The organism is Sulfurimonas sediminis, assembly GCF_014905115.1.
Classification (GTDB): Bacteria; Campylobacterota; Campylobacteria; order Campylobacterales; family Sulfurimonadaceae; genus Sulfurimonas; species Sulfurimonas sediminis.
Window position 1 is genome coordinate 452,890 of sequence record NZ_CP041235.1, and the last position, 922,746, is coordinate 1,375,635.

956 protein-coding genes, 12 tRNA genes, 3 rRNA genes, 2 other RNA genes and 11 pseudogenes (1 of these 984 only partly in view) are annotated in these 922,746 nt (G+C 37.0%); 538 read left to right on the plus strand and 446 right to left on the minus strand.

All coding sequences use genetic code 11. The features are described from left to right. The 5 genes and pseudogenes from FJR45_RS02545 to FJR45_RS02565 form a co-directional block, all read left to right on the plus strand. Positions 1 to 254, plus strand: partial view of a GGDEF domain-containing protein gene (locus tag FJR45_RS02545; protein ID WP_193151207.1) — the 3' end only. 1,027 nt of this gene lie to the left of the window's left edge; 254 of the gene's 1,281 nt are visible here — the last part of the coding sequence; its start codon lies off the left edge, out of view; the stop codon is at positions 252 to 254. Between the two features lie 37 nt (positions 255 to 291). Continuing rightward, positions 292 to 396 (plus strand): annotated as a pseudogene (locus FJR45_RS02550) (ATPase, T2SS/T4P/T4SS family); the annotation flags it as partial. A gap of 41 nt (positions 397 to 437) precedes the next feature. Continuing rightward, on the plus strand, positions 438 to 1,682 hold the full coding sequence (locus FJR45_RS02555) for a hypothetical protein (RefSeq protein ID WP_193151208.1): 1,245 nt from the start codon (positions 438 to 440) through the stop codon (positions 1,680 to 1,682). Beyond that, positions 1,679 to 2,674 (plus strand): AAA family ATPase, encoded by a 996-nt coding sequence (locus FJR45_RS02560; RefSeq protein ID WP_193151209.1) that lies wholly within the window; start codon positions 1,679 to 1,681, stop codon positions 2,672 to 2,674. Before FJR45_RS02555 ends, FJR45_RS02560 begins: the two co-directional genes overlap by 4 nt. 272 nt (positions 2,675 to 2,946) lie before the next feature. Further along, positions 2,947 to 4,071, plus strand: coding sequence for a vWA domain-containing protein (locus FJR45_RS02565; protein ID WP_193151210.1), 1,125 nt, complete (start codon positions 2,947 to 2,949; stop codon positions 4,069 to 4,071). Here FJR45_RS02565 and FJR45_RS02570 read toward each other — a convergent pair. Continuing rightward, entirely contained in the window at positions 4,062 to 5,327 is a 1,266-nt protein-coding gene (locus FJR45_RS02570) for a GGDEF domain-containing response regulator (protein ID WP_347402231.1), read from the minus strand. The two genes, FJR45_RS02565 and FJR45_RS02570, sit on opposite strands and share 10 nt — an antisense overlap. A gap of 78 nt (positions 5,328 to 5,405) precedes the next feature. Here FJR45_RS02570 and FJR45_RS02575 point away from each other — a divergent pair, with 78 nt between their 5' ends. The 4 genes from FJR45_RS02575 (at position 5,406) to FJR45_RS02590 (ending at position 9,022) form a co-directional block, all read left to right on the plus strand. After that, a complete protein-coding gene (locus tag FJR45_RS02575) occupies positions 5,406 to 6,674 on the plus strand; it encodes an ATP-dependent DNA helicase (RefSeq protein WP_193151211.1) in 1,269 nt (422 codons plus the stop codon). Continuing rightward, on the plus strand, positions 6,668 to 7,558 hold the full coding sequence (locus tag FJR45_RS02580; protein WP_226966461.1) for a DMT family transporter: 891 nt from the start codon (positions 6,668 to 6,670) through the stop codon (positions 7,556 to 7,558). The genes FJR45_RS02575 and FJR45_RS02580 overlap by 7 nt, the downstream gene beginning before the upstream one ends. 65 nt (positions 7,559 to 7,623) lie before the next feature. Beyond that, entirely contained in the window at positions 7,624 to 8,892 is a 1,269-nt protein-coding gene (locus FJR45_RS02585; protein WP_193151212.1) for a diguanylate cyclase, read from the plus strand. Then, entirely contained in the window at positions 8,885 to 9,022 is a 138-nt protein-coding gene (locus FJR45_RS02590) for a hypothetical protein (RefSeq protein ID WP_193151213.1), read from the plus strand. Before FJR45_RS02585 ends, FJR45_RS02590 begins: the two co-directional genes overlap by 8 nt. A 23-nt stretch (positions 9,023 to 9,045) precedes the next feature. On the opposite strand, the gene FJR45_RS02595 is transcribed toward FJR45_RS02590, so the two are convergent. The 4 genes from FJR45_RS02595 to FJR45_RS02610 form a co-directional block, all read right to left on the minus strand. Continuing rightward, complete coding sequence (locus FJR45_RS02595) at positions 9,046 to 9,642, minus strand: peroxiredoxin (RefSeq protein WP_193151214.1); 597 nt, start codon at positions 9,640 to 9,642, stop codon at positions 9,046 to 9,048. A 74-nt stretch (positions 9,643 to 9,716) separates the two neighbouring features. Beyond that, positions 9,717 to 9,971 carry a hypothetical protein gene (locus FJR45_RS02600; protein ID WP_193151215.1) on the minus strand — a complete coding sequence of 85 codons (255 nt, stop codon included), beginning with the start codon at positions 9,969 to 9,971 and terminating at the stop codon, positions 9,717 to 9,719. Further along, positions 9,952 to 10,380, minus strand: a complete 429-nt coding sequence (locus tag FJR45_RS02605) for an arsenate reductase ArsC (RefSeq protein ID WP_193151216.1) — start codon at positions 10,378 to 10,380, stop codon at positions 9,952 to 9,954. Before FJR45_RS02605 ends, FJR45_RS02600 begins: the two co-directional genes overlap by 20 nt. After that, a complete protein-coding gene (locus FJR45_RS02610) occupies positions 10,377 to 10,700 on the minus strand; it encodes an ArsR/SmtB family transcription factor (RefSeq protein WP_193151217.1) in 324 nt (107 codons plus the stop codon). The genes FJR45_RS02605 and FJR45_RS02610 overlap by 4 nt, the downstream gene beginning before the upstream one ends. Before the next feature lie 185 nt (positions 10,701 to 10,885). On the opposite strand from FJR45_RS02610, the gene FJR45_RS02615 reads away from it, so the two are divergent. The 3 genes from FJR45_RS02615 to FJR45_RS02625 are packed head-to-tail and all read left to right on the plus strand — an operon-like array spanning position 10,886 to position 13,207. Next, positions 10,886 to 12,148 carry an arsenic transporter gene (locus FJR45_RS02615; RefSeq protein ID WP_193151218.1) on the plus strand — a complete coding sequence of 421 codons (1,263 nt, stop codon included), beginning with the start codon at positions 10,886 to 10,888 and terminating at the stop codon, positions 12,146 to 12,148. A 57-nt stretch (positions 12,149 to 12,205) separates the two neighbouring features. Further along, entirely contained in the window at positions 12,206 to 12,646 is a 441-nt protein-coding gene (locus FJR45_RS12595) for a type II secretion system protein (protein ID WP_283949382.1), read from the plus strand. Between the two features lie 60 nt (positions 12,647 to 12,706). After that, positions 12,707 to 13,207, plus strand: a complete 501-nt coding sequence (locus FJR45_RS02625; RefSeq protein WP_193151219.1) for a type II secretion system protein — start codon at positions 12,707 to 12,709, stop codon at positions 13,205 to 13,207. A 111-nt stretch (positions 13,208 to 13,318) separates the two neighbouring features. Here the strand turns inward: FJR45_RS02625 and FJR45_RS02630 are convergent, their stop codons facing one another. From FJR45_RS02630 to FJR45_RS02695, 14 genes are read right to left on the minus strand one after another with little or no spacing between them, the layout of a single operon-like run. Then, a complete protein-coding gene (locus tag FJR45_RS02630; RefSeq protein ID WP_193151220.1) occupies positions 13,319 to 14,557 on the minus strand; it encodes a type II secretion system F family protein in 1,239 nt (412 codons plus the stop codon). A gap of 1 nt (position 14,558) precedes the next feature. Then, entirely contained in the window at positions 14,559 to 16,238 is a 1,680-nt protein-coding gene (locus FJR45_RS02635; RefSeq protein ID WP_193151221.1) for a GspE/PulE family protein, read from the minus strand. After that, the gene (locus FJR45_RS02640) at positions 16,235 to 17,155 is read right to left on the minus strand and encodes a tetratricopeptide repeat protein (RefSeq protein WP_193151222.1); all 921 of its coding nucleotides are present in this window, start codon (positions 17,153 to 17,155) and stop codon (positions 16,235 to 16,237) included. The genes FJR45_RS02635 and FJR45_RS02640 overlap by 4 nt, the downstream gene beginning before the upstream one ends. Continuing rightward, the gene (locus FJR45_RS02645) at positions 17,148 to 17,933 is read right to left on the minus strand and encodes an ATP-binding protein (protein WP_193151223.1); all 786 of its coding nucleotides are present in this window, start codon (positions 17,931 to 17,933) and stop codon (positions 17,148 to 17,150) included. The genes FJR45_RS02640 and FJR45_RS02645 overlap by 8 nt, the downstream gene beginning before the upstream one ends. Before the next feature lie 9 nt (positions 17,934 to 17,942). Then, positions 17,943 to 19,499, minus strand: a complete 1,557-nt coding sequence (locus FJR45_RS02650) for a type II secretion system protein GspD (protein ID WP_193151224.1) — start codon at positions 19,497 to 19,499, stop codon at positions 17,943 to 17,945. Beyond that, the gene (locus tag FJR45_RS02655; RefSeq protein ID WP_193151225.1) at positions 19,496 to 19,834 is read right to left on the minus strand and encodes a hypothetical protein; all 339 of its coding nucleotides are present in this window, start codon (positions 19,832 to 19,834) and stop codon (positions 19,496 to 19,498) included. The genes FJR45_RS02650 and FJR45_RS02655 overlap by 4 nt, the downstream gene beginning before the upstream one ends. After that, positions 19,831 to 20,445, minus strand: a complete 615-nt coding sequence (locus FJR45_RS02660; RefSeq protein WP_193151226.1) for a hypothetical protein — start codon at positions 20,443 to 20,445, stop codon at positions 19,831 to 19,833. The genes FJR45_RS02655 and FJR45_RS02660 overlap by 4 nt, the downstream gene beginning before the upstream one ends. A 1-nt stretch (position 20,446) precedes the next feature. Further along, on the minus strand, positions 20,447 to 21,901 hold the full coding sequence (locus FJR45_RS02665) for a hypothetical protein (RefSeq protein ID WP_193151227.1): 1,455 nt from the start codon (positions 21,899 to 21,901) through the stop codon (positions 20,447 to 20,449). A gap of 45 nt (positions 21,902 to 21,946) precedes the next feature. After that, complete coding sequence (locus tag FJR45_RS02670; protein ID WP_193151228.1) at positions 21,947 to 22,405, minus strand: type II secretion system protein; 459 nt, start codon at positions 22,403 to 22,405, stop codon at positions 21,947 to 21,949. Next, positions 22,402 to 22,863 (minus strand): hypothetical protein, encoded by a 462-nt coding sequence (locus FJR45_RS02675; RefSeq protein ID WP_193151229.1) that lies wholly within the window; start codon positions 22,861 to 22,863, stop codon positions 22,402 to 22,404. Before FJR45_RS02675 ends, FJR45_RS02670 begins: the two co-directional genes overlap by 4 nt. Then, the gene (locus FJR45_RS02680) at positions 22,863 to 23,756 is read right to left on the minus strand and encodes a type II secretion system protein (RefSeq protein WP_193151230.1); all 894 of its coding nucleotides are present in this window, start codon (positions 23,754 to 23,756) and stop codon (positions 22,863 to 22,865) included. Before FJR45_RS02680 ends, FJR45_RS02675 begins: the two co-directional genes overlap by 1 nt. Then, positions 23,753 to 24,379: a type II secretion system protein gene (locus tag FJR45_RS02685; protein WP_193151231.1), complete on the minus strand. Its 627-nt coding sequence runs from the start codon at positions 24,377 to 24,379 to the stop codon at positions 23,753 to 23,755. Before FJR45_RS02685 ends, FJR45_RS02680 begins: the two co-directional genes overlap by 4 nt. Next, positions 24,376 to 27,840, minus strand: a complete 3,465-nt coding sequence (locus FJR45_RS02690; protein ID WP_193151232.1) for a DUF6701 domain-containing protein — start codon at positions 27,838 to 27,840, stop codon at positions 24,376 to 24,378. The genes FJR45_RS02685 and FJR45_RS02690 overlap by 4 nt, the downstream gene beginning before the upstream one ends. 27 nt (positions 27,841 to 27,867) lie before the next feature. Further along, positions 27,868 to 28,398: a Uma2 family endonuclease gene (locus FJR45_RS02695; RefSeq protein ID WP_193151233.1), complete on the minus strand. Its 531-nt coding sequence runs from the start codon at positions 28,396 to 28,398 to the stop codon at positions 27,868 to 27,870. Positions 28,399 to 28,556: 158 nt separating this feature from the next. Here FJR45_RS02695 and FJR45_RS02700 point away from each other — a divergent pair, with 158 nt between their 5' ends. From FJR45_RS02700 to FJR45_RS02710, 3 genes are read left to right on the plus strand one after another with little or no spacing between them, the layout of a single operon-like run. Further along, the gene (locus tag FJR45_RS02700) at positions 28,557 to 28,784 is read left to right on the plus strand and encodes a hypothetical protein (RefSeq protein WP_193151234.1); all 228 of its coding nucleotides are present in this window, start codon (positions 28,557 to 28,559) and stop codon (positions 28,782 to 28,784) included. 1 nt (position 28,785) lies between these two features. Beyond that, the gene (locus FJR45_RS02705; RefSeq protein ID WP_226966462.1) at positions 28,786 to 29,706 is read left to right on the plus strand and encodes an EI24 domain-containing protein; all 921 of its coding nucleotides are present in this window, start codon (positions 28,786 to 28,788) and stop codon (positions 29,704 to 29,706) included. Continuing rightward, positions 29,707 to 30,633, plus strand: a complete 927-nt coding sequence (locus FJR45_RS02710; RefSeq protein WP_193151236.1) for an NAD(P)-dependent oxidoreductase — start codon at positions 29,707 to 29,709, stop codon at positions 30,631 to 30,633. On the opposite strand, the gene FJR45_RS02715 is transcribed toward FJR45_RS02710, so the two are convergent. Then, entirely contained in the window at positions 30,634 to 31,677 is a 1,044-nt protein-coding gene (locus tag FJR45_RS02715) for a YfdX family protein (RefSeq protein ID WP_193151237.1), read from the minus strand. 172 nt (positions 31,678 to 31,849) lie between these two features. Between FJR45_RS02715 and ppsA the strand changes: the two genes are divergently transcribed. From ppsA to FJR45_RS02765, 10 genes are all read left to right on the plus strand, one after another. Further along, entirely contained in the window at positions 31,850 to 34,267 is a 2,418-nt protein-coding gene (gene ppsA / locus FJR45_RS02720; RefSeq protein ID WP_193151238.1) for a phosphoenolpyruvate synthase, read from the plus strand. Continuing rightward, positions 34,267 to 35,166 (plus strand): beta/alpha barrel domain-containing protein, encoded by a 900-nt coding sequence (locus FJR45_RS02725; protein WP_193151239.1) that lies wholly within the window; start codon positions 34,267 to 34,269, stop codon positions 35,164 to 35,166. Before ppsA ends, FJR45_RS02725 begins: the two co-directional genes overlap by 1 nt. Before the next feature lie 81 nt (positions 35,167 to 35,247). After that, positions 35,248 to 35,679 (plus strand): outer membrane lipoprotein, encoded by a 432-nt coding sequence (locus tag FJR45_RS02730; RefSeq protein WP_193151240.1) that lies wholly within the window; start codon positions 35,248 to 35,250, stop codon positions 35,677 to 35,679. A 21-nt stretch (positions 35,680 to 35,700) separates the two neighbouring features. Next, positions 35,701 to 36,672, plus strand: coding sequence for a thiamine pyrophosphate-dependent dehydrogenase E1 component subunit alpha (locus FJR45_RS02735; protein WP_193151241.1), 972 nt, complete (start codon positions 35,701 to 35,703; stop codon positions 36,670 to 36,672). Further along, positions 36,659 to 37,636 carry an alpha-ketoacid dehydrogenase subunit beta gene (locus FJR45_RS02740; protein WP_193151242.1) on the plus strand — a complete coding sequence of 326 codons (978 nt, stop codon included), beginning with the start codon at positions 36,659 to 36,661 and terminating at the stop codon, positions 37,634 to 37,636. The genes FJR45_RS02735 and FJR45_RS02740 overlap by 14 nt, the downstream gene beginning before the upstream one ends. Next, positions 37,629 to 38,870 (plus strand): dihydrolipoamide acetyltransferase family protein, encoded by a 1,242-nt coding sequence (locus FJR45_RS02745; RefSeq protein ID WP_193151243.1) that lies wholly within the window; start codon positions 37,629 to 37,631, stop codon positions 38,868 to 38,870. The genes FJR45_RS02740 and FJR45_RS02745 overlap by 8 nt, the downstream gene beginning before the upstream one ends. A gap of 3 nt (positions 38,871 to 38,873) precedes the next feature. Continuing rightward, entirely contained in the window at positions 38,874 to 40,166 is a 1,293-nt protein-coding gene (locus FJR45_RS02750) for a dihydrolipoyl dehydrogenase family protein (protein WP_193151244.1), read from the plus strand. Further along, positions 40,163 to 40,744, plus strand: coding sequence for a lipoyl(octanoyl) transferase LipB (gene lipB, locus FJR45_RS02755; protein ID WP_193151245.1), 582 nt, complete (start codon positions 40,163 to 40,165; stop codon positions 40,742 to 40,744). Before FJR45_RS02750 ends, lipB begins: the two co-directional genes overlap by 4 nt. Beyond that, positions 40,734 to 41,573 (plus strand): lipoyl synthase, encoded by an 840-nt coding sequence (gene lipA, locus FJR45_RS02760; RefSeq protein WP_193151881.1) that lies wholly within the window; start codon positions 40,734 to 40,736, stop codon positions 41,571 to 41,573. The genes lipB and lipA overlap by 11 nt, the downstream gene beginning before the upstream one ends. Further along, positions 41,570 to 42,268, plus strand: a complete 699-nt coding sequence (locus FJR45_RS02765; protein WP_193151246.1) for a 2,3-bisphosphoglycerate-dependent phosphoglycerate mutase — start codon at positions 41,570 to 41,572, stop codon at positions 42,266 to 42,268. The genes lipA and FJR45_RS02765 overlap by 4 nt, the downstream gene beginning before the upstream one ends. 242 nt (positions 42,269 to 42,510) lie before the next feature. Here FJR45_RS02765 and FJR45_RS02770 read toward each other — a convergent pair whose 3' ends face one another. Continuing rightward, the gene (locus FJR45_RS02770; protein ID WP_193150409.1) at positions 42,511 to 43,875 is read right to left on the minus strand and encodes an IS4 family transposase; all 1,365 of its coding nucleotides are present in this window, start codon (positions 43,873 to 43,875) and stop codon (positions 42,511 to 42,513) included. Positions 43,876 to 44,056: 181 nt separating this feature from the next. Here FJR45_RS02770 and FJR45_RS02775 point away from each other — a divergent pair, with 181 nt between their 5' ends. From FJR45_RS02775 to FJR45_RS02810, 8 genes are all read left to right on the plus strand, one after another. Beyond that, positions 44,057 to 44,878, plus strand: coding sequence for a M90 family metallopeptidase (locus FJR45_RS02775; RefSeq protein WP_193151247.1), 822 nt, complete (start codon positions 44,057 to 44,059; stop codon positions 44,876 to 44,878). An 89-nt stretch (positions 44,879 to 44,967) separates the two neighbouring features. After that, positions 44,968 to 46,125 carry a methionine adenosyltransferase gene (gene metK / locus FJR45_RS02780; protein ID WP_193151248.1) on the plus strand — a complete coding sequence of 386 codons (1,158 nt, stop codon included), beginning with the start codon at positions 44,968 to 44,970 and terminating at the stop codon, positions 46,123 to 46,125. Between the two features lie 103 nt (positions 46,126 to 46,228). Next, positions 46,229 to 46,513 carry a 4Fe-4S dicluster domain-containing protein gene (locus FJR45_RS02785; RefSeq protein ID WP_151900980.1) on the plus strand — a complete coding sequence of 95 codons (285 nt, stop codon included), beginning with the start codon at positions 46,229 to 46,231 and terminating at the stop codon, positions 46,511 to 46,513. A 134-nt stretch (positions 46,514 to 46,647) separates the two neighbouring features. Then, complete coding sequence (gene ndk / locus FJR45_RS02790; RefSeq protein ID WP_151900979.1) at positions 46,648 to 47,061, plus strand: nucleoside-diphosphate kinase; 414 nt, start codon at positions 46,648 to 46,650, stop codon at positions 47,059 to 47,061. Between the two features lie 9 nt (positions 47,062 to 47,070). Then, positions 47,071 to 47,442 carry a DUF177 domain-containing protein gene (locus FJR45_RS02795; protein WP_193151249.1) on the plus strand — a complete coding sequence of 124 codons (372 nt, stop codon included), beginning with the start codon at positions 47,071 to 47,073 and terminating at the stop codon, positions 47,440 to 47,442. A gap of 24 nt (positions 47,443 to 47,466) precedes the next feature. Beyond that, the gene (rpmF, locus tag FJR45_RS02800) at positions 47,467 to 47,616 is read left to right on the plus strand and encodes a 50S ribosomal protein L32 (protein ID WP_013326319.1); all 150 of its coding nucleotides are present in this window, start codon (positions 47,467 to 47,469) and stop codon (positions 47,614 to 47,616) included. A gap of 3 nt (positions 47,617 to 47,619) precedes the next feature. Continuing rightward, entirely contained in the window at positions 47,620 to 48,618 is a 999-nt protein-coding gene (gene plsX / locus FJR45_RS02805; protein WP_151900977.1) for a phosphate acyltransferase PlsX, read from the plus strand. Continuing rightward, positions 48,619 to 49,617 carry a beta-ketoacyl-ACP synthase III gene (locus tag FJR45_RS02810; RefSeq protein WP_193151250.1) on the plus strand — a complete coding sequence of 333 codons (999 nt, stop codon included), beginning with the start codon at positions 48,619 to 48,621 and terminating at the stop codon, positions 49,615 to 49,617. 237 nt (positions 49,618 to 49,854) lie between these two features. On the opposite strand, the gene FJR45_RS02815 is transcribed toward FJR45_RS02810, so the two are convergent. After that, positions 49,855 to 50,241 carry an HIT family protein gene (locus tag FJR45_RS02815; RefSeq protein ID WP_193151251.1) on the minus strand — a complete coding sequence of 129 codons (387 nt, stop codon included), beginning with the start codon at positions 50,239 to 50,241 and terminating at the stop codon, positions 49,855 to 49,857. 8 nt (positions 50,242 to 50,249) lie between these two features. After that, positions 50,250 to 51,797, minus strand: coding sequence for a DEAD/DEAH box helicase (locus FJR45_RS02820; RefSeq protein ID WP_193151252.1), 1,548 nt, complete (start codon positions 51,795 to 51,797; stop codon positions 50,250 to 50,252). Between the two features lie 265 nt (positions 51,798 to 52,062). On the opposite strand from FJR45_RS02820, the gene FJR45_RS02825 reads away from it, so the two are divergent. Genes FJR45_RS02825 through FJR45_RS02835 form a run of 3 tightly spaced genes read left to right on the plus strand, consistent with a single transcriptional unit; the run spans position 52,063 to position 53,928 of the window. Then, the gene (locus tag FJR45_RS02825) at positions 52,063 to 53,352 is read left to right on the plus strand and encodes a DNA recombination protein RmuC (RefSeq protein ID WP_193151253.1); all 1,290 of its coding nucleotides are present in this window, start codon (positions 52,063 to 52,065) and stop codon (positions 53,350 to 53,352) included. After that, entirely contained in the window at positions 53,349 to 53,540 is a 192-nt protein-coding gene (locus FJR45_RS02830) for a hypothetical protein (RefSeq protein WP_193151254.1), read from the plus strand. Before FJR45_RS02825 ends, FJR45_RS02830 begins: the two co-directional genes overlap by 4 nt. A 1-nt stretch (position 53,541) precedes the next feature. Continuing rightward, complete coding sequence (locus tag FJR45_RS02835) at positions 53,542 to 53,928, plus strand: DoxX family protein (protein WP_193151255.1); 387 nt, start codon at positions 53,542 to 53,544, stop codon at positions 53,926 to 53,928. A gap of 170 nt (positions 53,929 to 54,098) precedes the next feature. Here FJR45_RS02835 and FJR45_RS02840 read toward each other — a convergent pair whose 3' ends face one another. Beyond that, positions 54,099 to 54,656, minus strand: a complete 558-nt coding sequence (locus FJR45_RS02840) for a CDP-alcohol phosphatidyltransferase family protein (protein ID WP_193151256.1) — start codon at positions 54,654 to 54,656, stop codon at positions 54,099 to 54,101. A gap of 153 nt (positions 54,657 to 54,809) precedes the next feature. Between FJR45_RS02840 and FJR45_RS02845 the strand changes: the two genes are divergently transcribed. Genes FJR45_RS02845 through mltF form a run of 6 tightly spaced genes read left to right on the plus strand, consistent with a single transcriptional unit; the run spans position 54,810 to position 61,893 of the window. After that, entirely contained in the window at positions 54,810 to 56,081 is a 1,272-nt protein-coding gene (locus FJR45_RS02845; RefSeq protein WP_193151257.1) for an OprD family outer membrane porin, read from the plus strand. Between the two features lie 19 nt (positions 56,082 to 56,100). Then, positions 56,101 to 56,328 carry a FeoA family protein gene (locus FJR45_RS02850; RefSeq protein WP_151900967.1) on the plus strand — a complete coding sequence of 76 codons (228 nt, stop codon included), beginning with the start codon at positions 56,101 to 56,103 and terminating at the stop codon, positions 56,326 to 56,328. After that, the gene (gene feoB / locus FJR45_RS02855) at positions 56,325 to 58,466 is read left to right on the plus strand and encodes a ferrous iron transport protein B (protein WP_193151258.1); all 2,142 of its coding nucleotides are present in this window, start codon (positions 56,325 to 56,327) and stop codon (positions 58,464 to 58,466) included. The genes FJR45_RS02850 and feoB overlap by 4 nt, the downstream gene beginning before the upstream one ends. Before the next feature lie 33 nt (positions 58,467 to 58,499). Next, entirely contained in the window at positions 58,500 to 59,162 is a 663-nt protein-coding gene (locus FJR45_RS02860; protein ID WP_151900965.1) for a response regulator transcription factor, read from the plus strand. Next, a complete protein-coding gene (locus tag FJR45_RS02865) occupies positions 59,159 to 60,439 on the plus strand; it encodes an ArsS family sensor histidine kinase (protein ID WP_193151259.1) in 1,281 nt (426 codons plus the stop codon). Before FJR45_RS02860 ends, FJR45_RS02865 begins: the two co-directional genes overlap by 4 nt. A gap of 23 nt (positions 60,440 to 60,462) precedes the next feature. After that, positions 60,463 to 61,893: a membrane-bound lytic murein transglycosylase MltF gene (mltF, locus tag FJR45_RS02870; RefSeq protein WP_193151260.1), complete on the plus strand. Its 1,431-nt coding sequence runs from the start codon at positions 60,463 to 60,465 to the stop codon at positions 61,891 to 61,893. Here mltF and rsfS read toward each other — a convergent pair. Beyond that, on the minus strand, positions 61,870 to 62,187 hold the full coding sequence (gene rsfS / locus FJR45_RS02875) for a ribosome silencing factor (RefSeq protein WP_151900963.1): 318 nt from the start codon (positions 62,185 to 62,187) through the stop codon (positions 61,870 to 61,872). The two genes, mltF and rsfS, sit on opposite strands and share 24 nt — an antisense overlap. Further along, the gene (nadD, locus tag FJR45_RS02880; RefSeq protein WP_193151261.1) at positions 62,147 to 62,719 is read right to left on the minus strand and encodes a nicotinate (nicotinamide) nucleotide adenylyltransferase; all 573 of its coding nucleotides are present in this window, start codon (positions 62,717 to 62,719) and stop codon (positions 62,147 to 62,149) included. The genes rsfS and nadD overlap by 41 nt, the downstream gene beginning before the upstream one ends. Positions 62,720 to 62,781: 62 nt before the next feature. Between nadD and gap the strand changes: the two genes are divergently transcribed. From gap to fabI, 4 genes are all read left to right on the plus strand, one after another. Next, positions 62,782 to 63,783, plus strand: a complete 1,002-nt coding sequence (gap, locus tag FJR45_RS02885) for a type I glyceraldehyde-3-phosphate dehydrogenase (protein ID WP_193151262.1) — start codon at positions 62,782 to 62,784, stop codon at positions 63,781 to 63,783. A 9-nt stretch (positions 63,784 to 63,792) separates the two neighbouring features. Beyond that, positions 63,793 to 65,004 carry a phosphoglycerate kinase gene (locus FJR45_RS02890; RefSeq protein WP_193151263.1) on the plus strand — a complete coding sequence of 404 codons (1,212 nt, stop codon included), beginning with the start codon at positions 63,793 to 63,795 and terminating at the stop codon, positions 65,002 to 65,004. A 1-nt stretch (position 65,005) separates the two neighbouring features. After that, complete coding sequence (locus FJR45_RS02895; RefSeq protein ID WP_193151264.1) at positions 65,006 to 65,710, plus strand: triose-phosphate isomerase; 705 nt, start codon at positions 65,006 to 65,008, stop codon at positions 65,708 to 65,710. 115 nt (positions 65,711 to 65,825) lie between these two features. After that, positions 65,826 to 66,650, plus strand: coding sequence for an enoyl-ACP reductase FabI (fabI, locus tag FJR45_RS02900; RefSeq protein WP_193151265.1), 825 nt, complete (start codon positions 65,826 to 65,828; stop codon positions 66,648 to 66,650). A gap of 61 nt (positions 66,651 to 66,711) precedes the next feature. Here the strand turns inward: fabI and FJR45_RS02905 are convergent, their stop codons facing one another. Further along, positions 66,712 to 67,128 carry a hypothetical protein gene (locus tag FJR45_RS02905; RefSeq protein WP_193151266.1) on the minus strand — a complete coding sequence of 139 codons (417 nt, stop codon included), beginning with the start codon at positions 67,126 to 67,128 and terminating at the stop codon, positions 66,712 to 66,714. Positions 67,129 to 67,235: 107 nt separating this feature from the next. Here FJR45_RS02905 and FJR45_RS02910 point away from each other — a divergent pair, with 107 nt between their 5' ends. The 4 genes from FJR45_RS02910 to FJR45_RS02925 all read left to right on the plus strand — a co-directional run bounded on the left by FJR45_RS02910 (position 67,236) and on the right by FJR45_RS02925 (position 70,383). Next, positions 67,236 to 68,531 carry a hypothetical protein gene (locus tag FJR45_RS02910; RefSeq protein WP_193151267.1) on the plus strand — a complete coding sequence of 432 codons (1,296 nt, stop codon included), beginning with the start codon at positions 67,236 to 67,238 and terminating at the stop codon, positions 68,529 to 68,531. 113 nt (positions 68,532 to 68,644) lie between these two features. Beyond that, the gene (mntA, locus tag FJR45_RS02915) at positions 68,645 to 69,019 is read left to right on the plus strand and encodes a type VII toxin-antitoxin system MntA family adenylyltransferase antitoxin (protein WP_193151268.1); all 375 of its coding nucleotides are present in this window, start codon (positions 68,645 to 68,647) and stop codon (positions 69,017 to 69,019) included. After that, positions 69,009 to 69,416: a type VII toxin-antitoxin system HepT family RNase toxin gene (gene hepT / locus FJR45_RS02920; RefSeq protein WP_193151269.1), complete on the plus strand. Its 408-nt coding sequence runs from the start codon at positions 69,009 to 69,011 to the stop codon at positions 69,414 to 69,416. The genes mntA and hepT overlap by 11 nt, the downstream gene beginning before the upstream one ends. Before the next feature lie 7 nt (positions 69,417 to 69,423). Then, positions 69,424 to 70,383, plus strand: a complete 960-nt coding sequence (locus FJR45_RS02925) for an ABC transporter permease (RefSeq protein WP_193151270.1) — start codon at positions 69,424 to 69,426, stop codon at positions 70,381 to 70,383. Between the two features lie 259 nt (positions 70,384 to 70,642). Here FJR45_RS02925 and nusA read toward each other — a convergent pair whose 3' ends face one another. After that, a complete protein-coding gene (nusA, locus tag FJR45_RS02930; RefSeq protein WP_193151271.1) occupies positions 70,643 to 71,779 on the minus strand; it encodes a transcription termination factor NusA in 1,137 nt (378 codons plus the stop codon). Positions 71,780 to 71,949: 170 nt separating this feature from the next. On the opposite strand from nusA, the gene FJR45_RS02935 reads away from it, so the two are divergent. From FJR45_RS02935 to FJR45_RS02970, 8 genes are read left to right on the plus strand one after another with little or no spacing between them, the layout of a single operon-like run. Next, positions 71,950 to 72,195, plus strand: coding sequence for an HP0268 family nuclease (locus tag FJR45_RS02935; protein WP_151900953.1), 246 nt, complete (start codon positions 71,950 to 71,952; stop codon positions 72,193 to 72,195). 10 nt (positions 72,196 to 72,205) lie between these two features. After that, on the plus strand, positions 72,206 to 73,510 hold the full coding sequence (miaB, locus tag FJR45_RS02940; RefSeq protein ID WP_193151272.1) for a tRNA (N6-isopentenyl adenosine(37)-C2)-methylthiotransferase MiaB: 1,305 nt from the start codon (positions 72,206 to 72,208) through the stop codon (positions 73,508 to 73,510). After that, positions 73,503 to 74,126, plus strand: a complete 624-nt coding sequence (locus tag FJR45_RS02945; RefSeq protein ID WP_193151273.1) for a lysophospholipid acyltransferase family protein — start codon at positions 73,503 to 73,505, stop codon at positions 74,124 to 74,126. The genes miaB and FJR45_RS02945 overlap by 8 nt, the downstream gene beginning before the upstream one ends. Next, a complete protein-coding gene (locus tag FJR45_RS02950) occupies positions 74,116 to 74,571 on the plus strand; it encodes a hypothetical protein (RefSeq protein WP_193151274.1) in 456 nt (151 codons plus the stop codon). Before FJR45_RS02945 ends, FJR45_RS02950 begins: the two co-directional genes overlap by 11 nt. Next, the gene (locus tag FJR45_RS02955) at positions 74,552 to 75,388 is read left to right on the plus strand and encodes a tyrosine-type recombinase/integrase (RefSeq protein ID WP_193151275.1); all 837 of its coding nucleotides are present in this window, start codon (positions 74,552 to 74,554) and stop codon (positions 75,386 to 75,388) included. Before FJR45_RS02950 ends, FJR45_RS02955 begins: the two co-directional genes overlap by 20 nt. Further along, positions 75,382 to 76,419 carry a DUF8341 domain-containing protein gene (locus FJR45_RS02960; RefSeq protein ID WP_193151276.1) on the plus strand — a complete coding sequence of 346 codons (1,038 nt, stop codon included), beginning with the start codon at positions 75,382 to 75,384 and terminating at the stop codon, positions 76,417 to 76,419. The genes FJR45_RS02955 and FJR45_RS02960 overlap by 7 nt, the downstream gene beginning before the upstream one ends. Then, a complete protein-coding gene (locus FJR45_RS02965; RefSeq protein ID WP_193151277.1) occupies positions 76,416 to 76,949 on the plus strand; it encodes a hypothetical protein in 534 nt (177 codons plus the stop codon). The genes FJR45_RS02960 and FJR45_RS02965 overlap by 4 nt, the downstream gene beginning before the upstream one ends. After that, on the plus strand, positions 76,939 to 77,496 hold the full coding sequence (locus FJR45_RS02970; RefSeq protein ID WP_193151278.1) for a hypothetical protein: 558 nt from the start codon (positions 76,939 to 76,941) through the stop codon (positions 77,494 to 77,496). The genes FJR45_RS02965 and FJR45_RS02970 overlap by 11 nt, the downstream gene beginning before the upstream one ends. Here the strand turns inward: FJR45_RS02970 and tilS are convergent. Then, positions 77,442 to 78,434: a tRNA lysidine(34) synthetase TilS gene (gene tilS / locus FJR45_RS02975; protein WP_193151279.1), complete on the minus strand. Its 993-nt coding sequence runs from the start codon at positions 78,432 to 78,434 to the stop codon at positions 77,442 to 77,444. The genes FJR45_RS02970 and tilS overlap by 55 nt on opposite strands. Next, positions 78,415 to 79,740: a 30S ribosomal protein S12 methylthiotransferase RimO gene (gene rimO, locus FJR45_RS02980; protein WP_193151280.1), complete on the minus strand. Its 1,326-nt coding sequence runs from the start codon at positions 79,738 to 79,740 to the stop codon at positions 78,415 to 78,417. The genes tilS and rimO overlap by 20 nt, the downstream gene beginning before the upstream one ends. A gap of 228 nt (positions 79,741 to 79,968) precedes the next feature. Between rimO and FJR45_RS02985 the strand changes: the two genes are divergently transcribed. Further along, positions 79,969 to 81,111: a BaiN/RdsA family NAD(P)/FAD-dependent oxidoreductase gene (locus tag FJR45_RS02985; RefSeq protein WP_193151281.1), complete on the plus strand. Its 1,143-nt coding sequence runs from the start codon at positions 79,969 to 79,971 to the stop codon at positions 81,109 to 81,111. 5 nt (positions 81,112 to 81,116) lie between these two features. Here the strand turns inward: FJR45_RS02985 and FJR45_RS02990 are convergent, their stop codons facing one another. Next, on the minus strand, positions 81,117 to 81,494 hold the full coding sequence (locus tag FJR45_RS02990) for a group III truncated hemoglobin (RefSeq protein ID WP_193151282.1): 378 nt from the start codon (positions 81,492 to 81,494) through the stop codon (positions 81,117 to 81,119). A gap of 136 nt (positions 81,495 to 81,630) precedes the next feature. Here FJR45_RS02990 and uvrB point away from each other — a divergent pair, with 136 nt between their 5' ends. Together uvrB and FJR45_RS03000 are read left to right on the plus strand one after the other, a co-directional pair. After that, positions 81,631 to 83,613, plus strand: coding sequence for an excinuclease ABC subunit UvrB (gene uvrB, locus FJR45_RS02995; protein WP_193151283.1), 1,983 nt, complete (start codon positions 81,631 to 81,633; stop codon positions 83,611 to 83,613). Positions 83,614 to 83,629: 16 nt separating this feature from the next. After that, on the plus strand, positions 83,630 to 84,190 hold the full coding sequence (locus FJR45_RS03000) for a DedA family protein (RefSeq protein WP_193151284.1): 561 nt from the start codon (positions 83,630 to 83,632) through the stop codon (positions 84,188 to 84,190). Positions 84,191 to 84,221: 31 nt separating this feature from the next. Here the strand turns inward: FJR45_RS03000 and pckA are convergent, their stop codons facing one another. Then, positions 84,222 to 85,811, minus strand: coding sequence for a phosphoenolpyruvate carboxykinase (ATP) (pckA, locus tag FJR45_RS03005; RefSeq protein WP_193151285.1), 1,590 nt, complete (start codon positions 85,809 to 85,811; stop codon positions 84,222 to 84,224). 208 nt (positions 85,812 to 86,019) lie between these two features. Here pckA and FJR45_RS03010 point away from each other — a divergent pair. Next, a tRNA-Val gene (locus FJR45_RS03010) sits at positions 86,020 to 86,094 on the plus strand. Positions 86,095 to 86,195: 101 nt separating this feature from the next. Further along, positions 86,196 to 86,879, plus strand: coding sequence for a hypothetical protein (locus FJR45_RS03015; RefSeq protein ID WP_193151286.1), 684 nt, complete (start codon positions 86,196 to 86,198; stop codon positions 86,877 to 86,879). Positions 86,880 to 86,884: 5 nt separating this feature from the next. Here FJR45_RS03015 and FJR45_RS03020 read toward each other — a convergent pair whose 3' ends face one another. From FJR45_RS03020 to FJR45_RS03045, 6 genes are all read right to left on the minus strand, one after another. Further along, positions 86,885 to 87,319, minus strand: coding sequence for a SprT-like domain-containing protein (locus tag FJR45_RS03020; protein ID WP_226966463.1), 435 nt, complete (start codon positions 87,317 to 87,319; stop codon positions 86,885 to 86,887). A 459-nt stretch (positions 87,320 to 87,778) separates the two neighbouring features. Further along, a complete protein-coding gene (locus FJR45_RS03025) occupies positions 87,779 to 88,069 on the minus strand; it encodes a hypothetical protein (RefSeq protein ID WP_193151287.1) in 291 nt (96 codons plus the stop codon). Positions 88,070 to 88,449: 380 nt separating this feature from the next. After that, complete coding sequence (locus FJR45_RS03030; RefSeq protein ID WP_193151288.1) at positions 88,450 to 88,866, minus strand: replication protein; 417 nt, start codon at positions 88,864 to 88,866, stop codon at positions 88,450 to 88,452. After that, the gene (locus FJR45_RS03035) at positions 88,859 to 89,050 is read right to left on the minus strand and encodes a hypothetical protein (RefSeq protein WP_193151289.1); all 192 of its coding nucleotides are present in this window, start codon (positions 89,048 to 89,050) and stop codon (positions 88,859 to 88,861) included. Before FJR45_RS03035 ends, FJR45_RS03030 begins: the two co-directional genes overlap by 8 nt. Before the next feature lie 203 nt (positions 89,051 to 89,253). Next, a complete protein-coding gene (locus FJR45_RS03040; RefSeq protein ID WP_193151290.1) occupies positions 89,254 to 89,412 on the minus strand; it encodes an SH3 beta-barrel fold-containing protein in 159 nt (52 codons plus the stop codon). Then, on the minus strand, positions 89,412 to 89,567 hold the full coding sequence (locus FJR45_RS03045) for a hypothetical protein (protein WP_193150850.1): 156 nt from the start codon (positions 89,565 to 89,567) through the stop codon (positions 89,412 to 89,414). The genes FJR45_RS03040 and FJR45_RS03045 overlap by 1 nt, the downstream gene beginning before the upstream one ends. A gap of 150 nt (positions 89,568 to 89,717) precedes the next feature. Here FJR45_RS03045 and FJR45_RS03050 point away from each other — a divergent pair, with 150 nt between their 5' ends. Continuing rightward, positions 89,718 to 89,936: an XRE family transcriptional regulator gene (locus FJR45_RS03050; protein WP_193151291.1), complete on the plus strand. Its 219-nt coding sequence runs from the start codon at positions 89,718 to 89,720 to the stop codon at positions 89,934 to 89,936. An 830-nt stretch (positions 89,937 to 90,766) separates the two neighbouring features. On the opposite strand, the gene FJR45_RS03055 is transcribed toward FJR45_RS03050, so the two are convergent. From FJR45_RS03055 to FJR45_RS03065, 3 genes are all read right to left on the minus strand, one after another. Beyond that, the gene (locus FJR45_RS03055; protein WP_193151292.1) at positions 90,767 to 90,937 is read right to left on the minus strand and encodes a hypothetical protein; all 171 of its coding nucleotides are present in this window, start codon (positions 90,935 to 90,937) and stop codon (positions 90,767 to 90,769) included. Then, complete coding sequence (locus FJR45_RS03060) at positions 90,924 to 91,142, minus strand: hypothetical protein (RefSeq protein ID WP_193151293.1); 219 nt, start codon at positions 91,140 to 91,142, stop codon at positions 90,924 to 90,926. The genes FJR45_RS03055 and FJR45_RS03060 overlap by 14 nt, the downstream gene beginning before the upstream one ends. 242 nt (positions 91,143 to 91,384) lie before the next feature. After that, positions 91,385 to 91,639 carry a helix-turn-helix domain-containing protein gene (locus tag FJR45_RS03065; RefSeq protein ID WP_193151294.1) on the minus strand — a complete coding sequence of 85 codons (255 nt, stop codon included), beginning with the start codon at positions 91,637 to 91,639 and terminating at the stop codon, positions 91,385 to 91,387. A gap of 201 nt (positions 91,640 to 91,840) precedes the next feature. Here FJR45_RS03065 and FJR45_RS03070 point away from each other — a divergent pair, with 201 nt between their 5' ends. Beyond that, the gene (locus FJR45_RS03070; protein WP_193150409.1) at positions 91,841 to 93,205 is read left to right on the plus strand and encodes an IS4 family transposase; all 1,365 of its coding nucleotides are present in this window, start codon (positions 91,841 to 91,843) and stop codon (positions 93,203 to 93,205) included. A 472-nt stretch (positions 93,206 to 93,677) separates the two neighbouring features. Here the strand turns inward: FJR45_RS03070 and FJR45_RS03075 are convergent, their stop codons facing one another. The 23 genes from FJR45_RS03075 to mraY form a co-directional block, all read right to left on the minus strand. Continuing rightward, positions 93,678 to 93,950 (minus strand): hypothetical protein, encoded by a 273-nt coding sequence (locus tag FJR45_RS03075; RefSeq protein WP_193151295.1) that lies wholly within the window; start codon positions 93,948 to 93,950, stop codon positions 93,678 to 93,680. Beyond that, positions 93,951 to 94,733 carry a KilA-N domain-containing protein gene (locus FJR45_RS03080; protein WP_193151296.1) on the minus strand — a complete coding sequence of 261 codons (783 nt, stop codon included), beginning with the start codon at positions 94,731 to 94,733 and terminating at the stop codon, positions 93,951 to 93,953. Beyond that, entirely contained in the window at positions 94,730 to 94,927 is a 198-nt protein-coding gene (locus FJR45_RS03085; protein WP_193151297.1) for a helix-turn-helix transcriptional regulator, read from the minus strand. The genes FJR45_RS03080 and FJR45_RS03085 overlap by 4 nt, the downstream gene beginning before the upstream one ends. 179 nt (positions 94,928 to 95,106) lie before the next feature. Then, a complete protein-coding gene (locus tag FJR45_RS03090; protein ID WP_193151298.1) occupies positions 95,107 to 96,342 on the minus strand; it encodes a hypothetical protein in 1,236 nt (411 codons plus the stop codon). Between the two features lie 381 nt (positions 96,343 to 96,723). Next, positions 96,724 to 97,938 carry a tyrosine-type recombinase/integrase gene (locus FJR45_RS03095; protein ID WP_193151299.1) on the minus strand — a complete coding sequence of 405 codons (1,215 nt, stop codon included), beginning with the start codon at positions 97,936 to 97,938 and terminating at the stop codon, positions 96,724 to 96,726. 228 nt (positions 97,939 to 98,166) lie between these two features. Next, positions 98,167 to 98,541: a transfer-messenger RNA gene (gene ssrA / locus FJR45_RS03100) on the minus strand. 75 nt (positions 98,542 to 98,616) lie between these two features. After that, the gene (locus FJR45_RS03105) at positions 98,617 to 100,260 is read right to left on the minus strand and encodes a complex I subunit 5 family protein (protein WP_193151300.1); all 1,644 of its coding nucleotides are present in this window, start codon (positions 100,258 to 100,260) and stop codon (positions 98,617 to 98,619) included. Position 100,261: 1 nt separating this feature from the next. Continuing rightward, positions 100,262 to 101,755: a complex I subunit 5 family protein gene (locus FJR45_RS03110; protein ID WP_193151301.1), complete on the minus strand. Its 1,494-nt coding sequence runs from the start codon at positions 101,753 to 101,755 to the stop codon at positions 100,262 to 100,264. Further along, the gene (locus FJR45_RS03115; RefSeq protein ID WP_193151302.1) at positions 101,752 to 103,188 is read right to left on the minus strand and encodes a complex I subunit 5 family protein; all 1,437 of its coding nucleotides are present in this window, start codon (positions 103,186 to 103,188) and stop codon (positions 101,752 to 101,754) included. Before FJR45_RS03115 ends, FJR45_RS03110 begins: the two co-directional genes overlap by 4 nt. Beyond that, complete coding sequence (locus FJR45_RS03120; protein ID WP_193151303.1) at positions 103,188 to 103,496, minus strand: NADH-quinone oxidoreductase subunit K; 309 nt, start codon at positions 103,494 to 103,496, stop codon at positions 103,188 to 103,190. Before FJR45_RS03120 ends, FJR45_RS03115 begins: the two co-directional genes overlap by 1 nt. Next, positions 103,493 to 104,155, minus strand: a complete 663-nt coding sequence (mbhE, locus tag FJR45_RS03125) for a hydrogen gas-evolving membrane-bound hydrogenase subunit E (protein ID WP_193151304.1) — start codon at positions 104,153 to 104,155, stop codon at positions 103,493 to 103,495. Before mbhE ends, FJR45_RS03120 begins: the two co-directional genes overlap by 4 nt. 16 nt (positions 104,156 to 104,171) lie before the next feature. Beyond that, positions 104,172 to 104,435, minus strand: coding sequence for a Na(+)/H(+) antiporter subunit B (locus tag FJR45_RS03130; protein WP_193151305.1), 264 nt, complete (start codon positions 104,433 to 104,435; stop codon positions 104,172 to 104,174). Further along, on the minus strand, positions 104,423 to 104,716 hold the full coding sequence (mnhG, locus tag FJR45_RS03135; RefSeq protein WP_193151306.1) for a monovalent cation/H(+) antiporter subunit G: 294 nt from the start codon (positions 104,714 to 104,716) through the stop codon (positions 104,423 to 104,425). The genes FJR45_RS03130 and mnhG overlap by 13 nt, the downstream gene beginning before the upstream one ends. After that, positions 104,709 to 104,990: an MrpF/PhaF family protein gene (locus tag FJR45_RS03140; RefSeq protein ID WP_226068266.1), complete on the minus strand. Its 282-nt coding sequence runs from the start codon at positions 104,988 to 104,990 to the stop codon at positions 104,709 to 104,711. Before FJR45_RS03140 ends, mnhG begins: the two co-directional genes overlap by 8 nt. A 9-nt stretch (positions 104,991 to 104,999) precedes the next feature. Further along, positions 105,000 to 105,938, minus strand: coding sequence for a universal stress protein (locus FJR45_RS03145; RefSeq protein ID WP_193151307.1), 939 nt, complete (start codon positions 105,936 to 105,938; stop codon positions 105,000 to 105,002). After that, positions 105,925 to 106,419: a Na+/H+ antiporter subunit E gene (locus tag FJR45_RS03150; protein ID WP_193151308.1), complete on the minus strand. Its 495-nt coding sequence runs from the start codon at positions 106,417 to 106,419 to the stop codon at positions 105,925 to 105,927. The genes FJR45_RS03145 and FJR45_RS03150 overlap by 14 nt, the downstream gene beginning before the upstream one ends. Positions 106,420 to 106,484: 65 nt before the next feature. Continuing rightward, positions 106,485 to 107,828, minus strand: coding sequence for a TolC family protein (locus FJR45_RS03155; protein WP_193151309.1), 1,344 nt, complete (start codon positions 107,826 to 107,828; stop codon positions 106,485 to 106,487). Further along, positions 107,829 to 109,109 carry an HlyD family secretion protein gene (locus tag FJR45_RS03160; RefSeq protein WP_193151310.1) on the minus strand — a complete coding sequence of 427 codons (1,281 nt, stop codon included), beginning with the start codon at positions 109,107 to 109,109 and terminating at the stop codon, positions 107,829 to 107,831. It abuts the gene before it with no gap. Further along, a complete protein-coding gene (locus FJR45_RS03165; RefSeq protein ID WP_193151311.1) occupies positions 109,106 to 110,068 on the minus strand; it encodes an ATP-binding cassette domain-containing protein in 963 nt (320 codons plus the stop codon). Before FJR45_RS03165 ends, FJR45_RS03160 begins: the two co-directional genes overlap by 4 nt. After that, positions 110,058 to 112,778: a cation-transporting P-type ATPase gene (locus FJR45_RS03170; protein WP_193151312.1), complete on the minus strand. Its 2,721-nt coding sequence runs from the start codon at positions 112,776 to 112,778 to the stop codon at positions 110,058 to 110,060. Before FJR45_RS03170 ends, FJR45_RS03165 begins: the two co-directional genes overlap by 11 nt. A 70-nt stretch (positions 112,779 to 112,848) precedes the next feature. Beyond that, the gene (locus tag FJR45_RS03175) at positions 112,849 to 113,448 is read right to left on the minus strand and encodes a trimeric intracellular cation channel family protein (protein WP_193151313.1); all 600 of its coding nucleotides are present in this window, start codon (positions 113,446 to 113,448) and stop codon (positions 112,849 to 112,851) included. Beyond that, positions 113,436 to 113,999 (minus strand): phosphoribosylglycinamide formyltransferase, encoded by a 564-nt coding sequence (purN, locus tag FJR45_RS03180; protein WP_193151314.1) that lies wholly within the window; start codon positions 113,997 to 113,999, stop codon positions 113,436 to 113,438. Before purN ends, FJR45_RS03175 begins: the two co-directional genes overlap by 13 nt. A gap of 4 nt (positions 114,000 to 114,003) precedes the next feature. Beyond that, the gene (gene mraY / locus FJR45_RS03185) at positions 114,004 to 115,065 is read right to left on the minus strand and encodes a phospho-N-acetylmuramoyl-pentapeptide-transferase (RefSeq protein WP_193151315.1); all 1,062 of its coding nucleotides are present in this window, start codon (positions 115,063 to 115,065) and stop codon (positions 114,004 to 114,006) included. A gap of 86 nt (positions 115,066 to 115,151) precedes the next feature. Here mraY and gpmI point away from each other — a divergent pair, with 86 nt between their 5' ends. The 5 genes from gpmI (at position 115,152) to accA (ending at position 120,050) form a co-directional block, all read left to right on the plus strand. Then, positions 115,152 to 116,627, plus strand: coding sequence for a 2,3-bisphosphoglycerate-independent phosphoglycerate mutase (gene gpmI / locus FJR45_RS03190; RefSeq protein WP_193151316.1), 1,476 nt, complete (start codon positions 115,152 to 115,154; stop codon positions 116,625 to 116,627). A 104-nt stretch (positions 116,628 to 116,731) separates the two neighbouring features. After that, entirely contained in the window at positions 116,732 to 117,478 is a 747-nt protein-coding gene (fabG, locus tag FJR45_RS03195; RefSeq protein ID WP_193151317.1) for a 3-oxoacyl-ACP reductase FabG, read from the plus strand. A gap of 62 nt (positions 117,479 to 117,540) precedes the next feature. Continuing rightward, positions 117,541 to 117,768, plus strand: coding sequence for an acyl carrier protein (acpP, locus tag FJR45_RS03200; RefSeq protein ID WP_013326372.1), 228 nt, complete (start codon positions 117,541 to 117,543; stop codon positions 117,766 to 117,768). A 112-nt stretch (positions 117,769 to 117,880) separates the two neighbouring features. Further along, positions 117,881 to 119,098 (plus strand): beta-ketoacyl-ACP synthase II, encoded by a 1,218-nt coding sequence (locus tag FJR45_RS03205; protein WP_193151318.1) that lies wholly within the window; start codon positions 117,881 to 117,883, stop codon positions 119,096 to 119,098. Positions 119,099 to 119,114: 16 nt separating this feature from the next. Next, entirely contained in the window at positions 119,115 to 120,050 is a 936-nt protein-coding gene (gene accA / locus FJR45_RS03210; protein ID WP_193151319.1) for an acetyl-CoA carboxylase carboxyl transferase subunit alpha, read from the plus strand. A 2-nt stretch (positions 120,051 to 120,052) separates the two neighbouring features. Here accA and FJR45_RS03215 read toward each other — a convergent pair whose 3' ends face one another. From FJR45_RS03215 to FJR45_RS03235, 5 genes are read right to left on the minus strand one after another with little or no spacing between them, the layout of a single operon-like run. Then, positions 120,053 to 120,853 (minus strand): 3'-5' exonuclease, encoded by an 801-nt coding sequence (locus FJR45_RS03215; RefSeq protein WP_193151320.1) that lies wholly within the window; start codon positions 120,851 to 120,853, stop codon positions 120,053 to 120,055. Then, on the minus strand, positions 120,843 to 121,427 hold the full coding sequence (locus FJR45_RS03220; protein WP_193151321.1) for a phosphoribosylanthranilate isomerase: 585 nt from the start codon (positions 121,425 to 121,427) through the stop codon (positions 120,843 to 120,845). Before FJR45_RS03220 ends, FJR45_RS03215 begins: the two co-directional genes overlap by 11 nt. Further along, the gene (gene rpe, locus FJR45_RS03225) at positions 121,427 to 122,068 is read right to left on the minus strand and encodes a ribulose-phosphate 3-epimerase (RefSeq protein WP_193151322.1); all 642 of its coding nucleotides are present in this window, start codon (positions 122,066 to 122,068) and stop codon (positions 121,427 to 121,429) included. The genes FJR45_RS03220 and rpe overlap by 1 nt, the downstream gene beginning before the upstream one ends. A 44-nt stretch (positions 122,069 to 122,112) precedes the next feature. Further along, positions 122,113 to 123,507, minus strand: a complete 1,395-nt coding sequence (locus FJR45_RS03230) for a chemotaxis protein CheX (RefSeq protein WP_193151323.1) — start codon at positions 123,505 to 123,507, stop codon at positions 122,113 to 122,115. Continuing rightward, entirely contained in the window at positions 123,504 to 124,301 is a 798-nt protein-coding gene (locus FJR45_RS03235; protein WP_193151324.1) for an HDOD domain-containing protein, read from the minus strand. Before FJR45_RS03235 ends, FJR45_RS03230 begins: the two co-directional genes overlap by 4 nt. A 165-nt stretch (positions 124,302 to 124,466) precedes the next feature. Between FJR45_RS03235 and rpmB the strand changes: the two genes are divergently transcribed. From rpmB to argJ, 3 genes are read left to right on the plus strand one after another with little or no spacing between them, the layout of a single operon-like run. Beyond that, entirely contained in the window at positions 124,467 to 124,655 is a 189-nt protein-coding gene (rpmB, locus tag FJR45_RS03240; RefSeq protein WP_013326380.1) for a 50S ribosomal protein L28, read from the plus strand. 16 nt (positions 124,656 to 124,671) lie between these two features. Continuing rightward, positions 124,672 to 125,802, plus strand: a complete 1,131-nt coding sequence (locus tag FJR45_RS03245; protein ID WP_193151325.1) for a potassium channel family protein — start codon at positions 124,672 to 124,674, stop codon at positions 125,800 to 125,802. Continuing rightward, positions 125,795 to 126,973 carry a bifunctional glutamate N-acetyltransferase/amino-acid acetyltransferase ArgJ gene (gene argJ / locus FJR45_RS03250; protein WP_193151326.1) on the plus strand — a complete coding sequence of 393 codons (1,179 nt, stop codon included), beginning with the start codon at positions 125,795 to 125,797 and terminating at the stop codon, positions 126,971 to 126,973. Before FJR45_RS03245 ends, argJ begins: the two co-directional genes overlap by 8 nt. Here argJ and FJR45_RS03255 read toward each other — a convergent pair. Genes FJR45_RS03255 through FJR45_RS03265 form a run of 3 tightly spaced genes read right to left on the minus strand, consistent with a single transcriptional unit; the run spans position 126,961 to position 130,865 of the window. Beyond that, on the minus strand, positions 126,961 to 127,488 hold the full coding sequence (locus tag FJR45_RS03255) for a gamma carbonic anhydrase family protein (protein ID WP_193151327.1): 528 nt from the start codon (positions 127,486 to 127,488) through the stop codon (positions 126,961 to 126,963). The two genes, argJ and FJR45_RS03255, sit on opposite strands and share 13 nt — an antisense overlap. Before the next feature lie 13 nt (positions 127,489 to 127,501). Then, the gene (locus FJR45_RS03260) at positions 127,502 to 129,601 is read right to left on the minus strand and encodes an RNA degradosome polyphosphate kinase (RefSeq protein WP_193151328.1); all 2,100 of its coding nucleotides are present in this window, start codon (positions 129,599 to 129,601) and stop codon (positions 127,502 to 127,504) included. A gap of 55 nt (positions 129,602 to 129,656) precedes the next feature. Then, the gene (locus FJR45_RS03265) at positions 129,657 to 130,865 is read right to left on the minus strand and encodes an apolipoprotein N-acyltransferase (protein WP_193151329.1); all 1,209 of its coding nucleotides are present in this window, start codon (positions 130,863 to 130,865) and stop codon (positions 129,657 to 129,659) included. A gap of 84 nt (positions 130,866 to 130,949) precedes the next feature. Between FJR45_RS03265 and yajC the strand changes: the two genes are divergently transcribed. Genes yajC through FJR45_RS03325 form a run of 12 tightly spaced genes read left to right on the plus strand, consistent with a single transcriptional unit; the run spans position 130,950 to position 144,428 of the window. Continuing rightward, positions 130,950 to 131,216, plus strand: a complete 267-nt coding sequence (yajC, locus tag FJR45_RS03270) for a preprotein translocase subunit YajC (RefSeq protein WP_193151330.1) — start codon at positions 130,950 to 130,952, stop codon at positions 131,214 to 131,216. After that, positions 131,206 to 132,771, plus strand: coding sequence for a protein translocase subunit SecD (secD, locus tag FJR45_RS03275; RefSeq protein WP_193151331.1), 1,566 nt, complete (start codon positions 131,206 to 131,208; stop codon positions 132,769 to 132,771). Before yajC ends, secD begins: the two co-directional genes overlap by 11 nt. A gap of 2 nt (positions 132,772 to 132,773) precedes the next feature. Continuing rightward, complete coding sequence (gene secF, locus FJR45_RS03280) at positions 132,774 to 133,745, plus strand: protein translocase subunit SecF (protein ID WP_193151332.1); 972 nt, start codon at positions 132,774 to 132,776, stop codon at positions 133,743 to 133,745. After that, positions 133,745 to 134,083: a DUF6394 family protein gene (locus tag FJR45_RS03285; RefSeq protein ID WP_151900907.1), complete on the plus strand. Its 339-nt coding sequence runs from the start codon at positions 133,745 to 133,747 to the stop codon at positions 134,081 to 134,083. The genes secF and FJR45_RS03285 overlap by 1 nt, the downstream gene beginning before the upstream one ends. Positions 134,084 to 134,097: 14 nt before the next feature. Further along, positions 134,098 to 136,569, plus strand: coding sequence for a leucine--tRNA ligase (gene leuS / locus FJR45_RS03290; protein ID WP_193151333.1), 2,472 nt, complete (start codon positions 134,098 to 134,100; stop codon positions 136,567 to 136,569). 3 nt (positions 136,570 to 136,572) lie between these two features. Beyond that, complete coding sequence (lptE, locus tag FJR45_RS03295; protein WP_193151334.1) at positions 136,573 to 137,091, plus strand: LPS assembly lipoprotein LptE; 519 nt, start codon at positions 136,573 to 136,575, stop codon at positions 137,089 to 137,091. 16 nt (positions 137,092 to 137,107) lie between these two features. After that, a complete protein-coding gene (locus FJR45_RS03300; protein WP_193151335.1) occupies positions 137,108 to 138,655 on the plus strand; it encodes a GGDEF domain-containing protein in 1,548 nt (515 codons plus the stop codon). A gap of 2 nt (positions 138,656 to 138,657) precedes the next feature. After that, complete coding sequence (locus tag FJR45_RS03305; protein ID WP_226966464.1) at positions 138,658 to 139,803, plus strand: bifunctional folylpolyglutamate synthase/dihydrofolate synthase; 1,146 nt, start codon at positions 138,658 to 138,660, stop codon at positions 139,801 to 139,803. Further along, a complete protein-coding gene (locus FJR45_RS03310; RefSeq protein ID WP_193151336.1) occupies positions 139,796 to 140,752 on the plus strand; it encodes a M23 family metallopeptidase in 957 nt (318 codons plus the stop codon). The genes FJR45_RS03305 and FJR45_RS03310 overlap by 8 nt, the downstream gene beginning before the upstream one ends. Further along, positions 140,653 to 141,024, plus strand: a complete 372-nt coding sequence (locus tag FJR45_RS03315; RefSeq protein ID WP_193151337.1) for a bactofilin family protein — start codon at positions 140,653 to 140,655, stop codon at positions 141,022 to 141,024. The genes FJR45_RS03310 and FJR45_RS03315 overlap by 100 nt, the downstream gene beginning before the upstream one ends. Then, positions 141,024 to 144,017, plus strand: a complete 2,994-nt coding sequence (gene mfd, locus FJR45_RS03320; protein WP_193151338.1) for a transcription-repair coupling factor — start codon at positions 141,024 to 141,026, stop codon at positions 144,015 to 144,017. Before FJR45_RS03315 ends, mfd begins: the two co-directional genes overlap by 1 nt. Next, positions 144,018 to 144,428, plus strand: a complete 411-nt coding sequence (locus FJR45_RS03325) for a YqaA family protein (RefSeq protein ID WP_193151339.1) — start codon at positions 144,018 to 144,020, stop codon at positions 144,426 to 144,428. It abuts the gene before it with no gap. On the opposite strand, the gene FJR45_RS03330 is transcribed toward FJR45_RS03325, so the two are convergent. Beyond that, on the minus strand, positions 144,405 to 145,094 hold the full coding sequence (locus tag FJR45_RS03330; RefSeq protein WP_193151340.1) for a gamma-glutamyl-gamma-aminobutyrate hydrolase family protein: 690 nt from the start codon (positions 145,092 to 145,094) through the stop codon (positions 144,405 to 144,407). The two genes, FJR45_RS03325 and FJR45_RS03330, sit on opposite strands and share 24 nt — an antisense overlap. Continuing rightward, positions 145,073 to 146,083, minus strand: a complete 1,011-nt coding sequence (locus tag FJR45_RS03335; RefSeq protein ID WP_193151341.1) for an amidoligase family protein — start codon at positions 146,081 to 146,083, stop codon at positions 145,073 to 145,075. The genes FJR45_RS03330 and FJR45_RS03335 overlap by 22 nt, the downstream gene beginning before the upstream one ends. Before the next feature lie 329 nt (positions 146,084 to 146,412). Here FJR45_RS03335 and FJR45_RS03340 point away from each other — a divergent pair, with 329 nt between their 5' ends. Continuing rightward, positions 146,413 to 147,219 carry a TIGR00282 family metallophosphoesterase gene (locus FJR45_RS03340; protein ID WP_193151342.1) on the plus strand — a complete coding sequence of 269 codons (807 nt, stop codon included), beginning with the start codon at positions 146,413 to 146,415 and terminating at the stop codon, positions 147,217 to 147,219. On the opposite strand, the gene FJR45_RS03345 is transcribed toward FJR45_RS03340, so the two are convergent. After that, positions 147,216 to 147,665, minus strand: coding sequence for a hypothetical protein (locus tag FJR45_RS03345; protein ID WP_193151343.1), 450 nt, complete (start codon positions 147,663 to 147,665; stop codon positions 147,216 to 147,218). The genes FJR45_RS03340 and FJR45_RS03345 overlap by 4 nt on opposite strands. Positions 147,666 to 147,751: 86 nt before the next feature. On the opposite strand from FJR45_RS03345, the gene FJR45_RS03350 reads away from it, so the two are divergent. Beyond that, complete coding sequence (locus tag FJR45_RS03350; protein ID WP_193151344.1) at positions 147,752 to 148,426, plus strand: response regulator transcription factor; 675 nt, start codon at positions 147,752 to 147,754, stop codon at positions 148,424 to 148,426. Positions 148,427 to 148,490: 64 nt separating this feature from the next. Further along, on the plus strand, positions 148,491 to 148,703 hold the full coding sequence (locus FJR45_RS03355; protein WP_193151345.1) for a hypothetical protein: 213 nt from the start codon (positions 148,491 to 148,493) through the stop codon (positions 148,701 to 148,703). Here FJR45_RS03355 and FJR45_RS03360 read toward each other — a convergent pair. Further along, positions 148,700 to 150,403, minus strand: a complete 1,704-nt coding sequence (locus tag FJR45_RS03360; protein ID WP_193151885.1) for a DNA polymerase III subunit gamma/tau — start codon at positions 150,401 to 150,403, stop codon at positions 148,700 to 148,702. The two genes, FJR45_RS03355 and FJR45_RS03360, sit on opposite strands and share 4 nt — an antisense overlap. 177 nt (positions 150,404 to 150,580) lie before the next feature. On the opposite strand from FJR45_RS03360, the gene FJR45_RS03365 reads away from it, so the two are divergent. The 4 genes from FJR45_RS03365 to FJR45_RS03380 all read left to right on the plus strand — a co-directional run bounded on the left by FJR45_RS03365 (position 150,581) and on the right by FJR45_RS03380 (position 153,978). After that, positions 150,581 to 151,024: a host attachment protein gene (locus FJR45_RS03365; RefSeq protein WP_193151346.1), complete on the plus strand. Its 444-nt coding sequence runs from the start codon at positions 150,581 to 150,583 to the stop codon at positions 151,022 to 151,024. Positions 151,025 to 151,091: 67 nt separating this feature from the next. Further along, positions 151,092 to 152,438 (plus strand): MurL-like N-terminal domain-containing, encoded by a 1,347-nt coding sequence (locus FJR45_RS03370; RefSeq protein WP_193151347.1) that lies wholly within the window; start codon positions 151,092 to 151,094, stop codon positions 152,436 to 152,438. Next, positions 152,419 to 153,645, plus strand: a complete 1,227-nt coding sequence (murD, locus tag FJR45_RS03375) for a UDP-N-acetylmuramoyl-L-alanine--D-glutamate ligase (RefSeq protein ID WP_193151348.1) — start codon at positions 152,419 to 152,421, stop codon at positions 153,643 to 153,645. Before FJR45_RS03370 ends, murD begins: the two co-directional genes overlap by 20 nt. Before the next feature lie 3 nt (positions 153,646 to 153,648). Beyond that, positions 153,649 to 153,978, plus strand: a complete 330-nt coding sequence (locus FJR45_RS03380) for a thioredoxin family protein (RefSeq protein WP_193151349.1) — start codon at positions 153,649 to 153,651, stop codon at positions 153,976 to 153,978. A gap of 228 nt (positions 153,979 to 154,206) precedes the next feature. On the opposite strand, the gene rho is transcribed toward FJR45_RS03380, so the two are convergent. Together rho and FJR45_RS03390 are read right to left on the minus strand one after the other, a co-directional pair. Then, positions 154,207 to 155,565 carry a transcription termination factor Rho gene (rho, locus tag FJR45_RS03385; protein ID WP_193151350.1) on the minus strand — a complete coding sequence of 453 codons (1,359 nt, stop codon included), beginning with the start codon at positions 155,563 to 155,565 and terminating at the stop codon, positions 154,207 to 154,209. Between the two features lie 123 nt (positions 155,566 to 155,688). Continuing rightward, a complete protein-coding gene (locus FJR45_RS03390) occupies positions 155,689 to 156,213 on the minus strand; it encodes a hypothetical protein (protein ID WP_193151351.1) in 525 nt (174 codons plus the stop codon). Between the two features lie 90 nt (positions 156,214 to 156,303). Here FJR45_RS03390 and surE point away from each other — a divergent pair, with 90 nt between their 5' ends. Genes surE through FJR45_RS03410 form a run of 4 tightly spaced genes read left to right on the plus strand, consistent with a single transcriptional unit; the run spans position 156,304 to position 158,346 of the window. After that, positions 156,304 to 157,089 carry a 5'/3'-nucleotidase SurE gene (gene surE / locus FJR45_RS03395; RefSeq protein ID WP_193151352.1) on the plus strand — a complete coding sequence of 262 codons (786 nt, stop codon included), beginning with the start codon at positions 156,304 to 156,306 and terminating at the stop codon, positions 157,087 to 157,089. Then, positions 157,089 to 157,733: a tRNA threonylcarbamoyladenosine dehydratase gene (locus FJR45_RS03400; protein ID WP_193151353.1), complete on the plus strand. Its 645-nt coding sequence runs from the start codon at positions 157,089 to 157,091 to the stop codon at positions 157,731 to 157,733. Before surE ends, FJR45_RS03400 begins: the two co-directional genes overlap by 1 nt. Positions 157,734 to 157,736: 3 nt before the next feature. Beyond that, positions 157,737 to 158,120: a hypothetical protein gene (locus FJR45_RS03405; RefSeq protein WP_193151354.1), complete on the plus strand. Its 384-nt coding sequence runs from the start codon at positions 157,737 to 157,739 to the stop codon at positions 158,118 to 158,120. Further along, positions 158,104 to 158,346 (plus strand): thiamine biosynthesis protein ThiF, encoded by a 243-nt coding sequence (locus FJR45_RS03410; RefSeq protein WP_193151355.1) that lies wholly within the window; start codon positions 158,104 to 158,106, stop codon positions 158,344 to 158,346. The genes FJR45_RS03405 and FJR45_RS03410 overlap by 17 nt, the downstream gene beginning before the upstream one ends. Here FJR45_RS03410 and FJR45_RS03415 read toward each other — a convergent pair. From FJR45_RS03415 to FJR45_RS03435, 5 genes are read right to left on the minus strand one after another with little or no spacing between them, the layout of a single operon-like run. Continuing rightward, positions 158,338 to 158,736 carry an Lcl C-terminal domain-containing protein gene (locus FJR45_RS03415; protein WP_193151356.1) on the minus strand — a complete coding sequence of 133 codons (399 nt, stop codon included), beginning with the start codon at positions 158,734 to 158,736 and terminating at the stop codon, positions 158,338 to 158,340. The genes FJR45_RS03410 and FJR45_RS03415 overlap by 9 nt on opposite strands. Positions 158,737 to 158,748: 12 nt before the next feature. Continuing rightward, complete coding sequence (locus FJR45_RS03420; protein ID WP_193151357.1) at positions 158,749 to 159,195, minus strand: DsrE family protein; 447 nt, start codon at positions 159,193 to 159,195, stop codon at positions 158,749 to 158,751. A gap of 4 nt (positions 159,196 to 159,199) precedes the next feature. After that, positions 159,200 to 159,727 carry a carboxymuconolactone decarboxylase family protein gene (locus FJR45_RS03425; RefSeq protein ID WP_193151358.1) on the minus strand — a complete coding sequence of 176 codons (528 nt, stop codon included), beginning with the start codon at positions 159,725 to 159,727 and terminating at the stop codon, positions 159,200 to 159,202. A gap of 16 nt (positions 159,728 to 159,743) precedes the next feature. Next, entirely contained in the window at positions 159,744 to 160,340 is a 597-nt protein-coding gene (locus FJR45_RS03430; protein WP_193151359.1) for a YeeE/YedE thiosulfate transporter family protein, read from the minus strand. After that, positions 160,330 to 160,848 carry a YeeE/YedE thiosulfate transporter family protein gene (locus FJR45_RS03435; RefSeq protein WP_193151360.1) on the minus strand — a complete coding sequence of 173 codons (519 nt, stop codon included), beginning with the start codon at positions 160,846 to 160,848 and terminating at the stop codon, positions 160,330 to 160,332. The genes FJR45_RS03430 and FJR45_RS03435 overlap by 11 nt, the downstream gene beginning before the upstream one ends. A gap of 93 nt (positions 160,849 to 160,941) precedes the next feature. On the opposite strand from FJR45_RS03435, the gene FJR45_RS03440 reads away from it, so the two are divergent. Next, on the plus strand, positions 160,942 to 161,622 hold the full coding sequence (locus tag FJR45_RS03440; protein WP_193151361.1) for a MerR family transcriptional regulator: 681 nt from the start codon (positions 160,942 to 160,944) through the stop codon (positions 161,620 to 161,622). On the opposite strand, the gene FJR45_RS03445 is transcribed toward FJR45_RS03440, so the two are convergent. The 5 genes from FJR45_RS03445 to FJR45_RS03465 all read right to left on the minus strand — a co-directional run bounded on the left by FJR45_RS03445 (position 161,597) and on the right by FJR45_RS03465 (position 166,497). Next, positions 161,597 to 162,784 carry a sensor histidine kinase gene (locus FJR45_RS03445; protein ID WP_193151362.1) on the minus strand — a complete coding sequence of 396 codons (1,188 nt, stop codon included), beginning with the start codon at positions 162,782 to 162,784 and terminating at the stop codon, positions 161,597 to 161,599. The genes FJR45_RS03440 and FJR45_RS03445 overlap by 26 nt on opposite strands. After that, positions 162,771 to 163,433 carry a response regulator transcription factor gene (locus tag FJR45_RS03450; protein WP_193151363.1) on the minus strand — a complete coding sequence of 221 codons (663 nt, stop codon included), beginning with the start codon at positions 163,431 to 163,433 and terminating at the stop codon, positions 162,771 to 162,773. Before FJR45_RS03450 ends, FJR45_RS03445 begins: the two co-directional genes overlap by 14 nt. After that, positions 163,430 to 164,521 (minus strand): cache domain-containing protein, encoded by a 1,092-nt coding sequence (locus FJR45_RS03455; protein ID WP_193151364.1) that lies wholly within the window; start codon positions 164,519 to 164,521, stop codon positions 163,430 to 163,432. Before FJR45_RS03455 ends, FJR45_RS03450 begins: the two co-directional genes overlap by 4 nt. Before the next feature lie 67 nt (positions 164,522 to 164,588). Beyond that, entirely contained in the window at positions 164,589 to 165,101 is a 513-nt protein-coding gene (locus tag FJR45_RS03460) for a DsrE family protein (RefSeq protein ID WP_193151365.1), read from the minus strand. Positions 165,102 to 165,111: 10 nt separating this feature from the next. Then, complete coding sequence (locus FJR45_RS03465; RefSeq protein ID WP_193151366.1) at positions 165,112 to 166,497, minus strand: putative porin; 1,386 nt, start codon at positions 166,495 to 166,497, stop codon at positions 165,112 to 165,114. Positions 166,498 to 166,641: 144 nt separating this feature from the next. Here FJR45_RS03465 and FJR45_RS03470 point away from each other — a divergent pair, with 144 nt between their 5' ends. The 13 genes from FJR45_RS03470 to FJR45_RS03530 are packed head-to-tail and all read left to right on the plus strand — an operon-like array spanning position 166,642 to position 180,771. Then, positions 166,642 to 167,043 (plus strand): PAS domain-containing protein, encoded by a 402-nt coding sequence (locus FJR45_RS03470; protein ID WP_193151367.1) that lies wholly within the window; start codon positions 166,642 to 166,644, stop codon positions 167,041 to 167,043. Further along, positions 167,036 to 169,879, plus strand: a complete 2,844-nt coding sequence (locus FJR45_RS12600; protein ID WP_193151368.1) for a methyl-accepting chemotaxis protein — start codon at positions 167,036 to 167,038, stop codon at positions 169,877 to 169,879. Before FJR45_RS03470 ends, FJR45_RS12600 begins: the two co-directional genes overlap by 8 nt. A 50-nt stretch (positions 169,880 to 169,929) precedes the next feature. Continuing rightward, on the plus strand, positions 169,930 to 170,433 hold the full coding sequence (gene greA / locus FJR45_RS03480) for a transcription elongation factor GreA (RefSeq protein ID WP_193151369.1): 504 nt from the start codon (positions 169,930 to 169,932) through the stop codon (positions 170,431 to 170,433). Next, positions 170,433 to 171,446: an N-acetyl-gamma-glutamyl-phosphate reductase gene (gene argC / locus FJR45_RS03485; protein WP_193151370.1), complete on the plus strand. Its 1,014-nt coding sequence runs from the start codon at positions 170,433 to 170,435 to the stop codon at positions 171,444 to 171,446. The genes greA and argC overlap by 1 nt, the downstream gene beginning before the upstream one ends. Beyond that, a complete protein-coding gene (locus FJR45_RS03490) occupies positions 171,436 to 172,176 on the plus strand; it encodes a UDP-2,3-diacylglucosamine diphosphatase (protein ID WP_193151371.1) in 741 nt (246 codons plus the stop codon). The genes argC and FJR45_RS03490 overlap by 11 nt, the downstream gene beginning before the upstream one ends. 3 nt (positions 172,177 to 172,179) lie before the next feature. Continuing rightward, positions 172,180 to 173,121 carry a chemotaxis protein gene (locus tag FJR45_RS03495; protein WP_193151372.1) on the plus strand — a complete coding sequence of 314 codons (942 nt, stop codon included), beginning with the start codon at positions 172,180 to 172,182 and terminating at the stop codon, positions 173,119 to 173,121. A gap of 11 nt (positions 173,122 to 173,132) precedes the next feature. Next, the gene (locus FJR45_RS03500; protein ID WP_193151373.1) at positions 173,133 to 175,577 is read left to right on the plus strand and encodes a hybrid sensor histidine kinase/response regulator; all 2,445 of its coding nucleotides are present in this window, start codon (positions 173,133 to 173,135) and stop codon (positions 175,575 to 175,577) included. Further along, the gene (locus FJR45_RS03505) at positions 175,577 to 176,071 is read left to right on the plus strand and encodes a chemotaxis protein CheW (protein WP_193151374.1); all 495 of its coding nucleotides are present in this window, start codon (positions 175,577 to 175,579) and stop codon (positions 176,069 to 176,071) included. Before FJR45_RS03500 ends, FJR45_RS03505 begins: the two co-directional genes overlap by 1 nt. A 12-nt stretch (positions 176,072 to 176,083) precedes the next feature. Next, positions 176,084 to 177,190 (plus strand): MlaE family ABC transporter permease, encoded by a 1,107-nt coding sequence (locus FJR45_RS03510; protein WP_193151375.1) that lies wholly within the window; start codon positions 176,084 to 176,086, stop codon positions 177,188 to 177,190. After that, positions 177,187 to 177,924: an ABC transporter ATP-binding protein gene (locus FJR45_RS03515; RefSeq protein WP_193151376.1), complete on the plus strand. Its 738-nt coding sequence runs from the start codon at positions 177,187 to 177,189 to the stop codon at positions 177,922 to 177,924. The genes FJR45_RS03510 and FJR45_RS03515 overlap by 4 nt, the downstream gene beginning before the upstream one ends. A 1-nt stretch (position 177,925) precedes the next feature. Further along, the gene (locus FJR45_RS03520) at positions 177,926 to 178,888 is read left to right on the plus strand and encodes an MlaD family protein (RefSeq protein ID WP_193151377.1); all 963 of its coding nucleotides are present in this window, start codon (positions 177,926 to 177,928) and stop codon (positions 178,886 to 178,888) included. Further along, complete coding sequence (locus tag FJR45_RS03525) at positions 178,878 to 179,495, plus strand: ABC-type transport auxiliary lipoprotein family protein (RefSeq protein ID WP_193151378.1); 618 nt, start codon at positions 178,878 to 178,880, stop codon at positions 179,493 to 179,495. The genes FJR45_RS03520 and FJR45_RS03525 overlap by 11 nt, the downstream gene beginning before the upstream one ends. After that, a complete protein-coding gene (locus FJR45_RS03530) occupies positions 179,485 to 180,771 on the plus strand; it encodes an aminopeptidase P N-terminal domain-containing protein (protein WP_193151379.1) in 1,287 nt (428 codons plus the stop codon). The genes FJR45_RS03525 and FJR45_RS03530 overlap by 11 nt, the downstream gene beginning before the upstream one ends. On the opposite strand, the gene FJR45_RS03535 is transcribed toward FJR45_RS03530, so the two are convergent. Further along, positions 180,743 to 181,174, minus strand: coding sequence for a hypothetical protein (locus FJR45_RS03535; protein WP_193151380.1), 432 nt, complete (start codon positions 181,172 to 181,174; stop codon positions 180,743 to 180,745). The two genes, FJR45_RS03530 and FJR45_RS03535, sit on opposite strands and share 29 nt — an antisense overlap. 117 nt (positions 181,175 to 181,291) lie before the next feature. Here FJR45_RS03535 and FJR45_RS03540 point away from each other — a divergent pair, with 117 nt between their 5' ends. From FJR45_RS03540 to FJR45_RS03555, 4 genes are all read left to right on the plus strand, one after another. After that, a complete protein-coding gene (locus FJR45_RS03540) occupies positions 181,292 to 182,527 on the plus strand; it encodes a diguanylate cyclase (RefSeq protein ID WP_193151381.1) in 1,236 nt (411 codons plus the stop codon). A gap of 88 nt (positions 182,528 to 182,615) precedes the next feature. Next, positions 182,616 to 183,809 (plus strand): hydrogenase small subunit, encoded by a 1,194-nt coding sequence (locus FJR45_RS03545; RefSeq protein ID WP_193151382.1) that lies wholly within the window; start codon positions 182,616 to 182,618, stop codon positions 183,807 to 183,809. Further along, positions 183,799 to 185,535, plus strand: a complete 1,737-nt coding sequence (locus FJR45_RS03550; RefSeq protein WP_193151383.1) for a nickel-dependent hydrogenase large subunit — start codon at positions 183,799 to 183,801, stop codon at positions 185,533 to 185,535. Before FJR45_RS03545 ends, FJR45_RS03550 begins: the two co-directional genes overlap by 11 nt. Before the next feature lie 14 nt (positions 185,536 to 185,549). Then, complete coding sequence (locus FJR45_RS03555) at positions 185,550 to 186,686, plus strand: hypothetical protein (RefSeq protein ID WP_193151384.1); 1,137 nt, start codon at positions 185,550 to 185,552, stop codon at positions 186,684 to 186,686. Positions 186,687 to 186,705: 19 nt separating this feature from the next. On the opposite strand, the gene FJR45_RS03560 is transcribed toward FJR45_RS03555, so the two are convergent. Genes FJR45_RS03560 through FJR45_RS03585 form a run of 6 tightly spaced genes read right to left on the minus strand, consistent with a single transcriptional unit; the run spans position 186,706 to position 194,535 of the window. Continuing rightward, positions 186,706 to 187,050, minus strand: a complete 345-nt coding sequence (locus tag FJR45_RS03560; protein WP_193151385.1) for a translation initiation factor — start codon at positions 187,048 to 187,050, stop codon at positions 186,706 to 186,708. Beyond that, positions 187,051 to 187,899: a DUF5718 family protein gene (locus FJR45_RS03565; protein WP_193151386.1), complete on the minus strand. Its 849-nt coding sequence runs from the start codon at positions 187,897 to 187,899 to the stop codon at positions 187,051 to 187,053. A 2-nt stretch (positions 187,900 to 187,901) separates the two neighbouring features. Then, positions 187,902 to 189,509, minus strand: a complete 1,608-nt coding sequence (locus FJR45_RS03570; RefSeq protein ID WP_193151387.1) for an ABC-F family ATP-binding cassette domain-containing protein — start codon at positions 189,507 to 189,509, stop codon at positions 187,902 to 187,904. 47 nt (positions 189,510 to 189,556) lie between these two features. After that, positions 189,557 to 190,828 (minus strand): GGDEF domain-containing response regulator, encoded by a 1,272-nt coding sequence (locus tag FJR45_RS03575; RefSeq protein WP_193151388.1) that lies wholly within the window; start codon positions 190,826 to 190,828, stop codon positions 189,557 to 189,559. Further along, the gene (locus FJR45_RS03580; RefSeq protein WP_193151389.1) at positions 190,821 to 192,773 is read right to left on the minus strand and encodes a sensor histidine kinase; all 1,953 of its coding nucleotides are present in this window, start codon (positions 192,771 to 192,773) and stop codon (positions 190,821 to 190,823) included. Before FJR45_RS03580 ends, FJR45_RS03575 begins: the two co-directional genes overlap by 8 nt. After that, entirely contained in the window at positions 192,763 to 194,535 is a 1,773-nt protein-coding gene (locus tag FJR45_RS03585) for a hypothetical protein (protein ID WP_193151390.1), read from the minus strand. Before FJR45_RS03585 ends, FJR45_RS03580 begins: the two co-directional genes overlap by 11 nt. Before the next feature lie 89 nt (positions 194,536 to 194,624). On the opposite strand from FJR45_RS03585, the gene FJR45_RS03590 reads away from it, so the two are divergent. Next, on the plus strand, positions 194,625 to 194,990 hold the full coding sequence (locus FJR45_RS03590) for a GNAT family N-acetyltransferase (protein WP_193151391.1): 366 nt from the start codon (positions 194,625 to 194,627) through the stop codon (positions 194,988 to 194,990). 208 nt (positions 194,991 to 195,198) lie between these two features. Here the strand turns inward: FJR45_RS03590 and FJR45_RS03595 are convergent, their stop codons facing one another. Further along, positions 195,199 to 195,543: a YchJ family protein gene (locus FJR45_RS03595; RefSeq protein ID WP_193151392.1), complete on the minus strand. Its 345-nt coding sequence runs from the start codon at positions 195,541 to 195,543 to the stop codon at positions 195,199 to 195,201. 305 nt (positions 195,544 to 195,848) lie between these two features. On the opposite strand from FJR45_RS03595, the gene pta reads away from it, so the two are divergent. Both pta and FJR45_RS03605 read left to right on the plus strand, forming a co-directional pair. Continuing rightward, positions 195,849 to 197,933, plus strand: a complete 2,085-nt coding sequence (pta, locus tag FJR45_RS03600) for a phosphate acetyltransferase (protein ID WP_193151393.1) — start codon at positions 195,849 to 195,851, stop codon at positions 197,931 to 197,933. Beyond that, positions 197,930 to 198,964 carry an acetate/propionate family kinase gene (locus FJR45_RS03605; protein WP_193151394.1) on the plus strand — a complete coding sequence of 345 codons (1,035 nt, stop codon included), beginning with the start codon at positions 197,930 to 197,932 and terminating at the stop codon, positions 198,962 to 198,964. The genes pta and FJR45_RS03605 overlap by 4 nt, the downstream gene beginning before the upstream one ends. A 49-nt stretch (positions 198,965 to 199,013) precedes the next feature. On the opposite strand, the gene FJR45_RS03610 is transcribed toward FJR45_RS03605, so the two are convergent. After that, positions 199,014 to 199,232 carry a cold-shock protein gene (locus FJR45_RS03610; protein ID WP_151900841.1) on the minus strand — a complete coding sequence of 73 codons (219 nt, stop codon included), beginning with the start codon at positions 199,230 to 199,232 and terminating at the stop codon, positions 199,014 to 199,016. Positions 199,233 to 199,479: 247 nt separating this feature from the next. Between FJR45_RS03610 and FJR45_RS03615 the strand changes: the two genes are divergently transcribed. The 9 genes from FJR45_RS03615 (at position 199,480) to exbD (ending at position 206,303) form a co-directional block, all read left to right on the plus strand. After that, complete coding sequence (locus FJR45_RS03615; protein WP_193151395.1) at positions 199,480 to 199,794, plus strand: hypothetical protein; 315 nt, start codon at positions 199,480 to 199,482, stop codon at positions 199,792 to 199,794. 67 nt (positions 199,795 to 199,861) lie between these two features. Next, positions 199,862 to 201,220: a phosphomannomutase/phosphoglucomutase gene (locus tag FJR45_RS03620; protein WP_193151396.1), complete on the plus strand. Its 1,359-nt coding sequence runs from the start codon at positions 199,862 to 199,864 to the stop codon at positions 201,218 to 201,220. Between the two features lie 70 nt (positions 201,221 to 201,290). After that, positions 201,291 to 201,605 (plus strand): hypothetical protein, encoded by a 315-nt coding sequence (locus tag FJR45_RS03625; protein WP_193151397.1) that lies wholly within the window; start codon positions 201,291 to 201,293, stop codon positions 201,603 to 201,605. A 93-nt stretch (positions 201,606 to 201,698) separates the two neighbouring features. Then, complete coding sequence (locus FJR45_RS03630; RefSeq protein ID WP_226966519.1) at positions 201,699 to 202,880, plus strand: ISAs1 family transposase; 1,182 nt, start codon at positions 201,699 to 201,701, stop codon at positions 202,878 to 202,880. 118 nt (positions 202,881 to 202,998) lie between these two features. Further along, positions 202,999 to 204,006, plus strand: coding sequence for a dihydroorotase (gene pyrC / locus FJR45_RS03635; protein WP_193151398.1), 1,008 nt, complete (start codon positions 202,999 to 203,001; stop codon positions 204,004 to 204,006). Beyond that, positions 203,996 to 204,655: a response regulator transcription factor gene (locus FJR45_RS03640; RefSeq protein ID WP_193151399.1), complete on the plus strand. Its 660-nt coding sequence runs from the start codon at positions 203,996 to 203,998 to the stop codon at positions 204,653 to 204,655. Before pyrC ends, FJR45_RS03640 begins: the two co-directional genes overlap by 11 nt. Further along, positions 204,645 to 205,487, plus strand: coding sequence for a sensor histidine kinase (locus FJR45_RS03645; RefSeq protein WP_193151400.1), 843 nt, complete (start codon positions 204,645 to 204,647; stop codon positions 205,485 to 205,487). The genes FJR45_RS03640 and FJR45_RS03645 overlap by 11 nt, the downstream gene beginning before the upstream one ends. Next, positions 205,478 to 205,924: a TonB-system energizer ExbB gene (gene exbB, locus FJR45_RS03650; RefSeq protein WP_188109973.1), complete on the plus strand. Its 447-nt coding sequence runs from the start codon at positions 205,478 to 205,480 to the stop codon at positions 205,922 to 205,924. Before FJR45_RS03645 ends, exbB begins: the two co-directional genes overlap by 10 nt. Continuing rightward, positions 205,914 to 206,303 (plus strand): TonB system transport protein ExbD, encoded by a 390-nt coding sequence (exbD, locus tag FJR45_RS03655; protein WP_151900834.1) that lies wholly within the window; start codon positions 205,914 to 205,916, stop codon positions 206,301 to 206,303. The genes exbB and exbD overlap by 11 nt, the downstream gene beginning before the upstream one ends. A 21-nt stretch (positions 206,304 to 206,324) precedes the next feature. Here the strand turns inward: exbD and FJR45_RS03660 are convergent, their stop codons facing one another. The 5 genes from FJR45_RS03660 to groES form a co-directional block, all read right to left on the minus strand. Next, positions 206,325 to 206,564 (minus strand): hypothetical protein, encoded by a 240-nt coding sequence (locus FJR45_RS03660; protein WP_193151401.1) that lies wholly within the window; start codon positions 206,562 to 206,564, stop codon positions 206,325 to 206,327. After that, positions 206,565 to 207,014 (minus strand): hypothetical protein, encoded by a 450-nt coding sequence (locus tag FJR45_RS03665; protein WP_193151402.1) that lies wholly within the window; start codon positions 207,012 to 207,014, stop codon positions 206,565 to 206,567. A gap of 70 nt (positions 207,015 to 207,084) precedes the next feature. After that, a complete protein-coding gene (locus tag FJR45_RS03670; protein ID WP_193151403.1) occupies positions 207,085 to 207,939 on the minus strand; it encodes a patatin-like phospholipase family protein in 855 nt (284 codons plus the stop codon). Between the two features lie 6 nt (positions 207,940 to 207,945). Then, entirely contained in the window at positions 207,946 to 209,589 is a 1,644-nt protein-coding gene (groL, locus tag FJR45_RS03675) for a chaperonin GroEL (protein ID WP_193151404.1), read from the minus strand. 36 nt (positions 209,590 to 209,625) lie between these two features. Next, positions 209,626 to 209,886: a co-chaperone GroES gene (groES, locus tag FJR45_RS03680; RefSeq protein ID WP_151900829.1), complete on the minus strand. Its 261-nt coding sequence runs from the start codon at positions 209,884 to 209,886 to the stop codon at positions 209,626 to 209,628. A gap of 214 nt (positions 209,887 to 210,100) precedes the next feature. On the opposite strand from groES, the gene FJR45_RS03685 reads away from it, so the two are divergent. The 5 genes from FJR45_RS03685 (at position 210,101) to FJR45_RS03705 (ending at position 211,996) form a co-directional block, all read left to right on the plus strand. Next, positions 210,101 to 210,177 (plus strand) — tRNA-Met (locus tag FJR45_RS03685). A 21-nt stretch (positions 210,178 to 210,198) separates the two neighbouring features. Continuing rightward, positions 210,199 to 210,273: transfer RNA gene (locus FJR45_RS03690), tRNA-Asn, on the plus strand. A gap of 257 nt (positions 210,274 to 210,530) precedes the next feature. Next, a complete protein-coding gene (locus FJR45_RS03695) occupies positions 210,531 to 210,995 on the plus strand; it encodes a SixA phosphatase family protein (protein ID WP_226966507.1) in 465 nt (154 codons plus the stop codon). Between the two features lie 97 nt (positions 210,996 to 211,092). After that, complete coding sequence (locus tag FJR45_RS03700) at positions 211,093 to 211,428, plus strand: hypothetical protein (RefSeq protein ID WP_193151405.1); 336 nt, start codon at positions 211,093 to 211,095, stop codon at positions 211,426 to 211,428. A 22-nt stretch (positions 211,429 to 211,450) separates the two neighbouring features. After that, positions 211,451 to 211,996, plus strand: a complete 546-nt coding sequence (locus tag FJR45_RS03705; protein ID WP_193151406.1) for a type II secretion system protein — start codon at positions 211,451 to 211,453, stop codon at positions 211,994 to 211,996. 7 nt (positions 211,997 to 212,003) lie between these two features. Here FJR45_RS03705 and FJR45_RS03710 read toward each other — a convergent pair whose 3' ends face one another. The 10 genes from FJR45_RS03710 to gyrA all read right to left on the minus strand — a co-directional run bounded on the left by FJR45_RS03710 (position 212,004) and on the right by gyrA (position 222,371). After that, positions 212,004 to 212,294: a hypothetical protein gene (locus FJR45_RS03710; protein WP_151900825.1), complete on the minus strand. Its 291-nt coding sequence runs from the start codon at positions 212,292 to 212,294 to the stop codon at positions 212,004 to 212,006. Between the two features lie 337 nt (positions 212,295 to 212,631). Beyond that, complete coding sequence (locus FJR45_RS03715; protein ID WP_193151407.1) at positions 212,632 to 214,266, minus strand: Na/Pi cotransporter family protein; 1,635 nt, start codon at positions 214,264 to 214,266, stop codon at positions 212,632 to 212,634. After that, positions 214,267 to 215,223: a radical SAM protein gene (locus FJR45_RS03720; protein ID WP_226966467.1), complete on the minus strand. Its 957-nt coding sequence runs from the start codon at positions 215,221 to 215,223 to the stop codon at positions 214,267 to 214,269. Next, complete coding sequence (gene hemE, locus FJR45_RS03725; protein WP_193151408.1) at positions 215,207 to 216,247, minus strand: uroporphyrinogen decarboxylase; 1,041 nt, start codon at positions 216,245 to 216,247, stop codon at positions 215,207 to 215,209. Before hemE ends, FJR45_RS03720 begins: the two co-directional genes overlap by 17 nt. A gap of 9 nt (positions 216,248 to 216,256) precedes the next feature. Further along, complete coding sequence (locus FJR45_RS03730) at positions 216,257 to 216,775, minus strand: YqhA family protein (RefSeq protein ID WP_193151409.1); 519 nt, start codon at positions 216,773 to 216,775, stop codon at positions 216,257 to 216,259. Further along, positions 216,776 to 217,807, minus strand: coding sequence for an aspartate-semialdehyde dehydrogenase (locus FJR45_RS03735; RefSeq protein ID WP_193151410.1), 1,032 nt, complete (start codon positions 217,805 to 217,807; stop codon positions 216,776 to 216,778). A gap of 16 nt (positions 217,808 to 217,823) precedes the next feature. Next, on the minus strand, positions 217,824 to 218,963 hold the full coding sequence (locus tag FJR45_RS03740) for a sigma-54-dependent transcriptional regulator (protein ID WP_193151411.1): 1,140 nt from the start codon (positions 218,961 to 218,963) through the stop codon (positions 217,824 to 217,826). A gap of 22 nt (positions 218,964 to 218,985) precedes the next feature. Then, complete coding sequence (locus tag FJR45_RS03745) at positions 218,986 to 219,396, minus strand: hypothetical protein (protein WP_193151412.1); 411 nt, start codon at positions 219,394 to 219,396, stop codon at positions 218,986 to 218,988. Further along, positions 219,345 to 219,824 (minus strand): LPP20 family lipoprotein, encoded by a 480-nt coding sequence (locus FJR45_RS03750; RefSeq protein WP_193151413.1) that lies wholly within the window; start codon positions 219,822 to 219,824, stop codon positions 219,345 to 219,347. Before FJR45_RS03750 ends, FJR45_RS03745 begins: the two co-directional genes overlap by 52 nt. Before the next feature lie 63 nt (positions 219,825 to 219,887). Further along, complete coding sequence (gene gyrA, locus FJR45_RS03755) at positions 219,888 to 222,371, minus strand: DNA gyrase subunit A (protein ID WP_193151414.1); 2,484 nt, start codon at positions 222,369 to 222,371, stop codon at positions 219,888 to 219,890. A gap of 198 nt (positions 222,372 to 222,569) precedes the next feature. Here gyrA and FJR45_RS03760 point away from each other — a divergent pair, with 198 nt between their 5' ends. The 4 genes from FJR45_RS03760 (at position 222,570) to FJR45_RS03775 (ending at position 226,581) form a co-directional block, all read left to right on the plus strand. Next, a complete protein-coding gene (locus FJR45_RS03760; RefSeq protein WP_193151415.1) occupies positions 222,570 to 223,880 on the plus strand; it encodes an ammonium transporter in 1,311 nt (436 codons plus the stop codon). Positions 223,881 to 223,961: 81 nt separating this feature from the next. Beyond that, on the plus strand, positions 223,962 to 224,300 hold the full coding sequence (locus FJR45_RS03765; RefSeq protein WP_151900817.1) for a P-II family nitrogen regulator: 339 nt from the start codon (positions 223,962 to 223,964) through the stop codon (positions 224,298 to 224,300). Between the two features lie 290 nt (positions 224,301 to 224,590). Continuing rightward, on the plus strand, positions 224,591 to 225,766 hold the full coding sequence (locus tag FJR45_RS03770) for an ammonium transporter (RefSeq protein ID WP_193151416.1): 1,176 nt from the start codon (positions 224,591 to 224,593) through the stop codon (positions 225,764 to 225,766). 8 nt (positions 225,767 to 225,774) lie between these two features. Further along, positions 225,775 to 226,581, plus strand: coding sequence for an energy transducer TonB (locus FJR45_RS03775; RefSeq protein WP_193151417.1), 807 nt, complete (start codon positions 225,775 to 225,777; stop codon positions 226,579 to 226,581). Between the two features lie 7 nt (positions 226,582 to 226,588). Here the strand turns inward: FJR45_RS03775 and FJR45_RS03780 are convergent, their stop codons facing one another. The 4 genes from FJR45_RS03780 to FJR45_RS03795 all read right to left on the minus strand — a co-directional run bounded on the left by FJR45_RS03780 (position 226,589) and on the right by FJR45_RS03795 (position 228,719). After that, a complete protein-coding gene (locus FJR45_RS03780) occupies positions 226,589 to 226,759 on the minus strand; it encodes a rubredoxin (protein WP_193151418.1) in 171 nt (56 codons plus the stop codon). 38 nt (positions 226,760 to 226,797) lie between these two features. Beyond that, positions 226,798 to 228,393 (minus strand): Na/Pi cotransporter family protein, encoded by a 1,596-nt coding sequence (locus FJR45_RS03785; protein WP_193151419.1) that lies wholly within the window; start codon positions 228,391 to 228,393, stop codon positions 226,798 to 226,800. A 77-nt stretch (positions 228,394 to 228,470) separates the two neighbouring features. Beyond that, positions 228,471 to 228,545 (minus strand) — tRNA-Glu (locus FJR45_RS03790). A 98-nt stretch (positions 228,546 to 228,643) separates the two neighbouring features. Further along, positions 228,644 to 228,719, minus strand: a tRNA-Lys gene (locus FJR45_RS03795). Between the two features lie 154 nt (positions 228,720 to 228,873). On the opposite strand from FJR45_RS03795, the gene FJR45_RS03800 reads away from it, so the two are divergent. The 8 genes from FJR45_RS03800 to FJR45_RS03835 all read left to right on the plus strand — a co-directional run bounded on the left by FJR45_RS03800 (position 228,874) and on the right by FJR45_RS03835 (position 237,394). Further along, entirely contained in the window at positions 228,874 to 229,875 is a 1,002-nt protein-coding gene (locus FJR45_RS03800) for a CsgG/HfaB family protein (protein ID WP_193151420.1), read from the plus strand. After that, positions 229,872 to 230,864, plus strand: a complete 993-nt coding sequence (locus FJR45_RS03805; protein ID WP_193151421.1) for an LPP20 family lipoprotein — start codon at positions 229,872 to 229,874, stop codon at positions 230,862 to 230,864. Before FJR45_RS03800 ends, FJR45_RS03805 begins: the two co-directional genes overlap by 4 nt. Positions 230,865 to 230,933: 69 nt before the next feature. Beyond that, positions 230,934 to 231,881 (plus strand): AAA family ATPase, encoded by a 948-nt coding sequence (locus FJR45_RS03810; RefSeq protein ID WP_193151422.1) that lies wholly within the window; start codon positions 230,934 to 230,936, stop codon positions 231,879 to 231,881. Between the two features lie 10 nt (positions 231,882 to 231,891). Next, complete coding sequence (locus FJR45_RS03815; RefSeq protein ID WP_193151423.1) at positions 231,892 to 232,722, plus strand: DUF58 domain-containing protein; 831 nt, start codon at positions 231,892 to 231,894, stop codon at positions 232,720 to 232,722. Further along, complete coding sequence (locus FJR45_RS03820) at positions 232,723 to 233,130, plus strand: hypothetical protein (RefSeq protein ID WP_193151424.1); 408 nt, start codon at positions 232,723 to 232,725, stop codon at positions 233,128 to 233,130. Further along, positions 233,123 to 234,055 (plus strand): vWA domain-containing protein, encoded by a 933-nt coding sequence (locus tag FJR45_RS03825; RefSeq protein ID WP_193151425.1) that lies wholly within the window; start codon positions 233,123 to 233,125, stop codon positions 234,053 to 234,055. Before FJR45_RS03820 ends, FJR45_RS03825 begins: the two co-directional genes overlap by 8 nt. Further along, the gene (locus FJR45_RS03830) at positions 234,052 to 235,974 is read left to right on the plus strand and encodes a VWA domain-containing protein (protein WP_193151426.1); all 1,923 of its coding nucleotides are present in this window, start codon (positions 234,052 to 234,054) and stop codon (positions 235,972 to 235,974) included. Before FJR45_RS03825 ends, FJR45_RS03830 begins: the two co-directional genes overlap by 4 nt. Next, positions 235,958 to 237,394 (plus strand): BatD family protein, encoded by a 1,437-nt coding sequence (locus FJR45_RS03835; protein ID WP_193151427.1) that lies wholly within the window; start codon positions 235,958 to 235,960, stop codon positions 237,392 to 237,394. Before FJR45_RS03830 ends, FJR45_RS03835 begins: the two co-directional genes overlap by 17 nt. Here FJR45_RS03835 and FJR45_RS03840 read toward each other — a convergent pair. Further along, entirely contained in the window at positions 237,391 to 238,221 is an 831-nt protein-coding gene (locus tag FJR45_RS03840; protein ID WP_193151428.1) for a prephenate dehydrogenase, read from the minus strand. The two genes, FJR45_RS03835 and FJR45_RS03840, sit on opposite strands and share 4 nt — an antisense overlap. Before the next feature lie 98 nt (positions 238,222 to 238,319). Between FJR45_RS03840 and bamA the strand changes: the two genes are divergently transcribed. Continuing rightward, complete coding sequence (gene bamA / locus FJR45_RS03845; protein WP_193151429.1) at positions 238,320 to 240,578, plus strand: outer membrane protein assembly factor BamA; 2,259 nt, start codon at positions 238,320 to 238,322, stop codon at positions 240,576 to 240,578. Here the strand turns inward: bamA and FJR45_RS03850 are convergent. The 6 genes from FJR45_RS03850 to plsY all read right to left on the minus strand — a co-directional run bounded on the left by FJR45_RS03850 (position 240,575) and on the right by plsY (position 245,451). After that, positions 240,575 to 242,041: a Ppx/GppA phosphatase family protein gene (locus tag FJR45_RS03850; protein WP_193151430.1), complete on the minus strand. Its 1,467-nt coding sequence runs from the start codon at positions 242,039 to 242,041 to the stop codon at positions 240,575 to 240,577. The genes bamA and FJR45_RS03850 overlap by 4 nt on opposite strands. 4 nt (positions 242,042 to 242,045) lie before the next feature. Further along, positions 242,046 to 242,297, minus strand: a complete 252-nt coding sequence (locus FJR45_RS03855) for a YfhL family 4Fe-4S dicluster ferredoxin (RefSeq protein WP_151900803.1) — start codon at positions 242,295 to 242,297, stop codon at positions 242,046 to 242,048. A 79-nt stretch (positions 242,298 to 242,376) separates the two neighbouring features. Beyond that, a complete protein-coding gene (locus FJR45_RS03860) occupies positions 242,377 to 243,678 on the minus strand; it encodes a sensor histidine kinase (RefSeq protein WP_193151431.1) in 1,302 nt (433 codons plus the stop codon). A 52-nt stretch (positions 243,679 to 243,730) separates the two neighbouring features. After that, a complete protein-coding gene (gene hsrA / locus FJR45_RS03865; protein ID WP_193151432.1) occupies positions 243,731 to 244,402 on the minus strand; it encodes a homeostatic response regulator transcription factor HsrA in 672 nt (223 codons plus the stop codon). A 100-nt stretch (positions 244,403 to 244,502) separates the two neighbouring features. Beyond that, a complete protein-coding gene (locus tag FJR45_RS03870; RefSeq protein ID WP_193151433.1) occupies positions 244,503 to 244,835 on the minus strand; it encodes a dihydroneopterin aldolase in 333 nt (110 codons plus the stop codon). Between the two features lies 1 nt (position 244,836). After that, positions 244,837 to 245,451 (minus strand): glycerol-3-phosphate 1-O-acyltransferase PlsY, encoded by a 615-nt coding sequence (gene plsY / locus FJR45_RS03875; RefSeq protein ID WP_193151434.1) that lies wholly within the window; start codon positions 245,449 to 245,451, stop codon positions 244,837 to 244,839. Between the two features lie 372 nt (positions 245,452 to 245,823). On the opposite strand from plsY, the gene nadA reads away from it, so the two are divergent. Genes nadA through FJR45_RS03950 form a run of 16 tightly spaced genes read left to right on the plus strand, consistent with a single transcriptional unit; the run spans position 245,824 to position 260,383 of the window. Beyond that, a complete protein-coding gene (gene nadA, locus FJR45_RS03880; RefSeq protein WP_193151435.1) occupies positions 245,824 to 246,822 on the plus strand; it encodes a quinolinate synthase NadA in 999 nt (332 codons plus the stop codon). Then, on the plus strand, positions 246,819 to 247,634 hold the full coding sequence (gene nadC / locus FJR45_RS03885) for a carboxylating nicotinate-nucleotide diphosphorylase (protein WP_193151888.1): 816 nt from the start codon (positions 246,819 to 246,821) through the stop codon (positions 247,632 to 247,634). The genes nadA and nadC overlap by 4 nt, the downstream gene beginning before the upstream one ends. A gap of 12 nt (positions 247,635 to 247,646) precedes the next feature. Beyond that, positions 247,647 to 248,699: a flagellar biosynthesis protein FlhB gene (gene flhB, locus FJR45_RS03890; protein ID WP_193151436.1), complete on the plus strand. Its 1,053-nt coding sequence runs from the start codon at positions 247,647 to 247,649 to the stop codon at positions 248,697 to 248,699. Between the two features lie 29 nt (positions 248,700 to 248,728). Then, a complete protein-coding gene (locus FJR45_RS03895; protein ID WP_193151437.1) occupies positions 248,729 to 249,397 on the plus strand; it encodes a DHH family phosphoesterase in 669 nt (222 codons plus the stop codon). Between the two features lies 1 nt (position 249,398). After that, positions 249,399 to 250,766: a peptidoglycan metallopeptidase Pgp6 gene (gene pgp6 / locus FJR45_RS03900; RefSeq protein WP_193151438.1), complete on the plus strand. Its 1,368-nt coding sequence runs from the start codon at positions 249,399 to 249,401 to the stop codon at positions 250,764 to 250,766. Between the two features lie 10 nt (positions 250,767 to 250,776). Beyond that, positions 250,777 to 251,661 (plus strand): UDP-3-O-acyl-N-acetylglucosamine deacetylase, encoded by an 885-nt coding sequence (gene lpxC / locus FJR45_RS03905; protein ID WP_193151439.1) that lies wholly within the window; start codon positions 250,777 to 250,779, stop codon positions 251,659 to 251,661. Continuing rightward, the gene (locus FJR45_RS03910) at positions 251,654 to 252,112 is read left to right on the plus strand and encodes a hypothetical protein (RefSeq protein WP_193151440.1); all 459 of its coding nucleotides are present in this window, start codon (positions 251,654 to 251,656) and stop codon (positions 252,110 to 252,112) included. Before lpxC ends, FJR45_RS03910 begins: the two co-directional genes overlap by 8 nt. An 8-nt stretch (positions 252,113 to 252,120) precedes the next feature. After that, on the plus strand, positions 252,121 to 253,002 hold the full coding sequence (gene thrB, locus FJR45_RS03915) for a homoserine kinase (protein WP_193151441.1): 882 nt from the start codon (positions 252,121 to 252,123) through the stop codon (positions 253,000 to 253,002). 30 nt (positions 253,003 to 253,032) lie between these two features. Next, complete coding sequence (locus FJR45_RS12395; protein ID WP_151900792.1) at positions 253,033 to 253,296, plus strand: YlxR family protein; 264 nt, start codon at positions 253,033 to 253,035, stop codon at positions 253,294 to 253,296. Then, positions 253,280 to 255,958 carry a translation initiation factor IF-2 gene (gene infB, locus FJR45_RS03920; protein ID WP_193151442.1) on the plus strand — a complete coding sequence of 893 codons (2,679 nt, stop codon included), beginning with the start codon at positions 253,280 to 253,282 and terminating at the stop codon, positions 255,956 to 255,958. The genes FJR45_RS12395 and infB overlap by 17 nt, the downstream gene beginning before the upstream one ends. 9 nt (positions 255,959 to 255,967) lie before the next feature. Beyond that, positions 255,968 to 256,336, plus strand: a complete 369-nt coding sequence (rbfA, locus tag FJR45_RS03925; RefSeq protein ID WP_193151443.1) for a 30S ribosome-binding factor RbfA — start codon at positions 255,968 to 255,970, stop codon at positions 256,334 to 256,336. Next, on the plus strand, positions 256,333 to 256,782 hold the full coding sequence (locus FJR45_RS03930) for an LSm family protein (RefSeq protein ID WP_193151444.1): 450 nt from the start codon (positions 256,333 to 256,335) through the stop codon (positions 256,780 to 256,782). Before rbfA ends, FJR45_RS03930 begins: the two co-directional genes overlap by 4 nt. After that, complete coding sequence (gene ribD / locus FJR45_RS03935) at positions 256,776 to 257,786, plus strand: bifunctional diaminohydroxyphosphoribosylaminopyrimidine deaminase/5-amino-6-(5-phosphoribosylamino)uracil reductase RibD (RefSeq protein ID WP_193151445.1); 1,011 nt, start codon at positions 256,776 to 256,778, stop codon at positions 257,784 to 257,786. The genes FJR45_RS03930 and ribD overlap by 7 nt, the downstream gene beginning before the upstream one ends. Before the next feature lie 4 nt (positions 257,787 to 257,790). Then, positions 257,791 to 258,525: a bifunctional demethylmenaquinone methyltransferase/2-methoxy-6-polyprenyl-1,4-benzoquinol methylase UbiE gene (gene ubiE, locus FJR45_RS03940; RefSeq protein WP_193151446.1), complete on the plus strand. Its 735-nt coding sequence runs from the start codon at positions 257,791 to 257,793 to the stop codon at positions 258,523 to 258,525. Positions 258,526 to 258,533: 8 nt separating this feature from the next. Continuing rightward, complete coding sequence (gene xseA, locus FJR45_RS03945; RefSeq protein WP_193151447.1) at positions 258,534 to 259,787, plus strand: exodeoxyribonuclease VII large subunit; 1,254 nt, start codon at positions 258,534 to 258,536, stop codon at positions 259,785 to 259,787. Next, the gene (locus FJR45_RS03950) at positions 259,784 to 260,383 is read left to right on the plus strand and encodes an FmdE family protein (protein ID WP_193151448.1); all 600 of its coding nucleotides are present in this window, start codon (positions 259,784 to 259,786) and stop codon (positions 260,381 to 260,383) included. The genes xseA and FJR45_RS03950 overlap by 4 nt, the downstream gene beginning before the upstream one ends. A 10-nt stretch (positions 260,384 to 260,393) precedes the next feature. Here the strand turns inward: FJR45_RS03950 and sppA are convergent, their stop codons facing one another. Further along, the gene (gene sppA / locus FJR45_RS03955) at positions 260,394 to 261,263 is read right to left on the minus strand and encodes a signal peptide peptidase SppA (protein ID WP_193151449.1); all 870 of its coding nucleotides are present in this window, start codon (positions 261,261 to 261,263) and stop codon (positions 260,394 to 260,396) included. Further along, the gene (gene mqnF / locus FJR45_RS03960; RefSeq protein WP_193151450.1) at positions 261,264 to 262,487 is read right to left on the minus strand and encodes an aminofutalosine deaminase family hydrolase; all 1,224 of its coding nucleotides are present in this window, start codon (positions 262,485 to 262,487) and stop codon (positions 261,264 to 261,266) included. Between the two features lie 93 nt (positions 262,488 to 262,580). Between mqnF and aroQ the strand changes: the two genes are divergently transcribed. The 18 genes from aroQ to ccoS all read left to right on the plus strand — a co-directional run bounded on the left by aroQ (position 262,581) and on the right by ccoS (position 279,949). Continuing rightward, positions 262,581 to 263,060 (plus strand): type II 3-dehydroquinate dehydratase, encoded by a 480-nt coding sequence (gene aroQ, locus FJR45_RS03965; RefSeq protein ID WP_193151451.1) that lies wholly within the window; start codon positions 262,581 to 262,583, stop codon positions 263,058 to 263,060. Positions 263,061 to 263,068: 8 nt separating this feature from the next. Further along, on the plus strand, positions 263,069 to 263,557 hold the full coding sequence (folK, locus tag FJR45_RS03970; protein WP_193151452.1) for a 2-amino-4-hydroxy-6-hydroxymethyldihydropteridine diphosphokinase: 489 nt from the start codon (positions 263,069 to 263,071) through the stop codon (positions 263,555 to 263,557). Then, complete coding sequence (gene flhF / locus FJR45_RS03975; RefSeq protein WP_193151453.1) at positions 263,554 to 264,831, plus strand: flagellar biosynthesis GTPase FlhF; 1,278 nt, start codon at positions 263,554 to 263,556, stop codon at positions 264,829 to 264,831. The genes folK and flhF overlap by 4 nt, the downstream gene beginning before the upstream one ends. Further along, positions 264,828 to 265,706 carry a MinD/ParA family protein gene (locus FJR45_RS03980; RefSeq protein ID WP_283949383.1) on the plus strand — a complete coding sequence of 293 codons (879 nt, stop codon included), beginning with the start codon at positions 264,828 to 264,830 and terminating at the stop codon, positions 265,704 to 265,706. The genes flhF and FJR45_RS03980 overlap by 4 nt, the downstream gene beginning before the upstream one ends. A gap of 18 nt (positions 265,707 to 265,724) precedes the next feature. After that, a complete protein-coding gene (locus FJR45_RS03985) occupies positions 265,725 to 266,060 on the plus strand; it encodes a hypothetical protein (protein ID WP_193151454.1) in 336 nt (111 codons plus the stop codon). Further along, on the plus strand, positions 266,057 to 266,743 hold the full coding sequence (locus FJR45_RS03990; protein WP_193151455.1) for an RNA polymerase sigma factor FliA: 687 nt from the start codon (positions 266,057 to 266,059) through the stop codon (positions 266,741 to 266,743). The genes FJR45_RS03985 and FJR45_RS03990 overlap by 4 nt, the downstream gene beginning before the upstream one ends. Before the next feature lies 1 nt (position 266,744). Beyond that, the gene (fliM, locus tag FJR45_RS03995) at positions 266,745 to 267,845 is read left to right on the plus strand and encodes a flagellar motor switch protein FliM (RefSeq protein ID WP_193151456.1); all 1,101 of its coding nucleotides are present in this window, start codon (positions 266,745 to 266,747) and stop codon (positions 267,843 to 267,845) included. Between the two features lie 3 nt (positions 267,846 to 267,848). Beyond that, positions 267,849 to 268,733, plus strand: a complete 885-nt coding sequence (fliY, locus tag FJR45_RS04000; RefSeq protein ID WP_193151457.1) for a flagellar motor switch protein FliY — start codon at positions 267,849 to 267,851, stop codon at positions 268,731 to 268,733. Positions 268,734 to 268,753: 20 nt separating this feature from the next. Further along, positions 268,754 to 269,779: a tRNA 2-thiouridine(34) synthase MnmA gene (mnmA, locus tag FJR45_RS04005; protein WP_193151458.1), complete on the plus strand. Its 1,026-nt coding sequence runs from the start codon at positions 268,754 to 268,756 to the stop codon at positions 269,777 to 269,779. 449 nt (positions 269,780 to 270,228) lie between these two features. After that, a 16S ribosomal RNA gene (locus tag FJR45_RS04010) occupies positions 270,229 to 271,749 on the plus strand. A gap of 138 nt (positions 271,750 to 271,887) precedes the next feature. Beyond that, a tRNA-Ala gene (locus tag FJR45_RS04015) sits at positions 271,888 to 271,963 on the plus strand. A 331-nt stretch (positions 271,964 to 272,294) separates the two neighbouring features. After that, positions 272,295 to 275,187 (plus strand): 23S ribosomal RNA (locus tag FJR45_RS04020). A gap of 299 nt (positions 275,188 to 275,486) precedes the next feature. Beyond that, a 5S ribosomal RNA gene (gene rrf / locus FJR45_RS04025) occupies positions 275,487 to 275,603 on the plus strand. Together the 16S, 23S and 5S rRNA genes with 1 tRNA gene alongside form the textbook arrangement of a ribosomal RNA operon. A 120-nt stretch (positions 275,604 to 275,723) precedes the next feature. After that, on the plus strand, positions 275,724 to 276,317 hold the full coding sequence (gene gmhA, locus FJR45_RS04030; RefSeq protein WP_193151459.1) for a D-sedoheptulose 7-phosphate isomerase: 594 nt from the start codon (positions 275,724 to 275,726) through the stop codon (positions 276,315 to 276,317). A 3-nt stretch (positions 276,318 to 276,320) separates the two neighbouring features. Continuing rightward, positions 276,321 to 276,833, plus strand: coding sequence for a D-glycero-beta-D-manno-heptose 1,7-bisphosphate 7-phosphatase (gene gmhB / locus FJR45_RS04035; RefSeq protein ID WP_193151460.1), 513 nt, complete (start codon positions 276,321 to 276,323; stop codon positions 276,831 to 276,833). A 1-nt stretch (position 276,834) separates the two neighbouring features. Next, complete coding sequence (locus FJR45_RS04040) at positions 276,835 to 277,320, plus strand: asparaginase domain-containing protein (protein ID WP_193151461.1); 486 nt, start codon at positions 276,835 to 276,837, stop codon at positions 277,318 to 277,320. Continuing rightward, positions 277,310 to 279,703, plus strand: a complete 2,394-nt coding sequence (locus FJR45_RS04045; protein WP_193151462.1) for a heavy metal translocating P-type ATPase — start codon at positions 277,310 to 277,312, stop codon at positions 279,701 to 279,703. The genes FJR45_RS04040 and FJR45_RS04045 overlap by 11 nt, the downstream gene beginning before the upstream one ends. 3 nt (positions 279,704 to 279,706) lie before the next feature. After that, on the plus strand, positions 279,707 to 279,949 hold the full coding sequence (gene ccoS / locus FJR45_RS04050; protein ID WP_193151463.1) for a cbb3-type cytochrome oxidase assembly protein CcoS: 243 nt from the start codon (positions 279,707 to 279,709) through the stop codon (positions 279,947 to 279,949). Positions 279,950 to 279,978: 29 nt separating this feature from the next. Here the strand turns inward: ccoS and FJR45_RS04055 are convergent, their stop codons facing one another. Continuing rightward, the gene (locus FJR45_RS04055; protein ID WP_193151464.1) at positions 279,979 to 280,266 is read right to left on the minus strand and encodes a c-type cytochrome; all 288 of its coding nucleotides are present in this window, start codon (positions 280,264 to 280,266) and stop codon (positions 279,979 to 279,981) included. 113 nt (positions 280,267 to 280,379) lie between these two features. Here FJR45_RS04055 and rfaD point away from each other — a divergent pair, with 113 nt between their 5' ends. The 3 genes from rfaD to FJR45_RS04070 are packed head-to-tail and all read left to right on the plus strand — an operon-like array spanning position 280,380 to position 283,387. Then, a complete protein-coding gene (rfaD, locus tag FJR45_RS04060; RefSeq protein WP_193151465.1) occupies positions 280,380 to 281,387 on the plus strand; it encodes an ADP-glyceromanno-heptose 6-epimerase in 1,008 nt (335 codons plus the stop codon). Continuing rightward, complete coding sequence (rfaE1, locus tag FJR45_RS04065; protein WP_193151466.1) at positions 281,388 to 282,818, plus strand: D-glycero-beta-D-manno-heptose-7-phosphate kinase; 1,431 nt, start codon at positions 281,388 to 281,390, stop codon at positions 282,816 to 282,818. After that, positions 282,812 to 283,387 carry a YfaZ family outer membrane protein gene (locus tag FJR45_RS04070; RefSeq protein ID WP_193151467.1) on the plus strand — a complete coding sequence of 192 codons (576 nt, stop codon included), beginning with the start codon at positions 282,812 to 282,814 and terminating at the stop codon, positions 283,385 to 283,387. The genes rfaE1 and FJR45_RS04070 overlap by 7 nt, the downstream gene beginning before the upstream one ends. Here FJR45_RS04070 and waaF read toward each other — a convergent pair. Together waaF and FJR45_RS04080 are read right to left on the minus strand one after the other, a co-directional pair. Further along, the gene (gene waaF / locus FJR45_RS04075) at positions 283,384 to 284,379 is read right to left on the minus strand and encodes a lipopolysaccharide heptosyltransferase II (RefSeq protein WP_226966468.1); all 996 of its coding nucleotides are present in this window, start codon (positions 284,377 to 284,379) and stop codon (positions 283,384 to 283,386) included. The two genes, FJR45_RS04070 and waaF, sit on opposite strands and share 4 nt — an antisense overlap. After that, on the minus strand, positions 284,360 to 285,649 hold the full coding sequence (locus tag FJR45_RS04080) for a glycosyl hydrolase (protein ID WP_193151468.1): 1,290 nt from the start codon (positions 285,647 to 285,649) through the stop codon (positions 284,360 to 284,362). Before FJR45_RS04080 ends, waaF begins: the two co-directional genes overlap by 20 nt. 241 nt (positions 285,650 to 285,890) lie before the next feature. On the opposite strand from FJR45_RS04080, the gene FJR45_RS04085 reads away from it, so the two are divergent. After that, entirely contained in the window at positions 285,891 to 286,856 is a 966-nt protein-coding gene (locus FJR45_RS04085; protein ID WP_193151469.1) for a glycosyltransferase family 9 protein, read from the plus strand. Positions 286,857 to 286,885: 29 nt separating this feature from the next. Here the strand turns inward: FJR45_RS04085 and FJR45_RS04090 are convergent, their stop codons facing one another. Then, positions 286,886 to 287,662, minus strand: coding sequence for a glycosyltransferase family 2 protein (locus FJR45_RS04090; protein ID WP_193151470.1), 777 nt, complete (start codon positions 287,660 to 287,662; stop codon positions 286,886 to 286,888). Continuing rightward, a complete protein-coding gene (locus tag FJR45_RS04095; protein ID WP_193151471.1) occupies positions 287,655 to 288,395 on the minus strand; it encodes a lipopolysaccharide kinase InaA family protein in 741 nt (246 codons plus the stop codon). Before FJR45_RS04095 ends, FJR45_RS04090 begins: the two co-directional genes overlap by 8 nt. Before the next feature lie 55 nt (positions 288,396 to 288,450). Here FJR45_RS04095 and FJR45_RS04100 point away from each other — a divergent pair, with 55 nt between their 5' ends. From FJR45_RS04100 to FJR45_RS04110, 3 genes are read left to right on the plus strand one after another with little or no spacing between them, the layout of a single operon-like run. After that, positions 288,451 to 289,479, plus strand: coding sequence for a glycosyltransferase family 9 protein (locus tag FJR45_RS04100; protein WP_193151472.1), 1,029 nt, complete (start codon positions 288,451 to 288,453; stop codon positions 289,477 to 289,479). Beyond that, a complete protein-coding gene (locus tag FJR45_RS04105; protein ID WP_193151473.1) occupies positions 289,469 to 290,548 on the plus strand; it encodes a glycosyltransferase family 4 protein in 1,080 nt (359 codons plus the stop codon). The genes FJR45_RS04100 and FJR45_RS04105 overlap by 11 nt, the downstream gene beginning before the upstream one ends. Beyond that, the gene (locus tag FJR45_RS04110) at positions 290,545 to 291,093 is read left to right on the plus strand and encodes an acyltransferase (RefSeq protein WP_193151474.1); all 549 of its coding nucleotides are present in this window, start codon (positions 290,545 to 290,547) and stop codon (positions 291,091 to 291,093) included. The genes FJR45_RS04105 and FJR45_RS04110 overlap by 4 nt, the downstream gene beginning before the upstream one ends. On the opposite strand, the gene FJR45_RS04115 is transcribed toward FJR45_RS04110, so the two are convergent. Together FJR45_RS04115 and FJR45_RS04120 are read right to left on the minus strand one after the other, a co-directional pair. Continuing rightward, on the minus strand, positions 291,090 to 291,758 hold the full coding sequence (locus FJR45_RS04115) for an acyltransferase (RefSeq protein WP_193151475.1): 669 nt from the start codon (positions 291,756 to 291,758) through the stop codon (positions 291,090 to 291,092). The genes FJR45_RS04110 and FJR45_RS04115 overlap by 4 nt on opposite strands. Continuing rightward, positions 291,748 to 292,968 carry an O-antigen ligase family protein gene (locus FJR45_RS04120; protein WP_193151476.1) on the minus strand — a complete coding sequence of 407 codons (1,221 nt, stop codon included), beginning with the start codon at positions 292,966 to 292,968 and terminating at the stop codon, positions 291,748 to 291,750. Before FJR45_RS04120 ends, FJR45_RS04115 begins: the two co-directional genes overlap by 11 nt. Positions 292,969 to 293,036: 68 nt before the next feature. Here FJR45_RS04120 and FJR45_RS04125 point away from each other — a divergent pair, with 68 nt between their 5' ends. The 6 genes from FJR45_RS04125 (at position 293,037) to lgt (ending at position 299,293) form a co-directional block, all read left to right on the plus strand. Next, complete coding sequence (locus FJR45_RS04125) at positions 293,037 to 293,969, plus strand: glycosyltransferase family 2 protein (protein WP_193151477.1); 933 nt, start codon at positions 293,037 to 293,039, stop codon at positions 293,967 to 293,969. Next, positions 293,959 to 294,330: a GtrA family protein gene (locus FJR45_RS04130; RefSeq protein ID WP_193151478.1), complete on the plus strand. Its 372-nt coding sequence runs from the start codon at positions 293,959 to 293,961 to the stop codon at positions 294,328 to 294,330. The genes FJR45_RS04125 and FJR45_RS04130 overlap by 11 nt, the downstream gene beginning before the upstream one ends. A gap of 114 nt (positions 294,331 to 294,444) precedes the next feature. Beyond that, positions 294,445 to 295,731 (plus strand): 3-deoxy-D-manno-octulosonic acid transferase, encoded by a 1,287-nt coding sequence (locus FJR45_RS04135; protein ID WP_193151479.1) that lies wholly within the window; start codon positions 294,445 to 294,447, stop codon positions 295,729 to 295,731. A 118-nt stretch (positions 295,732 to 295,849) separates the two neighbouring features. Then, positions 295,850 to 297,220, plus strand: coding sequence for an oxygen-independent coproporphyrinogen III oxidase (hemN, locus tag FJR45_RS04140; RefSeq protein ID WP_193151480.1), 1,371 nt, complete (start codon positions 295,850 to 295,852; stop codon positions 297,218 to 297,220). 2 nt (positions 297,221 to 297,222) lie between these two features. Further along, entirely contained in the window at positions 297,223 to 298,506 is a 1,284-nt protein-coding gene (locus FJR45_RS04145) for a (Fe-S)-binding protein (protein WP_193151481.1), read from the plus strand. 1 nt (position 298,507) lies between these two features. Continuing rightward, positions 298,508 to 299,293 (plus strand): prolipoprotein diacylglyceryl transferase, encoded by a 786-nt coding sequence (lgt, locus tag FJR45_RS04150; RefSeq protein ID WP_193151482.1) that lies wholly within the window; start codon positions 298,508 to 298,510, stop codon positions 299,291 to 299,293. Between the two features lie 21 nt (positions 299,294 to 299,314). Here lgt and FJR45_RS04155 read toward each other — a convergent pair whose 3' ends face one another. After that, on the minus strand, positions 299,315 to 299,803 hold the full coding sequence (locus FJR45_RS04155; protein ID WP_193151483.1) for a DUF2062 domain-containing protein: 489 nt from the start codon (positions 299,801 to 299,803) through the stop codon (positions 299,315 to 299,317). Between the two features lie 74 nt (positions 299,804 to 299,877). Next, positions 299,878 to 301,728, minus strand: a complete 1,851-nt coding sequence (locus tag FJR45_RS04160) for a GGDEF domain-containing phosphodiesterase (protein WP_193151484.1) — start codon at positions 301,726 to 301,728, stop codon at positions 299,878 to 299,880. Positions 301,729 to 301,881: 153 nt separating this feature from the next. Between FJR45_RS04160 and FJR45_RS04165 the strand changes: the two genes are divergently transcribed. Further along, complete coding sequence (locus FJR45_RS04165) at positions 301,882 to 303,156, plus strand: DEAD/DEAH box helicase (RefSeq protein WP_193151485.1); 1,275 nt, start codon at positions 301,882 to 301,884, stop codon at positions 303,154 to 303,156. On the opposite strand, the gene FJR45_RS04170 is transcribed toward FJR45_RS04165, so the two are convergent. After that, positions 303,153 to 304,961, minus strand: a complete 1,809-nt coding sequence (locus tag FJR45_RS04170; RefSeq protein ID WP_193151486.1) for an EAL domain-containing protein — start codon at positions 304,959 to 304,961, stop codon at positions 303,153 to 303,155. The genes FJR45_RS04165 and FJR45_RS04170 overlap by 4 nt on opposite strands. Before the next feature lie 210 nt (positions 304,962 to 305,171). Between FJR45_RS04170 and pepN the strand changes: the two genes are divergently transcribed. The 6 genes from pepN to FJR45_RS12400 all read left to right on the plus strand — a co-directional run bounded on the left by pepN (position 305,172) and on the right by FJR45_RS12400 (position 312,750). Continuing rightward, positions 305,172 to 307,733: an aminopeptidase N gene (pepN, locus tag FJR45_RS04175; RefSeq protein WP_193151487.1), complete on the plus strand. Its 2,562-nt coding sequence runs from the start codon at positions 305,172 to 305,174 to the stop codon at positions 307,731 to 307,733. Positions 307,734 to 307,902: 169 nt separating this feature from the next. After that, positions 307,903 to 309,372, plus strand: coding sequence for an NAD(P)/FAD-dependent oxidoreductase (locus FJR45_RS04180; RefSeq protein ID WP_193151488.1), 1,470 nt, complete (start codon positions 307,903 to 307,905; stop codon positions 309,370 to 309,372). Positions 309,373 to 309,388: 16 nt separating this feature from the next. Continuing rightward, entirely contained in the window at positions 309,389 to 309,565 is a 177-nt protein-coding gene (locus FJR45_RS04185) for a hypothetical protein (protein ID WP_193151489.1), read from the plus strand. A 57-nt stretch (positions 309,566 to 309,622) separates the two neighbouring features. Continuing rightward, entirely contained in the window at positions 309,623 to 310,441 is an 819-nt protein-coding gene (locus FJR45_RS04190; protein WP_193151490.1) for a peptide deformylase, read from the plus strand. Between the two features lie 10 nt (positions 310,442 to 310,451). Continuing rightward, on the plus strand, positions 310,452 to 312,539 hold the full coding sequence (locus FJR45_RS04195) for an ATP-binding protein (RefSeq protein WP_226966469.1): 2,088 nt from the start codon (positions 310,452 to 310,454) through the stop codon (positions 312,537 to 312,539). Continuing rightward, positions 312,520 to 312,750 carry an Hpt domain-containing protein gene (locus tag FJR45_RS12400; protein WP_226966470.1) on the plus strand — a complete coding sequence of 77 codons (231 nt, stop codon included), beginning with the start codon at positions 312,520 to 312,522 and terminating at the stop codon, positions 312,748 to 312,750. The genes FJR45_RS04195 and FJR45_RS12400 overlap by 20 nt, the downstream gene beginning before the upstream one ends. On the opposite strand, the gene FJR45_RS04200 is transcribed toward FJR45_RS12400, so the two are convergent. Then, positions 312,747 to 313,499 (minus strand): response regulator transcription factor, encoded by a 753-nt coding sequence (locus FJR45_RS04200; protein WP_151900742.1) that lies wholly within the window; start codon positions 313,497 to 313,499, stop codon positions 312,747 to 312,749. The two genes, FJR45_RS12400 and FJR45_RS04200, sit on opposite strands and share 4 nt — an antisense overlap. A 159-nt stretch (positions 313,500 to 313,658) precedes the next feature. On the opposite strand from FJR45_RS04200, the gene FJR45_RS04205 reads away from it, so the two are divergent. Both FJR45_RS04205 and FJR45_RS04210 read left to right on the plus strand, forming a co-directional pair. Further along, a complete protein-coding gene (locus tag FJR45_RS04205; protein WP_193151491.1) occupies positions 313,659 to 313,919 on the plus strand; it encodes a GIY-YIG nuclease family protein in 261 nt (86 codons plus the stop codon). Continuing rightward, on the plus strand, positions 313,909 to 314,130 hold the full coding sequence (locus FJR45_RS04210) for an RNA-binding S4 domain-containing protein (protein ID WP_193151492.1): 222 nt from the start codon (positions 313,909 to 313,911) through the stop codon (positions 314,128 to 314,130). The genes FJR45_RS04205 and FJR45_RS04210 overlap by 11 nt, the downstream gene beginning before the upstream one ends. On the opposite strand, the gene FJR45_RS04215 is transcribed toward FJR45_RS04210, so the two are convergent. Next, the gene (locus tag FJR45_RS04215) at positions 314,120 to 314,827 is read right to left on the minus strand and encodes a DUF445 domain-containing protein (RefSeq protein ID WP_193151493.1); all 708 of its coding nucleotides are present in this window, start codon (positions 314,825 to 314,827) and stop codon (positions 314,120 to 314,122) included. The genes FJR45_RS04210 and FJR45_RS04215 overlap by 11 nt on opposite strands. 75 nt (positions 314,828 to 314,902) lie before the next feature. Between FJR45_RS04215 and FJR45_RS04220 the strand changes: the two genes are divergently transcribed. After that, on the plus strand, positions 314,903 to 315,376 hold the full coding sequence (locus tag FJR45_RS04220) for a hypothetical protein (protein ID WP_193151494.1): 474 nt from the start codon (positions 314,903 to 314,905) through the stop codon (positions 315,374 to 315,376). A gap of 129 nt (positions 315,377 to 315,505) precedes the next feature. Here FJR45_RS04220 and FJR45_RS04225 read toward each other — a convergent pair whose 3' ends face one another. Beyond that, entirely contained in the window at positions 315,506 to 315,904 is a 399-nt protein-coding gene (locus tag FJR45_RS04225) for a rhodanese-like domain-containing protein (protein WP_193151495.1), read from the minus strand. A 78-nt stretch (positions 315,905 to 315,982) separates the two neighbouring features. Here FJR45_RS04225 and FJR45_RS04230 point away from each other — a divergent pair, with 78 nt between their 5' ends. Continuing rightward, positions 315,983 to 316,354: a hypothetical protein gene (locus tag FJR45_RS04230; RefSeq protein ID WP_193151496.1), complete on the plus strand. Its 372-nt coding sequence runs from the start codon at positions 315,983 to 315,985 to the stop codon at positions 316,352 to 316,354. A gap of 9 nt (positions 316,355 to 316,363) precedes the next feature. Here FJR45_RS04230 and FJR45_RS04235 read toward each other — a convergent pair whose 3' ends face one another. After that, positions 316,364 to 318,277 (minus strand): methyl-accepting chemotaxis protein, encoded by a 1,914-nt coding sequence (locus tag FJR45_RS04235; protein ID WP_193151497.1) that lies wholly within the window; start codon positions 318,275 to 318,277, stop codon positions 316,364 to 316,366. A 181-nt stretch (positions 318,278 to 318,458) separates the two neighbouring features. On the opposite strand from FJR45_RS04235, the gene gdhA reads away from it, so the two are divergent. The 3 genes from gdhA (at position 318,459) to FJR45_RS04250 (ending at position 321,844) form a co-directional block, all read left to right on the plus strand. Further along, positions 318,459 to 319,808 carry an NADP-specific glutamate dehydrogenase gene (gene gdhA, locus FJR45_RS04240; RefSeq protein WP_347402236.1) on the plus strand — a complete coding sequence of 450 codons (1,350 nt, stop codon included), beginning with the start codon at positions 318,459 to 318,461 and terminating at the stop codon, positions 319,806 to 319,808. Positions 319,809 to 319,932: 124 nt separating this feature from the next. Further along, a complete protein-coding gene (locus FJR45_RS04245; RefSeq protein ID WP_226966471.1) occupies positions 319,933 to 321,657 on the plus strand; it encodes a mechanosensitive ion channel family protein in 1,725 nt (574 codons plus the stop codon). Continuing rightward, on the plus strand, positions 321,650 to 321,844 hold the full coding sequence (locus FJR45_RS04250) for a YwbE family protein (RefSeq protein WP_193151499.1): 195 nt from the start codon (positions 321,650 to 321,652) through the stop codon (positions 321,842 to 321,844). Before FJR45_RS04245 ends, FJR45_RS04250 begins: the two co-directional genes overlap by 8 nt. Before the next feature lie 19 nt (positions 321,845 to 321,863). On the opposite strand, the gene FJR45_RS04255 is transcribed toward FJR45_RS04250, so the two are convergent. Genes FJR45_RS04255 through FJR45_RS04270 form a run of 4 tightly spaced genes read right to left on the minus strand, consistent with a single transcriptional unit; the run spans position 321,864 to position 325,560 of the window. Continuing rightward, entirely contained in the window at positions 321,864 to 322,370 is a 507-nt protein-coding gene (locus tag FJR45_RS04255; protein ID WP_193151500.1) for a phosphatidylglycerophosphatase A family protein, read from the minus strand. Between the two features lie 8 nt (positions 322,371 to 322,378). Further along, complete coding sequence (locus FJR45_RS04260; RefSeq protein ID WP_193151501.1) at positions 322,379 to 323,569, minus strand: sulfate adenylyltransferase; 1,191 nt, start codon at positions 323,567 to 323,569, stop codon at positions 322,379 to 322,381. Then, complete coding sequence (locus tag FJR45_RS04265; RefSeq protein ID WP_193151502.1) at positions 323,547 to 324,434, minus strand: response regulator; 888 nt, start codon at positions 324,432 to 324,434, stop codon at positions 323,547 to 323,549. Before FJR45_RS04265 ends, FJR45_RS04260 begins: the two co-directional genes overlap by 23 nt. 1 nt (position 324,435) lies before the next feature. Next, on the minus strand, positions 324,436 to 325,560 hold the full coding sequence (locus FJR45_RS04270; protein WP_193151503.1) for a bifunctional 2-C-methyl-D-erythritol 4-phosphate cytidylyltransferase/2-C-methyl-D-erythritol 2,4-cyclodiphosphate synthase: 1,125 nt from the start codon (positions 325,558 to 325,560) through the stop codon (positions 324,436 to 324,438). Positions 325,561 to 325,778: 218 nt separating this feature from the next. Here FJR45_RS04270 and thiC point away from each other — a divergent pair, with 218 nt between their 5' ends. Both thiC and FJR45_RS04280 read left to right on the plus strand, forming a co-directional pair. After that, on the plus strand, positions 325,779 to 327,176 hold the full coding sequence (thiC, locus tag FJR45_RS04275) for a phosphomethylpyrimidine synthase ThiC (RefSeq protein WP_193151504.1): 1,398 nt from the start codon (positions 325,779 to 325,781) through the stop codon (positions 327,174 to 327,176). Between the two features lie 173 nt (positions 327,177 to 327,349). After that, on the plus strand, positions 327,350 to 328,510 hold the full coding sequence (locus FJR45_RS04280) for an Mrp/NBP35 family ATP-binding protein (RefSeq protein ID WP_193151505.1): 1,161 nt from the start codon (positions 327,350 to 327,352) through the stop codon (positions 328,508 to 328,510). Between the two features lie 53 nt (positions 328,511 to 328,563). Here FJR45_RS04280 and FJR45_RS04285 read toward each other — a convergent pair whose 3' ends face one another. From FJR45_RS04285 to FJR45_RS04305, 5 genes are all read right to left on the minus strand, one after another. After that, positions 328,564 to 330,411 carry a GGDEF domain-containing protein gene (locus tag FJR45_RS04285; protein WP_193151506.1) on the minus strand — a complete coding sequence of 616 codons (1,848 nt, stop codon included), beginning with the start codon at positions 330,409 to 330,411 and terminating at the stop codon, positions 328,564 to 328,566. 100 nt (positions 330,412 to 330,511) lie between these two features. After that, positions 330,512 to 330,709, minus strand: coding sequence for a hypothetical protein (locus FJR45_RS04290; protein ID WP_193151507.1), 198 nt, complete (start codon positions 330,707 to 330,709; stop codon positions 330,512 to 330,514). A gap of 363 nt (positions 330,710 to 331,072) precedes the next feature. Beyond that, positions 331,073 to 331,675, minus strand: a complete 603-nt coding sequence (locus tag FJR45_RS04295) for an ISAs1 family transposase (RefSeq protein WP_193149934.1) — start codon at positions 331,673 to 331,675, stop codon at positions 331,073 to 331,075. Positions 331,676 to 331,939: 264 nt separating this feature from the next. Then, complete coding sequence (gene glmS, locus FJR45_RS04300) at positions 331,940 to 333,754, minus strand: glutamine--fructose-6-phosphate transaminase (isomerizing) (protein ID WP_193151508.1); 1,815 nt, start codon at positions 333,752 to 333,754, stop codon at positions 331,940 to 331,942. A 178-nt stretch (positions 333,755 to 333,932) separates the two neighbouring features. Further along, positions 333,933 to 336,434, minus strand: coding sequence for a [protein-PII] uridylyltransferase family protein (locus FJR45_RS04305; protein ID WP_193151509.1), 2,502 nt, complete (start codon positions 336,432 to 336,434; stop codon positions 333,933 to 333,935). Positions 336,435 to 336,707: 273 nt separating this feature from the next. Here FJR45_RS04305 and FJR45_RS04310 point away from each other — a divergent pair, with 273 nt between their 5' ends. The 12 genes from FJR45_RS04310 (at position 336,708) to FJR45_RS04360 (ending at position 345,738) form a co-directional block, all read left to right on the plus strand. Continuing rightward, positions 336,708 to 336,995 (plus strand): putative quinol monooxygenase, encoded by a 288-nt coding sequence (locus FJR45_RS04310; protein ID WP_193151510.1) that lies wholly within the window; start codon positions 336,708 to 336,710, stop codon positions 336,993 to 336,995. A 3-nt stretch (positions 336,996 to 336,998) separates the two neighbouring features. Beyond that, the gene (locus tag FJR45_RS04315; RefSeq protein WP_193151511.1) at positions 336,999 to 338,174 is read left to right on the plus strand and encodes a class II aldolase/adducin family protein; all 1,176 of its coding nucleotides are present in this window, start codon (positions 336,999 to 337,001) and stop codon (positions 338,172 to 338,174) included. Positions 338,175 to 338,363: 189 nt separating this feature from the next. Further along, positions 338,364 to 338,873: a transposase gene (locus FJR45_RS04320; protein ID WP_193151512.1), complete on the plus strand. Its 510-nt coding sequence runs from the start codon at positions 338,364 to 338,366 to the stop codon at positions 338,871 to 338,873. A 193-nt stretch (positions 338,874 to 339,066) separates the two neighbouring features. Continuing rightward, entirely contained in the window at positions 339,067 to 340,629 is a 1,563-nt protein-coding gene (lsrK, locus tag FJR45_RS04325) for an autoinducer-2 kinase (protein ID WP_193151513.1), read from the plus strand. Between the two features lie 279 nt (positions 340,630 to 340,908). Next, on the plus strand, positions 340,909 to 341,946 hold the full coding sequence (mqnE, locus tag FJR45_RS04330) for an aminofutalosine synthase MqnE (protein ID WP_193151514.1): 1,038 nt from the start codon (positions 340,909 to 340,911) through the stop codon (positions 341,944 to 341,946). Positions 341,947 to 342,003: 57 nt separating this feature from the next. Then, entirely contained in the window at positions 342,004 to 342,762 is a 759-nt protein-coding gene (locus FJR45_RS04335) for a glycosyltransferase family 2 protein (protein WP_193151515.1), read from the plus strand. Beyond that, positions 342,759 to 343,574, plus strand: a complete 816-nt coding sequence (locus FJR45_RS04340; protein WP_193151516.1) for a DNA ligase — start codon at positions 342,759 to 342,761, stop codon at positions 343,572 to 343,574. The genes FJR45_RS04335 and FJR45_RS04340 overlap by 4 nt, the downstream gene beginning before the upstream one ends. Before the next feature lie 41 nt (positions 343,575 to 343,615). Beyond that, positions 343,616 to 344,164: a Uma2 family endonuclease gene (locus FJR45_RS04345; RefSeq protein WP_193151517.1), complete on the plus strand. Its 549-nt coding sequence runs from the start codon at positions 343,616 to 343,618 to the stop codon at positions 344,162 to 344,164. A gap of 64 nt (positions 344,165 to 344,228) precedes the next feature. Further along, complete coding sequence (locus FJR45_RS12525; protein ID WP_264299329.1) at positions 344,229 to 344,363, plus strand: hypothetical protein; 135 nt, start codon at positions 344,229 to 344,231, stop codon at positions 344,361 to 344,363. A 48-nt stretch (positions 344,364 to 344,411) separates the two neighbouring features. After that, entirely contained in the window at positions 344,412 to 345,014 is a 603-nt protein-coding gene (locus FJR45_RS04350; RefSeq protein ID WP_193149934.1) for an ISAs1 family transposase, read from the plus strand. A 28-nt stretch (positions 345,015 to 345,042) separates the two neighbouring features. After that, the gene (locus tag FJR45_RS04355) at positions 345,043 to 345,576 is read left to right on the plus strand and encodes a hypothetical protein (RefSeq protein WP_347402237.1); all 534 of its coding nucleotides are present in this window, start codon (positions 345,043 to 345,045) and stop codon (positions 345,574 to 345,576) included. 86 nt (positions 345,577 to 345,662) lie between these two features. Continuing rightward, positions 345,663 to 345,738, plus strand: a tRNA-Phe gene (locus tag FJR45_RS04360). A 186-nt stretch (positions 345,739 to 345,924) separates the two neighbouring features. Here FJR45_RS04360 and FJR45_RS04365 read toward each other — a convergent pair. Then, on the minus strand, positions 345,925 to 346,173 hold the full coding sequence (locus FJR45_RS04365) for a ComEA family DNA-binding protein (RefSeq protein WP_193151518.1): 249 nt from the start codon (positions 346,171 to 346,173) through the stop codon (positions 345,925 to 345,927). Between the two features lie 258 nt (positions 346,174 to 346,431). On the opposite strand from FJR45_RS04365, the gene FJR45_RS04370 reads away from it, so the two are divergent. The 4 genes from FJR45_RS04370 to FJR45_RS12675 all read left to right on the plus strand — a co-directional run bounded on the left by FJR45_RS04370 (position 346,432) and on the right by FJR45_RS12675 (position 348,636). Then, positions 346,432 to 347,271 carry an ISAs1 family transposase gene (locus tag FJR45_RS04370; RefSeq protein ID WP_264299339.1) on the plus strand — a complete coding sequence of 280 codons (840 nt, stop codon included), beginning with the start codon at positions 346,432 to 346,434 and terminating at the stop codon, positions 347,269 to 347,271. Between the two features lie 116 nt (positions 347,272 to 347,387). Next, complete coding sequence (locus FJR45_RS04375) at positions 347,388 to 347,720, plus strand: transposase (protein ID WP_193149663.1); 333 nt, start codon at positions 347,388 to 347,390, stop codon at positions 347,718 to 347,720. Further along, positions 347,717 to 348,427 (plus strand): IS3 family transposase, encoded by a 711-nt coding sequence (locus FJR45_RS04380; protein ID WP_264299314.1) that lies wholly within the window; start codon positions 347,717 to 347,719, stop codon positions 348,425 to 348,427. Before FJR45_RS04375 ends, FJR45_RS04380 begins: the two co-directional genes overlap by 4 nt. Before the next feature lie 47 nt (positions 348,428 to 348,474). Beyond that, positions 348,475 to 348,636: an IS3 family transposase gene (locus FJR45_RS12675; RefSeq protein WP_193151893.1), complete on the plus strand. Its 162-nt coding sequence runs from the start codon at positions 348,475 to 348,477 to the stop codon at positions 348,634 to 348,636. A gap of 324 nt (positions 348,637 to 348,960) precedes the next feature. Here FJR45_RS12675 and FJR45_RS04390 read toward each other — a convergent pair whose 3' ends face one another. Further along, positions 348,961 to 349,563, minus strand: a complete 603-nt coding sequence (locus tag FJR45_RS04390; RefSeq protein WP_193149934.1) for an ISAs1 family transposase — start codon at positions 349,561 to 349,563, stop codon at positions 348,961 to 348,963. A gap of 142 nt (positions 349,564 to 349,705) precedes the next feature. Here FJR45_RS04390 and FJR45_RS04395 point away from each other — a divergent pair, with 142 nt between their 5' ends. The 41 genes and pseudogenes from FJR45_RS04395 (at position 349,706) to FJR45_RS04595 (ending at position 388,566) form a co-directional block, all read left to right on the plus strand. Next, the gene (locus tag FJR45_RS04395) at positions 349,706 to 350,026 is read left to right on the plus strand and encodes a MarR family EPS-associated transcriptional regulator (RefSeq protein WP_226966472.1); all 321 of its coding nucleotides are present in this window, start codon (positions 349,706 to 349,708) and stop codon (positions 350,024 to 350,026) included. Next, positions 350,027 to 350,257: pseudogene (locus FJR45_RS12405) on the plus strand (nucleotidyltransferase domain-containing protein); the annotation flags it as partial. Positions 350,258 to 350,821: 564 nt separating this feature from the next. Then, positions 350,822 to 351,976 (plus strand): nucleotide sugar dehydrogenase, encoded by a 1,155-nt coding sequence (locus tag FJR45_RS12410; RefSeq protein ID WP_226966509.1) that lies wholly within the window; start codon positions 350,822 to 350,824, stop codon positions 351,974 to 351,976. 2 nt (positions 351,977 to 351,978) lie between these two features. Continuing rightward, complete coding sequence (locus FJR45_RS04405) at positions 351,979 to 353,334, plus strand: RNA-binding domain-containing protein (protein ID WP_193151521.1); 1,356 nt, start codon at positions 351,979 to 351,981, stop codon at positions 353,332 to 353,334. Beyond that, complete coding sequence (locus FJR45_RS12415; RefSeq protein ID WP_226966473.1) at positions 353,331 to 353,621, plus strand: GDP-mannose 4,6-dehydratase; 291 nt, start codon at positions 353,331 to 353,333, stop codon at positions 353,619 to 353,621. Before FJR45_RS04405 ends, FJR45_RS12415 begins: the two co-directional genes overlap by 4 nt. Next, on the plus strand, positions 353,614 to 354,369 hold the full coding sequence (locus tag FJR45_RS04415; protein WP_226966474.1) for an ORF6N domain-containing protein: 756 nt from the start codon (positions 353,614 to 353,616) through the stop codon (positions 354,367 to 354,369). The genes FJR45_RS12415 and FJR45_RS04415 overlap by 8 nt, the downstream gene beginning before the upstream one ends. Positions 354,370 to 354,489: 120 nt before the next feature. Then, positions 354,490 to 354,637, plus strand: a pseudogene (locus tag FJR45_RS12680) (GDP-mannose 4,6-dehydratase); the annotation flags it as partial. Positions 354,638 to 354,809: 172 nt separating this feature from the next. Then, positions 354,810 to 355,997, plus strand: coding sequence for a UDP-N-acetylglucosamine 4,6-dehydratase (locus tag FJR45_RS04425; protein WP_193151522.1), 1,188 nt, complete (start codon positions 354,810 to 354,812; stop codon positions 355,995 to 355,997). A 2-nt stretch (positions 355,998 to 355,999) separates the two neighbouring features. Continuing rightward, complete coding sequence (locus FJR45_RS04430) at positions 356,000 to 357,142, plus strand: LegC family aminotransferase (protein WP_193151523.1); 1,143 nt, start codon at positions 356,000 to 356,002, stop codon at positions 357,140 to 357,142. After that, positions 357,142 to 357,714, plus strand: coding sequence for a NeuD/PglB/VioB family sugar acetyltransferase (locus tag FJR45_RS04435; RefSeq protein WP_193151524.1), 573 nt, complete (start codon positions 357,142 to 357,144; stop codon positions 357,712 to 357,714). The genes FJR45_RS04430 and FJR45_RS04435 overlap by 1 nt, the downstream gene beginning before the upstream one ends. Further along, positions 357,711 to 358,709: an N-acetylneuraminate synthase gene (gene neuB, locus FJR45_RS04440; protein ID WP_193151525.1), complete on the plus strand. Its 999-nt coding sequence runs from the start codon at positions 357,711 to 357,713 to the stop codon at positions 358,707 to 358,709. The genes FJR45_RS04435 and neuB overlap by 4 nt, the downstream gene beginning before the upstream one ends. Continuing rightward, positions 358,706 to 359,494, plus strand: coding sequence for an ORF6N domain-containing protein (locus tag FJR45_RS04445; protein WP_193151526.1), 789 nt, complete (start codon positions 358,706 to 358,708; stop codon positions 359,492 to 359,494). The genes neuB and FJR45_RS04445 overlap by 4 nt, the downstream gene beginning before the upstream one ends. Positions 359,495 to 359,599: 105 nt before the next feature. Beyond that, complete coding sequence (locus FJR45_RS04450; RefSeq protein WP_193151527.1) at positions 359,600 to 360,412, plus strand: KilA-N domain-containing protein; 813 nt, start codon at positions 359,600 to 359,602, stop codon at positions 360,410 to 360,412. Then, a complete protein-coding gene (gene neuC, locus FJR45_RS04455) occupies positions 360,409 to 361,584 on the plus strand; it encodes a UDP-N-acetylglucosamine 2-epimerase (protein ID WP_193151528.1) in 1,176 nt (391 codons plus the stop codon). Before FJR45_RS04450 ends, neuC begins: the two co-directional genes overlap by 4 nt. Next, complete coding sequence (locus FJR45_RS04460) at positions 361,577 to 362,629, plus strand: nucleotidyltransferase family protein (RefSeq protein WP_193151529.1); 1,053 nt, start codon at positions 361,577 to 361,579, stop codon at positions 362,627 to 362,629. Before neuC ends, FJR45_RS04460 begins: the two co-directional genes overlap by 8 nt. Beyond that, entirely contained in the window at positions 362,629 to 363,318 is a 690-nt protein-coding gene (locus FJR45_RS04465; protein ID WP_193151530.1) for an acylneuraminate cytidylyltransferase family protein, read from the plus strand. Before FJR45_RS04460 ends, FJR45_RS04465 begins: the two co-directional genes overlap by 1 nt. Further along, positions 363,315 to 364,511, plus strand: coding sequence for an O-antigen polymerase (locus tag FJR45_RS04470; RefSeq protein WP_193151531.1), 1,197 nt, complete (start codon positions 363,315 to 363,317; stop codon positions 364,509 to 364,511). The genes FJR45_RS04465 and FJR45_RS04470 overlap by 4 nt, the downstream gene beginning before the upstream one ends. Then, a complete protein-coding gene (locus tag FJR45_RS04475) occupies positions 364,508 to 365,770 on the plus strand; it encodes a lipopolysaccharide biosynthesis protein (RefSeq protein WP_193151532.1) in 1,263 nt (420 codons plus the stop codon). Before FJR45_RS04470 ends, FJR45_RS04475 begins: the two co-directional genes overlap by 4 nt. Then, positions 365,760 to 366,917 carry a hypothetical protein gene (locus tag FJR45_RS04480; protein ID WP_193151533.1) on the plus strand — a complete coding sequence of 386 codons (1,158 nt, stop codon included), beginning with the start codon at positions 365,760 to 365,762 and terminating at the stop codon, positions 366,915 to 366,917. The genes FJR45_RS04475 and FJR45_RS04480 overlap by 11 nt, the downstream gene beginning before the upstream one ends. Beyond that, positions 366,893 to 367,918, plus strand: coding sequence for a polysaccharide biosynthesis protein (locus FJR45_RS04485; protein WP_193151534.1), 1,026 nt, complete (start codon positions 366,893 to 366,895; stop codon positions 367,916 to 367,918). Before FJR45_RS04480 ends, FJR45_RS04485 begins: the two co-directional genes overlap by 25 nt. Then, a complete protein-coding gene (locus tag FJR45_RS04490; RefSeq protein ID WP_193151535.1) occupies positions 367,919 to 369,022 on the plus strand; it encodes a polysaccharide biosynthesis C-terminal domain-containing protein in 1,104 nt (367 codons plus the stop codon). 1 nt (position 369,023) lies between these two features. Further along, a complete protein-coding gene (gene wecB / locus FJR45_RS04495; RefSeq protein ID WP_193151536.1) occupies positions 369,024 to 370,151 on the plus strand; it encodes a non-hydrolyzing UDP-N-acetylglucosamine 2-epimerase in 1,128 nt (375 codons plus the stop codon). Beyond that, complete coding sequence (locus tag FJR45_RS04500) at positions 370,148 to 371,356, plus strand: glycosyltransferase family 4 protein (protein WP_193151537.1); 1,209 nt, start codon at positions 370,148 to 370,150, stop codon at positions 371,354 to 371,356. The genes wecB and FJR45_RS04500 overlap by 4 nt, the downstream gene beginning before the upstream one ends. Continuing rightward, positions 371,353 to 372,210: an NAD-dependent epimerase/dehydratase family protein gene (locus FJR45_RS04505; RefSeq protein ID WP_193151538.1), complete on the plus strand. Its 858-nt coding sequence runs from the start codon at positions 371,353 to 371,355 to the stop codon at positions 372,208 to 372,210. The genes FJR45_RS04500 and FJR45_RS04505 overlap by 4 nt, the downstream gene beginning before the upstream one ends. Before the next feature lie 132 nt (positions 372,211 to 372,342). Continuing rightward, positions 372,343 to 372,891 (plus strand): Uma2 family endonuclease, encoded by a 549-nt coding sequence (locus FJR45_RS04510; protein ID WP_226966475.1) that lies wholly within the window; start codon positions 372,343 to 372,345, stop codon positions 372,889 to 372,891. A gap of 86 nt (positions 372,892 to 372,977) precedes the next feature. Continuing rightward, complete coding sequence (locus FJR45_RS04515) at positions 372,978 to 373,226, plus strand: ComEA family DNA-binding protein (protein ID WP_193151540.1); 249 nt, start codon at positions 372,978 to 372,980, stop codon at positions 373,224 to 373,226. 42 nt (positions 373,227 to 373,268) lie between these two features. Beyond that, positions 373,269 to 374,156 carry an MraY family glycosyltransferase gene (locus tag FJR45_RS04520; RefSeq protein ID WP_193151541.1) on the plus strand — a complete coding sequence of 296 codons (888 nt, stop codon included), beginning with the start codon at positions 373,269 to 373,271 and terminating at the stop codon, positions 374,154 to 374,156. Between the two features lie 134 nt (positions 374,157 to 374,290). Then, positions 374,291 to 376,021: a polysaccharide biosynthesis protein gene (locus FJR45_RS04525; RefSeq protein WP_193151542.1), complete on the plus strand. Its 1,731-nt coding sequence runs from the start codon at positions 374,291 to 374,293 to the stop codon at positions 376,019 to 376,021. 72 nt (positions 376,022 to 376,093) lie between these two features. Next, a complete protein-coding gene (locus tag FJR45_RS04530) occupies positions 376,094 to 376,270 on the plus strand; it encodes a helix-turn-helix domain-containing protein (protein WP_193151543.1) in 177 nt (58 codons plus the stop codon). 64 nt (positions 376,271 to 376,334) lie between these two features. Further along, complete coding sequence (locus tag FJR45_RS04535; protein WP_193150374.1) at positions 376,335 to 376,718, plus strand: IS1 family transposase; 384 nt, start codon at positions 376,335 to 376,337, stop codon at positions 376,716 to 376,718. A gap of 110 nt (positions 376,719 to 376,828) precedes the next feature. Next, positions 376,829 to 378,010: an ISAs1 family transposase gene (locus FJR45_RS04540; RefSeq protein WP_226966519.1), complete on the plus strand. Its 1,182-nt coding sequence runs from the start codon at positions 376,829 to 376,831 to the stop codon at positions 378,008 to 378,010. Positions 378,011 to 378,147: 137 nt separating this feature from the next. After that, positions 378,148 to 378,750 carry a transposase family protein gene (locus tag FJR45_RS04545; RefSeq protein ID WP_193151895.1) on the plus strand — a complete coding sequence of 201 codons (603 nt, stop codon included), beginning with the start codon at positions 378,148 to 378,150 and terminating at the stop codon, positions 378,748 to 378,750. Beyond that, complete coding sequence (locus FJR45_RS04550) at positions 378,723 to 379,328, plus strand: hypothetical protein (protein WP_264299340.1); 606 nt, start codon at positions 378,723 to 378,725, stop codon at positions 379,326 to 379,328. The genes FJR45_RS04545 and FJR45_RS04550 overlap by 28 nt, the downstream gene beginning before the upstream one ends. Before the next feature lie 99 nt (positions 379,329 to 379,427). Then, positions 379,428 to 379,502 (plus strand) — tRNA-Asn (locus FJR45_RS04555). 42 nt (positions 379,503 to 379,544) lie between these two features. Beyond that, entirely contained in the window at positions 379,545 to 381,713 is a 2,169-nt protein-coding gene (locus tag FJR45_RS04560; RefSeq protein WP_193151544.1) for an STT3 domain-containing protein, read from the plus strand. Positions 381,714 to 381,979: 266 nt separating this feature from the next. Continuing rightward, positions 381,980 to 382,906: a UTP--glucose-1-phosphate uridylyltransferase gene (locus FJR45_RS04565; RefSeq protein ID WP_193151545.1), complete on the plus strand. Its 927-nt coding sequence runs from the start codon at positions 381,980 to 381,982 to the stop codon at positions 382,904 to 382,906. Further along, positions 382,903 to 384,333, plus strand: coding sequence for a phosphoglucose isomerase-related protein (locus tag FJR45_RS12425; protein WP_226966476.1), 1,431 nt, complete (start codon positions 382,903 to 382,905; stop codon positions 384,331 to 384,333). Before FJR45_RS04565 ends, FJR45_RS12425 begins: the two co-directional genes overlap by 4 nt. Before the next feature lie 9 nt (positions 384,334 to 384,342). Further along, positions 384,343 to 386,157 (plus strand): menaquinone biosynthesis decarboxylase, encoded by a 1,815-nt coding sequence (locus FJR45_RS04580; RefSeq protein WP_193151546.1) that lies wholly within the window; start codon positions 384,343 to 384,345, stop codon positions 386,155 to 386,157. A gap of 100 nt (positions 386,158 to 386,257) precedes the next feature. After that, the gene (locus FJR45_RS04585) at positions 386,258 to 386,593 is read left to right on the plus strand and encodes a cytochrome C (protein WP_193151547.1); all 336 of its coding nucleotides are present in this window, start codon (positions 386,258 to 386,260) and stop codon (positions 386,591 to 386,593) included. A gap of 122 nt (positions 386,594 to 386,715) precedes the next feature. Next, entirely contained in the window at positions 386,716 to 388,098 is a 1,383-nt protein-coding gene (gene argH / locus FJR45_RS04590; protein ID WP_193151548.1) for an argininosuccinate lyase, read from the plus strand. A gap of 3 nt (positions 388,099 to 388,101) precedes the next feature. Then, a complete protein-coding gene (locus tag FJR45_RS04595) occupies positions 388,102 to 388,566 on the plus strand; it encodes an OsmC family protein (protein WP_193151549.1) in 465 nt (154 codons plus the stop codon). 13 nt (positions 388,567 to 388,579) lie between these two features. Here FJR45_RS04595 and FJR45_RS04600 read toward each other — a convergent pair whose 3' ends face one another. Next, positions 388,580 to 388,936, minus strand: coding sequence for a histidine triad nucleotide-binding protein (locus tag FJR45_RS04600; protein WP_193151550.1), 357 nt, complete (start codon positions 388,934 to 388,936; stop codon positions 388,580 to 388,582). 111 nt (positions 388,937 to 389,047) lie between these two features. On the opposite strand from FJR45_RS04600, the gene pheS reads away from it, so the two are divergent. Genes pheS through serA form a run of 7 tightly spaced genes read left to right on the plus strand, consistent with a single transcriptional unit; the run spans position 389,048 to position 398,270 of the window. Continuing rightward, on the plus strand, positions 389,048 to 390,040 hold the full coding sequence (gene pheS / locus FJR45_RS04605; protein ID WP_193151551.1) for a phenylalanine--tRNA ligase subunit alpha: 993 nt from the start codon (positions 389,048 to 389,050) through the stop codon (positions 390,038 to 390,040). Then, positions 390,037 to 392,373 carry a phenylalanine--tRNA ligase subunit beta gene (pheT, locus tag FJR45_RS04610; RefSeq protein ID WP_193151552.1) on the plus strand — a complete coding sequence of 779 codons (2,337 nt, stop codon included), beginning with the start codon at positions 390,037 to 390,039 and terminating at the stop codon, positions 392,371 to 392,373. The genes pheS and pheT overlap by 4 nt, the downstream gene beginning before the upstream one ends. Next, entirely contained in the window at positions 392,370 to 393,653 is a 1,284-nt protein-coding gene (gene aroA / locus FJR45_RS04615) for a 3-phosphoshikimate 1-carboxyvinyltransferase (protein WP_193151553.1), read from the plus strand. The genes pheT and aroA overlap by 4 nt, the downstream gene beginning before the upstream one ends. Then, positions 393,650 to 394,480, plus strand: a complete 831-nt coding sequence (locus FJR45_RS04620; RefSeq protein WP_193151554.1) for a 4-hydroxy-3-methylbut-2-enyl diphosphate reductase — start codon at positions 393,650 to 393,652, stop codon at positions 394,478 to 394,480. The genes aroA and FJR45_RS04620 overlap by 4 nt, the downstream gene beginning before the upstream one ends. 50 nt (positions 394,481 to 394,530) lie before the next feature. Next, the gene (locus tag FJR45_RS04625) at positions 394,531 to 396,189 is read left to right on the plus strand and encodes a 30S ribosomal protein S1 (RefSeq protein WP_193151555.1); all 1,659 of its coding nucleotides are present in this window, start codon (positions 394,531 to 394,533) and stop codon (positions 396,187 to 396,189) included. A gap of 14 nt (positions 396,190 to 396,203) precedes the next feature. After that, complete coding sequence (locus tag FJR45_RS04630) at positions 396,204 to 396,683, plus strand: hypothetical protein (protein ID WP_193151556.1); 480 nt, start codon at positions 396,204 to 396,206, stop codon at positions 396,681 to 396,683. Continuing rightward, on the plus strand, positions 396,684 to 398,270 hold the full coding sequence (gene serA, locus FJR45_RS04635; RefSeq protein ID WP_193151557.1) for a phosphoglycerate dehydrogenase: 1,587 nt from the start codon (positions 396,684 to 396,686) through the stop codon (positions 398,268 to 398,270). Positions 398,271 to 398,589: 319 nt separating this feature from the next. Here serA and FJR45_RS04640 read toward each other — a convergent pair whose 3' ends face one another. The 9 genes from FJR45_RS04640 to FJR45_RS04680 form a co-directional block, all read right to left on the minus strand. Beyond that, on the minus strand, positions 398,590 to 399,357 hold the full coding sequence (locus tag FJR45_RS04640; protein WP_193151558.1) for an enoyl-ACP reductase: 768 nt from the start codon (positions 399,355 to 399,357) through the stop codon (positions 398,590 to 398,592). 3 nt (positions 399,358 to 399,360) lie between these two features. After that, positions 399,361 to 400,254 (minus strand): 4-hydroxy-tetrahydrodipicolinate synthase, encoded by an 894-nt coding sequence (gene dapA, locus FJR45_RS04645; protein WP_193151559.1) that lies wholly within the window; start codon positions 400,252 to 400,254, stop codon positions 399,361 to 399,363. Positions 400,255 to 400,299: 45 nt separating this feature from the next. Next, positions 400,300 to 402,048: a bifunctional ornithine lipid synthase OlsF gene (olsF, locus tag FJR45_RS04650; RefSeq protein ID WP_193151560.1), complete on the minus strand. Its 1,749-nt coding sequence runs from the start codon at positions 402,046 to 402,048 to the stop codon at positions 400,300 to 400,302. A gap of 1 nt (position 402,049) precedes the next feature. Then, positions 402,050 to 404,356 carry an efflux RND transporter permease subunit gene (locus FJR45_RS04655; RefSeq protein WP_193151561.1) on the minus strand — a complete coding sequence of 769 codons (2,307 nt, stop codon included), beginning with the start codon at positions 404,354 to 404,356 and terminating at the stop codon, positions 402,050 to 402,052. A gap of 10 nt (positions 404,357 to 404,366) precedes the next feature. Continuing rightward, entirely contained in the window at positions 404,367 to 406,037 is a 1,671-nt protein-coding gene (locus FJR45_RS04660; RefSeq protein WP_193151562.1) for a hypothetical protein, read from the minus strand. Between the two features lie 2 nt (positions 406,038 to 406,039). Beyond that, complete coding sequence (locus FJR45_RS04665) at positions 406,040 to 406,780, minus strand: outer membrane lipoprotein-sorting protein (protein WP_226966511.1); 741 nt, start codon at positions 406,778 to 406,780, stop codon at positions 406,040 to 406,042. A 132-nt stretch (positions 406,781 to 406,912) separates the two neighbouring features. Continuing rightward, a complete protein-coding gene (locus FJR45_RS04670) occupies positions 406,913 to 408,163 on the minus strand; it encodes a M16 family metallopeptidase (protein ID WP_226966477.1) in 1,251 nt (416 codons plus the stop codon). 41 nt (positions 408,164 to 408,204) lie between these two features. Continuing rightward, complete coding sequence (locus FJR45_RS04675) at positions 408,205 to 409,263, minus strand: quinone-dependent dihydroorotate dehydrogenase (RefSeq protein ID WP_193151565.1); 1,059 nt, start codon at positions 409,261 to 409,263, stop codon at positions 408,205 to 408,207. 28 nt (positions 409,264 to 409,291) lie between these two features. Then, a complete protein-coding gene (locus FJR45_RS04680; RefSeq protein WP_193151566.1) occupies positions 409,292 to 410,044 on the minus strand; it encodes a putative bifunctional diguanylate cyclase/phosphodiesterase in 753 nt (250 codons plus the stop codon). A gap of 136 nt (positions 410,045 to 410,180) precedes the next feature. Here FJR45_RS04680 and FJR45_RS04685 point away from each other — a divergent pair, with 136 nt between their 5' ends. Both FJR45_RS04685 and FJR45_RS04690 read left to right on the plus strand, forming a co-directional pair. Further along, complete coding sequence (locus FJR45_RS04685; protein WP_193151010.1) at positions 410,181 to 410,483, plus strand: helix-turn-helix domain-containing protein; 303 nt, start codon at positions 410,181 to 410,183, stop codon at positions 410,481 to 410,483. A 19-nt stretch (positions 410,484 to 410,502) separates the two neighbouring features. Then, a complete protein-coding gene (locus FJR45_RS04690) occupies positions 410,503 to 411,222 on the plus strand; it encodes an IS630 family transposase (protein ID WP_264299336.1) in 720 nt (239 codons plus the stop codon). 24 nt (positions 411,223 to 411,246) lie between these two features. Here FJR45_RS04690 and FJR45_RS04695 read toward each other — a convergent pair whose 3' ends face one another. Both FJR45_RS04695 and FJR45_RS04700 read right to left on the minus strand, forming a co-directional pair. Beyond that, positions 411,247 to 412,407, minus strand: coding sequence for a GGDEF domain-containing protein (locus FJR45_RS04695; protein ID WP_193151567.1), 1,161 nt, complete (start codon positions 412,405 to 412,407; stop codon positions 411,247 to 411,249). Further along, positions 412,404 to 413,300 (minus strand): ABC transporter substrate-binding protein, encoded by an 897-nt coding sequence (locus FJR45_RS04700; protein ID WP_193151568.1) that lies wholly within the window; start codon positions 413,298 to 413,300, stop codon positions 412,404 to 412,406. Before FJR45_RS04700 ends, FJR45_RS04695 begins: the two co-directional genes overlap by 4 nt. A 112-nt stretch (positions 413,301 to 413,412) precedes the next feature. Here FJR45_RS04700 and FJR45_RS04705 point away from each other — a divergent pair, with 112 nt between their 5' ends. Continuing rightward, entirely contained in the window at positions 413,413 to 413,973 is a 561-nt protein-coding gene (locus tag FJR45_RS04705) for a DJ-1 family glyoxalase III (RefSeq protein ID WP_193151569.1), read from the plus strand. A 4-nt stretch (positions 413,974 to 413,977) separates the two neighbouring features. On the opposite strand, the gene FJR45_RS04710 is transcribed toward FJR45_RS04705, so the two are convergent. The 8 genes from FJR45_RS04710 to murJ form a co-directional block, all read right to left on the minus strand. Then, a complete protein-coding gene (locus FJR45_RS04710) occupies positions 413,978 to 414,145 on the minus strand; it encodes a hypothetical protein (protein ID WP_193151570.1) in 168 nt (55 codons plus the stop codon). An 8-nt stretch (positions 414,146 to 414,153) separates the two neighbouring features. Continuing rightward, the gene (cydB, locus tag FJR45_RS04715; protein WP_193151571.1) at positions 414,154 to 415,275 is read right to left on the minus strand and encodes a cytochrome d ubiquinol oxidase subunit II; all 1,122 of its coding nucleotides are present in this window, start codon (positions 415,273 to 415,275) and stop codon (positions 414,154 to 414,156) included. After that, entirely contained in the window at positions 415,276 to 416,805 is a 1,530-nt protein-coding gene (locus tag FJR45_RS04720; RefSeq protein ID WP_193151572.1) for a cytochrome ubiquinol oxidase subunit I, read from the minus strand. Between the two features lies 1 nt (position 416,806). Continuing rightward, positions 416,807 to 417,034, minus strand: a complete 228-nt coding sequence (locus FJR45_RS04725; RefSeq protein WP_193151573.1) for a DUF4492 domain-containing protein — start codon at positions 417,032 to 417,034, stop codon at positions 416,807 to 416,809. A gap of 81 nt (positions 417,035 to 417,115) precedes the next feature. Continuing rightward, positions 417,116 to 419,365, minus strand: coding sequence for a sensor domain-containing protein (locus FJR45_RS04730; RefSeq protein WP_193151574.1), 2,250 nt, complete (start codon positions 419,363 to 419,365; stop codon positions 417,116 to 417,118). A 6-nt stretch (positions 419,366 to 419,371) separates the two neighbouring features. Next, entirely contained in the window at positions 419,372 to 420,286 is a 915-nt protein-coding gene (locus tag FJR45_RS04735) for a class I SAM-dependent methyltransferase (RefSeq protein WP_193151575.1), read from the minus strand. Beyond that, positions 420,287 to 421,687, minus strand: coding sequence for a cysteine--tRNA ligase (gene cysS / locus FJR45_RS04740; protein WP_193151576.1), 1,401 nt, complete (start codon positions 421,685 to 421,687; stop codon positions 420,287 to 420,289). It abuts the gene before it with no gap. Continuing rightward, positions 421,674 to 423,080, minus strand: coding sequence for a murein biosynthesis integral membrane protein MurJ (gene murJ / locus FJR45_RS04745; RefSeq protein WP_193151577.1), 1,407 nt, complete (start codon positions 423,078 to 423,080; stop codon positions 421,674 to 421,676). Before murJ ends, cysS begins: the two co-directional genes overlap by 14 nt. 100 nt (positions 423,081 to 423,180) lie before the next feature. Here murJ and FJR45_RS04750 point away from each other — a divergent pair, with 100 nt between their 5' ends. Genes FJR45_RS04750 through FJR45_RS04780 form a run of 7 tightly spaced genes read left to right on the plus strand, consistent with a single transcriptional unit; the run spans position 423,181 to position 430,664 of the window. Continuing rightward, positions 423,181 to 425,100 (plus strand): flagellar assembly protein A, encoded by a 1,920-nt coding sequence (locus FJR45_RS04750; RefSeq protein ID WP_193151578.1) that lies wholly within the window; start codon positions 423,181 to 423,183, stop codon positions 425,098 to 425,100. Between the two features lie 2 nt (positions 425,101 to 425,102). Further along, a complete protein-coding gene (gene ruvA, locus FJR45_RS04755; RefSeq protein ID WP_193151579.1) occupies positions 425,103 to 425,672 on the plus strand; it encodes a Holliday junction branch migration protein RuvA in 570 nt (189 codons plus the stop codon). Positions 425,673 to 425,684: 12 nt separating this feature from the next. After that, positions 425,685 to 426,722 carry a D-alanine--D-alanine ligase gene (locus FJR45_RS04760; RefSeq protein ID WP_193151580.1) on the plus strand — a complete coding sequence of 346 codons (1,038 nt, stop codon included), beginning with the start codon at positions 425,685 to 425,687 and terminating at the stop codon, positions 426,720 to 426,722. Beyond that, positions 426,723 to 427,457, plus strand: a complete 735-nt coding sequence (estV, locus tag FJR45_RS04765) for an EstV family lipase (protein ID WP_193151581.1) — start codon at positions 426,723 to 426,725, stop codon at positions 427,455 to 427,457. Between the two features lie 13 nt (positions 427,458 to 427,470). Continuing rightward, positions 427,471 to 428,916: a Mur ligase family protein gene (locus FJR45_RS04770; protein WP_193151582.1), complete on the plus strand. Its 1,446-nt coding sequence runs from the start codon at positions 427,471 to 427,473 to the stop codon at positions 428,914 to 428,916. Between the two features lie 3 nt (positions 428,917 to 428,919). Continuing rightward, on the plus strand, positions 428,920 to 429,384 hold the full coding sequence (locus tag FJR45_RS04775; protein ID WP_193151583.1) for a TRAP transporter small permease subunit: 465 nt from the start codon (positions 428,920 to 428,922) through the stop codon (positions 429,382 to 429,384). Continuing rightward, positions 429,381 to 430,664: a TRAP transporter large permease gene (locus tag FJR45_RS04780; protein WP_193151584.1), complete on the plus strand. Its 1,284-nt coding sequence runs from the start codon at positions 429,381 to 429,383 to the stop codon at positions 430,662 to 430,664. The genes FJR45_RS04775 and FJR45_RS04780 overlap by 4 nt, the downstream gene beginning before the upstream one ends. A gap of 251 nt (positions 430,665 to 430,915) precedes the next feature. On the opposite strand, the gene FJR45_RS04785 is transcribed toward FJR45_RS04780, so the two are convergent. Next, on the minus strand, positions 430,916 to 432,112 hold the full coding sequence (locus FJR45_RS04785) for an IS110 family RNA-guided transposase (RefSeq protein ID WP_193151014.1): 1,197 nt from the start codon (positions 432,110 to 432,112) through the stop codon (positions 430,916 to 430,918). A gap of 240 nt (positions 432,113 to 432,352) precedes the next feature. Between FJR45_RS04785 and FJR45_RS04790 the strand changes: the two genes are divergently transcribed. The 9 genes from FJR45_RS04790 (at position 432,353) to FJR45_RS04830 (ending at position 438,585) form a co-directional block, all read left to right on the plus strand. Beyond that, positions 432,353 to 432,850, plus strand: a complete 498-nt coding sequence (locus tag FJR45_RS04790) for an HIT family protein (RefSeq protein ID WP_193151585.1) — start codon at positions 432,353 to 432,355, stop codon at positions 432,848 to 432,850. Between the two features lie 40 nt (positions 432,851 to 432,890). Beyond that, a complete protein-coding gene (locus tag FJR45_RS04795; RefSeq protein ID WP_193151586.1) occupies positions 432,891 to 433,103 on the plus strand; it encodes a hypothetical protein in 213 nt (70 codons plus the stop codon). 16 nt (positions 433,104 to 433,119) lie between these two features. Beyond that, entirely contained in the window at positions 433,120 to 433,332 is a 213-nt protein-coding gene (locus tag FJR45_RS04800) for a hypothetical protein (protein ID WP_193151587.1), read from the plus strand. Positions 433,333 to 433,338: 6 nt separating this feature from the next. Further along, positions 433,339 to 435,669: a bifunctional diguanylate cyclase/phosphodiesterase gene (locus FJR45_RS04805; protein ID WP_193151588.1), complete on the plus strand. Its 2,331-nt coding sequence runs from the start codon at positions 433,339 to 433,341 to the stop codon at positions 435,667 to 435,669. A gap of 7 nt (positions 435,670 to 435,676) precedes the next feature. Then, entirely contained in the window at positions 435,677 to 435,997 is a 321-nt protein-coding gene (locus tag FJR45_RS04810) for a hypothetical protein (RefSeq protein WP_193151589.1), read from the plus strand. After that, on the plus strand, positions 435,982 to 436,620 hold the full coding sequence (locus FJR45_RS04815; protein WP_226966478.1) for a type III pantothenate kinase: 639 nt from the start codon (positions 435,982 to 435,984) through the stop codon (positions 436,618 to 436,620). The genes FJR45_RS04810 and FJR45_RS04815 overlap by 16 nt, the downstream gene beginning before the upstream one ends. Next, positions 436,614 to 437,237: an ATP phosphoribosyltransferase gene (gene hisG, locus FJR45_RS04820; RefSeq protein ID WP_193151590.1), complete on the plus strand. Its 624-nt coding sequence runs from the start codon at positions 436,614 to 436,616 to the stop codon at positions 437,235 to 437,237. Before FJR45_RS04815 ends, hisG begins: the two co-directional genes overlap by 7 nt. Continuing rightward, positions 437,230 to 437,919: an SAM-dependent methyltransferase gene (locus FJR45_RS04825; protein WP_193151591.1), complete on the plus strand. Its 690-nt coding sequence runs from the start codon at positions 437,230 to 437,232 to the stop codon at positions 437,917 to 437,919. The genes hisG and FJR45_RS04825 overlap by 8 nt, the downstream gene beginning before the upstream one ends. 405 nt (positions 437,920 to 438,324) lie before the next feature. Continuing rightward, positions 438,325 to 438,585 (plus strand): hypothetical protein, encoded by a 261-nt coding sequence (locus tag FJR45_RS04830; protein ID WP_193151592.1) that lies wholly within the window; start codon positions 438,325 to 438,327, stop codon positions 438,583 to 438,585. A gap of 28 nt (positions 438,586 to 438,613) precedes the next feature. Here FJR45_RS04830 and lysS read toward each other — a convergent pair whose 3' ends face one another. Genes lysS through FJR45_RS04850 form a run of 4 tightly spaced genes read right to left on the minus strand, consistent with a single transcriptional unit; the run spans position 438,614 to position 442,163 of the window. Then, positions 438,614 to 440,128 carry a lysine--tRNA ligase gene (gene lysS / locus FJR45_RS04835; RefSeq protein WP_193151593.1) on the minus strand — a complete coding sequence of 505 codons (1,515 nt, stop codon included), beginning with the start codon at positions 440,126 to 440,128 and terminating at the stop codon, positions 438,614 to 438,616. 16 nt (positions 440,129 to 440,144) lie between these two features. After that, positions 440,145 to 440,630 (minus strand): Fur family transcriptional regulator, encoded by a 486-nt coding sequence (locus FJR45_RS04840; RefSeq protein ID WP_193151594.1) that lies wholly within the window; start codon positions 440,628 to 440,630, stop codon positions 440,145 to 440,147. Between the two features lie 2 nt (positions 440,631 to 440,632). Next, entirely contained in the window at positions 440,633 to 441,250 is a 618-nt protein-coding gene (locus tag FJR45_RS04845; RefSeq protein WP_193151595.1) for a CvpA family protein, read from the minus strand. Next, positions 441,240 to 442,163 carry a GGDEF domain-containing protein gene (locus tag FJR45_RS04850; RefSeq protein WP_193151596.1) on the minus strand — a complete coding sequence of 308 codons (924 nt, stop codon included), beginning with the start codon at positions 442,161 to 442,163 and terminating at the stop codon, positions 441,240 to 441,242. Before FJR45_RS04850 ends, FJR45_RS04845 begins: the two co-directional genes overlap by 11 nt. A 120-nt stretch (positions 442,164 to 442,283) precedes the next feature. Between FJR45_RS04850 and FJR45_RS04855 the strand changes: the two genes are divergently transcribed. After that, complete coding sequence (locus FJR45_RS04855) at positions 442,284 to 443,633, plus strand: class II 3-deoxy-7-phosphoheptulonate synthase (protein WP_226966479.1); 1,350 nt, start codon at positions 442,284 to 442,286, stop codon at positions 443,631 to 443,633. A gap of 216 nt (positions 443,634 to 443,849) precedes the next feature. On the opposite strand, the gene FJR45_RS04860 is transcribed toward FJR45_RS04855, so the two are convergent. From FJR45_RS04860 to FJR45_RS04870, 3 genes are read right to left on the minus strand one after another with little or no spacing between them, the layout of a single operon-like run. Continuing rightward, on the minus strand, positions 443,850 to 444,206 hold the full coding sequence (locus FJR45_RS04860; RefSeq protein ID WP_193151597.1) for a hypothetical protein: 357 nt from the start codon (positions 444,204 to 444,206) through the stop codon (positions 443,850 to 443,852). Position 444,207: 1 nt separating this feature from the next. Beyond that, positions 444,208 to 444,705 carry a preQ(1) synthase gene (gene queF / locus FJR45_RS04865; protein ID WP_193151598.1) on the minus strand — a complete coding sequence of 166 codons (498 nt, stop codon included), beginning with the start codon at positions 444,703 to 444,705 and terminating at the stop codon, positions 444,208 to 444,210. Then, positions 444,698 to 446,644: an ABC-F family ATP-binding cassette domain-containing protein gene (locus tag FJR45_RS04870; RefSeq protein WP_193151599.1), complete on the minus strand. Its 1,947-nt coding sequence runs from the start codon at positions 446,642 to 446,644 to the stop codon at positions 444,698 to 444,700. The genes queF and FJR45_RS04870 overlap by 8 nt, the downstream gene beginning before the upstream one ends. A gap of 99 nt (positions 446,645 to 446,743) precedes the next feature. Between FJR45_RS04870 and FJR45_RS04875 the strand changes: the two genes are divergently transcribed. Both FJR45_RS04875 and FJR45_RS04880 read left to right on the plus strand, forming a co-directional pair. Next, positions 446,744 to 447,196 (plus strand): hypothetical protein, encoded by a 453-nt coding sequence (locus FJR45_RS04875; protein ID WP_193151600.1) that lies wholly within the window; start codon positions 446,744 to 446,746, stop codon positions 447,194 to 447,196. Between the two features lie 204 nt (positions 447,197 to 447,400). After that, a complete protein-coding gene (locus FJR45_RS04880) occupies positions 447,401 to 447,847 on the plus strand; it encodes a hypothetical protein (RefSeq protein ID WP_193151601.1) in 447 nt (148 codons plus the stop codon). Here FJR45_RS04880 and FJR45_RS04885 read toward each other — a convergent pair. After that, entirely contained in the window at positions 447,844 to 448,143 is a 300-nt protein-coding gene (locus FJR45_RS04885; RefSeq protein ID WP_193151602.1) for a hypothetical protein, read from the minus strand. The genes FJR45_RS04880 and FJR45_RS04885 overlap by 4 nt on opposite strands. A gap of 128 nt (positions 448,144 to 448,271) precedes the next feature. Between FJR45_RS04885 and htpG the strand changes: the two genes are divergently transcribed. Further along, on the plus strand, positions 448,272 to 450,164 hold the full coding sequence (htpG, locus tag FJR45_RS04890; protein WP_193151603.1) for a molecular chaperone HtpG: 1,893 nt from the start codon (positions 448,272 to 448,274) through the stop codon (positions 450,162 to 450,164). A gap of 98 nt (positions 450,165 to 450,262) precedes the next feature. Beyond that, entirely contained in the window at positions 450,263 to 450,772 is a 510-nt protein-coding gene (locus FJR45_RS04895; protein ID WP_226966480.1) for a hypothetical protein, read from the plus strand. 8 nt (positions 450,773 to 450,780) lie between these two features. Here the strand turns inward: FJR45_RS04895 and FJR45_RS04900 are convergent, their stop codons facing one another. Continuing rightward, the gene (locus FJR45_RS04900; protein WP_188109962.1) at positions 450,781 to 450,951 is read right to left on the minus strand and encodes a hypothetical protein; all 171 of its coding nucleotides are present in this window, start codon (positions 450,949 to 450,951) and stop codon (positions 450,781 to 450,783) included. A 9-nt stretch (positions 450,952 to 450,960) separates the two neighbouring features. After that, the gene (locus FJR45_RS04905) at positions 450,961 to 451,266 is read right to left on the minus strand and encodes a hypothetical protein (protein WP_193151605.1); all 306 of its coding nucleotides are present in this window, start codon (positions 451,264 to 451,266) and stop codon (positions 450,961 to 450,963) included. Between the two features lie 194 nt (positions 451,267 to 451,460). Between FJR45_RS04905 and FJR45_RS04910 the strand changes: the two genes are divergently transcribed. From FJR45_RS04910 to FJR45_RS04950, 9 genes are all read left to right on the plus strand, one after another. Next, a complete protein-coding gene (locus FJR45_RS04910) occupies positions 451,461 to 451,703 on the plus strand; it encodes an OadG family protein (protein WP_193151606.1) in 243 nt (80 codons plus the stop codon). A gap of 8 nt (positions 451,704 to 451,711) precedes the next feature. Beyond that, positions 451,712 to 453,523: a biotin/lipoyl-containing protein gene (locus FJR45_RS04915; RefSeq protein ID WP_193151607.1), complete on the plus strand. Its 1,812-nt coding sequence runs from the start codon at positions 451,712 to 451,714 to the stop codon at positions 453,521 to 453,523. A gap of 4 nt (positions 453,524 to 453,527) precedes the next feature. Then, a complete protein-coding gene (locus FJR45_RS04920; RefSeq protein ID WP_193151608.1) occupies positions 453,528 to 454,856 on the plus strand; it encodes a sodium ion-translocating decarboxylase subunit beta in 1,329 nt (442 codons plus the stop codon). A 359-nt stretch (positions 454,857 to 455,215) separates the two neighbouring features. Then, complete coding sequence (locus FJR45_RS04925) at positions 455,216 to 455,920, plus strand: response regulator transcription factor (RefSeq protein ID WP_193151609.1); 705 nt, start codon at positions 455,216 to 455,218, stop codon at positions 455,918 to 455,920. A gap of 81 nt (positions 455,921 to 456,001) precedes the next feature. After that, positions 456,002 to 456,475, plus strand: coding sequence for a PAS domain-containing protein (locus tag FJR45_RS04930; protein ID WP_283949384.1), 474 nt, complete (start codon positions 456,002 to 456,004; stop codon positions 456,473 to 456,475). Then, on the plus strand, positions 456,444 to 457,739 hold the full coding sequence (locus FJR45_RS12605; protein WP_193151611.1) for a methyl-accepting chemotaxis protein: 1,296 nt from the start codon (positions 456,444 to 456,446) through the stop codon (positions 457,737 to 457,739). Before FJR45_RS04930 ends, FJR45_RS12605 begins: the two co-directional genes overlap by 32 nt. A gap of 4 nt (positions 457,740 to 457,743) precedes the next feature. Continuing rightward, complete coding sequence (locus FJR45_RS04940) at positions 457,744 to 459,423, plus strand: EAL domain-containing response regulator (RefSeq protein WP_193151612.1); 1,680 nt, start codon at positions 457,744 to 457,746, stop codon at positions 459,421 to 459,423. Positions 459,424 to 459,431: 8 nt separating this feature from the next. Beyond that, positions 459,432 to 459,857 carry an STAS domain-containing protein gene (locus FJR45_RS04945; protein ID WP_193151613.1) on the plus strand — a complete coding sequence of 142 codons (426 nt, stop codon included), beginning with the start codon at positions 459,432 to 459,434 and terminating at the stop codon, positions 459,855 to 459,857. Between the two features lie 7 nt (positions 459,858 to 459,864). After that, a complete protein-coding gene (locus tag FJR45_RS04950) occupies positions 459,865 to 460,521 on the plus strand; it encodes an ATP-binding protein (protein ID WP_193151614.1) in 657 nt (218 codons plus the stop codon). Here FJR45_RS04950 and FJR45_RS04955 read toward each other — a convergent pair. Together FJR45_RS04955 and FJR45_RS04960 are read right to left on the minus strand one after the other, a co-directional pair. Continuing rightward, positions 460,490 to 461,071 carry a transposase gene (locus FJR45_RS04955; RefSeq protein ID WP_347402233.1) on the minus strand — a complete coding sequence of 194 codons (582 nt, stop codon included), beginning with the start codon at positions 461,069 to 461,071 and terminating at the stop codon, positions 460,490 to 460,492. The two genes, FJR45_RS04950 and FJR45_RS04955, sit on opposite strands and share 32 nt — an antisense overlap. After that, positions 461,052 to 461,654, minus strand: a complete 603-nt coding sequence (locus FJR45_RS04960; RefSeq protein ID WP_193149934.1) for an ISAs1 family transposase — start codon at positions 461,652 to 461,654, stop codon at positions 461,052 to 461,054. The genes FJR45_RS04955 and FJR45_RS04960 overlap by 20 nt, the downstream gene beginning before the upstream one ends. An 89-nt stretch (positions 461,655 to 461,743) precedes the next feature. On the opposite strand from FJR45_RS04960, the gene FJR45_RS04965 reads away from it, so the two are divergent. Together FJR45_RS04965 and FJR45_RS04970 are read left to right on the plus strand one after the other, a co-directional pair. Next, a complete protein-coding gene (locus tag FJR45_RS04965) occupies positions 461,744 to 462,112 on the plus strand; it encodes a hypothetical protein (RefSeq protein WP_193151615.1) in 369 nt (122 codons plus the stop codon). Then, positions 462,099 to 463,265: a PAS domain-containing sensor histidine kinase gene (locus FJR45_RS04970; RefSeq protein WP_226966481.1), complete on the plus strand. Its 1,167-nt coding sequence runs from the start codon at positions 462,099 to 462,101 to the stop codon at positions 463,263 to 463,265. The genes FJR45_RS04965 and FJR45_RS04970 overlap by 14 nt, the downstream gene beginning before the upstream one ends. A gap of 16 nt (positions 463,266 to 463,281) precedes the next feature. Here FJR45_RS04970 and FJR45_RS04975 read toward each other — a convergent pair whose 3' ends face one another. Next, a complete protein-coding gene (locus FJR45_RS04975) occupies positions 463,282 to 464,223 on the minus strand; it encodes a chemotaxis protein (protein WP_193151616.1) in 942 nt (313 codons plus the stop codon). A 115-nt stretch (positions 464,224 to 464,338) separates the two neighbouring features. On the opposite strand from FJR45_RS04975, the gene FJR45_RS04980 reads away from it, so the two are divergent. Genes FJR45_RS04980 through FJR45_RS05000 form a run of 5 tightly spaced genes read left to right on the plus strand, consistent with a single transcriptional unit; the run spans position 464,339 to position 470,276 of the window. Next, positions 464,339 to 465,148 (plus strand): HlyD family secretion protein, encoded by an 810-nt coding sequence (locus FJR45_RS04980; protein ID WP_193151617.1) that lies wholly within the window; start codon positions 464,339 to 464,341, stop codon positions 465,146 to 465,148. Further along, positions 465,138 to 466,880, plus strand: coding sequence for a molybdopterin-dependent oxidoreductase (locus FJR45_RS04985; RefSeq protein WP_193151618.1), 1,743 nt, complete (start codon positions 465,138 to 465,140; stop codon positions 466,878 to 466,880). The genes FJR45_RS04980 and FJR45_RS04985 overlap by 11 nt, the downstream gene beginning before the upstream one ends. Before the next feature lie 14 nt (positions 466,881 to 466,894). Next, positions 466,895 to 468,076, plus strand: a complete 1,182-nt coding sequence (locus FJR45_RS04990) for an acetylornithine transaminase (RefSeq protein WP_193151619.1) — start codon at positions 466,895 to 466,897, stop codon at positions 468,074 to 468,076. Beyond that, positions 468,033 to 469,268 carry a TolC family protein gene (locus FJR45_RS04995; protein WP_193151620.1) on the plus strand — a complete coding sequence of 412 codons (1,236 nt, stop codon included), beginning with the start codon at positions 468,033 to 468,035 and terminating at the stop codon, positions 469,266 to 469,268. The genes FJR45_RS04990 and FJR45_RS04995 overlap by 44 nt, the downstream gene beginning before the upstream one ends. 12 nt (positions 469,269 to 469,280) lie before the next feature. After that, on the plus strand, positions 469,281 to 470,276 hold the full coding sequence (locus tag FJR45_RS05000; RefSeq protein ID WP_226966482.1) for an SAM-dependent methyltransferase: 996 nt from the start codon (positions 469,281 to 469,283) through the stop codon (positions 470,274 to 470,276). Here FJR45_RS05000 and FJR45_RS05005 read toward each other — a convergent pair. The 6 genes from FJR45_RS05005 to gatC all read right to left on the minus strand — a co-directional run bounded on the left by FJR45_RS05005 (position 470,273) and on the right by gatC (position 478,828). Next, positions 470,273 to 473,362, minus strand: a complete 3,090-nt coding sequence (locus FJR45_RS05005) for an efflux RND transporter permease subunit (protein ID WP_193151621.1) — start codon at positions 473,360 to 473,362, stop codon at positions 470,273 to 470,275. The genes FJR45_RS05000 and FJR45_RS05005 overlap by 4 nt on opposite strands. Positions 473,363 to 473,364: 2 nt before the next feature. Further along, entirely contained in the window at positions 473,365 to 474,813 is a 1,449-nt protein-coding gene (locus tag FJR45_RS05010) for a 4Fe-4S binding protein (RefSeq protein WP_193151622.1), read from the minus strand. A gap of 19 nt (positions 474,814 to 474,832) precedes the next feature. Further along, positions 474,833 to 477,016 carry a TonB-dependent receptor gene (locus FJR45_RS05015; RefSeq protein WP_193151623.1) on the minus strand — a complete coding sequence of 728 codons (2,184 nt, stop codon included), beginning with the start codon at positions 477,014 to 477,016 and terminating at the stop codon, positions 474,833 to 474,835. An 81-nt stretch (positions 477,017 to 477,097) separates the two neighbouring features. Continuing rightward, the gene (locus FJR45_RS05020; RefSeq protein ID WP_193151624.1) at positions 477,098 to 478,195 is read right to left on the minus strand and encodes a type IV pilus twitching motility protein PilT; all 1,098 of its coding nucleotides are present in this window, start codon (positions 478,193 to 478,195) and stop codon (positions 477,098 to 477,100) included. Then, positions 478,192 to 478,533: an arsenate reductase family protein gene (locus tag FJR45_RS05025; RefSeq protein WP_193151625.1), complete on the minus strand. Its 342-nt coding sequence runs from the start codon at positions 478,531 to 478,533 to the stop codon at positions 478,192 to 478,194. Before FJR45_RS05025 ends, FJR45_RS05020 begins: the two co-directional genes overlap by 4 nt. Before the next feature lie 4 nt (positions 478,534 to 478,537). Further along, positions 478,538 to 478,828 carry an Asp-tRNA(Asn)/Glu-tRNA(Gln) amidotransferase subunit GatC gene (gatC, locus tag FJR45_RS05030; protein ID WP_193151626.1) on the minus strand — a complete coding sequence of 97 codons (291 nt, stop codon included), beginning with the start codon at positions 478,826 to 478,828 and terminating at the stop codon, positions 478,538 to 478,540. Positions 478,829 to 478,946: 118 nt separating this feature from the next. On the opposite strand from gatC, the gene FJR45_RS05035 reads away from it, so the two are divergent. From FJR45_RS05035 to FJR45_RS05060, 6 genes are all read left to right on the plus strand, one after another. Further along, entirely contained in the window at positions 478,947 to 479,543 is a 597-nt protein-coding gene (locus tag FJR45_RS05035) for a YfgM family protein (RefSeq protein ID WP_193151627.1), read from the plus strand. Between the two features lie 3 nt (positions 479,544 to 479,546). Further along, on the plus strand, positions 479,547 to 480,542 hold the full coding sequence (locus FJR45_RS05040) for a hypothetical protein (RefSeq protein WP_193151628.1): 996 nt from the start codon (positions 479,547 to 479,549) through the stop codon (positions 480,540 to 480,542). Then, positions 480,543 to 481,370, plus strand: a complete 828-nt coding sequence (locus FJR45_RS05045) for a tyrosine-type recombinase/integrase (protein ID WP_193151629.1) — start codon at positions 480,543 to 480,545, stop codon at positions 481,368 to 481,370. Further along, positions 481,367 to 481,843 (plus strand): HD domain-containing protein, encoded by a 477-nt coding sequence (locus tag FJR45_RS05050; protein ID WP_226966483.1) that lies wholly within the window; start codon positions 481,367 to 481,369, stop codon positions 481,841 to 481,843. Before FJR45_RS05045 ends, FJR45_RS05050 begins: the two co-directional genes overlap by 4 nt. A gap of 331 nt (positions 481,844 to 482,174) precedes the next feature. After that, a complete protein-coding gene (locus FJR45_RS05055; protein ID WP_193151631.1) occupies positions 482,175 to 482,678 on the plus strand; it encodes a hypothetical protein in 504 nt (167 codons plus the stop codon). A gap of 1 nt (position 482,679) precedes the next feature. Further along, positions 482,680 to 483,387 (plus strand): sulfite exporter TauE/SafE family protein, encoded by a 708-nt coding sequence (locus FJR45_RS05060; protein ID WP_193151632.1) that lies wholly within the window; start codon positions 482,680 to 482,682, stop codon positions 483,385 to 483,387. Positions 483,388 to 483,413: 26 nt separating this feature from the next. On the opposite strand, the gene FJR45_RS05065 is transcribed toward FJR45_RS05060, so the two are convergent. From FJR45_RS05065 to FJR45_RS05080, 4 genes are read right to left on the minus strand one after another with little or no spacing between them, the layout of a single operon-like run. Then, entirely contained in the window at positions 483,414 to 484,319 is a 906-nt protein-coding gene (locus FJR45_RS05065) for an LOG family protein (RefSeq protein ID WP_193151633.1), read from the minus strand. Positions 484,320 to 484,329: 10 nt separating this feature from the next. Next, positions 484,330 to 485,595 carry an MgtC/SapB family protein gene (locus FJR45_RS05070; protein WP_193151634.1) on the minus strand — a complete coding sequence of 422 codons (1,266 nt, stop codon included), beginning with the start codon at positions 485,593 to 485,595 and terminating at the stop codon, positions 484,330 to 484,332. Next, positions 485,592 to 486,350 carry a polyphosphate kinase 2 gene (gene ppk2 / locus FJR45_RS05075; RefSeq protein ID WP_193151635.1) on the minus strand — a complete coding sequence of 253 codons (759 nt, stop codon included), beginning with the start codon at positions 486,348 to 486,350 and terminating at the stop codon, positions 485,592 to 485,594. The genes FJR45_RS05070 and ppk2 overlap by 4 nt, the downstream gene beginning before the upstream one ends. Continuing rightward, on the minus strand, positions 486,350 to 488,977 hold the full coding sequence (locus FJR45_RS05080) for a plasma-membrane proton-efflux P-type ATPase (RefSeq protein WP_193151636.1): 2,628 nt from the start codon (positions 488,975 to 488,977) through the stop codon (positions 486,350 to 486,352). Before FJR45_RS05080 ends, ppk2 begins: the two co-directional genes overlap by 1 nt. Before the next feature lie 79 nt (positions 488,978 to 489,056). On the opposite strand from FJR45_RS05080, the gene FJR45_RS05085 reads away from it, so the two are divergent. The 3 genes from FJR45_RS05085 to FJR45_RS05095 are packed head-to-tail and all read left to right on the plus strand — an operon-like array spanning position 489,057 to position 493,617. Further along, positions 489,057 to 489,878: an HDOD domain-containing protein gene (locus tag FJR45_RS05085; protein ID WP_193151637.1), complete on the plus strand. Its 822-nt coding sequence runs from the start codon at positions 489,057 to 489,059 to the stop codon at positions 489,876 to 489,878. Continuing rightward, positions 489,875 to 492,598 carry a DNA polymerase I gene (gene polA / locus FJR45_RS05090; protein ID WP_193151638.1) on the plus strand — a complete coding sequence of 908 codons (2,724 nt, stop codon included), beginning with the start codon at positions 489,875 to 489,877 and terminating at the stop codon, positions 492,596 to 492,598. The genes FJR45_RS05085 and polA overlap by 4 nt, the downstream gene beginning before the upstream one ends. Beyond that, positions 492,598 to 493,617 carry an aldo/keto reductase gene (locus FJR45_RS05095; RefSeq protein ID WP_193151639.1) on the plus strand — a complete coding sequence of 340 codons (1,020 nt, stop codon included), beginning with the start codon at positions 492,598 to 492,600 and terminating at the stop codon, positions 493,615 to 493,617. Before polA ends, FJR45_RS05095 begins: the two co-directional genes overlap by 1 nt. Before the next feature lie 13 nt (positions 493,618 to 493,630). On the opposite strand, the gene FJR45_RS05100 is transcribed toward FJR45_RS05095, so the two are convergent. Further along, on the minus strand, positions 493,631 to 493,885 hold the full coding sequence (locus FJR45_RS05100) for an EscU/YscU/HrcU family type III secretion system export apparatus switch protein (RefSeq protein ID WP_193151640.1): 255 nt from the start codon (positions 493,883 to 493,885) through the stop codon (positions 493,631 to 493,633). Beyond that, the gene (gene fliK / locus FJR45_RS05105; RefSeq protein WP_193151641.1) at positions 493,882 to 494,814 is read right to left on the minus strand and encodes a flagellar hook-length control protein FliK; all 933 of its coding nucleotides are present in this window, start codon (positions 494,812 to 494,814) and stop codon (positions 493,882 to 493,884) included. The genes FJR45_RS05100 and fliK overlap by 4 nt, the downstream gene beginning before the upstream one ends. Positions 494,815 to 494,866: 52 nt before the next feature. Here fliK and FJR45_RS05110 point away from each other — a divergent pair, with 52 nt between their 5' ends. The 11 genes from FJR45_RS05110 to FJR45_RS05160 all read left to right on the plus strand — a co-directional run bounded on the left by FJR45_RS05110 (position 494,867) and on the right by FJR45_RS05160 (position 507,311). Beyond that, positions 494,867 to 495,295 carry a hypothetical protein gene (locus FJR45_RS05110; RefSeq protein WP_193151642.1) on the plus strand — a complete coding sequence of 143 codons (429 nt, stop codon included), beginning with the start codon at positions 494,867 to 494,869 and terminating at the stop codon, positions 495,293 to 495,295. Further along, positions 495,295 to 495,813, plus strand: coding sequence for a thiamine phosphate synthase (locus FJR45_RS05115; protein ID WP_193151643.1), 519 nt, complete (start codon positions 495,295 to 495,297; stop codon positions 495,811 to 495,813). Before FJR45_RS05110 ends, FJR45_RS05115 begins: the two co-directional genes overlap by 1 nt. A 71-nt stretch (positions 495,814 to 495,884) precedes the next feature. After that, complete coding sequence (locus tag FJR45_RS05120) at positions 495,885 to 496,481, plus strand: TetR/AcrR family transcriptional regulator (protein ID WP_193151644.1); 597 nt, start codon at positions 495,885 to 495,887, stop codon at positions 496,479 to 496,481. Continuing rightward, a complete protein-coding gene (locus FJR45_RS05125; RefSeq protein ID WP_193151645.1) occupies positions 496,459 to 497,364 on the plus strand; it encodes an NADH-quinone oxidoreductase subunit B family protein in 906 nt (301 codons plus the stop codon). Before FJR45_RS05120 ends, FJR45_RS05125 begins: the two co-directional genes overlap by 23 nt. After that, complete coding sequence (locus tag FJR45_RS05130; protein WP_193151646.1) at positions 497,342 to 498,643, plus strand: nickel-dependent hydrogenase large subunit; 1,302 nt, start codon at positions 497,342 to 497,344, stop codon at positions 498,641 to 498,643. The genes FJR45_RS05125 and FJR45_RS05130 overlap by 23 nt, the downstream gene beginning before the upstream one ends. Positions 498,644 to 498,765: 122 nt before the next feature. Beyond that, the gene (locus tag FJR45_RS05135; RefSeq protein WP_193151647.1) at positions 498,766 to 500,001 is read left to right on the plus strand and encodes a hydrogenase small subunit; all 1,236 of its coding nucleotides are present in this window, start codon (positions 498,766 to 498,768) and stop codon (positions 499,999 to 500,001) included. Then, a complete protein-coding gene (locus tag FJR45_RS05140) occupies positions 500,001 to 501,782 on the plus strand; it encodes a nickel-dependent hydrogenase large subunit (protein ID WP_193151648.1) in 1,782 nt (593 codons plus the stop codon). Before FJR45_RS05135 ends, FJR45_RS05140 begins: the two co-directional genes overlap by 1 nt. A gap of 11 nt (positions 501,783 to 501,793) precedes the next feature. Beyond that, positions 501,794 to 502,528, plus strand: coding sequence for a cytochrome b/b6 domain-containing protein (locus FJR45_RS05145; RefSeq protein ID WP_193151649.1), 735 nt, complete (start codon positions 501,794 to 501,796; stop codon positions 502,526 to 502,528). Positions 502,529 to 502,569: 41 nt separating this feature from the next. Continuing rightward, complete coding sequence (locus FJR45_RS05150; RefSeq protein WP_193151650.1) at positions 502,570 to 504,495, plus strand: Kae1-like domain-containing protein; 1,926 nt, start codon at positions 502,570 to 502,572, stop codon at positions 504,493 to 504,495. Between the two features lie 7 nt (positions 504,496 to 504,502). Then, positions 504,503 to 506,761, plus strand: a complete 2,259-nt coding sequence (gene hypF, locus FJR45_RS05155) for a carbamoyltransferase HypF (RefSeq protein WP_226966484.1) — start codon at positions 504,503 to 504,505, stop codon at positions 506,759 to 506,761. Next, complete coding sequence (locus FJR45_RS05160) at positions 506,754 to 507,311, plus strand: hydrogenase maturation protease (RefSeq protein WP_193151652.1); 558 nt, start codon at positions 506,754 to 506,756, stop codon at positions 507,309 to 507,311. The genes hypF and FJR45_RS05160 overlap by 8 nt, the downstream gene beginning before the upstream one ends. A gap of 150 nt (positions 507,312 to 507,461) precedes the next feature. On the opposite strand, the gene FJR45_RS05165 is transcribed toward FJR45_RS05160, so the two are convergent. Genes FJR45_RS05165 through cbiM form a run of 6 tightly spaced genes read right to left on the minus strand, consistent with a single transcriptional unit; the run spans position 507,462 to position 510,917 of the window. Continuing rightward, positions 507,462 to 507,998 (minus strand): hydrogenase maturation protease, encoded by a 537-nt coding sequence (locus FJR45_RS05165; protein ID WP_193151653.1) that lies wholly within the window; start codon positions 507,996 to 507,998, stop codon positions 507,462 to 507,464. Then, positions 507,995 to 508,678 carry a transposase gene (locus FJR45_RS05170; protein WP_193151654.1) on the minus strand — a complete coding sequence of 228 codons (684 nt, stop codon included), beginning with the start codon at positions 508,676 to 508,678 and terminating at the stop codon, positions 507,995 to 507,997. Before FJR45_RS05170 ends, FJR45_RS05165 begins: the two co-directional genes overlap by 4 nt. A gap of 18 nt (positions 508,679 to 508,696) precedes the next feature. Further along, complete coding sequence (locus FJR45_RS05175; RefSeq protein ID WP_193151655.1) at positions 508,697 to 509,452, minus strand: energy-coupling factor ABC transporter ATP-binding protein; 756 nt, start codon at positions 509,450 to 509,452, stop codon at positions 508,697 to 508,699. Then, positions 509,449 to 509,985, minus strand: a complete 537-nt coding sequence (locus FJR45_RS05180; RefSeq protein ID WP_193151656.1) for a hypothetical protein — start codon at positions 509,983 to 509,985, stop codon at positions 509,449 to 509,451. Before FJR45_RS05180 ends, FJR45_RS05175 begins: the two co-directional genes overlap by 4 nt. After that, a complete protein-coding gene (locus tag FJR45_RS05185) occupies positions 509,972 to 510,280 on the minus strand; it encodes a PDGLE domain-containing protein (protein WP_193151657.1) in 309 nt (102 codons plus the stop codon). Before FJR45_RS05185 ends, FJR45_RS05180 begins: the two co-directional genes overlap by 14 nt. Next, positions 510,270 to 510,917, minus strand: a complete 648-nt coding sequence (gene cbiM / locus FJR45_RS05190; RefSeq protein ID WP_193151658.1) for a cobalt transporter CbiM — start codon at positions 510,915 to 510,917, stop codon at positions 510,270 to 510,272. The genes FJR45_RS05185 and cbiM overlap by 11 nt, the downstream gene beginning before the upstream one ends. Positions 510,918 to 511,333: 416 nt before the next feature. On the opposite strand from cbiM, the gene FJR45_RS05195 reads away from it, so the two are divergent. The 18 genes from FJR45_RS05195 (at position 511,334) to FJR45_RS05280 (ending at position 526,218) form a co-directional block, all read left to right on the plus strand. Continuing rightward, positions 511,334 to 511,627, plus strand: a complete 294-nt coding sequence (locus FJR45_RS05195) for a hypothetical protein (protein WP_193151659.1) — start codon at positions 511,334 to 511,336, stop codon at positions 511,625 to 511,627. Further along, on the plus strand, positions 511,627 to 512,508 hold the full coding sequence (locus FJR45_RS05200; protein ID WP_193151660.1) for an NADH-quinone oxidoreductase subunit B family protein: 882 nt from the start codon (positions 511,627 to 511,629) through the stop codon (positions 512,506 to 512,508). Before FJR45_RS05195 ends, FJR45_RS05200 begins: the two co-directional genes overlap by 1 nt. Next, positions 512,505 to 513,011 carry an NADH-quinone oxidoreductase subunit C gene (locus FJR45_RS05205; protein WP_193151661.1) on the plus strand — a complete coding sequence of 169 codons (507 nt, stop codon included), beginning with the start codon at positions 512,505 to 512,507 and terminating at the stop codon, positions 513,009 to 513,011. The genes FJR45_RS05200 and FJR45_RS05205 overlap by 4 nt, the downstream gene beginning before the upstream one ends. Beyond that, entirely contained in the window at positions 513,011 to 514,102 is a 1,092-nt protein-coding gene (locus FJR45_RS05210; RefSeq protein ID WP_193151662.1) for a hydrogenase large subunit, read from the plus strand. Before FJR45_RS05205 ends, FJR45_RS05210 begins: the two co-directional genes overlap by 1 nt. A gap of 13 nt (positions 514,103 to 514,115) precedes the next feature. After that, positions 514,116 to 514,619, plus strand: a complete 504-nt coding sequence (locus tag FJR45_RS05215; protein ID WP_193151663.1) for a 4Fe-4S dicluster domain-containing protein — start codon at positions 514,116 to 514,118, stop codon at positions 514,617 to 514,619. Between the two features lie 6 nt (positions 514,620 to 514,625). After that, on the plus strand, positions 514,626 to 514,964 hold the full coding sequence (locus tag FJR45_RS05220; protein ID WP_193151664.1) for a hydrogenase maturation nickel metallochaperone HypA/HybF: 339 nt from the start codon (positions 514,626 to 514,628) through the stop codon (positions 514,962 to 514,964). A 3-nt stretch (positions 514,965 to 514,967) separates the two neighbouring features. Continuing rightward, the gene (locus FJR45_RS05225; RefSeq protein ID WP_193151665.1) at positions 514,968 to 516,398 is read left to right on the plus strand and encodes a glutamate synthase subunit beta; all 1,431 of its coding nucleotides are present in this window, start codon (positions 514,968 to 514,970) and stop codon (positions 516,396 to 516,398) included. Between the two features lie 14 nt (positions 516,399 to 516,412). Continuing rightward, a complete protein-coding gene (locus FJR45_RS05230) occupies positions 516,413 to 516,997 on the plus strand; it encodes a TetR/AcrR family transcriptional regulator (RefSeq protein WP_193151666.1) in 585 nt (194 codons plus the stop codon). Positions 516,998 to 517,138: 141 nt separating this feature from the next. Further along, positions 517,139 to 517,933 carry a hydrogenase nickel incorporation protein HypB gene (gene hypB / locus FJR45_RS05235; RefSeq protein WP_193151667.1) on the plus strand — a complete coding sequence of 265 codons (795 nt, stop codon included), beginning with the start codon at positions 517,139 to 517,141 and terminating at the stop codon, positions 517,931 to 517,933. A 1-nt stretch (position 517,934) separates the two neighbouring features. Further along, positions 517,935 to 518,225 (plus strand): HypC/HybG/HupF family hydrogenase formation chaperone, encoded by a 291-nt coding sequence (locus FJR45_RS05240; RefSeq protein ID WP_193151668.1) that lies wholly within the window; start codon positions 517,935 to 517,937, stop codon positions 518,223 to 518,225. Continuing rightward, entirely contained in the window at positions 518,225 to 519,370 is a 1,146-nt protein-coding gene (hypD, locus tag FJR45_RS05245; RefSeq protein ID WP_193151669.1) for a hydrogenase formation protein HypD, read from the plus strand. The genes FJR45_RS05240 and hypD overlap by 1 nt, the downstream gene beginning before the upstream one ends. Further along, positions 519,367 to 520,365: a hydrogenase expression/formation protein HypE gene (gene hypE / locus FJR45_RS05250; RefSeq protein ID WP_193151670.1), complete on the plus strand. Its 999-nt coding sequence runs from the start codon at positions 519,367 to 519,369 to the stop codon at positions 520,363 to 520,365. The genes hypD and hypE overlap by 4 nt, the downstream gene beginning before the upstream one ends. A 91-nt stretch (positions 520,366 to 520,456) precedes the next feature. Then, positions 520,457 to 521,320: a protease HtpX gene (gene htpX / locus FJR45_RS05255; RefSeq protein WP_193151671.1), complete on the plus strand. Its 864-nt coding sequence runs from the start codon at positions 520,457 to 520,459 to the stop codon at positions 521,318 to 521,320. A 3-nt stretch (positions 521,321 to 521,323) separates the two neighbouring features. Further along, positions 521,324 to 522,439 carry an NAD(P)/FAD-dependent oxidoreductase gene (locus tag FJR45_RS05260; protein WP_193151672.1) on the plus strand — a complete coding sequence of 372 codons (1,116 nt, stop codon included), beginning with the start codon at positions 521,324 to 521,326 and terminating at the stop codon, positions 522,437 to 522,439. A 17-nt stretch (positions 522,440 to 522,456) separates the two neighbouring features. Then, positions 522,457 to 523,425, plus strand: a complete 969-nt coding sequence (locus FJR45_RS05265) for a type II toxin-antitoxin system death-on-curing family toxin (RefSeq protein WP_193151673.1) — start codon at positions 522,457 to 522,459, stop codon at positions 523,423 to 523,425. Positions 523,426 to 523,458: 33 nt separating this feature from the next. Further along, positions 523,459 to 525,108: an enoyl-CoA hydratase-related protein gene (locus tag FJR45_RS05270; RefSeq protein WP_193151674.1), complete on the plus strand. Its 1,650-nt coding sequence runs from the start codon at positions 523,459 to 523,461 to the stop codon at positions 525,106 to 525,108. Then, entirely contained in the window at positions 525,101 to 525,442 is a 342-nt protein-coding gene (gene hypA, locus FJR45_RS05275; protein WP_193151675.1) for a hydrogenase maturation nickel metallochaperone HypA, read from the plus strand. The genes FJR45_RS05270 and hypA overlap by 8 nt, the downstream gene beginning before the upstream one ends. 2 nt (positions 525,443 to 525,444) lie before the next feature. After that, positions 525,445 to 526,218: a DUF695 domain-containing protein gene (locus FJR45_RS05280; protein ID WP_193151676.1), complete on the plus strand. Its 774-nt coding sequence runs from the start codon at positions 525,445 to 525,447 to the stop codon at positions 526,216 to 526,218. A 4-nt stretch (positions 526,219 to 526,222) separates the two neighbouring features. Here FJR45_RS05280 and FJR45_RS05285 read toward each other — a convergent pair whose 3' ends face one another. Then, entirely contained in the window at positions 526,223 to 527,464 is a 1,242-nt protein-coding gene (locus FJR45_RS05285) for a BaiN/RdsA family NAD(P)/FAD-dependent oxidoreductase (protein ID WP_193151677.1), read from the minus strand. 26 nt (positions 527,465 to 527,490) lie between these two features. Here FJR45_RS05285 and FJR45_RS05290 point away from each other — a divergent pair, with 26 nt between their 5' ends. Further along, a complete protein-coding gene (locus tag FJR45_RS05290; protein WP_193151678.1) occupies positions 527,491 to 528,150 on the plus strand; it encodes a tRNA-uridine aminocarboxypropyltransferase in 660 nt (219 codons plus the stop codon). Here FJR45_RS05290 and FJR45_RS05295 read toward each other — a convergent pair. Beyond that, the gene (locus FJR45_RS05295) at positions 528,141 to 528,536 is read right to left on the minus strand and encodes a DUF6858 family protein (protein ID WP_193151679.1); all 396 of its coding nucleotides are present in this window, start codon (positions 528,534 to 528,536) and stop codon (positions 528,141 to 528,143) included. The genes FJR45_RS05290 and FJR45_RS05295 overlap by 10 nt on opposite strands. A gap of 70 nt (positions 528,537 to 528,606) precedes the next feature. Beyond that, positions 528,607 to 529,281 (minus strand): YggS family pyridoxal phosphate-dependent enzyme, encoded by a 675-nt coding sequence (locus FJR45_RS05300; protein ID WP_193151680.1) that lies wholly within the window; start codon positions 529,279 to 529,281, stop codon positions 528,607 to 528,609. A 154-nt stretch (positions 529,282 to 529,435) separates the two neighbouring features. Here FJR45_RS05300 and FJR45_RS05305 point away from each other — a divergent pair, with 154 nt between their 5' ends. The 5 genes from FJR45_RS05305 to FJR45_RS05325 all read left to right on the plus strand — a co-directional run bounded on the left by FJR45_RS05305 (position 529,436) and on the right by FJR45_RS05325 (position 535,631). Continuing rightward, positions 529,436 to 531,505: an EAL domain-containing protein gene (locus tag FJR45_RS05305; RefSeq protein WP_193151681.1), complete on the plus strand. Its 2,070-nt coding sequence runs from the start codon at positions 529,436 to 529,438 to the stop codon at positions 531,503 to 531,505. A gap of 79 nt (positions 531,506 to 531,584) precedes the next feature. Then, positions 531,585 to 533,534, plus strand: a complete 1,950-nt coding sequence (locus FJR45_RS05310; RefSeq protein ID WP_193151682.1) for a methyl-accepting chemotaxis protein — start codon at positions 531,585 to 531,587, stop codon at positions 533,532 to 533,534. A 3-nt stretch (positions 533,535 to 533,537) separates the two neighbouring features. Continuing rightward, positions 533,538 to 534,092, plus strand: a complete 555-nt coding sequence (locus FJR45_RS05315; RefSeq protein WP_193151683.1) for a chemotaxis protein CheB — start codon at positions 533,538 to 533,540, stop codon at positions 534,090 to 534,092. After that, positions 534,085 to 534,894: a CheR family methyltransferase gene (locus FJR45_RS05320; protein WP_193151684.1), complete on the plus strand. Its 810-nt coding sequence runs from the start codon at positions 534,085 to 534,087 to the stop codon at positions 534,892 to 534,894. The genes FJR45_RS05315 and FJR45_RS05320 overlap by 8 nt, the downstream gene beginning before the upstream one ends. Beyond that, positions 534,891 to 535,631: a transporter gene (locus FJR45_RS05325; RefSeq protein WP_193151685.1), complete on the plus strand. Its 741-nt coding sequence runs from the start codon at positions 534,891 to 534,893 to the stop codon at positions 535,629 to 535,631. Before FJR45_RS05320 ends, FJR45_RS05325 begins: the two co-directional genes overlap by 4 nt. Here the strand turns inward: FJR45_RS05325 and FJR45_RS05330 are convergent. The 4 genes from FJR45_RS05330 to pgsA form a co-directional block, all read right to left on the minus strand. Further along, positions 535,628 to 536,404 (minus strand): sensor histidine kinase, encoded by a 777-nt coding sequence (locus tag FJR45_RS05330; RefSeq protein ID WP_193151686.1) that lies wholly within the window; start codon positions 536,402 to 536,404, stop codon positions 535,628 to 535,630. The genes FJR45_RS05325 and FJR45_RS05330 overlap by 4 nt on opposite strands. A gap of 211 nt (positions 536,405 to 536,615) precedes the next feature. Next, positions 536,616 to 537,284 (minus strand): response regulator, encoded by a 669-nt coding sequence (locus tag FJR45_RS05335; RefSeq protein ID WP_193151687.1) that lies wholly within the window; start codon positions 537,282 to 537,284, stop codon positions 536,616 to 536,618. Positions 537,285 to 537,296: 12 nt separating this feature from the next. Next, a complete protein-coding gene (gene rseP, locus FJR45_RS05340) occupies positions 537,297 to 538,349 on the minus strand; it encodes an RIP metalloprotease RseP (protein ID WP_193151688.1) in 1,053 nt (350 codons plus the stop codon). Further along, positions 538,346 to 538,900 (minus strand): CDP-diacylglycerol--glycerol-3-phosphate 3-phosphatidyltransferase, encoded by a 555-nt coding sequence (pgsA, locus tag FJR45_RS05345; RefSeq protein ID WP_193151689.1) that lies wholly within the window; start codon positions 538,898 to 538,900, stop codon positions 538,346 to 538,348. Before pgsA ends, rseP begins: the two co-directional genes overlap by 4 nt. A gap of 76 nt (positions 538,901 to 538,976) precedes the next feature. Here pgsA and FJR45_RS05350 point away from each other — a divergent pair, with 76 nt between their 5' ends. Continuing rightward, the gene (locus tag FJR45_RS05350; RefSeq protein ID WP_193151690.1) at positions 538,977 to 539,606 is read left to right on the plus strand and encodes a class I SAM-dependent methyltransferase; all 630 of its coding nucleotides are present in this window, start codon (positions 538,977 to 538,979) and stop codon (positions 539,604 to 539,606) included. On the opposite strand, the gene FJR45_RS12540 is transcribed toward FJR45_RS05350, so the two are convergent. From FJR45_RS12540 to FJR45_RS05370, 4 genes are read right to left on the minus strand one after another with little or no spacing between them, the layout of a single operon-like run. Further along, entirely contained in the window at positions 539,603 to 541,318 is a 1,716-nt protein-coding gene (locus tag FJR45_RS12540; RefSeq protein ID WP_193151691.1) for an efflux RND transporter permease subunit, read from the minus strand. The two genes, FJR45_RS05350 and FJR45_RS12540, sit on opposite strands and share 4 nt — an antisense overlap. Then, positions 541,318 to 542,907, minus strand: a complete 1,590-nt coding sequence (locus FJR45_RS12545; protein WP_193151692.1) for an efflux RND transporter permease subunit — start codon at positions 542,905 to 542,907, stop codon at positions 541,318 to 541,320. Before FJR45_RS12545 ends, FJR45_RS12540 begins: the two co-directional genes overlap by 1 nt. A gap of 12 nt (positions 542,908 to 542,919) precedes the next feature. Further along, positions 542,920 to 543,666 (minus strand): efflux RND transporter periplasmic adaptor subunit, encoded by a 747-nt coding sequence (locus tag FJR45_RS05365; protein ID WP_193151693.1) that lies wholly within the window; start codon positions 543,664 to 543,666, stop codon positions 542,920 to 542,922. A gap of 1 nt (position 543,667) precedes the next feature. Continuing rightward, entirely contained in the window at positions 543,668 to 545,032 is a 1,365-nt protein-coding gene (locus FJR45_RS05370; RefSeq protein ID WP_193151694.1) for a TolC family protein, read from the minus strand. Positions 545,033 to 545,210: 178 nt separating this feature from the next. Here FJR45_RS05370 and FJR45_RS05375 point away from each other — a divergent pair, with 178 nt between their 5' ends. The 3 genes from FJR45_RS05375 to FJR45_RS05385 are packed head-to-tail and all read left to right on the plus strand — an operon-like array spanning position 545,211 to position 546,953. Then, positions 545,211 to 545,924, plus strand: a complete 714-nt coding sequence (locus FJR45_RS05375; RefSeq protein WP_193151695.1) for a c-type cytochrome — start codon at positions 545,211 to 545,213, stop codon at positions 545,922 to 545,924. Then, the gene (locus FJR45_RS05380; RefSeq protein ID WP_193151696.1) at positions 545,921 to 546,295 is read left to right on the plus strand and encodes a NifB/NifX family molybdenum-iron cluster-binding protein; all 375 of its coding nucleotides are present in this window, start codon (positions 545,921 to 545,923) and stop codon (positions 546,293 to 546,295) included. The genes FJR45_RS05375 and FJR45_RS05380 overlap by 4 nt, the downstream gene beginning before the upstream one ends. Before the next feature lie 4 nt (positions 546,296 to 546,299). After that, positions 546,300 to 546,953 (plus strand): MBL fold metallo-hydrolase, encoded by a 654-nt coding sequence (locus FJR45_RS05385; RefSeq protein WP_193151697.1) that lies wholly within the window; start codon positions 546,300 to 546,302, stop codon positions 546,951 to 546,953. 152 nt (positions 546,954 to 547,105) lie between these two features. Here the strand turns inward: FJR45_RS05385 and FJR45_RS05390 are convergent, their stop codons facing one another. The 3 genes from FJR45_RS05390 to FJR45_RS05400 are packed head-to-tail and all read right to left on the minus strand — an operon-like array spanning position 547,106 to position 549,863. Continuing rightward, on the minus strand, positions 547,106 to 548,347 hold the full coding sequence (locus tag FJR45_RS05390; protein ID WP_193151698.1) for an NnrS family protein: 1,242 nt from the start codon (positions 548,345 to 548,347) through the stop codon (positions 547,106 to 547,108). Further along, positions 548,347 to 549,093 (minus strand): ATP-binding cassette domain-containing protein, encoded by a 747-nt coding sequence (locus tag FJR45_RS05395; RefSeq protein ID WP_193151699.1) that lies wholly within the window; start codon positions 549,091 to 549,093, stop codon positions 548,347 to 548,349. Before FJR45_RS05395 ends, FJR45_RS05390 begins: the two co-directional genes overlap by 1 nt. After that, positions 549,081 to 549,863 (minus strand): ABC transporter permease, encoded by a 783-nt coding sequence (locus tag FJR45_RS05400; RefSeq protein ID WP_193151700.1) that lies wholly within the window; start codon positions 549,861 to 549,863, stop codon positions 549,081 to 549,083. The genes FJR45_RS05395 and FJR45_RS05400 overlap by 13 nt, the downstream gene beginning before the upstream one ends. Positions 549,864 to 550,010: 147 nt before the next feature. Here FJR45_RS05400 and FJR45_RS05405 point away from each other — a divergent pair, with 147 nt between their 5' ends. Next, entirely contained in the window at positions 550,011 to 550,997 is a 987-nt protein-coding gene (locus FJR45_RS05405) for an ABC transporter substrate-binding protein (RefSeq protein ID WP_193151701.1), read from the plus strand. Here the strand turns inward: FJR45_RS05405 and FJR45_RS05410 are convergent. Continuing rightward, positions 550,978 to 551,262, minus strand: coding sequence for a hypothetical protein (locus FJR45_RS05410; RefSeq protein ID WP_193151702.1), 285 nt, complete (start codon positions 551,260 to 551,262; stop codon positions 550,978 to 550,980). The two genes, FJR45_RS05405 and FJR45_RS05410, sit on opposite strands and share 20 nt — an antisense overlap. 120 nt (positions 551,263 to 551,382) lie before the next feature. Here FJR45_RS05410 and FJR45_RS05415 point away from each other — a divergent pair, with 120 nt between their 5' ends. Beyond that, positions 551,383 to 551,619: a hypothetical protein gene (locus FJR45_RS05415; RefSeq protein WP_193151703.1), complete on the plus strand. Its 237-nt coding sequence runs from the start codon at positions 551,383 to 551,385 to the stop codon at positions 551,617 to 551,619. A 65-nt stretch (positions 551,620 to 551,684) separates the two neighbouring features. Here FJR45_RS05415 and FJR45_RS05420 read toward each other — a convergent pair whose 3' ends face one another. The 8 genes from FJR45_RS05420 to FJR45_RS05455 all read right to left on the minus strand — a co-directional run bounded on the left by FJR45_RS05420 (position 551,685) and on the right by FJR45_RS05455 (position 555,744). Further along, positions 551,685 to 552,008 (minus strand): hypothetical protein, encoded by a 324-nt coding sequence (locus tag FJR45_RS05420; protein WP_193151704.1) that lies wholly within the window; start codon positions 552,006 to 552,008, stop codon positions 551,685 to 551,687. Positions 552,009 to 552,112: 104 nt separating this feature from the next. Continuing rightward, positions 552,113 to 552,553, minus strand: a complete 441-nt coding sequence (locus FJR45_RS05425) for a heme-binding domain-containing protein (protein WP_193151705.1) — start codon at positions 552,551 to 552,553, stop codon at positions 552,113 to 552,115. Positions 552,554 to 552,564: 11 nt separating this feature from the next. After that, the gene (locus tag FJR45_RS05430) at positions 552,565 to 553,014 is read right to left on the minus strand and encodes a hypothetical protein (protein WP_193151706.1); all 450 of its coding nucleotides are present in this window, start codon (positions 553,012 to 553,014) and stop codon (positions 552,565 to 552,567) included. Further along, on the minus strand, positions 553,015 to 553,608 hold the full coding sequence (locus FJR45_RS05435; RefSeq protein ID WP_193151707.1) for a hypothetical protein: 594 nt from the start codon (positions 553,606 to 553,608) through the stop codon (positions 553,015 to 553,017). It abuts the gene before it with no gap. Then, positions 553,608 to 554,003, minus strand: coding sequence for a c-type cytochrome (locus FJR45_RS05440; RefSeq protein WP_193151708.1), 396 nt, complete (start codon positions 554,001 to 554,003; stop codon positions 553,608 to 553,610). Before FJR45_RS05440 ends, FJR45_RS05435 begins: the two co-directional genes overlap by 1 nt. 49 nt (positions 554,004 to 554,052) lie before the next feature. Further along, on the minus strand, positions 554,053 to 554,793 hold the full coding sequence (locus FJR45_RS05445) for a sulfite exporter TauE/SafE family protein (protein WP_193151709.1): 741 nt from the start codon (positions 554,791 to 554,793) through the stop codon (positions 554,053 to 554,055). Further along, positions 554,793 to 555,389 (minus strand): flavin reductase family protein, encoded by a 597-nt coding sequence (locus FJR45_RS05450; protein ID WP_193151710.1) that lies wholly within the window; start codon positions 555,387 to 555,389, stop codon positions 554,793 to 554,795. The genes FJR45_RS05445 and FJR45_RS05450 overlap by 1 nt, the downstream gene beginning before the upstream one ends. A 1-nt stretch (position 555,390) precedes the next feature. After that, positions 555,391 to 555,744 (minus strand): NifU family protein, encoded by a 354-nt coding sequence (locus tag FJR45_RS05455; RefSeq protein WP_193151711.1) that lies wholly within the window; start codon positions 555,742 to 555,744, stop codon positions 555,391 to 555,393. Positions 555,745 to 556,047: 303 nt separating this feature from the next. Here FJR45_RS05455 and FJR45_RS05460 point away from each other — a divergent pair, with 303 nt between their 5' ends. The 20 genes from FJR45_RS05460 to FJR45_RS05550 all read left to right on the plus strand — a co-directional run bounded on the left by FJR45_RS05460 (position 556,048) and on the right by FJR45_RS05550 (position 577,378). Beyond that, the gene (locus FJR45_RS05460) at positions 556,048 to 557,358 is read left to right on the plus strand and encodes a thioredoxin domain-containing protein (RefSeq protein ID WP_226966485.1); all 1,311 of its coding nucleotides are present in this window, start codon (positions 556,048 to 556,050) and stop codon (positions 557,356 to 557,358) included. 25 nt (positions 557,359 to 557,383) lie between these two features. Further along, a complete protein-coding gene (locus FJR45_RS12445; protein WP_226966486.1) occupies positions 557,384 to 557,665 on the plus strand; it encodes a hypothetical protein in 282 nt (93 codons plus the stop codon). Further along, a complete protein-coding gene (locus FJR45_RS05465) occupies positions 557,666 to 558,964 on the plus strand; it encodes an APC family permease (RefSeq protein ID WP_193151712.1) in 1,299 nt (432 codons plus the stop codon). Positions 558,965 to 559,133: 169 nt separating this feature from the next. Beyond that, positions 559,134 to 560,387, plus strand: a complete 1,254-nt coding sequence (locus FJR45_RS05470; RefSeq protein WP_193151713.1) for a TolC family protein — start codon at positions 559,134 to 559,136, stop codon at positions 560,385 to 560,387. After that, the gene (locus FJR45_RS05475) at positions 560,384 to 561,526 is read left to right on the plus strand and encodes an efflux RND transporter periplasmic adaptor subunit (RefSeq protein WP_193151714.1); all 1,143 of its coding nucleotides are present in this window, start codon (positions 560,384 to 560,386) and stop codon (positions 561,524 to 561,526) included. The genes FJR45_RS05470 and FJR45_RS05475 overlap by 4 nt, the downstream gene beginning before the upstream one ends. After that, positions 561,523 to 562,668 (plus strand): ABC transporter permease, encoded by a 1,146-nt coding sequence (locus tag FJR45_RS05480; RefSeq protein ID WP_193151715.1) that lies wholly within the window; start codon positions 561,523 to 561,525, stop codon positions 562,666 to 562,668. Before FJR45_RS05475 ends, FJR45_RS05480 begins: the two co-directional genes overlap by 4 nt. A gap of 1 nt (position 562,669) precedes the next feature. Then, positions 562,670 to 563,383, plus strand: coding sequence for an ABC transporter ATP-binding protein (locus FJR45_RS05485; protein WP_193151716.1), 714 nt, complete (start codon positions 562,670 to 562,672; stop codon positions 563,381 to 563,383). 46 nt (positions 563,384 to 563,429) lie between these two features. Continuing rightward, positions 563,430 to 564,968 (plus strand): sensor domain-containing diguanylate cyclase, encoded by a 1,539-nt coding sequence (locus FJR45_RS05490; RefSeq protein WP_193151717.1) that lies wholly within the window; start codon positions 563,430 to 563,432, stop codon positions 564,966 to 564,968. Between the two features lie 219 nt (positions 564,969 to 565,187). Further along, entirely contained in the window at positions 565,188 to 565,781 is a 594-nt protein-coding gene (locus FJR45_RS05495) for a TetR/AcrR family transcriptional regulator (RefSeq protein ID WP_226966487.1), read from the plus strand. 2 nt (positions 565,782 to 565,783) lie between these two features. Next, positions 565,784 to 567,022 carry a TolC family protein gene (locus FJR45_RS05500; RefSeq protein WP_193151718.1) on the plus strand — a complete coding sequence of 413 codons (1,239 nt, stop codon included), beginning with the start codon at positions 565,784 to 565,786 and terminating at the stop codon, positions 567,020 to 567,022. Further along, positions 567,019 to 567,726: an efflux RND transporter periplasmic adaptor subunit gene (locus tag FJR45_RS05505; RefSeq protein ID WP_193151719.1), complete on the plus strand. Its 708-nt coding sequence runs from the start codon at positions 567,019 to 567,021 to the stop codon at positions 567,724 to 567,726. Before FJR45_RS05500 ends, FJR45_RS05505 begins: the two co-directional genes overlap by 4 nt. A 2-nt stretch (positions 567,727 to 567,728) precedes the next feature. After that, positions 567,729 to 570,779, plus strand: coding sequence for an efflux RND transporter permease subunit (locus tag FJR45_RS05510; RefSeq protein ID WP_193151720.1), 3,051 nt, complete (start codon positions 567,729 to 567,731; stop codon positions 570,777 to 570,779). A gap of 10 nt (positions 570,780 to 570,789) precedes the next feature. After that, on the plus strand, positions 570,790 to 571,947 hold the full coding sequence (locus tag FJR45_RS05515; RefSeq protein ID WP_193151721.1) for an HlyD family secretion protein: 1,158 nt from the start codon (positions 570,790 to 570,792) through the stop codon (positions 571,945 to 571,947). 6 nt (positions 571,948 to 571,953) lie between these two features. Beyond that, on the plus strand, positions 571,954 to 573,576 hold the full coding sequence (locus FJR45_RS05520; protein ID WP_193151722.1) for an ATP-binding cassette domain-containing protein: 1,623 nt from the start codon (positions 571,954 to 571,956) through the stop codon (positions 573,574 to 573,576). Continuing rightward, positions 573,573 to 574,457, plus strand: a complete 885-nt coding sequence (locus FJR45_RS05525; RefSeq protein WP_226966488.1) for an ABC transporter permease — start codon at positions 573,573 to 573,575, stop codon at positions 574,455 to 574,457. The genes FJR45_RS05520 and FJR45_RS05525 overlap by 4 nt, the downstream gene beginning before the upstream one ends. A gap of 2 nt (positions 574,458 to 574,459) precedes the next feature. Next, complete coding sequence (locus tag FJR45_RS05530) at positions 574,460 to 574,762, plus strand: helix-turn-helix domain-containing protein (RefSeq protein ID WP_193151010.1); 303 nt, start codon at positions 574,460 to 574,462, stop codon at positions 574,760 to 574,762. 19 nt (positions 574,763 to 574,781) lie between these two features. Beyond that, on the plus strand, positions 574,782 to 575,501 hold the full coding sequence (locus FJR45_RS05535) for an IS630 family transposase (RefSeq protein ID WP_264299336.1): 720 nt from the start codon (positions 574,782 to 574,784) through the stop codon (positions 575,499 to 575,501). Between the two features lie 110 nt (positions 575,502 to 575,611). After that, the gene (locus FJR45_RS05540; RefSeq protein ID WP_193151723.1) at positions 575,612 to 575,818 is read left to right on the plus strand and encodes a hypothetical protein; all 207 of its coding nucleotides are present in this window, start codon (positions 575,612 to 575,614) and stop codon (positions 575,816 to 575,818) included. Beyond that, complete coding sequence (locus tag FJR45_RS05545) at positions 575,818 to 576,897, plus strand: ABC transporter permease (protein WP_193151724.1); 1,080 nt, start codon at positions 575,818 to 575,820, stop codon at positions 576,895 to 576,897. The genes FJR45_RS05540 and FJR45_RS05545 overlap by 1 nt, the downstream gene beginning before the upstream one ends. A 55-nt stretch (positions 576,898 to 576,952) precedes the next feature. Then, positions 576,953 to 577,378 (plus strand): bacteriohemerythrin, encoded by a 426-nt coding sequence (locus FJR45_RS05550; RefSeq protein WP_193151725.1) that lies wholly within the window; start codon positions 576,953 to 576,955, stop codon positions 577,376 to 577,378. A gap of 3 nt (positions 577,379 to 577,381) precedes the next feature. On the opposite strand, the gene FJR45_RS05555 is transcribed toward FJR45_RS05550, so the two are convergent. Further along, on the minus strand, positions 577,382 to 577,702 hold the full coding sequence (locus tag FJR45_RS05555; protein WP_193151726.1) for a hypothetical protein: 321 nt from the start codon (positions 577,700 to 577,702) through the stop codon (positions 577,382 to 577,384). Positions 577,703 to 577,821: 119 nt separating this feature from the next. Between FJR45_RS05555 and FJR45_RS05560 the strand changes: the two genes are divergently transcribed. Then, entirely contained in the window at positions 577,822 to 578,283 is a 462-nt protein-coding gene (locus FJR45_RS05560; RefSeq protein ID WP_193151727.1) for a hypothetical protein, read from the plus strand. On the opposite strand, the gene FJR45_RS05565 is transcribed toward FJR45_RS05560, so the two are convergent. Continuing rightward, positions 578,280 to 579,968 (minus strand): protein adenylyltransferase SelO, encoded by a 1,689-nt coding sequence (locus FJR45_RS05565; protein WP_193151728.1) that lies wholly within the window; start codon positions 579,966 to 579,968, stop codon positions 578,280 to 578,282. The two genes, FJR45_RS05560 and FJR45_RS05565, sit on opposite strands and share 4 nt — an antisense overlap. Before the next feature lie 257 nt (positions 579,969 to 580,225). On the opposite strand from FJR45_RS05565, the gene FJR45_RS12450 reads away from it, so the two are divergent. The 5 genes from FJR45_RS12450 to FJR45_RS05590 all read left to right on the plus strand — a co-directional run bounded on the left by FJR45_RS12450 (position 580,226) and on the right by FJR45_RS05590 (position 583,100). After that, complete coding sequence (locus FJR45_RS12450; protein ID WP_226966489.1) at positions 580,226 to 580,480, plus strand: winged helix-turn-helix domain-containing protein; 255 nt, start codon at positions 580,226 to 580,228, stop codon at positions 580,478 to 580,480. A 386-nt stretch (positions 580,481 to 580,866) separates the two neighbouring features. Continuing rightward, positions 580,867 to 581,169, plus strand: a complete 303-nt coding sequence (locus tag FJR45_RS05575; protein WP_193151729.1) for a nucleotidyltransferase family protein — start codon at positions 580,867 to 580,869, stop codon at positions 581,167 to 581,169. Continuing rightward, positions 581,162 to 581,530, plus strand: a complete 369-nt coding sequence (locus tag FJR45_RS05580) for a HepT-like ribonuclease domain-containing protein (protein WP_193151730.1) — start codon at positions 581,162 to 581,164, stop codon at positions 581,528 to 581,530. Before FJR45_RS05575 ends, FJR45_RS05580 begins: the two co-directional genes overlap by 8 nt. A 101-nt stretch (positions 581,531 to 581,631) precedes the next feature. Further along, entirely contained in the window at positions 581,632 to 581,937 is a 306-nt protein-coding gene (locus FJR45_RS05585; protein ID WP_226966512.1) for an acyl-CoA thioesterase, read from the plus strand. Between the two features lie 8 nt (positions 581,938 to 581,945). Then, entirely contained in the window at positions 581,946 to 583,100 is a 1,155-nt protein-coding gene (locus FJR45_RS05590; RefSeq protein WP_193151732.1) for an MFS transporter, read from the plus strand. On the opposite strand, the gene FJR45_RS05595 is transcribed toward FJR45_RS05590, so the two are convergent. Beyond that, positions 583,053 to 584,324: a type 1 periplasmic-binding domain-containing protein gene (locus FJR45_RS05595; protein WP_193151733.1), complete on the minus strand. Its 1,272-nt coding sequence runs from the start codon at positions 584,322 to 584,324 to the stop codon at positions 583,053 to 583,055. The genes FJR45_RS05590 and FJR45_RS05595 overlap by 48 nt on opposite strands. Continuing rightward, entirely contained in the window at positions 584,321 to 584,983 is a 663-nt protein-coding gene (locus FJR45_RS05600) for a uracil-DNA glycosylase (protein ID WP_226966513.1), read from the minus strand. The genes FJR45_RS05595 and FJR45_RS05600 overlap by 4 nt, the downstream gene beginning before the upstream one ends. Before the next feature lie 80 nt (positions 584,984 to 585,063). On the opposite strand from FJR45_RS05600, the gene FJR45_RS05605 reads away from it, so the two are divergent. Continuing rightward, a complete protein-coding gene (locus tag FJR45_RS05605) occupies positions 585,064 to 586,656 on the plus strand; it encodes an EAL domain-containing protein (RefSeq protein ID WP_226966490.1) in 1,593 nt (530 codons plus the stop codon). Positions 586,657 to 586,671: 15 nt separating this feature from the next. Next, positions 586,672 to 587,607: an HD-GYP domain-containing protein gene (locus tag FJR45_RS05610; protein ID WP_193151735.1), complete on the plus strand. Its 936-nt coding sequence runs from the start codon at positions 586,672 to 586,674 to the stop codon at positions 587,605 to 587,607. A 32-nt stretch (positions 587,608 to 587,639) separates the two neighbouring features. On the opposite strand, the gene FJR45_RS05615 is transcribed toward FJR45_RS05610, so the two are convergent. After that, positions 587,640 to 588,026: a class II SORL domain-containing protein gene (locus tag FJR45_RS05615; RefSeq protein WP_193151736.1), complete on the minus strand. Its 387-nt coding sequence runs from the start codon at positions 588,024 to 588,026 to the stop codon at positions 587,640 to 587,642. 179 nt (positions 588,027 to 588,205) lie between these two features. Here FJR45_RS05615 and glyS point away from each other — a divergent pair, with 179 nt between their 5' ends. The 3 genes from glyS (at position 588,206) to FJR45_RS05630 (ending at position 592,041) form a co-directional block, all read left to right on the plus strand. Beyond that, the gene (glyS, locus tag FJR45_RS05620) at positions 588,206 to 590,224 is read left to right on the plus strand and encodes a glycine--tRNA ligase subunit beta (protein WP_193151737.1); all 2,019 of its coding nucleotides are present in this window, start codon (positions 588,206 to 588,208) and stop codon (positions 590,222 to 590,224) included. A 93-nt stretch (positions 590,225 to 590,317) separates the two neighbouring features. Further along, positions 590,318 to 590,536 (plus strand): addiction module protein, encoded by a 219-nt coding sequence (locus tag FJR45_RS05625; protein WP_226966491.1) that lies wholly within the window; start codon positions 590,318 to 590,320, stop codon positions 590,534 to 590,536. Between the two features lie 386 nt (positions 590,537 to 590,922). Then, positions 590,923 to 592,041, plus strand: coding sequence for an NAD(P)/FAD-dependent oxidoreductase (locus FJR45_RS05630; protein WP_193151738.1), 1,119 nt, complete (start codon positions 590,923 to 590,925; stop codon positions 592,039 to 592,041). Between the two features lie 9 nt (positions 592,042 to 592,050). On the opposite strand, the gene FJR45_RS05635 is transcribed toward FJR45_RS05630, so the two are convergent. Further along, complete coding sequence (locus FJR45_RS05635; protein ID WP_193151739.1) at positions 592,051 to 592,785, minus strand: hypothetical protein; 735 nt, start codon at positions 592,783 to 592,785, stop codon at positions 592,051 to 592,053. Between the two features lie 120 nt (positions 592,786 to 592,905). Here FJR45_RS05635 and FJR45_RS05640 point away from each other — a divergent pair, with 120 nt between their 5' ends. Together FJR45_RS05640 and FJR45_RS05645 are read left to right on the plus strand one after the other, a co-directional pair. Beyond that, positions 592,906 to 593,601, plus strand: coding sequence for an alpha/beta hydrolase (locus tag FJR45_RS05640; protein ID WP_226966492.1), 696 nt, complete (start codon positions 592,906 to 592,908; stop codon positions 593,599 to 593,601). Further along, positions 593,598 to 594,353, plus strand: coding sequence for an ElyC/SanA/YdcF family protein (locus FJR45_RS05645; RefSeq protein WP_193151741.1), 756 nt, complete (start codon positions 593,598 to 593,600; stop codon positions 594,351 to 594,353). The genes FJR45_RS05640 and FJR45_RS05645 overlap by 4 nt, the downstream gene beginning before the upstream one ends. 48 nt (positions 594,354 to 594,401) lie before the next feature. On the opposite strand, the gene FJR45_RS05650 is transcribed toward FJR45_RS05645, so the two are convergent. The 3 genes from FJR45_RS05650 to rd all read right to left on the minus strand — a co-directional run bounded on the left by FJR45_RS05650 (position 594,402) and on the right by rd (position 595,925). Further along, positions 594,402 to 595,211 carry an iron-binding protein gene (locus FJR45_RS05650; protein WP_193151742.1) on the minus strand — a complete coding sequence of 270 codons (810 nt, stop codon included), beginning with the start codon at positions 595,209 to 595,211 and terminating at the stop codon, positions 594,402 to 594,404. Next, entirely contained in the window at positions 595,204 to 595,677 is a 474-nt protein-coding gene (locus FJR45_RS05655; RefSeq protein WP_193151743.1) for an iron-sulfur cluster assembly scaffold protein, read from the minus strand. Before FJR45_RS05655 ends, FJR45_RS05650 begins: the two co-directional genes overlap by 8 nt. An 80-nt stretch (positions 595,678 to 595,757) precedes the next feature. Then, entirely contained in the window at positions 595,758 to 595,925 is a 168-nt protein-coding gene (rd, locus tag FJR45_RS05660) for a rubredoxin (protein WP_193151744.1), read from the minus strand. Positions 595,926 to 596,055: 130 nt separating this feature from the next. Here rd and FJR45_RS05665 point away from each other — a divergent pair, with 130 nt between their 5' ends. The 3 genes from FJR45_RS05665 to FJR45_RS05675 are packed head-to-tail and all read left to right on the plus strand — an operon-like array spanning position 596,056 to position 601,540. Continuing rightward, the gene (locus FJR45_RS05665; protein ID WP_193151745.1) at positions 596,056 to 597,384 is read left to right on the plus strand and encodes a TolC family protein; all 1,329 of its coding nucleotides are present in this window, start codon (positions 596,056 to 596,058) and stop codon (positions 597,382 to 597,384) included. Beyond that, a complete protein-coding gene (locus FJR45_RS05670; RefSeq protein ID WP_193151746.1) occupies positions 597,385 to 598,458 on the plus strand; it encodes an efflux RND transporter periplasmic adaptor subunit in 1,074 nt (357 codons plus the stop codon). Continuing rightward, complete coding sequence (locus tag FJR45_RS05675; protein WP_193151747.1) at positions 598,448 to 601,540, plus strand: efflux RND transporter permease subunit; 3,093 nt, start codon at positions 598,448 to 598,450, stop codon at positions 601,538 to 601,540. Before FJR45_RS05670 ends, FJR45_RS05675 begins: the two co-directional genes overlap by 11 nt. Here the strand turns inward: FJR45_RS05675 and truA are convergent. Genes truA through coaBC form a run of 5 tightly spaced genes read right to left on the minus strand, consistent with a single transcriptional unit; the run spans position 601,537 to position 606,040 of the window. Next, entirely contained in the window at positions 601,537 to 602,247 is a 711-nt protein-coding gene (truA, locus tag FJR45_RS05680; protein ID WP_193151748.1) for a tRNA pseudouridine(38-40) synthase TruA, read from the minus strand. The two genes, FJR45_RS05675 and truA, sit on opposite strands and share 4 nt — an antisense overlap. A gap of 3 nt (positions 602,248 to 602,250) precedes the next feature. Next, positions 602,251 to 603,270, minus strand: coding sequence for an LptF/LptG family permease (locus FJR45_RS05685; protein ID WP_193151749.1), 1,020 nt, complete (start codon positions 603,268 to 603,270; stop codon positions 602,251 to 602,253). Then, positions 603,270 to 604,085 (minus strand): prepilin peptidase, encoded by an 816-nt coding sequence (locus tag FJR45_RS05690; protein ID WP_193151904.1) that lies wholly within the window; start codon positions 604,083 to 604,085, stop codon positions 603,270 to 603,272. The genes FJR45_RS05685 and FJR45_RS05690 overlap by 1 nt, the downstream gene beginning before the upstream one ends. Next, positions 604,085 to 604,762, minus strand: a complete 678-nt coding sequence (locus FJR45_RS05695; RefSeq protein ID WP_193151750.1) for a di-trans,poly-cis-decaprenylcistransferase — start codon at positions 604,760 to 604,762, stop codon at positions 604,085 to 604,087. Before FJR45_RS05695 ends, FJR45_RS05690 begins: the two co-directional genes overlap by 1 nt. Positions 604,763 to 604,765: 3 nt before the next feature. After that, complete coding sequence (gene coaBC, locus FJR45_RS05700; protein ID WP_193151751.1) at positions 604,766 to 606,040, minus strand: bifunctional phosphopantothenoylcysteine decarboxylase/phosphopantothenate--cysteine ligase CoaBC; 1,275 nt, start codon at positions 606,038 to 606,040, stop codon at positions 604,766 to 604,768. Between the two features lie 109 nt (positions 606,041 to 606,149). On the opposite strand from coaBC, the gene FJR45_RS05705 reads away from it, so the two are divergent. Beyond that, on the plus strand, positions 606,150 to 606,590 hold the full coding sequence (locus FJR45_RS05705) for a rhodanese-like domain-containing protein (RefSeq protein ID WP_193151752.1): 441 nt from the start codon (positions 606,150 to 606,152) through the stop codon (positions 606,588 to 606,590). On the opposite strand, the gene FJR45_RS05710 is transcribed toward FJR45_RS05705, so the two are convergent. From FJR45_RS05710 to glmU, 5 genes are all read right to left on the minus strand, one after another. Further along, entirely contained in the window at positions 606,587 to 607,783 is a 1,197-nt protein-coding gene (locus tag FJR45_RS05710; RefSeq protein WP_193151753.1) for a class I SAM-dependent rRNA methyltransferase, read from the minus strand. The two genes, FJR45_RS05705 and FJR45_RS05710, sit on opposite strands and share 4 nt — an antisense overlap. Beyond that, positions 607,768 to 609,408 (minus strand): YcaO N-terminal domain-containing protein, encoded by a 1,641-nt coding sequence (locus tag FJR45_RS05715; protein WP_193151754.1) that lies wholly within the window; start codon positions 609,406 to 609,408, stop codon positions 607,768 to 607,770. Before FJR45_RS05715 ends, FJR45_RS05710 begins: the two co-directional genes overlap by 16 nt. A gap of 42 nt (positions 609,409 to 609,450) precedes the next feature. After that, positions 609,451 to 609,948, minus strand: coding sequence for a DNA-deoxyinosine glycosylase (locus tag FJR45_RS05720; protein ID WP_193151755.1), 498 nt, complete (start codon positions 609,946 to 609,948; stop codon positions 609,451 to 609,453). Between the two features lie 8 nt (positions 609,949 to 609,956). Continuing rightward, the gene (locus FJR45_RS05725) at positions 609,957 to 610,484 is read right to left on the minus strand and encodes a hydrogenase maturation protease (RefSeq protein WP_193151756.1); all 528 of its coding nucleotides are present in this window, start codon (positions 610,482 to 610,484) and stop codon (positions 609,957 to 609,959) included. Positions 610,485 to 610,556: 72 nt separating this feature from the next. After that, the gene (glmU, locus tag FJR45_RS05730; protein ID WP_193151757.1) at positions 610,557 to 611,861 is read right to left on the minus strand and encodes a bifunctional UDP-N-acetylglucosamine diphosphorylase/glucosamine-1-phosphate N-acetyltransferase GlmU; all 1,305 of its coding nucleotides are present in this window, start codon (positions 611,859 to 611,861) and stop codon (positions 610,557 to 610,559) included. A gap of 121 nt (positions 611,862 to 611,982) precedes the next feature. On the opposite strand from glmU, the gene FJR45_RS05735 reads away from it, so the two are divergent. The 14 genes from FJR45_RS05735 (at position 611,983) to FJR45_RS05800 (ending at position 626,781) form a co-directional block, all read left to right on the plus strand. Further along, the gene (locus tag FJR45_RS05735; RefSeq protein ID WP_193151758.1) at positions 611,983 to 613,578 is read left to right on the plus strand and encodes a phosphoethanolamine transferase; all 1,596 of its coding nucleotides are present in this window, start codon (positions 611,983 to 611,985) and stop codon (positions 613,576 to 613,578) included. A 34-nt stretch (positions 613,579 to 613,612) separates the two neighbouring features. Continuing rightward, on the plus strand, positions 613,613 to 614,248 hold the full coding sequence (locus FJR45_RS05740; RefSeq protein ID WP_226966493.1) for a phosphatase PAP2 family protein: 636 nt from the start codon (positions 613,613 to 613,615) through the stop codon (positions 614,246 to 614,248). Positions 614,249 to 614,298: 50 nt separating this feature from the next. Continuing rightward, positions 614,299 to 615,063 (plus strand): motility protein A, encoded by a 765-nt coding sequence (locus FJR45_RS05745; RefSeq protein ID WP_151900418.1) that lies wholly within the window; start codon positions 614,299 to 614,301, stop codon positions 615,061 to 615,063. Between the two features lie 12 nt (positions 615,064 to 615,075). Beyond that, on the plus strand, positions 615,076 to 615,855 hold the full coding sequence (locus FJR45_RS05750) for a flagellar motor protein MotB (protein WP_193151760.1): 780 nt from the start codon (positions 615,076 to 615,078) through the stop codon (positions 615,853 to 615,855). Further along, positions 615,852 to 616,589: a flagellar type III secretion system pore protein FliP gene (fliP, locus tag FJR45_RS05755; RefSeq protein ID WP_193151761.1), complete on the plus strand. Its 738-nt coding sequence runs from the start codon at positions 615,852 to 615,854 to the stop codon at positions 616,587 to 616,589. Before FJR45_RS05750 ends, fliP begins: the two co-directional genes overlap by 4 nt. An 18-nt stretch (positions 616,590 to 616,607) precedes the next feature. Further along, positions 616,608 to 617,720, plus strand: a complete 1,113-nt coding sequence (gene trmA / locus FJR45_RS05760) for a tRNA (uridine(54)-C5)-methyltransferase TrmA (protein ID WP_193151762.1) — start codon at positions 616,608 to 616,610, stop codon at positions 617,718 to 617,720. Further along, the gene (locus FJR45_RS05765; protein WP_193151763.1) at positions 617,720 to 619,126 is read left to right on the plus strand and encodes a COG3400 family protein; all 1,407 of its coding nucleotides are present in this window, start codon (positions 617,720 to 617,722) and stop codon (positions 619,124 to 619,126) included. The genes trmA and FJR45_RS05765 overlap by 1 nt, the downstream gene beginning before the upstream one ends. Before the next feature lie 70 nt (positions 619,127 to 619,196). Next, positions 619,197 to 620,246 carry a 3-dehydroquinate synthase gene (gene aroB, locus FJR45_RS05770; protein ID WP_193151764.1) on the plus strand — a complete coding sequence of 350 codons (1,050 nt, stop codon included), beginning with the start codon at positions 619,197 to 619,199 and terminating at the stop codon, positions 620,244 to 620,246. A gap of 38 nt (positions 620,247 to 620,284) precedes the next feature. Next, positions 620,285 to 621,877: a mechanosensitive ion channel domain-containing protein gene (locus FJR45_RS05775; RefSeq protein ID WP_226966494.1), complete on the plus strand. Its 1,593-nt coding sequence runs from the start codon at positions 620,285 to 620,287 to the stop codon at positions 621,875 to 621,877. Next, positions 621,877 to 623,130: a tRNA (N(6)-L-threonylcarbamoyladenosine(37)-C(2))-methylthiotransferase MtaB gene (gene mtaB, locus FJR45_RS05780; RefSeq protein ID WP_193151766.1), complete on the plus strand. Its 1,254-nt coding sequence runs from the start codon at positions 621,877 to 621,879 to the stop codon at positions 623,128 to 623,130. The genes FJR45_RS05775 and mtaB overlap by 1 nt, the downstream gene beginning before the upstream one ends. Continuing rightward, complete coding sequence (locus tag FJR45_RS05785; RefSeq protein ID WP_193151767.1) at positions 623,117 to 624,769, plus strand: AAA family ATPase; 1,653 nt, start codon at positions 623,117 to 623,119, stop codon at positions 624,767 to 624,769. Before mtaB ends, FJR45_RS05785 begins: the two co-directional genes overlap by 14 nt. Then, complete coding sequence (gene bioV / locus FJR45_RS05790; protein WP_193151768.1) at positions 624,756 to 625,277, plus strand: pimelyl-ACP methyl ester esterase BioV; 522 nt, start codon at positions 624,756 to 624,758, stop codon at positions 625,275 to 625,277. Before FJR45_RS05785 ends, bioV begins: the two co-directional genes overlap by 14 nt. A 35-nt stretch (positions 625,278 to 625,312) precedes the next feature. Further along, positions 625,313 to 625,846, plus strand: a complete 534-nt coding sequence (gene mog / locus FJR45_RS05795) for a molybdopterin adenylyltransferase (RefSeq protein ID WP_193151769.1) — start codon at positions 625,313 to 625,315, stop codon at positions 625,844 to 625,846. Between the two features lie 104 nt (positions 625,847 to 625,950). Next, the gene (locus FJR45_RS05800; RefSeq protein WP_193151770.1) at positions 625,951 to 626,781 is read left to right on the plus strand and encodes a helix-turn-helix domain-containing protein; all 831 of its coding nucleotides are present in this window, start codon (positions 625,951 to 625,953) and stop codon (positions 626,779 to 626,781) included. A gap of 7 nt (positions 626,782 to 626,788) precedes the next feature. Here the strand turns inward: FJR45_RS05800 and FJR45_RS05805 are convergent, their stop codons facing one another. Further along, the gene (locus FJR45_RS05805) at positions 626,789 to 627,565 is read right to left on the minus strand and encodes an exodeoxyribonuclease III (protein WP_193151771.1); all 777 of its coding nucleotides are present in this window, start codon (positions 627,563 to 627,565) and stop codon (positions 626,789 to 626,791) included. Between the two features lie 132 nt (positions 627,566 to 627,697). On the opposite strand from FJR45_RS05805, the gene FJR45_RS05810 reads away from it, so the two are divergent. Continuing rightward, positions 627,698 to 628,099, plus strand: coding sequence for a hemerythrin family protein (locus tag FJR45_RS05810; protein WP_193151772.1), 402 nt, complete (start codon positions 627,698 to 627,700; stop codon positions 628,097 to 628,099). A gap of 37 nt (positions 628,100 to 628,136) precedes the next feature. Here FJR45_RS05810 and FJR45_RS05815 read toward each other — a convergent pair whose 3' ends face one another. From FJR45_RS05815 to FJR45_RS05830, 4 genes are all read right to left on the minus strand, one after another. Next, entirely contained in the window at positions 628,137 to 629,018 is an 882-nt protein-coding gene (locus FJR45_RS05815) for a CoB--CoM heterodisulfide reductase iron-sulfur subunit B family protein (RefSeq protein WP_193151773.1), read from the minus strand. Positions 629,019 to 629,028: 10 nt separating this feature from the next. Next, positions 629,029 to 630,009 (minus strand): succinate dehydrogenase/fumarate reductase iron-sulfur subunit, encoded by a 981-nt coding sequence (locus FJR45_RS05820; RefSeq protein ID WP_193151774.1) that lies wholly within the window; start codon positions 630,007 to 630,009, stop codon positions 629,029 to 629,031. A 9-nt stretch (positions 630,010 to 630,018) separates the two neighbouring features. Next, a complete protein-coding gene (gene sdhA, locus FJR45_RS05825) occupies positions 630,019 to 631,731 on the minus strand; it encodes a succinate dehydrogenase flavoprotein subunit (protein ID WP_193151775.1) in 1,713 nt (570 codons plus the stop codon). 125 nt (positions 631,732 to 631,856) lie between these two features. Then, positions 631,857 to 633,068, minus strand: a complete 1,212-nt coding sequence (locus FJR45_RS05830) for a GGDEF domain-containing protein (protein WP_193151776.1) — start codon at positions 633,066 to 633,068, stop codon at positions 631,857 to 631,859. 82 nt (positions 633,069 to 633,150) lie between these two features. Between FJR45_RS05830 and FJR45_RS05835 the strand changes: the two genes are divergently transcribed. The 13 genes from FJR45_RS05835 (at position 633,151) to FJR45_RS05895 (ending at position 645,209) form a co-directional block, all read left to right on the plus strand. Continuing rightward, positions 633,151 to 633,969 (plus strand): thiamine-phosphate kinase, encoded by an 819-nt coding sequence (locus FJR45_RS05835; protein ID WP_193151777.1) that lies wholly within the window; start codon positions 633,151 to 633,153, stop codon positions 633,967 to 633,969. A 13-nt stretch (positions 633,970 to 633,982) separates the two neighbouring features. Then, complete coding sequence (gene truD, locus FJR45_RS05840) at positions 633,983 to 635,059, plus strand: tRNA pseudouridine(13) synthase TruD (protein ID WP_193151778.1); 1,077 nt, start codon at positions 633,983 to 633,985, stop codon at positions 635,057 to 635,059. Then, positions 635,052 to 635,879: a phosphatidylserine decarboxylase gene (locus FJR45_RS05845; protein WP_193151779.1), complete on the plus strand. Its 828-nt coding sequence runs from the start codon at positions 635,052 to 635,054 to the stop codon at positions 635,877 to 635,879. The genes truD and FJR45_RS05845 overlap by 8 nt, the downstream gene beginning before the upstream one ends. A 176-nt stretch (positions 635,880 to 636,055) precedes the next feature. Continuing rightward, positions 636,056 to 638,905: a nitrate reductase catalytic subunit NapA gene (napA, locus tag FJR45_RS05850; protein ID WP_193151780.1), complete on the plus strand. Its 2,850-nt coding sequence runs from the start codon at positions 636,056 to 636,058 to the stop codon at positions 638,903 to 638,905. A 17-nt stretch (positions 638,906 to 638,922) separates the two neighbouring features. Beyond that, entirely contained in the window at positions 638,923 to 639,720 is a 798-nt protein-coding gene (napG, locus tag FJR45_RS05855; protein WP_193151781.1) for a ferredoxin-type protein NapG, read from the plus strand. Further along, entirely contained in the window at positions 639,713 to 640,543 is an 831-nt protein-coding gene (napH, locus tag FJR45_RS05860; RefSeq protein ID WP_193151782.1) for a quinol dehydrogenase ferredoxin subunit NapH, read from the plus strand. The genes napG and napH overlap by 8 nt, the downstream gene beginning before the upstream one ends. 1 nt (position 640,544) lies before the next feature. After that, positions 640,545 to 641,216 carry a nitrate reductase cytochrome c-type subunit gene (locus FJR45_RS05865; protein WP_193151783.1) on the plus strand — a complete coding sequence of 224 codons (672 nt, stop codon included), beginning with the start codon at positions 640,545 to 640,547 and terminating at the stop codon, positions 641,214 to 641,216. Positions 641,217 to 641,220: 4 nt separating this feature from the next. Further along, entirely contained in the window at positions 641,221 to 641,721 is a 501-nt protein-coding gene (locus tag FJR45_RS05870) for a ferredoxin-type protein NapF (RefSeq protein WP_193151784.1), read from the plus strand. Continuing rightward, complete coding sequence (locus FJR45_RS05875; RefSeq protein ID WP_193151785.1) at positions 641,718 to 642,671, plus strand: WD40 repeat domain-containing protein; 954 nt, start codon at positions 641,718 to 641,720, stop codon at positions 642,669 to 642,671. Before FJR45_RS05870 ends, FJR45_RS05875 begins: the two co-directional genes overlap by 4 nt. 13 nt (positions 642,672 to 642,684) lie before the next feature. After that, on the plus strand, positions 642,685 to 643,128 hold the full coding sequence (locus FJR45_RS05880; RefSeq protein ID WP_193151905.1) for a PAS domain-containing protein: 444 nt from the start codon (positions 642,685 to 642,687) through the stop codon (positions 643,126 to 643,128). 14 nt (positions 643,129 to 643,142) lie between these two features. Then, a complete protein-coding gene (locus FJR45_RS05885; protein WP_193151786.1) occupies positions 643,143 to 643,541 on the plus strand; it encodes a chaperone NapD in 399 nt (132 codons plus the stop codon). Further along, complete coding sequence (locus FJR45_RS05890; protein ID WP_193151787.1) at positions 643,541 to 643,843, plus strand: hypothetical protein; 303 nt, start codon at positions 643,541 to 643,543, stop codon at positions 643,841 to 643,843. Before FJR45_RS05885 ends, FJR45_RS05890 begins: the two co-directional genes overlap by 1 nt. A gap of 79 nt (positions 643,844 to 643,922) precedes the next feature. Continuing rightward, positions 643,923 to 645,209, plus strand: a complete 1,287-nt coding sequence (locus FJR45_RS05895; RefSeq protein WP_193151788.1) for an alginate export family protein — start codon at positions 643,923 to 643,925, stop codon at positions 645,207 to 645,209. 220 nt (positions 645,210 to 645,429) lie between these two features. Here FJR45_RS05895 and FJR45_RS05900 read toward each other — a convergent pair. Continuing rightward, positions 645,430 to 645,516: pseudogene (locus FJR45_RS05900) on the minus strand (DUF933 domain-containing protein); the annotation flags it as partial. Positions 645,517 to 645,624: 108 nt separating this feature from the next. Between FJR45_RS05900 and FJR45_RS12550 the strand changes: the two are divergent. Together FJR45_RS12550 and FJR45_RS05905 are read left to right on the plus strand one after the other, a co-directional pair. Further along, positions 645,625 to 645,753, plus strand: coding sequence for a hypothetical protein (locus FJR45_RS12550; RefSeq protein ID WP_264299331.1), 129 nt, complete (start codon positions 645,625 to 645,627; stop codon positions 645,751 to 645,753). Positions 645,754 to 645,782: 29 nt separating this feature from the next. Beyond that, positions 645,783 to 647,248, plus strand: a pseudogene (locus FJR45_RS05905) (IS1634 family transposase). A gap of 232 nt (positions 647,249 to 647,480) precedes the next feature. Here FJR45_RS05905 and ychF read toward each other — a convergent pair. Next, positions 647,481 to 648,581 (minus strand): redox-regulated ATPase YchF, encoded by a 1,101-nt coding sequence (gene ychF, locus FJR45_RS05915; RefSeq protein ID WP_193151790.1) that lies wholly within the window; start codon positions 648,579 to 648,581, stop codon positions 647,481 to 647,483. A gap of 91 nt (positions 648,582 to 648,672) precedes the next feature. Here ychF and FJR45_RS05920 point away from each other — a divergent pair, with 91 nt between their 5' ends. After that, positions 648,673 to 648,996 carry an MTH1187 family thiamine-binding protein gene (locus FJR45_RS05920; protein WP_193151791.1) on the plus strand — a complete coding sequence of 108 codons (324 nt, stop codon included), beginning with the start codon at positions 648,673 to 648,675 and terminating at the stop codon, positions 648,994 to 648,996. Between the two features lie 71 nt (positions 648,997 to 649,067). On the opposite strand, the gene metE is transcribed toward FJR45_RS05920, so the two are convergent. From metE to folD, 10 genes are all read right to left on the minus strand, one after another. Next, a complete protein-coding gene (gene metE, locus FJR45_RS05925; protein ID WP_193151792.1) occupies positions 649,068 to 651,347 on the minus strand; it encodes a 5-methyltetrahydropteroyltriglutamate--homocysteine S-methyltransferase in 2,280 nt (759 codons plus the stop codon). A gap of 70 nt (positions 651,348 to 651,417) precedes the next feature. After that, a complete protein-coding gene (locus FJR45_RS05930; RefSeq protein ID WP_193151793.1) occupies positions 651,418 to 651,615 on the minus strand; it encodes a hypothetical protein in 198 nt (65 codons plus the stop codon). A 41-nt stretch (positions 651,616 to 651,656) separates the two neighbouring features. After that, entirely contained in the window at positions 651,657 to 653,063 is a 1,407-nt protein-coding gene (locus FJR45_RS05935) for a leucyl aminopeptidase (RefSeq protein ID WP_193151794.1), read from the minus strand. Between the two features lie 21 nt (positions 653,064 to 653,084). Then, positions 653,085 to 654,284 carry a tryptophan synthase subunit beta gene (gene trpB / locus FJR45_RS05940; protein ID WP_193151907.1) on the minus strand — a complete coding sequence of 400 codons (1,200 nt, stop codon included), beginning with the start codon at positions 654,282 to 654,284 and terminating at the stop codon, positions 653,085 to 653,087. A 2-nt stretch (positions 654,285 to 654,286) separates the two neighbouring features. Further along, a complete protein-coding gene (locus tag FJR45_RS05945; protein WP_430739310.1) occupies positions 654,287 to 654,838 on the minus strand; it encodes an adenine phosphoribosyltransferase in 552 nt (183 codons plus the stop codon). Positions 654,839 to 654,846: 8 nt separating this feature from the next. Next, complete coding sequence (locus FJR45_RS05950) at positions 654,847 to 655,179, minus strand: hypothetical protein (RefSeq protein WP_151900383.1); 333 nt, start codon at positions 655,177 to 655,179, stop codon at positions 654,847 to 654,849. Positions 655,180 to 655,201: 22 nt separating this feature from the next. Next, the gene (gene rpiB, locus FJR45_RS05955) at positions 655,202 to 655,633 is read right to left on the minus strand and encodes a ribose 5-phosphate isomerase B (RefSeq protein WP_193151795.1); all 432 of its coding nucleotides are present in this window, start codon (positions 655,631 to 655,633) and stop codon (positions 655,202 to 655,204) included. A gap of 10 nt (positions 655,634 to 655,643) precedes the next feature. Beyond that, entirely contained in the window at positions 655,644 to 656,321 is a 678-nt protein-coding gene (locus FJR45_RS05960; RefSeq protein WP_193151796.1) for a site-2 protease family protein, read from the minus strand. Next, entirely contained in the window at positions 656,308 to 657,117 is an 810-nt protein-coding gene (gene lepB / locus FJR45_RS05965; RefSeq protein WP_193151797.1) for a signal peptidase I, read from the minus strand. The genes FJR45_RS05960 and lepB overlap by 14 nt, the downstream gene beginning before the upstream one ends. 4 nt (positions 657,118 to 657,121) lie before the next feature. Further along, on the minus strand, positions 657,122 to 657,979 hold the full coding sequence (gene folD, locus FJR45_RS05970) for a bifunctional methylenetetrahydrofolate dehydrogenase/methenyltetrahydrofolate cyclohydrolase FolD (protein ID WP_193151798.1): 858 nt from the start codon (positions 657,977 to 657,979) through the stop codon (positions 657,122 to 657,124). A 60-nt stretch (positions 657,980 to 658,039) separates the two neighbouring features. Here folD and FJR45_RS05975 point away from each other — a divergent pair, with 60 nt between their 5' ends. Together FJR45_RS05975 and FJR45_RS05980 are read left to right on the plus strand one after the other, a co-directional pair. After that, positions 658,040 to 658,387 (plus strand): c-type cytochrome, encoded by a 348-nt coding sequence (locus tag FJR45_RS05975; protein ID WP_193151799.1) that lies wholly within the window; start codon positions 658,040 to 658,042, stop codon positions 658,385 to 658,387. Next, on the plus strand, positions 658,377 to 659,303 hold the full coding sequence (locus tag FJR45_RS05980; protein WP_193151800.1) for an HpcH/HpaI aldolase/citrate lyase family protein: 927 nt from the start codon (positions 658,377 to 658,379) through the stop codon (positions 659,301 to 659,303). The genes FJR45_RS05975 and FJR45_RS05980 overlap by 11 nt, the downstream gene beginning before the upstream one ends. On the opposite strand, the gene FJR45_RS05985 is transcribed toward FJR45_RS05980, so the two are convergent. Then, entirely contained in the window at positions 659,300 to 660,184 is an 885-nt protein-coding gene (locus FJR45_RS05985) for an energy transducer TonB (protein WP_193151801.1), read from the minus strand. The two genes, FJR45_RS05980 and FJR45_RS05985, sit on opposite strands and share 4 nt — an antisense overlap. 113 nt (positions 660,185 to 660,297) lie before the next feature. Between FJR45_RS05985 and hemL the strand changes: the two genes are divergently transcribed. The 3 genes from hemL to FJR45_RS06000 all read left to right on the plus strand — a co-directional run bounded on the left by hemL (position 660,298) and on the right by FJR45_RS06000 (position 662,426). After that, positions 660,298 to 661,590 carry a glutamate-1-semialdehyde 2,1-aminomutase gene (hemL, locus tag FJR45_RS05990; RefSeq protein WP_193151802.1) on the plus strand — a complete coding sequence of 431 codons (1,293 nt, stop codon included), beginning with the start codon at positions 660,298 to 660,300 and terminating at the stop codon, positions 661,588 to 661,590. Then, complete coding sequence (locus FJR45_RS05995; RefSeq protein ID WP_193151803.1) at positions 661,583 to 661,936, plus strand: AtpZ/AtpI family protein; 354 nt, start codon at positions 661,583 to 661,585, stop codon at positions 661,934 to 661,936. Before hemL ends, FJR45_RS05995 begins: the two co-directional genes overlap by 8 nt. 82 nt (positions 661,937 to 662,018) lie before the next feature. Beyond that, the gene (locus FJR45_RS06000; protein ID WP_226966495.1) at positions 662,019 to 662,426 is read left to right on the plus strand and encodes a hypothetical protein; all 408 of its coding nucleotides are present in this window, start codon (positions 662,019 to 662,021) and stop codon (positions 662,424 to 662,426) included. Positions 662,427 to 662,435: 9 nt separating this feature from the next. On the opposite strand, the gene FJR45_RS06005 is transcribed toward FJR45_RS06000, so the two are convergent. Both FJR45_RS06005 and rpoD read right to left on the minus strand, forming a co-directional pair. Further along, positions 662,436 to 663,122: a nitrogen regulation protein NR(II) gene (locus tag FJR45_RS06005; protein ID WP_226069332.1), complete on the minus strand. Its 687-nt coding sequence runs from the start codon at positions 663,120 to 663,122 to the stop codon at positions 662,436 to 662,438. An 8-nt stretch (positions 663,123 to 663,130) separates the two neighbouring features. Then, positions 663,131 to 664,972, minus strand: coding sequence for an RNA polymerase sigma factor RpoD (gene rpoD, locus FJR45_RS06010; RefSeq protein WP_193151806.1), 1,842 nt, complete (start codon positions 664,970 to 664,972; stop codon positions 663,131 to 663,133). Positions 664,973 to 665,111: 139 nt separating this feature from the next. On the opposite strand from rpoD, the gene FJR45_RS06015 reads away from it, so the two are divergent. The 11 genes from FJR45_RS06015 (at position 665,112) to FJR45_RS06060 (ending at position 672,671) form a co-directional block, all read left to right on the plus strand. Beyond that, a complete protein-coding gene (locus FJR45_RS06015; protein ID WP_193151807.1) occupies positions 665,112 to 665,933 on the plus strand; it encodes a flagellar hook-basal body protein in 822 nt (273 codons plus the stop codon). 20 nt (positions 665,934 to 665,953) lie between these two features. Then, positions 665,954 to 666,742: a flagellar basal-body rod protein FlgG gene (flgG, locus tag FJR45_RS06020; RefSeq protein WP_193151808.1), complete on the plus strand. Its 789-nt coding sequence runs from the start codon at positions 665,954 to 665,956 to the stop codon at positions 666,740 to 666,742. Positions 666,743 to 666,873: 131 nt separating this feature from the next. After that, positions 666,874 to 667,380: a 3-isopropylmalate dehydratase small subunit gene (locus tag FJR45_RS06025; protein ID WP_193151809.1), complete on the plus strand. Its 507-nt coding sequence runs from the start codon at positions 666,874 to 666,876 to the stop codon at positions 667,378 to 667,380. Next, a complete protein-coding gene (gene leuB / locus FJR45_RS06030) occupies positions 667,381 to 668,448 on the plus strand; it encodes a 3-isopropylmalate dehydrogenase (RefSeq protein ID WP_193151810.1) in 1,068 nt (355 codons plus the stop codon). 11 nt (positions 668,449 to 668,459) lie between these two features. After that, positions 668,460 to 668,708, plus strand: coding sequence for a tetratricopeptide repeat protein (locus FJR45_RS06035; RefSeq protein WP_151900368.1), 249 nt, complete (start codon positions 668,460 to 668,462; stop codon positions 668,706 to 668,708). Next, positions 668,699 to 669,025 carry a CiaD-like domain-containing protein gene (locus FJR45_RS06040; RefSeq protein WP_193151811.1) on the plus strand — a complete coding sequence of 109 codons (327 nt, stop codon included), beginning with the start codon at positions 668,699 to 668,701 and terminating at the stop codon, positions 669,023 to 669,025. The genes FJR45_RS06035 and FJR45_RS06040 overlap by 10 nt, the downstream gene beginning before the upstream one ends. After that, positions 669,026 to 669,862 (plus strand): formyltetrahydrofolate deformylase, encoded by an 837-nt coding sequence (gene purU, locus FJR45_RS06045; RefSeq protein WP_193151812.1) that lies wholly within the window; start codon positions 669,026 to 669,028, stop codon positions 669,860 to 669,862. Further along, the gene (locus FJR45_RS06050) at positions 669,862 to 670,332 is read left to right on the plus strand and encodes a tRNA (cytidine(34)-2'-O)-methyltransferase (RefSeq protein ID WP_193151813.1); all 471 of its coding nucleotides are present in this window, start codon (positions 669,862 to 669,864) and stop codon (positions 670,330 to 670,332) included. Before purU ends, FJR45_RS06050 begins: the two co-directional genes overlap by 1 nt. Positions 670,333 to 670,335: 3 nt before the next feature. After that, positions 670,336 to 670,458, plus strand: coding sequence for a hypothetical protein (locus FJR45_RS12555; protein WP_255613322.1), 123 nt, complete (start codon positions 670,336 to 670,338; stop codon positions 670,456 to 670,458). Between the two features lie 221 nt (positions 670,459 to 670,679). Beyond that, entirely contained in the window at positions 670,680 to 671,339 is a 660-nt protein-coding gene (locus tag FJR45_RS06055; protein WP_193151814.1) for a LexA family transcriptional regulator, read from the plus strand. A gap of 9 nt (positions 671,340 to 671,348) precedes the next feature. Beyond that, positions 671,349 to 672,671 (plus strand): SH3 domain-containing protein, encoded by a 1,323-nt coding sequence (locus FJR45_RS06060; RefSeq protein ID WP_193151815.1) that lies wholly within the window; start codon positions 671,349 to 671,351, stop codon positions 672,669 to 672,671. On the opposite strand, the gene FJR45_RS06065 is transcribed toward FJR45_RS06060, so the two are convergent. The 3 genes from FJR45_RS06065 to FJR45_RS06075 all read right to left on the minus strand — a co-directional run bounded on the left by FJR45_RS06065 (position 672,672) and on the right by FJR45_RS06075 (position 675,010). Next, entirely contained in the window at positions 672,672 to 672,977 is a 306-nt protein-coding gene (locus FJR45_RS06065; protein ID WP_193151816.1) for a flagellar basal body rod C-terminal domain-containing protein, read from the minus strand. It abuts the gene before it with no gap. A gap of 38 nt (positions 672,978 to 673,015) precedes the next feature. Further along, complete coding sequence (locus tag FJR45_RS06070) at positions 673,016 to 673,702, minus strand: hypothetical protein (RefSeq protein ID WP_193151817.1); 687 nt, start codon at positions 673,700 to 673,702, stop codon at positions 673,016 to 673,018. Between the two features lie 108 nt (positions 673,703 to 673,810). Then, complete coding sequence (locus tag FJR45_RS06075; protein ID WP_193151818.1) at positions 673,811 to 675,010, minus strand: tetrahydrodipicolinate N-succinyltransferase N-terminal domain-containing protein; 1,200 nt, start codon at positions 675,008 to 675,010, stop codon at positions 673,811 to 673,813. Between the two features lie 97 nt (positions 675,011 to 675,107). On the opposite strand from FJR45_RS06075, the gene FJR45_RS06080 reads away from it, so the two are divergent. Beyond that, positions 675,108 to 675,611 (plus strand): ankyrin repeat domain-containing protein, encoded by a 504-nt coding sequence (locus FJR45_RS06080; RefSeq protein ID WP_193151819.1) that lies wholly within the window; start codon positions 675,108 to 675,110, stop codon positions 675,609 to 675,611. Between the two features lies 1 nt (position 675,612). Here the strand turns inward: FJR45_RS06080 and FJR45_RS06085 are convergent, their stop codons facing one another. From FJR45_RS06085 to FJR45_RS06095, 3 genes are all read right to left on the minus strand, one after another. Further along, complete coding sequence (locus tag FJR45_RS06085) at positions 675,613 to 675,804, minus strand: hypothetical protein (protein WP_151900358.1); 192 nt, start codon at positions 675,802 to 675,804, stop codon at positions 675,613 to 675,615. 11 nt (positions 675,805 to 675,815) lie between these two features. Then, on the minus strand, positions 675,816 to 676,415 hold the full coding sequence (locus FJR45_RS06090) for a DUF6166 domain-containing protein (protein ID WP_226966496.1): 600 nt from the start codon (positions 676,413 to 676,415) through the stop codon (positions 675,816 to 675,818). A 171-nt stretch (positions 676,416 to 676,586) separates the two neighbouring features. After that, entirely contained in the window at positions 676,587 to 677,318 is a 732-nt protein-coding gene (locus tag FJR45_RS06095; protein ID WP_193151821.1) for a competence/damage-inducible protein A, read from the minus strand. A 59-nt stretch (positions 677,319 to 677,377) separates the two neighbouring features. Here FJR45_RS06095 and FJR45_RS06100 point away from each other — a divergent pair, with 59 nt between their 5' ends. After that, positions 677,378 to 677,674, plus strand: a complete 297-nt coding sequence (locus FJR45_RS06100) for a hypothetical protein (RefSeq protein WP_193151822.1) — start codon at positions 677,378 to 677,380, stop codon at positions 677,672 to 677,674. After that, a complete protein-coding gene (adk, locus tag FJR45_RS06105; RefSeq protein ID WP_193151823.1) occupies positions 677,674 to 678,324 on the plus strand; it encodes an adenylate kinase in 651 nt (216 codons plus the stop codon). Before FJR45_RS06100 ends, adk begins: the two co-directional genes overlap by 1 nt. A gap of 7 nt (positions 678,325 to 678,331) precedes the next feature. Here the strand turns inward: adk and thiI are convergent, their stop codons facing one another. From thiI to aspS, 3 genes are read right to left on the minus strand one after another with little or no spacing between them, the layout of a single operon-like run. Continuing rightward, positions 678,332 to 679,777 (minus strand): tRNA uracil 4-sulfurtransferase ThiI, encoded by a 1,446-nt coding sequence (gene thiI / locus FJR45_RS06110; protein WP_226966497.1) that lies wholly within the window; start codon positions 679,775 to 679,777, stop codon positions 678,332 to 678,334. Positions 679,778 to 679,788: 11 nt separating this feature from the next. Then, positions 679,789 to 680,367, minus strand: coding sequence for an adenylate kinase (locus FJR45_RS06115; RefSeq protein WP_193151824.1), 579 nt, complete (start codon positions 680,365 to 680,367; stop codon positions 679,789 to 679,791). Positions 680,368 to 680,371: 4 nt separating this feature from the next. Beyond that, on the minus strand, positions 680,372 to 682,129 hold the full coding sequence (gene aspS, locus FJR45_RS06120) for an aspartate--tRNA ligase (RefSeq protein WP_193151825.1): 1,758 nt from the start codon (positions 682,127 to 682,129) through the stop codon (positions 680,372 to 680,374). A gap of 83 nt (positions 682,130 to 682,212) precedes the next feature. On the opposite strand from aspS, the gene FJR45_RS06125 reads away from it, so the two are divergent. Beyond that, entirely contained in the window at positions 682,213 to 683,067 is an 855-nt protein-coding gene (locus tag FJR45_RS06125; RefSeq protein ID WP_193151826.1) for an NAD(+)/NADH kinase, read from the plus strand. On the opposite strand, the gene FJR45_RS06130 is transcribed toward FJR45_RS06125, so the two are convergent. Next, on the minus strand, positions 683,064 to 683,654 hold the full coding sequence (locus FJR45_RS06130) for a hypothetical protein (protein ID WP_193151827.1): 591 nt from the start codon (positions 683,652 to 683,654) through the stop codon (positions 683,064 to 683,066). The two genes, FJR45_RS06125 and FJR45_RS06130, sit on opposite strands and share 4 nt — an antisense overlap. A 66-nt stretch (positions 683,655 to 683,720) precedes the next feature. Here FJR45_RS06130 and FJR45_RS06135 point away from each other — a divergent pair, with 66 nt between their 5' ends. After that, positions 683,721 to 684,755, plus strand: a complete 1,035-nt coding sequence (locus tag FJR45_RS06135; RefSeq protein ID WP_193151828.1) for a polysaccharide deacetylase family protein — start codon at positions 683,721 to 683,723, stop codon at positions 684,753 to 684,755. A 2-nt stretch (positions 684,756 to 684,757) separates the two neighbouring features. On the opposite strand, the gene amrB is transcribed toward FJR45_RS06135, so the two are convergent. The 3 genes from amrB to FJR45_RS06150 form a co-directional block, all read right to left on the minus strand. Beyond that, positions 684,758 to 685,558 carry an AmmeMemoRadiSam system protein B gene (amrB, locus tag FJR45_RS06140; RefSeq protein WP_193151829.1) on the minus strand — a complete coding sequence of 267 codons (801 nt, stop codon included), beginning with the start codon at positions 685,556 to 685,558 and terminating at the stop codon, positions 684,758 to 684,760. Continuing rightward, positions 685,555 to 686,547 (minus strand): AmmeMemoRadiSam system radical SAM enzyme, encoded by a 993-nt coding sequence (gene amrS, locus FJR45_RS06145; RefSeq protein WP_193151830.1) that lies wholly within the window; start codon positions 686,545 to 686,547, stop codon positions 685,555 to 685,557. Before amrS ends, amrB begins: the two co-directional genes overlap by 4 nt. A gap of 92 nt (positions 686,548 to 686,639) precedes the next feature. Then, the gene (locus FJR45_RS06150) at positions 686,640 to 687,278 is read right to left on the minus strand and encodes a hypothetical protein (protein WP_193151831.1); all 639 of its coding nucleotides are present in this window, start codon (positions 687,276 to 687,278) and stop codon (positions 686,640 to 686,642) included. A gap of 103 nt (positions 687,279 to 687,381) precedes the next feature. On the opposite strand from FJR45_RS06150, the gene FJR45_RS06155 reads away from it, so the two are divergent. After that, on the plus strand, positions 687,382 to 688,446 hold the full coding sequence (locus tag FJR45_RS06155; protein ID WP_193151832.1) for an ADP-ribosylglycohydrolase family protein: 1,065 nt from the start codon (positions 687,382 to 687,384) through the stop codon (positions 688,444 to 688,446). 270 nt (positions 688,447 to 688,716) lie between these two features. Then, on the plus strand, positions 688,717 to 689,100 hold the full coding sequence (locus FJR45_RS06160) for a group III truncated hemoglobin (protein WP_193151833.1): 384 nt from the start codon (positions 688,717 to 688,719) through the stop codon (positions 689,098 to 689,100). Here the strand turns inward: FJR45_RS06160 and FJR45_RS06165 are convergent. Together FJR45_RS06165 and FJR45_RS06170 are read right to left on the minus strand one after the other, a co-directional pair. Then, a complete protein-coding gene (locus tag FJR45_RS06165; RefSeq protein ID WP_193151834.1) occupies positions 689,089 to 689,367 on the minus strand; it encodes a hypothetical protein in 279 nt (92 codons plus the stop codon). The genes FJR45_RS06160 and FJR45_RS06165 overlap by 12 nt on opposite strands. A gap of 87 nt (positions 689,368 to 689,454) precedes the next feature. After that, positions 689,455 to 690,894 carry a protein adenylyltransferase SelO gene (locus tag FJR45_RS06170; RefSeq protein ID WP_193151835.1) on the minus strand — a complete coding sequence of 480 codons (1,440 nt, stop codon included), beginning with the start codon at positions 690,892 to 690,894 and terminating at the stop codon, positions 689,455 to 689,457. A 134-nt stretch (positions 690,895 to 691,028) separates the two neighbouring features. On the opposite strand from FJR45_RS06170, the gene FJR45_RS06175 reads away from it, so the two are divergent. Then, positions 691,029 to 691,403: a hypothetical protein gene (locus FJR45_RS06175; RefSeq protein WP_193151836.1), complete on the plus strand. Its 375-nt coding sequence runs from the start codon at positions 691,029 to 691,031 to the stop codon at positions 691,401 to 691,403. 4 nt (positions 691,404 to 691,407) lie between these two features. Continuing rightward, entirely contained in the window at positions 691,408 to 691,809 is a 402-nt protein-coding gene (locus FJR45_RS06180) for a bacteriohemerythrin (RefSeq protein ID WP_151900342.1), read from the plus strand. 95 nt (positions 691,810 to 691,904) lie between these two features. Here the strand turns inward: FJR45_RS06180 and FJR45_RS06185 are convergent, their stop codons facing one another. Then, positions 691,905 to 694,619, minus strand: coding sequence for an AAA family ATPase (locus tag FJR45_RS06185; protein WP_193151837.1), 2,715 nt, complete (start codon positions 694,617 to 694,619; stop codon positions 691,905 to 691,907). A gap of 181 nt (positions 694,620 to 694,800) precedes the next feature. Beyond that, positions 694,801 to 695,115 (minus strand): hypothetical protein, encoded by a 315-nt coding sequence (locus tag FJR45_RS06190; protein ID WP_193151838.1) that lies wholly within the window; start codon positions 695,113 to 695,115, stop codon positions 694,801 to 694,803. Between the two features lie 194 nt (positions 695,116 to 695,309). On the opposite strand from FJR45_RS06190, the gene FJR45_RS06195 reads away from it, so the two are divergent. Together FJR45_RS06195 and FJR45_RS06200 are read left to right on the plus strand one after the other, a co-directional pair. Continuing rightward, complete coding sequence (locus FJR45_RS06195; protein WP_193151839.1) at positions 695,310 to 695,705, plus strand: group III truncated hemoglobin; 396 nt, start codon at positions 695,310 to 695,312, stop codon at positions 695,703 to 695,705. Continuing rightward, positions 695,706 to 696,065: a hypothetical protein gene (locus tag FJR45_RS06200; protein ID WP_193151840.1), complete on the plus strand. Its 360-nt coding sequence runs from the start codon at positions 695,706 to 695,708 to the stop codon at positions 696,063 to 696,065. Between the two features lie 25 nt (positions 696,066 to 696,090). On the opposite strand, the gene FJR45_RS06205 is transcribed toward FJR45_RS06200, so the two are convergent. The 3 genes from FJR45_RS06205 to FJR45_RS06215 form a co-directional block, all read right to left on the minus strand. Then, positions 696,091 to 697,107, minus strand: coding sequence for an NAD(P)-binding domain-containing protein (locus FJR45_RS06205; protein WP_193151841.1), 1,017 nt, complete (start codon positions 697,105 to 697,107; stop codon positions 696,091 to 696,093). 126 nt (positions 697,108 to 697,233) lie between these two features. After that, positions 697,234 to 697,785, minus strand: coding sequence for a hypothetical protein (locus FJR45_RS06210; protein WP_193151842.1), 552 nt, complete (start codon positions 697,783 to 697,785; stop codon positions 697,234 to 697,236). 69 nt (positions 697,786 to 697,854) lie between these two features. Next, a complete protein-coding gene (locus tag FJR45_RS06215) occupies positions 697,855 to 698,328 on the minus strand; it encodes a hypothetical protein (RefSeq protein ID WP_193151843.1) in 474 nt (157 codons plus the stop codon). A gap of 98 nt (positions 698,329 to 698,426) precedes the next feature. On the opposite strand from FJR45_RS06215, the gene FJR45_RS06220 reads away from it, so the two are divergent. Genes FJR45_RS06220 through FJR45_RS06230 form a run of 3 tightly spaced genes read left to right on the plus strand, consistent with a single transcriptional unit; the run spans position 698,427 to position 699,597 of the window. Further along, positions 698,427 to 698,831 carry a hypothetical protein gene (locus tag FJR45_RS06220; RefSeq protein ID WP_193151844.1) on the plus strand — a complete coding sequence of 135 codons (405 nt, stop codon included), beginning with the start codon at positions 698,427 to 698,429 and terminating at the stop codon, positions 698,829 to 698,831. 58 nt (positions 698,832 to 698,889) lie between these two features. Further along, on the plus strand, positions 698,890 to 699,177 hold the full coding sequence (locus FJR45_RS06225) for a NifU family protein (protein WP_151900333.1): 288 nt from the start codon (positions 698,890 to 698,892) through the stop codon (positions 699,175 to 699,177). A gap of 18 nt (positions 699,178 to 699,195) precedes the next feature. Further along, entirely contained in the window at positions 699,196 to 699,597 is a 402-nt protein-coding gene (locus tag FJR45_RS06230) for a bacteriohemerythrin (protein WP_193151845.1), read from the plus strand. Positions 699,598 to 699,630: 33 nt separating this feature from the next. Here the strand turns inward: FJR45_RS06230 and FJR45_RS06235 are convergent, their stop codons facing one another. The 7 genes and pseudogenes from FJR45_RS06235 to FJR45_RS06265 all read right to left on the minus strand — a co-directional run bounded on the left by FJR45_RS06235 (position 699,631) and on the right by FJR45_RS06265 (position 703,324). After that, entirely contained in the window at positions 699,631 to 699,951 is a 321-nt protein-coding gene (locus FJR45_RS06235; protein WP_193151846.1) for a hypothetical protein, read from the minus strand. A 77-nt stretch (positions 699,952 to 700,028) separates the two neighbouring features. Then, on the minus strand, positions 700,029 to 700,301 hold the full coding sequence (locus tag FJR45_RS06240; protein ID WP_193151847.1) for a hypothetical protein: 273 nt from the start codon (positions 700,299 to 700,301) through the stop codon (positions 700,029 to 700,031). A 16-nt stretch (positions 700,302 to 700,317) separates the two neighbouring features. Further along, positions 700,318 to 700,755, minus strand: a complete 438-nt coding sequence (locus FJR45_RS06245) for a thioredoxin family protein (RefSeq protein ID WP_193151848.1) — start codon at positions 700,753 to 700,755, stop codon at positions 700,318 to 700,320. Positions 700,756 to 700,821: 66 nt separating this feature from the next. Beyond that, a complete protein-coding gene (locus tag FJR45_RS06250) occupies positions 700,822 to 701,067 on the minus strand; it encodes a Rho-binding antiterminator (RefSeq protein WP_193151849.1) in 246 nt (81 codons plus the stop codon). 60 nt (positions 701,068 to 701,127) lie between these two features. Beyond that, positions 701,128 to 701,358 (minus strand): type II toxin-antitoxin system MqsA family antitoxin, encoded by a 231-nt coding sequence (locus FJR45_RS06255; RefSeq protein ID WP_193151850.1) that lies wholly within the window; start codon positions 701,356 to 701,358, stop codon positions 701,128 to 701,130. Continuing rightward, positions 701,339 to 701,554, minus strand: coding sequence for a DUF4258 domain-containing protein (locus FJR45_RS06260; RefSeq protein ID WP_193151851.1), 216 nt, complete (start codon positions 701,552 to 701,554; stop codon positions 701,339 to 701,341). The genes FJR45_RS06255 and FJR45_RS06260 overlap by 20 nt, the downstream gene beginning before the upstream one ends. Positions 701,555 to 701,936: 382 nt before the next feature. Further along, a pseudogene (locus tag FJR45_RS06265) lies at positions 701,937 to 703,324 on the minus strand (transposase). A 97-nt stretch (positions 703,325 to 703,421) separates the two neighbouring features. On the opposite strand from FJR45_RS06265, the gene FJR45_RS06270 reads away from it, so the two are divergent. From FJR45_RS06270 to FJR45_RS12685, 7 genes and pseudogenes are all read left to right on the plus strand, one after another. Next, positions 703,422 to 703,958: a hypothetical protein gene (locus tag FJR45_RS06270; RefSeq protein WP_193151852.1), complete on the plus strand. Its 537-nt coding sequence runs from the start codon at positions 703,422 to 703,424 to the stop codon at positions 703,956 to 703,958. 209 nt (positions 703,959 to 704,167) lie between these two features. Beyond that, a complete protein-coding gene (locus FJR45_RS06275; protein WP_193150409.1) occupies positions 704,168 to 705,532 on the plus strand; it encodes an IS4 family transposase in 1,365 nt (454 codons plus the stop codon). Positions 705,533 to 705,680: 148 nt separating this feature from the next. Beyond that, positions 705,681 to 706,916 carry a hypothetical protein gene (locus tag FJR45_RS06280; protein ID WP_193151853.1) on the plus strand — a complete coding sequence of 412 codons (1,236 nt, stop codon included), beginning with the start codon at positions 705,681 to 705,683 and terminating at the stop codon, positions 706,914 to 706,916. A 126-nt stretch (positions 706,917 to 707,042) separates the two neighbouring features. Further along, a pseudogene (locus FJR45_RS06285) lies at positions 707,043 to 708,430 on the plus strand (transposase). Between the two features lie 248 nt (positions 708,431 to 708,678). Next, a complete protein-coding gene (locus FJR45_RS06290; protein ID WP_193149663.1) occupies positions 708,679 to 709,011 on the plus strand; it encodes a transposase in 333 nt (110 codons plus the stop codon). Continuing rightward, positions 709,008 to 709,718: an IS3 family transposase gene (locus FJR45_RS06295; protein WP_264299314.1), complete on the plus strand. Its 711-nt coding sequence runs from the start codon at positions 709,008 to 709,010 to the stop codon at positions 709,716 to 709,718. Before FJR45_RS06290 ends, FJR45_RS06295 begins: the two co-directional genes overlap by 4 nt. A gap of 29 nt (positions 709,719 to 709,747) precedes the next feature. After that, a pseudogene (locus FJR45_RS12685) lies at positions 709,748 to 709,927 on the plus strand (IS3 family transposase); the annotation flags it as partial. Between the two features lie 163 nt (positions 709,928 to 710,090). On the opposite strand, the gene FJR45_RS06305 reads toward FJR45_RS12685, so the two are convergent. Next, the gene (locus tag FJR45_RS06305) at positions 710,091 to 710,627 is read right to left on the minus strand and encodes a hypothetical protein (protein ID WP_193149664.1); all 537 of its coding nucleotides are present in this window, start codon (positions 710,625 to 710,627) and stop codon (positions 710,091 to 710,093) included. Between the two features lie 278 nt (positions 710,628 to 710,905). Between FJR45_RS06305 and FJR45_RS06310 the strand changes: the two genes are divergently transcribed. The 14 genes from FJR45_RS06310 to mrdA all read left to right on the plus strand — a co-directional run bounded on the left by FJR45_RS06310 (position 710,906) and on the right by mrdA (position 721,806). Beyond that, entirely contained in the window at positions 710,906 to 711,922 is a 1,017-nt protein-coding gene (locus FJR45_RS06310; RefSeq protein WP_193149665.1) for an integron integrase, read from the plus strand. An 11-nt stretch (positions 711,923 to 711,933) separates the two neighbouring features. Then, entirely contained in the window at positions 711,934 to 713,478 is a 1,545-nt protein-coding gene (locus tag FJR45_RS06315; protein WP_193149666.1) for an AAA family ATPase, read from the plus strand. Next, positions 713,466 to 713,624, plus strand: coding sequence for a hypothetical protein (locus FJR45_RS06320; RefSeq protein ID WP_193149667.1), 159 nt, complete (start codon positions 713,466 to 713,468; stop codon positions 713,622 to 713,624). Before FJR45_RS06315 ends, FJR45_RS06320 begins: the two co-directional genes overlap by 13 nt. Continuing rightward, complete coding sequence (locus tag FJR45_RS06325) at positions 713,621 to 714,397, plus strand: TatD family hydrolase (RefSeq protein ID WP_193149668.1); 777 nt, start codon at positions 713,621 to 713,623, stop codon at positions 714,395 to 714,397. Before FJR45_RS06320 ends, FJR45_RS06325 begins: the two co-directional genes overlap by 4 nt. 73 nt (positions 714,398 to 714,470) lie before the next feature. Further along, complete coding sequence (locus FJR45_RS06330) at positions 714,471 to 715,694, plus strand: lytic transglycosylase domain-containing protein (RefSeq protein WP_226966396.1); 1,224 nt, start codon at positions 714,471 to 714,473, stop codon at positions 715,692 to 715,694. Next, the gene (locus FJR45_RS06335; RefSeq protein WP_193149670.1) at positions 715,687 to 716,469 is read left to right on the plus strand and encodes a septal ring lytic transglycosylase RlpA family protein; all 783 of its coding nucleotides are present in this window, start codon (positions 715,687 to 715,689) and stop codon (positions 716,467 to 716,469) included. The genes FJR45_RS06330 and FJR45_RS06335 overlap by 8 nt, the downstream gene beginning before the upstream one ends. 2 nt (positions 716,470 to 716,471) lie before the next feature. Beyond that, positions 716,472 to 717,044 carry an imidazoleglycerol-phosphate dehydratase HisB gene (gene hisB, locus FJR45_RS06340; protein WP_193149671.1) on the plus strand — a complete coding sequence of 191 codons (573 nt, stop codon included), beginning with the start codon at positions 716,472 to 716,474 and terminating at the stop codon, positions 717,042 to 717,044. After that, complete coding sequence (locus tag FJR45_RS06345) at positions 717,041 to 717,535, plus strand: KdsC family phosphatase (RefSeq protein ID WP_193149673.1); 495 nt, start codon at positions 717,041 to 717,043, stop codon at positions 717,533 to 717,535. The genes hisB and FJR45_RS06345 overlap by 4 nt, the downstream gene beginning before the upstream one ends. A gap of 22 nt (positions 717,536 to 717,557) precedes the next feature. Further along, a complete protein-coding gene (gene lptC, locus FJR45_RS06350) occupies positions 717,558 to 718,064 on the plus strand; it encodes an LPS export ABC transporter periplasmic protein LptC (RefSeq protein WP_226069418.1) in 507 nt (168 codons plus the stop codon). Continuing rightward, on the plus strand, positions 718,065 to 718,538 hold the full coding sequence (lptA, locus tag FJR45_RS06355; RefSeq protein ID WP_193149675.1) for a lipopolysaccharide transport periplasmic protein LptA: 474 nt from the start codon (positions 718,065 to 718,067) through the stop codon (positions 718,536 to 718,538). It abuts the gene before it with no gap. Then, entirely contained in the window at positions 718,535 to 719,152 is a 618-nt protein-coding gene (gene yihA, locus FJR45_RS06360; RefSeq protein ID WP_193149677.1) for a ribosome biogenesis GTP-binding protein YihA/YsxC, read from the plus strand. The genes lptA and yihA overlap by 4 nt, the downstream gene beginning before the upstream one ends. Further along, entirely contained in the window at positions 719,142 to 719,603 is a 462-nt protein-coding gene (locus tag FJR45_RS06365; RefSeq protein WP_193149679.1) for an N-acetyltransferase, read from the plus strand. Before yihA ends, FJR45_RS06365 begins: the two co-directional genes overlap by 11 nt. Next, on the plus strand, positions 719,570 to 720,022 hold the full coding sequence (locus FJR45_RS06370; RefSeq protein WP_193149680.1) for a hypothetical protein: 453 nt from the start codon (positions 719,570 to 719,572) through the stop codon (positions 720,020 to 720,022). Before FJR45_RS06365 ends, FJR45_RS06370 begins: the two co-directional genes overlap by 34 nt. After that, positions 720,019 to 721,806, plus strand: a complete 1,788-nt coding sequence (mrdA, locus tag FJR45_RS06375) for a penicillin-binding protein 2 (RefSeq protein ID WP_193149682.1) — start codon at positions 720,019 to 720,021, stop codon at positions 721,804 to 721,806. Before FJR45_RS06370 ends, mrdA begins: the two co-directional genes overlap by 4 nt. Before the next feature lie 5 nt (positions 721,807 to 721,811). Here mrdA and FJR45_RS06380 read toward each other — a convergent pair whose 3' ends face one another. Genes FJR45_RS06380 through FJR45_RS06390 form a run of 3 tightly spaced genes read right to left on the minus strand, consistent with a single transcriptional unit; the run spans position 721,812 to position 723,394 of the window. Continuing rightward, the gene (locus FJR45_RS06380) at positions 721,812 to 722,741 is read right to left on the minus strand and encodes a calcium/sodium antiporter (RefSeq protein ID WP_193149684.1); all 930 of its coding nucleotides are present in this window, start codon (positions 722,739 to 722,741) and stop codon (positions 721,812 to 721,814) included. A gap of 3 nt (positions 722,742 to 722,744) precedes the next feature. Beyond that, positions 722,745 to 723,164, minus strand: coding sequence for an rRNA maturation RNase YbeY (gene ybeY, locus FJR45_RS06385; protein ID WP_193149686.1), 420 nt, complete (start codon positions 723,162 to 723,164; stop codon positions 722,745 to 722,747). Between the two features lie 50 nt (positions 723,165 to 723,214). Beyond that, positions 723,215 to 723,394 (minus strand): hypothetical protein, encoded by a 180-nt coding sequence (locus FJR45_RS06390; protein ID WP_193149688.1) that lies wholly within the window; start codon positions 723,392 to 723,394, stop codon positions 723,215 to 723,217. Positions 723,395 to 723,450: 56 nt separating this feature from the next. On the opposite strand from FJR45_RS06390, the gene queC reads away from it, so the two are divergent. Then, on the plus strand, positions 723,451 to 724,134 hold the full coding sequence (queC, locus tag FJR45_RS06395) for a 7-cyano-7-deazaguanine synthase QueC (protein WP_193149690.1): 684 nt from the start codon (positions 723,451 to 723,453) through the stop codon (positions 724,132 to 724,134). Beyond that, entirely contained in the window at positions 724,112 to 724,789 is a 678-nt protein-coding gene (locus FJR45_RS06400; RefSeq protein ID WP_226966397.1) for a M48 family metallopeptidase, read from the plus strand. Before queC ends, FJR45_RS06400 begins: the two co-directional genes overlap by 23 nt. On the opposite strand, the gene FJR45_RS06405 is transcribed toward FJR45_RS06400, so the two are convergent. Then, the gene (locus FJR45_RS06405; protein ID WP_193149692.1) at positions 724,778 to 725,995 is read right to left on the minus strand and encodes a putative glycoside hydrolase; all 1,218 of its coding nucleotides are present in this window, start codon (positions 725,993 to 725,995) and stop codon (positions 724,778 to 724,780) included. The genes FJR45_RS06400 and FJR45_RS06405 overlap by 12 nt on opposite strands. Positions 725,996 to 726,105: 110 nt before the next feature. Here FJR45_RS06405 and FJR45_RS06410 point away from each other — a divergent pair, with 110 nt between their 5' ends. Continuing rightward, a complete protein-coding gene (locus tag FJR45_RS06410) occupies positions 726,106 to 727,275 on the plus strand; it encodes a response regulator (protein ID WP_193149694.1) in 1,170 nt (389 codons plus the stop codon). On the opposite strand, the gene FJR45_RS06415 is transcribed toward FJR45_RS06410, so the two are convergent. The 7 genes from FJR45_RS06415 to mobB all read right to left on the minus strand — a co-directional run bounded on the left by FJR45_RS06415 (position 727,261) and on the right by mobB (position 733,532). Then, positions 727,261 to 728,394, minus strand: coding sequence for a TRAP transporter substrate-binding protein (locus FJR45_RS06415; protein WP_193149696.1), 1,134 nt, complete (start codon positions 728,392 to 728,394; stop codon positions 727,261 to 727,263). The genes FJR45_RS06410 and FJR45_RS06415 overlap by 15 nt on opposite strands. After that, complete coding sequence (locus FJR45_RS06420; protein WP_193149698.1) at positions 728,395 to 728,925, minus strand: YceI family protein; 531 nt, start codon at positions 728,923 to 728,925, stop codon at positions 728,395 to 728,397. A 40-nt stretch (positions 728,926 to 728,965) separates the two neighbouring features. After that, on the minus strand, positions 728,966 to 729,979 hold the full coding sequence (locus FJR45_RS06425; RefSeq protein WP_193149700.1) for a hypothetical protein: 1,014 nt from the start codon (positions 729,977 to 729,979) through the stop codon (positions 728,966 to 728,968). Further along, the gene (metG, locus tag FJR45_RS06430; protein ID WP_193149702.1) at positions 729,976 to 731,922 is read right to left on the minus strand and encodes a methionine--tRNA ligase; all 1,947 of its coding nucleotides are present in this window, start codon (positions 731,920 to 731,922) and stop codon (positions 729,976 to 729,978) included. Before metG ends, FJR45_RS06425 begins: the two co-directional genes overlap by 4 nt. Positions 731,923 to 731,983: 61 nt before the next feature. After that, complete coding sequence (locus tag FJR45_RS06435; protein WP_151900285.1) at positions 731,984 to 732,190, minus strand: hypothetical protein; 207 nt, start codon at positions 732,188 to 732,190, stop codon at positions 731,984 to 731,986. After that, positions 732,174 to 733,016 carry a class 1 fructose-bisphosphatase gene (locus FJR45_RS06440; RefSeq protein ID WP_193149704.1) on the minus strand — a complete coding sequence of 281 codons (843 nt, stop codon included), beginning with the start codon at positions 733,014 to 733,016 and terminating at the stop codon, positions 732,174 to 732,176. The genes FJR45_RS06435 and FJR45_RS06440 overlap by 17 nt, the downstream gene beginning before the upstream one ends. Before the next feature lie 12 nt (positions 733,017 to 733,028). Continuing rightward, positions 733,029 to 733,532 (minus strand): molybdopterin-guanine dinucleotide biosynthesis protein B, encoded by a 504-nt coding sequence (mobB, locus tag FJR45_RS06445; protein ID WP_193149706.1) that lies wholly within the window; start codon positions 733,530 to 733,532, stop codon positions 733,029 to 733,031. An 87-nt stretch (positions 733,533 to 733,619) separates the two neighbouring features. On the opposite strand from mobB, the gene FJR45_RS06450 reads away from it, so the two are divergent. After that, positions 733,620 to 734,075 (plus strand): hypothetical protein, encoded by a 456-nt coding sequence (locus FJR45_RS06450; RefSeq protein WP_193149708.1) that lies wholly within the window; start codon positions 733,620 to 733,622, stop codon positions 734,073 to 734,075. A 167-nt stretch (positions 734,076 to 734,242) separates the two neighbouring features. Here the strand turns inward: FJR45_RS06450 and FJR45_RS06455 are convergent, their stop codons facing one another. Both FJR45_RS06455 and gltX read right to left on the minus strand, forming a co-directional pair. Then, positions 734,243 to 734,521, minus strand: a complete 279-nt coding sequence (locus tag FJR45_RS06455) for a YggT family protein (protein ID WP_193149710.1) — start codon at positions 734,519 to 734,521, stop codon at positions 734,243 to 734,245. Further along, complete coding sequence (gene gltX / locus FJR45_RS06460) at positions 734,518 to 735,783, minus strand: glutamate--tRNA ligase (RefSeq protein ID WP_193149711.1); 1,266 nt, start codon at positions 735,781 to 735,783, stop codon at positions 734,518 to 734,520. The genes FJR45_RS06455 and gltX overlap by 4 nt, the downstream gene beginning before the upstream one ends. Before the next feature lie 109 nt (positions 735,784 to 735,892). Between gltX and FJR45_RS06465 the strand changes: the two genes are divergently transcribed. After that, complete coding sequence (locus FJR45_RS06465; RefSeq protein WP_193149713.1) at positions 735,893 to 738,148, plus strand: glutamine--tRNA ligase/YqeY domain fusion protein; 2,256 nt, start codon at positions 735,893 to 735,895, stop codon at positions 738,146 to 738,148. Positions 738,149 to 738,315: 167 nt separating this feature from the next. Here FJR45_RS06465 and FJR45_RS06470 read toward each other — a convergent pair. From FJR45_RS06470 to rnpB, 4 genes are all read right to left on the minus strand, one after another. Then, positions 738,316 to 738,390: transfer RNA gene (locus tag FJR45_RS06470), tRNA-Glu, on the minus strand. A 78-nt stretch (positions 738,391 to 738,468) separates the two neighbouring features. After that, positions 738,469 to 739,014, minus strand: coding sequence for a response regulator (locus tag FJR45_RS06475; RefSeq protein ID WP_151900278.1), 546 nt, complete (start codon positions 739,012 to 739,014; stop codon positions 738,469 to 738,471). Positions 739,015 to 739,088: 74 nt separating this feature from the next. Beyond that, positions 739,089 to 739,295, minus strand: a complete 207-nt coding sequence (locus tag FJR45_RS06480) for a hypothetical protein (RefSeq protein WP_151900277.1) — start codon at positions 739,293 to 739,295, stop codon at positions 739,089 to 739,091. 136 nt (positions 739,296 to 739,431) lie between these two features. Continuing rightward, positions 739,432 to 739,758, minus strand: an RNA gene (gene rnpB, locus FJR45_RS06485) — RNase P RNA component class A. 174 nt (positions 739,759 to 739,932) lie between these two features. Between rnpB and FJR45_RS06490 the strand changes: the two genes are divergently transcribed. Continuing rightward, a complete protein-coding gene (locus tag FJR45_RS06490) occupies positions 739,933 to 740,550 on the plus strand; it encodes a TetR/AcrR family transcriptional regulator (RefSeq protein ID WP_193149715.1) in 618 nt (205 codons plus the stop codon). 98 nt (positions 740,551 to 740,648) lie between these two features. Here FJR45_RS06490 and FJR45_RS06495 read toward each other — a convergent pair whose 3' ends face one another. The 10 genes from FJR45_RS06495 to mltG all read right to left on the minus strand — a co-directional run bounded on the left by FJR45_RS06495 (position 740,649) and on the right by mltG (position 751,861). Further along, on the minus strand, positions 740,649 to 741,206 hold the full coding sequence (locus tag FJR45_RS06495; RefSeq protein WP_193149717.1) for a 2-oxoacid:acceptor oxidoreductase family protein: 558 nt from the start codon (positions 741,204 to 741,206) through the stop codon (positions 740,649 to 740,651). Positions 741,207 to 741,216: 10 nt separating this feature from the next. Further along, complete coding sequence (locus tag FJR45_RS06500) at positions 741,217 to 742,071, minus strand: 2-oxoglutarate ferredoxin oxidoreductase subunit beta (protein WP_193149718.1); 855 nt, start codon at positions 742,069 to 742,071, stop codon at positions 741,217 to 741,219. After that, positions 742,071 to 743,225 carry a 2-oxoglutarate synthase subunit alpha gene (locus FJR45_RS06505; protein WP_193151913.1) on the minus strand — a complete coding sequence of 385 codons (1,155 nt, stop codon included), beginning with the start codon at positions 743,223 to 743,225 and terminating at the stop codon, positions 742,071 to 742,073. Before FJR45_RS06505 ends, FJR45_RS06500 begins: the two co-directional genes overlap by 1 nt. Continuing rightward, positions 743,222 to 743,572, minus strand: coding sequence for a 4Fe-4S dicluster domain-containing protein (locus FJR45_RS06510; RefSeq protein ID WP_193149719.1), 351 nt, complete (start codon positions 743,570 to 743,572; stop codon positions 743,222 to 743,224). The genes FJR45_RS06505 and FJR45_RS06510 overlap by 4 nt, the downstream gene beginning before the upstream one ends. A gap of 328 nt (positions 743,573 to 743,900) precedes the next feature. Next, positions 743,901 to 744,776, minus strand: a complete 876-nt coding sequence (gene sucD / locus FJR45_RS06515) for a succinate--CoA ligase subunit alpha (protein ID WP_193149721.1) — start codon at positions 744,774 to 744,776, stop codon at positions 743,901 to 743,903. A 3-nt stretch (positions 744,777 to 744,779) separates the two neighbouring features. Continuing rightward, positions 744,780 to 745,955: an ADP-forming succinate--CoA ligase subunit beta gene (gene sucC / locus FJR45_RS06520; RefSeq protein ID WP_193149723.1), complete on the minus strand. Its 1,176-nt coding sequence runs from the start codon at positions 745,953 to 745,955 to the stop codon at positions 744,780 to 744,782. 93 nt (positions 745,956 to 746,048) lie between these two features. After that, positions 746,049 to 747,440, minus strand: coding sequence for a class II fumarate hydratase (fumC, locus tag FJR45_RS06525; protein ID WP_193149725.1), 1,392 nt, complete (start codon positions 747,438 to 747,440; stop codon positions 746,049 to 746,051). Positions 747,441 to 747,443: 3 nt separating this feature from the next. Then, complete coding sequence (gene mdh, locus FJR45_RS06530; RefSeq protein ID WP_193149727.1) at positions 747,444 to 748,400, minus strand: malate dehydrogenase; 957 nt, start codon at positions 748,398 to 748,400, stop codon at positions 747,444 to 747,446. Between the two features lie 207 nt (positions 748,401 to 748,607). Beyond that, entirely contained in the window at positions 748,608 to 750,785 is a 2,178-nt protein-coding gene (locus FJR45_RS06535) for an NADP-dependent isocitrate dehydrogenase (protein WP_193149729.1), read from the minus strand. 131 nt (positions 750,786 to 750,916) lie between these two features. Further along, the gene (gene mltG / locus FJR45_RS06540) at positions 750,917 to 751,861 is read right to left on the minus strand and encodes an endolytic transglycosylase MltG (RefSeq protein ID WP_193149731.1); all 945 of its coding nucleotides are present in this window, start codon (positions 751,859 to 751,861) and stop codon (positions 750,917 to 750,919) included. On the opposite strand from mltG, the gene FJR45_RS06545 reads away from it, so the two are divergent. Further along, positions 751,791 to 754,934, plus strand: coding sequence for a YhdP family protein (locus FJR45_RS06545; RefSeq protein WP_193149732.1), 3,144 nt, complete (start codon positions 751,791 to 751,793; stop codon positions 754,932 to 754,934). The two genes, mltG and FJR45_RS06545, sit on opposite strands and share 71 nt — an antisense overlap. A 9-nt stretch (positions 754,935 to 754,943) precedes the next feature. On the opposite strand, the gene FJR45_RS06550 is transcribed toward FJR45_RS06545, so the two are convergent. Continuing rightward, positions 754,944 to 756,146: an ABC transporter permease gene (locus FJR45_RS06550; protein ID WP_193149734.1), complete on the minus strand. Its 1,203-nt coding sequence runs from the start codon at positions 756,144 to 756,146 to the stop codon at positions 754,944 to 754,946. After that, a complete protein-coding gene (gene secA / locus FJR45_RS06555) occupies positions 756,143 to 758,734 on the minus strand; it encodes a preprotein translocase subunit SecA (protein WP_193149736.1) in 2,592 nt (863 codons plus the stop codon). Before secA ends, FJR45_RS06550 begins: the two co-directional genes overlap by 4 nt. Before the next feature lie 131 nt (positions 758,735 to 758,865). On the opposite strand from secA, the gene lolA reads away from it, so the two are divergent. After that, the gene (gene lolA, locus FJR45_RS06560) at positions 758,866 to 759,381 is read left to right on the plus strand and encodes a LolA-like outer membrane lipoprotein chaperone (RefSeq protein WP_193149738.1); all 516 of its coding nucleotides are present in this window, start codon (positions 758,866 to 758,868) and stop codon (positions 759,379 to 759,381) included. A 131-nt stretch (positions 759,382 to 759,512) separates the two neighbouring features. Here the strand turns inward: lolA and acnB are convergent, their stop codons facing one another. The 4 genes from acnB to FJR45_RS06580 all read right to left on the minus strand — a co-directional run bounded on the left by acnB (position 759,513) and on the right by FJR45_RS06580 (position 766,920). Then, positions 759,513 to 762,062, minus strand: coding sequence for a bifunctional aconitate hydratase 2/2-methylisocitrate dehydratase (acnB, locus tag FJR45_RS06565; RefSeq protein ID WP_193149740.1), 2,550 nt, complete (start codon positions 762,060 to 762,062; stop codon positions 759,513 to 759,515). A gap of 125 nt (positions 762,063 to 762,187) precedes the next feature. Then, entirely contained in the window at positions 762,188 to 762,580 is a 393-nt protein-coding gene (locus FJR45_RS06570) for a putative quorum-sensing-regulated virulence factor (protein WP_193149742.1), read from the minus strand. Continuing rightward, positions 762,580 to 764,787, minus strand: a complete 2,208-nt coding sequence (locus FJR45_RS06575; protein ID WP_193149744.1) for an FtsK/SpoIIIE family DNA translocase — start codon at positions 764,785 to 764,787, stop codon at positions 762,580 to 762,582. Before FJR45_RS06575 ends, FJR45_RS06570 begins: the two co-directional genes overlap by 1 nt. Before the next feature lie 51 nt (positions 764,788 to 764,838). Continuing rightward, on the minus strand, positions 764,839 to 766,920 hold the full coding sequence (locus tag FJR45_RS06580) for a flagellin N-terminal helical domain-containing protein (RefSeq protein WP_193149746.1): 2,082 nt from the start codon (positions 766,918 to 766,920) through the stop codon (positions 764,839 to 764,841). Positions 766,921 to 767,194: 274 nt separating this feature from the next. Here FJR45_RS06580 and FJR45_RS06585 point away from each other — a divergent pair. Beyond that, positions 767,195 to 767,279, plus strand: a tRNA-Leu gene (locus FJR45_RS06585). A 3-nt stretch (positions 767,280 to 767,282) separates the two neighbouring features. Here the strand turns inward: FJR45_RS06585 and FJR45_RS06590 are convergent. Genes FJR45_RS06590 through FJR45_RS06600 form a run of 3 tightly spaced genes read right to left on the minus strand, consistent with a single transcriptional unit; the run spans position 767,283 to position 769,462 of the window. Further along, the gene (locus FJR45_RS06590) at positions 767,283 to 767,486 is read right to left on the minus strand and encodes a hypothetical protein (protein WP_193149747.1); all 204 of its coding nucleotides are present in this window, start codon (positions 767,484 to 767,486) and stop codon (positions 767,283 to 767,285) included. A gap of 22 nt (positions 767,487 to 767,508) precedes the next feature. Further along, complete coding sequence (locus tag FJR45_RS06595; protein WP_193149749.1) at positions 767,509 to 768,804, minus strand: AAA family ATPase; 1,296 nt, start codon at positions 768,802 to 768,804, stop codon at positions 767,509 to 767,511. 25 nt (positions 768,805 to 768,829) lie between these two features. Then, on the minus strand, positions 768,830 to 769,462 hold the full coding sequence (locus tag FJR45_RS06600; protein ID WP_193149751.1) for a hypothetical protein: 633 nt from the start codon (positions 769,460 to 769,462) through the stop codon (positions 768,830 to 768,832). A 194-nt stretch (positions 769,463 to 769,656) separates the two neighbouring features. Here FJR45_RS06600 and FJR45_RS06605 point away from each other — a divergent pair, with 194 nt between their 5' ends. Then, positions 769,657 to 770,331: a helix-turn-helix domain-containing protein gene (locus FJR45_RS06605; protein ID WP_193149753.1), complete on the plus strand. Its 675-nt coding sequence runs from the start codon at positions 769,657 to 769,659 to the stop codon at positions 770,329 to 770,331. On the opposite strand, the gene FJR45_RS06610 is transcribed toward FJR45_RS06605, so the two are convergent. From FJR45_RS06610 to FJR45_RS06640, 7 genes are all read right to left on the minus strand, one after another. Then, entirely contained in the window at positions 770,303 to 770,509 is a 207-nt protein-coding gene (locus FJR45_RS06610; RefSeq protein ID WP_193149754.1) for a hypothetical protein, read from the minus strand. The two genes, FJR45_RS06605 and FJR45_RS06610, sit on opposite strands and share 29 nt — an antisense overlap. 5 nt (positions 770,510 to 770,514) lie before the next feature. Beyond that, the gene (locus FJR45_RS06615; RefSeq protein WP_193149756.1) at positions 770,515 to 770,748 is read right to left on the minus strand and encodes a hypothetical protein; all 234 of its coding nucleotides are present in this window, start codon (positions 770,746 to 770,748) and stop codon (positions 770,515 to 770,517) included. 31 nt (positions 770,749 to 770,779) lie between these two features. Then, positions 770,780 to 770,995 carry a helix-turn-helix domain-containing protein gene (locus FJR45_RS06620; RefSeq protein WP_193149758.1) on the minus strand — a complete coding sequence of 72 codons (216 nt, stop codon included), beginning with the start codon at positions 770,993 to 770,995 and terminating at the stop codon, positions 770,780 to 770,782. Between the two features lie 364 nt (positions 770,996 to 771,359). Continuing rightward, positions 771,360 to 771,851 carry a Csu type fimbrial protein gene (locus FJR45_RS06625; protein ID WP_193149760.1) on the minus strand — a complete coding sequence of 164 codons (492 nt, stop codon included), beginning with the start codon at positions 771,849 to 771,851 and terminating at the stop codon, positions 771,360 to 771,362. Positions 771,852 to 771,869: 18 nt separating this feature from the next. Next, complete coding sequence (locus FJR45_RS06630; RefSeq protein ID WP_193149762.1) at positions 771,870 to 772,340, minus strand: Csu type fimbrial protein; 471 nt, start codon at positions 772,338 to 772,340, stop codon at positions 771,870 to 771,872. Positions 772,341 to 772,356: 16 nt separating this feature from the next. Further along, positions 772,357 to 772,944, minus strand: a complete 588-nt coding sequence (locus FJR45_RS06635) for a fimbrial biogenesis chaperone (RefSeq protein WP_193149764.1) — start codon at positions 772,942 to 772,944, stop codon at positions 772,357 to 772,359. Beyond that, a complete protein-coding gene (locus tag FJR45_RS06640; RefSeq protein ID WP_193149766.1) occupies positions 772,937 to 774,901 on the minus strand; it encodes a fimbria/pilus outer membrane usher protein in 1,965 nt (654 codons plus the stop codon). Before FJR45_RS06640 ends, FJR45_RS06635 begins: the two co-directional genes overlap by 8 nt. Positions 774,902 to 775,100: 199 nt before the next feature. On the opposite strand from FJR45_RS06640, the gene FJR45_RS06645 reads away from it, so the two are divergent. Next, positions 775,101 to 775,253, plus strand: a complete 153-nt coding sequence (locus FJR45_RS06645) for a hypothetical protein (protein ID WP_193149767.1) — start codon at positions 775,101 to 775,103, stop codon at positions 775,251 to 775,253. Here the strand turns inward: FJR45_RS06645 and FJR45_RS06650 are convergent. Genes FJR45_RS06650 through FJR45_RS06660 form a run of 3 tightly spaced genes read right to left on the minus strand, consistent with a single transcriptional unit; the run spans position 775,250 to position 776,583 of the window. Then, complete coding sequence (locus FJR45_RS06650; protein WP_193149769.1) at positions 775,250 to 775,573, minus strand: hypothetical protein; 324 nt, start codon at positions 775,571 to 775,573, stop codon at positions 775,250 to 775,252. The two genes, FJR45_RS06645 and FJR45_RS06650, sit on opposite strands and share 4 nt — an antisense overlap. Before the next feature lies 1 nt (position 775,574). Then, on the minus strand, positions 775,575 to 775,874 hold the full coding sequence (locus FJR45_RS06655) for a hypothetical protein (RefSeq protein WP_193149770.1): 300 nt from the start codon (positions 775,872 to 775,874) through the stop codon (positions 775,575 to 775,577). A 16-nt stretch (positions 775,875 to 775,890) separates the two neighbouring features. Beyond that, positions 775,891 to 776,583 (minus strand): hypothetical protein, encoded by a 693-nt coding sequence (locus FJR45_RS06660; protein ID WP_193149772.1) that lies wholly within the window; start codon positions 776,581 to 776,583, stop codon positions 775,891 to 775,893. A gap of 291 nt (positions 776,584 to 776,874) precedes the next feature. Here FJR45_RS06660 and FJR45_RS06665 point away from each other — a divergent pair. After that, positions 776,875 to 777,525, plus strand: a pseudogene (locus FJR45_RS06665) (ATP-binding protein); the annotation flags it as partial. On the opposite strand, the gene FJR45_RS06670 reads toward FJR45_RS06665, so the two are convergent. Together FJR45_RS06670 and FJR45_RS06675 are read right to left on the minus strand one after the other, a co-directional pair. Continuing rightward, the gene (locus FJR45_RS06670) at positions 777,422 to 778,369 is read right to left on the minus strand and encodes a restriction endonuclease (RefSeq protein WP_193149774.1); all 948 of its coding nucleotides are present in this window, start codon (positions 778,367 to 778,369) and stop codon (positions 777,422 to 777,424) included. The pseudogene FJR45_RS06665 and the gene FJR45_RS06670 overlap by 104 nt on opposite strands. Position 778,370: 1 nt before the next feature. Further along, positions 778,371 to 778,592 carry a helix-turn-helix domain-containing protein gene (locus tag FJR45_RS06675; protein WP_193149776.1) on the minus strand — a complete coding sequence of 74 codons (222 nt, stop codon included), beginning with the start codon at positions 778,590 to 778,592 and terminating at the stop codon, positions 778,371 to 778,373. Between the two features lie 157 nt (positions 778,593 to 778,749). Here FJR45_RS06675 and FJR45_RS06680 point away from each other — a divergent pair, with 157 nt between their 5' ends. Further along, a complete protein-coding gene (locus FJR45_RS06680) occupies positions 778,750 to 780,075 on the plus strand; it encodes a DNA cytosine methyltransferase (RefSeq protein ID WP_193149777.1) in 1,326 nt (441 codons plus the stop codon). Positions 780,076 to 780,195: 120 nt separating this feature from the next. After that, complete coding sequence (locus tag FJR45_RS06685; RefSeq protein ID WP_193149779.1) at positions 780,196 to 780,600, plus strand: hypothetical protein; 405 nt, start codon at positions 780,196 to 780,198, stop codon at positions 780,598 to 780,600. 8 nt (positions 780,601 to 780,608) lie between these two features. Here FJR45_RS06685 and FJR45_RS06690 read toward each other — a convergent pair whose 3' ends face one another. From FJR45_RS06690 to FJR45_RS06745, 12 genes are read right to left on the minus strand one after another with little or no spacing between them, the layout of a single operon-like run. Next, positions 780,609 to 781,331, minus strand: coding sequence for a hypothetical protein (locus FJR45_RS06690; protein ID WP_193149780.1), 723 nt, complete (start codon positions 781,329 to 781,331; stop codon positions 780,609 to 780,611). A 9-nt stretch (positions 781,332 to 781,340) separates the two neighbouring features. Further along, a complete protein-coding gene (locus FJR45_RS06695) occupies positions 781,341 to 782,444 on the minus strand; it encodes a hypothetical protein (RefSeq protein ID WP_193149782.1) in 1,104 nt (367 codons plus the stop codon). A gap of 11 nt (positions 782,445 to 782,455) precedes the next feature. Then, on the minus strand, positions 782,456 to 782,695 hold the full coding sequence (locus tag FJR45_RS06700) for a hypothetical protein (protein ID WP_193149783.1): 240 nt from the start codon (positions 782,693 to 782,695) through the stop codon (positions 782,456 to 782,458). A 40-nt stretch (positions 782,696 to 782,735) separates the two neighbouring features. Further along, entirely contained in the window at positions 782,736 to 784,316 is a 1,581-nt protein-coding gene (locus FJR45_RS06705) for a hypothetical protein (RefSeq protein WP_193149785.1), read from the minus strand. Positions 784,317 to 784,318: 2 nt separating this feature from the next. Further along, complete coding sequence (locus FJR45_RS06710; RefSeq protein ID WP_193149787.1) at positions 784,319 to 785,413, minus strand: ArdC-like ssDNA-binding domain-containing protein; 1,095 nt, start codon at positions 785,411 to 785,413, stop codon at positions 784,319 to 784,321. Next, positions 785,400 to 785,573: a hypothetical protein gene (locus FJR45_RS06715; RefSeq protein WP_193149788.1), complete on the minus strand. Its 174-nt coding sequence runs from the start codon at positions 785,571 to 785,573 to the stop codon at positions 785,400 to 785,402. The genes FJR45_RS06710 and FJR45_RS06715 overlap by 14 nt, the downstream gene beginning before the upstream one ends. Position 785,574: 1 nt before the next feature. Beyond that, a complete protein-coding gene (locus FJR45_RS06720) occupies positions 785,575 to 785,907 on the minus strand; it encodes a hypothetical protein (protein WP_193149790.1) in 333 nt (110 codons plus the stop codon). Positions 785,908 to 785,922: 15 nt separating this feature from the next. Beyond that, a complete protein-coding gene (locus FJR45_RS06725) occupies positions 785,923 to 788,442 on the minus strand; it encodes a type IA DNA topoisomerase (protein ID WP_193149792.1) in 2,520 nt (839 codons plus the stop codon). Between the two features lie 27 nt (positions 788,443 to 788,469). Next, the gene (locus FJR45_RS06730) at positions 788,470 to 789,588 is read right to left on the minus strand and encodes a hypothetical protein (RefSeq protein WP_193149794.1); all 1,119 of its coding nucleotides are present in this window, start codon (positions 789,586 to 789,588) and stop codon (positions 788,470 to 788,472) included. Between the two features lie 22 nt (positions 789,589 to 789,610). Beyond that, positions 789,611 to 789,814, minus strand: coding sequence for a hypothetical protein (locus FJR45_RS06735; RefSeq protein ID WP_193149796.1), 204 nt, complete (start codon positions 789,812 to 789,814; stop codon positions 789,611 to 789,613). Between the two features lie 7 nt (positions 789,815 to 789,821). After that, positions 789,822 to 790,202 (minus strand): hypothetical protein, encoded by a 381-nt coding sequence (locus tag FJR45_RS06740; protein ID WP_193149798.1) that lies wholly within the window; start codon positions 790,200 to 790,202, stop codon positions 789,822 to 789,824. Continuing rightward, positions 790,195 to 790,611: a hypothetical protein gene (locus FJR45_RS06745; protein ID WP_193149799.1), complete on the minus strand. Its 417-nt coding sequence runs from the start codon at positions 790,609 to 790,611 to the stop codon at positions 790,195 to 790,197. Before FJR45_RS06745 ends, FJR45_RS06740 begins: the two co-directional genes overlap by 8 nt. A gap of 270 nt (positions 790,612 to 790,881) precedes the next feature. Here FJR45_RS06745 and FJR45_RS06750 point away from each other — a divergent pair, with 270 nt between their 5' ends. The 4 genes from FJR45_RS06750 (at position 790,882) to FJR45_RS06765 (ending at position 793,461) form a co-directional block, all read left to right on the plus strand. Beyond that, complete coding sequence (locus FJR45_RS06750; protein ID WP_193149801.1) at positions 790,882 to 791,133, plus strand: hypothetical protein; 252 nt, start codon at positions 790,882 to 790,884, stop codon at positions 791,131 to 791,133. Further along, positions 791,123 to 791,578, plus strand: a complete 456-nt coding sequence (locus FJR45_RS06755; RefSeq protein WP_193149803.1) for a hypothetical protein — start codon at positions 791,123 to 791,125, stop codon at positions 791,576 to 791,578. The genes FJR45_RS06750 and FJR45_RS06755 overlap by 11 nt, the downstream gene beginning before the upstream one ends. A 33-nt stretch (positions 791,579 to 791,611) precedes the next feature. Continuing rightward, positions 791,612 to 792,916 (plus strand): type IV secretion system DNA-binding domain-containing protein, encoded by a 1,305-nt coding sequence (locus FJR45_RS06760; protein ID WP_193149805.1) that lies wholly within the window; start codon positions 791,612 to 791,614, stop codon positions 792,914 to 792,916. 338 nt (positions 792,917 to 793,254) lie between these two features. Then, positions 793,255 to 793,461, plus strand: a complete 207-nt coding sequence (locus FJR45_RS06765) for a hypothetical protein (RefSeq protein ID WP_193149807.1) — start codon at positions 793,255 to 793,257, stop codon at positions 793,459 to 793,461. A gap of 223 nt (positions 793,462 to 793,684) precedes the next feature. Here FJR45_RS06765 and FJR45_RS06770 read toward each other — a convergent pair whose 3' ends face one another. After that, a complete protein-coding gene (locus FJR45_RS06770) occupies positions 793,685 to 794,404 on the minus strand; it encodes a hypothetical protein (protein WP_193149809.1) in 720 nt (239 codons plus the stop codon). Between the two features lie 8 nt (positions 794,405 to 794,412). Further along, entirely contained in the window at positions 794,413 to 795,720 is a 1,308-nt protein-coding gene (locus FJR45_RS06775) for a tyrosine-type recombinase/integrase (protein ID WP_193149811.1), read from the minus strand. A 246-nt stretch (positions 795,721 to 795,966) separates the two neighbouring features. On the opposite strand from FJR45_RS06775, the gene flgA reads away from it, so the two are divergent. The 9 genes from flgA (at position 795,967) to FJR45_RS06820 (ending at position 805,191) form a co-directional block, all read left to right on the plus strand. Next, positions 795,967 to 796,842, plus strand: a complete 876-nt coding sequence (gene flgA / locus FJR45_RS06780; protein ID WP_193149813.1) for a flagellar basal body P-ring formation chaperone FlgA — start codon at positions 795,967 to 795,969, stop codon at positions 796,840 to 796,842. Beyond that, positions 796,839 to 797,381 carry a UbiX family flavin prenyltransferase gene (locus tag FJR45_RS06785; RefSeq protein WP_193149815.1) on the plus strand — a complete coding sequence of 181 codons (543 nt, stop codon included), beginning with the start codon at positions 796,839 to 796,841 and terminating at the stop codon, positions 797,379 to 797,381. Before flgA ends, FJR45_RS06785 begins: the two co-directional genes overlap by 4 nt. Next, a complete protein-coding gene (gene coaD, locus FJR45_RS06790) occupies positions 797,368 to 797,850 on the plus strand; it encodes a pantetheine-phosphate adenylyltransferase (RefSeq protein ID WP_193149817.1) in 483 nt (160 codons plus the stop codon). Before FJR45_RS06785 ends, coaD begins: the two co-directional genes overlap by 14 nt. Next, a complete protein-coding gene (gene tmk, locus FJR45_RS06795; protein WP_193149818.1) occupies positions 797,850 to 798,443 on the plus strand; it encodes a dTMP kinase in 594 nt (197 codons plus the stop codon). The genes coaD and tmk overlap by 1 nt, the downstream gene beginning before the upstream one ends. 6 nt (positions 798,444 to 798,449) lie before the next feature. Then, the gene (hisS, locus tag FJR45_RS06800; protein WP_193149820.1) at positions 798,450 to 799,664 is read left to right on the plus strand and encodes a histidine--tRNA ligase; all 1,215 of its coding nucleotides are present in this window, start codon (positions 798,450 to 798,452) and stop codon (positions 799,662 to 799,664) included. Further along, positions 799,665 to 801,398, plus strand: a complete 1,734-nt coding sequence (locus FJR45_RS06805; protein ID WP_193149822.1) for an FMN-binding glutamate synthase family protein — start codon at positions 799,665 to 799,667, stop codon at positions 801,396 to 801,398. Positions 801,399 to 801,401: 3 nt separating this feature from the next. Further along, positions 801,402 to 803,231, plus strand: a complete 1,830-nt coding sequence (gene speA, locus FJR45_RS06810; RefSeq protein ID WP_193149824.1) for a biosynthetic arginine decarboxylase — start codon at positions 801,402 to 801,404, stop codon at positions 803,229 to 803,231. A gap of 8 nt (positions 803,232 to 803,239) precedes the next feature. Beyond that, positions 803,240 to 803,941, plus strand: a complete 702-nt coding sequence (gene cysE / locus FJR45_RS06815; protein ID WP_193149826.1) for a serine O-acetyltransferase — start codon at positions 803,240 to 803,242, stop codon at positions 803,939 to 803,941. Between the two features lie 77 nt (positions 803,942 to 804,018). Then, a complete protein-coding gene (locus FJR45_RS06820) occupies positions 804,019 to 805,191 on the plus strand; it encodes a pyridoxal phosphate-dependent aminotransferase (protein WP_193149828.1) in 1,173 nt (390 codons plus the stop codon). 7 nt (positions 805,192 to 805,198) lie between these two features. Here FJR45_RS06820 and FJR45_RS06825 read toward each other — a convergent pair whose 3' ends face one another. From FJR45_RS06825 to FJR45_RS06935, 23 genes are all read right to left on the minus strand, one after another. Beyond that, positions 805,199 to 805,402 (minus strand): hypothetical protein, encoded by a 204-nt coding sequence (locus tag FJR45_RS06825; RefSeq protein ID WP_193149839.1) that lies wholly within the window; start codon positions 805,400 to 805,402, stop codon positions 805,199 to 805,201. A 20-nt stretch (positions 805,403 to 805,422) separates the two neighbouring features. After that, on the minus strand, positions 805,423 to 806,373 hold the full coding sequence (lpxD, locus tag FJR45_RS06830) for a UDP-3-O-(3-hydroxymyristoyl)glucosamine N-acyltransferase (RefSeq protein WP_193149840.1): 951 nt from the start codon (positions 806,371 to 806,373) through the stop codon (positions 805,423 to 805,425). A gap of 4 nt (positions 806,374 to 806,377) precedes the next feature. Continuing rightward, positions 806,378 to 806,854, minus strand: a complete 477-nt coding sequence (gene ilvN, locus FJR45_RS06835; RefSeq protein ID WP_151900246.1) for an acetolactate synthase small subunit — start codon at positions 806,852 to 806,854, stop codon at positions 806,378 to 806,380. Continuing rightward, positions 806,854 to 808,551 (minus strand): acetolactate synthase large subunit, encoded by a 1,698-nt coding sequence (locus tag FJR45_RS06840; protein ID WP_193149841.1) that lies wholly within the window; start codon positions 808,549 to 808,551, stop codon positions 806,854 to 806,856. Before FJR45_RS06840 ends, ilvN begins: the two co-directional genes overlap by 1 nt. 80 nt (positions 808,552 to 808,631) lie before the next feature. Continuing rightward, on the minus strand, positions 808,632 to 810,758 hold the full coding sequence (locus FJR45_RS06845) for a WD40 repeat domain-containing protein (protein WP_193149842.1): 2,127 nt from the start codon (positions 810,756 to 810,758) through the stop codon (positions 808,632 to 808,634). A 2-nt stretch (positions 810,759 to 810,760) separates the two neighbouring features. Next, positions 810,761 to 811,963, minus strand: coding sequence for a threonine ammonia-lyase (gene ilvA, locus FJR45_RS06850; protein ID WP_193149843.1), 1,203 nt, complete (start codon positions 811,961 to 811,963; stop codon positions 810,761 to 810,763). 2 nt (positions 811,964 to 811,965) lie between these two features. After that, positions 811,966 to 812,397 carry a CoA-binding protein gene (locus FJR45_RS06855; protein WP_193151914.1) on the minus strand — a complete coding sequence of 144 codons (432 nt, stop codon included), beginning with the start codon at positions 812,395 to 812,397 and terminating at the stop codon, positions 811,966 to 811,968. Between the two features lie 155 nt (positions 812,398 to 812,552). Continuing rightward, complete coding sequence (locus FJR45_RS06860) at positions 812,553 to 813,269, minus strand: heparan-alpha-glucosaminide N-acetyltransferase (protein WP_193149844.1); 717 nt, start codon at positions 813,267 to 813,269, stop codon at positions 812,553 to 812,555. Continuing rightward, the gene (locus FJR45_RS06865; RefSeq protein WP_193149845.1) at positions 813,259 to 813,762 is read right to left on the minus strand and encodes a prepilin-type N-terminal cleavage/methylation domain-containing protein; all 504 of its coding nucleotides are present in this window, start codon (positions 813,760 to 813,762) and stop codon (positions 813,259 to 813,261) included. Before FJR45_RS06865 ends, FJR45_RS06860 begins: the two co-directional genes overlap by 11 nt. After that, positions 813,759 to 814,253, minus strand: coding sequence for a type IV pilus modification PilV family protein (locus FJR45_RS06870; protein ID WP_193149848.1), 495 nt, complete (start codon positions 814,251 to 814,253; stop codon positions 813,759 to 813,761). The genes FJR45_RS06865 and FJR45_RS06870 overlap by 4 nt, the downstream gene beginning before the upstream one ends. After that, complete coding sequence (locus FJR45_RS06875) at positions 814,228 to 815,736, minus strand: GspE/PulE family protein (RefSeq protein ID WP_193149849.1); 1,509 nt, start codon at positions 815,734 to 815,736, stop codon at positions 814,228 to 814,230. The genes FJR45_RS06870 and FJR45_RS06875 overlap by 26 nt, the downstream gene beginning before the upstream one ends. After that, positions 815,736 to 817,592, minus strand: a complete 1,857-nt coding sequence (locus FJR45_RS06880; protein ID WP_193149851.1) for a secretin GspD/PilQ domain-containing protein — start codon at positions 817,590 to 817,592, stop codon at positions 815,736 to 815,738. The genes FJR45_RS06875 and FJR45_RS06880 overlap by 1 nt, the downstream gene beginning before the upstream one ends. Next, positions 817,579 to 818,391: a PDZ domain-containing protein gene (locus FJR45_RS06885; RefSeq protein ID WP_193149853.1), complete on the minus strand. Its 813-nt coding sequence runs from the start codon at positions 818,389 to 818,391 to the stop codon at positions 817,579 to 817,581. The genes FJR45_RS06880 and FJR45_RS06885 overlap by 14 nt, the downstream gene beginning before the upstream one ends. Continuing rightward, positions 818,375 to 818,908 carry a hypothetical protein gene (locus tag FJR45_RS06890; RefSeq protein WP_193149855.1) on the minus strand — a complete coding sequence of 178 codons (534 nt, stop codon included), beginning with the start codon at positions 818,906 to 818,908 and terminating at the stop codon, positions 818,375 to 818,377. The genes FJR45_RS06885 and FJR45_RS06890 overlap by 17 nt, the downstream gene beginning before the upstream one ends. After that, positions 818,902 to 819,309 carry a hypothetical protein gene (locus FJR45_RS06895; protein WP_193149856.1) on the minus strand — a complete coding sequence of 136 codons (408 nt, stop codon included), beginning with the start codon at positions 819,307 to 819,309 and terminating at the stop codon, positions 818,902 to 818,904. Before FJR45_RS06895 ends, FJR45_RS06890 begins: the two co-directional genes overlap by 7 nt. Continuing rightward, a complete protein-coding gene (locus FJR45_RS06900) occupies positions 819,306 to 820,163 on the minus strand; it encodes a hypothetical protein (RefSeq protein ID WP_193149858.1) in 858 nt (285 codons plus the stop codon). Before FJR45_RS06900 ends, FJR45_RS06895 begins: the two co-directional genes overlap by 4 nt. Positions 820,164 to 820,212: 49 nt before the next feature. Continuing rightward, positions 820,213 to 821,124: a hypothetical protein gene (locus FJR45_RS06905; RefSeq protein WP_193149860.1), complete on the minus strand. Its 912-nt coding sequence runs from the start codon at positions 821,122 to 821,124 to the stop codon at positions 820,213 to 820,215. Then, positions 821,125 to 822,339: a type II secretion system F family protein gene (locus tag FJR45_RS06910; protein ID WP_193149862.1), complete on the minus strand. Its 1,215-nt coding sequence runs from the start codon at positions 822,337 to 822,339 to the stop codon at positions 821,125 to 821,127. After that, positions 822,336 to 822,854: a type II secretion system protein gene (locus FJR45_RS06915; protein ID WP_193149863.1), complete on the minus strand. Its 519-nt coding sequence runs from the start codon at positions 822,852 to 822,854 to the stop codon at positions 822,336 to 822,338. The genes FJR45_RS06910 and FJR45_RS06915 overlap by 4 nt, the downstream gene beginning before the upstream one ends. Before the next feature lie 12 nt (positions 822,855 to 822,866). Then, complete coding sequence (gene gspG / locus FJR45_RS06920) at positions 822,867 to 823,298, minus strand: type II secretion system major pseudopilin GspG (protein WP_151900226.1); 432 nt, start codon at positions 823,296 to 823,298, stop codon at positions 822,867 to 822,869. A gap of 83 nt (positions 823,299 to 823,381) precedes the next feature. Then, positions 823,382 to 823,933 (minus strand): YqiA/YcfP family alpha/beta fold hydrolase, encoded by a 552-nt coding sequence (locus FJR45_RS06925; RefSeq protein WP_193149865.1) that lies wholly within the window; start codon positions 823,931 to 823,933, stop codon positions 823,382 to 823,384. Continuing rightward, entirely contained in the window at positions 823,930 to 824,703 is a 774-nt protein-coding gene (locus FJR45_RS06930; protein ID WP_193149866.1) for a patatin-like phospholipase family protein, read from the minus strand. The genes FJR45_RS06925 and FJR45_RS06930 overlap by 4 nt, the downstream gene beginning before the upstream one ends. Further along, positions 824,673 to 824,921: a metallophosphoesterase family protein gene (locus tag FJR45_RS06935; protein WP_226966398.1), complete on the minus strand. Its 249-nt coding sequence runs from the start codon at positions 824,919 to 824,921 to the stop codon at positions 824,673 to 824,675. Before FJR45_RS06935 ends, FJR45_RS06930 begins: the two co-directional genes overlap by 31 nt. 126 nt (positions 824,922 to 825,047) lie before the next feature. Here FJR45_RS06935 and FJR45_RS06940 point away from each other — a divergent pair, with 126 nt between their 5' ends. Next, complete coding sequence (locus FJR45_RS06940; protein WP_193149868.1) at positions 825,048 to 825,278, plus strand: hypothetical protein; 231 nt, start codon at positions 825,048 to 825,050, stop codon at positions 825,276 to 825,278. A gap of 24 nt (positions 825,279 to 825,302) precedes the next feature. On the opposite strand, the gene FJR45_RS06945 is transcribed toward FJR45_RS06940, so the two are convergent. The 6 genes from FJR45_RS06945 to FJR45_RS06970 form a co-directional block, all read right to left on the minus strand. After that, the gene (locus tag FJR45_RS06945; protein ID WP_193149870.1) at positions 825,303 to 826,574 is read right to left on the minus strand and encodes an RNA polymerase factor sigma-54; all 1,272 of its coding nucleotides are present in this window, start codon (positions 826,572 to 826,574) and stop codon (positions 825,303 to 825,305) included. Positions 826,575 to 826,588: 14 nt separating this feature from the next. Then, positions 826,589 to 827,311, minus strand: coding sequence for an LPS export ABC transporter ATP-binding protein (gene lptB / locus FJR45_RS06950; RefSeq protein ID WP_193149871.1), 723 nt, complete (start codon positions 827,309 to 827,311; stop codon positions 826,589 to 826,591). After that, positions 827,299 to 827,715 carry a tRNA (adenosine(37)-N6)-threonylcarbamoyltransferase complex ATPase subunit type 1 TsaE gene (gene tsaE, locus FJR45_RS06955; protein ID WP_193149880.1) on the minus strand — a complete coding sequence of 139 codons (417 nt, stop codon included), beginning with the start codon at positions 827,713 to 827,715 and terminating at the stop codon, positions 827,299 to 827,301. Before tsaE ends, lptB begins: the two co-directional genes overlap by 13 nt. Further along, on the minus strand, positions 827,712 to 828,698 hold the full coding sequence (gene trpD, locus FJR45_RS06960; RefSeq protein WP_193149882.1) for an anthranilate phosphoribosyltransferase: 987 nt from the start codon (positions 828,696 to 828,698) through the stop codon (positions 827,712 to 827,714). Before trpD ends, tsaE begins: the two co-directional genes overlap by 4 nt. Then, on the minus strand, positions 828,695 to 828,943 hold the full coding sequence (locus FJR45_RS06965) for an RNA-binding S4 domain-containing protein (protein ID WP_193149884.1): 249 nt from the start codon (positions 828,941 to 828,943) through the stop codon (positions 828,695 to 828,697). Before FJR45_RS06965 ends, trpD begins: the two co-directional genes overlap by 4 nt. A gap of 109 nt (positions 828,944 to 829,052) precedes the next feature. Continuing rightward, positions 829,053 to 830,903, minus strand: coding sequence for an EAL domain-containing protein (locus tag FJR45_RS06970; RefSeq protein ID WP_226966399.1), 1,851 nt, complete (start codon positions 830,901 to 830,903; stop codon positions 829,053 to 829,055). 60 nt (positions 830,904 to 830,963) lie between these two features. Here FJR45_RS06970 and FJR45_RS06975 point away from each other — a divergent pair, with 60 nt between their 5' ends. Further along, positions 830,964 to 831,905 carry a class I SAM-dependent methyltransferase gene (locus tag FJR45_RS06975; protein ID WP_193149885.1) on the plus strand — a complete coding sequence of 314 codons (942 nt, stop codon included), beginning with the start codon at positions 830,964 to 830,966 and terminating at the stop codon, positions 831,903 to 831,905. On the opposite strand, the gene FJR45_RS06980 is transcribed toward FJR45_RS06975, so the two are convergent. The 5 genes from FJR45_RS06980 to FJR45_RS07000 form a co-directional block, all read right to left on the minus strand. Beyond that, positions 831,902 to 833,590 carry a YgiQ family radical SAM protein gene (locus FJR45_RS06980; RefSeq protein WP_193151916.1) on the minus strand — a complete coding sequence of 563 codons (1,689 nt, stop codon included), beginning with the start codon at positions 833,588 to 833,590 and terminating at the stop codon, positions 831,902 to 831,904. The two genes, FJR45_RS06975 and FJR45_RS06980, sit on opposite strands and share 4 nt — an antisense overlap. Before the next feature lie 136 nt (positions 833,591 to 833,726). Then, a complete protein-coding gene (locus FJR45_RS06985; protein WP_193149886.1) occupies positions 833,727 to 833,996 on the minus strand; it encodes a Txe/YoeB family addiction module toxin in 270 nt (89 codons plus the stop codon). Continuing rightward, positions 833,990 to 834,235 carry a type II toxin-antitoxin system Phd/YefM family antitoxin gene (locus FJR45_RS06990; protein ID WP_193149887.1) on the minus strand — a complete coding sequence of 82 codons (246 nt, stop codon included), beginning with the start codon at positions 834,233 to 834,235 and terminating at the stop codon, positions 833,990 to 833,992. The genes FJR45_RS06985 and FJR45_RS06990 overlap by 7 nt, the downstream gene beginning before the upstream one ends. Positions 834,236 to 834,355: 120 nt before the next feature. Next, positions 834,356 to 834,703 (minus strand): type II toxin-antitoxin system RelE/ParE family toxin, encoded by a 348-nt coding sequence (locus FJR45_RS06995; RefSeq protein WP_193149888.1) that lies wholly within the window; start codon positions 834,701 to 834,703, stop codon positions 834,356 to 834,358. Further along, complete coding sequence (locus FJR45_RS07000) at positions 834,700 to 834,972, minus strand: type II toxin-antitoxin system Phd/YefM family antitoxin (protein WP_193149889.1); 273 nt, start codon at positions 834,970 to 834,972, stop codon at positions 834,700 to 834,702. The genes FJR45_RS06995 and FJR45_RS07000 overlap by 4 nt, the downstream gene beginning before the upstream one ends. A 334-nt stretch (positions 834,973 to 835,306) precedes the next feature. Here FJR45_RS07000 and FJR45_RS07005 point away from each other — a divergent pair. Next, positions 835,307 to 836,694: pseudogene (locus tag FJR45_RS07005) on the plus strand (transposase). Positions 836,695 to 836,794: 100 nt separating this feature from the next. Here FJR45_RS07005 and FJR45_RS07010 read toward each other — a convergent pair. The 4 genes from FJR45_RS07010 to FJR45_RS07025 all read right to left on the minus strand — a co-directional run bounded on the left by FJR45_RS07010 (position 836,795) and on the right by FJR45_RS07025 (position 837,936). Further along, complete coding sequence (locus FJR45_RS07010; RefSeq protein WP_193149890.1) at positions 836,795 to 836,965, minus strand: hypothetical protein; 171 nt, start codon at positions 836,963 to 836,965, stop codon at positions 836,795 to 836,797. A gap of 60 nt (positions 836,966 to 837,025) precedes the next feature. Next, complete coding sequence (locus FJR45_RS07015; protein ID WP_193149891.1) at positions 837,026 to 837,205, minus strand: hypothetical protein; 180 nt, start codon at positions 837,203 to 837,205, stop codon at positions 837,026 to 837,028. Continuing rightward, positions 837,202 to 837,573, minus strand: a complete 372-nt coding sequence (locus tag FJR45_RS07020; protein ID WP_193149892.1) for a hypothetical protein — start codon at positions 837,571 to 837,573, stop codon at positions 837,202 to 837,204. Before FJR45_RS07020 ends, FJR45_RS07015 begins: the two co-directional genes overlap by 4 nt. 81 nt (positions 837,574 to 837,654) lie before the next feature. Continuing rightward, a complete protein-coding gene (locus FJR45_RS07025; RefSeq protein ID WP_193149893.1) occupies positions 837,655 to 837,936 on the minus strand; it encodes a TFIIB-type zinc ribbon-containing protein in 282 nt (93 codons plus the stop codon). Between the two features lie 184 nt (positions 837,937 to 838,120). On the opposite strand from FJR45_RS07025, the gene FJR45_RS07030 reads away from it, so the two are divergent. After that, a complete protein-coding gene (locus FJR45_RS07030; protein ID WP_193149894.1) occupies positions 838,121 to 838,774 on the plus strand; it encodes a response regulator transcription factor in 654 nt (217 codons plus the stop codon). Continuing rightward, complete coding sequence (locus FJR45_RS07035; RefSeq protein ID WP_193149895.1) at positions 838,761 to 839,831, plus strand: sensor histidine kinase; 1,071 nt, start codon at positions 838,761 to 838,763, stop codon at positions 839,829 to 839,831. Before FJR45_RS07030 ends, FJR45_RS07035 begins: the two co-directional genes overlap by 14 nt. Here the strand turns inward: FJR45_RS07035 and FJR45_RS07040 are convergent. Then, positions 839,828 to 841,480 carry a potassium channel family protein gene (locus FJR45_RS07040; RefSeq protein WP_193149897.1) on the minus strand — a complete coding sequence of 551 codons (1,653 nt, stop codon included), beginning with the start codon at positions 841,478 to 841,480 and terminating at the stop codon, positions 839,828 to 839,830. The genes FJR45_RS07035 and FJR45_RS07040 overlap by 4 nt on opposite strands. Before the next feature lie 6 nt (positions 841,481 to 841,486). Further along, positions 841,487 to 841,867 (minus strand): DUF6394 family protein, encoded by a 381-nt coding sequence (locus FJR45_RS07045; RefSeq protein WP_193149899.1) that lies wholly within the window; start codon positions 841,865 to 841,867, stop codon positions 841,487 to 841,489. Between the two features lie 160 nt (positions 841,868 to 842,027). Here FJR45_RS07045 and FJR45_RS07050 point away from each other — a divergent pair, with 160 nt between their 5' ends. Next, complete coding sequence (locus FJR45_RS07050; RefSeq protein ID WP_226966401.1) at positions 842,028 to 843,701, plus strand: AMP-binding protein; 1,674 nt, start codon at positions 842,028 to 842,030, stop codon at positions 843,699 to 843,701. A 105-nt stretch (positions 843,702 to 843,806) separates the two neighbouring features. Next, positions 843,807 to 844,217, plus strand: coding sequence for a hypothetical protein (locus FJR45_RS07055; RefSeq protein WP_226966402.1), 411 nt, complete (start codon positions 843,807 to 843,809; stop codon positions 844,215 to 844,217). Here FJR45_RS07055 and FJR45_RS07060 read toward each other — a convergent pair. The 3 genes from FJR45_RS07060 to FJR45_RS07070 form a co-directional block, all read right to left on the minus strand. Beyond that, a complete protein-coding gene (locus FJR45_RS07060; RefSeq protein WP_193149900.1) occupies positions 844,214 to 845,134 on the minus strand; it encodes a manganese-dependent inorganic pyrophosphatase in 921 nt (306 codons plus the stop codon). The genes FJR45_RS07055 and FJR45_RS07060 overlap by 4 nt on opposite strands. Positions 845,135 to 845,229: 95 nt before the next feature. Next, a complete protein-coding gene (gene uvrA, locus FJR45_RS07065; protein WP_193149901.1) occupies positions 845,230 to 848,061 on the minus strand; it encodes an excinuclease ABC subunit UvrA in 2,832 nt (943 codons plus the stop codon). Positions 848,062 to 848,069: 8 nt separating this feature from the next. Further along, a complete protein-coding gene (locus FJR45_RS07070) occupies positions 848,070 to 848,801 on the minus strand; it encodes a sulfite exporter TauE/SafE family protein (RefSeq protein WP_193149902.1) in 732 nt (243 codons plus the stop codon). A gap of 105 nt (positions 848,802 to 848,906) precedes the next feature. On the opposite strand from FJR45_RS07070, the gene FJR45_RS07075 reads away from it, so the two are divergent. The 3 genes from FJR45_RS07075 to FJR45_RS07085 are packed head-to-tail and all read left to right on the plus strand — an operon-like array spanning position 848,907 to position 850,538. Further along, on the plus strand, positions 848,907 to 849,332 hold the full coding sequence (locus FJR45_RS07075) for a chemotaxis protein CheX (protein WP_193149903.1): 426 nt from the start codon (positions 848,907 to 848,909) through the stop codon (positions 849,330 to 849,332). Beyond that, positions 849,325 to 849,639: a flagellar motor switch protein FliN gene (gene fliN / locus FJR45_RS07080; RefSeq protein ID WP_151900200.1), complete on the plus strand. Its 315-nt coding sequence runs from the start codon at positions 849,325 to 849,327 to the stop codon at positions 849,637 to 849,639. Before FJR45_RS07075 ends, fliN begins: the two co-directional genes overlap by 8 nt. Further along, positions 849,636 to 850,538: a hypothetical protein gene (locus tag FJR45_RS07085; RefSeq protein WP_193149904.1), complete on the plus strand. Its 903-nt coding sequence runs from the start codon at positions 849,636 to 849,638 to the stop codon at positions 850,536 to 850,538. The genes fliN and FJR45_RS07085 overlap by 4 nt, the downstream gene beginning before the upstream one ends. A gap of 4 nt (positions 850,539 to 850,542) precedes the next feature. Here FJR45_RS07085 and FJR45_RS07090 read toward each other — a convergent pair whose 3' ends face one another. The 9 genes from FJR45_RS07090 to gltB form a co-directional block, all read right to left on the minus strand. Continuing rightward, positions 850,543 to 851,697, minus strand: a complete 1,155-nt coding sequence (locus tag FJR45_RS07090) for a hypothetical protein (protein ID WP_193149905.1) — start codon at positions 851,695 to 851,697, stop codon at positions 850,543 to 850,545. Next, the gene (dusB, locus tag FJR45_RS07095) at positions 851,697 to 852,653 is read right to left on the minus strand and encodes a tRNA dihydrouridine synthase DusB (RefSeq protein ID WP_193149906.1); all 957 of its coding nucleotides are present in this window, start codon (positions 852,651 to 852,653) and stop codon (positions 851,697 to 851,699) included. Before dusB ends, FJR45_RS07090 begins: the two co-directional genes overlap by 1 nt. 2 nt (positions 852,654 to 852,655) lie before the next feature. Beyond that, complete coding sequence (locus FJR45_RS07100; RefSeq protein WP_193149907.1) at positions 852,656 to 853,675, minus strand: hypothetical protein; 1,020 nt, start codon at positions 853,673 to 853,675, stop codon at positions 852,656 to 852,658. A gap of 11 nt (positions 853,676 to 853,686) precedes the next feature. Beyond that, the gene (dksA, locus tag FJR45_RS07105; RefSeq protein ID WP_193149908.1) at positions 853,687 to 854,037 is read right to left on the minus strand and encodes an RNA polymerase-binding protein DksA; all 351 of its coding nucleotides are present in this window, start codon (positions 854,035 to 854,037) and stop codon (positions 853,687 to 853,689) included. A 13-nt stretch (positions 854,038 to 854,050) separates the two neighbouring features. Then, positions 854,051 to 854,509, minus strand: a complete 459-nt coding sequence (locus tag FJR45_RS07110) for a 23S rRNA (pseudouridine(1915)-N(3))-methyltransferase RlmH (protein WP_193149909.1) — start codon at positions 854,507 to 854,509, stop codon at positions 854,051 to 854,053. Then, positions 854,509 to 855,069 carry a thiamine phosphate synthase gene (locus tag FJR45_RS07115; protein WP_193149910.1) on the minus strand — a complete coding sequence of 187 codons (561 nt, stop codon included), beginning with the start codon at positions 855,067 to 855,069 and terminating at the stop codon, positions 854,509 to 854,511. Before FJR45_RS07115 ends, FJR45_RS07110 begins: the two co-directional genes overlap by 1 nt. Before the next feature lies 1 nt (position 855,070). Then, positions 855,071 to 855,916 (minus strand): acetyl-CoA carboxylase, carboxyltransferase subunit beta, encoded by an 846-nt coding sequence (gene accD, locus FJR45_RS07120; protein WP_193149911.1) that lies wholly within the window; start codon positions 855,914 to 855,916, stop codon positions 855,071 to 855,073. Between the two features lie 130 nt (positions 855,917 to 856,046). After that, complete coding sequence (locus tag FJR45_RS07125; RefSeq protein WP_193149912.1) at positions 856,047 to 857,432, minus strand: glutamate synthase subunit beta; 1,386 nt, start codon at positions 857,430 to 857,432, stop codon at positions 856,047 to 856,049. Position 857,433: 1 nt separating this feature from the next. Then, positions 857,434 to 861,873 (minus strand): glutamate synthase large subunit, encoded by a 4,440-nt coding sequence (gltB, locus tag FJR45_RS07130; protein ID WP_193149913.1) that lies wholly within the window; start codon positions 861,871 to 861,873, stop codon positions 857,434 to 857,436. 178 nt (positions 861,874 to 862,051) lie between these two features. On the opposite strand from gltB, the gene recO reads away from it, so the two are divergent. Continuing rightward, entirely contained in the window at positions 862,052 to 862,669 is a 618-nt protein-coding gene (gene recO, locus FJR45_RS07135) for a recombination protein RecO (RefSeq protein WP_193149914.1), read from the plus strand. Here the strand turns inward: recO and FJR45_RS07140 are convergent. The 4 genes from FJR45_RS07140 to FJR45_RS07150 all read right to left on the minus strand — a co-directional run bounded on the left by FJR45_RS07140 (position 862,664) and on the right by FJR45_RS07150 (position 866,439). Next, positions 862,664 to 863,266, minus strand: a complete 603-nt coding sequence (locus tag FJR45_RS07140) for a 3-methyladenine DNA glycosylase (protein ID WP_193149915.1) — start codon at positions 863,264 to 863,266, stop codon at positions 862,664 to 862,666. The genes recO and FJR45_RS07140 overlap by 6 nt on opposite strands. Positions 863,267 to 863,305: 39 nt before the next feature. Beyond that, a complete protein-coding gene (locus FJR45_RS12560; protein WP_264299316.1) occupies positions 863,306 to 863,437 on the minus strand; it encodes a hypothetical protein in 132 nt (43 codons plus the stop codon). Next, positions 863,431 to 865,701: a bifunctional diguanylate cyclase/phosphodiesterase gene (locus FJR45_RS07145; RefSeq protein WP_193149916.1), complete on the minus strand. Its 2,271-nt coding sequence runs from the start codon at positions 865,699 to 865,701 to the stop codon at positions 863,431 to 863,433. Before FJR45_RS07145 ends, FJR45_RS12560 begins: the two co-directional genes overlap by 7 nt. A gap of 183 nt (positions 865,702 to 865,884) precedes the next feature. Further along, positions 865,885 to 866,439 carry a class I SAM-dependent methyltransferase gene (locus tag FJR45_RS07150; protein WP_193149917.1) on the minus strand — a complete coding sequence of 185 codons (555 nt, stop codon included), beginning with the start codon at positions 866,437 to 866,439 and terminating at the stop codon, positions 865,885 to 865,887. Positions 866,440 to 866,705: 266 nt separating this feature from the next. Between FJR45_RS07150 and FJR45_RS07155 the strand changes: the two genes are divergently transcribed. Then, the gene (locus tag FJR45_RS07155; RefSeq protein WP_193149918.1) at positions 866,706 to 867,662 is read left to right on the plus strand and encodes a hypothetical protein; all 957 of its coding nucleotides are present in this window, start codon (positions 866,706 to 866,708) and stop codon (positions 867,660 to 867,662) included. Between the two features lie 3 nt (positions 867,663 to 867,665). Here FJR45_RS07155 and nspC read toward each other — a convergent pair whose 3' ends face one another. The 5 genes from nspC to FJR45_RS07180 are packed head-to-tail and all read right to left on the minus strand — an operon-like array spanning position 867,666 to position 872,895. Next, on the minus strand, positions 867,666 to 868,805 hold the full coding sequence (nspC, locus tag FJR45_RS07160) for a carboxynorspermidine decarboxylase (protein WP_193149919.1): 1,140 nt from the start codon (positions 868,803 to 868,805) through the stop codon (positions 867,666 to 867,668). Positions 868,806 to 868,809: 4 nt separating this feature from the next. Beyond that, positions 868,810 to 869,991, minus strand: a complete 1,182-nt coding sequence (locus tag FJR45_RS07165) for a saccharopine dehydrogenase family protein (RefSeq protein WP_193149920.1) — start codon at positions 869,989 to 869,991, stop codon at positions 868,810 to 868,812. Position 869,992: 1 nt separating this feature from the next. Next, positions 869,993 to 870,364, minus strand: a complete 372-nt coding sequence (locus tag FJR45_RS07170) for a diacylglycerol kinase (RefSeq protein WP_193149921.1) — start codon at positions 870,362 to 870,364, stop codon at positions 869,993 to 869,995. Next, complete coding sequence (locus FJR45_RS07175; protein ID WP_193149922.1) at positions 870,351 to 872,180, minus strand: MFS transporter; 1,830 nt, start codon at positions 872,178 to 872,180, stop codon at positions 870,351 to 870,353. Before FJR45_RS07175 ends, FJR45_RS07170 begins: the two co-directional genes overlap by 14 nt. After that, positions 872,173 to 872,895 (minus strand): ribonuclease E inhibitor RraB, encoded by a 723-nt coding sequence (locus FJR45_RS07180; protein WP_193149923.1) that lies wholly within the window; start codon positions 872,893 to 872,895, stop codon positions 872,173 to 872,175. Before FJR45_RS07180 ends, FJR45_RS07175 begins: the two co-directional genes overlap by 8 nt. Positions 872,896 to 873,054: 159 nt before the next feature. Between FJR45_RS07180 and FJR45_RS07185 the strand changes: the two genes are divergently transcribed. The 5 genes from FJR45_RS07185 (at position 873,055) to FJR45_RS07205 (ending at position 876,919) form a co-directional block, all read left to right on the plus strand. Next, a complete protein-coding gene (locus FJR45_RS07185; RefSeq protein ID WP_193149924.1) occupies positions 873,055 to 874,260 on the plus strand; it encodes a porin in 1,206 nt (401 codons plus the stop codon). Between the two features lie 108 nt (positions 874,261 to 874,368). Further along, the gene (locus FJR45_RS07190; protein ID WP_193149925.1) at positions 874,369 to 874,890 is read left to right on the plus strand and encodes an FMN-binding protein; all 522 of its coding nucleotides are present in this window, start codon (positions 874,369 to 874,371) and stop codon (positions 874,888 to 874,890) included. Next, the gene (locus FJR45_RS07195; RefSeq protein WP_193149926.1) at positions 874,891 to 875,373 is read left to right on the plus strand and encodes an Aq_1264-related membrane protein; all 483 of its coding nucleotides are present in this window, start codon (positions 874,891 to 874,893) and stop codon (positions 875,371 to 875,373) included. Next, entirely contained in the window at positions 875,357 to 875,803 is a 447-nt protein-coding gene (locus FJR45_RS07200) for an Aq_1264-related membrane protein (protein WP_193149927.1), read from the plus strand. Before FJR45_RS07195 ends, FJR45_RS07200 begins: the two co-directional genes overlap by 17 nt. 18 nt (positions 875,804 to 875,821) lie before the next feature. Beyond that, on the plus strand, positions 875,822 to 876,919 hold the full coding sequence (locus FJR45_RS07205; protein ID WP_193149928.1) for a multiheme c-type cytochrome: 1,098 nt from the start codon (positions 875,822 to 875,824) through the stop codon (positions 876,917 to 876,919). Here the strand turns inward: FJR45_RS07205 and FJR45_RS07210 are convergent. Both FJR45_RS07210 and FJR45_RS07215 read right to left on the minus strand, forming a co-directional pair. After that, positions 876,916 to 877,851 carry an FAD:protein FMN transferase gene (locus FJR45_RS07210; RefSeq protein WP_193149929.1) on the minus strand — a complete coding sequence of 312 codons (936 nt, stop codon included), beginning with the start codon at positions 877,849 to 877,851 and terminating at the stop codon, positions 876,916 to 876,918. The genes FJR45_RS07205 and FJR45_RS07210 overlap by 4 nt on opposite strands. 3 nt (positions 877,852 to 877,854) lie before the next feature. Further along, positions 877,855 to 878,883 (minus strand): bifunctional 3,4-dihydroxy-2-butanone 4-phosphate synthase/GTP cyclohydrolase II, encoded by a 1,029-nt coding sequence (locus FJR45_RS07215; protein WP_193149930.1) that lies wholly within the window; start codon positions 878,881 to 878,883, stop codon positions 877,855 to 877,857. 165 nt (positions 878,884 to 879,048) lie between these two features. On the opposite strand from FJR45_RS07215, the gene FJR45_RS07220 reads away from it, so the two are divergent. The 7 genes from FJR45_RS07220 to FJR45_RS07250 all read left to right on the plus strand — a co-directional run bounded on the left by FJR45_RS07220 (position 879,049) and on the right by FJR45_RS07250 (position 881,649). Beyond that, positions 879,049 to 879,125 (plus strand) — tRNA-Met (locus FJR45_RS07220). 20 nt (positions 879,126 to 879,145) lie between these two features. After that, positions 879,146 to 879,220 (plus strand) — tRNA-Gln (locus FJR45_RS07225). A 108-nt stretch (positions 879,221 to 879,328) separates the two neighbouring features. Further along, positions 879,329 to 879,481: a hypothetical protein gene (locus FJR45_RS07230; RefSeq protein ID WP_193149931.1), complete on the plus strand. Its 153-nt coding sequence runs from the start codon at positions 879,329 to 879,331 to the stop codon at positions 879,479 to 879,481. 78 nt (positions 879,482 to 879,559) lie between these two features. Further along, the gene (locus FJR45_RS07235; RefSeq protein WP_193149932.1) at positions 879,560 to 879,811 is read left to right on the plus strand and encodes a hypothetical protein; all 252 of its coding nucleotides are present in this window, start codon (positions 879,560 to 879,562) and stop codon (positions 879,809 to 879,811) included. Positions 879,812 to 879,813: 2 nt separating this feature from the next. Then, positions 879,814 to 880,095 carry a type II toxin-antitoxin system RelE/ParE family toxin gene (locus tag FJR45_RS07240; protein ID WP_193149933.1) on the plus strand — a complete coding sequence of 94 codons (282 nt, stop codon included), beginning with the start codon at positions 879,814 to 879,816 and terminating at the stop codon, positions 880,093 to 880,095. A gap of 389 nt (positions 880,096 to 880,484) precedes the next feature. After that, positions 880,485 to 881,087 carry an ISAs1 family transposase gene (locus FJR45_RS07245; protein WP_193149934.1) on the plus strand — a complete coding sequence of 201 codons (603 nt, stop codon included), beginning with the start codon at positions 880,485 to 880,487 and terminating at the stop codon, positions 881,085 to 881,087. Between the two features lie 28 nt (positions 881,088 to 881,115). Next, positions 881,116 to 881,649 (plus strand): hypothetical protein, encoded by a 534-nt coding sequence (locus FJR45_RS07250; RefSeq protein WP_347402237.1) that lies wholly within the window; start codon positions 881,116 to 881,118, stop codon positions 881,647 to 881,649. Between the two features lie 362 nt (positions 881,650 to 882,011). Here the strand turns inward: FJR45_RS07250 and FJR45_RS07255 are convergent, their stop codons facing one another. From FJR45_RS07255 to FJR45_RS07265, 3 genes and pseudogenes are all read right to left on the minus strand, one after another. Continuing rightward, positions 882,012 to 882,941, minus strand: coding sequence for a retron St85 family RNA-directed DNA polymerase (locus FJR45_RS07255; protein WP_193149936.1), 930 nt, complete (start codon positions 882,939 to 882,941; stop codon positions 882,012 to 882,014). Next, positions 882,942 to 883,793, minus strand: coding sequence for a hypothetical protein (locus tag FJR45_RS07260; protein ID WP_193149937.1), 852 nt, complete (start codon positions 883,791 to 883,793; stop codon positions 882,942 to 882,944). A 92-nt stretch (positions 883,794 to 883,885) separates the two neighbouring features. After that, positions 883,886 to 885,273 (minus strand): annotated as a pseudogene (locus FJR45_RS07265) (transposase). Positions 885,274 to 885,735: 462 nt separating this feature from the next. Between FJR45_RS07265 and FJR45_RS07270 the strand changes: the two are divergent. Then, positions 885,736 to 886,941, plus strand: a complete 1,206-nt coding sequence (locus tag FJR45_RS07270) for an IS256 family transposase (RefSeq protein WP_193149938.1) — start codon at positions 885,736 to 885,738, stop codon at positions 886,939 to 886,941. 277 nt (positions 886,942 to 887,218) lie between these two features. Continuing rightward, positions 887,219 to 888,400, plus strand: a complete 1,182-nt coding sequence (locus FJR45_RS07275) for an ISAs1 family transposase (protein ID WP_226966519.1) — start codon at positions 887,219 to 887,221, stop codon at positions 888,398 to 888,400. A 508-nt stretch (positions 888,401 to 888,908) separates the two neighbouring features. On the opposite strand, the gene FJR45_RS07280 is transcribed toward FJR45_RS07275, so the two are convergent. The 16 genes from FJR45_RS07280 to efp form a co-directional block, all read right to left on the minus strand. Next, on the minus strand, positions 888,909 to 891,020 hold the full coding sequence (locus FJR45_RS07280; RefSeq protein WP_226966403.1) for a methyl-accepting chemotaxis protein: 2,112 nt from the start codon (positions 891,018 to 891,020) through the stop codon (positions 888,909 to 888,911). A gap of 34 nt (positions 891,021 to 891,054) precedes the next feature. Beyond that, on the minus strand, positions 891,055 to 891,366 hold the full coding sequence (locus FJR45_RS07285; RefSeq protein WP_193149941.1) for a sulfite:cytochrome C oxidoreductase subunit B: 312 nt from the start codon (positions 891,364 to 891,366) through the stop codon (positions 891,055 to 891,057). 9 nt (positions 891,367 to 891,375) lie between these two features. Further along, the gene (locus FJR45_RS07290; protein ID WP_193149942.1) at positions 891,376 to 892,575 is read right to left on the minus strand and encodes a molybdopterin-dependent oxidoreductase; all 1,200 of its coding nucleotides are present in this window, start codon (positions 892,573 to 892,575) and stop codon (positions 891,376 to 891,378) included. Positions 892,576 to 892,633: 58 nt separating this feature from the next. Further along, positions 892,634 to 893,401 (minus strand): hypothetical protein, encoded by a 768-nt coding sequence (locus tag FJR45_RS07295; protein ID WP_193149943.1) that lies wholly within the window; start codon positions 893,399 to 893,401, stop codon positions 892,634 to 892,636. A 45-nt stretch (positions 893,402 to 893,446) separates the two neighbouring features. Beyond that, the gene (locus FJR45_RS07300; protein ID WP_193149944.1) at positions 893,447 to 894,082 is read right to left on the minus strand and encodes an HAD family hydrolase; all 636 of its coding nucleotides are present in this window, start codon (positions 894,080 to 894,082) and stop codon (positions 893,447 to 893,449) included. Next, positions 894,079 to 895,032, minus strand: coding sequence for a ferrochelatase (gene hemH / locus FJR45_RS07305; protein ID WP_193149945.1), 954 nt, complete (start codon positions 895,030 to 895,032; stop codon positions 894,079 to 894,081). The genes FJR45_RS07300 and hemH overlap by 4 nt, the downstream gene beginning before the upstream one ends. Before the next feature lie 3 nt (positions 895,033 to 895,035). Further along, positions 895,036 to 895,335 carry a cupin domain-containing protein gene (locus tag FJR45_RS07310; protein ID WP_193149946.1) on the minus strand — a complete coding sequence of 100 codons (300 nt, stop codon included), beginning with the start codon at positions 895,333 to 895,335 and terminating at the stop codon, positions 895,036 to 895,038. Beyond that, complete coding sequence (locus FJR45_RS07315) at positions 895,328 to 896,032, minus strand: DUF2461 domain-containing protein (RefSeq protein WP_193149947.1); 705 nt, start codon at positions 896,030 to 896,032, stop codon at positions 895,328 to 895,330. Before FJR45_RS07315 ends, FJR45_RS07310 begins: the two co-directional genes overlap by 8 nt. 262 nt (positions 896,033 to 896,294) lie before the next feature. Further along, a complete protein-coding gene (locus FJR45_RS07320; RefSeq protein ID WP_193149948.1) occupies positions 896,295 to 899,417 on the minus strand; it encodes a cytochrome c biogenesis protein in 3,123 nt (1,040 codons plus the stop codon). Positions 899,418 to 899,497: 80 nt separating this feature from the next. Then, positions 899,498 to 900,481, minus strand: a complete 984-nt coding sequence (locus tag FJR45_RS07325) for a sensor histidine kinase (protein ID WP_193149949.1) — start codon at positions 900,479 to 900,481, stop codon at positions 899,498 to 899,500. Then, positions 900,481 to 901,743 (minus strand): M18 family aminopeptidase, encoded by a 1,263-nt coding sequence (locus tag FJR45_RS07330; protein ID WP_193149950.1) that lies wholly within the window; start codon positions 901,741 to 901,743, stop codon positions 900,481 to 900,483. The genes FJR45_RS07325 and FJR45_RS07330 overlap by 1 nt, the downstream gene beginning before the upstream one ends. A 9-nt stretch (positions 901,744 to 901,752) precedes the next feature. After that, positions 901,753 to 902,049: a type II toxin-antitoxin system RelE family toxin gene (locus FJR45_RS07335; RefSeq protein ID WP_193149951.1), complete on the minus strand. Its 297-nt coding sequence runs from the start codon at positions 902,047 to 902,049 to the stop codon at positions 901,753 to 901,755. Further along, a complete protein-coding gene (locus FJR45_RS07340) occupies positions 902,039 to 902,338 on the minus strand; it encodes a type II toxin-antitoxin system Phd/YefM family antitoxin (protein ID WP_193149952.1) in 300 nt (99 codons plus the stop codon). The genes FJR45_RS07335 and FJR45_RS07340 overlap by 11 nt, the downstream gene beginning before the upstream one ends. A gap of 66 nt (positions 902,339 to 902,404) precedes the next feature. Then, positions 902,405 to 906,022, minus strand: coding sequence for a DNA polymerase III subunit alpha (gene dnaE / locus FJR45_RS07345; RefSeq protein WP_193149953.1), 3,618 nt, complete (start codon positions 906,020 to 906,022; stop codon positions 902,405 to 902,407). An 87-nt stretch (positions 906,023 to 906,109) separates the two neighbouring features. Continuing rightward, positions 906,110 to 907,528: an ATP-grasp domain-containing protein gene (locus FJR45_RS07350; RefSeq protein ID WP_193149954.1), complete on the minus strand. Its 1,419-nt coding sequence runs from the start codon at positions 907,526 to 907,528 to the stop codon at positions 906,110 to 906,112. A gap of 30 nt (positions 907,529 to 907,558) precedes the next feature. Next, on the minus strand, positions 907,559 to 908,125 hold the full coding sequence (gene efp / locus FJR45_RS07355; RefSeq protein WP_193149955.1) for an elongation factor P: 567 nt from the start codon (positions 908,123 to 908,125) through the stop codon (positions 907,559 to 907,561). Between the two features lie 135 nt (positions 908,126 to 908,260). On the opposite strand from efp, the gene FJR45_RS07360 reads away from it, so the two are divergent. Genes FJR45_RS07360 through tgt form a run of 3 tightly spaced genes read left to right on the plus strand, consistent with a single transcriptional unit; the run spans position 908,261 to position 910,920 of the window. Continuing rightward, entirely contained in the window at positions 908,261 to 908,605 is a 345-nt protein-coding gene (locus tag FJR45_RS07360; protein WP_193149956.1) for a hypothetical protein, read from the plus strand. Then, the gene (locus FJR45_RS07365; protein WP_193149957.1) at positions 908,605 to 909,759 is read left to right on the plus strand and encodes a response regulator; all 1,155 of its coding nucleotides are present in this window, start codon (positions 908,605 to 908,607) and stop codon (positions 909,757 to 909,759) included. The genes FJR45_RS07360 and FJR45_RS07365 overlap by 1 nt, the downstream gene beginning before the upstream one ends. Positions 909,760 to 909,801: 42 nt before the next feature. Further along, positions 909,802 to 910,920, plus strand: coding sequence for a tRNA guanosine(34) transglycosylase Tgt (tgt, locus tag FJR45_RS07370; RefSeq protein WP_193149958.1), 1,119 nt, complete (start codon positions 909,802 to 909,804; stop codon positions 910,918 to 910,920). 174 nt (positions 910,921 to 911,094) lie between these two features. Here tgt and FJR45_RS07375 read toward each other — a convergent pair whose 3' ends face one another. After that, a complete protein-coding gene (locus FJR45_RS07375) occupies positions 911,095 to 912,285 on the minus strand; it encodes an amidohydrolase family protein (protein WP_193149959.1) in 1,191 nt (396 codons plus the stop codon). A gap of 55 nt (positions 912,286 to 912,340) precedes the next feature. Between FJR45_RS07375 and lpxB the strand changes: the two genes are divergently transcribed. Then, the gene (gene lpxB / locus FJR45_RS07380) at positions 912,341 to 913,387 is read left to right on the plus strand and encodes a lipid-A-disaccharide synthase (RefSeq protein WP_193149960.1); all 1,047 of its coding nucleotides are present in this window, start codon (positions 912,341 to 912,343) and stop codon (positions 913,385 to 913,387) included. 63 nt (positions 913,388 to 913,450) lie between these two features. Here lpxB and FJR45_RS07385 read toward each other — a convergent pair whose 3' ends face one another. After that, entirely contained in the window at positions 913,451 to 914,188 is a 738-nt protein-coding gene (locus FJR45_RS07385; RefSeq protein ID WP_193149961.1) for a DEAD/DEAH box helicase domain-containing protein, read from the minus strand. 121 nt (positions 914,189 to 914,309) lie between these two features. Between FJR45_RS07385 and FJR45_RS07390 the strand changes: the two genes are divergently transcribed. After that, positions 914,310 to 915,554: a DEAD/DEAH box helicase gene (locus FJR45_RS07390; protein ID WP_193151919.1), complete on the plus strand. Its 1,245-nt coding sequence runs from the start codon at positions 914,310 to 914,312 to the stop codon at positions 915,552 to 915,554. 5 nt (positions 915,555 to 915,559) lie between these two features. Here FJR45_RS07390 and FJR45_RS07395 read toward each other — a convergent pair whose 3' ends face one another. The 8 genes from FJR45_RS07395 to soxZ form a co-directional block, all read right to left on the minus strand. After that, complete coding sequence (locus FJR45_RS07395) at positions 915,560 to 916,486, minus strand: DUF302 domain-containing protein (protein ID WP_193149962.1); 927 nt, start codon at positions 916,484 to 916,486, stop codon at positions 915,560 to 915,562. An 8-nt stretch (positions 916,487 to 916,494) separates the two neighbouring features. Continuing rightward, the gene (locus FJR45_RS07400; protein ID WP_193149963.1) at positions 916,495 to 916,929 is read right to left on the minus strand and encodes a DsrE family protein; all 435 of its coding nucleotides are present in this window, start codon (positions 916,927 to 916,929) and stop codon (positions 916,495 to 916,497) included. A 10-nt stretch (positions 916,930 to 916,939) separates the two neighbouring features. Next, complete coding sequence (locus FJR45_RS07405; RefSeq protein ID WP_193149964.1) at positions 916,940 to 917,314, minus strand: thioredoxin family protein; 375 nt, start codon at positions 917,312 to 917,314, stop codon at positions 916,940 to 916,942. After that, entirely contained in the window at positions 917,307 to 918,071 is a 765-nt protein-coding gene (locus FJR45_RS07410) for an MBL fold metallo-hydrolase (protein WP_264299317.1), read from the minus strand. Before FJR45_RS07410 ends, FJR45_RS07405 begins: the two co-directional genes overlap by 8 nt. A gap of 169 nt (positions 918,072 to 918,240) precedes the next feature. Continuing rightward, on the minus strand, positions 918,241 to 919,746 hold the full coding sequence (locus FJR45_RS07415; RefSeq protein WP_193149966.1) for an OprD family outer membrane porin: 1,506 nt from the start codon (positions 919,744 to 919,746) through the stop codon (positions 918,241 to 918,243). 108 nt (positions 919,747 to 919,854) lie between these two features. Beyond that, positions 919,855 to 921,615 carry a thiosulfohydrolase SoxB gene (gene soxB / locus FJR45_RS07420; protein WP_193149967.1) on the minus strand — a complete coding sequence of 587 codons (1,761 nt, stop codon included), beginning with the start codon at positions 921,613 to 921,615 and terminating at the stop codon, positions 919,855 to 919,857. A gap of 11 nt (positions 921,616 to 921,626) precedes the next feature. Beyond that, positions 921,627 to 922,397 (minus strand): sulfur oxidation c-type cytochrome SoxA, encoded by a 771-nt coding sequence (gene soxA / locus FJR45_RS07425; protein WP_193149968.1) that lies wholly within the window; start codon positions 922,395 to 922,397, stop codon positions 921,627 to 921,629. 4 nt (positions 922,398 to 922,401) lie between these two features. Beyond that, the gene (soxZ, locus tag FJR45_RS07430) at positions 922,402 to 922,737 is read right to left on the minus strand and encodes a thiosulfate oxidation carrier complex protein SoxZ (RefSeq protein ID WP_193149969.1); all 336 of its coding nucleotides are present in this window, start codon (positions 922,735 to 922,737) and stop codon (positions 922,402 to 922,404) included. Positions 922,738 to 922,746: the final 9 nt, after the last annotated feature.

Here is a 922,746-nt window from a genome sequence, read left to right on the forward strand (position 1 = left end):
AGTTTATTATAATCCTTTCAGCCATACAAAAAGAGGCAGGTTTTAAAGTCTTAGAAAAGATACGCCAGGCTTTTGAAGCCACACTACTTGAACTAGATGGACAAAAGTTACAGGCCACTGTAAGTATGGGTGCCATGTGGATTAAGCCTGATAAAGTATACAGGCATGCCCTGCTTGACGAATATGTGATGATTGTGGACAAGATGCTTTACTGTGCCAAAGAAAACGGAAGAAACACGATAGAGGCTATTTAGAGGCAACAAATCTCAGCCAGATAAAGCCAAAAAAACTGCCCTTACGGGACAGTTCATACTCTCAACTTTGCATACTAATAATGCATCGGGAACCATTCCTAGAATGGCACAGATGGGGTTAAATATCAGAGATCAATTATAAGACTAAATAAGAATAAGTTGAAATATGTGTATAATTTGTGTATGAATTTACAGGATTTAAAAAACAGGACAATATTGTTGCTTGGAAAGAGCAGGGCTTTTAGTGCAGATGAGTTTGTGTCACAGCTGAAGTTTCACAGCATTGCTCTGTGCAAAGAAGTTACGGATGCGGTTACACTTGTCGTTGAGGGGCGCATGATGAGCCCTTATGAACAAAATCTGAGTGATACCCTTTATGAGGAAGAAAAATATGAGTTTATGGCTATAGATTTGTTTGAAAAACTTTTGGCACAAGAGATTGACAGCGATACACTGCTTATGAGTCTCAAACTCTCCAATGACAAAAAAAGATTAAAAAGTTTTTTGCAAAACAGCTGTATAGAAGATGCGCTTTTCTTTAAACTTTTAAAAATGTACTCTTTTGGCGGTGAAGATTTTTTCGAAAATGATGACAATCGTGATGTCTCTGCTGCCTTAATAGCAAGATTTTATGAAAATATAGAACGAAACCACAATGTGCAGTATGCAACAACGGGAATTTATCATCTGATAACGCAGACAAAAAACGAACAGCTTCTAGAAGCCATCGCTTTTTTGGAGCCGAGCAAAAAACATCCAAAAATTATAAAAGCACTTGCCTTGCATGAAAAAACACCAAAAAATGTGCTAAAAATGTTTTTAAAAAAAGGGGATGAAAGAGCAAAAGAAGCAATGGCATATAATGTTAATCTTGAGAAAAATATAGCCCGTGAGTTGATAAAAAATAAAAAATTTGCCGAGATCGCAGCACAGAATATCAGGTTAGATGAGGAGATGTTCTCACTTTTGTCTGAGTGTAAATATGCTTTGGCGACAAATGAGACACTCAATAAAGCTATGCAGCAGGAGCTTGTTACATGTAACGATGAAAGGATTCATCTTGCTTTGGCTGCAAACAGACGTTTACATGTAACGATATGCAAACAGCTGCTTTGTCTTAATAACGAGAAAATCAGAGAAGTAATTTATGCCAACAGTGCAACGCCGAGAGATATCCTGGAGTCTGCCTATAAAGAGGGAAACTACAATGAGCCGTTGAGTCGCAACAATGCGACACCACAAAATATTTTAGAAGAACTTTTGAAATGCGGGGATGCGCAGATACTTTTAAATTTGGCAAAAAATGAAAATACTCCGATAGATATTTTATATCAACTGCAACTTGAGAGCCGTTTTGAGTGGGCAGTCAAAACAAACAAAGCCTTTGCAAAACATATACAAAATGAAAATATAGGATGGTTAGTATGAGAGCAGGAGAATTGAGACAGGCTTTGGAGGCACTGGTCTTGCAAAAAGTGCCTACATTTGTGTGGGGAGCACCGGGAATCGGAAAGTCTTCGATTGTCAAACAGATTGCACAGAAAAACAACCTTGGTTTTATTGATTTGCGTTTGGCTTTGATGGACCCGACAGATTTAAAAGGCATACCTTTTTATGACAAAGAGTCACACACCGCACTTTGGGCACCGCCTGCTTTTTTGCCGAGTGAAGGTCAGGGGATTTTGTTTTTGGATGAGCTTAATTCTGCAGCGCCTGCCGTACAGTCTTCTGCCTATCAGCTGATACTTGACCGGCGTGTGGGAGAGTATGAACTGCCTGAGGGTTGGGCTATTGTGGCGGCAGGAAACCGTGAGGGTGACAGAGGGGTGACCTACCGAATGCCGGCTCCTTTGGCAAATCGTTTTGTGCATTTTGAACTGGAAGTAAGTGTGGATGATTGGCGTGACTGGGCGTACAAATCCGGGCTTGAGAGTCGCATAATTGCCTATATAAGTTATAAGAATGAGCATTTGTTTACCTTTGATGCCAAAAAGGAGCATAAAAGTTTTGCAACGCCCAGAAGCTGGGAATATGTCGGAAGTATTTTACAAAGTGCTCTGCCTGCATCTGTACTTTTGGAAACAGTGAGCGGTGCGGTAGGGCGTGATGTCGGTGTTTCATTTTTGAGCTTTTTAAAAGTAATGGACAGGCTGCCTGATATAGAGAAGATACTCAGCGGAGAGGAGTTCGTCTACAGCGAGGAAGTGGATGTTTTATATGCTTTGAGTTCGGGCATTGTCAGTCACTATCTGCAAAATCCGAGTCAAGAGAGACTTGAAAACCTGCTTAAGTATACCCTTGGACTCAAAGGGGAATTTGCCGTGATGATAGCACAGGATCTGCAAAGAGCAGGTGTCACGATGGAAGGTTCAAGTGTTTTTAAAGAGTGGGTAAGAAAGTTTTCTTATCTTTTAGACTGAGCGCGGTAAACAGGCTTAAAGAGTCGGCAAGAAAGTTCGAAGAGTCGGCACTGCAGAAAAAAATTTAGTTTTTTTCTAAGTCATGCTTTAGCATAGAAAGTACCGATTCCTGGAGGATGCATAGAGTCTTTTCGGAACCCATCCTTTAGTGTCAATGCCGTTAAGTTAAACATTTTTTTGGAACCCGTACTTCAGTGCGGGCGAGAGTGGCGAGAAAGTTTAAACAGTCGGCACTAAAATACCGATTCCGAAAATAGGAGTGAAGGAAAAATATGCAAAAAACAGAAGAAAAAATTTCACAAGCAAAAGCAAAACTTTTACTGGAGTATCCCTATTTCGGGACCCTTGCCTCTAAAATTGATGTTATTATAAATGATGATATTGAAGCCTTTAAAAGTGACGGCAAAAAGCTTGAAATCAACAGCGACTACCTGCAAAATTTAGAACTCTCTGAGATGGAATTTGTCTTTGCCAACGGGGCAATGCACGCAAGTCTTGCTCATGAGATGCGAAAAAAGAACCGGAGCGGCTGGCTGTGGCAGATGGCTACAGATATGGCAGTTAATGACATGCTTGTGCAAAACGGCCTTGATATGCCTTATGGAGCGCAGTACAGAGAACGTTTCAGCGGGATGTATGCCGAAGCAATTTATGCCGAATTAAAAGATGATATCCTGCGAAATGATGAAGATTTGGAATATGAAGCCGATGAGAGTGATGATGTACAAAGTGACAACCAGGAACAAACACCCCAAGAGTTAGAAGAAGAAATTTTACAAGAGCAGCTTTTTGCCGAGGAAGCCATTGCTCTTTTGGAATCCAAAATGCACAAAGGCGAAGCACCGGTGACGATTGAGCGTTTTTTTCAACTGAATGACTTTGGAAAAATTGACTGGCGAAATGAACTGCGGATGGCACTTGATCCTTATTTTCGGGATGATTATGTCGTGATGCCACCTTCTAAAAAATTGCTTTACAGCGGTATTTACCTGCCTTGCAATATTTCTCAGACCTTTCGTCTTGTGATTGCAGTGGACAGTTCCGGCTCCATTGATGAAGTGCTTTTAAATGAATTTTTGAGTGAAGTAAATTTTTTGATGACTTTGGTGCAAAATTATCAGATTGAACTGCTTGTATGTGATGAAAAAATTCAATCACATAGTACTTTTTACAGTGGAGAAAGATTGGAAGTAAACATTAAAGGCGGAGGGGCAACAGACTTTCGTCCTGTTTTTCATTTTACAGAAGAAAACTTTGATGATTTGAAACTGCTTTTGTATTTTACAGACCTGGATGGAACTTTTCCAAAATATGTACCGGATTATAAGGTGAAATGGATAAGTTCCAAGGAAAAGAAACTTCCGTTTGGAACACTTATAAAACTAGATCAGGCTTGAAAAACAAGCTGATTTCTACCATTGTTTTTTGCTTTATACAAGAGCATGTCTGCTTCATTGATATTGTTATCCAGAGATTCTTCCTCGTGAAACAGTAAGGCACCGATGGAAATTGTAAAACGAATATACTCATCATCTTTTGTGTGATAAGAAAAGCGCTCTACATTTTCCCGTAATCTTTCAAAAATTTCACGTGCGCTGTGTCTATTGATGTTTTTTAAGACGACACAAAACTCTTCCCCACCAAATCTTGCAACAATATCTTGTGGGTTTGTAGAGCTTCTGAGAATGTCTGCAAGGGCAGTAATGACTTTATCACCTGTATCATGTCCATAGGTGTCATTTATTTTCTTAAAATGGTCAATATCAATCATGCCTATGGCAAATTGTTCTCCTTTGTCTTGAATTTCATTTATATAGTCATTTACTTCCTGAAAGAAATATCTTCGGTTATATAATCCTGTAAGAAAATCACGATTTGCGTATTGTGTGATGAGCTGTATGTTTTCCAATGCTTCTATGGCATTATTGACACGACAGGAAAATTCTTCTTTGGAAAATGGTTTTTTAATGTAGTCATTTGCACCGTGTTTGAGAAACATTGCTGTTACTTCTTCATCGGTATTTCCTGAAAGTGCGAGAATGCAGAGCTCATTTTTTGAGTAGGTTTTTCTTATTTCTATGGTTAGTTCTAGTCCATCCATCACTGGCATGTTGTAATCAGTAAGCACTAAAGAGATGTCGGGCTGTGATTTTAGCATTCCTATGGCTTCTTCTCCATGGGCTACAGCAATCACGGTAAAAAAGAGATTTTCCAAAATATTTTGCATTGTTTGTCTGAAAACACGAGAGTCATCGACAACTAAAACTTTATGATTTCTGTTTTTTTGAAGTCTTTGAATCATTTGAATAATGTAATCCATTTCATCAATATCGTTTTGACTGTTTTTATTGATATAATCAATGATGTTTTTTTGAAGCATTTTGTATCTAAATTCTTTATCAGTGATTCCACTGATGACAATTGAATGAAGTTTCTTTTTTGCAGCAAAATCAACGATTTCGCCATTATTTGAGTCAGGAAGATTTATATCCAAAAGGGCTAAAAAATATTTATGACCTGCGATAAATAATTTTGCTTCTTGCATAGTGTAAGCTATATCAACTTCTATATCGAGTGCTGATGTCAGTTTTTTGGCAATAAATTTTGCCAATGCTTTGTTGTCTTCTACTATTAAAATTTTTTCATTCATCATAAATGTCCCTAAAAAATATTAAGTAGCAGTATACACTTATTAATCTGATATTATACTAAGAATGGCTATTATCCGTTTATGAATTATAAAGAATTGATACTTGATAAACTATACAAGAAACAAAATGTTTTTTTAACAGGCGGTGCAGGTGTTGGAAAAACGACCACTACGAGAGAAATTATAGCAGCATTTGAAGGGGAGGCAAAAAAAGTTGCCAAGCTGGCTTCAACGGGAATGGCCGCTACACTTATAGGCGGGCAGACGCTCCACAGCTTTTTTGATTTGGGCATTGCTTCGGATGTGCAAGAGTTGCAAAAAAATGCAAAATTTGAAATCAAAAAAAAGATTAAAAAGCTTATATCAAGTATGGATTTGATTGTCGTTGATGAAATTTCCATGGTGAGTGATACACTTTTTGCAATGATAGAACTGCGTCTCAATCAGGCAGGTTTTAAGGGCTCTTTGCTGGTTGTCGGTGATTTTTTACAGCTGCCTCCGGTTGTGCGCGGTTATGGCGAAGTAAAATTTGCTTTTGAATCACCTGCCTGGCAGCATTTCTCTTTTGAAACAGTGGAACTGACACATATTTACAGAACGGATGATATTCGTTTTATAGAGCTTTTACATGCAGTGCGATTTGGTGCCATTAATGAAACCATCCATAACCAACTCAACGAATTTATAAAACCTCTGCCAAATGATTTAAGCCAGTTTACTTTTTTGTTTGGTAAAAATGCTTCGGCTGCAAAGCATAACAAAACCCAGCTTGATTTTATAGATGAGGCTTTACATGTAAAGGAAGCGCAGGTTGTCAAACATCTCAAATCAACACAGGACAAAGAAGTGGAGCGTTTTATGGATGATGCCAGAATAGATAAAGAGCTTGCCTTGAAAGTGGGTGCTCCTGTTTTGTTTACACGAAACGCCTGGAACTACTTTAACGGAGAAAGAGGCACTGTTGTAAATGTGGACGAGAGCTGTGTGTATGTGCAAAAGAGTGACGGCAAAGTGCTAAAACTTGAGCCAACCGCACAAAGCAAGCCTGTCTGGAAAGAAAAGAGTGTCAAAGGGAAAAAAGAGATGGTGGAGGAGAATGTTTTTACGGTTTATCAGTTTCCCATAAAACTTGCGTTTGCCATTACTATACATAAATCACAGGGAATGTCCATCGAAGATCTCATCATTGATACCAATGAAATTTTTGCACCTTCACAGTTTTATGTAGCACTCTCACGTTCATCAAATCCTGCAAGACTCACACTCATAGCTCCAAAGAGACAATGGTATGAGCTTGCCTATGTGAACCAAAAAGCTTTTAGCTTTGTGCAAAGGCAGCAAAGTTGTTAAAAAAAGTAGACAGTGGTGTGCTTTTTATGCTTGGAAGTGCTTTGATTTCAGCACTTAATGGAGCTTTGACAAAAATACTCTCAGAAGATATTTCTGCCTTGGAAATTGTTCTTTTTCGTAATCTCATCGGGGTGTTACTCATACTTTATGCACTCAAACATACGGCACCGAAACTTACAGGCGGTAAGATTCATCTGCTTTTTACCCGCGGACTTTTTGGTTTTATGGCAATGATACTGTTCTTTTATACAATTACGGTCATACCACTTGGTGAAGCGATAACACTCAACAAAACCTCACCGTTTTTTGTGACACTGCTTGCCTATTTTATCTTGCATGAACATCTGAGCAGGCGAACACTCTTTGCACTGCTTATAGGGTTTTTAGGTGTTGTTCTGATAGCAAAGCCTTTTGGAATGAGTTTTTCTTATGTCCATTTTTTAGGGATACTGGGCGGTTTTTTTGCTGCAGCGGCTTATACGACCATTAAAAAGATAAAAGATATATATGATTCACGGGTAATAGTGCTCTCTTTTGTAGTGGTCGGAACACTCTTGCCTGCATTGTTGTTTCTGAGCGCACCACTTATAAATGTTCCCGCTCCTTTACGTTTTTTGTTTCCTGAATTTATACTGCCAAGCAGTTTACATGTATGGTTGTTGATTATTTTGATGGCGTTTATATCGACACTTTCACAATGGCTTTTGACAAAAGCATACAGTGCAAAAAATTTAAGTGTCATCGGTGTGGTCAGTTATACAAATATTCCCTTTGCTATTGGTTTTGGGTATATGCTTGGGGACAGTTTTCCCGATACATTGACATTTACAGGTATCTTTCTTATCATTTTTGGTGGAATTTTGGTGAGTAAAAAGAGAAGTTAAGCTTGTTGGCAGAAAATAATAGTTATCATTTATAAATATAATATGAAAAAGAGGGCAAATTTTAGATGCAAAATGTGAACGCAACTGTTACGATTGCGATAGATGAACTTCCTGACAATGTTGTTATTTATAAGTTTCAAGACGGCGATTTTGTTTTTGTAAATATAAATAAAAATGTCGAGAAAACAGAACATATTTCTAAAAATGAACTGATAGGAAAAAAACTCACAGAAGCTTTTCCCGGTGTCAAAGATTTTGGGCTTTTTGATGTTTTGATGCAGGTGTATCGAGACGGGAAACCAAGAGAACTTGATACAAGACTTTATAAAGATGAAAAGACAAACGGCTGGCGTTATAACAGTGTGCGAAAGCTCCCAAACGGCGAATTGATAGTTTTTTACAAAGATATGACCCGATGCAAACAACTCGAAGATGAGGTATATTCCTTGGACAAAGAAACAGCACAAGAGAGAAGAAAAGTTTACTTGCTTGCAAAAGCATTGGAACAAACGGATGATATGGTTTTGATCACAGATGTCAATGGTATTATAGAGTATGTAAATGATTCTGTGCTTGTCAAAACGGGGTATGAGAGAAGCGAACTTATAGGAAATAAAACAAATATTTTTAAATCAGGAAATCATAGGAATGACTTTTACAAAAGACTGTGGAAGACGATACTTTCGGGAAAAAATTATAACAGTGTTATCATAGACAAGACAAAATACGGCAGGCTCTATTATGCAGACTTGAAAATAACACCGCTTTTTGATGAAGAGAGAAATATCCAAAACTTTGTTGCTACAAGTACAGATATTACAAGCCGTATCGAGATGGAAAAAAAGCTACAAAAACTGGCAACGATAGACAGTTTGACAGAAATATACAACCGCTACAAAATAGATGAAGCGATAAATCTTCACATAGAAAGACATAAACGCTACAAGGAACCGTTTTGTATACTGATGTTTGACATAGATTTTTTTAAAAAGGTAAATGACACCTATGGACATGATATAGGGGACAGGGTATTAAAAGCTTTAAGTCGTCTGGTTTTAACGCATATCCGAAAAACTGACATATTTGGTCGATGGGGTGGTGAGGAGTTTGTTGTAATACTTGAAAACACAAGCAGGGAAAAAGCCCTTCATATCGCTGAAAAACTCAGAAAAAGAGTCGAAGCATACAGTATAGACAAAAAATATAAAATTACCATCAGTATAGGTGTTGCCGAGTACAGCGAGCCAGAAACAAGGGAAGAATTAGTGAAAAAAGCAGATGAAGCTTTGTACAAAGCGAAACAAACTGGAAGGAATAGAGTTGTTGTTGGGTAAAAGTTTATTATTGACAGGTTTGATAGTTATTGGGATTTTTAGCGGATGTGCCTCACATCAGGATGACGGGTATTATGACAGAGCCAACAAAGCGAGCGAGAAAGCTTTAGAAAAGTTAGACAGAGAGTGAAATCTCTGCTAAAAAAAGAGTTCTTATAACTCTTTTTCGTGTTTTGCCAGGTACTCAGCAACACCCTCAGCATCAGGTTTCATAGCTTCGTCACCTTTTTGCCAACCAGCAGGACACACTTCACCATGCTCATCAGTAAACTGCTGTGCATCGATCATTCTTAGCATCTCATCTACATTACGCCCTAGTGGAAGGTCATTAATAACTGCATGACGAACAATCCCTTTGTCATCAATCAAAAATGAACCACGAAGTGCTACTGCATTGTTTAAAAGCACATCATAGTCACGAGAAATATCTTTTGTCAAGTCTGCAACGAGTGGGAAATTGATACGACCGATTCCACCTTTTTCAACAGGAGTTTCTCTCCATGCAAAGTGAGAAAACTGGCTATCTACTGAAACACCGATAACATTTACACCACGTTTTTGAAATTCATCATATCTGTGAGAAAATGCAATGATTTCTGATGGGCAGACAAAAGTAAAATCTAACGGATAAAAGAATACAACTGTCCCTTTTTCACCGAAATTTTCACTTAATTTAAAGTCTTCAACGATTGAGCCATCAGCTAAAACTGCTGTAGCTGTAAAATCTGGAGCTGGATTTGTTACTAACATATATATGTCCTTGTGTTTAATTTTATAAAGCGATTCTATCTAATTTTTACTAATAAAAATCTATATTTTTTGAGTTAATTTATAACTTTTGATTTTGCCAGTGCCGCTTCTATCTCCTGGGTGCTTACATCACCGTCAAGCTCTAGCGAAACATCGCCGTCTTTTCCGCTGACAGACATATTTTTGATCTTGCTTTTTGTGGCATCACTCATACATTCACACTTTCCTGTGGCACAGTTTTCTACCATGGAAATGATATTTTGCATTTTTACTTCTCCTGTGAAAGAAATCTTCACACCGTTACCTGTTTTATTTACTTTTTTGTTCATTGCATAACTCCTGTTTTATGATTGGTAATAACTCTTTTTCTATTAAATTGAGTGTTTTTTTATACTCTGCTTCTTCTTTGCCGCTTGGGTCTTCAAAGCCTACATGTAAAGTCTTCACTGCTTTGGCAAACACAGGGCAGGTCTCTTTTGCCGCGTCACACACAGTCACGACCAAGTCAAAAGGCGTATCTAGCACCGTTTCTATAACTTTTGAATGATATTCGTCTCTCCAATAGCCTTTTTTTTGAAGAAGTGCCTGTGCATGAGGATTTACTTTGCCACTTGCTTTGACTCCTGAACTTTGGGCATGCACACATTCACCAAGTTTTGCATTGACAAGGGCTTCTGCCATGATGGAACGGCAACTGTTGCCTGTGCAGAGAATTAAAACTTCTTTTTTTTGACTCATATTTTACATGCTCCGTTTTGGGATGATTTCTTCAAAGGTGGCAAGGCTATTTCCAAATGCCGAATTTCTCTTAAAGCCTCTGTGCGAAACCTGTCAAGTGGTGAGCGAATAGCATAAAAGCCCCAGGTGCCTTTTCTCTCAACTCTTAAAAAGCCGGCTTCTTTTAAAATTTTTAGATGGCGTGAGAGGCGTGACTGGATCATATTAAGGGATTCTTGCAGGTCACAGACACAACACTCCCCGTATTCGTCCAAAAACCGCAGGATAAGCACCCGGGTTTCATCATTTAGTGCCGAAACAGTTTTTAAAAATATTTCCATTGCATCCTCCGTTTGCAAAATTATAGCAGATTAATATATAAATATCAAGATATATTGATTTATAGATTTTATTTCGTTATACTTTCATGAAATTTGAGATAGCACTCTTTGGAACCCGTACTTAAGTGCGGGCTGAGATTGGCAGGGCTATAACAACAGTATAAAATAGTATAAAAGGCAGAAGTATGGTACTTGCATTTGGTTTGTTTTTAGTGACACTGGTATTTATCATCTGGCAGCCCAGAGGCTTGCAAATAGGAACAACGGCAGTTACAGGTGCTCTCGTCGCCATAGTGCTCGGCATAGTGAGTTTTGATGATGTGCTTACAGTTATAGATATAGTCTGGGATGCGACACTCTCTTTTATAGGCATTATCATTCTTTCCATGGTGTTGGATGAAATAGGCTTTTTTGAGTGGGCAGCCATTAAAATGGCACATCTCAGCGGTGGTAACGGTAACAAAATGTTTGTTTACATCTTGCTTCTGGGTGCTGTTGTGGCAGCTTTCTTTGCCAATGACGGGGCAGCCTTGATTTTGACACCGATTTTGCTGGCAAAAATGAAATACCTGAAAATGAAACCCTTGCCGATTTTTGCCTTTTTAATGGCGGGCGGTTTTATAGGCGATGCCGCTTCAAACCCGCTTGTGATTTCAAACCTCACAAATATTGTGACAGTAGGCTACTTTGACATAGGTTTTGTTGAATATGCCAAAAATATGTTCCTGCCGAATCTCTTGAGTATTTTTGCTTCCATTGTTGTTTTATGGATTTATTTTCGAAAGGACATTCCTTTACATGTAAAGGTGCAGATGCTGCCCGAAGCATCTTCTGTCATTAAAAACCAAACAATGTTTAAAATTTCATGGCTCTTTTTGGCACTCTTGATGGTGGGATACTTCATAGGCGATATACTGCATCTGCCTGTTTCTGTTTTTGCACTTGGCGGTGCTTTACTTTTTTTGGCAATAGCAAACTACTATAAAGCAGTTAAGCCGATGATGACAATCAAAGCAGCACCTTGGCAAGTGGTATGGTTTAGTATTGGGTTGTATGTAGTTGTGTATGGGTTGAAAAATGCAGGACTGACAGATATGGTGGCTGAGTGGATTGAAGCGTTAAACAGACAGGGAGAGACACTGGCCATTATCGGTACAGGGTTTCTCTCGGCCATTATAAGTTCTGTGATGAACAATATGCCGACGATTATGATAATGGACATCGCCATAGACAAAGTCGGATATGTCGGGAATGAAGCGCTTGTCTATGCAAATATACTCGGAGCAAATCTCGGACCGAAAATGACACCCATAGGCTCTCTCGCAACACTGCTGTGGTTACATGTACTCGCGCAAAAAGGGGTAAAAATAGGCTGGGGCGAATACATGAAAGTAGGACTTGTAGTAACACCTCCTGTTTTATTTATCGCACTTTTGGGATTAATTTAAGTTTTTTAAGTTTTAATCCGATATAATGAGTATGATATATTAATAGAAGGATGTAATATGAAAAGAAGCGGTTTTACTCTTATAGAGTTAATCTTCGTAATCGTAATTATAGGTGTTTTGGCAGCAGTGGCTGTTCCAAAGTTTAAGAACTTGCGTCAAAATGCAATGGTTGCTAATGTTATTCAGCCGATTACTGATATGAATAGCAGTGGTGGTGCCTCAGCATTCTTGAATGCAACAGAGTTAAATAATGTAAGTAAAAATGATTTAAATATCACAGATATTTATAAATTTAATGGAAAAGATTGGACTATTAGTAGTAATAAGAAGACAGCCACATATAGGGCAGGAGAGACTGATCTTAATGCGACTTTTGTTTATGGCAATGGTGAAGTGAATGCGACTATTACTGGAGATACTACATTTCAACCTATAATAACCAATAATGGTTATACTAGCGGTACAACTTATACAATATATCTTGACACTCAAGAATAATAATAGTAATATCAAGAAGATTTTTCTTCTTGATATAAATCTTTACAAAAGAATTCTGTCATGAAAAAATCTGCATTTACACTTATAGAACTAATTTTTGTTATTGTAATCATCGGTGTGTTAGCCGCAGTTGCTGTACCAAAATTTAGTCACCTCTCTTCAAATGCAAAAATCTCTTCGGAGATGGCTACGGCTGCGACGGTGCAGTCTGCCCTTGACGATATTCATGCAGAGTGGATAACGGCTGAGGGTACATTTACCTGGGGAAACGGCAACAGTATCGACTGTAACAACGGCAGTGACGCTCTTTTTGACTGTGACAACGGATACCCTAAAAAACTGGGTGAGTGTGCAGCAACAAATTCTCAAGCCTTTCAGTATTTACTGAAAAATCCGGCTGGTGTAGATGCAAAATGGAGCTGCACGGCAAACAACGACTACCACGGACCGGCATCAAGCACAAACAGCGGTGTTGGCGAAAACGGTAGTGACAAACCTGACAGTACAGACCATTGGGAATACAATGATGTAAACGGTACTTTTATACTCATAGAAGGCTAAGCCTTTTATAAATTCGACATTTTATGTATAATCCATAAAGCAAATCCAAGTATAAATGCACTGACAATCGCTATACCGATACTCCCTGTCTCTATATCCATTCTGACTCCTTTAGTTTGCCATATCGACCATATTCCACATCGGCAGGAAAATTCCAAGTGCAAGCATTAAGACAAATCCTGCAATAGCCCCGAGCAGTATAGGCTCTATCAGTGTAGCAATATTATCGACAATATAGCTGAATCTGTCTTTGTAAATCTTGACAACTTTTTGCAGCATTTTATCCAAACCGCCACCGGTTTCACCCGCTTTTATCATCTCAACAACCATATTTTCAAAAAGTTCTGTCTCTTCAAAACCCTGGTTTAGACTTTTTCCCTCTTCGATAGCACTGGCAATTTTGTCTACTTTTTGTTTGATGTAGACATTATCTATAATTCCCGAAGCTATGCGCAAGGCTTCAAGCATGGGAATCCCAGCTTTGACAAGTACACTGAAGACATAGACAAAACGACTGATCATTGCAAAAAAAGTTGCTTTGCCGATAATGTAAATTTTGAGTATCAGTTTATCCAAAAACATATGGACTTTGTCGCTCTTTTTGTACATGTAAGAGATGGTGATTGCTAAAAGTACAGCACCTGCAAGAATATAGGGACCATACACACGCAAAGCATACTCCAGCCAGAGTAAAAACTTTGTCGGCAGCGGCAGTTCCATTTTTGTACTTTCGAAGATAGACTTAAACTGAGGAATGACAAAAATTGTCACAACACTAAAGGCAATACCCATGGCCGTCACGATGACCAGCGGATAGCGTGTGGCTTTTTTGAATTTTTTTCGGTTATCCAGAATATCTTGGAGGATATCGGTGAGATGTGTGAGTGATTCGGCGATTTGTCCGGTCTCTTCACCAAGCTGAATCATGGCAACAGTGAGTCTTCCAAGCTGCTCTTGAAACGGAAGTACGGAAGCATAAAAACCTTTTCCACTCTCTATGTCATTTAAAACTTTTTCAAATATGGCTTTGAGGGCTTTGTCCTCCTGGTGTTTTGTTACTTCGCTGAGTGTATAGTTGAGTGGGAGTCCAGCATCAAGCATGATAGCCATTTGATCGAGCAGTGCTATGAGCCTCTCCTGATCAACTTTTTTCTTGCCGACAGGATCGTTGTATTTTGCCAAAAGGTCTTGAAATGACTGTTCAAGTGGTTTTGAAGTCTCTTGAATTTTTATAAGAACTCCAAGTTCCATTTCAAAAAACTTTTCCATGGCTTCTATCTTGTTTGCTGATTCGAGGACAATGGAGGAGCGTTTTTTCCCAAATTTGTAATCAATTTTAAAATACTTCACCCTAGTGTTCCTTGGTTACACGCAGCACTTCGGCAATAGTTGTTATTCCTTTGAGTACTTTGTTCATTCCGTCATAAATCATAGGCTTGTATTTTCCTTGTTTTTGGGCATATTCAGCCAAAGCTATTTTGTTTGCATTTTCAGATATCAGTTTTGCGGTATCTTCATCAAGAACAAAAACTTCGGAAATCATTGTTCTGTTAAAGTAGCCTGTAAAGTCACATTTTGAACACCCTTTTCCCTCATATACCACAGCGTCGGGTTGAATGTATTTTTCTACTTTAGGAAGTTGGGATTTTTGTATTTTTACCTCATGCTTGCAGTATGGACAAATCTTTCTTACAAGACGCTGTCCTACAACACCGATCAGAGAATCTGAAATCAGGTAGGGTTTTAACCCCATTTGTACCATTCTTGGAATGGCTCCCGGAGCATCGTTTGTATGTAAAGTTGAGAGTACGAGGTGTCCTGTAAGAGCAGCCTGCGAGGCGGCATCAAGGGTTTCACTGTCACGAATCTCCCCGATGAGTATAATATCGGGATCCTGGCGTAAAAAAGATTTTATTGCTCTTGCAAAAGTGAGCCCTGTTTTTTCGTTTACCTGGATTTGTTGTACAAGAGGGAGTCTGTACTCAACCGGATCTTCTGCTGTCATTACCTTGTTGGAGATGCTTTTTATCTCATTAAGTGCTGCATAGAGGGTTGTTGTTTTACCAGAACCTGTAGGTCCAGTAATGAGTAAAATACCATGAGGAGAACTGATTAAATCATTAAATGCTTGAAGGTTTTCATCTGCAAAGCCCAAATCTTCGAGTTTTAAAAGAACTTTTTCTCTGTCAAGGATCCTCATAACGATAGATTCGCCAAAGATAGTCGGCGTGGTAGAGAGTCTAAAATCATAGGCTTTTTCAAGAAGATTGAGTGAAAATCTTCCATCTTGAGGAACTCGTTTTTCGGATATATCTATATTGCCTAAAAGTTTTATACGAGAAGAGATAGCATGATAAATTTCCATATCAAAGATGAAGTTTTCAAACAAAACACCGTCTATACGGGAGCGTACTATCATTCGATCATTATCTTCGGGTTCTATGTGAATGTCACTGGCTCTTTTTGCAATAGCATCGCTGATGAGCAGTCGAATAAGCCGCATGACCGCACTGTCTTCTCCCTCTTTTTTTAATCCCTCTGTCTGTAACTCTTTTTTTACTTCATCTATAAGGACTTTTGTTTTTTTAAGCGTCTCTATCCTTTTGAAAATAACATTAATGTCATCTTCGTAGGCCAAAGAAATTTTCATCGGTTTAATGGATATGCTTCTTTCTAAATTTTCCAAAGCATCATAGTTGAGAGGGTCACTGGTTGCTATATAGATGAAGTCCTCATCCTCTTTAAAAGGAATGGCATGGGCGACTTTTAGCAAATTTATCGGGTATCTTGCAACAATTTTTTCAAAATCAATTTTTTCGCCAAAAAGGTCGACAAAATCAATTTTGAGTTGTGTCGCAAGCATCTTGAGCAGTTCTTTTTGTGAAATATATCCCTCGTCAATAAAAATTTCACCGAGTTTTTTTGTAAAGTTAAGCTCTTTTTGTTTTGCCAGAGCAGATTCAAGCTGCTCTTGGGTTATATAACCTTTTTCAATCAGCAGGTCACCGAGTCTGATTTTTTTATTTATCATTGCGTGTGCTCCCATTGTTTCAACAGACTTTGCGCTGCATCCGAATTTTCATACTGTAAATATATATGTAACAATTGCTTTGCCTTGGCATCCTGATGCAGTGCATACAAAGATTTTGCATAAATAATCCAGGACCCTGCATCACTTTTGTTAAGCTGGTTTGCTTTTTTTGCCCAAACTATCGCTTTTTTGTAGTTGCCTTCTTCGTAATAATTGCGTGCAATAACAAGCGCTACGGCATAATTTGGAGTCTGTGCAAATCTCTTTTGAAGCTCCTGTGTATCTGCATTTTGTACTTTGATCATCGGGAGTGCAGTTTGTTGTGGTGTTTTTTGTATTTGTACCGGCGGAACTGATTTTTTGACTTTTTCTTTCTTTTTTGGCACTGTTCCTTGCTGTAGGGCATCATTGTTTTGTGTCCGGATAACATAGTCGAGCTTTTTTCTTTGTGCCAGTTCTATATAGGGATCAAGGTCTTGGAGCGTGTCTGATTCATTACATGTAAGATGTATGTAAACAGCAGATTGCTGCAGTCTGCAATTACTAAAACCAAGAGTCTCCAGATATTTTTTTTCTTTTTTGATTCTGTTTATGTATCGTGGAGATGCCACTAAAAACTGTAAAGAGTATTTTTTTGCTTTTGTTTCAAGTTTTTTTGACTCTTTTATGACAACAGGGTGTTTTTTTTCTTTTGTAATTGTTGTTTTTTTTGCTTCTTTTTTTACTGCCGGCTTTTTTATAAGGTGGCTGCCTGTTATGGTTTTGTTTTCATTGTTTTTTTTGCTTGCTTTTACATCAGTGAGGTTGTAAGCATAAAGAATCAGGACTAAAAAAAGAATCAAAATCAACAGATATTTCAAATTTTTTTTGATTGTATATATTTTACAACGTTTTTGAAGGTCATCAAAATTATGCATTGATTACTCCATTATCAATTGCTGCCATCGTGAGAATACATTTGTTAAAGTTTTTGTAGCGCTCTTTATCATTTTTCTGTGCATAATCTATAAGTAAAAAAGAGGTATAGAGAAGTTTTTTGAGTACACGCATATTGCCTTTGCTCAGTTTGTGTATAGTTTTTATGTGCTTTTTTATAATTTCATTGGCAAGCATAGTGGCATTTTTATTTTCGAGTTCTGTAAAAATATACTCTTTGGATTCCCCAATAGAGATATTTTGTAACTTAAGGACTTTATGCGGTCTTGAAGCAAACTGCGGTTCATTGAGTATTTTTTGTGACTCATGCTCATGCATAGCGAGAATAAACCAGAATGCTTTGGAGTCTGCCAGAATCCGAATGATTTCAATCATATCTTTAGAGAGCAGCTGTGCTTCATCAAGCACTACGATATAGTTTGAATTCTGGTATAAAGAGATTACCTGTTTGATGAGCTCTTCGAGGGAGTAGTTGGCAACTTCTGTTTGCGTTTTTTGAATTAAAATTTTTACAAAATCTATAGGTTCTAAAAAAGGAATATCAAATTTGATAATGTCATAAGAAAATTGCTCCTCGATGTAATTCAAAAAAGCACTTTTTCCGACACCTGGTTCTCCTGTCAAAAAGAGCAGCTGCTTTGTGTTGTTGCTCAAGATGCTTTCTATCGTGTTTTTTATATGAAGCACTTCACTGTTTAAATGGTAGTGCTCAGAACTGTTTTGTTCTTCAAAACACTGGGCAAGTTCTAGATAATTCATTTGAATAACCTACCCATTTGTGACATTTTTGTCAAAAGTTGATTGAAAAAATGGGTCTTTTAAATCAATGTCTCTGAGTGACGGCATAGCTTTTGTAGTCACAACATGGGGCTGTATGATAATAAACATCTCTGTTTTTTGTTTTATCTTCTCTTTATAGTTAAAAAGAGACCCAAACAAAGGGATATCTCCCAAAAGAGGTACTTTTACAGAAGTTCCACCTTTTGTGATGCTGACAAGCCCGCCAATGACTATTTTTTCATTGTTTTTTATACGCACAATAGAGGTCATCTGTTTTATTTTTGTATCAGGCGGAATCTCCCGTGTAGCACTTGAAGCGGTACTTGTTGTGGAGGTGTTGTCAGCGAGCTTGGAAACCACAGGGTTTATTTTCATGATGATTTCATTGTTTTCGCTGACTTCTGGAATAACATAAAGCGTAACACCTATAAAGGTAGAACCAACAGAAAAAGTATTGGTTCCGGCCGCTGTGCCTCCTGTTGTTGTCACGGAACCTGTTTGGAATTTGTAAGAGAGTTGCTCTCCTACATTGATAACAGCAGGCTGGTTGTTCATTGTGACAACTTTTGGGTTGGAGAGGACCTTGATGTCTCCGTATGTTTTTAAATATTTTAAAAATTTTGTTGTTGAAAAACTGTAAGCCAGACTGTATGATGGTCTGTTTAAAAGCGTTGTTTCAACAGTCCCCGGGTCATTAGTGATGCTTCCGCTTAAAGACAAATCAAGCTTACTCCAATCAATTCCTGTAGAGGAACTGTCGTCATAGGTGAGCTCTATGATTTTGGCTTCTATAGCAACCTGCTTGTGCATTTTTTTCAGTAAAACATTAAGGTATCTCTCTACCTTTTCCAGGTTCTTTTTTGTCGTGGTGATGGTTAAAAGAGAGGCATCTTTGTTAATGAAAATTCTTACATTCTCTTTTTTGTGAAAGAGCTTTAAAATATTGCTGTACAGGTTGTCCCAAAAAGTAAATTTTGATTTTGAACGGATGATGGTATAATCGTTTGAGGATGAATTTCCGCTGTTTTGTCCTCTGTTGTTTCCACCGGCACCACCGCCGCCGCCAAAGCCACCGCCGCCAAAGCCACCAGCTCCTCCGCCGGCTCCTCCGCTGTTTCCGGTAGCGTTTGCATTTCCTGCTGCACCAGTCGTGATAGACTTGCTGCTTTCACTGCTCAGTTCACTCAAATATATATAGTCTATGTTGAAGGTTTTAGTTTTTAGGTATTGTACTTCCAGGGTGTTTTTTGTAGGCTCATAGGTATAAAAAAGATTTGCCTCGTTAAACAGAAAGTCTAAAAACTGTTCAAAAGTATAGTTATTAATATTGACATAATCCAGTTTTTTATGAAGCATTTTTTTGGATACGTCATCATTGAATACAACAGAGAGTTTACATGTAGCACTTAACTCTTTTAAAATAGAAGCGACTTCTATAGCACTTTTTTGTTTTTGTTTGTAGGCACTGAGTGAGAAGAGTTGGTTTTGACAAACAGTGGCTCCAAACAGGGTATGTGCGAGGAACAGTAAAAGTAGTGTTTTCATTTTTTGTCTCTTTTTGCTTGTTTGATTTGGATAAGGTGGTTTTTCTGCAAATGCAGTATTTTTAGCTGACTGCGGTTTTGCAAAACAACGGATTGTTTATATATTTTCTTTATTTTATAGCCCTGGATTTTTTCTCCGACAGTATAGAATCTGTTGTTGACAAAGGCACGGTTGTTGTAAATTGCACTGAGTACAAAAGAGTTGCTCTGCCTTTTGTTGGCATGGCGTGTATGCAGTATTTTCTGACTTTTGTAAAAAGGATCATATTTGACAAGGGGCAGAGAATTTGCATATAAAAAAGGAAAACACAGGCAGGCTAAAATCACTTTTTTCATTTCTCAACTCCATAAAACTTTACTTCAAAAGAGAAAAGCGGTTGATTTGTTTCTTGCAAAAAAATGTGCAGGTTCTCAACTTTTATCAGCATGGTACTTTTTTCTACACTGCGTAAAAAAGAGAGTTCATTTAAGAATCGTCCGCTGGCATTGACATCGATGACCTTTTTCAGTTTTAAATTCCCTATGTAGGGCTTGTTCTCATTATGCAGAGTAATGGCTTGAATCAAAACACCTTTGTGCAAAGAATTATCTAAGAGTTTATCCAAAAAGAGACTGATTGACTTTTTGGAGATAAACAGAAAACTTTTTGAATCCAGTTTATGCTGAAAATAATTCAACTGTTCTCTGTCTCGCTCAATTGCTGTTTTGTTTTTTACAATCTCTTTTTTTAAACGAACTGTTTTTTCGGACAGCAACCGAAGAGTCGGTTTTTTTAACTCTTTTTGCAGTGCCTCTGTCTTTTTTTGGTTGGCATCAAATTCATCCAGGGCAGAGGAAAGAAACAAAAAGTAAAAAAGAGCGAACAGTATCAAAGGAATAGCAATATATATGCCAGTTTTTTTTCTGGAATCTAAATTTTCTATCTCTTCAAATTTATCTCTTAGCATACTACTCAACTTCTTTTACACTGATATAGATTTTACTTGTATAGACACCGTCTTCATAAGTAATATCTTTTGTCATAACATTTTTATATCCCAGTTCTATAAGATCATGCATAAACTTGGAAATGTTACCTCTTGTGTCGGATTGCGATATGAGTTGAATCTCAAATCTTTTTTCATCTTTTTGAAATAGAGAGGAGGCACTCAAGCGGTACTTCTTCAGTACTCTTAAAATATCATTCATCATTTTTTGCCGTTTTATGCCAATTTGTCCTATCATAGGAATAACTCTGAAGGTCGTTTCATATACAAATATTTTGTCTTCAAGCCCTTCTTTTTCTTTGAGCAGCTGATCATTTTTCTTTTTGATCTTCTTGAGACGAAGAGAGAAGTCTTCTATCTTCTTTTTTCGCTCTTTTGCTTTGACTTCAAGGAGGGTGATTTTTTCCTGCTGTTGGTTGAGATAGTAACTGACAAAGATACCGATGCCCAAAAGCAAAACAATTGTGATAAGTGTTTCAACAAGATAGCGAAAGCCGGTATACTGCGATAGCGGTTTTTTTCTTTCAAGGTGTGTTAAATTCACCTGATGAAAATCTGCTCCCTGATGCAGTCCAAAGAGATACTCAAGCAAGATAGATAGCTGGTGTGTCAAAGGTTTTATAACAGGTTCAAAGCCATATTGAGAGAAAAAGTCTCCTATGCCCTCTAAAGTGTGCCCTTCAAAATCTATGACAACTCTGTCTATACCGGTCAATCCGAAAAGGCCGCGTTTATGGTTGATGGAGTAGACAATTTTTTCTATATCTTTTGAAAAGACTTCAATGACGGTATCTAAAATCAATGTCTCTTCAAGCCCGTAGTTCTCACGTTTGAAGCCTTTCTCTTTCAAATACTCTTTGAGTTTGACAAGTTCGAGTCCTGTCCGTTTGGAAATGGCATTTAAAGAGTTGATAATTCTGTGACCGATATATTTTCCGTTTTGGTAAATGGCTCCGAAAGCTTCGTCATCGCTGATGTAGATATACAAATCATTGGATTTTTTTGTTTCTTCTGTTTTATAGAGTGCCTCATATGCCAAAAAACGGGGAAAGGCAAAATCTACGACATCTATTTTATAAGAAAAGTCTGCAAGGTAGTGGGTGAAATCATCAAGAGAGAGGGCAAATGCCTCGATGAGATATTCATGATCAAGCTCATACTTGATAAAGTCAATGCGATACTCTTTTTGTACATCAAGTCCGCCCTCTTTGTACATTTTGAGCTCTGTTTTCATCGCGAGTTCATCATCGCTGATTGTGTTTGCAATTTTAAAAGAAAAAGAGTGAATATACTTTAAAGGAATAACAACTGCAGTGAAAAGTTCAGGATTTTTGTTTTTTGTATCAAAAACAGGTTTTTGTCCGTCATAAACAACTGTATGTTCATGTTCAAGAAGAACTATAGCGTTTTCAGTCAAAAACCAATCCTATTTTCTTCTTATTATAACTAAATATGAATTAGGTTACCTTAAGTCGCCGCTGAAGTGGTCAATTGTAATGTTTTTTTCTTCATTGTTGTAACTTAATGTTATCACAATATCATTGGCCAATAGTGAGTTCTGTGTTGTTTTGTTGCCATCAGTTCCATTGTGCAGGCGTCCGAGTGTATCAAAACAGAGAATGTTTTCATTGGGTGTCAATGTAAAAGTAGCATGTATCTTATAATGTTGGTCAATGGTTGTCCTTGATGTGAAAAAATCACTTTGCGCAATGCATCCGATGGAATAATCCATATTTCCCGAAGGACTTCTTTTGTCATAATTGATCCCTTCATATCGCACTGTGTTGAGTTGAAGTTCTAAAAAATCACGGTCATTTTGCAGATAATGCGGTTTAAAGTAGTAAAATCCGACACCTGAGAGGATGCCGATAATGACAATGACAAAAATCAGTTCTATAAGTGTATATGCCTGTGTTCTCATGGTCTCTGCAAGCTCCTTGTGACGATTCTCACAGGAGATATATAATCTCCTATCTTGTTATTGCTGCTGTTTGTCTGCACTGTGATGTTTATAAGAACATAGCCGTTTGACTCTTCTGTCTGGATTCTTTTTTTTACACTGTTGCAGTTTGTTCCGATTGCACTGTCATAATCATCTCCGTAGAGATAATATTTTGAGATATTTACATCTGCTGTGAACTTGCCGTCTGCCGAATCAAGGCTAAAGAGTGTGAGACACTCGGTACTTCTGTCTGTCCCTTCAATTTTTAAAATTGTTGTCTCCAAAACACTTTGAGAAAATATTTCCGCCTGCTCTTTGATGTAGCTGTTTGCAAAATGTTTTGCAGAAATCGAGGTGTATTTGAGTGTCAGCACACTTGCTCCGGCTAAAAGCAGAATGATGAAAATTGCCATTAAAAGGTTAAATCCGCTGCGCATTAAAATACCACCTTCATTTTAGAAAAATGCACCGGGTGGGCGCCACGAATGGATTTGTTGACATCCAAAAGAATGCGTATTGTATAATCGACTTCACTGAAGTTGAAACCGTCTATGTTTTGCATCAAGACAGAGACATTTCCCACTTTCGAGTTGCCCTGTTTGTCGGCACAAAATGTTTCTTGTTTCCACGGTCTGTAGTTTGAAAAGAGAAAAAGAGTGCTGTTGACATCCTTACTCTTTAAGCCAAGATCTGTGATACAGGTGGCATTTTGGTCGATATCTTCTCCTCTTGCAATTGCATAAGCGCTCTCAACCAAAAAATATTTTTCATACAGAAATTGCGGGACAGGATTGTCAAGGGAGATATTTTGATCACTTATTGTGATATCATAGGTGTCATCTCTGCTGCTTTCATGCCAGCCGAAACTCGAAGCTATATTTGCACTGTCACTTTGCGAACGGTCAAAACTTCCTGCAAATATAAGTGCAATGGTGTTTGTATCTATGGCTGTACCGTCTATACCGTATGAAGCGACTTTTGTCCCGGTTTTGCTTGCCATGTCAAAAAAACCGCTGTATTTTTTTTCAAGATACAAATCATTGGCTCTGCCTAGCCACTCTAAAACAGGTTTGGAGCTTGTCAAATCGCCTATATATTCAAAACTGCCGTCATTTGGGTTGTACCCAATGGTGCTGTAGACGATGCGCTGGGTTAAATAATTGCTGATTTGGTTGACGACAATCTGCGATTCCAAAGAGAGGTTCGTCAGTTGTTTTGCTTTATACTCACGCACCAAAATCGCCTGCATCGCTTTGAAAGAACCCGTAGCCAAAAAAGAAATAATGACAAGGACAAATATCATCTCTATGAGGGTTGCCGCTCTTCTCATTGCCATACTCTTCTGTTTACTTTGATTTGCCCGATATTTTGGGCAATAAAAGGAATTTTTACGAAGCTATTGCCTAAAACATTTCCTTTTTTATTTGCCTGTACTGTCACTGTTATAAGTTTTGTATTGGTAGTATCGGTGGCATTGGGAGGATAGGTAATTGTGTACTGGGTTGCACTGAGTGTAATATCATCTATATAGTTTTCCGTTACACTGAGGTTATAGTCACGTGAACTGCTGGAATTTTTTGCATTGAGCGTGATAAAATCATCCATATCGTCCAAATCATTGCTGTCGCTGCCAAGTACAGAAGCATATTTTTTGCCAAAGCAGTTCCGCGAGCCTTTCATACCACCTGTTCTGTACCCTGTTGTTTGATCGCAGTTATAGACACTGTTGCCGGCAGTGACAAGCAATATATCATCAATTTTTGTGTTTTCTTCATCCCAAGCAGTAGATTTGATGAGCCCGACATAGGCTACGGCGTTAAACATGGCTTCTTCTTTTAAGCTTGTTGTGGATGACTTGATGGAGAGTTGCAGTATCTTAGGCAGTACGGAAAAAGCAATGGCGATGATAACCATAGAGAAGATAAGTTCTATAAGTGTAAACGCTTTTTTCATCGCAGCAACCTGATGCCCCGTGAATTTTTGGAGACATTGGCATCAAATGAGACGCCGTTGACATTACCGCTGCTGACACCGGTTCCGCTGCTTTGTGTATTGAAATTGTATTTGATACAGGGGTGCTCACTGCAACTGCTGCCGATACTTTCGTTGTAGTCACTGCCAAAATTTTCATGGACATACCAGATCCACGGACTGACATCAAGATGGATGTAGTGCGTAAGTGTATTTTCATTTGGATTGTTGACAGTTATGCTAAAGGTGCCGTTTGTATCAAAACTGACTGTTGCGCTCATTCCGTCATCATCCGCTGCTTTTTTGTTTGTTGTTCTTGAAACATTGAGTGCAAGGATGTCTCCGTTTGTATTTTCGTTTTGCGGGATAAAATGATACCAGTGACTCAACTCTTCTGTCAAATTCAAATCACTTACATAACCATCTGCAAGGCTGTCATAAACCAGTACCTTTGCCTGTACGGTATCCGTTGCCTGAGAAGTTGCCAAATCCTGTGTATAGAGTCTTGCATAGTAAAATTTACTGCTGTTGTTTTCCGGAGTCAGTCCCCTGTTTATTACGGTACTGCTGGTTGTATTTACCTCTGTGACCGTGATAGTACGAGGTTCTTTTGGAGTGTTGAAGACTCTGTAGACATTGAGGGCATACTCTATCTGCGTAGAGTCTCCGGCGCTAAAGTTGCTGTCATTGACTGTAGCATTGAAGTTCATATTGCTTAAATTTTTATCATGTCCTGTAGTAGCGGTGTTGTTTATACGCTCAAAATAGCTTGCATTCGCATCATCATTTGTTGTGTTGAGATCTATTTTTATGCCGACATCTGTTGCAGCGCACAGGGCATCAAAGTTTTGTGTTGTCTGATTCTGCTCATTTTGTGCCCGGACATTAAAGGCGATGCTGATGTTGGCATCATTGACATTCGCCATGTATCGCCAGTCCTGATCAGGGTTATTGCGTGTAAAGGTATAATTTATGATGGAAAAGTGATGCGGTGCAAAGGATACTGTAGTCGAATTTTGTTCTATCACTCTTTGATTGTCGTTCGTGTCATCTGCATCTACTTTGGCAAATTCACTGCCGTTAATCTCTTTTATCGTAATATTAAGGTCACCGACTTCACTGTAGCTTGCATTGACATCGCTTTTTTGTCCGTTTGCAAATGAAAAATTTTCCATCGAAAAGCTTCCAAGCGTACATGTAATTTTTGTAATATTTGCGTCCACTCTAAAAGAGCTGTTTCTTGTTTCATTATAGTCTGTGGAGGGGTTGTTGTTGGCATCCAAAGCCTGAAAAGTAGTGTTAAAATCTGCACCTGCCACCAGAGGCAAAGTTGTGACATTCAGGGTAAATTTTACAGGGCGTGCGGCATAGTCGTCACTTGAGTAAGAGCTGTTTGTGTCCAAAGAGGTATTGTTCTGATCCCTTCCCTCTATGTAAACCTGGACACATTTTACAGCGCGGTCTATCGTCATATCAGCATAATAAGCACAACCGCTTGCATTGGTATCGTTACATGTAGTGCTGGTTGAGTCATCACATTTTACGACATCTGCAAGAAGGTTACCTCCACAGTCTGTAGTGTTTCCGTCATCATAGTATTTGAGTGAGACTTTTGTAATATCCGCCGCACTTGGAGCAGTCTGTGTGAGTGCATCTTTTGAAAGAATGTAAAGACCGTAGGGGTTATTGACAATCTGTGTTGTAAGGTTGTTCTCCCAGTCATCGACCGCGTTACATGTAACACCGCTAATGGAACTGACCGCATTAAAGAGGGTTGTTTTGTTGTTGTTTTGATTTCCGCCACCGCACTGAGGGACAGCTCTGCTGGTTCCGTCATAGTTGTTACCGCTGTTTTCATTGTTGTAAAGAGTTTGAATGTCATTCGTACTGAATTGAGAATTAAAGATTTTGAATTCATCAACGGCTGCACCGATAGATTGTCCATTCGGTGTATTGTTATTATTACTCTGGTAATCACTGTTGAAGAGTAGTCCAAGTGTTCCGGACGGTGCTTGAGAAAAATTAAGTGTTTCTGTTGTGTCAACATAGACTTTTGTTGTGCCATTGTTTCCGTTAACAACAAAACTTAAAAGGTGCCACCCTGATAAATTTTGAGGATTGTAGTTTTGACATTCGTAAGTATTTCCTTGCATACACAGGTTCCAACTGTTATTTGTTGTATCAAGAGCAAAATATATATAGTCATTACTGCTTCCTGGTCTGTCTGCAATATTAAAAAATTTTGTATTATTAAAAGATATATGCCCATTGTCATTAAGAGGAAATTGAATCCAGGTTGTCAATGTATAGTTTGCAGGAAGTGAAATATTGTTTTGTACTAAAATTGCTTTATCAGAATTAGTCGTTGCATTGATATCTCCTCCGGTATAAATTTTCCCATCCGTAACATTGGCATCATTGAGAGCCGTTGCATTATAATCACTTCCAAGAGTTCCATCGTTTTTTATTTCGTAAGTATTGCTGTCACTGTCCCAGCTGCATTCATCCATACGATAATTAATAATTGGTTTTGGATAAATATCTGCTACCGATGTATAAGGGATGACAATTAGTTCGCCAAAGGAAATATCATCATAATTTGAACTACTGATTTGTCCACAAAGTATTTCTACTTTTGATATACCATTGACATTTCCCACATACAGTTTTGAAACATCAAATTTGTAATCAGTAGATTGATTAATATCAAAAGTTGTGATAAGTGCATTAGTGCTGTCATAGACTTTGATTTTATTTATCCCATCTACACTTACATCCCGCATGCGAGAGATAAAAATTCTAAATGCTGTCAAATTTCCTGTTATATTGCCATCAAGCAAATATATTTTTGATGTCGCTTCCGGAGCATCAGGATAAAAAGAATTGGAAGTATCGTCAATATCATAATTATCATCACTGTCCGTATAATCACCAAGGTGCACTCTTTGTATAAAGTCAACAGCTGTTGTTGTCTGCTGAGATGTCAATTTTAGAGCAGAAAAATAAAAATCATCAATATCCCGTACTCTTCGGCTTCCACAGCTTGTTTCGCTCCCAAACAAATTATAACAACTCCCTCTTACAGCAATATCATGGTAGCCACTTGCAAGGCTGAGTGTCGTATCGAGTGATATAGTAGCACTTCCACTTGCTCCTGTGCCAACAAGGTTTCCATCAATATAGACACGAATAGCACTGTCAATGCCAGCAGCATTTATAAGCTCAACCACGGTAATATCGCTGTTTTCACTTAAATAAAATTTTGTGGGATTGTTAAGGTAGTAATCATACGTGTGATCATTATCTGTTGTCAGAGGTTCAGAAGGTGTAAAACTGCCGAGGTCATTATCCCCAGGATGCAGGTAGCCATTTAGAGAAACATCCCCCCAGCTTAAAGAACAACTCAGTATTAGAAAGAGAAAAAATCTTCCAAAATCTTGCAAATTAAATCCTCATATTTTTGTTATCTGTTAAAAAACATTATTAAAATCGACAGACAAACTGCATTTATCCAATTCAAAAGCATAGCTGTCATTACATGTAAGCTTCTTTTGAAACTCATATTTGCCGTTTTTTAGCTCAAAAATATCGACAATTTCACTGTTTGGTTCCACTAGCATATAAAACTTTACACCGTTTTTTTCATATAAGAAAAATTTTTCGTTGATGTCTTTTTTTGCTGTTGATTTTGAAAGAACTTCTACAACAAGGGGAGGCGTTTTGGAAAAATACTGCTCTTTTGGTTCTTCACAAAACAGAGCCACATCAGGCTGCACGACATTGTACTCATCTATTTTCCAGTCAACCGGTGATATATAAACTTCACACTCTTTACAATCCAGCGTTCCTGCTAATTCTCGTGCGATATTTAAAACTAATCTCTGATGTTTTGGATAAGGTACCGGAGACATATCGTATGCTTCTCCATCTATAAGCTCCCATCTGCCTTCCCAGGTGACATAATCATTCCATGTGAAAAAGTTTTTATCTATGGCTTGCATGATGTCTGCTCCATTGCTAGCTTAAGTTTTCATATTCTTTAGCCTTGAGTATAGCATATATTATATTATTGGGTACTTTTATGTTTCCTTATAGTAAACAGAAATTAATTAAAGTAGGTATATAATACTTACATGTAAACAAACACAAAGGATGGACAATGGTAGAATTTTTAAAAAAAGCGATGGACTGGGTTTTGGAAAAAGAGGCAGAAGCGGCAAAAAAATGTGCGATAGACCCTGCTGATGTCGAGAAGCAGATAAAGATTTTAGAAGCAAAAAGAGCAGAGCTTCGTAAAAAATTTGAAGAAGAAGATGCCGAGTTTGGACATATTCTCAGTAGATTATCATTGATTAAAGCAAATGCAAGCAAATGCAAAACAAAATAAAATGCAAAATATCTTAGAAGCTATTCTTTTTGGTTTTAGTGAAATACTGAACTATAAAATAATGAAGCGTGCCCTGGCAATCGGTGCTGTTGTGACAATAATTTGGTCAATTATCGCTTATTTTATATGGGGTGATTTGGTCTCTTTTGCTGCATCTTTTATAGACTTGGTACCTTTTTCCATGTTGCGTTCAAACGGTGCATGGATTCTTTCATCATTTTTATGGTTTTCACTTGTTTTGGTAACTTTTGCTTTGATACTGGCTTTTTTTGGCAATATGATTTTAGAAAAAGTTTCAAAAGAAAAATATAGTTCGTTTTCTCTGCTCGTAGTATTTGCAAGTGCTGCTTTTTGGTCGCTTGTCTGGTTTTTTAAAGGTTCTTATATATATGCACAGTTTTTAAAACTGCTCAATTGGCTGCCGTTTGAAACAGTAGAAGCAAGTCTGGCATATCTGATGGGGCTTTATTTTGTTTATACTGCCATTATTGTGACTATGCTGTTGGTGACAAGTTTCTTTAGTGAGTCACTGCTCGAAGAGATTAGGGATAAAAACTTTCCTTATGAACCGTTTTTGGAAGAAGATGAGGTCAAAGTCAGTGAGAACAGATTGCTTGATATCTTGATTTATATCGTCATTTCTATTGTTTCATTTCCTTTGCTTTTTATTCCTGTTGTAAATTTTGTGATTCAAATGGGTTTATGGATTTGGCTTATAAAAGATACTTTTGTAAATGACAGTGCGGCATTGGTAATACCAAAAGAAAAAAGAGCAAAACTTTCTGAATATAAAAGTGGATTTTTGGTTATCAGTGCAGTCACATCACTTTTTAACTTTTTGCCTGTTTTTAATATTTTCGGACCGTTTTTTGGTGAGATAGCAATGTTTTACTATTTGAAAGAAATTCAAAAGGAACTCTAGATGAAAATTGCATTTTTTGAGGTGAAGCCTGAAGAGCAGGAGTTTTTTGCAAAACATTTGAAAAACCAGGAACTGTACTTTTTCGAAAATACAATAAATGATGCGCTTACGGATACAAAAGAGTACGACGCTGTATCTCTTTTTGTACATTCCCGTATAACAGATGAAATTTTAGAAAAACTTCCGGCATTGAAGTATCTGCAGACAAGATCAACAGGCTATGACCATATAAAGTGTGAAGCCCTTTACAAACGTGGTTTGCTGGTATCGAATGTAGCCGGTTACGGCGGTCCGGCTGTTGCCGAATTTTCTTTTTCACTTCTTTTAAATGCTACAAGACATACGCATACAGCTATTGAGCGGGTGAAACAGAGCAATTTTGAGTACAGTGATCTTAAGGGAATGGAACTTTTTGGGAAAACTCTCGGGATCTTGGGGCTTGGTACCATAGGCTCGCAAATGGCGCGAATAGGAAAAGGTTTTGGTATGAAAACAGTCGCCTATTCAAGAACAAAAAAACCGATTGTCGATGCGTTGGGGATTGATTTTTATGATTTGGACTCTGTTTTGCAAAAAAGTGATATTTTGATGCTGGCACTGCCTTTGACACCGGCTACAAAAAATATTATCAATGAAAAAAATGCAGATAAATTAAAAAAAGATGTCATTATTGTCAATACGGCACGCGGAGAACTGATTGAAGATGTGCTGTACGGAAGAATGAAAAATATTCTCTGTCTTGATGTTATAAGTGACCTAAAGTATATTCACCGAAACAACATCCTCTACACGCCACATATGGCATACTACACCAAAGAGGCCCTGCAAAGGATTATGCAGATCTCTTTAGAAAATATGAAGGCATTTCTTGCAGGCAGAAAGTTGCCAAACTGTCTGAAACTCTCATGCGAGCGTGATTATCGGTAGTTAGTGCTTTTTTTCTGTACTTTCTGCCTCATGTTTGCTTAGCAGTGATGTAAAATCTTTTTTGATTTTTTCGTAAAGTTTCGCAACGATATTTTTGCCTTTGATCTCTTTTTGAATGTTTTGTATCTCTTTTTGCAGCATCTTATATTCAGGCGCATGTTTTTTTGTATAGCCCAGATAGACTGCTTTTTCAAGCTCATCCTGTGCCAAATCAAGCAGTTTTGTTGCTTTTTCTTTCTCTTTTTTATTGAGTTTGGATGCTTCAACTACCAGACTTTGTGCCGTAATCAGCGGCAAAGGAACAATGGTCGTTTTAATAACGATACCGTTTAAGGCAGTGACAAGTATTGTAAAAGCCTCTTTTGCTTTGCCTTTGTTTAACTCTTTGAGTGCTTCTTTTGTCGCAAGCGGATACATACCCATCGGCAGATACTGTGTTGTCATTACCATTTCATCTTCCAAAGGCATGAGAATGGCTCTGGCTGCCTGTGTATCATAATCATCGAGTAAATCCTGGGCAGATTTTATGATGTGTTTGACCAGTTTTGCATCTCCTGTAAAATCATGAACTTCTATGGCATCAGCAACCGGCACGAGTGTGAGTTTCGGATTGTTTTTGAGTGCCGTGTCAAAAAGTTTAGTGGCTTTGTTGAGGGCATCTTTTGCCGTTTTTGTATCTCTTTTTTGCAAAGCTTTAAGGGCTGTAACTGTCTGTCTGAGTGCCTGTGCAATCTCTTTTGGCGCTTTTTGCAGGCTTTGTCTGTGTTGGTCTGCTTCTTGATTGACAACATTTTTCAATCTTTGCATATCTTCTTTTTTTGCATCTGATTGAAAATATTTAGCATCCATTTTACGCATAAATTCTTCTTTGGATCGAGACTCTTCCACCTTTGCCTGGGCAGCAGTATGACCTTTTACCGAAGCCGGATTATTAATCGCTCTCTCTTCTTTTTTTGAAACACTGTCGTTGTAGCTTGCATAGAGTGCTGAGCTTGAAAGCAGTACACCTGCCAATACCGTTGATAATATAACTCTTTTTTTCATAACTTTATCCTTCTTGTATCAAGTTTATTTAGTCTAATTATGAAATAGAATTGATAACAGAAAGTAAATACTATATTGAAAATAGTTGTATATTATTGAATATTTGTTTACTGAAAAAGGGGTACAATACTTTAAAGAGCAAAAATTACAAAGAATTTCAAGGAGTGTTAGAATGTCAAAAAATATTAAATGGTTTAAAGAGATTGGTATAGAAGATGTCGCCGAAGTCGGCGGGAAAAATGCTTCTCTGGGAGAGATGTATCAGAATCTCACAGCAGAAGGTGTTCGTGTGCCCAATGGTTTTGCCATTACATCACATGCTTATATACATGTACTCGATAGCAATAATGCTTGGGAAAAACTGCATGCACTCCTTGATAATCTTGATGTCGACAATGTTGATGCCCTGCAAAGTGCAGGAAAAAAATGCCGTGAGATAGTTTATAATGCAAAACTGCCGGATGATCTGCGTGAGGATATTGTAAAGGCGTATGAAAAACTCAAAGAAGAGTACGGAGAGAGTCTCTCTCTGGCTGTCCGCTCCTCTGCTACGGCTGAAGATTCTCCGGAAGCCTCATTTGCAGGACAAAATGACACTTACTTGAATATTTCAAGTGCAGAAGAACTGCTGGATGCCTACAAACGATGTCTGGCATCAAATTTTACAGATCGCTCTATACATTATAAGTATGATAACGGTTTTGACTATCTCAAAGTCTATCTCTCTGTGGTTGTTATGAAAATGGTGCGCAGTGATATCGGGGAGAGCGGCGTCATGTTTTCGCTTGATACAGAGACAGGTTTTAAAGATGTTGTTTTCATAAATGCAGCCTTGGGACTCGGTGAGAATGTTGTGCAGGGAAGTATCAACCCTGATGCGTTTTATGTGCATAAGCCGACATTCAACAAAGGGTTTCGTACTGTCCTCAAACGCTCTTTGGGTTCCAAAGAAAAAAAGATGATTTTTACAGATACGATAAATCTGGACAATATTGCAGTGGAGTACACAAAAAACATACCGACGACAGCACAAGAGCAGAGCCATTTTTGTATAACAGATGAAGAGGTAATGGTCCTTGCAGATTATGCCATCAAGGTGGAAAACCACTACTCAAAAAAAGCCGGTTTTACAAAACCGATGGATATGGAGTGGGCAAAAGACGGACTTGACGGGCATTTGTATATGGTGCAGGCACGTCCTGAAACGGTTGAATCTCAGAAAAAAGGCAATATCCTTGAAACCTATCATTTAAAAGAAAAGGGCAGGGTTCTTGTCACCGGTCAGGCTATCGGCACAAAAATAGGACAGGGAAAAGCCCGATACATAGCAGGTGTCAAGGATCTCAATACCTTTAAAGCCGGTGAAGTACTGGTCGCTGATACCACAAACCCTGACTGGGAACCTATCATGAAAATAGCCTCTGCCATCATTACAAACAAAGGTGGACGAACTTGTCATGCGGCGATTCTCTCACGCGAACTTGGCATACCTGCGGTTGTAGGATGTGACAATGCCACAGAGGTACTCAAAGATGCCGACGAAGTGACTGTAAGTTGTGCCGAGGGAGAAGAGGGCCATGTGTATGAAGGTCTTTTGGATTATGAAATCATAAGAACCGATCTTTCAAACCTGCCAAAAACAAAAACAAAGATTATGATGAATCTAGGAAATCCCGATATTGCTTTTTCCCTCGCCTCTTTACCGGTTGACGGGATAGGTTTAGCTAGAATGGAATTTATCATTAACGAATATATAAAAGCGCATCCGATGGCACTCAAGCATCCGCAAAAAGTGGATGAGGCAACACGAAACAAATTGGAAGAGCTGACCCGGGCTTATGACTCTATGGAAGACTTCTTTGTCAAAACACTCTCAGAGGGTGTGGCAACCATCGCTTCTTCTGTGTACCCGAAACCCTGCGTGGTCCGCATGAGTGACTTTAAATCAAACGAATACGCAACGCTGCTCGGCGGTGAGGTATTTGAGCTCAAAGAAGATAATCCGATGATAGGTTTTCGAGGCGCATCTCGCTATGCCCATCCAAATTATGAAGAGGGCTTTGCTCTGGAGTGTGCGGCTATGAAGCGTGTGCGTGATGAGATGGGATTTGATAATGTCATTTTAATGATTCCTTTTTGCCGCAGAGTGGATGAAGGCGAGCGTGTGCTCAAAACCATGGCAAAATACGGTCTCAGACAGGGAGAAAACGGACTGCAGATTTATGTGATGTGTGAAATTCCCAACAATGTTATTCAGATTGATAATTTCAGTAAACTTTTTGACGGTTTCAGCATAGGCAGCAATGACCTGACACAGCTTACACTTGGAGTTGACCGTGACAGTGAAATCGTTGCCTTTGATTATGATGAGAGAGATGAAGGGGTCAAAGAGATGATACGGCTGGCAGTAGAGGGTTGCAAACGAAATGACCGCCACAGCGGCATTTGCGGTCAGGCACCGTCAGATTATCCTGAAATGGCGGAGTACCTTGTGCGTCTGGGTATTGATTCGATGAGTCTGAATCCAGACAGTGTCTTGAAAACCATAGAAAATGTAGGCAAACTTGAACAAAAACTGGGGAGAGCATGATGAAATACAATATTCCGGCAGATGTGCCAAAAAACAAAGAAGAAACATACAAAAAAAACCTCAAAAGTGCGACAAACGCTACAAATCATTTGATGCTTTTTGCAGGAGACCAGAAAGTTGAGCATCTGAACAATGACTTCTACGGCAAAGATATTCCGCTTGAAGACAACTCTCCCGAGCATCTGTTTAAAATCGCTTCACGTGCAAAAATCGGTGTTTTTGCAACACAGTTTGGGCTTATCAGCAGGTACGGACGTGATTATAAAAACATTCCCTATCTTGTAAAACTCAACTCAAAAACAAATCTTGTCCCTTATGACAAACAAGACCCCTACTCAAAAGCCTGGCTGAGTGTCGGTGATGTGGTTGCCTTTGCCAAAGAGAGTAAACTTGACATCAAAGGGGTCGGGTATACGGTTTATCTTGTCGGTGCATATGAGCATGAGATGCTGACCCAGGCGGCGAGTATTGTCCATGAAGCACATAAAAACGGACTTTTGGCCGTGCTGTGGATTTATCCAAAGGGCAGGTTTGTAAAAGATGAACATGATGGGCATTTGATAGCAGGTGCCGCAGGTGTCGGAGCAGCCTTGGGTGCTGATTTTGTAAAACTCAAAGTGCCATATGATAAAAAAGGAAAATTTAATCCGAAACTGTTGCGAGAGGCTACAATGGCAGCGGGCAGAACAGGTGTTCTTTGTGAAGGCGGTGCCAAAACAGATGAAAAAGAGTTTTTGACACAACTGTACGAACAAATTCACAAAGGCGGTTCTCGAGGCAATGGCACAGGGCGGAACATTCACCAACGACCTCTGCAGGAGGCTGTAAAAATGGCAAATGCTGTTTATGCAATCACTTCGCAAAATGCTACTGTAAAAGAAGCATTGAAACTGTTATAGATGGAAGAATGGTTAAAGTAATGGCGTGGTATGATAATGAGTAAAAGTATGGTTTCAAAATTATAAAAAGAGGATAGAAATATGAAAAAAATTATAGCAACTGTATTGATTGGGAGTTTGTTTTTTAGTGGATGTGCAACACGCGGTGTGAATGAGATAGATCCGGGTGCTGTGAATTATGAACTGAGTTATCAGGTCGGTACAATTGAGTCTGTGAAACCTGTTGTTATAAGAGACAACGGTACGGGTACATTTATTGGGGCGGTATCAGGTGTAGTGCTGGGTTCACTCATCGGCAAAGGCAGGGGGAGTGCTTTGGCAACTCTTGCAGGCGGTTTAGGCGGTGCATATGCGGGAAGCCAACTGGGTAAAGCTAATGCACTTGAACTCAGTGTTGTGTTTGATGATGGACGAAGAGTTGTCGTCATCGCCAAAGGAAAAGACTTTTACAAAGGCCAAAGAATTCGAATAGTTAAAAGGAATGGCCGTGTTTACAGTGTTGAACCGTTTTAATGACTATGTAAGTAGTAAAAAATGAACAAACTACTGGCCCAGGAGATGTATTATCTGATGGTTCTTGGACGCGCTTTTGAGTATGCGGCAAAAGAGAACTATATGAAGGGTAATATATCCGGATTTTTACATCTTGATATTGGACAGGAAGCTTTGAGTGTCGGTGCGGTAAAAGCCTTTGAAAAGGGTGATATTTTTTCAGGCTATCGTGAACACATTATGGCAATGAGCCGTGGACTCGAACCCAAAGCCGTTATGGCGGAACTCTTTGGAAAAGTTACAGGTGTGAGTGGCGGCAAGGGTGGCTCCATGCACCTTTTTGAACCCTCACACTATTTTTACGGCGGAGATGCCATTGTCGGCGGACAGCTCCCAAATGCCGTAGGCTGTGCCTATGCAAGAGCTTTTTTGGAACAAGACGAGGGTGTGATGGCCATCTTTGGTGACGGGGCTACAAACGGCGGGGCTTTTTTTGAATCACTCAACATTGCCGCCACACACAAACTCCCCCTGCTTTTTTTGTGTGAAAACAACGAATATGCCATAGGAACAAACATCGGGCGCACGGCTCCTTTTAAAGAACAGGCAAAAAAAGCAGAGCCCTATATGCCAACTTATGAAGTAGACGGTATGGACGTTGAAGCTGTGTATAAGGTAGTGAGTGAGGCAAGAAAACAGATAGAATCGGGACACGGTCCTGTTTTTGTAGAAGCCTTTACATGTAGATACGAAGGACACTCTATCAGTGATGCCAACAGTTACAGAAGTGCGCAGGAGATGGCACACTGCAAGGCACGAGATCCGATACAGAGGTTTAAAAAAGCCCTACATGAAAAATGGCTCTGCACAGAGCAAGAGATACAAAACATAGAAACCAAAGCCCAAAAAGCGGTGGAAAATGCTGTGAAATATGCCGAAGAATCACCCGAACCAGAGGCTGATGCTCTGTTTGAACATGTCTTTTATGAGGAGGGTGAAAATGTTGTATCGTGAAGCTTTAAACAAAGCACTTGATGAGGTGATGAGCGCGGATGACAGTGTCGTAACACTTGGTGAAGATGTCGGACTTTACGGTGGCAGTTTTCGTGTGACAGAAGGTCTCGTTGAAAAATACGGAGAAAAAAGAGTCATTGATACACCCATAGCAGAACTGAGCATTGTAGGCAATGCCGTGGGCATGGCTATTGGCGGTTTGCGTCCGGTGGCTGAGATAATGACGGGCAATTTTTCCCTGCTTGCCTTTGATCAGATTATCAACCATATGGCAAAACTGCACTATATGAGCAACGGTAAAATTATATTGCCTATGGTGGTAAGATTTCCTCAGGGTGTGAGTCGTCAACTCGCAGCCCAGCACAGTGAAAGTTATGAGCAAATGCTCTGTGCGGTACCGGGGCTGAGAGTGCTGAGTGTCAATGATGTCAATTATGCCTACCATGCCCTCAAGTATGCGATTTTGTCAGATGATCCTGTTGTATTTATAGAACATGAACTGCTCTATAACAAAAAAGGGGAGGTGGATTTTGAACAAAAACTGAACCCTTTTGAGGCAAGAATAGCCAAAGAGGGCAGTGACATTACCATTGTGAGTTATTTGAAAATGGTTGATGATGTGATGCTGGCAGTCCCAGAGATAGAAAAAGCACTGGGATGTTCCTGCGAAGTGATAGACTTATGCTCCCTGAACCCTGTAGACTATGAAACACTGAAAAAATCCATAGAAAAAACCTCGCGTCTTGTCATGGTTGAAGAAGATCATAAAACAGGCGGGTACGGAGGACAAATAGTCTCCTGGGCGGCCGAGGAGATGTTTTATGCCCTGGATGCTCCGTCTTTGCGTTTGGCAGGAGAAGATGTTCCTATTCCTTATAACAGAGGTTTAGAACTGGCAAGTATTCCTACGCCGGAATCTATCACTCGTGATATAGTGGCGTGGGGTAAGAAAAACGATGTATGAAATAGTGATGCCTCAGCTCTCTGACTCTATGGATGAGGGCAAGCTTATCAGCTGGAAAGTCAAAGAGGGGCAAAAGGTAAATGTAGGTGATGTCATTGCCGAGGTCGAGAGTGACAAAGCAATTATGGAAGTGCAGAGCTTTAAAAGCGGAGTTGTTGCAGAGATACGGGCCAAAGAGGGGGATGTCATTCCTGTTGGAGAAGTCATTGCCCGTATTTCAACCAGTGAAAGTAAGAATGAAAAAGTTGTAAAAACGCCAGAAACAGCAGTTGTTGAGACGCCGGTAATAAAACAGACAGTATCAAAACCTACTGTTGAGACAAAACAAGAACCAATCCCTAAAACACCTGTTGTCAAACATCTTCAAAAAAAAGAAACAGGTGGTATATCCCCAAAAGCAAGAGCCAAAGCGGCACAGTATGGAGTTGACACGCAGAGAGTTTTGGACAAAACTGCGAAAGATGCCTTACATGTAAAGGATGTTGAGGCATATTTACAAGAGCATTATTTTACACCAAAAGCATTGCGACTGTTGGATAAATACGGCTTGGATTTTGCAAGCTTTACACTCGATCATAAGATAGACGAAGCAGAAGTGCAGGCGTTTATTGAGAAAAACGAAACACCCCTGCCACAGCCTTTGAGCCAGATGCAAAAGGCGATCATTGCCAATGTGACGGCTTCTGCACAAAAGCCTGTTTACCGTTTGTATGAGCATATTGATGCAAAACTTTTTGTAGAGCATGATAGGTACAGCATAACCGTCTGGCTGATAAAGATTTTAGCAAAAGTGATGATGAGACATGAGGCTTTTCGTTCGCGTCTGCAAAATGATGCTCTGTTAGTCAGCCCAAATGCGTCAATTGCCGTGGCAGTGGCAGAGAGTCAAAATCTTTATATGCCGGTTGTAAAAGATGCAAATAAACGTTCCATCGCAGAGATTGCAAAAGAGCTTGAAAATTTTAAAACAAAACTCAAAGAAAACTCTTTTACTGCAGCAGATATGCAGGGTTCAAGCTTTGGTATTTCAAATCTTGGGATGCTGGGTGTAGAATCTTTTGATGCGATGATTAACAAAAATGACTCAGGTATCGTGGCGGTAGGAAGTTTGCAGGAGGGAAAAATATCTCTTACTCTGAGCGCTGATCACAGACTTGTAAACGGCTATGAAGCAGCACTTTTTATGCAGGATGTCAAAAAAGAGGCAAAAAATCCTCTGCAATTTAAGGACTAAAAAATGTATGACATAATTTTTATCGGTGGCGGACTGAACTATGCAGGAGCAATTGTTGCGGCAAAAAAGGGCAAAAAAGTAGCCTTGATAGAAAAAGATATGCGTCAGCTTGGCGGTGTCTGCCTGCATAAGGGGTGTATTCCTTCAAAAATGTTTTTGCATTATGCCAATGTTGTGTATGAGTCAAAAAGTGACATTTTAGAGGGACAAACAGCTCTTTCAATGCAAAAGCTTTTTGGGAAAAAAACAAAGCTGATAGAAAACGCATGGCAGGCAATTAAGAAACAGTGCTCGCATGTAGATTTGATAGAGGGCGAAGCACAGCTTAAAGAACCGCATAAGGTAGAAGTCAGCGGGAAAACCCTTGAAGCAGAGTATATAATTATGGGAACGGGCTCTTCTGCTTTTATTCCTGAGGGTATAGAGTATAATGCCAAAGATATAATTATGAGTGATGAAGTGCTGATGATGCAGGAATTCCCAAAGAAGATTGCAATCTACGGTTCAGGGGCAATCGGCTTGGAGATGGCAAGCTTCTTTGCAACGAGTGGTGTTTCTGTGACACTTATTTACAGAGAAAAAAGCATACAAAAAAGAGCAAATCCACTCATTCAAACTGCCTTAAAAGAACAGCTTGAAAAAATAGGTGTCACACTTTTGTCCGAACACTCTATAAAAACGGCAAAAAGTACAAAAAAAGGAGTGCATATCACATTTGAAGACAAAAGCAGTATTTATATGCCTTTGTTGCTTGTTGCAGCCGGGCGCAGACCGAATGTGGATTTCCTTACATGTAAAGAGATAGAAGTTGAAAAAGGCATTGTCACAGACAGATTTTTTGAGACAACACTTGCCAAACATTATGCCATAGGGGACTGCAACGGCAAACTCCAACTTGCCCATGCCGCAAGAGCAGAAGTGTTAAATGTTGTAGAGCGTATTTTAGGGAACAATCCACGTCCTCTCAATCTGGACCATGTTGTGAAATTTATACACACCCTGTCTATGAGTTATGCTGTAGTCGGAAAAACTGAGGGTTTAAAATCAAGTATTGTTCCTTTGAGTCATTTTCCCTACTCTGCATATAATCATGCGACAAAAGGAGTAATGATTACGTATTCGGATCAGGAAGGCTTTATCCTTGGTGCTGAAATTCTGGCACCAAATGCAGAAGAACTTGTTGCCATTGTGGGTATGAGTTTGGCCGGTGAGATGGATACAGCGCAGGCAAAACGGACGATTTTTGGGCATCCGACATTCAGTGAAGCTTTAGAGAGAACATTTTTTAAGTTATGATTGTCCATGACTGGGGTGAAATTGCCTATGTTAGGGCAAGCAAACAGATGCACGCTTTACATGTAAAGGCGCAGCAAGACGGACAAAATCATCTCATATTGTGTTCGCATCCTGCGGTTTTTACCGTGGGCAGTGATGAGCAAAAGCATTTTAAGGTACCCACTGTACAAAGTGACAGAGGGGGTTCTGTTACCTGTCACTCGAGGGGACAAAATATCTTTTATTTCTGTTTTCAGGTAAAACAGCCGGCGCGATTTTATAAAAAAGTTCTTGATGCTTTTGAGAGTTTTTTTATGAAAAATCTGCCTGCAGTCACATATGACAAAAACAATCCCGGTTTTTATATACAAAATCGTAAAATTGCCTCTTTGGGGTTTCGCTACTCCAGAGGGGTCTCTTTGCATGGCGTTGCTTTGAATGTTGATGTGGATTTGGACTTTCATTCACTGGTTTCACCGTGTAATCTGACAAATATTGTACCGACTTCTTTAAAAAATGAAGGAGTGACACTCACATTAAAAGAGGTAAACGAGCAGCTGATATATCTCATAGGAAAACATTTTGAAGATGCAGTTTAAACCAAAAGTCAAAGCGCCCGCACCGGAGATTTTACAAAATATGCAGGCTGTTTTGGAAAAAAACACTTTGACGACAGTATGCGAAGCAGCAGCCTGTCCAAACAGAGCAGAGTGCTATGCACGCAACAGTGCAACATTCATGATATTAGGCGATACCTGCACAAGAGCCTGTGCTTTTTGCAACGTAAAAACAGGGCATGGCAGAGATGTTGATGTAAATGAACCGCAACGTCTGGCGAAAGCTGTCCAGGAGTTGCAGCTGCAGTATGTTGTGATTACATCGGTGGACAGAGATGATTTGAAAGATTACGGATCCGGACATTTCGCACGCTGTGTCCAAGCGATAAAAGAGAAAAACCCAGAGGTAAAAATAGAACTTTTAACGCCTGATTTCAAATACCATCGAGATGCTTTGGGGACAATTGTAAGAAGTGGCGCCGACAAACTGGCACACAACCAGGAAACTGTCAGAAGACTGAGTAAAAGTGTACGTCCGCAGAGTGATTATGACCGTTCATTAAAAGTTTTGGAGTATTATGCCAGATATTCGCCTTTACATGTAAAGTCCTCTTTGATGTGTGGGCTTGGGGAAACAAAAAAAGAGTTGCTGGTCACAATGCGGGAGTTGTTGGATGTCGGCGTGAGTGAATTGACACTCGGACAGTATCTGCAACCGACGCAAAAACATCATAGGGTAGCACGATATTACCCGCCGAAGTTTTTTGATGAGATGAAAGAAGAGGCATTGTCTATGGGATTTTTAGCTGTGGCATCAGGTATTTTGGTAAGAAGTTCTTATTTTGCAGAAGATTTGGGAGAGAAATTATGAGTAAAGCAAGATTGGTTTTAGTGCGTCACGGACAAAGTATATATAACCAAAAAAATATTTTCACAGGATGGACAGATGTTGACTTAAGTCAGCAGGGCAGGGATGAAGCAAAAAAAGCCGGACAACTGTTAAAAAAGCATAATATCTATCCGGACATCTGTTTTACATCATGGCTAAAACGTGCCATTCATACAGCACAGATATTACTGCAGGATCTGGAATGGGAGCATATAAATATGCTTAAAAGTTATAAACTCAATGAAAGGCATTATGGAGACTGGCAGGGCAGAGATAAAGATGCGATTAAAAAAGAGTATGGAGAAGAAAAATTTTTGGCTGTAAGACGCGGATATGATGTGCCGCCGCCACCTTTACATGTAAACGATGAAAGATGTGTATGGAATGATAAAAAGTATGCAAACATTGATAAAAAACTCTTGCCTCTGCATGAATCACTCAAAGATACAAAAAAAAGAGTCTTGGAGTATTATACAGAGCAGATTATTTTGGAGTTGCAAAAAGAAAAAACAGTGTTAATCTCCGCACACGGCAACTCTCTGCGCGCCTTGGTAATGGAACTTGAAAAGATGACTCCACAGGAGATAGTGCAATTTGAAATACCGACAGGAGAGATTATAATGTATGATTTTGACAGCGATATGAAGATACTGGAGAAAAATGTTTTGATAGGTTAAACCCAAATTATGTATAATTCGACACTCTGCAGTTTTTTGGCACGCGTCACTGTCATTAAGTTGAGAAAATTAATGCTTTTTCGGAACCGGTACTTCAGTGCCGGCTGTTGCAATAGTCTTGCCACTCTCAGCCCGGACTGAAGTCCGCGTTCCAAAAAAATGCTTAACTTAATGGCATTGAGGGGGGGGTCAACGCCATTAAGTTAAGCCTACAACCACCTAATTTACGAACTTCCTGCTGATTAGTTTCCAACATTTTTCTTCTTCATTTTAAGATAATTTATCGAATTGGTGGCTATGGTGGACTTTTGTATATCTTTATCCAGCCGTGGTTTTGATTTCCTATTTGGTCGAATTACTATTGTATTTGTCAGAAAAAGTTTCTCCATCTGCTCAAGCATATCTTCTATTGGTTCATCCAAATAAAAAAGGTCAAATACCTTATGTTTGATGATATTAAAAGAGACTGCTTTATTTACTTTTTGGATATATTTATTCTCTTTGGTTTTCTCTTTTAGGTCTTGGTTTATGTCGTATGTCATGGCAGATTCATAGTTTGTCAAAAAGATAGTTGCAAAGAAATCTTGTTTTACTGATAATGCACTTTGACCTGTAAAGTTTTCTAAAGAGAGTCTATTTTTTATCAAATCAAAGTATGTCTCAATTCCCCATCTAAGAGAGTATAACTCTTTAAACTCTGATGTTTTAAGTACTTCTCTATCAAGTACATTTGTTGCCAACACTTCTACAGTACCGTTATCTAAAATTACCTGTACAAATCGTATTTTTAACTTTGTAGGTAAATTCAGACTTTTTAGATCATCTCTTATGATTTTAGGAGCATTTATCTCAAGTATCACATCTTTTTTTTCACTATGTGGAGCAAAAAGAAACTTAGCTTTTGAGAAGCTATTTGTTCTAATACGACAAACTATTTTTGTTTTATTATAAGCAACTGCAAAGAGTTCAAATGATGGATAACCTCTATCCATAAGCACTAAATCATCCTCTTTACAATACTCAAAGTGATTCATCGCTAGAGTTCGCTCATCATAAGCTATAAGCTCATTTATTTGACTACTATTTTTATTCTCAATACAAGAATCAAGTGCAATATTATTAAGCACATCAAAGAGGCAAGATACTCGTGCTTGAGAGACATCTTTAGCATAATCTTTTATCTGACATTTAACCTTCATAGGATTAAACTCTTTTTTTACATCCTCTGTATTTGGAAGTGTTACAATAGAACCATCTACAGCTAAGATTCTATATCCTTTATAGGTTTCATAATCTCCATCTTTGTAAAAGATTTCAGCTGCCATCTGTGCAAACTCTTCAAATGCTGTATAGTTAAGTTTCGCTCGTGCTTGCGTATATGCACTATTAGAGATAGTGACATCTTCACCTAAAGCAAGTTGTGTATCATTAATGCTGTTTTGTAAAGATTTATTACTCTTTTTAATCATCATAGTCATAATTTTAGCAAACCCTAGCTTTCTATCCCTTGTAAAAGAATTTATTCCAATTTTATGTTTCATCTGGAAAGATTCTTCTCTTTTTTTGTCTTTAAAAACTCCCGAAATTTCGATAGTTTTTTTTAACATAACCAACCCTTAATATATAAATATATTATACTCAAATAACACTTTCAGATAGCTTTGAAATCCCTATATTAAGTGGTTTGTAAAGATTTTACAAAATGTTTTTTATAGTTTTTTTTAAAACTTCAAGCTATTTTTTAGTTCTTCTCATTGCTTAACTTAATGGCGTTGGAGGGGGGGTACTGTGAATTACTATTTTGCACTTTTAACAGTGATGCTTGGTATAGGATTTGGACTATTTTCTCTGTACTTTATTTATACTTTTTATAAAAAAAGAAAACTGCAGAAGATTTTAGAAAAACCGATGCCAAAAGAGTACAAACAGATTTTAAAAAATATTCCTTTTTATAACAAACTGAGCGAAGAAGAAAAATCCAAAATCCATAAATCTATCCTGCTGTTTATAAATATGAAAGAGTTTGTAGGTATAGATATCGAAGTGACGAATGAGATGAAAGTCGTTATAGCTTTTCATGCCTGTTTATTACTGTTACATGTAGGATTTCAAAGTTGTTATGAAAACCTTGTAACGATTCTTGTCTATTCACATACGATGGTTGCCAGGCAAGTAAGTGTTAACGGAGGTATATTTACCAAAGGTGACTTCTTACTCGAAGGACAATCTGCCGGCGATACGGTGGTAATATCTTGGAATGATGCAAAAAAAGATGCCTATCATCTCCATGAAAACAATGTACTGCTGCACGAATTTGCCCATGAAATAGACTTTCTTGACGGCAGTGCAGACGGAACACCGCCACTGCCGTATGCAAAATACCATGAGTGGGCAAAAGTAATTTCAAAAGAGTTTAACAAACTCAGTGATGTTGCCCTGAAAAACCGTGACTGGGGAAAATACAAGCTTTTAGGTGCCTATGCCGCAACAAATGAGGCAGAATTCTTTGCCGTTGTCACGGAGCGTTATTTTGAAAAGCCGGAGACGCTAAAAAAACATTTTCCAGAGCTTTTTGAAGAGTTTAACAGCTTTTATAAAGTTTATCTGTAATTTTTTCTCATTAAGAATAAAAGTTTCAGAGTGTGCTATAATTCGTTCGATTTATGGGGCTGGACCCTGTACTTCAATAAGGAAAATCGATGACGAAAGAGTATATATTTACTTCAGAGTCTGTAACAGAAGGGCATCCTGACAAGATGGCAGATCAGATCAGTGATGCAATTCTGGATTATATTATTGAGCATGATACTAATGCACGCGTAGCGTGTGAAACACTGGTATCAAATGGTTTTTGTGTAATTGCAGGCGAACTGAAGACGACGGCGTATGCCCCAATGCAAGAGATTGCAAGAGAAGTAATCCGAGATATCGGATATACAGATGCAACGTATGGTTTTGATCATAGGTCAGCTGCAGTACTAAACGGCATAGGAGAACAGTCTCCTGATATCAATCAGGGGGTTGACCAGGCCGGAGGAGAAACCGGTGCCGGTGATCAGGGTTTAATGTTTGGATATGCCTGTCGTGAGACAGATGTGCTGATGCCTTTGCCTATTCACCTCTCTCACCGTTTGACAGAACGTCTGGCAGAAGTCAGAAAAGAGGGAATTATCCCCTATCTGCGTCCTGACGGAAAGGCACAGGTGAGTGTAAAATATGTAGACGAGAAGCCTATTTCTGTAGAAACTGTTGTTATTTCCACACAGCACGCACCTGAAGTATCGCAAGAACAGATTCACAAAGATGTTATAGCCGAAGTGATACGAAAAGTAATTCCTGCGGAGATGATGGATGAAAATACTGTTTTTCATATCAATCCGACAGGAAAATTTGTAATCGGCGGTCCTCAGGGAGATGCCGGACTTACAGGTCGTAAAATTATTGTTGACACCTACGGAGGCAGCTGTCCACATGGCGGTGGCGCATTTTCAGGAAAAGACCCAACAAAAGTTGACCGTTCAGCCGCATATGCAGCGCGCTGGGTTGCGAAAAATCTTGTAGCCGCAGGAGCCTGTGACAAGGTGACTATTCAGGTTGCCTACGCAATCGGTGTAGTGCAGCCTGTGTCAATTATGGTTGACACGCACAATACCGGCATAGTGGCAGAAGAGAAAATCCAAAGCTGTATAAAAGAGCTTTTTGATCTTTCACCTGCCGGAATAATCAAATCTTTGGATTTATTAAAGCCAATTTATAGAAAAACGGCTGCTTACGGACATTTCGGCCGTGAAAATCTTGGTTTTAACTGGGAAAAAACAGACAAAGTTGATGTAATAAAAGAGTATTTAGGCATCTAAGTGTAACCTATAAACTACAGTTTTTAAACTAGCTAAGAGCTTTTAGCTATATTTAAAAGTCTAAAGTGTATAGTTGCATTTTAATAAAAACAAGGAGAATAAAATGTCAGTTGTAATTAATGATACATGTATTAACTGTGGAGCTTGTATAGATGAGTGTCCGGTAGAAGCAATCGTAGATGAGGATGATAATCCAACAGGTGAGGATATTTATTATGTGTATCCAGACAAATGTGTAGAGTGTGTTGGTCATCATGATGAACCTGCATGTGCTACAGCTTGTCCGACTGAGGGTTGTATTACATGGGATGTTGTTGGGCCAAGTCCGCAGCACCGTGAAGATATTACTGAAGAACAGCGTTTAAATCACGAACCGGTAGTAGAATAGTTATAAGAGCACAGAAGTGCTCTTATAACACTCCTTTTAATTCATTTAAATCCACAAAATTTACATTTTAAACTAAAAACAATCTTTTTTTAGATACAATTCCATTCTAATTTTATATTTTCAGAGGAGATTTGATGGAACGTACACTATCAATAATCAAACCAGATGCAGTTGCAAAAGGTGTTATAGGCAAAATTTTAGATCGTTTTGAAAGCAATGGTCTTAGAATTGCAGCAACAAAAAAACTACAGCTTTCTCGTGCTGATGCTGAGGCATTTTATGCTGTTCATGCCGAGAGACCTTTTTTCAACGACTTAGTTGATTTTATGATCAGTGGACCGGTTGTTGTTTCAGTTTTAGAAGGTGAAAATGCTATGCAGAAAAACCGTGATTTAATGGGGGCTACAAACCCTAAAGAGGCTGAAGCAGGTACTATCCGTGCAGATTTCGCTGAAAATATCGATGCAAATGCAGTTCATGGAAGTGACTCGGTTGAAAATGCTGCGAATGAAATTGCATTCTTTTTTGCTGAGAGAGAAATTTCTTAAGTATATCCGATGAGGATTGTGCTTAGAAAAGTAACAAAAACTCCCTTAGACTTTGAAGTCACCTCGAATGAAATGACTTTTAAAGGTTTTTTGGAGTATCATAGTGCAAAATTGATTCTGCTTAAAGCAAGCATCAGTGGAACACTGGAAAAATCCTGTGACATATGTGCGCAGGATTTTAATCTTACAGTTAATGAAGAGGTCGAATTTTTCATTAATGACGGAATATATGAAGATGACAGCAACACCCTTTTGGATGTTGTTGAGTCTTTGGACGGTAATGTAGATCTTGAAGAGATTTTGGACTCGGAGATCGAACTTATCAAAAGTGATTACCACTCATGTGGAAATTGCGATAAACCAGAAGAAATAGAGTTTTAAAAAAATTAAATTAAGGAAAAAGTTATGGCAGTACCTAAGAGAAGAGTCTCTCATTCACGTTCAGCGAAGAGAAGAACTCATTATAAAATTTCTTTAGCTCGTCCGGTTAAAGATAAAGACGGAACTTATAGATTACCACACCACATTAACCCAACTACCGGTGAGTATAAGTAGTCAATGGTAAAAATTGCTATTGACGCAATGGGCGGGGACTTTGGTCCTGAGCCGATTGTAAACGGATGCATAAAAGCACTTAAAAAGAAAAGATTCACTCCGATACTTGTAGGAAATAAATCAGAAATTTTACCTCTGTTACCAAAACGTTATAGAGATAAGATTTTAATTGTCGAGTCTCAGGATATCATTGCAATGAGTGATGCTGCAACAGATGCAGTAAAGCGTAAAGAGAGCAGTATCTATAAAGCAGTGGATTTAGTAAGAGACGGTCAGGCAGACGGTGTGGTTTCAGCCGGACACAGTGGTGCTACAATGACACTTGCTACTTTAAGACTTGGTCGTCTGCAGGGTGTTTCCCGTCCTGCGCTTGTTACATTGATGCCGACAAAAACAGGGCGTCGTTCTGTTCTTTTGGATGTGGGGGCAAATGTAGATTCAAAACCTGAACATTTGGCAGAATTTGCTGTAATGGGCGGTTGTTATGCAGAAGATGTTTTAGGTATAGCAGAGCCGAGTATTGGACTTTTAGCCAATGGTGAAGAAGACTCCAAAGGGAACGAAGTCACAAAAGCAGCCTTCAAAATTTTAGAAGGCTACAAAGGTTTTAAAGGAAATGTCGAAGGCGGTGATATTTTTAACGGAAGCTGTGATGTTATTACATGTGACGGCTTTGTAGGCAATCTTGTGCTTAAAACAAGCGAAGGTGTTGCATCAACAATCTCCCAACTGATTAAAGACTATATAAAAAAATCTCCTATTCGCATTACCGGTGCACTGTTAATGAGAAAAGTTTTCAAACTTTTAAAAAAAGAGATAGATTATGCCGAAATAGGAGGAGCGCCTCTTATCGGTATAAAAGGCTGTGCAATTGTCAGTCACGGGAAAAGTAATGCCAGGGCAATTGAAAATGCAATTTATCAGGCTATTGATTATGTTGATACCGGCGTAAACAGACATATTATTGCAAGGCTTCAAGAGTTAAAACAAAAGGATATTTAAATGGCTTACGCTGCATTTCGCTCTATTGGTGCTTATGTGCCAGAAAAAATACTGACTAATGAAGAACTCTCTCATATGGTAGATACTTCAGATGAATGGATTACCAAAAGAACGGGAATTAAAGAGCGTCACATTGCTGCTAAAGATGAATTTACAAGTGATTTGGGTGCGAAAGCCGCGCAAAAAGCCTTAGAACGAAGCGGTATAGAGAGCTCTGCGATAGATATGGTAATAACCGCTACAATTTCACCTGACTACTTTTGTATGCCATCAACTGCAACAGTCATTGCGACCAAACTGGGTATTAAAAATGCAACCGCATTTGATATTTCTGCTGCCTGTACAGGTTTTATTTATGTTTTGGCGATTGCAAAAGCATTTATAGAATCAGGGATGAAAAAAAACATTTTAATCATCGGTGCGGAAAAACTCTCTGCTATTACAGATTACAGTGATCGTGGTACATGTATCCTCTTTGGCGACGGAGCAGGGGCTGCTGTAATTTCTGCTACAGATGATAAAAGTGAAGCTATTATAGATGTGCATACAGGTGCTGACGGTCAATATGCAGATTTGCTTATGACACCAAACGGCGGCAGCGGTTCTGCACATGATGCACTTGAAAGTGAAGCAGGAAGCTGTTTTATGCAGATGAAAGGCAATGAAACCTTCAAAGTCGCTGTGCGTACACTGACAAAAGATGTGAAAGAAATTTTAGAAGAAAACAATATAAAAAGTGAAAACATCAAACATTTTATTCCGCATCAGGCAAATTTGAGAATTATCAAAGCTGTCGGTGAAGCTTTAAAAATGAGAGACGATCAGGTTGTTATCACTGTACAAAAGTATGGAAATACTTCAGGAGCTTCTATTCCGATGGCTATCAATGATCTGTATGAATCAGGGGAGCTTGAGCCTGGTGAGTTGATGCTTTTAGATGCTTTTGGCGGAGGGTTAACCTGGGGAAGTGCCCTCATCCCATTTAGCCCGTTAAAATAAGACTTTTGTCCAACTTCTGCGTTGGACTTTAATTTTTCTTCGTCACATACGTAAGTATGTTCCTCTTAAAAAGAAAACTCCGCCTTGAATTTGAACAAAATTGTGAATTTTAACAAGCTAAATAATACTGGAGTTTTGTTTTCGGAACCCGTACTTCAGTGCGGGCAACAGTGGCGAAAAAATACCAACAGCCGGCACTGAAGTGCCGATTTCGAGGATATTTCGGCATCCAGGCTTTTAGTCTGGGCTGATTTGTTTTAAAGCCTCAACAACTCTTTTATAGAATTCCTCTTCATCCGGCAAGTCTAAAACTGCATCTCTTTGTTTTTCACCCCACATCGGATTAGGAAAATAACTGTCATTTTCAAATCTTGCCATTACATGTAAGTGTACACGAGGGAGCATATTTGCAAAAGAAGCCATATTGATTTTTGTGGGGTTGTAGTGTTTTTTCATTTCATCTTCGATAATGTCAAAGATTTCAAAGAGCTGCAGACGCAACTCTTTGGGTATATCTCCAAGTTCTTTATAGGGCTCTTTTGTGAAGATTTTTAGCCAGGGAATTTCACTCTCTTCTTTTTCTATAAAGAAATTATCATCTTCATAAATTCTGAGTCTATCCATAGGATAGACTAGTCTCTGTTTCTGTTTCTGTTTGATGAACTTCTGTTGCCACGGTATCCGCCACCGTCACGGTTTCTATCGCCACCAGAACGGTTTCTGTCACTGCCAGAACGGTTACGACTGTTTCCTCGGAATCCGCCACGGCCTCTGCCGCCTTTTCCTCGACTGTCATTGCGCTTTCCGGCACGTTCCAAGATAGCAGCGAGTTTGTCAGCAGGAATACCGATATTGCTTGGTCCTTTTATATCTTGTCTGTCAAGAATCATAGAGATGAGTTTAAACATAATTTTTTCTTCGTCTATGTCTTCTTTGAGACGGTCAAGAATTTTATGGGCTTCATCATATATTTTTTGGTCTTCAATTGTTTTGACCATTTTTTCTACAGTCGATTCACGTAAATCATTTTTACTCGGTACAAAAGCATGATTCATAGAGGTACCGACTTTTTGCTTGATACGCTGTAACTCTTTAAACTCCAAAGGTGTCAAAAGCGTGATAGCCTTTCCTTTTGTTCCTGCACGACCTGTTCGCCCAATTCGGTGAACATAAGACTCCGGATCAAACGGAATATGGTAGTTAAATACATGTGATATATTGCTTACATGTATACCACGAGCAGCAACATCAGTTGCCACAAGCACTTTTACAGAGTCATTTTTAAAGCCTTTTATAACTGTTTCACGTTGGCGCTGTTCCATATCACCATGCAATCCGTTTGCCAAATATCCCGCATTGGAAAGAACATTGCTGAGTCTGTCAACTTCACTTTTTGTTCTACAAAAGACAACTGATTTTGTACTGTTTTCTGAGTCCATAAGACGAATAATCGCATCATCTCTTTCATGCTCATCAATCACATAATACTCTTGTTCAATATCTGTATTTGTTGTTTCTCCTTTTGTTATTGAAACAAAAGCAGGATCTTTTAAAATCTTGTTTGCAAGGTTTTTAATAGGCTGTGGCATAGTTGCCGAAAAGAGCAGAGTCTGTCTGTCTGTTGGAAGATAAGAAAAAATTTCAGTGATGTCATCCAAAAATCCCATGTCAAGCATTTCATCTGCTTCATCAAGCACAACAACACTCGGTGCAAAATTGTTGAGCATATTTCTTTTTAACAGGTCTAGCATTCTTCCCGGTGTTGCCACAACAACACTCGCACCGCGACTGATAAGATCAAGTTGGCGCTTGTAAGAGCTTCCCCCGTATACTGTAACTGTTTTTACATTCAGATTACGGCCGTATTTGAATATTTCATCACTGACCTGTGTAGCAAGTTCTCGTGTCGGTGTGATGACAAGCATTTCAACTTTACCGTTGAGTTTCATGTTTGAAAGAACAGGAAGTGAAAAAGCTGCTGTTTTTCCTGTACCTGTGTGTGCCTGTCCTACCATATCACGGCCTTCAAGAATGATAGGGATTGCCTGTTTTTGAATAGGTGAGGGAACTGTAAAGCCGGCGAATTTAACACTTTTAAGTATTTCTGGTTTGAGGTTTAAAGAATCAAATGTGATTGTAGGTTCTTGGGTAGTTGTTGTTTCTTGTGCATTTTCTTGCATCATTATCCTTTTTAACAGGCTTTTGAAGCCTTTTTATACATAAGGAGATGACGCAAGTTCTACTAAAATTTCCACTTTAAGTCTATCAGGGCATCTTCCCCTTAAAATATTTATGGAATTATATCTAAATTTTTCATAGTTTTTATTAAACTTGTCTATATTTTGCATTTTGAAGATAATAGTGCTACAAAATATGCTTTGGTCATGAGCATTATTTTCTTGAAAATCTAGTATAATATAAAAAATAGAATGAATAAGGCTTAGGATGAACGAAAACATATATTTGGCAGTCATTGCTTTTTTAGGCATCTCTTTTTTAGTGCTTTTATATTTATATATGAAACTAAAGAGTGAAAAAGAGGCTTTACATGTAAAGGCTGAGGAGTTGCAAAACTCTTATTTTGCATTGAGAGATAATTACGAACAGCTAAAAGAAGACTACAATGCCTTGGAGATTGAATATGCGGTTTTAAGTGCAAGATATAATGATGAGATGAAAGCATCGGCTGAGAAATTGGAAGTTTTACAAAAAGCAAAAGAGGAACTTTCACAGGAATTTAAACTACTGGCAAATAAGATTTTTGAAGACAAGTCAAAACAGTTCAGCACTGCAAACAAAGAGCAGTTGGAGTTGTTGTTAAAACCTTTTCGTGAACAGATAACGAATTTTTCAAAAGAGGCAAGAGAACAGTTTGAAGTGGAACTCAAAGACCGTCATCTGCTCAAAGATGAACTCTTTCGACTCAAACAGATGAATGAAACCCTGGCACAAGAAGCACTCAATTTGACAAATGCCCTCAAGGGTGAAAACAAAACACAGGGAAATTGGGGCGAATTGGTTTTGGAAAATATCTTGGAACAATCTGGTCTTCGTAAGGGGATAGAGTATGAGCTTCAGGCCACACTCAAGTCAAACGAGGGTAAAACATACCGACCTGATGTCATCATTCATATGCCGCAAAAGCGAGATATTATAGTGGATTCGAAAGTTTCACTGACTGCGTATGAACGATTTGTCAATGCGGATGAACCTGAAGAAAAAGCAAAAGCTTTAAAAGAGCATATATCAAGTATCTCTTCACATATAAAAGAGCTGAGTGCAAAAAAATATGAAAAACTTGAAGGGGTTAATACTCTTGATTTTGTTTTGCTTTTTATGCCGATAGAGGGTGCTTTTTTATTGGCACTTGAACAAGATGGTGAATTTTTTAAACGGGCGTATGAAAATAACATTTTAGTCGTATCTCCATCGACTCTGCTTGTTACACTTAGAACTATTGAGCATATCTGGCGAACACAGAGACAGGAGGAACATGCAAAAAAGATAGCTGCAGAAGCCGAAGCGATGTATGACAAACTCGTATTGTTTGTTGAAGAGATGAAACATATAGGAAACTATTTGCAAAAGACGCAGGACTCTTATGACAAGGCGATGAACAGACTCAGCACTGGGCGAGGCAATGTTATAAAAAGAGCGCAAAATATGAAAGCACTGGGATTGAAGCCGAAAAAAGAGTTGCCACTCAAGAGTGAAGATGATGGAGAAGATACATGAAAATAGAGACAAGATACAATTATGAAAAGAGCTGGACGCTGACACCTGAGAAGGATATTGTAAAAATAATAGAAGTAGAAATAGGCAATGATGATGTGCAAGGCGTGCTTGGCTATATAAAAGAGGCAATAAAAGATGGCAAAGAGATAAGCGTGGCTACATGTAAATTCAGAAGAAAAAAGGATTAAAATGTTTCAAAATCCGGATATTGCAAAGTTATTACTACGGTTAAGTTTAGGTGTATTGATACTTTTTCACGGGATTCATAAGCTTATATATGGAATTAGCGGTGTCAAAAGTATGGTTGTCAGTGCAGGCTTGCCTGAGTTTTTGGCCTATGGTGTGTATGTCGGAGAGTTGATTACGCCTATATTTATTATATTAGGATTATACGCGAGAGTCGCGGCAGCCATTTTATCGGTGAATATGCTTGTTGCCATTTATCTGGCATATGGATTTTCCCTGACACTCTCAAAATTTGGCGGTTTGGCTTGGGAAACCCCCTTGCTTTATTTGATAATGTCTTTACTTGTTGTCTTGCTTGGAAGCGGAAAATACGCCGTAAATTCCAAATAGAAAATGAAGATTTTAAAGCCTAAAGCCGCCGGCACTGAAGTACCGGTTCCAAATAAATGCTTAACTTAATGGCATTGATGGGTTCCGAAAAAGCCGTTTAATCGGAATCGGTACTTTAGTGCCGACTGTTAGGGTGTAAAAGTTTAAATTTTATGAAGTGACAGGGAAAGCTACGGATGTTTTACTTTTACAGTAGAATTCAAACTCCACCCGATAAGCAACATACAAACAATAACTCCGTATGCCGGTAGAATTTCATAGGCATTGAGCAGATAGACAAGCCAAAGAAGAATCGCTCCAAGCGGGGTAGGTACGCCTGTAAAATACTTGTCAACTGCGCCTGCATCGGTATGCAAATTAAAATGAATAAGACGGCGCAGTCCCGAAATCACATAGTATATACTGGAAATTGCCGCTAAAAGCAGCCAAAATCCATGTAAAGAGGGTGCATAAGAGGCTTGAAAAATCAAAAATACAGGCACAAGTACAAAACTTAAAAAATCTGCAAAGCTGTCAAGCTGCACACCAAACTCATTGGACAGCTTATACTTTCTGGCAATTTTTCCGTCAAATATATCAAAAGCACCGCCTATCCATGCCAAAATTATCGCCAAAGTAAAGTTGTTCTGTGTGATAAAATAAGTTGCAAGGAGTCCTGCTGTGATGTTGACAAAGGTAAACATATTTGCGAGGTTGAAGTGAGAAGAGGGTGTCCATAAAAATTTCATATAAGTAGTAGCCTTTGTAAAATATTAATGAAATTATAGCAAAATCATATTAAACAAAAGATATATTAATGATATATACTATCAATATCATTAAGCTCTCTGTAAGTAGAAGTGAATTATTATTTGCAAGTCAAAATTACAAATAGGAATTTTATGCTAAAAATTATTAGATTCAGTATATTATATTTTTCTTTTACAGCATTGCTGAGTGCTGCCGAACACACATCAGTCAATGAGAAACGTCTTCACTCTGTAAGAAAAAATATAGACAAAGAGGCTTTGATGCAGGTGAAAAAAGTTTCTGCAACAAATAATATTGAACATATGTTTGAAGATGCCAGAATCTCAGGTCAGCTTAGGACCATGTTTGCCGGATATGAGCAAAAAGAACAAAATGTGGAGAATAATTATGCGACTGCAGTTGGCGGCAAATTAAAGTATGAGTTGGCAGAGTTGCAGGGTTTTAATGCGGGTGCGGCTGTTTACATATCACATGATCTTGGCTTTGCAACAGGTGAGGGGATTCGGCACAACAGTGAACTCTCTTCAGGTGACGGCAGTTATACGCAGCTTGCCGAGGCATATATAAATTATAAATATAAAGCGTTTAATATAAGGGCAGGACGCCAGATTTTAGACACCCCATTGGCCGACAGTGATGATATACGTATGATAAGTAATACTTTTGAAGCGTATGTTGCATCTTATTCGGATGGCGGCTTGGAGATGATGGCCGGGAATATTCAGTCATGGCAGGGAGTTGATGCCGGACTGGATACTCCATGGGAAAAGACGGGTAGCCGAGGGACAAATTTTGGCGGTCTGAGTTATCATGATGTATGGGAATTAAATCTTTGGTATTATAATATTACAGATGTTACAAATGCATTTTATTTTGATGGAGGGATTCAGTACCATTTTAATGAGGATATGATACTTCACTGTGTTTTGCAGTATTTAAATGAAACAGAGTTGGCTTCAAGTGCTTATGACACTACGATTTACGGCGGATTGTTTGAATTTGTAGTAAAGGGAATCAGTTTGAGCATTGCCTATGATAAATCTTTAAACAAAGCTGCCACAGCAAGTTTTAGCGGATTTGGCGGAGGCACACTTTTTAGCAGTATGGATACCCTCATATTGGATGATATTGCGGATGACAGGGATGCACATGCTTTTGTATCCTCAATTGGTTATACAACAGATGTTTTTACTCTCTTATATGCCTACGGTGATTTTAAAGGAAATGCAAACAGTTTGGGTGTGAAAGCACATATAATAGAACAGGATGTAAGTTTAGAGTATAATATAGACAATGAATTATTGTTTGCATGTGTATACAGTATGCAAAAAGATAAAGAAAACTTTGTAAATACAGACCATGACTGGAATCGTATACAGTTTATGGTTAATTATAATTTTTAAAAAAGATAAAGTGAATATAATGAAAAAATTAATAGACTGCGAAAAAGGCGAAAAAGTAAAGGTTTTAAAGTTGGCAACAAATTATGACTTGAAACAAAGACTTATCTCCTTTGGAATTATGAAAGATACACAACTGCAGGTATTAGAACATGCCCCGCGAAAAAAAACGATAGAAGTAAAAGTCGGAAAAATGCGAATTGCCTTACGTGCCGAAGAAGCAGAACTTATTGAGGTTGAAACAATATGAATGAAGAAACGAAAGTATGTCCCATTATTGCCAACCATATTAAAGTAGCACTGGTTGGACAGCCTAATGTCGGTAAAAGTATGCTGATTAACTCCGTGTCCAATGCACACTTACATGTAGGAAACTTTTCCGGTGTGACAGTGGATAAAACTGAGGTGCTTTTTGACTATAAAGAGTACCATTTTACTGTGGTTGATTTGCCGGGAACCTATGCCTTTACAGATTATACTATAGAAGAGAGAGTGACAAGAGATTATCTCTGTGCGGAAGACTATGATATTATTATCAATGTCGTAGATTCTACAAATCTGGAAAAAAATCTCCAACTCACAGCGGAACTTTTTACGATGAGCAAAAAGATGGTCATTGCCCTGAACATGAGTGACGAGGCGGATAAAGAGGGCATAGAGATAAATGCCGAGTATATGTCTGAACTGCTCAATATTGCCTGTGTGAAAGTTTCTGCGGCACAAAAAACCGGGATAGAAGAGTTGATAGATACGGTTGTTGAGGTGCATGAAAAGCCTAAAGTCGATCCTAAGCTTGTATTTAGCGAACCAGTTGAAGAAGAGATACAAAAGATAGTCTCTTATCTGAAAAAACACAAATATGAAGCAAAAAACAGTTATAGAAATATAGCTATCAATCTTTTAAAGGAAAACAGAAAAACCTATGAAAAACTGCATGATGATCCTATTTGGATAGAGTTGCAGCCTATTTTAATAGAAGCATCCAAGCACATAGAATTGCATCATGATACTGATGATATTAAAGAAGCTTTTGCAGAAGAATATGCCTCTTTTAATCGAGGTATTGTAGCTGAAGTTGTGAAAGTGACAAAACAGGAAAAAGAAAAAAAGACAATTACGGAAAGGATTGATTCTGTTTTGATTCATCCAATTTACGGAATTCCTATATTTTTGTTTTTAATGTGGGGACTTTTTCAGTTGACTTTTGTTCTGGGTGCAGTACCTATGGAGTGGATTGACGGATTTTTTGGTTGGTTTGGAGATGCAATCGGCGCTACAATTACTAATGAAGATATACGCTCTTTGGTTGTTGACGGGCTTATTGCAGGAGTGGGAGCAGTTGTGCTTTTTACACCGAATATCATTATCCTCTTTATAGGAATAGCCTTGCTTGAGAGTACCGGTTACATGTCACGAGTCGCTTTTTTGCTCGATGGATTTTTTCATAAATTTGGTTTGCACGGGCAGAGTTTTATTCCTTTGGTAACCGGTTTTGGATGTTCCATTCCGGCTTATATGAGTGCGAGAATTCTTAAAAATGACAGAGACAGACTGCTCACACTTTTTATCATCAGTTTTATGTCTTGTGGGGCAAGACTACCTGTATACGTGCTTTTTGCCGGTGCTTTTTTTAGTGAGTCAATTGCGGGTAATGTACTCTTTGCGATTTATATAACCGGAGCGATGCTCGGTCTCATTGCTGCCAAAGTTTTGAAAATGACAGCATTCAAAGGCGTAGATGAACCCTTTGTTATGGAGATGCCAAAGTACCGTTTGCCATCATTCAAGCTTGTTTGGCATACGGTAGTTTCAAAAACATTGATGTATTTGAAAAAAGCGGGAACTTTTATTGCCGGAGCTACCATACTTATCTGGTTTTTGAGTAATTATCCACATAATATGGAGTTAGAAAAAAAATATGCAGTAAAAATAGAACAGGCACAAACAGCAGATGAAAAAGCGAAATTGACAAATGAATTTGCAAGTAAAAATTTGCAACAGAGCTACTTGGGGCGAATAGGTGCATTTTCTGAGCCACTTTTTCGTCCGATTGGACTGGATTGGAAAATGGCAGTTGCTCTTGAGACTGGTTTGGCAGCAAAAGAGGTTATTGTATCAACACTTGGTGTGTTGTATGCATTGGGTGAGAATGTTGATGAGACAAGTTATTCATTAAAAGATGCCATTAGTAAAAATATCTCTTTTGCCTCGGCTGTGGCATTTATAGTGATTATTATGGTGTATCTTCCGTGTTTTGCTGCTTCTGTTGTATTTACTCGTGAAGCAGGCGGTGTGAAGTATTTCTTTTATCTGTTGGCATTTACGAGTATCACGGCATATACTCTTGCTTTTTTGGCATATCATATAACACTCTTACTGGGTTATTAACCCATTATTAGATTAGATTGGTTAAAATAAATTATGCAAAAAATATTAATGATTGAAGATGACTTGGAATTAGCAGAGATACTTACAGAGTATCTTGAACAATTTGAGTTTGAGGTTGTCACTGAAGATGACCCTTTTAAAGCAGTAAGTATATTAAAGTTAGAACCTTTTGATTTGGTTATACTGGACTTGACCTTACCTGGTATGGATGGACTTGAAGTATGTGAGGCAATTCGCGAACGGCAAGATATTCCTATAATCATTTCAAGTGCACGAAGTGATGTGACAGACAAGATAAAAGCACTTGAACTCGGTGCGGATGATTACCTGCCAAAACCCTATGACCCAAGAGAACTTGAGGCAAGGATTCACTCAGTACTGCGTCGTTATGAGGCAAAAAGTGAAGAAAAAGCCGAATCCAAGAGTGATTTTAAATGCGATAAAGAGACGATGACCATTACTTATAAAGGTCGCAAGATTGAGCTGACAAATGCAGAGTTTGGAATATTGTCTTATATGATAAGCAAACAGGGTCTGGTTGTCTCTCGTGAAGATTTGATTCACAATGTCAATGCCATTAATGAAGACTCCTCCAACAAAAGTATAGATGTAATGGTCGGACGGATAAGAAACAAACTCGGAGACAAATCGCTTATAGAGTCTGTCCGCGGCGTAGGATACAAACTTCTCAAATGATTAAGCGGCATGCTGTTTTACTCACAGTACTTTTTGTACTTGTTGTCTCGTTGGCGAGCCTGAGTGCAATCTTTTGGGAGTTTTACAAACTCAACAAAGAACAGTATATCAACCATATTTTTACAAAATACTCAGTTATTACCCAAATATACCGTGAACATCAGCAGCGCCAAAGTTCTGAAATTATGCTTGAAGCAAATTTGGCTGTGTATAATCTTGAAGTTACCAAAGATGAAAAACTGAAAAAAAAGATATTTGAAAAAGGAAAAGTTCTCAAAAGAGAGGGGTTTAAAAGTTTTAAAACATCCCTGCTTATCAATGACAAAGGCTTATACACGAAAAATATCGTAACAAACCTTAGAGCGACTATGATTCAGTATAAAAGAAATATCTACTTTCATATAGAAACACCAAGTGGTGATATCCTGATTAGAGACAATGATCTAAAACCTTACAGCTATATAAATTTGCTCTATTCGTATATAACAATATTTATGATTATCAGCCTCTCTTTTATTCTGATACTTCAAAGACTACGCCCTCTCATTAGATTGAGAAAAAAGATTGAGTTGTACGGTAACGGAAATATGGACATCTCTTTTAAAACAAACCGTGAAGATGAAATTGGTGCTGTTGCAAATGAACTTGAAAATGCACGACAGAAAATAAACACTGTGTTGGAATCCCGTACACTTTTTTTGAGAAATTTGATGCATGAATTGAAAACGCCTATAGCCAAAGGGACTATCGCCACACAGATGCTTGATTCGCAAAAACAAAAAGACAGATTCAGCTCTATTTTTAAACGCCTGGAAACACTTGTGACTGAATTTGCAATGATAGAAGAGGTGACAAGTCTGAGCGATAAAAAAGATTTTTCCGAGTACAGGCTGCTTGATGTAATTGATGGAGCTATAGATATGGCTATGGTTGACAAAGAACATGTCACAGTAAAAATCAGCGGAAAAATAAAAGTACATGTAAACTACAGACTCTACACGACAGCTATTAAAAATATGATTGACAATGCCATGAAATATGCAAGTGATTCGCATATTACAATTCTTATGAACGACAAAAACGAACTTTGTTTTGAAAGCAAAGGCGCATGTCTTTCACATCCTCTACAGTATTATATAGAGCCCTTTACAAAAGACAACCCATCGAAAAACAGCTTTGGATTAGGACTCTATCTTGTTGACTCTATTCTCAAAGCACACGGACAGGTTTTGGCGCATGAGTATGAAAACGGAGTCAACCGTTTTATATTCGCATAAGTTTAAAAATGTAAACTAATGCAATGAATAGATACATGTACAGTTTCATATTATTTGTTTTTGCACTCTCTTTTTTTGCATTTGGCTGGGTCAGCCATACTGCCTATGTACCCTATGAAAAAGAGCAGGAACAGACACTGCTTGATACAATTCGCGAAAACAAAACTTTAAATGTTGTTCTGCTCAATGCTCCTTCGACCTACTATATAGGTCCGGACGGTCCACAGGGTTTTGAATATGATTTGCTGCAGTCATATGCAGAACATTTAGGAGCAGATTTAAATATTACAACAGCGCATACTGTCAAAGAAGCAATAGCACTCTCCAAAAACCCAAATATTCATATCACCTCTGCATCTTTGTCAAAAACACCACACAGAGAAAAAAAATTTCATTTTGGACCTTCGTATTTTGAAGTCGAAGAGCAGGTGATTTGTAACAGAGGAATGTTGCGCGGATCAAATTTTCCAAGAAATGTGGAGGAGTTGGCAGGATTAAATATTATGGTAGGGGCTGACACAAGTTACAGTGAAACGATAAAATCACTTCAGGCAGACGGATATGAAATAAATGCAACGACAACTTCAGAGTACTCCACAGAAGAGTTACTTGAAAAGGTTGCCAAACATGAGATAGACTGTACAATAGCCGATTCAAATATTTATGCACTTAATTTGCGATATTTTCCTGAAATAGCACTTGCTTTTTCCATCAGTAAACGAGAACAGCTGGCATGGCTGCTCCCAAAAAATGCAAAAGAGCTTGAAGCTGACATGTATGCCTGGCTCAATGATTACAACCAAAAAGGCAAGATGACACAGCTTAAAGACCACTATTACAGCTATATTCTTTTCTTTGATTATTATAATACAAAAATGTTTTACAAAAGAATGAAAAGCAGACTGCCAAAGTATGAAAAATATTTTAAGTATGCTGCAAAAAGATTTGATATTCCGTGGACACTGCTGGCATCTGTTTCGTATCAGGAGTCACACTGGAATGCAAAAGCCAAAAGTTTTACAGGTGTTCGCGGGTTGATGATGCTGACACAGCGTACAGCAAAGATGTTAGGTGTGAAAAACAGATTGAATCCCAAAGAGAGTGTCATTGGCGGAACACGGCATTTAAAACAGATGATAAAATTTGTTCCCAAAGAGGTAGAAGGGGAGAACAGACTAAAATTTGCCCTGGCTGCTTACAATATAGGTATGGGGCATATAAAAGATGCGCAAAAATTAGCAAAAAAACTTGGGCTAAACCCAAATATCTGGAGTGATTTGAAAATAGTACTGCCTCTGCTCTCACAAAAAAAGTATTACAGGACTCTGAAATACGGGTATGCAAGAGGAGCAGAGCCTGTAAAATATGTTGAGTCTATCTATAACTATAAAGATATTTTAGATAAACAAAACAAGGTGTTGAAAACTGATCTAGTGACTTCCAAGCTCCCCTAAAAACGTTTCCATATCATATTTTGTTCTGTATTCCGGAGTCATTATATGAATAAGTATGTCACCTAAATCAACCACAATCCAGTCACCGCTTTCATCTACATTGTTAAAATGTTCGGCAGGTTTGAGTTCATTTTTTAAATGGTCCAAAAGTGCAGTTGTATGTTTTTGTCCGAGTGAAGAGGCTATAACCGCATAATCAACGAAATAGTTTTTGTCACGAAGGTCAAAAACCTCTATGGATTCCGCTTTGTTTTTATCGAGTGTGTTTACTATGTTTTGTATTCTGTCTTGCATTGTGTTCCTTGTAATATTGTGTTATTTCGTCTCTGACTTTTTCCGGTATTTTTGAACTGTCAAAATTTTCTCTTAAGCCTGATGAAGATATATCTTCATCTATATCAAGTTGAATGAAATTTTTCGGTATTTTTACAGCATCTCTTGTGACAACAATAAAAGTTACCAGTTTTTTCAGTTCATCATAAGCATACCATTGATGCAGTGAAGCTAAATTGTCCGCACCTATAACCAGATAGACTTTGTCATAACATTTGAGTAAATGTTTGACGGTCGCAATCGTCGGCACTTTTCTTTTCAGCTTCACTTCATAGGCACTGACTTCCACATCTTCGTAAGAAGCAAAAATATCTTTGAGCCATCGGAGTCGTAATTCAGCCGGAGCTGTAAAAGTTTTTTTAAACGGATTTAGAAAAGTAGGCATTACAACTACTTTATCGATAAATTCCAGTTTGCTTAAAGCCTTGACTATTGCCTCATGTGCGATGTGAGGAGGGTCAAATGAACCCCCGTAAAGTGCTATCGTTTTCATTTAATACGAATTATAACTAATTTTGGATAAAATTACCCAATTATTTTATATTAGGAACTATAATGGCACTAAAAATAGCAATTAACGGATTTGGTAGAATAGGTCGTTGTGTAGCACGTATTGCACACAAAAGAGATGATGTGGAAGTTGTCGCTATAAATGACACTGCAAATATAGATATGATGATCTATCTATTGAAAAATGATTCCGTTCACGGAACATTTGAGAGCGAAGTTGTGCAGCTTGATGATGAAAACATTGCAATTGACGGTAAAAAAATAAGAGTTTTTTCTGATCGTGACCCAAAAAACCTGAAGTTTGCCGAATGTGGCGCTGATATGGTTTTAGAGTGTACCGGTGTCTTTTTGACACAGGAATCTGCACAGGTGCATATTGACAATGGTATACAAAAAGTTCTTTTTTCTGCTCCTGCGAAAGACAAAGCAACACCGACATTTGTAATGGGCGTCAATGAAGAAAAATATGCGGGACAAAGAATAGTCTCCAACGCTTCTTGTACAACAAACTGTCTGGGGCCTGTTGCCCGTGTTCTTGATGATGCTTTTGGTATTGAAAAAGGCTTAATGACAACGATTCACTCGTATACGAATGATCAAAATATTTTAGATGTGAAACACAACAAAGACAAACGCCGTGCACGTGCCGGTGCTATCAATATGATTCCAACGACAACAGGGGCTGCAAAAGCTATCAGCCTTGTTATGCCTCAGCTTGAAGGAAAACTGCATGGACAGTCAGTACGTGTACCGACACCTGATGTTTCTATGGTTGATTTAAATGTTGTCGTTTCAAAAAATACAACAAAAGAAGAAGTAACGGCTGTCTTTAACGAAATGGCAGATACAAGACTCAAAGGGCTTTTGCATATGGATAAAGAGATGCGTGTTTCTCAGGATTTTGTAGGCTCGCAGTACAGTGCAATCGTAGCAGAAGATTTAACACAGGTAATCGGAGGCAATATGATAAAAGTTATGGCATGGTATGATAATGAGTGGGGTTATTCGTCACGACTCTTAGATATGGCTCTTCACATTTCAAAATAGGATAAAAATTTGGAACTATTACACTTAAAAAAGTTAGATTTAGCCAATAAAAAGGTTTTGATACGATGTGATTTTAACGTACCGATGGATGAGTTCGGCAATATTGCGGATGACCGTAGGATTCGTTCTGCTATAGCGACTATCAACTACTGTCTCGATTTGGACTGTGCTGTTATATTGGCATCTCATCTTGGTCGACCAAAAGGCCAGATAGTTGAAAAGTATAGACTGGCTCCTGTTGCCAGGCGTTTGCAACAGCTTTTAAAGCGTCATGTAACGTTGGCAAAAGATGTTGTCGGTGAAGATGCCATGCAAAAAGCAAAAGATTTATGTCGGCACGAAGTACTTTTACTTGAAAACTTACGCTTTGAACCGGGGGAGACAAAAGATGATGAAGAACTGTCAAAAAAACTGGCATCAATGGCAGAGTTTTATGTCAACGATGCTTTTGGTGTCAGTCACCGAGCGCATGCATCTGTACACGGCATTACAAAGTTTTTTGATAACGAACACAAAGCAGCCGGCTTTTTGCTCGAGCGTGAGATTCAGTACTTTTCAAAACTTATGAACAATCCTGTCCGTCCGTTTGCCGCCATTATCGGTGGAAGCAAAGTCTCTGGAAAGCTTGAAGCACTTGTAAACCTGTTGCCAAGAGTTGACAAAGTATTCATCGGCGGAGGTATGGCTTTTACATTTTTAAAACAGATGGGATACGAAATAGGTGCTTCACTTGTTGAAGATGACTTACTTGATGAAGCGCAAAATATTATGGATGAAGCAAAAAGACTGGGTGTGAAATTTTATCTGCCAGTGGATGTTATAGCAGCGGAAAAATTTTCTGAAGATGCTGTCAGTAAGATTGTCACATCACAGGAGATTCCACAAAAGTGGATGGGACTTGATATCGGTCCTGCAACTGTAAGACTTTACAGAGAGGCGCTCAACGATGTGCAGACAGTACTGTGGAATGGTCCGATGGGTGTCTATGAAATGGAAAAATTTGCCAGAGGTTCTTCAAAAATAGCACATTTTGTAGCAGATACCTATGCCACGACAGTCGTAGGCGGTGGAGATACCGCTGATTTGGTCAAAAGAGTGGGCGTTGATGAAGACATCAGCTTTATCTCTACAGGCGGTGGAGCTTCTCTGGAATTGCTTGAGGGTAAAGTACTTCCTGGTGTTGAGCCCTTAATGGTAAAAATCACAGAAAAAGAGGACTAAGATGATTATTGCAGCGAATTTGAAAACAAACCTTACAAGAAAAGCGACACACAAATATATGCAAGAGTTGGATTCCTGTGTGCAGAAGAGTTCTCAAGAGGTTATTGTTTTTCCTGCAATATCATCCCTTGATGCTTACAAGACAGATATCACTGTAGGTGCCCAAAATGCATACCCTGTTGAAAAAGGAGCATTTACCGGTGAAATCGGGTTGGAGCATCTTACAGAGTTTGGCATCAAAACCATACTGATAGGACACAGTGAACGTCGTCATATCTTGGGAGAATCCCAAGAATTCATAGCTGAAAAGTTTCACTATTTTAAAGAGCAGGGTTTTAGGATTATATATTGCGTAGGCGAACCACTTGCTGTAAGAGAGTCTTCAAAAGAGGAGATGCTTGCGTATTTGTATCAGCAATATGAAGGTATAGATACCCAGTATGAAAACCTGATTATTGCCTATGAACCTGTTTGGGCAATAGGTACGGGCAAAATACCGACATTGGAGGATATAGCAGATATTCACTCCGAATTGAAGAAAAAATCATCTGCACCGCTTTTGTACGGCGGCAGTGTGAAAGTCAACAATGTCAAAGATATTTTGCAGGTAGAAAATGTCGACGGTGTTTTGGTAGGAAGCGCAGCTCTGTATGCAGACCACTTTTGTTCAATGATACAAGCAGCAGAGGAATTAGAAAAAAATTAAGGCAAGATTGAGACCTTGCTTGCGAAGAATTTATAATGTTTTTCGGAACCCAGACTTCAGTCTGGGCTATGTGTCTGAAAAAACTAAAATTTAAATATAAAAGGAAAAGACAAAGATGATAATGAAAGGAAAAAAAGGCTTAATAGTAGGTTTGGCAAACAATAAATCCATAGCATACGGCATAGCAAAAGCCTGTGCGGCACAGGGAGCTGAGATGGCTTTTACATACTTGAATGATGCCCTGAAAAAGAGAGTAGAACCTATAGCAAAAGAGTTTGGCAGCGACTATGTATATGAGTTGGATGTCTCAAATGAAGAGCATATGTCCGGGATTGCTGCTAAAATTGAAAAAGATTTCGGAAAAATAGACTTTTTGGTCCACTCAGTTGCTTTTGCTCCAAAAGAAGCACTCTCTGCACCTTTTATGAAAACAACAAAAAGTGCTTTTCAGATTGCTATGGATATTTCTGTTTACTCGTTTATAGATTTAACAAACCGTTTAGAATCTGTTTTGTCTGATGATGCTTCCATTTTGACACTTTCATATCTTGGTGGACCAAAATACATTGTAAACTATAATGTCATGGGTGTAGCAAAAGCAGCCTTGGAGTCGAGTGTGCGCTATATGGCGGTTGAACTCGGTGCAAAAGGACAGCGTGTTAATGCTATCTCTGCCGGACCTATCAAAACACTTGCTGCAGCAGGAATAGGTGATTTTAAGCAGATACTGAACTGGAATGAAACAAATGCTCCATTGAAGCGAAATGTAACCATAGACGAAGTCGGAAATTCTGCGATGTATCTGCTCAGTAATCTAAGCTCAGGTGTAACAGGCGAAGTGCATTATGTTGATGCAGGGTACAACATCATGGGTATGGCAGCCGCAGCCACTAACGAAGAAGGCAAAACTGTCTTGGCATGGGATACAAGAAATCAATAAAGCACCGATTCCCAAAACCTTGGAACCCGTACTTCAGTGCGGGCGAAACGGCTTAAAAGCCTTAGTCCCCTATAACAGGCATACTTTCTAACTTCTTCACATGAGAATCCTTTCCCTCATTTGGGTGTGCTTTTGAATAAGCCGCTGCTTTGTCAACATACTCTTGAAGTGTAAAGTTTCTTTCCTTGTCCTCTACATATTTTTCTTCTGTATCGTTGCTTGTGTTTGTACCTTGAGTGTCTACTTTTTTCATGTACTTCTTTTGCACTTTTTTGTCTTCATTTACAGTAGGTGCCCACTCGTTTTTGAGCCAATTGTCAAGATTTTTTTGCATTAATCCCGGTTTTACTTTACCATTGGAGTTACTTATCTTATTTAAATCACTGTTTTGTGATGGAACTGTAAGTGCGCTATTTACGCATCCATTCAACACTATTAAAGAAAATAATACGAGCATTGTTGTAATTAATTGTTTCATATTGTAATTATATCTTGTTTTATGTAATAATTCATCTTTTTAATGAAAAGTTAAGAGTTGATTATGCTATACTACCCGTGAAATTTGTAAAAGGATAAGGAGAAAATATGAAATTTACAAAAATGAGTTTGGTGGCAGCGCTACTAATAGGTTCAAGTGCGTTTGCAATTGAAAACACAAAAGTTAGTGGTGATGCAAAATTATTTTATGAAACTAGCGATCGTGGAACTAATTCTTTTTTTGATAAAGATGCATCCGCTGCAGATGCTGCTTTAAATTTAAATGTTACAACTGATTTAATGAAAAATTCTACTGTTGCTGTAAGTGCCGGTGCTGGTTACACTGTATTATCAACTTTAGGTTTAGAAAATAATTTAGTTTCTGCTGTATGGGGTGGTGCACATGGTGCTACTACTGGAACTAAAGCTGCATATGGTTCTGCTCTTGGTGGTGCAAAAGTTGAAAATGCCAATTGGATGAATGAGGCATGGCTAGCAGCAACTGCTGGTAAAACTACAGTAAAAATTGGTCGTATGGAACTAGATACACCTCTGGCATTTACAGAAAAGTGGACGATTGAAAAAAATACTTTTGAAGCAGCCGTAGTTATTAATCAAGATATTCCTGATACAACTTTAGTTGGTGCATTTATTGGTAATGGAAATGGTACAGAAACGTATGGTCAAGATAATCGAGGCGTAGTTAATACTTTAGGTTTAGCAAGTGCTCCAGTTGTTAATGCTGATGGTAAATTTACGACATATGCTAAAGATGGAGCATACGCAGTAGCTGTGATCAATAACTCTTTTAAACCACTTACTGTTCAGGCATGGTACTATGATTTAACAAGATTAGCAAATGCTTACTGGTTACAAGCTGATTTAGATGCTAGTCAACTAGGTGTAAAAGGGATGATTGCCGGTGTACAGTATGCTTCTGTATCTGCTAAAACTGGTAATTACTTGGGAGCTCCAACAGATGCTTCTACAACTTATGCTGTAATGTTAGGATATGATATAAAAGATATTGCTACAGTAAAAGTTGCATACTCATCAGTTAATGATAAAGGTGCTGTAACTGCAGCGAATACGGCAACAAGCTCTGGTTATTCTAAACTTTATACAGAAGCATGGTGGAATTATGGACAAGTTACAATGGCAGATACTACAGCATATAATTTAACCATAGAAGCTCCCGTAAAAGGTATTGCTGATTTTGCTTTATATTATACATATGCAGACCATGCTAAATCTGTAAGTTCTCAAGACTTAACTGAGATGACACTTACTGCAAGTAAATCATTCGGAGCACTTGATGCAACAGCAGCATACGTGTATTATGATTTAGGTAAAGGTACTGATGCTGTTAATTTATTACAAGTATATTTAACTTTAAACTTCTAGTCTAAACTTTTATACTAGAACTTTTCACTGGCTCCCTTAGGGGAGTTAGTTTTCTCCACCCTCTCAAAATCACCCAAACAAATAGATTTTTTAACTTATGCTATAATACAGCTATGGCAAAAATAGATAAAATCAAAAAAATTATTCATAATATCAATGAAATAGAATTCGCATATCTTTTCGGTTCTTATGCAAAAAATACGCAAACAGATAAAAGTGATATAGATATTGCAGTACATGTAAAAGAAGAGTATAATAATTTTGATACAAAATTAAAAATTCATCATAAATTAGAAATAAATTTACATAAAGATATAGATTTAATTATATTAAACAATGCAAAAAACTTTGATTTACTAGAAGATATTTTTAATGAAGGCATTATACTTCAAGATGCAAAAGATGATGAACGCATACTCTTTGAACTTGCGAAAGAGCATGAAATACAAGATTATAAAATTTTTAAAAGAATGTTAGATGTTGCATAAAATTGAGCAAAAAATACGTTCCATTGAAGAGCTGTTAGCTATTTTAGATGATTTAAAAGCTGACTGTAAAGAACGATTCTTAGCCGATAAAATTTATCAAGGTGCTTTACTGCATTATCTTTATCTCGTCTCCGATAGTTCGATTGCGCTGGCAGAAATGATGATAAAATATAAAAATTTAAGAAAGTCAAACAGTTACTATGAAAGTATAGATTTGTTGGGCGAATATAATATAATACCCGCAGAATTTGCCTATGATTTTGCGAAAATTGCTTCTTTTAGAAACTTTTTAGCGCATCATTATGAAAGAATTGATTATAAAGAAATTTGTGAAAGTACTCTTGCAAAATTAAGTGAAATAAAACTATACCTTGAATATATACGAAAGAGTTTATAGCAGAAGTATGACACTTTTTATGAAAAAAATCACTTACATTCTTTTTATGTTACTGCTCATCTCAATCATTTCTTTTTTAGCAATTCATGCCGCACCAAACAGTTTTTTTGGAGCAGGAGAGCTGAATCCGAATATGACGAAAGAGGCAATAGAAAAACTGAAAGCTGTGTATGGACTGGATAAACCGCTTCTTCAGCAGTATATTTCGTGGGTGAAAAACATTGCTGTGCTTAATTTTGGCATATCATTTGTGAGTGGTCAGGATGTAAGTTCTGAGATACTCAAACGCTTGCCTGTAACTCTTTGGATGAACAGTATCTCTTTGGTTGTTGTTTTTGTTTTGTCCTTGTATCTTGGCATAAAAGCAGCACTCTCTTATGAAAAAAAGAGCGACTATATCATTCGTCAAATCTCTTTGGTCTCTTTTTCTATGCCTTCGTTTTATCTTGCACTGCTTTTTATCATCTTCTTTTCTATAAAACTGGAGTGGTTTCCTATAGCCGGGCTTCATTCTATTGAGGCGAAAGAAGGCTTTGCAAATTATTTGGATATGGCATGGCATGTGACTTTGCCAGTGTCAGTAATGATTTTTACAGGCATGGGAAGTATGATAATTTACATCCGGTCACTGACTCTGGAGATACTCAAAAGTGATTATTACTTTTTTGCACGTGCCCGTGGCTTAGAAAAAAAAGAGCTGTTGCGGTATTATATTTTACCAAATTTGATGCCACCTGTTATAACTCTGTTGGGGCTTTCTTTGCCCGGACTCATCGGCGGGAGTGTTATTTTGGAATCTATTTTCGGCATAGAGGGGATGGGACAACTTTTCTATATTTCTGCACTCTCCAGGGATTATCCTATAATTATGGGGATTTTGATGATAACGGCGTTGTTGACACTTGTGGGGAATATGTTAGCAGATCTACTTTTGTTGAAATTAAATCCTTATATGAATAGAACATAAGCAAGCAAGAACAGTCGGCACTAAAGTACCGATTCCGAGAATTTCCAATCATTTTGGAACCCGTACTTCAGTGCGGGCGGGAGCGGCAGACAAGTTGCAACACTCGGCACTACAGAAAAAATTTAGTTTTTCTCACAAGTCATACTTTGGCATAGAAAGTACCGATTCCGAATCTCACGGAACGCAGACTTTAGTCTGGGCTGAAAGTGGCAGGCAAGGAACAGCAGTCGGCACTAAAGTACCGATTCCGAAAACTTTTCTAGTTAAAAAGCGCCTCCAACGCATCAACACTCTCTTTTTTCTCTTCTACTGTACCGTCTTCATTTGTAGTGACAGTATCATTTTCTACGAGTTCTATCTGTAAACCTGTGAGCATTGAAGCCAGACGGATGTTGATACCGCTTTTTCCGATTGCCTTGCTCTTTTGGTCGGCAGGCAGTGTAATGATGGCTTTTTCATTTTCTCCTTCTTCATTTTTTACAATTTCTACATGAGAGATGATAGCCGGGCTCATAGTACGTGAGACAAAAAGTTCAGGAATAGTTGTGTATTCTATACAGTCAATATTTTCACCAATGAGCTCCTGGCTTACCGCATTGATACGTACACCCTTGACACCGACTGTCGCGCCGACAGCATCCACTTGCGGGTGTGTGCTTAAAAGAGCGATTTTTGCTCTCTCACCCGGAATACGAGCTGACTTTTCTATGATGACCGAACCTTCTGCAATTTCTGGCACTTCAAGTTCCAAGAGTGCTTCTAAAAATTTTGGACTAGTGCGAGAAAGCTCTATTTGCATGCCGTTTTCTTTGTCCATATTTACACGTCTTACAACCGCTTTTATATGATCACCCACTTCAAAGATTTCGCCTTTTATACGGCTTTTCATTGGTAAAACTGCACGAATTTCATCCACTTCTATATATGTATTGTTTTGTGCATCGACACGTGTGACACGACCGCTGACAAGTGTACCTACTTTTGATTTGTATTTGCTGTAAATTTCATCTTCCACAAGTCTTTGTATATGGTACTCTATTTCACGGTGAAGTTGTGAAGCGGCTGTTCTTCCGTAGTCCTCAAGGTCATGGTCAATTTGAAGTTGATCTCCGATTTCTACCTGATCATCATACTCTTTTGCTTCGGTAAGTGATATATATGCGGGGGCAGTCTCTTCATCCTGGAGTTTTTCATCATTATCAGCAACAACTGTGATTGTCTGAATAATTTTTAAATTTTTTGTATCTTCATCAACATGTGCCTCAAAAGCAAAGTTTTGTCCGATTACACGTTTTGCAGTTTGTACAAAAGCAGTTTTTAGTGCTTCCATTACTTTTTCAGGTTGCAAACCCTTTTCATGACCGATTGCTTCGGCTATATCTAAAATTTTTTCCATAGGTATTTCCTTAGTATTTTTAAGAAATCTGACATTAATAATTGCTATGACGGGGGATTTCTTAATTGAAGTATATAATTGTATCCAAAATCTACTAAAAATAGCTTTAACCCAATTTTTAGTAGATATTTACTATAATGCAAGACTTTAATAACAAACAAGGATAAGTAATGGATTTGAAATTTGCAAGAACTGATTTAGAAGCAAAACCGAAAAAAGTTGATTTAGCTAAATTGGATGCAGAAGTAGAAAAAAACGAGAGTATAATATTTTATTTTGACAGAGAAAATTCACATAAAGATTTACTAGAACTGCAAGACCATTACGAAGCAATGGGTAAAAGTTTTTATATGAGTGAAGTAAAGTACGGGTTGTCAGACAATGACTACATGTACCAAGTTCACATCATGAGCTAAAGAGCAGTTTATGAGTAAAAAGTTATTTATTGAAACCTTGGGTTGTGCTATGAACTCTCGTGACTCTGAACATATGATAGCACAGTTACGTGAAAAAGAGGGTTATGAAACGACACAGACCCTTGAAGAGGCCGACCTGATTTTGATAAATACCTGTTCTGTGAGAGAGCGTCCTGTTCATAAGCTTTTTTCTGAGCTCGGCGGTTTCAACAAACGGAAAAAACCTTCGGCTAAAATCGGTGTATGCGGATGTACCGCCTCTCATCTCGGAGAAGAGATTATAAAACGGGCACCTTATGTAAACTTTGTTCTGGGTGCAAGAAATGTTTCTAAAATAGGTGAAGTTTTACATAAAGACAAAGCTGTGGAAATAGACATAAATTATGATGAGAGCGAATTTGCTTTTGATGATTTTAGAACATCCCCCTATAAAGCATATATCAACATTTCCATAGGCTGTGACAAGCGGTGTACATTTTGTATTGTTCCAAAAACACGCGGAGATGAAATTTCGATTCCTGATGAACTCATTATCAACGAGGCAAAACGCGCTGTAAACAATGGAGCCAAAGAAGTTTTCCTGCTCGGCCAAAATGTCAATAATTACGGCAGGCGTTTTTCATCGAGTGAGCATGAAAAGGTCAATTTTACAGAGTTGCTGCGCAGACTCTCCAAAATTGAAGGTTTAGAGCGTATTCGTTTTACATCGCCGCATCCTTTCCATATGGATGATGAATTTATAGAAGAATTTGCCAAAAACCCTAAAATCTGCAAATCTATGCATATGCCACTGCAAAGCGGTTCAAGTAAAGTGCTCAAAGATATGAAACGCGGGTACACAAAAGAGTGGTTTTTGAACCGTGTGCAAAAATTACGCGCAGAGTGTCCTGAAGTCAGTATATCAACGGACATCATAGTAGCCTTTCCCGGTGAGAGTGATGAAGATTTTGCAGATACAATTGATGTAATGAAACAGGTGAAGTTTGATCAGATTTTTTCATTCAAGTATTCTCCTCGTCCTGAAACAGAAGCACAGCATTTTACAAATACGGTAGATGAGGAAGTGGCCTCACAGAGGCTTGCGTATCTGCAATCACTGCATAATGAACTTTTAGATGAGATCAATGCAAAGTATTTAGGACAGACTTTTCGTGTTTATTTTGAAAATTTAAACAAAGACAATTTTGTTTCAGGCAGAAGTGATAATAACCTTGTCATCAAAGTCAAAGGGAGTGAAGAGTTGTTAGGAGAGTTTAGAGATGTTAAAATTACTTCTATCGGCAGAACAATTTTAACAGGCGAACTCGTTGCTTAAGAAGATAAGCCGTTCTCTTGCGCTTTACCTCCTTCCTTTTATAGGCTCTTTGCTTATAAAACTGCTCTATCTTACAAATAAAAAAGTTTTTCATGCACCTGCAGCACTTGGTGAAGAAAACTTCATAATGGCTTGCTGGCACGGGGAACTTTTGATGATCCCCTATGCCTACTTACGCTACAGAAAAACTCCCCATGTAAAACTTATAATTTCAGATCATTTTGATGGCACACTTATCGCAAAAACACTCAGCTATTTTGGTTTTGGTACCATTAGAGGTTCAAGCAGACGTAATGCCGCAAGAGCGCTTTTGCAAGGGATAAAAGCTTTAAAAGAGGGGTATGATCTGGGCATTACCCCGGATGGACCAAAGGGGCCACGGCACGAGGTTGCTGACGGGATTATCGTCATGGCACAAAAAGCAGATGTGAAAATTACCCTTGTAGAGATCAAACCGAGCAGTTACTGGCAGCTGAATTCATGGGATAAGTTTGTAATTCCCAAACCTTTTGGTACAATTACCTACTATATCAGTGATTTGCTGGATATAAAAGGGCTTGAACTTGAAGAGGCCAGAGACTTGATTAAAAAGGGGTTACTCAAACATGAACAATAAATTTTTTTTTCCGGCTTTGGCTGCTCTTTTTTTAGTAATTATGGGTATCTACTTTTTACTCAATCCCTCTTATGAAAAGTCCATAGAAGCGAAATATTATTATGAGATTGGTGATTATGAAGAAGCCTACAAACGTGCCAATGAGGCCTTCAGTTTAGATATATACAACCGTATGGCTGCAACAATAATGGCACAGTCCAAAACCTCCATAAAGTATAAAAAATACATAGATCAGGCAAAAGAGTATATGACCGAGATTAATCTTATAGCAGCAAAAGAGACCATAAGTGATGCTGACAGAGCCAAAATAAAACTGATGAGTGAGATAATGGTGGATTCTTATAAAAAACTTGCTCCAAGCGTAATTACTGATAAAAAATTGGTACGCGAAGCAGCAAAATATTATAAAGATTTTGAGAAGCTTCTTGAAAAAGTCAATAGATAAATATAAAAAAGATTTTCTCACCTCTCTGGAAGAGCACAGAGGCTATTCCGATTTAACGATAAAAACCTATGCCGATGTTCTGAATGAAGCATTTGGGCATATAGAGATAGTGGAAGAAAATGGGCATACTGTTGTAAATTTGATGCCTTACAGGATTTTCATCGCTGGTTTAAATGCAAAAACAATTAGTAAAAAATTAAGTGCTGTTCGAAGTTTTGTCGCATTTGTACAGGAACAGGGTTTACATGTAACCCTGCAGGCGGATGAGAGTATAAAGGTCGCAAAGACACTGCCAAAACCTATCTCCCATGAACATATTGTCGAAGCTTTGCAAAAGTGTGATTTAAAAGAAAAACTGCTGGTGAGCATGCTCTATACTGTGGGGTTGCGTATTTCTGAGCTTGCATTACTGGAACTGGAAAATATTTCGGGTGAATGGATACGGGTTATAGGAAAAGGTAATAAACAAAGGGATATACCGCTTCTCAAATCAACAAGAAGACTCATTGATGAATATTTGTCAACTTTTGTGCTAAAAAAATTTCTTTTTGAAAAAAATGGCGAAAGATTAAGCGAAAATAGTCTAAGATATATGATAACTAAAATATTTAAGCGTGTAGCCTTGAAAGTCACACCCCACCAGCTTCGCCACTCCTATGCCTCCTCTTTGTTAAACGGAGGTGCACCAATAGTGGATGTCAGTGAACTGTTGGGACATGCCTCGATGGCAACAACGCAGATATATACAAAATTAGGCAGTGCATTGAAACAACAAAATTACAACAAAGCACACCCCTTAGGGGAGAGAGAGTGCTGAGCAGATTACTGGAATCTTTTTACCTTAAAGTCCTTGTGAATATTGTTGCCCAAAAAGAGAGCACCCTGGTTCATATAGAATTGTACGGAAAAAAAGGTGTAATTGATGAAGTAAACTCTGAGTTTCAGACAACCTCTCTCACTACACAAATGTATGATTTTATTTCTGAGTACATAAAAGAGTCTCCCTACTTTTACATAGCTGTTTTAGATACATCTTTGGTGCAGGGAGCCCTTCCTACATGTGAAAAAAACAAGTTAGACCATTATTTTGATTTGTCTATGTCAAAATACAAATGCTTTGAGAATAAATGGACTTTTTATACTGCAAAAAATGATATTTATGAGATAGAACGCAAATATGAAGATATCGGTGTTGATATGATATTTTCTCCTTTTGTTCTTCTGGCAAATTTTTTTCAGGATAAAATCAATGGAAATCTTGCAATGTATGTTCTTGTCCAAAACAATGTGATTTCTGTGGCTATTTTTGAACATTCAAATCTTCTTTATGCAGAACATCTGGAGATGATTGCGTCTGATGAAGCTGAAGATATTACACTTCATGAAGGAATGGATGAAGATATTGATACAAACCTTGATCTGGATCTTGATGAGGGTATTGACCTGGAAGATATAAATGTTGATGAGAATGATTTGGATTCTTTAGATGATTTTGGTGATATTGAAGACCTGGATTCAATTGAGGACATTGATGAGTTTTCAGAAAGTAAAGATGTCGAAGAAGAACTGTTAGAGAGTGAAAATGTATTGCCTGAAGATGAACAAAACGAATCTTTTAATGAAGATTATCAGCGGTTTACGCTCATTCAGCTGGCTGTTTCACATTTTTACAAAGATGAAAAATATGAAAGCAGATTTGTAGAGAATGTCTATATTGCCGATGGTGCAGGGGTGACAAACGATTTGAAAAAGTATCTTGAAGAAGAGATGTTCTTTAATGTTTATGTAAGACAGGCTGATCTTGGAGCCGAGTTATGTGAACTCACAAAGCTGGAGCTTGGTTTATGAAATACAGCTATATAAAACCAAGAAAAAAGACGCCTCTCACACCGGAATTGCAGATAGTTTTTACTTTTTTTGCGATGACACTGCTGATGCTTATTGCAACATATTCGTTTTTGCTTTATAAAGATTATACATTCGTACAGGATAAGCAATCAATCATAGAACACAAAAAAGAACTTGAAGCCAGTATCAATCAGATGCAGAATCAAATAAGCTTTATTCAAAAGCAGAAGGCTTTAGCCGAAAAAGTATTTACACAAAATATGGTCTTAAAAGATTCTATCGCAAACCTGTTTGACCTGGTACCACAACGCATCACGCTTTCGCGGGCACAACTTTTAAAAAACGGTTTGATACTCTATGGTATAACACCAAACAAAGATGTCTATAATTTTATGCTCCAGGCGCCATTACGCTCAATTTTTCATAAAACATACAGCAGTTTTTATCCTGCAAAGAATGGCTGGCTTATGTTTGTATCGACAAACTATATGGATGAATCACAAACAGAGGGGTTAGAGAGTGAAAATTAAAATTTCCCGTCATTATTTATATATTTTACTAATATCTGTTTTTCTGTTGCTGTTTGTGCTTGTTTTTTCTTTTGGACTGCTTATTCCTAAAGGAAAAGAGTATCGTGAATCCAGGCTTGAGCTGCGAAAAGAGAATGTAGAGTTACGTAAATATCAGGATTTTTATGACAAGACTCTCAAAACACTCAAAGATTTGCAGAGTAAAAACAGACATATCATCACTGCATTTGATGCAACATTTAATCCTGACAGGTTTGAAAAAAAATATAAAACTTTTTTTTCATCCTTACATGTAATGAAAGTGGAGCGCTCAAAAGATGAAGAGGGTTTTGCAACATATGAAGTCAATACAACATCCAAAATCAGTTCACCAAAAAATTTCTATAATTTTTTAGATGCACTCAACAAGGCTGACTGGATTATAGGCGTCAATTTTCCTATAGATTTTAAGCGTGAGGGAGAAATGATAAAATCATCATTCACAATGAAAGTTTATACCAATAACAAAGATAAAAACTCTACTGCTTCTGGATCTGTGAATAAATAGCCCCGTAATTTCGGCTCTACATGTAAACAGCGCATTTTTTCTTTAAAGTTTTTTGGCATATTGCCGGGCTTTATATAGGGTGCAATCAAAATATACTCTGCCACCATTGCCACCACATACTTTCTTCCTATGACTAGAGTGTCTTGAGTTTGTAGCAGTTTTTTTTCTTCGCCGCTCATGAGATGATTGATTGATTTGAGATATTTGTCAATATGATAGATGTCATTTCTTCTTGTAGGTGTTTTTTTAAAGCAGGCGAGTTCATTTATCTTTTGTAAAGAAGCATCCTTTATCAAATCTTTTACATCCGCATCCATATAGGCAAAACTTTTTTTGATACCCTGGGCATATTTTTGTAAAAGAGGATTTGTGTAGTTATGGCGAAAGATATTGCGTGTATACTTTTCGTTCGCATTACTCGCATCTTCAAAATACCTAATGTTGTTTTTATGTAAATATTCAAGCAGCTCCTCTTTGCTTACATGTAACAGTGGTCTGTAAAGCATATAACCGTTACGCTGTGTTTTTTCCTGCATGCCGGCAAGTTCCACACAACCCGCACCTTTACAAAACTGCATCAGCATCCATTCAAACCTGTCTCCCAAATGATGGGCTGTGAGGAGGGTGTCGTAATTATGCTGCTGTATAAGAGATTCAAAAAAATCATAGCGAATTTGTCTGGCATTGGCTTCAAAGTTAGCTGTAATTTTTTGTGCATGATGGACATGGCATCTGAAGCCGTACTCTTTTGCCAGAGCTTTTGCATAGGCTGCCTCTTCTTTGCTTTGCTCTCGTATGCCGTAATTAACAATGGCAATATCAAATTTGATGTCATTTTCTAAAAGAAGAAAGAGCAGGGCAGTAGAGTCGCCTCCGGCAGAAAATGCCAACAGGTTTTTTGTTGTTTGTAAAGCTTTTTTAGTCTTGCTTTTGAGCATTGTCTACGGTAGCTGTGAGAATATTTCCGACAAGCTCGGTAATTTTTGCCGGGTATATTTTGCCAAACTCCAAATCTTCATCAAGCGTTCTGTCATTGACATAAATTTCACCGTCAATTTCCGGTGCCCAGAGAAGTTCTCTTGCGCTTAAAAGATACTCATGCTCATCACTCTCCCCGTCTATGACGATTTGCGTGGTTTTTCCGACCTCTTTTTGAAGAGATTCTTTTGTGCACTCTGCGGCTATATCTCCAAGAATCTGTGCACGCTCGGCTTTGACTTCCTCTGAGATTTTATCTTGCATATCATAGGCCGAAGTTGTCTCTTCATCAGAATAGGAAAAAACATTGATGCGGTCAAAGCCGAAGTTTGCGGCAAATTCACACATCTCATCAAACATTGCCTCTGTTTCATGCGGATGTCCGACGATGAAACTTGTGCGGACAAAAGAGTTTGGCAGGCTTTTCATGTAGTTGAGGAGCTCGAGTGTTTTGTCTTTGCCAAATCCGCGTTTCATAATGCGAAGCATCTCATCGTTAATGTGCTGGATAGGCATATCAAAATAGTTGTGAAACACTTTGCTTTTTGCAATATTTTTCAAAAGTTTCATGCTTGTAGTTGAAGGGTAGAGATAGAGAATTCTCGCAGATTTTACACCCTCAATCAGCTCAATTCTTTGAATAAGCAGAGAAAGTCCGTCTTTGATATTTTGGTCACGCAAGTAAGAGCTTGAATCCTGTGAAACAAAAGAGAAATCCCAATAGCCTTTTTTTACAAGTCCTTCAACCTCTTTGGCAATCGAATCCAAGTCACGTGAGTTGAGTTTGCCTTTAAAAGAGGGAATTGCACAAAAACTGCATGTCTGATTACAGCCTTCTGAGAGTTTGATGTAGGCATGGTATGTCGAGCCTGTGACAACACGCTCAGCACCGTCTATCAAAAACACTTCATCAGAAAAACGGCTCTTTTTCTCAACCAAAAGCTCATCTATTTTGTCATAGTCACCGACACCGGTAAAGATGTCAACCTCAGGAATCTGTTCCATTAACTCCTCTTGATAGCGTTCGCTCAGGCAGCCAGTCATCACAAGAAGTGAATCCTCTTTTCGTGCATCATGGAGTGAAAGCACGGTATTGAGTGATTCCTCTTTTGCCGCGTCAATAAAACCGCAGGTATTGACAATGATGACATCGGCTTCTTCATTATTGTCTGTGAGTTCAAAATTTTGTAGTTTTCCCATCATCACTTCTGTATCGACCAGGTTTTTGGTACATCCGAGTGAAACTATGTGGAGTTTGTTGCTCATATCTCTTCTTTGTATTGTATTTGTTTCATGGCAATTTAAAATTAATTTTCTAAGCGGCTTTTCGGAACCCGTACTTTAGTGCGGGCTGTTGCAATAACCTTTCCACTCTCAGCCCGCACTAAAGTACGGGTTCCGAAAAGCTACTTAAGTTTGTTTTGCAATGGCAATAAAATCAAAATTATTTTTAAATTACAATATATTTGTGTAATTATACCGTATAATTAGCCTATGAAAAATTATGATGTAATTATTCTTGGTGCCGGGGCGAGTGGATTGATGTGCGCAGGCAGTCTAAGTAAAAAAATGCGTATTGCTATAATTGAGGGCAATGAAAAAGCTGCCAAGAAACTTAAAATTTCCGGTGGAGGTAAATGCAATATCACCAATGTCAGTGTACAGAGAAATAATTTTGACGGTGAGGAGAGATTACTGAAAGCAGCTTTTAAGCAGTTCAGTAAAGATGATTTATTGGACTTTTTAGACAGAAACAGGGTAGCGTTGGAGCTGAGAAAAGGACGCTACTATTTTTGTAAAAACTCTTCGGATGATATTATCAATGTGTTGAAAAAAAATGCAAAAAACAGTGAAATTATTCTCAATAACAAGGTGTTACATGTAAGCAAATCAGAAGATTTTTTTACAGTTGCGACAGACAAAAACAAATACACGGCAAGAAAAGTTGTTGTAGCCACCGGCGGAAAAAGTTTTCAAACGCTTGGTGCAAGTGATATAGGGTTGCAAATTGCAAAAAGCTTTGGTATCGGTGTGAAAGAATTTACGCCTGCACTTGTCGGGCTCACACTGCAAAAAGAGCAGTTTTGGATGAAAGAGCTCAGCGGGCTGAGCTGCTATGTACATGTAAAGGTGGCAGATAAAACGCTCAAAGAAGAGATGCTCTTTGCGCATAAAGGCATTAGCGGTCCTGCAATACTTTCTGCTTCCTTGTATTGGAAAAAAGGGGAAATAAGCATAGACTTTTTACCCAACAAAAATATTTTAGATTTGCTGCAAAAGAGTAAAAAACTGGTGAGTTCACTTATCCCTTTGCCAAAAAGACTTGCAAAAGCTCTTTTGTCCGCGATAGATTTTAAAGACAAAGAGTGTGCAAAACTGAGTCAACATGACAAAGAGAGATTAAAAGCATTGCACAATTATACCTTTGCTCCTGCAGGAAACTTCGGGTTTAGTAAAGCGGAGGTAAGCAGAGGCGGTGTCTTGGCAGATGCACTTACATGTAACAGCTTGGAATCCAAAAAAGTAAAAGGTCTGCATTTTATAGGCGAAGTTGTAGATGTCACGGGCGAACTCGGGGGCTATAATTTTCAGTGGGCATTTTCAAGTGCCTACAGCTGTGCAAAATTTATAAAATAAAGAGTTCAAAGTTTCAACTGTTTTATGAAATTTTTTGCAATCATTTCACCTCTGGTCTTAAAAATATTGGCTGTTTCTTCCTCATAGAGTTTGTCGATAGTTTGAGAAAAAAGTTCCAGCCATCTTTGGAAACTTTCCCTGTTAAGACCCTGCATATCCAGGTGCGGCTTTATAGGGGTACCGTTATAACTGTTGTCGGCTGTTGTCATTGATGCCCAAAAGTCTGTCAGAAGATTAAGATGATGCTGCCATTCGTCCGAAATCATCTCATCACCCAGCTTTTCAATGAAAAAATCAGCGATAAGATCGTCTTTGAGCACACTGCTGTAAAAGCGGTCAACCATAATGCGAATGTTTTTTTTTGTAATAGTTTGGTATTGCATAAAACCTCGTTTGTCTGTTTTGCATAAAATTATATTATATAATAGCAGAGGTTTACTTGATATAAATCAATCAGAATTACTGTGCGGTAAGAAGATAAACCTTTGATGTTTCTCTCATTTGGCTATAATTCCATTAATGAAAAAGAAACCAGAATTTAAAGTAGTATCACCCTATGAACCAGCAGGTGATCAACCGACAGCTATAAAAAAACTCTCCGACTCCATACTCAAAGGGAACCGCTATCAGACACTTGAGGGTGTGACAGGGAGCGGTAAAACCCATACGATGGCACGCGTTATAGAGAATGTAAAAATGCCGACTATCATTATGACGCATAATAAAACGCTTGCTGCGCAGCTTTACTCAGAATTTCGTCAGTTTTTTCCAAACAATCATGTCGAATATTTTGTTTCTTATTATGATTACTATCAGCCTGAAGCCTACATCCCGCGTCAGGATCTTTTTATAGAAAAAGATTCTGCCATCAATGATGAACTCGAACGTCTCCGCCTTTCTGCTACAGCAAATCTACTCTCTTATGATGATGTGATTGTTATCGCTTCTGTTTCTGCAAACTATGGTCTTGGTGACCCGGAAGAGTACCAAAATATGGTGCAGGCTTTGGCAGTAGGTGATGAAATAGCACAAAAAAAACTTTTGCTTCGTTTGGTTGAAATGGGCTATTCGAGAAATGATAGCTATTTTGACAGCGGACATATTCGAGTCAACGGAGAGAGTCTAGATATCTATCCGCCTTATTTTGAACAAGAAGCCATTCGTATTGAATTTTTTGGTGATGAGATAGAAGCGATTTATACTTTTGATGTGATTGATAATAAAAAGCTTGAAGAGCATAAAAGTGTCACGATCTATGCTACTTCACAGTTTAGTGTTTCGCAGGAAAAAATGGCTGTGGCTATCAAACGCATAGAAGAAGAACTCGATGAGCGGCTGGCATATTTTCAAAAAGAGGGTAAACTTGTTGAGTATCAAAGACTCAAACAGCGTGTCGAATTTGATTTGGAGATGTTGCAGACAACCGGAATGTGTAAGGGAATTGAAAACTATTCAAGACTTTTGACAAATAAAAAACCAGGAGAAGCCCCTTTTACATTGCTTGACTATTTTGAGCAAAACCATAAAGAGTATCTTGTGATTGTCGATGAATCCCATGTTTCACTGCCACAGTATCGAGGGATGTATGCAGGAGATAGAGCTAGAAAAGAGGTGCTTGTTGATTATGGCTTTCGCCTACCTTCAGCCCTTGATAACCGTCCGCTAAAAGCAGATGAGTACATAAACAAAGCACCGCATTACCTTTTTGTATCAGCCACGCCTTCTGAATATGAACTTGAAATGTCAGCGGTCAAAGCCGAACAGATTATTCGTCCCACAGGACTGCTTGATCCGGTTATAGAGATAAAACCATCAGATAATCAGGTAGAAGACATCCATGATGAGATTAAAAAGACCATTGTCAAAGACGAACGGGTTTTAATCACAGTGCTGACAAAAAAAATGGCAGAGGCCTTGACAAAGTATCTGGCTGACTTGGGTATTAAAGTACAGTATATGCACTCTGATATAGACACCATCGAGAGAAACCAAATCATCCGTTCTTTGCGCTTGGGTGAATTTGATGTACTTATAGGAATAAATTTACTGCGTGAAGGTCTTGATTTGCCTGAGGTTTCTCTTGTGGCAATTTTGGATGCGGACAAAGAGGGCTTTTTGAGAAGTGAAACGGCGCTTGTGCAGACTATAGGACGCGGAGCGAGAAATGAAAATGGTCGGGTTATTCTGTATGCAAACAAAATGACAGGTTCTATGCAAAGAGCTATCGACAAAACAAATGCAAGACGAGCAATTCAAGAAGCGTATAACAAGAAGCATGGCATAACGCCAAAAACAACAAAACGGGCTCTAGATGAAAATCTTAAAGTTGAAGATCATGGGGGACTCTATCAAAAATATAAAAAACAGGATAAAATACCGCCAAGTGAAAGAAAAGCAATGATCAAAGAGCTTTCTTTAAAAATGAAAGAGGCAGCCCGTGAGCTTAATTTTGAAGAAGCAGCAAGACTGCGTGATGAAATTACAAAAATTAAAAAACTTTAAGAGGAAATAAACAACGATGGAAGATACATTTAGTAATTTAGCAACATATGGGTATATAGGACTTTTTTTATACTCTTTAGGCGGTGGGTTTATTGGGATTGTTGCAGCTGGCGTTTTAAGTTTTATGGGAAAAATGGACTTAACCCTTTCAATAAGTATCGCCTTTTTGGGAAATGCTCTTGGCGATGTTTTGCTTTTTTGGCTGACAAGATATCAAAAAACTATGATGGTTGAGGGATTGCGAAAACACAGAAGAAAGTTGGCATTAGCACATATTTTGATCAAGAAACATGGTGACTGGGTTATTTTTATTCAAAAATTCATATATGGACTGAAAACTGTTGTGCCTATTGCCATTGCTCTGACGAAGTATGACTTTAAAAAGTTTGCCATTTTAAATGTTTTTGCAGCAGCGGTATGGGCTTTAGGATTTGGTCTGAGCAGTTACTATTTCGGAGCTGTTTTGAGTAAGTTTGCCCTGTATATCAATGATAACAGATGGATAGCTCCTGTGATTTTGCTTACTATCGGTGGAGCAGTTTGGATCTATCTGGAAAAGGCTACGAAAAAAAAGTAGCTTGAAAGAGAGTAAAAAGCTAAAAAGCTTTTTACTTTTCTACCTTTGGACCTGCTGCAGAGAAGTCAAATTCACTGTCGGCATCCTGGTATCTTTTAAAGTTTTCTACAAACATATCTGCAAGTTTGTCGCGGGTTCTGTCAAAGGCTTCTTTGTCTTCCCAGGCATTTCTAGGGTTTAAAAGGTCAGGGTTGATGTCACCTAATGTTTTAGGTACCTGCAGTCTAAATGTCTCTGTTGTATCAAATTCACTTTCATTGATTGTACCGTCAAGTATGGCATTGATACATGCACGGGTGTCTTTTAAACTCATGCGTTTTCCGACACCGTATCCTCCACCGGTCCAACCTGTGTTGACAAGGTAAACATTTACATTATGTTTGTCGATTTTTTCGCCGAGAAGTTTGGCATATACTGTAGGATGCAACGTCATAAATGCTTCACCGAAACATGCAGAGAATGTTGCAACAGGTTCCGTGATACCACGTTCTGTTCCTGCAACTTTTGCAGTGTATCCGCTGAGGAAGTAGTACATTGCCTGTTCTCGGGTCAGTTTTGAAACCGGAGGGAGTACACCAAACGCATCGGCAGAGAGAAAGATAATATTTTCAGGGTGTCCTGCCATTAGGTCAGGCTTGTGGTTTTTTATATGTTCAATAGGATAGGAAACACGGGTGTTTTCGGTTTTGGAACCGTCATCATAGTCAACCTCACCGTCATCATGCATGACAACATTTTCCAAAAGTGCATCTTTTTTGATTGCACCGTAAATTTCAGGTTCACTTTTTGCATCAAGGTTAATGACTTTTGCATAACATCCCCCCTCAAAGTTAAAGACACCGTAATCATCCCAGCCATGTTCATCATCACCGATGAGGGCGCGTTTCGGATCTGTTGAAAGTGTTGTTTTTCCGGTTCCGCTAAGACCAAAAAACAGAGCAGTATCTCCGCGTTCTCCAACATTTGCAGAACAGTGCATGGAGAGTTTTCCGTCAAGCGGCAGCCAGTAGTTCATCATTGAAAAGATACCTTTTTTCAACTCACCGCCATACCATGTACCACCGATTATCGCCATGTTTCTTTCTATATCAAAGAGAACAAAAACTTCAGAGTTCATGCCGTGTTCTTTCCATTTGTCATTGACAGCTTTACAGGCATTTAAAACAGTAAAATCAGATTTAAATGACTCAAGTTCGGAAGGAGTAGGGCGAATAAACATATTTTTAACAAAATGAGACTGCCAGGCAATCTCTGTTACAAAACGAATAGATTTTTTTGAAGCGGGACTTGCACCACTGTATACATCAGTCACATAAAGATTTTTTCCGGAAAGCTGTTCACGGGAAAGATCCAGAAGCTCATTGAAAATTTCTTCACTGATTTTTTGATTGACATCTCCCCATGCTATGTATTTATTAGATGGTTCACGGTCAACAAAATATTTGTCTTTGGGTGAACGGCCTGTAAATATACCTGTATCTACAGCAGTTGCACCTGTTTTGGTTTTTCTTACTTCACCATTTTCAAGTTCATGCTTGATTAATTCATCATAGTCAAGGTTATGATAAATTTTTCCGACATTTTTAAGTCCTAAATCTTCTAATTCTTTTGTTATGCTCATAGTTTACCTTGTGGTATATGTAATAATTGATACTTTTTAGCAGTGTATCATCTCTAGAACGAAATTATACTACTTCTAAACATAAATTAAAAGTAAAATAGATTGTTTTTCAAAATATTATAGAAAAGAAAAAGATATTCATAAAAAGTTTGAAAAAGAAAATTGGTTTAAGGATTTTTTGGTAGAATTTTACTCTTCATTTACTACAGCTCGATTAACTCAGTGGTAGAGTGTCACCTCGACAAGGTGAAAGTCACTGGTTCGAATCCAGTATCGAGCACCATCCCAATAAAATTTATAAATAAATCACATATTTGTTACTTAAGTTCCATTGCTTTTTATTTCAAAAGATGTATAATCATAAAAAACAGACAGGAGTATACAATGGAAAGAAAAATTACAATCGAAGGTAATATCTCTGTAGTAAGTCTGAGCAATGTCGGGACTTTTGAGGAATTTAATTTAGAGAACGAAGAAATCAACGAAGAATCAGAAATAAAAAACATTATGGAAGAGATTGATGCTTATGCGCAAAGCGGCGAACTTGATGCTGTGACTGATGTATGCACATATAAAGTCATGAACGATGAAGATATTGAGTATCTTGCATGTGCTGATGAAGAGAGTGAAGAGAAAGAAATTTCAATGGAGCGTTTTCAATTGGTCAATCAAACACTCAAACCTATCAAGAACCTCTTAACAAAGGCATGCAAGGGCGATATAATATATCTAAGAAAAGAGCAGGGAAAAGCAAATATAATACTGAGTCTTGAAATGAACAACAGCGATGAGGCTATGAGCTTTTCCTATTTTGACTGCAGTACAGACCTGGATGAGTATGATCTATTGCGTGAGAGTTACTATGATGTAGTCTGTGATACCTTTTTACCAGAATCTTTGGCAACACAGGAGAATAAAGCTACTGTAGAAAATTTTGTTTTTGAACCGCAGATTATTTATGGAGAACTGTATAAAGTCATAGAAAACGAAGAGGGCCTGAAATCTTTACAAAAAATAGAATTTCCGGGATATTATTTTCAAGACGCCCAAAGAGATATTGACGAATAGGGAGACTACTTAAAGGGCATTTTTGACATGATAATCTCTTTTTGATCTACATAGCGCCTGCAGTTTTTTCCTCCCAGACTCTTACAGGTTTCTTGCCAAAGTCTGGAGTGCCCACCATTTCCCGCAACATTTTGATGGAGCTTAAAAAGAAGAGCATGGGCATATTCATGGGGGATTACATCCGAAATCATATAAGGCATACTCTCCTGCATGACCTTTTTGTTTAAAAATATCTTTATTTTTCCGTTTTCATAAGAGGTAAGACCATAAAGTCTTCCAGGCACTTTGTCTGTAATAATAATTGGAAATCTGTAGATGAAACCAAAATTGTCCTGCATGTGTTGTAAAACATCCTGTTCTTTTGCCTGTATTTGATTGATATATGTTTGTGGAAGAGGATTGTGTTTAAATTGATAGCTTTTGTAGGCGTTAAAAATCAAAACACTTCCAAAAATAAAGATGACAGCTATAAAAGTGTATTCAAGTTTTTTACCAAAGATGTTATAGTCCTGTTTGGTGGAGCTGTGCGGAATAACACTTGTAGCATATTAGCTATTTATAAAGGGTTAAATAAAATTAAGCCCCTAAATCAGCCCCTAAAAATTAAAGTCACTAAGATATTTTATTTCAAATTCTAAGGAAGTATAGCATATCAAAACCATAAAGCTTTTGCAATAGGTTTCACTGTTACCTATTTTTATTTCTGAAAATTCAAGCCGAGAAAATTGTGACTGGGGGTCGATTAACAAAAACATTTTTTTATGTAGTTTTTGAATGTACCCTGTACCTTGATGTAATCTTGATGTGCTTTAACCTTGTACTAACCTTGTACTAACCTTGCAATAAAACCTTTGGGTAATCTTAGGGTATTTTGTTTATTACCTTGCCGTAACCTTACCCTAAATTTCATCTTCAAAATCATCAAGCAAAATATTAACATTTCCGTCACTTCTAATCATTGCTACATACAGACCTTTACTCGTTCCCTTTTGTAAAGTTCTCGGTTTATGTGTTGTACCTCTTGTAATCTCATTTGATAAAAACACTCTAAAATCTTCAAAGGTTATTAAAGTAGTCCATTCCTTAAAAACTTCTAAGTTCTCGACCTGTTGCCTTATAAGTTCTAATATCTCCTTGTCTGTTTTGCTTGTAATCTCTTTGCTTAGTTGTATCATTGTTGTAATTGTCATTTTTTAATCCTATCTTTGTATGTATTCTTTTATCTGTTTGTTTTATAGCCCTAAAACTCATTGTAAGCGTTTACAAGCCATTAAATCTATTTTTCTATACCTAAGTATGCCTTTTAGTCAAAAGTGCTTCTATGGCTTCTATTTGATTGGTTTTATATTCTGCCAAAAGATATACTTTAAAAACTAATCTTATATGCTCTTATCTCTTTAACATTTAGATAAATGCTCTTTAAAAAAGAAAAAAAGATAAAAGCTCGTTTGTATTTCTTTTTTACTTTGTAAAGGATTACTACTTTGTTGTAGTCGATTTTTTAGACTACTAAAATTTAGACTGCTAAAAAATCGACCCCTTTATCTAAAGGGTACGAAAAAATCGCCCCCTATTCATAAATGTAACTTTCTGCGAACCCCTCGCCATCTTTTATTTTTAGCCATTCTTTGCCTACATACTGCAACATTGTGCTACTAATTCTATACTCTGAATATTTTGTAGCACTGTCTATTCTGCCACCTTTTGACTTTTTTATAGTAATAAGTCCTTTCTGTTCTGCCGTGTTAATGGTATTCCGCAAAGTGACTCTTTTTAACCCTGTTGCTTTCATTAACCAACTAAAGGACAAATGGTCGCTAACTTTCCCAAAGTGTAAAGTTTTTCTTTTTATTACAAGTAGCAAATCTCTTTCATTTCTTAAAAAATTAGAGTCCATTATGAATTGAAATAATAGGCTTTTGTAAAACTCATCAATCTTGTACTTTTTTCCGTTATGGTCAAATACTATCTGCTGTGGTTCACTCATTTTCTTTTCTCCCTGTATGTTTAATTTTTTGTGCCACTTCGTAAATAGCATCACGGTATTTGTATTCCTCGTCCTCGTTCTCTCTTATAGGCTTGAATAAATCAAAGAAGTATCTATTATCAAGCTCTATGAGTGCCTCTGCTGTCTGCTGTGTGATGTCTATCGTTATGTTATATACTCCCATCTTTCAAACCTTTCAGATATTTTTTTAATATCATCAAATGTTAAAACACTTACTATCTTGTAGCCGTTACATGTAAATACTTTTATTTTCATCTTACACCACCTTATAAGTAACACCCGCAACTTTTAAAGCTGTGAGTGTAGATAGGTTAATCATTCTGTAACCACCTGCTACCATATCCCAAACAGTTATTAAGCTGTTCTTTACACTTGCCCCGTTCTTTCCCCTTTTAGATTTTTGGCGACTCCTAATCGTGCTACCATTTTTCTAATGCTTCCATCTTTTTTGATGAACTCGCAACTAAAAATCTTGCCGTGAGTTGATTTAATAATCTCATCAACTTTGTATCTTGATACTTGCATTATGCTACCTCCTCTAAGTTGTAATTTGCTTCGATAAATTCCGATATTGCTTCCTCGATAGAGATACCAGCGTCAAGAGATAACCCGATAATCTCTAAAAGCTCCTCTTTGCTTACTTCATCTTTGATGTCGTTTAGTGTGAGTCGTGTTTTCATTTTTTTAAGCCTTTTTCTAATCATTTGATTAGTTATTATTTTAAAAGTATAATCTAATGATTATTAATAATAACTTAAAGTATAATTATTTGATTATATTTATGTGATTTATGTTATACTTTTGATTATAAAACATAAAAAAGGTGCATAATGAATAATGAAGAGTTTAAATCGTTACTAAAAAAAGCTTCACTTACTAAAAAATCGTTTAGTGAGCTTGTAGGTACATCAACGCAAGGCATTAATAATTGGAGCAATAAAGATAGAGGTATTCCCTATTGGGTCAAATCTTGGCTAACCCTCTACATAGAAAACAAAGAGTGCAAAGAGTTAAAAGAGATTATAAAAGCTAATGTTTGCAATGGGTAGTTCAACTTCTGAACTTTGAGTAGTTCTGCTATCGTTCTATGGGGTGTCGCTAAATTTTCGACACCTCTATGATGTCAGTATTCCGATATTATGCTATTCTGCTTAGCTTTGCTTCCGTTTTGCTTTCGTTTGCTTCCACTTTTTTGTGAAGTCTTAAATAGGAATATAATCCCATTTATGGGTTTTCCAATATTCTATACTTTGACGCTGGTTAAATCTTCGACCGTTTAGGTGTCGCTAATACCGCCGTAAAACGAATAACAACTTTGTAACTACTACATATTAAACAAACCTGTGCTATAATTTCAATCAAGTAAGGTAATTACTTCGTGGGTAGCTCCCACATTTCAACACTGTAAGGGGTAGGGCTTCGGTCTTATCCCTTTTTTTTTGCTTAATTTTTTGGCATTTAGTGGGCAGTGTTGGGTGGGAGTGTTGAAAAAAGGAGTATTATGCTTCTAAAAGTAATTACCTTACTGCTACTACTTGGTTATCTTACTAAGTTGTTTTAGCATGAGAGAGGGTAGCTCCCTCTCTTGTTTAATCATACGAAAATCATCAAAAAAACCACCATAAAACCTCTTAAATTACTTTTGATGTATCATTACTGCTTTTGAGGATTAAAAGGCTTGTAGGGCTTTATTTTTTACACTATCCTTTACATGTAACCAAAATTTCTTTACACCTGTATGCTTACAATTTAAAGAAACTTTCAAAATGATACAATTCCTTTACACTTTGAAAAAAAGTTTTAAATAGTGAAATGGTGCGGTGCGTACTACCCTCGTTCAAATAATGCTCCAGGAGTACCTTAATGCACCTCTAAGCCATTATTTCACTTTTGAGGCTCTAAACTCTTTTATAAGTTCTTCATCATACCGCTTGATAAAACTATTCCATTGCAGGAGTAGCGTTTTGCCGTTGTCTATCTTGATAAACTCTATAAAACTGCTTTCGTCATCTTTGCCTTGATGAATATGCGTGATTTTAATTTCTTTCATCTTCTAATACCTCCCTAACTGTTCTTTGGTCGTCTGCACTGTACTGACTGCTTAACGCCTCTTGTACCTGTTGCAAATTGTAAATTAATGCGGTTTCTAAACTTAGCAGGTCATCAGCATTTATTCGTGAAGTATAATTATGTTGTGCATACATTAAAAAGTGTTCGTACTTTTTCCCTGCTTCTTTTTCATTTGTTTTTTGCATCTTTTTTTGTCCTTTTTTCTCTATTTTTGAAACTTAAATTTAACTAAAAGGTGCATTTAGCTGTTGTCATAATATAAGGCTAAAAAACACCTCTTAAACCTCGTATTTACCGTATGGTGCATTTAGCTGTTGTCAATATGGTCACTACTGCTTACTATACTCTACGCCTCAACACTAAGAAGATGATGAAGTGAGAGAAAGAGAAAGTAAAAGAGAGAAAAGAGAGTGAGAATATAAAAAGGTTATTTTTGCACTTTTGCTAATTTCCAGCTTTTAACTGTTCTTAGTGATACATGTAAATCATCAGCTATCTGTTGCAGTGTTAAGCCTCTCTTTCGTAACTCTATGCCCTCATCTTTTTTAACTTTAAACTTCTCTCTTTTTTTCTCTACTGCAATATGTCCACCTTTTGCGTGAGCCTCTTTTAGTTCTTTACATGTAAGTTTTGTTTTCCAGCTACTCCTATCAAGCAAAAACATACTCTTGGCTTTTTTCATCAGTTCCCTGTGCGAATATCCAAACCCACCCTTCAACGCCATTAAGTTAAGCAATGAGAAGAACTAAAAAATAGCTTGAAGTTTTAAAAAAAACTATAAAAAACATTTTGTAAAATCTTTACAAACCACTTAATATAGGGATTTCAAAGCTATCTGAAAGTGTTATTTGAGTATAATATATTTATATATTAAGGGTTGGTTATGTTAAAAAAAACTATCGAAATTTCGGGAGTTTTTAAAGACAAAAAAAGAGAAGAATCTTTCCAGATGAAACATAAAATTGGAATAAATTCTTTTACAAGGGATAGAAAGCTAGGGTTTGCTAAAATTATGACTATGATGATTAAAAAGAGTAATAAATCTTTACAAAACAGCATTAATGATACACAACTTGCTTTAGGTGAAGATGTCACTATCTCTAATAGTGCATATACGCAAGCACGAGCGAAACTTAACTATACAGCATTTGAAGAGTTTGCACAGATGGCAGCTGAAATCTTTTACAAAGATGGAGATTATGAAACCTATAAAGGATATAGAATCTTAGCTGTAGATGGTTCTATTGTAACACTTCCAAATACAGAGGATGTAAAAAAAGAGTTTAATCCTATGAAGGTTAAATGTCAGATAAAAGATTATGCTAAAGATGTCTCTCAAGCACGAGTATCTTGCCTCTTTGATGTGCTTAATAATATTGCACTTGATTCTTGTATTGAGAATAAAAATAGTAGTCAAATAAATGAGCTTATAGCTTATGATGAGCGAACTCTAGCGATGAATCACTTTGAGTATTGTAAAGAGGATGATTTAGTGCTTATGGATAGAGGTTATCCATCATTTGAACTCTTTGCAGTTGCTTATAATAAAACAAAAATAGTTTGTCGTATTAGAACAAATAGCTTCTCAAAAGCTAAGTTTCTTTTTGCTCCACATAGTGAAAAAAAAGATGTGATACTTGAGATAAATGCTCCTAAAATCATAAGAGATGATCTAAAAAGTCTGAATTTACCTACAAAGTTAAAAATACGATTTGTACAGGTAATTTTAGATAACGGTACTGTAGAAGTGTTGGCAACAAATGTACTTGATAGAGAAGTACTTAAAACATCAGAGTTTAAAGAGTTATACTCTCTTAGATGGGGAATTGAGACATACTTTGATTTGATAAAAAATAGACTCTCTTTAGAAAACTTTACAGGTCAAAGTGCATTATCAGTAAAACAAGATTTCTTTGCAACTATCTTTTTGACAAACTATGAATCTGCCATGACATACGACATAAACCAAGACCTAAAAGAGAAAACCAAAGAGAATAAATATATCCAAAAAGTAAATAAAGCAGTCTCTTTTAATATCATCAAACATAAGGTATTTGACCTTTTTTATTTGGATGAACCAATAGAAGATATGCTTGAGCAGATGGAGAAACTTTTTCTGACAAATACAATAGTAATTCGACCAAATAGGAAATCAAAACCACGGCTGGATAAAGATATACAAAAGTCCACCATAGCCACCAATTCGATAAATTATCTTAAAATGAAGAAGAAAAATGTTGGAAACTAATCAGCAGGAAGTTCGTAAATTAGGTGGTTGTAGGCTTAACTTAATGGCGTTGAACCCACCCTTAGAATTGAAGTGAAATGCAATAGCAATAACTGCTTCAACATGTAACTGCCCCTCGTAATGTAATCTTTGACAATATAAAGTTAATGACCGCATAAACTCTTTTTTATCACTTGGATATAAAGGCTTATGAAACTTGATAAACTTGTTAAAATGCTTCCCTAAACTTGAAACAGTATAAACCCTCTCTATACCCTCTAAAGGCTCGTACTCATCAAATATGACTTTAGGTGCTCGCTCTTGTATCTGCACCTTAATAGAGGCTATGCGTTGCCACTCTCTCCAGCTTTGCGGTGGGTGTTGAAAATGGTATAATACATTTAAGATTTTTGTACCATCTGTACGACTAAGCCACCGTATCCTACTCGGTGGTGGTAAACCCCATAACTCACTATCAAAATCAGATACTATTCTAAGACTTATTCCCCACTGCATTGATTTTACCAGCTAATCGGTTGAGGTACTTTTTAGCTCTCTCTGCATTCTCATCACTCATATTTAGCCTACGCTTTAAGTGTCTGCCCTCTGTCGGGTCGTTCCACTCTATAAGCTCTATGCCTTGGTCTTTTATCTGTCCGAAATACTGATTGGTATTACTTGCAAAAACATCACTGCTTATAACCGTTTCTCCTGCTAAAAACTTTTGAAGTATCTTAGCTGTGTGTGATAATTTTTTCTTTGCCATCTATGCCACCTCATCAGTTAAAAGCATTGCTTCGTGCTGTATCATCTCTTTAGTGAGCTTAAAGGCTTCGTGATACTCAACTTCACGCTTAATAAAGTCATAGAGTAGCTTTATAAGAAAATCTTCAAGCGTTTCGATACTCTCCATCATTGCACCGTTAAAAACATCACGGGGGCTTTGTGTACCTTTTGGCTTGATAATTCCTAATGATTTATAAACCAACTGCGTGAGCTTTATATAATAGGGGCATTTGCCTTTTTTGTAGGGTGTAGCTCTTTGCGTCTGTGCATACTCACAAAACGCTTTTATAGCCTCGCTTAACTCTTTGCGTGTAGCTTTTGCCTCTGCTCTTGTTTGTATCCATTCACTGTTTAGCCTATTGGCTTTGGCTGTTGCTTCAATTATAAGCTTTTCATTGTGAATTGTTTGTATTTTTTCCTTTATATACATATCGCATTTAACTGCAAATTCAGGGCTTAGCCACCGCATAAAAACAATAGCCAAATCACTATGAATATAAGTGCCTCCATATTTTCCTTTTATGGAATATTTTAAGCCTTTATCATCAGTTTTAAAGTGGTGGTTTTTTCTCACTTTAAAAACTGCTTCTTTGTATTCTAAAAAGCTCTTTGAGTTTAAAAAATCTCGTAACTGGTACTTATCCTTTCCAAACTGCTTGGCTAAATGTGTAGCGTTTATATAAAGCACCTCATCGCTAAGTAACTGTGAAATGTCAATAACTAAATCTTTGCCTTGTATTGTTAAGAGGTCATACTTTTTCATGATGCCACCTCATCACTATTAAAAAGTTCTTCAAGTTCTGCAACAGAAAAAACCGTAACCCTCTCGCTAATCTTTTTAGGCGTTAATCTACCATTTTTAGCATATAGCCATACAGTGGATAAGCCTATTCCGTAGATACTTGCTACCTCTTTAGCTCGTATGTATTTCTTTTGTGTTTGTATTGTTTCTTTCATTTTTAATGCTCCAAATAATGAAACATAATCGATTATATTTTGTTGGTAAGATTATTAGCTAAATATTTTTTGAATACTCTATGTGAATTTAATAGAGTTCATCTTACATGAGGGAATTATAAGAGAATTGTTTTTTTTAAGTGATGTTTAGAAATAAATCTAAAACCGTACTTATTTTTTTAAATTGTGCTAATAGGAAGTTGAAAGATATTTAAAGTTTTGTATTGTGTATTTTGAGTTCTAAAAGCTTTTTTAAGAAATGAAAAAGATATTTTTTTAGTATTATAAACAAAAGAGAAATAGACACTATACAAATGCCCTTGTTTATACTTTTCTTTTGCTACCTTATAAAATTTATACCATATTGCCTTATTATATGCTAACTTATCTTCTCTTTCATATCCTGCGGTTATACCGTCGTCTAACCATTTTAATTCATTAACAATAGCTTTATACTCTCTTAATAAGTCATAATAGTTGACTAATATTTTAAAGAGATTTACATAATGATATTGTCCTTTGTCATTTTTTGCTATTTGATTAAGTCCTTCTTTTTTCATCATGTTTAAAAGTTCAGTTTTATACCTACCTGCTCCTAATATGTCATTTTGAAGTTTATAGATACAATCATTCAAATGATGTAAAATACTTTTATGTAAAATCTTTATTTTACCAGAACGTGTAATTACTTTTGTAGTTGCTTCCGAGATATTTTCATAGGTATTATAAAGTGCGTCAATCTTTTCATCTTGCGATAATTCTTCATCAGTTCCGTAATCATTGTAATCTTTGGTTATATTATTTAATTCTAATTGTATATTATCTTTAACTGTTTGCAATTCATATTCAATCAATCGTTCCTTTAAGTCATGATAATTTTCTTCTATGATTTCAACTCCAACTTTTTCATATACATTTTTTATTTTTTTATAACTTTGTATTTCATATCTAACTATAAGTTCTTTGCACTCATCATTAAAAAATATCTGAATATCTTTTGCACAATATTGCAAAGATAAAAGCTTTTCAAGTTCTAAATGATTATCAAGTTCGCATTGTAATTCATATTCTTTTTTATTTTGTTCTATTTCAATAAATAATTCTTCAAAATACTTTTTAATTTCATCTATTTTGTAATCTGTATGCAATTTAATAGCTAAAATAATTTCTTTTATATTCTCATAGTTATACTCTAAATCTTCAATACAAAGCAATTCATTGTAAATATAATCTTCTAATTCTATTGAGTAAAACATATCTTCAACATTAAATGAATATAACTCTAATGTTTCACTGTCATAATTTACAACTTTCTTAATAGTTTTTATAATTCTTATGCTTTCAACTAATGACAAAGAAACCCCAAATAATTGATACACCTTGCTTTTCAAATCATATGAAAAATAATTATCCATAAAATTTATACTCCGTTCTATTAGATTACACCATCATATTCAAACATTCATAAAAAAAAGATATACATTGCATTATGTCATACTTCTTTAGATTATTAATTTTTTGAGATTAACTCTTTTTGTGTTATAATTGCACTCGATAAGCAAAACTTACTTCCTTTACTTGACTGATTATCAGGTAACGGCACTGTAAAAGCTCGGCTTCTTTTTGAGGTCGGGCTTTTTTTTTGCCTTTTTTTTGGCATTTCGTGGGAAGTGTTGGGTGGGAGTGTTGAAAAAAAGGAGTATGTTTTGCTTATCAAAATACTCATTTTATTGTTAGTCATTGGCTACTTAACAAAGCTATACTAGCAATAAAATAGAGGGGATTAATCGCCCCCTCTACCTTTGCAAATCATCAAGATAATCACTCCACCACTGCATAAGCTCCACCCGCTCATTAAGATATTTTGCACGGTTATATGCTTGGCTTACGCTGTTGCCTACACTGTGGGCTAACTGTGTTTCGATTACATCATATTTAAAAGGGCTTTTTTCGTGTGCTATTGTGCTAAACATAGCCCTAAACCCGTGCGGTGTAAATTCCTCTTTAGTGTAGCCCATTCGCCTAATAGCTCCTAATAATGCCCCATCACTTAACGGCGTGGTTTTGCTTTTTGTGCTTGGGAATAAGTAAGGACTGTCGCCACTGTAAAGCTGTATTTCTTCTATAAGTTCTATGATGGTGTTACTTAGGGGTATAATAAACTCATCTTTTGTTTTCATCTTTTTAGCTGGGATTACCCACTGCTTAGCGTTGAGGTCTATTTCACTCCATAATGCTAATCGTGCGTTACTTGGTCTTACAAAAGTATAGGCTAACATCAAAAGGGCGTATTTGGTAGAGAGTTCGCCCCCGTACTCTTTTATACTTATGAGTAAGTTTTTTATGCCTGTATCATCTGTAATGGTCGGGTAATGCTGTTTTGTTTTTTTCCCTAATATTTCTTCCAGTAAAACATCAGCACATGGGTTTCTTTCAGCCTTTGCGTTTGCTACTGCCCACTTAAAGGTTTTACTAATTGCATAAAAAAGTTTTCTCGCACTATCATTCACGCCTCGCTTATTCATAATCTGCATTATGTTTATGATGTCTTTTGCTACAACATCATCTATGTTTTTATTTCCTATGTATTTAAAACAGTCATTTTTAAATGCGTTTATAGTTCTTTTGTAGTGAGCTTCGCTAAATGTATCTTTCTGTTTTTCTAAGCGTTCTAAGGCTATGTTTTCAAAAGTGTTTAGGTTTTTAATTGCTTCTTGCTTTTGTAGCTCTTTCTTTTCTTTTTTTAGTTCGTTTGGATTGATACCGTTTGCTATGTCTGTTTTATGTTTTTCTCTTAACTCTCTGGCTGTCGATAATGTTATTTCAGGATAAGCCCCTAAAGATATTTTATTCTCTTTATTTTCAAACTTATATTTTAGCTTCCAGTGTTTGCCACCTGCTTTTGTCACTAAAAGATATAAGCCCCCACCGTCACTAAGCTTATAATCTTTTTCTTTGGGTTTCGCTTGTTTAATCTGTGTAGCTGTAAGTGGTGTTATAGTTCGTGCCATAGGTAACCTTTAAGTATTATGGGGGCTAAATGAATAAGCCCTTTTTTGTATTTTAGGGGCTTATTGATTTTGTATTAATTGGCTATTTTGTATTAAGCCCCCTAATCAGCCCCTAAAAAGTTGAGATAACTATACTACACATTAGATTAAGTTAGACTAAAGAAGTAGTTTAAAGTTCGTATTTTAGGGGGTTTTATGGAGTTTATTAGATGGGATTAAATTGTTACTTGGTGGAGCTGTGCGGAATCGAACCGCAGTCCGAAACCTGGCTACTCCCAACGTCTACATGCTTAGAAAGGTTGTTTAATCTCGTCTTGCTTCACACAACCTGCAAAGCTACGCAAGACCAGCCTCATAGATTCGTCTTGAGCTGAAGCGTACTCAAGATATATCTAAATGAAAGGTTATACTTCGAGCCCTGCTTATTTAGAATCCACAGGTGAAGCAGCCCGCCTCTTACGAGGGGTTAAAACTTAAGCTACTGCTAAAGCTGGGCGATAATTTGTATTGTTTGCGTTTAAGCAATTGTGAGCCGTCTAACGGAATGCTCAGTCCGACATGCAGTTGGGAGCCACCAGATCCCGTCGAAACCAGGTCAGCCCCATATTTGTTACTTATTTTAAAAGTAATGTCTTATTATATCAAATTTTTTTGTTCATTTGTAAACAGCAGAGTGATTTATTGTATCCAGGCTGTTATGGTATTTGAGAGTTTTGTGATGAAATGCCTTGTCCTAAAGCCAAAGTATCTGTAACAGTGCAAAACAAGATTGAGTTTTTTGCCATATTTTATTATATAAAAAAGAATTCTTTCATAGTAAATGATTATATCTCCTGCTGGTATAGGTTGTATATTTTTGATTTTTTTTGTTTTGCCGATAACAAAAGTTATGACAATAGCGACAAGCAGAGGATAAAGAAAAGGCAGTGGACTGAGTTTGTATATAAGCTCCAAAGAAGCTTCCAGTATAAACGGCAAAGTAAGAATAATCCCCAAAAGCAACACCCACGGCCACAGCAGAGGAACATTTGCTTTTACTCCAAAAGGAGTCGAAGAAGGTCGGACCAAATAGAGCAATCTTATCATAAGCAGTGTCGTACCGAGAGTCCCAACAAAAAGAAGCATCCCAAGCAGTGTACTCCATGGTGTTGGAAAATAATTTATATAATCTTTTACCAAATATTTGGCTACCATACCACTGCTGTAGGGAAAAGCTGCTAATGCAAGTGCAGGGATGAGCAGTCCAAACCAGAGAGCGTATCTCTGTTGTCTATTTGTGTCTCCAAGCATACCGACACCCAAAAACAGGGCTCCTTTGTTTAGTCCGTGATGCAACGCAAAAAAGGTGATGCCGACTACAATACTCTCCCAGTATTGAGGCAGATAGAACCCAAACCCTGTAAGCATTGTCATGATGCCCATTTGACTGATACTGGAGTAGGCCAAGAGCGTTTTTGGATTACGCTGTGTCACTCCTGCAATGACACCGTAAAATTGAGCTGCAATTCCCAATACTATAAAACTCAGCGCCCAGTTTACGGAGAAGATTTCACCTAAAGGAAGAAAACGCAGCCATCCCAGAAGGCCGGCATTTATCATTGCACCGGAAAGAACTGCACTTGCGGGAGTAGGTGCAACGGGATGGGCAAGCGGTAACCATACATGTAAGCCGATGACACCTGCTTTTATGCCAAAAGCAATAAAAAGTAAAAAGATGATGAAGTTTTTATCCGGAGTGTTTGTTAGTCCGCTACGCAATGCTTCAAATGAAGTGGCATCAGATATCTGTGCCAGTAATAAAAAAGCAACAAAGAGCATCACCTCTCCGATCACAACCAAAACTATATAAACCAAGCCTGCGTGAAAGGCTTTGTTGTCTCTGTTGAAAACAACAAGACCATAAGAGGCAAGGCTCATGAGCGTGAAAAAAAGATAAAAACTGAAAATATCCTGTGATACAATAAGCCCAAAATTTCCTGCCATTGTCAGCAGAAAAAAACTATAAAAAGAGACCTGTTTTTTTTCTTCTGGGAAATAGGCTTTTGTATAAAGAGCGGCAACAAGCCAAAGGAGCGAACTTCCAAGTAAGAAGAGTGAACCTGTAGTGTCGAGTCCGATCTGAACCCCCAGTATCAGCCACGGAAATTCCAAATGAAATGTGTCAGGGGAGACAAACAAAGCAGCTAAAAGTGCGGGAAGTGCTGCCCATGGGACCAGAGACAAAACTACGGCACGGATTTTTTTAACAGCAAGTACAGGTACTGACATCAAAGGCCAGAGTACACCAAACAGGAGCAAACTCTCCACAAATTTTTCATACATTTTAAAAGAACTCCCGCTGTGTAATGAGATGCACCCATGCCAAAGGGCTCCATGGTGAGGCGGCAAAGAGACCAAAACAAAGAGAAAAAAATGCTGTAATGAGCGGTGGCCATAAGAGACTGAGCTTTGTTTCTGCCTTTGGAAAATTATGTTCATCCGGCCAGGACTCCGGAGGTGCCAAAAACCATGCCCGGTAGAGAATAGGCAAAAAGTATCCGGCATTTAAAAGACTGCTGCCGGCAAGTATGAATATGACCCATTCCTGTCCGCACTCCAAGGCTCCAAGCCCAAGGTACCATTTTGTGACAAACCCCGCAATAGGAGGTATGCCAATCATACCGAGTGCGCCGACAGTAAAAGAGACCATAGTCCAGGGCATACGCTTTGCGATACCGTTCATCTGACTGATATGATGCACACCAAGTGTTTCTGCAAAATTTCCTGCTCCAAAAAAGAGTGTGATTTTCATGACACCCTGATGGACTAAATGGATAACGCCTCCTGTAGTGGCTACAGGACCTACAAGCGCAATACCCAGAATAATATATGAGACCTGGCTTATTGTAGAATAAGCCAGTCTTCGTTTGAGGTTATCTTGAAAAAGTGCTCTGAGTGAACCGTATATAATTGTGAACGAAGCTATAACAGCAAGAGGGGTTGTCAGACCAAGAAATGCCGCTGTTTCAAGACCGTATACCTCGTATACAACGCGTACAATTCCAAATGCTCCTGCTTTAACCACAGCAACTGCGTGTAAAAGAGCACTGACCGGTGCCGGCGCCACCATTGCTTTTGGCAGCCATCCGTGAAGAGGAAAGAGTGCCGCTTTGACACCAAATCCTGCAATCAAAAGGATGAAAATAAAGACAAGAGCAAAGGAGTGTTCCTGCGTGAGTGTGGAAACAAAGCCTTTTGGTGTAAATTCAAGTGTGTCGCTCAGGGTGTAAAGCCATACTGTTCCTAAAAGCAATAAGGCGCCGCCTATGAGGGTGTATACAAGATAGACGGCACCTGCAAGACGCGACTCTTCTGTCCCTCTGTGAATTATAAGAGGATAGGCCGAGAGTGTCAGAATCTCGTAAAAAAGCAAAAAGGTGATGAGGTTTCCAGATAAAGCTATACCGATAGTAGCGGTAATACAGAGATTGAAAAACCCGAAGAAACGGCTGCTGTGAGCTGAACCCTCAAGGTAACCGATTGCATAGACAGTGGTGATAAACCATAAAACACTTGAAAGCCCTGTGAAGAAAAGCGCAAAAGGTCCGGCACGCAGGCTGATATCAAGGTTTTGAATCAGAGGCAGGCGTATTTCATAAGATTGACCATAATAGACTCCGACAAACATCCATAGGACTAAGACAAGTGTTATGCAAATTCCCAAAAGATTCAAAAGTGTACGCAGAGTACGCTGTTTTTCTGAAAGTCTAAAGATTATGAGTGCAGGTAAAAAAGAGCTCAGTACCACAAAAAGCGGTATATAGGTGTTTAAACTCATGGAGCTGCTCCTATAATGCCAAAGGGATTGCCGATATGTATCAGTGCAAGCAGAGGTGTTGCAAAAAATCCCAGTAAAATTGCCATGACTGCAAAAAATAAAGGCACAATCTCCATAGAGAGAGGAATCTGCTTTGTTTCCTGTGCTACAGCGGCTTTTGTAAATGTAAATCCTAAAACCTTGAAAATATATCCTGCAGCCAATAATCCGCCCAGAAGAATGACCAGGGTGATGCCCCAGTTATTGTTTGCAATAGATGCTTCGAGCAGAAACCATTTGCCTATAAAACCACCGCTGAGTGGTAAGCCGATGATACTTACCCCTGCCAGAGCAAAAGCAGCCGTGCTTAAAGGAAGTCTCTGTGCAATGCGATCAAGATCAATGATACGGTCATGCCCGTGAAAATGCAACAGATTTCCCGCTACAAGGAACAAGGCACTTTTTGCCAGTGCGTGTGAGAGCATGAGATATATGAGTGCACTCCATGCTATGGACATCCCTCCCAAAGCAAGAGAAAAAGCAATAAAAAGATAGCCTACCTGGGCTACAGTGGAGTAGGCTATGAGCAGTTTGAGCCGAGTTTGAACAAGTGCCGAAACAGAGCCCCACACAACAGCCACAGACCCAAGCAAGGCAAAGAATATTTCAAAATAAAAACTGTTCAGAGGAAGGAAAAGAGATAGCCATAAACGCAGCTGTATATATATGGAAGCTTTAATGATAAGTGCCGACAAAATTGCACTGATGGGAGCCGGGGCACTTGCATGTGCAGGCGGAAGCCAAAAATGCAAAGGGAAAAGAGCACTTTTTAAAAGCAAGCCGGCGCTCATGAGACCCATGGCAGCCCAGGCAACAGGAACAGATTTTATTTTTGTTGCAAGCAGAGCCATATCGACACTCCCAAAACCATGATAGAGCAGGGCAACTCCCAAAAGATAAGCAAGCGAACCCAAAAGTGTTACCAATAGATACCGCATAGCTCCGATGAGTGCTTCTTTGGTATTGCTCAAAGCAGTCAAAGAAGCAGATGCCAGACCTATAAGTTCCAAAGTCACATAAAAATTAAAGATATCCTGTGATAAAAAAAGAGCATTGAGCCCGGTTATCAAAAACAGCCATAGCGGCCAAAACCAGAGAGATTGTCTGTGTGTGAAATATTTTTTTGCATAGATACCGGCTCCCAAACCAATCAGGGCAGTAAGCCCCAGCATAACAAGGCTCAGACCATCTATGTAGAGGTTGATACCCAAAGGCGCACCCCAACCGCCGACAAGATGATAATAGGCACCGCTTTCAAGCAGTTTTACAGCAACACCAACGACAATAAAAAGGGTAAGAAGAAGTGTTGTGATGGCAATTGTCTGGTTGAATTTTGGTACAAGAAAAGAGAGCACTCCTCCAAAAATCGGCAATAAAATTAAAAAAACCTCCATTATTCTTTTTCCAGGTTTGAGAGTTCTGCTTTGCCTGTTTTTGCTGCAATTTTTATCATAAAAACCAGGGCCAGGGCTGTTGCTGAGATGGCAACTACTATTCCTGTGATGACCATGGCCTGCGGCACAGGGTCCTGTTGTACGGATATACCGGGCAGAGAAAGAGAAACAAGGAGAAGAAAAACGCCGCTTCCCATGATATTTATTGCCAGAAGCTTTCGTAGAAGATGCGGCTGTAAAATGAGTGCATACAAACCTATGCAAAAAAGTCCAATTCCGGTAAGCGGATACAAAAGCAAGGTATTCAATTTTCATCCTTTGAATGGGAGAAAACAGCAACAAAGAGATTAAAAAGTGTGACGCCTATCGAAACTGTTGCAGCCGCTTCAAGAAGAAAAATAAAAACAGAAGCCTGCGTTGGGGAAAACTCAAGAAGCGTATGAGAGAGCAGGAGGGTTCCTGCCGAGATCAGAAAAAAAACAAGTAAACTTATCGCTATAAGAAGTCGCACAAAGAAATGTTTCACAGACAAATTAAACTTCCATCCGCTTAAAAAAATTAAAATTCCAGTAGCACTTATAACAGAACCCGCCTGAAAAGCACCTCCTGGAGCATGTGCGCCTACCCATAAGAGGTAGGCAGCAAGCAAGAGCAGTATGGGCACTAGAATGCCTCCCAGCCTTTTGAGTACCGGACTGTGCAAAAGAGATTTTGCTCCTCTTTTTGAATGACTTAATGAGTAAACACTCACAAGAGAGATAAACAAAACAGACATTTCCAGCAGGGTATCATAGGCACGAAAGTTCATAAGTACTGCTGTCACAGGATTGGAAACTCCACTGTTTTGTATCTGCAGATGCACTGTCCGGGCAAGCCCTTGTGCAGGGTGGGACATAGAAAGAACCGAGTAGGCCAGTCCTGTAAAAAGAAGCAGTGTCAAAATGAGAGTAACAAAACGGATCATCATCTATACGCTCCTTGTTTTAGTATATATGCATTTTTTTGAGTTTGACCAGAGCACTCAGCAGCAAAGCTCCTGTAAGCCCGGCACCGATAACCACTTCAGCCATAGCCACATCATAGGCACCTAAGCGTCCCCATGCGACAGATATCAATAAGCCAAAAACAATAAAAAAAACAATGGCCTGAAACAGGTCTTTACATGTAAGTGTTTTGTAGGCAATGAAGAGTATGGCACCTGCAAGCAAAGTATCGAACACCAATTTCATGAGTGTCAGCGTTTCCATATTTTTATTCCATTGCGAAAGGCATTTTTTGCTATTAAATGGGAGACACCTGCTCCTGCCAAAAAAACCAAAAACCAGATAAGCAGCAGCTTCCCTGCCGCAAAGAGTGAATCTGCCTGAAAACAGAGTGCCGTCACAATGAAACCAACACCAATATTATCCGCTTTGGTTAAAGCATGCAGGCGAGTGTAGACATCAGGCAGTCGCAAAAGACCGACTGTTCCTGCTAAAAAGAAAACTGCTCCAAGCAAAAGAAACACTACAGAAACAAGATCAGTCATTTTCACTCCTGGTGTCTTTGTTCTTACTGCTGCTTTGGACAAAGGCTATTGCCGTGACAGCTGCGAGTGAGGCAAAGAGCAAGGCCACATTACGCAAAGCGGCATTTTCATTGATCTGGGCAAGCAAAAGGAGTATGATAACGGTAATCGTCCCGAATAACTGTGATGCCAAAATACGGTCTTCATTCGTCGGACCATATACAAGACGCCATATTCCTGCAATCAGGTTTAAAAATAAAAAAATGACAAGCGTTATATAAAGAATATTCATCATTGCATGTCCCTATAATGTTATCGGAGTTCTAAATCCGGGAGGTTTGACTGCAAGAACAGAACAGTCTATCTGGTTGAGTATATCTTCCGCCGTATTTCCCATAATCACTCCTGCCAAACCGGTTCGCGCAACAGTACCCATGACAATCAAATCAATTTGTAGTTTTTGAACGAACCGGGGAATGATTTTATTTGCCTGGCCTCGTACGAGATGGATATTTGGCTGTAAAAACTCCAGCATATCGCCAACCTGTTTTTGTGCTGCATCATGCAGGAGTGCTTTTAGTTTTGCATGATGTGTGTTTTGCATCTCTTCCACATACGCAATAACCTCAGAATCGGGCATATTTACAAAGGCACCCTGCATAAGCGCTGCTTCTGGAGCATCCCATACATGCAGGATGTGCAGTTGGGCCAACTCACTGACAGCAAGAGAACTTGCCATTTGAAGAATCTGATGGTTTAGCTTCTCCTGGACATCCGCATTTTCTTTTGTTTCACTGTTGGTACCTACATCGACTGCAGCCAGGATATTGTTAAAAGAGGGAGAACTCTCTTTTTTGATAAACCAGACCGGACAGGGACATTTTTGCAAAAGATGCATATCATTGCTTCCAAACAGTCTGTGCATCCAGCTTGCATCTTCTGGCATCTTGATAACCAAATCATAATTATTTTGCAAAACATTGTAAATTATTTCATAATAAGGCGTTCCGAAAAATATTTTAATTGCAATATTACATTGATCTGAAAAAGCGCGTGTCATCTCTTCAAGCTCTTTTTGTTTCTCTTTTTTTGCAAAGGGAAAACCGGACTGGGCATTCGGAAGAACACTTGCAACGGTGAGGTTCGCCTGGTTGTCCTGTGCCAGTTTAGAGGCCCGTTGCAAAATATTCTGACTTTCCTGCGCATTTTCAATCATGCAGAGTATGTTTTTAAATCGTTTCATGGACACTTCCTTGAGTCGCTGTTTTTTTAGAAAATATATTATGGATATACTCTTCAATCAATGCAAGCTCTTTTTTGATATTTTTTCCGATATCCAGTACATGAATCAACAGCAGATCATTTTCAATGTCTACTGAAAGTGTACCCGGAAGCAGGTTGAGTACATTGACGATCATATCCTGTTCTATTGGCTTGCGAATGTGTAACTTATACTCTACCAAACCAGGATTTATGGGAAGATCGGGATGGAAAACACGCAGCATTACATCCACGCCTCCAAGAAGAGAGCGGATGAGATAAAACGGAATAAACCTCAGCAGTGCAGTGAAGTTCCAAAAAACAGGGGGAAGAAGCACAAGACTGATGAAAGCAGACAGTAAGACAGCAGGAATACCAATCCAAAACGAAGCAGGATTTCCTTCTGTCAGAATTATCCAGATAACAAGAAATAAAAACACTCTTTTCAATAGAATATATTTCATACTGACCCCCTTGCCAGGCACTTATTATAGTATTGTACACTCTTTTTCTGATTTTTTAAAAAGATTTATAGCGGTTCCCTGAGAATATATCTTAATTCTAACTCTTTTTCTATAAGTTTATAGTATTCGTTAAGAAGTTTTTGTTTTGCCTGCAGTGTGATAATTTCTCTTTGATTCAGTGTAAGCAGGTTTCCTATACCAAGTTTATAGCGCCTTCTTTGGGCATCTTCAACTTTTTGTTTCAGGGTGACCTCTTTTTTTGCAAGACGTATAACCTCTTTTTTTGTTTTTATCTCCTGCATCACTGTGATGATGGCAGTTTTTATTTTGCTCTTTTGGAGTGCTATTTTATTTTGTATTAAAAGCATCTCTTTTGTGTAAACGCCTTTTAGCCCCTTATAGGAACTTCTTTGCAAAGGGAGATTGAAATCAAAAGTTGCCTTATAGCCCTCTTTGTATTTCAAGTCATAGACACCATATAGATTGACGTCTAATTTTGGATACTTTTTGACTTGATTATATTTTTGCTTAATTGTTATCTCTTTTTTCTTTACATGTAATGACTTTAAAAGTAAGCTATTTGAAAAAGCTATTTGCATTGCTTTGTCTTGGGCTAACTCTATAGAGCTTTGTTTTGGCAGTTCTGGAAGTGTATAACTTTTATTAAAATCTTTTTTATTTATATTGAGATATTGTAAGAAAGAGTAAAAATTTTTCTGAAACTCTATATTGGTAAGTGCAACTCTCTGTTTTCTATTGATAATTTCACTTTCTATTTCTACTAATGCTATTTGTGGCAACTTTCCGGTTTGAATACTTTTTTGAATAAATTCAAAATTAATATATGCTTTGTCTAAAAGCTCTTTATTTGCTTGAAGCAGTTCTTTTTGAAGCAAAAGCTTATAATAAAGCTTTGATACATCAAGATAAAATTTAATTATTTTCTCTTGTGATTGTAATCTGGTTATTTTTGTTTTTTGTTCTGCGAGAGAGAGATTTTTTCGATTTTTACTGATACTGTTGAGAATGTTAAAAATTGGAAGATGTAGATTGATAATGCCTTCCCCATCTTTGGATGTTTTTATATTGTTGTATTCTTGTGTTCCTGTTGCTTGTCTGTATGCTGCTGAAAACTCTACTCCGTTTCCAAGAGATTGTTTAAGTCCTGCTTTTGTAAACTCTGCCAAAGAGAGCGGGTACTCTTTTTTTTCATATCTTGCATCAAGCTTTATATCAAAAGCACCTTGATAGAAAATTTCATTGTACTCTTTAATATAAATATCACCAACTTTTTCATAGTAAAAAGGGTTTTTCTCATTAAAATATTTAATGATATCTTTTTGCACAAATACTTCTTGTGCAAAACTGTAACTACTTAAAAGAATGACAAGGAAGCCTCTTATTCGCATTTAAAAACTCGATTCATCTATTTTTATATGTACCATTTTTGGTGGTTGTGCCGATATGAGTCTCCATATTTCGTACCATATTGGAACTGTTGAGAGACGCACCCATATTTTTGCCTGTGTTCCATTTCTTAAAAGTTGTGATGGAGGCCACTTACTGTCTTTTTCATTTTCTACAAGCAGTGCATAGTAGTTATTTTGATCATATGCTGTTTGTTCTGTTGTTGCAATTTTTCCTGCGTATGTCCCGTGAGAGATTTTTGGCCACCCTGAAATCTGTAAAGCGGGCCATCCATAAAATATTATACGGGCTTCGAGCCCTTTTTTAATGAGTGGCATGTTAAAGTTAGAGACTTCAAGACGAATGGCTCTTGTTGTTACTTTCGGAACAAAAAAGAGAATTTTATCTCCTTTTTTGAGTAGTTTGTTTGTATCATTTTGGTAAATTCTTACTACATAGCCATCTGATTTGGCTCTAATATCCTTGTTTTCATAACGTAAAAGATTGACATTGTCATTTTGCAGATTTTTTTTCAGTGCATTTATACTGTTTTGTGTTTCTAGTAATTTGTTCTTTATGGTATTTATTTTTTGCGTCAGTGTATTGAAAACTGCATCTTTCTCATTTTGAAGAACTGATATCTCTTTTTGAGCATTTTCTATTTTTGTATTGATGATTGAAAGTTCTGCTTTTGTTGCTATGTAGGTATTGTTTTGTACCTCTAATGCCCGTTTTGACTCTATACCATCTTGAAAAAGTTTTTGTGTTCTTTTAAAATTGATATATGCAATTTTTTTTTGGTTGATAAGTGCAATTTTTTTCTCTTGTAGAGCAAGAATTTTATTCTGCTGTTGTAATATTTTTGTGCTAAAAGCTTTCATTTTGTTTTCAAGATTTTCTTTTTGGTTACTAAGATTATTTTGTAAGTTTTCAAGTTTAATTGTAAGATTGCTTATCTGGTTTTTTGTCTGTTGTTGAATACTTTGGAGTCTTTGTTTGTAATCTTTATCTAAATCTCGCATTGAGAAAAGAAGATCCCCTTTTTTTACTTCTTGGTTCTCTTGTACATAAAATTTTTCTATTACTCCATCAACAGTTGCAACGATATCATATTCTCGTTCAGTTGGGTCTAATGCGATTACTTTACCTATGCCAAATACAGTTTGTTGCCATGGCAAAAAAAGTAAAATTATGAAAATTGATATGATAGAAAAAGTGATAAGCATCCAGTGTTTTATAAACTTGTGTGGCTCGGCAAGTTCTAATGATTTATATTTTTTCATTTTTCTTCACCTTCAAAGACTTTGGAAAGTTTGTCAATTTTATAAAATCCTTCAATCATATCATAGATATAATCTATTTTTTCAATAAACTCTTTTAAGGCTCCAACAACAGAGATAATAAGAATCTCTGCAGCAACAAACTCTCCAATAGGAACAATACCTTCAAAAACAAGGTAACCTCCTAAAATGAAAAACGATGCCAGAATAAATCCTTCCGTAGCAAAAGTAAGTGCAACCTGTTTAATGATTATTTTGAACATTTGTTGTCTTTTTGAAACATATATTGTCAAGTATTCATCCAGTTTAGATATTACGCTCTCTTTTGTATCATTTAAAAAGGGAATATTTTGTAAAAAATATATGGCATTGTGTTTTGCATCTGATCTTGCAACTGCACTTTTTGGACTTTTCCTTCCTAAAAATAGAACTATAACAACAAATATGAGTATAAATACCACTCCCATTACAAAAAATGAAATATCAAACAAAAGCAGTAAAAGTAAGCTAATGATAACTTTAATGATTAGGCTAGAACCATTTAAAAGTAAAATTGGAAAAAGTTTTTGTATATGTACAACATCAAAAAAGTAGTTCATATATTTGTCAATTTTATCTCTATTTTGAAGATTTTGTTTGTTACTCATTGAAAGCTCAGAGACTTTAATGGCATTTTTTACAAATATTTTCTGTTCAAATTTTTCTATTATGTACTCTTTTATGACCTGCAAAATAGCAATAAGTGAAAAAATAACAATGACAACAATACTTAAGACAGTAATAGAAATAGAAGCATGTGCCAATACACTATTGATAATAAATGCTGAGGTTAGTGGACTGACAAGGAGTAGAATTGCTTCAATAACAGAGTAATAGAGAAGATAAAAAATATTTTTTTTATCTTCTGATGCAATATTTTTGAGTTGCTTAAAAACATTGCTAAAAATTTCTTCATTTGTCATATTTGTTTTTTTCCTTATTTGTGTTAGATCTAAGTTGTCGGATTGTTTTTTCAATCGAAACTATAACATAAATCAGTACACCGACTGCAAATATACTGCCCCAATCATTCAAACTGATTGGTGCAGTATGAAACATTTTGTTCATAACAGGCAAGTATGTCAGTGCAACAGAGGCACTTATCATACAAAAGATGCCTATCCAAATCCAGGGGTTCTTAAAGAGCCCCAGTCTAAATGCAGAAAAACGAAGCGAACGGGAATCAAGCAGATAAAAAGACTCTCCCACTGCAAAAATATTGACCGCTACAGTACGGGCTTCTTCCAGACTGGCTCCATGTGTAAGGGAGAGTTCGAACAAGCCGAAAGAGCCCCCAAGCAGCATGATGCCAACCAGAAAAATACGAATGAGCATCTCTTTTCTTAATATCGGGGCAGAAGGTGCATGCGGTGGTTTTTGCATCAAGCCGGGCTCCTGCGGCTCAAATGCCAGGGCCAGTCCAAGAAAAACCGCAGCTGTCATATTGATCCATAATGCCTGAACAGGAAGAATAGGCAGTGTAACATTAGCTAAAATAGCGACCATAATGACAAGCCCCTCTCCAAGGTTTGTAGCCAAAATAAAACCAATAAACTTTATAATATTTTCTAGAACAGCTCGTCCCTCTTCAACGGCTGCTTCAATAGAGGCAAAATTATCATCAGTCAGTACCATGTCCGCAGCTTCTTTGGCTACTTCTGTCCCTGTAATGCCCATAGCAATACCTATATCAGCTCTGCGAAGTGCCGGGGCATCATTGACACCATCTCCTGTCATTGCAATAATTTCATTGTTTTTTTGCAATGCTTCGACAATACGGAGTTTTTGTTCCGGTGTGACTCTGGCAAAAACAGAAGCATTCTTAGAGGATGTAAGCATCTCTTCATCTGTTAAATATGTGAGTTCGCTCCCTGTAATGACGGCACTTTTTTTATTTTGTTCAGCATCTATCAGTCCCATTTGTCGGGCAATTGCTGTAGCTGTTAAGGCATGATCTCCGGTAATCATTTTTACATTGATACCTGCTGTTTTACATGCTTTTATCGAAACTATTGCCTCTTCTCTTGGAGGGTCCATCATGCCCTGGAGTCCTAAAAATTCTAAATTTTGAGAGATGTTTTCATGCTCAAGTGTTACTGCCCGCTCTATGATGAGTCTGGCAAAAGCCAAGACTCTAAGCCCCTTTTCTGCCATAGCCTCGACCTGCATGAAAATCTCACTTTTATTGAGAGGAACAGGCTTGGCATTTGTATTTAAAAATGTGCTACATCGTTGGGTAATGCTCTCTACGGAACCTTTAATGTAGATGATATACTTGTTGGACTCTTTGTCAAAATGCAGTGTCGCCATATATTGATACTGTGATTCGAAAGGGATGGCATCTACTCTTGGCATATCACTTCTGAGTGCATCTGTGTCAATAGCAGCTTTTTTTGCACAGACCAGCAAGGCTCCCTCTGTAGGATCTCCTTCAATGTTCCATGACTCTTTACTCTCTTTTAAAACAGAATCATTACAAAGCACCCCGGCTTTGAGGAGTTCTAATAAGGCTTGATTCGTGTGAGTATCATAAGTTTTTTCTTGTTGTATCTCTCCCTTTGGTGCGTACCCAATGCCTGTTACTGTAAACTTTTCATCTGCACAGTAGAGTTCTTGGACAGTCATCTCATTGCGTGTCAAGGTACCTGTTTTGTCTGAACAGATTATTGTGGTGCTTCCCAGAGTTTCTACCGCAGGCAGATGGCGAATAATGGTATTTCGCTTTGCCATGCGTGCGACACCGATGGCCAAAATGATTGTCATGACAGCAGGCAAGCCCTCTGGAATCATGGCAACACTCAAGGCGATAGATGCCATGAATAACTCCTCCCAGGAATTTCCATGCCATAGTCCTACAGCAAAAGTAACGGTAGCCAAAAAGAGAATGACCATCAGTAAAAGATGACTGAACTTGGATATTTTTCGCGTTAAAGGAGTTTCTAAGACGGTTGCATCATTGAGTAGTTTTGAAATATGACCTATTTCAGTCTCGTCACCTGTGGCAACAACAATACCAACTCCCGTGCCATAGGTTACAAAAGTAGAGGAATAGAGCATATTGGTTCGATCTGCAAGAGAAACTTCCTGCGGTAGTATTGTGTTCGTTTTTGCAACGGGGAGAGACTCTCCCGTAAGTGCAGATTCGTCTATTTGTAGTTCACGGGATGCGAGAATCCGCATATCGGCAGGCACTTTGTCTCCGGATTGCAGCAATACGATATCGCCGACAACAAGTCCTTTTGCGTCAATCTGTTGCTTTTTTCCCGAACGCACAACGGTACTCATCGTAACCAAAGATTCTGATAAAGCGGCCAGGGCATTGAGCGCTTTGTTCTCTTGAACAAAACCTATGATGGCATTCAGCAAAACAACACCGAAAATTACACTGGCATCAACATAGGCACCCAGATATATTTTGATGACAATAGCAGCCAGCAGGATATAGACCAGTGCCTGATTGAATTGACTCAAAAAACGCATAAGCGCAGATTTTGTTTTTTTGACACTTAAAAGATTCGGACCATATTTTTTATATCTGTTTTGTGCTTCATCTGCCCGAAGCCCCTCTTTTAAATCCGAGCTGAATATTTTCAGTATATCCTGTTCGTTGAGAGTATGCCAGTGCTTTTTCATATTTAACCCTCTTTTTATCTTAAAATCAGATAAATAATACTCTATTTAAGCTTAATGAAAAATGTAAGGTTTATCGTAAAGGAATAGACCATTTTGCATAGTAGGCAATAAGTCTCAGTGTCAGTGCGGCAAAAAAGAGAATGGCAAGATTTGTATATGTCGTTACATGTAAGGTATGCAGGGCATACAAAATAATAGCGATAAGAATGGAAACTGTACCGTAAAACCCTGTTTTTAATACAAAAGGCACCTCATTGATAATCACATCACGTGCAATACCTCCTCCCACTGCGGTCAGAAAAGCCATAGCAACAATGCCTGTAAGATTGAAGCCGCTCTGTATGGCAATCAGGGCTCCGGATATACTGAAAGAGACCAAGCCGATAGAGTCACTTAAAATGAAAAGAGCCCTGTTTTCTATGGAGTTGCGATGATGAAATTTAAAGAGAATCAAAAGAAGCAAAACAGAAATGACAATGAGGGCGGGATAGTTGTGTGAAAAGGTAAAAGGGATTTTTGCGACAGTGACATCTCTCATTATGCCTCCGCCAAGCGCTGTTAAAAAAGTTGCGACTAAAACACCGAGCAGATCAAGTTTGTTTCTGGTTGCCACAAAAAAACCACTCATGGAAAAAGCGATAATTCCTATGTACTCCGCTATTTCAAACACAGAGCAAGCCCTTCTACTATCGCCTCTTTTTCCAGGCTTTTGACTCTTGCTTCAAGAGAATCAACACTCTCACCGGGTTCTATCTGCAATGATTTTTGCAAAATGATTTTGCCCTCATCATAATTTTCATTGACTTCATGAATGGTGACACCGCTTGTTGTTTCTCTGTTTTTTATGACAGCTTCATGCACAAAGCGCCCATACATTCCCATCCCGCCATATTTTGGCAACAAAGAGGGATGTGAATTGATTATTGTAAAACCGGATGTCAGTAGAGGAGAAAGTTTTTTCATGTAGCCTGAGAGAAACACAAACTCACAGGCATATTCTTTAAGAAGCTCATAAATGGCTCTATTTGGGTCCGGGTCTGTTTTTGCATTGATGAGCTTACATGTAATCCCGTATTTTTTTGCTTTTTGCAAAACTTTTGCATCTGTATTATTGGAAATGACCAAAGCAATGTTTAAGGGTAAAATTCCAGCATTGACAGCTTCTACAATGGCATCGAGACCGCTACCGTTATGGGATGAAAGTATGGCTATATTCTTCATGTTTTTACCTAATCTTCAGTGTAATCAATGCTAAAATATTTGAGAGAATGGCAATAATCCAAAAACGGACGATAATTTTGTTTTCCGCCCATTTTTTCATTTCAAAATGGTGGTGAATCGGTGCCATCAAAAAGACTCGTTTTTTACGCAGTTTGAAGCTGCCAACTTGTAATATGACAGAGAGTGTCTCTATAACAAAAATAGAACCAATCAGGAGCAGAAGTATTTCACTTTTGCTGATAATTGCCAAGTATCCCAAAAAAGCACCTATTGTCAAAGAACCACTGTCCCCCATAAAAACTTCGGCTGGATGGCAGTTGTACCATAAAAACCCTGTAAGTGCACCTATAAGAGCACTGGCAATAATAGCTACTTCACTGACTTCAAAATGAGGCATGAGCAGATAAGCACTGATTTTGACATTGCCTATAATATAGATGATAATACTGAAAGTGGCGAGGGCAACGATGGAAGGCACTGTTGCCAGACCGTCGAGTCCGTCTGTCAGGTTGACTGCATTGGAAGTGGAAATAATGACCAAAACCCATAAAAGAACGGCAAATGCACCCATATCAAGAAGAGGTGTTTTTAAAAAAGGCACATACAAATCGGTGTTAAAATCAGCAAAGTAACATAAAAAACACGAAACTGCAAGGGCTGAAATGATTTGAAGCAGCAGTTTTGTTCTTGCTTTAAAGCCTGCAAGGTTTTCATTTTTTTTGATTTTTGCAAAATCATCCCAAAAGCCTATGAAGGAAAAAAGCACAAGGGTAAGCAGTCCGGCTAAAGCATAGGCATTGTCAAGACGAACCGTTAGGAGTGTGGCAATGATGGTAGCCCCGATAAAGACAATGCCACCCATTGTCGGCGTTGAAACTTTCTCCTGATGTCTTTGTGGTGCCCACTCGTTAATAGGCTGCACACTGGATGTTTTTTGGGCCCAACGTATAAATTTTGGCATCAAATACAATGTAAGCGTTAAGGCAATAAAAAAAGCGATACCTGCACGGATAGTGATATAACCTAAAATGTTAATATCGAGAAACTGGTGTATAAAATATAACAAATATGTGTCCTGATTTGAGTCTTGTTTAGAATTTAAAAGTGACATTATAGTATAATCACGCAAGAAAATTATTAATAGGAATAAAATTGAGTAAAAAAGCAATTTTAGTCATAACAGACGGCATTGGTTACTGTGAAAAAACAGAGCACAATGCATTTTATAATGCAAACAAACCTACATATGATAAACTTTTCAGTGAAGTGCCTCACTCGCTTATAGATACTTTTGGTCTGAGTGTCGGACTGCCCGAAGGTCAGATGGGCAACTCTGAAGTCGGACATATGAGTATAGGAAGCGGGCGTGTTTTGTATCAGGATCTGGTCAAGATTTCACTGGCACTCAAAGACGGTTCTTTGGAAAAAAACGAAACTTTACAGGAACTCTTTAAAAAATCTGACAGACTGCATCTTGTTGGACTGATGAGTGATGGCGGTGTGCATTCGCATATAGAACATTTTATGGGCTTGGCTGATATTGCGGCAAAAAACTCAAAAACGGTTTTTCTTCATTTGATTACGGATGGAAGAGATGTCTCACCTACTTCTGCACAGAAGTACCTTGAAGAGGTAAAAAAACATCTCAATGAAAATGTACAAATTGCTTCCATATCCGGTCGTTTTTATGCAATGGACAGAGACAACCGCTGGGAGAGAATCAAACGGGCATATGATGCGATAGTCAATGCCGAACCAAAAACGGATATGTCACCCGAAGCCTATATCGGGCACTCCTATTCTCTTGGTGAAACAGATGAATTTGTAGAACCGACGGCTTTTGAAGGGTATGACGGTATGCAAGAAGGTGACAGTGTACTGACAATAAATTTTAGAAGTGACAGAATGAGAGAACTTGTAACGGCACTAGCCGATGAAAATTTTACAGAGTTTCAAAGGTCAGTAGAACATGTCAACCTGGCAACCATTACTGAATATGACAAAAGTTTTCCCTATCCTGTGATGTTTAGAAAAGATGTGCCGAAAAATACGCTCGCAGAAGTGATTGCCAATGCAGGTCTGCGACAGTTACATACGGCAGAAACAGAAAAATACGCACATGTCACTTTTTTCTTAAACGGCGGCATTGATGAACCTTATGAAAATGAAACCCGGGTACTCATTCCTTCTCCTGACGTAAAAACATATGATATGCAACCGCAAATGAGTGCAAAAGAGGTTGGCGAGGCTGTTTTGAAGGCAATGGATGCAGAGTATGACTTTATAGTGGTTAATTTTGCCAATGGAGACATGGTAGGACATACCGGTGATTTTGAAGCGGCAAAAAAAGCTGTTGAAGCAGTGGATGCGGAGTTGGGAAAAATATATGCCAAAGCAAAAGAAAAAGAGTATGCCTTTGTGCTGACAAGTGATCACGGAAACTGTGAAGAGATGAAAGATGAAAAAGGTAATGTACTGACAAACCATACGGTTGGAAAAGTCTGGTGTTTTGTAGATGCCAAGGGTGTCGAAAAAGTAAAATCAGGCGGACTCAACAATATAGCACCAACGGTTTTAAAACTCATGGATTTAGAAATTCCTAAAGAGATGGATAAGAGTTTAGTCTAAATATAGCCGGCACTAAAGTACCGGTTCCATGGAGATGCCATTTTTTGGAACCCGTACTTCAGTGCGGGCTTTGCGTCTTACAAAAAAAATTAAAGGAAAATATAATGAAATTTAGCGGAAAAAATGTTTTAGTAACAGGTGCGAGTAGAGGAATCGGCGCAGAGATAGCAAAAACTTTAGCAGGTTTTGGTTTGAAAGTATGGGTAAATTACAGAAGCGGTGCAAAAGAAGCGGATGCGGTAAAAGAGGCAATCGAAGCAGAAGGCGGCAGTGCGGCGGTTATCGGGTTTGATGTAACCGATGAGGCGGCATTTATTGACGGAATAAAAACGATTGTTGATGCAGACGGAGAGCTTTCTTACCTTGTTAACAATGCAGGCATTACAAAAGACAAGCTGGCATTGCGTATGAAAACCCAAGATTTTATGGATGTAATCAATGCCAACCTGACATCTGCATTTATCGGATGTAGGGAATCAATGAAAGTCATGCGAAAGAAAAAATTCGGTTCGGTTGTCAATATTGCTTCTATTGTAGGTGAAACAGGTAACGGCGGACAGACAAATTATGCAGCGAGCAAAGGCGGGGTTATTGCAATGACAAAAAGCTTTGCCATTGAAGCTGCGACAAGCGGTATACGATACAACACGATTACACCGGGATTTATCGCAACGGAAATGACAGAAGTGCTGAGTGATGAGGTGAAAAAAAGTTTTACGGACAAGATTCCTATGAACCGTTTCGGCGATGCAAAAGAGGTGGCAAATGCAACAGCTTTTTTACTTTCGGACTATGCAAGTTATATTACGGGTGAAACTTTAAAAGTTAACGGCGGAATGAACATGGCATAAATGTCCTCTAAGATATTTATGCTATAATTACAGGATTTTAAACTTAAAAAACAGGAGCTATAATGGCACTTTTAGATGATATTAAAGAAGTAGTAGTTGAGCAGTTAAGCGTTAACCCAGATGAAGTAAAACCGGATTCAAAATTCGTAGAAGATTTAGGTGCAGATAGCCTTGATGTTGTAGAATTGGTAATGGCTCTTGAAGAAAAATTCGACATCGAAATTCCTGATGATGAAGCTGAGAAAATTCAAACTGTTCAAGATGTTGTAAACTATATCGAAAACAAGTAGTCAGTTTTTTAATTTTCAAAGAGGTTTTTCATCTCTTTGAAAGCAAATATTTTTAATAGTTAATTTTTTATTGATTTTTAAAAGTATTTTATTATTTTATGGAGAATATTCAATGAAAAGAGTGGTAGTTACAGGTCTGGGAATGATAAATTCAGTAGGTCACGATAAAGAGAGTTCTTTTAAAGCTATATGTGACGGCGAATGTGGAATTGACATTATTACTATATTTGACCCTGAAAAATTCAGCGTAAAAATTGCGGGAGAGGTTAAAGACTTTGATCCTGCTACGGTGATGCCTCCCAAAGAAGTAAAAAAAGCAGACAGATTTATTCACCTTGGACTCAAAGCTGCCAAAGAAGCGATGGAAGATGCCGCACTTTCTGAAGATACAGATATGGAAAGATTCGGAATCAGTGCAGGTTCGGGAATCGGCGGACTTCCTTCCATCGAAAAAAGCTCTGTTATTTTAGAGACGCGCGGACCAAGAAGAATTTCTCCGTTTTTCATTCCTGGTGCACTTGTAAATATGCTGGGAGGATTTGTTTCTATAGAACACGGAACAAAGGGACCAAACCTTTCAAGTGTAACGGCCTGTGCGGCAGGGACACATGCAATCAGTGAAGCCGTAAAAACTATCATATGCGGTGGCGCCGATAAAATGCTTGTTGTCTCGGCAGAATCAGCTATAACAGGTGTGGGTGTTGGCGGATTTGCCGCGATGAAAGCACTCTCAACGAGAAATGATGATCCTAAGCATGCATCCCGTCCTTTTGACGCAAATCGTGACGGTTTTGTTATGGGAGAGGGTGCTGCGGCACTTGTTTTGGAAACATATGAGGATGCAGTTGCGCGTGGTGCAAAAATATACGGTGAAATTATCGGTTTTGGTGAAAGCGGTGATGCAAATCACATTACAACACCATCATTAGACGGTCCTGCCCGTGCGATGAAAGCTGCCTATAAGATGGCAGGTGAACCAAAACTTGACTATGTGAATGCACATGGAACCAGTACACCGGTAAATGATAAAAATGAAACAGCAGCGCTGAAAGATCTTTTGGGCGGAAAAGAAAACTGTCCTCCGATGAGCTCCATCAAAGGACAGATCGGTCATTGTCTCGGTGCAGCAGGCGGTATAGAGGCTGTTACATGTTTGATGGCGATGCGAGACGGTATCATTCCTCCGACAATCAACTATGAAACACCTGATGAAAACTGTGACTTGGATTATGTTACGGAAGGTGCGAGAAAAGCAGATTTAAACATTGTTATGAGTAACTCATTTGGTTTTGGCGGAACAAACGGCGTTCTTATATTCAAAAAAATCTAATTGACAAGGATTTAATTTGGCTACATACTTAGACTTTGAATATAAAATAAAAGCTATTCAAGAAGATATAATCTCTGCACAGGTTCGTCATGATCAAGGCGCAGTTGAAGAGTTAAAAAAGAAATTAGACAAAGAAGTTACAAAGATTTATAAAAATCTTTCTGACTTTCAAAAGCTTCAACTGGCACGCCATCTTGATCGTCCTTATGCACTTGATTATATTAACCTTATTATGAAAGACAAGTATGAAATACACGGAGACAGACATTTTCGTGATGATGCCGCTATTCTTTGTTATATTGGGTATATTGACAATCAAAAAGTCATGGTTATCGGTGAACAAAAAGGGCGAGGAACAAAAAACAAGCTAAAGCGAAATTTTGGTATGCCGCATCCTGAAGGCTACAGAAAAGCACTCCGTGCCGCTAAATTAGCCGAAAAATTCAATATTCCGCTTCTTATGCTTGTCGACACACCGGGTGCCTATCCTGGTATAGGGGCAGAAGAGCGGAACCAGAGTGAGGCAATTGCCAGAAATCTGCTTGAACTTGCAGAGTTGAAAATTCCTACGGTTTCTGTTGTTATAGGCGAGGGTGGATCAGGTGGTGCTCTTGCCATCGGTGTTGCCGATAAATTTGCGATGATGCGTTATTCTATCTTCAGTGTTATTTCACCTGAAGGGTGTGCAGCAATTCTTTGGAATGATCCTAAAAAAGTAGAAACTGCCACAAATGCACTTAAGATTACCAGTGCAGATTTAAAAGACCTGGATTTGATTGATGACATCATAGATGAGCCTTTAATCGGAGCACACAGGGAAAAAGAAAAAGCAGCGCAGGTTCTTAAAGAGTACTTTTTAGAAAAAGTAGACGAATTAAAAGCCATGAGCGAAGAGGAGCGTATGGCAGCACGCTATGCAAAACTCACAAAACCGGGTGCTTTTAAAGAGTAGCCTTAGTGCTCTTTTTTTAATTCCAAAAGAGGATCAAATTTCGGGCGTTTGAGCCTTGGCGCCTCTTTTGAAAACTGTATCAAATCTTCTACCGTTTTTATATCTTCATCCAAATTCTCCAGGCTTAGCAAAAAGAGTCCATAGGTTGTAATAACATCACTCATGGCTCTGTGATGCCTGGCTTGCGGATTTAACTGCAGTGTTTCATTCAGATACGAAAGTGCATACCTGTAAGAGACAATAGTTCTTTCAGCCAAGGCAAGAGAACAGAGACTTCTGTTTAACAGTGGTTCCAAACCGATTTTTTGCAGGCTTTTGGATATAAAACTGTAATCAAACTTGACATCATGGGCAACAAACACGGCATTGCCCAAAAAGAGTTTAAATCGTTGCAGAACATCTTTGAGCTGAGGCGCATTTGTTGTATCATCGGCAGCTATGCCTGTAATCTCTGTGATATGAGGATTGATCTCTTTGGTATGAACCAAAGATTCAAATCTGTCTATTATCAATCCGTTTTTTACTTTGACAGCGGCAATTTCGATAATCTGGTGTTTTTCTATTTTTGAACCGTTTGTCTCGATATCAACGATGCAGAATTCTGCCTGATTGATGGGAATAAATTTTGTATCAAAATAGTAATATCCCTGGTGTTTGATTACATGTAAACCCTGTGCTTTCCAGAGTTCTATTGAGAGTTCAAGTTCTTCGTTGAGTTGCTCTTTGAGTGTTTTTAATGAGAGTCCGCGTGAAGAGAGTCGTGAAATGCTTTTGGCATCAAGATTAAAATTATCAGTGAGCATTGTGTATAAACTCTCTTACTTTAGCGGCATCTTTTTTCCCGTATGATATTTCTACACCACTGCTGACATCAAAAGCGTAAAAACCATATTTTTTCAGAGCCTGGATGTTGTCGGGAGTTAAGCCGCCAGCAAGAATAATTTTGGAACACTCAACTCCCTCAAACCATTCTGCATTGAGCTGTTTCCCCGCACCGCCGTATGCTTCGCAGTAGGCATCAACAAGTCTGTACTCATCAGCATATTGGAGTACATCTTCTTTTTTCTGTGCCCGTATAACTTTGATGTGAGGGATTTTCAGTGCCTCATAGAATGCCGCGTCTGCTTCAAAATGAATCTGGGCAAGTGTCGCGCCAACCTCTTTACATGTAGCATTGACTGTCTGTGCATCGACATTGACAAAGAGTGCTACTTTTTCAACAAAAGGAGGAAGTTTTTGTATAATATTTTTTGCTTTTTCTCGCGTAAGAAAGCGTGGAGATTTTTCATAAAATACAAATCCGAGTGCATCGGCTCCGGCATCAACAGCAACCATTGCATCTTCATAAGAGGTAATACCGCAGATTTTTGTACGCATTATATCTGAAGACTCTTTATTGCTTGGGCTCTGTCTTCGTGCTTAAAAACATAGCTGCCGGCAACGACAACATCAACGCCGGCTTCTTTGAGTGCATGGATGTTTTTGTCACTTACCCCGCCGTCAACCTGGATAAGACATTCGGGATTGAGTCTTTTTCTCATAGCATCAAGCTTTTTTGCCTTTGGAAGGACAGAATCTATAAAACTCTGTCCGCCAAAACCAGGATTAACACTCATTAAAAGTACCATATCCAAATCACCAAGAAGATATTCCAACTCTTCGGGGATAGTGTTTGGATTGAGCACTATACAAGGTTTGATGCCAAGAGAACGGATTTTTTGTATGAGCCTGTGCGGGTGTTTCTCCTCTTCTATATGAAAAGAGATATATTTGGGCTGCAGAGGTGCAAAAAGCTCTACAAAAAAGGTGTTGTTTTGGACCATAAGATGAATATCCAGGGGTTTTGTGGCAGCTTTGGCTATTGCCGAAACCACAACCGGTCCTATCGTCAGATTGGGTACAAAATGCCCGTCCATGACATCTACATGTACCAGATCACATCCCGCTTCACATATTTCCTGTACATCACGTGCCAAATTTCCAAAGTCTGCCGAGAGAACGCTAGGGGCTACTTGCATATTCTTCCTTTAAATTATTGTGGAATTATAAACTATAATAGCTTTTACCTTGTTAAGAAAAACAAAAATTTGTCATTATCAAAGGATAAATCAACCTGAACACCTTTTTTCCCTTTGGCAACTTCCAGCAGTCCGTCAACATCATGGTAGGTTCTAGGAAGGGTAATATCCACACTGATATGCTCATCAGCCAAAAGTGTTTTTACCTTTCCTCCGACAATATTGACAAGTTCTGCCAAAGTGTCAAGGATCAACTCTTTGTCATCCGTATTTTCTCCTATAAGTAGTTCGCAGGCTTTTTTCGCTATGCCAAGCGGAAAAACAAGCATAACCATGCCGTCAATGTCTCCGTAAAATCCGATAGAACTCGCTATTTTTCCATCTTTGTCAGTAATTTCAATTTTGTCTACTTTTGCTGCATCTTTGATAGCTTTTGAATTGGTCATCATCTCTATAGTGGCTACAGTCGCATCAATAAATCTTGGCAGTTCTGTCACCAGTACTTTGTTAAGTGCGCGTTTGTTTTTTGTCGCAGCTGCACTGCTGGCACCCAGTTCGTCCAAAAGTTCTTTGTTTTGCAAAATATCATCCATCTGTTCAAAAAACATGATGCCGGCATCTTCAAGCGTCTCTTTGAAAGAGAGAGGAGTTTTGTCAAAAGACATGCCTACAAAACATATGGTGGCATTGTATTCGGCAGAAGAGGATGCAAGTTTTGAGAAAAAATTAAGCGCATGAATGTTCATACTGACAACTCTGTAGGCATCAAAGATAAAAAGTCTAAAACCGACATGCAGGGAGTTGTTATGATAGGCTATATTAAAAGTATTGCCTATTTCCGCATCCAAAAATGAAGAGACGGTGTATATGATAGCATTGCCTGTGACCCTTGTTGCAACTTTCTGCCCCATTTGTCCGAGATATGTCTCTTCTATGATGACATCATAAGCATTTTCTACTTTTGCTTTTTGTAAAAACTCTTCTTTTGTCTGTGCAACTATCGGGTTGTGTCCATTGTTGTGCAACTCTATCGCCAAGGCTGCTCTTTGTGATTTGTCTTCGCTGTAGAGAAGTATATTTTTATTTTTTTCTTTGAATCCGTCTGCAAACAGAGAAGCGATTTTCTGGGTTTTAAAGAGGGAAAAATTTAAATCGTCATCGTAAAATTTTTTAAAAGCATCGTATTTCTTTTTGTCATAATCACAAAAACCGACGATTATATGGTTTTTGCTTCTGACTTTTTGAAACATTTTTACAAAAGTGTCCAGACCGTTTCTGTTGAAGAAAATAACTTTTTTTAGTGAAACAAGAATCATCGAAGCATTGCTTTTGAGTGTGGCCTCTATATCTTCTATGCTCAGAAATGAACTTCCTGAGGAACCGTCGAGGAATCCCTGAGGGTGAAATACACCGATCCCTTCTCTTATTACCGCTCTCATGAAATCTCCATCAGTGTTGAAAAGTCATCATAAATGTCGCTGACATAATCAATTTGAAAGTCAATAAAATCATTTAATCCGGCTTCAATAAAAACAGGTTTTGACAGGGTGTAAAAGAGCAGCAAATGCATCCATTTTCCAAGTTTGTTGTTTGTTTCATCCTGAGATGGTTTGATGCCGGAAGATGCCTGAACAATATCGGCAATATTTTGGGGCATTTCCCATTTTTGAGAAATTCTTTCGCATATATCAAACAGGTCCATATTGCATAGTCTTTGCAATATGGTGTTGAGATCAATTTCATCTACACTTCGAAGAAGCTGCACATCTTCAATTTTCTCACAAAAGAGTGCTTCAGATACTATGATACTTGCAGGGAGTAAAGCAACAGCACTCTGGAGATTTTTATCTTCTATCTGCAAATGGGCGGTGATTTTGTGCCAGTTAACAGAGAGTCCGGCCTGTAAATCATAAAAAGAAGATTTGTTCAGTTTGAAGAGTTTCCATTTTGCGGGAGAAAGCAAAGAGATCATATAGTTATAAGCCGCCTGCTGTGATCTTGATACCCCAAGTATGCCAAAAATCTGAGAAATATTTGTGACTTCATTTTTAAATCCGTACAAAGGTTTGTTCACCAGCTCTTTCAAATAGGCATTGAGTGCAGGATCATTCTGTGCCACTTTTGCCGCCTGCACCAGATCACCCTGATCTAGTAAAGCGAGCGTCTGCTTTAAAATCTTTGGCGATGGCGGTATTTTTTCTATAAATGCGTCTATCTGTTGTAATGTAATCAAATTTTACTGCTTTATGTTGGATATCGTATATTCTAACGAGATTAAGATAAAATTCAAATAAAGTATAAAAAGTATATTCTCAAAAAAACAAAACAGGCTTAAGTTGCAGTTTTGCTTTTGTTTGCTATAATTCGCAACTTTAAAATATCATTCAAGGATACTCAAATGGCAAGAAGATGTGCTATTAGCGGCAAAGGCCCTATGAGTGGGAACAATGTTTCTCATGCAAAAAACAGAACAAAGCGTCGTTTTTTATTAAACCTAAGAACAGTTCGTATTACATTAGAAGACGGTACAACGAAGAAGATTAAGATTTCTGCAAGAGAATTACGCACACTTAAGAAAAATTCGTAGACTATAGGAATCAGTTTTGAATCTTTTACCAAGGATTCGTAAGTTCCTAAATTGGGAGAGCCCTCCCAAACCTGATCCCAAGCTTCTTCCTGAAGTTTATTCCCACCTCAAAGCTTTTCGTCTCCCTTTAATTTTAACAGTATTTGTAATGTTAATAGGAACATCCGGATATGTTCTTATAGATGATTTTACAATAATGGATGCAATTTATCAGACAGCCATTACTTTTACTACTGTTGGTTTTGGGGAAATTGCTCCAATATCAAACGCAGGAAGAATTTTTACTATCAATTTGATTATTGCAGGGTTTGCAGTATTTTCAAGTGCTATAGGTATTTTGGTTTCAGAACTGAACAAGGGGCATATTGTTGCCATAATGAAGGAGAGAAGAATGCTGTACAAAATAGCAAGACTTAAGAAGCATTTTGTTGTGTGCTATCATAATGACTATACAATAGAAGTAACAAAACAGTTGCGAAAAAACCATATTCCTTTTATTGTGATTGATCCAAGGCCTGAAATCTACGAATGGGCAATAGAACATAAATATCCGCATTTTTTGCAGGCACAGCCTCATGCTGAGCTCTCAATGCTCAAAGCACACCTCTCTTCTGCAAAAGGTCTGATTACTTTGTCTAGTTCCATTGCTGATAATATTGCGCTGATTGCTTCGGTGCGGCTTTTTGAAAAAGAACATTTTTTGCCTCGTCCCTATTATGTGATATCCTCAGCAGAAACAATGAGTGATGTGGAAAAGCTGAAAAAACTTGGAGCAGACACTGTTGTCTCTCCTACAAAACTCACAGCGCAGAGAGTCTCTGCCATGGCAGCCCGCCCCGATATGGAAAATCTGCTTGAAGAATTTTTATATAAAAGTGACAATCCTCTGGATATGCAGGAAATTACTGTACCGCGTTACAGCTGGGCGGTTTTGAAAAAACTCAAAGAGACGCACATCCGGGAAATTGCAAACACATCCGTTGTAGGGATTACCAGAAAAGACGGAAAGCTGATCGGCATGCCAAAGGGAGATACCTTGGTGACAAGTGAATCGAAACTTCTAGTGATAGGCACACAAGAAGGCATTAAAATAACAAAAGATTTGATTTCAAAAAGAGTCAAACCTAAGGAGTTGAAGTTTGTATAAGTTGATAAAAGTTGATGGTGGGGTTTGTACGGCAGAAGGTTTTTATGCGGATGGTATCAGTGCAGGCTTAAAACCGAACAATGTAAAAGATATGGCTTTTGTTTACAGTGATACCCTGTGTGAAACAGCGACAGCATTTACAACAAACAAAATGACGGCAGCACCGATACGTCACTTTAAAGCAAAAGGTGAGTTTCAGACAAATTTCGTACTTATAAATGCTAAAAATGCCAATGCGATGACTGGAAAAGCAGGTATTGAAGATATAGAAGAAATTTTAGCTACCTTGCCGGAGGAAGTGCACAACCCTGTAATGAGTTCAACAGGTGTTATCGGTGTAAGACTGCCAAAAGAGAAAATTATCGCCGGTGCCAGACTTTTTGATTTGAAAAAACGAGACGCCAATGCGGCGGCGGCAGCGATTATGACAACCGATACTTTTTCAAAACAGATTGCATACAGAGTTGAGCTTGAAGACGGCAGTTGTTTCCATATTGGGGCAATGGCAAAAGGAGCAGGGATGATTAATCCCGCTATGGCTACAATGCTCTGTTTTATCACAACTGATGCGAAAGTTGACAAAGATGAAATGCAAAATATTTTAAATGACAATGTAAAAAGAACTTTTAATGCCGCAAGTGTTGACGGAGATACATCCACAAATGATACAGTCATGTTGCTCAGCAATGCAAAAAGTAAAGTCTACCACAAGGAAGCATTCACAGAAGCTCTTTATAAAATTATGCGTTTTTTGGCCCGTGAAATGGTAAGAGACGGAGAGGGTGCGACAAAACTTGTAACCTATGAGGTGAGTGGGGCAAAAGATGATGAGGAGGCAGAGATCGTGGCCAAAGCGCTGACCAACTCTTTACTTGTCAAAACGGCACTCTACGGAGAAGACCCAAACTGGGGAAGAATCGCCTCAACAGTCGGTGCAAGCGGTGTAGAAGCTTATGAAGAGAGTTTAAAAATTTCTTTTGAGGATGTCTGTGTGTATGACAGGGGTGAACTCTATTTTGATGCAGTGATGGAGCAAAAAGCCGGTGAAGTTATGAAAAGAGACTCATTTACAATTTATTGTGATTTAGGGATAGGCGACGGAAAATTCACAGCTTTTGGCTGTGATCTTGGGTATGAGTATGTCAAAATAAATGCGGACTATCGAACATAATCCTCTTTAAACTCAACATACCGAGAGGCTGAGGCATAGAGTTCTTTTATCTCATCTTCATTTAATGCTCTGACAACTTTTGCAGGGCTTCCCATGATGAGCGAGCGGGGCGGAAAAACTTTGTTTTTTGTCACAAGCGAACCTGCTCCGACTATGCTCTCTTTGCCTATAACCGCACCATCCAATATGGTAGCACTCATGCCGATGAGGCAGGCTTTTTCTATGGTGCATCCGTGAAGCATGACACGATGCCCTATGGTTACATCATCTCCGATAACAGTGGGATTACCGTCACTCTTGTCCTCTTTTTTGTAATGCGTTACATGTATCATGCTTAAATCCTGAATATTGACACGATTGCCGATTTTTATGTAATGCACATCACCTCGAACGACACAGCCAAACCAGATAGAACAATCCTCTCCGCAGGTGACATCCCCTATGACATCAGCAGAAGGCGCTATCCAGCTTTTTGCTCCTATAGAGGGAGTGATATTTTTGTATACATGTAACATAAGGCGTGTTCCTTTAACTTTCTATGAAGAGACGGTTTACCAGTTGCTGCACATAGGTAGAGGTCTCTTTTTTGGTTGCTTTTGCAATACGGTTGACATAGTCTTCAAGAAGTTTGTGGTTGTTGATAATTTTTTGCCCCTCTTTGGGTTTGATTTTTATATAGGATCCGTCACTTTGCAGTTCATGTGCAAGTGCATTGTCGGAGCATTGCAGTTTAAGAATCTGTATAATTTTCTTTTTGGCATCTTCATCTTTGATAGCAGTTAAAAGCTCTATACGCCGCACAAGATTTCGAGGCATCCAGTCTGCACTTGAGATATAGACTTTTGATGCATCATTTTTAAAATAAAAAGTACGGGCATGCTCGAGATATTTTCCCAAAATGGAAACAACTCTTATATTTTCACTTACATCTTTGATACCGGGCTTCAAACAGCAGATACCACGTACAATAAGCTCAACTTTTACACCGGCTATTGAAGCTTTATAAAGTGCTCTGATGACATCATCGTCGACAAGTGAGTTTATCTTTGCAATGATGTGTCCGTTTTTCCCCTGTCTTGTTTCATTGTGAATGAGTGAGAGGAGTTTGGGTTTGATTTGTGAAGGAGACATATACAACTCATTGAGTTTTCCTTTTTTGCTGAAACCTGTCAAAAAGTGGAAAAAGCGTGTTAAGTCATTGGTGATTGTGTCCTTGCTGGTCATATAGCTCATATCAGTATATATTTTTGCAGTGGAAGGGTTATAGTTTCCTGTGCCCAAATGGGCATACTGTTTGAGTTTTCCGTTTTTTCTTCTTGTAATCAAAGCGGCTTTTGCATGGACCTTAAAACCCTGAATACCGTAAATAACATGGGCTCCTGATTTCTCAAGCGCTTTTGCCCAGATAAGATTGTTTTCTTCATCAAAACGTGCTTTGAGTTCAACCATGACCGTGACCTGTTTCCCCGATTCGCTGGCATCCATCAAAGATTTGACAATAGGTGATTTTGTCCCTGAACGGTAGAGTGTCATTTTTATAGAGACAACATCAGGATCTTTTGCTGCATACTGAATGAGATTTACCACAGGGTCAAAGCTTTGATACGGATGATACATCAAGACATCCTGCTTTTCCAAAATAGAGAAAATATCTTCATTGTTTTCAAAAGGCGGCAGGTTTTTTGGTTGAAAGGCCGGTGCCAAAAGATGTGCAAAATTTTTGTTGGATACTATCTGCCAAAGACTTGAAAGGTTTAAAAAAGTATGGTATCTGTAAATGTCATCTTTATAGATATGTGCATGACGGTTAAAAAAGTTAATGATTTCATCATCGGCATTGGAACCGACTTCGAGGCGGACCATTTCTCCTTTACGGCGAAGTTTTAAGCCCTCTTCAAGAATCTCCATAAAGTCATCAGCTTCCTCTTCCTCTATGGCAATATCAGCATTTCTTGTCACACGAAAAGGGGCATATTTGATAAGCTCATAGCCTGGAAACAGTTCATCAACATGTTTTTCCACAACACTTTCTATAGGCACATAGGTTCCGTTTCCAAGCTCTACAAATCTGTTTAAAACACGGGGCACACGTATAATTCCAAAGCGTTCTATGTTTTCGTTGTCCATATCGCGAAGCTTTACGATAAGTCCGAAACTCAGGTTGTTAAGGTGCGGAAAAGGGTGTGTGGCATCTATGGCAATGGGAATAATTACCGGGTAGATGTTTTCATTGAAATACTGGTTGAGTTTATGTTTGTCCTGATTGTTCACTTCATCATATGTTTTTACACTGATACCATGAGGCTCAAGTTTTTTAAATATTTCACTTCTGCAGTGCTCGACAACCTGTTGTTCCTGGTGCAGATAGTTTCTTATTTCACGAAGCTGCTGCAATGGGGTAAGTCTGTCAGCCCCTGAGACGATAATGCCCGCAGCAAAAAGTTTTTTTAAACCTGCCACGCGAATCATATAGAACTCATCCAGATTTGTCCCGTAAATGGCAAGAAATTTGAGACGTTCAAGCAGAGGCAAAGATTCATCCTGCGCCTGTTTGAGGACTCTTGTGTTAAACTGTAACCATGAAAGCTCACGGTTTAAATAAAGATTGGGATTTTTAAGGTTTATCATAAATTTTTCACTTTCTTTGGTAAGTTTTTTCTTTATTATAGCAAAGAAATTATTACTATTTGATTACACCTGTGCCACTCATGTTGGCTGCGTGGTAAATTGTCACACCGTTTTTTCGGGCATAGTACTCTAAAAGCAACTTCTGCAGTGTTGGCTCAACAGAAGGGGTAAACCATGCATTGTTGCTTATGGCAATCATATATTTTACATCACCTTGATAAAGCTCTTTACATGTAGCCTCATAACAGATGGCATTTCTGAACCTGATACCTTTTATGACAAAGTCTGTCGGTTTTTTTGCCGTGACAAAATCACTTGATCCTTGAAAAAAAGTATCGTTGATGAACTTTTGTGCAAATTTTGGCAGAGGAATATACTCGCCAAAAGGAACCAGAATGAGTTTTTTGGCAAGGCTGTATTCTCCTTTGTCAAACATATAGGTGACATTGTAGTTGAGATTGTTTTCACGCATCAGTGCACCGGCTATGACAGTGATTTTTTCAGAAGCTTTGCGAAGTTCCTGTATCAGTTTTGGCATTTCATTCATAAAAAGAGGAAAGACAGATTCCGGGAAGATGACAACATCATAGCCTTCTGCCTGCGCCTGATGAATTTTTTCAAAAATCATGGCAACGGTAGGGTAGAGGCTGCTTCTCTCCCATTTGACACTTTGGGGAATTTCTGTTTGTACCAGCTTTATCTTCAGGGGTGCGTCATGTTGTTGCGGGTAGCCGTAATTATAGGCAAAAATGAGAAGCGCAAGCGGCAGGTATCTGTATTTTTTGTTTTTTATCAGCCAGGGCAGGGAGAGAGCAAGCAAAACGGCTGCCAGTTGATACTTGTAAACACCTATATAACTGTTGACAAACAAGAGCTCAATCTTCATCCAGTTCCAGCCAAGCGGTTCAAAAAAGCTGAGCCCAAAAAGCAGCAGGGCCCGTATATAGGGCTTGTCTGTAAAGGCGAGCGGTGCAAAAAAGAGAAGATAGAGAATGCCGAAGCCGAGAGTAACAAAAGGCTCCATATAACCGACACCCTGATATTTAAAACTAAAGCCAATCCAGTAAAACCAAAAGAGTCCTATAAAAAACCCGCTAAAAAGAACCGCTTTTTTAGGAATACTTAAAAGCAGTGCAATGGCGCCAAGTCCAAAAAGGGTATTGAGAAATTTATTTTCAATGCCAAAATATTCCAAATAGATAAAAGCACTGAAAAGTGCAGCCGTAATAATTGCGAGTAAAATATTTTTTGTTAATGAATTCATTTTGAAATTGTACTGAATTTAAGAGCTTATTAGTATATTTCTTGTATAATCGCTGCAATTTTATAAGACAAGGAAGCACAAGATATGGAAATTATCTCCCAACTACTACCGTTTGTATTTTTAATTGCAATTATGTATTTCGTAATTATTCGCCCACAGCAAAAAGAGGCCAAGGCTAAAAAAGAGATGATTGAATCTCTTAAAAAAGGTGACAAAGTCATCACTAACGGCGGTTTTATCGTTGTTGTTCATAAAGTTGAAGATAACTTTCTGACTGTAAAACTCAATGATGATACACTCGTAAAAATTACAAAAGATTCCATTGCAAAGAAGTTCGAGGATGAAGCTTAATTATCGCATAGTCATCTTTGCTCTGGCAATAGTGTTTGGAATTGTATTTTCTCTTCCGTCACTTTTACAGACCCAAAGCGGCAAAAAAATAACCTTAGGCCTTGATTTACAGGGTGGTCTGCATATGCTGCTCGGTGTAAAAACCGAAGAAGCGACAAAATCACGTATAAAATCAATAGCGGCAAGTATCAAACACTTTGCGGAGCGTAATGATATTTTAATAGACGGACTGACTTTTGATGACAAAAGCGTCAAGTTTGAAGTTTTGGATTCTGATGAAATTAAAAAGTTTGACACTTTTTTATCAAAACTTGAAGGCGTAGATATTACACATAAAGGGAGTGTTATTACACTCAGTCTGACGCCAAAAGAGATTCAAAAGACAAAACAGCAGGCAGTTTCGCAGGCAATAGAAACCATCAGAAACAGACTGGATCAGTTTGGACTCTCCGAACCGATTGTCGCACGTCAGGGAAAAGACAAAATTCTTGTAGAACTTGCGGGGATTAAAACGCCGCAAGAAGAACAGCGTGCACGTGAGCTGATTTCGCGTGCGGCAAAACTTGAAATGATGGCAGTAGATGAGGCCAGAAATGCACGGGTTTACAATATGAGTGATGCAGATGCGGCGGCATACGGTGATGTGATTTTAGAAGATGTGAAAAATCCTAAAATCAAGTATTTGGTGCATGAAATTCCTATTTTAGACGGGGGAATGCTTACAGGCGCCAATGTTGGTTTTGACCAAAACAACCGTCCGGTGATTAATTTTAAACTCAATGCCGAGGGTGCTGACATTTTCGGTGATTTTACCGGTAAAAATGTAGGCAAGCGTCTGGCAGTTGTACTGGACGGAAAAGTCTACTCTGCACCAAATATCAATGAACGCATCGGCGGAGGCAGCGGACAGATTTCCGGAAACTATACAGTGCTTGAGGCAAAAGATTTGGCGATTGCCTTGCGTTCGGGTGCCTTGCTCGCACCTATCTATATGATGGAAAAACGCTCAGTCGGTCCAAGTCTGGGTGCTGACAGTATTAAGGCCTCTATGATAGCGCTTATAGGCGGTTTTATTCTTGTTATTGTTTTTATGATGGTTTATTATCGTATGGCAGGGGTGATTGCAAATATTGCTCTGATTGCCAACCTGCTGATTCTTTTGGCGGTTATGAGTCTTTTTGGGGCGACATTGACGCTGCCGGGTATGGCAGGTATTGTCCTGACGGTCGGTATGGCGGTGGATGCGAATGTTATTATTACCGAAAGAATCCGTGAACTCATTTATGAGGGAAAATCTATGCACAAGGCCATAGAAGAAGGCTACGCAAACGCAATGACGGCAATTTTGGATGCAAATATCACGACGCTGATTGCTTCTGTTGTGCTGTATGTCTATGGAACGGGAGCGATTAAAGGGTTTGCCATTACGATGAGTATCGGTATTTTGGCATCTATGCTTACGGCAATTCTCGGAACACATGGAATTTATCAGATGCTTGAGCCTAAAATGGGCAAGAGCAAAAATTACCGTTTTTGGTTTGGGATTAAAGGATAATCATGGAATTTTTTAAGTATAAACAGCCCATTGATTTTATGGGCAAATCAAAAATTGCAATGGCAGTTTCAATTATTCTTATCTTGGCTTCGTATGCGATTTTGGCGACAAAAGGACTAAATTACGGGATCGACTTTGCCGGAGGAACGATTGTTCAGGTGAAGTATGATACAAAAGCCCCTATCAAAGCGATGCGGGAAAAACTGCAGGCAGACAAACTTTTTGACGGTGCTTCCATCAGTGAGTTCGGTTCTCCGGATGAAGTTGTCATTCGTATGAAAACATCGAGTGCGAGTGTAGCAAAAGATATCGGTGATGTTGCCAGAGCAGCACTGCAGGGCACAGGCAATTTTACGATTCGCCGTGTTGATATTGTAGGTCCAAAAGTAGGTTCGGAGTTAAAAGAGAAAGGGCTTATGGCACTGTTTCTCTCAATAGCCGCGATTCTTGTTTATGTGGCATTTCGATTTGAGTGGCGATTTGCCGTTGCTTCTATAGCCGCGTTGGTGCATGATGTCTCCATTGCAATGGGTGCAGTGGCTCTTTTTCAGATTGATGTCAATCTTGATGTCCTTGCCGCCATCCTGACACTTTTGGGGTATTCGCTCAACGATACGATTATTGTCTTTGACCGTATTCGAGAGGGGATTACAAAATCCAAAAAAGCGAATTTGACGGAGATTATCAATGAATCTATCACAAGAACGCTTGCACGTACGACACTGACCTCTTTAACGACCTTTTTTGTGGTCTTTACACTCTTTATGTTTGGCGGAGAGATTATCCATGCCTTTGCATTTACACTTTTGGTAGGTATAATCGTAGGAACATATTCGTCCGTCTTTGTTGCTTCACCGTTGTTGATACTTTTTGGTTTTGATGTGAAAAATTATCATGCAAAACTGGCAGAGAAGGCAAAGAGAGAAGCAGAAAAAAACAGAATGCGCGAACAATTTGAATCAGGAGTAATGTAATGGATTGGGGTAAAGTCGTCTACGTATTTTTTTCATTAATGAGTCTAACATCCATAGCGGGATTTTTGTATGAAAATACGGCTATTTCATTGTTTATAGCCGCAAGTGTGAATCTGATTTCAACAATTTTAAAAATCGGTGTGCGCAATCTGCTTTCCGCTGAGCTTTTGGCATCTTCTTTGGTGGCAGACCTGCACCTGATTCCGGCATTTGTCTTTTTGGTTATTGTACAAAATGACTCCTGGGCAATTGCTTTGGCAATCGGTGCATTGATTGCCAATGTTTTTTCAATGGGACTTGTTTACATTGAGAGCAGTAAAACACACGAAGAATATTAACAGGAAGAATAAAAGTGGAATATAACGCAAAAAATATAGAAAAAAAATGGCAGGAATACTGGAAGCAAAACGAAAGTTTTGAGCCGAGTGAAGATTTTACCAAAGAGAAGAAATACATTCTTTCGATGTTTCCGTTTCCAAGCGGACGCCTGCACATGGGACATGTGAGAAACTACTCTATCAGTGATGCTTTTGCCCGCTACCACAGACAGCAGGGTAAAAATGTACTCCATCCCATAGGCTTTGACAGCTTCGGAATGCCTGCTGAAAATGCTGCTATAAAAAACGGTTCACATCCTAAAAGCTGGACCTATGACAATATTGACTATATGAAAAACGAGTTTTATTCTCTGGGTTTCTCTTTCTCACGCAAACGTGAATTTGCCACAAGTGACGAACTTTATACGAAGTTTGAACAGGGCTTTATCATTGATATGTACAACAAAGGCTTGCTGTATCGTGAAAAAGGGATGCTCAACTGGTGTCCGCATGATCAGACTGTTTTGGCAAATGAACAGGTGGTCGATGGCTGCTGTTGGCGATGTGACACGCCGATTGTCAAAAAAGATATGAATCAGTACTATTTTAAAATTACAGCCTATGCAGACGAACTCTTAAATGATTTGAAAAAGCTTGAAGGCGGCTGGCCGAAACAGGTTTTGACTATGCAGGAAAACTGGATAGGAAAATCAAACGGACTTGCTTTTGACTTGTATTTTGATGAAGCAAGCCAAGAAAAACTTTCGCATACATTTGAGCATTTTGATGTTTATACAACAAGACCTGATACGATTTACGGTGTGAGCTATACGGCTTTGGCACCTGAACATGAAATTGTCTCTTATATGATTGAAAACAAACTGCTTGATGCGGATGTCATTGCAAAAATTGAGACTATGAAAAACACCTCTTCCATTGAACGGCAAAAAGAGAAATCAGGTGTCGCGCTTGGTTTACATGTAACGCATCCGCTCACAGGAGAAAAAATTCCTGTCTGGGTGGCAAATTTTGTCTTGATGGATTATGGAAGCGGTGCGGTTATGGCGGTGCCTGCACATGATGAGAGAGATTATGACTTTGCCAAAAAGTATGACCTGCCTGTAAAACCGGTTATCAAGCCTTTTGAAGCAGAACATGACTTTTCAAAATCTGCTTTTACAGAAGTCGGCGAGCTTATAAATTCCGGTGAATTTACTGGAATGAACTCTCAGGAGGCACAATCAAAAATCATAGCAATGTTTGAGCAAAAGGGTTTGGGCAAAAAGACGACAAACTATAAACTCAAAGACTGGGGCGTGAGCCGTCAAAGATACTGGGGTGCACCTATTCCTTTTATACATTGTGATTCGTGTGGCCTTGTTATGGAGAAAAAAGAGAATCTTCCTGTGGCTCTGCCGGATGATGTAGAGATTACAGGAGAGGGAAATCCTTTGGAAAAACATCCCACATGGAAACACTGTAAATGTCCGGAGTGTGGCAAAGATGCTATGCGTGAAACAGATACAATGGATACTTTTGTAGAATCTTCCTGGTATTTTCTGCGTTTTTGTGCATCGCCTGCAAACTGGGAAAAAGAGGCATTTTCACCTGAGCAGATAAAATACTGGATGCACCAAAAAGGGCACGAAGGTGTTGATCATTACATCGGTGGAATCGAACATGCGATTTTACACCTTTTATATGCGCGTTTTTTTACAAAAGTCTTCCGTGATTTGGGTTATATTGATTTGGATGAACCGTTTGAGAGACTTTTAACCCAGGGAATGGTACTCAAAGACGGAGCCAAAATGAGCAAATCAAAGGGAAATACGGTTGACCCTGATGCCATCATTGAGAAGTACGGTGCAGATACGGCACGTCTGTTTATACTTTTTGCCGCACCGCCGACACAGGAACTTGAATGGAATGACAGTGCTGTCGAGGGTGCCTACAGATTTATCAAAAGATTTTATGAGCGAAGTGCCAATGTCTTTACATGTAAGGAGAAGCCGAAAATCAATCATGCGGATTTGAGCAAAGAAGAGAAGTTTGCTCGTAAAAAAGTCTATGAAGCACTCAAACGTGCCGAAGATGTTTACAATGAAAGATATACATTTAATACGATGATTGCCGGTGTCATGGAAGCGATGAACGCACTCAATGCACAAAAAAATGCAGATGTATGGACGGAAGGATACTGGATACTCAGCTCGATTATGGAGCCGGTTATTCCCCATACCTGCCATGAAATCAGTGAAAAATATTTTGACTTGAAAAACTTAGCACCGCAAGAAATTCAAGAAGAAGTTTTTGTAGAAGAAAGCATCTCTTTGGGTGTTTCGGTTAACGGGAAAAAAAGAGGAGAAATTGAAGTGGCCGCTGATGCCGATAAAGAGACAATTATTGCAGCAGCAAAAGAAAATATTGCCAAGTGGCTTGAAGGCAAAGAGATCGTCAAAGAGATATTTGTGCCGAAAAAACTTGTCAATATTGTAGTCAAAGGCTAAAGAATGAAAAAACATCCGCACTTTTTGAAGTTAGTTACTTTCATAGTATCTCTGCTTCTTGTAAGTGGGTGTGGCTATAAACCAAGTTCAAAGTATGCCAGAAGTGTCATTGGGTCAAAAATACATACACATGTTGTCATTTCAGCTCTGGACCCTCAAAATACCGTTTTAATAAAAGATGCAGTAGACAGCGCTATTGTGGAAATTTTTCATGCCTCTTTAACAGACAAATCCCATGCCGACACAACGCTGAATTTTTCTCTGACACCACCGAGTTATTCGCCAATTCAGTATAATGCGCAAGGGTATATTATTGCATATCGGGCAAAAATTGTTTTGAAGATTGCAAGAGAATCAAAAAATATTAAAAAAACGTATACGGCAAGAGGTACCTATGATTTTTCGGTTGTACCAAATGCTGTTATAACTGATCAGGAACGATTTGATGCGATAAAATTTAGTGCTATAAAAGCTATAGCATCTTTTGTTGCACAGGTCTCAGCAGAAGGATCACAACTATAAATCAGGAGAAGATCACATGACTATACAAACAATCATAAGCAAAGCTGTTAAAAGATTAAAACTTGAAGGAAAACTACTGACTCCTGACTTTTATGCAGAAGCATTTTGCAAAGAGGCGCAAAAAGCAAATATGCAGGTTGAAGATTGTCAGCATATTGACAAGTTCAATGCCATGCTCAACAAAGATTTACAAAAAGAGCTCAAAAAATACAACATAAAAACGATGCATGAATTTGTGCGTTTGCTTATCTCAAAACTCAACAGAACCAACCCTACACAGTGTTCAAACCTGCTTGAATCCCAAACATTACTGACAAAAAGAATTCTGCAGGTTATTACTGTACTGCACAACAAAGAAGCGAGTGAGCTTGCCCAAAAAACCCTGGAACTTATAGAACATGGTGCCCAGCCTGAACAGCTGGACCAGTTTCGACAACGATGGGTCAATTTTTTAACTACTTATGATGATGCTTTTTTGCAAAAATTGAAAGAGTACGGTGATGTAGATACGCGGGACTTACAAAAAACTATTGAAAATTTACATTTGGAATGTGTCACTGCACAAGAAAACCAAAGTGTGAATCTACAAAAAATATCAAAACTTTTGATAGCTTCTTTTGTCCCTTCAATTGCATCAAGTGTCAATGACACAATTGCCACTTTGAGTGAAAAAATTCAGAAAAATCCTGAGCTGCTTGAACATGAAAGTGTTGAAAATGAAATCAGGTCAGCCATATCTTTGCGTATAGCACTTGACAAAGCAACTGTCAAAGAGATGGTAGAGTCTATTGACGGTGTTCTTGATAAACTTTCACTGCGCCTTATAGACATGATAGAGAGTTCTGACAACTCAAATGCCGAAATACAAAAAATAAAACTTGAGCTGGAATCTTATACGGAAGAATCAACTGTAAATTTTGCACTTGCACATAAAAAACTTTTTACAATTGCCGTTGCCTTAGAAAAAAATACACATCTTTTAAGTAAAGATTTGCAGGGACACAGTGAGGAAGTCAAAGCTTTGAGCAAAAAAGTCCGTACACTTGAAAAAGAGCTTGAAGAGGCCAAACAGGAGTCAAAAGAGGATTTTTTAACGAAGCTGTATAACAAGCGCGCGCTTGATGAGTTTTTAACGATGAAAGAGGCAGAGTACAAACGGTATGGCCACAATTTTGTCATTGTTATGTTTGATATAGACTTTTTTAAAAAAGTAAATGATACCTACGGGCATGAAGCTGGAGATGCGGTTTTGGCGGCATTTGCCAAAATACTCAAAAAAGAGAGCAGAACAGTAGATATAGTCGGTCGTTTTGGAGGCGAAGAATTTTTGGCACTTTTAAGTGAGACAGATTTGGAAGGTGGTGTGGTTTTTGCCCAAAAGGTGAGACAACATGTCGAAAAGACTCGTTTTGTATATAAAGGCAAGCGTATTAAAGTGACTGTGAGTGCCGGTGTCGCGCAACGAAATGATCATATTTCACTTGACGCGACGATAAATTCTGCCGATGAGTATCTGTATAAAGCAAAAAAAGAGGGAAGAAACAGAGTGGAGTATAAAAAATAAACGTGTTACAGGAATTTCTTAACCACAAACCATTGTATTATGACACCATAGACTACACCCGTATGCCCAGAGTATATGCAAAAATCAAAGCTTCATTGAAAATTCCAAAAATTATTCATCTTGTGGGAACAAACGGAAAAGGGACAACAGGACGTTTTTTGGCGTCAGCTTTGTACTCTTTGGGGTTTTCTACGGGGCATTATACCTCTCCTCATATACTGACTTTCAATGAACGCATTTGGTTCAACGGAGAAAATGTCAGTGATACACGCTTAAATGAAGCACATCAAAAGCTTTTGTCATTGTTGGACCACCAGGATGCAGATTCATTAAGTTACTTTGAATATACAACACTTTTGGCAGTTTTTTTGTATCAGGAGTGTGATTATATTGTTCTTGAGGCAGGGCTTGGCGGAGAGCATGATGCTACAGCGGTATTTGAAAATATTTTAACACTTGTGACACCGGTTGGTTTTGATCATGAAGCTTTTTTGGGGTCGGATATTTTGTCTATAGCAACGACAAAACTCAATGCCATGCAGAAAAAAGTCATTTTGTCCAAACAGCCACATAAAGAAGTGATGCAGATTGCCAAAAAAATCGCACAGGAAAAAAATATCCGTGTTGCAGATTACAGTGAACTTTTAGAGGCACAGGACAAAGAAAAGATTGAAAAAATTGCCAGGTATCATAAGTTGGCATACTATTTAAAAGAAAATTTAATGCTGAGTGTCGCGGCATTAAAGAGTCTGGGTATTTCGTATGAAGCAGAAGATTTTAAGCATGCAAAATTATTTGGCAGACTTTCTCAATTAGAGACAAACATACTGATAGATGTAGGGCACAACACACTGGCGGCTCGCTCAATTTATGAAAGTTTAAAAGAGAATAAATATATATTGGTTTATAATAGTTTTAAAGATAAAAACTACAGTGAAATACTTACTGTTTTACAGCCGATAATTGAACATGTGGAAATTATAGCAGTAGAAGACGAAAGAATAGAAGAGTCGACGAAACTCAAAAAGGCTATAGAGGATTTACAGATTAAACACACAAGCTTTCAAGGGATAGATGCAGATAAAAATTATCTTGTTTTTGGCTCCTTCAGTGTTGTGGAAACATTTTTGAAGGTGCATGGTGGATAATCATTTTACAGTCACTATTCACGATGACAACGGTGTCAAGCAGTTTAATGTTCACAAGTTTATAAAAAAAGCTTTTTTGTATGCCGGACTTTTTTTACTGAGTATTGTACTGATTGCCTCAGGAACTATTTTGTATTTAAATGCCAGTGTGGATAAACTGCAGAGTAAAAAAAATGAAGTGGCACAGGCATATAAAGAGATGTTGCGTCAAAATCAAGCCTTGCAAAAAGAGATGAAGCGTACAACACATTCACTTTTGGCAAAAGAAAAAGAGCTTGATGAACTTTCAGATTCTTTGTCTCAGATTGAAACGCTCATAGGGCTCAAACCTCTTGCGGATGAATCTTTGGCCGAAAGAGTAAATATGACAATGCTCAGTTCATCGCACAGAGCAACACTGCTGGAACTCATCCCAAGCGGATCTCCTGTAAAGTACCATGGAATTACAAGCAAATTCGGCTACAGAATACACCCGACACTGCATAAAAAGGAGTTTCATCGTGGTTCTGACATGAAAGCGAAATTCAATACTCCTGTATATGCAACGGCTGACGGTATTGTTGAATGGGCAGGGTTGCACAGGCGCAGCGGTTTTGGAAAACTTGTCATACTCGAACATGTGTATGGTTTCAAATCGTATTTTGGACATTTAAACAAAATTGTGGTAAAGTCAGGACAATTTGTAAAAAAAGGTGATTTAATTGCCTATACGGGCAATTCTGGACTCAGTAACGGACCGCATTTACATTATGAAATACGCTTTATTCATCGAGCATTAAATCCGTATTATTTTATAAAATGGACACAGCAAAATTATGATGAAATTTTTAAAAAGGAGAAAAAGGTACCATGGCAATCTTTAATAATGGCAACCTCACGGATAAAAGTGATAAAACAGATGCAAACACAGCAATTGTCACAGCCGGAGCTAAAATCAAAGGCGAAATAGAACTTACATGTAATCTTTACATAGATGGAGAGTTGGAGGGGTTTATAAAGTCTTCCAAAGAGGTGAATGTCGGTAAAAACGGACATGTAAAAGGCGATATCACAACAAAGCGTCTCGTGGTTCAAGGCCTGGTTGAGGGGAGTATACATGCAGACCGTGTTGAGATAAAAGCGGCCGGACATGTAAATGGTGAAATCACCTCGCTTGAACTTGTCATAGAAGCCAAAGGTATTTTTCAGGGAAACTCGATAGTAAAAGAAACAGGAAAATAATGTCACAGGCAGTTTTATTTAATCATTTTAAAAACAATGCACAAAAAGATGCACTTGAAGTTTTGGTATGCGAAGATGCAAAAGAAGCATATGAGCTTGAAAATGTAGCAAAATTTTTTGGACGTGATGTTGTTGTTTTTCCCGATTTCAGACCAGCTTACGGGGATGATTTGCGTTCGTACAAAGAAGAGTTGCACGAACTCAGCTTTGCCTTAAGAAAATACTATTTTTGCAGAAAAAAACCACTTGTAATATCTCCTTTAAAAACACTTCTTTTTCACTTGCCAAAAAAAGAGCTGCTCGGTGAGATGAGGCTTGAGTTTGGCTCAGAGATTAATCTCAAAGAGTTTAAAGAGCAGATGCTTTACTGGGGATACACTTTTGTTGACATGGTACAGGTTGCAGGTGAAATTTCCCATCGTGGAGATATTATAGATATTTTTGTACCTTCTTCCGAAAATCCGATAAGAATTTCTCTCTTTGACAATGAAATAGAACAGATAAAATCCTTTGCGCTTGAAACACAAAGAACTCTCGGCGATGATTTGGAAAGTGTAGAAATTCGAAGTGCTTTTTATGCGCTGGATGAAGCATCCTACAATGAATTGCATCAAAAAATACAAAAGAGTGAATTTGATGCACTCAACAAAGATGTAGCCTCTTTGGGATTTTGGCATCTTGATGAACTGGCAGAGAATTTTTTGGCAGGCAAAAATGTCAAGCTTGTCAGAAATCTGGACAATATACTCAAAGATGCCTACGGTATAAACAATCCGCAGCTTCCAAGGGATGCTTTTGATTTGGAACTACTCGAAGAAAACGATGCCGTCAAAGAGCTGGTTGTTGTCAATGCTGCGCAGCTTTTAAAAGTACATCCAAACAAAAAAGTAACGCTCATTGCTGCAAATAATGCAACAATAAAACAGACGGGCATTTATGATACAGCAGGGTTGACCATTGTAGAGGCTCCTTATATATTAAATATTATTACACCTGATGAGCTGGTTATATCACTGAACAAAGCCGATAAAAAACGCCGTAGAAGAAAAACTTCTATTCTTTTGGATGATTTAAAAGCAGGTGATTATGTTGTTCATGAAGATTATGGTGTGGGTATCTTTGAAAAAATTGAAAAAACCGAAATACTCGGCGGAGTCAAAGACTTTATCGTCATCAAATATGTCGGTGATGATAAAATACTGCTGCCTGTAGAAAATCTCGACTATATTGACCGCTATATTGCCGGAGGCGGTGCGACACCTGTGCTGGACAGGCTGGGAAAAGGAAGCTTTGGCAAACTCAAAGCAAAGGTAAAAAAAAGACTGCTTGAGATTGCAGGACAGATTGTTAACACGGCAGCAGCAAGAGCACTCATTAAGGCACCTAAAATTTCTTTGGACAAAAAAGAGTTAGAGCAGTTTCAGGCACTTTCAGGTTTTGAGTATACAGATGATCAGACTCAGGCTGTTGAGGAGATACTCGGACAGATGAGTTCAGGGCATATAATGGACAGGCTTTTAAGTGGAGATGTCGGTTTTGGCAAAACAGAAATTGCACTCAACACTATTTATGCAGCCTACAAGTCAGGCTATCAGTCGGCATTTATCGTGCCGACTACACTGCTTTCAGCGCAGCACTGGCGCTCTTTGGATGCGCGGTTTAAAGATTTGGGTATCCGTTATGCTAAACTTGACCGATTTGTCACCACAAAAGAGAAAAATGCAGTTATTAAAGGGCTGGCAAGCGGTGAAATAGACTGTGTTGTTGGGACACATACGCTTTTTGGACTGGAATTTAAAAAGCTTGGCGTGGTGATTATAGATGAAGAACACAAGTTTGGTGTGAAACAAAAAGAGAAAATCAAAGAGCTCTATCATAATGTGCATCTGCTCTCTATGAGTGCAACGCCTATTCCGCGTTCACTGAATCAGGCACTCAGCTCCATAAAAACAATGAGCCAGCTTTTAACAGCGCCGAGTGAGCGCCAAGGGGTCAGAACTTTTGTCAAAGAGTATGATGAAAAGCTGATAAAAGAGGTTATTTTGAGAGAACTTCGCCGTGGCGGTCAGGTCTTTTATGTGCACAATTCAATTGATCATATGCCGATAAAAATGGGGGAACTGCAGGCACTCTTGCCTGACTTGAGAATGCTTATGCTGCATTCTAAAATATCAGCGGTTGAAACAGAAAAAGAGCTGCTGAAATTTGAAGCAGGCGAATATGATGTCATGATAGCTACTTCCATTATTGAGAGTGGTATCCATATGCCTCGTGTCAACACCATCATTGTGGACGGTGCAGACAGATTTGGTATAGCAGATTTACATCAGCTTCGCGGACGTGTAGGCCGTGGCCACAATGAGGGTTTTGCCTATTTTATTGTACAAAACAAAGAAAATTTGACAGATGAAGCCAAAAAACGTCTTTTGGCATTGGAATCAAACTCCTTTTTAGGTTCGGGTTCTGTGCTGGCACATCATGATTTGGAAATTCGCGGCGGCGGAAATCTTGTAGGGGATGCACAAAGCGGACATATTAAAAATATCGGCTACTCTTTGTATCTTCGAATGCTTGAAGATGCCATAAAAGAGTTGAGCAATACAGCCGAGGGAGAGCGGGCAAAGGTAGATGTGAAACTGAGCATATCCGCTTTTATCAGTGATGAAATTGTGCAAGAAGACAGATTGCGTTTGGATATCTACAGAAGACTTTCACAGTGTGAAAATGCTGTGGAGATTTACGAGATAGAAGAAGAGGTAATTGACCGTTTTGGTGAGTTGGATATTCCTACAAAACAGTTTTTTGAACTGATGGTTATTAAACTTTTGTCCCTGGAGAAAAAAATCAAAACGATTTCAAACTATGGACAAAATATCACATTTACCTATTTAAATGAGTCTAAGGAGACAATAAAATCAGATTCGAAAGATGATGATGACATTATCAAAGCAACACTGTACTATTTAAGAAACAGCAAACCAAAAGTGCTCTAATTGGTCTATATTACTCTTTTTTTAAGCGCTTTTGGCGCTGCAACTCTATTGCCGATTGTAAGTGAAGCTGTATTGGTTTATGATATTGCAGCCGGTTACAATATTTATGCTCTGCTGGGTGTTGCTACACTCGGCAATACCCTTGGTTCCTGTTTGAACTACTTTTTGGGTAAAAAAGGGGTTGAGTATCTGGCACAGAAAAAATATGTAAAAATGAAAGTATATAAAAAAGCCGAATCAATGTTTGAGTGTTACGGTGCCATCGTGCTGCTGCTCTCCTGGGCTCCGATTATCGGCGATCCTATTACTTTTGTAGCCGGTGCCCTGCATTATAATTTTAAAAAATTTTTTGTGCTTGTTTTGTTTGCAAAAGGTATTCGTTATATTCTATTGGCACTTTTTTTTATCTGATTTTATCTCTTTGGAAAAAGCTTCAAAAATGCGGTAAGTACTCCAGTGATAGGGCATAAACTCAGGATGCCACTGCAGACCTAAAATGAAGTTTTTATTGTCTGTTTCAATGGCCTGTATGAGGCCGTTTGTATCTTTTGCTGCAACTTTCAGCCCTTTTCCGAGTCTTCTCACTGTTTGATGATGCAGGGCATTGACTTTTAATTTTTCGGCTTTGAGAATTTTATGCAGCTGGCTTTTTGGTTCTATTTTGATGGTATTTTGCGGCAGCAGGGAATGCGGATGTCTAAATTCCAAATCCATTTCCTGTATATGCGGATGAAGTGATCCGCCCATAAAGAGGTTGATAAACTGCATGCCTCTGCATATTCCCATAACAGGAATGTTTTGTGTGAGCGCGCGCTCAAGTAAAAAGAGTTCCATCGCATCACGCAGCGGTTCGGTTTTTTTTACACTGGGATGTTTGTATGTATGAAAAGTATGCGGATCAATATCCACACCTCCTGTCAGTAAAAGCCCATCCATTTGGATGCTTTTATCCCAATTACCAGGATGTAAAAACCTTGCATTCACACCAAAAAGTGTGAGCAAGGCACGACTTGTCATCCAGGCACTGCGACTTCCTTTACTTGAGCCTGTTATGATTATATTTGTTTTTTCAGCCATACATTGACCTTCTGCAACCATTTCTCTTTTTTCAAAAACGAAAAAGGGTCAGTGAGGTATTTGCTGTATTCACCGGCAAGTTGTGCAAGTGTCTCTTTGTCTTGAGCGAGTTTTTCAATGATGACCCAGCTGTTCCAGGCATCATATGTATGCCACTCCTTTTTGTCAACCTTGGAGTTTGGAAGACGATAATGATAGGCAGGACGCGGTGAAATTTTTTCCTCGGGCAGCGTCTTGAAAACCTGATTGGAATCTATCCAGGCAAGGAGAGGCAAGAGGTCCAGCGCGCGATTGCGGGTAGGGTTGTATTGCAGATAGTCGCAGATAAACCGGTTTATATCGGGTTGGTAAGAGGCTTTGAGTACTTTTTGTATATACTCCTCTTCAAAAGGTTTGATATAGGGGCTGATTCTGCGTACAATATCCGGTTGCAGCCATAGCACAAGTGTCTCATAAAGAATGAAAAATGCCCTGAGTGTATCAATAATTTCTGTTACCTCAAAAGAGAAGGCCTGGGGATTGATATGAAAGCCAAAGGCATAAAGAGGGTTGGCATCAGTTCCAAGTGCTCCGTTGGTCCGGAAAGTCTCTTTTATCTCTTCTACAATTTCAATTTTATCCAAAGGAAGCGGCGGTGTTGTAATTTCATAAGGCACTATGGTTTGTGAAAGGGTGGCTATGAACTCTTCCAATGCCAGTGCGATTTCTGCTTCGATAAACTGGTCAAGTCCTATGTTCTGCAGCCATTTCTGCAATCCCTGAGAAATAAGAAACTGAAAATCAAGCACAAGATTAAAGTCACCATAATGTGTGTCTCTGATTTTGTAATGATAAGGATTTATTTTTTCCATACTGCCGGATTTTAGAGTTTCAATAAGTAATTCTGCACTTTTTTGTAATTCTATGGCACTGTATTCAAGTTCAAAGCCGACTTTTCGAAGTTCATGTGAAGAAGCAAGAAGCACAGGTGGTTGAACAAAAAGATTCATACTGTAATTAAGTACCTATCCAAAGATAAAACCAATTAACAGCGATAAGTAAAAGGTACAGATGCAAGGCAGATTTTTGCAGCACTAGCCGTAGTTAATGCAAAAAAATCTAACGAAGACAGATGTGCCTTTTACTTATCGCCCAAGGGGAATTTTAAAATGATACCTATTAGTGCGTTAAAAACTCTTGAAGCTACTGGTAGCTTCTGCGAATTTTTGCCTTCTACTGGGCATCATTTTAAAGTTCTGTTAATTGGTTTTATTTTTGGATAGGTACTTATACTCTATATTTAGATATAATTTCGAAAATTTAACAAAAGAATTATACATTGAAAATAGCATTTATAGGCGATATACTAGGGCAACCCGGGCGTGTCATGTTGCGTGATTATCTGAAGAAAATAAAAGAAGAACACAAAATTGATTTTGTCATTGCAAATTATGAAAATGCTTCTCATGGTTTTGGATTGACACTCAAAAATGCAAATGAACTCTTCTCATACGGCATTGATGTTATGAGCGGAGGCAATCATACCTGGGATAAAAAAGAGATTATTCCTCTTTTAGATACGCATGAACTGCTGCGACCCCATAATTATCCGGATGAAGTACCGGGAACCGGTCTGCGTATTTATGATATCAAGGGTGAAAAACTTGCTGTCTTGAATCTAATGGGGCATTATGCAATGCCCTATACTGACAATGCTTTTCGCTGTGCAAAAAATACGGTTGAGGCACTGCACACGCAGGAGATAAAAAATATTTTTGTTGATTTTCATGCTGAGGCTACAAGTGAAAAACGTGCTATGATGATGATGCTTCAGGGAAAAGTAAGCGGAATTATCGGGACACATACCCATGTAGGCACTGATGATTTTCAAATTGTAAACGGTACGGCATATATGAGTGATATAGGGCTTACAGGGTGCCGTGACAATATAATTGGCATGGACAAAGATGTTCCTATAAAACAGTTTTTGACAGGGCTAAAAGGGCATTTTGATATTCCCAAAAAGTGTAAAAAAATTCTGCAGATGGCTGTTATGCAAATCAACGACGGCAAATGCAGTGAGGCATACAAACTGAAAATTTTTGATGACAGCAGAGTGATTAAAACCGAGGCATGGCTGGATTAGGCGGCAGTCACTCTGTAGTAGTTGTCATTTGCAATATAGGTATTGATAAATTTTTGTTTTAAAAGAGTGTTCTGTTGTATGTTTTCAGGCTGTTTAACTTCTTGTGTTAATGCTGTTTTCGGTTTTTGCAAAAGAGAAAAATAGTGAGAATTTTCACTGTAGGCATTCTGGGCACTGCTGATTTTGTTTATTTTTTCAAATTTGGTTTTGGCATACTCTTTTTTGAATGCATTTTGCTGTTGCAGTAACTGTTGGTTGTGTAATGACTTATAGTTTGAGATGTAATTGAGTGGTATTTTTACAGAAGAAGCAACAACTTTTTCAAGGTTTTTTGAGAATAATTTCTCTTGCTCTTGAGAGAAAGTGTCTCTTGCATTTTGCGTATGTTTATCTATTTGTGATGTGTGTTTGTTGGGTATATATGTATTGTATGATGAAACAAACATCTTTTTTCCCTCTTCCAAATTTCCGCAATTGATTTATTATACCATAGAATCTTTGATATAATTATAAAAAATATTAAGGCATGTTTATGAGTGCAAATATAGTAATAGTTGAAGATGAGGAAGATTTACTCGAACTGTTGGAATACACCCTGGAAAAAGAGGGGTTTGAGACAATAGGCTTTTTAAATACAAAAACAGTTGTGCAGATTTTAGATGAAGAAGATATAGATTTACTGATAATGGACAGGAACCTTCCCGGTGTTGAGGGAAGTGAGTTTGTTGCCCAACTGCGTGATGAGGGGCTTGATATACCCGTTATATTTTTAAGTGCAAAAGACAGAGATGAAGATATTGAGAGTGGCTTTTTAAGAGGCGGAGATGATTACATCACAAAACCGTTTAATATGAAAGAGTTGGTCCTTCGCATCCGGTCTGTCTTAAAAAGAACTTCAAAAAAATACAATAATTCAAAATTGCTTTTTAGAGATTTACTGCTTGACAAAGGCAGCAGAACATTACATGTAGACGGAAGACCTGTTGATGTGACAAAGCTTGAATTTGATCTTTTAAGTGAATTTATTTTAAATAAAAACAGTGTACTTGACAGGGATTATCTGCTTGAAAATGTTTGGGGTGACAGTGAAAACCACCAGTACAAGACTGTCAATGTTGCCATCAACAGGCTCAAAGAGAAGATAGACCCGGACAAGTCAAAAGACTATATACAAACAGTTCGCGGAGTAGGGTATAAAATATGTTAACAAATTGACATATTTTTAGCTTTCTTGATTTTTCTTGGTTATATTGTTGCTCTTAGGAGTAAGAATGAGAGATTTTCGAACGATTATAGAAGTTTTAAAAGAGCATATTGCAAATGGTTCAAAGGCTAAAGTCTATGACAAAGATGTGGCAAATCTACTAAATATTTCCCAATCAAAATTTGCAACAATCAAAAAAAGAAACTCTACCCCTTTTGTTGAGATACTGGAATACTGTCATCAAAAAGGTTTGTGTTGCAATGAAATTTTTTTTGACTAGATTTTTGACTGTACGGTTACCTTTTTTGCCTCAAACATCTCTATGGCTTTTTGTATCATCGGCTCTTTTGTTATATCGGTGCCGTTTGTTTCATCTTGTATGGAAGGCTCGTCGCAGTTTGTTACACAGCTTGCAGCGCCGCCTGCTTCAATGTCCTCGATGGTAGAACCGCTTTGCATTTCGGGCTGTGGTGCCTGCTTGGATAGTGTTTCTTCTTTTTGCGGCGCTTCTTTTTTTTCCTGTGTGCAGGCAACTCCCTTTATTTTTGTTTCAAAACTAAAGGTTTCACGTACGAGCTGTTTGATGACTGAGTAGCCGTGTTTAAGAACTTTTTTACACTCTTCGTCTGCACAGCTTTCCCAGGTCAGTGTGTTGTCTTTGTACGAGACAAAGTGAATGTTTTTTGTAAAACACTCACCAAGTTCATAGTTTCTGTCTGTGATTTTTTCTATGAGCGTTTGAAAAGTGAGAAGGTGCTCATTTGGCGGTATTTCCTGGGCATCTTCTAAAGAGGTTTCTTTTGCGACCTTGCCGTTCATCTCAGGTGTAGTTTCCTGCATTTTTATTTTTACAGGCGAGGAGGTTTGCACTTCCTTTTTCTCTTCCTTTGATACAATAATTTCAGGACGTTTCACATCTTTTTCAAAAGATTCTATCATCTGATCAATTTCTCGTATTTTAAGGGCTTCTATCATTTTGAAAAATATCAGAGAAAGAACAAAAGAACCATCGGCATTAATGCTGAAAAGATATTTTGATTCACTCAGTATTCTGAAAAACCTGTCAAGTACCAGTGTAGAAAAAAGAGCATCCTGATTATACATTTTATCTTTGAGATAAGCGATGAGTTCGTCTACAACCATTTCACTTTCATAATCTTCAAGTTCTTTTGTATACTCTACCAGCCGTGCATAGTCTTTTGCAAAAACAGTATCAAAAAGTTTACTGATAAACTTGGGATCAACCAGCCCGAGCATATCTGTAACGGTACGAACATCAACATGGTTTTTTGAGTAGATGATTGCCTGATCGAGCAATGTCAGTGTATCACGAAGACTTCCGCTCCCGCTTCTTGCGAGAATTTCAAGCGCATCTGTTTCATACTCTATTCCCTCAAGTTGCAAAATATGGGCAAGATGATCGACGACCTTGTTTGTGGCGATACTTTTAAATCGAAAGTGCTGTGTTCGGCTTAGAATTGTTGCAGGAAGTTTGAGCGGGTCAGTGGTTGCAAGAACAAACTTGACATATTGGGGCGGTTCTTCAAGTGTTTTAAGCAGGGCGTTAAAAGCCTCTTTTGTGAGCATATGCACTTCATCAATAATGAAGATTTTATACCTGGCAACGGCCGGTTTGTATTTTGTCTGCTCGATAAGGTCACGAATATCATCAATTTTACGGCTGCTTGCCCCGTCCATCTCTATGATGTCCATGTGACGGTTCTCTTTTGCCATCACACAGTTGGAACATTTGTCACAAGGTTTATGGCTCATTCCTTCTTCACAAATAAGTGCTTTGGCAAAGATACGCGCAGTTGAAGTTTTTCCGCTCCCGCGCAGTCCTGAAAAGAGATAGGCATGCGAGAGTCTGTTTGAATCAAGTGCAAGCGAGAGAGTCTGTGCTATCGTCTCTTGACCGATAAGTTCATCAAAGTTTGACGGACGATATTTTCTGGCTAAAACTTCATGCGCTTCTTTCAAATTCATACTCCAAAGTTAGGTAAACAGATTTTAGCAGAGAGTGGATTAAAAGATGATTTAATGAAACTGTTTTTTCATTGTCTGAAATTTATCTATAATAAAGTATTCTTTCCATATCATAATGTAAAGCATCTTGTGTTTTGATGATGTTTTTAAATTTTTTTACAAGGATGAATTATGAAATTGGACAATACAGTTATAATCGTGGCAGACTTAGGGGAATTAAAAGCATATAAAACAGTAAAACATGAAGATATTTACAACAATGAATTGAAAATCAACTACTCTTTGGAATTGGTAAATGCTGAGGATTTTATAGAGGGCAGAAAAAAACTCCATGAACTCAAAAGTGATGCCAATGGCAGAAAAGGGCACGCGACAATTGAAGAACACAGTGTTGAAGAGACGATTGCAAAAAGAACACTTACCGAGGTGGCAGAAGATATAGATATGATTGTACAGCAGACACAACCGAAATCTCTGTTTTTAGCGTTTCCACAGGAGAACAATGCCGAACTGCTTGATAAACTCAGCCAGGAAACAAAAGCTGTTTTGAAAAAGAATGTGGCGCTTGATTTGGTCAAAGTCGATAAAAACAAACTGTTTGAGTATTTTAATTAATGCGAACTTTTAGTTGATATAGAGTTAAAAGATTATATAATCTTTTAAAAATATCAAAATGGTTCTCATGAAAAAATTTAAAGAGTTGCGCAAAAAAGCAAATAAATTTATATACAAAAGCTATGAAATTCAAGAAGATGAAGATCAAATAGCTCTGCACTTTCACTATCAACTTGATGAAGAAGGGAAAATCACTGACTTTCTTCATCGTCTCAGTATTAAAAAGAATGAAAAAATCTCTACAGATTTTTCTATGCAAAACATTGTTTTTCATATTGGTATGGCAGAAGCCATCAGTTACTATAAAATCGCTCTGCCACAGGATTTTGTTATAGAGTGTGGCAGTTTAAATGAAGCGCAGAAAAAATGGTTTGCAAAGCTTTATTTTAATGGACTTGGGGAGTATATTTATCTCAATGCCATTGAGGTAAAGCAAGAAGATCTTGTTCACTTTACATGTAAAGGCAAAGCTTACGACAAAACAGCTTTGCCCACACAGGAAAATATCATCATACCGATTGGCGGAGGAAAAGATTCTCTTGTAAGTTATGAACTTTTAAAAGAGGAGTTTCCTGATGCGTTGATGTTTTCTATGAACCCGATAGTTGCTTCACAAGAGATATTGAAGCAGCACCCAACACATGCGATAGAGTTAAAAAGAGAACTTGACCTGGAAAAGATTTTGGATTTTAATGCGCGTGGCTACTTAAACGGGCATATCCCTTTTTCTTCCATTGTCGGGTTTATCTCCATCTGGCTTGGTCTGCTGTATAAAACAAAGTATATCGTCCTTTCAAACGAATCGAGTGCCAATGAAGAAAACATCATTTATAACGGACAGAAAATCAACCATCAGTACTCAAAATCCATAGAGTTTGAAAATGATTTTCGGGAGTATGTTTTTAGTTTTATAACGGAGGATGTAGAGTATTTCAGTTTTTTACGCCCTTTGGATGAGATACACATCGCGCAGCTTTTTGCCACATTTGCAAAAGAGCACTTTTTTACATTTCGCAGCTGCAATGTCGGGAGTAAACGCAATGAATGGTGTGGCAAATGTCCAAAATGCCTCTTTACCTACATAATGCTGTGCAATTACATAGATGATATTACGCTGCAAAAGATATTTGGCAAAGATATGCTTGATGATGAGGAACTTCAAGAACTTTTTGACGGACTCTCTCAAAGCGATGCCGTCAAACCTTTTGAGTGCGTAGGGACTTATGATGAGGTCAATTATGCTCTGAGTAAAAAATACCATTCATATTCTCAGCAGGAACTGCCTTCTCTTTTAAAAAATTACAAACCAAAAGAGAGGGCATATCCTTTACATGTAAACTATGACGGGCAAAACAATCTGCCGCAAAAATTTAAAAAGAACCTGAAAAGCCATGTTGAAAAACTTAGTTTCTGATTTAAAACAGTATAAAAGTATTGGTATTTTCGGTTTTGGCGTAGAGGGTAAATCTTTTTATAATTTTGCACAAAAATATTTGCCGGGTACTGAGCTTGTAATCATAGATAAAAATCATCCTTCTTGTGATGAAAATTACCTAAAAAAGCTTGATGCAGTCGAACTTGTTATCAAGTCACCGGGTATTTCGCTCTATAATCTTGGGATTGAACATACATCTTACAACTTTTCCTCAACAACAGAACTGTTGCTCAAGCATTTTAAACATCAGATTATCGGAGTAACGGGAACAAAAGGCAAAAGTACCCTTGTGACACTTATAGACAGTTTGTTGAAAAATGCAGGAAAAAAGAGTATTTTATGTGGCAATATCGGTATACCCGCTTTTGATATGCTCGAAGAGATCAGCGCAGAGACAAACATAGTGATGGAACTCTCCTCTCATCAGCTCTTACATGCTACGCACTCTCCTCATATCGCGATTTTGACCAATCTGTTTGAAGAACATTTGGATTATTACAAAGATGTGCATGAGTATTATGAAGCCAAGTTCAATATATACAGGTATCAAAGCAAGAAAGATATTTTTATATACAATTTGGGGCAGAAGTTGGAGCGGGGATATAATGTATTTGACAATGAACTTAAATTTAGTGTGGATTTCAGTCTGCAAAACGGTTTCATTCATAAATCTACTTTGCAGATACTAGAAAAACTCAAAGAAATTTTGGCACTCGGTGATGAGGCATACATGCAAGCACTTAACACCTTTCAAACGCTTCCTCACAGGATGGAATTTGTCAAAGAAATCCAGGGTGTCTCTTATATAAATGACTCCATAGCAACAATTCCTCAGGCCACCATAGAAGCTGTAAAAATTTTAAAAAATGTTGATACGCTTATAATCGGAGGGAATGACAGAGGTGTGCATTATGAAGTGCTGATAGATTTTTTACTTACAAGTGATGTTGCAAATATCATTCTTTTTTCAGATACTGGGAAGAAAATTTATGATGCTTTACATGTAAAAGAGAAACAAAAAAATCTGTTTTTGCAAAAAAACTTGCAAGAGAGTGTAAAAAAAGCCTATAATATAGCAAGAAAAATCGTGTTGTTCTCTCCTGCTGCTTCAAGTTTTAACGAATATAAAAACTTTGCAGAGCGTGGGGATGAGTTTAAAAGAGTAGTAAATCAATTAAAAGGATAGACTATGCCGTTTATAGATGTGGATGAAGATAATTTCGATGCTGTTATGGCAAGAGAGTTTGAAAAAGAAAAATTTGTTATTTTAAAGTTTGGTTCTTACTACTGTGATGCATGCCAGATTATGGATATGGAGCTTGAAGAGTTATGTGACAGGCTTGCGAATGTTTCTGTTTTGAGCATTGACAGCGGAAAGTCGGAGTATCTGACACAGCGCTATTTTGTTGAAGAGGTACCGACTACTTTGATATTTAAAGAGGCAGAGAAACAGCTTTTTTACAGAACGGGGATTACTCTTGCCGATGATATGATAGATCTGATTTTGAAAGAGTGTTAAGGTTTTAATTTCAATGTCATTTCTTAGAACCTGGGTTTTAACCTAAACCTTAGTTTTTAAAGACACAAAGCCCGCTGCCATTAAGTTAAGCATTTTTTTTGGAACGCGGACTTTAGTCCGGGCTGAGAGTGGCAAGATTATTGCAACAGCCGGCACTGAAGTACCGGTTCCGAGAAATGACATTGAGACTGAACTTCAGATGCTAAAAACATTGCAAAAACATGAACACTAGCTGTTTGTGTTCATACTTTCAAGAAACTCTTCGTTTGTAGATTTTTTGCCCATAGTGTTGTAGATAAACTTGAGTGCTTCGACTTCGTTATCCTGTTTATGCAGCATCTGGCGAAGAATAAATACCTTCTGTAATACTTCTGGACCGATGAGCAGTTCATCTTTACGCGTTCCTGATTTGAGAATGTCAATAGCCGGGTAGATACGTCTGTCTGCAATTTTTCTGTCAAGTACCACTTCCATATTTCCGGTTCCTTTGAACTCTTCAAAGATAACTTCATCCATACGGCTTCCTGTGTCAACAAGTGCTGTAGCAATAATAGTTAGACTGCCGCCGTTTTCAATATTTCTCGCCGCTCCAAAGAAACGTTTTGGCTTATGCAGGGCATTTGCATCCACACCACCTGAGAGGACTTTTCCGCTTGAAGGGGTAACTGTGTTGTAGGCACGTGCAAGACGAGTGATAGAATCAAGTAAAATAACGACATCACGACCAAGTTCTACTCTACGTTTTGCTTTTTCTATGACCATCTCGGCAACTTTTACATGGTTTTTTGAGGGCATATCAAAGGTAGAACTGTAGACTTCACCTTTGACACTTCTTTCCATGTCTGTTACCTCTTCAGGGCGCTCATCCACAAGAAGCACCATCAGATCCACTTCCGGATGGTTGGTTGTGATTCCGTGAGCGATCTCTTTTAAAAGTTCTGTTTTACCACTTCTAGGAGGAGCAACAATCAAACCGCGCTGTCCTTTTCCGATAGGACAAAACAGATCCATCATACGCCCTGTCAAGCCTTTTTCACGATATTCGAGTTTGAGCTGTTCTGTCGGATAAAGCGGTGTGAGGTTTTCAAATAGCGGTCTTTTTTTACTCTCTTCAGGCGGAAGGGAGTTGACTGCTTCTATCTTTATAAGAGCGTAGTATCTTTCTTGATCTTTGGGAGGACGAACCTGACCCGTTACAACATCTCCGTTTCGCAGAGCAAAGCGTTTGATTTGTGTGTTTGATACATAGGCATCATTGATACTTTCATTAAAACTCTGATCGATTGAACGGATAAAACCGTAACCGTCTTGCATGATTTCCAAAATACCGCTGAAAAGAATATATCCGCCCTGTGCAGTTTGGGCTTTGAGTATTTCAAATATAACATCCTGGCGTTTGAGTTCATTTGGTTGTTCAACACCAAGTTGTGTAGCTATATCAACAAGTTCTTGAATACTTTTGGTACGAAGTTCCTCGACACTGGAACCTTTTACCGGGGTATGTGTTCTAGACTTTGAATTATTTCTATTGTTATTATTGTTTTTTGTATTTTTACGCGATTGTGTAGAAGATTCGTTTTCACTCATATGGTTGACTGCCTTAGTTGATTAGGATTGAAATTGTAGGATAGATTTAAAGATACCTTGCGTATCTGTCTTGTTAATGGAATTTTACACTAACTCTTGAGCTATTGTCAAGTTTTTGTATTTTTATGCGTAAAGTTCTTTATTAAAGGCATCAAACTCTTTGAGTGTTTTTTCCAGAAGCTTCTGTGTTTCCTTGAAAATGTTGAGAGGTTCCTGCACTTTTTGCAGTGACCTGTCAAACATTTCTACAATGTTTGTTTTTATAGTATTGTTGCGTGCCTCACTGTTGTTTTCATTGGGTTGGAACAGTGCGGCTATCTTTTTGGCAAGTTTTGTGACAGGTGATTTTGGAGCATCTTCACTTAGCTCCTGTATAAATTTATCTATATAAGGCTGTGCTGTTTTCATAAAAGCTGCTATCTCTTTTTTGTCCTGTGCATCAATTCCGTTTGTGTTGATAGAAAACTGAAAAGAGGCCATTGAAGAGAAACTCATGGATGTCCTGCTTGACTGAGCGTCTTTTTCATAGTTTAAATCTGCGGATTTTTCATTTGCAAAATCCATTGTTATGACGTCTCCGCTTGATGTTTTCATTGTAATGTTCAAATCATGGCGATAATAACTGTTTGCTGCATAGGATGTATTCATTTTTCTTTTCTTCTTTTTTTTACTTTTAATCTATATCGGTAATAATGAAAAATTATCAAATGTAAATGATGTTTTCTATACAATTACACTATGAAGAACAAGTATAAAATTTTAGTAACAAATGATGACGGATATGAGGCGAAAGGACTGTTGTGTCTGGTGGAAGCTTTGCGCGAGCTCCCGGATGTGGAAGTAACCGTTGTGGCTCCGGCAAATGAAAAATCTGCCTGCGGACACTCTTTGACACTGACAAGACCTTTGCGTTTTGTGGGAATTGAAGAGAATTTCTTTAAACTTGAAGACGGAACACCCACTGACTGTGTGTATCTCTCTTTAAATGCAATTTTTCAAGGGAATAAACCCGACTTGGTTGTAAGTGGAATCAATAGAGGTTCCAATATGGGTGAAGACATTACCTACAGTGGAACTGCAGCAGGTGCTATGGAGGGTGTTTTACATGGTATACCTTCTGTCGCAATTTCCCAGGTGATGGATTTTACCAATCCAAAGGGAGATTTTACATTGGCGCAAAAAACAATCAAAAAGATAGTGACAAAAATACGAAATGACAAATTTCCTCTGCCTGAGAGAGAATTTTTAAATATCAACATTCCTCCGGCAGTTGAAGAGGCCGAGATAAAGACAACCTATGCAGGGTACAGAGTCTATTCGAATGAAGCCGATGTGCACAGTAATCCACGGGGCGAGAAACACTACTGGCTTGGACTGCACCCTCTGAATTTTCGAGCAAGAGCAGGTGTCAATGGTGTGAGCGATTATGAAGCGATACGTGACGGATTTATATCTGTGACGCCGATTATGCTTGATCTGAGTGCGTACAAAAGTATGAAAAGAGTACAGGAGTGGTTGGATTAATGCAAAAATATGACCGCATAAAACTTGTGTTAAAGGATGATTTTTCTAAACTCGAAGATGCCAAAATATTACTGCTTGGTGTTGGCGGCGTAGGGAGCTTCTGTCTGGACTGTTTATACAGAAGCGGTGTGAAAGATATCACGATTGTAGATTTTGACACCTATGACAAATCAAACCAAAACCGTCAAATGTGGTCGGAGCTGCATGAAGGTGAGACAAAGGTAGAAGCCTTAAAAGAGCATTATCCGGAGTTACATGTAATCAACAGACGCATAGACGAAGCATGGGTGCAGGAGTTTGATTTTGAACCATACGACTTGGTACTTGATGCGATAGATGACAGAAATGCAAAACTCGCAATCGCGCAAAAATGCCATAAAAAACTCATCTCCTCTTTTGGAAGTGCCAAAAGACTTGACCCGACAAAGGTTCAGGTGGGTGATATCTGGAAAAGTTACGGCGATAAATTCGGTGCAAAAATTCGGTATGAATTGAAAAAACGCGGTTTTAACAAAAAATACAAAGTGATTTTTTCAAGCGAAGAAGCAGTCATAAAAGAAAAAGGCAGTTTTATGGGTGTTACGGCAACTTTCGGTCTGACCATGTGTGCCGAGGCAATTAAAAAGATAAGAGAGGAAAAATAGAATTTGTTTGATTTTTTAGAGAGTGACTGGTTTAACATAGGGCTTGAGATTTTTTTTGTGATTTTAATCTCTTATGATATGAAAAAGTATTTTGAAACAAAAAAGAGAGAATATATCATCAATATTGTTCTGACAATAGCTTTTGCAATATGGGCACTTTATCCGTACTATAACTCCTATATCGGTTGGGAAGACGAACAGAAAAAAGAGATGCTTTCACACTGCAAGGGGGATGAAAATTCCACGAAGCTTTGCAGATGCCTGGATGATGCCACTTTTAAAGAGTATACCTATGATGAGTATAAGAAACTTGATAAAAACGGTTCCGATTATAAAGAGTTTGTAAAAGATGCAAAAGAGGAGTGTCTGGATGATTCATGGTTTTGATTTGAGTTCTCCTCTTGTGTGTGAGGGAATAGTCGGTGACGGCTGTGGGGGTGGACGCATTTTTTATGTTCAAGATGAAAAACTGCAAACCTTTGACCCTGTGACAAAAAAGTCTATGATACTCCTGGAAAATGTGAAAAATGCCCAAAAAATCAGTAAATCTGCCTGTATTATTACAATAGAGTGTTCAGACCAAATTATAAAATTTGATCTTTCATTACTGTAGTTTTCTGACACATACCAGTTTGTTTGTATGACATTTATCCGTTGATGAGACGAAACCGTTTCCTGTATAAACAGTATAAGCATTAAATCCGTCACTGCTTTTGTCTATATCTTTACTCCAGTACAGCGCAGTATCAAGGTGCCTGAATTTTGTTTTGAGTTTTTTTGACTCTCCCAAGTGTTGCAGTTCCTTTTTTGTCGGCAGTCGCCAGTCATCTTTTTGCTCTACATGTAATGCTTCACAGTAACTGTTTGCCAGTTTCCATATACCGTTAAACTCCTGCATATCCTTTGTATCGAGCCATTGTAACTTTTGCTCTGTATCTGTAACGATCTCTTGTGCCTCTGTACAGGAGAACAAAACAAAAAGCAGCATAAAAATTTTTTGCATTGCCAAACCTTCTTATTTGAAACTCATAAGTGCATACCCGTCATTTTGGTATCTGATAGTATCGATAAAACTGTTTTTTGAGATTTTCACAAAAGGCATAACATCTGTTTTTTCAATGGCATTATGTGCCAGAGACATAGCACAGGCAGTGATGGTGACATTTTTTCTTTTTGCAAGTTTTTTGAGGTATTGCTGGGATTGTTTTATATCTTGAACATCTTCATCCGGTACTATCATGTCATAGTCATTTGCCACCATTGCAACACAGGAACCGTGCAGTGTCAGTGCTACTTTTGCAGTATCTCCCTGTTCCTCTATCATATCTATGGTTTTTCCGACAAGCCACATACGACTTTTTATATAAGAGGCATTGCCCGAACTGCAGTCAAAGACAACTTTATATTCTTTGGCATTGGCAAGCAGATTAAAAAGGGTAAGAATTAAAAAAATATTTTTCATATGCTTACTCTAAGCCAAAAACATTTGACAGTGTGTTAATGTAATTAAAATAACCGGTAATAGCAACCGCTTCGACTATTTGAACATCACTCCAGCCGAGCTTTTTTAAGTTGTCTATCTCTTCTTTTGTCACTTTGTAGTTGTCTTTTTTGGATGCGCGTATACAGAAGTTCAAAAGTGCTTTTTCTGCTTCATTTGAGTCCATTGAATCAACGCCTTTGAGTACTTCTTCGATTCTTTCTTCACTCATCCCTAACATTTTGGCGATACTTTTATGGACATCTACACACATTTTGCAGCCATTTTCCAAAGATATAAGCAGGGCAATAGACTCTTTTATATCGTATGAGAGTGTTGTTTCATCCAAAAGGTATTTTTGTATCATTGTATCTGTCGCAAAGTAGACTTTTTCATCAAGTGCCAAGAGTTTGAATATCTCTCCGAGTTTTCCGGTTTTTTCTAAAATAGGTCTTGCTTTGTCCTGAATTGCAGGACTCATTTCTTCAAATTCCGGTAGTTGTATATATGCCATATTTTTTCCTTTGTATCTAATTTTTGTTGAAATCTGCAGGGTCTTTGTATTCTATTGTCGGCAGCAGATATGCAGTGATAAGTAAAATAGTACTAAAAATCAGTACAACAAGTAAAGCGTGATATTCAAAATAATGAAATATCTGCACTTTTCCCAAATCCGGGCCCATGAGGTTTTTTATCTGAGGGTAAAAAAGCGTAAAAACCGCTCCTCCGACCATTCCTCCCAAAACACCGACAAGAGCATCTATGCGGCCCTCAGATACAGAAACAAAAAAAGCAGAGGGACATTTTCCTAAAATAACCAAGCCGATACCAAAAAGTATTGCCCCTGTGATAAGTCCTGCAAGCAAAACAGGTTTTACCGAATAAGAAGCATACCCGGTCTGTACCAAAATATAAAATCCCAGGCTTGAAAGTGCAACGGTTGTCATCGCCATACGAGGAACAAGGGTGTCTTCAAAAATCATAAAACCAGCCATTTTTTCAAATTTATCCAGTCTTGAGTATAAAATAACGGCACCAAAAACAAAGCCTATGAACAGCACCGTCCAAACAGAACCATGCCCTTGCTTTGCTACTGTATCAAACATATGTACAATTCTATCTGTCATTTTTGCAAACCTTTTTTTTGTAAAAAAATCTTCCTGTTATCACACCTGTTCCCAGTGCAAAAACGGCAAAGATTATACCACTGAGTGCCAATTGACTGCCACCGGACAAAATATGCCCGGCATTACATCCGCCTGCAAGTCTGGCACCAAATACAAGCAGAAATCCGGCAATAAAACTCCAAATCATACGGGATTTGACTGATCTGTTTTTTCTCTCTTTCCAGAGAGTGGGGATAAGACTCAAATGAAAAGACTTTGTTACAAAAATTGACATAAAAAGTCCGCCAAAGAACAAACCGATCAGCATGACACCTTCCCATGCTCCGGATTGTTCTATCTCTGCTGTATAAGCATAACTGTTTGCATCAAGTCCAAACAAAACAGTTGCAAGGTACGCCATTCCGGTTGAAGCACCGATAGGACGATTTGCTCCAAAAGTTGAAAAGCTAAAATAAAAAAGTAAACTCATTGCAATTCCGCCAACCCACCAAGGTATCTGTCTAGGCATGTAAACTCCATTTAAAGTAAATAGTGTAAAGCTACACTTTACAATTTGAATTATATGATATAATTCTTAATCAGTTATTAATTAGGATGAAAAATGGATTATAAAATGTCTGAACTTGTGGCAAAAACAGGTGTTCCAAAATCAACTATACTTTACTATATAAAAGAGGGACTCTTGCCAAATCCTGTAAAAGTAAAGGCAAATGTTCATAAATACAGTGAGGAACATATAGAGCTCATCAAATATATCAAGTATATGAAAGAGGAGATGGGCAGCAGTAACGAACAGGTGAAACTGGTTTTAGAGAAAAAAAACAACTCATTTTCAAGCTCTTACACAATGCTGGCACCGCTTATGAATACTTTAAGCGGTATTGAGATTCACAGCGAGCACTATAGCAAAAAAGAGTTTACAGAGCATTTTGATATTGATGAGGATCTCCTGGAAAGGTTGCTTGCTGATGGTGTTTTGATGCCAATAGGGGAGAATGATTATACTCAAAAAGAGGCCTGTATAGTGAATCTGATAGAGAACTGCAGGGAAGTCGGGATTGACTATGCGCTGATAAAAGAGTATGTAAAACATGCCCGGGAACTGGCAAAACTGGAACTTAAAATGCAGGAAAAACTATGTGCGCTGCGAGATGATAAAAATTTTTCTACTTTGTGGAAAATAGTATTTGATACACTTTTTAAAACCAAAGAGTATATTTTTCATCGTGCCACCTACAAAGAATTTTACAGAGCAATCAAACAGGAACTGATTGGAACATAGATTTTTTAAAGGTGTAGGTAAACAGACTTCCTTTTCCCGGTTCAGATTGTATATCAAGATCAATACCTGCTTCATCTATGATTGATTTGACTATGCTCATACCGATGCCAAAACCGTTTTTATACTCATTTTCCCTGTAATAGCGTTCAAGAATTCTTTGCGGGTTCTGGATGCCTTTCCCATAATCTTGGATACTCAGACATATATTTTGTTCTTTGTCATGAAAAAGCTTTATCTCTATTTTGCTCTTTGCAAATGAAAACTTTATGGCATTGGAAAGCGTATTGTCAACGATTCGCTGCAGTTTTGTTGTACTGAAAAAAAGTATGGGCTTTTTTTCTACATTACATGTAAAGAGAAGTTCTATCTCTTTTAACTGGCAGATAAGTTCAAAATAAGAGACACGCTCCTGTAAAAAGTCATAAAGGTTAATGGGCTCATTTTTGTATGCAACTCTGTTTTGTTTTATGAGATAATCCATGTCATTGTAAATGGTAGCAAGAGAGCGTGTTGCTGATTTTATGCGGTTGAAGTATTTGTTTTTGCCGTAAAGCGCATCAAAAAGGTCAACATTGACATTGATGATGCTCAAAGGGGTATTGATTTCATGCATGGATTCTTTGATAAAATCATCGAGCTTTTCATTGACTCTTCTAAAAGGTTTTGAAAAGCTTTTTAAAAAATAAAAAGAGAGCAGCAAGATGAGCGTAATAATTCCAAAGGCAATGAGGCTGGCTTCAAAAAAAACAGGAGCGAAAGAGATTTCTGTTTTTGTGACCAAATAGTTTGCAAAAAAGTATTTTTTATCCGGGAGTTGTGTGATGAGGTATCTGTTAGAACCTTTGGAATGGTATCCAGGCATATAGGAGGGGAGGGGTTCGTGTATTTGCGTATATACCGGCGTAAAATCTTTTTTGTACAGACCTGAGGCAAAAGAGGCAAACCTGGGAAATTCAAAGATCTCCTGAGGGTGGTTTCCAAAGTTGTCCATAGCTTTTATGATGTGGGCCTGAATGGATTTGAGTTCCACTTCTGTTTGTACTTCCTGCAGGTTTATTTTATGATTGATATACAAAGACAAAGGGGTTAAGAGTATAAAAGAGACAATCAGTGTGTAAATAAGACTGTACTTTTTGACAAATTTTTCTTCATTGACAATCAAGTCGGTATCCTATGCCGTAAATATTCTCAATGACATCCTTTGGCAGCTTTCTTCTCAGATTGTTGATCTGTACTCTTGCATTGGCAGCCTCAACATTGTTTTCCCAAATCTCTTCATACAGCATTTCAAAAGTGACAATCTGGTTTCTGTGTTTGATAAACAGAGTAAGAATGTCATTTTCTGTTTTGCTCAGCTGTATCTCTCCCGATATACCGATAAGTTTCCGGTTGTTAACATCATACTGGTAGTCACAGGGAAGCTGGAGCATATCACTGTCGGTTTTAAAACAGTTTGATTTTAGGGCATGCTGTACCCGCAACTGTAACTCGATTAGATCAAAAGGCTTCTTAATGTAGTCGCAGCAACCGTTTGCATATCCCTGCAGCATTGCATCGGCACTTGACATAGAAGTGACAAAAATCGTAGGAATGTTCTTTCCCTCATCTGCGAGTTCTTTTCTTAAAGAAAACCCGTCAAATTCTCCGGGGACATTGACATCCAGAAGCAGTAAGTCATACTCTTTGCTGAAAATGGCATCAAAAGCATCACTGCTGTTTTCAAAACTGTCTACTGTATAGTTTTTTGAGCTGAGAAATTCTTCAATACTCTCTTTTAAAATGGTCTCATCTTCGAGCAAAAGTATTTTCATTTTATCTTTCCTCTTGAAATTTTTTGAGAGTTGGCATCCAGCAACAGGGATATTAACTCTTCTTTTGTGTATCTGTTAAGTTTGTTACGTAAATTTTTCTCCAAACAGGCTCTGTCTTTTTGTGTTGTGCATTTTTTTAATGAAACAAGTTCTTTTGCTGTTAAGTCGGTATAAGGGTCAAAGGCTTTTTCTTTGTTGACAATAGTAGAATAAAGATCTTTTCTTGAGTAGCTGAAAAAGCTTTCAAGTTCATTCTCAAAACTGCTGAAAAGTTTGAGTTTCTCTTGTGAAAGTATAAGTATAAAGTAGCCTATACGCTCTGCTTTGGAGTTGAGAATGACTTTTGATATGTAGAGATACTCTTCGGTCTGCACAGAACCCAAATTTTCAAGTTTATTCAAATCCAGTCTGCGGAGATTTTGAATGTGATTGATGTTTGCTCCGTTGTTTGCCACTATCGTATTTTTAATACGCGGATTGTTTTTTAGCAGTACGGACTGGTTTTGGTATTTGTCATCAAGAAGTGCAATCATATCTATGTCGTACTGGGCAAAATATTTTTCAAGGGAATCAAAGCGTTGAATAACCTCAACAAACCCGAGACACTTTTTGTTCTCTACTATAGGAATGGAAGCGATAAGTACAAGTCGTCTTGCCGCTTCATAGGAGAGGTGCGGACTGAGTGTCTTTTTCATCTCAACTAAATCAGGACGGTAGGCCCTGACATTGACACCCGCATCACTGTTGTCCCAGCTGCGTGCAAATATAGTGATATCATTTGAGAGAATCTGAATACGGATTTTTGAACCGCTGAATGTTTCAAGTGCCTTCATATGTGTCTGGAGAATCTCATAGGCTTTTTTGGCATCATTGTTTTTGAGCGCTTTTTGGAGTGTTTCATTTTGAGAAAGGGCAAAGGCAAAATTAAAAGCCCGTGCCTTTTCATTTTCTATCTGTTTGTTTAAAATATTGAGTAAAACAGTATGCACTCTGTCAGTAAACTCCTGCTTGTTTTGTGTATAGAAGTAGCCTATAAAGATTACCAGCATTAACAATACTACAGCGAGATACTTCTGATAGAGTTTCATTTTTTTTACTTTTTATATAAAGAATATGTATTATTTTTTATAATAATACATAAATCTTTGCTTGAAATTACTTAATTTTGACGTAAGCGCATCCCTGTCTTTGCAAATTGACTATTTTGATGATGCCCGCAGGTGTTTTTTTGACATAATCCTGCAGCTGTTCATCTTTAACATGCTTTTTCTTCATTGTGTTGCCGCAGGCAAAAAAGTTGATGTTGTCACCGCCAAGCTGTTTTAAAGATTTAAAACGTGAAACAGTCCCGGCACCTGTCGGACCTCCGTGCTCGCAGTAAGGCATCTTCACAAATCCTGTTCCTTTGAAGTCTTTCATCATGTACTGCAGACATGGACCTAGCGCAACTACATTTATCTCATAAGGGATGAGATGTTTGTCAAAATAGCTTGCTGCGTTATTGATCGTGTTGAGCATAAGATGAATACGTTGAATATCAGGAAAATCACACTGATAGACTATCTTTACCACATCATTATCTTCTTCTGCATCACTGTTTTGCGCATATAGACCTGTTGTGAGCAACATAAGTAATGCCACTGTTGAGAGTTTTTTGAATAATTTCATTGTCAATCCTTTAAAAAGCTGCTGTTATTTGAATAGCAATACGGTTGCCCATATTGTCTAAAACTTTTTGTGCATTTGTATTACCCGGCGCTTTTGCATCCCGTATCATGTAGTTCAGATCGACTCTTGTTGCGCCTTTGAATCTGTATGAGGCACCAAGAGTTAGTGTTTTAAAGTTACGTTCGCCTTTGGTGTCATTTGTCAGACGGTTTAAGTAGTCATATCTACCAAATACTTCGAATTTTCTCTTTACAATTTCATACTGAAGGTTTACATATCCACCGTCTGCTTTGTTTTCACTGCCTGCAGCGAATTGAAACTGCCAGTTTTCAGTCTGTGGATCAGGGTCTGTGTCTTTTGCACCGGTATAAATCATCCCTGAGGCTCTCATATATTCCCCTTCTACTCTTATGCCGTCTTTATGATAGGTAAAGCCTAAACCATATCGTTTGCGATCTGCATCAATTTGGGTAGTTGTTGTTCCGTTGTTGGAAAGAAGTTTTCTTTTTCCGCTTTGTCCCCAGACAAACATTTTGAGTGAATTGGTATAGTACCCTTTGCCCGGGTTTGCAAAAATTTTCTCAAATGCAAAGTAGCCGTAGTGGGTTGCCTGATCATTGGAACTGCTCATACTGACACCGTTTCCGTTTCCGTACATGTAAGCATAAGAGATGTTCCATGAGCCGATAAGTGGCAAGGTGTCAAAAATCTGCACACCTGTATCTCTAAAAGCACCGATTGGTCTGTTGATTTCTGTACTTGTATAGTGTACTGTCTGTGCGCCGCCTGCTGCTGCACCTGTTTGCGCTGCTCCTACTTTTGTTACCTGTCTTTCCAAAAGCTGTTGGAATGTCATAGAAGTAAACTCGATGTAAGGAGAAACAAAAACAGCCTGCAAGCCCTCTTCACTTCCCGGATATTTGAACATACCGGCTCTGACTTTTGCCCCTTTGATATGTTTGAGTGTTACAGAAGCGTCTGTAAAATAAGTACCGACATTTCTGTGCCCGGCAAGATTATTGATACCGTTGTTCCCAAACTCTGTCATAAAAAAGTAGTTGACAAGGTTGTCATTGTCAGCCATCCCTCTCATCGCCAAACGTGCCCGAAAAAGACTCATACCGGATTGTGACTCCAAGTCGGGATTTAAAAGAGAAAAAGGTGTTTTATTCTTACCGTCAGTGGCAATAAAAACTTTTCCCTCGTCTTTTTTATAATTTGCCTGAATAAATCCCCAGACTTTTGGTTTGTGACTGCGATAAGGCACTATGACACCTTTTGGTGCAAAAAACTCCGGTTGATACCCCTGTAGTTTGAGCCAGTCAGCAGCCTCAATCTGTGAAGTACAGACAAGGGCTGCCAAGCCAAGAAACTTTATTTTTAAAGTTGTTTTCATATTTTCCTCCTATGAAAGATTTTGGTAGTGTAAAACAAGAGTGAAAAGAAAGTGTAAAAAAGAGGATTTCTAGAACCTTTAACTAAAAGCAAAGCTTTCTAAAAGTACTATATACAACTTTTAAAATATAGTTAAGGATTGTGAATGGCTGAAATATATTTGGATACCAAAGCTTTTTTGGTTTCAGAGACAGATACGAAAGGGATTATCCGTTTTGCCAATGATGAGTTTTGTCATTATGCCGGATACAGTGTTGACGAACTTGTAGGAAAACCGCACAATATTGTCCGGCATCCCGATATGCCGCGTGCCGCTTTTAAAGATTTGTGGGATACGATAAAAAACGGGAAGCGATGGCGGGGCTTTGTAAAAAACAAGGCAAAAAACGGTGACTACTACTGGGTTTTTGCCACGGTCTACCCGTTTACCTCCTGTGATGGACAACCGGGCTATATCTCCTGCAGAAGAACAGTTTCAGAAATGGAAAAAGAGAAATATGAAAAAGTTTATAAAGAGATGAGAGCAAAGGAGCGCCATAATGGTTAATTTTTTAACAAAGATTTCAGTAAGAAACAAGATGCTGCTTAATGTTGCCGTGCCTCTTGCGGTCATTATCATCATAGCCATAAGTGCAATTTACACCCATTTGCAAAACAGTCAAAAGTATGAAACATACAGCATCATCGTTGATCTGGATCAAAAAATTTCCAAAGTTGTGCATGAGACACAAAAAGAGCGGGGTGCAACTGCCGGGTTTTTAGGCTCAAAAGGGAAAAAGTTTGCACAAAAACTCTCTTCGCAAAAAGAAGAGACGGACAAAAAAATTCAAGAACTGCAAAGCTATCTGCAAGACGGAAATGTCATCAGTCTGTTGGACAAAGATGTCAAAGCATACCTTGAAAAAGCACTGCAGGATCTCTCACGGATAGACAACATTCGTTCTCAGGTGACGGCACAGAGTATAGGAGCAAAGGAAGCGATTGCCTACTACACACAAATGAATGCTAAATTTTTAAATTTTATAGCAAAAGCTTCTTTGCAGGCAGCAGATGCACAGCTCAGTGCCGAGACATTGGCGTATTATGATTTTTTACAGTCCAAAGAGAGAGCCGGCATAGAGCGTGCAGTCGGAAGTGCCACTTTTGCAAATGACAAATTTATCAAAGGGGCAAAAACAAAACTTGCAGGACTGATCTCTGAACAAGAGGCATTTATGAGCAGCTTTGAGACCCTTGCCTCAAAAAAAGATATCGCATATAAGAGAGAGATTCTGCAGGGGAAGGTGATTGAGGAAGTCAAACGGATGGAAACCATTTTACTGACAGCCAAAGAGATTGGCGGGTTTGGTGTGGATGCCACCTACTGGTTTGATACGATTACAAAAAAAATAAACAGACTCAAAAAAGTGCAGGAGAAGATAGAAACAGGATTGACAGCCAGTGATAAAAGAAGCGAAGAACTCTTTAAACTTGCCATAGATATCGCAAACTTTGTACATGAAACACAAAAAGAGAGAGGTGCTACAGCAGGGTATATAGGTTCAAATGCCAAAAAATTCGTTACAAGACTTCCGGCACAGAGAGTTGCAAGTGATAAAAAACTGGTAAGACTCAAAGAGGACATCAGAAGTTTTCATTTTCAAAACTATCCACATGAATTACGAAAATGGGTCAATCAGTTTGTGCAAAAGATTCAAAAGTTACAGAGTGTAAGAAAACGGGTGACATCACTGGATATGGATGCTAAAACCGCTATTGGCTATTATACTGCTACAAATGCTTCCATGCTTGATACGATTGCCTACATGACACATTTGGCAAGAGATATAAAAAGCGGAAGAAAGCTTATTGCCTATTACAGTTTTTTGATGGCAAAAGAGAGAGCGGGCATAGAGCGGGCAGTACTTTCAAATGCCTTTGCCAGAAATAAATTTCTGCCTGGTATGAAAGACAAATTTGTAAAACTTATAACAGAACAAAAAAGCTTTTTACGAGTATTTCACTCTGTAGCTCCTTCCTATCTGGTGGCATATTATACAAAGCAGATGGCTATACCGGCAGTGCAGGAGGTTGAAAAGATGCGAAAAATTGCGCTTGAGGCCAATACCATAGGCGGATTTGGTGTGGATGCTTCTTACTGGTTTGATACTATCACGCAAAAAATCAATCTTTTGAAGAAAGTAGATGACCACCTGAGCCAGAATCTTACCCGCTTGGCACATGAAAAATATGAGAATGAAAAAAATGCGCTCTATCTGTATCTTTTTGTCATGCTCTTTATTATTTTGTTTACGGCAGTGCTTTCGTGGCTTATCAGCAAAAATATCACACACTCCGTTGCCAAAATAAGTAAAGGGATGGAACAGTTTCTGGAGTTTTTAAACAGAAAACACAATGTAATCGAGAAGATTGACCTGCATGGCAGTGATGAACTTGCCCGTGTTGCAAAAATGGTCAACGAACAGACAGATACGATTAATGAGGGAATTGAAAATGATATGCTGTGTGTCGGAGAGTCAATTCTTACACTTAACAAAGTACAGCAGGGCTCTTTTAAGTGCAGAGTCAATTCCGAGGCAACTAACTCGCAAATCCAGACTTTGGCAAATACAATCAATAAAATGCTTGATACCCAGGAAAAAGTGATGGACAACATACTCGAAGGTCTTGAGAAGTATGCAAACTATAACTACCTGGATAAGATTGTTCTTGATAAAAAAATTACAGGAGAGACAAAAGCGGTTGTAGAGAGAGTCAATGACCTGGGCGATGCCATCACAAAACTTTTGAACGATTCCTACAACAATGCCAATGCACTGCTTGAGCGGGCGGATATGCTTGAGTCAAAAATGCAAGAGTTAAACAAATCGACAGCCTCACAGGCAAAAGAGTTGAGTGGGACGACACAGGCGGTCAATACTATAGCCCAGACCATAGAAGAGACCTCGCAAAAAGCAAATGAAGTGGTCAGTCAGTCACAGGATATTAAAAATGTTATGCAGGTTATCAGTGACATTGCAGATCAGACAAATCTTCTGGCACTCAATGCTGCGATTGAAGCGGCACGTGCGGGTGAGCACGGACGCGGATTTGCCGTTGTTGCCGATGAGGTCAGAAAGCTTGCAGAAGGAACACAAAAATCACTGGCTGAAATCAATACAACAGTGAGTATTCTCACACAGTCCATTACTGATGTTGAAGCCAATATTTCTGAACAGAGCGAGAGTGCAAATTCTATCAACAAAGCCGTTGATGAGGTAAATGCCATGACAGAGCTCAATGCACAGACTGCGGCTGAAGTCAATAAAGTGGCAGGAGATGTAAAAGAGATGTCTCTCAGAGCCTTGAGTGAAATAGAAAAAAATAAATTTAACAAAGTGTAAAGTTTTGATATAATCATACAACTAAAAAAATTTAATAAAGAGAATAGATTATGCAAAACAACATAGAACCGATGACACTTTTTGGCTACGAGAAGTTACAGGCCGAAGTAAAAGATTTAAAAGAGGTAAAACGCCCGGGTGTTGTCAAAGCGATTGAAGAAGCGCTTGAACACGGAGATTTAAAAGAAAATGCGGAATACCATGCGGCAAAAGAGCAGCAAAAAAGTATAGACAACCGCCTTGCAGAACTGCAGGAGATTTTGGGAAATGCCCAGATTGTTGATCCCAAAGAGCTGCAGCACACCAAGGTAAGCTTTGGCTCAACGGTTGTTATGACAAATATGGATACAGACGAAGAGGTAACCTACACGATAGTAGGCGGGTGTGAGAGCAATCCTGACATCGGGCTCATCTCTTTTAACTCTCCTCTGGCAAAACAGCTTCTTGGCAAAGAAGAGGGTGATGAGGTCAAAGTCCGTCTTCCCGGGGGTGAAAAAGAGTTTGAGATAGACGAGGTGAAATACCAGGATATTGTTTTTGAGTGTAAAGAGTAATGCAAAACAAGAGTAAAATAAATGTAGGCGTAGTCGGTGCAACAGGCTACACAGGTCTTGAACTTGTAAAAATGCTCATAAAGCATCCTTTTTTTCATTTGACATATATTGCAAATTCTGAAGGAGGCACGACGATAAACAAACTGCATCCTTCTTTGAACGGTGTGTGTGAAGATGTTGTGCAAAAAGCAGATATTGATACAATGGCGCTTACATGTAAGCTTGTCTTTTTGGCACTGCCGCATAAAACAGCAATGGCTTATGTCAAGCCGTTGTTGGAAAAAGGCGTCAAGGTTGTTGACCTCTCGGCTGATTACAGATTGCCGCAGGATATTTACGAGGCATTTTACTGTCCGCACACAGATGCAAAAAACCTGGAGCATGTTGTCTACGGACTCCCTGAACTCAACCGTGAAGCGATAAAGTCTGCAAAACTGGTTGCAAATCCGGGATGTTTTCCGACATCTGCCATTTTGGGGCTTCTCCCTTTTATGGACAAACGCATAGAAAATACGCCGATTATTATAGATGCAAAAACAGGGGTGAGCGGAGCAGGCAAAAAACTCAGTGAAGTGACGCATTTTGTCAATGTCAATGACAATCTTTTTGCCTACAACCCTCTGCTCCACCGTCATGCTCCCGAAATTGCAGACAAACTGAATGTCTCTTTTGACGAAGTCAGTTTTGTGCCGCATCTGGTCCCTGTGAACCGGGGTATGATAAGTTCGATTTACATACAGGTCAGCGGTGATTTTGATGCCTTGGACGTTGTAAAGGAATTTTATAAAAATGATGTACATGTAAGGGTGAGTGCTTCTCCGGTTGACATGAAGAATGTTGCCGGAACAAATTTCTGTGACATCTATGCCCAGAGAAAAGGCAAGATGCTTTTTATATCTTCAAGCATAGACAACCTGATGAGAGGGGCATCTTCTCAGGCCGTTGTCAACGCCAATCTGATGATGGGATTTGATGAAACAACGGCGATCCCAGATATAGCCTATGTCCCCTAAACCGGTTATTATCCAAGAGGGTGCGTTCATTGTTTCTGATGCGCACTATTCACACCTGCGTCCGGAACTTTTATACTTTTTGCGAGAAATTCACAGTAAAAATATGGCAGTACCCCAGCTTATCCTGATGGGAGATATCTTTGACGCACTGTTTGGGTCTATAGACTTTACATGTAAGCAGAACAAAGAGGTCATAGCGCTTATCAATGATATTTCCAAAGATACGGAAGTTGTCTATTTGGAGGGAAACCATGATTTTAATATAAAAAATGTTTTTCCAAAGGCAAAGGTTTTTTCGATTAAAAACCAGCCGGTAGAAGCGTTGTATCAAAAGAAAAAAGTCTATCTGGCACATGGAGACTTTGATGGAGACAGACTTTACAAACTCTACACATCTTTGATACGAAGCCCTTTTGTCCTTTTTGTTTTAAAGTATATAGATATATTTTCCAAACATGCGATTTTGAAAAATCTTGACAGCTATCTGAGCAAAAAAAATGACTGTAAAAAATTTACGGGTTTTAGAGAGTTTGTACAAAAGCGTTTGGCAGAAAAATATACCTGCGACTACTTTATAGAGGGACATTATCATCAAAACACTTCTTTTGGCACAGACGGCTTTTACTATATAAATCTGGGTGCTTTTGCTTGCAATCAAAGATACTTTATTGTAAAATCAGCTCAAGACATAGAGTTGTTGGAAGAAAAAAAATACTCTAGGGAGATATAAAAGATGGATGAAAAGTCTTTAAAAGTTGGTTCCAATGAGATGGAACTTGTTGATTTTCGCATATTTAAACAGGAAAAAGACAAGGTTTATGAAGGTATTTACGGTATCAATGTCTCTAAGGTCAGAGAAATTATACGTTTGCCAAAACTGACAGAGCTGCCAAGTACACCGGAATTTATAGAGGGAATATTTGATTTGCGTGAAGTGGTCATTCCTGTTGTCAACCTGGCAAAATGGATGGGTGTTACTGAACCGGAAGATGCAAAGAAAAATGCCCGCGTCATTATTACAGAGTTTAACAATGTACTGATAGGGTTTATAGTCCATGAAGCAAAACGCATCAGAAGAATCAGCTGGAGTGATATAGAACCGGCAAGTTTTATGAGCAGTTCCTCAGGACTTGAGAGCAATAAGATCACAGGGGTAACCAAGATAGAAGGTGATAATGTCCTTTTGATCCTCGACCTTGAGAGTGTAGTACAGGATTTGGGACTGTATGAACCTGAAACAGATTCTGCACCTGAAAAAATAGAAAAATTTTCAGGTTTGGCAATGGTGCTTGATGACAGTGCAACAGCTCGAAAAATTGTTAAAGAAGCACTTATTAAAATGGGCTTTCATGTTGTAGAAGCGATGGATGGAGAAGAGGGGCTTAATAAGCTGAACGATTTATATGAAACATATAAAGGTAATTTGGCAGATAATTTAAAAATTATTATTTCAGATGTTGAAATGCCAAGAATGGACGGTTTCCATTTTGCGGCAAAAGTCAAAGAAGATGAAAGGTTCAGCGATATTCCTATAGTCTTTAACTCCTCAATCAGTGATCATTTTAGTGAAGCACGAGGGGAAGAAGCCGGTGGAGAAGCTTATTTGGTTAAGTTTCAGGCAAGTTCATTTTTTGATGAAGTATCACGTATAGTACGTGCACATATGAAGAAATAGGGAGTGTAAATATGGATGAATTTCAAGAGATACTGCAAGATTTTTTAGTTGAATCGTTTGAACTTGTTGAAAAGCTTGACGAAGATTTGGTCGAATTAGAATCTCGTCCCGATGATTTAGAACTGTTAAACGGAATATTTCGTGTTGCACACACTGTTAAAGGGGCTTCATCATTTTTAAATTTTGATACATTGACACATTTAACGCATCATATGGAAGATGTCCTCAATAAAGCCCGTCACGGAGAGTTGAGTATAACACCGGATGTTATGGATGTTATTTTAGAATCAATTGACCTCATGAAAGCATTGTTGGAAAAAATTCGTGATACAAGCAGTGATGACGGCATAGATGTAGCCGCCTGTGTCGCAAGACTTGACAAAATAAGCAACGGTGATCTTTCAGGGCTTGCTGATGCCACAGCAGCACAAGCAGAAGAAGATAAAAAAGCAGAAGAGGAAGAGGCAAAAGTCGAAGAAGCTACTGGAACTGAAGAAGAGACTGTAGAAGAAGAAATTGATTATGATAACATGGACCCTGACGAGATAGAGGCTGAAATAGAAAGACTTTTGGCGCAACGCCAGGCCGAAGACAAAGCCAAAAGAGAAGCAAAAATAGCTGCGGGTGAAGAAGTGCCTGTGATGCCACCGGAACCGAGTGAAGAAGAGCCGAAAAAAGAAGAAAAACAAGAAAAAAAAGAAAAAAAAGAAGAAGCTCCAAAGGCACCGACTCCGGCGCCTGTTTCACAAAATAAAAAAGCATCGCAAAATGCTTCTGCTGAGGATCCAAAGGCGGCAGCACCGGCAAAACGTGCACCTGCCACAGTTGAGCAGACGATTCGTGTTGATGTAAAAAGACTTGACCATCTTATGAATCTAATCGGTGAACTTGTTTTGGCAAAAAACAGACTGATTAAAATCAATGATGATGTTGAAGAGCGTTATGAGGGAGAAGAGTTCTTAGAAGAGCTCAATCAGGTTGTTTCCATTGTTTCTCTTGTAACGACTGATTTGCAAATTGCGGTTATGAAAACCCGTATGTTGCCAATCGGAAAGGTTTTTAACAAATTCCCTAGAATGATTCGAGATCTTTCCCGCGAACTTAACAAAAAGATTGAACTTGTTATTTCAGGGGAAGATACAGAGCTTGACAAATCAATTGTGGAAGAGATTGGGGATCCGCTTGTGCATATTATCCGTAACTCCTGTGATCACGGCATAGAAACCCCGGAAGAGCGTCTTGCAAAAGGAAAACCGGAAGAGGGTACGATTACACTCAAAGCCTATAATGAGGGTAACCAGATTGTTATTCAGATAGATGATGACGGAAAAGGGCTTGATCCGGAGATGCTCAAACAAAAGTCTCTTGAAAAAGGCATCATCACTGAAAAAGAAGCTCAGCAGATGAGTGACAAAGAAGCTTACACGCTCATCTTTAAACCGGGTTTTTCAACAGCTGCGGCTGTGACAAGTGTATCCGGACGTGGTGTCGGGATGGATGTTGTCAAAACGAACATCGAAAAACTCAACGGTATCATAGATATTGACAGTGAAATAGACAAAGGTACTTCTATAAAACTGAAAATTCCATTGACTCTGGCGATCATCCAGGCACTTCTTGTGGGTGTTCAAGAAGAGCATTATGCCATTCCTTTAGCCTCTGTGCTTGAAACGGTCAGAATTTCAAAAGATGAAATATACACAGTAGAGGGACGTTCTGTCATGCGATTGCGTGATGATGTTCTTTCTTTGGTGCATATAGGGGATATTTTTGAAGTTGAGCGTATTTTGGATGCAAGTGAACATGCCTATGTCGTTGTTTTGGGACTCGGAACAAGCAAACTGGGCCTTATTGTAGATATTTTGGTAGGACAGGAAGAGATTGTTATCAAATCTCTCGGTGAATATCTCAAAGGCATTGAAGGGATTGCGGGAGCTACCATCCGTGGAGACGGAGGTGTGACACTTATCGTTGATGTCGTGGCACTTATGGATATGGCCAAAGAGACAAAATCAACACAAATAACAGCAAGTGCCGAATCTGTTGTGACAGAAAAAACAAAGGCGAGTGACTATACTATCATGATCGTTGATGATTCAAAAACAGACAGAACCATTATGCGAAAAGCACTTGAACCTATGGGGGTTACCATTGTTGAAGCAAGCGACGGACAAGAGGCCCTCAATCTTTTAAAATCAGGCGATCACAATATTGATGCAATGCTCATTGATATTGAAATGCCAAGAATGGACGGATATACACTTGCCTCAGAGATCAAAAAATACAACAGATATAAAAACCTGCCGCTTATAGCCGTCACATCAAGAACAAGTAAATCTGACCGTATGCGCGGGGTTGAGTCCGGTATGGTTGAGTATATCACAAAACCTTATTCTTCCGACTATTTGGCAAGTGTTGTACAGAGAAATGTTAACTTTAAACCGGAGTTTTTATAATGAGTGATAAATTAAAAGAGATTATTAACAAACAGGCTGAACAAAGTGACAGTGTTGTTGACCAGCTCGATGATGTGGTACAGCTTGTCGGATTTGTCATAGGGGATGAAGAGTATGCGGTGCCTATTCTTTCCATTCAGGAGATTATTAAACCTTTTCCATGGACAAGAGTTCCTCAGGTTCCAAAATATGTTTTGGGTGTGTTTAATCTTCGCGGTTCTGTTATTCCGCTTATAGATCTGCGTACAAAATTTGGACTGCCTCCTAAAAAACAGAGCGAAGATACACGCTTTATTGTGATGCGTAACGGTTCTGATGTGGCAGGATTTGTGATAGACAGACTTACAATGGCAATCCGTATTAAAAAAGAAAATGTGGGACCGCCGCCTGATACTGTCAACGGTGATGATACTATTATAGACGGTGTGGGAAAGCAGGCAGATAAAATCATTACTATTTTAAAAGTAAACAAACTTTTAGAAAGAGATTTTTAGCACTTTTATCTCATGCCTGAAAACCTACTGTGCACTACCATTGACAAAGAGAGTATTTCCCTTGAGTTTTCGGGGGAATTGACACTCTACAATCTTCATCAAGCCCAAGAATCTATTGCAAAAATCGGGCTCTCAAATTTTAAAAAAATTACTGTTGATTTAAGAGATGCCTCTTATCTTGATACCGCTTTTGCTCTTTTTTTGGCTGACCTGCAAGAAGAGTACCATGCATACATAGAGTCTGCAAATACAAACTTTTTGCATACACTTGCATTGACCAGAGAACATAAAAAAAATCTCGATAAAAAATACAAACCTCCAAAAGAGAATATATTGGAGCATATGGGAAAAACCTTTTATCGATCCTACCTTTCATTTATCTCTTTTATGGAGTTTGTCGGGAAGGTCTTCATCTCTTTTTTACTCTATTTTAAAAGTGTCAAAAATATTCGTTTTAAAGAGATTGCATTTGAAATCAATGAAAGTGCACTGCGTGCTCTTGGCATTGTAGCATTGACAAGCTTTCTGATTGGTTTGGTGACAGCCTATCAGGCAGCTTACCAGCTGCAGCGATACGGCGGCAATATTTTTATAGTGGATATGATGGGCATTTCTATATTCAGAGAACTTGCTCCCTTGATTACGGCAATAGTCATCGCAGGCAGAAGCGGTTCAGCTTATACGGCACAGATAGGGGCGATGAAAATCACACAGGAAATTGATGCTATGCGGACTATGGGCTTTGACCCCTATGCATTTTTGGTCTTGCCAAGAATTGTAGCGCTTGTTGTCATGCTGCCGATACTCATTTTTGTAGCAGATATTATGGCTATGCTCGGAGGTATTATCGTTGCTGATTTGAGTCTGGATCTGCCACCGGCACTTTTCATCGACAGGCTGCAAGAGGTAGTGGCGATGAAACATTTTTATGTGGGACTGATCAAAGGACCGTTTTTTGCATTTTTGATTGCTTCTATCGGTATCTACAGAGGCTTAATCGTCAAAGATGATACACAAAGCATAGGATACAATACTACAAAAAGTGTTGTCGAGTCACTCTTTGCCGTCATTGTATGTGATGCGGTTTTTTCTATAGCCTTTACAAATCTGGGGATATGATGGAACTGATTAAAGTAAGCGGTGTCAAAACAGTTTTTGGTGACAAAGTAGTGCATGATGGGCTCAATTTACATGTAAACGAAGGTGAAATTTACGGGCTTTTGGGACCAAGCGGCTGCGGAAAAACAACACTGCTGCGTGAAATGGTGATGCTGCAGGAGTTTCAGGGTGGAAGTATTGAAATTTTGGGACAAAAAATTGAGCGTATCAGTGAAAGCCAGGCACAGGAACTCAGGCGAAAATGGGGTGTGCTGTTTCAGTTTGGTGCGCTTTTTTCTTCTTTGACCTTGGCGGAAAATATTGCGTTGCCTTTGCAGGAATATGCAACACTTTCTGAAAAAATGATAGAAGATATAGTAGCATTTAAACTTGATTTGGTAGGATTGAAACCAAGTGATGCTTTTTTGTATCCTTCGCAGATAAGCGGAGGTATGCGAAAAAAAGCAGGGATTGCCAGAGCCTTGGCGATGGATCCCAAACTGCTTTTTTTGGATGAGCCTACAAGCGGGCTTGATCCGATTTCTGCCAGAGAGTTCGATGAACTTATTCTGCAGTTGCGCTCCATGCTCGGACTTACTATGGTAATTGTCACACATGATTTACATTCTATATATAATACTTTGGATAGAATGGCTATAATTGATAATAAAAAAATTGCCTATGAGGGCAGTTTAAAAGAGGTTACTTCTGTAAAGAATGATTTTATACAAACTTTTTTTAGAGATGGAATATAATATGAATAATAAAGTAAATTATACATTGGTAGGGTTTGTCGTTTTGTTGGGAATGCTCAGCATACTCGGCTTTGTTTACTGGATGCTCAAACCTCAAAAAGCAGAGGCGACGCAGAACTACATTATATATTTTAATGAATCGGTGTTGGGACTCAATCTTGATGCACCTGTGAAATACAAGGGTATAAAAGTAGGTAAAGTAATACGCTTGCGTATAAATCCGAAAAACACCGAACAGGTGGAAGTGACAGTCAGTATGCTAAAAACGACACCCGTAAAAGAAGATACGGTGGCGAAGCTTACCGCACAGGGCATTACCGGACTGAGTTATATAAATCTGACAGAGGGAAGCAATAATGCACCGCCGCTTAAAGCAAAAAAAGGAGAAATCTATCCTGTAATCAAGTCAGCTCCTTCTTTTTTCGCAAATGTGGAACAGTCACTGGATTCGGTCTCTGAACTGTTGCTTATGACGCTCGACAGAACCAATGAGCTGCTGAGTGAAAAAAACCAGGAACAGTTTTCTAGATTTTTGCATGAAAGTGCTATGGTTATGACAAAAATTGATACAATACTTGATGAAAAAACCATTGCACACCTGCAATCGAGTGCGAAAAATATGGAACATATCACAGCCCAGATTGATAAAAGTATTCCCAATATGAATAAATTAGTCGCACACAGCATTGCATGGGAAAAGAAAATCAATGACTCTTTTTCTAGTATCAAACAAACATATCTGGAAATGGGACAGATTATGCATGATATGGCAAAATCTTTTTCTGATGTACAGAATAATGTTGAAGATATCACAGTGCAGTCAGTACCGTTGATTAACAGCACAATGACACAAATGCAACAGACATTGATAAATTTAGATGAACTGTTGGAACATTATGACCGCAGTCCGAGTGATATTTTGTATAAAAAAGAAACAGAGAAAAGGGGACCTGGTGAAAAATAGACTATTAATTATATGGCTTACATGTATCGCGGTAATAACAATTACCGGATGTACATCGCCGACACCGGCGCAGAATCAGTACAGACTCAACCTACAGACAAAAGCAGTAAAAGCAGAGACAGGCAAATGTCGACAAAAAACACTCAAAGTAGAGCGCTCTTTTGGTGACAAACTCTATATGTCCTTGAAAATGTACTATGTAGAGGGAAAATATGCACAATACTCTTATGCTCAATCAAGATGGGCACAGACGCCAAATGATGCTCTAACATATGCTGTTACAGAGTATTTGCGAGCTATGAATCTTTTTAAGAGTGTGCAAAGTGCAGATTCAAAAACAAAAAATGACTACAGACTGGAAATAAATATAGAAGATTTTATGCAGTATTTTGATGAAAACGAAAAGAATTCTTTTGTCAATGTCGTCATTACATGTAATCTGGTTGATGAAGCAAGTCATAAAACAGTAGCGACAAAAACTTTTCATTTCAAACAAAAAACTTTGTCAGATGATGCAAAAGGCGGGGTTATTGCACTCAGCAATGCCCTAGATGAAATTTTAAAAGAGTGCGGCTTATGGCTGCAGGGAGTATGTCTTGATAAGTGAAAAAGAGTATAAACAAAGAAGAGTACGCCTGGGACGTCAACTGAAACCTTTTAGTGTGGCTGTCTTGTTTAGTGCAGAGCCAAAAACGCGTTCCAATGACACACAATATCCATACCGACAAAACAGTAATTTTTACTATATGAGCGGTTTTACAGAAGATAATTCTGCTTTGGTTATTGTCAAAGGTGCAAAAAAATTTCACACTTTTTTGTTTGTTGCCAAAAAAGACAAAACGCAGGAACTCTGGCATGGAAAAAGGCTGGGAAAAGAGAAAGCCAAAGAGCTTTTCATGGTGGATGATGTTTTTGAAATTGATGAGTTTGAAGTAAAACTCAAAGAGTATGTACAAAACAAGGCACATATTTATCATGATTTTAAGCTTGAATATGCAAAAGTCAAAGTTTTAAAACGACACGCTAAAAGCATACAAAGTTATGAAAATCTGGCGACATATATTGAAAAAATGCGTCTCATAAAGTCAAAATCTGAGATTAAGCTCATCAAAAAAGCTATAAATATTACAAAAAAAGCACACCATAAAGCGATGAAATTGAGTGCGAAACTGCATTATGAGTATGAACTGCAGGCAAATTTAGAGTATATTTTCAAAAAAAATGGTGCCTACAGTGATGCTTATACATCTATTGTAGCCTGTGGAAACTCTGCCAATACGCTGCATTATGTAAACAATGATAAAAAACTGATGCAAGGGGATCTGATACTTATAGATGCCGGATGTGAATACCGGTATTATGCAAGTGATATAACGCGAACAATCCCAGTGAGTGGAAGTTATACAAAAGCACAAAGAGAACTCTATGACATGGTTTTACATGTACAAAAAGAGATTATAAAGATGATTTCTCCGGGCGTGTTTAAAAGTGCACTGCAGAAAAAATCAGAAGAGTTGCTGTGTCAGGGAATGATAGATTTGGGAATATTGCATGGAGAACTCAAAACACTGCTAAAAGAAAAAGCACACAAAAAATACTATCCGCACGGTATCGGACACTGGATGGGACTTGATGTGCATGATGAATGTCCCTATAAAAAACCAAACGGCAAAGAGATTCCTTTGCAACCTGGTATGGTTATGACCATAGAACCCGGCATTTACCTTGATGCAGCGGATGTAACTATTCCTAAAAAATACAGAGGTACAGGCATAAGAATCGAAGACAATATTTTAGTTACAAAAAAGGGCTGTGAAAATCTCTCTTCACATATAGCAAAAGAGATAAATGAAATTACTCGTAAGAGTAACTCCAGCCGGTAAGATTCTCTTTTTTGGCTTCATCAAAGGCATCTGAATCTGCCAAGAAATCCATGACATGCATGACTGTATAGGGAATACTTTTTTGATCTTCCGGCTTTACCAGTAACATAGGCATAGGAGTATCTTGAGCCTTGCTGAGTGCAAAACCCACAGGCATAAGCTGACTCATAAGTTCTGCAGGTTTGCCTATTTTATGTTCCTGTAAAAACTTTTTTAGTACGGCATCCTGAATATCTTTTGGCAGTGATTCTTCTGTATTTAAAAAGATTGTAAAGTGTATGGGTGTCTGTTTGAAATGATCCGGTGCCGGTGCCGCCATAATGATGTACTCTACATTTTTCAAATGTTCTTTTATCTGTTGTTGGTTGAGATATTTGTCTGTTTTGATTGCCTGGGCTTTCATATTGCTCTTTTTTTATGACAAAATGTCAGTTTTTTAAATTTGTTTAGAATTTTAACATAAAAAAGTTTGAAGATGGTACAAAATATGCTTAATTATTTGTATCAAAGAAGGACATTTATGCAGTTTATCGAAGCACTTAAACTTAGAAGCAAGCTTTTTTTTCTTTTTCTTTTGATTACTGTCGGGCTGTTTGCTCTTGGATTCATAGGAACAAACTACGTTAATGCAATGAAAAAAAATATGGATTCTTTGTACTTTGGTTCTTTGATACCTGTAACAGAATTAAACGAGATAGTCAAAACATACAGTTATGACCTGGCGGCTACCGTTTACAAGGTGCGAAGAGGTGAAATCAGCCCCAGTGAGGCAGCTTTTAAAATAGAAACATCTCTGGAATATATCAATAAAAAATGGCAAAGTTATAAGTCTCATTTTAAGACAGAGGAGGAATTGTATTATCTGGAATATGCTGATTTGGAGATTAATCGTGCCAATAATTATTTTTCCAAAGTGCTAAAAGCCGTGAAAGCTTCCAAAAATTTAGCGCATATATCAATTACAACACTTGAAAAAAAAGTTGAGACAATTCATAATGTTTTAGAAAAGCTGATCAATTATGAAGTAAATATGGCAAATTATGAGAGAAAGAAGTTTTTATATACCTATGATTCAATTTTACTGAAAATCGGTACTTCACTCGGACTTATTATTGTAGGGCTACTGATCATTCTTGTTTATGTGTTTGAGAGTATCCAAAAAGATCAGACAAGACTTGAAATAGCAGCGAAGAAACTCAAACTTGTCAATAAAAAGCTTGAAAATGCCTCTTATACAGATTCTTTGACAAATCTTCATAACAGAAGATATTTTAATTTCATCTATGAGAGAGAAGTCAAACGCGCAAAACGAAACAAAGCCTATATTACATTTATGATGCTCGATATTGACTATTTTAAACAATATAATGATACATATGGACATCTAGCAGGAGATGAAGCGCTTAAGAGCGTAGCAAAGGTTTTTAAAGAGAGACTTAAGCGTCCTGGAGATTATGTCTTTAGACTCGGTGGTGAAGAGTTTGGTGTCCTTTTAAGTGATACAAGTGAGACAAACAGTGCAAATATCGCTCGTGAAATCTGCACTGCTGTAAAAGGGCTTGAAATAAAACATGAAGCTTCAAAAGTGAGTCATCTACTTACTATATCTATTGGTGTAGTTTGCTGTATAGCAGATGATGCACTCGATGAAGATGCATTGATTTTCAGAGCAGATGAGATGTTGTATGAAGCAAAAGAGTCGGGAAGAGATAGATATGCTATAACATCAAATGCCTCAAAGACAAAAATTGCCTAGAATTTCGAAAAAGTTTTCCATCTTCATTTTTTTTTTCATTAAACTATAGTACTCTTTTGTAAACTAAAATTTTGTGAGGGGGTTTGTTATGAAATATGAGACACAAAAGAGTCTACTGTTCTCAAAAGAGTCGCAGTTAAATACAAATAAGGGAGAGGTTTTTTATAAAAATCTTTATCGTCATTGTGAAGATCGTCTTATAAAACTAAGAAAAAAAGTCTCTTTTTCAGATGAAGATGTTACAACTGTCTTAGCTGAAGAGGGGTATGAGCGTCGAGATTTTATGAAGTGGGTGAGTGCAACAACAGCCGCACTTATGCTTCCTGCTTTTTTCGAACCTTTAGTTGCTCAAACTATAGAAGTGCTTAATAGAGTACCGGTTATTTGGGTAAATCTGCAAGACTGTGCAGGAAACTCTGAAGCACTACTTCGTGCAGATGGTCCTACTGTTGACGAACTAATTCTCGACATAATTTCATTAGAATTTCATGAACTCTTAATGGCACCATCAGGCGAAGCTGCAGAGATTCAGCTTGAGGATGCTATGACTACTTTTAAAGGGGAGTACCTCCTCTTTGTCGAGGGGTCCATTCCTACTGCAGACGGAGGTATCTATGGTACTATTGGTACAAGTGGAGAAAAATATGTTGATCATATAAAGCGTGTGGCTGTAGATGCTGCGGGGATAGTTGCAGTAGGTACATGTGCTACTTATGGCGGTGTTTCAGCTGCCTATCCAAATCCTACAGGGGCATGTGGTGTTATGGATATTATAAAAGATAAGCCGATAGTAAATATTCCTGCATGTCCTGCAAATCCTGCAAATATGCTTGGTGTTATCCTTATGTATGCTATGACAGGGGAGCTTCCTGAACTTGATACACTGTTGAGACCAAAATTTGCTTTTGGAACGCGTATTCATGATACTTGTGAGCGTCGTGTTCATTTTGATGCGGGTGAATATGTTGAAGAGTGGGGTGATGCTGCAGCACAGGCGGGACATTGTCTTTATAAAATGGGCTGTAAAGGGCCTATGACTTTTAATAACTGCCCAACTGTAAAATTTAATCGAGGTGAGAGTTGGCCGGTAGCTGCAGGACATGGCTGTATAGGGTGTTCTGAACCTGGCTTTTTTGATAAGTTTAACCACTTTGAAGCACCGACACCATACGATAAAACATATAATCCTGCTGCGGATTTGACGACAATTACAGAAGGTGTTGTTGTCTTAACAGCCTTTAGTCAATTTTTAAACAAAGAGGAGTACAACAATGGCAACTAAACATATTGTAATTGATCCAATTACCCGTATTGAAGGACACATGCGTATAGAAGTTGTTGTAGATGAAACAACGAATGAAGTTGTAGATGCTTTTTGCTCATCAAATATGTTTCGAGGAATTGAGACAATTTTAAAAGATAGAGACCCTAGAGATTGTGGACTTATGGCGATGCGAATTTGTGGTGTCTGTACGGTTACACATTATCAAAGAAGTATTGAAGCAGTCGAGAATGCTTTTAATGTGCAGGTTCCAAAGAATGCTCGTTTGATGAGAAATATCATTCAAGGTTCTCTTTTTATGCATGACCACCTTGTGCATTATTATCATTTGCATTCGCTTGATTGGGTAGATGTTCTCTCTGCTCTTGAAGCTGATCCTGCAGATGCTGTTGTAGAAGCACAAAAGTGGGCAGATGTTGCCGGTGAGGTGCCATGGAATAATGATGTTGCTACTTATACAGATATAAAAGATAAGTTGACAAAATTTGTTGCAAGAAGAAGATTAGGGATTTTTGGTAATGGATACTGGGGGAATAGAAGTTATAAACTTACTCCAGCACAAAATCTTCTTGCAATGACACACTATTTTCAAGCACTTGAAATTCAAAGAGATTTAGGGCAGATGATGGCTGTTTTTGGTGGAAAAGATCCGCACCCTCAAAGTTTTGTAGTAGGGGGCGTTACTTCTATTGTAAACATGAAAGACCCAGCTAAGATAGAGCTTTTTCGTACACTTGCACTGAGAGTACGACAGTTCTTAAAAGGTGCTTACATGCTTGACATGTATATGCTTGCTGATGCATATAAAGATGAGATGCTTGCTGGTGTAGGAGGAGGGTTAAAAAGCTTCTTGGTATATGGTGGATTTCCTTTAGAAGATGTGCCGATAGAGAGTGCAAGAAAACTTTTTCCAGGTGGTGTCGTTTATAACGGAGATTTAAATAATGTTATTGATTTTGATTCTACTTTAGTGACAGAAGACGCAACACATGCTTGGTATGCCGCAACAACACCAGAACACCCATATGAAGGTACAACGACACCAGAATATACAGATTTTAAATTGATTGAAAATGGTGTTGCTTATCTTGATACTGATGGAAAATATTCATGGATTAAGTCACCACTTTATGATGATAAAAGAGTAGAAGTTGGACCTTTGGCTCGAATGGTTGTTGGCTATGCAAGAGGAGATACTCTTATAAAACAATATGTAGATAATTTTCTTTCACGCGCGAATATGTCACTTGAAAACTTATATTCATCAACAGGGCGAACTATAGCACGAGCGATTGAGTCTGAGCTTATAGCTGATGTTATTACAGATTGGCTTGATGAACTAGATACGAATATTCAAGGTGGTGATACAACAAGCTGGACGAAGTTTGATTTTGCAAATGTGAGTGCAAATGCACAAGGACGGGGGCTTGAAGAGGCACCAAGAGGGGCACTTGGACACTGGGTGAAGATAGCTAATGGAAAAGTCTTAAATTATCAGGCTGTGGTACCATCTACATGGAATGCAGGACCAAGAGATCACTTGGGCAGACTTGGTGCATATGAAGAGAGTATAAAAGGTTTAGTTTTAAGCAATATTGATGAACCTTTGGAAATTTTAAGAACAGTGCATAGTTTTGATCCTTGTATTGCTTGTGCGGTACATGTAATCAATACACAAGGTAAAGAGCTTAGCTCTTTTAAAGTCAGTGCAACATGTACGGCATAACAGAGGAGTAAAAAATGTATCGTATAACAAAATATATATTTTTAAGTTTTTTAGTAATATTTTTATCTGCTTGTGGTACTACGGAAGATGACACACAATCTGTTACAGTATCTTCTGAATCCAGTTCTAGCAGTGATGACAATTATGATTATTATACACCAACACAACCTCCAGTAGTATCACCACCTTTGATGCAACCTGCAAGTGTTACAACTGGGCTGAATGATTGGAGAAAACCAAGAGTTTACGCAAAAACAAAAATACTAGATTCATGTAACGGCGAGAGCGTCTTCTCATTGCGTCCACATAAAAATACATTAGAAGCGATATTTGTTGATTATACTATGCCAACAATTTATCCAGATGGATATAGCCTTATAGCTGTACAGACAAGAGACACAACATTTTCTATTCCATTACAGTACAATAGTGCAACACATAAGTGGAGTAAAGAGTGTGCTACTGTAAAATATGTAGATAAAAATGACATCTATCCGACATATTTAATACGAGCAGTTAATGATGCAAACGGGAGCATTGTTACTGAGGAGAAGGTGGTGATGTTTGATGGTGGAACAGAAAATTGTAAGGCGTGTCATGCATCTAATTCTGCTTATCCTTTGGCATATCCAAGTTCTGGAGCAGTAAATCTTGCTGATGCTGAAGCAGATTATAAAACAAATATTTTAGCATTGCATGATCAAAAACATCCAAATGCAGTATCTGGTTTACTGAGTTTATTAGAAGCAAAAGGCAAAATGTATGATACTGCTGGGCTTGTAGCAACATCACAAAGTACGCGAGTTACTTGTACAGATTGTCATGGAATTAATGCTGTACAAGCGAGTGGCTTTAAAAATGTACCAGCTTTGACAAATGCTATTCATGATGTGCATGCAAACCTAAGTGAGCCAAACATTACAGGACCAAATAACTGTTTAACTTGTCACCCAGGAGAGACAATTACAAAAACATTTAACGGAAAGATAGTTCACCCGTTTACTGATGCATGGAAGGATGAAGATGGGCATGGTGAATGGAGTGAAAATAATGGTGTTTCTAGTTGTACTTTATGTCACGGTATGGATTTAAGAGGCACAAAAATATCTAACAATGTGAGTTGTTACAAATGTCATGGTAAAGAGTGGTAGTAAAGTAAAAAAAGAGGGCTTAATGCCCTTGTTTAAAGCGAAACCCCTCTTTTTTTAGAAGTGGACGAAGTCTCTCTTTGACTTCTCCTTGAAATTCCATCTGAGTGTTTTTGATGGCTCCTCCACATCCGAGCTGTTTTTTAAACTGCTTGAGGAGTTTTTCAACTTCCTCTTTTGGTCTATAAAATTCTCCAACAAGTGTGACACTCTTTCCTCTGCGTTTCTCTTTTTTAAATACCAAAAAATGTTTGTCAGGCTCTTGTATTTCATGTACATTTTTTTGTTCTGATCGATTTTCTACTTCTGCCCACTCATCAGTAATATTTGCACCAATGAAAAGATCTAGTTTCTTTCCTCTGCTCATTTATTCTACTCTTTGTGCTAAAATACTCATCTGCTCTTTTGTGTAATTATTGTCATGAATTGTATCCATAATATTTTGCAAAGAGTATCTTTTATGATTATAAAGGACAACAAATATTTCATCCCCTTTTTGTAAAAAAGTTTTTTCACCATAAGAGGTATAGCGTGTCGCTCCTATGCTGATGATAGCATTGGTCGGATTGTTACATCTATTAATATAGGCTTTTATATTTTCTAATGGTCCAAAATCCTCTTGTGTGTTTAGTTGATTTTGAATCCATTTGGTCAGTTTGTCGTAAAAGTAGCTGTATCCATTGAGTTCTACATTTTCACCGTAAGTGTGTAGTTTATTTTCTCGACGAAGAAAACTACAAATGCTGAAATTATCCATAATGCCACCCTCACAAAAGCTGTCTATTTTTAGTAGTGTTGGGGCAATACCTTTGGAGTTTGCTCCCCAGTTTTTTTTATCACTAATTTTTTTAGCACCACTGATTCGAATTGAACAGTCGTTATATGCAGCGAAATATTTTGGAGTAACAGCAGTGATTTGTCCATTAGTATAGCTAAGCTCACATAGCAGTCCCACTTCAGGTTCTATCTGTACACGAAGATTTTTTGCAGGAAGTGTTATTTTTTGAGATGAAAGAGGATAGGTAAAGAGTACTTCATGCGGGCGGGAACTCTTACTCTCTTTTTTACAAGGTAAATAGAAAGGAAAAATCCCTTTAGGTGCTGCTTCATCTTGTGTAATGATATTTTTAAAATCCTCAAGCTCTCCTGCCTGTGCAAGGTGCAGGGCAAAATTGCCGGCAATTCCAATGCCCAAATACTCTTCGTATTTTTTCATTTTCAGAGTGTTCCGGCTTCTTTGGCAGCAGCAAACTCTTCATAGCTTCCTTGAAAGTCTGTATAGGTATGATCATCATGCAATTCTATGATGCGTGTGGCAAAAGCGTCAAGGAGTTCACGGTCATGCGAGACACAGATAACATTGCCCTTAAACTCATGCAGTGCTTCACCAAGGGCAACAATCGCTTCAAGGTCAAGGTGATTGGTCGGCTCATCAAGTACTAGGAAGTTTCCACCCTCAAGCATCATTTTACTGAGCATCATTCGGTGTTTTTCTCCTCCTGAAATCGCTTCGACATTTTTCTCCTGCTGTTCTCCATTAAAAAGCATTCTTCCAAGGCAGTTTCTTATCTCTGATATTTCACGCTTTGGATCAAATGCACGCAACCAGTCATAGAGTGTACCATCACCTTTGATAATGTCCGCTGTATCTTGTGGAAAATAAGAAGACTCAATTGTTGCTCCCCATGTTACACTGCCACCACAGCTTGGTTTGAGCTCTTCCATAATGATTTTGATCAGTGTAGTCTTTCCTACACCGTTTCCACCGATAATGGCGATTTTTTCACCAGGGTTTACTTTAAAAGTGACATCTTTTAAGACTTCATTGTCTCCGTATGCATGGCAGATATGCTCAACATTTAAGGCTTCATCTCCCATGACTCTTTTTGGTTTGAAAACGATAGACGGGTCACGGCGGGATGATGGCTTAATCTCTTCTATATTTAATTTTTCAAGTTGTTTTTGTCTTGATGTTGCCTGTTTTGCTTTTGATGCATTCGCGCTAAAACGACGAACAAAGGCTTCGAGTTGCTCTTTTTCTTTGAGTTTTTTTGCATTGTCGAGTTCCATCTGTTTTGCCATGACATTGGCCGCAATATACCAGTCATCATAGGTACCGGTAAATTCACGGATTTTTTGATAATCTACATCAAGAATATTTGTGACTACTGCATTGAGAAAGTGTCTGTCATGTGAGATGACAACCATTGTACCTTCATGTCTTTTGAGTTCATTTTCGAGCCAGCTGATTGTTTCAATATCGAGATTATTGGTAGGTTCATCTAAAAATAAGACATCAGGTTTTGGGTATAAAACCTGTGCTAAAAGTACTTTGAATTTGTCTGCAGAATCAAGTGTACTCATAAGTTCATTGTGCTTCTCAGCAGGAATGCCTACATTTTCTAGGATTTTTGCAATGTTTACATCGTACTCATAGGTCGGATCCTCTTCCACACAGATAGTTTCAAGTTCAGCAAGACGGTTATTAACAGCATCGTCTTCAAAATCACCAGACATGTATATCTCTTCTTTCTCTTTGATAGCATCATACAAGCGTCTGTTTCCGTACAAAACAGCATCCATAATTGTAAAGTCTTCATAAGCATATTGATTTTGTCCTAAAACGCCGACTTTGTTTTGTTTTGGGATGATGACTTCACCCTCATACTCATTGATTTGACCTGAAAGAATTTTTAAAAATGTTGTTTTTCCGGCACCGTTTGCACCGATAAGACCATATCTTTTATGACGGTCAAGTTTTAAGTTTATATCTTGAAAAAGCACTCTGTTTCCAAAGCGCATCGTTAAATTTTGTACTGTTACCATATTGTTTAGCCTATATAATATTTTTCGCGATTATATCTAAAATATGGTTAAAAACAGACTACTTGATTTCGTCCATTTGCTTTTGCCTCGTATAAAGCCTGATCAACGCGTTTTAAGAGTGATGTCTCCTTTTCTGTGTTTATGTACTCTGTAACGCCAATACTTACTGTAATTTTTTCTACATGTTCAAAAGAATGTTCTTCTACCCTTTTACGTATTTTTTGGGCAAGTTCCATGGCCTGCTCAGCATTTGTATGGGGAGCCAGCAGCATAAACTCTTCACCGCCCCATCGTCCGAAACTGTCCGTTTTTCTTATGGTTTGCAAAACAATACGACTCAACTCCTGCAAAACATAATCGCCTACATCATGTCCATAGGTGTCATTGACATGCTTAAATTTGTCTATGTCAAGCATAAGCAGGCTGAAAACTTCACCGTATCGTTTTGTTCTTTTTATTTCATCTTCTATAAGCGTTGACATTTTATAACGATTATACAAGCCTGTAAGCGCATCTTTGGTTGCAAGTTTTTGAAGTTCTTTTTCCAGGGCAACCCTTTGTGTTATATCACGGCTTGTAGAGACAAAGTAGCGCACTTTTCCGTTTTTATCTTTTATGGGAGAGATGATTTTTTCATCATAGTACAGACTTCCGTCTTTTCTTTTGTTGATTAAAGTATTTTGGTAGGTTTTCCCGTCCAGGACAGTTTTCCATAAATTGTCATAAAATTTTTTTGAATGTTCTCCTGATTTGAGTATACGGTTGCTTTTTCCTATAAGCTCACTCTCTTCATATTGTGTATTCTCGGTTGCAGCAGGATTTACATAAATGATTTTTCCGTCAACATCTGTAATTTGTACCATTTCATGCATCTGTTCTACAGCCTGCGAAAGAAGTTTCAGCTTCTCTTCGCTCTTTTTGAGCTGCTGTGCTGCTCTTTCATTTTGTATGCGTTGTATAAGGGTTTCTAATTTTTCATTAACAGCATCCAAATCTACCGGTTTGAGAATGTAGCCGTCTATTCCAAGGTTAATGGCTTTGTGTAAAAATTCACTGTCATTGTGAGCGGTTATAAGCATAATAAGTTGGGAAGGATTGATTTTTTTGATGGCTTCAACCATCTCAAGCCCACTCATTTTTGGCATACGGATATCTGAAATAACAATATCAGGATGGTGTTTTTTGTACAAAGAGAGACCCTCTTCTCCATCTTTTGCAATATAAATCTTCGTGCAAAAACGCTGTAAAAAGCGTGAGAGCATCTCTCTTACATGTACTTCATCTTCCACATACAGTATAGTAATATCATTCTTACTCATCAAAGTCTATCCTAAATTCTGCACCTTCGTTGGTGTTTTTTACGCTCAGTTTTGCGTTCATATTTTCTTCAATCATCATTTTAGACATATAAAGACCCATTCCTGTTCCTTTGCCCTGTTCTTTTGTCGTAAAGTAGGGCTCAAAAACCCTGTCTATAACCTCTGGAGTGATTCCACCACCATTATCACGTACTATTACTGTATGATTCTTTAAAACAATTGTAATTTTAGCGTCACTGATATTTCTTTCAAGCAAAACATCTTTTGCATTGTTGATAAGATTTAAAATAACCTGCTGCAGTTCATTTTTGTATCCGACTACTTCAAAATCTTCACCAAGCAGCGTAACTTTTATATTGTTGTTTTGCAATTGGGCCTTTTGAATAGAGAGCACTCTTTGTATCGCCTCTTTTACACTGAATCGTTCCTGTGTTTTGTCAACCCGGTAAAAATTTCTAAAATCATCAATAGTATCGGACATAAACTGAATCACTTTTTTTGTTGATTTTATAAAGTCATCAAGATACTCTTTTGTAATTAATCCGTCTTCATAGTCATATTTGAGATTTTGAACGGCTATGCTTATCTCATTAAGCGGTTGTCTCCACTGATGGGCAATGGCGCCTATCATCTCTCCCATGGATGCAAGTTTACTCTGCTGTTGGAGTGTTTCAAGCTGTCTGATATTTTCATTTGTTTTTTCTTTTACGAGTTCTTCGAGTGTTTCATTGAGTTTGTTAAGCTCTTCTGTGCGCTCTTTGACTTTTTTCTCGACATCTTTTTTTGACTCCTCTAACTTTTGAAGCATAATCTGCAGAGAGTCTGCCAACTCTTCTATTTCATCATGTGTATGAATAGTATTGAAGTCAATGTTGTTTTTTGAAGTATCATTGGCAATGGCTTTTGCGGCCTGGGTGATTTTACTCAGCGGTGTAATAAGTCGACGGACAAGTATAAGAGATACCAAAGCAATAAGCAGGGAGACCAACAAACTGTAAAGAGCAAGTGAGCGAATAAAATTTTCATAGTCTTTTTGTAAAAAACTGCTTGTAGATGTAAGTGCAATGTATATAAATTTATCTTTTGTATAGTGAAGTGTTGTATAGGTAAACAATATATCATCTTTATAGTAACTCTGTTTACTCAGATCAAAATCATAATCAAGTCTGTACTCTTTGTGTCCAAACACATATCCGAATGTTTTGCTTTGGTCCTTATTGTAAATATAGTATTTGTTTTTGTCCGCAAGATAGATATTTTTAGGGCTGTTTTTGTCATCATATTGTTTAATCACCCGAAAAAGTTTATTGATATTTGCATTAATGATGAGCATACCAAAGAGTTTTTTATCAATATATATTGGTAAAGAGATGCGAATAGTCGGCGTAAGCGGATAGGAAAGCTGTCCATACTCTTTATTGAGTGTTATATCTGAGACAGAAACCTCTTTTGGGTAGAGTTTTATTGTTTCTTGAAAGTATTTTTTTGCTGCTTTATCCTGTAAGAGACTCTTCTTTTGAATATGTACTCCCTGTTTGTCTTTATAGGTGACAAGGAGTTCCCAACCAGTTTTATATAAAAGACGGATATTGAAATAGGCATCGTTATGTGATAAAAGAGCGATAAAGTTTTTTTCAAGAGAAGACTGTATCCCTTCCAAGGTTCTGTTTGTTTTTTTATCATAATTGTAAGGATTGTAAAATGCCCGTGTATATGCTATAACATCTTCATTTTTTGAGAGAACTTTTGCATCATATATAACCTGTTTGATGTCATTGTAAATACTTTCTTTGTTTTGTTTGAGTTCAAAGTTGAGATGTTCAAGGGAGTTCTCTTTTGAATACTGCATCATAAGAGAAAAAGATAAAAAGACAATCACAAGTATTCCGACAGTGGCAATGATAAAAATGCTGATGGCAACCTTTGTTGAGAGACTAATGCGCATAGGTACTGTCTCTGAGAATTTGTTGTGCAAGTTTATTTGTTGCCTCTAAGACACTGAAAACATCTGAGGGTGTTTTGTTCTTTGGTGTTTTTTGTGAAAGCGCAGTTGTATGCTCTTGTATATTATAGTAAACGCGCAGTTCTGAAACAGTTCCGCTGATGAGGCGTAAGGCATTATATACAGAGTTCGGTGTGATGATTTTGTCACGCGGAATAGTCAGTGTTGCCGAGTTGAGATTGCCTCTTTTTTTGATTTTTGTAAGTGTCTGCATCAGTTGTAAACTTTGCATAAAGACATCAGCGGGAGCTTTTGATTCATACTTCAGTAAAGGAATAAGCATCTGTTTTTGCGTCAAATGATAAGTGACAATCTGGATGTTTTTATAGAGTTTGACAGCAAGAATATAGGTCTCATTCGGAGTATACTCCTGATTTAAAATTGTGTCAAGTTCATACGATATTTTCCATAAGAGATTATAAACATCAGAAGGTGTTTTGTCCTGGTAGATTTTTTTCTCGAGGTAATTTCTGTAGGAGATAAAATTATAATTATATTTTTTTGTATTGTAAACAAGGTTGATTTCATCATCAAGTCGTAAAATGAGTTCATATACCTCACTTGGTGTTATTTTTGTATTTGGTGCATCAGGGATTTGTGAAGGATAAAATCCTTCGAGTGATTTTAGTTTTGCTGTTTTTTCCAAATCTTCAAGACCCTTTACATAGACATAAATAGGCTCAAGTCCATATACATACGGTACTTTTTTTGCTTTGAGCTGGATGCCTCTTCTCTCTTTGATTCGCATAATTTTATGCAAAATATATTCGCTGAGTGCATACACTTCATTCGGTGTTTTGATAAGTGATTTTTGTGGATATTGATTGAGCGGATGAGAAAAATCAAAAGTAGGCAGCAGGGCTTTTGCATATTCAAGATTTTGGACGACATCCGAAGGTGTCTTTTTTGTTTGGAGTTTTTTTGGTGGAAAACTTCTTTCTATTCCCAAACGGCGAGAGAGTCTGTTAAGCTCTGCTTTGACGGTTTGGAGCGAATCATACACTTCTGTGGGAGAGATGACTTTGTGCTTGGCTTTTGGGACAGGTACGGGTGTCATCCAGAGTTTTTTTTCAACTTCACTTATCTTTTTTATCAAATCTATTGAGGCATAAAGTGCATGATTTGGATGAAGGTTTGGTCGTTTTGGCGGCATTTTTACATCACTGTACTCTCTTTGTGAAGAGCGTAAAAACTCAATACGCTCAAGAATCTGCTGTGATTGGATATAAACATCACTCGGGGTAAATCCCTGTCCCAGCAACTCATCGAAACCAAGAGAAACTGTCCAGAGTACTTGGTAAACATCACTCGGTGTTTTGTCTTTGTACTGTTTGTAAGCAAAGTACTTTTTTTGGTTTTTGAGCAGGTAGTGAATCTCTTCTTTGAGTCGTATGACATTGTTGTATACATCCTGCGGGGTAATTTTTCTTGGAGGAACAGGCGGAATGGCAATAGGACCAAAGTTATGTATTTCTCTGTATTTGTTTACTTTTGTCAATACCTCAAGTGTTTTTTGAATAACATGCCGCGGCAGTTTGTTATGTTGCTGTTCAACCTCTTTGAGCGGTTTTGTGATGCCGTTTTCTTTGCGCAGTTCTTCAACCATCTGTTTGAGTACAATAGACTGCGAATAGACATCAGAAGGTGTCTTTACCGAAGCATATAAAAATATCCCAAAGAGTAAAAAAAGCTGTATAAATTTCATATTCTTCCCGTTTTCTTTTCATTATAAAACAAAAAACTTTTGTATCTTCTTAAACCCAAGCTTCTAAGTTTATGTGCTACAATAACATTATGCAAATAAGAGAAATGACACTCAAAGAACTTTACCCCGTGTATGACCTGGTAAAACAGCTTTACACAGAGCTGAGCTACGATGAATTTGAAGACCTTGTCTACGATATGCGACACATGGAATATAAGATGTTCGGTATCCTTGAACGCGGTGAACTGGTATGCTACGGAGGTGCAGCGGTGCAGACAAGCCTCTGCCATAAAAGACATCTTTATGTTTTTGATTTGGTCACGGATGAAAAACATCGTGAAAAAGGCTATGCCAAAATGATGCTGGAGTATCTGCAGGATTATGCCAAAACTGCCGCCTGCGAAAAACTTGTACTCTCCTTCAAATGGCAAGGAAAAAATGTTATCCAAGTGTAAAAATTGAGTTTTTCACAAGTCATGCTGTAGTATAGGAAAGTACGGGTTCCTTTACACTCCGGAATCGGTACTTCAGTGCCGACTGTTTGTTGCGTTCCTGCCACTCTCAGCCCACCCTAAAGGATGGGTTCCTTTTGTGTTTCGGAATCGGTACTTCAGTGCCGACTTTGTGTCTTAACTGTGTAAAACCTGCATAACAAACAAATATTCAGCCACAGCACTTTTTGTATTTTTTGCCACTTCCGCAGGGACAGCTGATATTTCGCTCTATTTTGGAGTTGTAAAGCGTTCCGTCTTTATATTTCCATTGGCCGTCTTCCTGCACAAAAAAACTTTTTTCATGCAGTACATGTAAGGTGTCGTTTTCTTTGTAATAGGCTTTAAACTCGACCGTGTCTGCTGTTACATGTAACACATCCAGTCTCAGCCATTCCAATTCAGGCGTTTGCTGTAACTCTTCAACTGTTTGTGAAACAGAAGTCTGCGCCAAATATTCCCAGTCTTTTTTTACAAATGCCTCGTATCTGCTTATCATTAACTCTTTTGGTGTCATAAAAGTTCCGTTTTTTAGATAGAATTATACTGTATATCCAACTGTTTTTTAGATTCAGGCTTTTGCAGCCTAAAGGTCGGCACTACAGAAAAAAATTTAGTTTTTCTCTCAAGTCATGCTTTAGCATAGAAAGTACCGATTCCGAAATACAGAGGAACCCGTACTTCAGTGCGGGCAAGCGTGGCAGGAACGCAACAACAGTCGGCACTAAAGTACCGATTCCGAAGTATGGAGGAACCCATCCTTCAGGGTGGGCTGGTATGGCTTCAAAGCCGAGATGGCAAGGTTACAAAAAAAGGTAGAAAATGAAGATAAAATCACTCTATATCGCCGCACAGGAAAAAAATGCCGGGACACTCTTTGTTTCCATGGGGATGATGGAAATACTCAAGCGTAAACTGCATCGTGTCGCTTTTTTTCGCCCGATAATCTTTGATAAAAACATACGTGACGGCGATATAGACTTTATTTTACAGCGTTATAGTCTCGATATAGACTATGCAGCGTGTTACGGTTTTGACATTAAAGAGGTCGAAGAGATGATCTCCAAAAAAGAGGATAATCTGCTGATTACGCAACTCTTGGATAAGTTTAAAAAGCTTGAACGTGAGTATGATTTTGTACTGTGTGAAGGGATTCGGCGCTCTTTTTTAACCTCGACCATCAGTTATGATTTAAATGTCAAAATCGCCCAAAATTTTGCCGCACCCGTGATAACCGTCATCAAAGCCGACAGTGCCACAACAAAAGAGATATATGAAAATGTTTTGATTGAAAATGAGTATCTGACTTCTGAGGGATGTACCCATTTCGCCACATTTGTCAACAGAGTCCATGAAGAACAGTATCAAGAGTTGCAAAAAATGTTTGAAAAAGTGCCTTATACTGTTTACTTCTTAAAAGAGGTGAGGGAGCTGAATCTGCCTACGATAGAGGATGTGATGGAAACACTTGGTGCAAAAAAGATCCTGCTTGGGAGCTATGATCATACCAGAGTGATCAAAAATGTCAAAGTTGCAGCGCTGACACTCGATAATTTTTTAGAACATATCGAAGAAGAAGATCTCGTCATTGTCCCGGCTGACAGATCTGACATTATTTTAGGGCTGTTTGGCGCCTTGCACTCTTCAAGTTATCCGAATATTGCTGCGATTATTTTTCCTTTTAGCATGAAGCTCAATAAAAATATTCAAAAGCTCATAGAAGGGCTCAACAGCTTCAAAGTGCCGATACTCTGCGTGGATACTGATACTTTTGAAACAGCAAGAGATGTCATGAAAGTGCACTCAAGACTGCGTGCTCATTCTGAGCGAAAAATTGCACTTGCTTTGGGACTTTTTAACAGCAGTGTGGATATAAAAAGTATAGAAGCAAAGATAGCAACAACCTACAGTGATATTATGACGCCGCAGATGTTTGAATACAAACTTTTTTACATGGCGTCGCAAAACAAAAAAAGAATTGTGTTGCCCGAATCAAGTGATGAACGCATTTTAAGAGCAGCGGAAATAATTTTAAGAAGAGGGGTTGCGGAGATTATTTTTATAGGTGATGAAGTAGAACTCAAAGGGCGTTATCTGCGTTTGGGTCTTGATTTGTCCTTGGCAACTATAGTCAATCATCTCTCATCCCCGTTGATAGAAAAGTTTACGGATGTTTTTTATGAGCTGAGAAAGCACAAAGGTCTGACAAAAGAGGCAGCCAAAGATGCAATGTTACATGTAAACTACTTTGCCACAATGATGGTACAACTCGGCTATGCCGACGGTATGGTAAGCGGTGCCATTCATGCAACGGCAGACACCATTCGTCCCGCTTTGCAGATTATAAAAACAAAACCGGAGTTTTCTGTTGTTTCAAGTGTCTTTTTTATGTGTCTCAAAACAAAAGTGCTTGTCTACGGGGATTGTGCCATTAATCAAGATCCCGATGCACAGACACTGGCCGAAATTGCCATTGCGTCGGCGCAAAGTGCTAAAATGTTCGGTATTGAACCAAAAATTGCCATGCTTTCATACTCGACGGGAGAGAGCGGGCATGGCTTAGATGTTGACAAAGTAAGAACTGCCACACAAATTGTACGCCAAAAACGACCGGATTTACTTGTCGAAGGGCCTATTCAGTATGATGCAGCCATAGACAAAGCAGTCGCAAAAATCAAACTGCCACATTCAAAAGTGGCAGGGGAAGCGACGGTATTTATCTTTCCGGATTTAAACACAGGCAACAATACCTATAAAGCCGTGCAACGCTCAAGCGGAGCCATCGCCATCGGCCCTGTGTTGCAGGGTTTAAACAAGCCTGTCAATGATTTAAGTCGAGGCTGTCTGGTAGAAGACATTGTCAATACCGTAGCCATTACAGCCATTCAGGCGGGAGAAAACGAATGAAAATAGCCGTCATAAACTGTGGAAGTTCTTCACTGAAATTTAAACTTTTTGAGATGCCGGGTGCCAAGGTGTTACGCAGTGAACTTGTCGAGCATATCGGTGAGCCAAATTCATCTGTTGCCAACCATTTTGAGGCGATAGAGTCTTTACATGTAAACTTTAGTGAGATTGATGCGGTAGGACACAGAGTCGTACACGGCGGTGAAAAGTTCAGAGGTTCTGTTTTGATAGATGATGCAGTGGTACAAACAATCAGAAAACTGATTCCTTTGGCACCTTTGCATAATCCGGCGAATCTCGAAGGCATAGAAGTTGTTCGTCAAAAAGCATCGAATATCCCTCAAATAGCTGTTTTTGACACGGCATTTCACACAACACTCAAAAAAGAGGCCTTTGTGTATGCCCTGTCGTATGCTTTATATGAAAAACATGACATCCGCCGTTACGGTTTTCACGGCACTTCGCATGCCTGTTTACTGCATAAAGCAGCAGCACTGCTTGGAAAAAAAGTACAAGAGACAAACATTATTACCCTGCATCTTGGCAACGGGGCAAGTGCCTGTGCGATAAAAAAGGGAAAAAGTTGTGATACTTCCATGGGATTTACCCCGCTTGAAGGGCTTGTAATGGGCTCGCGTTGCGGTGACATCGACCCGGCTATAGTTTTGTATCTGCAAAAGTCTTTACATGTAAACGCAGAGGAAATAGATGAAATGCTAAACAAAAAGTCCGGACTGCTCGGGCTGTGTGGTGAAAATGATGTACGAAACATTGAAAAACGCACAGATGAGGCGGCAAAAATGGCAATGGATATAATGGTGCGACGGATTCAAAAGTATATAGGTGCGTATATGGTCCTGCTTGAGGATGTTGATGCCATAGTATTTAGCGGCGGTATAGGAGAAAATTCTTCTTATGTACGAGAAAGGGTTATGAATAATAAAATACTTAAAAATATAAAATCGTTAGTGATAAAAACAGATGAAGAGTTGCAAATAGTAAATGAGTGTTTGGAAGTTTTAAAAAAATAGAAAGTTTATACAGGCATAAAAGCCTGCATAAGATGTGTGAAGTTAACTACTAAAGAGGAGTTACGTTCTCAGCCTGTGGGCCTTTTTGACCTTCACCAACTTCGAAAGTTACTCTTTGACCTTCTTCAAGTGAAACACGTCCACCACCATTGTTGTTCACTTGACGGAAATGTACGAATACATCTTTTCCACCATTGTCTTGTTCTATGAAACCATAACCTTTTTCGTCGTTAAACCATTTAACTTTACCGTCTTGTAATTCTGCCATTGTCTAGCCTTGTATATTTATTTTGTCAAAAAATTGGGAGAGTCTTTAGGAGGTTTTAACACATAGATCAAAAAACACACTAAAGATGAATTCACGCCTCATCTTTCACTTGGCAACAGTATATCAGCTTTTTTTTAAATAACCAAGAAAATTTGTAGATTTCAATAAATTCTTTTTATATTTAAGGTTTTTTTATCAAAAACCGATATTACAAATGTAGAAAAAAATTATTGAGAGGGCAATATTTATGGAGATATCTTCAAGCAGTGCAATTCAAAATCTATACACAAAAAAACTCTCTGCTGATGATGTCAAAGCGATTAAAAAAGAGATAGCGCAAAATATGAAAGAGATAGCCTTACATGTAAACGAAAAGCCAAACAGCGTAGATGAGACAATCAATAAAATAGTTTCCAATTTCCAGGATTTTCAAAGTTTTTTAGAGAGTGTAGGCTATGACGGTAAAAAATCCGTAGCCGATTTGTCAAAGGAAGAGGGCGAACGTATGCTTCAAAAGATGTTTGAAAAGGCAGATTTTCAAAAGCTTGACATAAAAGTATAAACGAAAAAAGTAATATTTAATGAATATTTATGTAAAATCTCTGTAATAATTTTACAAGGCTGAACAATTGAGCATCTACAGAGAATACGACATACGCGGAATATACGAAAAAGAGTTAAACGAAGAGAGTGTGACAAAAATAGGCTATGCGCTTGCATCTAAAATCAACGGTGAATATGTGGCGGTGGGGTATGATGCCAGAAGTCACTCGCCGATTCTTTTTGAGTATCTGGTGGCAGGGCTCAATGCAGGCGGGAAAAAAGTCCTTGACATGGGGCTTGTGCCGACACCGGTAAACTACTTTACAAATTATCAGGAGTGGGATGGCATCGTGCCTGCGGCTTCTGTGATGATAACAGGCTCTCATAATCCGAGTGAATACAACGGTTTTAAGATTACGGTAGACAAAGCGCCGTTTTTTGGGGAAGATATTTATGCACTTGGGCGTGAGTGCGAGACGATGCAAATGCCGCCAAAAGTCCAAAGAGATGTTAAAAAAATAGAGGCGAAAGAGCGTTATATTGACTTCATGGTCAATGAATTTCAACACCTTAAAGGTATGCAAACAAAGATAGTCTATGATTGCGGTAACGGTGTGGCAGGTGTCGTGCTGCCTGAAATCTTTGAAAAACTGGGCTTACATGTAAAGGGTATATATGTAGAGCCTGACGGAACTTTTCCAAATCATCATCCGGATCCTTCGGTAGAAGAAAATCTCAAAGATGTCAAAGCTCTGCTTGAAAAAGAAGGGGATATTGCTTTTGCGTATGACGGAGATGCAGACCGTATAGCGGTGCTTACACACAAAAACAATATCAAAGGCGATATGATGGCACTTTTATATGCCATGAAGATGGATAAGCCGACAGTTGTGGGTGAAGTGAAATGCTCACAGGTAATGTATGATGAGTTGGAGCGCCGCGGGGCAAAGGCGGTGATGTATAAAACAGGGCATTCCAACCTCAAAGTAAAAATGAAAGAGATCAATGCGGATCTGGCATGTGAAGTGAGCGGACATGTCTTTTTTAAAAATCGTTATTTCGGCTATGATGATGCGATTTATGCAACACTCAGAATGTTGGAACTCATCAATGACGGTATAGATTTAGATGCAGAACTTGCAAAACTGCCTAAAGTGTATTCTACTGAGGAGATTAAAGTAGAGACGACAGAAGCCCAAAAATTTAAAATCATAGAGAAAGTAAAAGAACTGCTGCAAAATCCGCCTGCCGATTTTCCTCGTATCAAAGATATGATAGATGTGGACGGCGTACGCATAAACTTTGAAAAAGGCTGGGGTTTGGTCCGTGCAAGTAACACAACACCGGTTTTGGTAACACGTTTTGAATCCACAGACAAAGAAGAAGCAAAACGTTATGAAACTGCCATCAATGATTTGATAAGCAAAGCAAAAGAAAGTTTATAATTTATAAATATAATAAAGATTAGTTAAACTTAATTAGGTAGAATTCCTGTAAAAATACGGAGTTTTGCCAATGCTTTACTATACAATGCTTTTTCTTGCCTTTTTCTACTTTAAAATCGCCCGCGTTTACAAAAAAGAGGAAAAAGCCAATCTCAATATGAATATTCAAAACACGCTTGTTTTTATTGCAATCGTGGCTTTGCTTGTGTATGGTTTTACCCATAAAACATGGTATACAGTTTTACTTGTTTCTTGGCTTTTTCTTATTCTCGCTTCACTTATGGTCTCTGCTGTGCAGGTCGGTGTTTTTATAGAAGGAAAACCTTTTGTAAAGCTCAGTCATTTATATAAGTTTTTGGCACCTGTAGGCATGCTTCTTTGGTAGGTAAATCCCACGAAAAATAAAATAAATCTTAATCAATAGATTCAAAAGAACTGGAAGAAATATTGCTTAGACTCCTAAAACAAGGAGTTTACCATCAAATTAACACGCACAAAAGCCTTACTTGAATCGCTAAAAAGTATCCCAGACTATAGAGTAGATACAGGGAAGATAGAATATCCATTGCACGAAGTTCTTTTCATGACACTTTTTGCACTTATCAAAGGAAATACAACTTTTAAGGATATATTTTCATGGATGATATATAACAAAGACAATGCAATACTCAAAGAGATTTTTGATAAAGAAGAGATAACGATTCCTTCCAAATCAACATATCATCGTTTATTGATAAACACAGATAATAATGCTTTGGAAAAAGTATTTAGAGAGTTCTTTTTTCCATTCATTGCACAAGAAAATATTGCTATTGACGGGAAGTGGCTGAGAGGTAGCGACGTGAATGGTCAATACACACAGGAAAGACATAAAGCAATACTAAATATCTTGGATAAAGATATAAAAATAGTGTTTGCTCACAAGTTTTTAGATAAAAATAAGAGTAGCGAAATTACTGCACTCAAAGAGGTTTTAAACGATAATATTTTTAGCAATGAAGGACAGATATTTTCCTTTGATGCACTGCTTACTCAATCAGAGATTCTCAACACTATTGATGAGCAAGGTAACAGATATATAGCAAAACTCAAAGATAACCAGAAACACCTCAAAGAGAAAGCTATAAAGACCATAGAAGAGTTTAATCAGCCTACAGATAGAGTTGATGATGAAGATAGCTATTTAACTGAAAACAACAAAAGAGTCTCTCGAAAAGTAGAAGTTTTTCAAAATAAAAGTGCTGATTTAGTTATGTATCATGAGAACTTTCAAAATATTCAATCACTCATTAAAGTGACGAAAACATTAACAAATGCACAGACTGGTGAAGTTACAATTTCAACTCAATATTTAATGGCTAACTTTAAAACAACTGCAAAAGAGTTTCTTCAAAAGATACTGCAACATTGGAGAGTGGAAACATATCACTATCACTTAGATATGCTTACTGAAGAAGATGACCATATAGCATATAAAGAGCCTTTCTCTATAGCTATTCTTAGAAGTTTTACTGTTAATCTTTATCAGTTGTTTTTAAATGAGAACAAAGATAAAAAGGTACTCCTAACCGGTAAAACTACAATGGCAGATATTAAAAGAAATGCTCTTTATCGTGATGATTTTAGTGTTCAATTGATTGAATCAAACTATATTGATTAAGATTTGTTTTATTTTTCGTGGGATTTACCTACTTCTTTGGTTTAGCGATGTATATTTATGGGGCATTTAACCGCGAATTTGTTATAATATTTGTATTGATAAATTTAAGGAAATTTTTATGAAAACCCATACACTTTTAATGCCTCTGGATATGCACCTGCACCTTCGTGACGGCGTTATGCTTGAAAATGTAGCGCCCTTGAGTGCATACAGTTACAGCGGGGCTATAATAATGCCCAATCTTGTGCCTCCTGTTGCAACAAGAGAAGATCTTTTAGCATACAGAGAACGGATTATGGCAGCGGTTCCAAATGATTATTTTGAACCCTATATGACACTGTTTTATAAAAACTATGATAAAGCTTTTTTAGAAAGCATAGTGGATGAAATAACAGCGATTAAACTCTATCCTGCAGGAATTACTACAAATTCAGAGGGTGGTGTCAGCTCTTTTGATATTGAAGAGATGCGTACTACTTTGGAGACTATGAGCAGCTTGGGTATTCCTTTGTGCGTGCACGGCGAGACGGATGGCTTTGTAATGGACAGAGAAGCGGAATTTATGAGTATTTATGAGCTTTTGGCACAGAATTTTCCTGATTTGAAAATTATAATGGAACATATTACAACCAAAGAAGCGGTTGCCATGTTGGACAAATATCCGAATTTGTATGCGACGATTACCGTGCATCACTTGCTCTTAACACTGGATGATGTCATCGGCGGATTGATGCGGCCGCACCTTTTTTGCAAACCGATTGCCAAAAGACCCGAAGATTTGGATGCACTCCTAAGTGTAGCGCTTGAAGCACATCCAAAAGTAATGTTCGGATCAGATTCTGCGCCGCATCCTCAGCATAAAAAAGAGTCCTGTGGCTGTGCGGCGGGCATTTTTACCGCGCCTATCTCACTACAGCTTTTAACAGAAATATTTGACCAGTTTGACAAACTTGACAATTTGCAGGCATTTGTAAGTGATAATGCACAAAATATTTATGGAATTTGCCCTGAATTCAAAGAAGTGATTTTGGAAAAACGACCGTTTTTGGTACCTGAAAATTATTCGGGTGTTGTACCAATGTTTGCCGGTGAAAAAATCGGATGGGCTATAGAGAGTGTCGATTAAAATACTGCTGCTTGAAGATGACCTTCTTTTTGGAGAGACCCTTGTGGACTTACTCGAGGAAGAGGGGTATGAAGTGCTTCATTATCCAAACGGGCAGGATGCTCTTGATGCCACCTATGATACAAAGTTTGATATTTATCTTTTAGATATCAATGTGCCTCTTATAGACGGCATTTCACTGCTTGGTGATTTACGCTCTGCCCAGGATGAAACACCTGCCATTTTTCTCACTTCGCATAAAGAGAAAGAGATGCTTCATCGTGGTTTTGTAAGCGGTTGTGATGACTTTTTGACAAAACCTTTTGATAATGCGGAACTTTTATTTCGTATACAGGCACTTATGAAAAGAACCAAGACCAAAGAAGCGGAATGTATCGGGGAACTGTGTCATGACAAGCTGCATAAATGTATCTATTATAATAAAACGGCTTTGGAACTTTCAAAAAAAGAGTATGAACTTTTAGTGTTGCTGATGAATCATGTCAACTCTCCTGTACCAAAAGAGCTGATATATGAAGAATTATGGACAACGGCTGACGGAGGAGGAAGTGATGGAGCTATACGCGTTTATATAAACAGGCTCAAGCAATTACTGCCTACTATGTGCATAGAAAATATTCGCGGCATCGGATACAAACTTGTTTCGTAATCTTCGAATCATTATCTTTGTTTATTACTTTTTTACTGTAGCAGGTTTTTTACTGCTTGGATATTATTTTATCAACGTGTTACATGTAGAGAATCTTTATATGTTTGCTTTTATTGTTCTTTGTATTGTTATACTCTCAGGCGTATTTATATCCAAACTTGCAGTTGATCCTTTGGCTGAGTATGTTCAAGAGTTGCAAAACCTTTCAAAAGAGACCCTCCATGAGCTTAATCTGCCTATCAGCACCATTACCACAACGACACAGCTTTTAGGCAAAAACTGCCATGATGAGAAAATACTCAAGCGCATCGGACGTATAAATACAGCCTGTATGATGCTTAAAGAGCGTTATAATGAGTTGGATTATCTGATTAAGATGCAGACAAATCAAAAGATAAAAGAGATGTTTTTTGCTGATGCGTTAGTCAAACAGAGAGTTGACTTTGTAAAAAAAATATATCCTCAAATGAAATTTAATCTTGTGCTGGAAAAAATGCCTGTATTGAGCGATCAAAAAGGTTTGGGCAAAGTAATTGACAATATTATTGATAATGGGGTAAAATACTCAGGCACTTCAAGAAATATAGATATTGAGGTAAAAAACAACAGTATAAAAATAAAAGATTACGGAATAGGGATGGATGAGGTTGAACTTGTTCGTATCTTTGACAACTATTACCAGTCAAACAAAAATATGCAGGGTTTTGGCATAGGATTAAATCTTGTCAAAAGATTTTGTGAAAGAAACAATATAGAACTGCTGTTGCAGTCATCAAAAAATATTGGAACAACAGTAGAATTAAAATTTAAACAGGAATATGAATGCAAATAACAAATGATATAATGACATATGCAGAACAGGCCCTTGATTATGGTGTTATGGGGACTTTGATACTTATGAGTATTGTCACTTTGTGGCTTTTTATTGAAAGAATGATGTTTTACAAGAGTGTACGCATAGAAGATTATAAACACAGAGACAATTTGGAACTTGACTTAACGGACAATATCAATGTCATAAGTGCAATAGGAACAAATGCACCCTATGTCGGTCTGCTGGGAACGGTCATCGGCATCATGATCACTTTTTATACTTTGGGTGATTTGGGTGCTGTGGATGCCAAAAAAATCATGATAGGACTTGCCCTTGCACTTAAAGCTACGGCGATGGGACTTGTTGTGGCAATGCCGGCTATTGTCGCCTATACCATTCTTCTTCGTAAAGTTGAAAGAATTTTAACAAAGTTTGATGTGGCCCATGAAGTGTAAAAAACAGTTTAAAAAGTTTGACCAGATCAATGTCATTCCTTTTATAGATATTATGCTTGTTCTGCTTGTCATGGTACTGACAACAGCTACTTTTATAAAGCAGGGCGTTATTCCCGTGAATTTGCCAGAAGCAAAAGCGACAGAAAAAGAAGATACAAAAAAAGAGGTCACAGTCTATGTGAATGCAAAAAGTGAGATATTTTTTGACAAAGAGAAAGTAAACCTCAAAGAGTTACAGCAAAAACTTTCTGCTGTTTCCAAAGACCAGACGGTAGTGCTTCGAAGTGACAAAGAGTCCAAGTTTCAGGACTTTGTAAATGTGATGGATATTTTAAAGAAACTCGGACATGAACAGTTGTATATAGTTACGAAAGAGTAGTTTTACAGTTAGAGGTGCCCTTTAGTAATTTGTCTGCAGCAGTTTAAACTTTTTTTCTTTTATAGATGTTTTTTTGTTTGCAGCCTGTGGCTTTTTTAATTCAGGTGCTTTTGTATTGAAACTCTTTTTTTCTATTTTTTTTGTATCTTCTTGAAAGAGTGTTGAAGCAAAGAAAAATAAAATCATTATTATGACAACACTGGCATAAAGTAAAATATAGTTTTTTATATGCCCTGACTCAAACGGGTTTTCAATCTTCATCTAAACAAAAACCTTCATTGATTTTAATTTTTCATTTTCAATGCTTGTCTGTTCTATCTGTGAGATTAATTCTTTATCCATGAAAGCGGCTGTGTGCTTTTGCACCAAAGAAACCAGTGTGGCATAGGAGCTCAAATCGACTGTTCTTTTTCGTAAGGCAGAGTGTGTGACAAAGTTTAATATATCTTCATCTTTGAGCAAAGGGATGTTTTTGAGAATGTTTTTTGTCATCAACTCATTAAGAGCGTCATCATGAAGAAGTGCATTGTCAACGTTTGTTTTTGCGATTTTTTTGTCAAGACCATGTTCAAAAAGTTTTTTGCTGACTTTTGCTCTAAAACTGTGTGTGCTTTTTGTGTGAATGGTTCCCTGCAGATCTGTTTTTGGTAGAACACCACCAAATGCAATATTTCCTATAAAGACTGTTATTATAAAAATTTTATTACTCATCTGTTTTCCTTGTATGTTATGTATTGCCATCCCATAGCAAACTTAAGTATAGTCATTATAAGACAATAAATTATAAATCAGTTCTTTTTTTGCATAAATTATAACCATATGCTATCAATTCTTCCGCTTTGTCAAAGTCAAAAGTGTTGCATAAGTTTCTGGGTATATCTATTTCTATATCAGAAGGGTACGCTGCAAGTTTCATACGGGCGAGTGCTCCCTGGAGTGTTTCAAAAGATTTGTTTGCAATGCCGTACATATTGTCTTCTTTGATAAATGTATCGGGTAATGAGAGAGTCTTGAGATAGTGTTGCAGTTTTTGCCGTATTGGAGTGTCACTCTTTTTACGCTTTTTTATTGGCATATCAGGAGCAGCTTCAGCACCCAGATTTACCGAAATAGTGAGGTCTGTGTCATCATGAAATGTCGGAGCAATCGGAACAGGATTGAGTACCCCACCATCAACAAGTTTTTTTCCTGATGGTGTGATAAAAGGAGTGAAAAAAAGAGGTAGAGAGATGGATGCTCTAATGGCACTCAGCAAAGAACCACTGTTAATCCATACTTCTTTTTCAGCTTCTATATCTGTACAGACAGCTGTAAATTTTATATCTAAAGATTCGATGAGGTGGTCACCCAGAAGGTCTTGAAGTTTTTGCATCAATTTGTTGCCTGAAACAATGCCACCGGAACCTTTAAAGTCAAGTAGTTTTAGCATTTCAAGGGTGTCTATCTGTTTGAGCCACTCTTCGTAGGTATGTAACACTCCGGCTGCATGAAACCCACCGACAAGCGCACCGATAGAACATCCTGAAATAGATTTTATTTCGTAATCGTTTTCTTCGAGGTATCTGATGATGCCAATGTGGGCTAGACCACGGGCACCACCACTTCCAAGAACCAAGGAGACAGTTTTTTTACTCACTGCTTCTTACATCATTCCCGGCATTCCCATTTGTGGAGGCATTCCTCCGCCCATATCTGCTGCAGGAGCTTCTTCTTTTGGAATTTCAAAAATCGCTGCTTCTGTAGTAAGGAGCAGGCTTGAAACGGAAGTCGCATTAGTAAGTGCAACACGCTCAACTTTAAACGGATCGATAATACCCGCTTCAAACATATCTACATATTCACCTGTTGCCGCATTGAAACCAATATTTTCATTCTCTGCATTTTGAATTGCATTGACAACAACACCGGTGTCAAATCCTGCATTTTGCGCGATCTGTTTTATAGGAGCTTTGACCGCACGTAATATAATCTCAGCACCGATTTTTTGATCACCTTCAAGGTCATCAATATTTACTTTTGCAGCAGCATGAACAAGTGCTGCTCCACCACCGATGACTATACCTTCTTCAACAGCTGCTTTTGTAGCCGAAAGCGCATCATCAACGCGGTCTTTTTTCTCTTTCATTTCAGTCTCAGTTGCAGCACCGACTTTTATAACTGCTACTCCGCCGCTGAGTTTTGCAAGACGTTCTTGCAGTTTTTCTTTGTCATATTCACTCGACGTTGCTTCAATTTGTGTTTTTATTTCAGAAATACGAGCTTTGACAGCTTCTTCACTTCCTGCTCCGTCAACGATGACAGTATTGTCTTTGTCTATGACAACACGAGATGCCTGACCAAGCATAGAAATTTCTGCACCTTCAAGCGTATAACCTGTCTCTTCAGAAATAACGGTACCGCCTGTCAATGTTGCAATATCTTGCAGCATTGCTTTTCTTCTGTCTCCAAAACCAGGTGCTTTTACAGCGGAAATGTTGAGTACACCACGAAGTTTGTTTACAACAAGAGTTGAAAGTGCTTCACCCTCTACATCCTCAGCAATGATAAGTAGCGGACGGCTTGTTTTTTGTACCTGCTCTAAAACAGGAAGCAGATCTTTAAGCGATGTGATTTTACTGTCAACCAGTAAGATATAAGGATTTTCGATTTCTGCTGTCATTTTTTCAGTATTTGTAATGAAATACGGGCTTAGATATCCACGGTCAAACTGCATACCCTCAACAACATCAAGCTCATCTACTATACCTTTTGCCTCTTCAACAGTAATTACACCGTCTTGACCGACTTTTTCCATCGCTTCGGCTATCATATTTCCGATTTTTGCATCTGAGTTTGCCGAAATAGTTGCTACCTGTGCAATTTCATTTTTGTCTTTGATAGATTTAGAAGCTGCTTTTAAGTGCTCTAAAATAGAATCACAGGCTTTGTCCATCCCGCGTTTGACTTCAACAGGGTTTGCACCTGCCGTGATGTTTCTAAGCCCTTCGCTAAAAATCGCATTTGCAAGCACTGTTGCTGTTGTTGTTCCGTCTCCGGCTTCATCCGCAGTATTTGAAGCAACTTCTTTGACTAGTTGTGCTCCCATGTTTTCCAGGTTGTCCTGTAACTCAATTTCACGGGCAACGGATACACCGTCTTTTGTGATACTAGGCGCACCATAGCTTTTTTGGATCAAAACATTACGACCGCGAGGCCCCATTGTCACTTTTACCGCATCTGTGAGTTTTTCAACTCCGCGTGCCAGTTTGTTTCTTGCGTTATCTGAAAATATTATCTCTTTTGCCATTTGTTAAACTCCTTATATTTTTTAAATTTTTTTTACTTAACCAATGATTCCGAAAATATCATCAACATCTATTACTATATATAAATCACCATCAAGTGTAACTTCATTTCCGGAGTATTTACCAAAAATAACTTCATCACCTTTTTTTAGCTCACTCACTTCTGAACTTACTGCTACTATTTCCCCTCGAGAAGGCTTCTCTTTTGCATTATCAGGGATAATAATACCTGAACTCGTAGTATTAGCCTCTTCAACACGTTTAACCAATACTCTTTTTCCTAAAGGTGTAAAATTCATTATATCTCCTTACAAATATGATTAATTTATGAGAAGAATATTACAAGAAAAAAGTAAAAATGTCAATACCTTTAGTCATATTGACTAAGCTTGTCTTATTTTTACATGTAAAGTTCTTTGACAGATTGCTGTATGTGTCCAAATTACTCAATTAAAAGCCTGTTTTAGTAAAAATAAAGTTTAATATATGTATAATTCCACCCTCTTAAACGATGTCAGGGTAGCTCAGCTGGTTAGAGCACTGGTCTCATAAGCCGGGGGTCGGGGGTTCAAGTCCCCCCTCTGACACCATTTTAAGACACTTCTTTATATTCCGGATTAGCTCAGCGGTAGAGTAGGTGACTGTTAATCACTTGGTCACTGGTTCGAATCCAGTATCCGGAGCCATTTCTTTTTAAACCCCTAAAATACGATATTTAAAGAGATTTTTCCTATCCACTGTACCCATATTGTGCCAAAGTGTAACTACCAAATATTTCCCGCCCATTCAATACCCAAGTGCGACAATTTCATTTCGATAATAGCTTCAAATGGTTTTAACGAAGCAGTAGTACTTTTGCTATAATGTTGAGATACATCAGGATTTTTAGAGATGCCTTTATATAAGAGGGAAGGAGGGTAGTGTTATTAAAATTCTATACATCATAAGACATGCCAAGTCCAGTTGGAAAGATTTGGATTTGGATGATTTTGACAGGCCTTTAAATAAACAAGGCAAAAGAGATGCTCCTGTTATGGGCGAGAGACTTGCAAAAAATCAAATCATACCTGATATTATTTTGTCCAGCCCTGCAAAAAGAGCGAAGATGACTGCAAAAATCATTGCAGACAAAGTTCATTACGATAAAAAAATTATTTTTTTACAGCAGATTTATGAAGCGGACAAGCAAAGCCTGCAAAAAATTGTCAATAATATTGATGACAGATTCAGTACGGCATTTCTTGTCGGACATAATCCGGGTTTGAATGAACTAGCTGAGCATTATGTTAATTATGAAGAGAATTTGCCTACATGTGGAATTATTGGCATTGTCTTTACATGTAACCACTGGAAAGAGAGTAATGCTGAGAATGCAAGGTTGCTGTTTGTTGATTATCCGAAAAAATAAAAAAACTTTTATAAACAACAATTACTTTTCGAAAAGTAAGCTTCTTTTGCATATAATCACTATACTTAGTTCATTGATAGTATAAAGGAAAGAGTTTATGTATACAGTACAAATGGAAAAAGAGTGTGAGTGTTTTAAAAAAAGTGAATACGAAAATAATGTTACATTTCAAACACAGCAAGAAGCATATAAATATGCAAATATAGTAGCTGAACTTATGAATGAAGAGTTCTGTGGGAAACACACTTTTGATGCACAGTTAGCCGAAGGTGATATGTTTGTAATAAGAGTGGCTTTGAATGCTACAGCGGTTTCTGGTTGCAGCACAGGTGTGAGTTGTGATGCTGGCTGTGAATCTACGGATGACTGGTCTCTTGAATCAACAGAGAAGTCCAATGGCGGCAGCTGTGGTAGTGGATGTGGTTGCGCTTAAGTAAAAAAAAAGAGAGATTATAATGAAAAAAGCATTTACATTACTTGAACTGGTATTTGTAATAGCCGTGATTGGGATACTGGCTGCCGTTATTCTCCCCAGAGTAAAAACAAACCCGGTTGCCGAAGCAGCTGTTTATTTACTTTCACAAATCAGATATACACAGCACTTGGCAATTATAGATGACAAGTTTACCCAAAATAACACTTGGTACAAAGACCGGTGGCAGATTGTTTTGAATGGAAACAGTTTTTCCATAGTGAGTGATAATAACACAAGATTTGCAAAAGATCCGCAAACTAACAGTAATATAAATAGTGTAGTTTTAAAAGGGGTAACTTCAGTTACAACTTCTGGCGGCTGTGCCAATCAGTCTATAATCAGTTTCGATCATTTAGGCAGACCTCTTGTCGGAAGTCTTGCCGCTACAACGGCTGCATACACTGCAGCAGGTAATAATGGTGCACTTTTAACAATTGACTGTAATCTTACACTTGCAAACGGCAGTGATGAAAATGTTACTATAACCATCAGACCGGAAACAGGATATGCAAGTATTGAACCGTGAAGCGTACTTACGCTCCACCGCCAATTTCGGCATGCAGGTCAAGATAATGTTTGTCATTCCGGGGCATGGTATCACTCATATCACGGGCTTCTTCAAGTGCTTTGATAACTTCATCGAGTTTTTCATAAGGCAAATGTACTTTCCAGTCATGGTCATCATCCCCTTCAAGTGAAATTCCTATACTTACGACGGGACTGCTGAAGTCACCATACGGTTGTTCAATATGAGCAACGCTTATCTCTCCATACCTTGAATTCGGCAACTGTATTGTAGCTATTGATAATGCTGATTTAGGCATCTCTTCTCCTTGATTATAAGAGCACATAATAATCATAAAAAGTTATTCTTTCTGATTCAAATGGCTTGTGTAAAATCTTATCAAATAAGACTGAAAATCTTTTCTTAAATAATATTTAATTATTTAAGTACAGTAAAATAAACCGGAGATTATAAATAATTATATATCAGATTTTATTATATTATAAGGATTTAAACAATTATGATAATCATTCATATAAAAAAGAAGATCTAAAGTCAGTCAGTATGCCTCTGCACGCAGTATATATAAAAAAAGAATCTATAAGCATGATTTTATTTGAAGAAACAAAATTAGATTGTTTTTTTAAATTTTAGAATTAGTTTAATTTCAGTATGTTGTACATAGACTTTGAAAAACTCTTTACTGAGTGCATGTCATTGATTGCCATAGTCGTCACATCAGATTTGATACTATGGTTTCTTGCAATATCTTTTATAATGAGGGTGCTTTTTCTGTAAGCATCCGCAATTCTTTTATAAATTTCATCCATCTCTTTAATGGAGTCTTCGTCTCCCTGGATAGCTTTGTTAAAAGCCTGAATATTTTTGAGTATTTGATAGCGTATGTTTTTATAAAACTGCTGTTCTTCCTTTGTATGTGCATTATAAAAATAATCCAAATCATACAGCATGTCTTTTATGACTTTAGCGGCAGTGGCAAGATAATTGACTTCTTTTATGAGTCTGTTTAGTTTATCATTGTACTCTTCATCATTATTGACAGCAGAAAGTTCAGAGGCATAACGGTATATTTCACCTTCTAAAAGACGTATCTTTTCATATACTTTTTCAAATTCTACATTAAAACTGTGGGTGTACTTATCTAAAATTTTATCTATCGCCATATGCTCGTCAAGCACTTTTGAGGGAGGCACATTGATGGCAAGCAGGGCAAACTCCTGAACTTTTTTCAAAAGATGTTCTATCTCTTTTTTGAGTGCTTCTATAGCGATTTGCGGAACTTCTGTAGATACATTACATATAAACTTTGTAACTTTGTCCTGTGCCTGGTGAAAGTATTTTTGTGTAAGAGTCGTCAAAAATGATATGAAGGGGTACCATAGAAGAACGCCTAAAATATTAAACAAGGTATGAAAAATTGCAATTTTAATGACACCGTCTGCATGCGGAAATGCAAAGTTTACCAAACTAATCAATTGATATAAAAAGAGTAAACTGATAACTCCGGTTGAGACATTGAAAAGCAAATGGGCCAGTGCCACTCTTTTTTTATCCGCAATACCACCAATACTGCCAAGTAAAGCTGTTACGGTTGTTCCTATATTTGTTCCAACAACAAAAGCAGCCGCAGCCTCAAAACCGATTACATGTGTATAAAGTGCACTTTGTGCAATGGCTATGGAAGCAGAACTCGATTGAATGAGGGCGGTTAAAGCGAGTCCTATTAAAGCATACCAGTAAGGTGTCGAAAACTGATATGCGGTCATATCAAAATTTTGGGCACTGTCACTAAAACTCTCTTTCATTCCCTCAAGCCCTAAAAATATAAGACCAAACCCAACCAAAACACCAAAATAGTTTTTCCATTTGGATGTGTCAGAACTTAAAACCTGTCCCATGCCTCCTATCCCTATAACAGCATAGGAAAGCAATTTTATATCCATGTTAAAGCCGATAACAGCAACAATCCATGCGGTGACAGTTGTCCCGATATTGCTGCCGAGTATAATGGCTATACTGCTTTGTAAACTCATAAGTTGTGCTCCGACAAGCGAAAGAGCCATAAGCGTCACTACGGAAGAGCTTTGAAATACAGCTGTAGAAAAGATTCCGGTAAGCAAGCTTTTAAAATGTGTTTTTGTCGCATTTTGCACAAGTGTTTTAAATGCTCGTCCTGCGGAAGATTTTATTTGTTCTTCAAGATAAAGCATTCCGAAAAGGAAAAGTCCCAAACCGGAAAAGGCTTCAATCCAAATCTTATAATGCTCCATCTAGTGTCCGTTGCTATGGTGACGCTTTCTTTTCAGATTGTCGGTTGGAACATAAAATTCTAAATTTCCGACCTTTTTAACCGTTACCGCATTACATGTAAGCAAATTGTTCAGATTCTCTCTGCTTTTTTCATCAAAAAGCAGAGCAATATCCTCCGGAGTCAAAGGACGCTTGTCCAAAGTGTTGAGCACCTCTTCTTTTGTATAACGGGAGTTGTTTGGCTCTGCATGGAGTCGCGAAGCTATGTGGATGGGCAAATCGGCATCGAACATAAGGGCTATGGTATGCAGTTCTTTGTAGCTTATTCCTGTCACAGGGTAGGCCGGAGGTCTGTCTATCGTGCCGATATCTACTCTCTGACATTTTATTTTATGCAAAACTTCATTTAGTTTTTGTATCTCCTCTTGTGTATCATTTATGCCATGTACAAAGAGAATCTCTATAAAAAGTTTTCCTCTGTATTTTTGAGAAAAATCTATGACTTTTTGGACAACATTTTCTATTTTGATGGAAGGATGGGGTCTGTCTATCTTTTTGAAAATGTCATGGCTTACAGCATCCAAAGAGAGTTTTACCTGATCAAGTTTTAAAAGAGAAGAAAAAACTTTTTCATTGACAAGCGTGGCACTGTTTGTCAGGATTAATGTCTGGGTATCTTTTTTGATTTTATTTATTGCATCAATCAGTCTGTCCAGATGAGGGTAGAGTGTAGGTTCACCGTTTGCAGTCAGTGTTATGACATCTATTTTATCATGAAGATGTTTACGCAGCTGGGTGATGATTTCATCGACTGAGACGACAAATGTCTGTTCTTTTACGGCCGCACTTGGAGCAAGTTCACAATAGAGACAGTCAAAATTACACTGCTTGGCTGAGGGTGAGAGGTCGATACCCAAACTCATACCGAAACGGCGTGAGTTGACAGGACCGAAAATAATATTATTTTTTGCTGACACGGTGGCACTCTTGTATGAAGTGCTTCGCATTTTCAACAGGCACATCCGGTAAAATTCCGTGACCCAGGTTGAATATATGACGTTTCCCCTGCATAATATTTTGAATATCTTCTACAGCCTGTGTCGTTGCCTCTTTTGAGTATAGACGACATGGCTCCATATTACCCTGAAGAACATATTTGCTGCCAAGTTTTTCTTTTGCCAACTCCATCGGCGTAGACCAGTCGACACCGAAAACATCAAAGTTTCCATATATTTTATCCAAAAATGCAGGAATACCTTTGGGAAACATAATGATGGGAATATGCGGATACTTTTCTTTGAGGTATTCGGCAATCTCAACCATATATTTCCAGGAAAATTCGTCATATTTGTTTGGCTCAATAGCTGCTGCCCAAGAGTCAAAAATCTGGACGACATCTATGCCTGCTTCTATCTGCTTTTGCATGTAAAGTTTAACAACTTCAGTCACTTTTGCCAGAATTTTATGCAGGAGTTCAGGGTTTGCATACATCATTTTTTTACATACATTGTATGTTTTTGTTCCCTGTCCTTCTATCATATAGGTTGCTAATGTCCAGGGAGAACCTGTAAAGCCTATGAGGGCTTTGTCCTCTGCCAGTTTTGTTTTGATGAGTTTAATTGTATCATATACATATGTCAGTTTATTGGCCGCTTCTTCACCGCCTGCGAGTCTGTCGATATCCTCTTCATTTTTAATCGGGTCAGAAAATTTCGGACCTTCTCCTTTGACAAAGGACAAATCCATACCCATTTCATCAGGAATTACAAGGATGTCGCTAAAGAGTATGGCCGCATCAACACCAACTATGTCTACAGGCTGCAGAGTGACTTCACAGGCCATTTCCGGATTGTGACAAAGATTTAAAAAATCTCCTGCTTTGGCACGCACTGCCATATACTCCGGCAGATAACGCCCTGCCTGTCTCATCATCCATACAGGAGTGTATGGTGTCTCTTTTCCAAAACATGCATCTACGAATATTTTATTTTTTATTCCCATTTTTTTTCCTTAGTGATTGTGTCCAACTTTACTTAAAAAATACAAACCGACAGCAACGGCAGTAATAGAAAGGGCTAAATAGAGTAATTCCAGCGGTGTCTGGTAGCTTGCCAGTCCCACTTTTTTAAAGAAGCCCACAACAAGAACCATGACAATTACTTTGGATATTTTGTCTTTAAGCTGGTCAAGTGAGTGAATAGATAAAATTTTGTTTTCTCTTGTAGCATCTTCTCTTGCCGCATCAATATCCGAGATAAACAATTCATACAATCCGAAAGAAAACAACAGCATAACAACGCCGATAAGATATAAATCCACGGCACCTATAATTCCACCGACAACCAGTTCATGAAAGTGTTCCGGGTGATGATGGTTGACATAGGTGTTTATTACAAGTTTAGCGGTATCATAGATGTCAAAACTGGCAACAATAAAAAGTGCGACAGCACCGATAAGACCGAAAATAACAGCCATTAAAACCATAAAGCGTGAACTCCAGAGCCCGCTTTCAAAGATTTTTTCAATCATTTATAAGCCTTCTTCCATTTCTATCCATTTTTGGGCAATTCTTACCGCATTTGTAGCAGCGCCTACTCTTAAATTGTCAGCAACAACAAACATATGGAGCATATTGTTTGAAAAGAGATCTTTTCGAATACGTCCGACAAATGTTTCATTTTTGTCTATACATGTAGCCGGCATAGGGTAGAGTGCTTCATCAGGATTGTCTAAAACCACTATGTTTGGTGCTTTACGAAGTATTTCTCTTGCCTCGTTTGCATTTATTTCCGAATCAAAAGTCATAGTTACCGCTTCTGCATGCCCTCTCAGTGTCGGAACGCGTACACATGTAGCACTGAGTGCAATCTCTTTATGCATGATTTTTGTTGTCTCGTTGACCATTTTCATCTCTTCTTTTGTATAGCCGTTGTCTGTGAAAACATCAATCTGCGGAATGACATTGAGGGCTATCTGCTGGTTAAATGCTTTATGCTCAGCTTCATCAAGTTTAAAGGCAAAAAATGCCTGCATTTGACTGACCAGCTCTTCCATAGCGGTTTTTCCTGCACCGCTGGTTGCCTGGTATGTATCAACATCCACACGAACCAGGTCATATGCTTCATCCAGTGGTTTGAGTGCCTGTACCATCTGTATGGTTGAACAGTTTGGGTTGGCTATGATGCCTGTTTCTTTCCATTGTGCAATATCATGGGGATTGACCTCAGGAACAACAAGAGGGACATTCGGATCCATTCTGAAGTGAGAGGTGTTGTCAATGACAACGGCACCTGCTGCAACTGCGGAAGGGGCAAATTCTGCGCTGACACTGCCTCCCGCACTAAAAAGGGCAATATCTACCTCTTCTTTTTCAAAGACATCATGTGTCAGTTCTATAATATCAAAGCTTTCATTGTTAAACTCTACCTGTTTGCCGACACTTCTTGCACTTGCAAGCGGTACCAGTTTCTTAAGAGGAAAATCAATCTCTTCCAATACTCTTAAAATCTCTTCACCGACAGCACCGTTTGCACCGACAACAGCTACGTTATATTTTTTCATTTAATTTTCTCCTGTTCTATTTTCTGTTATTTAAAAAAAGTTCGTCTTTTTGAATTTCATTGGTTTCACTGAGTATGACAGAACGTTCCACTACTGAAAGCAACTCTCGAATATTTCCGGGCCAGGCATATGATAAAAGTTCACTTTCTGCCTCGGCAGAGAGCCTTTTTGTATCAAAACCGTACTTTTGACAGTTGTGTGCAATCATCTTTTGTGCAATTTCCAATATTTCGTCTTTTCTTTCTCTCAAAGGTGGAATATGGAGAGGAATTGTATTGAGTCTGTAATACAGGTCCTCTCTGAATTCTCCTTTTTCTATCTTCTCGTTTAAATTTGCATTTGTTGCCGAAACGACGCGTATATCTATTTTAATGGCTTTTGCAGAGCCAAGTCTGCGCACCTCTTTTTCCTGCAGGGCCCGAAGCAGTTTTGCCTGAACACCATAGGGCATCTCTCCTATCTCATCCAAAAAGAGTGTCCCTCCGTTTGCCAGTTCAAACTGTCCCGCTTTAGCTTCGGTCGCATCGGTAAATGCCCCTTTTTCAAAGCCAAAAAGCTCACTTTCTATCAAGTTTTCAGGAATCGCCGCCATGTTGATAGCAACAAAGGGTTTTTTCGCTCTTGGAGAGTTTTTGTGTATATAAGAAGCAAAAACTTCTTTACCGACACCGCTTTCTCCCAAAAGTAAAATACTTGCATCTGTTTTGGAAGCCTTTTGGGCAATGCCTAAAACTTTTGTAAGTGCTTCAGACGAGCCTAAGAAATCATTCGTCGTTTTTTTGCTTTTTTGCACTGATTTTTTTACTTTTTGGACAACTGCCTCGCGTTTAATCGCATCGACAAGTGTGTCTATATCAAAAGGTTTGAGTAAAAAATCTTTGACACCCAGATGGATAGAGTCAATAGCCCGACCAAGCGTTGCATTCCCTGTCATGATAATAACTTCGTATCTGCCGCCCAGTGCTTTGACAAATTCTATGCCGTCCATACCGGGCATATTGATATCGGTAATGACCAGATCAAAACTGTCATCAAGAACTTTGAGTGCATCTTTGGCATTTTTAAATGTTTTTACTGTAAACTCTTTGTAATCGCCCATAGCAATTTCAAGAGATTTACGCATATTGATATCATCTTCGACTATGGCTATTTTCACAAAAAGTCCTGTTTTTATTCGGCTATTTTAAAGCTGATATTCTAACAAAATTATCATTAAAATCGACTTTGAAGCATGTTGTTTTTAGAGTAATAATCGTAGTTGAGGTGTTTTGAAAATTTATTGTGCTTGCGTAATGTTGTACATTCAGACCAATTTTTTGGATATAGTTGATGAATTTTTCATTATTGCGTGCAATGATTTTTTTTAAATCTTTACTGTTGTCTGATTCGAGAATGAGTGTATTTGAAGAAAATCCTTTGCACCTGTGCATTGAATGAGATATTTCGAGTTCCTGATTATAAAGTAAAGCATCTTTTACGACATATCTGTAGGAAATAAGATATTCACTTGCAGAGAGTGCAAGTGAATGAAAAAGTATTATTGCACAAATTGAGAGTGAGAAAGTGTGATTTCCATCTCTACTTCGCATAAACCCTCTTTGAATGTTGTTTCCACTATATTTGCATTTCTTACCATTGCATCTACGGATGTTCGTACACTGGAACGTTTGACCATCATGTTTTTAATCAAGTCTTTTCCGTCTACTCTGACACCCTTTACTTTTTCAGCTATAAGTCTGTATGCATCAGCAATGGCAGCACGTTTTGCCAAAGCATATGCTTGTGCGGGAGATGTTGTATTCATAGGTGCAACACCTTGCCCGACGACACTGATAAGAAGAGGTCTTTTCTCTGAAAGCACTTCGCTTTGCAAAGGTTGTTGCATCTTGTGAGCAGGGCAAGGTGCCACTACTGTTTTAGCAGTTTGGGTAGGAATAGCTGTTACTACAGTCTTAGCAGGTTGTGCTGCAAAAGATACAACACTAAGTAATGTTAGTAATACTAGAGAGTATTTCATAGAATATCCTTAAAGGAGGAGTCTGTATGACTCCAGGTTTTATATTTTAGTTATTAGCAATTACTATTCCAAGTCTAAAGAAGGAGATGTGTCTTCTTCTTCATCATCTTCGCTTTTTTCCTCTTTCGGACAGCGTGAAATACTGACAACTTCATCCCCTTTTACTATATAGACACCGGAAGTGTTTCTGCTTGATTTGGAGATTGTCTGCATATCAACACGTATCATTTTACCGGCTTTTGTGAGCGCCATCATATCCATGCCCTCATCTACCATGAGACAGCCGACAATATGCTTGCCTGTTTTTGCAGTCATCTTCATCGCAATAACACCTGAACCGCCACGGTTTGTGAGTCTGTATTCTCCGGCATCAGTACGTTTTCCTATTCCTTTTTCAGCGACAATCAGAATCTCCTGATCATCACTTGCTATAATGTTTGCATCAACGACCTCATCACCCTTATGTTTAAACTTAATTCCTCTTACTCCACGTGTACTTCGTCCCTGTTCACGGGTTTTTTCAATTTCAAATTTGATGCACTGTGCGAGTTTTGTTACTATAAAGAGGTATTTAATGCTTTTGTCCGCAATTTTTGCTGTAATGAGCGCATCATCTTCATCAAGAACAATGGCTCTGACGCCGTTGCTTCTGATGTTGCTGAATTCGCTTAAATTTGTTCGTTTGACAATGCCGTTTTTCGTAAAGAAAACCAAAGATTTCTCTTCGCTGAAATCAGTTGTCGGAATAATAGACTGAATCTGTTCATCCGCCATTAAATTAAGTAAATTGACAACAGCTTTTCCTTTGGCTGTACGACTTCCCTCAGGGATACGATAGACTTTTAACCAGTGGAGTTGTCCTCTGTCGGTCACAAAAAGGAGCGTATCGTGCGTATTACATGTAAAGAAGTTTTCTATAAAGTCATCTTCATAGGTTGTGACAGCAGTTTTTCCTTTGCCTCCGCGTTTTTGCTTTTCATAGCTTGCAAGCGGTACACGCTTGATGTATCCTCTGTGTGTGATTGTGACAACCATTGGTTCGTTGGGAATCAAGTCTTCTATGTCTATATCATCATAGTCATCTTCGATGTCAGTTCTTCGTTTTGTGGTATATGTTTGTAAAATTTCATCAAATTCATCACCTATTATACCGTGCAGCACTTTTTCACTTTGTAGAATTGACTCAAGAAACTCAATTTGTTTCATAAGTTCTGCCAATTCATTTTCAATTTTTTCAATTTCAAGTCCTGTAAGACGACCAAGACGCATTGCAACAATGCTTGCAGCCTGGATTTCTGAAAAATCAAATTCTGTTACCAGGTTTTCTTTCGCTTCTTCCTCATTTGTGGATGCACGGATAGTACGAATGACTTTATCAATAATATCTATCGCTTTTTTCAAACCTTCCAAAATATGTGCACGCGCTTTTGCTTTTTCCAAATCAAAAATTGTACGACGGATAATAATAGTTTTTCGGTGATTGATAAAATGTTTGAGTATGTCAATAAGACCAAAAATTCTTGGTTCCTGGTTTAAAATGGAGAGCATTATGATACCGAAGGTTGTCTGCATTGCAGTTTGTTTAAATAAATTATTTAAAACAATTTCACTGATTGTGTCACGCTTGAGCTCAATGACAACACGCATACCGTCCCGGTCGGACTCGTCTCTGATTTCGCTCACCCCGTCTATCATTTTGTCTTTAACCAAATTGGCAACGTTTTCAATAAGACGGGCTTTGTTTACCTGATAAGGAAGTTCATCAATGACAATGACGTCTTTGTTTCCTTTTTTCTCAATATGTGTTTTAGCACGTACTTTTATACGGCCACGCCCTGTTTCATAAGCATCCATAATCCCTTTTTTACCAAATATAATGCCGCCTGTCGGAAAATCAGGCGCTTTGATATGTTCCATGATTTCAGTAAGTGTGATATTGGGATTTTCCAGGAGTGCTTTGAGTCCGTTCATAATTTCAGTAGGGTTGTGGGGAGGAATGTTTGTTGCCATACCGACCGCAATCCCTGAAGAACCGTTTATCAAAAGGTTCGGTACACGTGTCGGCATTACATCCGGTTCTTTTGTTGTACCGTCATAGTTGTCTATCATATTGACAGTGTTTTTTTCCAAATCTTTTAAAAGTTCACCTGCATATTTTGTCATACGGGCTTCCGTGTAACGCATCGCAGCAGCCGAGTCACCGTCAACCGAACCAAAGTTTCCCTGTCCGTCTACAAGTTCCATTCGCATGGAAAAATCCTGCGCCATTCGCACGAGTGCATCATAAACGGCTGTATCTCCGTGAGGGTGGTATTGACCGATAACATCACCGACGATACGTGCTGATTTTTTATACTTTGCACCAAATGAGAGATTGAGTTTGTCCATTGCATAAAGAATTCTTCTATGTACAGGTTTAAGTCCGTCTCTTACATCAGGCAGAGCACGACCGACAATAACACTCATAGAGTAATCAAGATAGCTGTTTTGAAGAGTTTCTTCTATATTTATACTTTGTATATCACCATTGTTTAACAAGTTGCTCATTGAAACACCTAAAATTTAAATTTATATATATTAGCTAATTGTCGCTTAATAAAATGTTTAAAACTGATGAACTTTTGCGCAATTGCATAAAAAATGAAGGAATTGTAAAAGCTGCTTAAAAATTAATCAGTTTAAGCTGAAAAAAAAGATGTAATTATTCTATACTTTGCTTTGAAAATATTCAACAAAAGGATTCACATGAAGAAATGGTTATTAGCATTCTTATTTGCTTTACCAACATTCGTATTTGCGGAGGATACAGCAACACTCGATACAGGTGATACAGCATGGATGATGATGTCAACTGCATTGGTATTACTTATGACACCTGCAGGTCTTGCACTGTTTTATGCAGGTATGACAAGAAGTAAAAATGTACTCAATACATATGCAATGGTATTTGGAGCGTTTGTCGTTGCATTTGTTGTTTGGATTGCTGCCGGTTATTCGATAGCATTTGGTACGGCAGATTCTGCTGCTGTTCAAAATGTGATGGGTGGATTTTCAAATGTATTCCTAAATGGAATCAGCTGGCACGATTTAAGCGGAACATACCCTACTTATGTATTTGTGGCGTTTCAGGGTACATTTGCCGCTATTACCGTAGCTATTGCTGCAGGTTCGGTTATAGAGCGTATTAAATTCTCTACATGGCTGGTATTTGTGGCGCTTTGGGGACTTGTAGTGTACGCTCCTGTTGCTCATATGGTTTGGGGCGGAGACGGTGCCTATCTCTTTGATTTAGGTGCTTTAGACTTTGCCGGTGGTACAGTTGTACATATGAATGGTGGTCTGGCCGGTTTGGTTCTTGCTGTTCTTGTTGGCAAGCGTGTCGGATATCCTAAGTCTGCAATGAAACCTGCTACAGTGCTTTTGACAGCGCTTGGTGCGGCTCTTTTATGGTTTGGCTGGTACGGATTCAATGCAGGGTCTGCATTTGGAGCGAACGCCATTGCCGGTGTAGCACTCCTGACTACAACGATAGCAACTGCCGCAGCTGCTATTACATGGATGCTTGCTGAGTGGGTTATCTATAAAAAGCCTACATTACTGGGACTTGCTACAGGTGCTGTTTCCGGGCTTGTTGCTATTACGCCTGCTGCCGGATTTGTTGGTGTGGGTGGTGCTTTTATCGTTGGTATCGTCGGAACACTATTCGCTTTTTGGGGTGTGACTGTGCTTAAAAAGAAACTTGGTTATGATGACTCTTTGGATGCATTCGGTGTTCACTTTTTAGCTGGTTTGTTTGGTGCACTTGCAACCGGTCTTTTGGCTTTAAAAGACAATGACCTGTTATGGGACGGACCGCTGAAAGAATCAGGTGACAGAATGGGACAGTTTATTGTTCAAGTTGAATCTGTTGTGATCGTTGGACTGTTCACGCTTATCGGTACTGTTGTTGTTTACTATGTTGCTACTGCATTGACTGGTGGTTCACGAGTAAGTGAAGATGAAGAAACAATGGGGCTGGATGAATCTGTTCAAGGGGAAAGATACATGAATAACTAATCTCTTTTTGGGATTAGTGTATTGATTTTGTAATCAAAAATGGTTACAATTGATAAATAATAAAACTTTGGAGTAGTGATAATGAAAAAAGTAGAAGCGGTTATCAAACCATTTAAACTGGAAGATGTAAAAGATGCACTGGCAGAAATCGGTATTGACGGTATGACAGTAAGTGAAGTAAAAGGCTATGGCCGTCAAAAAGGACATAGTGAACTGTACCGTGGTGCTGAGTATGTGGTTGATTTTTTACCGAAAATAAAAATGGAAATGGTTGTTACAGCAGACATGGTAGAACAGGTTACAGCAACAATTGTTGAAGCAGCACGTACAGGTAAAATCGGAGACGGTAAGATTTTTGTAAGTGATATAGAAAAAATTATCAGAATTCGTACAGGTGAAACTGATGAGGAAGCTATCTAAACAATAATGCCAAAGGAACTTGCCCCTTTCTTTGGCTTCTCTAACCGTTATGGCACTTAAGCCAACTCCTTTACAAGGAGTAAAAAATCCACATATTGACTTCTTTGGCATTTAAAAATAATGATTTAATTTTTAAAATATAAATATTTTGCTACACTCAGCTTTTAAGTTCAATTTAAACCCGGATTATACAATAGAAAACAATAAGTAGGTTCTATGCTTGTGCCTTGGGTGCAATGATAAAGACTTTCTTGAGTTTTTTATTGTATAATCCGGGTTAAAGGTTTATAATGTCTGAAGCTGATTTCAAATACATACTGGATACTTTCTTTACACTTTTTTCTATGGTTTTGATTATTTTAATGGTCCCAGGTTTTGCTATGCTTGAAGCCGGACTTGTAAGAACAAAAAATGTCTCTTCTGTTTTAACGGTAAATACCATGATATATGCGGTAGCATCTATGGCATTTTTACTTGTCGGTTACTCTCTTGCGTTTGGCTCCTGGGAAAACTCTTCTATGAGTATATGGGCGGCATTTTTGTTTCAGATGGCATTTGTCGGTAAAACTATAAATATCATGAGTGGTGGAGTGAGTGAGCGTGTAAAAATTATACCGCTGATGATATTTACGGTTGTTATGGGTGCTGTTATCTATCCTTTGATTGTCAATGTAAGCTGGGGTGCTGATCTTCTTGCGGGAACAGTGTTGGATATTGACATGTATGATTTGGCAGGTTCAACTGTTATTCACTCCACCGGAGGCTGGGCATTGCTGGCTGCGATTTTGATTATGGGACCAAGAAAAGACAGATACAAAGACGGCAAAATAAAAGTGATACCTGCATCAAATGTACCGCTTGTAGTTCTTGGCGCACTTCTTCTATGGATAGGATGGTTCGGATTTAACGGTGGCAGTGTCGGTTCTATTTCGAGTGTCGAAAATGCTGATACGGTTGCAAAAACGATTATGAATACAAATACGGCAGGTTTGGCGGGTGCAATCATTGCAGCCGTTATCATGTATGCACGGTATAAGCTTTTAGATATTACAATGATATTAAACGGTGCATTGGGAGGGCTTGTCGCAATTACTGCAGGACCTGATTTGTATGACATGTATACACCAATCCTGATTGGTGCCATTGGCGGTGCGCTTGTTGTTTTTGCTGTACCGATGTTTGACAAATTAAAACTAGATGATCCTGTGGGTGCACTTTCTGTTCACCTTGTCAACGGTATTTGGGGCACACTCGCTGTGGGTGTTTTTGTTGATAAAGTGTCACTGGTTTCACAACTCAAAGGGATTGTAGTCATCGGAGCTTTTGCATTTGTAAGTTCCTATATTGTTATATACATTATCAACAAGATTGTTGCATTCAGAGCAGAGGATGATATTCAGGTAGAGGGGCTTGATGTTAATGAGGTTGGTGTTGAATCCTATCCTGAATTTAAACGCGCCATTTAAAATGATGTATGCTTAATCACTCAAAATCTCTTTTTCTCTCTTTGCTCGTTCATGCGCTTATTCTGCTGAGCCTGCTGGGCATTTATAAGTATGCAGTTTCACCTGCTGCATTTGTTGAAGAAGAAAAAAGAGTGTGTGTAAATTTGAGATGTGTAAAACAACAGACTGAAGAAACACATAAAAAGCAAAAAGAGAGAAAAAAAGTCATTTCTGAAAAAAAAGCAAAAAAAATCCCGCAACATAAAAAAGTTATTCCTCCAAAAAAACAAAAAACCCAAGAAAAACCCAAGAAAATAAAGAAAAAAATTCCTTTAAAAAAAGAGATTAAAAAGAAAAAAGAAACAATAAAAGAGACAAAGACTGAAGAAAAGACAAAACCGGAAAAAAGAATAGAAAAACCATCAGAAGAAAAACCGGCAGAAGAAAAACCAGAAAAAAAAGTAGAAGAAGTGGTGAAAAACATGCCTGTTGCAGAAGAAAATCTTCGCAGGGAAAAGAGTATAAAAAAAAGTGCTGAAAAAAAGGTGAGTGAGAAAGAAGCGTATTTGCAGGAAAATCTGGCACAGATTGCCCAATTGATAAAAGAAAACCTCTACTACCCGAGAATGGCACGTAAACGAGGCATACAGGGTTCTGTTACCGTTCGCTTTATGCTGCTGAAAGATGCTACTGTTGTACAAATCACAACAATATCTTCAAGCAGCGGTATCTTGACGCGTGCGGCGATTAAAACAATCGCTGAGCTTTCAGGAAAGTTTCCAAAGCCAAAAACAGACATGATGCTAAGTGTACCGATTCGATACTCTTTGCAATAGCAGAGTTTTACTCAACAGGCTTGAAATACTCTTTTTCGGCACCGCAACCCGGACATTTCCAATTGTCAGGAAGATCTTCAAAAGCTGTTCCTGGAGGAATACCACTTTTTCCATCACCGATTTGCGGGTCATAAATATGACCGCAAAATACACATTTGTATTTTTGTAATTTATCCATAACTGACTCCTTTATTCTTGTCAGGCACTTATTATATCTTATTTTCCTGCACTGAGCAGTGCCTGCTGAAGATGATATGCAATGCGTGTAATGTGTACTGATGAGCGTTGCAGCCACCGGACTGCTTCCAAGTGGTAGGTGCCCTCGTCTATGCTAACAGTCCCGTCGGCCATTAACAGTGTTATTTCTTCTCTCTTTTGTTCTGTTTTCTTCTCAATTTCATTGTTGTTTTGCTGCGTATAATTGGCCAGTTCCTGTAAAGATGTTTGTTCAAGGAGCTGCAGGCTTGTTTGAATAAGCTCAATAAATTGCTTTTTTTCTAATACCAACAAGGGTGATGACTGAAGAAACAGTGCTTTGTGCTCATCTTCACGACATCGGTCAAATAGCCGTTGCAGATGGTCAATAACATGAATGAGACTGATAAGCCGTTGCCAGTTTGCATCCTGTGTATTTTTTAAATGAATTTTGTCTAAGAAAGTCTGTGTTTCATCTAAGAGCTTGTCAAAAGCATGCAGATTGATTTTGTGTGCATTTTTTTTCGCCCCAAGCAAATAGAGCATATACCGCAATAATGTTTTGAATTCATTTTCAAGAGATTTTTGCACAACACTCAAAGCCAAAGGGATATTTTCAAGTAATGCAGGATCAAAATCCTGTATATACTTTTGTTTTGGTTCGGGTATGATTTTTTCCATAAGATGCGCAAAAGGTGTTGTAAAAGGTATAATTGCAATGACACCTAAAAAGTTGAAAAAAGTATGAAACAGTACTAAGACAATTTCAGCCTGTTGCATTAAAAAACCGGGCGCGAAAGATTCAAAGAACATAGTGTAGGGTGCGATTAAAAAAAGTGCGGCAATACCGGTAAATATATTGTATACAACATGTGAAAAGCCGGTCCTTTTTACTTCTGTAGAACCACCTATGGTTGCCAAAGCCGCTGTGACTGTTGTACCTACATCCATGCCGACTACTAAGGCTGCTCCCTGCTCAAAACTGATGGCACCTCCGTAAATCATTGTGAGTGTCGCGGCAACACCTGCGCTTGATGACTGTGTGATAATTGTAACAAGAATTCCAAGCAAGAAGAGCTCAAATCGGCCAATAAAAGAGTCTCCCTCAAAGTATTCAGGTGAAATGATGTCTTTATAGACAGACATGCCCTCTTGCATAAAACCGATACCGACAAAAATCAGACCGAATCCGGCAATGGCAAAACCGATATCCGCTGCTTTTCCTTTTGAAAAAAGTTTTAAACTTGATCCTACAAGTATAAAAGGCAAAACTATAGTGCCCAGCTTGAGTTTAAATCCGAGAAGGGCTACCATCCATCCTGTAATAGTGGTACCGATATTTGCACCAAAGATGATACCGAGTGCCTGGGGAAATGTTAATAATCCTGCGGATACAAACCCCACAGCGGCAACTGTTGTAGCACTTGATGACTGTAAAACAGCAGTACTGATGGCTCCTGTTATAACTCCGGTAGTGGGTGTTTTTGTAAAACGGATTAAAGCGTTTCTGATAGCATCTCCGGCAAGAGCATGTAACCCCTGAGTCATGATAATCATACCAAGTATAAAAATACCGATGCCCCCAACTGCCTGGGAAAGTGTAATCCATGAATGCATAACTATTCTATTCCCTCTTTATAGGATAATGTTATTATGACATAAATTTCTAATGATTGTTTGAAAGTGAGAAAAGTTGGTGACCCCGAGGAGAATCGAACTCCTGTAACATGGATGAAAACCATGGATCCTAACCGCTAGACGACGGGGCCACTTTTTGTAGTTGTTTTTTGATTAGTTGTGCTGAAGTTTCAAGTGAATCGTATATAAGATACGCAAGCTTTAAACTTTAGTGCAAATAACAAAAAAATGGTGTCCTGTGATGGATTCGAACCATCGGCCACATCATTAAAAGTGACGTGCTCTACCAGCTGAGCTAACAGGACTCTTGCCTCTTATTGTTAAGAGGTCGAAATTATAGACAAATACAATTGATATGTCAAGAAAAAAGAGTGAAAATTTATAAATTTTATAAGAAAGCATAGATTTATTTACAATTAAATGCTTTTTAACTACAATTGTTTCACAAAGAGGAGTTTTATGAAAAATATTATAAATGCATTAATGGCTTTTTTTATTGTTTTTGTGAGCGGATGTTCTCAAAAAGTTGTTATTCAGGCACTTGAACCTGCAGAGGTTGATAGAATGTCACAAACAAAAGTGATAGCTGTAACAGATTTCACACATGACAGAGTAGGGCTTTCAAGAAAAATAGAGGCAAAGCTTTCTAATTTTGAGATAAACAATAAAAAATATTTTACTGTTGTCAGCAGAAATGATATTAATAAAGTTATAGCAGAGCAAAAACTGCAAAACAGTGGCCTTGTCAATGATGAAAAGATTGTTCAGGTTGGAGAGCTGATAGGCGCGCAGGCTATAATTTCGGGAAATGTAAGCCCTGTTACCAAGGAAGACAGCTATTTTTATGAGCCTCGTGTCCGTTGTGCAAATAGAAAATGTACAGAACTCGAAACATACCGTGTGCGCTGTATGAAACGGCTCATAGGCCTTTCTGCAGAAGTGAGAATAGTGGATGTTGCCAAAGGCGATATCATTTATGCGGATACTTTAGGCAGAACAAGTTCATTTAAACACTGTGCTGATGATTCGCGGGCAATCCCGTCAAAAATGATGGTGGCACAAAAGCTTGCCGATGATATAGCAGATACATTTATTTATAAGCTTACTCCGCATTATAGAAAATTTCGTGTAAAACTACTTGAAGATCCTGATTTGGATTATACGGATGAACAGGAGAGACTGCTGAAAGTCTCTTTAAAATATATAGAGCAGGGGCGTTATGACAAAGCAGAACGCTTTTTAAAAGAGTTGATTGATGCGACAAATATGAAAAGCTATGTGGCATTTTATGATTTGGGTGTGATAAAAGAGGCACAGGGGAAATATGAAGAGGCAAAAGAGTATTATGAATATGCGGATAATTTGATGATAGAGCCGGTTGAGGAGATTAATGAGGCTGTGATTCGAATAAACTCTCTTATCTCCAAAAGAAAAAAAACACTTGAGCAGTTAAACAGATGAATAAATTAAGCATATTATTTCTTGTTACAGGGCTGCTTTTAGGCGGTTGTGTTGCAAAACAAAGAGTTGTTGTTGCAAAAAAAGAGCTTCCCTCGTGGTATCTGCAACCTCCACAGTCTAACAGTTCTACGCTTTATGCACTGGGAGAAGGTGAAAATCAGCAAGATGCCATTACGAATGCCTTGAGCTTTGCAGCCTCGACATTACATGTAACGGTTTCATCAAATTTTCGTGCAAAAACAGTTGTAAAAGAGGGAAGCCTTAACAGCTCCGAGGCAACATATATCAATGAAACACAAAGCAGTGTTGAAAAAATAAAAATAAGCGAATATGAAATACTTCATGTAAAAAAACTCGGCTTTAAAAGATATGCGGCGCTTATAAAGGTCGATAAACAAAAGTTATTTCAAGGTTTAAAAAATGAACTAGACCAAAAACTACAAATATACAGAAGTAAAGTCAAAAATTTACAAAAACGTGACGCACTCAAACGTCTGGTATATTATAAAAAGATGAAAAAATCATTTACATATATACAGAATGCTCTGATAGTGATGAAAGTACTGCATAAAGGCTTTGATGATACAAAATATATAACATGGATGAATAAAGTAAATGAAGAGTATGATTATCTTCAAAAACATATAAGTTTTTGGGTAAATTCCAATGTGAAAAGTCTGGCTGAACCACTCAGAAGTGCCCTGACTAAAAAAAAGTTTATCATAAAAAATGTGAAATCAACCATGCACTACACTGTTTTTATAAAAGCAAAAATTCAAAAAGCGACTGCCTACGGTTTTACGCTTGCCCGCAGTGAAATATCTTTTGTAACGAAAAACTATAAAGGAGAAGTGTTGGGGGAAAATGTCATACATGTAACCGGACAGTCCTCCCAGGGCTATGAAATAGCCAGGCAGAATCTTGTCAAAAAGCTTCATTCGCTCATACAAAAAGAGGGCATTTCAAAAGTGTTAAATATTGATATTTAGTAACCGTTTACTTCTTAGGAATATACTTACATTAATAATAAAAAGAAATATTAATATGAGGTATAAATTATGATTAATAAAATAGAAGAGGTAAAAAAAGAAGTCGCAAAAGTAGTCGTGGGACAAGAAAAAATGATAGATTCATTGCTCATCGCATTGCTGTGTGAAGGGCATATTCTTATAGAAGGTGTTCCGGGACTGGCAAAAACAACAACGGTCAATGCACTTTCAAAAGCTCTGGGGCTTGACTTTAAACGAGCACAGTTCACACCGGATTTACTCCCTTCGGATATTTTGGGGGCAGAAATATACGACCCGCAAAACAATCAGTTTAAAATCAAAAAAGGTCCGATATTCACCAACCTTTTACTTGCAGATGAGATTAACCGTGCTCCGGCAAAAGTGCAATCTGCTTTGCTTGAAGTGATGCAGGAGAAACAGGTGACAATCGGCGATACGACATTCAAACTTGATCTGCCATTTTTTGTCATGGCAACACAAAACCCTGTAGAACAAGAGGGTGTCTATCAGCTCCCTGAAGCACAGCTTGACAGATTTATACTCAAGCTTGTAGTTGGTTACAACACAAAAAAAGAAGAGCTTGAAATCGCAAGAAGAATCTCAAGCGGAAATTTTGAGACAATCAATCCGGTTTTAAATAAAAGCGAACTTGAAGAGCTGAAAAAAGTTGTACGCGATATACATGTAGATGAAGAAGTACAAGAGTATATGATAGAACTGGTCAATGCGACAAGATATCCTGAAGAGTATGGACTTGAAGATATTAAAGAGTACATTCAGTTTGGAGCTTCCCCTCGTGTGAGCATAGATATGTTTAAAGCGGTTAAAGCAATGGCATTTATGCGAGGTAAAGACTTTGTCACTCCCGTTGATGTTGCTTATGTCGTAAAAGAGTTGATGCGTCACCGTATTGTGCTTACTTATGAGGCGGAGGCAGAGGGTATTACGACAGATGAAATCATTCAAAAAGTGCTTGAAACCGTAGCGATACCATAAGGTCGCCACAATGAGCAAACTACAAAAAATACTTGTACGGGCACGCCGTCAGGTTTTTAGCGAGATGGTTGGAAACAACCCCTCCATTTTTCAAGGCGAGGGCTATGACTTTATAGAACTGCGTGAATATATGCCCGGTGACGACATTCGACATATTGACTGGAATATCACAGCAAAACTGCAAAAGCCTTATATTAAAATATTTCGAGAAGAGAGAGAATTAAATATTGTTATTGCTTCTATGCTCAACGGCAGTGTCTATTTCGGTTCCAAACGGTTTAAGCAGGATGTTATTGCCGAAGTAACGGCGATGCTGAGCTTTTCTGCTATTAAAAACGGCGATTTGCTGAGTTCATACATCTTCAGTGATAAGTTGGAGTCTTTTTTAAAACCGAGCAAAAAGCTGTTTCAGGTGCATAAAAGTACAGATGAAATTTTAAATTTTGATCCTTTGAATAAAAAAGCAGATTACAAAGTTTTGGCAGACACTTTGTTTAAAAGGCTTAAGCGAAAATCTCTGATTATTATTGTCGGTGATTTTTTTGAAATTCCTGATTTTAAAGTGTTGGCAAAAAAACATGAAGTAGTGGCTGTCATTGTGCGTGACAGGCTTGAAGAGAGACCGCCGGAGATGGGTTTTACCTCTTTGGTAGATCCTGAGAGCGGTGCTGTACTTGAAGGTGATTTTAATGCACAAACTCTCAAAGAGTATGCGAAAAAAGTTTTAGTGCATGACAGAAAACTCTATGCAACATTCACAAAACACCAGATTCGATTTACAAAGATCTATACAGACGGAAAAATCGGTGTTTCCTTACGACGATTATTTGAGGGCAGATAGATGCAAAATTTACAACAAAATGAAATTCCTTTGCATGATATTAAGCCGCTTATAGAGATACATGAGTACTCCTTGTATTATCTTATCGGAGTGAGCCTGTTAGTTGTTCTGATACTTTCGGGTTTTATATATTTGGCATATAAATGGATGCAAAACAGGAAAAGATACAACAAAAGAGCAGAGCATTACAAGAAGCTCTTTTCTCTAGATTGTTCAAATCCGAAAAAAGCGGCATATGATTTAACATTTTACGGAGCAACTTTTAAAGATGACAGTGAACGACATTTAAAAGCCTATGAAAATATGTTGGAAAAACTACAAAGATACAAATATAAAAAAAATGTAGAAGATTTTGATACAGATACTTTACATGTAATAGAGTTATACAAGGGAATGATAGATGTTTGATGGTATATATTTCGAATTTCCAAAACTACTGTTTATTATTTTCTTTTTTATAGCATGTGAGACACTTTGTAAAATGAAGCTATCTTCAATTTACTTTCCGCATGCTTCACAGTTTATGAAGAGTAATGTGTCTGCATCAAAACTGCTTTTCTTCTTAAAATGGCTCACAATTGTTATGATGATTTTGGCACTTATGTCGCCTGTAAAAGATGAACCGTATGAGTTGAAGCCAAAGCACGGGCATGAAATAGCACTGGTTTTGGATGCTTCTGGCTCTATGAAAGAGCGTGGGTTTGATCCGCTCAATCCTGCTGCTTCACGCTTTGATGTTGTGAAATCAATTGTACGGGATTTTATAAACAAAAGAGAAAATGACAATATGGGACTTGTTGTTTTTGGTTCCTACTCTTTTATTGCTTCACCATTGACCTATGATAAGCATATACTGTCGCGTATTGTTGCTCAGCTTGAAGTAGGTATGGCAGGAAAATATACAGCCCTATATGAAGCGTTGGCGCAGGGTGTGAACCTGTTGAAAATGAGCAAGGCAAAATCAAAAGTGGCTATTTTGCTCACAGACGGCTACTCCACTGCAGGAGTAGATAAAATTCCTCTGGATGTGGCACTTGATATTGCTAAAAAAGAGGGTGTAAAAGTCTATCCGATAGGAATAGGTGCTCCTGATGAGTACAACAGAGCCGTGCTTATGAAAATAGCAAAAGAGACAGGCGGTGTTGCCTTTGGTGCAGCAAATGCCTCACAGCTTAAAGAGGTCTATGAAAAAATTGATGAATTGGAAAAATCAGAGATAAAAAATGAAACATTTTCCTATAAAAACTACTACTATTTTTATCCGCTCTTTATAGCATTGTTGTCTCTGCTGCTTTATGTCTATTTACGAAATAAAAGAGGGAGTGTAATATGAGTTTTTTACATCCGGAATTTCTTTACTATATGTTACCGTTAATTGTTATACTCTTTGGGCTGTTGCTTACACAAAAAGAGTCGCATGCAACATTTTTTTCAAGTGAGGTGATGCAAAGACTCAGAGTCTCTTCAAACACCTTGACACTCAAAGCAAGAAATGCACTCTTTTTCCTGATTGCTGTTTTGATGACAATTGCTTTGGCCGGTCCTGTCATCAAAGACGGAAAGATTGAAGTGACGGCTAAGAGTGCTGACATTATGATAGCTTTGGATATATCAGATTCTATGTTAGCAGAAGATGTCTATCCGAACCGTTTGAAACTGGCAAAACAAAAGGCCTTGGAACTGTTGCGTCTGGCACCAAATGAGCGTATCGGTGTGATTGCCTTTGCAAAAAACTCTTATCTGGTTTCACCCTTGAGTTTTGATCATGAAGCAGTTGCTTTTTTACTGAAAAAACTGAATACAAACTCTATTACAGAGCAGGGCACAGATTTTATGTCGATGCTGCAGGTGGTTGATAAAAGTATAAAACAAGATGCAAAAAAATATTTGTTAATATTGAGTGACGGCGGAGACAAAAAAGATTTTTCTCAAGAGATTGCTTTTGCCAAAAAGCATGACATAGCTGTCTTTGTACTTGGTGTCGGCACACCGCAGGGAGCACCGATAAAGCTTGGAAATGGAGAGTTTATCAAACAAAACGGAAAAATTATTGTCTCAAAACTCAATGATAAAATTGCCGACCTGGCAACAAAAACAGGCGGTGTTTACATTGAAAGTGTCAATTCTGATGCCGATGTCAAAGCAATGCTTCAGGAGATTGAGCGTCACAGCAAGAAAAAAGAGCTGAAGTCTGAGCAGATAGAAAAGTATATACCATTGGTCTATTATCCTTTAGGATTGGCACTTCTCTTACTGCTTATCGCGACATCTTCTATGAGCAAACGGGTAAAAGTTGAGGTGCCTGGATTGTTTATTTTAGCTATTTTTCTCGGTAGTTCTGCTCCGTCATATGCGGGATTGCTGGATTTTATGCATCTTGATGAAGCAAAAAATGCCTACAAGCACAAGGAGTATGAAAAATCGGCAAAAATATATGACAGTTATGCAAAAAAGAGTAATCGAAGTGAGAGTTACTATAATGCAGCCAATGCCCTCTATAAGGCTAAAAAGTACAAAGAAGCGGTTCAGAATTATGAAAAAGCAACCTTTGATGACAAAGTTTCACGTGCGAAAAATTTTTCAAATATGGGTAATGCCTATGCAAAAATGGGTGATGAAGCAAGCTTGAAAAAGGCGATAGAGTCTTATGAAAAATCTTTGAAACTTCATGAAGACAAAGATACAAGAGAAAACCTTGAAGCCGTAAAAAAAGCATTAAAGAAAAAAGAGCAGAAGAAACAACAACAAAAGAAACAGCAACAGAAAAACAAAGATCAGAAAAAACAGCAGCAGAAGAATCAAAAAAACCAGCAGAACCAGCAGAACCAGAAAAGTCAAGATAACAAAAAGAACGAGAAAAAGCAGGATAATAAAGAGCAAAAGAACAAACAGCATCAAGACAATAAAAAAGACCAAAAGAGTGAGCAGAGAAAATCTCAAAAGCCGAGCGAAGATGAGAAAAAGCAGCAAAAAAAGAATGCTGAAAAAGAAAAGAATGTAAAGCAAAAAGAGAAGAAAGAAAAAGAACGCAAACAAAAATCCCAGCAAAAAAGTGCTGAGAAAAAACAGAAAAAAGACAAAAAGAAATCTGCCTCCGTATCGGCTGCACAGGCAGAAAAAATGAAAAACAGGATGAGTGATGCAGAAGAGGCAAAATGGCTTAAAAGTCTTAATAGTGAACAGAGTACATATCTATACAGATTGAACCAAAGTAACAAGAAGAAGGAAAACAGTAATGAAAAACCTTGGTAAAATAATAATAATTTTTAGTCTACTTACAACGGCAATATATGCGAAGGTTGTGGCAAGGGTATCTCCTAAGAGTGTTGTTAGCGGAGAAGTCGCAACCTATACCCTTACAATCACAGGGAGTGAAGTCAATAAACCACTTATCAGTACAATATGCGGTAGCAATGTTCTAGGGTCAAGTTCTCAAACAAGTATTGAGATGATAAACAATGACTATAGAAAAAGCTATGTGCTGAGTTACCAGTTTATGCCACAAAAAAGTTGTGTGATTTCACCGGTAAGTATTGAAATAGATGGAAAAACAGAGCAATCAAATAGTGTAAAAGTGACGGTAAAGCCGGCAGTACAGGATAAAAATGCCGATTTTGTACTGAATTTGATTCCCTCAAAAACAGAATTGTTTGTGGGGGAACCGTTTACACTTAACCTGGTGCTGAAACAGAAAAAAGATGCCGAAGCCGTTGACAGTAAATTTATAGCACCGGACTTTAAAGGCTTTTGGATTAAAGGCGAATCACAGGCAACAAGAACTGAAAAAGACGGATTTATCATCACAAAAGCAAGCTACAGACTGGCTCCGCAAAGAGAAGGAAACCTGACCATAAAACCGGCACAACTCAAAATTGCGACAAGAATCTCTTCACGGGATGTCTGGGGAGGGTTTATGCCTCAGATCAAATGGAAAAGCTATTTTTCAAATCCGGTGGAGTTACATGTAAAGCCTTTGCCTAATAATGCAAAAATAGTCGGAAACTTTACAATTGAAGCGACTGCCGACAAATTACAGATTAATCCCAATGAAGCAGTGAATGTCACTGTCAAAGTCAGAGGTGAAGGGAATTTAGAAGATATTAAGAGTTTTAAACCCTATATACCGGGTGTAAATGTTTTTGATGAGAAAATAAGTATCAAAGGCAATACTCTGACACAAAAGTTAGCCTTTGTTTCAGATAAAGATTTTACCATTCCGCCTTTTTCACTGGCATTTTACAATTTGAAAACAAAACGGGTAGAAAAAATCTCTACACAACCGATTCCTATCAAAGTAAACGGTGCGGTGAAAAAAACAGCATTGAAAATACAAAGAGAAGCATCTGCACAAACCACTGAACAGCCTTTACATGTAAAGAAGAGAGCAAAAGTCTATGACAAACTTTCCATTGGTATAGCTTTTGTTGCAGGAGTCATCATAGGAATATTGATTATGATGTTTGCAAAACCGGTAAAATTTTTGAAAAAAGAGAGAGTATTGAATCTCAATGATGAGAGGCTGTTGCTTATAAAACTGCTGCCGTACAAAGACAAAGATGAGGAAGTAAGAAAAGTTGTAGATATGTTGGAAGCTAATCTTTACTCTTCAAAAAAAGAGAAGATAGATAAAAAGCTTGTCAAAGAGCTGCTGAAAAAATATGATATATCCTAGTCCAGGATATCATGCAGTTTGTTGGCATTGGCCATCTCCTGATGGACTTTGTCCCACTCTTCGTTTTGAATGTTTTGTTTGAGGTTTGTAAGCTCTGTTTCAAAGAGTTCTATGGCTTCAAGCAGATTCTCTTTGTTCTGTCTGAAAATATCTTCCCACATATAGGGAGAACTCTTTGCCAGACGACTCATGGAGCGAAATCCACCTGCAGCCAAGGCCAGAATGGTATGCTTGTTTTCCTGCTTTAACACAGTGTTGGCAATAGAATAGGAGATGGCATGGGGCATATGTGAAATGAAAGCGGCATGACGGTCATGCTCATGAGACTTCATAAAATGTTTTTTCATATGCAGCGATTTAAATATTTTTTTGGCAACCTTTGTCTGCAGTTCCCCACTCTCTTCAAGATCGCATAAAACAACAACCTTGTCGTAGTAAAGATTTTCAACTGCGGCATGCGGACCGAAGTTTTCTGTTCCGGTCATTGGATGTGCCGCAACAAAGTTTTTTCTTATCTGTGGCGGTACAGAGGCAACAATTTTTTCTTTCGTACTGCCTAAATCAATTATAGTTGTGTCCGGACCGACATCCGTCAGTTCTTTTAAGATTTTGATCACACCGTTGACAGGAATGGCAAGAAAAATAACATCACACTTTTTGACCTCTTCAAAAGAGACTATTTTATCTACGAGTCCAAGGCAAAGTGCGTCCTGTGTATGCTTTTGATTATGGTCATAACCTACAATAGAGTCAACATAATTTTGTTTTTTTAATGAAAGGGCAAGGGAACCTCCCATCAAACCTAATCCAATAATTGCTATATTCATGTTTATTCTTTCTGTTAATTTGTAAAATTATACTGAATTTACTTAATATTAACCACATAATGGGTAAAATCTTTACTAATTTTTTAAATGGAATATGAATGAAAATACTTTTGTCTTTTTTGCTGGTTGTGTTGACAACCAATATATATGCGCGTGTAGTGAAAACTATTGACTATAATGGATTAATCCACCTTTCCAAGCCGGTTGCCTTGAGAATTTTAGGATTTGGTGAAGGTGATGACATAGACAAAGAGATGGTTGACAAAGCGATTAAAAAATATTTTGACCAAGGCTATTTTAATGATATCTGGACAGAATTTGACGAGAAGGGAAAACTTACTTTTTATTTTAAAGAAAAAGCAATTATATCCAAGGTGGAACTCAAGGGCTGGAAAGAAGATGATGATGAGGTCAAAGAGTCTGTCATTCAAATCAAAAAAGGGTCGTTATATGATGAAAAGAAAATTGAAGCTGCCAAAAAAAGAATCATTGACGCTATTTCGCAAGAAGGCAAAATTGACAGTGTCGTAGAAGTTGAAACGACCTATTTGGAAAACGGAAGTGTAAAAGTTACTTTTGTTGTGAATGAAGGCGAAGAAATCATTATAAAAAAATTGCAATACAGTGGTGTTTACGGTTTGGATCCGGATGATTTTGATGATGTTATAGCCAACAAAGAGCAAGAATTTATGGGTTGGTTCTGGGGACAGAATGACGGTAAAATGAGTCTGAGAGATTTGGAATATGACAACCTGAGAATACGTGACTATTATATGCAGTACGGGTATCTGGATGCCAAAGTTGATGAACCTTTTGTCCGGGTTGATTTTGACAACTACAGCGCTGATATGAGTTATCTGATTTCAGAAGGCAAACCGTATAAAATAAGTAAAATTTCTGTCAATCAACTTGTCCATGTTGCAGATGATGCAAAATTGCGAGATGCCATCTCGCTGAAAAAAGATGAAACTTTCAATATCAAAACTTTTAGAGAAGATTCAAAGAAAATTAAAACACTTGTTGCAGATTTGGGCTACGCCTTTGTTCAGGTAGTGCCTGACTTGAAAAAAAATAAAGAAAACCATACAGTTGAAGTGGTGTTTAAAGTTCTGCCCGGTGAAAAAGTAAGAATCAGAAATGTTTTAATTTCAGGCAATAACAGAACACTTGACAGGGTGATTCGCCGAGAGTTGTATTTGGGTCCGAATGATATATATTCATTGACAGACCTGACCGATTCCCGTGCAGCACTTGGAAGGCTTGGGTTCTTTGATGGTAATACTATAGAAGAAAAAAGAATTGACAACAAGACTATGGATTTGATTGTTAAAGTGAAAGAAGCACCAACCGGAAATATTCAGCTGGGTGGAGGATATGGAAGTTATGGCGGAATTTTGCTCAGTATAGGCATTAATGACAGAAATGTTTGGGGTTCGGGAATTAATGTCGGAGTAAAGGCTGAAAAGTCTCAGACAACACAGAACTACTCTTTTAATATTTCGAATCCTCGTCTCAATGACAGTGATTTCAGTGGAAATTTTTCTATTTATCAGTCAGCTACTGATTACATAGACTATTCAGTTTTAAGTACCGGTTTAACGATGGGGATTGGACACCGTTTTACACGTTATATTAGCGGATATATTGGCTATGGCTACTCAAGTAACAGTTATACTTTTGGAGATGATTTTAATGCAAGTGCATATGATATAAATGCTTTTGAATCATATACAAAAAGTAGTGTAACAGTAAGTGTGAAATGGGATAATACTGATGATTTTTATTTACCTCGTAAAGGCTTTACACTCTCTCAGAGTATTGAGAAATCTGGATTAGGAGGTACAGCAAATTTTATAAAAGCAAGAACAAATTTTTCCAAGTATTATGGTTTGGAAGATATTTTGGGATTTGATGCTATTTTTAGATACAAAGCCAGATATTATGCAATTATAGACAACGGATACATTCCTCTTGCCGAAAAATTTTATATGGGCGGGATTGGAAGTGTGCGAGGGTACCAGGCATATACACTCTCTCCGACTGTAGCCGATGCTACTGCAGTGGACGGAATAAGAAGAGTGGGCGGAACACAAACTTTTTCAAATAATATAGAGTTGAGTATGCCTTTGATACCAAAGGCAAAAATGCGCATAGTGGCTTTTGCAGACTGGGGAATGATTTCGGATAATGTAACAGATAATTTACTAACCAACAATATTTCAAGAGCCGGATATGGACTTGGACTGGAGTGGTTTTCACCTGTCGGCCCGATTCAGCTAATGTTTGCCCGTCCGATAAACCCTCAGGATGGCGATCAGACTGCAACCTTTGAGTTTACAATGGGACAGAGATTTTAGAATAAGACTTTAAATTTTTGATGTTCGCATTCGAGTTTTGCCACTGCCTCTTTTGAAAGATAAAGCTTTTTGGAAGAGTTTACATGTAAAGTGTTTTTCTCAAACTGCAGTTCAAAATCCAGGTTTCTTGGCCTGTGGCTTAAGAGGGCTATGCTTAAAGAGAGCAAAAAACTGAGTGTTTTCGTAACTTGTTCTTTGGGAAGCAGTTTTTTGTAGAGTTGTAAATGGGTACTCGATGGCAGTTTGTTCTTGGCGTACTTGGTCAATGTGGCAATGAGCATGATATCGTGATGTCTGAAACCAAACTCCAGGGCACTTTTTATCAAATAATAGGTATGCTTGTTTTGGGAATAAAAATGGACACTGCTTCCTGCGGGGTATAATTTTGCGGCTAAGGCAAGATTGTATCTGTATTTGTAATCTATACCGAAATATTCATGGGTTAAATCAAAGAGTTTTTTAGCCAATAGGCTTAAATTATTTGAAAACTGCCTGTCTTTTATATGCGAGTCTATAATGTAGCGCACGGAGGTATTGTAATTGTGCGGAAATTTATGTTTGGAATTCCTTAGCAAATCACTCAGATACACACCCTCTCGTACACCTACACCGCTTGTAATCACTTTTGAGATATTTATCTTTTTGATAAGTCTTTGTAAAATAAGCGTACCGGGTTTAATGACATCAAATCTGTTGCTGTTGATAAAAAGGCTTTTGAGTTCTTTGTTGCTTTTTGCATTGAGCAGTTCTTCTATAAACTCCTGCAACACAGTGACCTTAAATTCATAAGCGTGAAGTTTATTCAGCGGATACGTTTCTCTCTTCATGATGGAGCTCGATATTGCCCGAAATGTTCCGCCGATTCCGATGAGCGTTTCAACTTTCATCGCAGGAAGCATTTGTAGTTGTTCGTCAATATACCTGATGGCACCTTCTATGTCATCAGCATCAAAATAAAGCTCTTTAAGGCGCACTGTTCCAAGTTTTAGAGACAGAGGATGTGAAACATTGTTTTTGTCTATATAGGCAAGCTCAGTAGAGCCTCCTCCTATATCTATGCTGAGTGCATTCTCCTGCATTGGCAAAAGATTGGCACAGGCAATGCCTCCGAAGTAGGCTTCTTTTTCACCACTGATAATTTTTATATTGAGTTTGAGTTCTTTTTTTACTTTTTGTAAAAAATCTTTTTTATTGGGGGCATCTCTGAGTGCCGAAGTCGCAACACAAAAGAGTTTGTTCGCTTTGAAAGAGTTACTGATCTGTATAAAGTCACTCAGTGCATCAAAGGCTCTTTGCATAGGAATCTCTTGCAGAGCTCCGCCATGTTTGTAGGCATCTTCAGAAATTCTGACTTTTGACTTCTCTTCATGAAGCAAATGAAAAGCAAAACGTGATACTTTCTCATATATTACCATTCTCACTGAATTGGAGCCTATATCTATGATCGTAACACGCTTTGCCAAAGAACTACTCTTCTATTTCTAAATTTTTATATTTAAACTGCAGTTCTGCCACAGTTTCAACATTGTCTTTATCCGGCACTATGCAGTCAACAGGACAAACAGATATACAGGCAGGTTCATCATATATGCCGACACACTCAGTACATCTGTCAGGGTCAATATAGTAAATCGGGTCACCTTCTTCTATTGCCAGTGTCGGACATTCTTCTCTACATGCATCACATGCTATACATTCATCATTTATTATTAAAGCCATATTCAAAAACCTTATATTTTATATTTATTTTTTAATCTGACGATTTATAGCAAATTAAAGCTTTATTATTTTTGAAAGATTACCTCTTCTTTGGAATTATACAGGATAATTTAGAATTGAGCTGCAAAGATGCAACTGTTCCGTCAATTCCGTCTTCTCTGTTTCTTATGCTTATTTTCGCACCTAAGGCATCTGCGGCGCTTTTTGCCAAGAAAAGACCAAGCCCGACGCCGGATTTGTTTCCCTGGCGCTTAAACGGTGCAAATAAATCTATGCTGTCATCAATTCCACATCCTTCATCTACAACTTCTATGAGTAATCCGACATCATCCTGTGAGCTTCTGAGAATGATAGATTTGTCCTTGGGAGTAAATTTAATGGCATTTTGCAAAAAGTTTTGCAGAATCTGGTTTAAAAGACTTATCTGCAGGGTTGCCATAAATCCGTCGGGTTTAAAATCCATATGCAGCTGTTTGCCCTCGTTTTCGGCAAGAAGTTTGAAGTCATTCGCTTTTTGTTTTAAAAATGCTATGACATCCACCTCTATAGGTCTGTCAAGCTGTGCACCTTCCTGACGGCCTATGTTGAGTATGTTTGTTATAATTATATTCATTTCGTCTACAGTTTTGTTTGTTGTTTTTATAGCTTCTATATACTCCTCGGGTGAGCGTTTTTTTATGAGAGTTACCTGGTTTTTTAGTTTTATAACCGCCAGGGGAGTTTTTAATTCATGTGCGGTTCCTATAAAAAGCTCTTTTTGATATTTGACAAAATTTTCAATTCTTAAAATCAGATGGTTGAGCGTTGCCCCCAAAGGTTCAAACTCTTTAGGAAGTTTGTTCATATCTATCTCTGTGATGAGATGTTCATTCATATTTGCCAGTTTGTTTGAAAATGTCTGAATAGGAGCAATAAGCATTTTGGACAAGGCAATAGCATAGATAATAACAAGCAGGATACTTGCTATATTGATAACAAAAATATATCTTTGAATTTTTTTCAGAAGATGCTTTGTCTGTGTGATATCTTTGGTGATTTTCAGATAGCTTTTATCATCAAGGTTAAACGGATAGATGAGCGTTAAAAAAGTATGATTGTTCTTGGAGGTTTCATAGATATCCATGCCGGTATGAGAATTTTTTAAATTAATGATGCCGACATTTAAAGAGAAAAAGCTTTCTCCCATTGATTCATCTGCCTGAAAAACTGATTTGTATGCAGAAATATTTTTGGCATATTGTACCAATTCCTCTTTTTTCTCATCATATATTGATTTTTCTATATAAAAATAGAGCAGAGATGAAAAGATAATAATCAGGGTCAGTGATGAAAATATCAGTTTGATTAAAAAGTTTGTCCGAATGCTTCGTGAAGAGAACATGATATAACCCCATAAATATTTTTATGAAATTATATCATTATTTAAAATTTTATTAGACTTCTTTTGGAAAGCAGAAGCGGTAGCCTCGACGACGTACAGTTTCTATAGTAGTGATTGATAATGGTTTGTCCATTTTTTGTCGAATCTGGTTGATTGCTACTTCAATGACATTTGGTGTAACGAGTTCAGGCTCTTCCCAGATAGCATCAAGAAGCTGTTCTTTGGAAACAATTTGATCACGATGACGTGCAAGGTGAGTCAGTACTTCAAAAGGTTTTCCTTTGAGTTCTATTTCAGTCTCTTTATAAGTGATTTTTTCTTCTTCAGGATTAATAGTCAAGTCTTCAATCTCTATAATATTGCTTCCGCCAAAACGTAAACGCGCTTCAATACGAGCGATCAATACATCAAAATCAAAAGGTTTTCTTATGTAGTCATCAGCACCGGCGCGCAGTGCTTCGATTTCACTTTCATTATCATCTCTGGCTGAAATAACAACAACAACTGTCTTAGGAGTTTTTGTTTTGATATCACCTATGATATCCACTGAATTTCCGTCGGGAAGCATCCAGTCCATCAGAACCAAATCATAGTTACGGATGTCTAAATAGTATTCACCATCTTTTAATGTCTCTACTACATCACTTTGGTAACCAAATTCTTTGAGTCCTTCTGCTAACATTTTGTTTAATGTTACTTCGTCTTCTATAATTAATATACGCATTAATTCTTTCCTGTGCTTAAATATTTGGTGGAATAATAGCATAAATTTAGGTTACTTTAAAGTTTTTTTCAATTTTTTTTAAAAAAAAATGAAGTTAGGATTAAGATTGGAAGTTTGTAATATTGCTTACACTGACCTTGCAGTCGGGTAAAATGGAGGGTTTTGTTATTTTCAGATAAAGAGTATTTATTTTCGAAAATTTATTTTTAAGCGCTCTGCTCAAATCCTGAAGCGCATCTTCAATAAGTAAATATTTTTTGTTTTGCATATCTGTTTTTATAAATTCTGCCACCTCCGCATAGTTTATAAAAACATTATCCTCAAAATCATACTCTATTGCAACATCAATAATGACTTTTTGCTCATTTTGTCTTTCATGTTCCAAAATACCGATGATACATGTAAAGTGTAACGCTTCTATATGAATTTTCAATTTATATGACTCTTTTTTCTTCGCCCTTGATGACACGAACGATATTAGGGATATGTTTGTAAAACAGGATAAATACAATAAATACAACCGGTGCATGCGGCATATTCGGATGTATGATAAAACTTGCAACAAGCAAAGAGAAAACACCCGTGAGGGAAGAGACAGAAGAGATACGGACTGTTTTAGCCATAACAAGCCACACAACAAGAGCAATGGTGGTCTCCAGCGGTAAAAGAAACATCATAACACCCATGCCTGTTGCAATACCTTTGCCTCCTTCAAATCCAAGATAGGGAGAAAAACAATGACCCAAAACTGCCAAAACAGCAATAGCCCATAAAACGGATTCGTCAAGCCCCATGAAGTAGGCAACAGCCAAAACGCTGACACCTTTGAGTGCATCCAATACAAGAGTTGCAATACCGAGTTTTTTTGCCAGATCCGGATTTTTTTCCTTGACAACGCGTAAAACATTTGTAGCACCGATACTGCCGCTTCCTGCTGACTTGACATCAACACCTGCAAATTTCTTTGCAAGCAAAAGACCAAAAGGAATACCTCCAATGAGATATGCAGCAATATAAAACTGTACATTGATATTAAATAAAAAATCCATAAATTACCTTAAATTATTTGAGTGACAGCATTCTACAGTTTTTATGCTAAATATATTTTGATATAATTGCATAATAATAAAATTGTAAGTGCCTGACCAGAATAAATGACATAATTTAATGAAGAGAGAAAATGCAAGATACAAGGCGAAAATCCGTAGGAGCTACTAGTAGCTTCAAGGATTTTCAACGAAGTTAGATTGTATTTTCTCTCTTCACCCGAAGGGCAACATACAAAGGACTCATTTCCTGCGTTGAACTTTCGTTAACGATACCAGTATCGCCAACAAAAGTTCGCCTTGAAACTAAACCCTTTGTGTGTTGTTAAATATGTCATTTATTCTGGTCAGGCACTTAGTAAACAGGATGATTTTTTGCAGTTAACAAATGATGAATTAAAAAAACGAATTTCCGAGCTCAAAGAAAAACTGAGTGTCACAGTTGTTGCACACTTTTATCAGCGTGATGAAGTGTTTGAACTTGCTGATATTACAGGCGATTCATTAGAATTGGCTATGAGAACAATGGCAGATGATGCAGAATTTGTACTCTTTTGCGGTGTCGGATTTATGGGGCAGAGCGTGAAAGTTCTTTCACCACACAAGCGTGTCGTTATGCCAAAAATTGCCTGCTGTGCAATGGCGCGCATGATTGACTCTCTTTATTATGATGATTCTGTGAAATTTTTAGAAGACAACGGCATTGCCAAAGAAAATATTTTGCCGATCACCTACATCAATTCAAATGCTGAGGTAAAAGCAAAAGTCGGAGAGATGGGCGGAATGGTCTGTACAAGTTCGAATGCCAAAAAAATCATTACAACAGCATTGGAGGAGGGAAAGAAAATTCTTTTTGTCCCTGATCGGTGTCTTGGACAAAATATTGCCAACCAGATGGGACTCAAATCTATGGTGATTGGGCAAGAGGGTGATCCAAAAGAGGCAGACATTATCTGTTATGACGGTTTTTGCTCGGTGCATCAGCTTTTTACACTCGATGATATAGCTTTTTACCGTAAAAAATTTCCGGGTATAAAAATTGCAACACATCCCGAATGTGACCCGGCTGTTTGTGATGCCAGTGATTTTGTAGGTTCAACCTCACAGCTTATCAAATATATAACAGAGCTCCCGGAGGATCAAAAAGTAGCTGTGGGAACAGAGTTTAATATGGTAAATCGACTGCGACCAAAAAATACCTATGTGTTAAGCTCCACAAAACCGGAATGTCCGACAATGAATGAAACAACCCTTGAAGATGTCTATCTGACACTCAAAGCGATAGATGAGGGCGAGCCGATAAACGAGATAGAAGTTGATCCAAAAACGCAAAAATGGGCAAAAATCGCATTAGAGCGAATGTTGGCATTATGATAGAAGAGTTTGTAAAAGAAGCCTTGGCTGAAGATGTGGGGCGTGGTGATTTATATGCACTCGTAGAGCCTGCGGTACCTGCAAGTGCTAAAATCATAGCAAAAAGTGATGGTGTTGTTGCGGGACAAAAATATATAGACGTTTTGGCAAAGCTTGAAAAGTTTTCTGTTCAATGGTTGAAATCTGACAAGCAGGCATTTCACAGTGGAGAAACGATTGCGGTTTTAGAAGCAGATTCGCATACACTGCTTCGCTGTGAAAGAACAGTTTTGGATATGCTTTTACACGCAAGTTCCATTGCTACACTGACAAGAAGATATGTCGCAATAATAGAGCCATACAGGGTAAAACTGTTGGACACAAGAAAAACAAGACCATTGTTACGAATATTTGAAAAGTATGCAACACGCTGTGGCGGTGCTGTAAATCACAGAATGGGACTTGATGACTCTCTGATGATAAAAGACACCCATCTCAAAACAATTCAAAACCTGCAAAGCTATATAGAAAATGCAAGAAAGGTTATTCCATTTACTGCAAAAATTGAAGTAGAGACCGATACACTTTTTATAGCACAAGAGGCCATGCAGGCGCAGGCAGATATCGTTATGTGTGATAATATGACACCGGCCCAGGTGGAAGAGGTTGTGGCTTTTAGAAATGAAAACTATCCGCATATCCTTTTAGAAGCGAGTGGAAACATCTCTTTGGAGACCATTGAATCTTATGCAAAAACAGGAGTAGATGCCATCAGCTCAGGTTCATTGGTGCATCAGGCCAACTGGATTGATTTGTCAATGAAAATGGATTAGAGGTCATAATTTATGGCTGATGATGCTGAAAAGACAGAAGAACCCACCCCCAAGAAAATAGAAGATGCCCGAAAAGAGGGGAATGTTCCAAAGTCCCAGGACACTTCGGGAGTTATAACACTTTTTGTTGCCATACTTGGTATTTTAATGCTTTTTCCTTATATGGCAACACATATGATTCGTCTTTTTCAATACTATTTTTCCCTTATAGGCATGCCTGTAGACAAATTGTTTGCAATAGATATTGCCATTGTTACTATAAGGGAGTTTTTGCTTATGGTCATTCCTCTGGCTGCTGCTGTGGCGATTGCCGGTGTAGTGGCTGCACTTGCACAGTTTGGATTTTTATTTACGACAAAGGCTATTATGCCGGACTTTAAAAAGATTGACCCCATTAAAGGAACAAAGAATCTTTTTTCCTTAAAAAAGCTTATTGAAGGTGTGAAAGTAACACTGAAATCTTTTACAACTCTTGGTGTCGGTTTTTTGTTTTTCTTCTATTTTATTGAAGAGTTGCCGACAGTTGCACTTTTTGGACTGCATGATCAGCTTGTCTGGCTCAAAGACAAAATGATAATTATTGCTTTTGTGATGCTCTTTATTATCTTTATTTTTGCAATTATAGATATAATTATTGTAAGAAAACAGTATTTTAACGGGTTGAAAATGTCAAAACAGGAGATTAAGGATGAAATGAAAAATATGGAGGGTGATCCACTCATAAAATCAAAAATCCGACAGATTCAGATGGAAGCTTCCCGAAAAAGGATGATGGCAGAAGTTCCAAATGCCGATGTGGTGATAACGAATCCTACGCATTATGCTGTTGCCATAAAATATGATGAGGCAAAGGCACGGGCTCCGATTGTCATTGCAAAAGGAATGGATCATATAGCACAGCAAATCAAGAAAATAGCCAGAGAGAATCATGTGCATATTGTACAAAACCCCTCTTTGGCCAGAAGTCTTTACAAAGAAGTTGATGTAGACAAGCCTATTCCCGAAGCATTGTTTCATGCTGTAGCCGAAGTTTTAGCCTATGTTTACAAGATGAATAAAAAATAGTATATAATTATATTTAAAAAAGTAGACATTTGAGAGCTTTTGATGATATAAAAAGTGCTAAACATATAGTAATTCAAACAGACAACATTTCATTTGCAAATGCAAATGCCCTGTATTCTTATGTATTGGCGCTGCATAAAAAAGTCTCCCTGGTAGCTATCGGACAAATTGATGAGAAGTTTTCTTTTTTACCGTGGTTTAGCCGCGTACGTGATACTGTACCAAAGCAGGCAGACTGTATAATAGAAGCAGAACCTGATGCAACAGAACTCTATTTTGCATTAAAACAAGAGGGTGTTTCTATCAATCAAAAAATGGCAACAGCACTGTTTGGGGCTCTTTTGGAATTTACACAGGGGTTTTCAAATGCAAAATGCACGGGTACGGCTTTTGTTGTGGCTGCTGAGCTTATAGAACTTAAAGCTGAGCACCTTACATGTAAAGAGTTTTTACAAAGAAGAGAGCCCCTGTCATTGTTTCGTTTGAAATCCATACTGTATAAAAAGATGTTGCAGAGTGACAATGCGCAGGTTATGAATATGTATGTTTCAGATGAAGATTTAAAATCGAGCGGTGCAAGGTTGAAAGATGCAGAAGAGATAATGAAAGAAGTGTTGAAAACGGTACATGTAAAAGAAGTCAGGCTTTATAAAAGTGACGAAAATAACAAAATATTAAAATCAATTAAGGAAATATAATTTGAGAAATAAAAAAAACAGATCTTCGGTTGGCGGATTTTTTATAACGGCCCTTCTTATAGGGGCAGGAGCATATGTCTATTTTTCTGCAATGTTTGAAAGAAATGCCCCTGTAATCACACTGCAGACAAATGGTTACTGGAATCTCAAGAAACCATTGCCGTTAAAGATAGAAGATGAGAGCGGTATCAAATCATATAAAGTGATTTTGCGAACCAAAAATGGTGAGAGTGAGTTGTTATACAATCAACTGCTGTATCCCGAAAAAGCAGTGAGTCTGAAATTAGAACCGCCAAGAGGTGCTTCAGCAATCAAAGACAAAAATATTGAAATTGTTGTACAGGCACAGGATGCGAGTAAATGGAATTTTTTAAATGGCAATACGGCGGTAAAATCTTTTAAACTGAGAATTGACAAAAAAAGACCGCAGGTAAACATTGTGAACAATTCCTATAAAATATCCCGAGGAGGTGCGGCCCTTGTAATTTTTAAAGCGGAAGATGAAAACTTAAAAGAGTTGTACATAAAATCAAATCACAATAAACATTTTAAGGTAGAACCTTTTTATAAAGAGGGATACTATATAGCTTTGCTTGCCTGGCCCGTACAGGATGAAGGTTTTAAAGCAACAGTTGTAGCAAAAGACTCGGCGGGAAATGTAAGAAAAACCTATGTTCCGCTTTATTTGAAAAACAAAACATACAGGCTTTCAAAAATTACAATTTCGGATAAATTTTTAAACGGAAAAATTGCCGAACTGGCTGAAGAGTTTGATGAGACTCAGGGAGTAGAAGATCCCCTGGAAAGATTTAAAATCATTAATGAAAATATACGAGAAAAAAACGAGGCGTTGATACATAAACTTACGTCAGACGTTCCTCAGGAAATGATCAGTGATTTTAAAATTAAAAAAATGTATCCTTTGAAAAACGGAAAGGTTGTGGCATACTTTGGAGATCATAGAAAATACTACTACAAAGGTCAGTTTATCAGTGAAGCATACCATTTGGGTTTAGACATGGCCAGTCATGCAATGGCACCTATACGCACACAAAACGGCGGGAATGTAGTCTTTGCAGATTATAACGGACTGTATGGGAATTCACCTATTATTGCACACGGACTGGGGCTTTATACTCTCTACGGACACTGCTCAAGTCTTGAAGTTTCCGCAGGTGATGAGGTGGCACCAAACAGTGTTATCGCAAAAACAGGAAAAACCGGTTATGCGATGGGAGATCATCTGCATTTTGGTGTATTGGTGCAAGGGATTGAAGTCCGACCTCAAGAGTGGATGGACAAAAAGTGGATAAAACTTAATATTAATGATATTATTAAGAGTGCTAAAAAAATCATTGATGGCAAATAAAGGATAACAGATGTATCAGACAACAATCAAAAAAAGTGTGGAGCTTGTCGGGATAGGCTTGCACAAAGGTTCTCCTGTGCGCTTAAGATTAGAACCTTTGGAGTCAAACAGCGGTATTGTGTTCTATAGAAGTGATGTGGATGTGTCTATTCCCTTGGTTCCTGAGAATGTTGTTGATACGAAAATGGCGACAGTTATAGGTAAAGACAATTATGTGATTTCTACCATAGAACATCTTTTGTCTGCGGTGTATGCATACGGCATTGATAATCTTCGTGTTGTTGTTGATGCAGATGAAGTGCCCGTGATGGACGGCAGCAGTGCAAGTTTTTGTATGCTTTTGGATGAAGCGGGCATACAAGAGCTTGATATTCCAAAAAAGGTTATGATGATTAAAAAAGAGGTAGAGATTAAAGAAGGGGAAAAATATGTAAAACTCTCTCCTTCGCCTGATTTAAACTATGACTTTACCATTAAATTTCCTCATCCTGTGATTCAGACACAAGCGTATGTATTGAAATTTACCAAAGAAAGTTATAAAAATGAGATTGCTCGTGCTAGAACATTTGGATTTTTACATGAAGTACAATACTTGCGTTCAAAAGGACTTGCTCTGGGAGGTTCTTTGGAAAATGCAGTGGTTTTGGATGATAAAAAGATACTCAACCCCGAAGGATTACGATTTAGTGATGAGTTTGTACGGCATAAAATTTTAGATGCTATTGGAGATATGAGTCTAATTGGAATGAATTTCATAGGAAACTACGAAGCATTGGCAGGAAGTCATGATCTTAATCATAAGTTGACACTGGCTCTTCTTAAAGATGCTGATAATTATGAAGTGGTAGAACTTGTCGGTGAAAAAACAAAAGAGTTAGAAAAAGCATATGCATAAAGTAGATGTACTATGTATAGCATTGGGTTCACCGATTCTTATTGGCATATACGCAGAGAATAAGCTTGTAGAAACGATACAGAGCCATGAAAAAAGTTCTGATATTCTTCCGTTAATTTATCAAGAAATATTTGAAAAATATGAGGTGAAAAAACTTTTGTATGCCAATGGACCGGGAAGTTTTATGTCTATTAAAGTAGCCTATATATTTTTGAAATCACTGAGTATATTAAAAAAAATACCGCTTTTTGCAACAGATGCTTTTTATTTTAATAAAAATCAGCCTATCAAAGCGATTGGAAAGCTATATTTTGTTAAAATAGACCAAGAGATAAAAACTCAAAAAATAGAAACAGCACCACAAGCAGATTTTATATTGCCGGATGTGTTGGATTATAAAGAGTTTAGCACAAATACAACGCCCCTTTATATGATAGGTGCAGTTGGATAGGATAATCAGTGACAATAAGTGTACCGGCAACATCTGCAAACCTCGGACCAGGTTTTGATACTCTGGGTTTGGCAGTAGATTTGAGAAACAGAGTTGAGTTTCATCCCTCGAAATTTTTTAGTGTAAGCATAAAAGGTGAGGGTGAAAACAACCCGAGACTCAAAGGAAACAATCTTTTTATCAGCATATTTAATGATCATTATTCAAGATTGATAAAAAACAAACAAAATTTCAAATTTACATTTTATAATCAAATTCCAATGTCCCGCGGACTTGGAAGTTCTTCTGCTGTTATAGTATCAGCGATTGCTTCAGCGCATGAAGCGGCTGGTATAAGGGTTTCAAAGCGCCGTATATTAAATCACGCACTTGTGTATGAATCACACCCTGACAATATTACACCTGCTGTGATGGGTGGATTTAATGTTGCAACAGTTGAAAAAAACAAGGTTTTTTCTCAAAAAAAACATCTGCCGGATTATCTCAAAGCTGTAGTCGTCATTCCGAACAAGCAGATGAATACTTCAAAATCCAGGACCGTACTTCCTAAATCCTATTCGAAAGAGAATGCGGTTTACAACCTTTCTCATGCAGCCTTGACTGTAGCTGCATTTTTTAATGAAGACTGGGAAATGTTGAAACTTGCGGCACAGGACAGATTTCATCAAAAAGCAAGAATGAAAACACTGCCGGAACTTTTTTCGGTACAAAAGGTAGCCTATGAAAGCGGAGCATTGATGAGTACTCTTTCAGGGAGCGGTTCTACATTTTTTTCACTTGTTTATGATGAAGATTCTGCGATGATTGCCAACAGAATGAAGCAGAAATTTCCTGACTTTAATGTAAAAGTTTTGAATTTTGATAATGATGGACTTATAATAGAGCGATAACTCTATTAAATAAAGTAAGATTTAGATATAATGGCAAAAAAATTTCATCAACCAACGAGAATGTGCGTTTCTTGCAGAATAAGAGAACCGCAATGTAATCTATTGAGACTGCAATGTTTTAATGGTGAATTGACAGCATTTGACGGGACGAAAAGAAGTTTTTATTTATGTCAAAGTTGTCTAAAAGAAGAGAAAAAACTTCTTCGAGCTTTAATGCGTCAATGCAAAAGCCCAGATAAAGATAAACTTATGAATAAATTAAAGGAGATCATCACTGATGATAGAAAAAGTTAGAGTACACGAAATTGCAAAAGAGCTAGGAATAGCTTCTAAAGATGTTTTAGAAAAAGCAAAAAAAATGGGTCTTGAAGTAAAATCTGCACAAAGTGTAGTAACAATGGAACAAGCAGAAAGTTTGGCAAACTACATAATGAATGGTGATGATACTGCTGAAGCGCAAAAACCAAAAGTTGTAAAAAAGACATCTAAAAAAGTTAATGATGATACTCCTGAAGAAACAAAAAAAGATGAACAAGAGTCACCTGCAGTACAAGAAGAAGCTGCAACTGAACAAAAGAGTGCAACTGAAACCCCAACCGAAGTCAAAAAAGAAGCTGAAGTCCAAAAAGAAGCTGAAACTGAAAAAGAGCCAAAAGTTGAAAGTGTAGCCGAAAAAGAGAAAAGTGTTGAAGAAAAAACACTCAAGAAAGAAGAAGCGCCGAAAAAAGAGGTGAAGAAAACGACATTAAGAGTTGTATCTCCATCACTCAGACCTGCTATTAAAAAATCAGGTTTAAAGATTGTTAAAAAGAAAAAACCAAAAGTTGAAGAAACATACAGTATGCCACAAAAACAGGCATCAGTATCTTCTTATGGAAAAATGAGTGCTGAAGCACTTGCAGAATTACAAAGAAAGAAAAAGTCAACAACAAAACAGGCGCCAACGAGTAAAAAAGATCAAGGGAAAAAACTTGATATTTTTGGCGGTTCTTTGGCTGAAGTATCCATGGATATGGATGATCAGGTTACATTGTTGGATTTAAATGCAACAGAACGTGCTCCAATAGCTCCGGAAGAACCTAGAAAACCAAGAGCGCCAAAGCCAGCCGGTAGAAATGCAAACAAAAAACAGGCACCGCGTGGAAGAAAAGTTTCTCGTGACAAAAGAAAAAAATATGCAAAAGCATCTCACGAAGAGGAAATTGTCACACATGTGGAAATTCCTGAAGATATTCGCGTCTATGAGTTTGCCGAAAAACTGAAACGTCCGATGTCAGACATCATAAAAGTTCTTTTTGATCTTGGCATGATGATGACGAAAAATGACTTTTTAGGCGCAGATGAGATTGAAATTCTTTCTGAAGAGTTTGGTGTTGAAGTGACTATTGTCGATCCAAAAGACGAATTTAACTATGTTCAGGAAACAGACGAAGAGGATCCTAATGCTGTTGAAAGACCGCCTATTATAACAATCATGGGACATGTTGATCATGGCAAAACTTCATTGCTTGACTCTATACGAAAAGCAAAAGTAACAGAAGGTGAAGCCGGTGGAATTACACAGCATATCGGTGCCTACACGATTGAGCAAAAAGGCAAGGCAATTACTTTCATAGATACACCGGGACACGCTGCTTTTAGTTCTATGCGTCAACGCGGTACAGATATTACAGATATTGTTATTATTGTTGTTGCTGCTGATGACGGTGTGAAACCACAAACACTTGAAGTCATAAAAATTGCCAAAGATTCAGGTGTACCGATTATTGTGGCACTGAACAAGATGGATAAAGAGACGGCAAACCCTGATCTTGTCAAAGGGCAAATGGCAGAGCACGGTATTTCTCCTGTTGACTGGGGCGGGGATGTGGAATTTGTGCCTGTCTCTGCAAAAACAGGTATGGGTATTGATGATTTACTGGAAAACATTCTTTTGACTGCAGAGGTTTTAGAACTCAAAGCCAACCCTGATGCTCCTGCAAAAGCGGCAGTTGTTGAATCATCTTTGGAAAAAGGACGTGGTCCAGTTGCAACTGTAATTGTGCAAAACGGAACTTTAAAAGTCGGTAACAATGTAGTCTGTGGCAGTTCGTACGGTCGCGTGAAAGCTCTTGTTAATGAAAACGGCAAACAAATTAAAGAAGTCGGACCATCGCATACAGCAGTTGTTGTAGGTCTAAATGAAGTCCCTGCAGCCGGTGAAATTATGATGGCGATGAACAGCGATAAAGAAGCCAAAGAGTATGCACACAAACGTTATGAATATGAGAGAAACAAAGAGCTTTCAAAATCAACGAAATCTACATTGGAAGATATGACTTCTATGATTGCAGAAGGCAAACTCAAATCTCTTAAAGTGGTTCTTAAAACGGATGTTCACGGTTCACTTGAAGCGATTAGAAGTTCATTGACAGAACTTAGAAATGACGAAGTGAAAATTGATGTTATTTCAAGCGGTGTCGGCGGTATTACAGAGAGTGATGTCGAACTGGTAAGCAACTCTGAAAACTGTGTATTACTCGGTTTTAATGTTCGTCCGACAGGTTCGGTAAAAGCACTTGCAAAACAGAGAAATGTAGATATCAGAACCTATTCTATTATTTATCAGCTTCTTGATGATATGACAGGTATGTTAACAGGTATGATGGCTCCGAAATTTACGGAAGAAAATACAGGTCAGGCGGAAGTTAAAGATGTCTTTAAATCTCCAAAAGGCATGGTTGCAGGATGTCTTGTTGTTGATGGCAAACTTATCCGTGGCGGACTTGTGCGTGTTATTCGTGAAGGTGTTGTTGCCTATGAGGGTGAACTTGTATCACTGAAACGCTTTAAAGATGATGTGGAAGAAATCGGAAACGGTTATGAATGTGGTGTGATAATCTCCAACTATGATGATGTGAAAGTCGGTGATGTGATTGAAACATTCAAAAAAGTCGAACAAAAAGTATCTCTGTAAAGAAGACAAATGAATGAAGCACAAATAAAGCTGAAAAGAACGGAAGCTCTTTTAGCCGAACTTATTCCCGAAGCACTCAGCCAGCTCAATGACAACCGTTTACATGAACTCAGTGTCATTGAGGTAAAATGTTCTCGTGGAAGAAGCGACGCCAAGGTCTATATTGACCCAGCTAATTTCAGCGAAGAAGAAAAAAGAATCTACCTGAAGCAGTTGAGAAAAGCTCGTCCTTTGGTAGAGGATTTTTGTTTGAAAGACCAAGGGTGGTACAGATGTCCAAAACTGACATTTGAGTTTGACGAACAGTTGAAAAAATCCCAAAATATTGAAGATTTGTTTAAAAAAATAGCCAAAGAGCATAAAGGAGAAGCATCATGAGTTTGCAAGGTGATATAGCATCTGTAGTCAAATCCGTTGATTTGGAACTTTATGACACGGTTGTTGTCAATGAAAATGATGAAACAATTTTTCGCATAAGTGTCATTTCTCCCGAAATAGAAAACGGCAAACGCAAAGGGGTCAGCCTGGATGCGTGTGTTGAGTTAACACATCTCATTTCTCCCTTACTGGATGTTACTCCTCCAGTTTCCGGCGAATACAGACTGGAAGTCGGCAGTCCCGGCATCGAGAGAAAGCTGACAACGTTAGAACATTTCAAGAAATCTCTTGGTGAAAATGTCTCCCTGCTTTTAGATGAAAAAGTAAAAATAAAAGGCAGACTCAGCAAAGTTGAGGGAAACAGACTTTTTGTAGAAAAAGAGGGGCAAACAGAAGAGATTGACTTTAATGCAGTAAAAAAAGCAAAAACCTATTTTGAATGGTAACAGATCACAGCTTTTATATGAACCTGGCCGTTGAAGAGGCTTGGAAATATCAAGGATTGACCTACCCAAACCCTGCAGTAGGCTGTACACTCAGAGGTGAACATGGTGAAATTTTAGCTGTTGAAGCACATCACAAAGCCGGAGAGCCGCATGCTGAAGTGAATGCTTTGAAGTCTGCATACTACAAACTGACACAAAACAAAGAAATACTGCAGCTTTTTACCTCCGAACAAATCCATACTTTTTTACTGAAAAACCATAACAATATTTTTAAAAACTGTTCTTTGTATTCTACTCTCGAACCCTGTTCCCATGTAGGCAAAACCCCCTCATGTGCTAATCTGATTGCACAACTTGGCATAAAAAATCTTTATATCGGTGTAGAAGATTCAAATGAAACTGCGGCAAACGGCAATGCACTTTTAGTGCAGAGCGGCTTACATGTACGCTTACATGTAAGCAAAGAAAAATGTGAAGATCTGCTCTTTCCGTTTCAAAAATTTCTCAAAGAGAGATTTGTTTTTTTTAAATGGGCACAACGACTGAACGGCACAACGGATGGAGGCATTATCAGTTCTGAGGCTTCAAGAAAAAATGTCCATGCTATGCGTAATGTATGCGATCTGCTTGTTATCGGCGGCAATACGGTCCGCTGTGACAGACCGACACTTGATGCACGCTTGGTCAACGGAAAAGCTCCCGATATTTTAATCCTTTCCCGTCAAAAAGAGTTTGACAGAAGCATTCCTCTGTTTCAGGTGCCAAATCGAAAAGTAATTATAGAGAGTGATTTTTCTTTACTGAAAAATTATAAAAATATTATGATTGAAGGCAGTGCAAAAATGTATGAGTTAAGTCGTGATATTGTTGATTATTATCTGTGTTATCTTGCTCCTGCGTTTGGCGGAGAGGAGGGATTTAAAAATATTGAGGATAAATTTGAGATTTTAAATGCAGGCAAAGAAGCAGAAGATATAATACTGTGGATGAAAAGAAGGATATGAATTTATGAGTATTTTAGACCAAAAAGATGATGTAAAACAAGAAAAAATCGTCTCTATGTTTGATGATATTGCATCAACGTATGATACTGCAAACCGCGTGATGAGTATGGGTGTGGATATTTCATGGCGAAAAAAAGCCTGTGATTTGGCTTTTGAGTATTATGGTAAAAAAAATATTGATAAAATTGTAGATGTTGCCTGCGGTACCGGAGACATGATGGGGTACTGGAAGAAACAGTCGCAAAAAGCAGATGTGCAAATCGCTGAATTTGTGGGTGTTGACCCATCTAACGGCATGGTCGATGTTGCCCGCAAGAAATTTCCCGATTTTTCATATTATATCGCAAAAGCAACCCAGATACCGCTTGAAGATGCCAGTGCAGATATTTTAAGCATCACTTATGGTATTCGTAATGTTGTTGAGCGACAAGAAGCATTTTATGAATTTAACAGAATGCTTAAAAAAGAGGGACTTGTTGTCATTTTGGAATTCATGAAAGATGAAAACAAAAATATCCTTAAAAAAATCCGTGATATTTATATGCATAAAATTCTCCCTTATGTCGGTGCCGCCATCTCCAAAAATTTAGAAGCATACACTTACCTGCCAGATTCTATAGAAAATTTTGTAACCATCCAGGGCATGCAAAAAGAGCTGGAAAATGCAGGCTTTGAAATGCTCCACACACAAAGTTTTTCAATGGATATTTCAACACTTATAATCGCCCGTAAAAAGTAGAAAAAAGCATGCACACACTTTCAGTCTCCGCTTTGAATGAGCAGATTAAAACTGTTTTAGAGAGTTCATTTGAAAGAGTATATGTCGAGGGAGAGCTCTCCCGTATCACTTTTCACAACTCCGGACATATATATTTTACCCTTAAAGACAAAGATTCGGCAGTCAGTTGTGTGATGTTTCGTGGGAATGCTTCAAGGTTGAAATTTCGTCTTGAAGAGGGGATGAAAGTTGTCATAGACGGTGCCGTTACGCTCTATAAACCCCGTGGTAGTTACCAAATAAACTGTTTTTCTGTTGAACCTGCCGGGCAGGGTGCTTTGGCTTTAGCGTATGAGCAGCTCAAACAAAAACTCTCTGCGCAAGGCTATTTCGCTCACGAGAGAAAAAAAGAACTGCCAAAATTTCCCTCCCGTATTGCACTGATTACCTCAGGCACCGGTGCGGCACTGCAAGATATACTGCGCGTTGCCAATTCGCGTTACAGACTTATAGAAATAGATGTGTATGATGTACTCGTGCAAGGTGAAGGGGCAGCGTTTAGTATAGCAAATGCTCTCAAATCTGCCGATACAAAAGGGTATGATATTATAGTCATAGGTCGTGGTGGCGGAAGTATTGAAGATTTGTGGGCATTTAATGAAGAGATTGTTGCCGATGCTCTTTTTCATGCAAAAACACCGATAGTCTCAGCTGTAGGGCATGAAATTGACTGGGTAATCAGTGATTTTGTGGCAGACTTGCGGGCACCGACACCCAGTGCTGCCATGGAGATGATACTGCCTGACACCAATGAACTCTATCAGTATTTAGATTCCTTATCGACACAGTTAACCCAAAGAATAACCCATAAAGTATATAATTTACAGCAAGAACTGTTACATGTAAAGAACTCCTATCTGCAACATTCAGTGGAGAAAAAATTACAATATCGCGTTGATGAAATTAAAAAACTGCAAGAAGATTTTGCCCAGGCAATCACTTTTCGTCTGCAAAATTATAAAAAAGAAGTGGATTCATTACAGCAACGATTTCCGCAAACAATTCAGAGCGTGTTAAATATTGCGCAAAATCAACTTTTAAACCTGCAAAAAATGCTAGAATCCAATAATCCAAAATACAAAAACAAAAAAGGCTTTGCACAGATTGTAAAAGATTCACAGGTAGTGGATTTGTCTTCACTCAAGGTAGATGATGTATTTGAAGCCCAGAGCGATACATACATAGTTAGTGCAAAGGTCTTGAAAAAGGAAAAAATCCGATGAATTATCCACAATTTTTTGATGCCGTACAAAGCATACCACTCAAAGACCCTTTGGCGCAGGTTTTAGGCGCTTTTGAAAACGGAGAATATGAAATAACATACTTAGAAGTTGTTAAAGCCGCAGGGCACTCTTGCCCGACGGTTGCCGGTGCCTATATAATGGCAAGCGAAGCACTGAAAGTTTTATATCCAACTCAGCGGGCAGTCCGTGGCAATATAAAAGTAGAATTTAAAGAGTCGTTAGAAGATGGCGTTGCCGGTGTTGTCGGTAATGTTATTGCACATATTACCGGGGCGACAGACAAAAGCGGATTTAAAGGCTTAAATGGACAGTTTGCACGCCACTCTCTTATGTTTTTTAATGCAAATATAGATTCATCCGCAAGATTTACGAGAGTAAATACAGGAAAAAGTGTAGATGTAAATTATAATCCTTCGACGGTACCTGCCTCACCGGAGATGATGCCGTTGATGCAAAAACTGACTAGCGGAGCAGCCACTCCTGAAGAAGTCAAACATTTTGGTGAATTATGGCAGGAGAGGGTACAAAGAATTTTTGAAAATTTAGAAGAAGTTGTCAAAGTTACGGAGTTGTAAACTCTGTAACTTATTTTAAAATCAAATCAGGGAAGTAGGTATTTAAAATCACAGCTGTTGAAGCGGACAGTTTTTTGAGCAGTTTGTCAAACTTGTCTTCTTTGTTCCATACGGGATGTAAAACACCGCTTAACTTTGCCAAGGCGTTTTTTGCATCATATTCGACACCAATACTGTCAATGAGACCGACTTTTTTCGCCTGTGCTGCCGTAAATATATGGGCATTTGCATAGGTGTCTCTTTTGTTCAAATCCAAATGTCTTGCATCGGCAACATCCTTCGTAAACATATCATATGTTCCTTGAATAACCTTGTTCAACTCAGCGACTTCGTACTTTTTCCACGGTCTGTCCGGTGTGCCTATCTGTTTATAGAGACCGGCTTTTACCACTTGAGATTTTATACCGATTTTGTTCATCAGACCGCTTAAGTCGGCCCCCTGCATAATAACTCCGATACTGCCTATCATGCTGCCCGGATTTGCTATGATTTTATCAGCCCAGATGCTTGCATAATAGCTTCCGCTTGCCATAGTGCCTTTGGCATAGGCTATGACAGGCTTTTGCTCTTTTAGTCTTTTGATGGCATACGCGATTTCGACAGAAGGCGAAACGGCACCGCCGGGAGAATTGACAATGAGCAAGACACCTTTTACAGCACTGTTGTGTGCAGCTTTATTTATTTTTTGTACAACATCTGCGGCATCCATAATCGGACCGCTGAGATTGATTTTTTCCAAATTATAGCTTGTAAACTCTTTTTCACTTGCCGGAGCAAAGAGTAAAATCAAAATCAGCACAAAGAGCATGGCCTTGAAATGGTTTTGGATATAGTTCATAATTGCTGCTATGGGAGAAAATATTCTTTTTAATAATTCCATTTAATCATCTCCTTTTACAAATTTTCCGTTAATGAAAATTTTTGAGATATTATAGCGATGCAGTATTAAATGAACAGCTAACTCTTCATTTGGTTCGGTATCGAGATCAAGAACTATCATATCTGCATTTTTCCCTTCTTTTATTTCTCCCGTATTGAGTCCCAGTGCTTGGGCAGCATGGAGCGTGACTCCTTGTATGAGTTGTTTTGCTAATTCTAATAAAGGAGCATTACTGTGCATAAAAAGGGAGATTTTCATCTCTTCAAACAAATCAAGTTGATAGTTTGAGCTTAAACCATCAGTCGCAACAATCCAGCGAATCTTTTTTTCATTCAGTTTTTTGATATTGAGTGTAGGATTGCCAAGAAGTCTGTTGGAAATGGGACAGTGAATGACAGTATGGTTTTGTTTAGCTATTTTTTCTAACTCTTCTTCGTTTGTTTTGACTGCATGTGTAAGGAGTGCTTCAAAACCGTCAAAATAGTTCAAAAACTCTTTGGCATCACTGATGCTTCTGTCTTGCTTGAGCAGTGTTTTGAAAAATTCCTTAAAATCACCGCTGCTTGAATCAAGCCAGTTGCGTTCGGCTTCACTTTCCATAAAATGTGCTGTAAGTTTTAGGTTTTCATTTTTAACAATCTCCAAAGCTTTTTGTATAAGAATCGGATGTACAGAGTAGGGAGAGTGGATGGCAACTGCAGGATAAAATCCTTCTCTTTTAACAGCTTTTGAGGCATCAAGCCGTGCTAAAAAGTCATTAAAAAGAGCATCCGCCATTCCTGCTTGTGAACCGATAAGTTCATTAAAAAATACAACATTCTGTTTTGCATTAATACAGGCTTCAAGATCCATGGCATGGGAGCTTATGGCACCAAAGGTTGTGATACCGCTTGCAAGCATAGCATCTATCGCTTTAGTCATACATGCAAGGTCACAGCCTGCGATAAGGTCTTCACGATTTTCTATGACACTGTAGAGCCAGTTCAAAAAATCACCGTAACTGAGCTGATTTTTGTTGGCAGAAAATTCTACATGTACGTGTGCATTGATAAGACCGGGCATAAGCAGCGAATTTTTTTGCAGCTGTATGGTTTTGGCTTCTGGAAATTTCTGCTCCAGTTCTTCTAAACTGCCTATGTCTCGGATGGTTTTGTCAAATGCAATTGCCTTGTCTGCAAGGAGAATATCAGGTGTTAAAATATAATTGGGAACGAGTATTGTCATCTTTTTTTCTTTTTTTCGAATTATACACTTTTTTTAATATTAGTTTGGATAAAATAGTCCTTCAGAAGATAAATCATCATAATAAGGGTATAAATGAAAATAGTGGTTATTCAAGGTCCAAATTTAAATATGCTAGGAATTCGTGAACAAAATATTTACGGTCCGATGAAATTAGAACAGATTCATGCACAGATGAAAGATGTAGCAACTCAAAACGGTGTGGAAATAGAATTTTTTCAAAGTAATCTTGAGGGTGAAATTGTAGATAAAATTCAGGAGTGCTACGGTGAAGCACAGGGATTGATTATCAATGCTGCTGCCTATACGCACACTTCTATCGCTATCCGCGATGCCATTTCTGCTGTTAGCTTGCCTACCATAGAAGTGCATATCAGCAATATTCACAGACGTGAAGAGTTTAGACAAAAAAATATGATTGCACCTGTCTGCACATCATCTGTTGTCGGTTTCGGACCTTTTGGCTACCATTTGGCTATGATGGGTATGCTTCAGATTATGAACGAAATCAAAGCGGCCCAAGAAGCGCAGGCGCAAGCACAGAAACAGGTTTAAGTCTTTACATGTACAGGAAACGCAAGATAAACAAAAGATTGACCTCTTTTTACAGCTTGCATTTCCCTTATACTGCCCATGCCAAAAGTCGGCATAGATATGAAACTGTTGTAGGTGTCGGTGGAAATGTCGGAGATGTACGTCGAAGATTTGAGCATCTTCTTGTGGTATTGCAAAAAGATAAAAGAGTATCAATAGTAAAAACATCATTGATTTTAAAAAATCCTCCTTTTGGCTATACAGACCAGGATGATTTTTTCAACTCAATACTTGTTTTAAAAACTTCAATGCAGCCAAGAGTTTTTTTACGCTTTTTACTGAGACTGGAAAAAAAATTTGGCAGAAAAAGAACTTTTGAAAATGCACCAAGGACGCTAGATTTGGATATTATATTTTTTGATAACCGTACAATACATACACAAGATTTAATTGTGCCGCATCCTTTTTATGCACAAAGAGAAAGTGTAATGATACCTTTGTCAGGTGTTGGTAGATGAAAATATTGACTTTTACCGGGCGCAGTCCCTCAGAGGCATTGAAAAAAGCAAAAATGGAAATTGGTGATGAGGGTATGCTCATTGAAACCAAAGAGATTCAAAAAAAAGCTTTAGGCAGAGAAGCACTCTATGAGATAGTAATCGGCATAGATGAAGAGATGATTCCGTCTACCTATAAAAAAGCAAAAAAACCACTTTCCAAACAGCAACCGCTCAAAGAAGAGAGTCGGGAAATACTTTTTGATATTTCCAATGCGGCACAACAAATTTCTAAAATTTCAAATGTGACCGATCCTTTGGAGAACTTATATCAGCCTTCATCACAACAAACGGCTACTGCTGTTGAACCAAAAGAGCTAAAAGAGATAAAATCTGAAATCAATAAACTGACAGATAAGGTAAAAATTATTCAAAATATGTTTTGGGATGAAAAATCACCAAATCTTTCAAGTCAAATTCCGCCGGAATTTTCTGAAATTTATCGTCTTGCCTCACAAAGCGGAATGAACAGGGAACATTTGGATACTCTTATGCAGGTTACTTTGGAACATATGCCGTTGAAAATGCGAGAAAACTCTTCCACTGTAAAAAGGTATTTTCAAACAATACTTCGAAAAATGGTTCCTATCCGAAGAGAAACACTGCCTAATATAGGTGCGAAAAAAGTTATTATGCTTGTCGGACCAACAGGTGTGGGAAAGACAACTTCTATTGCCAAACTTGCTGCCAGATACTCTTTTTTAATGGAAAAAAAGTACAAAGTCGGACTGGTTGTACTTGACACCTATCGCATAGGTGCCGTCGAGCAGTTGATGCAGTATGCACGAATGATGAAACTTGGAATTGAAACAGTTGTTGATCCTCCGGAGTTTTCAAGTGCTCTGGAGTCTCTCAAATATTGTGACTATATATTGATTGATACAATGGGATCGAGTCCTTATGACAGAGTAAAAATTGAAAAAATATATGAGTGTCTCAACGCAAATAACACGCAATACAATGTGGATGTAGTACTGGTAATGCCAAGTTCAATTAAATATGAAGACCTAAAGGTGACCTATGACAGCTTTTCAACACTGGGTGTAGATACACTGATGTTTACAAAACTGGATGAGACGATGGGTTTTGGAAATATTTTTTCACTGGCTTATGAAACAAAAAAACCGATAAGTTACTTTTCTGTAGGTCAGGAAGTACCGGAAGATTTAGTATGTGCGAGCAGTGATTTTTTAATTGAGTGTCTTTTGAACGGATTTAACAGGAGTAAGGTATGATTGGGAATCAGGCACAAAAGCTTGAAGAACTGGTTGCTTCAAATTCCCAAAAGAAAAAATCAAAAAAAACACGTTTTATCGCAATTACAAGTGGTAAAGGCGGAGTGGGCAAAAGTACTATAAGTTCAAACCTTGCCTACGCGTTGTCTCAGCAGGGTTTGAATGTGGGAATATTTGATGCAGATATAGGACTGGCCAATCTGGATGTTATGTTTAATGTAAAAATCAAAAAAAACATTTTACATGTACTCAAAGGTGAGGCGACGGTTAGCGATATTTTAATTCCTATTACCCGTAATCTTATTCTTATTCCTGGTGAGAGCGGTGATGAAATATTAAAATATTCCGATATGGCACTGTTTGACAGGTTTATGCAGGAGGCACAGGTTTTAAACAAACTTGATGTTATGATTATAGATACGGGAGCCGGGATTGGAGAGCATATTCAAATGTTTTTAAATGCGGCAGATGATGTAATTGTTGTAACAGTTCCCGATCCTGCAGCAATTACCGACGCCTATGCAACGATTAAAACAATTGCGACACTCAGAAATGATGTATTTATGATAATGAATCAGGTGAAAAATGAAAAAGAGGCTTTTGGTGTTTTTGAAAAAATTAAAAAAGTTGCCAAGGCAAATATAGGTGAAAAACTGGACCTGCAGTTGATTGGGAAAATGAATGCTGATGCGAAAGTGTCAACATCCGTAAAACAGCGCGCACTTTTTAGAAGGCTTTATCCTGCATCACAGCCGAGCAGAGACATAGATGCAATTGTGCGTAAAATTATACAAAAGCTGGAACGAAATGTGCTGGTTACATCCAATGAAAGTGGATTGTCAGGTCTGTTTAAAAGATTAATGGACCATTTTTAAGTCTTATTTGGGGTAGTTATGTTTGGTGAAAATTTTGTTTATTTTTTTACTGTTCAAGGGTTTTTTGTAGGAATAATCTTTGGGTTGTTAAAATCTTTTGATGCTGAGGGATTATTACTTTATACATTTTTTATTACCATCTTTTTTTATCTTTTTTCACATGTAATCGTTGCACTTTATTACAAAACAATCACGGTTAAAGCCTATAATTTCCCAAAAGAAACCCATGAAACAGAATTAGATATTTTTGTAAAAGAGATAAACAAAAGAGAAAAACTGATAGACTCAGCGTGCAAAATTACAGATATTGCTATCAAAATGAACTCTGAAGATGTAGCCGGACAAAAATTATGATAAACAATGCCTACCTTCAAGATCTCAAACACAAAGAAGATGAACTGGCATTGCAATATCTTCCTGCCGTAAAAGCAATGGCTTTTCGGCTCAAAGAGCGGCTTCCAAGCTCGGTGGACTTTAGTGATCTTTCAGCAATCGGTACAGAAGAACTGATAAAACTGGCTAGACGATATGATGAAAAGCTCAATAATTCTTTTTGGGGCTATGCAAAAAAAAGAGTTTATGGTGCAATGCTTGACTATTTGAGAAGTCTGGATATTTTAAGCCGTGCGAGCCGTAAACTTGTAAAAGCTATAGATTATGCAGTTCAGGAATATATGCTGACACATGATGAAGAACCGAGTGATGAAGAACTGGCAGATATACTGGATGAAAGTATTGAAAAAGTTCATGAAGCACGCATCGCATCAAACATTTATACAGTCATGCCTCTGCATGATCAATTGCAGGTTGGTGATGAAGGTGCAGCCCTTGTTCAAATTGAAAAAGAAGAGTTGATTGGCGTAATAAAAAAAGTTCTTTCCTCTTATAAAGAGAGAGAACAGATGATAATTCAGCTATACTACTTTGAAGAGCTGACTTTAAAAGAAATTAGTGATATTTTAGATATAACCGAGTCCCGTATTTCACAAATTCACAAGTCTGTAATCCAAAAAATTAAAGAGAGTATAGGAGCATAACATGGCAGATATACTATCACAGGAAGAAATCGATGCGCTTTTGGATGTTGTTGAAGATGAAGGTGAAAATGTCTTAGAGAGTGATGAAGATGCTCTTTTGCCTCAACGGCAGGTAACTCTCTATGATTTTAAACGTCCAAACAGGGTTTCAAAGGAACAACTTCGTGCATTTCGCGGTGTTCATGACAAAATGGCCAGAAGTCTGGCTTCTCAGATATCTTCAATTATGCGTTCTATTGTTGAAATACAGCTGCATTCTGTTGATCAAATGACCTATGGTGAATTTTTGATGAGTTTGCCAAATCCTACAAGTTTTAATGTGTTTTCGGTAAAACCCCTTGAGGGAAGCGGCATTATAGAAATCAATCCCTCCATTGCTTTTCCTATGCTTGACAGATTGCTTGGAGGAAAAGGAGAACCTTTTGATGCAAGTCGGGAATTTTCGGATATAGAACTCAGCCTGTTTGAAACAATACTTCGTGTTATGATGAGCACATTAAAAGAGGCATGGGCCCCTGTTATGGAAATTTATCCGACAATAGAATCCAAAGAATCTTCTCCGAATGTCGTTCAAATTGTTGCACAAAACGAAATTGTTGTTATGGTGGTGATGGAAATTATCATAGGCCACAGTTCCGGTATGATGAATATATGCTATCCTGTTATCTCATTGGAACCTGTTTTGCCAAAACTTGCCAGTCGTGATTTAATGTTAAACGAAACAAGTTCTAAAAAAAGTAGAAATATGGAACTGAAGGTTCTTCTCGGTGGGGCAAAAGTAAATGTAGAGGCAAATTTGGGTGATGCAGATTTAACTATGCATGATATACTTGAACTGAAAATCGGTGATGTAATCAGGCTCTCAAGTGCTGCAGATGACATTGTGACTGTTGCAGTAGACGGAAAAGAGAGATTTCGCGGTGAAATAGGACTGCGTAGGTTCAGAAAATCAATCAGTATTACAGAGATTATTGAAACAGAAAAAGATACTGTCAAGCGCGCACTTGAGAATTTAGAAAAACAAAGACACGAAAAAATTTCCGGGGTTAAAGATATAATTCATGAAGGTGAAATGGAATTTGAAAACAAATATGAGGAGTAAAAAATGAGTGACTTTATAAAACTATTTGAAGATGAAACAGTTGGTACTATTGAAGCACTTATTGGAACTGCTCCAACTTTAGAGTTAAAAGAAAAACAGGAATTAAGTATCATTTCCAACATTGTTCCGCCTATTGTTTTGGTGAAAATCAAGGTAAGCGGAGATGTGGATGCAGAGGCAATGGTAGCATTACCACCAAATTTGGCAGCATCACTTTCAGACATGATGATGGGTGAAGAAGCCAGTGAGAGAGAAGATGTAAGCGAAGATGATATGGATGCTACAAAAGAGATAGTATCAAATATTTTTGGTGCTATTGCAAATACGCTTTCTGCTCAAAAAGAGTTACCTGTTTTGTCTTTCAGTATTGAAAATATAGAGTTGGTCGGCGATAATGATGAAGTCAGCCTAGAATCTTTCAGCAGAATGTATATATATAAGTTTAACCTGGAATCTGTGCATTCATTGTTGATGTTTATTATAGATGAAAAATTAAAAAATTTGCTGTTTCCATCAGAATCTTCAGAAGAAACAGTCGATGCACATGAGCATACGAGCAGTACTGGTACTTCGGAACATGTCACATCAAACTGTGAAGAAGATATTACCTTGAGCAGTGAAGAGATGAAAAACATTGCACTGATTATGGATGTAAAACTTCCTGTAAAGGTAAGAATCGGAAAAAAAAGAATGTTGTTAAAAGATGTACTGAATATGGATATCGGTTCGGTTATTGAATTAAACCAATTGGCAAATGATCCGTTGGATATTTTGGTGGATAATCATGTTATAGCACAAGGTGAAGTAGTTATTGTAGATGGTAACTTTGGAATACAGGTAACAACGATAGGCACAAAGAAAGAAAGATTAACACAGCTTAAGGGTTAACAAGAAAGTTTGAGGACATAATGAAAGAAAAAGTTTTAGTAGGAATGAGCGGAGGGGTTGATTCAACAATTACTTCTTTATTGTTAAAAGAGCAGGGGTATGAAGTGGAAGGATTATACATGAAACTTCATTCAAAACCCGGGTATCATGAAATTCACCAAGTACGTGCACAAAAAGCTGCTGACTTTGTTGGTATTAAGTTGCATGTACTGGATTTGCAAGAAACTTTTAATAAAAAAGTATTTCAACCATTTATAGATACATACGCTGAAGGAAAAACTCCAAATCCGTGTGCTCTGTGCAACAGAAACCTCAAATTTGGTGAAATGATAAAATTTGCTGATGAAATCGGTGCAGAGTATTTGGCAACCGGACATTATATTAAAACAGACGGAAAGTATTTATACTCTGCAGATGATGATACAAAAGATCAAAGTTATTTTCTTTTTTATATTAACAGAGAAATTCTACCAAGATTAAAATTTCCATTAGGTGAAAGACATAAAAAAGATATAAAAGCATTAGCTGCATCCATAAAAGGATTGGAATCATTTTCATCGCAGGCGGAATCAAGTGAAATCTGTTTTGTAGAAACAACATATACTGATCTGTTAAAAGACTATGTAGAAGTTGATCAACCGGGAGAGGTTCTTGATCAAGAGGGCAATGTTATCGGTGAACATAAGGGGTATATGCATTATACAATCGGAAAACGTAAAGGCTTTACAGTACATGGCGCACATGAGCCTCATTTTGTACTGAGTATCAATCCGAAAAAAAATCAAATAGTTGTCGGGAAAAAAGAAGATCTGGCATGTTATGATGTGAAACTCAATAATCTAAATATGTTTGATGACAGAAAAGAGTTTGACACAACAGTAAAACTCCGTTATAGAACAAAAGCAGTCAAGTGCCATGTAAAAATAGAAGAAGATGTGGCCTATTTGAAACTTGAAGAGAGTGTATTTGGTATTGCAGTCGGACAGGCCGCTGTATTTTATGATGATGACAAACTTATAGGTGGCGGCTGGATTATAGAATCCTAGTTGCCAGTAAACCTCTAAAAAAAGTAACAAATAAAAAACTTCAAAAACTTTTTCAAAAACCCACCAAACATTAAGCGCTTTCTAAGCAAGACTCTCCTATAATTCCCATCCACAAACAGAGAGACCTTATTTAAAAGGCCTAAAGAGACTTCGAGTTGAAGCCGCTGAATATGTTTGAGATCATTGAAAACTAAGCAAGTAAGAGACTTTTTAACTTTAGAGTTAAAGAGATAAATTACTTAGAAATAACTAATAAACAACAACCGTCTATTCTATTTTGAAATCCATACAGGTTTACCTGAATGGTTCCCTTAATAGTAATAGATAACTATACAGTCTAGTAATAAGACCTTAAGCAGTTTTATTAAGACTTAAAATAACAAAGCCAATGATTTAATAATCTTGGGCAAAAGATCAGTAATAAGTTTACTTATCTTTCTATAATAACAATTATGGAGAGTTTGATCCTGGCTCAGAATGAACGCTGGCGGCGTGCTTAACACATGCAAGTCGAACGGTAACAGATAGTAGCTTGCTACTATGCTGACGAGTGGCGCACGGGTGAGTAATATATAGATAATGTGCCCCTTGGACCGGGATAGCCATTGGAAACGATGATTAATACCGGATACTCCTTCTGCTCATAAGAGTAGTCGGGAAATGGATTCCGCCAAGGGATCGGTCTATATCCCATCAGTTAGTTGGTAGTGTAAGAGACTACCAAGACGATGACGGGTAGCGGGTTTGAGAGGATGATCCGCCACACTGGTACTGAGACACGGACCAGACTCCTACGGGAGGCAGCAGTGAGGAATATTGCACAATGGGGGAAACCCTGATGCAGCAACGCCGCGTGGAGGATGACGCATTTCGGTGTGTAAACTCCTTTTATATGTCAAGAAAATGACGGTAGCATATGAATAAGCACCGGCTAACTCCGTGCCAGCAGCCGCGGTAATACGGAGGGTGCAAGCGTTATTCGGAATCACTGGGCGTAAAGGACGCGTAGGCGGGTTGGCAAGTCAGATGTGAAATCCTACAGCTTAACTGTAGAACTGCATTTGAAACTGCCGACCTAGAGTATGGGAGGGGGAGATGGAATTAGTGGTGTAGGGGTAAAATCCGTAGATATCACTAGGAATACCGAAAGCGAAGGCGATCTCCTGGAACATAACTGACGCTAAGGCGTGAAAGCGTGGGGAGCAAACAGGATTAGATACCCTGGTAGTCCACGCCCTAAACGATGTTCACTAGTCGTCGCTCTGCTAGTCAGGGCGGTGATGCACTTAACAGATTAAGTGAACCGCCTGGGGAGTACGGTCGCAAGATTAAAACTCAAAGGAATAGACGGGGACCCGCACAAGTGGTGGAGCATGTGGTTTAATTCGAAGATACGCGAAGAACCTTACCTAGCCTTGACATTGAGAGAACCTGCCAGAGATGGCGGGGTGCCCTTCGGGGAGCTCGAAAACAGGTGCTGCACGGCTGTCGTCAGCTCGTGTCGTGAGATGTTGGGTTAAGTCCCGCAACGAGCGCAACCCTCGTCCTTAGTTGCTAGCAGGTTAAGCTGAGCACTCTAAGGAGACTGCCTTCGTAAGGAGGAGGAAGGTGAGGACGACGTCAAGTCATCATGGCCCTTATGGCTAGGGCTACACACGTGCTACAATGGGGCGTACAGAGTGTTGCGATACCGCGAGGTGGAGCTAATCACTTAAAGCGTCTCTCAGTTCGGATTGGAGTCTGCAACTCGACTCCATGAAGCTGGAATCACTAGTAATCGTAGATCAGCAATGCTACGGTGAATACGTTCCCGGGTCTTGTACTCACCGCCCGTCACACCATGGGAGTTGATTTCACCCGAAATCGGGAAGCCAACCTTCGGGGGGCTACCGCTTACGGTGGAATTAGCGACTGGGGTGAAGTCGTAACAAGGTAACCGTAGGAGAACCTGCGGTTGGATCACCTCCTTTCTAGAGTAAAGAGCAATCATTCGTTTGATTGGCTCAACACAAGAAAATCTCACAAGAGAAATAGTTTATTGGTCATCTTCTAAGTCTTACTTGCTTAGTTTTCAGTGATCTGTGTTCATTTGAATTACGATTATAAATGGGGAATTAGCTCAGCTGGGAGAGCGCCTGCCTTGCACGCAGGAGGTCAGCGGTTCGATCCCGCTATTCTCCACCATTTTTGAGAATTTGCACTGAAAAAGCTTACTCACGTACGAAAGTACGCTACGCAATCTTTTTCAGCACAACTTCTTCAAAAATCAAACAAGTTTCTAAATTAAATATAAGTTCTTAAACACATAAGAATTTATATTTGGTTTAAAAACCAAACGATCATTAAATTACAATTGTTAAAGTCAACAACTATAATAAAGAGATTTATTATAAACTAAATAACTACAATAACAGATCATTCATCTTATTTAGTGTGATGATAATTCTAAAAGGAACTTGTTTCTTAATGGGACTATCAATAGTACATTAAATAAGGTAGTGAACGCAACATAGAATAAAAAGATATTAAGGGCCATAGGTGGATGCCTTGGCTAGTAGAGGCGATGAAAGACGTACTAGGCTGCGAAAAGTCTCGGGGAGCTGCCAAGAAGCTTTGATCCGGGAATTTCTGAATGGGGCGACCCAACGTGGTGCGAATCACGTTACCACCTTCGGGTGGGGCGAACCTAGGGAAGTGAAACATCTCAGTACCTAGAGGAAGAGAAATCAAACGAGATTCCGAGAGTAGCGGCGAGCGAAATTGGAATAGGGCGCATACATTTAGCACATTTGTTAGCAGAACATTCTGGAAAGGATGAGCATAGAGGGTGATACTCCCGTAAGCGAAAACATATGTGTGGAACTAAGGTATGGAACGAGTAGGTCGGGACACGTGTTATCTTGACTGAATATGGGGGGACCACCCTCCAACCCTAAATACTACTACTAGACCGATAGCGAACAAGTACCGTGAGGGAAAGGTGAAAAGGACCGCGGTGAGCGGAGTGAAATAGAACCTGAAACCTATGGCTTACAATCATTCGGAGCACTATTAAATAAGTGTGACGGACTGCCTTTTGCATAATGAGCCTGCGAGTTGTGGTATCTGGCAAGGTTAATCGAACGAGAAGCCGTAGCGAAAGCGAGTCTTAATAGGGCGACATAGTCAGATGCTGCAGACCCGAAACTGAGTGATCTATCCATGAGCAGGTTGAAGCTGGTGTAAGAGCCAGTGGAGGACCGAACCCGTAGAAGTTGAAAATTCTTGGGATGACTTGTGGATAGGGGTGAAAGGCCAATCAAACTCAGTGATAGCTGGTTCTCTCCGAAATATATTTAGGTATAGCCTCGAGCATTAGCGTATAGGGGTAGAGCACTGACAGGGCTAGGGCTGCTTACCGCGGTACCAAACCCTATCAAACTCCGAATACTATACGTGTAACCTCGGGAGTCAGGCGTAGGGTGATAAAATCCTATGTCGAGAGGGGAACAACCCAGACTAACAGCTAAGGTCCCAAAGTTTTATCTAAGTGGAAAAGGATGTGGAGTTGCTGTGACAACCAGGAGGTTGGCTTAGAAGCAGCCATCCTTTAAAGAAAGCGTAACAGCTCACTGGTCTAGCGATTCTGCGCCGAAAATATAACGGGGCTAAGATAAACACCGAAGCTTTAGATTTACAGTTTACTGTAAGTGGTAGGAGAGCGTTCCATTCAGCGCTGAAGGTATACCGGTAAGGAGTACTGGAGCGGATGGAAGTGAGCATGCAGGCATGAGTAGCGAGAAAAGAAGTGAGAATCTTCTTCGCCGTAAACCCAAGGTTTCCTACGCGATGCTCGTCATCGTAGGGTTAGTCGGGACCTAAGTCGAGTCCGAAAGGGGTAGACGATGGCAAATCGGTTAATATTCCGATACCGACATTACATCGTTTGAGTGATGGGGGGACGCATAGAGTTAAAGGGGGTCACTGATGGAAATTGTGGCTCGAAGGACGTAGGTCGACACATAGGCAAATCCGTGTGTCAAGCGACCGAGATCTGACAGGCTGGTCAATCTTTCGGAGAGCGACCAGAACCCTTGATACTGTCGTGCCGAGAAAAGCCTCTAAACGAGATGTAATGTTGCCCGTACCGTAAACCGACACAGGTGGGTGAGATGAGTATTCTAAGGCGCGTGGATGAACCCTTGTTAAGGAACTCTGCAAACTAGCACCGTATCTTCGGTATAAGGTGTGCCTGTAGTGTTAGAGAACTTGCTTCTCAAAGCACTTATAGGTCGCAGCAAAGAGTCCCTCCCGACTGTTTACCAAAAACACAGCACTCTGCTAACACGTAAGTGGATGTATAGGGTGTGACGCCTGCCCGGTGCTCGAAGGTTAAAAGGATTGCTTAGCATTAGCGAAGGCATGAATTGAAGCCCGAGTAAACGGCGGCCGTAACTATAACGGTCCTAAGGTAGCGAAATTCCTTGTCGGTTAAATACCGACCTGCATGAATGGCGTAACGAGATGGGAGCTGTCTCAACAAGGGATCCAGTGAAATTGTAGTGGAGGTGAAAATTCCTCCTACCCGCGGAAAGACGGAAAGACCCCGTGCACCTTTACTATAGCTTGACACTGCTATTGGGATATTCATGTGCAGGATAGGTGGGAGCCGTTGAACCTGGGACGCCAGTTCCAGGGGAGGCATCCTTGAGATACCACCCTTGAATATTCTGATAGCTAACTCCGTACGGTTATCCCGTGCGAGGACAATGTCTGGTGGGTAGTTTGACTGGGGCGGTCGCCTCCTAAAAAGTAACGGAGGCTTACAAAGTTCGGCTCAGAAGGGTTGGAAATCCTTCGTAGAGTATAATGGCATAAGCCGGACTGACTGTGAGACATACAAGTCGAGCAGAGTCGAAAGACGGTCATAGTGATCCGGTGGTTCTGTGTGGAAGGGCCATCGCTCAAAGGATAAAAGGTACGCCGGGGATAACAGGCTGATCTCCCCCAAGAGCTCACATCGACGGGGAGGTTTGGCACCTCGATGTCGGCTCATCGCATCCTGGGGCTGGAGCAGGTCCCAAGGGTATGGCTGTTCGCCATTTAAAGCGGTACGCGAGCTGGGTTCAGAACGTCGTGAGACAGTTCGGTCCCTATCTTCCGTGGGCGTAGGAACGTTGAGGAGAGCTGACCCTAGTACGAGAGGACCGGGTTGGACGTGCCACTGGTGCACCAGTTGTCCTGCCAAGGGCATAGCTGGGTAGCTACGCACGGATGAGATAACCGCTGAAAGCATCTAAGCGGGAAGCCAACTCCAAGATGAACGTTCCCTGAAGTACGCTTGAAGACTACAAGCTTGATAGGCTGGATGTGTACGCACAGCAATGTGTTTAGCTGACCAGTACTAATAGTACGTTTGTCTTTTTACCAAGTTCTTAAGTGAACACAATTGCTTCACTACCTTATTTAGTGTATATATTTGTTAGTCCGTAAAAGGAACTTGTTCCTTTTACTCGCTTGCGCCGCTGAGGCGACTAAAGCTAGCTTCTTACGAAGCAGATTAATAAACACATTAAATAAGAGAAAGATTTGTCAGGTTATTTAGTTTAACTGTTGTTGATTTTACCAATTCTAACTTAATGAGCAATCATTAAACTCACTCAACTGATCCTTATGAGATTAGATATAAACACATCTGGCACTTAGATGTCTTTATATCTGATCTTGTCTAGGTGGCTATAGAGAGAGGGAAACGCCTGGTCCCCATTCCGAACCCAGAAGCTAAGCCTCTCATCGCTGATAATACTGCAGGTTTCACTTGTGGGAATGTAGGTCGCTGCCTAGTTGATCAGATTTACTTTCTAAACTTTCAATCATTTTAATTAAACGGTTCAATTTTCTATAAAATCTACCTTTTACTAAGTAATTCTATGATATTATTTTATATATAATTTTAGGATGATATATGAAAAAATATATAAAAGATCAAATTAGAAAATCATATGAAACAAAACAGGCTATTTATGAGAATGAAGATTTATTAAATAAAATAGAAGAAGTAGCACAAAAATGTGTTGAGCTATACCGCAATACAGATAAAAAAACAATTCTTGCAGGAAACGGAGGCAGTGCTGCTGATGCGCAACATATTGCTGCAGAGCTTGTGGGTAGGTATGGTTTTGACAGACCTTCTATTCCTTCATTGGCACTTACTACGGATACATCAAATCTTACTGCCATAGGCAATGATTATGGATATGATCAGGTCTTTTCCCGTCAACTTGAAGGAATGGGACAGGAGGGAGATATCTTTATCGGTATTTCAACCTCGGGAAATTCAGCCAATATTATTAAGGCATTTGAATCTGCAAAGAAGAAAAAGATTATGACAGTCGCTCTGACTGGTCGTGATGGTGGAAAAATGGCTGAAATGGCTGATATTGCACTTATTGTTCCTTCGGATGCAACACCTAGAATTCAGGAATCTCATATATTGATAGGGCATATTCTCTGTGACATCATTGAGAAAGAGATATTTGGTGAGGGTGTTGGCAGATAAGGAATGAAAAAAGCACTTTTTTTAGATAGAGACGGTGTTATCAATGTTGAAAAAGAGTATCTCTATAAGAGAGAGGATTTTGAATTTATTGATGGTATATTTGATTTGTGCAAATATTATCAGAATTTAGGATATCTGATTATTATTGTAACAAACCAGTCTGGTATAGCGAGAGGATATTATACAGAAGAAGATTTTCAAGTGCTTACAGACTGGATGATACAAGAGTTTAAAAAGAGAAATATTAATATTGCAAAAGTCTATCATTGTCCGCATCATCCGGAAATTAATATAGAATGCAGTTGCAGAAAACCTGAACCGGGAATGATTTTGGAAGCACAAAAAAAATTTAATTTGGATTTAACACATTCTTTAATGATTGGCGATAAAGAGCGGGATATTGAAGCCGCTGTAAATGCCGGTATTTCTGAAACATATTTATTTGATGAAATGAATCAGATTAGAAGTTCTAAAGCAACAAAAACAGTCACTAAACTTGATGAAATATGGAAATAAAATGCTGATACTTAACAGTGGTGGTACATTTAACAAACGATATAATGAAATAAGCGGAGAACTTGAGGTTCCTTATGACAATGCAGCTATTGAAAGAATTTTATTCAGTGCTCAGGAAATGTATAGTCTTGCAGGGGTTGTTTACAAAGACAGTCTGGAGATGGACAGTAATGACAGACGTATGCTTGCTGATATTATAAGGGAATCAACAGAAGATACTTTTGTGATAGTGCATGGCACCGACACTATGGAACTCAGTGCCGAGTTTTTGGATGAAGTATTTGATGATAGAAAAATTATTATTACGGGCGCTATGAAACCGTTTGAAATTGATAATATAGAAGCATCATTGAATCTTGGTATGGCTATCGGATATGCCAAAGCGGTAGAAAAAAATGGTGTTTATATATGCATGAACGGGTTAGTCGAACCTTGGAAAAATATTCAAAAAAATAGAAATATAGGGAAGTTTGAAGTTGTCAGATAAAATAGCCTGTGATCACTGTCATTTAGAATTTTCAAAAGATGTTATGATACAAGAGGATGAACATTATTTTTGCTGTAACGGCTGTCAGGGTGTATTTCATTTACTTTCAGATGAAGGATTGGACAGTTTTTATGATAAGCTGGGCAACAATAAACTTGCACCGCCTTCACAGCAGTACGAAGACTCTTTAAATTTTGATTCGCCGGCATTTTATGAACGCTTTGTTACGCTCAATAAAGATGGATTCTGTGAAGTTTCTCTGGTTATAGAGGGTATTCACTGTGCTGCATGTGTTTGGCTGAATGAAAAAGCTTTGACAAATATGCAAGGTGTTATTGCTACGAACATCAATTATACAAACAACAAAGCAAAGATTGTCTGGGATGATGATACGGTCAAACTTTCAAAAATTATAGATATGATTCGTGCCATCGGATATAATGCATACCCTTATGATGCTTCACTGCAGGAACAAAAAGCCGATAAGGAGCGAAAAGAATATTACACACGGATGGCCGTTGCTGTTTTTGCAACGATGAATATGATGACGATTATGGTTGCGCAGTATGCCGGCTATTTTAGTGGTATATCCGAAAATATCAAACATATACTCAATATCGGAGAGTGGGTTTTAGCGACTCCGGTACTTTTTTACAGTGGATGGCCTTTCATTCGCGGAATGTATTACGGGATGAAGACGAAAACCGTAAATATGGACACACTTGTTGCTACGGGGGCAATACTAACCTATATATATTCTATTTATATTACTCTTACGCGCAGTGGTGAAGCCTATTTTGATTCGGTGACGATGATTATTACTTTTGTACTGGTTGGAAAATTTTTAGAGGTTTTAAGCAAAAAAAGTATTGCTGACACTTTGGATATTATGAATCATCATCTGCCAAATGATGTCAAAGTTGTTGTGGATAAAAAGATTATTACGAAAAATGTCAATGATGTTACTGCAGGCGAAATTGTTTTGGTAAATTCAGGAGAACGTGTTGCTCTTGATGGTGAGATACAAGAAGGAAGCGGAAATTTTGATGAATCAAGCCTGACCGGTGAGAGCGAGCCTGTTTTTAAAACTGCAGGAGAAAATATCATCAGTGGAACGGTAAGTATTGATGCCGATGTAAAATATAAAGTAAGCAAAGATTTTGCACACTCCACAATGAGTAGTATTGTAGCCTTGCTGGAAAATGCGATGAACAACAAGCCAAAAATCCAGCAGTTGGCAAACAGGTTGAGTGAATATTTTTCCGAAGTGATACTGGCACTTTCTTTTATGACTTTTATCGGTTGGTATCTTTATTCATCGAATTTCGAGCAGTCCTTTATGATTAGTATAGCGGTTATTGTGATAGCCTGTCCCTGTGCCCTTGCTTTGGCAACACCTGTTGCAACACTGGTTGGCCTTTCTATCGCTTCAAAAAGAGGTATACTCTTTAAAGAAGCTGCTCAGCTTGAGACAATGGCAAAGGCAGATGTATTACTGCTTGATAAAACAGGAACGATTACAAAAGGTCGACCGGAGGTTGTCAAAGAGGAAATATTTCTGCCGTTTCATAAATCTATGCTTTATTCGTTATTGCTCAATTCAAAACACCCTGTTGCCAAAGGTGTAGAAAAATATATTTTCGATGAGGATTTGGATCCCTTGGAACTGGAAAGCTTTCAAAATATACCTTCTCAGGGTTTGAGTGCGATGTATGACGGTAAAATGCTTGCAGGTGGGAACGCCAAACTCATGCAAACCATAGGCATTGACGTCTGCAGTTCAAGCCAAAACAGTGAATTTTATTTTGCGTACGGCGGAGAACTTCTGGCTAAATATGAACTTTTTGATATACCGCGTGAGGATGCAAAAGAGGCCATAGCCAAAATTAAAAAAATGGGTATAGAGATAATTATGCTCACAGGAGATCATGAAGAGAGTGCCAGAAAAGTAGCACAACTCGTTGGAATTGAACAGTACAAATATGAACTGACACCTCAGGACAAAGCCGTATTTATAGAAAAGCTGCATGAAGATGGCAAGGTAACTGTTATGGCAGGGGACGGGGTGAATGATATTTTGGCATTGGCAGGTTCAGATATTGCAATAGCAATGGGCAATGGGAGTGATATTGCCATAGAGGTGAGTGATGTAGTGCTTTTAAATGATACATTCAGTTCACTTTATGACAGTTTTAAAACTTCTAAAAAAACATTTACAATGATAAAAGAGAATCTTGCACTTTCATTTATTTATAATGCTATTACAATTCCGTTGGCAATGGCAGGATATATTATTCCTCTTATTGCCGCAATTTCTATGAGTATCAGTTCGTTGATTGTTGTAGGAAATTCTATGCGAATCAAATTTGGATATAAGGATTAGAGTATGAGCAGTTGGGTAATCGGTATGATGCTTGGAGTGTCTATTTTTTTAGGAAGTATAGCTGTTGTGGCTTTGATATGGGCGATAAAGAAAGGGCAGTTTGATGATTCGGAGCATTTTTTAAATGCGGTAAAGTTTGACTCAACTGATGATTTAAATGATGCTTATAAAAAAGAGCAAAGAGTAAAAGAGTTAAAAGACAAAAAGAAAGAGAGTCTTAGAAAGAAAGATTACAGACCCGAATGAGTTACCTGAATAAGGTAACTCAAAAAATACTATTTACCGATAGTTTGAGCAAAAGCCTCTAAATCAGCATCAGAATAACGAGCAACCTGCCCCTTCATAATACCTTTCATTGGTCCACCGAAAGTTCCAGCTTTATACCCTTTAAGAGCCTCCGCGATTTCAGCATGAGTCATATCTTTAACAATTTTAGATTTCCCCATAGCTTTTTTCTCCCAGTTAGCACCATGACATGCAGCACAAGCTTTCCCGTTTACTGCAGCAGATGCAGCTGTAACTAATGCTAATGTAGCGATTGAAGCAATTACGATTTTTTTCATTTTTTTTCCTTAATTTCGAATTCAGTTAATATTATAATAGGTATAGTCTTAAATACTTGTTAATGAATTAAAAGGTATCATTTTATTAAAATTTATTGATTACGGATGGGAAGATGCGATACACAGAAGATGACTTAAAAGACAAAACAATACTTATTACAGGCGGTGCGGGATTTATCGGTTCAAATTTAGCATTTTATTTTCAAGAAAACCATCCGGATGCCAAAGTTGTGGTGCTTGACAGCTTTCGAAGCGGAGAAACACTCAGTAACGGGAATTTAAAAAGTTTTGGGCATTTTAAAAATCTCATAGGCTTTAGTGGTGAAATTATCAGTGGTGATATTAATGATAAAGATTTATTGCTTGATTTGGAAGTAAATTATGATTTTGATTACATCTTCCATGAAGCGGCCATCTCTGATACAACGGCACAGGAACAGGATTTGATGATAAAAACAAATGTCAATGCCTATAAAGATTTGCTTGACCTGGCTGTGGCGCATAATGCAAATATGATATATGCCTCTTCTGCGGCAACATACGGAAATGCAGAGTCTCCGCAGCGTGTTGGAAGAGAAGCACCCAACAATGTGTATGGTTTTTCAAAACTTTCTATGGATCATTTAAGCCGTGAATATATGAAAGAGTGCGACATTAATATAGTAGGGCTTCGTTATTTTAATGTCTACGGTGCACGTGAGTATTTTAAAAATACGACAGCTTCGATGGTTTTACAGTTTGGACATCAGATACTTGCAGGAAAAAATCCTCGGCTTTTTGAAGGGAGTGATAAGATTCTTCGTGATTTTATCTATATAGAAGACATTATACAGGCAAATATTAAAGCAATGGCACCAAATACAAGTGGGATATACAATGTCGGAACGGGCAAGGCGAGAAGTTTTCAGGATATTGTGGATATTTTGCAAAAAGAGTTGGGTACCTCTTTGGAATGCGAATATATTCCAAACCCGTTTATCGGTTCGTATCAGTTTCATACAGAAGCCGATATAGCAACAACAAAAGAGGCTTTGGGTTATGCGCCGGCTTATGAGATGGAAGAGGGTATAAAAGCGTATGTTCCAGAAATCAAGCGTATCTATGAGACAGAAGTAAAATAGATGCAGGTATTTAAAGAGGCAAAACCAAACATTTTGGTTGTGGGTGATTTGATGATTGATCACTACCTTTGGGGGAGTTGTGAGCGGATTTCTCCTGAGGCTCCTGTGCAGGTTGTGGATATCAATAAAGAAACGACAGTTTTAGGCGGTGCCGGCAATGTGGTCAACAACCTAAAAGCTTTGGGTGCGAATGTCAGTGTCAGCAGTGTGATGGGTGATGATGACAATGGCAAAGAACTTGTCAAAATGTTGCATGCTATTGATGTCAATACACAAAATCTCATTATTGAGGAAAAAAGAAAAACATCAAAAAAGAGTCGTGTGATTGCTGTTTCCCAACAGATTTTACGATATGACAAAGAGAGTAAAAACAATATTTCCAATGAGAGTGTACAAAAGATTTTAGAATCCCTTGCTAATACAATTGCTATGTATGATACTGTTATTTTGTCAGATTATGGCAAGGGTGTTTTAACACAGGAACTTTCACAGGGTATTATTGCGTTGGCAAAAAAACATAATGTAAAAGTACTGGTAGACCCAAAAGGAAAAGATTTTTCAAAGTATCGTGGAGCGTATCTGCTTACCCCAAACAAAAAAGAGGCGGTATTGGCAACAGGCATTGATATAAAGGATGAAACCTCTTTAAAAAAAGCACTCTTGAAACTGAAAAATGAGTGTGATTTGGATGTCTCTTTGATAACACTTTCAGAAGAGGGAATAGCAACATATGAAGAGGAAGTAAAAATCTTTCCTACCGTTGCCAAAGAAGTATTTGATGTAACAGGTGCGGGTGATACGGTGATAGCTTCTATCGCGTTTGCTCTGAGTGTCGGCAAAAGTCTTGAAGAGACAGCGGCATTTGCAAACTTGGCGGCAGGTGTCGTGGTTGGTAAAATAGGCTCGGCTACAGTAACCATTGATGAGATAGAAGATTATGAGGCTTCTTTGCATAAAAGCACCTCAGATGCTCATATAAAAAGTTTTGAAGAGATTGCAAAAATTGTGCAAAGATATAAGAAAAACGGTAAAAAAATAGTCTTTACAAACGGCTGTTTTGATATCTTACATGTAGGGCATGTAAAGTATTTGCAAATTGCCAAAAGCTTCGGAGATGTGCTGATAGTTGGCCTGAATTCTGATGCTTCCGTTTCTCGTCTCAAAGGTCCGAGCCGTCCTGTAAATCCGGCAGAGGACAGAGCCTATTTGCTGGCTGCACTTGAAGCGGTCGATTTTGTCGTGCCTTTTGAAGCAGATACACCTTATGAACTGATAAAAATGATAGAGCCGGATGTGCTTGTAAAAGGCGGAGATTATGCGGGAAAAGAGGTTATAGGTACGGAATTTGCTGGCGAGTTACGATTGGTTGATTTTGTCGATGGCAAAAGTACAACAAAAACCATAGAAAAAATACAAGGAAAAACATGTTAAAAAAAATCACTTTAATGGCAGCTTCGGCTGTGGCTGCATTTGCAATGAACAGTGCCAGTATCAATATAAACAATGAAGATTTAGAGTTAAATGCAAATCTGGATGTTGGACAGTTTAATGAGAATGTTGAACCGGAAACGATGTTTGTGGGCGTTCGATTTTTAGATGCCGATAATGCAAATCGTATAAACAATGAAGCACTGTATGAAGTTAGTTTTTTAATGAAAAAAGCAGTGGGCGAGAGCGATTTGTCTGTTGGTTTGGGTGTTAAAGCAAACTATACAAAGGATTATAGAACTCTACCTTTGGGAATTGCACTTGAGTATGCTTTACCTTCGGTAACAGTCGTCCCTATGGCCTTACATGCAGATGTTTATTATGCACCAAAAGTTTTAAGCTTTGACAAAGCAAATAAATATTTTGAATACAGAGTGGAATGTGATGCCGAGGTTATTGATCACGGTCATGTTGTGCTTGGATACCGACACATCAGAACTGATTACGATGATTTCAGAGGAAATTTCACATACAATGCATCAGGATATATTGGCTTTAAATTTGAATTTTAAATTTCTAACTTTTTTACAGCCTCTATCACTTCAGAGGCTGTAATCCCTTTCATACAGTCGTGATGCTTGAGCGGGCATTCCCGCTTCATACAAGGGCTGCATTCAAGTTCATGCCTTACTATTATACTTTTTTCATTTTTCCATTGTGAGGTCTCTTTGTACTTTGTGGGTCCGAATATAGCAACAGTCGGTACTTTATAAGCAGCAGCTACATGCATTGGTCCACTATCATTGGTTATAAAAAGAGAACAACCGCCGATATTGGCACACAACTCCTCTATATTTGTTTTTCCTGCTAAATTTGTATAGTTGTTTACATGTAATGCTTTGAGATTATCTTCTATCTCCTGTGCCATTTCGATCTCATTTGGTCCGCCGAATATTATAATGTCGTACTGTTTGCTAAAATAAGCCGCAACTTCTCCAAAGCGTTCAGGGTACCATCTTTTTGCACTGCCATAGGTTGCACCGGCATTGATGCCAAGTGTCGGTTTTTCAAAACTTTTTGCCTTTATGTAAAGCTTGAGAGGTGGAATTTCTTGAGTAAAATTATCTACATTCGCCATGGCAATTTGTGTGTACTGCTCTACTAAATGTTGGTTTGTTCTAATCTTTGGCGTATGTGAAAGGAGTAGTCTTGAGTGCCATGAAGCCCTTGCACAGCAGATGACAGTATTTGTAAAACGCAGTAGCAGGGTAGAGTAAATTTGATTCCGAAAGCTGACTGCCAGATGAAAAGTTCCCAACTCTTTCGCCAGTCTGTAGGTTGCCATAAAACGTGAAGGGGCTTTTTTTGTCTCATCAACAATGGCACGTTCACATAAAGGGTGGTGTTTGAGCGCTTCTATGCTGACATAACTGCCGACAAAGGTAAACTGCGCATTGGGATATTTCAAAGCCAGAAGTTCTATGGCCGGAGTTGCCATAATGGCATCCCCCAGCCAGTTTGGCAAAATGATTAAAATTTTCATATTAGATACGCTCGCTTGCATTGACCTGCTTTCCTACCTCTTTTGTAATGAAAATATACAAAGGGGAGGAGCCGACAGTCAAGGTTTCGTCTTTAATTTTTTCACCGGTTTTGGAGTAAACATCAAAGAAGTCTTGATTTTGGAGGGTTGTTTCTTTGAGTGACCAGTGAATTTGAAGTATCTTGTCATTGACAAGCACCTGCATTGTGTAGTAGCCTCTTTTAATATCCATGCGTAAAAACTGGGCATTTTTAAGTGTTTGAACCATATACAGATAAGTATAAAAAGCTTCTCTTTTTTTGATTCCTTCTCTGTTGTCAACCAGACCGTAGCCCGGAGCGATGAGCTGATGCCAGGAAACAGAATCGACCTGCTGGGAAGCAAAAGCCAAAAGATAGTAGCGCAGCATATAATCCCCATAGAGTGCTTCACTGACACATTCATACTCACTTGTTGGTGCATACGGTGCCGTATTTGAGAGAGGCCAGTTCACTTCGGTTACATGTAACTCCTGTTTTGTTTTTAAAGAGAGCCATACCAGAGTGCTTAGCAGGGCAATCTTATCGCTGAGGGTAAATCCGAGCTGTGTATTTTCAGGAGCACCACGCCTGTCAACATATAAAAGTGCAGCAATGCCGTCATACCTGCATTTACAAAAGTTAAAAAGAGTATGTACGGTAAAGTGAAATTCAAAATCTATAACACCGCTGCCTAGGAGTTTGATATCGGGAAATTCGTTTTTTTTCAAATCATAGGCAACTTTATAAAAAGCAAGGTATTCGCGTACTGAAAAAAATCCCCATTTTGCACGGTTAATTGTTGAACCGATTTCATAGCGTGTTACGGAGGTGCCCAATTTTGTAAAGATTACATGTAAGTCATTTTTAAGGAGTTGTAAATCTTCTATATGTTCACGGTCCTGCAGGATTTTAAGTATAATTTGCTTGTCGTTGTTTTGCTTTATAAATGTCGCAAGCGCATCAAGTTGGTCCATCTCCCAGAGTTTAAAACGGACAAGGATGCTTTTTACTTCCAACTCTGCAAGTATTGTTTGTGTCTCTTGGGTATTTCTTTGCCAGTCAACACCTAAAGAGAAAAATTTTTTAGTCTCTATTTTTTTTCTCTTAACAAAGGGCATCAATAAAATACTCAAGGGAAGAATAAACAAAGAAGAGACAAGTGTGAAAAGCAAGGAAAACTTCTCTTTTTTACGCATAGATTTTTTGTATCTCTTGTCTTGCAGCAGTGCCGGTTGGTCGGAATAGTTATCCCAGATAAAAGGTTTTTTCATAAGTAGCATTATATCTATTTTAAGATAAAATACTTAAAAATTATGAAGTTTTGGAATCAGGACTTGCTGTAATCTCGGATGAGAGTAAAAAAATGCAATAGCCGGCACTAAAGTACCGGTTCCTGGAAATATTTCACAACCTGCACTTTAGCCTCAATATCATTACGTTAAGAGGCTTTTTCGGAACCCGTACTTCAGTGCGGGCTTCTAGTTTTGAATTTTCTAATTGGGATAATATGCAATGCGAATATTGGTAGTAAGAACAGACAAGCTAGGCGATTTTATAACGGCATTGCCGGCTATGTACGCTCTCAAACAGCATAATCCCAAAAATAAAATCATAGCACTTGTCGCTCCAATGAACAAAGATTTGGCATTTACATGTAATTTTATTGATGAGGTTATTGTAGATGATGGGGAAAGCTCTGTTTTTTCGCTTGCTAAAAAGTTAAAAAAAGCAAATATTGATGTTTCAATCACACTTTTTTCAAATACAAGGGTGGCATTTGCACAATTTTTAGCAGGAATACAGACTAGAATAGCCCCTGCAACAAAAATAGCACAGATTTTTTATAATAAGCGAATTAAACAGAGACGCTCTGAAGTGAAAATGGCTGAGTTTGAATACAATCTTGCACTGACTCAAACCCTTTTTCCTGACATTCAACGGCAGTATCCAAAACCACTGCTTCAATTTGATGATGCCAAAAAGGAGTATAAAAAGTTTTGTGACGAGTATAAGATAACAAAAGATGTTATAGCTTTTCATGTCGGTTTTGGCGGTTCTTCAGATGCCAACTGGAATTTGGATGAGTATGAGATACTAATTCGTGAAGCCTTACATGTAAACAAGTACAGCGTAGTATTAACTTTTGGTCCAGATGAAAAAAACTTGAAAGAAGAGATGCAAAAGCGTTTGCAAGATACTGGTGCTATTTTTTATCTCTCAAATGAAGGCATCGTAAATTTTGCAAAACTTATCAGCAGTTTTAAACTTTTTGTCTCTACTTCTACAGGTACCTATCATTTAGCCTCTTTGGTTGGAACACCGACAATGACTTTTTTCGGTGATTCAAAGTTTGCAAGTGCCTCGCGATGGAAAAGTATTGGGGATGAAAAACTGCAAAAACATTATATGCTGCCGAGTGATAAAGCAAAGCGTGTAGAGATGTTTGAAGCAGTGAAACAGGATTTGTTAAATGTGTAAAAATATGCAGGCATGCACCAGCCGGCACTTTAGTGTTGACCGGGTTTTTTGTCTTTTAGTTCTTTGTTGAGTTCATAGAGTTTGATATATTTATAAAAATTTGTCACCATATGCGAATAGGCGATGACAAGTCCCACATAGCCGTCGCGAAACCCCTGTTTGAAAAAATAGGTTTTTATGAAAGAATAGGCTCCGTTAAAAAAGGCTTTTGCCGGAGAGGAACTTTTTTTGCCTGCATTGTTTTTTGCAAAAAGAGTGGAATATGTGTTGGCTTTATTGATAAACTGTTCTAGCGTGCTGTAAGGGTAGTGTTTCACTTGACCTTTTATCAGTTTTTTATGCAACTCTTTTGTTACAATATGCTCATGAACATGCTCGTTTGTAAAAGAAGTTATTGACCGATTGTATATTCGAATAATTTCATCATCAGCCCAGCAGTATTTAATTTGATTATTCTTGTAAAAGTTTGTTCTTCTAATGGAATAAACACTATTTTTTTGAAGTTTAGTTTTTTCGATATTTGTAATAAGTTCCATTGAAGGTATTTCATCTGCATCGAGTGAAAGTATCCAATCATTTTTTGCATATGTTGCCGCATGATTTTTAGTTGGACCAAACCCAATAAAATTTCCTTGGATTAAATGTACATTTTGAAATTTTTTTGCAATGTTAATAGTTTCATCTTGTGAGCCGTTATCATAAACTACAACATCGTTAAAAGAGTTGAGAGCACTCAAAACATCTTGTATAGTCTCCTCAGCATTTTTTACAATAATAACACAAGAGATATGAGCAATTTTAGTCATTAACAGGTTTTCCTTTGAGCCTCTTTTTGAAGTTCTTTATTTTTTTATTTTTATCTGAATGGTAAATCACTTGTTGCGTGAAGCTTTCGCTTACTTTATGATACTTGGCATACTCATCTGCTATGATTGTTAAAATTTTATTATTTGCCCAAAGTTTTGCAAAATTTTTGGCTCTGTCATTCTCGTTTAAGTTAAAAAATTTCATACGATTAATGTCTACTATTTTAAAAGTATATTGTTCGTTCTCTTTTTTAATCAATATATTTCCGGGCGAATAGTCATCATGAAAGATATTGTTGTCATGTAGTTTTAGAGTGAAACGAGCAAAAGCACGAAAAATCTTCTCTCTATCGGGAAAGTTTATATCTAAGAGCGGTTCTCGAATTGTGAAATTATAGTTAAATTTCTCACTTACAAAATAGCTTTCATTTAAAAGGCCAAATTTATAAAATTCAATATATCCAATTGCCATAGGAGTAAAATCTTGAAGTTTATGAGAATATTTATATGATTTTTTTGCTTTAGAATCACGAAAAAAAGAGTAAGCAATTTTGTTAATAATATTGGGCACTTTAAATGCTTTAACAACAGTCTCTGTCTTATTATAAGAGATGATTTTTAACTCATTTCTTGCTTTGTGGATAGTGTTATTATTTTGTTTAAAATATTGTTGAATGTTGAGTAGAAATTTTTTTAAACTCTTTTCGTATAATGGATTTATTTCATATTTCATATATTTCTCATAAATAATTTTGTATAATAAAATCAATTATACAAAAAAAGGGATTATGTTGAAGTTAAATTTTAGAAGAGGCAGTGCCTATGCTTCAAAATATGCGAGAGAATATTTAAAAGATAAAAAACCAAAAGATATAAAAAGTATAACCGTCATCCGACATGCGGCAATCGGTGATTTTATGAATATACGCCCTTTTCTGATTGAACTTCGCAAATTTTTTCCTAATGCCAAAATAACTTTAAGTGTTATAAAGCATTACATGTACGGAATTCCTGAAGATTTAATAGATGAGTTACATGTAATGAGCAGATATAAAGAAGATGGCTCTAAGACAGGAATATTGAGAAGAATCAAAGAAGCAAAAAAGCTTCCTCCCCAAGATATTATATTTGATTTGACTGATAGCACAATCACTCTTTTGCTTGTGTTTTTGTCTCAGGCAAAATTAAAAATAGGCTACCCGTATAGAACTGTTAGAAGAATGTTTTTTGATATAGCAACACTTAGAAGTGATTTTGTTGTGGAGGCTGTTTCTGTAGAACACATGCTCAATATTTTAGGAGCAAAAACAGAGTTTCCGCTTCATTATGGATTGGAAAAAATATATCCAAAAACAGAGGATCTTAAACAAATTGTTTATTTTGCTGGTGCTTCAACAAAAAGCAAGTGTTGGGAAGAAGATAAGTTTCGGGAGTTAATTGAAAAGATGTCTCAAAACTATCAGGATTATGATCATGTTATTCTTCAGGGTATCGGCAAAGATGAAAAATTTTATGAAATTTATGAACCGCTTAAAGAGAGAAAAAACATAAAACTTCAAGAAGTTATGCCTATAGAAGAAGTAATGCAGTTCTTGGCAAACAGCCGATGCCTTGTTTCTAATGACACAGGTGTGCGAAATATGGGCATTGCATTGGAAATTCCGACAATAGGCATCTTTTTTCATATACCGCCGTTTCGGTATTGGCCACGCGAAGAAAAACACGACTGTGTTTTTAATATTGAATATACCTCACCGAAAGTTGCGGATGTGTACGCTGCTACAAAACAACTCATAGACAAACTGTATGAAAAATAACAATATTTTAGAGTTGTGTCTGGCACATGGACTGGGTGGGCTTGAGATGTTTGTGGCGAGTTGTTATGAAGAATTTTCTAAAAAGGGTAGATGTAAAGTGGTTGTAGCACCACAAAGCAAACTGGATAACTATCTTGAAATAAATGATAAATTTAGTCTCAAAAGAAATAAGTTTTTTCCATTTATACCGGCTTTGCAACTGGCAAAATATATAGATGAAAATGAGATTGATATAGTACATTTTCACTGGAGCAAAGATATCGTAACAGCTGTTTTGGCAAAAATATTGAGTAGGAAAAAACCAAGATTAGTGCAGAGTCGACATATGGGGATGACCCGATTTAAAGATGATTTTTACCATAAATGGCTTTATAAAAATATTGATATGATACATGCTGTAACCCAGCAGGTACAAAAGCAGCTTGAAAAGTTCATTCCTGCAGAAGTGAGACCAGAGATTGCGATGGTACATCTTGGTGTAAAAGCTCCAAAGATAGATACCAATAAAGTGGCTGAATTGCGACAAAAGTATCAACTTCAAGATACTTTTGTTGTAGGAATTGTCGGGAGGATAGAAAAAGGCAAAGGGCAGTATAAGGTTTTAGAAGCTGTTGCTGATTTACAAGAGGAAAATATAAAAGCAGTCATTGTGGGAGCTTTTATGGATGATAAATATGCACAGGAGTTGCAGACGTATGTAAAAAAATTGGGTATAGAACAACAAGTGATATTTACCGGTTTTACAAAAGATGTAGATGTACATATGCAACTTTTTGATGTAAATGTGCTTGCTACAGAAAACGAAACATTTGGTCTTGTAGTGATTGAAGCGATGGCAAATAAAATTCCGGTTATAGCTACATGTAAAGGGGGACCGTTGGAAATTATAGATGATGGTGTGGATGGGCTGTTGTTTGATGGGAGTGTAGATGATTTGGGAGAGAAAATCCGACTTTTACATAATGATTTACATGTAAAAGAACGAATTGCTCAAGCAGCTTTAAAAAAAGTGAAAGAGAAGTTTGATTTTACTGCACAGCTTGACAAACTCTACAGAGTAATGAAATGAAAAAATTCACACTCCTTCAAAAGCTTCGCAATAAAATAAGAATCAAAGGCAGCGTTACTTTGTCGCTTGCTAAAAATGTAAAAATTACAAACTCCGATATTTCTATAAAAGGAAAGAATAATAGCCTGACTATTGAAGATGGTGTGACGATACGATACACACAAATAGAACTTTTAGGGGATAATTGCTCTTTATATATAGGCAAAAATACTATTGTAGGTCACGGTTGTTATCTCTCAGCAAAAGAGGGCAAAAAATTAGTTATTGAAGATGAGTGTATGTTGTCTAGAAATGTAAAAATTATGACTTCGGACGGGCATTTTATTTATATCGATACTACTGTTATTAATGAAGGAAAAGACATTGCAATAGGCAAACACGTCTGGCTTGCTGATAACGTTACTGTTTTAAAAGGAGTAGATATAGGGGAGGGGAGTGTGATAGGCATCAATGCTACTGTGACAAAAAATATTCCTGCTTTTTCTATCGCTGTCGGCAATCCGGCTGTTGTTGTGAAAAAAGGTATTACGAACTGGAGGCATTAATGATTCCAACTTATATTTTCCTTTAAAATTTTAGCAGGATTGCCGGCAATAATACTTTTTTTTGTACTGAAAGGTTTAGTAATTGTTGTATTTGCACCGACAATACAGCCATCCGGAATTACAGACCCCTTGAGTATCAAACTTCTTGCCCCTATCCAGACATTATTGCCTATAGTGATTTTTTTATCTTGATTGATAACAGTATGCTGCGCATTGTAAATAGCATGTTGGTCAGTATCCATAAGGATGCTTTGCCACGCTATCATAGTATTGTTTCCGATTTCAATCTCTTTAGCACAGATTATCATGGCGTCACCGGTGATATCAAATCTGTTTCCTAAAGTAAGGTTTCCGCTGACCATTATTTTTGCACCTACGCCAATTTTTGTTTTGCCCTGAAAATGAATCTTTCCTGTAATTTTTAAAATAGTTCGTTCATAGGAATAATCCATCATATCTGACCCACCAAAACCTATACGAACAATGCCAGTTTTTACTGTGGAGAGTTGCACTTTTCCAGATAAAGAACGCAGTTTTGTTTTACGGGAAACTATTATAGGCAGAAAAACTGCCTGTGAAAGTGGCAGAAGTCTCAGATTGACATAAATACTTTTTGGAAGTCCTGCAGTATATCGTATGAGTTTTACTATTTTGTCAATGTTCATATTGTGTCTCTAATCTTTGAATTGTATTAAAAAGTCCTGCAAAAAGAGCAAAAAAGATCATAGGATTCATGGTATGGAAAGTGTTATGTGTAAATGAAAATATTATAAATGACAGCCCGAATAAAAAGCTCATTAGTTTGTATTCTATATTTTTAATTTTAAAGGTCAGTAAAACATAAATAATTAGTAAAGAAATAAGTAGACCGACAATACCAAGCTGGGTAGATAATGTAAGAAAAGTGCTATGATAGTCAGCAAATCTTGACATTTGTTGAACATTGAAATTATGTGCTTTTGCGTAGAGTGTTATATTGTGCATGTTATAAGCGAGCCCTGTGCCAAGTAATGGATGGTTAAGAAAGGTATCAACTCCTATAATAGTCAAGGCTACTCTTGAGCCTCCACTTCCTGTATAATTGTTATACGCAACTACATTGTTGAAATCAGTATAAAGTTGATGTGTTCTATTGCCAAAATTTTTACTAAAACTATAAGCTAAACTAAAAGTAATCAGGAGTATTATGAAAGAACTTATAAAGGCTTTTATTTTGTTTTTCATGGAACTAAAAATTGTGAAAAATATCAAACTTATAAATATAATTTGTCCTGTCCGACCTCCATTTATAAAAAGGTTAGTTGTTGCCGTAAGAAAAAAGAGAATATAAAAAGATTTGTACTTTAAATTTTTTTCATAAAAGAGTTTGATTAATAAAATACTTATTGTAAAAGCTAAAATCGTACTGTATGTCATATGACTCATAAAAGGGGAAGGGTCTGTAGGTGAAATGTTTTTATAGTGAATCACCTCAAAAAAGATAGCATAAGACATAATCTCACTGATAAACATAGATAAAAGAAATGCTGATAGTATATGTGAAGTATATTTTTTATCAAATGAAGAATAAAATACAAATATAATAAGTAAATGTCGATATTTTGCTACATATTTTAGGGTAATTTCTGCATTTCCATGCCAAAGAATGGAGAGAAGGCTAAATCCTATTAAAAGTGCTATTGCAATACTAAGAAGATTATGTTTGTAAAGTTCAAATTTTTCTTTCCAGTTTCCCTCTATTATCCATAAAAGAATAGCTAGCATTTCAAAAAGATTTGTAGCGGCTTTTGATATTGGAAAACTAAAGGCATAAGCGATTAAAATAAGGCTTATGTATTTTTTAAAATCAATTCTTGTGTCAATAGTTGCTGTCAATATTGATCCATATTTTTAATTTTTTTGTAAGTGTACACAAATAAAATTAAAAAAGGTATAATTCGTGTATGAAAAATAGTAATCCTTTTTTATCCATAGTTGTTCCCTGTTACAATGAAGAAGATGTTATAGATATATTTCTGAACAAAATTTTCTCTGTTTTAGCATATATTGATGAAGATTTTGAAATCGTTTTTGTCAATGACGGGAGTCGTGACAGTACTTTGTCTGTGCTTAAAGAAAAATCCAAAGAGTATGGCAATGTCCGTGTTATCAACCTCTCAAGAAACTTTGGCAAAGAGGCAGCGCTTACGGCAGGGCTTGATGCATCCAAAGGGGAAGTTGTCGTTCCTATAGATGTTGATTTGCAAGATCCGCCTGAACTGATACTTGATTTTATCAAAAAATACAAAGAAGGCTATGACGTAGTCGTCGGTAAGCGTGTCGATCGTACAACCGACAGTACTGCCAAACGTATCAGTGCCGAGTTTTTTTATAAAATCCATAATAAAATTTCAGATATTGAGATTCCGCATAATGTCGGTGATTACAGGTTAATGTCGCGACGTGTTGTCAATGAGCTGAAAAAACTGCCTGAGAGTCAGCGTTTTATGAAAGGGCTTTTTGCCTGGCTCGGTTTTAAAACAGCGGTGGTTGAGTACAAAAGAGACGCGCGTATCGCCGGAGACAGCAGTTTTAACGGTTGGAAGCTTTGGAACTTTGCGCTTGACGGTATCACAAGTTTTTCAACGGCACCGCTTCGTGTGTGGCTCTACATCGGTTTGGGTCTTGCTTTTATCTCTTTTGTCTATGGTTCATGGATTATCTTAAAAACGCTTTTGTTTGGCGCAGACACTCCAGGGTATGCTTCTATGATCACTGTAGTACTCTTTTTAGGAGGTATTCAGTTGATGGGCATAGGCATACTCGGCGAGTATATCGGCAGAATATATGTAGAGTCAAAAAACAGACCGATTTATATAGTAGAAGATGAATATTAAAAGTCATATGCTTCAGCTGGCAAAATACGGTTTTTTTGGAGTGCTCGCAACACTTGTGCATCTTCTGAGTGCATGGGCGATTATTTATTTTTTTTCGGCTTCAGTATTTGTTGCCAATACTTTTGCGTTTTTTACAGCCTTCGTTTTTTCTTATGTTTTTCAGACCTTATATGTCTTTCACAGCACTTTTCATTTTAAAAAATTTATGAAATTTTTTTTGGTGCAGTATGGAACTTTTTTAGCTTCGTATTTTCTTTCCGATGCTTTTCCTGTGCAAAACAGCTATTTGCACACACTCCTGATAGTTGCTATAATGCCGTTTATAACATTCGTTATTCATAAGTTTTGGACATTTAAATAATTTTTTTGTCAATGCCATTTCTCAGTCGGCACTAAAGTACCGATTCCGATTAAATGGCTTTGTGCTTTTCAAGTTTAGAGCTTAGATTCCAAGTATTTAAAAAAGGAAGTTGATTTGTTTTTAGAACAAAGATTTAAAATTATTCAGATAAGTTTGCTTATTTTGGGCTTGTTTTTAGCGTGGTTTTACGCACAGCATCAAATCCTCACCGGTGATCAGACACAAATGCTTTATAAAGGGTATATGGGCGCATATAAGCATGTCTGGATAAATTACGGTAATGCAGCAAGTGCGGTCGGAAATGTCCCCGGAAGTATGATTTCATATGTGGTGGCTCTGCCTGTAATGCTCTATGATTCGCCGATGTCACCGATGTTTTTTTTGATATTTTTGCATCTTGCTTCCTATTTTCTCTTAGACAGTGTTTTAAAAGATATTTACAAAACAGATGTTCGTCTGATTTTTTTGGTACTTTACTGGCTCAATCCATGGTTTTTGTTTGAAAACATTTTATACAATCCTTCTTATCTTTTTTTCTTTTCTGCCCTGCATATTTGGACTGCCTACAAACAGCGTGAAAAAAGTTCTTTTGTTTATTCTCTTTTACATGTAACAGCCATAGGATTGGCTTTGCAGTTTCATTATTCGTGGATTATACTTGCGCTTATTTCGCTCTATCTGCTTTACAAAAACATGGTAAAGGTAAATTGGTACGGGGTGTTTTTTGGAACGCTTGTCATTGGTATCTCTTTAGTCCCATATTTGCAAACTGTGATGCAAAACAATGCAATAATCCATCATGCTGATGACACAGGACGGTATATAGGGTGGGGCGGAGTACATGTCTATCCGGTCCTGAAATCATTTCTTTACTGGCTGCGCTACGGCTCTTTTTTCTTTCCAAACAAGCTCATTGCCAGTGCACATTTTGACTGGCTGGGGGCTTCGAATTTTGTGCAGATGATTTTTGTGTACGGGTATAAAGCACTTGTTTTTTCAGTGGGTGCTTTTACAATTTACATATCCTACAAAGCAAACAGATATTTTTACACACTTGTCAAAGGAAAATTATTTACAAGGCACCAGCCTATAGAAACAAAACAGGAATGGCTGCTTTTGTATGTGTTTGGCGCACTTGTCGGGGTATTTGTCAGTTCTGTTTTATCGCCGATAATTTTTAGCTACTGGCATCTTATCATCGTTTTTCCCTTTGCTATTCTTCCTGTTGTGATTTATCTTAAAGAGTATGGGCAAAAGTATATGCCAAAATTATTGATTTTTATTGTGTTGTATTTTACTTTTATCAATATAATGGGTGCGTTAGACAGTCGAAAATACTCTATCAATACAGATTATGTGCAAGATACTAAAGCGTATATCAAAAAGAGTGTCACGCAATAGGTGTTGGCTTTAAATATAAAATGAAAATTAGATTTCATTCGAAACTCATATGCTTTTATGAGTTCTTCAACACTTTTTGGAGATAATCCAATGAATTATTGACAGAGGGAAGCAACAGATGGAATTAGACTTCGCAAAATTTACAAAATACTCCAAGCCGGGACCAAGATATACCTCCTACCCTACAGCGTTGGAATTTAATGATGCCTTTGGTTATGACGAATATATAAAAAAACTGCAAACACAGGACCCTTCTCGTCCTTTGAGCCTTTATTTTCATTTACCGTTTTGTAAAAATGCCTGTTATTTTTGTGGATGTAATGTTGTTTTTACCTCAAAAGAAGATAAAATGATTCGGTATATGGAGTATCTCAAGCGTGAACTGAAAATTCTCTCAGAGCATTTGGACTGTAAACGAGATGTGATTCAAATGCATTTTGGTGGAGGCACGCCTACTTTTTTTTCTGCCGCACAGCTAGATGAAATCATAAGTGAAATCAAGTCCTATTTCCCGAATTTTGTCGCAGATGCAGAGATTTCCTGTGAAATAGACCCGCGCCATATCAATGAAGAGCAAATGCGTGTGATGAGTGAACACGGATTTAACCGTGTAAGTTTTGGTATTCAGGACTTCAATGAAAAAGTGCAAGTTGCTGTGCATCGTGTCCAGCCCTACAATATTACAAAAGATGCAATGGATTTGGCACGCAAATACAATATGCACTCAGTTAATGTTGACTTGATTTACGGGCTGCCTTTTCAAACGCTCGAGACTTTTAAAGAGACGCTTTCCTTGGCACTGACTTTAAATCCTGACAGATTTGCGGTATTTAACTATGCGCATGTGCCATGGCTGAAAAAAACAATGCGAAAAATTGATGAAACGACTTTGCCGCGTCCTGAAGAAAAACTGCAGATTATGCAGTACACGATTGATTTTTTAACAAACAACGGCTATAAAATGATAGGTATGGATCATTTTGCAAAACCTGAAGATGAACTTTTTAAAGCCATAGACAAGGGTGAGTTGCATAGAAATTTTCAAGGCTATACCACCAAAGGCGGAGCAGATTTGATTGGAGTAGGGCTGACTTCCATCGGCGAAGGGGTTGATTACTATGCTCAGAATTTTAAAGATATGCCTTCGTATGAAGCAGCAATTGATGCGGGCAAACTGCCGTTTGAACGGGGGGTGGCATTGAGTGAAGATGATATGATTCGCCAGCATGTCATTATGGAACTCATGAGTAATTTCAAGCTTGATATTAAAAGATTTGAAGCACTGTTTGGGTTGGAATTTAAAAAGTATTTTGAAGATGCACTTTTGGATTTAAAACCTTTTATGGAAGAAGAATTAATAACAATGAATAATGAGTATATAGAATGTTCCCCAACAGGTACCCTGCTTATTCGAAATATTGCCATGCCTTTTGATGCCTATATGAAGCGTCATGCGGGCAGTGATAAAACATTTTCAAAAACGGTGTAAATATGAGTAAAAAACCAGAAGAAATTTTTAATTTTACAGAGATTGCTGATGATTGTGTCAAATGCGGGAAGTGTATTCCTGTGTGCACCATTCATAATGTCAATGCGGATGAGGTAACTTCTCCGCGTGGGTTTATAGACCTTTTAGGCGCATACAAACGAGGCAATCTGGAGCTTGACAAGACGGCAAAAGATATTTTTGAGAGCTGTTTTTTATGTACGGCCTGTGTTGAAGTGTGTCCAAAATCACTGCCGACAGATATGATAATAGAACAGGTGCGCAGTGACATCGCCCAGAAATTTGGTATAGCCTGGTACAAAAAAGCCTTCTTCTTGCTTTTGCGTCACAGATGGCTTAATGACATTGCCTTTAAGCTTGGGTATACCTTTCAAACCTGCGGATTTAAAATCAAAGATGATATTAACTCTATGACATCACGTTTCAATCTGCCGATTATAAAATCTGACAGATTGATGCCGAGTTTGACAAAAACATCTTTTTTAAATGCTCATCCTGAAAATATAAACAACGGCGGAAAGCGAAAAGTAGCTGTTTTTATAGGCTGTCTGGCAAATTACAATTACAAAAACATAGGGGACTCTCTTTTAGAAATTTTAGAAGTGCTTGAAATTGATGCATTTTTGGCAAAAAGTCAAAAATGCTGTTCTGCACCTGCCTATTTTACAGGTGATTTTGATACAGTTGATGCAAATGCGAAGTTTAACATAGAATACTTTGAGAGTTTTGCCAAAGATGTTGAGGCTATTATCGTTCCCGAGGCTACATGTAGTGCAATGCTCAAGATAGACTATGAACACTACTTTCATGACCAACCGGAATGGAAAGCCCGTGCAAAAGCTGTAATGAGTAAGGTTTTTATGGCGACGGAGTGGCTGCAACACCATACCCATTTGGAACACCTTTTGGCATCCAAGAAAAAAGCAAGTCCGATTGTAACCTACCATGACCCCTGTCATGCGAAAAAGATGCAGGGGATTCACGAAGAACCGAGAAATCTGATTCGCCAAAACTATACAATAGTGGAGATGAGTGATCCGAATCTATGCTGTGGATTTGGCGGTGTGACCATGCAGACAGAAAAGTATCATTTTGCAAAAGCGGCAGGTGTGCCAAAAGCAGCCATGATTCGAGAAACAAAAGCAGAGATTGTCAGTGCAGAATGCAGTGCCTGTCGTATGCAGATAAACAACTCTATGCACAATGCAGGGGTTGAGACGGTCTTTAAAAATCCTATTGAACTTATAGCCGAGGCATTGAAAAACTAAGATGGAGCATTTTGTCTGGAACGCTGACCCGATATTATTTTCATTCGGTCCTTTGCAGGTACACTGGTACGGACTTTTGTTTGCTGCCGCGATACTTTCGGGTTTGGAGTTTATGAAATGGGTCTATCGTTTGGAAAACAAAGATGAAAACACGATTGAACCGCTTTTTTTGTATGCGGTTGTCGGAATAGTTATAGGAGCAAGACTCGGTCATGTTCTGTTTTATGATCCGGGCTATTATTTTGCACATCCGATGAAGATTTTTGCGGTATGGGAAGGCGGACTGGCTTCTCACGGTGGAGGTCTTGGTGTTTTGATGGCTCTGTATTACGGATGTAAAAAGTATAAAACAGACTTTTTATGGCTGATTGACCGGCTTGTGATTCCAACGGCGCTTTTTGGTTTTTTTGTCCGTATGGGCAATTTTATGAATTCTGAAATCCTCGGAAAACCGAGTGAGCTGCCTTGGGCGATAGTATTTCAAAGAGTCGATATGATTCCAAGACATCCTGTGCAACTTTATGAGGCCTTTTCGTATCTTTTTATCTTTTTTGTGTTGGTGTTTATCTATAAAAGAAACTACAAGAAACTGCAAAAGGGCTTTTTGTTTGGACTTTTTCTTGTTTTGGTTTTCAGTGCAAGATTTTTGATAGAGTTTGTCAAAGTTCGACAGGCTGACTATTCTTTAGGCATTGATTTGACAACCGGGCAGCTGCTCAGCATTCCTTTTTTCATTGCAGGATTAGGTTTTATAGTGTGGAGTTATAAAAAGAGTCAAAAGGTTTAAGCCTTGCAAAAGCAAAGCAGTTTACCTGTCTGAATAATGTTTCTTTTTGTCTCTTTCAACAGATTGTTTCCAAAGAAAGTTTACTAAAAAATATCCTGCAAGTGAACCAAAAACAGAATATATTGCAGTGCCAAAATAAAGAGGTATAAAAATATTGTCCAAATTGTTTGAAAACCACTCCAGTGTCATTTGTACAGGTTCCGGTTGTATGCCGAGCAAAAAAGAACCGGTCAGGTATTCCATATAGTACATTGGGGGCATTGTCAAAGGATTGCTCAGCCAGCACATTGCAAGGGCTACAGGCACGTTGAATCTTACAAAGGGAACAAAAAGCAAAACAGCCGCCATCTGCATGGGCATAGGGATAAATGCTATAAAGAGACCTATAAGTACACCGCGTGAAATCATTTTACGGTTTGTTGCAAGATACTCTGGGGGTATTTTATATTTTTTTATCAGATCTTTGAGTTTTTTATGTTTGGAGGTTTTTTTTAAAGTTTTTCTTATCATCTCTGTACTTGTTTTCGATAAATTTGTTCCGGATTATAGCAGGAGAGAACTTATAAACAGCAGTGAAAAATGTTTTAGTGCAGGTCTGCACTCGGTTTGTCTATATAATAACCCTGCGATTTGTTTACACCCATTTCTATGAGTTTTTCATGTATCTCTTTTGTTTCAACATATTCTGCTATTGTTTTTATATTCATCTCTTTGGCAAAGGAAATGATGACGGAGGTCAAAACTTCCGAACTTTTGTTGTTCAGAATAGACTTGATAATGCTGCCGTCTATTTTGATAAAATCTGCCTGCAGTTTCATCAGGTATTCAAAGTTTGAGTACCCTGTGCCAAAATCATCTATGGCAATACGGCATCCGTAGGATTTCACTTTCTTGATAAAGCGTTCAACGGTGTCAAAGTTTTTTATACTTTCACTCTCGACAATTTCAAAAATAACTCTCTCTCCTATGCCATAGTTTTGCAGCATTTGAAAAATATATTCATTCATATTGTGATCCAGAATGTCTTCGATGGTTAAATTAATGGAAAAATCATAGGTATTGTCTTTAAACGCTTCAAAACTCTTTCTGATGACAATTTTTGTCAGTTTTTTATAAAGTTTGGCTTTTTTTGCAATTTCCAGAAAGTGCCATGGTGTTACAATGTTTCCTTTCTTGTCTACAAGCCGTATCAGTGATTCGTATTTGGTGACTGTACGCGTTTTGTTGTCCATAATAGGTTGAAAAAACATAATGATTCTGTTCTCCAAAATGGCATCTTTTATCTCCTGAATCCATTTTAGATTATTTTCATATTCTTCGTTGAGTGAGGCTTCATCATTGTAAAAAACGATGTTTTTTGACTCTTTTTTTGCAAGTTTGAGTGCCATATTTGCTGTAGGCAGGAGAAGTTCTGTCTCTTCAAAAGAGATACCGACTGTTATGTTTAAATAGATGTCATGGTCTTCAATGGTAAGAGGATGTTTGTGTATTTCGTCTATAAGTTTTGTGAGATTGTTTTTGAGAGTGTCGCGGTTTTTCTCTTTGGAGAGTAAAACAAACTCGTCACCACTGAGTCTGAAGAGTTTACATTCCGGATTTTTTTTAAGATTTTCCTGCAAAAATTCAGAAAATTTTATAAGAACCTTGTCTCCGAATTTTTCACCATAAAGATCATTTATCTGACTGAAAGTATCTATATTTATCAAAAGAAGCGAGAAATTGTTTATCTCCTTTTTTGCTTCTATCAATGCCCTTCTGTTTGGCAAACCTGTCAGAGAATCTGTGTAAAACATTTTGGTTAACTCATCCTGGGTATATTCCATGAGTTCATTGTGTTTTTCTTTGAGTTTTTCTTTTGTGTTGATATCTGTTTTACGAATAAAATATTTGAGTAAAAGATATATACCGCACAAAGCGGCAGTAACATTCAAAAAGAAAAAAACTTCCTGTGCAAGGGGTGGTATGGTGTGATTGTAATGTGTGATAAGAATAGGGTCTATGACGACTGACAACACAACCAGAGCTACAAATGAGTAGAGCCAGTACTGAGACTTTTGCTCCTTTTCATGAATAAGCGAGGCTATAGGGGCAAAAAATGCCCAAATCATGACATAGCTTCCCTGCGCGAAGCCTCCTAGGGTCCACATGAGCAGAAACGGTAAAATAAGAACCAGTAACATTTGGACTCTCTGAACGATTAACAAATTTTTATTTCGCTTGTAACACCAAAGGTTTACAAATGAGACACAAGAGTAAAAAAGAGGAATAAGTGCCGGAATATACTGTTCAAAAGCGATATAAATAAGAGCCCAGACAAGACTTACGGGCCCTATAATCATCGGCACTATAATAATAGACGCTTCTTTGAGTTCATCTTCACTGACCTGTTCAGTGTTAAGTAGTATATGTAAATAATGTTTATAGGCTTGAATCATTCGTTAACTTTTAATTTTTCAGTAATTATATCACAAATTTATCACAAGTATTGCTGAAACAGCTATTAAATTTTATTATCTGATTTATAAACAAAATGTGATAGAAAGGGGAGAAAATATGGTAAAATTAGATATATTAATTGAGGGAAGAAAATGTCATTTGAAAAGCTGGGAGTTTTTAAGCCGTTACTGGATGCTATAAAGGATTTGGGCTATACAGAGCCTACTCTGGTGCAAACAAGGGCTATCCCCTTGGTACTGGCAAAAAAAGATGTTTTTGCCACAGCACAGACAGGAACAGGCAAGACAGCTGCTTTTGTTTTGCCGATACTGCAAAAACTGAGAAAACCTGTGCAGGGCAAAGGAGTCCGTGCTGTTATACTTTCTCCTACACGAGAGTTGAGTATACAGATACATGATGATATTTCGGATTTATCAAAATATATGGAGATTCGGACAACAATTCTGGTTGGCGGCAAAGATTTGCAAAAGCAGCGTGAAGCCTTGAAAAAGGGAACGGAGATTGTTATTGCAACACCCGGACGCTTGCTTGAACATATAGAAAACGGTTTGAGTCTCAAAGATGTGGAGATTTTTGTGCTTGATGAAGCAGACAGAATGTTGGATATGGGTTTTACCAAAGATATCCGAAAAATTCATCCGCTTATGCCAAAGAGACACCAGACACTTCTTTTTTCGGCAACATTCAGTGACAAGGTACGCAGGCTCTCCAAACTTATTTTGACCAAACCGGCGTTTATCGAAACGGCGAAAAAGAACACAACCGTAGATACAATCAATCAGGTGGCTTATCTTGTGGATACTGAGAGAAAAGCTGAACTGTTGGCGTATTTGATAGGGTCTAGAAACTTTCCTCAGGTTTTGGTTTTTACAAGAACAAAAGCAAGTGCCGACAGACTTTTTGAAGAACTGCAAAAAGACGGACTAAAATGCGGGATTCTTCACGGAGACAGAACAAAAGCAAACCGCTTAAAAACACTCAAACAGTTTAAAGAGGGCAAAACAAGAGTATTGGTGGCAACCGATATTGCTTCACGCGGTTTGGACATAGAAGAGTTGCCCTATGTCATTAACTACGAATTGCCTTCAATCCCGGAGGATTATGTTCATAGAGTAGGGCGTACAGGGCGTGCCGGACGCGAAGGTGAGGCAATCTCTCTCATTGATATTTATGAAAAATATGACATAAAAGACATCGAAAAGCTCATAGGACAAAAAATTCCCCAGGAAGTGGTCGAGGGTTTTGAACCGGATCCTACGATACGAAGAAAAGATGTGGACGAAGTCAAACTCAAGGCGGAACATAAAAAACCTGAAAGTAAACGAGTTCGTCACTACAGTAAAAATACCACAGGCATACAGACGAAACGAAATCCAAAAAAGCGTAAGACAACCAAGAGGGACTAGTCTAGAATATTTGGCAGAGGCTTTCCTATATGATAGCCCTGGAGCATATCAATCCCAAGTTCTATAGCCTTGTTTTGTATTGTCTCGTCTTCTATATACTCGGCAATGGTTATAAGGTCAAGCTCTTTTGCCAAATTGATAATATTTTTAAAGAGTTTTTCATAATGTATGTCTGATGCAATATATTTGACTATGGAACCGTCAATTTTAAGATAATTGAGATTCAGTTTGATAACATTTGAAAGATTGGAATATCCGCTTCCAAAATCATCCATGGCAATTGTGATTCGGGCATCTTTTGCTTTTTGTATAAATTCACAGAGTGCATCAAAATTGTCAAACTCCTCACTTTCTAAAATCTCCAAGGTTAACTGTCCGGCAATATCTTCTTGGACTGCCTGTGTGAAAATGGCTTCGCAGAATTCTGAATTTTGAATATCCAAAGCGGAAATATTAAAAGAAAAGCTTAAAGAAGGGTTCTTTTTGGCTATTTGAATAACCTGTGTAAACATTTGCAGAGAGAGTTTATGATAAAGAGGTGTCTTTTTGGCTACATCCAGAAAATACCAGGGCGCAACAATCTCTCCGTTTTGCCTCTCGATACGCATAAGTGTTTCATATTTGATGATTTTGTGCTGCTTGACATCATATATGGGTTGCAGGTAGCTGTAGACTTTGTTATATTGCAGGGCATAATCTATATCATCCAAAATACGTTTGTTTTTTTTGTTGTGATTCATATTTTCATGATACAGGGCTAAGAGCATATTGTGCTGTTTTGCAAATTTCAAGGCTATTTCGGCATGAATAAACGGATTGGAACTCTCTACAACTTCTCCTATACCGGCTTTCATGCTGAGTGTAGTTTTGTATCCCTCACAGGTAAATTTTTGTTGATGCAGAGCAGAGAGTATATCTTCTGTTTTTTGCATAAATGTTTTTACCGCCATTGTCTGTGTGTTGACTATGCAAAACAAGTCTGCATGGAGTTTATACAGTTTCAGGTCTACAGGGATGTTTTTTTGCAGCAGTTTTGCAACATATCTCAGATATTCATTTCCGTAGGCATAACCGTAAATATCATTCAGCATACCAAAATGTTCAATATCCAAAATGGCAATAAAAAAGGGAGTGCCATTGTGGTTTTTAGTTAAGTCATAAACAAGTTTTTTGGCATTTTCAAGCTGGGTAAGTGCATCAACATTGTAAGCCTTTTTAATTTCGTCTGTTTTTTGTTTCACAATACTGTTTAAGCGTTTGACAACGATGAAGTTGAAAAACATATAAAACAGAATGATAAAAAATACAGGGACAATCAGATACAGAATTTTACTTAAAAGTATATGTTTGAGTGTGATGATGTCTTGAATATTGTAATCGGCACCGACAACATATTTTTTACCGTTTTTTGTCTGTTTAAGTATGTAGACACTGTAAAAGTCTCCCCACTTGTCTTTTGAATGATTAAAAAGAGGTTGGTTGAAGTTTGTCGTGTTAAAAAGCTCTTGCAGTTGCGGGTCTGTATATGTATCAAAAGAGTAGATGTCACTGCTGTTTTGTTCCAAATCTTTTTCTTTGGCACTTGAACTTGAAAATCTGATGATATTGTTTTTATCCCGGATGAAGGAGTATACATAGGCAAGACGGGTATTGCGGATAAACTGAGTAAGATTTTTAATATTTTCAAAATCTTGTGCATACGTAGGCTTGTTTGCAAGCAAATTATCATCATGATAGGTACTTTTCAGAATCAAAGGGACACTGTTTGCACCATGGAGCAGCTCTTGTCTAATATTTGCATGCAAGGCTTTTTCAGCCGTACTGTAAGAGTATAACCTGTAAAGAAAGAAAAAGAGTGTATATATGAGGATAAAAATAAGTAAGTTTTTGAAATTTATTAATTTTGAATTGAACATGTGGAATTATATTGTATAAAACTTTCTTATACTTTAAAATTAATGAATTTTCATGGAAAATTTAAGTAAAATATCAGTATTAAAAATAAAAGAGTAATAATGAATACAGAAGTAAAAGCAAAATATTTAAAAGATTATAAAAAGCCCGCCTATGCAATTGAGAGTGTTGATTTGCTGTTTGAATTATTTGAAGAAGAGACATTTGTTACAAACACTATGCAGATAAAAAAAACAGATGCAAGTGTGAATGATTTAACACTTGATGCTGTGAATCTGGAACTTTTAGAGCTTTCTTTAAATGATTTAAAGTTGCAGGAGAGCCGCTATATTATCGAAGAGGAAAAACTCACTGTTCTCAATGTTCCTGATGCGTTTGAGATAAAAATAAAAAACAAAATATATCCGCAAGACAATACAGAACTTGAAGGGCTGTATAAATCAGGCGATATTTTTTGTACCCAAAATGAGCCTGAGGGGTTTAGAAGTATTACACCTTTCCTTGACCGTCCTGATATTATGAGTCTGTTTACAACGACGATTCTTGCAGACAAAAAGAAGTATCCTGTTTTACTCAGTAACGGCAATAAAATTAAATGTCATGAAGATTTCAAAGAACGCCATGGGGTAACCTGGCATGACCCGCATCCAAAACCTTCGTATCTTTTTGCGCTTGTGGCAGGGAATCTTGGCAGTATAAGTGATGAATTTACAACAATACAAGGCAATAAAGTCGCGTTAAATATTTACTGTGATTTGGGAAACGAGCAGAAGTGTCATCATGCCATGCACTCGCTTAAAGCCTCTATGAAATGGGATGAAGAGAAATACGGGCGTGCCTATGATTTGGATATTTACAATATTGTAGCAGTTGACAGTTTTAACATGGGTGCAATGGAAAACAAGGGACTCAACATTTTTAACTCCGCCTATGTACTGGCAGATACCGATACAGCCACTGATGCCAATTTTATGGGAATAGAGAGTGTGATAGCGCATGAGTATTTCCACAACTGGACAGGCAACCGCATTACATGTAGAGACTGGTTTCAACTCACACTTAAAGAGGGACTGACAGTTTTTCGCGACCAGTGCTTTTCGGCAGATATGAATTCAGCACAGGTACAACGCATTGAAGATGTAAAAGCACTCAGAGAAAGACAGTTTGTCGAAGATGCTTCACCGACACGCCATCCTATTCAGCCGGAGTCTTATATATCTATGAACAATTTTTACACGGCTACGGTCTATGAAAAGGGTGCAGAAGTGATACGCATGGTTTATACACTTTTGGGTGAGAAAAACTACAGACAGGCGATGGATTTGTATTTTGAAACCTTTGACGGACAGGCGGTTACAACTGATGACTTTTTATGGGCGATGCATGAATGCGGTGATTTTGACTTGGAACTTTTTAAAAGATGGTACAAACAAAGCGGTACACCGCGTTTACATGTAAAGGAGTCTTTTGAAAATGGGACATATAGCATATTATTAACACAAAAAATTCCGGATGATGTTGACGGAAAAAAACAAAAGCCCTGTTATTACCCTTTAAAGATGGGGCTTTTAGATAGAGATGGCAGTGAGATTTTGGCAAAAACTTTGATAATATCGAAAGAAAGTGAAACTTTTGTATTTGAGAATTTAAAAGAAAAACCTGTACTTTCCATAAATCGGGATTTTTCCGTACCAATAATTGTTGAGTATGGTGAGGCTCAATTTGCTTTTTTAATGAAGTATGACACAAACAGTTTTACGCAGTATGAGGCAACACAGAATTTTGCACTCCGGACAATCAGTGAAATTATAGAGTCCAGTGCCATCAATGATGATTTTGTAGATGCATATGGACATTTGCTTGATTTGGATGTTGATTTGTCTTACAAAGCACTGCTTTTGGAACTGCCGTCTGTTTCAGCAGTTATGCAACTACAAAAAGAGATAGATTTTGACGCGATATATGATGCACAGGATAAACTGTTGTTGCATATAGCACAAAAATACAAAGAGAAGTTGTTAGATATTTATAAGCAAAATCATCTGCCTGCATCAGCAAGCTTAGAGGCAAAATATATTGCAAAACGAGCCATAAAAAACAGAGCATTGAAAATTCTTTCCATACTGAAAAATGATGAGGTCGCAGAGTTGGCACAAAAACAGTATGAAGAATCACTCACTATGACTGACCGTATTGTTGCTTTGGATGTTTTGGAAAACTTACATGTATCGTATGCTGAAGTTGCACTGCAGGATTTTTATAACAGATATAAAGATGAAACACTCGTCATGAACAAATATTTTGCAATTTTGGCATCTTCGAGCCGTTATGATGTGCTTGAACGTGTTGAGAAACTTCAAAGAGACAAAGTGTATGATGAAAAAGTACCTAATCTTGTCCGCTCTTTAGTCGGTTCTTTCGCGCGAAACCATAAACATTTTCATGCTAAAGACGGAAGTGGGTATAAATTTCTGGCTGACAAAATCATAGAAATAGATAAAATCAATCCGCAAATAGCTTCAGGGCTCTGCGGTGCTTTTAAAGTCTGTGATAAAATGAACAAACATAATCAAGATTTGATAAAAAAAGAACTCTCGCGTGTAATTTCTACACAGGGGCTTTCAAAAAACAGTTTTGAAATTATTGACAAAATATTAAAATAAACTTAATTTACAGAGTTACTGTTTTTACAAATGCCCTGTTTTAGGCATTTGCAGGCTGTTGTCTCTTTTGCTTTTAAAATTTATGCAAAAAAGAAAGAAAATCATGTGATAACATTGTGATATTATTTTGATAAAGTTACCAAGAACTTAAATTATAGAGGAAAATTATATGGCAAGATTAGTTGTATTAGGTGGTGGTGTTGCTGGGCATACAACAGCTACATTCGCTGCAAAATGGTTAGGCTCAGATCATGAAGTTGTTGTTGTCACTCCAAATGCCAAGTGGAACTGGATTCCGTCAAACATCTGGGTGGGTGTCGGCCAAATGAAAAAAGAGGATGTGACATTTGATTTAGCACCTGTTTACGCAAAAGCGGGTATTGATTATCGTCAGGCAAAAGCAGTCTCTTTAAACCCGGAAGGTTCGCAGTCAAGTGATAAACCTTTTGTTACTATTGAGTATACAAGTGCGGATAAAGCAGGACAGACTGAAAATATAGAGTATGATTATATTGTCAATGCGACAGGACCAAAGCTGAATTTCGGAGCTACTCCAGGTTTAGGCGAAGGCAGTCAACTGGGCGAGCATACTGTTTCTGTCTGTACGGCTGACCATGCGGTACATGCTGCAGAAAAATTAAATGAAGCCATTGAAAAAATGAAAGGCGGAACCCGTCAAAAATTCCTGATAGGAACTGGACACGGCATGTGTACATGTCAGGGGGCTGCATTTGAGTATATTTTCAATATTGAGCATGAACTTAGAAAAGCCGGTGTTCGTGACATGGCCGATATGAAATGGATCTCTAACGAATCTTTTCTTGGTGACTTCGGGATGGGCGGACTGCATATGAAAGTTGGGGGATATGTTGTTTCTTCCAAACTGTTTGCAGAATCTCTTTTTGCCGAAAGAGATGTTGACTGGCTCATCGGTGCGCATACAAGCAAAGTAGAAGCAGGAAAAGTTGAGTATGAACTGCTTGACGGTTCAACCGGTGAAGAAGAGTTTGATTTTGCAATGCTTATTCCTCCTTTTGCGGGTGTTGGTTTAAAAGCCTATAACAAAGCCGGTGAAGATATTACTGATACGGTATTTGCTCCAAACGGTTTCATGAAAGTGGATGCGGACTATACGCCAAAACCATACGAAGAGTGGAAAGCAAGTGACTGGCCAAGAACATACCAAAATCCTACATATAAAAATATGTTTGCTGCAGGTATTGCTTTTGCTCCGCCGCATATTATTTCTAAACCGATGAAATCTCCAAACGGAACACCGATTAATCCTACACCGCCTAGAACTGGTATGCCTTCTGGTATCATCGGTAAAGCGGTTGCACATTCAGTTTGTGATTTGATGACAAAAGGTGAAAATGCTCATTTACATGAAGCTTCTATGGCTGAAATGGGTGCTGCCTGTGTTGCAAGTGCCGGTAAAGGTGTCTTTGACGGTACTGCTGCTGCGATGACAGTTTACCCTGTTGTTCCTGACTTTGAAAAATATCCGGGAACAGGGCGTGATACAGATTATACATTTGGTGAAATAGGGCTTGCGGGACACTGGATAAAACATATATTGCACTATCTGTTTATCTATAAAGCAAAACTAAATCCAGGTTGGACATTAATTCCAGAATAAAAAAAGAGGAGAGATTATGAGTGAAATAAAACAAGTTGAAGAGGAAGTAAATTTTCAAAAAAATGATAAGTTTACTTTAACAATGATACCGGGAGCATTTGCTAGAAAAATGCGTACTTGTGTAATCTGGCAGTTTATCAGATTTATAATAATCAATATAAAAATGATTATAGTTGTAGGTAAGAGTCACTAACAAGAAGAGTCTTGAAATTTTATTCAAGACTCTTTCTAGTATAAGGTACAAAAAACAATGGTAAGAGAGATTATAAAACATCCAACACCTCTTAGTGTAGAGTATGCCGTTGATGTAAGAAAATTTGATGATGAATTGTTTGCCTTGATAGAAGATCTCAAAGATACTATCAATGAAAATAATTTGGATGCTTTGAGTGCTTATCAAATCGGGAGTTACTATAACCTGATTATTGTAAAAGATGATGAAGGAAAGCTGATAGAGATGATAAACCCCCGGTTGATAAACCATAGGGGGAGTGTTACTACTACAGAATCAACACTGTATTATCCTGGAAAAACAGCACAGATACAACGCTTTGAAACTATCAGTGTTGTCTATCAAGACAGAAACGGAAATGATAAGTCACTGCAGGCAAGCGGAGATTTTTCTGTAAGAATTCAGCGAAAAATAGACTATACTTTTGGCGCTACTTTTGTGCAAAAAATGTCCAAAGAAGAAAAAGAGAAGTTTGAAAAAAGTTTAGAAAACGGTATAAATACTACAAATGCCGATTACTGTCCTACGGTCTTTTTCAGAGACAAAATTTTGAAACTGATAAATATTGTTATGTTCTTTATGCTTCTTCCGCTTGTAGCATCTTTTTTTATTGAGAAGGAGCAGACGTTACAGACTTTATGGACATATCAAATGTATACGATATACGGAGTCCTTGGTTTAAATATAGTTTACTTTTTTTATGCCCAGTATGAAGGAAAACTTTATGTCGCATGCAGTAGCTGCCAGTTAGGCAATATTGTCGGAACAACTGCAATATCTTTGGTAAAACTGTCTGTTATTACAGTTGCGTCATACTTTTTGTTACATGTAAGATAATGGTATAACAATGAAAGAAGGCAGCATCCATTTAAGAGCAGTAAAAGGGGTATTTGTATCTTCAAAGTCAGATATACTGCAGCAATGGATATCGTATGCTTCTGTAAAAGAGATACTTCATTTACATAAGATAGATGAAAAAGAATTTGTAGAAAAATATGCCAGCGGTGTATTTGACTACTTTATGGGCGTAATCGCGGGTGAGAGAGATATCGGTGACTGTCCTGTTATGCAGGAGTTTTTGGCCTATTTGAAACATCGTGAAATCAGTGCAGACGAGTTGTTTGAGATATGCAGCAATTTTCGCCGTTCTATGGTAGAGTTCACTTATGATGCGAAGATAAATTCAAAAGAGATCTTTGAAGAAATTTCTTATATTTTTGATAAAAATTTTAAAGGTATTTTAAAATATTATACAGACAGTATTTTTCAAAAGCTTATTGACGCAAGACAGGAAGCGCTGCGTGCTTCTCAGGCAAAAGAGTACTTTCTTTCCAATATGTCTCATGAAATTCGCACGCCTTTAAATGCTATTTTAGGGTTTGTAAATCTTTTGATGGATGAAGATATTAGCAATAAACATAGAAATTATTTGGATATTATATTAAGCAGCGGCGAAAACTTACTGAGTATTATCAATGATATTTTGGATTTTTCAAAACTGAGAAGCGGTGAGTTTACGATTGAACCAAAGATTTTTTCTCTGCATGAAGAGCTAAGCCATACGATGGAGCTTTTTGTAGCCAGTGCAAATTCAAAAAATATCACCATTACTTCTTTTATAGATCCTCGTATTCCAAAAGAGTTGTTTGGGGATGTCCTTCGAATTCAACAGATAGTCTCAAATTTTTTAAGTAATGCCATAAAATTTACACCTGAAGGTGGTGTGATAAAGGTTGAAGCAAGCTGTCATAACAATCAACTCAAAATCAGTGTGACAGACAACGGAGTCGGCATAAACGAAAAAGATATGGAAAGTATATTTGTTGCATTTACACAGGCACAGTTTAGCCAAAACAACAACAAAGAGGGAACGGGTCTAGGCCTGTGTATATCACACCAGCTTGCAGAGTTGATGAATGGAAGTGTTCATGTAGAATCACAAGTGAGAGAGGGCAGTACCTTTTGGCTCGATATCCCTGTTGCAGTGCAAAATAATGAGTGTCAGGCATTTAAAGATATCAGCGATTTTCAGAAACTAAAAATGGTACTGTATGTAAAAGACAAAGTTTTAGATTTTCGACATGAATCTTTTTTGAAGTATGCTGAAATTTTTGCGATGAACATCAGTGTTGTAGAGACACTTGAGTGCGAATTTGACATATGTATATTTGTACATGAAACATGCGATATAAACATACAAAAAGAGATTATATACTCTTCAAAAAAATATATAGCACTTATGAGCAAAGAGTATGATACTTATGAACACTATGCGCATATCAAAGCGATGAGTTTTCCTCTGTATTGTTCAAAAATTCATAAACATTTCAATGAGTTGCTCAATCCTGAATTGTCATTAATCCATAATAAAAAAATATCCAACAGATTTAAGGGACATATTTTGGTTGCTGAGGACAATGAGGCAAACCAGGAGTTAATGAAGATTGTTCTCAACAGATATGGCTTGACATTTGATTTGGCTCACAATGGAAAAGAAGCGGTTGCACTGTATCAAAAAAACAAATATGATTTGATTCTTATGGATGAACAGATGCCTGTTATGAACGGAACCGATGCTGTCATTAAAATTATCGAATATGAGGAAAAAAACGGTTTAAGTCATACGCCAATCTCTGCCCTGACAGCTAATGTGTTAAAGGGGAGGAGTAAAGAGAGAGATTTACTGAACGGATTTGACACATTTTTAGGGAAGCCTCTGGTTTTAAAAGAGTTGGAACGTGTTTTTATGGCATATCTGAAACTGGATTCCTACAGTGTTATACAGGAGGATAAAACAGATATATCTTCCACAGACAACCAAAAGATTACAGGGTTGGATGCCAAGAAACTGATGAAAGAGTTGATGTTGAATGAAGATGAACTTATTATGCTTTTGACACTTTTTATCAAAAAAAATGAAAACGACTCTGAGTGACTTGGCAAAGGCGGTTGCTGCAAGAGATTATAAAAAAACAGCACTTCTGGCCCACAGTATTAAAGGGTCAAGCGGAAATTTCAGAATTGAAATTTTACAAAAAAATGCAACTGAAATGGAAAGAATGGCAAAACTTGAAAATGCAGACTATAATTATGAACAAACCCTGAAAGAAATAAAAGAAAAGATTGCATCCATTAAAATAAACTAATCTTCTATATAATAGCCAATTCCTGAGGCATTTTTTATAATGTCTGTTTCAAGTTTGTTTCGCAGTCTCCACACCAGTGTTCTTACACTGTTTTCTGTAGCACCGTGCTCATCCCAGACATAGTTCATTGCCTGCTCAAACGACACAACTAAACCAAGTTGGGCAACAAGAAGGCGCAAAAAAGCATTTTCTTTTTTGGTAAGCTTGATCTTTTTCCCTTTGTAAAAGGTTTCGCATATACTGATGTCAAGATGGTAATCACCACCACCGAACGGAACAATTGGCTTGTCTTGTGAACGCTTGGAATAGAGTAGTTTTTCCAGGTTCAGTTTATCTACTTTGAGTGAATTGATATTCTCTTTTCTTTCATTTTCCTGTTGGTATTTGAACAAAGCCATTTGAATAGTTGCATGCAAAGACCCGGGGTCAAAAGGTTTTACAATATATCCGTAGGGTTCAGTAAGTTTTGCCTGGGCAATAATGTCATCATCACTGTATGAAGTGAGATAAATAAAAGGAATATCATATTTTTCTTTTATAGTTTTTGCAAGTTCGATTCCGTCATTGCTTTCTTGTAAAGAGATATCAATAATGATGACATCCGGATTGTGTGTAGCTATTTTACTTTTTGCCATAGGAGCGTTATCACACATCGCCACTACACTGTATCCGTGCTTTTGTAAAGACATATTTAAGTTAAGTGATGTGATTTCATCATCTTCGACTATTATTACTTTTTGTTTTTCCATGTTCTTTTCCTGTATTAAAAAAAAGTGACCAATTTGTGATAAATTAAGTCTTTATTATATTATAACTTTTTGTTATTTACAACTAAATTCATATATTTTTAAGAAATTGTTACAAAATGATACTGTAGTTATGATATAGTTTGATGAAAGGATGTATAAATGGTATATTATGTATATATTTTACAATGTAGTGATAATAGCCTCTATACAGGAATAACAACAGATTTAAAACGACGAATTTCTGAACATAACCATTCAGAAAAAGGTGCAAAATATACTAAAATCAGAAGACCGGTAAGATTGGTATATAATGAAGAACATACAGACAGAAGCAGTGCTTCAAAGCGTGAATATGAAATAAAAAAATTGTCACGGTCAGAAAAACTGAAAATTATAAAGAGGAGAGTAGATGAAATTTGAGTTAAAAGATGAGTATATAGAGCTGTATAAATTATTAAAAGTGTTAGACCTTGTAGACAGCGGCGCACAGGCAAAAATGATTGTTGCAGATGGATATGTAGTGCGTAACGGTGAAGTTGAGCTGCGCAAACGTGCCAAAATAAGAGCAGGCGATGTGTTGAGTGTAGGCGATGATGTAGCTATAGAAGTTGTTGCAACTTCTATAGTATAAAAGAACTTAGTAGTCCAATAAATCCTCCAAATACACCACCCCAGACAACCAGCCAGTCAAGGTGTTCGTGTATCATTTTTTGTACGATATCTTTAACCATTTGAGGTGTCAGTTCACTCAGTCTTGCATCAACAACCCGTTCGATTGATTGTATCATATCGTCATTTAAGGATGAATGGCTAAGGTGGTGCTGCAGGGTGTCATTAAATGCTTTAGATGTGACTATTTTTACGACTGCTGATTTGAGTTTGTTTGTAAAGGGTTCTTTTAAAGTGCTCAAGGCATTTTCTCCGCCGAACATTCCTAACATGCCACCAAAAGAGGACTCCATTACTGTTTTGCTTAAAGCATCAAAAGCGGGTGTAAAATCTGTCTCTTCTATGATAGGTACAAGGTTTATCTTTTTTTCTTCATTGGCAAAAAACTTTTCCAGCTGTTCTTTTGTGAAAAATTCATTCATGATAAGATTTTTTATAGCACTTTTAAATGCTTCAAATCTCTCAACGATAACACCGGAACCATACAAAAAAGGCACTTTTTCAAAGAGCATATGAATTGCCAACTGATTTGTCAAGGCACCGGAGAGTGCAAACAGACCCGCATATAATAAAGCTTCTTTGTATAAAGGCACTATAAAAGATATTCCAACAAGAGAGAGTGCAGTGAGGTTTGTGATAAGACTTTTATGTAATTTCATACTATTGCTCCTTTTTAAATGTGAAATTATATACTAAAAGTGTATGATTATAAAAAATATTACATGGATGAGGGTATGAAACAAAAAACATATGAACTTTTTAAAAATGAAAGTGTAGATACGATAGTAAATGAAATCGAAAAAGAGCTCAAAACAAGAAATGAGTCACCGTTTTGGACTGATAAAGTAGCTCCTTTTTCCCGTGCGATTTTATCGGTACTGGTTCCTTTGCGGGACAAGGATCTGTTGTTTACACCGGAGGGGGAGTATATAGAGACGCTGACTCCCGAGATTTTCCTTCGATGGAGCGATTTTTTGAGTTTGAAAACACTGGCTTTTACCCTTGCACACTCTAATGAGGCAAATAAATTAGTACGGACAAAACTTGAGGAAGAGAAATGTGAGCAGTACACACCGATAGACTTGAGTGAGTTAGGGACATATTTAAGCAGGTATACGGTGAATTTGGAAAATGAAAGTCTGGACTTTCCAATAGCCAATTATAATCTGCATCAGGGGGTCAGTAATGTTATAAAATCATTACTCTGATTCGGATTTAGTAAAAAATAAGATAAAGAACACCCCACAGAAGAAAAATCAGCAATCCAAGCACTCCGAATGTTATCACAATTCGGAGTGTCAGAAAAAGAAGAAATTTTAAAACTGTCTTTAATCGGCTCATTGCCTGTAGGGTACTGTTTTAATATGCAACCCTTTGGTTGCATACTCCATTCCACCCTTGAGATTGATTACTTTGTACCCAAACTCTTTTGCAAGCCACGGCGCAACTATGGAAGTTCTGCTACCTGTATGGCAGATAAGGGCAAAAGGTTTTGTCGTATCAACTTTTTTATGTAATTCATTTAAAAATTTTCTTGCATCATAGTTTCCTCCTGCATCCCAAAACATGATAGGAATTGCACCTTTTAAAAGACCTGTCTCTTTCCACTCTCCCGGTGTTCTGATATCTACGATAGGAATATTTTGCTTGAGCAGTTCTTGTGAAATATATTCATTTTTTACCTCTGCCATTAAGGACAGTGTAAAGAGCATCAGCAGTAAAATTGTTTTTTTCATGGTATTTTCTCCAAATATTGTTCGAGTTCTTAGAAATCTCTTGTATAATTATACTCATAAATAAATAATAGGCTTACAATGGCAGCATCTAAAAAAGCAATCGAGAATGCAAACAGGCTTCGGTATATCCGAGCACTGGAAAGATTTAAAAAAAGTATTTTGTCCTACTTGCTAAACAGTGATGCCCTGGACAATGAAAAGTACAATAAAAAGATTGACAATGCACTGAAACTGCTCAATCGGGTAGAAGAGGTGCAACTGTATAAGGGAGAACTGCAGGATCTGCAACAGCTTGTAAAAAAAATGATAGGCTATAAAGATTCTGATGAAGATATTGACAATATTAAAGAAGAACTGCTTTACAGTATAAACCAGTTGGAGAAAAGCAAGAATGCCAAACGGTATAAAAAAGACAAGCACTCTCACTCCAAATATGAGGAGTGGGAGTAAACAAAGAGCTTATTCTTCTTTTTGTGTTTGACTCAGCATTGTGTCAAGAAGTCTAAAGAGTTCTTCTGATGCTTTTTCCATCTCTTCGAAGTTGTGTAAAATATCCTGAGCATGTTCCAATACTTCTTCTTGCGCGTTTGGTTTATCAAGGAATGCAAGGTTTTTGTTTGCATTTGTATGGACAATATTATGCGGTTGTGCTATTTGCGGATAAGCCGGAGTATTGCTGAATCGTTCTTTTCCTTCATGGTCGTACCATTTTCCAAGATTACATTCATGAGAAGAGACTGCTTTGAGTACTTTTTTCAAAGATATCAAGGAGTTATATGCTCTTGATTTATATAAAATGTGGTCTATTTTTGCCAGTACAATAAATATACTGTTCTCCATATAGTATGACTGGTCTACAATTTTTGTTGAAGAATCACTCAGTTCAATGAGCGTCGTTTCAAACTCTTCTATTTTAGCAGTAGAGGCATCTACTGTCTCTTTCATCAGTTCGGAACTTGTCTGAATTTCACTCATTCCCTGCTGCAGTGATTTTATGGATATCGAAATTTCACTTGTCGCTTTATGTGTGCGTTCTGCCAGTTTTCTGACTTCATCTGCTACAACTGCGAATCCTCTGCCATGTTCACCCGCACGGGCTGCTTCTATGGCAGCATTAAGCGCTAAAAGATTTGTCTGATCTGCGATATCAGTAATAAGTTCGATGACTGATGTGATATTGTTTGTTTGTGAAGCCAGTTCATCTATGTTTGCATGGTTTGTGCCTACCTGTTCATTGAGTTCATGCAGTCCACTGACAACAGTGTTAATATTTGACCGAGAGTCATTTGCAAGTTTTGCAGCAGAATCTGTAGCATGTGTCACTTCTTTGATTTTTTCTATATTTGTTTTTAAATCAGCTTGAATAACGGTAAGAGATTCGGACACATTGACGCTTTTGACACTCAGTTTTGAGTTAAAAGAGTCTCTTTGTGCTTTTTGATACTGTTCACGCATAAAATCTATACTTTTACTGACATTTCTGATAGCAACCAGGAACTCTCCGTGCATTCCTTCAGTAGAGATAGGTTTGGAAAAGTCACCCTGGGAGGCATTTGTTATAGCAGTATTTACTTCATGAATCATATTTTCAGTGTGCTCTATAAGAATTTTAAGAGCTTTGCCCATCGCATCAAGTTCGGTGTCTCCCTGTGTTCTGATTTCATTCTTTTTGCTGAAATCACCATTGGAAGCAGTCTCTATCAGGCATTTGAATCTATTAATACCTGAAACTATGGAGGTTCTGATTTTTGTAGTGAGTAAAAATAAGATAACGATAATAAGGAGACTAGAGCCAAGTACAAACAGTTTGTAAAATGTTATAGCACTTTTCATGGCTTTCATGTCTCTATTAAACTGTTCTTTTTTATTTTTTACAAATGTTTTAAAATATTTTCGTGACTCTACAGCCAAAGGTGAGAGCTTCTGATGATATACGTGGTAAATGTCTTCTTTGTTGTTTTTAATATCATGGGTGCTTAAAGAGTCTATATATTTGTATGCTTCATTGATAAATTTCAGCGTTGAATATTTTGCTTTTTTCAGAAGTGCTTCGTTGGAACCGTTTTTGGAAACTTTTTCAAGTTTTTTGAAGTTTTCTGCAATTGCACTGATATTTTCTCTGAGTTCTCTTTTGTCTTTTTCAATATCACCGCCAAGCATGACATCTCTGTCATTTCTGCTGATGTAGTTCATTCTTTTTTCTATATCATAGATAGTCAGAGATGTATCAATGGAACTCTCTTTGATTTCATTGAACTCTTTTTCTATGCTGTTGAGCGCATAATATGTAAATCCGGCCGCACCGACGAGAGATATTACAATTACTATTGTTAAGAACCACATGAGCTCTTTTATACTTTTGTTTCTAAACATGAATATGTTCCTTATAAGTAAATCACAAGATTTTCACATAATAATATGTTATATATTATGACTGACTTAAAGCAGGGGCTTTTATGATAAATTTGTGACTTTTTTCAATAGTTTTTACTTTTTTTCCTGCTTGTGCTACAATTCCTTCACAATAGTAGTTTATAAAGGATTCTTTTTGTCAATAGCAGAGAAGGAAATTAAAAAATTTGAGCATGGTAACTGTGCTGAAAACAATGTGTTTTACCAGGCGATGGAAGAGGTAATTTACTCGATTGCCCCGTTGCTCGAGTCTGACGAGAGATACAGCAGATTTGGAATTTTAGACAGGTTGGTCGTTCCTGACAGAATTATAAAGTTTAAAGTGACCTGGCTGGATGACAATAATCAAATACAGGTCAATACAGGATACAGAGTACAGTTTAACAACGCACTCGGACCCTATAAAGGAGGACTTCGTTTTCATCCGAGTGTAAATGAAGGGATTTTGAAGTTTTTGGGTTTTGAACAGATTTTAAAAAACTCACTGACGGGTTTACCTATAGGTGGTGCCAAAGGCGGCAGTGATTTTGATCCAAAAGGAAAAAGTGACTTTGAAGTTATGAAGTTTTGTACAGCTTTTATGACAGAGTTGCATAAATATATCGGACCGCGCATAGATGTTCCTGCCGGTGACATCGGAGTCGGTGCACGAGAAATCGGCTATCTCTTTGGAGAGTATAAAAAGATTACATCTTCATACGAAGGTGCTTTGACGGGAAAACCCTATTTTTTAGGAGGCTCTTTAATGCGCCCCGAAGCAACAGGCTACGGGGTGGTCTATTTTACACAGAGTATGCTTGAAATTGAAAACAAAGAGCCGCTTGAGGGTAAAATATGTACAGTCAGCGGTGCGGGAAATGTTGCTTTACATGTAATCGAAAAGCTGCAGGAAATCGGTGCTGTTGTAGTGACATGTTCGGATTCTCACGGGACAGTGTATGATCCAAGAGGGATTGATCTGGCTCTGGTAAAAGAGTTAAAACTGAATCGAAGCAATTCTTTGGAAATGTATGTACAGACACATACAGAAGCAAAGTATACGCCTGTATCAGAGTACCCTGAAGGAGAGCATGCTGTTTGGAATATTCCATGTTATGCGGCATTTCCGTGCGCTACACAAAACGAACTCTTTGAAGCGGATGCGCGGAATCTTATAGAAAACGGCTGTGTGAGTGTTTCTGAGGGTGCGAATATGCCATCGACTCCAAATGCTATTGCCTTGCTGCAATCGCATAAAGTATGTTTTGCACCAGCTAAAGCTGCCAATGCAGGCGGTGTGGCTGTGAGTGAATTTGAGATGAGCCAAAATGCTTCTATGAGTAAATGGAGTTATGAAAAGGTGAACTACAAACTTGAGGAGACGATGCAGATGATCTGTAAACGGGTGGCACTTACGGCAAAAGACTATGGAGTAGAGGGGAATTATGTTGACGGTGCAAATATTGCAGGGTTTAAAAAAGTAGCTGATGCTATGATAGCGGAAGGTATATAAAGGATGTCCCATTAAAAAAGTTCAAATAATTTTACTGGCTTTTGTTTTTATATTTGCCGGCACATTAAGTGCAAAGGTAAAATATTCAGAGTTTATAGATGCACAGTTACAGCTGGTGTATCAAATGAATGATGCAAATCTCTCTCAGGAGCAGATAGAAAATTTACTGCAAAAACAGGAATACATGTATGATCAGGAACTCAATACTATCATCTCAAACAAACAGCAGTATATTGAGAATGTGCAGGATTTCAACAAGGAAATATTTTCACTGAAAAAAATCATCGCGATTAACAAACGGCTTGGCAACGGATATGCTGTTATCAGAGATGAGGCACAGCTGAAGTCGTATGAAATTGTAAAAAATCAGAACATATTGATTAAAAACGTACTTTTGTCGTTGGATGTGCCGAGTATTGGGGATTTTGAAGAAAAATTAAATATTTATACGGCACAAAATCAAGAAGCCCTGAGTAAAATTACAGCAAAAGACTATAAACATATTTTGGCACTCAAAGATCCTTCTCCCATCTTAAAAGCGGCAAAAAAAAATATAGAGGAATACTATGCGCTGCAGGAGATAAACAGTGATTTTATAGCCTTTTTATACAAAGCGGAGAATAAACTCTACCGACTGAACAAGTATGTCAAATACCATATAATCAAGCCTGTTGTTTTTATAAATTCTTTTACTCCGGTGAAAGCTGTCGATGGCTTTTTAGAGTCGTACGGACTGAGTGTTGTGAAGCTTATTATTATCTTTTTGCTGATTTTGGTGATTTACGTTTTAAGAAAAGTTTTTTATATTGCATTGCAAAAACTGTTTCTTCAAATAGACTTTTTAAGCAGATATTCTGAACAGATTCTTGAAAAACTGCGTAAAAGCATAGAGGTCCTCATCTTGATCATTAATGTAAACATGGTCATATATGTTTACAATAATTTCAGCTCCATAGAAGAAGTGAGCCGTATATTTAACATGATATACGGCTTTTATTTTACATATATTATCTATATTATTGTCAATACGGCAGCTGTTATCAAGCTCAATACTTTTGAGAAAGAAAAATCAAATATAAAAAGTGAACTGATAAATGTCGGATTGAAAATCATCAATTTCTTTATTGTTATTGTCGGTTTGCTGATTGTTCTGTATTTTGCCGGTGTTGACTTGACCGCTGTACTTTCTGGTCTTGGAATTGGTGGTTTTGCGGTTGCTTTTGCAGCAAAAGATACAATTTCAAACTTTTTTGGAACACTCTCTGTCCTTTTCAGCGATGTATTTTCACAAGGCGACTGGATAGAAGTTGACGGCAAAGAGGGTGTGGTTGTAGAAATCGGTCTGCGTGTGACAACACTGAGAACCTTTGACAATGCGCTCATTGCCATTCCAAACGGTACTTTTGCATCCAAAGATATAAAAAACTGGAATAAAAGAAAACTTGGACGCAGAATAAAGATGAAACTGGGTGTAAAATATGACTCCAAACAAGAAGATATTAAAAATGCCATCAAAGAAATTAGAGAGATGCTGCAAAATCATCCGCAAATTGCAACAAAAAATACAAAATATGAGCATAAAATAGAGTATGGGCATATGGCAAAACTTGTTTCAAAAGATGACCTTGAAGGTGTCAAAAAGACACTGCTTGTATATCTTGATGAATTTGGAGATTCTAGTATTAATATTCTTGTTTATTGTTTTTCAAAATCAGTGCAATGGGAAGAGTGGCTGAAGACGAAGCAGGATGTTATGGAAAAAATAATGATAATTTTTGAGAGAAACTCTTTAGAGTTTGCCTTTCCGTCTCTCTCAATTTATAATGAAACAAAGGATGAACATGAATAAGGGTACAAAAAGAGCAGATATCAAACAGGGCGCTTCTGTCGCAATAGTTTTGAAACAGGACCAGGCAAGCGGCTGTTTAACAGACGGGATTGTCAGAGACATTCTTACAAAGTCTCCAACCCATCCTCATGGTATCAAAGTCCGGCTGATGAGTGGTGAAGTAGGACGGGTAAAAGAGATATATTAGTTAATGGCATGGGGGCTTTTTATATCATTTTACTGATAGAGAGCCATCCCTGCCAGAGCGCAGCTGAGGAGATTCCGGCTGCAAAACCTGCAATAATATCATCTCCCATCACGCCGACTCCACCTTTTGCTTCACGGTCTATTCTCCCTATAATGGAGGGTTTTGTTATATCAAAATATCGAAAAAGAACAAAAGAGAGAAGTGACTGCACCAAAAATCCGTTTTGAAGATCCATTATCTCAGTGCTGGCAACACCGACAGCCGGTGCAACGCTGAGTGCAAACCACATCCCGGCAAGTTCATCTATCACTATTCTTTGGTCGTCATGGTTTCCTGATTCTTCTTCATATCTGTTTATAACCTTAATGGCAATAATAGAAATGAGCAGTGCAGCCAAAAAAAGTGTGGTTGCATCAAAGTAGACAAGTATTGCCATACCAAGCGGCAGTGAAACCAGTGTTCCCATAGTTCCTGGAGCTTTGGGAGAGAGTCCGCTGTAGCCTAAAGTGAGAAAAAACCAGTTCATTGTTTTCCTTATGTCAGTGATGTTGTTTGGTAGAGTTTCATCAGTTCAAGATAAAAATCTTTTTCTGTATGTTCTTCAAGTAAACCTTTTACCGGGAAAGTGTCATAATAGAGTTTTTCAAGATTTTTAAACCTGTTTGGAAAGAGCTTGGAAAGCAAAAATGATGAAATTTCTTTCCGTATAAGAACAGCAGGGGGTAAAAGTCCTGCCTCCAAAAGTGCCAAAATAGAGTCTGCATGGTAAGAGATCTGATGATGCTGTCCGTGAGGACAGGTGTTTTTGCTCACAAGCGTTTTACACTCATCACAGTATACATACTCACTTGCAACGGTAATCTCGATATCTATGCCTGTAACTTTGTCTATAATTGATTTGTTTGAATTACAATCATAAAACATGCCCAGACCGGCATGATTACGGCCAATAGTCAGTCTGTCACAGCCATAGTTTTTTGCGACAATTGCATCAACAATAATTTCATTGTACCCTGCAAAGATATAGCTGTTTTCAAGAGGAATAATGATTACTCGGTTTTTAGGAAGAAAATTATTTATAAAATACTCCAATGCCTCTTTTCGTATTTCATATTTTAAGTTTGCATTGTCATAAGGTTTGAGTAAAAATATAACAAGCAGATCGGTATTTTCGAGTGTTTGACGAATCAGTCTTTCATGGGCACGGTGAAGCGGATTTACTCCCATCATCAAAGAAGAGGTGTGTTTTGCTCCTATGAGTTCTTTTGCTTTTTGAATTTTTATTTTGTTCTTGTGTTTTGTTTTGTTGATAATGGTATAGTTACCACTAAGCGCCCAGGTGCCTATTCTTTTGATGGTGGCCATGACACCCGGGTGGGTGAGGTCATCAGTGCCGTAGATATGCTTCACCCGTTCTTTGGGATCAATTTGAAAAGTTTCTTCGACACGGAGCACAGCAAACTCTTTACCGTTGCAGATAATAGTGACTTCCTCGTCCGGCTCTAAGGTAGGAATGATTTTTTCATTCTTTTTGCCCGAAGGAGCCAATATAAAAGGAAAGGGGAAAGACTGTCCGTTCACAAGACCGGTTTGTAGGACTTCCTTGGATTCCTGTTCATTCATAAGTTTTGTTACAGGGGACAAAAGCCCTTCTGACACGAGCTCAAGGACAGAGGCAGCCTCTTTGTCTATATAAATTGTTTTATTTTTTCTTGATGATGTCATATTTCTTTCTTTTTTCCCATAAACTCTTGCGGCTTATTCCAAGTTTTTTTGAGAGTTCTGTATCCGGATATTTGTCTTGATAGTTTAAAACAATGAATTTGACATAATCTTCTATAGGTAGGATTTCTCCTTTGTCAAAAACATTGCTTTCGCTTTTTATCTCTATAACAGGGTAGGCGACTTCCTCAATTTTATCACTGCTGGCAATAATGGCTTTTTTCCCTTGTATAAGGTCACAAAAGCGTTTTTTATCACTTTTTTTGAGTGCCTGATAATCAATGATATATATAATGGAATTTTGCGGCAGGGAAGCTATCTCATTTAATGCTTTTGAATCACTTAATGATAAAAAATGTATGGGAAGATTTTTCTTTTGGGCATATTCAAAGGCGAATGCATCTGCATATTTCTGAAAATTGGATGATACAAAAAGCGGCAACTCGATTTCATCCAAATTTTGTTCATGTTTTGTATTGGAAAATGTATGTGCAAGATATTTTTCATAGGCTTCATTGCGTTTTTTAAGTTTTTCATAATCCTGATAATGGTCGATTTTTCGTACCAGTTCTTCAATCATAAAAGGTTTGAGGATATAGTCCTTTGCCCCGGCACTCAGTGGTTTTGAAACCGTGTCATTACTGATGTAGGAAACCATTAAAATGACGATAGAATTCTTAAATGTTTCTATAAGCGGATTAAAATCCTGTCCGTTAATGTTTGTTGAGAGTAAAACAACATCATAGTTGTTACTTCCGATAGCATCTCTTGTTGATGTACACATTTCACAGGTATGGCCAAGTTCGCCTAGTTTTGTTGCAATACTCTGGGCTAAATACACTTCATTTTCTATAATTAATATCTTCATGTTATCCTATTATCTTCCAGTTAAAATATTTTAAATTTGCATTGGCAATGACTCCAACACCTTCACTTCTGCCAATAAAACCAAGTTTTTCTGTGGTTGTTGCTTTGACATTGACTCTTGCTTTGTCGATTTTGAGTATCTTTGCAATAGTTTTTCTCATTGCATCTTTATAGTTTGCAATTCTTGGTTTTTGCGCGGCTATTGTAATGTCTGCATTGACAATTTCAAAACCGTAGCTATAGATTTTTGTCACGACTGTTTGTAACAGTTCTTTTGAATCTATACCTTTGTAGGTACTGTCGTTGTCCGGAAACAGCATGCCTATATCACCCATACCGGCAGCCCCTAAAAGGGCGTCTATAAGTGCGTGCAGGGCAACGTCTCCGTCACTGTGGGCTTTAAATCCGTAATCAGCGTCAATCTCTACACCGCCAAGAAACATTTTTCTTTTTTCGTCAAAAGCATGGACATCAAAACCGTTGCCGCTTAAAATGTCACTTGAGGGTGCTTCGAGGCATGGAAGCCTGTTTAAATCATGGGTAAAAGTGATTTTACAGGCATCTTCATCTCCCGCAACAAAGGTACGGGTGCCTCCGTAGGCAACAATGGCACTGCTCTCATCTGTAAATTCCGTGGATGTCTGCAGGGCTTTTTGCAGTATTTTAGTGCGGGAGAGTTGGGGTGTTTGGATTTTTTTGACTTTGTCTCTGTCTATTGTCGTATTTTCATATACTATGGTGTCTGTTACCGGTAAAAAAGGAACGATACAGTCAGCTTCTTCTTTTTGTGCAAGTATTCTTTGAAGCAAATCTTCGCTGATACAGGCTCTTGCTATATCACTGACTAGAACATATTCACTCTTTACATGTAGTAAGGCATTTTGCAAAGAGTCTTGCCTGGAACTGCCCCCTTTTACAAAAGAGTAATCGGCATAATTTTGCATAAAGGCAATATCTTCTTCGGATGAGACAACAATAATTTCTGAAAAAAGTCCGCTGTGAGCAAACCTGTCTGCTACAAACTGCCATAAAGGTTTGTGCTGTATGCGTAACCACTGTTTTTTTACAGAGGTGTCAAAGCGACTAGAACTACCGGCTGACAATAGTACAAGCGTTAAATCAGACAAATAGTCTCCTACATATATAAAAGTGTTACGAAATTATACACATAGAAAGCTTTTTTTTATCTTGAATGTGTAAATTTGTCATTTTTATGTTCACATTTTTTGACTAAGCACTTACATAAATAATCTCATCAATTCATTCACTTTATGTTAGATTAACTTTATTTGATTATATTTCCATCATATATAAAGAATGAAAATATAATATTGAGGAGTAGCTTATGAGATCTTCATGGGTAAAAGAGCGAGAGGGTGATTCTGTAAGAACACAGATGCACTACGCAAAGAAAGGCATCATCACACAAGAAATGGAGTATGTTGCAAAAATAGAAGATTTGTCTCCTGAACTGGTTCGTAGCGAGATAGCACGCGGCAGACTGATTATACCGGCAAATATTAACCACACATCATTGGAGCCAATGGCTATCGGAATTGCGAGTAGATGTAAAATCAATGCAAATATCGGTTCTTCTGCAATTGCCTCTGATGTACAGGGTGAAGTAGAAAAGATGGAGGTCTCTCAACACTATAAGGCAGATACAGCAATGGATCTCTCAACCGGCGGTGATCTGGATGAAATCAGAAAAGCTGTAATCGCTTCTTCAAAGATTCCTATCGGAACAGTGCCTATTTATCAGATTTTACATGATGTCGGTAACAAAATTGAGGATTTGACAATAGATGTTATGCTTGAAGTTTTGGAACGTCAGGCTAAACAAGGGGTCTCTTACTTTACAATTCATGCGGGTTTCCTGCTTGAGACTATGCCTAAAGTTGCAAAACGCAAAATGGGTATTGTTTCCCGCGGCGGTTCTTTAATGGCTGCCTGGATGATGCACTATCACAGAGAAAACCCTTTTTATACTGCATTTGATGATATTTTGGATATTTGTGCAAAGTATGATGTTTCTTTGTCTCTTGGAGATTCTCTTCGTCCCGGTTGTCTGGCAGATGCCTCTGATGAAGCGCAGCTTGGTGAACTTAAAGTGCTTGGAGATTTAACGCTTCGTGCCTGGGAAAAAGATGTGCAGGTTATGATTGAAGGTCCCGGGCATGTCCCAATCAATCAGATTGAGCGCAACATGAAGATACAGAGAGAACTTTGTCATGAAGCGCCTTTTTATATTCTAGGGCCGTTAGTTACTGATATTGCGGCAGGATATGATCATATCTCTTCTGCAATCGGTGCCGCTGTCGGTGGATGGCACGGAGCGAGTATGCTTTGTTATGTGACACCAAAAGAGCATCTTGGTCTTCCAAATGCAGATGATGTCCGTGAAGGAATTATCGCGTATAAAATTGCGGCACATGCTGCGGATATTGCCAGAGGTCGTAAAGGTGCGCGTGATATTGATGATGCTATGAGTGATGCACGCTACACATTTGACTGGGAAAAACAGTTTGAACTGGCACTTGACAGCGAAAGAGCACGGGAATACCATGATGAGACACTGCCTCAAGATGTATTTAAAGAAGCAGAATTCTGTTCTATGTGTGGGCCTAAATTTTGTTCATACAAAATTACACAGGAAATTATGGACAACCCTGAGGGAATAGAAAGAATTATTCAGGACAATAAAGATAAAGAAGCGGCAGAAGAAGCTGCGGCACTTGTTTAAAATAAAGCTAAAAAGTTATTGATTTAAAACAAGACAATATTTATCTTATTTAGATATAGTACACTTTACAAAATAAAAATTGTTCACTGTTTAAACAGCCGAAGTGTTTCGGAACCTGTCCTGATGGATGGACTGAAAACAGTATAAAAATTAAATAAATTAAAGGAAAACGAATGACTGAAGAAATTGTAAAATCGGCACTCTCAAAAGTTATGTATCCAGGATTTACCAAAGATATCGTAACATTTGGTTTTGTAAAAGATATAGCAATCAACGGAAATGATGTAAGTTTCACTGTTGAAATTACATCATCAGCACCGGAAGTGGCTGCACAGATAGTTGACGAAGCAGAAAAAGAGTTGAAAAATGCAGGTGCAGGTAAAGTTACTGTAAATATTAAAGCACCGCAAATGCCAAAAGAGAGTTCGTCTCAAGGTAAAAATATCGCACCGCAAATTAAAAACTTTTTGATGGTGAGTTCAGGTAAAGGTGGTGTTGGAAAATCAACTACTGCTGTAAATATTGCAATTGCACTTGCGCAACAAGGCAAAAAAGTAGGTCTTTTGGATGCTGACATTTATGGTCCGAATATTCCTCGTATGTTAGGTATTTCTGATCAAAAACCGGAAGTAACAGGAAACAAAGTGCTTCCGATGAAAGCATACGGCATAGAAGTTATGTCTATGGGCTCACTCATGGAAGAAGGGCAGTCGTTAATCTGGCGTGGTGCTATGATTATGAAAGCGATAGAGCAATTCTTGCGTGATATTTTATGGTCAGAATTGGATGTTTTGGTAATCGATATGCCACCAGGAACAGGTGATGCGCAGCTTTCACTTGCACAGTCTGTTCCTGTAACTGCAGGTCTGACCGTAACAACACCACAGTCTGTTTCTCTTGATGATTCGCGCCGTTCACTCGACATGTTTAAAAAATTAAATATTCCTATTGCTGGAATTGTTGAAAATATGAGCGGATTTATTGCACCTGACACCGGTGTTGAGTATGATATTTTTGGAAAGGGAACATCTCAGCCAATGGCGGATGAATTTGATACGAAAATAATCGCCGAAATTCCAATTGAACCGGCTATCCGTACCGGTGGAGACGAAGGAAAACCAATTATTTTTGCAGACCCGTCATCAGAAACAGCAAAACGTTATATGAAAGCTGCCGAGTCTATCTGGAGTACAATTGAAGAGATCAATGCAAACGGCGGAGTGGACAACCAGTCTGTTCAGCCGACAACACCACCAGGTGTAAGTGCATGTTCAACAGGTTCTTCATCATCACAACAGCAACAAAGCAGTGGCGGCGGATGCGGCTGTAGTTAAAAAGTTATAAATAAGCAGCGCTTTTGCGTTGCTTAGTCTCTTTCTAACCTTTTCTATCGTAAATTTTCATCCTCTGACATCTCCGGTTTATACTCAACAATTTTATTTCTTCCTGTCGTTTTTGCCACATACAAAGCAGTATCTGCATATTTAATACATTTCCAAATCGTATCCCCGTCTTTAGGAAACTTGGATATACCTATACTCATGGTTTTTTGTATGGTTTTTCCGTTGCCGACATCAAAAATAAGTTTTGAAAATTCAGAGTGAATTTTTGAAGCAATCATTTTTGTTCCTTCATCTGTGGCATTGTGCAGCAGGACAACAAACTCTTCTCCGCCGTATCGAATAGCCAGGTCTGATTCTCTGATACTGCTGCGAAGTACTTCTCCTATTTTGGCAATGACTATGTCTCCTACATCATGCCCGTAGGTGTCATTGACTTTTTTAAAGAAATCAACATCAAGCATTAAAACACTGTATGTTGTATTGTCCCGTTTTGCCTGATTTGCAAAAGTGTCTATAAACTCTTCGAGAAATCTTCTGTTATAAAGTCCTGTCATTGCGTCTCTGAGAGAGGTGTCACGGAGTTTTGACATTAAAATTTTACTCTCTATAACCGGTTTAGCCGCTTCAAGATAGTTTTCAATACTTTTAATAAAACTATTGACTCTGTTTAATTCATTTTTCTCTTTGGTTGTAATGGAAATGACAAGAGAGTTTTCATCATTAATTGTAAAAGGAATACATATATACTCCAATCCTTCACAACTGCATTCTCGGCATAAATTGACAAATTCACTTGAGATTACTGCTGTATTTGTTCTGTGTGCTCTGCATAATGACGCTTCTTCGTCCACTTTGTCATTACAGACACTTTTGCCGTTGGAGATATAAATAAGCTTTCTTGTGGCCTTGAGTGTATCTATTTCATAAAATGCAAAATGGGAAAGCTTATATTTATTACTCAGTACATCTATAATTCTTTGATAGACTATCTCTTTAGTAAGATCATGTTCTATCGTCTTTTTGAATTTATATATATCTGAGAGTTCCCCGATGATTGTTTTTGCTTCATGAAGAGGGTCACTTGAAGAGACACATCCCTGGGGAATAAATGTTGCAAGGTTGTATTTTATATCGCCAAAGGTCTCCTGCATCTTTCGAAAGAGCGTATTGAGCTGGTCGACAATATTTTTTGCATCACCTTTGACTTTTGTGGTAAATTCATAGGAAAAGTCTCCCTTATAAGCTTTTCTTATTCCTTTTTGCATATTGGAGAAAAGCTCCATATAGGGTGTCACATAATGGTTGATCAGCAGTAATACAATGACAATGAAAAGAAGATTTATCCCAAGTATTTTTAAAATAGTGAACATCCCTGCATTGCGCATATCGGTAATATCAAATTCCATACTGATGGCTCCGAGTGTATCTCCGCGCTGAACATTATGACAGGAGAGGCAGTTTGGACCGTTTGCAACTGTGGCTTTATACGGGATTGTAATTCTAAGCATGGAGTTTTCAGTCGATTCTGAAATTTTCTGAACCGTTTCCCCTGTTTTTAAAACTTCTTCATCAATCGCATCTCTTACTGTTTCACTGTTAAAGCCTTTTCCGTATTGTTTGATGACTTTGTCAGAACGGACAATCCACAAGTTTTTGATTTTATCATTGTTGGAGCTGATCTGGTTGAGAAAATAACTTCTTTTGTCCATAATACCGTTGACCATATGTGCTGTCAACCCATCTTTGACGATGGCTGCCGCCATTGTGGCTCTTTGTGTGGCATCTTTTATGCTGTATTCCCTAAAATTTAAAGAGACATTTACGATAGTGGCCAAACCAAGACCCAAAAGCATTAAAGCGACAAAGAGTAGGAGTTTTGATTTTGTTTGCATAGTATTCACTTATAATAGGATTGTTTTTATTATATTAGCCAGAAACAAATTAATTTAAAGTGAAAAATGTTATTTTTCTTTGAAGTAGCACCACAATCCTCTAAAAACTAAATTTTAATATTTGAGCGATAGAGTCATCCAAATCCCATCTATTGTTGATGAGTTGTTCTTGTATAGATTTTGCACCATTAAGGTGTAAAATATTCAAAATCATACTTCTAAGAATAGTCATTAAAAATGGATTTAAATGACAATTATGAGCATCTTCTAAAAGTGAATTATCTTTGTATTGATGCATGGTTTCCACTTTCCAATGGTGTAAAATTTTATTGTGAAAGAATTCTGCACTTTCATGAAAATTTGCAATACAGAATTGAATTCTAGTGCTATTAGTAATCTCGCCAGTTTTATGATTTGTTGACTCTACTTTTTTTATAACTTTTATTATTAAGCGAATATGAGTTATGCCATTGATGAAAAAGTAGTTGGTTGATATACAAACACCTTCCTATTAATCCATTCATTAGATTGTTGGACAGGTTTAGCCTTGTAAATATTTGTCGGTTTTATATCTCTTGAAATTTCATCTATTTTATCAAGTAAGGTTTTTTGATTATCTTTTACCTTGGCAATATATTTTGAACCACTATTTTCGATAGCATCAAGAGTTTTTTTGGGTATTCATTGCATCAAAAGTAAAGATAAATTCATCTCCCAATTCCCCTATCATAGCCTGAAGGGCAGGTATTTCATTCGACTTCTCTGCTATTTGTTGATGAGCAATTATTACCCCTATCTCAGATAAAACAGCACCAACTACTTCTATTGATCTCTTATCTTTGTATTTGCTGCCATTCATAACCTTGCCATCTACGCTCAGGTGCTTTCCTCTTGTATCGACATAGGTTCTTATCCATTTCCTAAAAACAACTTCAACTTCTTGGCTATCAACTTTCGCTAACACATCAGAAACCAAACTTTTCTTTGGTGTTAATATAAACTCTACACCTAATAATCTTTTAACTTGTTCTTTTTGAATATGCTTCTCTATCCAAATAGATATTTGCTTATAGTCAGTTGCTCCCATCAATCCAGCCAATACTGAAAGATATAAAATATGTTCTAGTCGGTGTCTTTTACCTTGAGGTTTCCGATAGTCTGTCACCTCTGAAAACAATTTTAAAAGTTGATTTGATTGGGCTTGATCTGCATACCCTCTTATAGAACGCTTTTTCGCTAATTTTTCTCTTGTTTTTGTTGCCATATGTAATCACTTTAGTTTTTTAGAGTTTAAGCAATTATTGTTCTTCTTTTAAATTCCTGTTTTTTTAGGATTGGGGTGTTGAAGTACGGCTGAAAGTGGTAAAAAAGCTAAAAACAGTCGGCACTAAAGTACCGATTCCAAGGAGTCACTACATTTTGGAACCCTTTCTTTAGGGTCAATACCATGTAAGTTACGCAGTTTTTTCGGAACCCATCCTTTAGGGTGGGCGTTGCAGGCATAGAAAATACAGCTTTCAGGAAATACCTATTCTACCGTAACACTTTTTGCAAGGTTTCTTGGCATGTCTACATCATTTCCGAGACGAATCGAAATTTCTAAGGATAAGAGTTGTAAAACAACCATCATTTCAAAAAACTCCAGCATATAGTGTTCATGTTTTTTTGTCTGGATGAAATCATCCGCCTTGTCAAATTCCAAAGGACTGATGGCACAGATAGTAGAATCTCTCGCACTCAGCTCCTCAACATTGCTTTTTGATTTTTCATAAAGCATGTGCTGCGGAAGCAGGGCAATGGTAAAAAGTTCCGGATCGGCCAAGGCGATAGGTCCGTGTTTCATCTCTCCGCTGGGATAGCCTTCGGCATGGAGATAAGAGATCTCTTTGAGTTTCAAGGCACCCTCAAGAGCCAACGGAAAGAAAACATCCCTGCCGATAAAGAAAAAACCGTGTCCGTGCAGATAGCGTTTGGACAATCTTTTAATACGCTCATGCATTGCATCCTCTATATGTACGCTTGTCGGAATTGCGCGCAGATAGTGTATATGTTGTGTGAGTTCATCTTTGGTGAGTGTTTTTTTGCTTTGTGCTACATGTAAAGCAAGCATCCAGAAAACCGTGACCTGCGTTGCAAAGGCTTTTGTCGAAGCCACCCCTTTTTCAATACCTGCCCGCGTGAGTATCGTTTTGTCGGCAATGCGGACCATGGAAGAGTTGTCAACATTACAGATAACAAGCGTTTTTAAGCCTGCTTTTTTGGCCATTTTGAGTGTCTCAAGTGTATCTGCAGTCTCACCGCTTTGGGAGATGACAACAAAAAGTGTCTCTTTACTCATGATGGGTGAACGGTAGCGAAACTCTGAAGCAACTTCAACAGAAGTTTTTATTTTTGCATAGCGTTCAAACAGGTAAGAGGCTGTCAGGGCGGAGTGATAGGAAGTACCGCAGGCACATAGTTTTATCTCGTTGATAGCTTCAAAAAAATCCTTTCCCAGTTCATCAAAAATGACTGCATCATCACTTAAACGCCCTAAAAGTGTATCGGTAATGACAGAGCTCTGTTCATATATCTCTTTTTCCATAAAAAAACGGTACCCCTCTTTTTGTGCGGAGAGTTTGTTGTTTGTAAGCTGTATAAAGTGAGGCTCTTTTTTTTCATGGGTTTTGTCATAAATAACAAGTTCAGCAGGTGTGGCATAGCCGTAATCACCGTCTTCAAAATAATTGACTTCATTACACTGTCCGATAAGCGGTGTGTCTGAGGATGCAAAATATTTTTCATTTTCTTCGTTGATGCCTACAAGCATGGGAGAGCCATTTTTTGCAAAAAATATTTTATTTTTTTCCTCTTTTGTGACTAAAAGAATTGCATAGGCCCCTTTGAGCTCAGAAATTGTTTGCTCAAAAGCTTCAAAAGCATTTTTGGTGTTTTTCAGGTTTCTTTCAAATTGATGGACAATCACTTCGGTATCTGTCTGGCTTAAAAAAATGCTGCCTTCTTTAATGAGTTCTTTTTTTAACTCTGCATAGTTTTCTATAATGCCGTTATGCACGACATAGGAGTGTACTCCGGTATGGGGGTGAGCATTGAGCTCTGTCGGCTTGCCGTGTGTTGCCCATCTGGTATGACCGATACCGACAGCAAAGCCTCTTGTTTCAAAATTTTTTGTTTTTTCTTCAAGATTGACAAGTTTGCCTACTGCTTTGAAACTAAAAAAGTCATCATTGTTAAGAAGAGCAATCCCAGCAGAGTCATAGCCTCTGTATTCAAGCTCTTTCAGACCGTTTAGTAAAATTTCTTTTGTATTTTTGTTTCCTATATATCCGACAATTCCGCACATGCAGTACCTTTATTTTGTATTTTTAGAGGTGCCCTTCACTGCCATTAAGTTAAGCATTTATTTGGAACCGGTACTTTAGTGCCGGCTGAGAGTGGCAAGACTATTGCAACAGCCGGCACTAAAGTACCGGTTCCGAGAAAGCATTAATTTTCTTAACTTAATGGCATTGAAGGTACCCTTATGATAATAAATCATAAATTTTTTCAACATTATTACATATATTGTTTTGTTTTTCCATTAAAAAACTGTCTCGGACCTTGTATTTGCTTGAGTGGATTTTTGCTGTGATAATATTGATATGCAGCTCCTCAAATTTGTGCATGACATAGGCCAAAAGCCCTATCTGGTTTGCCGTATGAATTGTCAGTTCGGCATGCGTCATTGAGTGTTCACAGTCAATTGCAATCTCTTCTCTTTTGATGTGAATTTTTTTGAGTTTGACCTCTTTGTCCATATCAAAAGCATTGTCAATGGTGTCCTGAATTTCAACGAGTACATTAGAGTCTACATTCTGTATAAACTCGATTTTAAAATATTTAATGCCGTCAAAGAGGGTGAATATCTCCATCGAAGCGACATTGAGATGTGCCAGGGTAGCGAGAAGATAACCGATATTTAAAGGAATACGCCGATAAATTTCTATACTCAAAGAGTTGATGTTTTTGACTCGGAAACTGTACTCTTTTGTCTCTTTTGCGATTTTTGCAATATTGATAATATCAACAGGCGAGTGTTTAAAGAAAAAGAGATTTGATTCTATTGTTAAAACTTTTTTCTGCAACAGACTCGGGAGTTCTTTAAACTCGTCAAGATTTCTGACTCTAGCTTCTATAAGCAGTCTTTTTTTTGCATCGGTAATTCTTCCTGTGTTCTGGGCAACCTCAAGAGCGCTTAAATACAAATCATACAAAAGTTTTGCATTAAAAGCATTGTAGATATCTCCGCCTACACCGCTGATATCGGCATAGGTGAGAATGTAAAGCAGTTGAAGGTTTTTGGCATCACCCACTTTTGACATAAATTTATAGAGTGTTTTTTCATTGTGTATGTTTTCTTTGAAGGCTACACTGCTCATAAGAATATGGTGCCGAACAAGAGTGACCGCTCTTTTTGTCTGCTCTTCATTTAAATGGATATGTTTTGCAAACTGGACAACAAGCTTTGCGCCGACTTCACTGTGGTCCTGTCTTCTTCCTTTACCGCTGTCATGAAAAAATACGACAATTTTGAGAATCAGTTTTTCTTCTTCGCTCAGTGTATCAAAAAGGTTTTGCAAAAAAGGCTCTGTAATGTTTTCCAGGGCCTGAACACATTTGATGGAATGAATATCAACAGGATAGTGATGGTAGCCGTCAAACTGTGGCAGATGCATAACTTTTCGAAAATTCGGAAAAATTTTGGGGAGGATTCCCGCATCATAAAAAAGTTTTAAAAAGGAAGCTATATGGGCTTTTTTAAAGAGTTCTTTTATGAGAAAATAGGTTTTTTCTGCCAGTGGATGGGAAACTTTTGCAACACTAAACTGATGTAAAAAGCCGGCATCAAAACGATAGTCTTTGTCTTCCAGGTCAAGCAGGAGTTGCAGTAAATCGGAAATTTTTTGCTGAGGCAGTTTAAAAGAAGCATAGAGTCTTGCATTGTACTGATAAAAACCTTTTTTGAGCCTGTTTCGCTTGAAAGCTGCTATATGTTTGGCATCATAGATATACGGACGTACCATTTTTTTTACAAAAATCTGTGTGAAGTTATTGATACGCCATCCGGCTTCCAAAACTTTACCGGCAAGTTTTCTCTGTTCTTTAAACCCTAAAAGTTTACTGACTTGGGGAATATATTCCAAAAGCAGTCTGTCTTCTTGTTTGTTTGCTATGAGGTGCAGGGCGCTTCTGACTCTGTAGAGGAGTTCAAGGGCTATACGGAATTCTTTGTACTCTTCATCGCCAAAAACAGTGCCACTGAGTTCTTTGATACTGTTGATGCCATAAATTGTTTTTGCTACCCAGTAGATGAGATGGGCATCCCGTAAGCCTCCAACACTTTCTTTTATGTTTGGTTGCATAGAGGTCGGGTATTTTTTTCTTCTTTTTTGTGCCTCTTCTATTTTGGCAAGGAGAAACTCTTTTTGTTCATGCAGACGAATTCTGCCAAGTTCTCTTTGTGTTGCATGCCAGGTAAAGGGAGAGCCTGTGATAAACCTGGATTCCATTAAAGAGGTTTTTATGGTAACATCTTCTGTACTTGCTTTAAAAAGATCATCAACCTCGTGGACTCTGTGCCCGAGCTTCATTCCTGCATCAAGGGCAAGATAAAACAGTTTTTCTATAATAAGTTCACAGTTATACCCCTCGACATCCTGGTAAACGATGAGCAGGTCAATATCACTGTGCACGCAAAGCTGTTCCCGACCGTAACTGCCAAGGGCTATAATGGCTATGGGAATGGAACTGCGCATAGGCAGATAGTTGCCAAAGGCACGGCGCAAAACGGTTTTGTACATTAACTCTATAATAGAATCAAGTTTTTTTGTATGGCGGACCAAAAAATCTTTTCCCTGATTTTTTGTAAAGAGTTCCGGCAGTGATTCTTTATACTCTTTTATATACTGTTTAAAAAGTTTTGAAAGCTCAAAATCAGAGCCTTTTTTTTCTAATACATTTTCTATTTCTAAAAGTAAATTCATAATTGATTATATTGAATTTTTGCTATAATTTGTCTTTAAAATTTAAAAAAGCCAAACAGTGCACAAAGAGTCGGCACTAAAGTACCGATTCCAAGGAGCCAGTATATTTCGGAACCCGTACTTCAGTGCGGGCTGAACACGGCAGAAAAGCCAAACCGTCTATACCCGGAACCCGTACTTTCTATGCTAAAGCATGACTTGTGAGAAAAACTAAATTTTTTTCTGTAGTGCGGGCTGAAAGTGGCAAAAAAGTTAAAAAAAGGGAAAACAAAAATGACAATTACAAAAAGCGTAACATTCATAGCAAAAGAGGGCTGTGAAGAAAAAATGAAAGAACTACTGTCTGCAATGGTAGCACCGAGCAAGGCAGAAAAAGGCTGTATTTTCTATGAAATATTTCAATATAAAAACGATAAAAAAAGATTTATGGCAGTAGAAACCTGGGAAAATGAGGCTGCACTGGACGGGCATAAAGCTTCCGCACATTATAAAGTATATAAATCTTCATACGAGCCATACTGTGAAGATAAATATACAGATGAATTAGAAGTGCTGGGGTAAAGCATGGACAATTTATGGAATGAAAAAAAAGCGGCTACATGTAAAAGTGATTTGGATTTGCGAGTCTACAGTTCGAATCTCTTAGGGCAAAATGATGAACTTGTGCTTCACGGAGGCGGTAATACCTCACTAAAAAGTAAGATAAACGGCGAAGATATATTACATGTAAAGGGCAGCGGCTGGGACTTGGCTAGCATAGAGGCAGAAGGTTTTGCCCCTGTGAAGCTGGATGCACTTTTGGAAATGGCAAAACGCGAGCATTTGAGTGACAGTGAAATGGTACGTCTGCAACGTGAAGCTATGACAGACGAATCGGCACCGAATCCTTCTGTCGAGGCGATTTTGCATGCGCTGATTCCCTACAAATTTGTAGACCATACGCATGCGGATGCCATTGTAACAATTTCAAACTCCGTAAATGGTGACGAGCATATCGTCAGTCTTTTTCCAAACTTTTTAATCGTTGATTATGTTATGCCGGGCTTTGAACTGGCACATACAATTTATAAAATGACAAAAGATTTGGACTGGGAGAGTATTGACGGCATTATTTTACATCATCACGGAATTTTTACTTTTGATAATGATGCCAAAAAGTCGTATGACAAAATGATAGAAGCTGTCACAAAAGCAGAGAAATTTTTGGATGAACAGGCCGTTGTGCATATTGAGCATAATTACGTGCACAGTGACTGCGACATTGGTAAAATTACAAAGGTACTTTCTGCGGCAAAAGGGTATGAAGTCTCTATCAATATCAACCAGTCACCATTAGCCGCATTTTATGCCTCACAGCCGAATTTAAAAGAATTTGCATCCCGCGGTGTTTTGACTCCCGAGCATATCATACGCACAAAAAGAGTACCGCTTGTGATGGAAGATACCAATTTAGAAGCAGCAGTAGAACAATACATGCAAGAGTATAAAGCATATTTTGAAAAATATGCCACTGATGAGGTGATGCTCAATCCTGCACCAAATTATATGATTATTAAAAATCTCGCAGTCATCTCTTTTGGTAAAGACAGAAAAGAGGCGGCCATTATCAATGACATTGTCAACCATACCATGCTGGCAGTCTTACGTGCAGATAAACTCGGCGGCTATCAAAGCATCAGTGAAAAAGAGAGCTTCGCCATGGAATACTGGGAACTGGAACAGGCGAAACTGAAAAAGTAATCTAGTTTTTTATATCTCGGAACCCATCCTTTAGGGTGGGCGAGAGTGGCCAAGAAAGTAACAACAGTCGGCACTGCAGAAAAAAATTTAGTTTTTTTCTAAGTCATGCTTTAGCATAGAAAGTACCGATTCCGGGGTGTCACTTCATTTTGCAACTGAGAAAAAATTTCAAAAAGGCATAAATATAGAATGAACCACACAAAACTGCATCATATCAGCCTTCAAGAGCATTACCAGTTTGTTACCTTTCGTACAGAGGAGAGTGTTGATGCCTATGTACGAAAACTTCTGGAAAATGATGAAAAAGAGTCTGTCAAGCAGTTTCAGATAGACAATTATTTAGACAGTTCAAAAAACGGTGCCTGTTTGTTTGATGAAGCGATTGATGTTTTTATGGATGTTATTTTGGAAGAAGATGAAAAACTTTATGATGTGGAAATTATGGCAATTATGCCAAATCATATTCATTTATTATTCAAGCAAAATGATGATTTAGGTAAAATTATGCAATACATCAAAGGTAAAAGTGCAGTTGAACTCAATAAATTTTTGCAAAAATCAGGAAAATTTTGGGCAGATGGGTATTATGACAAACTCATAAGAGATGAAGAACACTATATAAAAGTTTACAATTACATAAAAAACAACCCTCTCAAAGCCGGACTGAAGGATGAAAGAGTTTTTAGCAAATATGAGTAACAACAGTCGGCACTAAAGTACCGATTCCGGGGAATTGATACATTTTGGAACCCGTACTTCAGTGCGGGCTGAGAGTGGCAGAAAAGTAACAACAGTCGGCACTAAAGTACCGATGCCGGGGAGTCTCTATATTTCGGAACCCATCCTTTAGGGTGGGCGAGAGTGGATTGCAAACTAAAATAAAAGGAAAAACATGGCATATCTTTTAGCAATAGATGCAGGTACTGGGAGCATTCGTGCTGTACTTTTTGATACACAGGGGAAGCAAATTGCCGCAGAACAAAAAGAGTGGACACATTTAGAAGAAGAGGGTGTGGCTGATTCCATGGCTTTTGACTTTGAAAAGAACTGGCTGCTTACATGTAACTGTATTAAAAATGTCATACAAAAAACAAACATTGATGCTGCAGATATTTTGGCACTCAGTGCTACGAGTATGCGTGAGGGAATTGTCCTGTACGACAAAAATGGCAAGGAACTCTGGGGCGTTGCCAATGTCGATGCCCGTGCCTCAAAAGAAGTAAAATATTTAAAAGAAAGATTTCCGGAAATTGAAGAAGAGTTTTACCAAAAAAGCGGACAAACCTTTGCACTTGGCGCCTTGCCTCGTTTGTTGTGGCTTAAAAACAACAGACCAGAACTTTATGAAAAAGTGGTAAATATTTCTATGATAGGCGACTGGATTTTGGCACGATTGAGCGGAGTGATAGCCGTTGATCCGAGTAATGGCGGAACTACAGGGATTTTTTCGCTTGCTTCGCGTACTTGGGAAAAAGAGATGGCACAAAAAGTCGGCATAAAAGAGGAAATATTTCCTCCTGTGTTGGAAACGGGAACGATTCTTGGCAATGTAAGCGAAAAAGTTACAGATGAGACAGGACTGAGCCCCTTGACGAAAGTTGTTATGGGCGGAGGTGATGTACAGCTTGGCTCTGCCGGACTCGGGGTTGTCAAGGAGGGTGATGTGGCAGTTCTTGGCGGAAGTTTTTGGCAACAGGTGGTCAATATTTCAAGCAGCATACAGCCTCCAAAAGATATGAGTATACGCGTAAATCCGCATGTCATAGAGGGGCTTTCTCAGGCGGAGGGCATAACATTTTTCTCAGGGCTGGTGATGCGCTGGTTTCGTGACGCTTTTTGTCAGATGGAAAAAGAAGAAGCCGCTTTGGTGAACAAAGATGTATATGAGATTTTGGAAGAAAAAGCACAGAAAGTTCCCGCAGGCTCTTATAATATTTTACCGATATTTTCCGATGTAATGAAATACGGCAAGTGGTACCATGCCTCACCGAGTTTTTTAAATCTCGGACTTGATGCTGAGAAATACAATCATATTTCGATGTTTCGAAGTTTGGAGGAAAATGCTGCTATTGTTTCAAGCATAAATTTGGAAAAAATAGCCGCATTTGGCGGGGTAAATATAGAAGAGATTGTCTTTGCAGGCGGGGCAAGCAAAGGAAAATTATGGGCGCAGATTCTAGCGGATGTAACAGGCTGTGTGGTAAAAATTCCTAAGGTAACAGAAGCCACGGCACTTGGCGCGGCAATGGCTGCCGGTGTCGGCGTGGGAGTGTATAAAAACCTGCAAGAAGCGGCAAACAGCTTGGTAGTCTGGGATAAAAAATACTTGCCAAATGAGAAGAATAAAGAAGTTTATGACAACTTAAAAAGAAAGTGGCAAAAAGCGTATGAAGTGCAATTAAAGCTAGTTGATGATAATATCACGACTTCAATGTGGAAAGCCCCCGGACTCTGAAAAAGTAAAGTCGGCACTACAGAAAAAAATTTAGTTTTTTTCTAAGTTATGCTTTAACATAGAAAGTACCGATTCCGAGGGATGTCACTGCATTTCGGAACCCGTACTTTAGTGCGGGCTGAGAGTGGTAGGAGAGTAGCAACAGTCGGCACTGCAGAAAAAAATTTAGTTTTTTTCTAAGTCATGCTTTAGCATAGAAAGTACCGATTCCGTGGAGTTTTACTATTTGGAACCCATCCTTTAGGGTGGGCTGAGAGCGCTAAAAAAACAGGTAAAAGAATGAATAACAGAATAAATTTTAAAGATGCAGTAAAACTTTATGAAAGAGACCTTTTTGAACTCGGTGAACTTGCCGATGAAAAGCGTCAGGAGTTACACGGGAAAAAGACATATTTTAATATTAATCGGCATATAAACCCTACAAATGTCTGTGCAGATGTTTGTAAATTTTGTGCCTATTCGGCAACACGTAAAAATCCCAACCAGTACACAATGAGCCATGAAGAGATTATGAAAATTGTTGACAATATAGTGGCACATGACGCAAAAGAGGTACATATAGTTTCTGCCCACAATCCTAATGTGACGCTCGATTGGTATTTGGGTGTTTTTAAAAAAATAAAAGAGAAGTATCCAGCCTTACATGTAAAGGCATTGACTGCTGCAGAAGTGGACTTTTTGTCGCGTCATCATGGGCTTACATATGATGAAGTGCTTGACTTGATGATAGAAAACGGGGTAGATTCTATGCCCGGTGGCGGAGCGGAGATCTTTGATGAAAAGGTTAGAGATTACATCTGTAAAGGGAAAGTGACATCAGACCAGTGGTTTAAAATTCACAGAAAATGGCACGAACGCGGGAAAAAATCAAATGTCACAATGCTCTTTGGGCATGTAGAATCTCGTGAAAATCGCATAGACCATATGATGCGTATACGTGAACTGCAGGATATAACAGGCGGATTTAATGCATTTATACCGCTTGTCTATCAGACCCAAAACAATTACCTTAATATCGACAAACCGATTACGGCAAATGAAATACTTAAAACCTATGCTGTCGCAAGGCTGGTTCTTGACAATGTGCCGAATTTAAAAGCCTACTGGGTGACATCAACAGTCAATTTGGCACTTGTCGCGCAGGAATTCGGGGCAAATGATTTGGACGGTACGATAGAAAAAGAGTCCATCAACTCTGCAGCAGGAGCTGCGAGTGCCAACGGGGTGGATGTGAAAGAGTTTACAGGTTTGATAAAAAACAGTGGCTTTACACCTGTTGAGCGTGACAGTGTTTATAATGAGATCAAGGTCTGGTAGTTGGTGTTTTTGGAACCCATCCTTTAGGGTGGGCTGAGCGTGGAAGGGAAGTTAAACATGAACATATCAGTAATTATTCCAACATACAACCGATACAAACTTTTAAAAAGAGCCATACAATCAATACTTCTGCAAACTTATCTGCCAAAAGAAATTATAGTAATAGATGACGGTTCTACTGATGCTACATGTAACATACAAAAAGATTTCCCAAACATTATTTATCTGTATCAAAAAAACAGGGGTGTTTCTGCTGCTCGTAACCGAGGTATAGAAATTGCACAAAGTGACTGGATAGCTTTTTTAGACTCAGATGATGAATTTTACCCCCAAAAACTACAAAAACAGGTAGATTTTCATAAAGAAAATCCGGATATTTTGATGAGTTATACGCAGGAGCAATGGGTAAGGAACGGTGTTGTGGTAAAAATACCTAAAAAATACAGAAAAATAGGAAAAGATGCTTTTATCGAAAATCTGTCATATTGCAATATTGCTCCATCCTCTGTCATGCTTCATAAAAGTTTGCTTGAAACAGTAGGACTTTTTGATGAGCATTTGGAAGTCTGTGAAGATTATGACCTGTGGCTTCGCATTACATGTAAGCATAAAATAGGGCTTATCAATGAAAAACTCATTAGAAAATATGCAGGGCATGATGCTCAACTCGGGTTTCGAAAAAATATGGATGTATACAGAATAAAAGCGCTTAAAAAACTGCTGCTTACATGTAAGAGTGAAGAAAAAAGGCTTTTAATTCAAAATGAGTTGGCTGGGAAAATTGTAGAGCAACAAAAAAAAGGGATGAAAACATGAAATTTTTACTATTGCTATTACCATTGTTGCTTTTTGGAGCAAAGCCAAAGCTGTTACTCTTGCAAACCTATAAAGACCAAAATATCAGTGGTTGGCTTGTGAGTGAAAAGCTTGATGGCATACGGGCTTACTGGGATGGGAAGCATCTCATCAGTCGTGGTGGTAAAATAATTCATGCACCGAAATGGTTTTTGCAAGAGTATCCGCCGTTTGCCATTGATGGCGAGTTATGGACGAAAAGGGGTGAGTTTGAAAATATTTCGAGTATTGTGCGAGACAGAGTACCGAGTGCGCAATGGAAGAGAATAAAACACTGTATTTTTGAAGTGCCAAATACCAAAGGTGGGTTGTTGCAGCGACTGGAGAAGGTGAAACCCTATGAGGGAAAATATATCAGTATCATTCCTCAGCATACCGTAAAAAACAAAGCAGATTTGATAAAGTTTTTAAAAACAGTAGAAGCAAAAGGCGGAGAAGGTGTGGTTGTTCGTGACCCGCTTGCCCCATATATCAACAAAAGAACAGGCAAAGCATTAAAGGTAAAAACTTTTCATGACAGCGAATGTGAGGTAGTCGCCATCATAAAGGGCAAAGGAAAATACAGCACTGTTTTGGGTGCTTTGCAATGCAGGTTGCCAAACGGCACACTTTTTAAAATCGGTTCTGGATTTAGTGATAAAGAGAGAAGAAACCCGCCAAAAACAGGGGATATTGTCACTTTCAAATATAAAGAGTTTACAAAATACGGTAAACCGAGATTTCCTGTTTTTATGCGGGTACGGTATGAAAAAAAGCTATCTGCGAAAAAGTAAAAATTTGCTATAATGAACAATAAATTTTAAAAGGATGCATTATGGGCGCTTTACATGTAGAGGAAATACCACGCTATACTTATGAAGATTATAAATTATGGGATGGAAAGTGGGAGCTTATTGACGGGTATCCTTACGCTATGTCTCCCGCTCCTATGATAAAACATCAAAAAATTAGTAATAATATCGGATGGGAGTTGAAAAGTATTTTTCAAGATTGCAAAAAATGTCAGGTTTTACTCCCTGTGGACTGGAAAATAGCAGAAGATACTATTGTGCAACCGGATAACAGTGTAATATGCCATGAACCAAAAAATGAAGCCTACATAACACAGGCTCCAAAAATTATTTTTGAAGTGTTGTCCAAAGCAACCGCCAAAAAAGACAGAGGCATAAAATATGATTTGTATGAAAAAGAGGGTGTAAACTACTACATCATAGTTGACCCGCAAGAAGAAAATGCGAAAGTGTATCAGCTTCAAAACGGCGTATATGTAAAAATGTGTGACGTCAGTGACGGCGTTGTTGTGTTTAAAATAGACGAATGCAACAAAGAGTTACCGTTTGATTTTAGCAAGATTTGGAAATAGTCGGCACTGAAGTACCGATTCCGGATGTACAGTTTTTGGAACCCATCCTTTAGGGTGGGCGAGAGTGGCGATAAAGTTTGTAATAAACGGCGAATATGTAGGACATAATACCCAGTTTGGATTTACAAAAGATCTTGATAATTACAAAAATATTGTTTTAAAAAAACTGCACCCCAATCCTAAAAAAACAGGAATTTAAAAGAAGAACAATAATTGCTTGAACTCTAAAAAACTAAAGTGATTACATATGGCAACAAAAACAAGAGAAAAATTAGCGAAAAAGCGTTCTATAAGAGGGTATGCAGATCAAGCCCAATCAAATCAACTTTTAAAATTGTTTTCAGAGGTGACAGACTATCGGAAACCTCAAGGTAAAAGACACCGACTAGAACATATTTTATATCTTTCAGTATTGGCTGGATTGATGGGAGCAACTGACTATAAGCAAATATCTATTTGGATAGAGAAGCATATTCAAAAAGAACAAGTTAAAAGATTATTAGGTGTAGAGTTTATATTAACACCAAAGAAAAGTTTGGTTTCTGATGTGTTAGCGAAAGTTGATAGCCAAGAAGTTGAAGTTGTTTTTAGGAAATGGATAAGAACCTATGTCGATACAAGAGGAAAGCACCTGAGCGTAGATGGCAAGGTTATGAATGGCAGCAAATACAAAGATAAGAGATCAATAGAAGTAGTTGGTGCTGTTTTATCTGAGATAGGGGTAATAATTGCTCATCAACAAATAGCAGAGAAGTCGAATGAAATACCTGCCCTTCAGGCTATGATAGGGGAATTGGGAGATGAATTTATCTTTACTTTTGATGCAATGAATACCCAAAAAAACTCTTGATGCTATCGAAAATAGTGGTTCAAAATATATTGCCAAGGTAAAAGATAATCAAAAAACCTTACTTGATAAAATAGATGAAATTTCAAGAGATATAAAACCGACAAATATTTACAAGGCTAAACCTGTCCAACAATCTAATGAATGGATTAATAGGAAGGTGTTTGTATATCAACCAACTACTTTTTATCATAATGGCATAACTCATATTCGCTCAATAATAAAAGTTATAAAAAAAGTAGAGTCAACAAATCATAAAACTGGCGAGATTACTAATAGCACTAGAATTCAATTCTGTATTGCAAATTTTCATGAAAGTGCAGAATTCTTTCACAATAAAATTTTACACCATTGGAAAGTGGAAACCATGCATCAATACAAAGATAATTCACTTTTAGAAGATGCTCATAATTGTCATTTAAATCCATTTTTAATGACTATTCTTAGAAGTATGATTTTGAATATTTTACACCTTAATGGTGCAAAATCTATACAAGAACAACTCATCAACAATAGATGGGATTTGGATGACTCTATCGCTCAAATATTAAAATTTAGTTTTTAGAGGATTGTGGTGAAAAAACTGCCGAAGAGCTTCACACTAAGCAACTATTCAGTTAAGTATGACTATAATTCCAACTCTTTCATAAAGGCCTGTTAGCTCAGTCGGTAGAGCAAGTGACTGAAAATCACTGTGTCCTTGGTTCGATTCCGAGACAGGCCACCACCTTTAAGCTGCAATCAAAAAATCAATAATAAAACATAAGAGAACTGCCATTTACTTTTAGTAAGATTTGGAAAGAGTCGGCACTGCAGAAAAAAATTTAGTTTTTTTCTAAGTCATGCTTTAGCATAGAAAGTACCGATTCTGGATGGGTTTAAAAAAAACTCTGACCTTAGTATGAAAAACAACTTACTTTTTACACTTTCCTACCATTAGCTTGGCTCTGTTTTTTTCTACGGTTTTTGTACTTATGCCTTTGACTGCTGTTAAATCATCTACATTTTTAAAACAGTGCTTTGCTCTATAGGCTAAAACTGCTTCAGCTTTTTTCGCACCGATGCCGCTGAGTGTTGTCAACTCTGATTTGCTTGCATTGTTTATGTCTACTGCACTCAAGAGCAGTGTAGTACTTATGGCTAATATAGCTAAAAATTTCATGGGAATCCTTTTTTTAATTTGGAACAGTATATATAAAAAAATATTATTTATCAAATTTTATTACTAATTGTCAAAATATTGTATGGCGTTTTGACAATAATGGGTATTTCTGGAACATTGAATTGTTAGTCGGCACTGAAGTACAGATTCCGGGGAGATTGATAGGTAAATCCCACGAAAAATAAAATAAATCTTAATCATTAGACTCAAAAGAACTGGAAGAAATATTGCTTAGACTCCTAAAACAAGGAGTTTACCATCAAATTAACACGCACAAAAGCCTTACTTGAATCGCTAAAAAGTATCCCAGACTATAGAGTAGATACAGGGAAGATAGAATATCCATTGCACGAAGTTCTTTTCATGACACTTTTTGCACTTATCAAAGGAAATACAACTTTTAAGGATATATTTTCATGGATGATATATAACAAAGACAATGCAATACTCAAAGAGATTTTTGATAAAGAAGAGATAACGATTCCTTCCAAATCAACATATCATCGTTTATTGATAAACACAGATAATAATGCTTTGGAAAAAGTATTTAGAGAGTTCTTTTTTCCATTCATTGCACAAGAAAATATTGCTATTGACGGGAAGTGGCTGAGAGGTAGCGACGTGAATGGTCAATACACACAGGAAAGACATAAAGCAATACTAAATATCTTGGATAAAGATATAAAAATAGTGTTTGCTCACAAGTTTTTAGATAAAAATAAGAGTAGCGAAATTACTGCACTCAAAGAGGTTTTAAACGATAATATTTTTAGTAATGAAGGACAGATATTTTCTTTTGATGCACTCCTTACTCAATCAGAGATTCTCAACACTATTGATGAGCAAGGTAACAGATATATAGCAAAACTCAAAGATAACCAAAAACACCTCAAAGAGAAGGCTATAAAGACCATAGAAGAGTTTAATCAGCCTACAGATAGAGTTGATGATGAAGATAGCTATTTAACTGAAAACAACAAAAGAGTCTCTCGAAAAGTAGAAGTTTTTCAAAATAAAAGTGCTGATTTAGTTATGTATCATGAGAACTTTCAAAATATTCGAGAGCGTAAAAAATTCTGTGTCAGCTACCATTTGTAACACCTAACTACAACTCTAAATACTCATCCAGCCTCCCCTCGAAAAAGATAGCTAATTGATGTGGCTACACTTATTCATACTCAGAACATTTAGCGATTCTGAGATAAAATATCAGTATGAGTAAGGATAAAAAGAAGATGAAAAACAGTAAATACACAAGAGAATTTCGAGATTCAAGCGTACAGTTGGTCATGAATTCAAACGAATCAACAGCAAAGATTGCAAAAGATTTAGATGTCAATGAAAAGACGCTTTATAATTGGGTACGAGAGTATAAAAAAGCTAATAATATTCCCATAGCAGCACGAGGTGGCTTTGCAAATAGCAGTACTGTTAAAGAAACCGCCGAAGAAGAGAATAAACGCCTGCGTGCAGAGAACAAACTTCTTAAGCAAGAGCGCGATATATTAAAAAAGGCAACAGCGTATTTCGCCAAAGGAACTCTGTGAAATACGCATGGATACAAGAACACTCAAACGAGTTTCAAATAACAATTATGTGCAAAGTGCTAAAGGTTGATAAGGCAAGTTATTACCACTGGATAAAACAAGGTTGCCAACTTCAACAAGTAGATGAAAAACTTAATGAACTTATTGAGATTATCTTCATACAGGGTAGAGAAAATTACGGCACAAGGCGCATCAAGGATAAGTTAGTACAAAGATATGGCTTTATCGTTTCTCGTCGCCGTATAGGGCGTATAATGCGTGAGTTGGGACTTGTTGCAAAGACGAAAAAAAGACACAGAATTAATACAACAAACTCAAATCACAACTTGCCTGTTGCACCAAATCTCTTAAACAGAGATTTCTATGCTTCGTATCCAGATGAGAAATATGTTGGAGAGGTCCTGCCCTTTGGGTATATAACCTATATTCCAACAAATGAAGGATGGTTGTATTTAGCAACTGTCATAGATTTATACTCCCGTCGTATCGTTGGCTGGTCGATGGATGACAGTATGAAAGTATCACTTGTGAATGATGCCCTTAATATGGCATTAATAAATCGAAACCCTTCAAAGGGTTTAATCTGGCATACCGACAGAGGAAGCCAGTATGCTTCATATGCTCATAGGGATTTATTGCAGCAACACGGCATCGTTCAGAGTATGTCACGCAAGGGAAACTGTTGGGATAACGCGGTAGCTGACTAGGTACCCCTTGAGGGTAAAGCTTTTTTCATACCCTAAAAACTGAACTCATTTATCATGAGACTTTTGAGACAAAAGCACAAGCTAATCAGGCTATATTTGAGTATATTGAGGTTTATTATAACCGACAAAGAATGCACTCTGCAAATGGTAATTTATCACCTGTGGAGTTTGAAGAAAAAATGATGTTACAACTTGAAACAGCAGCTTAGAATCTTTATGGATAAGTATGAAATAGGGTTGACACATCACTTCTACCAGTTGTTTTACTAATGGAGCAAGTACTCCATCTTTACCGCTTATATTTTTACCGTTCATTATATCAGCAACTGCATCGTTAAAATCAAAATCTGTCTCTATTATTTTACTCATCTTTATCAACCTTTTATATTCTTATTATATCAGGCTTGTATATTTCACAACATTTTGAACACTCCCGTTTTATATCTCTTGAAATTTCATCTATTTTATCAAGTAAGGTTTTTTGATTATCTTTTACCTTGGCAATATATTTTGAACCACTATTTTCAATAGCATCAAGAGTTTTTTTGGGTATTCATTGCATCAAAAGTAAAGATAAATTCATCTCCCAATTCCCCTATCATAGCCTGAAGGGCAGGTATTTCATTCGACTTCTCTGCTATTTGTTGATGAGCAATTATTACCCCTATCTCAGATAAAACAGCACCAACTACTTCTATTGATCTCTTATCTTTGTATTTGCTGCCATTCATAACCTTGCCATCTACGCTCAGGTGCTTTCCTCTTGTATCGACATAGGTTCTTATCCATTTCCTAAAAACAACTTCAACTTCTTGGCTATCAACTTTCGCTAACACATCAGAAACCAAACTTTTCTTTGGTGTTAATATAAACTCTACACCTAATAATCTTTTAACTTGTTCTTTTTGAATATGCTTCTCTATCCAAATAGATATTTGCTTATAGTCAGTTGCTCCCATCAATCCAGCCAATACTGAAAGATATAAAATATGTTCTAGTCGGTGTCTTTTACCTTGAGGTTTCCGATAGTCTGTCACCTCTGAAAACAATTTTAAAAGTTGATTTGATTGGGCTTGATCTGCATACCCTCTTATAGAACGCTTTTTCGCTAATTTTTCTCTTGTTTTTGTTGCCATATGTAATCACTTTAGTTTTTTAGAGTTTAAGCAATTATTGTTCTTCTTTTAAATTCCTGTTTTTTTAGGATTGGGGTGGGAGATTGAAATGAAAGTCAACATTTTATAACTCTATAAGTAATAAAAGATTATAATTCAAAAAATGAATTTTAGGAACACCGTATTGCAAAATGATGAACTGATACTGAATGTACTTAGAAAAATAGAGAACTCAAAAAGTCAAAAAAGTTTGGCACATGAACTGAGTCTCAGTGTCGGAAAAGTAAACTATGTCCTCAAAGCCCTCATAGAAAAAGGCTTGGTAAAAGCCGAAAACTTTTTCGCAAACAAACATAAAAACCAGTACAAATACCTCCTGACAGAAGAAGGCATAAAAGCCAAAATAGACCTCACAAAAAAATTCATCGCAAGAAAAAAATCGGAATATGAAGAGTTGCAAAGAGAGTTGGAAAATGAGTTGTAAATGAGATTATCAATTTTTGAAATACGATCAATTTTAAATACATTTCATGAAGTTTTTGGTAGCGGGAAAGTTTATCTTTTCGGTAGTCGTGTAGATGACACCAAAAAAGGTGGTGATATAGATTTGTATTTTGAAGTAGAAAACCAAGAGAATCTTTTTGATAAAAAAATTGATTTTCTTGTAAAGCTGCAAAGTAAAATTGGTGAACAAAAAATTGATATAGTGTTTGCTAAAGATAGATTGAGAAGTATTGAAAAAGAGATAGCAGGAAATAAAATGGAACTTAGCATAGAAAAAATAAGATTAGAAAAATATTTTCATGAATGTGACAAACATATTCAACGCTTAGAAGAGGCTTATGCAGATATAGCAAATAAAATACCTTTGACAGCTAAGGATTATATAGAGCTAGATAAAGCTAGTGTTCAGGCACTCGATCAATACATCTTTAGATTTTCAAAACTTCAAGATACAATGGGAGATAAAATATTTAGACTTATTTTTTCACTTTATAACGAAACAAATGAAGCCATCCCTTTTAGGGATTTGTTAAATAAACTAGAAAAACTAGGTTTTTTGTATAGTGCAAAAGAGTGGATAAATTTACGCAATATTCGAAATGAGATAGCACATCAGTATGATGACGAACTAGAAGAATCAAGTCGTGCAATCAACAATATAGTGATGCAAAAAGCCATCATCATAAAAATATATCAAAATATCGTAGATAAATATCATTACAGGACCGGTACTTCAGTGCCGGCTGATGAAGCAAATGAAAGGGATAGAAAAACAATGAAAATAGCAATAGCAGGTACAGGGTATGTTGGCTTGTCAAATGGTTTACTTTTAGCACAAAATAACGAAGTCGTAGCACTGGACATCATTCCCGAAAAAGTTGCAATGCTACAGAAGAAAATAAGCCCCATAGAAGATAAAGAGATAGAAGAGTACTTAAAAAAAGATGACATAAACTTTAAAGCTACTTTAGATAAAAAAGAGGCATATACGGCTGCAAACTTTATCATCATAGCCACACCAACTGACTATGACCCAGATACCAACTATTTTAATACTAAAACTATAGAATATGTTGTAAAAGATGTACTGGAAATAAACCCAGATGCAACGATGGTCATAAAATCTACTGTACCGGTTGGCTACACAAAAAGTTTAAGAGAAAAATTTAAGACTGACAACATCATCTTTTCTCCAGAATTTCTGAGAGAGGGAAAAGCACTGCATGATAACTTATACCCAAGTAGAATAATAGTAGGAGAAAAAAGTAAACGCGCAGAGACTTTTGCAAATTTACTAGCCGAGGGTGCTATAAAAGAAAATATTGACATCTTGTTTACTGACTCTACCGAGGCAGAGGCTATAAAACTCTTTGCAAATACTTACCTGGCTATGAGAGTGGCATACTTCAATGAACTGGACTCTTATGCACAAACGCACAATCTGGATGCAAGACAGATCATAGAGGGTGTAGGGCTAGACCCTCGCATAGGAATGCATTACAATAACCCAAGTTTTGGATATGGCGGATACTGTTTACCAAAAGATACCAAACAACTCAGAGCAAACTACGAAAATGTTCCATGTAACTTAATAAGTGCCATAGTAGAAGCAAATAGTACTAGAAAAGATTTTATAGCACAAAGCATAATTGACAGGCTCAGAACCGGTACTTCAGTGCCGGCAAATAAAATAGTAGGCATCTACAGACTTACTATGAAAAGCGGAAGCGATAACTTTAGAAGCTCAGCCATTCAAGGCATCATGAAACGTATAAAAGCAAAAGGTGTTGAAGTAGTTATATATGAGCCTGTAATGCAAGAAGAGACTTTTTTTAACTCTAAAGTTATTAAAGATTTAGACGAGTTTAAACGAGTGAGTGATGTCAAAGAGAAAGTGTATACTCGTGATATTTTTCAAAGTGACAGCTAAAGATGGATAACAATATTGTATCACTTATAAAGCAAGGTGAAAGTCAAACTGTTGAGTTTAAAACTTCATTTGGCAAAGAGGTTGTCGTTTCTGTGGTGGCTTTTGCTAATGCTCAAGGTGGTAAAATTTTTATAGGTGTTAATGACAATGGCAGTATAATTGGCATAGACATACATAATGAAACGCTTAAAGATTGGATAAACCAAATAAAAGTAAATACCCAACCTCAAATATTGGTCGATATTTATAAAATTGAGATAAATGCAAAGAGTATAGCAGTTGTAGATATAAAAGAATACCCTCTAAAACCTATAGCGTATAAAAATCGATACTACAAAAGAGTCCAAAACTCAAATCATCTTATGAGCCTTGATGAGATAGCAAATATGCATCTGCAAACTATTAACTCCAGTTGGGATTATTATATAGACGAAAGACATGATTTTGATGATATATCACAAGAAAATATAGAGTATTTTATAGAAAAAGTAGAACAAAATCTTGGGAAAACATTTAGTGATGACCCGATGACTATCCTCAAAAAGTATGAGCTTATAAAAGAAGGTAAACTTACTTGGGGAGCATACCTGCTTTTTACCTCTAACAACTCAGCCATAACAGCTTTTCAAATAGGAAGATTTAAAGACCCTATAACTATCATAGACAACATAGATATAAATACAAACCTTTTTAAGCAGATTGATACTGCCATAGAGTTCATAAAAAAACATCTTATGACAGAGTTTATTATTACAGGAGAGCCTCAAAGGACGGTAAAGTATGATTATCCACTTGAAGCCATCAGAGAGATAGTGATAAATATGGTAGTACATAGAGACTACAGAGATAGTGGCAACTCTATCATAAAAATATTTGATGATAAAATAGAGTTTTTTAACCCTGGTAAACTCTATGGTAACTTAACAGTAGAAGAACTTTTAAGTGGTAACTACTCATCACAAACTAGAAATAGAGCAGTAGCTAGAGCCTTTAAAGAAGCAGGTATCATAGAGAGATACGGTTCAGGTATCGCTAGAATACAAGATGAATGTAAAAAGCATGGCAAAGTTGAAGTAAAGTTTGAAGAGTTTCAGCATGGTTTTAAGATAATACTTGCAAAAATAGAAAAAAAATCTAATGTCGGAGTAAATGTCGGAGTAAATGTCGGAGTAAATGTCGGAGTAAATGATATCTATGAATTCATAGCTAAAAATCAACCTATCAAAGCAAATGTAATATCTTCAAACTTTCCAAAAGTTACACAAAGAACTATAGAGAGATACATAAAACAACTCAAAGACGAGGATAAAATAGAGTTTATAGGTGCACCAAAAACCGGAGGGTATATAGTAAAATGATAGATAGTTCAACATTAGTAAAATCTAAAAAGATTTTGGTGACAGGAACAGCCGGCTTTACAGGCTTTCACTTAGCTAAAAAACTACTCGAGCGTGGTGATGAAGTAGTGGGAATTGACAATATAAATGACTACTACGATGTAAATCTTAAACATGCAAGACTAAAAGAACTTGGCATGGAAGGAACCGATGCTCTGTCTTCGGCTGACAACGCAGAAGCAGGTAATGTAGAAGAAAAACTATGTATGATTGACATAGAAAATATAATGGAGCTACTCAATGAATGAACTCATAATAGATAATCAAACCATACAAAATAAAATCTATACGATTAGAGATACTCAGGTGATGGTAGATAGTAATTTGGCAGAACTGTATGGGGTTCAAACAAAAAGAATTAATGAAGCTGTTAAAAATAATCTTGATAAATTTCAGGAGGATTTCTTTTTTCAACTAAATGATGAAGAGTTTAGTATTTTGCGGTCGAAAGTTTCGACCACAAAATTTGCTAAAACAAGAATAAATCCTAAAGTTTTTACAGAGCAAGGTGTTTATATGCTAGCAACTATACTAAAAAGTAAAACTGCTTCACAAACAACTGTCTTTATTATCAGAACATTTGCGAATATGCGAAAGTTTTTACTATCAAACGCCAGTATATTTCAAAGACTAGATACACTAGAAACTAAGCAGATACAAACTAAGCTAGAATCAGATGAAAAGTTCAAAAAACTATTTGACGCCATAGAAGAAAAAGGAACACCTCAAAAACAGTATATCTTCTATGATGGTCAGATATTTGATGCCTATCTTTTCGTAAGCGATATTATAAAAAGTGCCAAAACTTCTATAAAACTGATAGATAACTTTATAGATGAGAGTACATTAGTATTGTTTACTAAAAGTGATGCAAATATAAAGACAACTATTTACACTAAAACCATCTCTAAACAGTTACAATTGGACTTAAAGAGGTATAATTCTCAATACCAACCTATAGAGATAAAAAAATTTGACTTATCACTTTGGGGCTAGTTTAAAAGACTTAGGCAAAAAATGGTTTGCAGTTTCTAAGATGGATATAAACTCATTTGAAATGATGGAGAGGTTAAAATAATATGATAAGATCTAAAGCTCAATGCAGGGAGGCACTAAATGCCGAGTCGTAAAATACTAGTAACAGGAACAGCAGGATTTATAGGCTACCACTTAGCAAAAAAATTACTTGAGCGTGGTGATGAGGTAGTAGGACTTGATAATATCAATGACTACTATGATGCAAATCTTAAACATGTACGATTAAGTGAATTAGGCATAAACGGAACCGATGCTTTAGCTTCGGCCAACAACGCAGAAGCAAATATAAAAGAGAAATCAATATATTCAACAAAATACAAAAATCATAAATACGTAAAACTTTTTGAATTAGAAAAGTTTAATGTTGTGATGTATAAAAATTCGTATGGAGAGAATAAGTGAGTATATTAAATTTAATAGGTAGAAAAAAAGAACTCTTCAAAGATGATATAAAAAAATATAATCATGAATTGAAAAATATTATTTCTACATCAACTTTTCTAGTTATTGGCGGAGCTGGTTCTATCGGTCAAGCAGTTACCAAAGAGATATTTAAAAGAAATCCTAGAAAACTTCATGTGGTTGATATATCTGAAAACAATATGGTGGAATTGGTGCGAGATATTCGTAGCTCTTTTGGATATATTGATGGAGAGTTTGCTACTTTTGCATTAGATATTGGCTCTTTGGAGTATGATGCTTTTATAAAAGCCGATGGAGAATATGATTATGTGCTTAATCTCTCAGCACTAAAACATGTTCGTAGCGAAAAAGATCCTTTTACACTTATGCGTATGATAGAGACCAATATTTTCAATACTGATAAAACCATTAAACAAGCTATTGAAAATGGGACTAAAAAATATTTTTGTGTCTCTACAGACAAGGCAGCAAATCCTGTGAATATGATGGGGGCAAGTAAGCGGATTATGGAGATGTTTGTGCATCGAAATTCGCTTGATATTAATGTCTCCATGGCTCGTTTTGCCAATGTTGCTTTTAGTGATGGCTCACTGCTTCATGGGTTTAATCAGCGTTTGGAAAAACAACAACCAATAGTAGCACCAAATGATATTAAACGCTATTTTGTAACGCCACAAGAGAGTGGTGAGCTGTGTCTTATGTCTTGTATATTTGGTGAAAATCGTGATATATTTTTTCCAAAGTTGAGTGAAGAGTTGCACCTTATCTCGTTTGCAGATATTGCAGTGAAATACTTAAAAGAGAAAGGGTATGAACCTTACTTATGTAAAGATGAAGATGAAGCAAGAGAGTTGGCTAAAACATTGCCACAAGAGGGAAAATACCCATGCCTATTTACTGCTAGTGACACCACGGGAGAGAAAGATTTTGAAGAGTTTTTTACCGATAAAGAGCTTCTTGATATGGATCGTTTTCAAAGCCTTGGAGTCATTAAAAATGAAGTTAATTTTAATGAAGAACTTTTAAATGCTTTTGAAGATACAATAGACGCAATGAAAAAAAATCTCTCTTGGAATAAAGAGGAGATAGTCAAAGAGTTTTTCAAACTTATACCTGGCTTCGGTCACAAAGAGACAGGTAAATACTTAGATGGGAAGATGTAGAGATGTATCAAAATGTAGTTGATTTCATACAGGAACTCTACCAGACAAAAGAGTTCTTGCCACTCCATGAGCCACAATTTTTTGGAAATGAGAAAAAATATGTCAACGATACTATCGATAGCACCTTTGTATCAAGTGTCGGTAAATATGTGGATCAGTTCGAGCAGATGTTGGCTGAGTTTGCTGGTACCAAATATGCAGTCGCAACATCAAATGGAACATCTGCTTTACATGTGGGGTTAAGACTGGTAGGAGTGGATGAAAATAGTGAGGTGCTAACTCAGCCACTTACATTTATAGCAACTTGCAATGCTATTAGTTACTGCAATGCAAAACCTATTTTTATAGATGTAGATAAAGATACATTGGGACTATCACCATCTAAATTGGAAGCTTTTTTGCAAGAAAATAGTTTCATAAATGATAATGGCGAGTGTGTCAATAAAATGACAAATAAAATCATAAAAGCCTGTGTTCCTATGCATACTTTTGGGCATCCTTGCAAGATAGACGAAATTGTGGATATATGTGATCGTCATAACATTTGTGTCGTTGAAGATGCAGCAGAGTCTTTAGGTAGTTATTATAAAGGTAAACATACAGGCTCGTTTGGCAAAGTGGGAGTGTTTAGTTTCAATGGTAACAAAATCATCACAACTGGTGGTGGTGGAATGATAGTGACTGATAATGAAGCATTGGCAAAAAGAGCGAAGCACATCACAACTACCGCAAAAGTTCCTCACCCTTATGAATATATCCATGATGAGATAGGATACAATTATAGACTTACCAATTTAAATGCAGCACTTGGTGTTGCACAGATGGAAAATATAGATATATTCATACAAAAACAAAGAGAGTTGGCACAAAAATACAAAACTTTTTTTGAAAAAACAGATATACAGTTTATCACAGAACCAAAATATGCCAAATCAAATTATTGGCTCAATGCAGTTTTATTAAAAAACAGAAAAGAGAGAGATAGATTTTTAAAATATACAAATGATAGTGGTATCATGACCAGAAGTATTTGGAGGCTTATGAATAAGCTTGAAATGTTTAAAGATGCACAAAGTGGAGACCTTTCAAATGCTGAGTGGTTGGAAGATAGAGTTGTGAATATCTCTAGTTCGGTGGTTTTATAATGAAAGAGATTCTTCTTATCGGTGGTGGTGGACACTGCAAATCGGTGATAGATGTGATTGAGCAGGAGAAAAAATATAAAATTGCAGGTATTATAGATAATGAGAAGCAGGTTGGAGATAAAATCCTTGGATACCCTGTCATAGGTTGCGATGATGATTTAGAAGAGTTATATAAAGCCTATAAAATTGCTTTTATTACTGTAGGGCAAATCAAATCACCGAATATCAGAATAAGACTTTTCAAAATATTAAAAGAGATAGGCTATACACTGCCTACTATTATTTCACCATTATCTTATGTTTCAAGATATGCATCAGTAGGCGAAGGAACAATCATAATGCACCATGCTCTGATAAATGCAAGTGTTAAAATAGGACAAAATTGTATTATAAACACCAAAGCCTTGGTCGAACACGATGCAGTGATAGAAAACAACTGTCATATAAGCACAGGTGCCGTCGTCAATGGTGGAACTATCGTAAAAGAAAATAGCTTCTATGGAAGCAATGCCACTTCTAAAGAGTATATCGAAGTTAGTGGCTTTATAAAAGCAGGGAGTATTGTAAAATGAGTGTTTTTATTATCGCAGAAGCAGGAGTGAATCATAATGGCTCATTAGAACTTGCCAAAAAGTTAATAGATGTAGCTAGTGAAGCTGGAGCTGATGCTGTAAAGTTTCAGACATTTAAAGCAGAGACTTTAGTCTCTAAAAATGCACAAAAAGCCGACTATCAAAAAGAGAATCTAAATGATGGAAATGATAGCCAGTTTGATATGCTCAAAAAGCTTGAACTCGATGTTGAAACACATAATATTCTTATAGAGTATTGCAATAGTAAGAATATTATGTTTCTATCAACCCCTTTTGATTTGGATAGTATTGACTTATTAGATGATTTAAAATTGCCTATTTTTAAGATACCTAGTGGTGAGATAACAAATTTACCATATTTGCGAAAAATAGGGGCTTTAAAAAAGAGAGTAATCCTATCAACAGGTATGGCAGACATAGGAGAGATAGAAGATGCTTTGGATGTTTTAACACAAGCAGGTACACCCAAAAAGAACATTACAGTATTACATGCAAATACAATGTACCCCACACCTATGGAAGATGTAAATTTAAGAGCTATGGTAACTATAGGTAAAGCTTTTGATGTGGCTTATGGATATAGTGACCACACTTTGGGGATAGAGGTGCCAATAGCAGCAGTAGCTATGGGAGCAACTGTCATAGAAAAGCATTTTACTTTAGACAAAACAATGGAAGGACCAGATCATAAAGCAAGTTTAGAACCACATGAGCTTAAAGCTATGGTTGAGGCTATAAGAAATATTGAGTTAGCATTAGGTAGTAGTATAAAAAAACCAAGTAAGAGTGAAAAACCAAATATGGAAGTAGCTAGAAAGTCCATCGTGGCATCAGAACCGATTAAAAAAGGTGAGGTTTTGACTGAAGATAAATTAGCCATAAAAAGACCAGGCAATGGAATCAGTCCTATGCGATGGGATGAAATAGTTGGTTCTATTGCACAAAAAGATTATGAAGTTGATGAGTTGATATGAATGAATTAACGATTGTAGATAATATAGATATTCAAGATAAAATATTTACTATTCGTGGTGTACAAGTTATACTTGATAGAGATTTAGCCGCTTTATATCAAGTAGAGACAAAAGTTTTTAATCAAGCCGTAAAAAGAAATATAGAAAGATTTCCTGAAAAATTTAGGTTTCAATTAACAAAAGAAGAATTACAAAACTTAAGGTCACAAAATGTGACCTTTAAAGAAAACTTAATTACTAAGTACCTACCTTATGCTTTTACTGAATTTGGTGTATCTATGCTGAGTGCTGTGCTAAAAAGTGATATTGCTATAGAGATAAGCATTAAAATAATTGAATCTTTTGTAAATATGAGAAAAGTTATGAGTTCAAATACTCTTATGTATCAAAGGCTTGAACGAATAGAAAATAGACTATCTGTTCATGATGAAAAGTTTGAGAAAATTTTTAAAGCTATAGAGGATAAATCCATAAAGCCAAAACAGGGTATATTTTATGATGGACAAATATTTGATGCATATTTGTTTGTGTCCGATTTGATTAAAAGTGCGAAGAAATCTATATTTTTAATTGATAATTACATAGATGCAACAATTTTAACACTATTTAGCAAAAATCAAAAAATAGAAATAAAAAAATTTGATCAATCACATGATAGATTTTTAATAATTGATGAAAAAGAAGTTTATCATATAGGAGCTAGTTTAAAAGATTTGGGTAAAAAATGGTTTGCCTTTTCGAAGATGGATATAAATTCTTTTGAAATTATAGGAAAGTTAAAATGAGCAAAAGAAAAATATGTGTAGCAACAGGAACTAAAGCTGAGTATTGTATTGGCTTAAATATATTTATTTTGTTGCACAAAAAGATTATGAAGCAGATGAGTTGATATGAAAAATAAAATAATAGTTCAAGATCAAGAAGTTTCTATAGTGCGAGATAATTATATATCACTTACAGATATTGCTAAAAGTAAAAACAAAGATGAGCCAAAAGATGTAGTAAAAAATTGGTTGAGAAATAAAAATACTATAGAATTTTTGGGACTTTGGGAGAGAATAAATAATAAAAATTTTAAAGGGGTCGAATTCGACTCCTTTAAAAATGAAGCAGGACTAAATAGTTTTACTCTTTCTCCGACGAAATGGGTAGATAAAACTGGTGCTATTGGTATATTTACAAAAACAGGCAGATACGGTGGCACTTATGCTCATAAAGATATTGCATTTGAATTTGCTAGTTGGATTAGTGCAGAGTTTAAACTATTTCTTATAAAGGAGTTTCAAAGACTTAAAGAAGAAGAGATAGAAAAACAAAAGTTAGGCTGGGATATCAAAAGAACTTTGGTAAAAATGAATTATCATATTCATACAGATGCTATAAAAAACAATCTCATCCCTCCAAATATTGCTAAAAATAAAATACCTTTTATCTATGCTACAGAAGCAGACCTTTTAAATGTGGCACTGTTTGGACTTACTGCAAAACAATGGAGTGAAGCAAATCCACGATTAGAAGGCAATATGAGAGATTATGCAACATCTGAACAGTTAGTAGTTTTGGCAAATCTTGAAAACTTAAATGCTCAGATGATAAAGCAAAATATCTCTTCTGAAGAAAGGCTTATAAAATTAAACGAAATAGCCATTGAACAACTACAACTACTTTTGAAATATACTGCTAAAACAGGAAAGCTAAAATGAGTAAAAGAAAAATTTGTGTAGTAACAGGAACCAGAGCAGAGTATGGGCTTTTGTATTGGCTTATGAAAGAGATAGAATCAGACAAAGATTTAGAACTGCAACTCATAGTGACAGGAATGCACTTAAGTCCAGAGTTTGGATTAACCTACAAGACAATAGAGAAAGAGTTTAAAATAGACAAAAAAATAGAGATGCTTTTATCTTCCGATACTGCTATTGGTATCTCCAAGTCTATGGGATTGGCTCAAATCTCTTTTGCTGAAGCTTATGAGGATTTGAGACCTGACATTTTAGTAGTTTTGGGTGATAGGTATGAGATATTTTCTGCTGTTAGTGCTGCTATGATAGCTCGTGTGCCTATGGCACATCTTCATGGTGGAGAGACAACAGAGGGTGCATTTGATGAATCGATACGACACAGTATAACAAAGATGAGCCATTTGCATTTTACAGCAACTGATAAATATCGAAACAGAGTCATTCAGCTTGGAGAACATCCTGATAGAGTCTTTAATGTTGGAGGATTAGGGATTGACAATATCAAAAGACTAAAGCTTTTAAGTAAAGAAGAGTTTGAAAAATCGATTGATTTTAAATTAAGTAAAAGAAATATTATTGTTACTTTTCATCCTGTTACACTTGAAAACTCTACTGCTAAAGAGCAGTTTCAAAATCTACTAGATGCGATTGATGAGCTAGAAGATACTCACATCATCTTTACAAAAGCAAATGCTGATACTGATGGTCGCATTATAAACAGTATGATAGATGAATATGTGGCTAAAAACACTCATAAAGCAGTGGGTTTTACTTCACTAGGGCAACTTCGATATTTAAGTGCTTTACAGTATGTAGATGCGATGGTTGGTAACAGTTCAAGTGGTTTGGCAGAAGCACCAAGTTTTAAAATAGGAACTATAAATATTGGAGATAGACAAAGAGGAAGAATAATGGCTGATAGTGTGATTAGTTGCAACTCTTCCAAAGAGTCTATTTTAGAAGCTTTTAACTCTCTTTACTCAAGTGAATTCCAAAAACTTTTAAAAGATAGTGTTAATCCTTATGGAGATGGTGGAGCGAGTCAAAAAATAAAAGAAGTCATAAAATCTATACCATTAGAAAATATGTTAAAAAAATCATTTTATGATTTAAAGGAAGAGTGTTTTGAATAAACTATCACATATAAAATTAACAACAAACTCCACCATAAAAGAAGCTCTAAAAATCATAGACACTGGAGCCATAAAGTTTGCCATTGTGGTTGATGGTCAAGATGTTTTATTGGGGACACTAAGTGATGGAGATATACGAAGAGCTATTTTGAATGGTAAAGGATTAGAAGATACTATAGAAGATGTGTATTTTAAAAATCCTACAGTGGTAAAAGTAGATAGCACAAAAGAGGAGATCATCAATCTATGCACTTCTAAAAAGATATACCAAATACCAGTGGTTGATGAAAGAGGTAGAGTGGTCTCTATTAAGATACTCGATGAATTATTGAAGCCAAAGAGCCACCCTAATAAGGTAGTATTGATGGTTGGTGGATTAGGAACTAGGCTTCGCCCCCTTACTGAAACTACACCTAAACCGATGTTGCCAGTTGGTGGTAAGCCCATACTTCAAACTATAGTAGAGAGATTTGCTAGTTATGGATTTGTGAATATTGTGATGTGTGTAGGGTATAAGTCTAGCATTATTCAAGACTATTTTGGTGATGGATCTAGGTTTGGTGTAAATATAGAGTATGTTTTAGAGAACAAAAGAATGGGAACAGCAGGAGCTTTAAGTCTGCTAAGTGATGCCCAAAAACCAAAAGAGCCGTTTTTTGTAATGAACGGAGATTTGCTGACAAATATGAACTTTGAGAATATGTTGGAGTTTCATATCTCGAACAATTCAAAAGCAACGATGGCTGTAAGAGAGTATGATTTTCAAGTGCCTTATGGGGTAGTTAATGTTGATAATGGAAAGATAATTAATATTGAAGAAAAACCTGTACATAAGTTTTTTGTAAGTGCAGGAATTTACATGTTAAATCCTGATGCGATAGAGCTAATTCCTCAGGATGAATTTTATGATATGCCAACACTGTTTGAAAAATATATAGAGTCAGGAGAAAATACAATCTCCTTTCCTTTGAGAGAGTATTGGCTTGATATTGGTCGCATAGAAGAGTATGAGAAGGCAAATAGTGAGTATGGAGAGGTGTTTTAGTGTATAAAGATAAAACTTTTCTAGCAATTATTCCAGCAAGAGGTGGAAGCAAGAGATTACCTCGTAAAAACATTTTGGACTTAAATGGTAAACCTTTAATTGCTTATACAATAGAGAGTGCATTAAAGTCAAAATACATTGATGATGTTGTGGTTTCAAGTGATGATGATGAGATCTTGACTATATCTAAAAAGTATGGAGCAGATACCATCAAAAGACCTGCTGAGCTTGCAACGGATACTGCTACAAGTTTTGATACTATAAAGCATACTATAGAACATGTAAAAAAATATGATTTTATTGTACTGCTGCAACCGACATCCCCACTTAGAAAGAGTCATCATGTTGATGAATCTATAGAATTACTCATGGATAAAAAAGCTGATGCAGTGGTAAGTGTATGCGAGATGGATCATAGTCCGCTTTGGAGTAACACTTTGCCAGAAGATGGAAGTATGAGTAGTTTTTTGAGAGATGAAGTAAAAAACAAAAGATCTCAAGATCTTGAAAAATATTATAGATTAAATGGAGCTGTTTATATATGTGATAGTGATAAACTTTTAGAAGAGGAGAGCTTTTTCTTAAAAGAAAACATATTTGCTTATGTGATGGATAGAGAGAGTTCTGTAGATATTGATGAAGAGATTGATTTTAAGATGGTAGAAATATTTGGTGTAAATAAACTATGAAAATAAAATTAAATGAATTATTTTCAAAAAGACTTATTGTATATTTGGCTTTTTCTCCGCCAGTGATATTTGTACTATATGATATAATTTTTTATTATATTCCAATTCATATAAATAACTACATAAATATAACAAGTGAAATATACTTTTTCATGATATTCTGTGATATATTTGCTATCGCCTCTTTTTTGCTTTTATTTTCATTTATAAAAAGAAATAAAAAAAGAACTATTGAATACTATTATGGTGGTACAAAAAGAAGCCTCAGTATATTTTATTATTATATTTTTTTTATAATTATTTTTTTTCTTATTCACTATCTTATTTTGCATGTATTTGAACGCATAGATTATGGTGAAATATTTATTAACTATGCTAAATTTTATGCTATGTCAAAAAGAGGAACAGCTTGGGTGTTTGGAATAATAAATATGCTTATATTTGTTATGATAATAGATATGTACTTTAGTGGATACAATAGACATAAGTTTTTCATGTTTATACTTTCATTAATTTTAGTAGCAATGACAGGGGGCAGAAGTCTACTTATTGTATTTTTGATGTTTTCAATGTTTATTTTTATTGTTATCCACAGAAAAAGAATAAGCTTTAAAACGATAATACTACTTATTTTGCTATCATCTATAATCTTTGTTGGCAATGCCATATTGAGGGCTACTGATTATGAAACATATGTAAACTCTAAAAGCTCAAGTTTGGATTTTGACAATGCATTTGTGCTTAATGATGTTTTGGAGTTTCAGCAAAATAGACCACACGATGGATACCTGATTTTTTTAGAAGATATATATTATATGTTTATTCCTAGGAAATTGATGCCTGATAAGCCAATGTCGACAGCAGAAACCAGATTAGTTTATCCTTCGATTGCATCATATGGCACAAATTACACTTTTGGTATGTATGCAAATTCTTTTTTAAATATAGGATATCTCTCGATAATTATAATACCTTTATTTATTCTTATGATAAATTTTATGTACATCAAGTATGTATATTTATCGAAAAATAAAAGTTTTAATCTTTTTGTTATAGCATTTTTTATTTTTTTCTATATACAGTTTGTTAGGGGAGGTATTTTTAACTATAGGCTTTTAATGATATATATTTCTCTCCTACTAGGATTCCTAGCATATAAGCTTCTGACATTAAAGTTAAGATTTAAACAATGAAAAAACAATTTCTATTATACTCAATCAGTACTGCAATCAACAAAGGGGCGGTTCTATTGTATTTTCCAATTCTAACCCAATTTTTAACCTTAGAAGAGTTTGGAAAGTGGAGTTTGGTTATAGTGGTTTCAAGTTTATTGATTCCAATACTATCACTTAATGGCTCAGCTGCTATCTTACGAGAGGGGAGTCAAGAAATTTCTTTAGGCTATAGTTTATTGAAAAAATATTTATTGATTTCTCTATTGGTAAGTGGCCTAATAATCTTGGCAGTATATTTTTATTTTAATACCAATTGGTTTTTTTACAGTTTAATCATAGCATTTTCTGAGGCATTGCTTTTGCTTGGGGTGACTATGTTGAGAGCTGAAGAGAAAGCATTTCCCTATTTTCTTATTTTCTTATTTAAAACTTTTTTCATTTTTCTGCTTATCATTTATGCAAAATTCCAAGGTATGCCACTCGAGCAGCTGCTTTTGTATCACTTTTTTATAGTAGGTTTTTTTGCATTTATGCTTACTATATATCTTTTGTCCAAAAAAGTATCCAAGCATCATTCTTATCTATTTGGGTCAATATTGCTGTTTGGAATTCTACTTATCCCACATGGTATATCACAATGGATTATGAGTAGTTCAGATCGCATAATCATTGAGTATATATTGGGTTCAAAAGAAGTGGGCATATATAGTCTTGCTTATAATCTTGGAATGGTGCTAATGTTAGTAAACAGTGGGATTGCATTGGCTATTCCACCGTACATGATAAAAAATATTCAAAATTGGAAAGAGAATCATTTTGATGTAAAAATATCTAATATTTATACATACTTTTCAATAGTTTTATTTGTAATAGTTCTTTTACTATATGTTCTGGATAAAAACTATACGCATATTTTAGGATACTATGGTCAAGAGATGATACCGTTAATTTTGATTATCTATTTATCTATCTATTTTTTGGGTATCTATTATCTTTTTGCAAATTATCTTTTTTATCATAAAAAAGCATATATTATAAGTCAAGTAACTCTTTATGCATCTATATTGAATATTGTATTGACTATAGTATTGACATATTTTTTAGGAGTTTTGGGTGCAGCTATAGCTACATTATTTGCGTATATTTATTACTTATATGCTATTCGTAAACAAACCTTATCTATTGAGCCTTTACTTCAGATTCCACTAATAAAAAATATAACACTAAATATTACTATATTGAGCATTATAGGATTAGGGTTTTACTATGTACAATAAAAAAGTTTTAAATGATTTTTTCCAAGCAATAGGAAATGAAATACAAATAGAAACAGATTTCTTAAAACGAACTAATGAAACAGATATAGATTTTATTCCTTTAAGGGCTATAAAAACTGTTAATTTAATAAAAAAATATCGTATCAATAAATATTTGTATGCTGTTATTTGTTTATTTTTCATCATTTTAAGTCCTCTTTATTTTATGTTAAAGTTGATTAAAAACTTACAATTAAAAAATAAAAATCATTTTATCGTAGGAAAAAATATTATACTTGTTTCAAATGGAAGAGCAGAGTATCTTTATTCAAAGTTAGAAATCAACGAAACTATACAATGCATAAATATAAATCAACCTATGAAAGAGGGCCATCTTTTTATTCACTCTTTAGGTACAATTTATGATTATATTAAAGCCTATTTTTATGCACTATGGTGTGTCCCTTTTGTTTTTTTCAAATTAGAGAAAAAAATGAATATACTTCAAGTATATGTGGCATATGAATGGTTTTTAGTATATTTCTTATTGAAAAAACATTGCGATAAAATAGAAAAAATCTATTTTGCAAATCACTATGATAGGTGGGCTAGTATGTTTGATATGTTGTTTGAAAAAAAGGAACTCATAATGATGCAGCATGGTATATTGCCAGAGGAACTAAGCCTCTCATATAAGTTAAAAAATATTAATATAATATATACTCTTAGTGAGAGAAGTATCATGATTTTTAAAAAAATATTTGATTGTAAAAGTACTATCTTCTATGTAATAAATCCATCCCTTCGCTTAACTGAAGTGGAAGACTCAAGCAATAGTATTCTTCTTATAGGGCAACCTCAAAGTATAGATCTTGAAATAAAACTTTTAAAATATCTTAAAAATAAGATAAAGTATAATATTTATATTAAGCCACACCCTTTATTTGATGATAGTAAATATCATACAATTAAAGGTGTAGTAGTTATAAAAGATAGAGACTTTTTTCCGAATGTAGGGGTTGCATTGTCATATGAATCAACTCTGGGTTTGGAGTATGAGGCTAGTGGTATTTATACAATTTGGTGGAAGGATATGGAATTTGATTCCATATATAATAAAATATACAATAAGGAGAAAAATAAATGTTTAAAAACAAAACCCTACTAATAACAGGTGGAACAGGTTCATTTGGAAATGCTGTTCTAAGAAGGTTTTTGCAGACTGATGTAAAAGAGATAAGAATCTTCTCTCGTGATGAAAAGAAACAAGATGATATGAGAAAAAAGTATAACAATGATAAACTTAAATTTTATCTAGGTGATGTTCGTGATGTGAACTCTGTAAATGATGCTGTTCGTGGGGTTGATTTTATATTTCACGCGGCAGCTTTAAAACAAGTGCCATCTTGTGAGTTTTACCCAATGCAAGCGGTGCAGACAAATGTTATAGGGACTGAAAATGTGCTAAATGCTGCCATAGATGCAAAAGTAAAAAAGGTAATAGTGCTAAGTACAGACAAAGCAGTTTACCCCATAAATGCTATGGGTGTAAGTAAAGCGATGATGGAGAGAGTAGCAGTAGCCAAGAGTCGCAACTTAGATGATAACGATACCATGATAGCTGTTACAAGATACGGCAATGTTATGGCAAGTCGTGGCTCGGTTATACCACTTTTTATAGACCAAATCCGTAACAATAAAATCATTACTATTACAGACCCTGCTATGACACGCTTTATGATGAGTTTGGATCAGGCTGTAGAGTTGGTACTGTTTGCATTTAGAAATGGAAAAAATGGCGATGTCTTTGTGCAAAAAGCCCCTGCTTCTACTGTGGAACTTTTGGCAAATACTTTGAAAAATATGTTAGGCAAACCAGAGCATAAAATAAAAATCATAGGAACACGACACGGTGAAAAGCTCTATGAAACACTTTTAACTAAAGAAGAGATGGTAAAAGCCATAGATATGGGAGAGTATTACCGTATACCAGCGGACAACAGAGATCTAAACTATACAAAGTTTTTTGAAGATGGAGAGGAAGTTGTAACACAAGCAGGAGAGTATCACTCGCATAATACACATAGACTGAGTGAAGAAGAGTTACGAGAGATGCTTTTAGGACTTCATGAGATTCAAGATGATTTAAAAGAGTTTGGTGTTATTTAGATGAAAGTTTTAGTAACTGGAAGCAATGGTTTTATAGCAAAAAACTTGATAGAGCATCTTAAAAGAGATGACAACATCATGCTTTATTGTTATAGCAAAAAAGATTCTATGGATATTTTAGAGGCTTATGCAAAAGAGGCTGATTTTATCTTTCATCTAGCGGGAGTAAATAGACCAGAGAATATAAGTGAATTTTATGAAGGCAATAGCAACTTAACAAAAAAAATAGTTGATGTTTTACTAAAGAGTGGGAAGAGTACACCTATTTTGTTTTCATCATCTACACAAGCTACTTTAGATAATGACTATGGAAAGAGTAAGTTAGAAGCCGAAGAATTGCTTTTGGATTATAGTAAAAAGAGTGGTGCGAATGTTTACATCTATAGGCTTCCAAATATTTTTGGAAAATGGGCAAGACCAAATTACAACTCTGTTGTTGCTACTTGGTGTTACAATATCACACATGATTTACCATTACATGTAAACAACCCGAGTACTCAATTAAGCTTGGTGTATGTAGATGATGTTGTGCAATCTTTTTTAAATACTCTTCATAATGGCAATAAAAAACAATATATCGAGATAGATACTCTTTATGTGAAATCATTAGGTGAGATAGAAGAGTTATTGTGCCAATTTAAAAAGAGTAGAGAAGATTTGACTATTCCTCATGTTGGAGTTGGGTTTGAAAGGGCTTTGTATGCTACATATCTTAGCTATTTACCACTTGAGAAGTTTTCTTATACATTAAAAGGTCATCAAGATAAGAGGGGTGCTTTTTATGAGATACTCAAAACACTCGACAGTGGGCAGTTCTCACTCTCTACCACAGCCCCAGGAGTTACAAGAGGTAATCACTATCATCACACAAAAAATGAAAAATTTTTAGTAGTTCGTGGTGAAGCACTCATAGAGTTTAGGCACATTGTGACAAATGAGATTGTGAGCTATCAGGTGAGTGATAAAAAAATGGAAATAGTAGAGATGATACCAGGATATACACACAACATAACAAATACTGGTGATGAGGAGATGGTGCTTTTACTATGGGCAAATGAAGCATTTGACCAAGATAATCCAGATACATATTTTTTAGAGGTATAAAATGCAAAAACTAAAAGTAATGACAGTAGTAGGAACAAGACCAGAGATAATACGGCTTGCGTGTGTCTTGCAAAAACTTGAGAGTTCGGAAGCCATTGAGCATATCATAGTACACACTGGGCAAAATTATGACTATGAGCTTAATGAAGTCTTTTTTAAAGATTTTGGTTTGCGAAAGCCAGATTATTTTTTAAATGCGGCTTTAGGAAGTGCTGCTGAGACCATAGGCAATATTCTCATAAAAATAGACCCTATTTTGGAAGAAGTGAAGCCTGATGCCTTTTTGGTGCTTGGTGATACTAACTCTTGTTTGTGTGCTATTCCAGCTAAGAAGCGACAGATTCCTATTTTTCACATGGAAGCAGGGAACCGCTGCTTTGATCAAAGAGTGCCTGAAGAGACAAATAGAAAGATAGTCGATCATATAGCAGATATAAATATGACATACAGTGATATAGCAAGAGAATATCTTTTGCGTGAAGGCTTGCCAGCAGATAGGATAATAAAGACCGGAAGCCCTATCTATGAAGTTGTGCATTCAAAACTTAATGATATAAAAAAGTCCAATATTTTAAATACACTCAATCTTGAAAAAGAGCGCTACTTTGTAGTATCAGCGCATAGAGAAGAAAATATAGGAAGTGATAAAAACTTTTTTGATTTGGTTGATACTTTAAATGAGATAGCATCCGTTTATAATATGCCGGTAATTGTCTCAACCCATCCTCGCACAAGAAAAAAAATAGAAGCCAATGAGGTAGAATTTCATCCTTTAGTGCAACTTATGAAGCCAATGGGGTACAATGATTACAATAAATTGCAACTTGATGCTTTTGTAGTTCTTAGTGACAGTGGGACTATAAGTGAGGAGTCATCTATCATGAAATTTCGTGCTTTAAACATTCGTCAAGCCCACGAGAGACCAGAAGCTATGGAAGAGGCAAGTGTTATGATGGTCGGACTTGACAAAACAAGAGTAATGCAAGGGCTCAAAATACTTGAGTCGCAAAAAAAAGAGACTCTTAGAGAAGTAGCTGATTATAGTATGCCAAATGTTTCTGAAAAAGTATTGCGGATAATTTTAAGCTATACTGATTATATTAATAGAGTTGTGTGGAAAAAGTATTGAAAAAAATACTCATAGTGACAGAGTGTTTTTACCCTGAAGAGTTCAAAATAAACGAAGTGGCTCTTGCTTGGAAAGAGAAGGGGTATGAAGTTGACATCCTCACGCAAAACCCTACTTATCCTGTAGGAAAAGTTTTTGATGGGTATCAAAACAGATGGTTTTACAAAGATGAGTATGAGGGAATGACTGTTTATAGGGTGAAGGCAGTAACTGGTTACAAAGAGAGCCTTTTTAAAAAACTGTTAAAATATTTTACTTTTATGATTCTTGGCAGTTGCGTGAGTTTGAAGATTGGGAAGAGATATGATTATGTTTTTGGGTTTGACATTGGTCCACTTACAGGTATGGTTCCGGCCATTTTACTTCAAAAATTTTATAAAAAACCTGTAACTTTATGGATTCAAGATGTATGGCCAGATACTGTTTATGCGTATGGATTTAAAAAGTCAAAAGTTTTGGAATTTTTGCTTGATGGCTTTGTGAAATTTGTTTATAAAAATAGTTCTAACTTTGCAGTCTCTGGAGAGGGTTTTGTAAAAAGAGTGAAGCCATATGTGAAAGATGAGAAACAAATAGTTTATTTACCAAACTGGGCAGATGAATTAGACACAGATTTAGAGGCTTTTACATTTAGTGATGATGAAAAAGTTCATTTTACTTTTGCAGGCAACATCGGAAAAGTACAAAATCTTGATAATGTCATCAAAGCATTTGGAAGTTTAGAAGAGACCTTTTTGCAAAGAGCGCAGTTAAATATCATTGGCGATGGTTCGCATCTGGAAAATTTAAAAGAGTTAGTAAAAGAAAACGATTTTCAAAATATTGTCTTTTGGGGGAGAAAGCCTAGAGGTGAGATGTATAAATATTTCAAAGCAAGTGATTTTTTGATAGTCTCTTTGATAGACAAGCCTATATTTTCTCTAACTGTTCCTGCAAAAGTACAGACATACATTGCAGCAAATAAGCCAGTACTTGGAATTATTAATGGTGATGCCGCAGATATCATAGACAAGAATAAACTAGGATACTGCGCACACCCAAATAACATTACAGAGATAGCAGAAATCTTTAAAACAGCTATACAAACAGATAAAGAACAAATAGAAGAATTTACAAAAAATTGTCAGGTTTTAACAGATACAGTTTTTAATAAAAATAAAATTATTGATTCTTTGTTGAAATTGTTAACCGGAGAAAAGAAATGAAACTTTTACTAACAGGGTCAAGTGGATTTGTAGGTAGTTATTTTATAGATAATTATGCAAAAAAATATGATATTCAGACATTTTCCTTTTTAAATGATGACTTTGACTCTCTGCATGTAGAGGACATTGATGTCGTGGTGTATCTCTCAGCTCTTGTGCATCAGATGGACGGTGCTGCTAAAGAAGAGTACGAAAGAGTAAATGTCACGCAAACTTTAGAACTGGCAAAAAAAGTAAAAGCATCTTGTGTGAAGCAGTTTGTCTTTATGAGTAGTGTGAAAGTGTATGGAGAAGAGAGTGAACTCTGCTATACAGAACACACTACATGTAAGCCTCAAGATGAATACGGTAAGAGTAAATTAAAAGCAGAACAAGAACTTCAAAAACTCGAAGATGATGATTTTGTAGTAAGTATCATAAGAACTCCTATAGTTTATGGGTATGGCGTAAAAGCAAATATAAGAAATCTTATAAATTTAGTAAATAAAATATCTGTATTACCTTTTGGCGGGATTAATAATAGACGAAGTATGATTTATGTTGGTAATTTATGCTTTTTTTTAGATGCCATCATAGAGCGACAAAAAGGCGGTATATTTTTAGTAAGTGATGATGAATCGCTTAGTACTACTAGACTTATAGAGCTTATCGCTGATAATTTAGGAAAAAAAGTTTATCTTGTGCGAGTACCGTTTTTTGAGAGTTTGTTGAGGGTGGTTAAGCCATCTTTTCATAAGCGGCTTTATGGGAGTTTAGAGGTTGATAATAAAGATACCATGAGAAGAGTTTTTGGCGAAGGCAAACCATCGCTTCCGTATTCTGTAGAAGAGGGAATTGGACTCATGGTAAAATAGAAAAACAGGGTAATAATTTTACTTTTTAAGAAATGTTGAAAAGCTAAACCAAAATTGTGTAGCAAAAATAGCTCGAGAGAGTTTATGAAAGATTCAAAAAATGATATAATCATTTATAAGCAAGGAGTTATTATGGGAGCATTAAAACTAGAAGATATAAACTATACATATGATGATTATAAGATTTGGAAGGGTGATTGGGAACTCATAGGTGGTGTGCCATTTGCAATGAGTCCTGCACCTACAAAAACTCATCAGGCTATTGCTAGTGAAATCATCTATCATATACGAAATCAATTGGAAGATTGCAAGATGTGTGAAGTACTTGGTGAAGTTGATTATAAAGTGAGTGAAGATACAGTGCTTAGACCAGATGTGGTGCTTACATGTAATGAACCAAATGAAGCATACCTAACCAAAGCTCCTGAGATTATAGTAGAAATCATCAGTAAATCTAGTGCAAAAAGAGATGAAGTTTATAAGTTTGATATATATGAAGCTGAAAAAGTCAAATACTATGTCATCATCTACCCAGATGATTTAAGAGCCAAAGTTTATAAACTTGATAGTAAAAAGTACGATAAGCAGGGTGATTTCTCTTTTGAGACTTATGACTTTAAAGATACTACATGTAACATCAAAATAGATTTTGCACAGGTATTTAAGAGATTTCGAAGATAAGGTGTTATGCAAGATAGTAACAAATTTTAGTAGAGTTTTATAAAAAAACATGTACAATCATAACAATAAACATAAAAGGATGAAAAATGAAAATTTTAGCACTATTGGCGCTTAGCGTTGCTTTGCTCTTTGGGGCAGTGGATATTAACCATGCAAGCAAGAGTGAGTTGATGAGCCTTAAGGGTATTGGGGCAAAAAAGGCAGAAGCTATTATGAAGTATAGAAAAACGCACTGCTTTAAAAAGATAGAAGATATTACTATGGTAAAAGGGATTGGTAGTAAGTTTATAGAGAATAATAAAGCAAATCTTACAGTTACGAAGTGCAAAAAGTAAAGTGAGGTTTTTTATAATGTTTTTTAAAAGAGTTGAGGTGCTATGTTTTATGTAGTTTTATTTTTTCTTTCATTTGCACTTACCTATTTCATAAAAAATTATGCGACTAAAAAATCATTGGTTGCTGAGGTAAACGAACGGAGTTCTCACAGCACGCCTATACCTCATGGTGGGGGAATTGCTATAGCTGTTACTTGGTTTGTTGGGTTGAGCTATCTTTTTTTGAGAGGGGAGATTGTTTCCTCTTTGTATTATGCTTTGATGGTGGGGGTTATACTTGCTGTTGTGAGTTATTTGGATGATTTGTATGAACTCTCTCCAAAAGTAAGACTTGTCACACAAAGTGGTGTTGCTATTGGTGGGTTAGTGGCTCTTGGTGGGCTGAACAGTTTAGACTTTGGACTCTTTAGCATTGAAAATCAGCTCATAGCAAACATAATTGCCTTTGTGGCTGTACTCTGGTTTATAAATCTTTATAATTTTTTAGACGGAATTGACGGCTATGCAGGCAGTGAAGCCATTTTTCTCGGAGTTGCCGGTTTTTTACTTTTTGGTGGTGAGCATTTTTTAGTTTTAATTGTTTCGGTTTTGGGTTTTTTGATATGGAACTGGCATAAAGCAAAGATATTTATGGGGGATGTCGGGAGTACTTTGCTTGGGTATACGGTGGCAATTTTTACCATATATTATGCAAATGAAGATCCTGTAAATCTATGGATTTGGATTATTCTTTTTGGAGTTTTTTGGTTTGATGCGACCTATACTTTAGCCAAACGCTACTTCAATGGGGAAAAGCTCTCTGTAGCACATAAAAAGCATATATATCAAAGGCTGACGCAGGCTGGATTTTCCCATGACAGAGTTGTATCTATGGCTATGGGCATGAATGTGATTTTATTTGTCTTAGTGTATGCTGTCAGTCGGTATTGAAATACAGATTTTTTATTGCACATATTGTGAAAAATTATAAGTTTAAAATATGTTATAATTATGTGTACAATAGGAGAGGGAAGTATGTATAGTATGAGTGTGTTAAAACTTAAAGAACTAAAGAACAATAAACAGTGCAAATAGACAAAAAGATCCTCAATTTTTTAGTAATTATATTACTCTCTTTCATTACATTTTGGTGGACATTTTTTATCTATCATATGCCGTTTGAAATTGAGATTGTGGCAAGTGTTATCGTTATTCGTATGCTTGCATCCCGCTTTATACTGCGAGATTACTCGCTTTCGTGGTCAAAAGCTTCGCAAAAAACCTTCCTTATAAAAAGTGTTGTCTATATTACTGCTTTTTTTGTCTATTTGCCTGTATTTTATGGAAAAGTACGTTTTTCTTTTTTGGTATCAGAACTTTTTTTATATCTTTTTAGCATTAACTTCTTAATGTATGCGTATTATTATTTTACCAACAAATCAAAAATAAAGAAGACAAAATCAGTGGTAATTTATGGTGCTGGGAAGGCTGGAATAAAACTGGCATCCGAGCTTCATGATTCTAAGTACAAAATTGAATATTTTGTAGATGATGACAAGACTTTACACAACCGTTCTGTAGACTCTGTTAATATACTTTCTGAACAACAGTTGAAGAGAGTGATGAAAGATAAAAAGTATGATCTGCTTGTTATTGCCATGCCATCTGTCCCAAAAGAGCGTATTAAAACGATATATGATAGTCTTTCAAACTATTTTGAGATTATTCAGGTTTTACCTTCTCTTGATGAAATTTTAACAGGAAAAAATCTTGCAATACAGCTAAGAGATCTCTCTGTAGAAGATTTACTTGCACGCCATCCAAAAGATTTGGATAAAGAAAAGATAAAAGTATTTATAAAAGACAAAACTGTTTTGGTCACAGGTGCCGGTGGGAGCATCGGCAGTGAAATATGTCGTCAGTGTGAAAAATACGGAGCAAAAAAACTGATACTTTTAGACCACAGCGAATACAATTTGTATGCTATTTTGGAAGAGATACAGAATGTGGATGCTGTAGCAGTGATGCAAAGTGTTGTAAACAGAGATCTTTTGGAAGAGATATTTCAAAAGCATAAACCTCAAGTAGTTATTCACGCTGCGGCTTATAAACATGTACCGCTTGTAGAATCAAATATTTATGAAGGCATTGTTAATAATGTTATGGGCACTAAAAATGTCATAGATACATCCATAAAGTACGGTGTAGAAAAATTTGTAATGATATCTACAGACAAGGCAGTACGTCCTACAAATGTTATGGGAACAACCAAGCGTATTTGTGAACTGTATGCACAAAATTCTAATGGACAGGGAACAGACATTGTAGCTGTACGATTTGGAAATGTGCTGGGCTCAAGTGGAAGTGTGATACCGAAGTTTAAAAAGCAGATAGAAAACGGCGGACCTGTAACGGTGACACATCCTGATATTACACGCTATTTTATGCTAATACCAGAAGCATGTGAATTGGTTTTACAAGCAGGTGCTATAGGAAGTGGAGGAGAAATTTTCATACTTGATATGGGTGAACCGATTAAAATAGTTGATTTGGCAAAAAAAATGATTGATCTGAGCGGAAGAGAAAATATTGACATTGTTTATACAGGTTTACGACCGGGTGAAAAACTTTATGAAGAACTTTTAATAGATGAGAGTGATACAAAAACAGAATACGAGTCTATAACCGTGGCAAAGCCAACACCATATAATTTGAAAAAATTAAATGAAGACATAGAAGTATTGCTTACATGTAATGACAGGCTAGGAAAACTCAAAGAGATAGTACCGGAGTTTAATCATCAAAAAAACAATTAAATATTTTTAGGCACTGACTAATTAGAACAGAAATTGCTTAAAAAGATAAAATTCATAAAGAAGGATTTTATCATGGCAGTAAAAGAGAGTGAAAGAAAATACAGACCATATAAACGATTAACACAAGAGCAGATAGAACTTATATATAAACTCTTTGAAGAGAAGATGGAACAAAGGAAGATAGCAAGAGCACTAGGAGTGCACTTACGTACAGTACAATACCATTTAAAAAAAACTCAACGAATATAAAGATCTTTATATCGACTTTGCGAACAGAATCAAATCGGCACCTGTAGTCTTTACATACATGATAATGGATGAACTGTATACATTCATAGGTAAAAAGGCAAAAAGATACTATTTATGGGCATCTATAGCTGTTACACAACATGGAAAATATTTCTATTTTTATCATCTCTCAAGATATAAAAATGCAGGAGCACTTTTTGAGTTTAATCAACAACTCCCGTCTACAGATAAAATATACTGTGACGGTTGTTTCTCCTATGATAAGATTTATGGATCTAAAGCAAGTATGGAGAAATCCAAAATAACCAATGTGATTGAAAACCTTAATTCTCAGATAAGAGATAAAATCTCTTATCTTGTTAGAAGAACAAAAGCCCATGCCAGAAGTTATGAGTGGCTTGATAATAGACTTGCCTGGTTCTTTGTTAATAAAAATATTGGTAAATAAGGTTATTTAGTCAGTAGGTAAATCCCACGAAAAATAAAATAAATCTTAATCAATAGATTCAAAAGAACTGGAAGAAATATTGCTTAGACTCCTAAAACAAGGAGTTTACCATCAAATTAACACGCACAAAAGCCTTACTTGAATCGCTAAAAAGTATCCCAGACTATAGAGTAGATACAGGGAAGATAGAATATCCATTGCACGAAGTTCTTTTCATGACACTTTTTGCACTTATCAAAGGAAATACAACTTTTAAGGATATATTTTCATGGATGATATATAACAAAGACAATGCAATACTCAAAGAGATTTTTGATAAAGAAGAGATAACGATTCCTTCCAAATCAACATATCATCGTTTATTGATAAACACAGATAATAATGCTTTGGAAAAAGTATTTAGAGAGTTCTTTTTTCCATTCATTGCACAAGAAAATATTGCTATTGACGGGAAGTGGCTGAGAGGTAGCGACGTGAATGGTCAATACACACAGGAAAGACATAAAGCAATACTAAATATCTTGGATAAAGATATAAAAATAGTGTTTGCTCACAAGTTTTTAGATAAAAATAAGAGTAGCGAAATTACTGCACTCAAAGAGGTTTTAAACGATAATATTTTTAGCAATGAAGGACAGATATTTTCCTTTGATGCACTGCTTACTCAATCAGAGATTCTCAACACTATTGATGAGCAAGGTAACAGATATATAGCAAAACTCAAAGATAACCAGAAACACCTCAAAGAGAAAGCTATAAAGACCATAGAAGAGTTTAATCAGCCTACAGATAGAGTTGATGATGAAGATAGCTATTTAACTGAAAACAACAAAAGAGTCTCTCGAAAAGTAGAAGTTTTTCAAAATAAAAGTGCTGATTTAGTTATGTATCATGAGAACTTTCAAAATATTCAATCACTCATTAAAGTGACGAAAACATTAACAAATGCACAGACTGGTGAAGTTACAATTTCAACTCAATATTTAATGGCTAACTTTAAAACAACTGCAAAAGAGTTTCTTCAAAAGATACTGCAACATTGGAGAGTGGAAACATATCACTATCACTTAGATATGCTTACTGAAGAAGATGACCATATAGCATATAAAGAGCCTTTCTCTATAGCTATTCTTAGAAGTTTTACTGTTAATCTTTATCAGTTGTTTTTAAATGAGAACAAAGATAAAAAGGTACTCCTAACCGGTAAAACTACAATGGCAGATATTAAAAGAAATGCTCTTTATCGTGATGATTTTAGTGTTCAATTGATTGAATCAAACTATATTGATTAAGATTTGTTTTATTTTTCGTGGGATTTACCTAATTTAGTCAGTAGGTAAATCCCACGAAAAATAAAATAAATCTTAATCAATAGATTCAAAAGAACTGGAAGAAATATTGCTTAGACTCCTAAAACAAGGAGTTTACCATCAAATTAACACGCACAAAAGCCTTACTTGAATCGCTAAAAAGTATCCCAGACTATAGAGTAGATACAGGGAAGATAGAATATCCATTGCACGAAGTTCTTTTCATGACACTTTTTGCACTTATCAAAGGAAATACAACTTTTAAGGATATATTTTCATGGATGATATATAACAAAGACAATGCAATACTCAAAGAGATTTTTGATAAAGAAGAGATAACGATTCCTTCCAAATCAACATATCATCGTTTATTGATAAACACAGATAATAATGCTTTGGAAAAAGTATTTAGAGAGTTCTTTTTTCCATTCATTGCACAAGAAAATATTGCTATTGACGGGAAGTGGCTGAGAGGTAGCGACGTGAATGGTCAATACACACAGGAAAGACATAAAGCAATACTAAATATCTTGGATAAAGATATAAAAATAGTGTTTGCTCACAAGTTTTTAGATAAAAATAAGAGTAGCGAAATTACTGCACTCAAAGAGGTTTTAAACGATAATTTTTTAGCAATGAAGGACAGATATTTTCCTTTGATGCACTGCTTACTCAATCAGAGATTCTCAACACTATTGATGAGCAAGGTAACAGATATATAGCAAAACTCAAAGATAACCAGAAACACCTCAAAGAGAAAGCTATAAAGACCATAGAAGAGTTTAATCAGCCTACAGATAGAGTTGATGATGAAGATAGCTATTTAACTGAAAACAACAAAAGAGTCTCTCGAAAAGTAGAAGTTTTTCAAAATAAAAGTGCTGATTTAGTTATGTATCATGAGAACTTTCAAAATATTCAATCACTCATTAAAGTGACGAAAACATTAACAAATGCACAGACTGGTGAAGTTACAATTTCAACTCAATATTTAATGGCTAACTTTAAAACAACTGCAAAAGAGTTTCTTCAAAAGATACTGCAACATTGGAGAGTGGAAACATATCACTATCACTTAGATATGCTTACTGAAGAAGATGACCATATAGCATATAAAGAGCCTTTCTCTATAGCTATTCTTAGAAGTTTTACTGTTAATCTTTATCAGTTGTTTTTAAATGAGAACAAAGATAAAAAGGTACTCCTAACCGGTAAAACTACAATGGCAGATATTAAAAGAAATGCTCTTTATCGTGATGATTTTAGTGTTCAATTGATTGAATCAAACTATATTGATTAAGATTTGTTTTATTTTTCGTGGGATTTACCTATTTAGTCAGTACCTATTTTTAGATTTTAGGTTACTTTAAAATTATTTAGATAGAATTCTGCCATACATTCCGGATTAGCTCAGCGGTAGAGTAGGTGACTGTTAATCACTTGGTCACTGGTTCGAATCCAGTATCCGGAGCCACTTTTTATGCTAGAATACCTCAAAAATTTTAGAGGAATAAACTTGACTAACACTTCACACGAAACAAAACGAACACTTCTTTATATTTTCATAGCTTTTGCTTTTTCTATTTTTATGCGTCTTATTTGGGTATATAATTTTAACGGCTATGCACCGTTTTATTTTAACGGTCAATTTATGATAAATACCAATGATGGCTATTTTTGGGCGGAAGGTGCGAGGGATCTGCTCTCGGGAACTCTGACGAATCCTGATGCAAAAGAGTACCTCGATAAATTTCATCAGTTACATGACTTGTCTCCTGTTTCTTCTGCTGCCTCGCAACTTACAGCATTTTTTGCAAAGATTCTGCCTTTTTCTTTTGAGAGTGTTATCTTTTATTTGCCGGTGTTTTTGAGTTCACTTGTTGTCGTTCCAATTATCTTGATAGCCAAAGCACTCAAAAATTTAGAAATGGGATTAATTGCCGCACTTTTGGCATCAATTGCATGGAGTTACTATAACCGCACCATGGCAGGGTATTATGATACTGATATGCTCAATATTGTACTGCCAATGTTTTTGCTTTGGTCTATTATTTGGGCGATTAAGACAAATAAAGATATATATTTACTTTTTACTGCTTTGGATATTTTAGTTTATAGATGGTGGTACCCACAATCTTACTCTTTAGAATTTGCATTTTTTGGATTAATCCTTTTTTATACGCTAGTGTTTGATCGAAAAAATGTATTTAATTACAAACTACTGGCGATGATGATGTTTGCCATGATGAACACAGATGGACTTACTCGTCTTGGTGCTATTTTTACTCTATTCTACATTTTTAAACAAGAAAAATTTGATAAGTATATTTATTATATTTTAGGTCTATCAATCTTTGCTTTTTTTGTAACAGGTGGATTTTCTCCAATTTGGTCTCAGTTAAAAGGTTATGTTTTTAGAGAGAGTGTTAGTACGGGGGCTAAAGGACTGGGGCTTCACTTTTTCACGGTAATGCAAACGGTGCGAGAAGCAGGGCATATTCCATTTGAAACCTTTGCCAATCGAATCAGCGGAAATACTGTTACCTTTGTGATTGCCTTGTTTGGTTACATGTATCTGCTCTATAAACACCGAATTATGCTCTTTTCGCTGCCTCTTGTCGGGCTTGGATTTTTAGCCTATGTCGGCGGACTTCGTTTTACTATTTATGCCGTACCGATTTTGGCTTTTGGCATTGCCTTTTTAATTACGCAAATTGCTTTAAAAATGCCTACGCAGAAGTTGAAAGTTTTAAGTATGATTGCTTTGACTTTACTGATACTCTATCCAAATTATAAACATATAGAAGCGTATAAAGTACCTACTGTTTTTAATGCGGATGAAGTGAAAGTTTTAACTGCTTTGGGAAAAAAAGCTAATCGTGAAGATTATGTTGTCTCATGGTGGGATTATGGGTATCCGATTCGTTATTATGCTGATGTTAAAACATTGGCTGATGGCGGAAAACATAGTGGAAGTGTAAATTTTCCTATAAGTTTTATGTTAACTCATACACAAGAAGAGGCTGCACAGATGGCGCGTCTTGATGTGGAGTATACTGAAAAAACATACGACTATATAGCAAAAAACAAAAAACAGATAGAAGATAAAAATCTCACAGTTTTTTCAAATATTGAACAGATGACAAAAGATTACGGGTACAAAGATACAAACAAATTTTTAAAGAGCTTGCAGTCTGATATTAAACTGCCGCAAAAAACGAGAGACATCTATTTTTATCTTCCTTTTAGAATGATAAACATTTATCCGACTGTCACACTTTTCTCAAATTTGAATTTAATGAACGGAGCCAAAAGAAAACAGCCGTTCTTTTTCATATCCCGAAACTTTAAAGATACCGGAGCAAAAATCCAGTTGGCTCAAAATATTTTTTTAGACAAAAGAACTTCGATGCTTACCATAGGAAAGCAGACATTGCCTATCAGAAGATTTGTAGTGACAAAATATGATAAAAACATGCACCTGCATAAAGATGTGAAATTAATTAACCTTTCATCAAATATCAGTGTTATATATATGGCGGACTACAGAACCTTTTTAATTGTTGATGAAAAAACGTATAATTCACTTTATATACAACTGATGGTACTGGAGAATTACAATAAAAAACTCTTTGAACCTGTGATACTAACACCACAGGCTAAAGTGTATAAGTTGAAAATATAAGAATGAAAGAACAGGCGGCACTGTGCAGTTTTTCGGAACCTATCCTTTAGGGTGGGCTGTATTTAAGTAAACATAATTAATGCTTTTTCGGAACCCGTACTTCAGTGCGGGCTGAGAGTGGCAGTAAAATAACAACAGTCGGCACTAAAGTACCGATTCCGAGGAATGTGTAGTTTTTTCGGAACTCATCCTTCAGAGTGGGCTGTATTTAAGTAAATATAACCAAATTTTCACTATAATAATCTTACTAAAAACAAAGGATTTTCTTGCAAACAACAATCAGAAAATGTCTTTTTCCGGCAGCAGGCTACGGAACAAGATTTTTACCGGCTACAAAAGCGATACCAAAGGAGATGCTCCCTGTTCTTACAAAACCACTACTCCAGTATGGGGTAGAAGAGGCTATAGAAGCAGGGCTGACTACTATGGCAATAGTTACTGGGCGTGGGAAGCGTGCAATTGAAGATCATTTTGATGTTTCTTATGAACTTGAGCATCAAATTAAAGGGACCGCAAAAGAGAGTTATTTACAAGAGATAAGAAATGTAATAACGACTTGCACTTTTTCCTATACACGACAAGTTGAGATGAAAGGGCTTGGGCATGCTATTTTGACCGGTGAGACACTTATAGGAAAAGAGCCTTTTGCTGTTATACTTGCAGATGATTTGTGTGACAATGAGGGTGCGGGTGTTTTAGCACAGATGGTAAAACTTTATGAAAAATATAAGTGTTCTATCGTTGCTGTTGAAGAAGTGCCTTATGAAGATACCAATAAATATGGTGTTGTGGCTATAGAAGAGCAGCCCGCACTAAAGTACGGGTTCCAAGAAAACGAATTGAGTGAAGATGAGTCGGGTGAAAAGGAGTTAAATGAGAGACGGAGCCCAGACTTTAGTCTGGGCGATAACGCTTTTAAAATTATAGATATGGTAGAAAAACCAGAACCAAAAGATGCCCCTTCAAACTTAGCCATCATAGGTAGATACATTCTGACTCCGGACATATTTAATATTTTACGTACAACAAAACCGGGCAAAGGCGGAGAGATCCAAATCACAGATGCTTTGCTGCAACAGGCAAAACAGGGCAGAGTGATTGCTTATAAATTTCAGGGAAAACGCTTTGACTGTGGAAGTGTTGATGGTTTTGTTGCAGCTACAAATTATTTTTACAATAAGAGCCGTTCATGAACTATAGTCATAATTTTAATCCGACTATCTCAGATGAAGATATTTTTGATGAAATTGTAAAAGAGAAGAGTTCTATTGGCTATTATACACTGCCACTTCAAGATGCATCTGCTTATAAAGAGTATGCCAAAACAGTGAGACAAACCAACATAGTCGTTATCGGTATCGGCGGCAGTACCCTTGGCACCTACGCTATTTATAAATTTTTAAAACATTCAAAAGATCTGAGAAAAAAACTTTTTTTTCTTGAAACTACAGACCCTATTGATATAAAGTCTAAGATTGAAAATATTGATTTGGAAGATACACTTTTTATAGTGATTTCAAAATCCGGGACAACTTTGGAAACAATAGCCTTGTTTAAGTATATAAACTCTTTGGTTACATGTAATAAAGAAAATACCGTGATTGTCAGTGAGAACGATTCCAAATTGAGTGATTATGCCCGTATGCACAGTATGAAAATTTTTGAGATTCCGAAAAATGTCGGAGGACGCTTTTCTGTGTTTTGTGCAGTGGGTTTGCTTCCTTTGGCAATAGTGGGGATAGATATAGATGCACTGTTAGGCGGTGCAAAAAAAGTACATGACGAGTTTTTTTATGTAGATGCCCAACAGCCCGCACTAAAGTACGGGTTCCAGAGTATTTCTGAAACCGCTACTTCAGTTCCTCTGTACAATGATGAAATTGACAATATTTCTGAAACTGCTACTTCAGTTCCTCTGCACAATAATGACAAAGCTAATATCTCCGGAACCGGTACTTCAGTGCCGGCTGACAATGGCATAAATACTAAACAACGCCTCTTAAAAAAAGCCCGGTTTTTAGTCGAATACAAATACAACTTTAACATAAATGTAGTCTTTTCCTACTCCTCACGCCTTGAGGGTTTCAACAAGTGGTATATTCAGCTTTGGGGAGAAAGTCTTGGGAAAATTGATATAAACAATACACGTCAGGGATTGACACCTATCGGTATTATCGGTCCGATTGATCAGCACTCGTTTTTACAGCTTATCATCGAAGGCAGGCGAGATAAAACGGTCACTGTCATCAAGGTGGAAAATTTTGACAATGATCTGAAAATTCCGGATGTAAAACTAGAAGGGCTTGAAGAGTTACAATACCTCAATAATATACCTTTTTCCGCATTGATAAACAAACAGGCGGATGCAACGATAGAATCAATAAACAACCAAAAAGACATCCCGTGTGATGTGATAACAATAGACGGTGTTTGTGAAAGTGCCATTGCCGCTTTAATGTATGAATATGAACTGTTGACTTCCCTGTGTGCAAAATTGATGTATATTGATGCCTACAATCAACCCGGTGTTGAAAACGGCAAAATTATTTTGAAAAAGAAATTGAAACAAGACAGAAATGATGACAGCTTTTATATGCTACAATCAGGAAAAAATATTTGAGTAGGATATATGCAAAAAACGATAAAACTTTTACAAAAAAATGATGAACTCACAATAATAGATACTGAACTCGATATATATCTTGAAATTCCGCATCTGGCATATGCCGAAGTAAAAAAAGAAGAGGGTGGCAAAGCACTGCTTTTTACCAAGGTTGTTGATAAAAAAAACGGTAAAAAATTTGAAGAACCGGTCATGATGAATCTTTTTGGATCTTATAGGCGTTGTGAACTGCTCTTTGGACGAACAATTGAGTCTGTGGCAGATGAAATTACAAAACTGCTGCATATGAAACCGCCCGTAGGCTTCAAAGAGAAAATTTCTATGGCAAGTGAACTTTTTTCACTCAAAAATATTTTTCCAAAACGTCTCAAAGGCGAGGGAGAATGCCAGCAGATAAAATATTTAAAAGATGAAATAGATTTATATAAATTACCGGTCCTGACAACCTGGGAACAAGACGGCGGACCTTTTATTACAATGGGGCAGGTCTATACACAAAGTCTTGACGGCGAAATGGTAAACCTTGGGATGTACAGGTTACAGGTATATGATAAAAATCATTTGGGCATGCACTGGCAGATACATAAGGATTCTTCACACTTTTTTGATCAGTATCAAAAAGCCGGAAAAAAAATGCCTGTAAGTATAGCTGTTGGAGGGGATCCTCTGTATACCTGGTGCGCAACGGCACCGCTTCCTTATGGCGTGAATGAGCTTTTGATGTATGGACTGATTACTAAAAAGCCTGCACAGCTTGTAAAATCTTTGACAACACCTTTGTATATTCCAAAAGATGTGGATTATGTAATAGAGGGCTGGGTTGATCCTGATAATTTGAAAATTGAAGGTCCGTTTGGTGACCATACGGGATACTACACTTTGGAAGAGCCCTATCCTGTGATGGAAGTTTCAGCGATAACGATGAAGCAAAAAAGAACTTTTCTAGCTACCGTTGTCGGAAAACCACCGCTTGAAGACAAATATATGGGCTGGGTAACAGGAAAAATTTTCTTTCCTTTGCTCAAAACAACTGCTCCTGATTTGCTGGATTATCATATGCCTGAAAATGCAGGTTTTCACAACCTGATACTTGCAAAAATGCAGCCACTTTACAAAGGACATGCAAAACAGTTTATGCACGCTTTTTGGGGTGCCGGACAGATGAGCTTTGTAAAACATGCCATTTTTGTTGATGAAAAAGCACCAAAACTGGAGAATTATGAAGCTTTTGCCACATATGTTCTGAATCGTTTTACTCCTAAATCTATGTTTATTACAGAAGGTATCCTGGATGCGCTTGATCACTCATCTCCCGAGACTCTGGTGGGCGGAAAGCTTGGCATAGATGCTACAGGCGCAAACAGTGTTGAAGCTCCTCAGCTTTTGGGAGATGCAGAACTTCTCAGCAGAGTAAAAGAGCTCATTCCCGATGTTGTAGATTTGCATCAGTTTATGCAACGCACAAACAATCCTGTTACGGTCATCAGTGTGGAGAAAAAAAGAAATGTCAAAGAGTATTTCGATGATTTGCTGGTACTGAGTACACATGTAAGAGTGGTTGTATTCGTTGATGCTGAAAAAAATGACATACGGAACTCTTATATGCTGATTTGGCGTGTCACGAACAATATGGATGCACTGCGTGATGTATATACATCAGGACTCATGGTAGGTATTGACGGTACAAATAAAAATTCGTTGGATAATTTTACAAGAGAATGGCCTGATGATGTCGAGTGTACACAGAGTGTTGTTGCAAAGTTAAAAGAAAAAGGAGTCTGGAGTCTGGACGAAAAACTCTCCGGTAAGTTTCAATTATAGAATTTTTTGTGCTTTTTGTGATAAATTTTATCACTGTAAGGAATATATAATAATTTCTAATGTAATATCAATGAAAGATATTTCACTTCAGGAAAAATATATGAAAAAAATTTTATTAATTGCACTTTCTTTGGCTTTTTTTACGCTTTCTTCGTCAAATGCTGCTATTTATAAAGGGCAACGTATTTTTATAAAAAAATGTTTAAAATGTCATGACTCCGGACAGAATTTTATTGCAAAATATAAAATGAAAAAATGGAAGAAGCTTATGCGAAAGAAAGGCAAAGCTTTGGCAGAAATCCACCTGAAAAGTGAAAAAGCCAAAAAATCATGGAAATATTTTAAGAGTAAAAAATATGCCAGAAAATCAAAACATCTCAAACAGTTTTTAGTGGAATATGCCAAAGACAGCGGGAATGTCCCTGCCTGTAACTAGAGGTGCCCTAAATAAAATGAAGCAGAATCGCTTCATTTTGTTTTTCTCTTTGTAAAACTCTTCTTTTTAGATAAAATAGCAAACTTTTTAATATCATTTATGAAACAAACGAAGGAAAAACTATGGAAAAAATGTGGTCAGGCCGTTTTTCGGCATCTGCTTCAAATCTTTTAGATCAATTTAATGCATCAATTATGTATGACAGAAAGTTATACCGTGAAGATATAGAGGGCTCACTGGCACATGCCCGGATGCTTGAAAAACAGGGTATATTAACGCAAGATGAGCTGAAACAGATTCAAGACGGTTTGGCTCAGGTGAAAAAAGAGATTGAGTCAGGTGAATTTGAATGGAACATTTCTGATGAAGATTTGCATATGGGCATAGAAAAACGCCTGACGCAAATTATAGGAGATACGGGGAAGAAACTGCATACGGCAAGAAGCAGGAATGATCAGGTTGCAGTTGACTTTCGTCGCTATGTTCTGCGAAAAAATTTGGAAATTGCAAAACTTGTGAAACTTTTAATGAAAGAGATTATTGGTGTTGCGCAAAAACATACAGAGACACTTTTACCCGGTATGACACATTTACAACATGCGCAGCCTATTAATTTTGCTTTTCATCTAGGCGCATACCTTGCCATGTTTCAACGCGATATTGAGCGGTTTGAAAGTTCGTATGAGCGAAACAATGTGTCACCGCTTGGATGTGCCGCTCTTGCAGGGACACCGCATAATATTGACAGACAATACAGCGCAGAGCTTTTGGGTTTTGAACGTGTAAGTGTCAACTGTCTCGATACCGTGAGTGACAGAGATTTTGCTCTTGAAATTCTTTTTAATATATCGACGATGATGATGCATATTTCCCGCTTGAGCGAAGAGTTGGTGCTTTGGTCTTCTTATGAGTTCGGGTTTATAGAACTGAGTGATGAGTATTCCACAGGAAGCTCAATAATGCCGCAAAAGAAAAACCCGGATGTTCCAGAACTGCTCCGTGGAAAAACAGGGCGTGTTTACGGTGCGCTGGTCGGACTTCTGACTGTTATGAAAGGTCTGCCACTTGCCTATAACAAAGACACACAAGAAGACAAAGAGGGTGTTTTTGATGCAGTCGAGACAGCAGAAATCTCCTTGGAAATTTTAAAAGAGGCGATAAAAACTATGCAGGTGAAACCGCAAAACATGCATTCTGCCTGTAAGGTCGGGCATCTTTCGGCAACGGATTTAGCTGACTATTTGGTTGAAAAGTGTAATATTCCGTTTCGTGAAGCCCACTTTATTACAGGAAAAGCAGTGGCAAAAAGTGAAGAACTTGGTATTGATTTGAGTGAAATTGAATTAAAATATTTGCAGGAAATTGATGAAAGAATTTCTGAAGATGTTCTTGATTTCCTTGTACTGGAAAATTCTATGAATGCCAGAAAATCCCAAGGCGGTACGGCAACGCAAAGAACACAGGAACAACTGGACTATTTTAAAAAATATTTAGAGGAGCAATAAAAAATGAAAGTAAGCGTATCACACAAAGAAGGAATGAAATTTGAGGCAAAAACCGAGAAAAGCAGTTTTATTATAGACTGTCCGGTAATTTCACCTGTTGAGTATTTTTTAGCAGGTATCATTACATGTAGTGCAACTGACTTGATATTGATTCCGAAAAATCAGGGAAAAACAGTGACTGACTTGATAGTAGACGGTGATGTTGTTCGTGCGGAGGATCATCCTCGTAAATTTGTAAAATTGCATTTGACCTACAGTTTTAACTCAGACGCAGATGACGTAACAGCTGCAAGATGGGTAATGGCTTCGGTTGAGACATACTGTTCTACGATTAATACCATTAGAGATACTACAGAAATTTCTTATTCTATAACGCATAACGGGAAACTTATTCGTGAAAATGAAAAAATGATTAGTGGTGGCGGAGCGAAAATAGATATGGGCGAAATCGAGTCTTGCCCAAGCTAGAGAGACTCTCTAGCTATAAAAAATCTTTTGGATCTGCATCACTGAAATGGCCCCATTTGAGTTTTGCCCCACCTAGAATATGAAAATGCAAATGTTTGACTTCCTGTCCGCCGTTATCGCCTACATTTGTAATGACTCTGTATCCTGAGGTCTCAATTTTAACCTCTTTGACAATTTCCTGAATAAACTCTGTCATCTTTGCCATAGTCTCACCTGTTACTTCGTTAAAGCTGTCTACATGTAACTTTGGTATTGCTAAAATATGCACAGGCGCTTTAGGATTGATGTCATGAAAAGCTAAAAAATTTTCATTCTCCAAAACAATATTTGCGGGTATTTCTTTATTGACGATTTTACAAAACAGACACATAATTCTTTCCTTAATTTTTGAATATTGTAGCATATAAAGATTCAAATGAAGCTATTTATAACAAATTTTTCAGTATAATCACTACAAAATTAAATAACTACGGAGACTCTATTGAAAGAGTGGTATGATAAAATAAAAGAAGCACCAAGTGTAGAAGCTTTAGAAGAGATTCGCATTGCTGTCTTTGGAAAAAAAGGCATTTTAGCTGCTGAATTTGCTAAAATGAAAGATGCTCCCAATGAGCAAAAGTCTCAAATCGCAAAAGATTTAAATAAGCACAAAAGTGCATTGATGAACGAATTTACTGCAAAAAAAATTGCCTTGCAGACGCAAGAGTTGCAACGTGCTATGAAAGAAGAGGCCATAGATGTGTCAATGTTTAGTGCAAAATCTTCTGCCGGTGCACTTCATCCTGTGATGGAAACAATGGACAGAATTGTAGAATATTTTTCATGTATGAATTTTGCCGTAAAAACAGGACAGATTGTTGAAGATGATTTTCACAACTTTGAAGCACTCAACCTTCCAAAATACCATCCGGCACGAGATATGCAGGACACATTTTATTTTAAAGACGAAATGCTTTTACGCACGCATACTTCGCCTGTACAAATCAGAACAATGCTGGAGTCAAAACCGCCTATTCGTATGATAGCACCGGGTGCGGTTTTTCGCCGTGATTATGACTTGACGCATACACCGATGTTCCATCAGGTTGAGGGATTGCTTGTTGATGAAGAGGGAAAAGTCTCTTTTGCCAATTTAAAGTTCATTTTGGAAGATTTTTTAAAGTATATGTTTGGTGATGTGAAGGTTCGTTTCCGTCCTTCGTTTTTTCCTTTTACGGAACCTTCTGCGGAAGTAGATATCTCCTGTGTATTTTGTCAGGGTGAAGGCTGCCGTGTCTGCTCTCATACGGGATGGCTTGAAGTGCTCGGCTGCGGTATTGTGGATGAAAATGTATTTGAAGCGGTCAATTACAAAAATGTCAGCGGATATGCTTTTGGTTTGGGAGTAGAGCGTTTTGCAATGCTGATTCATCACATAGGTGACCTTCGCTCACTTTTTGAGGGAGATATTAAGTTACTGGAGCAGTTTCAATGATAGTTACGAAGAGTTGGTTAAACGAATGGATTGATCTGGAAGGAATTTCGACAAAGGAACTCGCCGATACTTTTAACGCTATCGGTCTCGAGGTTGACAGAATTCACGAATATCGTGTGCCTGCAAAAATAGTTTTTGGAAAAGTTTTAGAGTGTGAAAAACATCCCGACGCAGACAAACTCAATATTTGCCAGGTAGATATTGGTTCATGTGTACGTCAAATTGTATGCGGTGCTTCAAATGTAAGAGCAGGGTTACATGTAGTCGTAGCAACGATCGGGGCGGTAATGCCCTCTGGACTTGCAATAAAACCTGTCAAACTGCGAGGAGTAGATTCCGAGGGAATGATATGTTCGGCATCAGAAATCGGTTTGCCTGATTTGGGCAAAGGCATTATGGAATTAGATGAAAGTATAGGAAGCTTTTTGCTTGGACAGGAAGTCAACGAAAACCCTCTTTTCAATGATGATTTGATTGAAATAGAATTGACGGCAAACCGTGGAGACTGTTTAAGTATTCGTGGCGTTGCGAGAGACTTGAGCGCTGCCTTTGACAGACCCGTGAAAGAGTACGAACAAACTGACAATGATGAAAAAAGAGGAATAGGACGTATTCTCTCTTTGACACATGAAAAAGATTTGGATGTAAATTTACGCTACAAAGCCATAGATTTAAAAGCATTGGTTCTGCCTTTTGTTGTCAAACTCCGTCTTGGACAGATAGAAGAGTCCCGAAAGTCTGATATTGAAGCAATGACACTTTACGTGACGCATGCTACAGGTGTGATTTTGAGAGCCTACAGACATGACTTTTTTACAAAAGATGATGAACCGATGGCAAAGATTGTTCTTGGCGAAGATGAAAACGGATATGCCTGTATCAAAACACAGGAGGGGCAAATTGCCTCCATAGTCGGTATTATTCAAAAAGATGAATCCAAAGTGACAAAAAACGAGGGAATTGTTCTTTTGGAAGCCAGTTATATCCCGCCGGATATTATTTCTAAAAAAATGGCCGAGAAAAAAATCGAATCAGGTCCAATGTTTTACAAAACATCACGGGGCAGTGAGCCAGAGTTGAATGGCGGACTTTCATACTGTATTGACCTGATAGAATCAAACTCTGTTTCATCAACATTCAGCGGCAGTATAGAGTTGTCTACGTCGTTCAGAGAAAAGAATGTGATTGTCACAAAGCAGGAAATTGATGAAATAATTGGCGCAAATATTGACAAAATCGTTATTACAAAGATTTTGAAAAATTTAGGTTTTGATGTTTCCAAGTCATCAGTTGACAAGTTTGTGATCTCCATACCGCAGTTTCGTCACGATATTACAAACAAGCAGGATATTGTAGAAGAAATTGTACGGATGGTCGGGATTGACAACATTCCTTCCAAGCCCTTTCTTCTAAAAGAAGAAAACAGACTTGAAGACAACTATTTTGAATACAAAAAGCGTTCTGTTTTCAGACACAGATGTGCCCAGAGCGGATTTTTTGAATCTGTTCATTTTGTTTTTGATGAGAAAAAGATTTTAGAGTCCTATGGATTTGAAACAACAAAAAAAGAGCTCGAACTTTTAAACCCGATTGTGCAGACTTTAGACACGCTGCGTCCGACACTTTTAACAGGTCTGCTCAAAGCAGCATCCTCAAATATCAAAAACGGTTATGCTTCTGTCAGGCTCTTTGAAATAGGTTCTGTTTTTACACCGACAAGGGAAGAGTCCTACAAAATGTCATTTGTTTTCAGTGGGGATAAAGAGAATGAAAATCTTGCCAACAGCGGTAAGCCTGAAAAAGTCGATTTTGCCTTTTTTGTACAGAAAATAGCGGATGTAGTTGGCGATATAGAGTTGCGTGAGTACAGGACAAAACATACTCTCTCACATACCTATCAGTCAGCAGAGGTTTTGTTGAACAATACAGTGATCGGAGAACTTTTCAGAGTGCATCCGGAAGTTGAAAATGCCTATGACCTGTATAGAACCTATATGTGTGAACTTGATTTGCATAAAATTCCTTACGCACTTAAAACCGCACAGCAGAGATCAAAATATCAGGCCTCTTTTAGAGATTTGAGCATCATCATGCCAAAAGATATGAGTTATGAGAGAGTCAAAGATGTTATTCATACACATGCACGCAAAGAAGTTGTGCGCTTTTATCCTGTGGACAAATACAGTGATGAATCATTGGGTGACAATATCAGCCTTTCGCTGCGCTTTGTACTGCAGTCTGATGAAAAGACTTTGGAAGAAGAAGATATCACAGCGGCAATGGACTCTATCCTTGATGCATTAAACAAGAAACTTGGAATCGGTCTGCGATGAGTAGGGTAGTTGTTTCTCCTGCTGAGTCTTTTTCTCTGAATATTTCAGAAATTGCTCCGGACAAGTCCATTTCACACCGAAGTGTTATGTTTGCAATGCTAAGCAAAGGTGTCAGTGAGATAGAAAATTTTTTACGGGCCGAAGATACGATGAACTCTTTGAAAATTGTAAAAAATCTTGGTGCAAATGTCGAAGATGACGGAAAAATCATTAAAATATCCTCAAACGGCATACAGGAGCCGTTTGAAATACTTGACTGCGGTAATTCCGGAACAGGTATGCGCCTTTTTTGCGGACTGTTGAGTTCTGCAAACGGGCATTTTGTTCTCACGGGAGACAAATATCTTCGCCGCCGCCCTATGAAACGTGTTACGGAGCCGTTGATGAGCATCGGTGCAAAACTTGACGGCAGAAGAAACGGGGATTTGGCACCGCTCTCAATTCGCGGTGCTTCTTTGAAAGCTTTTGAATATGAGAGTAAAATTGCCTCAGCGCAGGTAAAAAGTGCAATGATTCTGGCAGCACTGCGTGCAGACGGTGTGTGCACCTATACAGAACCTGAACTTTCACGCGATCATACAGAACGAATGCTCAAAGGTATGGGTGCAGATATCAAAGTAGATGGCTTGACAACGACTGTTACGCCGTTAAAAGAACTGCTTGAACCTTTAAAAATCCGAGTTCCTGCTGATCCTTCTTCTGCTTTTTTCTTTGCCGTTGCAGCTGCGATTGTTCCCGGTTCTGAGGTAACTCTTGAATGTGTTACACTAAATCCTACAAGAATAGAGGCTTTTAAGGCATTAGAACGTATGGGAGCGGATATCTCTTACGAATTAACTGATGACAGGTATGAACCTGTTGGAAATATACATGTAAAGTATGCGCCTTTGCAAGGAATCGTCATTGAGGAGAATATCTCATGGTTGATTGATGAACTGCCGGCACTCTCCATAGCTATGGCAACTGCCGAGGGTGAGAGTATAGTCAAAAATGCCAAAGAGTTGCGGGTAAAAGAGTCTGACAGAATTTCTACGGTTGTTGAAGGTCTGAGAGCCTGCGGTATCGAAGTAGATGAGTATGAAGACGGGTACAGAATCACTGGCGGAGCGTTGAAAAAAGCCGAGGTTGAGAGTGACGGAGACCACAGGATTGCTATGAGTTTTATTATTGCAGGATTGAAATGCGGGATGAAAGTGAGTGATTTGGAGTGTATAAACACCTCTTTTCCTAACTTTTTTGAACTTTTAAGCAAAATAAGTAAAGCGGAGTTTACAGAATGAAGATAGAGCTTGCAGAAAACTACGGTTTTTGTTTCGGTGTGAAGCGGGCGATTAAAATTGCAGAAGAAAATACAAATGCAGCAACCTATGGGCCGTTGATTCACAACTCTAAAGAGATAGCAAGACTGGACAAAGATTTTAAAGTAGGTCTTGTTGAAGATTTTCAAACATTCAAGCCGGGAGATAAAGCAATCGTTCGGACACACGGTATAGTCAAAGATGAACTTGCACAGCTCAAAGAAAATGGTATTGAAGTGGTGGATGCTACCTGTCCGTTTGTGACAAAGCCCCAGGAGATAGCACAGGAGATGAGTGAAAAAGGGTATGATGTTGTCATTTTCGGAGACGAATCACATCCTGAAATAAAAGGGGTAAAGTCATACGCAACACACGGTGCAACGGTTGTTACAAGCGTAGAAGAGTTGCATGATCTGAAGTTTCATGAACGCATAGCACTGATTGCCCAGACAACAAGAAAAGTCGAAGACTATATGGAGATTGCGAATTATCTGATTCCCCGCCACAAAGAGGTACGTATTTTTAACACGATATGCAATGCAACATTTGAAAATCAGGAAGCTGTGAGAAAACTCTCCAAAAAAGCAGATGTCATGATAATCATCGGCGGAAAAAACTCATCAAACACCAAACAGCTTTTCAATATATCTTATGAAAACTGTCCAAACAGTTATCATATTGAAGATGAAAACGAACTAGAGAGCGAATGGTTTCTAAATAAAAAACATTGTGGTGTTACTGCAGGTGCCTCCACTCCGGACTGGATTATACAAAATGTTATCAATTCGATTGAAAAAAGTATAAATTAATCATAACTTTGTTATAATCACGACAATTTTTATGTAACAGAGGATAGGCAATGGCGTTCGATAACGAATCATTTGAAGAAGAAGAAAATTTTGCAGAGATGTTCGCAGAAAGCGAAAAAAAGCAAGAAACAAGTCGCATCGTAGAAGGTGAAGTAGTAGAGATACAGGCTGATGAGAACAGAGCATTAGTAAGTGTAGGTGATAAACTTGAGGGTATATTAAGCCTTGATGAAATCCGTGATGAAAACGGTGAGTTGAAGTTTAATACCGGTGATAAAATTAAAGTTATGCAAATGGGATACTACAATGAGCGTCCCAAAATATCATACAAAAAAGTTTTAGAGCAGGAAAAAACTATAGAGTTTATTGATGCACACAAAGAGGATTTTGAAGACCTGGTTGTTGAAGGTATCATTACAAAGAAAAATCGTGGCGGATATGTTGTTGAAGCTGATGCAGTTTCATTTTTTATGCCGCGTTCTTTGGCAGCATTCAAAGAGACCGACGATGTTGTAGGGCGTAAAATCAAAGCACAGGTTGTGAAAATTGATCCGGCTGAAAATTCGATTATTCTTTCACGTCGTAAACTTTTCAATGAAGAGCGTAAAAAGAAAAAAGAAATCATTGATCAGCTTATGGCTGAAGATGTCATTGTTGAAGGGACTATCAAAAAAATTACCAGTTACGGTATGTTTGTAGATGTCGGCGGTGTTGACGGTTTGGTACACTACAATGAAATCTCTTATAAAGGTCCGGTAAATCCGTCAAAACTTTATAAAGAGGGTGATGTTGTAACTGTTAAGGCAATCTCTTATGACAAAGACAAGCGTCATCTTTCTTTATCTATCAAAGCTGTTCAGCCTGACCCTTGGGCAGAAGTTGAAAGTGAACTGGATGAGGGTGATACAATTACAGTTACCGTTTCAAATATTGAAGCATACGGTGTTTTTGTTGACCTTGGAAATGACATAGAAGGTTTCTTGCATATTTCAGAAATCACATGGAATAAAAATGTAAAAAATCCAAATGATTACCTGGAAGTTGGACAGGAAATCGATGTTGAAGTAATAGAAATCAATTCTAAAACACACAAACTTCGTGTTTCATTAAAAAGATTGTTACCAAAACCATTTGATGAATTTGTTAAAAAATACCATGAAGGAGATGTCGTTACAGGTACGGTTACATCTTTGACTGATTTTGGTGCATTTGTCCGTATAGACGGTGTTGAAGGTCTTTTACATAATCAGGATATTTCATGGGACAAAAATACAAAAGCAAAAGATGTTTTGAAATCCGGTGAAGAAGTAGAAGTGAAAATTGCCAAAATCAACAAAGAAGATCAGAAAATATCTTTAAACCGTAAAACACTTTTAGAATCGCCTATAGATAAATTTGCAACAACACACAAAGTGAATTCTGTAGTCAAAGGGACTATCCGTGACATTAAAGATTTCGGTGTATTCGTTTCTCTTGAAGACGGAGTTGATGCACTGATTCGTGATGAAGATTTAGCTCCACTGGTAAAAGAAGAGTTGGAACCGGGTCAGGAGATAGAAGCTGCAATTGCAAACATTGATACCCGTCGTGACCGTATCCGTTTATCTGTTAAAAAATTGGATTATATCAAAAATCAGGCAATGCTTGAAGAGATTAATGATACAGAATCACACTCTCTCGGTGACTTGATAAAAGATAAATTTAAATAAGCTCAAGCTTTTTAATGCAAAAGATAATTAAATGGTTTGCCCCGCTTTTAGCATTGGGGGTAGCCGTGTTTATTGTCTTTTTTTTAGTATCTATAAACTCACAGGATGAAGTTATAGATACGCAGCCTCTGGTTTTAAAAAATGAAACTGTTTTTAAAAAACCGGAAAAACTATGGCTGAATCATTTTTCAAAATCTGAGAGGCTTGGTTATTTTTATCCTGTGAATGAAGTGTACATTACACTTGATCTGAATGAAAAAATAACTAAAACTATTACCTATAAATTGTCAGCAAAACTTTTAGATCCCTATCAGCTTTTTTGTCTCAAAGAAGAGTTGAAAAGACATAAATTAAAGTATTTTTTAAAAAAAGATGCTAAAGGTATAGATTTACTTATTTATTCACAAAATGTAGATAAATTAAACAAATTGGTGAAAGTGCTAAAAAATTATAAAATCAAGGCCAGGATTGAGCCTTACAAAAAGGATTATTAAATGCAGAAATATACAGTAGTTGTGTGTGACCATATCCATGAAGCCGGCTTGAAAATGCTTCAAGAAGATGAAAATATCAACTTCATCATGGCAGCTGATGTGGATAAAAAAGAGCTTGTTGAAACAATTATTCCAAAAGCAGATGTGGCAATTACGAGAAGTTCAACAGATGTGGACGAATTTTTTATAGAGCATGCTGTCAATATGAAAGCCATTGTGCGTGCCGGTGTCGGTGTTGACAATGTTAACATTCCTGAGTGTTCAAAAAAAGGAATCATTGTAATGAATGTGCCTACTGCCAATACAATTGCCGCAGTAGAACTTACTATGACACACATGCTTTCATGTATGAGAATGTTTCCATATTCTCATGATCACTTGAAAAATCAAAGAGTCTGGAAACGTGAAAAGTGGTACGGATATGAACTTAAAGGCAAAAAACTCGGTATTATCGGTTTTGGAAATATAGGTTCCCGTGTTGCAAAACGCGCAAAGGCATTTGAGATGGATATCGTTGCCTATGATCCGTATATCGAGCCTTCTAAGGTAACTGATCTTGATATGACCTATACGAAAAATTTTGATGATATTTTGGCATGTGATGTTATCACGATACATACACCGAAAAACCAAGAGACGATTAATATTATCGACAAAGAAGAAATTGCAAAAATGAAAGACGGCGTTGTGCTTGTCAACTGTGCACGCGGCGGACTCTATAACGAAGATGCTTTGTATGATGGTTTGAAATCAGGGAAAATCCGTTTTGCCGGTATCGATGTGTTTGTAAAAGAGCCTGCAATTAACAATAAACTGCTTGATTTGGACAATATCGTCGTTTCTCCTCACTTGGGGGCAAACACGTATGAGTCTCAGTACAACATCGGAACGCAGGCGGCACAAAATGCAATCGCTGCGGCAAAAGGCATAGCCTATCCGAATGCGATGAATCTGCCGATAGATGAGAGCAAGATTCCTCCTTTTGTAAAGCCATTCTTGGAAATGGGACAAAAAATCGGTTTCCTGGAATCGCAGATCAATAAGTCTAAAATAATCTCTATAAAAGTAAAAGGGCAGGGAGAAATAGCAGACTATGTTGATTCTCTGGCGACTTTTGTGACGGTTGGGGCATTAAGCCACAGTTCTGAGACTATCAATTACGTGAATGCAGATTTTGTTGCCAAAGAAAAAGCCATTGAGGTTGAAGCTGTCAATTTGGGAGATTCAAAAGTTTATAAAAATCTGATTACAGTCAAGATAACAACAAATGAAGGAACAACATCAATTTCGGCTACAATTTTTGAAGACGGATTACAGCGTATTGTCGCAATAGACGGTTTTGACATTGAATTCCCGCTCAAAGGAGACATGGTTCTATTTAAAAACTCTGATGTTCCGGGTGTCATAGGCAGTGTAGGAACTATACTTGCAGACAACAATGTCAATATTTCAGATTTTTCATTGGCAAGAAACGAACAGTCAGAAGCGCTTGCTGTGATTTTGGTAGACAATGTGGTAAATGATACTACCTTGAGTCAATTAGCATCTCTTGATGCCTGCATAAGCGTAAACTACGCCCGTTTATAAAAAAACTCCTTCTCTTTTTACAAACCCTGGAACCCGTACTTCAGTGCGGGCGAGAGTGACAGGAACGTTTTAACAGTCGGCACTGAAGTACCGATTCCGAAGAATGTATGACTTTTTTGGAACCCATCCTTTAGTGCGGGCGAGAGTGGCCGGAACGTTTTAACAGTCGGCACTGCAGAAAAAAATTTAGTTTTTTTCTAAGTTATGCTTTAGTATAGAAAGTACCGATTCCGAGGAATGTGTGACTTTTTGGAACCCATCCTTTAGGGTGGGCTGAGATTGGCAGGAATGTCTTTACAGTTTCATAGTCTGTAAGTATTTACTGAAAGGTAGTTCCTCCGTCGATTACTATCGTCTGTCCCGTAAGCCAAGATGCTTCATCTGAACATAAAAATTTACATGCTCCTGTTAAATCTTCAGGCACACCCATGCGAGAAAGCGGTGAACGTCTGACAACTTCGGCTTTAACTTCTTCATAATTTGGAAATGCTTTCAGGGCATCAGTGTCAATCGGTCCGCCGCTTACTGCATTGACACGAATATTTTTCTCACCAAGTTCAGCAGCAGCATAGCGTACCATCGCTTCTACGGCGGCTTTGTTTGTGCCGTGTCCTGCATAGTTTGGTGTGTAGACAAGATTACCGGTAGAACTCATTGAAATGATACTGCCTCCGCCTGTTTTTTCCATTCTTTTGGCAGCTTCCTGGGCACCTACGACAAAGGCATCAACTGTTGCCGTATAGATATTGTTTAAACCTTTTGGTTTCAAGCGCATAAACGGTCCAAATCCACCCACAACGGCACGTCCAGAGATGATTGCATTGGATATGAAATAGTCAAGTCTGTCAAAATCTTCGTCAAACTCCTTGTAAACATCTTTGTAGGTATTTGGCTCCAAGATGTCAAGTTTGTAAGCACGGCATTTTACTCCGTGAGTTGCTTCAATATCGGCAATGATTTCATTTGCCGTATCGGCACTTGAAGCATAGGTAAAGGCAACATTACAGCCTTCTTTTGCAAAAGCATAGACGATTGCCTTGCCGATTCCGCGAGTTCCACCGCTTATAAAAAGAGTTTTATCTTTCATATTTTAGAGTCCTTTTATGTCGTAATTTTTCATTACTTCTTCTATTTTTTTCATATTTTCTTTACTTGGCGCCACAAGAGGCAGTCTGTATTCCAGTGTTTGAGTAAGTCCTGCGATATACATTGCGGCTTTGACGGGAATAGGGTTTGATTCACAAAACATTACCTTGTTCAAAGGGTAGAGTTTGTCATTGATTGCTTTTGCCCCCATAAAATCACCGCTGAGTGCTTTGTTGACAAGTTCTGATTTTAAATCAGGCATAAGGTTTGAGGTGACAGAAGTAATGCCTGCTCCGCCGTTTGCCAAAATAGGATAGTCAATGGCATCATCCCCTGAAAATACCTTCAGCTCCGGTCTGCGTGAAAGCAGTTCTACAGTACGCTCCAGGCTGCCTGTTGCTTCTTTGACTCCGTAAATATTTTTGACGTCATCAAAAAGTCTGATTGTTGTATCTGCAGAAATGTCCACACCTGTACGTCCGGGAACATTATAAAGCATAAACGGCAGTTCACTCACAGCCTCAGCTATGGCTTTGTAGTGCTGGTACAGACCTTCTTGCGAAGGCTTGTTGTAGTAAGGCGAAACAGAAAAGATGGCATCGACGCCACAGCTTTGCGCATGTTTTGCAATTTCTATCGCTTCATGTGTTGCATTGCTGCCTGCTCCTGCCAAAACTTTTGTCTGTGTGCCTTTACAGACTTCTACGGCAATTTCTATACAGCGTTTGTGTTCATCATGTGTCAGTGTGGCACTTTCGCCTGTTGTTCCGACAGGACATACTGCATTCATACCGTTGTTTATTTGGCGTTGTATTAACGCAGCATAGGTCTGTTCATCAAGTTTTCCGTTTTTAAACGGAGTTATCAGTGCGGTTGAAGAACCTGTTACTAAATTCATTCTAAATAGCCTTTAAAAATAATGGCTAATTATAGCTAAAAAGTATTAAATTTTTTCAGATTCGAAGTTTTTAATGTAGCGTTTTCTTTTGGCCTCTTTCATTTTTGAGTTGTCTGCGATGATAAACCCTTCGACCACACCATGCAGTCCTTCATTGACACTGAAATCGAAAAAACGGACGGCCCCCTCATCATACAGTTCTGCATACTGTTTAAACAGAGTCGGCACAGTCGTTCCCAGCTCTTTGAGATATTTTTTTAAAACGACAAATCCCTCTTTGTATGATCTGTATTTAAAGAGCATGTCAAACTCCTGTTTTTGCTCATAAGACATAAAGTAGGGTGTTTTTGCACTCATCATATCGGTATTGCAGGCAAAATGCAGAGAGTAAAAGTAGACAAGTGCCGCAACAGCCTGTTTGGGTGTGTCTGCATTAATAGTTACCGTTCCGTAGGTATAGATAATATGCGGATTTTTTGCCAGATAGGCACCGACACCCTGCCAAAGATTGTCAAGAGCCCGTGATCCCCAGTATTTGGGCTGAACAAAACTGCGGCCTAGTTCTACGGAGTTGTGACAGTAGTCTTGAAAATGTTCACTGAAATTACACAGATTATAGGTATACAGACCCTCCATACCACGGTTTTTGATGATTTGCGCGACTTCTCCTATGCGGTATGCGCCGACAATTTCGAGATCTTCTTCATCCCAGAGTATGAGATGTTTGTAGTAGTTGTCATACAAATCATTGTCTTTTGCACTGCCTGTGCCTCCGCCGATTGCACGAAAAGATATTTCTCGTACACGCCCGAGTTCCTGCATAAGAAAAGGGGCTTCGTCTGCCTGTGCCAGGATGATTTTTTTGCCATCAAGCGTATGTCCCAAAACTTCTGCTTTGTTGACTTCGGCACGCAGAAGCATCTTATTGTGTGCCGCTGTAATGGTAGTCTCTGTTTGCAATACACACTCTTTTTTTGTTCCCAGGGTATAAAGATGCCGGTAAAAAAGTTTGAGATATTCATCAATACTAATCTTTTCATCAGAAAAAGAACTCAAAGGAATGACTCTGCCTATGTTGAAGGCGAGCGGTTTTTTTTCTCCTGCTGTGACAAACTCATGCGGGAGCATTAAAAGACCGCTGAGCTTTTTAGGCAGCAGGAAAGATACAAAATAAAACAAAAGACTGTTGCGCCCTTCAATCCTGACAGGCAAAATCGGTGTTTTGTTCCTTTTTGCAATTTTTAAAAAGCTTGCTTTCCACGGGGTGTCTTTAATCCCTTTGAGCGAAAATCTGTTGACAATACCTGCCGGAAAGATAATGACGGCCTCTTCGTTGGACAAAGCTTCATTGATGGCTTTGATGCTTGTTTTTGTAATAGCTCCCGTGATGTTGTCTACGGGAATGATAATGTCACTTGCCTGTGTTACCCCCATAAGCATACCGTTTACCATCAGTCTTACTTTTTTGTTTTCTCGTACACTCGCGATGAGTTGCACCAGGGCAAAGGCATCGGAGGCACCGGTTATATGATTTGCGACAACCAGTACTCTGCCCGTTGAGGGAATATTTTTAAGTTCCTTTGGTTTGATGGTGTAGTCTATGTCCAACAGTTCAAGCATACTGTCGACGAACTCCAGTCCATGCAGATAATGGTTTTTTTCGTAAATTTCATTGTATTTTTCTTCATGGAATATTTTTTTGAGTCTTTTTATAAAAAAATTGTTGACAGGTGCGGGAAGGTATTTGAGTGCTTTTTTAAAATTTGTTTTGTAGGCTTTTTCTATATCCAACATATTATATTTTCTCCTTTTTTATGAGTATACTTTTTGTTTTACCGTCAATTTTTTTCAAAAGTGCCGGCAACAAGAGTAGATCTACCAGCAGGGCGATGAGCAAAGCAATGGCCGTAATGAGTCCGAAATTTGCATTGAGCATAAACTGAGAAAGACGGAAGACTATGAATGCACTGCTTAAAACGACAGTGGTCAGAACCATTGCCAGGCCTGCATACTGCATGACATAGGCAAGGGCATTTTCAAAATCAAAGCTTTTTTTTCTTGCTTCTTTGTATTTGACTAAAAAGTGAATGGTATCATCTATGGCAATGCCCAAAATGATGGCACCGGAGATGGCAACACCCAGGTCTATGTTAATACCCAGCCAGCCCATCACCCCTATAACCAAGACGATAGGCAGGATATTTGGAATCAAAAAAAGCGGAATCATTTTTATATTTTTAAAAATAAAAAACATAAGCAAAGAGGTGACGGCAATGGCAAGCAGTATGGATTGGATGAGCGTATCGGTAACATCTGCCTGCATATGTGCAAACATCTGGGTCTGTCCGTTGACCTGTGCCGAGTAGGGTGTTTTTTTCCACCACTGCTCAATCCATTCTATCATTTGCAAATCTTTTGAGGTGTCAACGACATTCATGGCAACAGTGAGTCTCAGCAGCCGTTCATTGACATCCATTTTGTCATTTATTTCCATACCCTGCGGCAGTGAAAGCGAATAGAGAAGAAGATACTGGGCGATAAGATTGCTGTTATCCGGTATGCTTTTGTCGGCATCCATCACTTCATTGAACTTTTTGACAACGTCGACAAGGGAGGAGGTATGTCTGGCATCTGGAAATTTTTCTTTGAGTGCCTGTGAGAATCTGTCAACTGTTTGCATAAATTTTGCATTTTTAATCCCGTCTGTGATTTTTGAATCTATGACAACTTCATAACTCATCGGACCGGTAAGATTTTTTTGGATCATGTTGACAGTTTGGCGAAAGGGAACATCTTCTCTGAAGTAGTGGACGGCATTTGAATCGACTTTAAGATTTGTCAGTCCCAAGGCGATGAAAAGAAAAAGCAGCAAGGTGCCTGTGATGATTTGATTGTCATATTTGATGATGAATTTTGCATACTTTTTGGCAAAACTGCCAAGGGTGTTTTGTGTCGTCGTCTTAGGTGTAACTCTGACTTTCATATTGATAATTGCCAGGGCTGCAGGCACAAAAAGTACAGTGATGACAAATGCCAGAACAGCAGCATTTGCCGTTGCGAGTCCTAAGGTTTTGATGGGAACAATGTCTGAAATACCCAAAGAGGCAAAACCCACAGCGGTTGTTATGGAGGTTAAAAAGGTAGGCAGAAGGTTTTTTTCCAAAGTATCGTGGATTGCCGCATAGTTGTCGAGTCCGGCTTTTCTTCCAAGCAGATAGATCCAAAAAAGATGCATCGCATCGGCAATACCGATGGCAATGATAAAAACGGGCATATTTGCCGTAAAGTTGTTGAGTTTGTAACCAAGGAGTGTTTGCAGTGAGAGAACAATTGTAAAAGTAAAAACAACAACGCCAACAGTCAACAGGACACCGGAAATTTTGCGAAATATAACCCATAAAAGCAGCATTGCTATAAGCAGTACAAGCGGTGTAAAGGTTTTGACATCATACTGACCGAGTGAGCTGAAAGTGGTGTTGACAACCGGCCCGCCTGCGAGATAAAATTTGTAACCGCTCTTTTTTTCCTCCTGAATATATCTGTTTATATCCTGCATAATATGTTTGGAAGCCCCAATGGTATTGCCGGCTTTTGGTGTCAGACGCCCGACTATCATAGTAGTTTTGGCATCTTTTGAAATAATGCGGTTGACTATCAAATCCTCGCCCGAAGCAATCTCTCTTTTCTTCTGCAAATCCTTTACATGTAAAGCGTCTATATCTTCTATGAAATCATCTATGAGAATGTCATCCTCATCCTGGGGATTCTTATGTATATATTGGTAATTTGTCAGAGAATCGACTCTGGCTATATATTTTGTCTGCCAGAGTTTTTGCGTCAGCCGTTCTATTACATGTAAGGCTTTCTTGTTAAAAATACCGTTTTCATCGCGAAAAACTATGATGATGGAATCATCATTGCCAAAAGTGTTTTTAAAAGCATCATACTGTTTGAGTGTCTGTGACTCTTTGCCAAACCAGATTCTGTAAGAGCCGTCAAACTGTGCATATTTAAGCTGATAGGCAAGTACAAGTGTCAAAAGGGGAATCAGTGTGACAATAAACCAGCGAAATTTGAGTATTAAATCGACAAATTTTTTCATTTTTTCTCTTTTAAAAGTAATAACCGAGTTTTAGACTGATGCGTTCATGGGCACCCATCAGTTTAAAAGCGGTGTTGTAGTTTTTTGACGGTGAAATATATCTATAGTCAAAATTCAGCTTGAAAGTATCCATAACACGGGTCTGATACTCCATATAGTAAACCTGTTCATTATAATCAAGGTCAAATATGCCACCACCGACGATACTTGCATCATTGCCTTGGTTGAGGCTGTAACGAAGGCCTAAAAAAAGGTCGTTTTGAAAGAGTTCAAACAGTGCAAGATCATCTTTTTTTCCGCTTTGCAGTGTAATATAACGGTAGTATTCCACAAGTAATCCCAGATCAGCCTCTTTGTAAACCTGTGAGATTGTATGTTCCGCACCAATCCCTAGATGTATATAATCAGAAACAAGTGTATCATCAAGAATGTCGGCAAAGGTGGCTTCGAGTTTGTAGAGGGTTGCCCCTATTACAAGGGTATCATAGGTCATAAATTTGTTGACCAAATAGGCATTTTCTTCTGTTGTAACAGTATTGTCAGGCTGGAGTGTTTGTATATAGTAGCGTTGGGAGTCATACCCGTTTTCAAAGATAAAAGCATAATCAAGTGCATATTCTGTGTCTGTGGTATCTGAATATTTCAGGTAAATACTCGGTCTGTATCTGCTTGCTTTTGTTTTGAGTTCTTCTTTATATACCAAAGGCAGTGTAACATTTGGCGCTACCTTGAGTGTAGCGGGAAAATAGTAATAGACATAAGGGTAGGCAGGCATTTTCCTGTTTTGCTCATACAGTTTTATAATGGCAGCAAACTCTCCACTCTCTGTATAATGCGTGTACGCGGCATTGATGACACCGAGTTTGTCTGTGTAAAAAGGGTCAGACCGCAGTTCGTCAGGGTTAAAAACATTGACAAGGTTGCGTACTTCAAGTGCACCCCAGAACAAAATGTTTTTTCCAATAAGTACAGAATCATTTTCAAAATCATAACTGCCGTAAAGCTCATCCAGGCGGATAAAACTTCTGTTGGTATGTTTTTCTGTGTTTAGCAAATCATAATAATCCTGTTGTACTCTGGCTTTTGCAAACCCTGTAAAGTTTTCTTTGATGTATTTTGCTTCAAAATTGGCTGATATCAGTGCATTTTGTTTCTCTTTGCCTGCAGGGGCTTTCATATAGGACTGCAGTGTCAGGTTGATATTGCCCTGATAGCTGATGTCATCGAAGAAACTTGCTGTTTCTTTTTGTGTTACTTCTTTGCTTACATGTAAAGGCTCGTGCAGCACTGGAATAACTTTGGGAATATTTTTCTTTTGCGGTTTTTTTGAAACTTTTTTAACTTTTTTAACTTTTTTAACTTTTTTAACTTTTTTAACTTTTTTAACTTTTTTTTGAAATCTGTATTTATATGTATTTACAATAATAGGCTTTGGATATTTTTTCGCTAATTTTTTGAGCGCTTTTCTTGCCTTATTGTACTTTTCATAGCAGCCGCAACGGATACTGTTTATGTTGCTGAAAGAGATAAGTCTGCATGATTTTGGGTAATTGTGTGCTGCAAAATCATAGGTCGAATTTTTTTTGAATTTAAAACTTGTCAGCTGTACGGAGTAACAGGTGTCATTTGATTTGGCACAGGAAATACTGATGCTTAAAAGCAGTATAAACAAAAACTTCATAATTACTTTTTGAGAACGCGTTTATGGAAGTTTCTCTCTTTGAGTCCGATTTTTATCTTTTCGTCTTCCCAGACTAAAATGGTCTTTTTGCCGTTTTGATGGTTTTTTACTCTCATCATTCCTACACGCCAGACACCTTTGATTTTTTTGTAGTCATCAAAATAGGCTGTTTTAAGCAGTTCATGCTTTCTGTCATAATAGTCCACTTTTTTTATCAAAAATGTCTTTGCATTCACCCAGGAGATCTGCTTTGTGTAGCCGGAGTTTTTACTCACAGGCACTCTTTTTCCGACATAATATTTTTTGCCGTTGAGTATTTCTTCTTTGGCTTGGCCTGTAAAAGTGTATTTTTTCGCACTGAAAGAGCTGAGATCCTCATAAGAGAATTCTGATCCCATAAAAGAGCCTGATTTGTTTTTTGAAGCGATTCTCTTCACACGTTTTAATGCCGGTAGATAGAGCCACTGGTCGTCATCTTTGTTGATATGCTCATAATTAAGAAACTTCGTTCCTTTGACATCGGCAGGGGAAAGAAAAGTCATCAGTGACTTGTTCCCGGATGCCTTTTCAAGAATGATCATTTTCATGTGCCGTTCACGTTTTTGATTGTTGGCATTGATAAGCGTCATTTTCATAGTAGAAGAAGAATCCTCAAAGCCGTTCATAACAGCTTCACATCTGTTGGCAACCTCTTGGTTGGAAATGGCAAAAAGGGCGGATGAAATAAGGAGAAAGAAGAGCATTTTTAACACGAATAAGAACCTTGCATAATATTATTTTTACTAATAGTAGCATAGAAACTTATTTTTTGTGATATTTTTTTGATAAAGTTACAAAAGAATTACTTTTATGTAACTTTATGTTATAAGTATTTGTTATTTCTTTAAAATAAGGGTGGTCGATTTGTCAAAATTAAAATACTTTTGGGCAACTTTTTGTACTTTCTTTGCTGTGACTTTATTGACCTCTTCTTCATAATGTAAAAGCGGTTCAATGTCTCCCCGTACAAGGTAGCTGCCAAAAAGATTGGCCACAGAGGTTGAACTCTCAAGTGAATAGATAAAATCTGATTTTGTGTTGATTTTGACTTTTTCAAGCTCCGCTTTGGTTACTTTTGTCTCTTTCATCAGATTTATCTGTTTGATAAGTTCTTCTTCTACCGTTTCGGCTTTGACACCCGGGTTACATGTAGCCATAAATATGAAAAGTCCCGGATCGGTGTTTTCCATGTTGTAGGCATACACAGAGTTGACAAGACGTTTTTTGTCTACCAACTCTTTGTAAAGCCGTGAGCTTTTTCCGGAGTAAAGAATCTCAGAAATTACGCTGAGTGTGACCTGGTCAGGATCTTTAAAATCAGGAATATGAAAGGTGATGGCCAGCATTTCAACTTCACTCTCTTTATGCACAATCACTCTTTTAGCCCCATCCTGTTCCGGTTCTACAAATTTTACTTTTGGAATTTTCCCGTGATTTTTTATCTTGCCAAAAGCAGCTTTTGCACTTTTAAAGACCTCTTTTGGCTCAACATCGCCTGTTACCATTAAAATGGCATTTTGCGGTTGGTAGTAGGTTTTGTGAAAATCCCGTATATCTTTAATCGTCCATGTTCTGATGTCATTCATAAACCCGATAGGTGTCCAGTGGTACGGGTGGTAGATGTAGGCATTGTTAAAGAGTCTGAAATAGAGATACCCCAAAGGATTGTTGTCTGTTCTCCAGCGGCGCTCTTCTGTAACAACATCACGCTCAGGCTGAAACTCATCATCTTTGAGGTTGAGATTTTGCATCAGTTCGGCATATAACTCTATAGATTTGTTTAAATTGTCTGTGCTTGATTTGATATAGTAGTGTGTATAGTCAAAGCTTGTAGAAGCATTATTCACCCCGCCGATACTTTTGACCTCTTTGTCAAACTCGCCGGCTTTGAGATTTTTGCTTGATTTGAAATTCATATGTTCGAGCATATGGGCTATGCCTGTTTTTCCCATGACTTCATTACGGCTGCCGACTTTGTAAAAAATATCTGTGCTGATGACATTTGAGTGGTTTTTTAAAGGGATGACCACAATCTGCAGTCCATTTTTAAGTGTTTTTGTTTCGTATTTTGGGAGTGATGTTGCCATAAGTGTTCCTAAGATTAGTATTATTGTTACAAATATTTTCATTATTTTCTGTCAGCTCCGACGGCTTGTGTGATGTTTTCATAGCCGTCTGCTTTGAGCAGTTGTATCAGTTCTTTGTTGATGTTCATGATCATATCGGGACCGTGAAAAATCAAGCCGCTTAAAATCTGCACCAAAGAGGCGCCTGCACGTATGCGTTTGTATGCTTCTTCTGCCGAGTCAATACCGCCGACGGAGATGAGCACTGTTTTGCCATACAACTCTTTTGCGATGGCGTCAAAGATTTTAAAACTTTTCTCTTTGAGTACGGCACCGCTGAGTCCGCCTATATTTTTTGGATGTTTTACTAGTGAGTAGTCTATCGTTGTATTGGTGGCTATGATACCGTCAGCTCCGGACTCTACTGCCATTTTTGTCAAACTGACCGCATCTTCTGTTTCCATATCCGGTGCGATTTTGAGCAGTATCGGCATCTTGGTCAGTTTTTTTGCCTGGGCAAAAAGGTTTGTAATGAAAGCTTCATTTTGCAAATCTCTCAGCCCGGGTGTATTTGGAGAAGAGATGTTTATGACAAAGTAATCACCCATTCCGTCAAAAGCCTTGATGAGATGGGTATAGTCATTTATCGCCTCTTTTTCAGGCGTCACTTTGTTTTTTCCTATGTTGATGCCTATAGGTGTCGTAAACGGAGTACGCTGTTTGAGCCGTTTGACAACTTTGTAAGCACCGTCATTGTTAAAGCCCATAGCATTTTGAATGCTTTGCTCCTGTATATGACGAAACATTCTTGGTTTCGGGTTGCCTGCCTGCGGCTTTGGCGTCACTGTACCGATTTCGGTAAAACCGAATCCCAAAATCTGCATACCGCGTATCATTGTTGCATTTTTGTCAAATCCTGCACCGAGACCTACAGGGTTGTAAAAAGTACGCCCGAAGATTTCCTGTCTGAGACTGGTGTCATTGACAAAGTGTGATTCCAAAAAAGGGTTAAAAGGAATTTGGCAGAGATTCGGCAGACGCAAAACACACTCTGCTATATGATGGGCGGTTTCGGGTTCAAATTTAAAAAGATAGGGTTTGAGAGATTCATAACTTAACATAACTGTCCACTTGTTTAAAATTGGATTATTATACACAATGTAAGCTAAATAACTCCTCAAACTCTTTTGGCGGTACCGGTTTGGAACACAAATACCCCTGATACTCTTTACAGTGAATCTCTTCTAAAAGTTTAAGCTGCTCTTTTGTCTCAACACCCTCTGCAACGACATTGAGATGCAGGTCATCGGCAATACCCACTATCATATTGATAAAAGTCAAATCATCTTTAGTATAAATATTGTCTATAAATGATTTGTCTATTTTGAGTGTGTCAAAAGGGATCTCTTTGAGATAGGACAAAGAGGAGTATCCTGTTCCAAAATCATCCAAAGAGAGAGAAATCCCCAGTTCTTTAATGCCTTTAATGACTTTTAAGCGTTCTTTGAAGTGTTTGATGAGGACAGATTCTGTCAGCTCAATGTCGAGTTTGTTTCTCTCTATGCTGTGTGTATAGTTTTTGATTTTTTGCAGAAGTTCGGGGTCCTGAAACTGTATCGCTGAGAGATTGATAGAGACTTTTATATCTTTCAGGGGAGTCTGTTCCCATTTTTTTATCTGTGAAACGGCTTCTTGCATAATCCATTCACCAAGAGGAATAATCATTTTGTTCTCTTCAGCAATACCGATGAACCTGTAAGGAGGAATAATTCCCTCAATCGGGTCTGTCAGCCTAATAAGCGCTTCGCATCCGACTATTTTTTTTGTTTTTATATCTACTTTTGGTTGGTAATAGAGTTTGAAACGGTTTTGCTTCAAAGCATCTTTTATCAGCTGCTGCATTGCAATTTTTTCCTGAACCGCCTTGTTGATGGCATTTGTAAAAAATTGGAAATTGTTTTTTCCGAGCTCTTTTGATTTGTAAGTACCTAATCAAAAATAAAACCAAAAAAAGAACAGAAATTGCTTATGCCTAAATATGAGACATAGTAGCTATATAAAATTAGACGAAAAAGAAGAGTTAGAGCTTTATAAATTCATAGAGGAATCCAATAAAGCCAGAGAGAAGAAAAGAGCGATGGGAGTACTTCTAAATTCACAAAAGATAAGTGTTTTAGAAATATCAAAAAAGTTGAGTTCATGTACGGATGCAGTTTATAATTGGTTAATTCGGTATAAGAGAGGAGGAGTAGCCAGCCTTAAGGATATACCACAACAAGGGCGACCGAAAATACTAAAAGTTGAAGATGAAGATAAGATAAAAGAAGTTTTTAAAAAATAAACTCAGTATAAGTGCTGCAATCACAAAATTGGGAAAAAAGATTACTAAGGTTTTTTCTAAATCAACGCTCAGAAGATACCTTAAAGAGATGGGGTTCAGCTATAAGCGATTACGATTTGTTCCTGCAAAGAAACCAGATAATACGCTTTATGAAGAGAAAAAGAGGCACTTGCAAAAGTATGATTTACTCGCACAACAAGGCAAAATCAATCATTATTACTTTGATGAAAGTGGTTTTTCTGTTAACTCAAATATCCCTTATTCCTGGTCACCTGTAAATGCAACAATGGTGATTAAATCTTTCCACGCAAAAAGGTTTAATGTTCTTGGTTTTATCTCCAAACAAGAAGATCTAAAAGCATACATCAAGGAGTCCTCTGTAACAAGTGATACTGTTATTGAAGTCTTTGATGACTTCTCTCTTCAACTTACGAAGCCTACTGTGGTAACATTGGATAATGCATCCTTTCACAAAAGTAAAAAATTCAGAGAGAATATCCCAAAATGGGCAAATAGAGGTCTTACTTTAATCTATCTACCTCCTTACTCTCCAGAACTCAATATTATTGAAATTCTTTGGAAATTTATCAAATATCACTGGATGGAAATGTCTGCTTATCAAAGCTATACTGCAATGAAAGAATATGTTGAGCGAATGCTTAATGAATATGGAGATAAGAGAGTCATAGATTTTACACTGTATGAGAAGAAATTTTACCCTTTGGTTATGGTTGATTAATTGGTTTTATTTTTGGATAGGTACTTACATTGCAATGTCTGCATTTTTTAGCAGTGTCTGGACGTCCCTGCCGTCTTTGGGATAGATGGCAATTCCCATACTGGCAGTAATCTGATACTCTTCATGCTCAATCTGAAAAGGTGTTGCAAGTGTTTCTTTGAGTCTTTGGGCAATTTCTATAATTGTATTTTCATTTGTAAAATCAGGCAGAATTACTACAAACTCATCGCCTCCCAGACGTGCGACAATATCATTTTCTCGGGTTGTTTTTAAAAGAACCTGTGCAATGTGCAAAAGAATTTTATCGCCAAAGGCATGCCCTTTTGAATCATTTATATTTTTAAAATTATCCAGGTCCAAAAATATAATGGCAAATTCACTTTTGTCTCTTTTGCTTTTTGCAATCAGCCAGTTGATTTTTTCTATAAGACTCAGCCTGTTATACAGACCGCTTAAAGGGTCTTTTGTCGACAAATTATAGAGTTCTTCCTGCTCCTGCTGCAGCCTTTTAAATGTCATATTGAGTGAGTAGCGGATACTCTCAATCTCTTTGACAAAAAAGTTTTTTGGAGGATTTCGACTGTAGTAGGCATACTGGCGCAGTTTCTCAAGAGGTGTGATGATGTAGATTTTTGACAATATCCATAAAAACAGTATAAAGACAAAAGTGCTGACAAGAAAGGCAACAAGGATTTTTCTTATCTGTTGTGCAATGAGTCCGTGCGTATAGGCTTCATCAATATATACATTTGCATAATAATATTTTGGCTGGAGTCCATGAAAAGTTTTAATGGAAAAAGAGTAGCACTCCTGTGTAAAAATATTTGTATTTATAATTTTGGAAATCGGGAGACACTTTTGTGCTGAGTGATTGTGATCTTCATATCTGATATTTGCATGGTAAATAATATTTTGGCTGTTATCAAGAATATGTATATCTTTGACAGTGGGATTAATGATAATAATATTGTCAATATGTGAGGCAATAAAGTTGATGTCTTTTTGTTTTAAATTTTTTTCCATAAAGTGCTTGAGATTTAACACATCGGTCTGTATGCTTGTCTGAAGCAGTTTGCTTATCGTCTCTTTGGAATTTTCAAAAAAACTGTAAAAAATATACCCTTCGAGTGCAAATGCAACAAATATAATCAAAAGGATAAAACTCTTTATGGAAATGGAGTTCATAAAATAATATCATCCTTTTTGTATCCATACTGTTGTATGTATTCCAAAAGCTCCTGTGAGGGCTTGTTTATCCATTTGATAAGACTCAGGGAGTGACGATACTCTTTATAGCTTACATGTGAAAAGTATTTGGAGATAATTTTATAGGATGCTTTTGGATTTGCTTCTATGGTTGTTATAGCTTTGTCTATCACTTTTTTAAGCTGTATAAGCCGCTGCTTTTCATTTTTGACAAGAGTATCTCTTGCACACAGTGCATCTATGACAATAATACTGTTAATATCTTTTGTGGAGGCAACCTCTCTGAAATTTTTGTTTTTCAAAGCAATCTCATAAGGGGTGTAGGTGGCAATGAGTATGGCTTTTTCAGGGTCATTTTTGACATCCTGGATTTGCCGCTGATCTTTGTTTATAAAGTTTATCTTCTCTTTACTGATGGCATTTTTTTTGAGAAAATCAAGTAAAATTTCCTGATTGATGGAATCAACTTCAAGATAGGCATCTATTCTTGTACTTTTTTTGAGTGCCTCAAGTGTTCTGTTTGACAAAATCATATCGCCGCCGTTTGAACGGTCTATCAAAATAACTGCTTTGATATCATGGGTGGTTTGTTTTAAAACATTAAATTCATGTTGTGTAGTCGTGACCATATCCGCCTTGCCGATGCTGTACAGATCAGCTGCTTCTGCAAGAGAGACACTGGTAACTATTTTTATGTTCAAGGGATCCAGTTTGCCTGTTTCATAGGCATAAAACAAAGGGGCATAGCCTATCCACTGATTTGTAGAGATGACAATCTGCTTTTGTGGTTTTGAAGAGCAGGCACTCAAAAGAAGCAGTAGTAGTATAAGCAGCGCTTTTGTCAAAATATCTCCAATATTTAATATTAACACATTATAACTTTTATTATTGAACATTTTAATCTCTTTGACCTTTGATTGTACTTAATTTTTTTGTTACTGAAGTCGTGTTAGAATAATAAAAAGTTCTTACGAGGAGTAGTTTATGAGTAAAGTTTTAGTCCCGTTGGCAAGCGGATTTGAAGAGATAGAAGCGGTGAGCATCATAGATGTTTTAAGACGTGCAGAGGTGGAAGTTCTGGTTGCATCTTTAAGTGATGAGATGCTTGTAAAAGGAGCGAACAATATCGTCATTCAAGCAGACTTACATGTAAAGGAGGTCAATGCCGATATGATTGATATGATTGTTCTGCCAGGTGGCTGGGACGGTACCTATGCTCTGGCTGATGATGAAAATGTACAGAGAATCCTGCGTGAAATGGATGCCAAAGGAAAAAATATCGGAGCTATCTGTGCAGCACCGTTTGCCCTGAACAAAGCGGGTGTGCTAAAAGAAAAATATACCTGTTACCCGTCTGTAGAAGAACAGATAAAAAAAGAGGGATATATGGGAGACAAAGCAATGGTCGTTGAAGATCAAAATGTAATGACCTCACGCGGACCGGGTACGGCGTTGTGCTTTGGTCTGAAAATCGTGAAAAAACTCAAAGGAGAAGAGTCTTACAACGCACTCAAAGCAGGGCTTTTGGCAACCTACTGCGAGTAGCCTCTCAAGCTGCCTGGTTTTTGGCAGCCTGAGTTTTTGCATGAATTTCTTCAAGTTCTTCGAGTCTTTCCATCTTTTTGTAGTGATGCAGGTTGAGGCTGACAAATTTATATGAGAGATAAATAATAACCGGCCAGCTGAGATACCAAATTGATTCTGCTAAATATTCCATAATTCCTCCTAGTAGTGATGCGGGTCAGATTTGACTTCATCTATTGTGATTTGTGATTTGTCCATTGAACGCCATACAAATATGATGTAAAGCAGGACAATAGGAACAAGGACAGAGACAATGCTCATCACTTCAAGTGTGTAGTGACTTCCCGAACTGTTTTGTATGGTGAGTGAGCTTTGTATATCTGCAAGTGACGGGTAAAAAACCGAATAATCCAGTCCCAAAATCAAAAACAATACAAGCACGGTAAGTATAACGCCCAATCCGCTGAACCAGATGGCTTTTTGTGCATTTTTTGTGACAGCTATAAATACTCCATAGAGCAAAGATAATACACCTGTGAGTAATAATCCGATTAAAAGCGGCATATCTATAAAACTGTGTAAAAACTTCATACTCTCAACACTGACAACAAAAGTGTTGGCATCATATCGTAAACCGTCCATAAACAAAATTGTAGCCAAAACATACAGAAAAAGAATCAAAAACATTCCAAAGTTTACAATGACAACTTTTTTTACTCTTGCTGTAACAGTTGGGACATCGACATTGTTTAAAAAATACAGTGCACCCTGAAATCGTGCAAGAAAAACAAGCATAAGTCCAAAGGCAATGTTAAAAGGGTTTAAAAGTGCTTCAAGCCCATAGCTTTGCATTGTCCAGTGTGAGAGGTTGTTTTCATTGACAATGAAATTACCGCCGCTAAAGAGTGTCGCCACTGCGACACCGATTAAAAATATTCCGAGAGAGCCATTAATATAAAGGAGTGTTTCATAAAAGCGTTCCCCGTAAAAATTATCTGGCTTTTTTCTGTATTCATACGCGACAGCCTGGATAATAAAACAAAAAAGTATACCCATCCAGACATAATAGGCTCCGCCGAAACTTACCGCGTAAAAAAGCGGCATTGCAGCAAAAAGGGCACCGCCGAACATGACAAGCATTGTAAAGGTAAGCTCCCATTTTCGACCGAGTGAGTTGACTAAAACATCTCTTTCATCTTCTGTTCTTGCCAGAGTATACAGCAGCGTCTGCCCGCCTTGCACAAAGGTCATAAAGACGAAAAGTGCTCCTAATAGACTGATTAAAAACCACCAGTATTGTTGTAAAGTGAATAAATCAAACATTTAATGTCCCTCCGGCCCGATTTTTATCTGTTTTAACATGATTTTTACTTCGGCTATTAAGAGCGCTGTAAAAAGCACCGCAAAGAGCCAAAAAGTAATCATAACGCTTGTTGAAGCAATATTGGAAGCTGCCATGCCTACAGGAAGCAAATCCTGAATAGCCCAGGGCTGACGACCCGCTTCGGCAACTATCCATCCGGCTTCCTGTGCGACATACCCCATCGGAATGGTTGCTACTGCAAGGTAGAGCAGCCATTTTTTGTTGTGCATTTCGTTGGTCATGGAATAATAAAGCGTCACCATAAAAAGAAGCAAAAACCATGTGCCAAGTCCTACCATTGTATGAAAACTGTAAAAGCTGAGTGCTACATCAGGCACGGCATCTTCAGGTTTGTTCAGGTAACCGTAGCCCATATAGGCCTGATTTGCTTCAAAAGTCTTGAGTGCTTTTTCAGCCTCAGCCTGATTGCCTTCTTTTTTGAACTTTTTATAGGCACCTAAAGCGGCTACGGCAATTTTTCCTTTTTGCATTTTTTCAGGGACGGACATAATGCCGTATTTTTCGCTTCCCTGCATCAGATTGTCTATACCCGGTACAAAAGCATTCAGGTCATGGTATCCCAGAAAAGAGAGCGCACCGGGAATTTCAAAACTGAAAAGAAAAGGGTTTAGATCATCACCTATCTCTTTTGCGGTATCAAGTACGCCAAAGGCGACAATTCCTGCACGTTTTTCACCGTCATACAAACCTTCCATAGCGGCAAGTTTCATAGGCTGATTCAGTGCTACCTGATGCGCTGATTCATCTCCTGTTGTTAAGAGAAACAAAGAAGTTATGAGCCCAAAACTTGAAGCCACGATAATACTGCGTCGTGCAAACTGTGTATCTCTTTTTTTAAGCAGATACCAGGCGCTGATTCCTATAACAAAGAGTGAGGCAAGGACATAACCGCTGCTTATGGTATGTAGAAACTTGCTGACCGCATTCGGGTTGAAAAAGACTTCCCAAAAGTTCAGCATTTCATTTCTTGCTGTATCGGGATTGAATTTCATGCCCACAGGATGCTGCATCCAGCCGTTTGCAACTAAAATCCAAAGAGCCGAGAGGTTTGAACCGATGGCAACAAGCCATGTTGAGAGTAGGTGCATTCTTTTGCTGACCTTGTCCCAGCCAAAAAACATAACGGCAAAAAAGGTGGATTCCATAAAAAACGCCATCAGCCCTTCAATAGCAAGCGGTGCTCCAAAAATATCGCCGACAATCCAGGAGTAGTTTGACCAGTTGGTTCCAAACTCAAACTCCATAATGATTCCTGTTGCCAGTCCTATGGCAAAGTTAATGGCCAAGAGTCCCATCCAGTATTTTGTAGTTTGTTTCCATTTCTTATCACCGGTTTTGACATAGATTGTCTCCATAATGGCGATAATAAATGTCAAGCCCAGGGTAAGCGGTACAAAAAGCCAGTGATAGAGTGCAGTAAGAGCAAATTGCGCCCGTGACCAGTCAACAAGCACGTCAGTGTGTTCCATATTATTTTTCCTTTGTGAGTTGTTGTAAAATATATTGACTTCTTTGTGCATCAGTTTCGAAGTTTTCTTGCAATATATTTGGGAAGAACAGCCATTTGACAATGGCAAACATAACAAATAGTTTTACAGCTATGAGAATCCAAAGTGTTTTACCCACTCTCATATTTACAAAACCATCATAGTACAGGTAGAAAACGGATCGAAAAAAGTTTGTGATATGTGTTTTCATGGAAGAATATTATTCCAATCACTATTAACAATTAATAAATATATATTATTAATTTTATCAGCTTACATAATAATAAGTCATTTAGAGGAGTTTTTTAAATTCTTTCAGAGGCACAGGTTTGGATATCAGATAGCCTTGATAATAGTCACATCCGTTTTCCTCTATAAAGTGAGCGTGCTCGACTGTTTCCACCCCTTCGGCTATGACTGAAAAATCAAACTGTTTTGCAACATCAATAATAATTTTTACAAGCTTTTTGTCATTTTCATTCTCAAGCATATCCCGCACAAAACTTTGGTCTATTTTGAGATAATCAAACGGCAGATTTTTCAGATAGGAGAGCGAAGAGTAGCCTGTGCCAAAATCATCCATGGAAAATGCAAAGCCGTGTGCTTTGATATGCAACATTTTGTCTATTGTGTCATTTAGATTATTAAGCATGATAGATTCTGTAAGCTCAAGCTTTATAGAGTGCGGGTCAACATTGTATTTTTTTGCATTTGTAAGCAAAAGTTCTTCAAAATTATCTTGAGAAAATTGTTTCAAGCTGATATTTACAGCAATGTTTTCAAGCGTATCTTCGAGTTCTTTATACAGTGCAAAGGCGCTCTCTATCACCCAACTGCCTATGTTGATGATAAGGCTGGACTGTTCTGCATACTCTATAAAAGCATCTGGAAACAGAAGCCCTTTTGTCGGGTGATTCCATCGTATCAATGCTTCGGCAGAGACTATTTTATTTGTTTTGGTCTCTACAATAGGTTGCAGGTAGAGTTCAAACTGTTTTTCCTGTATGGCAATTTTGAGTTCATTGTGTAAAAGCAGTTGCTCCTGTATCTGTCTGCTCATGGTACTGTCATAAAAAGAGGTTTTGTTTTTTCCTCCTTTTTTTGATTCATACATGGCGATATCTGCATGTTTGAGTATGGTGGTAGTATCAAGTTCTTCGGGCGTGAGTATTTTTATGCCTATACTGAGTGATATATAGAGTGTTTCATTTCCTTTGTGTATCGGTTTTTTGAGGGTTGTATGAATTTTTTCCGATAAGTACAGAGCTGTTTCATGTATCTTTGCAAGATCTGCATCGGTTTGCGAAAGAAGAATGACAAACTCATCACCGCCCAATCTGGCAAAAATATCTTCTGCTCTGAGAACCTTTTTGGTTCTTTGTGCAAATATCTGCAATACAGAATCACCGACATCATGCCCGATAGAATCATTAATATTTTTAAAGTCATCCAGATCAATGAAAAGCAGGGCACCATACTCTTTTGAACGGTGCAGTTTTTTCATAAACTGCTCTAAATAGTTGCGAAAAGAGGCTCTGTTGGTTAAACCGGTCAGAGAATCATAAAAAGCCTGATACTCCAGTTTTTTTTGATTCTGTATCTCTGTTGTGATGTTTTCGAGCATACCCAGTCCGGCAATGATATTGCCTTGGGTATCGTACATGGGAATTGCATGAAGGCGTATCCATAAATCCAAATCAGTGAGTGTTGTATGGTAAGTGCCCTCATAGGCTGCCTTTTCATTTTTGAATACTTTTTGCAGGGGTTCTATGATAGACTTGTCTTTGAGTGTTTTCATGTCAAGGTTGAAAACTTTTTCCTGAGGAACCTGTATAATTTTTGTAAATGCTTTGTTAACCTGGGTCAGTACAAGGTCTTTGTTGTAGGTAAAAATACCGATAGGAAGTTCTTTGAAAATTGATTCAAAATTGTTTTTTGAAACTTCGAGTGCTTTTTTTGTCGCCAAAATTTTATATTTGCTTATTAATGTAGTGATAATGTTTTTATTATATTTTGCCGAAAAAAGCGAGAGCATAATCAAAAACAAAATGATAAGATAACTCAGTGCATTAAAAGCATTCGATTTATGTGTCAAAAGAGTGTAAATAAGTGGAAGCAGCAGGACAAACAGATAACTGATACTCAGTTTTTTAAAATAAGAGAGTGTAATGACAGCACCGGCTGAAGTTCCGGAAATAATGATAATAATAAATGTCTGATGCACATGGTCAGCAACTGTAAATAAAAACAAAAAACCTGCACTGGTGAACAGAGCCGAAAAAAGGGTGGAAAAACTAAAAATTGTTTGTGCTTTTTGAAGGCTTGTTTTATTATGCAAAAACTGTTTTACACAGTAGCTTCTGATGATGAGAACAGCATAAAGAGAGAGCAACCAAAAAGCAAGCGGAACTCTCAGTGCTGTCTCTTGCCAAAAAAGAGCGGCAACTACGGTAACTATGAAGAGCAATGAAAGAGAAGAGGCATAAGAGTCCAATGCCATCAGTCGCATCAGTTCATATTTGATTTGGTTCTCTTTTTTCATAATTGATTATACAGCAACTCTTGTAAAAACAAGATTTTTCAAACTTTTTTCTTCATCATTGCTTGCAAATTCAGGAAGGTTTTTGAGCCGTTTTTCAAATCTAAAACCCGGTGCGAATTTTTCTATCATATCTATAATAAAACTGCTTTGAAGTTCCGGAGAGTTCAGAGAGGCCAAAAGTATGCAGTTTTGGCTTGCAAGCTGAGGGAGTTTTTTGATGAGTTTTTCATAATCTTTTGTTGCCTCGAAACTGCCTCTTTGAAAGCTTGGCGGGTCGATGATAATCATATCGTAAGGACCTTTTCTTTTGAGTGAAGAGAATGATTTGAGTATGTTATATGAGAGAAAGCTCACACCTTTTGGGTCAAGATTGTTTAAAGCATGATTTGCCATGCCTGTTTTGAGGGCACTTTTGCTCATATCGACATTAACAACACTTTTGGCTCCGCCGAGCTTTGCCGCAACGCTAAAAGCACAGGTATAAGAAAAAAGGTTTAATATATGTTTGTCTTTGGCATTTTCTCTGACAAAGGCACGCCCGTTCTTCATATCGGGAAAATAACCGCTGTTTTTGTTGGAGAGGAGGTTGAGTTTGAGTTTCATACCGTTTTCTGTTACATGTAAATCCTGTGGGATTTCTCCTGTAATCACTTCACTCGGTGCATCTTTGAGGTATCGTCTTTGTACTACAAGTGTTGTGTATCGCGTGTTACATGTAAAGGCTTTGAGCATCTCCAAAAGTTCTGTTTCATTCTTTTTTTCAAAATATAAGGCAACACTTAAAACAGTGTCAATGGAGTCTACTGTAAGATACTTCCACTCCTCATAAAGTCCGCCACGACCGTGAAAAAGGCGTTTAAACTCTTCATTACATGTAAGTGCGTTTTTTTCAAGATGCTGTTGGAGTTCTGTAAGTGTCATTTATACTTTTTCCCAAAAAGTTCCCTGCGGGGTATCCATAAGATTGACACCAAGGCTGAGGATTTCATCCCGGATTTTGTCTGAGAGTGCGAAATTTTTTTCTTTTTTTGCGCTGTCTCTTTGTTCTATGAGGGTATTTATTTTCTCTTTTGTAGTCTCATCTATGCCAAACTGAAAATACTCAAAAGGATTTTGTATGCCAAACCCCAAAAGTTTTTCTATGTATGCCAGGTTTGCCAGAGTTTCACGCTTGAGGAGTTTGTGTTTGCCTGCAGTATCGAGTGTTTCGTTGGCTTTACTTATCATCTCATCTATGAGAGCGAGTGCCGTGGAGACATTCATATCATCATTGAGAGATTTTAAAAGCTCTTTTTTAAAGGGTGTTTCATCATTACATGCAGGCAAACCAAAAAGACGCTTTTTAAGTCTGTAGAGTTTGTCAAGGCGTTTTTTTGCACTCTCTAAATCCTGTGTGTTAAAGTTAAAATTACTTCGGTAATGCGTGCTTAAAAGATAGAACCGTAAAACCTCTCCGTCATACTCTTTGAGGGCATCTTTGAGAAAAAAGCTGTTGCCTAGTGATTTACTCATTTTTTCGCCATCAATGTTGACAAAACCGTTGTGCATCCAGTAGTTGGCAAGTTCGTGTTTTGTAGCACATCGTGTCTGTGCCGCTTCGTTTTCATGGTGGGGAAAAAGCAGGTCGGCTCCGCCTCCGTGGATATCTATGGCAAAAGGCGTATCTTTGTATGCCAGATGTTTTTCTATCATGGCAGAACACTCCAGATGCCAGCCGGGACGACCTGCACCAAAAGGAGAAGAAAAGGTAACACTGTTGTCTTTGACACTTTTCCACAGGGCAAAATCGGCATGATTTTTTTTGTAGCTTGAACTCGCGACTCGCTCCTGCTTGTCTTCTTCGTTTTGGCTGTGGTGTGAAAGTGTCAGATACTCACTGTCGCTCGCCGTATCAAAATAGACATCGCCATCAGGTGTAGTGTAGGCATGCCCTTTGTCTATGAGCTTTTGTATCAAATCAACCATCGCTTCAAGGTTTTGTGTTGCTTTTGGTTCCAGGGTCGGTCTTTTTACACCGAGTGCTTCCATCTCTTTGTGGTAGGCTTCGGTGTAAAAGTCTGTAATCTCCTGTATATCTTTTTTCTGCTCTATCGCTTTTTTGATGATTTTGTCATCTATATCGGTAATGTTGCGTGCATAGGTGACTTCATATCCGTTTGCTTCCAAAACACGCGTCAGCAAGTCAAACACAAGGGCTGATTTTGCATGTCCGAGGTGGGCATCATCATAAACAGTAGGACCACAGACATAAAGGGTGACTTTGCCCTCTTTAAGCGGAATGAATTTTCGTTTTGTTTTTTGTACAGAATCAAATATATGCACGGAGAACTTCCTTTAAATAGAATAGTAATGCGATAAGGACAACAGAACTTACAGCCAGATAGATGAGATTTTTTGAACGAAGTATAGCAAAAAAGTTTTTTATCCCAAACACTTTGAGGGTAAAAAAGAGACTGACATAGCCGCCGATGGTGCTTGCAAGTGCCAAACCTGCCACGCCAAAAGGACCGATAAAAGCCAGGGCAAAAGTAATGTAGACGACAAGAGAAATCGTCGCTATTTTTGCGGCTTTTGCCTGCATCTCTTTTGCATAGAGCCACAGAACAAAAAGTTTTTGTATGCCAAAAGGTAAAAGTCCGAGCATATACATCTGCAGTACGGTACTTGTGTTGGCGGTATCCTGGGTGTCAAAGGCACCTCGCTCAAACAAAAGCCAGATGATTTCATGCGAGAAAATAATGCCTCCGACAGTGCTGCATGTAAGCAAAAATGCCAAAAACCAAAAAGCTTTTTGCAGGTTTGCAAGCGCTTTTGCTTCATCATTGTTTTTTAGATAGCGTGCAATTCTTGGAAAAAGCGCAACAGATGTGGCAATGGCAAAAAGTGCCAGAGGCAGTTGAAAAACACGGTTGGCATAGTAAAGATAGGAGATGGAACCGGTGACCAAAAAAGAAGCTAAAAAAGTGTCCAAAAAAGCAGAAACCTGTGCGGTAGAGTTTCCCCAGACCGCCGGAAAGAAATTTGTGCGAAATTTTTTCGTATCCTCTTTGATATTTTTAGATTTAGCTCCAAAGTACTTTATACCGCCAAGAAGCAGTTTTGCCAGTCCGAGTTTATATATGGCCAGGAGATGGACGCCGAGCTGTAAAATTCCGCCAAGTACAACCCCGTAACTCAAATAGTAAACAATCTCACTCTGGCTTTTGTCATGTGAGAGGTACAAAGCGGCAATGAGTGAAAGATTGAGCAGGGCTGTTGCAAATGCCGAGGTTGCAAAATGGTGTTTGTACTGCAGCATAGCACTCAAAAATGTGACAAAAAATATAAGAGGCAGATACCAGAAGTTGATGGCAACATAGGGAGCGGCGATGGCAATGGTGTCGGCATCAAAACCTGTGGCAATCGCTTTTGTAAAAAGTTGGGGTATAAGATTGACAAGAAGAGTGAGTATAAGTATGACTGAAGAGAAAACAAGGAGTATATTGATGCTAAACAGAGCCTTGTGTCTGCTGCGTGTAAATGCAGGTATAAAAACCTGACTGAAAGCCCCCTCTGCAAAAATTCTGCGAAAAAGATTGGGGAGCTTAAAGGCGATGAAAAATATATCGCTGTATATGTTTGCACCAAGTGCGGATGCGGTTAAAAGGTCTCTGAAAAATCCCAATACACGGGAGGTGAGAATTCCAAAACTGTTGGTGAAAATTGCTTTAAACATGGGCTTCTTTGTCGATATAATATAAGTTTTACATAATTTTAACAAACCTTTGGTTAAAATCTTTCATAAAAAAAATTAAAAAAAGTATGGTAATTTCATTATGGCATTATTTGGTTCTGATAAAAAGACTAAAACAGTGAGAAAAGTTCGTCCGACTGTCGTACGAACGCAAAATGTTGCAAAAGAGATTTTTAACATTGCAAAATCATATGATATAAAACCGGAATTGCTGGATTTTAACATACTTGATATTCAGACCTATACGAGAATAAAAAAAGACAAAGAAGAGAGTGAATGGGAAGAAGTAACACCCGAAGCCCTGCGTGAACTCAACAATGAAGAGAGCTTTTTAAACCCTGATTTTCAGATTAAACAGACATATGAGGTGGAAATTTTTTCCAAAAGGCTGGATGAAGATGAACTGTGTAAAAATTTTAAAACAGCAGTTGGTGCCAATGCTACAAAATGCAAAGTATATTTGAGTATTGCAGCGGGATCAAGTGTTGATTATTTTCCGAGATTCGAAGACAGTTTTCTGGATCTTATCAATAAGAAAAAAATACGGGCAGGAATTCTTGTACATATTTTTGATGAGATGCTTCCTGATGTGGTTTCAAAAATTTCTGCACGGGTCAGAGTGGCGCAGCACCTGGAATTTTTGCAAAATGAAACACATTTAATAGCAGAAGGAATTGAGCCGACACCTACAACAAATGATGCTTTGATACTCTATTTTGAAAAAAATAAAGAGCTTGATGAAAACGAGAGAATTGATTATGCGTCAAGAGGGTTTATACAAAGTGTTAAAAAAGATGAACTGCTTATAGAATATATCAAACCAAAACCCGGAAAACCCGGGCGTAACTGTCGTGGTGAATATATAAAACCTGCTGAGCCTGTTGTCAAACATGAACCGACTTTTAAAGTTGACAGTACGATACGGGTCGTTGAAGATGCAAAATCAATAAAATATATTGCCAATGAAAATGGTTATATTGCTTTTGAAAATGATACTTATGTGATAAAAAATGAAGTTGATGTAGGAGAAGTCAGTTTCAAAACGACAGGATCTATCAAAAGCGGTGTGGACTCTGATGTAGAGATGTCTGTAAAAGAGACAGATGCCATCAAGGATGCTGTTGGAACAGGGATGACTGTTGAGGTAAGTAAAATAAAAATTGAAGGAAATGTCGGCTCCAATGCAAAAGTTATAGCAAAAGAGGCTACTGTAAACGGACAGACACATAAAACTGCTGTGATCAAAGCAGACAACTTGGAAATAAATGTTCATAAGGGGAAAGCCTATGGGAAAAATATCCGGGTTACGAGACTCGAACATGGTGAAATTGACGGTGAGCAGGTAAAGGTTGCGCAAGCTTTAGGTGGTATAATTCGAGGCCGGGAAATAGATATAGAAATTTGTACTTCTCATGTCAAAGCAATTGCAACAAAACGCATTGAAATTCAAAAACTTCAGGGCAGTGAAAACATTTTTACGATTGATCCTTTGTTGCAAAAAGAAGCCAAAGAAAGCCTGGACGAGAATCAGCAAAAAATAGAAAAACTGGAGCTGCAGCTCAAAGAGTTACGAGAAGAATTAAAAAAACAGATGCATTCGCTCAAAGAAGCAACACCTGCTTTTATAGAGATTAAAAAAAGACTTTTACATTACAAAAAAAACGGAGTGAAAATGCCTGCTTCTTTTGTAAAAAAATACAAACAGTTTCAGGTCATGCAGGAAAATGTAAAGAATTTAAAGAGCGAAGTTTCAATGGCACAGGATGCGTTAAACCTTTTAACGACAAAAACTTCCTCTTTTCAAGAAAATATTTTTGATGCAAGGGTTATAAACAGAGACAGGTGGATAGGGTATAATGAGATTAGATTTAAACTAGTCGATCCTCCTATGGAACTGGTTTATAAACCTATGGAAGGTTCTAGTGAACAGGTTTTTGGACTTGTTGAAGTGGATGAAGGCGAATATGCTATCCGCCCTATAAATGAAGAGGAAATAGAATAAATATGATAGTAGGTTTACACGGAAAAATTGAATATAAAGAACCGACATATCTACATGTAAATGTGCAGGGAATTGTCTATGAGGTTTTTATCTCTTTACACACATTTTCTGCTTTGCCAAAAGAAAATGTTTCTTTATTTGCAACACATATTATTCGCGAAGATGCACAGTTGCTTTTTGGGTTTATTGATATGGCAGAGAAAAAAATGTTTTCTCGTCTGATCAAAATCAACGGTGTCGGTCCTAAGGTTGCTATGGCAATCTGTTCTACCTATACACCTTCGCAGTTTGCTGCCATTATAAATAACAAAGATGTCAACGGTGTCAAAAAGGTACCTGGAATAGGGCCTAAAAGTGCCGGACGAATTTTAGTGGAACTCAACGGTTTTGATGCTGAAATACTCGGTGACAATGCAACACCACAGGCCTCACAGTCATTTAATGAAGCCAGTGAAGCACTCGAAGCTTTAGGGTTTAAAAAAGATAAAATATCAAAAGCATTGAGTGCATGTGAAGGAAATGATACTGCTTCACTTGTAAAAGAAGCGCTCAAACAACTCCAAACAATTTAAAGGAAAATTATATTGAAATTAACAATTTTATTTGGCGGTGCAAGTTTCGAGCATGAAATAAGCATTGTCAGCGCTATAACATTAAAAGAGAAATTAGCGGGTTTTGATTTGAAATTTGTATTTTGTGACAGTGATCATACTTTTTATCTCATAGAACCTGCAAAAATGAAAGCAGTCACTTTTTCAAAAGGTGCCTATAAAAAGATGCCTCTACTTACACTTGCACAGGGTTCTTTCGTACAAAAGAGCATGTTTTCAAAAATTCAACATAACAATATTGTGTTAAACCTAATTCACGGAGCAGATGGAGAAGATGGAACAATAGCCGCACTGTTTGATTTTTACTCTGTAAAATACATCGGTCCGCGTGTGGATGCCTGTATATTCTCTTATGATAAGCGTTATACGAAATATTTGTGTGAAGCCATAGGTGTAAAGTATGTTAAATATGAAATTATTCACAAAAATGAACATTGCAATATAACGATACCGTATCCTTTCATAGTTAAACCTGCTTCTCTTGGCAGTTCAATCGGTGTAAGTGTCGTCAAAGATGAAAGTGAACTTGATTATGCACTTGATGTTGCTTTTGAATTTGATGATACACTCATTGTAGAGCCGTTTTTGGAGGGTGTCAAAGAGTATAATCTGGCAGGATATTATGCAAACGGTACTATGCACTACTCCATTGTCGAAGAACCGAAAAAAGAAGAGTTTTTAGACTTTGAGAAAAAGTATATGGATTTTTCAAGAAGTGAGCAGGTGCTTCAGGCGGATGTCAGTGAAGAGTTGACACTGCGTTTAAAAACAAATTTTGAGAAAGTTTATCAAGGTTTGTTTGAGGGTGCTTTGATACGCTGTGACTTTTTTGTTTTCAATAATGAGGTACTGCTTAATGAGATCAATCCTATACCGGGTTCTATGGCAAATTATCTTTTTGAAGATTTTACAGCTTCTCTTGAAGAGTTAGCCTCCTCTTTACCCCATTCAAAGCGTCCAAAAGTGACTTATGATTATATTCACTCTATCTCTCAGGCCAAAGGCAAATAGATGGCAGTGAAGTCAATACAGTATAATCAGCATACTTTTGACATCAGTTATGAAATAGTGAATCCTCATGCCAAGATAGACCTCATAGTTTTACATGGCTGGGGAAGTAATAAAAATCTGATGAAACAGACATTTTCTTCCTATATGGACACTTTTCGCCATATCTATATAGATTTGCCGGGTTTTGGCAACTCTACATGTAATGCTGTTTTGACAACTGCTGATGTGGCAAGAATTGTAGAACTGTTGATGATTCACATGAACGCTTCAAAAGATATTGTACTGGGGCACTCTTTTGGCGGAAAAGTTGCTTTGTTGCTGGAGCCCAAACTGCTTGTTTTGGTTGCAAGTGCCGGTATTTATATACCAAAGCCTTTCAAAGTACAGGCAAAAATAGCACTTTTTAAGACATTGAAAGTTCTTGGTTTGTCCAAATTCCGTTCGCTCTTTGTGGCAGAGGATGCCAAGCAACTCAGTGAATACATGTATCAGACTTTTAAAAATGTGGTCAATGAAGATTTTAGTGATGGATTCTCAAGATTTGAAGAAAAAGCACTTCTTTTTTGGGGTAAAGAGGACAGTGCCACACCACTTGATTCGGGAAGAAAAATCCAAGAGCTTATCAATGATTCTGCTTTGGAAGTATATAATGGCGATCATTATTTTTTTATGAAAAATGCAGAGGATATTTCCAGAAAAATTCAAACTGCATTTTTAGAAACAATGCAACACTGAAAGGGAGAATGCAATGCAAGAGTATGAAACACTGCTGGCCTTTGTCACCAATGTTCTTTTTGTCACACTTTTAGGCTGGTATCTTATTACAAACCTGCAGTGGTATGATTATAAAATTGAGAGGGTAATTTTCAAACATCACAAACCGCACTGGCATATTTTATATTTTATTATTCCTTTTATTGCCTATTACACAACAGGTAAATTTTTTATTATATTTTTTATATTTGCCTTTGTTCCGAGTATCATTATCTGGTATAAAAAGCTTGATAAAAAGCTGGTTTTGACTTGGCGTGTAAAAAGATTTTTGATTCTTCTGGTTTCTTTGACACTCTTTCAGGATGTTCTTTGCACACTCAAAGAGGGCTGTGCAACATACGGTGTTTTTATGCCTTTGGCGATTGCCTATATCGGCAGTTATATTATAGAAAAATTTCTTTTTAAAGTTTATATGAAAGAGGCAAAGAAAAAGCTGCAATCTATGAAAGATTTAGAGATTGTCTGTATTACCGGCAGTTACGGCAAAACAAGTATCAAAAACTTTACAGCCAAGATTCTCTCGCATAAATTTAAAGTCTATGCAACACCAAGAAGTGTCAACACTTTAGGCGGAATTGTTGCGGATATCAACAATAATCTTCCTGAAGATACACAGATATATGTATGTGAAGCAGGTGCAAGAGAGCGTGGAGACATTTATGCGATTACAACTTTTCTGGAACCACAGAGAGTTGTGGTTGGGCGTGTTGGTGAGGCACATATAGAGTATTTTAAATCTTTGAAAAATATTATCGCTACAAAACTCGAAATTATTAAATCACCAAGGTTGCAACAGGCGTTTATTCATACCTCTGTGACAGATGAACCGCATGAAATGGTAACTTTTTTCGGTGATGAGATAAAAAATGTACAGGCAACGCTTGAAGGGACTGATTTTGAACTTGAATTAGATGGCAGAACTTTACAACTGCATACAGATATTTTGGGTGCTTTTCAGACGATGAATATTGCCGTAGCGGTAAGAATAGCAAAAAGTTTTGGAATGAGTGATGAAGAGATAGTCGAAACTGTCAAAAACCTTGAACCGGTTGAGCATAGACTCCAACTCATAAAAGCCGGTGGAAAAATTATCCTCGATGACGGATATAACGGAAATATTGACGGTATGCTTGAGGGTATTCGTTTGTGCTCACTTCATGAGGGCAGAAAAGTAATGGTCACACCGGGACTTGTTGAGAGTACGGATGCGTTGAATCTGCAACTGATTGAAGCAATCAACAAAGTCTTTGACATTGTGATTGTCACAGGCGCTTTAAATGCAGATCTTTTTGACAGGCATTTACATGTAAAGAACAAAATAATACTCAAAGACAAAGCATCAATGGTAGACATTTTGGCAACTCAGACAAAATCAGGCGACATCATACTCTTTGCCAATGATGCTCCGAATTTTATATAGATTATGAAATATATTTCTTATCTGACTGCTGTTGTTTTGGCTTTACTGGTTGTTTTGGTTGTTTTTGATGCAACGGGACGTTACCTTTTTTCTCATGGTTCTACGGCACTGCAGGAGTTGGAATGGCACTTTTTTGATGTGGTGATTTTGCTCAGCATTGCCTTTACGCTGCGTCATAATGCCCATGTGCGCGTTGATATTTTTTATGAAAAATTTTCACCAAAAACGCAGGCCCTTATAAATATTATCTCCACACTTTTTTTTGTTCTGCCACTCTCTTTTTTAATAATATACATTAGCATAGATTTTGTAACAATGAGTTTTGAACAACTCGAAGCCTCTTCGGATCCGGGTGGGCTGAAATACCGATGGATCGTCAAAGCCTTAATGCCGCTTGCCTTCGTCTTTTTGGCATTGCAGGCATTCAAAGAACTTGTCAGTGACATTAAAAAATGGAAATCGCTATGATTGCACTTCTTATGTTTGGTGTGGCTCTTGCACTTTTGCTTTTAGGAATTCCTGTTGCCTTTGCATTTGGCGGTGTGGCAATGTTTTTTGCTTTTTTTATTCCTTCTTTGGGATTTGATGTTTTTAACATACTGCCTTTTAGAATTTACGGTATTATGAGCAACACAACACTGATGGCAGTGCCACTTTTTATTATGATGGGACTTATCTTGGAAAAATCAGGAATGGCGGAAAAACTGCTGCTTTCTATGAGCTCACTTTTTAAAAATATCCGTGGAGGTTTGGGTGTGAGCGTTGTGCTTGTGGGTGCCATTTTGGCGGCTTCTACTGGCATAGTTTCAGCTTCTGTTGTAATGATGAGTGTCATTGCTCTTCCTTTGATGCTTGGTGCGGGGTATAACAAAGGTCTTGCTTCTGGCACTATTGCTGCGAGTGGAACACTCGGACAGATTATACCGCCTTCGATTATTCTTATCGTTTTGGGTGATGTGATGAGTGTCAGTGTCGGTGATTTGTTCAAAGGTGCGGTTCTACCGGGACTGACACTTGTTTCGCTCTATGCAGCCTATATTCTCATTCGTGCTTTTATGAACAAAGAAGATGCCCCGGCACTGATAAGCGATGAAAAAACAACATTGATGGATGTTGTATCTGCCATTATCCCACCGCTTTTGTTGATGTTTGCCGTGCTTGGAAGTATATTTGCAGGTATCGCTTCTCCGACAGAATCAGCGGCTTTTGGCGTACTCGGAGGCGTCATTTTATCGGCATATAATAAAACACTTAAGTTTGCAATGATAAAATATGCGCTGTTTGAGACGATGAAGCTCAGCGGTATGATTTTTATGATTTTAATCGGTGCAACAACTTTTAGTCTTGTTTTTAACGAACTCGGCGGAACTGATTTGATTCTGGAGTTTTTTTCACAGGATATCGGTGATGTCTGGGTCTTTATAGCTGTGGCAATGCTGAGTATTTTTATACTCGGATTTTTTATAGATTTTATAGAAATAAGTTTCATCATTGTACCTATTTTGGTCCCTGTTATGGCTGCATTCGGTATAGACCCCATTTGGTTTGGCGTGTTGATAGCTATGAATCTGCAGGCATCCTTTTTGACGCCGCCCTTTGGACTTTCGCTTTTCTTTTTAAAAGGCGCCGCAGGCAACAGTGTGACAACGATGGACATCTACAAAGGAATTATCCCTTTTATCGCTTTGCAGTTGTTGGGACTGGGACTGGTTGTGGCTTTTCCTGATTTGGTTTTTGCATTTTTGTAATGCTGTCGCCATCAGTCGGCACTACAGAAAAAAATTTAGTTTTTCTCACAAGTCATGCTTTAGCATAGAAAGTACCGATTCCGGGTGAGTCTGTACGGTTTTTGGAACCCGTACTTCAGTGCGGGCTGAGAGTGGCAAGAAAGTAGCGATAGTCGGCACTGAAGTACCGATTCCGGATGAGTTTATAGTTTATAATTTTTAAAGGAGTCAACTATAAAGAAACCTAACTAAAAAAACATAAATTTTACGTTTCATTTAGAAACACCACAAACTAAATTTTCATCAAATTTAGTTTTATTCTTTAAAAGTACAAATATTGTTTTTAAAAGCTTATTGGCTACAGCTATTACAGCTTGTTTGAATTTTTTACCTTCACTGCGTTTTTTGTCGTAGTAGGCTTTAAATTTTTCACAGCTTCGTATAACACCTGTTGCCATTTGCCAAATAGTTCGACGAAGGTTGGCATTACCTCTTTTTGAGATTTTGCCTCTATAGTTGACTGAAGTACCACTCTGTCTCACAGATGGATCAATTCCAATAAAAGCACAAAGTTGCTTGACGGATTTGAACTTATCAACAGAGGATACTTCAACCATAAAGTTTTTAGAAGTTACTGTACCGATGCCCGGTATTGATTGTAATATTTCAATATCATCATTAATATCAGTATCTTCTAAAGAGTTTTGCAGCTCTTCATCAAGAAAAGATAGTTCGTCTTGAACAGTTATTAATCTTCTAATTTTAGAAGTTAAAACCTTTTCAAGATACTTATCAGATACAGCAATAGAGTTCTTGGCAAGAAATAATATCTCCCCAGCAGAGATTCTAACTTTATTGCCACTGGTACTATCGAGTAGTTTTTGAATTTTCTGTTTCTTCAAGTTCCTAATAGCCTTACGGCTAGGAGCTTGTAGAAGCAGATTTAAAATGCTTTTTGTAAATATGTTTGTGTTCTTTAACAATTCAGGAAATAATTGAGTCAAGTTAGCTTTTATTTCAGTCTTTAACCTTGCTACTTCTTTAGAGAGCGATTCTCGCTCTCTAATGAGTGGTCTGATGTTCTCAATAGCATCAGTCGTAGCAAGATGTAAAGATTGATACGATTTTAAACTAAACAGTGCAATAGAAGTTGCATCTTTTTTATCGTTTTTAGTCTTTCTCAAGGTAGTTGAACCAATAAAACTCTTTATGAGTATGGGATTTATCACTACACTTTTAAAACTATGTTCTAATAAAAAAGACAATAGGGGTAAATGATATATCCCTGTCGCTTCCATTGACACAAGAAGCTCTTCTTTGGAGTAGCTGGATAAGTGCTTTAACAAAGCATTAAATCCTTCTATATCCATTGAAAGCTTCTCTTGCAGTTTAACTTCACCACTGCTTTCAAGCAAAGTAATGTCAAAGCTGTCTTTACTTACATCTATTCCACAGAATTGTTGATACATCACAAACACCTTTACAAGTTATTTTACATGTGAACAGATAAGCAATCTTGCTTTTATCCTATCTCCATAATGACAGAGGCTCGAAGCCTAATCAACCTATTGGGATTACAAGCAAGTGATAGACTCCTTGGAGATTTAATAAAACTTCATTAAAAGTTCTATCATTGATCTAGAAAAAATGTGATCATCTTGCTTATCTCTTCACATGTAATTATATTAAATTTATTAGTAGGAGAAGCAATGCAAGATATTTTATATGCCCCCTGGCGGGATGAATATGTTACACAGGAGAAAATAAAAGGGTGTGTTTTTTGCCACATCAGTACACATCCGCAGGAGGATGCGTCTTTACATGTACTCTACAGAAATGAATACTGTTTTATGGTGATGAACAAATACCCCTATACTCCGGGGCATTTTATGATTATTCCCCATATGCATACGGACAGACTTGAAGAGCTGCCGAGTGAAGTTTGGCTGAACATGTCAAAACTCGCACAGCAGAGTGTCAAATTACTTAAAGAGGGATTGGGTGCCAACGGCGTGAATATCGGGATGAATTTGGGCAAAGCAGCGGGTGCCGGAATAGCCGAGCATATTCATATGCACCTTGTTCCAAGATGGGAGCGAGATACGAACTTTATCACTGCTGTTGCGCATACAAGAGTTTATTCGACAGATTTTGAAAAGATTTACAAGAAAATAAAAAGTTTCATTCCAAAGTATATAAACATTTAATAAATTTGATGTATACTAAAAGAAAAAGTAAGGATTGAAAATGTCAGATGCAGTTATACAGGAATTGGCAGAGAGAAAAGCCGAAATAGAAAAAGAGTTGGAATTACTGTTTAAAATGAATATAAAAATAACAGACTGGGATGTTCCCGAAGCGGATGATACAGAGGCGGCAGATATTATTTTAAATATTATGGAAAAAAAGATTCAACAGCTTAGAGAAGATGTAAAAGCAGGAAAATACGAAAACTATTAAAACAAGGAAAAAAGAAATGAGCGCACATAAACACAAAGAACATTTAGAAAAAATCAAAGATGCAGTTGTCAAAAGTGACAAGCTGGATGAGAGCCAGAAAAGTGACAGTGTCAAAAGAATCGAAGAGTGGATAGAAGAGGATAAGGCATTTGGAACACTCATGGAAGAGTTGTTGAATATCAGTGAATATTTTGAAGTTTTATTTGCAGAGTTAGGCTTGAGTAAATAATTTTTTATGACGCAGTTTTTAAGAATCATTGTCATAGCTGTATTGTTAATTACAGTTTTTTTAACAGGCAGCTATCTTTATGTGACCAATAAAGTAGAGACTTTGAAAAATGAAAAGTATTTTGAAGTCAGCAGAGATATGAAAAATAAACTGCAGAGTCTGATTAAAGAAAAATCGGAGGCGATTTTGCTGGTGACTTTGGCACTCTCAGCAAATCAAAATATAAAAGATGCGTTGAAACAGAAAAATCACAGCAGTCTTGAGATTGATAATTTAATTACAACTCTGCAGCGCTACTCCTCTTTAAAAAATATCTGGATACAGTTTATTTCGCCTGAGGGAAGAAGTATCTACAGAAGCTGGAGCGACAAAAGCGGTGATGAACTCTCTTTTGCGCGACAAGATGTCAAACAGCTTATCAATAACCCAAAAGTCATTTCTACCATCAGTACCGGAAAATTTGATATGACTTTTAAAGCAATGGTGCCAATCTATGAGAAAGGCAAGTTCATAGGGATAGTTGAAACCATCGCTAAATTCTACTCCATAAGTGAAAAAATGAAACGCAGTGGCAATGATCTGCTGATCGTTGTTGACAAGAGTTATAAAAAGCAGTTGAGTGAAGCCTACTCCAATACTTTTGTAGAAAATTATTATATAGTCAATCCCTTTAAAAGCGATAAACTGCTTGAAATAGTCAAAAGTTCGTCAATTACAAAATACCTTGATATTCCTGCCTATATAGTAGACAAAGAACATTCTCTGTTGATTACAACCTTGCGGTTGCCGGACTTAAATGCAAAACCCATGGGCTATTTTATCATTGCAAAAGATTTGAGACTGATTGATCTTTCAGACATACAACAGGCAAAAAACAGTATTTTGGAAGTAACACTGCTCATTTTTTTATTGATTATAGTCTTTTTATATTATGTTTACAATGTGAATTACAAACGCTTTATAGAAGAGCAAAATGAAATACTCGAACAGAGTGTAGAGGAAAAAACAAAAGAGCTGGAGTTGCAGTCAAACATTTTACGCTTTATTGCGCATCATGACCATTTGACACAACTGCCAAACAAAGTGTTACTTTTAGACAGGATCGAAGAGGCTATAAAACACTACAAATCAACCGGCGAACAGTTGAGTATATTTTTCTTAGACTTAGACAGCTTTAAAGATGTCAATGATACCTACGGGCACGAAGTAGGCGATGAATTGCTGTTGGAAATTACCAAAAGGTTACAAAAGTGTATAAAAAATGATGATACTTTGGCAAGACTTGGCGGAGATGAGTTTGCCATATTGCACAGAAATACAACTCATTTCAGTATGATAAATCTGATTGAATCTATCTTAATTCAGATGAAAAAACCGTTTAATATAAAAAATATAGAAATATATACTACATTCAGTATTGGTGTAGCCCTGTATCCTCAAGATGCCAAAAAAGCGAGCCAGCTTTTGCGGAATGCCGAAACTGCTATGTATAAAGCAAAAGACAGCGGTAAAAACACCTATCAGTTTTATGAGAAAAAAATGACAGAGATGGCACTGCAGAAAATTCAACTCGATGCAGATATACGCAAAGCCTTGAAAAACAGAGAGTTTGTAAGTTACTTTCAACCGAAAATAGATGCAAGAAACGGAAAGATTGTAGGATTAGAAGCATTGATTCGTTGGATACACCCGCAAAAAGGTTTGATTAACCCGAATGATTTTATCCCGTTTTGTGAAGAAACAGGTTTGATTCTCGAAATTGACAAATACATGTTGACGCACGCAATAAAACAGATACTCAAATGGCAGCAAAAGGGTCTTGAATTTGGAAAAGTTTCTGTAAATGTGTCTACGAAAAAGATAGAAAGCAGTAATTATATTGAGGAACTTTCTTATACTGTTGAGAGTTTGCAGTTTGATACAGCTCTTTTGGAACTTGAAATTCTTGAAGGTCAGATTATGAAAGATCCTCAAAAATCTATTGATATTTTAAATAAAATACAAAACTTGGGTATTTCCGTTTCTATAGATGATTTTGGCACAGGATATTCATCATTGTCCTATCTGAAAAAACTGCCGGTAAACAAAATCAAGATAGACCGTAGTTTTATTATAGATGTTCCAAAAAACAAAGATGATGTTGCAATTGTCAAAACAATTATATCTTTGGCAAAAAATTTAGGCTTGCAAATAATAGCAGAAGGTGTTGAGACAAAAGAACAACTCGACTTTTTAGTGCAAGAGGGATGTTATGATATTCAAGGGTATTATTTCTCCAAGCCGTTACCCGTAGATGAATGTGAAGCATTTATAATTTCTAAAAACAGAGGAGTATAGTATTAGTATGCAAATGATTGTAGACTCTTTGAGACACAAGGGTAAAATATTTAAAAAGATGCAGGAAATCTCTCCTAAAGAGTTGAGAATAAGAAACAGAATAAAAATTTACAAAGCAACTGATATTCGCGGATATTTTTGGGCAATTTTTGCTGTGAGTCAAAAGAGCAGAATATTGATGAAAGATGTGCATAAATTTGAAGAGATTTATGCAAAGCTGACACTCTACTGTGAACACAATTTTAAACACAAGATTTTGTTTATAGATGCACCCTTATGCTCAAAAGCCCAAAAAGCTTTTAAAGAAGCAGGATGGAAAATCCAATAATGCTTTTGTGTGATATAGGCAATACTTCCTATCATTTTTGTAATGAAAACAGAGAATACAAAGAGAGTGTAAAAAGTTTCGACCCCTCATCTGTCAAAGAAAAGGTATATTATATCTGTGTCAATAAAGCCTTACATGTAAAGCTACACTCTTTGTCAAACTGGATAGATTTATCTGAATATATTGATAAAAAAAAATATTATCAGACTATGGGAATAGACAGAATATTTGCAGTAGAAGCAATCAATGAGGGTGTTATTATTGATGCGGGGAGTGCTGTGACTGTTGATGTTGTTAAAAATAACGAGTTTGTGGGCGGTTTTATCTATCCTGGTATTCAGGCAATGCGAAAAACCTATGAGAATATTTCTCCTGCGCTGGCATATTCATTTAACTTTGAGTGTGACTTGGATATAATGCCAAAAAATTCACAAGATGCCATAAGTTACGGATATTTAAAAACACTCTACAGTGAAGTAATGTCCCATAATCTGCCGGTTATTTTGACAGGCGGCGATGCCTTGGAATTTAAAAAGATATTTAGAGATGCAAAAGTCGATGAAAAACTGATTTTCAACTCTATGAAAAAGATTATATTACAGAATGAGGATAGACTATGCTAACAGTTGCACTGCCAAAAGGTCGTATAGCCAAAGAAACTTTGGAAATTTTTGAAACTATTTTTGGTGACAGTTTTAAATTTGATGACAGAAAACTAATTCTAGAGACCCCGAAATTTCGTTTTTTACTTGTGCGAAATCAAGACGTGGCAACCTATGTGTACCATCAGGCAGCTGATATTGGGGTTGTCGGGCTTGATACACTGGAAGAGCAGGGGCTTGATGTTGTTCGTCTGCTTGATTTGCGTCGTGGCATCTGTAAAGTGGCGATAGGCATGAGAAAGGGTGAGAAGTTTGATTTGACAAAACCTGAGCTCAAAGTAGCTTCTAAAATGGTCAACATTACAAAGCGTTACTTTGAAGAGAGAGCTGTGAGTGTAGAAATCATAAAACTTTACGGTTCTATAGAACTTGCTCCGTTAATCGGTCTTGCCGATATGATAGTTGATATTGTTGAAACGGGAACGACTATGAAACAAAACGGTTTGGAAGTTGTGCAGGACATTATGACAAGTTCGACCTATCTCATTGCAAACAAGAACAGTTATATTGCCAAAAAAGATGAAGTTTTGGATATTTACGAAAAAATCAATGAAGTGATAAAAGCAGAAAATGACTAATCTTGATCTTTATGCCAAGGCAGAACATCTTTTAGGCATAGAAGAGGCTACAGAAGCACTCTATGATTTATACCGCTCGGAACTGGATGAATACAGTGTAAAAACACTGCTGGATGTCGGATGCGGTCGTGGCGGATTCATGCAGCGAATGAGTAGCGACGGTGTTACATGTAAAGGCATTGATTTGAGTGCCGTAATGGTTGCCGAGTGTAAAGAACAGGGATTTGACGCCGAGTGCATTGACATAAAAGAGGTTGATGGCAAATTTGATGCCATTGTGAGTATTTTTGATGTTTTGAATTTTATGGACAATGAGACTCTTCTTTCTTTTTTAGAATCGGTTGCGGACAAACTCAATGATGAGGGTGTGTTTATTGCTGATATCAATACGCTTTACGGTTTCAGGGATGTGGCAGAAGGGACGATGAGCAGTGAAAACGAGAAAGAGTTTTTAAGTGTCGATGCCATATTTCAAAACAATGAACTGCATACAAAATTCACACTTTTTGAAAAAAAGGAAGATGGAAGTTACGTAAAACACCAGGATACAATTGTGCAGTATTTTCACAAAATACAGACATTTCAAAAACTCTCAAAACTCAAACTTGTGGAAAAACAGACTTTTTCTCTTTATGATACAGAAGACAAAACACTGCTTATCTTTAAAAAAAGAACAGAGTAGTAAAGAATTGGAATTCGGACTTCTGTCCGGGCTGAGAAGGGAAAGGATGTAACAACAGTCGGCACTAAAGTACCGATTCCGGTATATTTCGCAATCCGGACTTCTGTCTCGATGCTTTAGGTTAGGAAAAAGTATACTGTTTTTCTGGAACCCATCCTTTAGTGTCACTTCCATTAAGTTAAGAAACTTTAATGCTTTTTCGGAACCGGTACTTCAGTGCCGGCCGGGAGTGGCATGACTATTACAACAGCCGGCACTGAAGTCCGGGTTCCAAATAAATGCTTAACTTAATGGCATTGATCCTTTAGGATGGGCTGAGAGTGAAAAATGCAAACTAGGTAGCAAAAGTTTCTCTGTCTGCATGTTATAATTACACTGTAAATAAAAAAATAAAAGGATTTACCCATGAGTAAACACAAAGCAAAAATAGAAAAAGTATTTGAGCATCCGCTTTCATCTAATATTGATTATAAAAAACTAATACATGCCCTAGAACATTATGGTGCAAAAACAGAGATGACAAAAAATCATCATGTAAAGATATTTTTAAATGACAAAGAGTATGTTATGCCTCTTCCTCATCAAGATACAAACATTTCAAAAGAGATAGTGGTAGAACTGCGTCATTTTTTAGAGAGTGTAGGGCTGACTCCAGAGAAACTGTAATCAGCAGAGGGGAGGGAAAAGAGTACTCTTACTCTTCCTCTTCTTTTGTGTTTTCTTCCTGTACAGGCTTCATAGCAGGGAACAGTAAAACATCTCTTATGCTGTGCTCATTTGTCAGCAACATTACAAGTCTGTCTATTCCTATACCTTGGCCCGCCGTCGGTGCCATTCCATAGCTGAGCGCTTCAACAAAATCACTGTCCATTTCATGGGCTTCATCATCTCCGCTCTCTTTTGCAGCCATCTGTCCCTCAAAACGTGCGAGTTGGTCTATTGGGTCATTTAACTCACTGAAGGCATTGGCAATTTCACGGCCTGCTATAAAGAGTTCAAATCTCTCTGTAATTTCAGGATGCGCATCACTTCTGCGGGCTAGCGGAGAAATTTCAACCGGATACTCTGTTATAAAAGTAGGGTCAATAAGTTTTTTCTCAACAAACTCGTCAAAAAGTTCGCCCTGAAGCTGTCCTAAATTCATTCCGGGTTTTACTGTAATACCTTTTTCATTAAGGTAAGCAATGATTTTTTCTTTGTCTTTTACAACATCGGCAGGAACGCCGCCAATCGTTGTTAAAGACTCTATAAGAGGAATCTCTTGAAAATTGTCAAAATTTATTTCTAAGTCACCATACGGAAGAAGTGTCGGCAAGTCTAAATGTTCAAAAAGGTACTGGAAGTACTCTTTTGTGATTTCGATTAAATCTTTGTATGTTTTGTATGCCCAGTAAAACTCTATAGAGGTAAATTCAGGGTTATGCGTTGCATCCATCCCCTCATTTCTAAAGTTACGGTTGATTTCAAAAACGGCTTCAAAACCGCCGACAATCAGTCTTTTAAGGTAAAGCTCCGGTGCAATTCTGAGGTATCTGTCAACACCGAGTGCATTATGATGTGTCACAAAAGGTTTGGCATTGGCCCCGCCGGCAATAGGGTGCATCATAGGTGTTTCAACTTCCAAAAAGCCTTTGTCCTCAAAGAAACGGCGTGTCAAAGAGATAACGCGGGAACGGATTTGAAAAGTTTTTCTTACTTCCGCATTCATAATCAGATCAAGATAGCGTTTTCTGTAACGAATCTCTTTGTCCGTAATACCGTGAAACTTTTCAGGAAGCGGTGAGATGGCTTTTGTCAGGAGTTTGAAACTGTCTACATGTAAAGAGAGTTCTCCCTGTCCTGTTACAAAAGGAAAACCGCCGACTTCAATGATGTCTCCGACTTCTATATTTTTTTTAAACATAGTGTTGTAAAAACCCTCAGGAAGATTGTCACGAGTGATGTAAACCTGTAACATACCGCTTTCGTCTTCAATCTTTACAAAACTCGCTTTTCCCATAATGCGAAGAAATTTTATTCGCCCGCTTACAATATAGTGACGCTTTTCGTCACGTTTGTTTTCCATCTCGGCTACATCAGAGTTGACATTCAAATATTTTTCGATAGTTGTATTTCTTTGTGAATCATTTGCATAAGGGTTGTACCCTGCATCTTTCAATGCATTTGCTTTTTCTATTCTTTGCTGTATGTATTTATTTTCAAAAATCAATAGTTTTCCTTCTTTCTTAGTTGTTTTCTTTTTCTTGACACTCTTTACAAATGCCATATATCTGCATAGAGTGGTCAGTCATTTTAAATCCGAGTTTTTTTGTGATTACATGTTGGCGTTTTTCTATCTCTTCATCTACAAATTCAGTGATTTTTCCACACTCTGTACAGATGAGATGGTCGTGATGTATTTTTACTCCAAGTTCGTATTTTTTTCCCTGTGCTCCAAATGAAAGTGAGGTGACAACATGGGAGTCTTCAAGAAGCGAAAGTGTTCTGTAAACAGTCGCTATACCTGTTTTTAGTTCCGGATATTTGGTTTGCAGGAGATGATGTAAATCTTCAGGAGTCAGGTGCTCATCCGAATTGTACAGAGTTTCCAGTATCACTTCACGCTGAATTGTAAATTTGAGATTATTTTTTTTTAACAATTTTTTGAAGTCATTCAGCAGTTCTTCATATTCCATGGTTTTATTGTTGAAGTTGGTAGTTACATGTATCATAATTATTTCTCTCTTATTTGATTTTTAATAGTGTCAATTTGCTGCAAGGCTGCTGCTGAAATGTTCTCTTCTACTTTTTGTTGCAGATCCGCACTGCCCTGTGAAATTGTTGTATTGATATCATTTGATATATCTGTAGGATCTATTTTCATAATATATTTTCCTGTTTCGACTAAAACAGGGAAGAGTACACTTGTTTTGAGTGTAGAATCAAGTGTCGTTCTGATTGCCTGGACATTATAAACCGCATAAGCAATAACTGCGGCAATAAGAAAAAACTTGCTTGAGCCTACGATAAATCCCAAAATTTTGTCTATCGGACCAAGACCGCTTAGAGAACTTAACTTTTTAAATGCAAATCCTATAAGAACCATGACCAGCCAAAAAAGTGCCAGTGTTGCCAGAAAACCTGTAAAACTTATAGCCGATTCGTTTGAAAATTTAAATATCGTATCACTCAGATACAGTCCGACATCATCACCAAATCTCGATGCTACAAATATACCGCCTATGATACCAATGAGTCCGAAAATTTCTTTAAAAAACCCGTTGAGTATTCCTTTTAAACCCAGGAGCAGAATGACAACTCCTACAATAATGTCAAAATAGTTAAATTCCATTTTTCACTTCCACATGCATTTGATTTTTTCCGTTTTGTTTGGATTTGTACAGTGCCTTGTCAGCTCTGTCTATAAGTGTTTCCGCTGTATCGCCGGGATAGTACATTGTCGCACCCAGGCTCATTGTTACTTTCAATGATTTTCCCTGATAAAAGAGTTGATTTGAACTGATAAGCGTTAAAATTCTTTTTGCGATTTTTTGGCAGGTTTTTGCATCTATTCTGTTGAGTATGATTAAGAACTCTTCGCCACCGTAACGAAAAACTTTATCGCCGTCACGCAATGTCTTTCTTAAGAGTCTGGCAACAAAAATCAGTATTTTATCACCTGCAACATGTCCGTATTTGTCATTGATATGTTTAAAATCATCTATATCCAGAAGAAGTATGTGCAGTTCATACTCCAGCTCTTTTTTTGCACAGAGTTTTTGAAGGTATGTGTCAAGTGCCCGTCTGTTGAATATTTTTGTCAAAGAATCCAGGTTTGAACTCTCTTCAAGTTTTTTTACCTGTGTACTTAACTCTGATATGACTTGATTTGCGCGTTGCACCTCTTTTTCCATGTGATTTTGAATCTCATCAAACTTTTCTTTTATTGAAGGCATATCTATGAGCTGATTTTTATAGCTGTGAATAGTCTCTCCATGAATTTGAGTCAGTTTGGCAAATTTGTTGTTTGTATGTTGATATGATGAAAGTGTTTTATTTGCAATTTCTTTATAAGTGTTGGTGAATGCCAGTTTTGCATGTTCTACTGAGTCTATATCTCCGTCATTTATATTTTGTATAGTCATCACAGCATCTTGCAAATAGGTGACAACCTGTTCTTTGTTAGGCTCCTGTTGTGTGTCAATATTTTCAAGCAGCTCATGATACATTTGAGTTACTAATGATTTCAAGTCACTTTTTGTCATAAATCTCCAAATAAAAATATTCACAATTATACTAATTTAAGCATAAAAAAAGCTTTTCTCATAGCAATTTTAGCTATTTTTTGATAAAATTCCAAAAACAATAATATATAAGGTCTGATAATGAGCACTTGGAGCCCGTCTAGCTGGAGAGAAAAACCGATATTACAACAACCGACATATCCTGATAAAGCAAAACTTGAAGCTGTTTTAAAAGAGTTGAAAAGCTACCCGCCGTTGGTATTTGCAGGAGAAGCACGTTCACTCAAAGAACAGTTGGCCAATGTGTCACAGGGCAAGGCTTTTTTACTGCAAGGTGGTGACTGTGCCGAGAGTTTCAGTGAATTCCATGCCGACAATATTCGCGATACTTTTAAAGCCCTGATGCAAATGGCGGTTGTCATGACCTATGCCGGAGGACTTCCTGTTGTAAAAGTAGGGCGTCTAGGCGGTCAGTTTGCAAAACCGCGTTCCTCGGATACGGAAACAAAAGGGGATATTACCCTTGATTCTTACCGTGGAGATATTATAAACGGTATAGACTTTGATGAAAAGTCCCGTACACCGGATCCTGAACGTATGATAAGAGCCTATAACCAGGCTACGGCTACACAAAACCTGCTCCGTGCTTTTGCATCAGGCGGATTGGCTGATTTGCATCAGGTAAGCAAATGGAACCTTGACTTTGCCCATAAAAGTGAAGTGGGTGAGAAGTACGAAGCATTGGCAGAAGATATAGAAAAATCATTAAAGTTTATGGAAGCCTGCGGTGTAACATCCAGAACATACAGAACATTGCGTGAAACAGACTTTTTTACTTCACATGAAGCACTGCTTTTACCGTATGAAGAGGCTTTTACAAGACAAGATTCTCTTACCGGTGACTGGTACAATACTGCAGCACACATGGTATGGATAGGGGATAGAACACGCCAGCTTGACGGTGCGCATGTTGAGTATATGAAAGGTATTAAAAACCCTATAGGTATTAAAGCAGGACCTACTATGGACCCGGATGATCTGGTACGGTTGGCTCAGGCGGTAAATCCTGAAAATGAAGCAGGGCGCTTAAATATTATCGTAAGAATGGGTGCAAACAAAGTCGGCGAGCATATGCCGGCATTGATTCGTGCTGTTGAGAGAGAGGGACTCAAAGTTGTCTGGTCATGTGATCCTATGCACGGAAATACCATCAAGTCATCAAACAACTATAAAACGCGTCCGGTTGATGCAATTTTGACAGAAATGAAACAGTTCTTTCAGGTGCATAAGGCTGAGGGTACATTTGCCGGCGGTGTTCACTTGGAAATGACAGGGAAAAATGTTACAGAGTGTATTGGTGGTTCATTTACTGTAACAGAAGAGGATTTAAGTTCTCGTTATCATACACATTGTGACCCGCGTTTAAATGCAGACCAGTCATTAGAGTTGGCATTTTTAATCGCTGATTCTTTACAGGATGCGAATAAATAAGGAGCTTTTTCTTAAGTCAAGAGAGTCGGCACTTAAAGTACCGATTCCGAGAGAATATGCAATTTTTTTGGAACCCGTACTTTTAACGCTAAAGCGTAACTTAGAAAAAAACTAAATTTTTTTCTGTAGTGCGGGCGAGAGTGGCAGGGAAGTTGAAACAGTCGGCACTAATCCTTTATGGGGTTTGTGTTTTTAAAAATTAAGGGCTGGCTTTTATCATACCTGAAAGATATTCTCTTTTTTTACAGGTATAAATTCTGCTCCGTAGCAGAGTCTTTGTTGCAAACCTCCACGCGCTGTCAAATCAACTACTACACCCAAATTTTTTGTTTCTATGCTCCTTGCTATCGTCTCATAAATTTCAAAAGCGATATCTTCGGCCGTAAATTTTTTGTCTCTGAGTGAGGTCAGGTATTTTTTAAAATCACGCAAATCAAATGTCTCACCGCTGCTGGTAAAGTTGATGTAAACACTGCCTCTGTAGGGCTGTCCGCTGTGTGCCAGAAACAGAAGTTCACGAGACATATATTGTATGTTTGTATTTTCTTTTACATGTAAAGGTGTTAATTGCATATTATCCTACTCTTTGCGGGTTGAGATTTCTGTTGAAAAACCTATGCTTTTCCAGCTCTTTGTATTTTGCTTCCCCTTTTGCATAACTGAAAGTCGGATGGATGCTGATGTTGCCTCTTGGATAAAAAAGACCAATGACTTCAAGATATTTTGGCTGCATGAGTGCAACTAAATCTTTGCCTATTTTGTTCACAACATCTTCATGAAACTCACCGCTGTTAATAAAGCTCAAAAGATAGAGTTTGAGTGATTTGCTCTCAACCATTTTCACCTCAGGAATATAGTTGATGATGAGCGTGCCAAAATCCGGCTGATTTGTTTTAGGACAAAGTGATGTGAATTCGTCTGCATTGAGTGTCACCCAGTAGTCCATCTCAGGATGGACATTCTCAAAGGTCTCAAGCAATTCAGGGGCATATTCATATCTGTACTCTGTATGTCCGGCTCCAAGCTGGGCTACTTCTTTTGCTCGTTTTGCTTTATACTCTTTTTCATCCATTGTTAATCTCTTCTTCTTTTTCCTGAATTGTTAAAAGCTCTTCAACTTTTTGCTCATACAATGCTTCCATATCTGCCAACTCTTTGGCAAGTTTGCTCAGACCTATCTCTTCATAACATTTCGGGTCTGAGAGGCAGTTGTTCTTTTCATCTATTTTAGCTTCAAGTTCTTCTATCTCGGCCGGGAGTTTTTCCAAAGCTATTTTTTCTTTAAAAGTAAGTTTGAGTGTTTTTGGTTTGGGCTTTACATGTAAAGGTGTTTTTTGCTCTTTGGTTGCTTCTTTTTCCATATCATGAAGTTCTTGCACCTCTTTTTCAAGTTCCAAATACTCAGAATACTGCTGATGCGACTCTTCTATGGTTTTGTCAGGTTTAAAAATAAAAAGCTTTTTTGCAATTTTATCGACAAAATATCTGTCATGCGAAACAATGATAACAGCCCCTGCAAAATTTGTCAACTGCTCTTCTAAAATATTAATGGTAGGAATATCCAGATCATTTGTCGGTTCATCCAAAATGAGGATGTCAACATCCTGTGTAAAGAGAAGGGCAAGGGCAACACGGTTTTTCTCGCCGCCACTGAGAACGCCTATCTTTTTGTCTAAAAATTCACGCGGAAAGAGAAAGTTTTTAAGGTAGCCGTATACATGTAAATCACTGCCGCGTACATTGACACGGTCCCCACCGTGGGGACAAAAAGTCTCTATAAGGTTTTTGTCGTCATCAAGCATCTCTCTGTGCTGGTCAAAATAGCCGACTTTGAATTCTCCGCGTTTTATCTTGCCGCTTGTCGGTTCTATGCGTCCAAGCAGCGCTTTTAGCAGTGTTGATTTTCCACTGCCGTTTGGGCCGACAATGGCGATGACATCTTTTTGCAGTATACGTGTTGTAAAACCGTGTAACAGCTCTTTGTCACCGAGTTTGAGCCCCAGATCTTTGACTTCAAAAAGCATTTTTTGTTTGTTGACGCTTTTGTCACGGTTAAAGTGTTTTGCCTCGCGTTGCAGTTCTACAGACATTTTTCTGATTTTGGCAGGATTTGTTTTTGCTTCTTCTCGCAGTTGCATCAAGCGCTCTTTGCGCCCTTCATTTCGTTTGAGCCTTGCACGCACTCCTCTTGCAAACCACTCATTTTCTCTTTTGAGTATGCCGAGCAGATTGTCATGCTGTTTTTGCAGGGTTCTGAGATATTCCTCTTTTTGTGTAAGGTAGTCATTATATCCGCCTTTGTACTCACGTAGGGCACAATCTTCTACTTCAACCGATTTGGTGGCAATTCTGTCTATGAAATAACGGTCATGGGAGATGAAAACAAGGGTAAATTTCTCTTTTAAAATCAACTCTTCAAGAAATTCGACCATATAAACATCCAGGTGGTTCGTCGGTTCATCAAGCAAAAGCACATCCGGTTTTTGCAGTAGCAGTGAAGCAAGTGCCACACGCCGCTGTTCGCCTCCGCTGAGGAGCATAACAGGCTTGTGTTCATAAGGTTTGAGCTGAAAATGCTGAATGATACGTTCTATCTTGTCATCCAGATTCCAGGCATTGTGGTGGTCAATGTAGCGTGAGAGTTTTTCATACTCTTCTAAGAGCAGTTTGTTTTCAAAATCTTCGCTTAAAAGCAGTGAGAGTTCATTGTATCGCTCTTTTGCGGCATTGAGCTCTTGAAGACCTGCTTCTACAGCTTGGCGGACACTGTGTCCTTCTTCAAATGCCGGACGCTGATCGAGCATTTTGATTTCCAAATCATTTTTGATGATACGGCGTCCGCCATCCGGGGAGAGTGTCCCGTTGAGTATTTTCATCAAAGTTGACTTGCCACTGCCGTTTTTTCCAATGATGACTATACGCTCGCCTGCATCCACATGAAAGTCAACCTCAGTGAGAATTTTTTGTGCCGAATAGTGTTTGCTGATTTTTTGTAGATCAATTAATGCCATAAGTAGTTTACTTTTTAAAGAGATAATAGCATTTTGGTCATTAATAAGGGCTTATTTATTTTAATAGATTATAATCGTGTATATAATAGGAGCAGAATCATGTTACAGGTAATAGCTGAAATAAGAAAAAACGAACATCAGTATATGGAAATGCTTAAAGAAGAAGGCAAGGAGTTTTTTTACAGAAAAGAGCGATATGGTACTGAGTTTTCCTTTATTGCTATATATTGTGAATGTAAAATTGCAATAGACTTTAACGAATTAAAAAAGAGATTAAGAAGTACTGACAAATTGATAACCCTCAATGATAAACTGCACTGTATCATTCTTGATTCTGTTGATGAAGAACATTATATTAAAGTGGCTGAAAACATAAACTACAATCTTTTACACTTAAATACGAACAATGATTATTACCTGGGTACGGTACATTCCAAAGAGTATGAGGTCAAAGAGTGTTCAAATATGATATATGAACTGTTCTGCAGATTGGAAGATGCTTTAGAGAATAATTTAAAAAATATTGTTGTATATCAAGACTTCGTTATTTAAATTATAATATTATATGAACTCATTTAAACCCGAATTATGCAATAGAAAACAATAAGTAGGTTCTATGCTTGTGCCCAAGGGATGTTTAGAAAATTGTTGTGCCAACCTTTTTGGTCGGTCAATAATTTTATGAATGTGTCTTGGGTGTAATGAAAGAGACTTTCTTAAGTTTTCTATTGCATAATCCGGGTTAAAGGATTTTATTTGGGTTTATTTATACATATTCATCTTATTGCTGCCATTGCCTGGATAGGCGGTTCTATCTTTATGTTTATTTTAGGTGTTACACTGCTTGATAAAGAAAAACAACAACAGGTTTACCCGGTAATAGGGCCTATTTTCGGTTATTTTGAATTGGTTTCCATTGTTATTTTACTGTTGACTGGTACTGTGATGATTGTTGATAATGGTTTGTATCATATGCTTTTGACGCATGATGACAATATTATCGTCCAGGAGTTACGCAAAAAACTCATAATTGTAGCTGTTATAATCGTGGCAACAATAGTTCATTTTTTCATTGCATTTCGTACAAACGGGAAAGAGCGAACGAAAATACAAAATATTTTGTCACGCGGAACTTCACTACTCATATTTTTTTTAAATCTGTTTGTTCTGCATTATGCAATTATGATTCGCGCGATGCTTTAAGGACATAACTTTTTTGCCGTAAACCATTTTGCTATCCCTTCATCATTATAGTGATATTCTCTTTGAGAGGGAGGGATGACACTGTTTCTCATTTTAGCTCTTACAATGCCAACAACTATAAAGGTAATCAACAAAGTAGCTCCTGCGATAAAATAATCATACATGTACCAGGCGATGAACGCAGCCAATACTGGAGTAAACTGTAAAAAATATTTCAGTAACAAAGCGATGATTTGACATTTTTTTGTCTCTAGAACAGGAGTAGGTTCTATTAAATCTATATAATCATTTTTCATACAGTTATTATAGCAAAATAAAAATAGTATAAACTTGAGTTAAATTGACTAAAGAATATTGATAAAACTTGCAACTATTAACTTTTTTTGGTAAAATACAGTCAAATTTTAAAAAAAGGATTACTATTATGGCTAAACATCAATTTCAAACAGAAGCAAATCAAATTTTACAACTTATGATTCATTCACTTTACTCCAACAAGGAGATTTTCCTTCGTGAACTTATTTCCAATGCATCCGATGCACTTGACAAACTCAATATGCTCGTTTTAACAAATGAAGCATACAAGGGTATAAAGTTTGATCCGAGAATAGATATAAAAAGAGACAAAGAGAAAAAACTTTTAACTATTGCTGATACCGGAATAGGTATGAATGAGGTAGATTTATTAAATAACCTCGGAACAATTGCAAAATCAGGAACAAAAGCATTTTTAGAAAACATGACAGGTGATCAAAAAGTAGATTCTCACTTAATCGGTCAGTTTGGTGTCGGTTTTTATGCTGCGTTCATGGTGGCTGATACAGTTGAAGTCATTTCAAAAAAAGCAGGAGAAGATCAGGCTTACAAATGGATGAGTACCGGAAATGGTGAATTTGAAGTAGAAGCAACAACAAAAGAGGGACACGGAACAGAAATTATTCTTCACTTAAAAGAGGGTGAAGAAGAGTTTTTGGAAGAGTATCGCATAGAGGCTATTGTCAAAAAATACTCTAACCATATTCCATTCCCTATTTTTATGGATAAAGAGAAGCATATTCCGGCTGTTACTGATGATGAGGGCAAAGAGACAGAGCCTGCACGCACTGAAATAGAAAATGTACAAATTAACTCTGCAAATGCACTCTGGACGATTTCTAAAAATGAATTAAAAGATGAAGATTATAAAGCTTTTTATGAAACACTTGCACATTCAAACGAAGAACCGCTAAAATGGATGCATCATAAAGCAGAGGGGGCTATAGAGTATACGACACTCTTCTACATCCCAAGCAAGGCACCGATGGATATTTACAGAGTTGATTATCAGCCTGGTATCAAACTCTATATTAACCGTGTCTTTATTACAGATGATGACAAAGAGCTGATGCCTACATACTTGCGTTTCTTACGCGGTGTGATTGATTCAAAAGATTTACCGTTAAATGTAAGTCGTGAAATTTTACAGTCAAATCCAGTGATGGCAAAAATCAAAAATGCTTCGGTGAAAAAAGTGCTTTCCGAGCTTGCAAAAATGATGAAAAAAGAGCCTGAAAAATATGACACATTCTATAAAGAGTTTGGAAATGTACTCAAAGAGGGACTCTATAATGACTTTGCAAATCGCGAAAAAATCTTAGAGTTGTTGAAATTTCACACACTCAACTCTGATGAAATGACAACTATAGAAGAGTTTGTGAAAAATGTCGACGAAGAGAAAAAAGAGATCTATTACCTTGCGAACAAAGGCTCTGTTGACATGCTCAAGCACTCTCCTGTGTTAGAGAAGTTTAAAGCACGCGGTATAGATGTATTGCTTCTCAATGAAGAGGTAGATACTATTATATTCCCGATGGTGACAGAATATAAAGAGTATAAACTTATTCCTGTATCAGATGCAAAATTTGAAGAGAGTGAAGAAGAGAAAAAGGCAAAAGAAGAACTTGAAAAAGAGTTTGAAGGCCTTGCAAAAGAGTTTAAAGAGACACTGGGTGAAGCTATAAAAGAAGTTGAAGTGACAACGGAGTTGACAGAATCTCCTGTTGCTCTGAAAATAGACAAAGAAGATCCTTCTTACATGATGGCACAGATGATGAAACAGATGGGTCAGGGCGGTGAAGTACCTGAGCCAGCACCAATTTTACAAATCAATCCTAAGCATGAACTGATTGCAAAATTAAAAGATTCTAGTGATCAGAATCTGATTGAAGATGCAGCGCATGTCTTGTTTGATCAGGCAAAACTCTTTGATGGCAGAGAACTTGATGATACTGCAGATTTTGCAATGAGACTCAACAGAATTATAGTAAAAGCATTATAACTTTTTTGGATGAGTGCAATCGTAGCACTCCTCCAAACTCTCCTCTTTTATTTTTCTTTTTTATCTGTTTCACACAAATTATATGATATCTTATGATTATGTTAAAAAAATTAAAATTCTTTTTAAAACCATCGGACAGACAATCTGTTGATCAGCTGCTGCATGAAGCCAAACGGGTATGCACTTTACTTGGAAGAGGTGTGTTGCGTGATCTGGAAATTGACGGTTACCGGTATGATATTTCGATTGCTGTACGCGAATTAGGATTAGACACAGAGCTGGTTTCCCAACTGGTTGATGATTATGTTGCTCAGGTCATTAAGGCAATTGTGCAGTTTGAGAGTTATTTGGCGGCACTTCAGGATTCACAGGACAATCATGACAATTTGGATTACACCCCATTGAGAGAATTGGCACATAAAAATCTCGGTGTTGCAAGAAATTTACGCATAAAAGATGCAGAAATACTTCTTTATGAGTTAATGAAAAAAGACAACCTGGACTATTTACTTGCCTGTTTGGAGGCTTTAAAGGTTTGTGCCATCAAACTGAGTCCAAAGTGTGCCTATGATACACTCAAGCTTATTGAAGTGAAAAGTACTTTATAAATAAACAGTTATCTGTTTTTTAAGGAATGAGAAATCTGTTCAAGTTTTCCTTTTGGTTTGATAGATATTTTTTCTTCTTTTTTGTGTATAGGAAGAGCAAAAGCCAAAAGTATAAATATAAATGAGAAAACAATTGCGCTTAAAGCAGTAAGGACAAGTTTAAGCTTAAAATCTTTCATACTGTTCCTTTAGGAGTTCTCTTTTTGCTCATTCGTCATATAAATCCAAAACTCTTTATGTGTATATCCTTTATTGAGAAAAAAGAGTTGTAAAATTGTTACTCTGTAAAGAGTAACAAGCATTTTTGCATAAGGAATAAAAAGACTTAAGCGTATGAGTAATGGCTGCTCTTTGTCACCTTTGGATTCTATCATCTCTTTCATGCCGATATTGTTACTTAAATATACTCCAAACATAATTGAAAATACAAAATTCAAGATAAGACCAAAAATTACATAGGCCATAAAGTTCTGCTCGTACATACCTGCTATCATCTGAAAAACATCCTAATATTTTATCTGTTAAAACATTTTAGCTAAAAATTATTAGTGTTTAGTTTAAGTGATGAAATTAAGTCACCAAAAAGTAACAATTGTGCAGTAATTTAAAAATAAAGTTTTTTCAACAACTTTATTTAAACATCTTTATACTATACTAAGCCCACAAATTATGAATAAAGGGTAATTTAATGGAAGCAAACCTCATTATGGAGGGAGTTAAATTTATGTTTTTAGGAATGGGAACCGTGTTCGTGTTTCTAATTATAATGATTCTTTCAGTCAATCTGATGTCATTGATAATACATAAATTTTTTCCTGAACCACAGGCAGCTGAAGAGACTGTTTCTGGGAATGCAACACAGCAACAACAAGACAAAAAAAAGATAATTGCAGCGATAACAGCTGCAATTGCACACCATAAACAAGGTTAAGGATTATAATGGCTAAGAAATTTATAGATGTAATGGATACAACTTTCAGGGATGGTTTCCAGTCAGTATTTGGTGGACGTGTATTGATGGAAGATTTTTTTCCGGCAGTAGAGGCCGCAAAAATGGCAGGTATTAACCACTTTGAATTTGGCGGGGGAGCAAGATTTCAATCATTATACTTTTATTTGAGAGAAGATGCATTTGAAATGATGGACAGGTTCCGTAAAATTGTAGGTCCGGATGCAAATCTGCAGACACTTGCTCGGGGAGTAAATACTGTAATGCTCGATACCGGTTCAAAAGAACTGATAGACCTGCATGCAAAAATGTTTAAAAAACACGGAACAACGACAATCCGTAACTTTGATGCACTGAATGATGTGGAAAACCTGAAGTATTCAGCGGAAAGAATCAAACATCACGGCTTGAAACATGAAGCGGTTGTAACTATGATGGACTTACCACCGGGGTGCCATGGTGCTCATAATGTTGAGTTTTATGAAAAAACACTTCGTGATATTTTGGACAGCGGTCTTCCGTTTGACAGTATCTGTTTTAAAGATGCAAGCGGGACATCAAATCCTCAAAAAGTTTTTGAGACTATTACGATGGCAAGAAAACTTTTAGGAGATGACACGCATATTCGCCTTCATACACATGAAACTGCCGGTGTTTCTGTAGCAGCATATATGGCTGCGCTTGAGGCTGGAATTGATGGTATAGATATGGCAGCAGCTCCTGTGAGTGGTGGAACATCTCAGCCTGATATTTTAACAATGTTGCATGCAACAAAAGGGATGAATTACGATCTTGGCGGACTTGAAATTGGTAAAATTCTTACTTATGAAAAAGAGTTACAGTCATGCCTTAGTGACTATTTTATGCCACCTGAAGCGACAATGGTTTCTCCTATTATTCCGTTTTCGCCAATGCCTGGCGGTGCTTTGACTGCAAACACTCAGATGATGCGTGATAACGGCATCATGGATAAATTTCCGGATGTAATTGCTGCAATGCAGGAAGTTGTAGAAAAAGGTGGTTATGGTACTTCTGTGACACCGGTTTCTCAGTTTTATTTCCAGCAGGCACTCAACAATGTAATGCAGGGGCCATGGAAAGCTATTGCTCCCGGTTATGGAAAAATGGTTTTAGGATACTTTGGAAAAACTCCGGTAGAACCAGATCCGGAAATTGTTAAAATTGCTTCAGAGCAGTTGAAACTTGAGCCGACAACAAAAAAAGCACTTGATTTGGCAGATGCAGATCCTGCAAAATCTTTAGAGAACTGGATTAACAGACTCAAAGAAGAAGGTATAGAAATAACAGAAGAAAATATTTTTATAGCAGCTGCATGTCAAGAGAAAGGAATCACTTTCCTTAAAGGTGAAGGTGAATTAAACGTTCGTAAAATATCAGAAATGAAAAAAGAAACAGAAAAAGATTGTGAAGGAAGTTCAATGGGTAGTGGAAATTATACAGTAGTAGTAGATGGTCAAAAGTTTAGTGTTCAGGTAGCAGAGGGTGATGCGGATATTCAGGTAACAGCAGTAAATGGTGAGAGTGCTGCTCCATCAACAACTACAGCAGCACCTACGGTGTCAGGGAATGATGTAGAAATTAAAGCACTTCTTCCAGGTAATGTTTGGAAAATTGTTGCAAATCCAGGTCAGAGTGTTAACGAAGGTGATGTAATCATGATTTTAGAATCTATGAAAATGGAAATAGATGTTGTAGCACCTCGTGGTGGTGTTATTAAGTCTATTAATGTAGCTACAAATGATAAAGTTGTAGAAGGTCAAGTCGTAGCAGTATTAGGATAAGCGAATGAAAAAAATTGTACTTAAGTTTTTAGCTCTTATAATGCTTTTTGCATTCTCAAATGCGATGGCATCGGAGCATGCAACAGTTGCTGAAGAAGCACGAACAACACATAAAGAAGAGAACTATCATCCAAAACCTATGAGTGAAATGATTGTTAATTTTCTAAAATCAACAGGAATTGTCGCTCTTGTAAGTCCAAGAGAGGATGAGATGAGTGCGACAGGACAAAAGATGAGTGATTTTCATAAAGGTCTTGGCCGTGTGATTATGATTCTTATCGTCTTTTTACTTTTTTATCTTGGAGTCGCAAAAGGGTTTGAACCATTGTTACTCTTACCAATTGCCTTTGGCGGATTATTGGCAAATATTCCTATTGCCGGTATTGCAGGAGAGCATGGTTTCCTTGGTGTAATTTACAATATGGGACTTTCAAATGAGCTTTTTCCTATTATCATCTTTATGGGTGTTGGGGCAATGACTGATTTTGGTCCACTGCTCTCGAACCCTAAAACTGCACTACTTGGTGGAGCAGCTCAGTTTGGTATTTTCGGGACGCTTGTTGGAGCAGTTGCTCTTGCACATTTTGGTTTTGTTGACTTTACTCTGCAGCAGGCTTCTGCAATTTCAATAATTGGTGGAGCAGATGGTCCGACTTCTATTTTTATTGCAACAAAACTTGCACCAGAACTTTTAGGGGCGATTGCGGTTGCTTCATATAGTTATATGGCTATGGTGCCAATTATTCAGCCTCCAATTATGAAGGCTTTGACAAATGAAAAAGAGAGAAAGATTAAAATGACAACATTGCGTCATGTTTCTCGCTTGGAAAAACTTGTATTTCCAATACTTGTTTTGATGCTGGCAATTTTAGTTCTACCAGAGTCTACGCCATTAATTGGTGCATTTATGTTTGGTAACTTCTTAAAAGAATCAGGTGTTGTAGAGCGTTTAAATGATACATTGCAAAATGCTCTTATCAACATTACAACGATTTTCTTAGGGCTTGGTGTTGGTTCAAAACTTGCAGCTGATCAATTTCTTGTACCTGAAACAATGTTTATTATGGTTTTAGGAATTGTTGCATTTTCTGTGGGTACTGCAGCAGGTGTATTAATGGCGAAATTTATGAATCTTTTCCCTGGAAACAAGATAAATCCTCTTATTGGTTCAGCGGGTGTTTCTGCTGTTCCTATGGCAGCGCGTGTATCAAATAAAGTCGGTATGGAATATGACCGCACTAATATGCTTCTAATGCATGCGATGGGTCCAAATGTGGCGGGAGTTATAGGTTCAGCTGTAGCAGCTGGTGTATTGATCTCTTTATTCCAATAATAATTAATCGGCACGAAATTCAAAGCACCCCATTTACGCTTTAGCGACAGGGATGTCGGCATTTAGTGCCAGAAGCGACGCAATTGCGTCGTTATCTCCTCATCGATGCAAATACTTCAAATTCCAATATTTTTTTCATAAAGAATTCATAGTTCAAATAATTATTTATTATTTATTAAATTTGAAAATTATGCTGTTACAACTTGAAACAACAGCTAAGAATATTTATGCATAAGCATGAAATAGGGTTGCTATATTCAATAATATTCGCATAATTGTATCGAACAATTATATTTTTGAATATTCACTATGTAGAATAAAAATATAATAAATTGTAACTAATTAAATCAGGCGAATAAGTGACAAATACAGAATTATTATCTATAACAAAAAAACTTACTGTTTTATATGCAGAAGATGACTTGGAGATGAGAAAAAGTACAACTGCTTTATTGAAAAATTTTTTCTCTCATATTTATACTGCATTTGACGGTAGAGAAGCCCTGGAAATATATAATAACAATCTTGCGAATATTGATCTTGTGATTACAGATATCTTGATGCCACACTTAAACGGCATAGAACTTACAAAAGAAATATTATCTATAAATAAAGAACAAAAATTTATAGTTATATCTGCTTATAATGAAACAAGCTATTTTATTGAACTAATTAATACCGGAGCTGTTATAGGGTTTTTGCAAAAACCTATTAAACGTCAAGAATTATTGAATATTTTAACGACTGCATCTCTCTTTTATAAAGAGGAATATGAAACTACTATCCCACTGAAAGATGGATTTTTATGGAATAAAGAGCTTAAGAGACTTTTTTTAGAAGGTAAAGAGATTCCATTGAGTGCCAATGAAACTAAACTTTTAGATCTGTTTTTAAGCTATCCTAACACTGTCTTTTCTGCTATTGATTTGCACATTTATCTTTTTGAAGACACTAAAGAGTTTTCGGAAGATTCTATAAAAAGCTTTATTAAACGTCTCAGAAAAAAGATCCCTTTATCCTCAATACAAACACACAAAGATTTAGGTTATTCTCTGAGTATCTAGTTTTTGACACCTTCTTGACACTTCTCAATAATATAATTTGTCTAATAAAATTTTTTATTAGGATATTTTATGGAAATTCAAATGAAGCAAGATGAACTCATTGTCTCAAAAACAGACACAAAAGGGCGAATTACCTATGGTAATTTCTATTTTATTTCAATATCTGGCTATTCAGAACAAGAGTTACTCAATGCTCCGCATAATATTTTGCGTCATCCCGATATGCCTCGTGTTATCTTTAAACTTTTGTGGGATCGCATTCAAGCCAAAAAGTATATCAATGCTTATGTAAAGAACCTTACAAAAAATGGAGACTATTATTGGGTTTTTGCAAATGTGACTGCATCTTTAGACGTGCATGGAAACATTATTGGCTACTATTCAGTTAGAAGAGCTCCATCAGTAAGAGGTATAAATATAATTGAAAAACTCTATAAAGAGTTGCGTCAAGCTGAAGCGAGTGGTGGAATAAGTGCTTCATTGAAAATATTGGAAAAACAATTACAACAAGAGGGGCAGAACTATGATGAATTTATTCTCAATCTTCAAAAATAAAAAAAGAAAAAGTGATGAAGCACTACTGGATCAGGTAAACAGTGTAATGGCAGACGCGGCAAACGGTAACCTTGAAAAAAGAGTTACCAATATTTCGCAAGATTCCAAATACTATAATATGGCATGGAATTATAATAATTTACTAGACCAGGTTGAAGCATTCATGCGTGACAGTGAAACTGCTATAAAGCTTGCAACCAATGGTGATAACAGTATCGTGATGTTTCAAGATGGATTTAAAGGTATATTTGCCCGTTCGGTTGAGCCGATAAATAAATCATTAGAGGGCATTAAGTCAGGAATACAGTTAAGAACACAGGGAAATCTTTCGAAAAAATTTAATGAAATCGGAGGCGGAAGTGTTGGCGGTGTTTTACAGGTTAAAAAAGATATAGAGTTTGGTAATGAGATATCCAAGACAATTTTACAAACATCAAAAGATACCAGCAAAGCATCACAGGATAGTATCCAATCGATAGAATCTGTTCAAAATAATTTTGAAAAACTTGATGAAAGCATAACTGAAACAGTGAAAGGGATTGATGCCCTCAATCAACAGTCATTAGAAATTTCTACCATTGTTGAATTGATTCAAGATATAGCAGAACAGACAAACCTGCTCGCACTCAATGCTGCGATAGAAGCTGCACGTGCCGGTGAACATGGTAGAGGTTTTGCCGTTGTTGCCGATGAAGTAAGAAAACTTGCAGAAAGAACACAAAAAGCTACGACAGAGATATCTATGACTATTTCAACTTTAAAACAGGAAACCAATGAAATATCAGAAGAATCTGAGACAATGTACGAATTGGCAAAAGAGTCTCAAAAATATCTGGAGAGTTTATATACGACACTGCAAAGTTTTAACAGATCTGCAAAAGAAACTGCCGATAATGCAAATCATATTAACAATATTTTTCTTATATCCGTTGCCAAAATTGATCATATTGTTTTTAAATCAAAAGCGTATTCGACACTTTTAAGTCAGAATATTTCGGAACCGTTAGCAGATCATCTTTCATGCCGTTTTGGAAAATGGTATCTTAATGACGGTAAAGAGCAGTTCGGCAAAACAAAAGTGTATAACAAACTTGATGCTCATCACAAAGTAGTCCATGACTCTGCCATAAAAAACATGAAGTTTGCCAAGAGTAAAACAGCACTTTTCCCAGAAAACACAGAAGAGATTATTAAAAATTTTACCGTTATGGAAAATGCAAGTAACGAGCTTTTTCATTTACTTGATTTAATGATAGAGGAGTAAAAGAGTGCCACTGCAGGAGTTGCAAAATTACGCAAAAGAACTTCACTTGCTTTTTGTCGAAGATGATGTAGATGCGCGAACAAGTACATCGGAAATGTTGAAAAATATTTTTACCCATATTACAGTTGTTACAAACGGACAGGAAGGGATAGAAAAATTTCAAAATGAAAAATTTCATATAATTATTACAGATATCAATATGCCTGTAATGAACGGTCTTGATATGATAGAAAAAATTCGCCAACAAGATATAAAAATCCCAATCTTCATATTATCTGCCTATAATGATGCAGAATATATTTTACGAGCGATTCAACTTGGGATAGACGGATTTATTATAAAACCGCTTATCTATCAACAGTTTCTTACAGTTTTAAAAAAAGCATTGGAAAAGATTCATCTAGAGACACTTGCTAAAAATTATCAAGAACAGCTTGAAATAGAAATTAAAAAACAAACGCAGGAGTTGAGGCATAAGTTATATTTTGATGATTTAACCGGTTTGTGCAACCGCTATGCTCTGTTTGAAGATTTAAAAAAAATTACTGTACCAATTCTTTTTATTATAGATATCAATGGATTTAAATCTATTAATGAAATTTATGGCGCAGAGACTGGTTCTTTTGTATTACAAGAGTTTGCACATTTTCTACAACACTTTACTGCAGCTGAAAATTATAAAACATATAGAATTTCGGCAGATGAATTTGTTGTTTTGGATGACTGTAAATATATTGATTTTGAAAAATATGAAATTTTTCTACAAGACTTCTTTAGAGAGTTTGCATCTTTTCGGGTTGTAACTGAGCAGGATATAATTTCGATAGAAGTTACTGTAGGGATGTCAACTTCACAATATAATTCGTACGAATATGCAACAATTGCATTGGAGTATGCTAAAAAACATAAAAAACAGTATATGATGTATTCCAATACTATTGATAACCGATCTGCAAAACAGGATATTCTTATCTGGAAAGATAAGATTAAAAATGCAATTGAGAATAATGATATTGTTACAGTTTACCAAGGTATCGTCAATCAGGAAGAAAAAGCAGTCAAGTATGAAGCTCTCATGCGACTTCGTGATGAAGATGGCACACTGATCTCTCCTTACTATTTTTTGGATATTGCAATAAAAACAGGACTCTACCCTCAACTCTCTTCGTATGTAATATTTACGAATCTGAAAAAGATAAAAGAGATACAAATACCTATTGGCATTAATTTTACAGTCAATGATATTAAAAACAAACTTTTTATTGATGAGATTGAGGATTATATTAAAAAGAATCCTGATGTCGGTTCGTTGGTGGTAATGGAGATTACTGAGAGTCAGAGTATGGAAAATTTTGATGATATAAGAATATTTATTGATCGTTTTAGGAAATATGGTGTAAAATTTGCCATTGATGACTTTGGTAGCGGATTCTCAAATTTTGAAAATATTTTAAATATAGCACCAGACTATATTAAAATAGATGGTTCACTTATAAAAGATATTGATAAAAATGAAAAATCTTTTATTCTGGTAGAAGCGATAGTGGAATTTTCTCATAAACTCAATATAAAAGTGATTGCTGAGTTTGTACATTCTAAAAAGATTTTTGAAATATTAAAATCTTTTCAAGTGGATGACTATCAAGGTTTTTATTTTTATGAACCAAATGAAAAAATAATTTAGGAGAAAAAATGGATAAAAAAATGGCACTAAGCAAGAAGCAAATCGGACTTGAAACTTCTATGGTTGCAAACAAATTAACAGATGAGTGTATTTATGTAAGCCTATTTGGACTGTTGGATTCAGCTCGTATAGAAGATGTCTCAAAAAAAATAACCAAAATCAGTGAATCAGACAAAATTGTCTGTGTTATATTGGATTTATACAATGTTGATGCAATTGATACAGCAGTTGCCGGATATATAAACAGGTTGGGAAATATACTTAAATTGATGGGTATTGAACCTATCATATGTGGCATTAAAGCAGAGTTGGCCGAGAAGATGGTAAAAACAGATATTCAGTTTAGCGGAATACAGATAATTAGAAATTTACAGGATGCACTGCTTGTGAGTTTTAAAGTTACAGGGTATAAACTTATAAAAACAGAAAAATAGTTGTATTATGTCACTTGTTTTCCATATTTTAGATGAGATTGAAGCATATCAATGTGCAAGACAAATAAACGAAATAGCGAAAGAGTTTGGTTTTTCTCAGTTTGATGCAGGTATGTTTTCAATTGCAGTTACAGAGATTGTTATTAATAGTATCCGCTATGCAAAGGATGTAAAAGTAAGTTGCAGATATACGCAAAACAACAAAGGACTGGAAGTTTATATTGAGGACAAAGGCAAAGGTATAAAAAACATTCAACACTCGTTACAAGACGGCAATTCTTCTACAAAAGACAGTCTGGGGTTTGGGCTTGGTGCTGCAAAAAGATCAGTTGATGAGTTTTTGATCGAAAAAAGTGATGCAAGCGGAACATCAATTGTTCTTAGAAAATATATTGATGAGCCTAGGTATGAATACTCTCCGATTTCTGTTAAAAAGGAAGCAAATCAGTTTAACAGTGATGCATATTTTATTAAACATTATGATGGTGATAAAAGCTTATTTGCTATTATTGACGGTAGTGGAGACGATCTGCCGGCATATAAAACCGTACAAAGTGTAAAAGGACTTCTGTTGGAAGAGTACAGGTTGCCCTTAGAAGACATTGTAAGGTATATTAATCCACCACAATCCTCTAAAAACTCAATTTTAATATTTGAGCGATAGAGTCATCCAAATCCCATCTATTGTTGATGAGTTGTTCTTGTATAGATTTTGCACCATTAAGGTGTAAAATATTCAAAATCATACTTCTAAGAATAGTCATTAAAAATGGATTTAAATGACAATTATGAGCATCTTCTAAAAGTGAATTATCTTTGTATTGATGCATGGTTTCCACTTTCCAATGGTGTAAAATTTTATTGTGAAAGAATTCTGCACTTTCATGAAAATTTGCAATACAGAATTGAATTCTAGTGCTATTAGTAATCTCGCCAGTTTTATGATTTGTTGACTCTACTTTTTTTATAACTTTTATTATTGAGCGAATATGAGTTATGCCATTATGATAAAAAGTAGTTGGTTGATATACAAACACCTTCCTATTAATCCATTCATTAGATTGTTGGACAGGTTTAGCCTTGTAAATATTTGTCGGTTTTATATCTCTTGAAATTTCATCTATTTTATCAAGTAAGGTTTTTTGATTATCTTTTACCTTGGCAATATATTTTGAACCACTATTTTCGATAGCATCAAGAGTTTTTTTGGGTATTCATTGCATCAAAAGTAAAGATAAATTCATCTCCCAATTCCCCTATCATAGCCTGAAGGGCAGGTATTTCATTCGACTTCTCTGCTATTTGTTGATGAGCAATTATTACCCCTATCTCAGATAAAACAGCACCAACTACTTCTATTGATCTCTTATCTTTGTATTTGCTGCCATTCATAACCTTGCCATCTACGCTCAGGTGCTTTCCTCTTGTATCGACATAGGTTCTTATCCATTTCCTAAAAACAACTTCAACTTCTTGGCTATCAACTTTCGCTAACACATCAGAAACCAAACTTTTCTTTGGTGTTAATATAAACTCTACACCTAATAATCTTTTAACTTGTTCTTTTTGAATATGCTTCTCTATCCAAATAGATATTTGCTTATAGTCAGTTGCTCCCATCAATCCAGCCAATACTGAAAGATATAAAATATGTTCTAGTCGGTGTCTTTTACCTTGAGGTTTCCGATAGTCTGTCACCTCTGAAAACAATTTTAAAAGTTGATTTGATTGGGCTTGATCTGCATACCCTCTTATAGAACGCTTTTTCGCTAATTTTTCTCTTGTTTTTGTTGCCATATGTAATCACTTTAGTTTTTTAGAGTTTAAGCAATTATTGTTCTTCTTTTAAATTCCTGTTTTTTTAGGATTGGGGTGATATTAATCTTATGCTTTCCAATAATGATGATTTTGAAGATATCACTCTTGTGCTGTTGCGTTTATTACCTGATAAACTCGAGTATATGATTTTGGGAAATGGTTTTATTGTCTCTTATCCTGAGATGAAGTTTCAAGCATATAGGCAAGCTTCCTGCCTGAAGTTGCCTGAAGATTTATCAGTACAACAAGAGCTGCTTCCTGAGCAGTTTTGTATTGTACTGGCAAGTGACGGTATTGAGTATAATGATTTTTTAAATAAAGAGGTTTTTAATTTATCAACTTTAGAGTTGGCAACAGATATTTTCAATAAATATAATGTCGATGATGCTTCAACCGTAATAGCTATAAAGAGGGAAAAGAGCGATGTCAGAAACTAAGCAGTCTCTTGCACTGCATCAATATTTAAGTGGCATAATAACAAATATACCCTACGGGATTCTTACTGTTTCTGAAAATTCAGAAATTAGCATGCTCAACAGTAATATATTAGAAATTTTGGAAATCAACGAAGAAAATTTACATGATTATATAGATAAAAATTACAAAAAACTTTTTTTTGAGGTTCCAAAAATTATTGATATCTATGTGGAGAAAATGATTCAGAAAAATCAACTAAGCGTTGACATAGAACAGTTTCCTTTTAAAAATAAAATTCTGAATATCAAAATGAGAGCGATGCTTGATGGGACGATTTTTATTATAGAAGATATTACGCAAAGGGTTCAGCAAGAAAAGAAACTCAGAGAGCTAAACAAAACACTGGAAGAGCGGATTCAACAAGAAGTAGTGAAAAACAGAAAACAGGATCAGCAACTCCAACAACAATCCCGTTTGGCACAAATGGGAGAGATGATCTCAATGATTGCACATCAGTGGAGACAGCCTCTTGGTGCCATTGCCAGTACATCTGTTAACTTATCTATGAAAATAGAGCTGGAATCTTATAATTTGAATAATTTACAAGAGCAAGAAGCGTGTCAAAATTATTTTTTACAACAGCTAAATGTTATTGAAAATCTTGTTCAAAATCTTACAAATACCATTGATGATTTCAGAAATTTTTATAAACCAAACAAACAGTCAATTTTATGCACTTTTGAAGAAGTTATTGATAAATCATTAAATATCATTTATGCATCCTTGAAAAATAATAATATTCAAGTGAATTTTAATTACATTCGCTTAGAAAAAATAAAAATGTATGACAGCGAAATTATGCAGGTTATTCTGAATATTTTAAAAAATGCACAGGATAATTTTCGGGAAAAAAATATTTCAAACCCTTGTATTGATATAACACTAAAGGATAAAATACTCTCAATCTGTGATAATGGAGGGGGAATTTCAGAAAATATCATACAAAATATCTTTGATCCTTATTTTTCTACTAAGAGTGAAAAAAATGGTACAGGACTTGGGCTCTATATGTCTAAAATAATTGTTGAAGAACATCATAACGGAAAACTTACTGTTAAAAACAGTGATGATGGGGTTTGTTTTACGCTAGATTTAAGAGAAAAGACTAACTGAATAACCTGCACTGTTTTTATGATTCCATTACTGAAACAATCAGCGGGATGACATTATGACTTTTTGTTTTATCTATAAAACCGCTTGCGCCTAAATCTTCTGCTTCTCTTTTGTTGTTGTCTCCTGTCATAGAACTGTTGACTATGATTGGAATATCTCTTGTCACAAGATTGGCTTTAAGGTTTTGAATAACAGTAAATCCGGACATTTCAGGCATTTCTATATCGGTAATAATTGCCGGTATCTCCTTCGCTGATTCACCGAGGGTTTTAATGTACTCAATCAGTTTTTTACCATTGTCAAAAAGTTTGATATTGATATTTGCTTTTTGAAAAAGCTGTATTAGGTGTCGCTGTGCGGTTTTTGAATCTTCTGCAATGAGGACTGTTCCGTATTTCAGTTTATCGGGAATGGTAATATCTTTTAAAAATTCTATATCTTTGTCTACATTAACAAGTGCCTGCGGCAAGACATCTGCAAGAAGTTTTTCATAGTCCAGGATAAGGCAGAGGCTTCCATCTTCAAGCCTGGTGTCATTCATAACAACCCCGTCTTCTTTGAGTCTGTAACTGTCCGGTGCGTGCATCTCATTCCAGTTTTTTTTGATTACTCTGTAGGCGGACATAATTCTCAGCCCAATAATAATACCGTTAAAGTCACAAATTAAAATTTTGGAATGAGAAATTTCATTTTCATTTAATGTCACATCCAGCCATGCAGGAAGATTTAAAATGGGTATTTGCATGTTTCGAAGAACGATTGTCCCCTCAAGCAAGGGATGTGCAGAGGGTATCTGTGTCAAAAAATGATTTTTAGATTCGACCACTTCTCGGGTTTTAAAAATATTGATAGCATAAAATGCTGAGTCCCTCTTTTCACTTACCCTAAAGACCAACAGTTGTAATTCATTGTTTTTTGCCAGATTTGTGGCAGCATCGACATTGTCTAATACAGACATATAATACCTTTAATTTTAAATAGGTATTAATAGTAGCGAAAATAAAATGAATTTGGCTTGAATATTAGTAATGAAATGTTAAAATGGCACTATAATATCACTCAGGAAAGAATTTTTGAAAATAATAGTAACATTTCTTTTTATCACGACCCTTTTGTTTTCCAACGTATACTATTCAAAAGTAGAACCTTATGAAATAAGGACAATCGCATCAAATGTCTCGGGCAAAGTGCTTTACACGGATGACAATATGATTGGGAAAAAACTCACATCAAAAGTTTTTATAAAAATTGATTCAGAACTTGATGAAGATGAATTAAAAGCTGTTGAAAAAAAGCTCTCTTATCAAAAAAATACCTTGCTTTTAAATGAAAAAATACTGCAAAATCTACAACAACTTGTAGAAAAAAAGCGAGAAAATTATCAAAAAATCAAGCATTTAAAGATAAAATCCCGTATAGAAAAAGACAAAGAGTTTTATGATCTGCTGAGCAGTGAAAATTCCTCTCTTGCAACACAAAAAGAGATAAACAGTCTAAAAACCACTATAGCTGATTTGGAGTTAAGACGAAAACAGCTTGTAAAAATTATAAAAGACAAAAACATCATTGCCAAAGGCTTTGTATTGTATGAAATCTCTGTCAAAGCGGGTCAAACGGTAGGAATCTCTACACCTTTGGCAAAAATTGCAGATACCTCTAAGGCTCTGTTGAGTGTTTATTTGGATAAAAATGATTTAAAAGGTGTGAAGAAAAAAGTGATATATATTAACGGAAAAGAGACACCGTATAAAGTCTCACGTGTTTCTTATATTGCAGATACAAAAAATATTTCAAAATACAAAGCGCAAATTATTATTGATGCGCAAAAAGTATTTTCCGGATTGGTAAAAATTGAAATCAAAGCGAGTAATAATGAAAAGTAGTCTTACGGCCTGTCCTCTTGACTGTTATGACGCCTGCGGTTTAGTGTATGATGAAAAAAAACTCAAACCTCTTAAAATCGGACATACAAACGGATTTTTATGTCCCCATCTCAACCATTATGACAAATTTGAAAGAATAGAAAAACCACGGTTTCAGGGAAAAGAAATTACGATGGAAGAAGCACTTTTGAAACTCAAAGAGTTGCTTGCAGTTGAGTTTAAAAGTGATGTCCTGCATTACAGAGGCAGCGGAAATTTTGCTTTGATGCAGGAAGTGACAGACCATTTTTTTGCGAATTTTGGGGCAACGCTTACGGATGGAAGCTTGTGTGACGGAGCGGGAGAAGCCGGAATTATAGAAGGCAGAGGCAGCAACAAAAATATGCCTTTGAGCGAAATTGAAAAATCAGATGTGATTATATTTTGGGGAAGAAATCCGCATACGACTTCTTCTCACATATTACCGCTTATAAAAGACAAAACCATTATAGTAATAGACCCTGTTAAAACCAAGATTGCCCAGATGGCCGATTTACATGTACAGATAAAACCGCATACAGATATATATCTGGCATTGCTTTTAGCACGGTTTGTATACATCAATGACAGTTTGAATGAAGCGTTTATTGAAAAATATGCAAGTGAATTTGAGGAGTATTACGAACTCACTCAGGGTGTACGCATTAAAGCAACACTTGAAGATATTGGTGTAACTTTGGGTGATATTGGCGATATTTTACACATGACTATAGACAAAAAGGTTGCTATTGTCTGCGGTGTCGGGATTCAAAAATACAGAGACGGGGCGGATGTGATGCGCAGTATTGATGCTTTTGCCGTCTCCCTTGGCTTTTTTGGAAAAGAGGGCTGCGGTGTGGCATATCTTGGAAATTCCAAAGAGGGAATGAGCTCTCCGTTTGAAACAAAAGCCAAGCGAGTCTCCAAGGTCAATACTGATTTTGATGCGTTTGAAACCGTATTTATCCAAGGTGCGAATCCTCTTGCACAGATGCCAGACAGTTTGAGAGTCAAAAATGCTTTGCAAAAAAAACAAAATATAGTTTATTTCGGTTTGTACGAGAATGAAACCAGTGCAATGGCAGACTTGGTGATTCCTGCAAAAACCTTCCTGGAAAAGAATGATATACGCACCTCCTATGCCCATAACGGACTGATGGTGATGCATAAGCAGATTGAGAGTACCATCGGTATCAGTGAGTATGATTTGGCAGCGTATCTGTGTCAGGCATTTGATATAGAACTTAAAGCAGAAGAAGAGTACCTGCAGTATTTTAAGAATTTTGGTGTGAAAAAAATAAACGGATGTTTTGAGGTTGAAAACAGAGAAGCAGTTCCGTATCAAAATGGCTTTGATACAGCTGACGGTGAATTTGTTTTTCTTGAAGAGTTTGAAACACAGCAGAGTGAGGCTGAGGATGAGTTTAATCTCATAACACCCAAGAGTTCCAGAAGTTTAAATTCTCAGTTTCACAGAGAAAAACATCTCTATATACATCCTTCTCATGGTTATAAAGACGGTGAGGAGATTGAGATAAGTTCACAGAACGGCAGTGTTGTTTTGGAAGTTAAAAATGACAACAGACTGCGTGAAGATACAGTGCTTATATACAGCGGCACACCGGGTGTTAACAATCTGACATCCTCAAAGCACTCTTATGAGGGTAAATGTGCTGTTTTTCAAGAAAATAAAGTTAAAATTGCTAAAAAATAAAGAGAGTAGACAAAATGAATATTAAAGAAATGGATAAAAAATATGTTTTACCGACATATGCACGGGCAGATATAGAGTTTGTAAAAGGAAAAAACGCTACTCTCTTTGACAGTGAGGGGAAAAAGTATATAGATTTTACTTCGGGTATCGGTGTTGTTTCAGTCGGTCATGCCAATGAAAGAGTGAGCAAAGCTTTGTGCGAACAGCTGGCAAGTGTGACACATACATCGAATCTTTACTATATAGCACCTCAGGCACAGGCCGCTCAAAAAGTTGTTGGGACAAGCGGGTATGATATGCAGTGCTTTTTTGCAAACAGTGGTGCAGAAGCAAATGAAGGGGCTATAAAAATTGCCAGAAAACACGGGGAGCGTGACGGAGAGATAAAAAGATATAAAATTATCACACTCAACCACTCTTTTCACGGACGAACCATTACAACAGTCAAGGCAACAGGACAGGAGGCGATGCATAACTATTTCGGACCTTTTCCGGACGGCTTTGTTTATGCAGACGGTATAGACGAAATAGAACCACTGTTGGACGACCATACGGCGGCTGTAATGATAGAACTGATTCAGGGTGAGGGCGGAGTAGAGCCGCAAGACAAAGAAAAAGTACAGGCACTGGCAAAGCTTTTAAAAGAGCGTGAAATTCCTTTGATTGTTGATGAAGTACAAACCGGTGCCTATAGAATCGGTGAATTTACGGCATCGCAGGCTTATGAAATCTCCCCTGAGATTATCACCCTGGCAAAAGGCATCGGCGGAGGTGTTCCTGTAGGAATAGTGATGACAACACTTAAAAATGTTCTCAGCGCAGGAGACCACGGATCGACATTTGGCGGGAACTATTTGAGCAGCCGTGCTGTATGTGAAGTGGTAGATATACTCAATGAAAAAAAACAAAGCGGTGATTTGGAAATAACCTCTTTGATGTTCAATCAGTCTTTGGAAAAATTTTACAATGCCAACAAAGATATTTTTACACAAAAAGTGGGGATTGGCATGATGTGCGGTTTGCGTGTCAAAGATGCAGATACACTGACAAATATTATAAACCTGGCAAAAGAAAATGGTGTCATCGTGCTTAAAGCAGGAAGAAACACATTAAGATTTTTACCACCGCTGACAATTACAAAAGAGGAAATTGATGAAGGCTTCAGTGCTCTTAACTCTGCTATGTCTCAGTTGTAGTTTTTCTCTTTTTGGAGCTGATGACAATGCTGATCTGGAGAAATTTATATCTTCTTACAAGCAGTTGCAGTTTCAGTATGATTATGAAAAAAATGAAGCGGAGAGTTCCAAACTGCGTGACTCATGGATAGTTCCTGTTCAGATCAATTACAGTTATTCCAAAAACAATGCTTTTGGTGTTGGGCAGTCAAACCAAAATGCCGCTATTCGCATAAATCAGCCAATTTTTCAAAGCGGAGGGATCTATTACGGCATAAAATTTGCCAGTGCGAGTAAATATTATACGAAATACTCTATTGATGTGGCAAAACGCAAAATGATTAAAGATACTATTGCTGTTTTGATGCAGATAAAACAGACAGAGTTCAAAGAGCAAAAGCAAAAACTACAAATTAAAAACAGTGAAATAAATTTGGAACAAAAAAAAGAGGAGTATTTCAGCGGACAGCTTGATTCAGGGTTTTTAGATGATGCTGTGATTCAAAAAAATACAGCCTTATCTGTTTTGTACGATATTCAGGCTGCAAAAGAAAAACTGGTGAGCTCCTTTCACGCTTTAAGTGATTTGGATTATACAAAAGTCGCTATTCCGAGATTGGAACTTTTACAACATGACGAGTTTTTACAACATAATATAGTGCTGCAAATGAATAAAGCCCAGACAGAGAAAAACAGATACAATAAAAATGTTACTCTTGCAAAGTATCTTCCTAAAGTAAATCTTACAGCAGGATACAACTGGAAGCTCACGACAAATCAGGCTTTTCAGGTAGGTTCGTCAATTGTCAGTAATTCAAATGAGTTAAATTATTATGATTATGGCATTGCCATTTCAATTCCACTTGATATTAATACATTCAGAGATATAGAATCTGCAAAAGTAGACTACTTAAAGGCAAAAATTGTGCTAAAAGACAAACAAAGAGAATTGAACTCTTTGTATGAACAGGTCATGCACAATATAGAAAACTATAATAAAAAGATAGCGTTGAGTAATGAAAATATCATATTATATACGAAGCTTTTGGAAGATACAAAAAAACTTTTTAAGGCTGGGTATAAGACAAAATATGATATGCAAAGACTTGCAAATTCTTTGCAGATACAAAATATAGATACAAAAATATATGAGCTGGACAAGCAGTTGGAACTTTTGAATCTGTATGAAATGTATATCAGCAATGAAAAATAAACGGGAAAAAGAATGAGTCAAAAATTTAGTGAATATATGGCAGAGTGGCTCTATGGTGAAAACGGCTATTATGCAACATATAAAAATATAGGCAAAGAGGGTGATTTTTATACGGCAGTCAGTACAAGCAAGTTTTTTGGCGGTACCATTGCCAAGCATATTATTGCGCTTATTGATGAAGGTTTTTTGCAAAAAGATGCAGTAATATGTGAAATAGGGGCGCATCACGGGTACTTTTTGGCAGATGTGTGTGAGTTTCTTTATACTCTGCGACCGGAACTTTTGTCAAGTTTTGAGTTTGTCATCATAGAACGCTTTGATGATTTGCAAAAACATCAAAGAGAATATTTTTCAGAGAGTTTTGGTGATGCTGTTGCGTTGACGCACTATAAATCATTAAGTGAGCTTACATGTAACAATGCCTTTTTTATAGCCAATGAAATATTTGACGCATTTCCCTGTGAACTTTATTTTAAAGGTAAAAGTGCGCAAGTTGAAAACCATGAAGTACTGTTTGATGTAAAAGATGAGTGGGTGGAACAAAAGGCAAAAAAATACCATAAAGACAGAGGCGAAATAGCACGAGGATATGAAGAATTTGCAAAAGAGATGGGTAAAAGTGCTGAAAAATTTGAGTTTATGAGTTTTGATTACGGTGAAATGCAAGCCCGTCCTGATTTTTCACTCAGAATTTATACAAAGCATGAAGTGCATCCGTTCTTCGAAGAGGGTTTAAACAGAGCAGAACTCTTTGCAAAAAGCGATATAACCTATGATGTCACCTTCTTACATGTAAAGGATGCCTATGAGGAAGCCGGTGTGGAGTTTGTGGAATTTAAAGCACAAATGGTCGCACTCGTTGATATGGGGATCTTAGAGCTTTTGGAAATGTTAAAAGAGCATGTTGACGAAAAAATATACAAACAGGAACTTGAAAAAGTAAAGATGCTCATCATGCCAAATTTTTTGGGTGAGCGTTTTAAAATGATACGTTTTAGAAAAGACTAAGCTAAAAGTCTTTTACCCGATGAAAACAGATAAAGTGTTGGAAGGTAAATAAGATTTAAAATTGTTCCCCATAGCAATCCAAATCCCATACTCACTGCCAAAGGTTGAAATACGGCAGTTTCAGCAGTTGCAAAAAACATGAGAGACGATAATCCGACAATAGTAGTCAGTGAAGTAATAATTATGGGTCGTAATCTGCGTGAAGCAAGTACAAATATTTCATTTTCTGATTTTGCTTTACGTATGGTATCCATCATAATTATACCATCATTCACAATGACTCCTGCAAGTCCGAGTGCTCCAATTAAAGAGGGAAGCGAAATATTAAGATGCATAAAAAAATGTCCAAGATAAACACCAAGCAGCGAAAATGGAATAACACTCATTATAATTAAGGTTTCTTTAAAAGAATTAAACAGATACAAAATTGCTATAAATATTAATATTATTGCTAGTAGAGATGCAAATATCATTTCTGTCTGCATCACTCTTTTTTGTTCTCTCTCACCTTTGAATTTGAGTTTTATTTTATATTTTTTTTGTATTTCTTGTAAAATTGGTGTTAATTGGTCAAGTGCTTCACTTGCAGTTACAACAGAAGCATCTACATTGGCAAAAATATAAAAAGTTGTTTCTCCATTCTCTTTTATCAGGCGTTCCAAAGAAGCAACTTTTGTAAAAGTACATATATCTTTCAGTAAGACAATACTCTTGTCTTTAAGTGGAATTTCTAAATTTTTAAAGTTTTGAAGGGTGTCTTCATAATTAACAGACTTGATTTTTATATCTAAAAGTTCATTACCGTCAAAGAGTGTACCAACTTTTTTACTGAGGTATAAATTTGAAACATACTCTCCAAGATATTTTTGTGTTATGCCAAGTTGTTTTCCATAGTTGTTTATGGCAAGTGTGATTTCATCTCTACCTAAATTTACATTGTCACCAAAATATTTGATGCCATTGATTTGACTAAAAGCATATTCTATTGCTTGTACTGCCTGTATTGCTCTTTTATGATTATGACTTATAACACCTATGCGAATATCTGCTTTTGTATGCCCCATACTTTTTTCAACAACGGCAAGGTCATAGAGTTTAAAATGCTCTTTATACTTTTTTTCTTTTAAAAATAAGCGCAGTTTTTTTGCTATATCTTTTGATGCATATTCACGAATTCGTCCTTTGGAATCATAATAAAAACTGAGATATGGGGTAATGTATTTTTCTACAAAATTTTGTTGTTTTGTTTTATAAAGTTCTAAAGAGACATATCCGACATAGGGATACATTTCGGCTACTCCTGTTGCAGTCCTTCTGTATCCGGCAGTTGAACTAATATCTTTGACAAAAAAAAGATTTTGTTTGTCAAGTATATCTTTTTCAATTGTTTGAACAATTTTCAATGAATCTTCGAGTGTTGTATTTGTATTTGCTTTAAATGTTATATTTATAGTTGCACTGTCAAAAGATTGAAAAAGTTGAAATCTTGAATGTTGTACAAAATATAATAGTAGCAGTGGTATAAAAATCATAAAAAGAGTTAAAAATGTTTTTTGGTACGCAAAAACAGTATGTAAAATTTTTTGATATATTTTTTGTGCTTTATGCCATGAAAGTGTTTTTGATTTTGTACCGAGTATATGAGAGGCGTGAATAGGTAAAAAGATGAAAGACTCAAGCAGTGATGCAATAACAAGTGCTGAAAAAGCAATAGGAATAAGTGCTACAATCTCTCCAAGTTTTCCACTCAACATAAGAAGCGGTATAAAAGAAAATATGGTTGTTACAGAAGCAATTGTAACAGGTTTTGCAACTTCTTTTGTTCCAAGAAGAGCCGCTTTTTTCGCTGAGTAGCCTTTTTCAATGTATTGCTGGATATTTTCGCTCACGACAATAGCATCATCAACTATAATGCCTATAGCAATCAAAACACCGACGAGTGAGTTTATGTTTATGCTGTAACCAGTGAGATAAAAATAGATAGTACCTATGATAAAAGATGTTGGAATTCCTAATGCTATAACCAGGGCAATACGGAAGTTAATAAGAACGCTGGTTAAAAGAGTAATTAATAAAATTCCCAGTAAAATATTCGATACAACAGTGTTAAGTCTGTCTTTTATAAGCACGGTTTTATCCATTTTAATGTTAAAAGCAACATCTTTGATGGTTTGTTTTGCTATGAAATTTTTAATCTCATTTGCAATACTGATAGCATCTCCTTTAGGGTTTTGTGATATGGCAAGCGTAATGGAGTTTTGTGCATTTACGCTTGCTAATGTAGAGGCATCTTCATATTTTTTAGTGACTTTTGCTATCTCTTTGAGTATAATTTGTTGATTGTCGATAGTAATAATTGTATTTTCTATGTTTGAAGAGAAATGTGGCAGGTTTTTTGTTGTAATAAAGAATTGTTCTTGTGCATTGCTTATTTTGCCCAAAGGATAGATGTAAGAGAGTTCAGAAAAAACTTTGACAATATTATCAAGGGAAAGTCCATAGGCATCGACTTTTTTCTCATCAATTAAAACTTCATAATAAAGCTTAGAGTTACCGAAAATGGTAACATCCGAAATATCTTTCATGGAAGTGATTTTTACTTTTATCTCCTTCGCCAATGTTTTTAGTTTTGCACGAGAAACCTTAGAAGATATTATAGAGAGGTGCATTATGCTTCTAGAGTGTGCAACACTGCGAATAGTGGGCGTAATCATATCGGCAGGAAGATTGACTCTGACGAGAGCTAAGGCATCTTGTGTACTGGCAATAACTTTTGTCTTATCTGCATTTTTTTCAAGTTCTAAGACAATGCTGAATTTTCCGGGAGAAACGATTGCATTGACATTTTGCACACCAATGATGTTTTTTACTTCGTTTTCTATTGGAATTACTACCATATTATTGAGTGTATCGACAGAAGTTCCGCTGTAACTTCCTCTAATAGCAATAGAATTTGGTTCGATAACAGGAGAAATTTCTTTTGGAATTTTTGAATAGGAGTAGATACCAAGAGCAAAGAGTAGAAAAAATAAAGTGTAGTTTATTTTATAGTTTTCTAAAAAAAATCTGAGTATCTTTTTAAACATAGTTATCCTGCATTTTTTATACGGTGGACCGGAACACTTTTGTGTTGTGCGTGCATACCATGAGAACTTTTAGCTCTTCCGTATGTATCTAGTATATAGGCTCTGTAAATATTAACCGATAAGAAAAAGATTATAAGAGAAGCAGCAAAGGGAAATGCCAATATTTTTTTAACTTTTGGAGCATTAATCAATTGTATTCTTTTATATAAAATTAGAAGTGCCCAAATTATAGCTATCCATTTTAATACTCCAAAAATCATGAGCCAACTTTCTCCATGTTTGGCAAGTGGTGTGATGTTTATAACACCAAAACCAAAGCCCAATGCAAATCCTTCTATTATTCTATCATATCCTCGCACAAAAAAAGTTTCCAGTGTATGTGCGAGAGAACCGAGAATAAAAAGGGGTGCATATGCGTATCCTAAGTTGTAAAACACTTTTTTGAAATCTTGTTTGAGGATGTTTGAAGCTATAAACATTCCTACAATTGCAGTTATAACTGTAAAAAGTAGTGCATATAAGAATGCAAAGAGTCCAACTAAATCTACTGTGCTTACATGTAAAAAAGAATTTACAAAGTGTGCTGTTTTGGTCCAGATCATATCATTGGCTGCATTACTTCTATTGATACCGTGATGAAAAGACATAGATATAGGAATAACTGCAAGTATAAGTATATAGGTCCAAATCTCTGCAGGTAAAACCTGAAATTTTTTAAAAAGGCTTTGAGAAGGTTTGACAATTTTAAAACTCACTGCTTCACAAGCCTCACTACACTCCATACAAAGTGTACAGTCTGTCATGGAATTACGCTTATCAAATGTAAATGGTTTTAAGTTTGATGGGCATGCCGTAACACATTCAAATGTTCTACATTCATTGCAGGCTGATTTGTATGTTCCTAGCCAGGTAAAAGAGAGTTTTGCATAGGCTCGCGTTAGTGTACCGATAGGACAGATGTATGTGCAGTAACTCATCTCTTTATAGACAAAATAGGTAATAATAGCGATAAATGTCATAATACTAAATATCAACGCTGTTGCAAAGGGTGTTTTATAAACTCCAGGAAACATATAGTAAATACCCCACCAACCGACAACTAGAAGCACAATACCTATATATCTGTTTTGCATCCACTGAGGCATTTTCTTTTGTAAACCGAATTTTGTTATGTATTTTCCTAAAAATCCATGTGGACATATACCACAAAAAACCCTTCCAAGAGTAGGCAGCGTAATGACCATAAAAAATGACCAGAAAATCCCCCAAAACAGCGCAGGAGTAAAACTGTTTTCTTTGCCGGTATGGACAAATCCAAAGTATATAGCATAGAAGAAAAGTGCTGTAACTATCACTCGCAGTAGCATTAAAAACTTTGAATTTTTAAATAAAAATCCAAAGATAGGCATCCCGAAAATATCATTTTTATCTCGTGTGATCTGTTTTAGCATTTTCTTTCCCTTGTTTAGTTTAAAATTTTGCAGATAATCCTGCTAAAAATGTTCTTCCTGGATTAACGGTTAGTCCCATATCTCTTACATCATACAAACCATCATCATTTCTGTCTCCAGTAACACGAGGCATCATATAATACTGTTCATCAAAAAGGTTTTCAATTTTTGCAAACATTTCTATAGGAAAATGAGATATTTTTGTATTGTATTTGAGACGTAAATTTACAACTGCATAACCATTGACTTTAATTTGATTCATTTCATCTGCATATTGTGAAGATCTGTAAGTTACATCTGCTGTAATGAGTAAAGGTTTTAGAACTCTATAATTTCCTTCAAGGTATACAGTATGCTTTGAAGTTCTTGGAATAGTATTTCCTGTAAGATTGTATACGCCTGCAACATAATCTCTATCTGTTATCTGATCACGCAAAATAAGGTTATACTCATCGTATCTTGTGTATTTTGAGTCTAAATAAGTATAGTTGAGAGTGAAATAAACCATTTGTTTTTTATCACTTAAGATGCTGAGTTCTACTCCTCGGTTACGCACATCAGCCATGTTATCATAAAAAACATCAACACCTCTTGTGGAAGCGTAGTTTCCACTGCTTCTTCCTATGACATCTTTTCTGTCGAGTTGGTACACTGATAAATTATAAGAGAACAGATTTGTTTTGAGTCTGTATCCTATTTCATAATTGTATGTTTTTTCAGTTTTTATATTTGTATTGTTTGTATATGTACCACTGTATGTTGAGGTAATAAGATCGCCTGCATACATTTGTGACAAGGTTGGAACTCTAAAGCCTGTTGAAGCATTGGCATAAAAAGAGGACTTTTTGTCTAATTTGTATGTTGCACCTGCTCTGTAGGAGATTTCATTAAAAGTAGTTTCTCGATTGTACGCAGTTAAATTGTTTGTATAGTCATAAGCAATATTGTCATATCTTACATTAAAAGTTGTAGTGAGTTTTTGTGTAAAAGCATATTTTAATTCTGCATAAACGGCGCTGATATTTTCTTTTGAAGTTGTATCGCTGGCAACTTCTCCGATTGGATGTAATACGCCAGCACGATCGGTAGAGTTTACTCTATATTTACTGTTTTTATCCTCTTTGTTACGAGCTATGTCAATTCCAAGCATAGTGGCTGCAAAAGTTCCATCAATTCGGTATTCGGATTTTACTCCTTTTTGGAGTGTATTTGCATAACTGTCATAAAGATGGTCATCTCTTAAGCCGTCACGATTAGAATCAAAGGCGGCACTTTGGTTGGTAGTTGTATCATCATATTGATAAACTTGAAGCATAAGATTTGAGCCATTATCAAAATCTTTGGAGTATGTAATGAAAAGTTTTGTTAAGTCAATATCATAATCCGTGGCATATCCAACTTCTCCATAACTTTTTTTGTTGACATCTGCATTATAAGTATATGTTTGTGTTGTTGGATCATATGTTGCATAGGTTATTGAACCTGTATCATTTTCATATCTTTTTGTCTTGTCAAAACCAAAAGTTACATCACTTGTATCATCAACATAATACTGAAATTTACCGTTAATTGACTTTGTCCAGTAATCAGAGTCTTGCCAGTATCCGTCACTCTTTTTGTAATTTGCCTGTAAATATGTAGCAAAATTTTCTGTTGCATAGTTATAAGAGGCTATATATTTTTGGTAACCATAGCTTCCTTGTTCTGTTGCTACAACCCCTTCATTTTTTCCTTTTGCTCTTTTAGTAGTAATGATAATTGCCCCCGCAAGTGCATCATTTCCATACAGATAAGAAGCTCCTCCTTTAATAACTTTAATAGATTCAATATTGTCCATATCAATATTGATGCTTCCTGCGCGCTCTTGAACAGGAACCCCATCTATAACTATGGCAACACCGGGCTTTTCACCCATGTACATCTCGGCACCGATACCTCTTATATGTATCTTGTTAGAATCATTTTCATTTTTTCGTACAGTAACACCTGGGATAGTATTTAAAACATCAGCAATATTTTGTGCATGAAATTCTTCGACTTCAGTTCCACTCATTGTATATGTGTTTGAAACTTCAGTAGTATTATCTTGATATTTGTCATCAATTGTGGAAGATTGTATTTCGATGGTATCCAGATTTATGCTTGCTGCAGATGCATTTATGGCAAGTGCACATATTAGGGAAATATAAACATCTCTTTTCATTTTCATCCTTTTTTTTCGTTAAAGGCATATAGTATAAAAAGAGTGTTACAAAAGTATTAAGTTTTAAATATTAAGCTTTAATTAAAGGGAACCTATCATCTTCATTAACTCTTCGGGTCTGTTGGAGTTTTTAATGGCATTTTCTTTTGAGATAATATTTTTTTGAAGCAGTTCTATGAGCTGTTGTGTCTGTGTTGTCATATGCGTCTCTTGCTGGTTTAACTGCATTTGAGAATAAATCTGGTGCACTTTGTCCTCTCGTATTTGATTTTGGATTGCCGGATTTGTAATAAGTATCTCTTGTGTGGCCACTTTACCGCCGCCTATTCTTGGAATAAGTGTCTGTGCAATAACCGCTACCAAAGAAGAGGAGAGTTGTGCCCGAATTTGGGCCTGTTCTTCCCCGTCAAATACATCAATGATACGGTTAATTGTTCCGGGAGCCGAGTTTGTGTGCAGGGTTCCAAAAACCAGGTGACCGGTTTCGGCTGCTGTAAGTGCTGCTCCGATGGTTTCAGCATCACGCATCTCCCCGATAAGGATGATATCAGGGTCTTGTCTTAGTGAATATTTGAGTGCTGTGGCAAATGATTCTGTACTGTTTCCAACATCGCGTTGGGAAAAAAGAGATTTGATGTTTTTATGAACGAATTCCACAGGGTCTTCAATGGTGATAATATGACGGCGTTCTGTCATATTTATCTCATGTAACATGGAAGCAAGTGTTGTTGATTTACCTGAACCTGTCGGACCGGTTACCAAAATAAGTCCTTTTTCTTTTTTTACCAGTTCTTTGAAAATAGGTGGATTTCCATATTCATCAAGTGTTGGAATGTCTATAGGAATCATACGAAATGCACAGGCAATTCCATGAATGGTTCTGTAAAAGTTTGCACGAAAACGACCAACATCTTTGAGTTCAAATGAGAAATCCAGTTCATTGCGCTCTTCAAAAACTTTCTTTTGTTTGTCTTCAATGAGAGAATAGGCCATCTCTTCAATATCATTGGCGGTAAGCACAGGAAGATTTAAAGCGCGTAACTCTTTGTCTATTCTGATTTGCGGTTCACTGCCCACAACAAGGTGTAAATCCGAAGATTTAAATGCCAAGACACTTTTTAACAGCTTTTTGATATCTAAGCGTTGCGTAGAACTCTCTGTTTTTGCTTCTTCATTCATAAAAAACTCCTTTGGTATTGTTCTTCATTGAAACCGACAAGAACATCATCGTTGTACTCTACGACAGGACGCTTAATCAGCAGGTTTTCTGTGCAGAGCCACTCTTGTTGCTGTTGCGCATCCAGGTTCAGTTCTTTGAGTTTGAGATTTCTGTATGTTGTACTTCTGGTATTAAAGAGGGGTTTGATGCCGACTTTTGATACCCAGTAGTCTATTTTCTCACATGGAAGTTTTTGTGTTTTAAAGTCAAAAAGCTCATATGCAAGATCATGCTTTTTAAAAAAAGAGAGTGCCTTTTTGACGCTGTCACAGTTCTTAATGCCATAAACTTTTATCATGGAACTACTCAATAATTTTAGGAACGATGAAAAAATCATCTGCACTTTTTGGAGCGTGCTTTAAAATTTCCTGGCTGATGGTAATATCACACTGGGGAATGTCTTCGCGTAAAGGTGTTGCTCTGTCATCCATAGCAAAAGTACTGTCCACTTCACTTGTATCCAACTCACTTAAATTCTCTACAAAACTTACTATTTCTGAGAGTTGCGATATAATTTCTTCACGTTTATCATCGCTTACATGTAAATAGGAAAGTTTTTCCAGTCGTGTTAATAGTGTGTCATCTACTTGCATTGTCTGTCCTGTATAATAGTTTATTTTGATTTTATCATATATTTGATAAAACTTTAACTTATTTATGGGTAATATTAGAAACTTTATAAAACAATCGAATAGATATAAGGAAGAATTTTTGAGTTTAAAAGAAAATATTGAAATGGTAAAAGAAGAGCTGACATCAGAAGAAAAGTTTTTTGAAAAAGCAGTGGTTACAGAGAAATTTATAAAAAAATATAAAAAGTTGATGATAGGTTCCGTTGTGGCAATTACACTGTTTGTAGCCGGTGACATTGCATACAATATCAGTAAACAGCATACACTTGAAGCGGCAAACCAGGCGCTTTTGACATTACAGAAGAATCCGAAAGATGAAGCGACACTGGCAACTTTGGCTTCATTGAGTCCAAACCTGCATGATCTTTGGGTCTATTCCCAGGCCGTTGTCAGCAAAAATATAAAAGAATTGGAAAAACTGCAAAATTCTCAGGCTTTACTGCTTGGTGATTTGTCAAGTTATGAAGTGGCACAAAATCTTCAGGATATCAATAAACTTGAAGAGTACGCTGAAAAACAAGATGCCATATACCAGGACTTGGCTCAGGTGCAACTTGCAATTTTACTGATGCATGACAAAAAGATAGAAGAGGCACATTCAAAACTCAGTATGATCAGTGTAAACTCTCCATTGGCACAGGTTTCTCGTGCTTTAATGCACTATGGAGTAAAATAGACTTTGAAAACATATATATTTTTAGCATCAATGATGCTTGTATTGCTGAGCGGATGTAGTACAAAAGAGGTCTTTACACCAAAAAAAGTTTCTTATGACTGGAAAAATCATGCCAAAATTGAAGATGAAATAGTTGATATTTCATCAAATATGGCACTTTTGGATAATGGAAAAGTTTTAGACAGAGACGGAAATATAAGCATACAAATTGACAAAGAACATCAAAGGGTACTCGGAGAAAGTGACGGTTGGGTTTTATCTGCCGCAATTGACGGAAACTTGACGCTTACATCAGAGCAATCAGCGAAAACGACAAAACATTTTGCCTTAAAAAGAACAATAGCAACCGCAGGTGTCAAAGATAATATTTTGGCAGTTTTATTTGCCAACAATGAAATAGCCTTATATGATATGCCTTCAAAAGAGCTCTTGTTTAAAGAGCAGGGCGGTAAAGCGATAGCAAATGATATTCGAATTGTTCAGCCATACTTTATGAATGATCTGGTGATCTTTTCAACATTGGACGGCAAAGTCATCATTGTGAATACAAAACTGAAAAAAAGACTCAGAACTGTCATAGTCTCGTCTGATGATTATTTTAACAATATTGTCTATTTCAGTATATTTGATGATAAAATTATTGCCGCAAGTGATTCCAAAATCTTGTCACTTTCGCAAAAAGAACTGCGTGCCAAATATGAATTACGAAATATCGTGCATGATGAAAAAGCTTTGTATATTACAACAAAACAGGGAGAAATACTCTCCTTGACACCCTCTTTGCAGCTTGAGTCTAAAATAAAGTTTCCTTTTGCGCACTTTTTGGGGATGATCAGTGATGGAGATAATTTATATGTTCTGGAAAAAGAGGGGTATATGATAGTGGTCAATAAAAAAACATTTGATTATACCATTCATGAAGTGGATTTGGATGACGGGCTTGTTTTTGTCGGTAAAAAAGCCTTCTTTGTAGATAATGAGAAAATCTCTATACAATAGATGTCAAACGAACTGGAAGCTTTTTTAGAGTATATTACTGTAACAAGGGCTTTGAGTAAAAAGAGTGTGGAGGCATACAAAAGTGACTTGTGTGCCATTGAAGAAAAACTCTCAAAACCGTTGATTTTTCTTGACACACAAAAACTTATGACGCTTTTGTCTTCGTATGAAAACAAACGCACACTCAACAGAAAACTCTCCTCCGTCAATGCTTTTTTTGAATTTTGCTACAGGCAGCAGTTCAGCAGTGAAAAAACAAAACTGAAATTTGCAAAAATTCCAAAACTTCTTCCGAAATTTTTATCTTATGAAGATATATTACACGGTCTGGACCTGATAGACAGAAGCAACTGGATAGGCTTGCGAGACTATGCCCTTATACTGTTTTTATATGCAAGCGGCACGCGTATCAGCGAATGTCTGGAACTGGAACTCGGCGATATAGAAGGCGGATGGTTACATGTAAGGCATGCAAAAGGAGAAAAAGAGCGAATTGTTCCTTTGGCAAAAGTTGCAAAAGGGGCAATAGATGCCTATCTGCTTACATGTAACATGCAAAAAGAGTATGTCTGGTGTAATTACCAGGGAGGAAAACTCAGTCGGATTTCCGCGTATAAAATAACACAAAAATACCTTGGAGTCTCCCCTCATGTACTGCGTCACTCTTATGCAACTTCACTGATTCGGGGCGGAGCCGATTTACGGGTAGTACAGGAACTTTTAGGACATGCTTCACTGCTGACAACACAAATATACACCCATATTCAAAAACAGGATTTAAAAGATACTGTAGAAGTATGTCATCCTATGGCAAAGGAGTCACTGTGAATACAACAAACAACAAAATATTTTCCTATGCTTTTTTGGATTCACTCTTCTTTACACAGAACAAATGGCATCAGCACGGTGTTTTGGTTCATACTCTGCGTGTGACATATTATGCGCTTAAAGCGGGAGATTTCAAGTTTTTTGCTGCAGCACTTTTGCATGATATCGGAAAGCCTTTTGTCGCTTATAAGAAAGATGCGGAAGATTATGAGTTTCATGAGTGGAGTTTTACGGACCATGAAGAGAAAAGTTATCAGATTATAAAAAACTGGCCTTTTATCAGCGAATACACGAAAAAAATTGTACGGTATCATTACCTTATCCGGGATATTAAAAAGTCAAAAAAAGAAGACCTCCCGAGATATGCCCAAAAAAAAGAAATCTGGGATGCTTTGGACGAGGATTTGCAAGAGGATTTACAAAGGTTTTTGCACTATGATGATCTGGGAAAAGGTAAAAAAAGAAGAGATTAATACAACTGTAACAATTTCGCTATATAATGTGCCATGTGAATAAAGAGTAATTCAATACGATCAGGTTAAGCAGTTTTTTGGAACCTAGGTTTTAACCTCGATGCCATTAAGTTAAGTATTTATTTGGAACCGGTACTTCAGTGCCGGCTGAGAGTGGCAAGACTATTGCAACAGCCGGCACTGCAGAAAAAAATTTAGTTTTTTTCTAAGTCATGCTTTAGCATAGAAAGTACCGGTTCCAAATAAATACTTAACTTAATGGCGGTGATGGGCTCTGAAAAAGCCGTTTAATTAGGCTGAAGAATATATTTCAAAAAAAGGTTAAAAAAATATGAAAAAATTTATGCCGATTCTTCTTATCGGAATTATTGTTATTGTTATTGTTACACTTTTTCTCTCTTTGGAAAAAACTCAGAAAATGGTTGTTATCAAAGAGGGAAATCTCAAGCAACTGCCTTTGAAAATGGAGTTGCACAAGTTTCAAGACAGTGACTGTGGTATGGTCATAGATGATTTGACATATGCCTCTCAGGTTGTCGCACCCGATGGGAAGACCTGGTTTTTTCATGATCATGGGGATTTTGTGCATTGGCTCAGTGACAAAAAGTTTAAAGATTCTGCTGTTATATGGGTAATGAGCAGAGATACGCACCGGTGGATAGACGGAAGAAAGGCCTACTATACATTAAATGAACTGACACCTATGGGGTATGGTTTTGGAGCTTATGAGCACAAAAAAGAGGGCATGGTCGATTTTGATACGATGCGTCTAAAAATGCTCCGGGGTGAAACAATGAAAGATCCAAAAATAAGAAAACAGCTACTGGGACAATAGTGTGGATACGGTAAATTTACTAACAATTGTCACTATTGCTTTTTTAGGCTCTTTTGGGCACTGTATCGGTATGTGCGGGGGTATCGTCCTTGCCTATTCAACGATTAAAATTGAACCTGCAAGCTCCAAGGTCTCCAAAACAGTTGCCCATTTGCTGTATAACTTTGGACGTGTACTGACTTATACAATTTTAGGAGCACTCTTTGGTGCAATCGGCGGGGTGGCAACGTTTAGCAATACTGCAAACGGTACACTGCTCATCATCGCAGGAACTGCCATGATTTTGGCAGGTTTGTCTTTAATGGGAAAAATAAAATTTTTGACAGTGATAGAACACTCCATCTCTTCATCAAGTTTTTACAAAAAATCTTTTCAAAAAATTTTGCATTCAAAATCAAACACAAGTTTTTTTATTTTGGGAATGCTCAACGGTCTGCTTCCATGCGGTTTTGTCTACTTTTTTGCCATCACGGCTGCAAGTACGGCAAGTCCGCTTTACGGCGCTTTGGTAATGTTTATCTTTGGTATTAGCACCATCCCTGCAATGTTTTCTTTAGGATTTTTATCTTCACTGGCATCTGCAACAAGTTTTAGAAATATGATGATGAGCCTCTCTTCTGTGGCTGTGATTTTATATGGAATATTTACGATTTACAATGGGTATGACTACTTGACAAATCCTCTCAGAACACTGTTGCAGTGTCATTAAGTAAAAATTTAATGTACTTGCGTTACTTACAAGAGTGGTGTTCCCTGTTCCTGATGCCATGAGAGAATGAATTGCCAAGCTTCTTCTGCATTGTCTGCAAATGTAATGATCTCTGTATCCTGCGGGGCAATGACACCCTCATCTTTTAAAAATTCAAAATCTATTGCTTTGTTCCAGTAGCTTTTGCCGACAAGGATCACAGGAATTGTCTGTGATTTTCTTGTTTGAATCAGTGTCAGTGTCTCAAACAGTTCATCAAAAGTTCCAAATCCGCCCGGATAAATCACCAAAGCTTTTGCACGGTTTAAAAAATGGAGTTTTCTGATGGCAAAATAGTGAAACAAAAAACATAAATCAGGGGTAATATATGGGTTGGGATACTGCTCATGCGGCAGTTTAATATTTAAACCTATACTTTTCGCTCCAACATCATAGGCCCCGCGATTGGCTGCTTCCATAATGCCGGGACCGCCTCCGGTCATTATAGTGACACGGCAGTCTTCAGCACTCTTTCCGCTTTTTCCTACAAGTTGACCGAATTTTCTGGCATCATCATAGTAAATACTTTTGCCAACCATCCGTTCTGCAACATATAGTTCATGTAAGAGGTCTCTGTTGTTGGGTTTTTTCTGCAGCATTTCTCCAATGGCCGAAAGCCGTTTCATTGCAGTCTCTTTCTCGACTATCCGTGCACTTCCAAAGACAACTATGGTATGTTCTATGCCGTGTTTTTTCATTTGAAGTTCCGGTTTGAGGTAATCAAGTTCGAGTCGGACACCTCTTGCCTCATAAGAGTTAATGAACTCTTTGTCTTCTTCCGCCATTGCATATGTCGGGCTTTTCATAATGGTTTTTATAAGCTCTAATGACTGCGGGTCTTCTTCTTGCAGTTTTGGATGTTCCCAGGGTAAAACAGTTTTATTTTTTTGCATTTACAATTCCTTAAAATATATGTTCAAAATAGAGTCCCCATACGATGGTAATAACACCTAAGAGAGAAATCCACAGTGCCGATTTATAGGTATTTTTTATTGTACCAAACCATAAAGCATAAATAGCTTTAAGCAGGTTGTTGCTTCCTGCGGCTATCATTATAGCGGCAGTTGTCTGGGTGTCCTCGATAGAGAACTTGCCTGTCAGTATAGAGAGAATAAAGGGATCAATATCGGTAAAACCGACTAAAAAAGAGAGTATTTCCAGTCCTGATGTTCCGTAATGCTTCGTCACAAAATGGGTAATGACAATCATGGCAACAAACAAAAAGGCAAACAAAAAAGCAGTTTTGAGTTCCAAAGGGTTGTGGTCGACAATTTCAACATTTTCCTGGGTTTTTTGTCCGCTTTTCAAATAAAACAGAGAAATCAGAAATCCTGTAAGTGCCAGGAGTATAAAAGGAAAAAGCAGACTTTTCCCAATCTCAATATTAAAAATCAAGGCAATGACAATGAGACGCAGATACATCACCGAGGTTGCTGAAATAATCGCTGCATCTATGACGGCATACCCTTGCAGCTGTTTTGCTTTTCTTGCCAGTACAACAGTTGTCGCAGTCGAAGAGTAAGAGCCGCCAAATATTCCTGTAAGGTAGTAGCCTTTGGAGGGGAAAAAATATTTTTGCAATATATAACCACCGTAACTGATGCCCGAAATCACCACAACAGCCAGCCAGATTTTAAAAGGAGAAAGAGGAATGTAGGGAATGATTTTTGTATCGGGAAGCAGAGGCAGGATGACGACAGAGAGGAGTATCATTTTACTTAATGTTTCAAATTCACTGATATTGATCTCTTGTGTAAACTTCTCAACTTCTTTGTTGACATTTAGAATAAAAACAATACTGACATACAGCAGGGCTGTCATCCACAATGCCTGTGTCTGAATAAGTGCGCCAAAAGAGTAGACTAAAAGCATGACAATATAGAGCAGGATACTGCGTTGGTTTTCTTGAAGATTTTTTTGATAGAGCAGGGCATACAAGAGTGTAATTGATAAAAACCCTCCCGCATACAGAATATGCAGACTCGAATCAACCGCAAATAAAACAAAGCCTAAAATTCCTACAAAACTGTAGGTGCGTACATCTCCAAAGAAAAGATTTTCTGTTTTGGAAGTGATATGCTGTTTTCTGTATGATTTGACTTCGAGTCCGACCAAAAAGCTAAAAACAGTGACAACCAGAAAATGTACCAAATCAATATTTAAACTCATTTATAAATCAATCCTTTTGTATAACAGCTCTCATCAAAAAGGCATACGACATTGTGATCAAAGCGTAAACACTCTTTGTTCTTGTCTTTATAATCAACCTGTGATAAAAAATGTTTGAGGGTATTGATTCGTGCTGCTTTTTTGTCATCACTGTGGACAACATACCAGGGGGCAAAGACAAAGGAGGTTTTGTTAAACATCTCATCGCGTGCATTTGAGTAGGCTTTCCAGTGTTTTTGTGCCTGTTCGTCAATCGGGCTGAGCTTCCACTGCTTGAGAGGGTCTTTTTTTCTCTCTTTGAGGCGTTTTTCCTGTTCTTCTTTTGAAATATCAAGATAATACTTGATAAAAATCATTTCGGCATTGACTAAGAGGTGCTCAAAATTACCTACCTCTTTCATAAAATTTTCATACTCCTTTTGTGTACAAAAATTCATGACTTTTTCCACGCCGGCTCTGTTGTACCAACTGCGGTTAAAAAAGACCATTTCTCCACCGATGGGGAGTTCCGGGACATATCTTTGAAAATACCATGATTTTTTATCAATATCGCTTGGTTTGCCAAGTGCAACCACTCTGGCATCACGAGGACTTAAATGCTCGGTAAAACGTTTTATCATACCATCTTTTCCTGCAGCGTCACGACCTTCAAAAATTATACATACTTTTAGGTTTTTTTTAATAACTTCTTTTTGAAATTTTACAAGTTCAACCTGAAGCCTGTAAAGTTCTTCATTATATTCTTTTTTTTTCATTACAGCGCCTCCTCTCCATAGCGTTTTTCATAATATCGAACAACTATGCGTTTGACCATATCATTAAACACAAACCATACACTTACATAGCCCCATAAAAAGAGGGCCCATTGCCAGTTGATTCTGGTCATGAGTCCAAAACTGTACAGACCTATGGCCGTGCCGATGAGTGCTGTCAAAAAAGATGCCAGGAAAAGCGGCCATGAGGGATAGGGCTTTTTAAAGAACCAGTCAGCTATACGGGTGTTAAAAATCGTATAATGCCCGGCGAGAATAAGCTTGACAAAGAAGAGTGTCTGGACAAATCCCAAAAATGATTTATCATCATGCATATCAATCCATGAGGGAACTTCGGGCAGGAACATTGCCGTATCGGGATGTGATTTCAAATAGACCATTGTGATATAAAAGATGGTAAAAGAGCTGAGCACTCCGGCAACTCCAAGCCAACTCGAGAGAATAAAGACGATTTTCATATCCCATCGTACCGGTTTTTCTTCCACTTTTGTGTTGTCATAAGCAATTGCCATAATGGGAATATCATTGAGCAGTGCCAAAAGAATAATCATAATCGCAGTAATTGGATAAAAATCAAACACCACAATAGCCAGTGTCATAAATGCCAAAATACGAATGGTTTCTGCTATACGGTAAACAACATAGCTTTTCATTCTCTCAAATACTATACGTGCCTGCTCAATCGCATCTACAATTACATGTAAACCCGGAGCCATAAGCACAATATCTGCTGCTGCCCGCGCGGCATCAGTCGCACCGCTTACCGCAATACCGCAGTCGGCTTTTTTAAGTGCAGGGGCATCATTGACACCGTCACCGGTCATACCGACAATATGGTCTGCTTTTTGAAGCTTGTCTACTATAAAGTATTTGTCTTCTGGAAAAACCTGTGCAAAACCGTCGGCATTTTCAATGATTTTGACAATTTCACTCTCATGCTGACGGACAGTTCCCTCAGGAAGCGGCTGTGCATCAAGCTCTTTTTGCACTTCTTCGACTATCTGGGCTACCTCTTTTTTGATTTCCTCTTTGTCCGCATCTTTTTGCAAAGTTTTCAATATTGAACGTACGATGATTTCTGAAAGATAGATGTACTCTTTTGTACTCTGTCCTTTGAGCTCTTTGATGTTTTCTATATCTTGTCCGATATTTAAAATACCGGCAATATATTTTGCAACAGCGATATTGTCGCCGGTAACCATTTTCACCGCCACACCTTTTGCATTTGCTTCGGCTATGGCTTCCTTGGAGTCCTCTCTCGGAGGATCAAAAAGCGGAATGAGTCCGGCAAAATGGTAGAGATCCTCTTCGCATTTTTTATAGGCCACACCAAGTGTTCGAAATCCTTTTTGTGCAAAATCATCTACCTTTTTGTAGGCTTCTTTTTTATCAAACTCTTTTTCATCACATAACTCTATAATAACCTGAGGAGCCCCTTTGGTATAAATGAATCCATCCTCAAAGACGCCTTCTGTTTTTTTATGTACCGGATCAAAAGGGATGAACTTTTTCATCTTTGATTTTTGAAGTTCTTTGCTGAGGTTATGCGCCTCAATATAGTCAAAAATCGGCTTTTCTATCGGGTCTTCATTCTCTTTTTTGCTGGCATATGCAGCATAAAGCAGCAGCTGCTCTTGAGTAAAGTCTCCGACAAGATACGGCTTGGCAAGACTCATAATGTTTTGCGTGAGCGTACCTGTTTTATCTGAACACAAAATGTCCATGCCGGCTGCTTCTTCAATGGCCGAGAGTTTGGTAACAATGGCCTCTTTGGTTGCCAGGACTCTGGCACCGAGTGCCATAGTCACTGTCAAAACTGCAGGCATTGCCACAGGAATCGCCGAAATGGTTAAAATAAGCGCAAATATCAGCAGGTCCAAAAGCGGTTCGCCTCTGGAGATTCCATGCCAGATGATAATCCCTATAAGGACAACGGTCACAGCAATGAGAAAATCTCCCACTTTGATAACCATTTTTTGGAAATGTCCCTGCTCCTCTTTTTCAGCCTTAGCGACAAGACCGACCGTTTTGCCAAAGTAGGTGTTAATTCCAGTAGCTGTTACACGTGCTGTCATTTCACCCTGTTTGATAATGGCATTGGCATAAAGATCATCCTCGGCCTGTTTGTTGACAGGCAGAGATTCTCCTGTCAGTGCAGACTGGTCAACCTGCAGAAACTCTCCTCCGCCCAGGAGTTTACAGTCTGCCGGAACAACATCTCCTATTTTTACTTTGATAATATCATCGGGTACAAGCTCTTTTGCATCAATACTCTGCCATCTTCCCTCACGCAAAACAAGTGCTTTTCTTGCCAGTTTTTTCTTTAAAACGGCAATGGCACTCAATGCTTTTGACTCTTGATAAAAATCAACAAAAGCATTGACAAGCAGCATAAACAAGATGACAGCAAAATCTTCCCACCTGCGTGCAATGGCAGAAAGAACAGCAGCCGTTTCAATCATCCACGGAATAGGTCCCCAAAATCGCCGTAAAAGTCGATGCAGCCAACTCTCTTCTTTTTCATTTAATTCATTGTAGCCGTATTTTTCCAGGCGTTTTTGTACTTCTTCTTGTGTCAATCCGCTTAAATTATCATCATATGTTTCCATTCCAAGAACCTTGTTGTATTCGCTCTAAAAACATTTTAGCACAATATGTTATAATAAAAGAAAAATAAAGGCTTATTTTATGAAGAGCTCAATAATTGAGAGTATAAAATCGCTTCCTCCTCTTTCAAAAACCATTATTGATATTAACCGGGTTTATGCGGATGAAGAGGCCGGTGTCGGTGACTTGGTCAAGGTTGTGGAACGTGATCCTATGATAGTTGCCAATTTACTTAAACATGCCAATTCTCCTTTGTATGGGTTTGGGAGAGAGATTAAAAGTGTTGCACAGGCTGTTTCACTTTTTGGTATGAGTATGACACGCTCTATTGCGCTTGGAAATTCTGTTCGTAAACTTTTAAATGTAGATATGCAACCTTACGGAGTAACAAGTGAAAAATTTGCAGAAATCTCCAGTATGCAGGCAACGCTTATGCGTAAATGGTATACAAAAATAGATAAACAAAAGGCTGATACATTGTATTTGGCTGCATTTTTGCAAGAAACCGGAAAAATTCTCATAGCAAGTGATGTAATCCAGGAAGATGAAGGTGTGAGTTTTCAATCAGAAGCAGAGCATTCAAACAATTTGGCAGAGCTGGAAAAAGCATATGTAGAAGTGACAAGTTCTCAGGTAACAGCAAAAATCTTTGAGCACTGGGGTTTTGAAAAAGAATTTGTGGAGATGATTCGTTATGCGGACAATCCTTTGAGTGCACCGGAAGAGGTACAGGAGTATGCTACTGCTTTGAATATAGTCAAGACTGTCATTCCTGTTAATAGTCCTTTGTCCGAGCAGGCAATGAATTTTGGACTCAAACGTGCCAAAGACAGCGGTTGCGATGCGAGCATACTGCAAGAGACAATCAATGATATGCTTGATGCTGCAGAGGTTTCTTCATGAGTAAAACAGTTACAGTTATAGACACATTCGGATTTTTCTTTCGGAGTTTTTACGCACTCCCTCAGCATTTACGCACAAAGGATGGTTTTCCGACCGGACTTTTGACAGGCTTTACAAACTTTATAGCAACCCTGCAAAAAGAACATGACAGTGATTATATAATTTTTGCCATAGATTTCAAAGGGGATACCTTTAGAAATGAAATAGATGTCAACTACAAAGCAAACCGCAGTGCTCCTCCGCCGGAACTGACACAGCAACTTCCTGTAGCCATAGAATGGATAAACAAGATGGGATACAAAACACTTGGCAAGAGTGGGTTTGAAGCAGATGATATTATTGCTACTCTCGTAAAGTGTGCAAAAGAAAAAGGGTATAAAGTACGTATAGTGTCTCATGACAAGGATTTGTGTCAACTGATAGATGATGACAATGTTGTTTTAGTTGATGCGATTAAAAGAAAGTATATTAATGAAAAAGACTGTTATGATAAATATGGCGTGACTCCAAAACAGTTTATAGACTATCAGTCCATCCTCGGAGATAGTGCAGATAATGTTCCGGGCGTTAAAGGTATAGGCAAAGTCGGTGCCGAAAAACTTCTCAAAGAGTATGGGTCACTTGACAATATTTATGCTCATATAGACGAAATCAAAGGAGCAACGCAAAAAAAACTGCTTGAGTCAAAAGAACAGGCGTATATGTCAAAAGAGCTTGTGACTCTGCATCCTGATGTTTTTGACTGTAAAGATTTTGATTTTGAAGAGTATAAAATGGATATTGAAAATCCATTTTTAAATATTTATGATGAACTTGTCAAATATGAACAAAATGCAATACTCAGAACATTACATGCAAAAAATATGGTAAGTCCTGAGCGTCAGGAGAGCGCAAAAAAACTTCAGCAATCGTGTGAAGAAAAAGCTTCAAAACTGGATTTTAAAGCAACTCTTTTAACAGATGAAAAAGAGCTCAATGCAGTGCTGGACAAACTTGATGCAGAGACACTCGTTGCTTTTGATACTGAGACAACAGGGCTTGACTATATAAAACACAAGCTTGTAGGTTTTAGTTTCTCTTTTAATGATGAAGAGGCCTATTATGTGCCTTTTGGGCATTTTTATTTGGGTGTTGCCGATCAGGTAAGCAAAGAGGTTGCAAAAAGTGCCATGCGTCGTATTTTTAACTCTCGTGTAGTCGGTCACAACATAAAATTTGATTTGCATTTTGTCACACGTTTTTTAGACGAAAAAGAGTTGCCTATATATTGTGACAGTATGATTTTGGCATGGCTGATTAATCCTGAATCGGCTTTAAGTCTTGACAAACTTTCTGACAAACTCTTAGGGCATGAAATGGTGCATTTTAAAGATACGGTAAAAAAAGGAGAAAATTTTTCTACCGTGGAACTTGATGATGCCTGTGTATATGCCGCAGAAGATGCTTTTATAACACGAAAACTCTATAAACTCTTTTTACAAAAACTGGAACTCCAGGATGCGACACACCTCATAGAAGAGGCAAAAAGAGTTGAAATTCCGTTTATTCATACGCTTTTGAAAATGGAAGAAGAGGGCATAGAAGTAGACACAGCCTTTTTGGAGAAGTTTTTGGTTGAGGTAAAAGAGACACTGGAACATCTGACAAAAAGTATTTATGAACTTGTGGGAAGTGAGTTTAACATTAATTCAACACAGCAGTTGGGAAAAATACTTTTTGAAAAACTCGAACTTCCTGTGGGAAAAAAGACAAAAACAGGCTACTCTACAGATGAAAAAGTGCTCAGTTCCTTAAAAGAGAAACATCCCGTCATTCCAAAACTACTGGAGTATCGTGAAGTACATAAACTCTACTCTACCTATATAGATCCGCTCTTAAAACTGGCAGATGAAGATGAACGCCATAGAATTCATACCTCTTTTGTGCAAACCGGAACGGCAACAGGAAGATTGAGCTCAAAGAATCCGAATCTTCAAAATATTCCGACAAGAACACCACTTGGTGCAAAAATCCGTAGAGCATTTGTAGCCGGTGAGGGTAAAAAACTTATAGGTATTGATTACTCACAGATGGAACTGCGCCTTTTGGCACACTTTTCACAGGATCCTGTTTTGGTGGATGCTTTTATGCATGACAAAGATATTCACTTACAGACTGCTGTAGTTTTGTTTGGCGAAGAAGAAGCACCGGCAAAAAGAAATATAGCCAAAACGGTAAATTTTGGACTGCTTTACGGAATGGGACAGAAAAAACTCTCAGATACTCTGGGCATTACAACCAAAGAGGCAAAAGCAATTATCGAGAAGTATTTTACATCTTTCCCAACGGTGAAAAATTATTTTCGCTCCATAGTAGAACTTTCAAAGCAGCAAGGATATGTAGAAACACTGCTCAAACGCAGACGCTATTTTGACTATGAAAATGCAACACCGATGTACAGAGCAGCCTATGAAAGAGAAGCGGTCAATACTGTTTTTCAGGGAAGTGTGAGTGATATTATAAAACTCAGTATGAATAAAATCCATACTGTTATTAATGAGGAAAAACTGCCGGCAAAAATGCTGTTACAAATCCACGATGAACTGATTTTTGAAGTCGATGAAAAAGTGGCTGATGAACTTGGTAATAGATTTAGAGATATTATGGATCATATTGTAGAGTTAAATATACCGTTAAAAGCAAGTTTGAATATTGGCGATAATTGGGGAGAATTAAAGTAATGCAGTTCAGATATATAGGAAAAACAGGTTTACGAGTAAGCCCGATATGTCTTGGAACTATGACCTTTGGAACGCAGACACCTGATGAAAAAGTAGCTTTTGAAATTATGGACAAAGCGTATGATGCGGGGGTGAATTTTTTTGATACGGCAGAGTTGTATCCTGTTCCTCCCTCTGCAAAACTAGCCGGTATAACGGAAGAAATAGTAGGACGATGGCTCAAAACAAAACCGCGTGAGAGCATTATACTTGCTACAAAGGTTGCAGGGGCTGCAAACGGTTGGTTTGTTCCGCCTGTTCGTCACGGACTGACAGCGATAGACAGTTTTCATATTGAGAGGGCGGTTGAGGGAAGTCTCAAACGTTTGGGTACTGACTATATAGATTTGTACCAGATGCACTGGCCGGATACCATAGTGCCGATTGAGGAGAGTCTTAAAGCTTTCGACAGGCTTGTGAAAAGCGGCAAGGTACGTTATATCGGAACGTCCAACGATACGGCATATGGTACTTCAAAAGCACTGATGACAAGCGAATTCAAAGGATATGCCCGATTTGAGTCTATTCAAAACAATTTTTCTCTTTTAAATCGAAGATTTTTGGATGAACTTGCTGTGCTTTGTGAAAAAGAACAGATTTCGCTTTTACCGTATTCACCACTTGCAGGCGGAGTCTTGAGCGGCAAATACAATCAGACAAATAATACAACAGGAAGATTTGCAACGTATGTACAGTCAAAAAATGCAAGACAAAGAGCCATGGCACAAAGATTTTTAAATGACAAGACGCTTGTCTCGACGCAAAAATATTTAAAAATAGCACATGATGCAGGGCTTGACCCGGTAACTATGGCGATTGCCTGGTCCAAACAGTTCTCTTTTGTCGCATCCACTATTATAGGTGCCACACAATCAGCACAACTTGATGCGAGTTTGGCGGCAATGGATTTAGAACTTTCACAGGAAGTGCTTGACGCCTGTGACAAAGTGCATCAGGAAATTTTATACCCTATGGGTTAGGTATGTATAGTTTTTATTTGTCTCTTGTAACTGAATAAATAAAGCTAAAAACTTCGGCAATTGCTTTGTACATTTGCGGTGGAACTTCTTTGTCCAATTCCACTTTAGACAAAAGTTCTACCAAGTCTTCATCTTTTTTAAGCGGTACACCGTTTTCTTTGGCGAGTTGGATGATTTTTTGTGCCGTTTTTCCTTCACCTTTGGCGCTGACCAGGGGGGCCTGGTTTTTTTCTTTGTCATATTTGAGTGCGACGGCTTTTGTTTTCATACTTTTACCTCAAAACCCATCTCCAAATCATCATTTACCTGCTTTTCATATTTGTTTTGCTCTGTCTGTGTAAAACGGATGTCTTTTGGCACTATATTTACATGTAATAGCTGTTTTTTGAGGCTTGGCATATTGTTTTGCAAAAGAGACTTGAGTGTTTCATTTTTAGTACTGATATTTATACTCAGTTGATTTTCTTCAAAAAGTGCCAATCGTAAGTCAAGTTCACCGTACTCTTTTAACTGGAGATGAATGTCGCAAAAAAATTTCTTGTTTTTTGCATTTTTAAGCGTTATATTGCCTTCTTCGAGTGCATCCCAGCGATAAGGAATGTAGAGTGATGCAGAATTTTGAAGGTGTGAGATGAGTTGGTTGTAGTCAATCTGAAGCAGGAGTTTGTCTATAGCTTTGAGAATTTCTTGTTTGTTTGGCTGTGCAGAATTACTGAGTTCTTCATGTACTTTGAGTAAAACTGCTTTAAGATCGGATGCAAAAACCTCTTTTGGGTTTGTTGCGTTTTTGATGTTTGCTTCTAAAAAAATACCGGAATTTTTGAGTTTTGTTTTGAGATCTTTTGGATGTATGTCTTGGATGTTTGTCAAAATTTTTTCAAGTGTTTTTTCCAAAGGCAGTGAGGTTTTGTTCTGTCTTAAGGTGTGTAGAAGCTCTTTGAGTGTTGCATTTGTATTTGTCAGATTTTTCAGTGTCGGATTGTTTTTCAACAAATCAAGCAAGAGTTGGTTTTGTTTGGTGTCTGCATGAAGAGACTGTTTAAGCAGGGCATCCAAAACAGAACCCAAATCTTTTGCTTTACTGAGTCTCTGCAACTCCTGTGGAGAAACACTTTTTAAAACCTCCGCCAAAGCTTTGTTGGTATTTGGCAGGATTACATGTAACTGCTTGGAAGAGGCATTGTTTAATTTTATCATAGCCTAAGTTTATCATACTTGAGTATAATACGCAAAAAAACAGAGAGAGAAAATGGATAAAAAAATAGAAGAAATTTTAAATATCTGGCATAAACATTTTGCAGACGAAGCAAACCAATACTCCGAATATGAACCCTCGGATATTGAATATTTTGTAGGCTGTATGCTCTATAATCATTTTGCATTTTCCAAAGCACATCACAACCTTAAAACTATGGATTTAAGTTATGATTTTTTGTCTGCCTGCGGGGATGAATATGAAGTGATACAAAAGATGATAGCCGACATAAAGTTTGAAGATGAAACAAAGGCTTTGGCATTTTTGCAAAATTATATACAAGAAGCAAAAGCAAAATATACAAAACCCGAGCTTTATCTGCTTGACAGACTTGACTATCATGTCAGTGCAATGGCAGAGCGTTATGCAAAAAATGTGGATGTGCAGAAAATAGATTTTCAAAATCCTTTGTTGAAAAAATAATGAAAAAGTATCTTATAACATCCACACCTTCGTATTTTCAACTCAGAAAACATAGGCCGGATTTTGCCCTGTACCGTGACAAAGAAAATAAAAATTATGCAACAGAAGCACAAAATTTTGTGCAAATGTGCAAACCCTTACACGAACTCAAGGTGTTTTTGCACCAAGAATATAACTTGGCTAAGGAATTGGGTGCAGATGGCGTGCATTTGACATCACAACAGTTTGATGACATTGAAAAAGCAAAAGAACTGGGACTTGAAGTCATCATCAGTACACATACGCATGATGAAGTACATGTAGCCGAGGCGATGGGAGCTGATTATGTGACGTATAGCCCTGTATTTTCGTCTCCGGGTAAAGGGGAACCCAAAGGTGTGCAGGATTTACAGAGTATAGCGGGGATGACAGATGTCAAAATTTTTGCCCTTGGCGGGATTGTCACGCAAGAGCAGATTGATGCGATAAGTGAAACAAATGTCTACGGCTTTGCTTCTATACGTTACTTTTTAGGCTGATTTAGGTAGATAATTTTTGCACTTACACTGATAAGGTGCTATAATCAGAAAATATAATTATTGGGAAGAGTATGGCAAGAGCAACAAAAGAAGAGCGTAAAAACGGAATAATTTCTGCGGCACTGGAACTTTTTTCTGAAAACGGATTTTATATTACAACCATTCCTGACATAGCGAAAAAAGTCGGTATGAGTGTCGGTAACTTTTACAACTATTTTAGTTCAAAAGATATTCTGGCAAAAGAACTCATTATGTATATATCAGAATATCTTGGGAAAAATATCCGTTGTATCAATGAGAGTGATATACGCACCCAGGAAAAAATTGAAAAAATTGTCTCCATGTATTTTGATACGGCCAAAGAGAGACCGGAGATGATAGAGTATTTTTTACGTGTCTACCTCTCAAATAGAGAAGTTTTTAAAGACGGATGCGAGGGAATGATATGTGTTTCTCCTTTTATTACGGAAATGATGATATTTTTTGAAAACGGTGTGGCTTCAGGTGAGCTGCATGATCAGGATTTCTTCTCAGCTTTTGGGCTTTTTATGGGCTATTTGGGTGGTATGGTATTTCTTTACGGTGAAAAAATTCTTCCTGAACCATTGGATGATTATAAACAGTCAATTTCTGAGAACATTTATAATGCACTCAAAACAAGAACATAAATTAAAAGTTTTTTGGCTGCAGGGCCTTACATGTAACGGGAATGCTCACTCTTTTTTAAATCTGGATTACCTAGGCGAACTGTTAGAAAAGATAGAGTTTTTACACCATCCTCTTTTACCTGCAAAATACGCTTTAAGTGAAATGGCGGAGTGTAAAACAGGCTGTGATGTTTTGATATTTGAAGGGGCATATGATCCGTCTTTAAAAAGGGCAGGTGTTTTTGTAGACAAAATACTTCGCCATTATGCAAAAAATGCCAAATACATTATAGCAGTCGGTACCTGTGCCAGTTTTGGCGGCATATTCAAGGCGACTTCTCCCCAGACAAATTCCGGTATACTTTTTAATGAAAACGATAAAAATGGTCCGCTGCAGGAATATAATGAAAAAATTATTAACTTATCCGGATGTCCGGTTCATCCGGAGTGGCTGGGTTTTACATTGAATATGATTATTGACAGACGCAAGATTGTTCTTGATGAAGAACACAGACCACAGGAACTTTACAGCTCCCTGGTGCATCACGGCTGCACACGAAACGAATATTTTGAATGGAAAGTGGATGTGAACCATTTTGGTCAAAAGGAAGGCTGCCTGTTTTACAAGCAGGGTTGTCGCGCACCGATGACACACGGATCATGCAATACAATTCTCTGGAATGGTGTAAATTCCAAAACAAGATCGGGAACACCCTGTTTTGGCTGTACAGAGAGTGACTTTCCAAGAACAAATTTTTTTGAGACAAAAACAAATATGTCCATACCGGCAGATGCTCCTGTCGGTGTACCAAAGAGAGCTTACCTGACTGTAACAGGTATTGCAAAAACATTCCATATAAAACGACTTGAGGAGCCTTTGATTGATTACAAAAACAATACTTGAGCAGATAGAGGGTGAAGCCTCACTCTATTTTGATATGAAAGACAATCTCGTCGATTTTGTAACCATAGCCTTTCCTCATTTCAGAGGTATGGAAAAGATGCTTGAAGGCAAAAATGCTATGGATGCTTTGGTGATTACTCCAAGAGTATGCGGTATTTGCGGACATTCTCATGTTTTGGCAAGTGTGAGAGCCATAGAAGATGCTTATAAAAACAGTGGCTTTACTGTAAATATAACACAAAAAGCATCAAAGGTACGAGAACTTACTCTTGTTTTGGAACTTATTCAAAACCATCTGAAATGGATTTATTTGGTGCTTGTCCCGCATCTCAAAGAACTTTGCGGATCAAAAGAACTGCTCAATACTCCTCTTAAAGGTGCCTATGGTGCTTCTTTGGCAACAAAAATTCTGGCAATTTTTGCCGGACAGTGGCCACACTCTTCTTATATGGTTCCCGGAGGGATTACAAGTGATTTTACCTACGTGGACCTTACAAAGGCAAAAAGTCATTTGCAAAAACTGACAGAGTATTTTGAAACAGAGACTTTAGGAGTGAGTGTTGAGGAGTTTTTATCTTTTGAATCATGTAAAGATTTTGCATCGCTTGAGAGTGATTTTGCAAAAATAGAGCATTTATTGATAGATTTGGGAATGCAGAAAAAAGGTCATGCCAAAGATGCTTTTTTAAGTCTGGGTACTCATGAGTTTTCCCATGCTGCAAAAGTAAAAGGGACAAAGCTTTTCAAGGTAGTTTCAAAATATATAGATACCCAAGATGCCTATGCGCCGGATGAGAAAAGTTACGCGAAAAATGCTCTTTATAAAAAGCAGTTTTATGAAACAGGTCCCCTTGCACGTTGCATGGCAAAAGAGTTCAAACTCATAAAAAATATGCACAGAAGATTTAAAGACAGTGCCTATACCCGTGTTATGGCGCGTATTTATGAAACTGCACACCTTCTTGCGTTTTGTAAAAAACTTTTAGATGAGATAGATATCAGTGAAGTATCCTGCATAGAGACTATTGCGCTTAAAAACATCTCAGGAATAGGAGAAGGGGTTGTGGAAGCACCCAGAGGGCCGTTAATTCACAGAGTGCAAATAAAAGAGGGTATTATAAAGTCTTACAAAATCATCACTCCGACACAGTACAATATAGCAAGCGGCACAAAAGAAAACCCTTCCCCCGCACAACAGGCAATGCTGCATTGCTCACAGGCAGATGCAAAATTTATATTTCGTACCTTTGATGTCTGTTCTGTGTGTACTACTCACTAGTTTAGTTCCAAAACAATATAGGAAAAAAACAAATTTAGTTTAATTTAAAAATTCTTATATTTGTTTAAGTTATTCTTTTGTAATATGTGAATGATTATTCATAAATAGAGAAGGAGTCAGCTATGGCGGATAGAATTGAAGGTGTAAAAAAACTCTTTACATCAAAAAGTGCACGCGTTGAGACAAATAAAGGGGATGCTTATTATGAAAAGCTGTTTGAAAAGTGTCAGGCCCGTATTGAAGAGTTAAAAACGCAACAACCGATAAATAACAGACTGGACATTACTGATGTTTTGGAGATGCAGGGAATCGAGAGAAGGGATTTTTTAAAGTGGGCAAGTGCAGTAACCGGTATGCTTATGCTTCCGGCTTCTTTTACTCCGCTTGTAGCTGACGCTGCGCTGCTTATGAACAGAGCGCCTGTTATCTGGCTGGAACTCTCAGACTGCGCAGGAAATTCAGAGGCACTACTACGTTCAGATGGACCACAAATTGATGAAATTGTACTTGATATTATCTCTTTGGAGTTTCACGAAACACTTCAGGCTGCTTCAGGACATCAGGCTGAAAAACAGCTTGAAGATGCGATGGAGACTTTTAAAGACAAATACCTTCTGTTTGTAGAGGGAGCGGTACCTCTTGGTATGAACGGACAGTTTGGAACTATAGGTGCAAGCGGTGAGACTATGCATGACCACCTGTTGCGTGTAGCAAAACATGCAGCTGCTGTTGTTGCAGTTGGAAGCTGTGCGACTTTTGGAGGAGTTCCTGCGGCTGCTCCAAATCCGACAGGTGCAGTTGGTGTGATGGATGTTATACAGGGCAAACCTCTTATCAATATTCCTGCCTGTCCTGCCAATCCTGCAAATATGGTAGGAGTTATTTTGCACTACATCTTAACCGGACAGGTTCCGGAACTGGATTCACTGCTTCGTCCGAAGTTTGCTTTTGGATATAGAATTCATGACAACTGTGAGCGTCGTGCACACTTTGATGCAGGTGAATATGTGGAAGAGTGGGGTGACGAGGGTGCAAAAAACAACTTTTGTCTCTATAAAGTCGGCTGTAAAGGTCCAATGACATTCAACAACTGTTCTATAGTAAGATATAACGAGGGTGTAAACTGGCCTGTTGGTGTAGGTCGTGGATGTATCGGTTGTTCAGAACCGGATTTCTGGGATAAATATGCATACGAGAGACCAATGGCAGATGCGAAAATAAAAGCACCTACCGGCGGTGTGGAAAAAACTGTTGATGAGTTTGGTTTGGGACTCTTGACCGCAGCGGGTATCGGTATAGGTATTCATGCAGTGGCCAGTGCAGTAGCAGGGAAGAAAGAAGATGGAGGAGAAGCATAATGGCAAAGAAACATATAGTAGTTGACCCTATAACAAGAATCGAGGGTCATTTAAGAATAGAGGCAATTATAGATGAGAACAATACAATTGTAGATGCGTATGCTTCCTCAACACTCTTTAGAGGGATTGAGACAATTTTAAAAGGGCGTGATCCACGCGATGCGGGATTGTTGGCCATGCGTATTTGTGGTGTTTGTACGGGAACGCATTATCAGAGAAGTATTGAAGCTGTAGAAGATGCTTTTGATATTACCATTCCTAAAAATGCGCGTTTGGTGCGTAACCTTATTCAAGGGGCGCTTTATATGCATGACCATTTGGTGCACTTTTACCACCTGCATGCACTTGATTTTGTGGATGTTGTTTCAGCACTCTCGGCAGATCCGAAAAAAGCGGCAAAAGAAGCAGAAAAATGGGCAGGTGTAGCAGGTACAGCACCTTTTATCGCTGGTGGGACATCCTTTAAAGAGATTCAAGATCGTGTTGCTAAATTTGTAAAGCAGGGTCGTCTTGGAATCTTTGGAAATGGTTACTGGGGTAATAAGCACTATAAGCTTACACCTGAACAAAATCTTATTGGTGTTGCACACTACTTAAAAGCTCTTGATATTCAAAGAGATATGGCAAAAATGCAGGCTATTTTTGGCGGGAAAAATCCGCATCCGCAGTCTATTGTTGTCGGTGGGGTGACCTGTGTGCAGGATATTCAAAACCCTGCAAGAATTGCTTTGTTTAAACAGCTTTTACAAGATACCACAAAGTTTGTCAAGCAGGCCTACCTTCCGGATGTTTATATGGCCGGAACAATGTATGCCGATGAGGCAACGGACTCAAAAGCGACATTTACTGAACTTATGCAGGGCAAAGGTGTCGGTGGAACCGGCGGAGGTCTGCTAAACTATATGACCTATGGGGATTTCAGACTTGATGATACCGGTTTTTACAAAGCAAAAACACTTTTTCCTAGTGGGATTGTCTATGGCGGCGATTTGTCAAAAGTTGAAGATGTTGATCCGCAAAAAATTGCAGAAGATGTCACACATTCATGGTATGCAGGTACAGGAAAACCCGAACATCCGTATGATGGTACAACCATTCCTGAATATACCGGACTTGATAAAAAAGAGGATGGCATAGCCTACCTTAAAACTAATGAAAAATACTCCTGGATCAAGTCACCGATTTACAATGATACCCGTGTTGAAGTCGGACCTTTGGCGCGTATGGTTGTCGGTGTTGCCAAAAAAGATGAGCGTATTACAAAATACGTAACAAACTTCCTCAAACGCGGTAATTTACCGACGGCGGTACTTTTCAGTACAGTCGGACGTACAGCCGCCCGTGCAATTGAGACTGAACTGATGGCTGATGTCATGGTTGAGTGGGTAGATGAGTTGGCTGCAAATGCAGCAAGCGGAGATTTGCGAACATGGACAGAATTTGATTTTGACAAGGTCAGTGTGAAGACAAAAGGGATGGGACTTGCCGAAGCACCTCGTGGAGCACTCGGTCACTGGGTAAGAGTAGAAAACGGAAAAATTTCCAATTATCAGGCAGTAGTGCCTTCAACATGGAATGCTGCACCACGAGATTACAAAGGCCGTTTGGGAGCATACGAAGCAGCACTTATCGGTACAAAAGTAGCAGACCCAGAGCAGCCTCTTGAAATTATTCGTACCATTCATAGTTTTGATCCTTGTATCGCGTGTGCAGTGCATGTTGTTGATACAAAGGGTAAGGAACTCGGTGTCTATAAAATAGATACCGGTTGCAGTATCTAAGGAGAACAATTATGAAACCTAAATACAAACAAGTCAAAAGGATGACGGCTTTTATGCGACTCAACCACTGGGTTGTCGCATTCAGCATGGTAGGTGCGGTGATAACCGGACTCTATATAGGGCATCCTTATTATCAGACACTGATTGCTGAACCTGCTGTTATGAAGTATGTGATGGCATGGAACCGATGGGTGCATTTTATGATTGCAATCATATTTGATGTCAGCAGTATTGTCATCGCGTATCTTTATTTCTTTTCAAGATTTGAAAAGCCATATAAAAAGATAATTCCGACGGCAGGAAACATCAAGGAATTTTTTGAGGTAATCATAAACCTTGTTATGTTGAACCGCCGTAAAAAGTTTGACTCTACCCATAGTGACAGTTTCAATACTGTTTTCTTTTTGCTGTTTCACTTAATGCTTGCATGGATGCTTTTGACCGGACTGCAACTCTATGTACACGGGCTTGAATCCGGGTTGAGTTCTATCGGATCATGGTGGCCCTGGATGTTGCATTTGGTGACAGACTGGACCCTGCCGGTTTCATCATGGATGATTGGTTCAACGGCAACGGGAACAAATATTATGGATGTGCGTATTGTGCATCATATGACTATGTGGTTTATCCTTTCCTGGGTGGCATTTCATATCTATTATCAGGTATGGCGTACCATATTTTGGAAAGAGGGAGACATCGGTATTGTTGTCAGCGGTACCAAATTTGTTAAAGAGAAAGAAGCATAGCGCTTCTTTCTGACACAGAAAAATCATTTAAAAGGCATTCAATGGCATTCATCTTGGAATTACACACAACATCTTCTCAAAACTATCTTTATAATACAATCGTATCTATTGTAAAAACTTATGATATTGTTGCAGACATATCGCAAAGAGAGGGAAAAATCATTTGTGCTTTTGCATCAGAACATGGAAATTTACAAGCGTGTCTTGATACAATTGCACAAAAACTGCCGGCTTCTATCTTCTTAAAATCTTCTAAAAGTTATAAAAATGAGGAAGAAGTCTCTTCAAGCATAGAATTAAAGAATGAATATCCTTTAAATTTAGGACTATGTCCCTCCTGTCAAAAAGAGATGTTTGATGTAAGTTCACGCAGGTATTACTACCCATTTACCTCATGTAGCTGTTGCGGGGGTAATTACAGTTTTCTAAATACCTATCCCTATGAGCGAAAAAACACTTCTATGAAATTTGTTGTTCCCTGTGAATCGTGTAAAGTAGAGATGCAAAGTGCCGGTTTTAGAGAATCACATCATATTAACAGCTGCCAGGAGTGTGGTGTACCGGTACGTCTTGTAAACAAATCGAGTGAACGCTATGCCAATGATGCAGGAAGTTTTCGTACGATGTTTGAGGTGGCGGCAAAAGCACTCAAAGATGAGAAAAAACTGCTTATAAAAACGACAATGGGGTACCGTCTTTTTTATACAACGGCCACAATGCACAATGATTCTATACTTATGATGATAAATGCGACAAAAATAACAGACCACCTCTCCTTGATTACAGAGGAGTTTAATGCTCTACTTGGTATTGAGCGGCCGCTCTTACATGTAACGCTTAAAAATGAAGCGCTTAAAGAAAAGCTTGGACGCAATACCGCCTATGTAAAGTATCCTGATGACGGGTTTTGTATTTTGCTGGGAGCGGAATTGCAAAAACTCGGAGTAGATTTCATTGCCTATGAAGATGCGGATGCTGCCTGTGAGGCTGATATACTAATGGATTATGATCTGGAAATAACACCGCAAAACGACATGCGAATTTTCTTAAATAAAGATGTTTCTTTTATTGCTCAGGGAGAGAGAGTCTCTTTTCCCTCACATAATTTGAAAAAACGAAATGTTTTGTCTATTGCTGACGAATATATCGGGTTTGCCAAAGAAGATCAGATGTTTTTTGAGAAGATGGAACATTTCGACTCTTTACATGTAGAGAGAGTAAATGTTATAGAGGGTACAGAAGAAGTGTATCATTCAAATCAGCATATTTTTATGCCTGAAGAGGCTTCCTTTATGTCTGTAATTGCAGAACACGAGGTTTTTGGACAAAAATGTGTCGGAGCCTATTTTGATGAAGAGCCTTCTTTTTTATATTATGACGGCAAAAATGTTCTTAGAGTTGTGCCTCCAAAAGCATTTGATGGTAAAAACATCATAGAAGATATAAAAAACCTCAGAGAAGGGTCTGACAGACTTGTCGTAAATTTAGAAAAAAACATGCCCCTTATTTATGAAAAACTGCTTCATTTGCAAGAAAAAAAAGATGTAAAGCTTTTTGAGGCAGTGGCAATTTTACTTGGCATTGAAGATGAATCGATGCGGGGCGTTGTCAATGAAGCGATGAAGTTTGTGGGAAAAGGTGGCATCCAAATTGATACGCATGTAAGTGATAACCGTTTTGACCATGCAGCTTTTCTCTCTAGTATCATCTCTTACCAGTTGGCTGATGTAAGTACCTCAATTCTTGCGTATTCGATTTTTGAGAGTTTTGGGGACTACTTTAATGATATTTTACAAGAACTCAAAGCCAAGACAAAAGCCAAACACATTATACTCTGTGGAACACACTTTTCAAACCAGTCACTCTTTTCAAGAATGCAAAGAAACCTGAAAATGTCTCCCCCTCTTATGAACAAGAATTATTCAATTGGCAAGGAGAATGCTGTTGTCGGCGGAGTCTATTTGTAGAAAAAAAATGAAAGTCAGCGGTGTCGTTCAAGGTGTCGGTTTTAGACCCTTTATCTATACCCTGGCGAAAAAATACAAGCTATCTGGGTTTGTATTCAATGACGGCAGTGGTGTAGTGATTGAAGTAGAGGGAGAGAATGAAAATATCATCAACTTTATACAAAATATAGAAACTTCCCCACCGCCACTTAGCAGGATTGATGCTTGTAGCAGTGAAGCTATAGAACTAAAATTTGATGATGAGTTTGTTATTGTTAACTCTCAATACAATACTCCCCTTACTATGCTGAGTCCTGATATTGCAATGTGTGATGAGTGTAAACGCGAAATGTTTGACTCAAAAAACCGCCGTTACATGTATCCGTTTATAAACTGTATCAACTGTGGACCGAGATATACGATTGTTGAGCATCTTCCTTATGATAGAAAAAACACATCAATGAAAAGCTTTGAAATGTGTGATGAATGTAGGAAAGAGTATGAAGATCCGACAAATCGGCGTTATCATGCCCAGCCAATTTCATGCTATGCATGTGGACCAAAGATAGAACTTGTCTCTTTGATGGATGAATGTAGCGCAAAAGATGCGGAGGCAATAGAAAAAATTTGTGATTGCATAAGAGAAGGAAAAACAGTTGCCGTAAAAGGCTTGGGTGGATTTCATCTTATATGTGATGCAACGAATGAAAAAGCTGTTATGTTGTTAAGAATTAACAAACACAGGCCAACTAAACCACTGGCTGTAATGTTTGAGACTATACAAGATATACAAAAGGTTTGTACTGTTTCAAAAAGAGAAAAAGAACTGCTTCTTTCAAAAGAGAGACCCATTGTTTTAGCAAAAAAGAAAAAGAATCAAAATCTTCTTTGTAAATATATTGCGCCAAATATCAATACAATAGGAGTTTTTCTACCTTATACTCCACTTCACGAGCTTATTTTAAAAAAGCTCAAAAGCCCCATTGTGGCTACGAGTGCAAATTTGAGTGATGAGCCGATTATCAAAGATCAAAGAGAGCTTTTTCAAAAGTTACCTCTTGTTGTAGGTGTTTCACTCAATCATAACCGAGATATAGTCAACGGATGCGATGACAGTGTGATGATGCATGTAGCAAATCAAAATATGACACTGCGTTTGGCTAGAGGCTTTGCTCCACTTAGTTTTACCACAAAGATAAAAAAGAGTAAAAATATTTTGGCCCTGGGTGCACAACAAAAAAGTACTGTTACTTTAGCGTTTAACGGAAATATAGTGATGTCACCATATATTGGAGATCTAAATACAGTTGATTCTATGGAGTATTTTGAAAGAACTATAGAGACTTTTCAAAGGTTTTATAATTTTAAAGCCGATGTAGTTGTATGTGACAAACATCCAAAGTATGAAACAACTAAATGGGCAAAAAAGTACATACAAAAAAATCCTCAATGTGAATTGATACAGGTACAACATCATTATGCTCATGCCCTCAGTACAATGGCAGAGTATAATCTTGATGAAGAGGTTTTGGCTTTTTGTTTTGATGGTACCGGTTATGGTGACGATGGAGTATTGTGGGGTGGTGAAGTGATTTTAGCGACAAACTACAACTACAGACGAGTATACCATTTAGAAGAGTTTTTATTGATAGGGGGTGAAAAAGCGATTAAAGAGCCTAGAAGAGTTGCTCTTTCGCTTTTGTTTGAGATTTTTTCTCTTGAAGAGATATACAGCATGCAAAATGACTTTGTTGCATCATTTGAAAAACAGGAGATACAAACACTCTATCTGATGCGAAAAAGAGCAATAAATTCTGTCAAAACCACTTCAGTAGGCAGGCTTTTTGATGCGCTCTATGCTTTGAGTGGTTTTTTAGAACCCTTACAATATGAAGGAGAGAGTGGTATGGTTTTGGAGAGTCTCTCCTGTGAATTTCAGACAAAAAAGAAGTATAAATTTGAGTTAAAAAATGACTATATCAGTTGTAAAAATCTTATAAAAAGTGTTTTAAATGAAGAAAAAAAAGAGCTTATCGCTGGAAAATTTATAAATGCCTTGGCAGACATAATATTACAGATTAGTTTACAGTTTCCAAACAAAAGAGTAGTCTTAAGCGGAGGTGTATTTCAAAATGCTGACTTGCTAAAGAGAGTTATTGCAATGTTTGAGAAAAACAGTATTGCATATACTATAGCATCAAAAGTACCGGTCAATGACAGTGGCATATCACTAGGACAGGCGTTTTACGCTCTCCATCAAAACAGTAGCAAGGATGATTATGAATAAAAAAATAGCACTTATCGGCAGTGGTAATGCCTTTTTCAAAGATGAAGGCATAGGACTTTATGCGGGGAAATTTTTAAAAGAAAACTTTGATTTTGAACCCGAAATTGAGATAGTAGACGGAGGTACATTGGGTTTTAAACTTATGCCTCTTTTACAGGAGTTTGATGAAGTTATTATAGTTAACACTGCATCTGATGATACAAAAAAAACGGGAGAGATCAGTGTAAAAACAACTGATGAGTTTTTAGACGGAGATCTTGTGAAAAAAACTGCCAATGAAGTTGAAATTGCTGAAATGCTGCAAATTTGCTCTATGAGTGAAAAAATGGCAGAGACAACGGTCATCAGCATCGTTCCGGAGGATATTATATCGGTAGAAGTGGCATTGAGCGAGGCTCTTGCGTCGCATTGGCAAAACTATATAAATGTTATTTTGCAGACCTTGAAAAATATGGGAATTATTGCCAAAGAAAAAGAAAAAAGATGCTCTTTAGAAAATATTTTGCATATATTTGCCAATCCGAGTATAGAATTTAATCGTGGTTTTTAACAGGAATATAAGATAGAATATATTAATATATGAATGTTCATTCATTTTTGAGATTTTGGATGCAACTACGACTTTTTCATGATAATGCAGATATGAGATATATCCACAACTCCTGTAATTCCTCAAAGTTCAAAGCAAATTACATCTGCATTATCGATTTAGTGGGTTTTTGAAATTTTCAATAATAGCTTCCAATGAGACAACTTGTTCATGTTTGCTTACTTGAATTCCCTCTTTTTGCAAGATAGTAATGACAGTATCAATATATGTAGCAAAAGTCTTCTGCATAGTCATACTTAACCCTATACATACATCAATTTTTTGTGGCACTATACCGATGATACTCGATTTAGGAATCTCTTTTCCCATAAGTTCTAAAATATCAAAACACTGCAATACACCTATTTCATGTGCTCCACCAGAATTTAGACCATATCCTGTAAGTTCATTTGACGGTATATGATAGATACTGCCGGGTTTGTCATCTATCTCAATGGCATCAAGAATGATGATATGTTTATACTCCATAAAAAGATTTAAGAGATTTATGCCTTCAATACCGCCATTGACAATATCTGTCTGCGGAGAAAATGTGTAGTTTTTTTCCAGGTATTGTGAAGCATAGACAGCTACACCATCATCAAATTCTAAAATGTTTCCTACGCTCAGTAGTGCTAATTGTTTCATGTCTGCTCTTTAAAATAGTTTTGTATGAGAAGTTTTAAAGCTTCTTCTTTTGAATAATTGAATTTAAACTCAAACTCTTTAAGGTAGTAGGCAAAATATTCGTTGGAAATCCCTTTGTATAAGGTAATATTTGCCTCAAAATACTCCCAGAATTTCACGATGGTATTGTAATATTTGGAGACTTTGATAATCCTGCTCTGACGCTTGAATTTGTTCAGCTCTTCTATATATACCTCTTCAATCTGATCTTGTAAAAACTGTGCTTTGTATTTGTGCAAAGAGGGCATTAAAATGGTGTAAATGTAGCCTTCATAATCAAAAGTCAAAAAATTATAGGCATCAAAAAGTGCATTTTTTTGGCTTTTTTTTGATTTTTCTATATAGAAATACTCATCATACTCAACGCTTTTTTCTCTGATTTTTTCATAATGTTCTTCTGAAACAGCGGCACATAACAGACGAAAATTATGATAATAGTTTTTTGTTGAAATGTAGGAAATATGGTAAAGTTTAGAGGCTTCAAGGGCACTGATATTGCGAATAAAACACTCCATCAAAAAGAGTATTTTATTGACTCTCGCACGAGAATATTTTTTCTTGCAAGAGGAACATTTTAGGTTGTTTGTTGCTGTTTTGTAAACATAGTGTTTGCAATACAAACATTCTTGCTGCCAGATCATATGTAAACCTCCTCCCCTTTAAAAATGTAAATGATAGTGAGAATGTGTAAAATCTTTTTTATGCCTGTGTTTGTGTTTGTGGATAAGATTTGCTTTTTGTAAAGTTTGTAAATCTTTAAAAAGTTTTTCAATATCTCCGTCATATACCATTGTATGTTTTTCATCAAGCACAATAGCTCTGTTGCTCACTTCATAGGCTATACTCAAATCATGTGTTGCGACTATGACTGTTGTCTCTATTTCAAGCATTAAGTCTACAAACCAGCCGGTAGTTCTTGGATCCATCGCAGCTGTAGGCTCATCCAAAAGCAAAATTTCCGGTTCATAAATTAAAATGGAAGCAAGAACAACTTTTTGTTTTTCACCACCGCTGAGTTCAAGCGGGTTTTTATCTAAAAGATGTGCAATGCCGAACTTTTCACTTATTGCCAGTACTTTTTTGTCAATGTTCTCTTCATCAAATTCACGCAAAGAAAAGGCTATTTCATCTTTTACGGTGGGATTGAAAATCATGCTTTCGGGATTTTGAAAAAGGATGCCTACTTTTTTTCGGAAGTTTTTGTCAATATTTTTTTTGCTAACCTTTTTTGTATGAAAAAGATACTCTCCTTTTTTTGGAAAATAGAGGGCGGCTAAAATTCTTAAAAGAGTTGATTTTCCGCTTCCATTACTGCCTAAAAGTACGACTTTTTCACCTTTGTTGATTGTGAGTGAAATGTCATGTAAGACTTTTTTTTCTTCATACGAAAACTCTATATTTTGCAGTGTTATCAAAAAAATCCCCTTGCCTTCATCGCTAATGTTCTCTCTTTTGAATCTTTTAATGCTTTAGAGAAGAAAAATTCAAAGACTCTGAGAATGAACTTTTTTTCTCTTGAGTGGAGTTTTTTTATGACTCTTGCTTTGTATGCAAGTGTAAAATCTTCATAGGTTTTTTTATAAGAGATGATTTGAGAGAGTGTAATCATCAGTAAAAAACTTAAATCTTTGGAAAAAGCAAAAAATTCCACCATATTAATTTTGTGAAAAAAATAAAATACAAAATATGTTATCGTAAAAACTTTAAGATTGATGTAAAAGATATAATGATAAGGGTCAATACCCTTGAGAGACGCAACAATAAAATACCCAAGAGAGACACTTAGATTAAAAAAGAGAAGCGACTTCACTGCTCTTTTAGTGATATAGAGTACTTGCTTATAAGAAAGAAGAAGTAAAACAGCTAAAAACAAAGCTGTAAAAACCATCTTTTTTAATGAAAGAATCAGTAAAAGAGAGGCAATAAAAAAGAGTCTATGCAGAACCATGATTATCCTGTTTTTTGGCTGTGATTTTTGTAAAAATATAAAAAATCCCATAGACCAGAACCAAACCGAGCAGGGCAGAGAGATAGTAACTGACTACTTCATTCATTCCGTTTATGGAGTAATCAGGTAGAGGTGAGGAGAGGGTATGTGCATTTTTAATCCCAGTTGGTATAAAACCCAGAATTTTTTCATAATAATCCTCTTCCCATTCTCCCCATGCCGGATTTTCACTCAAAAGCCCAAGAGGGACCGCTACAATTAAAAGAGACAAGAGAAGATAAAGTTTATTTTTCATAAGAGAGCTCCCTGTTTTTTCCTTTAAGATAGTTATAAATCAGTTGTGTAAATATTCCTTCAACCATTCCGAAAAAGAGCATATGAGAACCAACCAGTGCCACCATTGTTGTTTTTAAATCAAAAGGAAAGTAAAGCGGCTGTCCGTTATGTGTCCAAAACAATGGCTGTATGCCAAGGGCAACTGCCACAACAAAGGATGAACTGACAATACCCACCCAGCCTGCCAAAAATGGTGCAAATTTTTTGTTCTTAAATATCTTAAAAACAAAATAGGCACCAAATGAGCCTGTCAGTGCCATAGAAAGAGCATTGAGTGCATATGCTGAAATGCCTCCGTCGCCAAAGACTACAGCCTGTATAAGCAGTACCAAACTCACAGAAATGAAACCTACCCAGGGTCCAAATAGTATAGCAATAAGTGCAGCACCAACTGCATGCCCGCTGGTTCCTCCCGGAACAGGAATGTTAAACATCATAATAATAAAACTCATTGCGCTTAAAGCTCCTATAAGAGGAAGTGTTTCTTCATTCAGTTTTTCTTTGAGCTTTTTGAGTCCATAAATCCAAAGGGGCAGAGCAACAGCATAAGTCGCAATGACAGTTGTCGGAGATATATAGCCATCTGGTATGTGCATTATTTTTCCTCATAAAATATTATCTCTAATTGTATAGATTTTAAATGATTTGCAGATAAAAAAGAGGAGTTCTTATGTAGTTTTGGAACCAAAAATGAATATTTATTTAGAAATATCCCAAAACTATATAAGAAATAAGTAAATTTACCTTTTTTATACCGTTTTTATTGTTGGGTGCTGAATGGTTACTAAAAAATTTAATCTTTATCTCGTGACAAATAAGCATCTTTCACCTGTTAAAATTGAAGCAATCTGAAAGAGAAATTACCTTTAGAAAGTAAATTGTGTTTCTAAAAGTTTCATTTACTAAATAAATTATTACATCAGCAAAGTTAATTATAAATTTAAGAAATTTTAATGATATCATTCTAAATGAATATTCATTCGCCTATATAAAGACTAATTATCGGAGTGATATGACAAAGATATTAAATGAAACATGTATCAGAATGTATTGTGAATCTGAGGGAAGATGTCATGGTATTGTGTTTGTCTTTTTTGATGAAACTCAAAAAGAAAATATTTTGCACAATGTAAATCTACTCGCACATAGACATAGAGTACATCCTGATGTCACTGTAAGTGTCAGGGAAAAATACGGAGAGGTTTTTATTGATTTTTATGATGAATATCACCATGAAGATCAATATTTTTTTGAGGATTTAGTTTCGGTACTTGGTGCTAAATTATGTGATTGTGAGGACTTATAATGAGTAAAGAAGTTGTTCCTAAATTATTTAGAGTAAATACAGGAAGTTGTAATGGTTGTGATGTGGAGTTTGTTGCAACTGCGTTTGTAGATAAATTTGAGCTTGAGAGTTTAGGGGTTGAGCTTGTTGAGCATATAAATGAAGCAAATGTATTGGTTGTTACTGGACCATTAACTGCAAGAAGTGAACCATTTTTAAAGAAATATGTTGCTCAAATGAGAAAGCCATACGCTGTTGTTGGTATAGGTACTTGTTCTGTTACAAGTGGGATTTTTAGAGATTCTTATGCTATTGAAGGTCCTACAGATAAAATCGTAGATGTTGATATCAATGTTGCTGGATGTCCTCCTCGACCTGAATCTATCGCCGAAGGAGTTGCTAAAGGCATTAAGGTGCTTCAACAAAAGTTGAATGGGGAGGCTACTCCTAAAACACTCGATATGATATTTTCTGACTTTACAGCTCCAGCTTCATTTAGAGGTAAAATTGATTTAAATGAAGATATGTGTACTGCATGTAGAACTTGCGAAACTGTTTGTCCTTCAGGGGCTATTGAGATATCAGCTGTTGAGGGTGGATTTATTCATAAGGTTTGGCATAACTCATGTTGTTTTTGTGGAAATTGTGCTTACTTTTGTCCTACTGGTGCTATTTTTAATACAAATAGTTTTGACACTGCAAAAACACAAGATGAAAAATATAGTGAAGTAAATGTAGGGCATATAAATTATGAGACTTGTAGCTGCTGTGGTGAAAATTATATGCCACCATCGCGTGGATTACTAGGGAAAGCTTATGTTCATGATGATGTCAGCAAGTTGAATGATGCAATTTGTCCGGCGTGTAGAAAAGAAGCAAATTTTAAAAGGATGTATGGATGAATATAGAAGAGTTTAATAATGCAATAAAAAATAATATAGTGTCGCAGTATACATTGCATGATGATGTTGATAGTTATGGAAATCCTAACAGCTGGATTAAGTTGACAAACAAAAATGATATTGAAGCGATTGCAAAAAGTGTAAGTGCCTATAAAGGAAGATGTGTTGTTATGTCTGTTTATAGAAATGAAGATGGTTCTCATATGCTGATATATCATTTTGATATTGATGGGATGCTTATTAATGTTGAAGTCCCTCTTGCAAGTGATGATAAAAATTTCATATCTATTACACCAATTTTACCGAGTGCCAACTGGGCTGAGAGAGAAGCACGAGAGATGTATAATCTTGAACCTGTAGGTCATCCATGTAAAGATAGACTTTTTCTAGACCCTTCTATGCCAAAAGGAGAAATGGCTGAATATATTTCTCTCTCAAAAGCACAAGTGGGATTGAGCGACACAGATATATTATGGAATAAAGTAAATGAGGGGATTAAGTAATGAGTGAAAAGATAGCAATAGGTCCATTTAATCCAGAATTAGAAGAGTCTGTATATTTCAAACTAAAAGCAGATGAAAATAGAATAGTAACCGATGTTGAAATAATAAATGGTTTTATTCATAGAGGAATGGAAGGTCTTGTAACAAAGAAAAACTTTATGCAAAATCTTATTTTAACAGAGAGAGTCTGTTCTTTGTGTTCAAACAATCATCCATTTACATATGCTATGGCTGTGGAAAAAATTTCAGGCATTAAAATTCCTCTTCGTGCTGAAGCACTGCGAGTAGTTGCTGATGAAGTAAAAAGAGTTGCATCAGATATGTTTAACTTGGCAATGCTTACACATCTCGCACATACACATGACCTGATGAAAGAGACGATGAATATTCGCGAGCATATGCAAGATTTAAAAGAGGTTATTTGGGGTAACAGAATGGATATGAGTGTTAATATTCTCACTGGTACCAAATATGATCTTGACGAAGGAAAGATAGAGATAATTTTAGAGAAACTAAAAATTGTTGAATCACAAGTAAGAGCCCTGCAAGAGAAATATGAAAACTCTGAGGCATTTAAAGAGAAGACGATTGGTGTTGGTGTTTTACCAAAAGAGGACGCACTGAGTATAGGTGTAACAGGTCCGGTGGCAAGAGGAAGCGGGATAAATAATGATGTTAGAGTCATTGCTCCTTACTCTCTTTATGCAATACGCCCAGAGATTCGTCCAAATGTTACTCTTAGAACAGAGGGTGATGTGTATGCAAGAGCTATGGTTCGTTTTGGTGACATTTTAGAGGCTATTCGCATCATAAAAGATGTCGTTGCTGATTTACCTGAAGGTCCTACATACTTAGAAAAGAGACCGCATATTCCTGCTGGTGAAGCAGTTGTAAGAACGGAAGCTCCTCGTGGAGAACTTATATATTATCTTAAAACAGATGGTTCTCAAAAACCAGAGAGAATGCGATGGAAAGTACCAACTTTTACAAACTGGGAAGCCCTAAAAGTTATGATTTTAGGGGATAAGGTCGATAATGTAACGATGATTCTTAATAGTATTGATCCATGTATTTCATGTACAGAAAGATAGAGGGAAGTAGGTTATGAGAAATAATAGATTTATATATGCTGATCCAGATAAATGTATAGGGTGTATTAACTGTGAACTTGCTTGTAGTGCAAGTCATATGGATCTTGATATTGATACGGTTTATGCAATGGCAGCAAGGGGTGAGACAATCGCACCTTCAAGAAATAAAGTTTTAACTCTAAATGGAAAAACTGCACCGATGCAGTGTATGCAATGTCCTGATGCACCATGTCTTGAAGGGTGTCCTGTAGATATTATTAAATTTGAAGATGACTTTGTAAAGTATTACGAAAGTGACTGTATTGGGTGTCAAAGTTGTGATATGGTTTGTCCATATGGTGCTGTTGTTATGGCAGCAAATATAAAAAAAGATGCTCCTGTTAGTCAAATGGTTGCACTTACTTGTGATTTGTGTGGCGGAGAAAATGGTAAGCAGGCATGTGTAAATATCTGTCCTACAGATGCAATTGCTCTAATAGATTATGAAGAGTTTGCAGTTATACAGAATAGAAGATAAGCAAGTATGCACGAATACAGTATTGTTCAGTCAATGTTAGATCTTTGTGAGAAACATTCAAAAGGGCAAGAAGTTGCAAAAGTTGCTGTAAAGATAGGAAAGATGAGTGGAATAGAACCTCACTTTCTTAAAGAGAGCTTTGAAGTTTTCAAAGAGGGGACAGTTTGCCAGGATGCTACTATGGATATGCAGATTATCGAGATTACCATTGAGTGTCAAAAGTGTAAAAAGGTTGCAGTTGTAGATAGTTTTAATTTTTATTGTCCCTATTGTCAAGGGGGCGATACAAAAGTGCTTACTGGACAAGAGATGCATATTGATTATATAGAATTAAAGGAGGTGTGACCGATGGAAAGAAAAAAACAGTATTTGAAGATTAAAAAAGAGATACCAAAGAAAAGAGAAGCACAAGAGAGAAAGATGGATTTTCATCCAACATATCATCTGTTTTCTCATAAAGAGGCTGATGCACAGTCAGAGAGATGTATCAAGTGTCCAATTGACCTACTCAAAGATATGAGTGGAGAATTTAGTTTTTGTCGTACAGGTTGTCCGTTGGAAAATAAAATTCCTATTTGGATAGAAAAAGTAAAACAGAATGATATAAAAGGGGCATTTGAAGCAAGTAATGAAACTTCTCCTTTTCCTGAAATTCTTGGTATGGTGTGTCCTCATGATGTGTTGTGTCAGGGAGGTTGTACAATCTCTAAAACTGAATCAGGGAGTGTTACTATCGGTGCTATTGAAGTTTATCTGAATGAAGAGGCTTTTAAAATGGGACTGAAGCCTGATTATGGGACAAATGCAGTAAAATCTGGTAAAAAAGTAGCGATTATAGGAAGTGGACCTGCTGGGATGAGTTGTGCTACATTTTTGCTTCGTGGTGGCGTAAGTGTTGATATGTTTGAAAAATCAGACCGCCCAGGTGGACTCTTGACATATGGTATTCCAAATTTTAAAATTAAGAAAGATGTCATTTTAAGAAGATTTCGATGGATGCAAGAGGCAGGAATGAATCTGCATCTCAATACAGATATAGAGACACCAGAACAGATGAAGCAACTTATAGATGAGTATGATGCAATTTTTGTTGGTCTTGGAGCACCAAATAGTCGTGGTGCAAGAATGAAAAATGAAGATGCTCATGGTGTTTATCATGTTATGGATATTTTACGCCATGCACAAAAAATGGTTTTTGAAGACTTTTATGAAAATATTTTAAAAGACAAGCGTGTAGTTGTTATCGGTGGAGGTGACTCTGCTATGGATGCGGTGAGAACTTCAGTAAGAATGAAAGCAAAATCTGTGACATGTGCCTATAGACGAGATCAGGCAAATATGCCAGGGAGTGCAAAAGAGGTTATAAATGCACAAGAAGAGGGTGTAATATTTGAGTTTTATACGGCACCAAAAGAAGTTGTAGTAGATGAAGGTCGCCATGTAAAAGGGGTGATTTGTCAAAGAACAGCATTGGGCGAACCAGGTGAAGATGGAAGACGCCGTTTGGAAGTTGTAGAAGATAGTGACTTTGTTATTGATTGTGATGTTATTATATTGGCATTAGGTTTTGATAACTATGAATTTCCATGGTATGATGATGCAGAGATAAATACCGGAAAATGGGGTGATATTATTGTTGATGAAAATAAAAGAACCTCAAACAAAAGAATTTATGCAGGTGGAGATGCCGTTCGTGGCGCTGATTTAGCAGTTACTGCTGCTGCAGATGGACGAGAGGCAGCACTCTCTATATTAAGAGATTTTGGAATTTCACTATAGAAAGAGGTAGAGTTATGAAAAAGGTTTTAAAAAAAAATCAGATTATAATGTTTGCTTTAAAACTTTTTTCAAAAAAAGGTTTTTATAACACGAAAATATCTGATATTTCCAAAGATATAGGGATGAGTGTTGGTCATTTTTATAACTATTTTCCATCAAAGAAAAGTTTGGCAAAAGATTCTATCCGTTATGTTACATCACAACTTGCAGAAAATCTAAGAGAGATAAATGCTCAAGAGATTTCACAAAAAGAGAAAATCTATGCATTTGTGAAGGGATATTTTGCTTTTATATCGGAATATCCAGAGATGATAGAGTACTTTTTTCGTGTTTATTTATCCAACAGAGAACTCTTTTGTGATGAGGAAGATTGTGGATTTTCTTTAGCAAAAGAGTTCATAGATGAAATTGAGACACTTATAAATGTTGGTGTTGCAAAGGGTGAATTTAAAGAGAAAAATTTCTATGTAACTTTTGCTTTTATCACAGGAACGCTTGGTGCTATTACTTTTTTAAGCGGTGAAGATGTTTTAGAAAATGATTTAAGCATTTATATCGACGAGGTTTCAAACTCTATATATAATGCTTTAGTGTGTTAAAATTTTGGAAGATTTCTACCTATAAATCCAAAAAAGATATAAGAAACACTTTTTTTTATATCTTTTTTATCTACTATGTTATAATATATTCTACAATTGAATAAATATTCACTTAGAATTTATTATATAAGGAAGATAAATATGTGTGCAGATTGCGGATGTAGTATAACAGGAACAAATTTAGGAGATGGACACCATCATCATCATCATCATCACGAAAATGGGCACAGTCATGAACACCAAGCAGCTCATGAAACACTGCATCACAATCCACAGCTTAACGATGCAAAAACAATCAGTGTAATTACAAAAATTTTAGACAAAAATAATCATGAAGCAGCACATAACCGTGCTCATTTTGAAAAACATAATGTTTTAAGTATTAATCTTATGAGTTCTCCCGGAAGTGGAAAAACAACACTTTTAGAAAATATGGCAGAGATGGCTAAGTTTAAATTTGGTGTTGTTGAGGGAGATTTAGAGACGAGTCGTGATGCTGAAAGAATTAAGGCAAAAGGTATTCCTGCATACCAAATTCAAACGGGAAGTGCTTGTCATTTAGATGCTTTTATGGTGCATAAAGGTTTGCATGAAATGCCGCTTGAAGAGATTGATGTCTGTTTTATAGAGAATGTTGGAAATCTTGTCTGTCCAGCCTCTTATGATGTAGGTGCACATTTAAATATAGTTTTGGTTTCTATTCCTGAGGGGAGTGATAAAATAGAAAAATACCCAGTTATGTTTCGTCAGGCTGATTTAATTTTAATTACCAAAACAGATTTAATAGAATATTTTGATTATGATTTGGAACATGAAAAACAAGAAGCACGAAAAATTAAGCCAGGTGTAGATATTTTAGAAGTAAATATCAAAGATAAAGCTTCTATTCAAAGAGTTATTGATTGGATAGAATTCAAAAGAACAATGAGAGGCTAATATGTGTTTGTCAATTCCAAGTAAAGTTGTAAAAATAGATAAAGAGCGAAATGTTGCTGTAGTTGATACTATGGGTGTTACAAGAGAAGCAGGGCTTGATCTGATGCAAGAAGACGAGGTGAAAATAGGGGACTATGTTTTGTTGCATATAGGTTTTGTAATGAATAAAATAGATGAAGAGGATGCGTTAGAATCTTTAAAAGTATATAATGAAATTTTAGAAAAGCTTGATGAAGAAGAGAGGCGGCAACTGGTACAAGAGGATGATAACTGTCCAAATAGAGGTGCATAATGGCTGAGTTGCAATTAAAGGATTTGTATGATGGCTTTCGTAATCCTGAAGTGATTCAAGGTTTTGCAAAGCTTATCAATGAAGAAGCAAAAAAGCTTTCTCGTCCGATTAATATTATGGAAGTTTGTGGTGGACATACACACTCTATTATGAAGTTTGGACTGCCACAACTTCTACCGGAAAATATTAATTTTATTCATGGTCCTGGGTGTCCTGTATGTATTATGCCAAAAGAGAGAATTGATCATGCTTACATCTTAGCAGAGCTTGATGATACGATTTTGGTTACACTTGGGGATATGATAAAAGTACCGGGAAGTCATGGAAGTTTGCAAGATGCAAGAGCAAAAGGTGCGGATGTGCGTTTTGTTTACTCACCGCTTGATACACTCAAAATTGCTCAAGAAAATCCAGATAAAAAAGTCATCTTCTTTGCCATCGGCTTTGAAACTACAACACCTATGACAACTTCACTTATAGACATTGTTATAAAAAAAGAGATAAAAAACATTTTCTTTCATATCAATCATGTCACGGTTCCTGAGGTGATGGTCGAGCTTATAGACAGCAGAGATGAACATGTAGATAGTTACAACAATAGAATTGATGCCTTTTTGGGACCTTCACATGTAAGCGTTATAACGGGAAGTAAAATTTATGAAAAATTTCCAAAAGAGTATAATCGACCTGTGGTTGTTGCAGGGTTTGAACCTGTAGATATTATGGAAGCTATTTTAATGATACTGAGACAATTTAACGAAGGGCGATGTGAACTTGAAGTTGAGTACAAGCGTCTTGTATCGTATGATGGGAATACTATAGCACAGGCACTTATAGAAAAATATTTTGAAAAAGCTTCTTTGTTTAAATGGCGTGGACTTGGCAATGTACCTAAAAGCGGATATAAACTCAAAGAGGAGTTTGCTTTTTTGGATGCTGAACATATATATTCGGATATTTTACCAAAAGAGGAGATAGAAGACCATAAACTTTGTATCTGTGGTGATATATTGCGTGGTATGGCAAAACCAAATGAATGTACTATTTTTGGTACAGCCTGTAAACCGCAAACACCGCTTGGAAGTTGTATGGTTAGTAGTGAAGGTGCTTGTGCAGCATATTATAAATATGGAAATTTATTATGAATAAACAGATAACTCTGGCTATGGGCAATGGTGGTGAAGAAAATAACGAGCTAATCTCTAAAATTTTTTATAAAGCATTTAAAAATGAGATACTTGAAAAAAGTGAAGATGCCGCAGTAATACATGGTGGAGAACTCGCTTTTTCAACTGACAGTTTTACGGTAAGCCCTCTCTTCTTTGAAGGGGCAGATATAGGAAAGCTGGCTATATGCGGTACATGTAATGATCTTGCTATGATGGGTGCAAAGCCAAAATATCTTACATGTAGTGTGATCATAGAGGAGGGGTTTTCTACTCGTGAGCTTGAAAAAATTGTGCGTAGTATGAAAAAAGAGCTTGAAATTAACGGTGCTATTGTTGTAAGTGGTGATACAAAAGTTGTGCCTCGTGGAAGTGTGGATAAAATTTTTATCAATACAACAGGTATAGGAACTATTATAAAAAAAGGGATAAGTTCTAACAATATTTCAACAGATGATGTCATACTTGTTTCAAGAGATATAGGCAGACACGGAGCGACTATTTTTGCAGCAAGAGAGGGAATAGAACTCTCAAGTACATTAGAGAGTGATTGTGCATCACTGATAGAGCAAGTAGAGGCTCTACTTGAAGCAGATGTTTGTGTGACCGCAATGCGAGATGCAACACGGGGTGGTGTGAGTGCTGTACTTAATGAGTGGGCAAAACAGTCTGATATCTGTATAGAGGTAGAAGAAGAGAGTATTCCTGTCTCTCAAGAGGTGTATGGTATATGTGAGATGTTGGGCTTTGAAGCATTGAATCTTGCAAATGAAGGTACTTTCGTTTTGGCAGTAAAAAAAGAGGATGCACAAAAAGCACTTGAAATACTGCATAGTTTTGAAAACTCCAAAAATGCTGTGAAAATTGCCAATGTAAGTCAACAATATAAACAAAAAGTAATACTGCTCAGTTCATATGGAACGAAAAGATTTTTGGATGCACCTACAGGAGAACTGTTACCTCGTATTTGTTAAAAGTTGTAGAAGTCTATTTAAGCTACTTATGTAGCAAAAGAGTATAAAAAAAGAAGCTATAATAAATTTTAATTTTTATAAAGGGAAAATTATGTCTTTGATTATGTTGATAATAATGAATTTAGCGGTTATGGCTTCGCTTTATGTAGCTCTATTTATTTTGAGTAGTTTTTTTGGTATTTATATTGACCAACAGAGCATGAGTGGGCTTTTTATGATGGCCGCACTTTTTGGATTTGGAGGGAGTTTTATCTCTCTTTTTATGTCTAAATGGATGGCAATCCGTGGAATGGGGGTAGAGATAATCGAATACCCTAACAATGAGTTTGAAAGATGGTTAATGAGTACCATTGAGAAACTTTCTGATGAGGCGGGTATTGGTATGCCTGAAGTTGGTATATTTGATGCACCACCAAATGCGTTTGCAACAGGTTGGGATAAAAACAATTCTCTTGTTGCTGTAAGTACCGGACTTATTGAAAGTATGGATAGAAGTGAAATAGAGGGTGTTCTTGCACATGAAATAAGCCATGTGAAAAATGGTGATATGGTGACAATGACACTGATGCAAGGTGTTTTAAATACTTTTGTCATATTTATCTCTCGTTTACTTGCTTCTATGGTTGCACGAGACAGAAATGGCAATACAAATCATATGATGTATTTTATGATTAGTATGGCATTAGAGATGGTTTTTTCTCTCTTTGCAACAGCAATTTTGATGTGGTACTCAAGATATAGAGAGTACCGTGCAGACGAGGGAGCAGTTGATTTGAGTGGACCAGAGGGAATATACTATGCTCTTGCCAAATTGGGGCGTATTCCAAAAGAGGAGTTGGCACTCAATGATGATTACAGAGCATTTGGGATAGTTGGGTTTTTAGGAAGTTTTTTTGCCTCACACCCTCCTATAGAAGCACGGCTTGAGCATATACAAGAGTATAGTAGAAGTTAGCAGATGAACAGAAAAAAAAGAGTTGTTATTCTTGGTGGTGGTTACGGTGGTATTAAAACATTAGAAACTTTGGCGGACAATGAAAGTATTGAAGTGACGCTCATAGATAAAAACCGTTATCATTATCTTCAAACTGAAAGCTATAATCTTGTTGCATTAAAGAGTTCTTTGGATGATATTATCATCCCTTTGGACACTCTTGTCAAAGGAATAGATAAAAATTTTTGTTTTATCCAAGATGAAGTTGTCAAGGTAGATACCCATACGGTTACATGTAAAGAGGGGGAATATTTTTTTGACTACCTCATAATAGCAGTGGGGGTAAAGACACTACTTCCTTCTATCTTTAGAAATGAGCACCTTTTTGAAGTTAAAAATCTCTCCAATGCCTTACATTTGAAACACTCTTTTGAAGATACTATCGTAAAACATCTCAAAAAAGAGAAAACACACACAAATATAGTTGTTGTTGGTGGCGGTTCTAGCGGTGTTGAGATTGCTGCTGAGATGCAAAACTATCTTTTGAAATTAAATTTAGCACAGGAGATACAAATCTCCTTAATCGCAGATGCCTTTTTGGGTGAACTTGATGAAGACTCTAGAAAAAAAGCACTACAAACTTTGCAAAACAGTGGCATACGCATACTGCAAAAAATGGTACAAAAAGTTGAAGGAAATAATTTATATCTTGAGGATGAACTTATTGCATTTGATTTTGGGGTAGTAGCCATTGGGCTTGAAGCAAGTGAATTTATAAAAAACCTTGGCTTTGAAAAAGAGAAAAATTTTTTAAAAGTTGATGAGTATCTGCGAGTAGATGAGCATATATTTGCTATAGGGGATTGTGTATTTTTGAAAGATAAAAGAGGTGAAACACTACCACAAACTGCACAAACCGCAGAACAAAGTGGAGTTATTGCTGCAAAAAATATTCTTCGTACAATTCAACAAAAACCACTTATCAAAGCAAACATAAAAATCTACGGTCTTGCCATAGCCCTTGGAGGCAAGTTTGCCATCGCAACAGCATCATTTGTCAAAGTAGATGGAATACTTGGGTATTTGGGAAAAAAAGCGATAGAACAGTTTTACAAAATCCCGCTTAAGCTTAAGTCATAAAAAGTAGAGGATTTAATATGAGTGATATAGTAATTTATGAAGATGGAGCACTTGCACTTAATGCAACAGTTGAAAATGAGACTGTTTGGTTGCGACAAAATGAGATTGCAAAGCTTTTTAATAAAGATAGAACAGTTGTTACAAGACATATAAATAATATTTTAAAAGACAATGAGGTCGATGAAAAAAGCAATGTGCAAAAAATGCACATTGCAAATTCTGATAAGCCGGTAAAATTTTACAGTCTTGATATTATCTTGGCAGTTGGTTATAGGACAAATTCTTTTAAAGCTATTAAATTTCGCCAATGGGCTACAAAGGTTTTAAAAAGTTATCTTATAAAAGGTTATGCTCTAAATCAAAAAAAACTGCAGCAACAAAAATTGCAAGAGCTTAAAAATACTATAAATCTTATTAAACAGAGCATGAGTCAAAAAGAGTTATCGCCAAATGAAGCGAAAGGTTTTGTCGAGATTGTAAGCAATTATGCAAAAAGTTGGGCATTGCTACAAGGGTATGATGAGCAGAGCTTGCAAGAGGTGGCAGAGACAAAAGAGCAAAAGTTTATATTAGATTACGACGAAGCCAAAGAGGCGATAGCGGAGCTAAAAAGAGTTCTTGTAGCCAAAGGCGAAGCGACCAAGCTTTTCGGGCAGGAAAAGGCAGATGAACTCAAGGGTAACTTGCTCAATATCTATCAAAGCTTTGGCGGAGTGGAACTTCTACCATCAGTAGAGCAAAAAGCCGCAAATTTACTTTACTATATTATAAAAGGACATCCGTTTAACGATGGAAACAAACGAATAGGTGCGTATTTATTTGTGCTTTTTTTACACAAAAACGACATACTCTATAAAATAAACGGTGAACCAAAGATAAATGACAATGCTTTAGCTTCTTTAGCTTTGCTTGTAGCTACCTCTGCCCCTGAACAAAAAGATATTATTATTAAGTTGGTTATGAATATGTTGGTAGATAATGAGTAAAAGAGCTACGGGAATTTGGCAAAGGTCTGTTAAATGAAAATTACTCTTCTTGTCACTGCATTTAATTCCTTGACACAGGTGGCATATAGTTATTTTAAAGAGAAAAAGTATAATATTGATGTAGTGTTTGCCATCAATGAAAAACAGATGATAGACGAGGTTTTTGCTTTTAGCCCCGATTTTATTTTGTGTCCATTTTTAAAGAAGTTTGTACCAAAAGAGATTTATGAAAACATTGATACCTACATTGTTCATCCTGGTGTATTGGGTGACAGAGGGGCATATGCGATAGATAATGCCATCAGGCTTGACAAAAAAGAGTGGGGCGTTACTATTCTTAAAGCAAATGGTATGTTTGACAGTGGTGATGTTGTCATTACATGTAATTTTAGAATGCGGTCAGCGTATAAATCGAGTATATATAGAAATGAAGTAATAACAACTTTTTACAGTATGCTTGATGATTTTTTAAAAAATAGACAAAGCAAAAAGTTTATATTACAACCAGATTTACCAATGCACCAAACACTATCTCAAAAAGAGAGAGCGATTGACTGGCAAAAAGATACAACACAGGAGATTTTAAAAAAAATATATATGAGCGATTCTTATCCTGGAGTAAAAGATGAAATTTTAGGAGTAGAATGTTATTTGTATGGAGCATGGAGAGAGGAAAAACTAAGGGGTGAACCAAAAGAGATTCTTGCTAAACGAGACGGTGCTGTCTGTTTGGGAACTGTTGATGGAGCGATCTGGATTACCCATCTTAAAGAGCCAAATCGTTTTAAACTTCCTGCGACCTATGTTTTAAAAGAGCGATTGCAAGGGGTAAAAGAGCAAAGACTGCCTTTGATTTTTGATAAAAGTTATAAAACTTTTTATGAAATAAGCTGTGATATAAGAGAAGAAGTGGCATATTTGTATTTTAATTTTCACAACGGTGCTTTTAGCAGTGACAAGTGCATGAAGCTTAAATATGCCTTTGAGTATATTAAAGAGCAGGTAAAAATTGTTGTACTGATGGGTGGAGAAGATTTTTTTAGTAATGGCATTCATCTGAATATTTTAGAAGATAGTAAAAAAAATGGTGAAGATGGCTGGAGCAACATTAATGCTATGAATGATTTGGTAAAAAGTATTCTTTTTGCAGATGAAGTGATAACAGTTGCCTCTTTATCAAAAAATGCAGGAGCGGGTGGTGTATTTTTGGCACTTGCTTGTGATTATGTGGTAGCATGTAATGAAGTTGTATTAAATCCTCATTACAAAACTTTAGGGCTTAGTGGTAGTGAATATCATAGTTATCTATTACCAAAACGGACAGGAAAGCAGATGGCTGAGAAAATTTTAGAGGAGTGTTTGCCTATGAATGCGAGTCAAGCAAGAGAGATAGGTCTTGTGGATAAACTTTTTATGTTAGAGGGTTATGAACAATCTCTTAAAAATTTTTGTCTTGATTTGCTTTTTGATGAAGATGCTTATGAAGATTTTATATGGAAAAAAGGGGATTATTTGCAAGAAAATAAAATGATGATAGAGGGTTGTAGAAAAAAGGAGATAGAAATTATGTACCCAGAGTTTTGGGAAAAAGAGAGCGTATTTCATACTTTAAGATATGAATTTGTTTATAAAATATGTCCACAAGCGACACCGAAAAGATTAAAAGGAGTAGAGTGTGCATGAGTACAGTATTGTTCAGGCACTTTTAGATCAGATAGAAGATATAGCTGATAAAAATGATGCAAAAAAAGTTACAAAGATTATCGTAAAAATTGGTGTTATGAGTGGAATAGAAACACACCTGCTTGAGGTTGCTTTTAATACCTTTAAAGAAAAGACTATAGCTGATGGTGCGGAGTTTGTTATGAACATTCAGCCACTTACCATAGAGTGTGAGAAGTGCAAAAAAGTGAGTGAGTTGGAAAAAGTTCACTATTGTTGTCAAGAGTGTGGTTCAGTTGATGTACATGTAATAGATGGGGAAGAGATGTTTCTCATGAGTTTGGAAATGGAGTAGAGATGCAAGAGTATTGGGAAGCGTATATGAAGCCTATAGACGGGCATGCGGCAATGGTATCATTGAATGCAGGTATAGCAGACAGTGTACCTGATGAGGAATACATGTATGTGGGATTTGTCAAAGTAAAACTGAATAATCCAAAAGAGGATGGTTTGGTTTCAGAACAAGAGGGTGATGATGTCGGATTTATAGAAGACAGGCTGGAGATGGAGTCTTTGCGATATCGAAATGGAAAATATATAGGACGCATTATCACGCAGGGTGAAGTTAATTTTATCTATGCCTTGAAAATGGATTTTGAATGGCAAAATACTGTGCAGGATGCAATGAAACACTTTGGCGAGTATAGTTATGAGTTTGGCTCACGCATAGACAGCGAATGGGAGGTTTATCAAAAACTTCTCTTTCCGAATGTAAAAGAGTGGCAGATCATCACCAATCATCATGCCTGCGACAATCTTAAAGAACAAGGCGATGATCTTCATCAGACCAGGGCAATTGAGCATAAAAGCTACTTTACATGTAATGATGACAGAGAAGCATTTGCGCAAAAAATTCAGGAGATGGGTTTTAAAGAACAAAAAAGAAGTGAAGTCCCTTTTAGAGATGAAACAATGTACGGTATTTCTTTTTACAGAAAGGATAAGCCTTTTTATTATGACATAGATGCTTTGACTGTGGAACTTATAGATGTGAGTGAAGCTTATAATGGCAAATATGACGGTTGGGAGTGTGCTCTGGTAAAACCAATATGGCAGACTCAAAAAAAGTAATTTTTTATTTTAAAAGTTTGCCTGCAAGAAAGCCACTGGCAAATGACCATTGGAGGTTGTAGCCTCCGCAGGGTCCGTCAAGATTCATCACCTCTCCGCAAAAATACAAACCGTCTATAATTTTACTTTGCATTGTTTTTGGGTTGATTTCTTTGAGTGAAACACCGCCTCTTGTAATCATGGCCATTTTGAAGCCGTCATGTCCTGTAACGGTGAGGGGTGTCCATGCTAAGAGTGAAATAAGTCTGTCACGTTTTTTCCCTTCGAGTTTTTTGTATGGCATGTCTGGCTCTATTTCCGCTAATCGGCACAGTTCAAGGCTGAGTGCTTCTGGCAAAAGAATTTTGAGCAGTTGCAAGATGTTTGTCATCTTTTCTTTTGCACTCTCTTTTTTGAAATGCTCCCGTATCTGCTCCTCATTTTTTCCTTTTGTCAGATTCAACAGCAGAGGCACTTCGCCGTATTTTTTTAACAGAGGTGTCACTTCTCTGGCAAAGTCAAGCACAACCGGTCCGCGTATGCCGGAGTTTGTAAAAATCAAATCACCTTTTGCACGCAGTTTTTTATGTTTTTTCAAATTTACACGCAGTTCAACCTTTGCAATGGTGTCTGCACGGCAGTTTTTGACCCAGTTCTCTTTTGTTTTTAAGGGCATCATGGCAGGGGAGAGGTCGGTTACTTTATGACCGACTTCACTGGCAAGATTGTAGCCGTCACCCTCAGCACCAAGCACTGGGTAGCCAAGCCCACCGGTTGCGATGATGACATTGGGTGCATAAAAGATGTCTGTTTGTGTTTTAACCCCGTCTATGTGATTGCCGGTTGCCAAAAGCCTTGTGACTCTTTGGTTACATGTAACGCTGACGCCGAGTCTGAGCATCTCTTTTTGGAGTCCGGAAATGATAGTGGCAGAAGAGTGTGATGTGGGGAAAATTCTAAATCCGTCAGGGGCATGGGTTTGTACACCGATTTCATCCATAAAAGTCACAAGAGCTTTGTTGTCAAAAGCTTTGAGTGCATCTTGCATAAAACGTCCCTCTCTTCCGAAACGTGCCATGAAATCTTCATTTGAAAGGGTGTTTGTAAGATTGCATCTACCACCGCCTGTAGCTTTTAACTTAGAAGCTATTTTTGAGAGCTTTTCTAAAAGCAGGACTTTTTTGCCTTCTCTTGCGGCAACGATAGCAGCAATGATGCCGGCTGCACCGCTTCCGACAATGATAACATCGTATTTGTCTCTATTCATAGTGTAATTTTAGTATAATTGCATTAATGAAAACTTATTATGGTGATAGAGAAAAATGTTATAAGTGTTACAGACCCAAAAGTTCGTGCATGTGCGGGCATTTTGAGCATATCAATACGCAAACAAAATTTGTCATTTTGATGCATCCAAAAGAGTTTAAAAAGGTCAAAAACAATACGGGGCATTTTACCTATCAAAGCCTTACAAATTCCGAACTTTTTATCGGAATTGACTTTACATGTAACGCAAGAATTAATGAAATTATTGCCACACATGAGAGTTATATACTTTTTCCCTCAGAAGATGCTGTGAACCTGACATCAACAAATCCAAAAAAGAGTGAAAAACCTCTGGCAGTTTTTCTGATAGATTCGACCTGGAGCTGTACAAAAAAAATGTTCACACAAAGCAAAAATCTGCAAAAACTCAAACATATGAGCTTTACAACGGCAAAAACCTCACAGTATGAGATAAAAGTACAGCCGGAGGAAAATTATCTCTCTACGATAGAATCAACACTGGTGGTACTGGAGTTATTGGACAGATGGAAAATAGAGCAGATAAAGCAAGAACAGTTAGCCGGCTTTTTAAAACCGTTTCATGCCATGATAGCGTACCAAAAAGAGCTGATACAAAATCCACGCTCTCATGCGGTACGCTTTAAAAGAAGAGTAAATCAGGCTTGAGTTTTGAGTGCCTCTACCCATTCATAAACAACCTTTTGGAGTTGTTCATTTGGAACTTCTAAAAAACTGACCTCAAAACTCTCATCCAATTCACAAACACCTATACTTCTGGGACGCACTGCAAGCATTTTTGCATTTGGTAACTGTTTGCCAAAACAAAATACAATGTTTTTTGCATCTTTGATTTCAGGGGCAATAGTAGCGTCTTGCAATGAAGATGTGTGTTGATAGTGATCGAAAATCGCTATAAAAGTAGCTACAGGGTGTTCTTGTATGCGTTCTTGAAAATAGGCAATAATATCATCTGCATTTTTGAAACTTATTTCATTTTTCTTTACATGTAATGAAAAGACGGGATACTTGTCCATAAGATTTGTTTTTGTCATCAGCTAATCCTAATTATAATTTTGCCTAAAGTATATCTTATAATAATTATAATTAGATTAGATAATTAATTTACTTGTTAAACATAATGGAGCCAAGACGAACCATATTGGAACCACACTCAATTGCGAGTTCAAAATCTCCGCTCATCCCCATAGAACAGATGCTGGTATTTGGAAGTTGTGTGAATATTTCATGGGTTGTTTCAAAACTTTTTCTCACTACTGCTTTATCTTCACTGTGTGCGCCTATGCTCATAACACCTTTAAGGTTAATATTTGGACATTCATTGATGATTTGTGTATATATCGTCACTGCATCTTCGGGCATCACACCGTGTTTGCTCGTTTCTTTTGCCGAATTTATCTGCAGTAGACAATCGAGTGTCATCTCTTTTGCAAGCAGTCTTTTTTGCAGTTCATGGGCAAGTTCTAATGAATCCAGGGCTTGAAAAAGACTTGGATTAATGTCTAAAAGATTGTTGATTTTATTTTTTTGCAGATTGCCTATAAAATGCCACTCAATCGGTAAATCTTCAAGCTCTTTGGCTTTGGCTTTTAGGTCCTGCACCTTGTTCTCACCAAAAGCACGCTGACCGATGCGGTAAAGTCTTTGTATCTCATCAGCTGTTGAGTATTTACTCACAGCGACAATTTTAACAATATGGTGCTCACTTACTTTTAAGCGCGCCGTCTCAACCCGTCTGATAACATCATCTATATATAATTTGTACTCAATTTCGTTCATTTTAATCCTAGTTGCCTGTTTCTTTGTTAATATTATACTGTTTAGTAGTTTTAATGGTAATAAAAGATTAACAGATATTTTAAGAAATAATGAAAATTTCATAATCATATGCTAAAGTAAGAAATGTGATTATTTTCTTTGGAGATGTGAAACAATGTTTAGAAAAATGCAACTCAAAACCAGACTTTATATAACACTCGGCGGTTTAATAGTTCTGATATTTATCACTGGAGAATGGAGTTTATGGAAGTCTTCTCAAATTAATAAAAGAGTTGATAATATTTACACGCAAGAAGTTATTCCTTTGGAGAATATTTCTCATTTAAAAGGTGCTCTGTATAGAATAAGAGATAGAAGTTTAAGACTTATTGATACTAAAGATAAAAATATTATATCTAAGCATAAAAAAGTCATTCAAGAACAAGAAAAAAGAATTAAACAAGAACTTGAAATATATGATAATACAAGATTATCGAAAGAAGAAAAACTAGAACTGCAAAAATTCAAAACAAATTTTCAAAAGTATCTGACAATTATAAAAAAGCAAATATATCCAAAACTTATGCAATCAAATGAAAAAACATTGGAAAACATTTTATATAAAAAAGCAATTCTTGAATTTAGAAAAGCAAGAGAGGCACTCAATCGTCTCTCAGAATATCAAATAAGACGAGCAAAACTCCGTCATCAACATTCGCAGGAAATATACTATAAACAGATGATTACTATTCAAATAATATTATTAATTATTATAAGCTTCAGTATATATTTTGCAAAATCACTGATGGGTTCTATAGTAGAGCCAATTCGTCAAATTAACGATGTGTTAGCAAAAATTACTCATGAAGATTTTTCAAAAAGAATTAATATTTCATCTCATGATGAGTTAGGTAAAATGTCTGGAATGTTAAATAATAGTATTGCAACATTACAAAGAACTTTTCAAGAACTTTCTTTACTTGTAAATAATGATAGGATCACAAATTTACCAAATCGAAAAAGTTTTTATGAAGTAGTTGAAAAGTACTTAAGTTCAGAGAGAAACCATCATAGTCTATTTGCTGTAATGTTTATAGATGTAGACAATTTTAAAAATATTAATGATACCTATGGACATACAATAGGGGATAAACTTTTAGAAATTATTGCAAAGCGTATGAAATCCTGTATTAGAGAAAATGATATGCTAGCCCGTTTAGGAGGAGATGAATTTGCTATATTTTTACAAGATATTAAAAATAACATTATTGCTGGTAATATAGCAAATAAAATCATAGATATAATTCAAAAACCGATTTACATTAACCGACATACTATTTTTACATCTGTTTCTATTGGTATCTATGTGTCTGGACAACAAAATCTTTCACAAGAAAAAATTCTTTCATATGCAGATATAGCAATGTATGCAGCAAAAAATTCAGGAAAATCACAATATAGTTATTTTAATCAAGACATGTATAAGCAAGTTGAAAAAGAGGCATTGATTGAAATACAATTAAGAGATGCTATTAAAAACCAAGAGTTTTTGGTTTATTTTCAACCTATTGTTGAACCAAAAACAGAGGCTCTTTATGGTGTTGAATCTTTATTAAGATGGAAAAAAGAGGGTGAAATAATTTCTCCAATCTATTTTATAAAGCAACTCGAAAGTAACGGTATGATACTTGATATAACTTATATGCTGATAGAAAAAGTATTTGACATGATAGAACGTAACAAATTTTCTAGTATAGTCTCCATTAATCTTTCTATTTTACAGTTTTACGATGAAAATTTTATTCCTTTTCTTAAAAGACAATTAGAAAAATATAAAAATGTCAATCCTGATAATATATATTTTGAGATTACAGAGAGTATTTTTGCACAAAATAATGATTTGATTCTTAGCACTATGGAACTTGTTAAAAAACTAGGATTTAAGTTTTCTCTAGATGATTTTGGAACTGGGTACTCTTCTTTATCTTATATTAAAGATTATCCAATCAATACTTTAAAAATAGATAAAAAGTTTGTAGATAATCTTTTAGAAGATATAAAAGCTCAAGAATTACTAGAAGGTATTGTTCACTTGGCAAAAACACTTCATTTGACAATTATTATAGAGGGTGTTGAAGATGTTGCCACTTTAAAAATTGTTACAAATCACAGCAATGTTAAAATTCAAGGGTATTATTACTATAAACCAATGCCTCAAGAAGAGTTTGAAAGACTTCTTAGTTGAAAATGAAATATAATTCATTTTCAATTCATTTTAATTTCATGATATGAAGTTATAATACTTATTAAAAAAAGGTTTCATCATGTTAAAAAACATTACTATTAAACAGCAACTTCTCATTGTTCCAATTATTATATCTCTTGCTTTTATCTATCTGTATTATGCCATTGATTCTAATCTTGACAAACTAGAAGACAAGAGTCTGAAGGCTTCTGTTGCGAATAAGATTGTAAAAGAGATGTTAGAAGCCAGAATCAATGAAAAAAATTATATACGAAGACAAGATGCAAAGTATGCACAAGAGTTGAAAATGTTAGTACAGCAAAGTTTACAAAGAGCAAAAGAATTGAAAAATAGTTTTGAAGACCCTCAAAATAAAGAGCTTGTAAATAGTGTCATTGTAAATATTGAACAATACTTCAAGTTATTTGAAAAATTTCAACAGACAAGAGATGCTTTATTAAAAGAGCAGTCTGTTATGGTTAAAGAAGCACAAGATGTGGAAAATATAGCTTATAAAGTACAAAAAATTCAAAAAAAACAGCTTGAACAGGTTATTCAAAAATCAAAAAATATTACAATTATTGCTGATGAGATAGAAGAAGCATCACTTGCTGATAAGATAGTCAAAGAACTTTTACTCATGCGAATCGCTGAAAAAAATTATCTCCGTCGTAAAGATATTATGTATCAAGACCAAGTAGAAGAGTACATTAAAAAAATTACAAAACTTGCTTTACATGTAAAGCAAGTTTTAGATAGTCCAAAAAACAAACAAATGCTTGAAAATATTTTGCAAGCTTTAAAAGAGTATAAACAAGCATTTTATACTTTTAGTGAATTACGAGAAAAATCATTTAAAATAAATACACAAATGAAAAAAGAAGCAAGAGAGGCTCAAGAAGCTTTAGTTTCACTAAGAGAAGATCAAAAGAAAGAGAAAGAACAACTTGCTAATAACTTGCAGATACAGTTAATAACTCTTTTTGTTGCAATAGGTTTAGGTGTTATTATTTTTATGTTATTTATTTCAACAGTGATAAGTAAAAATCTTATGCAGATTGCAAACGCAGCGAAAAATCTTGCTTCAGGTGATGGAGACTTGACAAAACGCATACATATAGAAGGAAAAAATGAACTCTCCTTAGTTGCCAAATATATTAATGACTTTATTCAAAAAGTGCAAAATGCAATTAGTGAAGCAAAAAATGTGAGTACAGAAGCATCATCTATATCAAATGAACTTTCAGCTACTTCATTAGAAATAGGAAGAAGAGTAGAAGATGAAGCAAGTTTAGTTAAATCTATCAATAGTGATACTGAGCAGACAACACAAGAGGCAAGCTTTGTGGATAATACTGTTACAAGTATGTATGATATTTCTCAGCAGTCATTTGATGCATTACGTCAAACAACGCAAAAAATCAATGAACTTATAGCAACTGTTAAAGATTCTAGTGTAAAAGAAGAAGAACTTTCATTAAAAATGCAAGAACTAAAAGAGAGTACAAATGATGTAAAAAGCATACTTGAACTCATTGGAGATATTGCAGAACAGACAAATCTTCTCTCTTTAAATGCAGCGATAGAAGCAGCACGAGCAGGAGACCATGGTCGTGGTTTTGCCGTTGTGGCTGATGAAGTACGAAAACTTGCAGAAAGAACACAAAAAAGTTTAACAGAGATTAACGCTACTATCAATGTGGTGACACAAGCAGTTGATGAGGCCAGTGATGATATGCAAGAAAATGCCACAGAAATTGCAGAGGCTGCAAAACAGGCAAGTGATGTTGAAGAGAACATAGATAATGTAATGGATAGCATAGAAAAATCTAAAACAATGGCACAAGAGAGTTCAGAAGCAGTAGACAAACTAAAAAACAGAGTTATAGATATTTCTGAGAAAATGACAAAATTGAATGATGTTTCTATTACGAATGCAAGAAGTGTAGAAGAGATTGCAGCGGCTGCAGAACACCAAAATGATATCATAGAAAAACTCAATTCTCAGCTGAGTAGTTTTAAAAGTTAAGAGATGAGAAAACTAATACTTATAGGTGCATCAACCGGTGGTCCTGGGCATATTAAAAAAATTATTACTCAATTAAATAATATAACAACGGAATCATCGTTTATTATTGCACAGCATATGAATAAAGATATTTTAAAAAGCTTTGTTGACCAGCTTTCTACCTGCACAAAACTCCCCGTTTACCTTGTTCAAGATAAAAAAGTAATCGAACCTGCTTCTATTTATGTCTGTAATGAAAGTTTAAGATTTTCATCAATTCATCCACTTATATTAGAATCTATAGATGAAGAGACAATATACGTTCCTAGTATAGATACATTATTTCACTCAGCAACAAAATGCCTGCCTGATTATGGAATTATAGCCATAATATTAACAGGTATAGGGGATGATGGAATGTTGGGAATAGATACTCTTTATAAAAAAGGAGCTCTGTGTATAGCCGAAAGTCAAAGTAGTGCCAAGGTGTATGGAATGCCAAAAGCAGCCTCTGAACATAATCCAAACATTGAAGTCATGGATATAGAGGATATTGTGAAGTTTTTACATAATGTTTAATATTTTTTCAAATAAAGCAATACAAGATATAGAGCAATCTTCTGAGGTTTTTACTGTAGATACTCATGATTCAATGGAACTATATAGCTATATAGAAACAAAGTCTGGTATAGAGTTAGATATAAATAAACCAATTATAAAACAAAAAATAATTGACTATTGTAAAAAACATAATATAAAATCATTTGCAACATTATTGAATAAAATAAAGATAGACGAGTTTTTTTTTAAAAGGTTTGTAACACTTATAACTATTAATGAGACCTATTTTTTTCGTGAAGCAGAACAGATTAAAAATGCTCTTTATGTATATAAGAAGCAAAACAGTTCATGTCTTGATATACTGTGTTTACCATCTTCAACTGGAGAAGAGGTTTATAGTACTATTATTATCGCTCTTGAGATGCATTTGAATAACTTTCGAGTTGTAGGTGTTGATATAGATCAAGTGGTTATACAAAAGGCGAGAGAGGGTATATATAATGAACGATCTGTTCATAGAATAGAGGAAGATATTTTAGAAAAATATTTTACAATAAAAAATAATAATTACAATATTAAAGAGTCTATAAAAAAATATGCTATTTTTACACAATGTAATCTTTTTGAGGAGAGTTTATCAACTATAGGTAAGTTTGACATAATCTTTTCTAGAAATATGTTTATCTATTTTAATGATGCGAAAAAAATTTTAGCATATAAACAGTTAGAGAAACTAAAAAAGTATAATGATACAAAAATATATCTTGGACATGCAGATATTTCAAGCAGTTTAGATAATTACATACGGAGACAGAAATGAAAAAGCTTTCTTTAACAATGCTATTTATAGGTGTAGTGAATATAAACTTATATGCAGAAACACTAATTGCTGACAGACCAGGATTTAGCACAGGGACATATACTGTTGCACCAGGTATGTTTAATATTGAGATGGGGTATAATTATACTTTTGATACAGTTTCATCGAAAAATGACACACAAGATTTTCCTCTTTTTGAACTTCGTACCGGTATAACTGAAAATTTAGAGTTTGATTTTTTGCTAGATGGATGGAGTACCACAAAAGATTTTACAGAGCGTATAAGTTCTGATATAACTATAGCTGGAAAATATAGTTTTTTAGAAAATGAGATATATAATATTTCATTTATGACCCTCATTACATTTCCAACAGGTACTGAAAATGATTTTAAACCAAAAAATATTTCACCACTTTTTGGATTGTTATGGGATTATACAGTAGATGCAAGTGTGTCGCTTTTCGGAACATTTCAGGCAAGTACCTATAGAGATGAAAAACGTATTTATGATTTTCAACCGGCAGTTGGAGCAACATTTTCGCATACAGATAAATTTGCGAGCTATATTGAACTGTACTTTATAGTACCATCTTCCTCAAGTATCATTACAGAAGTAATTGATGGAGGTTTTACATATCTGCTTCGAGACAATATACAACTTGACATAAATGGAGGATTAGGGCTCAATAATGAGTCTAAAGATTTTTTAGGATTTGGTATAGCAATCGGATTCTAACTTGTATAAAATTTCACTGCTACAAAAGTACCTTTGCCTTTTTGACTTCGAATTTTTATGGAAGCGCTATGAAGTTCAAAAATCCAAGTTGCAAGGCTGAGCCCAAGACCATAGCCATCATTATTAGATAGAGTATTTTTACCTCTATAATATGGATGAAAAATTAATTTTAAATCTTTTTTGTCAATACCTATTCCATTATCTACAATTGTAAGGTTAATAAAGTTGTTTCTTTTTCTAAGAATAATTTTTATTTTTTGTTGCTCTAAAGAGTATTTAATAGCATTGTCTATTATATTTCCTATTGCATGTTCTAATAATTCTAAATGACCATGTATAGAGATTGCTTGATTTATTTCTGTGTCTATGTTTAATTTTTTATTTTTAATATTTTTTTCTTTTTCTTGAAGTATTTTATAAATAATATCATTGAGAAAAACTCTTTGCATGGAAGTATGCAGTTGTTTAATATTATTATTGGAAACATAAAGCATTTGAGAAATTATATTTTCAAGAGTATTAATTTTTTTTATAAAATTTTGTATTTCATAAGATATGTTTTTATCAAGAGACGTATAATATAAAAAATATTCTAAATTTGTTTTGAGTTGTGTCAAGGGGGTTTTTAGCTCGTGCGCTATGTTAGAATTAAAGGATTGTACTACTTTGTTTTTTTGTTTTAGATAAATGATAATTTTATTTATTTCTTGAATAAATTTTTGAATATCTTGTAAATTCTCAGGTTCTTTTAATGGATGTATATCATCTAACATAATATTGTTTTCAATCTCAATTATACTTATATTGATGTATTGCTTGAGATTCAAAAGTTTAAGCTTGATGAAAAGAAAATATACAACAGTAACAATATTAAAGATAATGTAAAGTTTAAGATATGGTTTTAGAGAAGCAATGTTGATAAAATAAATAGTATGAATTAGAAGAATAGTAATTAAAAGAAAAATTTTTATATATTTGAAAGAATTATTCAACAATTTTATAACCAATGCCTCTAATTGTTTGTATGACTTTTTTATCTTTTGGATTTTCTATTTTTTTTCTAAGATTATAGATTGTTACATTAAGTAGATTTGGGTCTATGAAATTTTCCATATTCCATATATAGTCAATAATTTCTGTTTTAGGGACAACATGGTTTTTTCTTTTCATAAGAAGTAATAGAAGATTAAACTCATTGTTTCTGAGGTAAATTGTTTCTTCTCCTTTTTTAACTTCTCTAGACATTATGTTGAGTGTTATATCATATACTTTTAATATATGGCTTTTTAGATTGTTTGAACGCTTTGAAAGAGCACGAATACGAGCAACAAGCTCAACAAAACGAAAAGGTTTTGTCAGATAATCATCAGCTCCTTTATTGAGACCATCGACTATATCATCAGATGTATTACAGGCACTAAGCATTAACAGAGGTGTATTGTTGTCATTTTCTCTCATTTTAAGACACAAAGAACTACCATCACCGTCAGGCAAAATTTTGTCTAATATAATAACATCATACTTTTTTATCTGCAGGTATTCGTTTGCTAAATATATAGAATCAATTGAATCAAGAATAAAACCTTCTTCTTTTAAGCCTTTTTCTAATATTTGTACTAATTTTTTATCATCTTCAATCAGTAGAACATTCATATTGTACCTTTTTTATCCTACCAATCTATTTATATCGTTAAAAATTCCAAGTCCCATAAGCCCAAACAATATCACCCATCCGGCTATTGTCAGGTTGATGACAACTTTTTCACTCGGTTCTCTCCTAAAAAGCATCTCATACAGGTTAAACATTATATGCCCGCCGTCAAGTGCCGGAATAGGGAGCAGATTTAACACACCGAGATTAACAGAGATGAGTCCTGCAAAAAACAAAACACTCATCCAGCCGACTGCCGTTGCATCGGATGTGAGTTTTACAATGGAAATCACGCCACCCATTTCAGAAGCCGGTACATCTCCCATGATGAGTTTTTTCAATCCTGTAAAAATCAGAGTAGAAGCAAACAGAGTCTGGTCTGTGGCATATTTGAGTTTGTCTGTAAAGTCAAGTTTTTGCTCATGCATGACACCGGCTGCAGAGATACCTATCATTTTTCGTTTGACATCCTCGCCGTACATATTTTTTGCATCTTGGAGTTTTGGTTCAAGCTTGATAAATTTGATGTAGCCGTTTCTGTCTACTTTTAAAGCAACAGTGCCTTTTGCCGCAGCTATCATCTCAGCCATCTCTTTCCATGTTGTTATTTTTTTGCCGTTGATGCTCATAATGGTATCATTGGACTCGAGTCCGGCAACATATGCAGGAGAATCTTTGACAACCGTTCCCACAACAGGGGCTAAAACCTGAGGATTGCCAAGTGCTATAATGAAATACAGCAAAAAAGCCAGAATAAAATTTGCCGCAGGACCTGCCAAAAGAATGAGAATCTTTTGTAAAGGTGTTTTGGAGTTATAACTGTCAGAATCATAGCTTTTTTTGGTTGGGTCAGCATCATCCTGGCCTTTCATTTTGACATAGCCGCCAAGAGGAATGGCCGAAATGCTCCATTCGGTGTTAAAAGCCCGAAAGGTAAAAAGGCGTTTGCCAAAACCGATGCTGAAAACTTCTACATAGACACCCATAAGACGGGCAACCGTGAAGTGTCCAAGCTCGTGGAAAAATATAAGTCCGGAGAGGACTAAGAGTGAAACAATCCAACTCATGCGTTTTGCTCCTTTAAAATTGCTTGTTTAAATCCCCACAAATATTCAAGTCCTGAGTATACCGTTAAAAATACGGCAAACCAGAGCAGGGCAGACCCAAATGGCCAGTGCATCAGTAAGAAGCCTATGGCTATCATTTGGGCGACTGTTTTTATTTTGCCCGACCAGGAAGCTTTGACGCTTATGTTTTCGCTCACCGCAACGGTACGCAGTCCTGTAATGAAAAGCTCTCGGACTATGATGATGTAAATTGCCCATGGAGAAGCATCGCCCATAACCATAAGTCCTAAAAATGCCGCAAGTGTGAGCATTTTGTCGGCAAGCGGGTCAAGGATGGCACCAAGCATAGTCATCTGGTTCCATTGTCTGGCTATATAACCGTCAAAGAAGTCTGTCACAGAAGCCAAAACAAACAAAAGTGAGGCAAAATAGTAGTTCCAGGTTATATCAAACCCGTTGTCGGTAAAAATCTGGGGATTGAGTATAATCCAAAACATCACAGGCGCAATGAGAATACGCAAAGATGCCAGTAAATTTGGTAAATTGAGCAAAAAATTCCTTTTTAAAAATAGTAATGAGATTTTATCTATTTATTACTTATTAAAGCCTAATAGACTAAGATTAGGCATGAAGAAAATATGTCCCTTATGCCAAAACAGTGCAGGTTTGCTATACGAAGAGAGTCAAAGGTACTTTACATGTAAAGTCTGTCATTCAATATTTGTCGATGAAACAGACTTGCCGGATGCAAAAAGTGAAAAAGAACGCTATGAACTCCATGATGACAATGCCGAAGATGCAGGGTATCGAAAGTTTGTTTCTCCCATTACCACAAATATTGAAAAAGACTTTTCAAAAGAGGAGAGAGGGCTTGACTTTGGGGCCGGAACCTCGCAGATTATTACAAAGGTCATGCAGGAAAAAGGCTATACTATAAGTGCTTACGACCCTTATTTTCATCCGCACAAAGAGCTTTTAGAAAAAAAATATGATTATATTGCTTCGTGTGAAGTCATAGAGCATTTCTATCAGCCGGCAAAAGAGTTTGCACTGTTGAAATCTATGCTCAAAAAAAATGCGAAATTATACCTTATGACTGATATGTATGATGAAAGTATAGAGTTTTCTTCGTGGTATTATAAAAATGACCCGACCCATGTCTTTTTTTATACAAAAAAAACATTTGAGTGGATTCAAAAGAGATTTGAATTTTCAAACCTCTTCATTGAAAAAAGGCTGATAATCCTCTCTAACTAGACAGGATCTTCAACGGAGACGGCTTTTTTCTCATGGAAATGAAAATGACTTTCTAAGTCTGACATGTAAAGTAAAACAGGAACAACGATAAGTGAAGCCACGACAGCCGCTACCGTACCAAATATAAGCGCAACACCGAGTCCGCCAAAGACGGCATCTTTTGCAAGCAGTGTAGAAGCGAGCATAATGGCGATGGCTGTTAAGAAGATAGGTTTTGCACGTGTAGCACTTGCATACGCGATAGCCTCAGCCTTGTGCATTCCTTTTTCACTCATCAGTGATTTTGTAAAGTCAATGAGCAAAAGAGAATTTCGTGAACTGATTCCTATAAGCGCGATAAAACCGATGAGTGATGTCGCCGTTAAAAAGAAGGTATCGGTTGTAAAAATATCCATAATCCAGTGACCGACAATCACACCGATGATGGAAAGAAAAGAACCTAAAAGAATAATACCGCTGAGCGTATAACTTTTATAATAGATAACCATCAGTAAAAATATAAGTATAAGAGCCGCTATAAAAGCACCCCCCAAGTCTCTAAATGTATCCATCGTAACTTTCATCTCACCGTCCCAGATGAGTTTATAGACTTTTCCTGTTGCTTTGTCTGTAAGGCGCAAATCAAAAAGACCTGTTTTTTCGACTTTGTACTCATCAGTAAAAGTGTTGATAATTGTATTTCTTGCATCAAGCAGAGGATAAACCTGAGAAACCATATCTGTTTCAGCTAAAACATTGGTCATCTGGTGCAAATCCTTACTCATAATCATCGGGTTGGATTTTTTAGGAATTACTGTGACAAGTTCCGTGACAGGTACCATCATGCCTTTGTTGTTCATGAGTTTGAGTGAAGCCAGTTTTGCTTTTACAGAGTCCAAATCTTTTTTACTGAATCTTCTTGAAGAGTCCGACAGGCGTAAAAAGAGAGGAATCTGATCGCTGTATTTGTCTGAATTTTTTACAGATATATCCATCCCTTCAAAAGCAAGGTATAAAATGTTGTTGAGCTGCTTGACAGTGAGCCCTGATTTTGCGATTTTTGTTGTATGGACAATGATTTCAAAAGTGTCATATATGTCATCTTCCATAATGTCAATATCAACAAGCCCCTGTGTATTTTGAAAAACTTTTTCAACACGTTTTGCCAGTTTTCTTATGCCCTGTGCATTATCGCCGTATATTTCAGCAACAATAGCCGAAAGCGTCGGAGGACCGGCAGGCGGCTCTACAAAAGAGATATGTGTATTTGGATAAAGCTTTTCACAGGCACCTTGAATAACAGGACGCAGACGTTGTACCATCAAATAAGAAGGCTCTTCTCTCTCATGTTTTTTTGTAATATTTACGACAATTTCTGCAACATTTTCAGAGTTTTTAAACTGACTGCCTTTAATAAGTCCGGCAAAATCCAGCGGTGCACCCATACCTAAAAACACCTCTGTATCACGTACTTCTTTTTCATTTGTTATATAACTGCTGACACATTGTGTCACCTGTTGTGTCTGTTGTATCGAACTGCCTGTTGGCAGTTTTACATAGATGGTAAAAGTGTCATTGTTTTTCCCAGGTAACATTTTTGCCTTGACGATTTCAGTCGGTGCTATCATCAAAATCGAAAGAATAAATGCTGCTAATGTTCCAAAAAGTATCAGTTTTCTTTGCGCAGCACTTTGTATGCCTTGTAGTACAAGTTTTTCAAATTTCTTAAACATTAATGCGCTCCTTTGTCATGTTTTGGTCGTTTTAAAATTCTCACGGCAAGATACGGCGTGAAAATATAGGCAACAAAAAGCGAAGCGATGAGTGCTACAGGAACATTTTCAGGGATAGGTTTCATAAACTGTCCCATCATGCCTCCGACAAATGCCATAGGTACCATTGTCATAATGATGGCAAGTGTGGCAATATTTGTCGGTGCACCGATTTCATCTGTTGCTTTTATCATAATCTCATCATTACTTTCATGGGCAGATTCTACAGAGTGGTAGTGTCTGTGAATGTTTTCGATAACAATAATAGCAGCATCAACTAAAAGTCCCAAAGAAAGCAAAAATGCAAAGAGCGTGATACGGTTAATCGTCTGCCCGCTTAAATAGGCAACAAACAGAGTAATGGCCAAAATTGCAGGAACGGTAAAGGTTACGATGAGTGATTCTCTCCATCCAAGTACAAATATAAGCAAAATAGCGATAATAACGATAGATAAGACCAGGTGCATAACAAGTTCGTTTACAGCATCATTTGCGCGTTCTCCGTCATTTCTGGTAATGACATAACTGATGCCTTTTTTGTCCAGTTCACTTTTATAGTTTTGCAACTCTTTTTTTACTTCATCTGCAATAATGACGGCATTTGTTCCTTGGAGTTTTGAGACTGTGAGTGTTACCTGATTCTCAAACGGCGTAAAATGACCGTTTTTTTCTCTCTTGCTGATGAGGGCAGATTTGAAATTTTGAATATCATACGAGTTTGTCACTTTTGCAACCTGTCTCAAATAAATAGGAGAACCCATATACTGTGCGACAATGATGTCCCCGACATCTTTTGCATCTTCTATGGCATTTTTTACGCCGACCATGACAATTTCATTCTCTTTTGTTTTGTTCTTAATTGCCGGTACATTATATGAAACTGCCTGTACGGCCTGTGTGATTTGTCCCATTGAGAGGTTATAGCCTGAGAGTTTGTTCAAATCCACTGCAATGTTAAACTGGTGCTTGTGACCGCCTTTGAGTGCGGTAACGGCAACATTATTCAAACCGTTTATATGGTGCTGGATTTGTTTGACTTTGTCATAGAGTTCTGTTTGCGACATATTTTTATCGTGGGAATAAAAGGCAACACTGACAATAGGAATATCAATGTCAATATCCAAAGGCTTAATGATTGGTTTCATCGCCCCTTTTGGAAACATATCGGCATTTTGCATGATTTTATCATAGATTTTGAGGTTTGAATCCTCTTTTCTTTCTCCGATATAAAAGGCTGCATTGACAATTCCGACATTATCCATAGCCGTGCCGTAAATGTGTTCTACCCCTTTAATCTCCTTGAGTTTTCGTTCCAAAGGCTTGACTATGATTTTTTCTACCTCTTTGGCACTTGCACCAGGCAGAGCTACTATAACGGTAGATCCACTGACAACCATTTGTGGATTCTCTTCACGAGGCATAATCATTAAGGAAAGGTACCCGATAACAAGCAGGGAAATTCCCAAAACAGAAGTCAGAGGGTTTCTTAAAAATGTTTGTGCCAGTTTTCCTGCGACATCTTTAGGTCTATATGGCTTATGATGATTCATATTTATCCCCTTTTAGTCAATGGTTACAGTGGCATACATACCAGGGTAGACTGATTTGTTCAGTGTCTTGAATGATACTTTGATTTTAAATGTGTGCGTCATCGGGTTGGAGTTTGGAATGATTGCCGTAATTGTTCCGATTGTTTTGACACCGACAGAAGGAATCTCCACTTTTACTTTTTTCCCGTGATGAATGAGATTTAAATTGCTCTCTGCTATTTCTGCCGAAATTTTCAAATCACTCAAATCTGAAAGCACAATTGCAGGCATACCAGGCATTGCCATCTCTCCGACTTTGATGTTTTTTGCAACAACAACACCGTCATTTGGAGCCTTTACATGTAAGTATTTGTACTGGTTCTCTACCTCTTGGAGTCTTGCTTTTGCAATGTTAATCATATCTTGCAGATTTTTTGCCGCAAGTTCCATGTTTTCTACTTCATATTTTGAAACCATGTCTTTTTTGAGCAGTCTTTTGTATCGTTCAAGATTCAGTTTGACATTTGTGTACTGGTTCTGATACATTTGCAGTGAAAGTTCCGCCTGACGTTTTGCCGAATCAATTTCGCGTGAATCTATACTGTAAAGTATCTGCCCTTTTTTTACCTTTTCCCCTTCGCTTGTGTTTACATTTGTTACAAAACCCATAAAACGACTTGTGATCATTTTTTGATTGTCTGAAATCACACTTCCAGAAAGTGTTAAACTCTCTGCGAAAAGTGAAACGCCAAGTGCCAGTAATAGTAGTAGTTTTTTCATTTTAGTCTTCTCCGTTTGCTAATTTTTCAAGTGCAAGTATTTTTTCTGTTCTTTTGTTTTTTGCTATCTGCAACTGTAGTATTTTTTCTATCTGTGCAGACTGTTTGATGATGACATCACTCATGGAAACAAGTTTTTCTTTGTATCTGCCTTCGTAGTTTTCATAAATGGCATTTGCCAACTCCAACTCTTTTTTCAAAGAAGCTATCTCAACATCAACCCCTTCTATCTCTGTTCTGATTTTTGCAATTTTTAAAAGAATCCCTTTTTTTGCAAGTTCAACCTGTGACTGCATTTTGAGCTTTTCTATTTTTGATTTCTCTATTTTTGCTGCATCTATCCCACCATCAAAAAGATTCCAGCTAAGGCGTGCACCTATGGTATAGGCTTTATGTTCATCTGCATTCCCTAAAAAGGTATTATCTGCGGTAGCAACTTCCCCAAAAGCACCTAGTGTAGGGTAGTAGGCTGCTTGAGAAACTTTGAGCATATCTTTTGTTATTTTGAGTCCTGTTGCTGCTTTTTGTAAGTCAATATTATGTGCTAAAATTTCTGCATCACTAATCTTTGGCATACTTACTTCTGATGAAGGTGTCTGAATATGTTCAACTTTTTGATTAAGTAAAAAACTGATGTAGTGGTACAAGAGTTTTTTGTTGGACTGCATCTGTACCAAGAGTCTTTCAACATTGCCTTTTTTCGCTTGTACTTCAAGTAAATCTACTTTTTTTGCATAGCCAACTGCTATCATCTCTTCTGTGGTATTTTCTAAAATATGGATGTTGTCCAGAATTTTATTGAGATTTTTTATAGAAGAATCAAGCAAAGCCATATCATAAAAGCTTTTTTTGAGTTCATACTTTTTTTGTTTTTCTATCTTGTGTTTGTCCAAAGATTTTAATTCTTTGATTTTTTTCATAATGTCAGTGTAAGAACTGAGCATGAAACCTGTAAAAAGAGGCACTTCGTATCTGAGTTTGCTTTGAAACAGATTTCTGTAACCAGGATAGTTCAAATCTGTCGGTTGGACAGTTAAAACATTAGTTGTTCCCGGAGGAGGCGTTAAAAAATCGGCAAACCCAAAATCGCCAAAAGTCGCCTCACGGGAAGTCAGTTTAAATCCAAAGACGTTTCCGGCATCATTTGAACGTGCCGCATCCTGCGTGAATGTCAATGTTCCCCAGTTTTTCCCCGATACCGCATCAATGTCCTCTTTTGCAGAGCGTTCATCAAATGCAGCAGCTTTGATTTCCAGGTTTTTTGCTTTTAAAAGCTGCAGTGCCTGATCCAGCGTCAATGCCTCGGCTGCTGACGCAGATACATGTAACAGCAGAGAAAACGCAAAAATACTTATTAGTCTATTCATTTTTCAACATCCTTTTTATAGTTATAATAATTTTAAGTTTAAATTATAACATATATTTCATTTTCATATATCACATTTATATCACATTTATTGAAATATGGTCTGCTCTGCAGGAAGAGACTCTTTGAATATTTACAAAAATGATATACAATACTTATGAAAATCATAAGGATACTTAATGTATAGATATATGTTTTTAATTAGTATACTGTTTTTTACTGCATGTGAACAAAAATCTCATTCAAATCTTAACGGTAAACAACTTTTAGAGCAAAAATGTAGCAAGTGTCATAATATTGACCTGCCTCCAAAAACTTTTCAGGATGAAAAAGCACCGCCGATGATGGCGGTTGCATTTCATATAAAAGATTTTATCAAAGCAAGCAGTGAGAGTGACAAGATTCCAAAATCTATAGAGTTTGTCAAAGACTATGTGATCAATCCCAGTGCTTCAAAATCTTTTTGTGACAAAAAAAGTCTTCAGGAATATGGTGTCATGCCATCCCAAAAGGGCAAAGTAACAGAGGATGAACTCCAGGCAATAGCGGAATATATGTTTTCGCACTTTACTCTGAAAAATTTGACTGAAGCACAGGCGCTGCAAAACAGACTTGCAAAAATGCCAAAAGGCGAACGTTTGGCTTTGCAAAACGGATGTTTGAGCTGTCATAAAATAAATCAAGAGTTAGTAGGACCATCATTCAAAAAAATTGCCAAACATTATGAAGGGAATATTTCAGCAATTGCAAAAAGTCTAAAAAGTGGAAGCAAAGGAAAATGGCAAGGATACAGAGGGGCTGTTATGCCGGCTTTTGGAAAAAGAATTTCTCAGAAAAATATTGAGACTTTAAGTGCATGGATAGCAAAATCAAACAAGGAGATTAAAAGATGAAAATAGTTTTAGCAGTAGATGAAGATAAAAAGACAATAGTCAAAAGAACAGGGCAAAGTGCCTATTTCGCAATATATAATGATGATAAATTAGAGGGCTTTGTAGCAAACAAACACCATGATGGAGGGCATCATGCACATAGAGAACATGAGGAACATGACCATTCGAAAATGGGGCATGAAGCGCATACAAACTCTCATAGAAAAGATGTCGAAGCCTTAAAAGACTGTGATATCATTTTAGTGCAGGCAGTTGGTGAAAATATGAAAGAAGCACTTGAATCTATAGGCTTAAAAGTAAAAAAGATACGCCAAAAACATGGTAAAACAGCTGATGAAGTTGTAAAAAACTTTTTAAGTGGTGCTATTTAAAAAAATGCAAATATTATTTGATAACTATAAAGTATGTGACACCTGCCGCTCATTGTGGGGTTTCAGTGCCTATTTTAAGGAGTATAAACTTCTGCTTGATACGGGAAGTAACGGTCGTGTTTTACTTCAAAATATGAAAGAGCTGGGTGTGGATGTGCAAGAGCTGGAGTATGTTTTTATCACGCACTCTCATTGGGATCACATAGGTGGGCTTGACAGCATCATAGAAATTAACCCTAATGTGACACTGTTTGTTCCCTCATCTCTCTCCAAACATCTCATAAAAGATTTAAAGAGCTTAGTAAAAGATGTGGTTGTATGTGGAAAAAAACCACAAAAATTATTTGGAGATTTATACACTACGGGGCTTTTAGGTGAAGAGATGCCAGAACAATCGCTCATTCTTGATACTGATTTTGCAACAGTTGTCACAGGATGTGGACATTTTGGTATAGAGAACATTACAAAAGTTGCTCGTGAAGTTATAGGTAAAGATATACAATGCGTACAAGGTGGTTTTCATCTGCTTGGTAGTGATGATGCAAAAATTCTTGCAACCATACAAGCTTTAAAATCTATGGGTGTTAGATGTGCAAAACCAACACACTGCAGTGGAAATAGGGCGATAGAGTTATTTTTAGCTGAAAAATTTGTATAAGTTGTTTGACATATTGAGTAATTAGTGGCGTTTTTGTAAATTAATTTATACAAAATAAAGAATTTCAGAGTGATGAACTATTTGCTTGAAAATGGTAATATTGCACAAGTCTCTTACTTAACACAGAGTGCAATATTGAACCATAAATCCTTTTAGCCTTTGATTCCATCGGCTCTTGGGCTGAGTAAAAACTTGAAAAACACTTTGATATAAAGCATAAACGGAACACTCCAAAGAACAGCAGACCATAAATAGAGTTGCATTGCATAGGCTTCATAAAAAGGTATCAAACCTCTCATAAAAGTAGCTGCAATGATAAAAAAGACTATCAAATGGGTGTAGGTATTTGATGTAAGGTGTCTTCCTGTATGAATCCACCCTATCGTTATCATAACCATCAGGTAAGAGAGTCCAAGTCCACCGGCTGTTATAAAGTGTCTAAAGCTTGAGACACCCACACCATCATTAAATAAAATACTCCAACCCATCATGGCGTAGCCCAAACCAAGTAGAATAAAAATACTAAAAAGATAAATAACATAAGGCTGATTTAAAATAAACTTTTCTTTGAGATTATAATCACTTGTAATAGCGAGTATCGCCGCACCTGTTGCAAGACCTATCCAGCCAAGTGCAGAGTTTGTCGGGTATAAATATTCAACAATACTAAAAAGCGCTACACTAAAAATAGCCAAATTTGTCAGTGGCGGGCGTGATACATAGATGTCATCTATTCCTTTGTCTTCCATCAATTCATTGACTGCTTCCATATTGACACGGCGCAGTGCTAAAAGTATCAGTATGACTATTGCTCCAAGTGCCACTTTTAAAATGCTTAAAGCATCACTCTCACTCCGCCCAAGCATTGAAGCGAAAAACCACACCTCTATGCCAAAAATGATGACTAAAATATATCCTAAAGAAGCATGTCTTTGGAGCTTGTCTAGTACAACATCTTTTGCAAACCAGATAAGCCAGGCAAGCATGGCAAGATTTAGTAATGCAGCAAGATAGACACCTGTGATATCTATAAACCAAAAGCTCACGCGTCCGGCTATCCATAAAAGCATGATATATTTGAGCCGTTTGCCGACAAAAGGTACCATTCCGGGGAAGAGTTCCGGTAAACCGGTTGTTAAAAATGCCATGACTCCAGCAGTAAGTACCCCAAAAAGCATCTCATATACATGCCAAATAAGTACATTATCCATAAAAGGAATGTTTAAATACCCACTCCAAACAAGTCCCCATAGCACCATAGATATAATAAAGTAAGGGGCCAAAAGTAAAAATATTGGACGGAAGCCATATGCCAAATAGGGTGGAATATTCTCTTCATTCGGGTAATATAGATAGTGATTTGTTGCGTGTAGTTTCTCTTCTTGCGTTTGCATTAACTGAGCTCCAGTGTATTTAATTCAAATGTTTCTATAATATCTTTATCTTGAAGTATCTTGGCACTCTCTTCGTAAACAAAAACATCATCTCTCTTTTCTTGCGGCACTTCAAAGCTAAATTTTTTGACTATATGCCCTGGGTCAGCTTTGAGCAGGAGTATTTCATCGCTCAACCGAATTGCTTCCATCATATCGTGGGTGATAAAAAGTATGGAGATATTTTCCTCTTTGCTTATTTGAATAAGATGCGTTTGCAACTCTTTTTTCAAACCAATATCTAAAGCCGAAAAAGGTTCATCTAAAAATAGCAGTGATGGCTTGACAACCAAGGCTCTTGCAAAACTTACTCTCTGTTTCATCCCGCCACTTAAATCTTTTGGAAACTTCTCAAAATCATCCTCTTCAAGTCCAAATTTTAATGCTATTGCTTTGGCTTTTTGCAGGGCTGTTTTCTTTTTTTCACCTTTTGCCAAAAGTCCAAGGGCAATGTTGTCTATTACATTCTTCCATGGAAGCAGTCTTCCTTCTTGAAATGCAAAAGAGGAACTTGTAAAGCTATTGACAACGCTACCTTCTTGAACATCTAAAAGTCCGGAGCAAAGATGCAGCAGTGTTGTTTTTCCTCCGCCACTTGGACCTACGATAGAGAGAATTTTTCCTTTTTCAAGAGTAAAATTAATATCTCTTAAAATCTCAGTAAATCCAAAATGGTGTGTTAAATGTTTTACTTCTAACTTCTCCATAATTCCACCTCTCTTTTAATAGGTTCTAAAATAATATACTCGATAAACATCAGCGAACCTATCATTATGGTTACAAGTGCCAATGCCGTTGGTGTATCCAACTGACTTCTTGCCACTGCCAACGAAGCACCAAGCCCGTCACTTGTTGCAAGTAACTCTGCCATGATGACAATCTTCCATGCCATACCAAGTCCGCTAACCCAAGCAGGGAAGATATAAGAAAAAATATGAGGAAAATAGACATCTGTAAACTTCATGTGCCATGGAAGATGGAAACTCTCAGCCATCTCTTTTAAAGCACCATCAAGTGTACGAGTTCCTTGCAGGGCACCTACAAATATAATGGGAAAAGAAGCAACTATAATGGTAAAAATAACTGTTTCATCTCCCATTCCAAACCAAATCATTGCCAAAACTATCCAGGCAATTGGCGGCATGCCTACAAGTATGGTTACAACCGGACGACTCATCATAGACGCCGTTGCAAAGAAACCGGCGATGAGACCCAAAGCAGAACCAAACAACAAAGAGAGTCCAAAGCCAACAGAAGCGCGGTAGAGGGTGATGTCAATCTGTTCCCACACCTCCTTGTCATGCAACATGGCATAAAGAGTCTTAAATGTTTCAAGCGGAGAAGGAAGCACTAAATTTCCATATACCTGATTTCCGACATCCCACAGGGCTGTAAAAAGCAGAATGGAAGCAACTGCACCCCATCCGCTCCATAGGTAAGCCGGAAAATCTTTTAAAATTTTGAGAAAGAATTTCAAACAATACTCCTTTAAATGATAATTAATATTAAAGTGTATAATAATTAAGCTTAAAATAACTATAATGAAAGTAATTATCAAATTCAGTTATGATTAAAGTTTTTTCTGATAAAATCTATAAATCAGTGTAAGTAAGGAGACTTTATTATGATTAAAAAAATATTACTGACAATTTCTTTCGTACTTTTTCTACAGGCAAACGAGATAAAAAAAGTAGATACTTTGGTTTTAAGCGGTCCAATGGCATCTGTGAGTCACCCGCTTTTAAGAATGATTGAAACAGGTGCATTAAATGATGTAGCTGAAAATGTCAAATTTATTATGTGGAAATCACCTGATGAATTGCGTGCTCTCACACTTCGCGGCAGTGCTGACTTTATAGCAATCCCGACTAATGTGGCTGCCAATCTGTATAACAAAGGTGTAAATATCAAACTGCTTAATGTTTCCGTGTGGGGAATTTTGGGAATGATTACGCGTGATAAAACCAAAAAAACTCTTCGTGATTTTAAAGGATGCGAGATAGCTATGCCGTTTCGTGCCGATATGCCTGACATTGTCTTTGAAGAGATTGTAAAAAGAGAGGGACTTGATCCGAAAAAAGACTTTACACTGCGCTATGTAAACTCACCGATAGATGCTATGCAGATGCTTATAATGCGCAGAGTCGATCATGCGCTCTTGGCTGAACCTGCCATCTCTATGGCACTGAGAAAAACAAACTCTTTTCCATTGAAACTTATAGCGCCTGACCTTTACAGAAGTGCAGATTTGCAAAAAGAGTGGGGAAAAGTTTTTCATATTGAAGCCAAAATTCCACAGGCCGGCATGGCGGTTATTGGCAAAAAAGATCCATATCTCATAAAACGTTTCAATGAGGAGTATGCAAAAGCGCTTCAGTGGTACAAAACACATCCCAAAGAAGCCGGAGAGTTGGTTCATAAATATATTCCAATGCTGATGCCTGAAGCTGTAGCAGACAGTCTGGATTATGTTCAATTGAATGATGTTAATGCAAAAGATGCACAAAAAGATTTGGAATTTTTCTTTGAAATTCTAAAAAATAATAATCCTAAGACTATTGGTGGTAAATTACCACAGAATGGTTTTTATTTTAGTCCGAAGAGTGAGTAGATAAATCTAATTTTTTTGTTTTTGCAAACCCTGCACCTTTTTTTGTTTTTGCTTTAAGTTCAAGGGCTGTGATAATTTCTTTGTAGTCTATATGGTTCTGGTGCATGGTTGCAAAGCATTGCGCTACTACTGCTATTGCATTAGGAACTTCACCTTTTTTTTTGTATGCCTGTATATTTTTTTCACTGACTTTTATAAGCTTTGAAAATTTTGGAAGGCTAATCTCCGCATCTAAAAGTAGTTTTTTAAATTCTATAAATGTCATGTAAAAGTATAGTCTTTTATAGCTTAACTCTATATTTTATTGACATGTAGTCTGAAATCATATATAATAGCTATAATTTATTACTAATGGTAATGAAAAAACTGCATAAAGGGTCGAACAATGGCAAAAGATACAAAAAAAGAGTTAGAGAAAAAGTTGGCAAAAACTGCTGCAAAAAAAGCTGAAAAGAAAAAGGCAAAGAAAAAAGCCGAAAAAAAGAAAGCTGAGAAAAAAGATACAAAGAAAAAAGCAAAAAAAGTCATGAAAAAAAAGGTTTTAAAAACCAAAGCAAAAAAAGCTGATAAAAAGAAAGCCAAATCCAAAGCAAAGAAAAAAGCTCAAAAAAAGAAAAAATAGTTTTTCTCTCTAACGAATGTAATAGCACTCAAACAAGTGCTATTACATAAAAAGCCGGGAGAAACTTAAGCATATACAGAAAAAGTTGAATTTGCTGTATTTGTTGTTTGCTTTTGTGTTGTTTCCTGATTTAAAATATCCATCAAGCTTTGTGTGTATTGTTGTGAGTCCATAGTAGAAGCATCTACCTGTTTCATCTGTGCTATCAGATTAGCTCTTTGTGTCTGATCCATAGAACTCATTTTTTCTTTGAGAGCAGTTCTGTCCTCTTGAGATAATGATTGCATAATATCTTTCATGCCACCATTACCCTGACCACCACCTGTGCCGTCCATTTTTCTCATTTGCATCTGCATCTGTTGCATTGCGCCATTTGAGTTGACTTGCATAGTGTATCCTTTATTTTAGAGTTAGACAGTAAGCAAAAATCATTCCTTACTGTCCACAGTGATAACTTTATCATATGTTTGTTAGCGTAATGTTAAGGGGGAAATTACTCCTCATCTTTATCTTTTTCACTGCCAAAAGTATTTTTAAGTCCTGCAATAAGTGCTTGTTTTTCTTCTTTTGTAAGTCTTGCCTCTGGATGTGCTATTAAGTAAGACGCCAAAGGCATCTCTCCCTCTTCAACCTCTTCGGCCGCTTCATCACCTTTGTTTTTTTTCTGTACACCCCACATAGAGACATTGAAATGTTCACGCCCCTCTGCTACATGATAGTAGATACTCCAAGAAATTGGTGCTATATTGCTGTACCAAGGCCATTTTGTTTCATTGGAGTGGCAATCTGCACAGGCTCTGTCAAAAAGTGCTTTTGTTTTTGGGCTGTCCCACTTGACTTGTGCAATGACAGGTGGGTTTGTATGGTCTCGACCGTATGGTATGAGTTGAATTATAATAAATAATCCAACCGCTATAAGTAAAATCTTTTTCATCTAAGAAACCTCTATTTGTGCAAAAGAGTTCTCAACTGCTCTTTTGATAAAATCTTTTTTGTATCGTAAATACATTGAAGATGTGTCATTGTTGCCTGTGCTTTATAAGAAGCTACTTTATCTACAAGACTTTTTAGCTCTTGTGGTGCAACTCCCTGTTGTGAGAGCTTGGCAATCTTTTGTTCTAGTGGCATAATCTTTTTCTTCAGACCCATTACACTGCTTAGCGTCTGTTTGCGCACCTGTAAAAGCTCTTTTTTTTGTTTTGGAGTTAATGCAAGCTCTTTTGAATCCCACATTTTTTTTACAAGCATTGTTAAATGCGGCAAATTAGGGTTTTGAATCAAAAAAGGTTTTGAACCCTTTTTCATAGGAGCAGCTTCAAGTTGAGAAGCGGGCGTAAAGCTGACAAGCAAGCCCAGAAGGGCTGCACTGAGGAGATATTTTGATTTTTTGAGCATTTAAGATCCTTTTTTAACACTAATGACTGCATCTTTGTTTTCAAAAACAGTTTTTACCATCTCTTGAAAACGATGAGGAAAACTTTTTATATCTTCCTCTTTTGCATCAGGCATTATAGCACTTTTGAGTATTGCCATAGGATTGACAACTTTTTGAGGCGTATAGCTTACATACACTTTTTCATTTGTGTCGAGTCTTGTAAAACAGACATCCGCGTCCATTGCTACACCATAAAAAAGTGTGCCTCTTCGATTGTATTTTCCTGTTGGAATGCCACCAAAACCATAGTCAGTGGTTGCACCTGTAATGTTTGAGAGTACGCATCCAACAGCACCGGTATTTTCAACAGTCGGTTCTTTTGCAAGTTCTACTTTTATGTAGCCTCTTTGTGGCAACTCAGCGCCATAGAGTGCTTTTAATCCCTCTAATGCCATAAGATAAGCTCCCGCAACAGTTGCACAACTGTGTCCCGCACTCTTTACAATGTCAGCGTAGGAAAAATCAAGTATGCCATCATTGACACCTAAAAACTGGCTCAAGTCATCATATAAAACTATTTTTTCAATAGTATCAAAAAATTGAGGGTACTGCATTACATACCACCTCCCATTCCCATTCCCATGCCTTGTCCACGACCCATGCCGCCACCTTTACCCATTCCTCTAGCTTTAGAAGATTGTGACAAGATGTAATCAGCTACAGTGCTTAACTGCTCTTGTGTCAGATTTGCAAAGGCAGGCATAGCAGAGTCAGAAAATCTTGGGTATTTCCCTTGTGAGCCGTTTTTGATACTTGCCATAATCACCTCTTTTGCATTTGCACCTTCAAAGCGTTTGTTTCGCCTTCCGATTCCTGCAAATGCCGGAGCAGCTTTTTTACTTGCAACTGCATGACACGCCAGGCAACCATTGTCTTGAATAATCTCTTGTGCACTCTGTGCAAAGAGACTCCCGGTGAGTAGTAGTGTAGATATAAGTAATTTTTTCATAATATGAACTCCTTGTGTAAAATTCTACTGTTAGTATAGAATTTTAGTGTTAAGGGAATGTTAAGTGCCAAAGCATTTTAAAGGCAAGCAGATACAAAAGTGCTGCCATAATTTTTTTAATGTGAGACTGCTCGAGTTTAAAGTGCATAAGATAGTTTCCAATGTAGCCACCGATGATGGCACACAATGCAATAACAGCCAAAAGCACCCAGCCTAAAGGAACATATGAAGCATAGGTGAAAAAGGAGCCAAGGGCTGAAAAGGGCACGACAAAACTCACAGCGACGGCTACTTTTTTAGGCGCAAATCCAAGCAGAGCCAAAAGTGGAATGAGGATATTACCTCCGCCTACACCTAAAAGTCCGGCAATAAAACCAACCACAGCACCGACAAGTAAAAGTGTGAGTTTTGACTGGGCAGAAAAAAGTGCTTTTTTCTTGCCAAACATCATCATCGTAGCAGAGTAAAAAAGTAAGAGCATAAAGGCAAATTTGACAATGTTTTCGTTGATAAAATTACTGGAGTACGCTCCAAGAGGTGCAAACAGGAGCATCGTCACAGCGATAGGTAAGACAAAGGCATACTCAACAGCTTTGTGTTTGATGTTCATAATGCTTGATGTGACAGTGGTAGATGCTCCTGCAAAAAGTCCAACCGCTTTAGCCACAGTAAAATCAAGCCCTAAAAAATGTAAAACCGGAATGAGTGCTATACCCGAACCCGCTCCTCCCATAGAAAAAACAGTAGAAAGAATCAGGGTAATAGCCCCATAAAGAATATAGTCATGCATTATGGTATTTTTGGAGGGTTGACTCTTTTGCCGAGCAGGGCGTAGCTTTTTCCGACACGGGCGAGTGGTTCATAATCAAGTGTGAGTTTTTCTTTGTCTGTGATGATTGTATCATCAATATACTGGGACTTTATCTCTACGACAAGCGGGATAGTTTTTGATCCTTTGAGATCTATCTCCTGGTAGAGTTCACAAAAAAAGGCACTCGGTACGCCAGTCACGATTGGTGGGAAATCTTTGATGATGCTTTTTGTCTCAATGCCAAAAATTTCGGCTTCGCTTTGCCTTGCGTCAAGCTCTTTAGAGCTAAAATGCATTTGTTCTAAATGTGCCTCATCAACCATACAGACAGTACACTTTTTTGTCTCACGCAGATTCTTGAGTGTATCTTTTTGGCTGCCGTCACTTTTATGTCCAATGCTTACTATCATTGTAGGAGGTTCAGAGCTGAGCCCCATGAAATAGCTAAAAGGAGCAATGTTAAGAGTGCCTTTTGCATCTTGCGTGCAAATCCAGGCAATGGGTCTGGGGATGATGGTCTGCGCCATAAGCTGGTAACGCTGCGTAAGTGCCTTGTCTGCATAATCCACCACCATCTTAGAGTCCTACCATATGTTTTACATTATCCAAAAAGCCGTGTTTTTCAACTGTTGGCTCTTCTTTCTTTGGACCGGTGTAGGCATCTTTTGGCATTTCGTTTTCAGGGGTTCCGTCGACATTGACAACCTGCAGTTCGGGATGAATCAGTTCACGCAACTTTTTTTGTACGACCATTTTTGTTGTCATCAGACTCATAGAACAGCCTCCGCAGGCACCTGTCAGTTTGATGTAGACAACACCGTCTTTTACACCGAGAAGTTCTATACCTCCACCGTGTGAGTTCACATATTCACTGACTTTTGGCAGGTAGTTTTGTACTGCATTATAAATATCTTCATCTAAAAACTGCATAATAAAACCTTTTTGAGTATTTTTATAATTATAGTTACTTATAATTAAGATTATCTTAGTTTATATGATTATATTTCTGTAAATAATCTCAAATTCAGCAAAGACGCACAGCCCGCACTGAAGTACGGGTTCCAAAACAGTTATATCATTACCACCGGAACCCGTACTTCAGTGCGGGCTGTGCGTCTTTAAAAACTCAGTTTACAGAAAAAAATTTAGTTTTCTCACAAGTCACGCTTTAGCATCTGAAAATCCGGATTTCTAAAAAAGTATTTTATTTCTAACATTATTGTACAATAATATATGAAAATTTTATTTCTTTTATTTTTGAGTGTTGCTTCACTATTGTGTGCAAAAAATGATTTGCAGTATGAAACATCACCGTATCTCAAACAGCATGAAAACAACCCTGTGCATTGGTATGCCTGGAATAAAAAAACTCTCTTACTGGCACAAAAGGAAAATAAGCCTCTGTTCTTGTCCATAGGCTACTCAACCTGTCACTGGTGCCATGTGATGGCGAGAGAATCTTTTGAAAATGAAAAAATTGCACAACTTTTGAACAAATATTTTATCTCTGTAAAAGTGGACAGAGAAGAGATGCCGCAGATTGATGCACTCTATCAAAACATCTTTTATCATGTGCATAAACGAACAGGCGGTTGGCCTTTGAGTGTTTTTATGACTCCGCAAAGAGAGGTTTTTTACATTACAGGGTATATTCCTGTGCAAAAAGAGTTTTATTCCGAAGGGTTTTCTGATTTGCTGCAAAAACTCTCCCAACTTTATACAGATAAAAAAGCACTTCAAACAAAAATAGATACAATTGACAAAGCAGTATCAACAGCAGTCAAAGACTCAGATACAGAAGATACAAATGTTTCACTCACCACGCTCAAAAATTCTCTCAAAAAATCTTTTGATACTGTCTATGCGGGATTTGGCACAGGCAGAAAATTTCCCGAGGCTTCGAGACTCTCTTTGATGATGGATTTGGCGGCTGTAACCCAGGATAATACACTGCAAAAATACTCTTATGCAATGCTTGATGCAATGGCGCTTCGTGGTTTGTATGATCATATCGGTGGTGGTTTTTTCAGATACAGTGTGAATGCAAACTGGGAAATTCCGCATTTTGAGAAGATGCTGTATAATCAGGCACAGCTGCTTCCTTTGTATGTACGAGCCTATGAAAAAAGCCATAAGAAGCTCTACAAAAACGTGGTGCAAGAGACAATAGCAATGGTAAAAAGACGTTTTTTGCATCATAATCTTTACTGGAGTGCGAGCAGTGCAGAGAGTAGGGGCAAAGAGGGAGCATTTTTTACCTTTACGCCACAAGAGATACGCAAAGCACTCAAAAACAATCCTGAGACAAAAGAGATAGAAGATACCTTGGGATTCAGCATAGAGGGTAATTTTAACAACAAAGTAGTCTTAAACTTTGAAACGAAAGAGCGACCTCACGGTTTTGAATATTTCAAAAAAGCACTCTTACATGTAAGACAAAAGAAAAAATACCCTTTTATAGATACAAAAATAAACACGGCATGGAACGCTATGATGATAGAAGCACTCTACAAGGCTTCACGCATCACTGAAAGCCTCTTTTAGATATGAAAAACTCTTTCAAAGCAGTATGGACAAACTCAAAGAAGAGCTTATACGAGAACAGTCAAATGCACCGGCTCTGGCACAGGCGTATTTAATGCAGAAACTGGGAATTGTCGTCGTGAAAAGTTCAAAAGACAATTTGCTCAAAAATGCTAAAATACTGCAAACAACAGATTATCCGTATGTGTTGAGCGAAGTGAAGCCAGATAAAGATTTTTTGGCATGTACTTTAAGAAGATGTTTTGTAAAAGATAAAAATATAGAAAACATCATACAAACAATAAATAAAGATTTTATAAGGAGATAAATGAGAAGTATAGGACTTTTGGGCGCGATTTCAATCGGCATCGGCGGAATGGTAGGCGGCGGTATATTTGCGGTTTTGGGAGAAGCGGTCTCTTTGGCACACGGGGCAACGGCTGTTGCTTTTGCCATAGCCGGCATTGTGGCAATACTGACGGCATATTCCTATGCCAAACTCTCCGTAGCTTATCAAAGTGAGGGCGGAACGGTTACTTTTATAGACAAAGCCTTTGGCGATAATATCCTCTCCGGGAGTGTCAATTTGATGCTGTGGCTGAGTTATCTTGTGACCATTTCACTTTACGCAACGGCTTTTGCCTCGTATGGGGAGACTTTTTTTACATACAAATCCGAATGGTTGCATCACGGGCTTATTGTGGTTTCTATTATTATTCCTGCTGTTATCAATCTGGTAAGTGCCTCTTTTGTCGGCAAGAGCGAGACGGTTATAGTAGTTATTAAGGTTTCTCTCCTTGTTTTGGTTATAGTTGCCGGTGCTTCTTATGTTGACCCTCAAAGAATGTCACCAGTACATTGGGGCTCACCGCTCTCGATTGTGACAGCAGGCATGATTATTTTTGTAGCTTATGAAGGTTTTGAGCTTATAGCCAATTCGGCAGAAGATATAAAAGAGCCAAACAAAAATCTGCCGCGTGCTTTTTATGCTTCTGTGGTTACAGTAATAGCTTTGTATGTATTGATTGCCGTAATTACGGTGGGAAATGTTCCCGAAGATGTGTTGATGCAGGCAAAAGACTATGCTTTGGCAGAAGCGGCAAAACCTTCTTTGGGACAGATGGGTTTTACGCTTGTAGCTTTTGCGGCACTTTTGTCCACTTTTTCTGCCATCAATGCTACAATTTACGGTAATGCACGGCTGGGATACATCATAGCCAAAGACGGAAAACTTCCCCGTTCTTTGATGGATGAAGGCAAAAAATCGGGTGTTCCTTTTAAAGGGGTTTTATATACGACTCTTTTTAGTCTGATTTTGGCAAACAGTATTGATTTGACAGAGATTGCCATTATAGGCAGTGCGGGATTTTTGTTGATATTTTTGCTGGTCAATATCAGTGCGTATAAACTCTACAAGGAGATAGGGGCAAATCGTTTTGTCTTGATAACATCTTCGATACTGAGCTTTTTAGCGCTTTGTACCCTGTTGTTTCATACCTATACATCGAATCCGAGGGCTGTTGTTATTTTTATGAGCTTTATTATTATTTCCGGGCTTTTTGAATTGATATACGGACGCTATGTCAGAGGACAGTTTTTTAACAGGAACTATAAAACCAACTCTTAGAGGTGCCCTTCAATGCCATTAAGTTAAGCATTTATTTGGAACCGGTACTTCAGTGCCGGCTGTTGCAATTGTCTTGCCACTCTCAGCCGGCACTAAAGTACCGGTTCCGAAAAAGCATGAATTTGTTTAACTTAACATTGTGCTAACATGAAAAGGCTATAATCGCTGTATGAAAAAGTTAGCATATATAAATTTATTTTTTTTAGTACTCTCTTTACAGGGAAACACACTTACTTTACAAAAAAGTATAGACAAAACACTGCAAAATCATCCTGATGTAAAAGCATTTGTACTGAAAGTAAAGCAGTCGCACACAGGGTATAAGTCTGTGCGTGCAGAGTACTTACCACAGGTAAATCTCTCTGCAGAATATAATCCGACACAAACTTATGTTTTTCCTGTCAATGGACAGTTTAATACCATCAATGATGCTGGTTGGAATCTGGGTGTCAATGTCAAACAAAAAATTTGGGATTTTTCCAAAACAAGTTTGCAAATAGATGCAAGCAGACTTGATGAAGATATCTCAAAACTTTCATTACAGGATCTTCAGGCGTTGCTTGTTGCAAAGGTAAAGTCTTTGTATGAACTGATGGTTGTTCAAAAAGAAGCAATTAGAGTACGCGAAGCAGATTTACATGTAAAAGAGGAGTATTATGCTCAGGCAAAAGCTCTTTTTGACCAGGGGCTCAAGACCCAGGCCGATACAAGCCGTTTTCTCTCCGCTGTCTATATAGCGAAAGACAATCTGTCCATTGCAAAATCTCTCTATGAAAAGGCAAAAAATTCTTTGTCTCTTTATATGGGAGAGAAGATTGCGCAGAGTGTGGATCTGGAAGCTGATGTTTTACAAAAAGAGTTGCAGAGTGCTCAAAATATGACACAAAAGGTACTCAGCAGCAATACCGAGTTAAAAATTTATGACGAAACCATACAGAAAAATGCCTTGCTGCATAAGTCTGCAAGAGCCTCTCATTATGGTTCTTTTGATGCGATTGCTTCTTACAACCGTGTTGGTTCTTTAAATCTTTATGATGCGCATCTTGTAGGCGTTGTGCTGAACATTCCTTTATATGCCGGTGGAAAGCTAACAGCACAGACACAAAATGCTGAAATTGGGCTACAAATAGCCAAAGAACAAAAAGCTTCAAAAATACTCGCGCTCAAAGAAGAGATAAGCAGTCTTCTCTTGGATATACACAGATATGATGAGACCATAGCTGCAAAAAAAGCACAGCTGGATTCGGCAAAAAAGACAAAAAGAGTGCTTGACGGAAGATACAAAGAGGGACTCTCTACATACATAGAAGTTTTAGATGCAAGTTCTCTGGTACTGGAAGCCGAGCTCGGACTGCTTGAGGCATATTACTCGAAAACGCTGAGTATAGACAGAATTAATTATTTACAAGGAAAAATAAAATGAGTACAAAAGTGAAATATATAATTTTTATTGTTGTAGGTATAGTAGCGGCAACTCTGTTTTACAACAAAGTTTTTATTCCAAAACATACATTTAAAACAGTGCATCCGACTAAAGGTGATTTAAACAAGGAGATTTTCGGTATAGGGGAAGTGGGGGCAAAAAACATTTATGCCATCACAGCACAAACAGGCGGAAAAATAGTGCAGATTAATACAGATGAGGGAAAATGGGTAAAAAAGGGAGATTTGCTTGTAGTGATTGACAGTGTTGATTTACCAAAATTAATTGAAGAAGCAAATATTTCGATATATAAAGCAAAATCTGAATTTAAAGCAGCACAAGAAGAGTTAAATGCTCTTGAAGTACAAAAAGTATTGGCAGAAAAAACATATAAACGCTATAAAAAATTACAGGCAAAATCTTTTGTTTCTCAGGCAGAATATGACAAAGCAAAAGCAGATTTTGATGGACTAAAAGTAAATATAAAAGCAACACAGACCCGTATCAATTCTTCAAAAATAGAAGTGGTTCGTTTACAAAAAGCCTTGGAAGCCTTACATGTAAAACTCTCACGCTATAAAATTTATTCACCGATTGATGGTTATGTGATTGCAAAAGAGGCTGAGGTGGCACAAAGTGTTCTGCCAACACAGCCTATACTCAAAATAGTTGAGCCACAAACAGTATGGATTCAAGCTTATGTAGATGAAAAAATAAGCGGAGATGTCAAAGTAGGGCAGCGTGCAGTTATTACCCTGCGTTCGCAAAGCAATAAGAAGTTAGAGGGATATGTCAGTCGCATTGTCGCACAGAGTGATGCTGTGACACAAGAGAGAGAGGTTGATGTCAGTTTTTATGCTGTGCCGACCCCCTTTTATATCAATGAACAGGCAGAGGTACTCATTACAACACAAACATTGAAAAATGTTGTCAAAATACCTGCTTATTTGATTGTCTATAAAGATAAAAAGGCCGGTGTATGGATAGAAAAAGAGGGACATGCCCACTTCTTACATGTAAATATAACCGATATAACGGACAAAGAAGCAGCTGTGAAAAATTTGGACACGACTCTCAGACTTTTGGTGCCGGATAAAACTAAAAAATCTCTCAGTGAAGGCATGAGAATTTACAAATGATAAATTTAGCACAAAAAGAGATAGCCCATACTTTTGGAAAGTTTATCGTAACAGCCATAGGAGTAGGTATGCTTCTGGGTATAGTGTTTGTTATGATGGGTGTTTATCGGGGAATGATTATCGATGCCCAGGTATTACTGGATGATGTGGGTGTAGATTTGTGGGTTGTACAGGAAAATACACTTGGTCCCTTTGCAGAAGCCTCACGGGTACATGAAGATTTGAAAGATACCCTGAAAGTGATTGAAGGTGTCGATAAATCCGAAGGCATTACATTTCAAAACCTGCAATTGCCGTCAAAAAACGGAGCTGTCCGTGTCTTTGCAGTGGGATTTGATCCTTTTGGGGATATCAATCCCATTAATCCAAAACGCTTAATCAGCGGACGGGGGCTTCATAGAAATCATTATGAAATGGTCGTCACTGACAAAACAGGATTTACACTGGGTGATACAATCCACTTGGGGCGTGATTTTTATCATGTGGTCGGTGTAACACATGGAACCGTCTCCTCAGGCGGAGATCCTTTGGTGTATATCAGTCTCAAAGATGCACAGGAGTTACAGTTTTTATACTCCAATGCCCGTATACGCAATGACAGAGAAAGAGGCATATCGGGAGTGAACTCTCATATGGTCAATGCTGTGATAGCTACAAAAAAAGATGGCTACGATATTGATGTTATTGCAGATAATATAAGAGAGTGGAAACACAAGGCGGTTTTTACGGCTGAAGAAGAGAAGACTATTCTGACAAAAAATCTTATTAAAATGGCATCCAAACAGATTGGTATGTTTACGGTCATTTTGGTAATTGTCTCGACTATCATTATTGCGTTGATTATTTATACAATGACACTGGAGAAGATGAAAGAAATTGCCATTATGAAGCTTATCGGTATTCCAAACAGTATGATAATCAAGATGATAGTTCAAGAGACGCTTATTATGGGAGTGTTGGCATTCATCTCAGGAAATATCTTTGCACATCTTATTTATACGAAGTTTCCAAAACGGGTTGTATTGGAAACACCGGATGCTTTAGGACTTTTTATTGTTGTGGTTATTGCATCCATACTGGCTTCTTTGATAGGGGTTAAAAAAGTAATCTCAGCAGACCCTGCAGAGGCAATAGGCGGTTGATATGAGTAAACAGGCAATTAAAGTAGAAAATCTGGTCAAAAATTTCGGCAAGGGTGATTCTCTTGTTGAGGTCTTAAACGGGGCATCTTTTCGTGTAGACAAAGGCGAGCTTGTAGCGCTTGTTGCCCCCAGCGGTGCAGGAAAAACAACACTGCTTATGATGATAGGCTGTGTGGAAGAGCCGACAAGTGGAAAAATATGGCTTGGTGATGAAAAAGTCTATGATAACAAATGGCTGACAAAAGAGACAAGAAAAATAAGACGGGAAAAAATTGGCTTTATTTTTCAGGCACACTATCTGATTCCTTTTTTGAATATTTTGGAAAATATCACTTTGGTGCCACAGGCAAACGGTGTCTCGGACGAGGAGAGCAAAAAAATAGCGATGGAGCTTTTGGAGTATTTTGACATTGCTGACAAGGCGTACTCCATGCCTTCACAACTCTCAGGCGGACAAAACCAAAGAGCTGCCATAGCACGGGCTTTGGCAAACAAGCCTCAAATCATACTTGCAGATGAGCCAACAGCTGCACTCGATTCCAAGCGTTCCGTTGATGTTGTAAAGATGCTCAAAAAGATAGCCATAGAGCAGAATGTGGCGGTAATCATGGTGACACATGATGAAGCAATGTTGCCACTTTGCGACAGAATCTTAAAGATAGAAGACAAAAAGGTTGTTTCTTCCAAAATATCTGGAGAAAATATGATACTTTGACTTTTATGTGAGATTAGATATACTTATGCAAACGAAACGGATAAGTATGGATCACAAAAAACTCATTATTGCTGTATTTATTATTGTTTTACTAAATATGCTGTTTTTTTTAGAATTTAACAGAATGCAGATGAAAAATATTTTTAGAAATGCAGATGAGATGGCATTGAGTATTGAAAATAAAATGCGTCTGAGTATAAATGCGGTAGAGTATTTACATGTAGCCGCAGAGCAGATTTTTAAAAATAAAGAGAATCTCAAGCCAAATGAGGCTTTACATGTAAAGTATGTCAATGAAAACGGCACCTATGCACTCGATGAAAACAAAGATGTAAATTTATTGGGTTTTGGCAAAAATGCACTTTCGGACAAAAGATTGCTCCAGGAGATGGAAGCGGCACTGCAACTCACTCCGTTTTTTCAACTGGTTGCTGAACAAAATAAAAATTTTGCCTGGATTTATTACTATTCGAAAAATCATTTTACGGTTCTTTACCCTTATGTTTCCTCTGCAGATTTTCAGTTTAGCCCTGTGGTTGAGAAAAAACCCTTTTATCATGATGCAACTCCCCAGGCCAATCCTCAAAAAAAACTCTTTTTGACACCTTTGTATATGGATGCCATAGGCAAAGGGCTTATGGTGACTGTCGGCAAGCCTTTGTATTACAAAAAGCATTTTTTGGGGACACTTGATGTGGATATAACACTGAACAATTTTGACAATCTGCTTGCACGCCTGGATTATTTTAATAATGAAAGTGTGATCTATAATAACAAAAACCAGATAGTGGCAAGCCATAATCTGATACAGGATTTCAACCGAAGCAAAATATACAAGATAGATGATTTTCTGGATGTCTCCGTACGAAATATGAATGAAACTTCAGAATCTCTTCAATTCAAAGACTCTCAATATATTTTTGTCAAAAGACTCCCGTATGTACATTTGCACTTTGTTTACAGAGTGCAGGCACACACTCTTTGGTTTAAATCTTTTTTATATACCTTTCCTATTTTTCTTTTGATGCTTTTGAGCCTTTATCTGATTTTTCTATACCAAAAAGCAAAATACATAAATTACAAACTGAAACTGCAGGCAATACAGGATTATATGACAGGGGCATATAACAGAAGATATTTTTTTGAAGTTGCCAGGGCAATTTTTTCTAAAGCGCTGCGAAAACATACCAAGTTGGCTGTAGTGATGATGGATATTGATGATTTTAAGAGTGTCAATGATACTTATGGTCACGATGCAGGTGACCTGGCAATCATAGAAGTGAAAAAGATTTTAGAAAAAAATCTGCGAAGATATGATCTGTTTGCACGGTTTGGAGGGGAAGAATTTTGTGTTGTTCTTGATGATATTTCCAAAGAGGATGTAAAAAAACTTTTTGAAAAAATAAGAAAAGATTTTGAAAACAACATCATCATATATAACAATATGAAAATCAGATATACAGTTTCTTTTGGCATAGCATACGAGATGGCGGATTCTCTGGAAAAATTGATAAAAACGGCAGATGAAGCATTGTACGAATCCAAGAAAAACGGAAAGAACCGGGTTACACTCTACGAAGTCTAATATATTAATGGCAATAAGTTAAGTATTTAGTTGGAACCGGTACTTTAGTGCCGGCTGAGAGTGGCAAGACTATTACAACAGCCGGCACTGAAGTACCGGTTCCGAGAAAGCATTAATTTTCTTAATTTAATGGCATTAGAGGTGCCCTTAAGACAAGATTAACAATAATGCTACTATAATAATTGAACGACAGTCGGTCAAAAATACTTTTGGAGGGTTATGTTGGCAATTATAGTTGACAAAGAACAGAAAAAAAAAGATATTGCTCTTGGAACAAAAGCGTTAATTCTTAAAGACGGAATTAACAATATAACAATTTCTCAGATTGCAAAAGCTGCCAACATAGGCAAAGGCACGGTGTATGAATATTTCAAGAACAAAGATGAGATAGTCTTTGAACTGGTTGGAATTTTGATGCAGGAGCATAACGAGAGAAAAGAGAAACAACTCTCACTGCATGTAAGCACACGAGAAAAAGTAAAAAGCTTTTTTGGCTTTTTTTATGCCGATGCAGATAGAGAACTGCGTGAAATATACAAGCAGTTTACTGCGATTGCTCTGAGCAGTACAAATGAAGAGATGGTTACTTTTCAAACAGAGTGTTATACTTTGTATGAAAAATGGATGGAAAATATCATAGAAGAGGGTATAGAAAAAAACGAGTTAAAGAGTGAAGCAAAAGAGTTGGTTATGGGTATTTTTGCTTTTGCTCAGGGTACTTTTATTATGAGTGTTACCACAAGTGCCATAGAAGATTTAAAACAAAAAATAGATACGCAAATAGATATTTTATTTGATTTAATGGAGAAATGATTATGAAAAAACTACTTTTACTCACTGTTGTCCCCGCTCTTTTATTTGGAGATGACCTGAAATCACTTTTAGAATTTGCAAAAGAGAATAACAATCTTGTCAATGCCTCCAAAATAGCAGTACATGCAAAAGCAAAAGAGGTACAAAGTGCCACAAGCAATTATTTCCCTACGGTAGATGTGAGTGCTTTTTATAAAAGAGATGACAAACCGAGTCCTTTTTTCCCGGGAACAACATACGGAGCAAGGGCGAAAATCGGGTTTGACATCTATGACGGCGGGAAAAAATCATATACAAAAAAACAAAAAGAGAATGAAAAAAAATCTGCTTCTTTTAGTTATAAAGATACAAAAAAATCTATTCTTCTTGGGATAACAGAGGATTATTATAATCTCAAAAGTCTGCAGGCCTCTTTGGGTGCGACGATAGAAGCTTCCAAAGCAGTCAAAGCACAGCTTGAAAGAGTGCGACATTTTTATGAAGCTGATCTTGCTACAAGTGATGATGTGGACAGACTCCAATCTGCATATGACAGCACTTTGTATGCAATAGAATCTACAAAATTTCAAATAACAGCGCTGCATAAAGCACTTGAACTCAAAGTCGGAAAAAAAATAAACACTTTAAAAAATTCACAGTTTGACAAAAGAGCAGCACAAAATGAAGAGCTTCTCGACAGTATCGAGTCGCTCAGGTACAAAAAAGCAGCATTGCAAAATTTAGGCGAAACGGTTGAGAGCTATTATTATCCTACTATCCGTATAGAAGATACCTATTCGTTTTATGGGTATCAGGATAAGCCGACTTTTGGGGGAATTCCCATTGCCTACCTTGACAAACAAAATGAGCTGATGGCTACAGTCGGCTTGAGACTGTTCGATTTTGGGACACTCAAAGAGCAAAAAGAGGCTCTGAAACTGCAGGCTGATGCACTGAATCAGCAGATTATTTACAAATCAAAAGAACAACAGATGCAGCAAGAGTTGGCACAAGAGCGAATTCATACAGCCAAACTCAATATTAAAAGTTCGAAAAGTGCACTCAAAGCGGCAAAAAGTGCTTTAAAAACTATCACAGAAAAGTACAATGCAGGCATAGTGGACAATGTCGTCTATCTTGATGCGCTTTCGGCAAAAACAGAGGCAAAAGCAAGGTATGAAAAAGCACGCAATGATCTTGAAATAGCCTATGGCATTTATTACTATTATAACAATAAAAATTTAGAGGAGTTTGTTAAATGAAAAAAATATTTATAGCTTTAATCACCCTGGTGAGTCTCTCTTATGCGCAAAAAGTTTATGCAACATTTGATGTGGCAGCACAAAAGAGTGCCAATCTGGCTTTTACTGCGAGCGGAATTGTAAAAAAAGTCAATGTCGATATCGGTTCGGTAGTGAGCCAAAACCAAATACTGGCAAAACTTGGAAACAAAGATATAAAAGCAATGCTTGAAAAAACACAAATAGTTTTTAAGTTTGCTTCAAGAGAACTCAAAAGACAGGAAAAAATCAAAAAGCTTATAGATGCAAGCAAATATGACAAAATCCTCAGCAATTATGAAAATGCAAAAGCATCGGTTGCCTATCAGCAGGCTTTGTATGAAAAGACAATTTTAAAAGCACCCTTTGCAGGTGTTATTTATGACAAAAGCATAGAAGTCGGCGATGCAGTCAGCGGTCTGATGCTTAAAACTGTTTTTAAAATACAAAGTATTCATGCAAGAAAGCTGATATTGGAATTTGATCAAAAATATCACGGTATTGTAAAAGTCGGACAAACCTTTGAGTATAAGATAGACGGAGACAGCAAGACCTACACAGGTGTTATCTCCAAAGTCTATCCGTATGCAAATTTTGACAACAGAAAGATAAAAGCGGAAGTAGAGGCAAAAGATTTTACAGTCGGGCTTTTTGGTGACGGTATGATACTGGTTGACGGAAAATAACGATGTACAAATTAGCGATTAACAGACCAATTGCCACACTGATGTATGTCATAACATTGGTGATTTTTGGCTATATGAGTTTTAAAAGCATGCCCTCGGCACTCTATCCGAATGTTGATTTTCCTATAGTGACAGTCAAAACAATCTATCCGGGTGTTGAAGCCGATACGATAGAATCACAGGTCACAGAAAAAATAGAAGAGGCCATTTCACGCATAGGCGGAGTGGACAGCATCACATCCACAAGCAGTGACGGCGCATCTGTTGTTATGGTGAAATTCTTCTTAGAACGCAATATTGATGAAGCGACTAATGATGTGCGTGACAAAGTCTCAGCTGTTATCTTGCCAAAAGATGCACAAACGCCACTTGTGAGTAAACTCGATATCGGCGGGGCTCCTGTTATCAATGTTTTTTTAACAGCAAAAAAAGACACCTTGCAAAACCTGATGGTATTTGCCGATGAGAAAGTAAAACCGGCTATTCAAAAGATCAACGGTGTCGGTGCTATAAATATCATCGGTTACAAAGACAGAGAGATAAAAATCTTTCCCGATATTTACAAGCTTAATAAATTTGGCATTACCATCAAAGAGTTAAATGATATTGTAGCAGAAGAAAATGTCAAAATCGGCGGTGGAAAACTGATCACAAAAACCAAAGAGATTATCTTAAAAACAAAAGCGGATGCCCTGAGCGTGAAGCAACTCCAAGACATTATAGTAAAAGATGATTTAAGACTCAAAGATTTGGCAACAGTTGTTGATTCTTTGAGTGATGCAAAAAGCTACTCATCATACAATGGTATACCGGGTGTTATGCTTGAAGTGCAAAAAATTTCAGGAACAAATACGATAGATATAGTAAAACGCGTCAAAGAAGCCGTGCCGCAGCTAAAAAAAATGGCTGGCGAAAAATATGGGGTAGAACTGCTCCAGGATACTACGCCTTTTATCATTCACTCACTTGAAGATGTAAAATTTGACCTTATTTACGGTGCCATTTTGGCAGTTATTATCATCTTCGGTTTTTTGAGAAACTTTACTATTACTCTGGTTTCGGCACTCTCTATTCCTATCTCTATTCTTGGTACGATTGCTTTAATGAATCTGATGGGGTATAACCTGAATAAAATGACACTCATCGGTTTGACGCTTGCTATCGGAATTATCATAGATGATGCCATCGTTGTGTTGGAGAATATCTACAAAAAGATGGAAGCAGGTATGGGCAAGTTTGAAGCCGCACTGTATGGAGTCAAAGAGATGGCATTCGCTATTCTTGCAATTTCGGCAATGTTGCTTGCTGTTTTTCTTCCGGTTGCACATATGAGCGGAATTGTCGGAAAATTCTTTGAAAGTTTTGCAATGACGGTAGGGTTTGCCGTTATTATTTCCTATACGGTTGCGATGAGTTTTATGCCGAGTTTGAGCGCAAGAGTATTGCATAAAGGAGAGAGCAGGTTTTATAATATTACAGAACCGATTTTTCAACGCTTAGACAAAATATATGCTGCAACACTGAGTTTTGTGCTCCGTTTTAAATTTTTGACACTTCTTTTTGTTCTTGGGGTGTTTGTTGCCTCGCTTTCTCTTTTTCCAAAAATCGGTATGGATTTTCTGCCAAAAGAAGATAAAGCAGAGTTTGAAGTAAAACTCAGAGCCGATGCGGGCATCAGTTTGGATGAAATGATACGAGAGTCCAAAGTGATTGAAAATTTAATCAGAGCTGACAAAAATGTTGTTTTTACAACCTTGAGTGTGGGCTATAACAGTGTGCATGAGAAAAACAAGGCACTTATTTATGTCAAACTTACGCCTAAGGGCAGCAGAAAAAAGAATCAAGAAGAGATTATTCAGGAGTTCCGTAAAAAGCTCAAACCTTTTTCCAAAGAGATGTTTATTACAGCAGCGGCAATTCCAAACATCAAAGGTGCCGGGGTAAGTGTACCGTATCAAATTGTACTGACATCGGATTCTTTTGCCAAGCTTGATGTGGCGAGAAAAAATCTGATGGAGTATCTGGCGAAGAAAAAAGGCTTTGTTGATATTGACTCTAATCTTGATGAGGGCAAACCACAGATTGACATCAATATAGTCCGTGAAAATGCCAACAGAATGGGAATCAGTGCAGCACAGATAGCAAAGGCTGTCTCCATCGCCTTTTCAAGTGACTTGGAAATTTCCTATTTTGAACAAAACGGAAAACAGTACAAAATTACCCTGCGACTGCCTGACAAAGATCGTGTAAGCATAGATGATCTCAAAAAAATCCAACTCAGAGCTAAAAACGGTGAGTTGGTTTTTCTTGACGGTCTTGTCACATTTCACAATGCAAGGTCTTTGGCTTCGATATATCACTACAACCGACAAAGACAGGTGACAATTTATTCTGATTTGTTTGGGCTTGATCTGGGCGGGGCTGTCAAGTATACCCGTGCAAAAATAGATGAGTTGCTGCCTGAGGGAGTGCAGTATAAATTTACAGGCTTTGCCGAAGAGATGGAAAAAACTGCCAAGGCTTTTGGCGTAGCTCTTGGTTTGTCTGTCATTTTAATGTTTATCATCCTGGCGATTTTGTATGAGTCGCTTATTCAGCCTGTTATCATTATGATGGCATTGCCACTGAGTATTATCGGGGTTATGCTGGCTTTGTATCTGACACATTTGCATTTCAGTCTCTTTGTGATGATTGGATTTATGCTGCTTATGGGTATGGTCGGTAAAAATGCCGTACTGCTTGTTGACTTTGCCAATGAAGCAGTAGCGCGGGGAAAAGATGCCAATGCCGCACTGCTTGAAGCGGGAGAAAAAAGACTGCGCCCGATTTTGATGACAACAATTGCGATGATATTTGCGATGCTTCCATTGGCGCTGAGCAACTCTTTGGGAAGTGAAACAAAAGCACCGATGGCAATAGCCATCATAGGCGGCCTTTTAAGTTCGATGGTGCTAACATTGCTTGTTGTGCCTGTAATTTATAAAATGATAAACCCGATTGATCAATGGCTCAGAAAATGGTATGAGAAAAAAATACAGAGTGATACTGAATAAGGAGTAGATTATGCAGGTTCTAAAAAAATATTGGTTGGCTGTTGTTATAGCTGTTTTGTTGGTGAGTGCCGGTGCTATGATTTACAAAAAACTGCATCCAAAAACACTTCCTGCAAATTTGGTTGAAGGGACAGGTCGTATGGACGGTGATCTGGTAAACCTCAATGCAAAATATGCAGGAAGACTGGATAAAATATTTGTTGATGACGGTGTGCCTGTGCATAAAGGAATGGTTGTGGGTGTCTTAAAAAGCAAAGAATTTGCAGCACAAAAAGCTGGGCTTGATGCACAGATTCAGGCAAAAAAACAGCAACTTGCAGCACAAAAAATCGAAGAAAAAATTGCACAGACAACCATTCCGCTTTTAGAAAAAAAAGCAAAAGCACAGCTTGTCTCAGCCCAAGCCTCGCAACAGGCATTTGAAAAAAATATTCTGATACAAAAAGATGTCGTTGCCCAGGCAAAAAGAGATTTCAAACGCTCTCAACGATTGTATAAAAACAAAAGTATTGACAAACACAAACTGGAACTTGCACAACTCAAAAGAGATACAGAAAATAAAAAGCTCTCTGCACTGCAGCAACAGCTAAAAAAAGTAAAATCAGGAGTAACTTTGGCTCGTATTGCACTTTTGGATGCGCAGGCATCACAGAAAAAACTTTTTGCCATTGCCGCAAATATTCAGGCCCTGCAAGATGGCATAGAAGCTGCAAAAGCATCCAAAGCACAAATAGAAGCGATGATACAGGAGATGACACTTGTCTCACCTGTTGATGGAATTACGGTAGAAAAGATTGCCAACGAGGGCGAGGTGATAGCTCCCGGTATGCCGGTAGCCACACTTTTGGATCCCCACTCCTTGTATCTGAAAATATTTGTTGACACACTGCAAAACGGAAAAATAAAACTGGGTGACAAAGCGGTAATATTTCTTGATGCCTATCCAAATCATCCGATACAGGCAAAAGTAGTGCGAATTGCCCAAAAAGCGGAATTTACGCCCAAAGAGGTCAGTGTGCGTTCAGACAGAATTCAAAGAGTGTTTGCCGTGCATCTCAAACCACTGGCAATTGACCCCTTGTTAAAACTCGGTATACCGGCTGTGGGAGTTGTGTCACTTGATGGCAAAGGCCTGCCAACTTCACTCAATGATATTCCGGTACTCTAAAACAAGATGTCTCTTCTTGAAGTAAAAAACATCCGGGTCTCTTACAAAAAAAGAGTCGGCATACACAATGCCTCATTAGAAGCAAACAGTGGAGAGATTATCGGTTTTATAGGAGCAGACGGTGCAGGAAAAAGTTCTCTTATACATGCTGTAGCCGGTGTTATCCGTTTTGAGGGTGAGATTGTTTATGATGGTATCGCGTACCACTCACCCAAAGAGGCAGAAAAAGTAAAACCTTTTATCGGACTGATGCCACAGGGAATAGGGCTTGTCCTTTATGATACTTTGAGTGTAGGGGAGCATTTGGAGTTTTTTGCCGATATTCGCAATGTTACAAAAGATGAAAAATTTCTTGCATATAGAGAAAAACTGCTTCATATGGCAGGACTGAGCGATTTTGTCGAGAGAGAAGCCGGCAAACTCAGTGGCGGGATGATGCAAAAACTCTCACTTATCTGCACACTTCTGCATCGTCCGAAACTTCTTATTTTGGATGAACCGACAACCGGAGTGGATCCTTTGAGCCGTTTGGAACTGTGGGAGATTCTCGACAGTATACGCAAAGAAGAAGGAACAGTCATTCTAGTAAGCACTGCTTATATGCAAGAAGCCTCCAAAATGGACAAAATTTTTCTTTTTGACGAAGGAGAAATCATTGCCCGCGGCACAAATGAAGAGCTTATTGACTCCATTCGTCCCTATGTTTATGAAGAGGTTACATGTAAAGAAGCGTGCCTGAGTTTTAACAAGCGTACCTATTCGCTGCAGCCTTTACATGTAAAGCAGGCAGAACCTACTTTGGAGGGACTCTTTTTTGTGAATGCTCTGCAAAAGAAAAAGCTCCTGCCTAAGGTTGTCATAACAAAACGAGACAAAGAAATCGCAATACCGCCTGTTGTAATGCACGCATATGGTATCACAAAAAGATTTGGCAGTTTTACGGCAAATGACCATGTGGACATAGAACTCAAACGGGGTGAAATTTTGGGTCTGCTGGGTGCAAACGGCGCAGGAAAAACGACATTTATTAAAATGCTTTTGGGTCTGTACCCGATAGACGAGGGGACACTTACCCTGCTTGAAAAAGTCATCCGCAGCGGAGATGACCGTCAAACACTTAAGTCCAAAATCGGCTATGTAAGTCAGCATTTTGCACTCTACAATGACATGACTGTACGGGAAAACCTGATTTATTTTGCCAATATGCATCAGATTCCTCTCAAAACTGCCTTAAAAAGAATTGAGCAGTATGCCAATGAACTCGGCTTTAAAGAGTATATGGATGAATTGCCAACTGCGCTTCCTCTGGGCGTAAATCAGCGTTTTTCCATAGCTGCGGCACTTTTACACGAACCGCTTGTGCTGTTTTTGGATGAGCCTACAAGCGGTGTGGATACCATTGCAAGAGCGCAGTTTTGGGAAATTTTGAAAAAGCTCAAAGAGCAGTGGCATATATCTATTTTGATAACCACACACTATATGAGTGAAGCGGAGTACTGTGACCGAGTGGTACTGCTCAAACAGGGAAAAAAGATTGCAGACGATACCATAGAAAATTTTTATAAATCACATCCCGATGCAAAGAGTTTTGAAGATATTTTCTTGACATATTATAAGGATAGAAAATGAAACTAATAACCATCAAAGCCTATATATTGAAAGAATTTATGGAGCTTTACAGGACGCGTCTGATTGTAATGGTATATTTGTTGCCGAGTATGATTGTATTGCTCTTTGGGTATGGAATTCGTATGGATGTTACACATGCAAGAATTTTGATTCTAGACAATGATCAGAGCAAATTTTCACAAGTGCTTACTTCCAAGTTTGAACATAGCAAATACTTTAATGCAAAGGTGTTACATGTAAGTGAAAAAGAGGCACTTCGCTCTATAAAACAGGCTAAAACCGATGCAGTTTTAATCATTCCAAGTTCATTTGAAAAACGACTTTTACATGCTCAAAAAAGTGAAATCGGTATTTTTGTAGATGCTTCTTTTCCGACAAGGGCTACGACTATTGAGGGATATATCAAGGGGACTGTGCTTGATGGGGTAAGTGAGGTGGCACAAAGAAGCGGTTTGTCTGCAAAAGGGCTTATTGTGTTAAATCAGCGTACGCTTTTCAATCAGGCAATGCGGGATGAAGATGCCATAGTTCCAGGACTCATAGGGCTTGTGCTTTTGGTGGCTCCTGCAATTTTGGCAGCACTTCTTATAGTAAAAGAGAAAGAGAGAGGGACCATTTTTAATTTTTATGCTTCGCCTTTGAGTAAGGGAGAGTTCTTGCTTGCAAAGCTTTTTCCTGCTTTTTTACTGCATTCTGTGAATATTTTTATACTCTTTTTGCTTGCAGTTTATCTGTTTGATGTTCCTTTTCGGGGAAGTTTTATGCTCTACTGGCTCAGCAGTGAACTTTATATTCTTATCAGCCTCTCTATCGGTATGCTTATTTCTAAGTACCTAATCAAAAATAAAACCAAAAAAAGAACAGAAATTGCTTATGCCTAAATATGAGACATAGTAGCTATATAAAATTAGACGAAAAAGAAGAGTTAGAGCTTTATAAATTCATAGAGGAATCCAATAAAGCCAGAGAGAAGAAAAGAGCGATGGGAGTACTTCTAAATTCACAAAAGATAAGTGTTTTAGAAATATCAAAAAAGTTGAGTTCATGTACGGATGCAGTTTATAATTGGTTAATTCGGTATAAGAGAGGAGGAGTAGCCAGCCTTAAGGATATACCACAACAAGGGCGACCGAAAATACTAAAAGTTGAAGATGAAGATAAGATAAAAGAAGTTTTTAAAAAATAAACTCAGTATAAGTGCTGCAATCACAAAATTGGGAAAAAAGATTACTAAGGTTTTTTCTAAATCAACGCTCAGAAGATACCTTAAAGAGATGGGGTTCAGCTATAAGCGATTACGATTTGTTCCTGCAAAGAAACCAGATAATACGCTTTATGAAGAGAAAAAGAGGCACTTGCAAAAGTATGATTTACTCGCACAACAAGGCAAAATCAATCATTATTACTTTGATGAAAGTGGTTTTTCTGTTAACTCAAATATCCCTTATTCCTGGTCACCTGTAAATGCAACAATGGTGATTAAATCTTTCCACGCAAAAAGGTTTAATGTTCTTGGTTTTATCTCCAAACAAGAAGATCTAAAAGCATACATCAAGGAGTCCTCTGTAACAAGTGATACTGTTATTGAAGTCTTTGATGACTTCTCTCTTCAACTTACGAAGCCTACTGTGGTAACATTGGATAATGCATCCTTTCACAAAAGTAAAAAATTCAGAGAGAATATCCCAAAATGGGCAAATAGAGGTCTTACTTTAATCTATCTACCTCCTTACTCTCCAGAACTCAATATTATTGAAATTCTTTGGAAATTTATCAAATATCACTGGATGGAAATGTCTGCTTATCAAAGCTATACTGCAATGAAAGAATATGTTGAGCGAATGCTTAATGAATATGGAGATAAGAGAGTCATAGATTTTACACTGTATGAGAAGAAATTTTACCCTTTGGTTATGGTTGATTAATTGGTTTTATTTTTGGATAGGTACTTATCATTACAAGCAGACAAATTGTTGCCGTTGTTTTGACCATTATTATCACCATAATTCCGGGGTTTTTATACTCTGGTATGCTTATGCCGATATCTTCCATGAGTGGCGAGTCGTATATTGAAGCGCATATGTTTCCGGTGATGTATTATACGCATATTCTTTATGATACATTTTTGATAGGACAGGGTTTGGCGTCTGAAAAAATTATCATGTATCTGTTGATACTTGTCGGGTTTGTTGTGGGGCTTTTTACTATCGGTACCTTATTGCTGAAAAAGGAGATGAAATAATGCGGATATTTGCTATGATTGTCTCCAAAGAACTGCTGAGTTTTTTACGCTCTATAGGATTAGTCGCTGTTGTACTTTATTCGTTTACGGCAGATGTATATATAGCCGGTTCCGGCATACAGATAAAACCGCGCAATGTTGTTGTCGGGTATGTTGACAAAACAGGCGGAGGAGTAAGCCAAAAGATACTTGCACGCTTGCATCAACCGGAGTTTAAACCACCGATTGCCTTCCTTTCGCAAAAAGCACTCTCTAATGCTATTTTTAACAAAGAGGTTATGGTCGGAATACTCTTTGACTCTGATTTTGAAAAAAACTACAAGAGCGGAAAAAAAGCACAGATCAATCTTTTGCTCGATGCTACTGCCGCATCGCAAAGTCTCACGACATTTATGTATCTGCAAAATATTGTATTTGACTTCCAATCTGTAAACTTTCCGATTGAATTAAAGTCACACAAACTTTTTAATCAAAATGCGGACAATCACAGTTTTATGGCATTGACAGAACTGCTTTCAATTATAACCCTGCTGATAGTCATTTTGACGGCGATTGTTTTTGTCAAAGAAAAAGAGGACGGCACCTGGGATATTATGCTGCTTACTCCGGTCAATCCCAAGATTATAATACTGGCAAAAAGTTTTTCGCAGGTGCTCATTGTCATGGCAGGCGTTGTACTCTCTTTGGGATTTGTGCTTTTTGACCAGTTTGATGTACCGCTCAACGGATCATTTTGGGCATTTATGCTCCTGACATTCTTGTACTCTGTTTCGAGTGCGGGTATAGGACTTTTTGTAGCGGCAGTCTCTAAAGATGTGATACAGGTGGCTCAGCTTTCTATCATTATTATGATGCCGTTGATTTTTCTCAGTGGTGCCTGGACCCCCGTCTATGCTATGCATCCGGTATTTCAAACTCTCTCTTTGTTTTCACCGCTTCGCTATTACATAGAAGCAACGGAGAGTATCTTTTTCAGAGGAACGGCGTTTATAGATTTGTGGCCATATTTTAGCGGAGTTCTTCTTCTGGGGACTCTGTTGTATTGGTACGGTTTTAGAAAAATCGGAAAATTGTTTTAAATCAAAGCTCTGTTTTTATTTTTTTACTATAATAAAGAAAAAAGAGGGATTTTTTATGGCATTGGTATATATTGAGCAAGTTGAAGATATGGATGTGGAGGAGATGCAAAAAACTCATGAAAATGAGATTAAAATTTTAAATGCAATCGATAATCTTGCGATCTCTTACGATCGGGGGGAAGCGACACTCGAAGAACTTGAAGCAAAAATCGAGGAGTATGTGAAGCATGTTCATGAACACTTTGCAAACGAAGAACGTTTGATGCAGGAGTATAATTTTCCTTCTTATGATATGCACAAAACTGCACATGATATGTTTTTGGAAGAGCTGAATATGGCTCTTAAAAATTGGAAAAACTATAAAAAGGTTTCAAAAATTACTGATTTTATCCGCAGAGCACCCGAATGGATAGTCTTACATGTAAACACAGTGGACTACCCGACTGCAAATTATCTTGCAAAAAAGATGAAAGGTTTGTAAAACCTATTCATCATCTTCGTCGTCTTCAAAATCACTCAGATCAAATTCGATTTTTACAGGTTCTTCTACAACTTCTTTGATATCGGTGATGTTTTGGGGCGAAATATTAAGCGCCATTGCTACAAATGTTGCCAATGCGTTATCTTTTACAATTTCCTGGCATGCTTCAGAAGTATTGTAAATCGTAAGGATTTGATTTTTTGTAAGTACGTCACCCGGGTTTATCCCCAATTCTGCCGCAATATTGTGCAAGTCCGGACGATTGAGCAAAACACCCTCAACCTTCATACAAAAGCCTGTTCTTAATTTCTTATTTGGATACATTGTTACTCCTATTCTTAAAATGTTTCTTTTGGTCGATTATAGCCAAAAAATTCAAGAAAAATATTTTGTTTGAATGGTATAATTTGACTTTAAAATAAAAAAGAGAAAAAGAGAAAACAATGCACACATACCAAATTGCAGAGTCAGTATTAGATGGCTATAAAAATGAAAAACTGACAGATGAAAGAGTTGATTTTTTAACAGCACAGGCTCATGAACAGCTTGCTGAAATAGCCAAAAATAAAGCACTTTTTGAAGATTTTTCAGGTCGGGTGAATGCACCAAAAAAGGTAGATAAAATTATTCTCTGGATACTTTTTATGTCAAATGAAAGCATATGTGACGACTATATAAGTGCGTGCAACAAAAATTACAGAGAGATAATTCCTATAAGTGATTTAGCCGACTTGTTACTCTATGTCATACATTTGAAGAAAGTGCAAAACATGGAACTCGACGGTTTTGACCACTTGGTAGAATGCGAAGAAGCAGGCATAGAAGAAGTAGACCAGTATGCCTTTACAAATGCGCTGCTCTACATTCAAAAACTCAAAGAAAAAGAAGTGGAGATGCAATTCTAAGACGAACAACTCACATGCGAAACTCCTGCAATATCAAACAGTTCAGCAGGTTTTTGGCTGTAGTATTTTGCTTCTGTTGCAGATGACTGCTCATCATAGGGATGTGTCATCACTTCCTGCAGCTCTTTTATAAGGGTGTAATCTCCTTTTTGGGCTGCTTTGTATGCTGGCACCAAAAACCACTCTCGCAGAGTGTACTTGGGATTGACCTGTTTCATCTCCTGTGAGAGCTTTTTGCGGGCCTCCTGCGTAGTGACATTGATGTTTGCTTTCCATTTTTCCAGCCACTCGCTCCAGCTTCTCATCAGTGCTTCATTATATACGGAATCACCGTAAAAGCTTTTTGCAAGCGTGGAAATATCTTCAGGAATATTTGAAAGTTCACGAAAAAAGATGGTGTAGTCAACCGAAGTCTTTATCATAAGTTTTATAAGTTCGTTGAACAATGCGGCATTAAAGACTGACAAGCCAAGTTTAGAAGCCCACATCTGTATCATTTTAGCCTGCATAACTTTGGAAAAATCATTCATGATTACATGTAACTGCTGCATCTGCTGCTCATGTGATTTGAGCAAAGGCTCTAAGGATTTACAAAACATCCCAAAATTTTGCTCGGCAGCCTGGGGTTGGTTGAGAAATGAAAAATGGACTCCGCCTCCTGTCCAAGGCTGGTATTTCGGATCGAACATGTCTATAAACCCAAACGGACCGTAATCAAGTGTAAAACCACCTGCGGCACAGTTGTCACCATTGAAATTTCCCTGACAGTATCCGACACGAATCCAGTTTGCTACAAGTGAAGTAAGTCGGGAGCGAAATTCACGGGCAAGCAGCACTGTTTTTTCTTCTAAAGGTAAATCTTTATCTATGACATCACTGTATTCTCTTTCAATCAGGTGCAAGATAAGTATCTCAAGTTCCTCCATCGCCTTTGGATGCTCATTTTTACGTGCCCGTCGAGCAAAAAGTTCAAGTTGCCCTACACGAAGAAAAGAGGGGGCAACACGCGTTGTAATGGCAACATTTTCTTCTATCATCACCTCTGGATCCCTTGAATACGAACCGTTTCTAAACCAAGGCCGTCTGACTGTTTCTGTCTTTGAAGTGTATAAACTCAAAGAACGGGATGTGGGAACACCAAGGGCATACATGTGTTCTTGTGCCAAAAATTCTCTAATACTTGAACGCAGTACCGCACGACCGTCAGCTCCACGGCAGTAAGGAGTTCTCCCTCCGCCTTTGAGCTGCATTTCCCATCGTTTACCCTTTAACACTGCCTCAAGAATAGAGATAGCCCGTCCGTCACCATACCCGTTTCCTGTTTTAAAAGGACACTGCTCATAATACTCTGTACCGTAGATGGAGAGTGCATACCCTGTTGCCCAGCCGGTGCGACGCAAAGGCTCTTTGAGATGGGAAGTGTCACCCGAAAACATGCGCATAAAGTCCTCAGATGCAGCCAAGTCATCACTCAGTCCAAGCTCCTTAAAAAAGATTTTGCTGTGCGCAATGTAAACAGGATTTTCTATCGGAGTAGGTTTTACCGGAACATAATGCCCGCTGAATACCTGTCTTGGCACGTGATCTACACCGTCTGCTGTAGCATTGGGATCAGGGTTAAGTGTGTCCATTAGAGAATACTCAGCAAACTGTGCCAGATCATCGAGTGTCTGTATATCTTGCATATATTGTCCTTCAATTAAAATATAATATTTTATATCCCAAATAGCTTTGTAAGAGATAAATTATTGAAATTACACTGGATTGATAATTTTGGTAGGACGACTTTGGCAAAGTGTTATTTTATATAAATTTAATCCATTATTTGCTCTCTTGCCTACTGAAAGTATAAGTTAGAGATCATCAGGAAGAGTATTATAAAGCGCTAGAAAACTCTAGTGCAATAGGTGAGAGTACCCCTTTTATAGAGTTTATGCTAGACATGATTTTACAAACAATCATAAAGTTCGGTAATGAGGTCGGTAATAAAGTGGGTAATAGGGTCGGTAATCTTACAGAGAATCAAATCATTATCATAGAACTCATGCAAGTAAATCCAAGAATAAGTGCCAAAAAACTATCGGATGAAGTTGGAATATCTGTACGAAAGATAGAAGAAAACATATCTAAACTTAAAAAATTAAATCTTATAGCAAGAGTTGGTGGAACTCGCGGACATTGGGAAATAAAGAAATAAAATGTCAAATTTAGTACATGTAGAGTATGAACAAACAAGAAAGAGTAAATCAACTAATGAATTATGATGTGTCAAGTCTAAGAAGAGATTGAAGAATTTATAAAAGAGATTTGTGAACTGCAGGAGGATGATATGCGTTTTAAAAAGTTGAAAAAATAGGTATGATAGAAGACAAAAGTATTTAAAAGTCCAATAAACAGGGAGTTATAAGGTGCGAATTAGAGTCTATTACGAAGATACACTATTTTTCTAAATTTCTGAAATTATGCCCATATTAGAGTGGCATTATAAAACGCTCTCCCTAAACACCATAAAAATATATAAAAACTAACTGTTCTTATCTCTTGTATGTTATAATATTTCAAATATATAGGTGAGGTTTTATAATGATTAATAAAAACATTATTATTCAAGAATTAAAAAATATAAAGCCTTTGTATGAAAAAGAAGGTATTATTTTAGTTGGATTGTTTGGAAGTTATGCCCAAGATAAACAACATCAATTTAGTGATATCGATATAGCCTACAAAATGGATTATAAAAAATTTTCTCAAAAATATAAAGACGGCTTTTCAAAATTGCTTCGTATTGATGCTATAAAAAATGAACTCACAGATAGATTTAAAACAAGAGTTGATTTAGTGCCAGATGAAAATAAAAAACTTTTTGACAGGTTGCTTTATGTCTAAGGCATCATACAGACTCCAAACAATTTTTCAAGCTATAGAAGATATAGAATATATCACTACAACAGATGAATTAAAGGTTACCAAGGCAATAGAAAATAGACTGATAAAACCTGCAATTCGTATGAATATTGTAAGAATTGCCGAGCAGTTTAACAAACTTAAAGATGATAATGCTTTTAAAATTTTAGAACAGTTTGATCCCGATGATTTAAGAGGGATAAATGCAGTACGAAACTATATAGCACACGATTATGACAGTACAGATGATCATATCATAGAGGATGTTATTAGATACAATATACCTGTACTTAAAAAAATAGTTTTAGAACTGTTAATCAAAGAAAAAGAGAATGAATTGTGAGAACAGCCCGTACAAGTGATACAAGTCAAATATTTTAAAAATATTATTTGGCTTGATTTTGTTGTTAATGGCAAAAGATATAGAAGAAGTATAAAAGCAGTATTTGTGAAAGAGCGCGGAGTGAGGCTTTTTTTTCCAAAGGTATGACCCCAGTTTTGAAAAATGGGCATTTTGTGGCCCGTAAAGTTACCGCAGATTTTTATAAAAGTGCTAAACTCGGTGATATGCTTGATATATATACAAAACTTGTTACAATGAAAGCAGCTTCCTTTACACTGAGTCAGGAAATTTACAAAGAAAATGAAAAAATATTTGAATTGGAAATTCTTTTGGTATATATTGATTTTGAGGGAAAAGTACAGAAATTAGATAATGATAGCAAAAAACTCATTCTCTCTTTATTTTAGGAAATTATATGAAAACTATAGATAAAAATGTAGTATATATAGGCTGGGTCAGTTTTTTTACCGATATGTCCTCAAACATGGTTACTACTCTTTTGCCCGTTTTTGTTGTATATGTTTTGAATGAAGGGGTTGATAAGCTTGGCATTATTATCGCTATTGCAACATTTATATCCTATGCTTTTCGAATTCTTTTTGGATACTTAAGTGATAAATATCAGATTGTAAAACCATTCCTTATAGCAGGGTACCTTTTATCGACTGTTTCCAAACCATTGTTGGGTTTTTCACACAGTTTTATAAGTGTCGCACTATTGCAGGGTGTTGAGAGAATGGGTAAAGCCATACGAAGTGCTTCAAAAGACTCGCTTATCAGCAGTTATGTTTTAAACAACGAACACGGAAGAACCTTTGGTTTTCATAAAATGTTGGATATTGCCGGTGAACTGTGTGGCGCATTTTTGATTTTTGTTATTTTCTTGTTTATTGCTCAGGATGAGAACTCTATTAGATTTATTTTTAAACTGACAGTCATTCCCGGGTTGATTGCAGTTGCCATAGTCATCTTTCTTGTAAAAGATGCGCCAAAAAAGATGAAAAAAGATAAGAAGGTTATCAACAGGGAAGATTACAGGCTTTTTCCGGTTTTATTTATCTATTTTGGATTTTTATTTTTTATTATGAGTGATCAGTTTTTTATATTAAAAGCAAGAGATGAGGGCTTTTCTTTGTCAATTATTCCTCTTCTTGTAATGATGCTGACAGCTGTGCAGACTTTTATGAGCTATTATGGCGGTGTTTTGAGTGACAAGATAGGTGTTATTCGAGTTATGCTGCTTTCATTTGTATTTGGTATTTTTTCTATATCTCTGCTCAATATAAATCTTTGGCTCGCATTTGCTTTTTTGGGTCTTTTTACTGTTTTTAGTTTAAATGCCATTCGTGCTTATATCTCTGAATATGCAAAATCAAAAGGCTTTGTTTTTGGTGTATTTTATGGCGGTGTTGCTGTATTTAGTGCTTTGGGAGCAATTGTTATAGGATATATTTGGAAAAACTACGGTTTTGAAAATGCTGTACTGATAAGCGAGGCAGGAATGGGAGTAATGTTTTTGACACTACTCGTTTGGAATATATTTGAAAAATCTCGATATTCCAGGGCGTAAAAGTTCTATATCATACATCATCTGATTGTTCAGAAGGTTGATATTGTATTCTCTTTCTTCACCGGTGATTTGTGCATAAAAGTAATCTATGCCGACAGTTGTGGTGTAGTTAATCCAGTCATACACAATGTCATTTCCCAACAGCGAATTTGTCTCAATTAAAATATTATTATCTTTGGTTATGGAATTGGCTACAATCATGTTTTTTCTGTCATTGTACTGCGTCATGGAGAGCAGCAAGGGGTCATAATTGATTTGTGTTGAAAGAATATTTGTAGCATTGACATCATAAAGTGTCAGTTGTGACAATATCATTCCTGTTTTAATGATTGGCGTATTGACAAAAAATGAAGCATTGACAATGTCTTCGTTTTCTTTTAAATATCTTTCAAGGTTGGTTGTTCTTCTTGAAAGAAAATAGGTAAATACTTTTTTTTCTTCTGAAAGATTGATATCTTCGCTGTAAACACTGGCTTCATCATTATAAAACATAGTATCGTTTATGTCTGTGGAAGGGTGTAAAAACTCGTCTTCTTGGTAGAATGCCAACTTTCTGCCTGTCTGTGACTTGTCAGAAAAAATAACCAGAGGTGAAACTGCTTCATGAAGCAGCATTTTACTTTGCTGTTTGTAGTCAATCCCTCCAAAAATAAGAGAAGAAGAGACAGTATGAGCATCTTTTTTATTTATAGTCGGAAAATATATATTTATATTTGGATCAATCTCAATAATGTTGTTCACTCCCTGCGCCGTAAGCGGTGCTATGACATACTCAAATCCATCTGATTCTATTTGAGCCAGTGCTTCTTGCAAATCTGATATGTTTTCTGTAGGAATCTTGTAGCTTTTGAGCATAAAAGAGTTACTTTTTGTCATCAGATAGGCAAAGGCTGCATTTGTAGTGGTGGATGCGTATTTTCCTATTTTCTTATAAGGCAGGAGCAGGGCTATTTTTAATTTCATGCCGGCGTTGGATGCGCCAAGATTGAGTACGGCAATGTTAATAATACGTGCCTCATCCAACTCTTTGTCTGTCAGTTTCTTATTTGCATGAGAGAGAAAAGAGAATATCTGTCCGTTTTGTAAAAGCTCTTTCATACATTTGTCGTTACATGTATAAGGGTCAAGGTCCTGAATATATATCTTTGGAATAGGAATATTGGATATCATAAAACTTTGTGCAAAAATGATACAGGGTACAAGCAGAAATAGTAGTTTTTTCATAGGCAACTCTTTATAGTTTTTAAATCATTTAATGTGATTTTTTTCAATTGAGGATTTCTCAAAAGATATTGGGGATGATAAATAGGGATGAGCTTATACTCTTTGTAGTCTATAACATGCCCTCTTACATTTTCAAAATTCACATCACCTGTCAGATGTGTATAGGCGTCTTCTCCAAGGGTTACAATGACCTTTGGCTTTATAAAATCCAACTGGGAAAACAGATAGTTTTTACAGGAGTTGTACTCTGAAGAAGAAGGTTTGTTTGATTGGAGCGGTTTGCATTTGACAGCATGCGTGATAAAAACATCTTCTATGCTGAGATGTACAACTTTTTCTATCATATTTTTTAAAGTTTCTCCGGATCGTCCTGTATAGTATGCGTTTGCACGGTCCTGTGCCTGTGAAACACTGAAGTCGATTAGAAACAATCTTGCATTTTGGTTTCCGTACCCGCTCATACTTTGCGTTCTTGATTTGCTCAAATCACACAGGTGGCATGAAGATATATTTTGAGACAGAGCCGCTAATGTTGTTGGCGTTTCATAGTTTGTTTTATCGTTTATATTAAAGTGCTCTATGTATTCAAAACCGATAGCTTTTAAGCGGTAGAGGTTTTGAAGCAAAACAAGATTTTGATAGGATTTCAATACTGCCACCATTTCTGAAAATATGATAAGAGTATAGTCAAACTGCGGTTAAATTCTACTTTATGGATTAAAAATATGTTATTATACATATGAAACATAGGTATAAAGGCAAAGACAGTATGAACAGTGATACTTTTGAAGTTGAAAATTTTACATTAAGCGCATCTGCTGAAGTTCCAGGTGTGATACATGAAATTGGGCTTTTGGCGAAACATAAAGTATTGATTCATATCCTCTCATATATACACAATACTGTATTGGTTCAAACTCTGGTACGAGAAATCAACAAGACAGTACCGGATGCAAAAATAGTACTTTTAAAGCATGATGACAAGCAAAAAACTTCTGTCGTAGTTTTTACGATAGATACGGATGATGCAGAGCACATAAGTGATGAAGTTCTCAAAGCACTCTATAAAGACCATTCAAATAAAAATTTGAGTATACAAGAGTACAGGACAGAACTTTTTAAACGTTATTTTACAGACCACCTGACCAATCTTCCAAATTTGTATCAACTTCGCAAAGACCTGGAAAACTGTGAGCAGTGTGGTTTGATTCTCTTGAAAATTGATAATTTTCAGACAATCAATAATTTTTACGGATTTGTAGTTGGCGATTATGTTTTGGAATATGTCGGAAAATACTTAAAAAAAGTCCTTTCGCCAAATCAGGTCTATCGTCTTTCAGGCGCAGAATTTGCCATTTCACTGGATGAAAATCTTGGTTTTTATCATTTAAAGAGTTATCTGTCCGACCTTTATGAGAAAATAAAAAATATAAAAGTAAGTTATCAGGAAACACAGATATTTGTTGATTTTACTTTGGCATCGTCATCAGACAGAATAAACAATAACATTTTTTCCAAAGTTTCCATGGCTTTGATGTATGCAAAGAAAAAGGGTGTTCACTTTTGGATTTATGAAGACAAAATGCATTTTGAAGACGAGTATCGGCGTAATTTACAACTCTCTTCAATTGTTCGCGAAGCAGTGCAAAATGATAAAATCATTCCATATTTTCAGGCGATTCGTGATAACAAAACGAAAGAAGTTACAAAATACGAGTGTCTGGCAAGGCTGATAGATATGAACGGAAAGATTCTTTCTCCTTTGCTGTTTATTCCTATTGCTAAAAATATCAAAATTTATAATGAAGTGACAAAAACAATAGTCAACAAATCCTTTGCTGTTTTTGAAAAGAATGAATTTGAATTCAGTATCAATCTTTCTATAGAAGATATCATGAGCAGCGAAATATTTAACTTTATTCTCAATAAACTGAAAAACTCTCACGCAGCTTCAAGGGTAACATTTGAGCTTTTGGAATCAGAAGCTGTGCAGGATTTTAAGAGAGTAGACAGATTCGTCAGTGAAGTTGTCAGGTATGGCGCAAAAATAGCAATAGATGATTTTGGAAGTGGCTACTCCAATTTTTCATATATTACAAAAATTGATGCAGATTATATAAAAATTGACGGCTCACTTATAGAAAATATTGATGTGGATGAGGCTTCAAAAGTTGTTGTCGATACAATTGTTCAGTTTGCAAAAAAACTGGGAATAAAAACAATAGCAGAATATGTGCATTCAAGTGTTGTTATGGACAGAGTGTGTGAACTGGGCATAGACTATTCACAGGGATTTTATATAGATGAACCATCTGTAAAATTAAATTTATAATAACAGGCAGTATATTTGAAGTCAACTAAATATATTTCAATAGACAAAGATATCATAAAAGAAAATGCAGTGTTTGAGTTTAATCTTTTTATTCCTTCAGAGAAAGAAAAAAAGATGCACTATTTTAAACATGCAGGTACTTTGGTGAGTGCAGAGGATGTAAAAAAGCTTAAAGATATCCAGGCTGTTTATATCAATGAAAAAGAGAGGGCATATTATCTTAGATATTACAACCAAAGAGTTGCACATGCTCAAAAAAAATACATAAACTTTGAAGAAAAAGCAGCTAAAATATATCATAAAGCTACTGTTATCCTTCATGCTTTGTTTTCAAATCCGGAAGATCCAAAGACTTATAAAACATCCAAACATGTGATATATGAGCTTGTGGAAACTGTTGCAGATAAGAATTTTTCTATTGACTCTATTATAAATATAGCTGAACATCAGTATACAATAATGACACACTCCATTAATGTCTGCATTTATGCATTAAATCTTGGGGCTTACTTGAAATTCTCCAAAGAAATGCTTGAAGCATTGGGAGAAGCAGCACTTTTGCACGATATAGGAAAAAGTAAAATCAATTCTGAAATTGTTGAAAAAAAAGGACGCTTGAGTGAAATGGAATTTACTGAAATGAAAAAGTACCCGATGTTTGGCTATGCCATCGGATTAAAATTAGGAATAACAAACAAAGATATTCTCATGGGTATCAAGTATCATCAGGAAAGAATGGACGGTTCAGGATACCCTGCAGGACTCAATGGAGAACATATTCCCTATATAGCAAGGATTATTGCTGTATGTGATGTTTTTGACGCATTAACGAGTAGAAGATCTTATAAAGAAGCAATGGGAGTTTTTGAAGCATTGTTGTTGATGAAAACAAAAATGAGTAAACAGTTGGATGTGAAGATTTTAAATAAAATGATAGAAATGCTCAGATAGAATTAAATAATTCTATCTGAAGAAGAAAGTGACTACTCAGCTACTTCTACAACAACAGGAGTTGATTCCCAGATACCGTGTTTAGTACAGTAGCCGTGTGCAACAAGGTTAAGTTTTTTTCCAGTTGGACGAATAGTGAAAGTTACTTCAGCATGAGATTTTTCATTTCCTAATGTTCCAGGAACAAAAGTTGCCATTGCTAACTTTGTGTCACCGTTGAAAAGAGTGATACTTTCAATATAATGATCAAAATCATCAGGGTGTGTATATTCATTCCCCATTTTTACATTTACTTTTAAAGTTTCGCCTTTTTTCGCTTCACCTAAAACGGTAATGAATGGTGAGTGACGGTCAATTAAATCTTTTTTTGCTTCTCTTTCTACTGTGTCAATGTCAACGTATTTGTTAATCTTTGGCATATTAAATTCCTTGTGTTAATTTATTTAACGTTATTGTATCTATAAAATCTTTAGCATTATCATAAATCAGAGTATATTTATCTTGTCTAAGTTTTATTTAATAAATTTTAAATGATTTAACGAGTTTTTAACCAATAAAGAGATAAAATCGCGGTAATTAATACATAAAGAGTCTAAATATGTTAAAACCACTACTAATTGAAATCGGTGTTGAAGAGCTTCCGGCAGTTCCTCTGTTAAAAGAGATGAAGAATATTGAAAAAAAATATGCCGATATTTTAGAAAAATATGCTCTCTTGAGTGAATTTGAATTTTATTATACGCCTCGTCGTTTGGTAATGTGGCACAGAGAATTTCCAATACAGCAGGCTGACAGTGTAGAAGAGTTTTTTGGTGCACCTTTGGCTGTTGCCTACAAAGATGGCGTCCCTACCAAAGCGGCTGAGGGGTTTGCCCGTAAATGCGGAGTTTCACTAAACGAACTCAGTACGGCAGAAAAAGGCTCTAAAGAGGTACTTTATTATAAAAAAGATGTTGCAGGAAAACCTTCGGCAGAACTTTTGCCAGAGATTATACATACGTGGCTCAAGTCACTTGATTTTGGCAAATCTATGCGATGGGGCAGTCTGCATGAGAGTTTTATCCGTCCTGTTCGATGGGTAAATGTGCAACTGGATGATACGCTTGTTCCTATGCACATGTATGGCATAGATGCCGCAAAAACTACACGTGTACACCGTATAGCAAATTTTAATCCTGTAGAAATTACAGGGATAAAAGAGTACTTTGAAACACTGAAAAACGGTGGTGTGACACTTTTTCAACAGACAAGAGAAGAAAAAATACTTGCAGACATTAAAACGATCGAAGATGAGAACAGTGTCAATGTTGAGATAGATGAAGATCTTTTTGCGGAAGTGGTTGCTATTACGGAAAATCCGACAGCGTTGTTAGGCTCGTTTGATGAAGCATTTTTACGATTGCCTCCTGAGGTTATTATCACTTCCATGAAAGAGCATCAGCGTTATTTTCCTGTGTTCAAAGAGGGCAGACTTATCAACAGGTTTGTAGTTGTTTCCAATGCACTGACAGATGATTTTTCTGAAGTAATAGCCGGAAATGAGCGTGTGCTTCGTCCTCGTTTGGCAGATGCGCTTTTCTTTTATGAAAATGACCTGAAAAACGGTTTGAGTACAAAAGGGTTGGAAAAAGTTGCCTTTTTTAAAGGCTTGGGCAGTGTTGCCGACAAAATAAAGCGTGAAGAAAAAATTGCCACTGCTTTATATGATATGTATCAGCCTGATGTAAAAAAAGAGGATTTGAAAAGAGCTGTAGAACTTGCAAAAGCCGACCTGATGAGTGAAATGGTGTATGAGTTTACGGAATTGCAAGGATTGATGGGTTACTACTATGCAAAAGAAGCAGGCGAAAACGAGGCTGTTGCTTTGGCTATAAAAGAGCAGTATCTGCCTGAGGGTGAAGAGAGCGAGCTCCCTTCTACACCTCTGAGTGCCATAGTGGCGATGAGCATCAAGCTTGATACTCTGCTTGGACTTTTTTCTGTCAATGAAATTCCGACAGGTTCACGTGACCCTTTTGCTCTGCGTCGTGCAGTCAACGGCATTATCCGCATCGTCAATGAATACGGCTTTGAATTTGACATTGTCAAGACTTTAAAAGAGTTGTCCGTAAATTATGATGCAATTGATTTGGAAAAACTTGAAAACTTCATCATAGAGCGTATCAGAAGATACTACAAAGTCAATCCTTCTATTGTTGAAGCGGTTTTAGCCTCCGGTGAGAGAGAACTTTTAGCACTCGGTCATAAAATAGAAGCGCTGAATACGCTTGTAAACTCAGAAGGCTTTGATGAAGTCTCTTCTACTTTCAAACGTGTGGCAAATATTACAAAAGATATTGACCTTCATTCTGCGTTACATGTAGATGAGACTCTTTTGGAAGAAGCCGCAGAAAAAACATTGTATCAAAGATACAAAGAGGTTACATCAAAAACCTATGAAAGCTATGAAGAAGAGTTGGATGCCCTGCTGGGACTCAAACCTGAACTGGATACATTTTTTGACAATGTCATGGTCAATGCAGAAGATGAAAAGCTGAAAAACAACCGTAAAGCACTCATCGCTTCCATATACAAAAGTATTCTTACTATTGCCGATATTAAAGAAGTAAGTATATAATTTATTATACTAAAAACTTTTTGTAGTCGAACTTGGTGTGAAAAGTAAAACAATTGTATGATAAAATAGAGAACCAAGAACAAGGAAGTTAAAATGTCAATATTAAATCTTAAGACTATGACAACATCGCAAAAGTTTATGGCGATGGAAGAACTCTGGGAAGATATGAGCAAGAATACAAACGATGAATCTTTGACACCACAATGGCACAAAGCTGTATTACATGAAAGAGAAAAGCAAATTGCAAGTGGCGAAGCAATATTTGAGAACTTTGATGATGCTAAACAAGATTTATTGAAAAAATTCTCATAAATGAATATACAAATATTAACTCCCGCAAAGATTGATATTTCTAGTGGTGCTGACTTTTATGAGTGCCAATCACAGGGATTGGGACATTACTTTTTAAATACCATTTTCTCAGATATTGAATCATTACGAATATATTGTGGAGTTCATATTAAAATTGAAAATTACTACCGTCTTTTATCTAAGCGATTTCCATATGCAATTTATTATAAATATAATAACGAAACAGTTTATATTTATGCAGTTTTGGATACAAGAAGTAATCCTGTCTATGTTAATGAAAGACTTTCTTAAATGCTTTACAAAGAGAATACTTTGATAAAAAAAGGAGAAATTCCAGAGAAAGTTTTTCAAGAGGCTGTAAAATATAAGCTTTTAGATGGATTTATATGTATGATATAGCTATTATAGGAGCCGGTATAAACGGCTGTTCTGTGGCGTATGAATTTATAAAAGAGGGCAAACGTGTTCTTCTTTTGGATAAAGAAGGCATAGCAAGCGGCGGAAGCGGTGCGGCGGGTGCTTTTATATCTCCCAAGTTTTCCAAAGCGGGGGAGCTTAAAGAGCTGCTTCAAGAAGCCTTTGTCTACTCTTATGATTTTTACGATAAAAATTTCCCTTTAACCTTCACAAAAGCACAGCTTGTTCACATTGCAAAAGATGAAGCAGATGATGCAAGCTTACATGTATACAAACAAAATGCACCGCTGCCATTGCACAACATTCCACTTGATTTGTACTCACAATTGAGTGCAGAGGCAAAAAGAAGAGAGAGTGTTTCCATAGATGCCGGTGTCGTCAATGCCCAAAAAGTATGCAGTGATATGTCCTGCGGTGCAAAGTTTGTCCAAGAAAAAGCAGAGACACTGGTATTTGATGATGATTATTGGGTAATCAATGAAAGTTACAGCGCCAAAAATGTTGTGTTGGCAACAGGAGCATACGATATGCTCATCAAAGAGCCATATATCAAACTCCGTGGTGTTTGGGGACACCGCATAGATGTCACAACAACAACGCAAAACTGCTGTTCTGTGCATCAATATGTCTCTGTTTCGCCCTCAAAGAATGGAAAAATAGCCATAGGTGCCACACATAATGTGCATTATCATCCCGAAAAAAACAAAGAAGCGTATGATGTGGAGCAGGGCAGAGCAGAACTGTTGCAAAAAGCTTCACAAACTATGCAGTTGGAAAATGTGAAAGTTGTAAAAGATTATACGGGATTGCGTTCGGGTTCTTTTGATTATCTGCCAATGGTCGGTTCTTTGGTGCTTTCAAGTGAAACACTGCTTACATGTAAAGGCTCTTTGCATACGAAAAAGCCTGATTTTTCAAAGTATGTTTATTATCCGAATCTCTTTATGATAAACGGAAGCGGAGGTTACGGTTTTGTTTTGGCACCGTATCTGGCAAAAATACTGAGTGAACATATACTGCACGGGAAAAAAATCAATGAGCGAATAAGCCCGGCACGGTTTTTTGCGCGTTGGGCTAAAAAAAGATAGTTTGTAGAGTTATATTTTTACGCGTTGAGGCGGCATTGTTTTAAAAATTGCTTTGACTGCATTGGCACGGACTTCTCTTGCTTTTCCTCCGGCAAAAGGTGAAAGGTAGTAGGCTCTCTCAATACATTCATCAGGGTCATAATTGTTGTCATACATAAATACTACATTCTTATCGAGCTTGTTTACATGTAAAGAGAGCGCTCTGGCATACGCGATGATGGCTTTGTGGTGTCTGTCGTATTTGTTTCCTATGCCAAAAAAGACAAATTTTCCGCTTAATCTGATATTTGGTATATCTATATAATTTAACTGCTTGTCATATCGTGTGAGCTGTGTAGAGGTAATTTTGTCCAGGTCAGCATCAAACTCTTCCAAAATAGGAGTCGGTTCGATGTTTTCTCTGTTGTAATTAAACAGATACCTGATTTGGATAAGCTTGCCTTTGTAGTGTTCTTTAAAGCCTGCATTTAAAACATAGTCTTTTGGACTTTCATTCAAAGCGACAAACTCATCATACTTGTCAAATCCTTCTTCTTGCAAAAAACGGCTCATTTTATAGCCGACAGGGCTGACTTCAGGGTTATACAAAAAAACAGTTCCTGCGACAGTTTTGCGTTTTTTCTTAAGCATGTTTTCCAAATCATCAACGGTGATTTTTTCCTCTTCGTTCTCATTGATATACATATACTGTTCGACTAAATAGTCCATATCAAAGTTTGTTGAAAATTTTCCAAATACTTGCATTTATTATCCTCTGGCACTTATTAGGCGAATTATACTATAATTCTTTTCATGATTTATATAGCTTTTTTAATTTTCACTTTTTTAATATTGCTGTTTGCTTTTTATCAATGGCAATATTTTATGATTTTTCGTCCCACATATATAAAAGAGAGACGTTTGTGCCAACACTGCTCTTTTTTAAGTGCGAAAATGGAGGATGGTATAGAACTTGAGGGGGCTGTGTATGAGCCGAAAAACCCCAAAAGTACCCTGCTCATGTTTGTAGGACGAAGTCATGACGGTGTGGCTCTTCTCAACAGACTGTCCCAGGTTTATCCAAAATCACGGATAGTAGTCTTTAACTATCGTGGTTACGGCAAAAGCGAAGGTGTGGCAAACGAGAAAAATATTTTGCAAGACGGTCTGAAAATCGCAGAGTTGATGCAGAAAAACTATGGTGATTTTTATCTTTTGGGTTACTCTTTAGGCTCAAGTGTTGCTGCGTATGTTGCTTCAAAACATAAAGTTTCAGCACTCTTTTTGATAGGGGCTTTTGACTCCATAGGACAGCTTTTACGCCAAAAATATTCTAGAATTTCTTATATGGCAAAGCTTTTGCGGTATAAGTTCAAAACAATGCATTACATAGAAAATGTAGAGGCTGATACCTATCTGTTTGTCAGTCGGGATGATGAGCTAATTCCGCTCCAAAATGCAAGAAATTTAAAAAAATATATCAAAAACCTGGTCCATTATGAAGAGTTTAGCGGACTTTCGCATACGGAACTGTTTTGGGATCCGCGTGTTACAAATAAAATCAATGAAGTTATCACATGAGTGCAGGTTTGTATCTGAAAAAATTTCTAACATTTTTTGTGGAACCGCTTGGCTTGATTGTTACACTGCTGGCAGTCGGGCTTTATATGTTACATGTAAAGAAGATGCGTTTTGCAAAAATATTGTTTTCTTTGGGCTTGTTTTTACTGTTACTTTTTTCCTATCCGCCTTTTGCAAACTTTTTGGTACAGAATCTGGAAAACCGGTACCAAAAATTTGATTATAAACAGCAGATAAAATACATACATGTACTCGGCAACGGACATAATACGGATCCGTCTCAGCCACTCTCTTCACAAATTAGCAGTGCCGGCACAAAAAGAGTTTTAGAAGGGGTACTCATACATAAAAAGATGCTGGACTCAAAATTGATTTTTACAGGATATGAGGGAGATACCAACACGACAAATGCAGTGATGAATGCAAAACTGGCACATGCTTTGGGTGTGGCATATAAAGATATGATTATAAACGGCAAACCTGCCGATACAAAAGAAGAAGCACTTTTTACCAAAACACTCGTCGCAGATAAGCCTTTTGTACTGGTAACCTCTGCCACGCATATGCCACGGGCTATGATGCTTTTTCGCTCACTTGGTATGCACCCCATAGCAGCACCGACAAATTATTATAAAAGTGAGTTCAGAGGGTATCTGCAGGTTCCCAAACCTGTTTATTTTTATATATCAAGTGTAGCAGTTCATGAGTATATAGGCATACTCTGGGCAAAAATTAAATCTTTTGGCTTGTAGGAACCCGTACTTCAGTGCGGGCTTTGTGTCTTTCAAAGTATAAAGAATTTATAAAAGTTTTTTCATCAACTCAATATGATAACTTTCCTGATAATTGATAAAATCAAAAAATTTGGACAGCTCTTCATCTTTTATGGCATCACTTAACTCTTTGCACATTACTTTTGCAGCCTCTTCTTCGGCAATGCCGTCTTTGACAAACTGTTCTAAATCTTTAACTATATAGGTCATGGTATGCAGTTCTCTCGGAAGTGCTAAAATGCCCAACTTTGCCATCATGTTGCCAAATGATTTGAGATGAAAGTGTGACTCGTCAACCAAATCTTGAAAAACATTAAAATGCAGTACATTTCTGGTTCTGGCCTGCATATAGGCATAGACTAAAATAAGCTCATACTCTTTGTATGACTCTTCAAACAAAAAGAGTGTCAATGCGTCAATCTGCTCCTGCGAAAGGTTTTTGTCTCCCCATTTTCGCTGCATATTAAACGCGGTAACCTCTTGATTGTTTTTCTCATCTTTTAAAATTTGAGAGATATACTCCAAGAGATAGGCATCATCAGTTTTTATGCGTCTGCCTAGAATATTTTGAGGATAAAATTGCTGTGTCTCTTCGATTTGTTCTTTGAGAGATTCAATGATTTCAAAGATACTGTTGCGTTTGTACAGAAGCATATCTCTGTCGTAATTGTAATCTTCTCCTTTTTCCAAAGCCTCTTCGCCAAGCCACTTCATATGTCGAAAGGCAATTTGTGAAAAATCATACAAACGGGACTTGATTGTTTCATCATTTATGGCAAATGAGGCAAAAAGTACAGCGAGCCAGAGTTCATGTTTTTTTTGGTATCTTTTATTCATTTTCTTCATCCTTGCGCACAGGTGTCGTTTCGCAGCTCTCTTTCATTTTAAACAGATGCAACTCTTCATCTGCGCCGTTTTTTTTGTTTTCATAGTTTTGGAGTGATGCCAAAAACGCGCTAAAAACAATCTCTGCACAGACAAGTTGTTGCGCTGAAAGTTTTCCCAGTTTTTTGTGTATTTTTTCGACAGCAGTATTTGCGTAGTCCAAATCATTGTTTTGAATCATCTGTGTAAACATGGAACCGATGACAACCGTGTCCTGGCAGCCGTTTGTAGCAAATTTTACATCTTTTATAATGTCATCCTCAAGTTTTGTATAAAATATGACATACTCTTTTGTTTTTTCATCCAGAGCAACACCCACTCCGTTTGCATCATCGAGTTTTCCGTAATTTTTCGGATTCATCAGATGTTCCAGGACTTCAGGGTTCAAGCCTTCTGGCATTTTTACATTTTCAAACATGTTTCTTCTCTTTTAAAATAGTTATAACTTTTATAAGTATAACATGAAAAGCATCAATTTATTCTTGAAATAATTTGGGGTTATTCATCTTCTAAGGGTTCAAAAACCTCTTTGGGTTCGCCGCAATCAGGACAGACCCAGTCATCTGGCAAATCTTCAAACGCTGTTCCGGCAGGAATTCCGTTTTCCTCATCACCGACTTCAGGGTCATAAATATAATCACATACTGTACATATATATTTTTTCATGATATATCCTTGTATAAAAATCAGTTATATCATAACATAAAAAACATCAATACGAAATGATGATACCTTAACAATGAGCTAATGTAAAAGTGTTAGAATTAGCCATCTTTTTTATAAGGCTTGGATAAAGATGGTACAAAAACTGGTTTTAGGTTTTCTTTTGACATTTTCGCTTCATGCAATGAGTCTCAAAGAAACAATTGATGAAGCACTGCAGCATAACAATTCCCTGAAAAAGACCTTTTTAGACAAAGAGGTTTCACAAAAAAACAGGCGCATAAAACGGGCACAAAATCTTGGTCGATTTGATGCCGTGCTGAATTATGATCATTATAACAATGCACGCACACTGGTGCCGTTAACACCAATGCAGATAGTCTCTTCTCCGACAGGGCCCTATGAGATGCCCACAACGAATGATTTGGTCTCTACGGGTCTTTCTTACAATGTGACGCTTTTTGACGGATTTGCCAAACAAAACAGTTGTAAAATATCTGATTTGGCATATAAAAACACTCTTTTTAAAATAAAACTTGCAAAAGCAGAACTCATTTACAATGTAGAAAATATTTATCTCTCTCTTTTATCACTGCAAGAACAGCTCAAAGCGCAAAAAAAGTATATAGAGGCAAAAAAAAGACTGTATGAATATATACAAAAGGCCTATCATCTTGGCGGAAAATCAAAACTTGACATGCTGGAGGCAAAAAATGCCTATGTAGAAGCAGTGGCGAACAAAAACAAGATAATCTCCAATATAGGAATTTTAAAAGCTTCTCTTTCTCAAATGATTGCTTCGGACAAATTTGACAAAGCAGAAGAGGTCAGTGTCAATTTTGATGGGGCGCAAGAAGGCGAACCGGACCTTAAGAGTTTAAGCCGATTAAAAATTGCTGCACTAAAAAGCAATATAGCACAAAAAAGAGTCCGTACCGCAGAGGCACTGTACTATCCAAAGGTGGATTTTAGTGCATATTACGGCTACAGTATGGGACCCAATGCAACGACAAATACTTTTGCACAGACGGGTGTGACATACTTAAATAAAAATGACTTTAACAGTGAAAATGTATGGCAGATAGGTTTGCATTTGAAATGGAACCTTTATGATTTTGGAGCAAAAAGTGCGAGTGTTGCCAAAGAAAAGATTGCTTTGATGCAGTCAAAAATAGACAAAAGCATAACACGGTTGGAGTTGGAAAAAAACTTAAAAATTGCAAATTCCAAAATAGAAATTGCACAGGCGGACTATACAGCTCTGCAGAGCCAGTATGAACTTTTGCAGGAGATAGAAAAAGCCCAACAGATTAAATATGAAAACAATGCACTTTCCCTTGTGGATTTGTTGGATACACAGGCAAAAAAAGAGTTGGTCTATGCCCAAATGACAGAAGCCAAATATGGGTATCAAAAGGCGAAATACTATAAAGAATATCTTTTAGAAAAGGAAGTGAAGTAGATGAAAAAAATTGTATTGATTATTGTGGGTGTGCTTGTAGCAGCAGGCGCAGGACTTTTTTTAAAAAAACAAAAAGAGCATGTGGCTGCTTTGCCTGCAGCAAAAGAGTATAGTAAAAGTGTGGAGACTACTGTAGCAAAGGAAAAAAGTGTTTCTCGTAAGAGAGAGTTTTTAGCAGAAGTATTTTCTTTGAAGCAGGCAGGTATTGCTTCAAAATTTACAGCAAATATCAAAAAAATATATGTGCATGAAAATGACAAAGTAAAAAAAGGGGAACTTTTGGTGACGCTTGATGATAAAGATATTTTAGCAAATCTTACATCACTCAAAGCACAGAAAAAAGCATTATTGCTTGATTTGAAAAATGCTCGGGATATTTTGCAAAGAAATAAAAAGCTTTATGCAATTGAAGCTGTTTCCAAAGAGATACTTGATGCTTCGAATGCAAAATATCAGACAACACGCTCAGCTGTCAAATCTGCAGAGGCAAAAATAACACAAACAAAGGTACAGTTGAATTATCTGAATCTTGTAGCCCCTTTTGACGGTGTTATCGGCTCCAAACTACTGGATGAAGGTTCCATCGCTCCGGCAGGCAAACCTGTTGTTACTCTCAATACACAGAAGCAAAAGCTGACCTTTTCTTTTTCCCAAAATCAGGTACCAATAGCAGAAGGGCAAAAGGTATATCTGCAAAAAAGGTTGATAGGGCGAGTCAGCAAGATTTATGATGATGCAAAAAATGCGCTGCTTGTTGCCGAAGTCACACTGCAAAAACGCATAGATTTTGCAAACAAATCTTTTGTCCATATCAAGGTTGAAATTGCAAATGCAAAAGGGTGCAGTGTTCCTTTGAACGCACTTTTGCATACACAAGAAGGTGTTTATGTTATGCAGTACCAAGAAGGAAAATTTTCAAAACTTGCTGTTGACCTGCTTTTGGAAGACAATAGCGCAGCTGTTGTGTCTCCGTGTCCAAAGTACAGGGTGGCTCTGGGTTCTGAAGCAAAACTTTCCATGCTTCCAGCATATGGAAAGATAATAATTGACAAGGCACAGACGAATGAAAAATAGTTTTTCTATAGTAGATTTTTTACTTTCAAGACCCTATTTTATTATTTCATTTTTGGCACTGTTTTTATTTTTAGGACTTGTCGGATACAACAAAATAGACAGAAAACTTTTTCCGGATTCCAATTATCCTACTGTAGCTGTGGTCATTGTAGAACCGGGAGAATCAGCGAAAGGTTTGGCTGCAAATGTTTCCATTCCCGTAGAAGAGGAGTTGTATACACTGGACAAAATAAGAAGAGTCTACTCAACAACCATTGATGAAGTGAGTGTGATTTCTGCCGAGTTTGAGTATACAAAAAATATTGACAGTGCTACAAGTGATGTCTCCAATGCGCTTGATAAAATCAGGGCCAAACTGCCTGCAGCCATTTTAAATCCCCAGATTATAAAGATAACAGAAGCAACTGCCCCAATCGTAACATATGCAGTCAGTGCAAAAGAGGGAAATGTCTCTTTGGAAGATATCAGGCAAATTGTACAAACACAGATAAAGCACAAGCTGATTAAAGTACAGGGTGTTGCCAATGTAGATGTATTTGGCGGCTATGAAAAAGAGATAGAAGTTATCGTCGATAAAGAAAAACTTGAGCGTTACAATCTTGACATAGCTTTGGTTGTTGCCAAATTGCGGGCAAATGACAATGATTTTGCTATTGGATTTATTACAGGAAAAGACAAAAGGTATCTTTTGCGGGCTCAGGGAAAGCGCGACACTGTAGCCAAGCTGAAAAAAGTCAGTATTACAAAAGAGATACAGCTGCAAGATATCGCAAATGTTTACTTCGGACATTATGACAACAGTGCCGAATACTATGGAAATTCAAAAAATGCTATCGCTATTGCTGTACAAAGAACCGGTAATGCTGATGTAATAAGAACAATAGCACGTGTAGAAAAAGAGATACAAAAACTGCAAAACAAATATAAAAACCTCTCTTTTGTAATTACCGATACGCAAAAAGACACTATAGTGCAAAGTACAAACAACATGTTTGAATCTCTACGCGATGCCATTATTATGTCGACACTTGTTGTTTTTTTCTTTTTGGCATCTTTTCGTCAGGTTTTGGTTGTTTTGGTCACCATTCCACTTGTTTATGCAACAACTATAGCCCTTATGTGGATTATCGGTATAGAATTTAATGTTGTGACGCTTACTGCCATTATATTGGCACTGGGACTTCTTCTGGATGATGCTGTAGTCGTGATGGAAAATATTGAAAGGCATTACAGAGAACTCCATGATGAGATACATAAAGCTGTCTATAACGGAACCAAAGAGATTATGTTTGCAGATTTGAGTGGAACAATTACAACGATGATAGCCCTCTCTCCTATGCTTTTTGTAGGAGGGTATCCTCAGACAATTTTCCAACCGCTTGTAGCAACACTGCTTTTGGCACTGGCAGCTTCGTATGCTATTTCTATAACCGCGGTTCCTTTACTCTCGTTGAAAATTCTTACTATTAAAAATCCTTTTGTTTTAAAAAGTGAAGCATTTTTTGAAAAAATTACAGGAGGCTTCAGCAGTGCTATAGCTGATTTTTTTGTGAGTGCCGTCTCTTTGGGAGCGAAGAAAAAGAGTGTTGCCCTGGCATATACAGTGGTACTTCTTTTCTTGTTTTTTACAAGTGTGAAAGGTGTTATGCCGACAGTCGGACAGGAACTGATGCCGCCTATGGATACAGGAGGGGTGAGGATAAGCATCACAGTGGATCCGAATCTGCCGATAGAAGCGAGTAAAAAAGTAGTAGAAGAGGCAAACAAAATCATAACAAAGCAGGGAGATCTTTTGTATCTCTCAAGTGCCATTGGAAGTGAAGCAGGTGTTATGAGCATAGGAAGCGGCAGCTCTATAGACCACATCCGCATATCGGCAACCTATGTAGACAGATACAAAAGAAAAGAGAGTATCTGGCAGATAGAACGCAAACTGCGTGAAGCATTGAATAAAATAAAAAATGTAAACAGTGTGGATGTTGTTGATTATGGTGCAACAGCGATTGCGAGTCTTCGTGCAAATATTGATGTAACACTCTCTAGTGATGATTTGACAAAACTGCAAAAGGCAGGTGACATTGTTGCGGATGCAATGCAGCACACAGGCGGGGTTGTCAGTGTTTCAAGAACCTGGCTTGCGAACAAAAGAGTGTATGAATTCAGTGTAGACGAAAAAAAAGCCGCCTATTACGGCTTAAACAACGAAGAGATAGCCAAACAGCTTCAACTCTTTGTACGCGGGGCAAAAGCTGCCTCGTTCTATCTGCAAAACAGTGCGGATTTCGGCATAAGAGTATGGGTAGACAAGAAAAAGAGAGAAAGTATTGAAGAGATTAAAGACTATCTTGTTACGACAAAAAAAGGGAAAATACCTTTGCGTGATATGGTAAAAATTACAATGGTGCAGGAGCCGTCTCTGATTACAAGAGAAGGCTTGCAATATACTCTGAATGTATATGGTTTTCGGGAAAAGGCGGCAATTTCTCATATAATGGCAAACTTTGATAAAGCTTTTGATGGTAAAGTATTGCCAGATGGTGTAACAATGGAGCAGACGGGAGATATAAAACAGTTTAAAAACTCTGCAGGAAGAATGGTAGGGGCCATCGGTTTTGCAGTTATATTGATACTTTTTACACTTATCGCCATGTTCAACTCTGTAAAAATTTCAATGATGATAGTCTTTTCGATACCGCTTACCATTATAGGGGCTTCGTGGATGATGCTTTTTATGCACTACCATACCTCTATGCCGGCAATGATGGGATTTATCCTCCTGAGTGGTATCATCGTCAACAATGCAATTTTACTAATTCATTTCGCACTCGAAAAGATGAAAGAGGGATACAGTACTTTTGAAGCAATGGTGGAGAGTATCAAGATACGAACACGGCCTGTTCTTATGACAGCGTTTGCAACTTCTGCCGGTATGCTTCCTGTTGCACTTGGATCTGCCATCGGGTTAGAGCGTTTGGCACCGCTTGGAACGGTAGCGATTGGCGGTTTGATTGTAGGTACCTTTTTGACCCTGCTGTTTATACCACTTGTCTTTATCTGGAGCGTGAAACCGAAGGAAGTCTAGTATTTGATTTTTGAGAGATAAAGCCCGTTTGGAGGTGCCGGCTTGATTTTGTACTTTTTGGTGCCGTTGAGCTGTGCCTGTATTGCATCTTTGGTGAGTGTTAAAAGTGCACCGACCATCAGTCTGATTTGGCTGCGCAAAAATCCGTTCGCCTCAAAGTATAAAACAATGTAGTCTTTGTGTTGATAGGCAAAAGCTCTGTATATAATTCTTGTGGTAGATTTTACGTCACTGCCTGTTTTCATAAACTGTCTGAAATCATGCTCTCCGACAAAAAGACCGATATTTTGCTGTATCTGTTGCAGGTTTACATCTTCTAAAAAAGTAACAAAATCACTTTCAAAAGGATTTTTCTGTTTTGTTGTGATGATGTAGCGATAGCTTCTTTTTTTTGCACTGTATCGCGCATGAAAATCATCCTTTACATGTATGATTTTCTTTACATGTAAAGCATCACACAGCATTTTATTGAGAACTTTTTTGAGTTTTTCCATATCGTCCCAGTAGGGCGGTAAATCTATATGACAAACCTGCATAGTAGCATGGACACCTTTGTCCGTTCGCCCGCTTGCCACGACTTTTTGCTCAATTCCCAGTTTTTTCAAAACATTTTCAAGTTCACCGAGGACTGTTTTTGAAGTCTCTTTTTGTGTTTGTGAACCAAAAAAATGAGTGCCGTTATAGGCTAGATGCAGTGCTACTCTCATATATTAAAACTTATTGACGATTGTTTTTCTATAGATGGCATATGTTGTTATCAGCCATGAAAGTGCAACAACAGGAATCGTATAGTATTGGAACATTTTTTCCAAACCTATGGTCATGCCATAAAATAAAACTATGCTTACAAAAAGATATAAATAGACTTTGGACTTTTGGTGTCTGACCTGAACTATACCGATGCTTGCGATTAAAAAAAGTGTTATCATCGGAAAGAGACTCAGCAGGGTATCTTTAATGAAGACGTGTTTTTTTCTTCCGGCATTCTCTTTTGAGAGCCAGTACTGCAAGGGTTGTTCATAGGTGGTCAAGTCTGCTTTGAGCGTATCATTGATAAGCATCTCTTGGAAATTTATCTGAGAAAATTTTTCTTTTGAGTAGCTGTACCCTTCACCATCCATTAACTGAAGACGTAAAATTCCCGAATCGTTAATAACTTTGGCTTTTTTTGCAGCGATGAGTATCTCCTCTTCCTGTTTTTTGTTAAACAAAAAAACTTTTGAAAAAGTGCCGTCATCATTTTTTGCTCCAATGTACAAAAGCCAGTCACCAAAACTGTTTCCAAATTCACTTGCTGCAAGATTGAATTTTGCTTCACTCTTTTTGTAAGAGAGAAAGTTTTTTGACAAAGTAGTCGTATGGGGCGCAACAACCAGAAAGTTAAATGCCAGCAATACACTTAAAATAAAAGCAGGTTTGAAAAAGGTTCTAATGATAAAGCCCGGTGCAATTCCAAGTGAAAAAATAACAATTATTTCATTGTCGTTTGAGAGTTTAAACAAAGAAAGTGTTGCTGCTACAAAAAATGTAATAGGCAGCGTATAAAAAAGGATTTCAGGAAGTACGAAAAGATACAGCTTGCCCATTTCAAAAATAGTCAGTTGAATAACCGCCGTATAAGTAGAGAGTTTAATTAAAAATATTACCGATGCTATGACAAACAATGGCAAAAATATGGACATAAAAAGAGCAGAAAAGTTACTCAGTATGTATTTTTTTAATCTCAGCATTAGTAGTTTGCCTCGATGTATCTGAGTATTTGAGAGTCATACACATAGACTATGAAAGTTGCAAGTGCCAAAAAAGGCACAAAAGGGACGCGTTGCTCCTCTTTTGATTTGTTAAGAAGCAAAAGCATAACCGGCAAAGCCAGGAGAGCTGAGAGAAAAATGGCAATAAGACCAAGTTTGACTCCCAAAAGTGCGCCCATTGCAGCCGCTACCATAATGTCGCCTTCTCCCATGGCTTCTATAAAAGGTGTTCTGTCGTAATGTTTGTTCCAGGATGTTTTCGTTTTTAGTCCTGCCCTGAATACCGAAGAAGTAAGGTAATACGAAAGGGCAAAACGAAGCAGGGTAAACCCGCCGGCAAAAAGGAGGGCATTTTCCAGGTTAAGAACAAAACCTTGAACACTCCATGCACCGAGTATGGCAAAGAAAATAGCCAAGAGGTTGAGTGAATCGGGCACCATTTTGTATCGAAAATCTATGACCGAAAGTGCTAAAAGCATCAAAAAACTCATGGCTATAAAAAATGCCGGCAGATTCAGTCCGAATTTATTGGCAAGAATGACAAAAATAAAACCTGATAGCAGTTCTATAAGCGGGTACTGTATAGAAATATGTGATTTGCAGTAGGCACATTTTCCTGTTAAAAAAATCCATGAAAAAAGCGGAATATTATGCCATGGTTTGAGTTTTTCATTACATGCAGGGCAGTGTGACGCATCAAAAACAACACTTTCTCCCTTTGGTATGCGAAGAATGACAACATTTAAAAAAGAACCAAAAAGTATGCCGAGTACAAAAGCTATGCCAAGTTCCATCATTTTAAGCCCCCAAATCGTCTTTCAATTTTTGTAAATTTCTGTAGAATTTTTTCCAACTCTTTACATGTAAAGTCCGGCCAGAGTGTATCTGTAAAAAAAAGTTCCGCATAGGCCGACTGCCAAAGCAAAAAGTTTGAAAGCCGCTTGTCTCCGCCGGTACGAATGAGTATATCCACATCTACTTTACAGTCAAGTTCGTTGTTAAGCATCTCAAATGTGATATTTTCATCCTGTTTTTTCAAAGAATTTACCGCACGAAGAATTTCATCCTGCGCACCGTAGTTCAGAGCAAGACTCTGCACCAAACCGTCACAATGTTTCGTTTTTTCTTCTACCATCTGAATGGTTTTTTGCAGTGATTTTGAAAAAGCACGAATATCACCGATGGCTTCAAACTTGACATTGTTTTTGAGGTATGAAGGCAATTCATCTTTGAGGTATTTTTCTAACAGTTTCATTAAAAACTCAACTTCAAGACGTGGTCTTTTCCAGTTTTCTGTTGAAAAGGCATAGAGTGTGAGGCGTTCTACATTTTCATCTTTTGAACAGTATGTTGTAATTTCTTTGACGACTTTTGCACCTGCTTCATGCCCTTTGACTCTTTTTTTGCCCTGTTGCTCTGCCCATCGTCCATTTCCGTCCATTATGATGGCTATATGTCTGGCCTTGTTCATCATCTATTCTTGCAGCTCTTTTGCATTGTTTACTATTTTAAAAGAAACATGCAATTTGTCTGCTTTTGGTATGTGCACATCTTTTTGCGCGGTTATAAATTCTATTTCATTCTCGTCACTGCCAAAGCTTGCAGAATTTTGTAAAATATTTAAGCAGACCGCGTCAAGCTCTTTCTCTTTTAACATTTTTTTGGCATTTTCTTCTGCTTTTTCTTTGTCCATTTCGGCTTTAAAACCTATGACCGTAATGCCTTCTTTGTCGATTGTACTTAAAATGTCAATATTTTTTTTCAGACTCAACTCCCACTTTTGCCCCAAATCCTCTTTTTTAAGTTTGGTATTTTGTGGAAACTCGGGAACATAGTCACTCACTGCCGCCGCCATAAACAGGTAAGGCTTTTTTTGGATGAGATGAATATGCTCGTCGCGTATGAGTGTCGCTTTTGACAGCTTGCCTTTTTTTGCAATGCGTATGGAGTCGACAAGATACTCAAGCATCTCTTGTGAGTCTTCTACGTCTATTTTATGCATGTTTACAGGCAAATCAGTGTCAAATCTGGTTGCTATGAGGTTGACGTCTGCCCCTTTTAAATAGAGTGCCGTTGCCAGAGCCGATGCCATTTTTCCGCTTGAAAAGTTTGAGATGTAACGAACTTCATCTATCTTCTCTATCGTGCCTCCACCGGTCACTATCACCCGTCTGTGCTCCCAAAACTCCTCTTTTAAAAGCTCACGACAGGTTTGATAAAAAATGTCCAAAGGTTCTGCCATTGCACCGTCACCGATGGTCTTGCAGGCCAGCTCTTTTGTCTGTGTTTCTAAAATAGTATAGTTTGCAATACCCAGCATTTTTAAATTTGCCTGTGTTATCGGGTTTTGAAGCATATTGGTATTTGCCGAGGGTGCAAGGATTTTCATACCGCTAAAGGCAAGGGCACACTGCAAAAGCATATTGTCCGCAATGGCATTGGCAAGTTTTGCGATTGTGTTTGCTGTAGCGGGAGCGATGACCATAATGTCCGCCCATTGGGTGATTTTTATATGGTTGTGTTCATTTGCCCAGGACTCGTTTGTGTCATCAAGTACCTCATTTGAAGTAAGTGTCTCAAAAGTAAGAGGTGCTATAAATTTTTTTGCGCTCTCACTCATGACAACTTTTACTTCGGCTCCGGCTTTGATGAATTCTCGTACAAGTTCAAGCGTTTTGTACACAGCAATAGAACCGGTCACTGCGAGGAGAATTTTTTTGTCTTTTATTAAATCTGTCGGTATTTTCATGAAAAATCTTTTTTTCCTGTATTTTACCTAAAAATACTTAGAAGTAATAAATATACTTAAGCTTTGTAGATGTATACTATAAAAATTTTAGTAACGAAAGGGGAATGTTATGAACCATAACGAACAGATGAAAAAGTATTATGAAAGGTGTGACATTGACCTTATTAAGGGACATTTAAAAGAGTTACTGAGTGCGGCAAAAAAAGAGATCCGCCAGATACAGGTCGAAGATATAGACTTGGAAAATATGATTTTGATTGATGTACGAGAATCTGATGAATTTGCAAGTGGTGTCATCCCTGCAAAAACCGTTTTTACCATTCCTCGGGGGAAACTCGAATTCGCTGTTGATGACAAGCTTGTTGATTTAAGTGATCATCAAATAGTCTGTTATTGTCTCAAAGGCGCAAGAGGTCTGATGGCTGCAAAAACACTCAAAGATTTGGGTTTTAGCAATGTTGTCAATCTCGAAGGCGGCATTTCAAGTTGGGTCAATGCACACAAGCCGATAAAAAATTATCTCGGATACTTTACGCTTGAGACAAACTAAAGTTTCTTTATAAAAACGACTTTGAGGTAATTACCCTCTTGAAATTTTTCTGCCACACGAAAATCTTTTGGCAGAGAATAGCGCTTTAGCACTTTGTATTTTGTTTTTAGATCTTTAAACGCTTTGTCTATAAATCTGCCAAAAGTCATCATGCTGAAATTGGCAGCATTGGTTGAAGCTACGATAATGCCGTCTTTGTTTGTTATTTGTATCACCTCTTTGAGAAGTTTTACATAGTCTCTGTTGGCGCTGAATGTATGTTTTTTTGAACGTGCAAAACTCGGCGGATCAACGACAACCATATCAAAAAGCAGTTTTTTCCTCACAGCATATTTAAAGTATAAAAAGACATCTTCAACAATAATATTCTGATTTTTCAAATCAATGTTGTTGATGCAAAACTGCTCTTGCGTTTTTGGTAAACTTCGTTTTGCCAGGTCAACGCTTGTTGTGCTTTTTGCACCGCCAAGGGCTGCAAAGACGGAAAAAGCGCCCGTGTAGGAAAAAGTATTTAAAACGGTTTTTCCTTTTGCATATTTGTCACGAATGGCTTTTCTGACCTCTCTTTGGTCTAAAAAGACGCCCACCATTGCACCATCATCAAGATAGATGGCAAAATTTGCTCCGTTTTCCTTTACATGTAAAGGCTGCGGTGCCTCTTGCCCAGATACAAAGTCACTTTTGTCATCGAGATACATGCCTTTTGTATTAAAGCGTTTTTTTTGATAGATTCCTTTGAAGTCGACACTCTGTTTAAAAGCTTCGAGTATACTCTCTTTGAATGTATAAATACCGATGCTATACCATGTAAAAAGATAATAGCCTTCAAAATAATCAATACTCAAGCCACCGATACCATCGCCCTCACCGTTAAAAACCCGAAAAGCAGTTGTCTGCGTGTCGGCAAAGAAATCTTTTCTGTAGGCGATTGCTTCTTTGATTTTTCTTACGAAAAATTCGCTGTCTATGGTTTCGTCTTCATTTTGTGAAAGAATCCAGCCATGTCCTTTGTTCTGTAATCCGTAGTAGCCTTTTGCAATGAATCTCTTTTTATTGTCATACAGGTGAAGCAGACTGCCTTCTTCTTTGAGTTTATTCCAATCTTGGAAATACTCTTTCATGAGCAGAGGATAACCGTTTTGTATCTGCTGTGTAAATTCAGGTTTGAGTATCAGGTCTATTTCATTGCGCATTTTTTTCTCTCAAGTTTGTCATACAGACAAAGCATATTAGTGTAGTCTTTATGCAGTGTTGTTTCTATCAAAAAGTCTGTATTATTAAGAATACCCAAAGATTTCAGGACATTTTCTTTGGAAAATACATCATATAAAGCTTCTTTGTACTCTTCGTAATCAAGTTCCATCTCCTGCATTCGAGCAAGTTCCACTACGAGATGACCGAGTTTGTTTGTCCCGTATTCCAACAACTCAAGTGCCTCGTCATACTCACCCAGACGCAATAAAATCTGCGCTTTAAATTCAGCCATTGTAAAATTTTTTGCAAAGATGACACCGATGTATTTTTCCATATTGAGTGAGTCTTCGAGTGATTCAATCTCAAGCATAATTTCCTGCGGGTCATATTTTGTAAAATTGAGCACCATATCACGGATAAGTTTGCCGTTGTTTTTGTTGTTATATATCAAATCCTCTATGGGATAAACTTCTGAAATACCGGGAACAATGATTTGACAAGAGTAAAAACCGAGGTAATCATATTCTCTGATGTAAAACTCTTTCTCCATATCTTGAAGAATCTTTGTTAGATAGTCATATTCATCTTGCGTGGAGTTTCCTTTATAGGAAAAAGAAGAATATTCAAAACTTTTTTTGGCACTCAAAAAAGGAAACCCGAGTTTGCCGTTGGAGTCTATAAAGTGTGATTCAAGGTTAAAACTGTCTGAGACAAGGCTCATGTCAAAAGTAGGCACTTCAAAACTGTCAAGATTTTCAAGTGAACGCCCCTGCATAAGCTCGGTCATTGTGCGTTCTAGTGCAACTTCAAGAATAGGATGTGCTCCAAAAGAGACAAAAAGTGTTGCATTACTTGGATCTATCAACGAGATGGCAGTGACGGGAAACTGTCCGCCCAAAGAAGCATCTAAAACTTCCACTTTGTAGCCGAGTGTTTGCAATGCCTGTATATCTTCATAGACTTTTGGAAATTTATTCACAATTTCATCAGAAAATTTCGGCAGGGCATAGCCGTTTTTTATGATGGCGATTTTTGCATGGCGTTCAAAAATCTCACTCAGAGCCTGCACTTTTGCCTCCAAAGGTGTATTTCCCGTCGCCAAACCGTTGCTGACGTAGAGATTGCTTAAAATATTGAGCGGAATTGGAACGCATTTTTGTGTGGATTGCTTCACAAAAGGAAGTGCAACGATTTTGTCAGTATAGTCACTGTTGAAGTCCACCAAATCTTCAGGAGAAAGATTTCCGTCCGGGTTGTAAACTGCCATAAGTTCATCACTGAGACCGGCTTCATTAAAACCAAACACGACTTCATCAAAACCAAACACGACTTCATCAGGATAATATTTTCTTTTCGGCAAATGGAAATCTATAAAAAAGTTATTTGTCTGCAGGCGTTCAATATACTCACCCAAAGCACTCGCCACAGAAGCATCCCTTAGTACACCTTTGCCGTTTGAGTAAATATGCCTGGGTGCTTCTTGTGAGCTGAGATTGACCGAAAAACAGTGAGTGAGAGGATTTTTATGTTCTTGAAAAACTGTTTCGCATCCGACATCAGATAAAACAGCCTTCATTGTAGTTATAGAGTTTTGAAGCGGTGCTTCTTTAGAGAGAAAATTCATTAAATAGTTTATCCTGGTTTTTTTATAACATTATACCTTTTTTTAAAGATTCTCTTCTAAAGCCTCTTTGTATTTTTCAAGTTTTTCTTCAAACTTTATGCTGGCGTAGGCGGGGGAGGTTGAGGGGAGCAGGATTTTTTTGACGGGCAAGTCTTTGTACTTTTTGTCAAAAATCTGTTGTGCTTTTTTTCCTGTAAACAATATGGTTTTGATGTTCGGATATTCTGTTAACAGTTTTTCAAAATCATTGACTTCTATATTTTTCAGGTTGGTATCACTGGAATTGTTTGCATCTCTTTGCAGACTTGCAGCACTGTCAAAAAGGGCTATTTTGTGCTTTTTACACAGGGCAATTTTGTCATCTTTTGTTTGTATGTCTGCATTGAAGATTTGACCAAGAATGGGCCAAAACTGGTTCCGTGGATGGGCATAGTAAAACCCCTCTTCAAAAGATTTTATACTGGGAAATGAACCGAGTATCAGTACTTTCGAGTCATCAAATATAACAGGTGCAATGGTGTGAAAATGAAGTGACTGCAATGTTTTGTCTAACTGGTAAGGTCAGCTACTATATTTTGAAGTGTTTGTTTCTCGGCTTTTTCTTCACAGCTGATACCTTTGTCTTCAAGTGATTTTATTATCATCAAAATATAAGCATCAAAGGGTTTGAGCAGCGAACTGCTTAAACCTGTTCCTGACTCAATACTCTGAGGAATAATTGCAAGAAGTGTGACCTTTGGTAAAGTTTCTCCTTGCCTCTCAAGCAAATTAAGACACCCGAGTACTCCGGTTTCGTCATCATCTTCATTTGTGCTGAAACTGCGAAAGGTCTCCATAGGAAACTGATACATTGAACCTGGAGCATCCTCAATTGTGATGACATCAAGGACAATTATTTCCTGATATTCCATAAATACATTGAGTAGTTTTTTTCTTGCAACATCGCCGTGAATGATATCCACTTCGGGTTGAAAACTGTAATTGGACTCCAGATATCTACTCGCATATAAAGCGATACCTTCATCTTTGTGTGATGTATTTCCGATACTTAAAATAGCAATTTGTTTTTTATTCATGCCGCATTCTAACAAAATTTTTTACTTACAAAATAAAGAAATTGAAATAAGTGAAGTTTTTTATGCAAATGCCTATTTCTTCCCAAAAAACTTATAATAAAAATCCTTCACAAAACGCATTTTTGTTCGGCTTAAAACGAGGTTGCCACTCTTTATTTTACCGCTTGTGACTGTAGTGCCTGCTGCTATCATTACATTATCTTCTATAGTAATAGGGGCTACAAGCTGCGAATCACTGCCGATGAAGACATTTTTGCCGATGCGTGTTTTATATTTTTTGACACCGTCATAGTTACATGTAATGGTTCCCGCACCTATATTTGTGCCTTCGTCAATCTCGGCATCACCCAAATAGCTTAAATGTCCGGCTTTTACCCCTTTGAGGGTTGATTTTTTTACTTCAACAAAATTTCCGATGTGTGTATCTTCTATATGACTCAGCGGTCTAAGATGTGCCATCGGTCCGCAGTCCGAGTTTTTCAGGGTACTCTCTTCTACAACGCTGCCGGCTTTTATGTGGGAGTTGATGATTTTGCTTTTTCCGGTAATGCGACAGCCGTTTTCAACAATGCACTCTCCCCCAAAAACAACATCTTCTTCTATGTAAATTGTTGCTGGCAGCTGCATAGTTACCCCTGCATTCATCCATTTTGTACGGATTCTGTTTTGCATAATCTCTTCAGTGTCTGCGAGGTCTTTTTTGGAGTTTACCCCTTTGAAGTGTTCTTCATCAACAAGCAAAGGCACAATGCTCGACTCATCTTCGTTTGCCATTGCAATAATGTCGGTAAGGTAGTACTCCTGCTGTGCGTTATCATTACTCAAATCAGGAATGTATCGCTCCAAGATGACTTTTGAAAAGGCATAAACACCGGCATTGACTGTTGTGACATTGAGTTCTGCTTCATCAGCGTCTTTTTGCTCTACTATGTACTCCACATGGTTGTTTCGTATGATGACACGACCGTATCCGTCCGGATCTTCAAGATCAAAAATACTCATGATAATGTCTGCTTCAAGCTCTAAAAATCCTTTGAGTGCATCGGCTGTAATGAGTGGCATATCTCCGTTAAGAACCAATACCTTGTCATGTTTTGGTTCTACCTGCATCATAGCTCCGCCGGTTCCCGGGTAGTTTTTGGCGTCTTGTTCGACAAAGCAGATATCATCAAAATAGCTTTGCATTGTTTCAACAACAGCCTCTTTTTGATGGGCAACCACTACGGTAATATCATCAGAAATTTTACGGGACTCTTTGATGATATGATAGAGCATTGGCTTTCCGCTAATGGTGTGTAAGACCTTTGCTTTGGAAGATTTCATACGGCTGCCTTTACCGGCTGCCAAAATAACGATACTTATACTTTTTTGTTTCATGTGCATTCTTTTTTTGTTTTTATCTGCAATGTTACCATTATTTAATTATAAAGTGTATAATTTCGAACTTATTTTATGTTTACATGTAATAAGATAATTTATACTAAAGAAGATTTTCCCCTTGAAAAAAATTACACAAACACAACTCATCATCTATGTCAGTATATTCTTTGTTTTATTTGATAACTACAGCTTTTTTCACAATGTCTTGCAGGTCTATCCTATGAACTGGCACAACGCCGGATTTTTAATATCTCTGGTCGTTGTTTTAGTCTTTTTTATGATATTTCTGCTCTCTTTGTTTTGTTATAAGTATACGCTTAAACCGATTATTATTACACTGCTGTTGGTTTCATCGCTGACAAACTACTTTATGAACAGTTATCATGTGGTGATTGATGCGAGTATGATTCGCAATACACTGCAGACAAATATGCATGAATCACTGGATCTGGTAACGCTCAAACAGGTTCTGTATTTTCTGTTTTTAGGTCTTTTGCCGTCATATTTTGTTTATAAGGCAAAAATAGAGTACCGTCCTCTCAAGCAGGAGTTACTTGCGCGCTTAAAACTCATAGGAGTCTCTCTGGCGATTATTCTTGCTTCATTCTTTTTGTTCAGTAAGTTTTATACCTCCTTTGTCCGCGAACACAAGCCCTTACGCTACTCCATAAATCCTGCGTACTGGATGTACTCCATCGGAAAGTATATCAATTTGACATTTAACAGCGGTCCGCTTGTGGTAAAACCGATAGGACTTGATGCCAAAGTTGTCAATGATGACAACCGCAGCAAGCTTGTTATTATGGTGGTTGGTGAAGCAGCACGGGCGGATCATTTTAGTCTCAACGGCTACAAAAGAGAGACAAACCCTCTGCTTGCGCAAGATGATATCATAGATTTTCCAAATTTTTACTCTTGTGGTACTTCTACTGCCGCATCGGTACCCTGTATGTTTGCGAAATACGGCAAATCAGACTACAGCTACAAAAAGGGTATCAGCACGGAAAATGTGCTTGATGTGTTAAAACACACAAAAGATGTGGCTATTCTTTGGCGAGACAACAACTCTGACTCAAAAGGTGTGGCGTTGCGTGTGCCGTATGAGGATTACAAAACTCCGAAAAACAATACAATCTGTACCGATGGAGAGTGTAGAGATGTCGGAATGCTGGTCGGACTCGACAAATTTATACAAAAGAACAAAGGCAAAAATATTTTAATTGTGCTGCATCAGATGGGAAATCACGGACCTGCATACTACAAACGCTATCCGAAAGATTTTGAAAAATTTACACCTACATGTAAAACAAACCAGTTGGAAAACTGCACACAGGAAGAGATAACAAATGCCTATGACAATGCGATTTTGTATACTGACTATTTTTTAGACCAGACGATAAAATTTTTGAAAAAGTATGACAAAAAGTATGATACGGCCATGATATATATGAGTGACCACGGGGAGAGTCTTGGTGAGGGCGGTGTCTACCTGCACGGTTTGCCATACTTTATGGCACCTGATGCACAGGTGCATATCGGTGCTGTAATGTGGTTTGGCAAAAATATGGCAAAAAGGGTCAATAAAGAGGCATTAGAAAAACGAAAAGATGAAAAGTATACTCAGGATGATCTTTTTCATACATTACTGGGCATATTTAATGTAGAGACAAAAGAGTATAACAAAAAGCTGGATATTTTAAAAAATGAACATTAACCAGCAACTTGTTGTTACTTTTATAATACTCTTCTTGAGTATTATATTTTTTGGTATAACAGATGTTGATTTGAGTCTGCAAGATCAGTTTTATAATTTTTCAACACACAAATGGATTCTTTTTTGGGGTGAGCAGCCTTACAAGTTTATATTTTACGACGGTATTAAAAAACTTCTCATTGCCTTTGCTGTGAGTCTGTTGCTTGCACTCATCTTTTTTAGGAAAACAAAACTGGTCAATGACTACAAAAGAGGCATGATTATTGTCATACTCTCTGCCATTTTTGTGCCGCTTATTGCAAGTTCTATAAAAGGAGAGACAAATATGCCATGTCCCAAAGATGAAGTGAGGTACGGCGGTGTCTATCCTCGGACAGCGGTCTGGCAAAACTACACACCGGAATTTAAACTGCATCACCATAAAAGCAAATGCTGGCCTGCCGGACATGCCAGCGGTGGATTTGCGCTTTTGAGCCTGGTATTTTTATTTCACAAACGGAGAAATAAAATCATTGCCTCTGCAGTTGCTTTGACTATAGGCTGGAGTATGGGACTGTATAAAATGCTTATCGGTGATCATTTTTTCAGTCATACGGTCATTACGATGGTACTTGCATGGCTGATTATATTACTCATCGCAAAGATAGTCAATAAAATTTACTCTTTATAATAATTGTGCTATTATAATGTAATTATAAATTTTTTCGTTAAGGTTTTTGGATGGATTTAGGTACGGTCATTGGTATTGTTTTGATTATGGCTCTTTTGCTCGGGGCCATGACAATGGGTGTTGGTGTCGGTGCATATATCGATATTCCTTCTGTTTTAATTGTTGTCGGTGGTAGTATAGGGGCTTTGATGATCTCTTTCAAGCCGGCGCAGATGAAAAAGTTTACAAAAGTCTTTATGAAAGCCATTAAGCCTGCTGAAGAGGATGTAGGTGAGCTTATCAAAAAACTGGTAGAGTTTGCAACCAAGGCAAGAAAAGACGGTATTTTGGCATTGGAGAGTGATGTCAACAATGAAGAGAATGAGTTCTTGAAAAAAGGTCTCTCTATGGCAATTGACGGGAGTGAGCCTGACACTATTCGTGATTTGCTCGAAATTGACATGGAACAGACAAGTACCCGCCATAAGATTCATGCTTCCATATTTAATCAGTGGGCGGGGCTTGCCGGTGCAATGGGTATGATCGGAACACTTATCGGGCTTGTTGCCATGCTTTTAAATATGGCAGATCCTTCTGCCATCGGTCCTTCTATGGCAGTTGCCCTTCTTACAACCATGTACGGAGCGATGATTGGAAATATCTTCGGAACACCGATTTACAATATTTTGACTATTCGAAATGATGAAGAGACGATGCTCAAAGAGATGATTCTTGAGGGTATTATGTCGATTCAGTCCGGTGACGCACCAAGAGTACTTGAAGCAAAACTGCTTGCCTATCTGGCTCCTGCTGACCGTGTCAGTCAGTTTGAATAACGGACAGCACTGATGGGTAAAAAAAAGTGTCCTGAATGCGAAGAGTGTCTACCCGCATGGCTGGCGGCATTCGGAGACTTGATGTCTTTGCTTCTTTGTTTTTTCGTTTTGCTGCTTTCTATGTCGAGTATGGATGCAAAAAAGATTTCAGAAGCTATCGGTTCACTCTCAGGTGCGATGAGTGTTCTTGAAGGCGGTACGCAAACAGAAATTTCAAAAAAAAGAATGCTTGAAGCTACACCTATAGACTCTCAGGACGAAACGAGTGAAGTGGTCAACAGAGTGCAGCAGGCTGCAACTGATGCAAATGAGATGATGGAAAAGACACAGTCTCCCGCGATTACCGTAAAAGAAGCGCAAGACGGTTTTGTGATCAAACTGCCGGCAACACTGCTGTTTAAACCTGGCAGTGCTACGATAGAAAATCAGGACGCTTTGTTGTTTTTGAAGCGGATTACGCTTATTATTCAAGAGTTGCCAAATGATATGCTTGTGGATGTGCAGGGGCATACTGATGACAGAGATCCCGGACCGAACAGTCCCTATAAAGACAACTGGGAACTCTCGACTGCAAGAGCACTGGCTGTTTTGCATGAGTTGATATTAGACGGTGCAGATCCTGCGCGTCTGAGTGCAACAGGTTTTGCACAGTATCAGCCCATAGCGACCAATGTAACAGCCACAGGACGGGAAAAAAACAGAAGAGTTGAATTGCATTTTTATGGGAAAAAAAGTGAAGAAGCGCAAAGTGTGAACAATTCTATTTTAGATAAAACAGTCGAGAAAAAATGATAAGAGTTCTTTTCTTGCTTGCGGCATTGGCTGCTTTGGGTTTTGGGGCAGAATCGCCTGTTGTTCCTACCATGAACCTGAGTCTTTCGGCACCGGATACACCACAACAGCTTGTCTCTTCGCTCAATGTTCTCGTTGTTCTGACCTTACTTTTTTTAGCACCTTCGATGGTGCTGGTAATGACAACATTTACCCGGTTTGTCATTGTGTTCGGATTTTTGCGTCAGGCACTCGGTACCCAACAGGTTCCTCCGACACAACTGCTTGTCATGCTTGCAATGATTTTAACTTTTTTTGTTATGGAACCCATAGGAACAAAAGCCTATGAGCAGGGTATCAAGCCTTATATAGCCAAAGAGATAGGCTATGAAGAGGCTTTTGCCAAAACGACACTGCCGTTTAAAAATTTTATGATTAGAAATACAAGAGAAAAGGATTTGGCACTTTTTTTACGGATACGTAAAATGGAAAATCCGAAAAGCGTGGCAGATGTCCCTCTTTCTATTGTAATTCCTGCCTTTATAATCAGTGAGTTAAAAACCGCTTTTGAGATAGGTTTTTTACTCTTTTTGCCATTTCTGGTGATAGATATGGTCGTGGCCTCTATTTTGATGTCTATGGGTATGATGATGCTGCCTCCTGTTATGATCTCTCTGCCTTTTAAAATACTTGTTTTTGTATTGATTGACGGCTGGAATTTACTTATAGGCAATTTGATTGCCTCTGTAAAATAATTTTCTAAGGATGTAAAATTGGATTGTAAATATTTCGGTGAATGTGGTGCCTGCAGAGTTTACGAAGATGGATATGAAGCACAACTTAATGAAAAAATACAGATAAACAAAGAACGATTTACACCTTACTTTAGTGAAGAAATTTCTGTGTATAAATCCTTGGATGCACATTACCGTGCAAGGAGCGAGTTTAAAATATGGCATACAGATGATGAAATTTCATATGCCATGAATCATATTGATAAAAAAGGTGTTGTGCTTATAAATGAATGTCCGCAGGTGAATGTGCATATTGGAAACCTTATGCCTAAGCTTCTTGATGCAATCAAAGTACATGCTGTCGGTTTTAAGCTTTTTGGTGCGGATTTTTTAAGTTCGAGTTCGGGTGAAATAGTTGTTTCACTTCTGTATCACAGACCTTTGGATGAAGCCTGGCAGGAAAAAGCAAAAAAAATAGCCCAGGAGCTGGGTATATACATCATAGGCCGTTCACGCAAACAAAAAGTTGTGATAGGACAGGATTATGTTACAGAGACTTTACATGTAAAGAGTGATGTTTATAGGTTCAAATATATTGAAAACAGTTTTACCCAGCCAAATCCGAGAGTCAATGAACAGATGATTGCCTGGGCAAGTGACAGGTTTTCGGATACGAAAAACGATTTACTTGAACTCTACTGCGGGGCAGGAAATTTCACCATTCCTTTTGCAAAAAAATTCAACAAAGTGCTGGCGACAGAAATATCCAAATCCTCCATCAATGCGGCAAAAGAAAATATGCTTTTAAATCAGCTAAACAACATAGAATTTGTCCGTATGAGCGTTGAAGATTTTGTCGCTGCACTCGACGGCGTAAGAGAGTACAGAAGGATGAAAGATATTGATATCAACAGTTATGCTATTCATTCTGTCTTTGTCGACCCTCCACGAAGCGGAATGGGCGAATACTCTTGCAAATTTGTCTCAAGGTATGATCATATAGTCTATATTTCATGTAATCCGTTGACATTGCTGGATGATTTGAACATACTCTCTCAAACACATACAGTTACAGACATGGCGCTTTTTGACCAGTTTCCCTACACACATCATGTTGAAATGGGTGTGAAACTTACAAAAAAAGGGCTGTAGTGAAAAAAATATTAATCATAAGCAGTGGACCTATAGGGCAACACTTTATTCAACGGGTTACCGAGACATATACGAGTGAAAATATATATTATATAGTGCAGACAAAAGAGAAAAAATTTAAAGATGCAAGCCCGGCACGTTTTAAATTTTATGAGTTTGATCCTACAAGTTTTTATAAACTGGCAAATTTACTCAAAATGGAGTTTATCCAGGTTGTGATAGCGATGGACAATCAGACTGAAGTTGAAAATACGATTAAAAACATTCGTGTTGTAAAAAAGCAGTTGCGGGTTGTTGTCCTAAATCAGTGGAATATGACCAATGAAGACCCGAATGTTGTACTCATTAATGCAAATGAGATTTTGGCCTCCCGTTTGTTGGACTACCTGCCGAATGTTCCGGTGATAGCACAGAATGTCGGTATAGGCGAGGGTGAAATAATGGAAGTGCTTGTTCCTTTTGGCAGTTCTTTTGTTTATAGGCATATTGGAGTGATTGAACAGAAAAACTGGCGCATTGTCGCGATATACAGAAACAGAAAACTCATAATGCCTTCGCGCAGACGCATGATACAGCCAAATGACACTCTTTTGCTCGTTGGTGAGCCTGCGGTCTTGCACTCAGTTTACAAAGCCATTAAACGTGAACTTGGACAGTTCCCTGAGCCTTTTGGAACAAATATTCTTTTATACATAGATATGAACATTATCACGCATTCCAATATTGCCACGCTTGTACAGCATGCAATGTACATCCATGAAAAATTCAAGCATGACCTTGTTATAAAAATTGTAAATCCTTCAGACATTGATATTATTGAAAAAATCAAGGATTTAAGAGATTTGGATATTGTTGTCGAGATAGATTATGACAGTATCAATCTGCGATCTGTATTTTTGCATGATGTAAAATCATATCATGTCGGACTGGTGATTGTATCAAGAGAGATGTTTGCCGATTATCATGTGAGAAAATGTTTGTATGATGTACATGTACCGGTACTGAAACTCTCAGAAAAATCCTTTTCCAAGGTGAAAGATGTCGCTCTGATACTTTCAGACAACAGAGACCTGGAAAAAATTTCTGCAACGATTTTTGATATAGCCGAGCAGCTTAATTTCAATATAGAGCTTTATAATTATATAAACGAACACCAGGATGAAAAAGAACAGGTCATCGAGCATTTTTACAATCTTTCAACTATTTTTTCCAAGTCAATCAAAGTTTTCAAAGAGAATGAAAATCCGATTAGGCTCCTGAAGCACAAAGAAAATTTTGTACAGATCATTCCTTTTACCAACAAACTCACAACACGCCATATTTATGCTCTTTTTTCAACTGACAGTGAAAAGCTCTATTTTAAACTGAATGATTTTCATCAGATTTTTATACCTGTACAGCTATAAACAGCGTTAATTTATTCCTTTTTTAGTAAAAGTTAAGTATTATCTAGCATATTATAATTTTGGATAGACAATGCAGGTAAACATTCCTTTAAAACAAACAGTTGACAACTCATATGACATTACTATAGATACGATTAAAAAAGTTCATTTTGATAAAAAAGTAGCTATTGTTACCAACCCGAAAGTGGCCGGACTTCATCTGGCATACTTCCTTTCAAAAATATCAGCAAAAGAACTTTATATCATTACAGTACCTGACGGGGAAGAGTACAAAAACCAGGATTCTGTTGATTTGATATTGGAGTCTTTATTTAACCACCGTTTTAACAGAAAATCAATGCTTATTGCTTTTGGAGGCGGTGTGATAGGGGATATGACAGGCTATACAGCAAGTATATACCAGCGTGGGATTGATTTTGTGCAGGTACCTACAACACTGCTTTCTCAGGTAGATGCCAGTGTGGGCGGCAAAACAGGTATAAATAACAGTTATGGAAAAAATCTTATAGGTGCTTTTCATCAGCCCAAAGCTGTCTATATTGATCCTCATTTTTTATCAACTTTACCAAAAAGAGAATTTGGTGCCGGTGTTGCCGAGATTATCAAAATGGCAGTGACCTTTAACAGAAATTTCTTTGATTTTTTAGAAACGGCAGACCTGCATGATAAAGAAGTTTTGCAAGAAGCAATCAAACAGGCCGTACAAACAAAAGCAGATGTTGTTGCCAAAGATGAAAAAGAGCATGGATTAAGAGCTGCTCTGAATTACGGCCATACTTTTGGGCATGTCATTGAAAACGAAACAAAATACAAAACCTATTTGCATGGCGAGGCGGTAGCCATCGGTATGGTGATGGCAAACGAAGTTGCTGTGGCTATGAACCTGATGATACCACAGGAGGCACAGAGGGTAAAAGAGCTTTTACAAAAGTATGATTTGCCGACTTCTTATACCATTGAAGATGTCAACAGTTTTTATGAAACATTCTTTTTGGATAAAAAAAGTCTGGATGCTTCTGTAACGTTTATTCTCCCCGTAGGCATCGGTGGCGTAAAAATTACAGATGAAGTTGACAAAGAGTTAATTCTCAGTGTTCTTCGTAAATTTGGTAACAACTGATGCTGTTAAAGTCTTTCATTTTTACTCTTAGTATACTTTTGTCTTCTTTGTTGCAGGCAGATGTTTCTGTTGAACAAAATGCCACAGATACAACAAAAGAAAAAGCACTTACACTTGAACAGACAAAAGCATATGAGCAGCAGATAAACACCATAGAGTCAGAGATATCTGATGAAAACATGTGGATGAAAAGCTACTCTTCTTACCTGACATCCATGGATGTGAAGCATAATCTTGATGCCATTAAAAAAAGAATCAGCTATCTTGCAAAACATGCTAAAACAGATGCGGACAAAGATGAACTCATCGCCTTGATATCAAAAGAAAATATTCTGGCTTCACAGATTGAAAAACTAAAAGGTACCAATAGTTCTGCACCGTTTTCAGGACTGATAACGCCGCCAAATATCGACAAAGTGCCGGAAATCAACAATCCCTTTGATATTCTGACCGGTCTGTCTATGATAAAAACACTCAATGCAAACCTTGAAGAGTACAGGAAAAAAAGAGAAAGTCTGATAGATTTGATCAGCAAATTAAAACAAGAGAAAAAGATTTATAAAAAAATTTTGCAGCTGCAGCCAAAAAACAAAAAATATGCTCAGATATACAAAAACAAACTCGCACAGCTTGAGATGTTTGAACAGGCGCTCGATACTATGAATGTAACAATGAATGTGTATCAAAAACGCCTGGATATTGCAGAGATAAATATTAACAAAGGCATTGAAAAACAGGTTTACAGACTGATAAAAATAGGCATGGCAATACTGTTCGTATTTTTTATATTTTTTCTTTTAAAGCTGGTTGTCAAGAAATATATTACAGATAACGAACGTTTTTATATGGCAAACAAAATCATCACATTTACAAATTTCATCATTATAATTTTGATTTTATTTTTCAACTATATAGAAAATGCTTCCTACCTTGTAACAATTCTTGGATTTGCTTCAGCAGGTATAGCCATTGCGATGAAAGACTGGTTTATGTCGATGCTGGGCTGGCTTGTTATCGTCTTTGGCGGAAGTATACATGTAGGGGACAGAATCCGTGTAGATATGGGAGGAATGAAATATGTTGGCGATGTTTTAGATATTTCGCTTCTTCGTATGACGATTTTGGAAGATATAACTTTGACATCCATCATGCACAACAGAAGAGCAGGCCGTATTATATTTATACCGAACAACTATATTTTTACCCAGATGATTGCAAACTATACGCATAATTCACTCAAAACAGTTTGGGACGGGGTGAAGATTACGATTACCTTTGATTCCAACCATAAAAAGGCTATGCACATAGTCAAAGAAATCACAAAGAAATTTTCCAAAGGGTATACAGATATTACAAGAAAACAGCTCAATAAACTCAGACAGCACTATAATCTGAAAAACACCAATGTAGAACCAAGAATTTACTCTTTTATAGAGTCAAACGGCATAGATATAGAAGCCTGGTACCTTACCAATGCCTATGCTACTTTAACACTCAGAAGTGTCATTTCAACAGAAATTCTTGACGCATTCAAAGAGGCTGATGATATTACGATCGCCTATCCTACACAGAAGCTGCATGTATCTATGCAAAGTGAATCACCGAGTGCACACAATGGAGAAATAGTCTAATGCACACTAAAAAAGTATATTTTAAAACATTCGGCTGCCGGACAAATCTTTATGATTCTCAGGTTATGATGAGTTCATTAAAAGAGTATGAAATAACCCAAAATGAGGCAGAAGCCGATGTCATCGTTATAAACTCCTGCACGGTCACCAATGGTGCCGATACCCATGTTCGTTCCTATATTTCGCAGGTTGAAAAAAACAACAATGGCGCAAAGCTTTTTTTAACAGGCTGTGGTGCCCATACCAAAGGAGAATCTCTTTTAAAAGAGAACCGTATTCACGGAGTTTTTGGTCAGAGTGAAAAGCAGAAGATAGATACCCTTTTGGCAAAAGAAAAGCCCTTTTACGAACCGGGTGATTTGAACTATATAGACGATATGGTGGTGGATGAGTTTGTAGGCAAAAGCAGAGCCTTTATAAAAATACAGGAGGGATGTAATTTTCGCTGTTCTTACTGTATTATCCCTTATGTGCGCGGTGATGCCAGAAGCATGGATGAAAACAGAATTTTAGAGCAGGTCGCAAGACTTGCCCTAAACGGTTTCGGTGAATTTATCCTGACCGGCACGAATGTCGGAAGTTACGGGCAGGATACAAAAACATCTTTGGCAAAACTTATGAAAAAGATGTCCCAGATTCGTGGTGTCAGACGCATACGTCTGGGGAGTGTTGAACCTATTCAGATTACAGATGAGTTTAAAGAGATTTTGGATGAGCCATGGATGGAAAAACATATGCACATTGCTTTGCAACACACTTCGCCAAAAATGTTAAAACTGATGAACAGAAGGAATGTTTACAGGCAGGATAAAGCATTGTTTGAACTCCTGGCAGAAAAAGGATACGCCATAGGTACAGACTTTATAACAGGGCATCCTGGAGAGAGTGAAGATTTATGGCGAGAAGCTATGCAAAATGCAAAAGATTTGCCTTTGACGCATATTCATGCTTTTACCTATTCAAAGCGTGATGGCACGCCTTCTGCCACTATGAAGCCGGAGGTAAACGGTAAAATAGCAAAAGAGAGACTGCACGAATTGCAAGAGCTGATTCAACAGAAAAATTTTGATTTCAGAAAGGCTTACAGGGGAGAGCTTGAGGTGCTGATAGAGTCCTGTAAAGAAGGATTCTATCACGGGTTTGATCAGCATTTTAATAAAATTGTTGTAGAGTCTCAAGAAGATTTGGTTGGAAACTGGATTACTGTTCCCAACTATGAAGTAAAAAAGGACTTCAATTATGCCAGAATCTAAAACAAACAGAATTGCGATTTATGTATCGGCATTTATTATTATAATATTGATTCTATTTGCTCTGCTTCGGGACAATGCTGATGCCATAACTCTGAAACAGGCCAAAGAACTGTTGCAAAACCATAATGTTGAAAAGGTTGTTGCTACGAAAAAATATGTCTATCTAAAAACAAAAAAAGGATATTACAAAATCCCTTTTTCACAAGTAACACCTGATATGTTTGCTGATTATAAAGTCGAAGTTGACAATGAATCAAACATATTACTTTATCTGTTAGTGTTTATACTGGTTTTGGGACTTGGTTCATTAGCTTTTAGAAAATGGCAAAAGAAATCATTGAAAGAAATTTTTACTGTCAGTGAATCAAAAAATAACACTGACTTTTCACCGTCTGAGGGAAATACTCATATTGAAGCGATAAAAAGTGATGTGAGTTTTAATGATATTGGTGGAATCAGCGATGTCAAAGTGGAACTCGAAGAGATTATAGATTTTATGAAAAATCCAAAACGATACAAAAGCTTTGGTGCGCGTATGCCAAAAGGAGTGCTTTTAATAGGACCTCCGGGTGTTGGAAAAACAATGATAGCAAAAGCGGTTGCACATGAAGCAGGTGTACCTTTTTACTATCAGAGTGGGGCATCATTTGTACAAATTTATGTAGGTATGGGGGCTAAGCGTGTGCATGAACTTTTTGCTGCAGCGAAAAAAAATGCACCTTCTATTATATTTATAGATGAAATCGACGCTGTAGGAAAAAAGAGAGACGGCAACAGAAATGACGAGAGAGAGGCAACACTAAACCAGCTTTTAACTGAAATGGATGGATTTGAAGGTTCAAGCGGAGTGATTGTGATTGCAGCAACCAACAAAATAGATGTTTTAGATGCAGCACTTTTACGAGCAGGACGCTTTGATAGAAGAGTATTTGTAGAGTTACCTACTAAACGAGAAAGAGAAGCAATTTTGATAAAGTATTTAGAAAAGATACCGCATGAACTAGATGTTAAAATAGTTGCGAACATGACAGTGGGTTTTAATGGTGCAGCACTGGCAACATTAGTGAATGAGGCAGCTTTGCTGGCTTTGCGACAGAATGATTTTCGTGTTACATTAGAGCATTTTGAACAGGTAAAAGATAAAGTAATATTTGGAAAGAAAAAACTTCAAATGCTCAATGAAAGACAAAAAGCATTCCGGGCAACTTATCAAGCTGGCAAGGTGATGGTGGCAACCTATTATGATATAACTTTTGAAAAATTAATGCTTTCAAATGAAAAATTGACACCTGCTACAGATGAGCCATTTATCAAACAAGAACTCGAATCTCGGGTGAAAATGCTTTTAGCTGGAATAGCTGCTTGTGATATTAAGTATAACGAGCATGCGAGTAGTGCCAAAGATGATCTGGATGAAGCAAAAAAACTTGTGAAAAAAATGTGTGAAGAGTATGGTATGTGTTCTTCATTGCTTCCAGATAAAAAAGAGCAAGAGTTATTACTTAAGAGGCTTTATGAAGAGAGTAGGGCACTGTTAGAATCTCTTTTGAAAGTGCTTGAAAAAATCGAATATGTTCTTTTGGAACGCGAAAGTATTAGTAAAACCGAAGTAAAAGAGTATTTAAATGAAGTTTTTTAGCGGATTTTCTTTAAAAAATGAAAAACACTTTTTTGACTCTTACATATATAAAAGTGATTTTACCGTAAGTGGTTTTAGCTACGGTGCAATAAAAGCTTTTGAGTTTACATGTAAAGCCTTGGAAGGAGGGAAAAGAGTAGATACTTTACAGCTTTTTTCACCGGCTTTTTTTCAAAGCAAAAATGAAAAGTTTAAGAAACTGCAGCTGATGGCATACAGGAAAAATGAAAATGTCTATTTGCAACAGTTTATAAATGCCTGTTTTTTACCATATGAGAGAAAAGAAGTAGAACGCAGTGTGACAGTGCTGGAAGAACTGGATGAACTTTTAAACTATGAATGGGATATACAGAAATTACATGTATTGGCAGATAAAGGTGTAACAATTGAAGTCTATTTAGGTGGACAGGACCAAATAGTTGATACGAAGAGTGCCAAAGAGTTTTTTCTGGATGTGGCAACGGTTACATACATAAAAGAGGCAAATCATTTTTTACAACTTTTTTGAAAAATCAGCAAAAATCAAATAAAAAGGAAAAAAATATGAGTAAAATAAAGATAGGTGTAATAACGGCAAGTGACAGAGCAAGCAAAGGGATTTATGAAGATATAAGCGGAGTAGCTATTCAAGACACGATGAAAGAGTATTTAAAAAGTGAATTTGAAATAGTTTACAGATGTATTCCTGATGAGCAGGATGTGCTTGAGGCAACAATGAAAGAGTTGTGTGATGATGCAGGATGTTGCCTGGTTGTGACAACCGGTGGAACCGGTCCGGCACCTCGTGATGTGACACCCGAAGCAACTGAAAATGTCTGTGAGAAGATGATGCCCGGTTTTGGTGAATTGATGCGACAGGTGAGTTTGCAGTATGTTCCAACTGCTATTCTTTCACGCCAGACAGCAGGGATTAGAGGAAAAAGTTTGATTATCAATTTACCAGGAAAACCAAAATCAATCAGAGAGTGCCTTGATGCGGTTTTTCCTGCAGTTCCGTACTGTATAGATCTTATTGAAGGTCCATTTATAGAAACAAATGAGGATGTTATCAAGGCATTCAGACCTAAAGCAAAGTAAAGAATATATAAATTATTTTTTAACAATTATTATGTCGTATAAGTACAAGTAAAATTCTTCCTACTTCTGATACAATGGGTTAAATAAATTCCAATTGGTGATATATGAAGTATGAAGTATTTTTACCAGATATCAAACTCAGCAGCATAATTAAGTGCTATGTTGTTATATATGATTTTACTTTACTCTCTGATATGTTTTTTTTGCCAAATGGCGGGAACTTTATAGTTTTTAACAGAGGTATTACCGGCTACTCACTTCTTCATAATAATAAAAAATATAAGATTCCAGAGGGGTATTCTGCGAGTATAAAAACGGCTAAATCCAAAAAAAGTATTTTGAACTTGGAAAGTATTCCAGAGATTGAGCCTGCTGTAATTATACTTGCTGAACTTTTACCAATAGGATTCTATAAGTTATTTAAAAAAGATGCTGTTCTACTTAATCATCACTATCTTCCTCTTGAAACTACAGTGATTAATAAATACTTCTCCAAACTCTATATGCATAAAAGCATGGAGCAGGATATTGGTTATCTTGATGATGCTTTTTTGCAAATGTATAATGACCAAAATAACTCTAGAGAATTTATAGAGGATATTTTGGAAAGAATTGAAGAGTATAATTATGAAGTGACTGTAGAAGAGTTGACACAGGAGTTTGCCTGCAGCCGGCGTACTATAGAGCGACAATTTAATAAATTTATTGGTTTGTCTCCCAAAAAATTTATTTTTGTATGTAAATTTTATCAAATATTTATTGAATATATCTCTGATGGAAAGAAATTCAATGATACCAAGTATATATATAATGACAATGCACATTTAAACAAAGTTTTTCATAATATAGTCGGTCTTTCTCCCAGTCAGACTTTTGAAGAAATAAATAAAAAACACACACTCATTGTATATCAGCTGAAAGTTTCAGGAGTCTAATCAGTGATTAAAAAACAATTTTAATGCCTACAGGACAGTGGTCTGAACCTTCTATATAATCCAAAATAAAAGCATCTTCAAGATTTTCCGCCAAATCTTCAGATATGAAGAAATAATCAATACGCCAACCGATATTTTTTACTCTAGCATTGGAACGGTAGGACCACCAGCTGTATGCGTCTGTTTTGTCTCCATGCACATATCTAAATGTATCTATATACCCATGATCTAAAAATTTGTCTATCCATTCTCTTTCTATTGGAAGAAAACCGGATGTCTTGGCATTTGCTTTTGGATTTTTTAAATCTATTTCACGGTGTGCGGTGTTTACATCTCCACACACAATAATACTTTTTCCCTCATCTTTGAGCTTTTCACAATAGGCTAAAAAATCATCATAAAATTTCATCTTATAGGCAAGACGCTCTTCATCTTTTTGACCGTTTGGAAAATAAACATTAAAAAGAACGATATCTCCATAATGTGTCTCAATAATTCGCCCTTCATATTTTGTATCAATATCATTACATGTAGAGCTATAATGGCTTTGAAGCATACTAAAAGTGGCTGTTCCGCTGTATCCTTTTCGTTCTCCAGAATTAATAATAACTTCTGTGAACTCTTTTTCAAACAGATTGTTTGGGATTTGCTCTTTTTGTGCTTTTATCTCTTGGAGACATAAAATGTCTGTGCCTCTATCGTCTATCCATTGAAGGGCTTCTTTGTTAGCTACAGCACGTATTCCGTTAACATTCCATGATATTATTTCTATTGAATCTGACATATAAGACCTGTAATTTTTTTTCAAAATTATAGCACAAGTCTGAGAGTACAATAGAAAAAAGTTGATGTAAATCAATCTGACAAGGATACTCTAATGTTATAATATTTTTTTATAAAATTAAAAGGAATTTAAATGTTAATAGAATCAAAAGATGTACAACAGGTGTCAAATGCAATGATGAATATTTTGCATGAAGAAGAGATAGAGATAATTAATAATTTTCATGATGCGGTGCTTGCTAAAGATATTAAAAAAATAGATGAACTTTTTCAGGTTGTTTTGTTTGATGTTGAGGACCATTTCACAACAGAAGAAGATATGATGGAAGAGAGTAACTTTTATGCAATGCAAATGCATAAGAGCGAACATGATACAATGAGAGGAAAAATAAAAGATTTGCTTAAAGAATGGAATACAAACAAAGATCCGCAGGCAATACAGACTTTTTTGGAAGAGGAATTCAAACACTGGATTGTTTTACATGTAGCACGATGGGATTCTGAGACTGCAATGCATATCGGTGATACAATGTAATATGAATTTCCTAAACCAAAGAGTTTAGGAAATTTTTTTAAACGAAGTCTACTTTTGCCAAGTGATGGTTGAGTCCAAGTTCGGCCGGAGTACAGCCAAGTGCAAGTCCAACCATTTGCTGCATATGCAGTACAGGAAGTTCTACTTCACGACCGATTGCTTTACTTGCGTGCGCAGTCTGTGTATCAAGTTTAAGGTGACAAAGCGGACATGGTGTTACCATCCAGTCAGCATTGCCATCCATTGCACCGGCAATAGCATTTCCCGTCAAAACTGCTGCAGTATGGGGTGCCTGCAATTCAACATGAAAACCACAGCATTTGTTTTTTTCTTCATAATCAACAGTCTCTCCGCCACATGCAATGATTAAATCATCAAGTGAAGTAGGGTTATAAGGATTTTCTGCAGTTTTATGTGTCTCATTTTGCAGTTCTGACGGACGTATATTATGGCATCCGTAAAAAGGTGCAATATTAAACTGGCTCAGAGGTGTGACAACCATCTCTTTAAGCTTATCAAGTCCAAAATCATCAATAATTGCATATAAAAAGTGTGTAACATTGGAAGTACCTTTATACTCAAGTCCAACTTCTGCAAGTTTTTCATTGACTTTTGCTTTGAGCTCTTCGTTGTTATCAAGTCTATGCTTTGTCATTGCGGTATTGAGCTGACATGTATTACAGATGGTTACCATAGTAAGTCCATGTTTTTCAGCATAGGCAATATTTCTGGCATTTAAAACCAAAGATAAAAAGTCATCATAGTCTTGAAGATGGGATGCGCCACAACATGAAGCCTCAGTCAGTTCTACAAGTTCTATTCCTAGTTTTTCAGCAACTGCTACAGTTGACATCATTTGCTCAGGTGTACTCTGTTTTGCCGTACATCCTGTAAAAAGTGCATATCTTAATTTTTCCATTCTTTGACTCCTAGAACTTTACAGTTGATGAAGATTTCACAAGTTTTTGAATCTCATCAAGATTTTCTGATTTTGTGATGCCCCATGGTGGAACAATTTTTCCTTTTGTAAACATTTTAAATGCAACAGGTATATGTTTAACAATTGCAGGACCCTCAGAGTACAGAACAAGTCCACCCTCATCTAGTACACCATTCTTTACAATAGATTTTTTAAAGCCGACGGCATGGCGCACTGCAACATTGTTTTTGGCGATGCCTTCCTGGAAAGCCATTTGGTGCAGTTTTGTAATTTTACCAATAGGATTAATCTCTTTTGGACAGGCTTCGGCACATTCAAAACATTTTACACAGTCCCAGACACCCTGTTTTTCTTCATTGACATCCGCGAGTCTTGATGTTGAATTGTCCCGTACATCGGCACTGAAGCGATATGCTGCTGCAAAAGCGGCAGGACCGAAAAAATCTTCATTGATTGCAACAGCAGGACAAGCATAGTGACAAGCTCCACATTGGATACAAAGATCCGCTTCATCAAGCTTTTCGGCATCTTCAGGGGATACAAGGTTTTCAGATTCCGGGTTTTCATCAATATCTGCAACAAGATATGGTGTGACCGCAGCGTGTTTTTCCCAAAAATCACCTTTATCTATAATCATGTCTTTGACAGCTCTTTTTGTGCTTAGCGGTTCAATAACAAGTTCATTACCAAAAAGTTCTACCATATCATTCATACTCTCTTTACAGGCGAGCGTTGATCTTCCGTTTACTTTTATGGCACATGTCCCACAAATACCATGACGGCAACTTCTTCTGTATGAAAAACTTCCATCATGGTCCCATTTAATTCTATTTAATATATCTAATACAACTTCTTCTGAAGTAACTTCCATATCATAGTTTTCATAGTATGGAAGATAGTCTTCATCAGCATTAAATCGAAATACTTTGAAGTTTACTTTTTGCGTAGTTATTTTATGTTCTATACTCATAAGTTATCCTTAGTAATTTCTTTCTTTGAGTTCATGTTTGCCAAGAACAACATCCATATAATCTAATGAAATATTTCCGTTTTTATCCATATATGCCATCGTGTGTTTGAGAAAATTTTCATCATCACGTTTTTCAAAATCTTCTCTGTAGTGTGCACCACGACTCTCTTCTCTGGCAATAGCACTCTCTACAATAAATAAAGAGTAATCAAGCATATGCCCGAACTCCAAAGCTTCCTGCAGTTCTGTGTTAAATACTTTTGATTTGTCTTTTATACGTACATTTTTAAATCTTTTACGAAGTTCTTTTACGGTGTCAATCGCGATTTGCAGAGTCTCTTTGCTTCTAAATGCTCCGGCATTTGCACTCATACACTGTTGCAACTCTTCTCTTAGGGCAGGTACGCTTTCATTTCCATTATTGTTAAGTAAAAATTCAATTTCTTTGAGTGCAGTTGTCGCATCTTCTTCACTTGCTTCACGAAGCTCGATGCTCTCTACATCTTTTACCATTGTTTTACCTACGAAACGACCAAAGAGGAGGGCTTCAAGCACAGAATTTGCACCTAAGCGGTTTGCTCCGTGTACAGATACACAAGAACACTCACCTGCGGCATAAAAACCTTCTATAAATTCTTCATTGTTTTTACGGGCATGTCCGTCAATGTCTACAGGAATACCACCCATAGAGTAGTGTGCTGTAGCAGAAATCAAAATAGGCTCTTTTATCATATCGAGGCCTAAAAATGTCATCGCAAGTTCACGGAGTTCAGGAAGTTTATTCATAATCAGTTCTTTTCCAAGATGTGTTACGTCAAGATATACAGCATCTTTTCTCGGTCCGACACCACGGCCTTCTCTGATCTCATTTAAAATTGCGCGTGCAACAACATCACGTGATGCAAGTTCAAGAGCGTTTGGAGCATATTTTTCCATAAATCGTTCGCCTTTGGAGTTGTAAAGACGACCACCCTCACCACGAGCTGCTTCAGAAATTAAAACACCGTTTCCAGAAAGTCCTGATGGGTGAAACTGAACAAATTCCATGTCTTCAAGAGGAAGACCATGACGGGCTACAATTGAGAGTCCATCACCTGTATTTGCATGGGCATTTGAGTTTATTTTATATGCACGGGCATATCCGCCTGTTGCAAACATTACTGCTTTAGCATTGAAAATTGCTAGTTGCATGTCACGAATATTAAAAGCAACGACTCCTGATACTTTACCGTCTTTATAAATGATGTCAGCTGCATACCATTCATCCCAAAATTTTACACCGACACGATATGCCTGTTCATATACTGTTTGTAAAAGTGTTAACCCTGTTCTGTCTTTTGCAAAACAGGCACGAGGTGATGATTGTCCTCCAAAAGGACGCTGTGCAATCTTTCCGTCAGGTTTTCTGCTAAAAGCAGCACCCATTCTCTCTGCCCATCTGATTGTTTCAGGTGCATTTTTACACATAAATTCTACTGCGTCCTGATCTGCCAGATAGTCAGATCCTTTTACCGTGTCAAATTCATGAAGTTCTACACTGTCTTCATCACTAAATGCTGCGTTGATTCCACCTTGAGCTGCACCGGAGTGACTTCTCAAAGGATGTACCTTTGTTATAACAGCAACTTTTTTTCCTGCATTTTGCAATTCTCTTGCTGCTGCACATCCTGCGAGGCCTGCACCAACTATAATCGCATCGTAAGTATAAATAGGAATACTCATTAACCCATCCTTCAATAAAGAACTAAAATAATGCTGATTATAGCGTGAATAGTCTTAGGCTAGGTTAAATGCAGTATTTGTTTTTGTGAAGTTTGTGTTTGTTACTATTTGAGACATGTGACTCTCTATATGCCTCTTTGGGCTAAGTCTCTTAGTTGGAAAATTCTATTGTTTCCTGTTGTTTTTGCATATTCTAAAATTTCTTTTGCCTGCTTTATTGCCTCTTCAAGTGAAGTGTTGTTTGGCTTGATAACAAATCCGCCTGTAACAGTTATATGTATAGGACCGTGACCGGGTGCATTAAATTTGAGTTCAGAAATACTCTCTCGTATTATTTCCATATCTTTGAAAAGTTGTTCTTTTGATGAGCGTGAAAGAACGACTGTAAACTGGTTATAGTCCGTTCTCGCAATGACATCTATGGGTTGCTCATGCAAAGAAATAGTGTAGGCGACTTTGCGCAGTATTGCCTGTGTGATTTCCTGGGTAAAAGCCCTGTTGGATTTTGAAAAATTATCCACCTCAAGAATACTCACCGCTGTAAAGTTGCTGTCTTTGAGCCCTTTTTTCGCTCCATAAGAGTTTACAAGACCTTTGTAGTTGTTTATTTCTGTTACCGGATCAAGCATGGTAGGATTGTTCTGAACAACAGTTTTCCTGTTCATCCTCAGTGCAATAGCGTCAGCCTCGAGTGAAAAAATTTCATAATCGCTTTTAGTTTTATCAACCTGAAACAGGTACTCAATATCCTGTAAAATGGCCGTCAGCATTTTTCTGTACCAAAATGTTGCAAATAAAATAAGGAAAAAAGTGATAATTACCAGAATTTTTACAATATCAAATTTTTGCTGATTATAGGTCAGACTTTTAAACAGCATAGTATCTATCTGTTGTATTATTTCATTCAGTGATTTGTCCAATTCTGCTTTTGCTTTTTTTGCAAGTTTTTTATTTTTTGATCCAACATAATATGTATGTGCCGCATTGTTAAATTTGTCGGTTAACACAGAAAGTTTTTGCAAGTCATCAAAATACTCTTTTTCATTTCTAAGTATATATCTGTCTGTAATGTTGTATTTATAAAGCATTTTCAGTTTGTCGATCTCTTGATGCAGTTGCGTGCTTTTTCCGTTAAACTGTATAAGTGCCAGTTCTATATCGTCCGTATCCAAGCGTGTGAGTGTTTGAATAATCTTTTTTTGATTGTTCAAATTATTGATTTTATCAAAAGAAAGTTGTTCTTCAAATGTAAGCAAAACAGCCAAAGAAGCCAAAAAAAAGATAAAAAGCAGATAAAACTTCAAATGTTCAAAGATTCTTTTAATAGAATATTTCATAGTATGTTTTTCCTAATAATGTTATAATTACCCTATATTATATCGGCAGTAATTAATATATGCTTAATAAAAAGAAGTCTTATTGAATTTAGAAAATTATTTTATATCACAATTTAACAGTAAACACATTGGCGACGACGGTGCATTGATTGACAATGTTGTCTATTCCAAAGATGCATTTTTTGAAAACGTGCACTTTAAACGCAGCTGGATGAGTTGTTTCCAGATTGCTAAAAAAGCAATGCTGGTAAATATTTCTGATGCGTTTGCAATGAATGCAGTGCCGAAATATGCACTTTTAAGTGTCGCAATGCCAAAAAATATGACAAAAGCAGAAATAAAAGATTTGGCTGAGGGATTTAAATCAATAGCAAAGCAGTACAATATAGAAATTATCGGCGGTGATACAATCAGTAATACAAAGCTTGATATCACTGTAACTATTATTTCCAAAACAAAAAAACCACTCTTGCGTACCAGAGTCAGAGAAAATTATCTTTTTGCTTTTACCGGGGAGCTTGGGCGTTCGGCAAATGATTTGAAAAAACTGCAAAACCTAGGAAAAATCCACAAAAAATCAAAATTTGTTCATATCAGGTTAAGAAATGATTTTGTCACCAAAAGTATAAATGTTTTAAAAGCGGGTATGGATATATCGGATGGTTTATGCAGTGATTTGGGTAAAATGGCATCACTGAACAAAACAGGCGTGCAGTTTATAAAAAAAATACCTAAGCATATTACATGTAGCGGGGAAGAGTATGAAATGCTGATTGCTTTTGATGCCAGAGATCTTAAAAAAGTCAAAATGTATGCCAGACAAACCAGAACAAAACTGACAGTTTTTGCAAAAGCTGTCAGAAACAAATATACAAACAGATGTAAAGCACATCATTTTTAAGGAACAGAGAAATATGGACAGATTTTATTCACTTGCGCATGCAAGTATTGATTTTCACTTTAAACAGACTCCCCGTGATTTTGTAGTTGAGGAGATACCTTTATATGAATTTTCGGGAGAAGGGGAGCATTTAATACTGCAGGTAAGAAAGAAGAACCTCTCTACAAACGAAATGATAGGACAAATTGCCCGTTATCTGGGTATAAAAAATAAAGAAATAGGCTATGCGGGGCTTAAAGATAAAAATGCCATGACAGTGCAGTATATCTCTTTGCATAAAAAATATGAAGAGGCTTTGGAAAATTTTAATTTTGACGGAATAAAAATTCTTTCAAAAACCTATCATAACAACAAGTTGAGAATAGGGCATCTAAAAGGCAATCGTTTTTATATAAAACTGAAAAAGGTCAATCCTACAAGCGCTGAAAAAATTGATGAAGCATTAAAAAATATAGACAAATTCGGGTTGCCGAATTTTTTCGGGTATCAAAGATTCGGAAATGACGGAGATAACCATATTCTGGGAGAAAAATTGGCAAAAGGAGAGGCAAGAGAACGCAATCCGAGAGTCAAACGCCTTTTGATAAATGCCTATCAGAGTTATCTGTTTAATCTTTGGCTCTCAAGAAGACTTGAGATCAATACGCTTGTGAACAGTTTTAAGGCGCAAGAGATTGAGAGTCTGTTAAATATGCCAAACGAAGAAGTTAAAAAGATGAAAGAGCAGAAGCATCCTTTTAAACTTATCAGTGGTGATGTCATGGAACACTATCCGCACGGAAGACTTTTTGACTTTGAAGGCGCCAAAGAAGATTTAGAAAGATTTAATGCACGCGACATCTCTGTTACAGGACTTTTATGCGGGAAAAAAGTACGCCATGCCACAGAAATTGCAGGAGAGATTGAAAAAGACTATGATGATGAAATCAACGCTGACGGGGCAAGACGCTATGCCTGGGTCTTTCCAACAGAGATAGAAGGGCGTTTCAACAAACAAGAAGCACAGTATGAAATGAACTTTACACTCCCTAAAGGTTCATATGCCACAGTTTTAATAGAAGAAATTGCAAAAAGGAAAATAAATGAATAAGAGACATATCACATCAGCCGTATCACAACTGTTCGGTAAATTTGCAAATAAAGAGTTTCCGCACTGGTTTCAAAAAATTGTAAACTATTCTTATGTAAAACTGATGGGACTCGATATGAGTGAATTCCATGACCCTGGTACATACAAGAGTTTGAATGCGCTTTTTACCAGAAAATTAAAGGAACCGAGAAAATTTTCTCTTGATGCTGAGGACTTTATTGCTCCTTGTGATTCTCTTATTACAGAGTGTGGAAACTTAATTGAAGATTATGCTTTACAAATCAAAGGCATGCGTTATAAAACGGATGATTTTCTTGGAAAAAGTTTTACCCAGGAAGAAAAAGCTTTTGTTCATAACGGAGAATTTATAAATTTTTATCTTTCTCCAAAAGACTACCATCGGTATCATATTCCGATGAATCTGCAGGTACTTAAAGCTGTACACATTCCGGGAAAATTTTATCCTGTCAATATCTCTTCGTTGAAAAAACGTTTGAATCTTTTTATAGAAAATGAGAGAGTTGTGCTGCTGTGTAAGACACAAGAAGGAAAATATTTTTACATTATCCTTGTGAGTGCATTGAATGTCGGCGTTATGAAAATAAGTTTTGAACCGCGTATACAGACAAATGCAGATGTACAAGAAGAGCAGGTGTATGAGTTTGAAAACCTTTATCTTGACAAAGGTAAAGATTTTGGCTGTTTTGAAATGGGTTCTACCATTGTCATACTGGCCCAAGAAGATATGTTGGAGCTTTTAGTCAAAGAAAATGACAAAGTAAAATTTGGAGATACAATAGCAAAATATAATTTTAAATAATATTTTATATTTCTGTTACCAATATACTCACATGTACTAATGTCTTTTACTTTTCTTAAATTCTTGATTTAAATCAATAGTTTATAATTATTTGAGTGCTATTATTAAAATGTTAATAAACATAAGAGAGAACATTGTAAAGTGTTTAACTACTTTAATAATAGTGAGGAGAAAATATGTCACTTTCAAGAAGAGAATTTCTTAAAAGTTCAGCGGCAGCTTCTGCAGCAGCGGCTATCGGTATGAGTGTACCGGCAGAACTGAATGCAGCAGCAGCGAAAGCTGAAAATAATTGGAGATGGGACAAGGCAGCTTGTCGTTTCTGTGGTACCGGTTGCGGAATTATGCTTGCAACTACGGGAGATGGTAAAGAGAGAAAAATTGTTGCGGTAAAAGGGGATCCTGCTGCACCGGTTAACCGTGGTCTTAATTGTATTAAAGGTTACTTTAATGCGAAAATTATGTATGGTGCGGACAGACTGACACAGCCGCTTCTTCGTGTAAACGACAAAGGCGAATTTGACAAAAAAGGAAAGTTTGCACCGGTTTCATGGAAACGAGCGTATGATGAGATGGAAAAAAACATCAGAAAAGCACTCAAAGAAAAAGGACCTGAAGGGGTCGCTGTATTTGCTTCGGGTCAATATACGATTATGGAAGGATATGCTGCACAAAAGATGATGAAAGGCGGATTCCGATCCAATGCGATTGACCCGAATGCCCGTCACTGTATGGCATCTGCGGTTGTCGGATTTTACCAGACATTCGGTATAGATGAGCCGTCTGGATGTTATGATGATATCGAACTGACAGACACCATTGTAACCTGGGGTTCAAACATGGCGGAGATGCACCCGATTTTGTGGTCTCGTGTAACAGACAGAAAACTTTCAGATCCTGAACGTGTAAAAGTTGTCAATATTCAGACATATACACACCGTACCTGCGATTTGGGTGACTTTAACATCATCTTTAGACCAAATACCGACCTTGCATTATGGAACTATCTTGCTCGTGAGATTGTGTACAATCATCCAGAAGCCATTGATTGGGATTTCATCAAGAAAAATATTATTTTTGCAGCGGGTCCTGTAAATATCGGATACGGTTTCAGACGTGCAGGTGAAAAATCTGTTACTCCGGTAAGACCTGACGGCAGTGCCGGAAAATATGATGCAAAAGAGATGGAAATATACAATAAAGAGATGAGTAAGGTTGTCTCAGAACTCGAAGGTCCTGCACTGGAGCCATATGGTTACAAAGCCGGTGACACTATGAAAAACACTGCCGGTACTTTAAAACACTGGGAAATTTCTTTTGAAGAGTATAAAAAATCTTTAGAACCATATACACTGGAATATACGGCAAAACTTTGTAAGGGTGATCCTGAAGAATCACTTGACAGCTTTAAGAAAAAGTTGCAGGATCTGGCAGCGCTTTACATTGAAAAAGACAGAAAAGTTGTCAGTTTCTGGACAATGGGTATGAATCAACATACACGTGGAACATGGGATAATACACTTTCATACAATGTTCACTTTATGTTAAACAAACAGGCACGCCCTGGTTCGGGAGCATTCTCATTGACAGGTCAGCCTTCAGCCTGTGGTACGGCTCGTGAAGTCGGTACGTTTGCACACAGACTGCCTGCAGATATGATGGTAAAAAATCCAAAACACAGAGCGATTACAGAAAAAGGCTGGCACATTCCTGCAGGTACACTAAACCCTGTCGGTAATCAGCATATTATGAAAATCCACAGAGATATTGAAGACGGTGTTGTAAAATTTGCATGGGTCAACGTATGTAATGCGTATCAAGATTCTGCCAATGCAAAACACTGGATTAAAGCGGCTCGTGAGATGGATAACTTCATCGTAACCTCAGACGGATATCCGGGAATTTCTGCAATGGTATCTGATTTGATTTTACCATCTGCGATGATTTATGAAAAATGGGGCGCATACGGAAATGCAGAACGCCGTTCACAGCACTGGAGACAACAGGTTCTTCCTGTAGGTGATGCGATGAGTGATACCTGGCAGTGGGTAGAGCTTTCAAAAAGATTTACCGTAGATGATTTGTGGGGACCTTATACACTGAGAAACGGGAAAAAACTTGCTGATGTAAGAGAAAAAGCCTATGCAATGGGGTATAAACCAGATACAACTATGTATGAAATTCTTTTTGGAAATGAAAGAGCGAAGAAAAACTATCCATTGGCATTGGATCAGTTCCCTCAAAAAGGGTATGACAATTCCGAATGTCTCGGTGATGCAAGAAATGTTGTCGGAAGTGACGGTAAAGTTTTCAAAGGCTACGGCTTTATGATTCACCAGTACCTTTGGGAGGAGTATGCATCATTTGGTCGTGGACATGGTCATGACTTGGCAGATTTTGTTACCTACCACAAAGTTCGTGGTCTTAAATGGCCTGTAGTTAACGGTAAAGAGACTGCATGGAGGTTTAATGTCAAATTTGATCCGTATGCAGCCAAACATGCCAAAGAAAACGGTAGAGGCAGTGAATTTGCATTCTATGGTCCACTTGCCAAAGCATTACCGGCAGGTAATTTAACCGGTGTTATAGACAAAAAGAAAAAACCATTGACAGACAAAGCAAAAATCTTTGCTCGTCCGTATATGGATCCACCGGAAATGCCAGATGAAAATTATGACTTATGGTTGTGTACAGGACGTGTGCTTGAACACTGGCACTCTGGAACAATGACGATGCGTGTACCAGAGTTGTACCGTGCTGTTCCTGAAGCACTTGTCTATATGAATCCTAAAACTGCCGAGGAAAGAGGACTCAAAGATAATGATTTATGTTGGGTTGAATCTCGTCGTGGCAGAGTAAGAGCACGTGTTGAGACGCGTGGACGTAACAGACCGCCAAAACCTTTGGTATTTGTACCATGGTTTGACGAGCGTGTGTTTATTAATAAAGTAACATTGGATCAAACCTGTCCTATGTCAAAACAGACAGACTTTAAAAAATGTGCTGTAAAAATTTATAAAGCTTAAACAATAAAGAATTTACAATGAAAAAAGAAGCACTCAGCGACAGAAGAAAGTTTATCTTAAATATGGCCAGAGGTGTTGGTTATGCGGCGATCGGCGGGTTTTTATGGAGCGCGTACCTTGACGATGTAAAGGCGTCACCGCTTATACTGCGTCCGCCTGCGGCTATACCTGAAGAAGATTTTCTCAAAACCTGTATCAAATGCGGGCTTTGTGTTGAAGCATGCCCGTTTGATACATTAATGCTGGCTAAACCCGGTGATCACAGGCCGATAGGAACACCGTTTTTTATACCAAGGGATATACCATGCTATATGTGTGAAGATATTCCCTGCGTTCCTGTTTGTCCGAGCGGTGCACTGGATGAGTTGAGTGTAACTGTAAACGGTCATCTTGATATTAATACAGCAGATATGGGATTAGCGGTTATTGATGAAAACAGCTGTATTGCTTTTTGGGGTATTCAGTGTGATGCATGCTACAGAGCCTGTCCTATTTTGGGTCAAGCGATAACTGTAGAGTATTCTAAAAATGAAAGAACTGGAAAACACGCATTTTTAAAACCTGTGGTGCATGCAGATGCCTGCACGGGCTGTGGAATGTGTGAACATGCCTGTGTAACAGAAAAACCGGCTATCTTCATACTGCCTCGTGAAGTGGCAATGGGAAAAGCCGGGAGTCATTACATCAAAGGCTGGGATAAAAAGGATGAGTCAAGACTAAAAGATGCTCATGCGATTCACACCACAACAAATGTAAGTAAAAGAAAAGCGGTTGACAAGCTTAACAGCGGTTTGGAAGGTTTGTTAGATGAGTAGATTATGGAATAACTACAGATATCTTATACTCAGGAGATTTGTGCAAATCGGAATGCTGGTTTTGTTTTTTGGTGCAAATGCCTGGGGATGGAAGATATTGGAAGGGAATCTCAGTTCATCTTTGCTCTTTGGCATTATTCCGATGAGTGATCCGTATGCTACTGTGCAGATGATTGCAGCAGGTGCTGTGGTTGCTACTGATTTACTTATAGGTGTTGCTGTTGTAACACTGTTTTATTTTTTTATAGGCGGCAGAGCATTTTGCTCTTGGGTATGTCCTGTAAACATGGTTACAGACAGTGCTGATTATTTAAGAAGAGTGTTCGATATTGACAGAGCACAAAAAATGAAGCAGCCAATTACAAGAAATGCAAGATATTGGATTTTGGGATTAAGCCTGATAGTTTCTGCTTTTATGGGTATAGCGGCTTTTGAGTTTGTGTCTCCGATTTCAATGATGCACAGAGGCCTCGTCTTTGGCATGGGTTTTGGCTGGGCGGCTGTTGCTATGATCTTTCTTTTTGATTTGCTGGTATTGAAAAACGGTTGGTGTGGTCATGTATGTCCACTCGGTGGATTTTATTCACTGTTAGGAAAGTTTAGTTTTATTAGAGTGCATCATCTGGAAGAAAACTGTACACTCTGTATGAAATGTAAAGTAGTTTGTCCTGAAAAACAGGTGCTTCACATGATAGGCAAAGAATCACTTCCTGTACTCTCAGGAGAGTGTACAAACTGTGCAAGATGTATAGAAGTGTGCGATGATGATGCTTTAAGATTCTCTATAAGAGATTTTATTCAAAATAAAAAAATGGGAGAGTAAAATGAAAATTTTAACAAAGATTACGATCGGTTTTGCAACTGCAGCTTTATTACTCGTTGGATGTAATAACAATGCACAGGTAAAACCTCAGGAAAAAACACAGGTAAAACCTATAATAGATGAAAGTCATTTGGGATATAGAGGAACAACAGACCTCTTAAAAGAAGATGTAGTTCCACCTGCAGTACAGTATCATTCAGCTGCACCTGGAACTTCAAAGAAGTTTAAACGGGCCTATCAGGATGCTCCGCCAATGATTCCGCATGATACAACAGGAATGTTACCGATTACAAAAGGTGATAACCAGTGTTTAATGTGTCATATGCCAGATGCAGCAGAATCAATGGGAATGGAGGCAACACCGATTCCTGTTTCACACTTTACAAACTTTAGACCGCATACAGCCGTAAAAGGCGATAAAATTTTGAAAAACGGCAAAGTGGTTAAGAATACTTCTTCTGAAACACAGGAAAATGTCTCGATAAAAGTGGACAAAGATGAACAGCATCTTTATGCAGGAAGATTTAACTGTACACAGTGTCATGCGCCACAGGCAACAAATATGCTGGTGGATCAAAACAGATTCAAACCTGTTTATACAGATCCAAATGGTGCTTCCAAATCATCTTGGGATCAATCCAAATGGATGCAACATATTGATACTGCAAAGTAAATAAATGGAAAGAAGAGAGCTTTTTAGCTTTCTCTCTTCCTCTGTAAAAGAGGCAGCAGAGAAAAATAAAAATGAAACAGTTATTATACGTCCACCGTATTTTAATGATGCTGATGCTTTTGTTACAGAGTGTCAAAACTGTGAAGCGCAGTGCGCTACTTTGTGTCAAGAGCAGATTATTTTTATAGGAGAGGATAGAACACCTTACTTGGATTTTTCCAAAAGAGGCTGTACATATTGTGATGAGTGTGCAACAGTCTGTCCAAGTGATGTTCTTCTGGTTGCAAACAAAAGGAAAATTTTTGCTGATATTGTGATCAATCAGGATAAATGTTTGAGTTGGCAGGGTGTTATGTGTTTTTCATGTAAAGACCCTTGTTTTGAAGATGCCATAGATTTTAAGGCAATGTTTATGCCTGAAATAAACGGCAAATGCACAAGTTGCGGTTTTTGCATCAGCAGATGCCCGGCGGATGCTATTGATATTTTAAAGGTAAGTGAATGAAGTATCTTTTTTTTCTACTAATGGTCATTTCAGGCATACATGCAAAGGGTTTAGTACAGCCGGAATATATTTATAAGGTTTCGTCAGGACTTGTAACAGATGTTTTATACAAGAAACAGAAACTCTACTGTGCTACTGATGACGGAAAAATAGAGATTTTTAATACAAAAAGTAAAAAAAACATACAGACAATCAAGTTAGGCAAAATTAAAGATTTTATGGGAGATGCAATAGATTCTAAAATATTTTCACTTGATCTGTTTGATGATTCTTTGTTGATACTTTCTCAAGATAACGGAGGGTACAGCAGAGTTCATATTTACAACTCTTCAGCTTTACATGTAATCATTTCCTCAGATGACAGACTCAACATTATCAAAGCAAAATTTATAGACAAAGAGAATATATTGATTGCATTAATCAGTAATGACATTATCTCTTATAATATCAAATCAAAAAAGAAAAACTGGACAACACAGGCTTCTATGTCCAAATTTTCCAATTTTGCACTCAATAATGACAAAACATTGGTGGCTATTGCGGATGAAAGTGGAGATGTACATCTTATTTCCACCAAAGATGGCAGGCATGTAAAAACACTTCATGGAGACAATGTCGACAATATTTTCAGTATTGACTTTAAAGGTGATATTGTTTTAACAGGAGGGCAGGACAGACGTGTAGGTGTCTATAATCTAAAAAACGGCGATGCCTACTATAAGATGTCACACTTTTTTGTATATGGAGTAGGACTCAGCCCAAGTGGAAAAACAGCTGCATACAGCAGTGATATAAACAATGATGTAGAACTTTTTGATACAATGACAAGAGAGCTTTTGGGAAAATACAAAGCTGATAAAATGATTGTTAACAGTATCTATTTTATCAACGAAAAAGAGTTTTTCATAAACAGCAGTTCGCCTAGAGTAGGGTATTACAAAATCAAATAAGGAGTAGTGGATGATGGAGTTTACACAAAGTGAATTTTTAGTTGAGACTGAAGTTCCCCAAGACGAATTGATTATTTCAAGAACAGATTTATCAGGGAGAATTACCTATGCGAATGAAACATTTTGTGAAATAAGCGGATATTCTCAAGATGAAATAATCGGTAAACCTCACAGTATCGTGAGGCATCCTGATATGCCAGAGGCTGCATTTGAAGATTTATGGAATACTATAAAAGCAGGAAAACAATGGAAAGGAATAGTGAAGAACCTCAGAAAAGACAGAGGTTTTTACTGGGTGGAAGCACTTGTTTCCGGTGTCTATAAAAAAGGTGAGCTGGTTGAATACAAATCACTCAGAAGTCCCGTCTCTTATGCAACAAAGTTAAAATATCAAAGATTATATGATAAAATGAGAAGTGAAAAAAACGAAAGAATAAGAAAAATAATTTATACATAAAAAAGGAAAATGAGATGAATGTTTCAAGTATAGTGGTACAGACAGTGCCAAAGTTTTTAGATGAAGTAGTGCAGAGTTTAAAAGAGTGTGAGGTTTGTGATTATCATTTACATGATAAAAAAGGTCGTATAATTATCACTATAGAAGGCGAGGATGTCAGTGAAGAGCTTGGAAAACTCAAAGTGATAGAAGCCATTCCTCATGTGATTGCGGCTGATATGCAGATGGCATATTCAGAAGATGAACTCGATGCAAATATAAAAGTGATTAACGAATCAGATGCTGTGCCAAATCTACTCAAAGATGAAAATATTGAGATTGACAGAGTTGTGTACCATGGAGATTTGAAGAAAAAAGATTCTCAGTTGCAAGAGTTTGCAAAAAGCCTGAGTAATCCTGACGGAGTTGAATAATGGCAGTTATTTTTACAGCTACTATCAAATTGGATGATGCCGGAAAATGGTTTATAGAACTCAAAGATGAAGCAGACGGTCGCAGTGAAATTTGTTTTGATATGGATGAGTTTGAAAAAAATATTGAAAAACTCGGTGATGACTATGGCGGATATATTGATGAAGTGAAGTGGCAAAAAGATGACAATGTGCCTCCTTTTGTTATGGATGAAATAAGAGTCATTATGGCAGAACACCGTGCAAAGATAGAAGAGGAGAGAGGGGAGCCGATTACACCTGTTGCTCAGGAAAATAAGGAGTAAATCTAAAAACTTGATTTATATCAAGAATTACATAAGTTATATAAGTTATAATTTATATGAATTTAAAAAAGGAAGAAAAATGAAAAAATTACTACTTTCAATGGCAGCATTGCCATTAGTAATCGGTGGGTTGAGTGTAAGTGCAAGTGCAGACGGGATTAATATTTTAGACAATATTAAACTAAAAGGTCAAATTCGTCCTCGTTTTGAGAGTGTTGATGACGGGACTACTAATGCAAATGCAAATGCATATACTGTAAGAACAAAATTATCTGTTACTGCTGATTTACTTGGTGTTGATGGCCTTTCTGCAACAGTTGGTATTATCTCTGTGAATAATTTAGGCTCTCATGAGTATAATGCAGGAGATGGCACTGTTTATACAGATGGAAGCGGAAATCCATATGCTACTGTTGTTGATCCACAAAAAGCGATGATAGCAAATGCTGAAGTTAATTATACGATTGAAGATACATTGTTACATGTAGGACGTAATCAAATAAATCTTGATAATCAACGTTTTATAGGGACAGTTGGTTGGAGACAATTAGAGCGTTCATATGACTCTGTATTTGTTGCAAACAATTCTATTAAAAATCTTTCTCTTTTAGCTGCATGGGTATATGGGATACAAGGAGTTGGTAGTAAGCCATTACCATACCAAGGTCCATTTAGTGAAAATACTTATGATACAAATACAGTTATTTTACATGCTGCATATACAGTAATGCCAGAACTGAAAGTAACTGCCTATGATTATATGATTGCAGGAGCACATGATACCTATGGTATAGCTTTGACAGGAAAAGTAAAAACTGATATGGCAAAATTAAGCTACCGTGCTGAATATGCTCTGCAGAAAGATTCTACGATGGAAATCCATAACAGTAACGGTAAAGCAGATGCTTCTTACTATAATTTAGACTTAGGTGCAAATGTAAACGGTATTTTAGCCGGTGTTAATTATGAGTTCTTAAGTGGTACTACCGGAACAGACGGAAAAACAAACTTTAACCCTATGTTGGGAACAAATCATAAATTTAACGGTTGGGCAGATGTATTTTATGTAGGAAACAGTGGACCACTTGGTGGTTTGAAAGATTTTAATGTACGTTTAGGCTATACCGCAAAAGGTCTCGGCAAATTGCTTGCAGTCTATCATACATTTACAGCGGATAAAACGATGGGTGGGCTCGATGACTTAGGTTCTGAGTTTGATGCAGTATATACAAATAAAATTCCTGGCGTAAATAACTTAACAGGTCTTTTAAAGTATGCCGATTATTCAAAAGGTACAGTTACAGGGTACACAAACGATATTCAAAAAATCTGGGTTGGTTTAGACTATAAATTTGCTACAAAATAAAAAGTAAATTTCATAAAGAGAGGTAAAGTGCAAACACTTTACTTTTCTAAGACAAGAGTTTCTACAAATTTCATATTGACTCCAAGCTTAGAACAGGGTTTTAGTCTTTTAAGACATAAAGCCCGCACTAAAGTACGGGTTCCGAAAAAGTTGAGTAGATTTTTCGGAACCTAGACTTTAGTCTAGGCTGATTTTCTTAAAAGCTAATATATTATTTGCATCACACATTAAATCGAAAGTGCATAATATCACCGTCTTGCACAATATACTCTTTTCTCTCTAATCTCATTTTTCCGGCTTCTTCCTGACTTTCGCGATAAGAAAATCCAAAAACAAAAAGCTCGTAAAATAGGGCATTAAAGGCACTAAAAAATGTAAAATGTGTGCCTCAATAAAAGATTGATATAATTTTTGAATGAGATTACGCGTCAGAAAAAAGAAAAATGCAAGTGGCAGTATTAGTATCCATATAGTAGATAGGATCAATCGTGGATACAAAGTTGTAGAGAGTCTTGGGGAAGCAGCAAAGACAGGGCTGAGATAGAGGAGCTCTACAATCAAGCACTTCGCAGAATTGATGAATTAGAGAATAATCTTTTGCATGCTTCAAAAATAGATGATGAACAAAAAAAGCTTGAAAAGTTATTTTCCCAAATAACGACGCAAGATATTACTTCATATGGCGATGAACTTATATTTGGAAGATTATTTGATACAATAGGTTGTAATGAGATTTTTGAAAAGAATAGCTCAAAAGATATTCGTAACAGACAAGAAAAAAGTACCCTTTTTCGTGCTTTGGTTCTTTCAAGAATCATCTATCCCGGTAGCAAATTAGAATTACTGCACTATCTTGAATATTTTAAACAACAAGAAATAAGCAAAGATAAGATCTATCGCTTCTTAGATACCCTTTATACTACGGATATAAAGAATAAAATAGAAACTTGCATCTTCAAACACACCAAAAAGATAATGAATAACACCATTACTGTAACTTTTTACGATGTAACGACATTACACTTCGAGAGCGAAAGTGAAGATGACCTGCGCCGCATAGGTTTTTCCAAAGAGGGAAAACTCAACCGTCCCCAAATACAGCTTCGTCTCTTTACAACATTGCAAGGTTATCCTCTTAGCTTTGAAGTATATGAAGGTAACAAATTTGAAGGACATACCCTTGTTGATATACTACAAAAGTTTCAAACAAGATTCAGCCTCTCCGGCAAACCAATAGTTGTAGCCGATAAAGGGATGTTAAACAGTGCAAATATTGCTTATTTGGAGAAAAACAACTACAAGTATATCCTTGCCTATAAAATTAAAAATATTGATAAAGAACTCAAAGAAAAAATTGCAAACTTACCATTTATTGATGACGGTACTATCCATACAATAGATATAACAAAAGAAATAGTTTACAAAGATGACAATGGTAAAAATAAAAAGCTAGAAATCCGACAAAGACTTATATTAACCTACTCTTCCAAAAGAGCAAAAAAAGATAAACGCACAAGGGAAAAAGCACTTGAAAAAATAAACATGCCCTTGATAAAAAAAACATTACCAAATCAGATTTAAAGCTTTCTTATTATGCAAAATATCTTGATATAGATGATAAATGTAGTATCAAATACAGACTCAATCCAAATAAAGTAATACAGGATGAAAAACTTGACGGCATTAAAGGATTTGCTACAAATGATTTTACTTTAAAAGCTGATGATGTTATAGCTCACTATCAAAATCAGTATGCAGTTGAGAGAGCATTTAGAATTTCAAAAACTGATTTAAGAATTAGGCCTATTTATCATAGGTTAGAAAACAGAATAAAAGCACATGTGCTTATAAGCTTTGTAGCGTATGCTGTTTTTATGGAGTTTGAAAGAAGACTCAAGCTCAAGGGGATTAAATTTAAATTTTCTCTGAAGCTTTTACGCAAGATTATTGAGCATTTCTTGGTGGTAAAGATTGGAGATAAAACAATCCCTATCAAACCATCAAAAATTCAGCAACAAATTCTCAAAATATTTGATTGATGATTTGTGTGCCTTATCGCGAAAGTCAGGAGAGGTAAAGTGCAAACACTTTACTTTTCTAAGACAAGAGTTTCTACAAATTTCATATTGACTCCAAGCTTAGAACAGGGTTTTAGTCTTTTAAGACATAAAGCCCGCACTAAAGTACGGGTTCCGAAAAAGTTGAGTAGATTTTTCGGAACCTAGACTTTAGTCTAGGCTGATTTTCTTAAAAGCTAATATATTATTTGCATCACACATTAAATCGAAAGTGCATAATATCACCATCTTGAACAATATACTCTTTTCCCTCTAATCTCATTTTTCCGGCTTCTTTTGCTTTTGCTTCACCACCACACGCAATAAAATCTTCATAAGCAATCACTTCGGCACGGATAAAGCCTTTTTCGAAATCGTTATGAATGGCTGCTGCTGCTTTTGGGGCAGTTGAGTTTTTACGAATCGTCCAAGAACGCACCTCTTTTACACCGGCAGTGAAGTAGCTCATAAGACCGAGTTTATCAAAACCTTTGTGTATAATCTGTTCAAGTCCGGATTCTTCAACACCTAAATCTGTTAAAAACTCCTGCGCTTCATCATCTTCAAGCCCGATGAGTTCTTCTTCGACTTTTGCACAAAGTTTGATAAGTTCACAATTGTTTTTTTCTGCATGCTCGCGTAATGCTTTTACATACTCATTGTCTTCCAAAAGACCGTCTTCGTCCGTATTTGCACCGTACATAATCTCTTTGTCGGTTAAAAAACGCACTTCACGGTTGAGTTGGCGATACTCATCAGAGTCTGCTTTTTCAAAGTTGCGTGCTAAATTTCCTTCGCCTAAAAACTCCAAAAGCTCTTGGGCCATTTCTAAAACAGTTTTTGCACTTTTATCGGCTTTTGCCTGTTTTTTAAGTCTCTCGATTCGATTTGCAAGCACTTCAATATCAGCCAAAATCAATTCACCTTCGATGATTTCTACGTCACGCAAAGGATCAATGCTTCCTTCATTGTGCACAATATTTTCATCTTCAAAACATCTGACAATCTGTAAAATCACTTCTGTCTCACGTATGTTTGAAAGAAATTTGTTTCCAAGACCTTCGCCTTTGCTTGCACCTTTTACAAGACCTGCGATGTCAACAAAATCAATAGTAGAATATTGAATTCTCTCAGGATTGACTATTTTTGCAAGTTCATGCAGTCTTTTGTCCGGAACAGGCACAACAGCCTTGTTTGGCTCTATGGTACAAAATGGGTAGTTGGCTGCCTCCGCGTTTTGTGCCTTTGTTAATGCATTAAAAGTTGTTGATTTACCGACGTTTGGAAGTCCGACTAAGCCTATTGCTAATCCCATGATAACCCTTTAGAAATATTTTTTGAAATTATATCTAAGTAAAGTTAAAATTAAGAGTGGTACAATAGGCTAAAAGTTAAAGGATGAATAAATGAGTGTACTTTTAGAATTTTCAATGTTTCCGACATCTGATAACTGTCGAGATGGCAGTTCCGTATCCAAACAGGTGGCTAAGATAGTAGATGCTATAGATAAAAGCGGCGTAGCATACCAACTCACTCCGATGGGAACAGTTGTAGAAACAAATACAATGCGTGAGGCTTTAGACATTATTGAACTTGCGTATGAGCAGGTAAGCGGTTGTGACAGAGTCTATTCTTCATTGAAATTTGATATACGTAAAAACACGAAAAACAGACTGACTTCAAAGATTAAGTCCATAGAAACACAACTCAAGAGAGAAGTCCAAAAATAATGGACTTCCGGCTTTAGCCTAACGTTTCTCTGACAAGTTTCACAGCTTCAACCATATTTTTTAAACTTGCTTTAGCCTAACGTTTCTCTGACAAGTTTCACAGCTTCAACCATATTTTTTAAACTTGGCTTTACTTCTTCCCATTTACGTGTTTTAAGTCCACAGTCAGGATTTATCCATAACTGCTCTTTTGGAAGTACCTCCAAGAGTGAATGAATCTGTGTGACAATCTCTTCTACAGATGGAATTCTCGGTGAATGAATATCATAAACACCTGGACCAACTTCTTGTTTATAGCCGACTTTTGCAAAAATTTTCAACAATTCATTTCCGCTTCTCGCCGTTTCTATCGAGATAACATCCGCATCCATAGCTTCTATAGTCGCAATAATGTCATTAAATTCACTGTAGCACATATGTGTATGAATCTGTGTCTCTTGTTTTGCACAACTTACTGAGAGCTTAAAATCTCTTACTGCCCAATCTTCATACTCTTGCACTTTTGCTTTTCGCAAAGGATAGCCCTCTTTAAATGCTGCTTCATCAACTTGGATGATTTTGATGCCGGCTTTTTGCAAATCATCCACTTCATCACAAATTCCAAGTGCAATTTGCTTGCTGACTTCACTGCGCTCCATATCATCACGCACAAATGACCAGTTTAAAATCGTAACAGGACCTGTGAGCATACCTTTCATTATTTTGTCTGTTTTGCTTTGCGCATAGGTGATCCAGTCTACTGTCATTGGTTTTGGACGAGAAATGTCACCGTAAATGAAAGGCGGCTTTACACATCGGCTGCCATAACTCTGTACCCAGCCGTTTTGGGAAAAGCCATAACCCTGAAGCTGTTCTCCGAAGTATTCAACCATATCATTGCGCTCTGGTTCCCCATGGACTAAAATTTCGAGTCCACACTCTTCTTGAAAAGATACACAGTCATCTATGTATTTTTTCATCTCATTTTTATAGCTTTTTTCATCCAGGTTACCATTTTTATATTCCCGTCTGGCATGTCTTATCTCTGGTGTTTGGGGAAATGAACCGATAGTTGTTGTTGCCAGTGGCAGGTATTGCAGTTTTGCTTTTTGCAGTTGTATCCTTTGTTCATATTTTCCCTCACGTTCATACTGACTGATGCCGGAAACTCTTGCCTGTACCTCTTCATCATGAATTAGTTTTGAAGTTTTTCTTGAAATATTTGCTTTTTTGTTTGCTTCTAAGCGTTCGAGATCATTTACATGTAAAGCCTCTTTTGAATGAAAAAAGATTTTACTGATAAGCGAAATTTCATCTAACTTTTCAACGCCGTAACTAAGCCAGTTTTTTATCTCAGGATCCATCTTTTCTTCATATTTTAAGCTAAAAGGTACATGTAACAAAGAGCATGAAGAAGAAACCAAGATATTATTTTTGTTTACATGTAAAGCAATATTGTTGAGAATATTAATACTCTTTTCAATATCGTTTTTCCAAATGTTTCTTCCATCAACCACACCTGCTATAAGTGTTTTGTCGGACTTGGCAATGAGCTTGAGTGAGTCAAAGTTTTCTTGACCATATAAAAAATCAAGTCCAAGAGCCCATATCGGAGTATGCAAAAGAATTTTTGTTGCTTCGCATGAGTGTTCAAAATATGTTACAACTGCAATTTTTATATTTTTAGAAACATTGGCAAGTTTGTCATAGGTCGGTTTTATAAGGCTCAGCACTGTTGTCTCAAGGTCTTTTACAAATATAGGTTCATCAATTTGTAAAGTAACACTCTCATCAAGTTTGGCTATTTCTTGAAGAAGATCTTCATATACAGCCAAAACTTTAGAATACAGTTCATAAGTATCACCACCGTCCACTCTTTTACAAAGCCCTAAAAATGTCAATGGTCCTATGATGTTAATCTTACATGTAAGCCCCTGTTCTTTTGCCTCTTTATATTCTGATATGATTTTATCGGCATTTAATTTGTACTCATCTTCAAGTGATAATTCAGGAACGATGTAGTGATAGTTTGTATTAAACCATTTTGTCATCTCCATCGCTACGGCATCTTTGTTGCCTCTTGTCATTGCAAAATAGCGTTCTTCCCCCTGCAGATGTGCAAAGCGCTTTGGCACAGCATTTAGTGTGACTGCCATATCAAGCATGTTGTCATAAAAAGAAAAATCATTTGTGCTGATATATTCTATACCTGCATCTTTTTGATAGTTCCAGTGTCTTTGCTTCAATGTTTTTGCTACTTTTTCAACTTCACTAAAGCTGCTTTTTTTGGCCCAATATTTCTCAAGGGCAAATTTCAGTTCTCTTTGTTCTCCAATTCTTGGAAATCCTACTACATATGTATTTTTTGACATTACAATATCCTTTGATTTGAGTCATTTCTGACTAAAATTTTATTTTTATAAATTTTTTTTGATTAACTGTTTAGGATATTGAAAAAGGAGGGTGGATACCACTGCGGCGAAATGCAAAACATACTGTATAGTATGGGCATCTCGGAATATAGTGGTTGAGTAAAACCATCAATTTTGATTTAATGGTAAAGAAGAGATGACAATGACACGGTTTTGAACTGTTAAACAGTGCGAGTGCAGTTGCAAGAAACAGTTCTTTTAATGACATCTTCTCTCCTTTGCAAATATAATTGTGCAATTATAGCATAATTATTTGATGCTTTTTAGAAACTCACTCATAAAACGAACACCTGCACCGGTTCCGCCATATACATTGACATCCCAGGGACTTTCAGTATAAGCGCTTCCGGCTATGTCAAAGTGCAGCCATTTGTCTTTGTTTTCTTCTTTGATAAAGTTGTCTAAAAAAAGTCCGGCTGTAATCGCTCCACCGTAAGGCTTGTTTGAAATATTACAGATATCGGCTATTTCACTTTTGAGCTGTTTTTTCAAATACTTGTTAAACGGCAGGGAAGCTGTTAATTCTCCGGCTCTGCTCGAAGCTTTGGAAATGTCATGTCTGAGTCTGTTGGAATGTCCCATAACGCCGGTTGTATATTGTCCAAGTGCTACCATGCAGGCACCCGTAAGTGTTGCAAAATCAAACAAATAGTCCGCTTTTACTTTTTCCTGGGCATAATCAAGGACATCCGCAAGGACCAGGCGACCTTCTGCGTCGGTATTTCTTACTTCTATCGTATCGCCTTTGCGAGAAGTCAAAACATCATCAGGTTTGTAGGCATTTCCGCCTATCATGTTCTCAACTGCACCGACAAAAGCGTGTACTTCAATATCGAGTTTTAATTCACTGACTGCTTTTATAATACCCAGCACTGCACAGGCTCCGGCTTTGTCCATTTTCATAGTGACCATAGAAGTTGCGGGTTTAAGGCTGAGTCCGCCACTGTCATAGGTCAGACCCTTTCCAACAAGAGATATGGTTTTCTTTGGATTTTTCGGTTTGTATGCCAGATGAATGAGCTTTGTATCATGACATGAAGCGCGGCCGACTGCAAGCATTGCCTCACATTTTTCTTTTTTAAGCTCTTTATGCCCCAAAACGGTACACTCAAGAGCATTTTCCCGTGCCAGTTTTTTCGCCAGTTTTGCAAAAGAGGGTGGATTCAAATCATCAGGAGCAATATTTACAATATCACGTGTATAGCATGTTGCATCAGCTATAATGACAGCTTCTTCAAAAGCATCTTTTAATTCGGCTACATCTTTACATGTAAGGTAGATGTTTTTAAACTTCTGCTTCTCATTTTTTGTTTTATATTTGTTAAATTCATATCCGCCAAGGATTAAACCTTCCACGAGAGCTTTGATATTGTTTTTTTCTACTGTAAAACTCGCAGATTTATAGTTTGATATTTTTAAAGATTTTATTGCTGTGCCTGCCGCACTGCGAATATTATCAGCACTGCTATCTTCAATGCCGCACACAAGTATGTTCTTTTCATACAAAGCACACAGAGTGTCTTGTTTGGCTTTGAAACCTGACTTGTTAAGCAGTTTATAGTATTTGTGTGTGCCCAGATTCTGAGGCATGACAAATTCTACACTCACATTGTTTTTTGCATTATATGCTTTTTCGGTAATTAATTTTATATTCATAGTGTTCCTTTTTTCATAAATTTAATCAAAATGCAAAATGTCTTTTGCCTGAATCATGTCTTTGTCACCGCGGCCTGAGAGGTTGACGATGATGAGTTTGTCTTTTATATCAGGCATCTTTTTTAAATAAGCGACTGCATGGGAACTTTCAAATGCCGGAATGATTCCCTCTTTTTGCGAAAGCCATACAAAAGCATCCAAAGCCTCCTGATCGGTTATATTGTCATAAATAACTGATTTGTTGTCTTTGTGAAAAGCATGTTCGGGTCCGATTCCGGGGTAATCTAGTCCTGCACTTATAGAATGCGCTTCAAGAACCTGTCCGTCTTCATCCTGGAGCAGATAGCTCATCTGACCATGCAAAATACCGGGACGCCCTTTTTCCAAAGAACAGCCGTGTTTGTTCGTATCTAAGCCAAGTCCACCGGCTTCAATACCGATACACTGCACCTCTTTATCATCTAAAAAGTGTTGAAACATACCGATAGCATTACTGCCTCCGCCTATACAGGCAAGCACATAATCCGGCAGTCTGTTCTCTTTTTGTAAAATTTGCGCTCTTGCCTCCCAGCCGATAATTGCCTGAAAGTCGCGTACCATCATAGGGTAGGGGTGTGGACCGGCGACTGTTCCTATGATGTAAAAGGTATCTCTTGCATTGGTGACCCAGTGACGGATGGCATCGTTCATTGCATCTTTAAGTGTTCTGCTGCCACTCTCAACAGCATTGACCTTTGCACCAAGAAGTTTCATGCGAAAAACATTCAGTTCCTGACGCTCTACATCTTTTGCACCCATAAATATTTCACATTCCAAATCAAGCAGTGCTGCGATGGTTGCTGTTGCCACACCATGCTGCCCCGCACCAGTCTCTGCAATGACTTTTTTATAACCTAAGCGTTTTGCCATCAAACCCTGTGCAATAACATTGTTTACTTTATGCGCACCGGTATGATTTAAGTCTTCACGCTTGAGGTAAACCTTTGCACCGATTTCTTTGGAAATATTTTCGGCATAAAACAAAGGACTCGGACGGCCGACATAATCTTTTAGATAGTAGTCGACCTCTTTCCAGAACTCTTCATCAAAGCGAATAGCTTCATATTCAACTTTGAGTTGCAGAAGTGCCGGCATAAGTGTTTCAGGAACATAGCGACCACCGAAAATTCCAAAATGTCCGTTTTCGTCAGGATCATATTTTGAAGGGCTGGGAATATACATCATTAATTAACCTCTATCACTGAATATACATCAGTTTTTTCTTGTAGTTTTTTTATACCGTCAAGGAAGGTAAGGCCTATAATAAAACAACATTCGATACATGCAGCACCTGTCTGGTTGACAAGTGTGGCAGCCGCATTTGCTGTACCGCCTGTAGCTATTAAATCATCTATTACGAGGACTCTTGCACCGATTTGTTTGCCAAAAGCATCTATATGAACTTCGATTTCATCTACTCCGTATTCAAGTGCGTATTTTTCGCTGATGGTTGTGTAGGGAAGTTTCCCTTTTTTGCGAATAGGTACAAATCCAATCCCGAGCATTTGTGCCAAAGCCGCTCCGAATATAAAACCTCTGGCATCAATACCGGCAATATATTCAAGATTATACTCTTTATATCTTTGGTAAAGATGATTCATCAAAACACCATATGCCTCTTTGTTGTTGAGTAAAGTAGTGATATCTTTGAAGACAATACCCGGTTTTGGAAAATCTTGTATATCTCTGATTGAGTCTTCCAAGATTTTTTTTTCAGTTTTACTTAGTGTTATCATTTTCATCCTTATAAAAGTGCGTCAATACGACTTTCCAGTGCTTTAATCTTTGCATTGAGCCTGTCTACTTCCTGTCTGTGTTTTGCATTTCTTTGTTTTAAAACCTTTAATTCATTTCTGAGTTTTGTCAGTTCTTCGCTTAATATATCGACATTTCCAAGAGCACGCTGGAGTTGAATCTGGTACTTTCGAATTAAAATTTCTGCCTCCTGAAGCGTTAATTTCATTAAGTCATTGCTTCTTTGTTCTTTATTTGTAATGCTTTTGAAATAAAACATTTTTACAAATAAATATATAGAGACAATAGAGAGTATTGTTAAAAGTGACCATTCTCCAAACATAGCTTTTCCTTGAATGTATTTGTTAGAGTGTTTCTATTTTTGCGACTCTGGCAATGTGACGGCCACCTTCAAAGCTTCCTGCTATCCATGCATCAATGATGGATTCTGCAACACCTTTTCCGACAATTCTCTCACCAAAGCATAAGATATTTGCATCATTGTGTCCGCGTGCCACAGTTGCGGTATAGGCATCATGGCACAGTGCAGCACGAATACCGTGGTGTCTGTTGGCTGCCATGCTCATACCGATTCCGCTCCCGCAGATTAAAATACCTTGGGAGTTTTCATCTTCTAAGACTGCAGTAGCAACTTTATGTGCATAATCAGGATAATCAACTCTGTCTGTTGTGTATGGACCGAAGTCATGTACTTCATGTCCTTTTGATTGTAAAAGCTCTACTGTCCAGTTCTTCAGTTCTAAACCTGCATGGTCGGTACCTATATAAAATTTCATCTTTTCTCCTCTAAGATAGTAACAAATGTATAATTGCCTGCACCGGCATAAAAAGTACATATTGATTTAAGGGGGTCATTAAAATAATGAGTACAATAATAATCCCGTATCTGTCATATTTGTAATAAAACTCTGCAATAGAATTTATTTTATATTTTAACGCAAGATGCATTAAAAAATGCCCACCGTCAAACTGGGGAATCGGAAGCAGGTTAAATACGCCTAAAACGATGTTGATGATAAGCAGTTGGTATATAAATATATAGAAAAATATATAAAACAGGGAGTCAGCAGTTGTCGGTGTACTCATAGCAGTCAGAGTAATTGCTGCAACTGCACCCATAGTAAAATTATAGACAATACCTGCTAAATCCACCTGCATGGCGGCATTATATCCACCTCTGCTTATGACTGTAAAGGTATTGATTGGAACAGGTTTTGCCCAGCCAAAGAGTATTCCCCCGTCTGAGCCCAACAGCATCGGTAAAAAGTACATAGTAGCAGGCACTATGATAGTTCCGACCAAATCTATATGCGAAATTGGGTTTATTGTTAAACGTCCTGCATTTTTGGCTGTCATGTCACCGTACATGTAAGCAACCCAGCCATGCATAATTTCGTGTCCGATAATTGCAACAGCAAGTGCTAAAACGGCAGCTGCTATTTTTAATAAATCAAGTGAGTCCATAATATTCTTTGTCTTCTTCTTCTCTTTCTTGTATTGCTTTTTTTAAGTGCTCCGGTTTTTCCAAGTCGGCAGGTGTTTTTCCTATTCTGTCCCATCGAATTTTATAATCTTTGTCAATTGAAAAATAGATAAACCAAGGTGTTCCTTCAATATTTTCATAAGGAACACTTCCCCAAAAACGGCTGTCATTGGAGTGGTCACGATTGTCACCCATCATAAAATAATGGTTTTTTTCGACTTTGAGCGGATTTACATAAAAAATCTGTATCGGAAAACGCCCGTTATTTACGATTTTCGGATCATGATGAATACCGGGATGTTTTTTCATATAAGGATTTTTTACCCACAGTTTTCCGTCAAAAATTGCTATTTCATAATCTTTATAATTCTTTTTAATCCATTCGTCACCTTCTTTAAAATGAAGAAACAGGTTTTTGTCAGCAACAAACAATTCGTCTCCCGGAAGAGCAACACAGCGTTTTACAAAATGCTGTTTAATGTTTCCAGGGTATCTGAAAATGACGATATCACCGTGCTTTGGGGTGTCTCCATCGACAATTTTCAGCTCTTTGCTCCATGGAATGATGGGAATTTCCAAAAACGGAATGTAGGGCATAGGAATACCGTAGGCAAATTTTTTGGCAAAAAGATGGTCTCCGATCAAAAGGGAGTCTTTCATACTGCCGCTTGGAATACGAAAAGCCTGGGCAACAAAAAAGATAGTAAAAAGGACAATGACAACAGTCCCTGTCCAGGAATTTGACCATTTATATGCTTTATGTAAGATTTTTTTCATCGAATCAATCTTTTTGCTGTGCATTGAGTTTTGCGGCTTTGAGTGTATTGCTCAAAAGCATTGCGATAGTCATCGGTCCGACACCACCGGGAACAGGAGTAATATAGGAACATTTCTGACTGACATTTTCAAAATCCACATCACCGACAAGTTTGCCATTGGCGGCTCTGTTAATTCCAATGTCTATTATGATAGCGCCTTCTTTGACCATATCTTCTTTGATGAGATTAATAACACCGACACCGACAAGAATAATATCTGCATTTAATGTATGTTTTTTTAAGTCATCAGTAAAGATGTGACACACCTCAACAGTGGCATCTGCGTTGAGCAAAAGAGCAGCCATAGGTTTTCCGACAATATTCGAAGCACCGACAACACAACAGTTCTTTCCTTTTACATCAATGTTGTACTCTTTTAAAAGCTCCATGACACCCAGTGGTGTGCAGGGTACAAAACCGTCCAGGTTTGTGACAAGGCGTCCTACATTGTAGGGATGAAAACCGTCAACATCTTTTGCAGGATCAACAAGTTCAAGAATCTTTGTTGTATCAATTTGCGGAGGCAGAGGAAGCTGCACCAGTATTCCGTCAATATTTGGGTTTTGATTCATCATTTTGATGGTATTTTCTATCGCATCTTGAGAAATGTCTTCGGGCATTTCATGGCTGACTGAGTAAAAACCGACCCTGTCACAGGCTTTTTTCTTCATGCTGACATATGCCTGGCTCGCAGGATCCTGTCCTACAAGTATTACGGCAAGTCCTGGAGTTCTGTCTGTTTGTGCTTTTAACTTGGCAACTTCATCTGCCACATTGTTTTCAATTTTTTTTGCAAGTGCTTTCCCATCAAGAATCTGCATTTAAACCTCTTAAATAAATTTTTTGATATTATACCCTTTTAAAATAATATTAGGCTAATGATGAAACATATCTTTTTTTTAATGATTCCCCTGTTTGTATACGCTTCAAGTACTTTTATAACACCGATGGAATATGCTTCACAACTTTATAAAAACCCAAGAGGCATAGGCTGTCAAAATTGTCACGGAGAGAACGGGGAGGGGAAAGTCATAGCTGACTATGTGCATAAAAAAAAGAAAAAAAGTTTTGTCGGTCCAAGAATTAACAACATTGAATTCAATAGCTTTTATAGAGTTCTGAACCAAAGGAAAAGAGGTATGCCGAGATATTTCTTAACGACAGAAGAAATTCAGGCCCTGTATCTGTATCTGCACAAAAACGATAAAAAGAAAAAAGATGTTAAGTAAAATTAAAGAAGCGTACGAAAACAGAGACCTGGCTGCACTTGATGCTTTGGCTGTGCCAACATTTCGCCACATCAACAAAAAAAACAGTTTTAAATCAGTACTGATGCTCTCTTGTCATAATATTAAACATCTTTCTAAAATACAAAGCCTTGATGCAGAGTGCATTATGTTGAATCTGGAAGATGGTGTCAGCAAAGAGGATAAACCTTTTGCTCTCGCTTTGGCAGCTGTTTTTCTCTCTCAACTTAAAAAGAGTGACAAGAAACTGGTTGTTCGTGTGAATGCTTTGGATGAGGGTGGCTATGATGAGATTACCTATCTGAATCAGTTTATGCCCGATGCAATTCGTGTGCCAAAAATTAAAAACAAAGAAGAAGTGAAAAATGTACTGGCTCTTTTGCATGAGGAAATAGACTTGCATCTTTCTATAGAAACAGCCCAGGCATGGCATAATCTTTCTACTTTGAAAGTAAATAAAAGAGTAGGGGTGTTTTATCTTGGGATTTTAGACTTGTTTGCCGATATGGGGCTTCCACAGAGTTTGATTAATCTGCAAAATCCGACTATGAAATATATGCTTGCACATTTTTTAGTTACAGCCAAGGCTATGAAAGTAAAACCTGTCTCCTTTGTGTTTCAGGAATTTGAAGATTTAAAAACTTTTGAACAATGGTTGCTGCTTGAAAAAGAGATTGGATATGATGCAAAAGCCTGTATCTCACCGGGGCAGGTGAAACTTGTACGTAAAATATTTGTAGATACAGCAGAAGAGCTAAAAAGGGCAAAAATCATTGTGAAACTTTTTGAGATGCATCGTGATGAGGGTATTACCGGTTTTGTAGATGAAGAGTATGGGTTTATTGACGAGCCGATATATAAAGGTGCTCTGAAACTGTTGGCCGCACAAAAAGACTAGTATCCTGCCAGATTATAAAAGACATTGTATCGTATCAGCGTTGTCTCTTTTGGTCTGGGGTATCTGCTGTAGGCATACTCTATAGTCTCTTTCGTTGTATCATCAAGAATATAGTACCCACTCTTGGAAATAAAGCGAAAACCTGTCATATCTCCGTTTGGATGCAGGTAGAATTCTATTACATTGCTTCTGTTTACATGTAAACCCCGTGGGATATTGACTCTTGCAACACGATTAAGGACCTGTTGGGTAATTCTGCGCATAATCTCCTGGTTATCTAAAATATACTGCTGTTGTCCGGGTGTAAGTTTGCCAAATTCATCCCCGTAGAGTTTTTTAATATTTTGAGAAATATTACTGTTGTTGTGTGTGGCTTTTTTCTTGACACTTTTTGTTTCCTGGGCAGATTTATCTTCATAAAGCCAAGAGAGTTTTTTTGGCTTTTCCTCTGGCTTTTTTATTTTTTTTGGTTGGGCTTTTTTTTCTAAAGGAATATAGGATTTTTTTGTCGGAAGGGGTTTGACCTTTGGCTGTTTCACTGTTTTTTTGATGATTTTTTTAGTTTTTTTCGGCTTGTTTAATTTTGGTTTTCTGGGTGTTTTCTTTGGTTCATATTTTACAGTTTTTTGTTTTACTATTTTTTTAAGCTGGGAACCTTTTGGCATTGGCGGAACAATAGCTGCAGGTTTTGGCTTTTGTTTTGTTATTCCTGATTTTTTATGCTTCTTTGGCATCTCTTTGAGAGATATTTTAATTCTTTTTTCTTTAGGAACTGCTTTTTTTTCGGTATCCGGTGTAAGAGTCCACAGTATCCATAAAAGCAAAAACAGAAGCAGATGTATCAGTAAAGCAACAAAAAAGGCAAAAGAAGATCTGTTCAAAAAAAATCCATTTATTATATTTGTGAGATTATATCAAATCAATATTAACAGTGTTGCTGTCGTTTAGCAATACTTAGATATAATTATAAAAAAATAGAGATACAAGGTTGCAAATGAATACAGAGGCATCACAAAAAGCATTTGAAGAGGCACAGCGTTTAATCCCGGGTGGGGTTGATTCACCGGTAAGAGCATTTAAGAGTGTGGGGACAACACCCCTGTTTATCACTGAGGGTAAAGGCGCCTACCTTAAAGATGTAGACGGGAATGAGTATATTGATTATGTCCAAAGTTGGGGACCTTTACTTTTTGGACATTGTGATGAAGCTATAGAAGCTGCTGTTATTGATGCGGTAAAACATGGTTTGAGTTTTGGCGCACCGACATTGGCAGAGACAGAACTTGCAAAGCTTGTTGTCGGCTTTTTTGACTCCATTGACAAAGTACGTTTTGTAAGCAGTGGAACAGAAGCTGTGATGAGTGCTATCCGCCTTGCACGCGGCTTTACAGGACGTGATGATATTGTGAAGTTTACAGGATGCTATCACGGACACAGTGATGCTCTTTTGGTCGAAGCGGGAAGCGGTGCGGCGACTTTTGGAAATCCCTCAAGCCCCGGTGTTCCGGCTGACTTTACAAAACATACGCTTTTGGCCCAATATAACAATATAGAGAGTGTCAAAAAATGTTTTGCGGACTCCGACAATATTGCCTGTGTGATTATAGAACCAATTGCAGGCAATATGGGACTTGTCCCGGCTGACAAAGAGTTTTTGCATGCACTCAGAAAGCTTTGTGACGAACACGGTACCCTGCTTTTGTTTGATGAAGTGATGAGCGGATTTCGCGCAAGTGTTCACGGTGCCGAGTCGATAACAGGGGTAAAACCTGACATCGTAACACTCGGAAAGGTGATAGGCGGGGGTATGCCGGTCGGTGCCTTTGGTGCACGCGCAGAGATAATGGCAATGCTCTCACCTGAAGGTCCTGTATATCAGGCAGGAACTCTCAGCGGCAATCCTGTGGCAATGGCAGCAGGGTATACTGCTCTGATGAAACTCAAAAACAATGCAAGAGTGATTGATGTTTTAAATGAAAGAGCCACAAGACTGGTAGAAGGGATACAAAGTGCCGCTGCAAAGTACAATATACCTATGCAGATAGCTACAAGAGGTTCAATGTTCGGTTTTTTCTTTAATGACAAACCTGTAAAAAACTTTAGTGATGCAGCAAAGAGTGATGCAGAACTTTTTGCAAAGTTTCATACTGGCATGCTTGAGCGTGGACACTACTTTGCCTGTTCTTTGTATGAAACAGGGTTTATTTCCACGGCAATTACAGATGAAATGATAGAAAAGACTGTAGAGGCGAGTGATGCAGTCTTTAAGGAAATTACAAATGTCTGATGACACGCAAGATAAGGTGAAGAGCGAAGCTAGAGAGACGGGGCAGCGCAAACCAAGAATAAAACCTATTGTAGAGGCGGCAGACAGTCTCTCTTTGGGTATATCCATGGTTGTGGCAGTACTGTTGGGTGTCGGTATTGGCTGGCTGTTAAAAAGATGGACAGATATCGAGTGGCTTTTTTGGGTAGGTGTTTTCATTGGAGTTGCAGCAGCAATATTAAATATCTATAAAGCATACTCAAAACAATACAAAGAGTTTGAAAAACTGGCAAAAGAAGACAGGTATGCGATAAAAAAACAACTTGAAGATGATGAGGATGAGGATTACGGTGAAAAAAACTATTAGTATTTTTTTTGTGGTACAGATTCTAATTTTTATCACATATTTTTATTCTCAAAAAATATTTCTCAATATCGAAATTGCATTCTTGAGTGCTTTTTTAATTATACTCGGTTCCTCTTTTTCTTACAGAAAAATGGTGCAGAATAAGGTTGATACTAAAGAATATGAAGAAGGTCGGGATCTGCTTGACACAATAGATGATCCGCATGGACTTTACGAAGAGGAGAGTATAAATAATACTCCGGCAGAAGAACTTGATTTAAAACAGATTGTCAAAGAAGAAAAAGCAAAAATAAAGACTTTAAGTCTAAAAAATACAAAACACGGCTTCAGAGGAAGTGTTTCCATCGTGCGAATTATACCCTATATACTGCTTATATTGGGATTTATAGCTTTGAAGAACAATGAAGTGCTGGAGCTGGCATACTACATTCCCTCTCTTTTGATCGGAATTATAACCGGTGCTTTGGTCTCTAAAGAAGTTTTAGCTTAAGGGCAAAGGTTAATGTGTTATGATTGGAAGATGTATGGATATTGATTTTTTAGTAATTTCTACATAAAAATCATATTTATCAGCGAGCATTTTGATGTCTGGCAACATTTCTTTGTCAATATTGTCCGCTATAACTGAGATGGAAAAAAGACCATATTTTTTATCATGAAACTTGATATATTCTCCAACAATATAGGAAATTTTTGTTTCAATGACTCTGCTTTTTTGGGATGCTCTGTATATAAAATTTAACAATTTGATTAAATTGTTGGCATTGACAACAACATCAGGAATAGTCGGGTCATAGTTTTTAATAAAATTTATTTCCGAACTGATGGAATTTGAAGCAATACACAAATCTGTAATTGTAAATATATTTGTGAGTTCACCGTCAGGTTTTTTTGTATTTATTTTATAGGTTGGTGCCTGGTAGAGTTTGATACCTATACACTCTTCGTCTTCATAGCCGACCGTAATGGCAAAAAATTTATATCTGCCGTATTCCAGTTCCAAAAAGGTTGTTTTGAAGCCAAAAGTTATGTTGGCATAGGTTTGGGCAAGATTGAAAAGTTCACTGGGCTGGACAGAACCCAGTAGAAACTGAGCTTCTGTATTGAGAGAAATTATTTTTCCATTAGAACGAAATAAAATAAATGGATTATAATCGTTTTCTATCCATTTTTGTTCCAATGTCATATTCATCATTATTCTTCAATATAGTTTTTTAGTTTTCGTCCAACTTTAGGATGTTTGAGTTTTTTGATGGCGCTTGATTCAATTTGACGAACACGCTCACGGGTTACACTGAGTTCTTTTCCAATCTCTTCGAGTGTTCTGTCACTCTCATCATCCATGATTCCGAAACGGAGTTTGATAACGGCTTTTTCTCTTTCGTTTAATTGTTCAAGAACCTGTTCAATCTGAATTCTCAAATCATCTTTGAGTATTGCATCAGAAGGAGAAAGAGATGTTTTGTCTTCTATAAAGTCTCCAAAACGACCGTCGTCTTCGCTGCCGATAGGAGCTTCAAGAGAGATAGGTTCTTTGGTGATTTTGATGACATTTTTGACTTTTTCAACCGACAGACCGACTTCCTGTGCGATTGTATCAACATCCGGCTCTTTTCCGTTTTCCTGCAGGTGTTTACGCATAATTTTATTGATACGGTTGATCGTTTCAATCATATGAATAGGAATACGGATTGTTCTGGCCTGGTCGGCAATAGCACGCGAAATAGCCTGGCGAATCCACCATGTTGCGTAGGTTGAAAACTTGTATCCTTTTTGATATTCAAATTTGTCAACTGCTTTCATAAGACCGATATTTCCTTCCTGGATAAGGTCAAGGAAAGGCAAACCGCGGTTGGTATAGCGCTTGGCAATGGAAACTACAAGGCGCAGGTTTGATTTTGCCATTTTTGTTTTGGAAATTTCCGAGATATTTTTACCGCGTTTGATCTGCTCTAAAATATCAGCAAGTTTTTCCGGTTCCATATCAAAGCTGTTTTTGGAAGCCTCTTTTGTCTGTACCAGCTTTTTAATTTCCATATAGGTTGAAACCATTGTCGCTTCAGGAACCATATTAGCAATATCTTCTTTCGTCAGATCCTGAATCTTTTCCACTAAAATTTTATGATTTGCTTTTAATGTGGCATTAAAAAGAGGGAGTTTATACTCTAGGCGTTTGAGTTCTTTATCATACCCTTCATCACTTTTGAGTGTTGTTTCCATCGCTTTTACCAATTCATTTATAAGTTTTGAAGTAGGTCCGAGGTCAAGAAGTTTTTCTTTGAGTACAGATTTTTTGTATGTTACAGTCAAGTAGTAGTGTACAATTTCTTCAGTAAGCTCTCCGTCAAGATTTTGGGGTGCTTTTTCTGTGGCTTTTACCCAGTCTTTTTTTGCTTTTTCCAAAGCTTTGAAACTTGTAGATACTTTTTCAACTCTGCTTTTGTCTTTGACAGAGAGTGTTTTTTCTGTCGAGTCATCCTCTGTATCATCATCTCCGTCATCTTTTTCATCTTCAAAACTTTTAAAGAGTTCTTTGACGCGTCTTTCCCGATTGATAAGAGGTTCTTTGTAGTCCAGAATGAAATCTATCAAATAGGGAACAGAACATATGGCATCTATAATGATGCTTTCTCCGGCTTCTATTTTTTTAGAAATTTCAATCTCTTCTTCTTTTGTCAGAAGTGGAATTTGTCCCATTTCACGAAGATACATACGAACAGGAGAATCTGAGCGGGACCATTCAAGAAGTTCATGCTCTTTTAAAATATCAAATTTGTCTGTTTCATTGTCTTCGAGCATTTTTCGCTGGGCGCTTCTGCGTGCCTCTGCTTCTTGATCATTTAATTTTTTAGCATGTTCGCTGGATGTATAAATGCATTTTTTGTGTTTTTGGAGAAGTTTATAAATATTTTTTGCCTGAGCAGCTGTAGGCTGTTTGTCAAAAAATTCGATTAAAGATTCATAAGTGACACAATCTTTGGACTTGTGCTCTTCAAAAAAGGTCTCTAAAGCTTTGTTGAGTTCTTTTGCTGTCATATGGGAGGGTGCTCCAATTGAGTTAAGGTTTTTAAAAGGTGGATTATACCGAAATATTCTTAACAGATGCTTTTTTCTGAATAAAATTTTGTTGGAACGGACATTGCTTATTACATGTAAACTAATACAGGGGCAATAAATGCAAACAGGCTATTACAGTTCTGCTGCCGGGATGGTAACGCAGTTTAACAGACTTGATACCATTGCAAATAATTTGGCAAATGTGAATACAAACGGTTTTAAAGAAGATCAGCTTATTGTCGGTGATTTTATGCGGCTGTATAAAGAGGCCAGAGATGAGCTTCCAAACAGTGACAATTCCAAAGAGAGTGCAGCTTTTTTAAACAGAACAATGACACGGGCACCACAGATAGTAGACTCTTATACCGATTATTCTGTTGGAAATATGCAAAAAAGTTCAAACTCTTTGGATTTTGCACTTTCTCGAGAGGGATTGTTTTTTGCAGTAAAAACACCCGAGGGCATACGCCTTACCCGTGATGGTGCTTTTACTCTGAATGATGAGGGAAAGCTCGTTACCAAACAGGGGTATGAGGTACTTCCAAGTGATTATCAAAAGTCAAAAGAGGGAATCAGTTTTGCGACAATGGACAGTGTTATAGAAGTAGATAAAAACGGACAGATTTTTACCAATGTTCCAAACAATCTCTCTCTGGTGGAAAATAAAAAATTATTCATTGCCCAGCCTGAAAATATCAAAGATCTTATCAAAGAGGGTGACAACCTTTATAAACTTCCAGATACAGACTCTTTAACAAATATTGAACAAAGTGGTGCAGTCAGACAGGGTTTTGTGGAAAAAAGCAATGTAAATGCAGTAAAAATGATGACACAGCTTATAGAAACAAACAGACTCGTAGGAATGTATCAAAAGGTAATGGATGCGCAAATGAATGATATGAACAGAGACGCAATAGAAAAACTTGCGAAAAAAGCTTAAAATAAAGGAATAATACTACTATGATGCAATCACTTTATACTGCCTCAACAGGAATGTTGGGGATGCAGACACAAATTGATACGACGGCCAATAATATTGCCAATGTGAACACTATAGGATTTAAGAAATCCCGTGCAGAATTTGCTGACTTAATGTATCATGTGATGGAATATGCAGGAACTTCAACCAGTGATACAACCAAAAGTCCTACCGGAATTGAGGTTGGTTTAGGTGTCCGTCCTACGGCAATAAATAAAATATTCTCCGAAGGATCTTTAAAGCAGACAGATAATAATCTGGATTTGGCTATTACGGGCAGAGGCTTTTTTAAAATGGAACTGCCTGACGGAACACAGGTTTATTCTAAAAACGGCTCTTTCAAAATAGATCAAAACGGAACAATTGTTAACAGTGACGGATACACATTGGTACCACAGATTGTTATTCCGCCTGATGCGACAAATATTAATATCGGTACCGACGGAACAGTGACAGTAATTCAGCCTGGACAGACACAGGCAACACAGATAGGACAGATTCAAACAACAAATTTTATAAATCCGGCCGGTTTGCATGCCATGGGTGATAACCTTTATCTTGAAACAGACAGTTCGGGACAACCGGTTGAAGGGATTCCCGGTGTTGATGGACTCGGGACACTGAGACAGGGGTTTGTGGAACTCAGTAATGTTGAACTGGTAGTTGAACTGACAGATTTGATTACCGGGCAACGTGCCTATGATGCAAACTCAAAAATCATTACCACCAGTGATGAAATGCTTCAAACTACAAACAATCTTAAACGATAACAGATCTGTGTAGCTGCATTGATATTTGTTAATATTAATGCAGTTCTTTTGTAAAATTATTTTTTAATTAACTTCATATAACATTTTAGATATAATCGCAAAATTATAATTAGTTAACAATAGGATTTTAGATGCAAAAAGCAAACATAAATGGAAAAGTTTGGAAATTTGGAAAAGATATAGATACCGATTTGATTATTGCTGCAAGATATTTAAATACTTCAGTACCCGAAGAACTCGCAAAACATGTAATGGAAGATGCTGATCCTGAGTTTATCAATAAAATGTCTCCCGGAGATGTTATCGTCGCAGACGAAAATTTTGGATGCGGAAGCTCTCGTGAACATGCACCGATTGCCTTAAAAGCCGCCGGTGTTGCTGCCATCATTGCACCTACATTTGCCAGAATCTTTTACAGAAATGCATTTAATATGGGACTGCCTATATTTGAACTCAAAGAAGCAGATGAGATTCAAGAGGGTGATGCAATCAGTATTGATATGAATGCAGGCACAATCACAAACCAAAGTACAGATAAAACATATAAATTTACTCCGATCCCTGCCTTTATGCAGGAGTTGATAGACGCAGGTGGTTTAATGAACTTTGCAAAAAATGAAGTAGAAGGAAAAAAATAGATGAAATCATACAAAATAGCACTGATAAAAGGTGATGGAATTGGTCCTGAAATTATTGACGAGGCTGTAAAAGTTTTGGATGCAGTTGCATCATACAGTGGATTTATTCTAAAATATGAAGATTTGTTAATGGGCGGATGCGCGTATGATATTACAGGTGATCCGCTTCCTCAAGAGACAATTTCTGGAGCATTGAATTCTGATGCTGTTCTTTTTGGTGCTATCGGCGGTGAAAAGTGGGATAATCTTCCTCGCGAAAAACGCCCAGAAAGTGGTCTGCTCCGTTTTAGAAAAGAGCTTGGTGTATATGCCAATTTGCGTCCGGCAGTTGTATATGATGAACTTATCAATGCTTCTTCATTAAAGCCGGAAGTCGTCCGCGGTGTTGACTTAATGGTGGTTCGCGAACTTATCGGCGGTATCTATTTTGGTGAGCCAAAAGGACGCGATGCAACCAAAGGCTGGAACACTATGGTCTATACACGTGATGAAATCGTGCGTATTGCCCATCAGGCATTTAAAATTGCAATGACTCGCTCCAAGCGTGTATGTTCCATCGACAAAGCAAATGTTTTGGATGTGTCTCAACTGTGGAGAGAAACCGTTGAAGAAGTAGCAAAAGAATATCCTGATGTAGAACTTTCTCATATGTATGTGGATAATGCCGCTATGCAGCTTATCCGTGATCCAAAACAGTTTGATGTTATGCTTACAGGAAATATTTTTGGTGACATATTAAGTGATGAGGCAAGTATGCTCTCGGGTTCTATCGGACTGCTGCCATCTGCTTCCATCGGTGCTAAAATCGGTGTATATGAACCTATTCACGGTTCAGCACCTGATATTGCAGGACAGGGGATTGCAAATCCTATTGCAACTATCTCTTCTGCATCCATGATGCTTAGATATGCACTCAATGAAGAAGAGGCTGCCAACAAGATTGACAATGCCATCAAAAAAACATTAAGCGAAGGCTACAGAACAGGTGACTTGGCTCAGTTTGATGCAAAAGAAGTCTGCTCAACAAGTGAAATGGGCTCAATTATTGCAAACTACATAGAAAAGTAGGCTGATTTCATATGCAGACTCTGACTTTGGCAAATATTTATGAACTGCAAGGTTTAAAAGAAGAGGCATTGGAAATTTATAAGGAAGTCTTGAAAAAAGACCCGAATAACAGTGATGCCAAAATTGCTATACGAAGACTCTCCGGTATGAGAAAAAAGTTTTTACATGTAAATGTTCAAATGAAAGAGTATTTTTTAAAGATGGATTCCGAAGTTGAGTTCAAAGAGTTTGAAAGGTGGTTATTGAAAGCATGGAACTAAAAGATGTCATATTGTCAACACTGGCTGAAATGGAAGATGAACTGCCGCAAGAGAGTGTAAAAGAAGTGCAACAGGAAACTTTTGCTGAAGAAACCGAAGAGCGCTTGCCGCAAAAAGATGATGCACATACATCCATGGAGAGTGAATTAATTTATTTGAACTCCATAAGAGAGCGACTTTTAGTCCTTTTTGAAGGTTTTCAAGCGCCAAACAATGCAAATATTGAAGCCAAAGTAGACATAACACTTAACTTTTTGGAATATACTTTGGCAACAATAGACGCCCGTGTAGAAAAGTTGGAAAAGGGAAATCTGTAGATGAGTCAATATAGAGTTTTAATAGATGCAAATGATGAAAAAGGACTTGTACATAAAGTTTCAAGTATATTTTACAGTTATGATCTGAATATTCTGTCCAACAGTGAGTTTGTTGACAGGCAAAGCAACAAGTTTTTTATGCGCAGTGTTGTTGAGGGGAATGTTGACAATACAGAACTGTTTAAAGCTTTACGCGAAGTATTGCCTGAGCACTCCGGCATAAAAATCGTAAAACCTGAGAAAAAAAACATCATAATAATGGCAACAAAAGAGATTCATGCACTCGGCGATATTCTGATCCGTCATGAAGCGGGTGAACTTGAAGCGAATATTGTAGCGGTTATTTCCAATTATGATAATTTGGAATCATTTGTAAAAAAGTTTGATATTCCTTATATCACGATTTCTCATCAGAGATTGGAGCGTCAGGAGCATGAAAGTAAAATTATTGAAGCTGTTCAAAGCTACAAAGAGGTTGATTTTATAGTTCTGGCAAAATATATGCGAATCCTGACACCAAGATTTGTTGAAACATTTGAAAATAAAATTATAAATATACACCATTCGTTTTTACCGGCATTCATAGGTGCAAATCCCTATAAACAAGCCTATGACAGAGGGGTAAAAATCATTGGAGCGACAGCACACTTTGTCAACAACAATCTTGACGAAGGACCTATTATCGCCCAGGAGACAATCCATGTAACACATGCCTACAGCTGGAAAGATATGCAGCGTGCCGGCAGAGATGTTGAAAAAGTAGTACTTTCCAAAGCATTGAAACTGGCTCTTGAAGACAGAATTTTTACCTATGCAAACAGAACGGTAATCTTTTAATGGCATTTAACATAGTACTGGTACATCCGCAAATACCAAACAATACTGGAGCGATAGGCAGACTCTGTGTCAATGCAGGAGCTTCGCTGCACCTAATTAAACCTATAGGTTTTGATATAGATGAAAAAGCTGTCCGTCGGGCAGGTCTTGATTATTGGGATAAACTTGATTTGAAAGTATGGGAAAGTATTGATGAATTCTTTACATGTAACGATATAACTGATAATGCCTATTTTGCTACAACAAAAACGGACAAACCCTATTTTGATGCCAAATTCAAAGAAGGTGATTATATCTTTTTTGGCAGTGAAACAAAAGGAATACCAGAAGATCTTTTAAACAAATATAAAGCGCAAAATATAACTATTCCCATGACAAAAGACGGGCGCAGTCTTAATCTTGCTATCAGTACGGGAATAATTCTTTATGATGCAATTCGTCAAAATTATTCTACTTTTAGCGAGGAGTAAACAATGAACAGTCTGGTTGATACAGTTATGACACTCTTTTTTGTCTTATTTATGGTTTTTATATTTGCCGGATATCACAAAACAAAATCGCAAGAACGTGAAAAAGACAAAGATCTCAAATCCTAAAATAATTTTTCTGCCCATTTTTCTAAATGATTTTCAAACTTTTCAAACAAACTTTCTGCATTTTTTATAAGTAATGACATTTTTCATCCTTTATATAAATATGTACTTATACTACAACAATTCAAAAAAAACATAAAAAATATTGCAAATTGCCAAATATTTTTTGACATTCATCAATTTTTAGACTATACTATTGCAAATCAATATAAAAAGGGTTCAAAATGAATAGTTTTTTAGATATAGTGGAAGAGATTAAAAGCATTATCTCTGACGAAGTTGCTCCGAAAAAAGTTTTTGACAAAGATGTGGCTGCGGTATTGGGTATTTCACAGATGAATTTTGCAACAATGAAAAAACGTAACAAAATTCCATTTAACGAATTACTGGATTTTTGTGCCAAAAGAAGTATCTCTATAAACTGGCTTTTGTATGGACAGTCTCCTGAAAGTTTGGTTGAAGCAACAAATAAATTTTATATGGTCAAATACTTTTCTGATATCAATGCCAGTGCAGGAGGAGGAAGTGACATAGAGTGTGAAGAGGTAGAAGAGCTTGAAATTCCTGAGCAGTTTGTCTTTATGCTCGGTGGAGAAAAAGAGCTACAAAATATAGAAGCTATTAATGTTTCGGGTGACTCAATGGAACCTACTTTTAGTTATAATGATATTGTATTTATTAACAGAAGCAAGACAGATATCAACCGCGGTGGTATTTTTACCATAAGAACCGAAGCGGGACTTTTCATAAAACGTGTACAAAAGAGAATTGACGGAAAACTTGATATAATCTCTGACAATTCTGTCTATAGTACACAAACACTTGATGCAAATCAGGTTGAAGTTGTTGGCAGGGTTGTCAGCCGGTTTGGTGATGTAGATTAAAGGATTTTTTTGAAGTATCTGTATCTATCTTTAGCACTTGTCCTGATGAGTGGATGTTCGCAAAAAACATCACAGAGTATTTCTCATCAGAAGTTGAATAAAGCACAATATGTGAAAGGTTTTAGTGAGATTTCTCAGGATGTTTCAGCTTATACCGATACTGTAAATGAGAGATATATTTCGTCATTAGAAAAATTTGCCACAATGTATTTTCAGCCGTGGCATATTGACAGCATGGATATTCCGTTAGAAAATGCGATGTGGGCATATAAATTATTTGATGCCACAAACAGTTACGGAGAAAATCTACAGCCGCTTGATGATAATTTTTTTAAACTAATAAAAAACAATTCTAATTTTGAAGCCTATTCCAGTGTAAACAAACAGGCAATTACCCTGAGAAAAGTGAGTATCAGAGCTTTTCCTACCACTAGGCCGGTTTTGAGAGACCCGAATAAAGCAGGCGAGGGCTTTCCTTTTGACTACATGCAAAACTCTACCGTTGCCGCAAATAAGCCGCTTTTTGTTTCACACTATTCAAAAGACAGAGAGTGGGTATTTGTCAAATCCAGCTTTGCTTACGGATGGGTACACGCAAGAGACATTGTCTACATGGACAGGAAATGCACAAAGATGTGGCAAAAGGCACAACAGGTATTTGTTTTACAAGACAATATTCCTTTGTATACACCAAAAAAAGATTTTTTATTTAAATCGACTCTGGGAACAATGTTTCCGCTCATCAGCCAAAATGACAAAGAATTTCACATTGTAACAATTGCAGAATACATATTGAAAGAACCGTATTGTGTATACACCTCAGTCAACAGAAAAATCGGACATAAGGGAATACTGAAATTTAATGCAAAAAACATCAATCTTGTAATGGGAGAACTCTTACATGTAAACTACGGATGGGGTGGCATATACAATCAAAGAGATTGTTCTTCAACGTTGAGAGATTTTTTTGCACCGTTTGGTATCTGGCTTCCAAGAAACTCTTATCAGCAAAGCAGAGTAGGCAAGGTTATATCTTTAGAAAATATCTCTGATGAGAAAAAAATACAAATGATTCAACAATACGGAGTCCCTTTTGAAACTCTGTTGTATAGAAAAGGACATATAGCCTTGTATATTGGAACGAAAAATAACAAAATAATTATTTTTCAAAATCTTTGGGGAATAAAAACACTAAAGCATGGAGTTGAGGGAAGATATATCATTGGTAAAACAGTTTTTAGCACTCTTCAAATGGGAAACAACCTGTCTGACTTTGATGAGAGTGCCTCTTTTTTAAAAAATCTCAAAAGTATGAATATTGTGACCCGTTAATTATGTTTTTATATCCAAAAGCGTTCCCATCATCTCATCTTGGGTTTTTATGGCAGTCACATTGAGAGCAGTTGCATCCTGTGCAATGATTTGATCGGGTATCTCTTTTGCCAGGTCTGTTTGGCTTCTTGATGAGCCATTGTCATCAGCTTTTCTGATTGTTGCACGCACAGAGTTTGCATCATTTGTAACTCTTGTATCTTTTGGAATAAATCCGTCTGTGTTTACATTTGCAATATTATTTGCACTGACATTCAGGACAGTTGTATTTGCCTGAATGGATGCAATATTATTTGAGATATTCATAAATGCCTCCTCGTATTGCATAATTATAGCATAAAGTTTTAGTGCATTCTGATAGTGCCCTGAGGATTATTTTGATTCATATTTTGAGTCTGCATATTATTATTTGACATAGAAGTTGTTAAACTGTTTGTTGGCATGTTACGTGAAGCTTCGGCTTGATTGGAAGCCAAATTCATAGCATATTGAGATAACTGCAAAGTTGCGGTATAGTTTTTGGATTGAATTTCTTGTGTTTGCACAATTCTGTCTGCCATTACACCAATTCTATCTGCCATTTCACCAATTCTGTCAGCCATGGTGCCAATATCATTAGAAAGTCTGAGTATAGTTTTTGACATTGTTTGTATAGTATTATTGTAGCTCTCATTTGTATTGTCAGCCTGATGTGATGCAAGATAAGCTGTTGTTTTTGCTATTACTGTTATTTGTGTGCTTAACTGTTCTACATCATCCAAGGCATTGAGTGCATCTTTTGTTGATTGAAATTCTTTTGTGCTGTTGTTTAGAAATGTTTCAAGTTTTGATTCAAAATTTACAACTTCTTTGGCATAAGTTTGTAAAGCTTCATCACTATTTAGCAGATCATCTGTTTTGTTTTTAAATGTGTTATGTATGTCATATGCATCTTCAATCGCGTTGTTTAAAAACTGTGTCGTATTGACAGTGTCATTTCCAAAAAGCAGGACAGTAGTGATCAGTGACAGGCCTATAATAGTTTTTTTCATCATTTTCCCTTTTGTTAAGATTTGCAGTACTGTAAGATAATTTTGTTAGCAGAGTATAAGCAGTTATGATAAATATTGAAGAATTCTTCTTCAATATTTACTCTAAAATTAGTGCAGGTCGGCGTTGAGCTTAATCTCTCGAGTAGATCGCGATGCAGTGATTTCTCCGGTTAAAGAGTTTTGTCTGAAGTGAAGTCCATTGAAAAAAGCAAGTTGTTTTGCTTTGAAAATTTCACCCTCAATGGCTATACCTTTGTTTACTTCTCTGATTTTTTCAAGTTCAGTTGGGTAAATACCTACTTTTGTTCCTTCAAGAATTGCCAAACCGGCATCTATAATACAGCCGTCTCCCAAAGGAATACCACAAACAGAGTTTGCTCCCAAAAGACAGTTTTTGCCGATACTGATTGGGTTTCCGTCTGTTCCTGAAAGTACACCGAGAATTGAAGCACCACCTCCGACATCAGAACCGTCACCAACGATTGCAGAAGAAGAAATACGGCCTTCAACCATACTCACACCGGTTGTTCCGGCATTAAAGTTTATGTATGAAGCTCCCGGCATTACAGTTGTTCCAGCCGCAAGCTGTGCACCGAAACGTACTTTGGAAGTGTCAAGTATACGTGTATTATCCGCAGGAATGATGTGCTGTAAAAATCTTGGAAATTTGTCTACAAAATCAATATGAGGGTACTCATTTGCAAGTTTGAGTTCAATTTCAAACTCCCGCAAATAATCAAGTTCTATCGGCTGTCCGTTAGACCATGCAACATTTGGCAATGCACCGAAGGCACCGTTGAGATTGATTTCACGAAGTCCTACTTTTGCAAGAGAGATTGCATACAGTTTTAGATAGGTCGCTTCTACGCTTTCACAAGGTGCATCTTCAAATATAAAGCATACTTTGAATTCACCCTCAAGACTTCCGTTGTTTACTATTTGAGAATAGAGTGCCGAAACTACTTGAATGTTTTTGTGTGCATCACCGTGTGCTTCGTCAGAATAAGGTGTAAAAGCATTGAGACAATCTTTTAAAAACTGTAAATTTATGTCACATACGACTTCATTTTGTGTAAAATCTACTGTAATTCCCTGATCTGCAAGTGCTTGGATAAAAATCGCGGCACTGCCAAAATTTTCATCCCAGTTGATTACCGGATAGGTTGCCTGAAGAGATTTGTTTACATTTAACTGTCCCAGGTCTACTCGTGCTATACCAAAGACCAAAGGATCTTTGTATCCTGTTGTATTTGTTTTAATATTGTTTACCAATGCTTTAAATGCATCTGCTGTTTGAATAACGTCCATTGAATTCTCACTTAATAAATTTGATTTGCAATTATACTTAAAAACTACTAACGAAGTTTAGTATATAATTTAAATAATAAAATAAAAAGAGAATATTTTGAACACTTGGCTTGAACTACTAAAAAACGATGATTATCTTGGTATAAAAAAATACATAAAAAATGGCGGGAAACTTTCCCAAAAGAATGAGGCGGGAGAGTCTGTACTTGCCTGTGCATTACGTGCACAGTGCTCAGATGAGACAATTATGCTGCTTATAAACAACGGGGCAGATATTTTTGACTGCGATGATGAAGGCGTCAGTATTTTTGATATGGCAATCACCTATGACAAAATTGAAATAGTAAAATATCTGATAAAACAGGGTAAAGAAGTAAATGATACGACAAGAAAAAGCGGTTTTACCGCATTGATGGGTGCGGCATGTTACGGGAGAGTTGAAATTGCCAAACTTCTTTTAAAGGAGGGTGCTGACAAAAATGTACGGGACTCAAAAGGTTTCAGTGCCGTAGATTTTGCCAGAAAAATGAATAAAAAAAGCATACTCGAACTTTTTGACTATGATGAAACTGCACCTAAAAACAGAGGATATGCAAGGTAGTCTATTCAAAAAACTTTTTTTGTTTCGTGTTGTCCAGAGGCTTTCTTTTCTCTTTGGCAAGCCACTCTTGCAGCAAAGATTCAACAACTTTGCTCAGGCTCATTTTGTAGCGACTGCGTGAATATTTCATCGCTTCATCCCATGTGTTTTTGTCAATTAACAAACTTCTTGTCACTTCGTCTTTTGGTTTCAATGGTATCCTTGTTATGATGCTTGCAAAAGTTCTATAAAACTTCTGTAGCTGTCAACGATTTTTTGGTTTTTTGTATTTTGTATATAAAATTCTATGGCTTTTTTGCCGAGTCTGGGGATTTCATTCTTAACAGCCCAGCTGCTGACGGTACCTTCTGGCACTTCAAGAACTTCGGCGAGCTGTTTTTGTGTAATTTGAAGCTCTTTGCAAATATCTTTGACAACATTTGATTTGTCTTTTTTGATTTTTCTGTTTGCAGGTTTTAATCTTTTTGGTTTTGGTCTTTTTTGCTCTATTTCAGTAACTGTAGTACAGTGTGTATCCATCCAGGCAAGAACATTTGAAGCTTCTAAAACCCAGTCGCGGGAATTCAGCTGTTTGACAACATCTTCGCAAAACTCTTTTGCATACATCTGTGCTGTTTCTTTATTGCTGAGTTGGTAGAGTATTGCAAAAGCAAGTTGCAAGGCACCTTTTGAGGTGTTTCCCCAGTCAAAACCGTTCTTGGCGTATTGGTGTACATCAGTACGACTCGGGAGGTTCAGTTCTTTATATGTAACAAATTTATTACCCAGTAAAGTCTTATGCCCTTTGAAGACATGGTTATTCATTATTAATGCCATAGTTTTATTTTCTCTTATATTTTAAAAGTGTAATGCTGTTGCTCTTTTTCTTTAAACTCCTCTTTATGAGGTGTTAAAGTCATGCGATAAACAACATATATGAGAGATAAAAGCAATAAAAGTACCAATAATCAAACTAACATGATAAAATTCTTTGATTTATGATATTTTAAATGGTATATGTTTGCGTGTGAGTTCCTCCTGAAACATATCAAAATATTTTTTTACCTCTTCTTTGTTTTCTCCGCTTAAAGAGAGTTCCACATTTGGTTTGTTCTCTATAAAAATTGGCAGGGAAGAAAGCTCAATGTTTTCTGGAAGTTTTTGCATAACATCAATGAGTGTATTTTCACTTGTTTCTGCCAGCAGTGTATATCTGTACTTTTTCCTTGCCCGTGAAAAATATTTTTTTATTATTTCACTGCTCATTGGATGGGACATCGAGGGGAATCCCGGCATAAAAAAGAACCTCCTGTCCAAAGCAAAACCGGACATATTGTTTACCGGATTTGGCAGAAGTTCTGCATTTGGCGGTATCTCCGCCATGTGGATACGATGGGGATATGCCTCGTTGCCAAACTTGTTGATAATGTCCTGTTTGAATTTTTCATGGGTTACGGGCTTGGAATTCCTAAAAACCTCCGCGGCCACTTCCCGTGTCAAATCATCAGGAGTGGAACCAATGCCGCCAAAAGAGAACATTACTGCTTCTTTGTCGTCGAGTATCATTTTATAGGTGCGTTTCATCAGTCCGACATCGTCTTTGATGACAAAAGAGGCAAAAAGTTCCTGTCCGTATTTTGCAAGCTCATTTTTTAAAAAATCAAAATGTTTGTCAACGCGTCTTCCGTTTAAAATTTCTGTTCCAATAATAACTGCATAAAAATTCATCATACCACTTTTTTACATAATTATAGTATTATTTCATAAATAATTAACAAGGACAGAAAATGTCACATATAGAAAAACTAGAAGAACTGTTGACAAAAAGTGTTATTCCTGACATTACAGAAAGACTCGATGAGATCTTTGAAGAAATTGCGGGCAGTAAAGAGGCAACACAGGATGCCAAAGAAGAGATAGAAGAGCTTCGTGAATTCAAATCTGACCTCGAAGATGTTGTAGAAGACATTAAAAACGGTGATATGGAAGAGGAAGAGGCAAAAGAGCTTGTTGCCGACATATTAGCTGCACAAGAGTGTGATACGGAAGAGGATTTCGGATTTAAAGATGAGGAGGAAAATTAATGAGAATAATTCTTTTAGGTGCTCCGGGTGCAGGAAAAGGAACACAGGCGCAGTTTTTAACCAAGAAGTATAACATCCCACAAATTTCTACAGGCGACATGCTTCGTGCCGCAATCAAAGCAGGAACTGAGATGGGTAAGATGGCAAAAGCGGCTATGGATGCGGGACAGCTCGTAACAGATGACATTATCATCGGGCTTGTCAAAGACAGAATTGCACAGGATGACTGTAAAAACGGCTATCTTTTAGACGGTTTTCCTCGTACACTTCCTCAAGCAGATGCCGTAACCAATGCAGGTATTGAAATAGATGCCGTGATAGAGATAGATGTACCTGATGAAGAGATAGTCAAACGTATGTCAGGACGACGTGCGCATTTGGCAAGCGGAAGAACCTATCATATTGTTTACAATCCGCCAAAAGTAGAAGGCAAAGATGATGAAACGGGTGAAGATTTAGTACAGCGTGATGATGACAAAGAGGAAGTGGTACAGGACAGACTGAAAGTCTACCATGAACAGACAGAGCCGCTCATAGACTACTATAAAGCACAGGCTGCAAAAAATCCGAATATTAAATATATCAGAGTGGACGGTACTGCCGACATTGCAGATGTTGAAAAAGCGATTGTCTCAGAACTCGGTGACTAATCACCTGCTATGATTCGGGTCTATAGACCCGAATATTTTCACAGCCTTTGGCATCTTGCAAGTACTGTGCATGTAACTGGCTCATGATGCCTTTGTCACAGTACAGAAGATACTCTTTGTCCTTCGGAAGCTTGTCAAACTCTGTTTTTAGTTTGTGAAAAGGTATCTTGAGCGTGTTACATGTAAGCGCAATACACTCTTCTTCTGGACGAATATCTATCACCGTAAAATCACCGCTGTCTAAATCATTTACAACTTCAACAGGTGCCAGATTTGTAATGTCATCCACTATTTCATCAATACTTAAATGCTGTGCATTTTTTACTGCTGTATCAAGTACATCATAGTTGAATTTTTGTGCTACTTTCTCCATACGTTTATGCGAACCGTGCGTGATTGGGTTTTGAGAAATAACACCGCAATATTCTGGCATACTTTCGGCAAAATGACGAGTGCCGATTTCATTGGCTATGTTCATGATGTCAGGTTTGTTCATTGTTGCCAAAGGACGCAAAATGAGCTTGTTGCTGACTTCGTCTATGAGTGCAAGATTACGAAGTGTCTGGCTTGAAACCTGGGCAACACTCTCTCCTGTTACAAGGGCATCTATCTCCATGTCATTGGCAACTTTTTCAGCGGCTTGAAGCATAAGCCGTTTGAGCATTACACCCATATAAGTCGGTGGTGTTGCCCTGAAGATTTCTGTAAGCACGTCATCAAAAGCAACAGAGACAAATTTGACTTTGTGTGAAGATCCAAATTTATTCCAAAGATACAAAGCAACCTGTTTTACACCGATTTCATGTGCCATACCGCCAAGATTAAAGAAAATAAAATGCGTTTTTATTCCTCTCTTCATTGTAAGATACGAAGCCACAGTAGAATCAAATCCGCCAGACATCAGTGAGAGTATATCTCCCTGTGTTCCGATGGGAAAACCGCTGAGCCCTTTGTATTTTGTAGAAATAAAATTAAGCTGGTTTTGAATAAGTTCCATCTGTACAATCACATCAGGATTTTTCAACGAAACATTTTTTGCTTTTGAGTTTGCTAAAAGGTGTCCACCGACAGTTCTTTCTATATCAATAGAGCTGAAATCATGTTTGCCTGTACGTTTGACTCTTACCACAAAGGTTTTATCAGTAAGAGAATCAGCCACCAGTTCACGAATTTTTGTTTTAATTTTGTCAATTGTGTCCATGTCGTCAAACTGCAGGACTTCAAGTATCTGCTCAATTCCCGGAGTATCTAAAAGTCTTTGTCTGACTTCAGGTAAGACATCTTCAGGGGTTAAAACTTCAATTTTATCGGAAAATTTTTTTACTTTTATATTGGTATCAATACGCTGTAGAATTGTCAGGAGATTATTATAAAGTTGACCGACCATCTGGCGTTTTGCAGAGGGTCCTTTGATCATAATTTCTGGGAAAAGTTTTAAAATGAATTTTTGCACCGTGTGGGCCTTTAGATTTTTGATTGAATAAAGCTTTCCATTTCGTGAACTATCTCTTCAATACTTCGCTCACCGGAAATGACTTTTAAAATGCCTTTTTGCGTATAAAAATCTTTGATCTGCCCTAAAGGTTCCATATAGATTTTCATACGGTTGTTAAAGACTTCGTTGTTGTCATCTTCACCTCTGGCGCGTCCAAGCACTCTCTCTCTGGCTGTCTCTTCGCTTACCTCTACCTCAATAACACTGGAGAGTTCAATGTCTTTATGCTTTTCCAGGTAGCTATCAAGTGCAAGCATCTGCTCTACACTTCTAGGGTAGCCGTCGATGATAATAATGTCAGTCGGAGAAGATTTTATAGCATTGATAATCGTCTCAATGACAATATTTATAGGAACAATTTCGCCTTTTGAGATATATCTGTGTATCTCTTTGCCTCTTTCACTCCCGCTCTCTACTTCGGCTCGCAGCATATCACCGGTAGAGTAGTGTGTTATATTGGCATTGTTTTTGGCTATTAGTTCGGCATCTGTAGTTTTACCGGAGCCTGGAGCTCCGATAATAAGAAAGAGTTTTTTTGTATGCGACATAATATTATGCCTTTGTTTGTTCACGCAGGCGTATATGTAAGTCACGCAGTTGTGCATTGTCCACAGGACTTGGTGCTTTAGTTAACAAACAAGAGGCTTTTTGTGTTTTAGGAAAGGCAATAACATCACGAATACTTGTTTTTTTCGTTAAAAGCATAATAAGTCTGTCGAATCCTAAAGCAAAACCACCGTGTGGAGGTGCACCGAATTTAAGAGCATCAAGTAAGAAACCGAATTTTTCCTGTGCCTCTTCTTCTGAAATACCAAGGAGTTTAAAGACCTCTTCTTGCACTTCTTCTTTGTGGATACGAATAGACCCACCACCAAGTTCTGTACCGTTTAAAACGATGTCATAAGCGATAGACTCTATCTCTTCTACATCATCTTTGTCAGTATCTTTTGGCATGGTAAAGGGATGGTGCAGTGCTTTTACGCGACCGTCTTCGACTTCAAACATTGGAAAATCAACAACCCATACAAATTCAAAAGCATTTTCGTCTATCAGATTCATTTTTTCATGCTCGGCAATGAAATTTCTGAATCTTCCCATGTAATCCCATACCGTTTTTTTCTCACCTGCACCAAAAAATACAACATCTCCGACTTCAAGTTCGGTTCTTTCAATGATAAGCGCTATGTCTTCTTCTGAGAAAAACTTAGTCAAAGGACCTTTGAGCCCGTCTTCTTTCATCTGGAAGTATCCAAGACCATGTGCGCCAAACTTACGTACATACTCTTCAAAAGATTTCATTTCACGTTTTGAAAATATCAGATCAGCACCCGGAACTTTGAGTGCCTTAATGCGGTTTACATGTGGTTTTTTTGCAATATTTGTAAAGATTTCATTATCACATCGCTCAAAAATGTCTATGACATCAACCATTTTAAGGTCATAACGCAAATCCGGTTTGTCAGAGCCGTATAATTCCATAGCGTCTTTATATGTAATACGGTTAAAAGGAGGCTTGATTTCAACACCACAGGCATCAAACATTGCCACAAGCAGATCTTCGGCTATTTTTATAACATCTTCCTGGTTACAAAAACTCATCTCAACATCTATTTGTGTAAATTCAGGCTGACGATCAGCTCGTAAATCTTCATCACGGAAACATTTTGCGATTTGAAAGTATCTGTCAAACCCGCCAACCATTAAAAGCTGTTTGAAAAGCTGCGGTGACTGTGGCAGTGCGTAAAACTCACCGTTGTGCACACGAGAAGGGACTAAATAATCTCTGGCACCCTCTGGAGTTGATTTTGTCAAAATCGGTGTTTCAACTTCCAAAAATCCGTTTTTGTCAAGGATATTTCTTGCCGCAATCGCTGCTTTTGAACGCAGGCGAAAAACTTCATACATATCAGGATCACGAAGTTCCAAGTAACGATATTTGAGTCTTGTCTCTTCACCGACATTTTTATCGCCGATTACAAAAGGAGTAGGAGCAGATTTGTTTTCTATAATCAGTTCTTTTACAACAATTTCAATAGCACCGGTTTTCAAACGGGGATTTGTCAAACCTTCTCCGCGAAGACGAACGGTCCCTTTGACTATTAAAACATATTCATCACGGACATTGTTCGCAACTTTATGCGCTTCTTCGGAATCCTCAGGGTCACATGTAAGCTGAATAAGCCCTGTTTTGTCACGCAAATCTATGAAAATAATTCCACCGTGGTCGCGATAGTTATTCGCCCAGCCGGTAAGAACGACATCTTCTCCAACATTTGTTTCATCTAAATCTGTACAGTAATGAGTTCTCAAAATATAGAGTCCTATATAAATAATTTTCGCGATTATACCTAAATATAGTATAATTAACAAAATTATTATACAAATGAGCAATTTTGAAAACAAATACAATTAAAAAAGTCGGTGTTGTTTTACGACCGTCCACTCCTGAACTCAAAGAGAGCTATTTTAAGCTTGAAAAAATTTTTAACAAACATAACATAGAAGTAATTATAGACAGTATCAGCGGGGGCATGATAGGTGTTATGGGGATGGAATTTGAATATCTGTGTGAAAATTCAGATATCCTTGTAACACTTGGAGGAGACGGAACACTTATATCGACTGTCAGGCGCTCTTTTCGGCATGATGTGCCGATATTTGGCATTTATGCCGGCTCTCTCGGATTTTTGGCAGATATCAATCTCAACGAATTGGAAGAGTTTGTAGCAAATCTGGTTGCAGGAAATTACAGAGTGGATGAAAGATCTATTTTGGAGGCCCAGTTTATACAAAACAACAAAGAAGTTGTTCTTTATGCCTTTAATGACATTGTTATCACACGGGCTTCCGTTTCGAATATGATACATGTAGAGACATTGGTCGATTCAAAAGCATTCAATACCTATTATGGTGACGGTGTGATAGTGGCTACTCCGACAGGCTCAACCGCATACAATCTTTCAGCAGGAGGTCCTGTCTTGTTTCCCCTGACAAATGTTTTTGCCCTGACTCCCATATGTCCGCATTCATTGACACAAAGGCCTGTGGTTTTACCGGGAAAATTCTCCATAGAGATGAAAACACCAAAAGACAAAGCATTGCTTATAATAGACGGACAGGACAAGCATGAACTCGAAATCGGACAGAGTATACATATAAAACTGGCCAAAAAAAGAGTCAAACTCATTCACAGAGACGAATTCAACTATTTTGATGTGTTAAAAGAAAAACTGCACTGGGGTGACTAGTCTATATTGATACTGGATGAACTGTCAGAATTCTTTTTAATCATTCTTTTTATCTGCTCAGCTGTATAAATTTTTTGCTGAGGGTTTTCATTAAGCAGATCAAATCTTATTTGTATGGTAAGTTTGCCGAGTGCTTCTCCCAACTGTTGGTCATCATTGCTAAGTGTTCCGTCTTTGGAAAGCACTGAGAGGACTTTTAGGAAGTTGTTGTATTCATTGAGAACAGCAGGTGAGGCAAAGATGGCAAGTCTGTGTGTCACAAATCGCAGTTTTGTTATCTCTTTGTCAGTCAGAAGAGACTGTTCTGACATGTTCTCCATCAAGTCCAGAAGTCTTTCGTAGGTTGCCGCTTTTAAATCAAGAAATTTAATATTTTGTTCTTTTTCTATTTCAACTTCTGTCTGTTTGTTCAGCAGCAGGGCGGTTATAAAAACTGTTGCAATGGTACCAAGAATGATGAGGACAATCTCCTGGGTAAAAGGAGTGCTGTCAGTCACTTTGTATGCATAACGCAGATAGGCATAGCCGGCAATGAGCGTTATAAATGTCAGAAGAAGATAGAGGAGTTTTTTTGTATAGTTGTTCATATAACAATCTGCCTTTAAAAATAATACGATAATTGTATCTAAATCAAATAAAGATATAATAAGAACATGAAAATATTGATACATTATTTACTTGTTATATTTCTTTTGCAAAGCTCTCTTTTGGCACACCAAAACCATGCTGTTGTTTTGCAGTACCATCGATTTGATGAAGACAGATACCCCTCTACGAGTATATCTATGGAACTTTTTACACAACAGATGCAATACCTGGCAGACAACAACTATACCGTCTGGCCGTTTTCTAAAACAGTAAAATATTTACTTGAAAAAAAAGAACTTCCGGATAAAACGGTTTCAATAACTATAGATGACGGATATCGCAGTGTCTATACAAAAGCCTATCCTCTGTTGAAAAAATACAAATTTCCTTTTACTGTATTTGTCAATTCTGCTCCTGTTGTGCATGAATCTGTGCATTATTTGACATGGGATGAGATGAGAGAGATGGGAAAATATGGTGCAGAGTATGCAAATCATACCTATTCGCATCAGTTTTTAGTGCGTGATGGCATAAAGGATCCCAAAAATTACAAAAAACATATTACTAAAGAAATAGAAATGTGTGAAGCCAAAATAGAAAAAGAGCTTGGCGCAAAGGTATGTAAAAATCCAAAAATTCTGGCATATCCTTTTGGTGAATATGATTTAAAACTGATGAATTTGGTAAAAAGTCTGGGATACATCGGTGTTGCCCAAAATTCAGGTCCGATTTCATCTGAGAGTAATTTTATGGCTTTAACGCGATTTCCTATGTCAGGAGGGTTTGGGGAGATGGATCAGTTTAGGCTCAAAATCAACACACTACCATTGCCTATAAAGAATGTTTTACTAAAAGACACTCTTGTCAATGAATCAAACAATCCTCCGTCATTGACTTTAACACTGAAAAAACCGCTGAAAAATTTGCAATGTTTTACTGCTGATGGAAAAAAAATAGCAATACAATGGCTAAACAATACAACTGTTACAGTGCAAGCACAATATTCTTTGGAGTATCCGCGTAATCATTACACATGTACCGCCCATGCACAGGGGAATGCATGGTACTGGTACAGTCATTTGTGGATTGTTTTGGAGTAAAACTACTTTGTAAATGCGGCACTCATATAACCGACTACCTGCGACTTGTCTCCGCTGGCATCCGCACTGGTTCTGTAATCGAGCAGTGTCGGTTTCAGACCGTTTTGTGTTGCTGCAATCAGCATCGCTTCCACGCCTATAATCCCGCAGGCTTCACAGCCCTGATGTAACTCAGCAGGATTGAGATTGGCTATGGCATCAAGACAAATGGTATCAAGAGTTTTTGCCTTTTCAATGTCATAATAGTGACTCAAATCCGTACTGATAACGACAACAGTATCTTCATCCTCTAACAAATATTCAATAACTTTTGCCAAATTGGCCGGATTTTCATTTCCATAGACAAGTTCCACAACAGAAGCTTCCGGCAGATAGTTTTTAACAAAGGGCATCTGCACTTCTGTTGAGTGCTCTGCATGGGCGTCCGGTTGAAAATGTAAGCCGAATTTCTCTATCAATTCATCTGCAAGCTTTTTATCTATAGGCAGGTTTCCAAGCGGTGTTTCATAACTGTCATACTCCGCAACACTTGTACCGTTCAAATAGACACGATGACTCGGCCCAATCACCACCACACGTTTCGCATGAGAATTTTTGAGGAGCCTAAAAGCGATATTTGCCGTAAATGCAGAATAAACATAGCCTGCATGCGGTACAATGATGGCTCTTGGTTTTATTTCAAGGACTGATTTGTCTTTTATGGACTCATCTATTATTTTATTGTAATGAGCGAACATTTTTTGTATTTCTTCTTTGCTTGCGGGATAAAACTGCCCCGCAACCGCATCTTTTCTTGTACTCATTTCCATACTCCTTCTATAGCTCGTCTGCATTTTGGACAATGTCCGTCAACAAGAGAATTTTTTGTGATTGCATAGCCTGTTCTGTCTATAAGCAAAGTACCGCAATCAGGACAGTATGTATCGCCGTGGACGGGAACATTGCCCATATAAACATACAATAAACCTGCTTTTTTTGCTATATCACTGGCACGCTGCAGTGTTTGGAGTTTTGTATACTCATGGTCCTGCATTTTATAGTCAGGATGAAAAGCACTCAAATGCCATGGTACATGTACACCGAGTTCATTGGCTATAAATGATGCCATAGCTTCCAAATCTTCATCACTGTCATTGTCACCTTCTATTAAAAGGGTAGTCACTTCCACCCAGATACCTTCTTTTACCATGCCTCTGAGTGTCTCTTTGACAGCCTCAAGTCCGCCTTTTAAAATCTTTTTGTAGTAGGCATCATCCCAGCTTTTAAGGTCTACATTGGCAGCATCAAGCCACGAGGCCATATCTTTGACAACTTCCGGTGTTTCAAATCCGTTTGTGACAAAAATATTTTTCAGACCTTTTTGTTTGGCAATGACGCCGATGTCTTTGGCATATGGGTAGAATATAGTCGGTTCATTGTAAGTATAGGCGATGGAAGAAGCACCGTTTTCTATGTCCAAATCAACCATTTTTTCAGGTGAGATGTATACACTTTCATCAACTGTATGCTCTTGTGAAATTTGCCAGTTTTGGCAAAACGGGCATTTAAAATTACACCCGACTGTTCCAAAAGAGAGTGCAGTCGTCCCTGGTAAGAGATGATACAATGGTTTTTTCTCTACAGGGTCAACATTTAAGGCACTTGGATGCCCGTAAACAAGTGTCTTAAGTTCCCCGTTTTCATTTTTATTGACTCCACATACACCGACTTGCCCCTCTTTCATCTGGCAGTAGTGTTGGCATAACATACATATAATTTTTTCTTTTTCTGGTATTGTTTTATAATAATTCATATTAGTCTCCTGGAGTTAAGTCTCTTTATTGCAGGAGACTCAACTATTGGATATTCTAACCAAATTATTAAAAAAAGTCAAATATGTTTTTTTTAGTTGTTGAATTTATAAAAGTACCGCATTCTTATATCACTCATCTGTTCGCTATAGGCTAAATAATATTTAATTTTTTTGTCTTGAGATAAGAATGTAAGAACATTTTCATGAAAATAGTGCTTTAAAAGAAGTTCTATGTGATCTGTTTGTTTACATGTAACGGCAGCTGTGCACAAAAGGACAATAAAAGGTTTTGCTCCAAGTTCTCTGTTTTCTTTATTTGCACGCATTGCATCACGGAGTTGCGTTTCTATACTCCATTGTCTGGTTTTACTTTTTTGGAGAGATTGTTCTATAAACACATCTGTACACTCATCTTTAGGTACACGTTGGAGTGAAATCATCGCTTCAATATGCTCAACACTTAGCAGTCGTTTCCAAAAATCCTGTTCTCTTTTCGCTGCATATTTAAGATTTTCAGTATCATTGTTGAGAGTAACTATATCAATATATCTTACATCTGACTTGCCAGTCTCTTTTTTTCTTTTTTCATTTATGAGTGCGACAGGATAGTCTTTTTTATAGATTATTTCCGTAGAGCCTGCATGTTTTACTATGTAGTCTTTTAATATTTCTTTATTACATGTATTGCTTGCTGCTGCTGTATCTGCAAGATTTTTGAGTATTTTTTGCATTAGTTGTATTCCTTACTTAAAAACTTTTGAAGTATTTTTGAACATATATTTTAACTTCTTTGAGTAAAAGTCACCTTGATATAATAGTTTAAAAGGAAATTATATGTTAAGAAATAAGAAATCTTCGATAAAAGGTGCATTTTTCGGTGCACTGGTTGGCGATGCTTTGTGTCTGGGTTCTCATTATGAGTATGACGCACAGAAAATCTACAAAGCATACGGAAACAAAGCGATAGAAAAATTTATGAGTCCGGGTGAGATGATGGGAGGACAGACGCATGGAATAGGTTGGGGTGAGAGAAACTATCATCCTGGCAAAAAAGCAGGCGGAACGACTGACTATGGTGATTACAATATAGTCATTTTAGAACATCTTGCAGCTACGGCCAATCCGCCAAGAGAATTTGATGTCGCCGTATTGCTGCCACACTGGATGAACCGTTTGGAAAACGGATGGGGTTCATGGATTTGTACAATGACAAAAGAGACCTATGCGCAGGTGAAACAGGGTGTACCTGTTGAGCGTTTGGGTGGTGGTTCAAATGCCACAGCCATTCGTCATGTTGCGGCACATGCCTACTATGATGATGAAGAGACGCTTGCAGAGGTTGCGCGACAGACAATGTTTACGCACCGTCATCCTGAAGCGCTTGATGGGGGCGAATTTTTTGCCAGAGTTACGCACCGTGTCATTAATGGTTCTACTCCACGTGATGCCATTGAAACTGTAGCTGTACAGATGGGAGGTTTTATACAAAACAAGGTTGCCCAGGCTATAGCAAAACACAAAGAAGCAACAGATGAAAACAGTGAACTCTCAAAAGAGCAGTTTTGTGATGATTTGGCACTGACATCTATGGCAAAACTCTGGGATGTAGGAAGAAGTGAGCCTATAAAAGTTGGTAAAGCATCTCCCACACAGGGAACTTTACCGGGTTCGGTTTATTTTATACTTAAATATGCGGATGAACAGGATGGACTCAACAAAGCCTTGGCGGCAAATGCAATGGTTGGCGGAGACAATGCTTCACGGGCAATTGCCATAGGCATGGTGCTTGGTGCATACTTTGGAGTAGATGCAATTAATCCCAAATGGAAAGAAACTCTTGATCAATGGGAATATTGCGAAAAACTTTTGGAAACTCTGCCTCTTTTGCAAGAGGTTTAAAGTTCGGTTTTATTATAAATTTTGCTATACTTTCGCTTCAAAAGTTTGGCAGTTTTTCGGAAACCAGGTTTTAACCTAGTTCTTAGTCTTTCAAGACGTACAGCCCAGACTAAAGTCTCAATGCCATTAAGTTAAGCATTTATTTGGAACCGGTACTTCAGTGCCGGCTGAGAGTGGCAAGACTATTGCAACAGCCGGCACTGAAGTACCGGTTCCGAAAAAACATTAATTTAAATTCGTTTTGAATTATTTTGGAAAAAAGGATGCACAATGAAATTCCAAAGCGAAATTACCAGAAAAAACCTTACAGTTTTAATGACTTTGTTTTATGAAAAAGCCATAGAAGATGCCATACTGGGCCCTTATTTTATGCATGAACTCGGAGATGATATGCAAAGTGAAGAGTGGGTTGAGCATATTGATCTTTTGGTTGATTTTTGGTTGGCCAAGATGCTTGGTGAAAAAACCTATAAAGGGAACTTTATAGGTGCACACATTAAACTTCCCCAAATCAGCAGAGAAAGTTTTGTCAGATGGCTGGAACTTTTCTCTTTGAGTGTTGATGAAGTCTATGTGCCTGAGATTGCCGAAGTTTTTAAGAAAAAAGCAACCTTGTTCTCTCAACAGTTTATAAACAATACATTAAAAATCTAAATAAATACTGTTAATAACTATTTTGTATGCTTCATTGTGTTTTTCTGATTCACTGCTGCTAATTGTGAGTGTCTCATTGGTATCGTTATAATGGAATGATTGCTCAGTAATTTTAAATTCTGTTTCAAATTCAATACTGTTTATATCTACGAGCAATACATTTGTTGCTGTCGTATCAAGTACGTTAAATCCTACTGTTGTTGCTTCATAAAATTTTCTACTCTCACCAACATGATATGCTGTTTCAAATTTTTGACTAAAATCCATAACATTATCCGGACTGATATTATTATTTTGTAAAAAAGCAATAATCGCTTTTTTGTTTACTTGTTCTTTGTTTAAATTTAGGCTCAGTCATGATGAACATGAAAGTCCGATGTTTTTATACTCTTGCGGTGTTTCTTGTGCAAAATGTTCAAATTCCGGCAACTCATTATAAGGATTTTTTGCAATATCCAAAAGTGCCTGTACCATTGAAAAATCACCTTTTTGCGCAAGTTCTATAGCTTTTTGAAGCATATAGTTCTTTAAGATGTATTTTGGATTGGTTTTAAGCATGGCCTTGTTTCTTTGTGCAGATGAGCGTTTTTCTTTTTCAAGACGCTTATCATAGACTTTTAACCAGTTGTCTATGGCTACAGGATTCATCGCAATATCATAAAGATCTGCCTTGTTGCCATTGTAATGGCTGAGGATTCTGTAAAACTGGGTATGATCCACATAGGCATCCTGCAATGCTCCGACAAGTTCTTTTATGAGTTCAAAATCCTCTTCAAGCACCTCTTGCAGTCCGAGTTTTTTACGCATTTCCTTGAGGTATGCATTGGGATAAAGAGAGGCTCCATACTCATCAAGCTTTTTTTGCATTCTTTCTTTCGGAATAATGGGAGAGAGAGCCTTTGACAATTTGGTAAGATTCCAGTAGGAAATATTTGGCTGTTGGTCATAACTGTATCGACCGACACGGTCTTTGTGATTGCAGACATAGTTAAAGTTGAAATCATCAAGCATTGAAAAAGGACCGTAATCAATTGTTAACCCTTCTATAGACATATTGTCCGTATTCATGACGCCATGACAAAAACCGACAGCCTGCCATTTTGCAGTGGTAGTTGCAGTTCTGTGAAGAATTTCACAAAATATTTTAAAAAAACGGTCTTCATCATCTTTTAAATGAGGAAACGATTCGGCAATAACATACTCGGCAAGTGCTTCAAGTTTTGTATATTGCTTTGTATAGTAAAAATTCTCAAATGAGCCGAAGCGTATCCAGCTTGTTGCCATACGCATAACAATGGCTGCCTCTTCCATCGTATCGCGAAGAATCTTTGTTTTTGAGCCGATAATTCCAAGAGCACGTGTTGTCGGAATACCTAAATGGTGCATCGCCTCACTCATTAAGTATTCCCGTATGGAAGAACGCAAAGCTGCTCTGCCGTCTGCCATACGGGAGTAGAGTGTTTCGCCGCTGCCTTTGAGCTGGAGATTCCATCCATTGAGACTTCCTAAGTTACATGCTCTTCCATCTCCAAGCCAGGGGTTGTAATGTCCGAACTGGTGACCCGCATAGCACATGGAAAACGGTCGTGAACCTTTTGGCAAGAAGGTACCGTTGAGCAGTGGGACAAAAGAGGGATCATCACCGGCATCAGTATCAAGACCAATGAGTTTGGCAGCTGCATCATTAAAACTTATCAAACAGGGGTCTTGTAGTGGCTGAGGATCATGAAAGCTGTAAAAATCACTCTCGAGTGAAAGGTAGGGTGTCTGTAAAATCATATCATTAAGTTTCATAGAACAATATTACATGCAGAGGGCTAAAAAGAGGGCAGTACTCAGGATTTACTTTCTTATTTTTTGTGCCAGCTAAGGAAAAGAATTATATAATATTTTCTTAAGAGCACCTCTAAAGAAGAAGGAAATAAATTTTGACAGATGAAAAAACTGCTATATACTTTAAAGTGACACCTGCGCAAAAAGAGACGATAGATTTAAGAGCACAGGAAAACGGTTTTGATGATATTTATACATATTTAAAAGTTGTAGCCCTGCGAGCACAGACCTTCAGTATCTCGGATGCAGGCTTGTCTGCAGAAGAACCTACGGTAGAACTTGGATTCAGTGTAAATAAACTGCAAAAAGAGATACTTGAGGAAAAAGCGCAAGAAAGCGGGGCAAAAGAGCTTACAGAATTTTTAATTTATGTTGCACTGCACGGAGTAGTAACATCAGTCATCGAAATACGCTCAACCGGAAAGCTTGATTCGATGCTCGAACGTATTATGGCAAGTAAAAGGAGATAACAGTATGCTGATTAAACCGCATGAGGTACAACAGGTAAGCAATGAAGTGATTAATATGCTTCATGATGAGGAAATTGAGATCATTAACAGTTTTTATGATGCAGTCGTAGCAAAAGATATAGAAAAAATTGATGAGCTTTTTAAAGTTGTTTTGTTTGATGTTGAAGACCATTTTCAGACAGAAGAAGAGATGATGAAACAAAATAATTATACCAATTACCAAGTTCACAAGAATGATCATGATACAATGAGAGAAAAGATTGCAAAGTTTTTTGAAAGATGGCTCGTCTTAAAAAGTCCTCTTGAACTGCAGGATTTTTTAGAAACTGATTTTAAAAAGTGGCTGGTCTTACATGTATCAAAATGGGACTCGGAGATGGCTTTACATTTGGGACATGCAATGTAGTCTTATTTTTTCAGATACGGATTCATGTCTAAAATTGCATCAAGCGCCTGCTCGAGTTTCTCGGGAGTATTCCATTTTTTATGCATTGGAGCCCTTTAGTGCGATAATCTTGTTTTTAATATGGTATCGAGTTCATCCTCATAAATAATCTCTTTTTCAAGAAGAAGAGATGCAAGTTCTTCGATAATATTCCAGTGTTCATCAATAAAATTTTTAATATTTTCCTCACTCTCATTCATCCATCTTTCAAGTGCCTTGTCGATTTTTGTATGGTAGTGCTCTGTATCTTTACTGACACTGCTGCCTTTTTGTGCATCCATAATTCCGTTGATATTAATGTAGCCGACTTCTGCGTCCATTCCATAATGTGCTATTGCCTTATAGGCATCATGCGTAGCCTGTTGCAGGTCATTTAACGCACCGGAATTCATTCCGTCACTGCTGCCAAAACGCTTAATCTGTGAGGTTCTGCCTGCCAGGGAAACCAATATCCTGTTTTTAAAATCTTTAACAGTCATATTATCCTGAATTTCATTATAATCATTGGAAATAAAATGTTCATTGTTGTCTCTTGGTGTCAAACTTATATGTTCTATATGTATGTGAGGCATCAGTATTTTAGAAGCAACTGCACGCCCCGCTTCATAAACCGCTGTCTCTTCAAATATCTGCTCCGCAGAGAGATAGGTCTGTTTTTCTCCATATTTAATGGCATTTATCTGCTCAACCAGGATTTCCTGTGTTATAGCAGGCAGTCCGTGACGCAGACAGTAAAATGATGCTTCTTTGCTTAACAGTTCAAGTTGTGAACCGGTAAATCCTGCAGTGTGCATAAGCAGTCTGTTCATATCAAAAGAACCGCTTGAAGGTTTGTTTTGTATGATTTTATTTAAAAAATACTCCCTGGCATCTTTGTCAAGGTTGTTTACCTCAATGTGAATTTCGATACGACCGGGTCTGATGATTGCACTGTCAATATTTTCTTTATAGTTGGTTGCCGCTATAACAAAAATATTTTCTCCCTTTGTATCTGAAAAACCATCTATTTCTGAAAGAAGTTTATTAATTGGGATCTCTTTTCCGTCATCTCCACCGCGCTTACCTATGGTGTCAATTTCATCTATAAAGACTATAGAGGGGGCATACTCTTTTGCTTTAGCGAAAATTTGTTTTGTTTTTACCGGGTCAAGAAGTTCAAGTCCGGTTACAGCGATGAAAGGCAACTCGGCTTCTTTTGCAAAGGCTTTTGCCAGCATTGTTTTTCCTGTTCCAGGAGGTCCGTAAAGAAGCATACCTTTTGGCGGTGCAATGTCGAAACTCTCAAGAAGTTTGGGTTCTTTAAAAAAGTTAATGACTTCCTGGAGTCTTTGCTTCGCCTTATAATGCCCCGCTATATCATCAAAAGAAACGTTTGGAATGTCAAAAACCAATCCGTCTTCACTGAAATCTTTGATTTTTGTCACCTGTTTAAATCGAATGTTGAAAATTTTATAGTTTATCACGCCCCGTTTGCTGGTAATAGCATCTTCGACATCAAGTGTAATGTTTTTTCTGAAAAGTTCTTTGACAAGGGTTTCATCTTCTATAAGAGGATCAATCGTTTCTTTGAGGTAGTTGATACAGCTTTTAGAAATGGAGATTTTAATTTTGTTAAATTCGCTTGTTTTAATACCTGAATCCATTATATATGCTGTTATTCTGTCAAAAAAAGTGGTGCTGACTTTGTCTTTGATGCGTCTGGCATCGAGTTCCGGTGCAAAGTTCAGAATCTGTGTTTTCAAAAAATCATCGAAGTTCTCTTCAACTGAAAACTCAATGTTGTATCTTTCTTTGAAGCCGTCTTTATACTGCAAAAAGACTTTTTTTGCGATATTTGCATAAGCATCGTAGTTGAGTTTGTTAAAAAGACAGATATTTGCCTGCGAAAACCGAGAAACCAATTCCGGCAAAATTGCTTCCTGCCAACCGCCGCTTCTGCTGTCTCTTTTTCTTTCACGTCTAATGGCTTCAAGAATCATAGACTCGGCTTGAATATAATCCTGTTTTACAAGCTCTTTAAAGCGGTTGTCAAGATAAAGCTCTTTTCCAAGACTTGTGGTGATGATAAAAATTGCCTGTGTAAAATCAACCATATAGTTGGCGTTTTCTTCGTTGTATATAATGTCCGGATCTTCACTGCAGGGAGCATCTGTGACTTTGTCCCAGCCACAGCCGTCACGCAGTTGGCCACCCTCAAATATACCAAGCAGGTTACTTTGAATGATGTTGTCACATTTTTCAAAAGCATCAAGTACTATAATCGCTTTGGGGTTTCTGTGTACAAAACCTGTCAGTTGACCGACACCGTAACCTTTCCATCCGGCAGGATAGCCATAAAGTTCACCACCGTTTTGTTGATGGTACTGTGTCATATCAAACTTCATGATTTTATATTTTGGCAGATGTTCACTCATAAGCTCAGCCAAAAAAGTTTTTCCGGTTGCAGGAGAACCCAAAAAGAGGTAAGTGGCTTTAGGCGCTTTTTTGTTTTCGCTGATATCATTTTTCATACTGTTAACAACAGTATTTATGGCCTGTTCCTGTCCGAAAAGTTCTTTTGAAAGTTTTTCTTTTAAAGTTCTTGCAAGCTCTATGTTGTTGTTTGCTTGCACAATCGGTTCTTTGTCTTCCTGCGCCAATTTTTTGGCATATTTGTCTTCAATGATTTTTTCATGTTTTTCTACTGCTGCCTGGGCCAGTTCTGCTAAACTCGGTTTGTTCTTTTCTTCTTTGTCCATAGCTGCTTGGGCTAACTCTTTTAAATTTGGCATATTCTCATCTCTTTATTGCATTGTTTTTTTTATATAATATTTTTTAATTTGTGTATATTACTGAATTGTTGTTGAGCCTAAACATAAGATAAAAGGCAGGGGGTAAAAGAGAAAGGCAAATTAAAGCTAGCAGCCAAAAGAGGCTCCAATAGCTTTAAATCACTAGATTACAGTGAGGTTTTTACTGTGCACCAAACTGGCGAGAGTCCATTTCAGCCATAAACGTTTCTAGAGAAAACGTAATATAGTTTGCCAGGTCTTCAGGAGTTTTTTCAAGATCATTTAATGTTAAAGGCACAATCTGAATATGTGAGTCAGTGTCATTTACAGCATATGTAAATTGAATATACGGGCCTTTTGCCTCATCATGTCCTTTGACATTTTCTGTAACCAAAACACCAGGAATAAAATAATCAACTGTTACATCAGGATTCACCTGAACTTTATCAACAAGTTCCACTACTTTTTTTAATTTTTTTACTTGTTCTTCTACCATAATAACACTCCTTGTAATTTGTATCAGCTTTATAACTAATTTTTATATTATAACAGATAGAATGGTAGTAAAATAAAACAAACTGAAAATATAAGAATTAAATTAATTATTTTATTTAAGACTATAAAAAGATTATCATTATCATTTGGAATAAAATTTAGCTATACTTTTATGATTAAAAACTAGGAGAGTGTATGCTTTATGATACCGTAGACAGAGCTAAAGTAGAAGAGATGGTGCACCGGTTCTATGCTGATGTACTCAAAGATGATATTTTAAGCCCTTATTTTACAAAAGCACTGGGAAGTGACCTCAAGAGTGGAAAATGGCATGAACATTTAAATACATTGATTGGGTTTTGGCTGCTGATGATGAATGCAGAAATTGGTTACAAGGGTGATCCTTTTCCTCCGCATGCATTTTTAGGGCAGATGTACAGAGAAACTTTTGAACGCTGGCTGATACTTTTTAAAAATGTTGTTGAGGGCATGTTTGTGCCGGAAATTGCGCAAAAATTTTATAAAAAAGCAGATATTTTAGCTGAGCAGTTTATTGAAAATTTAGGTATTGATGAAGAAGAGGAGGATTAAATGAGCGAACAGGCAAAAATATTAGAAGAAATGCAGCAACTGGTGATGCAAATTCTTAAAACGGGTACAGCCACTGTAGAAGAGGGCGACAGACTTGATGAACTTGAAGAACAAATGCTCAAACAAAAATGCTACAGGCCGACTGATGCTCAAAACAGTGAAAATCAGGGTGAAGAAATTGCAGAACTCTTTTTTAACAATGACACAACAGGTGCAATAAATAAAATGATAGAGTATGACATTACGCCAGAAGATTTTTTCGGATTTGCGGCCTATCATTTTGAGGATGATCCTCGCGTAGGAATGTTTACAAAATCATTTATTGATAATGTAAACACAACTTATAAATCCAGGTCCTAAACAACGAAGTTAAAATAGATAAACTCTATTTTAACTTTGAAGCAATATCTTTGACAGCATCACTTGCGTGATTGAATGCAAGGGCAATACTTCCCTGATCCGTAACAACATCACCAATAGTATAAAGACCTTTTACATTTGTCTCAAAAGTTTTTTCATCATATACCGGAACATCCCATTCCCCTGTTTTAACACCTGAGTTTACAAGGATGTCTTTTGGAGTAGTACCGCCAAGTGCATAGACTGCTCTGTCATATTCACCGGTAGTTCCATCTGTAAAGTTTACTTTGATTGCTCTTTCTGTACCCGGTTCAACACTTGCAACATCTACACCGAGTTTATTGATAAGTTTACCGTTATCAAGGTACTTCATACACATTTGTGTATTGATCGGATTCATTCTTTTTATTTCAGCCTGTCTGTAGTTGAGTGTTACAACACAGTCTTCCATACCTTCCATTTCAATTAAACCATAGGCATACTCACCGGCGGTATCTCCACCACCGACTATCATTACATGTTCACCGTTTTGAACTTTGGAAAGGTTGAAGTTAAGTACACTTTTGAGTTCTTTTGGAAATTTGTATTTTGGCTTGTTAGGTTTCCCCATGCGACCAACCGAAAGAATGACATTTTTTGCTCTCATATTTTCAAGCGCTTCAGCTATGCCGTCTGTAGCATAAACAATTGAAAAAAGTCCGTCTTCCTCTTTTTCAATTCTAATGATTTCATGGTTGTATTCAAATTTGTCCAATACACCGGCTTCACTTAACTTATCATTCATTTGTTGGATATAATCTTCTTTTGAACACTCTTCAAAAGTAACATTGCCGGTAAATTCAAACTTGATTCCCATCCAGTCTTTATCTACTCTTTTGCCTTTTTTATAAAACTTGTGAATCATATCATTATGATGTGGTGCCTTGTCTATAACCATAACATTTTCGATACCGGCCAGTTTTGCTTCTATAGCAGCTGCCATTCCTCCAGGACCTGCACCTATTATTGCCAGGTCTACTGTCTTTGGATTATTTTGCGCCATTTATTTCCCCTTTTTGTCGTAAAATTCAGGCCGTAGTATAGTAAATTTCTGGAAAATGTTCTTGTTAATATCTGTTTATGTTATTTTTTTAATATATTTTTAAAATATCCTTAGCTTTTAGAGGATTTACTCCGCTCTGCTTGGATGCTCTGAAACAATTTTTCGAACCTCTTCATGGGCATCTTTGCTTAATCTTTCCAGTATGTCAAGTGGTGTAATCGGATTTTTTGCAACGGCTGCCCGTACATTTTCATCTTCGTCTTTACTGAGTTTGTTTAATATCTCCGGTGTTGTACTTGGATTTACCGCTATAGAGATCTTTACAAAGACATCATTGTCACTGCTGAGTCTGTCCAGTATCTCAACAGGAGTATTTGCATTGCCGGCTACCCATGATACAACTTCTGAGTCTTCACTGAGTGCAATGAGTGTTGCAACATTAGTATTTGGGTGTTCTGCCACAAATTCACGAACAAACGGGCTGTCGTCTTTACTCAGTTTGTCTAAAGTCTCAGAAGATGTATTGATATGTGCAGCAACTCTTGCGCGTACAAACTGGTTTTCATCTTCACTTAATTTATCCAATGCTTCTGTAGATGTCTCTGGGTTGTTTGCTAATGCTCTGCGAACATTCTCGTCACTGCTTTGTATCGATTCTAATTCTTCTTGTGTTATCATTTTTGCTGTTACCTTCATAAGAATATGGTTTTTGATTTCATGAATTGTAGCTATAAGTCTCTTAAATACTCAGTCACAAGAAAATGGAAACTTTTTTTCTAAGTTATTCATCAAGTCTTTCTCTCTTTGTGATGTGACATTCTTTTTCAAATACTCCCAGAACTTTTTTGCTGCACTGACAACCATGAGCCACTCTTCATCCTGCAGTATCTCCTGAGAATTTGCATCCGGTTCCATATAAAAGGCTGCAAGTTGATGAAACTTTTTTGCATGATCAGCCTCTTGTTTGGAAACATTTGCATTCCGGACAGCTTTTTCGTAAGCGTCGTCGAGTGCTAATATCTCAAAATAGGCACTTATACATTCATCAAAGGAAGAAGACCACACTTCATCTTCTGGCCATTTGGCAGTTTGGGGGTAGACCCATGCCATCTCTTGGAGTTTGAGATTTGAAAATTCAAAGATTGTCGTTATCCAGTAGAGCCGCCATCTTTGTTTAAGTTCGACATCACTGATATCATCCTGCAGATTTGCCATGAGCATAATACTTCTCCTTTGGTAGGGTTTTATAAGTTGAATCTTACCCTTTCTTGCCTTAAGCCTAAAGAGGTTAAAATTCAGTAAATATACAAGGATGACAAATGAGCATGACGGGAATGATATTTCAGTTTAACAGTGATAACGGCAAGGGATTGCTTATGTTATCTGACGGTGAGACAAAAGAGTTTGACACTAGCCAATGGGTAGAGAAAAGTAACAGGCCTTTCGTAGGATTGAAAATTTCCTATGATGAAAGTGATGGGAAAATCAGTGTGAAGCCATACAATGACGCAACAAAAGAATCTTCCGCCTACTCGAATGCTGATGAGTGTATTCTTCACTTTAAAGAAGAGGGATTCAAAGTTGTCAAGGACACTGCAGGTGAAACGACGCGGACAATTACACTGAGAAAGTATGAAATGGGTGACTTCGCAGAGGTTATAATCAAGTCTGTGAACGATAAAATTTCCGTAACCCATATGGTGAACGGGAAAAAAACCAACTGATTTTTTTTATTTTTTATTAAGTATCCAATGGTATTATAATCAAAAAAAGGAGACAATAATGAGCGAAACAACAACGGAAAAAGTGGACTTTGACAACATGAGTGTCATCCAAAAGATTAATGCTGTAGATAAAATTATAGATGAAAAAATCAGAGAATTCTTACATGCAGATGGTGGAGATTTAGATTTTATAGATCTTAAAGAGACAAACGGTCTGACTGATATTTATATCTCATATGTCGGAGCCTGCGGATCTTGTGCAAGTTCAGGAGGAACATTGACTTCCATCCAGAGAATTTTAAACGGTCAACTCGAAACCGACAATATCAGAGTATATGCAGTTTAGCATACAAAAGGAAAAAAATTGATTGTACAAGAAGAACTTTCGATGGTAGCAATACCGAGCATGAATGACACACACCTGGAAGAAAGTCTTCTTATAAACAAACTTGAGGCAGCTGCAGGCAGCAACGATATAAAATCAACGCTTGCAACGCTCAAGGAGCTCCTTGCACATACTTCCATACATTTTTCAGAAGAAGAAAGTATGATGCAGGAAACAAACTTTCCATCATATAACTCGCATAAAGCGGAACATGACAGACATTTAAGCGAGCTTGCGCATATCATTAAGTATTTTGAAGAAAAAAGAGATACGAATGCGATTATGGCTTACATAAAGGGGAATTTAGAATCTTGGATGCTAGATCATGTTAAAACGATGGATACGCTGATGGCTGAGTATTTTCAATCAGCTAATTCCTAATACCTTAAAAACAGCGGCATCAGCCGGCTGTTGTTAATCTTCGTAGGTCGGAGAAGTATAGTCAAATCCAAATTTCATCTTTTGGCTTATCTCTTCATCTATCTGATCTATAATCTCTTCGGTTACATTTTCAATATTTTCGATAAACCTGTTTTTTTCTTTTTCATGCTTAAATAAGTGAATGGTATAAGATTTTTCCTGTGTAAATGTCTCTAAAAACTTTTCTAAAACATCATCCCAGACTAAAGTAACTTCTTTGCTTAACTGGTTTTCTTTCCCATCTTCGGGAAGTGTAAAATTAAAAACTATATTTTCTTCATATGTAATGACTTCATACTTTTCATTTGCTGTCAATTTGTATCCTTTTTAAAATTGACAGTGTACCTTTGTATTTTTTGATTGTACTTAAAATTAAAAACACTTATAATTTTTTAGCTAACGGGAATATATGTCTGATACATTTCCCACCATCTAGCCAAGTCTCTTGCTTCTTGAGAGAAAGGATTGTTGATTATTCTTTCAAAAGTGGCAGTATCGAGACTTTTAAGCTCCTGTGCAAGTTCACTGACACACTCTACCGGATAGTCATATGAACTTGCACATTCCAAAATGACATCCGGTACTTCTTTGTCCTGGGAGATCAGTACATAAGCATAAAGTTCACAGGTTTTGCGTGCTTGTACCTCTCTGTTGTTTGGGTTCATTTTCTTCCTTGTAAAATTATAATGTTTCGAGGTCTTGTGCCCAAAGAGTAAGCTCAACCTGAGAGAGCTGTCGGCTGATGCGGCCGACTTCTTCTCCTTCTTTGAAGGCAATAATGGTTGGAAGTGCACCCACTCCATATTCTTTTGCTGCTTTTTGATGTTTGTCGGCATTTATTTTTAAAAACCTTACAGTCGATCCAAAGCCAAGTGCCGCATCTTCATAGTCTTCATACATTGCCATACACGGACCACAGGTAGTAGAATAAAAGTCAACCAACACTGCAATACTGTTTTCTTTGATGTGCAGCATGCAGTTTTCATCATCTGCTTCAACAACAAAAGGATTGTCGAGTTCTGAATGGCACTGTTTACATGTAACGGTTTCTTCTTTCGATTTGCCTTTGCTGCTGTTAAGAGTGTTGCACTCTGAACATACTATTTTAACAATTTCCATAAGTTGCCTTTTTTTATATCTTTTTGCTTTGATTATATTAAAACTTAAGTAAGAGACACTTAAGTTTTAAACGAAGGAAATAATCTTAAAGTATGGGTTTTTAACAGCAGTTTCAAGTGTACTGATTTCATCAAGCACAAGCAATATTTCACTATTGTCTGTTTTGATTTTGATACACTCCTGATGATTTTCGTTGCGAGCTGTATCAAGTGCTTTTCCTTCAAAAACAGAACCTGATTTCATGGTTAATTTAACAGGGTAGTGGTACATACATGCTATTTCAATATAGTCGTATTGCTGACAGCTAATCATTTGTTTTCCCTAAAAATTCTTATTCTACTATTTATTAGTTACTCTGTTTTGTTAGCAACTCTATGCTGCTATATTATACTTCCGTATATCAATCTCTACACCATTTTTTACAATTTTTCTTGCTTTTTTTAGTAGTTCTTTTGTGACAGATTCATCAATATATTTTTCTCCACAATTATCACAGATATGGGCTGGGACTTCTTTAAAAACGATAGTCGAACTACCTTTTTCCAAAGTCACTGTTGTTGTCCCTTCTTTTGTCTCTCCATGTTTACAAATGATACATTTCATTTTTTAATCCTTCTTTTGCAAAAACAACATGTAATGGCTTGTTGTTGATTTTTAATACCAAAAATGATGGATATGGCTTATCGTCAAGATACTCTTCTATAATTTCACCATTTTTAATAGTATCTTCAACATTAATTTCAAAAATATCTCTTTCAAACATTCTTTGAATTGCATGTTCTCTATATATAAAAGTCAAAAGTAATCCCTTATTGTCTTCAGTGTTATATTATATCAAAATTTTATTTTTCTTTTAAATTTATAAATTCATCACTTGTCATACGAGGCCATAAAGTGACCTTTTTCATATTGATTTTTCAAGTACTCTACATGTAAAGATAAAATTTTATCTATTTTTTTAAATCTACGATATATGTTAATGATATTATAAACATTGTAATCCTTTTGCTAACGGTCGAAGATAGCCAATAAATTTCCGCTAGGAGTCTGTCTGATACCCATCCAAAAATACTCCCTATAATCTCTCATATTTTTAAAAAACCATTTTTAGAGCGATAATGTAGAAAATATTCTCTAAAATCCTTCATATATTGCTCGATATATGCCATCCCTGTCTCCTGTTATCCCATTATCGTATGCAATCTCTTCAGATTGTATGCCATGCATACCAAACGCCACTCACCTTGTGCCTTTTGAAGCCCTCTGAGCATAAATTGCCTAAATCCAATTACCTGTTTGATGATACCGAAGATGGGTTCTATGACACATTTGCGTTGGGCATAAATAGCTTTACCCTCTTTGGTCTGAAGACGGTGTTTCATTTTTTCTACTTCAGTAGGATTATCAGGCAAAGGGTCTGCCTCTTTGAATCTCTCTTCAAGTGGCTGATTGTGTTGCTCTTTTCCAAATGAGATATAGGGTGTCATTTTGCTTTTTACACATAGCTTGATATTCTCTTCGCTGAAATAGCCTGCATCCGCATTGAATGCAGCGGAAGGTTTGAGTTTTGGATGTACCTCATACCATTGCAGTGTAGGCTTAACCTCCTGTTTGTCATTGGTGTTTTGTGTAACATGGGTATGGAGTATCAGACGGGAATCATGCTCTGCTGAGGCTTGGGCATTGTAGCACTGCTCAAACCCTCCGCCTGATGTTTTCATAATACGAGACTCTTCATCGGTCAGGTTGACCTGGTCTTTATCCAATACTTCTTCGACAGGCTCTTTTGGCACTTTGCCTTTTGTCTTCTTGTCTGTGAGCTTCTCTTTCTCCTTGCGTCTCTTCATCTTCTCATCATAGAGTGCTTTCTCTTTTGCATAGCGCTCTTTGGCGCGTTGCTCTATTTTTGCTTTGGCTTCCTTAATGACTTCAAGACGCTCTTCTCTTCGTTCCAGCTCCTCAGGGATATTCACTCCTTCATCGCTTTTACTGTTGTCTGCCTCTTGTGCTTTTTCAAGCAAGGCCTGCACTTCTGCTTCGAGTTGGGATTGCAGTTTTTTTATATGTCCGTAGCTCAGTGCCTTATGCTTGGAAGCGTTGGCTTTGACTTTGGTACCGTCAAGACTTACTTTGCCTACTTTAAGTACGCCCGACTTCTGTGCTACCTCAAGTATCTGCACAAAGAGATCGGATATCTGGGAAAGAAAACGTTTGCGGAAGTTGGCAATGGTATCGTGATCGGGATGAGTATTGACAGCAATATATCTAAATGGTACAGAATCGTAGGTAGCCTGTTCTATCTTTCTGCTTGAAAAGACTCCTGTTGCACCCCAAGAGTATTTCCTCGCTTCGCTCACCGCACATATCCGTAAAAGAGAAGCGAAAGCATTGCTTTGGGATCATAGGCATCTTTGCCACCTTCTTTGTAGTGTTTGTAGATATCATTGAGATCGAGTGTTTCGACTATCTCTACAATGAAGCGTGCCAAATGCCTCTTTGGAAGCCACTCTTCTATACTCGGAGGCATCAGGAATGGCTGATTTCGGTTAGCTGCTATGAAGGGTTTCATATCGTCAAAGCCTTATTAGAATATTCTCTTATTTATATTTATTATACCTGATTATTGGTTTTGAGTGGGTTAATCCGACAGGCTCCTAGGTGCATTAATGTTTAGTTTAAGTGGTTGCGCTGGAGCAGGCTATGAAATGGCTCCAAGTTCAAAAAAAGAAGTTTTGCAAGAAACTACTGTTAAATATGATAAGTTTAAAAAACAAACTTTAGTGTCAACACCACCATACCTTATTAGAGATGGTTTTACAGATACTTTTCCAGTTATAGTTGGCTATAAATCAGTTATAAAAAACAATAAAATACAATTTGTGCAAATGTATTTAAAAATCTTAGGAACAGAACGAGCATTTTTTAATCAAGCAGTTGGCGAAGATGGTTATGTATTCAAGTTTGAAGAAATCAATCCTTATGAAGAAGGAACAACTATTACTACTCGAAGTGGTCAATATTCTAGCACAATGACAGTAAAAAAAGAAGTTTTCACTCTATTTTTGACATTAGAACAATTGAAAAAAATGGCTTCTCAAGACTATGCAATAAAAATATATGGTAAAACAAGAGAAGGAGATTTCACAATGCCCAAATTTATTAGTTCTGCTTTTTATCAAAGATTACAAACAGCAATCAAGTAGCTAATCAACATAACAAAACGTAGCAACAAAAATATGTTACCCTCGCCGAAAAAAGCTTTTAAAATTAGAAGTATTTAGATACCATTGTAGAAGTTAAAAGACTACAAAAAACATTTTGTAAAATCTTTACAAACCACTTAATATAGGGATTTCAAAGCTATCTGAAAGTGTTATTTGAGTATAATATATTTATATATTAAGGGTTGGTTATGTTAAAAAAAACTATCGAAATTTCGGGAGTTTTTAAAGACAAAAAAAGAGAAGAATCTTTCCAGATGAAACATAAAATTGGAATAAATTCTTTTACAAGGGATAGAAAGCTAGGGTTTGCTAAAATTATGACTATGATGATTAAAAAGAGTAATAAATCTTTACAAAACAGCATTAATGATACACAACTTGCTTTAGGTGAAGATGTCACTATCTCTAATAGTGCATATACGCAAGCACGAGCGAAACTTAACTATACAGCATTTGAAGAGTTTGCACAGATGGCAGCTGAAATCTTTTACAAAGATGGAGATTATGAAACCTATAAAGGATATAGAATCTTAGCTGTAGATGGTTCTATTGTAACACTTCCAAATACAGAGGATGTAAAAAAAGAGTTTAATCCTATGAAGGTTAAATGTCAGATAAAAGATTATGCTAAAGATGTCTCTCAAGCACGAGTATCTTGCCTCTTTGATGTGCTTAATAATATTGCACTTGATTCTTGTATTGAGAATAAAAATAGTAGTCAAATAAATGAGCTTATAGCTTATGATGAGCGAACTCTAGCGATGAATCACTTTGAGTATTGTAAAGAGGATGATTTAGTGCTTATGGATAGAGGTTATCCATCATTTGAACTCTTTGCAGTTGCTTATAATAAAACAAAAATAGTTTGTCGTATTAGAACAAATAGCTTCTCAAAAGCTAAGTTTCTTTTTGCTCCACATAGTGAAAAAAAAGATGTGATACTTGAGATAAATGCTCCTAAAATCATAAGAGATGATCTAAAAAGTCTGAATTTACCTACAAAGTTAAAAATACGATTTGTACAGGTAATTTTAGATAACGGTACTGTAGAAGTGTTGGCAACAAATGTACTTGATAGAGAAGTACTTAAAACATCAGAGTTTAAAGAGTTATACTCTCTTAGATGGGGAATTGAGACATACTTTGATTTGATAAAAAATAGACTCTCTTTAGAAAACTTTACAGGTCAAAGTGCATTATCAGTAAAACAAGATTTCTTTGCAACTATCTTTTTGACAAACTATGAATCTGCCATGACATACGACATAAACCAAGACCTAAAAGAGAAAACCAAAGAGAATAAATATATCCAAAAAGTAAATAAAGCAGTCTCTTTTAATATCATCAAACATAAGGTATTTGACCTTTTTTATTTGGATGAACCAATAGAAGATATGCTTGAGCAGATGGAGAAACTTTTTCTGACAAATACAATAGTAATTCGACCAAATAGGAAATCAAAACCACGGCTGGATAAAGATATACAAAAGTCCACCATAGCCACCAATTCGATAAATTATCTTAAAATGAAGAAGAAAAATGTTGGAAACTAATCAGCAGGAAGTTCGTAAATTAGGTGGTTGTAGGCTTAACTTAATGGCGTTGCCCGCGCCCCCGTTATATCCAAAAAACTTATTTTAAAACGGTATAGTTTTTGCTTACCTTGTATTGAAACCATATCTCATAAAAAAGGGTTGTATTGTGCAAATTTCACAAAACATGCAAAGTTATATTCAAGATTTAAAATCTTTATCTGAAGTTACTAATTTTAAAAATCTCAATAAAGGTGATAAAGCCTTTGAACTTATCTATCAAAAAGCACAAGATGCAAAGATTGACCTCTCAAATGCCAAAGAATTTCTTTCCTCTTTAAGTGACAGAGAACTCTCTACTATACAAAAAAATAAAAGCCTTGCTGACCCCATAAATGTTGCAAATGTCTCACAAGAAGGTGCTTATAACTTACTGGTGCATGGGTATGAAGATATTGACTATAATGGTGATGGAGTCACAGAGATTGGTATTACTAAAAGTTTCGGTATCCTTCCGCAAGAGGCTTCTCATGAGTTTAGAGAAAAATTTATCAATACTTTAAAAGAGATGGAGAAAAATGGAGCGAGTGAGTTTGATATTGGAGTGAGTACAATTATAACTCTTGGATCTTTTTCACTTATGAAAACTGCTAAACAACAGTACGATGAAGACCCGGCAATGCAAGCTTTGATGAAAGAACACGGAGTTGATAAATTTATCGTCAAAACTCCGACTTTTGATGATAACTATATTGCACAACTAAAAGATAAGTTAGAACATCCAAAAGGTGGTGCATATATAAGTCCTGAAGCTATGAAATCTATGCAGTTTTTCTTCAAAACTTATGACAAAGTATCGCAAAACTACGACAAAAATTTAGCAAAGGCTAATCAAGAAGTACAACAAAAAGCTGAGACAACAAAAGTGGCTTTAGAAAAAACTATACCAAAACATGAGTCTCGTTATGAAACCTTGCTGAAGATGAATTTCGACAATATGAATGAAGTAGAACGAGCAGAATTTTCTCATTTGAGTGCAAATAGACCTTTAGAGTTTTTAAGCGATGAAGCAAACAAAGCACTTGCTAAATCACTTGAAGGAAAAAGTGATGAAGAAAAAGGTCAAATAAAATCCATTATAAGTTTAGAATTTACTACGAGTATAAAAATGAATGATAAGGGGAATATTATACATGGTGCGAGAGATTTTTCAAAAAAGAATCATGATGAAGTTGTAAGTAAGCTAAACAAATTTATAGATAATTTTTATAAAGGTGGCGGTGTCGATACAATAGGAACAATAGATGTACTTAAAGATTTTCTCACTCTTTATACCGATGATAAACAAACACAAAAAGTTCAAAACGCTACTTTAAAAGATTTACTTCAAAAACAGAGTGCATAGCAAGATATAACAAGTACGAGGAGACCAATAATTTACCCTAGGAGCCTGTCGGATTAACCCACTCAAAACCAATAATCAGGTATAATAAATATAAATAAGAGAATATTCTAATAAGGCTTTGACGATATGAAACCCTTCATAGCAGCTAACCGAAATCAGCCATTCCTGATGCCTCCGAGTATAGAAGAGTGGCTTCCAAAGAGGCATTTGGCACGCTTCATTGTAGAGATAGTCGAAACACTCGATCTCAATGATATCTACAAACACTACAAAGAAGGTGGCAAAGATGCCTATGATCCCAAAGCAATGCTTTCGCTTCTCTTTTACGGATATGTGCGGTGAGCGAAGCGAGGAAATACTCTTGGGGTGCAACAGGAGTCTTTTCAAGCAGAAAGATAGAACAGGCTACCTACGATTCTGTACCATTTAGATATATTGCTGTCAATACTCATCCCGATCACGATACCATTGCCAACTTCCGCAAACGTTTTCTTTCCCAGATATCCGATCTCTTTGTGCAGATACTTGAGGTAGCACAGAAGTCGGGCGTACTTAAAGTAGGCAAAGTAAGTCTTGACGGTACCAAAGTCAAAGCCAACGCTTCCAAACATAAGGCACTGAGCTACGGACATATAAAAAAACTGCAATCCCAACTCGAAGCAGAAGTGCAGGCCTTGCTTGAAAAAGCACAAGAGGCAGACAACAGTAAAAGCGATGAAGGAGTGAATATCCCTGAGGAGCTGGAACGAAGAGAAGAGCGTCTTGAAGTCATTAAGGAAGCCAAAGCAAAAATAGAGCAACGCGCCAAAGAGCGCTATGCAAAAGAGAAAGCACTCTATGATGAGAAGATGAAGAGACGCAAGGAGAAAGAGAAGCTCACAGACAAGAAGACAAAAGGCAAAGTGCCAAAAGAGCCTGTCGAAGAAGTATTGGATAAAGACCAGGTCAACCTGACCGATGAAGAGTCTCGTATTATGAAAACATCAGGCGGAGGGTTTGAGCAGTGCTACAATGCCCAAGCCTCAGCAGAGCATGATTCCCGTCTGATACTCCATACCCATGTTACACAAAACACCAATGACAAACAGGAGGTTAAGCCTACACTGCAATGGTATGAGGTACATCCAAAACTCAAACCTTCCGCTGCATTCAATGCGGATGCAGGCTATTTCAGCGAAGAGAATATCAAGCTATGTGTAAAAAGCAAAATGACACCCTATATCTCATTTGGAAAAGAGCAACACAATCAGCCACTTGAAGAGAGATTCAAAGAGGCAGACCCTTTGCCTGATAATCCTACTGAAGTAGAAAAAATGAAACACCGTCTTCAGACCAAAGAGGGTAAAGCTATTTATGCCCAACGCAAATGTGTCATAGAACCCATCTTCGGTATCATCAAACAGGTAATTGGATTTAGGCAATTTATGCTCAGAGGGCTTCAAAAGGCACAAGGTGAGTGGCGTTTGGTATGCATGGCATACAATCTGAAGAGATTGCATACGATAATGGGATAACAGGAGACAGGGATGGCATATATCGAGCAATATATGAAGGATTTTAGAGAATATTTTCTACATTATCGCTCTAAAAATGGTTTTTTAAAAATATGAGAGATTATAGGGAGTATTTTTGGATGGGTATCCGACAGACTCCTAGTAATATACTAGCAATTATTCCCTTCATTGAGAATCTCCAAAAATTATGATGTGGCTACACTTATTCATACTCAGAACATTTAGCGATTCTGAGATAAAATATCAGTATGAGTAAGGATAAAAAGAAGATGAAAAACAGTAAATACACAAGAGAATTTCGAGATTCAAGCGTACAGTTGGTCATGAATTCAAACGAATCAACAGCAAAGATTGCAAAAGATTTAGATGTCAATGAAAAGACGCTTTATAATTGGGTACGAGAGTATAAAAAAGCTAATAATATTCCCATAGCAGCACGAGGTGGCTTTGCAAATAGCAGTACTGTTAAAGAAACCGCCGAAGAAGAGAATAAACGCCTGCGTGCAGAGAACAAACTTCTTAAGCAAGAGCGCGATATATTAAAAAAGGCAACAGCGTATTTCGCCAAAGGAACTCTGTGAAATACGCATGGATACAAGAACACTCAAACGAGTTTCAAATAACAATTATGTGCAAAGTGCTAAAGGTTGATAAGGCAAGTTATTACCACTGGATAAAACAAGGTTGCCAACTTCAACAAGTAGATGAAAAACTTAATGAACTTATTGAGATTATCTTCATACAGGGTAGAGAAAATTACGGCACAAGGCGCATCAAGGATAAGTTAGTACAAAGATATGGCTTTATCGTTTCTCGTCGCCGTATAGGGCGTATAATGCGTGAGTTGGGACTTGTTGCAAAGACGAAAAAAAGACACAGAATTAATACAACAAACTCAAATCACAACTTGCCTGTTGCACCAAATCTCTTAAACAGAGATTTCTATGCTTCGTATCCAGATGAGAAATATGTTGGAGAGGTCCTGCCCTTTGGGTATATAACCTATATTCCAACAAATGAAGGATGGTTGTATTTAGCAACTGTCATAGATTTATACTCCCGTCGTATCGTTGGCTGGTCGATGGATGACAGTATGAAAGTATCACTTGTGAATGATGCCCTTAATATGGCATTAATAAATCGAAACCCTTCAAAGGGTTTAATCTGGCATACCGACAGAGGAAGCCAGTATGCTTCATATGCTCATAGGGATTTATTGCAGCAACACGGCATCGTTCAGAGTATGTCACGCAAGGGAAACTGTTGGGATAACGCGGTAGCTGACTAGGTACCCCTTGAGGGTAAAGCTTTTTTCATACCCTAAAAACTGAACTCATTTATCATGAGACTTTTGAGACAAAAGCACAAGCTAATCAGGCTATATTTGAGTATATTGAGGTTTATTATAACCGACAAAGAATGCACTCTGCAAATGGTAATTTATCACCTGTGGAGTTTGAAGAAAAAATGATGTTACAACTTGAAACAGCAGCTTAGAATCTTTATGGATAAGTATGAAATAGGGTTGACACATCATTAAACTAACTATAAATCAATATAGCTGTGCTCAATTTTCTTAGAATACTGAACATAACGGCTGTCTTGAGAAATACGAATCCCCGCTAGGGTTCGTATTTCTCTCCAAGTAATTGTTAGCATCTTACTGATAGCCTTGCCAATACTTTTCAATAGTCCATAATCCTTCTTTTGTAGAAAGTTTAATGGCTTCTATCACTTCTTCATAGTCTATACTGTTAAACTTTGACCATTTTGTTTTTCTTGCTTTGTTCCAAGCTAATTTTTGATTACCTATATTCTTTTTATAAAGCTCTTCAAGTAGAATGCTATCAATAGGTGGATGTATAGCTTGAATACGTTTATCATTAATATTTTCTACACAAACAAATATAGATTTTAAATATAAATTAATTAGTTTTGCAGCAACACCATGAGTAAATTCTTTTTGATGTTCTTTTGCAATTCCGATAATTTCTTCTCTCCACATTCTATGCTCTTTAGTAAAGTCACTAAAGTTTGGTAGGTTATCTATACTTTTTGCTACTTCATATAAAGCTGATTTTTCTAAGAGCATTTTTCCAAATTCAACTTCAAATCGACATAATGGACTTGTAGAAGCTCCACGACTGGCTGCCCAAGAAGCGAATCTATGTTTATGCTCAATTATTGAATAATCCATAATGTTCCTTTGTATGCTAACTATTTTATCAGCGAACATTATAACATAAACAGCTCATATATTAAAAAATAAATGAACACTAATAATGTTAGTTTATTTGAAATTTTATTGCATTTTGCCATATTTTTAGTGATTTATTAAAATAGTGACTATTATGCTTAAAAATAAAGTGTGTTTTTATTGCTGAATTAGCTAATATTTGAACAAAGTGTTCATTTATTTGTCTTGATTTCTAATAAAAACACATTTTGTTCCTTTAAAAACAGGGGGGAAACATTATGCAGATTAAGAAAAAACTACTTGATATTGTGCGAGAAAAAATTCGCTTTAAGCATTATAGTATTTCAACTGAAAAAACATATGTACATTGGATAAAGCACTATATATTTTTTCACAATAAGAAGCATCCTGTAGAAATGGCAAAAAATGAGATAGAAGAATATCTGACTTTTTTAGCCACAAAAAAACAAGTAAGCCCTTCAACGCAAAATCAGGCATTTAATGCAATTCTTTTTCTTTACAAAGAAGTTTTAGGAGTAGATACTACAGAGTGGAATATTCAAGCACTAAGAGCACAGGAACGAAAGCACATACCTGTAGTATTAACAACACAAGAAGTACAAAAAGTATTGCAAAATTTAACTGGTATATACAAACTCATGGTAACTTTAATGTATGGATGTGGCCTTAGAATGAATGAAGTATTAAATATTCGCATAAAAGACCTTGATCTTGGATTTAACAAGCTTTATATCTGGAATTCTAAATCTTTAAAAGATAGAACAGTACCTTTGCCGTTAAAGTTAAAAGATGAACTTCAAGTTCAAGTAAAAAGGATAGAAGAGATTCATAAAAAAGATATTAGTGATGGTTTTGGAACTGTTTACATGCCATTTGCCTATGACAAGAAATACCCAAAAGCAAAACTTGAAACAAAATGGCAATATCTTTTTCCGATGAACAATATATCAAAAGACCCAAGAAGCAAAGAAAAAAGACGGCACCACATACATCCTCAAACACTCGGTAGAAATATAAAAGTAGCAGCTCAAAAAGCCAACTTAAATAAACGAGTAGCTTCACATATTTTTCGACATAGTTATGCTACGCACTTACTTCAAGTTGGCATAGATTTAAGAAGTATTCAAGAGCTTTTAGGGCATAAATCTGTTGAAACAACTATGATTCACCACACTTACGCTTTAGCGACGGTGGTGTCGGCATTTAGTGCCAGATACACTCATGTTGTTTCAGAGATGAATAAGACTAAACTTATAAGTCCGTTAGACTTTTAAAAGGCAAAAAAATGATAGAGAGATTTTATTTAAAAGAGTACCTTAGTTTTAAAGAAGCAGAACTTGATTTGCAGCCTGGACTGGTTGTGTTTACCGGTCCAAGTGGGAGTGGGAAGTCTATACTTATGGAGTCCATTCTAGCTTCTGTAGGTGGGGCTTCTTGTGATGCAAGTATTTGTGAGAGTAGTGTGACCTGGCAGATAGATGAGGACAATGTGGGAATTTCAAATGATGATATCAATGTTTTTAAGCACATTAAAAAAGAAAAGTCCCGCTATTTTATAAACAATCAGTCTCTTTCAAAAAAGTCTATTTCCAAGGTTGCTTCAGCGTATTTGCGGCATTTGAGTTTAAAAGATTTCAGTGATTTTAAAAATGAAAATCTGCTTGAAATTTTAGACAACAGGGTAGGGGCAAAGTCTCAAAAAATCACAAAGCTAAAAGAGAAGTATAAAGAAACATTTTTAGAGTATCAAGAGGTAAAAAAGGCTTTACATGTAATAGCACAGGAGGAGAAAAAAATAGTTGAACTTAAAGAGTTCGCAGCGTATGAGATAAAGAAAATAGAAGATATAAACCCAACTGTCGGTGAAGATGAAGATCTTTTACAGATAAAAAAAGAGCTTTCAAAAAAAGAGAAAGTTTTAGGCAGTATAGAGTCTGCAAATGAGATTTTCAATTATGAGCATTTGGTCTCATCTGCTTTGGAAGCACTGGATGAGCAGAGTGGTTTTTTTGATGATGCCATGAATGAGTTGCGAAGTGTTTTGGAGAGTGCACAGGAGCGTTTTTCTGCACTAGATGATGTTGATGTTGAAGAGGTGCTCAATCGCATAGAAGCGCTCAGTGGTCTTAAACGAAGGTATGGAAGTATAGAAGAGGCATTGGAGTACAAAAGACAAAAAGAATTAGAACTCAAAAAGTATGAAAACATAGAAGTGGCAAAAAATGACTTACATGTAAGGGTTGAAAAACTCTCTGCAGAGGTGAAAGAACTTGCCGATACACTCAGTGATTTTCGCACCAAGGCTTTGCCTGCATTTGTTAAAGATTTGAACAGTTACTTAAACAGTTTGTATTTAAGAGATGCAAAAATTCACATGAGTAGAGTCGATTATGATTTATATGGGCAAGACAAACTTGAAATAGAGCTAAATGAAACAGAACTCTCCAAGATAAGTACAGGAGAATTTAACCGTCTTCGTTTGGCGGTTTTAGCCTTAAAGTCGGAGTTTATGAGCGGAAACGGTGGGGTTTTGATGCTTGATGAGATAGATGCAAACTTAAGCGGTGAAGAGTCTATGAGTGTGGCAAAAGTGCTGAAAAAACTCTCAAAACATTTTCAGATATTTGTGATTTCTCATCAGCCACAACTGACTTCTATGGGTGATCAGCACTTTTTGGTTTATAAAGATGGTAAAATATCAAAAACAAAAGAGCTGAACATGGACGAACGGGTAAATGAAATAGCCAGAATTATCAGTGGAGAAACTGTTTCGAGTGAAGCCAAAAAGTTTGCAAGAGAGCTGTTGGAAGCCAATAAATGTGTTTCATAATTTCCATTGTAGGGTTGTTTTTGGCATACAGTTTTTACAATGCAGACAATAGACTCCTCGCAGGCGGTTCTGTTTTGGTTTCCGCGTTTTTTATATTTTTAATGATACGAAATATATTACATGTAAAGAAGAGAAAAGAAAAATGATAATTGACACACATATACATTTGGATGACAACCGGTATGATGAAGATTTGGATGCAGTGCTGGAGCGTGCGAGAGAGGGTGGGGTGAAGCGTTTTATCATTCCAGGAGCGGATCTTACTACCTTGGAAAAAGCCATAAAAATTGCAGAACGCTACGAAGATGTCTATTTTGCCATAGGGGTGCATCCTTATGATATTGCAGGTTTTGAGATGACATACTTTGAAAAATATGTGGGACATGATAAATGTGTGGCAATCGGCGAATGCGGGTTGGATTACTTTCGTCTTGAAGGGAGTGATGCAGAAAAAGCACAGGAAAAAGAGGCACAGGCAAAAGTTTTTGCAGCGCAGATAGAGTTTGCCAAAAAACACAAAAAGCCTCTCATAGTCCATATCCGCAACGCTTCGCATGATGCAAAAATGCTGCTGTTGGAGCATAATGTAGGAGAAGTGGGCGGTGTGCTGCACTGTTTTAATGCTGATGATGAGCTTTTAAGTTTGGCAGATGAGAATTTTTATTTTGGCATAGGCGGAGTATTGACTTTTAAAAATGCCAAAAAACTTGTCAATGTTTTACCCCGCATACCAAAAGAGAAGCTTCTTATAGAAACAGACGGTCCGTATTTGACGCCTACACCGCACAGAGGAGAGAGAAACGAACCGCTATACACAACGCTTGTAGCGCAGAAAATGTCAGAAATCTTAGAGATTCCAAGAGAAGAAATAGAAAAACTGACCGCAGAAAATGCCCTGAAACTCTTTCATATTTCTTAATATCATCATGGTCACAACTTTTTTTAATAGAATTTTGGCTAAAATAGCATAAATTAAAATTAAAAAGTTGTCTATGATTAAATATATATTAACCCTGTGTTTCCCGTTTCTTCTTTTGGCGAATTTGACGTATGAATCAAACTATAACAAAGAACTGGCATTGTTGGACTCATTTGATATAGAGCCGTCATTTCTTTATGACCCTGTAATGAATAGAATGAAAGCCAAAACGTTGTCAAGAGACAAGCACTTTTTCAAGGCGATGGAAGATGCCTATCTGTTTATTCCTGCCATTAAAAGTACACTCTCAAAATACAATGTTCCCCAGGAATTTCTCTATCTTGCTATGGCTGAATCAAATTTTCACACAAAGGCCTATTCCAATAAAAGAGCAGCCGGACTGTGGCAGTTTATGCCCGCAACAGGCAAACTTTTTCATCTGAAAATTGACGAGTATGTAGATGAGAGACGCGATTTGATCAAATCAACTGAAGCGGCGGCAAAATACCTCTCAGCACTGCATAAGCGGTTTGGAAAGTGGTATTTGGCTGCCATTGCCTATAACTGTGGTGGCGGTGCGTTAAGCAAAGCAATCAGAAAAGCAAAAACAGACAAGCTTTCTGTTTTACTCAATCCGAAAAAACACTATATTCCTAGAGAGAGTCGCTACTATATCCGCAAAATCGTTGCCCTTGCGCTGATAGGCAGTGACGAGCAGTATATGCTGCACAGTGAGTATGAGTACCTTTTAAATCGTGCCAATGCCTATTCGATTGCAACTGTGAAACTGCCTCGCGGAGAATCATTGGTACGACTCTCAAAACTTATTCATATCCCGCTGAAAGATTTGAAAAAGCTCAACAGACACTTAAAATATGATTTTGTCCCGCCGTATGCGGATGGATACGATGTCTATATACCGTATATAAAACTCGCAGAATACAAGCAAAAGTATTTTCAGGAACCCATACAGAATATCTACAAGATACATGTAGTCAGACGGGGAGAAAGTCTTTCCCGTATTGGCAAAAAATACGGTGTTTCATACAAGGTGATTAAAGATTTCAACAAACTGCGTACAAACCGTTTGCGAATCAAACAAAAGCTTGTTATTCCTATAGCCAAAAACACGAAACACAAAAAATTTAAAAGTACGCATTACTATATGGTCAAAAAAGGTGATTCTTTAGGCTCTATCGCAAGAGCCCATAAAATCAGCATTAAAAACATACGGGCACAAAACAACATCAAAGGATCTTTGATCCGAGTCGGCGAAAGGTTAAAACTGTATGAATAAAATACTTTTTTTTTCGCTACTTGGTATTACTTTGTTTATAAGTGGATGCAGCACAAGAGGACCGAGCAGCTACATACAGCATAAATATTCAAGCCCTGCATACAGTCAGAAAAAATATTCACATCCGACGATGCGTCCTTATGTAGTACACGGAAAACGGTACTACCCGACTGTCGTGAGTGTCGGAGACAGGTTCCGGGGCAATGCAAGCTGGTACGGACCGAATTTTCACGGAAAGTTTACATCTAACGGTGAAAGATACAATATGTGGGATATGACAGCTGCGCATAAAACACTGCCGATGAATACCATCGTGAGAGTGACCAACAGAAGAAACGGAAAAAGTACGGTGGTCCGCATCAATGACAGAGGGCCTTTTGTCTCGACACGAATTATAGACCTCTCAAAAGCAGCAGCTTCAAAAATAGACATGATCGGAACGGGAACTGCTCCTGTAACTCTTGAAGTGCTTGGTTTTGCAGGAAAAGGCAAAAATAAGATACCAAATAAAAAACAGTTGAAAAAATCACCTAAAAGTGTTGCTGTGAGTGATTTTGCACTGCAGATTGCATCTTTTTCAAACATCAACGGTGCGATAAAGACACAGGAAAAGTATAACAATACAGACGGATACACGACAGTTATCAAAGATATGCAGACACCAAACGGCAGAATGTTCAAAGTCTGGCTCAAAGGCTTTAAAAGTGAACAAGAAGCAAGAGACTACAAGGCAAACGGCATATTCAAAGGTGCATTTATAGTGAGAGAGGATTAAAAATGATTACAAAAACAAGAACAACCAAAGAGACAGATATAACCGTAGCACTCGATATCAACGGTACAGGCAAAAGTAATATAAATACAGGTGTCGGCTTTTTAGACCATATGCTTGAGAGTTTTTCTAAACACTCTCTCGTTGATTTGGACGTTACATGTAAAGGGGATACGCATATAGATGACCATCACAGTGTTGAGGATGTGGGCATTGTTTTGGGCTCTTTGCTTGCCCAGGCTCTTTACCCTGTAAAAAATATGGAGCGTTTTGGGAGTGCAAACATTGTGATGGATGAGGCCTGCGTCTCCTGTGATTTGGATCTGAGCAATCGTCCTTTTTTGGTCTATGAACTCAGTGTCAGCGGAAAAGTAGGGCAGTTTGATACAGAGCTTGTTGAAGAGTTTTTTCGTGCCTTTGCCTTAAATGCAAGAATAAGCATGCACATTATAGAGTGCCGCGGGAAAAACAAACATCACATTATAGAAGCGGCATTTAAGGCGGTCGCTGTTGCACTCAGACGGGCAACAGCAAAAAATGAAAGAGTCGGCATACCAAGTACAAAAGATGTTTTATGATTAAACTGATAGTATTGGATGTTGACGGTTGTTTAACTGATGGTAAACTTATCTACTCAGCCCAAGGGTATGAGAGTAAAAATTTTAATGTCAAAGACGGTTTGGGTATCACGACCTGGATAAAAACAGGAAATCAGGTTGCCATTATAACAGGAAGAAATTCCTCTATCGTTGAAAAAAGAGCCAAAGAACTGGGAGTGCAGCATTTGTACCAGGGTATACGGGACAAAGAGAGCATTTTAAGAAAAATCATTGCTGATCTTGGTCTGGAGTTTTATGAGGTTGGCGTAATCGGCGATGACTTGAATGACTATAATATGCTGCGTCTTGCCGGGAGAAGTTTTACCCCGAGTGACGGGCACGATACAATTAAAGAACTTGTCAATACAACACTCTCAAAAAGTGGCGGCAATGGTGCGGTAAGAGAGATGATAGATATTTTAGTGCAAGAAAATGATCAAAAAGAAGCATTTCTATCTGTCTGGGTCTAAGGAGTAAAAGATCAATATCAATATATTTTTAACCTTTGTCATTACTCTCTTGCTGGTAATATTTTTCATGTTTAAACCTATGGATGTAAAAATGCATCATTTTACAGATGTGCCACTCTTTGAATTGAGTGATTTTACGATGTATGAACTTGATACTCACGGGTTGACGACAATTTTACTCGGAAGTACGGGAACAAGATACGCTCAGAGATACGAGATAAAAGATATGGACTATACCGACAATTCGAAAAAATATATTGCAAATATGGTCTCTGATCTGGGTGTATATAAAAATGAAATCGTCAAGCTAAGCGGTCATGTTGTTTATGTGCGAGAAGACGGACTGACATTTAAAAGTCAAGAAGCACTTTACAACAAAAAAACGGCAGATGTAGTCAGTGATACAAAATACACCGCCTACCTGAATGACAATGTAGTCATCGGCGATTATATAAAATACAATAACATTACAAAAAAGATTTATTCTAAAAATGTTATTGCCACATATCAACTAAAAGAGGAAAAATAGATGAAATATCTACTTGTACTAACACTTTTTTTGCAGACTCTACTCTTTTCACAAGAGCTTAAAATCAAAGCAGATGAGTTCAGAGGTGACCAGAAAAAAGGTATTTCAGTCTTTACCGGACATGTAAGAATTAAAAAAGTCAATGATGAACTTAACGCCTCCGAGGTTACGGTATATACAGACAAAAACAACAAGCCCACAAAATTTGTAGCGGTCGGAAATGCTTCTTTTGTGATAAAAACAGTTGAGGGAGCAGACTACAGAGGTGTTGCACAAAAAGTCGTTTACCTGCCTTTAAAAAAAGAGTATCACTTTTTTGGAAATGTACATCTGCAACAACTCAACGAGAAAAAAGAGATTTTTGGAGATGAAGTTATTTTGCAGGCGATAAGCGGGAAAGCCTATGCCAAAGGTGTTGCAAAAGAGCCTGTCATTATGATATTTGATATAAAAGACGAAAAGGAAAAAAAATGATAGACATTGTTGATGCAAAATTTATAACATCGGCTCCGAATGTCAATGCTGCACCGGAATCTGAGGAACAAAACGAAGTAGTATTTATGGCACGTTCCAATGTTGGTAAAAGCTCACTTTTAAATGCTCTAACAAACCATAAAGGATTGGCAAAAGTTTCTTCAACACCGGGAAAAACAAAGCTTATAAATTATTTTGATGTTACCTTTTTAGACAGAGAAACTTCCAATAAAGTTGTAGCAAAATTTGTAGATTTACCTGGTTTTGGCTATGCAAAAGTGGCTAAATCTATGAAAAGTGACTGGGAAAAGAACCTGACAGACTATATAGCCAACAGAGAAGAGATAAAGATTTTTATACACCTTATAGATTCCAGACATCCCCACCTGGAAATAGATACTGCCGTAAGTGATTTTCTTTTTAGAACTGCCAGAGAAAACCAGTATATCATTCAGATTTTTACAAAAATTGACAAGTTAAATCAAAAAGAGCAAAGTGCACTTCGAAAAGAGTTTCCAAATGCTTTAATGGTTTCAAGCGCGAAAAAAAGAGGAATCAATAAAATCGTTCAAGTCATTTATAAAATACTGCAAGAGAAGACAGATGAAGATTGACTACACCAAGGCGAAACTCTCAGATATTGAAAAAATGAGAGAACTTGTACAGCCTGAAGTGCAGAGCGGTATCATTTTAGAAAGAAGCGAGGATGAAATCGCAACAAATATCCGTTCATATACTTTGGCTTTTATAGCTGATGAACTTGTCGGTTTTGCGGCACTCCACATTCACACAAGATATCTTGGCGAAATACGCTCTTTGGTTGTAAAAGAGGGATTTCGGGGACAGAAAATAGGAGAGAACCTGGTTGCATGCGCTGTTGATGAGGGCAGAACACTCGGTCTTCAAAAAGTACTGAGTCTCACCTACAAGCAGTCTTTTTTTGAAAGACTGGGATTTGTGGAAATTCCAAAAGAGTCCCTTCCCGAACATAAAATTTGGGCCGATTGTATTAAATGTAAACACTTTCCGATATGCAACGAAGTATCTCTCATCAAAAACCTGTAATCTCACTCTTTTATATAGTGCTTTTTGTACTGTATGACAGTCTGGGCACAATTTATCCGTTTCTACCGCCAATGCTGACACTTTTGTATGTACTTTTTGCCCGTGCACTTGACAATGATGACACACTCTCTGTTTTTGTTATTGTGCTGTGCCTTGTTGTTTTTGAAGCCAACTACGGATATATGCTTTTGAGTGCAGTTGTCTATTTTTATTTATTGTATAAATTTATTATGCCTCAAATCACCAAAAATTCCAACTGTTTGGTTTGTATTCGAGCGCTGACAGCTATTCTTGTCTATCTTGGTTATTTTCTTTTTCTGACACTGTTGTCAAATATTTTTTTATTGCCACAGCCAAATATAAATTACTATATAATTTACTATATAGTAATTGAATTCTTTTTAATAGGTCTCTTATGAAAATAAAATTTATTATTTTTGTCTTTGTATCAATCTGGCTGGCACTTATAGTGCGCGTTTTCTATCTAGCCGTTGAATCAAACAGCTACTACAGCAGACTCTCTATGCAAAACACCATCAAACATGAGCAGATAGCACCTGTAAGAGGAGAGATAGTAGACAGATACAATCGACCTGTAGCCATTAACAAACTTGGATTTAAAATTCAAATTGCACCTCATTTGCTTTTGAAAAAACATAAAAATGAATTTAATGAAACACTCTCTTTTTTACTCAAAGCACTGCCTGATTTAGACAAAGAAAAAATTATTAAAAACTACAGAAAAAAAGACTCCTACTATAACCACAATTTTATAGATGTTGTCCATTTCATACCCTATGAAAAAATGATGCCGGTGTATTCTATGCTAAACCTGCAAAAAAACATCAAAGTTCTTCCTGCACCCAAAAGATACTATCCGTATAAAAATATTGCGGCACACATGATAGGCTATGTTTCTCGTGCAAACCAGAAAGATATTGACAAAGACCCCCTGCTTGATCTCATAGGCTATACCGGAAAAACCGGCCTTGAAAAATACTATAATTCTTACCTGCAGGGTACACCGGGAGTAAAAAAGATAAAAGTCAATGCCAATAATCAGGAAGTGGAAGAGTTAAGTTATAAAAGTCCTGATGAGGAGAAAAAACTCAAACTCACGCTTGATATGGAGTTGCAAAAGTACATCTCAAAGCTTTTTAAAGGCAAGGTCGGTGCTGTAATTGTTATGAATGTTGACGGTTCCATTTTAGCTGCGGGCAGTTACCCAAATTATGACTTAAATATTTTTGTTTCCGGCATGTCTTATAAAATGTATGATGAACTCTCATCAAGCCTTGACCACCCTTTTACAAATAAAATGACACACGGTTTGTATCCGCCAGGCTCGACCATTAAACCTCTTTTAGGGCTTTTGTATATCACTACAGACTTGAATGAGCACTGGAGTGTTGACTGCCGTTCAAATCTAAAGTTAGGCGGAAGAACTTTTAGATGCTGGAAGAAAAAAGGGCACAGGCATACCAACATCACAAAAGCCATACGGGAGAGTTGTGATGATTTTTTCTATAAAGGAAGCCTTGTACTGGGCAATAAAAAAATGAGTGCCGGTTTAAGACGCTATGGTTTTGGTAAAAAAACAGGTATAGATTTACCCAATGAGTTTATAGGAGTGGTTCCCTCACGTGAATGGAAGCTTCGAAAATATCATAAAATATGGAATATAGGTGAAACGGCAAATATGGCAATCGGGCAGGGTGATTTTCTTGTGACGCCTATACAGATTGCCAGAGAAACAGCACTGATGGCAACCGGAAAACTGCCTACTCCGCATTTTGTCTCTTTGATTGGAGATAAAGAGTATAAAAGCAGCTACAAAAATGTACTGAACAAAGTGGAATTGAAAAAACTTCCTGTTATTCAAAAAGCGATGTATCAGGTATGTAATTCTCCTCACGGAACGGCCACGAATTATTTACACGTAAAAGTAAAAATAGCAGGAAAAACAGGGACAGCGCAGGTTATAGGCATAAAACAGGATATTTTAAAAAGAAAGAAAGAGCATGAACTCTCTTACTATAAAAGATCACATGCCTGGTTTACAACCTATGGGCCGTATAAACATCCCCAGTATGTTGTAACCGTTATGGTAGAGCACGGTGGGCACGGCGGGCATGCAGCTGGTTCTATTGTTTCTGACATATACAACAGGCTTTTAGAGCTTGGGTATATCAAGAAAAAATAAAACTTTTATGCAAAAGAGTTTTGAATAAACAGTGCTAAAATTATAAGCAAAAAGATACCGCCAGCTTTGTTGTACAGCTTGTTTGCCAAAACAAACAAAAGCGCTATGGAGGCCGCAGCAAGAATGAGCATGTCAAATTTTGTAGCTGCCAGATTTACACTCAACGGATTCAAGAGTGCCGCACCGCCCAAAACCATAGAAAAATTGGCTACATTTGAACCTATGATATTTCCGATGCTCATCTCGGCGTTGCCTTTTTTTACGGCGACAAGAGAGACGACAAGCTCTGGCAAAGAAGTACCCAAAGAGATTAAAAACAGACCGATAATCCACTCACTTACATGTAAACTTCTTGCTATATTTGTACCGCTCTCTACAACAAAATTGGCACCTCCTATTGTTAAAACAAAACCGATACCCAGCAGCATGACACTTCTGGGCCAGTTAAATTTTTCTTTTACCAAATCTTCATCTATCTCAACTTCAAGCTCTTCTTTGTTGCTTGAAAATAGAAATATGATATATGAAACCATCATAAGCAAAAACAAAGCACCGTCAATGCGGCTGATCTTTCCATCGAGCGTCATAATAAAAAAGATGACCAATGGCACAATAACCCAGGCACTGTCTTTTGAGAAGAGATCTCTGTCGGGGTTCATGGATTTTGCTATCATAAAAACAACACCCAGTACCAAAGTGATATTAAAAATGACACTTCCGACGACATTGGCAACGGCCATATCACTTTTTCCGTGTGCCGATGCCACCATAGAAGCTGCCATTTCCGGCAAAGAGGTGCCAAAAGCCACCAAAGTCGCACCGATGACAAAGTGTGAAATGTTAAAGTGCAGGGCAATCCGTTCTGACTCTTTAATGATAAAATCAGCCCCGTAAATCAAAGCAGCCATTGCCGCGATAAAAATAATATAATCCATTGATTATCCTTGTGTTCTTACTATAAGGCTTTTGGGAAGATGAAAGGCATTGATAAGCCGCTCTTCTTCTTTTCGCATTTGACCATTATCTGTTTCATGATCATATCCAAGGAGATGTAAAAGTCCGTGTATAAAAAGGAGTGTAAATTCATCTTCTTGTGTATGCTTGAACTCTGTAGCTTTTTCACGTACAAAATCATAAGAGATAACTATGCTTCCAAGTGGACTCATAGGCATCTCCTCATAGGGAAAACTGAGTACATCGGTTGGTTTGTCTATATTTCTATACTCTTTATTTATTTGCCGTATCTCATCATTTGCAGTAATGACAAGTTCTATATCTTTATCTGTCATACTTGCAGCAATTTTTTGGAGCAGTGTGTTGTTTACTTCAAAAGAAGTCTTGTTGTCAATATCTATCATAAGTGGAATTATAGCAGATGAGAAAACATCTGCCAAGAAAGAGGAGAAATTCAGCCTGTAATATTAAGATTGCTTCCTACACCTGTTTTTTGTGCGGTCATCTGCTTTGTCTGTTCCTGTGCGCTTTGAAGAATCTTTTCTATCTGCTGTGCCTGCACATCCTGCGCTTTTTTCATAATATCTGTTTGTCCCAGCCCTGATGAAGTTTGTGTTGAAGATGATACTTCCATAACTTCCTCCTTGTTTGAAATACTAAAGTATATAACACTTATGGTAAAATTGTACCATGAAAAAAGAAAATAACACAAATAAGAAAGCTGTTTGCATAATGAGCGGAGGGATGGATTCTACTTTAAGTGCCTATATGATGAAAAATCAAGGCTATGAAGTTATAGCAGTTCATTTTAATTATGACCAAAGAACACAGGCAAAAGAGCTTGCATGTTTTGAAAATATATGCGAAAGTTTACATGTAAAGCAAAAATATATTTTAGATTTGGACTTTTTTAAACAACTCGGTGCTTCTGCACTGACAGACACAAACATAGAAGTACCTACAGGCGGAGTAGAAGAGGGTGTTCCTGTAACTTATGTACCTTTTAGAAACGGTATATTTCTCTCTATGGCCGCAGCAATAGCTGAAAAAGAGGGCGCAGAGGTTATCAGCATAGGCGTTGTTGAAGAAGACAGCAGCGGGTATCCCGATTGCAGGGAAGAATATATACAGGCTATGCAAAAAGCAATTAATTTAGGTACAAAAGATGACACAAAGATAGAAATAAAAATGCCACTGGTGCATCTTAAAAAATCTCAAATCGTACAAGAAGCACTGCATTTAGACGTTCCTTTGGAGCTGACATGGAGTTGCTATAAAAACGAAGACAAGGCCTGCGGTGTATGTGACAGCTGCAGACTCCGGCTCAATGGTTTTAAAAAAGCAGGAGTGAATGACCCGATTCCTTATGCATAAAACCATTACATGTAAAGAGTTGTGTGCTACACTCATTTATGCACCAAAACTCAAACACAGTTATATACAGGTGAAGCATGATTCAAGCATTATTATAAAAACGCCATACAGGCAAGAAAAGTATGCGATAGAGTTTTTTCATGAAAAAGAGTCCTGGATCCGAAAACAGTTGCATAAAAATTCTTTGCACAAACCATTACATGTAAACCTGGAAGATGAAGTGCTGCTGTTTGGTGAAATTTACAGTATAGACAGTGATGAAGCACATTACCTGCGAAAAAAACTGCAGCGCTTGCAAATAGCAAACAAGACAAAAGTTTTGTCTGCATATGATAATTTTTATACACATACAGCCAAAGAGTATCTGCCCCAAAGAGTAGACTCTTTTGCCCAGATAATGCAACTGGAATATAAAACCTTGAAATTTAGAAAGATGAAAAGCCGGTGGGGAAGCTGTAGTTCTGAAAAAGTCATTACGTTAAACACCCAACTGATAAAAGTGCATAAAGAGCTGATAGATTATGTAATAGTCCACGAACTTGCACATCTTGTCCATATGAACCACTCAAAAGATTTTCATGACCTGGTTGCAAAATACCTGCCTCATGCAAAAGCACTCAGAAAAAAACTTAAAAACATTTCTCTATCTTTGTAAATACTCCTGATGATACTTGCTTGAAGGCGACCAGAGCATCCATCCGTTTGCTCCTATGTCCTCTGCAGCTTTGATTTGTGCCTGTATCTCTTCTCTCTTATACGCTTTTCTTGAAGATGTATAGTCTTTAAAATACTGCAGCCATGGGCGGACTCTGTTGCTCGGAATCCTGTCTTGAATCTTTTTTATGCTTCGATATACAACCTCATAGGGGTGTTTCGCCGGATATTTAAAATAAAAAGAGCCGCTTGAAAAGCCTGAAGGGTAAAGCATCGGGCATAAATAATCTGCGTAATCTGCCAGCGATGTAACCGTCTGTCCTATGCCGTTGTCATCTTTTGCCCAGCAAATATTTCCGTAGGTGTCAACAGAGATAAAAACACCGTATTTTTTTAATCTTTTCTGTGCCTCTTTCAAAAATCCCTCTATTGCTTTTATCCGGCTTGGCTGTGTGCTTTGTTGACAAAACTGCAAACCTTTTTTTGCAGGAAAACGGATATAATCAAAGTTGATTTCATCATAGCCGACTTTTGCGGCTTCTTCGGCAATAGATATGGCATAATTGTGCGCACGTTTGTCAAAAGGATCCACCCAGGCCATATTGTCATGATTTCTCCATATTTTTGTATTTTTTTTGATGGCATAGTCAATATTGTGAGAAGCCTGCAGTTCATCTTTAAAGGTGACAATTCTGGCAATGGTATAGATATGCCGCTCTTTCATAGTCTTTATAAATTTTTTAATATCTCGGTTCGTACGCTGCTTGTAAGCACCATACTCGTTGGCCTGCTTAAATCCAGTCCAAAACTGTGTAGAACCGTATTCGTTTTTAACATCTACCACCACGGCATTTGCCTCGGTCTTCTCTATGAGGCGCAGTATTTTTTTTAACGTACCGGAGTTGTTGCTGGCACCCCAAAAGGTTAAGTAGAGTGCTTTTACATGAATGGGTTCAAGTTTTAGTGTTGTTGTGTTTGTATCAGATGTAAACGTGTAAGGCCTGTATCCATAGGCTTTGATATGGTATCTGTTTTCTTTTGAAGCTATAAAAAACGAACCGTTTTCATCACTTCTGACACTGTTTTTTGAGTCACTGATAAAAGCAGAATTTACAGGCTGCAGAGTTTTTTCATCAACAATATTTCCTTTAAAAGAAGCGTAGGTAAAAGTTGAAAGAAAGGCACACAAACACAGTATTTTTTTCAATGGAATCCTTTTATTCAATTTTTTTGAAATACTACTATGATTAAGCTAACAAAGAGATATTTAGCATAATATTGGTAAAATAGTATAGAATCTTTAATTGAGCATTACCTATGAAAAACAGTCTAAAAATTTACAATACTTTAAATATACTTTGTGTCGATGATGATAAAAATGTTATAGAAATATATACTTCTCTTTTTGGTATGTTTTTTAAAAATGTTTATACCGCCTATGATGGTATGGAGGGATTTGAACTCTTCCAAAAAGAGTCTATAGATATTGTGTTGACAGATTATTCCATGCCGCTGATGACCGGTTTGCAAATGACACAGAAAATCAGAGAAGTGGATCCGAGCATCCCTGTTATTTTACTCACCGGATTGGAAAACCTGGAAATACTGAGAAATGCAATTGACTTGCATATTACAGGCTTTATAAAAAAACCCATTTCCTCACAGTCAATTTTTTCTACTTTGGAGTTTGTCGCAAAATCGGTATTGGCGGACAGACTACTCATGCAGATACAACAGCAAAAACTCTGTTACTCTAACTATCAGGAAACTTTAACCTATCAAAAAGAGACAACAATTATAAAAAATGACCTGCAGGAAAATAAAAAATTTTTACACTTTACATGTGAAGTTTTTTATCAGCCAAAAGATATTTTAAGCGGGGACAGTTATATCATAAAAAAGATTTCAGATGATGAATATTTTATGTTTTTGGTTGACGGTATGGGCAAAGGAATATCAGCAGCTGTTACAGCCATGCTATGCAGTGCATCTGCGAACAACATAACAAATCAAATGATAAAAAACAAAAATTTTTCTTTAACACAGCTCATAAAACAGCTTTTGGAGTTTATCGCGCCGAATTTGCTTGAAGAAGAGGTTGTCTGTGCTACTTTTCTCTATTTTAGCAGTGAAGAGAGACTGGAATATGCTATGTTTTCCATGCCTGCGATCTTATGTATAAAAGATGACAGTAACGATGTTATAAAAATAAAATCGAATAATCCTCCTTTGGCAAGCTATACAAAAAGTGTCAATACTACAATCCTTGATACAAACAAAATATCCAGGATGCTTGTTTTTAGTGACGGACTCAATGAAAACTCCGTCAGGAATTCTTCGGAATTTTACGGTAAGTACCTTGGAAAAGATTTTAAAGAAGCTAAAGACATTAATGAGCTTGAAGCCAAAAGAAAAAAACAGGTGTTTGAGCAGGAGGATGATATAACTTACATGTTTATACAAAGAGAGGAGCTATCTGACATTTAGAAAATATCCAAGACTCACATCACTCCACTCTTTTGAAAGGTCCAGGTATGCTTTTATGGAAGAATACACTTCGGCAAAATCATTGTTTTTGCTGCTGAGATCATGGATGACTTCCCTGAGTGCTTTTTTTCCGGCTTGGGTTACATCATCCGGAAACTGTGCAAGCGTTACATCTAAACTTTTGAGCTTTTGCAAAGCGTAGATATTCTCATGATGAAATTTCGTTGCCATATTTGCATTCATTTCACTTGCAGCCACTTCAATCATAGACTGATGTTCGCCGGCAAGCTTGTTCCATGTATGTTTATTGAAGGTTAATTCAAGGACAGAACCCGGTTCATGCCAGCCGGAATAGTAATAAGGAGCAACTTTATAAAATCCCATTTTAATATCAAGGGCAGGGCCCACCCACTCTGTTGCATCAATGACTCCGCGCTCTAAAGAAGTGTAAATTTCTCCCGCAGGCAACAAAACAGGATTGACACCCATGCGTGAAAAAACCTCTCCGCCAAGACCGGGAATTCGCATTTTAAGTCCCTGCATATCAGCCAAAGAGTTTATAGGTTTTCGGAACCATCCGCCCATTTGAATATTTGTATTTCCGCCTAAAAACGGGTAGAGATTGTGTTTTGCATAATGTTCTCTCCACAAATGCATACCGTCACCATAAAGCATCCATGAGTTTACTTCTTCAGCGGTAAAACCAAAAGGAATGCCACTGTAAAGAGAAAAAGCGGAGTTTTTTCCTTTCCAGTAATAGGGACCGGAATGAAAAGCATCAATCTGTCCGCTTGAACAGGCATCAAAAACTGCCAGAGCGGGAACAAGAACATTTTTTGGATAGATTTTTATCTCCAAGCTGCCACCGCTGATGGTATGCAAACGCTGTGCAAACTCTTCAACACCCGTACCCATTATAGGAAAATGTGCGGGCCAGCTTGTTGCCAGTTTGATAACTGTTTTTTTGTTTTTATTAAAATGAACATTCTTCACAGCATCATTGTGTTTTTGAGGATGTTTGGAATAGTCTATTGCAACATGATTCCCTTCATTGCAGCCGCCGAGTGCTATGGCTGCAGAAGTGAGTGTTGCGGTACCTAGAAAATCTCTGCGATTCATCTATTTATATTGCATTGTAAAGTATATGTTTACATCTTGCCATGTCTTACCCTTATGTAGAGTGTAGCATGCCTTGTTGATGGATTTCAAAGACTTTAACATCATGAAATCTGCCAAATCTATTGTCCCTTGTGCATTGACTCTGTTGTCAGAAACAGTGTAGCTCATTGGAATATTTAAGGTTTTACTGTTCATACTTAACTGTAACACAAGTATATCTTTTTGCACATCTATAATTTTTGCTTCTATTTTTTTGACTTTTTGAACATTAAAAAACTGCGTAACAAGTTTTGCATCTCTGCCTTTGTTCCCACTGTTCACACTTGATGTTTCTATCTCTGCTGTGGCATTTTTCAAAAGAGCAACTACTGTATCTGCTTTGCTTGTATTGATTTTTATTTTGTCAAAAACTCCGCTGACACCTTTTTTCGCATATGTTTTAAATGCAGTAAACTTAATCGTTGTGTTTTGCACTTCAAGTGCATAGAGTGAGGCTGTAGCCAAGAGTAGGGCCAATATAATCTTTTTCATTTTTTATCCTTTTGTAGTTTTTATAATATAACATTTTTTCTTAAAAATCCAAAGTCAACTGTGTCTGTTTCACCAAAGGTTTTTCCAATATGGACTTATCTACACCGACAATCAGGGCAAAATGAAAACTGCTTGCCTGTAATGTATTTCTAATTTCATTTTTATTTTTATAGAAAAACAAATTTTTATCTTTTTGCAGGATAGTATTGAGTGATTGTTTACATGTAAAGGGAACAATATAGATAATTTTTGCCCATGTAGCCTGTTTTTGTAAAAAAACTATCTCTTTTTCTATCAAAGAGGTACTTTTTTCAAATATCAACACCTTGTCGCTGGTACCAAAATCTTTTATTTCAAAGTTTTTGTTTGTAAAGACTGCTTCGAAGTGATCAATCGGTGTGAATTTTCTTAATCTGAAATTGATCTTTAAAATTTTAAACAGAGAAAGAAGCTGCTCAAGATAGGGCATGAAAAATGGAGAAAGAAGCTGCCTTTCATAAAATATATTATCATAGATAAAAGATGTTTCAAAAAGAGTCTGTTCGATAATATCAATACTTTGTGGTCTGTTTTTTGGCAACTCTTTGATGTTTGTAAACAAATCTGGAGAGGTAAGCGCAGGGCTGAACAATACCGTAGCACCATTTTCTATATCGGACAAGGCTTTAAAAATGCTTTTAATATCACCATACAGGGCAATAAAGTTCGACTCTGTTACAATCTGCAAAGCAAGTTTTAAAATGATTTCATCACAAGAATAGACTGATATTTCTTTATTGATAAGTTCAAAACGAAGCAGACGTTTGAGCGCGTCTTCAAGGTTTTTGACCTTTATCCAGGCTATCTCACTGTCTGTTATCTGCGTAGGCTTGTCAAACACCACACCGTAGGCACCGTTAAAAACAGCATCTTCTATGGCACCTTCATCAAAAGCTATAAAAAGATCGCCTCTTTTCACCGCTTTTGCTTCAAAAACAATATTGTTAAACTTGCTTACAAAGGGAGTGTTTACCAGTTCTCCGTGCGTAAGTGCTAAAGTGTTTTCAAGTCTCATCCAATAGGTGTGCCTGATTTTTTAGGTTTTTCAGGTCTGATTAAACAAAGACCGTCTTCATCTTTTGCAGCAAGAAGCATTCCCTCACTTATCATTCCCATTAATTTGGCAGGTTTGAGGTTGGCTACAACACACACTTGAGTATTTATCAAATCATCAGGAGAATAAAACTCTTTTATACCGGCAACAACCTGTCTCAAATTCTCTTCGCCTAAATCAATCTGTAATTTTAAAAGCTTTTTACTTTTTGGTACTTCCTCAGCTTCTACAACAGTTCCGACTTTTAGAGATGTTTCAAAAAATTGACCAATTTCAATAAGGTTGTCATTTTCTTTTTTCGTCTCTTTTGTTTGTTTTTTAGAGCTTTGTTCTTTTTTTGTTGCTGTCACAGGTTCTGCCTTTGGCGCTTCTTGCATCAAAGGTTCTTCGATTCTAGGAAAAAGAGGCGGCACTTTTTTAATATTAAATAATTTCAACAGTTTTTTCTCTAGTATAAGCTCTTTATAACTTGTTGTATTTATTTCAAAAGAGAGTGCATCAGCTATGATATTTGTTGTATTTGGCATAACAGGGTGAAGCATTACAGCTGCTTTTGCCAGTATGTTTGCAACAACAGCTACAGTCGCAAGTGCTTCGTCTTTTTGTCCGTTTTTCATTTTTACCCATGGCTCATACTCCTGTATAACACCATTTCCTATTGCAAACAGTTTCCACAGCTCTTCAAGGTATCTGTGTGGTTGCAAATTTTCTAAAAACACATCAAGAGAATCTAAAATCAGATTCATTTGCTCAATCTCTTTAGAATGGTATTTTTCTACATCTACGCTGTCTATTTCAAAATCAGAATATTTTCCACTCATGCCTATGATACGATTGAGCAAATTTCCAAGATCATTGGAGAGTTCAGAATTTATACGGTCTATAAAAGCGCGTTGTGAAAAATCACCGTCTTGACCAAAAGGAACTTCTCTCAGCATAAAGTAACGGAGATTTTCTACACCATAGGCATCTGCAACTTCTTTTGGCGAAACAACATTTCCTTTTGACTTACTCATTTTTTCACCGTCTCGTGTCCACCAGCCATGCGCACCAATATGCTTAGGAAGAGGAAGATCCAGACTCATTAAAAATGCAGGCCAGTAAATAGCATGAAAACGAAGAATGTCTTTGCCGACAAAATGAACATCAGCCGGCCAATAATTCATAAGTTTTTCATCTGAACCATAACCAAGAGCTGTGATATAGTTTAAAAGTGCGTCAAGCCAAACATACATAACATGTTTGTCATCCCCGATACTTTTAGGCATTTTTACCCCCCAGCTAAACGATGTACGTGTTACAGAAAGGTCACGAAGCCCGCCTTTTACAAAGTTTACAACTTCATTTGCACGCGAGCGGGGCATAATGAAATCAGGATGACTTGCATAATGTTCGAGCAGTTTGTCTTCATAGTTTGAAAGTCTGAAAAAATAGCTCTCTTCCTTTACCACACTTGTCGTTCTTCCGCAGTCAGGGCAAAATTCACTGTCTATGAGCTGTGTTTCAGGAAAAAAAGTTTCACAACTTACACAATAATGACCTTCATAGAAGTCCTTATAAATATCACCTTTGGCATACATCACTTCAAAAGCTTTTTGTACACCTTTTTTGTGTTCTTCATCAGTTGTTCGTATAAACTTATCATAACTTATACCAAACTCATCCCAAAGATTCTTAAAAGTCGCACTGATTTCGTCTGCAAATTCCTGTGTAGGTTTTCCTGCTTTTTTTGCAGACTCTTCTATCTTTTGTCCGTGTTCATCTGTTCCTGTCAAAAAGAAAGTATCTTCACCTTTGAGTCTCTCATAGCGTGCCAGAGTATCTGCAATGAAAGTCGTGTAAGCATGCCCGATGTGAGCCTCTCCGTTGACATAGTATATAGGTGTTGTTATGTATTTACTCAATGTATGTTCCTGTTAAATATTTAATGTATTTTATCTAAATTGTTTTACAATGCCAATAGGTTTAAAACTCAAAACCGCCTGTTTCGCCTTTTGACATGCTGTTGTATACGGCTTTTATATATTCATTTCGCAGCTCGCAGCCAAAATAGTGTTCACACACACTGCAGCTTTTATGATTTTTTTGCTCTTGACACTCCTGAACTTTCTGTATCATTTCATCAAGATGCAGTTCAAATTTGTCTTTAGGCTTTTTATGCGTTTCTTGCATATACTTCTTTCACTCGGTCTATTTCATATTTTGAACCAAAGAAACATGGTGAAGTATCATGAATATGCGCATGACCAAGAGTTAAAATTTCATCTTTTCCGTCAATGGCCTCTCCTCCTGAAGTTTTAAACACAAAAGCAAAAGGAAACACTTCAAACAAACGGCGAAGTTTTCCTTCTGGCTTGTCACTTGTCGCAGGATAGCTGAAAAGTCCGCCGCCTTTGAGTAGAATCTGATGCAGGTCAGGTACCATACCGCCGGAGTATCGCAGACGGTATCCCTCTGCAAAAAAACCGTCTATCATGGCTTTATGGTATTTCTCCCAGTTTTGCTGCGTTCCTCCCGGAGCCATCAATTTGCCTTTTTCATTGAGTCTGATCTCTTTGACAAATTCAAAATCTCCGGCTTGTAAAAGGTAGAGTTTTGTTTTGTTTTGCGCAAAAACCATTTCAACACGCGGACCATAGACAACATAGCATGCCGCAACCATCTTTTGTGTTCCAAATTCACCCTCATAAATGCCAAAAATCGATCCTACGCTCAAATTTACATCTATTAATGATGAACCGTCAAGCGGGTCATAGGCAATAAAATATTTGCCGTTTTCATGTAAAACCTCTTCATGCTCTTTTTCTTCACTGGCAACCGTATGTATAGAAGAAACTTTTGAAAATTCTTCTTCAATAATCATGTCACATTTTATGTCAAGTTCAAGCTGTGTTTCTCCGGAACTGTTTTCCAGCTGCGAGTACCCTATGTCTTTTGTGTCGATTGCTTCTTTAATTCTTTTGGCACTTTTTTGAATTGCATCAAATATATCTCTCATTTTTCTTCCTTTTTAAACTTTTTTTGCATTTTTTTGTATCCATGTTATCACTTCATCTGTGTCGTTTAAATCTAAAACATCGACATCTTTTGGCAAAGTGTATTTTTTAATATCTATACTTTCATCAATGGCAAGCGCATTCATGTAGGGAAAGTAATCTTTATCTATAGAGTTTCTAAATATACTTATTCTCGGCAGGGGCAGATTTTTCAGCCCCTCAACGAGTAAAATATCAAAATCACGAAACATGCGTATCATTTCATCCAAATCGGCATGACGGTGTGAAAAGTAGGTTGTTCTGTTTGGAGAAGTCACAATGACTTCTGCTCCCGTATCACTGAACTTGTAACTGTCTTTGCCGACAACATCAAATCTTGCCTTGTCTTTTGGATCATGCTTTATGATAGCTACCTCCAAATGATGTTCATGTATGAGTTTTCTGGCAACTTTGAGTATCAATGTTGTTTTACCGCTGTTGGACGGTCCCGTAAATGCAACTGCTAATCTTTTTTTCAATGTATGACTTTTCTTTAAAAATTTTAGGTCATTATACAAAAGAAGAGTTTAATAAGATATAATTCCAAAAAAGAATAGGGCCAAAAAATGAAATTTTTACTACCAATACTCTTATTATTGCTAACTTTTTTGGGATGTGCACAAAAAAATGCATTTGAAAGATTTCATTTGAAAAATTCTCAGGAGTTGGCCGAAGACAATCTGCAAAGCAGTAAAATTGTCAATACAAAAGCAGAAGTAGTCGCAATTGTAACTGCCGTCTATTTAAATAAAACAGATCCGAAAATTTACAAAGATTATGAATATTTTTATCTCTATCTTTATAAAAAAAACAAAAAGAGCAAAGTAGAATTTTATCTCAACGATACGCCTGCAATCCTCGTAGAAAAATTGCCTGTTCAAAATGAATTTACAGCACTTACATCATTTCATGCAAAATGGAACAAGTATTACCTTGTCGGATTTACAAAGCAAAAAAAAGACACTTTGCATTTAAAAATCCAATTAGGGCAAAACAGTACAATCCTGACTTTTAAACATTAATTTAAGGGTTTTTAGAGGTGCCCTTCACTGCCATTAAGTTAAGAAAATTAATGCTTTTTCGGAACCGGTACTTCAGTGCCGGCTGTTGCAATACTCTTGCCACTCTCAGCCCGGACTGAAGTCCGCGTTCCAAAAAAATGCTTAACTTAATGGCATTAGAGGTGCCCTTAATAAAGTATGGACTGTAAAATAACAATAAGAACCTGCAGTGCTATAATGATGATAAGCGGCGCAAAATCCAGACCATTCAAATCTGTTCGCATAAATCTTCTTACAAACGCATATGCCGGGCTTGTAACTCTGTGAAGAAACTGCACAACAGGGTTGTATGGATCAGGATTCACAAAACTCAGCAGTGCCGCAATAATAATCACCCAGATATAGACATTTATAAGCCCTATAAAAATCCCGCCAATCCCCTGTATAATTTCAACTAATGCACTCATTTGATAATCTCCTTCAGATAGTTTTTCAGATATTTATATATTTTTTCAATATCTGGTCCATACTCAGAATTTGTAAGAAGTATACGCAACGGTTTTAAAAAGTTTTCACCTTTGAGCCCTGTTGTATCCATAATATAGTTTTTAAAATCATTATACTCTTCAAAGTAGGGTGCGTTTTTAATCGCTTTTGTCATTAACTCTAGCTCTTTTTCAAATCCATACACTGCTTCTCTTTTTGCAAAGATAGGAGCAATTTTTTCTTTCAACTCTTTTGTCGTTCCCGCCTCTTCAAGATAAATGCGTGTAAGTTCTCCTATTTCCGAGTCAGCAAATCCTACATAACGAGATAACTCTGTTGCATCCAGATTTTTTAAATGCTCTTTGTTGATTTGTGTTAGCCTATCTTGATCAAAACGGACAGGATTATCTGCAAGTTTGTCCAGGTCGAACCATTTTGTTGCTTCTTTGAGTGTAAAAATCTCTTTTGGAGGATTAGTGCCGATTGATATTAAATAATTTGAAATAGCTTCGGGTAAATATCCTTCCTCTAACAGCTGTTTTACACTGACACCGTTTTCTATACCGTGTAAGTGGGCATACTCTATCTCTTTGTTATATTGGAGCTGATTTCTTACATGTACCTGTTTTGGTGTATTTTTGAGATATTTTTCATCACAAATAATCATTGAAACATCACTCAGCATATCATCCACCGCACAGGCAAAATCATAGGTAGGTGTTTTATCGTGATTCATAATCACAAAACTGTCAACAGTATCAGGCTCAAAACTGATTGCACCTTTAAGCCGGTCTTTTACAATGACCGGTGCATCAGGACGTACTATTCTTACGGTAAAAGGAGCTGTGTTATCAATGACCAGTTCAGCAGGAAGATTTCTGCATGCATCATCATAATGGTACTCTTTTTTCGCTTGTTCTGCCTCACTGCGCTTTTTTTGTAACCATTCATCAGAACAAAAGCAGGAAAAAGCTTTTTTCTCATGCAAAAGTTGCAAAGCCATAGCCGAATGAAAACGAAGGTTTTGGCTTTGGTGTACTACATGAGAATATTCAATCCCAAAAAGTCCTAAAATATCCAAGATTTCTTGGTCTTTATTTTGTATAACTTTTTCTTTATCTAAATCTTCTATTCTTACGATAAAGTCTTCATTTTTTTGTTTTGATGCAATGTAGTTTAAGAGTGCAATTCTCAAATCATTTATATGCATATCTCCAATAGGGCTGGATGCAAATCTTAGCATTAATATTCCTAGATAGTTTTTTTGTAATTTTAACAAAGTTTTGATTAATTATAAGCTCTTGTTGGATAAAATACTTCTCACAAGTACCTACAAAAAAGGTTTAGCAATAATGAAGAACAAGAAAAAAGATTTTTTACGAACGATAGTTGAAAATGATTTAAAATCAGGCAAATACAAAGAGATAGTAACAAGATTTCCACCTGAACCCAACGGTTTTCCGCATATCGGACATGCCAAGTCCATATCTATAAATTTTGGTATTGCCCGTGATTATAACGGTCACTGCAACCTGCGAATGGATGACACCAATCCGACAAAAGAAGATACAAAGTATGTAGAAGCTCTTGAAGATGCCGTAAGATGGCTTGGATTTGACTGGGGTGAAAATCTGTACTTTACCTCTGATTATTTTTCCCAGATTTATGATTATGCGGTGCAGCTTATTAAAATGGGCAAAGCCTACGTTGACAGTCTGAGCGAAGATAAAATTCGTGAATATAGAGGTACTGTTACACAACCTGGAAAGCGCAGTAAATATGCAAACAGAAGTGTTGAGGAAAATCTCGATCTTTTTGAGAGAATGAAAAAGGGCGAATTTAAAGACGGTGAACATGTTTTACGGGCAAAGATAGATATGGGTGCAGCCAATATGAAAATGAGAGACCCGCTGTTATACCGCATAAGACATGCACATCACTTTAGAGCAGGGGATGCGTGGTCAATCTATCCTATGTATGATTTTGCACACTGTCTGTCTGATTATATAGAAGGTGTCACGCATTCGATTTGTACCTTGGAATTTGAAAACAATCGTGATATTTACGACTGGGTTTTAGATACACTTGCGCTCAAACCGCCCCGTCCCTATCAGTATGAATTTGCCAGACTCAACATCAACTATACAGTGATGAGTAAAAGAAAACTTTTGGAACTGGTAGAAGGTGGCTATGTAAACGGCTGGGATGATCCGCGCCTGCCTACGATTGCAGGGTACAGAAGGAGAGGGTACACACCGGAGTCCATTTTAAACTTTTGTGAGCAAATCGGTATAGCAAAAGCAAACTCTGTGGTTGATGTTGCACAGCTTGAATTTTCTATACGCGATGACTTAAATACAAAAGTTCCTCGTGTTATGTGTGTAATGGATCCTTTAAAGGTCACAATTGTAAATTATGAAGGTTCTGAGGAGATTGAGGCACCATACTACCCACATGATGTTCCAAAAGAGGGTTCAAGAAAGATTCCTTTTTCAAAAGAACTTTATATCGAACGGGCAGACTTTGAAGAGAATCCGCCTAAAGGCTATTTCCGTCTTACCCCCAAACAGCCTGTAAGACTCAGACATGGCTATATCATTACATGTAAAGAGATTATCAAAGATGCCAATGGAAATATTGTCGAAATAAAAGCACAATATTATCCTGATTCCAAAAGCGGTACGAAAGATACAAGCGGCATCAAAGTAAAAAGTGCCATTCAGTGGGTGAGTGCGGCAGAGGCAAAAAAAGTCGAGATCCGTCTGTACGACAGACTGTTTAAAACTGAAGCGCCGGAGGGAATTGAGGACTTAAATCCAAACTCTTTACAAATCATTAAAAATGCGCTGATTGAACCTGCTGTGATACTTGAAAAACCGGATGAGCGGTTTCAGTTTGAGAGACAAGGCTATTTTTATACTGATCCGGTTGATTACAGCGATGCGCACCCTGTATTTAACAAAATTGTCGGACTGAAAGACTCCTGGGCGAAAAAAGAAAAACCAAAACAGCAGACGACACAGCCGAAAGTCAAACAGGTACAGATAGACGGTGAAATAACACCTATGACAGAAAAGCAAAAAAAAGTATTTGAAAAATATACAGATACGCTGAAACTCAACAATGAGGTGGCAAATACACTGGCCCGTGATGCCTTTCTCTGTGACTTTTTTGAAGAGGCACTCTCTACATGTAACGCTCCTGTCACGCTTTCAAACATTGTAGTCAATGAAGTAGCCAGAGTGCTTAAAAATACAGATGCAGAGGCGCTGAAATTCAGCCCAGTGCATATAGCACAACTGGCAAAAATGATTGAAGAAGATATCATCTCAAGCAAGATTGCCAAACAGGTGTTTGAGGATATGTCAAAGAGTGGAGAAAACCCGACGCAGATAGTTGAAGCAAAAGGGCTGGTGCAGATCAGTGATCCGGCTCAAATTTTACCTGTTATTGATGAAGTGATTGCAAACAATCCTGACAATGTGGCAAAATACAAAGCAGGAAATAATAAGCTGTTTGGGTTCTTTGTAGGACAGGTATTGAAAAAGACAGGTGGCAAAGCAAATCCTAAAATTGTAAATGAGCTTGTAAAACAAAAATTGATATAAAACGCATAAGTTAAGAAAATTAATGCTTTCTCGGAATGTGGACTGCAGTCCGCATTCCGAAAAAGCTGCTAACTTAATGGCATTGTGGTTTTTGAATGTGTGAGTGGATTATTTCGCTTGACAGTTTTATAAATGATATTTTATGATTGTTAAAAAGGAAGAAAAATTGGTGACCCCGAGGAGAATCGAACTCCTGTAACATGGATGAAAACCATGGATCCTAACCGCTAGACGACGGGGCCAACATGCTCAACTTTTGTTGAGCCGAAATTATATAGACAATATCCTTAAAAAAAGATAAAATCTATATATTCCGTTAATTATTCATAAAAGCTACGAAGTGCTCTGATAATGACAGCATTTTTAGAAATACTTTCTGCTTTTGCATTCTCATTTACAGTTTCGTATAAATCCAAAGGAAGAGAGATTGAAAATGTTTTTGTCTCTACTTTTTTCTTTTTAGCCACCATAGAAACAACATTACCTAAAAGCTCTATAATTTTTTTCGTGTCAATAGGCTTTTGAATAAAACTGTTTACACCTACTTCAATTGATGCAGAAATTTTTTCCATATCATTACTTGCAGAGATCACTATGATGATTTGACTTGGATTGATTTCACGAATTTTACGAGAAAGTTCTATCCCGTCCATTCCTTCCATAATAATGTCAACAAAAACTACATCCGGTTTCATCTGCTCATATACTTTTAATGCCGTATCACCGTCAAAACATGATTCTACTTTTGCAAAAAAGTTTTTAAACGTAGAACTGAGAAGTTCGTTCGTTACTTTTTCATCTTCTACAACCATCGCTGTAAGTTTTTTTGTCTGTTCTGTTAATTGAATTAAATCTAAATTACCCATTGTTTTTTCCTATATTTTAATTTGTTATATTATACACTACAAATGGTTAATAACGCTAACATTTATCAACAAATTCAAGAATTTGTCTTAAATTGCTCAAGCCACTCTGTATCAGAAACACTGTTTTTCTCTTTTTGTGTCAACAAAGCATCAATTGTATCTATAAGTGTTTTTTCATCCATAAATTGTAATAAATCAGGATTAATAGAAGTAGGGCGTATGCCGTCATAGCTGTTGAGAAGGTTTTGTATATCTTTAATAAGTTGTTCTTTTCTTTCCATTGTGTATCTGTTCCTGGAGTTTATTCGCGTGTTTGTTCTCTGTAGAGTCTTTGAAATCATTCATATTAAACAATATGTATATTGGTTAACATAATGTAAATTCTCTTGAAAAACCATCTACTCTACTTGAGAGTGGTTTTCAGGCATAAGATAAGCCGAGTTTTGTAGTGATAGCATTAATCTACTGCACATCTTGCGTTGTGCCTCTAGCGAAACAATAGCATTGTAAGACGCTAACCATTTGTTTCTTGCTGCCATGTTGGGTTTACAAGCTCTCTATATTGCTATAAAGACTGGTGGTCTCTTACACCACCTTTTCACCTTTACTACCAAAAGGTAGAAGTTTGTTTTCTGTTGCACTTTCCCTCGTATTGCTACGGCCATTAGTTAAATGGAACACTGTCTTACAGCAGCTCGGACTTTCCTCTTGAATACAGGTTCAAGTTACTATCTCTTATGCCTGATGGAATTATACATAAAAATTCTAAACAAAGATTGGAACATGAACATCTGTTCTTAGCTACATGAAGCAATAAGAACAATTGTTCACTTATGTTTAAGAAGATATTAACAACTGTTCATATATAATTACATATACAAGAACAATTGTTCACTTTTAAAAGAAAAGGAGCTTTAAATGCCTGAAAACAGGGATATAAAGAAAAAAAACACAACAAAAGAGAAAATTCTTACAGCCGCAACCGCCCTCTTTTCGCACTACGGATACAAAGGAGCCAGTGTGCGTAAAATTGCTGCTGAAGTTGGAATAAGAGAGAGTGCTTTATACAATCATTACAAAAACAAGGAGGAAATATTTCTTGAAGTTGCTAAAAATATTTTCTCTTCGCCCTTCTCTTTTTCAGAAGACGAAGTAAAAGAATTGGCATTTCGGGGAAAACCGTTTTTGCAAAAATATACAATGCAGTACAAAATGCTGACATTTGACAGGAAGAATGAAAACATGTTCAGGCTGCTCATGATTGAGCTTATGCAGAACAAAAGCCTCAGAGAACAGTTTATGAGCCAATATCATGATAAAAATATTGCCTTGCTTTCAGAAGGCTTTTTCATTATGATGCAAAATTCTTTAATTCGCTCTTGCGATCCAATGCTTATTGCTTATGAATTTATCAGCACCCTCTTTTATATCAGACTCCAGGTTACATTATTGAGGTTTGATGCCTATTCGACAAATTCGCTTGCGACACAATTTGAAAAACATGTAGATTTTTTTTGGGAAAGCATTAAAATATGATATTATAGAATATTAGATACTAATTAATATTAAACTCTTGTTTTAAAAAAAAGCAGCTCCTGAAAAGAACTGCTTTTTTATATGCTAAAGGTTGAAAGTTATTTTGTTCCCATCGCATCTAAAGCATAGGCTTTTCCAAGCGCGTATGCTTTTTTGTTTGCCTCATGAACTTTTGGCGGAACTTTTGAAAGCATTATTTCTATCAAAGATTCTTCCGGAAGTACACCAGTCATCGTATTTGTAATCGCAAGAGCAACAACAGATTGAGTAATAACATTACCAACCTCTTCTTTTGCTATTGTAATAATAGGAATTTCGATAATTTCCCATAATTTTCTATCTTCATCAGTTGGATGAACTAGATTTGGATCAATTACGATTTTATTTCCAGGTCTTACACCACTTTTAAATTGGTGGAAAGAAACATCAGCAACAGAAAGCATGAAATCAATCTCACCTTCATTTGCATATGGATAACGAATCTCTTCATCATCAAGTGTAATATCAACAACAGTTGCACCACCACGAACTTGAGAAGTATAAGTAGCAGTTTTTAGGCCAAATCCGCCATTCTTAATTTTACAAGCAGCCATAATTTCACCGGCAAGAAGGACACCTTGTCCACCAACACCAGTAAATCTTAAAGTATGTCTCATCTATAACCCCTTATATTTTTTTCTCAAAATCATCTTGAGTGATTTTAGGACGTTGCCCTTGTGCAGCTTTTTGAATCTCTGCATACATGTCACAATACTCTTCCTGCTCAACTTCTCTCAATACACCAGTCGGGAAAATATTCAACTGCTCTTCTTCAGAAAGCGCTTCCCATTTTTTCAACGGAAGTGTAATATCATCGATCCATTTGAGGTTGTCCATTGCAGAAACCATTTTGTTTTTACGACCAAGGTTAATATGACAGTTGGAAAAGATATCCATAAATGAGAAACCTTTGTGAGAAAAACCCTTTACAAGAATCTTTTCAAGTTTTTTAGGATCTGTCATAGATTCACGGGCAACAAAAGATGCCCCTGCCCCGATTGCCAGTTTACAGGCATCAAAAGTTGGGTCAATATTACCGTTCTTTTGAGAAACAGTCCACATTCCGCGAGGAGTTGTCGGAGAAGTCTGTGAATTTGTAAGACCATAAATAAAGTTGTTAATCAGAATAAAATTCAAATCAATATTTCTTCTACAGCCATGAATAGTGTGGTTTCCTCCGATTGCAAGTCCGTCACCGTCACCTGCAACAACGATTACATGTGCATGCGGTTTAGCAAGTTTGATACCGGTAGCATATGCAACAGTACGACCATGTGTTGTGTGAACAGTATTACAGTCGATATATGAAGAAAAACGACCAGAACACCCTATTCCAGATACGATACAAACATCTTTCATATCCCATCCCATTTTTTCAATTGCACGAATAGTTGCTTTTAAAATAACACCATCACCACAACCCCAACACCACAGTGTCGGCATTTTGTTTACACGTAAATATTTATCATAATTAAATGCCATTAAATCATCTCCTTAATTTTTGCTACCATTTCTGCCGGTGCGATAGGACGACCGTTTGCTTTGAGTAAAGTAGTAAAATCATTACGTTTAATAACGCGTTCAATTTCTTTTGAGTACTGACCCATATTGAGTTCAGTCACCATAATTCTGTTTTCAAATTTTCTACCAAGCTCTTCCAATCTCTTAATTGGACTTGGCCATAACATAATCGGTCTGAACAGTCCTGCTTTGATACCTTCTGAACGAAGTTTTTTCACAGCTTCATAAGCACCGAGTGCAATAGATCCGTATGCTATAATACAAACATCTGCATCTTCCAAATCTACTTCTTCATAATCAGGAAGTTCATCAAGCCCACCGTTTTCCAAGTGTACTGTATTTATCTTACCAACCAAACGCTCAATATTAAATTCACACTGCTCTGCATCTTCAGTAGGAAAACCTTCATCTCCATGGTGTAAACCTGTAATGTGGTATTTATACCCTTCAAACATAGGATTCAGCACCGCAGGCTTGTTCATCTCTGCTTTGTATGGCTTATAATCTTCAGGACTACCATGAAATCTTTCACGATCAACTGCAGCAGCTTCAATTTCTTCAATATCCGGCAAATCAGCTTTTCCATGCATATGCCCAATTGTTTCATCAAGAAGTACAAAAACAGGAGTCATATATTTTTCAGCCAGGTTAAATGCACGTACTGTTTGTGTATAACACTCAGTTAATGAACCTGCACATAAAGTGATAGATGCATAATCACCGTGTGTCGGATACTGTGCCTGACCGATATCTGCCTGAGAAACACGAGTAGGAAGACCTGTAGAAGGACCACCACGCATTACATTGATAATAACCAATGGAATTTCAGCAATAAAAGCAAGACCAATCTGCTCCGCTTTTAAAGAAACACCAGGACCAGATGTAGCCGTATATGATTTAACACCAGCCATAGATGCACCAATAGCAGCCGAAATACCTCCGATTTCATCTTCCATTTGAATACAAACACCACCGACCTTTGGTAGTAAATCAGAAGATTCATGCATTACTTCAGATGATGGAGTAATAGGGTATCCTCCAAAAAATCTTGCTCCTGCTTCTACTGCAGCTTTTGCAGCTAATTCATTACCTGTCGAGATAACTTCTCTCATTATTTAGCTCCTTTTTGTTTCACAGACATATAATTGTTTGCAACAATTTCCGCTTGTCTTTTTTTCGCTGCATCAGTTAGTTTTGCAAAACTTTTTCCTGCAGCTTTTAATTCTTTTTTGTCTGCTACATAAATAGCAAAATCCGGACATGTAAGTTCACATTCATTACACCCGATACAATCTTCCGGATAATCAATTGATATCATTGCACCCAGTGTTGATGTTGGGTCATATACCATCCCTAATACACCGGAAGGACACACAGACACACAAATGTCACACGCTTTGCAATTGTTCGTGTTTACCCATACTGGTTCATTTCCTGGGTTTTCAGTTTTAAAAGTTCCCATTTATTCTCCTATTGTTAAATACAAATTAACTATGTATATTAGTTTGCATATAAAAGTATAGCAAATAATTATCAACTTTATTATAAAAGTTGATGCTTATTACCAAAAAGAGTATAGAACGTTTAGTATCTACACACTTATATTGAAATTTTAAAAAATAAATTTAAAGTATAAATTATAAAAACCATATACCGTTTAGTATCTACACACAGGTGTTGAAAATTCAAGAAATTAAAAAGAGATATAAATTATAAAAAAAGAGGGGGAAAAACTTTCTGAAAAATATTACTTTTCCAGAAAGCCTTTTGTGAAAGAATATAAAAATAAATTATTTTTTTGCTAAAACTTCAGCGACAGCTTTTCCGATTTCTGCCGGAGAAACAACAACTTTAACACCGGCAGCTTCAAGAGCTTCCATTTTCTCTTTTGCAGTACCTGCGCTCCCTGAAATAATCGCACCGGCATGACCCATGCGTTTGCCTTTAGGAGCCGTTTGCCCTGCTATAAAAGCAACAACAGGCTTTGTTATCTGCTCTTTTATCAGTTTTGCCGCCTGGATCTCAAGATCTCCACCGATTTCACCAATCATTACAATCGCCTCCGTTTCAGGATCTGCTTCAAACATTGGTAAAATCTGTTTATATGAAAGTCCTATAATAGGATCTCCTCCAATACCTACAGCAGTGGAAATTCCAAATCCTTCCTTTACAACCTGATTTGCACCTTCATATGTTAATGTACCAGACTTTGAAATAAGCCCAACATTACCTTTTTTGAAAATCATACCAGGCATAATACCGATTTTACACTCTTCAGCAGTGATAATACCAGGACAGTTTGGCCCAATAGTTTTCATATTATGTTTTGTAGCATACTGCTTAGCATACATCATATCTTTAACAGGTGCACCCTCTGTAATTATTACAGCAAGTTCTATCCCTGCATCCGCAGCTTCCATAACTGCATCCGCAACAAAAGCAGGTGGAACAAAAATCATTGAAACAGTTGCCCCTGTAGCTTTAACAGCATCTCTGACAGTATTAAATACTGGCTTACCTAAATGCTCTTGTCCACCTTTGTTTGGTGTCACACCACCAACAATGTTTGTACCATAATCAATACACTGCTCTGCATGAAAAGTACCCTCTTTACCAGTAAACCCCTGAACGATAACTTTTGTATCTTTATTTACTAAAATTGACATATCTTATAACTCTCCTTTTGCTGCAGCAACAGCTTTTGCAGCACCATCTGCTAAATCTGTCGCTGGAATTACATTTGGTATATTTGCATTTTTTAGAATTTCCGCTGCTTCAGGTGCATTTGTACCATCAAGACGAACTATCACAGGAACATGAACATTTACAAGCTTTGTAGCTTCAAGTATACCATTTGCAATACGATCACATCTTACTATTCCACCAAAAATATTTACAAAAATAGCTTTAACTTTTGGATTTTTCAAAATTATTTCAAAACCTTTTGCCACTGTTTCAGCATTTGCACTTCCTCCAACATCGAGAAAGTTTGCAGGTGTTCCGCCCATATAATTAATGGTATCCATTGTTCCCATAGCAAGACCTGCACCATTTACCATACAGCCAATTTCACCGTCAAGGGCAATATAAGAAAGACCATATTGTGCAGCTTCACGCTCATCTGGATCTTCTTCAGAAATATCTCTCATAGCTTCAAGATCAGGATGTCTCCCAAGTGCCGAATCATCAAATCCCATTTTACCATCAAGTGCAACAAAATCTCCAGAGCCAGTTTTAACAAGCGGATTAATCTCTATCATCTCTGCATCTTTATCCATATAAAGCTTATAAAGTTTAGAAGCAAAATCAATCATCTTACGCTGTTCATTTTTGTCTGTAATTCCTAGACCAAAAACCAATTCACGACCATGGAAGCCTTGAAATCCAATAGAAGGATCAATAGTAACTTTAATGATTTTTTCCGGGGTTTTTTCTGCTACAGTTTCTATATCCATCCCACCTTCAGTAGAAGCCATAATAATCGGCATCTCTTGAGCACGGTCAAGCACTACAGAAAGATACAATTCGTCTTTAATATCTGCACCGTCTTCTATGTAAACTTTTTGAACTAATTTACCCTCAGGGCCTGTTTGATGCGTTACTAAAGTCATTCCAAGAATTTCATCTGCATACTGTTTTACTTCATCAAGACTTTTAGCCAGTTTTACACCACCACCAAGTCCACGACCACCTGCATGTATCTGTGCTTTAACAACCCAAACAGGTCCACCTAATTCCTTCGCATTTTCAACAGCTTCTTCTACTGAATTTGCAATCTTACCTTTTGGTGTTGGAACACCATACTGGGCAAAAATCTGTTTTGCCTGATACTCATGTATATTCATCTATTCTCCTTATTTAAAATTGAGGGATGTTTTTCTGCACTATCCTTTAAGCCTTATACGACTCGGAATTTAGTTCCTCGCTTGCATTGGCTTTTAAGCCTTAGATGCAATCATCTCTTCCGGTTTTACATATTCGTCAAACTGCTCAGGTGTCAAAAGCCCGAGTTCGACAGCTGTCTCTTTCAATGTTGAATTGTTTGCATGCGCAGTTTTTGCAATTTTGGCTGCATTTTCATATCCGATATACGGGTTCAAAGCTGTTACAAGCATCAAAGAATCATGTAAATAATGATCTATTTTTGCCTCAACAGGTTTGATTCCCACAGCGGCATTATCATTGAAAGACACAATAGAATCTGTCAAAAGGCGCACAGACTGTAAAAAGTTATATGCTATAACAGGCTTAAAAACATTTAATTCAAAATTTCCTTGACTTGCTGCAAAACCGATTGTCGCATCATTTCCCATAACCTGACAGGTAACCATTGTGACCGCTTCACTTTGTGTAGGGTTTACCTTACCCGGCATAATAGAACTCCCCGGCTCATTTGCAGGAATTTCAATTTCACCAAGACCACAGCGAGGACCTGATGCCAACCATCGTACATCATTTGCTATTTTCATCATATCCGCAGCAAGTGCTTTGAGCGCACCGTGAGCAAAAACAAGTGCATCATGGGAAGTGAGTGCGTGAAATTTGTTGGGTGCTGTCACAAATTCATGCCCTGTCAATTCACTGAGCTTTTTAGCAACTCTTTCACCAAGTTCCGGATGTGCATTCAACCCTGTTCCGACTGCGGTACCGCCAAGCGCCAACTCTCTAACTGCTTCAAGAGACTCTTTTGCCATCTTTTCACATTTGCTCAGCATCTCAACCCAACCGCTTATTTCTTGCCCAAGCGTAAGTGGTGTAGCATCCTGCAGGTGTGTACGACCGATTTTTACGATATGGGCAAAGGCTTCACTTTTTGCCTGTAAAGTAGCTTTCAATTTTGCAATGGCAGGAAGAAGGTTCTCTTCAACAGCAATAACAGCCGCTACATGTAAAGCAGTCGGGTATGTGTCATTTGAAGACTGTGACTTGTTAACATCATCATTCGGATGCACCAGCTTCTCTTTTCTAAAATCTCCGCCCAAAATTTCAGTCGCACGATTTGCAAGCACTTCATTATTGTTCATGTTTGACTGCGTACCTGAACCTGTCTGCCATACAACAAGTGGATAGTTTCCATCAAGTTTTCCTGCCAACATATCATCTGCGGCTTGTGCAATTGCATCTGCTTTTTTAGCATCAAGTTTGCCCAGGTCTTTATTAACAAGTGCAACAGCTTTTTTCAGGTATGAAAATGCACGAGTAATTTCATACGGCATTTTTTCTTCACCAATTTTAAAATTTTGAATACTTCTTTGTGTTTGTGCACCCCAATAAGCATCTTGAGGAACCTCAATTTCACCCATTGTGTCTTTTTCTATACGAGTCTTCATTCTCTAGTTTCCTTCAAAAAAATTATTTTCTTTTAGTGTGTCTATTAAGTCTTGAACCGACTTGCAAGATTTGGCAAACATCGCTTTTTCTTTTTCATCTAGTGTTACTTCAATAATTTTTTCAGCACCTTTGGCACCAAGCATTACAGGCACCCCCGAAACTACATCACTGTATCCGTATTCACCTTCAAGACATACCGCACAAGGGTGAATCTGTTTTGTATCTTTTAAAATTGCATCTACCATAATCGCTGTTGATTTTGCAGGCGCATAATAAGCGGAACCTGTTTTTAGGTATCCCACAATTTCAGCACCGCCGTGACGTGTTCTGTCAACAATTTCGGCAATTTCTTCACTTGTAAGCACATCTGACAAAGGCACACCCGCTACAGTCGAGTAACGAGGAAGAGGCACCATATCATCTCCGTGTCCGCCCATAACCGAAGCACGAATCTGTCCGCCGCCATAACCAAGCTTCTCTTGAATAAATGCAGCCATTCTTGAACTGTCCAGAATTCCAGCCATTCCGATAACACGGCTTCTGTCAAATCCACTCTCTTTCAGCGCTACATAAGTCATCGCATCAAGCGGGTTTGAAACCATGATAACAACTGCGTTTGGAGAGTATTTTGCAATACCTTCAATTACCTCTTTTGTGATTTTCGCATTAATCATCAGTAAGTCATCACGACTCATACCGGGAAGTCTTGGACTGCCGGCAGTTACAACAACAACATCACAGTCAACCAAATCTGACATCTCTTCAGCAACTTTTACCACTGTATGACTTCTCACAGCAGAAGCTGCCTGTGACATATCTAATGCCTTCCCTTTTGCTACATCTATTTTGTTGTCACGAAGAATAATTTCATGACATGATCCAAGCATCGCAAGAGAGTATGCTACTGTTGCACCAACATTACCAGCACCTACTATCCCTACTCTTTTTCCTTGACTCATATATGCTCCTTAATATTAAATAGTATGATGACCAGTACAGTACACTTAAACAATATGTGCGAACACATAACATTTAAGTATATTCAGACATCGAAAGTTTTAGATGAAACAGCATTCATCTTTTGTATATAGCACCTGTAAAATAAGAGTTACATAAAAAAGAGGAATATCGTGCATAAGTATACCTTACGCACGATATAATTCAACTTAGATTGAATCAATTATTGCATTCAATGTTGCAGACGGACGCATTGCTTTTTCAGCTTTGGCATCATCCGGGTGGAAATAACCACCGATATCTTTCGGAGAACCTTCCGCAGCAGCAAGCTCAGTAAGAATTTTTTCTTCATTTTTCACAAGTGTTTCAGCAACTGGAGTAAATTTCTCTGCTAAAGCAGTATCTGCAGTTTGCGTACTTAATGCTTCGGCCCAGTAGCGTGCCACCCAGTAGTGAGATGCTTTATTATCTGGTTCGCCACATTTTCTGCTTGGTGCTTTATCATTATCAAGGTATCCTTCATTTGCTTTGTCGAGACCTTCTGTTAATGCACCTATTTTACTGTCTTCACTTTTTTGATACATCATTCGAAGTGATTCAGCAAGTGCTAAAAATTCACCAAGAGAATCCCATCGTAAGTGCCCTTCGTTTACAAATTGCTCAACATGTTTAGGAGCAGAACCACCGGCACCTGTTTCAAATAAACCCCCACCAGCTAATAATGGAACAATTGAAAGCATTTTTGCAGATGTTCCAAGCTCTAAAATAGGATACATATCTGTCAAGTGGTCACGAAGAACATTGCCAGTTACAGAAATCGTATCTTTACCAGCTCTTACTCTTTCGTTTGTAAATCTTGTAGCCGATGCTACATCCATAATTTTTATATCTAAGCCAGTAGTATCATGCTCTTTAAGATATTTGTTTACTTTATTAAGTATTTGTGTATCATGCGCACGATTTTCATCTAACCAAAATACTGCTGGATTTCCTGTAAGTCTTGCACGCTCAACTGCTAAACGCACCCAATCTTGTACTGGAATATCTTTTGTACGAGACATTCTCCAGATATCACCTTTTTCACACTCAAATTTCATAAGTTCTGTGCCGTCTTCGGCAGTAACTGTAACTGTACCACTCTCTTCAAGTTCAAAAGTTGTCGGGTGAGAACCATACTCTTCAGCTTTTTGTGCCATAAGACCAACATTTGCAACATTTCCCATAGTAGTTACATCATACTGTCCATTTTTTACACAGTCAGCTACCATCTCTTGATGGAACATTGCATAGGTACTGTCCGGAATAACAGCAACACACTCATCAGCTGCACCTGTTCTGTCCCACTGTTTACCACCTTCACGAACAACTACAGGCATAGAAGCATCAATAATCACATCGTTTGAAGCATTGAAGTTTGTTGTCCCTTTGTCAGAATCAACCATAGCAATTCTTGGTGCATCTGCATCAACTACAGCCTGGAATGCAGCTTTAATTTCTGCTTCTTTTGAATGACCGGCAATTTTTTTCTCTAAATCACTCATACCAAGATTTGGATTAACTCCTAGCTCAGCAAACAGATCTGCATATTTATCAAAAACTTCTTTGAAGAAAACCTGAAATGCATGTCCAAACATAATCGGATCAGAAATTTTCATCATTGTAGCTTTAAGGTGAATAGACCATATAACACCTTTTTCTTTTGCTTCGTCAATTGTTTTTTGGATAAATGCTCTTAATTTTTTCACTGACATAAAAGTACCATCAAGGACCTCTTTATCAAGTGCATCAATAGTTTTTAATTCTTTACCGTTTAATGCAATTGTTACTTTTTGCGCTTTGTCCATAGTTACTGACTGCTCATTTGCATAAAAATCACCGTCACCATTCATGTGAGCAACGTAAGCTTTTGAGTTTTCGGCAAAAGGCTTGAGTCTGTGCGGATGTTTCTGTGCATATTTTTTAACAGCATGTGCTGCACGTCTGTCAGAATTTCCTTCACGAAGGACAGGGTTAACTGCAGAACCAAGACAAGTGCTGTATTTAGCCTGAATAGCTTCTTCTTCAGCATTTGCAGGATTTTCCGGATAGTTCGGAATATCATATCCTTGAGACTGAAGTTCGGCAATACAGTCTTTCAATTGACCAACTGAAGCAGAAATATTTGGAAGCTTAATAATGTTAGCTTCCGGTTTTTGCACAAGTTCACCAAGTTTAGACAATTCATCTTCTCCAAGACCCATTGCCGCTAAAACTCTTCCTGCTAATGAAATATCACTAGTTACAACTTCTACACCTGCTTCTTTTGTAAAAGCATTTACGATTGGCAATAAAGAATATGTTGCTAAAGCCGGAGCTTCATCAATTTTTGACCAAATAATTTTTGACATGTTCTGTCCTTCTGAGTTAATATTTATTCATAAATTATATATTTATGAACTTTACGAATTAAATAATAACACTTAAGAGAAACAAACCGTGCATTGACAGGGAAAAGTTCACATTATCTTTCTTTTTTGTTTCATTTTGTAGCACGCTTTATGTTGCGTAAATGTGTAGAATAGTTACATGTAAAGTCATGTGTTCCTTTTTTGGATTTCATAAAATAGAGATAATCTGTTTTTTTAGGAAATACCGCAGCCCGTATGGCATCAATACTTACATTGCAGACAGGAGCAGTTGGAAGCCCTGCATGTCTGTATGTATTGTATGTTGTAGTATCATTTTTAATTCGGTAGGGTGTGACCTTTTGATGCGAATACTTTCCGTAGTTAAGCGTTCCGTCCATTTGCAGTTTCATTCCCTTGTTTATTCTGTTGTATATAACAGAACTCACCAAGGGCATCTCTTTTACACTGGCTGATTCTTTTTGAATTATTGAAGCTATTGCTACATATCGAAACCATTTTTTTTCATTATAATTGCCGAAAAACTTCAGCGAGAGTTCTTTCATTTTTCTGTGTGAGCTGTTTAGTAACACTCTTATAAGTTCTTTTTCCGTAATACCCAAAGGAAGTCTGTAGGTGTCAGGAATAAAAACGCCCTCTTTCATTGGAGCATGCTTGTCAAATTCATCTTGCAGTTTTTGTCTGTTGAGATGCAAATTGCTTGCCAGTTGATTTAAAAATATATAAGTGGTCTCTCCCGGAATAAGTGTAACATTTTGCAAAGCTGCCTTGGATCTTGTCAGTTTATATAAAAAATCCGCTTTGGTGTTTACCCTTGTCTGTAAATTTATCCATCCGCTTTGAGGGGAGCCAATCATCCGTAAAAGAAAAGAATCGATTTTGCAGACATCATAATTTTTAGACTGCAATTGTGTTATAATTTTATTAATAGAGCCTGCAGGAATATAGAGGACTTTGGGTGTATAAATAGGTTTATTAAGGTAGTACATGAAAGATAATGCAATCACAAAGATTATTGCGAAAACATACGCGAGTATAGTTGTTTTTTTTACTTTCATGTTTCTTCTTCTTGTTGGTTTGTTTATAGTTTTACAAAATGGATTATATCTTGATAATGTTTCTATATCAAATATTCATGCAAAAAGTATTTATATCAAATGGGATGACAGACTTACTGTTTCTGTTAAAACCTTAAAAATTGACAGACAAAACAACAAAACAGCCAACAGTATCAGTTTTAAAGAGTTCAGCAAATATCTTAAAATTGTTACGCAAACAACACACTGGTTTCGCTCTCTTGTTGTCAGAAACATAGTGTTTGGCAACGCCACAGGCTCTTTTAAATACACGAGTAGCGAGCAGGGTTTTTTTGTTTTTCAATCTCCGGATTTTGATTTTGAATCGAAGATTTATGCAAAAACAGATCTGCTCAGAGTCGCAATAAAAAAGTTTCAAGACAAAAAAAGGGCTGTCAATATAAAAGGCAGTGTTATTTTTGATACACAGGCGCAAAAAGTATACACAAAAATTGACCTTGATATTCATAATGACGCAAACCTTACTGTTTATGCAATTGCAGATGAAAAACAACTCATCTACAATGTTGTCAGCAACAAACACATAACTGATATTTCTCACCTGATAAAAATCGCACATTTGCCAAAAGAAGTAATATACTGGGCATATACTGCCATTAAAATGCAATATCTTGATATTCAAACATTTCATGGTTTTATTGATTATAATGATTTGCAAAATGCTTATAAAAACATATATATCCAGGCAGTTGCACAAAAACTCATCTATACATACAATCCAAAACTCGACGCCGTAAAAAGCAGGCAGACAAATCTTGAATTTAAAAAGGGGATTTTATATATAAAACCTCAAAATGCTTTGACGTACGGAATGAACTTAGGAAAAAGCTGGCTTAAAATTGACTTCAATAAAAAAGAAGAACTCTTAACACTGCATTTGCTGTTTGAGGGTATGCTTAACAAAGACATGTTACATGTATTGAACACCTACAAAATAAAACTGCCTTTTTTACAAAGAAAAGGCACAGTCAATACTGACTTAACGATAGAGGTCAATCTTCATACAATTGATGTAGATGCCAAAGGAGACTTTTATACCAAAAAAGCAAACTTTGACTATCTTGGACTGAATATAGATATTTTCAATACACATATACATCTTGATAATTATGATGTGCTGATAGATAAAATGCAGGCAAAATACAAAGAGATTGCTGCGGCAAATGTATATGTAAACTTTAATGCAAAGAAATCAACAGGAACAATAGACTTAAACTTTCACAAAATAGAGACACAGGGTCTCTCTCTTGATACACAAAAAGGACCTTTACATGTAGCTTACCGTATTCATCCAAAGCAGGATACGATAGATATAGATTCTTCAAAATGGCAATATGAAAACAAAATTATTACGCTAGAAAAACTCTCAGTAGATTTTGATCTGAAAAAACTGCAGACAAATATACCCGCAACATATTTTAATACCTGGAATATAACAAATGGATATGTTCATGGAACAATAGACCTCAAAGCATCTAAAATAAATCTTGATGTAGATCTCTTAAAGCTACAGTACAGCGGTATAGAACTCACACAAACAGTAACACCCTTACGAGTACAATACGACAAAGTTTTATCTGTCTCTTCGCAAGAAGATATATTTTTCAATGTTAACGGATCACAATACAAAGCAAGCAATTTTTATATAAATTTTGACAAACAAAGTATCTATTTGAAACATACATTTTTACAAATCAGTGATTATATCAGTACAAAAGTCTATGCCCATTATGATTTTGATTCAAAAAAAGCACATATAAGTTTAAATGATTTTGTATTGAAAAATCCGAAAACAGATGCCATACTCTATAAAAACAACAAAATAATGCTAGGCGGGTATATTGACGGTGAAAACATTACAATAGATTCACGAGAACTTGATGCTTCTTTTGTTTCCAATGAAAAACAATGGAAGTTAACACTCAACGCTCTTGAAATTCTTGCAAAAAAATCACGTTTTTTACAAAAGTATAAACTCAATGAAGGGAAAATCAGTTTTTATAAAAAAAGCGATGCCCCCCATACTCAGTTTAGCGCGACTTTACACTATCCTTATCATTTACTGGTCAACAAAAACAAGGAAGTCAGTACCTACACGGTAACAGGAGAAATTACAAAAAAGCAAAAAATTTATCTCAATGTAAACAAGAAAATGCACATTAAAATAGACAAAGATATTGCAATCAAGATACATGATGCCGGTCTGAATGTAGATGCTATTGTCAAATTTACAAAACAAATAACAAGACAGTCAAATGCAAAAAAAAGCAACTTTAAGCTTTCCGTAGATGCGATAGATTCCTATCTTTATCTTGGCAACAACCGATACGCTGTTTCAGATACAATGCATCTGCAATATTACAATAATATCTTAACAGCACAACTCACTCATAAAAAAGGAAATGCAGGATTTAAGCTTGAAAACAATACTTTTCATCTTTATGGAGAAAACTTTAATGATAAATTTATGGAAAAACTCTTTGCCCCGTCTAAATTCAGTGGCGGGAGTCTGGACTTTTCTATGAATGGAACACTTGAAGACTACAAGGGTGTTTTTTACATGCATGATACTATAATGATTGACTATAAACTTCTAAATAATGTCTTAGCTTTTGTCAATACAATACCCTCTCTTGTTACTTTTTCACTGCCGGGTTACAGTAAAAAAGGTTTACATGTGAAGAATGCCTATGTAAAATTTCATGCAAAAAAAGGTGTTTTTGATATTTCAGATATTTATCTTGAATCCAAAGAGTTGACAATACTTGGAAAAGGGAGTGCGGATACCAACAAGAACAGTATCAATTTGGTTTTAAATCTAAAAACAGATCTGGGAAGTAATCTCTCAAAAGTACCACTTGTCGGTTATATTATTTTTGATGGAAAAAGTATATCAACCACACTCAAAGTTACAGGAAAACTCAGCGATCCTACTATAAATACCATGGTTGCCAAAGATATTATTGTAGCACCGCTCAATATCATCAAGCGAACCCTTACCTTTCCTTTTAAAGTACTTCAAAAACTCTTCTAGGAATTTTCACTACTCATTTCGAAGAACAGTCAGTATATCTACTTCACTTGCCTTTTTGGCAGGATAATAAGAAGAAGCGACAACGATACCAAAAGCACCTGCGACAATAAAAACAAAATCATGCAGTGTCAAGTCCAGAGGAAGTCTTGAGGTAGGATAAACATCTTTTGGCAAAGAGACAATATCAAAAGTACTCAGCAGCCATATACCACTCAATCCAAAAACAATACCGGCTAAAATACCGGTAATTCCTATAACAATTCCCAGATACAAAAATACCTTTTTAATTTCAGATGTTGTTGCACCCAAAGAGAGCAAAAGTGCAATTTCGCCTCTTCTGTTCATTACAGTCATTAAAAGAGAAGAGATGATATTGATAGAAGCAATAAGAATAATAAGCATCAGGACAATAAAAAGAGAGGTTTTTTCCATCTCCAAAGCAGCAAAAAAATTCATATTGTCTTCCCACCAGCCTTTTACTGTTACACTGATTGGCAGCACTTTTTTTATTTTTTCTATATCTTTTCGTGGATATTTGGAATATATATGAATACCGTCATATTCATTTGCAGCCATATGCTCTATGGTCTGCATAGCCTCGAGTGTTGTGTAGGAGTATGCTTTGTCATAAGCCGAAAGTCCTGAATCAAAAAACGACTTGATCTTAAAGCGCTTTATTTTTGGAGTAACAGAGAGTCCGCCCGGTTCTACATTTGTAAAAATATACATCAGTTTATCATTTACATGTAAATTAAATTCTTCTTTAAGAGTTTTTCCTACAACAACATCAAATTTTTTAAAGGTGTGCCCCGTAATTGCCTTGGCAAGTACCGAATTGACTTTCGCTTCATCCTCAAGATTGACACCAAAGAGATATCCACCTTCGAGTCTCGAACCGCTTCTGGCCATCACGGAGGATTGAATGTAAGGGCTAAACTGCAAATGAGGAAATTTTGCTTCCAAATCCATAAGCAGATTGCTGTTTACAGCACCGTAAAATTTTGGAATAATGGTCAGAGGGTAGTTCATAACAGTCAGTTTGTCTTTAAACTCTTTGTCAAAACCATTCATAAGGGCCATGGCAATAAGAAGCACCATGACACCGAGCGTAATTCCTATAAAGGCTAAAAGTGCAGATATAAAGATAAAAGGCTGATCCTTGTCAAAGCGTAAAAATCTTTTAACAAGGTAAGAAACTATTGATTTTTTCAAGAAGCAAAAACACCTTTTTTCGGACCGCTTTTTCCGCAGCATTGTTTATACTTTTTTCCGCTTCCGCACGGACAGGGGTCATTTCTTGCTATTTTTTTACTCACAACAAAATCATCTTCTGCATCAATGTCTACATTGTCATGATGGTTAAGCCGCATCAATGCTTCTTGTGCTTTTTTCTCTTCTTCAAGCTGTTTGGAAATTCTGGCAGCCTCTTCTTCCGGAGACTCCATCTGGAACTGTATAATCTGCAAGGTTTTAATTGTATTGAATTTAATATCATTAATTAATTCACCAAAAAGACCAAAACTCTCTTTTTTATACTCAACAAGAGGATCTTTTTGATTATATGCACGCAGACGAATACCTGTTTTCATATTGTCCATTGCATAAAGATGCTCTCTCCAGGCATTATCCAACTCTTTGAGATAAAACTCTTTTTCTATATCTTGCCTTGTCTGCTCATCCAACACGCCCATTTTCTCATCATAAGCAGTTTTTAACAGTTCTGTAACTTTTGCATATAATTCTTCATATTCCAACTCTTTTAGCTGTTCAGTGTCCAGATCAAAATTCATCTCTTCTTTAAGTAACTGAGAGAGCTTTTCAGGATTAAAATCTTCTTTATCTGCACCGGAAAATATATCCGAACGAGCTAAAAGATTTTCAACATACTCTTCTCTGATTTCATCGATTTTAGCAGCAATATCATAATCATCACTTAAAAGCTGATTTCTGAATTTGTACACGATTTTTCTTTGCTCATTTGCAACATCATCATACTCAACAATTTGCTTGCGCCCTTCATAGTGCATATTTTCAACTTTTTTCTGTGCTTTTTCAACTGCACGGGTTACCATTCTTGATTCTATATATTCACCGTCTTCAACACCGAGTCTTTCCATGATGGACTTGATTTTATCACTGCCGAATATTCGTAAAAGATTGTCTTCAAGTGAAAGATAAAACTGTGTTGTTCCGGGATCACCCTGACGCCCGGAACGTCCGCGTAACTGGTTGTCAATACGGCGGTTTTCATGTCTCTCAGTTCCGATGATGTATAATCCACCGAGCTCTTTTACTTCATCACTCACCTTAATGTCAACACCGCGTCCTGCCATATTTGTTGCAATGGTTACAGCACCCTTTGCTCCTGCATGTTTAATGATTTCACTCTCTTGCGCATGGTTTTTTGCATTTAAAACAGTATGGGCAATTTTTTCTTTCTTAAGAATTTCATGTAAAACTTCAGACTTTTCTATAGAAGCCGTACCTATCAAAATAGGTTGTCCTGATTTGCTTAGTTTTTTAATGGTTTCAATAACAGCTGCAAATTTTTCTTCTTCTGTTTTGTATATTAAATCATTCAAATCTTTTCTTGCAATCGGAATATTTGTAGGAATGGAAACAACATCCAAATTATAAATCTGTGCAAACTCTGTTGCCTCTGTTTCGGCAGTACCTGTCATTCCCGCAAGTTTGTCATACATTCTAAAGTAATTTTGAAAAGTAATATCTGCAAGTGTTTGTGTTTCTTCTTTGATTTCTACACCCTCTTTGGCTTCAAGTGCCTGATGCAGTCCTTCAGAAAAACGGCGCCCTTCGCTTAATCGACCCGTAAATTCGTCAACAATAACAACTTCCCCGTCATTGACAACATAATCAACATCTTTTTCAAAAAGATAATTTGCTTTTAAAGCCTGGTCAAGCATGTGTGGCAAAGAAGCATTCTCTGCACTGTAAAGATTTTCAACACCAAAAAGCTCTTCCGCTTTTGTGATACCCTCTTCTGTAATTAATATTACTTTGTCTTTTTCATCAACAGTAAAATGTTCTTCTTTATTCAATTCCAAAGCAACTCTGTTTGCTTTGAGATAATCCTGCATATTTCTGTTTGTAGGACCTGAAATGATCAAAGGCGTTCTCGCCTCATCAATTAAAATAGAATCCACTTCATCAACAATTACGAAATTATGTCCACGCTGTACCATCTGGTCTTTTGAATAACTCATATTATCACGTAAATAGTCAAAGCCGAACTCATTATTTGTACCGTAGGTAATATCTGCATCATATGCCGCTTTTTTTTCAATCGGGTCATGCATATCTTCTAAAATAGTCCCTACACTATAACCCAAAAAGTTATACAACACACCCATCTCTTTTGCATCACGAGAGGCCAGGTAATCATTCACTGTTACCAGATGAACGCCCTTGCCTGTCATTGCATTGAGCGTAATGGCAAGTGTAGCCACAAGGGTTTTTCCCTCACCGGTTTTCATTTCGGCAATTCTACCCTCATGTAAAACCATACCACCTATAAGCTGAACATCAAAATGGCGCATATTCAAAACACGTTTTGCAGCTTCTCTTGTAATGGCAAAAGAATCATACAGCACATCATCAAGACTCTTTTCACCACTGCGTACACTTTGTTTCAAATCTTCAAAAGCATTTTTGAGTGCATCATCACTTAAAACTTCATATTTGCTTTCAAGTTCATTAATCTTTTTAACTTTTTTCGCATATTTTTTTAATTCTCGGTCATTTGCAGTACCAAATACCTTACCCATGAATGCTTGTAGCATTTGCAACCTTATTATCGTTACTATATAATTTACTATATAATAATCGCTGAAATTGTTCTTATTTTATCACATTAAATCTAATAAATAGTATAAATGAATAATTTGCTATAATTTCTTTTTAAAGGAGAGAAATGAAAAGAATAATTTTAGCTGCATTGCTAGTAACATCTGGCTATGCAAGTATAAAAAATATAAACAGTTTTGAAGCAGATTTTTTACAAAAAATAGTAGATGACAAAGGAGTGAAGATAACATATACGGGGCATGTAACAGCTTCTAAACCTCGTTATGCTCTTTGGCAGTATACAAAACCTGTGCAAAAAAGCGTTTATATTTTACAAAATAAAATTGTAGTTATCGAACCGGAGTTAGAACAGGTCATCATTAAACATCTTAATGGAGATTTTGATCTTTTTAAAATTATTCACAATGCAAAAGAGATTGCCAAAGGGAGTTATTTAGCGAATTTTCAGAATAAAGCATACATCATAAAAACAGAAAATTCCATAATTAAATCTATTTCATACAAAGATGAACTTGAAAATGATATAAAGATTGTATTTAAAAATCAAAAAATAAATAAAAAAATATCGCAAGATAAATATGTACCGGATATTCCGGATGAGTATGATATAGTCAGTGAGTAAATAGAAACGGAGAAAATCCCCGTTTCTGCATACAGCTAGTTAAGCTTGGCAAAAATGGATTTAGTCCATTTATTGCACTGTGAATTTAATTCAGCTTGACAGAAACGGATTTAGTCCATTTCTGCATACAGCTAGTTAAGCTTATAATCTTTTATGAGGTTGAAGTTTAGATATTTATAGATATCGTCTTCTTTGCCTTCTATTTTTTTCGTCAATTCCAAATACTCTTCTTTTGTCGGAATTTTTCCAAGAAGTGAACATACAGCTGCAAGCTCAGCAGAACCAAGATAAACCTGTGCTTCTTTTCCTAAACGGTTGTCAAAGTTACGTGTTGATGTTGAGAACACTACTGCACCGTCTGATACACGTGCCTGATTCCCCATACATAATGAACATCCAGGAACTTCCGTTCTTGCACCTGCAGCACCAAAGATTGCATAGTAACCATCTTCAAGAAGTTGTTTTTCATCCATTTTTGTCGGAGGACAAACCCATAAACGGGTAGGAACAGCACCCTCACCTTTTAGGACTTCACCAAGTGCACGGTAGTGACCGATATTTGTCATACATGAACCAACAAATACTTCATCAATTTTATGCGGACGTTTAGGATCGGCTAAAATCTCTGAAAGTGTAGCAACATCATCCGGATCATTCGGACATGCCAAAATCGGCTCTGTGATTTGATCTAAATCAATCTCAAGCACTGCAGCATACTCTGCATCTTCATCTGCTTTCATCAGTTCAGGTTTTTCCAACCACTCTTCCATTTTTACAATACGACGCGCCAATGTACGATGGTCTTCGTATCCTGCATCAATCATAGAATTTAAAAGTGCAATATTTGATTTCAAATATTCTATAACAGGTTCTTTGTCAAGCTGTACAGTACATGCTGCTGCAGAACGCTCTGCCGATGCATCTGAGAGTTCAAATGCCTGCTCAGCTTTTAGATCAGGCAAGCCCTGAATTTCCAAAATACGTCCGGCAAAAATATTTTTCTTTCCTTTTTTCTCAACTGTTAAAAGACCTTCTTTTATAGCTTGGTGAGGAATAGCATTAACCAAGTCACGTAATGTGATTCCCGGTTGCATTTTACCTTTGAATTTTACAAGAACTGATTCTGGCATAGTTAAAGGCATAGAACCTGTAACTGCTGCAAATGCAACGATTCCAGAACCACCAGGGAAAGAGATACCTATAGGAAAACGTGTATGTGAATCTGCACCGGTACCTACAGTATCCGGAAGAACCATTCTGTTTAGCCATGAGTGAATAATACCATCACCAGGACGAAGCGCAACACCTGAACGGTTTGCAATAAAGTCAGGCAGTGTATGGAACATCTTAATATCTGACGGTTTTGGATACGCAGATGTATGACAGAAAGTCTGTAATACCAAATCAGCATTAAATCCAAGTGCGGCAAGTTCTTTGATCTCATCTCTTGTCATAGGACCTGTTGTATCTTGAGACCCGACTGTACTCATTTCAGGCTCACAATACATACCCGGACGAACACCATCCATTCCACATGCTTTACCAACCATTTTTTGTGCTAAAGTATACCCTTTACCAGTATCTTCAGGCTGATCAGGTGTCAAGAAAATATCAGCTGGAGCTTTTCCTAAAACACTGCGTGCTTTGTTTGTAAGTCCACGACCGATAATAAGTGGAATACGACCACCTGCACGAACTTCATCAGTAATAGTATTTGGTTTTAGTTTAAATGTAGCAATGCATTTACCGTCTTTATGTGCTTCACCTTTATATGGATAGATGTCAATAACATCACCTGTTTCCATTTGAGAAACATCAAGTTCGATTGGAAGTGCTCCTGAATCTTCTGCTGTTGCAAAGAAAATAGGTGCGATAGTTCCACCAAGAATTACACCGCCGGTACGTTTATTAGGAACACCTGGAATATCCTCTCCCATGTGCCACTGTACTGAGTTGATACCTGACTTACGACTTGAACCGGTACCAACAACATCTCCGACATAAGCAACAGGATGCCCAAGTTCTTTAAGTCTGTTGATAGTGCCTATAGGGTCTTCCATTTTTGCAGCAAGCATAGAGTTTGCATGTAAAGGAATATCTGAACGTGTAAATGCTTCAGAAGCAGGAGATAAATCATCAGTATTTGTTTCACCAGGAACTTTAAACACGGTAACAGTTAATTTTTCAGGAAGTTCAGGTTTTTTTGTAAACCAGTCAGCATCTGCCCATGCATTTAAAACGTGAGTTGCTGCAGTCACACCTTTTTTATGTAACTCTTCAACATCATTAAATGCATCATATACAAGTAGTGTACTGGAAAGTGCTTCAATAGCTGCTGCAACAACTTTTACATTTTTTGATGTCAAAGCATCAATTAATGGTTTCACATTATAGCCACCAAGCATCATACCAAGCATCTGAACAGCTTTTTCTGGCGGAATAGCCTCTACATGATGTTCTTCACTTGCCAATTCGTTTAAAAATGCTGCTTTGACATAGGCTGCATCATCTACACCCGGAGATACACGATTTTCTAAAAGATCCAGCATCTCTTCAACATATTCACCTGTTTTAATAAACTCGATAACTTCTACTGTCTGTTCAGCAGTAAGAGGTAATGGAGGGACACCAAGTGCCGCTCTTTCTTCTACATGTGCTTTATAGTCTTCTCTAAATCCCATAATACTTCCTATTGTAAATTTAATTTGGGGACATTATAGCTAAAAGAAAAGTAATCATATCGACAGTGTTACGAATCTATACACCTATATTTTGTAAAATTACCTTGATGTATCGAAAGGTAACACTAAAGTCCGCGTTTTGCAATTTCAGTGCAGATGATTTCTCTGTCACTACCCATATAGTTGTTTTTGAGCCATAACAGATAAGAGTCAGGCAGTTCACTGTAAAGCATTCCTTTGTATTGCCCAAAAGAAATTCTGGCACTGCTTTGCGTAGTATAAACAACTTCTTTAACCAAAGCTTCTACATGTAACACAACAAGAAGCTTTACAAATTCCTGATATTCAAGCTTTTTTCCAATACTGAATGTGTAGGTAGCAAAATCAAAGTACCCTTTTCTTTGCGCAACAAAAGCTTCTATTTCCTGTATCTGTTTGACAGATAATTCTTCCAGGTTCTTTACATGTACACGAAAAGAATCTTTTTGTTTCATGAATATGAAATGTGGTTTTGGCATTATAATATCTCTCTGACACCCTTGGCATTTGGAGAAGAGAGCACTCCTTCATTTTCAAGCTGTTCTATCACTCTTGCAGAACGGTTATATCCAATCTGGAGTTTTCTTTGTAAGTAAGAGATAGATGTTTTTCTGTCACTCAAAACTACATTTTTCGCCTCTTCGTACAAAGGATCAAGCTCTTCATAACTTTCATTAGAACCCGAAGCAGAACCGCCTTCTGCATTTGTCTCTTCTATCAAAAAGCTTTTGTCATAATTTGGCTCTCGCTGCGCTTTAATAAAATCTACAATCTTTTCTATCTCTTCTTCTGTAGCCCAGGGAGCATGCAGGCGTACTAAAGCCGGTGAACCAGGAGGCGTAAAGAGCATATCTCCACGCCCCAGAAGTGATTCTGCCCCCATTTGGTCTAAAATGATTTTAGAATCAACCTTTTGTCCTACTCTGTAGGATATACGAGAAGGCAAGTTTGCTTTAATAAGTCCCGTAACAACATCTACAGACGGTCTTTGTGTCGCGATGATAAGATGAATTCCACAGGCACGTGATTTTTGCGCAAGTCTTGCGATAGAGAGTTCAACATCTTTGCCACTTGTCATCATCAAGTCAGCCAATTCGTCAATAATTACAACGATATAAGGAAAATGCTCACCACCCTCTTTTTTTACTTTTTCATTATAATTTTCAATATTTTTTGTACGACTCTCAGCCATTAGTTCGTAACGCCGTTCCATTTCACCTACCATGTTGTTAAGTGAGACAATAGCCTGTTTTGGTTTTGTAATGACAGGAGTAAGCAGATGCGGGATGTCATTGTATATGGAAAACTCCAGCATTTTTGGATCAATCATTAAAAGACGCAACTGATCAGGTGAATTTTTATACAAAAGTGAAAGTATCATAGCATTGATACCGACACTTTTCCCGCTTCCTGTCGTTCCAGCAATAAGTAAATGTGGAAGTTTTTTCAAATCTGTAATAAAAGGCTTGCCGACAATGTCTTTTCCAAGCGCTATAGTAAGTGGTGAAGCGGAATCTTTAAAAAGTTTGTCATCTAAAAGCTCACGCAGATAAATAGTATCTACTGATTCATTTGGAATCTCTATCCCGACGACATCTTTTCCCGGGATAGGTGCTTGAATACGGATAGTCTCCGCAGAGAGTGCCATTGCCAAATCATCTTGTAAGTTAAGTATTTTACTCACCTTAACATTGGCTGCCGGCTTAAACTCAAAAGTAGAAACAACAGGACCTGCATAGGTACGTACAACATCTCCGTCAATTTTAAAATGTGCCAATTTTTCAATAAGATAGCGTATCTTGTCATCTAACTCTTTTTCGTCTATATTACGCGTTGTTTTACTTGGCTTTTGCAAAAAATCTACAGAAGGCAGTTTAAAGTTTTTAGGTTTTTCAACCTTTCCTTTTTCGATATTAGCTAAGAGTTTTGTATTTTCTTCAAGTTCATCAACGATCACAGCATTTTTATGCTCTTTTACATCTGCGGCAATATCCAGTATCGTTTTTTTTGTCTCACTTATTTCTTCTGCCACTGTATGCTTTTCTTCTTCATCCCCTTTTTTTGTCTTCACTTCTTTGTCTTTTCTCAGATAGGCCGGTTTGTCTATCTCTTCTTCTTGGACTTGTTCAGCATGCTCTGTCTCTATCTCCTCTTCTTTTTGCATGATTTCATCTTGTTGCAAGGTCTCACTATGTTCCTTTTCAACAAAAGTTGCTGTATTCTTCGGTTTGTTGGATTTGAGTGAAGATATGACTACATGTAAGATCTCCGAACTGCTTTTATCAAAAAGAATCACCATGGCAACCGCTGTAATGATAAACCAAAAGACCCATAATCCGAAAACACCGATATAGGGAGATAAAAAGTCTACAAAATCTGCACCGAATTTTCCTCTGTATTCATTTGTAACAAGCAGGGCCTGTGCGATAAGAGAAGAACATAAAAGCAAAAAAGAAGTAACACTCAGTTCTAATTTTCTAAAACCAAAAGATGTATCTTTATACAGGAAATACAAAGGAAACAGCAATATAAAGAGATATATAAACGATATATAACCAAAATAAAGCTGGTTGTAAGAAGAAAAAGCAGCACCATAACTGCCCATCAGCCCAGTTGGACCAAAAAGAGTTGAAAAACCGAGATAAATTAATACACCAAAAATGACAATAAACAGAGTATCTTTCAAGCTAGAAAACCTTTATAGTAAGAAGGGATAAATAATATATAAAAGTATATCCTATAAATAATTTACCAGACTTAATTGCGAAATTTTTCCCACAGTTGAGAGCATCGCCTGATAGTTTAAGTTGAGTTGAGACAAACGCAAAGAGGCCTCTGCAATGTCTGTGTCTATTACTTCAGAGCGCAGGGTCATTGTACTGACTTCCAGCAGACTTGTTCGCTCAAGTGAAGTATTTAAGGTATTTGACTGTGCACCGACAACCGAATGGCTTCTGGACACATGTGACTGCAGTTTGTCTATTGCTGCAAGCGCATTTTCTATCCCTTGATTTCGCATATTTCCGCTAGAACTGTCCGGATAAAGTTTATGATCTTCTACAGCAGTAATGGCCTCATCAAGGTTTTTAAAAAAATCTGTTTTTGGATCGACAACAGTCAAAGCATTGTTTGCGTTAAAAGTCATAACAGAAGCATCTGCTGTAAAATTGTCACTGTTAGCATCATAGAGTGCTATTGTCGATTGTGTCTGAGTAGCAGTCAAGTCAGTGAATTTCAACTTTCCGTCATAGGTTAAAGAAGTATTTCCCTCTGTGTTTGAAGCTATTATCGCATTATCATAGTCATTTGCTGTAGTTCCGGCAGGTAAATTATTTGTTACCACCATATTGACAACATCCATGAGTTGCTGATAGGTTACATTATCTGCAGCTGTTGCTGTTCTTGGGCTTTGCATATTAAAAATATCATAAGATGTATCAACAGTACCATCGTTGTTAGTATCTATTGAAAACTGAGAACCTGCGCTTTTCAATTCAATCGTTGCTGTATAAGAATTCCCGTTAATATCCTTACCTGTTAGGTTAAATGTAGTGCCATCCAACGTTCCTGCTGTTCCTTGAGAAAGATCTGCTACTTCAGAAATCTTTGTAGATGGAGAGGCAAAGGCATTCGTCTCTTTGAGAATCTGAGGTACGTTTGAAGTGAGTTCTGCACCGCTTTTGGAAAATTGTGTTCTGTCATACACTATCCCTTCAATATTGACAGCAGCACCCGAAGCCGGTGTAAAACCTGACTGGATAAACTCTTTGACATAAAGGCTTGATGTAGCTGTACCGTCTTTTATTTTTGCATAATCTTTTTCACCGACATCCAGCAAATCTATATCATCTACAAGCGCATCATTGTTTTGGGTATCACCGTTCTCATCTGTTGTCAAATCAAAATCAACCGCCCCAACCATATGAAAATCTAATTTACTGGAACCTTTTTGCTTATCTTCAACAACAATCTGTCCATTTGCATTCAGACTCACATTGACCACGTTTATACTGCCGTTGTTTCCGTATGCTTTACCTATTTCATCCATCAAATCACTTACTTTTGCCGTGTCGTCAAACTCTTTTCTTACTTTAAAAGCGGTACCGTCACTTCTGGTCCCTCTGATATAAAAATAATTTTTGTTAACTGTAGTTGTATCATTATCAGCATCACCCATCAAATCTCTAATGCTGCTGTCTGGAGTAATTATTCCCCCGTTAATCAAATCATTGTTGATTACATTTGTTGTAATTTCTCTTTTTGTATTTTTTTCTTCACCTAAAAAAAGTTCTGCTCCGGTGAGATTGTACTTTTGTGTTGAATTTGAACCAAGCACAGAGTTTATTCCTGCATCATTTCCCTGATATATCCCGTTTGCATCTATCGGTTTTGTATTGATAGCAGAGCCAGAAAAAAGAAACTGCCCGTTAATCGAAGTATTTGCCAGATTTTTAAAATGTTTTTCCAAACCCCGAAGCTCTCCGGCTATGGCATCAAGAGAGTCCGGGCTGTGCGTGCCGTTTGCGGCATTTATAAGCAGAGTTTTCATTCTGTCAAGTGAAGTCTCAAACTCATTGAGAACAACATCTGTCTGATTTGAAATTTTATACCCGCTTTCTGTACTCTTTTTCACCTGCCCTATTGTAACGAGCTCATTGTCAAGCCGCATAGTTTCCGTAAATGTTCTTACATCATCTTTGGCATATTGAATTTTCAATCCTGAGGCAATCTGCTTATTTACATCAAAAAGTTCATTGTTTATTTTTAAGTTATTTGTAGCATACAAACTGTTGTAATACATACTTGATGTTACACGCATAATATCTCTCCGTTTTCAAAATATTGTTTAGTTTCTGTCATTTATTGGCAAAGTATAGCAATAAAAGTTCCATTTAATAGTATTATCGGCCAAATATTATTTACTTTTAAGTAAATTCCTACTATCATTCCAACTTCAACAGCTGATTTGCCAGAGTGATGGAACGGTATACATAGCGGATTCAAAATCCTTTTTGTGATTCTATGAAGATGCCTGTTTTACGATAGTTTGAAATTTTTAGTACATAATTTAGGTACACAACCTAGCAAAATAAGCCGATGTGATGGAATGGTAGACATGAGTGATTCAAAATCACTTGCCTTCGCGGCGTGGCGGTTCGAGTCCGCCCATCGGTACCACTTTTATTGAAATGTTGAATAGAAATATCTAATCGCCTCTTCTCTTGTAACATAAGTCTTAATGCCTTCTTTTCTAATTTTTAATTTTCCTTGTCTTATTCTAAGTTTAGCGGTAGATCTGCTTATAACCCCATACTCTTCTAACTCTTTTAGCGAAAATTGCAGTCTTTTTGGTAAATCTTCAATTTTTTCAATTTCAAGTTCCATAATATTGGCTCCTTATCAAAAATTACAAAGTTGGTATATCTATATTCATATTTTGCTCAACTTTAAGCAAATCACAATAGTTATCTGACTCTATCTGACTTTCTTTTTTCTCCTCAATACCCCCAAAGTAGGAGTTGTCTGAAGTTATCTTGTTATCTGATACAAAATCAGTAATCTCACCCTTTTTAGAGATATTTTCTATTTCGATTAAAATATACTCATCTCTGTTTTGCTTCGCTTTGTTTTTAATAGCTTGCCAGTGTTTACTTTTGCCCGCTTGAATTACTTTGTTAACCTTGTCTTTGCCGTAGCCCATACTGGTAACATGCTGCAATATTAGAGAGTAGGTACATTTTGGATTATTAGTTATAAACTCGATTATCTCATTTTTGATTTGTTGATCTTCTTCTGTTTCGCTTGCCTCTTGGAAATCAACTTGAATTAGCGTGTGACTATCAGCAACATATCTAAAAGCTACATCTTTTAAATTGCCAGTTCTTGCTTTAAAATTCTTAAAAATAAAGGTGCCTTTAAACTCATTTTTTGATAGAATATAAGCATTACCAGTATCTTCCTGGAAAGCTGAGCTACCTGCGTATACAAGCTCTTGTAAATCCTTATTTGGCTTATTAGTATGGTGCAGGAACAACACCGTAGCACCTCTTGCCCTTAAGCTTTGCAAAACTTCCATAATTTTACTCACATCTTTGTTTTTATCCCGATCACCGCCATTCATGAAGTTTTTAATACTATCGAAAACGATAAAGACATCTGTTAAGTCTGTTTTTTGCAATTGTTTTATTATTTGCCACATCTGAGCTTTACTCGCACTACTTTCGTGAAAATAACGGAATTTTGAACCCCAGTGCTGTTTTAATTTATGTATATTTCGCTCTTTTATTGTAGCTGCTCCATTGTCTCCATCAAAATATATGACCTGTTTTATTGTTTCTTCTATCAAGAAAATGTTGCACAAAGCAACACTGATTAAACTCTTGCCGGTTGCAGGGGGTGACGCAGTCATCGTTAGCTCATTTTTAACTATAAAATTTTTAAACAGATAAGTGAATTTTGTGTTTTCGATTTTTCCAACATTTAAATCGAAATTATCAAATAATTTATCAAGTTGATCTAATGTTTTTTCGCCTTTAAAATTCAATATACTTTTTAAAAATTGGATCTCTTTTTCAATTTCAATCAAGTCATTATCATCAATAAAATTACTCAATTTAAGCATCTCAAGTTGTTTGAGTCTTGCTCTTTGTGCCTCTTTCTGTTTTACTTTTGCCTCAATTTTTGCTATAATTTCATTATTCATTTTTTAAGCTCCTTTTTTAGTAGTTTTAGAAAATCAAAACTAACTGTGTGTTGCCGCACTCGGTTAGTTCACCTTTCATTTCTGGCAAGGCGTAAGGATTATAGTCAAGTACATCTTCCATGCTAAACCCATAGCTTGCACATAAATTTTCAAAATCTATGAGATCAAAATCAAAATCTAATATAGCCTCTTCCCATATCTTTTTCAGATTTTGTTTCAATTTTTCAGCACTTATCTTTTTTAAATCAGACAATTGCAAAGCTCTCTCTAACTCACTATCATAAACTTTTATATTGTCATGTAAGATAGAGAACTTTGGAGGTGCTGCATATTCATTGTAATTTTGGTTTGTTGTTATGTTTTTCATATTGTTGAGTAGTCGCTGGATTATAAAATTAGCTGCATCATCAATATTTTCGCATGTCAAAAACCTTTTAACCGCTTTAAGATGTTTTTTATTGAGTGTATTCCTTAGCATTTTTGCAGCGGTTGAAAATACTGCATCGAAATCGGTAAAAAATATTTTTTTAGCAATTGCTATTTTTTTTACATCTTCTTTTGCAAGTTCTATCACTGCGTTATAATTTGACAGTAAATCATTTACAGTATTGATTTTTCTACTTTCTCTCAAAATTTCGACTAAAGTAAAAGTTTGCACTTTCTCTCCTCTTTTATTTTTAGCATTTTTACTTACTTATGAGCATAAATTAGCTAAAATAGAATGTATCATTCTGAAATGGTATCAAAAATATTATCTCATTGTCAAGAATTTTTTCTCTTATTTATCTTATTTTTTTTAAATATAGAATGTTTTATGCTATAATATTGGTAATTTTAGTTCAAAGGACAAATATGATTGGAGAACAATTAAAAAAATTAAGAAAAGATTTTAATTTAACGCAAGCTCAACTTGGCAAAGAATTAGGAGTTGGGCAAAGAACAGTTAGTGCTTGGGAAGCTGGTGTTAATGAGCCTCCTGCATCAGTTCTTATTACAATATTTAAAACTTGGGGTGTTACTCCAACATATTTTCTTCTTGGAAAACAAGATGAATTAGAATATCTGCTTGGCAGAGTAAGAATAATTGCAGAGGAAGAGCATAAAGAAAAAGAATTAGTTAAAATTTTGGAGTCTTTTATTCAAAAATATCATTTTGAGCAACTTAACTCTATTGTTAGAAGCTTTAAAATCGGAGATTTGGCAAAACAAATATCTGAAGCTTGGAGTGGAAAAGGAGAAAGAATGCTGATAGTGCTTTACTATTTTATAGAGCATTTAGAATCTCAAGAAGCCCACCAAAAAATTGATAAAAAACTTTTTATTGATATACTTAAAAAATTTAAAATTCCTAAAAAAATACAAGTAAAACATTTGTTTACATTAAGCAGTAAAGACAAAAAAAATCTAATTGAATGGGCTGAAAACAATCTCGATGATTTAGATGCAGCAACACTGTTTGCTGATATTCCTAAAACTAAAAATTTCATACAAAAAGAGGTTAATTTTTTAAATCGTCATTTACTTTAACATAATACTTCACAAAATATAAAAACCCTTCATATGTGATTTTATCACTTGGAAGTGCATCAGAATTGATAAGCTTCCAAGCTGATTTTTTCGATATTCCTTTATTCAACAAATCTATAATTTGATTCTTGTAATTATCCATCCTGCTCTTTCTTTTTATTTTTATTTTTTCTAACATATTTTTTACTCCATATCTTTTATACTATCTTCATAATTCCGTCTAATCTGATGCACCTCACTAATAACATAGCCGATAAGACTTTTTAGCTTTCTATCTGTCTCGCTACGCATAATCTGCTCAAGCTCACCAATTATGCCTAATATCAAGCTATATGCCTGTGTTTCAGCATCCGCCTCTATCTTTTTGAAGTTATCAACCACAATACAGTTGTAAGCATCCATTCTAAACCTTTCCATATTAAAATCACTCCCCTAAAAAACCAATCAATTATTTGCAAAACATCTCTCCTTTCCCATACCAAAACCAACAAAGATTTACATCATATGTCTCAATTATGCTTCGCAGCACTCTGTATGACAGTTCATACTGCCCATTCTCCAGATAACTATAATTGCGTTGCTTCATTCCAATTTTACTGGCAAACTCTTCCTGCGATAAACCTAAAATTTTACGGATCATCTTTATTTTTTGATATGCTTCCATATTTGTACCTCACTTTTTACTCTCTTTATCTATATTCATAATCTATTACGGAACTACCAAATAGTAGTTTTTTAGTAATTCAACACTAAAGAACCACTAAAAAAACACTAAAATCGCACTAATTTAAGTTTTTACTGCTTTTTTACTACTTTCAGACTATTTTTACACTAAAAAAACACTACTTTTTTAGTAGTTAATTACTAAAACATTTAAGAATTATTGTTTTTTTATTAGAAAAACAATAAAGAAACATTAGAGTTTAAATAGTTTGAGCGTTTTATTGTTGTTTCATTAAAAAAATAATGAATTAACAATGTTATTTTAATAATTTGCATACCAGAGCTTTTTTTGCCCTGGCATGGCTTTACCAACTAATAATAAGATCCACACTTGCTGTTAAGCTCCCAGAATCACATATCTTTTTCTTTGTAACACTGTCATAAGTACATCCACTGTCACCATACACATTTGGATAGAGATTTACTGTCTCATATCCACCTATCCCTGTTTTATTCCAGGGAGAAGTAGATGATACTTTTGTGGTTTTTGCGGTATCTGTATAAAATTCCATTCGGTAAGTACTTCCAGTTCCACCTGCTTGCATCGCATAGTTTGTTGCATTGGTTTTTAGGGTGTAAGCAAGCCCATTACTGCATGCCACTTCAAAATTAATAGGGTTCATCATCACACCTGCTGTATCTTGTACCGCTGGAACAATTCCTATGTCATAACTGCTTTGAAGTGAGCGAACATCACAACCTTGCACATAATCAATAGTTACTGGTACACTTGTACTCGTACTTCCTGCAAAAGCGATAGTTGCAGTTGCTGCCATTGCTAAAATAGATTTTTTCATAACTCTTTTTCCTCCTTATTACCAAGATATAGTGACATTGAGTGTATCACTATATGTTGCAGCTGGTGGTGTTGGCGTATTGTCTGCTAACACAACTTTTGCATAAACATTGATAGTGTCTGTGCCACCTGATCCTGATCCTGTTACAGTGTTGCCACTTGTAATTGCCATCTCTTGAGTCATAGCTGCATCTTTGTAAAGTCTATATGTCAAGTAGTCTGTACCATTGACAGCTCTGCGAACTTCGCCGTTAGGGTTGCTCCCACCATCTACACTTGCAGTCCAAGCTAAGCCACTGTTGCAAACTATATCTACATTAAAGTTTCCAGTAGAGTCACTAAAACCTGTAAAACCAAGTGCTAATGATGGTGAGTTTGAGATGGAACATGCTTGTTCTGCTGTACCATTGACTGTGGTACTTCCTGTTGTGCTTCCTGCATACAGTGATGCAGTTGCAAGTAGTGCCAAAGATATAAATATTTTTCTCATCGGTTTACTCCTTTTTTTATTTGCATTGATATTTATAATCGCCTCTGTTTGTATGTACTGTGCCATCTTTTTTTACATGTTTCACCTCCTTTATGTGGTTTGGTAAGATGTAACTCACCGCTTTATCTTCATTGATAGATAAGATTTTAAAGTGTGTATTGCCTCTGTTTATGAGTTTTAAAGTCGATTGTTTGCACTCAAGCTCTAAGAGTGGATTTGGCGATGATGGGGAGATAAACACTGGAATTGAGAGTGTTTTTAAAACCTTTGTCTCACCCTCAACTGGATTGATATTTAACTCTTTGAGTATCAACCTATATGCCTGTTCAGTAGGTATTAAATTGCTTCGTTTTTTATACACTTTTATCTTTTTTGGTGCTTGTATAATTTTTGGATACGCTACAACCTCTTTGGTGTATTGCAAAACATCCTCACCGTTTTTTTGAGTCCATTTTTTAAGATATACCTGGTACTTGCCACTGTCATCATCTATAACAAACTCTCTGTACTTTTTCCCATGTTCAAGTACGACTGGTATCGGATATATTTGTAGTGCAAATGCTGCTACACTTGAGAGCATCATTGATGCGATTAATTTATTCATCTTCATTCTCCATACAATTTATTTGAACTTCGTAAAGCTCCTCATCTATATTCATAATCTGTGTGCTGCAAGTTGCACCTTTGAGTTTTGGTGCAAACTGATCCATCTCTCCTAAAAAACTATCTACCCAGAACTCTCCACCAAAACCTGTAAAATACTCTTTGCCATTAAGCATAAAGAGATTTTCTTTGTAAGGTTTACCATTGAGTGTGATGATGCCTGTAATGCTTTTATACAGTGATGGATCAAGCCAGTACCCTTGTCCAGATTTTAAAGTGATAGAAGTGGAATTAAATTTATTGTGAGCTGTTGTATTGTAGTAAGGCGGTGTATATTTTAAATCATGTTCATTGAGTATAAATCCACTCTCAGCATAAATATTTTGCCCTATGCCACAATTTATACTTTGACTAAACACACAACCTACTGCACCGCTCACTCCGTAATCTGTCGCTTTTTCGTCATTGATTTTTTGAGTATTAATCCAAAAATCGTTTTTATATTTTGCTTGTAGAGATAATCTACTGCGATTTGTTTTATATCCCCAGTTATCTTCTTGCTCTTCGTATGAACTTTCAAAACCCACTCCCTTATTACCAATGATAGGCATCGATGCAGAGAGGTATTTTGTATCTCTATCGTTATATGTGGTTTTTGAGGCTATAAGATTAAATCTCTTTCTCGCATAACCAAAATTCCATACAAGCTTTGCTCCTACTCTATACTCATCTGTAGTTGTGTTAAAACTACTGTTAAGCGTAAAATTCAGATTTTTAGCAGCAGTTACACTGTAATCTACTCCGTAAATTTTCTCGCCGTTTTGATGGTATTTTAGGGATAAGTTTCCCCATCGCTCAAAGTTAAAGCCACTCTCAAGTCTAAAATCGTTTTCTTGCTCTTTATATGTGTTAGTAGCACTTAGATAAAAGTTCTTTTTAGAGTAGCTGTACTCCAAAATAGTATCTGCCTTTTTATCAAGGTGAAGTCCTACTTTTCCAAGAGGTGTGAGGTAATCAAGTAATAGTGCAATATTTGAGCTATCAAATGAAAATCCAGCAGTAAAATCTTTACTTATCCCTCTTCTGTAGTATCCTGCCATCTGGTAAGTGTTTTGCTCATCAATACCAACTGAAAAACTGTAATCTTCAAAACCCTCTTTTAATATCTTTGAGTTATACAAAAATGGCACTTCTATCTCTTTTTTGTTGCCAAAGCTATCAGTCATCACTATTTTTATATTGTTAGAAAAGTGGGTTATTGGTAGCTCTTTGAGGTTATAAATCCCTGCATCAAGAGTGAGCTTTTGCACTATCTTATCATTGTTATAGATCTCAATAGTTGATCTGTTGTTTATCACAAGCTGATAATCAAACGACTTTGCATTTCTCACTAAAGCGGTGTTTTGATAAAAGCTGACTCCATTTAGTGTGTATCCTTTTGTTAAAAAGCTCCCACTTGTGGCATAGATTTTTCCAAGTTTTATTTTTTTCTCATCAAACTCTTTTAAAGCAAAATAGTTCTCTAAACTATTTGTACCTTGTTGCTGAAGTCTCCCTTGCAGATAAAGCAGTGTATCGAATGTAAAGAGTCCACTTCCAAGTGTTGCACTGTAGAGATTGTTTTGTCGTGCAAGTGCATAATTAAGATATATTGATGAGCTTTTTTTAAAGTAGTGTGTATCATCCTGACTAAAACGCAGTTCTTTTGTCTCTAAGCATTTTTTCTTTGGTGTGATATAAAACTTATCATCATCTATAATCTCATACGACTCTGTAAAGCTTGAGATGTTGTTTGATATACAACTTCCAAACTCCACTGTTTCATCAGATACAAGCGTGCCGTTTTCATCGCTAATCATATAAGTGCCGATGCTATCACCACCTATAAAAAGCTCTAAAATCTTTGTATCTGCAAAAACAAAGCTGCTAAAAAATATAAATAGAGTGAATATTCGCAAATCTATTTCCTTGATAGTATCTGCTTATATTCATAATTTCTCTAGTATCAAATTGCTTCGCTTTTGGTATTAAATTGCTTCGCTTTTTGTGCTCAATTTATATAAAAAACTCTATAATTACATTCAAAATGACTGTTTTTAGCCGATATTTGTGTCAATTTTGAAGTAGTATTAAATTGCTTCGTTTTTAGGAGAGTGTATGCCGTTTTTATATATGCTAATTGCTTTATTTTTTTATACTTTTGCTACTGAACAGTACCAAGTTTCTGGGGTTTTGTTTGTATTGGTAGCAGTTGCTTTAACTGCTACTTACTGGGGGAGTTTTAGAGAGGCTGTGAGAGAGTATTTTTAAAAACTCTCCCACTTTTGCTTAAACTCTTTGTCAAAATCATCAAAGCGTCTGTCAAAGTCATCTTTATAGATTTTTTTAACTTGAGGTTGTTGCATTTTAGCGGATGCTTTAGATGCAGAGGCTACTGTTGTATTTATCTCCTCAGACTCATTTTTCAAACTTGATAGTGTATCAAACTGCTTTTGAGCTTTTGTCAAATCATCTCTTTGCTCATTCCACTCTTTGTTAAAATCATCACTCTCTTGCTGATAGGTGATCAAAACTCTATCGGCAATGATAAGTGAAAATATTGCTATTACAATTCCAAATAACCACTTCATTTTAAAACTCCAATATATCATTTGTTAAAATGCCATATTTTGTATGGCATAGTGCATCTCCATTTCTAAGTACCTCTTTTTTACCTTCAAGCATACTACACGCCTCTTGCAATTTGAAATTTAGGTACTCCTGGTTTGTTTTACAGATTTTACGAGCATACATCACTTTTTGCTGCTCTTTTTGGCTTAAATCTTTGTAACTAAGGGAAAATACCTTATTGCAAGCATCGACAACTGGTGAGGCAGATGCCCCAACCGCTAAAGTAACTGTAAGTAGTGAAATCTTTATTATCTTGTTCATCATCTCCTCCCTAAAACTAAAAACTGTAACTTGCTTTTAGATATACAGATTTTTCTGTATAGGCTTGTATTTCATCAAAAGCAGCACCAACGCTTACAACCAAGCCTGCACCATCGTTTCCACCTATGAAGCTGTTGAAATCATCTACCTGTGTTTTAAATACAACAAGCCCTGCTGTACCTCCAAAATTATCACTATCTGCGACATATCCATCAAAGCTATACTCTCCAATATATGGCAATGCTCCAAAATATCTTAGATTAAACATCGGTTTGTTGATAACGATGGTATCTTCCAACTTGACATCTAGTGGAACTCCACCAGCTGCACCTGGAATAAGTACACTTGTTTTTCTAAAAGTATCCCACTCGTTATGGAGTAGTCCACCACCAAAACCTAAAAACTGCCCACTTCCTAGATAATTTGTATAAAAAATGGCACTTTTGATAATTCTCTTATCGCCGTTTATCTCTTTATAACTCATAGTTGAAGAGAGATGCGGTGTGTGAATCATATTGATACCAGCCTCTTTATGACTGTTTGTACCACCTGCAACATAAATGCTACCACCTAATAAACCTTTTTCCTGCACACTCTCTTGTGCCATAACTCCAGTAGAGAGTAACCCCACTGCAACACTTGATAAAACTAAATTCTTGAACATGATGACTCCTTTGTCTAATTTTTTTGTTTGTTCATCTATATTCATAATTTTTTGTTTTTTGAAAAAGTGGTATTAAATTGTATATAAGTTCAGAAGCATACATATACCAATAAAAGATTTGCAGAGTTATGATCAGTTTATTCCTGTAATAGCATTTGTAATGTTTCCTGCAACTGCAGGAGAATATCTAAACAGCATCTATTATGTAGGAGGTAGCGTATGGAATTAAATACAAAAATTAAAACTCTCTATAAAGAATTACAGCTTCCAATGTTGAATAAGCATCATCATGCACTTTCGAACAGAGTTGCAAAAGAGTGATGGAAATATAGTAAATATCTTTATGAGAATTTAAAGTTTGAAGCAGATAACAGAGCATTACGATTTCGTGCAACACTTACAAAAATGGCAGGCTTTTCAACGATAAAAACGCTTGAGCAGTTTGACTTTGATTTTACAGTTGGTGTCAACAGAAGCCAGATAGAAGAACTCTCTACGCTTGAGTTTGTAAAACAAAAAGAGAATATTATTCTGCTTGGGCAGTCTGGTGTCGGAAAAACACATTTAGCTATTGCGCTGGCATATGCAGCAGTACAAAAACGCATTAAAGCAAGGTTTATTACAGCAAGTGATTTAATCATTCAGATGAGCCATACAAAGAAAGAGAAACGGTATGACTCCTTTATCAAACAGGCGATCATGGCTCCATCACTGCTTGTAATTGACAGGATAGGCTACTTCTCAATGAAGTAGGATGCACATCACTTTTTTTAAGTTATCTCAAAACGCTACGAGAGAGGTTCTACCATTGTTACATCTAATCTTGAGTTTAGTCAATGGAGTGAGATATTCGCCAATGATAGTTGTCACTACTGCCTATTGATTAGCTATCCAAAAGGAATGAATTCAAGCCCTCTCTCCATTTTTTTAGATCATACCATCCGCAACCAACACAACCTTTTTCTGCTTCTTTCCCAACACTTTTAACTTCGGGAGACCAATTTTCATCGCCTTCATAAAAATAGTTAATTCCAAAAGGCTTTCCTCGTATATCAGTTTGATAGCATTGTCGGCATACTTCTCTTTTTTGTAAATTTCTTTGATTTGTCAAAAGTTGAAATTTATCTTTTATTTCTTGGTCACTCATATCATCAGGGTTAATTTCTTTTGTATTTTCATCCCATCTTATTTCTGGAAATTTATGATCTGGAATCATGTGAGTTGACTTTGAAACTATTCTGTCTTCGTAGGCATCATAAAAATTTAATACTTTTAGGATTCTTTTCCGTAAATTTGGGCTCCATGTTTCATATCCTGTTGGTTCTGCTTTATCTATTGGTATTAATAAGTCATGTGTTGTATTGATCTTACAGCTAAAACAGTACATTTTTGTATTTGTTGCCATAAGGTATCCCATTTCTTTGATATCCTGGATTCTTCTTGCATTATTTGAACTTTTTGTAATCTTATCAACACATTTACGGCAAGCCCAATTCCCTTTTGCCATCGCATCAAAATAAGGTTTGGTTACAGATTTATCATTATGATCTGCTTTCCACTCTTGTAGTTCTTTACGATACCATTCAACTCTTTTTTCTTTTTTAAAGAAAGGATATATTTTTATAAGATAGGTTAGTAATTCTTGTGGTGTTTCTATATCTATTCCTGCTCGTCTGTACCGATAAGGAATCCATCCTTCCCAAATTTCACCATCCTGATATTTAAATTTTATACTGATATACAACTCTGATGCTTTTGAATGCTCTTTTAGCTCTACAATTTCAAGAAAATTAATCTCACTTGATAACTCTTTTAGTGTATTTAAATCCATATTATTCTCCTATATTTTGAAATAATTCATGTATGTTGATTGCTAATGCTTTAGCAATTTTTTCAATATTTAATAATGTTATATTCTTCTCTCCACGTTCTATCATTCCTATATAGGTTCTATGTAAATTAGCTTTGTATGCAAGTTCTTCTTGTGATAAATTTCGATCTAAACGAAACTCTTTTACTTTGGATCCAAATTTTATGAGTATTTCTTTTTGCATTGTAAATTTCTTTTTAATGGAATATAGGACAACTTGCCAAAATTTTATTCTAATGCTACCTATAAGTCTACATACTATAGTTAGCATTTTAATCTCTTTTCAAGTTGTTTTTGGATAATATAATCAGTAAAAAAAGATTAAATAAAGGGTACAAATAATGAATTTTGGAAGCGTGTGTTCTGGTATTGAAGCAGCTAGCTTAGCCTTTAATCCACTTAATATAGAAGCAACATGGTTTTCTGAAATTGAAGACTTCCCAAGTAAAGTTCTTAAACATCATTATTCAAGTATCCCCAATTTGGGTGATATGAATGATTTGCCTGAGCTAATACTTAATGAATCTATTGAAGCTCCTGATATCCTGTGTGGAGGTACTCCATGTCAGGCTTTTTCTCTTGCAGGTTGGCAACAAGGATTAATTGATAGTAGAGGACAACTAACGTTAAAATTTATTGAAGTTGCAGATGCTATTGATAAGATGCGAATAAAAAATAAAAAACAACCATCTATTATATTATGGGAAAATGTTGAAGGTGTATTGAGAGATAAAACAAATGCTTTTGGAATTTTTATTGCAGGATTAAGTGGTCTTGGTGAAGAAATTAAAATTAAAAGATGGTCAACATCCGGAGTGCTATTTGGACCAAAGAGAAATATTGCATGGAGAGTTTTAGATGCAAAATATTTTGGTCTGCCCCAACAGAGAAGAAGATTATTTGTTATAGCAACTCCTAAAAATATTAATCCAGAAAAAATTATTTTTGAGCAATTAATGGAAAATTATGAAACTTTTTCAAATCTTGAAAAACTATATAAAAATAAAAATACATTAGATAAAAATCTTTTTACCCAACCTGAATCATTAAAAAATGAAAGAGTTAGGCATTTTAATGATCATAAAATTGAAATTTTTAGAGAATATACAGATTGTCTTTATTCTGCATATGGCACAAAGTGGAATGGAAATGCAGCGGCATATAATGGTTCCCTATACATTTCTCAAAATGATAAAATACGGAGGCTAACTCCAATTGAATGTGAACGATTAATGGGTTTCCCAGACAATTATACACTACTGGATAAGGCAACAGATACCGCTCGATTTAAAGCTATAGGAAACTCTTGGGCAATTCCTGTTGTTCAATGGATAGCAAAGCAAATTCAACACTATAAAAAATTAAATAAGTCGGTAACTTGGATAGATGGTTTACTTCCATATGAAGAGACAGATTTATATAAATTATATTTATTTCCTAAAGATATTATAAAAACTACTAAAGGTGAAAATATCAATGTATCTCCTGCGAGTAATAATATAAAATTGGGAAATATTTTTGATATTGTGCATTTATCAGCACCTGATAAATTTTATATTAGCGCCAAAGCAAGTCACGGAATTTTAAGACGAAAAACTACGCGTAACATTAATATGAATCCATCTTTAGAAGAGTTGTTTATGAAAAACTGTATCGCAGTTTTTTAGTGCAATAAACAAGTATAGAAAGATTGTCTTTTTTTGGAGTATAGAATCAAGAATCCATATTTTATTGAGCGTAAAAAAAGAGGGGGAGGCATTATAATATATGTGGTGTATTAGCAGACTATGATACACAAAAAAATAATTTTTACTTTTATACTTTGTAATGCTATTTTATTGAGTGCTGAAATAGCTGATACGATGAACTGTGAAGTTTCAACAACACCTGCATTCTTTGAATATGTTAAATGTAAAGAAACAAATAAGGTTGTTAATGTAAATGAACTTATACGAGATGGTTGGGTTGCAGTAAATGTTCACTCTTTTTATATTACCTTTAAAAAAGTAGCAAATTCTTTTTATGCTATGCAATGCTTGGAGTCTTCTCAATTTCCAAATTACATCGGAGCCTGTAAGAGTAATTTATTTACAAAGCCAAAAACTTGGTTGAAAAAAGATGCAAAAAGGAATGGATGGAAAGTTAATTGTGCTATTGGTGATACTGTTTTTTACTACAAAATGAGGCAGTAATATCTACCTCAAAACCTCCTAAACCCGCTCTTAGACTGAGGATACTCTTTTTTTGAAGGAGTAGCTTTTCTTTCAGCTTGAAAATGGCTCAAAGCCGATATTACAAACATATTTGCCTCTATCCAGTCTGATTTGTTGATAGCAACTGCATAAGTGTCAATGTTGTACCAGCTGTTTTTTTGCATATTGTTATAGGCATATTGCAGAACAGGAGAGACTGACAGTGCATCTTTGTCTATCTGCTCCCTTATTACCCCTTTGCCTGTATAGTCTTTGTGTTTAAGAGAAAAATTGTATCCAAAAATAGCTCTATCATCCACTACACAAAGCTTTGATGCAAATTTATAACCTTTGATAAACTGCCCCAGCTTAGAAGATACAAGTACTCTGGCTTTTGTAGAGTGTTTAGTTATAGGGTATAATTTTGTAATAAAAGCATCGCTATCCATCACTTTACCACCTTGAGAGACGCAGTAGTTTTGAAACTGTGTTTTAAAATGCTTTTTATACTCTCGTGTCCACTCTCCAGTAGCATCAAGCTTTGTGGATTTTGTGGCATGATGCACAAAATAGCCCTTATCTTTATCCTCATCTAAACCTATATCATCAAAAAACTCAACCACACTGTATGAGTGTAGCTCTTGTGGTGTTTTAGGGGATGATGCAACACATCCGCTAAACAAAATCATTGCAAGTATTGTAACCATTGCAGGTATTAAATTGCTTCGCATTTTCATCTCCTAATAATCAAAGTATTCTGTTTCAAACTGAGGTGTTTTACCCACTTTTTTGATAAGCTCTTTATACTCAAGTATCAGATGTTTATTGTCTTTGACAATATCTTTAAAGATTTTTTTCCATGCTTGAGACTTGAAGATATAGAAATGTTTTTTATCTGGCATTATTGCTTTTGTAGGCATAAGCAGTGGTGTAGAGAAAAAATCGGTATAGATATATCCAAAAGCTACACTTCGATAACTTTTGCCATCTTCGCTGTAAACTTTTTGCTCAAAATCCATCATCTTATATGCAAATTTGAGATCTCTTTTTACGATTTGTGTTGCTTCTTTTTGCAACTGCTCCATTTTTACATAGATTGGATCATCTTCATAATCTGGGTTGTATTTGATAATATCTTCGTGATACGGGAAGAGTACCTTATCTACAAATAGCTTTACAAAATTATCAAATGAATGTGTTTCACTCTCATCTTCATACGCACTGTATGTTCGCAGCATCTCAAACTGTTTTGCATCAGTGCTTAGCTTGTAGGCATTACCAACATCAAACACACCCATTTGAAAGTGTTTTGCAAAGTCGATATAGCGATCCTCTTTATAGACATCAAATGGAAGCTGAAAATATGCAGGAGTAAGTATTGCCATCCCTTTATTGTTGCCGTAATATCCAAAAAATGGCTCACCATCATGCATCTTACACTCTTGAGCATAGCTCATACCTGTTTTATAGGCATATTTTAAAGCTTTATCGTCCATCTTATCATCAAGCCAGCCACCTTTGGCGATGCAGTATCTATCAAACTCTCTTCGTATCTGCTCGTAAAAATCACTTATGACTTCTAAAGAACGGCTATAACATATATTTTTATGTGTTGGCACTATAGAACTACAGTCAAGGATAATCTTGCGGATATACTCATCACTGTAGCTAAGCGGGAGTGAGTGCATAAATGCTTCAAAGTCCATATTTTTATACTTAGACATTTCCCCTTTTTGTACTACTCTTTTATATGGTTTTGGAGAGATTGACTCTGGTGGTTTAGGAAGACATCCGCTCATAAAAACAGCTAAAACTGCAATACCGATTATACTTTTTACTCTCATAACTACTCTCCTTAAATCTGAATTTTATGATACTTCGCAAAATCACAAAGTGCAGCATTAAGCTCACGCATACACTCAACTACCTGTGTGCAAAACTCCGCTGCACTGATATTTGCATCTGCTGCCAACTGTGCATCTTGGTACTGCTCTGTAAAGTGTTGCAACTGGCTTGAAGTGGTAGCAAACCGATTTACTATCGCTTCATCCTCGATAATGATAGGCTCATCTATAAAATCACCAACTTTTGACATGTTTGACTCCTTGTGTTTTAATCTCATCTATATTCATAATCTACTTCACAACATCAAGCATGTTTTTTAAAATATCTGTAGAGGTACTTGCTTTTGCGATTTGGTCTTGTTTGATAGAGTAATTTTTGTTGTGTACTATTTTGTTGGCAAGTTGCATCGCTAAGCGTGCCATATCTTGCTTGTTTTCCCTTTGAAACTGATTGATAGCTCTTTTTACGCTCTCCACAAACTTTTTGCTTTGTGCCTCTCTCATAGAGCGGTTAAAACTTTCTTGAACACTATCTGAGGACTCAATTTGAAATGAGATTTTTTGATTGAGCATTATCCCCTCATTTTTAGAGAAAATCACATCGTTATAGGTAGTTTTTACTCTTGGCAAAAGAAGTAGATCTTTTTTTCTTGGTCTCCAAAAATCGCTTGGATCTTCTAAGTATCTCTCTAAAAAGTCATCTTTTTTATGAAACTTTTTGTAAAGGTACTCCCGTACTCTAAACTGCAACTCTTCAAGTGAGTAGCTGCTGTTTTTGTTGTCAATATTTATATTGCTAAATGCTTCGATATAAAGTTTTATGAGCTTTTTGAAGTAATCATCAAACTTGTTGTGTTGATTTGTTCTTGATAGCTTAATTCCGTCTGCATCTAACACTCTATCAACTACTGCTACATTTTTACTCGACATTTCACCACCAAAATCACGCATAAAAATCAAGTCTCCGTAATAGTGTAGTTCTCTAAGTGTTGAGATCTCAATGATAGGCTGTGATTTTTTCATCAGTAAAAATTTTCCCTCTTGCGGTTGGGCATGGATGATGTAGTTTTTAGAGAAGAATTTTAAATCGTTTTCAAAAAAGTTTTTGATTGTAAAAACAAAATTTCCTCGCCATGCTCCGCTAACATCAGCATAAAATCTACTCTTGTAAAACTCCAAAGAGATAAGATATTGCGGTATATCATTGCTTCGTACCATTACATCCGCTTTTGGGAGTCCATAGATGCTAAAGAACTCATTAAAAAGCTTGTTGTACTTTTTGCTAAATTTCTTCATCAACAAAACACTCATTCCATATGCCTGGTGCTTGTACCCCATCCTTGTACCATTGTCTATTGCTCCATTTCTTGAGAGATTATTTCCTATTTGTTGGTTCGTATAGGTATCCATATATGAGTAAGAGTTGAGCTTTTGCATCATCTGCTCTTGCCTCTCCATTGCCACAAATGAGTCTGGTAAATCAACTTCTTTGATTACAAGCCACTCCAAAAAAGTTCGTGGGTCTTGCATATGGTGGTCTATAAACTTCTCTATCAAATAATCCACCTCTGGCATCATCACTGTTGCTTGCATATCTATCACTCGTTTAATGCTTTTTGAGTAGGATTTGCTTTGAGAGGTCTCTTTGGATAGTGTTTGCTCTTTCTCTTTTGATTTGGACTTTTCACTTCCTTGAGAAGTTTCATACCCACGCTCTTTTGAGATGGTTTTTGATTTTTCATCGGTTGTAGTTGTGTCCTGGCTTTTTTGGTGTGATTTATCTTTTGTTTTATGTTTAGACTCATCAATACCAACGGAGTTTGCAAGTAGCATTGTGGATAATGCTACTATTAAAAGTGCTGCTACTTTCATATCTACCTCTCCATCTCTACTGTATTTTGTTTTGTTCTTTGAGCTGCTTTTTGTGCTGTTTTGTCCTGCTTGATTTTTTGTAACTCTTGCTTTAACTTCTCCTTTGGTTTTGTCGCCTCTTTTGCTGTTACTTTTTGCTGCTCTTTTGAGAGTATCTTTTGAAGATCAAGCTTTTGTATAGCCTCTTTAGCAGCACTGGTAATAAGAGAAAAACGCTCTTTTAAATTTTTGGCATCATTGCCCCAGGTTTTAATGTAGAGTTCACTTTTGTTTTCAATACCACTCATACTGGAGAGGATATAGCTAAATGCTTCTGCTTCCCCCTCTCTTGCACCTCTATCTTTATGAAGGTTGTCATAGTTAAGAGTGCCATCTTTAAACTGTTTGCCGTGTATTTGATGGTGTCCTAACTCATGAAAAAGAGTTGATATTTTTTCGCTTGTTGAGTATGATGGATCTACTACAATTTTATTCTCATCATAGCTGTAATATCCCTTAGAGGAATTTCCAGTTGGCTCATGTGAGACATTAACATTGAATTTTTGACTTATCTCATCGCTTAGTTTTTGAAATAACGACTCATCAACTGCAACTTTTGCTCGATAGTCAAGCGTTTTATATGCTCCTATCTCTTTTGCAGTGGTTTGATTAACATCAAATACAGTTCCAGCTTTAAATTTTAAACCTTTTTCTATATTTCCTCTCTCATCTCGTTTTGGGATTTTTTTACCCTCTGTATCAAGCTTGTATTTTCTATTCTCGTCCAATTCATATTTTGTATAACTTACTGGCACTAAGATAGAGTAGCCTTTCTCTCCCTTTTTAACACTAACTTTTTTACCATCGCTGTTTTTGAGTTCATTCCAGGTCTTAAACGATGCCACATGTTCCACATTTGTACCTCTACTCATCGCTTCATCAGCTATGAGCATCTGGTTTCTTAGGGAATAGTTGTGAAATTTTCCTGCAAATTGCAAATAGTTTTTAATCTCCTTCTCTGTCTGTTTTGAGTCAAGATTTTTGGCTAAGAGTTCAAATTTTTCATTGATTTTGTTGCTTAATTCATCTGCTTTGTTTGGCTGTTTACTCTTGTTCATGATCCACCTCTGCATCATAAAACTGCTCTATCTGCTTATCGCTAAACTCATCTAAATTCAAGTTAATATCCCATGCAAATATCAACTCACTCTCCACTTCAATAGGTACAGCATCTACATCTGCACCTTTCATTTTTATAATCGCTTCAACTCTTTGCATCTCATCTCCCTCTGTCTTGCTCTTTTTCCCGTTTTACATCTTTGATTTTTGCTTGAGATTTTGATTTTCTGTTTTTAGCATCTTGTTTTATCTCTTTGAGTTTTGCTTTAATACCTTTTCGCTGCATTTTTTGCTTCGCTTTTTCCATAGACTTCACTTTGTTCTGCTTATCTTTGGCGATGGTATTTTTAGCATTTTGCACAATTTTTTCTATCTCATCTGTGGATTTATCCCACTGCTGCGGCTCTTGTGTTGGTTGCCACTCTTGAGATTGTGTAGCTTGTTGTTGATTTTGCTCTGGTTTCCACTCTGTTTGTTGTGTTTTTTCTGACATTTTGTACTCCTCGTTTTATTTCTCTTTTTCAAATTCAGCTTTTATGCTTCCGTTATCTTGCAAAGTGCAAATTACTTTGTAATCCTTACCAGCTTTACTTTTTCTAGTAAGCTTTATCTCTTTCCCATCAAGTAGTTTTTCTGCTTGATTTTTTGTGAGCTTTTTGCCTCTAAACTCTTTAAATACAAAGCGACCACTTTTTTTATATGTTTTTGCAGTCTCTACCAACTCATCACTACCTTCTTGCTGCACCTCATTATCAAAAACAACACTGATAAAGTATTTACTCTCTTTATCTAAAAAGATGCCATGCATCTCCTCTTTTAGAGGTGTTTCTTTTGTAGATGCAAACAGCTTTTCAAGGTCATCAGCATTTAAAACTCTTCCAAAAAATTTGCTTTGATCTTTAAAGATAGAGAATATACATCCTGATTGTTTGTTATCTTTGAACTGATTATCGCTACACTTAAAAGTTTTATCTGTCTCTATCATAGTTGCATCACATAGCGGACATTGTATAGCTATCTCTTGCCTCATTGAAACTTTTTTCTCATTTACTGCAACCTCTTTTCCGAGTTCATTAAAAATTTGAGGTATCATCTCATCCATAATAACTCTGTCAATATCATCAAGGGCATCTTCAAGCTCAAGCTCACCTCTGCGTATCGCTTCAAAACTATTCTCCCAGTTTGCGGTTAATACAACACTTTTAAGTTGTGTCGGTAATACTTTGTAAAGTTCCCAACCAGACTCAAGCAGTTTCATCTGCTCATCTTCACCAGAAGTTGCTATCATTTTGTTCTCAATGAGATCCTTAATAATTTGTTCCCGTGTTCTGTCTGTACCTATACCCTCAGCATTTTTGAGTTGTTTTTTTACCTGCTTCATCTCTTTAATGTAATCTGGATCATCACTCTCTGCAATGAGCTTATCCACGACTCTTGTAACATTAAGCAGTGTATCAAGAAGTGTTTTTGTATTGTAAGGTTGCGGACATTTTGTTTTGGATGTTTTGAGATCCACCTTGTCAAGCATAATAGTATCGCCCTCATTAAGCGGTGTATCACTCTGAAAAGTAGTATCTTTGATTTCCATATCGATAAAACTTCGCCACCCTTGTTTGAGTGCTTTTTGTCCCGTTAAATCAAACTTGTGCTCTCCTACCTTTGAAGAGACAATTAGCTCTTGTTTCTCTATCTCATCATCTGGCAAAAATGCTACTGCAATACGCTTTGCAATAAGCTCATATGCCTCTTTAATCTTTGGAAGTTTTTGTTTTTCCCAAGTCTGAATATCTGTCTCTGTTGGAATTTTTGCGGTAAGTGATAAGGGGGTGTGATTTTGTTTAGCAGCTTTTTTGTCGTTAAACAGATATGTTTTGTCGCTAAACTCTGTCTTAATTTGAAAATATGCAGATGCTGTTTGAAGTGCATCGGCTACCTCTTCTTTATCTGCAAGTGCAAAGTATCTACCATTTGTACCTGGATAAGTTGTAAATCCTTCTTGCCTAAGATAATCTAAAATTTCATTACACTCTCCGTAAGAGATTTTATATTTTCCCATCATCTCACTTGCAAAATCTGAACCACTAAGCGGTAAAGGTCTGTTTTTTGTGGATGAAGTTGATGTTTGCATCTTCTCAACGATACAAGTTGTCTCTTTCATATCTTCAATAATTTTATCAACTTGCTCTTTTTTATAGTAGTTTCTTTGCTTCTCCTGCTTCACGATAGGATTTCCATCTTTATCAAAATCATCCACATCTTGATAGTAAAAATGTGAAAGTTCAAGCTCTCCCTTAATACCCTTTACTTGCCAAAACTCTTTTGGTTGAAAGTTTTTTATCTCATTTTCTCTGTTTCCAATTAAAGAGATAATAACTGATTTGACTCTTCCAGTATAAAATGGCTTATTATAGTTATCTGTAAGCGTTTTTGTAATTTTCATCCCTGTAATATAATCAGCGATTGAACGGGCTTGTTGAGATGCATACAACCTTTGAAACTTATCATCATCGTATGCTTTTAACTCTCGCATAGCTTTTTGAATAGAGTCTTTTGCTTTAAAAGATCCTGTGTTCCATAACCTTTTTATGGATACTGATATATCAGGATTGATTTTAAAAATCATATCCCTTCCGATTGCTTCCCCCTCGCCATCTGCATCAGTGGCGATAATAATCTCTTTGAGATCATCTCTACTAAGCTGCTCTTTAATTATCTCTCTTTGACGCTCTTTATAGCTGTCTGAAGTAGGGATAGATCTGATTTCATCTCTCATATTCTCCATTTTATACTCATCTGGAGTTTGAAGTTTTTGATAGAGTCCATAACTTGGATTGATCTCTTTTGGTTTTATTTGAGAAAAAAGATGTCCTGCCGCCCAGGTAAAGATATATTTGTCTCCCTCGATATATCCTTGTCTTTTCCCTAAATCTGCAAGCTTTTGTGCATCTGAACCTAAAGTTGCATCACCAAGTGTTGCTGCCATATCAGATGCAGCCTCTCTTTTTTCGGTTAATATTAAAGTTTTCATAGCTGTTTCTCCTTTAAAGTTTGAGCCTTATTTTGATCTGTCATTTTCGACCTCCTTTGTTTTGTTTTGTGGCTTCATCTTATATTCATAATTTCTCTCAATTTTTTTCTCTTGAGCTTTTAGAATGTGTGCAGTTCTTCTAAGTGAAGCTGTTTTATTGAGTTGTCTAATAACTCTTTGATTTTGGCGAATAGTTTTTAGATCTTTTTGAGTATTGTAGATTGCTTTAGAAGTTGTCTTTAGAGTTTTCCATGCGATTTGGGCTGATAATTTGAGTGTAAATTTTGTGGTAGCAAATGCAAGTGATAAGCCAAATGCTATAAATTTCTCCTCTGTTGTTCGTGGACGAAATGCACGATATGTTTTTTTAATATCTTTTGCAAACCTTGATGCTATACTGTAGGGCTTTAAAAATTTCTCAGGAGTATAATCACTTATTTTTGCCCACTTATTCATCCATTTATCCACCTCTTTTGAGTATCCACTTATGCCTTTTATGGTTTTACTTGGCATAGACTGATCTACTAATTTGTCAAGATGTTTTGTACCCTCAAATGAGTCTTTATATTTTAAAAACTCTTCACGACTTACTACTAATTTATAACTGCTTCCCTCTTTTTTTACTAAGCCTTTAGATTTAAGTTGTTCAAGTCGTGCAACCTGTAAAGTAATATTTGCTTTAATAGCACTAAGAGGGATATACTCTTGCTTTAATGCTTTTGCCATCGCCTTATCTGGATCAAGCTCACCATGTTGCAAAAGTGTGGAGTCGATAATCTCAACTTTTGTTTTTTGTTCTATTCTTTTTAGTCTCTCCAGCTCTGTAAAATTTGATTGTATTTTTATCGTTTTTTGTAGCTTGTCATCAAATATCGTTTTATTGTTAAAAATCTTTTTATTCTCCTGATAGAGTTTGTTTTTTTGCTCTCTAATCCCTTTGAGATCTTGGTAGAGTTCACTTTTTTTCTCTTGTAAATCTACAGACTTTGTTGCATTTTCTATAATGGAATTTCTAAGCTCCTCATATTTTTCTAAATCAATAATATAGTTGTTGTTGCCCAAAGGAGTTGCTATACCTTTTGCTGCAAGAGACTTTAATCTTCCCTCAACTCTTTTTCTCCAATAATCTTTATTTTTTTTACTCATTTTGCTTTTTCTGAGATCATGCTCAAAAACGCTTCCACCCAAAGTTACCTGTCTTTTTATTTACATGTTTTAAAATAAACTCATCTGCTTTTTGAGTACCTGTGTAGTTTCCTTTTTTGTATTTTTCATCTATTGACTTTGTGCGTTTTTTGTTTTGTTCAATGACTGCCTCTTTCTCTTTCTCATCTTTGGTATATTTGAGTTCAATGGCATCTAATGTATTCATCCATTTTTTACCTTTTGCACCTTTTTGAATTGCTTTTTTTGAACCCATATAAACTATGTGTATATGTTTGTTTGTTCCATCTTCGTTTTGATGGATTGCAACTAAATAGTCTAGTTTTTTCTCCTGCTTGTTTACTTCTGGCATCTACAATATCTTGTGCCATTTTATGCATCTCTTCTTCTGTTAAATTATCGGTTTGAGGATTATAAATTCTTACATCGTTTGCTTCAAACATCTTAGTCATTTTGTAAGCTGTTTTGTTGTCTATTTTTTTACCCTCTGCATTATATAAATGCCTGATTTGCATATCATCTGCTTTGCCATTTCCTTTTTCAAGATACTCCAAAGTTTTTGCGATATTAGTTGATCGCTGCGTTTTTTCAATCATCCTTTCTCTCCTCTTTTTGAGGAGTAATATTTTGATCTATTTTTTCATCTGTGTAATGCTTTTGCAATAGTGCAACACTATTTCTCCAAGCAATATTTTTTGCTTTAATAGCATCTTCTTTGTTTCCAATATTTACACCATGGAATATAGTAATCTGTTCTCGTGCCGCAATGGTATAGAGTGTATTTTTTGCCAATAGTGAGTTGTATCTATGCAACTCTTTTGTAAGTAAGTTTTCTATATTTTCAAGCCGTTTATCCATAGCTGAGAGATGATCGCTAAACATCCCATTGATATACTTTGTAAGTGCATCTCGTATCACTTCACTTTTTGTTGTTTTGTTGATCCTTGCAAGCTCTTCTATTGCAAAATGGATACTATCATCCACTAAAATATTGATATGTGCCATCTATTACCTCCTAAACACCTATTTATCTATATTCATAAAAAGGTGTAATATAAAAAAAGAGAGGTGATAATATGCATCTATCCCCAAATCTGCAAGATTTGACCCGCCCCATACTATGTGGCTGACTTGCAAGATAAAAAAGTTCGCTTTTTTATCTGCTCTTCGTCGTGCTTCGCACTCCGCTCTTTGGTTCTTAGGAGAAAAGTCGTTCTGAGATTTTTTGGTGAAATTATGAATATATATGAAACCAAAATATAAGGAGTTATTGCTATGGCAATTATAGATAATGTACTCAAGAAGTACATGACAAAGACATCTACAAAGAGATGTAATGTGAGTATTAAGTTGGATGCAAATTTGTGTGATAATTTAACCATAATTTGTACCACACTTGGTATTACAAAAAGTAAGTTAATCGCAGATATTGTTGAGGCATCTGGAGTCTCTAAAAAAGCTCAAGATTTGAAATCAAAATCAGATACAAGAGAGAAAAGTATTAAGGAGAGTGATTATGTCTCGTAAAGCTTTGCATGATGATTGGATATTTCGTGCATCAGAAAATATAACAACAAACCTTAAAATGGAGTACAAGGCATATCTACTTTATGCTTTAATTATAGGCTCACCTTTAATCCTCTCAATGATAGCATATTTTACTCTAAAATATATGACATACAGAGAGTTGATTATGCAACGCATCGCAGTGCAAAATTTCAACTGGATTGATGGTTCTTTTTTAGTCTATTTCGCAGTTGGAATTGCACTTACTTATGTAATGCAACTTGTCTTTGGAAGAAAAATCTATAACTATGCACTTGAGGAAAATAAACGCATCCTCAGTGATGAGTATGTAAGAGGTGCAAAGTTTGTATGTATTGATGAGTTTAATCATCAATTTGCAGATACAGCAGATGATGAGATGATAAAAATACAAATCGTTGAAGAAAAATGTGACAGAGAGTTCTAAACTCTCTCCCTAAAAACCAAAAAAAGGATAACTATGAAAACAACATTACAATTTCCAAAAAATGCTACAAAGCAACATATAGGATATATCGGCACTACAGGTGCAGGAAAAACACAAGGTTTGATGCAACTTTTTGATAACTTTGAGGACTCAAAAAAAATTCTCATTGATGTTAAAGGTGATTATACGGCAACACGCAAAAAAGAGGATGATCTCATCTTTTGTCCATATGATAAGCGTACTATTGGATGGAATATCTTTAATGATATAAAGACATACTTAGATATTGACAATATTGTAGCTGCTCTTATACCAGATAATCCAAAGACAACGGACTCTTACTTTGATAATGCGGCACGAAGTGTACTCAAAGGTATTTTTATCTACCTCTCCAAAGAAGAGGGTGTAGATAATGCCAGCTTGTGGGATGTGGTTACTTCACCTGATTTGATTTTACATATCGTAAGAAATGATAAAGAGGCATGCTCATATATGGAGATGCACCTTGGCAAAGAGGAAGAGCTAGATAAACAAGCTAAAAGTGTACTTGGTACAATGCTTGCACATATAGGAGTTACACTTGAAGCACTTTCAAAAATTGATGGCGATTTTTCCTTTAAAGAGTGGACAAAATCAGAGAAAGATAAAAGAAGTATCTTTTTACTTGGTGAAGAGAGTGTTTTAACTTCACTATTGCCACTTTATCGTGTTGCAGTAGAGATTGTTGCAAGTGAGCTATTGTCGATGCCAGATGATACTACAGGCAAGCGTGAACTCTTTTTTTGGCTTGATGAACTTCCAAAGCTTAAAAAAGTAAGCAAAGTTATAGATCTTATGACACTTGCTCGTTCAAAAGGTGGTCGTGTTATCTATTCTATTCAAACACTTAAACAACTTTCAGAAGTATATGGAAAAGAGGGAATGTACACTATTTTAGATACTTCAAACACGCTCTTTATTTTTAGAACGACCGATGCAAATGAGCTTGAAAATATTCTGGGAAAACAAGAAGTCCTGGAGTATTCAGAGTCAAGAACTTGGGGGCCACATGATATGCGTGATGGTGGTAGCCACTCTAAGCAGAAAAAGACAAAACCACTTGTACTGGCATCTGATATTCAAAGACTCGAAAATCTTGAGTTTTATATCAAATCTATTGCTCCTGACATCACAAAAGCAAAATTACAATATATTGGGCGAGAAGAGAGAAATCCTAAGTTTGTACCAAATATTGAACAGATCCAAAAAAGAAGTGTTGATGATGAAGATAGTGAAGCTAATGAAAGTGAAAACAGAGTCTCAGCAGATGATTTTATGGATGATATAAGCTCCCTTTAGTTTAAGGGGAGTAGTATAAAAGGACAAGTGGACTCCCTAAAATGAAATTCAATAAAGAGTTTCAAATATTAATTCCAAATCCAAAAAAAGAGTTCATGGGAGCCCACATCTCCTTTTAATTATCCAAGATGAGCTACATAAGCCACAAAACCCCAAACTAACATTACCTTCCAAAATAACTGATTTGTAAGTAACATTCCAAACATTTCGCCAAATAAAAAGTTTAACATCTCGTACTCCTTAGTTTATATACATATATTATAACTATATCTATATAATAAAATGCTTAAATTAAATATATTTATGCTATATTTATAAAAAGTTTTTTTGGAATAATAATGAGAATATGGAATAAAATATTTAAAGATAGTGAATTAGCAGAACACTTAAAAGTTAGCCTACAGGCAGTACGCCAGTACCCTAAAGATAAACTGGAATTGATGAGACTTGGATTTGCATGTAAAAAACTGGAGATTGATTTTGAAGAGTTGTTGCAGATAGAAAAAGATAAAAACTCTCTCCCTAAACACCATAAAGATATATAAAAACTATCAGATAACACTGATAACCAAGATAACTCCTATTTTAGGGGTACTTAGGGAATAGTGAATATTCAGATTACTCCAGACAACTACCTATCTACCCTTATATGGACTATATTTTGAATAACCATTTTCATATCTATACTTGCCAATAGCAATAATTGTGATAATGAGTGTAAATGTACCTAATATCAAATTAAATATCATTTTATAAATCCTCCAAATTTTATTTCATATACAAACTAAATATAAAAATTATCCAACTGCCAATTAAATACTTCCATAACTTATTTGTTTTATCCTCTAATTCAGTATTTATTTTCCAGCAGTTTTCTTTTGATTTTTCTAAACCTGTAATTGTATTTTTTAAATTATACTTCTCTTCAAACATATTGCTCAACTCGTGTGTAAAATCAACTTCTTCGATTCCATCAATGACATTTTTAATTTTCAAGCTATCAATTTTATCAATAAAAAAGCTATCATCGTTAATATTAAAACCAACATTTCTATACAGCTTGTCTCGTCTCTTAAAGTTCTCTTCATATGCATCTACTGGTGAAAGAAATCCACTTAACGAGTATTCAGGAATATATTGTTTAGCAATTAATAGTAGCTGATTAATAGCTATTGTTCCAACTCCATAAGATCTGTATTGAGGTTGAATCATAATACTATTTTCAAATGTGCAAGCATTATCGAAAGAAGATCTTATTTTCCAAGAATTTCCTTGTCTATTTAAGCTATTTCTTTCACACCTACCACTTGAGTTCACGACAAATAAGTATTTAATTATCATTGAAATATCTATATTTCGATGATTTTCATTCATACTTGCATAATCAACAACAGTATATTCTATTTCTAATGAAAAATATAATCTTTCTCCCTCTTTCCTTTTAGAAGAATAATATTTTTTCTCTTTAAAACTTTTTACTTTTTCCATTATATAATCTATCCAAGTATTTCTAATACTTTTTTCAACTCCTCTTTTGATTTGTTTGGAAATAATTTCTCTAATTCTTCTAATTTATCTTGCTCATTTTGCTTGGCAACTGGTTTTTCATCAAATATATCATCCAACATTTCATCTAAAGTATCACCAAAAACTTTATAGAATAATTGACCATAAACAGCATCCGTTATAGTTTTATTTTGCTTGTGCCCTAAAATTGCTCCAGCAATTACATTATCAGTTATTCTCATCTTATTTTTTAAATAAACAACTATACAATTTCTAATTTGATGCTTAACTATTGAAGTATTAAGTTTCTTCCAGTGATCATGTAGAGTACTTGCACTATAAGGTTTACTTTTGTCTTTTTCTTGAGTAAATACATATCCATTCTCCTTAATACCAATACTCTCAAGCATCTCTTTAAGTCTATGAGAAAGCTTATATGTCATGTCTTTATTTGCTTTGTTTTTTTCTTTTGGAATTAAGTATGTATTATTTTTAAAATCAATCTCATGCCACTCAAGGGTTAAAACTTCATTTAATCTTCTGCCATGCATCAAAAACATAAAGATTTCTCTTGCAGGTGTAATCCTGTACGATTTTAATTTTTTAAAAAGGAGTTTAATCTCTTCAAGCTCCAAATCTAAACCTCTCTGATTATTTAATGGAGACAGATCTCTTTGAAGAGCGGGAGATGATATTTCATTACCAAACTTTTTAGCTTTCATATTAAAATACTTAAACACAGGATTAGTAAATTGATATACTTTTCTTGATGTTCTTTCTGATCTTCCTGCCTTCTTAATATTTATAACAGCATTTTGAATATCTTCCTCGTCAATCTCTCCTATGGGCTTATTTAAAATAGACTGTAGCCATTTATTATGAAAACTCTCTCTTTCTTTATAATCAAATTCCCCTTTATCGTCTCTATGTTTATATTGATCTATCTTATACTGGATATATTTTTCAAAAACATCTTTATATAACATTGTTTTTGAAAATTCTTCTTGATTTATTTTGTAAGAAGATAAATTATCCATCATCTGTTCATATTTTTTAGCTGCTTTTTTGACAGCATTGAGTAATGTTTCTGAGGGTGAAAAATCTAATGTTTTCTTTTTTGGTAAAATCTTACCATTAATCATTTTACTAGCTCTTACTTGTATTTTATAAGGCTTAGTAAAAGTTATATTTGAATTAATTATTTTATTGTTTTTTATTTTACTTGATGGTATCTGCCCATCATTTTTATAGTATAATCCGCTTGTATTAACTTTTTTAAGATCAAACCTCAAGAACATATCGCAACTCCATAAAAGTACATAACTTGGTACACAACTAACTATATTTTGGTGTGTTTATTATATCTAACTATACCTAATATGCTTGTATGACATGCCCTTGTTTACTTTAGTCATGTACAATTATGACCACAATAACTAAAATGGTATCTGGATTCAAAATCCGCCGCCTCACGGCTTAGGGGTTCAAATCCCCTCTCTGGTACCACTTTTTACAGTTGTTAGTTCTCAAAATGAGAGATACTTATGTTATTTCTAAAAATCATTCTTCTACTCATCTCTTTTTCAACTATTTTCGCTGCCAACACTCTTCAAAGCAATTATTTTATAAAAAATGACTTTATTATGCTTTCAGATATTGTATCTGTAAATAAAGAAAATGATAGAAAACTTTTTGATATAGATAAAAACAGACATTCAAAACGCATACAAAAAAAAGAACTGTTAAAAATACTTCACAAAAACGGTTTTGACAATTTTACTTCAAAACACAGTTACATACAGTTCACAAAAAGAAGCCCTATCGATACAACATTTATAAAAAACAGTATAAAAAAACACTATACAAAAAAATATAAAAATATAAAAATATCTGAAATAACGCTCTTTCCCACACATTATATGGAAGAACTTCCAAAACGCTACACTGTTCATTTTAACACAAAAGCACACTTGTCCAACAAGGGCATTTTATATATAAAAACAGATAATAATAAAAAAATATTTTTTAAATATAAAATTTTAGCCACTGTTTCCATTTTGTTTGCCAGAAAAAACATCAAAAAAGATAATGAACTCACCAATGTAAATACACAAAAAAAGAGTATAATACTAGATAAATTCAAAGCAATGCCCTTACAGGGTTTACATGTAAAGCACTACCAGAGTAAGCACAACATCAAAGCAGATGATGTTATAACAAAAAGAGATGTTGTTGGTTTGTTTTTAGTCAAACGCGGCTCGAGTGTCAGTGTTAATTTTAACAACAATGCAATACATATCTATTTTTCTGCAAAAGCACTTCAAAACGGAAGACTTGGAGACACTGTCAGTGTCATAAAGAGAAATGGGAAAAAAATAAGAGTTGTTATAACCGGAAAGAACAAAGCAGAGGTACAATGAAAAAAAGAAAAATAGTAGTTGCAAGCAGTGGGGCCAGTGGTGTGAATCTTGGTCTGAAAATCATTCAACTTCTTCCTGAATCTGTTGAAAAACATTTTATCATGACAGAAAACTCAGAAAAAGTACTTGTACATGAAATGAGTAATGTGACTGCCCATAACAATAAAAACATTGCAGCCTCTGTTGCATCCGGCTCTTTTGGGGTTGATGCTATGATTATCGCACCGTGTTCTATGAATACGCTGGCAAAAATAGCCTGTGGAATTTCGGACAACTTGATTACACGATGTGCTGCAGTTGTTATTAAGGAGCAAAAAAAGCTTATTTTAGCACCAAGAGAGATGCCTTTTTCGGCTATTAATTTAGAAAATATGCATAAACTTGCGAGTCTGGGCATTATTATTGCACCGCCCGTCATGGCATATTATTCAAAGCAGCAGACACTTGATGAAATGGAGAATTTTCTCATTGGCAAGTGGTTTGATTTGCTAAACATTGAAAACAGTTTATATAAAAGGTGGCAAATTGAAGAGTCGTAACATCGCTTTATACCCAGGAACATTTGATCCCATAACAAATGGGCATTTTGATATTATCGAACGTGCAAAAAATTTATTTGATGAAGTTATTGTAGCTGTTGCAGAGTCAAAAGATAAAACCCCAATGTTTCCTCTAGAACAAAGAATAAAAATGGTTGAAATAGCTGTTAAAGATATCAAAGGTGTCCGTGTTGCAGGCTTTGACAATCTTACTATAGATCTGGCACATGAGCATGATGCAAGGGTGCTTATACGAGGGCTTCGTGCTGTAAGTGACTTTGAGTATGAGTTGCAACTCGGCTATCTCAATAACTCTCTTGATGAAAACATAGAAACAGTCTATTTGATGCCAAAACTCAAGCATGCTTTTATTAGTTCTTCTATTGTTAGAAACCTTTTGAAGTTTAACGGAAAAACGGAGCACCTTTTACCAAAAGAAGTACAGCAGATCATTGGGAGTCTGCGCTGATGTATATTGCAATAGAGGGTATTGATACAGCTGGAAAAAGTACACAAATAGAAGCACTGAAAAAGCATTTTCCTGACGCAGTCATCACAAAAGAACCCGGTGGAACCACCATAGGGCAAGAAATTCGCAAACTTGTTTTAAGTGCAAAAACACAAAGCAAAAGAGCAGAGTTTCTTCTTTTTCTTGCAGACAGGGCTGAGCATATAAAAGAGGTGATAGAACCAAACCTACACAAAATGATTATTTCAGACAGAAGTGCTGTAAGTGGTGTCGCCTATGCGCTCACCCAGGGAAATATCAGTAAAAAAGATTTGATCAGTCTGAATGATTTCGCAACAAAAAAAATATATCCTCAGACAATCTATTTGCTGCGTCTGACAAAGCAGGAACTCGAACATAGACTTTCGCAAAAAGAGCTTGATGGTATTGAGCTTAGAGGCAGTGAATACTTGTTAGAGATTCAAGAGAGTATCAAAGAAGCAAGTCTTCTTCTGGGTGTGCCATTGATTGAAATTGATGCCACAAAAAACAGAGATGAAATCACAAAAGAAATATTAAATAATATTAAAAATGAAACAATGCTAAAAGGATAAAGAATTATGATTAAATCACTAAGAGGTATGAATGATATACTTGATGAAAACGAATCAAAACGATTTACTTATTTTTTGGATGTGGCACAAAACATTGCCAGAAGATATGGTTTTCACTATATAGAAACACCACTGTTAGAAGAGACGGCGCTTTTTAAACGCAGTGTCGGAGAGAGTAGTGACATTGTCGGTAAAGAGATGTACCAGTTTATTGATAAGGGAAACAATGATGTATGTTTGCGTCCTGAAGGAACAGCTGGTGTTGTGCGAGCTTTTATCCAAAAAAAATTAGACAAAGCAGGCGGAATCCACAGGTTTTTTTATCATGGTCCTATGTTTCGTTATGAAAGGCCACAAAAAGGACGCTTAAGAGAGTTCCATCAGTTTGGCGTTGAAAGTTTCGGTATTGAGAGTGTGTATGAAGATGCAAATATGATCATGATGGTCAGTGATATACTCAAAGAACTTGGTATCGGCTATAGGTTACAAATTAATTCACTTGGGGACAACAACTGCATGCCTCAGTACCGTGACACCCTTGTCTCTTATATAGAAAGTATTGAAGATGAAATTTGTGAAGACTGTAAACGAAGAAAAAGTACGAATCCCATCCGTGTTCTTGACTGTAAAAATGAAAAGTGTCAATCTTTATACGAAAATGCTCCAAAACTTTTACATTCACTATGCGAAAGCTGTGATAATGACTTTGAAAAACTGAAAAAAATACTTGATGCAAATGACATCAGCTATGAAGTAGATACGAATCTTGTACGAGGACTTGACTACTACTCCAAAACCGCTTTTGAATTTGTCAGTGACAATATAGGCAGTCAGAGTGCTATTGCCGGTGGTGGAAGATATGACAGACTTGTAGAATTTTTAGATGGTCGCCCTACTCCTGCTGTAGGTTTTGCGATGGGCATTGAAAGACTGTTGGAACTTATACAGATGCCACAGGAATCAAGAGAAGGATATTATCTCGGTGCTATGGATGAAGAAGCTGTAGATACAATAATCACACTAACGCATAAAAAAAGAGCGACAGACAAAGCCGTTTGTGAGTACAAAGCAAAAAACCTCAAAAACCATCTCAAAGGTGCCGATAAAATGAATGCAAAATACTGCTGCGTTATCGGTACAAACGAAATGAGTGAGGGAATAATTTGGGTTAAAGATTTGGAAAAGAAAACTGAAAAGACAATTTTTCTCAAAGATTTCTAGATGGAATGGGTTCATGGTTTATGGCACTTTTTAGATGAATTTGTAGAATATTTTGCCGCACTCATTATAATAGCAATCATTGCTCTTTACATATACGACAGATATGTGCAAAGACAGCATGCTCTGCTTATAAACTACCCGATTATAGGAAGATTTCGTTATTTTTTTGAGGCTCTCCGTGAACCACTGCGTCAATATTTTGCAGAAGAATCTTTTTATGACTCCAAAGACAAGGTTGACTGGGTGTATACAGCAGCCAAGAACAAACCAAACTACCAGTCATTTTCCGTAAGCCAGCCTTTTTCAGGATCAAGATTTATCTTAAAACATGCTACAAGTGTTTTAAACGATGATGAAGTTGATCAAAACATGCAGGTGGTTTTTGGAAAGAACAGAAAACACCCTTTTGTATCGCAAACACCGATTATCCGTTCTGCTATGAGTGATGGAGCCCTGTCTCCAGAAGCAGTAAGAGCCTTTAGTTTAGCGGGAAGAGATTCCAGCCTTACAATCAACACAGGAGAAGGCTCTCTTACTTCCAACCATCTGTTTACCCTTAAAGTAGATCCGAACAATTCAAAGTATCTTGAAGTTGTCAAAAGTACCCCTTTTGCAGAACTTGCTTTTAAAATCGGAGATTTTTTCTTTAATAAAAAAGTAGCGCTGAAATGGTACAGAGATATTTTACTGAATGAAAAAACCCAAAATACCTATATTTATGATACCTCCAGCCATCTTCTTTTTCGTGTGAACTGGGAAGCAGCCATAGAATATTTTCCGCAGGAAGTTCCCAAAGAACTGCCGGATATGATTTTTCAAATCAGTTCGGGTCTGTATGGTGTCAGAGACAAAAACGGTAATTTTGATAAAGAAAAATATAAAAAAATAATGAAGTTTTGCAAAATGACTGAAATTAAAATAGCCCAGGGAGCAAAACAGACAGGCGGAAAACTTGCAGGTTCAAAAGTAACAGCGGACATAGCCTACTACCGTGGTGTCGAAGAGGGAAAAGACATCATTTCTCCCAACAGGTTCCCTTATGCAGATACGACAGAGGATCTTTTAAATTTTATTGAAAAACTGCAAAGACTCTCAGAAAAACCGGTTGGATTCAAAATAGTCATTTCAGACATAGCTTCTGTAGAAACACTGGTACAGAAACTTGCCAAAAGAAAAAGCTATGGTGAGTTTATACCAGATTTCATCACAGTCGACAGCGGTGAGGGCGGCAGTGCTACTGCTCCGCTTGAGCTGATGGAATCAGTAGGTCTCACAACAAACAACTCACTCTATATCCTGGACATGCTTTTAAAAAAATACAACATAAGAGAAGATGTCAAAATAATTGCCAGTGGAAAAATTCTAACACCCGATGATGCTGTCATCACCTTGTGTATGGGTGCTGATGCCATAGGCATTGCACGCGCATTTATGATGAGTGGCGGGTGTATCCGGGCAAAAATGTGTTCTGGTTTTGGAACACATGTCTGCCCGGTCGGCATGGCAACACAGGATCCAAAAAAGAGAGCCTCCTACCTTGTAATAAAAAAAGGCAAGGAGATAGGACACTATCATAAAAATCTTCTTAAAAGCATGAAGACTGTCATGGCAGTAATGGGCATTAAAAACATTAAAGAGCTAAACAAAAGCTTACTTACCTATAAAAACAGAAGTGGTGAAATATATTTTGATATTGACAAATATTTTCAGCAAAAATTTAAAATACGAGGATAAATGATGAATAATTTCGGCCTTGATATCTGGGCAAACAAAAACTTTATTATAGAAGACGGTGAAATCAAACTTAATTACAAATCTATGCCTTCTTTGCTAGATATAGTAAACAATATACGAGCAAACGATGTGAAAGGACCTCTGCTTTTACGATTTCCTCATCTAGTTAAAAGACAGATTAAAACACTCTATAATTATTTTGAAAAAGCTATTGAAGAAAATAACTATAAAGGCAAGTTTAAAGCTGTTTTTCCGCTCAAAGTAAACCAGTTTCCGGCAGCTGTTGAGGCAATTACATCCCAGGGTGCAAAGTATAATTACGGACTCGAAGCCGGAAGCAAGGCTGAACTGATTTTAGCAATGAGCAAAGTGCTTGACGGGGCTAATATTACCGTAAACGGCTTCAAAGATGAAGAGATGCTGACACTGGGATTTATAGCAGCACACAGTGGTCAAAATATCACCATCACCATAGAAGGGCTTAATGAACTTGAAACTATTATTGATGTAGCTTCTAAATCCAATTTAAAAGTTCCAAATATCGGCATACGTGTCAGGCTACACAGTGCAGGCAGCGGAATATGGGCAAAAAGTGGTGGAATGGATGCGAAATTCGGACTAACTTCAACGGAAATCATTGAAGCAATAAAACTTCTCAAAGATGCAAATCTACTTGAAAAACTGACAATGATTCATTTTCATATCGGCTCCCAGATCGCAGACATTGCTCCCCTGAAAAAAGCACTCCGTGAAGCAGGAAATATCTATGCGGAACTGAAAAAAATGGGTGCTGATGCACTTTCAAGTATCAATATCGGCGGTGGTTTGGCTGTAGAGTATGACCAACATGAAAAATCACATGCACGCAACTACTCAATAGACGAATTCTCAAGTTCTGTTGTTTTTTTACTTGGTGAAATTATGGACAGAAAAAATGTTACACACCCAGATATATTTACAGAATCAGGACGTTTTATAGTTGCTTCACATGCTGTATTAATCACACCTGTTTTAGAACTTTTTACTCAGGATTATCAGGAAAAACTTTTAAATTTTAAAGATACAAATCCGCCTTTGGTCGAAGAGCTTATAGAGTTGAATAGACTCCTTAATAATGCCAACTGTATAGAATATCTTCATGATGCACTTGATCACATGGAATCACTTTTCACACTTTTTGATTTAGGCTATATTGACCTTCAAGACCGTTCAAATGCAGAAATTCTAGTGCATAATATTATAAAAAAAGCACTCTATCTTAAATCAGCCAACCCGACTAATGAACTCGAACAACTCCAAATCAAACTCCAAGAACGCTATCTCATTAATGCTTCTGTTTTTCAAAGCCTACCTGATTACTGGGGGTTGGGACAGCATTTTCCTGTGATGCCCATTCATCATTTAAATACAACCCCGCTCAGAGCAGCCTCTCTTTGGGATATAACCTGTGACAGTGACGGAGAAATAGGCTTTGATCCGGACAAACCTTTATATCTCCATGATGTCAATATTGATGAAGAAGATTATTTTCTGGCTTTTTTCAATATTGGTGCCTACCAGGAGACACTGGGAATGAACCATAATCTTTTTACACACCCCAGTGAGTATACAATTTCAATCAATGACTCCGGATACAATATAACAAATGCAGTAGAATCAAAAAGCATTTTGGAGATACTTGAATCAATAGGATACGACAAACATGAAATATTAAATCAAGTTAAAAACAAACTCGCAAATGCCAGCTTTATTACAGAAAAAGAAAAAAATGATACACTGCTACAGCTAGAAAGATTTTTATATCAAAATGGCTATTTAAGAACAACAAATTAAGGATGAGCATGGGAATATTTGCCGATATCAAGGAAGACTTTTCAAATGCGTACAGAAATGATCCTGCATTAAATTCAAAAATTGATTTTTTATTCAACTATCCTGGTGTATGGGCAGTTGCATGGTACAGAATAGCACACAAACTTTATACAAAAAACTTTACCCGTACAGCAAGGGCAATCATGGGAATAACCCAAATACTTACAAATATTGACATCCACCCTGCTGCGAGTATTGGTAAGCGTGTCTTTATTGACCACGGTTTCGGAGTTGTAATCGGTGAGACTGCCATCATCGAAGATGATGTACTCATATACCAGGGTGTAACACTCGGTGGTGTTTCTTTAACTCACGGTAAACGGCACCCGACTATCAAAAAGGGAGCGGTCATCGGAGCCGGCGCAAAGATACTGGGAAACATCACAATAGGTGAATATGCAAAAATCGGTGCAAATTCGGTTGTCGTCAAAGAAGTGCCTGATTGTTCCACAGCAGTCGGCTTGCCTGCACATATCATTGAAAAAGGGAGATGTAAAGATCCTTTTATGCACAATATGCTCCCTGATATAAACAAAGAGATGTTTGAATACCTTCTCAAGCGTGTTGCTATACTTGAACATATTTTAGTAAAAGAAAATAAAGATCTTCTAGATCAGGACCTTGAACTTGAACATATATATGAATCTTTTATAAAATCAATGAAAAATTAATTTTTCGCTCTTTTCTCAACAAATATATATCTTTTTTTTAGTATAATTTATCAAATATATTATAAAAAAGGGTTCAAATGCTAGCAAAACGCATAGATAAACTATCTGAATCAATTACAATAGCAATTACAGCGCTTGCACAAGAGTTAAAAGCAGAGGGCAAAGACATTCTCAGTTTTTCAGCCGGAGAACCGGATTTTGATACACCCAGAGTTATCAAAGACGCGGCTATAGATGCAATCAACAACGGCTTTACCAAATATACCGCAGTAGATGGAATTCCGGCTATCAAAGAAGCAGTCGCTGCCAAACTCAAAAGAGATAACGGTTTAACATATGAGCCTAATCAGATTATCATTAACAATGGTGCAAAACATTCTTTGTTTAACCTTTTTTCTGTAACAATTGAAAAAGGTGATGAAGTTATTATTCCTGCGCCATACTGGGTAACCTACCCTGAACTTGTGAAATATTTTGACGGGACTGTCGTAGAGATTCAGACAAGTGATGCAACTGCCTTTAAAATTACTCCCGAACAGCTCAAAAAAGCATTGACACCAAACACAAAAATGCTGATTCTTACAACACCTTCAAATCCTACCGGTGCAGTGTATTCCAAAGAAGAACTCACTGCTTTGGCAAAAGTGCTTGAAGGCACAGATGTTCTTGTAGCCAGCGATGAAATGTATGAAAAACTGATATATGACGGGGATTTCACTTCAGCAGCAGCAGTCAGTGAAGATATGTTCAAAAGAACAATCACCATCAATGGTTTAAGCAAGTCAGTTGCCATGACAGGCTGGCGTTTTGGATATATGGCATCACACCATACCGAAATTATCAAAGCAACAAAAAAACTGCAGTCACAAAGCACATCTAATATCAATACCATGACACAGTATGCTGCTATTGCAGGACTTGACGGCAGTGCCGATGAAGATATTGAAATGATGCGAAAAGAGTTTATCAAGCGTCGTGATGAAGCAGTAGAACTTTTTAATAAAATCGACGGACTCAGTGTTTTAAAACCGGATGGTGCTTTTTATCTTTTTGTCAATATTCAAGAAGTCAGTAATGATTCACTTGGCTTTGCGAAAGAACTTTTAGCATCAAAAGGTGTTGCTGTTGTTCCCGGTGTCGGTTTTGGAAGCGAAGGGTATTTCAGATTCAGTTTTGCTACAGGAATTGCAACTATACGAGAAGGGATTAAAAGAATCGATGAGTTTGTGCAGGAACTCAAAGCAAAGTAGGATAAACCTACTTTAGCTCGGACAAAGCCTTTATGACTTCTTCTAAATTATCCAGTGGAATATGCACTTTCCATTCCGGATTTTGAGCATCACCTGAGAGTGAAATGCCTATACTCGCTACAGTACCGCTTCCCTCACCATATGGCTCCTCAAGTTTTGTTACAGATATAACACCGTTTTTTGTTCCGCTTAACGGGATTGTTTTTGACATACTAACTCCTTGTTTTGTTTTTACTTGATAAGTCTAGCAAGTTTTGCCTGAAGTTTAAGCCATTGTCTGTGCCCCATCAAAGGAAAACCTGCATAAGTCTTGCCTGGTTCTTTGATAGAGTTTGTGATTCCGCTTCGTGCGGCAAATGTTGAAAAAGGAGCAACTTCCAAATGACCGGCTGCGGCAGCCTGCCCTCCCATAACAACATTTCTGCCAAGTTTTGTAGAGCCTGCAAGACCCGACTGCGAAACCATAACAGAATACTCACCGATTTCGCAGTTATGTCCAATCTGAACAAGATTGTCAATGCGTGTCCCTTTTTTTATCAGAGTCGATCCAAAAACAGCTCTGTCAATACTTGTATTGCTGCCTATCTCAACATCATCTTCTACAACTACATTTCCATTCTGATAAATCTTCTTATGCTCACCTTTTTCATTGGTCGCAAATCCGAATCCGTCAGAACCAATAACTGTATTTGCATGGATTATACACTCATTGCCAATTTGACAGTCTCTGTATATCGTCACACTTGGATATACAACTGTATTATTTCCGACAACACTTTTTGCACCTATGTAAACATGTGCCAAAATTATACAGTTATCACCGATTACCGCACCATTTGCTATTTCAGCTTTGGGAGAAATTTTTGAATTTGTCCCAATTTGAGGGAGAGGAAGTGTCTCTTCTTCTATAGGCGGTGCAAAATATTTTGAAAGTATGGCCATGGACCAATAAGGGTTTTTTGTTACCAAAGGAATACAGTTTGCAGGGAGTTTTGAAGCTAAATTTTCGGAAATGATAACTGCTGCAGCTTTTGTATTTTCGAGATCTTTTACATATTTTGAGTTGGACACAAAAGAGATTTCATTCTCTTTTGCATCTTTAAGAGTATTTATTCCTACAATATCAATATCATTGTCGGCAATACTACACTCTAAAATTGAAGCTATTTCACTCAGCTTCATCTTTTTATCTCTCTAAAGCAACAGCGCCGCTTCTGACTATCTCTTTTGGATTATATTTTTTAATCGCCTGAAGATAGTGATCGACTCTTTTAGGCTCGTCAGCAACCATGGTTATAATGACATCATTGCCTACATTGACTATTTTTCCGTTGTAAGCATTACAGATAGCGCTGATATCGCTTATGTTTTCTGTAATAGGAAATTTGACCAGTGCCATCTCTTTTTCAACCAAGTCAGCATGTTCATAAACCCGTAAAACAGGAATGAGTTTGTGTAACTGTTTTGTTATCTGTTCAATCACACGCACTGAACCTGATGTGACAATTGTCAGACGGGAATATTTACTCTCAGGAATCGGGGCAACAGTCAAGGATGTAATATTGTAGCCGCGTCCGGAAAAAAGATCGGTAATTCGAGATAATACACTCGCTTCATTGACAACGATAACGGAGACTACTCTTCTTTCTGTATTGTCAGTCATTATTTACTCTCCTTTTTCTCTAATAACATCATATTAAACAGACTTCCTCCCGATGGAACCATCGGCATAACATTTTCAAACCGTTCTACTTTTACATCTATAAATGCAACGATATTTCTCTCTACAGCCTCTTTTAAAGCGGCATCAAATTCCTCTTTTGTGGAGACTCTGTACCCTATTCCACCGAAAGCTTCCGCAAGTTTCACAAAATCAGGCTGTACAGAAAGGTCTGTCTCACTGTGACGTTTGTCATAAAAAAGTGTCTGCCATTGACGAACCATTCCGAGAAAATTATTATTCAAAATGATGTTAATAACCGGCAGTTTTTTCTCAACAGCTGTCATCAATTCCTGACAATTCATCAAAATAGAGCCGTCTCCGGTAAAGTTGATACTTGTTTTTTCAGGAACAGCCGCTTTGACACCCATAGCTGCCGGAAAACCAAAGCCCATAGTTCCGAGTCCTCCGGAACTTATAAACTGGCGGGGTCTCGTAAACGGATAAAACTGTGCCGCCCACATTTGATGCTGCCCGACATCTGTTGAAATATTTGCATCATCCCCTAGAAGTTCACCTACTCGTTTTACAACCCACTGTGGCTTGATATTTTCTGTATCTTCATGAAATGTCAGCGGATGCAACTCTGCAAAGTTTTCTATCGTTTCTCTCCACTGTTCATAGTTGTCACTGTTTACCATGGAAGTGAGTTTAAGCATCTCATTGACAACATTTTTCACATCACCCACTATAGGATAGTTGGCATTGACGAGCTTTGAAATACTTGCAGGGTCTATATCTACATGTATAACCGCAGCATTTTTTGCAAATTCACTTAACTTTCCGGTAACACGGTCATCAAATCTGGCACCGAGGGCAATGACCAGATCTGTTTCGCTCATCGCCATGTTTGCCGCATAGGAACCATGCATGCCAAGCATGCCTATAAGCAAATCATCATCATACGAAAGTGTTCCTCTGGCCATAAATGTCTCAACCGCTGGAATACCGGTCGCATGTACCAAATCTCTTACCTCATAGGCTGCATTTGAGTTAATGATACCGCCGCCGAGATAAAACAAAGGACGTTTTGCATTTGCTATCGCCTCCATAGCTTTTTTGATTTGACGGGGATTGCCTTTGACATGTGGTTTGTATGTTTCTAAATCCAGCTCCACATCATAATCAAATTCTGCGATCTGTGCCGTTACATCTTTTGGTATGTCTACATGTACCGGACCGGGACGACCTGTTCTGGCTATGTAAAAAGCCTCTTTGAGAATACGTGGCAAATCTTTTGCATCAGTAACAAGGTAGTTATGCTTTGTACAAGAACGACTAATACCCACCGCATCGATTTCCTGAAATGCATCAGTTCCTATAAGGCTCATTGGAACCTGCCCCGATATAACAACTAAAGGAATAGAATCCATATAAGCATCTGCCAAACCTGTTACTGCGTTTGTAAATCCGGGACCACTTGTTATCATAGATACACCGACTTTTCCGCTGGCTTTAGAATAACCTTCTGCAGCATGGACTGCTGCCTGCTCGTGACGAGTCAATATATGTTGAAATTTATCTTGTTTGTAGATTTCGTCATAGACATTCATAATTGCACCACCGGGGTAGCCAAAAACTCTCTCTACACCTTCTGCAATTAAAGCTTCAATGACCATCTGTGCGCCACTAATTTGCATGAAAAGTCTCCTCTATATAATATATAATTTTAAAAATTCGCTAATTATACTTTAGGAGAGCTATAATTGAGGTTAAAGCATTAATCTAAAATTGATTTCACAATCATTGAAGGCCGCCACATAGAGAGCGAACCTTTTTTTAACTGTTCTATATCCAATTTTGTATCTTTGTATCTTTTTTTAAATATTTCAAATAATATTTCTATTTGGTCGTCAACTCCAAAATTTAAAATATAATTTTTAATACCGTTTTCTATCTCTTTACGATCTCTTTTTTCTCTTATGGCTGTTTCAAGTTGATTTATATAAGTCCAGGCAAATATCGTTGCCAGGGCTGTAATTTTTGAACTGATATCAAAATATTTATGTAAAATATTTTTTACCCCGTTTACATCACCGACAGCCGCAAAATTGTTTGCTTTGATCAGATCAGCATCCCACTCATTTTGAAGTTTTTCTCCTGCTTTTGTTTCCTGCAGTTCTTCATATTCTGCCATCATATTATATGCCGTTTGATAATCACCACGCTCTACAGCATCATAAAATTTCTGCTTGTTCTGTATCTCTTTTAACATAAGCTCCACTTCATCTTTAAAATCTGTAAATGTACTGAGCAGATGCATCAGTTTCATAGCAGCTATGTTTTCACCCTCATATATTAATTTTTGGATTTTCATATAGAGAGTATCGGCATATTTTATCATCGAGTCATACTCCGGAAACTCCTTCAAAAAAGGGTTCTGTTGAACAAGAGCAGATGCCAGTTTAAAATCTTTTTTGCCAAGAGCCGTTCTGAATCTTTTATAAATGGCACCCTTGGTTAAAACATCCTGAATAAAAGTTGTTTTATTGCTGATACCTCTGTACGGGGCCAAAACTTCTTTGGCACGTTCCATCTGATTTGGCTGCAAAGCATATTTCAGTGCCTGAAACAAATCTTTTTTCCATCTGTCTTCTAAAAGTTTATATATTTTTGATTCTTTGTAAACCGGATATTGGTTTGCCAGGCTGTATGCCAGTGCCAGTTTTCCGTTTTTTGCGAGTTGTACAAATTTATCATACTCAGCATAATCACTGACTAGTTTTTGTATCACTCTGTTTTTGCTGGGTATTTTCATAAAATTCTTCAACATTAAGAGTGCCTGTTCTTTTTTGCCGTTTTGAAAAGCTTTTTTTGCCTTTTGTAATGTGTTTTCCCATAAGTTTGAAACTAAACTATATATATCCGTATAGCGCAAAATAGGATTCTTTTTTACTTCTTCTTCAATTGCGTCTATATCCTGTTTCATTAAAAGGTTTTTTAATGTATCAACTTTTTCAAATATGTCATAATACATCAAAAAGCCGTCTTGTGTTCCAATGATAAGATGATTATGCTCATCATCAAAAGCCAAACTGGTAATGGGTGAAGTAATCTTTATAAATCTCGGTGCTATCAACTCATATGTATTTAAATCATATACTAAAATATATCCTAACTTTGTACTTAAAAACAGAAATTTATCATCACTGCTGATTGCAAGCTGTGTAACATCATCATGAATACCTTCTAATCTTTGAATGACCTTACTACTGTATATATTCCAGATAATCGCTTTTGAATTTTTATCAATACTGACCAGTTTGTTTCTGCCAAAAAATTTTAGTTTCATAACTGGTGCAGAATGAGCTTTTAACTTTTCTTTCGGCGTCATTGTTACAAGATTGAACAGTGTGATTTTTCTGTCATAACTCGCTATGGCTACCCAGTTTCCATTTTTTGAGCAAGAAACATCATTAATAGTATCGGCATGATGAGGAAGTGTAAATACAATCTTTCCGCTTTTGACATCCAATGCAAAAGTTTTACCGTCTTCTCCGCATGAGAACATATATCTGGAGAGCGGGTCTATCCCGACACAGGAAACTTCCCCCTGGTGTCTGGTAACTCTGGCAATAGCTTTTTTGGTTTGGGCATTGTAAAGTCTTGACTCTTTTGCATCTGCTGACATTGTTGCAAAATAATTGCCGTCATAGCTGTAATCTACAACATTGTTTTTATAATATTTGTGTTCGATATTAACTTTAAATCCGCTTTGTACTTTCAGGCTGTCTTTGTCATAAAACCTTACAGTAGTTTTAGAATCTATAACAACAAGACGCTTGTCTTTTAAAATTTTTATAAAGATTACAGGGTGTACAATACTTTGACTTTTAACAGTTTTCATTTTCAGTCTCTCAAATAACCCTCTTTTGCAAGAGCCTCTTTAATTTCTTTCTGGTGTTGCTTTCCTTTTGTCTCCATATGCACAGTCACATTAGCATCTCCATAATCCAGCGATACGGACGTTCTGTCATAAGAGATATGCACAATATTTGCATTTAACTCTTGGAGTATCTGCGTAAAACGCATCAAAGAACCCGGCTTGTCAACCAATGTTACGGTAAGTTTCATTTTGCGATGAGATTTCAGCAGACCCTTTTCTATAATGACAGAAAGGAGCGTAACATCCATATTGCCCCCGCTGAGAACAACTGCAACATTTTTGTTTTTTAGATAATCCAGTTTATGATGCAGTAGTGCCGCAACACCGACAGCTCCGGCTCCTTCTACAACAAGTTTTTGTTTTTCAAGTAAAAACAAAATGGCACTTGCTATCTCTTCATCATCTACACTGATTATTTCATCTACACATTCCAGAGTATGTTCAAGTGTAACAGATGAAGTATCTCGCACTGCTATACCGTCGGCTATGGTTCTGACACTTGTAGAGTCAACAGCTCTTTTTAAATCAAAAGAATTCTTAAATGCAGGAGCCCCTTTGGCACTTACACCAATTACTTTTACAGCAGGGTTGACAGCTTTGAGAGCACTTGCCATACCGGCTATAAGCCCACCGCCACCGACAGGAATGAGTACAGCGTCAAGTTCTTGGCATTTTTCAAGAATTTCCAAGGCTACAGTACCCTGTCCTGCCATCACCTCTTCATCTTCAAAAGGATGTACAAATGTCAAATGATGTTTTTGGCCATACTCTTTTGCATAGGCATAGGCTTCATCATAGTTTGCACCGGCAAGAATCACCTCTGCACCGAAATGTTTTACTCCGTCTATTTTTGTAAGCGGTGTCGATTCCGGCATTACTATCACTGCTTTTGTATCAAAAGCGGCAGCGGAGTAGGCCACCCCCTGGGCATGATTGCCGGCACTTGCTGCGACAACACCGCATTCTCTTTGCTGTGGTGTCAAAGTGGCTATTTTATTATATGCACCGCGAAGTTTGAATGCTCCTGTTATTTGCAGGTTCTCTTTTTTCAAATATACCTTGCATCCGGAAATTTCACTCAGATAGGGAGCATATGAAAAAGGAGTGTTGACAACAACTTCTTCTATACGTTTATGCGCATCTTTTATTTTTTGTAAAGGAATCAAAATCAGCCCTGTAGATTTCGATGATCAACCATAGTGCACTGGTTTTGTACAACTTTCATTCCTGCATCCTGTGCTTTTTTAGCGGCTTCATTGTTTACTATACCTTTTTGTGCCCAAAAAACTTTTACATCACCACGTTTTATACAGGCATCTGCAATGGCATCAAGTGCTGCGGGTTTTCTGAAGATGTCAACCATGTCAACTTCAAAAGGAATTTCAGCCAAAGAGTTATAAACTTTTTCTCCAAGAATCGTCTCCCCTTTTGGATAAACAGGAATTATTTTATACCCCTGACCCTGAAGATATTTGGCAACCCTGTGACTGTCTTTGCTCTCATCAGGAGAAAGCCCCAAAACTGCAATCGTTTTAACATTCTCAAAAATCTCTTTTATTTCATTCATATTTGAATTAACTGTAGGAAATTCACACTCCATAATCAAACCTTTTTTATATTTTGTCAAAAAAAATACTGCACAACACATTCTCATTAACATAGCAAATGCTTTTTGTAAAAAGATTATATCGAAAAACTATAAAGTTGTGAATTAAGTTTACACTCCGAATTATTGAAGTTTTACTTCATCACACACTATTTCAAAATTTCATGCATACTAAAAACTGTCCCAAAAAGAACAGGTTGGTGAAGCATATAAATCAGCAGGGAATGCTTTCCCAGAAAAGATACTTTTTTCGTAAAATAATTTTGTACTGTATTAAAAATAAAAAGTTTTTTGTAGCCAATAAAAATGCCAACAAGAACAACACCAAACCACGGAGTAAAAGGAACTAAATCCTCCGGATGCTTTGGCAGATATAGTGGCATTTGCAGGATATTATAGAGCCAATGCATATGAAGAGTGTTATTATAACTTAACACTATAATTGTGATCCCTGCAAGCAAAGCAGTTTTTGGAAGCTTTACAAATGCAAGCGCAAAAAGAGAAGCAAATGCAATAAAATGCAAGACACCAAAATAGATAAAACTGTGAGGGAATGTAAAATAACTAGCTGCAGAGACAAGCATAGCATTCGCAAGAATAAGAAAAAATCTTTTCAAGTCTTTTGTAAAGTTGTAGCCGCTTTCATTGACCAGATAAAGTGATACTCCGACACATAACAGAAACAGACTTACTATGATATAACGGAAATAGTGCCAAAAAGTTCCATGATAGATATTTATATCTATGAAATGAAAATTATTCAAATCGAAACAAAAATGAAAAACAACCATGAACACAATAGCAATTCCGCGAATAAAATCCAAATCAAAATAGCGTGTTTGCAGCTTATACATTTCAGTATTCATTTAAAACCCTTGCCTTCATCAGTATACGGTCAGAATTCTCAAACTTCAAATTTACTAAAAAAACTGCTTTATCCTTTTGTTTATAGACTCTGAAGACATCAACACTGCCAAGAGAGTCTACATCAAATTTATTGGCCTCTGACAACGGATAAACAGGTTTTTGCAATGATTCGAGTCTGTAAAGTTTTTTATTTTTGACTATATAGGTTACATAAGGGTTTACTCTTCTGTGAAGGGAGTGTGTTGTTTGCAAAAAGAGGACATCTTCATTTTTGTCATTATGCACAATACTGTTTTGCTGATAAAGCATTAAAGAGAAGTCCAGAAAAAGTACTCTCTTTTTTAGACTCAGGGAATTAAATCCATTGACCTGTTTTTCATAAAATGTATTACTTTTGTTTACAGAAGCATTGACTCTGTATAAATAAACCATCATAATAGATAAAATAGTTATAGATATCATCATCTCTATCAGTGTAAAAGCTTTTCTCATCGTATTCTTAACCGTAACAGTGATGAGGAATAGCGCTTGGTTTTCAATGTACTTCTTCCTGTTTCGTAGACAGTTCCTGAACTGTTTTTCTTATTTGGATCGTTATCTTCTTCCTCGTTTGCAGATTCATCAAACATGGCTGTATCAATACTCTGCAGTGTTTGATACACTATTTCTATATCTGTATGTTTGAGTTCTCTTCTAAAATCATCATCCAAATCAAAGTCTGAAACCAACTCCTCCAAAGATATTTTTTCATTTTCAAAGCCATACTTTGTTCCTACAAGCAATGAAAGATATTGCGTGGCCGTTTCCTGATTTTTCACCTGAGAAAATATATGTGTGTTGTTGGCATTTATTTGCAGTAAAGCCATAATTACCACTGAAATAATCATCACAGCCACCATCACTTCTATAAGCGTAAAGGCTTTCCTGCGAAGATTACATGTAGCGGTACAGAACATTTTATAATCCGATACGGATTGCTTCATCCAGTGAAGTTTCTCCATTTAAAACCATATTGGAGAGTTGAAAAGAGATACTTTGCAAACCGTCAGCTTCCAGTGCTTCTTTGATGCTGTGCTCATCCGCTGTAGTTTTTAAAAGATCTTTCACCTTGTCATTCATAATCAAAAGTTCGCCTATGGATCTTCTGCCTGTGTAGCCACTGTAGTTACATGCGGGGCATCCTTTTGCTTTAAAAATTTTGCTCTCCTTTGGGATATTGTAATCATCGGCAAAATTCTCGGCTATGACATCTTCTTCTTTACACTCAGGGCACAATACACGAACCAGCCTTTGTGCCAAAATACCTAAAATAGAAGATGATATTAAAAACGGTGCGATTCCCATATCGACCAGTCTTGATATCGTAGCAGATGCTGAATTTGTGTGAATTGTAGAAAAAACCAGGTGCCCTGTCAGTGCTGCACGCACCGCAATAGATGCGGTCTCTTCATCTCTGATTTCTCCTATCATTATGACATCAGGGTCCTGGCGTAAAATTGAACGCAGAGCACTAGCAAAAGTGAGTCCTACTTTTTCATTCACTTGAATCTGCGATATGCTTTCTGATTTGTACTCCACAGGGTCTTCAACTGTTATAAGATTTTTTTCAGGAGATTCCACTTCCCGCAAGAAAGAGTGCAAAGATGTTGTTTTACCACTTCCTGTCGGTCCGGTCACTAAAATAATTCCGTGTGAAAGGCGCAACAGACCTTTGATCTTCTCAATCATCTCCTGATGAAATCCAAGCTCTGTTATCTGCGGTATCTGTGAACTTTGCATCAAAATACGCATAACAACTCTTTCACCGTAAAACGTAGGCAGTACCGAAACCCTGATATCCAGTATCTCACCTGCAATTTTTATCTGTGTTCTTCCGTCTTGGGGAATACGTTTTTCCGAAATATCTAAATTTGAAATAACTTTAATACGACTGATGATAAGACTGACAACTTTTTTGTCCAAATCTGCATTTTTACTCAGCATTCCGTCTATACGAAATCGGACTTCACCGCTTTTTTCTTTGACCTCTATATGAATATCCGAAGCTCTTTTTTTGACAGCCTGATAAAAAAGTGCATTTACAAACTTGATAATTGGCGCTGATTCTTCACTCGTTAAAATATCACTCGATGTTCTTAAAAAATCGGTCAGAGAGATGTCTTCTTGTTCACTTTCTTGTGAAGAGTCTTCTTGCATTGTCTCTATTGCTTTGTCTGTGCGAAGTTCCAAAAAACGGTTGTAAAGTCTGTCATACGAGTCTTCATCAAGCATCTTGAGAGGATATTTGATTTCTAATTTTGTATAATAATTACTCGCTTCAACCAAATATCTTTCACAAACACATGCAATGACTTCTTCTTCTGTTTTGCTAAAAAGAAGATAGTTTTTAACACTGATCTCCGTTGGTATACCCTCAGGTTCACATACCTGTAAATGTAAGTCATGAAGCACTTCTGTATTGAGCATTAATAGACACCTTTGACATGCACTGCAGGTTCTGTACTCTTTTGTGTCTTTTCATTTTTTTTACTTGTTATCTTTTTAAAGATTTTTTCATTATACTCTTTTTGCACACTTGAAAGGACACCCAAGTCTCTTTGCAGTTTTGAAAGTTCTTCACTTTTATCTATGACATAAGGAGTCAGAATGACTACTAAGTTATCCTGCTCTTTAATTGTTTCAGTAGATGCAAAAAGATAGTCTCCTATCAATGGAATATCTCCCAACAAAGGAACTTTTGTCTTTGTTTTTCTGTCAAGGGATTTTACAAGACCGCCTATAATAATACTTTCACCGCTTCTTAAAATCGCCTGTGTCTTCACCTCTTGTTTGGACGTAACAGGCTGTCCCGCTGCATCAGCGCTTAAAATATTTTCCAAAGACGCTTCAACATCCAAAGTCACCTTGTCGTTCGAGGATACTCTGGGTTTGATTCGCAATGTCAGACCGATATTTTCTCTTTTATAGTTGTTTGTCACTCCTGAAACAGCATTTGTTGTTGCACCGGATATGATAGAGATGGTTTTACCGACATAGATGGAAGACTGTTTATTATTGACACAGAGAATTGAAGGATTTGATATTGTTTTTGATGCACCGTGACTTTGTAAAAAATCAAGTGTTGCCCCAAGAGCCAATGCACTTTTGGCTCCAGAACCGATAGCCCCCAGATAATTAATAATCTGTGTTGATGCCAGATTTTGCAAATTAGCATCACCAAAGTTTGCACTCATTGCATAAAGACCAGATGCAGAAACATCTCCTGCAGCAAAGCCATACTTTATTCCTAAACTTTCAGCATTGTTTTTATTGATATTAATAATTCTCGCCTGGACATATACCTGGTATTTTTCCTTGTCCAGTGCATCAATAATAACCTTGATTCCTTTTAACATCTCAGGATCAGCAACTGCGATGATGGCATTTATCTCTTCATTTGAAGAGATATTCGGTTTTGTGGTGAGACCTTTATAGGTTTTATCAGAAATAATCTCCTTCAAGGTCTTGATTACATTTTTCACATCAGAGTTTTTAAGACTGTAAACTTCAACTGTTCGGCTAACATTCGATTCCACATCAAGTTTTTTTGCCAAATCTTCAATTTTTGCTACATTCTTTTTATTTCCGATAACAATCAAACCGTTTATATTTTCATCAAAGATAATATTTACTTTATCCGAAGCGATCTTAGGATTAAATATTGACTTGCTTATGTCCAATAAACGGGCCTGAATTTTTCCGGCATCTGCATGTTTTATATATATCAGTTTTACAATAGAGTTGTTTGTTCTTTGAATATCTTTGATGATTTTTTTAATAGTTTCTATATTTTTTGGATAATCAGTTATCAAAATCGTATTGCTCTCTTTTAATGTCATCAGTTTTGCAGTTTTTGAAATAAGATAACGAATCTTTGCCGCTATAATATCTACATTTTCACCCTCTACTTTAATAGCCTGGGTTACCATCAAAGATCCGGATACTTTTTGGTTTGGTTTGATAACATCCGCATTAGACCTTGCAACCTCAGAAGAACGGACAACTTCATAATAAGACCCATTACGTACCAAAGAGTAGCCTTTTGACTGTAAAACGGAAACCAGCATCCCCATTAATTCATCATCATAGATAGGTACGGAACTCACAAGATTGACACTTCCGTTTATTTTATAATTCATTAAAATATTTTTATGTGTAATTTTTGCTACCAGTTTTACAAAATCATCAATGGCCAAATTTGAAAAATTAACATTCACCTGCTCTCTTGCCTGAAGAGAGAATGTTAATAGTAGTATCAACGCTATGTGCTTAATGAATTTCATATATCAATTCCTTTTCTGTGTTATTTCTTAAAACAACCAAGCTTATTTCACTTAATTCGTTTATATTTTTATATATATTCATCACTGCTTTATATGATGTCAAATCAATATTATTTGCTTTAATGATAATATCACCTTTTTGCAATCCGAGTGCTGCAAATTTTGAATTTTTATCTATTTTCATTATTTTAAAACCTTTAATTTTTCCATCTTCCATGACTTCCTTTATGGCAATTTGTTTCCAAATCTTTTGAGGATTTTTTTCGAAAAACTTTATATCCTGTCTTGATATATTTGTCACACCATTGTCTGTTTCATCATGCGTAACCTTGTTTATATTTACATTTTTAATTTTTTGTTTCACAAAATGCAGTATATAGTTTTTGCCGTTTTTTGTAAAAACAACATTATCGTTATTGATTTCTTTCAAAATATAGCCATTATATGTTTCACCCACTCCGATAATAGAAGTTTTTTTCAAATTTGATTTCATTGCCACTATGGCATATCCATAATTTTTAGAACCGTAAAGACCGATCAGAGTCATATCAGTAATGCTTCTGTGCGCACCCGTTTCATCTGTTTTTTTATACCCCTTGGTATTTGTGTGTAAAGGAGTAAGCATATTTGTAAAATTTACTCTTTGATATGCCGGACGATAATTCTTTTTTATCTTTACATCTATGCCATTGCTTGGTAAATACCATAACAGCACGAGCGCAAGCAGTTTGGAAAGAGCTATTAAAATCAACAATTTTGTAATGATTTGCAACATCTTGGAATTAGAAACTTTGTTCATAAACGAAGCCTCCATTTTTATCTTTTTTCAAATTTCGCAGTGTTGTACGATAATGAGTCAACATTTTTTTGGAAGGTTTTATCAAAACCTGCAAAGTTCTCTTGACAAGGTCAATATTTATATCAGCCTCTCCAAACTCACCACTGCATTTGCCCTTTACATGTAAAGGATCAAATACAGTATGGACAAGATACAAACTCTTTACATGTAAAGGTATAAATCCTGATGCCATATCTGATAAGACCAAACCTTCAACTTCTACACTGTTATACAAAAGAAAAAGATTCAGTTTTATCTTTTGTATTTTTGCAGTTTCGAGTGATTTCACATATAAAACAGCATTTTTTATTTCAAGCGTAAAACCTTCATCACTGAGAGTTTCATCATTCAAAACAATACCTTTTTTTTGCAGTTGCTGTTCAGCAAAATAGTATATATTTACTTTTGGAGAAAAATAGATAAATGCCATCATAAAAAACAGGACATACAACAGGAATAAAACCAGTTTTTTTACCATTTTATCTTCACCTCCAGCGTTGATTTGTTCTCGCTGATTCTTTTTATTTTCAGCATTGTTATGTTAAATGTTGTATTGAGAATTTTACCCATTAAAAAATTCAAAGCTTTTATATCCATATTTTGAGAACTGATATGTATCCCTGAATTTGTTATCTCTTTTTTTATGTTGGAACTCTTTAAAACAGGATTTGACAATATATGTAAAATCTCTTTTTTTTCTTTTTCTTTGTTGGCAAATGCTTTTTTTAAAGCACTCGTATCTAAAGCAACTTTCAGCGTTTTTTCATAGAGAATTTTTTCCTGCTGAAGCTCTTTTTTTGCATCTATTAGCTTCAGAGCAAAAAACAATAAAAGCAAAAGTAAAAAGATGCCAACGTAAAGAGGATTTAATCGGTTCATAAAGTTATCTCCAAAGTCAGTACTGAATTTTTCAGTTGGGTTTTAGCCTGAATACCTTTGCGTTTCAATGCTTCTGTAATTTTTTTGCTCTGTGTAACACCTTTTATAATCACTGTTAACACTTTGGAGTCAAATCCTATGTAGGAAATTTTTTCATTTTTTGCAAGATGCATTTTGAGAAAATATCCTATATATTTTCTCAGTTTCGTCTGTTTTTCGTATATTTTACTCAGTTCTGCATGAATTGCCTGATTTTGCATCATGGTAGGCTTTAAATTATACTTTGCAAATACAGCACTCCTTTGATCCGCAAGTGTGGCTGCTTTGTCCATAGTAATAAGCCATTCCCCGAAAATTATCCCTGTGATAAACAATAAAACAAAACCAATCTTATAAAAACTGGACTTTTTGAGAATATGATTAAACTGCTGTAAGACTATAGCATGACCGGATGGTTTAAAGTCATCCAGTTTAAGAGTACCTGCTTCTTTTATCCAAACATCGGGTACAAGAATCACTATACCGTTTTTCACTACAAGTGCCTGTTTCTCATTGACTCTACAGGCCCCTTCCATGGAAGAAAATTCACTCTGCGCAAAATAGATATTGACAACATTTGAAGGAGATATCCCTTTTTGTGCCATCAGTTTCAAAATCATTTTATCTTCATAGGCAAAAACTATATACTCGTCATTTTCTTTATAGGCATAGTAGCTGTAGTGACCCTCAGGCAGAATGTCTTCAAAAATGGAAGGAAGCAGTTTTTTTACTTCCCTTATATATTTCACAGGTAAAGAAATTTTCTTTACCCAGTATAAAGACGGAGATAAAATAACATTTGTTTTTTCTTCCATCTGCACTGGTTCCATGAAAGGATCCAACAAAATTGTTTTGTAATTATTCTTAAATTTTGTAAACAAAGTTTGATCCTTTTTTGGTTTTTATGTTGTATTCAAATTTTATTTCAGCGTTTTGCTTGCCCTGTGTAACCAGAAGCGTCACTGTTATAATTTTTTGCAAATCACAACTTGCATTAAATTTTCTTTTCAAATTTTCTTTTTCTTCTGCCGTCAATTTCTCACAGTCCACAAAAAAATTATCATCTTCAGCATCAGTGTTTTCCTGCTCATAATAATTCCCTGACATTATATTAAAAACATCCCTGTTTACAAAGTTTAAATCAATTACATAAGCAGAATTTTTATAATTTCCAAAATTAAAGATATTATGCAGATTTATATATTCAACGCTGTTGTCATGATAGATTTTTTTATAATACTCATTTAACTCTTTTATCTGTTCGTCAGAACTTATATAATCTCTAAAGAGATAAGGATTGTCATCAAACAGAGCGCTGTTATACATTCCGTCTTCTTTTATGCCGCCTGTTAAATCTTCAAGGAGATAAAGATACTCACTGTTTATCATTTTTGCATTAAAATAACCGATAAGTGCATTTTTTAGAGCATTCTCTCCTTGAGCTGTGTTCTTTTTGAGTGCATTAAAATTAAATTTAGATCGGGCACTCTCGAGCTTTACTTCTACCATTATATCTGTACTTAAGGGGACAACTGTGCTGTATTGTAATAAAAATGCACGAAAGGTCTGTGTGTCATTTATATCATCAAGTTCGGGAGTTTCTTTTAAAATTTTCATCATATCATCCAAAACAGCAGTAGTCTGCAATAAAAATTTCTCAGATGAAAGATTCTCTTTTGCACTGTTGATATGCCCGAGTGAGACCCCTATTGTAATTGTAATTGCCATAATGAAAAACATCGTTATGAGTAGGGCTATCGCATTTTTTTTAAACATTTACTGAATACTCATAGAAAAAATTGGCAACAACATAGCTGAAACGATAAATCCGATAGATCCACCCACAAAGAGCATAAGAGCGGGTTCAAGCAAAGTTAAAAGCAGAGAAATCTTGTCACGGTTCTCTTCAAAATAGAGTTCTGAAACATTATGCAAAATTGTTTCAAGTTCTGACGTCTCTTCTCCCAAAGCTATAGACTGGATAAAAGCATAATCAATCTTTATATCTGATTCATTGAGTGCATTTGAGAGCAGTTTTCCTTCTACCACTTTCTTTGAGGCGGTTGTAAACAGCTCTTTGAGCACAAGATTGTTTAAAATATTTGTTCCGAGGTTGATAGTACGCACAAAAGGAACACCCGATCGGACCAGCAAAGATGCCATATAAGAGAAGCGTGCCAACTCACTTTTTTGTATAATCTCTCCAAAATACGGCAGTTTTAAGAGCAGTTTATCGACCCAGTAAGCAAAAGAGTGGCTCTTCTTGCGTGCGAATATAAACATGACAATACCGCCAAATAATGATGCCAAAATGATTTTAAAATTATTTTGAAAAAATGTTCCCGCTGCAATGACTACTTTTGTAGGTGTAGGCAGTTCCTGATGCATATTGACAAATATTCCTGTAATCTGCGGCACCACAAAGGTCAGCATAAAAGCAATCATAAGCAAAGAGACAATTATCATAAAAGAGGGGTACGCAAAAGCACTTTTTATCTCTTTTTTAATGCGTTCCTGTTCTTTTAAAAATTTTGAAAGTTCCAAGAGCACTTCATCCAAAACGCCTCCGTTTTCACTGACTTTGATTGAGTACTTGAAAAACTCCGGAAGCACCACTACTTTTTGCGCTTCAAGTGCTGAGTAAAAATCTTTTCCCTCATTCAGATGTGTACTCACTGTAGATAAAAAGAGTTTCATCTTTTTGTTGTTTTCATAATGTGTCTGTACGATTTTCAGTGCAGAGACTATACTGATACCCGAACGGATATACATGGCAAGTTCACGGGAAAGTCCGGACAACTCTTTTGTACTTATCCGGTATTTTCTTGAAAAATGTATAGAGTCAAAAAACGACGGGGCTTCTTCACTGATTTTTTGATAAATAATCTTTTTGGCTTTAATCTTGCTCTTTGCCTCTGCCAAATCAGAAGCTTCAATCTTGTCAGATACTTTTTTGCCAAACTCGTCAATTCCGCTGTACTTAAATATCATTGTATTATCTTTGTCATTAAATCTTGTTTTGCATTTACTGCTTCTTCTACACTGCTGTACACTTGCGGAGGTTCAAAATAGGGTGTAAAATCATATACACTGTTTTTATACTCTACCAGTACCTGATCACCGACTCCCTCACCATCCACTTCATATGAAAAGCAGACATCTTCTTCAATGTTGTCCTGGTTAAAATAGCCTGTATTCTCTTTTTGCATTGCACCAAGATCAAAGTCATAGCGATAGACTTTTACACTTTTATCAAGGAAATTTTTTATCTTTATATCCTGCTTCTTTCCGTCTATAAGTACAAAACAATTCTTACAGTTATCCAAACAAACAAATTTTACACTCTCTTTATGCGGATAAGATTGTAAAAACTCTTTTAAATTTTTAAGTGACAAATTTGTACTTTTTTCGCTCAGCTTTTTAAAATTGCCTATGACCAAAGTATAGACAACTCCCATTATCACTATGACTATCATAAGTTCAATGAGAGTAAAAGCTTTTTTCAAAAACAGTATCTCTTATTTACACTGACTGAGTTTTATGTCTGCAGCTTCTTTTGTTCCGCCCTCTTTTGCATCTGCACCAAGAGAGACCAGTTCCACTTTGCCGTCATTATTCATATAGATAAAATTTCTTCCCCATGAGTCTTTTGGAATCTCATTGTCTTTAAAATACCCACTCGGTGAGTAGTTGGGATATTTTTGCGGATCCGGGTTTTTTACAAGGGCTTCAAGCCCTTCATCTGTAGTAGGATATCTGCTGTTGTCAATTTTAAACATATCAAGGGCACCATTGTAAATACTCTTCATTTGCACACACACCAGTTTTCTTTTTGCCTCTTCACCTTTTCCCGTAAGACTTGGCATTATCATGGCTGCCAAAAGCCCCAAAATGACGATAACTATCATTAATTCTATGAGCGTAAAACCACTCTTTGATCTGTTTTTCATGCTTTATTACCTTGTTCTTTTTAATTATTTATTATAGCAAAAAAATGTGTTAACTTTTTGCCCTCTTTGCAACTGTTTCTCTTTTATCGTAAAAATACTTCCGTTTTGTCAAAATAGCGTTCAATGTTATCAAAACTATGGCTTCCACCCTCTTCTATAATGAGCTCAGCTTTTGAAAATTTATCTGCCGCTTCTTTATAGTTCAGTGTTTCATCTCCCTTTTGGAGTAAAAGCAGAAAGTTCTCCTGTTTTGGTTCTTGTACTTCATACTTTTTGAGCATTTGCAGATGAGACTCTCTCCATTGGAAACTGCTGCCGTCATAAAAACTCTGCATAAACCCGAGCGTTTTTTGCAGTGTAAAATACGGATAGGCTGAAGGATTTATCAGTACTGCTTTAAGATTATATTTGTGTGCAAGATATGTTGCATAGTACCCGCCCAAAGACGAACCCATCAAACTGACTTTTTCTTGTGAATTTTTTATAATTTCTTCCAGTGTCTGTATCGCCAATTCGGGGATATAGGACAATGAGGGTGCCATAAATTTTTCATTTTTGTTTATAAAATATTCTCTAAAAAGTTTTGCTTTATGCCCTTCTCCACTGCTTGCAAAACCATGTATATAGATTATCATCTTTTCTCACTCCTTTGTATGATTTTTTGCATCTCTTCTCTTCCCAGTGCATAAGCTTTGTCAATATCTCTAAATGAAAAAACTTTGATGTCTAGCAACTTTTCATTGCATAAGTATATACTGCACAACTCTTTTTTTGGAATATATTTTGACTGCCATGCTGTGTGTATGTTTTTTTTAAACCAACCGAGTATAGTTGTCGGTATCTTTTTGTATTTGGGAAAAAGATTGATACCGACAATAGGATAACCGTACTGTTGCAGCTGTTCAACCGGAAAATTGTCTACAAGCCCGCCGTCTACAACCATTCTCCCCTTTACATGTACAGGGGCAAAGAGCGGGGCTACAGAGCAGGATGCCAAAACCGCTTCTTTGAAAATGGCACCCCTGTTATAATAAACCGGACTTTCATCTTCCACATCACATGCCGTTACATGTAAAGGTATTTCAAGTGCTTCAAAACTCTCTTTGTCTATGAGTTTTTTTATCACTTTGGCATTGTGATTGAGTTTAAACAGATAGCCATGTCCCAAAGAGAGTTGAAAAACTGAGCGAAACTCTTTTGATTGTATCACTTTAAAAATATATGCAGCACTTCTCCCACAGGCAAGAGATGCTCCGATCAAAGCACCTACACTTGTCCCACTGATAGCTTTAATCTTGATACCGTTTTCTTCAAGCACAGAAACTACACCCAGTTGATAGGCTCCGCGGGCTGCCCCTCCGGACAGACAGAGTGTTATTTCTCGCGGAAATTGATAATTTTCCATTCACCCTCCAGTGTTTCCACAATTGCAGTGCAACTCTCAACCCAGTCACCGCAGTTTAAATGTAAAAGTAAATCATATCCATAATCACCTAAAACTGCCAACCATTTTTTTGTCATAGTGATAGAATCAAAAAAATCTCCGTGAGTCACTAAAAATTTATTGCCGCTTAAATCTTCATATTCCATTTCATTTTCAATTTTCAGCTTCTCTCCAAACAACCTTTGAATAATTTATGGAAGTATAGTCACTTCATATTACAAAACGGTCACAATTGCGTTTTGTAGACAAATTCGAATTTATTTAGGTATAATTTTTCCATCTAACAAAAAGCGAGGCGTAACAACATGCAAATACGAATATACTTTTGTGCGGTTTTATACAATGAGGATTCTGAAATAATTCAGATATCAGACATCAAAAAACAGGCAAACAAAGAAAACAATCCGGATGTGATTTCACAGATTCAAAACTCAAAGACTACCCTGTCTGCTCTGTATAAAGACGGATGGAGACTCATAGAGGTTGTTCCTTCCCATGAAACAAACGGGTACAGACTTTTCTTAGAAAAAGAGTAATAATATCTCTTTTTTTGAGATATATTAAACACCCAGTTTGTAGAGTTTCTTTCTTTCACTTGAACCTGCGATATTAAGCTGTTTTCTGTATTTTGCTATGGTACGTCTGACCATTTTTACTTTGAATTTTTCTTCTATCAGGGCTAAAAGTTTCATGTCACTCAGAGGTTTTTCATGGCTTTCATTCTTAATAAGTCCAATGAGAAACTCTTTGATGGCAGCATTACTGACATCTTCATCAATGGCGGTTGTAAAAAACTCTTTCATAGCCAAAACACCTCTGTCACATGCTATATATTTGTTTGCAATGGCTCGTGAAATGGTTGAAGGGTTATGCCCAAACTCATCGGCAAGTGTTTTGAGGGTCAAAGGCATAATTTGCCCGCCTGTAAAAAATTCATACTGATACTCAACGATCATCAGCCCTACTTTGTACAGCGTTGCTTTTCTCATATCAAGGGCATCTACAAGACTTTTTGCCTCTTTGATTTTTTGCCTTACAAATTCATGTTCAACTCCATAAGAGGTGTCTATGTTTATCACAGGGTAATAGGCATCATTGAGTTTGACTTCTATCTGCTGTTCATCATTAAAATATATCATCAAATCAGGAATGATCTGCGCAGAATCTTCCTGATATTCGATATTTGGCGGATTTTTGAATGTTGAGAGTACATGCATAACCTCGTTAAAACACTCTTCTTTGGAGTAGGCATGAATATTTTGCATGTCATTAATGATTTTTACCGCCAAACTATATGCCTGATCACTGATTTCACTGTTGTCGAGTTGAAACAAAAATGACTCAGCCAAATTTTTAGCACCTATGCCTACAGGTTCTACATGTAAAAAGCGCAGACGAATCTTTTCAAAAGTTTCTCTGTCTATACTGTTTTTTTGGCAAAATTCTTCTGTATTACCGTCGTAGTAGCCATATTCGTCCAAATTTTCGATGACATACAAAGCTACTCTTTGTGAAACGGGTGTAGGAAAAAGCGGCGCACCTATCTGCTCATCTAAAACATCATAAAGTGTTCGACTTTGAATAGTCAAGGCTTCTATCTGCTCTGTTCTGGAGTTGCTCACTCCGCGAGAAATTATTTTTCTTGGAATCTTTTTTTCAAAATCCTCTTCAAAGCCTGATTTCACTTCTATCACAGGGTTGGCTTCGACAAAAGGAGTCATAGCTTCCCCCAAATCAGAAAGACTCGAATGCAAAATAGGAAGCCAGTTACGCAGGGTATTTGAGAGTTTATGTTTTGTTTCAACGCCCTGTGTCTGTCTTAATGCTCCCATATTTTCATGAATTCCTAAAGCTTGAAGCTTTCACCGAGGTAATGTGTACGGACATCTTCATTTTGTCCGATTTCATCACTGGTTCCCTGCGCAAGCAGTTCGCCTGACTTTATGACATAAACTCTGTCACATACATCAAGTGTTTCGCGTACATTATGGTCTGTTATAAGTACACCAATATCATAAGAAACCAGTTGATGTATGACTTTTTGTATATCCATAACAGCAATTGGGTCAACACCTGCAAAAGGTTCATCAAGCAGTAAAAATTTCGGTTTATTCACAAGTGCCCGCGCAATTTCTACACGACGACGCTCTCCACCGCTGAGGCTGATTCCTTTTCTGTAGCGTATCGGCTCAATGTTAAACATATCAAGCAGTTCTACAATGCGCGCTTCTTGTGCTTCTTTACCTTTTATGCCCACTTCAGCGGCTATCATTAGGTTGTCTTCAACACTCAAATCTTTAAAAATCGAAGCTTCCTGCGGTAAATAGCCTATACCTTTGAGCGCTCTTTCATGTAAGGGCATCCCGATAAGATCTTCTCCGTCAAAATAAACTTTTCCCTCTGTTGCTTCTACCAAACCGCAAATCATATAAAAAGTAGTCGTCTTTCCTGCTCCGTTTGGTCCAAGCAGTCCTACAACCTCGCCACTGTTGACTTCAAGACTTATACTTTTTACTATTTCCAAATCTTTAATTTTCTTTTTTAAGTCTGTTGCTTTTAATGTGTGCATATTGTATACTCTCTTGCATCATCTGAAATTTTTTCTATCTCTATCGTCACTGTTTCAATGCCGGCAGAGACTAAAATATCCACCAATTCATCACTTCCCCACTCTATAAAATGCAGACCCGGTTTTTCCAACTCTTCAAGCATTCCCAAAGAGACAAAATGATCAAGCCCGTGATTGTATATATCATAATGAAATAATTTTTCTCCATAACATTGCTGCAATGAAAAAGTAGGCGATGTCACATCTTCACTCCATCCGAGTTTTTTTGCTATATTTTTTACCAAAGTCGTTTTGCCTGCAGCCAAATCACCCTTTAAAATAACAACACCTTCTTGTAGTTGACTTATAACCCTCTCTGCCAAAGAGTCTAACTCTTCCAATCTATATGTATATGTTTTTTTCATAACTTGTTTGATGTTTCTATGATTTGTTTTAATTTTATTTTCGGTCTTGCTTTTGCAAGGGCTTCTCTTGCCATTTCCAGCCCATCTTGTATATCTCGAGCCAAGCCTCCTACCATCAATGATGCTGCAGTGTTTATAAGCACTATATCTCGTTGGGCATCTGTTGCTTTTTCATCAAATACAGCTCGTAAAATATTTGCATTTTTGAGTGCATCTCCACCCATTATGGCTTCTAGTGGCGCTCTTTTAATACCATACTCCTGCGGGTCAATAATAAACTCTCGTGTCTTGCCATCTTGCAGTAAAGCCGCATAGGTCACATCACTGATGCTGATTTCGTCCATCCCTTCGTTGGAGCTCACAACCAAAGCCGATGTAGCTCCGTTTATCTGCAGTGCTTCTGCCATTTTTGGTACAAAAGCTTTGTCAAATACGCCCAGCATTGACTTTTTCACACCGGCAGGATTTGTCAAAGGTCCGAGTATATTAAATATAGTTTTGTCAGGGATGCTTTTACGCACCGGTACGATGAATTTCATAGCCGGATGATGGTTTTGTGCAAACATAAAAGTAAAACCTGTCTCTTCAAGAAGTCTTGCACTCTGTTCAATACTCAAGTCAAGCCGAACACCCAGTGCTTCAAACATATCGGCACTGCCGCTTTTAGAAGTGATAGAACGACTTCCGTGTTTTGCAACGGTTGCCCCACAAGAAGCAGCAAGCAGCGCTACTGTTGAAGAGATGTTGAAACTGCCTATTTTATCACCGCCTGTTCCGACAATATCAAGCGCATTTTCTCTGAGTTCATCAGAAACAGGCAAAGCAATGGCAAAACTGCGCATAACCTGTGCAGCAGCGGCAATTACTTCCACAGGAGTACTTGCATCAAGTCGTATACTGAGTAAAAACTCACGCATCTGTGCATCACTCATTTCATGCTCAAAAAGTGAAGTAAATTTTACTAAAGCTTCCTCATATGTCATGAAATCTCCTTTATATACTGATCTTGCAAAGATTTTGGTGTTGATTTTGTTGTAGGAATTTGCAGCACTTCATACTTTTTTGATTCATTAAGATAGTTTATAGTAATAATGCTGCCGACTTCCACATTTTTACTCGCCTTTGCAACCACGCCGTTTATTTCCACAACGCCGTTACTTATCATATCCTGTGCAACGGAACGCCTTTTTGTAATATTTACCGAATTTAAAAATTTGTCTATTCTCATTTTTTATCTTTCATCTTTGTATATTTTAAATATAATTTGTTTATTGTAGACAAATCAAACTGAAAAGAATGTAAGAAAAGAAAAAAGTTGGAACATTTTTTGCATTAGATTAATTACTTTGCATCAGTTTTTCAAAATCTTCGCTTAAAAGCGGTTTGGAAAAAAGATACCCCTGATACAGGTCACACTCTATTTTTTCTAAAAAGTCTCTTTGTTCCTGTGTTTCAACACCTTCTGCTACTGTTGTGAGATGCAGATTTTTTGAAATATCAACAATACTCTTCACTAAAGATGCCTGTTGTTTGTTGTCAAGTTCCGCTATAAAAGACTGATCTATTTTTAGCTCTGTTACGGGAATATCACGAATGTAGCTTAATGATGAGTAACCCGTACCAAAATCATCTATAGAAAAATGAATATTGTATTTTTTGAGCGCATTGATTGTGACAATTAATCTTTTTAAATCCTGAGATGTACTCGTTTCAGTAATTTCAAAAATCAGTTTTGTATGAAAGCTGGCTACATTGTACTGACGAATAAGACGTTCAACTACAGGGATGAAATCTTTGTTCAAAAGCTGTCTTACACTAATGTTAATCGACATTTGATGCAGATGCATTCCTGTGCTTTCCCATCTTTGCAGCGTTTTTACAGCTTCTTCCAAAATATATTCGCCTAACTCTATAATATAGCCCGTACTCTCAGCTACGCCGATAAACACTTCAGGACTTACCTGCCCGAGTGTGGCACTCTTCCATCTTGCAAGCACTTCACAGCCGATAATTTTATTTTTACAGTTTATTTGCGGTTGGTATTGCAGATATATTTCATTTTTTTCTATGGCAAAATGCAACAGTCGTTCTACATGTAATTTATTTTCTATGATTTTACACAGTGCATCATTAAATATGACGACATCATCCCTGCCGGCACTTTTAACTTCATACATCGCAATATCTGCTTCTTTTAAAAAATCATGGGCATTGAGTTTTGGGTTGTTTATGATACTCACCCCTATACTTGCACTAATATGAAGAGTGCTGTCTTCTATAAAATAGGTCTCTTTGATTGTGTGTAAAATTTTATTTGAAAATTCTTTTGCCTGCGCAAGGCATCTCTCTTTCGTCTCAAGTGCATCACTTAAAATACAAAATTCATCTCCACCCAATCTGGCAACGATGTTACTGCACCTGTCAGCCAATTGTGTCAAACGTTGTGAAACTTCAACAAGAAGTTTATCTCCGACATCATGTCCAAGGGTATCATTGATTGTTTTAAAATAATCCAAATCTATTAAAAGCAAATAGGTATATCTGTTTTTGTTTTCTCTTACAGAACTGTCCAGGTACTCTATAAAATAGCGTCTGTTTCCAAGTCCTGTCAAATAATCATGATATGCCTGAAACCTGCTTTTTAACAAATATGCATGTGTATTTTTTGCAGCATATAAAAGAACCATACTTAAAACAACAGTGAAAAATGCAAGAATATACGAATAAAGTTCTCCAATTGCTATGAAATAGACAACAAGCGGAAGCATTAAAAACGAAACTGTTGCTACAACAAGTTTTTTCTGTGAAGCTAAAATAGTTGCCGCAACTACCGCACTGCCGAGTTGTGTTGCAATAGCTATATAATGCGCACTGATAGCATCTTTTGAGATATAGTATAAAAACATTATTGTCCATAAGGAAAAGTATATAAACATAAAATATTTTACTTTTTCAAGCCATCTGTCTTTTTGTGATATAGTCATCTTTCTCGAATAGTTTCTATACAACTTCCATCCCCAGACTGAAAGCAGTAAAAAAAGGACAAACCAAAGTATTTCAACAATAATTGAAGAGTAAAGATATCCCATGACTATATATCCGGGACCTGTTCCTAAAAACAATAAAATAACAACAAGTATCTGCTTATGCATAAAGTTATAAAAACTAATATTATCATTCGTTATCAAAACATATCTCTCTTTGCAGGTTTCTTATCATTTTATCTAATAAAAGTGTATAATTCAAGAATGTTAACCTTTACACATCAAACTATGACACAAATCACAAAAGTATTACAAAATCACATCAACACAATGCAAGCAAAAGAGATAATTTCATTTCAAATACTCAATCCTGACATTGCAACTTCTTTGTATAACGGCACACGCATTACATGTAATGATCAAGAGTATATTTACCGTGGCTATAAAAGTTGGATGGATTTGGCACATTTACTTAGGTGCAGAATGCTGACACCGAAAATTGCTGATGAACACACCGTAATTATGCGCTATGAAAAACTTGATGAAGACAGCAGCTTTCATAAAAACATCACAGACAAAGAAGAAAAATACGGAGAAAACTCCATTTTCGGAAAAATTCACAAAAATGAAGAGGCTTCTTTTATTTACAGTTACTCACAGGCATTAAAAAATGTACATCTGAACAAAAGAGTACGTATTTTGAATCTCGGGGTAAACAGTGGAGACGAATTTGAAGTCATAACCTCTTTGGTAGACAACTTTGAAGCGCTTGAACTTGTCGGCATTGACTACTGTGAGTCTGCCATAGACGCGGCAAAAAAGAAGTTTAAAGACTTTGCCAACATCTCTTTACATGTAGCCGATATAAACAGTCTCAATGCGCTTGATTTGGGAAAATTTGACCTCATCATAAGCATAGGAACACTCCAAAGCTCAAACCTTGCATTTAACAAAGTTTTGATGTCCATAGTCCAAAACCAGCTTAAAAAAGAGGGAGCCATCATACTCGGCTTTCCAAATTGTCGCTGGGTAGATGGAGAGATGCTATACGGAGCACGCGTAAAGAATTATGCTTTTTCAGAAATGGGATTGCTCTACAAGGATGTCATCTTTGCAAAAAAATACCTGCAACAAAAAAAGTTTCGCGTCACTGTTACGGGAAAAGATTATATATTTGTAACGGCTACATCTATTCGTAAAGATTAAGAAGCAAATCCTGATGCAAAAGTATCTTTTGCAACCACTATCTGTTTTTGCCGCTCTTTGCGTTTTGTATCTTTTTCTACAAAAATCTTCTTGCGTGTTTTAGGGTCGAGTTCAGTATAATACATAACAGCAGAATAGGTACCGGGAGTCGGCGTAAAGACCTGCGCCTGCTCAGGATTCATTTGTAACTCTTCTGTGGTAAAACGCTTCAACTCGTGCATGTCTTTCTCCTCACATCCCGGATGGGCTGCGATGAGATAATAGGTCAAAAACTGTCTCTTTCCAGACTCTTTGTTGAGTTTGTCATAGAGTTTTTTAAAATCTATCAGAGTCTGTTTGCCCGGTTTTCCCATAAGCTCAAGTACATGCTGTTGTGTATGTTCGGGAGCTACTTTCATCTGCCCTGATATATGATGCTCTACCATCTCTTTGAGATAGCTATATCCATGCTTTTTATCGGCTGTTATCAAATCATACCGAACACCCGAAGCCACAAACGCTTTTCGCACACCCTCCACCTGACGAACCTGGCGTAAAAGATTTATGTTACGGGAGTGATCAACCTTCATTGACTTACACAAATGGCTGGCATCGACACAACGCTGATGGTCACAGGTGCCGAGTTTGAGCTTTTTGTTACACTCATAGCCGTACATATTTGCCGTAGGTCCACCGACATCAGAGATGATGCCCTTATAGTCTTTGTATTTATTGAACTCTTTGGCTTCTGATAAAATATTATTTTCAGAGCGTGTTCTAATAGTTCTTCCCTGATGCACCCCTATGGCACAAAAGTTACACTCTCCCCAACAACCGTGATGTGTCATGATAGAAAACTTAATCGTTTCCAGACATTTTACCTTCCCCTCTTTGGCATAGTAAGGATGCAGCTCTCTTGTAAAAGGCAGATTGGAGTTTGCATCCATCTCATCTTCATTCAGATAGTCACAGGGAGGATTTTGGATGAGGTATCGGCTATCTACTGGCTGACAAAGTCCCTTTGCTGATATTGGGTCATTATTATCATAAAAAAAATCAAAAAGATCTATATATTTCTCTTTATCATCTAAACACTCTTGATGCGAAGGAAGTTGAATATACTCATATACAGGCTCTTTTGATATATAACATATTCCCCGTATATCTCTGTAATCTCTCTTTTCATCTATAGCACGGGTTAACTGTTCTAGTGCAATTTCTCCCATACCGTAAATCATCACATCTGCCTTAGAGTCAAACAAAATAGGCTTTTTGAGTTTATTGGACCAGTAATCATAATGGCTCACCCGTCGCAAAGAGGCTTCAATACCTCCTAAAACGATAGGCACGGTATTTTTAAAATAACGCCGTATAAGATTAGTATAGACTAAAACTGCTCTATCAGGTCTTTTGTTGTTTTTTCCACCCGGAGTATAATCATCGGAATTTCGAAACTTTTTGGTGGCTGTATAGTTTGAAACCATACTGTCAACGCTTCCACCACTGACACCCCAGTACAAACGAGGCTCACCCAAACGCATAATATCATCAGGAGTGTCAATGTCTGGTTGTCCTATCATTCCTACTTTATAGCCCATTCTCTCAAGCATACGACCAACCATAGCAACCCCGATAAATGGCGAATCTATATAAGCATCTCCACTCACTAAGATAACATCACAATAATCCCAACCCCTAGCATCCATCTCTGAGCGTGTTGTTGGAAGAAAATCTTTTGCACTGAATGTAACTGTATCTTTTTTGGGATTGTTATTTCTTTTTTTGTGTCGTCTGCTCAAGCTGTGGCCTTTTAAAATAAATATTGTTCCGAATTATACATCTTTATTCTCCACAATGTGACCACATTCTAGAAATTCTTATTTTCTTTTCATCTTCTTTTACTTCATAAACAAGTCTATGTTGTATATTTATTCTTCTTGAGTACGAACCACTTAAGTTCCCTACTAATTTTTCATAAGGAGGCGGGTTTTGAAAAGGATTTTTTCTGATGATTTCAATAAGTTCTTTAGCTTTGTTATCTAAGTTAGCACTTGATAATTTTTTAGCATCTTTTAATGCCCATTTACTATAAAGTATTTTATACTCTACCATTCAACATTTTCACTAAATTCTTCATCAGGTGCATTCATTGATTCTTGAATTGAAGAAGCCATATTTGGTATAGTATTTAAATACAATGTTTCTTCTATCGCATTCCAGTCTTCTTGAGAAAGCATAACTACATTATTTCTCTTCCCGGTAATAAGCACTGGTTCATGAGTTTTTGCTGTTTCGTCCATAACATTGTAAATATCTGCTCTAACTTGGCTTACCGACATAACTTTTGTCATAGTTAACCCTTTAATTCATTTTCTGCATTGTACTAAATATCGTACGCTTTGTCAAGCTGTAATATTTTTTAAGATAACGGTCGAAGATATCCGATAAATTACCGCTAGGTAATTTATTGGCTACTGTTTTGTTAGCGTTGAGCTTCTTATCAGTTTTTGGAGGAGTAGCTCTTCTACATTTTGTCTTGAATCAAAGATAGCCATTACATAGACACTGTCACTATCAACTTTATACATGATTCTCCAAGGAGAACTTATAAGCTCTCGATACATTGTGATACCTTCTTTCTGAAGTTCAGGTACAACTCTACCTCTTAATGGTAAAAAATTACTAGAGTTAGCTTTATTTTTTATCTTTTGATAAATCTCTCTTGCAATACTCGGAGAATCTTCTTTAATATAAGCAACAATATTTAAAAGGTCTTCTTTCGCATTTGAAGTCCATTGAACTTTATATGTTTTACTCATCTGTTAAGAAGTTCCTCAACAGATTTAAACACATCTTCTTCTGAATGAAGGTTCCCCTCTCTTATATCTTCTTCAGCAAATGAAAGAAGTTTAAGTATCGAGATAGCATTTCGCATATCTTCATAACTTTTTGGGTCTTGAATAACAGCTTTCGCTTCGCCATTTTGAGTAATAATCATCGGTCGGTGTGTTTCGTTAATATGTTTGAGAACATCAGCTGCTCTGCTTTTTAAATATGTAATAGGTTTTATATCTTCAACTATTTGCATAAAATCTCCTTCAGTCCTTTTATTGTACCAAATTAAGACTTAATGTGCAAATGTGATGCTAACGACTCACTTGAGAAATAGTTTTTCCGCTAGGGTAAACTATTTCTCTCCAAGTTTTTGTTAGATAATTTAAAACTATCTGATAGCTTCATGTGATATTATTTCTATTTTTCCAGAAATTTTTTGAGTAAGCGGTTCTAAGAGTTTATTACCTTTTACAGCTGATTTAGTACTTTTTCCTAATTCTAGGAGCCTGTCGGATTAACCCACTCAAAACCAATAATCAGGTATAATAAATATAAATAAGAGAATATTCTAATAAGGCTTTGACGATATGAAACCCTTCATAGCAGCTAACCGAAATCAGCCATTCCTGATGCCTCCGAGTATAGAAGAGTGGCTTCCAAAGAGGCATTTGGCACGCTTCATTGTAGAGATAGTCGAAACACTCGATCTCAATGATATCTACAAACACTACAAAGAAGGTGGCAAAGATGCCTATGATCCCAAAGCAATGCTTTCGCTTCTCTTTTACGGATATGTGCGGTGAGCGAAGCGAGGAAATACTCTTGGGGTGCAACAGGAGTCTTTTCAAGCAGAAAGATAGAACAGGCTACCTACGATTCTGTACCATTTAGATATATTGCTGTCAATACTCATCCCGATCACGATACCATTGCCAACTTCCGCAAACGTTTTCTTTCCCAGATATCCGATCTCTTTGTGCAGATACTTGAGGTAGCACAGAAGTCGGGCGTACTTAAAGTAGGCAAAGTAAGTCTTGACGGTACCAAAGTCAAAGCCAACGCTTCCAAGCATAAGGCACTGAGCTACGGACATATAAAAAAACTGCAATCCCAACTCGAAGCAGAAGTGCAGGCCTTGCTTGAAAAAGCACAAGAGGCAGACAACAGTAAAAGCGATGAAGGAGTGAATATCCCTGAGGAGCTGGAACGAAGAGAAGAGCGTCTTGAAGTCATTAAGGAAGCCAAAGCAAAAATAGAGCAACGCGCCAAAGAGCGCTATGCAAAAGAGAAAGCACTCTATGATGAGAAGATGAAGAGACGCAAGGAGAAAGAGAAGCTCACAGACAAGAAGACAAAAGGCAAAGTGCCAAAAGAGCCTGTCGAAGAAGTATTGGATAAAGACCAGGTCAACCTGACCGATGAAGAGTCTCGTATTATGAAAACATCAGGCGGAGGGTTTGAGCAGTGCTACAATGCCCAAGCCTCAGCAGAGCATGATTCCCGTCTGATACTCCATACCCATGTTACACAAAACACCAATGACAAACAGGAGGTTAAGCCTACACTGCAATGGTATGAGGTACATCCAAAACTCAAACCTTCCGCTGCATTCAATGCGGATGCAGGCTATTTCAGCGAAGAGAATATCAAGCTATGTGTAAAAAGCAAAATGACACCCTATATCTCATTTGGAAAAGAGCAACACAATCAGCCACTTGAAGAGAGATTCAAAGAGGCAGACCCTTTGCCTGATAATCCTACTGAAGTAGAAAAAATGAAACACCGTCTTCAGACCAAAGAGGGTAAAGCTATTTATGCCCAACGCAAATGTGTCATAGAACCCATCTTCGGTATCATCAAACAGGTAATTGGATTTAGGCAATTTATGCTCAGAGGGCTTCAAAAGGCACAAGGTGAGTGGCGTTTGGTATGCATGGCATACAATCTGAAGAGATTGCATACGATAATGGGATAACAGGAGACAGGGATGGCATATATCGAGCAATATATGAAGGATTTTAGAGAATATTTTCTACATTATCGCTCTAAAAATGGTTTTTTAAAAATATGAGAGATTATAGGGAGTATTTTTGGATGGGTATCCGACAGACTCCTAGAAGTTTATTGAATGCTGCTATATTATACAATGCTTCTTTTAACTGAGGTGTTGTAATTGATATAACACCTTCTGGTGAATCCACTTTTATAATACCTTTTATATTGAAATCATATTCATCATAATCCATTTAATGTTCCTTATTATTTATCTAACGGGTGTTCAACTCTCCAAGTACTTGTTAGCTTTTTTAATCAAGTATGTTCTTTCTTAGCTTATCGGCTAATACGTCTGCTTTTTCCATTAAGTCAAAAATTTCTTTTTTTACTTGTAAAAATTCTTTGTACTCATCAGGTGTTTTTTCTTTTAAAAGGTTTAAATTAATTTCTTTTGCAAATTTCTTTTGATACATCGAAAGTAACTCAATCAATTCATCCTTATCACAATATATTTCATCAAATTGATTAATAAATTTGTCAAACTCTTTACTGCCTTTTTTAGAATTACATTTTTACAACATGGCACTAAATTACCAATTTGATGTCCAAACCCTCTTAGTTCCCCATTCTTTATTAACCCAACAAGATGATCCCATGTTTCTGCTTCATCGTTGCAAAATACGCATGTTAAATCTTGATTTGGGTTTTGTCCTAAAAATTCCAATGCTTCATTTATTTTTGTTTCGTCATAATCATCACTTGGTGCGATTGCTGATGCAAAAGCATGATTTATGGTTGTACGTCTTTTTCCATAAACTGAATATGTATGTAAATGGCGTTTAATATCTTCTTTTTTCATAATGTTCCAATGTTAAGCTAACGGCGAAGCTGACCCGTTTAGGGCTCAGCTTCGCCGTTGGATAGTTTTGTTTCTCCGCATTTACTCTTTTTGCATCTTATCCCACTTATGGCTGCAGTAAGAACACATTCCATTGTCTATACTAATCTCCATATCTTCATAACTAATTTCTTCACCACAGTTTGGACATTCATACATAAGATAATCTGATATACCTTCTTCTAGTACATATTTCTGCTTTTCACTTAAAGTATTAATTCCTTTATCTATAGCAAATTTTGCTATATCCTTTGCAAGACTAGCATCTAAATTTTCAATAATCTTTTCTAAGTGTTCAATTAATCCATCTTGTTCTTTTATCATACTTTGCTCCATTAACTATTTATTAACATACATTATAGACAGAATAACATTAAATCACATAATTAACTATTATTGGCAGTATATGTTAATTATTGAAAAGTGTGTGTTAATTGTTTTTAAGCAGTATCAATACTTAATGAAACCATTAACATTACGCTAATGCACTTTTGTATATACTTTTCATATGTCAAAAATATTATTACTCGAAGATGATGAAATACTCTCAGAAACCTTGATTGAACTGTTAGAAAGTGAATCGTTTGAAGTGTTACATGTAAAGGATGGGGAGGCGGCGCTTGATGCTACTTTTGAAGAGAAATTTACTCTGTTGCTTTTGGATGTGAATGTTCCTTTGTTAAATGGTTTTGAACTCCTTCACAGTTTACGCCAAAGCGGAGACACTACCCCTGCTATTTTTCTCACCTCTTTAAGCGATGTTGCCTCCTTGGCAAACGGCTTTGATGTCGGTGCGGATGACTACATTAAAAAGCCTTTTGATTTTGATGAACTCCTCATACGCATACACGCACTTTTAAAAAAAGCCTATCACACCTACCAAAACGAGTTACATATAGATGATTTTCGCTTTGTTATTGACAAAGATGAGCTTTATAACAAGTCTGATTTTATACCGCTTTCTCCATATGAGTTGCAAATTACAAAGCTTTTTTTTCAAAACCTCAACAAAACAGTCCAAAAAGAGCTTATACTCGAAACCCTCAACGGAAACAAAGAGATGAGTGAGGGAGCCTTGCGGGTTCATATCAACAAACTTCGTAAAATCGGACTTCCCATAACAACCATCAAAGGCATAGGATACCGTCTTGCATCATCATGAAAAACTGGCATTTTTAAAATTTTTTCTTGTCTATTTTGTCAGTATCGCCTTACTGATTTTAGCTGCGGGATATTTTTATTTTCAACAGATACAAAATCATCTTCTCAAAGAAGAAGAGTTTTCACTCATCGAATATGCCAGACATATAAAGATGGGAAGACCATTGGATAAGTACAGTCGGGAGTATCATTATACTTTTAAAAACATACCAAAATATATTGACATCAAAAACTTCTCTATTGGAGAAACAGAATTTTCAAAACTTCTGCCAATACATTTACATGGAAAATATTTACAGGTATTTAAATCAAAAAAAAGTTTTAATGAAAAACGTTTCAGTTTACAGCAAAAAATAATAGCCATTCAGATTTTGCTCCTGCTTGTTTTTGCATATATCAGCTATATACTTGCAAAAAATGCTTTACAACCTCTACGGGAGAGTATTTTGACACTTGACAAGTTTGCAAAAGATCTCATTCATGACCTAAACACACCTGTCACTTCCATGCAGTTAAATATGAAACTCATAGAAAAAATTCCACAACTGCACAATACTAAGGCCCTGATACGATTAAAAAAGAGTATCAACAATATTTCAGAGCTTCATGAAAATCTGACAATACTTCTGCAGGAGGAGACTTTTCAGATACACAGCCAAAATATCTGTCCTCTCATTCAAGAGGTTGTTGAGATACAAAAAACGCTTTACCCAGACATAACTTTTCAGATCAAATGCACTGCATTCAAAGCAAAAATAAACAAACATGCCATGAAACAGATCCTACAAAACATCCTCTCAAATGCCTGCAAGTACAACAAAAAAGACGGCAAAGACGGCTACGTAAAAATCTACCATAAAAACAATGCCTTATACATAGAAGATAACGGCAAAGGCATCAAAGAACCGGAAAAGATATTTGAACGCTCCTACAGTGATGAAAACAGCAGTGGTCTTGGGCTTGACATTGTAAAAAGACTGGCATATGCTATGGATATAAAAATAGTTGTGCAAAAAAACGAGCCTGCAGGCACACGCTTTGTTTTAACTCTGCCTTAGGAAGTTGTATACCCTAAAACATACTCAAGTTCATATATGTTATTGACAATATACTCAAAATCACTGTAATTCTCCTCATCTGAGACTATCAGCAGTTCATCACCGATTTGCAGGTTCATTCTTGCATCAGGCATCAAGTATATTTCATTCCCTCTTTTAAGCAGTAAAAAGACTACATGCAACATCTCATTTCTGTCAGCACGGGATCTTCTTAAATCTGCAAGGCTTATATTTTCACCTTTTTCAAGTCTTAATGTCAGTGCATACGCATTTGCGTCATTGAGCACAGTTTCAAAGTACATTGGATTCATCCCTGTGATGTTGTTAAGCATATGCACAATAATTCTGGCCCATTCATCATCTTTTTTGCGTGCTTCTTGTATAAACAGGTCAGCCAGAGGTCTTGCTATATAACTGTATGTCGCATCAGCCAGTATCTTCTCCACGATATATATTTTGTTAATTTTAGATGCCTGAAATATGTTTAAATCATCCAATGTATTTTCACGTGCCATTGTAAATATTTTTGGATTGAGCTGTTTTGCCTTGTTTAAAATAGTAAGATTCAACAAATCATTTTGTGTTGCGGCTATAATGCAGGCACTCTCTTTAACACCGAGTTCAAGCAGTCTCTGTATATCATCATCATCCCCGAAAATAGTTGTATTTTTCTCTTCTATATAGCGCTGTGAATCAAAATCTTCAATCACATACTCTATACCGGCTTTTTGCAGTCCTTCCTGAATCGCTTTACCCATTCTCCCTTTACCGTATATAATATATTTTCCCAAAGGGAACTGGTCTCTTTTTTTCAGTTTGAGTATGTGTCCGTACATCCACATCTCCAAAAGCCAGATATAGGGTGCCGTTATACCATAGTAGATGCGTTTTGAAATAATATCAAAAGGATTTTTTACATGTTTTAAATCCATACTTTTAAAGTGTTCAAGCTGAGCCTTTGAAGTCGCCTTGACAATAATATCAATTTTTTTATTAAGCAGTTTGGAGATGGTGGCTATTTTTGAATTCACCATATCATCTTCAAAAAGAGAGATAACACCTGCACAGTTTTTTTGATGAATTCCGGCGATTTTAAGCATTTTTTGATTTGTTGCATCGCCTACAAACCCAGGAACATTTGGATAAAAATTTTCCAATATCAACTCGTCTATCTTCTCCTCGTCTTTATCCAAAACAACCAGCCTGTAGTTATGTCCGTTGAGTCTGTCAATAATACTTTTTGTTATCCCGTTATATCCAAGAATAATATAAAAGGGTTTGTTAATGTTTCTTACATGATTTCTGAACGAGTTTCTGTTTAGTGCTTTTTTGAGTGCCTCATCCTGTATCAGAGAGACAATCGCCCCTATCCCGTAAAACCATCCTATCACTGTAAAATAGATAGAAAAGCTCACCCACATCCGCTGTTCATAATTAAAAGTATACGGCGCCTCTCCAAAACCGATAGTACTTGCCATATAGGTCACAAAATAAAAGGCATCAAAAAAAGTCATCTGATAAGGGTTCCCGTTGTTGTCAGTTCCTTGAATCAACACTAACCCGAGTATGGATATGGCAAAAGTAATGATAATGACTAAAAAAGGTGTCCTTAGCCTTTTAAGAACAATCCATACAATCTGTTCATTCATCTTTTGCTATCTTTTTGATTTGAGTGTATCGCCAACAAAGAGTATAACCGAGACTATATTTGCCAGGAGCGCTCCGCCTGAGAGTGAGACAATCGCTGTTGCGGCCTCTATATTTACATCACCAATGACATACATGGCAAAAGCCCAGACGGTTGCGGACGCGATAAGCTGAATATCTGCTACAATACTTGTTGCCAGTAAAACCGCTCCAAGCTGTGTTCTGTCTCCCAGCTTGAGAACTGTGGCTATGAGGTTGACAATAATCGCGGCAAAAAGCTCATAAGAACTGTGCTGTTCAAGTACCGTAGGCTCTCCGTAAAAAAAACCGAAATTGACCGTCATGGCCAAGATAAAAAATGACCCGGATATAATTTTATGCATATTCATTTCTTAATTCTCCAAAATAAAAAAACACCTAAGCGTGCTTCTAAAATTCTACTCTTATTAAAATTAATTGTATATTTAATCACTCTACATTTTACATTAAAGAAATACTTTGTATAATAAGTAACAGAGTATATAAACCAATCAATATAAAAGATGAGCTATGACAGATATTACATACCCTTATGAAAATATGCAGGACTATACACTTCCAAGTTTGCTAAAACGTTCAGTAGAGCTGTACGGACCGAAAAAAGTTTTATCAAAGGTTGATCAGGAACCTATGAGCTATGAAGAGTTACATGAAAATGTACATGCCATGATCAAACTTTTAAAGAAAAACGGTGTCAGAAAAGGCGATAAAGTTGCCCTGCTGAGTGAAAATATGCCTAACTGGGCTGTTGCCTATTTTTCAGTTACCTATTTTGGCGGTGTCATCGTTCCCATACTTCCTGATTTTCACCCCTCTGATGTTCAGCACATCATCAGACACTCTGAGGCAAAAGCTGTTTTTGTGTCACAAAAGCATCTGCAAACCATAGAAGAGCTGGATAATTCCAATATGAAGTTTGTTATAAAACTTGATGATTTAACACTCATAAATGAATTGACAAACCACAGTTACATTGCAAAACTGACACAGAGAATGGCTTCCAAAGAACTTCCAAGACCAAAAGAAGATGATATGGCGGCGCTTTTGTATACCTCAGGAACGACAGGACACTCAAAAGGGGTCATGCTCTCACATAAAAACCTTGTTACCAATGCAATGAGTGCTTACAAAAATGTGACTGTCTTACCGGAAGATACTTTTCTTTCCATTTTGCCTTTAGCACACACTTTTGAATGTACTGTCGGTATGATACTGCCGATTTTACATGGTGCGGACATTGTGTATCTCGACAAAACACCTACTCCCAATGTCCTTATAAAAGCCTTTGCCAGCGTCAGACCGACTATGATGCTCAGCGTGCCTCTCATCATAGAAAAGATATATAAAAATAAAATACTGCCGAAATTTACCGGTTCATTTATTATGAAAACGCTCTACTCCATCCCTTTTATACGCAAACTGCTCAATAAAGTTGCCGGAAAAAAATTAATCGAAACATTCGGAGGTCGGATCAAGTTTTTCGGTATAGGCGGTGCAGCACTCTCTCCTTATGTGGAAAAATTTTTGGCAGAAGCCAATTTTCCATACATTGTAGGCTATGGTCTCACCGAAACATCTCCACTCATAGCAGGAGGAAGAATCGGCTACCCAATCAAAATAGGCTCTACCGGCTTGCCGATGGTTGGCGTTGAGGTGCAAATAAAAGATCCCAACCCGCAAAACGGTGAGGGAGAAATCATCACAAGATCACCAAGTATAATGATAGGCTATTACAAAGATGAAGAGCAGACAAAAGAGGTCATCAGAGATGGTTGGTTTTATACCGGAGATTTGGGTTATATAGATGAAGACGGATATCTTTTTATCAGCGGAAGAAGCAAAAATGTCATTATCGGTCCCGGTGGAGAAAACATATATCCAGAACAGATAGAGGCTATCATCAACCAACATGAGGCGGTTCTTGATTCCCTTGTGATGGAAAAAGACGGAAAACTCGTTGCAAGAGTGCACCTGGACTATGAACTTATAGATAAAATGTTTAATGCCCACAATATGCCCGAAAATGAAGTCAGAGAAAAAATTGCTGAGTATCTGGAAAACATGCGCATAGAGGTCAATACACAGTTGGCTTCATTTTCAAAAATTCAAAAATTCATAGAGCAGATTGAGCCTTTTGTAAAAACGCCGACCAAGAAGATAAAAAGATACCTTTATACAGAATAGACAATAACGCAAAAGGAAAATATCATAGAAAATTTTAAAAAGGTTCTCCATAAAGACGAATCGGTTTTGGTACGGGCGGAAATATCAAAAACATTTTATTTGCCTATGATAAAACTCTATGCACTGGGGTCTTTACTGTTATTTATAGGATATGAGTATGAAATAGGTGTGATTGGCATTGTTTTGATGATTCGCACTTTTTTTGTCCATCTTGATGAAATAAAAGAGAAAAAATCCTACAACTGTCTACTCACACAAAAAAGGCTTATTATTTTAAAAGGACGGGTGCAAAAAGAGATTTTTCCGATTAACCTTGAAGAGATCAGAACGATTTATATCAAGCCTTTCAGTAAAAGCTTTGGCAAGATCATTGATGTTGGAACACTCGAAGTGATTACGACATCCGGAGGCAGGTATGTTATCAGCAATATAAAACAACCCTACCTCTACCACCGTGCAATCATCGGTAATATTGTCAGTGCAACGCACTACTCAAGCAAGTCTAAAAAGAGTTAAAACTGAGGCTGCACAAAAGGTACTACCTGCTTTTTACGGCTCAGTACGCCATCTAACCATGCTTTATGGTCTTGGAGTTTAATGTCAAATGCTTTTTCTATTTTTGACTCATCATCACTGACAACCAAAAGTTTTGAACCCTCTTTCATAATGTCTGTTAAAAGAATCAAAACAGTATGCAGACCGCCCTCTTCTTTCATCTTTTTCATATCTTCAAGCAGTTCTTCTTCACGAGGCTCGAGTACAGAAATATCTACCATTTCAAGTTGACCGATACCGACTTTTGTGCCGTTCATGTTAAACTCTTTATAATCACGTGTATTTAAATCACGGGCACTGGCACCATCAACAGCGGATTTTACTATAAACATCTCCATCGCCAGTTTTTTATAGTCTGTTACTCCGGCAATCGCTGCGAGTTCTTTGACCGCTTTTGTATCGACTTTGGTACATGTAGGCGATTTAAATATAACCGTATCACTCAAAATTGCCATCATCATCAGTCCTGCAATCTCTTTTGGTACTTCCACACCGTAACATCTGTACATTTCATATATGACCGTGTTTGAACACCCTATAGGGCGAATCCACGCTTCAAGAGGCGTATCTGTTGTCAAATCACCAAGTTTATGATGATCGGCTATACCGATAATCGTCGCTTCATCAATATCATCTTGAAAATGTGCCTTGTCCGTAGAGTCCACTATGAAAACTCTCTCACCTGCGACAGAAGTTTTAAGCTCCGGCAACTTACCGCCAAATGTATCTAAAATAAACTGTGTTTCTGCAGTAATCTCACCCTGGCGGGCAGGAATATACTCTTCTTTTTCAATTTGATTTTTTAAATAAGATAAGGAGATAGCACCAACAATAGAGTCACTATCAGGATTTTTGTGTCCAAAAACATATACTGACATTTTAAGCCTTTATTTTTTTTCGAATTATACTATACTTTTATAAAAACTTCACCAGTTTATCAGTCATTTCAAGTGCAACATAAAGAGACTGGTTTCTACGTTTTTTGATGCAGTTGCAACTCTTTTTCAAGATATTCACCGGTATAAGAACCTGTTTTTTTATGGTTTTTTGCCAATACTTCAGGAGAGCCTTCTGCTATGATGAGTCCGCCGCCGCTTCCGCCTTCAGGACCCATATCTATGATATAGTCGGCATTTTTTATCATGTCAAGATTATGTTCTATGATAAGCATCGAGTTTCCGAGTTCGACAAACTTGTGCAGTACATTTGTCAGTCTGTCAACATCTGCAAAATGCAGGCCTGTTGTCGGTTCATCCAAAATATAAAGTGTTTTTCCTGTATCTTTACGGCTCAACTCTTTGCTTAGTTTGATTCTTTGCGCTTCACCGCCTGAAAGTGTTACGGCATTTTGTCCCAGTGTAATGTATCCGAGTCCCACATCCACAAGTGTTTTCATTTTTTGATGTATCTTAGGAATAGGTTTGAAAAACTCAAAAGCTTCATCCACACTCATAGCAAGTACATCCGCAATTGTTTTGCCTTTGTAAAAAACTTCCAAAGTCTGCTGGTTATACCGTTTGCCGCCACAGGCATCACATTTGACCATAATGTCAGGCAAAAAGTGCATCTCTATCTTGTTTTCACCCTCTCCCTGACACTTCTCACAACGCCCGCCTTTGACATTAAAAGAAAATCTTGACGCAGTATAGCCACGAATCTGGCTCTCTTTTGTCTGCGCAAAGAGGTTACGAATCTCATCCATAACACCCGTATAGGTTGCCGGATTACTTCTTGGTGTCCGTCCGATCGGACTCTGATCAAGGTATATTACTTTATCGACATGTTCCAACCCTGTGATTTCCACACCGGCAACTTTGTTCACTTTTCTTGCATGATTGAGCAGCTCTCTTGCTGTCGGCAAAAGGGTCTGCAGCATCAGCGAACTTTTTCCGCTCCCGCTTACCCCTGTAATACAGACAAAATTGTTCAAAGGAATCTTCGCACTCAGCTTTTCAATATTGTTAATCGTAACATTTTTAATTTCTATCCACTTTTCCTGCGGACGTCTGTAAAAATACTCAATTTTTTTACGCCCGTAAAGATAATCCGCTGTCAGCGTTTTGGCCTTTTTCAGTTTCTCTAACGTGCCGCTAAAAACAACTTCCCCGCCAAATTTTCCAGCACCGCTTCCTATATCTACGATAAAGTCTGCGTTTTCTATTGTCTCTTTGTCATGCTCCACAACGATAACCGTATTTCCTTTTTCCTGTAGACTTCTTAGTGTTCTGATAAGCTTCAAAGTATCTCTTTCATGCAGTCCAATGCTTGGCTCATCCAACACATACATGACACCTGTCAATCCTGAGCCGATTTGTGAAGCGATGCGTATGCGTTGTGCTTCTCCTCCGCTTATGGTTCTGGCATCACGCCCCAAAGTAATGTAGCCAAGTCCTACATCATACAAAAAGAAAAGTCGTTCTTTGATTTCGTTTAAAATAGGCTCTGCTATCATTCTTGACTGTGTATCGAAATAGGAAAAATTCTCATCATTAGCAAAAAATTCATAGGTTTTTGCTATGGGCATTTCAAGGAGCTGTGCGATTTTCGTATCTGCTACTTTTACCGCCAAAGATTCGCGTTTTAGCCTGTGTCCGCCACAGACATCACAAACCTTTTCACTCATATAGTCTGAGAGTTCTTTTTCATCTTTTAACATATCGTACGCTATACGGATGATACCCGGGAAAATTCTTTTTACTTTATGGTTTTTCCACAAAAATTCCACTTCGTCTATATTTCCGTGTAAAATCGCTTTTTGCTGGTGCAAAGGCAATTCAGAATACGGTACGGTAACGTCAATGTCATTATGCGCACAAAAGCCCTTTAAAAAAGTAAAATAGTAGCCTTTGTTAAAACCGTAAACAATTTTTACGGCTCCCTTTTCTATACTCAGGTCACTGTCTATAATTTTCTCTGTATCAAGCGTATACCGTATGCCAAGTCCGTCACATTCGCTACAGGCACCTTTTGGCGAGTTAAAAGAAAAGCTCAACGGTTCAAGCGGTTCAAAACTTATTTTACAGTCAAAACAGGCATTGTGCTCCGAATAATGAATATGCTGCGGGCAACCGAGTTCTTCATAGTTGAGCACCTCCACTTCGAGTTCACCATAACTCTCTTTGAGGGCTTTTTCAACATCAGAGGCAATTCTCTCTTTGTTTTCTTCTTTTACTATGACTCTGTCAATAACGACCTTAATGGTATGTTTTTTTGTTTTTGAAAGTTCTATCTCTTCATCCAGGCGCACCATCACACCGTCAATCTGTGCACGTACATAGCCTTTATGCACAAGTGACTCAATCAGGTCCGCATACGCCCCTTTATTTTCTCTGACAAGCGGTGCCATCAGGACAAGTTTTGCACTCTCGGGGAGCTTTGCCACTTCGCCGATAATGTCCGAAGCTGACATCTGAGAAATCTTTTTACCGCATTTATGACAGTATTGAATGCCGACACGGGCATACAGCAGTCGAAAATAATCATATATTTCCGTAATCGTTCCGACAGTTGAACGCGGATTTTTTGACGTTGTTTTTTGATCTATGGCTATAGCAGGTGTGAGTCCTTCTATCTTATCGACATCAGGCTTGCCCACGCGGTCTAAAAACTGTCTTGCATACGAAGAGAGTGATTCCATGTAGCGGCGCTGACCCTCTGCATAGAGCGTATCAAAAGCCAGAGTAGACTTTCCGCTTCCACTGAGTCCGGTCATCACAATCAATTCATTTTTAGGAATTGTCAAATTGATATTTTTTAAATTGTTTTCTCGCGCGCCGGTGATTTTAATTACATCTTTTTTTTTCATTACATACCTCAAAAAATTCTATAGAGTAAATATATTACTATAATCAGATAAAGAACAGTTAAGAGTTTTTTTTGCAGAGATACATTTAAGATATGATGCTTTAAATGTATACCTGCATACACACCTGCCAATGATGCCAACCCTATAATGATTCCACTTGTATAATCAACATGACCGTGCAGTGTATGTGATATCAACCCAGAAACAGATGAAAACACAACAAAAAAGAGCCCTGCTGATGTAGCCTTTTTCAAAGGTACATGTAAAAATCCCACAAGGATAGGGACAAGAATCAGACTCCCGCCTACCCCTATGGACATGCTTATTGCCCCTATGACAAAACCTGTGACAAATAGCACTGCCTTGTTTACTTTTTTTTCATGCTTATAGTCATGTGTTTTCATAAAAAGGCGAATAAGTGCAAATACGGCAAATGCCAAAAAGACCATTTCCAATGTCTCATCACTGAAACTTGCCGTAATATTGCCGCTTAAAAGGGCACCGGTAAAACCGCCAAGTCCAATAATAACAACCATCAGGACATCAAGTGTGCCTTTTTTATTATTCAGATAACTGCCGTAAACAGAGCTGAAAACCATCTGAATAACCGAAATGCCTATGGCAATTTTTGTTTCATATCCAAGCAGCAGCAACAGTGGCACAAGAATTGTTCCACCGCCTATTCCGAAAAGCCCGGACAGCAAACCGACAAAAGTACCAAGCAAGATTAATTCAATCATTATTATCCATAACTTTTTTGGAATTATACCCCAATATAAATAATAGTTTAATTTTACTTTGTGTTTCATTCAAGTATAATCTATGAATTATAAGAAAGGTAGATAATGCTAGAGAGCTTAAAAGAAGCAGCAGAAAACTTTTGCGTACATCAAATCGGAGCTTCATGCGAAATAAAAGATGTCCCGACGAACAAGAGAACACTTATTGCTTACATAGATGTGCAGGCTCAAGACCAGAAGCACTACAGAGTGTATATAGCTTCTGACAATGATTTTATGCAGAAAGTTTCAAAACTGTTTTTAGAAGAAGAAAAAAGTGATGAAGAGACGCTCAAAGAGATGACACTTGAAACTGCGAATCTTATTATAGGAAGTGCCAAAGTCATTGCTGAAAAACTTGGAATTTCATATACAATGGGAACGCCTCATTTTGCAAAAGTCGGAGAATTTGACTTTAGCTTTGATGAGCGCAAAGTCGTTCATATAGACAATGCCGAACTCATTATTGCCATTAAGGAATTAGATGCCTGATACAAAAAAATTTGACCTGCAAGAAGAACTTTCATGGATGGACTACTCCGGTATACTCGATATGGAAGTTGAATTTATTGCTGATTTGGGAGAAACCGAATTGAGTGTTGCAGAAGTTTTAAAGCTTGAAAAAGGATCTATTATCGATTTAAAAAAACCGGCAGGAGAGAGTGTTGAGTCTTATGTCAACGGACGTATTATAGGAAAAGGAGAAGTGATGGTTTATGAAAAAAACCTTGCTATCCGTATCAATGAAGTGCTGGATTCAAGTGCTGTACTTTACTACCTGTCAAAAGAGAGATTATGATTAAAATTTTATTACTTTTCGTCCTGCCCTTTTCCCTGTATGCTTCAAAAATTTTAAGCTATAATATTTATGAAAGAACTGACAGAGCCGATGTCATGATTACTTTTGACACACCTTACACAGGGCAGATAAAGCAGAGTATCAGTAAATCAAAAATCATCATAAAACTTGAAGATGCCACGATAGAATCACCAAAAATAAAAAAAGTTTCTTCTGAGTATTTGCACTCATTGACTATTACACCGCTTAACAATGAAACTCTGATTGTTGCTTCGATCTCTCCATCAACAAAACTTATTGCCTCAAAAACATCTGACGGCTATGGATTGAGATTGCGCTTTGCAGACAAAACAGCTGTAAAATCATCAACTTTAAAAAAAGCACCATCCTCTTCTGTAAATTCACTCAGTGCACTGCCGACAAAAAAAGATGATACAATGTCTTCAAGTTATTATATTGTAGTTGCTATTTTAATCCTTGGAATTCTTATACTTTTATATATCAAGAAAAAAATGAAACCTCTGCCTGCAAATACGAAAACATCAAATAACAACTGGCTCTTTAAAGACACAAAGCAATCCCCTTTACAAAATGACAACACTGATATGACAGAACAAAATGTCAGTATACGGTTTCAAAAAGCCATAGATGAGAAGAACAGTGTTGTCATGCTTGACTTTGGTAATCAAAGCTACCTGGTTCTTATGGGCAACGGCAATATACTTCTGGACAAATTTACAGATAACAAGCCGGCGTCCCAACAGGAGTTTGACGAGATTTTACAAAGCAGGCATGAAGATTTAGAAAAATTTTTAGGTAAATCGCAAACATCACAAAAGCAGGAACCTCTTCAGGCATACAAAGAAAGAGCCGCAAACATAGCCTATGAAATGCAGTAAAAAACTACTTTTCGTTTGGTTTTTGACTCTCTCTTTTGAAACGTTCTTTAAGGAGTTTTTTAATTGTATTGACCTGGGATATACTTAACAAATAGCTCTCATTCATCAATTTGTTGATATGAAATACTTCTGTTACAGTAATTCCGTAAGGATCTTTTTTCTCTTTCACAACTTTTGCGTCATTAAAACTGTACAGATAAAGGTTCTTACGGGTTGTCTGTATGTAATACGTCACTACAATCTCATCAGAATGTTTCTTTTCCAATGCAACAACCACCCGTTGTTCCTCTGAATATTCACCCTCTTTTAAATGCAGTATGTTTTTCATCTCTTTTACAGTCAAAAAACCGACATAAAATTTATTGTATAAATCATGATATCTTTGCACTTTTTCAGTCATCAAAAAATTCATATCTATGACATATTTTTTATTTGCCCGTATTGTTTTGGTAATCCAGCTCATGGTATTGTAATACCTGAACGGATGAAGTTTCAGCATATGTGCTTCTATCATTTTCTTGGAATTTATTTTATCTTTTGGCAAAAGTTTTTGTTTGTCGAGTTTTGTAATATATTCTAAAACTTCTGCAGCCGAGAACTCTTTTGTAAACCATACCTTACAGTATGACGGGAACTGCTTGGCACCTGTGGCACCTTCATTTAAGATAATTAATGATTTGATTGTGTAGTTCGGAAAGATAATTTCCAAAAGTGCTTTTTTCTTTCTCAGCCTGCGACGCAGTTTCAATACAGACTTTACCAGTGTCATTTCAACAAAATAGAGTTCATTGTTTTTTGTCAAAAACATCGCATCAAATTCACTGATTTCACGGCTTTTTGTTCGGTAGACTATTTGTTCTTTCTCGCTTATGGAAAGAGTATTTGCATAGGCTTTGCATTTTCCCTGATGAAAACCCTTGAGTACAAATTTTGTTATATAGTCATTCTCTTCTGCGTAACGCAAAAGCTTCTCATAAATAAAATTTTCATACACTTCCCCCTCAAAGGAACGGTAAGAACTCAAATAGGACGGGTCATCCAGATCAATGCCTTTTTTAATCAAAGAGAGTAAATGTTTTGTGTTATAGACATAATGAAGCAGATTGTCTGCTATATCTTCTTTTTCTAAATTTTTAATTGCCGGAGAAATTTCTAACATCAGAGTGTCATCTCACTGTTTTTAAAGAAATCATCTATGACTGATCGGTATGTTGCTATATCGTCAATTGAATTTACTTCATTTCTCAAAACTGATGCGCCTCGATACCCTTTAGAGTAGGTATGAGTATGCTTTCTAAACATTGCAACACCGTGCTGTCCGTAGAACTCTATCATTTTGTCAAAATGCTCCATAATAATTTCATACTTGAGACTTTGTTCAATATGTTCGGTCCCGGTTTTAAGTTGGTGAAATATCCACGGAGCACCTACTGCACCGCGACCTATCATAACCCCGTCAGCACCGGTATGTTCAAGCACCCATTTTGCTTTTTCATAAGAATCTATATCACCGTTTGCAATCACCGGGATATCCACAGCCTCTTTAATCTCTCTTATTGCATCATAATCAACAGCTGCTTTAAATTTGCCGGTTCGTGTTCTTCCGTGCACTGCAATAAAATCTGCACCGCTGTCCTGCACAACTTTTGCAATATCCACATGGTTTTTCTTTTCAAAACCCAATCTTATTTTAACACTGGTCATATTTTTATTGGAAGTATTTTTAATAGTTTTTATAATATCTCCCATTAAAGGAAGGTCCAAAAGAAGAGAACTGCCGCTTCCATGACCCACAACTTTTGGTACAGGACAGCCACAGTTTAGGTCAATAATGTCAATTCCGTCCTGTTCGTTTAATATTTCAACAGCACGACGCACAATATCAACATCAGCACCCGCAATTTGTACAGAATACGGATCTTCCAAAGAAGATTTTTCCAGCATATGGAGTGTTTTTTGTGAACCGTGAGCCAGAGCATTTGAGCTCAACATTTCACTGACAGTCAAATCTGCTCCAAATTTTTTCACCACACTTCTGAAAGGAAGATCAGTAAACCCCGCCAATGGGGCTAATACATATAATGGCTTGTCAAAGGAGAGTTTTGTTTTTTTCATTATTAGAGAAACATATCTATACTGAAATTTTGTCCACACTCTTTAAGCGCACGATAGGCTTTAAAGTTCTGATACTCATCAGGCTGAGAGTTGTCAAGAATAGCATTGGCCGGTGCTATCATTTCAAGGTCATAAAGTGTATAAAGATACGCATCCACAGCATCTTCATCTTCTTCAGACAATGTTTCAAAAAGTTTTATTCTCTGTTCAGGAATCATACCGCCTTTAGAGAGAATCGAAGAAATTTCAATATAGTCTTTCTTGCTGAGATCAAGTTTTTTAAACAAGTCTATAAGCACTTCATTGCTGATTTTCAAAATATTTTCATCAGCATTAATTCTTGAAAGGATTACATGTAAAGCCTCTTTTGTTAAAAAGGATTTATATTTTTCAATGCCGCTCAATGGTGCAGTTTTGACATAATCCACATAGACCTCTTTACATATACTGTCATCATATTTGGTACAGTTTGCCAGAATATTTTCTGCACTTATCTGACCTTTTTTGTATCTGTTTCTTTCGTTTTGTATCACAAGTTCATTGTCAGACGGTAAATTGTACGGTTTAAGATCCACAACTTCACCGTTTTTGACATCTTGAATAATACACAGTACTTTTTCAATTTTTTCGTTATTAATTTTACCTATAATCTCTCCGACCGGGTGCATCTCACTATTTTGCAAAAGTGTTCCCAATAGAGTATATCTGTCAGTTTTAAATGTATAATTTCTCTCTTTTTTCCCCAGGTAGGCATCAATAACAGCATTAATAAGTTTTTCATAATCTTTTTCATATTTACGTAATCGAAAATTACCGATAATTGAATAGAATGTCATATGTGCCACGCTTGCAAGGTAGAGGATAAATATCGGTATGATTACCCATAAAGCGATAGACAGTGACGGCATAGGAATGCCAAACAGATCTATACTCATGTTTTCCTGTGTTACATATGCATAAACATACCAACCGACAAGTCCCATCCAAACCAATGCAGCTATTGTGTACCTTTTAATATACATTCTTCAATCCTTTATTTAGATTTCTCTACTATTTCTCTACAGTCAATGCAGTATGCAGCATGTGGTTTTACTTTCAGTCTTTGAAATCCTATCTCATCTTCACACATTTCACAAATACCATAACCACCGTTTTTAATTTTAGAGAGTATTTTTTCAATCTCATCCAATTCCTGCTTTTGCTGCTCTATTATAGCACCTTCTACCATAGAATTGTTATTTGCCGAAGCATGATCACCTTCATCATTTAAATCTAACGAGCTCAACTCACTTAGTTCTGTTCGGACATCCTGAATGTTTTTCTCTATCTGTTCTTTTCGACTCAGTAGTAATTCTTTAAAATATTTTAACTCACTTGCTTGCACTTATATTTCCCTTTTATTTATGATATGGATGATTGCTCAGTATAGCAAAACCTCTATAGATCTGTTCCAATAAAACCACCTTGGCAATTTTATGACTCATTGTTATTTTGCCTAAACTGATAACAGCATTGCTTTGGTCTAAAAAATCTTTTTCAAAACCATATGCTCCGCCTATAAAAAATTTTACGGACATTTTATCATTTAGTAGCTTACTAAATTCAAAACTGTCTACCATTTTTCCATCTGGATGCAAAGTTATACAGAAATCTTTCCCAATATAAGCTTCTAAAGCTTTGGTATATGCTTTTTGAGCGGCCTGTGGGGAAATTGTGTGTGCTTTTGTTACATCTTTTGAAAAAATCTCCGTATCTTTTACAGTTGCGAACCTTGATATCATTTTTGTCAACTCTTTATACAACGGATCGTAAAGTGTTTTTTCTCTTTTTGCTATAGAGACGATTTCTATATTCATTAGAGTAAACCGCTCCCGATTACATTGTATGTTACATGTTCAAATGAATCATTGAGTTTCACACCGCCTATAGCAGCTACATGGTGCCTGGATTTTGAGGCAATGGTATCGAGGGTATCACCAAGAAGACTTGATACATCTTTTTTTGTATCAGTATTTCTGTATGCACCAAGTCCGATATAATTTAAATCCATTGCATTTGCCTGCAGAACTTCTTCTTCATTATGCGTTGAAATGCCTAAAATTTTGTCTTCATTTATAACACTTCGTAAAATTTTGACTGCCTTGAATACATCTGTATCTATAGCTTTAAGATCCTCCTGCCCTACATGCACACCATCGCAGAATTCAACAAGCTCATAGGCATCATTTACTATCAAAAAACCGTCATAAAGTTTTCTGATTTTTATCAATTGTGCTTTAACAAAGGCGATGTCTGCATTTTTATTTCGATATTGTATAATTTCAGCATTCTTCTTTTTTGCAATACCTATAAAGGATTCCAAAGAAATTCCTTTTTTGTCAAGCATGTCCTGGTCACATAACGCATAGAGTCTCATATCAGTCTTTTTTCAGTAAAGTCAGCATATCAGAGAGGGTTTTTTTCAACTTGTTTCGATTGACAATCATATCAATAGAACCGTGTTCGAGTAAAAATTCGGCTCGTTGAAATCCCTCAGGCAACTCTGAGCCAATAGTCTGTTCAATAACTCTTTGTCCTGCAAAACCGATCAACGCTCCCGGTTCAGCTATAATTATGTCACCGAGATTGGCAAAAGAGGCACTCACTCCGCCCATCGTCGGGTCCGTAAGCACAGAGATAAAAGGCAGTTTGTGATTGGAAAGTTTTGCCAGCGCTGCCGAAGTTTTACTCATTTGCAGCAATGAAAAGGTTGATTCCTGCATTCTTGCTCCACCCGAAGCGCTGAGTATAATCAAACCCTGTTTTTTTTCTATGGCTCTATGAGCTGCCCGAACAATTTTTTCACCCTCTACTGAGCCCAAAGAACCACCCATAAAAGCAAAATCAAAAATAACAAGCTGTACATCCACCCCGTTCATTTTACATTCACCACTTACAACTGATGATTTTCTTCCTGTCTTTGCATAGGCTTCTTCAAGACGTTTTTTATAAGGTTTTTTGTCAACAAACTTCAACGGATCCACAGGCTCCAACGAAGCGTCATACTCTACAAATGTTCCCTCGTCTGCAAGCATGTTGAGTCTCTCTTTTACACCTATACGGATATGATATCCGCATTTTGGACATACATAATTTTGGTTTTCAACTTCTTTGTAGTACATCAAAGAGTGGCATGATTTGCATTTAATCCAATGCGATCCCGCTTCGGCTTTTTCCGGTTGTTTATTGTCAAATGTTTTTGTAAAAAGGTTTAGTAAATTCAAAAAAAATCCTTAAATTATATAAATAGACTCTATTATAGCAAATTAATGTTGATTTTAAAGAATTTTTGAAAATATTTTTTTCAGAAGAAAGGCAGATTTACTCATTATAAACAAGTAAATCTGCTTGAACTTATTGTAATAAAGAGTCTATAATGTTTCTTGCTGCCTCACGACCGTCATATGCCGCTGTAACAACCAGATCAGCACCACGAAAACAATCGCCTCCGGCATATATACCGGGTGTTGTTGTTTCGTATGTCTCTTCATTCACGATAATCCCACCCCATGAATTTGTCTCTATGCCGTTTTCAGCTAAGAACGACGGCACAACAGGATCAAATCCAAGTGACATTATAACCACATCTGCATTCACTCTAAAGTGTGAACCTTTTACCTCTTCCATGCGTTGGCGTCCTGATGCATCTTTGGCACCCAAAGTTGTTTTTACAACTTCGACCGCCACTGCACGTCCTGCTTCGTTTAATATAATCTCTTTGGGTGCTGCAAGAAATGTAAAATCCACACCCTCTTCCATTGCATTTTTATACTCTTTTTTACTGCCCGGCATATTTTTTTCATCTCTTCGATACAAACATGTGACAGATTTTGCACCTTCTCGTTTTGCGGTTCTCAAACAGTCCATCGCCGTATCACCTCCACCGATGACCACAACATTTAAATCTTTAAAATCAAATTTTTTATCATACGGCTGTTTGAAATTCTTTCTTTGTATATTTGTAAGATAATCCATTGCCTTGTAAACATTTGGTGCATTTTCACCGGCGATACCCGCACTTTTTGCTTTTGTTGCACCAACACCTATAAACATTGCATCATGTTCATTCGCAATAGTTTCAAACTCTATATCACGTCCCACTTCACTGTTGAGTACAAGTGTCAATCCGGCCTCTTGTAAAAGTTTCACACGTCTCTCAACTACTTTTTTATCGAGTTTGAAATTTGGAATACCATATGTCAAAAGACCGCCTGCACGGTCACTTTTTTCATACATGGTTACAGCAATGCCTGAACGCAAAAGATAGGTAGCCACAGAAAGTCCTGCAGGACCACTTCCTATAACAGCAACTTTTTTATCTGTTGTTATTCCAGGAAAATCCGGTGTATATCCTGCTTTAAATCCTGCTTCAGTGATATGCGTTTCAACAGAACCGATAGTAATCGCTCCGTGCCCGTCATTTAAGGTACAATCTCCCTCACACAGCCTGTCATGCGGGCATACTCTTCCCATAACTTCCGGGAAAGGAGAAGGCTCATTGGAGAGTTTAAAAGCAAATTCCAGATCTTTTTCGGCAATAGACTTGAGCCATTGAGGAATATAATTGTGCAAAGGACATTTGTTCAAACAAAACGGATCGCCGCACTGAATACATCTGTCACTCTGTGTTGCTGCCTCGTCTTTATCAAAGAGTTCATAAATTTCACCAAAATCTTTTGTTCTGTCAACAACCAGTCTTTTTGCCGGGTCAATTCTCTCAGTTTTTAGGTATTCGCGCATTTTAGTCTCCGTTCTCTAGATTAAGAGGTAATTTTGTTAAATTTTTAGGTTTTACCAGCCAGAAGTTTCGTACTTCCACTCTAAAGTTTTCCAGTAAATCTTCAGCTTTTTTGCTTTTTGTTTCTACTACATAATCTTTGAGCAGACGTTTGAGATAATGTCGTGCCTCATCTCCCTCATCTGTGTCAATTCTGACAGCTTCTACAAGTTCACTGTTTACATTTTCAATAAAATCATGATCTTCATCATATACAAAGCTCACTCCACCTGTCATTCCTGCACCAAAGTTGATACCGGTACGTCCGAGAATCACAACCACACCGCCTGTCATATATTCACAGGCGTTGTCTCCAGTCCCTTCAACAATTGCAAAGGCTCCGGAATTACGTACTGCGAAACGCTCTCCGACACTGCCGGAAATATAAAGTTTACCGCCGGTAGCACCATAAAGGCAGGTATTACCACCTGCTGAGAACTCTTCACCCTCATTTTTGGAGGTAATGATAATTTTCCCTCCGTGCATACCTTTTCCTATATAATCATTTGCAACGCCCTCAAGATAAATTGAAACACCCGGAATTAAAAACGCACCGAGTGCCTGTCCCGCTACACCGCTGAGATTCATTTTAATTGTATCTGGCTTCAATCCTTCATCCCCGTAGTATTTCGCAATTTCTCCGGATATCAAAGCTCCGAAACTTCTATGGATATTTTGGATTTCTCTTTTGATGCGTATCGGGTATTCAGGATGTTTAATCGCATTCATCGCCTCTTTGAGAACATCTTTTTCAAACTTGTTGTCATCAAAAGGCGGATTAAACGGCTGCTGATGCGTATTGACACCCTCTTCCCTGTGCAGGATTGCCGAGAAATCAAATTTCTTGGCAAAGGTATCGTCTTTGACACTTAGCAAGTCCACACGGCCTATCATCTCTTCCATGGTTCTGTATCCAAGTTCTGCCATAATAGCTCTGATATCTTCGGCCAAATATGTAAAATAGTTGATTACCTGATCAACATGTCCTTTAAAGAACTCTTCACGCAGTTTTTCGTTTTGTGTTGCGATACCTACAGAACATTTATTGACATGACAGATACGAAGCATTTTACAGCCTACGATAGTAAGAACACCTGTACCAAAGGCAAAAGACTCGGCACCCAGTAGAGCAGCTTTGACAACATCAAGTCCTGTTTTCAATCCACCATCTGTCTGTAACTCCACAAGTCCGCGCAGATTGTTTGCCTTGAGCGCATTATGTGCTTCAGACAATCCGAGTTCCCAAGGATTACCCGCAAATTTGATAGAGGTCAGCGGAGCGGCACCGGTACCGCCGTCTCCACCTGAAATAATAATTTTATCAGCATAGGCTTTTGCTACACCCGCAGCAATGGTGCCTACTCCGACAGTAGATACAAGCTTCACAGCAATTCTTGCCGCAGGATTGACCTGTTTTAAATCAAAAATCAACTGTGCAAGATCTTCAATAGAATAAATATCATGGTGTGGCGGCGGTGATATAAGTGTCACGCCGGGAACAGTATGACGAAGCTTTCCGATAAGAGCAGTCACCTTATGTCCGGGGAGTTGTCCGCCTTCACCAGGTTTTGCACCCTGGGCAACTTTAATCTGAATCTCCTCTGCACTTCTCAAATATGCCGGAGTTACACCAAAGCGACCGGAAGCAACCTGTTTGATTTTGGAAACTCTTTCTGTATTGTATCTTGATTTGTCCTCTCCGCCTTCTCCGGAATTTGACTGTGCTCCGATTCTGTTCATTGCAATGGCAATTGTTTCATGCGCTTCAGGAGAAATAGAACCAAGGCTCATTGCAGCGGATGCAAAACGTTTAAATATCGCTTCTTTCGGTTCGACTTCTGATATATCAATCGGTTTTCTGTCTGATTTCAAGTCAAAGAAATCACGAATAAATTTCAATCCGCGCTTGTTCACAAGGTTTTTCAACGTATCAAAATTTTCCTGTGTAGGATGCTTGGAAACAGCATGGATAGCATGAATGACAGCAGGACCGAAATCATGATGTTCCTGATTTGTATAAAATTTATAGTATCCACCAATATTTAAAGGAAATATTTTGTTAAAACCGTTTGTTTTAAAAGCATCTCTATGGGCTTTTTGCAGTCTTTCGTCTATATCTTCATAAGTCAATCCACTAAGTGTGCAATGCGATGTTGCAAAACACTCTTCTACTATGGTTTTGTCCAGTCCCATTACATCAAAAAGACCGGAGTTTCTGTAAGAGGCAATTGTTGCAATTCCCATTTTGGACATAATTTTCAAGAGCCCGCTGTTGAGTGCAGTGTGTACAGATTTGTAGGCTTCAGAAAATGTCATATTTAATGCTTTTGACTTTTCAAGCTGATTTGCCACTGTAGCAAACAATACATAAGGATGAATTGCCGAAGCGCCATATCCAAGGAGTACCGCAGCACTGTGCGAATCAATTACTTCTCCCGTTGTAGCGATAATAGAAACCAAATGACGAATTTTTTCATTCAGCAAAGCAAAATTCAAACGACCTATGGCCATTGCCATTGGAATGACTCTGTTTTGCTTATCAAATCCGCTGTCATCCAAAATGACAATGCGTGTTCCGTTATTTTTGACTGATGCTATGACTTTTTGAACCAATGCCTCAAGAGATGCTTTCAAATCTGTTGTATAGGTAGTTGAAAATGTGGCATTTTTATAAAACTCCTGATATCTTGGAGAGGAATCATCGCCAAAAGATTTGAGCACTTCTAACTTTTCAGTCGTTATTATCGGAGAAATGGACTTCAGCCTGTGTGCATGTGACGGAATTTCATCCAGCATATTATGCACTTCACCAAAACCGGTATTTAAACTCATTACAACTTTTTCACGAATAGGATCAATTGGTGGATTTGTAACCTGTGCAAATTTTTGTTTAAAAAAATCTGTAAAGTTGCGTTGTTTATCAGAAAAAGCTGCAAGTGGTGTATCGTCACCCATAGAACCCACGGCTTCTTTTGCCTCTTTTACCATCGGCTCGATAACCTGCTCAATAACTTCCTGTGTTACATTAAAGTATCTTTGCTTGGCAATCAGGTCGGCTTCATCAAGTTCTCTGGAGACAACATACTGCTCTTCAACATGCTCCTGCAGGTAAATCATATGCTCATTCAGCCATTTCATATATGGATTAGAGCCTTTGAGATAATCATCTATTTCATTGCTTTTGAGAAGTTTTCCAAATTTCAGATCAAGTCCTATCATTTCACCTGACTGCAGACGTCCACGCTCTTTTATCTCTTCTTCCGGAATATCCACAACCCCATACTCTGAAGCTATCAGAAGGTTATCATCTTTTGTGACAATGTATTTTGATGGACGTAAACCGTTTCTGTCGAGTACACAGCCTATGTATCGTCCGTCTGTTACTGAAAATGCGGCAGGACCGTCCCATGCCTCAAATACAGTTGAGTGATACTCGTAAAATGCACGAAGCTGAGGGTCCATATGCGGAGCATTCTGCCATGCCGGAGGAATCACTGCACGGACAGCTTTGAAAAAGTCCATACCGTTTACGATTAAAAATTCAAAAAAGTTATCGGCTGAAGCACTGTCAGAAGCACCGGGCTGCAGGATAGGAAGCAGTCTTTTAATCTCTTCGTCGCTAAATACTTCGCTTTTTATTGATTCTGATTTTATCGCTACATTGATACGGTTGGCTTCAACAGAGTTGATTTCGCCATTGTGCGCTACAGCACGAAACGGCTGCGCTAGACGCCATTCAGGAAGTGTATTTGTTGAAAATCTTTGATGAAAAAGTGAAAAAGAGATTTTAAAATTTTCATTCTGCAGATCTTTGTAAAATTCTTTGATATGCGTAGGCATGACCAGCCCTTTATATGAAAGAACTTTCGAACTCATAGAGGCTATGTAAAAATCTCTCTCAGAGATCATTTCATGTTCTGCTTCTTTGCGTGAAAGATACAAAAGTGCATCAAATCTATTTGTTGCCATGATTGAATTCGGAACAATGAAAAGCTGTACGATGTGCGGCAGTGAAGCCAGTGCCTGATCGCCTAGAGCATTGGTGTCAATCGGAACATCACGGTGCAAAACCACTTTTAAATCATTGTTGTTACAAATAGATTCCAGCGTTTGTAAATGCTTTTTCTCTTTGGTGAAAACTACAGCTACTGCAAATTGACCTGGCAGTTCTATACCTTTTTCTTTTGCTTCATTTTTAAGAAAATCGGTCGGCATGGAAAGCAGTAAACCGCTTCCGTCCCCTGTTTTTCCATCTGCAGCAACAGCACCACGGTGCATCATGCGTTCAAGTGCAGTCACTGCATCATTGAGCACTTTGTGTGAAGGTTTGTTTTTGATGTTGGCGACAAGACCAAAACCACAATTATCCTTAAATGATCTTAATAAATCATGATGTTCAACCATTTCAACTCCCAAATTTGTAAATTTTATATGCAAAACATATAAATTTAATCTCTTTTTAAAGAAACTTAGTCTATTTAGACAAAGCATGTAAATTATACTTTCTTTTGGTTTAAATAAGCATAATAAGTGTAAAATATTTTAACAAAAAGTAAAAAGTGTGTATATAGGAAGCAATTAGGTGCAAGGTTTTATCATTAATTTAAATCGCGTCAAAGATGAGGATTTAATAGTAAATATTTTATCTCAAAACAGCTTAGATACCCTTTACAGATTCTACGGCGCACGCCATGGTGTTATAAATATAGGTTTTAAAATTGATTATGAAATCGAAAACTCGGCAAAATCTACCATATCAAGACTCAAAGATGTTATTCATATCGGATACCCATGGATAAATGATTATGCTCTGCTGCGGTTATGGCAGGACTTTCTGGGACTTTTTTACAGACACCTCAAAGATTCTGAAGATATTGGCTCTTTTTATTTTGACTTGATTCATCAAGCTTCACAAAACTGGGACAGACAAAATCCTAAACGCATAGCGGTAGAAGCCTATGTCAAACTTTTGGAACATGAGGGACGATTGCATACAGATATGCACTGTTTTTTATGTTCTAAAAAAATTGATGGGGATGTCTCGCTCTTGCGTGCATATCTTCCGACGCACGAACAGTGTTCGCATACTCTTCCCATCAACAAAAAAGGGCTAAAAGAACTCTTTGAAAACAAATCTTCTCTTTTTTTAGGCAACAAAGAAGTAGATCGTCTGTGGAATGTTTTACTTGAAGGTTTATAATTTTGTCATCTTGTTATACTCCACAATCATTCCGTGAAATCTGGCATATATAAGGTTTAAATCATTACATGTAAAGGCCTCTTTTATGTCTGATTCCAAAAACTCTTTATACTGCATATAGTTTTTAAACTCTATGCCAAAGCTTTTTAACAGTCTTTTTGTATAGCTGTCCACGACCATTTCATCCCTGTAACAGGCATAGCAGAGAATGGCATCCGCACTCTCTTGTCCTATACCCAATTGCGACAAAAGCCACTCTCTTGTTACTTCTTTTTGAAACTGTTCAAAAGTGCCAAACTCTGCTTTGATATTATTTGCCAATGCTAAAAGTCTCGGTGCCTTTTGATTATAAAATCCACTCGGACGGATTTTTTCTTTTAATGTCTCTACATGTAAAGCGGCAAAGCTTTCCAGATCCAAAAATAATTCCAGATTTTTCAAAGACTTTTCTACATTTTTCCATGTCGTATTTTGCGTTAAAACAGCACCAATAACCACTTTAAAAGTTCCCGCATCCGGCCACCAGAGTTTCGGCGAATGCTGCAACAGATTTTTTGCTTCTAAAAATTCATATATCTGCAGAGAATTTGTATACATGTAAACCTTTTAAACCTTTGCACTAAGCTCTTTTTTTCGCTACCAAGGAAGCTGCACGAGTTTGTTCATAGTAGATAATATCAATGCACATAAAAGTTCATTCTCATACAAAAGATATTCCGGATTTTGAGGATAAAAAATTTTGTTCCATCTCTCTTTATCTTCTAACACTGCAAACTTCTTATAAAAGCAATCAAATCTTCTTTTTTTAATGGTTTTGAATAATAGTACCCTTGAAATATATCACATCCATACTCTTTAAGTTTATCAACCTGTTCTTTACTCTCTGTGCCTTCAGCCAAAATATCCATGGAAAAGTTTTTACCAATATTGATAATTGTTTTGACAAGATTCTTATCTTTGTTTGAATACAACAGTTCATCAACAAAAGCCTTATCAATCTTGAGTTCATTGATTGGAAGCTTTGTTAGAACACTTAATGATGAATACCCTGTACCAAAGTCATCTAAAGAAAGTAACATACCTTCTGCCCGTATCGATTTAAGTATCGGCAAGACATAATCCAGGTCTTCTATAGGTAAACGTTCCGTTACTTCTAAAGTAAGCAGTGATGTGTCAAACTGCACTTTATGAATCATCTCCAGAAGATTCTTGAGAAAATGATTTTCCATAAGTTGAACAATAGAAACATTAACAGAGAGTTGGAATGTTTTCCCAACTTCTGCATATATTTTTTTTATCTCCAAAAGTAAGCGATTTGTAATATAGTTGCCAAGTTCTAAAATCAATCCGGTTGCTTCGGCAACAGGAATAAAATCCGCAGGGGAAACAAAACCAAGTTTTTCATTTTTCCATCGCACAAGTGCTTCCACCCCATGGAGCGTTCCATCTGCATTTATTTGTGGTTGGTATACCATATAAATTTCATTTTTTTGCAAAGCACTTCTAAGTTCTTGCTCGATCGTAATATTTGCACTGTTTTTTTCTTGCATCTCTTTTGTAAAAAAAGCATAAGAATTTTTTACTTTTTTTGCCTCGTACATAGCTATATCTGCCAAAGAGAGCAAGGTATCAAAATCAGAAGCATCATCAGGGTATACAGAAACACCGACACTTGCACCCAGTCTTACTTCTATGTCTTCTATAATATAAGGCATGGTAATAACTTCTATTAACTCTTGCAGATTTTTATTTTGAGAATTATTGATAATGATAAATTCGTCTCCTCCCTGTCGCGCTACCAAATCTTTTTCTGTAAAAAAAGCTTGCAGCCTCTTCGCAACGAGAACAAGTATTTTATCTCCAAAAATATGTCCAAAAGTATCATTAATATTTTTAAAATTATCAAGATCAATAAAAATAACCTGTGCGCCCTTTTGCATAACAAACTTATTTGAATGATAAACATTTTCATAAATAAATGCTCTGTTTGGCAAATTAGTCAGCAAATCATGGGTCGTTTTAAAGAGTAAATCACGCTCTTTGGCGTTTTCATACTTTTCTATCGACTTAAATAAAAAATAAAACAGAAGCATCATAATTATATAAAGCATTACCAACAAAACAATGTCTTTGTATATCTCTTGTGTTATAGCACTATTGTAATGATACACACTTATCCAGACTTTGTATTTTTTATCATAATAAAGAGCTCCGTTTATAGGTCTTCCCTGCATATCTTTTGAAAAAAAAGAAAAAACTTTAGCACTGCTTTTTAATTCTTGCAGCGTTATATGATTCATTACTAATATCTGATTTATAACGGATGTACATCTATTTTTAGGGCAGGATTCTCCATAAAGTATTTGTGCATCGTGATTGTCTTTTTTATTGGAGTAAAAGAGGCGATAATAGCCCTCAGAAAATTTTTTAATTAACAAAATATCTTCATCAGGTTCTGTTTCAAAACCGGAAAAAAGATTTTTTTTCTGTGTATTAATTATAGCAATAGCCATGACACCGACAACTTTGCCGTTTTTGTCACGAATCGCTTTTCGCAGTGGTAAAATCCATTGTCCCAACGGTTTAAAAAAGAAACTTCTGCCAATCACTAAATGTTGACTTTTGAGTGTCTCCTGGAAAGAACTTTTTGCTTCTTTGATTTCTAAAGCATTTATTTTCTTTCCATGAAGTTCTTTATTTGATATAAGCAGATTTCCTTGCGGATCAAGATAGCCAAAACCTATGACCGCAGGATTCACCTCTTGCAGTGTATCAAAAATTTTTGTTTTTTCTTTAGGATCTTTTGAGATATGAGGATTAACAACCGTTGTTCCCACAACTTGCAGCATCGTCTCAGATTGTACCAAAAAATCATGAAACATTTTTGCAACATTTGCAGTGTCCTGCTCATTTTTTTTACGTACAATACTTTGTAACTCTGTATACTTTGTATAAGTAAAAGCAGCAAATACCACTGCAGAACTTATCATAATGACATAAAAAATAGTCCATTTGTTTTTTACTATATTCATAGTATTAATTGTAGCACAATTTTTTATGAAAGTCAGTTTTTATAATTTTTAACAAGCTTTTTTATAAGTTCAATTTATTGCCAAAAAAAACTTAAAAGTGGTATTTTTCACATAAGAACGGATTGTTTCTTTTAATGTTTTTACATGTAAACCTTTATACCTTATGGGTATCTTTAAAACTTACTAACATCTTTTTCTTGCCACAAGAGAAGCCACACGGGTATCTTCTCCTCGCAGATTCACTTCATCCCTTTCTTCATAGTAAATAATATCAAGCCCGATAAAGGCATGGAGCAATTCGTTTGTACGCAAAAGGTATTCAGGATTTGCCGGCTGATTAAAATCGCCGTGTGCCACAATAAACGTTTCAAAAATCAACAGGCCGTTTGGCTTGAGCGCTTCTTTTATCTGCGGCAACAACCTTCTGCTCAAATAGTTAATATTGATAATGAGATCGTACGCATTTTTCTCTAAATTATAACTGTCCAGATCAGCTTCTATTTTGTTGATTTTTTCATCATCTTTTACCTGGGAAAGTGCATAGTCACTAAAGTCCACAGCATCAACAAAAAAGCCTTTTTCTGCCAGAAAGTGTGTATTTCTGCCAATTCCGCAGGCAATATCAAGTGCTTTGTCTCCGCTTGCCAAACCAATATATTTTTCAACGACAGGTTCTACATTTTTTCGCATCGGCTTCTCTACATGGCGAATATTCCAGCGTTCTTTATCTTCTATCATTCTCAACCTTTCTTGTTTTAAGAGTTTTTGGAGGTGCCCTTCAATACCATTAAGTTTAGCATTTATTTGGAACCGGTACTTCAGTGCCGGCTGAGAGTGGCAAGACTATTGCAACAGCCGGCACTGAAGTACCGGTTCCGAAAAAGCATTAATTTTCTTAACTTAATGGCATTGGAGGTGCCCTTAATATGTTATTATATTGAAATTTTTTTGTATACACCTTTAACCGGCAAAACAAACATGAATTATTTTCAGGAAGCTTTAGTATGAAATTTTTTTTATTTTTATTTGTTTTCTTGCTTTGTCTGCTCCGTGCCGAATCCATAGATACAAACGCATCGTATCTTGATACTGCGCATAAAATAATTTCTGACAAAGTCACAGGCTATTCAGATACCCTTGATCAGACAATCAGCAAATTGTTCACAGGAAAAAAAGCACAAAATGCCTATGATGATTTTTTTAAAAATGAAAAATATTTCAATGAAACAGAAAAATCATTTGTCAGTGTAAACCTCAATACTCAATTTCAGTCAAAATACAGAGAAAAAACCACACTTAACATAAATGCCAACATTGCTTTGCAAAGAACAAACCAAAAACTTAATCTTTTTGTCTCAGGTATAAATGAAAATAAAAAAATAATAGACAAGAATGCTCCCACGGAACTTGGACTCAACTATTTCAGAGCAGACAGGTACAATATACAAAGCAGATATTCAATCGGAGTCAGGGGGTTTTATCCCTTTATCAGAGCACGCTATTATAAGATTTTTGCTGCAAAAAGTTGGAAGATCGAACCGATGCAGCTTTTTGAGTATTCAAGCAAGGATGCTTTTAAAGAGAGTACGTTCATCTATTTTGACAAAACACTTGCTGACAAATCACTTCTGAGGGTTACGCTGCAAAGAGAGACACAAACAAAAATCAAAGGAATGGACTATGCTGTTTCAACACAATATTACTGGAATTTTTACAAAAAAAATATTCTGAGCATCTCTGAAATATTGTCTGGAAACACAGAATATACAACAGAGACTTCTACACGAAAATACAGTGGCATCAATAACTATGCCACAGTCTTGACTTTTAGAAAAAACATATGGAAAAAATGGTTTTTTTATCAAGTCAGCCCCTCTGTGAATTTTCACAAAGAAAATGACTACAAAGCAAATTATGCGATTGCATTTTTAGTCAATCTTTATTTTGGTGATTTTGACTGAGATTTACGAAAGTCTTCTTTTGTAATCTTCATAGCCAAATTCTTTGATAAGCTCCATCGTTCCATTTTTGCGTTTAATCACCAAAGAAGGCAGTTTTACTCCGTTAAATGTAGTGTTCTTTACAAAAGTATAATGAATTTGATCCTCAAATATCACAGTATCGCCTACATGTAAAGGGGAATCAAAAGAGTAGTCACCCATAATATCACCGGCAAGACAGGTATTGCCTCCCAAACGGTAGGTATATTTTTTTTCATCTGCAAGACCTGCACCTCTTACTTCGGCACGATAGGGCATTGCCAGTGTATCAGGCATATGTGCTTCTGCTGATGTATCCAAAATGGCTATATTCATGCCGTTTTGAAAAACGTCCAAAACAGTGGACTGCAGATAGCCTGTTTCCCAGCCAACAGCCTCCCCCGGTTCCAAATAGACATCAACATCATATTTTTTACGAAATCCTTTGATTATCCAAATAAGTTTTTCAATATCATAGCCTTTTTTTGTAATATGGTGCCCTCCGCCGAAATTAACATATTGCAAATTTTTCAGATATCTGCCGAATTTATCTTCAAAAGCCGCTAAAACCTGTTCAAGCGCATCTACATTTTGCTCACACAGTGCATGAAAATTCAGTCCGTCTATCTTTTCAAGCAGTTTTTCATCAAAATTTTGCAGAGTTGTTCCCAGTCTGCTGTACAAGCCACAGGGGTTGTATATATCGACCGGGGAAGAGGAGACTTCAGGGTTTACTCTCAGAGAAACATGAATATTTTTGTTTATTTCTTTGACTTTCCAAATATATCTTTCCAATTGCTTTGGAGAATTAAAGACTATATGATCAGATATTTTGGCTATTTCTTCAATCTCATCATCTTTATATGCCGGAGAATATGTATGCACTTCTGCATCCGGATTGTATTTGCAAAACTCTTCACGCGCAAGTTTTGCCTCATACAGACCACTGGCTGTACAGCCTTTTAAATATTTAGCCACCAGCTCAAAAGTACTCCACATTGCAAAGCCCTTCAATGCAAGAATAATTTTGGCACCGCTTTGCTGCTGGACATATTCCAGAGTTTTTAAATTTCTTTCTAAAAGAGCTTCCTCACATACATAACACGGTGTTTTTATTGGATTCATTTACTTATTCTAGTTCTTGAATTTTCCATGGAAGTCCCTGTTTATTAAGCTCCTCCATAAAAGGATCAGGATCAAACTCTTCCATATTATGCACACCTGTTTTATACCAGACTTTTTCAAGCATCAGTTTTGCACCTATCATCGCCGGAACTCCCGTCGTATATGAAACTGCCTGAGAATTTACTTCTTTGTAACATGCCTCATGGTCACTCACCTGATAAATGTAGATTTTTTTCTTTTTGCCGTCTTTTACACCCTCTGCCACAATACCGATATTTGTTTTTCCTTTTGTACGAGGGCCAAGTGAAGCTGGATCAGGAAGCAGTGTTTTTAAAAACTCTATAGGAATGATTTTCTGCCCGTTATGCTCAACAGGTTCAATACCCAGCATACCGACATTTTGTAAACACTGCATATGCGTAAGATAACTCTCTCCAAAGGTCATAAAAAACCGAATACGCTTGAGTCCTTTTATATGTTTTACCAGTGATTCCATCTCTTCATGATAAAGCAGATAGGAATCTTTAGGCCCTACTTCAGGATAATCCCACACCATTTTTATCTCCATCGGCTTTGTCTCTATCCATTGCCCGTTTTCCCAGTATCGTCCGTTTGCAGAAACTTCACGGAGGTTGATTTCAGGGTTGAAATTTGTCGCAAAAGGGTAGCCGTGATCTCCTGCATTACAGTCAAGTATATCTATAGTGTGAATTTCATCAAAATAGTGTTTTTGCGCATAGGCACAAAAAACATTTGTCACGCCCGGATCAAAACCGCTTCCAAGCAGTCCCATGATACCTGCTTCATGAAATGCTTTGTCTTTTTCCCACTGTAATTTATACTCAAACTTTGCCTCATCGGGATGTTCATAGTTTGCCGTGTCAAGGTAGTCTGTTTTTGTTGCGATACAGGCATCCATTATGGTCAAATCCTGATACGGCAATGCCACATTGATTACAATGTCTGCCCGTACCTTGTTTATTAATTCAATTATTTCCTGGGTATTGTCGGCATCAAGAGCAAAGGTCTCTATATCTGCATCAGGCAGTTCTGCTCTGATGGCATCGCATTTTGATTTTGTTCTGCTTGCAAGTACAATTTTTCCAAAAACATTTGCATTTTGTACACATTTATGCACAACTACCCGACTTACGCCACCTGCACCTATTATTAAAGTTGTCTTCATTCTAATTCTCCCTAAAAGCATCTGCTAATGTAAAAATCCATATCATAAGTGTAACCAACAAGCTCAGTAAAACCAGAGTTGCTCCGGCATCTTTTGCCTGTTTTGCCAAAATATGGTACTCATTGGTCACCAGATCCACAACTCTTTCAACGGCACTGTTTGCAACTTCTGCCAACACAGGGATAAACAGTGAGATAAAAAGTATACTTGAGTGGACAAAGTCTACAGGTAAAACCCAGGCAACAACTCCCATCACCAAAAGCATGAAAAGCTGCCACTTAAATGATGTTTCGTTCTTTACTATATCTATAAAACCCTCTACTGCATACATACCGTTTCTGTAAAGATTGTGTTTTGGTTTATTCAGCTTCATATTTTTCTCTCATTTTTAAAATTATCTCTTGTAACTCTTTTGCTTTTGTGTTTATCGGCAGAGGATTTCCAAAACAGATTTTAACTTCTCTGCGCTTAAAAATATTCCTTTTTGCATCTTTTGGCTTGTATTTTGCAAAAGAACTGCCAAATATCCCCTTTCCTATATAAAAAGGAACGATGACACCCTCATAATCATTCGGAATTAACTCATACCCTCTTTTAAACTCATGAATGTTTCCGTCTTTTGATATTTCTCCTTCTGGAAAGAGTGCTACAACACTCCCTTTTTGTAATCTTTTATGCGCTTCTTTTATGGCATCTTTAAAGGCTCTGGGTGAGAGAGGAATTGCTTCTCCTTTTTTAAAAATCGGATGAAAAAATTTCCAGTTATATATATCTTTGTCCATCATATAGTTTATGCGTCTTTGCAAAGGAAGCTGCAGTAAAATCCAGTCAAGCCAGCTTACATGATTGCCAAGCAGCAACACAGCTTTATCCTGCGGAATATTTTCCAGACCGATATAAATATATTTATGCCTGAGTGCTGCAAACAGACCCATGAGTGAAAAAAACATCTCGATAACATATCTTTTATAGAGCTTTCGTATCAAATAAAGGCCGACAAAACCCATAAAATAAAAAAGCAACTCCGCATTCATCCCAAAATATGCAAATATCGTTGTAAGCAGTAAAAAAGTAAACATAAAAATATTTTGTATAAAATTGTTTGCCGCTAAAATAATCCCAAGATGCACACGTGAAGCCAGGTACTGAATTCTTGCATTTAACGGCACCAGAATAAATGCCGCAAAAATACCAAAGAGTGTAAACATAACTGCAATAAGTGTCATAGAGTGCAAAAACGGCACACTAAAAACTATAAGTGTAATAAGTGTTGCCCCTATCCCCGCCAAACCGACATTGATATAAAATCTTGAAAGTTTTGCAACCATAATGGAGCCGATAACAATGCCAATACCTGCAAGCGCCATCACACCCTGAACATAGATAGTGTTGGTTACATGTAGCTCATCTTTTGCATATTCCCCAAACACAGCCAAAACAACCTGTGATATAGACCAGAAAAGACTGAGTGCGATAATCGCATCAAAAATTTCTCTGTTTCTTCTGACTGTTTTAATGTTTCTGAACAAATAGACACCGCTCACATACTTTTTTAAGCGAAAATCCCGTTTGCTCGCTTCTATCATTTTATTTGGCAGTTTGGAGGCCAAAAACCATTCGATAATCGAACCAATCACCAAAAGCCAGCCCAAAGGAGCAACAGCCTGTAATATTTGCGATTGTGTCACTAAAGAATCATCATACATTCCCTCAAATAAAACCGTATAAAAAATAATACCGCCGAGAATTGCAACGGTTGTGATTGCCTGAACAGCACTGTTGGCACTGCTGAGAAATTTCACACCAACTAACTCTTTTATATAGCCGTATTTCGCCGGGCCGTAAATTGCACTTTGCATTGCAAGCAAAAAGGTTAAGATAAATGCAAAAACAAAATACCCATGATAATAGGCATAGGTAATACCAAGGGTAATAATAACCGCAAAAAGAGCAGCATACTCCATGATTTTGTTTTTGGCAAATCTGTCTGCCAAGAAACCCGAAGGAGAAAAAATCAAAATAAAAGGAAGCAAAACCAGGGCATTGACGATTGCTGTCAAGACAATTTGTGTACTGCCGTCATAAACCTTGAATATCGTATTTTGTATAATGATTTTGTGCCCAAGATCGGTAAAAGCATTGAGAAAAACCACTGCAAGATAGTTGATAACACCTGCTATTTTAAACATTTTCTTCTTGTGCTAAAAGCGTACTCCATCCTTCATAATAGCCCTGCTCTTTTTTTATTGCTTCAAAAAGTTCATTGACAACTTTTTTTACTTCCTCTCTTGTCACAGCATGTGTTTTAAGCAGAGCCACACCGTTTTCAAACTCTTCACTGCTTATCTCATCTTTAAAACTAAAACCTTCAAGGGATAAAGAGTTTAAAAATTTATTCTTTTGTGTAGGTGTATCAAAAGAGACATAATGCTCTACAGCTCTTGGAATTTCCAGATCATCCCCCTCTTCTTCAAGTAAAAAAATAATTTTTTCACTCTTTATATGACACAGTTCAAGTTCATTTGGAGCAAGATTTTTATAATGAAAGTCCCATTTTGTATCACGGACTACGCTGCTTTCATATATATAGTTTGCATCCTTGAGTAAATTTGTTACAATTGAATCCAAACCTTTGGAGTCAAGCGCATAAAAATAAAGTTCACTCCAGCCATCCACAGCCCTCGAACCCACATATTTTGCTTTGTCATCATGTTCCAATGCTATGATCAGGGACTCTTTGACATCCAGATACTCTTCAAAGCCTTCCGCACTCTCATCCAAAGCATCAAACTTTATAAACACACTGAACAGCCATCCATACTTGTTACTGTAGCCATAGGCATGCAAATCAATTTCTATAAATACTTTTTTTCCGTCTTCGTTTCTTATAAATATTTCTCTCATAGACTCTCAATCTCTTTTTTTCTTTATTATATCAAAGATTCTTCTTTTAAATCGATAATAATTATCACAATTAAGATTAGTTTTAAAATAAAAGTATATAATTTCTCCATTCAAAAAGGTTTTGATATTCAATATCACAATCAACAAAAAGGATTAAAAATGAAAAAGTCAAAAATCTCATTCGCCTTAGCGAGTATGTTATTAGTAAGCAGTGCCTCATTCGGGGATGATAAAACAGATATTCTTAAACTTCAGCAGGAAGTAAAAGACCTCAAAGAAATGACACAGATTCTTGTTGATGAAACAAGTGATTTGAAAACCGGTTTTAATTATACCAAAGTTGATGAAAAAAAGCGATATACAGGTTTGGGTAGTGCTGCATCTAAAGTTTACTACTCAAAATCACCGTTAAGTATCGGTGGATATGGCGAAATGTATTATTCAAGCAGCCAAAAAGGTGGTTCTGAAACACAGATAAAAAGATTCATTACATATTTTGGATATAAATTTTCTGACAATATCATCTTAAACTCGGAAATTGAATACGAAGGTGGCGGTGTAAAAGCTACAAGTACAGGTGCTACCGGTGATACAGTGGCCGTTGAATTTATGTACCTTGACTTCATAGGAAACAAAAACTTCAATGCACGTCTTGGTAATTTTCTTGTTCCTATGGGTTTAATGAATGAGCAGCATGAACCGACACTTTTTACAACGATCCAGCGTCCAAACACAGCGAAATATGTTATTCCGACAACATGGAACAGTTCAGGCGCAATGCTTTACGGTGAAATTGCAGAGGGTATAGAGTATAAGGCTTCCATTGTCACAGCACTGCAGATTACAGATACCGGAGACAAATGGGTAAGAAACGGCCGTGGCAGCGGGCGTTTGGTAAAAAATCCGGATGCAGCAGGACAGGTAAGAGTTGATTACACAGGAACAAGTGGTTTGCTTATCGGTGCTTCATCATATTTTTCCAAAGATCTGTTTATGTTTGATGTTCACCTTGATTATAAAATAGGCAATGCCAGAGTTTATGGTACCTATGCACAAAATAAAAGAGTAGATACCAATGCAAGTCAACAGGTGACAGCCAACTATGGCGGTTTCTTAAATGCAAGTTACAATATTGCTTCTTTGATAGGCACTGACAAAAAAACACCTCTTTTTGTGCAGTATGAACGATACAACCCTCAGTCAGAGGTAAGTAACGGGAGTACGGCAGGTGATGCTATAACAGATGTGACGCTTGGAATCAACTTTTTTCCACATGAGCAGGTAGTCCTTAAAGCTGAGTATGTTATCTCAGATAATGTAGCTACAGGGAACATCACCGGCATATCTTTAGGTTTTGTTTTTTAAAAAACATTCAGACATATTTTCTCCTTTATGGGGTTTTGCGGCAATTTTACTGCAAAACCCCAATTATTTTGCTAGAATTTTAAAAATAAATATTTAAAGACTTAAACTATGAAATATATTTCACTATTTATACTGTTATTAACACAACAATTATCAGCACAACTCCTTGTGTCTCCCATTGATGCAATGAAAGAGAACTTTGATCGCAACGCAACAATTACCAAAAAAAATATTCTTCTGACACATGACAAATTTAAAACAATACAAAAAAATGCAGGCGTAAAACTTACTACAAAAATTTACAGAGTTTATATAGCCAAAAAAAATGGAAAAATACTGGGATATGGTGTACTTGTCAACAGAAAGGTCCGTTCCAAGAATGCGGTCACACTCTATTTCTTCAAAGACTCTGTTTTACAGGGAATAGAAGTCATTGCCTTTAATGAAACGCTGGAATATCTTCCGCCAAAAAGATGGACACAGCAGTTTGAAAACAGAAAAACCGACAAGGTATTAAAACTTAATCGGGAGATAACAAATATCTCAGGGGCAACAATGAGCGCAAAAAGTCTTACAGACGGTTCGCGTATAGCATTTGCCATATACAACATGCTGTATAAGGACAAATAATTGCGTTTTACTCTTATAAAAAATCTAAAGAAAGACTCTACTATCAAGCCTATGCTCAACGGGTTGCTTATCTTCATGCTTTTCTATTTTGCTGCTGAAGTATTTGTGGATTATAGCAACTTTGGTCTTTCCTACGAACAAGTAAAATTTACACTTTTTGGAGATGAAGAAAACTTTTTAGAACCCATTTCTCAAGCTTCGTTTTTAGAATATATTCATACTAAAATATTTTTTATGATGATGATACTCCTCACCCTCAGTGCTGTGTTTATTCGCTTGAGTTCCAGGGAGAGCTTAAAATTTTTCTGTCTGAACAGTGTTATGATAAGTGCCCTTACTATGCTTATAACACTTCCTCTTGCATATTATACAAGTCCTTTTTTTACATATATCTATTTATTGACATATTATGTATGGCATTTGTGTGCATTTTACATGGTTTTGCATTCTTTATGGAGTCTTAATTTTGCAAAAAGCATATAACTTTGCCATATTTTATTTTATTCTCTTTTCACTGCTGCTGCTTCTGAGCAGTAGTGTTCTTTTTGCATCCAAAATCGGCTTTACAACCGAAGGTGTCCTAACATACTATCTTGGAAATGAGACACTTTTCATTGCACCTAAAACACCAGGCGGTATACTTAAAATTGTTCTGCCGCATATTTTTGCTTTTGGACTTTTTGTCATGGTTACAGTACACTTTTTACTCTTTACACACAAAAAAAGAACCAAAGAACTGCAACTGCTTACATCTGCTCTGTTTATTCTCTCATTTTTGGAAATCTTCACTCCATTTGCCATTATAAACGGTTTTGAGTCGCTTGCATTCTTAAAAATATTTTCATTTTTTTTCTTTGAAGTTGTCATACTCTATACTTTGTTTATACTCTTTAAAAGTATTTTATATGATTAATTGGCTACAATATTTGTTATGAAAAAAATTATATTAATACTTCTGGTCTTTCTCGGATACACTTCTTTGTTTTGTAATGACAATACGGTCTGTAAAAAATGCCATCCTTTGATTTATAAAGAGTATTACAACTCCATACATAGAAAATCATCCCTGGCCAATGATAAAATATATAAAGCAGTTTTTGAAAAAGAACATGCAAAAAAACAAAAATGCAACAGCTGCCATGCCCCAAGCGCAAAAAACCCCCAAGAGGAAAAAGAAGCACCCATATCGTGTATCTACTGCCATACCATTAAAAATATCGTAAAAGATGACACAGCAAATAAAAATATTTTAACAGGAAAGAAAAAAGACTTTTTCAGCGCGCAAAAAGACAAAAAAAATGAATCTAAAGTAAAATATGAAACAACAACTTCTTTCTTTGGTCTTATAAAACGCTCTAAAAATTCCCCTTATCATCAAATAGAGTACAACAATGAAAACTACTATAACGGCAATGTCTGCATGGGATGCCATTCACATGTAAACAACGCCCATAATTTTGACATTATCATGCTTGATGCATATATTGACCAAAAAGACAAAAACACCTGTATATCCTGTCATATGCCACAGGTAACAGGCAGTAAAACAACGCTGAGTGACAGTAAAACCCATGCCTATCATGGTATAGCCGGTTTGCACAGATTCACTGAAACACTTGGTAAATATATAGATTTTCAAGTACAAAAACATGAAAAAGGCTTTCAGGTCACCCTAAAAAATCTGACAAACCATGCTCTTTTCGGACAGGCATACAGAGAAGGGATTTTAAATGTTACAGTCATACGAGGCAAAGAAAAACTAGTCCAGAAACCCTATATATTTACACGTATTTTCGGTAAGGGCAATGAAGAAAGTATGCCTTTTGAAGCAACAAATATTTTAAAAGACACTCTTATTTATGCAAAAAAAAATATTCTCTATACAACAAAACTGCAAAAAGGAGATAAAGTCGTACTGACCCTCGGTTTCCGTCTCATCTCAAAAAAAGCAGCAAAAGAGTTAGATCTTCAAAATGATAAAAAACTCACAAAAATAAAGGTTTTAAAAACGGAAACATTCAGTTTTTAACCCGGATTATGCAATAGATCAACATAATCATCTATGTTTTTACTTATAATGAGCTTTTTATCTGCCTGTAAAATAATATAGGCAAGATTTTTTGCATTTAAAAACGCATATGATTTTTTTACCGGCATAACACTTGCAGCCGTTGCATATGCATCGAGTGTCGCCGAAGGAAGTTTTGAAACAAGTGTTATGGAGATGAATTTTTGCTCTGATTCTTTTGTTTTTGGATTAATGAGATGATTATACTTTTTTCTTTGTACATAACGGTTATAGTTGCCGCTTGTACTTACACCACTGTCACGCATGATAAATGTAACCAAAGGATGTGTCACATCCAGAGGGTTGTTAACGGCAACCTTGCAGCTGCCTATACATCGTATGTCTCCGCTCAGAGCAACCACTGCCTTCTTCACCTTGTTTTGCAGTAAAAATTTACTGACTTTGTCTGTCGCAAACCCCTTTCCCATACCGCCAAGATCTATTTTGACACCATTTTCCAAAAAAGCTTCATGCCTGTCAAATCTGAGTGCCTCAATGGAGGTAGAACTCTTTTGCAGCTCACTTTTTGCAGCAATACGTTCATTGGCACCAAATCTGTACAAATCTTTTGTAATAGTTCCTACAGCGATATTAAAATATCCCTCTGTCTCTTTATAGTATTTTAAAGAGAGTTTCAAGGCTTCGTAGGAGTATTGATTCAAAAATGCGTGATGGCTGTTGTTGAGTTTAAATATTGGCGTGTTCTTTTTATAGGTAGAAAGAGAATTGTCAACCCTTTTTATAATCTCAAAAGAGGGTTTGAGGAGCTTTTTGTCTTCTTTGTCAACTGATATTGATACAAAAGTGCCCATAAGTACTTTTGTACGTTGTATCATCTGTACATCGGCATTACATGTAATGAACAACGATGCAAAAAGAAAAAGTCTGTACATGAATTAGATGTCAATAATCTCATTGACTTCAAGTCCGAACCCGCCAAGTCCGACAAAGTCAGTCTTCTTCATAGACGTAATAAGATTCATTTTTGAAATACCAAATGATTTAATAATCTGTGCACCAATACCGAACTCTTTTATAGCTGCATTATCCTGATGGTGTGTTTTGTTTATAAAAACCAATAAACCGCTGTTTTGTTTAAGATACTCTATGGAGCTGATAAGGTTATTGTATTTTTCTTGCTGCAAGAACAGTTCACAATCCGGAATAACATTGTGAACCCGTACATTGGCAACTTCTCCGGCATTGTAAAAAAGTATGGCAGTGTGTTGTATACCATCATGGTCTTCAAAGGTATGTCGCTGTACTTTTACTCCGAAAAACTCTATCTCCTGAACATCTGTCTCTTTGACAAGTCTCTCGTTTGCAAGTCGGTATTCAACAATATCAGAAATAAATACCGTATGCAAATCATGCTTTTTCGCAAAAATATCTAAATCATCCCGGCGTGCCATTTCACCGTCATCTTTAATAATTTCACAAATAACACCCGCTTCGCTTAACCCTGCCAAGCGACATAAATCAACCGACCCCTCCGTATGACCTGTTCTTACAAGTGTACCGCCCTCTTTTGCAATGAGAGGAAAAATATGTCCCGGTTTTACCAACTCATCCGGTTTGGAAATAGGATTTGCCAGTATTTTTATAGTATCATCTCTCTCTTTTGCCGAAATACCTGTCAAAGCATTTTTGGCATCAACAGAGATTGTAAAGGCAGTTTCATACGAAGAAGTATTTGAACTCACCATAGGATTCAAATCAAGCCTGTCGGCAATAGACTTGGAAAGAGCAACACAGATAAGCCCCCGTGCGTGCATTGCCATAAAGTTTACATGTGCCGGTGTAGAAAAGGCAGCCGCATAGACCAGATCGCCCTCATTTTCTCTGTCCTCATCATCGACCATAATAACCATCTTGCCTTTTTTGATATCTTCTATCGCCTGTAAAACTCTCTCTGTCGGTTTCATATTTTCTCTTTCTATATTTGTTTTTTCTTTTCTTTATTATAGGAAAATTTGTATTAAAAAGAGTTCAAAAAAAAAATTAATATTTTTTGCAAAAAACTCTTGACATAAAAGAAATTTTTGTCTATAATTTCGCTCACAAACACAGAGTAAAAGTGTTTGAAACACCGCGGAATAGAGCAGTTCGGTAGCTCGTCGGGCTCATAACCCGAAGGTCACAGGTTCAAATCCTGTTTCCGCAACCAATCTTTAATCTACAAAGCATTGGGGTATCGCCAAGCGGTAAGGCACCAGTTTTTGGTACTGGCATTCGGGGGTTCGAATCCCTCTACCCCATCCATCTATATACTTAAACCAATCCAAAAAAGTCTAAAAACTCCCTAAAATACGAACTTTAATCTATTTTATAAATCTAATACAATATGCACAAATATATGGAGTATATATAATGAATAAAAATCCTATAAACAAAAAGATTATCTCTAAAATTGTAATAATCTCACAAGCAATTGAGGGTTATTCAACTCCAAATGATTCAGTGATTAAAAAAGCTCAATCACTTAGAGAGAAGTATGGCATCAAAGCATCAGTTAGTAGATAGTAAATTCTATTACGAGAGCCGTGATGTTTCAATCACTAAAATATGTTATACTTAGACAACTAAAGGAGGTAATTACAAATGCAAATATCTTTAAATATTCAAGATGATGTTTATCAAAAGCTCAAAAATGCTGGTATAGATATGCAATCAAAGATTAATGAATACCTTCTGTATCTAGTAGATAGAAAAGATGATTATTTGAACTCTAAACAGTTTCAAGAGGACAGAGCTTATTTTCACAAAATACTAGAAGATATAGAAAGTGGAAAGACAAAACCTCTTTCACATACAGAAGTATGGAATACAATAGAACAGCATACTAGCAACTAAGCATGAAAATTATCTATGAGCCAAGGTTTGTAAATTCTTTTAATAACATTTGGGACTATATCGCACAAGATAGCAAAAATAGAGCAAATAAATTTAAAAAAGAGATAAAAAAATTAATTGAAGATATACACCTTATGCCTTACAAATGTAGAAAATCAATTTACTTTGATAATGATAATATCCGAGACTCGATTTATAAAGGATATACAGTCGTATATAAAATTGATGACAAGAAATCAATCATTACAGTTTTAGGTATTAAAAAGTATAAGGCAGAATTGTAAGTCACTTTAATTTTTGGGGTATATACAGGGGTATATTTTTATTTTGTATTCAAAAAATATAATAAAATAGGGATACAGTGAATCCTTCTACCCCATCCACAATCGCAAATTTTAAACAAACAGACTTTATTATGAACGAAACAACTGATTTAACAACTTTAACTATAAGAATGGGTGTTTTTGTAGTTATTGCAGGAATATTCTATTTTATTTTAAAATCTAAAAAGAAATAAAATCAGTTAAAGAGAATTATAATTTCTCTTTAACCATGTTGTCCAGATAATTAAACAACTCCTGTGATGCTTTTTCTGCACCCCAATCCTAAAAAAACAGGAATTTAAAAGAAGAACAATAATTGCTTAAACTCTAAAAAACTAAAGTGATTACATATGGCAACAAAAACAAGAGAAAAATTAGCGAAAAAGCGTTCTATAAGAGGGTATGCAGATCAAGCCCAATCAAATCAACTTTTAAAATTGTTTTCAGAGGTGACAGACTATCGGAAACCTCAAGGTAAAAGACACCGACTAGAACATATTTTATATCTTTCAGTATTGGCTGGATTGATGGGAGCAACTGACTATAAGCAAATATCTATTTGGATAGAGAAGCATATTCAAAAAGAACAAGTTAAAAGATTATTAGGTGTAGAGTTTATATTAACACCAAAGAAAAGTTTGGTTTCTGATGTGTTAGCGAAAGTTGATAGCCAAGAAGTTGAAGTTGTTTTTAGGAAATGGATAAGAACCTATGTCGATACAAGAGGAAAGCACCTGAGCGTAGATGGCAAGGTTATGAATGGCAGCAAATACAAAGATAAGAGATCAATAGAAGTAGTTGGTGCTGTTTTATCTGAGATAGGGGTAATAATTGCTCATCAACAAATAGCAGAGAAGTCGAATGAAATACCTGCCCTTCAGGCTATGATAGGGGAATTGGGAGATGAATTTATCTTTACTTTTGATGCAATGAATACCCAAAAAAACTCTTGATGCTATCGAAAATAGTGGTTCAAAATATATTGCCAAGGTAAAAGATAATCAAAAAACCTTACTTGATAAAATAGATGAAATTTCAAGAGATATAAAACCGACAAATATTTACAAGGCTAAACCTGTCCAACAATCTAATGAATGGATTAATAGGAAGGTGTTTGTATATCAACCAACTACTTTTTATCATAATGGCATAACTCATATTCGCTCAATAATAAAAGTTATAAAAAAAGTAGAGTCAACAAATCATAAAACTGGCGAGATTACTAATAGCACTAGAATTCAATTCTGTATTGCAAATTTTCATGAAAGTGCAGAATTCTTTCACAATAAAATTTTACACCATTGGAAAGTGGAAACCATGCATCAATACAAAGATAATTCACTTTTAGAAGATGCTCATAATTGTCATTTAAATCCATTTTTAATGACTATTCTTAGAAGTATGATTTTGAATATTTTACACCTTAATGGTGCAAAATCTATACAAGAACAACTCATCAACAATAGATGGGATTTGGATGACTCTATCGCTCAAATATTAAAATTTAGTTTTTAGAGGATTGTGGTGCTTTTTCTGCATCTTTAAATACTTTTATGATTTCATCAACTTTATCACTGCCAAGCATGCGCATAGCTTTTGCTATATCATCATGCACCTGAATTCCACGAATTCAAAAAAATCAAAAGAAGACCACCTATACATCCCTAAAACAGGGAGGCTGTGTTGCAAAAGTGGGTGGCACAAACTTTAAGAGATATTTTCTTATAATATTTTACTGGAATTTTCTACTTTTGGGAAGATTGGGTTTTTGGGAGGATTACCCCATCAGAAGTTTAAAACATTTCCAAAATTTTATCTACTTGGCTTTTTTACTTTTAAGTTATTTCCATATAGATTATTTTATAAATATAATTCTATTAAATATCTTGTTTGAGCGGCAGTAGTTTACAAATAATCTTTTCTGTATATTTTCTTTTTAAAATATCAATATATGATGGTTCAATTGAATACAAATAAGGTAAGTAGCCTTTTAAATAATTTAAATCTGCAGAGCTTATTGTTTGTTTAATATATTGGTAAATTAAACTTTTTATCTCTCTCTTTTTATTTTTTCCAACACTAATATTTCCATCAGTTGTTAAGATTAATCCCGTTACTATCTGTCGTCTTTTTTTAGAAGTAAATATATTTTTATCTTCATTAACTACAAGTTTAATATAAAAAGATTTTAAATATTCTTTTAAAAGAGGTAAGATTTTTTCTAATTGATTTGTTTGATTTGTTGAAAAGTACATATCATCTGCATATCTTGTATAAATAATATTTAAATTGGTGCATATTTCGGATAAATAGCTATCTAATTCATAAAGTAATATATTACTAATAATTGGAGAAGAAGGAGCACCAATTGATAACTGGTTACTTTTACAAACAAACATATTAATCAAAGTAATGTCGTTTTTGGAAAGAGACAGTTCATATAATTCAATGTTTTTCACTAAAAATCCTCTTATATATTCACCTTTAATTGAAGGAAAAAAGCTTTTAAAGTCTACTCTTAGTAAAAACCTTTTATTTACATGATTAAGAGCCATACCTTTAATATTTTTACCATCTTGATATGAATATACTGATTCATGTATTGGAAATTTTGAGAATACTTTAGTAATTAAATATCGTTGATATTCTTTTAATTCTTTTGACGGTTGAGAAATAATCCTATTTCCACCAGTTCTTTTTGGGATATTATATGTTTTATATCTTCTTGAAGCTGAATATGCAAATTGATATATTTCTAAAAAAGGTTTTTCAAACTTTTCACTAAGTTGTTTTTGAAAAGTATTCATTTAAATATAACTCCTTGAGTCCTCTTGTCCGTATTCCAATTGTAATTTAATTAAGGTTGCCTTTTGTCTTTCTGTTAAATTTGTGTCAACCAATGTATAGTCTGAATCAATTGGACGAAAGTAAATTTGCTCTTCTTCTTTAAATCTTTCTATAACCTTAGCCACTACTAATAAAGAAATTAAAACAGTGAAATTTTTCTTTTCATATTTTGAATATTCTAAGTTATCTAAAAGCTCTCTAGTCATGTCTTCTATCTGTCTATATGATAGTATAGGCATTAATCGAATAATTTCATATGTAACTACTAATGGGAAAAATTCACTCTCCATAAATTTCAATGTATGTTGATGTGAAGTATAGTCTTCTTCAAGGTTATGTATTAGTTCCGCAAATTTATGATTATTATCTGTTGATTTAAAATCTATTTGAAGTGCTCTCATCTCTCTATCATTATGAATAACATCAATAATATGATTTAAATATGATTTTGCACCAGAGTAATTATAATCATTTACAACATAAATTTTTTCTTTTGTTTCATCTATTGCTGTAAAATATCCAAGTTCTGTATAAGAACCAACACTTTCTGGAAAAATAATTAATGAATAGGCTTGTTTAATAGCATTTAGTTCTAATTCTACTAATGCTGTTCTTTTAGCTTTCACTCCTTTTTTTAAGGCACTAAAATTCTTTAAATCATCATATATTGCTTCAATAGTTACAAATTTAAACTTACTTGATATACCACTGTCAATATATTCTATAAACTGTTCTCGGATAGTTTGGGGAAATTTGGAAATACTAGGAGTCTGTCGGATACCCATCCAAAAATACTCCCTATAATCTCTCATATTTTTAAAAAACCATTTTTAGAGCGATAATGTAGAAAATATTCTCTAAAATCCTTCATATATTGCTCGATATATGCCATCCCTGTCTCCTGTTATCCCATTATCGTATGCAATCTCTTCAGATTGTATGCCATGCATACCAAACGCCACTCACCTTGTGCCTTTTGAAGCCCTCTGAGCATAAATTGCCTAAATCCAATTACCTGTTTGATGATACCGAAGATGGGTTCTATGACACATTTGCGTTGGGCATAAATAGCTTTACCCTCTTTGGTCTGAAGACGGTGTTTCATTTTTTCTACTTCAGTAGGATTATCAGGCAAAGGGTCTGCCTCTTTGAATCTCTCTTCAAGTGGCTGATTGTGTTGCTCTTTTCCAAATGAGATATAGGGTGTCATTTTGCTTTTTACACATAGCTTGATATTCTCTTCGCTGAAATAGCCTGCATCCGCATTGAATGCAGCGGAAGGTTTGAGTTTTGGATGTACCTCATACCATTGCAGTGTAGGCTTAACCTCCTGTTTGTCATTGGTGTTTTGTGTAACATGGGTATGGAGTATCAGACGGGAATCATGCTCTGCTGAGGCTTGGGCATTGTAGCACTGCTCAAACCCTCCGCCTGATGTTTTCATAATACGAGACTCTTCATCGGTCAGGTTGACCTGGTCTTTATCCAATACTTCTTCGACAGGCTCTTTTGGCACTTTGCCTTTTGTCTTCTTGTCTGTGAGCTTCTCTTTCTCCTTGCGTCTCTTCATCTTCTCATCATAGAGTGCTTTCTCTTTTGCATAGCGCTCTTTGGCGCGTTGCTCTATTTTTGCTTTGGCTTCCTTAATGACTTCAAGACGCTCTTCTCTTCGTTCCAGCTCCTCAGGGATATTCACTCCTTCATCGCTTTTACTGTTGTCTGCCTCTTGTGCTTTTTCAAGCAAGGCCTGCACTTCTGCTTCGAGTTGGGATTGCAGTTTTTTTATATGTCCGTAGCTCAGTGCCTTATGCTTGGAAGCGTTGGCTTTGACTTTGGTACCGTCAAGACTTACTTTGCCTACTTTAAGTACGCCCGACTTCTGTGCTACCTCAAGTATCTGCACAAAGAGATCGGATATCTGGGAAAGAAAACGTTTGCGGAAGTTGGCAATGGTATCGTGATCGGGATGAGTATTGACAGCAATATATCTAAATGGTACAGAATCGTAGGTAGCCTGTTCTATCTTTCTGCTTGAAAAGACTCCTGTTGCACCCCAAGAGTATTTCCTCGCTTCGCTCACCGCACATATCCGTAAAAGAGAAGCGAAAGCATTGCTTTGGGATCATAGGCATCTTTGCCACCTTCTTTGTAGTGTTTGTAGATATCATTGAGATCGAGTGTTTCGACTATCTCTACAATGAAGCGTGCCAAATGCCTCTTTGGAAGCCACTCTTCTATACTCGGAGGCATCAGGAATGGCTGATTTCGGTTAGCTGCTATGAAGGGTTTCATATCGTCAAAGCCTTATTAGAATATTCTCTTATTTATATTTATTATACCTGATTATTGGTTTTGAGTGGGTTAATCCGACAGGCTCCTAGTTCCACCAAAAACAAAAACTATTTCTAGATATTCTTGAATAGATTTAAATGATTGAAAATAAAAATGAAATTCAGTAAGTCTTTTTCGTACAGTTTCGATAGAAAGTATAGACATTTTAGTTAATTTTTGTAATAGAATCAAATTCTATTACTTCATTCCTACTTTTAAGATGTGAAGACATTCTTTTAGAGATTTGTAACGGATGTTGCAAAGCTCTAAAAGAAGGGCTGCACAAACAAACTATACAATTTAATTCGACCAAGGCATTGCACCCGGCACAAGCTATAAAATCTACTTTGATTTAAGCCGGTAGTGTCATAAATCTTCTGTAAATTCAATAATCAGCTATTATTTTTAAAAAGGAAATGATAGATGAAAATTGATTTAAATAAGATAGAGTTCGATATGAATGAGTTTGGGGCATTATTACTTCAAGATAAGCAAGAAGGCTTCAGACGTATAGGTGAGAAGTTTCTCAATGCAGTATTGGAGATGGAGTTTGCAGAGCGTATAGGTGCTCAAAAACACGAGAGAACTGGAGAGCGAGAAGATTATCGTAATGGTCATAAAGAGAGAAGGTTAAAAACTACTCTTGGAGAGTTGAATTTATTAAGACCTTATGCTAGAGTAGGAAAATTTGATACTAAGCTTTTTGCAAATTACTCTAGAATAGATAAAGCTCTCTCCTCTATAATTGTTGAAAGCTACCTCAAAGGTGTATCAACCAGAAAAGTAGAATCTATTGTTGGAGAACTTGGAATTGAGCTGAGTCATGAAACTGTGAGCAGGCTCTCCCATGAGCTTGATGAACTCGTTACGGAATTTAAAACCTCTGACTTACAAGAACACTATCCATATCTTTACATTGATGCAACATATCTCAAAGTATTTGATGGGGTTAGGTTTGTTTCATCAGCCGTGATGGTAGCTATTGGTGTTAATACTACTGGCACAAGGGAAATTCTTGATATAACCCCAATGGAGAGTGAGTCATTTGCAACCTATACAGAGTTCTTTGATGGACTAAAAGACAGAGGGATAAAGAAAGTAGATTTGATTATTAGTGATGGTCACAGAGGAATTAAAAAAGCTGCCAAAGAAAGTTTCGTAGGCTCATCTTGGCAGTTCTGTAGTGTACACTTGAAGCGTAACCTAATGAAAATTGTAGCTAAAAAAGATTTAGAAGAAGTTTTAGATGATTTAAAAGAGGTGCTCAAGAGTAAAAGCTTTGAAGAAGCAATATCAGCTGCTAACTCAATGATCGCTACTTATGAAGATTCTAAACCAAGACTGGCAAAGTTTCTGATGGATAATTTATATGATAGTTGTACTTATTTGACATTTCCATCAACTCACTGGAGAAAACTACACTCTACAAATATAGTAGAAAGATTTAATAAGGAGATAAAACGCAGAACTAAAGTTATAGGTGCCTTTCCAAATGAAGGGTCAATATTGAGATTATTGGTACCACTTGCCATTGACACAAATGCTAAATGGTTGGGTAGAAATTATGTTTCGTGGGATAATTTGGTACAATTTCAAAAAGCTGAGGATGAATTTACAGAAATATTCTGACACTATCTTTAAGCCAAACTAGGAATGTTCAGATTAGTTTAACAAGTTTATTATTTTTTACAGCTTAAAATGTCTTTTATTGATTGAGTATTTAAATTTATTTTTTAATGAAAGTTAGAGTACAATTTCTTTTGTAGTCCCTAGGCAACTCCTCTCCTATATTTATATAGTGAAGAACCTATAGGTAAATCCCACGAAAAATAAAATAAATCTTAATCAATAGATTCAAAAGAACTGGAAGAAATATTGCTTAGACTCCTAAAACAAGGAGTTTACCATCAAATTAACACGCACAAAAGCCTTACTTGAATCGCTAAAAAGTATCCCAGACTATAGAGTAGATACAGGGAAGATAGAATATCCATTGCACGAAGTTCTTTTCATGACACTTTTTGCACTTATCAAAGGAAATACAACTTTTAAGGATATATTTTCATGGATGATATATAACAAAGACAATGCAATACTCAAAGAGATTTTTGATAAAGAAGAGATAACGATTCCTTCCAAATCAACATATCATCGTTTATTGATAAACACAGATAATAATGCTTTGGAAAAAGTATTTAGAGAGTTCTTTTTTCCATTCATTGCACAAGAAAATATTGCTATTGACGGGAAGTGGCTGAGAGGTAGCGACGTGAATGGTCAATACACACAGGAAAGACATAAAGCAATACTAAATATCTTGGATAAAGATATAAAAATAGTGTTTGCTCACAAGTTTTTAGATAAAAATAAGAGTAGCGAAATTACTGCACTCAAAGAGGTTTTAAACGATAATATTTTTAGCAATGAAGGACAGATATTTTCCTTTGATGCACTGCTTACTCAATCAGAGATTCTCAACACTATTGATGAGCAAGGTAACAGATATATAGCAAAACTCAAAGATAACCAGAAACACCTCAAAGAGAAAGCTATAAAGACCATAGAAGAGTTTAATCAGCCTACAGATAGAGTTGATGATGAAGATAGCTATTTAACTGAAAACAACAAAAGAGTCTCTCGAAAAGTAGAAGTTTTTCAAAATAAAAGTGCTGATTTAGTTATGTATCATGAGAACTTTCAAAATATTCAATCACTCATTAAAGTGACGAAAACATTAACAAATGCACAGACTGGTGAAGTTACAATTTCAACTCAATATTTAATGGCTAACTTTAAAACAACTGCAAAAGAGTTTCTTCAAAAGATACTGCAACATTGGAGAGTGGAAACATATCACTATCACTTAGATATGCTTACTGAAGAAGATGACCATATAGCATATAAAGAGCCTTTCTCTATAGCTATTCTTAGAAGTTTTACTGTTAATCTTTATCAGTTGTTTTTAAATGAGAACAAAGATAAAAAGGTACTCCTAACCGGTAAAACTACAATGGCAGATATTAAAAGAAATGCTCTTTATCGTGATGATTTTAGTGTTCAATTGATTGAATCAAACTATATTGATTAAGATTTGTTTTATTTTTCGTGGGATTTACCTAGAAGAACCTAGGGGAAATCATTTCTTTTATTTTACCCAAAGCATTTTATCTTCATTGTTAAATCTTTAAAACCAATCTAATCTTTTACAATATTTGTACTTTTATTTATAATTATTTCGTTTCGAAGTTGTAGTTTAATTCTATTAGAGTTCGAATCCCTCCTTGACATCCATAAACTAATTACATATCAATCTCGGTGCCAATTCGGTGCCATTATATACCTATTATATAGATTTTGCTATAATTCTTAAAATGTGAAAACCTCGATATATAGGGTATATGAGGGTATTTAGTGGATTAGTCAAGAGTTTCCCTCTACCCCATCCACAATCGCAAATTTCAAACAAAAAGACTTTATTATGAACGAAACAACTGATTTAACAACTTTAACTGTAAGAATGGGTGTTTTTGTAGTTATTGCAGGAATATTCTATTTTATTTTAAAATCTAAAAAGAAATAAAATCGGTTAAAGAGAATTATAATTTCTCTTTAACCATGTTGTCCAGATAATTAAACAACTCCTGTGATGCTTTTTCTGCATCTTTAAATATTTTTATGATTTCATCAACTTTATCACTGCCAAGCATGCGCATAACTTTTGCTATATCATCATGCACTTTTTTATGCGGCTCTTGCAGGTTTGCATAAAAACTGCTTTTTCCAAATAGTTTTTTACCTTCATCTACATACCATTTGCCTAGCCTGCACTGAGTATGATCACTCAATTCAAATTTCAATTTCCCTTCAAGCATTGATGAATATGCGTTGTTTTTATAGACCATATGATCAAGTTTTGCCATATTTGCAAAGAGTTCGTATCCTATAATTTCATTGTCTTTTGTGATAGCTTCACTGTTGGAAATTAACTGAGAAAGCGTGTCAACATAGACCTCGAGTGTTTGTTGTGAACTTATAGAGCGTTCTTCAATTTTTTCACTGTTTTCACTCATATTCATAGAATTCTGCTTGAGCACACTTATATTTGCTTCTACTTCACTTGTAGCTTTTTGCGTTCGTTCTGCAAGCTTACGCACTTCATCGGCAACGACTGCAAACCCTCGTCCGTGTTCACCTGCACGTGCTGCTTCTATAGCCGCATTCAGTGCCAGCAGGTTAGTCTGGTCTGAAATATCTTTAATAAGAGAAATCACATTAAAAATCTCTTCAACATTTGCATTCAGTTCCTCTGCAGAATGCCGTGATTCCGAAACCATCTCTGTAATACTGCCAATTGCATCTTTAATATTATCCGTAGAGTGTGTCACTTCTTTAATGACTTCGGATGTTTTGGCATTGAGTATATTTACCTGATTGACACTTTCAACGCTCTGGGACATACTGTTTCTTAAATTCTCTGCATTGTCTACTGCACCGCTTATCATCTCTCCTGACAGTGCAAGAGTAAGTTTGTTCTTCTCGCCAATTTCCGCAGCATGTTTTGCAGAATCTTCAGCTCTTAGAGCTTCTTCTTTTGCTTCAAGTGCAAGTGCTTCGACTTTATCCAAAAAGGCATTGAAATTTTTACTCGCCTGCCCTAATTCGTCTTCTGATACCACAGGAAGTCTTTTTGACAAATCAGCATCACCCTGTGCCAATTCATCAGCAACATTTGCAAGATTTACTATAGGATCAGTAATTGTTTTTTTGATAATGTACATTAAAAACAGCAAAATAAACAGATCAACCAAAGACATAATATATACTTGTCTCAAAAGAGAATCTTTGGATTGAGAAATGACACTGTTTACTTTGTTGATATCTTCACCAATCAGTGCATATGCAACAATATTGTCTGAAAAATCTTTTATAGGTTCTGAAACTATAAAATATTTATCAGTTATTTGTGGTGCATCTGTTTTTTCAATGGAAATATGAGCCAAATCATTAAAAAAATCTTTATTTACCACTTTTTCTTTGACTGCAAGTGTAAAATTACTGACTTTTGGAGCAGATTTTAAAGAACGGGCAGTTGAAAGGTATTTGTTTTTCATGACAATGGCTATTTCGTATCCGTTGTTTTTTCTCGCAGATTTTACTATAGAGTTTAAACCTTGCATGAACTCAACAGAACCAAGATATTCATGATCGACTATTACCGGAGCCAAACCACGCAGAACAAGCCCGGCCCGGCCAAGTTCTATAGCTACAATTGGTTTTTTTTCATTTTTTACCGCAACAATAGTTTTTCTGAATGAGCTTAAATCATCTCCATACTTATTTGGTTTCCATGCCCGTAAAAAACTATGCACATTTGCATCATGTATATGTATTTTAACATTTTTATAATTTGTGTATTTTTTAAATTTTTGAGAAAGGCTTCTTAAGCCATTGATGGCAACAGTTCTGTTGTTTTCCATCAATGAGCGTATAACACTGTAATTTTGCGATATGTTGATAGCATTGGTAAGACCGATATCTTCCTTTGCTTGCATTGCTTGCTTGTAAGTAAGATGCAGAGAAACAGATTCTGAAGCATAAACCTCATGTTCCAAGTCTTTAATAGAATAATAGTAGTTTACTAAGATAACAACAAACCCTGCTAAAATAGAAACTACCAAGGGTATGTGTATTTTTTTACTGATTGACATGAAATTTACCTCCATTCCTGTAATGTTGTATTTTTTACTCTTTTAATTCACCGTTTCCGTAATGTTTAAAGAGATAGTCAGTCACAATTTTTTCATCTTCTTTGCTGATAGGTGCTTTAAAATGCACAATCATCTTCTCTATCTTTTTATGCCAAAACTCTCGTGACTGAGGCCCTTGATTAATAATATAACCAAAAGAGTGACACATTAAACAGTTCGCCTGAACAGCATCAAATCCTTTACCCATTTTTATTTGATAAGATATATATGGAACTTCAATATCACCTTTTACCTGTGCAAACAGTGAACCTGCGGACAGTATTGCTATTAATAATAATTTTTTCATTTTTTCTCCTTAAACCACTTCTACTGTAACTTCATCAATACCGTTGTATTTGTATCCGCCATGGTTCCATCCGATATCTTTTGCAAATGGCTGTTCATCACCAAGACGATTAATTGCCTTTGCCATAAATGTTAGTTTACCGTATTTTGCAGGTTTGTATGCATATCTAAACTCTGTATATGCATAACGACCATTTTCCTGTTTTAACAGTGCTTTCTCCCATGTTTTTCCAGCATCAACTGAAATCAACACTTCTTTAATTCCGTGTCCATCATCAAAAGCCACTCCTCGCACCACAACATGTGAATTATGATAAAGTTTCATTCCATTTTCAGGATAGCCTATCACTGACTTTACATTCATATTTGTAATCGGTTTTGTTGGCTTGAATTTATGTTTTGGAGTTTCACATTCACATTTATTGTCTGGAACACGGTATGCAACATCCATAAAGAAAAGAGATTTATATTTATTTGTTACTGTAATGTTACTCAGCATTTTAACCCAACTGTCTGAGTAATATCCAGGAATAACCAAGCGAAGTGGAAAACCATTAAGATATGGTAAATCTTCTCCATTCATTTCATAAGCAATAATAACATGATCATTTAATTCTTCAATTTCTAATTCTCTTACAAAATTAGGTGTTTCATAGTATGCAGCATTGTCTTTTCCGTTAAAGCCTATCCAGTGTGCATCTTTTTTCAAGCCTGCTCGATTCAGTATATCACTTAAACGTACACCTTTCCATTTTGCACATCCCATCGCACCACTGCCCCATTGGATACCACCTGCAATTGGAGTAAATGCCGAACGAGAATTTCCACCACATTGTAAAACTGCAGTGACTTCTACCTGTTCAAAATCATTTTTTAACTCTTTAAGGGAAATTTCTAGTTTTTCTTCAACCAATCCATCTATTTTGATAGTATAAGTATCTGTATCAATATGTGTCGGAATATCCGGAAGGTGCCATCTGACAAAAAATTCATCATTTTCAGTGATGCCGCGTGCAAATGTGCTTCTTGGTGATTCCAAAAGCGGTGGTCTGTCCGAATAGGTTATCAATGGTCTTTTTTCAGGGAAAGCCATATCAGAGACTTTTCTACCATCAATTGGCTGGTGTGTTTCACCGGCTGATAAAGCAGTTGTACCTAAAATAGCAGCTGAAGCAACCATAGAAGTTTTAAGAAATTCTCTTCTTTTCATATTTTTCCTTATAATTGTTATTTTTGTTTGGATTATATCGACAAATATTTAAAATGACTTAAAGAAGCTTTTTTTTCAATCTTTTTAAAAGATTTTCAAGCTCTTTGCATGATGTTATATAATCTGACTTTATCGCTTCTATTTCTTGAATCACACTGTTTAATTGAGAAAATATTTTTGGAAAATTTTCTGTTGTTTTTTCAAGTTCCTGCATATTTTTCACTGATAAAACAATCTGTTTTATGATCATTTCGCTTTGATTCTTAACATTTAACAGTTTGGCTTCACTCTCACTTAAAGTTGTATCTATACTGCCGGCATGAGACTTTAAAAGCAGTATCTCCTTTTCAAAATCTTTTATCAAAGCAGACAGTTTATTTGATGTTTCTAAAACAATATCTTGCTCTTCAATTCTCTGCATATCTCTGTCTGCATGTATAATACTTTCAATTTCCGCCAATTTCATTTCACTAAAAACAGCTTCTATACTCTCAAACTTTTTATACAGTGTTCTCATCTCTTCTTGAAATTTTCTACGATATTCTTCTTGCATTTTCATAAACTGCGATTGTTGTGTTTGATGAAAAATGTTCATAATCACATATAAGATTAAAGCAAAGAGAAGAGGAAAAAGAGATTCTTTGACAAGAAGTAAAATATCTGCATGCTGTGTATGCAAAATAAAATGGACAAGTGTAGCAATCACTCCGATAACAAGCACAAGAGGAGCATAGTTAATTTTGTCCGGACGTTTCAAAATTGCTATTTGTCGTAAAAATAAAATGCCCATTACAATAAAAGCTATCAGTAAATCATTATGAAACATTTTGACATCCCTCCTCAATCGAGTTAGGATTTATTGTATCATAATTTATTGCAAAACGATATCTACTATTTCCTTTGGATCTTTTACCACAACACTATGTGTGCCATGCGCAGAAAATCCCCATGCTGCAAAAATAGCTTCGATACCGGCATTGTGTGCACTTTTGATATCTTTTGAATTATCCCCTACCATCCATGCTTTATCTTTTTTTGCATCATAATTGTAAAAATTCAAAATCTTGTGTATCATATCGGGATGCGGCTTTGATGCCTGTACTTTATCCGCACCGACTATCATGTCAAACAGATCGGCTACATGTAAATGTTCCAGCATTGTCAGGGCAAACTGTGTCGGTGCATTTGTCGCAACTGAAAGCTTTACCCCCTTTACATGTAACCGCTCAAGCATCTCTTGTACACCCTCATAAAGATAAGGATGTTCTATACACTGCTCTTTATAATGTTTTTCAAAAAGAATTCTGTCTTTTTCTTCATAGATTTCAGTATTGTAAAAAAGTTTAGGCAGATTTCTTACCTCTTTGTTAATAGCATCCACTATAAACTCTTCGCTTAGTGGAGGCAGGTTATGATTTGTTTTTCTTACATAATTGACTGAGATAGTAATATCTTTTTTTGAATCAATCAATGTCCCGTCCATATCAAATATAACTATTTTTTTCATGACTTCATCTTTTTATAAATTTCCACAAGGGCTTCAACAAACAAATCACTGTCATTTGGACATTTACAGACTCTGTACTCTTTAAATCCCAAATCCTGTGCTATTTCTCTGTACTCCACATCCAGTTCATAGTCTGTTTCCGAATTATCAATAGTAAAGGCGATAGGAAAAATGACAACACCCCTGTTTCTGACTGTTTTGAGTTTGTCCTCAAGTGAAGGTTTGAGCCACTCCATACGCCCTACTTTCGACTGGTATGCCAAATGCACCTCATGGAACACCATGTTTTCTTCTTGCATCATCTCTTTTAAAATTTCGACATGACGGTTCACATGTTTTTCATACACATCTCCCGCATCTATAATTTTTTGCGGCAGTCCGTGTGCTGAAAAAATAATATCAAAATCACGATACTCACTCTCCCCTACCGTTTTTTTAATATTTTCAATGACTGCTTTATTATATGTTTTATTTTCAAAAAAATGTTTTATTTCCACCAAGAGTGCATTGCCTCTACTTTTGTGATAACACTCTTCAAAATCCTCAAGAGAGGACTTTGTCGTCGTTGTCGAGTATTGCGGATACAAAGGAATCAAATATATTTTGTCCACATCCTCTTTAGCCAGTTTTTCCACTACTTCACAGGCAAAAGGCGGTGTATAACGCATGGCAAAATCAACTATAAACTTTTCACCCAGTTTTTTTTGCAATTTTGCCACAAGATTTTTTGTATGCCCCACTATAGGCGATTTTCCGCCAAGTTCTCTGTATATCTCCTGAGAGGCTTCCGCACGGTTAAAGACAATCAGTCCGCCAACCATTTTTCTGACAAGATTGCTTTTCATCGTCAGTATATTTTTGTCTGCAAACATATTCTTTAAAAACATTTCTACTTCATTCAGGTTGTTTGGACCACCCATATTCAGTAATACTATTGCCTCTTTTTTCAATCTTTATCCTATATATACACTCAGCCAGACAACGACTTTTTTTGTTTTGAGGAGCGTATGCTTTGTATTTGCAGCTATAAACAGAGTATCACCGCTTTTTAATTTGTGTACTATACCATTTATTTCCAATTTTGCACAACCTTTGAGAACGACAACCCATTCATCCCGCTTGTCAACAAATATTTGCGGTGTTTTAAGTGTGTTGCTGACAACTCTTTTAATCTCTACATTTTTTTTTGCAAGAAGTGTTTCAAAAGTCTCACTGTTAGGCTGCGGCAACGCATATTCAAAAATATTAGTCATATTCCACTCGCAGGCTTACTGCATACATAAACTGTTGCAAAGGCAGCATATCTTCATAGACTGTATAGAGTCGCTCTATTAATTCATCACCCTTTTCAATGAGATGCGGATCAAATTTTGTGTAGGTTGCCATGCCTTTGTACAAACTTAAATCTGCATGTTGCATATCGGCATGAAATCCTCTAGGAAAACGTTTATAACCTTTTTCAAGATGGGTGTAGTTTTTGTTTTTTGCTTTGATAACTTTAAGTATATTTGCAAGTTCGGCACGTTTGGCATCATTTTTAATGGTTGAGCGAAAAGCATCCAACATTGGTTTTTCAAACCATCGCACACCTGTTGCCACATAAAGCTCCTCTGTGGAAAAGTGCAGATAAAACGAGGAACTCTGCATGCGCTTGTGTTCTCCCTGCCAAAAGATAATGCCGATACGCTCTTTCATAGGCTGTGCTATTGCATTTGGACGTCTGGAGTCACGGTAGATTCTATACAAGGATTGATTGATTTTCGGTATTGCTTTAATGGTAGGTTCAAGGGCCTGAAGATGTTCGCCCATCTCAGTAACAAAAGCACGAGACGGGTTTAAAATCAGTTCTTCATACTCTTTTTTATGTGCACTAAACCACTCTTTGTTGTTGTTTTGTTTCAAATCAGCCAAAAACAGCAGTGTTTTTTTACTAAAACCTGTAAATTCCAATACGATTCCTATTTTACGAGTTTATCAATTTTTAGCAAGGTTAAAACCTCACTGCCATTAAGTTAAGAAAATTAATGCTTTTTCGGAACCGGTACTTTCTATGCTAAAGCATGACTTAGAAAAAAACTAAATTTTTTTCTGCAGTGCCGGCTGTTGCAATACTCTTGCCACTCTCAGCCCGGACTGAAGTCCGCGTTCCAAAAAAATGCTTCACTTACCAGTATTGAAGTTAAAACCTGAGTACCAACAAAGTTGCAACAGCTTAGGCTAATTTTCTGTTTCTAAACGCAAGAGCAATGATAACAAAGACTATTGCATAGGTTACCGGAACAAAATCAGGAATAGGTACCGGATCTCCTTTTGCATACGAGTGCATACCCGCAAGATAATAATTCACTCCGAAATACGTCATCAAAACCGATGTAAACGCCAAGAGCGATATTACACTGTAGTTAAAGTCATTGTAAATAGACTTGATAAATCTTACATGTATCACAACAGCATAAACCAAAATAGTCACCAGTGCCCATGTCTCTTTTGGATCCCATCCCCAGTATCGTCCCCAGGATTCATTAGCCCAGACACCGCCTAAAAAGTTTCCGACTGTCAACAAAACAAGTCCGATAATCAGACTCATCTCGTTGATTGCGTTCAACTCTTTAATAGAAAGCGAAATCTGTCTGTCGTTTTTTTCGTTTTTAACGATAAACAGCAACAGAGTGATAAATCCAAGCAGAGCGCCAAGCCCCAGGAACCCGTAACTTGCCGTGATCATTGATACATGTATGCTGAGCCAGTAAGAGTTTAGTACCGGTACAAGATTGGTAATCTGCGGGTTCATCCAACTCAAATGTGCCACAAACAAAATCAGACCTGCCAAAATTGATGTAGATGCCAAAGTAATAGGGGACTGTTTTGAAAAGACAAATCCTGCCAAAACTGTTGCCCATGCAATGTATGTCATTGATTCAAAACCGTTTGACCATGGAGCATGTCCCGATATATACCATCGCAGTGCAAGACCCAAAGTATGTGCAATAAAAAAGATACCTAAAAGTCCCAAAGAAACTTTTGTAATTTTTTGCATTTGAAATTTCGGTTTTAAAATTTTCACAAAACTTAAAATCAACAACACAAAACCCATAATGAAATACAATGGCCAGAGAATTTCAAAAACATTTGAATGGTTGTAAAAAATCTCTGCTTTTATTTTATTTTCACTCGGATAGACAGCAGAACCGTAAAATCTCTGATATTCGTCTATCTTTTTCAACCCTGCATCAGCGATTTTCCATTCTCCGTTTGAAAGGGCAGCATCGACAGCTGTAAAATAGGCTATCGCAATCATTCTGACTTTTTGAGCCTGCGAAGCATCAAATGTTTTTAAAGCCTCAATTGTTGCATACCATTTGTTATTAAGATCATTTGGTTTTGGCCATATTTTTAACAGTGAACCTGTAAAAACCATATAAACAACATTGACTTTTTCATCAATTTTCAAGGCCGCTTTGTCTAACTTGTTTCTGTCTTTTGGTGCTTTTCTTGAAGCCTGTTCAACAAGAGACAAAAGCTTGTAGCCTCGCATACCTGCAGGATCCTGAAAAAACTGTGCAAAAGAGGCATATTTTGCGTCTTTTTTTATTCCTATGGCCTCATTTATTCTTTCATCACCCGTTCGAATAAGTTTTATGTCTTTGTAAACATCCGGTCGTATCATCATGCCCAGTATGACCTGATTTGCACTTAATTCTGTTTTTCCGACTTGCAATGTAGCACTTCTGTGTATTTTTGCCAATACTTCCAAAGCAAGTGTATCTATCGGCTTCATACGCCCTTGTGTATCTTGCACTATCAAATGTCCAAATTTTTGCGCATGCTCTTTATCAAAAGAGAGTATGGTTTTTATAGCCGGATCAAGTTCAGCGGCTTTTGCCGGTGTCACTGCAAATGCCAAACCTGCAATCAGCAGTGCCGGAACTATTTTACACTCACTCGCTTTTTTTGCTTTTGCCGAAAGTTTGGCAAATCTGTGTTTTTTGGAAAGAAGTGCCCAAAACATTCCCAGAGCCAATAAAAAATACCCTATATAAGTCGGCAGTGTTCCGGGGTCATGGTTTACCGACAAAATTGTTCCTTTTTCATCCATATCATAAGAAGACTGGAAAAATCTGTAATTTCTGTGTTCCAAAATATGGTTCATATATATTCTGTATTTCATGTCAATTCCCATTTCCTTATCTATTAGTTCTACTTCACTTGCATACGATGCCGGACTCATAGATCCAGGATATCTGTCAAGCTGGAAATCCAAAAGTTTTAATGTAAAAGGAATTTTTATCTCGTTTGAACCATAGGCAACCCTTACATGTAAACCATTTATATCCACTTCACCGGGAACACCAAGCATACCTTTTTGTGAGTATACCAGGACTTCTTTTTGTTTGTCACCACTGTGAACCAAAAATTTAAGCGCATCTACACCCGAAGCCCGCAGTATCGATTTTGGATTTGAAACCACTTTTTTATGTGCATGCAGCATAAAATCACGCAGAACAAAACCGCCCAAATCACTGCTGTAAAGAACTCTTGTCTGAAGTGCCTGATGATCATTTGCACCCAAACTGCCTCTGGAACGGTCAGCCATTTTCATGTATGAGAGTTTCATATCATGCTTCAGATACAACCTGCCGTCTTTTATATACAAAGACAAAACCGGTTTATCAAAATGTTCACCTGAATTAAAATCCAAAATAAAACTTCCCGCATTATAAAACTTGCCCTCTTCGAGTGCTACAGGTTTTCCCTGCCCACTGCCTGTAACCATAAGTTTTGCTATTGCCTTGCCGTTTTTATCTGCCACCAAAGTTTCTATGGCATTAGGAATATACTCAACAAGTTTCACAGCAACCTTTTTATTCTCAAGCTTCAAAGATGTCTCAAAATCGTTATCTCCTCTTTTTGAGAGATATAAAACTTTAGAGAACTTTTTTGTGTCACTGCCGTCACTGACTTTTATGCTTATATAGGGATCAGCACTTACAATCGAAGAGGCACTGCCTCCTTCACGAATATGCATAGTCCCCTCATAACCAAAGTACCGAGTCACTGCTGCACCGACCAATATCACCAAAAACGCAATATGAAAGATAAAAATAGGCGCTTTAGAGAGTTTGTACATCTTAAATCGAAAGATGTTATACAAAAGATTAAGTGCCAATAAACCCAGCAAAACCTCAAACCATCGTGCATTATAGATTTCTGCTTTTGCAGTCATCGTTCCATAGTCATTTTCAACTATAGTCGCATACCCTATTGTAAATGCAAAAATAAGCATTAAAATTGCCATCGTATGCATTGAACCAATCAAAGAGAGAATTTTTTTCATGTTTAACCTTTTAAAAAAAATTATTATACTTGCAATAAGATAATAATAAATTAACCTAAAAACAATCACGCCTTTTTAATTTACATTTTAATTTTTACTTCAAAACATTTTTTCTGCACAGTGCATAAATTGACACTTCCGCCGTGTGCCTCGGCAATCTGACGGGAAAGAACAAGTCCTAACCCATTCCCTTTGAGCTTTGTGCTTTTAAATGCTTCAAAAAGCTCTTTTTCATTCTCTATAGCCACACCACTGTCGCATATCTTAAAGATGTGATATATTCCATCATTTTCATAGGTAATTTCAACCCTGCCTTCGTCGTTTTCATCCTCTTCTATCGCATCAATGGCATTGGTGATAAAATTTGCAAACAGCATTTCAAGTAAATCTTTGTCTGCATGCATAAAAAAATCATCTTTTGGAAACACAAACTCTATCTCTTTTGAATATCCGTAATAGGCTATCGCCATATCCAGGGACTCTTTTAGCTGACTCCACGATATAAGATCTTTTTGTGCCTGCACACCTTTTGAAAACATCAGTGTTGCTTTAATGATTCTCTCAATTCTATAAACTGATTTTTGTATCTCTTCGACTATTGGAATATTTTCAGGAAGGACCCGTTTTTTGAGTGTCGAACTCATCAAAGAAATTGCACCTATCGGATTTCTGATTTCATGAGAGAGATGTGCTGCCATCTGCCCCATGGTAGCAAGGTTTTCTTTGCGTTTTTGTTCTGTTATATCTGTTGCAGAGAGCATCACTTTGTCTTTATATGAAGAGCTTTTGACAAGGTAGGAGTGTGCATTAAAAGTAATTTCATAATCTTCATCACGGTACTGTAAAAGCTTTAAAAGCTCCCATAACTCCCGTGCATGGGAATTTTGCAAAAAAACAGTGTTATCACTGTTAAGAATCCAAATAGCATTGGGGAGAAATTCTACAACCTTTTCAACGGTATCTTGCAGGTGTGCATACGAAGCCTTCAGCTCATTAAACTCATTCTCAACCTTATAAGTCTGCTGAATAAGAACATCAAGTTCTTCGGGAGTTATAGTTGCCATTAAGCGCTGAGTCCTGTCAAAACCTTATACAAATCATGTGCATCATCACTGCCGGCAAGTTCGCGTATGGAGTGCATCGCCCAGGTTGGCAGTCCTACATCTATGGTGTCTATTCCTATACGTGTTGCCGTGATAGGTCCTATGGTGGAGCCACATCCCATATCGCTTCTTGTCACAAAATTTTGCAGCTTTACATGTAAAGAAGCAGCGGTATGTTTGAATTTTGCTATTGTTTTGTCATTGGAGGCATATCGCTGATTTGCATTGACTTTTATGACAATACCTTTGTTTATATGGGGGGCATGATTAGTGTCATGTTTTGTCGGATAATTTGGATGAATGGCATGGGCATTGTCTGCACTGATCATCAAAGAGCTTCTTGTCATCTGCATATACTCTTCATAATCATCAAACATTCTGTGCAGGGTATTTTCTAAAAAGCTGCCCCCTGCTCCGCTCGTCGACTCACTCCCGACCTCTTCATGGTCACTTGCGATAAAAAGCACAGGCTTGTCTGCATTTACGCTGCAAATACTTACCATACCTGTATAACAACTCAGCAGATTATCAAGCCGCGCACTTGCTATAAAGTCATTTCGCAGGCCTACAAATTCTGCTTTTTGTGTATCATAAAAGCTCAACTCACTTGCATAAACTTGCTTGACATCTTCAATACCGTTGTTTGCAAGCTGCCATTTGATAAATTCGTCAAAATCAAAATCTTCATTTGTACTCAGAACCGGACAGATATCTGTCTGTTTGTTTACCGTTCTTTCTTTGTTGGCTTTGTCATCCAAATGAATGGCAAGTGATGGAATAACTGCTATGGGCTTTTGCACATTAATCAAGGTACTTTGCAAAGTCCTGTTTGCATCAAGATAGCTCACCCTTCCGGCTATTGACAAATCTCTGTCAAACCATGGATTCAATAACAGTCCGCCGTAAGATTCAACGCCGAATTTCACCACACCATATTCTTTTATCACAGGATTTGGCTTGAGTTTCAGGTTGGGCGAATCGGTATGTGCCCCGACCATCACATAGTTTTTCTCTGTTTTTGGATAGGTAAAGGCAATGATTGAAGAGCCATTGCGTGCGACATAATACTTTTGTCCTGCTTTGAGTTCCCATTTATCTGCTTCATCAAGCCTGGTAAATCCCGCATTTTCAAACATCATCGCCATATTTTGCGTCGCATGAAAAGGCGTAGGCGAAGCATCCAAAAAGCCTAAAAGTCCTTCGTTAAAATCTTGTTTGTTCATATTTTCCTCTTATACTCTTTGAGAAGCTTTTGCATACACTTCCATTTCACTACGATTACCGACAGCCACAACTTCTATGATGATTCTGTCTTCTACTATCTTATAGACGATTCGGATTTTTTTCCCATCAGCATACATTTTTCTGCAACCTGAGAGGTTGTAACCGTTTTTATTTCCTAAAAAATCTCCTAATTCAGGAGAATTTTGAATTTTTCTAAACTGTTTAATAATAAGTACTTTTTGTACATGAGAAAATTCTTTCAAGTCTTCATCCACTTTTGGATGAAAAATAAGACTATAACTCATCTAAATCAATTCCATGGCTTTTTGCCAGATCCTCTAAGCTGACATACTCAGAACGAGGTGTTTTCTCCCGCTCTTTTACAATATTATAAATCTCTATATGCTCCATAAGATCCAGTGCTTCTTGCATACGCTCATACTCTTCTATCGGTAAAACAACCGCTTCAAGTTTATTGTTTTTTGAGATGACAAAACGCTCTTTTACTTCATTTTTCAAGTCACTCAAAACTGTTGCAAAACCTCTTGCCATTTCACTGGCAGAAATAATTTCATCTCTGGTATATGCTATCATTTTCACATCCTATTTTATGTAATATTTTACATATTATAGCACATATTATTAAATGTAAAAACTTTTTTAAGCTATAATATCCACAAATTCATTGCCCTCTAATGCCGTAATCAACTGCGAGTTTACATGTATGGCGGAATCTATGACGACATTGTGCAGTTTTGAGACTATGGTTACTTTTAATGGTCTGTTTCCCGGATTTTGTCTGATGATTGTATAAAGCTTTTCCAGCACATCAAAGTTACTGCTCAATCGCACAGCCAAATTAATTGGCTCCGGCGGGGCTTCTTGAATCTCTGTTTTTACTTTTTTTGTCTCTTTCTTTGCCTGTTTGAGTGTCATTAACTTTGTAACATTCAGGCGTGGTCCAAAATCGGTATGGGTTACTCTTGCTTTAAAAGCAACCGGTTCTTCGAGATCCATTTCACTGAGCTGTTCGAGTTTGTCCGAAAAAAGCATAATCTCAATATTGCCGTGAAAATCCATGAGATTGACAATACCGAACTGGTTGCCTTTTTTCGAGATTTTTTTCGTTATCTCTTCAACTTTTCCGATAAATATAGCAAAAGAACCGTCTTTGATACTCTCCAATTCCGAAGAGAGCGTATAATTGAGTTCATCCAACTCTTGGCGAAAATCATCCATCGGATGCCCGGAGACATAAAAGCCCAGAGTCTCTTTTTCAAACTCTAAAATTTCTTTGAGTTCATATTCGTCTGAATTTTTCAGCTCAAGTTTTACGGTTGTAATCTCTTCATCATCTCCAAAAAGAGAACCGACTGCATTTTTCTTTGCTTCACTCGCTTTTTTTGCCGTCTCCACAATCAGTTCTATTTGATCCAAGAGTGCTTTTCTTGAGTAGCCGTATCTGTCAAACCCGCCTGATTTTATAATGGCTTCAACAACACGCTTGTTTACTTTACTTGGCTCGATTCTGTTGACAAAATCCTGCAAAGAGGTATAGTCACCGTTTTCTTCTCGCTCTTCTATCATGGCATAAATAGCGGCTTCACCAACCCCTTTTATCCCACCCAGACCAAAAAGAATAATCTCCTGCTGATTTTTTGTAATGGCAGAAAATTCCAGATAAGAATCACAGATATCAGGTGGAGAAAGTGCGATGCCCATTCGCTTGACTTCATCTATGTAGCGAACAACCTTTTCAGTATTGTCTTTGTCTGAGGTTAAGAGTGCCGCCATAAATTCATTGGGATAATAAGTTTTCAACCATGCCGTTTGAAACGTAACCATCGCATAGGCTGCAGAGTGTGATTTGTTAAAACCGTACCCGGCAAACTTTTCAATCAAATCAAAAAGTTCTGAAGCTGTTTTATAATCAAGCCCCTGTTTGGCTGCACCTTCGGAGAACTCTTTGTTGTACTTGAGCATCTCCTCGACTTTTTTCTTCCCCATGGCACGACGCACAATATCTGCACCGCCAAGAGAAAATCCGCCGATAGTCTGCACAATCTGCATAACCTGTTCTTGATAAACTATAACTCCGTAAGTCGGCTTGAGAATCTCTTCAAGTGCAGGAAAAACATAGGTGATTTCCTGTCGTCCGTGTTTACGCTCGATGAAGTCATCAAGCATCCCTGATTCCATAGGACCCGGACGATAGAGTGCCAGGACCGCAATCAAATCCTCAAAGTTTGAAGGCTTTAAACGACGGTTCAAATCCTGCATACCGGATGATTCTATCTGAAACATTCCGACTGTTTCACCGGTTTGAATGACATCATAAACATTTTTGTCATTTTCGTCTATCTGATGCCAGTCTATCTCCTTGTTGTATCTTCTTTTAATGAGCTTGATTGCATTGTCAATAACATCGAGTGTTTTTAATCCCAAAAAGTCAAACTTGATTAAATCGACATCTTCCATGTAGTTGAGTGAATACTGTGTAACAAAAGTATCTTCCCCGGAAGGCTTGTATATAGGTGTTTTTTTCCATAGCTCTTCATTGCTTATAACAACACCGGCAGCGTGCATTCCTGCATTTCGCTTGAGCCCTTCAAGCTTTTTGGCAAATTCCCAGACCCGTTCAACCTGCGGATCACTCTCTATGAGTTCACGTAACTTTGGCTCTTTTTGAAAAGCACCCTCTTTAAACTCTCCATTTTTTGTTTTTCCGTTGAGTGTAATGCCGAGTTCATCAGGGACAAGTTTTGCCATCTGGTCGGCTTTAGAGAGTGGCATATCCAAAACACGGGCAACATCACGGATAACCCCTTTTGCAAGAAGCGAACCAAAAGTAATAATTTGGGCAACCTGGTTGCGACCATATTTTTTTGTTACATAATCAATAACTTCTCCGCGGCGCGCCTGCATAAAGTCCATATCTATATCGGGCATACTTACACGCTCAGGATTTAAAAAACGCTCAAAAAGCAGGTCGTATTTCATCGGATCAATATCGGTAATCTCCAAAGAATAGGCAACAAGACTTCCCGCAGCACTTCCCCGACCGGGACCAACAGCAATGCCTAGACGCTTTGCCTCTTTGACAAAGTCCCAAACAATCATCATATACCCAGGAAACTTCATAGAGTTAATGATGTTCATCTCAAACTCCAGCCTGTCACGATACTCCTGGTGCTTCTCTTTTGGAACGATTTTCAAGCGTTTTTCCAAGCCTTGTCGACATTTTACTATGAAATACTCAGCATCATTCTTATCAGCCGCACTCATCCACTTTTTTTTCTCTTCTTCTGTGGCATTTTCAGGTAAAGGAGGATCATCTTCAAAGTCTATATCGAGTCCCTCCTCTTTTGCATACTCCTGCGTAAATTTAAAGTTAGGCGGTGTCGGTGATTTTACAATGGGTACAAAATCTTCTATCTTGTCTGTAATCTCCTGAGTATGTTCAAGTGCTTCAGGTATATCCGCAAAAAGCCGTGCCATTTCATCAGGAGATTTGATGTAAAACTCATGCACAGAGTGACGCATACGGTTTGGATCATCATAGAGTTTATTCATGCCTATACACATAAATGCTTCATGATACTGGGCATCATCAGGATAGGTGTAGTGCGTGTCATTTGTAGCCACCACTTTGATGCCTGTCTCTTTGGAAATTTTTAAAATCTGTTCATCTATGTAGAGTTGATCTCCGATACCGTGACGCATAAGTTCAAGATAAAAATCATCTCCAAAAATATCTTGATACTCTCGGGCAACATTTAAAGCACCCTCATATCCGAGTGCTCCGTTTTTGACATTTCTTTCATTTTGCAGATTTAGGTGCCAGTTTACCTCTCCCTGCAGACATGCAGAGGTGCAGATAAGCCCCTCACTGTGTTCTCTCAACTCTTTTTTGTTAATTCGCGGAAAATAGTAAAAGCCCTCTATAAAGGCTTTTGAAGAGAGGTACATCAGATTTTCATATCCCTTTTTATTTTTGGCATATAAACAGATATGAAAACGCTGTTTTGTACTTTTGTCACCAAGTGTTTCACCGTTATGAATGTAACCCTCCATGCCGATAATAGGCTTGAGTCCGGCACTTTTCATCTGCTTGTAAAAATCAATAGCTCCAAACATATTGCCATGATCTGTCATAGCAACACTGGTCATACCAAGTTCTTTGACGCGTGAAACCAGGTTTGAGAGTTTGTTGGCACCGTCTAACAGTGAATATTCTGTATGAAGATGTAAATGTGTAAAGGAAGGTTTTGCACTCAAAAAATCACTCCATTTTTTAGTATATAAAGAATAAAGTGATTATAGTTAAAATGACTTAATTTGAGGTAAGAAGATAAAAAAAGCTCTTTATTTAAGAAGCTTTTTCCATGCCTTTTTTACTTTTTTGACAAGCTTCTCGGTAATGCCTTTTATTTCTGTCAGCATGTTCGGATTTTGGTGTAATACACCAATTACCTCATCCACATCACCAAAATGTTCTACTATTTTTTTTACTTTCTTTTTTCCTATGCCTTTTACAGATGTCAAAAAATCACTCAGTTCTTCTTGTGTAATTTTCACCTCATCACGAAAAGATTCCTGAGATTCATCTTTCGTAGGTTTTGGAACTTCTACATTCGAATCTTTCTTCAAAGAACGCAATGGCTTCAGCGAGAGTTTGTCCTGATAATTCCATTTTTCACTCGGCCACTCCTCACTGTATCGCGGTTTGACGGCAGAAATTTTATATTTCTTGTCCAGTTCGTGCAGGTAGACTTCTTTTTCGCCATACATTTTTTTCTTTTTTCCAAAATAGGCGCCGTCATAACTTGCATGGAATTCACCAAAGGTAATGTGTCGCATTGTTCTGAGCAAATCAGGAGAGATCTTGCCCAACTCTTCCCAGTTAAACATTGGAATATGCGGTTTTCTAAATCTTCCCTCGCTTAACAGCCACATCAGATATTCCCCAATCCAGTCTCTTATATAAGGAAATGCGGCAAATGCAGTAGCACACTCTAAAATACGCACTTTCCCGTCTTTACCGTAGGCTACATCACAGGCCCAGTATTCTGCTTTGGCTGCTTTAGAAACTTTTACAGCCAAATCAAGTACTGATTTTGGTACATCATTATAATCCATGCTGCCGCCTTGAGAAGTATTTGTCAGCCATTCCCCCTCAGGCGCACGACGCCAAAAGGCACATACAGGTTTATGCCCTATGAGCATAACACGGATGTCTGCTTCCATAGGAACAAAATCCTGCACATAAACGGGATGATATCTTTTTTCTTCCAAAAGTTTTTTTGCTTCCTCATAACTGTCCACTTTATGCACAAAATAACCGCCGTAATTTGAAGGTCCGTAGGACTTTTTGATGATTTTAGGGTATTTTGCTTTTTTCAGTGCTTCATCCGCTTTTTTATGATTGTAGTAAATGTATGTTTTTGGAATCGGCAAATCATATTTCCAGGCAAAACGTGTCACATTCTCTTTTGATTTGTTGGAAAACTGTGTATCCAAAGAAGGAATAAAGCGTACATGAGGCAAGGCTCGGGCAATTTCACGAAATGTCTCATAAGCAGTAGCAGGAATATTGCCGATAAGCACATCAATTTTTTTGTCTTTGACCTCTTGAATAAATCTCTCTTTATCATTTTTCCAGTGATAGGTCACTGTTTCTATTTTATTCGGCCACCCTTTAAAATTAGAGTGGTCAAAAAATCTTAGGACATAGTCCATATATAAAAGGCCTAATTTCGGTAACTCTTTATTGCTTAATCCCATGCTGCTTATTCCTTAATCAGTGAAGTTAAATTATTTAACTTTTTCTAAATACTCGCCGTCAACTGTATTGACTTTAACAGTATCACCCTCTAGCACATGATACGGTACCTGAACAACAGCACCGCTTTCGAGTGTTGCAGGTTTTTTACTTCCGCTTGATGTATCACCTTTAAAATTCGGCGGTGTTTCTGTGATTACAAATTCCATTACTTCAGGAGCCTGCACAGAAATTGCCTTGCCTTTGTAAAACACAATATCAACATTGATACCGTCTTTAAACCATTTCGAAGCATCATCACACTGCTCATATGTCAAGCCAAGCTGATCATATGTTTCATTATCCATAAACTGATACATCTCTCCGTCATCATACAGATACTGCATTGTTTTGTATTCAATCACAGGCACTTCAAACTTGTCACCCGCATGCACAGTTTTTTCAACAACTTTGCCGTTTAAAAAACTTTTCATTTTCATACGGACAAATGCCGCACCTTTTCCCGGTTTTACATGTTGAAACTCTACAACTTTATAAGGAACCTCACCTACTATTAAACGCACATTTTTTTTGATATCACTCATACCGACTGTTGCCATTCACTCACCTTTAAATTATTTTGGATAATTCTATAATAAAAGGGCTTAGAAGTCTCTAATATAAAATAAAAATCTTCTTTACTCCGTTTTATTCCCATTTACAATCTTTATTCACACAATTAAGCACTTCTTAATATGCAGAGGCGTACAATTGATAAAAAGCAATTGGAGCTTAAAATGGAAATTTCTTCATCATTAAATACTATTACCGTCAAAGGCAATATTAAAGCACTGAGTCATTATGAAGCAATAAAAAGAGAAATTGAAAACATTGTCAACAACACACCGGACACAGCAACTATAAAAATTCTTATTTTAGAATCCATCTCCATTACTTCTTCGATAATAGGATATTTATGCAAACTCGTTGACGAAGGCCTGCATCTTGAAATACATGTACAGAATGAGGGCTTGCATAATCTTTTGGATGACCTGAACCTTGTTCCTTTATTAAATGTAAAAAAACTCTCTATGCATTGATGAATGATTATATATCTGACATATATAAAACCTTAGATATTTTATGTGTTGAAAGTGATCTAAAAACAATAGAAATATACAAAAAGATTTTTCCGCGTATGTTCAAAAATCTCTATTGTGCAAAAAACGGATTAGAAGGCTTAGAGTATTTTCAAAAAAATGAAATAGACATAGTCATAACTAGGTACAATATGCCCGTATGCAACGGATTGCAAATGAGCAGAAAAATACGTAAAATTGATGCTTCTGTTCCCATAATCATGGTCACATCACTTCAAAGTATTGACATCCTCAAAGAAGCAATTGATCTCCATATTACAGGCTTTTTAAAAAGGCCTTTTACTACAGCCTCTTTGCTCTCCGTATTCAATCAGGCAGTCAAGTCTATAATAGTAGACAGATGTATTATGAAAGAACAAAGTCAAAAAATTACATACAGTACTTATCAAGAAGGCGTAACTTTTGCGAAAGAAAAAATCATTACAAAAAATGATTTGCAGGAGGAAGAAAGACTTTTCAAGCTTACATGTAAGGTTATCTATAAGCCAAAAGATATTCTAAGCGGAGACAGCTATATTATACGAAAGATCAACGAAAACGAATATTTTATATTTTTGGTTGACGGCATGGGAAAAGGTATTTCTGCTTCTGTAACCGCTATGCTTTGCAGCTCTTTTGTAAATTATTCTATTGATGTGTTCAAAGAAGAGAAGAAATCATTTTCTCTTGAAAAACTACTCCGTTCCTTACTCACATTCATTCAGCCGAACTTATTAGAATATGAAGTGCTTTGTGCGCATTTTATGCATTTCAATCAAAATAAAAAAGTCCTGAATTATGCAATTTTTTCTATGCCTCCTGTACTCTATATGCTCGATACCGCTGAAGTATGCAAACTCAAATCCAACAATACTCCCCTGGCATCCTATACAAAAAAAGTTGTTCTCAATACATTGGATTTGCAAAAACTTTCAAAAATGCTTATTTACAGTGACGGTCTCAATGAAAATATTGTACATGGTTCACAAGAAAATTATAATACCTATATTACTGAAGACTTCCAAAGAGCAGAGAGTGTCGAAGAGTTTGAATATCTGTATCAAAAAAAGATAAAAATTCAAGAAGATGACATCACCTATATTTTACTGACATAAATTAGCTATAATTTCACAAAATTTTAAGATGAGTGGAAAAATATGAAATTTACTTTAGATGCAACTTCAAAAAATGCCCGTGCGGGAACTCTTACAACAGCCCATTCCACCATTAAAACACCGGTATTTATGCCCGTCGGTACCATAGGGAGTGTCAAATCTTTGGATGCCCATGATGTTTTGGAACTGTTGGGTGCCGATATAATTTTGGCAAACACCTACCATATGTATCTGCGTCCTGGTGATAAAACAGTCGCTAAAATGGGAAAACTCCATGGCTTTACAAAATACCCTAAAAGTTTTTTAACAGACAGTGGCGGTTTTCAGGCATTTTCTTTAAGTGACATCTCCAAATCAAAAACGGACGGTATAGAGTTTCGCTCCCATATTGACGGCAGCAAGCACTTCTTTACGCCGAAAAAAGTGATAGACATTCAACACAACCTCGGCTCTGACATTATGATGATTTTGGATGATTTGGTGGCACTGCCGGCAACACAGGAGCGCATAAAACTCTCTATAGAACGCACAACTGCCTGGGCAAAAGAGTCTATAGAATATTTTCGTTCCAAACAAAAAGAGGGTGTGGGCGTTGAACAGAATATTTTTGCCATTATTCAAGGTGGTACAGACAAAGCCTTTCGTACAAAAAGTGCGACCGAACTCTGTGCGCTTGATTATGACGGTTTTGCCATCGGAGGGCTCTCTGTCGGAGAACTCAACAATGAAATGTACGATACGGTAGAACACACCGTACAGTATATGCCAAAAGACAAACCACGTTACTTGATGGGTGTCGGTACACCGGAAGATTTAATAGAAAATATTGAACGCGGCATAGATATGTTTGACTGTGTAATGCCCACGAGAAATGCAAGAAACGGCACGCTTTTTACTTCCTTTGGAAAAATAAACATCAAAGGGGCAAAGTTTAAAGAAGACCCCGCACCGATAGACCCTGAGTGTCAGTGCCTTACATGTAAAACCTACAGCCGTGCCTATATCAACCATCTTTTTCGCGCAAGAGAGATTACCTACTTTCGGTTGGCAACAATTCACAACCTGCATTACTACCTTAACCTGATGAGAGAAGTGCGTGAAGCAATTGTAGCGGACAAATTTGCAGAGTATAAAAAAGAGTTTTATTCTAAAAGAAGCTGACATTTTCTCGGAATCGGTACTTTAGTGCCGACTGTTGTTGCTTCCCTGCCACTTTCAGCCCACCCTAAAGGATAGGTTCCTTAACATTCCGGAATCGGTACTTCAGTGCCGACTGAGAGTGATGAAAAGTAGCAATAGTCTCGGTACTTCAGTGCCGATTCCAGAGAACTACAATTAGTATATAATTACTTTTCCAAAAAGCTCCTCACCGTTATAAAGTGACTGAGCATTCTTTATCACTTTTTTTTCTTTTGTATCAAAAAGAACAACGTTTGCCTTTTGTCCTGTTTCTATCAAACCTGCCTGCATATTGATACATTTGGCAGGATTTTGTACGCACAATCGCACCAACTCAGGCATAGAAATCATGCCCGAGTGTACCAGTTTTGTATAGTAAAGAGGCAGTGCATCTTCTAGCGCTTCACATCCGTATGCCGCATCAAAAAATGCCACTTCTTTGTTTACAGGCGAGTTTGGCTGATGCAGGACACTCAAGAGATCTATATCGCCATTTTTCAAAGCTTCTTGCAAAAGAAGGACATCATCTTTGCTTGCCAGAGGAGGATTGAGTTTTGCCGTTGTATTAAAACCTTCACAGGCTTCATCAGAACAAATCAAGTGATGCACGGAGACTTCACAGCTTACATGTACACCCTCTTTTTTTGCCTTGGAGATAAGCTCTATAGAACGCGGTGAAGCAATGGACTTAAAGAGTATTTTTATATCAAAATATCTTGCTATTTCTATCATTCGTGATACATGTAACACTTCACTCAGCTCAGGAATTCCCGCAAGTCCGAGTTTTGAGCTGACATCTCCTTCTAACATTACACCGGCATTAATGAGTGAGTTGTCTTCGGGCTTGCAAAAGAGTGTCACATCGTACATTTTGACATACTCTGCTATTTTTATGGCGATATTATTTTTAGCTATGGTGCTCATATAGGGAGCGACTACCCCTTTTTTGAGTAAAATTGCAATGTTTGAGAGACTCATATCTTCTTTAAGGGCATTGAGCATAAAGTCAATTTTCACCTCACTTATATCTTTGACACCGTTTTGTGCAAACTCCAAAACGACTTCATTATCTATAGCAGGAGTAGAATCAGCATTTAATACAATATGCCCTACCCCGCCTTTTTTAGCCTCTTTTACAAGAGATTTGATATTTTTTGCATTTAAAGAGGAATCCAGCACTCTTACATTGGTATCTATAAGACTCGGCAGCAGATAGGCACCTTTGGCATCTATAACATTTTCATCCTGCAAATTTTCACCTATGGCGACAATCACACCGTTTTGTATCTGTACATCGACATTTCTTTCTCCATTTACGTCACACACTACGGCATTTGATATAAGCATTTCAGACCACCTTTGATATAATGACGGTATTATAAATTATTAAGGCTTAAAACTCATGAAAATTCTGGTATCAGCTCTCGAACACTCTGCAAATGTGCATCTTAAATCATTAAAAAAAGAGTTGGGAGATGATGTTGAGTTTATGGGTATTTTTGACAAAACACTCGGAAACCCTGTTGTAGATTTGAGAAGCCTTGCTATTATGGGTTTTGTGGATGCTTTGAAAAAATTGAGATTTTTTTTCAAACTTGCAGACGAAATGACAGAACTTGCAAAAGAGGCGGATAAAATACTGCTTATCGACTCTTCTGGCTTTAACCTGCCTCTTGCCAAAAAAATCAAAAAAAGATACCCGCAAAAAGAGATAATCTATTATATACTGCCCCAAGCCTGGGCGTGGAAGAAAAAACGCATTCCCGTTCTTGCCAAAACCATAGACAGGTTATGCTCTATTTTACCTTTTGAGCCGAGTTACTACCCAAAAGACGCTCCTATAGAATATGTCGGACATCCCTTGCTTGACCAGATTACGCACTTTAAAGAATCCCTCAATGATGAAGTCCAAAATATCGTGTTTATGCCAGGCAGCCGAAAAGGTGAGATTACAAAACTCATGCCTGTTTTTAGAGAACTGACACAGCACTTACATGTAAAGGCTACACTGGTTATACCTGAGCATTTTTCCCAGACAGACATCAAGGCATTATATGGAGATATAAGTGATTTTGACATCACGCATGAACCGCATGAAGCCCTTTACAATGCGGATTTTGCTTTTATCTGCAGTGGAACGGCTACGCTTGAAGCGGCACTCATAGGTGTTCCTTTTGTTTTGAGTTACATTGCAAAACCGCTTGACTATTTTCTAGCAAGCAGACTTGTGAAGTTGGATTATCTTGGGCTTGGGAATATTATGTTTTCGCAGTATAAAAAGGAAGCACTGCATCCGGAATTTATTCAAAAAGATGTGACGGTAAAAAATCTTTTAAATGCTTATAAAGAGTATGACAGAGAGAAATTTTTACAAAATTCAAAATCTTTACGAAGCTACTTAAAACATGGAAGTTCCAAAAGAGTAGCAGAGATTATTACACAGTACTAATTTTAATGTTCTCTCGGAAGCAAGGTTTTAACCTCGCCCTTAGTCTTTAATGTCGAAAAGTTTTTAAGTATCTTTTGGTTTTCTGGCTTTAATGCTTATTTTTTTTCCTGTTAATCTTTCTCTTGGTGTGCCGTCATAACGGTGATTTCTCTCGCCGCTTTTTCCTGAAAATTTTGCTTTGCCGTTTTCATCTTTGCCTAAAAATTTGTTGGGTGCTTTTTTCTTTTTTGCCCATTTGTCATCTTTTTCAGCATCTTTTGTAAAGTCACGTTTTGGCTTGTCAAACTTCGGTTTTTCCTGTGTAGAACTTTCATATCGTTTTTTGGCTACTTCTCTTATCTCATCTTTTGAGAGTTTTTTTCTTTTGGGTTCATCACTGTTTTTTGACTCTTTTTGCGGATATTCAAAACCCGGAAGTATCTCTTGTTTGATGGCACGACCCAGCAGTGTTTCTATGGCATGCAGGGCTTTTTGCTCACTCTCATCCAACAGCATTACAGCCTTGTGTGTCGCTTTTGTAACTCTTGCCATATAGACTATGGCTTTTATCGGCATATCATAACTGATCAAAAAACCACAAGTCAAATCTTTGTTTGTTACAAGCTCTTTGTCTTCTATAACCGAAATCTCTTTATTGTTCAGCTCTTCTTTAAGTGCTTGAGCATTGCTTGCACAAACCACCAAAATATCTTCATTTGTATTTTCTTCTATAATTTTATTTAAAAGTTCTGTTTTTTTATCATCCGGGCAGGGATAAATACGGTGGTTGTTTGGTTTAATGGCAATGGTATCAGCAGGCATTTGGTGTCCTATAAAAGTATTTTTGAAATTATACCCACAAATGCCATAAATTATGCTATTATAGAAGAATAAACAAAAGACTTGTTTAAGTCTTCATTAGGAAAAAACGATTCAAAAAGAAATTACATTTAATTCACTCGGTCTTTCAGCGCCGATTTTAAAAGCTGTCAAAGAACAGGGCTATGATACGCCTACACCCATTCAGGCAAAAGCGATTCCCGTCATTTTACAAAAAAAAGATATTTTGGCAGGTGCTCAGACAGGTACTGGAAAGACTGCAGGTTTTACACTGCCGCTTTTAGAGTTGCTTTCACGCAAAAAGTCTTCAAAACAAAAACACAAAGTCCGTGCACTTATTTTGACACCGACACGCGAGCTTGCACTGCAGGTTGCCGAAAATGTGACACTCTATGCAAAACACACCCCTTTTAAATCAACTGTTATTTTTGGCGGTGTAAAAATAAACCCGCAAATTGCACAGTTGCGAAAAGGCGTTGAGATTGTCATCGCAACACCGGGCCGTCTGCTTGATCACATCTCTCAAAAAACAATAGATTTACGCGAAATAGAGTTTTTGGTACTTGATGAAGCCGACAGAATGCTGGATATGGGTTTTGTAAACGACATTAAAAAAATCGTCAACATCATCCCACAAGAGCGTCAGACTCTCCTTTTTTCGGCAACCTATTCCGATGCCATTAAAAAACTCTCAAATCAATTTTTAAAATCTCCGACACTCATCGAAGTTGCAAGAACCAATGAGTCAAACACCAGTGTAGCACAGAGTGTCTATCCTGTAGACAAAACGAGAAAAAGAGAGCTTCTGACACACCTTATAAACGAAGGGAAGTGGCAGCAGGTACTTGTTTTTACACGGACAAAACACGGTGCGAACAAACTCAGCGGACAGCTTGAAAATGAGGGCATCTCCTCTGTGGCAATCCATGGAAACAAAAGCCAAAATGCACGAACAAAAGCACTTGCTGACTTTAAAAAAGGCGATGTTCGGGTTTTGGTGGCAACAGATATTGCAGCACGCGGCATTGACATAGACCAGCTCCCTCATGTTGTCAACTTTGAACTGCCAAATGTCAGTGAAGATTATGTGCATCGCATCGGGCGAACAGGCCGTGCAGGAAACAAAGGAGAAGCTATATCACTTGTGTGTGTAGATGAAGATGAGTTTTTGCAAAATATAGAAAAATTGATAAAAAAAGATATACAAAAAGTATGGCTTAAAGGGTTTAAACCAGATCCGAGCATCAAAGCAGAACCTATCAATATGGGTGGAAATCGTGGAGCTAGAAACAAGCCCAGAGGAAACTCCCGCGGCTCAAATGCCAACAGAAGCAGAGGAAGAAGATAAACTTCTTACTCTGTTATATCTTTCAAAATAGATTCGAAATCTTTTTGTGCTTTTAAGAGTGTCGCTTTTGCCTCTTTGTCTTCAACTTTGGCAGAACTCAGCCAGTTATAGACAGCCGGAAAACCTACGACAACTTTATTTTCCCCTTTTTTCTTATACAACATTGTTGTACATGGTGCAAATGCTGATGCTTCAGGTCTGCTTTTTGAAACAGTGTAAATGACCGGCAGTTTACAGATAGAATAAGTGATATAAAAATCAAACGGTGACTCTTTAGTTGCGTCTTGTGTAAGTACTTCGTTAAGATCCATAAATTGGGGAACAACAAATCCGTATGGTTTAAAAGCTCCTTCCAAATTCATTTGGAGTTCATCCAGCACATCATCCGGGTCTTCATCCTCATCTACTTCCATTTCATAGACTGTTACTAAATTATGTGATGTTTTTAAACTGTCTTCACTGTAAGTATGTTTTGCTTTTGGAAAATTCTTTTTTATCACTGCAAGCACGTCTGTTTCTATCTTTTTTAGAAGAGACAAATCTTTAATCCCTAATATTTTTCCTTGTGCTTCTGCGCTCAACACAGAAAGATGCAAGGTATTTTCATTTTTTGCCTGATAGATTCCCATACCCATCGGTGTAAAAACACCCGCTTTTGGATACTTAATCACCAAATCTCTTGTATATTTTTTACTCCAGAATGTCATCAAAGTAAACACCTTGTATTGTGTCTCTTTAAACTGCTTTTTAAACGGCCCTATCATGTTGCTGTTAAGCTCTACATGAAAACCACCATTGTTTAATGCCTCTTCTATCATGTACGGTGTAATTTTTCCATCTTTGTTGTCTACACTAAAAAGATGCAAATCACCCTTTGCCTGTAGTGAAACTGCACAAAAAAGTACAATTGCCAGTGTAATTAGTTTTTTCATTTTTTTTCCTATGGTTTAATATAAATCCAACCTGCTTTGACACTCTCGAGTAGTTCAACCACACCTGCAGTTACTACAACAGAGCCCTCAACAAGGTCTTCTTCTTTTATATGGAGGGTTCGCATTGTGTTACCACACGCAACAAACTCTACATCATACTGCATCAGAGCATCCACTCGCACAGCAGTCTCTTTCACGTGTCTGTCCAAAAGTTTTATTCCCTTGGAGTAGGCAACGATTTTCATTTCTACTTTTTCGGGTCCGTAAAACTTTAAAACATTGTTTGCGACACTGAGTATATGATCCAGTGCATGTGCAGAGTCTTCTGTGACTGAAAAGACAATTTGTCTCGGATTGTCTATAGAAGGTTTAGGCTCTGCATACTCTGTATCTGCAAACGAGAGAATACAAAAGCTTAGTAAAATTAGTGTAAATTTTAGCATGAATGATCCTTTATTTTATATTTTTTGTTAAATCTTTAAAATCCTGAATATTCCATGAACCCGGAATCTGTTTAATTATTTTTTGATTTTTGTCCACAAAGAAAAAAGTCGGTGTAAAATATACATGTAATCCCAAAGGCAGTTCATCAAAGTCAAGGTTCAATTCTACAGGAATGAAACGCTCCTCTATCCATGCTGACATCTCAGGATTGTCAAATACCTCTTTTTTCATTTTTATGCAGTACTGACAATCCGAACGTATGACATCTATCATAATAATTTTATTGTTTTTCTTTTGAATTTTTAGCGCTTCTTCATAGGTATGAAATTCAAGACCCCATAAAGAGAGACTGCTCAATAACACCAAAAATATAAACTTATTCATCTTCCCACTCCAACATTCTATAGGCTGTTTCTACATTCTGTCTGTGAATGGAATCATAAAAAGGATCATGCTTATACTTTTTCATCGTCACCTCATTCACTACATCAGCTATATCTTCACCAGCGTCAAGTCTTTTTTTTACTTCTTTTTTTAAAGTCTTCAAGTAGTTATAGGTAAAATCAACTGCTTTTTTATCTATATTTTCTCCATGCCCGCCGACAATATACTCAACATCCATTGTTCTAATATCATCAAGAGCTTCTATCCAGCCACTAATATCTCCGTCTCGCAGGGAAGGAAGTCTTTGGTTAAAAACAAGATCCCCTACAAAAACTATCTTTTTACTTGGAATGTAAACGTAAAGATCACTGTTTGTGTGCGCTTTATGATTTACACTTTTTATATAAACTTTTGTCCCGTTAATATCTAGCACTTTTTCCTGATCAACAAAAACAGTTGGAAAAATTTGTTTTGTCTGTTTATATGCCTCGGGAGAGATTCTTCTTTGCATACGTGTTTTTTCTAATTTAGGCAGTTCTTTAAAGACTGACGAACCTATAATTGTACTACCGAGTGTAGCATAATAACTGTTGCCTAACCAATGATCATCATGAACATGGGTATCAATTACATAAGAAACAGGAAGATTTTTGATAGTTTTCATCTTTTGATATGCCTGCTGGGCATACTGATACGTGGGACCACTATCTATCACAAGATAGCTGTTCCCAAGGGTAACAAAACATGAATTAGACATGTTTCCATTGTTATGCTCGTCCATCACTTCTGGTAGTCCAAAAAAGCAGTGAGTGGTGATCTCATCTACTTTTTTAGGCTGAAGTTTGTAATCGAAAGAAAGGAGAGAATGAAATAATACAATACTCAACAAAAATGACTTCAAAGCATAATCCTTTTATATCCTATTTTTAGAACAAATAGTTTAATTCAAAACGATACTCGTTATATGAATCTTTTTCTATACCGCTTACACGACTATCTGCTGAAACTAAACCAACTCGTATTTTTGCATAGAGTCCATTACCAAAATTTTCACGCAAATCTACATGTAATATATTGCTATCTGCTTGAACACCAGCAAGCTGTTTCGCCTCATCAAAATTTTGCATTGCGTAGCGAAATAATGTACTAAATCCAGGAACTAAACCAGCTTTATCAAAGTCATAATGAACTTCTGCAGCTGTGGTTTTAGTATTTGCATACCAGTTATACTGTGCCATTGCACGTGTATATCCACCAGTTGGAAATCCTCTCCATGGCGCTACAATATCTGCTGCATCTTCCACAGCAGAGTAAGCAACTTGAGCCTTTAGTGCTCCTTTTTTCAATACTAAACGAGCCATCCAAAGTGAGCTGTCAAGTGTAAATCTATCTTTGTAACCAAGGTTTGAAGTAGGTGTTTTATCAAGAGCTAAAGAGCCTTTTAAAGTAGCACCACCAACAGCTCCACCGCCATTGTCAAACTGCTTCATATATCTAGCACCCGGTGTTAAAGAATACCCTCCAGGAAGTGCAATTTTATAATTTAACTCTCCCGTCATCGATGAAACAACTCCAGGAACACTTCCGTAAGTAACATCTATTTTAAGATTTTTAATTGATTTGTTTCTAAGGTCTATAACAATAAGTTCGTGATTTACATCTTCTCCAGCAGTAACAAAATTTTGATAACTTAAACCTTTATGTACAGCTGAATCATCATTATTTGCCCAACTGTTGCCTGATTCATCTTTAAATGTAATGACATCATGAAAAGTTGTATGATCACGTAATTTTTGTGCGGTAATATACGCACCTCGAATTCTTGTTTTAGACAACTCTTTTGTTTCTAGAACAACCGCTTCGAATGTATTTGGAATCATTTTTGTATCATTTGACTTTGTTAAAAAAGATTCAAAAATTTGACGACCGGCAATAACCTTTGTTTTAGAAATTTCATACTGAATATTTGCTTCTGCTAAAACTGCATATTCCCAAACACCAGTTGTACTAATTTGATAACGACTAAATGTATCTTTTCCGGCTTTTACATATTTAATATCCGCTTCATCTTCACGCAAAGATCTAATAGGACTACTAGTAAAGTAAAACCCTGCCATCGCACTCATACCATTATATGTTGCAGATTTATAAAGTAAACTTCCACCTAAACCAAATGCTTCATTGTCTTTATTTCCTGTGGTTGCTGTATCATCATTTTTCCAATCCCATTTAAAATAATTTGTTCTTAAACGGCCGTAAAACATACCTTCTGTAAACATATCTGCAAGATTATCCACTTTACCAGGCACAATATTTGTTTTCACCATCATATTATTTTTCAATTCACGCTTTTGCGTACTTTCATCAGCCTCTACTGAGACTGAAAACACACATGCTAATGCCGCGATAGCACTTAATTTCAATATCTTCATCTTTGTTTCCCTTTTATTTATTTAAAAAGTGTTATAACAACTCTATTTGATTATGTTCTTATTAACACATTCAGATACAGGAGGCAGTTGCAGCTGCCTCCTGTTCCTTTAGCAGCCCCTTGACCCCTTAGTCGGACAGCCACAACTGTAATCTAGTATCGTAACATTACCTTTGTTACTCACATCGACCACTTTTTTCTTTTTAATATAATCACGTACAACATCATAAACCGGACGAATTTTGTCAGTTTGCAAGTTGGCACCCGCTTTTTGCAGGTTCCCACCCCATGATGAGACTATATAAGTTTTCTTCAAGTCTATAGGTTTACCTCCTATTTTAAGATTTGATATTCTCTCACCTGCTTTGTTGGAAACAGCGATAGAATACGTTACACCACCAAGACGGCTCATATCACCACCCTGCTGATATAAAGGATTTGCATTAAAAACATTATCTGCGATATCTTCTAAAAGTGTCGCAATCTTTTCACCTTTTAATTCAAATGTATAAACATCCGGATAGGTAATCCCACACATCTCATAGACATTGTCCATTAAAATATTGTCACCTGCTAAGACTGTTGTTCCCCATCTGTACCCTGGAGTAAAAGAGACATCACACTTCATCTCATCCATAATTGCATCATTGATGAGTTGATCAAATGTTGAGAAGAATGTATCACGCTTATACAGCATTCCTTTTGTTCGACCCAACACTTCATTAAATTCTTTATCAAAAGGAGCGTACAACTCATTGACAAGTTTTACACCCTCCGGATCTGCCGGAATGATATGTGAAGCAATAGGAATAAGTTTGTACTCATATCCGTTCACTTTTCCGTTTTTTGCATCAATATCCAAACGACCGATATATTTTCCGTGACTTCCTGCAATAACAATAACAGTACCGTTAATTACAATAGGCTCCGGTGAAGGGTCATGTGTGTGACCGCTTAAAATAAAGTCGATACCTTTAACTTTACGCGCCACTTCCTGATCAACGCTAAATCCGTCGTGCGAAAGTACAACAACGCAGTCCACTTTTTTCTCATTTCTCAACTCATCTACATATTCTTGAAGTGTTTCAAGTCTTAAACCAAAACTCCAACCCTCTGTAAACTCTTTTGGGTTTGCAGTAGATGTAAATGGAAAAGATTGACCAATAATTCCGATTTTTGCACCACCACGCTCTTCTATAGTATATGGTTCAAAAATTAACTCTTCATACTCATCAGCAAAAGGATCATCACCTACAATATTTTGAGAAATAAACTTCGCATCAAGCATTTCGATAAGCTCTTTTACTCTCTCTTTTCCATAAGTAAATTCCCAGTGCCCGACCATAGTGTCAATACCAAGGTAATTCTGAGCTTTTACAATAGCTTCACCGGCAGTTTTCAGTGCCACGCCTGTCCCTTGCCATGTATCACCGGAATCCAGGAAAAGAACATTCTCTTTTCCACGCTCTTTTATAATGTGATTTGTCAAAGTTTTAATGTGGGCGATACCACCCATTTTTCCAAACTTTTTAGCCAATTTGCTAAAGTCTATATAGGTATCAAAATATGCATCCAAAGAACTTGGCTCTAAACCGTAATGCTTTGCAAATGCTTCCCCACACAAAAATCCCGGTGTTCCCACAAGATTTGGAGCAGAGATCAATGTTGAGGGCTCTCTCCAATAGAGTGGTTTTATATGTGCATGCAAATCACATATATGCATCAGTGTGAAATTACCCATTGAATTAAACTGGTATATGTCTTTTAAACCAATCTGCTCTATTTTTTGTGAACTTGCAAAACTACTTGTAGCCGCAGTCAGTCCAAATATCGCTGCAATGTGCATAAAATCTCTTCTAGAAATTTCCATTAATTAACCTTCTATCTTTTTAAACCAGGGATTGAAATTTCAGCGCCCTTTGCTTTATTTGTTAAATACACTTCAAGTGCTACCATCTGTTTTGAACCGAGCGGTATAACTTTTAAAAGTGCATTTTTCATACATCCCTGAAAACGACGTTGCAGTGTTCTTAAAGATGATTTTGTCATTCTGTATGCCGGCCAGGTTGCAGCAGCCTTAGCTCCGTTTGCACCTAAATCCGGCAGCGGCTGTGTTCTTAAAATACGACCGACTACAGCAGGAGCATGACAAGAGTTACATGAAAGTCCGCGACCACCGCGTTTTGTCATATATGTCTTCAAACCCAGTGCATAAGCTTCTTTCATCTGCTTGTTTGCTGTTACGTCTATGTTTATCTTTTCACCGTTTGCAATAGATTTCACATATGCCACCATTGCAAACATATTTCCGCTTTTAAGCTTGAGTGGTTTGTGCCCACCGTCTGCCATCATTGCCTGTAGAACCTGGTCAATACCTACAACCATGTCAAACTTTTTGATATAGCGGGGAAAACCTGCTATATATGCCGGCAGTTCATCTTCAGTCACACCAAGGTATTTTGCAAGACCTTCGTCTCCACCCATATAACCTAGTAATTCTTCACCGTCAGCCACCATAATGTCTGCAGGATTGTTTTCTGACATCTCTGCGTACATTGCACGGTCTGCGTCGCTCATTGCAAATTGCTCACCACCATAAGATAATGAAGCAAGCATTGCAACTGATAGAGCTATTTTAATACCTGTTTTCATTTGATTATCCTTTTGGTTTAATCTTTTTGGTTTTTTCGTGCGCTTCGCCAGTATTATCCGTATATTTAACAGTCAGTTTCCCTTTGCCGTTAATTTTCATGTATGTAGTAAATACAGGATTTACAGATAATGACTCCCAGACTTTCATGCTTGTAATCTCTTTTCCGTTATAAATAAACTTTACACTGTTTATATATTTTGCCGGAATAATTTTTTTCGTTTTTTTATCTTTAGCCATACCAGTATGCATTGGGTGCATAACCATAAAACTAACTTTAACTATCTCGCCATTTTTGTATCTTTTTGGCTTGATTTTAATCAGTGACTTTCTTTCTTGCATTTTCAATTC

Coding starts and splice junctions, on each gene's coding strand:
- FJR45_RS03785 (WP_193151419.1), bottom strand. CDS start 228,393: ATGCATTCATGGATTACACTTTCCCAGGCAGTTGGGGGCATCGGTATT.
- FJR45_RS04280 (WP_193151505.1), top strand. CDS start 327,350: ATGACTGAAGAAATTGTAAAATCGGCACTCTCAAAAGTTATGTATCCA.
- FJR45_RS06475 (WP_151900278.1), bottom strand. CDS start 739,014: ATGGGTAATTTAGATTTAATTCAATTAACAGAACAGACAAAAAAACTT.
- FJR45_RS02675 (WP_193151229.1), bottom strand. CDS start 22,863: ATGCGCAGCGGATTTAACCTTTTAATGGCAATTTTCATCATTCTGCTT.
- FJR45_RS06440 (WP_193149704.1), bottom strand. CDS start 733,016: ATGAGAGATATATTTGATGCAATTCAAAAAAGTGCCAAAAGAATTAAA.
- FJR45_RS02750 (WP_193151244.1), top strand. CDS start 38,874: ATGTATGACATAATTTTTATCGGTGGCGGACTGAACTATGCAGGAGCA.
- aroB (WP_193151764.1), top strand. CDS start 619,197: ATGCAGGTAAACATTCCTTTAAAACAAACAGTTGACAACTCATATGAC.
- hemE (WP_193151408.1), bottom strand. CDS start 216,247: ATGGGAATAAAAAATAAAATATTCGTAGATGCATGTTTTGGAAAAGAG.
- FJR45_RS02640 (WP_193151222.1), bottom strand. CDS start 17,155: ATGCATAATTTTGATGACCTTCAAAAACGTTGTAAAATATATACAATC.
- adk (WP_193151823.1), top strand. CDS start 677,674: ATGAGAATAATTCTTTTAGGTGCTCCGGGTGCAGGAAAAGGAACACAG.
- FJR45_RS04670 (WP_226966477.1), bottom strand. CDS start 408,163: ATGGCAACATCACTCCCAAAATACGAAACAAAAACACTTAAAAATGGA.
- FJR45_RS06675 (WP_193149776.1), bottom strand. CDS start 778,592: ATGCAAAAAGAAATACTCATAAAATTTGGATCCAAAGTAAAAGAGTTT.
- FJR45_RS05320 (WP_193151684.1), top strand. CDS start 534,085: ATGTTTAATATTTTTTCAAATAAAGCAATACAAGATATAGAGCAATCT.
- FJR45_RS04815 (WP_226966478.1), top strand. CDS start 435,982: ATGGAAAATCCAATAATGCTTTTGTGTGATATAGGCAATACTTCCTAT.
- FJR45_RS04480 (WP_193151533.1), top strand. CDS start 365,760: ATGTACAATAAAAAAGTTTTAAATGATTTTTTCCAAGCAATAGGAAAT.
- mltG (WP_193149731.1), bottom strand. CDS start 751,861: ATGAAAGTAAAAAAAACAACTATACTCGCGTATGTTTTCGCAATAATC.
- FJR45_RS06635 (WP_193149764.1), bottom strand. CDS start 772,944: ATGAATAAATTAATCGCATCAATGATGCTCTCAAGTGTAGCAGCATTT.
- FJR45_RS06895 (WP_193149856.1), bottom strand. CDS start 819,309: ATGAACCGATTAAATCCTCTTTACGTTGGCATCTTTTTACTTTTGCTT.
- mbhE (WP_193151304.1), bottom strand. CDS start 104,155: ATGATGATCCGTTTTGTTACTCTCATTTTGACACTGCTTCTTTTTACA.
- FJR45_RS03625 (WP_193151397.1), top strand. CDS start 201,291: ATGCTTTACTATACAATGCTTTTTCTTGCCTTTTTCTACTTTAAAATC.
- FJR45_RS06245 (WP_193151848.1), bottom strand. CDS start 700,755: ATGGAAATTGTTAAAATAGTATGTTCAGAGTGCAACACTCTTAACAGC.
- FJR45_RS05305 (WP_193151681.1), top strand. CDS start 529,436: ATGTTTAGAAAAATGCAACTCAAAACCAGACTTTATATAACACTCGGC.
- FJR45_RS05185 (WP_193151657.1), bottom strand. CDS start 510,280: ATGAAAAATAAACTTTATCTTCTCTTGTCTCTTTTAATTGTAGCGGTC.
- rsfS (WP_151900963.1), bottom strand. CDS start 62,187: ATGCAAGACAGAATACAAAACATAGTAAACACACTCGATAAAAACAAA.
- FJR45_RS06035 (WP_151900368.1), top strand. CDS start 668,460: ATGCAGACTCTGACTTTGGCAAATATTTATGAACTGCAAGGTTTAAAA.
- FJR45_RS03760 (WP_193151415.1), top strand. CDS start 222,570: ATGAAGAAATGGTTATTAGCATTCTTATTTGCTTTACCAACATTCGTA.
- sucC (WP_193149723.1), bottom strand. CDS start 745,955: ATGAATATACATGAGTATCAGGCAAAACAGATTTTTGCCCAGTATGGT.
- FJR45_RS05645 (WP_193151741.1), top strand. CDS start 593,598: ATGAGTGCAGGTTTGTATCTGAAAAAATTTCTAACATTTTTTGTGGAA.
- FJR45_RS03070 (WP_193150409.1), top strand. CDS start 91,841: ATGTTAAAAAAAACTATCGAAATTTCGGGAGTTTTTAAAGACAAAAAA.
- FJR45_RS05110 (WP_193151642.1), top strand. CDS start 494,867: ATGGATAAAAAAATAGAAGAAATTTTAAATATCTGGCATAAACATTTT.
- FJR45_RS12445 (WP_226966486.1), top strand. CDS start 557,384: ATGGACAAACTCAAAGAAGAGCTTATACGAGAACAGTCAAATGCACCG.
- FJR45_RS06490 (WP_193149715.1), top strand. CDS start 739,933: ATGCCTGAAAACAGGGATATAAAGAAAAAAAACACAACAAAAGAGAAA.
- FJR45_RS02990 (WP_193151282.1), bottom strand. CDS start 81,494: ATGCAATACCAAACTATTACAAAAAAAAACATTCGCATTATGGTTGAC.
- FJR45_RS02600 (WP_193151215.1), bottom strand. CDS start 9,971: ATGAACAAAAAAGTAAATAAAACAGGTAACGGTGTGAAGATTTCTTTC.
- FJR45_RS06040 (WP_193151811.1), top strand. CDS start 668,699: ATGGAACTAAAAGATGTCATATTGTCAACACTGGCTGAAATGGAAGAT.
- FJR45_RS06345 (WP_193149673.1), top strand. CDS start 717,041: ATGATTAAACTGATAGTATTGGATGTTGACGGTTGTTTAACTGATGGT.
- FJR45_RS06965 (WP_193149884.1), bottom strand. CDS start 828,943: ATGAGAATAGACAAATTTTTAAATTCGGTAAATATTACAAAAAGGCGT.
- FJR45_RS03800 (WP_193151420.1), top strand. CDS start 228,874: ATGAAAAATATTATAAATGCATTAATGGCTTTTTTTATTGTTTTTGTG.
- ndk (WP_151900979.1), top strand. CDS start 46,648: ATGGAACGTACACTATCAATAATCAAACCAGATGCAGTTGCAAAAGGT.
- FJR45_RS07150 (WP_193149917.1), bottom strand. CDS start 866,439: ATGATAGAAGATAAAGAACGCTGGAATATTCGCCATGTAGAGAAGCCG.
- FJR45_RS06865 (WP_193149845.1), bottom strand. CDS start 813,762: ATGAGAAAAGCTTTTACACTGATAGAGATGATGATATCTATAACTATT.
- FJR45_RS07175 (WP_193149922.1), bottom strand. CDS start 872,180: ATGTTTAAAATAGCAGGTGTTATCAACTATCTTGCAGTGGTTTTTCTC.
- FJR45_RS06095 (WP_193151821.1), bottom strand. CDS start 677,318: ATGAATTTTTATGCAGTTATTATTGGAACAGAAATTTTAAACGGAAGA.
- FJR45_RS05080 (WP_193151636.1), bottom strand. CDS start 488,977: ATGGAAACATATGATGATAATTTAAGCGGATTGACACAAGAAGAAGTA.
- FJR45_RS05665 (WP_193151745.1), top strand. CDS start 596,056: ATGGTACAAAAACTGGTTTTAGGTTTTCTTTTGACATTTTCGCTTCAT.
- FJR45_RS03730 (WP_193151409.1), bottom strand. CDS start 216,775: ATGATTGAAAAAATCTTTGAAAGCGGGCTCTGGAGTTCACGCTTTATG.
- FJR45_RS03285 (WP_151900907.1), top strand. CDS start 133,745: ATGGATTGGGGTAAAGTCGTCTACGTATTTTTTTCATTAATGAGTCTA.
- lpxB (WP_193149960.1), top strand. CDS start 912,341: ATGAAAATTCTGGTATCAGCTCTCGAACACTCTGCAAATGTGCATCTT.
- FJR45_RS12415 (WP_226966473.1), top strand. CDS start 353,331: ATGATAGATAGTTCAACATTAGTAAAATCTAAAAAGATTTTGGTGACA.
- FJR45_RS05420 (WP_193151704.1), bottom strand. CDS start 552,008: ATGCAAGTCAACTCAAATGGCGCAATGCAACAGATGCAGATGCAAATG.
- FJR45_RS03150 (WP_193151308.1), bottom strand. CDS start 106,419: ATGAAATATATTCTATTGAAAAGAGTGTTTTTATTTCTTGTTATCTGG.
- fliK (WP_193151641.1), bottom strand. CDS start 494,814: ATGATAAAATTAAACAATGCCTCTTCCAAGCAGTTACATGTAATCCTG.
- FJR45_RS03390 (WP_193151351.1), bottom strand. CDS start 156,213: ATGAATACATCCTATGCAGCAAACAGTTATTATCGCCATGATTTGAAC.
- FJR45_RS03615 (WP_193151395.1), top strand. CDS start 199,480: ATGGAGATATCTTCAAGCAGTGCAATTCAAAATCTATACACAAAAAAA.
- truA (WP_193151748.1), bottom strand. CDS start 602,247: ATGAGAGTAGCACTGCATCTAGCCTATAACGGCACTCATTTTTTTGGT.
- FJR45_RS02765 (WP_193151246.1), top strand. CDS start 41,570: ATGAGTAAAGCAAGATTGGTTTTAGTGCGTCACGGACAAAGTATATAT.
- FJR45_RS03555 (WP_193151384.1), top strand. CDS start 185,550: ATGTATCGTATAACAAAATATATATTTTTAAGTTTTTTAGTAATATTT.
- mqnE (WP_193151514.1), top strand. CDS start 340,909: ATGAATAACAGAATAAATTTTAAAGATGCAGTAAAACTTTATGAAAGA.
- FJR45_RS04405 (WP_193151521.1), top strand. CDS start 351,979: ATGGATAACAATATTGTATCACTTATAAAGCAAGGTGAAAGTCAAACT.
- FJR45_RS05455 (WP_193151711.1), bottom strand. CDS start 555,744: ATGCAGTTTTTAGATGAAGATATTTATAATGCAGTACAAAACTACCTG.
- wecB (WP_193151536.1), top strand. CDS start 369,024: ATGCAAAAACTAAAAGTAATGACAGTAGTAGGAACAAGACCAGAGATA.
- ribD (WP_193151445.1), top strand. CDS start 256,776: ATGGTAACAGATCACAGCTTTTATATGAACCTGGCCGTTGAAGAGGCT.
- FJR45_RS03860 (WP_193151431.1), bottom strand. CDS start 243,678: ATGTTCTCTTCACGAAGCATTCGGACAAACTTTTTAATCAAACTGATA.
- FJR45_RS02865 (WP_193151259.1), top strand. CDS start 59,159: ATGATTAAGCGGCATGCTGTTTTACTCACAGTACTTTTTGTACTTGTT.
- FJR45_RS04040 (WP_193151461.1), top strand. CDS start 276,835: ATGCTGATACTTAACAGTGGTGGTACATTTAACAAACGATATAATGAA.
- gspG (WP_151900226.1), bottom strand. CDS start 823,298: ATGAAAAACAGATCAAAGAGTGGTTTTACGCTCATAGAATTAATGATA.
- FJR45_RS07140 (WP_193149915.1), bottom strand. CDS start 863,266: ATGTATACAAATTCTCTGCAGATATATGAATTTTTAGAAGCAAAAAAT.
- FJR45_RS04995 (WP_193151620.1), top strand. CDS start 468,033: ATGAAGGCTTCAGTGCTCTTAACTCTGCTATGTCTCAGTTGTAGTTTT.
- FJR45_RS05695 (WP_193151750.1), bottom strand. CDS start 604,762: ATGAACAAGGCCAGACATATAGCCATCATAATGGACGGAAATGGACGA.
- FJR45_RS05685 (WP_193151749.1), bottom strand. CDS start 603,270: ATGCTGAGATTAAAAAAATACATACTGAGTAACTTTTCTGCTCTTTTT.
- FJR45_RS06480 (WP_151900277.1), bottom strand. CDS start 739,295: ATGGAAAGAAAAGAACAACTTATTAAAGATATACAAAACCTTCTCAAC.
- FJR45_RS06750 (WP_193149801.1), top strand. CDS start 790,882: ATGGCAATTATAGATAATGTACTCAAGAAGTACATGACAAAGACATCT.
- gap (WP_193151262.1), top strand. CDS start 62,782: ATGGCACTAAAAATAGCAATTAACGGATTTGGTAGAATAGGTCGTTGT.
- FJR45_RS06625 (WP_193149760.1), bottom strand. CDS start 771,851: ATGAAAAAATCTATTTTAGCAATGGCAGCAACTGCAACTATCGCTTTT.
- FJR45_RS06100 (WP_193151822.1), top strand. CDS start 677,378: ATGTCACATATAGAAAAACTAGAAGAACTGTTGACAAAAAGTGTTATT.
- FJR45_RS05495 (WP_226966487.1), top strand. CDS start 565,188: ATGTTGGCAATTATAGTTGACAAAGAACAGAAAAAAAAAGATATTGCT.
- FJR45_RS06980 (WP_193151916.1), bottom strand. CDS start 833,590: ATGGATGCTAGGGGTTGGGATTATTGTGATGTTATCTTAGTGAGTGGA.
- FJR45_RS02810 (WP_193151250.1), top strand. CDS start 48,619: ATGGCTTACGCTGCATTTCGCTCTATTGGTGCTTATGTGCCAGAAAAA.
- FJR45_RS04535 (WP_193150374.1), top strand. CDS start 376,335: ATGGATGAACTGTATACATTCATAGGTAAAAAGGCAAAAAGATACTAT.
- FJR45_RS06365 (WP_193149679.1), top strand. CDS start 719,142: ATGAAGATTGACTACACCAAGGCGAAACTCTCAGATATTGAAAAAATG.
- FJR45_RS06215 (WP_193151843.1), bottom strand. CDS start 698,328: ATGCTCATGGCAAATCTGCAGGATGATATCAGTGATGTCGAACTTAAA.
- FJR45_RS06160 (WP_193151833.1), top strand. CDS start 688,717: ATGAAATTCCAAAGCGAAATTACCAGAAAAAACCTTACAGTTTTAATG.
- FJR45_RS05590 (WP_193151732.1), top strand. CDS start 581,946: ATGAAAACTATAGATAAAAATGTAGTATATATAGGCTGGGTCAGTTTT.
- pyrC (WP_193151398.1), top strand. CDS start 202,999: ATGAAAACCCATACACTTTTAATGCCTCTGGATATGCACCTGCACCTT.
- FJR45_RS04305 (WP_193151509.1), bottom strand. CDS start 336,434: ATGAATTTACTTTTAGAAATAGAAAATGTATTAGAAAAAAAAGGCTCT.
- FJR45_RS05520 (WP_193151722.1), top strand. CDS start 571,954: ATGTCTCTTCTTGAAGTAAAAAACATCCGGGTCTCTTACAAAAAAAGA.
- FJR45_RS06150 (WP_193151831.1), bottom strand. CDS start 687,278: ATGCAAAAAATACTCAAAAATCTTGCAGATACAGCAGCAGCAAGCAAT.
- FJR45_RS07400 (WP_193149963.1), bottom strand. CDS start 916,929: ATGCTAAAATTTACACTAATTTTACTAAGCTTTTGTATTCTCTCGTTT.
- FJR45_RS05095 (WP_193151639.1), top strand. CDS start 492,598: ATGCAGTTCAGATATATAGGAAAAACAGGTTTACGAGTAAGCCCGATA.
- FJR45_RS07360 (WP_193149956.1), top strand. CDS start 908,261: ATGCAGAGGCGTACAATTGATAAAAAGCAATTGGAGCTTAAAATGGAA.
- xseA (WP_193151447.1), top strand. CDS start 258,534: ATGCACACACTTTCAGTCTCCGCTTTGAATGAGCAGATTAAAACTGTT.
- FJR45_RS04230 (WP_193151496.1), top strand. CDS start 315,983: ATGGCAGCATCTAAAAAAGCAATCGAGAATGCAAACAGGCTTCGGTAT.
- FJR45_RS06765 (WP_193149807.1), top strand. CDS start 793,255: ATGAGAATATGGAATAAAATATTTAAAGATAGTGAATTAGCAGAACAC.
- FJR45_RS06650 (WP_193149769.1), bottom strand. CDS start 775,573: ATGAAGTGGTTATTTGGAATTGTAATAGCAATATTTTCACTTATCATT.
- ilvN (WP_151900246.1), bottom strand. CDS start 806,854: ATGACTGACAATACAGAAAGAAGAGTAGTCTCCGTTATCGTTGTCAAT.
- hsrA (WP_193151432.1), bottom strand. CDS start 244,402: ATGCGTATATTAATTATAGAAGACGAAGTAACATTAAACAAAATGTTA.
- FJR45_RS04530 (WP_193151543.1), top strand. CDS start 376,094: ATGGCAGTAAAAGAGAGTGAAAGAAAATACAGACCATATAAACGATTA.
- FJR45_RS06535 (WP_193149729.1), bottom strand. CDS start 750,785: ATGTCAAAAATTATTTGGTCAAAAATTGATGAAGCTCCGGCTTTAGCA.
- FJR45_RS03495 (WP_193151372.1), top strand. CDS start 172,180: ATGGATGAAAAGTCTTTAAAAGTTGGTTCCAATGAGATGGAACTTGTT.
- FJR45_RS02735 (WP_193151241.1), top strand. CDS start 35,701: ATGAACAAACTACTGGCCCAGGAGATGTATTATCTGATGGTTCTTGGA.
- FJR45_RS06500 (WP_193149718.1), bottom strand. CDS start 742,071: ATGGCATTTAATTATGATAAATATTTACGTGTAAACAAAATGCCGACA.
- rfaE1 (WP_193151466.1), top strand. CDS start 281,388: ATGCAGGTATTTAAAGAGGCAAAACCAAACATTTTGGTTGTGGGTGAT.
- htpX (WP_193151671.1), top strand. CDS start 520,457: ATGTCTTTGATTATGTTGATAATAATGAATTTAGCGGTTATGGCTTCG.
- FJR45_RS05560 (WP_193151727.1), top strand. CDS start 577,822: ATGCACACATACCAAATTGCAGAGTCAGTATTAGATGGCTATAAAAAT.
- FJR45_RS02585 (WP_193151212.1), top strand. CDS start 7,624: ATGCAAAATGTGAACGCAACTGTTACGATTGCGATAGATGAACTTCCT.
- FJR45_RS03775 (WP_193151417.1), top strand. CDS start 225,775: ATGCTTAATCACTCAAAATCTCTTTTTCTCTCTTTGCTCGTTCATGCG.
- FJR45_RS04245 (WP_226966471.1), top strand. CDS start 319,933: ATGAATGATGCAAATCTCTCTCAGGAGCAGATAGAAAATTTACTGCAA.
- FJR45_RS02625 (WP_193151219.1), top strand. CDS start 12,707: ATGAAAAAATCTGCATTTACACTTATAGAACTAATTTTTGTTATTGTA.
- FJR45_RS03065 (WP_193151294.1), bottom strand. CDS start 91,639: ATGAAAAAAGCCAAGAGTATGTTTTTGCTTGATAGGAGTAGCTGGAAA.
- FJR45_RS04235 (WP_193151497.1), bottom strand. CDS start 318,277: ATGTTTAGAAACAAAAGTATAAAAGAGCTCATGTGGTTCTTAACAATA.
- FJR45_RS05100 (WP_193151640.1), bottom strand. CDS start 493,885: ATGAAAACAAAAGCCGTCGCACTCAAATATGACAAAGAAAAAAACCAG.
- FJR45_RS04200 (WP_151900742.1), bottom strand. CDS start 313,499: ATGGAAAAACAAAAAGTAATAATAGTCGAAGATGATGAAATCACATCA.
- sdhA (WP_193151775.1), bottom strand. CDS start 631,731: ATGAGTATTCCTATTTATACTTACGATGCGATTATAGTTGGTGCAGGC.
- FJR45_RS05410 (WP_193151702.1), bottom strand. CDS start 551,262: ATGACATTTATAGAATTTAAAAAACTACTTTTAGATGCGGAGATTAGC.
- FJR45_RS03700 (WP_193151405.1), top strand. CDS start 211,093: ATGTATACAGTACAAATGGAAAAAGAGTGTGAGTGTTTTAAAAAAAGT.
- FJR45_RS05690 (WP_193151904.1), bottom strand. CDS start 604,085: ATGGAACTTGGCATAGCTTTTGTACTCGGCATACTTTTTGGTTCTTTT.
- FJR45_RS07185 (WP_193149924.1), top strand. CDS start 873,055: ATGAAAAAGTCAAAAATCTCATTCGCCTTAGCGAGTATGTTATTAGTA.
- FJR45_RS06165 (WP_193151834.1), bottom strand. CDS start 689,367: ATGGATTTTAGTCAAAAATTTGAAACAGCATATCATGTTGGTGAGAGT.
- FJR45_RS04685 (WP_193151010.1), top strand. CDS start 410,181: ATGAGACATAGTAGCTATATAAAATTAGACGAAAAAGAAGAGTTAGAG.
- FJR45_RS02715 (WP_193151237.1), bottom strand. CDS start 31,677: ATGAAAAAAAGAGTTATATTATCAACGGTATTGGCAGGTGTACTGCTT.
- FJR45_RS06695 (WP_193149782.1), bottom strand. CDS start 782,444: ATGAGAGTAAAAAGTATAATCGGTATTGCAGTTTTAGCTGTTTTTATG.
- FJR45_RS02730 (WP_193151240.1), top strand. CDS start 35,248: ATGAAAAAAATTATAGCAACTGTATTGATTGGGAGTTTGTTTTTTAGT.
- gatC (WP_193151626.1), bottom strand. CDS start 478,828: ATGCAAGTAGATGACACACTATTAACACGACTGGAAAAACTTTCCTAT.
- FJR45_RS03015 (WP_193151286.1), top strand. CDS start 86,196: ATGGAAAGAAAAATTACAATCGAAGGTAATATCTCTGTAGTAAGTCTG.
- FJR45_RS07230 (WP_193149931.1), top strand. CDS start 879,329: ATGAATAAAAATCCTATAAACAAAAAGATTATCTCTAAAATTGTAATA.
- FJR45_RS03080 (WP_193151296.1), bottom strand. CDS start 94,733: ATGAAAAAGTATGACCTCTTAACAATACAAGGCAAAGATTTAGTTATT.
- FJR45_RS04085 (WP_193151469.1), top strand. CDS start 285,891: ATGCGAATATTGGTAGTAAGAACAGACAAGCTAGGCGATTTTATAACG.
- htpG (WP_193151603.1), top strand. CDS start 448,272: ATGGCTAAACATCAATTTCAAACAGAAGCAAATCAAATTTTACAACTT.
- FJR45_RS04285 (WP_193151506.1), bottom strand. CDS start 330,411: ATGCAAACAAAATCAAAACTCCTACTCTTTGTCGCTTTAATGCTTTTG.
- FJR45_RS03810 (WP_193151422.1), top strand. CDS start 230,934: ATGATTAATAAAATAGAAGAGGTAAAAAAAGAAGTCGCAAAAGTAGTC.
- FJR45_RS12400 (WP_226966470.1), top strand. CDS start 312,520: ATGAAAACGACTCTGAGTGACTTGGCAAAGGCGGTTGCTGCAAGAGAT.
- FJR45_RS04510 (WP_226966475.1), top strand. CDS start 372,343: ATGGGAGCATTAAAACTAGAAGATATAAACTATACATATGATGATTAT.
- rho (WP_193151350.1), bottom strand. CDS start 155,565: ATGAGTGAAAACGAATCTTCTACACAATCGCGTAAAAATACAAAAAAC.
- FJR45_RS06305 (WP_193149664.1), bottom strand. CDS start 710,627: ATGGATTATTCAATAATTGAGCATAAACATAGATTCGCTTCTTGGGCA.
- FJR45_RS06450 (WP_193149708.1), top strand. CDS start 733,620: ATGAAATTTTTACTACCAATACTCTTATTATTGCTAACTTTTTTGGGA.
- FJR45_RS03170 (WP_193151312.1), bottom strand. CDS start 112,778: ATGAAAAAGCACTGGCATACTCTCAACGAACAGGATATACTGAAAATA.
- FJR45_RS05490 (WP_193151717.1), top strand. CDS start 563,430: ATGGATCACAAAAAACTCATTATTGCTGTATTTATTATTGTTTTACTA.
- surE (WP_193151352.1), top strand. CDS start 156,304: ATGAAGAACAAGTATAAAATTTTAGTAACAAATGATGACGGATATGAG.
- FJR45_RS06370 (WP_193149680.1), top strand. CDS start 719,570: ATGCAACGAAGTATCTCTCATCAAAAACCTGTAATCTCACTCTTTTAT.
- ybeY (WP_193149686.1), bottom strand. CDS start 723,164: ATGATAGATATTGACAACAAGACTTCTTTTGAAGTAAACAACACACTG.
- FJR45_RS05815 (WP_193151773.1), bottom strand. CDS start 629,018: ATGGAAAAATTAAGATATGCACTTTTTACAGGATGTACGGCAAAACAG.
- FJR45_RS06690 (WP_193149780.1), bottom strand. CDS start 781,331: ATGCGAAGCAATTTAATACCTGCAATGGTTACAATACTTGCAATGATT.
- FJR45_RS04485 (WP_193151534.1), top strand. CDS start 366,893: ATGTTTAAAAACAAAACCCTACTAATAACAGGTGGAACAGGTTCATTT.
- FJR45_RS06220 (WP_193151844.1), top strand. CDS start 698,427: ATGAGCATGACGGGAATGATATTTCAGTTTAACAGTGATAACGGCAAG.
- FJR45_RS02605 (WP_193151216.1), bottom strand. CDS start 10,380: ATGAGTCAAAAAAAAGAAGTTTTAATTCTCTGCACAGGCAACAGTTGC.
- FJR45_RS04070 (WP_193151467.1), top strand. CDS start 282,812: ATGTTAAAAAAAATCACTTTAATGGCAGCTTCGGCTGTGGCTGCATTT.
- FJR45_RS05285 (WP_193151677.1), bottom strand. CDS start 527,464: ATGAATAGAGACAAATACGATGTTATCATTGTCGGAAGCGGTGCAGCC.
- FJR45_RS06735 (WP_193149796.1), bottom strand. CDS start 789,814: ATGAATACATTAGATGCCATTGAACTCAAATATACCAAAGATGAGAAA.
- FJR45_RS05390 (WP_193151698.1), bottom strand. CDS start 548,347: ATGCAAACGCAAGAAGAGAAACTACACGCAACAAATCACTATCTATAT.
- estV (WP_193151581.1), top strand. CDS start 426,723: ATGGCAGTGAAGTCAATACAGTATAATCAGCATACTTTTGACATCAGT.
- FJR45_RS06180 (WP_151900342.1), top strand. CDS start 691,408: ATGCTGATTAAACCGCATGAGGTACAACAGGTAAGCAATGAAGTGATT.
- FJR45_RS05240 (WP_193151668.1), top strand. CDS start 517,935: ATGTGTTTGTCAATTCCAAGTAAAGTTGTAAAAATAGATAAAGAGCGA.
- FJR45_RS06760 (WP_193149805.1), top strand. CDS start 791,612: ATGAAAACAACATTACAATTTCCAAAAAATGCTACAAAGCAACATATA.
- mnmA (WP_193151458.1), top strand. CDS start 268,754: ATGAAAGAAAAAGTTTTAGTAGGAATGAGCGGAGGGGTTGATTCAACA.
- FJR45_RS07335 (WP_193149951.1), bottom strand. CDS start 902,049: ATGAGTTATAGTCTTATTTTTCATCCAAAAGTGGATGAAGACTTGAAA.
- FJR45_RS05010 (WP_193151622.1), bottom strand. CDS start 474,813: ATGCTAAAACAGATCACACGAGATAAAAATGATATTTTCGGGATGCCT.
- miaB (WP_193151272.1), top strand. CDS start 72,206: ATGAGTAAAAAGTTATTTATTGAAACCTTGGGTTGTGCTATGAACTCT.
- FJR45_RS05210 (WP_193151662.1), top strand. CDS start 513,011: ATGAGTGAAAAGATAGCAATAGGTCCATTTAATCCAGAATTAGAAGAG.
- FJR45_RS06290 (WP_193149663.1), top strand. CDS start 708,679: ATGAGTAAGGATAAAAAGAAGATGAAAAACAGTAAATACACAAGAGAA.
- FJR45_RS06925 (WP_193149865.1), bottom strand. CDS start 823,933: ATGATAATCTATATACATGGTTTTGCAAGCAGTGGAGAAGGGCATAAA.
- flhF (WP_193151453.1), top strand. CDS start 263,554: ATGAAAATATTGACTTTTACCGGGCGCAGTCCCTCAGAGGCATTGAAA.
- FJR45_RS03715 (WP_193151407.1), bottom strand. CDS start 214,266: ATGGAGCATTATAAGATTTGGATTGAAGCCTTTTCCGGTTTGGGACTT.
- FJR45_RS05005 (WP_193151621.1), bottom strand. CDS start 473,362: ATGTTTAAAAAGATACTCAGATTTTTTTTAGAAAACTATAAAATAAAC.
- FJR45_RS02950 (WP_193151274.1), top strand. CDS start 74,116: ATGAACAATAAATTTTTTTTTCCGGCTTTGGCTGCTCTTTTTTTAGTA.
- FJR45_RS12595 (WP_283949382.1), top strand. CDS start 12,206: ATGAAAAGAAGCGGTTTTACTCTTATAGAGTTAATCTTCGTAATCGTA.
- uvrB (WP_193151283.1), top strand. CDS start 81,631: ATGAAAAAGAAACCAGAATTTAAAGTAGTATCACCCTATGAACCAGCA.
- lipB (WP_193151245.1), top strand. CDS start 40,163: ATGATTGTCCATGACTGGGGTGAAATTGCCTATGTTAGGGCAAGCAAA.
- FJR45_RS04445 (WP_193151526.1), top strand. CDS start 358,706: ATGAATGAATTAACGATTGTAGATAATATAGATATTCAAGATAAAATA.
- FJR45_RS06860 (WP_193149844.1), bottom strand. CDS start 813,269: ATGAATACTGAAATGTATAAGCTGCAAACACGCTATTTTGATTTGGAT.
- fabG (WP_193151317.1), top strand. CDS start 116,732: ATGAAATTTAGCGGAAAAAATGTTTTAGTAACAGGTGCGAGTAGAGGA.
- ccoS (WP_193151463.1), top strand. CDS start 279,707: ATGAGCAGTTGGGTAATCGGTATGATGCTTGGAGTGTCTATTTTTTTA.
- FJR45_RS05545 (WP_193151724.1), top strand. CDS start 575,818: ATGCGGATATTTGCTATGATTGTCTCCAAAGAACTGCTGAGTTTTTTA.
- argH (WP_193151548.1), top strand. CDS start 386,716: ATGGAAAAAATGTGGTCAGGCCGTTTTTCGGCATCTGCTTCAAATCTT.
- FJR45_RS05000 (WP_226966482.1), top strand. CDS start 469,281: ATGAGTCAAAAATTTAGTGAATATATGGCAGAGTGGCTCTATGGTGAA.
- aroA (WP_193151553.1), top strand. CDS start 392,370: ATGAGTAGGGTAGTTGTTTCTCCTGCTGAGTCTTTTTCTCTGAATATT.
- FJR45_RS02860 (WP_151900965.1), top strand. CDS start 58,500: ATGCAAAAAATATTAATGATTGAAGATGACTTGGAATTAGCAGAGATA.
- FJR45_RS03440 (WP_193151361.1), top strand. CDS start 160,942: ATGGATTATAAAATGTCTGAACTTGTGGCAAAAACAGGTGTTCCAAAA.
- napG (WP_193151781.1), top strand. CDS start 638,923: ATGAAAAAAGAAGCACTCAGCGACAGAAGAAAGTTTATCTTAAATATG.
- FJR45_RS06275 (WP_193150409.1), top strand. CDS start 704,168: ATGTTAAAAAAAACTATCGAAATTTCGGGAGTTTTTAAAGACAAAAAA.
- FJR45_RS04695 (WP_193151567.1), bottom strand. CDS start 412,407: ATGAACTCCATTTCCATAAAGAGTTTTATCCTTTTGATTATATTTGTT.
- amrS (WP_193151830.1), bottom strand. CDS start 686,547: ATGAATTATTATAAAACAATACCAGAAAAAGAAAAAATTATATGTATG.
- FJR45_RS03155 (WP_193151309.1), bottom strand. CDS start 107,828: ATGCGAATAAGAGGCTTCCTTGTCATTCTTTTAAGTAGTTACAGTTTT.
- FJR45_RS06315 (WP_193149666.1), top strand. CDS start 711,934: ATGATAGAGAGATTTTATTTAAAAGAGTACCTTAGTTTTAAAGAAGCA.
- bioV (WP_193151768.1), top strand. CDS start 624,756: ATGAAGTTTTTTAGCGGATTTTCTTTAAAAAATGAAAAACACTTTTTT.
- ychF (WP_193151790.1), bottom strand. CDS start 648,581: ATGGGATTAGCAATAGGCTTAGTCGGACTTCCAAACGTCGGTAAATCA.
- FJR45_RS05885 (WP_193151786.1), top strand. CDS start 643,143: ATGAATGTTTCAAGTATAGTGGTACAGACAGTGCCAAAGTTTTTAGAT.
- FJR45_RS04885 (WP_193151602.1), bottom strand. CDS start 448,143: ATGAAAAATGATTATATAGATTTAATAGAACCTACTCCTGTTCTAGAG.
- FJR45_RS05650 (WP_193151742.1), bottom strand. CDS start 595,211: ATGAATAAAAGATACCAAAAAAAACATGAACTCTGGCTCGCTGTACTT.
- FJR45_RS06155 (WP_193151832.1), top strand. CDS start 687,382: ATGTTAAGAAATAAGAAATCTTCGATAAAAGGTGCATTTTTCGGTGCA.
- FJR45_RS02825 (WP_193151253.1), top strand. CDS start 52,063: ATGAACGAAAACATATATTTGGCAGTCATTGCTTTTTTAGGCATCTCT.
- FJR45_RS06050 (WP_193151813.1), top strand. CDS start 669,862: ATGGCATTTAACATAGTACTGGTACATCCGCAAATACCAAACAATACT.
- FJR45_RS06005 (WP_226069332.1), bottom strand. CDS start 663,122: ATGACATTGGAACAAAAATGGATAGAAAACGATTATAATCCATTTATT.
- FJR45_RS07290 (WP_193149942.1), bottom strand. CDS start 892,575: ATGAAAAGAAGAGAATTTCTTAAAACTTCTATGGTTGCTTCAGCTGCT.
- FJR45_RS04145 (WP_193151481.1), top strand. CDS start 297,223: ATGAGTAAAAAACCAGAAGAAATTTTTAATTTTACAGAGATTGCTGAT.
- FJR45_RS04215 (WP_193151493.1), bottom strand. CDS start 314,827: ATGAAATTACATAAAAGTCTTATCACAAACCTCACTGCACTCTCTCTT.
- truD (WP_193151778.1), top strand. CDS start 633,983: ATGGACAGATTTTATTCACTTGCGCATGCAAGTATTGATTTTCACTTT.
- FJR45_RS05370 (WP_193151694.1), bottom strand. CDS start 545,032: ATGAATAGACTAATAAGTATTTTTGCGTTTTCTCTGCTGTTACATGTA.
- FJR45_RS02785 (WP_151900980.1), top strand. CDS start 46,229: ATGTCAGTTGTAATTAATGATACATGTATTAACTGTGGAGCTTGTATA.
- FJR45_RS06755 (WP_193149803.1), top strand. CDS start 791,123: ATGTCTCGTAAAGCTTTGCATGATGATTGGATATTTCGTGCATCAGAA.
- mnhG (WP_193151306.1), bottom strand. CDS start 104,716: ATGACTGATCTTGTTTCTGTAGTGTTTCTTTTGCTTGGAGCAGTTTTC.
- FJR45_RS05630 (WP_193151738.1), top strand. CDS start 590,923: ATGTATGATATAGCTATTATAGGAGCCGGTATAAACGGCTGTTCTGTG.
- napH (WP_193151782.1), top strand. CDS start 639,713: ATGAGTAGATTATGGAATAACTACAGATATCTTATACTCAGGAGATTT.
- FJR45_RS05385 (WP_193151697.1), top strand. CDS start 546,300: ATGCAAATATTATTTGATAACTATAAAGTATGTGACACCTGCCGCTCA.
- FJR45_RS05890 (WP_193151787.1), top strand. CDS start 643,541: ATGGCAGTTATTTTTACAGCTACTATCAAATTGGATGATGCCGGAAAA.
- FJR45_RS06900 (WP_193149858.1), bottom strand. CDS start 820,163: ATGGAAGAAAAAACAAATGTTATTTTATCTCCGTCTTTATACTGGGTA.
- FJR45_RS05820 (WP_193151774.1), bottom strand. CDS start 630,009: ATGAGTATAGAACATAAAATAACTACGCAAAAAGTAAACTTCAAAGTA.
- FJR45_RS06055 (WP_193151814.1), top strand. CDS start 670,680: ATGAATAGTTTTTTAGATATAGTGGAAGAGATTAAAAGCATTATCTCT.
- ppsA (WP_193151238.1), top strand. CDS start 31,850: ATGTCAAAAAATATTAAATGGTTTAAAGAGATTGGTATAGAAGATGTC.
- FJR45_RS04930 (WP_283949384.1), top strand. CDS start 456,002: ATGAAGCAAGATGAACTCATTGTCTCAAAAACAGACACAAAAGGGCGA.
- FJR45_RS03115 (WP_193151302.1), bottom strand. CDS start 103,188: ATGGAGGTTTTTTTAATTTTATTGCCGATTTTTGGAGGAGTGCTCTCT.
- FJR45_RS02660 (WP_193151226.1), bottom strand. CDS start 20,445: ATGCTAAGAGATAAATTTGAAGAGATAGAAAATTTAGATTCCAGAAAA.
- FJR45_RS05500 (WP_193151718.1), top strand. CDS start 565,784: ATGAAAAAACTACTTTTACTCACTGTTGTCCCCGCTCTTTTATTTGGA.
- FJR45_RS02925 (WP_193151270.1), top strand. CDS start 69,424: ATGACACTTTTTATGAAAAAAATCACTTACATTCTTTTTATGTTACTG.
- FJR45_RS03220 (WP_193151321.1), bottom strand. CDS start 121,427: ATGCGTACAAAAATCTGCGGTATTACCTCTTATGAAGATGCAATGGTT.
- FJR45_RS03990 (WP_193151455.1), top strand. CDS start 266,057: ATGATAAACAATGCCTACCTTCAAGATCTCAAACACAAAGAAGATGAA.
- FJR45_RS06710 (WP_193149787.1), bottom strand. CDS start 785,413: ATGAACAAGAGTAAACAGCCAAACAAAGCAGATGAATTAAGCAACAAA.
- FJR45_RS05750 (WP_193151760.1), top strand. CDS start 615,076: ATGGGTAAAAAAAAGTGTCCTGAATGCGAAGAGTGTCTACCCGCATGG.
- lepB (WP_193151797.1), bottom strand. CDS start 657,117: ATGAAAAAAATCTTACATAAAGCATATAAATGGTCAAATTCCTGGACA.
- secD (WP_193151331.1), top strand. CDS start 131,206: ATGAAGCTTAATTATCGCATAGTCATCTTTGCTCTGGCAATAGTGTTT.
- FJR45_RS03770 (WP_193151416.1), top strand. CDS start 224,591: ATGTCTGAAGCTGATTTCAAATACATACTGGATACTTTCTTTACACTT.
- rpe (WP_193151322.1), bottom strand. CDS start 122,068: ATGCAAGTAGCCCCTAGCGTTCTCTCGGCAGACTTTGGAAATTTGGCA.
- FJR45_RS07295 (WP_193149943.1), bottom strand. CDS start 893,401: ATGTTTCATAATGATTTACTGATAGCTTTTATTGTAATGGGCATTTTA.
- FJR45_RS03910 (WP_193151440.1), top strand. CDS start 251,654: ATGCATAAAGTAGATGTACTATGTATAGCATTGGGTTCACCGATTCTT.
- leuB (WP_193151810.1), top strand. CDS start 667,381: ATGAAATCATACAAAATAGCACTGATAAAAGGTGATGGAATTGGTCCT.
- mltF (WP_193151260.1), top strand. CDS start 60,463: ATGAATAGATACATGTACAGTTTCATATTATTTGTTTTTGCACTCTCT.
- FJR45_RS03255 (WP_193151327.1), bottom strand. CDS start 127,488: ATGTTACATGTATACAAAAATATCACTCCCTCTATAGGAGCAAAAAGC.
- FJR45_RS04395 (WP_226966472.1), top strand. CDS start 349,706: ATGAATTTTAGGAACACCGTATTGCAAAATGATGAACTGATACTGAAT.
- FJR45_RS05980 (WP_193151800.1), top strand. CDS start 658,377: ATGTTAAGTAAAATTAAAGAAGCGTACGAAAACAGAGACCTGGCTGCA.
- FJR45_RS05070 (WP_193151634.1), bottom strand. CDS start 485,595: ATGAGTTTAAATATTGATTTGGTACATTTTCTGGTTGTCACTGTTTTT.
- glmU (WP_193151757.1), bottom strand. CDS start 611,861: ATGAAACAAAAAAGTATAAGTATCGTTATTTTGGCAGCCGGTAAAGGC.
- FJR45_RS02745 (WP_193151243.1), top strand. CDS start 37,629: ATGTATGAAATAGTGATGCCTCAGCTCTCTGACTCTATGGATGAGGGC.
- cydB (WP_193151571.1), bottom strand. CDS start 415,275: ATGTTTGATTTATTCACTTTACAACAATACTGGTGGTTTTTAATCAGT.
- hisB (WP_193149671.1), top strand. CDS start 716,472: ATGATTACAAAAACAAGAACAACCAAAGAGACAGATATAACCGTAGCA.
- FJR45_RS03820 (WP_193151424.1), top strand. CDS start 232,723: ATGCAAAATTTACAACAAAATGAAATTCCTTTGCATGATATTAAGCCG.
- FJR45_RS06985 (WP_193149886.1), bottom strand. CDS start 833,996: ATGGTAGAGTATAAAATACTTTATAGTAAATGGGCATTAAAAGATGCT.
- FJR45_RS04655 (WP_193151561.1), bottom strand. CDS start 404,356: ATGAAAAAATTTGTCGATTTAATACTCAAATTTCGCTGGTTTATTGTC.
- exbB (WP_188109973.1), top strand. CDS start 205,478: ATGCAAATAACAAATGATATAATGACATATGCAGAACAGGCCCTTGAT.
- purN (WP_193151314.1), bottom strand. CDS start 113,999: ATGAAGAATATAGCCATACTTTCATCCCATAACGGTAGCGGTCTCGAT.
- FJR45_RS06015 (WP_193151807.1), top strand. CDS start 665,112: ATGCAAACAGGCTATTACAGTTCTGCTGCCGGGATGGTAACGCAGTTT.
- FJR45_RS04895 (WP_226966480.1), top strand. CDS start 450,263: ATGTTAAAAAAATTAAAATTCTTTTTAAAACCATCGGACAGACAATCT.
- FJR45_RS04720 (WP_193151572.1), bottom strand. CDS start 416,805: ATGGAACACACTGACGTGCTTGTTGACTGGTCACGGGCGCAATTTGCT.
- groES (WP_151900829.1), bottom strand. CDS start 209,886: ATGAATTTTACACCTTTAGGAAAAAGAGTATTGGTTAAACGTGTTGAA.
- mtaB (WP_193151766.1), top strand. CDS start 621,877: ATGCACACTAAAAAAGTATATTTTAAAACATTCGGCTGCCGGACAAAT.
- lpxD (WP_193149840.1), bottom strand. CDS start 806,373: ATGAAGCTGAGTGAAATAGCTTCAATTTTAGAGTGTAGTATTGCCGAC.
- speA (WP_193149824.1), top strand. CDS start 801,402: ATGAATAATTTCGGCCTTGATATCTGGGCAAACAAAAACTTTATTATA.
- FJR45_RS02895 (WP_193151264.1), top strand. CDS start 65,006: ATGATTATTGCAGCGAATTTGAAAACAAACCTTACAAGAAAAGCGACA.
- lgt (WP_193151482.1), top strand. CDS start 298,508: ATGGAGCATTTTGTCTGGAACGCTGACCCGATATTATTTTCATTCGGT.
- FJR45_RS05165 (WP_193151653.1), bottom strand. CDS start 507,998: ATGAAACAATTAGCACTACTGAGCGTAGGAAACATTTTAGAATTTGAT.
- FJR45_RS05870 (WP_193151784.1), top strand. CDS start 641,221: ATGGAAAGAAGAGAGCTTTTTAGCTTTCTCTCTTCCTCTGTAAAAGAG.
- FJR45_RS04680 (WP_193151566.1), bottom strand. CDS start 410,044: ATGCAGCAGCTGATAAAAGATGCTTTGAAGCAAAACCGTTTCAAACTC.
- FJR45_RS03040 (WP_193151290.1), bottom strand. CDS start 89,412: ATGCAAGTATCAAGATACAAAGTTGATGAGATTATTAAATCAACTCAC.
- FJR45_RS05065 (WP_193151633.1), bottom strand. CDS start 484,319: ATGCAAAAAAATAAAACTGTTTTACCCTGGGAACATCCAAAACTGCAA.
- FJR45_RS05540 (WP_193151723.1), top strand. CDS start 575,612: ATGCCGATATCTTCCATGAGTGGCGAGTCGTATATTGAAGCGCATATG.
- argC (WP_193151370.1), top strand. CDS start 170,433: ATGCAAAACAAGAGTAAAATAAATGTAGGCGTAGTCGGTGCAACAGGC.
- FJR45_RS06200 (WP_193151840.1), top strand. CDS start 695,706: ATGAGCGAACAGGCAAAAATATTAGAAGAAATGCAGCAACTGGTGATG.
- FJR45_RS02595 (WP_193151214.1), bottom strand. CDS start 9,642: ATGTTAGTAACAAATCCAGCTCCAGATTTTACAGCTACAGCAGTTTTA.
- FJR45_RS05845 (WP_193151779.1), top strand. CDS start 635,052: ATGAATAAGAGACATATCACATCAGCCGTATCACAACTGTTCGGTAAA.
- FJR45_RS05875 (WP_193151785.1), top strand. CDS start 641,718: ATGAAGTATCTTTTTTTTCTACTAATGGTCATTTCAGGCATACATGCA.
- FJR45_RS06185 (WP_193151837.1), bottom strand. CDS start 694,619: ATGCCAAATTTAAAAGAGTTAGCCCAAGCAGCTATGGACAAAGAAGAA.
- FJR45_RS04620 (WP_193151554.1), top strand. CDS start 393,650: ATGAAGATAGAGCTTGCAGAAAACTACGGTTTTTGTTTCGGTGTGAAG.
- FJR45_RS07280 (WP_226966403.1), bottom strand. CDS start 891,020: ATGTCAATCAGTAAAAAAATACACATACCCTTGGTAGTTTCTATTTTA.
- polA (WP_193151638.1), top strand. CDS start 489,875: ATGAGTAAAACAGTTACAGTTATAGACACATTCGGATTTTTCTTTCGG.
- FJR45_RS04770 (WP_193151582.1), top strand. CDS start 427,471: ATGCAAGAGTATGAAACACTGCTGGCCTTTGTCACCAATGTTCTTTTT.
- FJR45_RS05430 (WP_193151706.1), bottom strand. CDS start 553,014: ATGCTCAAAAAATCAAAATATCTCCTCAGTGCAGCCCTTCTGGGCTTG.
- FJR45_RS04975 (WP_193151616.1), bottom strand. CDS start 464,223: ATGTCTGTATTAGACAATGTCGATGCTGCCACAAATCTGGCAAAAAAC.
- FJR45_RS07300 (WP_193149944.1), bottom strand. CDS start 894,082: ATGAAAAAAATAGTTATATTTGATATGGACGGGACATTGATTGATTCA.
- FJR45_RS04780 (WP_193151584.1), top strand. CDS start 429,381: ATGATTGCACTTCTTATGTTTGGTGTGGCTCTTGCACTTTTGCTTTTA.
- FJR45_RS06455 (WP_193149710.1), bottom strand. CDS start 734,521: ATGAGTGCATTAGTTGAAATTATACAGGGGATTGGCGGGATTTTTATA.
- FJR45_RS03550 (WP_193151383.1), top strand. CDS start 183,799: ATGGCAACTAAACATATTGTAATTGATCCAATTACCCGTATTGAAGGA.
- FJR45_RS02705 (WP_226966462.1), top strand. CDS start 28,786: ATGCAAAATATCTTAGAAGCTATTCTTTTTGGTTTTAGTGAAATACTG.
- FJR45_RS06195 (WP_193151839.1), top strand. CDS start 695,310: ATGCTTTATGATACCGTAGACAGAGCTAAAGTAGAAGAGATGGTGCAC.
- FJR45_RS02645 (WP_193151223.1), bottom strand. CDS start 17,933: ATGAATTATCTAGAACTTGCCCAGTGTTTTGAAGAACAAAACAGTTCT.
- FJR45_RS04515 (WP_193151540.1), top strand. CDS start 372,978: ATGAAAATTTTAGCACTATTGGCGCTTAGCGTTGCTTTGCTCTTTGGG.
- aroQ (WP_193151451.1), top strand. CDS start 262,581: ATGAAAATAGTGGTTATTCAAGGTCCAAATTTAAATATGCTAGGAATT.
- nadD (WP_193151261.1), bottom strand. CDS start 62,719: ATGAAAACGATAGCACTTTACGGGGGTTCATTTGACCCTCCTCACATC.
- FJR45_RS07060 (WP_193149900.1), bottom strand. CDS start 845,134: ATGTCAGTATATGTTTTTGGACACAAAAATCCTGATAGTGACTCTATT.
- FJR45_RS04095 (WP_193151471.1), bottom strand. CDS start 288,395: ATGAAATATGAAATAAATCCATTATACGAAAAGAGTTTAAAAAAATTT.
- tsaE (WP_193149880.1), bottom strand. CDS start 827,715: ATGAAAAAAACATATACATATAGATTGGAAGAGTTAGACTCTTTGGCA.
- FJR45_RS04220 (WP_193151494.1), top strand. CDS start 314,903: ATGAAACAAAAAACATATGAACTTTTTAAAAATGAAAGTGTAGATACG.
- FJR45_RS07110 (WP_193149909.1), bottom strand. CDS start 854,509: ATGAATATAGAAATCGTCTCTATAGCAAAAAGAGAAAAAACACTTTAC.
- FJR45_RS06170 (WP_193151835.1), bottom strand. CDS start 690,894: ATGAAACTTAATGATATGATTTTACAGACACCCTACCTTTCACTCGAG.
- mqnF (WP_193151450.1), bottom strand. CDS start 262,487: ATGACAATACTCGTTCCCAATTATATTTTAACACCTGATATTCTCCTT.
- FJR45_RS04185 (WP_193151489.1), top strand. CDS start 309,389: ATGAGTGAAATAAAACAAGTTGAAGAGGAAGTAAATTTTCAAAAAAAT.
- FJR45_RS06890 (WP_193149855.1), bottom strand. CDS start 818,908: ATGGTAAAAAAACTGGTTTTATTCCTGTTGTATGTCCTGTTTTTTATG.
- FJR45_RS03805 (WP_193151421.1), top strand. CDS start 229,872: ATGAATAAATTAAGCATATTATTTCTTGTTACAGGGCTGCTTTTAGGC.
- FJR45_RS04675 (WP_193151565.1), bottom strand. CDS start 409,263: ATGTTAAGTTATGAATCTCTCAAACCCTATCTTTTTAAATTTGAACCC.
- FJR45_RS06025 (WP_193151809.1), top strand. CDS start 666,874: ATGCAAAAAGCAAACATAAATGGAAAAGTTTGGAAATTTGGAAAAGAT.
- FJR45_RS05170 (WP_193151654.1), bottom strand. CDS start 508,678: ATGATCTGGCAGCAAGAATGTTTGTATTGCAAACACTATGTTTACAAA.
- FJR45_RS05315 (WP_193151683.1), top strand. CDS start 533,538: ATGAGAAAACTAATACTTATAGGTGCATCAACCGGTGGTCCTGGGCAT.
- FJR45_RS03665 (WP_193151402.1), bottom strand. CDS start 207,014: ATGAGTAATAAAATTTTTATAATAACAGTCTTTATAGGAAATATTGCA.
- FJR45_RS05615 (WP_193151736.1), bottom strand. CDS start 588,026: ATGCCAAAGATTAACAAATACGTTGACATTGACACAGTAGAAAGAGAA.
- FJR45_RS02560 (WP_193151209.1), top strand. CDS start 1,679: ATGAGAGCAGGAGAATTGAGACAGGCTTTGGAGGCACTGGTCTTGCAA.
- FJR45_RS04830 (WP_193151592.1), top strand. CDS start 438,325: ATGAGTAAACACAAAGCAAAAATAGAAAAAGTATTTGAGCATCCGCTT.
- FJR45_RS05565 (WP_193151728.1), bottom strand. CDS start 579,968: ATGCAAGATATACAGACACTCGATGATCTGGCACAGTTTGCTGAGTAT.
- FJR45_RS03840 (WP_193151428.1), bottom strand. CDS start 238,221: ATGAATATAGCAATTATTGGATTAGGTTTGATGGGAGGTTCCCTTGCC.
- FJR45_RS04205 (WP_193151491.1), top strand. CDS start 313,659: ATGGTATATTATGTATATATTTTACAATGTAGTGATAATAGCCTCTAT.
- tmk (WP_193149818.1), top strand. CDS start 797,850: ATGTATATTGCAATAGAGGGTATTGATACAGCTGGAAAAAGTACACAA.
- FJR45_RS04115 (WP_193151475.1), bottom strand. CDS start 291,758: ATGAACATTGACAAAATAGTAAAACTCATACGATATACTGCAGGACTT.
- FJR45_RS03930 (WP_193151444.1), top strand. CDS start 256,333: ATGAGTTTGCAAGGTGATATAGCATCTGTAGTCAAATCCGTTGATTTG.
- FJR45_RS07085 (WP_193149904.1), top strand. CDS start 849,636: ATGATTAAAATTTTATTACTTTTCGTCCTGCCCTTTTCCCTGTATGCT.
- FJR45_RS05230 (WP_193151666.1), top strand. CDS start 516,413: ATGAAAAAGGTTTTAAAAAAAAATCAGATTATAATGTTTGCTTTAAAA.
- FJR45_RS02610 (WP_193151217.1), bottom strand. CDS start 10,700: ATGGAAATATTTTTAAAAACTGTTTCGGCACTAAATGATGAAACCCGG.
- FJR45_RS06805 (WP_193149822.1), top strand. CDS start 799,665: ATGGAATGGGTTCATGGTTTATGGCACTTTTTAGATGAATTTGTAGAA.
- FJR45_RS07330 (WP_193149950.1), bottom strand. CDS start 901,743: ATGAACAAACAAGATTTTAACGAAGGACTTTTAGGCTTTTTGGATGCT.
- FJR45_RS06905 (WP_193149860.1), bottom strand. CDS start 821,124: ATGTTTAAAAAAAATGCGATAGCCCTACTCATAACGATGTTTTTCATT.
- FJR45_RS02815 (WP_193151251.1), bottom strand. CDS start 50,241: ATGGATAGACTCAGAATTTATGAAGATGATAATTTCTTTATAGAAAAA.
- FJR45_RS06875 (WP_193149849.1), bottom strand. CDS start 815,736: ATGCTCAATACAGAAGTGCTTCATGACTTACATTTACAGGTATGTGAA.
- FJR45_RS03050 (WP_193151291.1), top strand. CDS start 89,718: ATGAATAATGAAGAGTTTAAATCGTTACTAAAAAAAGCTTCACTTACT.
- FJR45_RS05015 (WP_193151623.1), bottom strand. CDS start 477,016: ATGAAAAGAGATGTTTATATTTCCCTAATATGTGCACTTGCCATAAAT.
- FJR45_RS05265 (WP_193151673.1), top strand. CDS start 522,457: ATGAGTGATATAGTAATTTATGAAGATGGAGCACTTGCACTTAATGCA.
- FJR45_RS12600 (WP_193151368.1), top strand. CDS start 167,036: ATGGTTAATTTTTTAACAAAGATTTCAGTAAGAAACAAGATGCTGCTT.
- FJR45_RS06820 (WP_193149828.1), top strand. CDS start 804,019: ATGCTAGCAAAACGCATAGATAAACTATCTGAATCAATTACAATAGCA.
- dusB (WP_193149906.1), bottom strand. CDS start 852,653: ATGAAAAAAACAAAACTCTCCTTTGACAAGCCATTATATGTATTAGCC.
- FJR45_RS06595 (WP_193149749.1), bottom strand. CDS start 768,804: ATGAATAATGAAATTATAGCAAAAATTGAGGCAAAAGTAAAACAGAAA.
- FJR45_RS04110 (WP_193151474.1), top strand. CDS start 290,545: ATGAAAAAATTCACACTCCTTCAAAAGCTTCGCAATAAAATAAGAATC.
- FJR45_RS03315 (WP_193151337.1), top strand. CDS start 140,653: ATGGCAATCTTTAATAATGGCAACCTCACGGATAAAAGTGATAAAACA.
- nspC (WP_193149919.1), bottom strand. CDS start 868,805: ATGAATCCAATAAAAACACCGTGTTATGTATGTGAGGAAGCTCTTTTA.
- FJR45_RS06705 (WP_193149785.1), bottom strand. CDS start 784,316: ATGAAAGTAGCAGCACTTTTAATAGTAGCATTATCCACAATGCTACTT.
- FJR45_RS07215 (WP_193149930.1), bottom strand. CDS start 878,883: ATGAAACCGACAGAGAGAGTTTTACAGGCGATAGAAGATATCAAAAAA.
- FJR45_RS03420 (WP_193151357.1), bottom strand. CDS start 159,195: ATGAAAAATATTTTTTTAATTCTTACCCTTTTTAATCTGCTTGCCAAT.
- FJR45_RS02615 (WP_193151218.1), top strand. CDS start 10,886: ATGGTACTTGCATTTGGTTTGTTTTTAGTGACACTGGTATTTATCATC.
- FJR45_RS06075 (WP_193151818.1), bottom strand. CDS start 675,010: ATGGACGTTATTCAAACAGCAGATGCATTTAAAGCATTGGTAAACAAT.
- FJR45_RS07075 (WP_193149903.1), top strand. CDS start 848,907: ATGCTAGAGAGCTTAAAAGAAGCAGCAGAAAACTTTTGCGTACATCAA.
- FJR45_RS06770 (WP_193149809.1), bottom strand. CDS start 794,404: ATGGAAAAAGTAAAAAGTTTTAAAGAGAAAAAATATTATTCTTCTAAA.
- FJR45_RS07165 (WP_193149920.1), bottom strand. CDS start 869,991: ATGAAGACAACTTTAATAATAGGTGCAGGTGGCGTAAGTCGGGTAGTT.
- FJR45_RS02770 (WP_193150409.1), bottom strand. CDS start 43,875: ATGTTAAAAAAAACTATCGAAATTTCGGGAGTTTTTAAAGACAAAAAA.
- FJR45_RS06725 (WP_193149792.1), bottom strand. CDS start 788,442: ATGAAAACTTTAATATTAACCGAAAAAAGAGAGGCTGCATCTGATATG.
- FJR45_RS06975 (WP_193149885.1), top strand. CDS start 830,964: ATGTTAACCTTTACACATCAAACTATGACACAAATCACAAAAGTATTA.
- FJR45_RS02575 (WP_193151211.1), top strand. CDS start 5,406: ATGAATTATAAAGAATTGATACTTGATAAACTATACAAGAAACAAAAT.
- FJR45_RS04165 (WP_193151485.1), top strand. CDS start 301,882: ATGTCATTTGAAAAGCTGGGAGTTTTTAAGCCGTTACTGGATGCTATA.
- FJR45_RS06995 (WP_193149888.1), bottom strand. CDS start 834,703: ATGAGTAAAACATATAAAGTTCAATGGACTTCAAATGCGAAAGAAGAC.
- FJR45_RS05120 (WP_193151644.1), top strand. CDS start 495,885: ATGGCAAGAGCAACAAAAGAAGAGCGTAAAAACGGAATAATTTCTGCG.
- FJR45_RS05810 (WP_193151772.1), top strand. CDS start 627,698: ATGTTAATAGAATCAAAAGATGTACAACAGGTGTCAAATGCAATGATG.
- flhB (WP_193151436.1), top strand. CDS start 247,647: ATGGCTGATGATGCTGAAAAGACAGAAGAACCCACCCCCAAGAAAATA.
- FJR45_RS03980 (WP_283949383.1), top strand. CDS start 264,828: ATGATTGGGAATCAGGCACAAAAGCTTGAAGAACTGGTTGCTTCAAAT.
- gmhB (WP_193151460.1), top strand. CDS start 276,321: ATGAAAAAAGCACTTTTTTTAGATAGAGACGGTGTTATCAATGTTGAA.
- FJR45_RS05200 (WP_193151660.1), top strand. CDS start 511,627: ATGAGTAAAGAAGTTGTTCCTAAATTATTTAGAGTAAATACAGGAAGT.
- FJR45_RS04475 (WP_193151532.1), top strand. CDS start 364,508: ATGAAAAAACAATTTCTATTATACTCAATCAGTACTGCAATCAACAAA.
- gltB (WP_193149913.1), bottom strand. CDS start 861,873: ATGGTTGAACATCATGATTTATTAAGATCATTTAAGGATAATTGTGGT.
- FJR45_RS02835 (WP_193151255.1), top strand. CDS start 53,542: ATGTTTCAAAATCCGGATATTGCAAAGTTATTACTACGGTTAAGTTTA.
- FJR45_RS05365 (WP_193151693.1), bottom strand. CDS start 543,666: ATGAAAAAACTACTACTATTACTGGCACTTGGCGTTTCACTTTTCGCA.
- FJR45_RS04595 (WP_193151549.1), top strand. CDS start 388,102: ATGAAAGTAAGCGTATCACACAAAGAAGGAATGAAATTTGAGGCAAAA.
- plsY (WP_193151434.1), bottom strand. CDS start 245,451: ATGGATTTTTTATTTAATATCAATGTACAGTTTTATATTGCTGCATAT.
- FJR45_RS06615 (WP_193149756.1), bottom strand. CDS start 770,748: ATGGAAAGGTTTAGAATGGATGCTTACAACTGTATTGTGGTTGATAAC.
- amrB (WP_193151829.1), bottom strand. CDS start 685,558: ATGAGTACAAGAAAAGATGCGGTTGCGGGGCAGTTTTATCCCGCAAGC.
- FJR45_RS05485 (WP_193151716.1), top strand. CDS start 562,670: ATGAGTAAACAGGCAATTAAAGTAGAAAATCTGGTCAAAAATTTCGGC.
- FJR45_RS05415 (WP_193151703.1), top strand. CDS start 551,383: ATGGCAAAAGATACAAAAAAAGAGTTAGAGAAAAAGTTGGCAAAAACT.
- mrdA (WP_193149682.1), top strand. CDS start 720,019: ATGAAAATAAAATTTATTATTTTTGTCTTTGTATCAATCTGGCTGGCA.
- FJR45_RS07395 (WP_193149962.1), bottom strand. CDS start 916,486: ATGAAAAAACTAATTACACTGGCAATTGTACTTTTTTGTGCAGTTTCA.
- FJR45_RS06610 (WP_193149754.1), bottom strand. CDS start 770,509: ATGTTAGAAAAAATAAAAATAAAAAGAAAGAGCAGGATGGATAATTAC.
- FJR45_RS05960 (WP_193151796.1), bottom strand. CDS start 656,321: ATGGACTCACTTGATTTATTAAAAATAGCAGCTGCCGTTTTAGCACTT.
- lolA (WP_193149738.1), top strand. CDS start 758,866: ATGAAAAGAATAATTTTAGCTGCATTGCTAGTAACATCTGGCTATGCA.
- FJR45_RS05595 (WP_193151733.1), bottom strand. CDS start 584,324: ATGAAAAAACTACTATTTCTGCTTGTACCCTGTATCATTTTTGCACAA.
- FJR45_RS02985 (WP_193151281.1), top strand. CDS start 79,969: ATGAAAAATTATGATGTAATTATTCTTGGTGCCGGGGCGAGTGGATTG.
- FJR45_RS12550 (WP_264299331.1), top strand. CDS start 645,625: ATGAGATTACGCGTCAGAAAAAAGAAAAATGCAAGTGGCAGTATTAGT.
- queC (WP_193149690.1), top strand. CDS start 723,451: ATGAAAAAAGAAAATAACACAAATAAGAAAGCTGTTTGCATAATGAGC.
- FJR45_RS03055 (WP_193151292.1), bottom strand. CDS start 90,937: ATGAAAGAAATTAAAATCACGCATATTCATCAAGGCAAAGATGACGAA.
- FJR45_RS05635 (WP_193151739.1), bottom strand. CDS start 592,785: ATGCAAGTATTTGGAAAATTTTCAACAAACTTTGATATGGACTATTTA.
- FJR45_RS03565 (WP_193151386.1), bottom strand. CDS start 187,899: ATGAAAAAATACGAAGAGTATTTGGGCATTGGAATTGCCGGCAATTTT.
- FJR45_RS06190 (WP_193151838.1), bottom strand. CDS start 695,115: ATGGTAGAAGAACAAGTAAAAAAATTAAAAAAAGTAGTGGAACTTGTT.
- infB (WP_193151442.1), top strand. CDS start 253,280: ATGATAGAAAAAGTTAGAGTACACGAAATTGCAAAAGAGCTAGGAATA.
- FJR45_RS03560 (WP_193151385.1), bottom strand. CDS start 187,050: ATGAGCAGAGGAAAGAAACTAGATCTTTTCATTGGTGCAAATATTACT.
- FJR45_RS04960 (WP_193149934.1), bottom strand. CDS start 461,654: ATGGCAACAAAAACAAGAGAAAAATTAGCGAAAAAGCGTTCTATAAGA.
- FJR45_RS05220 (WP_193151664.1), top strand. CDS start 514,626: ATGCACGAATACAGTATTGTTCAGTCAATGTTAGATCTTTGTGAGAAA.
- ruvA (WP_193151579.1), top strand. CDS start 425,103: ATGATAGTAGGTTTACACGGAAAAATTGAATATAAAGAACCGACATAT.
- FJR45_RS04795 (WP_193151586.1), top strand. CDS start 432,891: ATGTCAGATGCAGTTATACAGGAATTGGCAGAGAGAAAAGCCGAAATA.
- FJR45_RS04585 (WP_193151547.1), top strand. CDS start 386,258: ATGAAAAAAATTTTATTAATTGCACTTTCTTTGGCTTTTTTTACGCTT.
- FJR45_RS03835 (WP_193151427.1), top strand. CDS start 235,958: ATGAAAAACCTTGGTAAAATAATAATAATTTTTAGTCTACTTACAACG.
- FJR45_RS03595 (WP_193151392.1), bottom strand. CDS start 195,543: ATGACACCAAAAGAGTTAATGATAAGCAGATACGAGGCATTTGTAAAA.
- hemN (WP_193151480.1), top strand. CDS start 295,850: ATGGAATTAGACTTCGCAAAATTTACAAAATACTCCAAGCCGGGACCA.
- gmhA (WP_193151459.1), top strand. CDS start 275,724: ATGAAAAAATATATAAAAGATCAAATTAGAAAATCATATGAAACAAAA.
- FJR45_RS04725 (WP_193151573.1), bottom strand. CDS start 417,034: ATGAAAACACATATCACAAACTTTTTTCGATCCGTTTTCTACCTGTAC.
- FJR45_RS03105 (WP_193151300.1), bottom strand. CDS start 100,260: ATGTATGAAAAATTTGTGGAGAGTTTGCTCCTGTTTGGTGTACTCTGG.
- FJR45_RS03400 (WP_193151353.1), top strand. CDS start 157,089: ATGCAAAAATATGACCGCATAAAACTTGTGTTAAAGGATGATTTTTCT.
- lptE (WP_193151334.1), top strand. CDS start 136,573: ATGAAAAAACATCCGCACTTTTTGAAGTTAGTTACTTTCATAGTATCT.
- FJR45_RS04430 (WP_193151523.1), top strand. CDS start 356,000: ATGTATCAAAATGTAGTTGATTTCATACAGGAACTCTACCAGACAAAA.
- FJR45_RS03490 (WP_193151371.1), top strand. CDS start 171,436: ATGTCCCCTAAACCGGTTATTATCCAAGAGGGTGCGTTCATTGTTTCT.
- dapA (WP_193151559.1), bottom strand. CDS start 400,254: ATGAATTTAGTAACAGGTTCTTCAACCGCACTGATAACTCCGTTTAAA.
- FJR45_RS07030 (WP_193149894.1), top strand. CDS start 838,121: ATGTCAAAAATATTATTACTCGAAGATGATGAAATACTCTCAGAAACC.
- FJR45_RS04310 (WP_193151510.1), top strand. CDS start 336,708: ATGACAATTACAAAAAGCGTAACATTCATAGCAAAAGAGGGCTGTGAA.
- FJR45_RS04855 (WP_226966479.1), top strand. CDS start 442,284: ATGAGCACTTGGAGCCCGTCTAGCTGGAGAGAAAAACCGATATTACAA.
- FJR45_RS05280 (WP_193151676.1), top strand. CDS start 525,445: ATGCAAGAGTATTGGGAAGCGTATATGAAGCCTATAGACGGGCATGCG.
- FJR45_RS05380 (WP_193151696.1), top strand. CDS start 545,921: ATGAAAATAGTTTTAGCAGTAGATGAAGATAAAAAGACAATAGTCAAA.
- mntA (WP_193151268.1), top strand. CDS start 68,645: ATGGCAAAAATAGATAAAATCAAAAAAATTATTCATAATATCAATGAA.
- FJR45_RS04350 (WP_193149934.1), top strand. CDS start 344,412: ATGGCAACAAAAACAAGAGAAAAATTAGCGAAAAAGCGTTCTATAAGA.
- FJR45_RS05350 (WP_193151690.1), top strand. CDS start 538,977: ATGAAGAAAATATGTCCCTTATGCCAAAACAGTGCAGGTTTGCTATAC.
- FJR45_RS07020 (WP_193149892.1), bottom strand. CDS start 837,573: ATGAAAAAAGAAGATATTAAACGCCATTTACATACATATTCAGTTTAT.
- hisG (WP_193151590.1), top strand. CDS start 436,614: ATGCTAACAGTTGCACTGCCAAAAGGTCGTATAGCCAAAGAAACTTTG.
- metK (WP_193151248.1), top strand. CDS start 44,968: ATGACGAAAGAGTATATATTTACTTCAGAGTCTGTAACAGAAGGGCAT.
- FJR45_RS05785 (WP_193151767.1), top strand. CDS start 623,117: ATGCCAGAATCTAAAACAAACAGAATTGCGATTTATGTATCGGCATTT.
- FJR45_RS03500 (WP_193151373.1), top strand. CDS start 173,133: ATGGATGAATTTCAAGAGATACTGCAAGATTTTTTAGTTGAATCGTTT.
- FJR45_RS06740 (WP_193149798.1), bottom strand. CDS start 790,202: ATGATTGAAAAAACGCAGCGATCAACTAATATCGCAAAAACTTTGGAG.
- FJR45_RS04255 (WP_193151500.1), bottom strand. CDS start 322,370: ATGAACTGGTTTTTTCTCACTTTAGGCTACAGCGGACTCTCTCCCAAA.
- greA (WP_193151369.1), top strand. CDS start 169,930: ATGCAAAACAACATAGAACCGATGACACTTTTTGGCTACGAGAAGTTA.
- FJR45_RS07340 (WP_193149952.1), bottom strand. CDS start 902,338: ATGATAGCATATACCAGAGATGAAATTATTTCTGCCAGTGAAATGGCA.
- folK (WP_193151452.1), top strand. CDS start 263,069: ATGTACAGGAAACGCAAGATAAACAAAAGATTGACCTCTTTTTACAGC.
- FJR45_RS07180 (WP_193149923.1), bottom strand. CDS start 872,895: ATGAGAGAAATATTTATAAGAAACGAAGACGGAAAAAAAGTATTTATA.
- FJR45_RS04260 (WP_193151501.1), bottom strand. CDS start 323,569: ATGACATCATCAAGAAAAAATAAAACAATTTATATAGACAAAGAGGCT.
- FJR45_RS05525 (WP_226966488.1), top strand. CDS start 573,573: ATGAAACTAATAACCATCAAAGCCTATATATTGAAAGAATTTATGGAG.
- FJR45_RS03540 (WP_193151381.1), top strand. CDS start 181,292: ATGCAGTTTATCGAAGCACTTAAACTTAGAAGCAAGCTTTTTTTTCTT.
- FJR45_RS04665 (WP_226966511.1), bottom strand. CDS start 406,780: ATGCTCTTCTTTCTCCTTATTTCATCCGCCCTTTTTGCCATTTCCAAC.
- FJR45_RS05880 (WP_193151905.1), top strand. CDS start 642,685: ATGGAGTTTACACAAAGTGAATTTTTAGTTGAGACTGAAGTTCCCCAA.
- gltX (WP_193149711.1), bottom strand. CDS start 735,783: ATGCTAAGATTTGCATCCAGCCCTATTGGAGATATGCATATAAATGAT.
- FJR45_RS04970 (WP_226966481.1), top strand. CDS start 462,099: ATGTCAGAAACTAAGCAGTCTCTTGCACTGCATCAATATTTAAGTGGC.
- yajC (WP_193151330.1), top strand. CDS start 130,950: ATGGAAATTATCTCCCAACTACTACCGTTTGTATTTTTAATTGCAATT.
- FJR45_RS04870 (WP_193151599.1), bottom strand. CDS start 446,644: ATGGCATTAATTGATCTACAAAAAATCAGCAAACACTATTCGGCACAA.
- FJR45_RS04265 (WP_193151502.1), bottom strand. CDS start 324,434: ATGAAGATATTAATTATAGAAAATGAAGTGTATTTAGCCCAGAGTATT.
- FJR45_RS05295 (WP_193151679.1), bottom strand. CDS start 528,536: ATGACAAAAACAAATCTTATGGACAAGTATCCCGTCTTTTCATTACAT.
- lpxC (WP_193151439.1), top strand. CDS start 250,777: ATGTATCAGACAACAATCAAAAAAAGTGTGGAGCTTGTCGGGATAGGC.
- hypD (WP_193151669.1), top strand. CDS start 518,225: ATGGCTGAGTTGCAATTAAAGGATTTGTATGATGGCTTTCGTAATCCT.
- FJR45_RS06415 (WP_193149696.1), bottom strand. CDS start 728,394: ATGAATCGCAGAGATTTTCTAGGTACCGCAACACTCACTTCTGCAGCC.
- FJR45_RS05505 (WP_193151719.1), top strand. CDS start 567,019: ATGAAAAAAATATTTATAGCTTTAATCACCCTGGTGAGTCTCTCTTAT.
- FJR45_RS05930 (WP_193151793.1), bottom strand. CDS start 651,615: ATGTCATTAAAAGAACTGTTTCTTGCAACTGCACTCGCACTGTTTAAC.
- FJR45_RS04600 (WP_193151550.1), bottom strand. CDS start 388,936: ATGTGTCTGTTTTGTAAAATCGTCAATAAAGAAATACCCGCAAATATT.
- FJR45_RS03025 (WP_193151287.1), bottom strand. CDS start 88,069: ATGACAATTACAACAATGATACAACTAAGCAAAGAGATTACAAGCAAA.
- FJR45_RS05160 (WP_193151652.1), top strand. CDS start 506,754: ATGAATAAAAAAATAGCACTTATCGGCAGTGGTAATGCCTTTTTCAAA.
- FJR45_RS03825 (WP_193151425.1), top strand. CDS start 233,123: ATGTTTGATGGTATATATTTCGAATTTCCAAAACTACTGTTTATTATT.
- FJR45_RS06660 (WP_193149772.1), bottom strand. CDS start 776,583: ATGAATATAGATGAACAAACAAAAAAATTAGACAAAGGAGTCATCATG.
- FJR45_RS03430 (WP_193151359.1), bottom strand. CDS start 160,340: ATGACAGATAGAATTGTACATATGTTTGATACAGTAGCAAAGCAAGGG.
- FJR45_RS05575 (WP_193151729.1), top strand. CDS start 580,867: ATGATTAATAAAAACATTATTATTCAAGAATTAAAAAATATAAAGCCT.
- FJR45_RS04875 (WP_193151600.1), top strand. CDS start 446,744: ATGTTACAGGTAATAGCTGAAATAAGAAAAAACGAACATCAGTATATG.
- gyrA (WP_193151414.1), bottom strand. CDS start 222,371: ATGAGCAACTTGTTAAACAATGGTGATATACAAAGTATAAATATAGAA.
- FJR45_RS07145 (WP_193149916.1), bottom strand. CDS start 865,701: ATGAATATAGTAAAAAACAAATGGACTATTTTTTATGTCATTATGATA.
- FJR45_RS06435 (WP_151900285.1), bottom strand. CDS start 732,190: ATGCAAGAAACGCATAAAAAGCCTAAAGACAAATTTGAACTGCATCTT.
- FJR45_RS07320 (WP_193149948.1), bottom strand. CDS start 899,417: ATGAAAAAAATTCTCTCTTTGATTGGTTCAATGCATACGATGGCAATT.
- FJR45_RS04250 (WP_193151499.1), top strand. CDS start 321,650: ATGAATAAGGGTACAAAAAGAGCAGATATCAAACAGGGCGCTTCTGTC.
- FJR45_RS05675 (WP_193151747.1), top strand. CDS start 598,448: ATGAAAAATAGTTTTTCTATAGTAGATTTTTTACTTTCAAGACCCTAT.
- FJR45_RS04125 (WP_193151477.1), top strand. CDS start 293,037: ATGAAAAATAGTAATCCTTTTTTATCCATAGTTGTTCCCTGTTACAAT.
- fabI (WP_193151265.1), top strand. CDS start 65,826: ATGATAATGAAAGGAAAAAAAGGCTTAATAGTAGGTTTGGCAAACAAT.
- FJR45_RS06605 (WP_193149753.1), top strand. CDS start 769,657: ATGATTGGAGAACAATTAAAAAAATTAAGAAAAGATTTTAATTTAACG.
- FJR45_RS06945 (WP_193149870.1), bottom strand. CDS start 826,574: ATGGGAGCATTAAGACAGACACAGGGCGTTGAAACAAAACATAAACTC.
- mog (WP_193151769.1), top strand. CDS start 625,313: ATGAGTAAAATAAAGATAGGTGTAATAACGGCAAGTGACAGAGCAAGC.
- FJR45_RS06570 (WP_193149742.1), bottom strand. CDS start 762,580: ATGCCAAAACCACATTTCATATTCATGAAACAAAAAGATTCTTTTCGT.
- FJR45_RS04155 (WP_193151483.1), bottom strand. CDS start 299,803: ATGATAAGAAAAACTTTAAAAAAAACCTCCAAACATAAAAAACTCAAA.
- FJR45_RS04520 (WP_193151541.1), top strand. CDS start 373,269: ATGTTTTATGTAGTTTTATTTTTTCTTTCATTTGCACTTACCTATTTC.
- FJR45_RS03575 (WP_193151388.1), bottom strand. CDS start 190,828: ATGAGTAAGAATGATATTACTATACTGTATGTGGAAGATGAAGTACAT.
- FJR45_RS06400 (WP_226966397.1), top strand. CDS start 724,112: ATGACCCGATTCCTTATGCATAAAACCATTACATGTAAAGAGTTGTGT.
- FJR45_RS03355 (WP_193151345.1), top strand. CDS start 148,491: ATGAGAGATTTTCGAACGATTATAGAAGTTTTAAAAGAGCATATTGCA.
- FJR45_RS04660 (WP_193151562.1), bottom strand. CDS start 406,037: ATGAAGTTTTTGTTTATACTGCTTTTAAGCATCAGTATTTCCTGTGCC.
- FJR45_RS07270 (WP_193149938.1), top strand. CDS start 885,736: ATGAAAATTGATTTAAATAAGATAGAGTTCGATATGAATGAGTTTGGG.
- FJR45_RS07070 (WP_193149902.1), bottom strand. CDS start 848,801: ATGATTGAATTAATCTTGCTTGGTACTTTTGTCGGTTTGCTGTCCGGG.
- FJR45_RS03520 (WP_193151377.1), top strand. CDS start 177,926: ATGAATAATAAAGTAAATTATACATTGGTAGGGTTTGTCGTTTTGTTG.
- bamA (WP_193151429.1), top strand. CDS start 238,320: ATGAAAATACTTTTGTCTTTTTTGCTGGTTGTGTTGACAACCAATATA.
- FJR45_RS03425 (WP_193151358.1), bottom strand. CDS start 159,727: ATGGCATATATACAACTACCGGAATTTGAAGAAATGAGTCCTGCAATT.
- rpmB (WP_013326380.1), top strand. CDS start 124,467: ATGGCAAGAAGATGTGCTATTAGCGGCAAAGGCCCTATGAGTGGGAAC.
- acpP (WP_013326372.1), top strand. CDS start 117,541: ATGGCACTTTTAGATGATATTAAAGAAGTAGTAGTTGAGCAGTTAAGC.
- FJR45_RS04950 (WP_193151614.1), top strand. CDS start 459,865: ATGTCACTTGTTTTCCATATTTTAGATGAGATTGAAGCATATCAATGT.
- FJR45_RS05995 (WP_193151803.1), top strand. CDS start 661,583: ATGTCTGATGACACGCAAGATAAGGTGAAGAGCGAAGCTAGAGAGACG.
- FJR45_RS05055 (WP_193151631.1), top strand. CDS start 482,175: ATGAAAAAATTTATGCCGATTCTTCTTATCGGAATTATTGTTATTGTT.
- FJR45_RS04435 (WP_193151524.1), top strand. CDS start 357,142: ATGAAAGAGATTCTTCTTATCGGTGGTGGTGGACACTGCAAATCGGTG.
- FJR45_RS06255 (WP_193151850.1), bottom strand. CDS start 701,358: ATGAAATGTATCATTTGTAAACATGGAGAGACAAAAGAAGGGACAACA.
- FJR45_RS06545 (WP_193149732.1), top strand. CDS start 751,791: ATGAAAGATAATGCAATCACAAAGATTATTGCGAAAACATACGCGAGT.
- FJR45_RS03710 (WP_151900825.1), bottom strand. CDS start 212,294: ATGCCTAAATCAGCATTATCAATAGCTACAATACAGTTGCCGAATTCA.
- FJR45_RS04850 (WP_193151596.1), bottom strand. CDS start 442,163: ATGACAAAAAGTGACTTGAAATCATTAGTAACTCAAATGTATCATGAG.
- FJR45_RS06330 (WP_226966396.1), top strand. CDS start 714,471: ATGATTAAATATATATTAACCCTGTGTTTCCCGTTTCTTCTTTTGGCG.
- FJR45_RS06680 (WP_193149777.1), top strand. CDS start 778,750: ATGAATTTTGGAAGCGTGTGTTCTGGTATTGAAGCAGCTAGCTTAGCC.
- FJR45_RS05125 (WP_193151645.1), top strand. CDS start 496,459: ATGCACTCAAAACAAGAACATAAATTAAAAGTTTTTTGGCTGCAGGGC.
- FJR45_RS04860 (WP_193151597.1), bottom strand. CDS start 444,206: ATGCAATTAACACCTTTACATGTAAAAGAAAATACAAACATACAATAT.
- FJR45_RS03660 (WP_193151401.1), bottom strand. CDS start 206,564: ATGAAGATTGAAAACCCGTTTGAGTCAGGGCATATAAAAAACTATATT.
- FJR45_RS03140 (WP_226068266.1), bottom strand. CDS start 104,990: ATGATGAATATTCTTTATATAACGCTTGTCATTTTTTTATTTTTAAAC.
- FJR45_RS03515 (WP_193151376.1), top strand. CDS start 177,187: ATGATGGAACTGATTAAAGTAAGCGGTGTCAAAACAGTTTTTGGTGAC.
- FJR45_RS05975 (WP_193151799.1), top strand. CDS start 658,040: ATGAAACATATCTTTTTTTTAATGATTCCCCTGTTTGTATACGCTTCA.
- FJR45_RS06210 (WP_193151842.1), bottom strand. CDS start 697,785: ATGATAACACAAGAAGAATTAGAATCGATACAAAGCAGTGACGAGAAT.
- FJR45_RS04160 (WP_193151484.1), bottom strand. CDS start 301,728: ATGATTCAAGCCTATAAACATTATTTACATATACTACTTAACACTGAA.
- FJR45_RS04630 (WP_193151556.1), top strand. CDS start 396,204: ATGCAAAAGATAATTAAATGGTTTGCCCCGCTTTTAGCATTGGGGGTA.
- FJR45_RS04415 (WP_226966474.1), top strand. CDS start 353,614: ATGAATGAACTCATAATAGATAATCAAACCATACAAAATAAAATCTAT.
- FJR45_RS07210 (WP_193149929.1), bottom strand. CDS start 877,851: ATGTACAGACTTTTTCTTTTTGCATCGTTGTTCATTACATGTAATGCC.
- yihA (WP_193149677.1), top strand. CDS start 718,535: ATGATAGACATTGTTGATGCAAAATTTATAACATCGGCTCCGAATGTC.
- FJR45_RS06655 (WP_193149770.1), bottom strand. CDS start 775,874: ATGAACAAGATAATAAAGATTTCACTACTTACAGTTACTTTAGCGGTT.
- FJR45_RS05195 (WP_193151659.1), top strand. CDS start 511,334: ATGACAAAGATATTAAATGAAACATGTATCAGAATGTATTGTGAATCT.
- FJR45_RS03160 (WP_193151310.1), bottom strand. CDS start 109,109: ATGAAAAAATATAAATCATTAGAACTTGCCGAGCCACACAAGTTTATA.
- soxZ (WP_193149969.1), bottom strand. CDS start 922,737: ATGCAAGAAAGAAAGTCACTGATTAAAATCAAGCCAAAAAGATACAAA.
- FJR45_RS07000 (WP_193149889.1), bottom strand. CDS start 834,972: ATGCAAATAGTTGAAGATATAAAACCTATTACATATTTAAAAAGCAGA.
- FJR45_RS07310 (WP_193149946.1), bottom strand. CDS start 895,335: ATGACTAATATTTTTGAATATGCGTTGCCGCAGCCTAACAGTGAGACT.
- FJR45_RS06310 (WP_193149665.1), top strand. CDS start 710,906: ATGCAGATTAAGAAAAAACTACTTGATATTGTGCGAGAAAAAATTCGC.
- FJR45_RS05950 (WP_151900383.1), bottom strand. CDS start 655,179: ATGTTTGGAGAATGGTCACTTTTAACAATACTCTCTATTGTCTCTATA.
- FJR45_RS02700 (WP_193151234.1), top strand. CDS start 28,557: ATGGTAGAATTTTTAAAAAAAGCGATGGACTGGGTTTTGGAAAAAGAG.
- FJR45_RS04750 (WP_193151578.1), top strand. CDS start 423,181: ATGGCATTATTTGGTTCTGATAAAAAGACTAAAACAGTGAGAAAAGTT.
- FJR45_RS03780 (WP_193151418.1), bottom strand. CDS start 226,759: ATGGATAAATTACAAAAATACAAATGTGTATTTTGCGGTCATATTTAT.
- FJR45_RS03570 (WP_193151387.1), bottom strand. CDS start 189,509: ATGGTAACAGTACAAAATTTAACGATGCGCTTTGGAAACAGAGTGCTT.
- FJR45_RS02695 (WP_193151233.1), bottom strand. CDS start 28,398: ATGCAAGCCATAGATAAAAACTTTTTCACATGGAATGATTATGTCACC.
- ubiE (WP_193151446.1), top strand. CDS start 257,791: ATGAGTATTTTAGACCAAAAAGATGATGTAAAACAAGAAAAAATCGTC.
- FJR45_RS07405 (WP_193149964.1), bottom strand. CDS start 917,314: ATGAATAAGTTTATATTTTTGGTGTTATTGAGCAGTCTCTCTTTATGG.
- FJR45_RS06645 (WP_193149767.1), top strand. CDS start 775,101: ATGCCGTTTTTATATATGCTAATTGCTTTATTTTTTTATACTTTTGCT.
- FJR45_RS07190 (WP_193149925.1), top strand. CDS start 874,369: ATGAAATATATTTCACTATTTATACTGTTATTAACACAACAATTATCA.
- FJR45_RS05800 (WP_193151770.1), top strand. CDS start 625,951: ATGAAGTATGAAGTATTTTTACCAGATATCAAACTCAGCAGCATAATT.
- rpiB (WP_193151795.1), bottom strand. CDS start 655,633: ATGAAATTTTATATAGGTACCGACCATGCAGGTTTAGAACTGAAGAAC.
- FJR45_RS03830 (WP_193151426.1), top strand. CDS start 234,052: ATGAGTTTTTTACATCCGGAATTTCTTTACTATATGTTACCGTTAATT.
- FJR45_RS03145 (WP_193151307.1), bottom strand. CDS start 105,938: ATGAAACGATTTAAAAACATACTCTGCATGATTGAAAATGCGCAGGAA.
- FJR45_RS03075 (WP_193151295.1), bottom strand. CDS start 93,950: ATGGCAAAGAAAAAATTATCACACACAGCTAAGATACTTCAAAAGTTT.
- FJR45_RS06910 (WP_193149862.1), bottom strand. CDS start 822,339: ATGATATTTAAGTACAGCGGAATTGACGAGTTTGGCAAAAAAGTATCT.
- FJR45_RS05480 (WP_193151715.1), top strand. CDS start 561,523: ATGATAAATTTAGCACAAAAAGAGATAGCCCATACTTTTGGAAAGTTT.
- FJR45_RS05445 (WP_193151709.1), bottom strand. CDS start 554,793: ATGCATGACTATATTCTTTATGGGGCTATTACCCTGATTCTTTCTACT.
- FJR45_RS03590 (WP_193151391.1), top strand. CDS start 194,625: ATGCAAATAAGAGAAATGACACTCAAAGAACTTTACCCCGTGTATGAC.
- FJR45_RS05290 (WP_193151678.1), top strand. CDS start 527,491: ATGAAAACTTATTATGGTGATAGAGAAAAATGTTATAAGTGTTACAGA.
- FJR45_RS05325 (WP_193151685.1), top strand. CDS start 534,891: ATGAAAAAGCTTTCTTTAACAATGCTATTTATAGGTGTAGTGAATATA.
- hypE (WP_193151670.1), top strand. CDS start 519,367: ATGAATAAACAGATAACTCTGGCTATGGGCAATGGTGGTGAAGAAAAT.
- FJR45_RS04345 (WP_193151517.1), top strand. CDS start 343,616: ATGGGCGCTTTACATGTAGAGGAAATACCACGCTATACTTATGAAGAT.
- nadC (WP_193151888.1), top strand. CDS start 246,819: ATGATAGAAGAGTTTGTAAAAGAAGCCTTGGCTGAAGATGTGGGGCGT.
- FJR45_RS02725 (WP_193151239.1), top strand. CDS start 34,267: ATGAAATACAATATTCCGGCAGATGTGCCAAAAAACAAAGAAGAAACA.
- FJR45_RS03605 (WP_193151394.1), top strand. CDS start 197,930: ATGAAAATAGCCGTCATAAACTGTGGAAGTTCTTCACTGAAATTTAAA.
- FJR45_RS07255 (WP_193149936.1), bottom strand. CDS start 882,941: ATGAATACTTTTCAAAAACAACTTAGTGAAAAGTTTGAAAAACCTTTT.
- FJR45_RS04910 (WP_193151606.1), top strand. CDS start 451,461: ATGGAAGCAAACCTCATTATGGAGGGAGTTAAATTTATGTTTTTAGGA.
- rpmF (WP_013326319.1), top strand. CDS start 47,467: ATGGCAGTACCTAAGAGAAGAGTCTCTCATTCACGTTCAGCGAAGAGA.
- FJR45_RS03335 (WP_193151341.1), bottom strand. CDS start 146,083: ATGAATCTTTTTGTTCAACCACCTGTGCTTCTTGCTTCTTCACATGAA.
- waaF (WP_226966468.1), bottom strand. CDS start 284,379: ATGCAAGCGAGCGTATCTAATATGAAAATTTTAATCATTTTGCCAAAC.
- trpD (WP_193149882.1), bottom strand. CDS start 828,698: ATGACATATGAGGAAGCTTTAGTAAAATTTACTTCACTTTTTGAGCAT.
- soxB (WP_193149967.1), bottom strand. CDS start 921,615: ATGGAAATTTCTAGAAGAGATTTTATGCACATTGCAGCGATATTTGGA.
- FJR45_RS04625 (WP_193151555.1), top strand. CDS start 394,531: ATGGCGTTCGATAACGAATCATTTGAAGAAGAAGAAAATTTTGCAGAG.
- FJR45_RS06630 (WP_193149762.1), bottom strand. CDS start 772,340: ATGAGAAAAATATTTATATCTTTGGCACTACTTGCAACTGCATCACTG.
- FJR45_RS05655 (WP_193151743.1), bottom strand. CDS start 595,677: ATGTTTGAAAATGTAAAAATGCCAGAAGGCTTGAACCCTGAAGTCCTG.
- FJR45_RS02830 (WP_193151254.1), top strand. CDS start 53,349: ATGAAAATAGAGACAAGATACAATTATGAAAAGAGCTGGACGCTGACA.
- FJR45_RS04340 (WP_193151516.1), top strand. CDS start 342,759: ATGAAATTTTTACTATTGCTATTACCATTGTTGCTTTTTGGAGCAAAG.
- rbfA (WP_193151443.1), top strand. CDS start 255,968: ATGAATGAAGCACAAATAAAGCTGAAAAGAACGGAAGCTCTTTTAGCC.
- FJR45_RS03455 (WP_193151364.1), bottom strand. CDS start 164,521: ATGAAACTCTATCAGAAGTATCTCGCTGTAGTATTGTTAATGCTGGTA.
- FJR45_RS04810 (WP_193151589.1), top strand. CDS start 435,677: ATGCAAATGATTGTAGACTCTTTGAGACACAAGGGTAAAATATTTAAA.
- FJR45_RS06070 (WP_193151817.1), bottom strand. CDS start 673,702: ATGAAAAAAACTATTATAGGCCTGTCACTGATCACTACTGTCCTGCTT.
- FJR45_RS06510 (WP_193149719.1), bottom strand. CDS start 743,572: ATGGGAACTTTTAAAACTGAAAACCCAGGAAATGAACCAGTATGGGTA.
- FJR45_RS03380 (WP_193151349.1), top strand. CDS start 153,649: ATGCCGTTTATAGATGTGGATGAAGATAATTTCGATGCTGTTATGGCA.
- FJR45_RS05670 (WP_193151746.1), top strand. CDS start 597,385: ATGAAAAAAATTGTATTGATTATTGTGGGTGTGCTTGTAGCAGCAGGC.
- FJR45_RS03330 (WP_193151340.1), bottom strand. CDS start 145,094: ATGGCTGAAAAAACAAATATAATCATAACAGGCTCAAGTAAAGGAAGT.
- hemL (WP_193151802.1), top strand. CDS start 660,298: ATGAATACAGAGGCATCACAAAAAGCATTTGAAGAGGCACAGCGTTTA.
- FJR45_RS06990 (WP_193149887.1), bottom strand. CDS start 834,235: ATGACAAAAGTTATGTCGGTAAGCCAAGTTAGAGCAGATATTTACAAT.
- FJR45_RS04055 (WP_193151464.1), bottom strand. CDS start 280,266: ATGAAAAAAATCGTAATTGCTTCAATCGCTACATTAGCATTAGTTACA.
- FJR45_RS03415 (WP_193151356.1), bottom strand. CDS start 158,736: ATGCAAAAAATTTTTATGCTGCTTTTTGTTTTGTTCTCCTGTACAGAG.
- FJR45_RS02555 (WP_193151208.1), top strand. CDS start 438: ATGAATTTACAGGATTTAAAAAACAGGACAATATTGTTGCTTGGAAAG.
- FJR45_RS05625 (WP_226966491.1), top strand. CDS start 590,318: ATGTCAATATTAAATCTTAAGACTATGACAACATCGCAAAAGTTTATG.
- FJR45_RS05140 (WP_193151648.1), top strand. CDS start 500,001: ATGGCAAAGAAACATATAGTAGTTGACCCTATAACAAGAATCGAGGGT.
- FJR45_RS04210 (WP_193151492.1), top strand. CDS start 313,909: ATGAAATTTGAGTTAAAAGATGAGTATATAGAGCTGTATAAATTATTA.
- FJR45_RS06880 (WP_193149851.1), bottom strand. CDS start 817,592: ATGAAATTCATTAAGCACATAGCGTTGATACTACTATTAACATTCTCT.
- FJR45_RS03085 (WP_193151297.1), bottom strand. CDS start 94,927: ATGAAAGAAACAATACAAACACAAAAGAAATACATACGAGCTAAAGAG.
- fumC (WP_193149725.1), bottom strand. CDS start 747,440: ATGAAGACTCGTATAGAAAAAGACACAATGGGTGAAATTGAGGTTCCT.
- FJR45_RS06930 (WP_193149866.1), bottom strand. CDS start 824,703: ATGGAAAATTATCAATTTCCGCGAGAAATAACACTCTGTCTGTCCGGA.
- FJR45_RS06380 (WP_193149684.1), bottom strand. CDS start 722,741: ATGGATTATATTATTTTTATCGCGGCAATGGCTGCTTTGATTTACGGG.
- FJR45_RS03470 (WP_193151367.1), top strand. CDS start 166,642: ATGGCTGAAATATATTTGGATACCAAAGCTTTTTTGGTTTCAGAGACA.
- FJR45_RS03585 (WP_193151390.1), bottom strand. CDS start 194,535: ATGAAATTTATACAGCTTTTTTTACTCTTTGGGATATTTTTATATGCT.
- FJR45_RS02840 (WP_193151256.1), bottom strand. CDS start 54,656: ATGAAATTTTTATGGACACCCTCTTCTCACTTCAACCTCGCAAATATG.
- FJR45_RS03505 (WP_193151374.1), top strand. CDS start 175,577: ATGAGTGATAAATTAAAAGAGATTATTAACAAACAGGCTGAACAAAGT.
- FJR45_RS06130 (WP_193151827.1), bottom strand. CDS start 683,654: ATGAACAACTATACAAAAAAACTCCTCTATCTTCTTCTGACATTTATA.
- FJR45_RS06390 (WP_193149688.1), bottom strand. CDS start 723,394: ATGGAAGTATCATCTTCAACACAAACTTCATCAGGGCTGGGACAAACA.
- FJR45_RS04320 (WP_193151512.1), top strand. CDS start 338,364: ATGAACCACACAAAACTGCATCATATCAGCCTTCAAGAGCATTACCAG.
- FJR45_RS06825 (WP_193149839.1), bottom strand. CDS start 805,402: ATGTCAAAAACAATCCCGTTAAGCGGAACAAAAAACGGTGTTATATCT.
- thiC (WP_193151504.1), top strand. CDS start 325,779: ATGAGATCTTCATGGGTAAAAGAGCGAGAGGGTGATTCTGTAAGAACA.
- FJR45_RS06410 (WP_193149694.1), top strand. CDS start 726,106: ATGAAAAACAGTCTAAAAATTTACAATACTTTAAATATACTTTGTGTC.
- FJR45_RS05405 (WP_193151701.1), top strand. CDS start 550,011: ATGATTAAAAAAATATTACTGACAATTTCTTTCGTACTTTTTCTACAG.
- FJR45_RS04225 (WP_193151495.1), bottom strand. CDS start 315,904: ATGAAAAAAACAATTTTACTGCTGATGCTCTTTACACTGTCCTTAATG.
- FJR45_RS04190 (WP_193151490.1), top strand. CDS start 309,623: ATGGTAAGAGAGATTATAAAACATCCAACACCTCTTAGTGTAGAGTAT.
- neuB (WP_193151525.1), top strand. CDS start 357,711: ATGAGTGTTTTTATTATCGCAGAAGCAGGAGTGAATCATAATGGCTCA.
- mfd (WP_193151338.1), top strand. CDS start 141,024: ATGTCACAGGCAGTTTTATTTAATCATTTTAAAAACAATGCACAAAAA.
- cbiM (WP_193151658.1), bottom strand. CDS start 510,917: ATGCACATACCAGATGGCTATATATCTCCGACAACTGTCATTGCGACT.
- FJR45_RS04990 (WP_193151619.1), top strand. CDS start 466,895: ATGAATATTAAAGAAATGGATAAAAAATATGTTTTACCGACATATGCA.
- FJR45_RS07040 (WP_193149897.1), bottom strand. CDS start 841,480: ATGAATGAACAGATTGTATGGATTGTTCTTAAAAGGCTAAGGACACCT.
- FJR45_RS05550 (WP_193151725.1), top strand. CDS start 576,953: ATGGCATTGGTATATATTGAGCAAGTTGAAGATATGGATGTGGAGGAG.
- FJR45_RS06720 (WP_193149790.1), bottom strand. CDS start 785,907: ATGTCAGAAAAAACACAACAAACAGAGTGGAAACCAGAGCAAAATCAA.
- FJR45_RS05470 (WP_193151713.1), top strand. CDS start 559,134: ATGAAAAAGTTAGCATATATAAATTTATTTTTTTTAGTACTCTCTTTA.
- FJR45_RS06940 (WP_193149868.1), top strand. CDS start 825,048: ATGCAAATACGAATATACTTTTGTGCGGTTTTATACAATGAGGATTCT.
- FJR45_RS12425 (WP_226966476.1), top strand. CDS start 382,903: ATGAACTATAGTCATAATTTTAATCCGACTATCTCAGATGAAGATATT.
- FJR45_RS05020 (WP_193151624.1), bottom strand. CDS start 478,195: ATGAATGAAGAAGCAAAAACAGAGAGTTCTACGCAACGCTTAGATATC.
- fliN (WP_151900200.1), top strand. CDS start 849,325: ATGCCTGATACAAAAAAATTTGACCTGCAAGAAGAACTTTCATGGATG.
- FJR45_RS04825 (WP_193151591.1), top strand. CDS start 437,230: ATGACTAATCTTGATCTTTATGCCAAGGCAGAACATCTTTTAGGCATA.
- FJR45_RS12545 (WP_193151692.1), bottom strand. CDS start 542,907: ATGAATCATCATAAGCCATATAGACCTAAAGATGTCGCAGGAAAACTG.
- fliY (WP_193151457.1), top strand. CDS start 267,849: ATGAGTGACTTTATAAAACTATTTGAAGATGAAACAGTTGGTACTATT.
- FJR45_RS05205 (WP_193151661.1), top strand. CDS start 512,505: ATGAATATAGAAGAGTTTAATAATGCAATAAAAAATAATATAGTGTCG.
- FJR45_RS03750 (WP_193151413.1), bottom strand. CDS start 219,824: ATGAAATACTCTCTAGTATTACTAACATTACTTAGTGTTGTATCTTTT.
- lipA (WP_193151881.1), top strand. CDS start 40,734: ATGCAGTTTAAACCAAAAGTCAAAGCGCCCGCACCGGAGATTTTACAA.
- FJR45_RS05715 (WP_193151754.1), bottom strand. CDS start 609,408: ATGAATTTTCTCTCTAAAGAAGCACCGCTTCAAAACTCTATAACTACA.
- FJR45_RS07350 (WP_193149954.1), bottom strand. CDS start 907,528: ATGGGATTAAGCAATAAAGAGTTACCGAAATTAGGCCTTTTATATATG.
- FJR45_RS03165 (WP_193151311.1), bottom strand. CDS start 110,068: ATGACAAATGAAGAAATTTTTAGCAATGTTTTTAAGCAACTCAAAAAT.
- FJR45_RS06205 (WP_193151841.1), bottom strand. CDS start 697,107: ATGGCGCAAAATAATCCAAAGACAGTAGACCTGGCAATAATAGGTGCA.
- FJR45_RS06840 (WP_193149841.1), bottom strand. CDS start 808,551: ATGCAAATTAGTGGCGCACAGATGGTCATTGAAGCTTTAATTGCAGAA.
- FJR45_RS05025 (WP_193151625.1), bottom strand. CDS start 478,533: ATGATAAAAGTTTATGGCATTAAGAACTGTGACAGCGTCAAAAAGGCA.
- FJR45_RS06590 (WP_193149747.1), bottom strand. CDS start 767,486: ATGGAACTTGAAATTGAAAAAATTGAAGATTTACCAAAAAGACTGCAA.
- FJR45_RS04470 (WP_193151531.1), top strand. CDS start 363,315: ATGAAAATAAAATTAAATGAATTATTTTCAAAAAGACTTATTGTATAT.
- FJR45_RS05440 (WP_193151708.1), bottom strand. CDS start 554,003: ATGAAAAAATTACTTATATCTACACTACTACTCACCGGGAGTCTCTTT.
- FJR45_RS04365 (WP_193151518.1), bottom strand. CDS start 346,173: ATGAAATTTTTAGCTATATTAGCCATAAGTACTACACTGCTCTTGAGT.
- folD (WP_193151798.1), bottom strand. CDS start 657,979: ATGCAGATTCTTGATGGGAAAGCACTTGCAAAAAAAATTGAAAACAAT.
- efp (WP_193149955.1), bottom strand. CDS start 908,125: ATGGCAACAGTCGGTATGAGTGATATCAAAAAAAATGTGCGTTTAATA.
- FJR45_RS04945 (WP_193151613.1), top strand. CDS start 459,432: ATGGATAAAAAAATGGCACTAAGCAAGAAGCAAATCGGACTTGAAACT.
- FJR45_RS05555 (WP_193151726.1), bottom strand. CDS start 577,702: ATGTATCCAAATAAGAAATTAAGAACAGGCTTTTGTATGAAGGTTGAG.
- hypB (WP_193151667.1), top strand. CDS start 517,139: ATGTGTGCAGATTGCGGATGTAGTATAACAGGAACAAATTTAGGAGAT.
- FJR45_RS03815 (WP_193151423.1), top strand. CDS start 231,892: ATGAGCAAACTACAAAAAATACTTGTACGGGCACGCCGTCAGGTTTTT.
- FJR45_RS07170 (WP_193149921.1), bottom strand. CDS start 870,364: ATGAAGCTGAATAAACCAAAACACAATCTTTACAGAAACGGTATGTAT.
- FJR45_RS03045 (WP_193150850.1), bottom strand. CDS start 89,567: ATGAAAACACGACTCACACTAAACGACATCAAAGATGAAGTAAGCAAA.
- FJR45_RS03545 (WP_193151382.1), top strand. CDS start 182,616: ATGAAATATGAGACACAAAAGAGTCTACTGTTCTCAAAAGAGTCGCAG.
- flgG (WP_193151808.1), top strand. CDS start 665,954: ATGATGCAATCACTTTATACTGCCTCAACAGGAATGTTGGGGATGCAG.
- FJR45_RS07045 (WP_193149899.1), bottom strand. CDS start 841,867: ATGAATATGCATAAAATTATATCCGGGTCATTTTTTATCTTGGCCATG.
- FJR45_RS06425 (WP_193149700.1), bottom strand. CDS start 729,979: ATGAGACTTGAAAACACTTTAGCACTTACGCACGGAGAACTGGTAAAC.
- FJR45_RS07205 (WP_193149928.1), top strand. CDS start 875,822: ATGAAAAAAATTATATTAATACTTCTGGTCTTTCTCGGATACACTTCT.
- FJR45_RS03035 (WP_193151289.1), bottom strand. CDS start 89,050: ATGGGAGTATATAACATAACGATAGACATCACACAGCAGACAGCAGAG.
- mdh (WP_193149727.1), bottom strand. CDS start 748,400: ATGAGTCAAGGAAAAAGAGTAGGGATAGTAGGTGCTGGTAATGTTGGT.
- FJR45_RS05450 (WP_193151710.1), bottom strand. CDS start 555,389: ATGGTGGTGGATTATGCAGACAAGGCACTTACGCAGCGTTACCAGCTT.
- FJR45_RS06620 (WP_193149758.1), bottom strand. CDS start 770,995: ATGGAAGCATATCAAAAAATAAAGATGATCCGTAAAATTTTAGGTTTA.
- FJR45_RS07090 (WP_193149905.1), bottom strand. CDS start 851,697: ATGTTAGAAATTTCTCCGGCAATTAAAAATTTAGAAAAAGAAGATATA.
- sppA (WP_193151449.1), bottom strand. CDS start 261,263: ATGGAATTATTAAAAAGAATATTTTCTCCCATAGCAGCAATTATGAAC.
- FJR45_RS05260 (WP_193151672.1), top strand. CDS start 521,324: ATGAACAGAAAAAAAAGAGTTGTTATTCTTGGTGGTGGTTACGGTGGT.
- fliP (WP_193151761.1), top strand. CDS start 615,852: ATGATAAGAGTTCTTTTCTTGCTTGCGGCATTGGCTGCTTTGGGTTTT.
- FJR45_RS02850 (WP_151900967.1), top strand. CDS start 56,101: ATGAAAAAATTAATAGACTGCGAAAAAGGCGAAAAAGTAAAGGTTTTA.
- FJR45_RS02845 (WP_193151257.1), top strand. CDS start 54,810: ATGCTAAAAATTATTAGATTCAGTATATTATATTTTTCTTTTACAGCA.
- FJR45_RS05475 (WP_193151714.1), top strand. CDS start 560,384: ATGAGTACAAAAGTGAAATATATAATTTTTATTGTTGTAGGTATAGTA.
- FJR45_RS06320 (WP_193149667.1), top strand. CDS start 713,466: ATGTGTTTCATAATTTCCATTGTAGGGTTGTTTTTGGCATACAGTTTT.
- coaBC (WP_193151751.1), bottom strand. CDS start 606,040: ATGAAAATACCGACAGATTTAATAAAAGACAAAAAAATTCTCCTCGCA.
- FJR45_RS05460 (WP_226966485.1), top strand. CDS start 556,048: ATGAAAATTTTATTTCTTTTATTTTTGAGTGTTGCTTCACTATTGTGT.
- FJR45_RS07010 (WP_193149890.1), bottom strand. CDS start 836,965: ATGGATTATGATGAATATGATTTCAATATAAAAGGTATTATAAAAGTG.
- fliM (WP_193151456.1), top strand. CDS start 266,745: ATGGCAGATATACTATCACAGGAAGAAATCGATGCGCTTTTGGATGTT.
- FJR45_RS03095 (WP_193151299.1), bottom strand. CDS start 97,938: ATGGCACGAACTATAACACCACTTACAGCTACACAGATTAAACAAGCG.
- FJR45_RS06885 (WP_193149853.1), bottom strand. CDS start 818,391: ATGAACAAAGTTTCTAATTCCAAGATGTTGCAAATCATTACAAAATTG.
- FJR45_RS03110 (WP_193151301.1), bottom strand. CDS start 101,755: ATGAGTTTAAACACCTATATACCGCTTTTTGTGGTACTGAGCTCTTTT.
- FJR45_RS05920 (WP_193151791.1), top strand. CDS start 648,673: ATGAGTGTACTTTTAGAATTTTCAATGTTTCCGACATCTGATAACTGT.
- FJR45_RS05300 (WP_193151680.1), bottom strand. CDS start 529,281: ATGAACGAAATTGAGTACAAATTATATATAGATGATGTTATCAGACGG.
- FJR45_RS04390 (WP_193149934.1), bottom strand. CDS start 349,563: ATGGCAACAAAAACAAGAGAAAAATTAGCGAAAAAGCGTTCTATAAGA.
- FJR45_RS04195 (WP_226966469.1), top strand. CDS start 310,452: ATGAAAGAAGGCAGCATCCATTTAAGAGCAGTAAAAGGGGTATTTGTA.
- FJR45_RS05710 (WP_193151753.1), bottom strand. CDS start 607,783: ATGCGCAATGAAATAGACCTGATACTCAAACCTGAATTTACACAGCAG.
- FJR45_RS04335 (WP_193151515.1), top strand. CDS start 342,004: ATGAACATATCAGTAATTATTCCAACATACAACCGATACAAACTTTTA.
- FJR45_RS07260 (WP_193149937.1), bottom strand. CDS start 883,793: ATGAGAGATTATAGGGAGTATTTTTGGATGGGTATCCGACAGACTCCT.
- FJR45_RS07155 (WP_193149918.1), top strand. CDS start 866,706: ATGAAATTTTTTTTATTTTTATTTGTTTTCTTGCTTTGTCTGCTCCGT.
- FJR45_RS02710 (WP_193151236.1), top strand. CDS start 29,707: ATGAAAATTGCATTTTTTGAGGTGAAGCCTGAAGAGCAGGAGTTTTTT.
- neuC (WP_193151528.1), top strand. CDS start 360,409: ATGAGTAAAAGAAAAATTTGTGTAGTAACAGGAACCAGAGCAGAGTAT.
- FJR45_RS03365 (WP_193151346.1), top strand. CDS start 150,581: ATGAAATTGGACAATACAGTTATAATCGTGGCAGACTTAGGGGAATTA.
- FJR45_RS04840 (WP_193151594.1), bottom strand. CDS start 440,630: ATGATACATGTAACTACCAACTTCAACAATAAAACCATGGAATATGAA.
- FJR45_RS06270 (WP_193151852.1), top strand. CDS start 703,422: ATGTTTAGTTTAAGTGGTTGCGCTGGAGCAGGCTATGAAATGGCTCCA.
- FJR45_RS03735 (WP_193151410.1), bottom strand. CDS start 217,807: ATGAAAAAATATAACGTAGCTGTTGTCGGTGCAAACGGTGCTGTCGGT.
- metE (WP_193151792.1), bottom strand. CDS start 651,347: ATGTCAAAAAATACATATGTAGTAGGATTTCCAAGAATTGGAGAACAA.
- FJR45_RS06065 (WP_193151816.1), bottom strand. CDS start 672,977: ATGAATATCTCAAATAATATTGCATCCATTCAGGCAAATACAACTGTC.
- FJR45_RS06745 (WP_193149799.1), bottom strand. CDS start 790,611: ATGGCACATATCAATATTTTAGTGGATGATAGTATCCATTTTGCAATA.
- FJR45_RS02795 (WP_193151249.1), top strand. CDS start 47,071: ATGAGGATTGTGCTTAGAAAAGTAACAAAAACTCCCTTAGACTTTGAA.
- queF (WP_193151598.1), bottom strand. CDS start 444,705: ATGGATGAAAAAGAGTATAAAGCAAAACGAGCAAAAGAAGTAGCCCAG.
- FJR45_RS04090 (WP_193151470.1), bottom strand. CDS start 287,662: ATGACTAAAATTGCTCATATCTCTTGTGTTATTATTGTAAAAAATGCT.
- FJR45_RS02820 (WP_193151252.1), bottom strand. CDS start 51,797: ATGCAAGAAAATGCACAAGAAACAACAACTACCCAAGAACCTACAATC.
- FJR45_RS06420 (WP_193149698.1), bottom strand. CDS start 728,925: ATGAAAAAGATTATATTGGCCCTACTCTTGGCTACAGCCTCACTCTAT.
- FJR45_RS12605 (WP_193151611.1), top strand. CDS start 456,444: ATGATGAATTTATTCTCAATCTTCAAAAATAAAAAAAGAAAAAGTGAT.
- FJR45_RS07100 (WP_193149907.1), bottom strand. CDS start 853,675: ATGTATATTAAAAGGTACACAATAGCTGCATTGGTTTGGATGGGACTT.
- FJR45_RS03610 (WP_151900841.1), bottom strand. CDS start 199,232: ATGGCAGAATTACAAGACGGTAAAGTTAAATGGTTTAACGACGAAAAA.
- hypF (WP_226966484.1), top strand. CDS start 504,503: ATGAAAGTCAGCGGTGTCGTTCAAGGTGTCGGTTTTAGACCCTTTATC.
- FJR45_RS03985 (WP_193151454.1), top strand. CDS start 265,725: ATGTTTGGTGAAAATTTTGTTTATTTTTTTACTGTTCAAGGGTTTTTT.
- FJR45_RS07375 (WP_193149959.1), bottom strand. CDS start 912,285: ATGCTTATATCAAATGCCGTAGTGTGTGACGTAAATGGAGAAAGAAAT.
- FJR45_RS04775 (WP_193151583.1), top strand. CDS start 428,920: ATGAAATATATTTCTTATCTGACTGCTGTTGTTTTGGCTTTACTGGTT.
- FJR45_RS03230 (WP_193151323.1), bottom strand. CDS start 123,507: ATGAGAGCGGTAATAAGAGAAGGGATCGGTGTATTTCACCCTCAGGGA.
- FJR45_RS07285 (WP_193149941.1), bottom strand. CDS start 891,366: ATGAAAAAATTATTATTAATAGCAATACTGTCCGCAGGTTCACTGTTT.
- hepT (WP_193151269.1), top strand. CDS start 69,009: ATGTTGCATAAAATTGAGCAAAAAATACGTTCCATTGAAGAGCTGTTA.
- FJR45_RS07055 (WP_226966402.1), top strand. CDS start 843,807: ATGATAAAACTCTATGCACTGGGGTCTTTACTGTTATTTATAGGATAT.
- FJR45_RS05515 (WP_193151721.1), top strand. CDS start 570,790: ATGCAGGTTCTAAAAAAATATTGGTTGGCTGTTGTTATAGCTGTTTTG.
- exbD (WP_151900834.1), top strand. CDS start 205,914: ATGAAGTGTAAAAAACAGTTTAAAAAGTTTGACCAGATCAATGTCATT.
- FJR45_RS05135 (WP_193151647.1), top strand. CDS start 498,766: ATGGCGGATAGAATTGAAGGTGTAAAAAAACTCTTTACATCAAAAAGT.
- FJR45_RS05605 (WP_226966490.1), top strand. CDS start 585,064: ATGAAACATAGGTATAAAGGCAAAGACAGTATGAACAGTGATACTTTT.
- glyS (WP_193151737.1), top strand. CDS start 588,206: ATGTTAAAACCACTACTAATTGAAATCGGTGTTGAAGAGCTTCCGGCA.
- secA (WP_193149736.1), bottom strand. CDS start 758,734: ATGCTACAAGCATTCATGGGTAAGGTATTTGGTACTGCAAATGACCGA.
- FJR45_RS05510 (WP_193151720.1), top strand. CDS start 567,729: ATGTACAAATTAGCGATTAACAGACCAATTGCCACACTGATGTATGTC.
- secF (WP_193151332.1), top strand. CDS start 132,774: ATGGAATTTTTTAAGTATAAACAGCCCATTGATTTTATGGGCAAATCA.
- FJR45_RS04710 (WP_193151570.1), bottom strand. CDS start 414,145: ATGGAATATTTAGCAGAATCAATTTGGTATCTCAGCTGGCCGGTTATT.
- FJR45_RS04295 (WP_193149934.1), bottom strand. CDS start 331,675: ATGGCAACAAAAACAAGAGAAAAATTAGCGAAAAAGCGTTCTATAAGA.
- acnB (WP_193149740.1), bottom strand. CDS start 762,062: ATGGGATTTAGAGAAGACTATAAAGCACATGTAGAAGAAAGAGCGGCA.
- FJR45_RS12410 (WP_226966509.1), top strand. CDS start 350,822: ATGAAAATAGCAATAGCAGGTACAGGGTATGTTGGCTTGTCAAATGGT.
- FJR45_RS02935 (WP_151900953.1), top strand. CDS start 71,950: ATGGATTTGAAATTTGCAAGAACTGATTTAGAAGCAAAACCGAAAAAA.
- FJR45_RS04100 (WP_193151472.1), top strand. CDS start 288,451: ATGTTGAAGTTAAATTTTAGAAGAGGCAGTGCCTATGCTTCAAAATAT.
- FJR45_RS12555 (WP_255613322.1), top strand. CDS start 670,336: ATGAACAGTCTGGTTGATACAGTTATGACACTCTTTTTTGTCTTATTT.
- tilS (WP_193151279.1), bottom strand. CDS start 78,434: ATGCTCAAAAGCAAGACTAAAAAAGCTTTACAAACAACAAAAAACCTG.
- FJR45_RS06715 (WP_193149788.1), bottom strand. CDS start 785,573: ATGCAAAGAGTTGAAGCGATTATAAAAATGAAAGGTGCAGATGTAGAT.
- FJR45_RS05330 (WP_193151686.1), bottom strand. CDS start 536,404: ATGTTAGATGATATACATCCATTAAAAGAACCTGAGAATTTACAAGAT.
- FJR45_RS02910 (WP_193151267.1), top strand. CDS start 67,236: ATGAAATTTACAAAAATGAGTTTGGTGGCAGCGCTACTAATAGGTTCA.
- FJR45_RS03705 (WP_193151406.1), top strand. CDS start 211,451: ATGAAAAAAGCATTTACATTACTTGAACTGGTATTTGTAATAGCCGTG.
- FJR45_RS04730 (WP_193151574.1), bottom strand. CDS start 419,365: ATGAAAAAAGAGAACCAAATCAAATATGAACTGATGCGACTGATGGCA.
- FJR45_RS05115 (WP_193151643.1), top strand. CDS start 495,295: ATGAAAAAGTATCTTATAACATCCACACCTTCGTATTTTCAACTCAGA.
- FJR45_RS02655 (WP_193151225.1), bottom strand. CDS start 19,834: ATGAAAAAAGTGATTTTAGCCTGCCTGTGTTTTCCTTTTTTATATGCA.
- rfaD (WP_193151465.1), top strand. CDS start 280,380: ATGCGATACACAGAAGATGACTTAAAAGACAAAACAATACTTATTACA.
- FJR45_RS06580 (WP_193149746.1), bottom strand. CDS start 766,920: ATGCGTGTAACATCAAGTATGTATTACAACAGTTTGTATGCTACAAAT.
- FJR45_RS04790 (WP_193151585.1), top strand. CDS start 432,353: ATGCAAGATATTTTATATGCCCCCTGGCGGGATGAATATGTTACACAG.
- FJR45_RS07050 (WP_226966401.1), top strand. CDS start 842,028: ATGACAGATATTACATACCCTTATGAAAATATGCAGGACTATACACTT.
- pckA (WP_193151285.1), bottom strand. CDS start 85,811: ATGAGCATAACAAAAGAATTAGAAGATTTAGGACTTAAAAATGTCGGA.
- FJR45_RS05215 (WP_193151663.1), top strand. CDS start 514,116: ATGAGAAATAATAGATTTATATATGCTGATCCAGATAAATGTATAGGG.
- FJR45_RS04180 (WP_193151488.1), top strand. CDS start 307,903: ATGGCAAGATTAGTTGTATTAGGTGGTGGTGTTGCTGGGCATACAACA.
- nusA (WP_193151271.1), bottom strand. CDS start 71,779: ATGGAAAAAATTTTAGATATAGCCGAAGCAATCGGTCATGAAAAGGGT.
- FJR45_RS04915 (WP_193151607.1), top strand. CDS start 451,712: ATGGCTAAGAAATTTATAGATGTAATGGATACAACTTTCAGGGATGGT.
- FJR45_RS05150 (WP_193151650.1), top strand. CDS start 502,570: ATGGCATTCATCTTGGAATTACACACAACATCTTCTCAAAACTATCTT.
- FJR45_RS03260 (WP_193151328.1), bottom strand. CDS start 129,601: ATGATAAACCTTAAAAATCCCAATCTTTATTTAAACCGTGAGCTTTCA.
- lptA (WP_193149675.1), top strand. CDS start 718,065: ATGAAATATCTACTTGTACTAACACTTTTTTTGCAGACTCTACTCTTT.
- FJR45_RS03745 (WP_193151412.1), bottom strand. CDS start 219,396: ATGCGAAGTAGAGATGGAAATCACACTTTCTCACTCTCAATTTGTGCA.
- FJR45_RS06730 (WP_193149794.1), bottom strand. CDS start 789,588: ATGAGTAAAAAAAATAAAGATTATTGGAGAAAAAGAGTTGAGGGAAGA.
- FJR45_RS06115 (WP_193151824.1), bottom strand. CDS start 680,367: ATGTCGCATACAAAAAAACTCTTTCTTATTATCGGAGCTCCAGGCTCC.
- FJR45_RS06495 (WP_193149717.1), bottom strand. CDS start 741,206: ATGAGACATACTTTAAGATTTACTGGTGTTGGTGGACAAGGTGTCCTT.
- FJR45_RS02740 (WP_193151242.1), top strand. CDS start 36,659: ATGTTGTATCGTGAAGCTTTAAACAAAGCACTTGATGAGGTGATGAGC.
- sucD (WP_193149721.1), bottom strand. CDS start 744,776: ATGTCAATTTTAGTAAATAAAGATACAAAAGTTATCGTTCAGGGGTTT.
- FJR45_RS07235 (WP_193149932.1), top strand. CDS start 879,560: ATGCAAATATCTTTAAATATTCAAGATGATGTTTATCAAAAGCTCAAA.
- plsX (WP_151900977.1), top strand. CDS start 47,620: ATGGTAAAAATTGCTATTGACGCAATGGGCGGGGACTTTGGTCCTGAG.
- FJR45_RS06090 (WP_226966496.1), bottom strand. CDS start 676,415: ATGAATAACCATGTCTTCAAAGGGCATAAGACTTTACTGGGTAATAAA.
- FJR45_RS03410 (WP_193151355.1), top strand. CDS start 158,104: ATGATTCATGGTTTTGATTTGAGTTCTCCTCTTGTGTGTGAGGGAATA.
- flgA (WP_193149813.1), top strand. CDS start 795,967: ATGTTATTTCTAAAAATCATTCTTCTACTCATCTCTTTTTCAACTATT.
- FJR45_RS02965 (WP_193151277.1), top strand. CDS start 76,416: ATGAAATACAGCTATATAAAACCAAGAAAAAAGACGCCTCTCACACCG.
- cysE (WP_193149826.1), top strand. CDS start 803,240: ATGGGAATATTTGCCGATATCAAGGAAGACTTTTCAAATGCGTACAGA.
- FJR45_RS05465 (WP_193151712.1), top strand. CDS start 557,666: ATGAGAAGTATAGGACTTTTGGGCGCGATTTCAATCGGCATCGGCGGA.
- FJR45_RS05805 (WP_193151771.1), bottom strand. CDS start 627,565: ATGTCAGATTCAATAGAAATAATATCATGGAATGTTAACGGAATACGT.
- FJR45_RS05865 (WP_193151783.1), top strand. CDS start 640,545: ATGAAAATTTTAACAAAGATTACGATCGGTTTTGCAACTGCAGCTTTA.
- FJR45_RS05375 (WP_193151695.1), top strand. CDS start 545,211: ATGTATAGATATATGTTTTTAATTAGTATACTGTTTTTTACTGCATGT.
- FJR45_RS07325 (WP_193149949.1), bottom strand. CDS start 900,481: ATGGCAACTATAACTCCCGAAGAACTTGATGTTCTTATTCAGCAGACT.
- FJR45_RS06335 (WP_193149670.1), top strand. CDS start 715,687: ATGAATAAAATACTTTTTTTTTCGCTACTTGGTATTACTTTGTTTATA.
- FJR45_RS05580 (WP_193151730.1), top strand. CDS start 581,162: ATGTCTAAGGCATCATACAGACTCCAAACAATTTTTCAAGCTATAGAA.
- rpoD (WP_193151806.1), bottom strand. CDS start 664,972: ATGACAGCAAAAGAACTCAACAAAGCTTTAGAGACCTTTTTTGAAGAG.
- FJR45_RS07410 (WP_264299317.1), bottom strand. CDS start 918,071: ATGTCTAATTCATGTTTTGTTACCCTTGGGAACAGCTATCTTGTGATA.
- FJR45_RS05530 (WP_193151010.1), top strand. CDS start 574,460: ATGAGACATAGTAGCTATATAAAATTAGACGAAAAAGAAGAGTTAGAG.
- FJR45_RS07025 (WP_193149893.1), bottom strand. CDS start 837,936: ATGATAAAAGAACAAGATGGATTAATTGAACACTTAGAAAAGATTATT.
- FJR45_RS12395 (WP_151900792.1), top strand. CDS start 253,033: ATGGCAAAAAAATTTCATCAACCAACGAGAATGTGCGTTTCTTGCAGA.
- FJR45_RS06870 (WP_193149848.1), bottom strand. CDS start 814,253: ATGAAGCAATCCGTATCGGATTATAAAATGTTCTGTACCGCTACATGT.
- FJR45_RS04800 (WP_193151587.1), top strand. CDS start 433,120: ATGAGCGCACATAAACACAAAGAACATTTAGAAAAAATCAAAGATGCA.
- hisS (WP_193149820.1), top strand. CDS start 798,450: ATGATTAAATCACTAAGAGGTATGAATGATATACTTGATGAAAACGAA.
- FJR45_RS05425 (WP_193151705.1), bottom strand. CDS start 552,553: ATGAAAAAGATTTTACTTATAGCGGTTGGATTATTTATTATAATTCAA.
- FJR45_RS04905 (WP_193151605.1), bottom strand. CDS start 451,266: ATGATAGCAGGTATGTACGAGCAGAACTTTATGGCCTATGTAATTTTT.
- FJR45_RS06135 (WP_193151828.1), top strand. CDS start 683,721: ATGAAAATATTGATACATTATTTACTTGTTATATTTCTTTTGCAAAGC.
- FJR45_RS03000 (WP_193151284.1), top strand. CDS start 83,630: ATGGAAGATACATTTAGTAATTTAGCAACATATGGGTATATAGGACTT.
- FJR45_RS07385 (WP_193149961.1), bottom strand. CDS start 914,188: ATGCCTGCTGATACCATTGCCATTAAACCAAACAACCACCGTATTTAT.
- FJR45_RS05725 (WP_193151756.1), bottom strand. CDS start 610,484: ATGAATAAAAAACAAATTGCTATTTTAAGTATCGGAAATACATCACAC.
- FJR45_RS05045 (WP_193151629.1), top strand. CDS start 480,543: ATGTCAAACGAACTGGAAGCTTTTTTAGAGTATATTACTGTAACAAGG.
- FJR45_RS05895 (WP_193151788.1), top strand. CDS start 643,923: ATGAAAAAATTACTACTTTCAATGGCAGCATTGCCATTAGTAATCGGT.
- FJR45_RS02680 (WP_193151230.1), bottom strand. CDS start 23,756: ATGAGAAGAGCGGCAACCCTCATAGAGATGATATTTGTCCTTGTCATT.
- FJR45_RS05335 (WP_193151687.1), bottom strand. CDS start 537,284: ATGAATGTTCTACTGATTGAAGATGATAAAAAATTAGTACAAATATTA.
- FJR45_RS03435 (WP_193151360.1), bottom strand. CDS start 160,848: ATGCCTAGACAGATACCTTGGTGGGTTGGCGGAATTGCAATGAGTTTA.
- purU (WP_193151812.1), top strand. CDS start 669,026: ATGAGTCAATATAGAGTTTTAATAGATGCAAATGATGAAAAAGGACTT.
- FJR45_RS04315 (WP_193151511.1), top strand. CDS start 336,999: ATGGACAATTTATGGAATGAAAAAAAAGCGGCTACATGTAAAAGTGAT.
- lsrK (WP_193151513.1), top strand. CDS start 339,067: ATGGCATATCTTTTAGCAATAGATGCAGGTACTGGGAGCATTCGTGCT.
- tgt (WP_193149958.1), top strand. CDS start 909,802: ATGAAATTTACTTTAGATGCAACTTCAAAAAATGCCCGTGCGGGAACT.
- FJR45_RS06845 (WP_193149842.1), bottom strand. CDS start 810,758: ATGAAAACTGTTAAAAGTCAAAGTATTGTACACCCTGTAATCTTTATA.
- groL (WP_193151404.1), bottom strand. CDS start 209,589: ATGGCAAAAGAGATAATATTTTCAGATAACGCAAGAAACAAACTGGCA.
- FJR45_RS04490 (WP_193151535.1), top strand. CDS start 367,919: ATGAAAGTTTTAGTAACTGGAAGCAATGGTTTTATAGCAAAAAACTTG.
- FJR45_RS02685 (WP_193151231.1), bottom strand. CDS start 24,379: ATGAAAAAAGCGTTTACACTTATAGAACTTATCTTCTCTATGGTTATC.
- FJR45_RS07125 (WP_193149912.1), bottom strand. CDS start 857,432: ATGCGCGAATACCTAAAAACTGAGAGAATTGACCCGGCAAAAAGACTG.
- lptB (WP_193149871.1), bottom strand. CDS start 827,311: ATGCACACATTAAAAGCAACAGACTTAAAAAAGAAAATTAAAGATTTG.
- FJR45_RS03460 (WP_193151365.1), bottom strand. CDS start 165,101: ATGAAATTATTCAAAAAACTCTCAACAGTGGCATTACTTATGTTGCTC.
- FJR45_RS02650 (WP_193151224.1), bottom strand. CDS start 19,499: ATGAAAACACTACTTTTACTGTTCCTCGCACATACCCTGTTTGGAGCC.
- FJR45_RS04580 (WP_193151546.1), top strand. CDS start 384,343: ATGCAAAAAACGATAAAACTTTTACAAAAAAATGATGAACTCACAATA.
- FJR45_RS04130 (WP_193151478.1), top strand. CDS start 293,959: ATGAATATTAAAAGTCATATGCTTCAGCTGGCAAAATACGGTTTTTTT.
- FJR45_RS03510 (WP_193151375.1), top strand. CDS start 176,084: ATGCCTGAAAACCTACTGTGCACTACCATTGACAAAGAGAGTATTTCC.
- FJR45_RS04290 (WP_193151507.1), bottom strand. CDS start 330,709: ATGCATCAATACAAAGATAATTCACTTTTAGAAGATGCTCATAATTGT.
- FJR45_RS03580 (WP_193151389.1), bottom strand. CDS start 192,773: ATGCGCATTAGTCTCTCAACAAAGGTTGCCATCAGCATTTTTATCATT.
- FJR45_RS03090 (WP_193151298.1), bottom strand. CDS start 96,342: ATGGATAATTATTTTTCATATGATTTGAAAAGCAAGGTGTATCAATTA.
- FJR45_RS06325 (WP_193149668.1), top strand. CDS start 713,621: ATGATAATTGACACACATATACATTTGGATGACAACCGGTATGATGAA.
- FJR45_RS02570 (WP_347402231.1), bottom strand. CDS start 5,327: ATGATGAATGAAAAAATTTTAATAGTAGAAGACAACAAAGCATTGGCA.
- FJR45_RS04785 (WP_193151014.1), bottom strand. CDS start 432,112: ATGTATCAACAATTCTGTGGAATAGATGTAAGTAAAGACAGCTTTGAC.
- FJR45_RS05145 (WP_193151649.1), top strand. CDS start 501,794: ATGAAACCTAAATACAAACAAGTCAAAAGGATGACGGCTTTTATGCGA.
- trpB (WP_193151907.1), bottom strand. CDS start 654,284: ATGTATATTCCCAGCCCTTCAAAATATGATCCTGACGAAAACGGACAT.
- FJR45_RS06685 (WP_193149779.1), top strand. CDS start 780,196: ATGATACACAAAAAAATAATTTTTACTTTTATACTTTGTAATGCTATT.
- napA (WP_193151780.1), top strand. CDS start 636,056: ATGTCACTTTCAAGAAGAGAATTTCTTAAAAGTTCAGCGGCAGCTTCT.
- ppk2 (WP_193151635.1), bottom strand. CDS start 486,350: ATGAAAAAAAAAGAATATAATGAAGAACTTTACAGGCTTCAGGTTGAA.
- FJR45_RS05640 (WP_226966492.1), top strand. CDS start 592,906: ATGATTTTTCGTCCCACATATATAAAAGAGAGACGTTTGTGCCAACAC.
- FJR45_RS03465 (WP_193151366.1), bottom strand. CDS start 166,497: ATGAAAACAACTTTAAAAATAAAGTTTCTTGGCTTGGCAGCCCTTGTC.
- uvrA (WP_193149901.1), bottom strand. CDS start 848,061: ATGAAAAAAAAAGATGTAATTAAAATCACCGGCGCGCGAGAAAACAAT.
- FJR45_RS03345 (WP_193151343.1), bottom strand. CDS start 147,665: ATGTTTGTTTCATCATACAATACATATATACCCAACAAACACACATCA.
- FJR45_RS03265 (WP_193151329.1), bottom strand. CDS start 130,865: ATGAATTCATTAACAAAAAATATTTTACTCGCAATTATTACGGCTGCA.
- FJR45_RS04705 (WP_193151569.1), top strand. CDS start 413,413: ATGAGTAAAGTTTTAGTCCCGTTGGCAAGCGGATTTGAAGAGATAGAA.
- FJR45_RS04450 (WP_193151527.1), top strand. CDS start 359,600: ATGAAAAATAAAATAATAGTTCAAGATCAAGAAGTTTCTATAGTGCGA.
- FJR45_RS06465 (WP_193149713.1), top strand. CDS start 735,893: ATGAAGAACAAGAAAAAAGATTTTTTACGAACGATAGTTGAAAATGAT.
- FJR45_RS07115 (WP_193149910.1), bottom strand. CDS start 855,069: ATGAGACTCTATGCGTTATGTGACCAGGACATGCTTGACAAAAAAGGA.
- FJR45_RS07245 (WP_193149934.1), top strand. CDS start 880,485: ATGGCAACAAAAACAAGAGAAAAATTAGCGAAAAAGCGTTCTATAAGA.
- FJR45_RS04080 (WP_193151468.1), bottom strand. CDS start 285,649: ATGAAAAAACCTTTTATCTGGGATAACTATTCCGACCAACCGGCACTG.
- FJR45_RS03370 (WP_193151347.1), top strand. CDS start 151,092: ATGAAAAAATTTAAAGAGTTGCGCAAAAAAGCAAATAAATTTATATAC.
- FJR45_RS05310 (WP_193151682.1), top strand. CDS start 531,585: ATGTTAAAAAACATTACTATTAAACAGCAACTTCTCATTGTTCCAATT.
- FJR45_RS05745 (WP_151900418.1), top strand. CDS start 614,299: ATGGATTTAGGTACGGTCATTGGTATTGTTTTGATTATGGCTCTTTTG.
- FJR45_RS04640 (WP_193151558.1), bottom strand. CDS start 399,357: ATGAAAGATAAAACTCTTTTTATAAGCGGTGGAACTCGCGGAATCGGC.
- FJR45_RS05225 (WP_193151665.1), top strand. CDS start 514,968: ATGGAAAGAAAAAAACAGTATTTGAAGATTAAAAAAGAGATACCAAAG.
- FJR45_RS04105 (WP_193151473.1), top strand. CDS start 289,469: ATGAAAAATAACAATATTTTAGAGTTGTGTCTGGCACATGGACTGGGT.
- rseP (WP_193151688.1), bottom strand. CDS start 538,349: ATGAGTTGGATTGTTTCACTCTTAGTCCTCTCCGGACTTATATTTTTC.
- FJR45_RS07365 (WP_193149957.1), top strand. CDS start 908,605: ATGAATGATTATATATCTGACATATATAAAACCTTAGATATTTTATGT.
- FJR45_RS04965 (WP_193151615.1), top strand. CDS start 461,744: ATGCTTTCCAATAATGATGATTTTGAAGATATCACTCTTGTGCTGTTG.
- FJR45_RS04805 (WP_193151588.1), top strand. CDS start 433,339: ATGACGCAGTTTTTAAGAATCATTGTCATAGCTGTATTGTTAATTACA.
- pepN (WP_193151487.1), top strand. CDS start 305,172: ATGAATACAGAAGTAAAAGCAAAATATTTAAAAGATTATAAAAAGCCC.
- FJR45_RS12540 (WP_193151691.1), bottom strand. CDS start 541,318: ATGTTTAAGAAATTTGAAAAACTTGTACTACAAGGCATACAAAGTGCT.
- FJR45_RS06855 (WP_193151914.1), bottom strand. CDS start 812,397: ATGGAGTGTGAATTTCCTACAGTTAATTCAAATATGAATGAAATAAAA.
- olsF (WP_193151560.1), bottom strand. CDS start 402,048: ATGTTGGATATAGAAAAAGCCTACAAAACAAATTTTAAAAAAGCACTC.
- FJR45_RS05270 (WP_193151674.1), top strand. CDS start 523,459: ATGAAAATTACTCTTCTTGTCACTGCATTTAATTCCTTGACACAGGTG.
- FJR45_RS05085 (WP_193151637.1), top strand. CDS start 489,057: ATGAAGAGCTCAATAATTGAGAGTATAAAATCGCTTCCTCCTCTTTCA.
- FJR45_RS02565 (WP_193151210.1), top strand. CDS start 2,947: ATGCAAAAAACAGAAGAAAAAATTTCACAAGCAAAAGCAAAACTTTTA.
- FJR45_RS03535 (WP_193151380.1), bottom strand. CDS start 181,174: ATGAAAGCCCAGGCAATCAAAACAGACAAATATCTCAACCAACAACAG.
- FJR45_RS02670 (WP_193151228.1), bottom strand. CDS start 22,405: ATGAGAACACAGGCATATACACTTATAGAACTGATTTTTGTCATTGTC.
- FJR45_RS04845 (WP_193151595.1), bottom strand. CDS start 441,250: ATGGAATTTAACTATTTTGACATTATTGTAGGAGTTGTCATTCTGCTC.
- FJR45_RS03030 (WP_193151288.1), bottom strand. CDS start 88,866: ATGAGTGAACCACAGCAGATAGTATTTGACCATAACGGAAAAAAGTAC.
- pheT (WP_193151552.1), top strand. CDS start 390,037: ATGATAGTTACGAAGAGTTGGTTAAACGAATGGATTGATCTGGAAGGA.
- FJR45_RS03765 (WP_151900817.1), top strand. CDS start 223,962: ATGAAAAAAGTAGAAGCGGTTATCAAACCATTTAAACTGGAAGATGTA.
- FJR45_RS06700 (WP_193149783.1), bottom strand. CDS start 782,695: ATGTCAAAAGTTGGTGATTTTATAGATGAGCCTATCATTATCGAGGAT.
- FJR45_RS04375 (WP_193149663.1), top strand. CDS start 347,388: ATGAGTAAGGATAAAAAGAAGATGAAAAACAGTAAATACACAAGAGAA.
- FJR45_RS07240 (WP_193149933.1), top strand. CDS start 879,814: ATGAAAATTATCTATGAGCCAAGGTTTGTAAATTCTTTTAATAACATT.
- FJR45_RS04735 (WP_193151575.1), bottom strand. CDS start 420,286: ATGACACTTACAGAACTCCAACAGCATCTTGAAAAAAACGCACTTACA.
- FJR45_RS12450 (WP_226966489.1), top strand. CDS start 580,226: ATGATTTTACAAACAATCATAAAGTTCGGTAATGAGGTCGGTAATAAA.
- rimO (WP_193151280.1), bottom strand. CDS start 79,740: ATGAGCAACAAACTCCACATAGTTTCACTCGGATGTACCAAAAACCTG.
- glmS (WP_193151508.1), bottom strand. CDS start 333,754: ATGTGCGGAATTGTCGGATATATAGGAAACAAAAATACAAAAGAAATT.
- FJR45_RS03300 (WP_193151335.1), top strand. CDS start 137,108: ATGACTATACAAACAATCATAAGCAAAGCTGTTAAAAGATTAAAACTT.
- FJR45_RS05705 (WP_193151752.1), top strand. CDS start 606,150: ATGAACCATAACGAACAGATGAAAAAGTATTATGAAAGGTGTGACATT.
- murJ (WP_193151577.1), bottom strand. CDS start 423,080: ATGTTTAAAGCAATTTTCACCAACAGTTTTGGAATTCTCACCTCCCGT.
- soxA (WP_193149968.1), bottom strand. CDS start 922,397: ATGAAAACAGGTATTAAAATAGCTCTATCAGTTGCAATGCTTGCTTCA.
- FJR45_RS05435 (WP_193151707.1), bottom strand. CDS start 553,608: ATGCAGTACCCTCAATTTTTTGATACTATTGAAAAAATAGTTTTATAT.
- FJR45_RS02905 (WP_193151266.1), bottom strand. CDS start 67,128: ATGAAACAATTAATTACAACAATGCTCGTATTATTTTCTTTAATAGTG.
- FJR45_RS05830 (WP_193151776.1), bottom strand. CDS start 633,068: ATGAAATATTCTATTAAAAGAATCTTTGAACATTTGAAGTTTTATCTG.
- FJR45_RS03060 (WP_193151293.1), bottom strand. CDS start 91,142: ATGCAAAAAACAAATGAAAAAGAAGCAGGGAAAAAGTACGAACACTTT.
- FJR45_RS03855 (WP_151900803.1), bottom strand. CDS start 242,297: ATGGCTTTAATAATAAATGATGAATGTATAGCATGTGATGCATGTAGA.
- FJR45_RS06225 (WP_151900333.1), top strand. CDS start 698,890: ATGAGCGAAACAACAACGGAAAAAGTGGACTTTGACAACATGAGTGTC.
- FJR45_RS04900 (WP_188109962.1), bottom strand. CDS start 450,951: ATGAAAGATTTTAAGCTTAAACTTGTCCTTACTGCTTTAAGCGCAATT.
- rd (WP_193151744.1), bottom strand. CDS start 595,925: ATGAAAAAATATATATGTACAGTATGTGATTATATTTATGACCCTGAA.
- FJR45_RS05935 (WP_193151794.1), bottom strand. CDS start 653,063: ATGAATATAAAATTAATTACCGAAAAAGCATATAATGCAAAAAACAAT.
- FJR45_RS06785 (WP_193149815.1), top strand. CDS start 796,839: ATGAAAAAAAGAAAAATAGTAGTTGCAAGCAGTGGGGCCAGTGGTGTG.
- FJR45_RS04985 (WP_193151618.1), top strand. CDS start 465,138: ATGAAAAGTAGTCTTACGGCCTGTCCTCTTGACTGTTATGACGCCTGC.
- FJR45_RS05395 (WP_193151699.1), bottom strand. CDS start 549,093: ATGGAGAAGTTAGAAGTAAAACATTTAACACACCATTTTGGATTTACT.
- feoB (WP_193151258.1), top strand. CDS start 56,325: ATGAATGAAGAAACGAAAGTATGTCCCATTATTGCCAACCATATTAAA.
- FJR45_RS07415 (WP_193149966.1), bottom strand. CDS start 919,746: ATGAAGATATTGAAATTAAGTGCTATCGCGGCATTAGCATGTGTGTTT.
- FJR45_RS03450 (WP_193151363.1), bottom strand. CDS start 163,433: ATGAAAATACTTTTGCTCGAAGATGAGACCATTTTAAAAGAGAGTATT.
- FJR45_RS03215 (WP_193151320.1), bottom strand. CDS start 120,853: ATGCTCACTGATAATTTTAATCTTGATGCCAAAAGCATTTCACGACTC.
- FJR45_RS03130 (WP_193151305.1), bottom strand. CDS start 104,435: ATGGAAACGCTGACACTCATGAAATTGGTGTTCGATACTTTGCTTGCA.
- FJR45_RS05945 (WP_430739310.1), bottom strand. CDS start 654,838: ATGATAACACTAAGTAAAACTGAAAAAAAAATCTTGGAAGACTCAATC.
- FJR45_RS06240 (WP_193151847.1), bottom strand. CDS start 700,301: ATGAACCCAAACAACAGAGAGGTACAAGCACGCAAAACCTGTGAACTT.
- FJR45_RS04505 (WP_193151538.1), top strand. CDS start 371,353: ATGAAACTTTTACTAACAGGGTCAAGTGGATTTGTAGGTAGTTATTTT.
- FJR45_RS06670 (WP_193149774.1), bottom strand. CDS start 778,369: ATGGATTTAAATACACTAAAAGAGTTATCAAGTGAGATTAATTTTCTT.
- FJR45_RS02635 (WP_193151221.1), bottom strand. CDS start 16,238: ATGATAAATAAAAAAATCAGACTCGGTGACCTGCTGATTGAAAAAGGT.
- FJR45_RS06775 (WP_193149811.1), bottom strand. CDS start 795,720: ATGTTCTTGAGGTTTGATCTTAAAAAAGTTAATACAAGCGGATTATAC.
- FJR45_RS05180 (WP_193151656.1), bottom strand. CDS start 509,985: ATGGTTCTGCATAGACTCTTTTTTATTGCCTCTCTTTTACTGATTCTT.
- pta (WP_193151393.1), top strand. CDS start 195,849: ATGAAGATAAAATCACTCTATATCGCCGCACAGGAAAAAAATGCCGGG.
- FJR45_RS03205 (WP_193151318.1), top strand. CDS start 117,881: ATGAAAAGAGTGGTAGTTACAGGTCTGGGAATGATAAATTCAGTAGGT.
- serA (WP_193151557.1), top strand. CDS start 396,684: ATGCAGAAATATACAGTAGTTGTGTGTGACCATATCCATGAAGCCGGC.
- FJR45_RS03950 (WP_193151448.1), top strand. CDS start 259,784: ATGAATTATCCACAATTTTTTGATGCCGTACAAAGCATACCACTCAAA.
- FJR45_RS04920 (WP_193151608.1), top strand. CDS start 453,528: ATGAAAAAAATTGTACTTAAGTTTTTAGCTCTTATAATGCTTTTTGCA.
- FJR45_RS03350 (WP_193151344.1), top strand. CDS start 147,752: ATGAGTGCAAATATAGTAATAGTTGAAGATGAGGAAGATTTACTCGAA.
- FJR45_RS06250 (WP_193151849.1), bottom strand. CDS start 701,067: ATGATTAGCTGTCAGCAATACGACTATATTGAAATAGCATGTATGTAC.